Below are 922,746 nucleotides of genomic sequence, written 5' to 3'. Positions count from 1 at the left end.
GTGGTCGTCGGTCAGAATCACCTCCGCCGGACCTTCCGGAACCAGTTGGCCGGGCGTCAGTTTGTAGCGATACACGATCAGTTCGGAACTGAAATACAGGTAGCCGTTGTGAATCCGCATCGCCGTTCCGTACGCCCGCTCGCGCGATAGACCGCCAAACCGTTTGATGATGTCGGCCCGACCGTCGCCATTGGTATCGCGCAAGGCGATTACCGACTCGTCCTTATCGCGCACAAACCGCGCTTTGACGTAAATATCGCCGTTGTCGTTGACGGCCAGGTGCCGCGCCCGACCCGCCAGACTGTCGACCACGACAGTCGCTTCAAAGCCTTCGGGCAGAAACAGTCCGCCATTTTCCGCCGTCCGGGCCGGCAGGTTGTTTTGGGAATCCCGCTGCGTAAATCCAACAGCAGCCAGCAGAATTAGCAGACAGCTTTTCGTGTAGAATTTCGACATTTAAAACGTTCGAGTTAGGTTTTAATAGACAAGAGAAATAAGACAAGAGAAATAAGACAAGAGACGTGAGACAAATTCCAATGACTTCGATTGTTTATTATCTCACCTCTTTTGTCTCGATTCTTTACTCTTTACCGCACGACCAGCGGATTGGCAATGCCGTTGAGATCGTACACAATCCGACCGCCTTTGATGGTCATTTCGCATTCAAATTTTTTCTTGCCTTCCACCCGGTATCCGGTTTTGTCGTAGAAGCCAAAATTACCCTCCCGCATCGTTAGAATGGCCACATCGGCGATGGCTCCAACCGAGATATGCCCCAGCATTTCGCGCTTGATCACCTGCGCGGGCGTCCAGGTACTGGCTTTGATCACATCCGGCACCGACTCGCCCATCCCGACGAATTTGGACATGATGCTCAGGAGGTCTTTCATCGAACCGTTCATGCTGCCGGTGTGCAAATCGGTGCTGATCGTAGTCGGCAAAAAACCGGCTTTGACGGCGGGAATGGCCTGCGAATAATTGAAGCTGGCGCCCCCGTAGCCCACGTCGAAAACAATGCCCCGTTTGCGGGCTTCCCAGACAAACGGTTTTACTTTCCCGGTGGCTTCGTCCACAATCGTTTCGCGAACATTGTCGTCCAGCAAGGTATAGGTGTGGGTGAAAATGTCGCCGGGGCGGAGGTGTTTCAGGAACAGTTGCTCGAGCGACAACGGCGGATTGTGCATCCCGAAGTCGACCATTACCGGCATATTCGCCAGTTTCCCGGCTTCCACGGCCCGGTCGACGGGCGTCCAGGTGCCACCCATGTAGTGTGCAACTTTGAAACCGACCACATCGTTCGCATTTCCGAGTGCCATGGCAGCCGCCATTTTCGGGTCCATGTCGGTCGTGTCCTGTTCCCAGTTGCCGCCCCGCATGCCTTCGCCAACAATGTTGAGCAGCGAAAGAACCCGCGTTTTTGACGAGAAAATGATATTTTTCTTGAAAGCCGGAAACGACTGCCAACCTGCTCCACCCGCATCAACGATGGTGGTAACGCCCACGCGGAACGTAAAACCGTCGGGCGAAACCGCCGTCAGGCCGTTACTCAGGTAGTGATTCGGTTCGGTGCCGTAAAAAACGTGGCCGTGGATGTCGATCAGGCCGGGTGTCACCAGCATGCCTTTGGCATTGACCACCTGCTTGGCCTTACTGGCGTCGATGTTTTTGGCGACCTGCACGATTTTACCGTCGGTAATGGCCACATCCAGCACTTCGTTGAGGTTGTTTTTCGGGTCGATCACCTGCCCGCCCTTGATGACGATGCTATAGGTCTGGGCACGAAGCGTCCCCCCGATACAACCGATCAGCAAGACTAAAAAATACAGTTTTCGCATGGGTTTAGGAGTAATAAGCAACTAAAATCAGACCGACGCTTTCGTGAGTTCTTCCTTTAATCGGGTTGCGACAATCTTCTCCTGACCCGGCTTCAACATCCAGGTGGTCAGGCTGATACCGCCCTGTTCACCCACAACTTCAATCGACGGATCGCCGTTGCGCAGGTTTTCCTGCAGGGCTTTCGTCGTCAGATTGATTTTGGCGGGTTCCCACTTGATTCGCAGGGTCGGCGTGTGATTGCCCAGTTCGGGCCGGAAGGTTTCCACCGAAACGCCATTGACTTTTTTAACGGTATCGGAAATATGCGCCACGCGGTCTTCCCACATTTTCCATTCCTTCTGCTGATCCTGACCGACGAATTTTTCGAGCGCGACGTACATGCCCAGAATTTCTTCCTTATTTACTTTCATCCCGCGACCGATCGTTGAACCACGGGGCGGCATGCTCAGCCGGGCAGCGGCAATCAGGTGTTTTTTGCCCATCAGAATCCCGGCGCTTTGCGGCCCGCGCATGGCTTTTCCGCCCGAAACGCACACCAGATCAAAGCCCATTTCGTGGAATTTCCAGAGGTTTTCGACCGGCGGCACATCGGCGGCAATGTCGATCATGGTCGGGATGTTGTGTTTCTTCGCCAGATTCACCCACTCCTGGTGCATGATTTTGCCCTGATCCGACTGGATGTTCAGAAACCACATCAGAGCGGTTTTTTCGTTGATGGCTTTTTCGACTTCCTCGACGGTTTCGACAAAAACCATCTTGCAGCCCGTATTGGTCAGGGCGTGCGAATACCCGACGTTGTGGCCTTTCTGAACGATCACTTCGGATTTCATGCCGGTGCCTTCCAGTTGCGGCAGCGCTTCCACTTTCTTCTGATCCATGCCGGTCAGCACACCCGCCAGACCGAGTGTCATGGCCGAGAAACAGCCCGCCGTTACCACCGCCGATTCGGCGTGAACCAACGCGGCAATTTTCTCCCCGACTTTAGTCTGCACATCGTCGAGCATCATGAATTCTTTGGAAGCCGCCTGAATGGTTTCCATCACCTCGTCCTGCATCAGCGAACCCGTCATGGCGGTGTAGGTTCCGGCGGCATTGATGAACGTTCTGATTCCCAGCTCTTTCACCAGGTTTCGGGGAGCCAGCGAGGTGGTTGCGGCCAGGGCTGATTGCAACGGCGCTGTACTGCCTACCAATCCGCCCAGCAGCGGCATGGTCGATAACCGTTTGAGGATTTTTCTTCTACTGATCATGTCGATGGGTTAACTAAGACGTACAAAAAAACCGCCCTCCCGAAGCGAAAGAGCGGCCTGAAATTCAATTAAATGTAAGCGATACAGTCCATTTCAACGAGCGAATCGCCGGGAACACCGCCGTAAACCGCTACCGTTGTGCGCACCGGCGGCTTGCTGCCAAACCGGCCTTTGTACACTTCGTTCATGGCTTTGTAATCGTTCAGATCGTGCAGGAAAACCGTCACTTTCAACACTTTTTCCATCGACGAACCGGCTTTAATCAGCTCTTTTTCCAATTCTTTCAACACCTCATCCGTATGCACTTTGATATCACCTTCTTTGTGGTAGCCTTTTCCGGCCACAAAAACCAGATTTCCCATTTTGGTCGAACCGGAAAACAGCGGTACATCCTGTTCCGTAACCACATTGAAGACTTCTTTCTGCGGAGCAGCAGCGGCTTCCGCTTTCGAGGTGGCGACACCCAGACCGGTAATTCCGGCGACTGAGGCAAAAAGGCGTTTGAGGAGGGATCGGCGTTGTGATTTCATTAGAAAATTGAAGAATGGATAAATGAATACTAAAATTTTTAAGTAAATAAGCGTTTTTTTACATCTATTGCCAGATTTCTGGTCAAAAAAGAAACCGGTTTTTTAAAGCTGACAGCCTTTGCTGGTAATGATGATGTGTGCGTCCATTTGTTCGTAATGCGCACTGATGGTGTTACAGATCAAATCCAGCTTCTCAAATAGCGGTTCGTCGTCCAGCGAAGCCGTCAGGTAACAGTCTTTCATGACCTCTTCATCGTAGACAATTTTAATTCCGTACGATTTTTCAAGGGTGGCGAAAACCTCGGCAATCGGCGTTCGTTTGAAGCTAAACAGCTGATACTTAGCGGGCCCTTCCAGCATGGCCGGTTTCGGCACCACACTCTTGATGATGCGCGTGTCGGTCGGCGAAAAGACGATCTGCTGATTGGGTGTCAACACGATTCCGCCCAGTTTGTAATCTTCTTTCTGCTGTGAAACCGTCGCCTGCGTGCCCGCAAAAACCGATACCTTACCGGTTTTCACCAATACCTTTACCTGACTCGCATCTTCCGGGGCCTGTACCGTAAAACTGGTCCCTAACACCTTCGTTACCAATCCGTTGGCGTACACGTAAAAAGGACGGCTCGGGTCTTTATGGACTTCAAAAAACGCTTCACCCACCAGATAGACTTCCCGAATCTCACCCCCGAAATCGTTCGCGTAACTCACCCGGCCCTGCGGTTTCAACACGATGGTGCTGCCGTCCGGCAAATTGATCGTTTTTGGTCCGTTGTTGGCGTTGGCAACTTCCAGGAGCGGTTTTGAAACCTGCGTGATCAATTCCCGATACGTCGTTCCTGTTTTCGGAGCGGGTTGCTGAACCATATACCGCAGGAAAAAGCCCAGTACCAACACGATTCCGGCCGCAATCCCGTACTGCCAGGGCGTAAACCGGTACCATTTTACGGCTGGTTTTTCGATTTCATCGATCGAGAGTTGCAGCCGTTGAATTTCGTTTTTCACTTCCCGATCCGAAACAGGAGCCTGATCGGTCGGAAACCGCGCATACACCTCCGTCAGCGTACTCAGCAAATGGTAAGCCTTATCGATCAGTTCTTCCTTATCCGGATTTTGAGCCAGCCAATTCTTCCAAAAATCACTCTCGATAGGGTCATTTATTAATTTCCAACGCTGAAAAGACGGATCAATCGCTAATTCCTCCGGCTCAATATTCCGATAATCTTGCATACCAAACAGTAATACTTTGCTGATTACGGGTAAAGATGCAAGTGTGTACGGTCAATACTCCTTTTTTCGGAATAATATTTCGAGTTGATTTGTATCCCATTCCAGTATTTACCCAATTTTGGCAACCGTTCCCCCAAACTCCGTTTCAGGTACGGTTTTCCACCCGAATAGGACTAGTCAAACCGATCTCTTATTACGAATGAAAAAGGCTTCATTTTGCATTTTCTGCCTGGTTTTAGTATTCATGTTGTTCCACCCGGTTTTGGGCCAGCCGAAAAAACCGGCTTTTCGGGTTGTGGCGATGGCCGAAAAAGGCGGAGGAGTTCACGCGCCGTTTGTGGCAGCCGCGAAAGAATGGCTTCAGCAACTGGCAACGGAGAACAATTTCACCATTGACTACATCGAAAATACGGAACCGATCAATGACAAATTCCTGGCTAAGTATCAGTTATTCATCCAGTTGAATTATCCGCCGTACAGGTGGACCGACGTGGCGAAGGCGGCTTTTATCAAGTACATCGAACAGGGAAAAGGCGGTGGCTGGATCGGTTTTCACCATGCTACCCTACTGGGCGAGTTCGACGGTTATCCGATGTGGCCGTGGTTTTCGGACTTCATGGGCGGCATCCGGTACGTCAATTACATCCCTAATTTTGCCAAAGCGACGGTTCATGTAGAAGCCCAATCCCATCCAGCAATGAAAGGATTGCCGACCACGTTCGAGGTCGAGAAAGAAGAATGGTACCGCTACAACAAGAGCCCGCGTCCGAACGTCAAAGTACTGGCAACGGTCGATGAAGCTTCGTATTCCCCCGACTCCGAGGTCAAAATGGGCGGTGATCACCCGGTGATCTGGTCGAACGAGCGGATGAAAGCGCGAAATATTTACATTTTCATGGGTCATCACCCGGATTTGTTCAAAAACGCTTCCTTCAAAACCCTCTTCCGAAACTCGATATTCTGGGCCGCAAACCACTGATTAAGCCGATTTAATTGATTTAAACTGATTTTTTATCCGTAAGAATCCGTATCATCCGTTCAATCGCTACGGCGACCCGGCCGCGTTCCTATCCAATTATCAATAACTAACCTATGAGTAAACCTGAACCCGTATTCCCCCAAACCGTCCAACCGGTGATTAGCCCGGCGCGGGTCGGAGCGATCGATATGCTGCGGGCGTTGACGATGGTGCTGATGATTTTCGTCAATGATCTCTGGTCACTAAAGGCCATTCCCGTCTGGCTTGAACACGTGCCAGCAGGAGCCGACGGCATCGGGCTGGCCGACGTTGTTTTCCCGGCTTTTCTGTTCCTTGTGGGCATGTCGCTGCCCTTCGCGATTGACAACCGCCGGAAAAAAGGCGATTCGGATTTTCAACTGGTGAGTCACGTTTTGCAGCGGTCGGTTGCGTTGCTGACGATGGGCGTTTTTCTGGTCAACGGTGAATCGATCAACGCCGAAGCGACGGGCATGCACCGGCTGCTGTGGTATGCCATTTCGTGTAGCTGCTTCATCCTGATCTGGAATGCGTACCCAAAATCGATGCCGAAAGGGTTGAGTCGGTGTCTGAAAATCATTGGTTTGCTGATCTTGTTGACACTAGCAATTCTGTATCGTGGTGGTGACAACGGCGCATTAACCCGCTTCGAGCCCCATTGGTGGGGCATTCTGGGGCTCATCGGCTGGTCGTATCTGGCGGCTGCGCTGGTCACGGTTTTTGCCCGAAACCGGCTGGCGGTTTTGATCGCGGCCTGGGGCGGTTTTGCGGTTTTAAGCCTGGTAGCCCACGCGGACCTGTTGCCCAAAGCCGTCAGTTTCATTCCCGGTGCCATTCGCAACGGAACGCTGGCGGGTCTGAGCCTGGGCGGTGTCGTGATCGCAACGCTGTTTCAGCAGTACCGAAAGAAAGCCAATAACCGACAAATGACGCTCGTTTTTCTGGCCATTTCGGTTTTACTTATCGGTCTATCGGTACTCACGCGCCCGTATTGGGGACTATCGAAACTGGACGAAACACCGGCCTGGCTGTTTCTGTGCAGCGCCTTCACGATGCTGGCATTTACGGTTATTTACTGGCTCGTCGATGTACTGGGAAAAGATCATTGGTTCCGCTTCATCAAACCCGCCGGAACCGACACGCTGCTGTGTTACCTGATTCCGTATTTTGCCTATGCCACCACGGCTTTACTCGGTATTCATCTGCCGGACTTCTTGCTGATTGGTGGAATGGGTCTGCTAAAATCCTTTCTGTTTGCGTTGCTGTGTGTCTGGATAACCGGTTTTCTGAGTAAAGCGGGCATTCGGCTGAGGTTATAAAATCACTAAAATTTCTCAAAAAAACCGTATCTTTCGTTTCCCCAATCACCTAAGCGATGTACTGAAAGATGCGAAGCCGTACCGTTCGGATGGTGTGTTGGCTGGTTTTATTCCTGCCCGGAATGGCTGTAAGTCAAAACCTCGTTCAGAATGGCGGTTTTGAAACGTACCGCTCCTGCCCGCGTCAGGATAATCTGCTCATCGAAGCAACTCCCTGGTACAATCCCAACGGCGCCACGCCCGACTTTTACCACCAATGTTTTCCGACCGTCCAGATGGAGTTGCCGCCCCATTCCGGGCAGGGCCTGGCCCGGCTGTTTCTGGATGTCAGTTGGGCCGAATACCTTGCCACTCCACTCAAAAAACCGCTGGAAGCCGGTGAGTGCTATTTTTTCGAAATGTACGTCGCCACGCCTACACCGAGCAAATACCTGAACGGAACCATCGGTGCGTATGTGTCCGAAAAAGCCCTCAATTCAACGGAAAAAGGCCTGTTCACGGCGGATGCCCAGGTGATTGACAACGTGCTGACCACCAGCATTCCGATGCTGCGTTGGGAGAAAATTTCGGGGTATGTCAAAGCCAAAGGCGGGGAGCAATACCTGACCATCGGAAGTTTCAAAAAACTGCCGGTTTTTCTGGGATATTTCTACCTCTTCGTCGACGATGTTGCGCTGTTACCAATTAAAACGGATTTAGGGAAAGACACCACGCTCTGCGGCCGGAAAAGTACCCTGCTGCTCGATGCCACCACGCCCGGTGCCACCGAATACCGCTGGCAGGACGGCAGCACCTCGCCGACGTTTTTGGTCACCAAAGCCGGTAGTTATTCGGTCACAGTTACGACGCCCTGCAAAACGCTGCGCGACACGATCAAGGTGGATTATGCCCTGGATTTTGACCTTGGCCGCGATACGACACTCTGTGACGGCCAGACCATTACGCTCAAAACACCGCCGAATGTGCCGCCGACCTTTCGCTGGCAGGACGGTTCAACCACGCTTACCTATCCGGTCGAACAGGGCGGTTTGTATAGTTTGCGGGTTCAGCAGGCCAGTTGCGTTGTTACGGATAGCATTCAAATCCGGTTTGTTCGGCCGCCCCGCCTGAATCTGGGGCTGGATCAAAATCTGTGTGGGGCCGAAGTGTACACGATCCGACCCGACTATGCCGAAGGAAAATTTGCCTGGCAGGATCAGACCGTGGAAGTGGTCCGGACGGTGGGCCAAACCGGTTTATTCCGGGCGTCGGTCAGCAATGACTGCGCCACGGTCAGTGACACCATCGGTATTTCGTACAGCGATTGCGGGTGTGTATTGTACACCCCCGATGTATTTACCCCCAATGGCGACGGGCAAAACGATGTCTTTCAGCCGTTTGGCTGCGGAGATATTACCATTAAATCCCTATCGGTTTTCAACCGCTGGGGCGAACTGATTTTCCGAACCGACGTACCGCCTTTTGAATGGAATGGAAATTACCTCGGAAAAACCGCTCCCTCCGGCGTCTATGGCTGGTTGATTCAGTATACATTGAATCAGGGAACCGGCGTGCTGGCAGAACAAAAACGGGGCGCACTCAGTCTGACCCGATAGTGCGCCCCGTCAATGTATAGTTCCAAAAACCGTTAGCCTTTCTTCTCGGCAGCAGCGGCCTCTTCGGCTTCGGCCAGTTTAACGGCTTCGTACAGATTGACAACCGCGCCGGTTTTTGACAAATCCGTGAAATTGACCAAATCGTTGGACTCCGGCCGAAGCACCTGCCGGTTTTGCACGATGGCCGATTTCTCAATGATGCGCTTCAGATCGGCGTAAGTCAGTTTCGGGAAATACGATTTCAGAACGGCCGCAATACCGGTCACGACCGGAGCGGCCATGCTTGTACCGCTCAGATTGTCGTACCCATTGCTGGGGGTTGTGGAATAAATGGCCGCGCCCGGCGCAAAGACATCGACGGTTTTCCGGCCATAATTCGAAAACGACGCCACCAGTCCTTCGTTGTTTTTGGACGTGATCGCGCCCACCGTAATCAGGTTCGGAATCGCCGATCCATCCATAAACCGGTCGGACGGAAAACTGGCCGTTGTGTCCAGCAACTTGTTGTCGTTACCAGCCGCATGAATCAGCAAGACACCTTTGGAAAGGGCGTACCGCATGGCGTCATCCACGGTTTTGCGCTGGGGCGAAACGTCTTTTCCGAAGCTCATATTGATGATCTGCGCACCGTTATTGACCGCATACCGGATCGCATTGGCCACATCCTTGTCGCGCTCATCGCCATCGGGAACCGCCCGAACGGCCATGATCCGAACCTGATCGGCCACGCCCAAAACACCAATATTATTGGTTCGGTCGGCACCGATGATTCCGGCGACGTGTGTGCCGTGCAGGGCATCGGGACCCGTAATATCGGCATTGCCGTAATTCGTTTCGCTCATGTCATCGGGTTTGTCGCCAACTATGGAGCGGCTTTCATAATCCGGATTGTAAGCGTATTCGGCCTTCGCTTTCAGGTCTTCCAGTCCGCGTTTCAATTCAGCCTGAATGTCTTCAGCCTGACCAAACCCCTGCGCGCTGGTCATTTCGTACATGGCTGCGGCTGCTTTCTTGACGAATTCAACATCGGTCGCCGGTTTTTTGAGGGTATTCGTGTCGAGTTTATCGACGCCCAATGCTTTTTTCAATCCGTCGATGATCGTCACCAGCTGGTTGCTGAAGGTGGTGTAGGATTCGTACTGCTCCTTGTATTCAGCACGTTTCTTTTCCATCTCGGTTTTGTATTTCACAAACTGATCGTATTCTTTCTGCTGCGCCGGTTTGAGCGACGACCGTTTTTTGCCTTCGTACAAAGGCCGCAGCCGGACGTATTGCCGGGTCACTTCGGCGGTTTCGTACTGGACATTGCGACCGTCTTTGCCGCCAATGAAATTCCAGCCGTGGACGTCGTCGACATAGCCATTTTTATCATCGTCGATTCCGTTTCCAGGGATTTCCTTCGGATTGGTCCAGAGAACGCGCTTTAAATCTTCGTGGGTGGAGTCGATGCCTCCGTCGATCACGGCGACAATCACGGGTGTTGGTTTGCGGTTGCTGAGTAATTCGCGGTAGGTTCGGTCGGTGCTGATTCCCCAGACGCTGTCGGCTTTCGAATCCAGGTGGAACCATTGAGAAGACTGGGCCTGGCTTTGGGCCGAACCCAGCAGGATGAATGTATAGAGACTAAGCAGTCGGAATACAATCGTTTTGAACGCCATAAAAAAGAAAAGTTATCGGTTAAGTTATTTTCGTTAACAACGGAAACGGAGACTGTGTTCGCGCTGGTCGCAGTTAGGTATAACGAATCGAAGGTGAATTACTATATATTTTACTGATTATTGGGTTCCGAACACCAAATTTCACCCAATTCAGGGGAGAACAGTGCGGTTTTTTCGAAAATTAAATGGGTTTGCTATAATCACCTGGCAGCCACCGATCGGCTAGTTAAAACCAGACTATATGGATATTTTTTAAGCGGACTTTCCAGTCGCATAGCGACTGAATGTTTGTAGTATAACCCGATTAACGAATTCTTTTTGGTCGCGTAGCGATCTAACAGGGTATTTTGTTAGGTCGCTACGCGACCGCCCGGCGGCCCGGCAAAATGAGCAAACTCGGCTGCTTTTCCTACAAACATTCGGTCGCTATGCGACCCAAAAGAAGTGTATATCCTTCAGTTATTTCAACAAACCGATGCCGGCCATCAGAAGGAAAACCAGCCCCGCGTACCAATAGTCTTTCAACTCCTTGAGCGCCCGCCAGAGGAGATTAGCAACCGCCCCGCGGCTCAGCGACATCACTTCGGCGATGGCTTCGTTGTCCAGATTTTCGTAAAACCGCAGGTAAATAATTTCCTGCTGGCGACGGGAGAGTTGCGGAATGAGTTGCTGCAGTTTTCGGACGTAATACTGACTGGTTTCGTCTTCGATGATGGCCGTTTCGATGGGCAAATCGCCAATCAATCCGGAATCAAAATCCAGTTCTTCGCTTTCTTCCAGCCATTTATCCGCGGTTTTCCGGCGGTAAATCCGTCGGCGAATCGACACCAGCAGATAGAGTTTGACGGAATCCGGCTGGCTCAGGGTCTGGCGTTTGTCCCAGATTTCCAGAAACAGATCCTGAATGCAATCCCGGATGACCTCGCGATCCCGGGAGAACTTGCTCCCGTAGTTATACAGCCGTTTGTAATACCGCTCGGCCAGTTCGCCCAACGCCAGTTCATCACCGTCCCGAAAGTGACGCCAGAGGTCGGCATCAGCAATCGCTTCAAGCGGACGGTGATTGGACGGTAAACGAAACATACAGCCTAGTGTCAAACAAATCAGCACTGATTATCAACGGGTAAACAACCATTGGTAACCTCAGGTCGGTCATCTTTCCTTCGCAAAAGCGACGGTCCGATCCTTTTTACCCTTGTTAAAAGAGGGATAGAGATCACAAAAATCAGGGCGTTCCCGGAATTTATAAAAAAATAAAATGATTTTTTTGATTATTTCCGGCAGGAAGCTGATTCTCCCTTGTTGAATAGCCTTTTTAATCTCTTCCCTGAATGGCGCATTACCAACACCTTGAAGACTTTCTGAGGGATCCTTCTTTCCAGGCCTGGATCGACGGCGACCCGGAAGCGACGGCCTTCTGGACGGCCTGGCGCCGGGAAAATCCCGAACACCAGGCGGTTTTGGATCAGGCCAAAGCGCTGATGTATACCGTTCGGCGGCAACCGGTCGATTTGTCGGACGACGAAGTGCGGCAGGAAGTCCAGCATCTGGTGACGCAGTTTCGGCAGCGAAAACAAACGGAACGCCCGGAAACGGAACCGCTGGAACCCGTCGTCTGGTGGAACCGGCGGGTCTGGTTGCGCGGAGCTGCTTCCATTCTGGTCGTTCTGGGACTGGGTTTCCTGCTCGTGCGGCAGAATTCCCGGCCGGAGCCGACGGTTTACCGCCAGCTTGTCAGCGAAGCCCCCACAGAACTTCTGGAAAAAACGAACACCAACCGCGAGCCGCTCACGCTGGTGCTGGCCGACGGATCGGCGATTACGCTGGAGCAAAACAGCCGGATCAGTTACCCAAAGCAGTTTACCGGTTCGTTTCGGGAGGTGTATTTGTCGGGCGAAGCGTTTTTTGAAGTAGCGCACAATCCCGGCAAGCCGTTTTTGGTCTACGCCAACGAAACCGTTACCAAAGTGCTGGGAACGAGTTTCCGGATTCGCGCATTCGATACGGGCCCGGAAGTGGCCGTGGCGGTTCGAACCGGGAAAGTCTCGGTTTACCCCAAAACCGCCTTCCGCAAAACCACTTCCGGAACCGTTCAGGAGCCTGCGGGCGTGTTGCTGATCCCGAATCAGGAAGTGGTTTTTAACCGAAAAACCGAACAGTTGCAAAAAGGCCGCGTCGAAAAACCGGAGCTGGTGGCCATCGCTACGCATGTTCAGGAACTGGATGTGGAAGATGTTCCGGTGACGCAGGTGCTGGAAAAACTGGAAAAAGCGTACGGAATTGAGCTGGTTTACGACAAAAACCGGCTTGAAAAATGCCCGATTACGGCTCAGTTTTCGGACGAAACCCTGGCCAACAAACTCGAATTTATCTGCCGGGCCATCGGGGCAACTTATCAGGTACAGGATGGGCGGGTGCTCATTCAAAGCCCGGGCTGCACTCCCTGAAACGAACCCGGTTTTACGTCATTTCTAACCCCTTATCTGCGTGCCTATGCCTGAATAAAAACGCTACACTCCTCTTCGCTTCCGCGAAAAACGTCCTGGGTTGGCGTGCCCGACTGCCTGAGCGGTAATGGTTCCAACAGCATCGTTCCGGCTCCCGACGCGCCACCCAGCCCGTCCTGCAAACTTCCTCATCGTTTGGCAAGACGCCCAAAAAGGCGTCGATGAGGGATTTTTTGTCCATTTCTTCCGAAACGACTCAAAAAACAACCCAATGTATGAAAAATCCAGACTGGATTTCACCCTCCTTAATCAAGCTTATGAAACTTTCCCTCCTCCAGGTGCTGCTAGCGGCCTGCGTGGTTAGCCTCTCCTTCGCCCGCGACAGCCGGGCTCAGGAAATGCTGAACAAGAAAGTGACCGTACAGGTAGTCGACCAAGACATCAAAACCACGCTGAAATTCATCAGCAAAGCGGCTCAGGTACGGTTTCTGTACAGCTCGCTGATGATTCAGGCCGACCGGAAAGTCACGTTTACGGCCGTCGATGAGCGGCTGGAAACGATCCTCGATCAATTGCTGACACCCCTGAAAATCACCTATAAAGTGGAAGGCAAACAGATTCTGCTGACCGCGGCCCCATCGGGCGCCCTCAAACCGCTACCGACTGATGGCATGGCTCAGGCCGGACTCGATCAGTCGATATCCGGCACCGTGACTGACGAAAAGGGCGAAGGGTTGCCGGGCGTCAACCTCATTCAGAAGGGCACCAGCCGGGGAACAACGACGGATAAAGACGGCCATTTTAAATTTCAAATAACCGACGGTCAGGCGGTTCTGGTGGTTAGCTCGATTGGCTATCTGACGCAGGAAGTCACGGTTACCAACCGGCAGGTACTCGCGATTCAGCTGATTACCGACACCAAGGCGCTGAACGAGGTGGTGGTGGTTGGGTACGGCACCCAGTCGAAACGAAATGTAACCGGTTCCGTGGCAAAAGTAGATATGAAAGTCACCGAAAACCTGCCCAACACCAACGTCGCCCAGGCGTTGCGCGGGCGGGTGGCCGGGGTACAGTTTATCGACAATGGACGCCCGGGCCAAAGCGGCAGCATTCTGGTCCGGGGTCGTCGGTCCATCACCGCCAGCAACGATCCGCTGATTATTCTGGACGGTATTTTCTTCAACGGGAGCTTGGCCGAAATCAATCCGAACGACATTGAATCAATGGAAATCCTGAAAGATGCCAGCGCGGCCGCCATTTACGGTTCCAAAGCGGCCAACGGCGTCATTCTGATTACGTCTAAACGCGGCAAAAGCGACAAACCGACCATTCGGGTCAACAGCTATTACGGGGTATCCAACTGGAGCAACCGCATCAAAATGCTGTCGCCCGAACGCTACCTGCAAAAAACGCTGGACTACCGGGCGCAAAGCGGGCAGGAAGCCAATCCGGCCAACATTGCCAGTTATCTCCAGAACACCGAAGCCGAGAATTACCGGAATGGAACCACGATTGACCCCTGGGATGAGGTGTCGCAAAAAGCCGGGGTGCAGTCCTACGACCTCAGTATTGCCGGTCAGTCGGGCCGCACCAATTACCTCGTATCGGGGGCTTTCGTGAACGAACAGGGCCTGATTTACAAAGACATGGCGAAACGCGTGACGCTGCGAACCAATCTGGAAACGAAGGTGGCCGACTGGCTGACAGTGGGGGTTAATGCCACCTACGCCCGGCGCGATTTGTCGGGGGTGGATGTGGCCCTCAACTGGGCCGCCCAGGTCAGCCCCTTTGCCAAAATGTATTACGACGACGCCAAAACCGATCCGGTTCACTTTCCGCAGGATGTGCAGCTCGTCCCCAACCCGCTTTTCAACTCCATCCGTCGTCAGAATGAAGAAATCTACCACAATCTGTTTTCCAATTTCTACGCAAAAATTGAGGTGCCCTTTGTAAAAGGACTCAGTTACCGGATCAATTATTCACCCAACTACCGCTGGGAACACAACTATTTGTTCGAACCGGCTTACCAGCGTTTCGGCGAGAATATTCTGGCCAATGCCAGTAAATACAACCGGGAAACGTTCGACTGGGTACTGGAAAATATCGCCACTTACAGCCGTCAGCTGGGCCGCGATCATGCGTTTGATGTAACGCTTCTGTACGGACGAAACCACCGCCAGTGGGAATCGACCACCGCTACGGCTTCCAACTTTTTCAACGGCGCCAATGGCTGGAACAACCTGGGCATTGCCCAAACCCAGCAAACGACAACGGATGCTTCCGTTCAGGAGGGTATTTCGTCGATGTTGCGACTGAACTACCATTTCAAAAACCGGTACCTGTTCACCCTGACGGCCCGGAGGGATGGCAGTTCGGTTTTTGGTGCCCAGAACAAGTATGCCACGTTTCCATCGGCCGCCGTGGCCTGGATTGTGTCCGACGAGCCTTTTTTAAAACCGCTGACGTTCATCGACCTGCTGAAACTGCGCGTCTCCTATGGTTCGGTCGGCAACCAGGCCATTTCGCCGTACCAATCCCTGAGCCGATCCGATAAAACGCAGTACGTCTTCGGCGATGGCAGCCCCACCTACAACGGTACTTACCCGTCGGGCATGGCCAATACCGATCTGAAGTGGGAAACCACCACCTCGGCCAACGTTGCGGTTGATTTCGAAATTTTGAAAGGACGCATCGGCGGAACGCTCGAATATTATAACATGGACACCAAAAACCTGCTCCTGAACCGTTCCCTGCCCTCGGCAACCGGTTTTCCGTCGGTCATTACCAACCTGGGGGCCACCAACAACCGGGGATTTGAAATGACGTTCAATACCCTGAATATGCAACGGGGTTCGTTTGAGTGGAGCAGCAATCTCGTGTTTTCGACCAACCGGAACCGCATCGTTCACATTTACAGCCGCGACCTGAACAAAGACGGCGTGGAAGACAATGACCTGGGAAATAAATGGTTTATTGGCCAGCCCGTTCAGGTGGCGTTTGATTACGTGATCGATGGCGTCTACCAGGAAGGAGAACAGTTGCCGACCGGTTACAAACCCGGTTTTTACAAACTGAAAGACCTGAATGGCGACGGCAAAATCACCACCGACGACCGCACAGTCGTGGGGCAGCTGGAACCCAAATACCGCTGGGGTTTTACCAACACCTTCCGCTACAGCAATTTTACCCTATCGGTTTTTCTCAACGCCATGCAGGGCTGGATCCGGAGCTTCAACCAGATGATTCCGAGCAATAATTTTCCGGGCAGCGCGTCGAATTTCCCGGACAACGGCTGGTGGACTTCCGAAAACAAATCGAACACGATGGCGTCGCTGGTGTATACCAATCCGTACGGCCATGGGTATTACGTAAGCCGCGATTTTGTGCGGGTGCAGGATGTCTCGCTGGCGTATGAGTTGCCGAAAACGTTGCTCAGTCGCTGGAAAGTCGGCACAGCCCGGGTGTATGTGAGTGGTAAAAACTTGCTGACGTTCACGAAATACCCTGGTTTCGACCCCGAAATTGGCTCAGAAGCCAACGGTTATCCCATGCCCCGCACGTTGACGGGCGGTATTAACCTCAGTTTTTAACCTCATGCTGAACGAATCCCAAACCATGAAATACATCCTTACGATCCTTTCAAAACGGTATCTGACCGCTCTCAGCACACTGGTGCTGGTGTTCGGGAGCAGTGCCTGTAAAGACACGGTGCTCGACGAAGTTCCCCGGGCTTTTCTGAATCCCGACGTGGTGCTGGTGGATAAAACCGGTTTTGAAACTGCCATCATCGCCATTCACGCAGCGGCCCGCGACGAACTGTTCGGCACCGATACCGAAAACCTGCACGCCATGAACATCGGTACCGACGCCTACATGCCGGGGGCGGTTTCGACGCTGCTGCGCGACTACAACGTTTCGCTCACGCCCACGCTCGCGTCCGTCGATCTCTGGTGGGAATGGGCGTACCTGAAAATGCTGTCGCGTTCCAACATCGTGCTCGACTACGCCGATAAAGCGACGGTGAAATGGGCCAGTGAAGCCGAGAAGAACGCCATTGTGGCCGAAGCCCGGTTTTTTCGGGGCTACACCTACTCGATTCTGGCCAATCTGTACGGCGGGGTGCCGCTGGTCGCGCACGTCGAAACCACGCCAAAAACCGATTATACGCGGGCGAGTCGGCAGGAAGTACTGGATTTTGCCCGGCAGGACCTCGAATTTGCTTCGCAATGGCTTCCCAAAAAACCAGCCGTGCCCGGCCGAATTGTGAAAGCAGCCGCCGACCATTTCCTGAGCGAGGTGTACCTGGCGCTGGGCAATTACGACAAAGCCATTGAAGCGGCTTCCGCCGTGATCAACGACGGTTCCTACAAGCTCATGACCCAGCGGTTTGGCAGCAAACTGGACCAGCCCGGCGACGTTTTTTCGGATCTGTTTCGCGACAAAAACCAGAATCTGGCCGCCAATACCGAAACCATCTGGGCGCTCCAGTTCGAATACCAGACGCCCGGTGGCGTCACTTATACCAATGCGACCAATGCCACGGCTTTTGGCGGCAACAGCAGCATGCGGGCCTGGGGAGCCGGTTATCACAACATCAAAGATCCGGAAGGCAAAGCGGGGATGGTGGTTTGCGATAGCCTGGGCCGCCCGGTTGGCTGGGTGATGGGAACGCCCTACGCCAGTTACGACGTCTGGAAGGAGGATTGGAACGACATGCGGAATTCGTCGTACAACATCCGCCGGACGTTCTACTACAACAACAACACCTCGCGGTTTTTCAAACAAAAAGTGGACCCCATCGCGGCAAAAATCGATACCCTTAACTCGGGCTGGTATTATCCATATACCCGCAAACTGGAGGGTGATCCGCTGGCCGGAAATACCGCCGGACGGACATTCGTTGAATTTTATAAAATCCGGCTGGCCGAAACCTATCTGCTGCGGGCCGAAGCCTACATTCGCAAAGGCGACAAACAAAAAGCGGCCGACGATCTGAACGTCCTGCGCAACCGGGCCAAGGCCAAACCGGTCACCGCCGACCGGGCCACGCTCGACTACGTGCTGGACGAACGCGTTCGGGAACTGATCATGGAAGAACCCCGCCGTCGGACGCTGATCCGCTTCGGTTTTCTGGCCAACTCGCCCGTTTTGGTCGATCGCGTGAAGAAATTCAACACCAAAACCGGCAGCAACATCGCCGAAAAACACGAATTGTTTCCCATTCCGCAGAAGTTCATCGATGCGAATCTGGATGCTAAAATTGAACAAAATCCGGGTTATTGACCGAAAACCGGGCAGTAAATACGTTGTCGGAATGCCTTACCTGGTATGACGTTCCGACAACGTCACTCAGATCTTTTTAAACCCATAACCTGAATGACCCGATTTCTTTCCCTTCTTTTCTGTCTTGTTTTGGCAGGAAAAACGCTGGCCCAAACGCCGGATTCCCTGCGCATCAGTTCACCTAACGGCCTGCTAACCTGGTCGATCCGCCTGCAGGACGAACCGCAATCGCCCCAGAGCCCGGTTTACGAAATTACGTACCGGAACAAACCGCTCATCCAACCGTCGCGGCTGGGAATGAGCAACAATGGTACCGGGTTACGCCCGCTCACCTGGGATAAAAACCTGCGGATTGTTTCGGCGACGAAACGGACGCAGCGGTCGAATTGGCAACCGGTCTGGGGCGAACGCGCCGACATTCCCGATCACTACAATGAACTGATTGTCACCTTCCGAAACGGGCCGGGAGCGGGAGGAACGATGCAGCTCATTGCCCGGGCTTACGACGAAGGCGTGGCATTCCGCTATTTTTTTCCGGAAGATCTGCGCGTGCAGGTGCTGGAGGTAGATCAGGAAACCACGTTTTTCAATCTGCCGCCAAAAACGAAAGCGCTCTATACCCATCACGCGCAGGGACGGTACGAAGAACGCGCCATTGAAAACTGGGCCAAGGCCGCCCAAATGCCGCTGACCCTCCGGCTCGACAACGGCACCTGGGCCTGCATTACGCAGGCCGAGCAAAGCAGTTATCCGCTGGTGAGGCTGAAAACCGTCGGTCCCAATCAACTGGTCAGCCAGCTCTACAGTGAAATCACCGAAGCTTCGCCGTTGGCGTCTTCGTGGCGGGTGGTGATGGCAGCCGACCGGCCCACCGACTTACTCCAAAATAACTACCTGATTCAGAGCTTGAATCCGCCGAATGAAATCAAGGACGTGAGCTGGATCAAACCGGGAAGAGTGATGCGCGACTTGACACTTTCGACCACCGGAGCCAAAGATCTGGTCGATTTTGCGGTGGAGCAAAACATCGATTACCTGCATTTCGACGCGGGCTGGTACGGCCACGAGTACGAAATTGCGTCGGATGCCACGAAGGTCAGCGTCGATCCGCGCCGGAATCCGAAAGGCGATCTGGATTTGCCCGAAGCCATCCGGTACGCGCGATCGAAGGGCAAAAAGATTATTTTGTATGTTAACCACCGGGCGCTCGAACGGCAACTGGATACGTTGTTACCGCTTTACGAAAGCTGGGGCGTTTCCGGAATTAAATTCGGTTTTGTGCACACCGGCTCGCACCACTGGACGGTCTGGCTCCACGAAGCGGTTCGCAAAGCCGCCAAACACCACCTGGTTGTGGACATTCACGACGAATACAGCCCGACGGGTTTCAACCGGACGTACCCCAATCTGTTGACGCAGGAAGGCGTGCGCGGCAACGAAGATTGGCCCGACGCGACCCACAACACGATTTTGCCGTTTACGCGGTATATTAACGGAGCCGCCGACTACACCTTCTGTTTCAACCAGCCCCGGCTGACCAACACCAAAGGACATCAGCTGGCGTTGCCGGTGATCTATTTCAGTCCGCTGCAATTTTTGTATTGGTATGGAAAACCGGCCGACTTTCCGGACCGGCAGGAAATTGAATTCTGGAAAGATTTACCCACAGTTTGGGATGATACGAAGGTATTGGCCGGAACGCCCGGTCAATTTGTCTCCATTGCCCGGCGGAAAGGAACCGACTGGTACGTCGGCACGGTCACCAATACCGAAGCCCGCAAAGTCGATTTACCGCTCACGTTTCTGGAACCGGGCAAAAGCTACTCCCTTGAACTGTATGAAGACGACGGGAGCGGCAAAGTTCGGAAGCAAACCCGCAACGTAACGTCCAAAGACCGGCTGACGGCCAACCTGTTACCTTCGGGTGGGCAGGCCGTGGTCTTGAAAAGAAAGTAACGGAATGAGCTTTCAAAATCAGAAAAGCCAGACAGGGTAGTTCTATTCAGCGTGCCGTGCCTCAAAATAAATAAAGGACATGATGCGGTTCTGATTTATTCTTGTTACCTTTGGTGAAATTTTAAAAATACAATACAATATAATGCAAACAGGAACTGTTAAATTTTTTAATGAACTCAAAGGTTTTGGGTTTATTACCCCCTCGGATTCAGACAAAGACATCTTTGTTCACGTATCAGGTTTGATCGACGAAGTTCGCGAGAACGACAAAGTTCAATTCGAAGTTGAACAAGGCAAAAAAGGTTTGAACGCCGTTAACGTAGAGGTTATTTAATCGAAAGATATAATAATTTGAAACGAATGGAGAAAACATGCTTTCGGGCATGTTTTTTTTTGCCCATACTTTTGAAAAACCGCATCTGGCGAATGCGGTTTTTTGGGTTCCTGAAGCTCGCTTTAAAGGCCACATGGACATCCGTGTATCATTATTCCGCTGGGTAACCTGATGTTATCAAATTATACCTAAAAAGACATTCAATTAACATTCATAAAATCAACCGATTACCACAACTTTATTAGAAATAATGCAACTTTGGCTTTTCATGGTATAGACCTTCTTTCTCTTCAATCATGCGACGTGTAGCGCTATCGCTAGTTATTTCACTTCTCTTCACTTCATCGCTTTTTGCCCAAAACTGGTACAAGGGCAACCTCCACACTCACTCGCTCTGGAGCGACGGCGACGATTATCCCGAAATGATCCTCGATTGGTACAAGGCCAACGGCTACCATTTCATCGGATTGTCGGACCACAATACGTTTCAGGAAGGTGAAAAATGGTATAAAGTGCCGCGCGCGCCCGAACGCCGACGCACGTTTGAGCGGTATTTACGCACCTTCGGGCCCGACTGGGTAAAATACCAAACCGGCCCGAACGACTCCCTGAAAGTACGGTTGAAAAACCTGAGCGAATACCGAACGTATTTCGAAGAACCGGAGAAGTTCCTGATTTTCAAGAGCGAAGAAGTTTCGACCGGGTACCAGGGTAAGCCGATTCACATCAACATGACAAACCTCCAGAACCTGCTGAAACCGCTGCCGGGCAACAGCGTGTCGGAAGTCATGCAGAACAACATCGACGCCGTAGTGGCGCAACGGCGGCAAACCGGGCAGCCGATGTTTCCGCACATCAACCACCCTAATTTTTACTACGCGATTACGGCCAACGACCTCATGCAACTCCGTCATGAGCGGTTTTTTGAGGTATTCAACGGTCACCCGCTCGTGCACAATAAAGGCGACAGTACCCGCGAAGGCACCGAATCGATGTGGGATAAAATTAACCTGACGTTTCTGAAACAAGGCCGCCCGCTGATGCTCGGTTTAGCCACCGACGACAGCCATAATTACACGTTTTTTGGACCAACGTACAGTAATTCGGGCCGTGGCTGGGTGATGGTCAATGCCCCGAATCTGAAACCCAATACCATTGTTGAAGCGCTGGAAGCCGGGCGGTTTTACGCAACAACGGGGGTAACGTTCGAAACCCTGACCCAAACCGCTCGACGTGTAGCATTTACGATTAAAGCCGAACCGGACATTACGTACAAGATTCAGTTTATCGGGATTCGGAAAGGGCAGGAAAAGGCGGAAATTCTCCGGGAGTTGTCCGGCACCGAAGCCAGTTATACGCTGACCGATGAGTTGCTGGTGCGGGCAAAAGTGATTTCGAGCAAACCCAAATTCAATCCGTACGAACCGGGCGATGTCGAAACCGCCTGGACACAACCGCTGGCGCCGTTGCAGGTTCCGCAGCCGCTGGCGACGGTCAAACCGCTGCCCAACGCCCACGCCCACAACGATTACGAACAATCCCGACCGCTGCTGGACGCGCTCGACAACGGTTTTACGAGTGTGGAAGCCGATGTGTATGCGCATCACGATACGCTCTACGTGTCGCACAACCAGCCCGCGTTCTGGAATCCTGATAAGTCACTCGAAAATCTGTATTTACGCCCGCTGGCCGAACGAATCAAACAGAATGGCGGGAAAGTGTACGCAAGCTATACGGACCCGGTTTACCTGATGATCGACTTCAAAACCGCTGCCGACAGCACGTACAAAGCCCTGGAAAAACAGTTGCAGAAATACCGGAATATCCTGACTTCCTGTCGCGGAAACCGCTGCCAGCCCGGTGCTGTGACGGTTTTTATTTCCGGAAACCGCCCGATCGAAACGCTGAAAAAAGCGAAGGAACGACTGGCGGGCATCGACGGACGGCCCTCCGATCTGGGCAAGGGATACCGCCGGGAGTTGATGCCGGTGGTGAGCGATTCGTACACGAACCAGTTGAGCTGGCGCGGACAGGGACCGATGCCGGACGATCAGTTTCAGAAGCTGAAACAACTCACGCAACGGGTTCATGCCGAGGGTAAAAAACTGCGGCTCTGGGCGTGTCCCGAAGACCCGGCCGTCTGGACCAAACTCCGCGAAGCCGGAGCCGATTTCCTGAGTACCGACCAACTGGAACTGGTGCGGGATTTTTTGTTGAAATAGACAAGAGAAGTGAGACAAGAGAATAAAGACAAAAAGCAATCCGGGCGCGATTCGTCTCTACTCTCTTGTCTCACTTCTCTTGTCTATTTCATTGCCCCGGCGGAATCGGCATGGGGACCGTGTTTTTGATCGGTTTCAGCGATTTCAGATACGCAAAAATGGCTTTTACGTCCTCATTCTTCACATTTGCGTACTGCGGCCAGGGCATGGGAGGCAACAGCATCCGGGTGTTGTCGAGCCCCCGGTACTTGCCTTGCTGGAAAGCCTTGGTGAATTGTTCCAGCGTCCAGTTGCCAATCCCGGTTTCGTCGGGCGTCAGGTTGGCGGCAAACGATACGCCCCAGATGCCCGCGACAGCCGTCATTTGTCCGGTAAACATCGCCCACTGACCATCTTTCACGGTATTTCGGTCGTAGGGAGGCAGCTTTTCATTCTCATTGTGGCCGGACAAAAACCGGTCCATGTCGGGCACCGGTCCCTGAGGGGTGAATTTCTTGGGCGAATGACAATCGGCGCACCCCATGATGGTCACGAGGTATTCACCTTTTTTGATCAGCGCCGGATCAGCAGTCGGTTTGGGCGCGACCAGATGGTTGCCGGTAGCGGACCCCGGTTTAGCCGGGTCGTTGTGGCTGGCGGTAAAACTCAGGGCTGAAAAGCCCGCGATGGCAATGGACAGCGAAAAAAGCCATTTTTTCATCATAGTGATCTGTTGTTAAATTGGATTGAAAAAAGCGGAAGATTCCGGCGTCAAAAGTCCGGTTTCGTACCGCCGGTTTCAAGCGATCTGTGGATGAAGGCGTAACTTTCGGGGTTGAAACGGAAACTTTTATTGATAGATCGGATAAACGCCACAAACCGTTGATTCATAAACCATTATTTGCTATGAAAACCCGTTTTTCGGCTCTTGTTTTGCTGATTTGCCTAAGTGGGCAGCTTTCGGCACAGCCTATTGCGTTACATCCGGAGAATCCGCATTATTTCAGCTACAAAGGCAAACCAACGGTTTTGATCACCTCGGGCGAGCACTACGGCGCGGTGCTGAACCTCGATTTTGATTTCATTACGTACCTCAACACGCTTCAGAAAGACGGCCTCAACCTGACCCGGACGTTTACCGGTGCCTACCGCGAAGCCCCCGGCGATTTTGGGATCGAGAACAATACGATGGCGCCCAAGTATAACAGGTATAGTTGTCCCTGGGCTAAGAGCGAACAGGATGGATATGCACTAGCCGGTAAAAAATTTGATCTTTCACGTTGGGATGATGCCTATTTCAAGCGATTAAAGGAATTTGTCGGAGCCGCAGAGCAACGCGGTATCATCGTCGAACTGGCACTTTTCTGCCCGTTTTACGAAGAAGGAATGTGGAGCATCAGCCCGATGTATTCGTTTAACAATGTAAACAAGCTTGGACACATCGGGCGCAATGACGTGTATACGCTCGATAAAAACGGTGGTTTGCTGGCGGTTCAGGAAGCGATGGTTCGGAAAATCGTGACGGAACTGAACGGTTTTGGCAATCTGCTGTTTGAAATATGCAACGAACCGTATTTCGGCGGGGTGCAACTGAACTGGCAACACCGCATCGCCGACGTGATTGTAGAAGCCGAGAAGAATCTGCCCAACAAACACCTCATCACGCAGAACATCGCCAACGGCGCGGCCCAAATTGAAAAACCGCATCCGGCGGTTTCGGTGTTCAATTTCCACTACGCTACACCGCCCAAAACCGTACCCCTGAATTATGGCCTGAACAAAGTAATTGGCGACAACGAAACCGGTTTTCGCGGCACCGCCGACTCGACCTACCGCAAGGAAGGCTGGGAGTTTCTGCTGGCCGGGGGCGGTTTATACAACAACCTCGACTATTCATTCACGTCCGTTCTGCCCGATGGTACGTACCAACCAGGACCGAAATCGCCCGGTGGCGGCAGCCCGGCCTTGCGAAAACAACTAGCTGTTTTGAAGGACTTTATGTACAGCCTGGACTTTGTTCGGATGAAACCGGATACGGTTTTACTGGCTTCTCCCCTCCCCGCGAACCTGCGGTTTCACGCCCTCGGCGAAACCGGAAAGCAATACGGCATCTACGTTTACAACCGCAACCACCCGAAACGGAACGAACCCCTGACGCTGTCGCTGAATCTGCCCGGCGGGCGCTACCGAATCACCTATGTAGAGCCGGAAACCAACCGGCCGGAAGCAGCAGAAAAAACTCCGGCATTCCGGCGGTTCGGCGATCCTGACAACCCCCGCTTTCGGAGCGGATCTGGGCGTAATTTTACGTACCCAATGACCGGCAGTCATTGGGTACGAACACGTTACTTAAACAAAGGCGCGTGGATTTCGCGCAGCGTTTCCACCGGAATCTTGATCACTTCCCGGTCGTAAGTCAGCAGGCCGTTGACTTCGCCTTCGACGTCGGTCGTCTGGGTGTATACGGCGGCCGAAACCCCGTTTTTCTGGTACATTTCCACCATCTTGCCGTACTTGGTCCGGTAGGCTTTCAAAACCGCATCCTTGTCCTGGTAGGTCTGGTAGCCCCAGTTCCGTTTGTTCGGGTCCCAGAGATGACCCGTCACCGGCCAGCCGATTCCGCCAAATTCGCCCACCACAATCACCCGATCTTTCTTGGGTGCAGGGATATTGGGGACTTCTTCGTAGGTATGAATGTCGTAGAAATCGCCCGCGCCCAGGTCCGACCAGCCACTGGCGGCATTGGTTAAGCGGCTCGGATCGAGGGCTTTCACCCAATCGGCCAGCCGCACATTATCGTATTGGCCCCAGCCTTCGTTGTGGACCACCCACGTCACGATGCTCGGATGGTTGTGCAGGCGGTTCATCATCCGGCGCAATTCCAGTTCAAACTGTTCCTTGCCTTTCGACCGGCGCAGCGGCTCGACCACTTCGCTGCGGCCCATGTCCTGCCCGCTCAAAAAACCGGACGGCATGTCCTGCCAGACCATAATGCCCAGCCGGTCGCAGTGGTAATAATACCGGGCCGGTTCCACCTTGATGTGCTTGCGGAGCATGTTAAAACCGGATTTTTTCAGGAAATCGATTTCAAACACCATCGCGTCGTCGGAAGGGGGAGTCAGCAAGCTGCCCGGCCACCAGCCCTGATCGAGCGGGCCGTTCTGGAAAAGCGGTTTGTTGTTGAGCAGCATCACGGGTTGCCCGGCAATCTTGCCCGGTCCCATCGAAATCTTCCGCATCGCAAAATAGCTCGTAACGGCATCCACCGGATTTCCGGTTACAGCGGCTTTGGCGTAGGCCGAACGCTCGGCGTCGTTGTGGCGCGGGCGGTTGCGGTTTTCCGTACCCGGAAACGGATCGGTTACCGTGACCAGTTCGGCTTTCAGGTTGTAGAGAAACGGGCTGTCGGGCGACCAGAGTTTCGGATTTTTGATCGGCACGTAGGCCACGCGACCCGAGCGAACCAAGAGCGTCGAAATGGTCTGCGTACCGTCCAGGGCCGTCAGCCGAACCGCGCTCGTCGGGTTCGTGATGGGTTTATTTAGCAATACTTCCACCCGGATTCGGCTTGAATCCAGTTCCGGCGTAATGCGCACTTCTTCGATGTAATTCGGATTCGGCACCGGTTCGAGCCAGACGGTTTGCCAGATGCCCGAAACCGGCGTATACCAGATCCCGTTCGGATTAAATACCTGCTTCCCGCGCGGTTGTTCGCCCTCGGTTGTCGGGTCGGTCACGCCCAACACCAGTTGATTCTGACCGGTTTTAAGAAAATCCGTAATATCAAAGTCGAAGGCGTCCGAACCGCCCGTGTGCGAACCCACCAAACCGCCGTTGACCCACAAATTACATTCGTAATCCACCGCGCCGAAGTGTAAAAGCACGCGCTGGCCGTTCCAGTCACTCGGGATGGTGACGTTCCGGCGGTACCACAACCGCTGATTGGCATTCAATCCTTTGGTCACTTTCGAAAGCGTCGATTCCACGGCGAAAGGCACCAGAATCTGGCCGTCGAACTGCGTGGGCTGGCCTTCGGTTTTGGGCCGGATGGCGTATTCCCACATCCCGTTCAGGTTCTGCCAGTTGGGTCGCACGAGTTGCGGTCGTGGGTATTCCCGCCAGGCATTTTCGGCAGTCACCTGCTTTTCCCAGCGACTCAGAATGGCCGCCGGGGCCGGACCCGCTGCGGTGGTTTGCGCCAGAACGGGCTGGCTAAGGAGGATTCCAAGGGATAAACTAAACAAGACACGATCGAAGGTGCGTCGAAACAGGTATTTCATGAGGTTTAGAAATAGAGTCAGTGTAATTAGGCAATCTTTTCCTGCAAAGATAGAATTCTTTCGATTGGTCGGGTGATTCCGGGTCGGTCATTGGATCGCAAACGAATACAGATCGGCATCCCGCACGACAAATTTCAGTCGCACTTTCCGGTCGCCCAATTCCTTGACGGTTTTGCCGTTTTTCCAGGTAATGGGGCCATCGATTGTATCACCGACCAGCGGTTCGGATTCTTCAAAACCGGGTACGACCTGCCCATTTTCGTCCAGAATCGCCACTTTTACATAGCCCACCGACGAGGTTGCATAGTTAGCACTCAGATTATTCCCCTGAAGAAAAACCGGTTTTGTTACGATGCTTCCTTCTTTGTAACCACCGTGCAGCGACGTAAAACCGTCGGTTCGTAACGTCATGCGTTCCAGAAAAACCGCCTTCGTTCCGTAGGCGCGGGTCACGAAAAAGGACATCTCGGCCGGGCCGGTCGCAATGACGCCCATCGCCGGAATATTACTCCGCGCTCCCCAGTTTTTTGGGTCGGAACCGGGCCGAACGAATGATTCCATGAATTTTCGGTCATACCGCGTTCCGCCCCGGGAGGTCATAAAAACCCCGTCGGCCACGCCTTTCCACTGCGTTTTGTCGGTCCCGTTTTCGATCAACTGGGCATCCGAAAGTACTTTCAGCTGGGGCGAAAACCGGAACGGCATGGAAATCAGTAGCTGGGGCGCCCGGAAATACGGATGTGTCGTGTTGGTGTATAGATGTTCGCGTTCGGTGTCGCCGAAAGTCATCAGTTCCGGTTTTGACCAGTGAATGAAGTCGCGGGACGTGGAGCGGGCGATGGACCGGATTCCGCCAGCAGGATACAACTCACCCGGTTTTCCACCCGTCCAGGCCCGGAAGTAAATGGCATAGTGTTGTTCGGAAGGCACCCAGGTCGGCACATTTTGCGAATCCAGCGCGTAATCATGAAACAAGGCCGTGGTATCTTTCGGGTAGCGTTTCCAGTGAATACCGTCGGCCGAAACATAGCGGAACAACCCACTGGACGCAACTTTCGTGAGCGATTCTCCACCCACGGCTTTGTACCGTTCCTCGGCCGGAATCCCGGGCCGATTGTCGTACAGCACCGTCAGATTGTGCGTTGTCCGCAGGCTGTTATCCCCCAGTACTACGTTATTGTCCAGCGTGCCGTTAACCTTGAAAAGCCGCAGTTTCGGTTTGGTCCAGTGAATGCCGTCCTTGCTTTCGGCGTAACACGTCACCTGCTGCTCGCCCTTTTCGTCGTGACCGGCCAGCCCCCGGTAATACATCTGAAACCGGTCACCGGCGTTCACGACCGAGACGTACGTGCAAAACCGCCCTTCCCAGGGCGCATCGAATGGCAGGGCTTTTCCGGCCGAAACCGGGGTTCCCAGCCGCCAATCCAGGTTGATGAGTGTATCGATCAGGTAATCATCGACAAAAAGCTCGCGCTGGTTTCGGAGCGTGATGGGCGGATTCTGGGCAAAACTGGCAAAGGATGCCAGAAGCGATCCGATCAAAACCAACAAACGGATTCGAAAAAAGGGCATCGGAACAGATCAGTTAAGGGTAGGGCGTCCGCAGCGTCGTATGGTTCCGGCAGAATCCATTACGCATCGACGGTCCGAAGATACCAAAAGATGAACGAGTACGTCATTGATTTTAACTAGCTAGTCGTTTATCCATCCTCTTTCTTCTTTTGTCTGCGTATATCGCTACTTTAGTGAAATAAACACTGATCTCCATTCCCATGAATCCACCGGTTGCACGTCTGTTTTTCTGTTCCCTGCTTTTTGCAGTTGGTTCGCCAGCGGTTTTTGCCCAGCCTGCGCCAGCTCAGGCGCTTTACCGACAAACGAGCGACGTGCATCACCTGCTGACGAATTACGAAGCCGATTGGGGTAGCCTGAGCCGGTTTTATACGATTGCTAATTCGCCCGAACGACGGGAGCGGTTCCGGACGTTTTTCAACGATTACCTTCGGCAGTTGCAGCAACTGGATTTTGAGAAGATGAGCACCGACAGTAGGGTGGATTACCTGTTGTTTCAGCGCAACCTCCGCAATGAATTACAGGATTTGACCCATGAAGAAAAGGAGGTGAATCAGACCAAAAGCTGGTTTCCGTTTGCCGATAAAATTTACGCGCTCGAAAAACTGCGTCGGCGCGGCACCCCGCTAGTGGCCGAGCAGGTCGCGTCGGATTTAAACGCGATCGGGAAAGAAATCGTCACCGTTCAGAAAGGGATCGAGAAAGCGGAAAAAACCGATCCCGCCGTCGCCCGACGCGCCGAAGGAACCGCCAAAGGTTTGCAGGCCGCGTTGAAAAGCGTGTTTACATTTTACAACGCCTACGACCCGCAGTTTAGCTGGTGGGTGCCCGAACCCTACCACAAAACCGATAGCTTATTGACGGTTTATACGAACCTGCTGACCAAAAAAGTCCGGGAAGCGGCCCCGACCAAAGACGACGGCAGCGGCATTGCGGGCATTGCGGTCGGGCGTGAGGAATTGCTCCGGCAGTTGCAGTACGAACTGATTCCGTATTCGCCGGAAGAGCTTGTCGATATTGCCAACCGGGAGTTTGCGTGGTGTGACCGCGAGTTGCTGAAAGCGACAAAGGAAATGGGCTTTGGCTCCGACTGGAAAGCCGCCCAGGAGAAAGTTAAAAATTCCGCTGTGCCCGCCGGTCGCCAACCCGAACTGATCTTACGGCTTTACAATGAATCGATTGCGTTCCTGAAAAAGCACGACCTGATCACGATTCCGCCGATTGCGGAGGAGACCTGGCGGATGCAGATGATGTCGCCCGCGCGGCAGAAAGTGAGTCCGTTTTTTCTGGGTGGCGAATCGATTCTGATCTCCTACCCCACCGACGCAATGGCGCACGAAGACAAGCTGATGAGCATGCGCGGCAACAATCCGCATTTTTCCCGCTCCACGGTGCACCACGAGCTGATTGCCGGACACCATTTGCAGGGTTTCATGAACAACCGCTACAAGACCTACCGGAATTTTGGCACGCCGTTCTGGACGGAAGGCTGGGCCTTGTACTGGGAAATGATTCTGTGGGATCTCGGTTTTCCGCAATCGCCGGAAGACCGCATCGGGATGTTGTTCTGGCGGATGCACCGCTGCGCCCGGATCATCTTCTCGCTGAATTACCACCTCGGCAAATGGTCACCGCAACAGTGCATCGACTTTCTGGTGGATCGCGTCGGGCACGAGCGCGCCAACGCCGAGGGCGAGGTTCGGCGGTCGTTTGTGGGCGGTTATCCCCCGCTCTACCAATTGGCGTACATGACCGGCGGTTTTCAGTTTTACGGCCTGAAAAAAGAGTTTGTGGACAGCAAAAAGATGACGTACAGGCAGTTCCACGACGCCATCCTGCAATTGAACGCGATGCCCGTTGAAATGATCCGCGCCATCCTGACCAACCAGAAACTCAGCAAGGATTTCAAAACGTCCTGGCGATTTTACGAAAAAGAGGGCAAATAGGTGGGTTTTTCAACCTAAACCGAATGCAGGTGTCCGAAAATTTGGGGCGTTTCCTGTTTCATTTTATCTTTAACCCTTCATAGCATACGCTTTTTGTACCAACGTTTCCATCAACAAATGACCAAAAGATTCTCCATACTGGTGGCGGTTTTCGCGCTGCTGTCGCTGCAAATCCGGGCACAGGCCCCTTCAACTCCTACTTACAAGGCCAACGACCGGTTTGAGCAATTAGGGCCCCAATTGCCCACTCCCACTACGTTTCGTACGGCCTCCGGTTCGCCGGGCCGGGATTTTTTCCAGAACCGGGCCGATTACGACATCAAGGTCGAACTCGACGACGCCAACCAGAAAATCATCGGTTCGGAAACCGTCACGTATTTCAATAATTCGCCCGATGCGCTGAAATACATCTGGTTACAACTCGATCAGAATATTTTCGAGAAAAATTCAACGGCGAACCTCAGCAAGCAATCGGTGGTTTCGGCCAGCGGAACCAGCCTGGTTCGCTTGCACAACCTCAACAATTCGGAACCGGGTGCCGAGATCGATCCTAAAAAAGAATATGGTCAGAAAATAACCGCTCTTCGGGATGCCACCGGAAAACCGCTGAAGTATACCATCAACGGCACCATGATGCGGGTCGAGTTGCCCGTACCCCTAAAACCGGGCCAGCATTTCGTGTTCGGCGTCGACTGGAATTACAACATTACTGCTTATTACGGCCGCAGCGGTTTTGAATATTTCCCGGCCGATGGCAACCGGAATTACTTCATTGCGCACTGGTTTCCACGGTTATGCGCCTACGACGATGTCAACGGCTGGCAAAACAAGCAATTTCTGGGACAGGGCGAATTCACGCTGATTTTTGGCAATTACAAAGTCGCCATTACGGTTCCCAACGATCACATTGTGGGTGCCACGGGCGAATGCCAGAACTACAAACAAGTGCTGACCACTGCCCAGGCACAGCGGATGCAGAAAGCGTCGATGGCCAAAACGCCGGTCAAGATCGTGACGCAGGATGAAGCCGTGGCCGCCGAAAAAGCGAAGCCGACCGGCAAGAAAACCTGGATTTACAAAGCCGATAACGTCCGTGATTTTGCCTTTGCGTCATCGCGCAAATTCATCTGGGACGCCATGCAAACTGATGTTTACGGCGATGGGCGCAAAATCTGGAGCATGTCGTTTTACTCGAAAGAAGGCAATCCGCTCTGGGAACAGTATTCAACCCGGGCCGTTGAGCACACGTTGCGGTCGTACGGAAACCGGACGTTTAAGTACCCGTACCCGGTGGCCATTTCGTGCCACGCGACCCGCTACGGCGGAATGGAATACCCGATGATCAGCTTCAACGGGGGTCGGCCCGAACCGGATGGAACTTACTCCGAAAGCAACAAAGCCGGGATGATCGGGGTGATTATCCACGAAGTCGGCCACAATTTTTTCCCAATGATTGTCAACTCCGACGAGCGCCAGTGGACCTGGATGGACGAAGGGCTCAACAGTTTTTGCCAGTATCTGGCGGAGAAAGAATGGGATTACAACTTCCCGAGCGGCTACGGCGAACCGCAGCGCATCGTTCCGTACATGAAGTCTGATCCGAGCCAGTTGACGCCCATCATGACGTCGTCGGATAACATTTTGCAATTCGGACCGAATGCGTACGATAAACCGGCTGCAGCATTGAATATTCTGCGCGAAACCGTCATGGGTCGCGAACTGTTCGACTACGCTTTCAAGGAATACGCCCGGCGGTGGGCCTTCAAAAACCCGACACCAGCGGATTTCTTCCGGACGATGGAAGACGCGTCGGGCGTCGATCTCGACTGGTTCTGGAAAGGCTGGTTCTACGGCGTCGAACCCGTCGATCAGGATCTGGTGGAGGTAGACTGGTTTACGATTAATACGCAGAACCCGGACGTGGAGAAAGCCATCGCCCGCACCGAAGCGGAGGCTAAAGCCAACACCATGAGCAAGATTCGTGATGCGGCCACCAAAAACCAAACCGTCGTTTCGCAGGATTCGACCATGAAGGATTTCTACAACCGTTACGACCCGTATGCGGTGACCGATGCCGACAAAAAGAAATATGAGGATTACCTGTCGTCGCTGACCGAAAACGAACGTAAGACGCTCAATGCGAAGAATAACTACTACACACTGACGCTGAAGAACAAAGGCGGTTTGCCCATGCCGGTGATCGTTCGGATGCAGTTTGAAGATGGCACAGATTCGGTGGCGCGTTTCCCGGCCGAAATCTGGCGGTTCAACAACGTGCAGATCAACAAGGTGATTGCCACCAGCAAGAAGGTGACGCAGTGGACGCTCGATCCATTCCAGGAAATTGCCGACATCGACACCGAAAATAATTCTTTCCCGCGTCAGGCCCAAAAACCGACCCGGTTTCAGTTGTTCAAGCAGGGCGGAGCCGCCAAGAGCCCCAACCCGATGCAACAGCAACAATCGACGCAACCACCCGCCCGGCAGGGAGGAGCGAGTAAGAATGAATAATGAACCATTAACGCTGAAACAGCCGGTTGGATATTTTCTGATCGGCTGTTTTCCGTGTTAATGGTTCATTCTTACTAATTCCTGCCGACGCTCGCCGATCTGTTGCCGCCACATCGCGTAGTACAGACCTTTCTGGTCGAGTAACTCGTCGTGGGTGCCGGTTTCGGCAATTTGGCCTTTTTCCAGCACAATGATCGTGTCGGCGTGCATGATGGTCGAAAGGCGATGGGCAATCAGAATCGTAATCTGTTCGCGTCGGGCTGAAATGCTGCGGACGGTATCGGTAATGGCTTCTTCCGTCAGCGAATCGAGCGCCGAGGTGGCTTCGTCGAAAATCAACAGGCGGGGATGGCGAATCAGGGCACGGGCAATCGAAATCCGCTGTTTTTCACCCCCGGATAGTTTCATCCCCCCCTCGCCCAACACCGTATTAATGCCCTTTTCGGAGCGCGCAATGAGCTGATCGCAGGAAGCTTTGTGGAGCGCTTCGCGGATTTCGTCGTCGGTCGCGTCGGGTTTGACAAACAGCAGATTTTCCCTGATGGTCCCGGCGAACAACTGCGTATCCTGCGTCACAAAACCGATCTGCCGACGCATGGGGTTGTACCGGATCTGACTCGCCGGAACGTCGTTGAAGTAAATCTCGCCCGAAACCGGTTTGTACAAGCCCAGCAACAGCTTCACCAGCGTCGATTTCCCCGAACCCGACGGCCCCACGAACGCGACGGTTTCGCCCATACCGACCTCAAACGAAATACCGTCCATTGCGTTCTGGCTGGCCGTCTGGTGCCGAAATACGACCTGATCAAACCGCAAATGGTGCAGCACACCGAAGTCGATGGAATCGTCGGGCCGACGCTCGATCGGTTTTTGCATCAGGTTATCGAATAGCCCCAGCGATGCCTCGGCTTCGCGGTACGCCAGAATGATGTTGCCCAGATCCTGCAAAGGCGCAAAAATGGCCGTCGAGATGAATTGCATCGAAATGAGTTCGCCGGTGGTCAGCACATTCCGAAAAATGAGCCATAACAAGGCAAACAAAATCGATTGCTTCAGCACGTTCAGGGTGGTTCCCTGCAAAAACGACAAGGTTCGAACCTGCCGCGTTTTCTCCATTTCAAGTTCATAGATTCGTTGCGTGTACTGCTTGAGTCGCCGGATTTCCGGAAACGTAAGTCCCAGACTCCGCACCAGCTCGATATTCCGGAGTGATTCGGTAATGGCCCCCGCCAGTTTCACGGTTTGCCGATTGACCGCCTTTTGAACGGTTTTAATCTGTTTACTTAACAAACCGGTCAAACCGCCCAACACAACGATCCCGATCACAAAAATGGGAATCAGTGCCCAATGCTTCGTGATGGCATACCAGATCAGAAATCCCATGCCTACAATGGACGAGAACAGGATATTGATGAACGCATTGATGAATTTCTCGGTATCGGTGCGTACTTTTTGCAGTAAGGAGACGGTTTCGCCACTCCGCTGTTCTTCAAATTCCTGAAACGACAACCGGAGCGTTTGTTTCAATCCGTCGTTAAAAACCTGCGTTCCAAACCGTTGCACCACCAGCCGCATGAAATATTCCTGAAACGATTTGGCTAAGCGCGCCAGCGTCGCGATTCCCACGGCAACCGCCAGCCAGAATAAAACTCCTTTGACCAGTTCAGATTCGGGATGGATGGCCGGTTTGGTGGCGTAGTCGTCGATAATTTTACCAAAAATCAACGGATCGATCATCATCAAAATCTGACTGACACCCGCCAGCAGCAGTGACGAAACCACCAGCCAGCGGTGCGGTTTCAGGTATGTCCACAGAATTTGCATAGTTCCGGTATACGGTTTTCAGTTTACGGTATACAGTTTTCGGTTTGCGACTTACTCTTTATGGAATCCTGGCGGAACTCCGAAAACCGAATACCGTAAACCCTCCCCTATACGACTCCAACAAACCGGTTTTGTTCCGGAAACTTTCTGTTGCGGAATAAATAGTAGATAAAAGTGGAGATATCTGATATTTTCTCAAAAGAAAACCGATTCCGTTGAAATTTTAATAAGGTTTCGGGATAATGCCCTTTCTTTGCCGAACCATTCCTTTTGTAATCCTTTATGGCAGAACGGGCTCTTTTATTAACCAACGGCTTGCTGGCAACGCCGAATGCGAAAACCGCGCATGGACTCATCCGCGACAGCGAACGCTACACCATTGCCGGTGTGATTGACCCGCCCACGGCCGGGCGCGATGCGGGTGAAGTGCTCGACGGTAAAAACCGTCAGATCCCGGTCTTTGCTTCGCTGGAAGAGGCTTTGGCACAGGTCGGGCCGGTGCAGGTTGGCATTGTGGGTGTGGCGACAACCGGCGGGATCCTGCCGCTGGAAGTGTTGTTTCTGATCGAAACCTGTCTGCAAAACGGCCTGTCAGTTGTTAACGGCCTGCACGATCTGCTGAACGACCGGCCGACGCTCGTGCAACTGGCCGCCGAGAACAACACCCAACTGATCGATATCCGGAAACCCAAACCCCGCGCCGAACTCCATTTCTGGTCGGGGGAGGTTTTTAAGATAAAAGCGCCCATTCTCGCCGTCCTCGGCATGGACTGTGCGATGGGCAAACGGACAACGACCCGGCTTTTGACCCAGGCTTGCCAGACCGCCGGACTGAACGCCCAGATGATTTATACCGGCCAAACCGGCTGGTTGCAGGGCGGCCAATACGGGTTTATTTTCGACTCGACGCTGAACGATTTTATTTCCGGTGAGATCGAACACGCGCTGGTGACGTGCTGGCAGGAAACCGCTGCCGAGGTGTTGCTGATCGAAGGCCAGTCGGCACTTCGGAATCCCAGCGGACCGTGCGGACTGGAGTTTATCGTTTCGGGAAATGCCAGACACGTCGTGTTGATGCACGCGCCCAAACGCCGGTTTTTTGATTACGAACCGCACTGGGGCGAAATTCCGCCGGTCGAATCGGAAATTGAAATCATTCAGAAATTCGGTGCGGAAGTGATTGCGCTGGCGCTTAATACCGAAGATTGCACGCCCGAAGAAGCCCGGCAATTCCAGCAGGAATACGCCGACCGGCTGGGCATTCCGGTTTTGTTACCACTGGAAGAAGGCGTCGAACCGGTGGTGCCAGTCATTCGTCAGGTCATCGAGAAAACCGTCCGTTATGCAGATTAAATCCATCCGGACGTTCCGCCGGGATTTGGCCCTGACCAAACCGTATACCATTGCGTACCAGACCATTTCGGCCGTTGAAAATATTTTTCTGGTCGTTGAACTGGCAAACGGCATCATTGGACTGGGGGCCGCCAACCCCTCACCGGAAGTCGTCGGCGAATCCCCGGATCAGGCATTCGCCAACCTGCAAAGTGACGCCTTTCAGCAATTTGTCGGTCGCGACATCCGCCATAGCTTTCAATTGATCGACGAAGCCCGACACCTTTTTCCGGACAGCCCCGGCACGCTGGCGGCTTTCGACATTGCCCTCCACGACGCCTTCGGGCAGTTTCTCGGGATTCCAGTGGTCGAATTGTACGGCCAGAAGATCAAAGCCTTGCCCACATCGGTGACAATTGGCATCATGAACATTGCCGAAACGCTGGAAGCCGCCCGCGCGTATCTTCAACAGGGTTTTCGGGTACTGAAAGTAAAAACCGGTCTAGATGTAACCGAAGACATCGGCCGCATCCGCAAACTCCGTGAACAATTTGGTCCTGACCTGATGCTGCGTGTCGATGCCAATCAGGGCTACAATGCCGATCAGTTGATCCGGTTCATCGGCCAGACCGAGGACGCTCGGGTGGAATTGATTGAACAACCGCTGCCCGTGGGTACGGAAGACGAACTTCGCATCTTGCCGCTGCGCATTCGCCAGACGCTGGCGGCCGATGAATCGTTAAAAAACGGCGAAGCGGCTCTGCAACTGGCGCAGGAGCCAAAACCATTCGGGATTTTCAACATCAAACTCATGAAATGTGGCGGCATCCGGGGTGCGTTCGACATTGCAACGGTGGCCCGGTTGAGCGGGATTGAGCTGTTCTGGGGCTGCAACGACGAGAGCATCGTCAGCATTTCGGCGGCTCTGCACGCAGCTTTTGCCTGCCCGAACACGCGCTACATCGATCTGGACGGCAGCTTCGATCTCGCCGAAGATGTGGTAAAAGGCGGTTTTATTGTCGAAGGCGGATTGATGCGTCCCACCGGTTTTCCGGGTTTGGGCTTAACGGATGTAGCGCTGTAGCCCATGAAACCAGCTCCTAAACTCGCCCGCGTTCTGAGTCTGTCTTCGGCTATTGTGCTGGTGGGCAGCGTGATGGTGGGATCGGGCGTATTCAAAAAAGTGGCGCCGATGGCCGACGCCCTGCAGTCGCCGGTCCTGATTTTGCTTTGCTGGCTGCTGGCCGGTCTGGTCAGCCTGTCCGGTGCGTTGACCAACGCTGAAATGGCCGGTATGTTTCCAAATTCGGGCGGTGAGTATGTGTATTACCAGAAAGTATACAACCGGTTTTTTGCGTTCATCTACGGCTGGAGCAATTTCACGGTCGTAAAAACGGCAGCCATTTCGGCGCTGGCGCACATTTTTGCCCAATCGCTGATCGGTTTGCTGGCGCTGGACGACGAAGCCGGTTTCTGGGCCAACGGAATCGCTTCGTTGCTGATCGTCCTGCTGAGTCTGGCCAATTACTGCGGCATCCGGTTTGCGGGCGGCATCAGTTGGGTGCTATCGTGCGTGATTTTGGTGACTATCTTGGGCTTATCCATTGCCGGTTTTCGTTCTCCGCTGGGCAGTTTTGCCAACCTGAGCCACAATAGCCCGGCCTTCGACACCGGAGCCATCGAAGGAATGGTGTTGGTCAAAGCCATGTTCATCGCTTCGCTGGGTGCTTTCTGGGGGTACGATGGCTGGAATAACATTGCGTTCGTGGGCGAGGAAATCCGGAATCCGCAACGGAATCTACCCCTGGCGCTGGGCCTTGGCACCCTGATTGTCATGGGGTTATACCTGCTGCTGAACGTTATGTATGTTTATGTGCTGCCCATAGAGGATCTGATGGCGCTGAGCAAAACGCCCGGCCGGATTGCCGCCGTTGAGGTCATCCGGCACGTCAGTGGCACCACCGGAGCCACGCTCGTCTCGGTGCTCATTTTGTGTACGACCTTCAACGCGACGAACAGTTCGATTCTGACGTCGGCCCGGATTTATTACGCAATGGCCCGCGACGGTTTATTTTTCCGCCCGGTGGCCCGGATTCACCCCCGGTTTCAGTCGCCCTCAGTATCGATTGTCTGGCAGGCGGTTTTGTCGGTCGCTCTGGTCTGGTCGGGCACGTTCGATCAGTTGACGGACATGCTGGTGTTTGCTTCGTTTATTTTTTACGGCGCAACGGCTCTGGGTGTCATGCTCTACCGGCGGTCGCACCCGGATTTGCCCCGGCCCTACCGCGTCATTGGCTACCCGGTTTTGCCCATCGTTTTCTGCCTGTTCTGCCTGACGCTGGTTGTCATTACGCTCCTCGAACAACCCCGCGAAGCCCTGATGGGATTGGGACTCATTGCCACGGGAATTCCGTTTTACTGGTTCTGGTACCGGCAAAGACCAGAGGCTCATTAGAGTAAATTCGCCAAATCATACAAAAAGGTAGGAATAAAACTAACCTTACGCCCGGATTGGTTGCGGAGAAAACCGCTGGGTAGCAATGTATGGGAAAACATCTTCTTTGTTGAGTGCCGAACCCTCCATCGGTTTTCTCTTCAACACCTGATCCGCCATAGCGGCTGCATAAGCAATGAGTGCAAAATGAGGAGTTCGGTGACTAATTTTTAACCGGTTTTGACTCACTTTTAACTTTTATTGGTTCAATATTTTATAATTAATATTCTATTAGTACCTTAACGCTACTATTTAGATACAAATGATTTGTTGAACTATTCCGGTCTGTCTATTGAAGGCATTATAATTAACCCAATTTTGGCAAAATCACGTTAAAATTTGGTTAATGCGCAGCGAATACGTTAACAACTATTTTACCTTTGCATTGTTCAATTCAGTCCAAAAACCATCTCTATTAATTATGACATACAACTACACTTTCTTTCGAATTCCCCCCTCGAGTAATTAGTCCTACGTATTTGTTGAACGCGCGATCCGGCATTTTATGCCGGAGTCTTATTGACAATAGTGTCATTGCTTGTGCTTGCCGTCCACGCCAATCTCATAAATGTGTACCTGCCAATTAAAACAGTAAAACCAATTATTACCAAACTAATCTTTAAACCATCTAGTATGTATGAAAAAGGCTACTTATCTGGTACCTCCGAAAAATAGGTACCTATTGGTACTTTATCTAATGATTGTGGCTGTCACCGGAGCATTTGCTCAGAACACCATCAAGGGGAAGGTGACCGGGGGACAGGCAGATGCATTGCCCGGTGTGAGTATCTTGGTGAAAGGTACGACACAGGGAACAACGACTGCTGCGGATGGTACTTACTCCCTCAACGTATCGAATAAAAACGCCACACTGGTATTCTCGTTTATTGGTTACGTAAGCCAGGAGGTAGCCATTGCGGGCCGTTCGGTGATCGATGTCAAATTAGCCGACGACATCAGTACGCTGAACGAAGTCGTTGTTGTGGGCTACGGTGAGCAGAAGAAAGAAACCATTACCGGTTCGGTCGCCACCGTCAAAGGGACGGATCTGGTGAAATCACCGGCCATGAACATGAGTAACTCGATTGCGGGCCGGATGCCGGGTGTCATCGCCACCAACTCCAGTGGTGAGCCGGGGTATGATGGTTCCAAAATTCGGATTCGGGGTTCCAACACGCTGGGAAACACCGACGCGCTGATCGTTGTTGACGGAGTTCCGGCCCGGGCCGGCGGGTTTGACCGGATCAACCCGGCAGATATTGAAAGTATCTCCGTTTTGAAAGATGCGGCAGCGGCAATTTATGGTTCACGGGCCGCCAACGGCGTTATTCTGGTAACAACCAAGCGCGGAAAAACCGGTAAACCGGAATTGTCATACAGCTTCAACCAGGGTTTTTCACAGCCTACTGTCATTCCTAAAATGGCAACGGCCGCCGAATACGCCCAGCTGAACAATGAGATTAACGTGTATAACCTACCGGCACAGTACTGGAAAGGTGCGTCGGACGCCTTCAAAACCACGGGTACCTTTACCCGCCCGGACAACGGCGCCATTGCCAAAGCCGCTTTTACACCCGACGACATCAAGAAGTTCAACGACGGTTCTGATCCCTGGGGACACCCGAACACTGACTGGTTTGGCGCTGCGCTGAAACAATGGTCACCGCAGGTGAAACATACCCTGCAATTGATGGGCGGTAACGAGAGCATTAAATACCTGGTTTCGGCCAACTACCAGAATCAGGATGGGTACTACAAAAACTCAGCGACCGGTTATAAGCAGTATGACTTCCGCCTGAATCTGGACGCGAAAGTCAACAAGTACATCAACACGGTTGTCGGTGTTGTTGGCCGTCAGGAAAACCGGTTCTTCCCAACGGTTGGTGCCGGTGCGATTTTCCGGATGTTGATGCGCGGTTATCCCAACAAACCGGCTTTCTGGCCCAATGGACAGCCCGCACCGGATATCGAAAACGGTCAGCAACCGGTTCTGGTGACGACCAATGCGACCGGTTATGACCGCGATACACGCTACTACGTGCAAAGCAATGCCACCGTTAATGTGACCAATCCCTGGGTTCCAGGCTTGAAGTTCAGCGGTAGTGTGGCTCTGGATAAGTACATTCAGCAAGGCAAAACCTGGCAAACGCCCTGGTATGTCTATAGCTGGGATTACACGTCGTACGATGCCAACAAACAACCCATCCTGACGCGGGTTGCGAAAGGTCCGGCTCAGGCAACCCTCAACCAGTATACGAACGACCAGTTCAACTCCCTGCTGTCGGGTATCCTGACCTACGATCACATGTTCGCAGGCAACCACGGCATTACTTTGCTGGCGGGTATCACCAAAGAAGCCTCGAACTCGAACGGTTTCTCCGGTTATCGGAAGTACTTTGCCTCAACGGCCATCGACCAGTTATTCGCCGGTGGTAGTGCGGAGAAGAACAGTAACACGACAGCCGCCTGGCAACGGGCCCGGATGAGCTACTTCGGTCGGGCCGCCTACAACTTCAAAGAAAAATACCTGGCAGAATTCCTGTGGCGGTACGATGGTTCGTACATGTTCCCGAAAGCAAGCCGGTGGGGTTTCTTCCCCGGCGTATCAGCGGGCTGGCGTATTTCGGAAGAAAACTTCTTCAAAAATGCCGTTCCGGTCATCAACTCACTTAAACTGCGGGCCTCTTACGGTCAATTGGGTAACGACCAGGTTTATTTCAACGATGTGCTGCGCGAATACGATTACCTGCCAACGTATGCCTACGGTGACGTAGTCAATGCCAACTGGGGTTATGTAACGGGCGGACAGGTCTCGCAGACGCTGTATGAAAACGGTGTACCGAACACGACGCTGACCTGGGAGGTTGCTAAAAACGCCGACATCGGTCTGGAAGGATCGGCCCTGAACGGAAAGATTTTCTTCGAATTCGACGTATTCAAAAACAATCGGTCGAACATCCTGTGGCGCAAAAGTGCTTCCATCCCGCAAACTACCGGTATGACCCTGCCCGCTACCAACATTGGTAAAGTGAGCAACAAAGGGTACGAATTCCGCGTGGGTTACAACGGGCAGGCGGGTCAGGTGAAATACAGCGTGAGTGTAAACGGAGGATATGCCAAGAACCAAATCACGTTCTGGGACGAAACTCCGGGCGCACCCGAGTGGCAGCGCTCAACCGGCAAACCCATTCCGAGCAACGTCAACGATCCGAACCAGCAGAACGGTACCCTGCTGTACCAGTATGACGGTATTTTCACGTCGCAGGCCGATATCGACAAAAACACGCTGGATTACAGTGGTGTTGGTGCGAGCTTGCTGCGCCCTGGCGACATGAAGTTGAAAGACATCAACGGTGATGGTAAAATCAACGGTGATGACCGCGTTCGGGCCGACCGCAACAACCAGCCCCGGTTCCAGGGTGGTATCAACGGTACGCTGTCGTACAAAGGCTTCGACTTCAGCATCCTGATTCAAGCATCGACGGGTGGTCAGATCTTCCTGCAAACGGAGTCGGGAACCATCGGTAACTTCCTGAAATGGAGCTACGATCACCGCTGGACGGTTGATAACCCAAGTTCTGTTGACCCACGGATCGTCGACCGCAGTAACCAGTATTTCTCAAACGGTACGAGCTACTGGCTGAAGAAAACGGATTACATCCGTCTGAAAAACGTTGAAATTGGCTATACGCTGCCGAGCTTGCTGTCGAGCAAAATTGGTCTGAACAACCTGCGGGTGTATGTAAACGGCCTCAACCTGGCCACTTACGCCCCGGCGATGAAAGGTCTGTTTGATCCGGAATCGACCAGCAGTAGCGCGCAGTACTACCCACAGGCACGGGTTATGAACGCAGGTCTATCAGTTAGTTTCTAATTTTAAAGCGTACTTCACATTATGAAATATATAGTAAAATGCCTGTCGTCTACCCTGCTATTGGGAGCGACGCTGGTAGCTTGTAATAGCGACTTTCTGGACACAAAACCGCTCGACAAGGTGTCGGGCGAAGCGGTCTGGGCGGATCAGAACCTGGCGGAGGCTTTCGTAACTGACGTCTACAATGGCCTCCGCGACGGTATTCTGGCCCAGATGAATTTCGACTGCCAGACCGACAACGCGCTCTACAGCTTCGGGAAACAGGACGTGAACGAAGCCAACGTGAGCCCGTCGAACATCGGAACGGTTCCGCCAATGACGGAGTGGGGAGCGATGTATTCCCGGATCCGGGCGGCTAACATCGCGATTGCCAATTTGGCGAAGCCTAAATTCGATAATGCCACGATTGCGGATCGTCTGAAGGGTGAAATGTACTTCATGCGGGCGTATTTTTACAATCAATTGCTGCGTTACTACGGCGGTATACCGATTATTAAATCACCGTATACACTGGACAACCCGGATTTTACCATTGCCCGCAATACCTACGAAGAGTGCGTGAATGCGATAGTAAGTGATCTGGACTCAGCCTCCATTCTGCTGAAAGGTAAAACGCTCGCCAGCGGGCGTGCCACGCAGGGTGCTGCTTTAGCCCTGAAATCCCGTGTGTTGCTGTATGCGGCCAGTGATCTGCACGACATCCCAACGGCGAAAGCCAAGTCGACGGTTATTGCTGCTGCTACCAATCCTGAGTTACTGGGTTATGTTAGTGGCGACCGGGTTGCCCGCTGGACGAAAGCGAGAGATGCCGCCAAGGCCGTCATTGATCTGAACCTCTACGGGTATAAACTGAACCTGACGGCTCCCGTTCCATTGGCAGAAGGTCAGCAGAACTACATCAACATGTATCTGTCGCGCAACGGTGGTGAAGCTGATGGTATTTTCCTGAAGTATTACATCCGTGCGTCCTTCGATGATGCCGGTTCCTGGTTCCCGCGTAACAACATGCCGAATGGCTACCACGGCTGGACCTCGAGCGAGCCTACCCAGAAATTGGTGGATAGTTACGAAATGATGGACGGAACCAAATTCGACTGGAAAAACCCTGCTCACGCGGCTGCTCCCTACGAAAACCGTGATCCGCGCTTCTATGCTTCGGTTCTCTACGACGGTGCCCAGTGGAAACCCCGGACTCCGGACGGAGCCGGTATCGACCCGGCCGGTCAGATTCAAATGGGGGAATACGAAGTAGGGAGCTCATCCGCTCCCACCAAATATTCTGGTTTGGATACCCGGAACAGTTCGATCGAAAACTGGAACGGAACCTGGACCGGTTACGGAATCCGGAAATTCATGGACCCCGATCCGACCCTGCTCGATATGAGTATCCGTCAGGAAGTTCCATCGATCCAGATCCGCTTTACGGAAGTTGTGTTCAACTACGCTGAAGCGCTGATGGCCCTGGGGCAGGATGCTGAAGCCAAAACCTGGCTGAATAAAATCCGCTACCGCGTCGGTATGCCCGCCATCACCGAAACCGGTGCTGCCCTGGTGGCCCGTTATCAGAATGAGCGGAATATCGAAATGCTGTTCGAAGAGCAACGTTTTTACGATGTCCGTCGCTGGATGATCGCTCCGGCCGAGTTTGGCAAACAAGCCCAGATTATGATCGTTTCGGGGAAACTGAAACCGGGTAAAACCGTCACGACGTATAAGTATAGCAAAGACAACTACAATTATACGTACAGTGTGCAGGATCTGGGAACGGGTAAAGAAAACCGGAAATGGGCCGACAAAGTCTACTTCCTGCCGATCAACCGGGATGAGATTAACCGGAACAAGAAGCTGATCCAGAACCCCGGTTATTAAGATTATAGCAATGATTTAAAGTACAACTGGTGCCAGTGCATTTGTGTGCGCTGGCACCAGTTTTTGTAATAATTGATTCGTCGGCCATGAAAACGATCCTGTTTACGGTTGGATTCGGATTGGTTACGCAGTTCGCCATCCTGGCTCAGTCGACCGAAGTGATTCGGGTCAAAGGCGGGGTTGGCGGAGAAAAAGCGGTTCCGTTTACCGCCCGCTACCGGTATGATCAGTTCCGTCCCGGCAAGGTCCTGTATCTGAACGGGATGTCGGTTGCGGCCCGTTTCAACTACAATATTCTGCTGGGCGAAATGCAGTTCATCGATTCGCGGGGCGATACCCTGGCGCTGGCCGACGAGCCCGTTGTCCGGCAGGTCGGTGTGGGTGACGACGTTTTTGTCTTTGATCGAAAAAAAGGCTACCTGGAAATCATCACGGATTATACCACCGTCAAACTGGTGACCCGACAGGGATTGAAAATGGCACGAAATGAGCGTACGGGTGGCTATGACCAATCGACCGGTACGGGAGCCATTACGACGTATCAGTTTTACTCATCCGGAAATATGTCGGTGAGCCGGTTGGATGGAAAAGGAGATTTGGTGCTGATAAAAGGTCGAGACTATTTCATTATTGATCGAAATAACCGTTCCTTCCCATTGAATAAATCGAGTGTTTTGAAAGTATTTGGCAAACACCGCCCTCAGGTAACTGCCTATCTGGAACGGGAATCCGTTGATTTTAAGCGGGAAAATGATATGAAAAAACTACTCCACTATTGTAGTGAATTGCAATAAATTATCTTTGAGTGCCCTTACCTATCTTTCATTTATGAAGTTCCTCTTACGTGCCGGTTGTGGTTGGTTAGTGATCGCTACGGGCTGGTTTTTAAGCAGTTGCCAGGAAAAACCGGCATCCACAACCACCGCGCAAACGGCTCCGGACAATGCACCCCCGCTTTTTACGTCACTGACACCCGAACAAACCGGGGTTACGTTTGCCAACAACCTGACCGAAGGACTGAATACCAACGTGTTGATGTATGAATACTTCTACAACGGTGGCGGGGTGGCCGTGGGCGATCTGAACAACGACGGTCTGGAAGATATTTACTTCAGCGGCAATATGGTGCCTAACCAGTTGTACCTGAACAAAGGAAATTTAAAGTTTCAGGATGTAACTGCAACGGCGGGCGTCGCCGGACGCGAAGGCCCCTGGCGAACGGGCGTCTCGATGGCCGATGTCAATGGCGACGGTCGGCTGGATCTCTTCGTTTCGTACTCCGGAAGTTTGCCGCCCCAGAAACGGATACCTCAATTATTCATCAACGACGGCCCTGATGCGCAGGGGGTGCCACATTTCTCCGAACAAACCGCCAAATGGGGACTGGATAAACCGGGTCAGACGACGCAGGGCACCTTTTTCGATTACGACCACGATGGCGATCTGGACCTGTTTCTGCTCAATCACAACCCGCAGCTCCTCCCCATTCTTGACCCGGATGCCACCGCCAATCTGATGAAACAGGATAATCCGGAAATCGGCGTTCGGTTGTTGCGGAATGTTGGAAACCGGTTTGAAGATATTACCCAAAAAGCGGGTCTAAGCAGTTCCGTATTGAGCTACGGCCTGGGTTTGGGGGTCTCTGATCTGAATGGCGATGGCTGGCCGGACTTGTACATTTCCAACGATTACAATGTTCCCGACTTTCTCTATCTGAACAACAAAAATGGCACGTTTACCGACCAGCTTCAGTCCAGTATGGGTCACGTGTCGCATTTTTCGATGGGAAATGATGTCGCCGACGTGAACAACGACTCCCGGCCCGACATCATGACGCTCGACATGTTGCCCGAAGACAACCGCCGGCAAAAACTGCTGATGTCTCCCGACAATTACGAGAAATATGACCTTTCCGTGAATTCGGGGTTTTATCACCAGCACATGCGGAATATGTTGCATATCAATGAAGGCTTTGGGGCATCCAATTCCGGCAACTCCAGGCCCGCTGCCCAACGCACCACGCCCCTTTTTTCCGAAATTGGTCAGATGGCCGGAATTTCCAATACCGACTGGAGTTGGGCCCCCCTGCTGGCGGATTTCGACAATGATGGCTGGAAAGATTTGTACGTCACGAACGGTTTTGTCCGGGATTTTACCAACCTGGATTTCATGAAGTACAAAAACGACTACCTCCAGAACAATCAGAATAACATCAAACGGCAGAACATTCTGGAACTGGTCTATAAAATACCGGCTTCCGATGTGAGCAACTACGCCTTTAAAAACAACGGCGATCTGACGTTTTCGGATGTTAGCCGCGCCTGGGGCATGAACCAGCCTTCCAACAGCAACGGGGCGGTTTATGCCGATCTGGACAACGACGGCGATCTGGATCTGGTGATCAATAACCTGAATAAACCGGCATTTATTTACCGCAATGAAGCCGATTCGCGTTTAAAAAATCACTACTTGCGGGTAAAACTACAAGGAACCGGCGCAAACGGTTTTGGACTGGGCACCAAAGTGACATTATATCAAAAAGGCAAACAACAGTTTCTGGAACAAATGCCTTCGCGGGGTTATCAGTCGAGTGTGTCGACAATCCTGCATTTTGGATTGGGTAAAGACACGGGCATCGACTCACTGCGCGTAGTTTGGCCAACGGGAAAACAGCAGATTTTGATCCATCCCAAAGCGGATCAGTTGCTGGTCGTTTCCGAAAAAAACGCCAAAACCGCCCTACGCCCTGCACCCGCGGCTTCGCCCCTCTTCACCGAAATCAAATCGCCGGTAGCTTATCAGCCGCTAAAAAACAAGTTGAATGATTTCAAACGCCAGCCGCTGCTGGTCAATCCGTTGTCGTTTGCCGGGCCTTGTCTGGTGAAAGCGGATGTGAATGGCGATGGCCGGGAAGATGTATTCGTGGGGGGCGGAAGTGGGCAGGCCGGAGCCGTGTATCTGCAACAGGCCAATGGTCAGTTTTTACCAAAAGCCCAACCGACACTCGAAGCCGATAAAGCCAGTGAAGATGCCGATGCGGTTTTCTTCGATGCCAACGGCGACGGTTCCCCGGATTTGTACGTCGTCAGCGGGGGATACGCCGATTTTCTGCCCGACGATAGTCGACTACAGGATCGGCTTTATCTGAATGATGGCAAGGGGAATTTTGCCAAAGCCGCCGGTGCTTTACCGGTGATGCACACCAGCAAAAGCTGCGTGCGGGTGGCCGATGTAAATGGCGACGGAAAACCGGACCTGTTCGTCGGTGGCCGGGTTATTCCGGGTCGCTATCCCGAAACACCGCCGAGTTTTCTGCTGATCAACGACGGAAAAGCTCACTTTACGGATCAGACGGCCAATCTGGCCCCGCAACTCCAGCGAATCGGCATGGTGACCGATGCGGCATGGACCGACCTCAACGGTGATAAAAAACCGGAGTTGGTGCTAGTCGGCGACTGGATGCCGGTCACGGTTTTCGGAAACAGCGATGGCAAATGGACCGATCAGACGAAGACCTATTTTGAAAAGGAATACCGGGGCTGGTGGAATAAAGTGCTGGTAGACGACCTGAACGGTGACGGCAAACCGGATCTGGTGATTGGCAATCAGGGCCTGAACACGCAGTGCAAGGCCAGCGACAAAGAACCCGCTGAACTGTTTTACAAGGATTTCGACGACAACGGCTCGGTCGATCCAATTATGTGTTTTTACATTCAGGGCAAGAGTTACCCGTATGTTACCCGCGACGAATTGCTGGATCAAATGAGCATCATGCGCCCGCGCTTTCCGGACTACAGCAGTTATGCCGACGCCACGATGAAGACCATTTTCTCCGAAGACGAGCTGAAAGACGTCAACCGGCTCGAAGCCAATCACCTGAGAACCACCTATTTTGAAAGTAGAACTCAAGGAAAATGGCAGGAAAAACCGCTACCCGTCGAAGTGCAGGTCTCACCGGTTTTTGCCCTGACGTCCCTTGATTATGACCACGACGGCCACAAGGATTTGCTCGTAGGCGGCAACATCGAACGGGCGCGGCTGCGGTTTGGGAAATACGATGCCAATTATGGGGTTTTGCTGAAAGGCAACGGAAAAGGCCAGTTCACGTATGTACCGCAGCCGCAGTCCGGTTTTCAGCTCAAAGGTGATGTCCGGAGTTTTTTGCCCGTCGGAAATACGGTTTTTGTCGGGATTAATCAGCAGGGAATTAAAGCTTACGTGTATAAATGAGCTTTTTCGCGGAGTTAAGCGGAGAAAAAAGGAGATACGCGAAGTAACCTCTGCTTAACTCTATTTTCTCCGCTTAACTCCGCAAAACAATCTCCTAACCTTCCATGAAAAAAATCTTCCTCTCTCTTCTATTCTTGTTCGTTATAACCAGTTGCGGGCAAGAGAAAACGCCGGAACTCAGCAATCGGGAGATCACCAAAGTCATCAGTGAAATGACCGAGGTGATGATCCACGACGTGACCAACCCGCCATTGGCCGCCCGGTTTTTCACCTATGCCTGTCTGGCCGGTTACGAGGTGGTTTCCCAGAACGATAAGTCCTGCCGGAACATGCACGGGATTCTGAACGACTACCCCCTGATCGAAAAACCCCAGGGCGCCAGCGGTTTTTCCACCCACCTTAGTGCGGTGCTGGCAATGCTGAAAACCGCCCAGAAAATGCAACCGTCGGGGAAAAGGCTGGAAAAGCTGGAAAAACAGGTTCTGGATTCCTGCCGGACAGCGGGGTTTTCCGACGACGTTATCGAACGTTCGACCCAGTATGCGCTGGAGATTTCCAAACAGATTCTGAAGTACGCCAAAGCCGATAAATACAACCGGATCAGCAATTACCCGCGTTACACACCTTCCGGAAAACCGGGGACCTGGTACCCGACTCCGCCGGGGTACTTTGCGCCGGTAGAGCCGTATTTTAAAACCGTCCGCCCGTTTACGCTCGACTCCTCATCGCAGTTTAAACCCGTTCCGCCGGTGGTTTATTCGACGGATAAAAAGTCGGCGTTCTATCAATTACTTGAACAAAATTACAAAGAAGATGGCACCAAACTGCCGGACGATCATCGCCAGATTGCGGCTTTTTGGGATTGTAACCCGTTCGCCCTTGAGAACAACGGTCACATGATGGTGGGGTTGAAAAAAATCTCTCCCGGTGCCCACTGGCTGGGCATAACGGGTATTGCGTGCGCGAAAGCCAACAAAAGTTTCGCCGAATCCCTGAAAATCTACACGGCGGTGGCCATTGGTTTGACCGACGGTTTTATCTGTTGCTGGGACGAAAAATACCGCAGCGACCGCGTCCGGCCCGAAACCGCCATCCGCAAACTCATTGACCAGTCGTGGAAACCGTTCCTGCAAACGCCCCCGTTCCCGGAGTATTTGAGCGGGCACTCCACGATTTCAGCGGTTTCGGAAGTGATTCTAACCAATTATTTCGGCAACAATTTCGCATACACCGACACGGTTGAGGAACGCTACGGGCTGAAGGCCCGCAGTTTCAGTTCCTTCCGCGAAGCCGCCATCGAAGCCGGAATTTCCCGGTTTTACGGCGGCATCCACTTCATGGACGCCATCGACAACGGCCGCGACCAGGGGCTGAAAGTGGGGAAATGGGTGGTGGAAAAAATAAACTGATGAATGCGGAATGATGCTGCGTTATAACTCTTTAGCGTTCATCAGTTTTAAGGCTGCTCCAGACAAACCCGAATTTAGGATAAATGAACCGGTTCCATTGCCCTGAATTCGGATGAAGTTTGCTCCCGGATTCAAATTTATAGGTACTATAACCACCCGCTCCACCATTAGGGAGTGTAACGGTGGCAGACCCTTCGTTTACCAACAAAACAACTGCTCATCGTAAACGGACCGGTAAAGAATTTTAATTTTTATCTGATCCATATGCCGGCGAATCGCCTGCTCTGTTTTTTTACTCTGCGATTCAATCAAGGCCACCTTCTCGCCCTGGGGAATCACCAGCCCTTTCCAGAGATCACTGACCATGCCGTGGTGTCCGTCCTATTCTCCTGCTTCAGAACGGCATTAACAAACCCGTTGAGTGAAGAGTATTTCGTACCGGCAATAATAAAACGAAGCCTCTTCAATGAATGCTGGCCCAAGGCCATTATTAGACACCACAATGGCATACCCATGACCGCCATTCTCCAATTTGGAGGTGTTATAACTGTCCAGAATGGGTCTTATTGCTGCGTCCGTTACAGATACGCCTGGTAAAATGTGATGCCGATGGCACAGAAACTGGAAACAACCGCCAGAATACTCAGGTAGGTATCCAGCGAAACGACAAGTCTACGGGAACGATTGGCCATGAATCAATCACAAATAAAAATTCACATACTTTCATTTTGATTGCCAAATTAGTTAATTCCAGCCGGACAATTCCATCGACCCAACCTTCAATCGACTTTTCAGGTATGAAATTAACCATTGGTATCGCCATTTTGCTTTTTTGGGGTAGCAGGGCATCATTTTCTCAGGAATCGAAAAAACCGGGTGTGCAATCGGACCTTTCGATTCAGCTTGATTTCGAGAGCGCGAAGGCCGTTACCAATCTACTCGCCAAATCCCGGACGACCGACGCGGAACTGGATCGGATTGCGAAACTGTATGGCAGCCAGCAGTTGATCAGAAAAGTTACCAGCTATGATAAGTCGGGAACAGAAACCGCCTTTAAACAGACCCTGCGGGAAATGGTGGAAACCGGAACAATCAAAGGCAACGACCCCTTCGACTGGAAAACCGTTAAAGCTAAACTTGGCGAAATCAAGCCATTGATTGTCCAACTGGAAACGAGAACCACGTTTATCGAGGAAGTGAAAGACCGCATCCAACCGTACTCACCCCCCAACATCAAGGCCAGGGTTCGGGCGTGTTTTCTGGTGGGTGGCGGATCGCTGGGTTTCATGTTTGGCGGTGAGGATACGTTTAATGTGGCCCTACAGAAGATAGGCGACGATTATGAAGGCTTACTCGAGCTGGTTGCCCACGAATTATACCATTCGATTCAACACGTCGGCGAGCAAACCCGGGCAAAGGAAAAAACCGCATCCGAACCGCCCAAAAACATTTTCAAAACCGCCGTTATGCTCTCCAATCTGTGGTCGGAGGGCACGGCCAATCTGGTCGGGGATTTTACGAGAATTAAAAATCCGAAGGCTTTTTCGAAATCGCAACAGGATAGCTATAATCGAAACGGCGAGCGTTCGCGGCAGAATTTTGCCTTATTCGAAAGCTTGCTTTTTTCCGCGTTTCATGATTCGACCGCCAACCTCAGCGAATTATACAACATTGCCTTTACAACGGCATACGACGAAATCGCCTACGACATGGGGTACCGAATGGCCAAAGTGATTGAAAAATACCGGGGGAAAGACGCACTGGCCAACCTGATTTACCAGGATTCCATCGAATTCTGCCAGCTCTACATCAGCATTTACCAGCAAAATCCGGACAAAAACCTGATCCGGTTTAGTGCTTCAACTGAAGCAATTTTGACGAAAATGAATGCCTGGAAAAACAAACTTTAGCCCGAAAATAACCAACGGGCGAACCGGGTGATTGTCTGATAAACCCAATTATTATTGGCTCCCGCGACTCATTACCGGACGAATTTCGGCGTATCCTCCGGCTTCAAAAATGGGGCACTCCCGAATGATGGAAGCGGCTTCTTCCAGATCAGCAGCTTTCAGGAGCAGATACCCGCCGACAATTTCAGCTCCGACCCGGTATGGACCCGGTTGAGCCGGTTCTTCGGCCTTGTGCAACACCAACCCTTCCAGCGTTAGCGCCTGTCCACCAGCCAGTTTGCCTAACTGACCGTATTTGGCAAACCAAGCCTGCCAGTGTTGCTGGTGCTGTTGAGCAAAAACCGGATCGTGCGCTTCCGCCCGGCCATCCGGCTCGCGAAAAAGCACCAGAAACTCCATTGGCATCTTACTAAAATGACTTTATTCCCCCAGATACAGGGCCGCCAGCGTTTTCAATTGATCCTGTTGAATGGATTTGGCGGGCCCTTGAGGCAGTTCCCAGCTTAACTTGATTCCGGTATGCGGTTCAATCATCCCGGCAATTCGCACCATCATCTGATCGAGTTGCTGAGGAGTCATCTTGGCTGCTTTGGCGGGGTTGGTCGTCAACTGCTCCAAAATCCCTTTTTCGGTGAATGCTGTCATACGAATGAGTGGCTTCAGTGATAATTATAGTACGTTGAGTAAATCAGGAAAATTGTGTTCAGCGGTATTTAATCTGTCTGACTATTAAAATTTGGATGCCTGATCAGACCGTTTACCATCTATTCATGTGTACCGACAAAAAAAGTGCCGCGATGGTTGTCAATAGAAACTAAAAAAATCAGTTTGAGTTTTCTGATCAGCCAAAAACCGCCTATTCCGGGTAATTTTCGGGCTAAAGCGCTGAAACCGGATATCATAAAAAGGTAGCGAATGCATTTCCGGGAAGGATACCAATCAGCGCGGACGAACTGGTACACCAGAGCGGTTTTTACCGGCGGCAGGAATCAAATCCGGCTGGTTTTACACGCCCGAAACCGTTATCTTGTGGACATGAAACCAATCTGTTTGTGGCTCTTTGCCTGTTTTTTCGTCGTCGGCCCGGCCGTTGCCCAATCGCCTTCGCCCAAACTGCCCCGCGTCGCCATCGCAGGATTGGGCATTGAATCCAGTACTTTTTCGCCGGCAGTCACGCACGAAGAAGCTTTTCACGCCCGGTATGGGCCGGAAGTGTTCAACGCTTATCCGTTTATGATGGCCATTTCGCCCTTGCGCAAACAGGCGGTGTGGCTTCCGGCTATCGTGGGCAAATCACTCCCTGGTGGGGCGGTGACACGGGAAGCCTACGAATCGCTGGTTACCAAAACGCTGGATTCACTCAAAAAATACGGCCCTTACGACGGCCTGTATCTGGATATTCACGGTGCGATGAGCGTCAAGGGTCTCGACGATCCGGAAGGCGATTTCATCACCCGAATCCGAAAAGTAATTGGCTATAAAACCCTCATTTCCACGTCGATGGATCTGCACGGCTGCGTGTCTCCGCGACTGGCCGAAAACACCGACCTGATGACCTGTTACCGGCTGGCTCCGCACGAAGATGCCATGCAAACCAAAGAACGGGCGGTCGTCAACCTGCTGGAACGAATCAAAAGCGGCAAAGGCAAACCCAAATACAAAGCCTGGATTGCCGTTCCGATTCTGCTGCCGGGCGAAAAAACCAGCACGCGCATTGAGCCCGGCAAAAGTCTTTATCAACAGGTGGCTCCCCTCGCCGACCATCAGGAAGGCATCGTCGATGCGGGCATCTGGATCAGCTATGCCTGGGCGGATGAGCCCCGCAATCACGCGGTGGTTATGGTGGTCGGCGATGACAAAGCGAAAGTGGGGCGGTCGGCCGAACAACTGGCGCAGGCTTTCTGGAACGTGCGGTCGCAGTTCGATTTTGTGGCTCCCACCGGCACACTGGACCAGTCGCTGGCGAAGGCATTGGCCAGTGCCAATCACCCTTTTTTTATCAGTGATACCGGCGATAATCCGACCGCCGGGGGCGCGGGCGATGTTACCTGGACGATCACGCAGATTCTGGCCCGACCGGAGTTTAAGCGGGCGGACGGCCCTTCGCTGATTTATGCTTCCATTCCTGATCCGGTTTTGGTGAAAAAAGCCATCGCTGCGGGTGTTGGCGGGCAGGTAGAGGGCGTAGCGGGCGCGAATGTCGACGCCCGGTTTTCTCCGCCGGTTCCGCTCAAAGGCACGGTCGAATCGATCGTATACGGCGATAAAGATGCGGAGGTCGAAGTGGTGGTGAAAGTGGGAAGCGTTCACGTAATTGTTACCCAGAAACGAAAACCGTATCACAAGGAAAACGATTTTACGCGCCTGAGCCTGAATCCCCGGAAATCGGATATTGTCGTCGTGAAAATCGGCTATCTCGAACCGGAACTCTACGCCATGCAGGTCGGCTGGATCATGGCGCTGACCCCCGGCGGAGTCGATCAGGATTTGTTTCGGTTGCCCTACAAACGGATCAAACGACCGATATTTCCGCTGGATGCCAATATGAAAACACCGGATCTGTCGGCGCAGTGGATCCCGTTATCGGGCGAATCCAGGTAATGGTTTAACCTGGCTGTGACCTGTGTCTTCACAGGTCACAGACTTGACTAATTACCTTCGAATGCGTTAACTCCGCTTCTTTTCTTTTTTGTCTGACTGGCAACAATCGCATTTCTGATTAGCCCCATTACAGGCTACCAATTCTATTGTTCATAAAACGAAGCCCCAGGAGGGTATAAAGAACGAGAGCCAACGTTTCATACCAAGCCTCCAAAGGATCGCGCCGGTAAACACCCGTTCGGTAGTCGGTCACCCAATCAATAACCGCATAGCAGTAGACTGCGAAGAAAATTAAAATTCCTGCCACTAAAAGGATGGCGAATACCTGATTTTTCATAGTGCATTACGAACCCCTGATTTTAAGCAACTTGCATTTATTTAGGTAGTTGGTAGCAGTATAAACGGCAGACAAAAGCGGAAGTTTAATTTTCAGGCCAATAACCGCCACTATTTTTAGACTCACGTTAAAAACATCCGTTGACAATGGGAATACCACCCGACCGTGGCCTGTGTCCGCACAGGCCACGGTCGGGTCAACGCAAAACATGAATAAAAAGCGTAAGTGAATGTCTCTTTACCAGCTAAATCTTTGGGGAAGAAGAAGTTCGGCAAATCCGATGCCTGTGAAGACACAGGCATCAGATTTGCCACGAAGTTACCGGTTGACACTTTTGGGAAACCGTTTTCGAACAATTTCCCAAAAGTGTCAGCGATTGACCCATTTTTGACAGCGTCTTTGGCCGATGTAGCCGACCTTTGAATCATCCAAACCGGACAATCAAACTAAACTACATAGATCATGAAAACGCTCGTAAAACCCCTCGCCGTTGCCTTTTTGCTGACCTTCGCTGGATTCGCTCCTTCTTTCGCAGCCACCCGTCCGACTCCCGTCTCCAAAGCAGCGGCTTACCAAACCAGCCTGTATACGGATGCGCAGGGCAAGCTCCGCGTTGCCGTCGATAAAGAAACCGGTGGCACTGTCGAAGTTCGGCTGGTCAACACGGCCGGAAAAGAATACTTTGTCCAGGAAATTGGCAAACGCCAAAAAGCCGCCAGATTATCATTGGATATCAGCGGATTACCCGACGGAGCATACCAGGTTGTGATCTCCAATGGCGTCGATGCGAAGGTCAATCATTTAACCCTGGCAACGCATAAACCCGAATTCACTACCCGTCTGATTGCCGTCAATTAACCGCGTACTAAGTACCCTATAGCTTTCACAGATTATGTCCACATCAGAAAACCGGTCCGCCCTGGACCGGTTTTCTGCGTTAATGAGTGAATTTCGTACCTTTAGAACTTGCAGTTGTGTTGTGAATACTCCCTACTGATTCATGAAGACAAAACTATTAGTGGTAGATGACGAAATTGAGCTGGTAAACCTCTTTCAGCAACGGTTTCACCCATCTATTCTGAAGGGTACCTACGAGTTTATTTTTGCCCCCAACAACCAGCAGGCGCTCCACATTCTCAACGAGCAATCCGATATCGACCTGCTACTGATTGGCTTACCTACGTCCGGGAAGGAAGGATTGGCCCTGCTGGATCAGCTCCCGCACATCAACCCCATCCTCCGCGCGGTGGTACTCACGGCATGGGGCGATGCGACGACTATTCGCACAGCCATGAATCGGGGAGCTCTTGATTTTATCACGAAACCCATTGATTTTCAGGACTTCGAAACCACCATCGGGAATGCTCGCCGGTCCGTTCAGCAGTTGCGCGAAGCCCGGGAACTGAAAGCCATCGATACGGTTAAAACCCGGTTTTTCAATAACATCACCCACGAACTCCGGTCGCCCCTGTCGCTCATTGTCTCCACGGTCGATAAGCTCCTGGAAACCGCTGATTTACCGGAAGCCATTCCCCAGCCGCTGACCACCGTCCGGCGCAACGCCCGGCAGTTGCTGCGGCTCATCAATCAGTTGATCGCCATCAACCAGCTCGAAACCCAATCGACGGAACTGGTTGACCAGGTGGGGGATTTACCCGGTTTTGTGGAACAACTGGTCGAACTGTTCCGCCCCTCTACCGACAGTAAAAACCTGACGCTGACGTACGAAACGGATTTGTTGCCGGGCAGCTACCGCTTCGACGCCGACAAATGGGAGATGATTCTCTCGACCCTCCTGAACAACGCCGTCCGGTTTACGCATACCGGTGGTATTACCGTTTCCCTGCATCAAACGGCTACAGGCGCCCGCCTGACTGTTCGCGATACCGGAATTGGCATTACCGCTCACAAACTTCCGCACGTATTTGACCGGTTTTATGAGGGTGATAATCAGCGCATTCGAGCCAACGACAGCACGGGAATCAGTCTGGCGCTGGTGCGCGAACTGACCTGGCGGCTCGGTGGAACGCTGGATGTTCAAAGTCAGATCGAAGGCAAAGACCGGGAGTCGGGAACGGTTTTCGTCCTTGAATTGCCTTTCCAGCGCACCACTCATCCGGATTCTGCCCCTTTGGTGGCCGGGCCATCCGTTGTGGTTGATACACCGGCCTTACTCGGAGCGGCTCCGGTTTTTTCCGACGAACACGAATCGCACCCGCTGGTGCTGGTGGTGGAAGACAACGCTGAACTGCGGGAATTTATGGTGGCCGAATTGCGTACGAATTACCGGGTACGATCGGCGGCTAACGGCCATGATGGCTGGGTGCTGGCCAAAGAAGAGCTGCCCGCCATTGTCATCACCGACCTCATGATGCCCCGGCTGAACGGGTATGGTCTGATCGAGCATTTAAAAACCGATCCGGTAACCGACCACATTGCCATCGTCCTTTTGTCGGCCAGTGGCGAAGACGCTTCCCGGTTAAAAGCCCTGTCGCTGGGCGCCGATGACTACCTGACCAAGCCGTTTCACCTCGGCGAACTCCAGTTGCGGCTACGGAATCTGCTGAATCGTCAGGAACGTCTGCGCGATCATTACCGCCAGCAACTCGCCCAGCCCGACAGCGCCCCCCCGCTACTGACGGTGGGCGATCAATTTCTGCGGAAGTTGTATACCCTCATCGAGCAGCACCTCGACGATTCGACCCTGAACGTCGAATGGTTGGCCGACGAACTCGCCATGAGCCGGAAGGCACTCTACCTGAAAGTTCACAACCTGACCCAGCTTTCGCCGGTTGAACTGATCCGGCAATACCGCCTTCGCAAAGCCATCGACCTGTTGCGCTCGGGGCATAGCGCGGCCGAAACCGCCTATCTGGTTGGTTTTGAGACGCCTTCCTATTTCACCAAAGTGTTCCGGGAGTTTTACCACCAAACCCCGACTGCCTTTGTCAAACGGTAAAAAGCTATGAAAGTCCTGATTTTTGCTCTGCTCAGCAGCCCCCTCTTTGCACAACCGAAGGTAGAAGGTTTGGGAAAATTCAGGATTGGCATTACAACGCCCGATTCAATCAGTGCTTCGAATTTCCGGGAACAGGAACCGCCCGTTGTCAAAGGAACATTAACGTTAGTCTGTGCCAACATTCGTCTCTTCAAAGCCGATGCCATTGAAATTCAGGGCGTTTTCATTCCAGATTTGTTTCTGGTATTTTACGAAAACCGCCTTTTCCGAATAACCTGTGCATACAACGATTTACTCGAGAAAGCCTTTGGCGGGCGCCACGGAAAAGGGAAAACCGGATCTGTTCAAACGTTGGTTGAGTGTGACAAGGAGAAAAACCGACGTTTGACGCTCGAGAGCGAAAGCTGGCAGGCCGACGGGATTCTGACGCTGGTGGTTCACGCCCGAGGTTATAACGTCCAGTGTCAACACCTGCAATCCTCCCGACTGACCATTGCCAGCCAATCAATTTTAGCAATCACGTCGGAATGTGATCTGGAACACCTTGATCCGTATCTTGAGAAAATCCCGCTGCCGCATTAAGTGATGCTGCGTCTTCACAGACCTATGCCGCACAGACCTCGGATAAGGGCACAAAACTCGGATTCTCTCCAGATCCTACTATCCGCGCGAAACAGAGATCCCTCTGACAACCAACTTTATTCACCAACCGGAATCTGCACCCTGACAAGCGTGCCGCCTTCCTCCCGGTTTACGATCTGACAGGAACCACCCAGCCGATCCACCCGGGATTGAATATTCTGAATCCCAATGCCATTCGATCGCGAACTTTGCCGGAATCCCTGTCCATCGTCCTGAACAACAAGTTCCAGAAAACCATTCTGCCGCAAGAGCGTAATACCGGCCTGACTCGCTTTAGCGTGTTTGAGAATGTTGTTGACCAGTTCCAGTGTAATGGCGTAGAGTTCGTAGGCGGTTTTTCCCCGTACAACCACACCCGAATTTTCCACTTCGAACAGAAACCGGGTGCGGTTTTGAACGTTCAGCGTGTCCGCCATCTTGATCAGGGCAGCCTGAAGCCCCGCTTTTTCCAGCACTTCGGGCATCAGGTTGTGCGAAATGGAGCGAATGTCGTCGTAAATCTCGCCGATGTGTTCGAGCAAACGAGCGTGTTCGGTCTGCTGATCCCGATCGAACTGTGACGTATCGAAGGCTTCGTACCGCCATTTCAGAGCCGATACGCGGGTCGCTACGTTGTCGTGCAATTCACTCGCCACCCGTTTCCGTTCCATCGTTTGACCCCGGTACAAAGCCGCTTCGATTTCGGCGTTCTTCCGGGACAATTCGTCGTTTCTGGTGCGCAGCCGCCGGTTATTCCAAAACACAAAACCCAGAATACCCGCGCCCAGCAGCAACAACGCCACGAGGAAATTGCGCGTTTGAGCCAGATTTTCGTTTTCCAGCTTCTGAATGTTCAGTTTTTGCTGCTGGTGTTGCTTTTCAAATTCGTAATTCATGGCGGAAGCCATCGCTTTTTGCAGTGCTTCTTTGTTGAGCAGCGAATCCGAGTCGGTTTTGAATTTTTTGTAATGGACAAATGCCTGCTCAATCTGACCGGTAGCTCCGTACGATTCGGCCAGCAGCCGGTGGTATTCGGCGGCTTCGGGCAGCAACGGCGGGTCCGACTCTTCGGCCCACTCCACCCCTTTGGTTGCGTAGTCGATCACCCGGCGGTATTGCTTTTTAGCGAGTGCTATTTTGGCATAATTGAGTTGAACCACGTGGTCCAGAAAATCATCGGAATCGACCACATCCTGAAACAGTTTATCGCCTAACTGAGTATATTTCAGCGCATTTTCATAGTCTTTCAACTGAAGATAAACCCTTCCCATCCGCGAATACGTTTTGGGTAGCCAGTAGGCCGCCCGGGTGGTTTTGTGGATGCTGGCAGCCTGGGTCAGCGCCTGGAGAGCGGTTTTGTATTGCCCTTCTTTTTCAAAAATATCCGCCCGCTGGTTCAGCAAAAAAGCTTCCAGGACCTTATCATTGCGTTTTTTAGCCACGGTTTCGGCCTCATCGAACGCCCGGAGTGCTTCTTTGTAAAGTCCGAGTGCCGAGTAGGCCACACCCAGATTGGGTAGCGTTGACCGCAGCGCCCGCAAATCGTTCACCTCTTCCTGAAGCTGTCGGGCTTTCAGCAGAAATTCGATGGCTTTGCCAAAATTTCCGCTTCGGATATAAAACTGCGCTTTTTCATTAAAAACCGTCCCTTGCCACGACTTGTCGTTCATATCCATAAAAATGGCGTTGGCCTGGTCATAAAGCGGCATAATTTCCCGCTGTCGCGCCATATTGGTCTCCAGTAGCTGGGCTTTCCGAATATACGCTTCCGCTTCCAGATGCCGGTCTTTCAGGGTGGCCGCAATCTGCAACACGGTGTCCACCTGAGCAAATGCACCCTTGAAGTCGACCATCCGATCGGCTTCGATACGAACAAGGTGCAGCCGGGCTTTGCCTTCGCCGTTCAAAAATCCCAGCTTTTTGGCCAGACTCACCGACTGCGCTCCATACCGGATGGCCAGCGAATCGTCCCCGCTGAGCCAATACCCATAGCTCAAATCGTTCAATAGACTCACCCGGTGCGTGTCCGGTTTGGCCATCCGCAACTGATTCTGCAGGGAATCGATTTTTTGGGCCTGAAGCGAAAGGGTTATGCCCAGAAAAACAGGGAGCAGACTTTTCTTCCCGGTGTTTTCCAACAACCCAATTAGCCAACAAGTGCAGTAAAAAACCATCGGTGAGCCAAACGAAAAAGGGTCAAACAGTGCTGACTTCAGTGAAGATCAATCCGTTGAAGCCAGGCTGAAATTTAACAGCATTTCGGAAATATACCACGAACCATTCATTTGTTTTGATCAATTCGGTAGCGGTTTTTGCGAGTTTGGCACAATCGCCTTCTTTGCAGTTGACGATTAAACAATTCAGTTACTTTTTTCCGCAATTCAGTCACCGGTTTGGCGTATTGAGTAAGGCGGTTTTTGGCCACTGCTACGCATTTATCTTGCTTTGCAAATCATAAACAACAAATAACTACTGAACAATGAAAATGCGTTTTCTGGCGCTGATGGCACTGATTGTGTTCTCGGTTGCGTGTAAAAAAGGGGGTTCCGATATTGTCAATCCTGGCGATGGGTCGTCCGGCGACGGAGCAGGTCCCAATCCCGGTAGCGGAAAAATACCGGCGGAACTCGTCGGCAAATGGTCATACGGTACGTTTTCGCCCACCACTTTCTGGGATTACAACGGCAAGTACACCGGCAATGCCTACGAGCAGGCGCTGGTCTTTGAATTCCACGCCAACGGCACCTACGAAGAATACGTGATCAATTCCACGACCAGCTACAATTGCCGGACGGAAGCCTACAGCTATTTCAAAGGGACGGTGAAAGTAAACGAAGCCAATCGCTCATTTATCATCACGCCCACCAGCGGCAATTACCGGGGCTTCTACGCCTGTGCACCCAAAAGCAACATCAACCGCGACGCCCGGAAGGACGAATTGAAGCAGGAAACAATGAATTACCAGGTCGAAACCGGAAAAACCGCCCTCAAATTGTCCGACGCCGAAAATCCGCAGGGCGTTCGGCTGAAGGCGGTTTCGTGGTAAAGTGAATTTGGGGGCGGTGAAGAAACCGCCCTTTTTTGGGTTTTTGTAAGGATTATAAATCCGATGGTGAAGACGCAGGTCACGAATCAGATCTTCCTAACGCCTTCTAAATAAATTGAAGTGGGCTTTCAAGCTGTTGATGCCGACCGTATGCCGGATTTTTCCAAGGAAATTTAGTGAGGCTTATTTCTTCTTAAATTTTCAATATCATCCAAATCCTTTTGCCTTCCCAAGGCTTGCTTGTCCTGAATTAAATCGTCAATACTGATTCAATTCCATTGCTTTCAATAACTTTTCTTCTGGCATAAGCTTTCGAGAATTTTAGTGGCGCTTTGATGATTGGCAGGAGATCAAGTGTGTAATCTTCAAATTCGTATTTGAAAACGGATCGTTTGGGATCGGGGGAGGCTTCCTCTTTAAATTTCGTTACGTCTCTACCCAATTCCTGTAAAGCATCAAGCAACCGGTAATAGTTCACATAGCTTGGATTATACCAGAAATCTAAATCTGGTTTGTCAACGATTTTTCCTTCCTGATTTATTGATTTCCTGTAATCTCCATAATACGACACTGCAAAGCCCCCGACAACCATATATTCTACCTTATTCCGCTTAAATATCTCGAATATATTGTAATCAGAATCGTCATAGGCCATATGCAGTATCCTTATTTACAGACGTTTTGTTCCGTGACGGCGACACATCCTTGACATCGCTACCTTTCAAAGAGTTAATAAAGCGTTCAAACCGATCGTGATGCTCCTCCGATTTGGCAGAAGTTAGGTCGAGAGGTTTTGTGGTGGCTTTCAACTCCTGAATGCTATCATATTTGGTTAGCTCATTCATGATTCTAATGGCTTATATTGCTATAATAACACAGGAAGATACGAAATAGGGTGCAAAAAAGCCAAAGGCTATCGACCAATGCGCTGATTTCCAAGAGTTAGACTATCTAATTACATCCGGTTTACTAGTACCCGGATGTAATTAGATTGATGAACCTCACCCCACCCACCGTCTCACCTTATGCCCCCAAAACGCATAAAACATTAAATACAAATAACACGGGAACAACACCCAATAAGCGGTTTTGACACCGTAGGCATCGGCGTAGTGCCCGTAGAAAAGCGGCAGGATGGCGTTGCCGGAAAGCCCCATGATCAGGATGGCCGCGCCAAGTTTGGTAAATCGGCCCAGACCGTCGAGCGCCAGTGGCCAGATACCGGCCCAGACCAGCGAATTCGCCAAACCCAGCAACACGACAAACCAGATCGAGCGGTCGGCGTAATGGCCAAGAACAGTAACCGGGCCGCTGGTGAAAATGATCAGCAGCGTCAGAACCGCCCCCAGAACCGTACAAAACCGGAAAGCCGTCACCTGGCTGATGGTTTTCGGGATCAGCGAAATGCCTAAAATATAACCGATAATTGTGGACGTTAACGTATAAGCCGGAAACGTCTTGGCTTCCAGCAGGCTGATTCCCATGGAGTTGGCGTATCCGATCACCGTATCGACCGCAATCACCTGGCTGCCGACGTGCAGGAAAATGGCAACCGCGCCCAGAATCAAGTGCGGGAACTGGAAAATGGTGGTTTTCCCGGAATTGGCGGCCGCGACTTCGGCGGTTTCCTGCTCGGTGTTGATTTCCGGCAAGGGCGAAAACCGCACCATCAGCCCCAGCCCGATCAGCACGAAACCCATCAGCGAATACGGCATGATCACCCGCCGAACCAGCGCATCCAGCGCGGCACTTCGCTCCACGGCGGACATCGTTGGCAGTTGGGCGAACAGGTCGGTGTCGGTCGCCCGCAGAATCACGGCAGCAAACAGAATCGGCGCCAGCACGCCCGCGCCCTTGTTGCAAATGCCCATGATGCTGATCCGCTGGGCGGCCCGCTCCTGAGGCCCCAGAATGGTGATGAACGGGTTGGCCGCCGTTTGCAAAACCGCCAGTCCGACGCCAATCATGAACAGGCCCAGCAGAAAAATTTCGTAGGTGCGGGTCAGGGCTGCGGGCACGAAAATAAACGCGCCGACCGCCATAATCCAGAAGCCGACCATCATGCCCTTCTTGAAACCGGTGCGTTTCAGCAGGTACGACGACGGCACCGACATCACGAAATACGAAATATAAAACGCAAACGTGACCAGATACGACTGAAAATTGGTGAGTTCACAGGCAATTTTGAAATACGGAATCAGAATCGCGTTGACCCAGGTAACAAAACCGAAAATAAAGAATAACAGTCCGATGATCAGGATGGAAACGAGCGTATCCCGCTTGCTTAACGCGCTGACATCGACGGCCGCCAGTGTTGCTTTCATCAAGTTCTAATGAGTGAATGTGCGAATGAGTGATTGAGCGAATACCGGCGACTAAACCGTTGGTTCCCAGCCGGATTGGTACTCCCGTTTCCAGTACTTTTTCATCACACCCTTGTTCTTGATGTGGCCGTTGCTCGGGTCGATGTTCAGGGTTTCGCCGGTTCGGAGGGCGATGTTGCCCAACTGGCACAGCAGCGTACTCTGGTGACCGCCCTTGATGTCGGCAACCAATGGCGTACCTTTGCGAATCGCGTCGAAGAAGTTTTGAATGTGAATCGCATCCAGGGCCTGCGACGGATTCATCTTGTCGCGCGGATCGACTACAAAGTCGTTTTTGGCTTCTTTCACCAGCTTGTTCTGCAAATCGTAGACCTTGTACGTATTGCCACTTTCGATGGTTACGGAACCGGTGTCGCCGTAGAAAACCACACCCACGCTGTTGTCTTCAACCGTGCGGCCGTTGCAGCTCCGCCCTTCCCAGGCAATACTGGTATTGTTATCGAATTCCAGCGTAATCACCTGGGTATCCGGCGTTTCCCAATCATCTTTGTACCGATAACGCCCCCCGGCGGATGAAACCCGCGTCGGAAATTCGACGCCCAGCCCCCAGCGCATCAGATCGACCATGTGGGTGCCGTTGTTAAGCGCTTCACCCGTTCCCCAGTGCCAGAACCAGTGCCAGTTGTAGTGCAGCAGGTTATCTTTGAAGGGTCGGCGCGGGGCGGGTCCCTGCCACAAATCGTAATTCAGCCACGACGGAACGGGGGCTTCCTTGCCAATGCCGATCGACGCACGGTTGTTGGTGTACCAGCCCTTGGCGAAATACGGCCGACCAATAATGCCGTCCTGCACTTCCTTAATGCCTTTCGCGACGTTTGGCCACGACCGGCGCTGGTTGCCCATCTGCACCACCCGTTTGTATTTTTCGGTGGCCGCCATCAGCAATTCGCCTTCGTTCGGATTGTGGCTGCACGGTTTTTCGACGTACACGTGTTTTCCGGCTTTGCAGGCCAGAATAGCCGCCGGAGCGTGCCAGTGGTCGGGCGTGGCTACTACCATGGCTTCCAGGTCTTTGTCTTCCAGCGCATTCCGGAAATCGGGCGTGGCTTTCGGACGGCTTTTCTGGAGGTCTGCCACGGTCGCAATGGCTTTGTCGGCCGCCCGCGAATCGACGTCACAGATGTGAATCACCTCGCAGTTTTTCTGAAGCGCGAAGTTGCTCGCCAGCGCAAAACCACGTGAGTTAACACCCATCACGGCTACCTTGATTCGCTCGTTGGCACCGATAATATTGGCGTAACTTTTCGGACTGAAACCGGGCAAAATACCGCCCAGCGATAGTGCCGTGGTTCCGGCGACGGTTTTTTTGATAAATTCCCGGCGGGAAGCATTCGATAATTTCATGAGTTGAAGGGTTAGTAGTCAAATAATTAAACTCCGTGCCGTTAGGCACGTAATGTGTGTAGCAAAAAGAAAAATGTCCTAATCTCCACGCGTGCCGTAGGTACGAAACGGTCTCGTACCTACGGCACGCGATTCATCGTCGATAACCTATTTCTATAAACATCTCGCCCCTACAGGGCAAAAAATCACCTAATTCAGAACGTGTAGTTACACTTTCTTCAGCACACTTTCCAGTGTTACGGTGGCTCCGCCTTTGCGTTTGCTTTCCTCGGCGGCTTCCATAAAGGCGAAAATTTCCAGTGTTTCTTCGGGACTCACCGGCGGTTTACCGGTTTTGAAGAATTCCACAATTTGCACCAGAAGCGCTTTGTAGCCTTCGTACGGGCCAATGGGCGCAATGCCTTTTTCGCCGTACGCCGTTCCGCCATAGCCGGTTTTTCCCGCCCGAATGCCGCGAAACGTGCCGACCCGATCGTCGTTCCAGATGCCCACTACCACATCCGTGTCTTTCGTGTGCGTCCGGCTGACCTGTTTGCAGCCCGGCCCCATCACCGTGAAAAGCGTCTCAACGCCGTGAATGCCGTACCAGAACAGATCGGGGTGTGTTTTCTCGATCGGCGACGGACTGAACGCATCGGCGCCCAGCACTTTTCCCACGGTTTTTCCCTGCGCAATGTCCTGCGCGCTGGTCATGTAGCGTAGCGACGAAGCCGAGAACGTCGGCACATTGGCTTTTTTGGCGGCATCAAAAATGGCTTTCACGTCGGCCAGCGAAGCCGCAATTGGTTTATCGATAAAAACCCGTTTTCCGGCTTTGAACACTTTCAGCGCCTGTTCGCGGTGCAAACGACCGTCGTTGGTTTCCAGCAACACCACATCCACTTTCGCGAGCAGATCCTCAATGGAATTGACGATTTCAACCCCCAGTTTCTTTACCTCTTCCGTATACCCCGCCACCCGGCTGGTGCTGGACTCGATGTCGTTGCTGCCTTTCGGGTAAGCCGCCACCACACGGTAACCGTCCAGTTCGGGGCCGGCCGTCGGGCTGTTCAGTTCTTTGGTGAAAGCGGTGCTGTGCGAGGTGTCCAGACCGATAATTCCAACTCGCTTTCCCTCAGCTACGAGTGCCGGATTCGGCATCGAAAACAGGGTTCGCGGCAGGGAGAGTGTAAGTCCGGTTGTGGCGGCAAGACTGAGAAATTTTCGACGGTTATGCGTTTGATCCATCCGATTAGGGTTAAAAAGGTCGTATTATTGTAAGAATCCACAAATTCGTGTTATCTGTCGCTTCTTGCAACTGCAAGTCGATAAAAAATACGATTTTTTCTATCTATGGCTCATTTACCCAACCTGATCATTGATCTGGCGATTATTTTGGGAACCGCAGCCGTCACGACGCTTCTTTTCAAATGGCTTAAACAACCCCTCGTATTGGGTTATATTCTGGCCGGAGTGCTCGTAGGGCCCAAGTTTTCGTTATTCCCCACCATTTCCGACCCGGAAACCATCCGCATCTGGGCCGACATCGGCGTCATTGTCCTGCTGTTCAGCCTCGGACTTGAATTTAACATCAAAAAACTGGTCAAAGTCGGCGGCACGGCCTCCATGACGGGCGCGTTCGAAATTTCGGCGATGATTCTTCTCGGCTACCTGACCGGCATGGCGCTGGGCTGGTCGACGATGGACAGCATTTTTCTGGGCGGTATCGTCAGCATTTCGTCCACTACCATCATCATCCGGGCGTTCGACGAGCTGGGCATCAAAACCCAGCAATTTGCCGGAATTGTATTCGGCGTATTGGTCATTGAAGACATCGCTGCGGTTTTGCTGCTCGTGCTGCTGTCGACCCTGGCCGTCAGCAACCAGTTTTTCAGCGCCGAAATGCTGGTAGCCATCATGAAACTCGGGTTCTTTCTGGTCATCTGGTTTCTGGGCGGCATTTTTCTCGTCCCTTCCCTTCTGCGCAGCGGCCGAAAATTCATCACCGACGAAACCCTGCTGATCGTTTCGCTGGCCTTGTGTCTGCTGATGGTCGTTTTCGCTACCAGCGTCGGTTTTTCTCCGGCTTTGGGCGCGTTCATCATGGGTTCTATTCTGGCCGGAACCATTTACGCCGAACGCATCGAAACCCTGCTGACGTCCATCAAAGACCTGTTCGGGGCGGTTTTTTTCGTCTCGGTCGGCATGCTGATCGACCCAGAACTGCTGGTGCAATACGCCGGACCGATTGCCCTCATCACGGTGGTCGTTATTCTGGGGAAAGCCGTCAATGTCACGCTCGGGGCGCTGATCGTGGGGCAACCGTTGAAACAGTCCATTCAAACCGGAATGAGCCTGGCGCAGATTGGGGAATTTTCATTCATCATTGCCGCTCTCGGACTCAATCTGAAAGTAACCAGCGCTTTTCTGTACCCCATCGCCGTCGGCGTTTCGGCCCTGACGGCTTTCACCACGCCCTACATGATCCGGGCTTCCGGCTCGATTTGTACGTGGGTGGAAAGCAAACTAAGCTCACGAACCCGCTTATTTCTAACCAGTTACAGCTCGGGTGCGCAAACGATCGGTAGCGTGAGCGATTGGTACCAGCTCGTGCGCGAACACCTCCAGATCATGATTGTCAACACCGCCGTCATTCTGGGTATCATTCTGATTTCGTCCAGATGGCTGCTGCCGATCATTACGGCGGAAGTGGTCGGCAAACCGTATGACGGCATTCTGGCCGGTTTTCTATCGTTTTTCCTGATGACACCATTTCTCTGGGCGCTGGTGCTGAAGCGCATCAACCGACCGGTTTATACCCGGCTCTGGACCGAACGAAAGTCGTATCGGGGGCCGCTCGTCACGCTGGCCGTCACCCGTGGCCTGCTCGGATTGGGGCTTATTCTGCTGTTTCTGCAACAGTTTTTCTCGGTCAGTCTGCTGTTGTTTGTGCTGGTGATTGCGGGCGGCATCTGGCTGGTGGTCGGCAAACGGCTGCCGTTTATTTATGACCTGATCGAAAAGCGGTTTTTGGTTAACCTAAACGCCCGCCAGATTTATCAGGAAAACCGCATGGGGCGGAATCTGCTGCCGTGGGACGCCCACCTTTCCTATTTTGAAGTCAGTGCTGAATCGCCGGGCGCTGGCTTTACGCTTTCCGAACTGGCGCTGCGCGAAAAATACGGCGTCAACGTCATTTCCATTGCACGGGGCAGCATGACGATGTTGGTGCCGGGGCGAAATGAACGCTTGTTTCCGGGCGATAAAATTGCCGTCATTGGAACTGATCAGCAACTGGAACACTTTATTAGTTTAATCGAAACCCAGACAAAAGAAAAAGCACAGTCGACCCCGACGCAGGAAATTTCGCTCCAGAAAATGGCCGTCGATGAGTCCTTTCCATTCATCGGCGAAAGCATTCGCAATTCCGGTATCCGCGAAAAAACGCAGGGGCTCATCGTTGGCATCGAACGCCAGGGGACCCGAATTTTAAATCCGGATTCAACGACTTTTTTTCTCGCCGGCGATGTTATCTGGTTAGCGGGCAACACGAAACTGATCAAAGAGTTTCAGCGCGAAAACCAGTTGCGGGCGGTTAAGTAGGTTTACGGTTTGAAAGCCAGTCGTTGGTTTCAGTATTAACTCGTTCGAGCTGAAAACCTAAACCAGCCAAAATGATGGCCTGTCAAATGCTTACAGCCCACGGTTAAAACCGTGGGAACCCACGTAAACCGGAAATTCATGGAAACCGTTTTAACGGTTTAGGATTCTCAAAACCGTTAAAACGGTTGTCAGTTCTGTGGTTTCTTTCCCAGAATCCCACGGTTAAAACCGTGGGCTGTTTTTTTTGCTAATTCTTCTAACTACGTTAAGCTAATTTTTGTACGACTACTCACAACCAGCGAAGATCCAATTATTCAAACTTATGAAATTACTGTACAGTTATTTACGCAGTTTCTGGCCCCTCCTGATTCTGGCGCTGCTGCTGGCGGCCATCAACCAGATTTTCTCGCTGCTCGATCCGTACATTTTCCGCAAAATCATCGACCAGTACGTCGTCAAACCGGGTTCGGCCATTCAGCGGCTGGATTTCGGGAGCTTCCTGAGCGACGGCGCCGGGTTGCTGATTTTACAGGCGCTGGGCGTGGCGATGGTCAGCCGCATCGCCAAAAACTTTCAGGATTATTACGTCAACGTCATCACGCAGCGGCTGGGTGCCCGGTTGTATTCCGACGGCTTGCGCCATTCGCTGGATTTGCCGTATCAGGTGTTTGAAGACCAGCGTTCGGGCGAGACGCTGGGCAAGCTTCAGAAAGTGCGGACCGACGTTGAAAAACTCATTCAATCGTTTGTCAACGTGCTGTTTACGTCCGTTGTCGGGATTGTATTCGTAATGTGGTACGCCAGCACGGTTTACTGGCCAATTGCCCCCGCCTATTTCCTGACCATTCCGCTGCTCGGTTTCGTCAGTTCGCTGCTGAGTAAAAAAATCAAAGTCGTTCAGAAAAACATTGTCGCCGAAACCACGGCGCTGGCGGGCTCCACCACCGAAAGTCTGCGGAATATCGAACTCGTCAAAAGTCTCGGACTGGCCCAGCAGGAAACCGAACGATTGAACGCAACGACCGAAAAAATCCTGCGGCTGGAACTCAAAAAGGTGCGTTACGTCCGCTCGCTGTCGTTTGTACAGGGCACATTTGTGAATCTGCTGCGAAACGCCATCATGCTGTTGATGCTGTTTCTGGTGGTTCAGGGACGCATTACGGTCGGCGAATTTTTCTCGTTGTTTATCTACTCCTTTGCCATTTTTGGCCCGTTGCAGGAGTTGGGGAACATCATCAACATTTACCGCGAAACCGAAGCGTCGCTGGCCAATTTCCAGCAGATTCTCGACACGCCCCGCGACGTAAAACCGGCGCATCCGGTTCCGGTGAAAAAGATTCAGACGCTGGCGTTCGAAGACGTTCGGTTCAAACACTTATCCGCCGACAATCCGGCGCTCGACGGGATTTCGTTCGATGTCAAACTGGGCGAAACCATTGCTTTCGTGGGGCCATCCGGTTCCGGAAAAACGACGCTCGTGAAGTTGCTGGTCGGTTTGTATCCGCCTTTAGCCGGTCAGATTCTGTACAATGATATTCCCGGTTCGGAAGTTGATCTGGACGAATTGCGCGAACAGATCGGTTTTGTGACCCAGGATACGCAGCTTTTTGCGGGTACGATTCGCGAAAACCTGCGGTTCGTGGCTCCCAATGCCACCGATGCCGAATGCCTCACCGCGCTCCACCAGGCTGCGGCCGATACGCTGCTGAGTCGCGCACCGCAGGGGCTCGATACCGTCATCGGGGAAGGCGGGGTGAAAGTTTCGGGCGGTGAAAAACAGCGGCTGAGCATCGCCCGCGCGTTGTTACGCCGTCCAACATTGCTGGTATTCGACGAAGCCACCTCCGCGCTCGATTCACTGACGGAAGAGGAAATCGGCAAAACCGTCCGCCAGCTTTCCGGTTCGCGGCAACACATTACGATTTTGATTGCGCACCGTCTGAGCACGATTCTGCACGCCGACCGGATTTTTGTGCTGGAAAAAGGGCACATCGCCGAACAGGGCCGTCATGCCGATTTACTGCTGCAAAAAGGGTTGTATTATGCGATGTGGCGTCAACAAATTGGCGAGCGGAAGGAAATGGCGACGGTTTAAGTGTCACTCCTCCTCGGCTTCAAAATCCGGTTTCCGACTGACGGTTTTCAATACCGCATAGCTGATTAGTTCGGCTAAAACCGTGGTTGACGAGTAATCTTATTTCGCCACCCGTAACGCCTGCGCATACACATCCGGTAATTCACTCTGCTCGACGGCCAGAGCCGCCCGTTCCACATCATAGGGCACCCGAACAAATTCGACGCGAATGCCATCGACAGAACCGGGCCGGACGGCTTCATCGATCGTGAGTAGAACGTACCCTGCCCGCGGGTCGCCGTCTTTGGGTTTACCGACGGAACCGATATTGATGGCGTGCCGGTAATACGGCGTTTCGCCTTCGCTCTGTGCGTTTACTACTTTATAATACGGTTTGTGCGTGTGGCCGAAACACATTATATCGGCGCTGGCACCTTCCAGAACGCGGGCGAGACTGCGATCACCCCGGTCTTCGAACAGGTATTCGTTGACCCGGCGGGGACTGCCGTGTACCAGCAACAGAGAAACCAGTGTTTGTTGTTGCCAAAGATGAGTGGGATCATTTCCCAATTCGTAGTTTACCCGAATTTGTGTCGGCAATGTCCGCAAAAAGGCCCGTTCTTCGTCGCCTACAGTCTTGTTGGTGTAGGCAATGGAAACCTTGCCGTTGGCTTTTTCGTCGTCGGTTTGGTAGGCACATCCGCAATCGTCCGATGAGCGGCCAATGCCGTAGTCATAGTTACCGGCAATCGTTGGAATATTCCGACGGCGGATTTCAGCGATCACTTCGTTAGGCCAGCTATTGTAACCCACTAAATCGCCCAGGCAATACACCGCGTCCGGTTTTTGACGGTCGATATCCGCTAAAACCGCTTCCAGGGCGGGCAAATTGGCGTGGATGTCGGAAAACAGGGCAATTTTCATACAGTTTTTGGCAATGGTTTTTGCGAGGATAATTCAAATTTCTTTTTTTTACGCGCAAAATTGACCATCAGGATCAAAACCGGCACTTCGATCAATGGCCCGATGACGGTGGCAAAGGCAGCTCCGGAGTCGATGCCGAATACAGCAATGGCCACGGCGATGCCCAACTCAAAGTTGTTGCCGGCGGCCGTGAAAGCCAGCGAAATGGATTTGGCATAATCCGCTCCGGCCCGTTTAGACAAATAGAAGGCAGAGAAAAACATGATGGCAAAATAGATCGTCAGCGGGACGGCAATCCGGAGTACGTCCAGCGGAATGGACACGATCAATTGCCCTTTCAGACTGAACATCACCAGAATCGTAAATAACAAAGCGATCAACGTAACCGGGCTGATGATCGGCAAAAACGTTTCTTCGTACCACTGTCGACTAAAAACCCGCGACAGAATCAGCCGCGACAGCAAACCGGTCAGGAACGGAATGCCCAGGTAAATGGACACACTTTGCGCTACATCGCCAATCGTGATATTGACCTCAAAGCCTTTCAGACCGAAAAGGGGAGGCAAAACGGTGATGAAAACATAAGCGTAGACCGAGTAAAACAAGACCTGAAAAATACTGTTGAAAGCCACCAGACCGGCCGCATACTGCCGGTCTCCCCCTGCCAGATCGTTCCAGACAATGACCATCGCAATACAGCGGGCAATCCCGATCAGAATCAAACCGGTCATGTATTCGGGTTTGTCGGGCAAAAAAATCACCGCCAGAATGAACATCAGCAGCGGGCCGACAATCCAATTCTGGAATAGGGACAGACCCAGAATTTTGGAGTTACTGAACACCTTTGGCAATTCTTCGTAACGCACTTTCGCCAAAGGCGGATACATCATCAGAATCAGGCCAATAGCCAGCGGTACGTTCGTCGAACCGGAATTAAAGCGATTGATGAAACCTTCCGACTGCGGAAAAAAGTAGCCGATACCCACGCCGGTGAGCATGGCCAGAAAAATCCACAACGTTAAAAACCGGTCGAGAAACGAAAGTCGGGGCGTGTTCATGCGGCATTGTCGTTTACGGTTCGCTTCATCACAATGGCTGAAGACGGACAAAGGGTATTGAACTGCTGTGTTTGCCGGATTGCATCAGGAACGCCCTGCCGATCAACTGGTTTAAAACCGTGCCGCTCAAAATAATGATCAGCCGTTGTGGTGATTAAATACAATTCGGTCAGACCGTCGGCCTTCGCGATTTCCAGCAACCGGCCAACCAGTTGTTCGGCTATCTTTTTGCCCCGATAGTGCGGGTCAACGGCCACCGAGCGAAGCAAAGCTACCGAGCCACAGCGTTCCAGACCGGCGACACCGACACAAACGTCCTTTTCTTTCGTTAGTACAAATCCGGAAAGATCGGACGGCAAATCGTCGGTCAGCAATTGCCCTTTTTGTAGCAACGTAACGACGGCTTCCTTGTCTTCGGGACGAGCAATTTCGATTCGTAAAACCATGATTTTCAGTTTTTAAAAACTAACTACAGCATTCGGGGCCGCAGCAGGAAGCGGCTTTTGTCTCTGATTGGGTTGATTTGGAAACCGGCAGATGGGCTGTAGTCGGCTTTTCGGCAAAAACGGTGACGCTGTAAATGCCCCGGGCTGGATGGCCTTTGTCCTGCTGGCGGTATTCGGCCATTTCTTCGGCTGTCAGGTAGTTTTTCAGCAACGAATCCGGCAGAACGATTTCACGTTCTTTTTGCAGAATGATGTTTGTAAATCCGGCTTCTTCCACGATCTGGAGATAAGTATCTTTCTGAATAGCCCCCGCCACACAGCCCGCGTATAGTTCAGCATCTTTCAGTACACCGGCGGGCAATTCGCCTTTCAGCACAATGTCCGAAATACTGAAATGACCGCCGGGTTTCAGGATCCGGAACGTCTCAACAACTGCTTTCTGTTTGTCCGGCACCAGATTCATCACGCAGTTACTCACCACTACATCGGCCAGATTGTCGGGCAACGGCATTTCCTCAATGTCGCCATAAACGAATTCAACATTGGTGTAACCCAGCGTTTTGGCATTCCGACGGGCGCGGTCGATCATCGCGGGCGTCATGTCCAGCCCAATCACCCGGCCTGTTTCACCGGTTTCGGCGCGGGCAACAAAGCAGTCATTTCCGGCTCCCGAACCCAGATCGACAACCACATCACCGGATTTAATCTGTGCAAATTGCGTCGGTAAACCACAACCTAATCCCAAATCCGCTTCGGCGACATAACCGTTCAGTCCGTCGTAGCCAACGGCCATATTGATCGGCACTTCGTTTGACGGACCACAGCACGACGTGGGTCCACAACCACAGCCTGCCGCATCGGACGGGCTGCTGTCCGCAATAGCGCCGTAGGTCTGGCGCACAATTTCTTTTAATTGTTCAGCATTTTCCATGATTTTCTTATTTGTTTAATGTAATATTACGATGAATAAAGGTAAAAAAAAGCCGCAGCGGTTTTAACAGCAGCTTGCGGTTACAAACGAATCCAGCAGGGTTCCAAAGGTTTGCCGGGCTTCTTCCCAAACGGTTTCGTTGATGCAGTAGCACACCCGGGGCGGATCGATCTCGCCTTTGATGATGCCAATGCGTTTCAGTTCTTTCAAATGCTGCGAAACCGTCGGTTGGGCCAACGGCAATTCGTCCACCAGATCACCACAAACGCAGGCTTTTTTTGCGATCAATACCTGCAGAATTGCGACCCGCGCGGGATGTGCGAAAGCCTTGGCCAGATCGGCCAGGCGGTTTTGCTGATCCGAAAATATTTCGGTTTTAGTAACTCCCATGCTACAAAGGTAATGGCTTTCAGATTAATCGCAATATTACGATGAATAATTTGTAAAAATTTTCCGAACTGGCCCGATCCGGTGAGCGATTAGCTTTCCTCGTCTGCAAAACCCGGTTTTCGGCTAACGGTTTTCAAAACCGCATAGCCCAGCAATCCGGCCAAAACCGAGCTGGTCAGAATGGCAAATTTTGCTTTTGAGGAGATAGCCGGTAGGTCAGGGAACGACAAAAGCGCGATGAAAATCGACATGGTGAAACCAATTCCGCCCAGAATTCCTAAACCGATCATATGGGGCCAGCGGGCGCCTTCCGGCAACACGCACCAACCGGCTTTGACCGACAACCAGGAAAAGAGCGAAATGCCGAGCGGTTTTCCGATCACCAGCCCAATCAAAATGCCTAGTCCAAGGGGAGTTGATAATCCATCAACCATACCCGATTCAAACCGAATGTTGGTGTTGGCCAGCGCAAAAACCGGCATGATGACAAAATTAACCGGCTTGATCAGCAAATGTTCCAGCTTTTCCAGCGATGACTCCGTTTCGTCGGGCGTCGTCGGAATGGTCAGGGCGGTGAGCACACCGGCGATGGTGGCATGGATGCCCGAATGGTGGATGAAATACCACATCAACAGACCCGGAATCAGGTAAACCGCCAGGTTCTTTACACCCATTCGGTTGATAATCAGGAGCCCGAGAAAGGTAACACCCGCGTAGGCCAGATAGGTAGCGTGCAGTTCGGTCGAATAAAAAACGGCGATCACCACAATAGCCGCCAGATCGTCGACAATGGCCAGGGCCGCCAGAAAAATCTTCAGCGAAGCCGGAACCCGGTTTCCGAGCAGCGTGATCACGGCGAGTGCAAAGGCAATGTCGGTCGCCATCGGAATGCCCCAGCCACCAGCGGTTTCGGTGTTTTTGTTAAACAGAAAATAAATCAGGGCCGGAGCCAGAACGCCCCCCAAAGCCGCCAGAATGGGCAAAGCGGCTTTTTTGACGGACGCCAGTTCGCCCTCGATCAGTTCCCGCTTGATTTCCAGCCCGACCAGCAGAAAGAAAACCGCCATCAGCCCGTCGTTGATCCAGATCAGAACCGGATAGTTTAAATCGATGCCCGACACGGTAAACCCGAGCGGCACAGCCAGCAGTTCTTCGAAGGCCGTCCCCTCTGACGAATTGGCGATCAGCAGCGAAAGGATGACGCACAAAAAGAGTATGATCCCGCCGACGGAGCTTGATCTGAAAAATTCCTGGAAAAGTTTGAGAAGAGTTGCTTTCACTTCGTTGCCACCTGATGAGAACGCAATAGTAAGCAGAAAGCCGCATTTTTCGGCCAGGTTCATCGGGAAATGAAAACCGGTCGTCCGAATCCACCGATTTGATTTTACCTTGCAACATTCCCCTCAGCATTTAATCCATTTTCTATTCCGCATGAAAACCGCCCTATTATTTTTCGGTCTTGCTCTGTTGATCAATCCGGTCATCGCCCAAAATTCGACGGACTATTTAAAACTGATTCCGGGTTCGGAACGGTCGGCCTTCAAACGGCTGGAGCTTTCGTCGGATGTCGATACAACCTGGAACCGCTGGAAAGAACGCGGCTATAATTTTGGATTTAACCCGCAAATCACGCCGATGTATACGACCGTCAACGGGATTTTAAGTACGCCGTTTATGATTCAGGTGCGGGGCAATGAAAACGAGCGGAACCGCAAACGCTGGGGCTACCACGTGTTTGAAGGCTACGCCAGAGACGACAAATCCCGCATCACAATGCTGGTGAATAAACACACGGAAGAGGAAAAACCGGTCGCCGAACTTTATTATTACAGCACGGTTTATACGCACGCCGAACCGGCTTATAACTGGTTCAAAATCGGCTCGGACGTACGACAACATTCTTTTTTATTCAGCCGGGATAAAGCCGTTTTTTACGGTTCGCTAAAAATGACCAATGCCCTGACGCTGGGGAATATCGGACGCGACAATATTCTGGCGGAAAAACCGGTCGCCGATGCGGAAACCAACTACGCAGAAGATGCGAAACACGTGAATTATCAGGAACTAAAAAACAGCGAAAACGGCACAATCTTTTACGACAAAGACAATAATATCGTCGTCATCAAGATCAACGGAACGTGGATGAAACTGGCGGTTGAAGCGCTGCCGAAAGGCGTGCATTATTCGTTTTGAAAGGAGAGCTTTTGAATGTAAAATGAGAAATGGAAAAGTGGCCGGATTGCCAGACACTTTTCCATTTCTCATTTTACATTTCAAAATTTAATACCCCGGATTCTGCGTCAGCTTCGGGTTCAGATCGCGTTCGCGCTGCGGAATAGGATACAGCTTGTGCGTTTCGGTGATATTGGTTTTGCCTTTTGCTTTCAGTAGCGGCACCAGCCGGTCGGTCCGCACCAGATCGAACCAGCGGTGGCCTTCAGCGTTGAACTCCCAGCGCCGTTCGTCCCAAATGGCCTGCCGGAACGCGTCCTTCGTCAAAGCCGCCGTGAAATCGGCCGATGAAGCGCCCGTTAACGGAAAGCCGAACGCCCGGCGACGAACGGGATTGATCGCATCCAGAGCCGCAGCCGTCGGGCCGCTGATTTCGTTCTCGGCTTCGGCAAACATCATCAATACATCGGCGTAGCGAATGATCGGGAAATTATTATTTGCATCGCCAAACGCCTTGGCCGCCGGATCGACGTATTTGTTGAAGTGCTGGAAGGTATTGACGGTTTTCCCGGCGCCATCGACGTACGAATTGATGAACAGTTCTTTTCGTTTGTCACCGGTTTTGAAGCTGTTGTATAAATCCATCGTCGGGATAAATGACCCAAAACCGCGGCCGGTAATCGGTGAGTTTTCGGGCGCAAAATACGTCACCATGCCGCTTCCCTGCCCGCTGCCACCGCCGACAAACTGAATCTCGAAAACCGATTCCTTGCCATTTTTATTGGAAATCGCGAACACGTCGATGTATTTGTCGAATAAACCGTACCCGTATTTCGCGGCATTATCGATCACCTCTTTGGCCTTGGTGCGGGCGTTCGGAAAATCCTTGCGGGTCAAATAAACCCGCGCCAGCATCGCTTTGGCAGCTCCGGCTGTCACGCGACCCAGATCAGCCCCGGTGAATTTGTCCGGCAAGGCAGTTTCGGCTTCGGTTAGATCTTTGATGATTTGCGTATACGTCTCATCCGCACTGGCGCGAGCTACATCTTTTCCGGCGCTCAGCGACTGGGTTTCGGTCAGCATCAGCGGCACTCCGCCGTACCAGCGCACGAGGTAGAAGTAGTAGTAGGCCCGCAGGAATTTCGCTTCGCCGATCAGCCGTTTTTTCAACGTTTCGTCCATCGAAATCCCCGGAATCCGGTCGATGGCGGTGTTGGCCCGGTTGATGCCCTGGTAAATCACCTGCCAGGTTTGCGCCACCACGCTATTCGTTGCAATGGTCTGGAAACTCCAGAGCTGCACCCGGTCGGCGTTATTCAGCAACGGGTCCATATCATCCGACGGCAGATCGCCCATGATGATGAAATTCCGGCTCTGGTCGCCCACCTGATTGGCAATGTCGTAAACCGCATTGACGGCTGCCGTGGCATCGTTCGCGTTCGTATAAAAATTGACCGGAGCCAGCGACGACGGGGGCGTTTCTTCCAGCGAACACGCTCCGAGTCCGAAAGCCAATGCGGCACTAGCAAGGATATTCTTGATTTTCATGATCTTACAAAAGGTTTAGAACCGATTAGAGTCCAATGTTCAGTCCAACCAGCATCATTTTATTGCCCGGATAACTCCCGTAGTCGCTCCCCTGGCTCAGCGTACTTTGTCCAAACCGGTTTACTTCCGGATCAAAACCGGTGTATTTCGTGAACGTAATCCAGTTCTGCGCGCTGACGTACACTTTCACGTTATACAGTTTGGCTTTACTGACCAGCGACGACGGCAGCGTGTACGACAAATTGATGTTTTTCACCCGCAGGTACGACCCGTCTTCGATCTGGCGGCTCGACAGCACGTACGCATTTCCAACGGCGTTGGCGCGCGGGATCGTGTTGCTCGGATTCGTCGGGGTCCAGCGATTCAGTGTTTCCGCCGACTGATTGCTCACGCCCGTCAGGGATTCCTGCTCAAACCGGTTGATGTTGAAAATGCTGTTGCCGGACGTTCCCTGCATGAAAATGCTCAGTTCGACGCCTTTATACGAAAACGTATTGGTCAGACCGCCGTAGAATTTCGGTTGGGCGTAGCCCAGAATTACGCGGTCGCTGGCGTTGATGGCGCCGTCGCCGTTCTGGTCCACGTAACGCCGGTCGCCCGGTTTAGCGGTTTTCTGCGCCGAGCCGTCCACTTCGGCCTGGGTTTGAAAAATACCGCTCGACTGATAGCCGTAGAACAAGCCAATCTGCTCGCCCACCCGCACCAGACCGGAATTCGGAAGTTGTAAATGGCCGCTGGCGTCGCCCGACGCAAACTCCGTCTGATCGCCCAGATTGAGCACTTTGTTGCGGTTGGCGGCAATGTTGAACGCCGTCGTCCACTTGAAAGCGCCGTTTAGGTTGGTCGAATTGATGCCCAGTTCAAACCCCTGATTCCGGATACTGCCCAGATTTTGCAGCGCCGACGCGTACCCCGAAACATACGGCAGCGGCACCGACAGCAGCAGATCGGTGGTTTTCTTGTTGTAATAATCCGCCGTCAGCGTGATCCGGTTGCTCAGCAAACCGACGTCGATCCCCACATCCGCCTGCGCCGTGGTTTCCCAGCGCAAATCGGGATTGGCCACGCGCGACGGCCCGATGCCGATCACTACGGTATTGTTGAAATTGGCATTCTGCGTGCCCAGGGTCGCCAGCGACTGATACTGCGTGATTTCCTGATTGCCGCTCAAACCGTAGCTCACCCGCAGTTTCAGGTCGTTGACGACGCGGTTTCCTTTCAGAAAATCCTCTTCCGATAACCGCCAGGCCACCGAAGCCGATGGAAAAACCGCCCACTTGTTGCTGGCGCCAAACCGCGACGAACCATCGGCCCGAACCGTCGCCGTCAGCAGGTATTTACCGGAATAATCATAATTGGCGCGACCGATGTACGAGTTGAGCTGCCAGTTGCTGGCCGAGGAAGCCGGAACCAGCGCTGTCGACGCCGAGCCCAGGTTTTCGTAGGTCAGAATATCATTGGCAAATCCCTGCGAACGGGCCTCGACGCTTTCAAACCGGTTTCCCTGCATCGTATAACCGGCCAGCAACGTCAGGTTGTGGACATTACCGAACGTCTTGTTGTAGGTCAGCGTATTCTCGTTCAGCCAGGTCGACGACTGGTTGTTGATGATCGACGCCTGGCCGCTCAATTGCGTTCCCGTTGCGGTATTCCGCGACAGATAAAGGCTGCGTTTGGAATAATTCACATCGGCACCAAAACTCGTGCGGAACGTCAAACCGGGAATGATTTTATAGTCGGCAAAGACGCTCCCAATCATCCGCGTACCAACGGTAAGGTTATACGTTCCCAGTGCCTGCGCCACCGGGCTGCCAATCTGAATGCGTCCCGGCGTGTTGAAAACCACCAACGTTCCGTCCGGATTGCGAACCGGCTGGGTGGGTGAAAAATTCAGCGCGCTGTAGACCACCGTTCCGCTCGTTCCGCCGTCCGCGTCCGTCGGAACGGCGTTGTTGCGGCTCCGGATCACGTTCAGGCTGGTTCCAATGTTGAACCGGTCGTTGATCTTGTGGTCAAAATTGAACCGAAACGACGCCCGGTCGTATTTGGAATTGATGATGACGCCCTGTTGGTTCAGGTAATTGGCCGAAACCGCATACCGCGTTTTGTCCGAACCGCCCGAGGCTGTCAACTGATAGTTCTGAATCGGCGCTTCCCGGAAAATTTCGTCCTGCCAGTTGGTTCCCGCGCCAAAACCGGCGATTTGCTCCTGCGTAAAAACCGGTGCGCGACCGACGTTTGTGTTAGCTTCGTTAACCAATGTGGCATATTCGGTCGCATTCAGCATTGGCAGTTTTTTCCGCACCTGCTGAATCCCGTAATACGTCTCAAATTCGATGCGGTTCTGGCCGGATTTGCCGCGTTTGGTCGTGATCAGTACCACGCCATTGGCACCCCGTGAGCCGTAAATGGCCGTCGCCGACGCATCTTTCAGGATTTCCATCGACTCGATGTCGTTCGGATTGAGGTTCGCTCCGCTTTCGTTGTACACCGGAAAACCGTCGATGACGTAGAGCGGCTCGTTTCCGGCATTGATGGAATTGCCGCCCCGAATCCGGATCGTTACCCCACCGCCCGGCGCGTTGGATGCCTGCGTTACCTGCACCCCGGCCGCCCGGCCCTGCAGCGCCTGACCGACGCCCGTCACCGGCACGGCCTTAATGTCTTTCGAAGTTACCGAAGACAGCGAACCGGTTACGTCACTTTTCCGCTGCGTTCCGTACCCCACCACTACCACTTCTTCCAGCGCCTTCTGATCTTCCGCCAGCGTCACCGTGAGTTGACTCCGACCGCCAATGTTCACTTCCAGGGAGGCAAATCCCAGCGACGAAATCACCAGCGTTCCGTCGGAAGGCGCGTTCAGGCTAAACCGACCCTGCGCGTCGGTGGACGTTCCGGTCGTGGTTCCTTTCACGACTACGTTTGCGCCGGGAATCGCATCGCCCCCGGTTCCGGTTACTCGTCCGGAAACCGGAGCGGTTTGCTGCGCCATCAGCAGAACTGGCAACTGAAAGCAAATCAGTAAGGCGATCCAGAACCACCGGCTGGCATAAATACCATTTTTTTTCATAGGATTTTTGACTAGTAGGATACCTGATGCCATCGACTCAAACAGGATTGTTGATTGGGTTAAAAAGCCGATTTGTCAATTTTCTAAAGCAATAATAATGGGCAGGAGCCTATAAAATGACGGAATAATCTAAATCGAACGGTTTGTCCACCTCTTTGAACGGTTTTTCACACTCCCGAACGGTTTGTCCACTTTTTTGATCAAAAAACCGCATCCGAAAAAATCAGGGTATACTTAAACTTGCACTTTCCAAAAGGAAAGAGCAATTCGTGAGAAAAAACAGATTCATCATCATCCTGGCCGAAGTCGGGTCCATTACGCTGCTCGTCTCGTTGTTGCTGTATTTGCTTTCGATATTTCTCTAATTTCGGTCGCACCACCCGGTTTTGGGGTGCCGTTACCAGTTCATGCTTCCCAACTTAGTCCAATGCAAACACGGTTTTTCCTTCTCACGGTTTTTCTGTGCCACGGTCTGGCCGGCCGAGGACAATCACCGACGCCCGGTTCACTGAAAACCGCCATTGCCGCTACACTGAAATCCCACATTCTGGCGGAAGCGCGTTGGGCGATGCAGCAGGAACCGGTCACCGTGACGGCACAGACGTCGCCCCGGAGCGCGGGCGGTCCGCACGATTTTTTCTCGGAAGGCGATTACTGGTGGCCGGATTCGACCAACCCCCAGGGGCCGTACATCCAGCGCGACGGTTTGACGAATCCCGGTAATTTTGTGGCCCACCGCCAGGCCATGATTCGGTTCAGCCGGATTGTGGGCGCACTGGCGTCAGCGTATGTGATTACGAAAGATGAACGATTCGCCCGGCAGGCTTTCCGACACCTCAACGCCTGGTTTGTCGATCCGGCCACGCGCATGAATCCGTCGTTGCTGTATACGCAGGCCATCAAAGGGCGCGCAACGGGCCGGGGCATCGGCATCATCGATACCATTCACCTGATGGAAGTGGCGCAGGGATTGCAGGTCATGGAAAAAGCCAAAAGTGCTGATCGAAAAGCGGTGGCTGCCATTCGCCAGTGGTTTGCCGATTACCTGAACTGGCTGACGACGCATCCGTACGGCAGAGATGAAATGAATGCAAAAAACAACCACGGAACCTGCTGGGTGATGCAGGTGGCGGTATTTGCCAAACTGACGAAAAACGACTCGCTGCTGGTTTTTTGCCGAAACCGCTACAAAAACGTGCTCCTCCCCGACCAGATGGCCGCCGACGGCAGCTTTCCGCTGGAATTGCGCCGGACCAAACCGTACGGGTATTCGCTCTTCAACCTCGACGCCATGACGATGATCTGTCAGATTTTATCCACCCCAACCGACAACCTCTGGACGTACCAAACCGCCGACGGGCGCGGCATCCGGCAGGGCATCACCTATTTATATCCGTTTGTTCAGGACAAGTCGCGCTGGCCGTTGAAACCAGACGTGATGTACTGGAACGACTGGCCGGTAGCGCATCCGTTTCTGGTTTTCGGCGCGGTGGCTTTCAACCAGGCAGATTGGCTGACGACCTGGAAAAAACTGGACCACGATCCGCAGGTCGAGGAAGTGTTAAGAAATCTGCCCATCCGAAATCCGGTCATCTGGCTCTAAAGGAGTTTTAGAAAGTTATGAGGTGCCAACTTACTGACCGCGTAGCGGTCGAATGTTTGTAGAATTAGGAAATATTTATAATCCGCCCGCGTGCCGTCAGGTACGCAACACCTTGCTAATTGCGTACCTGACGGCACGCGGGCGAACTAGTGAAATCTACTTTACTACAAATATTTCGCACCTATGGTGCTTAACAAACTCACTATCCACTGATAACCAAGACACCATTTACATTAATTCTTCATTTTAAATCTACACAAATTGCTCACGGACTAAACGGGGCCTCCCGCCGGTCCGTGGGTACGTTAAAAAATGAAAATCCGTAAACTAACCGCTATCGTTCTAGGACTGATTCCGGCAATCAGCTTCATACCAACCACGTCAATCAAGTCCCTGTTCACGCAGGCCGAACAGCAAACCCGGCTGATGCTGAGCGAGGTGACTGCGGCCGATAAAAAACCGGTCGGCAACAAACCGCCCGTTGTGTCGCCCCGAACGCTCGATGAATCCGGTGCCTTGCAACTGGTGCCGGCCCGCGACTGGACGAGCGGTTTTTTCCCGGGCGAGTTGTGGTACCTCTACGAATACACCGGCAAACCGGAATGGAAAAAACAGGCCCGGTTTTTCACCGCCAATCTGGAAAATGAAAAGTGGAATGCCGGTACGCACGACATGGGTTTCAAGCTGTATACGAGTTACGGCAACGGTTTTCGGTTGACCAACGATCCGGCGTACCGCGACGTCATCATTCAGGGAGCCAGAACGTTAAGCAAGCGGTTCAAGCCGACGGCGGGTATCATCCGATCGTGGGACCACCACCAGGAGGTCTGGCAATGTCCGGTGATTATCGACAACCTGATGAACCTGGAACTGCTGTTTGCGGCCACCCGACTGACCGGCGATTCGACGTTTTACAAGATTGCCGTAACACACGCCCGGACGACGATCAAAAACCATTACCGCCCCGACCACAGTTCGTACCACGTTGTCGATTATGACACGCTGACCGGAAACGTGTTGAAGAAAAACACGCACCAGGGCTTCAGCGACGAGTCGGCCTGGGCGCGGGGGCAAGCCTGGGGATTGTACGGATATACGGTTTGTTACCGCGAAACGAAAGACCCGGTGTTTCTGAAACAAGCCGGGGATATCGCCCGCTTTATGCTCAATCACCCGCGAATGCCGACCGATCTGGTGCCGTATTACGATTTCGACGCGCCAGCGATTCCGAATGAACTGCGCGACGTGTCGGCGGCAGCGGTGATGGCTTCGGCTTTGTACGAATTGAGTACATACGGTTCAGCGAATGCGAAATACCGCACAAACGCCGATCAAATCATCGCCAGTTTGTCCAAAAATTATGCGTCGCCCGTCGGGAAAAACCACGGCTTTCTACTCCTGCACAGCACCGGCGCGAAGACGTTTGAGCGCGATGTGCCGCTGATTTACGCCGATTATTATTACCTGGAAGCCTTGCTGCGGGCGAAAAAACTGAACGAGAAAAAACCGCTGTTCTGAAATAATGATTACCTGATCATGCAACGCGGAACCCGTTCACTCCCTCTTTGGCTCATATTCCTGACCCGAACATGAGCAACTCTACTACGTTTCGAACCGGATTTCAGTCGCTTGGCTGGCTCCTGCTTTTCCTTTTGTCTTTTCTCTCCGGACTTGCCCAATCGCGCAACCCCGCGGTAGACAGTATGGGAGCCAATATGGGGCGGCAAAACTGGAAAGCCGCCATCGAGTGGGCGTTGAAAGCCGGAGAAGCCAATCCCGAAGATAAATACTGGCGCTACCTGAACGCGGCCGATTTCGCCAGCCGCGACAAAAATGCCGACCTCACTTTCTACTACCTCAATCAGGTGGTTGATTCCGATATTTTTACCAAAGGGCCTTATGGTAACAAAAGTTTCGACTGGCTTCGGTCGGATCCCCGCTGGGCGGTTTTTATGGGGAAAGTAAACGAAGCGAAAGAACGGGAACGGCAGCATCGAATCAAGACCAGTTTGCCGTTTCGTCAGCTCCAGAAAGAATTGCTTGCGAAAGCCCGCGAAGAATTGACCACATTGGCTAAAATCCCGTCGGCATCGGCGCTTTATCAACAACTTCGCCAGCCCCCTTCCCCGCGTCCGAACCCACTGCCCGGTCGGTACCAACTGGACTGGCTGTCGTTTGCCGATTCCGTAGAAGTCCCGTATTTCATTCAATTACCGGCCCATTTTGACGGACAGAAAGACTATCCCATGGTCGTGGTTTTGCACGGCGCCGTGGGACAACAGCGCTCTTTCCCTGACGTCGCCGATACGACCCATACCTTTTTCGGGCAATCGTTTATGAATCAGGCCAGCGAGTCGGGATTAATTGCGGTTTTTCCGTACAGCACCCGGCGTTACAACTGGATGATGCCGGACGACGGTTTCGACATCGTGCCGGAAGTGATTCGGGAAGTCAAAAAGATGTACAACATCGACGATAGTCGCGTCTACGTAACCGGCCATTCGAACGGTGCCACCGGCGCGTTTTCGTACCTGCTGAAGCAACCCGGTTTGTTCGCCGGTTTCTCCGGAATCAACAACCGCCCGCAGGTCCGAACCGGAGGAACCTTCTTCAGGAATGCCCAAAACCGCTCTTTTTACAACGTCGCGACGGATTACGATTATTATTTCCCGTTCGAAGGGCATCGTTCGTTGGTGGATGTTGCTAAAAAATGGCAGATCAACTGGCAGAATGTCGAAGTGGAAGGCCATCGAACGCATGGTTATTTGGTCAACGCGAAAGATACCGCCACCCGTGCTATTTACCGCCAGCTTTTTGCCGACATGCTGACCAAAAAGCGCAATCCGTTTCAACACCAATTGTATTGGGAATGCGACGATCAAACGCACGGGCGCTGCGACTGGATTGAAATTACCACACTAGACACGCTGGCATCAAGGGCGGAATGGCATCAACCTGTTCATTTTCAAGTAAGTGGCTGGCGTGATGTGTATGATCCGGCCATTGTCAAAGACAGCACGTCGCAAGCCTTCGTTTTTCCCCGCAAATCGGGGGCGGTTTCGGCCACGTACAGCCAGAACCAGTTCATTATCAAGACGTCATGTGCCGGATCAGTTACGGTTTATTTGTCGCCCGAAATGGTTGACTTGAGTCGTCCCGTCAAAGTGATGGTTAACAACAAAACCGTATTTAATGCCCGCGTAAAAATGGACAAACCCTTTATGCTGAACGAATATGAGCGGGAAACGGATCATCAGGCCGTGTGGGTAAACCGCCTGACGTTCAACATTAACTAAGCAAACCCGCTACTTAATTTCGGTTTTCTTTTCGTATTCGGGAAGTCGTTTTTTGTAGTCGGCCACATCCCACTTCAGGTCCCAATATTTTACGTAATCGGCCAAGGGTGGCAAGCCGACTTCGGCCCGGCGTTTATCGACATTGTCCGGATCGTTCAACGGCAGCACATACGCTTTGCCGTCGGGGTCCTGCCCGATCTGGCTGCCGTAGGTTTGCCGTCGTCCCTCGCCCAGCGCCACCCGGTCTTCCAGCATCGCCAGCGAACTGGGTTCGGCCTTTTTGGCTTTTACGGCTTCGCGCATCAGCGGAAGGTATTTTTGCTGCGTCGCCAGATCCGCGTGCTGGATCACCAGAAACAGCGTCATGTTGGCCTGAGAACCCACTTTGTCTTCACCCAACCAGCCGTATTCATCCAGAATCGCTTTGACCTGAACCAGATTGATGCTATCCTTCTGGCCGATGGTTTTCCAGTGGCTTTTCATTTCCCTGGAATCGAAACCATATTTTTGACTCACGGAATCGATCTGTTTGCGGTATTTCTGATCATCGTCATAAATTGCTAAAAGTCTGGCTTGCAACGGCTTATCATAATTCGCTTCAATTTTATCCACTTTGGTTTGCAAGCGGGCCACCAGTTCGTTCCATTCCGTGCGTCCGTGCAGGATGTTCAGATCGGAATCCGTTTTCATATGCCGGATGTTGATGTAGCCCTTTTCAATCGCCCGGTTTAGCCAATTGAAAGCCAGTTTTGTATCTTTCATCAATGCCGCCGAGCAAGCCGCGTTGTAGAAATCGGCCCGGTTTTTCTGTTCAAGTTTGAACGCCCGCTGATACAGCTCGACCGACCTCGGATAGGCTTTTTCGTTGTACTTCTTTTCGGCTTCGCTGATGAGCGACTTGTACGTTTGCGCATACGTAAGTGACTGATAGAGAAAGGCAAGAACCAGTAGTGTAAATCGCATAACGTTTCCTTTTGGTTGCGCAATTTAACTAAGAAACTAGTTTTTCGTTACCAGAATGAGAAGCTGTTGCACCGGGAGTTGTTTTTCTTATTGAAAGGGTCCATAAAAAACCGAAACACTTTCCAAACACGTTACGAAATAACTCAATGCGGGTTTCAGTCCCGTAGGGACGAAATGTTTGTAGCAGTAAAGTCATTTTGCGCGTACAGGCGCGTGCCTTTGGGTGCGCAATTTTAGCATGAGATTGCGGCCCTAAAGGCAGGCCGGAACCGGTTGGAGATCGTTGTATTCTACAAATATTTCGTCCCTACGGGACTTAAAACCGCCTTTCCCTTATCAGTTCAGCCCATTATGTTTTCAGTGAATGACTACCCTAATTAAAACGCCAGCTCCATCTGGCGGTTTTCCAGTTTAAGCAGATACGCTTTAGCTGCCAGACCACCCGCAAAACCGGTCAATTTACCGGTCGAACCAATGACGCGGTGGCAGGGCGCAATGATCGAAATGGGATTTTTTCCATTGGCCGCGCCCACCGCCCGAACGGCTTTGATATCCCCGATTTGGCGGGCAATCTCGCCGTAGCTCCGTGTTTCGCCAAAGGGAATCGTCAACAGGGCCTGCCAGACTTTCTTCTGAAATTCGGTTCCAACAAAATCCAGCTGAAAGGAAAATGTGGTTCGTTTTCCGGCAAAATAGTCGTTCAATTGTTGTTCGGCTTCGAGTAAAACCGGATGCGTGGGATCGTCAATCGTTGCGTTGATCGGAACGCGACGCGGATCGTCATTTTCCCAGAGCACGGCGGCCAAGCCGTTGTCACTTGCTACCAGCTTCAATTCACCCACCGGCGACGCCATCGTTTTAAAATAATAGTCCATTTTGTTTACTGTCGCTTGGTAGCGTTGAAGTTAAAAACCGCTTCGGGTTGAATTCGGCTACGTCATCGGTTTTCTATGAAAAATTAGTTCAGTGCACGCCCACCTCAGCCACTTCCGCACACCGACTGGCATACTCCGTCGGAGTCACGCCAAACTGCGCGCGGAAAGCGCGGCTGAAATACCGGGGATCGCCAAATCCGACGGCAAAGGCGATTTCGGACACACTGGCTTTCTTTTGTTTCAACAGGATTTCCGCCTTTTTCAGTCGTGTCGTACGCAATAAATCAATTACCGACAAACCGGTCAGCATCTTCACTTTTCGAAACAAAACCGGTCGGCTCATGCCCATTTCACCGACCAGACTGGTTACATTAAAATCGGCGTTGCTGAGGTTGGCGTTCAGCACGGACATCAGTTGGTTCAGAAATTTATCGTCCGGGTGATCCAGTTGCTGCTCCTGGGGTTGCAGCGTAACGATCCGGTGGTATTTCGCTTTCAATTGTTCCCGGAGCAACAGCAGATTGCGAACGCGGGCCTGCAGCAAAACCGGATGAAACGGTTTGGTCACGTAGTCGTCTGCACCGGTTTGCAAGCCCGTCAACTGATCGTCCGTCGTGCCTTTTGCCGTCAGCATAATCACCGGAATGTGGCTGGTTCGCGGGTCGGACTTGATGCGGTTCGTCAGCGCAAAACCGTCCATTTTCGGCATGGCGACGTCGGTAATGATCAGATCCGGCAATAATTGCGCGGCTTTTTCCCAGGCAACGGCTCCGTCGGCGGCCTCGATCACCTGCGCGGTTTCGGCAAACAGATCCCGGATATACGCCCGAATATCGTCCTGATCTTCCACCACCAGAATGAGCGTTTTCCCGGAAACCGATCCCTCTTCTTCTTTTTCCACCCATTCGTCGGCGGGTTTAGTCAAAGCCGTTGGGTGACCTGATGGAAACTCGATTTCGGTCGACAAACCGGACGGAACCGCTTCGGAACAATCGGGCGGAAGGGCGGGCAGTGTAATGGTAAACCGTGTAAAACCAGCCATTTGCAAAACCGACTCCCGGCTTTCAACGGTGATTTGCCCCTGATGCTGTTCGACAATACTTTTACTCAGTGCCAATCCTAACCCAAAACCGGAATCGCGCTTTCTGGACGGATTGACCTGATAAAACGGGTTGAAAATCGGGTCCAGTTCGTCCGCCGGAATTCCGCTGCCCGTATCCCCGACGGTGATAACCGCCTTATTTTCAGCATCTGACTCGCCAAAATCCTGTTGGACCCGAACCGAAATCGTGCCACCCGCCGGGGTAAATTTGAACGCGTTCAGCAACAGGTTGTATACGACTTTCTCCATTTCTCCGGCGTCGATCCAGACCGGCAGTTTTGTTACTTCCGATTCAGTCAGCAACGTAACTTGCCGCGAGCGGGCGTGTTCCAGGAAGGAAGCCGTGATTTTTTCCAGAAAAGCCACCAGATCGGTTTCCCGTTTCTGCAACTGACTATGACCGGTTTCGTGTTTCCGAAAATCCAAAAGCTGGTTCAATAGCCGCAACAGCCGGTCGGTGCTGCCGCGCATGATCGCCAGTTGTTTCTGGAGAAAGGCATCATTTGGCTTGTGGGTGCTCAATACCTCAATCGGGCCCATCACCAACGTCAAGGGCGTCCGGATTTCGTGGGCAATTTCGGTAAAGAAATTCAGCTTGGTCTGGTGCAGTTCCTGCTGCCGGTTTTTCTCGTTCTGTTCGACCTCCAGCTCGTGCGCCAGGCGCAAGCGGTTCCGATTAAACCGCGACCAGAGTGCCAGTAACCCAATGAATGTCAGCGCATACAGCAAATACGCCCAGCCGGTTTTCCAGATGGGTGGCAACACGGTAATTTTCAGTTCCAGCGGTTTCGGGTTCCAGACGCCGTCGTTGTTGGCACCGTTCACCCGCAGAACATACTCGCCCGGTGCCAGATTCATGTACATCGCCCGCGGTTCGCTGACGTAATTCCAGCCATCGTCGAAACCACGTAACTGATACGCGTAGCGGTTTTTGGAGGAATTGATGTAGTTGAAAGCCGCAAAATCGAGCGAAAACACATTCTGCCGGTGCGTCAATGTCAGCCCGCGCTCGTAGTCGATGCCCTCGGAAGAAAGACCGGTAACCGGTTCGTTGAATAGCCGCAGCTGGGTAAAAGCCAGCCGGGGCGGGGTCGTATTCCGGCGAATGCTGTCCGGGTGAAATTGAACAATTCCGTTGTAGCCGCCAAAGTAAAAATAACCGCTCGCATCCTGATACGTTGAATTGGATGTAAATTCTTTGGACACCAAACCGTCGTGTTTATTGTACGAAACGATTTTCGACTGAACCGGATCGAGCTGTGCCAGGCCGTTGTCCGTGCTGATCCACAAGCGCCCCTGACGATCTTCGCGGATTCCAAAAACCGTGTTGCTGGGCAACCCCTGCGCCATTGTGTAGTGCCGAAACGAACGTTGGTCGGGCAGCAATAGATTCAATCCGCCGTCGCGCGTGCCAACCCAGAGCCGACGCTGGCGGTCTTCCAGAAAGCAGGTAACGTGGCTGTTGCTGATCGAAGCGGGGTTTTGGTCGTCATGAAAAAAGTGAACAAAACCGTCCTCATTCGGTAATTTCCGGTTTAATCCGTTCGTTGTTCCTACCCACAATTGTTGCTGGCTGTCGATAAGCAAGCTCATGGCGTTGTTGGAACTGAGCGAGTTTTTCTGTTCTGATCGATGGCCCAATTGAATAAACGACTGCGTTTTCGGCTCGAATCGGCATAAACCGCCCAGATTGGTAACTACCCACAGCGTTCCGTCCGCATCCCGTTTCAGGTCATAAATCCGATCATTCGGCAGCGAGTTCGGGTTGTTGGGTTCGTGCAAATACCGCGTAATGGTTTGGCGACGTAAGTCCAGGTAATTCAGTCCCTGAAGCGTTCCGACCCACAAACCGGTTGTTCCGTCGGCCAGCAGGCATTTTACTTTATCATTCGAAAGAGATTGGCTATTTTTTGGATTATGGACATAGTGCCGGGCAACGGTTTTATCGGCATTCAGCAAAAAAAGCCCCCGGTCTTCGGTGCCGAGCCAGCGCTGATTCGATGCGTTGGCGGGCAACATCGGTCCTGCAATCTTAAACGGCATGCCGCCTTTTTCGCCCATGGGCCGGTACGAACCAAACTGCCGGGCCAGCGGGCTGTACAGATCGACGCCCCCGTAATAGGAACCAACCCAGACCGAGCCGTCGCGGTCCCGAAAAACCGACCGAACGGAATTATCGCTCAGCGAACCGGGGTCCGTGGGCTGGTTGGTCAAGGCCCGAAACCGGCTGCCATCCTGTGCCACAATGTACAAACCGGACATGGTGCCAATCCAGAAATTGCTTTTTCCGTCGGCCTGAATCGTTCGGATGGTTTGCGTTTTGAGGTCTAAACCGGTGGCCGCCGTCCACGAGGTTACCCGGCCCAACTTACTGTCGAACAGCGCAATACCGTGCCGCTCGGTGCCGAGCCACAAGCGCCCGGCCCGGTCTTCGGCAATGGCGTTGATGCCGTTGAAGGCGTTGTGGAATTTCGAATCCGCCGGTTCCAGAAAATAAGGGGTCAGTTGAAATTTTCCCGAAGGCATTGGCCGGAGTTGCACCAATCCGCCGGTTGTGCCCACCCAGAGGTTGCGCTCGCGGTCTTCGTAGAGGGTTCGGACGTGCTGGTTTTTGAGATCCAGGCGGTTTTGGGTCAACTCGGCGAGTCGCTCAAACCAGTATGGTTTTTCAGTTCGGAGTCGGTACAAACCGTGTAAGGTGCCGACCCAGATGTGTCCGCGACTGTCTTCCGCCAGACTAATAATGGTCGAATCCTGTGAATTACCAAACGAAAACCGCTGAAAATCATCCGTTTCCGGCCGAAACAAAGCCAGTCCGCGCGTGGTACCGACCCAAAGCCGCCCCCGTTTATCCCGCAGCAAACTGTTGACGGTATTGGACGCCAGACTCTGCGGATTCCCAGTCTGATTTTTGTAAACCGCTACCCGGCGGGAATCGTAGCGGTTGAGTCCGTCGCGGGTGCCGAACCACATGAATCCGTGGTTGTCCTGCGCAATGGCATACACGCTGCTTTGCGACAAACCGTCGTCCACGCCGAGGTGACTGAAGGTTTGCCCGTCCGGCTGGCAAAATCCAGCCGGGAGCAGAAGAAAATTAGTAAGAACGCCCAGCCAAAACCGGGCTTTATAGGTGAGATAAGTCATCGTTGTCTTCATAAACCATTCCCCGACAGGATTAATTGTGTAACGGAATGTATTTATCTTATAAAGACACCGAAAACTCGTACCTACGGACTTTAGTCCGTATTTTTTAAAAACCGATTTTTACTTTCGTTGTCGCGGGCGACAACGGAGGAATCATTTGAGTCGCATAGATTACACGGACTAAAGTCCGTGGGTACGTTACCAGCGGACGGCTTGAAATTTCCAGCCGGGCTGTTTTTTCTGCATTTCGGGTTCATCGTCGCGTTTCTTTAAACCGCATTCCAGGTAATTCTGGTGCAAAGCGGCCAGGGCGTCGCGATCCAGTTCGACGCCGAGCCCGGGTTCCTGTGGCACCAGAACCGATCCTTCTTCGAACGTAAACCGCCCGCCGACAATGACCTCATCCGATTGCCACGGATAATGGGTATCCAGCGCGTACGGAACCTGCGGCAGGGCCGCGCCGAGGTGCACCATGGCCGCCAGCGAAATGCCCAAATGGCTGTTGGAGTGCATCGACAACCCGCGACCGAAGGTTTCACAAATGCCCGAAAGCGTCATCGACGACCGCAAACCGCCCCAGAAATGGTGATCGCTCAGGATAATATCTTCGGAACCAATCGCAATGCTGGTCGGAATATCTTCGAACGAGGTCGTGCACATGTTGGTCGCCAGCGGGGTTTTAATCGCCTTCCGAACTTCCGCCATGGCCGCCTGCCCGCGAACCGGATCTTCCAGGTATTCTAGAATCGGCTCCATTTCCCGGCCGTATTGAATGGCGGTTTCGACTTTCCAGAGGGCGTTCGGATCGACGCGCAGCGGCACATTCGGACCAAAGGCTTCGTAGAGGGCAAACATCGCATCGACCTCCTGCCGGGGTTCAAAAACACCGCCTTTGAGTTTGATGGACTGAAAGCCGAACTCCGCACACATGGCCTGGGCCTGCGCCACAATCTCGGCCGGATTCAGGGCGCTGGCTTGCCGGGCAGCCGCCCAACCCTGCGCATTCGGGTCGATGTCGAACGCCAGTTTTCCCCCGGCGCCTTCGTATTTATAGAACAGATAAGCCGAAAACGGCACGCGATCACGCATTTTGCCCCCCAGCAAATCGACCACCGGGCGGCCCGTCACTTTGCCGATGATATCGAGACAGGCCACTTCGATGGAACTGAAAATATGCACCATTTTCCGCTGATCCCAGGGCGCATCGCCCCGCTGGGCCGCCGTGTCTTTCCCGAAATGATCGACCAGCACCTGTCGGATTTCGCTGAGTTGAAACACATCGCGTCCGATCAGCAGCGGTTTGGAAGCCTCCAGAGCCGCATCGATGTCGCTGTTGCCCGGAATCTCGCTGATGCCCGAAATACCGTCGTCCGTCACCAGCTCCACGATCGTGCGGAGGGCGTAGGGCGCATGCAAACCGGCGGCATTCAGCAAGGGCGGATCGACCACGGCAATCGGTGTAACGGTTATTTCCTTGATTCTCGGCCCGGTCCTGAGGGAAAAACGCGGAGTCAAATTCATAGTCAAATTCAGGATTCTGTTGTCTGATTAATCAACTTTTCACTTCGTCAGAAACCGCCTGCAACAGCGCTTTGATGTAACCGTACGCAAACGAAAACGCCTGCGGTGTGCTGGCCGGATCGTGGTGGTGCGGCACGTGGTCGGGCATGACCATCCCGGAAAAACCGACATCCCGGAGGGCGCGGACAACGTGCAGGAAATTCATGTCGCCGTTGTCGGGATAGACTTCCTGAAAGTTGTTCCAGCCGCCTTTTATGTTCCGCAAATGAACGTTAAAAATCTGATTTCGCTCACCGACCCACTTAATAATCGGCATAATTTCGGTTTTCGGATCTTTCAAGCCTTCCGCAATCGAACCGATGCAAAAGTTAAAACCGTGGTATTCAGAATCATATAATTTCGCAAACCGCTGAATGCCTTTAAACACATCCGGGCTGTTCCAGCGCGTAATGCCCCGGTAGCCAACCGGCGTCGGCGGATCGGCGATGTGGTTGGCCATCTTGACTTTGTACTCTTTTGCCACCGGTAGAATCCGGTCCAGCAGGTACGTAATGCGCTCGAACATTTGCTCGATGGTAACATCCCCGGCAACGGTTTTAGGATGGTTCTGTTTCAGCGCTTCTTCATAATTCCAGACACTGTAATCGGCGTTGCCGCGTTTCGGATCAGTATACCGCCCGGTGCGCAAAACCGGCAGAATCGTTGTATTGTAATTCAGGACTTTAATACCGGTTTTTCCGGCGACCTGAATCATTTGCTGCAGAATTTCAATTTCGCGATCCCGCTCCGGGCTTTTTCCCAGCATGATGTTCGGATACTCCACCTTGTCGATTCCGGCCGAGGTCAGCGGGAAGTGGTAAGCGTCGAGGCTGATGCCGTATTTCTCGCAGGCTTCCCGCTTTTTCATCGAATCGTCGAGGTCCCAGCCTTTGCCCGGGATGGTTTTGGGCGCTCCGCCGTCGAGGTTAAAAACCCCGTGACGGGCCTTGAATTCCAGATTTTCGACGGTGGTGCCACCCGACTGACAGCCCACTTTCATCAGCACTTTTTTGGGAGCGGCTTTGATTTCCGCCCGCGCGTTTTCGGAACTAAAAGCAGCCGCACCGACGGAGCCCGTCGCGATGGCTTTGATAAAACTTTTCCGTTTCATAGTCGTAAGGATTTAGGTTTCAGGGTATGATTCCCCGGTTTTTCTTAGAAATTATTCCAATTCCTGAATGATCGCACTGTGGTCCAGTTCGCCGTTTCCGGCCGCGATGGCGGCTTTCATCTGTTCGGCAACGAGCGCCGTGGCTTTCAGCGGAACCGAAAATTCGTCACCAGATTGCAGGGCGATGCCCAGGTCTTTTTTGTGCAGTTTGATTTTGAAACCGGGCGCAAAATTTCGCTCAATCATCCGTTTGCCGTGCAAATCCAGAATACGGCTCTGGGCAAAACCGCCCAGCAACACCTCCCGCATTTTTTCCAGATCGACGCCCGCGTTTTTCGCCAGCGTAAAGGCTTCGGCCACCGCCTGAATCGTGATGCCGACAATCATCTGGTTGCAGGCTTTGGTGGTTTGTCCCGCACCCGGTTCGCCGATCCGAACGATGTTTTTCCCCATCGCCTGAAAAACCGGTAGCGCCCGTTCAAAAGCCGCTTCTCTCCCGCCCACCATGATCGACAGCGAGGCCGAAACCGCCCCCACCTGTCCGCCCGAAACCGGCGCGTCCAGCGCTTCCACGCCCTTTGCCTGCATCATCTGGTGAATGTTCCGGGCAACAGAAGGAGAGATCGTCGACATATCGATGAACAACGCCCCCGATTGAATACCCTCCAGTACGCCATCCGGACCGGAAACGACCTGTTCCACATCCGGCGAATCCGGCAACATCGTAATGACCATGTCACTGTGTTGCGCCAGGGCTTTGCCCGTCGGAAATGTGTTCGCACCCGCTTCCACCAGTTCGTCAGCCGCGCCACTTTTTCCCAAAATGGATACCGAAAAACCGGCCCTGATCAAATTTAACGCCATGGGTTTCCCCATGATCCCCAATCCAATAAATCCTATTTTTTGCATAATTTAAAGGGTTTTCGGTATACAGTTTACGGTTTTCGGTGGGCCGACGCAGACGTACCCACGGACTAAAGTCCGTGTAATCCTCAGCGTTCCCAACTTAACTCAGTGGACAGTAATTCACGGACTAAAGTCCGTGGGTACGTCTGCGTCAGAAACTATAAACTCTAAACTTTTTTAAATTAACGGAAACAACTGCGCGCCGATCATGATGATGACGAGGCCGGTCAGGCCCATGACGACGAGCAGGGGCGAAATGGTTTTGAGCGCTTCCTGCTCGGTTAAGTTGCTGAGTTTACAGATGATCCAGAAACCGGCGTCGTTCATCCACGGCACGAGTTTGGAACCGCAGCCGATGGCCAGTCCCAAATAAACCGGATGAAATTCCAGGTTCGCGTTACTCGCCATACCGGACAAAATCCCCGACGCCGTGATCAGGGCTACGGTGGCCGAACCCTGCGCGGTGCGGACGACGGCGGCAATCAGGAACGCGAGCGGAATCAGCGCCATCTGGTAATCTTTGGTCATGTCGGCAATCCGCGTGCTGATGCCGGTTTGCTGCAACATCCCGCCGAACGCGCCCCCGGCCGCCGTGATCAGGATGATGCCGCCCCCGCTCATCAATGCCGCCTGAACGAAAGGCGTCAAACCTTCCTTGCCACTTTTCTTGTGGGCGGCCAGAATCAGCAAAGCCGCAATTCCGCCGGTGACGACGGCAATGTTTTTGTCCCCAAAAAACTTCACCACCTTCAAAACCGCCGATTGGGTCAGTGGATCTCCGGGCGTGGCCATCGTACTCAGCACGGTATCGGCGCAAATAAAGACCAGCGGAATCAACAATGGCAGTAACGACACGCCCAAACCGGGCAGGTGAACGTCTTCTTTGGCCGCAATCAATTTGATGTCTTCCAGTTTGGCATCCAGCGAATCCCGCAACGGAATCGGCCACTTCCGGTTGGCCCAGAGCGCAAAGAAATACCCGGCCGTGATCGTAAAAAGCCCCACGATGGTACCGGCAATCATCATCAGTCCAATCGGAATGTGCATTTCGCCAATCAGGAACAGTGGTCCCGGCGCGGGCGGAACCAGCGAGTTCGCCATCGCGGCCCCAGCCATGATACACAAAACGAGCAACAGGTAATTTTTGCCGATCCGCAGGGTCATGGCCTTGGCGAGCGGCATCATCAGAAAAAGAACGGTGTCAAAAAAAACCGGTATCCCGATAAAAAAACTACTGACCAGGAAGGCGATGGGTGCTTTGCCGATGCCCGTCAGTTTCAACATGGAACGAATGATTCGTTCGGCGGCTCCGCTTTCCAGCATGCACTTGCCGATGATGGCGGCCATGGCAATCAGGATGCCGATTTTGCTGCAGGTGTTGCCAAACTCGGTAGCGATGCGTTCGCCGATGCCTTTTTTGGCCAGGGCCTGCGCAGCCGCCGGAGCGGTTCCCTTCGCCAGCGCAAACTGCTCGATGGCCGACGCGGGGGTCATCAGGGCAACAACGAAAGCGCCGAGCAGCAGCGCGAGGAATGGATGTAATTTTAATCCGATGATGCCACCGACAACGATACATACACCAACGGCCAGAATGAGAAGCGGATCAGACATTAAGAGTTTTCGGTTTAGGATTTAAGGGGGTTGTTTCGCGGAGTTGAGCGGAGTTTGCAGAGTTAAGCGGAGGAAAAAGAAATTTCATAAAAACTCTGCTTAACTCTTCTTTTCTCTGCTTAACTCCGCGACATAATTCATTCATTTTCGGAATGCATCCAGCTTTTTCGCCAGATTGCGGGCACCGTCGGCGACGAAGGTGGCATCGGCACCGCAGGCAATGAGCCGGATGCCGAGGTCGTGGTAGCGTTTGTAATCGTCGGGATTGAAAAAGAGAATACCGGTGGATTTTCCGGCTTTCTGGGCGGCATTGACGGTTTCCTGCAACGCTTCCTTAAACCGCGGGTGGTCGAACTGTCCGAAAATCCCGAGTTCCATCGACAGGTCGGCAGGGCCGATGAACAACACATCGACGCCATCCATGGCCGCCACTTCATCCAGGTGATCCAGCACTTCGACGGTTTCGATCTGGACCACGCCGAGAATCGTTTCCTGAGCCTCTTCGTAATACTGCTGGAAGTTCTGCGCAAAACCGGTCGCGCGCACCATCTTGGCGACTCCCCGGCCGCCGTGGGGTGGGTAATGCAACCCGTGGACCACCTTTTTTGCCTCTTCGGGATTATGAACTTTCGGACACATAATGCCTTCCGCGCCCATGTCCAGCACCCGGTGAATGCGCTGACTTTCGGAGCTTTCCACGCGGACAATCACGCCCGCAGCCGTGTTTTCCAGCGCCTGCAATTGATACAGCACGTCTTTTTCGGAACCCGCTCCGTGTTCGAGATCGATCAGCACCCAGTCGAAACCGGAGTGCCCCACAATTTCGGCCGTTAACGAGCTCCCCAGATTTAACCAACACCCATTCAGGGTCTCACCTTGTTTCAGTCTTTTTTTCAGGTTTTTCATACAATCCAGTTCAGCAATTTGCGGAGATTTCCGCCTTTCACGTTGGCCCGGTCGGCTTCGGAATAATTGGCCATGTGTTTGTCGACGATCGCGGGCGAACCACCACCCCAGACCATTCGATTGGCACCAAACTCCCTGATGATCCGGCGCGTAAACGGAATGGCACTTTCATAATACGGATTATCTTTGGCAAAATAATCAAGTCCGGAGAGTTTCATATACACATTCGGAAACCGGGCCAGTTCGAGCACGTCCGCATACTCCGCTCCGGTTCCCATCTGCGGTTCGGCCAGGTGATCGATCAGAACTTTACAACCCGGAAATGCCGCAATGGCCTGACCCGCCTGCCGGGCGTAGTTTGGCCCGATGTGCAGCTCGATCACCAGATTCAGGTCGACAGCCTGCTTCCACAACGCGCGCACCCCCGAATCGGCAAACGTGTCGAGATACGTTTCTTTTCCCCGATGCGCGTGAAACCGGGTCGACACAATGTGCGGTTCCTGCCGGACCAGCGCGGCCAGTTTTCGGGGCGCATCGGTGTCTTTCGGAAAGAATAAACTGGTACCTCTCAATCGTTTCGGTTCCCGCCGGAGACAGTCGAGCATCAGCCTGTGATCGTCGCCATACGGTTCGGGATGCACAATCACCGCCCGGTCTATTTTCTCGTCATCCAGCCGTTTCAAATAGACAGCGAGCTGATCGACAGGCTGTTTGGCAACATCCGGTTTATAGGCGGCTTGGGGATGAAACGGAAACCGCCCCACATCCGGACTAAAAATATGGGCATTCCACTCAATCGTTACCTCTGCCGGTTTTTGGGTTGACTCGCCATCGGATTGCTTTTTCGGCGTATGAAATACCCCGAAACCGACGTTGGCCATTCCAACACCTACAAACGTAGAAAGGATTTCACGCCGGGTCGGCAATCGGGAGTTTTTCATCGCAGAATCAGGGGTTGAGCGGGACGGTTTTTATTTTTTATCCCACCAGATCCGGGTATCCAGCAAGTTGGCACCCTGCCGGCTTATGGCCTGTTGCACATTGGCTTTATTGACGTTCAATTCGGCATCAGTGTACGTCAGCCGACGGATAAAATCTTCAGTTTTCAGGTCTTTACCGGGATACGGATTGGGTTTCAAAACCGGAAAACCGCTCCGCCGGAAATTGGCCCAGGCTTCGGGCCCGACCAGAAACGAGGCCACCCAATACTGCGTGTTGATCTGCTCCAGTTCTTTCCCGGCCGCCAGCGGATTGGCGTCCACATACGCCGTAATGGCGCTTTCTGCCACGGCGGTGCTGCTGCCGTAGCTGGCCAGTTGCTGCATGTGGGCTTTGATGCCGTTGGCATAAAGCGTGGCGGCATTGCCCGTCGTCCACTTCCGGAAAACCGCTTCGGCCAGCAGCAACTGGGTTTGGGCGTAGGTGACCAGAAAACTCGGGGCGGTCAGGGCAGCCATTCGGGTTTTGTCGAGCTGACTGTAATCCCACAAACTGGCTAATTTACTAGCGGTTACGGCCGCGCTGATCGTCGTATTGTCGTAGCCTTGCGGGGCACCAATCTGCACGGCAGCCGTCCGGTTAGCCCGCGATTCAACCTGCTGCGCCCCGCTGGTGGCGCCCACATACCGAACCGCAATGGACGTCAGACGCGGGTCATTATTCTTTTGCAAAAAGCTCACAAACTCTTCATCCAGGTAAAAGAATGCCGACTGTCCGCCGTTCAACTGGCTACCGACCGGGTTCGTAAAACTGGCCGTATGGCGGATAATCGCATTGTCGGCGTTGGACTGCATGACACCACCCGCTACCGCTTTCGCCACATATTCGGCGGCTTTGGTCGGGTTTACTTTGGAAAGCCGCATGGCCGCCCGCAGCAGAATCGAATACCCCAGCCGCTTCCATTTCACCACATCGCCGTCGTACAATACATCACTGGCCACTTTCGCCTTGGCCGCATCCAGTCCCGCCGAAGCGGCATCCAGTTCGGTCAGAATATCGGTATAAATCGATTCCTGCGTGTCGTAAACCGGTTTTACGATGCCTTCCAGGTAGCTCTTCCCGGCCTGCGTATAGGGCACATCGCCGTAAGAATCCGAGACAATCATGAAGGCATAAGCGCGCCAGATTCGCGTCATATTGTACAAATTAGAGCGGGCGGCATTGTCTTTCGTTTGGGCGATGACATCGGTCAATTCCCGGATGATGTTGCCGTAATAGGTCGTCCAGTTACCGTTTGAAACTGTCCGGTTGTCCTGGTTGAAGTTGGCCGCCGATCCCTGCCCGCTGAACGGCGTGATCATCTGCTTGACGATGGTGGTTTCGTAGCTCAGGTTGCCGTAGCCGGGCGCACTGGCAACGATGGCCGTATTGAGCTGAAAAGCCGGGTCCACCGACGTCAGAGCGATCGGGTTGATGTTCATCTCGTCAAATCCCTTGTCGCAGGAGGTGAAGAAAAGGGTTAGGAATAGGGCAATATGTATCTTTTTCATCTTTAGAAGAGTGTTTCGTTTCGCGGAGTTGAGCGGAGTTTAAAGAGTTAAGCGGAGTTATTTTTTCTCTGTTTAACTCTTTAAACTCCGCTTAACTCCGCGAAATAACTTTTACTAAAACTTGACATTCAGGTTAAAACCAATGCTTCGCGTGATGGGCAGACCGGTGGCTTCGAGACCGACGAGGTTATCCGACGGAAAACCGAACTGCTCGGGGTGGATATTCGGCACCCATTTCTTGATAACTGCCACGTTGTTCGCGACGGCATTCAACCGCAATCCCTTGATAAATTTGGCACCCGTCGGAATGAATTTGGTGAAGTCGTAGCCGATTGAAATCTGCCGCAACTGCCACAAACCGGCGTTGTAAACAAACTGCTCGGCAATGTTCTGCGAACGAACGGTTTCGTAAAATGCCTGCACGCCCGATTGCGTTTTGTTGACTTCGCCGTTCGGATTGACGCCGTCGCCAATGACATAGCCCTGCTCCCGGCCCACCAGCGTCTCCTTGCTCAAACCGTGCCGCCAGGCGTTGTGGTTGGTACCGGAAATCATCTTATGACCCAGTTTGAAATCGATCAGGAACGAGAGGTTGACGCCTTTGTAATTGAAGCTGTTGGTAATACCGCCCACCCATTTGGGAATCGCGCTCCCGAAACTGATTTGCGTCGCCGTGCGCAACGGCCGGCCGTTTCCGGCGTCGAACACCTGCCGACCCTGCGCATCCCGCAGGTACCCGAAACCGAACAACTGACCCATCGGCAAACCAACGACCTGACGGAGTTCGCCACTGAAATCGCCGGTTCCGACGGTGATCATGTTGTCGCTGACGCTCGAACCGAGATCCAGCACTTTCGTGACGTTGTAGGATGCGTTGAAAATGGCGTTCCAGGTAAAATTCGTCCGTTTAACCGGATTTAGCGTCACCATCATTTCCAGCCCTTTGTTACTGCTTTTTCCCACGTTGATCAACTGGGTTTGATAACCGCCCGCGTCGGACGTCTGGGCGCGCAGAATCTGATCGGACGACAGCTTGTCGTAATACGTCAAATCCAGCCCGACGTTGTTATTGAACAGTTTCAACTCCAGACCAATCTCTTTTTCGGAAACCCGCATCGGGCGCAGGTTGGCATTTGGAACCGTTGTTCCGCTGATGCTCGCCAACGGCTGGGCGGTTCCGCTGGGGCCCGGAAACTGCTGGGAATTAATGCCGTAGAACAAATTATTGGCGTAGGGCGACACATCCGTATCACTGCCCACTTCGGCGTAGGCCGCCCGGATTTTGCCGAATGTCAGCCAGGTTGGCAGCGAGTTGGCAAAGGCTTGCGAAAAGACAAAACTGGCGGTGAGCGATGGATACAGAATGCTGCGGTTGGCGGGCGACAGGGTTGAAAACCAGTCGTTTCGGGCCGTTCCGTTCAGGAATAAATAGTCTTTGAATGAAACTTCCGCCGACGCATACAGCGAATTTACCTGCCGTTCCGACAAATCATAAATGGCGTCACGCTGCCGTCCGTTGCCAATTGTATACAAGCCACGGGTGTAGAAATCCTGCACCAGCACGTTGTGACGGCTGATTTTCCGGTACATCTGGTTGCCCCCCAAATTCACATTCACGCCAAACACGCCGAAGGTTTTGTTGGCATTCAGCAGGAAATCGGCGTTCAACTCGCGAACCGTGCGGACATCCTGCACATACTGTCCGTTGACAAAACCGGCGGGGGCTGCGGGCTGGCGCTGCGTGCCGGTCGGCAGGTTGTATTCCTGTTCGCGGGCGTAGAAGTCCTGACCGATCCGGGCCTGCAAAAACAGCCAGTTCGTGAAATTGTATTTTGCCGTCAGGTTCCCGAAAACCCGGTCGGTGTTGATGTTTTCAAAGCGTTTCAGCGCAAAATACGGGTTGGTCCGGTTTGTAAACCGCGACCAGACGGTTTCGTTGCCGTTCGCATCTGTCGCGTATTTTTCCAGAATATCCAGCGGCATGGAGTTTGCCATGCTGAAAATAATTACCGGGCTGAAATCCTGCTCGGCAATGTTGGGCGGATTCTTCCGAAACTCTTTGGAATAGTTGATATTACCCGACACCGTCAGCTTTTTCGCCAGCGTCTGCGTGAAGCCCAGGTTGATGTTTTTCCGGTTGTAGCTCGAACCGGGATAAATGTTCTTGTTGTCCAGATTGGCAATGGACAGGCTAAAACCGCCATTTTCACCACCGGACGACAGCGTCAGCGTGTTGGTCCAGGTGCCGCCGGTCCGGTAGAAATCCGTGATCTGATGCCGTTGCGGTTCGTACGGAACGGTGACGTTATCAAACAAGACCTGCGTCATGCCGGGCTGGAATTTTTCGCCAAAACTCCACTGGCCGGAGGTCGGGAACGGCGTGGTAGGACGGACGCCGTTTTCTCCCTGACCGTATTCGTACTGATAATCCGTGTAATCCAATGGCGTGTCGGACGTAAAATTGGTGTTGTATTCCAGGTTGATGCCGCTGCCGGTTCCGCGGGTTTTGGTCGTGATCATGATGACGCCGTCTTTCGCCCGCGAGCCATAAAGTGCCGAGGCAGCCGCTCCTTTCAAAACCGTCATGGTTTCGATGTTATCCGGGTTGATGCTGCTTAAACCGTCCCCGCTATCGGAGGTCCGGTTGCTGCCCCGGTCCGACACGTCTCCCCGCGCGCCGTAGTTCGTGTTGTCGATCGGTACGCCGTTAACGACGATCAGCGGGGAGTTGTTGCCGCCAAACGACGACTGCCCGCGAATCCGGATTTTACTGGTTCCGGCAGGTCCCGCTCCGAGGGGAGTGATGTTAACGCCCGCCATTTTTCCCTGCAAAGCGTTCATAAAATTGGCCGTGCGGTTGATGGTCATTTCTTCCGAACCGACCGTTGCCGTCGCGTAACCCAGACTTTTAGCCTGTTTTTTAATCCCTAATGCGGTTACCACCACTTCGTTCAGGGCTTTGCTTTCCGGCGTCAGCGAGATTTGCAGATTGGTCTGATTCCCGACGGTCAATTCCTTGCTTTCGTAACCGACATAACTGAAAACCAGCACCGTCGAAGCCGCGTCCGCATCCGGCACATCCAACTGAAACGCGCCACTGGCGTTGGTCGTCGTTCCCCGCGATGAACCTTTGATGAGGATGGTAACACCCGGAAGCCCCAGATTTTTCTCGTCGGTCACTTTGCCGGACAGCATCCGTTTGGGTGCCAGCGTTGCGGCTTTTTCAATAAGATCGACAAAACCGGTCTCGTAGGCGGAGGTCGTACTGGCCGACAAAACTACCTTCCGGCCGACCAGTTCGTAGTTGACCGGCAGCGGTTTGAAGTATTTCACCAGCACCTCTTCCAGCGTCGAGTTCGTGGCCTGAATGCTCATTTTCTGCCGCTTCTCGATCACCTGCGAACTGTAGACGAACTGCACATCTGTCGCTTTTTCAATATCCGCCAATACCCTTTTTATGTCCTGGTTATCAGCATGTAACGTAAGGCGTCGGCTCAGGTATTCCTGAGCGTTACTCGGATGGGCAAACGACACGCCCACCAGCGATAACATAACCAAACTTTGTGTTAATGAAAACCGCATAAGCTTCAACCAGAGTTGTCCGGCAAGGTGTTTTTTCATAGTTTTGTTAAGGTTGACTAGTTCTGTTTTCGGAACGCTTTTCCCTGAGCGGTTACTTTGGCGAGCGACACTCAGTGAATCGACCAGTTGGCAGTGGCTTCGTCACTGCCAATTCTTTTTTAGGGTTTAGGATTTATCGGTATCCCTTTCGGCTGATGACAATTTGACCATCTGTGATTTCGTAACTCGCCGACGATGCCTTGCAGAGCAAATCCAGCTTTTCGTAGAGCGACTCGCTCGACAGAATGGCGGTGATTTTACTGGTGGCAAACGTCTGTTCGTCGAACTGGATCGGAATTCCGTAGCTCTTTTCCAGCTCCCGCAGAATCACGGGCAAGGGCACTTCATCATAGACAAAAGGAATTTCTTTGGCTCGTTTCTCAATCGGCAGCGGTTTTGCCACCAGCGTCTTGGTCAGGTTTCCGTCGCTTTTTTCAAAAATGGCGGCCTGATTAGCATTCAGAATCAGCCCATTAACTTCTTTGTTATCCGGAACCTGGGCCGGTTTTTTCTTATACACCGACACTTTGCCGGAAATGACCTGTACCGTCATTTTCTGATCGCGGTCGAAAGCTTTCACGACAAACCGGGTGCCGAGAACCTGCGTAATCATCTCGCCGGTATAGACCATAAACGGCTGGTGCTGGTGCCTCACCGAAAAGCTGCCTTCGCCCTGCAAATACACGATCCGGGCGTTTCCGGAAAACTGCGACGGATACCGCAGGCGGCTTTTGGGGCTCAGCAACACTTCCGAACTGTCGTTGAGTACTACCCGCAGTAAATGCTGGGTATCGTTGGTGGTTTCGACCAGTTGACTAACCGGATTATCGGACAGCTTAGTTGCCGTTGGTTCCAGTTTATTCGTAGTAAAATACCAGCCAAAACCCATTACAACCACGAAAACGGCGGCAACGGCCAGGACCCAACGGAAGGTATAAACAGGCGACTGTTCATCCTGAAAAACCGCTACTCCAGGCTGACGGTTTGGTATATACGCACTGGCATTTTCAATGAATACTTCCGTTTCTTTCCGGATTTCCGCTTCGCTGAGTCGTTCGGGAGCCACGTTGGCCGCCCGAATAAATTGCTCGGCCTGTTGAAAAGCCTCCCGTTTATCGGGATACTTCTGAAGAAACGATCGCCAGAACGATTCCCGATTCCCACGACCCTGCACCCAGTCCTGAAAATCCTCGTCCTGAATAAAGTCCTCCACTTTATAGGTATGGTAGTTTTTCATAGTTTTTCCGGTATTCGGTTTACGGTTTTCAGTTTACGGCGCGGTTCCCCGCGCGTGCTATTCGTGCGACAGCTAGCACACGCCAGCTACCGTAAACTGAAAACCGTAAACCGTAAACTGAATAAGAAGTGCCAGGCAGCTCACCGGCCAGTTTTTCCGCAGGCTGATCAGGGATTTCTGGAGCAGGTTGTAAACGGACTGGCGACCCAGGTGCATGACATCCGCGATTTGCTCGAAACTCAGGTTCTGGTAAAACCGCAGGTAAATCAGCTCTTTCTGACGTTCGGGTAAATGACTGATTCCGTGTTCCAGTTTGCGGATTTGGTATACTTCGTTCTCCTCCTCGATCAACTGGACATCGGCGGCAAATTCGACCGAAAAAGCATATTCTTCCGAGAGTGTCGACTGGTGGGTGGTGTGTTTTCTGGAAAGCTCGCGCAGGATACGGGATTTGAGTACGACGAGCAAATACGCCCGCACGTTTTCGACTGATCGAACGGTTTTCTGGTGTTTCCAGAGGTTTAAAAAAAGCTCCTGAATGCAGTCTTTCACAAATTCCCGGTCGGCCTGCAGGCGCATTCCCCAGTGAAAGAGATCGGCGTAATAACTCTGCATGATTTTAGCGAGGGCATACATGTCGCCCGCCCGGTATTCCTGCCACAATTGTTGTGCTTCTTCCGAAGGTAGCCGTTTACTCATAGTTACAGATGCTATAGTAACAAGAGCGGTTTTTAATCCAATCTTAACCTTCGTTTTAAGATTATTTTTTTAAAAAATGAAAAGATACTTAGGTGGGATAAAAGAAATAAGACCAGAGAATAGAGACCGGACCGACCGTATTTGTCTTTATTCTCTGGTCTTACTTCTTTACTCTCTTTCAAAACTTCACGAAACCATAACCTCAACCAGTGACCGGAATCCGGGGATTTACCGCAATTTCGCCCCGTGATAGCTGAACCGAAAAACATCTCTTAACTCCTTCATTACTATGGCTACTCCTGATTTTTCCGCCTTGCCAACCGCCGACGATCTGGTTTACCGGCTGGATGATTTTCGCACGACCATCAAGAACGCCATCGTAAAAGTGGTGACAGAATTGGGCGAGGACGCCGATGCTTCCGAATTCGACCTGCGGTTTTTGCCGCTGACGCTGAACGAATCCGATCTGGAACTTACGTCCCTGACGCTGAATGATGACGAAAGCGATCCGCTGACCATTCGTTTTGGTGATGATCTGGATGTCGAATTGGACGAACTTTCGACCGATGATCTGGTCAGCCTGTACCAGGTTGTCAGCGACGCAGCGACCGAAAACACGGGCGACGAAGACTAAAACCCGCTATTTCCTTCCTCAATACTTCATATACCAGGATAACAGGCTTACAGGCCCAGGCACCTTTGTCGGGGTTTTGTATGTCGGGTAAGCCGTTTGCTATACCGCGCCGGAGACGTAAAAATTAAGGGACTTCAGCACCAGTGTCGTTTCGCGAAATTGCTCTTCAAACAGGTCCTGAAGCTCGTGAACGTACTGAATATACCGACGGCTTTTGGTACACAGCCAGCAATTCATGCCGGCCACCAGCCGGGCATTTTCCAGACTCCAGAAGTTCGTGGATTTATCGGGTTGAAATCCGAAGGCCAGCAACCACGGTTTGGTCAGTTTGATTGGCTGGGGAATATCCGGCGATTGAAGCCCTTTCAGGAGGGCTGCCGTTAGCAAAACCGGTTCTTTCTGAACGACGTAATACCGGTTGGGTTTGGGAGTAACGCTCATTGTGCAGGTGAGTCTTGTGATTACCCCCACTACGTACCTGTTGTCCGAATATTGTTTTTGAAACCCGAATTGAGCCAGAACTCTTAGCTACCGGGAATTTTCAAGTGGTTACAATATGTGAACGTACTTCACTCCTGCGAAAATCAGAACTTCGATAAACCCCTGGCAATATGACCGGAATTCTCCGGTTCTCCGTCTGGAAAATGAAAACCAGGAGACCCACCGAGGAGTGGGTCTTTGGGTTTAACGGGCGGCTACTTCTTTTCCTTTTGGCGTGAATAAAGTCACCGTATTTTTTACAGGAGCTACGGTTTTTAAGTACGAAAAAATCGCTCCCAAATCCTGCTCACTCATGCCGGCATACATCCGCCAGGGCATGACGGTGTTAAATTCGTCGTGTTGAAGGGAAATCGGATGTTTAAAGTCATCTTTTTCGGCCGCTTTGAAACGCGCGATAAAAGCCTCCTTGGTCCATTTGCCAATCCCGGTTTCCGAATCGGGGGTCAGGTTGGCCGAGCGAACCACGCCCGGCGGCATGGCAAACGGCCGTCCACCAGCCATTGACATGCCCGGCAGGGGTTGGCCTTTGTCATCGACCGGCGTATGGCATTCTCCGCAACCGGCAAACGTCAGCACGTACTTTCCGTAAGCCACCGAATCCGCCGGTTCGGGGCGTTTGCTTCCGGCGGTTTTGGCGGGTATCGTGTTGATGATCAGATTCATCGGAAAGTCGGACTCCGAGCTTGGAATGGACGGGTTTTCGATCGGTTTCAGCGTCCGGACGTAGGCAATAACCGCTTTAATATCTTCCGGATCCACTTGTCCGTAATTCAGATACGGCATCACCGGGAACAACGCGTGGCCGTCTTTGCTCACCCCGGTTGTGACGGCGCGGTAAATTTCGCCGTCGCTCCAGTCGCTCAGGTGGGTTGGCGTCAGGTTTTTAGCGTAATAGTTTCCCGGAAAGCCGATGTCGTGGGTAAAGGGTTCGCCCCCTTTTCCTTCCGTCCCCGGCACAATTGGCCCGGCAATGCGGCTCCAATCCCGTTGCGAATGGCAGTCGATACAAACGGCAACGTGGTTGGCCAGGTATCCGCCCCGGGCAATTTGGGCGGAGTCGGCCTGCACGGTTAATTCGGGGGCCGGGCCCACCTGGGGCAGCGCGAGTTTGACGTAGCCAATGCCACCAACGACCAGCAACACAACAACTCCGAGAACGATGGCCAGGATGCGCAATACTTTTTTCATGCTAAAATTGAATAAAAGAGTAGGTAATCGTTAGGTGTACGGGCGGGTACCGGGCGGGATTGCCGGTTCGGCACAGACGCCGGGGCAATCGGAAACCGGCAGGAAAAATAACGGATCATAGAAAGGGCAGGTTTAGCGAAAACACTTGCCTGCAAACCTAGGAGAAGAAAAACCGCCCGACGATAACGCTTGTTCCAAATACGATAACATCTGTTCCAAAGGCCCCCAATAGCCCCAAAATCAGCCGGGAAATAGCATTCCAGCGGGGTTTATTTCAATTTACCGAAAAGATCGTTCAGTCCTTCACTCATGGAAGGGTGGGTGTAAATGGTATCCCGCAAAACCGTATACGCGAACCGGGCGCGCATGGCCAGCTGAACCAGATTGATCAATTCACTGGAGTTAGCACAAAAAAGGGTACACCCCAGAATTTGATTCGTATCCGCATCAACCACACATTTTAACAACCCGGCGGTTTCTTTTAAAACCTGGGCGCGCGTGATCGAAGCGGCCGGTAAGGTGGCTACTTGGGTGCGATAGCCTTTCGTCTGTGCTTCGTGTTCGCGCAGTCCGACATGGGAGAAAGGAGGGCTGATGAATAAGCTAAACGCCACCTGACCACGATCGAGCAGGGTATGCCGGTCAAGGTTGGAGAATTGACTCCGGATGATCCGAAAATCATCCAGTGAAATGTACGTAAACTGGGGGCCACCATTTACATCGCCCATCGCCCAGATGTGCGGCACATTGGTCTGAAGGAGCTCGTTGACCTTGATATAGCCCTTTGCATCCTGCTCCACGCCAGCCGCCGAAAGGTTCAATCCTTCGGTATAGGGTTGCCGACCGGTTGCTACCAGAATGGCAGAAGCCTGAATTTGCTGTTGTTCTTTTTCGGGCGTGTGATAAACAACCGTGTCCTGACCGGTGTGGCCCGGAATAATTTCGTCCACGCTTGCTCCTTGCTCAATCCGAATGCCCTGAGCCAGTAGAACGGACCGGACCGCATCAGCCATGTCCCGATCTTCATGGGGCAAAAACCGGGTGGATCGATCCAGAATGGTAACCGTGGCACCATATTGGGCGTACATTCCGGCAAATTCCAGCGCGATGTATCCTCCGCCGATAATGACCAGTTCGTTAGGAAGTTGAGTTTCCTGAATGAGGGTTGTGCTGGTAAAAACCCGTTGACTTTGCCCGATACCCGGAATCGCCGGAATAAGGGGGCTGGCACCGGTATTGATAAAAATCCGCTCAGCTTCGATCCGGATCTCTTCTGCCGTATCCGCCAGCCGAACGGAAACCTGGTGCGGAGATACGAAAGCGGCTTTCCCCGTAATAACCGTCGCGTTGGGCGACTGATCAACCAGATTAAAATTCCGTTGCCGGAGGGCCGCAATCAGTTGATCCTTTTCGCCAATCGACTCCGGATAGGGAACGCCCATTTCGGCATTATGAATCAGGAATTTGGTCGGGATGCAGGCAATGTTGATACAGGTACCTCCATACATCAGCGGAGACTGCTCCACCAAAGCAACGGTCCAGCCTTGATTGGCCAGGTAAGCCGCCAGTGTTTTGCCTCCTTTGCCGAAGCCAATGATCAGGGCATCGTACGAACTATGGATTGATTTCATCGAGTAAGAAACAGGGCTATAGCAGTCATTCGTTCTGATCGGTTTGACGCCGTATGCTTTGATCATCCGATCCATCGTCTAAAGGTAAATGTATTGAGGATACGAATCGCATAAAATCGAACTCATGGAAACCATCTTGACTGAATACAAGTCTTGCCTGTACGTATACATCGAGAAACCGGGAGAACGTCGCTACGGCTATTGCCACATGTGAAACGGAGAAAGCCCGGGGGCACAAAATCTTGGTGAATTATTGAAATTTCGTAAAAGGAGTATTGCAATTTTTCCTTTCTTTATGGATAAGAAGCTATCTATTTTGATGTCAGCAAGTTAGAACCTTATTTAAGGCAATAATGAAGGCCATTCCGATCAGACATATTACGACTTCCCATCAGCAGCAAAGCTATACGGGTCGGTTTAGCATTCGGGATATTCAATCGGTCCTTAACGGAGCGGATTTAGTACACGACCTGCACAAACACGATTTCTATTTCTTTCTGGCCTTAGAAAAAGGGCAGGGTTTCCATGAAATTGACTTTGTCCGATACGCTATTGCTCAGCATGCCCTGTTCATTCTTCGTCCCGGTCAGGTCCACCAACTTCAGCTGACCGCCGATGCTTCGGGGTATTTAGTGGAATTCGACCCGTCGTTTTATCAGCCCAAAAGCAGCTTTACCGAACAGAAGTGGAAGAAAGTCACGAACAAAAACGTTTGTGAAGTTGACGAAAACCGCTTCAAAAAACTGTTTTTCTTCCTGTCGGCTATTTTCAATGAGTTTACCGCCCAGGAAGATGGCTATATGGAAGCCATAAAAGCGACCCTCGACCTGTTTGTCATTGAGTTAGCCAGGCAAAGCCAGCATCCAGCACGAATTTCGGCCGGCGTAAACACCTACACCCAGGAACGCTACGAGGAGTTGCTCCGGCTGTTAGAAACCAACATCACCCAAATCAAGCGTGTTTCCCAGTATGCCGCGCTGCTCAACCTTTCGGTTTTCCAATTGAATGCCATCACCAGAGCAACCGTTGGCAAAACAACGGCCGACTTAATCACCGAGCAGATCACGCTGGAGGCAAAGCGGTATTTGCTGGCAACGCCCAACCAAATTAAAGACATTGCCTGGCACCTGGGCTACGAGGATCCGTCTTACTTCATCCGGTTTTTTAAGAAGCACACGGGCTATTCTCCCGACGCTTTCCGGAAGAACTTCAAAGAAGTACCATCCAACTAAAAAATCGTCCTATCTCCCCCTTTGCTTTCCGATCTACTTTTGCTGGCGATTCGATCATCGTTCCAAAAGCATAGATCATGAAAGCAAAAACAAAGTTTGTAGCCGCCCTGAAAATCTGGGTTGTCATTTACCCGTCCATCACCCTTTTCCTGTCGCTTTTTGGCGAAGGACTGTCGGAGTTGCCTCTGTATCAACGAACCTTTATTCTGACGATTACGCTCGTTCCCTGGATGCTATTTGTGGGAGTTCCCGTGGTGGAATTTCTCATTCGAAAAGTAGCTGAAAAAGGGCAGTAAGCACGGGCAATTACCCAAAAGAAAAAACCATAAGTAGTTAGTCGTTTTCAGTTTATTGTTTACAAACCACTTTATCCTGTGTTAAATCAGCATAGTGAACCGAAAGTTAAAACGTCAACTCACATTATTCGAGTATTTTAATTGAAATAAGTGCTAGTAAAGTAAAGCATTGTCCTATCAAACCGCTGTCAACAGGTACTACTTTTACGCAAGTGGTTGACAAATCTTACAACTCTTACCGAAGCATTCCCAACTCATACCATCTAAAAAAATGAAGCGAACAAAAAAACCTTCCGCTCAGGAAGTCAGGACGAGTATTACCCTTACAATCAGAAGGAAAGACAAAATTAACGTCTTTATTGTCAGAGGTTTCAGCATCCAATACACCACAAGGAGCAATTAATGCGCATTCAAATTTTCATTTAATCAACCATTCAAATAATCAATAAAACAGATAGACATGTACGCTCACATCAAATCAAGCATCTCTTTTTTAACGGCCACGGCACTGTTTATGGCCATTTCAACTGCGACCTTCGCTCAGGAAAACCGTTTTAGCATTTCATTCAATTCCCTAACCACAAACTTCAATTATGGAAGCTTAAATAAGGAATTAAAATCACACAAAAAAGACTTTAAAGGATTGCAGATCGGCGCATCCTATCAGGCCGCCATTAACCCTCATTTTTCGCTCGTACCGGAGCTTTATTTCGCCATGAAAGGGGGAATATTGAAAGAAAATAATGGGCTCACCAACAACCGGTCAACCATTCGGCTTTATTCGGTGGAGATGCCCGTCCTGGCGCGTTTACACCTCCACCGGTTTTATCTCAATGCCGGTCCCTATGCGGCTTATACGCTGGGAGGCCGCTTAAAATTGGAGGGTACTGAAGAGACGCCAGGCTCATCCACGAAGCTTTCATTTGGCACGTCTCCGGGTGAGTTTAAACGGTGGGATGCCGGTGTTCAGGCGGGTGTTGGTTACAACTTTAAAGTCAAGAGCACTCACCTTACGCTCGATGCCCGTTACGGCTATGGATTCGTTACCATTTCCAACGATGTAAAACGGTATAACCGCCTGCTCGCTATTAGCCTGGTCGTTTCAAAACGACCCCGGAATCAGACCGAAAAGAAAGGATAACGGTTTTAATTTCACTGGGAAAAATAACTACAGCTGGGAAAACCGCCCCATCAACTCGTCAAATACAACCCATTTCCTGCATTGACGATGCAGGACCGATGCATCCAAATCGGCAATCCGTCTCCTTTTAATTCAGAATACTTCATACATACAACACCATGAAAATAATTATCGTAGGAGCTTCCGGCACGATGGGAAGCTACCTCTCCAATGCCTTTGAAAAAGAGCATGAAGTCATCGGAATTGGCCGTCGCAGTGCCATTCAGGTGGATCTTACATCGCCAGCGTCCATCGAAGACATGTACCAGAAAGTCGGGGCCTTCGACGCTCTGATCTGTACGGCAGGTCCCACGTACGTTGGTCCCTGGAAAAACCTGACCGCGAAGGAATTTCGGAATGGGTTGGAAGGCAAGATGATGGGGCAAATCAATTTAGTGCTCATTGGCCAGCATTACATCAATCCCAAAGGATCGTTCACCCTCATCACGGGAGCCGTAACCCACGAACCCCAAAAGAACTTTGCCAACGCTTCGGCGGCCAATGCAGCGGTGGAAGGGTTTGTTCGGGCGGCTGCCATTGAGTTGGAAAAGGGCATTCGTATTAATGCCGTGAGTCCCACCGTGATTGAAAATTCGCCACACTATTTCCCGTTTTTCCCGGGGGAAATACCCACTACCATGAAACAACTGGAATACGGATTCCGGAAAAGTGTGTTTGGGGCTAATACCGGGCAAGTGATCCGACCTTGATGAACCATTCCCCTATTCAATCCTTCCTTTTAAGCAGAAAAGTTGTGCAACAGCCTCCCTAAGTTGTTGCACAGCCCCAATTGAGAACGAATCCGCCGGTTTAGTTCCTTAGTTCCATCCCGATAAGGAAGAAAAAGACGGTCAGGAAGACCCTGCTGCGGATCGAGGTTTTCAAATCATATCCTGTTCGCACCATCAAAGCCGGGTGAAAACGCTCGCTAAAAGTGGGAACTGCCTGCTATTTTACATCATACCGTAGGATAAAACGATTTACGAATCAATAGAATATTATTGCCCGGCATTCACCTTTACATCCCGGAACATAAACGGATTATCGCTGATTCTCAGCGTTTTTCCGCTGGCAGTCGTTACGTTCCGAAGAATGACTTCTTTGGTTTTGACATACGGGAATTTTTCCTGGTAAGAATTGTCTGTCATGTCCGGATTGAAATTGGCGAAAATAGCCGGTCCCTGGTAATTGTCCGGATGGCGGGAGTCGTCGATACGGAGATTTTCGATGGTGATTCGTTCCGGCATGTAGCAGGTGTAACCGAAATCATGCTGACCCGAATAAAAACCGCTGATCAGGGGAGCACTGACGGGTTTGCCGTCGGCCGGTACAAATTGACAGTTGCGAATCACCAACTCGCCCTGCCAGGTACTGCCGTAGTCGGAGCGCAGGTTGACGATGCTCCTGCCGCGAATGGTCGAGTTCTCCACCAGTAAGAGGCCGCTGCCAATTGCATTGATCCCCATGTGTCCGAGGGTCGAGTTGCGAATGGTGGCGTTGGCAACCCCCTGATGGGCATCAAACCGGGAAAGTGTACAATGGTCGTACAGCATGTTTTTACAGAAGTTGGAGCCCAGAATGCCCCAGTATGTATTGTCGTTGATGTCGTTGGTCTGGGTGCAATTCACGAAAGATACATTCAGGGCGCGGTTGGCCAGAAGGTCGTACGTCCCCATGGAAACCGGCTTACCGGCCGCGCCAATGGTGCTATACATCTTGTGCCCGGTCAGGACGGTATTCCTGACCGTTACGTGGGCGCAGTCCCCGATGTTGATAAAACCGCTGTAGGGCGCCCCGTGGTCTCCTTCGCCCGTGATGCGGTGTTCCAGCCCCTCAACCAGGACATTGGAGCGCCTGATCGCGATGTTCCGGTCGTAATAAGTATACTTTGATTCGGCCTTATTGGCAATGGTAGTAAAACGCCCTCCGGTAATTTTCAGCGGTTTTTCGTCGATAGGTAGTGCGGAGATTTCCGTAATCTGGTCGAAATCCCAGATGATCGGAGCGTTCTTATCGACCTTACCGGTTTTGTCGACCACAAAAATATCGGTCTGCGAAGAACCGTTATTTTGGTTGAGCCCAAACCGGATGTACTGCTTAACGTTCGCATTTGTGACCGTGATCAGACAGGGGCCGGGCAAGGACGCGTCTATTTTCTCCTGGTTCCGCTTCAGAGAGGTTATCGTTTCCAGTTTAAACGGTTTAAAGTCCGAACTAACCGTGAAGATCGAAGCATTGCGGTTTTCCACTTCCGTATCATCGATGATGAAGGCTGCCGTGCCAAAATCCGTGTCCGTCTGAATAACCGCCGGGCGCTCTTTCCCACCAATGTAATACGTCGCACCCTCGTCGGCTTTCACCGAAAGACCGTACCGATTGGCAACGGCATGGGCCGCAGCAATCACCTCACTATCATCGGTTTTGCCATTGCCCCTGGCCCCAAAGTCGCTGTACCGCACCAATCCGGCGGCTTTCAGTCTGGCCACATCCTTCGGGGATACGTTCACACGTAATTCCCCGTTTTCCGTATACACCCGGGTCTTCTCTTTTTGAGAGGTAATCACTACGTTTTCAAGCGAACCTTTGTTCTGCCCCTGTGTCATCAATGCTGTGATTGATAAGAGGAACGTCAGGAGGAGATGCTTCGTCATTCGAGTGCGCTTAATCATTATTACTTTCAGAAAAAGTCAGTGAACGTGCGCTGTACTTACCCCAATTTGATCTTTTAACTGGGATCAAACAGCTGCTTAATGTATATAGAGAGTCTGACCTGGCCTTCCCGTCATTCTTCGATCAGTATAAAGGAGACTTCTGGTAAAGGGGCTAAATGGGGGAATTTACTCAATGATGCGTGCAGCTGACTAGCAGGCGGAGTCTTTCAACACCTTGGTTTTGACGATCAGAGCCCCTTCCGAAAAGGTCAGCTACATTCCTTTTCTGCTCCGGATGACTATAGTACTCACGAACGTATTCTTAATTTTTCCAGGTGAACCGAGGGGGCCAAACACAAAAAGCCCTGATCATCAGAGCTTTTTGTTTCTTTTGTTTTCCCTTGTTAGAGAGGTTGGGTACCGGGAACGGGAATCGAACCCGTACGGACATTACTGCCCACAGGATTTTAAGTCCTGCGCGTCTACCTGTTCCGCCATCCCGGCGTGGACGTAACCACATTTTACAAAAAAAGCACCGCGGTGGGTGCTTTTGAGCGAAAGACGGGGTTCGAACCCGCGACCTCGACCTTGGCAAGGTCGCGCTCTACCAGCTGAGCTACTTTCGCATTCGCCAGAACGTTGGCGTTTTGTGGATGCAAATATAACGGGTCTGCGACGTTTGGCAAGTACTTTTTTGAAAAAAATCGATCTTATTTTCTAAATACCCATTTTCGGTTCTGATTATGAACCGGTTAAAATCAAAACAAAAACGAAGAAAAGATTGAGACCCGTGCCCGCCAGCAGCGTCATTCGCATTGCAGAGCGGAAATCAGCCGCCCGATCGTCGCGAAAGACCCGAAGCGTCCAGAACAAAAAATAAACAACACCCGGCAGAAAACAGAGCGGTAGTAACCAAAAAACCGCAGCCCCTTCAAAATACCGGTAAAAGCCGCCCAATGACAGCGTAAACCAGAAAACCGCATTCAGAAAGGTGCCGCGGACGCCCAGCAAACGGCTCATCGTCAGGTCACCGCGACGGCCGTCCTCGTCGTGCTGATACACCTGCGTAATGGGGTAAATAGCCAACAGATTCAGCGTGCAAAGCAGGGCCGCCAGCAAAGGTCGGGCGTTTAGCAATTCTTTAATCGGCAGGTTATCAACGGTCTGCAAGGTCATCAGGTACGTAAAACCGCCCTGAAATAACCCGATAACGAGCCAACTGATGATCGGGTATTTTTTCAACCGAATCGCCGGGTGACTATAGGCCTTGGAAATCAGTCCGTAGATGAGCAGGTAAACGACAAAAGGCCAGCCGATCCAGACGCCAATTACCAACGCAAGGACATCCAGCAGCCAGGCGACGTAAAACAGCTCTTTATCGACCGGTGGAGGAACCTCCAGAATCCCGATGCTGCCTTCGTCTTTGTCAAAATAACTGTTATAGGCATTGCTGGCCGGATAAAGCAGCAGGTGAATAACCGCCCAGATTACCACCACCCGCCCCCAATCCAGCGTCCCCAAACGAAGCGCAGCCGACTGACTCAGCGCAAACAGAAAGACCGGTAACAAAAAAAATGAAAACGGCACCCGCAAATGGAGCCAGACGGTGCGGACAGTCATACCGGAAAAATGGATAAGAAGGATTGGGATTTCATCATCGAAAAGTCTAACATTACTGGGAAGCAGTGGTTATAGCAAAGGATTGAGACGGATTCGGATCGCTCCGGTAACAATGAACAGGACTACATGGATAGTTACATCACCGCCATCGGTACCGCCATACCGCAGCACGGTTTCTCGCAGATGCAAATCGCTTCGTTTATGGCGGAGGCTCTCCAACTCGATGCCCCCAACCGCCGGAAACTCCAGGCCTTGTATCGCCTGACCCGAATCGACCGGCGACATTCGGTATTGCCCGATTATGGTGCATCTCCGGGTGAATATACATTTTTTCCGAATACCCCGGATCTCGAACCTTTTCCAACGGTCGGAGCGCGGATGGAACGTTATCGAAAGGATGCCCTGCCGCTGGCCGTGGCCGCCGTTCAGGATTTATACCGGACCCGCCACCCCAGCGGTTTTACCCATTTGATTACGGTCAGCTGCACCGGGATGTATGCGCCGGGTCTGGATATTGACCTGATTGAAGCCCTCCAGCTTCCGACTACCGTTCAGCGAACGGCCATCAACTTTATGGGGTGTTATGGCGCCTTCAACGCACTGAAAACCGCCGATGCGTTCGTTCGTGCCGATCCATCGGCGCGTGTCCTGATCGTTTGCCTGGAACTTTGTACGATCCATTTTCAGAAAAAACCCGATGACGACCATCTCCTTTCCAACGCCCTCTTCGCCGACGGAGCCGCGGCTGTTCTCGTCGAATCGGAGCCGCATCCGGAAAAACCGGGGCCTTCTTTCCGACTTCGGACGTTCTTTTGCGACCTGTTGCCGGAAGGAAAAAGCGACATGGGCTGGATCATCAACGACCACGGTTTTGAAATGACGCTCACCTCCGAGGTGCCGACCGTCATCCGGCAAGGCATCGGAAAAACCCTTTCCCGGTTGCTGGAGCGCAGCGGACTCGCCATCGAAGACATCACTTACTACGCCATGCACCCCGGTGGCCGCAAAATTCTGGAAGTGATTGAGCAGCAACTCGGCATCGATCCGGCCGAAAACCGCTTTGCTTACGAGGTGTTGCGGCAATACGGCAATATGTCGTCGGCAACGGTTTTGTTTGTCCTGAAAGAAATCGGAAATCACCTGTTGCGGGAACCGGGAGCGGGCCACATCCTGAGCTGTGCTTTTGGCCCCGGTCTCACGCTCGAATCGATGATTCTGGAAATTGTGCCGGCAAAACCGCCCGTAGAAAAAACCGCTATAAAGCATCTTGAACTCGGATTCCGCGGATTAAAGGATTAAGAGGATATAAAAGATTTCAGAATAAGATTGCGGCAGCTATCCCAGTTAATCCCGCTACGGCGAACCGTTTTAATCTGCGGAATCCCAGTTCAGATTATCAACCAATCAACGCTTTATTTTTCCATTAATCCGCCGAATCCCGGCGCTGAACCCTTTTTGTAAAAATAAGGAATCAACGGGCATCATCACCTGTTACTTAATAGAGCTATATTGCAATAAAATTCAGCACCGAATCGGCAACTGTTTTTACAACTTGCTGATCTACCGGCAGAATGTTTAACTCAATTCAGATTCTGAAACCCAATTGCTCATTCTATCCCAATTTTTATTGAATTAACGACTCATGAGTTACGAAACCATATTTTTTATCTGCTTCGCGCTCTTTGTTCTGTTGGTTATGGCGTTCGATTTAGGAGCGTTTACGAAGCAGAAAAGCCACGTTGTCAGTTTTAAGGAAGCCGGAACCTGGAGTGCGATCTGGGTGGCATTGTCGGTCGGTTTTTACTTTTTCATTAAAAATTACGGCTACCTCGTTCACGGCATCACCGATATGGCCCGGCTGGAAGAAATCCGGAGCCGCTACGCCGAACACCTTAAACTGGTTCCGGGCAATTTTGAGCAGAGTCTGGCAATTTTCCAGAACAACATGGCGCTCGAATACATCACCGGTTATCTGGTCGAATACTCCTTATCCGCCGATAACATCTTTGTATTCATCATGATTTTCGCGTCGTTCGGCGTACGCCAGAAGTTCTACAAAAAGATTCTGGTCTGGGGAATTCTGGGGGCCATTGTCCTGCGGTTTATCTTTATTTTCGTCGGCTCGGCCCTCCTGCAGCGGTTCGATTGGATCATCTATATTTTTGGGGCTTTTCTGGTGTATACCGGCGTAAAGCTGTTCTTCGAAAAAGACGAAGATGAACAGATGGAACCGAAAAACCACCCGGTAGTGAAACTGACGGCTAAATACATGAACGTCTACCGCCGGAACGTGATCGACCACTTTTTTGTCCGCCGGAAATCCGACCGCAAGCTGTTCGTGACGCCCCTTTTCATTGTCGTTATCGTCGTTGCATTCACCGATTTAGTCTTCGCTGTTGACTCGATTCCGGCTATTTTCTCGATCACGAAAGACCCCTATATCGTCTTTTTCTCCAACGTTTTTGCCATTATGGGGCTGCGGTCGATGTTCTTCTTCCTGTCGAGTATCATGAGTCAATTCCGATTCCTCAAAGTCGGCCTGGCGGCCCTGCTTACCTTCATCGGTTTGAAAATGATTCTGCACATCTGGCTGGAATCAATTGGTTTTGAGACGGTTTACTCATTGTATATCATTGTGGGCATTCTCGGCATCAGTATTCTGGCGTCCTGGCTGATTCCGGAAAAAGAAAAGAAACCCGAAGAAGTACAGGTTTAACAAGAGAAATTCAGCAATAAAAAAGCGGACCACGGGAGAAAATCTCCACCTGGTCCGCTTTTTCTATAGGGCAAAACCGCTTCTTTGGGCATCGAGATTACCAACAGAAAGCGATCATTAAATACGTACGACGGACGTCTTCAGTTGAATCAATGGACGCTGACCAGTTCCCTTTTTGCAGCGGTTTTCAGGTAGTTAAAAACCTGGGTACGCAGCATGATGAATAAGCGGGATTCGAAATTCGGATCGGAGATCCGGAGTCCGGATGGGGTATCGCTGAGATCGCTGAACACCGTACATACCATCTTTTGGGCCTCCTCTTTATCCTTGATCAGCGACTCGCAAAATCGAAGCGAAGCCGACCAGTAATAGCCATGAGGACCTTCACCCAGTGTTGGATTGCTCTCGATCATTTTACTAAATAGGTGTTTACCGAAAGAAGTCATGGATTAAAGAAGGATTCCCGTTAGGATAAAAGCACAGTATCTATGATAACAATTGCGACTTATATAATTATATCGCAATATTATAATAATATTTTGTTGTTTTAATATACATTTATAGCCATTCAATGTACGATTTTACCACAATCAGTTGTGCGGTAATTATTGGTTCATCAGGACGGCTTTGGAACGTATAATCCAGCCCCAAAAGCAGGCAAAAGGGCTCAATCAGCCCGATTTATGCCCGGATAGACCCTAAATAGCCGGTTTGGATACCTCCTCTGCCGGGCCGGGAAGGATTCTTTTTTTACGGCTTTTTGGGTAGTTTTGTACATAGGCCACGGGGAAGTTGTTCTTGCCATTTGCGCGATCAGGGCATTCTTTCCCGGTTTCTTTTCGTTACCAATCCGGTATCAGTTCATTTCTTCCAAACACGGACTTTAATCCGTGGGTACGTATGCAACTCCCCCAAACCGTTCTCAAAGCCTATCTGAAACGCCTGACCAACCTCAGCAGCCGCAACCGTTCGCTGCTGCTGACGAGTCTGCCCGTCGAGCAGTTTCTGGATCTGCACGAAATTGATTTTCTGAATAATAAATCATCCTTCGAACTGATCCGCCAGTTAATCGCCCGCCGAGCGGCCATTCCGCTCTGCGACGTACTCGACAGCCGGTTGGAAAAAGGCAACGAGGTCAGTAAAAAACTCCGGAAAATTGCCCGTACCGACCGGTTTATCGAAGAAGAACGCGGTTCGGAAGATTTGTACGTGGGCTATCCATTCGTGCGCGGAAAGCTGGCCGATGGTACGGTGATCCACGCGCCACTGATTTTTTTTCCGGTTCATCTTCAGCAACAGACGAACAAGTGGATGCTGGTTCGGCGGGAGGATGAATCCATCACGCTCAACCGCAGCTTTCTGATGGCCTATGCGTATTATAATCAGTATATCCTGCCCGATGCGGTGCTGGAACACACGCTGGATGAATACGATAAAGACGCTACGGTTTTTCGCACGCAACTCTACGAATGGCTGAAAACCAGCCCGTTGGAAATCAATTTCAATCAGGAACTTTTTACCGACCAGCTTCAGTGGTTCAACGCGGTCAAGAAAACCGACCTTGATAAACTGGAGCGAAACGGCGAGCTGAAACTCCAGCCCGAAGCGGTTTTGGGCATTTTTCCGCAAGCCGGTTCGTATTTAGTACCGGATTATGATGTTTTGCTGGAAGGAGAGGAAGGGAGAGGTGGAGGAGAGGAAGAAGGGAGTGAAGGGGAAGCCAATGCGACCCTATTCCCCTCCTCCCTTCCCCCCCTCCTCCCCTCCTCCCCTCTTCCCACCATCCGCGAGGAAACGCTGCACACGCCATTGGCCCTGGATGCGTCGCAGGAGGAAGCAATTCGGCGGATCAAAACCGGGGAATCGATGGTGGTGCAGGGGCCTCCGGGAACCGGCAAATCCCAGTTGATTGGGAATTTGATGGCTGATTTTGCCGCGCAGGGCAAGCGTGTTTTGCTGGTTTGCCAGAAACGGGCAGCCCTTGATGTAGTCTATGAACGACTGCGGCAGGTAGGGATGCAACCCTTTTCAGCCCTGATTCACGACTTCAAAAACGACCGCAAGGCGTTGTATGATCAACTGGCCGGCCAGATTGAGCGCGTCGAAGAATACCGCAAACAGAATTACGGCCTGGATGCCATTTTGCTGGAACGCAATTTTGATCAGGAAAGCCGCCGGATCGATCAGACGCTGGCGGAGTTGCAGACGTTCAAAGAAGCGTTGTTCGATGAAACCGAAGCCGGTGTTTCGGTCAAGCAATTGTACCTGACCAGCGATCCAGCGGCCGAAACCATCCCGATCAACGATTTATACACCCAGTTTCGGCCGAATTCCATCACCGGTTTTGTGGAGAAATTGCACGAATACGGTGCTTATCTGAACCGGCTGGGTCCCGGCCATCCGTGGGCCGACCGCGTTTCCTTCGCGACTTTTTCATTCGGCCAATTACCGACGCTCAAAAAGCTGCTGAGTGAATTACCGGTTTTTGTAAAAACCGTAACCGAACAGGCGCAGAACCTGGCCACTCGCTCGTTTTCACTGACCGACTGGCAAACCGTGCAGGAAGACGAATGGGAAACAACGGCCTTGCTGACCTTGCTGGAGGCCGACCCGTCAACGCAACGCTGGCAGTGGGTCCGGCGATTGCAACAGCAGCCCAACCATCCGCTTTTCAGCCTTGAACCGACTAATTTAGAGCACCTTGAACAGGAGTTAAACGACTGCCTGGGCGGAAAAGGTATCGAAAAAAGCCTGTCCATAACGGATTTGCCCAACACGGCGCAACGGTTGCAGGAGGCCATTGAAAGCCGTTCGTCGTTTGTCGGGCGAACGGTTTGGGGATTATTCAGTAAAGATAAAACCGGTTTGCAACAACTCGCGGCCGTCAACGGCCTGGCGCTTTCCGACGAAACACTGCCGGTTTTGCTGGAGAAAGTGCAGCGTCGCATTCGGTTTGAACTCATTCGTCAGCAGATCGGCCAGAAAATTGGCCAGGATGTAACGCCTGAGAACGCACAGCAAACCGTCCGGCTGGCCCGTCAGGCGCTCGAAGCGGTTTTGCGACTGAACGCCATTGCGTGGCTGACAAGCTTGCCCGAAGCCCGGCTGGAAACCGTCGCGATTTTTGCCAAAACCGCCCGGCAACTCCTGGAAACCGGTCGTCAGGTTGCGGCACAACTCGGTCGCTGGCGATCCTTTTTGAGCGAATCGCAAATCCAGCGGCTGTGGCAGGAACCCACCCAAACCGATGTGTTGATTCGATCGTTGGAACGTGATGTCGATTTGCTGATTGAAACCGATCGGCTGAACGAAAACTTTACGACGGCGGAACGGGAAATTGTTCAGCGGCTGGGCGAACCCTTCTCTGTGGAGCGGTTTTTGAATAGTCTGCATCTGGCCTGGATCGAACACGTGGAAATGCAGCACCCCATTTTGCGTGGCGTTTCATCGTTAAAAATCAATCAGTTAGAAAGTGTGTTACAGGAAGGTGTTCGTAAAAAACAGACCCTGAGCCGTCAGATTCTGCTGGTCAAACTCCGCGAACGAGCCTACCAGAATCTGGCTTTCAATCGCTTGAATAACCTGGTTACGTACCGGGAATTGAATCATCAGGTGACAAAAAAAAGGAATATCTGGCCGGTTCGGAAGCTGATGGAACAACATGCGGACGAGGTATTTCAGTTGGTTCCCTGCTGGATGGCGTCGCCGGAATCGGTGTCGGCCATTTTTCCGATGCAACCGGAGCTATTCGATCTGGTGATTTTTGACGAAGCCTCGCAGTGTTTTGCTGAAAATGGTATTCCGGCGATTTACCGCGCCAAACAGGTGGTAATTACCGGCGACAGCAAGCAGCTTCAGCCGAGCGATTTGTACCGTATCCGGTTTGAAACCGAGCCGAATGAAGAAATTCCGATCGAGCTGGAAGTGGAATCGCTGCTCGATCTGGCGACGCACTATTTCCCGCAAACCCAGTTGCGCGGCCATTACCGCAGCCGCTCGATTGATCTGATCGATTTCTCAAACCGGCTTTTTTACAAAAATTCGCTCCATCTGCTTCCTGATTTTCAACAGCTTAATCGCCGGGAGCCCGCGATCCGGTATTTGAACGTCAAAGGCGTATGGGAACATAATACCAACGAAACCGAAGCCCGCGCTGTGGTCGAACTGATCGATCAACTGGCCGACGAGTTGCCGGGGCGCTCGATTGGCGTGGTAACGTTCAACTTTCAGCAGCAGCAACTGATTCAGGAATTGCTGGAAGAGAACGCGCTGGCGGTTTTGGACGGGAAACCGGAAACCGGTGCGGAATCGGACCCAAAAACCGTATCCGAAACCGTAACTTCGGAAACAACTTTCGTCAAAAACATTGAAAATGTACAGGGCGACGAGCGCGATGTGATCATTTTTTCCATCGGTTACGCACCCGATCCGCGCGGGCGATTATCAGCGCAGTTCGGTAGCCTGAACGCCAAAGGAGGTGAAAACCGCCTGAATGTGGCCGTCACGCGGGCCCGCGAACGGGTCTACGTAGTCACGAGCATCTATCCGCAACAACTTTCGGTTGAAAATACGGCCAACGTCGGACCTAAAATCCTGAAGCAATACCTTGAATACGCCTTGTCGGTGGCCGATGGTGCGTATTTGCCCCAGCCCCGCCAAACCGACCGCGTTCCGGGCGCGCGCCTGTTGAAAGATGCGTTAAAAGACCCTCAGCTCGGTTTAATTGAAGAATTGCCCTTTGCAGATCTGACCCGGAAAACCGCCGAACAATACGAAGGATTGCTGCTGACCGACGATGATCTATACTACGAGAGCAGCCCGAAAGATGCCCACGCCTACACGCCGTTTGCATTGCAATTGAAAAACTGGCCGTTCCAGCGGGTCTACAGCCGCGAGTTCTGGCGGGGACGTCTGGCCGAACAGCTCACAATTTCTTCGGGTTCACCAGGGGCGTAACGGGTTGATCCGTATGTTCAAACGGCCATTGTCCCCGAATTCGGGCGGTGATGATAAAGACAATGATTCCCAGACCAATGACCGTCAGACCCGACAGCATGAACGTCCAGCCGGTCGAAATGAAGATGAACGTCCAGATGGCGATGGCCAGCAAAACCGGTAAGGGATAAAGCGGCATTTTAAACGGAAAATGAGCCGCCTGTTTGCGTCGATGCAGGAGCAGCAAGCCGATGGCTTGTCCGATAAATTGCACCACGATGCGCATCGCCAGAATCGCCGTAATGACATCTGATAAGCGAAAGAGCAAACTGAACCCGAAGCCCAACGCACCCAAAAACAAGAGCGAAACGTACGGAAACTGACGGGTTGGATGCAGTTTGGCAAAAATGCGGAAAAACTGACCATCGGCTGCGGCTGCGTACGGTACCCGCGAATAACCCAGTAAAACCGCAAATAGCGACGAAAACGCCACGATCAGCACCATAAACGTAGCGATAGTCCCCGCCCGCGAGCCATACAACCGCTCGATAACCGCACTGATAATGAACTCGCTGTGCTGCGCTTCCTGCCACGGAATCACGCTGACGACGCTCCAGTTCATCGCCAGGTACAAAGCCGCAATACCGACGACGGAAACCAGCATGCTCAACGGAATATTCCGCGACGGATTGCGGATTTCTCCACCCAGATGGCACACGTTGTAGTAGCCCAGATAGCAATAAATGGTTTTTACGGAGGCAATTCCCAGACCGGCACCGAACAGTCCGGACAGCGATTCGCCGGCGGGTAAGGCCAGCGAAACCGCCTGCGTCCCACCCGTCAGACCACCCCAGATAATCCAGCCCAGCGTAGCCAGTACGCACACCCAAAGGAGAATGCTAATTCGGCCGATGGACTCAATTTTACGGTATAATAGCAACGTAATCAGGATGACGACACCGCCGGAAACTGCCTTGCGCTCCCAGCCTTCGAGCGGAATGAGATACGACGCATACTGGGCAAAGCCGATGGCACCCGATGCCACCACCAACGGTGCCTGAATCATGGTTTGCCAGACATAGAGAAACGAAACCATCTTGCCCCAGTGTTTTTCGCCATACGCAATTTTGAGGAAATTGTAGCTCCCGCCGGCCTGCGGATAAGCCGCCCCCAACTCCGACCAGACCAGCGCGTCGATCAGCGAAATAACCGCTCCTAAAATCCAGGCCCAGAGAAAATGCGGCCCGCCAATTGTGTGAATAACCAGTGGCAGCACCACAAATGGCCCGATGCCGACCATATCGATCATATTCAGGGCCGTAGCCTGCCAGAATCCCAGTCGCCGGGGCAAGGGTGCAGAATCAGAAGAAGAAGACACAATGGGGTTGGGTTAAGACAGCAGTTGTCTGGTAAATAAATCGGATTTAGGCAAAACCGCCCGGTTTTAAGCGGAACACAGGACGGCGTATCCATCCAGTTCTTTCATATACGACGCTAGTTTTTCGATGAAAGCATCGGTGTAAGGTGCATGTTGTTTATTCTTCAGGGTAGCGGCATACCACGTCCGGAGCAGCCGTTGCCGGGTGAGCGAAACCGCAGCCAGTTCGCCGGATTTCAGGTACGGTCTGACGATCCAGTTGGGCAAAACCGCCACGCCCATGCCCGCTTTCACCATCTCCAGAATGGCTTCCGTCAGCGTCATTTTATAGAGTCGCTGCGGCCGGCTGTTTTTATAAAGCATCTTGAAATTGGAGCTTTCCTCTTCCGGAATGTTGTACATGACGTAATTCTGGTCAGCAAATTCCTCGATTTCGACCCAGTCGCGCCCCGCCCATCCGTGATCGGGAGCGACAATGGCCATAAATTCATCCTGAAAAAGCGGAGTAAAAGTCAGTTTCGGATTGGAAGAATCTTCCAGAATGGCGACGTCGATTTTGTTTTCGAGCAGGTGTTGTTCGGCAAAATGCGTGGCTTCGATGTCGATTTTCACATCGACTTTCGGATAAATATCCCGATACGCCCGCAGAAAACCGGACAGCCAGTGATACGACGTGTAGCATTCGGTACAGAGTCGAACCGCCCCGGAATCCTTGTCGGTCAGGCACTTGACTTTCGCTTTCGTTTCCGCGACTTCCTGCAATATCTTCTCGGCCGCTTCCAGCACCACGGCTCCGGCATCCGTCAGCCGCATCTGCTTTTTGTCGCGAATGAACAGCTGCGTGTTAAAAAAACCTTCAATTTCTTTCAATTGATGGCTTAAGGCCGATTGGGTCAGGTAGAGTCGGTCGGCGGCTTTGGTAAGATTCCCGCAGCAAGCGACCTCTTTGACCATCTGAAGGTGCCGGATTTCCATGATGAATAAAATTCATGATTTTGACAAAAATAATTCGTTATGCTAATATTTCAAAATGCCGCACCTTTGTCACAGACAACAACAACAGCAAATCATGAAAACGATCGCACAACAAGTACTGATGATTCTTTTTTTGGGCTTCCTGATTCCGGTATCGAACGCCCAGGTAACCGCAGCCAGTGAACCCGCATCTGACAACAATGCTTTTGAAGTAAGCATGTTTCTGGGAGCCCAGGAAAAAATCAATTTAATGCTGGCCGTCCGCCAGCCTAAGAAGGTGACCATCCGGTTGAAAGACGCCAAAAACACGGTTCTTTACCAGGAAGACCTGAGCAAAACGCCGGCCAGCCACTGGCGTAAATTCGACTTCGAAGGAATGAAAACCGGGGTGTATTATTTTGAGATCAGCGCCGGGCAGCAGGTCGTTGTCCGTCAGGTCGAGATCGGCGCGTTACCCGCCGTTCAGGCGCAACGGTTTATTACCTACGCTCCGGCGAAGTAATTTTACACCTGACCTATGTGCAACCCCGGCTTTCCTGTGCACAGGAAAGCCGGGGTTTGTTTTTCCACACCATTAGTCCAGCAACTTTCTCAACGCTTCCGGATCGGGTAACACCGCTCGCAGGTGTTCGGGAAGATCGGAGCTGAGTTGGTAGGTCGATACGCCCATTGGTGTGGTGTACCCTTGAAAAGCGTATTCAATCACTGCATTTGATTTCTCTTTACAAAGCAGGATGCCAATACTGGGATTTTCGTGTGGCAATCGAATTTGACCATTCAGGACATTGACATAAAAATTGAGCTGCCCCAAATACTCCGGTCGGAACTCGCTACGCTTCAATTCCACCGCAACCAGGCATTGCAACTGTCTGTTAAAAAATAGCAGATCCACAAAAAACTCCTTTTCATCCACCACCAACCGGTATTGATTGCCAACGAACGAAAAACCGGTGCCCATTTTCAAAATGAATTCGCGGATATTCTGTACAATGCCTTTTTCAACGACGCGCTCGTCGTCTTTTTCGACGTTGATAAAATCGAGCAAGTATTCGTCTTTGAAGGCCTGTAAGGCCGTATCACGTATAGTTTCGGTCAGCGTAGCGGCAAAATTATTGGGTAATGTCTGGTCACGCTTTTGATAGGCTTTCGATTTTATCTGCCAGTCAAGCATGTCAATGGTCCATTGGTTTACGACAACCTTCTGCATATAAAACCATCGCTCATTCCAATCATGACAGCGATTTAGTAACAGGATGTGGTGGGTAAATCCGACACTTAAGAAGATGTCAACATCGAAGTTCTCCAATTTGGCAGTCGTTAACTGCCAAATTAAATCCTCCTGATTATCAATAGTTTGACTTTTGGCCGTTAATAACTGCCCAATTAGAGCATTGTATTCATCAGCAAACTGGCGGATATTTCTCAGATTGCGGTATGAAAAGCCCCGCAGGCCCGGCAACTGCTTTTGCAAATCAGCCGACAATTTTTCTAACACACCTGCGCCCCACTTCTCGGCAGCAATCTTCTCAGACAATCGTTTTCCAACGGCGTAGTAAAGCAGCAGCAACTCACGATTGACGAGCTTGGCGGCCCGGTAACGGCTTTGTAAAATCTGGCGGCTGATGTCGCTCAGTAGGCTACTATACTGATCGGGCGTATCGGTGTTCATGGCAAGCGGATTTTGGAAGATGCGTTTCAAACGAATTCCCTAATCCTACATAGACGTAAAAAGGCTTCCCCGGTCACAGAGAAGCCTTTTATTTACGGTACCTACGGACCGCCGGGCGGCCCTGTTTAGTCCGAGTTTTACAGGAATCACGGACTAAAGTCCGTGGGCACGTCCCTACACGTCGCAAATTGCGATGCTTTCCCGCAGCGAGGTCAGCGGATCGCGTTTTGGAATAAACTCCTGCGCAACAAAGCCTTTGAAACCGGTGTCGACGATGGCCTGCATAATGGCCGGGTAATAGAGTTCCTGCGAATTATCGATCTCGTTGCGTCCCGGATTTCCGCCGGTATGGTAATGGGCAAAATACTGGTGATCTTGCTGGATCGTCCGGATGATATCACCTTCCATGATCTGCATGTGGTAAATATCGTACAGCAGCTTGAAGTTTTCGGAGCCCACGCGTTTGCACAGTTCAACGCCCCAGGCCGACTTGTCACACATGTAATCTTTGTGGTTGACCTTGCTATTGAGCAACTCCATCACCATCACCACGCCGTGTTTTTCGGCGCTGCTCATCAGTCGTTTCAGACCGATCGCGCAGTTTTCCAGCCCCTTCTGGTCGTCCATCCCGTGGCGGTTGCCCGAAAAACAGATGACGTTCTTCAAACCGGCTTCTTTCAGTTTCGGAAAAATGGCTTCGTAGCTGGCCACCAGTTCGTCGTGCAGACGCGGATCGTTAAAACCGTCGTTGATGCCTTTTCCGGCGCCCTGCGCCATGGAGCAGGTCAACCCGTATTTCTGCACAATGGGCCAGTCGGCGGGGCCGAGCAGGTCGATACCGGTCAGGCCAATTTCCTTGGCCGCTTTGGCGAAGTCTTCCAGCGGAATTTTGCCGTAGCACCATTTGCAGGCCGAGTGGTTGATCCGGCCTTTCAACGCCGGAAAGGCGGTTTTTGTAGCGTCCATTTCAGCAGCTAAAGAGTCGATCGCAGAAAAGGTCAGGGCGGTTCCGGCCAGGGTTTTGATGGCCGAACGGCGGGAAGGAGTTTTCATGAAGGTTTGATTGAGAGATTGAGTAAATGAGCGATTGAGTGAAAAAGCGTAATTTTTAATCCTTCACTCAATCGCTCATTCACTCAATCACAATTAAAGTTCTTTGATCCGGATATTCCGATACCATACTTTATCGCCGTGGTCTTGCAGCGCAATGTGGCCGGTGTTGAATTTATTGAATCCTTCCCAGCCTTTGAATTTGCTTTCACTCACCATCTTGTCCCATTCCGGGCCGCTGGTTTTGTATTCAACCACTTTCTTGCCGTTCAGGTAATGCTCCACGGTGCCGTTGTTGACCACCAGTTTCACTTTGTTCCACTCACCGGCTACTTTCTGGGCCGAGAAGTCCGATGGCGGCAGCAGGTCATAGAGTGAACCGGACGTACGGTTTCCGTTTTTACCCGCTTTGGCGTCCGGATGGCGCTCATTGTCAAGCACCTGCATTTCCGGACCGGTTTGATACGAAGCCTTGTATTTTGGATCTTCATGAACGCGGTAGATAATGCCGCTGTTGCCTTTTTCCGAAATTTTCCACTCCAGTTCCAGTTCGTAGTTCGTAAATTCCTTATCGGTTACAAGGTCGCCCCCACCCCGGCTGGCCAATGTAATCGCGCCGTCTTCCACCTTCCATTTATCGGACACCGGCTGACCCGCTTTCAGATAAGTATGCCAGCCTGTCAATGTCTTGCCATCGAAAAGTTTGACCCATTTGCCTTTTTTGGGACCAGTTGCCTGAGTTTCAGCCCGATTCGCAACGTTGATCACCAATGCCAACAAGGCCACGCGGGCCATCATGCTGAACGAAATTTTCATACTGAATGAATTTGAGTTCAATTTTTTTACTGCACGATTACAGCAGAACAATATTAGAAAACCGGGGCGGTTACGGCAACTTTTTTGGTAAAAAGCTTCCATAAAATACGTTTTTTACAAGATGATAGAATTTTACACCTGAATTCACTGGATTTCCGGGCAACTTTACGAACTATGAACACGCGAATCGAAATCAATTGCGGAAACGGTATTACGCTGGAAACGCTGAAAACCACCGATGCCGAATCCATCGCCCAACTGGCCAATAACCGGGCGCTCTGGCTCAATCTGCGCGATCGCATGCCGCATCCGTATACGCTCGCCGACGCCATCTGGTTTATCGAAACCGCCCTGAAAGGCGATTTAAGTCTGGTTTTTGGGGTTTACGAGAACGGCAACTTTGCGGGGGTGGCCGGGGTAGTGATGCAAACCGACATCCACCGGCTTTCGGGCGAAATCGGCTATTGGCTGGGCGAACCGTATTGGGGCCGGGGAATTGCCACGGCGGCCATTCGGCAGTTGATTCAGTATACCTTCGCCAATACGGACCTGATCCGGCTCTTTGCGGGCATTTTTGCGTATAACAAAGCGTCGATGCGGGTGTTGGAGAAGAACGGTTTTGTGCTGGACATCATCCAGCGGGCTGCCGTGTATAAGAACGGGAAAATCGTGGATGAATACCGGTACAGCCTGATCGACGAAGCGAAGTTAGCCAGACTGCAATCATGAGCATCGCTGAAAAGATTTTGCAACGCATCAACCGGCCCGATCTGGTCCGGATTTTGTCGGAAGAACTGACGCCTTCGGAACTCAACTCGCTGTTGCTGGAAGTTTTCGACCGGCAAACGGATCGCATTTCTCCCGCCGAATTGCTGCAGCACTACCAGAAAAACCGGTTTGTCAAACCGGCCGATCTGAACGTTACGGCTTTGCAGGAACTGGAAACCAGGCTGCTGCGGATTTTCGAAACCTTCCAGTTCCGGGCCGTCGAGTTGTCACCGGTCGCTCCGCTGGGTTCCTGTTCGGTGGTGGCAACGGCCGATCAGAAGAAAATTCTGTCGGCTTTGCGCGGTACCGAAGTGCTCGCCGACGCCACCAATGCCCTGGCTTTGCACTGCAGCGACCTGAAAAAAACCGGTCAATGGCAGCCGGTTTTGCCCACCGACCCGTTGCGATTCAGCACCATTCAGCGGCACGTTCGAACGCCGAAAGTGGCCATTCCGGGTCATACACAACATTTTAAGATTGCGGCTCTGGTATCGTCCGGACGCGACACCGGTCATTTTCAATTCGAAAAAGAAAGCCTGGCCGAACACATTGCGGTGATGACCGCCGTTTTGCGCGATACCCTGCGGGTCGATGCACTCCGGTTTAAACTCATTCAGCGGGAAGGAACGGACGGCGGGCGGTTGCCGGAAGTCGTAAAAGATCATATCTTACAACTCCGGAAAGACGTTGTGATGGAGACGGAAACGTCGCCGAGCCGCGAGAATTCGTATTATAAAGGGCTGCAATACAAGGTAATGGCCACGATTCGCGGGCAGGAATACGAAATTGGCGACGGCGGTTTTGTCGACTGGACGCAGCAATTGTTACAAAATAAAAAGGAGCGGTTTCTGATCACCGGCCTCGGGGTCGAAATGCTGTTCCGGTTGCTATCATGAACCAGGGTCGGGTAATTTACGAAGATGAAGCAGAACCGCATTTCCGGCTGGCCTATCCCAGCCCGGCACTAGCGGTTTTTGTCGAGTATTATTTTGAAGTAAACCAACCGGCTACTTTATCCAACCCACTGTATTTAAATGCCTTACCCAACCTCGCCAATCTGGTGTGCATCAGCCTGACTACGCAAAGCTGGTTAACGATTAATCAAAAAAACGGCACCGTAAAAACCATTCAGGGCTCCCGGTTTTTCGGCAATCTGACCGATTTGCACACCTCGATTTACCCCGCGGGCGTTCACGAATTCTACGTCAAATTCAAACCGGGTATGCTGGGAAAATTGCTCCGCTTTCAAAACATTGAGGTTGAAAACGCGAACACGGATTTGTCAGCCTTTATCCGATCCGATGAATGGGAAGACCGCTTGCAAACCGCTGCCTCCTTCAACGCCCGGGTCAACCTCGTGGAGATGATGTTGCTCCAGCGAACGCAGGCCGTCGAGTTGGACTACCGGTTTCAGGTCGTGCAGAGAACCTTGCATTATTTTGCAAAACAGGGCATCAATCAGCGGCTGAATCTGCCATCGATTTGCCGTGAGCTGGGCGTTTCATACCCTTCTTTACACCGCTATTTCACCGAAGCGCTGGGTTATTCACCGAAATACTGTCAGAAACTCCTGCGTTTCAAACACGCGCTTCAGCTTTACAAACGGCACGGTAGCCGGTATCCATTTGAAGACGCCGGGTATACCGACTTTTCCCATTTTCTGAAAGATACCCGCCAATTGACGCAGCGCCTTCCCTCCGACCTATAGTACTACAAAAGAAATTGATCAACGACTAATCGCCTTAAGGGTAACGAGTTAATTTCACTTCTTTTCTCTTTCGTCTGACGGTCTGTTCTATAAAAAAACCGCCCGCTAAGAACAGCGGGCGGTTTTTACAAAGATTCAACTTTACTTTACGACTTCTCTTTTTTCTCATCGTCTTCGTTGCCGTACCCCATGTGGTGCGGATCGTAGCTTTCCGACGGTTTATCGCCCTCTTCCAGATACGTAGCGCCCTGCCGGACAAATAGCGCTTCGTCCGACGGATTGTCGGGCAACCCTTCGACGCTGCTCGGCAAACCAATAGCGACGCTGTCCGGCGCATTGGCGGCATCCCGGCGGTTTTCGGCAATAACCTCGGGATTTACGTCCCATTCCTGCGTCGATCCGTGGCTATCCGGGCGAACTTCGTGTTCGAAATTACCCCGGTTTTCTTCCCGATCTGCGCTAATGTTATGGGCGAAATCGCCCCGCTCCGCCGAAGAAACCACCATTTCACCGGTGCCTACGCCTTCGCTCGGTTTTCCGTAATCCGACGTACCGTGCTGGTAGGGGTCTTTGGAGTAATATGAATCATCCCGCGCCTGCGGGTCGAATGTTTCTTTATTATCCGTAATTTCTACATCGTTTGCTTCGTTCGTATCCATGATGGTGAGGGTTGTTTCCATCATAAACTACGAAATGGTGGATATGTTTTAACCTACCGCCCCATCCAGCCGCCATCGACGGTCAGAATGGTGCCCTGCACATAGTTGGAAGCCTGTGATGCCAGGTAGACAACCGCGCCCTGCAGGTCGTCGGCTTCTCCCCAGCGTCCGGCCGGAATCCGCGCCAGAATAGCCGGATTGCGATCGGCATCGGCCCGCAAAGCCGCCGTGTTGTCGGTGGCGATGTAGCCCGGCGCAATGGCATTCACATTGATTCCTTTCGACGCCCATTCATTCGCCAGCGCCTTGGTCAATGAACCGATGGCCCCTTTGCTGGCGGCATAGCCGGGTACTGTCAAACCGCCCTGAAAGGTGAGCAGAGAGGCCGTAAAAATAATTTTTCGGTTGTAATTCACCTCCCGCGCCAGCATGTCCCGACCGATTTCCCGGCTGAGAATGAACTGGGCATTGAGGTTGATGTCGATGATTTCGTCCCAGTATTCGTCCGGATGTTCGGCGGCCGGTTTTCGGCGAATGTTACCGGCATTATTGACCAGAATATCAATGGGCGGACATTCATCGCGGAGTGTTTCCAGAAAAGTATATAAAGCGGCCCGGTCCGTAAAATCGACGGGAAACGGATAAAACTGGCGGCCCAGTGCCGTTACGGCGGTTTCAACCTCACTACCCGGTTCGAGCGTCGCCGAAACACCTACAATATCAGCACCGGCTTCGGCCAGCGCAATGGCCATTGCCTTACCAATACCGCGTTTGGCGCCGGTTACCAGCGCCGTTTTGCCCTGAAGGGAAAATAGATCGAGAATCATGGAATGAATAAATGAAGGATACCTGGCCGATAAAGCGAAAAAACCGCCTTTCTCTACTGTCAGAATCGAAAATCTTACTAATCCGTTTTGCGTAGTTTTTCGTCCGTCCGGCGTAGGCACAAACCTCCACAAGTTGCTGACATTTGCACAACGGTGACGGAAAACCGCTACCGGACACTGAACAACAACAAATACACGGGACATGCTACGCAAAATTTTGAAAGGAACCGGCATTGTGCTGGGTTCCCTGATCGCCCTGCTCCTGGCGGGTTACCTATTTATCTCCACCAACATTGGCAACCGGGTCGAAAAGCCGTACCGGTTTCCGGCTGAAAATCTGACGATTCCGACGGACAGCACCACCTTGAAACGCGGTCAGCACCTGGTGGCCATCAAAGGCTGCGCGGATTGCCACGGCGAAAATCTGGCCGGAAAAATCATGATGGAAGATGCCGCCCTGGGTCGGCTGGTGTCGGCCAACCTGACGAAAGGGAAAGGCGGTTTGCCCGCCGGTTACACGACTGCCGACTGGTTGATGGCCATGCGTCATGGGGTTGATCGGGCGGGGAAACCGCTGTTGTTCATGCCTTCGCACGAAACGACGCTGCTTTCGGAACAGGACATGGCCGCCATTATTGCGTATTGTCAGCAGGTCCCGGCGGTCGATCACGAACTGCCCGCCAGCAACCTCGGGCCGGTGGTCAAACTGATGACGTATTTTGATAAAATGCCGCTCCTGTCGGTCGAAAAAATTGACCACAACCGCCCGATGATTGCCAGAGCCGACTCGACCGAAGGCATTGCGCAGGGCCAATACCTCGCTATTTCGTGCAGCGGCTGCCACCGCCCCACCTTCAAAGGGGGTGAACCTCTCGCGCCCGGTTTGCCGCCCGTACCGGATCTGACCCGCACGGGAAATCCCGGAAAATGGACGAAAGAACAATTCATTGCCACGCTTCGCACCGGCAAACGGCCCGACGGTCGGCAGATCGACAACGAAAATATGCCCTGGAAAATGACGGCTCAGTATACCAACCAGGAACTGGCTTCGCTCTACCAATTCTTCCGGTCCATTCCTTAACCTATGCATGGACAGAAGTCCGTGAGTGCATAAATCATGAAACTGACCCATTATATCGCAACAGGCCTCGCCATGATCGGTTCGCTGATGGCCTGCGAACCCAAACCGGAGGTTACGCCCGAAAAACCGGGTTTACCGCAACAGGAAACCGGTTCGGGCACCGTGACCGAAATTGGCCAGCCACTGGGTGGTCTGGTCAGCAAAACCATCGGCCCGGAGGGCGGCACCATCGCCACCGCCGACGGAAAAGTGCAGCTCGTGCTGCCCGCCGGAGCCCTCGGCAAAGCCACGAACATCACGATTCAGCCCATTACCAATACGGCACCCAATGGCATCGGCCCCGCTTTCCGGTTTTCGCCCGACGGTTTGCAGTTCGCCAAACCGGCCACGCTGACCTTTGCCTATACCGATGAGAGGGTCACGGCGAACGATGCCGATATGCTTAAAGTAGCTTTTCAGAGCGAAAACAAAATCTGGCAAAACGTAACGGGCGTAACCGTAGATACCCAAACGAAGCGAATCAGCGCGCCAATGGCTCATTTCAGCGACTGGAGCGCCTACGAAATCGCCTACCTCGAAAGCTTCGTAGTCTATTCCGGCGGACGAACGCAGACCGAATTTGTTCAATACGGGGAAACGATCAGTCTGGGAATTTACGAAGATCTGATTATCGACGATGCCGTTCAAAAAGTGGCCGACGAAAAATTCGGCGACATCAAAGACGTCAAGTGGTCGCTGGCGGGTGCGGGGGAAATCAAAAAATCGCAGTCAGCCAAGGGCATTTTCTACGTCGCTCCCAAAACCGGTAAAGATCGCATCCGGGTGACGATCAGTGCGGAAATCACGTTCCGGAAAAGTCCGAAGAAACTTATTCTCTTTCATCCGATTTACGTCGGAAACAATTACGTGGAAGTCAACTTCGACGGCAATCCGACCCGCGTCTACACCCGGGTGGGCCTCGTTTCCTCAAGTGGGCAAGTCTGGTATATCGAAGCCGGCGATCGCGAAGACGATTACCTGAGTCTGGCGGTTTTCGGGAATACGGCCGGTAAATTTCCCTTCGGCAATGCGCTGAAAACCGAGTCGGGCATCAGCTCGGGTTATTACAACCAGGGAAACTACGCGTACCGAACCCATTTTGCCTGCGTGGCCGATATCGATCGGGGTGTTCAGATCATGGAGGGTTCGGTGGTGGTCGAAGAATACGTAAAAGGCAAAGTGGCCCGGGGGACTTTTTCCGGCACACTGATGAAAGACGATCCGGAACAGGATTGTCCCAGCCACAAGGTCCCCATCAGTGGCAAATTTTTCCTGACGCCGGAATAATGAAAAGTGGCTGCTGAAAACCGGAGTAATCAACTGAACTTGGTTTATTGTAAGTGTAGTGTTTATAGCCGAAAAAGCGCATAGCCGTTGCCGTGCGCTTTTTTTCAACTTACAACCCTCTTTTCCCATCGGCCCAGTACGGACGCGTGATGAGTTGCCGGGACGAAACGCCCTGCTCTTTCAAATACCGGCGGATTTGCTGAATGGTCTGGGCGTGACCCGACACGTAAAAAACCGACTGGCGCAGGTTATCGATCTTAATATCAAGCCATTCCAGCAGGGCTTCCCCCGGTTTTTTCGTTCGCTGGGCCGCATCCAGCCGCAAACCGGCCATGCGCGGAAGCTCCCCCAGGCAAGCATCGACCTCAATGACGCCGTTCAGTTTCTGGTGCGGGGCCAACCCGCGCTGTAATTCCAGAAACAGGCCGATGGTGGTTTCGTCGCCCAAAAATACGTAGTTCTGGTGGGAGGTATCCAGCTCGATTTTCCGGCCCGGACCGATGAGCTTCACCCGGTTTCCCGGTTGCAGGCTGTCGGCCCAATCGCTGCCGGGGCCGAGGCCGTGGAGGTAAATCAAAACCGCACAAATGCCTTCAGCGGAATCGAAAAACGACGGCGTGTAATGCCGGAAGTCGGTATCGCTGACCCGGATTTCGATCTCCCAGCCCGGCCGGTATTTCAATCCTTTCAGATTGTCACCGGCAAAAACGATTTTCTTGAATTTGGGATGGATATAGTCAACTTCCTGAACTTCAACGGAATGAATCAGGCTTTTGAAAACGGATTCCATCGCATCCGCTACCATTTTGGGAATTTTCGGCATAAAACCGGGTGATTTTACGTGGTGAAAGGACCGTCTGATTTGTCGGAAAAACCGAGTTCGTCCAGACACAGGAGCAGATCGACAACCTGGCCCGCCGTCAGGTCCGCAGCGGTGAGCTCCCAGAACGACTGACGAACGGTGTTCGTAAACGACTCCGTATGAGTTCGTTGCAGAGCGGTTTTCTCCATCGGCTGTCCGCACGCTGAGTCCACCGGTTCGGGATGCGAGATGATGATCCTTGCGTACATATTTAGAATTATTATAAATAAAGTGTACCTTCACACAAAGATCCGGTATTCCTGACGGAGGGCGTCAACGATAAGCGGAGAACAATCAACGGTAAACGGATTTTTTTATGCAGATGCGGCTGACTGATGACGACGTGCAGGAAGTGATTTACGAATTGCACTTACCCCCTGATTTTGCAAGCAAAAACGGCATTGATGAAAATTATATTCAATTGAATCACCGGATTGGTACCTTCAGCCGGAAGCAAATCTGGTTCGATGGCATTCATTTGTCGTTCGGATCGCTCCGGCTCAACCAGCCGGTTCGGATCAAAGCGGAAGTGGATACGCCGATTCTGGAAATGCATTTTAGCCTGAGCGGCCGTTCCCGATCCCAATTAAAAGGCATTTCGACGGGCAGTCATACATTCAATCATCAACAGCACAACCTGATTTACACCCCTTATTTTGAGGGCCAGTTCGAAATTGAATCTCCTGAAAACCAGCTGTTTGAAATTCATTTTTCCGAATCATACGTCGAGCGGTTTATCGCCGGCAACGAGCAACTGATGCAGGGAATAGCCCGACAGATTGCCAAACGGGAAGTGGGGTTTCTGAGCCGATATAACCGGCCTATTACGCCCGAAATGAATATGTTGATTCGGGACATCATGGATTGCCGGAAAACCGGGCTCATGAAACGGCTTTTTCTGGAAGCCAAAGTGCTGGAACTGTTCATGCTCCAGCTCGAGCAGTTCAATACTGACGTTCCCACGGAGCGCGATACCTGCCTGAAACCGGGCGATTACGAACGGCTGGAAGCCGCCAAAGCCCTGCTGGAAGGCGATTTGCAGGCCCCCGGCTCCCTCCTTTCGATTGCCCACCGGGTAGGTTTGAACGACTACAAACTGAAACGCGGTTTCAAGGAAGTGTACGGCACCACGCTGTTTGGTTACTGGCACGACCTGCGCATGACGGAAGCCAGACGGTTGCTGTGCGAGGGCAAAAAAGCCGTGGGGGAGGTCGCTGATGCCATTGGCTACCAGAATCCGCACCACTTCACGGCGGCTTTCAAGAAAAAATATGGCCTGCTGCCCAGTCAGTTGAATCGGTAGAAACCGCCTTGGGCGGAGGGCCTGGGATAATACGAAACGGTCAAAAGGCGGGAACGAACAAAACCGCATCGGCTACTACGGGCCCGTCGGTTTGCCTGACCGCAATTTCGACGGATGCGGTTTTTCCTTTGGGCAAGACGTATTCGCCCAGTGCGACCCATTCGCCCGACGTTTGACCAACAACTACAATATCAGCGGGTTTAATCGGAATTACTTTCGCTTTTTTTCCGTCCGAAACCGTGATTCCCAGTTCGGAAGTACTTTTGGCCAGGCGCGGAAAATAGGTGTAAATCCGGTATTTTCCGGCTTTGGCAATATCGGGCGTGAACCGCACCGCAGCAGCTTCTGCGCTCTGGCCTTCATTGATCAGATATGAAGGGCCATAACCGCCTTTGCTTTTGTCCTCCAGCCGCCAGGAACCGGTGGTGGTCACCCGCGTTTTGTCGTCGTTATCGACCAGAATCTCGGGGGTACTTTTGTCGGCCAGCGGATTGGTTCTCAGCTCGTTTTGCAGTTTGGCAATGTCTATTTGCTGCACACTGGTTTTCGCGTCGATTGCCATCACTGCCGCCAGGGCCGTCGATTGGCCCAACACCATAAAAACTGGTTCCATTCGGATGGAACCGTAGGCGATGTGCGAAGCCGACAGACAAACCGGCACCAGCAGGTTTCGGCATTCGGATTCTTTCGGAATCAGGGCGCGGTACGAAATCGGATACGGCCCAAAACCGCCCACTTCCACATTACCTTCGTTCTTCGCCATTTTCTTTCCATCTTTCTCGATCACAATCCGCTGAATGTTATGCGAATCCATCGTATAAGCCGCCATCCCGACGCCATCCGTCACCACTTCTTTGCCCTGACAATTGGCCTGCGTCATGACGTAGGCACCGACCATCCGACGTGCTTCCCGAACGTAGAGTTGTGGTGACCAGTTGCCGGTATCCGTGTATTCGTCTTTGGGATACCCCCATTTCAGCATTTGCTCCCGAAGTTCCTGCGGCACCCGGGCATCGTGACCAAAGAAATAGAGTAAGCCCTTGGTATACAGCTCATGATGGCGAATGAGCTGCGCCCGCTTTTCGTAGCTTCCGTCCGGATATTCGTAGTTCATGCCGATCATGTCGGTCGAAAAACCATTCCGGTTGTTGATGTCGGTTTTCTTGTTCGGCATGCCGCTCCAGATGAAATAGTCGTTGAGCGTGCGTTTCTGCGGTTGGGCATTGATCAGCCGGACGAGCAGTTCGTAATGGGTGGAATCGTAGCCCGCCGGGCGCGAAATCGGCACCTGATTGGCCGGATCGGACGACAGACAGATGCGGTAATTGTAGGCCTGTACCTTGTTGTCACCGGTTCCGTTGGGTTCCAGTTTTGCCGGACTGACACCCCAGAGCAGGCCGGATTCGGGGTTTCCGGGCGTTTTGTAAGGGTCGATGCCGTCCGGAAGCTGGTGCCCCGTCATCAGCTGAACCCCGCTAATGGTTTCGTTGTATTTCGAATTATCCTCCCGCCCAACGGTATACGAAACCCCGGCTTTCGCCATCAGATCGCCTTCGTACGAACAATCAATAAACATTTTTGCCCGAACCGTCCGTTTCGACGCCGGCTTTTCGGCATTTTCCAGCACGATTTCCTGAATGGTCCCGCCGGTTTTCTTGACGCCGGAAAGCCGGTGCGAAAACAACACATCGACCTTCCCGCGACTTACATACTCTCTGAATAAGTTTTCGGCCACGTGCGGTTCAAAAATCCACTGTTCAAACTTGCCGTAATGCTGCCCGATGCGCCGGTAGTAATCACGGGAAATACCCGAAATGGCGTATTTATTGCCAATGTCGGTCAGGCCCAGACCGCCGGAAGTCATGCCCCCCAGGTGCTTGCCGGGTTCGATCAACACGACGGTTTTGCCCAGTTTACGGGCAGTATAAGCCGCAATGACGCCCCCGGATGTGCCGCCGTAGACGCAGACATCGACCTGCTGCTGGGCAATGGCGGAAGTGAAAAAAAAGAGGATGAGTGTAAGAAGGATATAGCGCATGTTTCTGTAAATTTCTGTGTCGCAAAGTTGAGCAGAGGCACAGGAGTTAAGCAGAGAAGTACATAAGTTCAGTTTTCTCACCAACTGACGAGTGGACTTGCGAGGAAAAGTTCGTCACCGGTTCGCTAATCAAAAAATAAATACCGGTTTTTCTGAACTTAAGGATACGAAATACTAAGTTTAGGAACAAAATCCCTGATTCTATCAACTTTGCGCCGGGTAAGTTAACGGCTCCACTCTTTTTAATGCAAATGGAGAGGATGAAGTCTTGTTTGCCCAACAATCTGTTTACTGTTCAGGTACGATTTGAGCGATGGAACAATTCTTCGATTTTTTTAAACGACTGGCCGATACCAGCGACTGGCCACCCCGTTGGTATTGCGGCCAATGGACCGATTTTCACGGCTGGCTTTATATCATTTCCGACCTGACGATCTGGTTGGCTTACATGGCCATTCCCCTGATTTTGATCCGGTTTATTTTCATCAAAAAAGGCGTTCCGCTGGCGGGTGTTTTCTGGCTCTTCGGCGCTTTTATTCTGTTTTGTGGCCTGACGCACCTCATCGATGCCGCCATGTTCTGGATTCCGGCCTACCGCATCAATGCCCTGATCCGCTTCCTGACGGCGGTGGTGTCGGTGGCTACGGTGGTGGCGCTGATCCGGTATTTTAACGAAGCCGTCGGGCTGCGAACGTCGAAAGAATACGACCGGGAATTGTCTTACCGACAGTTAGCCATGCAGGAGCTGACGCGCTCGAATCAGGAGTTGCAGCAGTTTGCGTACATCGCATCGCACGATCTTCAATCGCCCCTCAAAACCATTGCCAGTTATCTCTCAATGCTCGAATCCAAACATGGCGATCAACTGGATGCCGAAGCCCGGCGACTCATCAGCGTTTCGACGGCTGCCGCTGAACGGATGCGCAATCTGATCAACGATGTACTCGATTTCTCGCGCATTGGCAGCGAAATCGCGTTTACGCAGGTCGATCTGAAGCTGTTGGTCGACGAAATTCTGGAAGAACAGCAAGCGGAGATTCTGACCAGCGGGGCCAAATTGGACATTGATCCATTGCCGATCATTACCGGACACCGAACCGACCTGAAACAACTCTTTCAGAACCTGATTTCCAACGCCCTCAAATACCGCCAGGCCAACGTACCTCCCCACATCCGGATTGAGGCCACGGAAGACCTCCATCAGTACCGATTTTCAATCAGCGACAACGGTATAGGAATCGAAAACCAGTATTTTGATCGGATTTTTCAGGTTTTCCAACGGCTTCACGGACGCAACAAATACTCCGGCAATGGCATCGGTCTGGCTACCTGCAAGAAGGTTATCGACATCTATGGGGGTCAAATCTGGCTCGAAAGCACGCTGGGAAGCGGAACGACGATTTATTTTACCATTCCCAAAGTAATCAAAACCCTACACCAATTCGCCCAAACCGATGCACTACACGCCCTCAACTGAAGCAACCACCCGCAGCCGTTTGTAATCAGCATACCAGCGGCCTTCCCGGAACAGCGTTGGTTTCAGCGCGTTTTGGGTGTCTTCCAGAATCGAGGCCTGGTCAGCCGGATCAACGCCCGGAAAGAAGTTGCCCCCAAATTGTTCGACCCAGTCGATGATACCTCTTTCCGGATCATTCAATAGCGTATCCCGGTCATAATGCTGGGCAACGTTGACCCGAAAACCGTGTTTTTCCAATGCCGATGTATAGCTGCCAACGGAAGGAAAATACCACCAGGAAACCGGTAGCGGATAACCGCGTTTCTGGAGCTGGCGAGTAACTTCATCCGTAATCTGTTTTACATTATCCTTCCCGCCAAATTCGGCCACAAACCGTCCGCCGGGCTTTAAGTGCTTCTTTATCTGCCGGATAGCGGCTTCAAAATCAGTAACCCAATGCAAAACCGCATTCGAAAAAACGGCATCGAAGCGTTCGGGCAATTCGAAATGAGTGGCATCGCCTAACCGAAAATCGAGCGCCGGAAACTGCTGACGGGCTTTGGCAATCATCGGCTCCGACGCATCCAGGCCCACAACCGCAGCGCCCCGGTCGGCAATCTGCTGCGTCAGTTCGCCGGAACCACAACCCAGATCCAGAATCGACTCGCCGGTTTTGGGAGCCAGCAAATCAATTAAGCCCGCGCCATACTGGAAGACAAAAGCGTGTTTTTCGGTGTATAAATCCGCGTTCCAATCCATTTTAATTCATTCATCTACGCTCAACAATACGGTTTTACCCGCCTTTTTCCACCAATTCCTTTAAGCCTTCGAGAATCGTATCCCACCCTTTTTCCGATCGTTCAAACCGTTCTTCGGCCCCTTCGCCCGAACCCACGTTGTCGGAAATGGACAGAAGGGTTTCACCGTTTTCGTAGCTCAGCTCGTCAGTCACGGTCGAAAAACCGGTATCCTCGTCCGAAGCGTCGCCGTTGGTCAGGGTGTATTTTAACAATTTATTGGGTTCGATCTCCAGGATCTGGCCCTTCATTTCGATCGATTTGATCAGGAAAAGTTTTCCCGTAAACGTGATTGTGCTGCCCACTTCCCAATCCGAATAAACCGCACAGTTAAAAAAGTATTTTTTGGTTTTTTCCGGATTCGTCAACGCATTCCAAACCGCTGCGGGCTCCGCCTTGATGCGGATTTGCCGCCTGACGACAAATTCTTCCATGATCGTGCTTTTTACCGCTTCCGACGCCGTTGTCTTTTGCGTAAACATATAATCGCCGGATCCTCGGATTGTTTGACGAATGTAAAACCGGTTTACAGTCAGGTCTGAATAACGCCCACATTGAACGCCTTCGTGATCGGCGCGTGGTTGGCGGCTTCGATGCCCATCGATAGCCAGGTGCGGGTTTCGAGCGGATCGATCACCGCATCGACCCAAAGTCGGGACGCGGCAAAATAGGGCGAAAGCTGTTCGTTATACTGGTTCGTAATTTTCTGGAGCAGTTCCTGTTCTTTCTCCGGCGTAATGGTTTCGCCTTTGGCTTTCAGCGACGCCACCTGAATCTGCAGCAGCGTTTTGGCTGCCGATGCCCCGCTCATCACCGCCATCTGCGCCGTGGGCCAGGCCACAATCAGCCTTGGATCGTAGGCTTTTCCGCACATGGCGTAGTTGCCCGCGCCGTAAGAATTGCCCACCACCACCGTAAATTTCGGCACCACCGAATTCGCCATGGCGTTCACCATTTTGGCACCGTCTTTGATAATGCCGCCCTGCTCCGACCGGCTCCCGACCATAAAACCGGTCACGTCCTGCAAGAACACCAGCGGTATTTTCTTCTGGTTGCAATTCATGATAAACCGCGCGGCTTTGTCGGCCGAGTCGGAATAAATCACCCCTCCCATCTGCATTTCGCCTGGCCCGGCGGCACCGCCCGCGCCCGTCCGGCCTTTGGCTTTCACGACTTTCCGCTGGTTGGCCACAATCCCGACGGCCCAGCCGTCGATGCGCGCGTAACCGCACAGGATCGTCTGGCCGTATAGTTCCTTGTATTCCTCAAATTCGGAGTTGTCCACCAACCGGGCAATGATTTCGCGCATGTCGTACGGTTTGACGCGGTCGACCGGAAGCAGGTCGTAAATTTCCTGTGGTTTTTTGGCGGGCAAAACCGGTGCGGCACTGCGGTTAAACCCGGCTTTTTCCGGTTCACCCAATTTATCAAACGTGCTGCGAATCGCATCCAGACAGCTTTTTTCGTCGGGATATTTGTTGTCGGTCACGCCCGAAATCTCGCTGTGCGTACTGGCTCCGCCGAGCGTTTCGGCATCCACATCCTCACCAATCGACGCCTTAACCAGGTACGGCCCCGCCAGAAAAATCGAGCCGGTTCCTTCCACAATCAGGGCTTCGTCCGACATGATGGGCAAGTAAGCGCCCCCGGCGACGCAGCTGCCCATAATGGCCGCAATCTGGACAATGCCCATCGCCGACATCTGGGCGTTGTTGCGAAAAATCCGCCCGAAATGCTCTTTATCGGCAAAAACTTCGTCCTGAAGCGGCAAGTACACGCCCGCGCTATCCACCAGGTAAATAATCGGCAGGCGGTTTTCCATCGCGATTTCCTGCGCGCGGAGGTTCTTTTTGGCCGTAATCGGAAACCAGGCCCCGGCTTTCACCGTCGCGTCGTTGGCCACAATCACGCATTGTCGGCCCGAAACGTAACCAATCCCGACCACGACGCCCCCCGCCGGGCAGCCACCGTGGTCGGCATACATATCTTCACCCACAAACAAGCCAATTTCGATAAAAGAAGAATCGTTATCGATCAGGTAGTCGATGCGTTCGCGCGCGGTGAGCTTGCCTTTACGGTGCTGATCTTCGATTTTCTTCGATCCACCGCCCAGTTGCGTTCGTTCCGTTTTACGGGTTAATTCGTCCAGTAGTGGGGTCATTGGTTTATTCAGTTTACGTAGGGTATTCGGTTCACGGTTTTCAGTTTACGGTGGCTGACGCATGCTTTCTGAAAGGTTGCTTTCCTGTGTTTGGGTATGCGTCAGCCACCGTAAACTGAAAACCGTGAACCGTAAATTTATTTAGCCGAATCCGAAAGGGGGACCACAATCGTCGCACTCTGTGGGGAAGTTGTTGCCGGTTTTTCTTTCTTGCCAAACAGCGAAAAATGGACGTAGCGTTTCGGGTGTTCGCGGAAATCGGTCAGCAGTCTATCCAGGCTGGCGGTGGCGTTGTTCACATTTTTGTACAGGGCTTCGTCGCCTTTCAGCTTGCCCAGCGTGCCTTTACCGCTGTTGACATCCGCCAGCATTTGTTGCAACGTACTGATGGATTTGTTGACCGTTGCCAGCGTCTGGCTTAGTTTCAGCGCATTGAGCGAATCGGCAAAGGTACCGGCTTTGGTCAGCAGCGGTTTAATTTCCTTCTCGGTTTCCGCCAGCGAGGCCGACAGATTGCCCAGGTTCGTCATCAGCCGCTTGATGCCTTCGCGGTTTTCGCCAATCGTCTGATTTAAGGCACCGGTTGTCGCCTGAGCACCTTCCAGCGTTTTGTTCAGAATCAGGCCCGTCCGGTCAAACTGTTTGACAATCCGGTTCAGGTTGATGGTCAGCGAATCCACGCTGTTCAACACCGGCAGGGCCTTGTCTTTGAGCAGGGCCGTAATACCGCCTTCTTTGCCGCTGATGAGTGTGTCGCCCACGTTGAGCAGTTTACCCGACTGATTAATTTGCAGAATAATGACTTTACCGCCCAGCACCCCCGCATCGGCGAGCATCGCTTTGGAGCCCTGCCCCACCTCGATGCGTTTGTCGATATCGAGCGTCACCAGAAGTTGATTGCCTTGTTTCTGTAAAATGTCGATCCGGTCGACCCGCCCTACGCTTAACCCGTTGAGTTGCACCGGATTCGAGGCCGTCAATCCGTCTACATTATCATAAACGACGACGTATTTGTTGGATCGGGAAAAAATATCGGAACCTTTGAGGTAATTAAATCCGAAATAAAGCATCGCCAGTGCAACCACTGCCAGAATGCCAACTTTTGCTTCTTTTGAAATTTTCATGCGGAGTGTGAATGGATGAATGGCAGTATGGTTTTTAGCCATTTATCCATTCAACAATAAAAACCGTTGCGAAGTTAGCAACAACTTACTTACTCTGATGCATCGACTTCGTCTTTATAGGCTTTAAAAGCGCGAAAAATGGCATGTGCCATTTCATCCTGCCCTTCTTCAGAAGCTAAATAACGTTCTTCGTCCGGATTGGTTATGTAACCGGTTTCAACCAGAACGCTGGGCATGGTCGTCCGCCAGAGAACAATAAAACCGGCCTGTTTAACCCCGCGACTGGGTCGCCCGGCATTTTTTTTGAAGCTCCACTCCACTTTTTGCGCAAAATCAACGCTGCTGTTCATGAACGCATGCTGGTAGTTGGCCAGCATAATGTGGGCCAGCGGAGAGTCCGGATCAAACCCCTGATACGTTTCCTTGTAATTACTTTCTTTCAAAATAACCGCATTTTCGCGTTTCGCCACGTCCAGGTTACCGTTGGTTTTGTGCAATCCCATCGTATACGTTTCCGTTCCGCTTACGCGGCTGGACGAGGGACTGGCGTTGACGTGAATCGAAATAAAGAGGTCGGCTTTGCTGCGGTTGGCGATGGCCGAACGTTCGTTGAGTTCAATAAAAACATCCGTCGAACGCGTGTAAATCACTTTTACGTCCGGCAATTCGGCTTTGATTAGCCGACCGAGTTCCAGTGCAATTTTTAATACGATCCGCGATTCCCGGTTGCGCTTGGTCATGGTACCGGGGTCTTTGCCGCCGTGGCCCGGATCGAGAACAACGGTTCGCAAACGGCCGGGTCGGACTTCCGTTTGTTGCGGCTGATCCTGTTTTGGATTATCCTGCGGTACAACCGGAGTCATTGCGGGCAACGCCAAAAGGCCGAGAACGGGAATCAGGAAAGTGACTGCATTCAACATCGTTTGGACGGGCGTTTTGGCGACCACCCTCTTTACTTTAATAATTTTTAACAGGTTTAACCGTTTCAAGGCAGTATTGGAATGAAGTTAGCGACTAACTTTGTAAACCGGAGTAAAACCGGAACCCGTCTGACCCTTTGATCTGGCGGGTTGACAGCGTAAGCCAGCGCTGTATTTCAAGCAAATATAATTTTTTTGATAAAACTGAGAAATACATACTTTATTATACGGAATCTGGTTTGTTGCCTGATCGTTGTCTTTCCGCTGCTCCTACACGCACAGCAAAACCCGGCGCGTCGTACGATTCCGGCTTTTACACCGCGCTCCGCAACGCCAACTTCCGCCACCGTTACCGGCAATTCGGTGCGGGTGGATACCACGCGCCGGGATTCGCTCAGTGTAACCCGCAAGGATTCGATCGATACCGGCAGTAATTTACAAACAACCGTCAACTATTCCGCCAAAGATTCAACGCTCTTCGATGCGACGGGCCAGATTGTTGAACTTTTCGGCGATGCCAAGGTCGACTATGGTGACATCCACTTAACGGCGGCTTACATCAAGCTCAACTGGACCACCAATGAAGTGTTCGCGCGCGGCCGCTACGATTCAACGGCCCGGAAAATGGTCGGACTACCGGTTTTTCAGGACGCCAGCGGGCGGTATGATACGCAGGAAATCCGCTTTAATTTCAAAACCAAGAAAGGGTTTATCAAAGGCGTTATTACGGCCCAGGGCGAAGGAAACGTACGCGGGAAAACCGTCAAAAAAGACGCTGAAGACAATCTGTACATCCGAAATGCCATTTACACGACCTGTAACCTGACCACTCCGCACTTCCACATCAATGCGAGCAAGATCAAGGTGGTTCATAATAAACAGCTCATTTCGGGACCTTTCAATCTGGTTATCAATGACATACCCACGCCCTTGGCGCTCCCGTTCGGGTTTTTCCCGATTCCCAAGAAAAACGAGATCGGAACGTCGGGCCTAATTTTCCCACAATACGGCGAGGAACCCAACGGACGCGGTTTTTACCTCCGCGACGGCGGTTATTATTTCGCCATCAGCCAGTACATCAGCATGAGTTTGCGCGGGCAGATTTACTCCAACGGAAGCTGGGGGCTGGGCCTGTCGTCGGAGTACCTGAAACGCTACCGGTTTGGCGGCAACTTCGCCCTGTCCTACGCCCGAAACCGGACGACTTCCCTGGTCGATACCGTCACCAAACCGCGTAACGACTTCAGCATCATCTGGTCGCACGCGCCCCGGCCGCGCGGCAATTCGCAATTTTCGGCCAACGTCAATATCAGCAGCAACAGTTATAATCAGCTCAATACCGCCCTTACCTCGAGCCGCTACGTTTCGAACGCGGCCAACTCCGGCGTCAACTACAGCCGCAAATTCGGACAATATGTTCAGAGCTCGGCCAACCTGAACGTGAGCCAGAACTTCGGGCGATTAAACCCCACCACCGGTTTGCGGGAAAGCGGCCAGACCAATATTTCGTCCGGTTTTAACTTGGGCGTGGCCCAGATTGCGCCCTTTGCGCTGAAAGGCGGCACCGGCAGGTGGTACGAAAGTTTCCGATTTGGGCTGGATTTCAACGCCCAGGCCACGCTGAACAACACTGTCAGAACGGTTGATAAGACCAATCTGGGCTTTGAGGTCGTAACAAATATTCCCATCCGGGGTGATACCGCCCAACGAATACGGGATAGTCTGGCTACAATAGGCAGGCAGGAGATTTATACCAACTCCAACCTTTTCCCGTTCACACTGGCGAACTTGTCTACCATTCTGAACAATGCCCAGATTTCCAGCCGGTATTCGCTGCCGATTTCGCTGCCCAACTTCAAACTCGCCAAATACCTCAACTTTACCCCGGGCATTTCACTGAGTGGTGATGTATATACTAAAAGTCTGACATATACCTACTTACCGGATCGGAAAGCCGTGCAGGTTGACACGAGTAACGGTATCTCGGCAACCTATTTTCTGTCTTTCAGTGCGTCGATGAACACCCGCGCTTACGGTACGTTTTTCATAAAAGCGGGGCGGCTTGAAGCCATCAGGCACACCATTGCGCCTTCTATCTCAGTAAGTTATACACCAGATTTATCAAGTACGTTTACAACTACCTTAAGCCAATACCGTGATCCGTACGACACCACGAAAGTTCTCCGGGTTTCGCGCTACCGGGGGTTAGGCGGAACCGCCGGGGCCACCAGTTTCACGGGCCGGTCGGCGTCCATCAGCTTTAGTATTGTCAACCAGATCGAAATGAAGGTTCGAGCGCGAAGCGATTCGGCCAAGAGTGAATTTGAGAAAGTGTCGTTGTTCGACAACATCAGCCTGTCAGGATCGTACAACCCGTATGCGCCCCAGTACAAATTGTCAACGTTGAATTTGAGCGCCAACACCCAGATTTTAAAGAAAGTCAGTTTTAACTTTTCGTCGACCTTCGATCCCTACGCGTATTCCAACAATGTGAAGACGCCAACCGGCGTATATTTTGTTCCGGATCAATCCGAGTTCTTCCAGCGCGGACCGTATATTAATTCCTACCATATCAACAAGGTTGATACACTGGCAATTAATCTTGGTCAGGGGTTGGCTCATTTGCAGAATATGAACTTTTACCTGAGCACCCAATTTGCTCCCAAAGACGCCAAAAAGACCAAAGTAGCACCCAAAGAAGGCACAACACCCACCGAAGCGGCCGAATTGCGGCACATCAATAAAAATCCGGAAGACTACGTCGATTTCAATATTCCCTGGAGTGTGAACGTGAGTTACACGTTTAGTTTAACGAAGCTGACCCCGGTCGAAAGTCAGATTATCCAGACCTTGCAGCTAACGGGCGATTTGAGTCTGACGCCCAAGTGGAAGGTTTCACTTCAGACCGGTTTTGACTTTACGGCCAAAGCACCTTCGCTCACCACGATTACGCTGCACCGCGATTTGCACTGCTGGGACATGAATTTCAGCTACACGCCGTTTTCCGGAAACCGCTACCGTTCCAATTTCTACTCCTTCGATCTGCGCGTGAAATCAACGATTCTGCAGGATTTGAAACTCAGCCGCCGTCGCGGAAATTCAGTGGGATACGGTGGGTATTAAGGCCAACAGAATTCCGAATAAAAAATGGCCTCCAGCGCGCTGGAGGCCATTTTTTATTCGGATTGAAGTACGTTTTGACTTCTTATTTCGTGCCTTTTTTCTTGTTCTTGTCAGCGGCTGGGGCAGCTGGCGAAGCAGCGGCTGTCGATTGGGCTTCTTTCGCAGTTACTTCACCCGTCAGAGTCAGGGGAATGGATGCGCGTTCAGCATTGCTCGTAACGGTCACATTTTTGTTGAATGAACCCATGGCAGCCGCGTTGTAAGTAGCTTTTACAAACCCTTTCTGGCCCGGCAAAACGGCACTCTTGGTCCAGTCGGGCGTAGTGCAACCGCAAGAGGGCTGAGCGTTCGAGATAACGACGGGGTCCGTACCGGTGTTCGTGAATTCAAACGTGAACGTAACCGGAGTTCCCTGCGGAACTTTGCCGAAGTCGTGCGACTCTTTGGTGAATTTAATAACGCCTTTCTGAGCGAAAGCAATGGTCGTAATTGCCAAAAAAACCACGATAAGTGAAAAAGCCTTTTTCATTTCTTTTTTAAAATTTAGTTACAATAAACAGGTAGACTACGTTACAATCCTATGTGCTACAAAAGGTTTGCCAGTTAAATATTGGCATGTGTTCGCTTAACAAAGAAAGTCAAAAAATCGTTTTTTTGAAAGCTGCCAAACTTTATATTATTTTTACTCCGATCGCCGGAGTTACTTTGTTTGTTCAATGATCGTTCCGTGCAGGTATTCGGTTGAAAACCACCGACAAATCATTGAACAGGCAATTAATCGAGCAAACAAGAACCTCTAAAACTGTGGCCGTTCTGTGATTGCAAACGAACAATTGAATACAACCGATACGCTGACGCAGGAAAAAATCCTGCAAGATTATCGACTGGCTTGTGAAAGCCGACACGCCAGCCTGCTGGGTCGGCGTGAGGTGATGGGGGGACGAGCCAAGTTCGGCATCTTCGGCGACGGCAAGGAAATTGCCCAGCTTGCAGCCGCTCATGCCTTCAAAGCCGGCGATTTCCGGTCGGGTTACTACCGCGATCAGACGTTCGTAGTGGCCCTCGGCGAACTTCGCTGGACTGAATTCTTTGCCCAGCTTTACGCCCACACCGATGTGGAAGCCGATCCCAACTCCGCGGGTCGTCAAATGAACGGTCATTATGCCACCCGCTGGCTCGACGACAACGGTCTGTGGCGCAATCAAACCGAACTGTATAACTCCGTTGGTGATATTGCCCCGACGGCAGGCCAGATTCCAAGATCAATTGGGCTGGCCTACGCATCGCGGCTGTATCGTGAGAATACCCATCTACATCTTTTGACGACGTTTTCCCGAAATGGTAACGAAATTATTTTCGGAACTATTGGCGACGCATCCACGACGCAGGGAATGTTCTTCGAAACCATGAATGCCGCCGGGGTTTTGCAGGTTCCGCTGCTGATGTCGGTCTGGGATGATGGCTACGGGATTTCGGTTCCGGTGGAATACCAGACCACCAAGGCCAGTATCTCGAAAGCCCTCGCCGGTTTTCAACGGACGGAAACCGAAAAAGGCATTGAAATTCTGACGGTGAAAGGCTGGGATTATCCGGCCCTGGTTGAAACCTACCAGAAAGCCGCCCGCATTTGCCGCGAAGAACACGTTCCGGTATTAGTTCACGTTCAGGAGGTTACGCAGCCGCAGGGGCATTCAACCTCTGGTTCGCACGAACGCTATAAAACCCCCGAACGGCTGGAATGGGAGCGTCAGTATGACTGCAACCGGCATTTCCGCCACTGGATTCTGGAGAATGGCTATGCCAGCGAAGACGAACTGGACACCATTGAGCGGGACGCTGCCCGCGTCACCAAAGCCGCCCGGCAGGAAGCCTGGAGCGCTTATTTGGCGTCGTTGAAACCGGATTTCGATGAGGCTCTGGTGCTGCTGCAACAAGCCGCAGAAACCGCCCGGGATGGAAAAGCCATTGCCACCATTCGGGAACAATTGCGGACCACGTACGTACCCATCCGACGGGATGCCGTGGCCGCCGTGAAACACGCTCTGCGGTTTTTGCGAACCGAAGAAAGTGAAGCCAAACAAGGATTGCTGACGTGGCTTAACCGGACCAATGCCGAAAACGAAGAACGGTATAGTTCTCATTTATACAGCCAATCACCGGACTCTCCATTGAAAGTGACGCCGGTTGCCGCCCGCTATTCCGACGACAGTCCGCTGATCGATGGATACCAGCTCATGCAACGGTATTTTGACAGTCTTTTTAACCGCGATCCGCGCGTGGTAGCCCTGGGCGAAGATGTCGGCCTCATTGGTGACGTAAATCAGGGGTTTGCCGGTTTGCAGGAGAAATACGGCGAACTGCGTATCACCGACACCGGTATTCGGGAAACCACCATCATTGGGCAGGGCATCGGAATGGCCATGCGCGGGCTGAAACCGATTGTTGAGATTCAGTATTTCGATTATGTTTTTTATGCGCTGGCGACGCTGACAGATGATCTGGCAACGCTGCACTACCGCACCAAAGGCGGTCAGAAAGCCCCGTTGATTATCCGGACGCGCGGCCACCGGCTGGAAGGCATCTGGCATTCGGGCTCGCCCATGAGTGCCATGGTCAACAGCCTGCGCGGCTTGCACGTTCTGGTGCCGCGTAACATGACCCAGGCCACCGGTTTTTACAATACGCTCATCAAGGGCGACGACCCCGCGCTGGTGGTCGAATGCCTGAACGGGTATCGATTGAAAGAGCGGTTACCGGAAAATCTGGACGAATTCTGCGTACCGCTGGGCGTGCCGGAACTCCTGCGCGAAGGAACCGACATCACCATCGTGACCTACGGTTCGATGTGTCGGATTGTGCTGGAAGCGGCCGAACAGCTTCGCCAGTTTGATATTCACGCGGAAGTCATTGATGTACAGACACTATTGCCGTTCGACCTTTCGCATTCCATTGTGGAATCCATCAAAAAAACCAACCGGGTTCTGTTTGCCGACGAAGATTGCCCGGGTGGCGGTTCGGCTTATATGATGCAGGAAGTGATTGAAAAACAAAACGCCTATCGGTATCTTGACTCCGCTCCGCGAACCATTTCGGCCAAGGCGCATCGTCCGGCTTACGGTTCCGACGGTGACTATTTCTCCAAACCCAGTACCGAAGACATTTTCGATACGGTTTATGAATTGATGAACGAAGCCGACCCAGCGCGTTTTCCGAAATTATATTGAGAGGAAAGAGCCGCGACAGCGGACCGTTTAGACAAGGGATGAGAGACTTTCAGCTTATCTCTTGTCTTTCTTCTAATTTCTCTAATCTACACCACCATGAGTCCGTATTTTAAAGATATACAGGAAGGCATCCAGACGACACTGACGGGTTTAAAGCTGACATTCAGGCATTTACTTGCCGCCCGCCAGAGCCGGAAACCGATCAATGTCCAGCAAACGGATTATTTCGGGCAGGATGGTGGTATCGTGACACTCCAATACCCGTTCGAGACGATTCCGGTGCCGGACAATGGACGCTACCGGCTGCACAATGAAATGGACGATTGCATCGTCTGTGATAAATGCGTGAAAGTCTGTCCGGTCGATTGCATTACCATCGATGCCATCAAAGCGACGGAAGAAGTCGGCAAGGCGTCGGATGGTTCGCCCATTCGGTTGTACGCCGGGAAGTTCGACATCGACATGGCAAAGTGCTGTTACTGTGGCCTTTGCACGACGGTTTGCCCGACGGAATGCCTGACGATGACTAAAACCTACGACTTTAGTGAGTTTGAGTTGGGCAATATGACGTATCATTACGCCAACCTGACGCCCGAACAGGCCGACGAAAAACGTAGTCTGTACGAACAATTTGTTCGGGAAAAAGAAGAGATCAAGGCTCAGCAAGCCGCAGACAAAGCCGCTACTGCCTCTCCGTCGACGCAGGAGGCCCCGAAAAAACCGGTCTTCCGACCCGGCATAAAACCGGCACCCAAACCGGCGGAATCAGAACCGGCGGCTACGCCCGTGGCACAACAACCCGCGGCCGAACCGGTTGAAACCGCCCCGGCCGCAGAAATTCCGGCACCCAAACCACGCCCGGTTTTCCGGCCAACGCTGAAAACACCGGCCAGTCAGCCGCCCAACGAAGCGCAAAAACCACTGACGGAACAGAATTCGGCAGGATCAGCGGCCGAACATCCGCTCACAGATGTGACGCCTGACGAAGCCGAACGCATTGCGATGGAAGGGCTGGAAAAACCGGCTGCTCCAACGCCCGCTCCCCGACCGGCTTTCCGCCCAACCTTAAAACCCAAACCCGCTCCGGTAACAGAAGATGCAAAACCGGGTGAAATTGCGGCTGAGAAATCGGCGGAAGAACCCAAACCCGTTGCCACTAAACCGGCTTTCCGCCCAACTTTAAAACCCAAAACCGCTCCGCCAGCCGAAGAATCGAAACCCGTTGAACCAGCGGCTTCAGGACAACCCATTGAGGAAGAGCCCAAACCTGTAGTGGCAAAACCGGTTTTCCGACCGACCTTAAAACCGAAAACCGCTCCGCCCATTGAGGACGTAAAACCGGCGGAGGCCGCGGCCGAAAAACCGGTAGAAGAAATAAAACCCGTTGTCGCTAAACCGGCTTTCCGACCGACCATGCGACCAAAAACCGTTCCCTCTCCGCCCGTTGAAGAACCCAAACCGCTGGAACCGATTGCCGAAATACCGACGATACCGGAACCAGTCGAACCACCCGTGGATGAGCAAAAACCGGGGGAACCGGCTAAACCGCGTCCGGCTTTTCGGCCCACAATGAAACCGAAGCAACCGCCCAAAGACGAATCATAATCATCAAAAAAATCAATTAAATCAGTGGTCCAGATTGTTTTCTATTTATTCATCCTGTTTACTCTCGGGTCAGCCCTGGCGGTTTTACTGACCAAAAACGTGCTTTATGCAGCTTTTTTCCTGCTGCTGACGTTGCTGGGTGTGGCGGGTTTGTTTGTGCTGGCGGGTGCTGATTTTCTGGCGGTTTCGCAGATTATGATTTACGTGGGTGGGGTGTTGGTACTGGTTATTTTCGGGGTGATGCTGACGCACAAAACCGATGCGTCCAAAACCGATTATACGCACCCCAACGTCATTCTAACCGGACACCGAAGCTGGTTGTGGGCGCTACTGATTGCGGGCGGTATTTTCAGTGTATTGTACACGGCGCTCGTGCGGGGGAATTTTGTGCTGTTGAATCAAGGCGAAAAATTCGACCGATCAACGGTTGATACGATTGGGCGGCAACTGATGACCGAGTATTTGATTCCGTTCGAAATCACCGGGGTGTTGCTGCTCGTTGCGCTGATTGGGGCCACCACAATTGCGGCTTCGTCAAGAACCAAATGAATGCTATGGAAATCAATTCCGGTCTGTTTCTGCTCGTTGGAGCCGCCTTGTTCAGCATTGGACTGGCCATCGTAATGCTGAAACGCCACGCGATCATGGTGCTGATGGGCATTGAACTGATGTTGAACGCGGTCAATCTGAACCTGATTGCTTTTGGTCAAAATGACCCGGTACGGCTACAGGGGCAATTATTCAGTTTGTTCGTTATGGTTGTTGCGGCTGCCGAAGCGGCCATTGCGCTGGCGATTATTTTGCAGGTTTACCGGCATTTCAAAACCGTTCAGCTGGATGATCTGAATGAGTTGAAGAAATAGCGACGGATGTTTTTTTGATCGTTCCCATGCCACCTTCCACATTGATCAGGTTATCAAACCCTCTGGCTTTCAGGATCGAAGCAGCCACCATCGAGCGGTAGCCCCCCGCACAATGAATAAAAACCGGGCGGTTTTTATCGATGGCCGCCATGTGATCGTTTAACGAGTCCAAAGGCACATTCTTCGCACCCTCAACGTGTTCAATGGCAAACTCGTCGGGTCGGCGCACATCCACTACCGTGCCCTGCGTGTACTGATCCGCAAAGTCTTCCGCCGAAACTGAATCAATGCGATCCACTTCCTTTCCCGCTTTCGGCCAGGCAGCAAAACCGCCTGCCAGATACCCAATGCTGTGATCATAGCCCACGCGAGCCAGTCGCAGAACGGTTTCTTCCTCCAGCCCAACGGGCGTTACCAGCGCAATGGGTTGCTTCAGATCCGGGATCAGCGCGCCAACCCAGGGTGCAAATTGTCCGTGTAAACCAATATTGATCGAATTGGGAATAAAGCTTTCTGCAAATTCCGCAGCGTCGCGGACATCCAGCACCAGCGCGCCGGTTTCGTTGACGGCATCTTCAAATTCATCCGGCGATAACGCATGGGCTCCGCGTTCCATCACGTCGTCGATGGCGTCGTACCCTTCTTTGTTCAGCCGGGCGTTTTCCGCAAAATAAGCCGGTGCTTTGGTCAATCCATCAAGAACCGCTTTGACAAAATCATCCTTCGACTGCGCCCGGAGTGCGTAATTAAACCGCTTCTGATTACCAAGCGTGTCGGTGGTTTCCTTGCTCATGTTTTTCCCACAGGCCGATCCGGCACCATGCGCCGGGTACACGATGACATTGTCTTCCAGCGGCATAATCTGGGTATGCAGGCTATCGTACAGCATTCCGGCCAGATCCTGTTCAGTCAGGTTTCCTTTGATGGCCAGATCCGGGCGGCCCACGTCGCCGATAAACAAGGTATCGCCGGTGAAAATGGCGTGATTGTTCCCGTTTTCGTCAATCAGCAAATACGTAGTCGATTCCGGTGTGTGGCCGGGCGTGTGCAGGGCTTTGATAGTTATTTTCCCCAATGCAAATAGTTCACCATTCCGGGCGTGGTGGGCTTCAAAGCTGGTTTGGGCATTCGGGCCATACACAATAACCGCACCGGTTTTTTTGGCTAGATCGATGTGCCCGGAGACGAAATCGGCGTGGAAATGGGTTTCAAAAACGTATTTGATGTGGGCTCCGTTGCGGTCGGCTTTTTTCAGGTAAGGAGCGGTTTCACGCAGGGGGTCGATCACGGCCGCTTCGCCCTCACTTTCAATGTAATACGCCCCCTGCGCCAGACATCCGGTATACAATTGTTCGATCATCATAACGTATCAATTTCTTTTACGAGAATATAAACCGCTACCGCCAGTACCAAACCGCCAAAACTCCGCTTCAGTTGCATGGGTGGGATAAAGCGGGACAGGTAAACTCCCAGGACGATTCCGCCCATTGAGAAACCCGTAAATTTGAGCAAAAGAGGCCAATCCAAGTCGCTCCGGTGTAAATCGCCCAGAAAACCGACGATCGAATTGACGGCAATAATCAATATGGACGTGGCGACAGCCCGGTGCATGGGCAAACCGGCCAGCAACACCAGCATCGGCACAATCAGAAACCCACCCCCGGCACCGATAGTTCCCGTCAGCACGCCGACGCCCAGCCCGTCCAGGGAAAGCAAAACCAGGCGCGGTGGGCCCGCATCGTTCTCCTCCCGGTTGCGTTGCCGAATCATCGCCAGCGCAGCCATAATCATGACAAAAACGAAAAAAAAGAGGATCGATTCGTTCTTGGGTAGCGAAAAGGAGTGGTATTGAAACAACGGATCAGGCATGGCCGGAACCAAAAACCGCCGGGTAATAAATACCGAGAAAAACGAAGGGATGGCAAAAGCCGCCGTTACCGTAAAATCGATCTGTTTTTTGAAAGCATACTCCACCGAGCCCACCAGTGAGGTAGCGCCGACCACAAACAACGAATAGGTGGTAGCCAGAACCGGCTGAATTTGAAAGACATAAACAAAAATAGGCACCGTCAAAATAGAACCGCCACCACCCGTCAATCCAATTACCATTCCGGCAAAAATGGCCGCTATGTATCCCGCTAATTCCGCAATGCTCATGTCCCGGTTGGGAAGTTTTCGCAAAGCTAAGCATCATAAATGAAAAACTCCTAATACTCTACCGAGTATTAGGAGTTTTTCGGATACTGTAAACTTTAACCTAAGACCGCAGCTTGCTATGGTATCGACCATAGACAAAGTAAATCAACAAGCCAATAGCCATCCAGACGATCAGACGCGTCCAGTTTTCCCAGCCCAGACTCAGGATCATGGAAAGACAAACGAGTGCGCCCAGCGGGCATACGATCATGTACAAAGGCGTTTTGAACGGACGGGGAAGATTTGGATCGGTTTTACGCAAAATCATAATTCCGATGCACACCAGCACGAACGCAAACAGGGTTCCAATACTGGTCATATCGCCCACAACGCTGTCGGGAATGAAAGCAGCAAATAGCGAAACAAACACAAAAAATACCCACTGCGAGCGGTAGGGCGTCTTGTATTTCGGATGTAGTTTGGAGAAAACCGCCGGTACCAGACCATCTTTGCTCATGGTATAGAATACACGGGTTTGGCCCAGAAGCATCACCAGAATAACGGAAGAAAAACCGGCCAGGATCGCCACCGTTACCAGTGAAGCCAGCCATTCGTGGCCCGGCATGTAATGATTGATGGCGTAAACGACGGAGGCTTCTCCACCCTGTGCAATAAAATCTTTATACGGAGCAATCCCGGTCAATACGTGCGAGAACAGGATGTACAAGGCCGTACAAATCGCGAGCGACACCAAAATACCGACAGGCATGTCTTTCTGCGGATTCTTGGCTTCCTGCGCAGCGGTCGAAACCGCATCGAAACCGATGAATGCAAAAAACACAATCCCGGCGCCCCGCAGGACGCCCAGCCAGCCGTGGTTGAGCGGATCGGCATAATCGTGAACCTGCCCGGTGCTGAGTGTTGCGGTTCCGGCATCGGCCGGAATCAGGTAGGGAACGTGGTTGGCCGGATTGATGTATTTCCAGGCCAACGCAATGATCAGTAAGACAATGCTCACTTTCACGATCACAATAATGTTATTGAAAGTCGCCGACTCCTGCGTCCCTTTGATCAATAAAAGGCTTAGCATCAGGAGAATAAAAACCGCAGGCAGGTTAATGATTCCATGTACGCCGGCTTCTCCGGCATACATTCCCAGCCCATCGCTGATCTGAAACGGCGAGTGACACCATTGATAGGGTATGTGAAACTTGAAAAAATCGTAGAAAAGCGCATTCAGGTATTGCGACCAGCCAATCGAAACCGTGGCCGCACCCAGTGCGTATTCCAGCACCAAATCCCAGCCGATAATCCAGGCAATAAACTCGCCCATGGTCGTGTAGCTGTAGGTATAGGCGCTACCGGCAATCGGGATCATCGAGGCAAATTCGGCATAACACAAACCGGCGAGGGCGCAGGCAAAGGCGGCAATGGCGAACGAGATCGTGACCCCCGGCCCGGCATGTCCACCAGCCGCGGCTGCGGTCCGGACAAATAAACCGGCTCCGATGATGGCACCGATCCCTAATGCAATCAGATTCGTTGAACTCAAGGTTCGCTTCAACGTACTCTCCTGATTACTTCCCGGCTCAGCCGAAGTCTCTGCCATGAGCTTCGAGATCGACTTCTTCGCCCAAAGCTGGCTTTTGGAATGTGCTGCTATTTTGGTAGACTCCATATATAACCGAATAAAATTTTACGGATTAAATGTTTTGCAAAATAACGCTTTTGTGGTCTTAGACAATGAAAGAAAACCGAAAATTAAAAAAGGGATAAAGACAACGCTGGTCTTTATCCCTTTTTTAGTATTGCCTCCTTACGCTTTGGAGCGAGCGGTTTTTCCGGTTGCCGGAACTTCCGGCGTGGCAGCGACCGTGTTGAGCTGGTCGCGGCTCAGGGCATCGACCACAATCGGCGTCGCCACAAACAACGACGAATACGTTCCCACGATCACCCCGATCAGCATCGCGAACGAGAAACCGCGGATGGTTTCGCCACCGAAGAAGAACAACACGATCAGCACCAGCATGGTGGAAAGACCGGTTACGGCAGTCCGGCTCAGTGTACTGTTCAATGCGTTGTTGATAATGACCGGAATACTTTCTTTCCGACCTTTCGTATCGTTCAGGTACTCGCGAACGCGGTCAAAAACAACCACGGTATCGTTCATCGAATACCCCATAATCGTCAGCAAGGCACCGATGAATGCCTGATCAATATCGAGTGAGAACGGCAGAAAACCGTTACCGATTGAGAAAATAGCCAGAATGATCAATACGTCGTGGAACAACGCGACCACCGCGCCGTAGCCGAAGGCCAGTTTCTTAAACCGGATCAGAATGTAGCAGAAGACGACGGCAACGGCCATCAGAATCGACCAGAGCGCCGAGTAAATCAGGTCATTGGCGATGGCCGGACCTACTTTTTGCGAACTTTCGATGGACCCTTTATTACCCTGAATTTTGCTTAGGCCGCCGAGCAGTTTGGCCTCGGTTTCCTTATCGGCTTCCGGGGTTGTGGCATCCGCCAGGTAGCTGGTCGTTACCCGCACCTGATTGGCACCGCCAACCCCCGTGCCACCGTACGTTTTTACTTCAAGCGAGCCGGGTAATTGGTTTTCCAGCGCATTCCGAACGTCGTCGGTGCTCACGCTTTTCTCGAAACGAACCACATACGAGCGGCCTCCTTTGAAGTCAACACCCAGACCGAAGCCTTTGAAAATGACGGAAAGGATACCCAGGGCGATAATGGTCGACGAAATGGTGTAGTACAATTTCCGGCGCGATACGAAGTCGAACGCTGAATCTTTGAACAGGTTTTTCGACCAGCTGGTACCGAAAGGCAGTGTTTTACCACCCTTCACGTACTGCTCCAGAATGATCCGGGTGATGAAAATAGCGGCAAATAACGAGGTCAAAATACCGATCACGAGCGTGGTGGCAAAGCCCAGAATCAACCCGGTTCCGAAAATAAACAGGATCACACCGGTCAGCAGCGTTGTCACGTTCGAGTCGATAATGGACGAATAGGCATTCGTAAAACCGTCGGCAATGGCCTGTTTAAACGGTTTTCCCAGCGCCATCTCTTCTTTGATCCGCTCAAAAATCAGTACGTTGGCATCGACCGCCATACCGATCGTCAATACGATACCGGCAATACCGGGCATGGTCAGAACCGCACCCAGCGAAGCCATGATCCCCAACAGGAAGAACAGGTTGACAAACAGGGCCAGGTCGGCAATGAAACCGGCGCTACCGTAGTAAGCCACTACGAAAATCAAGACAATGATCAGACCCACCACCGACGAAAGAACCCCGGCCGAAACCGCTTCTGAACCCAGCGTTGCTCCCACAACGGCTTCTTCAACAATGTTGGTTGGCGCAGGTAACTTACCGGCTTTCAGAATGTTAGCCATATCTTTGGTCTCTTCCACCGTGAAGTTACCCGAAATGCTGGAGCTCCCATTCGGAATTTCATTCTGAACGGTTGGTGCCGTATACACCAGGTTATCCAGAATGATGGCAACCGGCCGGTTGATGTTGGCCGCCGTCAGTGCACGCCATTTACGAGCTCCTTCCGCGTTCATACGCATGGTTACTTCCGGACGTCCACGGTCGTCATAGTCATTGGTCGCATCAACGATTACATCACCTTCCAGCGGTGCTTTACCCGCCGGTTTCCGGATGAAATACAACGGCAGAATTTCCTTGTTATCGTTGGTCACGATCGGTTTCCGGTCCCACAGCAAAGCGGCATCCACCGGGAACAGCGCTTTCACATTTGCCCGGCTCAGAATGTCATTGGCCCGGGCCGTATCTTTCAGGTAAACCCCCAACTGGTTTTGCGAAATAGGAACAAACAGGCTCGTCAAAGCCGCGTTCTGGGCCGCCGATGCCGATGTATCTTTCTTGGCCGTGTCGCCTTTGGCGGTTTGGTTTTTCGCAGCCAGCTGAGCGGCCAGCGAGTTGTCTTTTTTCGTCGTATCGGTTGTAGCAGCCGCCGTGGTTCCGGTGCCTTTCAGCGCAGCCTGCTTCCGTTCGGCTTCCATCTGCACGAGGTAAGCGCCCAGTTGATCCAGTCCACCGGCCACATCGTTCAGCGTATATACTTCCGAAAATTCCAGTTTAGCCGCACCCGATAACAGGCGACGTACGCGCTCCGGATTATCGACACCCGGTAATTCAATCAGAATGCGGCCCGAGCCCGGTAACCGCTGAATGTTGGGGTTGGCAACCCCAAATTTATCGACCCGCGCCTGAATGATCTGGAACGCCCGGCTGATGGAACCGTCCACTTCGTCATTGATCAGTTTCCGAACTTCGGCATCCGACGACTGGAAGTTGATTTTTCCCCGGTTGGCACTGTTGGCAAAAATCGTCGCCAGTTTCGTGTTTGGTGCTACTTCTTTGTAGGCACTAATGAAGTTATCCACAAATTTCGACTGCCCCGATTTCTGCGATTCCTGGGCTTTTTTCAGCGCCTGTTCAAATTTCGGATCGCGGGAGCCTCCGGCCAGACCACGCAGGATTTCGGAAGGAGATACTTCCAGCACAACGTGCATACCGCCCTGTAAGTCAAGACCCAAACCCAACTCGCGGGTGGTTACTTCCTCCAGTGTGTTACCCAGATAAACCGGTTCTTTCCAGAGTGAATCGATGTAGTGTTGTTTTTTGGAGAAATCGATGCCCTTGGAAGTGGTAGCGTAGTTGGTCGCGTCATTTTTAATACTGTTCGACACGAACGTAAACGACAGGTAGTAAATGCATAATAGCGCAATTACACCCGTCAGAATGAGTATTCCGACTCGGTTTTGCATTGAAAAAGTAGAATAAAGAGATGAGATATGAGAGAAATGACTAAAGAAAAACGGGAGAGTAAAAGCTGGGAGACATCGAAAAACCGCATTCTATCCGGTTATAATTCTAGTGTCTCTTGTCTATACTCTCACTTCAAACAAAAGAACATCAGGGTGCATTAATGGCAATGTGATGCCCGAAAACGAAGCGAAAAAACGAAAAATAGAAATGGGGAATTTCAAAATGCCGGGGAATTACCGTTTGTTTTAACAGAAAAAACAGAACGGTCGGAGGCAGCAAATAAACCGTTTGCGTAAACCCAAACGTTAGCGCGGGCGTCACAACGGCATCAAACGACGTGGCCTGAACAATGACCTGTTGGGCATCGCCGGTCGATTTTTCGTTTTTCGGCTTTTGAACAGTTTGCGGTACCGGAAGTTGTTCAACAGGCAGCCACGAAGGACCGCCCGATGCAACCAGTAGCAGCAACCCGGTCAGAAAGAGGCTCGTTAAACGAATAAAGTCGTTTCGCTGTTGCTTCATGAATGGTTTAGATCGGTTCGCCGAAGCGGGGAACAAATTTCGTGATAGTTCGGGAAGAAAGCAAATCGGTTTTTTTTCAGGCATTTTTTCAAGAAGTCCACTAACTTTCGCCGAAATAGGTAAACATGACCTTACACGAGTTTATTCAATTGGCGTTAGCCGAAGACGTTGGCGACGGCGACCATACCTCGCTCTCGACCATTCCGGCCGATGCGCAGAAACGCGCCCGGCTGCTGGTGAAGCAGGACGGTATTCTGGCGGGTGTGGAAGTGGCCCAGGCGGTTTTTCACGAAGTTGACCCGGATTTGCAGGTTCATGTCAACATCGAAGATGGCCAGGCCATTCATTACGGCGATATTGTGCTGACGGTCGACGGCCGGGCGCAGTCGATTCTGAAAGCCGAGCGGCTGGTGCTGAATTGCATGCAGCGCATGAGCGGTATTGCGACCCACACCCGGACGATGGTCAGTCTGCTGGAAGGCACGAAAACCAGGTTGCTGGATACACGCAAAACGACGCCGAACTTCCGGATATGCGAAAAAATGGCAGTTAAAATTGGCGGGGCCTACAACCACCGCATCGGTTTATACGACATGATTCTAATCAAAGACAACCACATCGACTACGCGGGCGGGATTACAGCCGCCGTGACCAAAGCCGTCCAGTACCTGGAAACCACCGGCCGGTCGCTGCCGATTGAGGTGGAAGTCCGGAACCGGAAGGAAGTGGAAGAAGTGCTGACCATCGGGCACGTCAACCGCATGCTGCTGGATAATTTTGAACCGGCAGAATTGAAAAAGATGGTGGAGTTGATCAATGGGCGGATCATCACGGAAGCGTCGGGTGGTATTGATGAAAAAAACCTGCGGGCCTACGCCGAAACCGGCGTCGATTACATCTCGTCCGGCGCCCTGACCCACCAGGTCCGAAGTCTCGACATGAGCTTAAAAGCATATTGACCCCTCTGATCCACTCTGATTAACCCTGTGTAATAATTGTATCTCAGAGTTAATCAGGGTTAATCAGAGAAAATCAGCGTTTGTTTTTGTTTATACACTATGGCAACGATCCCACTTACGTTAGATGAAGAAATTCGGCAGATTGGCTACATCAGCCGCTCCACGCCGAAAGATAAACAGGTTTTGATGGACGAAATCCGGCGGATGAAAAAGGAGAAAAACGCCGTGATTCTCGCTCACTATTACGTCGATGGCGACATTCAGGACCTGGCCGATTACATTGGCGACAGCCTCGGTTTGTCGCAGCAGGCAGCCGCCACCGACGCCGAGATGATTGTGTTTTGCGGGGTGCATTTCATGGGCGAAACCGCCAAGATTCTGTCGCCCGACAAGAAAGTCGTCATTCCGGACATGAACGCCGGTTGCTCGCTGGCAGATTCAGCCCCGGCGGATGAGTTTGCGGCTTTCAAGGCGAAATATCCGGATCACATCGTAATCAGTTACATCAACTGCTCGGCAGAAATCAAGGCGTTGTCCGACATCATCTGTACGTCGTCGAACGCGGTGAAAATTGTGGAAAGTCTGCCAAAAGACCAGAAGATCATCTTCGCGCCGGATGCGAATCTGGGGCGGTTTGTGGCCAAGAAAACCGGCCGGGAGCTGGTGCTGTGGGACGGCGCCTGCATCGTTCACATCGACATTTCGCAGGAAAAACTGGCGGCCCTGCGGCAGAAATACCCCGAAGCCAAATTCATCGCCCACCCCGAATGCCAGGAACACATTCTGAGCCAGGCCGACTTCGTGGGTTCGACGACGGCGCTGTTGAAATACGTGAAGGAACAGCCCGACGAGGTGTTTATTGTCGGCACCGAAGCCGGGATTCTGCACAAGATGAAGCAGTCGGTTCCGAACAAGAAAATCATTCCGGCCCCGGCCAGCGAAAACAACACCTGCGCCTGTTCGGAGTGTCCGTACATGAAAATGAACACGCTGGAAAAGCTGTACAATACGTTGTATTACGAAAAACCAGAGATTTTTGTCCCCGAAGACATTCGGGTCAAAGCCGAAGCCTCGGTGTTGCGGATGCTGGAGATGAGTAAGGGGTTGTAAAATGATCTACTAATGAAAGACTTACTGGAGAAATACACGCAGCTAAGTGATGATCATCAGAAAGAGGTGATTGATTTCATTACCTTTTTGCTGCAGAAACAGGAACGGCCTAATTCGTTTGATATGGAAGCTTATCGGCACGAAATTCAATCCGTATCAACTTGGTCGGATCATGACCTGGAAACTGCACTAATTGGTAATTGACGTGAGTAAAAAGCCAAAAAAAAGTTATGGAACTGACCGTCCAAGTTGGATTTGAGGAGTTACTTCAAGCCGTCAAGAAACTTTCTCTGGAAGAAAAACAGGCTTTACAAATTGTTTTATCTACAGAAACGGTAGCTGAACTATCTGAACCTGCCAAAGAAAGGCAATTTGGGACAATGAAAGGTCTTGTGACTTACATGGCCAACGACTTTAATTCTCATTTAGATGATTTCAAGGATTGTACGTAGGTTTATGAAGTATAGGTAAGGATGGTCTTTTCAGATATGACGAGTGAGTAAGTTAATAGACATATTTATTAAATACTCTATTAAGGATCTCAATTATTCTAAATACATATGTTAGCAACCGGTAACAAGACATCAGTCTATTTTATATCTCTTTATTTAAGAGACATAAAAGGTTTCTTGGGAAATTTTGAGATAAACTTCAAAGATAAACTTGGCAAACCTGCTCAATGGACCGTATTATTAGGAAATAATAATACAGGTAAAACAACCACTCTAAAACTATTAGGTGCCATTTCGTATTTTGAAATCTTAGCTGAATATACCAATAAGTATCGTGGAATATTAAGAAGAGCCAATAATAAAAGAAAGAAAAATGAACTATTGGAATCTCAAGACTTTTTTAGTTGGTTAATCTCCAATAAAGAACGACCAATGATAGGGCCCAATTTGTTTTTTCCATTTTTCGATTACAGTTTCCAAATAAAACGTGTAAAGATTACAGATAGAATAATTAATTTAGATGATTTAAACAAACGTGGAATTATATCTAATTCTGCATATATTTATGATGCTATTAGTGAATATCAAGAAGATTTAATTATATATGGTTATGGAATAAATAGAAAAATATCTGAGGTAAGTATACTAGAGACAAAATCACGACACCCTACTGCTAACTTATTTCGAGGAGTTGAATTATTGAACTTTGAAGAATGGTATTTGCAAACTGACTATGCAACAAGAATTGGAGTTCCATTAAATCAACAAAGAGCTGAAATACAATTAAAGAGAATTAAAACCCTGTTATTATATAGTAATATATTTCCAGATATAAAAAACATAAGGGTCAATTCTACGGAGAATCTCCAATCTTTTGTTGAAATTTATATTGGTCGAAATTGGGTTCGGTTAAAAGATATAGGATATGGTTATCAAGCTACTATTGCATGGCTATTAGATTTAGCCAAACGAATGTTCGACCGCTATCCAGATTTAGAGGATCCGCTTCACGGGCCTGCGATCGTTTTAATTGACGAGATTGATTTACACCTTCATCCCGAATGGCAGCGTAAAATCATTAAATACCTTAGTGATTTATTTCCCAATACACAATTTATCGTTACCGCTCACAGCCCGCTTATTGTCCAGTCAGCCGAGAATGTAAATCTAGTCATGTTGGAAAAAGACGAAGCGACCGGAAGTATTAACGTTCGCCAGCAATTTGGTTCATTTCAAGGCTGGACAGTGGAAGAAATTTTGCGAGAATTGATGGACTTGGGTGAAAAAACTAGGTCAGATCGTTACCTGGAATTAATGCGAGAATTTGAAGATTCGTTACTGGAAGAAAATTATGCTGGTGCTAAAACCGCTTACGAAGAACTTGATAAAATTCTTTCTCCTTCCAGTCACCAACGGAAAGTATTGCAAATTCAAATGTCGTCGCTGATTCCCGCTTAAGTATGATTCGAATAAAGCGTACTGATCCTCCTTCCGAAATGACGGAAGAATGGATTGAAAAGCAAACCGCCAAATTCATTTCAAATCAAGAACTACGAGTTTGGGATTTCTCTTTCCTGAAGAAGGCATTGCTGGAAATGTCCGCTTACAAATGTGCTTACTCGGAAATCCAGTTACAGGAAGAAGGGAAGTTAATGGAAGTAGAACATTTTTTTCCAAAATCAATCTACCCTAATCAAGTTCTGGATTGGGAGAATTTACTCCCTTCCAGCCGCCACTGCAATAACGCCAAGCGAGAAAAAGATCCCAATAGACATCCCATTGTCAACCCGGTAATTGACAATCCCAAGGAGCATTTCTATATGCTGGATTACATCTTATTTGGTCGAACACAAAAAGGGAAAAATTCTGTTATTATTCTTAAACTGAACGACGAGGAACAATTAATCAGCCCACGCCGGGAAATTGGCATTGCTGTCCGTACGGAACTGCACAAACAGTATCAGCAAGTTATCAAGCTGGCAGATGACGGTTTGACACCGGATGAAGAAATAAGAATTACCGCTTCATTAGAAAACCTAATGAATTTAGGAAAAGCTACAAAACCGTATAGTGCAACCGTTGCGACGGTTTTGCTGGATGATCCTCATTTTAAACGCATTAAAACGTTCTTTGTAGGTAATGATCTTTGGTCCGAAGAACTACAACTTTTGGAACAGGAACTCACTAACCTACGATTATACACCGCCCCTTAATTATGCCCCAACACTTCGATTTCCTCGTCATCGGCTCCGGAATTGCCGGACTGAGTTACGCCACCAAACTGGCGATTCATTTTGAAGAAACCGGCCGCCCCGTTCGCATTGCCGTGATCACGAAAGTCCGCGCCGACGAGACCAACACCAAATACGCGCAGGGTGGGATTGCCGCCGTTTGGGCCGAAGAGGATTCGTTTGAGAAACACATCGAGGATACGATGATCGCGGGTGACTTCCTGAGCAAACGCGAGGTGGTCGAAATTGTGGTGCGGGAAGCGCCCGAACGGATTCGCGAACTGATTGACTACGGCACCCGGTTTGACAAGGAAGACGACGGCGATTACGATCTGGCAAAGGAAGGCGGGCATTCCGATCACCGGATTCTGCATTTCAAAGACATTACCGGCGCCGAAATCGAACGGGCCTTGCTGGAAAAAGCGCAATCGCTGCCCGCCATCGAGATTTTTACGCATTATTACGCCGTCGATCTGATCACACGCCACCACCTCGGCGAAACCGTTCACCGCTACGACACCGACAACCGCTGTTTTGGGGCTTACGTGCTCGATACGCAAACCGGTCGGGTCGAGATGTTTCTGGCCAAAACCACCCTGCTGGCCACTGGCGGGATTGGCAACGTCTACCAAAGCACGACCAACCCGACCATTGCGACGGGCGATGGCATTGCGATGGCCTACCGCGCCAAGTCGATTTGTAAAGACATGGAATTCATCCAGTTCCACCCCACGGCTTTGTATGAACCGGGCAAAAAACCGAGCTTTTTGATTTCGGAAGCCGTACGCGGTTTTGGCGGTATTCTGAAAAACATGAAGGGCGAGACGTTTATGGAGCACTACGATTCGCGCCTGTCGCTGGCTCCGCGCGACATTGTGGCCCGCGCCATCGACTCCGAAATGAAAAAATCCGGGGATCCGCACGTTTTTCTGGACGTGACCCACTGCGATTACGACAAATTTGTCGAGCATTTCCCCAACATCACGGCCTATTGTCTTGACAATCTGGGAATTGACATCCGAAAAGATTACATCCCGGTGGTTCCGGCACAGCATTATTTGTGCGGAGGCATCAAAGTCAATGAATACGGGCAAACAAATATCAATTTCCTGTATGCCGCCGGAGAATGTTCCTGCACCGGTTTACACGGAGCCAATCGACTGGCATCCAATTCGTTACTGGAAGCGGTGGTTTTCGGCCATCGGGCGTATCTGAAAACCGTCGAACATTACGAAGAAGCGGCCATTCCCGAAAACCTGCCGGAATGGAACGATGCCGGAACGACGCACCCCGAAGAGCTCGTGCTGGTGACGGAAATGCAGCGTGAACTGGAGTCGATCATGTCGACCTACGTGGGAATTGTGCGGACCAACCGCCGGATGAAGCGGGCCGTAGACCGGCTGGAACTCATTTACCTGGAACACGAAGAACTCTACCGGCAGTCGAAAGTGTCGAGCCGGATCTGCGAGCTGCGGAACATGATCGAAGTGGCGTATCTGGTCATCAAAGCGGCCATGGCCCGGCACGATAACCGGGGATTGCATTACAACCAGGACATCGAAAAAGAAAACGGTTAGACGTCGACTTCACCGGTTTCGGGTTCGGCATTCGCCGGGTGACCGTGTAGCACTTCCAGCAGTTCCTTGATCTGATACACCGATTTGTTGTAACGATTTCCGAGCATGATAATCACGAAATCGTCTTTCGGACTGAACCAGAAAATGCTGTTGTAGCCCTTCCACCAGCCCGTGTGGTAAATGTATTCCGGCTGATTTTCGTTGTTGACGTACATCCGAAAACCGTACCCGTAATTTTTCGTGCCCTTGCGTTCGAAACTGCGGGGCAGAAAAGCCTGAGCCAGCAGCGTTTTGGGGAGCAGGCAGTCGCCGTTGAGCGCCCGGTACCACTTGAACAAATCGCCGACCGTCGAGTAGATTCCCTTGTCACCCACCACGTTATCATAGTAATCCTTCGGAATCCGGCGGTTCCACTGATAACCGGCCGTGCGGTACTGGTTGATGGAATCGTTTCGGGTGGTCGAAACCCACGTATTGCGCATGCCGAGGGGTTCAAAAATATTTTTCTTGGCAAACTGGTCGAACGACATGCCCGTGATTTTCTCGATGATGGCCGCCAGCACGCAGTAATTGGTGTTGCTGTAGCTGAACGTCCGGCCCGGAATGTTGTAGCGCTGGGGCGTCGGATGCACGTTCGCAAACCAGTGCATGATTTCGGTATTGGTCGGATACGGTTTTTCGAACTTGTAAAAATTCGTCCGCATGCTGTCTTCAAATGCGTACGCGTAGTTGGGCAAACCGCTCCGGTGCGACAGCAGGTTTTCGATCGAAATACCGTGATACGGAAAATCCGGGAAGAACTTCTGAATCGTATCGGTCAGGCTTAACTTTTTGGCATCGATCAGCTTGAGAGTAGCAACGGCGGTGAACGTCTTGGAGAGCGACGCCAGCTGAAACTTGGAATTGGTGTTGAGCGAATCGCGGGAAGAACGCTCGAAATGGGCCAGCCCGAACGAATTCTGGTAAAGGATCACGCCCTTTTGCGCGATCAGCACGTTGCCATTAAAACCGGCCCGGACTTTTCCGCGAATAATCTCTTCAATCCGCCGAATTTTCGCATCGGCACCGATTTGCTGGCGAATGGCGCGCTCCTCACTGGCACTCAAGGTCTGGTCTTCGGCGCAATTGTGCATGGCGTTCGCCGAACGCTTCAATTTTTTGTCTTCACTCGAATCGCACCCGACAATAATAAAGACGGCAATAATTCCTGCCCAAACTCCCGAAACTCTCATTCCATTACGTTGATATGCACTGACGCGCCCCTGAACTCTATTTTGCAATCGCTGCAAACAAAAATACATTTTTTACGCCGACATCGCAGGGCTTTTTTATCAAATGTGTTTGGATGGGAACACGGATTTAACGGGTGGGACAGATCAACACGGATTTTTATCCGTGAAAATCTGTTTAATCCGTTTGATCAGCGTTCCTATAAAACCGTCAGTATTTATAATCCGTCAGCTCTTCTTTTTCCAGCTTGCCAAAGGCTTTCAGCATCTTCTTCCGGTCAAATTCGTTCTCGTTGTTGGCAATGAAAATCGTGGCGACGGTATTTCCGATGATGTTCGTAATCGAGCGGGCTTCCGACATAAACCGGTCGACACCCAGCAGCAACGCCAGTCCCTCAACCGGAATCACGTGCACCGCCGTCAGCGTCGATGCCAGCACTATAAAACCGCTGCCCGTCACGCCCGCAGCCCCTTTCGACGTCAGCATCAGAATGCCGATGATGGTCAACTCCTGGCCCAGCGTCAGATCCACGCTGAAAACCTGCGCCAGAAAAATCGTCGCCATCGACAGGTAAATGGTCGTGCCGTCCAGATTAAACGAATAGCCCGCCGGAATGACCAGCCCCACCACCGAGCGCGAGCAACCCATGTTTTCGAGTTTGTCCATCACCTGCGGCAGCGCCGATTCCGACGACGACGTACCGAAAACGATCAGCAATTCTTCTTTGATGTACTTCAGAACGTTCCACAAACTGACGCGGTAATACCGTAAAATCAGGTTCAGTACCACAAAAATGAACAGGAACATCGTCATGTAAACCGTTCCCATCAACTTCGCCAGCGGCAACAGTGTTGCCAGCCCGAATTTACCGACGGTATACGCCATCCCGCCCAATGCGCCCAGCGGAGCCAGTTTCATGACCACGTTCAGGATGTTGAAAAACACCCGCGACAGTTTTTCGAACGTATGAATCAGCGAATGGCCGCGCTCGCCCATGTTGGTCAGGCCGATGCCAAACAGAACGGAAAAAACCAGCACCTGCAAAATTTCGCCCTCGGCAAAGGCTTTGATGGCGTTGTCGGGCACGACGTGCAGGAAAAACTTGACCCAATCCATGTCTTTCCCCTGAGCGGTATACGCCGAAATATCTCCGCCTTTCAGCGAAGCCGCCTGAATCCCGGCGCCCGGTTTTACCCAGTTGGCGATAATGATCCCGATTACGAGCGCGACCGTGGTTACGATTTCAAAATACAGCAACGCCTTCCCTCCTACGCGTCCTACTTTTTTCAAATCGCCCATATTACTGATTCCCAACACGATGGTCAGGAAAATAATGGGCGCAATCACCATTTTGATCAGGTTAATGAACAAATCGCCGAGGGGCTTGAGTTTGGCCGCCATTGTCGGGAAAAAGTGGCCGATCAGCACCCCGATCGTAATCGCGACCAATACACGGAACGTCAGGTTGTTTAGAAGTTTACGCATGCGAAGGGAGGAAAGGGTTTATCGTTTATAGCCACTAATTACCTGAAAGACAGAATATTTTTACTCTAACAATCAAGGTATCAGATCAACATCGAACTATCAGCCCACAGTTTTAACCGGGGGGTTGTGCGGCAAATCGGGATGAACAGAAACCGTTTCAACGGTTTGGGCTTTCAAAACCGTTGAAACGGTTCAATAGGATCGCCATTTTACACCTTGACCCACGGTTAAAACCGTAGGCTGGTAATGTTTATACCTGGTTTTTATTCAACTTTATACCCAAAAACCGCCTTACAGCTCCTGTTTCTGAAGCAGCGGTTCCAATACTTTCCAGACGTTTTCGGTCACGATTTTGTGGCCTTCTGCCGTGGGGTGAATGCCGTCGGCCTGGTTGAGTTTCGGAATACCGGCTACATCGTCGAGCAGAAACGGAATCAATGCGGCCTTGTTTTTCCGGGACAGATCGATAAAAATCCGGTAGAATTGCCCCGAATAATCGGGCCCGAGATTCGGCGGAATGTGCATACCCGCAATGACGATCTGGGCCTGCGGGCTTTTCAGCTTAACCGTATCGATGATGGCTTGCAGATTTTTCTTCGAAGCATCGAGCGGAATACCGCGCAGGCCGTCGTTGGCGCCCAGTTCGAGCACAAATACATCGACCGGTTTATTCATCACCCAGCTAATCCGGCTTTTGCCTCCGGCCGTTGTTTCTCCGCTCACGCCAGCGTTAATTACTTGATAATCAAACCCGGCAGCTTTGGCTTTTTCGCCAATCAGCGCCGGAAAAGCTTCCGCCGGGTCCAGACCATACCCCGCCGTCAGGCTATTGCCAAAGAACAGAATGGTTTTCTGGCGGTTTTCTTCGGCTGGTTTTGACGTGCTGTCGGAAACAGCCGGTTTTTCGTCCTGTGTCTGACTCGTTTCGGTTTTGGAAGTACACCCGACTACGCATAAAATCAGCAACAATCCGGCCATCCAGCCGTTGGAATTCGGCCTCATTTTCAGTAAATTCATCGATTACGCAATTTTCAGGATGAAGTTTCAGGCTAGTTCAAACAAAAATAACGGTATTTTATCCATTTAGCCCCATTTCCTGCCCTTTATCAAATATTCCGTTCGGCGGGGTGAATAAAAGGGCGATGAATTGGTTATGTAACCATTCCGTTAAGCAATCTACTTATGAGCATTCTGCGTGCCGAAAACCTGACAAAAACCTACCAGAGTGGCGGTCGAACATTAACCGTTCTGAACTCGGTCAGTTTTGAAATTCAACCCGGTGATACCTTTTCCATTGTGGGCCCATCCGGTAGCGGCAAAACCACGTTACTCGGCCTGTGTGCCGGGCTCGATCGGGCATCTTCGGGCAGTATCTACCTGAATAACATCAAATTAGACACCCTCAGCGAAGACGAACGGGCGGCTGTTCGCAATCAATACGTCGGTTTTATCTTTCAGAATTTCCAACTATTACCCACGTTAACGGCGCTGGAAAACGTGATGGTTCCACTGGAATTACGGGGTGAAAGAGGAGCTGGAAAAACCGCTAAAGAACTATTGGAACGCGTCGGTCTGGGTCAACGCGGTCACCATTACCCGACGCAGTTATCCGGCGGTGAACAGCAGCGCGTTTCACTCGCGCGGGCGTTTGCCAACCGGCCAAAAATCCTGTTCGCCGATGAACCCACGGGCAATTTGGATACCGACACCAGTTCAACCGTCGTCGATCTGATTTTCGAATTGAACCGCGAAGCCGGAACCACGCTGGTGCTGGTGACCCACGACCTTGAACTGGCCTCCCGTACGCAACGCATCATCCGCATCAAAGGCGGCAATCTGGTGTCGGATACGCTGACCGAAAACCGCATCGCAACGAACTGATGGATCGTCAACTTCCACCCAAAATAATTCCGAAAACCGCGTCGATTTTCGATCCGTGGTTGTGGAAAATGGCCTGGCGCGACAGCCGCCGGAGTCGGCAACGGCTGTTTTTGTTCATGTCGGCCATTGTGCTGGGCATTGCCGCCCTGGTGGCCATCAATTCGTTTGGTGATAATCTTTCCCGCAGTGTCGATGAGCAGGCCCGCGAGCTGATCGGTGCCGACCTGGTGCTATCGTCCGGCAAAGAAGCCACGAAACAAACCGAAGCTTTTCTGGCCAAAATCAGCCCCGAGCGCAGCCGGGAAGTAGCGTTTCCGTCGATGGTCTTTTTTCCACGTTCGCAGGGCGTTCGGCTGGCGCAGGTAAAAGCCCTTCAGGGGAAATTTCCGTATTACGGCGCGTGGGAAACCCTGCCCGCCGATGCGGTTTCGCGGTTTCGCAAGGCAAGTCAAAACCGGGAACGGATTGCGCTGGTCGACGATGCGCTGCTGATTCAGTTGAACGCTAAACCGGGTGATTCGGTGAAAGTTGGCAAACTGATGTTTTACGTAGCGGGGCGGGTGATGAAAATTCCCGGCCAGTCGGCGGTGACGACCACGGTGGCGCCCACGGTTTTTATTCCGCACGCCTTTCTGCCGGAAACCGGTCTGTTGCAGCGTGGTAGCCGGGCGACTTACCGCTCCTATTACCAGTTTGAACCCGGCACCGACGTTGATAAATACGTCAAAAGCATTTCAGACCGGCTCGATAAATTAGGCATCAATTCCGATACGGTGACGGAACGGAAGGAACAAACCGGCCGGGCTTTCGCCGACCTGACGAAGTTCCTGAATCTGGTTGCGTTTGTCGCCCTGCTGCTGGGTTGTGTGGGCGTGGCCAGCGCCGTGCATCTGTATGTCAAAGAGAAAGTTTCGTCGGTAGCGATTTTGCGTTGCCTGGGTGCAAGCGGTCGTCAGGCGTTTTTGATTTACCTCATCCAAACCTCATTGATGGGTTTTCTGGGTGCGCTCGTCGGGGCGGTTTTGGGTTCGGTGGTTCAATTGATACTTCCGGCGGTCTTCGGTAGTTTTCTGCCGGTCGAAGTCGTGACGGTGATTTCGTGGAAAGCCGTTGGGCAGGGCGTTGGCGCGGGGTTGGTCATCGCCATTTTATTCGCGCTGCTGCCGTTGCTGGTGATTCGTAAAATCGCTCCGCTGCGCACGCTCCGCAGTTCCTACGACGACGATGTGACCGGTCGCGATCCGCTCCAGTGGGCGGTTTACGGGCTGATCATTCTGTCGATCACCGGTTTTGCGTATTGGCAAATCCGCGACTGGAAAACGGCGGTCGGTTTTACGGCCGGTCTGGCGTTCGCTTTTGGCATTCTGACGGGCATTGGCCAATTGCTGATGGCTCTGGTGCGCCGGTTTTTCCCGGTTTCGTGGAGTTACATCTGGCGGCAAAGTCTGGCGAACCTGTACCGACCACACAATCAGACACTTATTCTCGTAATATCCATTGGTTTGGGCGCGTTTCTGATTGCAACTTTATACTTAACCCAAACGCTTTTACTGAGCCGGGTGCAACTTTCATCCAGCGGCAATCAGGCCAACATGGTGTTGTTCGACATTCAGAATGAGCAGAAGGCCGGGGTTCAGGAACTGGTGAAACAACACAAACTGCCGGTTTTGCAGAATGTACCGATGGTGACCATGCGGCTGACCGAAATCAACGGCCGCTCGGTGGAAGCCATTCAGAAAGATACGAGTTCCAAAATACCGGATTGGGCGCTGACCCGCGAGTACCGCGTGACCTACCGCGATTCGCTCATCAGTTCGGAAAAACTGGCTGCCGGAAAAGCGCCGTACCGAACCGGTCAAAGCATTTATATTTCACTGGAAAAACCCTACCTGGAGCGGATGAAGCTGAAGCTGGGCGACAAATTGACGTTCAACGTGCAGGGGCAGCTCATTCCAACCATCGTCGGTGGAACGCGCGAAGTGGACTGGAACCGCATTCAGACGAATTTCCTGATTGTTTTTCCCACGGGCACGCTGGAGCAGGCTCCGCAGTTTCACGTTCTGATGACGCGGGTTGACAATACCCAACAATCGGCCACGTTTCAGCGCGATCTGGTGACGAATTTCCCGAACGTGTCGGCCATCGACCTGGGGCTGATCCTGCAAACGATCGACGAGGTGTTGGAGAAAGTCTCTTTCGTGATCCGGTTTATGGCTTTATTCAGCATCATTACCGGTTTGCTGGTCTTGAGTAGTTCGGTGATTATCAGTAAATACCAGCGTATTCAGGAAAGCGTTTTGCTGCGAACGTTGGGCGCCAACCGCCGTCAGATTCTGCTCATCACCTTGATCGAATACCTGTTTCTGGGCATGCTGGCGGCTTTTTCGGGCATCGTCCTCTCACTGTTCGGAACCTGGGCGCTGGCCTATTTCGTCTTCGAAGTAGCCTTTACGCCTAATTTCGTCCCGCTGCTGGCCGTTGTCGGCATCGTCACCAGCCTGACCATCATCATTGGTCTGTTCAACAGCCGCGGAGTGCTGGTGCGCCCACCGCTGGAGGTGTTGCGGGCCGAGGGGTAAGGGCAGCGGGTTGCTTCGAAAAAATAGGCCATTAGCAACCCGCTGCCCTCCCCCACGCCCAATGCTATGTCTTGACAATCTGAACGGTTTTGACCTGCGATGCCGTACTAACGCGCAGCAACAGCAAGCCCGCCGGGTGTCCGGTTACAGGCAGCGTTTGTCGCTCTACCGGATGGGCGCGCTCGATGGATCGCTCGCTGATTGGTCGCCCATACAGATCACTCAGTTGGAGAAGTAACGTCTGCCCTTCTGCCCCTCGGATTTCAACTTCTACGGCATCGCCGGTGACCGGATTACCGCGAACCACCACTTCCAGCGAACCTTCCGCCGTCGGAGCCACTAGCCGCGCCGAGGGGGCACATCGTAACGACATGGGGGATTTGAGCGTGTACACACTATTTTTCACCTTCGCACTGATCTGGTGACTGAGGTTATCTTTGACCACTGAAGGCGTCGAAAAGATGTAGCCGTGTTCGCCGTTGCCTTTTTTGGCATCTTTCAGATCCTGCCGGAAATTTCTGGCTTCCACCGTCCCGATCGAAACGTTATCCGAAAAGAACTCAACCAGCAAGGGCGTATTGGGCTTATCCCGATCCCAGACCCAACCCCGCATTTCCTCGCAGTTGACCATCGATAAATATCCTTCGAAATTGCCCGTAACCACGACCGGTGGCGTAACCGCATCATTGATGGTTAGCAACACGGCGGTTGTAACCGGGGCACTCTTGTTGTCCGTGGCCGAATACGTTAGGTTGAACGTACCCGATGCGGTTGGCATCCCGCTAATCACCCGCGTAGCGACATCGAATGTCAAACCGTTAGGCAAACCCGTCAGCGCATAGGTTAACACATCCCCGTTGGCATCGGTAAAAACCGGCAGAGCCACCGAAGTGTAACTTTGGTTAACAGTTGCCGTTAGGAAAGAACCCGCCGGAGCTACCGGGGGCTGGTTCACCGGAGGAATGCCTGTCCCTGCACAAGTCAGCGTTTTGGGCGCCCATTTCAGAATATAGTTTGATCCCTGCACCTGGCCCCAGATGGTATGCGTCTGGTTATCTTTGAGACACTCTGGTACGACAAAACTATAGCCGTGTTCGCCATTGCCCTTTCCCGCATTCTTCAGATCCTGCCGGTAGATATTCGCCAGCGTACTGCCGATTAAAACCGCTGTCGTGCTCGTTGTTCCATCCAGAAACTCAACCATAATGGGCGTATTGGGTTTGTCGCGGTTCCAGACCCAACCCGAGATGGTGCCGCAGTTGACTTGATCCAGATAGCCTTCAAAGTTCCCGGAGACAACCACACTGCCCGGGGTCACCGTCAGCGTGATAAATCCATCGGTTTTCAAAAAACCGTCGGTCGCTGAATAAACCAGGGAAAAAGTGCCTGGCTGCGTCGGCGTTCCGCTGATCTGGCGCGAAGTGGCGTTGAAATTCAGACCCGTTGGCAAACCCGCCAGTGTGTACGTCAATGGATCCGCATCGGGGTCCGTAAAAACCGGCAAGGTGGCGGAGAATGCCTGTCCAACCGTTCCGTTCAGGGCGCTCAGTGTCGGGGCCACGGGCGGCCGATTCGTGACAACCGGAGCTTCAGTCGTTGTAATCCGGTACAAGGTTCCTTCGTTGAACGTCAGGACGTAAAGTTCGCCATTAGCATCTTCGCCAAAGCTGATTGGATTGACCAGAGTTGGGGTTTGCAGCCTATTCTGATACGTGTTATCGGCCTCCCGGCGCAGCAGCCACAGTTTGCCCTGCGCGTAATCACCGTATACATACCAACCCCGAAGCGACGGATACGTCGTGCCCCGGTAGACATATCCTCCCAAAACCGAAGCTTCTTTGTTGCCGTTGTTCGAAAAACCGGCATACTCGTGCAGGGGCATGACTAAGTTAGTGCCGGACTGGCAATCCGCCGTCGCGTATGGGTGCGCCCCTTCGTAGCACCGCCAACCGAAGTTCTGGGCGGCTGGAACGGTTTTGTTAGTAGTTGCTGCCACAAAATCAACTTCTTCGTATCCATCCTGCCCGTTGTCGCCCAGCCAGAGATCGCCGGTTTCCCGGTCGAAGCTACACCGCCAGGGGTTGCGCAAACCGCGCGCCCAGATTTCATCGGGAATGCCGTCGTTGAGCGTCAGGTAAGGGTTCGTCGGCGGAATGCTGTAGGGCGATCCGCTGTTGACATCGATGCGCAGAATTTTGCCGTACGGTTTCTGCAGATTCTGAGCGTTCCCCAGCACATCACCCGTTTGGCCACGACCCACGTTACCGTCATCACCGATAAAAATATACAGATAACCGTCCGGACCAAACAGCAGTTTGCCGCCCCGGTGGCCTTTACCCGGAAACGGAAACGTCATCAGCACCTGCTCGCTCGCCAGATCGGCCACATTCGGATTGGTCCCGTTTCGGGTAAACCGGGATAAAACGCCCTGCCCGTCTTTCTGATTGAAAAAAACGAAGCAGTAGCCGTTGTTCGTGAAATTGGGATGAAAAGCGAGGCTGTAAATCCCGTTGTATTCGACATCAGCCAGCCGGCTGACCGGAATTTGAAGGTAAGGCGTCGAAAGAACCGCGCCGGTTGACTCAACAATCTTGATTTTACCGCCCATTTCGGCGACAAACAGCCGGTTCGTTGCGGCATGAGCAATATCGACCGGTTTGGTCAGGCCAGTTACCCACGACTGTAGACTGAGCTTGGGCGTTTGCGCCCAGGCACTGATGAGACTTATTGCATACAGACAAAGACTCCAGAATACGGTAAAATAGTTTTTCATGAGCGTGGAAAATGGGTTTTACAACATTACCCAAAGTTCCGGCTCTCTTTTCAGACCAATTGTTAATCTTGTGCCAAATACTGTTAATTCTGTACCAAATTCAATTTTTTTCAGAGGGCATGGGCAGAGAGGTAAAAGCAAAGGGGTAGAATAGAGTTCCCCCGCTGCCCAACGCCATTTCACTCGCTCCGCAGCGTCTTCACCGGATTCGCCAGCGCGGCTTTGATGCTTTGGAAACTGACGGTCAACAGCGCGATGCCGACGGCCAACATCCCGGTAAGGGCAAAAATCCACCATTGAATATCCGTTCGGTACACGAAATTTTCCAACCAGCGATTCATGGCGTACCAGGCAATCGGGCTGGCAATGGCCAGGGCCATAACGACGAGTTTCAGGAAATCCCTGGAAAGCAGCGTCACGATACTGGCAACCGACGCGCCCAGCACTTTCCGAATGCCGATTTCTTTGGTCCGTTGTTCGGCGGTGAACGCGGTCAGGCCAAACAGGCCGAGGCAGGACACCAGAATCGTCAGGATGGCAAAGCAGAGAATAATCCGGCCAATGCGTTGTTCCGACTGGTACTGTGCGTCCAGATCCTGGTCCACAAAACCGTAGCTGAGTGGGTAATCGGTTTTCATTTTCTTGTACTCGTTTGCTACCCCGGCCAGCGTACGCGCCACCAAACCGGGTTTGGTTTTCACCAGCAGATTAAAATAGAATTCCTTCGGGCGAAACCGCAATATAAAAGGCTGTATGGCAACGTGTAACGGCCGGAAATGAAAGTCTTTCAGCACACCAATGATCTGGCCCTCGGTCCCCCAGAATTTCACCCGTTTTCCCAGCGCACGGGCGGGCGTCCAGCCCATCCGTTTAGCCGCTGTTTCGTTGATCATGTAGGCACCCCGTTTCGACAGCGTATCGGAAGTGATCTGAGTCGAAAAATTTCGACCGGCCGCCAGCGACATCCCGGCGGTTTTGATAAAATCGGCATCGACGTTGATTTGCGTAATTAAAAACTCATCTTTGGGTGCCTGCCCTTCCCATTCGATGAGGGTGCTGTTGTTCATGTTGACCAGATTGCTCGTGGCAACGGATGCCTGCGCGACACCCGGCAATTGTTCAACGCCGGTTTTGAACTGCTGCGCTTTGCCCCGCATGTCGCCTTTAAGTCGGACGTAGAGCAACTGGGATTGATCAAATCCCAATTTGGCCGTTTGAAGGAAAGAAAGTTGCCGGTAAATAATGACCGTACTGATTGCCAGCGTAATTGATAACACGAATTGCCCCACCACCAGCGATTGCCGAAAACCCCGTCCCGTCTGTATACTGGAAAAATGCCCCACCACTCCGGTTTTCAATACACTGATTGGCCGGAATGACGATAGAAAAAAGGCCGGATAAAGCCCTGCGAGTAAACTCACCACGGCAGTTAAACCACTGATCGTGAGCCAGAACGCCGTAAGTTGGTACGGAATATGCAGACTTTTGCCGGCCAGGTTGTTGAATAACGGAAGCAGGGCTTCAGCCAGCAGCACGGACAACAGCATGGACAGCACGGTCATTAAGGTAGCTTCGCCCAAAAACTGCGTAATCAGGCTCGTCCGTTGTGCGCCCACGCTTTTCCGAACGCCCACCTCTTTGGCCCGTTGCGACGCCCGCGCGGTGGCCAAATTGATGAAGTTGATAACCGCAATCAGCAGCACAATCAGCCCCACCGTAACGAAAATGCGAATGTAGGCAATGTCGCTGCGTCGGCCATAATCGGTTTCGAACGCAAAGTCTGAGTACAGGTAAATTTCCGACAGGGGTTGCAGCAACAGGGGCGTTTCGTTGCCCGAATCGTAGCGTTTGAGTTGACTGCGTACTTTATCCGCAAAGGCCGTCGGGTCGACGGGGGCACCTGAATCATCCGGTTTTAGCTGAACATAGGTGTGGTAGCTGTTGCTGTTCCATTTCATGCTCCATTCGTCGTAACGTTCGAGCCACTTGAAGGGCATAAGTATCTCAAATTCAATGTGCGACTGAACCGGTGGATTTTGGGCAACACCGACCAGCATGAGCGTTTGGTCGTTATTGAGTTTGAACGATTTACCCAGAATATTTTGCTGCCGCCAGTTTGCCCCAAAAAACCGCACGGCCGTGGCTTCGCTCAGAATGACCTCATCGGGCCCGCGAAAAACCGCATTGGGACTGCCCAGCAGAAGGGGATAACTGAATACCTCAAAAAAGCTGGGATCAACCACCTGCATCTGGTTCGATTCGACCGCCTGGTTTCCGTGGCTTAGCAGTCCGCTCCACCGTCCCATGCGGCATACCCGTTCCACTTCCGGAAAATCCCTGGCGATCGTACCGGCCAGCGGTCCGGGCGTCATGGCCACGTCAAAAATACCTTCCGGCTGTTTCTGCTTTTCGACCAATCGATAAATGTGGTCGTAGTTGGCGTTGAACCGGTCGTAGCTCAACTCGTCGTACACATACAGGGCAATCATCAGACAGCACGCCATTCCGAGTGCCAGGCCGCCGATGTTGATGAACGAATAGACTTTGTTCTTGACCAGGTGACGCAACGCGATTCTGAAATAATTCCGGATCATATCGGGGTGAACATTAGAACGTTGAAAATCGGAACCGGTTTGTCGGCGACGGCGCACGAACGGCGGCAACACCGACACCACACTGAGCAAATACCGCAAAACCGCCTGCGTTTTTCCGGCCCGCCGATACCAATACGCGTACAATTCCTCCAGATCACCCTCGACTTCTTCCAGCGTTTCGCTCGGATGTAGCCGGATCAGGAGCCAGCGCGCCCAGCGGGGGGCGGTCCGACGATTCGGTTTTTGAGTTTCAGTTGCCATCGGTTTTTAGTTAAGAATGAAGAGTTATGAGTGAAGAGTTGGCCGCCCGCGCGGTTGCTGACGCGTTAACTCTTCATTCTTCATTCGGAACGCAACGTTTTCACCGGATTCATCAACGCAGCTTTGATGCTCTGGAAACTGACCGTTACGAGGGCAATGCTCACCGCCAGCACCCCGGCTACGGCAAAAATCCACCAGGAAATGTCAATCTTGTAGGCAAAATCATCCAGCCACTGCGACACGGCATACCAGGCAATCGGCGAGGCAACGACAATCGCCACCAGCACGAGTTTCAGGAAGTCTTTCGACAACAGGGCGACGATGCTACCCACGGACGCCCCCAGTACTTTCCGAACGCCAATCTCTTTGGCTCGCTGCGCAATCGTGTACGACGACAGCCCGAATAACCCCAGCGACGCGATCAAAACCGCCAGAAAAGAGAAGAAGGTGGTGATTTTACCAAACACCTGATCATCACGGTATTGTTGATCAAACCGCTCATCCATAAAGAAATACGAGAAGTTGTTGCCCGGAAAAAATGCCTCGTAATCTTCCCGGATCTGATCAATCGTTTTTTCCAGATTGCTGGTCTCAATTTTGAAGGAATAAAAACCGCCATTGGTATAAAACGGCTGGAAAACAATCGGCTCAATCGGGTGCCGCAACGATTGCTGGTGGAAATCACTAACCACGCCCACGATTTCTTTTTCCTGACCAAATAAAGTGAACTTCTGACCCACCGCCGAAGTAGCTGTTGGAAAACCCAGTAACCGGACCGTCGACAGATTGACGACCGTATTCACCACCTTCCGGCCATCCGGATTGGAGTCGGTCGTGAGGAAGTTCCGGCCCGCCAGCAGCTTGATCCGGTAGGTATCAAAAAAATCCAGATCGACCGCCATCCGACTGACGGTTACCCCTTTGGCTTCGTTCGAACCCACGCGTTTCACGTTAAAGGTGCGGGGAAGGCGGTTTCCAAACAGGTTGACCGAGGCCGTTGCAGATTTGACGGCAGCCCGTTTTTTTACCTCGGCTTTGAAACTGTTGATCCGGTCGATGGCGGTCGAGTCCCAGCGGGTCAGGTCGGGGCCGGAAATGACCAGCATTTGTTCCATGTTGAAACCCAGGTTTTCTTTTCGCATGAACTCAAGCTGCCGGAAGACGATAAACGTTCCGATAATCAGGACAACGGAAGCCGTATACTGAAAAACCACCAGCGATTTGCGCACCCAAACACCCTTCGCCGACCGCTTGAAACTGCCTTTCAGCACCTGAATGGCCTGGAAAGCCGAGAGCGCAAAGGCCGGATAAAAACCGGACAGGAAAATCCCAAGCGCAAAGGTACCCACCAGCATCAACGCCATCAGGCTGCCGCCATAGCCCTGACCGGTCAATAAGGCAAGCGACAAGGGCTTATCAACGATCTGATTTAAAACAGGTTGCAGCATAACCGTTAAGAACAGGGCGAGAATCAGCGCGAACAAATTGAGCAAAACCGATTCGGATAAAAACTGCCCGATCAGTTGCCCCGAGGTAGCTCCGGCTACTTTCCGGACGCCGACTTCTTTGGCCCGTTCCATCGAGCGCGCAGTAGCCAGGTTGATGTAATTGATCCAGGCAATGAGCAGAATAAAAACCGCAATGATCAGCATCGTCCAAACCGCCTTACCGCTGTTGACCACCCCGATTTCGTACTCATAATCGGAGAAAAGATGCGCTTTCCGCAGGGGTTGCAGATAAAATTTTTCAACGCTCCCTGACACCTTATCCCCGTTAAAATACCGCTCGCTGAAGGCCGGAAACTTTTGTTCCAGCGCAACGGCATCGGCCTCCGGTTTAAGCTTTAGATAATGCCACATATCCGACCCTTCCCAGCTGTCTTTCACCCAGTTGCCCCAGGTTCTAACCAGCGTTTCGTACGAAACCAGTACCCCGAATTGCAGGTGTGAAGCCGCCGGAACGTCTTTCATAATGCCCGTAATCCGGTACGGTTCCGTGTCCAGATCGATGTACAGCGATTGTCCAAGCAGGCTGGCGTAGTCTTTCGGCTGAACACCAAAAATTCGTTGGGCATTGCTTTCCGTCAGTACCAGACTGTTCGGGGCTTTCATCGCCGTTTTCGGGTCGCCCACCACCAGCGGAAAGGTGAAAAAGCTCAGGAAATGTTCATCCACGTAAAAGCTGCTTTCTTCCGGGAAAAGCGATTTGTCCCGCCGTAGCTTCATTCGCCCCGCGCCTACAATGGTCGTGTAGCCTTCTATTTCCGGGTAATCTTTCGCCATCGTTTTGCCGATGGTCGGGTACGTAATGGTGCCGTGCTGGATGAGCTTCCCTTTCTGAAACCGATCGTTCGTTACGCGGTAAATCCGGTCGATGTCCGTTTGAAACTGGTCAAAACTCAGCTCGAAACTAACATATTGCAAAATCATCAGGCAAGCCGTAATGCCAACCACCAGCCCACTGAGATTCACCCCTGAAAAAACCTTATTTTTCCAAAGGTTGCGAAAAGCTATTTTGAGATAATTGCGGATCATAATCGGGTGCAGGGGTGATAATTGTTGGTAATATTCTTCTTCGTGGGAACGACGGCGCACGAACGGCGGCAACACCGACAGCACATTGCGGACATACTGCCAGGTCGCCGTTTTTTGCCCGGCCCGCCGATACCAGTACGCATACAATTCGTCCAGATCGCCCTCGACTTCCTCCAGCGTTTCGGCCGGGTGCAGGCGGGTCAGCAGGCGATGCGCCCAGCGGGGCGGATGAGGGTGGTTGGATGGTTTCATATTTTAAAAATGAATAATGAACAGGCGCGGCCGACGTCCACCTTTCGGAACCGCCCGCGCGGTTCATTGCTCATTCGCTTCGCAGTGACTTCACCGGATTCATTAAAGCGGCTTTGATGCTTTGATAACTAACCGTTAGCATCGCAATGCTGATGGTCAGTAAACTGGCCAACACAAACAACCACCACTGGATGTCGATCTTGTAGGCAAAACTCTGCAACCAGCGATTCATCGTATACCAGGCAATGGGGGAGGCAATGACAATCGCAATCAGCACCAATCTCAGAAAGTCTTTTGACAACAAAGCCACGACGCCGGTCACGGATGCCCCCAACACTTTCCGTACACCAATTTCCTTGGTCCGCTGTTCGGCCATAAACGCGGATAAACCATACAAACCAAGGCAGGAAATGAAGATGGCAAGTGCGGCAAACAAATTAAAAATGCGTCCCATTTGTTGTTCGCTGCGGTACAGATCGTCGAGGTTTTTATCAAAAAAATGATAGGTAAACGGGTAGGCCGGATTGAGTTCCTGATTGATTCCTTCCAATACTTTTATCGTTGCTTCCGTATTATCCGGTTGTGTCCGCACCATCACCAAACCACCCCATTTGTTCAGACGCAATACCAATGGCTCAATGACGTATTGCAGTGATTTGAAATTAAAGTCCTTTACAACGCCGATAATCGTTCCCTTTGTCCCGCCAAACGAAATGCGTTTTCCCACCGCATTACCCGCATTCATTCCCATCACCTGCATCGCTTTTTCATTGATCATGTAATTGGAACTATCGCCTTTAAATGCAGCAGAAAAGCTACGACCGGTCAGGATTTTCATTTTAAAAACATCGATAAAATTTTCATCGACGTCGATTGAGGGGATTACAACTTGCGAGTTCGGGTCCCGCCCTTCCCATTCGACATCGATTGTACCCGAAATAAGCGCGGCTGGCAATTCTGAGATAACGGAGAAATTACTGGTCAACGGATTTTGTCGTAATGCGTCTTTATATACGGCTAGCTTACTCCATAAATCACCCGTCATGGGCGTATATAAAAGATTCGACTTCTCAAAACCGAGGTTTTTATTTTTAATAAAGTTCATTTGGTTATAGACAACTGCCGTACCAATCAATAACACGATAGCTACCACAAACTGGGCAATAACCAACCCATTCCGAAATAAAAGGCTGCCGCCCGCAAACGTAAATTTCCCTTTTAATACGCTGACCGGCCTAAACCCGGAAAGAAATAAGGCCGGATAACTGCCGGAAATGATCCCCGTTATGAACGCAATACCAACCAGCTTTATCAATAAATCTCCATCCTGTAAATGAACCGCTAGTTTTTTTTCAGTTAATGTATTAAACACAGGCATAAACAGGTAGACAACTCCAACAGCGATCAATAACGAGATAAAAGAAACGATCAGTGCTTCACTCAAAAATTGTCCAACAAGTTGAAAACGGGTTGCTCCCACTACTTTTCGCATCCCAACTTCCTTTGTCCTTCGGGCCGAATGGGCCGTAGAAAGATTCATAAAGTTGATGCAACCCACCGCAATGATAAATAAGGCAACGATGAAAAAGATATTTACATATTGGATATTGCCGTGACCCGGTACATCTATTTGCAAATCGGAATGCAAATGAATGCTGGTTAACGGTTGTAATTGAAAATCAATTTTTCCATCGGAATTATGGCGCTTATAAATTTGCTGAATACGCGGAATATGATTCTGAATATCTACTGAAGAACTGTTTTTATTGAATTGCAGATACGTGTAAAAATTAAACCGATCCCAGACATTATTCCTCAGGTCATAATTGGATTTTGCGAGAGCCGCCATTGGGATAATAAAGTCAAACTGCAGATGAGAATTAGAAGGACTAGTGGCCAGAATACCGGCAACGATAAAATTCTCTTTATTATTGATACGGATGATTTTTCCTAAAGCCGGTTCTGTACCATAATATTTCTCCGCCATTTCTTCCGTTAATAATATACCACCCGGATCGCGCATAGCGGTTTTAGCATTTCCCTGTAACAAATCGAAAGAAAAGAATTGCAGGAAATTTGAGTCAGCAAAAAACACTCGCTTCTCTTCAAATTTATTTCCGCCCGCTTCAAAAAGATGTGTTGAGGATTTACTCAATCGTAGCGATGCTTCTATTTCGGGCATTTCTGCCTGCAAACCGCTGCCCATTCCTGCGGGACTGACGGCTGCTCTAAAATCACCCGCACTACAGATAAGCCGATACAGCTGCTCACTATTCCGATGGAAACGGTCATAGCTTAACTCGTTCTGCACCCACAAAAGGATGAGAATACTCGATGCCATCGCAATGGAAAGCCCGGCAATATTCAGTATGGAATACGTTTTTTGGCGGATTATATTCCGCCAGGCAACTTTGAAATAATTACGTAGCATATCCGGATGACGATTTGAGAGTGGGCTATGGTCTTTTTGGGTGTGTCTTTTTCGTACAAAAGGCGGCAAAACCGACACGACGTTCAGCAAATACCGCAACGTGGCCTGCGTTTTCCCCGCCCGCCGGTACCAATACGTATACAATTCATCCAGATCGCCCTCGACTTCTTCCAGCGTTTCGGCCGGATGCAGGCGGGTCAGGAGCCAGCGGGCCCAGCGGGGGGGCTGAACCGGTTTTTCAGGGCGGTTCTCCGGCGCGTTCATAAACCGCTTATTTTTAGCGCGTTTGGTGGCACCAATTGCCAGAGATGGCTGCGCAGTTCCTGAATGTCCTGCAACGCCCGGCTGCCCAAAGCCGTTACCTTAAACAGCCGTTTGCGCCGTCCACCCCGGTCGGCGGTGGCGCCCCCGAGTTCAGAACTGACAAAACCTTTTTCTTCCAGCCGGATCAGGGTATTGTGAACGGTGCCAAACGTAACGAGTCGGCCCGTGTGTTCTTCGAGCGCCTGACTGACCGTGACGCCGTAGGCTTCACCGTCCAGGATGGCAACCATCAGCAAAACTACCTCTTCAAATTCTCCTAAATAGGTACGACGCATGGGGTTCAGGTATTAGTCTCTATTTTATCGTACAAATCTTTTGCCAAATCCCAAGATTGCCTTTACAGACTTAAATTAAGCGGTTTCGATATTTTTCAGTGTCCACTTACGGACAAGAACCGTCCCGTAACGGACACCAACGGGCAAACGACCCCACATCCCAAAGGGAGGTTCTAAGCAGGGAGAATGGTGCTTACACCAATCACCAAATGCAGAAATTTTCTGCACAAACTGTTAGTCTCCGGTTTGTACAAAGCACAAAAAAGCCGGAAACACATCGTTCCCGGCTTTCCATTACCCACAAAACTTGACTACTTAGCGATGATTACTTTTACGGCTTTCTGTACATTTTCGCCTTTCAATGAACAGAAATACATGCCCGCAGCCACATCCTGCAGCGTTACTTTCAGATGGTATTTGCCAATGTTGTGGTGTTTGCGAGCCACTAAGGTCTGAATGATCCGCCCCTGCCCATCGACCAGATCGATCCCCGCATTTCCGGCAGTGAGCAGTTGGTAAAGTACGGTTAGTTCGACGGATGCCGGGTTTGGCGTCACGACCAGTTGTTCCGATCCCAACAGATCATCGACTCCGGCTACCCCTACCACCTGTACCCCCAAAGTGGCTTTGGTCGTTCCGGTTGCGCTGGGGTCGATCAATACCGGTTTTTTAAACTCAATCTTGCTCTGAACATCGTTCTTGCAATACCGCTCTTCGGCCCGGACGAAGGCTTTTACCGGCGACTGGATCGACATTTCATTGCTGATGTTACTGCCAAACCGGCTCAGGATGTCTTTCTGGATTTTTTCACCGGTTTCGGCAATCCGAACAACTCCCTCCTGCTCCGTTGAAGGAAAGGAAAACAACGCCACCGGTACTCCCGCCGTTACGGCACCGATTTCCACTGCTTGCGGAGCCATACCGACCTGATGTACGGCAAAGCCTTCTATCGAAGCCACGGGTGATATGGCTTTTGACATAATCAACTCATTATCAAACACAAAATCCTCCCAGGAACCGTTGATATTGGTAATTTCAAACTTCGAATCTCGACCGGAACCGGCTTCGGGTGCGGTAAATCCATTGGGAGTTATGATACTGAACTGACCCGTTATGAGCCGGTGAGTGCTCGATATGGAAGGCACGTACCAGGCCGTAATGCGTTGGTTGGCTTTATCATAGGTGAGACGAAAATCAACGGTCTGGTCCTTGCTGTTTTTTTCCGTGCATTGCGCCATCGCCCCATTTGCTCCCAGTAAACCGCAACCCAGGATTACCGTAACGCTTCGAAGTATTCCAGTCAGTCTCGTAGTCGTTTTCATAGGCTATTTTTGGTGTGCCTGATGTCATTTATTGTACAAACATACTACTTTAGAAGATTTTTGCGCCCGAAAGTCACTATTAGCGGCCGCAAAAATGATTCAAGGAAGGACTTACACTTTGGGAACCGGCCAGTTACTGCGGTAGTGTGCTTTTACCAACTCGTTGGCCTTTTCACTATTGACAATTTTATTCGCTTCAGCATCCCAGAAAAGTTTTTGGCCGGATCGGTAGGCAATGTTACCCAGATGCGCGTGCAGGGCCACATCCCGCCCGATTTCGACGGAGCAATTGGGTTTCTGCCGGTTTCGGACGCAGGTGACGAAATTGAGCGTATGGTTGTCCAGATCCTTGCCGTTGCCGAATTTGGGCGGCTGAGCCGGAACCAGGTAATTACCGGCATCTGCCTCCGGGAAAAGCTCCCATTTAGACCGGTCGATCACGACGGTTCCCAGATTACCGATAAAGGCCACGCCGTGTTCGCGGTCGAACGGGCCGCGTCCCGTACCGAGCGATTGCTCCCAGAGCAGCGTAAAATTGCCGTAGTCGTACACCACCTGCATCGTGTCGGGCGTTTCGCTGGCGTGATCGGGAAAACCGTATTTGCCGCCCAGTGCCACCACGGATTTCGGCGCACTGACATTCATTCCCGACAGCGCCATGTCGATCATGTGGGCGCCCCAGTCGGTCATCAAACCACCTGCATAATCCCAGAAATAGCGAAAACTGCCGTGAAACCGATTCGGATTGAACGGGCGTTTCGGGGCCGGGCCCAGCCACATGTCGTAATCGACACCCGCCGGAACGGGTTCGTCGGGCTTCACCGGAAACGTTTTTCCGTAGGGCATAAAAGCCCAGGTTCGTACCGAGCGAATGCGACCAATTTTACCCGAGCGCACAAAATCCAGGGCCGCATTCCAGTGCTGACCACTGCGTTGCCACTGCCCTACCTGTACAATCCGGTTGTGTTTCCGGGCGGATTCTACCATCAGGTTGCATTCCTCGATGGAATTGGCCAGCGGTTTTTCCACGTACACATCCTTCCCGGCCTGACAGGCATACACCGTCATCAGGCAGTGCCAGTGATCGGGCGTGCCGATGATCACGGCATCAATGTCCTTGTTTTCCAGCAGCTTGCGAAAATCACTGTATAAAACCGGCTTTTTACCCGACGATTTTTCCAGCTCGGCCGCGCGTTTGTTCAGCACGTTACTATCGACATCGCACAGAGCCGCACAGCGAACACCCGGATGTTTGAGCATGGAGGTCAGGTCGTGCCAGCCCATGTTGTTGCAACCGATCAGTCCCACCACCACCTCATCGTTCGGAGCGGTTTTGGACGGAGCCGTCAGCAGGTCGGCAGGAAGTGCCGTCGACAAACCAAGGCCGGTGGCGATTTGGGAAGATTGTTGCAGGAATTTACGTCGGGAAGAAGTCATCAGGAGTTAGGAATATTGAATGAGCAAATTAGCACAATCCCAACGAATCCTATGACCTTTCCGTCAGCTTTTCCGGAGCGGTTTTTCATTTTACCTGCAATTTCACCACCACCGGCAGATGATCCGACGCATATTGTTCGTCGATTACGTTGGTGGACAGCGTTTTAAAAGTTTCCCCCGGTTTGTATAGGATGAAATCAATGGCACGGTTGGGCTTTTCGACCGGAATGGTGGGCGCACACGTCTGGCAGCTTCGGACGAAATGCTGATCGAGATACTGAATCACCCGGCTGTCGGACAAGGCGTTGAAATCGCCCCCCAGAATTACCGGCAGATCCGAATTTTCAAAGTGTTTGACAATCAGCTCGGATTGCGAAACCCGGTTGGGTTCTTTCAAATCGAGGTGCGTACAGCCAAAAATAATTTTCTTCCCTTTTGAAATTTCTACCGTCACGCCCGCAAACGTGCGGGGTTCGCCCTTAATTTCCGGATCGACCGGCAGCGAAAACCGGGTTGAATCCAGAATCGGAAACCGGGACAAAACCGCCACGCCGTAATCCCCGCCCTGGTGGTCGATGGCTTTGGAGAAAAAGAAATGCATTCCGGTCAGCCGGGCCAGTTCGCGGGCCTGATTCAACCCTTTTCCCGACCGTTCCGTATTAACATCCACCTCCTGCAAAGCCACCAGGTCCGGTTTTTCTTTTCTGATCACGCGGGCGATGGCTTCCACATCGATTTTTGTTCCGGCCGACGGCGGGTTGCAGTGGTGAATGTTGTAGGTCATCACCGTCAGCGTTTTGGCCTTTTTAGTCGGGCGGTTTTCCGAAACGCCTTCACCCAGGTTCGCGAAGGAATGGACGGAAATCAAAAGAAGAAATACTGTAAACAACTGTTTCATATTACTAGAGGTGAGAGAATAGACAAGAGAATAAAGAGAACAGATGTGTGGTTAATGATTGATAATCAAAAAATTAGTCTCTTGTCTATTGTCTGATTATTGAATAGACTACGTTCGCGCTTTTTTCGGAATGGTGTATTTGCCCACGACCTCGCCATCGTCCCGGATCATTTTCAAATCCAGTGTTTTGCTGGTTGCGTGAAGTTTAATCAGGGTGCGGTTTCCTTCCAGCGGGCCACCGCCAATCACGATCGGATAATTGTGGTCGGCATTGGGGTCGTGGGTACCGTAACGATGCGTATGCCCCGAAAGTTGAAGATCAATTTTGGCTTTATTCAACAACGGCCCGAACATTTCCTGGCAATGCATCGGGCCGTGCCAGTCGCCGGAATGGTAAGGTGAAATATGAATCAGGACGATTCGGAACGGCGCTTTCTTGAATTCGGCGCTTTCGATTTCTTTCTCCAGCCACTTTTTCTGGGTTTCGCGGTAGCGGTCGAAGGCCGACAAACCGCCGTATTCCACGCTGTCGTCGGTCTTGTCTTCGCCGGAATCCAGCACCACAAACCGCACCGGCCCGCGCGTAAAGGCGTAGTAATATTTGTTGTCGGGATAGGCATAATAGGCCGGAATGTGCCGGGAAAAACTGCCCCGGCATTCGTGGTTGCCCTGCGTCAGAATGAACGGAAACTCGGTGGCAAAAATATCGACCGCCGGTTTGATCAGGTGATCGATCATCTGCTGTTCCTCCGTCACCCAGTCGAAACAGTCGCCGTTGAAAACGACAAAATCAAAATCACGCTTATTGCCTGTATAGCCGTGGCGGTAAAGCAGTTGCGGAATGATCTGCGGCCGGTCGTGGATATCGTTGAAAACCACCATTTTGAATTCTTCCTCATTCTCCGCCGGGGTTTTAAAACCGTATAGCGGACTGCTGATGGTTTCGCCAAACTCAACCTTCGAACCTTTGTAGCCCAGCACTTCGGTGGAAACGATCTTGTATTTGTGGTCGGTACCCGGTTTCAGGCCCGTCAGCGTAATTTTATTGATGCGGTTATTGGCTTCGATCAGGCCGTTGTTGTAACCGACCTCCCGTTTGCTGGTGTAGGCTCCGGCACCGTATTCGACCCAGCTAAATGAGTTCTTGTTGGTTATCCACATGATTGTTACTTCATACGTACCGATATTTTGCAGATAAGGTCCGGCAATAAAGCGGTTTTTTTCCTCGGCCTGTCCGGCGGAATTTGCCAGCGTAGTAGAAACCGGGAGCAAACTGAGCGCCCCAATCTGCGACATTTTTTCAAGAAACGAACGTCTGTCTTTGAGCATAGTTAAGGTGTTTAAGAAATGGATAGGAACACGGACCCAACAGATGAACACAGATAAAAATCCGTTCTGATCCGTTTCATCCGTTGGGTCCGTGTTCCTATCAAATTTACTCCCAGTTCGGGTTCTGCGTCAGGTTGGTATTCAGCAGCCGTTCCTGTTTCGGAATTGGGTACAGGTAATCGCGGGCTTCGTTGAATTTCTTGGTAATGTGCCCGTTGACCACAATGTTGCCGCCTTTAGCACCATTTTCCAGCAAGATTTCGCTGCCGAGCTTCAGCAATTGCGCGCCCGCGACGGTCGGTTTGGTGCCTTCGTAAATCACCAGATCGGGTTTTCCGTTTTTGTCGAGGTCATAACTGCCCGGTCCGGGGAAATACATCCCTTTAAACGTTTTGGTCAAAAGTTGGCCTTCTTTCCAGCGAATCAGATCGTCCCAGCGGAAGAAGTTTTCCATTACCAGCTCGATCCGCCGTTCGCGCCGGATTTCCAGAATCACTCCGGTATTGGTGCCTTTCAGTTGGGTGTACTGCTGCGCCTGATACGGATCGGGATTGGCGTTGGCAGCCGCCAGATTGATGTTCGGCATACCCACGCGGTCGCGGGTCAGTTTAGTCGAAATATCCAGATCGGCCTGCGTCAGCGTTCCGCGTTCGGCTTTGGCTTCGGCGTAGTTCAGCAGCACTTCGGCGTACCGGAAAACCGGCATATCCGTAATGTCCTTGCTGAACGTATCCCACTTCGGCGCCGAAACGAATTTGATCAACTGATACCCCGTCACGGTTGCGCCAAATTCCGGAACCAGCGGGGTATTTTCGCCAATCCGCGTATAGCCCGGCGTCCGAATCGTTTGCGCCAGCCTCGGGTCCCGGTTCTGGACTTCCTCCGCAAACTGCATGGTGTCGTAGCCCTTGATGTCTGTAAACCGGGTACCGTCGGCCATCAGGTAGCTGTTCACCAGCTTTTTCTCCAGACCCGGTTTTCCGTACGACGCCGTCATGGTGTAGTAATTGAGGTTATGATACACCTGCAATTCGTCGCTGAAATCGCGCGCCAGAATCACCTCGTCGGGAATGGCATTGTCCGCCGAAAACAGCTTCAGGTAAGCGGTCGTGGGCGTGGCTTTGTAGATCGAATAACCGCTGTTTTTCATCAAATCCTCCGACGCCAAAATACAGGCATCCAGAAACTTATCGGCATTGGGCAGACTGAACTCGGGATGATACTTCCGAAATGTTCCTTCGTACAAGGCCATGCGGGATTTCAGCGCGAGCGCCGTCCATTTGGTCACCGAATTGAGCTGGCGCGAATTGTCGAGGTTGGCGATGGCGTAGTCGATGTCGGCCATGACCGAATCCATCACCATCGCCCGCGAGTCGCGCGGTTTTGTCAGCAATTCCTGATCCAGCACTTCGATGGTTTTGGAATACCAGGGCACATCGCCGAACCGCTTCACCATCCCGAAGTAGAAGTAAGCGCGGAAAAACCGGGCGAGTCCGTTGTACTTGGCCACCGCTTTTTTGTCGGGGCATTTCCCCGAATTGGCCAGAAAGTAGTTGATATTCCGAAGATTGTTCCAACTCCAGCCGCCCCCGCTGGTCGGAACCACGCGCGTTCCCTGCAGCTCGTCGCGCAGGCTGTTTTTGACGACGTTATCCACGTCTTCGTTATACACATCCTCGGCCGAAGGCAGGGCATTGTAGAACGAGTTCGTATACAGCAACAGGTCGTTTTCGGTATTGAAAAAGGTTTCCGGCGAAATGGCGTCCTGCGGCACCAGGTCGAGGTCACACGAGACCAGACCGAATGTGATGGCAATAAGACTTATGATTTTTTTCATGGGAATACGAATGAGAATCGGTTTAGAACGTGACGTTTAGGCCCGCCGAAATGGTTTTGGACAGCGGATACGTGCGTCCATTGGTGGCGTCACCATCAAATTGCTCTGGATCGATGTAGTCGGACCGTAAGGGGGTGAACGTCAGGACATTTTCGCCACTGACGTAAATCCGCGCCCGCGGAATCCGAATCTTTTTGGTCAGTGTTTCCGGGAATGTGTAACCGATGACCACGTTTTTCACCCGGAAATAACCGACGTTCTGAATGTACCGATCATTGGGCGCGTTCAGGTCACCACCGCCGTTGAGGGCCGTATACCCGCGCAAAACCGGGAAGTACGCATCCGGATTTTCGGGCGTCCAGATGTCGTCGGCAAAGTTTTCGGGAATGAACGAATAATACGGACGCGAGTAAGGTCCCCAGAATTTATCGGCGTTGTTACCCGGATACCAGTTTTTCCGCATAATGCCCTGCCCCAATACCGACACGTCAAAACCGTTCCAGGAAGCACCGAGGTTGATGCCATACCGGTACCGCGCCCGGTTGTTCCCAATGATTTTCTGATCGCCGTGGTCGGCCAGAGTGTTGGCACCCTGATCGATTTTGCCGTTGCCGTCCAGGTCGATGAACTTCAGGTCACCGGCCTGCAGTTTGCTCCAGTCGCCGGGGGCGCTCAGCCGCTGTTTATTAACAATCGTCTGGTCAACTTTATACGCCTGCGCTTCTTCGTTGGTTTTAAAAACCCCCTCGATCGAATAGCCCCAGATGTCGCCGATGGTCTGGCCTTCGTAGAAACTCGTCAGAATCTTGTTCGGATTGTCGTATTTGGTAATCACCGACTTCGAGTCGGACAACACGAACGAGGCATTGTAGGCAAACGGTTTTCCAGCTACCTTAAATTGATCGCGCCAGGCCAGCGCCAGTTCAAACCCTTTGGTTTGCAGGTCCCCGGCGTTTTTGGTTGGAACCCCGGCTCCGTAAACCGCCGGCAGCACCTGACCCGGCACCAGCATGTCGGTGGTATTCCGGATGTAGGCGTCGAACGACAGATTCAGGCGGTTTTTCAGGAAATCCGCATCGATCCCGAGGTTCGAGGTCGTGGCTTTTTCCCAGGTCAAATCCGGCGAAATCGGGTTCGGGTTATTGACGTAATACAGTTTTTGCCCGTTATTAATCCAGCTCGACTGCGCCGTCGGCATGATCGAAATGTACGGATAAAAACTGGCCGAAGCGGTGTTCGACGGCAGCTGGTTGCCCAGCGTTCCGTACGACGCCCGGATTTTCAGGTTATTCACCGCATTGCGCAACGGTTCGAAGAAGGACTCTTCGCTGATCCGCCAGCCTGCCGACACAGACGGAAAAAAACCGTACCGCCGACCTTCGCCAAACCGGGAGGTGCCGTCATACCGCCCGTTGACTTCCAGCAGGTATTTGCCGACGTAATCGTAATTTACCCGAAAAAACGCCCCGAACAGCGAATACTGGTACGAATCGCCCCCCGAAAGTTGCTCACCGGTTCCAAGGTTCAGGTCGTTCAGGCTTTCCGACAGCAGGTTTTTCCGAGCTCCGAATAACCGCTGGTGCTTCTTCGATTCGTAGTTCATCCCCGCCGTGGCCGACATATAATGTTTGCCGAATGTATGATTGTAGGAAGAATACAGGTTGGTCACGTTCACCGGATCGAACCACATGGTTTTCCGCAATTGATCGACGTTGTAGTTCGGAACCGTGGTTAGAATGCCCGGCTGAATCGAATACTGCGCAACGGCTGAGCGGTACCAGTCGTCGGCGATGTAAAATGAATACGAGTGGTTAGCCACCAGATTCCAGGTTTTGGTAAAGTCGATCGTGACCGAGTTGATCGTGGTCAGTTCGTGCACGCCTTTCTTGCCGCCCGCAACGCCTTTCAGCAGGTTGGCAAACAAACCGTCGCCGATGGAGTAGTTGTTTTTCAGCGTGTTGTAGGTAGCCGTTCCGTCCGGATTGAGCGGGGCGTAAGCCGGTAACGCGTGCACCGTAATGGCGACGAAATTGGCGTTGGCTCCGCCTTCCAGACCGGGATACGTATATTTCGAATCAAAATACTGCGTGTTGTTGCTCACCTTCAGCCAGGGCGTCAATTGGGCGTTGATCTTGCTGCGGAGTGTGTACGACGTAAACTTGTCCGTGTTGAGCCGCATGATTCCGTTTTTCTCGAAAATCGAACCCGATAGGAAATAATTGACTTTATCGGTTCCGCCGGACAGGTTCAGGTTATGCTGCCGCGACGGTTCGGTCGTGTTGAACAGTGTCTTCCACCAGTCGTAGTTGCCGTAATAGTTGTAAATATCCTTGCCGTTGACGTTTTTAACGACCGTCCAGGGCCGGGCCGGATTTTCGGTTTTGTCGTAGCGACGCGCTTCCAGTTCCTTGTAATCTTCCTCCGAATACCGCGTATAACTGTTGCCGGTCGCCCGAATAAACGCTTCGTCGTTCATCTTGACGTAGTCGTAACCGTTCGTCAGGAACTTGGTGCTGACAGTTGGCGTCGACCAGCCGAAGTTGTTACTGTAGGCGATACTGGTTTTGCCATTCTTGGCGGTTTTGGTCGTTACCAGAATCACCCCGAACGCACCCCGCGCACCGTAAATGGCCGAAGCAGCCGCATCTTTCAAGACCGACACCGATTCGACGTCGGCTGGGTTGATGCGGTTGATGTCGCCCGGAATCCCGTCGATCAGCACCAGCGGACCACCGCCGTTGATCGAGGTTTCCCCGCGTACGTTCAGGTTCCCGCCCTGCCCCGGCTGGCCGGTGCTGAACGTAATGTTCAGGTTGGGAATCATGCCCTGCAAAATCTGGGTCATGTTATTGAGGGGGCGGTTTTCAAGGTCTTTGGCCTGTACCTGCGAAACCGCACCGGTCAGATTCACTTTCTTCTGCGTTCCGTAACCCACCACGACCAGTTCTTCCAGCGTTTTATTGTCCGAAACCAGCGTCACATTCACCACGGAACGATTGCCTACCGGAATTTCCTGCGGGACATACCCCACAAAACTAAAAATCAACACCGCCGACGAATTCGGGACCGAGAGTTCGTAATTCCCTTTCCCATCGGTGGTCGTTCCCTTCGTAGTCCCTTTCAGCACCACCGTTACCCCGGCGAGTGCTTCCTGCTGCCCATCGGAAGCCCGAACGGTTCCTTTGAGCCGGAGTTCCTGGCGGGCAATGTATTCCTGTACTTTCTCTTCCAGAACCGGAAGCTGCGACTCCAGTTTATTGGGTTTTTCGCGTGCCAGTACAATCTGTTCGTTGATTACCTTGTACGTAATGCCCCGGGGCATGAGCAACTGATCCAGTACGCTGGACAGTTTCTGGTGTTTTACATCAATGGAAACCGACTCCCGGAGCGAAACCCGGCTGCTGTAAACGAACTTTGTATTGGCTTTTTCCTGAATCTGGTCCAGTGCCTCCTTGAGCGTAACATTGGTGAGATGAAGCGTCATATCCTTACTCAGGATCGACTGTGCCGCAATCTCCCGACCGTAGCTGATGCCGGTCAGAAGCAAGGCAAGTATCCATTGAAGTAATCCGATACGCATGATTTTTCGCCAGTCAACCGACTGGTTTAGGATAGAATTTTGCATAATTTTGATTGTCTGATAGTTAAGCGCTGTTGGATGAATGTTCCTTTCGTTCGGTGGCACGATGCGAAGGGAGCCTTAGTTCGAACCGGGCGTGGTGGCACATGCCCGGTTTTTTGGCTTAGGGTGGAAGCGAGTAGAAATCGTTCATAGAAAAGATTTATCGTTGGAAATCATTCATTACGAGCGCGTTATTCGGGTTCACAAGGCAATCCGTTCAGCGTCATGACCTTCCCGGACAGGGTGTAGGTCGCATCCAGTGCGGTACAGAGCATTTCCATGATGAAAGGCAACGGCTGCTGTTCAAAATCCGCATTGACAAGGCAATTGGCAATGTTCGGATTCGAAAACCGGATCTGGATGTTGAACCGTTTCTCCAGTTTCTTCGCAACCTGATCGAGCGGGGCATTCTCGAACACAATCGTCACCGGCTCGTAAATCTCTTTTTTAAGCTGACTCGGAACCGCCGACGACACCAGGCGTTTGGAGTCGATTTCGAAGAAAGCCTGCTGCTGCGGTTTCAGGATCACCAGTTGTTCCTTCTGCTCCCGGTCCGGGGCGCTTACCTCCACCCGACCCGTTACGACCGAAATCTGGAATACGTTCTGCGTGGCCGGCGCTTTTACGTTGAAGCTGGTGCCCAACACTTTAATCTTCATTTCCCCGCTCTGAATCGAAAACGGCCGGGATTTATCCTTCGTAACGGTAAAAAAACCTTCCCCTGAAAAAACCACCAGCCGTTTGTCCGGATCAAATTCTTTCGGATACGAAATCGACGCTTCCGAATGCATCCAGACCGAACTGCCATCCGGCAGTTTGTGCATCACCGGACGTGCTTTGTGGTTCACAAAATGCATAATGGCGTCAGGTCCTTTTTCCTCCATCTGCGCAACAATGGAGGCTGGCTGCCGGGCGGTGTAGCGGAAGAAGCCATAGACGCCAATTACCAGCAGCAGAGAAGCCGCAGCCAGCCAGACAATCCGACCCAAGGGCAGGGCTTTCACCAGCGGTTTTTCGTCAGGATGAAGCTGGCTCCGAATTGTTTCGAACGTTTCCTGTTGCAATTGCTGCTGTTCCGATTCGGGCAACGAACCCAGAAAATCCGACTTGCCGTTCAGGGAGGCATACCAGGCTTCCACCAGTTCCTTTTCCTGATCGGTGCATTGATCCCGGAGGTATTTATCTAATAAATGCGGTGAAATGGGCGTTGGCGGCATGTTCAGGAAGGTTACAACTCCGAAGTCGCGCGCCGAAGGGGAAACCCTTAGTCGGTTTGAAAAAAAATTACCGGGATCCGCTTTTCTCCTTGTTGACCGGTTTTTTCGTCACTTATAAACTCAAAACCGCCAGTTATCGACTCCGGCCATTTCGCCACCAAGTAGCCTTTACCTTTGTCCTGCTCAATTGAAAACAACAACGAATAATGAACTCTCTGGCCAAACTAACTGCGGTAACCTTGTGTCTTCTCCCCGGACTATTTGCCTGCGAAAATCAGGAGATTACTCCGGACGCCCCGGCAACCGAGCATTCGGCACCCAATCCGGATTGGGTGCCGACCGATGCCGCTAAACCGTATTTTCTGACCAGGCTCGACGCCCAAACGCTGACGTATTACCGGGGCGGTAAACTCTGGAAACTGATCAAACCGTCGGATCAGCATTCGGAGTTCGAATACGGCCCCAACTGGGTGAGTGCTACCTTGCGCAAGGATCAGAAGCGGACGCAAAAACAGGTCTTTTTGCTGAATGACAAAGGAAATGCGGTTGAATCGTACCTGTATTCCTATGACGATCAGGGCGTTAACACGACCTTAACCGCCATCCACGCATACACGTACGATGCCACCAATAAACTGACTCGGATCAACCTGAAAAATACGCCCAATGACCGTAAACTATTCTTTTACGATACCAACGGCGACTTGATTCGGGTGGAAGTGTACAACGCCAGCAACGTCAAAACAGCCGAAAATACGTACAGCTACGAATTACCCGGTGTTGCGCGTCAGGTAGACCAGGATCCCATCCACGAATATTACGGACTGAGTACGCAGGGTAACTTACTGAACATTTTTGGAAAGATGAATAAGCACCTTTTGCGCCGGTATTCGTTTAAAAGCATGTATACGAACCAGGTTATTGATGAGAAAATCCTGCATTATACGCTCAACTCGAACGGCTATGTCGTGAATTACACGCAATTCGACGTAGAAGCCAATGTCATGCTGCCCGGCAAAGTCAGCTATGAATACGTAGTGACTCCTTAAGCACAATAGCTTCGTCGTTCAAAAGGCCCCGGTTTTCGAATCGGGGCCTTTCTGTTTAGTAAGATGCGGTTTGGGGTCAGAAAAAGGAAATCAGCAGGAAGGCGTAGGCGAAATGTTCTTTCAGGTATTCCTTCAATACCCGGAGGGCTTTGGTAATGTGCTGTTCAACGGTTTTTTCAGAAATGCCCAATTGCAGCGCAATCTCCCGGTTGGAGTGGCCTTTCCGGCTCAGCATAAATACCTCTTTGCATTTGGGGGGCAATTGAAAAAGCCCTTTTTCGTAGCGATCCTGCAGATCGGAAGTCAGGATTTGCTGATCCGTCAATTCCGTGGAATCCCCGGTTTGTACTTCCCATTGCGTGTAATGAAACCGGCGGGTATATTCTTTGCGGTAATGCGAAATGATCAGATTTTTGGTACTGGAAAACAAAAAGGAACGGCAGCAGTGCACCGCACTCCGATGGCGTTGCTGCCAGATCGTGACAAACAATTCCTGAACAATTTCCTGAGCGGCAAACCGATCATTTAACTTACTGAATGAATAGTTAAATAAAAGCCGGAAATAGCGATTATAAAGCTCCGCAAACGCCGATTCGTCGTTGTTTTCGCTGATTAACGTCAGGATGTTTTCGTCGGAATAGGTGCTGTAAGATGAGTTCATACCCTGAATTTCCTAAATCCGTTTACGTAATTTGAAATGCGCTTTACAAAATTCGGTCTATTTATTAGTTTAAACACGCTTTTAATTATTAAGGAATTGCGCACTTTTTCCCTGCATGATAACACTAATTTAACTTAAATTCCAGACGGATAACTGATTATCGCCGGAGAATAAAGTTCACCCGGTTCGTTTCAGGAATCGTTTTTTGAGCCCGAGTTCAGCGGATCAGAGGTTCCGTAAAGATAATCCTTATATTTATGAGCAGGGTGCAACTTTGCCAGCCTTTTTTACATCTTCGAAGAAAAAAACGACGATGAACCATCCTTTTTTTCGCTGCCTCGCGCTGATCGGAGGCATTTTTGCGGTGATCGCATCCGCTGATGTAATGGCTCAGTCCGGCCTGAATGGCGGCAAACCAATTATTACCTATAATACTACCGGGCCCGTTTCGATTGAAACGCAGTCGCCCCCCGCGTTTCCCGGCGGGGAGGATAAACTGGTGGATTTTATTCTGGAAAGCATCGGAGAGGCTGAAACGCCCGTTAAGCTTGGCAGAAAGACCTGGTTAACCGCCACCATCGACGGCGAAGGCAAGGTAATCAGCCTGGTTCCCGCTTCCCATAACGATCCAGCCCTGAAAAAAGAGCTGGCCCGAATTGGCGCATTGATGCCCCGCTGGACGCCCGGACAAATCAACCGGAAAGGCGTAGAAACGATTTATCAATTTCTGGTCCGGCGGTAAAAACCGTCACGAAGCAGGAACGTTCCGGTACAACCTCATTGATTCTCCCGGCTGATCCATGTCCAACTTAACGGCAACCTCCGAAGGCAGTCACCGTCTACAGTCCATCGACAGCGTGAGGGGGCTGATCATGATTATTATGGCCCTGGATCACGTTCGTGATTTTTTTAGTTACACCTCCTATCGCGCCACCGACGTCACCCAGGCGTCGGTGTTTCTGTTTTTCACGCGCTGGGTGACGCATATGTGTGCGCCAACCTTCGTTTTTCTCTCCGGAATCAGCATTTTTCTTTATTACCGAAAAATGGGCGATCTCAAAAAAACCAGTGTGTTTCTCCTGACGCGCGGGCTCTGGCTGATTGCCGTAGAAGTGTTGCTCATCAGTTTTATCCTGACGCAGGGCTACCAACTCACCCTGTTGGAAGTCATCTGGGCCATTGGCTGCTCCATGATGCTGCTCGCAGCCCTGATCTGGCTTCCCCGCGGGCTTCAACTGGCCTTTTCACTCCTCCTGATTGTCGGGCACAATGCGCTTCCGCTGGTGAAGGATACTTCGACCGATACGCTGCTGGCCCTGCTGCATCATCCACCTTTTTTCATCCGTAACCCGCCCATTCTGGTCGCCTATACGATTGTTCCCTGGGTGGGCGTCATGCTTTTGGGGTATGCGATCGGTCCCTGGTTTAGTGGTACCCCCCAAACGAGAAATCAGCTGTTGCTGAAGAGCGGTTTTTCAGCCCTGGCCCTTTTTATCGTAGTACGGTTTTTAAATTTCTACGGTGACCCGGCTCCCTGGAGCGTTCAGGAACGGGGCAGCCTCTACACGTTTCTTTCCTTTCTTAACGTCACCAAATCTCCCCCATCGCTTTTATTTCTGAGTCTCACGCTCGGTACCGCCAGCCTGTTACTGGTGTTTGTCAACAACCTGTCAGCGGGCGTTCAGCGGTTTTTCAGCACTTATGGGCGGGTTCCCTTCTTCTATTTTATCGTGCACCTGGCCGTGATCAGTCTGGCGTCCTACGTCTGGACGTACGTAGCATTCGGCAGGGGCATCAATCTTTCCTTTACGAATCCCAACGAGTGGCCCACCGACTATAACCCGAATTTAGGACGGGCGTATGGGGTCTGGCTGCTGCTCGTTGGTGTGCTTTATTTTCCCTGCCGCTGGTACGCACGCTACAAATCAACCAGCAGGGCCTGGTGGGTTTCTTATTTATAACCGGTTCCTGACTGCTGAAAAATACCCAGGTCTGCACAAGAAAAGAGCCCGGTTTTTCAAAATCGGAATAAAGGAGGGGCCCTCTCCAAAAAGCCGTCTATCTACGGATTAAGCTACTTTATACTGAAATCGGCTCGCTTTTCCAAAATCTCCGGAGCCACCGCAATGAAACTGATTCAGAAATTGTTACTATTCTATGGTGCAAACCCCTAATTTTGCAGAACTTTATTGAAACATTCGATTAAATAGACTTCCAGAATGATTAACCTCATAACCAAGAGCATTACGAAACTCTTCGGTACCAAGTCAGATCGGGACATGCGCGACCTGCTCCCGTACGTTGACAAGGTAAACGCCGAGTTTCAGAAATTACAGTCTCTATCGAACGATGAACTCCGGAATGTGACGACGCAACTGAAGCAGGTCATCGCTCAACGGTTGCAACCCATCGATACCCAACTGACGGATCTTCATCAACAGGTTACGGATCAACCCGACCTGGACGTCGATGCCAAACAGCGCATCTTCAACCAGATCGATAAACTCGAAGCCGACCGGAATAAGGAACTGGAAGTGGTTTTGCTCGATATTCTGCCCCAGGCGTTTGCCGTTGTGAAAGAAACCGCCAAGCGGTTGAAGGAAAACGAACAACTGGAAGTAACCGCCACTGACTTCGACCGGGAGTTTGCTTCCCGCAAAAAACACATTACCATCGACGGCGACAAGGCATTTTGGGCCAATAGCTGGGATGCCGCCGGAACCCAGATCAAATGGGACATGGTGCACTACGATGTGCAGATCATCGGGGGAACGGTGCTTCACCAGGGCAAGATTTCGGAAATGGCAACCGGGGAAGGAAAAACGCTGGTAGCTACGTTCCCGGCGTATCTAAACGCCCTGGCCGGACGCGGTGTCCACATCGTAACCGTCAACGATTACCTCGCTAAACGTGACTCCGAATGGATGGCGCCTTTATTCGAGTTCCACGGTCTGCGCGTCGATTGCATCGATAAGCACCAGCCCAACTCCTTCCAGCGTAAACAGGCTTATCTGGCCGATATTACGTACGGAACCAACAACGAATTTGGCTTCGATTACCTGCGCGACAACATGGCGCGGGGGATCGACGAACTGGTCCAGCGCAAACACCATTACGCAATGGTTGATGAGGTTGACTCCGTGTTGATCGACGACGCCCGGACCCCCCTGATCATTTCCGGTCCCGTGCCACGTGGTGACGAGCAGGAGTTTGCCGAACTGAAACCGCGCGTTTCGCGGGTGGCCGAAGTACAGCGCAAACTGGTGCAGGATCTTTTGAACGATGCCAAAAAGAAAATTGCCGCCGGTGACGAAAAAGAAGGCGGTTTATCGCTGTTCCGCGCCCACCGGGGTCTGCCAAAATACAAACCGCTGATCAAATACCTCAGCGAAACCGGTATTAAAGCGATCATGCAAAAAACCGAGTCGATCTACCTGGCCGAAAACCAGAAACTGATGCCCGAAGCCGACAAACCGTTGTATTTCACGATCGACGAGCGGCACAACAGCATCGACCTGACGGAAAAAGGCATCGACTACATCACCGGTTCGGGCGAAGATCCAAACTTCTTTATCCTGCCCGACTTGTCGATCGACATCAATCGGATTGAAAAAAGCACGGAACTGGACGAGAAGGAGAAGATTCTGCACAAGGAAGCCCTGATTCGGGACTATTCGGTGAAAACCCAGCGGATCAATACCGTCAACCAGTTGCTGAAAGCTTACAGTCTCTTCGAAATCAACGTCGATTACGTCATCATGGATGGCAAAATCAAGATTGTCGATGAGCAGACGGGCCGGATCATGGAAGGTCGCCGGTGGTCGGACGGTTTGCACCAGGCCGTGGAAGCCAAGGAAGGCGTGAAAGTGGAAGACGCGACGCAAACCTACGCAACGGTGACGCTGCAAAACTACTTCCGGATGTATCACAAGCTGGCCGGGATGACCGGTACGGCCGAAACCGAAGCCTCGGAATTCTGGACGATTTACAAGCTGGACGTCGTTGTTATTCCGACGAACCGCAGCATTGTCCGGAAAGATGAGGAAGATAAAGTGTACCGGTCGGTTCGGGAAAAATACAACGCCGTGGTCGACGAGATCGTCAGTCTGGTCGAGAAAGGCCGCCCGGTGCTGGTCGGTACGACCTCGGTTGAAAACTCGGAGTTATTGAGCCGGATGTTGTCGCTGCGCAAAATTGCGCACCAGGTTCTGAACGCCAAGCAGCACCAGCGCGAGGCCGAAATTGTGGCCGAAGCCGGAAAACCGGGTACGGTTACGATTGCGACGAACATGGCCGGTCGGGGAACGGACATCAAGCTGACGCCCGAGTCGAAGGCTGCGGGTGGTCTGGCCATTGTCGGCACGGAACGCCACGAATCCCGGCGCGTCGACCGCCAGTTGCGCGGTCGGTCGGGTCGGCAGGGAGATCCGGGTACGACGCAGTTTTTTGTTTCGCTGGAAGACAGCCTGATGCGGTTGTTCGGTTCCGACCGGATTGCCAAAGTGATGGACCGCATGGGTCTGGAAGAAGGCGAAGTGATTCAGCACTCGATGATTACGAAGTCGATCGAACGGGCGCAGAAGAAAGTTGAAGAGAACAACTTCGGCATTCGGAAGCGGTTGCTGGAATACGACGACGTGATGAACTACCAGCGGGAAGCCATCTACAAACGCCGTCGGAACGCGCTGTTCGGCGATCGGCTGGCGCTCGACATCGCCAACACGATGTACGACGTTTGCGAAGATCTGGTTAACAACGCCGAAGGCAATTACGACGAACTGGCGCTGCAAACGCTGACGGCACTCGGTTTTGAGATTTCGATGAGCCGCGAAGAATTCAGCCGACTGAAAGCGAAAGATCTGGCGCAGAAGTTATACGAAGAAGCCGATCGGCATTACCACGACAAGAACAACGCGATTCGTGAGAAATCAGGACCGGTTTTAAAATCCATTCTGGCCGAGCGGGGTGCAACCATTCAGGACATTGTCGTTCCGTTCTCCGACGGTCTGCGCGAACTGACGGTGGTCAACAACCTCCGCCGGACCGTCGAAACCGAAGGCCGCGAGTTGATTACGGAAATGGAAAAAGCCGTTTCCCTATCGATCATCGATCAGGAATGGAAAGAACACCTGCGCGAAATGGACGATCTGAAGCAGTCGGTACAGAATGCGGTTTTTGAACAGAAAGATCCCTTGCTGGTCTACAAATTCGAGTCGGTCGAACTGTTCAAGCGGTTTTTGAGCAAAGTCAATTTCGATACGATCAGTTTCCTGACGAAAACCGACATTCCGGGTCAGGAAGCCGAGGAGGTTCAGCAGGAAGTTCGGCAAGCACCGGCCCAGCGCCGGCCAGAACCACAACCTGAACTGCATACCAACAAAGAAGATATCGACGAGCTGGAAGCCGGTGGTCCGCAGGAATACGCCCGCCGGATGGCCAACCAGCCAGCCGTGGAAAAACAGGCTCCCGTTCGGGTGATCAAAGTGGCCAACCGCAATGAAAAAGTCAGTGTGCAGTACATGGACGGCACGATCAAGCGGGATGTCAAATACAAAGTTGTCGAAAACGACGTCCAAAGCGGCAAGGCGGTGTTGATTGATTAACAGTTTATAATTTATAGTTTAGGGTTTATAGTGGCTGACTCATTCCAAAGCCTGTGCCAACCACTATAAACCTTAAACTATAAACCAACCACCATGTCTGCTCAGCCGAAACCACACTACACACCGGAACTCTATCTGGAACTGGAACGCAAAGCGGACCACAAGAGTGAATATTTCAAAGGTGAAATATTCGCGATGGCTGGCGCATCCCGCAACCACAATCGGATTAAAGAAAATCTCTCTATTGGAATTGGTTCTTATTTAAGAGGGAAACGCTGTCAGTCCTTTTCATCCGATATGCGGCTTCACATTCCCTCAAACTCCCTGTATACATATCCCGATCTGGTCATTGTTCGTGGAGAACCGGAACTGCTTGATTCCAACTTTGATACGCTGCTGAATCCGACGGTTATTGTTGAAGTGTTGTCCGGCAGTACGAAAGACTACGATCGTGGAAGTAAGTTTATGCTATACCGCAACATTCCTACTTTTCAGGAATACATTCTAATCGACTCCGAACAGGTTCGGGCGGAGGCCTGGTTTAAACCGGACAACGGGTTCTGGACGTTACGAACGGAAACCACGCAAGCTGACGATTCCCTGACCATTCAGACGCTTGATTTTACCCTTCCGCTACGGGAAGTTTACGACCAAACCGTCGACTTGCTGAATTAAAACGAACCCCGGATATCGGATTATTCTGTTTACTAATTCGTGTATCTACAATATTGTTGCTAAATCTTTCACAAAACCAATAAAGAAAGAAAGATTTTGTAGTATTGTTCCAATTTTCAATACTACGCTTTCCCGGAAATACTTAATTTTCGGTGTGGAATCCCTAAGGCGGTTTCCTTTCTTTTATTTTGTATGATGTATATTCATGCCGTTAGTCATTACTTTCCAAGCGAAGTAGTTGGAAACGAACACTTTACTAAGCTCAACGGATTATCGAGCGATTGGATTATCGAACGTACCGGTATTCGGGAGCGTCGCAAAGCAGCTCCTGACGAAAATACGAACACCATGGCGCTGGAAGCCGTCCGGCTTCTGTTCGACCAAACGACGATTGCACCCTCTCAAATAGATCTCATTGTAGGCGCCACGTACACGCCTTACGATACCATTGTTACGCTGGCGCACGTCGTTCAGCATAATCTGGGCGTTGCGGATATCCCGGTTGTCTCGGTTTCGACGGCCTGTTCGTCGCTGATCAACGCCGTGGAAGTGGTAGAAGGCTATTTTGCGATGAACAAAGCGTCGCTGGCCGTCGTGGTGGTTTCGGAACACAACACCGCCTACAACAACGAGCTGGATACGGTTTCGGGGCATTTGTGGGGCGACGGAGCGGCTGCTATGCTCATCTCGAAAGAGCGAATCAGTGACGATGACATGACGATCCACACCATCATTACGGGCGGAGCCGCTACGAGCGGAAAAGCCACCACCGGTGTGATGCTAAAACCGCTGGAAAAAGGCGTTATTATGCCCCACGGCCGCGACGTGTTTATCAATGCCTGCCTCTACATGCCGAAGGTGAGCGTGCAGGTGTTGGAAAAGCACAACCTGACCATCGACGACGTGGATTACCTGATTCCGCACCAGGCCAATCTGCGCATCAGCCTGAACGTGATTAATACCTTGAAACTTCCCGAATCGAAATTGCTTTCGAATATTCAGAAATTGGGGAATACCGGTTGTGCGGGTTGCGCGATTGCGTTATCCGAAAACCGGGCGGTTTTCAAAAAGGGTCAGAACATCGTCCTGACGGTTTTCGGCGGAGGCTATTCGTTTGGTGCGATGCTGGTGGAAGTGTAAAGTCAGATTAGGGGTTATGAACGTTGAATTTTGGCTATTGCAGCGCATTAATTCATCGTTCATAACCCCTAATTCTTCATTCCTAATTCGCCGTTGAAGACGACGGCGCCGAACTATTTTTCCAGACGTTGTTTTTCGGATTGATGTCCGGCATCTGCTCGTCCGGATCGATGGTCACCGACCGAATGGGGGCGGTAGTCGGTTGTTTGAAACTCCAGGTGCCGCCCCGCTGCCAGATTTCGACCGGCAGATTGACCCGCGTTTTTTTGCCGCCTACTTCTTCCACTTCAATGGTGACCGGCATCGCCCATTTTTCCAGATTTTCGATGGTAATCACCGATCCTTTCTGCGGGTCCTGTTCGACATACCGCACGTCTTTCACCGACTGATCCAGTTTCCAGGTTTCGAAGAAATACCCGCGCCAGAACCAGCCTAAATCCTCTCCGGCAGCATCTTCGATGGTTCGAAAAAAGTCGTAAGGCGTCGGGTGTTTGAACGCCCAGCGATGAACGTAAGTTTTAAACGCAAAATCAAACCGCTTCGGACCGAGTACCACATCGCGCAGCAGTTTCAGGCCCATACCCGGTTTATAATACCCCATCACGCCCAGATGCAGCGGTTGCAGTACGTCAGGGATGGTCATAATAGGTTCGTCGATGTTAAATAAAGCCGGCGCCACATCGTGCATCGTTCCTTTCGGCCGGTTGTACTCGCCCTTGTTGAAATTTGCCGTCGAAAGCTGGTTGATGAACGTATTGAAGCCTTCATCCATCCAGGCATATTTCCGTTCGTTATTGCCCACAAGCATCGGAAACCAGTTGTGGCCAAATTCGTGGTCCGTAACGTTCCAAAGCGATTCTTTCCGATCGCGCCGGTCGCAGAAAACAATGCCGGGGTATTCCATTCCGCCCACAATCCCGGCCACATTGGTCGCCACCGGGTACGAGTATTCGAACAGGTAATTCGAGTAAAATTCAATACAACCTTTGACGTATTCCGTCGAGCGGTTCCAGGAATCGTCGCTGGCGCTTTCGGATGGATACGCCGACATGGCCAGCGCTTTTTTCCCGCTTGGCAAATTAATCCGGGCGGCATCCCACACAAACGCTTTGGACGTTGCCCAGGCTACATCGCGGGCGCTCTGGCAACGAAACCGCCACGTCAGGCGGCCGGTTTGCTTCGGGCGGCTTTGCGGTTCGTTTACCTCGTCCCGGGAACGGAGCAATACGGTTTTGTCGCTGTTACGGGCCTGCGCCAGCCGTTTTTGCTGTTCAGCGGTCAACACCTCCTGCGGGTTCAGCAGTTCGCCGGAACCAACCACAATGTGATTCCAGGGCACGTCGATCGCGTATTCAAAATCACCGTATTCCAGGTAAAACTCACCGGCGCCCAAATACGGCAACACGTTCCAGCCTTCAACGTCGTCGAAGACGCACATCCGCGGATACCACTGCGCCATTTCGTAAATCAGCCCGTTGCGCGATTGCGAAGTCCCCATCCGATCAGAACCATACGCCGGAATTTTAAATGTGTACTCGATTTTTAATTTTATCACATCACCACCGGGTTTGAGCGGTTCGGCCAGCCGCACCTGCATCCGCGTATCCGTAATCAGGTAATCCACAGGTTTTGATTTCCCATCGATCGTGACGGACTGAATCGCAAAACCGCCGGAAAAACCGGAGTTGCCATAGCGACCACCCCGTACCGGTGTCGTTTTCGTAGCGCGTGACGTATCGGAAAACGCATTCTGATCGAGTTGCAGCCAGACAAACGGCAGGGCTTCGGGGCTGTTGTTCTTATACGTGATTTCGACCTCGCCGGTCAATACATTTTTCTCATCGTCCAGGCGAGCGTTGATTTTGTAATCAGCCCGGTTTTGCCAGTAACGCGGACCGGGTGAGCCTCCGCCCGTGCGGTAATCGTTCCCCGGCTGCATATTGAAAAGCGGATGGAAAAGCTCGTGGGCGTCGTATTTGGAAGAAGTACCGGATTGGGCCCGGACCTCAGCCATGATACAAAGAATTCCAATTAAACAAAGCAGTTTATTCATGAAGTTGAATCTTGATACTCGCTATAAGAACGTACGAAAACCGGTATTCTACCTGTCAGCGGTTACATTTTAAACCAATCGCGAAAGCTGGCGGGGCGCTGGCCAATGCAACTGTAGGCAAAAGCCAGCATGATATTGATGATTATTCCAATGCCTCCGGTGGCAATTTTCCCCCAGAAACTTGGGGTAAAAAAAGCCAGCAATAAACCGGTGACGAGCCAGGTAACTACCATCAAAACAACGACAACGGCTTTCAGAATAGTGGTCATGCTAAGGCTTCTGTAGCCACGAAACGCTGGAATCCTTCGACAACAACTCCGGACGGATCAGCAAATAACTCCCCGGCTCGGGCGCTTTCAGTCGCCGAAAACCGCCCGCTTCCGGCCGAAATGCCGCAAAACCGCGGTCGGCGGCAAAATAACGCTGCATGTCGCGGGTCATCAGAATGAAATTGACCTTCTGATCGTTCAGAAAACGGCCAAAGTCGGTATTTTGTTGGTACGATTCAACCTGAATCCAGCGCGGTTGTTGCCCGGGGCCGTAGAGAAAAACCCGGTACCATTCCCGCTCCAGCGTCGAAACCGTCTCCTCAAGCGACAGCGAGCGAATAAACCGAATGTTGTCGGCTACGGGCGTCGGCTGAAATTCCTTCTGTTGCTGCACCGTCTGGAAAACCACCCAGATCATCATCAGACTCACCAAACCGCCCAGCAAAACCGGCGACTGCACCGCGCGCAGTTTAATGGTTCCCAACAGAAACGCCACGATCGTCACCAGTGCAACGGCGTGAAAATAAAGATAGTGTGTCCGAGGAAACACCAGCACCACCGAACCCAATGAAGGTAAAAGCAAAATCAGAAAAGCCAATTCCTTGCTGGTCAGCCGAATTCGTTTCGAACGTAACTGACGAATTGTTCCCGGAATGTCAATAAATCCGAAAACGACCACTGCGAATAAGACCGCCAGCATCCACTTCCGGTAGGGCGAGTTCAGGTTTTTCAGCGGAGTTTCGAAAAACAAACTGCCTAAAACCCGAAATTCCGCTTTTGTCGTATTAACAATATTCGTCCAGAAATGCTTGATAACCAGATCAGGATGAACCCGGGCCGCATCGCGCAACGACTTGACGTCCGGCCCGAAAACATCCTCAATCAATTGAAACTGTTCAATAATCGGAATGTCGATCGGGCGGTTATGCCAGGTGTTGTAATTGATGCTGAAGTGTTGCACAAACGCCTGAAAACTGCGGTTGCTGCCCTGCTCGTCCTGCGCCAGCGGATTGCCAAACAAAAACCGCATCAACACCACCAACACCACAACGCCCGCAAACTCCGCCAGCACCTGCGGACCTTTCCCGTTTCGACGCAATTTTGGAATCAGGAATGTACCAACGGCCAGACCAATCGCAATGAACATCGACACGTAGAATTCGGGCCGGACATACGCGCAAACCAGTGCCGTGACCGCCGTGAGCAACAGCACTGTCCGCGCCGACCAGTTTCGGGCCTGAATAACGCACAATCCTGCGAGCATCAGGCAAAGCGTAAACGCCGAAATCCGGGGATCCAGCAACACGTTCAGCGCCGAAAACTGGAAACAAAGCGCGCAAAAAAGGCTGACGGCAAAACCCAATTTTCGCAGGTAGAGGTATAAAAACAGCAAAGTGCCGGTCAGGATGATCAGCAACCGCCAGTTGAGATAAAACAAATCGAGCGTATCGGGCGCAAAAACCTGCAAAAACCGCAACCAGGCTGCATACAACGAACCCCACTGCGCCAGATACGGATCGGGCGGAAACGTATAGGTCAGGCCCGAAGCGAGGTACGTCATTTCGTCGCCGAAGGTCACATCATACCGCCACGGCAGGTTATGGGTCAGCGCCAAACCGGAACCAATCAGCAGCAAAATACCCGCCAGCGCCCAGGCCAATCGATTTTTCATGCTCAAATAGCTAAAGCTTCGTAAAGGATTTCCGCCGGATGTTTGGCCTTCCGACCGGTTCCGTCCTTGATCTGGTGGCGGCAACTGGTTCCGGCGGCTGCAATAATCACGTCCTCGGCCTGCTTGCGCACGGTCGGAAACAGCACCAGTTCGCCAATTTTCATCGAAACGTCGTAATGTTCCGCTTCGTAGCCAAACGATCCGGCCATCCCGCAGCATCCCGACGGAATCAGCTGCACTTCATAATTTTCGGGCAACGACAGCATTTTTTTCGACGGCACCAGCGACGAAACTGCTTTCTGCTGGCAGTGGCCGTGCAGTTTGATCAGCCGTTTTTCGGTCGTGAAGGCGGTTTTTGGAATGGCTCCCTTGTCGATTTCGCGGGCGATGAATTCTTCAAATGTCAGCGTGCTTTCGGAAATCCGACGGGCGTCGGCCACCAGCGACTCATCGACCAGATCCGGGTATTCATCCCGGAACGTCAGAATAGCCGACGGCTCGATGCCCACCAGGGGCGTTTCGATGGTAATCAGGTCTTTCAGCAGCCGGACGTTTTTCTCGGCCAGCTTTTTAGCCTGCCGCAATAGCCCTTTCGACAAAGCCGCCCGCCCACTCTCACCATGGTCCGGAATAATGACATCATAACCGAGCTTTTTCAACAACAAAACCGCCTTTTTGCCGACCTCTACATCGTTGTAGTTCGTAAATTCATCGCAGAAAAGGTAGACTTTTCTGGCCGAGAGCGTAGAAGTTTGTTCACCCTTCGCCCACTTCCGAAAGGTCGTCGAATGCAGCAGCGGCATGGTACGGTCGGGGTGAAAACCGATCACGCGGTTGGCAATCCGGCGGAGCGATTCGGTCCCCAAAACCGCATTGTATGCCCAGGGCACCCACGATGCCAAACCCGACAAACTCGCAAAATTGGCAATCAGCCGGCTGCGAACCGGTACGCCGTTGGCATCCTGATAATGCTGCAAAAACTCCATTTTCAACTTGGCCACATCGACGTTCGAGGGACATTCGCCTTTGCAGCCTTTGCAGGCCAGACAGAGGTCGTACACCTCCTTAATTTCCTTGTGGTCGAACCGGTTTTCCTTCGGCGACAGCGTCAGCATTTCGCGGAGGATATTGGCCCGCGCCCGCGTCGTTTCTTTTTCGTTGCGGGTCGCCATGTAGCTGGGACACATCGTACCACCCGACAACTCGGTTTTGCGGCAGTCGCCGGAGCCGTTGCACTGTTCGGCATGTTGCAACACGTTCTGGTCGTGAAACCGGAAAAACGTCTTGAACTCGGGCGTCTGCTGTCCGGCTTCATACCGCAGAAACGTGTCCATCGGCGGTGTTTCGACGATTTTGCCGGGATTGAAAATGTTGTACGGGTCCCAGGTTTGCTTGATTTCCCGCATCAATTCGTAGTTTTTCGGGCCGACCATCAGCGGAATAAACTCACCCCGCAGCCGTCCGTCACCGTGTTCGCCCGAGAGCGAACCGTCGTATTTTTTCACCAGGTGCGCAATTTCTTCGGCAATGAGCCGGTATTGCCGGTGGCCTTCCTTCGTTTTCAGATTGATGATCGGGCGCAGGTGAATTTCGCCCGAACCGGCGTGAGCGTAATGCACCGCCGACATGCTATGTTTGGTCAAAACCGCATTGAAATCCCGGATGTAATCCGGCAAATCGTGCACATCGATGGCCGTATCTTCAATAACCGCCACGGCTTTGGCGTCGCCCGGAAGGTTGGCCAGTAAGCCCAGACCGGCTTTCCGCAGCGTCCAGATTTTCTTGGTATCCTCGCCGAACAAGACCGGGAAGTGATATCCCAGACCAGCCGCGCGCATTTCGGCTTCCATTTCCGTCGCCCGTTGCCCGATTTCTTCCCGGTTATCCGCGCCGAACTCCACGACCAGAATCGCACCCGGATCACCCTGCACAAAAAAGCGGTTTTTGCGTTGTTCGATGTTGTCCTTCGTACACTCCAGAATATAATGATCGATTAACTCGACAGCGCGGGGCTGGTAGTTCAGCGCAATCAGGTTGGCCCGTAGTGACTCATCGACGTTGTTGAAATGCACACACACCAGCCCCAGTTCTTTGGGAGGCAACGGCACGACATTGAGCTTGATTTCGGTCAGAAAACAGAGCGTCCCTTCCGAACCGGCAATCAGTTTACAGAAATTAAACGAGTCAGCACCTTCCGTAAATGGCTCCGTTTCCAGCAGTTCGTCCAGCGCATAACCGGTATTCCGTCGTTCGATGCTCCGTTTGGGAAACTGCCGCCGGATCTCGGTTTGATTTTCCGGATTGGCCAGGATTTCGTTGGTTTTCAGGTAAATCTTGTCCAGCAGCGTCGCACTGCCGTTTTTCTGCATCCCATCGTTGATCAGCTGGCCAAAATCGGTGTTCGCCAAACGGCCAAATTCGGCTTCGCTACCGTCGGCCAGCAGCGCTTTCACCGACAGGGTATGCTCCCGCGTCGACCGATACACCACCGAGTTGGAGCCACAGGAGTTATTCCCAACCATCCCACCAATCATGGCCCGATTGGCCGTCGAAGTTTCCGGCCCAAAAAACAAACCGTATGGTTTCAGGAAAAGATTCAGCTCGTCGCGCACCACACCGGGCTGAACGCGCACCCAGCGTTCCTGCTCGTTCAGTTCCAGTATTTTGGTAAAATTCTTGGACACATCGACGACAATTCCATTGCCCACAACCTGCCCGGCCAGCGAGGTTCCGGCCGTCCTCGGAATGAGCGAAGTACGGTTTTCACGGGCAAAACCAATGAGTCGCTTCAGATCGTCGATCGACTTCGGAATGGCGACCGCCAGCGGCATTTCACGGTAAGCGGAAGCATCGGTGGCATAAAGTGTACGTTGGGTGAAATCGGTGTAAAGCTCACCGTCTAACTGCGTTGAAAGCTGTTGTAATTTATCCTGATTGACCATAAGAGTCTTCGTCCAAGACCGAATCAAATTGGGTTCGCAAAAATTTTAACAGTACCCGACCTTAAAGGTACACATTTTTCCAGTATCGCAGCCGAAACCGTCAAATACCAGACATCCGCCTGTGTTTAAAAAGTACAATTTTTCATTAAAAAGGATACCAGCAAAATAGGTTAATAATTAAGGCTTTAGCCTTTAAACGAGCTCCATTCCCTGACCGTTAACTTCCCTTTTTCACTCTCTTTTTTTTGGTATCCTTTCCTCTATTTAATTACAAAAATAAACACTTGAATAATTTTAGGGTTTTCATCATTGTATTATACAGTTTAATTATTGTAATTTGCTTCAGCAGATCATAATTATGTTCTATAAAATACCGGCACGATTCTATATACGTAAGTACCCAACCGTAGGAACATTCCACTAAACGAACCGCAAATTCACCGATTGGCTACCGTTTGGGGGGTTATATGTACCGTTATTTTTATTCACCTGATTACTGACTCTGCCTGCGTCTTTCATTTCACCTATTCTAACAGTTAACCTATGATGAACCGCTTTATCGGATTCAATCATGGACGTAAAGAGGTAAGTCGGTCTGTATCGCTGCGGGCAACTCAGGCCAACCGGAGCGCTTATTTTCCGGCCTTTCTGTTCTCTTTTACGTTCATTTTATGCCTGAGCTTAAGCCAGGCTTTTGCACAGGATCGGACCGTAACCGGTACCGTCACTTCATCAGAAGACAAAGCGCCGCTACCGGGGGTAACGGTCCAGTTGAAAGGAACGACCCGTGGTACCAACACCGATGCCGAGGGCAAGTATTCCCTCACCAATGTTCCCGACAACGCTACCCTGGTTTTTAGTTTCATCGGGTTGCAGAACCAGGAAATTGCCGTAGGAAACCGTTCGGTAGTCGATGCGGCTTTGACTTCCGATACCAAATCGCTGGAAGAAGTCGTTGTTGTGGGGTATGGCACGGCGAAACGCAAAGACCTGACCGGTTCGGTGCAGCAGGTTACCGCCAAGGAATTCAACCCCGGTATCGTTCCAAATCCATTGCAAGCCATTCAGGGTAAAGTAGCCGGTCTGGTCATTACGATGCCTTCGGGCGATCCGAACCAGGCGCCAACCGTGCGTTTGCGGGGTTATACGTCACTGGCGGGCGGCAGCGATCCGTTGTATGTGGTCGATGGCGTCATCGGCGTTCCGATCCAGACGGTGTCACCAACGGATATCGAATCGATGGACGTGTTGAAAGATGCGTCGGCAGCCGCCATTTATGGTTCCCGGGCTGCCAACGGGGTAATTATCGTGACCACCAAGCGTGGTAAATCGGGCAAAACCACGATTACGTTCAACAATTATGTGGGTGTTGAAACTATCTCTAAACGGCTTGATCTGCTGGATGCTCAGGGCTATCGCGATGCGGTAACCAAAATTAAGGGTGCATCTGCGGTAACCGGTGACCGAATCCGGTTTCCGGCAGGCAACTACGATACGGACTGGGTGAAAGAAATTACCCGGACCGGCGTAACAACCAACCATGATCTGGCTATTTCGGGCGGCTCTCCGGCTTTCAGTTACCGCGGATCACTGAATTACATTGGTCGTAACGGGATCATCAAAAACACGGGGTTTGACCGGGTTACGGCCCGTATCAACCTCGATCAGAAGGCATTGGATAACCGGCTGAACATCCAGTATAACCTGTCGGTGACCAACACCAACTCCAAACTGAACGACGATGGCATCATCGCCCGGGCGGTTACCTTTCTGCCGACACTACCCGTCGTCGATCCAACCGGTGCCAACAACGTGGGCGGGTATTATGAAGTGGGGGGTAGTTTTGACCTTGCCAACCCGGTTGGTATGATCAACAACCAGAAATTTGACCAGCAAAAGCGGTTACTGATCGGGGGCGTCAACCTGCGCTACGAGGTGATCGACGGACTGACATTAGGGGTTAATGGTGCTTTCCAGAACGAAAATACCGACGAGAGCCGCTCCCGCGACCGGGCGATCAAAGCTTTCCAGTCAGCAAACGGCGAATCCTACCGGAAGATGGATCAAACCAACAACAAACTGCTCGAACTGACCGCGACCTACAATAAATCGTTTGGTCAAAACAACAGCAACTTCTCAGTGCTGGGCGGTTATTCGTATCAGAACATCGTTTATGACGGTTTCCAGGCCCGGAACACCCAATTCCTGACCAGTTCACTGTCGTACAACAACCTGGGTCTGGGCGCGGGTACGCTGCTGAGTCCGGCGTCCAACTACGCGACTTCGTACCGCAACGCCACCACGCTGGCTTCGTTCTTTGGCCGGGCTACGCTGAACATGAACGACAAATATAACGTCACGGCCACTTTACGGCGCGATGGTAGTTCGAAGTTTGGGGCCAACAACAAATGGGGGCTTTTCCCATCGGTCGGTGCGGGCTGGACCCTGACGAACGAAGACTTCTTCCCGAAATCAACCACGCTGAACTACCTGAAACTGCGGGCAGGCTGGGGACAAACCGGGAACTCCGAAGGCCTGAAACCGTATCAGTCGCTCCAATTGTATGGTCAGAAAGGAACCTACTACGATGGCAGCGTGGCCGACTTCCTGCCGGGTTACGGGATTACGCAAAATGCCAATCCAAACCTGAAATGGGAAGTGTTGACCACCGCCAATCTGGGGCTGGACTTCCAGTTGCTGAACGGACGATTCTCGGGAACGCTGGAAGTCTATAACAAGACGACCAAAGACATGCTGTACCGGTATTCGGTACCGGCCGATGGGGTTAAATACTTCACGAACTTTATCTGGGCCAACGTCGGAACCATGCGAAACCGGGGAATCGAACTTTCGTTCGGGGGTGATATCATTCAGAAAGGCGACTTCAACTGGACATCCCGCATCGTTGGTGCTTATAACAAAAACACCATTGTTAACTTGAAAAGCGCTGAATTCGACTCGGGTCTGATTCGATTCAATTCCTTTGGTGGCCGTGGTTTATCGGATGTGTTTGCCTCGTATTTGTGGCCGGGTCGTCCGCTGGGTGAGTTCAACAACGTACCAACGTTTGTGAGCTACACGGCCGATGGCAAAGTGCTGCTGAAACCGGGTTCGGGCGATCAGCCAACCACCGACGTAAGCAAGGCCGATGCTGCCGCCGGAATTGCCGGTCAAAATCCGGTTTCGCAGGGCAATCCACAACCCTTCCTGACCGCGTCGTTCATCAACAACTTTTCGTACAAAGGATTTGACCTGAGTTTTCAGATCCGGGGTTCGTTCGGCAATAAAATCCTGAACAACCTGCGTTCGAACCTGATGATTCCGGGCTCTATCCTGGAAACGAACATGCTAAATGGCGTAGCGGATCTACCGAAAGATTACGGAACCAACGTGCTGTCGACGTACTGGCTGGAAAACGGCTCCTATGCCCGTCTGGACAACTGGCAAATCGGCTACAACTTCAAGACCGCCAGTAAGTACCTGCAGGCGGCCCGAATCTACATTGGTGGTAACAACCTGTTCACCATTACGAAGTACAAAGGCGTCGATCCAGAGCTTCAGGTAAAAGCGGATTTGCAAAACGAAAGTCAGGCTCCCAACAACATCGGGATGGACTTTAGCAATATTTATCCGAAGACACGGTCGTTCCAACTGGGTGTCAACCTAACGTTCTGATCGTTGTAATCAACTAACTATCAACTACAAGATGTTTAATTCAACCATACGAGTTTGGGGTGTCTGTCTGGTTCTGCTGCTGGCAGGACAAGCCTGTACGAACCTTGACGAAAAAACCTACGACGTTATTCCGACCGATCAGTTCGGAAGCACGGCGGCTCAGCAGGCGGCTTTGATCGGCCCGCTCTACAGCGGTCTGGCCGATTATTACGGCAATAGTACGAACCTAAACGCCGTGACGGACGAACAGATTGTTCCGACCCGCGGTGGTGACTGGAAGGATGGCGATAACTGGAAACGGCTTTATACGCACACCTGGGACCCAACAACCGACAATGGGCAGTTCAACGGTCCCTGGACCTGGTGTTACAACAACATCACCTCCATCAACCAGCAGTTGGGCTCCATTACCGACGAAGGGGTGAAAGCCGAGCTACGGGCCCTGCGCGCGTTCTTCCATTACAAGGCAATGGATATGTTTGGCAATGTGATCATTGCCGATCAGGTCGGTACAACGGCTCCTGCCCAAAAGAACCGCACGGAGGTCTTTACCTGGATCGAGAAAGAATTGCTGGAAGTATATCCCAAGCTGAGTTCAACCGTGGGCGGAGCTTATTATGGCCGGTTTAACCGACAGGTTGTCAACATGATTCTGGCCAAGATGTACCTGAATGCGCAGGTTTATACCGGCACGGCCCGCTGGGCAGATGCGGTTACCCGTTGCGACAGTATTATCAAGTCGGGCAAGTTTTCGCTAACGGCCGATTTGCTGGACAACTTCAAGGTGCAGAACCAGAACTCGCCTGAAATCATTCTGGCGACCCCTTTCGATAACTCGAAAAAAGGAGGATTCAATATTCAGATGGCAACTCTCCACTACAAGCACCAGTTGACCTACAACCTGCCAGCCGCACCCTGGAACGGTTTTGCCACCGTAACCGAGTTTTACAACTCGTTCACAGCGCAGGATTTGCGGAAGAAAATGTGGATTGTGGGTCAGCAATATGACGCTACGGGCAAGGCAATGGACGACGACGGTGTTCCGATGGTCATCACGCCGGAAGTTCCGGCTTTCGAAATGGCGGCCGGGCCGGCTGGCCGTTTGGCCGGAGCCCGGAGTCAGAAATACGAGATTCAGAAGAACAACACCACCAACGACCAAAGCAACGATTTCGTGGTTTACCGCCTGGGCGATGTTTACCTGATGCGCGGGGAAGCCAATTTCCGACTGGGCAAAGTGGCCGATGCGTTAGCGGATTTCAATATTATCCGGAAACGGGCGGGCGTACCGGATTACACGGCGGCTCAATTGACGCTGGACGAGATTCTGGCCGAGCGGGGCCGCGAGCTGGCGTGGGAATACCACCGCCGTCAGGATTTGATCCGATTCGGGCAGTTTACCAAAGCCTGGCGTTTCAAACCCGCTTCGGAAGCTTACCGGACGTTATTCCCGATTCCGAAAGATCAGATTTCGTTGAACCCGAACTTGAAGCAAAATCCGGGCTACAACTAATAAAAATGACTTTTCCTGAAAAAGCCCGGGTCTCCGGGCTTTTTCAGTTTTACCGGCCTCAAATCCGGCACAGAATGGTTTTTCGATGGGATAAAACCGCTACTTAAAAGCAATTTATTAAGTATCTTTAAGGCTTGATCTGACCGTAGGTTATTGTACATGCGCCATCTGGTTTTTTGTCTACTTGTTACCATTCTGATGGGTTGCCACTCTTCGAACACGCCATCGGAAGAACCGCTTTTTGAGAAATTACTCCCCGAAAATACCCACATCCAGTTTACCAATTCCGTCGTCGACGACGCCGATTTCAACATTTTTAATTACCGGAATTTCTACAACGGCGGGGGCGTTGCCATCGGTGATGTGAACAACGACGGTTTTTCAGACGTTTTCCTGATTTCCAACATGGGCGAAAACCGCCTGTATCTCAATAAAGGGAAGGCAGGCTCGGCGCTGCTGGAATTTGAAGACATCACCGCGAAAGCGGGCGTCGCCGGCAAACGGGCCTGGAGCACCGGAGCCACATTTGCCGACGTCAATGGTGACGGTTTTCTGGATTTGTACGTCTGCAACGCCGGTATACGCCCCGGCGACGACCGTGGTAATGAGCTCTTTATCAACAACGGAATTGGCAAAGATGGTACGGTGACCTTCACCGAAAAAGCCGCCGAATACGGTCTGGACGATCACGGTTATTCGACCCACGCGGCATTTTTCGACTACGACCGCGACGGCGATCTCGACATGTATCTGCTTAACAACAGCTTCATGCCCGTCGGCAAACTAGGCTACGCCAACATCCGCTCTGAACGCGATCCGCTGGGTGGTCACAAGTTGTTTCGGAATGACGGCGCCCATTTTACCGACGTCAGCGAAAAAGCCGGGATCTATGGGAGTCTGATCGGTTTTGGCCTGGGCATCACGATTGGCGATGTCAACAACGACAACTGGCTGGATATTTACATCTCCAACGACTTTTACGAACGCGATTACCTGTATCTGAACAACCACGACGGCACGTTTCGGGAGTCGGTCAAGGACGCCATGCCGCACCTCAGCCTGTCGTCGATGGGCGCCGATGTGGCCGATGTGAACAACGATGGTCGGCTGGATATTTTCGTCACCGACATGCTGCCCGGCAATGATAGGCGCCTGAAAAAAACCGGTGCGTACGAGAATTACGACCTGCAGGAAATCAAGCTGTCGCGGGATTTTCATTACCAGTACATGCAGAATATGCTGCATTTGAACCAGGGCAACGAAACCAATTCCGGCAAAACGACGATTCCGCTGTTCAGCGACGTGGCCCGGTTTTCGGGAGTTCACGCGACGGACTGGAGTTGGGGGGCGTTGATTTTCGACATGGACAACGACGGGCGGAAGGATATTTTTGTGGCCAACGGGATCGCCAAAGACGTGACAGATCAGGACTTTATCCACTTCCTGGCCGACCGCGAAAACATGGCCCAGATTGCCCGTCAGCGGGCATTTAACTTCAAGGAATTTCTGGACAAAGCCCCCTCCGAACCGATTCCGAACTACGCATTTAAAAATGAAGGCCAGTTGAAGTTCACGAATAAAGCCGCCAGCTGGGGGCTGGGCGAACCGAATTTTTCGAACGGCGCGGCTTACGGCGATCTCGACAATGACGGCGATCTGGATCTGGTGGTGAACAATGTCAATTCGCCGGTTTCGGTTTTCAAGAACACCTCGGTTGAGCGAAACAAAACGAACTATTTACGCGTCAAACTGGTCGGGGAGGCCAAAAACCGCAATGCCATCGGCGCACGGGTTTTTGTGTACCAAAAGGACAACATGCAGGTATTGCAGCAAATGCCCAATCGCGGGTTTCAATCGTCCGTCGACCTGAATCTGCTGTTTGGTTTAGGAACAGATTCCGGTATCGATTCCGTAACGGTTGTCTGGCCGAACGACCGGATGCAAACCCTGCGCCAACCCAAAGCCAACCAGTTACTGACGTTGAACCAGCAATCGGCAACCGGTTTTTGGAAATCACAAAAACCGCCTACGGCTCTTTTTCAGGATATTACAGTGTCATCCGGCCTGAATTATACGCACGAAGAAAGTCAGTTTGTCGATTACAACCGCGATCCATTACTAAAACAAATGCTCTCGACCGGCGGACCGGCAATGGCAACCGGCGATATCAACGGCGACGGGTTGGATGATGTGTTTTTTGGCAGTTCTTTCGGAAAACCGCACGGACTTTTTGTGCAACAAGCCAACGGCCACTTTGTGGATAAAACCCCGGCGGTTTTGCGGCAGGATGTGACGTACGAAGCCGTCGATGCGGTTTTCTTCGATGCCGATGGCGACAATGACCTGGATTTATACGTCGTTTCGGGAAGCAATGAATTTGAACCCGAAGCGGAAGAATTGCTCGACCGGCTATACATTAACGATGGGAAAGGCGGTTTTGTCCGCGACGAACGGTTGCCGAATCTGAAAGCCAGCGGTTCCTGCGTGGCGGCTGCCGACTTCGACCACGACGGGGATACTGATTTATTCATTGGTACCCGACTGACTCCCGGACAATATGGCTTAAATCCAGCCAGTTATTTACTGACGAACGACGGCAGCGGGAATTTCAAGAATTACACGAAACGATATATGCCCGACGTCGGGCAGTTGGGCATGGTAACCGATGCCAGTTGGGCCGATCTGAATGGCGACGGTTTTCCAGAATTGGTTGTCGTTGGCGACTGGATGCCGGTCACGGTTTTTCAGAATCAGCGCGGGCGGTTGGTGAATCCGCAAACCGTTAAGCTGCCGAACTCGACCACGCCCGCTTCCGGCTGGTGGAATTGCATCAAACCGGGCGATGTGGACGGCGACGGCGACCTTGATCTGGTCGTTGGCAATCTGGGCCTGAACTCCCGGATCAAAGCGACGGAAAAAATACCGGCGGAACTTTACACGGCGGATTTCGACCAGAACGGCAGTCTGGAGCAAATCATCAACTGCGCCGACGAAACCGGCACCTTGTATCCAATGGTTTTGAAGCAGGATTTGCAAAAAGAAATGCCAGGCATCAAGAAAAAATACATCAAGTTTACGGATTACGCGGGCAAAAAACTGAACGAAATTCTGGACGAAAAGCAGTTGCAAAGCGCCGTTGTGCAGCGGGCCTATACGGGCGAATCGGCGATGTTACTCAACAATGGCAAAGGTGAATTAACGCTTCAGCCGCTGCCAAAGGAAGCCCAGTTTTCGCCCATCTGCGGCATTGAAATCTCCGACCTCAACGGCGACCAGAAACCGGACCTGGTCCTGACCGGCAACTTTTACGATGTATTGCCCGAAATTGGCCGGTACGACGCCAGTTATGGCCTGGTTTTACTGGGAAAAGGTAAAAATGGGTGGGAACCACTCAGCCCAACCGCATCCGGTTTCATCGTCCACGGCCAGGTCCGGCACCTGGCGCGTTTGAAGCAGGGACAGTTTGTTGCTGTAAAGAACAATGATAAAGTACAGGTTCTAGAACTGGAATTAAAGGATTAACCGTCTTGAACCGGGATTACGCAGATTGAAGGATTAAGGGGATTGGCTACCGCAATCTTTTTAAATCGTTTATATCCTCTTAATCCCTGAATCCGCGTAATCCCGGTTCAGACAATTTAGGAATTGATTATAATGAAACGCATAAGTCTTTTTTCTATACCTTTCATCTTGTTTGTGTCTGGTTGCAAACAGTTGGGTTCTTCGTCCGAAAAACCGCTTTTTCAATCGCTGGATTCGGCCCGGACGGGCATCGGTTTTGTCAACCACGTGCAGAATACCGATCATTTCAACATCATCGATTACCTGTATTTCTACAATGGCGCGGGTGTGGCCGCTGGCGACATCAACAACGACGGCCTGAGTGATCTGTATTTTGTCTCGAATCAGGGCAAAAACAAGCTGTACCTCAACAAAGGCGGGATGAAATTTGAAGACATCACGCAGAAAGCCGGGGTCGAAGGGTTCTCGGATTGGCAGACAGGCGTCACGATGGCCGATGTCAACGGCGACGGCTGGCTCGACATTTACGTGTGTGCCGTGGGCAATTTCAAAGGTTTAGAAGGTTCTAATGAGCTGTATATCAACAACCAGGACGGCACTTTCTCCGAAAAAGCCGCCGACTACGGGTTGGACTTTACTGGTTTTTCGACTCAAGCCGCTTTCTTCGACTACGACCACGACGGCGACCTGGACTGCTACCTGCTCAATCACGCCGTCCACACCTCCCGCAGTTACGACCGCGTAACCGCCCGCAACCTCCGCCAGAACGAATCAGGGGATTATTTGTATCGGAATGACCTGGTGTTCGGCAAGGGGCCAGCTAACTTTACCAACGTTAGCGAACAGGCTGGGATTTTTGGGGCGGCTATGGGCTATGGACTGGGTATTTCGGTGGCGGATCTGAACAACGACGGCTGGGAGGATATTTACGTGTCCAACGATTTTCACGAGGACGATTATTACTACATCAACAACGGAAAAGGCGGTTTTACGGAACGTGTCAAAAAGGCCTTTGCGCACGTCAGCCGGTTTTCGATGGGGAACGATGTGGCCGACGTCAATAACGATGGGTATCCGGACGTAGTGACACTCGATATGTATCCGGAAGACGAAACCGTGGAAAAAATGTCGCTGGGCGAAGATCCGCTGGACATTTACCTCTATAAATTGAGTTTTGGTTACATGAACCAGTACAGCCGTAACTGCCTGCAAATCAACCAATCCGGCAAAAAATTCATGGAAGTGGGTGCCCTGGCGGGCGTGGCCGCGACGGACTGGAGCTGGGCTCCGCTGCTGGCCGATTACGACAACGACGGCATCAAGGACCTGTTCATTTCCAACGGCATTGTCCGGCGGCCCAACGATCTCGATTACGTCAAATATGCGTCCGATGATTCACTGCGGTATGCCATCGAAACGTCCAAATTGCTGGACGAAAAAGCGATTGCGACGATGCCCGAAGGCAAGGTGCATAATTATCTGTACCGAGGCTCTTCCGAACTGAAATTTGCGGACAAGTCGCTGGCCTGGGGTTTTGAAAAACCAACGTTTTCGAGCGGGGCGGTATACGCAGACCTGGACAATGACGGCGATCTGGATCTGGTCACCAACGACATCAACGATCCGGCGGGGTTGTACCAGAATCAGGCGAATGAGTTATTTCCGAACCATCACTGGCTGAAAATCAAATTGCAGGGGAATTCCGGAAATTCGTTTGGGGTCGGTGCGAAAGTGATTCTGAAAACGAAAACCGGTTTGCAGCTCCAGCAACTGATGCCCACACGCGGTTTTGAATCGTCTGTCGAGCCGGTTTTGACGTTTGGCCTGGGCGATCTCAAGGCCGTCGATTCACTGATCGTGATCTGGCCGAATCAGAAAATGGAAGTGCAAACGGCCATCAAAGCCAATCAAACGCTGACTCTGAAGCAAAATGCCGCGCAACAGGATGTTGGCTCGTTTCAGTTTACGGCCCCCGAACCGTCTCCCTTGCTGAAGGATGTAACCGGGCAGTTTCCGATTGCCTATCAGCATCAGGAAAACATCTATTTTGACTTTGTCCGCGAATCGCTGATGCCCTTCAAGGTGTCGATGGAAGGTCCGAAGTTGGCAATCGGCGACGTCAACGGCGATGGGCGGGACGATTTTTATGCGGCTGGTGCCAAATGGCAACCCGGCAGTTTACAGATTCAGCAGCCCGACGGGCGGTTTCGGGCCAGTTACCAACCGGTTTTTCAGACGGATTCGACCTATGAAGATGTTGACGCGGTTTTCTTCGATGCCGATGGTGATAAAGATTTGGACCTGTACGTGGTGTCGGGCGGTAACGAGTTTTTCGAAAAAATGCCCGAGCAGTTTGATCGACTCTATCTGAACGACGGCAAAGGCACTTTTAGTCGCTCGAACGGTTTGCCGCCGATGTACGATAACAAAAGCTGCGTTCGTCCGGTCGATTTCGACGGCGACGGCGACCTGGATTTGTTCGTGGGCGGTCGCGTGGTGGCGTTTGCGTACGGGAAAATCCCTCATTCGTATTTGTTGATCAACGACGGCAAGGGGCGGTTTACGGACAAAACCGATCAGTTGGCGCCGGAACTGCGGAAAGCCGGGATGGTAACGGACGCAATCTGGATAGATTACGATCAGGACAAAGACCTTGATCTGGTGGTGGCTGGCGACTGGATGCCGATCCGGGTGTTTGCCAAACAGAACGGCAAACTGGAAGTTGCAAAAAGCCTGACGGATGAAAATACAACTCTGAGCGGTTTCTGGCAATGTCTGACTGCGGCCGACTTCGACCGGGACGGCGATCTGGATCTGGTGGCCGGTAATCTGGGTCTGAACACCAAGTTTATCAAACAGGCGAATCCACGGTTGAAAATGTGGGTAAAGGATTTCGACAAAAACGGCAGCGTCGACCAGGTTTTGGCGTATCAGCGCAACGACAGGGATTGGTATCCGGTCAATTTCAAAGATGAGTTGGGGAAACAGATGCCGAGCATTATTAACAAACGGTTTACGGATTATCAGTCTTTTGCCGGGAAACCGATCGAAAAGTTATTTGAAGGCGATGAACTGAAGGACGCGGAAGAATACGAGGTGAACCAGTTTGCGTCGGTCTATCTGGAAAATCAGGGAAACGGGCATTTTGCCGTTCATCCGTTGCCGATGCTGGCCCAGGTTTCCAAATTGTTTGCGCTCCGGGCTGATGACATCGATAACGACGGTTTTCCGGACGTGCTGGCGGGCGGTAACTTCTACGGCGTCAGCACATACCAGGGTCGTTACGATGCCAATTACGGCCTGATTCTTAAAAACAAGGGAAAATCGGCGACGAATTCGAGCCGGTTTTCGGCTCTTTCACCGTTCAGCAGCGGTTTTCTGCTCGAAGGCGAAATCCGCGACATCAAACCCATTCGGGTCGCCAACACCCCGCTCTGGCTGGTGGCCCGCAACGACACGACGATGCAGGTTTTTAAAAGGAATGATGGATTATGAATGATGAATGATGCATTATTTCCGTTGCGTCAGCTACTTCATCGTTTATCATTCATAATCCATCACCTTTGAAGTTATCAGGTATGCTTTTTTTAAGGTAAATTTGTAGTCCTCTTGTACTATTTGACCCGGATTACTATGAAGAATCCATTCGCATGGGTGATGCTGCTGGGCGGTTTTTGGTTTTTTACCAGCTGCCAACCCAAAGCCACTCCCCAAGAATACAACGCCAAAGCCGCCGAGCCGGAGCGTTACCACCAGTGTGTCAAGCAGTTGACCGACGTTATCATCCACGACATTTTTTCCCCTCCAGTAGCCAGCCGGATTTACGGTTATGCCAATCTCGCCGGTTACGAAGCGATGCTGCCGGGTCAGCCGAGTTATGAATCGTTGGCGGGAAAACTACGGGGTTTTACGGCCCCTCCAAAACCGGAACCCGGTCAGGAATATTGTTTTCCGCTCGCCAGTACGCGGGCTTTTCTGACTGTCAGTCGCAATCTGACGTTTTCCGGCGACATGTTTGACGGTTTTGAAAAAGAGTTTTATGCCCAATACAAAACCATTGGCGTTCCCGACGATGTAATTGAGCGTTCGACGGCCTACGGTGAAGCGGTGGCCAAGCACATCATGGAGTTTGCCGGTAAAGACCATTACAAGCAAACACGCGGTTTTAAGCATACGGTTACCAACGCCGAAGGAACCTGGGTGCCCACGCCCCCGGCCTACATGGAAGCTGCCGAACCCAAATGGATGCAAATCCGGTGTTGGGTAATGGATACCTGCTCGCAGTTTATGCCCCCGAAAGCCGCTCCGTACAACATGACGAAGGGAAGTCCGTTCTACAAACTGGTCGATGAGGTCTACCAGTTGGGCATTCACCAGACGGAGGAACAACGTAAAATTGCGTTTTTCTGGGACGATAATGCCTTTGTGATGAACGTGGCCGGGCACGTTTCGTACGCATCCAAGAAAATGACCCCGGGTGGGCACTGGCTGGCCATTGCCGCGACGGTTGCCCGGTTACAAAAAGCAGATTTTGCCAAGAGTGTGCAGGCTTACACCCTGACAGCTTTTGCCTTAGCCGATGGGTTTATCAGTTGCTGGGATGAAAAATACCGCAGCAACCGCATCCGCCCCGAAACCGTCATCAACAAATTCATGGATCCGAAATGGACTCCGTATCTGCAGACACCGCCGTTCCCGGAATACACCAGCGGCCACAGCGTGATTTCGGCCGCAGCTGCGGAAGTTTTAACCTTGCTTTACGGCGATAATGTCGCTTTTACGGATTCGACCGAAAACCCGTACGGGCACGGCGTGCGCTCGTTCAAATCGTTCCGGGATGCCGCTATCGAGGCTTCTTACAGCCGGTTGTACGGTGGTATTCACTTCCGGGATGCCCTGGAAATCGGCAACGTACAGGGCCGGAAAGTAGGGGAATACGTGGTGGAAAAACTGGCGAAAAAGAAAGAAGTCGCCACCGTTTCTCACTGATGCTCAGTATCCGGAATTTTCAAAAATCGTACCACAACCGACTGGTGCTGGCGATTCCGCAGGCGGATTTTTCGCCGGGAATTCACTGGCTAAAAGGTCGCAATGGCTCGGGTAAAACGACTTTTTTTCGGTCGGTCGCCGGGTTGTTACCCTTTGAAGGGACGCTGGTGCTGGATAATAAATACGACATTCGCCAACAGCCGGTCGAATATCGGTTGCGGGTCAATTACGGCGAAGCCGAACCACTGTATCCGCAATTTCTGTCAGCCTGGGAGTTGATTCGCTGGGTGGCTGCGACCAAACAGAGCCCTAACCAGCAGGTGGATGAATTGATTGATCTGTTTGGAATCCGGGATTTTATGAAAACGCCGGTTGGCACCTATTCGAGCGGAATGCTCAAAAAAACGTCGCTGGTCCTGGCTTTTCTGGGAAAACCGCACCTCATTCTGCTCGACGAACCGCTCATTACGCTCGACCACGCGACTACCCGAGTAGTGATTGAACGCATCCGGCAACAACGCCAGCAAGGCGTAAGTTTTCTGCTATCGACGCACCAGGATGTCGATCCGACGGAACTTCCCGTCGATTCGACCTGGATCATTCAAAATCAAACCCTCGAACTTCTCCCCCAACCGGCTTGAGCATGACAGCACGATGGGCCGTTCCGGAAAAGCTGCTGGTGCGCCAGTTCTTTCTACAAAATACCGGTTTATTTCTGGTTGTTCTGATGCTGTCGTTCGGCTTTTTAAGTTCGGTCGAGCACATCGCACTGGCGACTTACGCCCTCCACGATCCGGCTTTTCTGGCTATTTACGTCTTGATTTGGGCGATTTATGCGGTTTATGCCCTTCGGTTTAGTTTACAGCTTTTCCAAACCAATGACCTGCTGCAGTTTTTCCGGCTCGTTCCGCCGATGAAACGCATTTTGATGTTATACCTGCTCCACCTGCAATTGCTAACCCCCGTCATTTTTTATGCCGGTTTTATGCTTTGGGTCGGGAGTAAACAACAGACCACGCTGGCCAACGGGCTCGTAATTCTGGTTGTTGGATTGCTTTCGCTTTTGCCCTTGCCTTTCGTCGAACGAGCGTTGCGGAACCCCAATCCGGAGCAGTTTACCGGAAATCTGGGTGCCTGGCTCCGGCAGCGGCTGAGCACCCCCTACGGTTTATTTTTCATTCGTTATCTCTTCCGCGACCAACCCGCCACCTTGTTTCTATCCAAAACCGGTTCGTGTCTGGTCATGATTGGCGTACTGGCGCTCTACCCTACCGACGACTACGACATTCGGTTGCTTTCCCTGGGAATGCTGCTATCGGCGGTTTTTCACGCCGGAATCGTTTTTGAATTCTATCAGTTTGAAGCGACTCAATTACTGCTGCTGCGGAACCTGCCCCTATCACTCACAAGGCGACTGCTGAATTATATCGGAATCGTTGCGTTGATCATCAGCCCCGAAGCGGTTTTGTTGCTTTACAATCATCCGGGCGACGTTTCCATTCCGGACGTTACAGGTGTTTGGGCATTCGGGCTCAGTTTATTACTGCTTCAATACGTTACGCTCCTCTCCCGCCATCACGACCGCGACCGGTTTATGGGTCGGTTGTTCTGGCCGATCATCGGCTACTTCCTTCTGATTATGTATCATTTACCAGCTTGGGGCCTGTCGATTGCCGGTCTTGCGGTAGCTGCCATTCTATTTTTCCGTACCTATTACCGCTCGTTCTGGGAAACGGAAAAATAACGCATGGTTTGGGCTTTTTCCAGTAACGACGTTTGCATTCATCAGACCGAGCCGGACAGTTGCAAAACCGGAAGCACCGATTTTCACACGCAGCCTGGTCAATTTATATAATCAGGTTGTATTCAATTATTTCAACGAAACTAAAAATCCGATCATCAGGTGGATTAAGTGATACCTGATGACCGGCGTAAACAGAGAAAATGGAGCAATGATCACCAATACGTAGACGGAACGCCCGTCTTATGGACTTCCAGGGATACTTCGTTTGATTGAACAGCCATGCGGTTTAATGCAGTATAAATAACCCGAACGGCTTCCTCGATCCGATGCCAGCCCGCTTCGGTTGTTAAATTGATTCCGATCATGGTCCGGTTGCTTTTCGATAGCAGGGTCAGATACGACATAGCGCCGGTCATAATGGCCGAAACCGCCTGAAAATCAGCCCCTTTAATATAAGCCAGCTGATCGACCATTCGCGTCAGTTCTTCGTCATAAGCGGCACTTGCTTCCGTGGCCATCTGGCTTTCTTCGGCCACCGTTGCTTTCAGAACCTGAAAAGCCGCCGGAAATTGCCGGAAAAACCGGTAAGTGTGAACCAGTTGTTTATACCAAAGTTTGGACAGATCATTCTCGTGAACCGGGCGAAGTTGCTCGAGAGTCGCCGGACTGAGTAGCGGAAATAACCGTCCCATTTTAATGTAATGGGTCAGCAACCCATCCAGACCACCGAAGTAGCGGTATATCAGCACTTTACTGACACCCGCTTTCTCAGAAATCCGGTTAATACCAATCCCGTCAATGCCTTTTTCTGCAATAACCTCTTCCAGTGCATTGATAATTCGCTGCGAAGTCTGTGCGCGATTACGTTTGATTTTTTCCATGGGTAAAGATTGTTAGCTTTCAGTCACTAATCAGACGCAAGTCGTTGCAAAAAGTCACATAAACGTTACAAAAATCTGCGAAAACGACTTAAAATAAGTTGATTAGCTGCTTTGTCTGCTTTTGACGAGGGCTACAATTCCTAAAATAACCAATGCACCCAGGAAGGCCGTCGTGATCCGGGCCGGTAGTTCGGGCAGCCCCAGCATAACCTGTAAGTCGTTGCCTAACAACCAGCTACCGACAAAGCTGCCGGCGATCCCCAACAGAATCTGAATCCAGATTGAAAACGAAAACCGCTTGAAAACCAGGTCGGCCAGCCACCCGGCAACGGCACCGACTAAAATTGTAACCAGAATTCCCATGACTTCAGCGAGTGTGTAATGATAAGATGAGTTGTTTTTACAGGAGGACTGTTATCCAGACGCAGGAATGGCGCTGAAGTCACATTTAATTTTATAATTTTCTTAAATCGGTAACAAAAAAAGCCCGGCCATGTGGGCCGGGCGTTCCAACGAGTAAGTTGTAGTCTACCTTATACGTTATTTGATGCCAATTTTGCACCCAGATATTCTCGGTTCAAACGGGCGATGTGATCCAGTGAAATGGATTTCGGGCATTCCACGGAACAGGCGCCCGTGAATGAACAGGCTCCGAAACCTTCGGCGTCCATTTGGGCTACCATGCGCTCGGCCCGCAACTGGTGCTCGGCATGACCTTGCGGCAAAACCGCCAGTTGAGAAACCTTGGCCGCCGTAAACAACATCGCCGATGCGTTTTTACAGGCGGCAACGCAGGCTCCACAGCCAATACACTGGGCCGCATCCATCGCTTCATCCGCAATTTCGCGCGGAATCAGGATATCGTTGGCATCCGGTGCGGAACCTGTGTTCACCGACACATATCCACCGGCCTGGATAATCCGATCGAAAGCTTCACGATCGACCACCAAATCCTTGATTACGGGAAAAGCCCGCGCCCGCCAGGGTTCCACCACGATGGTATCGCCGTCGTTGAAACTCCGCATGTGTAACTGGCAGGTGGTTGTACCGGTTTCCGGACCGTGGGGCCGTCCATTGATGTACATCGAGCACATGCCGCAGATTCCCTCGCGACAGTCGTGATCGAACGCAACCGGTTCTTCCCCTTTGTGGGATAATTCTTCGTTCAAAACGTCGAACATTTCCAGAAAAGACATATCCGGCGAAACATCCGACAGTTTGTAATCCACCATTTTGCCTGGTGTTTGGCTATTTTTTTGTCTCCAGACTTTTAAGGCAATATTCATTTCGTATGACGTCTGAGCCTAAGGTTTAAAACGTTAAACGTTGAACCTTAAACGGTTAACCCTTATTTATAACTCCGTTGTGTCAGCTTCACAGTTTCAAACTTCAGCATCTCCTTGTGTAGCTTTTCCGGTTGATTCGGGCCTTTGTATTCCCAGGCGGCTACATACGTATAATGCTCGTCGTCGCGTTTGGCTTCACCATCTTCGGTCGAGAACTCTTCCCGGAAATGGCCTCCGCAGGATTCATTCCGGTTCAGCGCATCGTCGACCATTAGTTCGCCCAGTTCGATGAAGTCGGCCACGCGGGAAGCCTGTTCCAGCGCGGGATTTAGCTCCATGTCACTGCCCGTCAACCGCAGATTAGTCCAGAACTCCTTCCGCAGTTCCTGAATGAGTTTTTTGGCTTTTGTCAACCCTTCCGCATTCCGCGCCATTCCGCAGTACTCCCACATGATGTGGCCCAGTTGCCGGTGGAATTCTTCAGCGGTTTTATCGCCTTTAATCGACAACATGCGCGAAATCGTGTCATTCACGGTTTGCTCGGCATCCTTAAAAGCGGGATGCGTCGTCGGGATTTTATCGGCCGGACCAATCGTTGCGAGGTAATCACCCAGCGTATAGGGAATAACGAAATAACCGTCGGCCAGCCCCTGCATCAGTGCCGAAGCACCCAGCCGGTTGGCTCCGTGATCGGAGAAGTTAGCCTCGCCCAGGGCATACAGGCCCGGAACGTTCGTCATCAGGTTATAATCGACCCACAAACCGCCCATCGTGTAGTGAACGGCGGGGTAAATTTTCATCGGTGTTTCGTACGGGTCTTCGTCCACGATTTTCTCGTACATCTCGAAAAGGTTGCCATACTTGGCTTCAATCACCTTTTTGCTGTCGCGTTTGATGGCATCGGCAAAGTCGAGATAAACCGCCAGACCCGAGGCCGCAACGCCCCGGCCTTCGTCGCAGACGTTTTTCGCATTCCGCGAAGCCACGTCGCGCGGCACCAGGTTTCCGAACGACGGATACCGGCGTTCCAGGAAATAATCGCGGTCTTCTTCCTTAATATCTTTCGCCTTGATTTCACCTTTGCGAACCCGCTCGGCAATTTCTTCCGTTTTCGGTACCCAAACCCGGCCATCGTTCCGCAGCGACTCCGACATCAGTGTGAGTTTCGACTGGTATTTTCCTTTGACCGGAATACAGGTGGGGTGAATCTGGGTGAAGCACGGATTGGCCATCAACGCCCCTTTTTTGTGGGCCCGCCAGGCGGCTGTCACATTAGATCCCATCGCGTTGGTCGACAGGTAAAAAACGTTGCCGTAACCGCCCGTACACAGCAAAACCGCATGTGCCGAGTGGGATTCGATTTTACCGGTAACCAGGTTGCGGGTGATGATACCACGGGCTTTACCGCCTTCGATGACGAGATCCAGCATTTCGGTGCGCGGGAAGAGTTTCACTTTCCCGTTGGCAACCTGACGACTCAGCGCACTGTAAGCCCCCAGCAGCAACTGCTGGCCGGTTTGGCCCCGCGCGTAGAACGTCCGTGATACCTGCGACCCCCCAAACGACCGGTTTGCCAATGCTCCGCCGTATTCACGGGCGAAGGGAACTCCCTGAGCGACACACTGGTCGATGATATTGACGCTTACTTCGGCCAGTCGGTGAACGTTGCTTTCGCGAGCCCGGTAGTCACCGCCTTTGATGGTGTCGTAGAACAACCGGAAAACGCTGTCGCCGTCATTCTGGTAATTTTTAGCCGCGTTAATACCGCCCTGAGCCGCAATGCTGTGCGCCCGGCGGGGGCTATCCTGAAAGCAGAACGCCTTGACGTTGTAGCCCAGTTCACCCAGGGCAGCCGCTGCCGACGCTCCGGCCAGACCGGTTCCGACAACGATAACTTCGTATTTCCGTTTATTAGCCGGGTTTACCAGCTTCAGGTTGAATTTATGTTTCGCCCACTTTTCAGCCAGGGGGCCTTCCGGAGCTTTTGAGTCCAGCTTGATTCCGGTTTCTTGCTCTTCTAGTACGTCGATCATAGACAGATACGGTTCAATTCTACTTCGATAAAACCCTGTTCTGATTAAAAAAGAATGTGGTGCACTTTCAGGTAAATGAAAACCGGCATGGCGGCAAACAAGGCCGGAATGACGACGCCAAATCCGTAGGTACCCACAAATTCGATAAGCGGGGAGTATTTTTTATGGCGCAGTCCCAACGTCTGGAAACCGCTTTGAAAACCGTGTACCAGGTGAAACGACAAAGCCACCATCGACAGAACATACAAGGCTACATACCAGAGGTACGAGAACGCAAAGGTCGTTACTGCATACAGGTTCTTGATCGGTTCACCGTCGTACGTCACTTCCGGAATCGATCCCGCCGTAATGGTTTCGCCATTCAGAACGACCGGCCCGAAGTGCATCGTATACCAGAATGTCCGCATGTGAATGATGATGAAAATAAGGATGATAGTCCCTAAAATCCCCATATTCCGCGAGGTCCAGTGGCTGTTGGCTTCCGGTTTCTCGTACGCGTATTTAATGGGACGTGAAGCCTGGTTGTGCCGCGTCAGCGCCAGCGCCATCAGGGCATGAACGATAATGGAGGAGTACAGCAGGTAGGAAATCGTTTTGATGACCGGATTGTGGGTCATAAAATAGCTGTACTCATTGAAGGACTGGCCTTCATCGCCTTTGAACAATTGCAGGTTCCCAACCAGGTGAACAATCAGGAACGAGCACAAAAACAGCCCCGTCAGCGACATGACAACTTTGCGACCGAGGGAGCTGGAAAGTGTTGTTGTTACCCAAGACATATAGCGTAATCAAAAAAAAATGTGTAGTAAACCGGCTTGAAAATTAACCAATTCGTAGAGGTCAAAACTACAGCACAAAGCAATTCGAACCAAAAAAACCCCGCTTTTTTACGCTTATTTGGAATCAATAAAAGGTTGCGGTCTTCCTCTACCTGGTAACATATCAATCGCTTATTCTGTTCTGGTAGTGACTGGAAAGAATAGGATTATTTTAAGCAATGTCCGGATGGAAATTATCGTCTTTGATGGCGTCTGTAATTTATGCAATGGAGCGGTCAATTTCATCATCGACCATGACCCGAAAAACCGCTTCCGGTTTGTGGCGCTTCAATCCGAAACCGGTCAGGAACTCCTGAACCGCTACCCGTCCGCCAACGGCCCGGTCGACAGTATTGTATTGATCCGAAACGGGCAGTCGTTTGTCAAGTCTGATGCCGCTCTGGCGATTGCCCGGTGCCTGAGCGGAGTCTGGCCGGTTTTGACCATTTTCAGAATTATCCCCCGGTTTCTGCGCGATGCGGTATACGACCTGATTGCCCGAAACCGCTACCGGTTTTTCGGTAAACAGGATGCCTGTCGCCTTCCTACTCCCGAGTTAAGAGCGCGTTTTCTGGAATAAAACCGCTGAAACTGTTAGCTTTGTCGCCCAACATTCTTAAAGATTCCTGAACTGGGATTACGCGGATTAAAGGATTAACTATGATTATCTTTTATATCCTCTTAATCCTTTAATCCGCGTAATCCCAGTTCAAGACGGTCCAAGAGACAATTACGATCATGAAAAAAGCCTATATTTTCCCCGGCCAGGGGGCGCAGTTCACCGGCATGGGGCTGGGATTGTACCAGCAATCCGAAAAAGCAAAATACCTCTTCGAGCAGGCCAATCACATCCTCGGCTTTGAGATCACAAGGGTGATGTTTGAAGGTACCGAGGACGAGTTGAAACAGACGAATGTGACGCAACCCGCCATTTTTCTACATTCCGTTATTCTGGCCCAAACCGTTGCGGACTTTGCACCGGATCGGTTCGACGTTTCGATGGTGGCCGGGCATTCGCTGGGTGAGTTTTCGGCCCTGGTCGCGGCCGGAGCGCTGTCGTTTGAAGACGGTTTGCGGCTGGTGGCGCAGCGAGCCCGTGCCATGCAGAAAGCCTGTGAGTTAAATCCCTCGACGATGGCGGCCGTTCTTGGGCTACCGGACGAAGCGATTGAGCAAATCTGTCTGGAAGTGGCGAAGGAGTCAAAATTTACGGAAGTCGTAATTCCGGCTAACTACAACTGTCCGGGTCAGGTTGTCATTTCGGGAACGCTCGAGGGGGTTCGCCAGGCGGGCGAAAAACTGAAAGCTGCCGGTGCCAAACGGGTTCTGCCGTTGCAGGTAGGTGGCGCTTTTCATTCGCCATTGATGGAACCGGCCCGCGAAGAACTGGCGCACGCCATTCAAACGACGCCGTTTAGTCAGCCGCGCTGCCCGATTTACCAGAATGTGAACGCCAAACCGGCTACGGATGTCGAAGTCATCAAAACGAATCTGATTGCCCAACTCACCGCTCCGGTTCGCTGGACACAATCCGTTGAAGCGATGGGCGCTGATGGCGCTACGGTTTTTGTGGAATGCGGACCGGGAAAAGTCCTCCAGGGGTTGGTAAAAAAAATAATTTCAACCGCTGAAACGCAGGGCGTAGCGAGTTAAGAATTGAGAGTAACGAGTTAAGAATTAATGCATTCGGCACTTCTTAACTCGTTACTCCTGATCGCATGAGCATCCCCGTCTTAACTTTTTTCTGCATCTTCTTGCTTTTTTTAGCGCGGGAACGCTATCTTTGCACTCGCAATTGCCGGGTCGTCTAAGGGTAGGACGACAGATTTTGGTTCTGTTTGTGAGGGTTCGAATCCTTCCCCGGCAACTGACAAAAACAAAAAACCGCTAATTCTTCACGAATTAGCGGTTTTTTGTTTTTATGTTTACCCGAAATCAACGGTTCTACCCGGTTCGGGTTACTCCTGAAATAGCCGCGGCAGAGAGCGCACATCTACACTCCCTGCCGACTCCCATCACCCAATGGAGAATACAACGGCCAATAGGATGCTGTCCTTCGTATCTATTTCTTAATCAGTTTCAACGTACGGGTCAGCGAGCCCGTCCGCAACTGATACAGATAGACGCCCGGCAACAGATTCGCTCCCTCGATCCGGGTCTGGTGCCGACCGGGACTCTGGTCTTCCGCATCTTCCGACTGGCGCAGCACTTTTCCTTTCACATCCATCAGTTTGTGGCTGATTCGCCCGCCCATCGGGAGAGTGTATTCGACAGTCGTCTGATCCACAAAGGGATTCGGATACGCCCGGGCCGACAAACCCGGACGATCAACTGCCAGGGCTGACGGGACGACTTCGATAGTGGCCGTGACGACGGAACCCGCCTGCGCCAGAAAACCGGGTTGAAAGGTGACGGATTTCCCCGCCGTGTAAAGGGCGGTTCCTCCCGGCTGTACGGTATGGATGGCTACAATGGACTCGGTGGCTTTTTGATCGCTGATAACACCCGACGTCACCTCGTTATGCAGGGTAAGTTGTCGGGAATAGTCCTGAGCGAGAAGCGGGCCGCTGATTAGCATCAGGAGTACTAGATATCGTTTCATGAAATGGCTCTTAATGGTTGATTTTTGCTTGTAATTCCGTCACTTGGTCCTTCATCTGTTTATTCTGCTGGCGAATTGCCTCCAGTTCTTTCCGCTGCTCGATCAGGTACAGCGTCAGTTCTTCGATTTTTTCGAGGAGTTTGGCGTCCATTTTGCCCAGATCGACGCCCTTTTCGACTACTTCAGCCGCTGAAGGCACACCCGGCAGATGACCGGTTTGGTTGATGTGCTGTTCGACTTCGCTCAAACTTCTCAGCTTATAGCCTTTCTCAAACACTTTGTCGCTCCAGTCGTCCGTAGTTTTCACGGCTACTTTTACTTTTTCGGTCAATACACCATCCGCCACGTAGAGCCGGTACCCCGCCGGAGTTTTGCTGACGCCACTGCCGATAATCACCCCGCCTTCGTTCGTATTCTGGAGATTGTTGCCACTGGTTTGCCACAAAGTCGATTCGGCACTTTCACGCGCCGAACTGCCCGGACTTCCCAATACGACATCGCCTTTTTCGTTGACGGTCAGGAATTTGGTCTGTTTCAGCAAGCTGGCAGGAGAGCTACTGGTCAGGTTGGTAAACCGCAAGCCGGATTGATTTACACCAATCTGGGTGATTTCCAGGCGGTTGCCGGGAGCCGAGTTGCCAATACCGACATTAGCGTCATTTCCCAGAATAACCGAGTTCGAGACGGTTGCCTTCGCATTGTACCCCAGCACTGTGACATTGGACAGGTTGGATTCGGAAGGTACGTTGGCATTTTGCCCCACAAACGTGTTATTGGAACCGGTCAGGCTATTGGAACCGGCCTGATAGCCCACAAACGTATTCGACGATGACTGGTTGCTGTAACCGGCCTGATACCCCACCGCCGTATTCTGCGACCCGATTTTGTTGACGAACCCGGCATAATGGCCGTTGTATACGTTATACTTACCCGAGGTGTTGCCATATCCGGCGGCCACGCCCGAAAAGACGTTGGCATCTCCTATCGTGTTGTTATACCCCGCCTGATGGCCCAGAAAGACGTTATCATTGCCAATGGTGTTGCCTTTCCCGGTTTCAAAACCGATGAAGGTGTTTTCGTACCCCGTGTTGTTGTTATACCCCGATTGATAGCCCATGAATACATTGTAGCGACCGATCGTGCTCAGATACCCCGCCATATGACCAATGTAAATATTGGCATTCCCGGTGGTGGTGCCATGCCCGGCGCCGTAACCGAAAAAGTTATTGTAAGCCCCGGAAGTGTTTGAATAGCCCGATTGGTAGCCCACAAATGTATTGACAACTCCGTTTGAGTTACTGTAACCGGCTAAAGCACCGATGAAGGTATTGGAACTCCCATTGGTGTTGTAGAGCCCTGCTTCTTTGCCGATGAAGGTATTGGCAAAACCGGTTGTGGTAAACCGCCCGGCATCGACGCCGTTGAAGGTGTTCCAGGTGCCGGAGGTCAGAACCAGACCCGCGTTGTAACCGGTGATGGTGTTTCGGTCGCCAGTGATGGGGCCTGCAGCGCCCGCGCCGGGGCCCACCAGCGTATTATAGGTACCGGGCGTGTTGGAATTGGATTTGTTCGCTACGTAATTGCCCTGAGCCAGCAGGCCGGTGGGGAGTAGCATCAGAAAGCAGAGGTGGTGTGGTTTAAGCATAAAAGTTTGATCATTAATACAGTTATTTGTTACACTGGTCAGACTGATGACGGTGCAAATATCCCGTTTCTGCCGGCCAAAGAAATCACCGAAATCCGTGATTTGCTGTCACTGAATTCCGTGATTTTTACCGTCGGAAGGGGTTTTACCTGGTTTCAAATGCGGTTTTTACAAAGGATGCAATTGTCTCCCGGATGTTATTTTTTTCGTCTGGTGCGTTGAGGCAATCGAAGAAGGAAGTTGAAACAGCCGATCAAATCCCGGCGGTTTTCCTGAAATAAAGGATGCTGCGTTTTCGGAGGCAGAAATGGGACGGGTAAACAAAAAACCGGGCGATCAGATTCAGACCTGATCACCCGGTTTAGTCCAAACGAGTGTTATTTACCCGGAAATAAATACTTCGTCACAATGACAAAAAAAGCCGTCACATTGATTGTGGTAGAACCGATCAGGGCAATCGTAACGGCCTGAGGAATATCGAGCAAATGGAGTCCTTCGAGAACAATGATGCCCAGAATCACGAACAGCCACATGACCACCATCCAGAAAATCCGCTGGGCAAATTTCTTCCGCTCCTGAATGTCCTGCGTTAGCCCCAGCAACCGGGTCCGGCGTTCTTCCTTGTCGTACTGCTCGAATTCGTTTTGGGAAAGGCCACTGTTGAGCGGATTCGTTGCCGAAGATTCGATCAGTTTGCGAAAGACATCTTTCGCCTTTTCGCTCTCTTCATTCTCCGGCATCACGTCTGATAATTTCGGTGAAATAGTCTTTGATTAGCTCATTGTCGATGGGTTCCTGGTCGATGGTGCCATCGTGATTCCGGCTGACCGACTGAAACCAGGGCGAGCCTTCGACGTGGGTCCAGTTGGATAGCTGAATGGCGTTGTAATCTTTGGCAATATCCCAGGCAAAATTGATGGAATCCTGCGCCTGCGGGTCGAGTTCATCGTCCCAGTCGCTCTGCGGAACGGGCGTCGTAATGGGGTTATTCCCAAATCGTTTGAAGCGGGTATAGACATCGGGAATTACCGGCCCGTACGACCACGCCTGTACCTTTTCGGCGATCAGCGGTTTTTCGTGACGGGCCAGATGCAACCCGTGCGCCATGTAGATGAGCTTTTGCAGCTTCATCGGCGTCAACGGTCGCCCTTCGGCGATGCCCTTGTTGATAAACTGTCTGGCAACTAGCAATGCCGGGTACATAAGTTCGTATCTATTGTTTACTTTAACCAGGTTGTTTTGCTCTTCATAACGTCAATTTCGTCTGCGAAACAATCCTCAACTGCTGAAAATCAATAAGTAAAGATACAACGAACCGATCGAATTTCCACCCTTTTTTCGGGCCGAATCAGTGCGGTTCGGTGTGTTCCAGCGTCAATTCACCGGCGTTCTTCCGACCGGTTTTCATCTGCCGGGTTAGCGTATACGCCCGCGCCAGATAAGTAACAATATCCGTACCGTCGTCACTCGGAAAATTGCCCCGCGAATGGTGCAGCGCATTGACGAATAAAACCGCTATGACCTCGTTGGGAAACCGCATCCAGACTGTTCGTACGCCCTGATATTGAGTCAGTTTTAAAAACCACCAACCGTCGTGGTACTGGATGGCACCGTCGGGAACCGTGCCCGCAAACGTACCCAGCCGGTTATTGAATAAGGTATCTTTCCAGGCCGTTGTCAACACGCGCTGGTCGGTGGTCGACAGGACCGTGGCAAATAATTTTCCGGCTTCCGAGGGTGTCAGGTGCCAGCCATACGCTCCGACTACATTGGTAAAATTACCGGGATTCCAGCCCGCGACGCCGGTATACGGATACGAATAGGAATACGTCGGATCGCCCGTCGGCTGGTTGGCAATGACGTTGTTGATACCCACTTTTTCAAAAACGTTTTTCTGGACATATTCCATAAACCGCTGCTGGGTTTGCTGATCGTCGGTGACGTCGTTGCCGGAAAATTGGTAGCCTAAAATGCCCGGAATCAACACTCTGAACAGTCCGAAATTGGCGTTCTGGTAACAGTAATTCCCCCGGTTTGCGGTTTTGACGCCCTGCTGAATCAGTTGCTTGAAACCCAGCCAGTTATTCTCGGAAAAAGCGCCATTGACGCAGTTGTTACCCAAACCGATGATGCCGCTGCGGTGAGTCATCAAATCCCGGAACGTGATCCGGCTGATGTTTTCGCCTTTTACCCAGGCGGGTGGCAAATACGGCAAAATCCGATCGGTGGTTTGAATGCCCTTCTCCGCAGCCAGATGCAGAAATGCCATCGTCGCAATGGTTTTGCTCATGCTGGCGATGTGCATTTTGGTGTCGAGTGTAAACGCTTTCTCGCCTTCGGGTTCACTGGCTCTGGACTTCAAACCGCCACTGCCCGACGATCGCACGGCACCGTTTTCCAGAATCACAAAACCGTATCCGACTTTTTTGGCTTTCAGTGAGTCGTTAAGTGCTTTCCCAAAATAATCAAACCAGGTTTGCGGTTTGGCGGGCGTAACCGCGTCGTCACTCTTCTGGCAACCGTTCACGACAAACATCAGCAAACCGATGCCCGCCAACTGATAGATTAGTTTGTTTACCTCAGCCATTGATCCTCAGAAATCAGTAGTTCAAAGGTAACAGATCTGCCGAATTAGCCAATAAAAGAAGCGTTACCGCTTTTCTCCACGAAAAGCGGGTAAAATCCGGTTGTAAAGCGATCAAAAACACAAGAAAAACGGCCGCTGTTAAAACCGTTATAGCCTTTGGGAGAAATTTGATAGCGCCTGCAGCACCTGCCGTTTTCCTTTGACTTCCCGGAAAATAAACCCTCCTGGCTCAAAACCCTGTTTCGGATGCGAATCGGTTGGTCTCAGGACCAAACTCACCCGGATTAGGCTCCATTAAAGGACACGAAAGTGACTCAAAAAGCACCGATCACACCGGTGCTTTTTGATTTAGGCTGCTGACGAAAATTTACAGTAGTTTTGAACCGTCGTTTCGTACTATCTTTGCAACTTTTACTGAACGATCATACCCCTTATGTTCCTCGCCGTCGACGCAGGCAATTCCGATACCGTTTTTGGTTTATACGATCAGCAGCAATGGCGGCACGTCTGGCGGACGCGCTCGTTGCTCGAAGAACCGATGGCTTTTCACATTACGGACCGATCGGTTGGCGATGCGGTTCCGGCCGAACAAGATCGGTACGAACGACTGCTGCGGCTGTGGTTTCTGGAAGCCGGTATTCCGATCAGTGCGATTCAGAAAATGGTGATCAGTAGCGTCGTGCCGGAACTGACACCCACGTTGCGAACGACGCTCACCCGGCTTTTTGGTCAGGAGCCGGTCGTGGTCGGCCCGGCCATTTACCATGCCTTGCCGTTGCAGATTCTGCGGCCTTATGCCATTGGTACCGATCTGGTTGCCAACGCGATGGCGGCTCATTTACGCTACAAAAAAAATTGCGTGGTGATCGATTTTGGCACGGCACTAACCTTCACAACGGTTTCTGCCAAGGGCCAGATGCTTGGCGTCGCCATCGCGCCGGGACTAAAAACCGCCGTACGTTCGTTGTTTTCCACCACCGCCCAACTGCCCGAAGTACCGCTGGTGATGCCCGAGTCGGCGTTGGGAACGAGCACCGCCCACGCCATTCAGGCGGGTGTGGTATTGGGCTACGAAGGTCTGGTCCGATCGCTCATCGACCGCATCCGGGCCGAACTGAAAGGAGACTGCATTGCCATAGCGACCGGAGGTATGGCAACGGCGATTCCGACACTGAGTGCTGATTTTGTGGAGATAATCCCCAATCTTACCCTCGACGGTATTCGGGAAATTGGCCTGCGCGTCTAACCTACGCACTATTCGCCTTTTTCCCCGGAGCCGGTTCCTTTCTTCCGCTTTTTCAACGCTTCATTGAGGATAAATTCAATCTGACCGTTCACGCTGCGAAACTCTTCCTGCGCCCAGCGTTCGAGTTCCTTCAGCGTTTCGGGGTTGATCCGTAACACAAATGCTTTTTTCTCCGCAGCCATAAGCGAAACAATGGACAATTAATAATGAACAGCATGCGTCAGCCATTCATTGTTCATTATTAATTATTCATTCTTAATTATAAAGAGTTCCCGCGTTGACGACCGGGCTGACGGATTTTTCTCCGCACAACACCACCAGTAAGTTGCTGACCATGGCGGCTTTGCGTTCTTCATCCAGCGTAACTACATCTTTTTCGGCGAGTCGGGCCAACGCCATTTCCACCATTCCGACAGCGCCTTCCACGATCAGTTTCCGGGCCGACACCACCGCGCTGGCCTGCTGACGTTGCAGCATGGCACCGGCGATTTCGGGCGCGTAGGCCAGGTGACTGATCCGGGCTTCGAGAATGTCGACACCGGCGCGTTCCAGCCGCTCGTTCAATTCCTGCTCCAGCAACACGTTGATCTTGCCGGTGCTATCGCGGAGGGTCACGGTGGCGTCTTCATCTTCCATCGTGTCGTAGGCGCAGGTGCTGGCCAAATGCCGCACGGCTGCTTCGGACTGAATCTGGACAAACAGGTGATAATCATCGACTTCAAACAGAGCTTTGGCACTATCGGCCACCTGCCAGACGACCACAGCGGCAATTTCGATCGGGTTACCGGTTTTGTCGTTCACCTTGAGGGTTTGACCGTTCAGATTGCGGGCGCGGAGACTGATCTTCTTCTTACGGTACAGCGGATTCACCCAGCGAAGTCCGGTCTGTTTCATGGTTCCCGTATAATCGCCAAAAAACGTGGTGACCACGGCTTCTTTGGGGTTGATCACGGCGAGGCCGCTCATGATGATAATAGAAGCCAGGAACGAAATGATTCCGAGCGCAATGGCATCGACGGCAATACCGTAGGCGGCAACTCCGAGGAGAATCAGGGCTATGAGCAACAGGACATAGCCGGAAAGGGAGGTAAGGTTCTTTTCAATCATGGCGATTTATGATATTATTTTGATAGCACAATAGTAGCAATTATTTCAATTTCCTGCCGCTATTTTTTTGATAAACGGTTACAAATTTTGATAGGAACGCGGATTAGACGGATTATCACGGATAAAGTAATCCGTTCGAATCGGTTCAATCCGTTAAATCCGTGTTCCGATCCACTATATTTGCAACTCTTTTTAAAATCAAGATGATACTGAGCGAACAGGAGATCAACCGGCGCAACAAGCGCGAGGAACTCATGCGGATGGGCATCGACCCGTATCCCGCCGAATTATTCGAGGTCAACGTCACCGCGGCCGACATTCATAAAAATTACGAACGGAATAAAACCGACTATAAAAGCATTTCCATCGCCGGGCGGCTGATGGGTTTTCGGATCATGGGCTCGGCTTCATTTGCGGAGTTGCAGGACGCTACGGGTCGGATTCAACTCTATTTCCGGCGCGACGACCTGTGTCCCGATGAAGACAAAACGCTCTACAACACGGTTTTCAAGAAATTGCTGGACATCGGAGATATCATCGGCGTCAAAGGATACGTCTTCACGACCCAAACCGGCGAAATCTCCATCCACGTTACCGAGTTCAAATTGCTGACCAAATCGCTGCATCCGCTGCCGGTTGTCAAGGAAGTGGTGGACGAACAGGGCAATAAGCACGTTTACGACGCCTTTTCCGATCCGGAACAACGGTATCGTCAGCGGTACGTGGACATGATTGTCAATCCGGAAGTGCGGCACACGTTTGTTCAACGGACCAAACTGGTCAATTCGATCCGGACGTTTCTGGCCAACCACGGGTATCTGGAAGTGGAAACGCCGATTCTGCAACCGATTCACGGGGGCGCGGCTGCCCGGCCATTCCGCACGCACCACAATACGCTCGACATGACGCTTTACCTGCGGATTGCCAACGAGCTGTATCTGAAGCGGTTGATCGTTGGTGGTTACGATGGCGTGTTCGAATTTGCGAAGGATTTCCGCAACGAAGGCATGAGCCGGTTTCACAATCCGGAGTTCACACAGGTCGAGTTGTACGTTGCCTACAAGGACTACAACTGGATGATGGACCTGATCGAAGAGATGGTCGAGAAAATTGCGATGGATTTGCACGGCACGACCGAACTGCCGGTGGGTGATAAAATCATCAACTTCCAGCGCCCCTGGAAACGACTGACGATGTTTGAATCCATTCAGGAATATACTGGTGTCGATGTGTCGGAAATGGGCGAAGACGAACTGCGTCAGGTGGCCGAAAACCGGGGCATCAAAACCGATAGTTCAATGGGTAAATCGAAACTCATCGACGAACTGTTTGGCGAAGCCGTCGAAGCCAATCTGATTCAGCCGACGTTCATTACGGATTATCCGGTCGAAATGTCGCCCCTGACCAAGAAACACCGGAGCAAACCGGGCTTGGTAGAGCGGTTTGAGGCCATTTGCAACGGCAAGGAAATTGCCAACGCCTATTCGGAGCTGAACGATCCGCTCGACCAACGCGCCCGGTTTGAAGAACAACTCGAACTGGCGAAACGGGGCGACGAGGAAGCGATGGCGATGGACGAAGACTTCCTGCGCGCCCTCGAATACGGCATGCCACCCACAGCGGGCGTCGGTTTGGGCATCGACCGGCTGGCGATGATCATGACCAACCAGCCATCGATTCAGGATGTGCTGTTTTTCCCGCAAATGCGGCCCGAAAAGAAACTGGAACTGTCGACCGATGCCGACTACGAACAGTTGGGCATTCCGGCGGGCTGGATTCCGGCCCTGCAGAAGATGGGTTTCCAGCACGTCAACCAATTGGCTGGGGCCAATGCCAACAAGATTTTCAACGATCTGGGCGGCATGCGGAAGAAACTGAAACTGGATGTAACGATGCCGACGCTGGATCAGGTAAAAAGCTGGACGGGACAGTGATAAAAACCCAGTTTCTATCGTCTGAAATATGGGAAGTAAAAAGAGCGAAACTGACTCAAAACCGGGTCGGTTTCGCTATTTTTACTCACTGGGCTACCGGTTTATATCTTTCAGCATGGAACATTACTACCAACGGTTTTTCAGTTATGTCGCCGAGATTTTAATTTTGCCCGAAGCCGACAAGTGGTCGATCCGGCACTTATTCAAACCGGTTTTCGTCCCCAAAGACACGATCATCGAATCGGCAGGAGAAGTGCCTAAATACCATAACTTTATCGTTTCGGGGTATATGAGGAACTTCCACCTGGATAAAGACAATAGCGAAATCACGACCGATCTCAACGATGGTTCCCGGTTTTTTACGTCGTATTTCCATTTTATGAACCGCACGGTTTCCAACGAAAACCTGCACTGCATTACGGATTGTGAACTGCTTCGGATCAGCCGGGATGACGTAGACGTTGGAGCCGGGCGCAGTAGTACGCAGAAAGATTACACGATTCAGATTCTGCAAAAACACCTCGAAGAGGACAAAAGACGCATCAACGCCCTGGCCACGCTGACGGCAGAAGATCGGTATCGCAACTTTCTTGACGAAAAACCCACCATCATCAGACATGTACCGTTGCGTTATGTGGCCTCGTATCTGGGGATTACGCAGCGGCATCTGAGCCGACTCAGGAGAGAGTTTGGCCCGTAGCGCCTACCCCGGAATAAAACCGCTCATCCGTATTGGACATTTGTCTAATCACCAAAGAAAGGTGCCGCCTTAAGTTTGAGCAAAACTTAACGTCCTTTCTGCCATGATAACAACTACCGATGAGCGCCTGCCCGACAAAGCAACTCCGCCTTATACAACCCGGCTCCTGATCCTCTCCGCCAGCGCCTGGTTCGTGGTGGCGACGATAGGTCAATGGCTCTTTGGAATCTACATTCTCCTGTTTTATGGAAAATCTACTCTTACGGGCGATTTTGAAAAGTGGAATAACGTCTTGCCGCATGGGTACGTTGAAGGCGACTGGGTAGGAAATACTGTCGTAGGGATGCACATTTTGCTGGCTGCCATCCTGGTGGTTGGCGGTCCCCTGCAACTGATCCCAGCGATGCGTCAACATTTGCCCCGTTTTCACCGCTGGCTCGGCAGAACCTACGTTACCACGGCTATCGTAGTCAGTACTGCAGGTCTGCTGATGGTCTGGACGCGCCGTGGTGAAGGCAGTAGTATCCAGCACATCAGCATCAGCATTCAGGCGATTTACATTATAGTGTTTGCCTTACTCACCATCCGATACGCAAGAGCCCGGCAATTCACCAGGCATCGGGAATGGGCATTGCGGCTGTTCCTGGTGGTCAATGGCGTCTGGTTTTTCCGGGTAGGTCTGATGGGCTGGATACTGGTCAACGGTGGCCCGGTCGGTTTTGATCCCAAAACGTTTACCGGCCCGTTTCTCACCGCCCTTTCGATCGTTACCTATGCCATTCCGGTTTCGCTGCTGGTGCTGGAGCTGTATTTTCAGGCCCGGCAAAAGCAGAATAAGGCCTTCAGTCTTTTCACATCGGCACTCATTTTTCTGTGTACCGTCATCACCGGTATCGGGATTTTTGGGGCAACGATGGGCTTATGGCTACCCAGGCTGTGAAAGAACATCAACTTTCCTGTAATTTAGGCGCGTGATACCAAACCGCCCATGATCGATTACGTCCCGATTAAGCAGACTCTTTTCGACCGATGTCAACAGTACGTTGAGCAACGCATCGAAACGGCCAAAACCGCCATGGAAGCAGCCCAGTCGGCGGCCAATGAAGAATCGAAAAGCAGTGCGGGCGATAAATACGAAACCGGTCGGGCCATGGCGCAGATCGAGCGCGACCGCCACGCCCAGCAATTGGCCGAAGCCCATAAGCTTCAGCAGGAACTGAGTCGGATCGACGTCGGGAAAACCTATTCGATCGTTCAGCCGGGAAGTCTGGTGATCACGAGTCAAGGGAATTATTTCATTGCTATCAGCGCCGGCAAACTGACGGTCGACCAAACCGACTACTTCGCGGTTTCGGCTGCGTCGCCCATTGCTGTCCGGTTGAGCCACGCCAAACCGAATGACGAAGTGGTTTTCAATGGAAAACCGATCCGGATTGTTGAGATTAGATGAAAGACGTAAGACAAGAGAGGAAAGACCAGCTGATCTGTGAGCGTTTTTTGTCTCTACTCACCTGTCTCATCTCCCACTGCTCTTAAAAACAACAAAAACCCCGGTCATGCGATCGGGGTTTTTATGTTTTTGAAGAAGTTGTTTCTCAATAGGCTCCTTCCAGTTTTTTTACCTTAACGGCATTGAGGCCTTTTTTCCCTTCGATTACTTCGAAAGAGACCCGGTCTGTTTCCCGAATAGTAGTACCATTCAGGCCAGTAATGTGCACGAAAATGTCACGGTTCGTATCATCTTCGACGATGAACCCGTAGCCTTTGCTCTCGTTGAAAAATTTGACAACACCTGTTTGCATAGAACTTAAAAAATTAAAAATAAAACATTACTGACTGGAGTATTCTTAACAAAAGTCTTCAAACAGGTCCCAGGTTAACACACGAAAATGGCGATACGGATGGAACAAACCGTCTATGCATTGACTTTGTTGAATAGCAAAAATAAATTAACTTTTACTAAGACAACAGCTTAGTAAACACAAAGTAACAAAATTTGTCACGAATATGTAAACAATTCCATTCGATTTTTATTGGCTTATTTAACGACTTAATTATACAAATTAAATTTATTGGTAAATATTAACGCAAACAAAACGTTTTAGGAATTGTTGATCAAATTCGTTCGGTGTATCTTTGGTAATCGAACAAATCCCTTGACGAGGGTTTTCCGGCATAAATCAGACGATTGACCATCCAGCACTGATTATCAGGAGCATTACGGCTATGAATAAACTCAGGTATTTCGTAGAAAGTCAAGCATTTGGCGTTTGCGCACGATTGGGCGAGAAAATGAACATTTCGGCCAGCAGCATTCGTTTGTATTTTATCTATACATCGTGTCTTACGCTGGGATCTCCTGTCGTTCTGTACCTCATAATGGCGTTCTGGATGGAAATGCGCAAACACCTCCGGCGACATCACCATCCAACCGTCTGGGAGTTATAGATTGGGGTTGTTTTCAACCTTCGGCAATTCACCGAACGTTTTTTTTCCTTTCACAAAATATTGCCAGATGATGCTGTGCGGGTAAATTTCCCGGTGGGTGATGCGGTTTTTTCGCAGGTCGGCCAGCGCGTTCCGTTGTTTGCGCAGGTAGGGCAACCAGCTGTAAAAGGTAAAATGGGCTTTTAAAATCGCCAGCGTATCCCGCCAGTGGCCCGACGCCAGAAACCGCAAACCCGATAACCCATCCAGCACCAGCCGGATCATCAGGTTGAGAAACACGTGACCTTCCGGCAGATTTTTGTAAAGCATCGCCAGACTGTTGCGGTAATTCAAAAACGTTTTGTGGGGATTGGATTTATGGAGCGTGCCACCGCCGACGTGAAAAACCACCGAATCGGGGCAATACCAAATTTGATAACCGGCGTTTTTGGCCCGCCAACACCAGTCAATCTCTTCCATGTGGGCAAAAAACCGGGGGTCGAAACCGTCTAACCGATGAAAAACATCCGACCGAACCAGCATACACGCACCCGTTGCCCAGAATATTTCCCGCGCGTCGTCATACTGATGGCGGTCGTCTTCACCGGTATCGAATAACCGCCCCCGGCAAAATGGATACCCCAGGTAATCAATGTAGCCCCCGGCGGCCCCGGCATATTCAAACAGCCGGGGATTTTTAAAATCGCGGAGTTTGGGCTGACAGGCCGCGATCCGGGAATTGGATTTCATGAGCGCCAGCAAGGGCGTCAGCCAGTTCGGGCTCACTTCAACATCCGAATTCAGCAGCAGATAAAACCGGGCTTCGATCTGTTTCAAAGCCGCATTATAACCGCCTGCATACCCCAGATTGATGGGCAAATGAATGAGTCGCACCGACGAAAACCGCTTCTGGAGGAAGGCCAGGGAATCGTCGGTGGAATTGTTATCGGCTACATAAACCGGAAAACCTTCGGCATTGGCGAGTACGGAAGGTAAAAACTGCTCCAGAAATGTTTTCCCGTTGTAATTTAAAATAACGATGGCAACGTCATCCATGCCTTACGACATCAGATTTCCCAGGTCGAAACCGGGAATGTTGGGCAACAATCCCTCGGTTGCTTTCTGAAGATGAGCTTTGATTTTCGGTTCTACGTTTTCAAGAGCTTTGTTCGTGGCGGCAACCACCAGATCCTGCAACATTTCGCGGTCTTCAGGCCGAATCAAATCCGGATCGATGGTCAGCCGAATAACCTGTTTGAGGCCGTTGACGGTTACATGAACCATTCCGGCACCCGATTCTCCCGATTCAGTTAGGGTGTTCAGGCTGGCCTGTGCTTCTTTCATGCGCGCCTGAAATTCCTTCACCTTACCGAACATATCCATCATATTGAACATAGCTTACGAAAAAAGAAGTGAGATAATAGACAAGAGAAAAATTAACAATACAATCCGATTGTTAAAGCAAAGGTAGCAAGGAATGAATAGCCTACCCGGCTTTCTGCTTTCTTTTGTCGCTTCTCTTTCCCGGAGTGTCTACCGAATCAGTAACACCTTGCCGATCTTTTCTGTTTTCGCACCGTTTGGATCGATGGCGTTAATGCGGTAGGCGTAGGTTCCGGCCGGAGCTGGTTTTCCGTCGATCTTCCCATCCCAGCCTTCCCGGCTTTCGGTATGGAACACCACTTCGCCCCAGCGGTTGTAGACCGTCATCTGAATGGATTCAAAATAGGTGCTGCCTTTTACTTCGAGCACATTATTTTCTTTGTCATCATTGGGCGTAAACGCATCCGGCATGAAAATCCGCGCAGCCTGCACGAAGGTGTAGAAATTGGAGTAACTGATGGCGCCGGACTTCGAAACCGCCTTGACCCGAAACCGGAACCGCTGCGTATCGGGCTCACTGCCCGGCACATAAGACGTTTGAGTGCCAACGGAAAGTTCGGCCCACACCACGCCACTATCATCGATTTTTTCGACGATATAATGATCGATTTCCTCGTTGGCAAACGGCGAATCGCCCGTCCAGTCGATGGTGGAAGCCGAATTGGAATTCAGGTAAATCGTGCAAACCATTCTGGAAGGTTCCGACGAAACCCCACAGGCGTTCTGGTAAACGATTTCGTAACAGTACGACTGTTTTTGGGGCTGCACACTCCCGTCCTGATGAATATTCCGGTCAATTTCTTCGGCGGTTTGGGTGAAGGTTCCCCCCGGCTGATCCCGGCGGAACACAATCATTTTATAGGTGGGACTGATGGTGGTCGGAATCGGCGGCAAACCGCGCAAATCGACCCGGTTGTCGCCGTTGACCGAAACTTGTACGGTGGAAAACGGAGGAGGTGTGGCCGACGAACGGGCCGTTACGCAGACTTTGTCCGATACAATTTCGGCCGGACCGGCCTGGGCCGTCACCTGATAGCAATACGGTTCGTTGCAGGTTATCCCTTCCGAATCGACAACGGAGTTCGTGGCGCCGTTCGTGATGGTCCGAAAAGCGCCGTCATTTTTGGTAACCGCATACTGCTTAAAACCGGTCAGGTTACTGGCGACTGTCCAGGTAACCGCATTCTGTTTTTCCTCCGCTTTTACTTCCAGCCCGATGCTGCAGACTTCATTCGATTCAAATTTTTGACCGCAGGCATCCATCGAAACCAGTTTAAAGCAGGTCGGGTGTGATGTGATAGTGGGAATCACCAGCGTGCCATTGCCAATCCGGGAGAGGGTGGTGGGAGAAAAAACACCAGATGAACTCTGCTGGTGGACCGTCACCGTCTGTTTGGCACCGGCCTGGACCTGTAGCGTAATGTTCGAGCCCGCCGTGGTCAGTTTGGTAATGACCGGTTTTACAAATTCGCTGCTCAGCATGGGCGTCACCTGCTGAAAAGAGCCCCCTCCGCAGTTTATTCCCGCATAATTTCCACTTACCTTGATCGTATAATTTGAATTGTTTTTGTATTGATGACTGATTCCGGCCAGCGCGGTTTTCGGAATGGTTTGTATCGGACTTCCGTCATTCCAGTCGACCAGAAATTCGTCGTATTGACTGGCCACCGCGTCGTTGACAATGTCCAGCACCACTTTCAGATCGGCACAACTGTAGGCCCGAAAATTCGGCGGGGTGGCATCGAGCACTTCAATTTCCTGACAGGCCACCGAACCGGTTCCCTGAATACTGCCCAATTGTAGAATGGTGTATTTGCCCGGTTTTGTGTAGGTATATGTAACAGCCGAAACGCTGGCATTCGTGGCAATCGGGTCTCCACCTTTGTAATCGTAAACGTACCGGAATAAATTATCCGGGCTCGCGGTCATATTTTTTACTGTAATGGCGAGTGGTGCACATCCTTTTACGACCGATACGTTAAAACTACCCTTGGTAGTTGATGGATCCGGAAGAGTCACACACCAATTAACAGTTGCTTGAGCAAACGTGTTTGAATTTAAACCAAAAACCGCTCCGATCAGGAAAATCCAGATCGGCTGCCAGACTATTCCCACTAAACCGGCTGAGCATTTCCTGATGACTCTCACAAAGGGTAAAGATTTTTTGTCGCTACAAGCACTCGTTAGGATAAAAACGTTCGAAACACAAATTTAGCGTATCGAACGTATCTTTGCGGAACAATGTTTCAAGAGACGTGAGAATAAAGAAGTGAGACGAGAGACCAAAACCGTTAAATGGGCTCGTACTCCTTGTCTATCATCTCTTGTCTCACCTCTTTTATCTCAAGTCATTTCACTTTATGATGAGCAATAATAGTACCAATCCCGGTAGTTTGCTGGACCGAATTGAAGACGCGGTTCAGGATATTCGCGACGGAAAAATCATTATCGTCGTTGATGACGAAGACCGGGAAAATGAGGGTGATATGATCTGCGCTGCGGAGAAAATTACGCCCGAAATGGTGAATTTTATGATTAAGGAAGGCCGGGGCCTGATGTGCGCTCCGCTCACCGAAGCGCGGTGCCACGAACTGGGTCTGGAAATGATGGTGGGCAACAATACCTCCGTCCATACCACGCCTTTTACGGTGTCGGTCGATTTGCTGGGCAACGGCTGCACCACCGGAATTTCGGCCAGCGACCGCGCCAAAACCATCCGGGCACTGGTCGATCCGGAAACCAAACCCGAAGATTTGGGCCGTCCGGGGCATATTTTCCCGCTCCGCGCCGTCGATGGCGGGGTAATTCGCCGGTCCGGCCATACGGAAGCCGCTATCGATTTTGCCAAACTCGCGGGTTTGCAACCGGCGGGCGTCCTGATCGAAGTGCTGAACGAAGACGGCACGATGGCACGCTTACCGCAACTGCGCGAAATGGCCGATAAATTCGGGATGAAACTGGTCAGTATTCAGGACCTGATCGGCTATCGGTTGCAGCAGGAAAGCCTGATCAAACGCGAAATTGGGGTGAACATGCCCACCGGCTACGGCAATTTTGAACTGATTGCCTACAAACAAATCAATACCGACGACACGCACCTGGCCCTGATCAAAGGAACCTGGGAGAAAAACGAACCGGTTCTGGTACGGGTTCACTCGTCGTGCGTAACCGGCGATATTTTTGGCTCGTGCCGCTGCGACTGCGGAGAACAGCTCCATGCGTCCATGAAAATGGTGGAAGCCGAAGGCAAAGGTGTTGTGCTCTATATGTTTCAGGAAGGCCGGGGCATTGGGCTGATGAATAAGCTGAAGGCGTATAAATTGCAGGAAATGGGCCGCGACACCGTCGAAGCCAACCTGGAACTGGGGTTGCCGATGGACGCCCGCGACTACGGCGTCGGCGCGCAGATCCTGCGGGATCTGGGAATCACCAAACTCCGGCTGATTACCAACAATCCGAAAAAACGCGCGGGTCTGATGGGTTACGGTCTGGAAATTGTCGAAACGGTTCCGATCGATATTCGCCCGAATCCGCATAACGAGGTTTATTTGCGTACCAAACGCGATAAAATGGGTCATGAACTCAGCCACGTAAGCGATCCCACGGTTTAACAATCGGCCCGTTTTCGATAGCCCGTCCTGACCGACGGGCTTTTTTTGTTACTTTTTTGCCGGACACGCAACCTTTTTTCTCCCCTTTCCGTACTGGCTCCGAATCGATTCAACAGGTACGCATTTAGTTCTAATCTTTTTATCTACTTACTTATGAAACCAAGATGGATTGCGGCCCCAATGGTCGCCCTGTTGATTATTGCCGGTTGTTTAACGTCCTGTGACAAAGATTCGGGAGATCCAGTCGTAACCCCTCCCGATCCTGCCATTAACCTGACCAGTACTTCATTGGGAAATGTATTGACGGATGAAACCGGTCGGACACTGTATTTCTTTTCCAATGATTACGACAGCACCGGCGCATCGACCTGTACCGGCGGCTGTTTGACCAACTGGCCGGTTTTTTACCGGGCCACGCCGAAACTGGCTTCGGGCCTGAATGCGGCTGATTTTGGGACAATTACCCGCGCCGACGGAGCGAAACAGACGACGTATAAAAGCTGGCCGCTGTATTATTTTAAAGATGATGCCGCATCGGGCGATGTAAAAGGCGAAAACGTAGGCGGTATCTGGTTTGTGGCTAAACCAACGTATTCCATTATGATGGCCAGCGCGCAGTTGGTGGGACATAACGGCAAGTCGTATACGTCCGATTACAAGGAAGGAACCGGAAAGACGATTTATTTTACCGACGGGATGGGCCGCACCCTGTACGGTTTTAAGAATGATAAAAACATGAAAAACAACTATACGAAAGCCGATTTCAGCAATAACGCGGTTTGGCCTTTGTACGAAGAAACGCTGAAGGAGGTACCGTCGACGATCGACAAAACGCTGTTTGGTACTATTACAGTAGCCGGACATCAACAGTTGACGTTTAAAGGCTGGCCTTTGTATTATTTTCAGCAGGACAACGGCAAGCGCGGCCTGAACAAAGGCATCAGTTTCCCGCAACCCGGTGTGTGGCCGATTGTCAACAAAGACACGCCGGTTGCCCCTGCGCCCTGACCGAGTTAATTGGCTTCAGTGAGTCAGTTCTAATACGTTTCTTTGTATCTTGTTCTGTCCTGCCAACCTATGATGCCTGAAAACAGAACGGCTCACTGAAGACAGTGAACAAACTTTTGCCCGGTTGACGCAACCCATTTGTGCCGAATGCCGTATTGACGATTGAAACCCGACGTATGACAGTGCCCTCCCCAGATATCGCCGGACTATTACAGGAATGCCAAAATGGCAATCGCAGAAGCCAGGAGCAGCTTTACCGGCAGTTCTACGGCTATGCGATGGGGATTGGTCTACGCTATTCGTACAACCGGGACGAAGCCGTGGAGATCGTGAACGATGGCTTTATGAAAGTTTTTACACGGTCGAATTTATACCGACCCGAAGTGCCTTTCAAGATGTGGTTGCGTCGCATTATGATCAATACCGCCCTTGATTATTACCGCCAGAACCTGAAGCACCGTTACCACGAGGACATTGACCAGGCCGTTCAGATACCGGACGTCGAAGCCAGTGCCCTCGACCAACTCAGCCATGAGGAATTGATGGAAGTCGTGCAATTGCTGACCCCCGCCTACCGAATGGTTTTTAATTTGTACGCAATCGATGGATACACCCACGAAGAGATCGCCAGCCAGTTGGCTATTTCGGTCGGCACTTCGAAGTCCAATCTGGCGCGTGCCCGTGAACAATTGAAACAATTATTAAAACGTAGATGCCATGGCGAGTTTGCAAGAACTTCCCGATGACGAACTGGACAAGCTCTTCCGGTCGTCAGCCGAGGAGTTTGAACCGCCTTACCATTCTGAAGACTGGAACAGCCTGCGCCAGCGTCTCGACGACGATGACCGGTCACGGTTTCTCTATCGCTTTGTCTACTGGGGCCTGCCGCTGTTGCTGCTCTTGCTAACGACGGTTTCGCTGGTGATGGAACCAGTGGCAGTGCGTTCATCGGCCACAAAACCGGCCCGGCAGCAGGAAGCCACCTCGACGGGCAAAGTCCCTAAAACCGGCGCGTCAGACACCGCCGGTCCGGGAGATAAGGTTGCAGCAGGTACGGTTTCGTCGGAATCCAGCCGCTCCGGTGCATCATCGAAAAAAACCGCTACGCCATCGGCTCCTTCGGAAGCCGGAACAACAACCAGTGACGAAAACCGGTCCGTTGAAAAACCGCTTGGCGAACGCACCGCCGTTGTTGCCAAGCCGGAAGCCGAAGCACGCTCGACCAGCAACCGATTGAAGCCAACGAGTCCAATAACGAACACCGGTTCGACAGACCATACAGTTAACCGTCGTACGAAAACCACCATACCAACGAGAATAAGTGCCCGTTCAGCAGTTAAAGGCCGGTTGGATAAACCGGTCAGTGGGGAAAATAAAGAAGCTGCCGAAACGGCATCCGAAATTCCGAAAACCGGGAAAACCGCATTCCGGTTTTCCCGAAAAGGAACCAATCAATCGGCTGAATCTGCGTCAGCCGGCACCATCGGAGATGCCAATTCGGGCAGTCTGGCGAAAAACCGTCCGGCCAATCCGGCTCCCGGTTCCGAAACGCCAGCGGTTTCCAAGGCTGTCACTGACAGACCGACAGTGGATCTAACCCGTGAAACACCGGTTTTGCCTTCGGAAACGGAGATGTTGGCCTGGCTGAGCGATCTGACTTATATCGAAGCCCGTTCGCCCAAAAAACAACCGCTGCCGAGCCTGCCGGAACTGGACCTGGAACCGATGCGGCCGCCGGTCGGGCCCAGAATCATTCCGCCAGCGATTCCCGTGATTGGGTATCCGGCGCTGTCGATTCGCTTTATCATGGCACCGGATCTGAATTTTGTGGGAGACAGCCCTAAAGCGGCCACGGATCTGGAAATTGGACTTGTCGGTGAATACCGGTTTGCCAGGCGGTTCACGATTCAAAGTGGCGTTTTGCGGTCAACAAAAAGATACAATGCGCCGGGGAAATCTTATACCAAACCGCCCCATTGGTACGGCCCGATGTACCAAAGTGTCGATGCGGTTTGTACGGTGCTGGATATTCCGGTCAATCTGCGGTTCGACGTCATGCTGAACGAACGGCGCCGGTGGTTTGTCAGTGCCGGTTTGTCATCCTACATCATGCAGAAAGAACGGTATGAATACAATTACCCACCGGGCGTATCACCCAATCCAACCATGCCACAATACTTTAGCTGGTCGGGGAAAACCGGCCTTCACAAATGGAGTCATTTGAATTTTTCGTTTGGATATGAACGCAACTTTAGTTCTGATGGCCCACTTCGCCGGTTTTCCTGGCAGGTAGAGCCCTTTCTGAAACAAGCCCAGGGAGCTACGCTGGGCTACGGTAAAATCCGGTTGACGAGCGCCGGGGTCTTTTTCTCATTACGCTATCGACTTTGATCAACACTTTTCGCGGTCCAAGAATCGTTAGTCGTAAAATAGTGTATCTACATTAATTTTCAACCTATTCATTAGCTTATGGAGACCAACCAACAAGAACCGATCAAGAGAGGTGAATTCCTGCGGAGCCTGGGATTGAGCAGCGCGGCATTGATGGCTTTTTACTGCATGGGAACGCTTACTTCCTGTTCAAAAGGTTCTGACGATCCGAACCCGGATCCGACACCGACGGGCAAAGTCGATTTCACGATTGATCTGAACGCCAGTGAATTTGCCGGCCTGAAGGATGCCACGAAGAAATATGCCTATAAAGACGATGTATTGATTGCCATGGCGAAAGATGGGTCGTATGTTGCCTTCTCGAAAATCTGTACGCACGAGGGTAACCTGGTGACGTATCGTCTGTCGACCAATAACCTCTATTGTCCCACGCACGGATCGGAATATGACCTGACGGGAAAAGTAACCGCTCCGGCCATCAATGGTCAGGCCAACCTGAAAAAATACAGTACGTCCTTATCCGGTACCAATCTTCGCGTATCTGAAGCCTAACTTATGAAGCATCTGTTGATTGTTTGCCTGTTTACCATTCTCTATTTGCCAGTTCGGGCGCAGGATTCGACCCGCGTAAAAGCCGACACAAGCATCAAAGCCTCATCCGACGCCAATGATCTGCTGGCCGAGTTGGGCGACAGTACGGCGGATGCTCAGGAGTTGTTACCGAAGAAGATGGTTTTTACGCAACGGGCATTTTGGGGGCCGAAGGGATTACTTCGGCTCACCAACATTGCTCCGCTTTCGCCCCAGGGCCGTGAAAAAGAATTGAAGATTCGCCGGACGTTTCTGGTGACGCACCAGGTGCTGGGATTTGCAACCCTGGCGGGATTTGTGGTTCAGGGGATTCTGGGCGGGAAGTTATACAACGCCAAAGGACTGGATTATGCCCGCATCAAAGAGCAGCACGAAACCTCCGCAATGATCATCAATTTCACCTACGGCACCACAGCGCTAATGTCGCTCACGGCTCCGCCCGGTTTGCCAACGGCCCGACGGAAAGGCGGTTTCAGTTCGATCAAGCTGCACCGGGCGCTGGCCATTCTCCACCTGACCGGCATGGTAACCACCAATATTCTGGCTCATCAGGTGGGTAAACACCCCGATTTGAAGCCTTACCACCGGGCAGCCGCCTACACCACATTTGGAGCGTACGCGGCCGCTATCATCGCCATAAAAATCAAGTAAGTTTTCAATCACTTCACACCCTTTTATCATGACAGCCTTTTCATATCAACGGCTGATGGCTAGCCTATTGCTCGTCAGCGCGGGACTCGTGGCCTTTCACCAACCCACTCATGCGCCCGCATTCGCCAAACGGAAGCTCATGGCCGACCGGGCCAAATCGACGATAACCTACGCCATGACGCATCCGATGCACAGTTTCGAGGGTGTCAGCCGCGATGTCGCCTGTGTGATCGTCATCGATGATGCCAACAAGATCGAAAGTGTAGCCGCAGCGACGAAAGTATCGAGTTTCGACAGCGATAATTCCAACCGCGATTCGCACGCGCTGGAAAAAATGGAAGCGTTGAAATACCCCAAAGTAACCTTTACCAGCAACGATGTTCAACAGGAAGGTACCAATCTGACGGTAAAAGGCAACCTTACATTTCACGGCGTCACCAAACCGGTTGTGATTCAGGGTACCCGGCAGGATGATAACGCGCAGGTAACGATTAAAGGGGATTTCGACATTAATTTATCGGATTACAAAGTCGAAAAACCGTCGCTGATGATGGTTCCGGTGGATGAAAAAGTAAAATTAAAGCTGGTGATGGTTTTTAAGAACACCGATTCATAAACCACGAAACCCCAAAGCGAAGCCTAGATGACTTCGCTTTGGGGGGTTACCGGGATGAAATTGCTAGTCCCAGACACCCGTAGCCGCCGTTCGGCGGATGTACTCCGAAAAATCGGTCGGTTTTCGCCCCAATGCCCGTTCGACCCCATCGGCCACGCTGGCATTTCGGCCGTCCAGCACTTCGGTAAATAAATACCGCAGCAAGCCCACAAACTCTTCGGGCACATCGTATTCCACCAGCATCGACGCATAATCCGCCATCGGAATGGATTCATAGTGAATCGGTCGGCCGGTTGCGGCAGCGATTTCGGTTACAGCTTCTTCAAAAGTGAGTAAGCGGGGACCGGTTAATTCGTACAATTGCCCGGTGTGTCCTTCTTCCGTCAAGGCAGCCACGGCCACGTCGGCAATGTCTTCCACGTCGATGAACGGTTCGCCGATTGCTCCCACCGGCAGCGCAACATAACCACTTTGGAGCGGTTCGAGCAAATAGCCTTCGTTAAAATTCTGGTTAAACCAGCTTGCCCGCAGAATTGTCCAGTCCGTTCCGGAACCCATCACGACTCGTTCGCATTCCTCCGCTTCCGGTTCGCCCCGACCCGATAACAGCACCAGTTTCCGGACACCGGTTTTTACGGCGATTTCGACAAACGAGCGGATTGTCTCAACGGCGCCGGGAACCGCCAGATCCGGCTGAAAGGCAATGTAAACCGAATCCATTCCTTCCAAAGCGGTTTTCCAGGTAGCCCGATTTTCCCAATCAAATCCGGGTTTGGCCGAGCGCGACCCGATCCGAAGCGGCCAGCCGCGCTCGGTCAGTCGTTGCACAATCCGGCTGCCGGTTTTTCCGGTTCCACCCAAAACCAATGTTTTCCCTGCGGTTTTTTCAATCATTTTGTCCATGTTCACTTCGTTTGTTTTTGGCAAAACTAGCGGAGTTAAAGCGGGCAAAATAGAACAAAACCGACAGCGGTTAACCGATTAACTGCGGAAAATTCTGGACGATTTCGACCGATCGTTTCTGGAATTGATGGGGCGAAAAACCGGCAAATTCTTTGAAGGAACGAATAAAGTGGGACTGATCGGCGTACAGATTATCAAAGGCGATATCCGACAAGCGGTCGAAATCATTCGCTCTGAACTGGGTCAGTGAAGCCTGAAACCGGCAGATTTTTGAAAATAGTTTCGGTGAAACCCCAACCCAATGATTGAACTTACGCTCGAAGCTGCGTTCGGAGAGATTAGCGGTTTTCTGAAGTTCTTTTAACGAAACAGTGCCATTTGACTGGACAATCCGGTCGACCGCATACTCAACCAGGCCATCGGGACCGGTTTCGTTTTTCCGGATTTCAGCCGCTAAATACGTGGACAAAAGCTCCATTTTACGACCGACCGACGAAGCCAGTGAAAGCTGTTCCAGCAGATAAAACCCCCGTTTTTCGGCCAGCGCATTCAAGTCGGTGCAGGTGTTGGTCAGTTCGCTGGCGTTTAGCCCGAAAATCGACTTCAAGGCATTGGGGTAGAAGCAAATACCGATTGTATCCAACCGGCCGCTCAGGCACAATTTCGCCTGGCTGGTGGTTTGTCCGTACACAAAAATACCGGGAAGTTGTTTGCTGGTCTGATCGTAAAACGTCCCCTGTTCCGGTTGTTGAACAGGAGCCCGGGGCAACCGTCGGCCAGCGGACGGAAGATTTTGGGCGAATGGTCGCGATCACTGCTCGTCAATACCCAGAAGTAACGGACATACGCTTTCAGATAAGCCGGTGGTTGCAGTTGTTCGTAGGTCATTGCGAGGTATGGGTTACGGCTATTTTTACATCCCGTGCTGAACGAGCAAAAACAAAAAAATGGACAGCCACAGCACATCCACAAAATGCCAGTATAGCGTAAATAGTTTGATTTTCAGCAGATTGGGCGGATTTACACTATAGACGAAGGCTTCGACGTACGGTATTCGGCGCATGGCCTCGGCAAATGCGATGGACAGAAAAATCAGACCGATCACAATGTGCAACAGGTGCAGGCCGGATAAAATAAATAGAAAACTGCCGGACGGATTCGTATGCAGATAAATGCCTTTCAGCATCAGTTGCCGCCAGCCCAGCATTTGCAGAACGACAAAAAGAGTTCCTAAAAAAAGGGTGGTGCCCAGATAAAGCCGGTATTGGGTAAACCGCTCGTGCCGGAAGGCGCTATTGGCAATGTGCAGGGTCAGGCTACTCGCAACAATGACGCCCGTGCTGGCCAGAAAAACCGTTGGCAGGGTCACGTTGCGCCAGTCGGAACCCACTTTCCGGACCAGGTACGTGATCAGTAGAACCGTAAAAACAAAGCTGCTGCTGGCCATGCACAACCAGAGGATGAAGCGCTTGGGCTCCCGGCGACGCGTAATAAAATTATCTTTATGACGGGTTTCCATCGGTGGTAGAACCAGCGGTTTTAGGCGTTTGCATACCGAACGCGAACCCATCGGAAATGGTTTTGCGAAATCGGCAGTTCGTAAAGTAACACAATACGAACAACATAAAATCCTTAAATCTGGATTAAAAACGCATGTTACTTTTCTATGGTTTAACCTTTCAATAAATCATGATAATAGTGTAATTTATCTTTCTAATATACCAAAAAACAGCTTTTTTCTCCCTAAAACATAACTATTACAGGGTCAATATGGATTACCGGAAACTAAGTTAAAGTTACACCAGGTTTTGCGGCTCAATTTTTGTTAGCTATCTTTCCAAAATATTAAGATTCTTCTATTTATCCGTCGTTTTGGTCGAGGTGCTTATCATTATTTTATCAAATAAACTTTCTATGCTCAATTCCTTTACTTCACGTTTGTGTGCTGCACTGGTATTGTCCGTTTTCCTATCGCTGGTAGGATATGGACAAGTGGGAATTAATATGGAAGACAAGGATTACATCAATTCTGTTACTCCAGCTCCAAATCCTGCCGTCAATTTCAAAGCTGCAACCAGCATGATGTTTGACAAAGCCGGTAACTTATACGTAGCTTGCCGGTATGGGCAGGTTTACCGAATCAAAAGAGGGGAAACCACTGCAACCCTGATCCTGAATATTGAGGAAGAGGTAGCCGGTTATGGCGATCATGGTATATTGGGACTGACGCTTGACCGCGATCATTTGTCCAATGGCCGATTTTATATCTACTACATTGTAGATATGTACTATTATGACAATTTCGGCAAACCCGGGTATGACTCGAAAAAATCGACGGATGACGTTGCCACCATCGGACGGCTTACCCGCTATACCGTCAATCCGGCCGATAATTACAAGGCCGATTTGTCCAGCCGGAAAATTCTGATCGGCGAAACCCTTGAAACGGGTATTCCGATTGTAACGCCCTCCCACGGTGGGGGTGGTCTGGCAACCGGGGTTGATGGCAGTATTCTATTGGGTACGGGGGATGCCGCCAGCTTTATCGAGCCCGACATAGGTTGTAATGGAACAATGACCTGGTTTAGACAAGCCATTGACCGGAAGATTTTAAAGTCGACGCCTTCCGATCCGTACGGGGGATGTAATGCCTACGATAAAAATAAAATCACGGAAAATATCGGAGCCTACAAAGCCCAGGTTCTCTTCTCCCACAATGGCAAAATCCTGCGGGTCAATCCGGAAAATGGAGATGGTTACCCGTCCAATCCATTCTACAATGCCAGCATGGGGATTCGCGAACCCCAAAACCGGATTTATGCGTTAGGATTCCGTCAGGCGTTCCGGCTTTCGGTTCGGAATAACACTGGTGATCCGAACCCCGCCAATGGCAATCCGGGCGTTCTGTACGTTGGTGACGTTGGTTTTTCGTATTGGGAAGAGCTTAATGTTGTAACCGCGCCGGGGCAAAACTTTGGCTGGCCTTATTACGAAGGCGTAGATAAAGGCCGGAATGAGTATTGGAAAACCGAAGTTTTCAAACCCGCCAACCCCATCAAGCCCCGGATTCAATACCGCGAAAACAGAAACACGCAGATCGTTCAGGGCGACGCCGTGGTTAGCTCCGATACCCGCCCGCTGGAAGGAAACTGTATTGTTGGCGGAGTCTGGCACGAAGGCGGTGGAAATTATCCGAAAGAGTTTCAGGATACCTATTATTTTGCGGACTACGGAACCGGCTGGATTGCTGGTGCAAAATTTGGTCATGATGAGAATCCCGAAGCAGGGAGCCTTTTCAAGATGGCGACCAAAATGACGGTTACACCCTTTTCCGACCGGATTGTGGGTATGGCTTTCAATCCGTATGACCGGAACATATACTACCTCACGCTGGGCGAAAAATCACTCGTACGTCAGTTTGCCTTCACCACCAATCAACCACCGACGGCGGTCATTACCAAGGATAAAGAGTTTGGTAACAGCCCGCTGACGGTTAATTTCTCCGCCAATAATTCGTATGACCCGGAAGGAACCGCACTCACCTACGAATGGGATTTCGGCGATGGAAGCAGTAAGAACCTGACCAAAAACCCACCCGCGAAAACCTTTACCAGTACAGGTCAACGAACGTTTACCGTCTCGTTAAAAGTGACAGACGGTCAGGGAAAAAGTAGCACCGAACAGACGGTCATCTCAGTCAACAACACGCCCCCGACCATTCAATCGACATCGGTGGATGGATACACGCAGATTTCGTTGCCGCAAACCATTAACCTGAGTGCTACGGCAACGGATGCCCAAACACAAGATGCGCAGCTGAAATACCAGTGGACGGTTTATCTCTACCACAACGACCACCGGCACGCCGTTTCCATTATCAACAGCAAAACCGGTACGGTCAATCTCTCGGAAGGGAATTGCGACGGAGAAGCCAGTTACTGGTACGGAATGGAGCTCACGGTTACCGACGCGGGCGGTTTGACGACGACCTACACCAAATACATTTACCTGAATTGTCCCGGTCAGCAACAAACCATCACGTTCGATCCGATTGCCGATAAGGCCCCCAATGCCTCCGCCTTCCGGCCACCGGTTTCGGCTTCTTCCGGATTGCCGGTCACGTTGTTCTCGGTCGATGGCCCGGCGGTTATCGAAAATGGACAAATTAAGCTGAGTGGCGGTATTGGTCTGGTAACGATTCGGGCCACACAGCACGGAAACGGTACGTATCGCTATGCGCAGCCGGTTGAAAGGTCGTTTATGGTGACGAATAGTGCCCCATCGACCCCGGATACGCAGAACCCATCAGCTCCCACCAATCTGGCAGCTTCCAACATCACGCAGACATCGTTGCAACTGAACTGGACGGCCTCTTCCGACAATGTTGGGGTAGCTGGCTACGATATCTACCGGGGTGGCTCGAAGATTAACGTCAATATCGTCAATGCAACCACGTATGCCGTTACGGGTTTGACGCCCAACACGGCTTACTCATTCGTGGTGGTGGCCCGCGATGCGGCTTTGAATACTTCCGGTAACAGCAACACCGTCAATGTTACGACCCTGGACGTAAGTTCGAATCCTCCGCCGGTTGCTCCGGCGGTTTCGCCCCTGTCGGCAACGCTCAACGCTACGTATACATCGGCTCCGCTGCCTACCTTCACCGACAGTGATCCGCTGACTTATTCGATGACCGGTTTGCCCTCGGGACTGACTTTTAACCCAACAACTCGGGTAGTTTCCGGTCTGCCCACGCAGCAGGGTACGTTCACGCTGACGTATTCGGCGGCTGATGCGCAGAGCAAAACCGATCTCTCCATTACCCTTGTGGTTGGAACCAGCGGCCCGGTGATCACCGGGAATTTCCAGGGATATCTGGATGTAGTGAACTGTAATACCATTTCGGGTTGGGTTTATAATGCCGATAGCCCCAATACCTCGTATACGGTTGAATTTCTGGCCGCAACCGGAACCAATCCGCCCATAGCCTCCGCCACTTCATTCGGTACCACTCCGGCCAACATTTTCCGGCAGGATTTGGTCAATGCGGGCAAAGGAAACGGGGTTCATGGCTACAGCTTCACGGTTCCTAACACCATCAAAACCAACCAGCAGCAAACCATCTGGGGCAAGGTGCAGGGATCGGCTTATATTCTTTTGTGGTCACCAAAAACCGTGACCTGCGAAGGAACCGGCAATGCTGCTCCGGTGGCGCCAACGGTTTCGCCTTTGTCAGCAACGATCAACGCAGCCTATACCTCGGCAGCTCTCCCGGCCTTCACCGATAGCGAACCGTTGTCGTACTCGCTGACCGGTTTACCCAGCGGCTTGACCTTTAACGCCAATACGCGGGTGATTTCGGGAACACCCACGCAACAGGGCACCTTTACGCTGACTTACTCGGCGGCCGATTCGCAGAATAAAACCAATCTATCCGTCACGCTCACGGTGGCAGCTGGCGGAGTGACCAATCCGCCCCCGGTACCTCCGGCGGTTTCGCCCCTGTCAGCAACGATCAACGTGGCCTATCAGGCTGCGGCTCTCCCGGCCTTTACCGATAGTGAACCGCTGTCGTACTCGCTGACCGGTTTGCCCAGCGGGTTGAGTTTTGATGCCAACACCCGCGTGATTTCGGGAACACCAACCCAGCAGGGCACTTTCACACTAACGTATTCGGCCGCCGATTCACAGAACAAGACCAATCTGTCGATTACGCTCGTGGTGAATGCGGGCAATACCCCGAGCAATCCGGCACCGGTAGCACCTACGGTTTCGCCCTTGTCGGCAACGGTCAATGTGGCTTATACGTCTGCCGCACTGCCGGTTTTCACCGATAGCGAACCCTTGTCATACTCGCTGACCGGTTTGCCCAGCGGGTTGAGTTTTGATGCCAACACCCGCGTGATTTCGGGAACCCCCACGCAGCAGGGCACCTTTACGCTGACCTACTCGGCAGCCGATTCGCAGAATAAAACCAATGCATCCGTCACACTCATGGTGAATGCGGGCGGAACAACCACGCCACCCGCGCCAGCCGCGAATTATGACGGTTATCTCGTTCTTAATTGTAGCACGATTTCGGGTTGGGCCTGGGAGCGCGACCGAGGCAACGCGGTCGTCAATGTCGAACTGTTTGAAGGCACTTCGATTGAAACCGCAACGCCAATCGGAACCATTCCCGCTAACGTGTTTCAGCAGCATTTGTTAACGGCTGGAAAAGGCAATGGTGTCCACTGGTTCGACTTCCCCGTTCCGGAATACCTCAAGGATGGCCAGAATCACTCCATCCTGGGTCGGGTGCAGGGATCGTTATTCATCCTGAAATTTTCAGCAGGACAGCCCACGTTTATCAACTGTCCGGGCAGCGGAACGCCCAATGCGGCTCCGGTCGCTCCGGCGGTTTCGCCCCTCTCGGCCACGGTGAGTGTAGGCTTCACGGCCAGCGCGCTGCCGGTCTTTACCGATGCGGAAAACGATGCGTTGACATATACACTGACCGGTTTACCCAATGGCCTGAATTTCGACGTCAATAGCCGGGTGATCTCCGGAACACCCACGCAGCAGGGCACGTTCACCCTGACCTATTCGGCAACGGACAACAAGCACGCGCCGGTTTCGACTTCACTCACACTGACGGTCAATGCGGGTGGAGGAACACCGGTGAACGATCCCCCGGTCGCTCCGGCGGTTTCGCCTTTGTCAGCAACGGTCAATATTGCTTATCAGTCGGCGGCCCTTCCGGTCTTCACCGATAGCGAACCGTTGTCGTACTCACTGACCGGTTTGCCCAGCGGCTTGAACTTCGACGCCAATAGCCGGGTGATCTCCGGAACACCGACGCAACAGGGCACCTTTACACTGACCTATTCGGCGGCCGATTCGCAGAACAAAACCAATACGTCCGTAACGCTTACGGTGAACGCAGGCAGCACTCCGTCCAATCCGGCTCCGGTCGCTCCGACGGTTTCACCCCTGTCGGCAACAATCAACGTAGCGTATACCTCAGCGGCTCTTCCGGTTTTCACGGATAGTGAACCGTTGTCGTACTCACTGACCGGTTTACCCAATGGCTTGAATTTCGACGCCAACAGCCGGGTGATTTCGGGAACACCCACGCAGCAGGGAACTTTCACGTTGACTTATTCGGCGGCTGATTCGCAGAATAAAACCAATGCATCCGTCACCCTTACCGTTGTATCCGGTAGTACAACCCCACGGGCTCCGGCGGCTAATTATGATGGTTACATCACCATCAACTGCGCCAGTTTCACCGGCTGGGCCTGGGAGCGCGCCAATGGAAATGCGGTGGTCAACGTCGAGTTCTTCGAGGGACCATCCATTGACGCGGGAACACTCATCGGAACCATTCCCGCTAATATTTTCCGGCAGGATTTGTTGAATGCGGGCAAAGGAAACGGGGTTCACGGCTACGAATTCCCGGTTCCGGAATACCTGAAAGATGGTCAGAGTCACACGATCTGGGGACGCGTGGTAGGATCGGAATTCGTGCTGAAATTCATCGTCGGTCAGCCTACCTCGATCAACTGTACGGGTAGCGGTACTCCGCCGACCAATGCGGCTCCGGTTGCTCCGGCGGTTTCGCCTTTGTCGGCGACCATTAATGTCGCTATCACGGCCAGTGCATTACCGGTCTTTACCGATGCGGAAAACGATGCGTTGACCTACACCTTGTCCGGTTTGCCCAACGGTGCGTCATTCAACGCTTCGAACCGGGTGATTTCTGGAACGCCAACGGTAAGCGGCACGTTTACGCTGACCTACTCGGCCACCGACAACAAGCACGCGCCGGTTTCGACCACCTTTACCTTAACCGTTAATACCAGCGGAGGCACGACCAACCCGCCAACGAGTGGTGGCAGCGGACCGGGTAATTACGAAGGCTATCTGGATGTGGTCAACTGCAGTACGATTTCCGGCTGGATCTGGGATCAGAACCGCCCCAACACAGCCATCACGATCGAGTTTGTGGAAGGGAATACGGTAATCGGTACGATAGATGCCAATATTTTCCGTCAGGATTTGAAAAACGCCAACAAGGGCAACGGGATCCACGGCTACAGTTTCCCGGTACCCACTTCGCTCAAAAACGGTCAGCCTCACTCGATCAGCGGTCGGGTACCCGGTGGAAATTATACCCTGAAATGGTCACCCAAGACGTTGAACTGTCCGGTCGGCAGCCGTCAGAGTGCGGAAGAGCAAGTCGAAATCAGCATGGAACTGAAGGTAAGCCCAAACCCCAGCCGTGGCCGGGTCGAAATCAGTTATCAGGTGGAAGCCGATCGTTGGGCCGACTTGCAGGTGGTCGATATGATGGGCCGTCCGATCTGGCAGAAACCCACCATCGGAACCGGCAAAATGGAGCACGAAACCATTGATTTAAGTTCGGGAGGCACTAACGTCTACCTGATTCAGTTGCAGACGGCCAAACAGATTGTGACCCGTCGCCTGCTGATTAACCGGTAATCAAGTGTTCTCTCAACAAAAAAACCGCCGTATTTCTACGGCGGTTTTTTTGTTGAAGTCGTGAGCCGGTATTGAGTAAGCGGTTATACCTTTTTCTGCCAGACCTGATAGGTATCAAAATGATCCGGCAACGGTACCGCTTGCTCAAAAATTCCGTAAATAGTTGAGCCCGAACCGCTCATACTGGCATACACTGCCCCCGCTTGGTATAGTTCTTGTTTTATCGTAGCCAGAACGGGATAGGTTCCGAAAAGGCTGTCTTCAAAGTCATTCTGAATCGTTTCCCGCCAGGTTTCAATGGGGGCGGTCAAGAGCGTGCGGAGCGGTTGAGGGCGTTTCCGAGGTCGAACATTGGCGTACGCTTCTGCGGTAGATATGGCCAGATTGGGGTAGACCAGTACGATGGTATATCCACCCAGTGACACATCAATTTCTTCAAACCGGTCGCCTTTTTCGATGCAATACATGGGGCGGTTCTGGATGAAGAAAGCGCAATCACTGCCCAATCGCCGTGCATATGTTTCTAATTTTTCGGTGGATAGCCCCAAACTGAACTGTTCGTTCAACAGACGCAGCGTAAAGGCGGCATCGGCTGAACCTCCGCCCAGACCGGCTCCAACCGGAATCATTTTGTGCAGATACATCTGGACGGGCGGAAGTTCGAAATCAAGTTTGAGATATTCATACGCCCGCACGCAGAGGTTGGTCGTTATGTCGCCCGGAACATGCGTTCCGCCGATCTCCAGCGAGGTTTGCGGAGCCGGAATAGTTTCCAGTAAATCGGTCAGAGGAACGGGGTAAAAACAAGATTCCAGATTATGAAAACCGTCGGGTCGTTTTTCGGTAATATATAAACCGATGTTTATTTTTGCATTCGGAAAGAGTATCATTCAGAACCAATTGAGCCCTTTAAATAATTTTTTTGCAACGTATGAAGAGAACACATGTTACCAATTTCTTTGATTCTCACACCTTTAAGTCTTCCGTTTAGTAAATTCTGACTACTAAATCATTGAAAACATTTGGATTTTTCCTATATTTCCGACAAGATTCCCCTGTATAATTCGAAATTTCAGGGATAAATATACGGTACTTCGGCTAGTAATTCCTTTTTATCGCCTGAAATAGGTTGTTCCCATCCTATCCTGTTTTGTTGCCGTGAAGTACGGTCTGCGCTGAATGACATGTTTAAGTAAAATCGATCTTATGACAAACTTTTGTACTAAAATCAAGCCCTTCCTTCTTGTAGTTACATTGATTGCCTTTTTTGTACCGAATGCCTACAGCCAATATCCCTCCAATTTTTCGGAAGAAATATATGCGAGTGAACTGGCAGGTGCGGTTGGGCTTACCTTCGACAAAAACGGAGCCATGTACGTGTACGGCATCGATGGCCGGGTCATCCGGATTGATCCCCAGACGAAGCAACGCTCCACGCTCTTAGACATTTCGGGTGAGGTCGGCCGCTATGATGACTTTGGGTTGTTAAATATGGTGCTCGACAACGACTTCCTGAACAACGGCCGGTTTTACTTATACTACGTCATTAAATATGCTCCGGACAAATGGCAGGGGACCTACGCCCGGATCACCCGCTACGAAGCGAATAAAGCGGATAATTTTCGCTCAATTGTTCCTAATAGCCGCAAAATCCTGATTGGTGCGCCCAACCCCAGCAACCCCAGCAAAGGGGTTCCCGGCGACTGTATTCCGATTACATCAAGTTCGCACGCCGGTGGTGGGATGTCGATGGGTGCCGACGGTACGCTGCTTATCCCAACCGGTGACGGAGCCGCCCCCAACGTCGATCAGGGGAGCTATTCCGAATCGTATCCCCTGCAGTCGATCAACAACGGTTTCATGACCAGCGCCGAAAACATCGGTGGTTATCGTTCGCAGGTTGACTATTCGTTATCCGGTAAGGTGCTCCGGATCAGTACGGAAACGGGAGATGGCGTACCGGGTAACCCGAATTACGATTCCGGCAACCCGCGCTCCATCAAAAGCCGGATTTATGCTTCCGGTCTCCGGCAACCGTTCCGGAGTTCCCTCCGTCCCAATACCGGAAGCACGGATGTAAATGCCGGAGACCCGGGCGCTTTATACATCGGCGATGTCGGTCTGTCGACCTGGGAAGAAATCAACGTCATCAAGAAAGGCGCTAACTACGGCTGGCCTTACTACGAAGGCATGTACCCCAATACCGCCTATACAAAACCACAATACAAACCGGATGGCGTCACCTTCACCCAGCCAGCCATTAGCTGGCGTACGGGTCCCGGACAGGTAAACCGGAACGGAACCCTTACTAACCTCAGTGACACTCCGACGGGATCTTTACCCGGTTATTGCGTCATCGGTGGTGCTTTCCACCCCGGCGGAGGAAACTACCCGGCGGAATACCAGAATGCGTACTTTTTCGCCGATTTTGCCGGTGGCTGGATTTCTAAAATGGCGTTTGACGGTGATAATCAGCCCCAGCCTTCAACGCTAACCAAGCTGCTGAATGGTGGTTCTTCCTTCCAGTACATTACCTGTATTGCTTTTAATCCGGTTGATAAAAACCTGTATTATGTGCGCTACCCGGAAGACGGAAGCGAAAAAGTCCGTCGAGTCATTTATAACAGTGGCGCGGGTGGAAGTCCGCCGGTTGCGGTTATTGTGTCGGATAAAAACAATGGGGCGAGCCCGCTGACCGTTAAATTCACCGGTAACACGTCTTACGACCCGGAAGGCAAAGCCATCACCTACGCCTGGGATTTTGGTGACAACACAACCAGCACGGCGGCTAACCCGGAACATACGTTCTCCACCAACGCCGTCTCGACGGTTTACACGGTTAAACTAACCGTAACCGATCCGGATGGCAAAACCAATTCGACCACCAAAGCCATCACGGTCAGTAGCGCCAATAACAATGCTCCGGTTATTGTCAGCACCAGTGTCGATGGGCTGACGCAAATGGACCTCAGCTCGATCCGGAATATTAACCTGTCGGCGGTTGTCAACGACGAAACGCCCTCAAATCAGTTGAGCTATAAATGGACGGTTTCGCTCTTTCACAATGACCACCAGCACGACGACCTGATTACGACCACCCAGACCGCAACGGCCTCGCTGCCGCCCATCGGCTGCGACGGAAACCTGACGTTCTGGTACGGTGTCAAACTGGAAGTAACCGATGCTGGTGGATTGAAAACCGAAACCATCCGGTATATCTACCCGAATTGCGCCGGAACGGCCCAAACCATTACACTGAATGACATTGCCGACCGCGCGCCCAATGCACCTCCGTTCACTCCGCAGGCAACGGCATCATCCGGCAAACCCGTAGTCATTTACGTGATTGCAGGTCCGGCGGTAGTGGCCGAAAATCAGGTTTTTTTAACCGGTCGGCTCGGTAGGGTAACCATTCGGGCGGCCCAACACGGCGGTGATGGTTTTATGCCCGCCCGCCCAGTCGAAAAATCGTTCAATGTCGTTTCCAATGCTTCTGACCAACAGCCTCCAACGGTTCCAACGTCGCTGGCGCTCAGCAACATCACTCAGAATTCGATGAGATTGACCTGGAATGCATCGACCGACAACGTCAGTGTATCCGGTTACGAAGTCTACCGAAACAATACAAAAATTGCGGATGTAACCTCCGGAACCACTTATACCGCAACCGGTTTGAACTCAGGTACGGAGTATTACTTTTTCGTGCGGGCGGTTGATCAAACCGGAAACGTATCGTCCAACAGTAATACCGCCACCGGAACAACTACGGGAACCAGTACGCCACCGGTCAATGTAGCACCTACGGCACCTTCCATAGCAGGTTTGACAACGACAGTCAATACCAGCTTCACGTCGAATCCTCTGGTGCCCTTTACCGATCCGGATGGCGATGCGCTGACGTATTCGCTGAGCGGTTTGCCCGCAACCCTGAGCTTCAATGCGAGCACGCGGGTGATTAGCGGAACGCCAACCCAGACCGCTACGTACACCCTAACCTATACCGCCACTGACAACCGAAATCCGGCGGTCAGTATGACCTTTACACTGACCGTTACCAGTGTTGCAGTTGTAACGGGCAATTTCGAAGGGTATCTGGATCAGGTCAATTGTAACACCATTTCGGGTTGGGTCTTCAATTACGATAAACCGAACGATCCTTACACGGTCGAGTTTCTGGCCGCAACGGGTAACAATCCGGGCATCGAGTCGGCGGTTTCGGTTGGTACGACGGTAGCCAATATTTTCCGGCAGGATCTGATGAATGCGGGCAAAGGCAACGGCGCTCACGGCTACAGCTTCACGGTTCCCAACAGCGTCAAAACCAACCAGCAACAAACCATCTGGGGCAAGGTCCAGGGATCGACTTACGTACTGATGTGGTCGCCCAAGACGCTCACCTGCGCGGGCACCGGCAACCCCGGCCCGGTCGCGCCAGCGGTTTCGCCCCTGTCGGCAACGGTCAATGTAGCGTATACGTCTGCGGCCCTCCCGGTCTTCACCGATACCGAACCGTTGTCGTACTCACTGACCGGTCTGCCCAGCGGCTTGACTTTCAACGCCAGCACGCGGGTGATTTCGGGAACACCCACGCAGCAAGGCACCTTTACGCTGACCTACTCGGCGGCTGATTCGCAGAATAAAACCAATCTGTCTGTCACCCTCACGGTAGCAGCCGGTGGCACGCCATCCAATCCGGGGCCAGTCGCGCCAACGGTTTCGCCTTTAACGGCAACGGTCAATGTAGCTTACGCTTCGGCGGCCCTTCCGGCCTTCACCGATACCGAACCGTTGTCGTACTCGCTGACCGGTTTACCCAGCGGCTTGACTTTCAACGCCAGCACGCGGGTGATTTCGGGAACACCGACCCAGCAGGGCACTTTCACACTAACGTATTCGGCCGCCGATTCACAGAAAAAAACCGACCTGTCCGTCACGCTCACCGTGGCTGCGGGCGGAACGGGACCGGTCGTAACGGGCAATTTCGAAGGGTATCTGGATCAGGTCAATTGTAACACCATTTCGGGTTGGGTCTTCAATTACGATAAACCGAACGATCCTTACACGGTCGAGTTTCTGGCCGCAACGGGTAGCAATCCGGGCATCGAGTCGGCGGTTTCGGTTGGTACGACGGTAGCCAATATTTTCCGGCAGGATCTGGTGAATGCGGGCAAAGGCAACGGCGCTCACGGCTACAGCTTCACGGTTCCCAACAGCGTCAAAACCAACCAGCAGCAAACCATCTGGGGCAAGGTCCAGGGATCGACTTACGTACTGATGTGGTCGCCCAAGACGCTCACCTGCGCGGGCACCGGCAACCCCGGCCCGGTCGCGCCAACGGTATCACCCCTGTCGGCAACGGTCAACGCGGCCTATACGTCTGCGGCCCTCCCGGCATTCACCGATACCGAACCGCTGTCGTACTCCCTGACCGGTTTGCCCAGCGGCTTGACTTTCAACGCCAGCACGCGGGTGATTTCGGGAACACCGACCCAGCAAGGCACCTTTACGCTGACCTACTCGGCGGCTGATTCGCAGAATAAAACCAATCTGTCTGTCACGCTGACCGTCGGCGCGGGTAGCAATCCACCACCGGTCCCTCCGGCGGTTTCGCCCCTGTCGGCAACGGTCAACGTAGCGTATACGTCTGCGGCCCTCCCGGTCTTCACCGATACCGAACCGTTGTCGTACTCGCTGACCGGTTTACCCAGCGGCTTGACTTTCAACGCCAGCACCCGGGTGATTTCGGGAACACCAACCCAGCAGGGCACTTTCACACTAACGTATTCGGCCGCTGATTCGCAGAACAAAACCGACCTGTCGGTTACGCTTACGGTGAATGCAGGCAGTACCCCATCCAATCCGGCGCCGGTCGCTCCCACGGTTTCGCCTTTGTCGGCAACGATTAACGTAGCGTATACATCTGCGGCCCTCCCGGCTTTCACCGATAGCGAACCGTTGTCGTACTCGCTGACCGGTTTACCCAGCGGCTTGAACTTTAACGCCAATACGCGGGTGATTTCGGGAACACCCACGCAACAGGGCACCTTTACGCTGACCTACTCAGCGGCTGATTCGCAGAATAAAACCAATCTGTCCGTTATCCTTGCGGTGGTTGCCAGCAGTACAACCCCACGGGCTCCGGCCGCTAATTATGACGGTTACATCACCCTCAGTTGCGGCAGTTTCACGGGTTGGGCCTGGGAACGCGCCAATGGAAATGCGGTCGTTAGCGTCGAGTTCTTCGATGGACCTTCCATTGATGCGGGTACGCTCATTGGTACGGTGGCGGCTAACATTTTCCGGCAGGATTTATTGAATGCGGGCAAAGGTAATGGTGTGCACGGGTATGATTTCCCGGTTCCGGAATCCATCAAGGATGGCCAGAACCACATCATCTGGGGACGCGTGGTAGGATCGGAATTCGTGCTGAAATTTATCGCCGGTCAACCTACCTTCATCAACTGCCCGGGCAGTGGGGTTCCGACCAACCCGGCGCCGGTTGCCCCAACGGTTTCACCCCTGTCGGCAACGGTCAATGCGGCTTACACCTCGGCGGCCCTCCCAGCCTTTACCGATACTGAACCACTGTCGTACTCGCTGACCGGTTTACCCAGTGGCTTGAATTTCAACGCCAATACGCGGGTGATTTCGGGAACACCCACGCAACAGGGCACCTTTACGCTGACCTACTCAGCGGCTGATTCACAGACCAAAGTCAATTCATCCATTACGCTGACGGTCAATGCGGCTCCCACACCGACGAATGCCGCACCGGTCGCTCCGGCGGTTTCGCCCCTGTCGGCAACGGTCAATGTGGCTTTCACGGCCAGTGCGTTGCCCGTCTTCACCGATGCCGACAACGATCCGTTGACGTACTCGCTCAGCGGGTTACCCAATGGGTTAACTTTCGACGTCAACTCCCGGGTGATTTCCGGCACACCGACGCAGCAAGGTCCATTTACATTAACCTATTCGGCTACCGACAACCGGAGTTCGCCGGTTTCTGTGACCCTTACATTAACGGTTACCAGTGTGGTAACACCACCCGTCGGGGCTTATGAAGGATTCCTGGATGTCATTAATTGCAAAGGTGATATTTTCGGATGGGTATGGGATGCCAATCAACCCAATACGCCCCTGAATATTGAAATTCGGGATAATGACAATCTGATTGCCACAATAACCGCTTCTCTGGCCCGCCCCGACCTGGTCAGTGCTCAGATTGGAAACGGACAACACGGTTATTCCTGGATTATTCCGGCAACGCTGAAAGACGGCCAGAATCACAGCATCGGAATGCGCATTCAGGGTACTTCGTACGAACTGATCGGTTCGCCGAAAACGCTGAACTGCCCGGGAGATGGAAGCCCGCTGCCGGTAGATCCGAGCAATCAGCCACCCACCGGTCCGGCTATTCCCATCCTGAACCGGGAGGTCAACGTTGCAACCTCCTATGTGATTCCCGAGTTTACGGATACCGAAAACGGTGACTTAACCTACGCGCTTAACGGCTCGGTGCCGGGGCTGGACTATTCGCCAACCAGCCGGACCATCAGCGGTACGCCCACCACGCTGGGAACGTATACCATGAGTCTGATCGTGACCGATCCAAAAGGAAAAACCGCTTCGGCCCTGGTGACCTTTGTTATTTCCAATACGGCACCTCCGGTTAACGATCCTCCGGTAGCGCCAACGGTTTCGCCTTTGTCGGCAACGGTCAATGTGGCTTATCAGTCAGCGGCACTTCCGGCCTTCACGGATACGGAACCGTTGTCGTACTCGCTCACCGGTTTACCCAGTGGATTGACTTTCGACGCCAACACCCGCGTCATTTCGGGAACGCCGACACAACAGGGGACCTTTACGCTGACCTACTCGGCCGCCGATTCGCAAAGCAAAGTCAACGCATCCATCACGCTCACGGTGAATGCGGGTGCAACGCCGAATCCACCCCCGGTCGCTCCGACGGTTTCGCCCTTGTCGGCAACAGTCAATGTGGCTTATCAGTCAGTGGCGCTCCCGGCCTTCACGGATACGGAACCGTTGTCGTACTCGCTGACCGGTTTGCCCAGCGGCTTGAATTTCAACGCCAGCACCCGCGTCATTTCGGGAACACCCACGCAGCAGGGTACCTTTACGCTGACTTACTCGGCGGCTGATTCGCAGACCAAAGTCAACGCATCCGTCACCCTCACGGTGGCAGCGGGCGGAACGTCTACTCCACCTGCTCCGGCGGCCAATTACGACGGTTATCTGGTCATCAATTGTAATACGCTGTCGGGTTGGGCCTGGGAACGCGACCGAGGAAATGCGGTCGTCAACGTCGAACTGTTTGAAGGACCTTCCATTGATGCAGGTACCCCATTGGGAACCATTGCTGCGAATGTCTTCAAGCAGCATTTAGTGGATGCGGGCAAAGGAAATGGTATTCACTGGTTTGACTTCCCCGTTCCGGAAAGCCTGAAAGATGGACAGAATCACACCATCTGGGGACGGGTTCAGGGATCGTTGTTCGTACTGAAGTTTTCGGCAGGTCAGCCTACGTTCATCAACTGTCCGGGTAGTGGGGTTCCATCCAATCCGGCACCGGTGGCGCCCTCGGTTTCGGCTCTGTCGGCAACGATTAATGTGGCGTATACTTCCGCAGCTCTGCCAGCGTTCACCGATACCGAACCGCTGTCGTACTCGCTGACCGGTTTGCCCAGTGGCTTGAGTTTCAACGCCAGCACCCGGGTGATTTCGGGAACGCCCACGCAGCAGGGCACCTTTACGCTGACCTACTCGGCGGCTGATTCGCAGAACAAAACCAATACGTCCGTCACGCTCACGGTAGCTGCGGGTGGAACACCGACCAACGCAGCTCCGGTTGCTCCGGCGGTTTCGCCCCTGTCGGCCACGATCAATGTAGCCTTTACGGCCAGTGCATTGCCGGTCTTCACCGACGCCGAAAACGATCCGTTGACGTATACCTTATCGGGTTTACCCAATGGCTTGAATTTCAATGCCGGCACCCGGGTGATTTCCGGAACGCCGACGGTCAGTGGTACGTTCACGCTAACCTACTCGGCTACGGACAATCAGCACTCGCCGGTTTCCATGACCTTTGCACTGACGGTTAACGCCAGCGGAGGAAGCACAGGCAACGGCCCGGGCAATTACGAAGGCTTCCTGGACGTAGTTGCCTGTAACGCGATTACCGGCTGGGTCTGGGATCAAAACCGCCCCAATACCGTCATCTCGCTTGAGCTTGTCGAAGGGACTACCGTCGTTGCAACTACGGATGCGAATATTTTCCGGCAGGATTTGAAAAATGCCGGAAAAGGCAACGGTATTCACGGCTACAGCTTTACGGTTCCTACCGCACTCAAAGATGGCAAGGCGCACAGTCTGAATGCCCGCGTACCGGGAGGCAATTATACGCTGAAATGGGGTCCCAAAACGCTGACCTGCCCCAGTGGTGGTCGCGAAGGTGTTGCCGATCCTGAACTGAGTTCGGAACTGACGGTAAGTCCAAACCCCAGCAGTGGACGGACCATTGCCAGCTTCCGGTTAGAAGCTCAGAAAACCGCGACCTTGCAGGTGGTGGATGTGCTGGGCCGGGTTACGTGGCAGCAAAACGTGGTCGGTACCGGCCAGGTGCAGCACGAAACGGTCGACCTAAGCCAGCATGCGGCCGGTCTTCATTTCGTGCAGTTGAAAACCGCCGACAAACAGTTGACTCAACGCCTGATCATCAACAAGTAACCGACCCGAACAGGCATCAAAATAAAAACCGCAGACACAACGTCTGCGGTTTTTTTGGCTCTTTTCCCTCGAAGTAGCTACCGCTTACTTGATCGACAACACTTTGAATTCCGTCCGGCGATTACGCTGGTGTTCGGCTTCGGTGCAATCCACGTCGTTGGTGCAATTATTCAGTAACAGCGATTCGCCGTAACCAGCCGCCACCATCCGTTTACGGCTAATGCCTTTGGAAGCCAGGTAACTCACCACCGAATTGGCCCGCTGCGCCGACAGGTAACGGTTATAAACCGCATCGCCCCGGCTGTCGGTATGCGACCGAAGTTCGACGGTCAGCGACGGGTATTTCTGCATGGTGGCTACCAATTTATCCAATTCACGGGACGCATCCGACCGAATTGTCCACTTATCCAGGTCGTAATAGATGTTGTCGAGTTGCACAATATCGCCAACCCGCAGCATGTTCAAATCCGCCGAAAGTACCTTTGATGTGGATTTGGTTCCGATCTTTTTAATCCGGCTCGTATTTGTACCGTAGCGTTCTTTCGAAGCGCTGAGCGTATAGTCACAGCCTTCGGTGAGTTCGAATTCATACCGACCGTCGGCCCCGGTGATGAGCTGCCGGATGGCACCATCGCAGTCGTTTTTTAAATTTATTGTTACTCCTTCGATCGGTTTTCGGTCTTTCTCACTCATGATAATTCCACGGACCCGGGCTTTCTGCGAATCCACAATATCCCAGCCATCATTGGCCAGAACGGGTATGTATTGAACCGTATCGACAATTTTAGGCGGTTTATTGAGCCCAATCTCCAGGCGCGAAGGCGAATCATCGGTCAACGCATTAGTCGAAAAACCGACCGTATTGGTTACGTAACTGTCTTTCGACGCCCGAAAAATAAAGTCGTTATTGGATTCCAGGCATAACTGCACCAAACCATCTTTCCGGGTTACAACCGTACGGTTTTTCTTCTCTTCGCCCCGGGCTTTGATGTCAATCGATACGCTATCGACCGGTTGTTTGGTCACTTCGTCGTAAAACCGCAATGTCAGATTCCGGCAGCCATACAGCGAACTTTCCCGGACAAACCGGAAAATATCGTCATTGCCTTTTTGCCGGTTCGTGCTGAAATAACCACCTTTCCGGTTTCCATCGGTAATCAACCCAAAATCATCCTGATCGGAATTGATCGGCGCATCGAGGTGTTCGACCGGTCCGGCCGACTGCCCGTTGAACAGCGGGGCGTAGTAAATATCCAGCCCGCCCAGGCCTTTCCGGCCATCCGACGCAAAATACAGATTGCCCCGCTCGTCGATATACGGAAACAAATCGTTGCCTTTCGTATTGATCTCTTTCCCCAGATTGACCGGTTTGCCCCATTTGCCATTTTCGTTCCGGGATACGTATAAATCCGTCCCGCCAACTCCGCCGGGCATGTCGGACGCAAAAAACAGCAACCTGTCGTCTTTGCTGAGCGCCGGATGACCCACCGAATAATCGTTGCTATTGAACGGCAACTCTTCAATATTGACCCAGGTACCATTTTGCTGCACGGCCTTGTAGAGTTTCAGGTTTGTAACGCCTTCCGTGCTTTGCCGGACCCGCCGACCGTCGTAATTGTTTCGGGTAAATACCACCGTGTAGCCATCGCTGAAAAATGTAACCGGTCCTTCGTGGTAGCGACTATTGAGTGCACGACTAAACGGCTGAACGCCTTTCGAAAACCGTAATCCCTCCGAAATATTGATCCCGCCATCGTAGCCACCAATGGTCCGGGAATCATTGGCCGACGCCCGACTCCGCTGCACCATAGCCGCCCGACGGTCTTTCCGACTCCGGCTCTGAACTGGTTTCGAAACCGTACCATCTGCCTTGATCAGTTGTGTGGTTTTCAGCTGTTGCCGATCCTGCACGTAGAACAGATCGAGGTAGCTGCCACCTCCTCCTTTGCCGCTGGTTTCGAGCGTTGTACTTTTCTTGCCCGACACAAAAACCAGTCCATCGCGGTAATACATCGGACTAAACTCGGCATTCGACGTATTCAGCGCAAGTACTTCCAGGCGATACCGGGTAGCGGCTTTTTTGCCGATTATGCCTGTTGCCGGGTCCGGAAACGAAGCCGATTCAGCTTCAGCGGTTTTTTCCTTCAGTTTGTTGTATTTCTCATACATCAGCTGCGATTCGCTGTATTTCCCGTTTCCAACCAGTGTTTGGGCAAAATGAAGGTAACTTTCAATGTGCGGACCAGTCAGTTCCGTGGTTGATGTCAAGTCGCGGAAAGTTTGTTCGGCCTTTTTGAGATCACCCGCCAGTTGATACGAGTGCGCCAGGTTTTCCTGTGCTGTAGTTCGCTGGTCGGGGGTCAGCTTCCCGGCCGATTCGGTCAGTAATTGGGTATAAATCTCAATGGCCCTGCCGTAGGCTTTCAGGGTATACTGGCGGTTTGCTTCCTGCAAAAGTGTATCGGATTGTGCCCAGCAGATACCTGCGACCCAAAAAACAAGTCCGCAGGTGACCAACTGTCTATGCCAACGTTTCAAAATACAAGTGCCCATAATAACATGGTGTTCGGGGTGGAGGCCCCACAAGACCGGGTTCAGTCGTTAATTCTGTGGAAATAAGTCAGGTTACCTACTGCCATTAGCTGCAGCCGGTAGTCGTTCCAATGCAATCACTCGAATCCCTCAGGTAAAATTTGCCATAAAATGCCCTATACTCCTATTCGGTGGAGTTTTGACTCATGTTATTTGCTTGCAAAAACAATTATAAATCGTGCAATTTTTCATTCTAAATACTTTTCTCCCAGATTCGGTGACAAATCTAATGGTACATAAATCATGCCAGCCAACTTAAGCAAGAATAGAGCGGGTGGACTTTCAATCGAGTCACTGAACACTTCACCCCCATTTATGCTAACTTTGTTCATCACACAACTACCGCTTTTTTATGGACAGTTTTGTCAGACGTTACGCCCTTTACCTTCTTTTTCAATTCGGTATCGTTTGGGCAAATGGCCAATCCGTGGATTCCGGTCAGAAAATGGCATCCGGCCATTTGCCGGTTGTGGTGTCCGAAACAAACGGAACACTGCACATGACTTTCGGACAGGATTCTACCCTTTATTATGCAACCTCATCCGGCAGGAAAGCCACGTTTAGTCCGCCCGTTATGGTAGCGGTTTTGCCGAATCTGGTAGCCAGTGCCAAACGGGGGCCGCAAATCGCGGTTACCGATCAGTTTGTTGTCGTCAGTGCGGTCAATAAAGCGGGAGATATTTTTGCGTATTCACTCGACCGAAAAAGTGGGCGATGGTCGTCCGGCATTCGCATCAACGACGTGCCACAAATTGCCAAAGAAGGTTTTCAAGCCGTAGCGGGCGCGTCGAAGGGCCTATTCCATGCCGCCTGGCTGGATCTTCGCGGAGATAAAAAGAATAAAATTGTTGGTGCAACCTCCCGGGATGGCGGGCGAAGCTGGTCGACCAATCAGGTAATCTACCGCTCGCCCGACGGCACAGTCTGCGAATGCTGTAAAGTTTCCATCGCTGCAACCAAAAACGATGTGTATGTCCAGTTTCGCAACTGGCTCGACGGCTCCCGAAATTTGTACCTGGCCCATTCCGCCGACGGCGGAAAGACCTACCAACCGGCCCAAAAGCTGGGAACCGGAACCTGGAAATTAAACGCCTGCCCCATGGACGGTGGAGCGGTCGTCCTCTCAAAAACCGGTCAGCCCCTCACCGCCTGGCGACGCGAAAATACGCTCTACACCTGCGTGCCGGGCGAAACGGAGCAGCCGGTTTCGACGGGCCGGAATGTGACCGCAGCCGCCAATTCGGACAAACCGCTGCTGGCCTGGGACGAAGGTGGCACGGTTTGGATTAAATCGGGGAGTCAGTCACCCGTGTCGGTCGGTAAAGGCCAGATGCCGAGCCTTGCCGTAGCCGGAAAAACCGCCTGGTGTGTTTGGGAATTGGACGGGCAGGTGATGGTGGGGCGGGTTGGGTTGTAAAAGTCAATTATATTCCGTTTGCTGCTGCCAGAAGTGATGGTATGTTTTTCCGTCTCTCAGTAATTCGAAATGCGTGCCTTCTTCAATTAATTTCCCGTTTTCCAACACCAGAATTCTATCGGCCTGACGAACGGTGCTGAGCCGGTGAGCAATGATGATAATGGTTTTTCCGGCATCACGCAGGTTGTGAATCGTTTGTTGAACGTATTGCTCCGAAACCGAATCGAGAGCCGAGGTAGCCTCATCAAAAATTAATATTTCAGGATTTCGATACAGAGCACGGGCGATGGCAATTCGTTGCTTTTGCCCCCCTGACAACATTGCTCCGTTTTCGCCTAAATACGTGTGGAAACCGTTCGGCAGTTTTTCAATGAAGTCAGAGATTCCCAATTGCTGGCAAATGCTCAAAATGTGTTGCATGTTCGGCTCCGGTTCACCTAATGCAATATTATCGATGACATTTCCGGCAAAAAGATCAATTTTCTGAGGCACGACACTGACCACCTGGCGCAAACTGGCGGTCTGGATGTGTTTTATATCGAAATTGCCAATATGAATGCTACCTTTTTGCAACGGATAAAGCCCCTGCAAAAGGGAAAGCAATGTCGACTTACCGGAACCGCTTTCGCCTACAATGGCAGTAATTTTTCCGGCCTGAATAGTTAATGTCAAATCATCAAAAACCGTCACGCGGGAACCGTAGCGAAAAGAAACATTTCGGAAAGAAACGGCACCAATCATTTCGGGCTTAAGAACAACTGTATTATCGGACGTTTCGTGTTCAAGATCCATGATTTCGAACAACCGATCGGCAGCAATCAACGCGTCCTGAACGGTGCGGTTCGCGCCCACCAAACTAGCTGCCGGACTTGTAAAATAGCCAATCAAGGCATAAAACGACAATAACTCACCGGGTGTAATTTCATTGTGCAGTACAAACCAACCGCCTACCCACAACAAAATAATGGTGAATAACCGGGAAATCAGTTCCGAAATGCTTCCAACGTAAATGGCGCTGCTGCCCGACCGGAAGATCGTTTGCAGCAATTTGACAAACCGCGTCTCCGTTTTGTAACCTGCATATTCTTCCAGGCCAAACCGTTTGATTGTCGACATGGCGTTCAGCGATTCGACCAGTTGTGATTCCAGTTCGGCAGAATCTTCCATCAGCCGACGCTGGTTTTTCCGGTTGACGCGGTTCGTAATCCAATACAGCAACGTATACATTGGAATAACCAGCAACAGGATTAACGCCAGTTTCCAATAGTAAGTAAACATCAACGCGAACGAGAAAAACATAATCAATACGTTGACAATCAGATTGAGAGCCGTATCGTTGATAAACGCCCGGATTTTAACGGCATCGTTAATGCGCGAGACAATTTCGCCAACCCGCATGCTGTCAAAAAAAGATTGTGGTAATTTGAGCAGGTGCTTATAATAGCCTAGAATCAAAGCCGCATCCATACGCTGGCCGGTTTTGAAATTGAAGAAACTCTTGACGGTGCCGATAAACAATTGCAACAGCAACAGTACAATCATCACTACACTAAGCAGATTCAGCAAGTTCTGGTTGGCTTCCGGCAACACATTGTCAACAATTTTCTGCACATAAATTGACGTAGTCAACCCCAGCAAGGTATAGATAACAGCCCCAAATAACGCCTGTGCCAAAACCGCCCGGTGCGGACGAAGCAGTTGCCCGAAACGCTGCAAAACCGAAGCTTTGGAATTACCCGTTTGGAACGTCTCATCCGGTAGCAGCAAAACCAGAACACCCGTCCACTCCTGTTTAAATTCGTCGTGCGTCTTTTTGTGAATCAACCCATCACCAGGGTCCATGATGACGAGGTGCTTTGGAGTCACGTCATAAATCACCACATAGTGCTGTAAAACACCTTTTACTACCACATGGGCAATGGCCGGTTTGGGGATTTTATAGAGACTTTCAAAGGGTCCTTTCACCCCTTTGGCCTGAAACCCCAGTTTCTGAGCCGCTTCAATCAACCCCAGAACATTGGTTCCTTTCTGATCCGTAGACGCCATCTGCCGGATGCGCGCTACAGGTAGCAACAACCGGTGGTGGGCGGCTACGGATGCCAGACATGCCGCTCCACAGTCGGTAATGTCACGCTGTTTAACTTTAACTCGGCTTTTCATGGTGTATTCTGTTGGCGGCAAGTGCCTACCGTAAGCGACTGGCGACAGGTTGGTTCACTGGATTTAGCCAGTCGTCGGCTTTATCGTAAAGTAATTCGAACAACGACCGGCGCGTAACGATAAACCGGGCCTGAACCGTCATTCCCTTTTTCAGGTATCCTCGATAGCCGTTTTTCAGGGTCAGAAAATTTCGATTAAGCCGACAGCGGACTTTAAACACCGGCTGGTTTTCGACCAGAATAAAATCATTGGCAACATCCAGTATCAGGCCTTCCAGCAAACCCCATTGATTGTAATTGAATGCCGCAATTTGAAAGTGCGCTTTTTGACCAATCTGCAGCAATCCAATGTCTTTTGGCGTGGCATAACATTCGATAATCAGGGTAGAATCAGGCGAAATCGTACCGACAATTTCTCCGGCCTGCACGAAACTGCCAACGTATCGACCGGAAAGCTGACTAATGGTGCCGCCCACGGGCGCTTTGATCGTGGAGAAAGCCTGTTCCTGTTTGAGTTGCCGTTCCTGACCCATTAAATCGGTCAATGCCAAACGATGTTCGGACAAAGCGGTTTGCCATTCACTTCGCTGGCGTTCGACCAGCGTCCGGTATTGAGCCACGACGGTTTTGTACACAAATTCTTTGTCTTCAAGCTCCAGCCGGGGAATGACTTTATCGACATAAAGTTGCCGGTTTACGTCCAGTTCGCGTTGGCGTTTCTGCTGGGTTTGCAGGTTTTCCTGCGCCAGGTAGCGAAACTGTTCGTATTGTTGGCGATAGAGGGGAGAAATTAATCCGGTAGCCGATACCAATTGGGTATCTGTCAACCGGGTTAATTGTTGCAGATCACGGATGTACATTCGCTTTTCGGCCTGTTGAGCCGTCACCAGACGGAGTTTCGTATCCAGAATTTCGGTTTGCAACCGCATCAACGGCTGACCGGCCCGTACTACCTGATTTTCGCGTATCCACAAAACCGCTACCGTCCCGCCAGTTGTCGTTTTCACTTCACTTCGCTCCGCCACCGGGCGAATCAAACCGGATGCCTGAACGGAGACATCGACGTAAATGAATGGCAGGGCGGCAATGGCTGCGGTGATTGCAAATAAAACAGCAGTGTATAGAAGTTGGCTGCGGACGGTGACGCGAGGTAAATAAACGAGCAGTTCATGGCCAATTAGTGATGTGTTAACCATGTGTAAAAAGTTTGGGCCAGGTTACCGAACCGTTGATCAAAATATGAAGTAGTACTGACCAAAAAAAACCATTTTTCAATCTTACTATACCTAGAATTAGGCCTAAAAAAAATTGAGGTAAAATATATATTAAATATATTGGAAATAGAAAAAATTGAAAATGAGAAAAATTGAAAATATGCAGCAGGGCAAATCCTATAGAAGTGAATATTAACAATAATTTATTTTGTAATCTAATCAATTTGTTGTAGATAAAATCAGAAAATTTATACAAAAAAATATATAGAAATACACATATTATAAGTCGAATAAAAGGAAAATCATTCAAATACCAAATTGGCCCTGAAATAAGAAAAAAAAATGTAACAGATGAAATTGATATGTTTTTTTTTTGTAGGATTTAAAATAAGGCGAAATGAAATTTCTTCTATTAATGGCCCAGCTATTGTTACAATAATCGCACCAACTTTTACACCATGTTCTTCTATCACACTCGAGCTTTTATGGTGATTTTCTATGATAGAATCAACATTAATTAATGGCAAAAAAGACTTATCTATAATTAAGATTAATATTATACTTATTAAAGTAAAAAAATAATGTAAAAAAAAACCAATCGTGACACTTTTAAATTTATCTACACACCTATCACCATAGTATAGAGTTGTAATATATATAATTTTTTTCATGATACATTGTGTTAACTGGTAACCATTATGTAATAGCTACCAGTTAAAATTATCAACGGCCAGTAGCTTTACTAAACAATAAACCTTCAACGAACCCTTTCAATGTTTGATTCAATATTTCTACAGCATTTGTAGCATGACCGACTAGTTCTCCACATATATACCCAAGTTCTTCAGTCCATTTACCACCATCAATTTCTGAAATTGATTTGCAATCTAATTCACTGATTCCCCACTGGGATAATTGTTGATTTTCCATTTTTTAAATAGGATTAAAATTAGTAAAAATGATTATGAATGATTGCTGTTTTACCTTCCTTGCCGTGCATTAGAATAACCATCGCTGAAACCTGAGCAGAACTCATTCCAAGCACCTGCAACCGCTACCGAAGCACTTGCAACTAATGACGAGAAAGCTGCAGATCCTTGGTTATGCCCTTCCCAATAACCATAGCCCCCATTGATTTCTCGCAGATCAACCTTTTGGATTTCTTGCAATTCAAAGCCTAATAAGTTTTCTTGAGTTGTTTTCATTATTGTTTATATTTTGAGAATTATTATAATCTAGGATACGAAGCCATTGAAGTCAATGCAGTGGCTAAAAATTCTGCAGTAGCACTCCAAAACAAACTCCCCGCAGCCGCAGAACCTTGACTGTGGCCTTCCCAATATCCATAGCCACCATTAATTTCTCGCAGGTCGTTATCTGTGATCTCCTGCATTTCAGGATTTAAGCTCAGTTCCTTTTTCATTTGTAAGAATATTTAGTTATCCCAACCTCCACGCCATCTCTTCCTCCCGGGCTGGCGAGCAGCGGTAATTGGTTGATACAAAGATGAGCAGGAATCAAATACGTCCCTATTAGTAGTACTTATAAAAGAATAAATATAACTTATCATTTTATGAGCAAATTGCTAAAAGGCACTTTTTTTGTAACTCAGGAAAAATAATCAGACAGTTATGTGTCTTTTCTTACTTAGACTCGTCAAATAACAGAAAGTAACGCTTTAGCTATCTCTATCTCTACACCATGAAAACCGATTTAACCGACAAAATGCTTCGTTTGCGTCATCTGTTTGGCTATTCACAGGACTACCTGGCCGTTCAGTTGGACATCACCCAATCGGCATATTCACAAATGGAATGCGGAAAGATTGAACTCTCACTTAAGAAGATGCAGAAGCTGGCCGATATCTATGGAATCGAAAAAGGTGACTTTCTGACAAAACAAACTGCTCAACTAACAGAACTGGCCGTTACCAGTCAGCAATTTAAAAGGAGATTTGGTGTAACATGACTATGTTGAAAACGGAATGAAGTTATTATCCAAAAATGTTCTTTGATTCGTTATATTGTTTCAAGGATTCATTAGCCAATTTATCATTTGGCTAGTGAATCCTTGTTATCTAGATAGCATAAACAAGGTTTTCAAAATTTTTATACGATAGTATTAACATTTCCCAACATATCTATCAATGTAGTAAGCTAATTCGCCCAATAACAGAATAAAAAACAGATAGCCATTACTAGTATGGCTATTTGGTTAATAGTCCAATTAATATTACTTAAATCCATCCTTATTGATTCGTATATTCTAATCATCGTCGTCATTATTTATTTTTTTGAAAGAAAACCATTGAGTCAAAACATATTCAAGCGCTCTTCAGCATAGTTAAATCCCCAGCTGAAAAGTTCAAGCAAGAATAAAAACAATAGTATCACCAACATCACCATTAAACTACCTTTTCTGTATTTATCCATAATTCGATTAATAAGTCTAGTATTAACAGTTTAATTTAACAATAAAATCACCTTGCAAAGCCTTTACCCATTTCGAAGAATAACTTCAGAATTTCCACTGAAAGCATAGTAAGCAGCACAATACAAAGGAATACATACTCTTTCATTTCTTCATCTGTGGGTTCGTTTTTCATAAAAATTGATTTAGAAGTAAAAATTAAGTCATTTATACATCCCATTAACCATTTTATTTTTTCTATTTATTCATTACCTATAAACAATTTTTTATAAATTAGATGAACAACCCTTATATCTCCGGGTAGAAAACGATAAAATAAGTACCAGGCTAAAACCGCTAAAACAAAACACAGTATCAAGGTATAAATATCGGTTTTTACTGCCAGGGCCGTCAGAATAATTAAGCAAAAAGCTGAAAGAATACTCCAGCCATTTACATTATTCTTAACCTGACCAAAGTTTAAGCTATTGTGAACGTAAAAAACTTTATGAAGTGAAAGGATTAAGCCGTTTAAAATCAGTAGAAACGTAACGATTTTAAATGCCAACCGATCACCCGTTAACTCTTCGCCGTTGAAAAAGAATTGCCCGCTATCGGGAGCAATCAGGTCGATCAGTCAATTCAGTAGCGTGGTTTTTCCCGATCCGTTTTTGCCCAGCAACCCAATCACATCCCCACCCTGAAAGGCCAGATTGATGGCATCGAGCACGGTTTTCTGGTGATACGATTTGCTGAGGTTACTAATGACCAGTTCCATCGGAGTTCGGTTTGCGGGATTTGCAACGCTGGTACTAGTTGTCAGACGTTGACTGGATCAAAAAGTCACATCAAAACTTCTATTATCAGTGGATTCCTCAGCAAAAAATAGTTAAGCAACCTAAATCAAAAAACCGGATCCCTTAAACGCCACCAAACAAAAAAACCGGTCACAATGACCGGCTTCCCGTATTCAATTATCAGAAGTTAACCTTACACCAAAACCGTATTCAGCAACTGTTCCAGAATCAGCCGACCGTCGGTGTTGCCCAACAGCGGATCGGCGGCCCGTTCGGGGTGGGGCATCAGGCCAAACACGTTTTTGCGTTCGTTCGACACGCCCGCAATGTTGTCCAGACTGCCGTTCGGGTTGGCTTCGTCGGTGATGTTACCGGCTTCGTCGCAGTACCGGAAAATGATCTGATCGTTGTCGTTCAGTTCATTCAGCGTATCGGCATCGACAAAATACCGGCCCTCGCCGTGGGCGATGGGAATTTTATAGGCTTTCTCGTCCAGCCCGGCCGTCAGCAACACGCTTTTCGACTGCGGGCGGAGGTAAATATTCTTGCAAACGTATTTCTGGTTGGTGTTCCGCAGCAGAACGCCCGGCACCAGCCGCGCTTCGGCCAGAATCTGGAAACCGTTGCAGATTCCCATCAAATAACCACCCCGCTCGGCGTGTTTGATCACCTCATTCATGATGGGAGAAAACCGGGCCACGGCACCCGTCCGCAGGTAATCGCCGTAGGAAAAACCGCCGGGCAGAATGATGAAATCGCAGCCTTGCAGGTCGTGGTCTTTGTGCCAGAGTTTAACGACATTCTGTTTCAGTTGGTCGCGCAGGGCGTCAACCGCGTCGTCGTCACAATTGGAGCCGGGAAATACTACTACACCGAATTTCATACGTTCTTGATTTGTTGCAAAGGTAATACTTGTCGGGCAAAAGTCAGTTTATCGTTTACGGTTTATCGTTCATTGGAATACCGGATTGTTGTTTTTCTAAACTATAAACCCTAAACGTTAAACTATAAACCGCCTTTACAAAACCAACGCCTGGCTCTCCAGGATCACTTTTTCATAATACGCTTCGTAACGCGGCAGAATCCGGGAAATTTCAAATTCCTTCGCCCGCTCCAGCGCGTTGTGTTTGAAGGTTGGTAAATTGGCATCATTCAGAATGTAGAGCGCATTGTGCACCATATCATCCACATCGCCCACGTTGCTCAGAAAACCGGTTACGCCGTGAACGTTCAGTTCGGGCAGACCGCCCGCATTCGACGTAATCAGCGGTACTTCACAGGCCAGGGCTTCCAGAGCGGCTAAGCCGAAACTCTCGTTTTCGGAAGGCATCAGAAATAAATCCGCCACCGACAGAACTTCTTCGACGGCATCGAGTTTCCCCAAAAACCGCACGTCCTGGTAAATGCCCATGTCGCGGCACAGCTTCTCGATCCGCGCCCGCTCCGGCCCATCGCCGGACAACAGCAACTTGCTGGGAATCTCCTGATTGATTTTATTAAAGATGTGAACGACATCGTCGATGCGTTTCACCCGCCGGAAATTCGACGTATGAACAATCAGTTTCTCGCCGTTCGGGCAGATGGCCATCTTGAAATGGTCTTTATTCTGGCGCTTGAACCGGTCGAGATCGATGAAGTTCGGGATCACTTCGATGTCCCGGCGAATCGAAAACTGGTCGAGGGTTTCCTGCCGGAGGTGTTCCGAAACCGCCGTCACCCCGTTCGACTCGTTGATGCTGAACGTTACCACCGGTTCATAGGACGCATCCTTGCCCACCAGCGTAATATCGGTTCCGTGGAGCGTGGTCACAAACGGGATATGCCGCCCCTGCGACCGCAAAATCATCTGCGCCATGTAAGCCGCCGATGCGTGCGGAATGGCGTAGTGAACGTGTAACAGATCCAGTTTTTCGTACTGCACCACGTTCACAATCGAACTGGCGAGCGCCGTCTCGTAGGGCGGAAACTGAAACAGCGGGTAGGTCGGTATATTTACTTCATGGTAAAAAACGTTCTCGTTAAAAAAATCCAACCGGGGTGGTTGCTGGTAGGTGATGAAGTGAACTTTGTGACCCGCTTTCGCCAGGGCTTTGCCTAGCTCCGTCGCAACAACACCACTTCCCCCGAAGGTCGGGTAACAGACTATGCCAATTTTCATAAATCAGATAAGTGCTTGAGAAAGTGAAGGATCGGACCAGCAAAGAGCGGTTTTAGAATTCTTTTTCTTTTCTTTCTATCCTTCAAACAATGTCCATAACATCAATTCCGGTCAATTGTGTTCACGGATTCGATCGGACGGAGAAAGATTTTAGCAAGGTCGGGGTTTCAGCCCGGAAACCGTATCTTTGATGAACTGAATCCACTTACGGCTATGACCCCAAAAGTTCGGAGCCATTCGGCCCGTGCGGGTAATCCGCCATTTTACGTCTACGTGCTGGGCTTCCTGCGGCTGATCCGGGTGCAGAACCTGCTGATCATTGTCGGAACGCAGTATTTTGCGCGCGTCACGCTCATTGGCCCGCGCGACAACTGGACCGGTTTATTGCTGGATCCTAAACTGTTTTTGCTCTCACTTTCAACGGTTTGCATTGCCGCAGCCGGTTACATCATCAACGATTATTTTGACATCAAGATCGACATCGTCAACAAACCGGAGCGGGTCATCATCGGGCGGTACCTGAAGCGGCAGATTGCGATGGGGTTGCACCAGGCCCTGAATTTTCTGGGCGTGGTAATCGGTTTTTACCTCAGCAAGTGGGTGTTTGTCGTCAACGTGCTCTCGGTCACGTTACTCTGGTTTTACTCGGCCAAATTCAAGCGGCAACCCTTCATCGGCAACTTCATCGTGGCCCTGCTGACGGCTTTATCCCTCATTGTGCTGGCGGTTTTTTACCGGCAACAAGTTGATTTACTGCTCATTTACGCCTTGTTTTCGTTCGTGATCACGCTCGTTCGCGAAATCATCAAAGACATGGAAGATGTGAAAGGCGACGCCCGCTACGGCTGCCGGACGCTGCCCATCGTCTGGGGCCTGCGCCGAACCAAACAATTGCTCTATATCATCATCACAACCTTCATTATTTCCCTGTTTTCGATTGCGCATTCGCTCCGCAACGAGCAATTATTCTGGATGTTCGTCATCCTGCTGGTGCCGATTGCCTGGCTCGTTTACCGGCTGGTCCGGGCCGACACCCGCCGGGATTTCTCCTACCTCAGCTCGCTTTGTAAACTGATCATGCTGATCGGTGTGGTGAGTATGGCCTGGGTATAACGCCCGTTTACTCAATCTTTATCGCTATCAAGACCAAAACCGCGTAGTTTTGAGGCTGTTACTAACTCCGGCAACATTCATGAAACCGCTCTTCTATCTGTTTATCTTCTGTTTCGTTACCGTAACTGCCAATGCGCAGGATTGCCTGGGTATGAAATTCAAAACCGGTGCCAGCTACGAAATGCAATCCTTCAGTGCGAAAGACAAACTCGTCGGCCGACTGGTGTATACCATCAAAAGTGTCAAAACCGAAGGCGGTTCGACGCTGATCAACGTAGCAATGCAGTCGTTTGACGACAAAGGAAAAGCCTCCCCGGAAATGGCCATCAATTATACCTGCACGGGAAACGAACTGATTGCCGACTTGTCGGGCATGGTACTGGCGACGAATGAAGCTGTGAAAGATATGGAAGTGCGTGTAAAGGCGAATAAACTGATTTATCCGAAAAGCCTGAGCGAAGGAAGCAAATTGCCTGACGGTGAGCTGGTTGCCGAGACGTACAACAAAGACACCAAAATGATGGACATGGACTTTAAAGTTGTCAACCGTCAGGTGGAAAGCAAGGAAAGTCTGACCACGCCCGCCGGTACATTCAGTGTTTTCAAGATCAGTTCCGAAATCAACCTGACCAACCGGGCGATGGGCATCCCGATTCGGGCCACGTTCCGTTCGATCAGCTACCGCGCCAGCGACGTCCTGTTCGACATCAAAACCGAAACGTATTCTAAGAACGAGAAACTGAGAGGTTATACGGTTTTGAGTAAACTGAGTGAGTAATAAATTGACCATTGACGATGGACCATTGACCATTGCCTGTCGGCGCTGGACAGTAACTCTATCTATGGTCAATGGTCCATCGTCAATGGTCAATCGTCATTCTCACTGCACCGTCAGGTCAAAGTCCACATTGACATCATCACTGCCCGGCGTGGGTGTGCCGTCTTTCGCATTCGGCTGGTGACGCAACTGCACTTTTAATTTGCCCGTTCCGGCCGCGTTTGTTTTGAGCGTGCCTTTCAACCCAATGGGCAGGTTTTTGGCATCTTTATCGCCGTAGGTATACGTTGCTAACGTGTTTGGAGTGAGCGTATAAACAAACAAATGCTCGATTCCTTTTTCCGCAACTTCTTTGGAAACGTCGTCCACCGGGGTTTTGCTTTCGTCCAGTAATTCCACGGCCAGATCGTAAGTCTTGTTGGCTTTCAGGGTAATCTTGTCAAATTTCGTCGGTGCCTGTCCCCCATCGCCGTCGGTATCGCGGTACGAAAACGTTTGTGTTGTCGTGGTTCCCGATTCCGTAAACTTCAGGTTCACCGTGGTGATCAATTCATTTTCGTCGGCCGGTTCGGGTTCATCGGCTTTGTCGTTACAACCTGCCAGGAGCGTCATCGATGCGCCCAGCGTTACCATCCACAACCAGCGACGTGTTTGTATTTGCTTCATTTCTGTTCCTGTTTTACCATTTTTGACCGATGGTTTTCATCGACCCGGTGGCAAAAGTAGAGATTCGCAACAACGTTGCAAAAATAAATGCAACATAATTGCAAATAATCTTGATCGGTACAAAATCATCCGTTTATTTTGCAGTGTTCATCGAGGCAACAAAGAAATTATGAAACTGGAAGTGTTAAACAGAAAGGCGGATTACATCGGCATCAGTGGATCGGTATTGTGCATCATTCATTGCCTGATCACGCCCGTTTTACTGGTTTCTTCGTCGTTTCTGGCTAACGATACAGTGCGGTTTGGCTACCTGAGCCTCGATTACATTTTCATTGGCGTCAACATCGTGGCGGTTTATTTTGCCACCCGGCACTTTACCACACCCGCCATCAAAGCCAGTTTGTGGTTTTTCCTGAGCGTTTTTGCCGTTGCCATTATTCTGGAAGAGGTGAGCGAAACGTTTGAATACCTCGGTTACGCAGCCTCTTTAGGACTGGTTCTGACGCACCTGACCAACATCCGGCTTCACCGGCTGCGGCACACGCATTAACAACACCCTTTCCTGATCAATCCGGCTGAAAACGGCGATCTTTCATAAAATCGCTGTCGGTCAGGGTGCGCAGGAAAGCCGCAATGTCCGCCTTTTCGTTGGTGGTAAAGGTGAACCCGGTTTTTCCGTTTTTCTTCAACAACGGATCCAGTTGGGGCGTATCCTGAACGTCATTCATGTAGTGATCCAGCACTTTTTCCAGCGTCGTGAAGCGGCCGTCGTGCATGTAGGGCGGAGTCAGTTCAACATTCCGCAGACTCGGCACCCGGAATTTGTTGTAGTCGTCCTGGTTGAGTGTAATCTGATACCGTCCCAAATCAAAGTCCTTACTGTTAGCGAGTTGCATCCGTAATCCGTTGTTCCGGTAGCTCTGGTCGGTAAACTGTTCGCCCGCGTGACAGCCCGAACAATTCTGCTTGAATAAGGTCATTCCGCGCAATTCCTGGTCGGTCAGCGTTGCCCCGGCTTCTTTCCGAACGTATTTATCGTACCGGGAGGTGGCCGAAACCATCGTCAGCATAAACTGCGACAAAGCTTTCAGAAACCGCTCGGTCGTTACTTCTTCCGTTCCGAAAGCCGCTTTGAAGAGCGCCGGATACTGCCCGCTCGCCCGCACTTTCTTCAATACATTCGCCAGGGAATCGCCCATTTCGACCGGATTCTGAATCGGCGAAATGGGCAATAAGTCCAGGTCGACAATGCCGCCATCCCAGAAAAACGCCTGTTTCCAGGCTACGTTCTCGATTCCGGGGACATTGCGGGTACCAATTTTATCGTTAATGCCGTGGCTCAGCGGATGATCAGTATGGGCAAAACCGGCAAAGGGAGAATGGCAAAAAGCACAGGTAATCTTCCCATCGCGCGACAGAATACCGTCGTAAAACAACGTTTTCCCCAGCGCAACACCTTCTACTGTCAGTGGATTTTTAGTAAAATCGTAATGCGGTTCTTCAAAATTGGTCGGTTTTGTCCACTTATAGGGCGTCGCTTTAAACTCAACCGGTTTGGGTTCCGGTTTTGGATCGCTCTTCCCGGAATCGTTCTGACAGCCGATTGCGAAGCCGTAAAAAACAATGGCCGCTACTATTCCCGCATGTTGCCAACGCGTCATATCAATCTACCTCTACTCCCAAATTTGGAACGCTAATTTACTACATTAAAACGTCCGGACGAACATTAACGTATGACGGACTTCCTGGTCATTTCCAAAAGCATGCCAATTGTTACCCGATTTGCCCAATTGGTCTCATTCTTTCAGATACGTTTGCGCGTCCGCCATGCTTTTCCGCATCCGCTGGCTCAACTTGTTCACTTTTGCCTGCTGACCTTTTAAATAGGCCACGCCATTTTTCTCATCGAGTTGCGGTAACGTATCCCCCTTGTAGTGGTGCATCCAGTCCGTCATGCGTTCGTCGGTTTCTTTCAATTGTTGAAGAATCTGCAAACCGCGTTCTTGGGTCTGTCCACCAGCTTTTTGCAGTTTTAACGAAACATCTTCCTGAAGTTGCATCATCTCGCTCATTCGGTCCATCAGACTATCGTGTATTGCCAGTACATCCTTTTCCAGCTCGGCAACCGGTCCCGGCAGCGCCGTCTGAATGGAAGAATCCGGTTGGTGGTGATGATGCGTTTCGGCTTGTTTGTTGGATTCACAAGCCCAGTTGAATAAAAACAGAAAACCGATTGCTAAAACCGTACTCTTATCATTCTTCATTGATACCCAGTGATTGATCAGAAAAACAAAAATCCCCGTGCTTTTTACCGGCAAAACCGGCGAAAAGCGTACCGCCTGACCGCATTGGCACGGTCAGTAGCCCTTCGATTGATGGTTGATTTTGTTTTACTGACAGGGCGGATGCAGGACATCGGCTAAGGGCGCCGAATAGGAAAAAAGCTGATAAATGAAGCTGGTTTTTGTGCGCAGAACCGGCGCCTTAGGCAGGAAAGTAAACCGCAAAAGCGGTTCTGTATACAGTTGAAAAACGGGCGTATTCTGCACCCGTTCGGTGGTTTGTTGATCCTGTTTTTCCTGCTGCGCTTTCAGTCGTTTGGCGAGGTAACACTGCCCGTTGCAGTGAAGCTCCGGGCGATTGCGGTTTTCGCACAAAACCCGGGCGATGTACTCCTTGTTAAGCTGGAAATACGCAATCGTTCCCCACTGACTGAACGTCGGCAGCAAAACGGCACATAACCAGCTAAATAGAAGCAATTTCCGCATAACTTACCCACGGACTTTAGTCCGTGCTTTATTCAACCTGAACCGTACCGACACTGAACATCGTCGCGTAATTATTGGCGACGTTACGAGATGAATCTGACACCATGATGTCCGGATTCTTCGCAATACTGAGCGGTTTGACGCCGTCGAACAGTTTCAACACATCCGCCTTGATCTGAATACCGGTTTTTCCGTACATCACGACCTGAGCCGGTTTGGTATTGAACGATAACTGAATGGTTCTCAGATTATTGATCGTTTTGGTTTTATACCCGCCAAATAACCCGATATGGTACATAAAGTTCCGGCTTCCGGTCGCATCCACCGGCGCTTTGGCCGACGTGCCTTCCAGTTTCAGGAAAATGTAACCGGAATTCCAGTCCCAGTACATGCCAGCAGCCGCACCACCGGGGTCCAATGCGCCGGTCCGTTTTCCGATGTCCATCGTATTCCGGAGACTGTCAACTCCCACCACAAAGTCGATTCCCGTATAGGTACCGGCGGGGACATTGTGCAACATGATCGACTGGGATGCCGCATTGTTTTCCATCACCAGAAAATAACTGCTGTCCTGCGGCACGACATACGATGAGCCATCTGCTTTTTTCAACTTGATATTACTGACAAAATAGTTCAGTTTCGAGACCGAAAAAGGCTCTCCGCTGCCGTTGGTATAGGTGGCCGAATCGAGTTTCAAATCACTGGTTCCGACTACGTTATCGAATTTCAGTTGAACCGTACCATATTCCGGCTCCAGCGGATCATTGTGACAGGCAATCAACAGCAGGACAAACAGCATAGTGCTCATAGCCGAAAGAAAATGGGAGTTTTTCATAGTCAACGTTGCTTAAAAGGAATCAATCCATCTGCTCACTATAACGCTGTTTTGCTGGTTTTTCTGCTGTTCATAGGCGACTAAAAGTCCTTTTTTGGTCGCCAGCAAAACCGGAAAAACCGCATTTACGTCCGTTGGTGTCAGATAAGTAATCGGTGAAGCCGTGCCGTTGACAATCTTTCGCATGCCGATCCGCGAAATAAACCGGCTCTCACCAGCCGCGTTTTTCAGTTCCATCGATTCGTCCCAGACCCAGACCAGTTGCCCGTTGACCGAAGCCACCTGCGGGTGTTTAGTGCGCTCGGAAATGATCCCCGAAACCAGTTGCGTCGAACCCAGCTTCGCCAGTTTGATACCGGGCGTTTTTTCGCCCCCCGAAAACCAGGTCACGAACAGATCATTGCCCACCTGCGCCACGTCGGGGCCGGTATGCGGACAGGCATTCACTTTCCACTGATCGTTAAAAACCACTTTTGGGCTGGTGAACGTCCTTCCGCCGTCGGCCGAAACCGCGTGGCTGATGTCCCGCGCACCGTCGTCCAGCAAATCGCGGTACGCAATGTGAACCTGGTTTTTCGTATCGACAAACACGTTGGTCCGGCAGCACTGGCAGGCGTTGTCGTCCACCAGCACTTCCTTGCCAAAACCGCCACCCGCCAGGGTCTGGGTAAATTTCACGGTTCGGCCTTCTTTGCTGGCGGCTTTTTCGTCCAGCCACGCAATCCCGATTTCGCCATTGGGCAGGCGGTTCAGGTTGCTGAACGAGTGGCCTTTGCCCGCCGTTACATCGCGGTGAACGGCTTTGGGTTCGGTCCAGGTTTGGCCACCGTCGGTGGAAGTAACAAACAGCAAATCTCCCGCGCGCGGGGCCTCGGCGGTTGGGCGAGACACTTCAAAAGTGGCCAGAATAGTACCGTCTTTCTTGAAAGCCACCTTCGGCATGCCTTCGGCGTGGGTCGAAAAAACTGCCGGGGAATTCACCCGGTTTTTCTCGCCAAATGTCCGACCACCATCTTCCGATACGGCAAAATAAAAATGCACCTTTTCGCCTTCTTTTTCCGTCCAGCTCAACACCGGATTGTTCCGGTGATCGGTGGTCAGGCGCGGGGTTGCCCCCACAAACTGCGGGTTCGAAAGCCGGATTTCTTTGGCGGGCCGCTCGGCAAATCCAAACAACAGAATGGCGGCAATGAGAATACTGTTTTTCATAAAAAGTAAGGTTTTCGGTATGCTGTTTACGGTTTTCGGAACCGCTATTGTTTTGAAAAATTGTACTGAATCCCGCCCACCAGCGTCCGCGGAGCCGCGGGCGTGTAGGTCGTGCGGTCGGTGGCGTTGTTGCCCCGCGTCGCCGAGGTCGCGTAGAGTTCGTTGGTGGCATTCATCAGGTTGGCAAACACCTCAAACCGCTTCAGCGCATACCCGGCCCGCAGGTTGACGACGCTGATGCCCCGCCCACCGAACGCGCCCCGGTCGTTGTACGAAACCGTATTGACCTGGTTCTGATACCACGAACTGATCCGCTGCCATTCCGCCGAAATCCGGAAGCCCTTCGCCCAGCGCGGCTTATAAGTCAGTTCGGTGTTGGCCACCCAGCGCGGAGCCTGCGGCATATCGAATCCATTTACGTTTTTCAGAGCATCCGACGCGCGGTTGCTCAACGCAAAATCGACAAACCGGTGGACGGAATTGGTACCGCCAAACCGGAAAAACCACTGGCTCGACGGACGATACGTCAAACTGTACTCAACGCCCCGGTGCAGCGTCTGGCCCGCCGACTGGTAATCGGTGCTGTTATCAGGCAGGCGAATGTTGAGCAATTCGTTGCGACCATCCATCTGGTAAAACGCCACATCGACGTACACTTTCCGGTTCAGGAACGAGGCCCAGCCGCCCACTTCGTAGTTGTTGAAATACGCTGGTTGCAGGTTGTAATAAAACAGTGGATCGCCCGGCTGAACGTTGACGCGTTTGGTAAAAACCGAGGTCAGAACCGGTGGTGAAAAACCCTGACTGTAATTCGCGTACAAGCCCCGATCGTGGCCCAGATCATACGTCAAACCGATTTTAGGCGTAAACCGGCTGTAGTCTTTTCGACCGGTACTTTTATCCAGGTAATTGTCGTAATCAAACGCCATCCGGTCGAACCGCCCGCCCAGCGAAATCCGCAGCGCAGGCAATGGATTCAAATCCAATTGCGCATAAACCGCCGAGTTGTGAACATCGGCGGAATAATCAGCTAACTGAAGATCAGGGCGTTCCTGAACCAGTTTATACTGTTCCACCGATTTTTTATCGGGCCGCAACCGGGCTTCCAGGTCGATCTGATACGCGTTGTACGTTGTCGGCGACTCGTCAACGACCAGCCCGGCCAGCAATCGGCTACTCCAGAACGGCAGCCGCTGGCTGTGCTGGGCAACCAGCCCGTAACTGGTGAAAGCATTGACGTTGATCTGACCCGTCGCTTTCGTGGCGCCACTCGTCCAGCGAATGCCGTAACTCGGATTCTGGCCAATTGAATTGTCGCGGTAGAACGCCGTAACGAAACTTTCGGAACCGTTTTTCCATTGGTGATCGAGCGTCAACCGGGAGCGGATGGCTTTCACTTTTCGGTACGTAAAATCGGAGGTCGAAGTATATTGGCGGTTGTAAAACGCAATGCTGTCGACACTGCCGCCGGTTTGCGAGTAGTAATCGTTGTACGAAAATGTGCCCGTCAGGCGCGTCCGGCCCGTAAAGGCGTACTCGGCCCGGCCGTTGAACGACACCTTGTCGTAGTCGGAGCGGGTTTGCCAGCCATTGCGTTGCCGGGCAAAAAAACCGCCCGCGTAAACGCCCAGCTTTTTGGTCAGCATACCGCCCCCACCGTATTGAATGCGGCCGTAATGCCACTGATCGCCCTGAATACCCACCCGAAATGTCGGCACCGCCGTGGGTCGCTGCGTAATGAAATTGATCGCTCCCCCGACAGCTTCCGGCCCGTAAAGCGACGAAGCCGGACCTTTCACGACCTCTACCGAACTGATGGTGAAAATGTTCATTTCGATTAGCGCGTTGTGGTTAAAAACGCCCATCGGCCGGATCGGCAGACCGTCTTCGAGGTACAGGAAGTAAGCATTGGTGCCGAACGGCTGCCGGATGCCCATGCCGTGCTGCTCGTTGTTGTAATTGAGCATCACCACCCCCGGTGTTTTATTGATCAGATCACTCAGCAACGTCGGCTTGGTTTCATCAATTAAGGTGGGCGAAAGCCGGGAAATGGCCACGGGCGCTTCGGTTCGTTTCTGCGCTTCGCGGTTGGCGGTAATGACAATCGTTTGCAGGTTTTCCACGGCGGGTTCCAGCGCGATGTGCAGCGGTTTTTCCGACGGTTCCAGTTCCTGCGACTGAAAACCGACCGCCGAAATCAGCAATTTTTCGGTGGCTGTCTGGAACGAAAACCGGCCGTTGGCATCCGTAACGGTACCGGTTTTATGATCATCCGACGAAACCGTCACCCCCGCCAGGGGCTCTTTGGTTTTGGCATCAAAAATAGTGCCTTGAATAGTCATTTGGGACAACGCCCGAAAGGGTGTCATTACCACGAAAACCGCAGCAATGAGCCGGTATAAAAAAGTCATGAGTAAGTTCAGGTTTGATCAAATTAAATGACGAACCAATGGACGACATCCAGTGGTCGAATGAATCGGGCAAGGCGACACAAACCGCACGGCGGTGTCCCCGAACCCTTAAACCTGAGGGGGCTGCAGTAAATACAAAAGTGGAGATGGGTACGTTTTCAGCAGATAATCCGGCAAATCGGCCGAGCGGTTTTGGCTAGCCGGCTGGAATGAAAACGGCACCTCAATGTGGCAATACAGCTGAAAATCCGGCGTTTTCTGAACGCGTTCGGTGGTGGCCTTGTCCTGTTGTTTCTGTTGGGCGGTCAGGCGTTTGGCCAGGTAACATTGCCCGTCGCAATGCAGCTCCGGTTTGGCGCGATTTTCGCAGAGGACACTGGCAATGTAGTCTTTGTTGACATGGTAATACGCAATCGTTCCCCACTGGCTGAAACTGGGCAGCAGGGTGGCAATCAGCAGGACGTAAGCCAGGACGGTGCGCATACCATTTTAAAAACCGCACAATAGTACAAAAAAATGTTGAGACGGAGGAGATATTACCTATTGACTCCAATCGTAATAATTTGTTAATTCGCGTAGCCGACCGTATAATATATCGTAACTGCCTTTCCTAAAATGACATTATTACGTAATGCACTAGCATTTAGTGTATTTTATTTGTTTTCTTCGGTCGGTTTTTCGCAGTTGGCCCCTGTCGAAATCACTGCCGAGGTACTTGCTCATTCGTCGTCCTCTTCCACCAATGCCGCACCGGAAACCCGGCAGCGAGTTTCGGTTGTGGTCGGTATGGAACAGCAACTTTTTCCCTCCTATTTGCTGGCTCGGGCCACGACAACTCCCAAAAAACAAACGTATAAACTGGGCGATGGCGACGGAAATGTGGCGGTTCAGGTTTATAATCCGGGCCTCAATAAACCAGTTCGGGTGGAAGTCGGCGCAACACCTTTCAGCGAGGCCACGGTTTTTGAAGGAACGATGCGGGAGGAAGGCAGAGACTACGAAATTACGCCCCGGATTCTGTGGAATTTTGAAAAGCTGCGCGGTCTGCTGCAACCGACACCGGTCAATTTTACGGTGACTACCTACATCGACAACGAAAAAGTGGGGCATCGGACGGTTGTTGCCACGATGCGTTCGGTCAACGACTGCCCCTATTACTGGGAAGACGACGAAACCGGTACCGGTGATCTGGACCTGAATTACATGTACGTGGCTTACATCAACGAAGACGATCCGGTGGTGGACGAGGTGTTGACCCAGGCGCTGCAAACCGATATTGTGGACGGTTTCGATGGGTATCAGATGGGCGATAAAAAACGCGTCGACGATCAGGTTTTTTCGATCTGGTTTGCGCTCCAGAAACGCGGCATTCGCTACAGTTCGATCTCGACCAATTCGAGCACCGGCGTATCACAGAATCTCTACAGCCAGCGGATTCGGACAATCGACCAGACCTGGAACAACCGGCAGGCCAATTGCGTAGACGGCATGGTGCTGATGGCGTCGGTGCTTCGCTCCATTCACATCGACCCGGTTCTGGTGCTGATGGCCGACCACTGCGTGCTGGGCTATTACCGTGATGCCGAACACAAGGACCTGGCCTGTCTGGAAACCTCGATGATCGGCGACCTGGATTTACGAAAAATCAGATCGTTTCGTCGTCAAAAAGCCTCGCAAAAACTATTTACGGAAGCCCGCCAACGCGCCCAGCGGCATTACCGCAACTCAAAAGATTCGTTTGACAAAGACCCCCGCTACCGGTTTATCGTCGTCGCCGACGTCCGCAAATCCGGCATCCGGCCGATTGGGCGGTAAACGGTTTTCGGTTTATGGTATACGATTTTCGGTGGGCTGTCGCTACGGCGGCTCGCATGTTGCGAGTGATAACCGGGGAAGAACTATAAGCAACCTGCTTATCTTCTTACATTTAGAATAGTGCTTATTGCTTTACCCCTATAAGTTGACTTGTCCCTCGTAATCCAAAATAAGAGCCCGATCCTAAATTTTCAGTATAGAAAATGCTATCGCCACTAAATGATCCAATGCCAGTTACTTCATAAGGCTGCTTTATAATGTCACCGTATTTTCGCTTAGTAGCGTGTAAGTTGATAACAAATTTATCCTTATTAAAAATAGCGGTACACGAATCCTGGCCGAAAAGATGGATCTCTGAAACGGTATTTGACTTACCAATGGTCAAGATAATAGTGTCCTCAACATAAAAACGATTACCTGTTGAAGGATCCATAAGTTGAGTATTCCGTCTAATCATATAGGTTCCCAAAAACCGGCTAGAAGAATCAGGCTCTCCGAATTTTGAACAGCTAAATAGGCTAATGCATATTAGTTCAATAAAGAAAATGGCAAAGGCGATTTTCATAACATTATATTTGTGTAACCTACTCAAAATCAATGAATAAATGCTTGCCCAAGTAGACTATCCAAGGGCATTTCTTGCTGAGATGGCGCGATGAGTTGCTCTAACTTCGAACGGGTAATGCCAAGCCACAGTATACCATAGCCACTGCCGAAATCTTCTTCTAATCCTAATTGTTTTTTGTCCTTAAAATACCACATCGCTTCGCGTTTGTGGTTGCTGTTTTCATGGTAGGAATATTCTATTTTATCCGCCAATGGAATGATAACCAAACTGACTGCATTGCCAAGCAACTACTACAATTAGCAGGAAAACTGCCAGGTAGCGCATAAAATCTATTGTAAAAAAATCACTAAAATATAAATTTTAAGATCTGAATAATCTTACTTTCTAATCAAATCAATCTGTGCAATCCCTCGATTTAAGCCATGCCAAATCATACTATCTTTGGCTGTCTCCAGGGAGAAGTTCTCAAGTAATAAACCAATCTGTTGCAGAAAATATTCTTCTTTTTCGGTGGAATGTGAAGTACCCACAGGAAAGTTGTACTCAAGCAGGAAATAAGCTTTAGGTCCCTTTTTACTGAAAATCCAGGGACCGGCTAATAAATCGAAACGGATCGGATACGTTTTGGGACCGTACTGAATATAACCTTGGTATCGATCTCTAGTAGCGTCGATTTGCTGAGATGCGCGTGCCAGAGTTAAGGTGGCAAAATTGGTCAAAATAGTATCTTTTCTGATCTTAAGCTCATTCTGAAACTGACTGTGTTGATACTTGATTTGAAGTTGTCTAATCGTCCATGTCCCAGTCAATTGAGGGACTAACTCCTTCATGAGCTGTATGCTAGCCTTTTCCTTATCAATTTTAGGCGCAATCACTGGTTTGTCCAGTGAACATTGAATACAGAGTAGGCTAGTTGCCAGAAGTAGCAAGAGACCGTTTTTCATATTCGTTCTGCTTTAATAAAAGAATATCTAACTGGACTCTACACGCTGTTGATTGGTTGGAAAGGCCATTAGTACTATAAACCGTTTCCTTAAAACGAATCGGTATTTTATACTAGATCAGGAAAAATAACCTCATACTAACAATATACGGTTTTCGGATACTTGACGTCTTTTTGAGCACGCCAGCCAACCGAAAACCGTATACCTTAAACCAAAAACCGCCCTTACTGCACGGCAAACTCCTTGTCATCCAGCCCCGTATTCACCACCAGCGACTGCGTTTCCATTTTCATGGTCATCGGTCCGAGGTTTTGCGTCAGCGTATTTGCGAATTTAACCCCGTTTACTTCCTTGTAATTACTCAGGCCGGTGTTGACGGCCATTTCGCCCTGCGGCCCCTGCTCGATGGCCGTATACTGTACTTTCAGACCGGTTTCAACGTCGTAAAACTCCGAAATGGTTTTCTTGCCCAGCGTCACATCAATCTTATAGGCATCTTTGCCGTTGATTTTTTCCGTTCCGGCCAATACGGTTTTAGCACCCATCGTCGCAAACAGCAGTTCCGGGAAAATCGCATTTTTCAAAATTTCCATCCGGGCTTCTTCATCCGCGACGCTTTTCGATTGACCACCGCCTTCCAGTTTCACCTTCACTCCGTCAGAAGTCACCTGCTGCACCACCTGACCCATCGCCTTCACCGATAACTTGAACTTGTTCATCCCCTTCTGCCTGCTCTCAATATCGACTTTGGTGCCCTGCACTTCCGTGGTCAGTTTCTGCGTGACATCCGTAATTTTGGCAATCGCATCTTTGCCCCCAATGGCCGTCAGGTACTTATCAAATACCTGATCGGCGGTCAATCCGGCAGGCACTGCTGACGTCGTCAGTTTACCCGGTGTCGGGGCGTCGACTTTGTTCCCGTTCAGGTCGTAATAGACAATGTCACCAAACCGCTTCAGTTTGTCGGCCACTTCCGAACCTTTTCCCACCACCACAATGTACGCGTGCTCCGGATCGATCAATTTGTTGGCCGATGCCTCCACCTGATCGACCGTAACCGCATCGACGCTTTTCAGGTAATTGGAGAAAAAGTCTTCCGGCAGGTGGTAGCGGGCGGTATTGATCGCAAAGTCAGCAATCGTTTCCGGGTCTTCCAGCGTAAAAATGAAATTTCCGGCAAACGTGTTTTTCGTGCTTTTCAGCTCATCGGCCGACGGTTTCGAATTCCGAATGTTTTTCAACTCGTTGATAAATTCACCCACTGCACTGTCGGTCACGGCATTACGTACGCTCGCATTGGCCCGGAAACGGCCCACCAGCCGGTCGCTCGTCAAAGTCGAATAAGCACCGTAGGTATACCCGTGTTTCTCGCGCAGGTTATTAAACAAACGGGCATTGCCACCGCCACCGCCCAGAATATCGTTCGTCAGGCTGGCCTGAATCGACTCGGTCGTATACGGTTTCAGCTGCACCGGATGCGTAATATACACCATCGACTGCACGGAACTGGGCCGATCCACCACCACAACGGTGGTTTTGGCGGGCGGTTTCGGCATGTCGTAGGTTGGCTTCGGCACTTCGCCCGGCTGCCATTTGCCAAAGTATTTCTCGACCATCGGCCGCGCTTCTTCCGGCGTAATATCGCCTACGACGGCCAGGTAACCGATGTTAGGGCGAAAATAGGTTTCGTAGAATTTACGGCAATCGTCCAGCGTAATCCGGTCGACGGTTTCTTCCGAATCCGGTTCGCCGTAGGGGTGATCCTTTCCATACACCAGAATACTGCTTACGCGCGTAGCAATAGCCGACGGGTTATCTTTCTGCGACGCCAGCCCCGATTTGGTCTGCTTTTTCAGCTTGTCGAGTTCCTCCTGCGTGAATTTCGGATTCAAAACCACATCCGACATCACCTCGAGCATTTTCGGCGTGTGTTTTTTCAGCGACATCGCATACACCCCGGTCGGTGAGGTGTTCAGGCTGCCGCCAATAAAGTCAACGGCCTCGTCGATCTGGTCTTTCGTCCGGGTTTTGGTACCGGTTTTGATTAACTGGCTGGCAATGCTGACGTAACCGGCCTTGTCGCCTTCACGAATGGGCAGGTAATCGAACAACAGACTGAAAGCCACGCGGGGCAGCTTGTTGTTCTGGACCACGAACACTTTCAGCCCGTTCGCGAGCGTAAAGGAAACCGGTTTACCAATTTTAATGGCCGGAGCCGGGGCATCGGCGGGCAATTTGGTTCGATCAAGCGTCTGCGCCTGCGTCGACAGACCGAGAGCCAGCAGGCCCGCAGCCAGTATATATTTTGTTTTCATCATTTTTTTGTAGAGTAAAGATGTGAGATGAGAGACATGAGACTTCCGTTCTGCGGATTAGTCTATTCTCCCTTGTCTATCCTCTTATGTCTATTTTTCACTTTCCCTTATCTTCTTTCTTCGGTTCCATCGCCTTCGGCAGGTAATACAAAACCACCCGGTTTTCTTTCGTGAGGTATTTGTTGGCCACCCGGCGCAGGTCTTCCTTCGTCACTTTGTTGTAGCGCGCCAGTTCCGTGTTGATCAGGTTGGCATCACCCAGGTACATTTTGTAATTCGCCAGACTCTCGGCAATCCCGGCGACGCCCGCGTTCTGGTTCACGAAATTGGTCTCGATCTGGTTTTTCACCTTCTGGAATTCGGCGTCGGACACCAGGTTTTTCTTCACTTTTTCGATTTCCGCGTTCATGCCCGCTTCCAGGTCTTCCGCCTTCACGCCCATGTTGGCGATACCAATCGAGATGAACAAACCGGGGTCTTCGGTCGAGAGGGGGAACACGCCGGTTTGCACGGCTTTTTGCTGTTTATCAACCAGTTCCTTGTTCATCCGGGAGCTTTCTCCCGCAGCCAGCAGGGTTTGCAACACGTCCAGTGCGTAGTAATCCGGATCGCCCTGCGCGGGCATGTGATAGGCCTGAAATACACCCGGCAGCGAAACATTGTCGTACACGATGTCGCGAACTTCGGCTTTCTGCACCGGTTCTTTCACGTTTGGCCGATACGGCGTTTTCGCTCCTTTCGGAATTTCGGCGAAATACTTGTCGATCAGCTTCTTCGTGTCTTCCGGATTGATGTCACCGGCAATCGACAGAATGGCATTTCCCGGGATATAGAATTCCTTGTAGAAATCGCGAAACTCGTCGATTTTAGCCGCATTCAGGTCTTCCATCGAGCCGATGGGCGCCCACTTATACGGGTGAACCTTGAACGCGTGGCTCAATACCTGCGGAAAAAAGCTACCGTAAGGCTGGTTTTCGTACCGCTGCCGACGCTCTTCCTTCACCACTTCGCGCTGGGTTTCAACGCCTTTCTCGTCTACCCGGGCGTGCAAAAGCCGCTCCGATTCCATGTATAAACCCAGTTCGAGTTTGTTGGAAGGCAACAGTTCGTAATAGAACGTCCGGTCGTTGGAGGTATTGGCGTTCAATTGCCCGCCCGCGCTTTTGACAATCTTCATGTACTCGCCCCGCTTGATGTTGTCGGAGCCTTCAAACATCAGGTGTTCGAAAAAGTGCGCAAATCCCGACCGGCCCGGTTGTTCGTTTTTCGAACCCACGTGGTACATCATCGTGACGGCCACCAGTGGCGTTGTATTGTCCTGATGCAGAATCACATGCAGTCCATTCGGCAGGTCGTATTCGGTGAATTTGATGCGCGCGGTCGTTTGTTCGGTTGGTGTGGTAGCAGGGGCTTTTTGAGCCGTCGAAACCGTTGCGGCCGGTTTGGGAGCGGGCCGGTTTGGCGCGGTTTTCCTGGGCGTTTGCGCCACCGCCGACCAGAGCAGGCACTGGCTTAACGCAACATAAAGCACGGTTCTTTTCATAATGAGTTTACTAAAATGTAGAATATGTTAACTCCGGTTGGCCGGTCATTTTCAAATATACAATGTTTTTTATAGCGGGAAATAGTTCCGAAATTGTTGGCTGTGAAAGTTTGTTAAAAGGCTGAAAATGAAGGGTGAGTGGTTTAGCAAGAAGGGATAGAATACTTTTACTTTATTCTGGCAAATCGCCGGTTATTATTCTGGTATCTTCGTTTTTAAAAACCGCTTATGATAGTTGTCCGGGTGCCGTTTTTGTGGGTGAGTGGTATGGCTTTATTTCCCTTTGTGCTGGTTCGGACGAAAGAGCCAGATGCGGTTTTGCTCCACCACGAACGCATTCACCTTCGGCAACAACTGGAATTGGGCATTATCCCGTTTTACGTCTGGTATCTGCTGGAATACCTCGTCCGGCGCTGGCAATTCGGTGCCCATTATGACGCCTACCGAAACATCAGTTTTGAGCGCGAAGCGTTTGAAAATGAGCACGATCTGACGTATTGGAAAACCCGGAAATGGTACGGTTTCCTGGCCTACGTACGTTAGAGCGGTTCCGTCTCTTTGTAACTGACCACACCCGCCATCATCACCAGAGCTGTCAGCAGCACAACAGCCATCAGAATACCATCGCGAAAACCGACCAGTTTGAGATTTTCCGGAATACTGAGGTACAACAAAACCGTGATCAGTCCGCGGGGGGCGATGAAAACCACCGGATTGATGCTGCCCGGCAACGATAACCGCAGAACGCCCGTCCGGACGCTGTACAAAATCAGTAGCAATAAAAAGCTGACAATCAGTGCATCCGGCTCAATGAGCGTGTACACATCCGACGCATACCCAAACAACAGAAAGAAAAACGTACGAACGATGAAGGCACCCTCGGCAGTCAGGTTTTTGAACTGATCCAGCTCTTTTTCAAACAGGTCGTTCTTAAAAATCCGGTCGAGACGGCCCCGGATGAAGAGCTCGGTGTTGTTCAGAAACAGGCCAAAAACCAGAATCAACAGCAGCGGAGAAAGCTGGTAAATCCGGCTGACGGCATAGACCAGAAACAGCACCGAAATGATTGGCAAAAACTTGATATGATGGTTGATTTTACTGATCAGATACAGCAGAAAAAAGCAGCAGATCAGGGAAATAACCACCATGATCAGGGTATCTTTGGCAAACGACAGAATCGACAGAATACCACCGGATGCGTTGTAAACCAGAAAGTTAAAAATCATTACACCCAGAATATCCGACAAGGACGATTCATAGACGACAAATTCCCGGCTGGACAGATTCAGGTTTTTCCCACCCGGAACGGCTACGGCGCTACTGATAATGGCAAAGGGCATGGCGGCCACCAGGCATTTGAAAAACGATGCTTCCATCAGCACGTAAAACAGCGCGGCCATGAGCAGCGAGGTGACCAGAATGGACGAAAGCGACGCCCAGAACGCCCGCCGAATCATCCCCAGTTTGTCGCCCGTTAGTTCGAGCTCCAAGGCGCCTTCCAGTACGATCAGAATCAGGCCCAGCGTACCGAGTGTGGGCAAAATGGTATCGACATAGGGCAGTTGAAACGCGAAATAATTGGTCACCTGGCGTAGCAACATCCCCGACGCCAGCAGCAGAATCACCGACGGCGTTTTGTAGCGACTGCTGAGCAAGTCAAAAACGTACGAAATGAGAACCGATAAACTGAAGATGATAATCAGGTACGAGGTATCCATGCCATCGGGTTTCGGTACAAAAACCGCAATATACTGTTTTCCTTCTTTCGGTCGGCAGTCGCTGAAATTGCAAAACCGTTAAATCAGGTCCGTCGCAATTTTCGCCGACAACAGACAGAGCGGAATGCCGCCCCCCGGATGAACGCTGCCACCGACAAAATACAGGTTCCGGAACTGGCGCGAGAAATTGGCGTGGCGCAGAAAAGCCGCAAACCGGTTGTTGGAACTATTGCCGTACAACGCGCCCTGCGAACTCGACGTGCGGATTTCGATCGATCGGGGATCTAAAACCGACTCGCAGACGATCAGCGATGCGACATCGACACCCAGGTTCCGGCTCAGTTTCCGAATGATATTCTCCCGCGTTTTCGCGATCAATTCATCCCAATCCTGGCCGGAATTATTCGATGCATTAATCAGAATAAACCAGTTTTCGCAATTCGGCGGTGCATCATCCGGTTTGTGTTTCGACGTAATATTCAGATAAACCGTCGGATCGTCGGAAAGTGTTTTCCGGTTAAAGATTGCGTCGAACTCAGCGCGGTAATCGGCACTGAAAAAGATGTTGTGCAGGCCCAATTCCGGAAATTCGCGCTGGATTCCCCAGTAAAAAATCAATCCTGAACTGGACTTCGGCTGGCGTAAAATCCGCTCCGGCTGTCGGGCGTTCGGCAATAACTTGTGAAACGTGCTGACAATATCCATGTTGGAAATGACGACAGAATAGGCCAAAGGACGTTGACCGTCAGCCACGACAGCCGTTACCCGGTTTCCCTCCGTTATCAGTTCCATCACCCGCGTGTTATACTGAAACCGCACACCCAGTTCTTCCGCCAGCCGCACCAGGCTGTTGGTAATCCCGATCATGCCGTCTTTCGGAAAAAAAGCGCCGATGTTGTATTCCAGGTGCGGAATGATGTTCATCGTCGCGGGCGTCTGGTAGGGATCGGAGCCGTTGTAGGTCGCGTACCGATTGAAAAGCTGAACCAGTTTCGGATTCTGAAACCGCTGCTCGTTGGCCCGGTTCATGGTTTTGAAGACCTCCAGTTTTGGCAGATTCAAATACCCGTAGAGCGCGTCACGGTTGAACCATGTCGACAGTTTATGCAGGGAACGGTGCAGAAAAAGCTTTTCGGTGATGTCGTATTTAGCCGCACTGTCGGCCAGGTGCGCCAGCAAATGATCGGCGGGTTCGCCCAACTGGTTTTCCACTTCGCGGGCAAACGCATTGCGATCGGCCCAGGCCGTCAGCTGCGTACCGTCGTCCCAGAAATACCGGCAGGTTTCCTCCAGCCGGATATAGTCGAAATAATCATTGGGATTGCGACCGGCGAGTTGAAATAATTCGTCCACCAGCTGCGGCATCGTGAACAGCGACGGCCCGGCATCGAACCGAAAACCGTTCTGCGTAAAACCGGACAATTTACCACCGGGATACGAGTTCGCTTCGAACACATCGACCCGATATCCCTTGACAGCCAGCCGGATAGCGGCCGCAATACCGGCAATACCGGCTCCAACAACGGCAGCGGTTTTAGACAAAACGAGTAGTAATTATCGTAGGAAACATGTGCTTTTGTCTCCGCTCCACTATAACCGTTTGTAGTAGTTTAAAGTTACGGAAGCCTGGTTGCCTTTTTCGGGAAGGGTGTAGTAACCATTGCTATTTTTATCGAAGCAAATCGCTTCGCTCTGCGTACCAATAGGGTCGGTTGCCAGGGTGCTGCTGCTATTTTTCTGCATCGCATCCGCCAGTGACTGGCCACTTTTCCGGCGCCAGTGATATGCCCCCAGGTACGAAATTAGCGCGATTTCTTCGCCGTCGGCCGAAACGCTCCCACCCGTAATCAGGCTCAGCGGCAATTCGCCGTAATAATCCGCCTTAATGACATCAGTTGTGCTTTGGGGATACGGCAATCGGTACACATGCACCTTTTCTTCCGCTTTACTCACAATCCAGAGATCGCGGGTTTGGGGGTCGAGCAAAACCGCTTCGGCGTCGCGCGGGCCGTCGGGATAGCGAAAACTGATCCGTTCGATGCCACTGATGGATTCGTTCGTGTTTTTCGGTTCGGGAAACCGGTAGATGTAGCTGACGTCGTTTTGCTTGAAATTATCGCCGATATCGGCCAGATACAGGTATGAAACCCCACTCTGGGGCCCCGGCCCGATCGCCAGATCTTCCCAGTCGCGGTTGGCAACGCCGGGCACCGAAAACCGCTTTTCCAGTTTACCATCCGTGGTTAACAAGCTGATTTCAGCCGGATTACCGCCGTCCTGCTCCACCCACAACCGACCGTCCATCGTGTGGCTGGCTACGATTCCCGATGCTTCATCGACCAGCCCCGCCTGAACGGGAAACTTCTCCGGACTGGTCGAAAACCGGTCGGATTTGGACGAACTGGGCGAAATGATCCCGCAGGAGCTGAGGAAAAGAAGCAGGCTGATGGCCAGATATCGATACTGCATTCGGTTTGGTGCAAGGTTGTACGCTACAAATAACGTGAAATGGCCGCACTTAGTCGTATTTGGCGATTTATTTTGAGTTATCGTGCTCACGGACCGAGCCACCCAAGCTTCAGTTAGTGGGTTCATTCAGGCGGTTTTGTAGCGGAAATTTTCGCGGTATAGTTGAATAAAACTTAGCAAGTAGACCACGATAACACACTCCAACATACCAACAACAGTAAGGTTTGTCTGAAAAAAATGAACCCTTGCAGAACTATCTCCTTGGAATGGCAAGCCAAGTAACATTTGAAAAATATTCACAATAAAAACTGCTCTCGCATTCAAATGAGCCCAGGTAATTTTACGGCTGCTACTACTTAATTCACGGCTTTTTAAGTAAGAAAACCCTAAAATGCCTAATGGAATGAGTACGACAAAATAGGTGCCGATCAAAGTAGTTCGAGCCGAAATGAAAGGAGTTACGATGTAAATTAGAACGCCAATTAAAACCGTCGTTACAATCGTCGGCCAGCGGAAATAACTCTTTAAAATTTCCAGATGTCGGGCAGAAACCTGCTTTTTAATATTCTTCTCAAAGTCCCGCTGAATGGCATTCAAACCGGGTCCCGCGCCCAGCTCTGCCCAGGCATACGAACTGGCGTGTTCAACATCATGACCTTCTGCCATTTTTTGCTCGGTCAGTGTGGCATAATGGTCCAGAAGCTCATTTTCAACTTCTTCGTACTCGATATGAGCGAGTGTACGAAGATCGTACCGGAGCCTACTGAGTTGATAGGACGTCAGCATGGGCGAAAATTAGGCGGTTTTGATCCGTTTTTTGGTGTATTTCATAAAGAGCTCCAATGTGCTCATATCGTATAAAAAGAACACCATACAAATCAGCGTCGTAAAAACCGGATGAAATCCCTGAATCAATTTTTCGGGCAAAAACAGTTGCGAATAATAGCCAATAAATAAAGCAGAATTTACGCCTTGCAATGCCATTCGACCAACACCGGATTTATGCCAGTAAGCCAATTGCCGAAATGCCAGGACGTAGGACATAAGAAGGATAACCAGAAACACTCCTCCTAGGTAGATTGATTTTAAAAAGAGCGGGTAGGTCGTATTTAAAAGATAAAAGGCAATCGCAACAAAAACCGTCAGAGAAAGTCGTGGAAATCGAAAATAACTGCCCAGAATCGATTTAAAATGCCGGAAATATCCCCGACTTTGGTTCGTGTAGTAATCTTCTTCCATCTTCAGCAGCCCCTTTCGTCCGCCGAATCCTTTGTGAATGTCGAGCAGGGCCAGATCAAATGGAATATCGTTCGCCATGCGTTCTTCGATAGCGTTCGCGTAATGATCGGCCAGTTCGGCAATCAAATCTTCGTTGAGCAGCCAGTTGTCTTTCCGCAGGTGGCGGTCGATCGCCCGGAGTTGGTCGGTGGTCAGTGTCATGTCAAATAGCCGGTTTTAGTGGGTCCAGCCCACGGTTCAACAGTCGTTGCAAATTCTCCAGCATCGCGCCCAGTTCCGAAATCCGGCTCACGGCTTCGGTATGGCCGTCTTTCGTCAGCGAGTAATATTTCCGCGCTCGCCCTTCTACCACCTGGGTTTCGGTCGTCAGCAAACCTTCCGCTTCGAGTTTGTGCAAAGCCGGGTACAACGCGCCCTCCGTGATCGACATCTCGCCCGCCGTCAGGGCTTTTACCTTCTGCGTAATCTCGTAGCCGTACATGCGCTCCTGCTCCTCCAGTAGTTTCAGGATTATGACGGACAAACTGCCTTTAAGTAACTGCTGATTGTTGCTCATATTCACAAATATAAGGAAAAGATCGTATACATAAAAATATTAGGTATACTTTTAAGCTAGGCATTGCGAAGAATAATCACTGTTATCATAGTCCATCACCGTAATCATAGTCTTCTATGTATCTTTGCACCACATGAAAACCTATTTTCGCTTACTTTCCTACGCCCGACCGCTGGGCCGCTTTCTGGCGCCGTTTCTGCTTACGTCGTTGTTAGCCAGCGTGTTCGGGGTATTGAACTTTACGCTGCTGATCCCGTTACTGGACGTTCTTTTCGATAAAATAGACCCGGTCAAGTTGCAGGCACTCCTCAACCAACCTCCCCCAAAGTTGTCGTTTGAGACGACGCCCACGGAAATCTTTCAATATTATTTCGCGCATTTTTTCCGACAATACGGCAAACTCGGCGCCCTGCAGTTCGTCTGCGTGATCGTGGTGACGACGGTTTTGCTGAACAATCTATTTAAGTATCTATCGGTCAGGCAACTGGAAGGATTCAAAGCCCGGATGGTGGCGCGGTTGCGGGAGACGGTTTTTACCAAGGCCATTCAGCTACACCTCGGTTTTTTCTCGAGCGAACGCAAAGGAAACCTCATCGCCCGCACCATCACCGATGTGCAGGAAGTCGAAAATTCGATTGCCAACAGCCTTTCGGCGGCTTCCAAAGAGCTTTTTTTGCTGGTTGCCTACGTCATTACGCTGTTTAGCATTTCGGTCAACCTGACGTTTTTTGCGTTGCTGGTCATCCCGGTTTCGGGCGGTTTTATTGCCATGCTCGTCCGGCGCATGAAACAGGATGCGCAGGCCGGGCAACAGCGGCTGAGCGGCATTCTGAGTTTGCTCGACGAAACCTTCGGCGGAATGCGCGTCGTGAAGGGCTTCAACGCCGAACCGTTCGTAACTCAAAAATTTCAGACCGAAAACGATGGGTATCGCAAAGCCGTGCGGTCGCTGGCCAACCGGCGCGAGCTGGCGTCGCCCTTTTCCGAATTCATGGGCATTTCGGTGGTCGCCATCATTTTACTTTACGGCGGTTCGCTGGTCCTGACGCACCAGTCGGATTTATCCGCGTCGGACTTCATCACGTTTCTCCTGATTTTCTCGCAGGTAACGCGCCCGGCCAAGGAAATTTCCAATGCCTTCAGCGGTTCGCAGCGCGGAATTGCGTCGGGCGAACGCGTGCTGGAACTGATCGATACCGTGCCGGTTATTCAGGACAAACCCAACGCGATTGAACTACCCGGTTTTCGACAAAACATCGAACTTCAGAACGTTTCGTTTGCATACCAGCCCGACCGACCGGTTTTGAAAAACATCGGTTTTACGCTCGAAAAAGGCAAAACCATTGCCCTCGTGGGCTCGTCGGGAGGGGGAAAATCGACCATTGCCGACCTGATCCCGCGTTTCTACGACCCCTCCGAAGGCCGGATTCTGATCGATGGCGTAGATTTACGGGATTGCACGATGCATTCGCTCCGTAATTTAATGGGCATCGTGACCCAGGAAAGCATTCTGTTCAACGATACCATTTTCAACAACATCGCGTTCGGCAGCACGGCCACGGAAAAGGAAGTAATGCGGGCAGCCGAAATTGCCAACGCCCACGAATTTATCATGGCCCAGCCGCAGGGTTACCAAACCATGATCGGTGACCGGGGAAGTCGATTATCGGGCGGGCAGCGGCAGCGCATCAGCATTGCCCGGGCGGTTTTGAAAAATCCGCCCATTCTGATTCTGGACGAAGCCACTTCGGCGCTGGATACCGAATCGGAAAAGCTGGTGCAGGAAGCATTGACCCGGCTGATGGCAAACCGGACCACGCTGGTGATTGCCCACCGACTTAGCACCATTCAGCACGCAGACGAAATTCTAGTGGTGCAAAACGGCGAAATCGTCGAGCGCGGTACGCACCAGGACTTGCTGGAACTGGAAGAAGGGTTTTACCGGCGACTGACGGTTTAGTAGCTTTTCCGGGCCTGGTAACAAATCCGGTGAATAAAGCTCAGTTTTTCCATAACACCCGGCGGAATGACAAACGGATACAGATCCGGATGCCCCATGCTGCGGTTCAGGTTGTTCATGGCAAACGACAGCGGCCCCCACAAATCCATCAGCGTCTTGAAATTTTCGGGATCGTACGGATCGATTTTTTCTTCCTGAACCCCGTTCACCGAATCGATAACCGACTGAAATTGAAGACTTAACCCGAAGGCATAAGCCGTTTCCAGCGTATCCAGAATGTGCAGGTAATGCGCCCAGGTCTCGGCCCAGTCTTCCCACGGGTGGGCGCTGGCGTAGGCGCTGATGTAGTTCAGATTCCAGCCCGCCGGTGGCCCCTGCTGGTAATGGTTTCGCAACGCATCTTTGTAACTCTGGCGCTCGTCGCCGAACAGTTCGCGGTAATTGTCGATCCGGTCGGTGTTTCGGATGAGACGATCCCAGTAATAATGCCCGATTTCGTGCCGGAAATGGCCCAGAACGGTTCGATACGGTTCGTCCATTTTCTGGCGGGTCATTTCCCGTTCGATGTCATCCGCTTCCACAATATTGATGGTAATCAGGCCCCGCATGTGGCCGGTTCGGACGCGTTTCTGAGTGCCATCGGCCAGAAAATCGAACGAAAGCCCCCGCTCCGGATCGAGCGATTTGCCGATGATCGGCAGTTTCATGCGCCGGAGCGAATAAATCAGCCGGTGTTTGGCGGTTTCGATGACTTTCCAGCGCTGCAAATAGGCTGGTTTGCTCAAATTGGGAATGGTCCGGTTCAGCTTGCAGGCTTCGCAATACCGCGAGTGACCGTCTTCCACCAACCAGTTACAAACGCCGTATTGGTGATTGGCACAATAGCGATACAAGGTCTCATCCTGACCGTAAATCTGGAATGTCTCAGCATCCTGCGCTATTAGCGGAAGCAATTCCAGCTCACGGGCCACAAAACCGAGTGGGTATTCACAGTGCGTACATCGGCTATTCTCGAAATAGTTCGGTTCTCCGCAGTGCGTACACTTAAAATGTTTCATACCTAAACAGACAGGAATTTTGTATTCCCCATCCAAACCTTTCAGCTCAGTAGTTGATCCGGTTTCAAGTTTATTAATTTACAAAGCAAACTATACCATTCATTAACAACGAGCCGATTAAGTGCCGTAGGCACGACATGGTTGTAGAAGAACAAGCCCCCGAAATTCGTTCCCGTGGCTTTAGGTACGCAATTAGCGGGAGAAGGTTGCGTATCTACAGGCACGGTGGAAAGTGAGAACGACTTATTTTCTATCGCACCGGCGACCCGGAAACATTCGTCCGCTATGCGGCCAAAAATCATGTCGCTTGTGTCATTTATAGTTTACGGTTTCGTAAATCATGCAAATAACATACTGAACGTCTGAAAACGATAAACGATTTTTAACTGTCATTGTAACATCTTCCAGTCAAAATGGTTCGCTTGTCGCTACTTTATTCTCCGTTATAATGCAAAAAACCGGCCAGACCTCAATCACATTAATTATTCATAGTCAATAAGTTACCGTAAAATACAACAAAGAAACAGTCAATACCACCGTTGAACGGCATCCGTCAGCGCATCGGGTCGGGTAGCGGTTACGTTGACCAGCCCGAAAGCGGGTTCACCCCGGAGCATTCGCCAGCGGAAATCGAACTGGCTGATGGTGCGGCAGGTGCCGTTTGTGAACCACCAGGCCGTATACAGTCGTTCGCGCCCGCGCTGAAGCGTTCCGCTGTAAACCCGATGCCCTCCGATGAGTTCCTCTTCAATCTTTCCAAATTCGTAACCACTTCCCCGCCAACACACCGCCGGGCTGTGTTCGGCACTGTAGGCCGTCCGAACCGGTTTTATGTAAACCAGCGACCCGGTTTTGCTGTATTGGCTGAAGCCGTTTTCCAATTGTTTTTTCGTATACCCCGCCGGAATCGGAAACGTGACCGACGAATTCGGCTGACTCCGCTGAACCACCCCAAACCCGGCCAGCCCCATCAAGCCATAGAGCATTGCCAGCCGCGTCCAGCCCAGACCCAAAACCGGCGGCCGCGGCTTTCCGACCCGCTCGTAAAGCCGCGGCAAGCCCCAGGTCAGCGGAATCAGCAGGTACACTACCAGACACGCAATGCCTATGGCATCGTGCAACGGATTTTCGGGTGCAATCCGGAAGATCACTAATGCCAGAATCCGCAGTAAATTGGTCAGTATCAGCAACATTCCGACCCCACCGGCAACTCCTGTCAGCCAGCCGAACGAGAGATACGTTCGCGTGCGGTTTTCCAGATGAATGATCAGAAACAAGCCCGTTAGCGCCGACAAACCGGTCATTTGCAAACCCATACAGGCCGGATCGACCGCAAAATCGACGCCATTCAGCCGGATAAGGTTGCCATTTGCAGTGGCATCGGCACCCAAAGCCTGTAAAATGGCCACAACCCACGCGCTCAGTTGCAGCCGGATCGGGAAACCAAAAACCGCCGTCACCCACCGCAAACCGGGCGATGCCAGCGCCAGGCCGCCGAGCAGGACGGTCCACCGGCGACGGGCGGGCGTCAGCAGCACATAAGCCGCCAACGCCAGTCCGAGCCCAAAGGTCAGGTCAAAGGCCCACATAACCGCCTTTTTGCCAGAGATAAAAAATCCAGATGGCCGCCAGAAAAAGCAAAGCCCATTCGTGCGGTTCCGGCACCGCACCGGTATTTTTCAGCGTCGCATTGGCCAAACCGTCTTTTGATTTCTGAATACCGAAACGCTCATAATCGGCCTGGGTTTCCAGCACAATCAGGCTCGAAACGGGCGAAACGACGTTGGCTTGCAGGGCTTCGGCCGAGAGCGAGTCTTTCATGTAATTTTTCGAAAAATAATTCCGCCCAATCTGGTTCAGCAGATGGTTGTAGGCATACAACCGAATCAAATGATCGGGCGCTTTTGCCTGAGCCGGTTTGGCAACAGTTTCGGGCGTTCGGGTAATCAGCAGACCAGCCTGTGGCAACATAACCGACTGATCGGTAGCCATTTGCTGAATAAACCGGTTTTGTTTTACCAGCGTTTGTAATTCGCTGATGGTGCCGTAATCCGTTTGCAGAACGCCTAGTTCGCTCAGTGTTTTGACCAGATCCGACGGTTTCGACAGGCAAAACGTCCGCAGCGCCGGGCGGTTTTCGGCCTGCCGATTCAATGATTCGCCGTACGGACTAAGAGCCAGATCTTCCAGTTGTGGCCCCACTTCCGAGCCTTTCGTGACCAGCAAAGCCGTTGCCGGATCAGGAATACGATAGAACGGAAATACGCTAAACCGCTGCTTCAGAAGCCGTTCGGTCAATTCGTCACGGTTGTCTTTGGTCAGTTGAACCAGTCCTTCGTCATACACCCAAACCGGACGGTTTTGGGCCAGATTCATCACTTCATCTATTTCGGCTTTGGTCCAGGCCTGATTCAGATCGAGGAAAACCGCTTGCGGCCTGAACGCTTCCAGCGTCTGCCGGGCGGGTTCGACAGCGTAGGTGTTACCGCCAAAACGGAATCCACCAGCGGACAGCTTGGGCGCATCAAACCGGATTTCCCAGGCCGATTGATAATCCGCGTTGCTGAGCAGTTGTTTTTCCAGCGGTTTGTCAAAAAAACCGGGTTCCAGAAAGTCTGGCAGATCGGTGTGCAGCGGTTTTTGCGAGAAATCCAGCTTAACGGTTTCCGTTGCTTCCTGCGTGTCAGGACCCTCGAACCAGGCATTTTCGTAGACCAGTTGCTGCGGTCCATCCAGCCGGTTTTCCAATCGGAGGGGTGAGGTGATGCCGATTTTTACCTGTCGCTCGCCATAAGGCAGGCAGGGAAAAACGCGCACCGTCACCCGGTTTCCTTCCCGCCAGTGAACCACCGACGGGTCACGCCGTTCGACGCCTACAATGGTCCGGTACGCCGTATCGGCTTTGGCTTTAGTCGTCAGCACGCCTTTCTCTTCGCGACCGTCAATCCAAAGCGAGAGTGACGTGACCACTGAACCAACCGGCAGGTGAAAGGTATACAGCGCTTCCTGCTGCGTCTGGCCACCATTCCGCACGTGCAGCGTTTTTTCGGTATACGCCAGGCGGTATTCGGGATAGATCCGGGCCTGTGTCAGTACGTTGGTCGTTCGCAGGTTCGTACCCGCCCATAGCCGTTCTTCGGTCAGGTGTCTTGAGGTATACAGCATTCCAATGAGTTTGTCAACATCCATCGTCAATTCCCGTTCGGGTTTCTGAAAAGCCGTGGCCATAAAAACCAGTGGATCATGGCGTTGCAGTTCCTGCTGCCGCCCAAAAATGGAATTCATGCGACCACCCGACTGACTGAACATCGAACCGGTTTTCAGATACCGTTCCGTTACCCAATCGGCCGGAAGTTGCTGCGCCAGCAGAACCCACGAGGGCAGTTCGTCGTCATTCCGGGCCAGAACCGCATTCGAGGTGTAGCGAATCTGGGTGCTGATTCGGGACCATTTAACGAGAAACCAGCCCGTTATCACCAATGGCACCAGCAGCCCAAACACAATCGCCGGTCGCCGGTGCTCGTGGTCGTTCCAGCTTCGAATCAGGATCCGGCCAATGGCAATGGTGATGAGTAACGGGATAAAAATATGGCTGCCAATCCCCAATATAAACAGCCCCAAAACACCGAAATGATAATAAGGACCGACGTAAATTGTCTGGTAAAAAAACAGCCACCAGACCATCGCCAGTCCGAAGATCAGCAACTGTTGCCCGCGCACCGAAAGCCCTTCCAGCCAATTCTCACCAACCATCAGGATTCCGGCCAGCACCAGCATACCCTGCAGCCACGACACCGATTGCTGAAAAACCGGCATCTCCCGGTTCAGGGCGTAGGCACTGATGAGCCACAATACCAGTGCCAGCATGCGGGCCGGACGTCCCTCTTCCGGTTGAGCCTTGAAAAACCGCAACTCCTTACTATACAACAACACAACGGTATACAGAACGGCGATCAGGTAATGGGCGATATACACGGACGAATTTCGGGGAAATCCGTTTTGGGCAACGTAGTGATCGAAGAGCGCAAATAAGAGCGTCGAAAACGTTACGCAAAGGAAGCCCCAGTAGAAACTCGGTTGCCGGAAAGCCAGCCACCACCAGGGCGCCTGGTTGACCGGGATCGAAACCACTTCGGGCTGTTCAAGCGGTTGGGGAGATGGGGTCGAGCGATCGGGCTCGGTCCGGATTGGTGTGAAAGATGTGTTCATGATTTCCGGTTTAAAAGAACTTTGTAAAACAAAGTAAAAGAAAACCGATTGTCAATCTCAGACCCTAATTTATTTTAACTCACTCTACAATTACCTGATTACAAACAAGATAGCTATTTGTTGCCGTTATTGTTTGCTGGTTACCTCTTGAAATAATACCGCACGGGTACGCTTGGCTAAATCAAGTGCAAAAAATATTTATTAGTAAATAAACGTTTACTTATTTTAAACCGTTATCTCATTACACCCCGAAAAAGCTCACCATGAGACCGAAGAATTTAGAAAAAGAGGAAGCCATCCGCACCGTTGCGCTGCACATCATTGCGGAGGAAGGGCTGGAAAATCTGAGCATGCAACGACTGGCCAAAGCCGCCAACGTCTCCCCCCGAACGATCTACATCAAGTACGAAAACAAGGAAGATTTTCTGATCAAACTCTTCATCGAAGAAGTGCTGGGGGCTTATGAACAAGCGGTTTTGGAAAATTTCAGTCCGGAACTGGGTTTTAGCGAAGGCGTGAAAAAAATCTGGCTGAACACCTTCCGGTATCTGACCCAAAACCGCCCTTCGTTTGCTTTGCTGCAATACGGCAAATCGTCCCCCTTGCTGAATCAGGCTTACCAGAAAGCCGGTATCCGGGAAGGGCAATTCTTTGCGCCGATTCACCGGTTTCTGGAATCGCACGCAACCGCCGGAATTATTCGAAATTTTCCGACGGATGTCCACCGGGCGTTGCTGTTTTCTCCCCTGCTTGATCTGGTCAATGAATATTTTGATTACCAGTCCCGTCCGACGCAACTCATCACGGAGGAACTGGTGCTGGCGTGCTGCGAGGTCGTGACGAAAGGCATGTTGAAGTAAAAAATAAAAACCATGAATGTGATTAAAAATAAGAAAATAGCGATCGTGGGCGGTGGCCCCGGCGGGTTGACTCTCGCCCGATTATTGCAGTTGCAGGGCGCCGACGTAACGGTTTATGAACGGGATGCGCACAAAGACGCCCGGCCCAAAGGCGCAACCCTGGATTTGCACGAGGAATCGGGCTTGCTGGCGTTGCAGGAAGCCGGTTTGATGGATGCGTTTCGGGCGAATTACCGGCCCGGTGCCGACCGGTTGCGGATTGTCGATAAAACCGCCACGATCGTTTTTGACGACTCCGACAATGCGGCCGACGAAGCCACCCGGCCGGAAATTGATCGGGGCCCCTTGCAGGCCATTCTGCTGGATTCGCTGCAGCCCGGCACCGTGATTTGGGACAGTCATTTCGCAGCTATGAGCCCGCAAAACGGTTCCTGGAAACTGGAATTTAAAAACCGCGCGTCGGTCGTTGCCGATCTGGTGATTGCGGCCGATGGCGCCAACTCCAAAATCCGTCCGTACATCACGCCGATTAAGCCGTTCTACTCCGGTGTTACGATCGTGGAAGGCGCGGTTAATCAATCGGAAATCGCCAGTCCTAGGGTGCATCAACTTTTGAATGGCGGAAAAATCTTTGCGATGGGTAACGAAAAAAGCCTGATTGTCAGCTCGAAAGGCGACGGTAGTCTGGTATTTTATACGGGTACGAAAACCGCTGAAAACTGGAGTCGGGAGAGCGGCATCGATTTTTCGGACAAAGCGCATGTATTGGCCTGGTTCAAAACCGAGTTTGCGGATTGGGACGAAATCTGGCAGGAATTGTTCGAAAACGCCAGTTCAGCATTTGTGCCGCGCCCGCAGTATTGCATGCCGTTCGACCAGACCTGGGACGCTTTACCGAACCTGACGATGCTGGGCGATGCCGCGCACCTGATGCCGCCGTATGCCGGAGAGGGCGTCAATATGGCCATGCTGGATGCGCTGGAATTAAGCCAGTGCCTGACCAGCGACGGTTTTTCGGACGTTCAATCGGCCATTGCCGCCTACGAAAAACGGATGCGGCTCCGGGCCAGCGAAACCGCCCGCCAGACGATGGAATCGACCGCGGCCCTGCACTCACCGGATGCGATTGCCTTTCTGCTGAATGTGCTCAGTTAAGTCTAATCGATCATTTTCGGCGCAACACTAGAGAAATGATTCCCAAACCGCTCAGCGGAATCAGCGGATCGAGCCAGGAACCACCGGAACCAAAGGCCAGATTGATCAAAGCAATCAACACGCCCCCAACGGCCCAGGCGATGCCGGTAGGGACCGACCACGCCATGATCTGGAGGTTTACTTCCACAATGCCCATCATGCGGTTGAAAATCCAGAAGAGGCTGTCATTGAAATAACTAAAAAATAGCGACCCCATGGCCGCGGCCTGAGCTGCAAACAGCATATTCATTCCCGGAATTTGCGCCAGAATCGGTGCCGTAATCGACGCTGAGGTGATCATAGCGACCGTGGCAGAGCCTTGAATCAAACGAATGACGGTGGACACCAGAAACGGAATCATGAGGGGTGAAAAAGGCAGTTTGGCAATTAGCGCGGCCAGTTGGGTACCGGTGCCTGCTTCCCGCACCACAAAGCCCAGTGCCCCGCCCGCTCCCGTCACCATCAGAATGATACCCGCCGACTGCAGCCCTTCTTCCAGCCGCGCCGAACTTTCGTGACGATCGAGGTACGGAATCAGTGTATAAACCGCCAGTAACGTACTGATGCAGAGCGCAATGATCGGTGCACCGGCAAACAGCAGCACTTCGACAGTCCAGCGCCAAACCGCCGGATCTGTCTTGGTCGGCAACGGAAACAGAGTGATGATGGCTTTGATAAAGATGAGCAGAATGGGCACCAGAATGGGTAGTAACGACAGCGTTAAAGTCGGCAACGGGCGGTTTTCTGTCTCGCTGACCGAGATCGCGGGCATCGTTGGCAGGGTTTCGCCCGCCGTTGTTTCTTCCAGAAAACCGGCATATTTTTTGCCGAGCCATTGGCCATATACAATGAACGCAATCGTGCAGGGAATTGCCAATACCATTCCCAACAGCATCATCGCCCCAATGTCAACGCCAAACAGACCCGCGACACCCAACGGGCCGGGCGTTGGCGGAACCAGGGTATGCGTCACCACCAAACCACCGGCGAGGGCAATGCCCAACGTCAGCAATGAGCGGTTTCCTTTTTGGGAAAGGGCTTTGGCGATGGGAAAGAGGATGACAAAAGCCGAGTCGGCAAAGATGGGAATGCTGGCCAGATAACCGGTCATCGCCAGCGCCCACTCTTCTTTGCGGTTTCCGAGCCATTGGATAAACGAATACGCGATCTGTTCGGCAGCCCCGGAAACCTCCAGAATTCGTCCCATCATTACGCCCAGGCCGATGACAATTCCGATGGAGCCCAGCGTCGCGCCAAAGCCTTTTGTTATGGCGTCGAGCGTCTGGTTGACCGACAAACCGCCGGTGAGCCCGGCGATACAGGCCGCCATGATCATGGCGATCAGCGGATGCACTTTGGTGCGCAACACCAGAAAAACCAGTACAAAAACCGCAACGGTCAGGCCAATCAGGGGAACGGAAAGGTGCTGCATTCGACTACGCTTTGTGCTGAGCGATATATTGCGTGATAAACTGGTCAAAATCAGTATCAACCGTAAACCCAAGCTGCAGCGCGCGGGTATTATCCTCGGCACCGGGCCAACTATTCACCAGCACACGAATGGCCGGATCGGGCCGGAATTCGACCAAATCCCGGGTTTCTTTGCCACAAATCCGCTCCAGGGCGTCGAGCATTTCCTGCACCGTAACGCAAATGCCGGGCATATTGACGGTGCGCCATTCGCCGAAAACCGACGCGTCCAGCGTTCCCCCTTTCAGGATGTTTGCGATGATCGTATCCGGGCTCGACAACAGAACGGGCAGTTCGGGCGCAACGGGACAAACCGCCTTCTCGCCGTTAACGGGCTCGCGGATAATGCTGCTGACAAACGACGAAGCCGCCAGATTGGGTCGGCCGGGCCGAACACAAATGGTGGGCAACCGCAACACCCGCCCATCGACCATGTTTTTCCGGGTATAATCGTTGACCAGCAATTCGCCGATGGCTTTCTGAACGCCGTAGGATGAGTGCGGAGTAACGGCCATTTTATCATCGACAACGGCGGGAAGCGTTCCGCCATAAACCGCGAAGGAACTGGCAAACACAAACCGAATCCCCGGTTTTTGATGCCGACAGGCTTCCAGCAAGTGCCGGGTGGTATCCAGATTCACTTTCCAGCCCAGATCAAAGTCCTTTTCGGCGTGACTGCTTACCACCGCGGCCAGATGGAAAACGATCCCGGTTTCGGGCGTGATCAGTTTTTTTGCCGCATCCGGTTCCGACAGATCCGATTGGTAACAGCTTACCCGGCTGTCACCAATCGGATTAACCGGCAGCACAATATCGACCAGCGTTAGTTCGTCGAATTCCAGTGTGCTGGTTAACAGCGCTTTTGCCAGTCGTTGACCCAGGAAACCGGCGCCCCCCGTTATAATTATCTGCATAGATTTGTGGGATAATGTAGTTTTGAACAAAAACCGCTTACTCATTCGTAAAGAGCCATTTGCCGACCGGTTTATACTCTTATCAATAGGACTGAGTTTATAAAAAAGTGTAAAATGTATGTAGATCAGAAAATGGCGCAATTGCCTCCCGACTATCCGGAGAGTCTGCTGGCGTCCATTCAAGAAGAATTTCAGCGGAGCAACAAAACCATTGTTGTGCTCGACGACGATCCGACCGGCACTCAGACCTGTTCCAATGTAACCGTGCTGACAACCTGGCGCGTGTCGCTGATGGCGGAAGAACTGACGAAAAAACCGGCCATTCTGTTTATTCTGACTAATTCGCGCAGCCTGTCTGAATCCGACGTCGTGAAGCTTACCGAGGAAATCGGCACCAACCTGAAGCGGGCCGTTCACGAAAGTGGCCGGGAAATTGTGGTGATTAGCCGGAGCGATTCGACGCTGCGCGGGCACTTTCCGGCCGAAGTCGATGCGATTGCTGAAACACTGACGATGAAAAATGCCGTTACGGTTTTAATTCCGGCGTTTGTGGAAGGCGGTCGAATTACGATTGACGACATCCATTACCTGATTGAAAATCAGGAATTAATACCGGTCTCGGAATCACCCTTTGCCAGGGATGTGGTGTTTGGGTACAAAAATGCGAACCTTAAAAAGTGGGTGGAAGAAAAAACCGGCGGTCGGATCAAAGCGTCGGAAGTAAATTCCATCTCGCTGGAAGACATTCGGATCGGCGGACCGACGGCGGTTGGGGAGAGACTGAAACGTTGTCCGGAAGGAACGGTTTGTATTGTGAATGCCGCCAGTTACCGCGATCTGGAAGTTGTGGCGATGGGATTGATCAGGGCCGAAAAATCCGGGAGAACCTATTTGTACCGCAGTTCGGCCACACTGGTGCCGATTCGGGCCGGAATGGAATCCGGGAAACCGTATACGCCCCAAAAAACGGATGCGGTTTCGGCCAACGGCGCTCTGGTGATTGTGGGCTCGCACGTTCCGAAAACGACCCAGCAACTGAACTGGCTGCTGGAAAACGGAAACTACCAAGCCATGGAGGTGAATGTTGGGGAGATTCTGACGTCTGTCGACCTGGTAGCGCAGGCCCAAACCATCAGCCGGCAAACGGACCAATGGCTGTCGGCCGGAATGAATGTGGTGATTTATACCAGTCGCCAACTGGAAGTCGGTCTGGATTCGGAAAGCAGTCTGGCAATCAACGCGGCTGTTTCCGGTTTTCTGGTCAGCGTGGTGAACGGGTTGATCGTCCGGCCGAAATTTATGGTGGCCAAAGGCGGCATAACCTCCAGTGATCTCGCTACCAAAGCGCTCTCTGCCGAAAAAGCACTGGTTTTGGGAGCGGTCATTCCCGGTGTTCCGGTCTGGCAAATGGACGCAGCAAGTAAATTTCCGGGAATTCGTTACGTGGTTTTTCCGGGCAACGTGGGCGATGAAACGTCGCTGGAAGCGGTTTGCCGGAAAATGGAGGGGTAACGTTGTCGAAAATTTGATCAGGAGCGGTTTGATTCGGCCGAAACCTTGCCCGACCTGTACTTGTGCCGACTCCGCATTTCCCGCAGTTTCGCGTATTTCACCACCGGATACATTCCCGAAAACAGCGACCAGATAAAACCGGGGTAGCCATTGAGGAAATTACGCTTGATCAGGTATTCTTTGATGAATGTAATCGGAAAACGAAAAATCATCTGGGTGATGAACCCCCGATTTCCTTTGGCCTCCAACTCGTGCGCTCCGGCGGTGGTGTAGCGGTTGAATTTTTCGAAATAGTCGTGGATGCTCCCGTAGCTGTCGTGCAGCATGTGATTCGTCAGCTTGCCGACCGTGCCGTTCAGTACCACGTCTTCGTGCACCCGGGCGGTGTTGTAGTTGCCAAACCGCTTGTCGAAAAGCCGCAGGTGGGGCATTTTATATTCACCCCCATAGCGCATCAGCCGACCCAGAAACACCAGCGAAATCGGCACCTCAAAACCCCGGAAACTGAGCTGACCGGTTTCGACTTCCATGAGCCGAAGCTGGATTTCCGCCCGGAGTTCGTCGGTCATGATTTCGTCGGCATCGACCACCAGCACCCAGTGGTTACGGGCCTGACTGACGGCAAATCCTTTCTGCGACCCGAAACCGTCGAAGTCACGGTGGAGTGTCCGACAGCCGAACTGCCGGGCAATCGACAGGGTTTCATCAGCGCTGCCCGAATCGACCACCACCACTTCATCACACCACGTTAGTGCGCTCAGCACGTCCGGCAAAATACGGGCGGAGTTGAGCGTAATCATAACCGCGCTCACCAAGGGCGGATCAGGTAAGGGCAATACAGACATAAGGGGCCAAAAAATCGAGATAACGGTACAAATGACTGTTTTTCAATGCAAAAATCAAATTTTAGCAGATTTCCAAGAAGTTATTATTCAGTTATTTCAACAACTATTTGATAGCTATGTAGTTATTCCATAAGCGATTGACGAATTACTTTCACCCTGCATTTTTTCGGTTGCATTCCTCCGTCAATCCGATAACTTTGTTAGCTCGCTTTTTAATTTTCTGCACGTTACTTATACAAATACCTCAATAAGCTCATGGCTCAACCAGCAGCAATCGAACCGATTTTACAAGATGATCCACTGCGGTTCGTTCTTTTCCCGATCCGACACCACGACATTTGGAAAATGTACAAGCAGCACGAAGCCTCGTTCTGGACGGCGGAGGAAATTGACCTCTCGCTCGACCAGCGCGACTGGGAAAACCTGAACGACGGTGAGCGGCATTTTATCTCCAACGTGCTGGCCTTCTTTGCCGCTTCCGATGGCATCGTCAACGAGAATCTGGCGGTCGGTTTTCTGTCGCAGGTGCAATACGCGGAGGCCAAATGCTTCTACGGTTTTCAGATCATGATGGAAAATATCCACTCGGAAACCTATTCGCTGCTGATCGATACGTACATCAAAAATCCGGTCGAAAAAGATAAAATGCTGCGGGCGGTCGACACCATTCCGTGCGTGAAACGGAAAGCCGACTGGGCCATGCGCTGGATCGAAAACGGCACGTTTGTTGAGCGTCTGCTGGCGTTTGCGGCCGTGGAAGGTATTTTCTTTTCCGGTTCGTTCTGCTCGATTTTCTGGTTGAAAAAACGCGGGTTGATGCCCGGTCTGTCATTCTCGAACGAGCTGATCTCGCGCGACGAAGGGCTGCACCGCGACTTTGCCTGTATGCTTTACACCGAACACATCAAGAATAAACTGCCGGAGTCGGAGGTATACGCCATGATCAAGGATGCCGTCAGCATCGAGCAGGAATTCGTCAGCGAGTCGTTGCCGGTTTCGCTCATCGGAATGAACGCCGATCTGATGAAGCAATACATCGAATTTGTGGCCGATCACCTGCTGGTGTCGCTCGGTTTGCAGAAAGTGTATAACTCGACCAATCCGTTCGATTTCATGGATATGATCTCGCTGCAGGGCAAAACCAACTTCTTTGAGAAACGCGTGGGCGAATACCAGAAAGCGGGCGTGATGTCGTCGACGAAAGAAAAAGAAGATCAAAAAATCACGTTCGACGCTGATTTTTAATTCCTTAAATAACCAATAACTAAATGAGCCTGCCGGTTTTCCGACAGGCTCATTTTTTGAAACAACAGTTGATAACTCACTTAAAAAGTGTATCTACGAGATTCAAAAAAGTATTCTTTATTCATAAATAAGCAGAAAATGCATTTACAGAATAACAATTTATAAATGATGGAATATATTATATCAGCACATGCAAAACTTCGAATGGAAGAACGAGGTATCCCTATTGATATTATAGAAAACGTATTAGCAACTCCTGATTCAATAAAGGATGATGCTGAAGATGAGGATAAAAAAGTATATCAGAAGATTGTGTATCTTAGTGAAGAAAAGCCGTACTTGGTACGTATTTATGTAAACACGGGAAGAGAACCTAATGTAGTAATCACTGGTTACATAACATCGAAAATTGAAAAATATATATGAAAGTAAGATACGATAAAGAAGTTGATGTCTTGTATATCCGCTTGAATGATATGCCAATAATGGAAAGCGACGAAGACAAACCGGGCGTTATACTAGACTACTCGGAAGACGGACTCATCGTTGGTATTGAAATATTAGATGCATCTACCCGGATTAAGCAACCTACCAGTATTGATTTAGAAGTTGCATGACAGAAACGGTTACTACCCTAAACCGCCTGGACGTTATCGAATCCCTGATGCGTCAGAAAAAGCTGAAGAATTACCTCGAAATCGGCGTGGCCAACGGCCACATTTTTTTTCGCGTCAAAAGTCCGTTCAAACTGGCCGTCGATCCGGCGTTTTCGTTCGACCGGCTCCGGCGGATTGGCAAAGCGCTCATTAACCCGGCGAACCTCGCCAACCAGTATTTCGAGAAAACAAGCGATGCGTTTTTTGCGGAAGACGCCGACCGGGTCATTGGTAAAAAACCGCTCCAACTGGCGCTCATCGACGGCATGCACGAATACCAGTTTGCGCTCCGCGACGTCGAAAACACGCTTCGTTACCTGAGCGACGACGGCGTGATCATCCTGCACGACTGCAATCCGCTTACGCCCGGCGCGGCCGTTCCGTACGACGAATGGGTGGAAGGCCAGTGGAATGGAGATGTCTGGAAAACCATCCTGCACCTGCGCAGTCAGCGTCCCGACCTGAACGTGTTTGTGCTGGATACCGATCAGGGCCTGGGCATCGTGACCCGCCGAAAACCGGAAACGGTTTTGAATTTCACGCCCGCTCAAATCGATGCCCTTTCGTACGACGATCTGGCGAAAAACCGGGCCCACTGGCTCAACCTGAAGTCACCGGAGTATTTTTACACGTATTTTGGGGTAGAAAAGTGACGATTGACCATTGACCGCCGACCATCGTCGATGGTCAATCATCAATGGTCAATCGTCGATCGTCAATGGTCATTACTCTCCCCCAACACCGCCCACACCAGCTCGCTTTCGTAGCCTTTGCTGATGGCATAGCGGACCAGTTTCTGTTTCAACACCAACGGGCTTTCGCCCTGAAGGCTGCGTTTCTTTTTGTCGAGCAGATCAACGAGCGTCTGGCGGTAATCGTCCTGCTCGATTTCTTTCATGCCCTGCTCGAGGTTGTAACCGGTGATGCCGCGCTGTTTGAGGTGCTGCCGGATTTTGTGCCGTCCCCAGTGTTTCACCCGGAACTTGCTGCCCGCAAAGGTTTTGGCAAACCGTTCTTCGTTCAGGTAGTTTTGTTCGATCAGCCAGGCAATCATTTCCTCCGCTTCGTCGCCATCCACTTCCCACTCCTTCAGCCGTTCGCGAACTTCCCGTTGTGTGCGTTCCTGATAGGCACAAAACGAAGCCGCCCGGCGCAGGATTTCTTTGGTTTGGTCGGTCATAGTTGAGAGGATAGAGGATAGACGTGAGACAAGAGACAATCATTCGAAGTTTCTCTTGTCTCTTGTCTATCCTCTCTTGTCTATTTCAATTACCAGGTTCGTTTGCTCATCACTTTGTCCAGTTCGGGACGAGTCATCGTGCCCAATTCCGGGTGTTGGCCGAGCCACTTCAGAAATTCGGTTTTGATTTCGTCAGTCCACTGGCTGTCGATCTGGCCGGTCGTGTAGCGGTTCGATTTCACCATTTCGAAGCCAAACTGATCTTTGCGGGCTACGAATTCACAAGTGGTGACCACTTGTTCGGCCATGTGCGCCGGAACAAAGAGAACCCCTTCGCGCTGCGCAATGACCAGATCGCCCGGCAACACCATCGTGCCGCCCATCCGGATCGGTGTGTTGAGTCCCATCAACACCATTTCTTCCAGAAAAGACGGGTGAAAATCGCGGACAAATGCATTGAATCCTTTGATATTCTGCAACTCCTGCAAATCGCGGGCGGCTCCGTTGAACACGACCCCATTACCGGTTTTGCTGAAAATGGCATTTCCCAGGGTCGCGCCGACAAGCGTTCCCCCGCCGATTTTCCCAAAACCGTCGGCCACGTACACATCGCCTTTGGTCAGGGTTTCAATGGGCCAGGTGTTCGTATTTCCCTTGCGGCCCTGCTTGCTGATCCCGCGCTCCTTGATGTTTTTCTCGACATCCGGCCGGCTGGGCATGAACATCGCCGTTACGGCCCGTCCAGCCACCACCACGTCGTCGTGAATGAATTTCCAGCCGCCTTCGAACTGATTGGTATAGCCTTCGTTTTTTAAAACCGTCCAGGCGTCGTCGATTCCGATTTTTTTAGCCCGTTCCACCAGCGCATCCGAAATTTTTGGACGTCCGTCCGGAAACCGCTCGCCCTTCCATTCGGAAGTTAAAAACACCAGTTCGTCTTTCGGAATGGTTTGCGCGACTGAAACCTGAACAACCGTTACGAGGAAAAATAGAGCTACTAAAAGCGAAATACCGGATTTCATGCTGAATGAATTAATGTTCTTTGGCCAGATAGGCGTCCAGATCTTTTTGAGTGATGGCTAATTTTTTGGGGTATTTGCCCACCCAGGCCCGGAATTCATCCTTGATCTTGACCGACCAGTCGCCGTGAATCTCGCCCGAGGGGTATTTTCCCTGCTGCAAAAGTACACGTTCAAACTCGTCCCGCAAGGCCGTCATTTCCGAAGCTGAAACTAATCCTTCGACGAGGTGGGCAGGGATGAAAACCACGCCGTATTCGTTCGCAAACACAACGTCGCCCGGAAAAACTGTCACCTCACCGATGCGAATCGGGGCGTTGATGGAGGTCGGGGTCATGTCTTTGATGTACGACGGATCGTGGCCTTTTACCCAGGCATTAAAGCCTTTGGTATCTTTCAGTTCCTGCATGTCGCGCACCGAACCGTAAAAAATAACGCCCTTACCGGTTTTGCCCACAATGGCATTTCCGAGACTCGAGCCAATTAAAGTTCCGTCTTTGATTTTGCCGTATCCATCGGCCACGTAAATGTCACCTTTCGTTAGAATGTCGATCGGCCAGATGTTGATCCCGCCTTTTTGCGAACGGCCTTCGGCTTTGCCCTGCTTCCTGATCAGGCTGTCGAGGTCGGGCCGGGTTGGCATAAATTGAGCCGTAACAACGCGACCGGTCATGGTTTCTCCCGGTTTGAGAATCACCCAGTTTTTTTCGACCTGGTTGCGGTAGCCTTTGTTCCCCAGATAGCCCCAAATCTGTTCCAGTGTGCAGTTTTGCAGCCGTTCCAGCACCAGATCGGGCACGTTCGGGCGACCATCGGGCAGCCGGGCACCTTTCCATTTCGAGGTTAATTCGGTCACGTATTCGACCGATGAACCAATTCGTTGCGCCTGGGTTGCGTAGCTTCCCGCCAGGGCAATGGCTACTGCCAGCAAAGTTTTCTTCATCATTACGTTAGTAAGGGTAAGGATTGACGAGTCAAAGTCAACCGAAAAAGGCAATCGAATGAGTAAAATACTGACTTCGCCTGGGTTTAGAAAAAATTTGGTTTCTACAGACGGAAAATATGGTTTTTCAGTAACTTTCTCAACAAATTGAATTATATCCAGACCGAAATTTGCTTTTCGATGTAAATACCGACTGAATGAAATAGTATTACCTAAATCCATCTATCAAATCGCATGAAAAAAGTTGACCAATTACTTGAATGGATTAAAAAACACCCCGCCCCAACGGCAAACAACCTCCAGTCGGCCGGTTCGATTTCCGGAGTCGATCGGCGCGGTTTTCTCCGGAACTCAGCCCTGGGCGGTTTGTCGCTCGGCATGATGTTCGATAAAAGACCGGAGCGCGAAATGGAGTTTATCACCCAGAAAGTCAAGCGCGAATCGAAGCCTTCGGAGCTGAAAATCACCGACATGCGGGTGGCGGTTTTGCAGGGCGTTCCGTTTTCGAGCCCCATCATCCGCATCGACACCAACCAGGGGCTCGTCGGCTGGGGCGAAGTGCGCGACGGTGCCAGCGCCAATTACGCACTCATGCTGAAAAGCCGCATTCTGGGCAAAAACCCGTGTAATGTCGAGCAGATCTTCAAGCAGATCAAGCAGTTTGGGGGCCACAGCCGGGCCGCCGGGGGCGTTTGCGGGGTTGAAATGGCACTCTGGGACCTGGCCGGAAAAGCCTATAACGTTCCTGCCTATCAACTTTTGGGAGGTAAATACCGGGATTTCATCCGGCTCTACGCGGATACGCCTGAAGGTAAAGATTACGACGAGTTTGCCAAACACATGGTTCGGCGCCGGGATCAGGGCTACACGTTCCTGAAAATGGACTTTGGTATCGGCATGATTGCCGACACGCCGGGCATGCTGGTGGGTGCTAAAAACTGGAGCGTCAAGCAACAGTGGAACGACTCACAGCCCGGCAAAATGGGCAATTACGCCATGACCAAACACCCGTTCACCCGGATTCAGGTAACGAAAAAAGGGATCGACGCGCTGGCGCTGCACGTGAGCAAGGTCCGCGATATTGTCGGGTATGAAACGCCGTTGGCCGCCGACCACTTCGGGCACTTCGACGTCAATACCGCCATTCAGATCGGGAAGGCTATGGAACCGTTCCGGCTGGCGTGGCTCGAGGATCTGGTCCCCTGGTTCTATACCGACCAGTGGAAACAGATTTCCGACGCCATCGATACGCCCACGCTGACCGGGGAAGATATTTTCGCGAAAGAAGAATTTATCAAACTCATCGACGCCAAAGCCATCGACATGATTCACCCGGATCTGGCGTCATCGGGCGGTTTACTGGAAACCAAGAAAATCGGCGATTACGCCGAAGAAGCCGGTATTCCGATGGCGATGCACTTTGCCGGATCGCCGATCTGTATGATGGCCAACATCCACTGTGCAGCCGCAACGGAAAACTTCGTGGCGCTGGAACACCACGGCGTGGATGTCGACGGCTGGGAAGACATCGTTACCGGCATGAAGCCGATCGTTGACAAAGGCTTCGTACGCGTTCCCGAAAAACCGGGTCTGGGCGTTGAACTGAACGAAGACGTCGCCAAGAAATTCCTCAAAAAAGGCGCCACCTGGTTTGCCCCTACCGATAACTGGAACACCCGCGATTCGGCCGACCGCGACTGGAGTTAGTCTTTTTAATGAACATTGAACAATGAATGGGCTGACGCATACTTTCATTGTTCAATGTTCATTTTCAATTCGCTTTCCCGTAGTTTTTCTCTCCTGCTTTCATTTCCACCGTCAAATGGTTTTCTCTGGGCGGGATCGGACACGCATAGCCGTCGCTGTAGGCGCAATACGGATTGTAGGCTTTGTTGAAATCAATCTGAACTTTTCCATCTTTTAGATCACCCAAACGCAGGTCGAGGTAGCGCCCACCGCCGTAGGTTTCGTGGCCGTTGGTGGCGTCTTTGAACGGAAGAAATAAATAATCGCGGTACTGGGGCAAACGGGCCAGTTGCAGGCTGCGATAAAGCGTCAATTGGTGCGGTTTTCCGTTTAACTGGAAGGTCAACACCGCATAACTGACGTACGTTTTTTTCTGGCCGTCGTAGGTAGGCAATTCAAAAGGTTCGGCAGCGGGTGTGCGCTGAACGGCGGCTTCCACCCGATAATTCGAATCGGGTTCGAAGAAATGCAGATTTTTTAAATCTTCTTTTTTGAGCGGACTTTTTGCCGATTTCAAAAATTCGGCTTTGTATTCTTCCCGATGGGCGGCAATTTGCCGGGAATAATTCGATTGAGAAAAGCCGGAAAGGCTCGCGAATAAAGCGAACAACATTCCGGCTATTCCAGACTTATTCTTCGGATGCATCCGATGCACCGCTGCGTGGTGTTTGCTGATCTGAAACCAGTTCAAATCCGGAAATCCCGTCGCCATAATCATACGGATTGATCGTGAATGTATATTCATGATCCTGGAAATTAAGTCCGATTTTCTGCAGTACACCTTTCAACGGAATGGAATATCCCCGGCCCGTTTTTGATAATTCAAAAGCTTCACTGTCACCAGCTTCCGTCGGAATCAAATACAATGCTTTTACCCCTTTCCGGCGATTAACCGTACCTACTTTATAGTGCGGTTTTGACGGATCGATGCTTAATCCTTCCATCAGTTTTTGCGGGAAAGCCAAGCGACCGGTTTTGGTCACAGACGTCGTGAATGAAGTCTCTTTCGGGGTTACTTTGGGTGCTTCGTCCGTATTGTCTTCCGGAGAAAAAAAGCGGATTTTATTTGGTTTGACTTTCATTGGGTGTGTAAAAAAAATGTTTGTTTGCAAATCTATTGAAATCTATTTAATATCTCTCCATTTTTATTTTATTCTTTATACACTTAACACTCAATTTTAATTCCTAATTAATGTTACCGAATAAGCAGACTAATTACTTATCAACACTTTTTTCAAATGATTGAATCGGAGTAGCTATTAGCAGAAAATACTCAAACAACAACATCTTGTAAATAACAATTCATTGAAAATAATATCCATTAAAGAGCTGTAAAAAATACGGTAATACTCCGAATTTATGAACCCATTATCATTCCAATGTACCCTCATTATTTGTAAACAATTCCGGTTATTGCCTACACTACTTTTACTTAATCTTCCTATAAATTAAAGAACAAATACAAAAACCGGTCGCAAAATGAGGTACAACGCGCAGAACCATTGACCCATTTAAATGTTCAAATCGTCCCTTTGGATAATTATGATAAACATTCCATGTGACCCGCGGTTTAAAAGCCAAGTACAATCCATATAAAACTCAACGATCATGAAAAAAGTAAGCGTATTCCTGCTGCTCGTGCTGGGCACATGGACATTCCAATCGTGTAATACAAGCAGTAACAAGGACAGTGCCGAACAGGCCGAAGATGCCAATGAGAAAAAAGAAATGCCCGAAGATGACTCTGAATTTGCGGTGAAAGCCGCCAGCGGAGGCATGATGGAAGTGGAGTTGGGTAAGTTGGCCGAACAGAAAGCGCAGAGCAAAAGTGTGAAAGATTTTGGTGCCATGATGGTAGCTGATCATTCCAAAGCCAATGAGGAATTTAAAACCATTGCAGCCTCCAAAAATATCACCCTTCCTGCGACGTTAAGCGACGAACATCAAAAGCATGTGGATGATTTAAGCAAGCTATCCGGTGCCGAATTTGATAAGGAATATGTCAAACTAATGGTTGATGACCACAAGGAAGATATCGATTTATTTAAAGATGCGTCCTTCAATGCGAAAGATCCTGATGTGAAAGCCTTTGCCGGAAAAACACTGCCGACACTTCAGAAACACTATGATGCGATCAACGCAATTCATGAAGGAATGAAATAACGGCTTACTAACCCGTCGAAAAGGGGCAAGGGATAATCCTTTGTCCCTTTTTTATTTTTTGTCGTATCTTGGGCATTGGTCGGCGCCGTTGCAGCGAAGCGGTTTTATTTGTTAAAAACCACTCTTTTCCGGCCAGTTTTACATTTTCCTAAACCAACTAAACCGGATGAAGAAAACCGCTTTACAACTGCTCCTCGTTTTTGTTTTATGCCCAGTTCTGCTGATTGCCCAAACCGGAAAAGTACTTGATAATCAGACACTAAAAAGTAAGATTTTGAAGAGTGACCGGAAATTTGCCATTTACCTGCCGCCCGATTACGAAACCTCGCAGCGGACGTATCCGGTTCTCTATCTGCTGCACGGTGCCGGAGACGATCACACGGGCTGGGTACAATTCGGTGAAGTGCTGCACATTGCCGATAAAACCATCGCTGAAGGCAAGGCAACACCGATGATTATTGTCATGCCCGACGCCAACACCGGCCGACGCGGGTATGAAAATGACATTAAAAATGAATGGCGCTACGAAGATTTTTTCTTTGAAGAACTGATGCCTTTCGTTGAAAAAAACTACCGAATTAAAGCCGAAAAGCGGTTTCGGGCGGTTTCCGGGTTGTCGATGGGCGGTGGTGGAACCTTTACCTACGCCCTGCATCATCCGGAGCTGTTTTCATCGGCCTGCCCACTCAGTGCCGCAACCGGTCCATCGTCGATCGAGGATGCCAAAACCCGACTGGCCCGGAATAACCAGACTGCTACCGATGAAGAACTACAGGCTTATTTTAACCGGCAAAGCGTACTGACGCTGATCAATAATGTGCCTGATAATCAGAAAAAAGCCGTTCGCTGGTACATCGATTGCGGGGACGATGATTTCCTGTTTGAGGGAAATTCGCTGGTGCATATTGCGATGCGTAAAAAAGAAATTCCCCACGAATTTCGGATTCGGGACGGCGGCCACACCTGGACTTATTGGCGGACTTCCCTGCCGACGGTTTTAGAGTTTGTTTCGGCCTCTTTCCATCAGTTTTAAGGTTATAAAACGGCGGTTTTCCGGTTCGAATACAGCTTCCTGAACACAGGAATCGCATGCGATACGGCTCACTTTCCCCGGGAAGAGGAAAGTGGCCGCAATCGGGTAACCGGAATGTTTGAGTCGGTTTAAAAAGCAGGGTAACAAGCTGATCTTGAAATCCCCAGATCAGCAAAACCGGTTTTTGAGCCCGCACTTGTCTCCGGCTCCGGAGTTTTTCAAACCCTTCCTGACCCTGCCATAAAGAACAGTTAAAAGTCAGCGCTCCTTTCGCTGTCGACGGGACGAAAACGGTTTTATATACGGTTGATGGATTTGCTTAGCTCGTTTTAATTTATTACCAAAAGAAACTGGTAATAAATACCTAGGCGAAAAATTTAAATATGTATCTAGAAACGAGTGCTGTAGATTATTCCATATTATACTGATTTTTTTAAACGCGGGATCGCTCCGGTTACTCCATTGCCAGGTGTTGGGTACACCTATTTTTTTGATAGTCTCTGAATGACTCATTGCGTTAGGAAATCCGATCGGGTCGCCAAAATCATGTACGACTAAGATTCTATTTTTTAACTACAGCGAATCGATGAATAATTGTACGGTATGCGCATGATTTTGAGTACAATAATCGTACGCTTCCGGTTTGTCGGATATGCCAAAACCGATGTATTCAAAAGCGATACATCGGTAACATTTTGAGATTTATTGTATGAAATTTCTAAATTCGAAAGACCGGAATAACCGTGAATAAACAGAAATGTTTCGCCAACATCTTCGTCGATATGATGGATGCGGTGCCCGTTAATCAATCGGTAGTACGCGTTAGATGAATACTCGTTCGCAGTGAGTCAGGGTGACGGAGTTGAAATTGGTGCAGGCTGCCGGATGAGGTGTCACAAACGGATTGAACCCTACAATCTGGAAAGCCGGCTAAACCAGGGTTTATCTTCATTAAATCAGTTTGCCTGAGAACACGGTTATCGGTTTAGAAACCGGTCGGAAATGGCGACCCAAAACCGGCTTCCTCCGGCGTTACGAACCAGCTGTCTATCGGTATCTTATAAAGATTCCGTTCGCATCAATTTGGCGGTTTTATGCTCGCCGGCATGTCGCTAATTCCTCGGTCTAACGATATACAACACGTTGTTTTTCAGGCAGGGCGCGCTTTTTATATCGTTTCCAAACGCCCAGAATTCGCCGAAATAAATAGCGCAGGAATTCAGAATATTACAGAAATCCGGATTCCTATACGAGGGCTTTTAGGTTAGGTGAACCCGGTAGGTGGTGCGTGGTTGTCAGCGTGATTTTCTGCCGGAATCGCCTGCGGTTCGTCTTGCAACACCTGCTTCCCGATCTGGATTCAGGTGCCCGGGTTTAATCGGGAACCCAAAGAACCGGGCTACTATTGTTCAAAAACATCGGAAAAGTCACTGATTCAGAAGTCGAACGGCCGGGTTTAATTTTGAAAAACCGCCCATTCACCCCGGTTTTCTCCTTGTATTTCCGTGAGAAAAAGTGTTATTTTGCGGGTCTATACATTTGTGTAAAACTAACAATGGCTTTAATTAACAAGATCAGGGAAAAGTCAGGCCTGGCGGTAGGTATTATTGCGGTCAGCTTGATTTTATTTATTGTAGGAGGAGATCTGCTTGGTTCGCGAAGCCTGTTCGGTGGACAGGACCAGAGCGTTGGCGAGATTGACGGACAAAAGATTTCGTACCAGGAATTTAATGCGAAAGTCGATGAAGCCCGTGCGGCTTACGAGCAACAAACCGGTCGGCCCGCTACCGAGCAGGATCAGGTTCAGCTCCGCGATCAGGCCTGGAACCAGTTCATTCTAGACATTGCGTATCAAAAAGAATACGACGCCCTCGGTCTGAAGGTAACGCCGGAAGAACTGGTCGATATGGTACAGGGGAATTTCATCAGCCCGGCCATCCGCCAGACATTCACGGACCCGAAAACCGGCGCTTTTGATAAAAATACCGTCATCAATTACCTGAAGAGCCTGAAAACATTACCGGCCGAACAACAACTGGCCTGGGCGAACTTCGAGAAAAACCTAAGCACGGACCGCACCCGGACCAAATACGAAAACCTGCTCCGGTTAACTTCGTTTGTAACGACCGCCGAAGCCCAGAAAGAATACCAGGCTCAGAACACCCGGGCCGATGCCAAATTCCTGCTGGTTCCGTATTACTCCGTTCCGGATACGACGGTGAAAGTAACCGATAGCCAATTGCAGGACTACCTGGACAAACACAAAGACGAATACAAGAGCTTCAACAGCCGCACGATTCAGTACGTAACCTTCCCGGTTGTGCCCTCGAAAGAAGACAGCACGGCGCTCTACGATCAGATCAAAACCCTGGCGCGCGGTTTGGCTACGGCCACCAACGATTCGTCGTATGCCCGGATGAATTCCGACGTTCAGGCTCCGTTGTACATGACGCTGGGTGAAATGCCCGAACAATTGAAGGCCACTGTTGGCACGTTTGCCTCCGGTGGGGTATACGGTCCTTACAAAGAGGGCAACACGTACTTCATTTATAAATACAGCGGTATTAAGAAAGACACCAATTTCACGGTCCGGGCCAGTCACATCCTGATTCGTGCCGCCGGTAGTGATTCGGCTAAAGCAGCCGCCCGCATCAAGGCCGAAGGCATTCTGAAACAGATTCAGGGAGGAGCTAATTTTGAAGCCCTTGCCGCATCCAACAGTGCCGACGGTTCGGCCCAGCAAGGTGGCGATCTGGGGTATTTCAAAAATAACAACCAAATGGTCAAACCGTTTCAGGATGCGATTTTCGGCTTCAACGGAACCGGTTTGATTCCCCGTCTGGTCGAAACCGAATACGGTTTTCACATCATCAAAGTAACCGAAGCGAAAACCAACACGCTGTACCGGATTTCGACGATCGGTAAAACCATTACGCCAAGCCAGGCGACCCGCGATGAAGTGTACCGCAAAGCGGAGCAATTCGCCACGGAAAGCCAAACAAAAGCTGCTTTTGACGAAAACACGAAGAAAGACAAATCCCTCGTGGTGGCAACGGCCGAACGGATCCCGCAGAACTCGACCAGCGTAAACGCGCTCGGGAATGCCCGTGAACTGGTTCGCTGGGCCTTCAACGATGACACTGACATCAACGATGTTTCGTCGGCCATTGAAGTGGACGATCAGTATGTCGTGGCCGTTCTGACCGGCGAAACCGAAGAAGATCAGGCAACGGTCGATAATTTCCGTCAGGAATTAACCACGAAGGTTCGGAATCAGTTGAAAGTGGATCAGATTATAGCAAAACTCGGTAATGCATCCGGCACGCTCGAGTCCATTGCGCAGAAATACGGCGCCGGTGCGCTGGTTGAAACCGTACCCGATCTGAATCTGGCGACCGGTTTTCTGAAAAGTGCCGGTGTTGACCCGGTGGCTGTAGGTAAAATATTCGGTCTGAAAGATGGCAAACGCTCGAAACCATTTGCGGGCGACGCCGGTGTGCTGATCGTGGAAACAACCAAAGTGGTACCCGCCCCAACCGTTGCCGATTATACGGTTTATAAAAACCAACTGCTGCAAAACGCCAGTGGCCGGGCCGGTTTTATGATCAACGAAGCCATCCGCGACAATGCCAAAATCAAAGATCGCCGGGCTAAATTTTATTAATTGACCGTTCGGTACACACATAAAAAAATAGCTTCCCGGTTCGGGAAGCTATTTTTTTATGCCCAATGATTACCGGTTTTTCAAAAATACCACCAGTTTTTCAAACGCTTTCCCGCGGTGGCTGATCGCGCTTTTTTGGTCCATACTCATTTCGGCAAACGTTTGATCATAACCGTCGGGTAGAAAAACAGGATCATACCCAAAACCGCCATCTCCCCGTGGTTCGGTCAGGATTTGACCTTCAGCCACGCCTTCAAAGACGGAATACTGACCATCAATCACCAGCGTGATCACGGTTCGGAAACGGGCGCTCCGGTTGGATTCGCCGGCCAGATTGGTCAATAGCAGATTTAGATTCTTCTCGTAACTGCGCGGCTGGCCACCGTAATACGCCGAATGCACACCCGGCGCACCGTTCAATGCATCAACTTCCAGTCCCGAATCGTCGGCAAAACAATTGACACGGTAATGATCCCAGACGTGTTCGGCTTTCTGGCGCGAATTACCGGGAATGGTATCCTGCGTTTCGGGAATTTCTTCGAAACAGCCAATATCCTGCAAGGTTTTTAAGGCAAACTGATCGCCGAGCATCGCCGAGATTTCGGCGAGCTTATTCGCATTATTGGTGGCAAAACAAAGCGTCATGGAAAATGAGTTAAAAAAATAGGCTGTCTCGCTAAAGACAGCCTATGAAATTGAAAAGAGAATTTATTTTGAGCTAACAATTTCCATTTCAAATGTAAGTGGAGCATAAGGAGGAATCTTAGTACTACTACCAGCCTGTCCATAGCCCAGTGAAGAAGGTAGGACAATGGTCGCTTTTTCGCCAACTCGCATTTTCACAAACGCTTCATCCCATGCAGGAATAACGGCTCCTGTGCCAACACTCCAGTCTGAACCATCAACACTTGCATCAAATTGATTGCCATTCAAAAGTCGGCCTGTGTATTTCACCTTTGCCGTCTGCCCCGTTTTTACCAGAGCCGAATCAGGATACGCCTTGGTTAGCAAAAAACGCAAACCGGAAGCGGTTTTTTCCGCAGCCGTTAGCCCTTTGGCCACCAGATAATCCTGAATTTGCTCTTCTTCCGTCCGAACGCTAAGGACTTTAATATCGTAACGAACGGGCGTATAGGCCGGGAGCAGCAAATTACCGCTCTTGTTGTCGGTCGGGTCGTAAGGAGCCAAAACGATGGCTTCTTCGCCTTCTTTCAGGAGTTGCAGGCCGGTATAGAGCCGGTTTGTAATCACGCCCGGCGTGGGTGCTCCAATGGTTACGATACCTGGTTTTTTCGCGGCTGTTTCACTACTGTCGACCACAAGCCCGTCCAACCGCTCCTGCAAAAAATAATACTGAACCTCATCACCGACTGCCGGAACCTGACCAGTCGGTACATCTTTTGTCTTTGCAATATATAGACCGGTTACATCATCCTTAACCGCATTCAGATTATTTTTAGCGATGTACGCCTTAATCTCATCCTCGTTTTCGCGTCGTTTGCGGTCGTTCAGGGCTTCGCCCGGGTCCGGCGCACAACTCAACTGCGCAATAAATAACCCAATCAGCGAAACGGCAAAGCTCCATTTCTGCCAATTTTTCGTCATTTCCATCTCAATCGTCTATCTAAATGCGTTTCTTCTTCTCACACGTCCCACCCACTGTGTAAACAACGAACCCGACACAAATCTGGTATCGGGTTCGTTGTCAGATTTAGGAAATTACCGGCCGCCCCCTTGTGGCATGGTCGGTGGCGTTGGCGCAGCACCTTTCTTGATGTCGACCAGCTCCACGTCAAACATAATCACGGAGTTAGGTGGAATTGCACCCGGAGCACCTTCAACCCCGTAAGCCAGTCCCGACGGAATAATCAACGTGCCTTTGCCCCCTTTTTTTAGTTGACGAACACCTTCGTCCCAACCCGGAATAACCGCTCCCTGACCCAGCGGAAAATCGATACCGGCCTGCGTCTGCGGATTTTTATCGGAACTGTCGAATACTTTTCCGTTCATCAGTTTACCGGTGTATTTCACTTTTACCACATCGCCGGAACCCGGATTGGGCCCCGCGCCGGGTTGCGTAATCACATAGTATAAGCCCGATGCGGTTTTTTGACCGGCCAGTTTGTTTTTAGCTGCGTAATCGGCAATGGTTTTTTCATCAGTGCCTTTCTGTTTTTCCCGAACCGCAACCTGTGCTTTCTGAAACTCTTCCATCGACTGAATATCAATCATTTTGATGGTATAGGCAATGTCGGAGCCTTTCGGAATAAAGGGCGGCAGTGGCTGCTGCGACCGGGCGGCAATCGAGTCGGCATTGACGTAAATGGTGGCGCTATCGCCTTTGCTCAACAAAGCCAGACCTTCTTCGAGGCTGCCTTTGAAAGTCGATGCCTGCAACGGTTGTTTCACGGGCGACCCGTTCAGGTAGCTGCTGCCCAGCGTCGAGTCTTTGCTGTTTTTAACCGTCAGGTTAAACGTCATGACATCGCCGACTTTCGCCTTGCGCGTATCTTCAACATCTTCGTGAAACTTGTACTTCAACCCGTTTTCGGTTACTTGCACCCGGTTGTTGTCGCAGGAAGCCAGTACCACTACCAGCAGAGAGAGTTTACTAATGGTTTTGAGATTCATGAAATTAGAGTTTGTAGTTCGTAGTTTGGTTTTAGAATTTGTGGTTAACTACACACCACAAACAGTAATTTATTTAGTTGTTAGGTATTCGGTTTACGGTTTTCAGTTTACGGTGGCGAACACTGAGCGCGTCAGCCACCGTAAACTGAAACCGTAAACTTTAAACTGTCTCCAGCAATTGCTCCTGATAGGCGGGCAATACACTCAACAGTTTTTCTTCCGTTTCTTTCAAGGTCAGCGTCGTTCGGCCACCGGCTGCGTTTTTGTGCCCACCTCCGTTAAAATGCTGGCTCGCCAGGTCACGCACTGAAAAATCACCGACCGATCGGAACGACATTTTTACCTCGTCTCCCCGATCGATCAGAATCGCGGCCATAATCACGCCTTCAACCGCCAGCGCCTGATTCACGAGCCCTTCGGTATCGCCCATTTTCGACCGAAACCGCTTCAGTTCGGCGTCGGTAATGGTAATGTAGGCAAACCGGTATTCCGGCAAAACCACCAGTTTTTCGGACAGCGCATACCCCGTAAAACGCAGTTTATCCACCGATACATTATCGTAAATCCGTCGATGAATGGGGCTCACTTCAATGCCAATGTCGATCAGTTCGGCCACCACCCGGTGTACATCGCCCGTGGTATTGGCGTGTCGGAACGAACCGGTATCGGTCATAATTCCGGCGTAGAGACACTCCGCCATCGGCACATCGACGAGATTTTTATCACCAAACCGGTCGATCAACTGAAAAATAAGCTGGGCCGTTGCCGCAGCCTTCGTGTCCCAATAGGCGTAATCGGCAAACGATTCCGGTTCCAGGTGATGATCGATCATTACCTTCTTGGCCCGCGACTGTCGCACCAGCGGTTCCAGGTCACGGATGCGGTTGATGGCCGAAAAGTCCAGGCAAAAAATGACGTCGGTCTGCTCGAACAACTGACTGATTTCGACCCGTTTCTTTTCTTCAAAAACAATCACTTCTTCGTTTCCGCCCAGCCAGTACAGGTTCTCGGGGTATTCGGTCGGCACAATCACGATCACGTGATGTCCCTTTTTTTTCAAATACCCCGCCAATCCCAGCGACGAGCCCATGGCATCGGCATCGGGGTTTAGGTGAGTGGTAATCAGCACCGTCTGGGGCTTTTCAATCAAATCATGAATGGCGTCGAAGTCTTGCATTTACAAATGAACCCGTTCGGACGGGAGGGTATCAATTCGCAAAATTACGAAGAATTGTTATCTAATCTTTATACCTTTGGAGCCAAATAATATTTTGTTTCACGACCTGATGACGACCAACCGTACATTCACAATGATTAAGCCCGACGCGGTAGCTGACGGCAATTCCGGAGCCATCATTAAAATGATCGAAGAAGCCGGTTTTCGGATTGTAGCACTGAAGAAAATCCAGCTCACCAAAGAACGCGCCGGGCAGTTCTACGCAGTACACAGCGAACGGCCGTTTTATGATGGATTGACGACATACATGTCGTCCGGGCCGATCATTCCGATGATTCTGGAAAAAGAAAATGCCGTGGCTGATTTCCGCAAGCTCATTGGCGCGACCAACCCGGCCCAGGCCGAAGACGGCACCATCCGTAAACTCTACGCCAAATCGATCGAAGCCAACGCCATCCACGGTTCGGATTCGGACGAAAACTCCAAAATCGAAGGCGATTTCTTCTTTGCGGGTATCGAGCAATACTAATTTCTGAACTGGGATTACGCGGATTAAAGGATTAACTAAGATTGACTACCGTAATCTTTTATATCCTCTTAATCCTTTAATCCGCGTAATCCCAGTTCAGAATAGTATTGACAGAAATGCGTTAGCGCACATTCCGGGCATTTGGGCGAGCGGGCAATGCAGACGTAGCGTCCGTGCAGAATCAGCCAGTGGTGTGCTTTGGGAACGTATTGGTTGGGAATGTATTTGACCAGTGCTATCTCGACCGCCAGTGGCGTAGTAGCGGTTTTGGGAACCAGTCCCAGCCGGTGCGATACCCGGAAAACGTGTGTATCGACGGCCATCGTCGGCTGATTAAAAATAAGCGAAGCAATCACGTGGGCAGTTTTCCGCCCTACGCCCGGCATCTTCTGCAGGTCGTCCACTTTCGCCGGCACTTCCGAACCAAATTCCGTCGTCAACACCTTCGCCATACCGACCAGGTGCCTGGCTTTATTGTTCGGGTACGACACACTCCGGATGTAACCAAACACCTCTTCGACCGACGCAACCGCCAGCGATTCCGGCTCGGGAAACCGCTCGAACAGCTTCGGAGTCACCTGATTGATCCGTTTATCGGTACACTGCGCAGACAATATAACCGCGACCAGCAATTCGTACGGATTGCGGTAATTCAATTCGGTTTCCGGCTCCGGAAAGTGAGTAGTGAAATAATCGAGAAACAGCCGAAAGCGTTCTTTCTTTTGCATAGAGCAAAGATAACTCTCTCTGATGAACTCTGATTTACCCTGATTAACTCTGTGTAATAATTTTTATAACTGTTACACAGGGTTAATCAGAGGAAACCAGGGTTTATCGGAGAAAACAAAACCCGTCGGCCTGAGGGTATCAGACGGACGGGCTTGCCGCGTAATTTCTCGAAAAATTCAGGATGTTTTGAACGGTACGATCCGAAGGAGTGCGTTCGATTTTGTTCATCAAACACTTGACTTCGAGCGTATCCAGATAGAAGCTCATTAACTCCGGTTCGGCCATCAAAGCGTCTTCGATCAGAAGATTTTCTTCGGTGGATGTCTCTTCGTAGACATACCGGATTACGTCATCGTTGGTAAAAATTTGTATCATAGTATGGGGAACGTTTGCTTAACTGCTTACGCAAATTAATTAAAGCATAACGCATTCTCCCCAATGCCGTATTGATACTGACTCCGGTTGCATCGGCAATTTCTTGGAAACTCATTTCCTCGTAATGCCGCATAATCAGAACCTGCCGTTGTTGCTCGGGCAACCTTTGAATCAGCTCACGCAGATGTTCATGTGTCTCCTGCCGGATTTGCACCGACTCGATCGAGTCTTCGGCAAATTCCAGCGTATTGAACACATTACTACCATCTTCAAACACTACATTGGGGTAGCGTTTTTCTTTTCTAAAAAAGTCGATAGCCAGGTTGTGAGCGATCCGAATAATCCAGGGCAAAAATTTACCCTCTTCGTTGTACTTACCGGATTTTAATGTTTCGACAGCCTTGATGAAGGTATCCTGCATTAAATCTTCGGCAACGTACTGGTCCTTTACAATCAGATAAATCGTGGTATAAACTTTCGATTTATGGCGCTGAACCAACTTCTCGAAGGCTTTTTCACTACCGCGGATGTACAGGGATATAAGCTCACTGTCGCTAACCTGCAATTTGTCCATTTTCAGTAATCAGTTAGGTAACGTAGAGCTTTGTATCGATAGTGTGTGAGCGTTGGGATTTTTAGTGAAAGATCTGATTGGTTGTCTCAAAGTAAAATATTTTCATTGTACTTTGCAATAGGCGGAAAAATTATTTTCATACTAATCAGTCAAAATACAACACTTTATTGTGTGAATTGTAAAAAAAACTTCAATTCCTGATCATTTCAACATTTCAGCCTTATTCAAGGATTCATTTGTACTTTTTTTACGAACCTATTGGATAGACCCAAAACAATGCCAAAGGGTTTAAAACCGTTCCAATCTTTCAAAAACTTTTTGGGTAGCACTCCTGAATTTTTTAACCGAACTTTGTAGACTACTAATATACGAATTTTGTTGGTTGTGCGATTGAATGAACGTATGTTTTTTTGAAGATACGTTCTAAACGACTTATGTATAAACATCTTTTTTTCGATCTCGATCACACACTCTGGGATTTTGATCGCAACTCGACGGAATCCATTTTTGATTTATACGACCGATTCCAGCTCGCCGATCGGGGCGTTGGCTCGGTCGTTGAATTTAACCGCCATTTCATCAGCATCAACAACCGGCTGTGGTCTGATTTCTACAACAACCGGCTGACGCACAGCGACATCCGCAAATACCGATTTCGAATGGTGATGGACGCTGTCGGTGTTTCAGACCACTCGGTTTGTGACGAGATGAACGAGGCTTACCTCCAACTGCTGCCCCGAAAACCGCACCTGATGGAATCGGCCGTGGAGGCCCTGGAGTATTTGAAAAACCGCTATGCGCTCCACATCATCACCAACGGGTTTGATGAAATTCAGGCGCTGAAAATGGCGAGTTCGGGCCTGACCGATTATTTCCAGCACGTCGTCACGATTCAGAAAGCCGAAGCCAAAAAACCGGAGCCCCGTATTTTCGAGTTTGCGCTGGAAGCGTCGGGGGCATCGCTGCGGGAAAGTTTAATGATTGGCGACAATTACGAAGCGGATGTCTGCGGAGCGCAGAATGCGGGCATGGATGTGGTGTATTACAATGCCGCCAGTCTGCCGCTCGAAGGCCCCGCTCCGACCTACGAAATCCACCATTTGAAAGAATTGATCGCGATTCTGTAGACTGGAATTACGAAAAACCGCTATGTAACGTTGACTGCTTTCAGGCCGACCACGCCGATCAGAATCAGGCCCATGAAGAACAGTTCCGGCCAGGTCCAGGTCGATTTTAGCCAGAATACGTCCACTCCTTTTGTAAAAATCAGGCTCAGCGCCATCCAGACGGCGAAAGCCGTCGACGTGGTGATGGAGCGCATGGCCAGCGCCAGCAAAACCGTATTGACCACACCAAAGATAAAATAAGCCAGCCATGAACTAAGAATGGGCAAACCGCCATCGAGCCGGTAAAAGGTAGCCCAGCGCAGGGTTTTCAGCTCATCGACTTGCAGAAATTTCACGGAATACGTCCAGCCCATTTCGCAAAAAGCCGCACCAACCAGACTGAGCCAAGCGGCAAGTGATTGTTTCATAGAAGATTCGTTGTATAATCCGCAGCGGGAAGAAAGTCAATCAAAAAACTGACAAACAACTCATTCGTCGGGACAAAACTGTCCATTAAAAAAGCAGCCGGGCAAAACCCGGCTCTTTCCCCTATTGGTTTACATAAAACAGAAATCGTTTATCATTTGCCAATTCCGTTCAGCATCTTGCCTCCCGGTTTTTTATCAACGGGAATTCATATCGTCTTGCAACACCATCCACTTTCCATACGGACTTTTGATGCCTTGCCGTTGCCTGAGATTGAAAAAAAATAAGCGGACAGGCAACGGCAAGGCAACGATTACTCGTAGATTACTTTAGACTAACGCTGTCCGTATTTGTGTTTTTTCGAAGAGGTAAATCGCTGACTCTGCCCGATATTCTGGAAGGTTGTCGGAATGGGAAACAATCCGCCCAAAAGCAGTTGTTTGAAGCCTATTACAGCTTCGGAGTAAATGTCTGTTTACGCTACGCATCGAGCCGGGAAGAAGCCGAAGAGATGTTCGACGACGGTTTTTTACGCGTATTGAATAAAATTAGTTACTACGATCCCGAACAGCCTTTCGATGCCTGGTTTCGGACCGTCATGGTTCGTTCGGCCATTGATCATTACCGGCAGCATCAGTCCCGAATGGTGCTGACGGATCTGGAAGACGCTTATGACGTCGGTGTTGTCGACGACCTTTTTGCACGAATCTCAGCGGAGGAAATTCTGGATCTGGTCCAAAAAATACCACCGGCTTACCGTACCGTTTTTTCGCTCCACGTCGTCGACGGCTATTCGCATCCCGAAATTGCCCAGCTACTGGGTATCAACGAAGGAACCTCCCGCTCCAACCTGGCGAAAGCCCGACTAAAATTGCAGGAACTGCTTATGAATTGGAACACTACCACTACACCATCTGTAAACCGACGAAACTATGTCTGACGAACGTTTCGACAAATTACTGAAAAAGAATCTGGAATCGGTCAGTACGGCTTACCAGCCCACGGCCTGGAACCGGTTCCGAAAACGGCTCCCGGTTGCGGGATTCTGGCCCTGGCTGCACCAGCATGGCGGCTGGGTGCTGAGCGCCCTGATGCTAACCGGCTGGATGACAACACTGTATAGCCTGCACGAAAATCAGCAGGTCATCCGGCAGTTTACCGAAAAAATGGACCTTGCCACCAGACCAGCGTCGGCGGTTTCGGCATCAGCCGTTACAAAAGCCCCCCAGCGGATGGATACCGTGTATGTTGTCAAACGGACCGTGGTGGATCACCGCCACTATTACCAAACGGAACAGGGCCAGTGGACAACCACCCCGTTCGCAAACCCAACAGAAGCTTCCCGGTTTTCGCTCAGCAACAATCTGCGTGCGCCCAGAAACCGGACAGACAACCGCGGTTGGATTGCCTCGTCGAACGTCCGAAACCGGTTGGCCCGGTCGCTGAAAAACAAACCGGGCAATCGATCGTCAGACAACCCCAATGAAACCGCTAACCGGGAAGTTGCCGCAGCAGACTCCGCAACGGTTTTTACGCCGATTCCCCTTGCCGAAAAAACCGGTTCCGTGACCGATTCAGCCGCGGCTGAATCGGTTTCGCCGGTGGTTGACGCTCCGGCTCCGCAGGCCCCGGTCACGGCCGCAGTGGCCCCCAAAATCCGCCATCCGTTCCGGCTTTCTTCGCTCCATCCGCGGGTGGGTGTCGAGAGCATGGCTACGCTGAACAGCATTGGTTTAGGCCCCGCCGTGGAGGCTTTCCCCGATGCCAATTTAGGTATATCCATCGGCCTGCAAGCCAGCCGGTCGAGTACCGAAAACCTGCAGGCACTGCGTGATTTTAACGAGGCTACGGGGCAGGAGTTTATTGAAGTGTATCGCCCATATTTACCCGCCCAGTTTAACCGCATCACCAACATTTCCATTCAGACGTCCGTCATCAGTTTGCCCGTCAGCCTGAAATATTACGTGCCGTTGCGACGCGCCCTGTCCCTGTTTATTCAGACCGGCACCAGTTTCGATCTATCTGCTTATCAACAGGTTGACTTCGACAGCTACTTATACCGACAGCCCCGTCGGCATACGTTTGAAACCGATACCGAGTCGCGGTTTTTTCATAATTTCATGTTGGGAGCCGGAATTCAATACCGCCGACCGCGCATTTCGGCCCAGTTGTCGCCGTATTATATTTACGATTTTCGCAGTACACTGAATACCGCCAAAGGCAGTAACCTGGGAGCGCGGGCGTCCGTCTGGGTCGATTTGTTCCGGTAAGCGGCCGTAAGTAGTTTCATCATGGAAATTTGATAATTTTTTTTTGAATCAGGCAACGTTTGTCTTTCAAAGGTCCGTAAGTAATTATAACTGTCCAGCTACCATCTCCTGGCGTTATCATGAATCACGAACCGTATGCATCCCGTAACGCAGTACTTTGCCCACGTGCCCGATTCACACCGGATCGGGCTGTTAATTTTTACCATTGCCCTCTTCTGGCACCTCGAAAACCGGCAGGATTGGCGACTCGATTTCCGGCGCTGGCGACACGCGTTGACCAATGCCCGTTTTACGCTGGCAGATGGGCTGGTTCAGGTCTTTCTGGGGCTGTTGTTATTAAAAGAACTCGATTGGAGCGACACCCATAACTGGGGCCTGGTGCGCCATCTTCCCTTCGCTACTAATTCGTTCGTTCATTTTATTGCCGTTTTCCTTATCCTTGATCTGCTGGAATATTTCTACCACGTCGTCATGCATCGCTATGGGTATTTATGGCGGTTCCATGCCGTTCACCACGCGGATCCGCACGTCGACGTGTCAACGGTTCTGCGGGAACATCCCGGCGAAACGTTCATCCGGCTGTCGTTTCTGCTGTTGTGGGTTTTTGTTACCGGCCCCACGTTCTGGGCGCTCATGGCCCGGCAGTTTATCCAGATCGTCGCCAACGTCGCAGCCCACGCCAACTACCGCCTACCCGAATCACTCGACCGGGTGCTGAGCTACGTGCTGGTTACCCCGAACGTCCACCACGTGCATCACCATAGGGAACAACCGTATACCGACAGCAATTACGGCGATGTGCTGAGCATCTGGGACCGGTTTTTCGGAACCTACAGCACGCTGGCGGCCGACAAAATTATTTTTGGCCTCGACACGCATCCTGAACCGACCGACGGGGCGTCTTTCAACCACCTGCTGCTGCAACCTTTCCAGCTTGGCGTTGCCGATGAAGAACTCACTTCGCCGGACGTCTGGTCAGCGGAAGTGAACCCGGTATCTGTTTCCGCCGAATCGGCCCGATGAACCGCTGGCTGCTTCTGGCCTGGATGGCCGGATGGGGAACGCTCAGTCAGGCGCAGCCCAAACTGGCACCTTCTCCGCAAATCAACGTTCGTTTGACGGACGCAGCAACCGGTGCGGACGTACCGTTTGTGAGCGGTTATCTCAAAAAGGGGAAAAACGGTTCTGCATCCGACGAACACGGGAGACTGAGTCTGACGATCCGAAACGGGTCCGATACGTTGGTCCTCTCGCAGGTCGGCTACGAAACGGTTTTTGTACCCGTCACCCAAACCCGGATCGATACCATCCGGATTAACCTGAAAGCCATTACCGGTTTATTGCAGGAAGTGACCGTCACGGGATACCACGATCCGGGGAAAGCGCTGATGCGCCAGATCATTGCCCACACACGCACCAACGATCCGCAAAACCGCAAAGCCTGGCTGCGCGAAACGTACGGACGAATGGAGGTCCTGATCGAAAACCTGTCGGCCAGTCGGGCGGGGAAATTCATGGGCAATTTGCAGCAGGTTTATCAGCACTACGAGCACGATACGGCTTCGACGAGTTCGGTGCCTATTTTTTTCCGGGAACAATACAGCCGCGAGCACCACCGGCACTCGCCCCAAAGCACGGCATCGTACGTGGTTGCCGAGCAAAACCTGGGGCTGAAAACCGATGAACTGGCCGGTAAACTCGAGCGGTTTATTATTCCGTTCAACATCTACGACGGCGTGATCCCGATTCTCAAGCAGTCGTTTGTCGGACCGGTTTCGGATCTGGGGCTGGCCTATTACGCCTTTTCTCCGCCCGACACCCTGATCGATAACGGGATGAACACGTATCGGCTGCGGTTTCATCCAAAAAGAAAGCACGAAAACACGTTCGAGGGAACGCTGCTGATCGACGCCGATAGTTACGCCATCCGGCAGGTAGACCTGGCGACCAGCCCCGGCGTGAACATGAATTTTGTCCAGCAACTGCTGATTCGGCAGACGTTTGCGCCCATGACTGGCGCCGATCGGGAAACCGTGTGGCTCATGACCGAAAACAGCCTGAATTTTGAGTTTAAAAACGGGCTGGCGCTGCTCGGAATTCCCACCCGGGAAGATTCGACGAGTCGAAAAATCCACCTGATCAACACCACTAGTTACGCGCAGTATCAGATTGACCCGCCCGGCGTTACGTCCGCCAATTTTTTCCCGACGGCCCCCGAGCAGGCGGCCCCCAAACCGTTCCGGGAAGAATACCGGCTCCGGCCCCTGACGATGCACGAACAGGCGATTTACGAGGCCGTTGATTCTCTCAAAAACACGCCCCGGTTTCGGCGAACGACCCGAATGGCCGCTTTCATCGCCAGTGGCTACTGGGAAGTCGGCAATCGCTGGCGGTTTGGGCCGCTCAGTTCCATCATGAGTTCCAGCCGCATCGAAGGCCTGCGGTTTCGGACCAGTATCTGGTCGATGGAAGGGTTCGATCCGAACTGGTGTTTCTGGGGGTATCTGGCGTACGGCACCCACGACCGGCGGTTTAAAGAAGTGTTCGGCGTCAAATACGTTCCCGACCGAAACCGCTACCGTAAGTATGAAGTGACGTTCAAGAATGATTACGATGCGCTGGTGGAATACGACGATCAGCTCGACAACGACAACCTGTTCACGCTGGCCTTACGCAAACCGATTCCGGCTTTTCAGAATTTCATGCGGCAGGTCCGGCTCAGCCACGAGCGCGATTTAAGCCCCAACTGGTCGTCGAAAATCTATTTTCATTACGGTTCGCTGTCGCCGTCGTTCCGGTTCAGTTATCTGCCATCGAGACGGGTGGAAAATCCTTCGGATACGTCCCACCGGCAATTGCACGTCCTGACGAATTCCGAAATCGGCGTCTATTTCCGTTACGCCCGCAATGAGCGAACGACCATTCTGAACTACGATAAAATCCGGTTGAACAGCCGGTATCCCGTCTGGCAGTTTCACGTCGCGGGCGGTGTACCGGTTTTCAGGAATACGTATTTCGATTACCTGAAATTCAGCGTCAGTCTGTCGCAGAACCTGCCGATGCCGTTGAAAGGAACCTTGTATTATAACCTGACCAGTGGGGCGGTTTTGGGGACGGTTCCGCTGTTGCTGCTGCACATTCCTCGGGGAAATCCGTATTTTGTTGCCGACAAATACGCCTTCAACGGCATGAGTCCGTACGAATTTGCCGCCGACCGGTACGTGAGCCTGATTACCCGGTATTCGCTGGGCGGACTGATTCTGAACAAGATTCCGCTGCTCAACCAGTTCGACCTGCGCGAACGCGTGACGGCCAATTTTTTCTGGGGAGATCTGGCCCAGACCTGCCGGAATTTCAATCAGGTCAATTCGTTCAAAACCACGGGGCGCACGCCCTACGCGGAAGTAGGCGTTGGGGTCGAAAATATTTTCAACCTGTTTTCCGTCGACTGCATCTGGCGGCTCAACCATCTGACGGCGGTCAACACCGCTCACGCGTCTCATTTTGGCATTTACACCGGAGTTCGAATTCAATTTTAAGTACGTACCTATCGCATGAAGAAGAAGCAAAAAATCCTTTGGTTTCTCTTACCGGCGCTGTTGCCCTTTCTGACGGGTATTTCAAGCTCCCTATCGGCCAACCGGATTGTGGGCATCTGGGAATCGGTCGACAAGGACCTGCGGATTGAAATGCAGGAAGAAAAAGACCATCAGTTTGTGGGAAAGGTGGTGTGGTTTTATTGCCCGCCCGGAACGCCACCGATGGAGCAATGTCTGGACTCCGAAAATCCCGATCCGGCCTTACGCAGCCGCTCCTGGCTGGGCCTGCGGGTCGTCGAAAAGCTGACGTACCAGGGAGAAAACAAATGGGGTGGCGGTAAAGTGTATGACCCGAACACCGGTCATACGTTCGATACAGAAGTGCGGCTGGTATCGTTAGACCAATTGAACGTACGCGGTTACTGGAAGTTTGTCTGGCTGGGCCGAAGCCTGCAGTTCAAGCGGGTGCAGTAGGAGTCGTTTCGGTTTCCAGAAACAGAGGTTTTCCGTTGAACGTGCCTTCGCGGCCCACCACCTGAAACCGGGCAAATAATTCTTCGGAATACCACCGCCGTTCACGCGTTCGCCGAACCACTTCTTTGTGACCGCTTTGCCGGTAAGCGAACTGTTCGATCACTTTTTCGTCTTTCCAGACGCTGATCGTGCATTGCTGCAAAACCGGTTTTTCACCCACGCCAATAGCCAGCAGCAGGTCGTCGGCGTGGGTTTTCAGCCGTTGCCGAACCTGCGGAATATGTCGCCAGAAATCGGGCAAAGCCGCCAGTCGAATGGTCGCGCGGGTCAAAACCGCCACCGGAAAACCGCCCGAACGCGGGCTGGCAGCGGTTTCAAAGGGATTTTGGCCATCCCAGGCACCGTGTGAGCGGATGGGATTCAGGTAGAGCGTACCCGTCTCGTTGGTTTCCGTACAAATGTTTTTCCAGCGATCGGATTCGAAAAAAAGCCGGGCGTTTTTTTCATCGGTCCAGACACCCAGAAAAACATAGGCCGACAAATCCGGGATCAGGCCGAAGTTCCGTCCGCAGCCCATCATCTTCTGAAACCGCAATCCCTCGGCCTGAAACGGGTTCATGACCCAGCGGCCCATGTTGGCAAAAGCCCGGTACCAGCGCCGGGGCGGATACCGTAATAACGTAAAGGTGACAACCACGGTAAAACACTTTCAATCTGTACAAACAGATACAACTAGTCAGACTGCCTGTTTGATTTATTTATCAGGAGGAAAAAAACCGGTCACCGATTAAAGAAGTAAGGTGTGCCAGCCGTCGCGCAGCTTATTCACCGCCCGGTGGAGCAAATTGGCCACGGACTGGTAATTAAGCCCCATCACTTCCGCGATTTTATCGTTGGGCAAAGCCGCAAAAAATTTCAGGTGAACGGCTTCCTGCTGGCGGTCGGTCAGGGTTTTCAGCAAGGCTTCCAGGCGAGTGCGCTGGTAGGCCGACAGTTCCGTCCGGATCAACTCCGCTTCGAAGCTTTCCTCAAAAAATGATCCTTCCGAAAAATCGTCTTCCAGCGATTCCGTAAAACCCCGCCGGATGGATTCTTTGTGGAGTTTTCGCCGTAGCGATTTAAACAGATATACCCGCACGTATTCCGTCTGGGCAATATTCCGGCGGTACGCCCAGAGTTCCACAAACAAATCCTGAATGCCGTCCTTGAGCACATCGACATCACGGGTAAACTTGGACCCGTAGTGGTATAATGGACGGTAAAAACGCCGGATGAGTTCTTCAAAGGCCCCTTCATCTCCCGCCCGCACCCGTTCCCAGAGATCCGGATCGGTCAATTTACTTTCCATAACATCGGTGGATAGGATATGAAAATAGGTTTACGCGATTGCCTTCACAAGCCATTATCCTCCCAAATTAGTGGATTATCTGTAAAAAATAGTAACAAGTCGGGAAATTTCCTGCCAACAAAAAAATCGCACAAAAGTGGGTATCAACCTGAAAAACCGTTCTATCTCCCAATATCCACAGTGCTCCGGGAGCCGTACCATCTCATTATGCAGGCGTATCAGCATTACAAAGCCGAAGATTTTCTAACCGACGATTCGTTCATCGCCTGGGTCTACAACCGGGACGCAGGGGCTGCGGCTTTCTGGTCCGACTGGATGGCGCAGGCGCTTCCGAACCGGGCGGAAGCGCTGCTTGCCAAGGATATTCTGGAAGCGTTGAACATCCCGGCTGCCGCAGTTACCGAAGCCGCGTTGGCGGACGAAACCGGTCAGATTCTACGGCGAATTCGACAACCCGTTCACCGGAAAATTCCGGTTTATCGGCGCGTTTGGTACGTGGCCGCAACCCTGGTTCTGCTGCTGGGCGCCGGTTGGCTGGTGTGGCGAACCCCGCAAAAACCGCTGTCGCTGGTGAGTCTGCTGCCGACCGCCCCATCCAGCGACGGCGTGGTGGAACAGGCAAACCGGACCAGCAAACCGGTTCGGGTGACTTTGCCGGATGGCAGTACGGTTCGGCTCCAGCCCAACAGCCGGATTCAGCACGTGGCCGGCTTTGGGCAACAGGTGCGGGCGGTGGTGCTGACGGGCGAAGCGTTTTTCGACGTGGTTCCGAACCCGAAAGTACCGTTTCTGGTATACGCCCGGGACGTGGTGACGCGCGTGGTTGGCACCAGTTTTACCATAAAAGCCTACGACGAAAACCCGCAGGTAACGGTCGCCGTTCGGACCGGGCGCGTGACGGTTTATTCCCGGAAAGAACTGGAACAACAACGGAATGCGGCCAAACCGGAAGTAACCGGCGTTGTGCTGACCCCGAATCAGCAGGTGGTTTTTAACGCCAAAGAGGAGGTTTTCCGGAAAGAACTCGTTGAAAATCCGGTTTTTATCGCCAAAAATGCGGCTTCTGTTTCCTTCGATTTCGACGATGTGCCGCTGGCCGACGTGTTCCGGCGCATCGAAGAAACGTACGAAATCGACATCGTTTACAACGAACAACTCCTGCAAAAATGCACCCTGACGGCCTCGCTGACCGGCTTGTCGCTGTATGAACAACTGCGACTGATCAGCAAATCACTCGAAGGTTCCTACGAGGTAACCGACGGCAAAGTGCTCATCCTGGCAACCGGATGTGGCGAATAAATCCAAAGTAACAATGCGACACCCCTTATTGATCAAACCATGAAAAAACGACTACTAACCCAACCATTCGTGTTTTACCTCCGCCGGATGATGTACCTGCTCGTGCTGCTGGCCGTCTCGCACACCGGTTTTTCGGTCAGCCCGGATCAGGCCACGCAGGAATTGCTCAGCCAGCGCATCAGTCTGCAACTGAAAAACAAATCGCTGAAACAGGTTTTGGCCACGATTGAAAAGCAGACGCAGGTCAAATTTATTTACGTACCGCAAAACATCCGCGTCGATCGCGATCTCTCGTTAGTCGCGACCAATGAACAACTTTCTGCGGTTCTGGAGCGGCTGTTCGCACCCCTGGCAATTACGTACGAAGTATCCGAAAACCGCATCATCCTGACCAAAGGCAAAACCAGCGAAATCCTGCCCGCGGAGCCTGCGACCACTGTTGCATCGCTGGAGCAGGCGGTTTCGGGTACGGTTTCCGACGACAAAGGCGAGAGCCTGCCGGGCGTCAGCATCACCATCAAAGGCACCACGCAGGGAACGACGACCGACGCGCAGGGGGCCTTCAAGCTCAACGTAGCCGACGGCAATGCGGTGTTGGTTTTCAGCTTTGTGGGCTACGCCAAACAGGAAATTACGGTGGGTACCCAAAGTATCCTGACGGTTCGTTTGTTGCCCGGCGATCAGACCCTGAACGAAGTGGTGGTTACCGCGCTGGGGATTAAACGGGAGAAAAAAGCACTGGCCTATTCCACCGGCGAAATCAAAGGTTCCGATCTGGCACAGGCCAACGTCACCAACCTCGGAACGGCTTTATCGGCCAAAGTGTCGGGGGTCCAGGTAACGTCTTCGGCGGGCGGGATGTCCGGTTCGTCGCGGATTGTGATTCGCGGAAACTCCTCGTTATCAGGAAATTCGCAACCTTTGTACGTCATCGACGGCGTACCGATCGACAATTCCAACCGCCGGGCGATCAGTTCGTATCAACTACAGGGCGGTCTGGACGGTGGCGACGGGATTTCCAACATCAACCCGAACGACATCGAATCCATGACCATTCTGAAAGGCCCCAACGGAACGGCTCTGTACGGCCAGCTGGGGGCCAACGGGGTGGTGATCATCACGACCAAATCGGGTCGACGCAACCGCCGTCCGTCCATTCAGTACAGCGGCAGTTATTCGGTCGGCAACGCCCTCGTGAAACCGGATTACCAGAACGAATACGGACAGGGTTACAACGGCCAGTTCACGTTTTACCGGCAGGCCAACGGCGTGGTGGTGCCGTTCAACTCGACGCTGACGGGCGGCATTCCGAAACTGAGTGCGGGCCGGAATCCGACGACGCGCGGAAGCTGGGGGCCGAAAATGCAGGGACAAAAGATCGAAGATATGTGGGGTGATACGGTGAGCTATTCGCCCGTCACTGATCCGTACAAGGCTTTTTTTCGTCCGGAAAAACAGGCGATGAATACCGTCAGTGTCGACGGTGGCGGTGAAAAAGTGAATTACTATTTTTCGCTGACGAACCTGACCAACGACGGTTTTACGCCCACCAACAAACTGAACCGGAACTCGGTGACGGTTAAACTGTCGGCGGATATTGCCAAAGGCCTGAATCTGGATACGAAAGTCAATTACGTCAACCAGTTTGTCAATAACCGCCCGTACGTCGGCGACGATGGCTTGAACCCGGTTTACCGGTTTTTGTACATTCCGCGGAGTTTGAACATGGACGGCCTGAAGCGGTACGAATACACGGCCAAAGACATTCGCTATTCGCAGGACCTGGGCGGCAATGGTTACTTTGTCGGCGGTGAGAAGATTTTCGAAAGTAACTCGGTGACTTCCAATCCGTTCTGGACCATCAACAATACGCACAACGAAGACACCCGCGACCGGATTATTGCCTACGCCAAGCTGAATTACGAGCTGGCCAAAGGCATCAATTTACAGGCTCGTTACGGAACGGATTTGTATTATGAACGGCAATTCGCCTGGAAAGCCGTCGGAACGCGCATCTCGCAAACCGGTGATGTAGCCGAGAATATGGAGTATAACAAAACGGAAAACATCGATGCATTGCTGATGATCAACCGGGAAGTCGGTGATTTTTCGATCAATGCCAACTTTGGAGCCAACCACCTGAGTAACAAATACCGTATTACGGGCAATGCCGGCAGCCAGCTCAGCATTCCGGGTCTGTACGCCATCGGTCGGACGGTGCTGAACACGCCCCGGCTGGGGGTGGCCGAATCGGTCATCAATTCCGTTTACGGCCAGGCCAGCGTTGGTTTCCGCAATTATTTGTTCCTCGACGTGTCGGCGCGGAACGACTGGTCGTCGACGCTTCCAATCACCAACAGTTCGTTTTTTTACCCATCGGTTGGGTTGAGTTGGGCCGTAACGGACGCTCTCAAACTGAATGTGCCGGCTTTGGACTATTTCAAAGTACGGGTTTCGTATGCACAGGCCGGACGGTCCGGCGATCCATACAACACCCTGGGGTATTACGGGTTGAATGCGAACACGTTCCTGAATCAGCCGCTGGCAACCTACACCAGCACTATTGTTGACCCGAACCTGAAAAACGAGTTGAAAACCTCGTACGAAGCCGGAGCCGAATTACGGTTTTTGAAAAACCGCCTGAATCTGGATTTCACGTATTACCATTCCGTGACCAGCAACCAGATTATACCGATTGTCATCTCACAATCAACCGGTTACAGCACCAAAGTAACCAATGCCGGTCGGATCGAAAACAAAGGCGTTGAGTTCCTGATTGCGGGCACGCCGGTGAAACTCACCAACGGTTTTTCCTGGGATCTGGGCTTCAACTTCTCGGCAAACCGCAACAAAGTCCTCGAATTGATCGACGGTGTAAATGAAATCGTGGTGGGTTCCGACCGCAACATCCGCGTTGTAGCCGCACCGGGCGAGCCCTACGGTCAGCTGAAAGCCGCCGATTATGCCTGGCTGAAAGACGCCAACGGCAACCGGCTGATCGACGACAAGGGCCTGCCCATCGTGCAAAGCATTAGTACCGTGGCTATTGGCAACGCAACGCCCAAATGGATTGGCGGGATTACCAACACCTTCTCGTACAAAGGCTTATCGCTGAGCGGTTTGATCGACATCCGGCAGGGCGGGCAGATTTTCTCGCAGGGACGCGTACAGGAAGCCGCTTACGGAACCTCGAAACGGACGCTCGAAGGTCGGGAAGGCGGTTTGATCGCGTCCGGTATCAAGGCACGCCGGGAAGGCAACCAGTGGATCAGCACGGGCCAGGCCAACGACATTCCGACGACGGCCCAGGCCTACTGGAACCGGGTGGCTTCGGATAAAGGCTTTGCCGTTGCGGAAGAATTTCTGTACGACGCCAGCTACGTGGCGATCCGCGAACTGCGGCTTTCCTACCAGCTTCCGGCGTCCATTCTGAAAAACAACAAAGTGGTCAGAGGAGCGTCGCTGGCGGTTTATGGCCGCAATCTGGGCTACCTCGAACGGCACACGGACGGTTTTTCTCCGGAAAACTCGTCCATCAACGTCAATTCCGGCACGATGGGCATGGAACAACACTCGCTGCCGTTGCTGCGGACCGTTGGCGTGGACTTAAACCTGAACTTCTGACCGGAACCCAAACTGCATCGAAATCATGAAACTTTTATCTAAAAAAATACTGCTTCCGGTACTGGGTCTGATCGTCAGCGCATCGGCCTGTACCAATAATTTTGAGGAACTGAACACCTCGCCGACCCAGCCCCGCAGCGTTCCGGCCGAGTATCTGTATTCGCAGGCCCAACTGAGCGGTTTTCTGGCCGATGGCACCAACTGGTGGCAGGTCGGATCGTGGGTCGAACAATGGGCCAGCGGCTCGCTGTCGGCACCTTCGCAATACCTCGAAGACCGCGACATTTACGAAACCAACAACTGGACGTCGCATTACGAACTGATCAAGAACCTTGCGCAAATTCGGTTACAGATTCTGAAAGGGCAGGAAGGAACGCCAAACGGACGCACCAAATTGGCGATTGCCAAAATTACGGAAATCTATTTCTGGCAGCGCATGACCGATTTCTGGGGTGATATTCCGTATACGCAGGCCGGTTTGCCCGACGACAACCTGATTTTGTTACCGAAATACGACAAGCAGGAAGACATCTACAAATCCCTGATCACGGACCTGGATGCAGCCATCGGGCAACTGACGGCGACGGATGTGTCATACGCCAATGCGGATTTTGTTTACAAAGGCGACGTAACCAAATGGCGCAAACTGGGCAACTCGCTGAAACTTCGGCTGGGGATGCGGCTTCGCTACGCGGATGCGGCTTTATCCCGAAAAACCGTTGAGGAAGCCCTGAAAGCGCCCCTGATCGAAAGCAATGCCGACAACGGCGCCATGCCGACCGTGACGCAGGACGGGAATCCGTTTGGCTACCACCCGATCATTGGCGGTTACAACGGAAGTAAGGAGTTGAACCAGATGGCGGCTCCGTTTATTGACATGCTGCTGGCGAAGAACGACCCGCGTCTGCCGCGCATTGCCGAGCCGACCGAGAATTCCAAAAAAGCCGGGAAACCCATTTACCGGGGATTAGGTGTTGCGCTGGGCAGCAGCGTAATCATCAACCGCGATGATTATTCATACGGCAACATTGCCATTTACAACGACCGGAAAGCGACGTTCCCGTACGTGTTTCTGGCGTATTCCGACAACCTGTTCTTCAAGGCCGAAGCGGCTTTGCTGGGTTGGGGCGGACTGACACCGGCGCAGGCCGAAGGTTTCTACCAGGCCGGCATCCGGGCCGCGATGCAGATTCAGCCGTATTCCATCGCCGAAGCCGACATTGCCGCCTACATCGCGCGGGAAGGCAAGCTGACGGGTACGCCGGAAGAACAACTGGAGCAGATCATGACTCAGAAATGGATCAGCCTGTTCATGCGGCATTACGAAGCGTTTGCCGAATGGCGTCGCACGGGGTATCCCAAACTAAAACCGGGTCCGAATCCGGGCACCACCAACGGCCAGATCCCGCGCCGGGGCGTTTATTCAAGTACCGAACGGCTGCGGAATGCGACCAACTACAACGAAGCGTCGTCTCGAATGGCGAACGGCGATACGTATTTGAGCAAGGTTTGGTGGGATAAGAAGTAGTTTTTTTGAGAGGAAAGAGAAGAGACAAGAGAATAAAGACCCATCGTCTCTATTCTCTTGTCTCTTCTCTTTCCTCTCTTGTTCACATTTCGTTACAAATCCGCGAGCAGATTCCTGTCCGCGTGTTTCCAGGCTTCGTCCAGCAGGACTTTGGTTTGGGCCGCTTTGGCTTTGTCGCCCTGACCGAGTTGGGCTTTATGCAAACCGGACAACGCCCAGCCGTTGTTTGGAAAAGTTCGTAAATCTTCCCGGAATACCTGCTCCGCCGGACTAAATTGCCGGGCTTTCAGCAAAACCGCACCGAGCGTGTGCCGCACCGAAAAAAACCAGTCCGGCGGTTCATTGTAATTCAGTTGGTCTTCAATCCTTACGGCTTCGCGCAGCAAGGCAATGCTGGCAGCCCATTTACCTTCCTGCGTGAAAATTTCAGCCTTCAGAACCCGCCGGGCGATGTCGAGAATAGCGCCCATCGAATTGATGTCCCAGATGGTCAATGCACGCACTTCCGGATCAGCCGCTAGTTTCTCCAGTTGCTGCAATTCTGTTTTGGCCTGCTGGAGTTGGTGTTTTCCGGCAAAAGCCATCCCCCGGGCGTAATGCCGGACGGCGGTCGGGTATTTAAGGGCAACCGTGTCGATTTTACTCATTTGCAGGATTTCGTCCCATCTGGCAAACTTGATGGCAATGTTATACGCAATGGTGTAGTAATGCTGAAGCGTCGTCCAGCCCGGTTCAGCCATGAGTTTCTTTTTGGTCGTTTCGGACACTTTCCGCGCCGACGCCATTGCCCATTGGCTGTTGCCTTCCAGCGTAGCTGTGGCCGCCAGAAAATGGTAATTATGCGGCAGAAGCATCAACGGATACGACCCCTGCGCATGGCAGGCCGTCAGGTAAGCACTATCGACCTCAACGGCCCGCTGGTTGGCCAGTGAACCCTTGTGGTAATGGCCCGTACGGATGTAAATATGCGACGGCATGTGCACCAGGTGTCCGGCATTCGGCGCCAGATCCGCCAGAACATCCGCACTTGCAAGTCCCCGCTCCGGCGTTTTGGAAGCTTCAACCGCGTGAATGTAAAAATGGTGGGCGCCCATGTGCCGGGGGTTTTGGTTGATCAGTTGCTCCAGAAGTGTTGTGATTTCCGGCGTCCACGGTTTGGGTTGCCCCGATTTTTCCCACAAATCCCAGGGATGTAAATCCATCAGCGATTCGGCATACAGAGCCGCAATGTCGATGTCGCCGGCAAACTGGTTATGAACCGCTTTCATGGCGTTGGCATAGGCGATGTCGTACGGTTTTCGGTCATCGACCGGCTGAGCCGGATACCGTTTCGACAGCGCATCGATCAATGCTTTTTCTTTTTCCGTACACGAACCGGATAGTCGAATGGCTTTCTGAATCGCCGTGTAGGCCCGTTCGTAGTTGTCTTTTTCCATCCCGGCGTTGTAGTTGGGGCCCAGCACGTAGGCAAACCCCCAGTGCGCCATTGCACAGGTCGAATCCAGTTTTATGGCTTCGTAAAAAGACCGGGCCGCTTCGGCGTGGTTAAAACCGTAGGACAGCATAAAGCCCTGATCGAAATAACGTTGTGTCGCTTTATTCTGCGTGGTAATCGCGAAGTGCAGATTTCCCAGATTCGTAAACAAGGGCGCTTTCAACCCGGAGCTGTACCAGTTTTTATCGGTAGGTTCCGTCCGGCAAATCAGGTGGGAAATAGAATTGGCGGCATTTCCCCCCGAATCAACAGTGGCCTGCTGCCTTGATTGGCAAGCTTCGATCAAACTGATCGATAAAGCGATAATGAATAAGAAGCATGGTTTCATTTGAAAAGAAGGAAGGTGGGAGGAAGGCGTAACGCTGTTAGAGCGTATCAAAGATAAGAGACGTGAGAATAAAGAGAAATTTTCTCTATTCTCACGTCTCTTATCTTTAAACTATCAAAAATTACGACGCTAAAGCCGCAAAATCCTCATCTGACAGCACAATCTGATCGGCGGCCAGGTTTTCTTTCAGGTGATCCAGCGAACTGGTGCCGGGAATCAGCAGGATGTTCGGTGCGCGTTTCAGTAGCCAGGCCAGCGCAATCTGGGAAGTTGTCGCGTCATGTTTCTCCGCGATTTCCCGAATCTTGCTCGCCAGTTTGTTTGGCCCCGACGCCAGCGGATACCAGGGAATAAAGGCCATACCGCGTTCAATGGTATACTCCAAAATCGGTTCCCACTTCCGGTTTCCGAGGTTGTAGAGGTTTTGCACCGACACAATCGGCACCACTTTTTCGGCCCGTTCAATGTCCTTAATGCCGACTTCCGACAACCCAACGTGCCGGATTTTTCCGGCCTGAACGGCTTCCACCACCGGTCCGAGGGTTTCCTCCAGCGGTATTTCCGGGTCGACGCGGTGGAGTTGCCAGAGGTCGATGTGGTCCAGTTTTAACCGTTGAAGACTGCCGTCGATGGCCTGCCGAATGCGTTCCGGATCGCCGTTGATGACCCACTGATTCGGGCCGGTTCGGTCAAAACCGCCTTTGGTCGCGATGATGAGCCCTTTCGGGTACGGGTGCAGAGCATCCGCAATTAATTTTTCATTGGTATCCGGGCCGTATGAATTTGCCGTATCGATAAAATTCACGCCCGACTCCACCGCCAGTTGCAGCACTTTTTTGGCCGTTTCGCGATTAGGCGCATCGCCCCAGACGCCAAAACCGGTCAACTGCATGCCACCGTATCCCAACCGATTGATTTCCAGTTCACCGCCAATTTTAAAGGTTAGCGATCCTTGTTCTGTTGTCTTGCTCATTGCGTCTTTTGTTGAATGAATCAATCACAACACAAGATCAATTGGCTTCTTGTTCCCATCCAGGGCAAAAATTAGCTTATGAACCGTTTCCGTAGAACCCCGGCACCAACGCAGGGGTGTATAGCACACGATTTGAAAGGAAAATACTTTCTAAAAAAACGCTCAATAAAAGGTTGTTGTAGGTCCGCCAGCAGTTTTTGATGCTGGCAATCGGGTACCTTCTGCCAACAATTTGTGTATATTTTTCCACAAAAAAACCGCTCCAATCGAATAGATCAGAGCGGTTTGGGATTACCTAACTGAAATAAGAAATCCGGTTATTACTTATTATCGAGTTTCTCACCGGCTTTGTCGAACGCATCGCCAATGTCTTTACCCGCTTTTTTAAAGCCTTTTTTAACATCTTTCCAGGCATCTGCGGTGGCATTCTGAGCCTTTTCCAGATCCTCGCCCAGTTCCTTGCGATCCTCTTCCAGCTTGGCCAGTTTTTCTTCCGATTTTGCTTTTGCTTTAGCACTTTCCTGCTTCATATCGGCCCGTAATTCGTCGATTCGGGCATCCAGCTTGCGTTGTTGCTCTTTTATATTAGCAACGGCTTTATCGCGTTCTTCCCGAAAATCGGCAGCCGCTTCGTCGCCTTTCGCTTCCATTTTATCACCCGCTTCCTTGGCATCGGCCTCCATAGCCTCACCGGTTTTTTCCATAGCATCTTCGGTACGGGATTCATTTTTTCCGTCATTCTGACAAGACGTGAGCGACAGTGAACCTACTACCAAAGCGGCCCCGGCCAGCATACGAACCTGTTTAAACGTCATCATCATCTTTTTCATAGCATTACTGATTGATTGGTTTGTATCAGGCCATTGACAAAAGCAATGCCAGAAAGAGAATGAATAATGAACAGGCTGACGCATACTGCAACGCATTAACCTGTTCATTATTCATTGTTCATTGTTCATTCTTTCTTTTACATGCTTTTCCACTTAATAGCGCAACCGATGGCTTTGGTGGTGGTGGTGACAACGGGTCGGCCGACCAGCAGGTTATCGACCGCTTCTTCGACAAACCGCCTTTTGACGGTCGATGCGGTTTGTGGGCTGTCGTCAATGGCCCCGGTGTATTCTATCGTGAAGCGATCGCCGGTGCGTTTCAGCACAAATACTTCAGGGGTGCGGTTTGCACCAAAGGCGTGTGCCACCGCCTGGGTTTCGTCGGACAAATACGGGAAGGAATAATTTTTCTCCTGCGCCCGCATTTTCATATTCTCGAACGAGTCTTCGGCATACGCGCTCGGGTCGTTGGGCTGAATCGCGATGAGCGGAAAACCCTGGGCCGCATATTTCCGGTCGAGCATCATCATGCGCTCTTCGTAGGCTTTTGAAAAAGGGCAATGGTTGGTCGTAAAGACCATGATGACGCCTTTTCCATTTTTATAATCGCTCAGCGAAACCATTCGCCCGTCGACGTTCTTCAGTTTAAAATCCTGCACCGCATCGCCCAGCACGTACACCTTGGTGCCATCGGAGCGGGATGTGGAATCAAATGTGGCCGCGACGGCAATCATCAATACCGCCAGCAAACCTATCCAGGCTTTCATAATCCTTTGTGTGTGTCAGTTCGGAAAAAACCGCTTCGTAGGATCTGTGCAGCCGAAACCCGTTCACTTCCTCCGGCAAGGTACCTGACGGCTTCCCATTCCTACGGGCTAAGAAACCGCTTGCCCGGAATTGGTAGCAAAATTCGTGCTAACTCCCAAATAACCAGGCTTTTTCCTGTTAAAATAACATTTCTAACGAATAGAAGGTTCTGGTTTCTTTTTAAAACAAAAACTCCTATATTTGCACCTCATTTCTGAGAAACAACATTTTCTGTATCAATCATGTATGCAATCGTAGAGATCGCAGGGCAGCAATTTAAAGTTGAAAAGGGCCGTTACGTCTATACCCACCGGTTAGAAGGCGACACGGACGCTGCACTTGTGTTCGACAAGGTCCTGCTTGTCGATAATGGCGGTTCTGTATCGGTAGGCGCCCCGACCGTCGCTGGCGCTCAGGTTTCCGGCAAAATCCTGGAACACCTGAAAGGCGAAAAAGTACTCGTCTTTAAAAAGAAACGTCGGAAAGGCTACAAGAAGAAAAACGGCCACCGTCAGTATCTGACCAAAGTATTAATCGAAGACATAACCGTATAATCGTTTACGAGTTCCGGTTTTCGGTTTCCGACGCAAGCGCGGGTCAACCAACCGTAAACCACAAATCGTAAACCGTAAACTTTCTAAAAAATGGCACACAAGAAAGGTGTAGGTAGTTCAAGGAACGGCCGCGATTCGATGAGCAAACGCCTGGGCGTGAAACTTTTCGGTGGTCAGTCAGCCATTGCCGGTAACATCATCGTTCGGCAACGCGGTACCACGCATCACCCCGACAAAAACGTCGGAATCGGCCGGGATCATACGCTGTTTGCGTTGGTCGATGGTTCCGTACATTTCCGCAAAGGCAAAGGTGGTCGTTCATTCGTGAGCATTATTGCTTCCGCCCCGGCGGTTGCAGAAGCGGCCCCGGTTGAAACCGCCCCGGCCGTTGCTGCTGAATAAGGATTTTAGGGTTGTCATTCCCGACGGCTTGGCAACTGCCCTCAAAACCTGTCTGGCTAAAACCGGACAGGTTTTTTGTTGTTGGCAAACTAATCAATCCCGACTGCTGTTTCCCCGGTAACGGTTTTTCCCTCACTGAAACGACACGAAAATGACCACTACATTATATCCTGCCATCTCGCTCTACACCGAAAGCAGCCCGAACCCCAACTCGATGAAGTTCGTGGTCAACTTTCCGCTGGTGCCGGAAGGGCTTTCGTTCGATTATGCCGATGCGTCGGAAGCGCTCATCACGGGTAAAAATTCGCCCTTGGTAGTGGCGTTGTTTGGCTTCGATTTTGTGAAACGGGTATTCATTGCCAGCAACTTCGTCACGGTTACGAAAGACGACGAAACCGAGTGGGAAGACGTGCTGATCGAGGTCAAGCAATTCATCCGGGCGTATTTTAACGACCAGAAACCGGTTTTTGCCCAGCAAACCATCGACTCCAATACCACCAAAGTGGAAGCCGATTCGCCGACTATTCAGAAAATCAAGTCGGTGCTGGATCAATACATTCGTCCGGCGGTTGAATCCGACGGGGGCGCCATCAGCTTCCATTCCTTTGACGATCAGGATGGTACGGTAAAAGTATTGTTGCAGGGTTCCTGCAGCGGTTGCCCCTCATCCACCCTGACCCTGAAAGCCGGTATCGAAAATCTCCTCACACGATTAGTACCGGAAGTAAAACAAGTCGAAGCCGAAGGCGTTTAAAGAATGATGGATGATGAACGATGAATTGAGTTGCATGCGTCAGCTCATTCATCGTTCATCATTCAAAATCTAACCTTCTTGCCTATGGGTTTGCGTCTGACGCGGTTTTTGCTGTTTGTATTCATTACCTCTCCGGTTGTTGCCCAAAATTTTCTGGGAATAGCGCCCAGTCCCTATGGCGGTACGCAGAGCCTGTATCTGAATCCGGCTTTTGCTACGGATTCGAAATACGGTTTTTACCTGAATATCGGTGCCGGTAACGCCCATCTCGACAATAATTACGTCCGCTATCAGGCCCCCTTTTCACTCACTTCACTCGTTCTGAAACGCGTTCCTGATCAATATAAATTTGCGGATGGCACGGTTTTATTCCGCCCGGATTTTCTGGGAGAAATTGCCAACGGAAAGCCCAAAAATGCGACCGCCTGGACCGACCTCCGCGGCCCTTCACTTCAGGTTCGGCTGGGCGATCAGCTCGCCATCGGCCTGACCACGCGGCTGCGGGCTGCCGCCCAGATTCGGAATGCGTCGGAATCGTTGATGTCGGTTATCCGGGCTGGTCTGGAAGATTCCCGACTCTATAACATTCCGAGTAAAGATAACCAGTTCAGTATCAACACCAATACTTACGCCGAGATCGGTCTAACCCTGGCGGCAGCCATTATTCAGGACGATTATCAGCAGCTTTCACTGGGTGTTACCGTTAAACGACTTCAGGGCATTACGGCCGGTTTTTTGACGAATAACGGCCTTTCCTACCGATTGCTGGCGGATACCGCCAAACTGAACAATTATTACATGCAGGTCGATCAGGTCAATGCGGACCTCGGCTACACGACTTACTTACAGGACAAAGGGCGTTCCGTTTCCCTGCGCCAGCTTTTCGACGGTAATAACCCCGGCCGGGGCTGGGGGGCCGACATCGGTTTTTCGTACCAGCTGAAATCTGACGATAACCCGGACGATTATGCCCTCCGGTTTGGGATTGCCGTTACGGACATCGGCGCCATCCGCTATCGCAACAGCCGGTACGTACAACGGTATTCAATCAACACCACCAACCAGCAATTCACGGCGCAGGACTTTAACAACGCCAGTGGCAGCGAAGGCATTGGCGAAGTGGTTCGGGATAAACTCAATCTGACCGAAGCCAGTAACAAAGGAGAATTTAAGTCAGGGCTACCAACGGCGCTCTCACTCAATGCCGACATAAACATTGGTAGCGGTTTTTACCTCACCGGCACGTTTTTACAGAATCTACGGGCAAAAAACGCGATTGCCGTTCAACAGCCTTCGCTGATTGCATTAACGCCCCGGCTCGAAAAATCGGCCTTCGGGGTGGCTATTCCGCTCGTTTTTCTCAATAACGCCTTTATGGCGGGTGCATCGATCCGGATCGGGCCGGTTTTTCTGGGAACCGATAACTTGTTTGGCATGATGGGGAGCAGTTCCAACAAACTACGGCCGCGCGGGGCCGATGTATATGCCGGACTGGCCGTGGCAAGCCTGCGTCGAAAACCGTAGCTACAGCGCAAGATGAAGGAGTTTAAGGCAATTCTGCTTTTCCTGGTCCTGGCGTTTCGGGCCGTGACCAGTACCGGTCAGACCAGTCCGGTTGAGGAATATACCGTTCGGATTGAAACGAAAGACCGCAACGGCCGGTTGTTACCGGCTACATTGACCATCACGAACGAAAACACCCGGAAAGTGCAACGCGGTACGCTGCAATCGGGTTCGTATACGGTGGCCCTGCCCGCCGGAAATGTCTACCGGCTCGATGCCAACTACAGCGGCTACCGACCCGCCCAGAAAACCCTCCGTCTCGACCGGGTCGCCGATCAGGGCCAGATCCAGCAAACCATCGTACTGGAAATGGAACGGGAAATCTCGACCGAATCGCCCGTTAACGTTAGTGTTACCGACTACGACACCAAACAGCTGATTCGGCAGAGATTGAACGTGCAGGTTCAGGAATTTGATGGAAAACGGGTGATCATGACCGGGCCACCGCGCGAAGGCCGGTTTACGTTTCTGGCCTCCTTCGGGCAGCGAATCCGGTTTACCGTGGAAGTGGATGGTTATCTACCGTATGAATATACGATTGATGTGAAAGATCAGCACGACATTACAATTCGCCTGCAACGAGCTAAAAATCCGGTGGTGACCGAAGCTCCGCCAGTTGCAGAACCTGCTGCTCCGCCCGCGAATACCCTGTTGCCGGCAACGACTACTGCTCCGACGAATGCCCCTCCGGTCGGCCAGGAAACCAAACCGGCGACACCCACAATCGCTCCGAAAACAGCGAGTGAACCGGTGTCTAAAACGGACCCGAATACCATGGCGGAAGTCAAAGTGGCTGCCCCGGTTTCACCACCGGTCAATACGGATTTATCGACCTTGACGACGGGAAAAACAGTGACGCTTAACAATGTTTATTTCGACCAGAGCAGTTATCTGCTGCGTCCCGAGTCGTACACCCAATTGAATCAGCTGGTTGCTTTGCTGAAAAGCCGCCCGGGTCTGAGGATCGAGATTTCGGGCCACACGGACAATGTGGGTGATCCGAGGCTGAACCTGGCCCTGTCCGAAAACCGCGCCCGCGTGATTACTTCTTACCTGATTACCAACGGTATTTCCGAAAACCGCCTTCGATTTAAAGGATACGGCCAGACCCAGCCGATTACGGCCAACGATACCGAAGAAAATAAACGAAAAAACCGGCGGGTCGAAGTGAAATTACTGGATGGATAAATTGCCCGCCGAGGAAGCCGAATCGAGCCAGTGCTGATAAACCTGCCGCATCAGTTCTTTAATCTCCTCAAAATAAAGGGGTTTACTGATGCAAACAGTCGCACCCAGGTCGATGCACAATTCCATTTCGCCCTCATTCTGGGTATTGACAAACAAGACCACGGGAATGCGCTGCCAATCCGGATTTTCCTTGATTTCCCGCAGCGTATCGAACCCGCTCATTCCCGGCATGTATTTATCCAGAATAACGATCCAGGAATTCACCGCGCTATTTGAGTGCCCGGTCGTTTCCTGTTGCAGAAAACGCAGTAATTTTTCGCCACTGTCAAACTCCCGGACGGGCGCGGCCATTTCCATGGAATTCAGCGCCATTCGCATCAACATTCGATCTTCTTCGTCATCATCGACCAACAACACAATTGGCTTATTTTCAGAATTAGTAGACTGTGCTTCCATGCGATACGGTTTTGTTCACAAGAAGCCTCAAAAGTCGCTATTGGGAAGCAATGCACCAGCCCATTCAATCAAATTTTAAATTTGTTTAAGAAAAAGTAAACAAAATTTTTTAACTAGGAGTTGAAAGAGCCCCGAAACCTGCTGGCTTTGGTTCGGTCAAATGGAGCAAAATCAGGGTGATTTGGCTAAAGAAAGGCTTTTTTACCGGGTGAGCAGCAAAGTGCCGCGCCGATGGGGTTGCGAGCCGCCGGGTTTAATCACGTACTGATAAATGGCCGGCGGCAGGTCCTGGCCTTCACTTCGCCCATCCCAGGGCTGCTGGTAGCCCTGCGAAACAAACACCGGATTTCCCCAGCGATTATACACCTCGACCCGGCAATTCGGAAAATCGGCAATACCCCGGATTTCCCAACTATCGTTCACGCCGTCGTTATTGGGGGTAAAAGCATCCGGAACAAACAGGACTGTGATCACCGACACCGTCAGTTTAGTAGTGAATTGACAGCCCTGGGGTGAAGTCGCCCGCACCTGGTAGGTTGTGGTGGTATCGACGCTGGCAAACGGTTGCGCGATCACCGGACTGCTCAACCCAACGGATGGTGTCCAGTAATAACTGAGTGAATCGACACTATTTTTATTCAGCTGCACCTCGCTGCCCCGCCGGACCGTTACATCCGAAACCGTAATGGACGGAGCGGGTAAAACGACAACCGTCTGGCGCGCCCGGCCCGGACACGTATTTCCGACCTGATTCAGCGTGTACGTAATCTCATAGACCCCGGGACCGGTTTTGGTTGGATCGAATTCCGAACCTGTCACCGCGCCGGCGGCCCGGCCTACCCCGGTAAAGGTTCCTCCACCGGGTTCGGCAGTTAGCACCAATGGCACCGTGGCATTTTCGCAAACCGCCGGGAAAGGCATTATCGCAGCGGGCGGTGCCGCATTGAACTGAAGCAAAACCTCGTCCGAAGAGGATTGACACTGATTGGTATCCGTAACCGTCACCACAAAATGACCGGTTTGGGTCACCGCCAGCGTTGATTTCACTTCCTGATTGAGCACCGTTCCCGTATTCAGCCATTGGTACGTATACAAGGGGTTAGCCACGGCAACTAGTCGAATCGTATCGCCCGCACAGGCCACTTTAGTCGAAGGCGGCAGAATCGAGGCCAGCGGTTTGGGATTTACCCGAACCAGGATGCTATCGGTTACGGTGCAGCCGGTCGCAGTACTGCCAATCTGTACTTTGTATTCACCGGTTTCGTGTGGCTGAAAAGCGGCATCTTTCGAGCCGGTCAGCAACCGGCCGTCTTTCAACCAGGCATACGTATAATTGCCCTCAGGTGCTTTGAGAATAACGGATTTCCCGTCGCAGAACGTGGTGGGACCGTTGGCCGTCAGCTTCAGTTTTTCGGCCTCCATTACATCGACCTTGATGCTGGTTTGCGCCGGGCTGGGTTTCCCGCAGGTGTTCCTGAATTTTTTAACGACGGTATAATTTCCGGATTCTTTAGTGATCAGAATCGCGGTGGTATCCCCTTCGAGATTCTGCCCATCGCGCTGCCACTGAAACGACCACTGATCGGACGCATCGGTTCTGAGGGTCACATCCTGTCCCTGACAAATGGAAACGCTGGTAATGATGCCAGTGGCGGTTTTAGTGATTCGGGCGCTTTCGGGCGCTTTCGCCAGCGTAATCACCGGCGGAGGGGGCGTATTGGTTGGGCAATCGACAACGGCCAGCTGAAAATCGCGACGGACGGAACCAATCCATTTGCCGTTCCGAAACTCTTCGCAAATAACCGCAAAAGCAAACAAGCCCACCTGGCTGGCCGTGACGGTCAATTGTCCGGTTTCGCCATCCACTTTCAGAGCGGGAGCGCCCGGAACCGAATTGGTTGCGCTGAAACCCGGCTTCCAGGTTATCATCGGATAAGCGGAACTGGGCTGGTTATCAAAGGCAATGCCCTGATTGGTAAATCCTTTAAACGGCGTCACAATGGCATAGGTTAGCTGATCGCCGTCGGCGTCCGTGGCCTTGAAACTGAACGTAAAAGGTTGCCCTTTGCAGGCGTATTCGCCCGTCGGAACCGAAAAAGCCGGTGACGAGTTGAGCATCGTTTTGGGCGACGGAAACTCCAGGTGAAAAACCATGCCCGACTCGTCGGCCTGGCTGATATTGTCGATAGACCCACTGCGGCAACACACGCCGTGGACGACGTAATAGCCACCCGGATCGTCGAAACGCGCCGGATCCAGTTCAATTTCCTTGCTGTATGTAACCTCACGAAGTTTCAGCGGCCGGAGTTGCGCACAGGCCTGATTGGAAACCGCTAACGCCTTCTGCTCGAGCAAGGGCAATTCAAACTCGCCCATTTTCAGATTGTCTTTCCGGCGATAAACCGCTAGTTTGACGGTCGGTTTGATGTCGCCCGCGCTGCTGTTTTGTTCATCAATGAACAAATCCAGTGACAACACGTATTGATTGGATGTCGCTTTTGCAGTAAGTCGAATATTCCCACCGACAATGTGAGAAGCTGATACCCAACAACTTGTGCCGAGGAACAGGAGTAATAAAAGAAAGGTATTCCGTTGAGCCATAACCACATGCTATCCCGGTATATTCTCACAAAAAGCAAGCCATTAAGGGGCAAATTACAAGAATAGTTCAACATTTTTTTGTTTTTGGGTCATATCGTCCGGATTTCAAACCTCCCGCAGTAACAACTACACCGAAAAACAGTATCTTTTACGAAAATTTGTAGCTTTGATTAACCATGAGGGCCGGGCATCCGAACCCAATCCGCCCTTGCGGGGTTGTTCCACAAACGGAGGGTATGACTGAGCGCGTAACGTTTTTCGATACAAAAATTGAATATTTGAAGGGGGTGGGGCCCCAGCGGGCGTCGATCCTGAACACGGAGCTCAACATTTTCACGTACCGGGATCTGATTCAGTATTACCCATTCCGGCACGAAGACCGCACCCGGTTTTACACCATTGCCGAGTTGTCGGAAGCCCTCCCGGCGGCTCAGATTATTGGCCGCGTCCGCGATTGGGCAGTAGTGGGCGAAGGCCCGAAAAAACGCCTGATTGCGGTTTTTACGGATCATACCGGCTCGATGGATCTGGTTTTCTTTCAGGGCATCACGCATTTCGAAAAGTTCCTGCGCCCCGGTGCCGAATACATCGCTTACGGCAAACCCGTCGCGTTTGGCAACAACTTCAGCATTACACACCCGGAACTGGACCCGTTAACCGCCGAAAACGAACACGGGAATACGTTTCAGCCCATCTATAACCTGACCGAAAAGCTGCGCCGGATGCGGATCGACAGCAAACTGATTGCACGCATGATGCAGCAGTTGCTCGAAATGGCTTATCCGCATATTCACGAAACGCTGCCAAATTCGCTGCTGGAACAATACCGGCTGATCTCGAAAGCCGACGCGATTGAGAATATCCATTTGCCCAAAAGCCAGGCGTGGTTAAAACAGGCCGAACGACGACTGAAATTTGAAGAGCTGTTTTACAACCAGTTACGACTGATCAAGAACAAGCTCATTCACAAAACGGAATACCCCGGGCAGGTGTTCCGCAGCATGAGCCTGCTAACCCGGTTTTACAAGGAGTTCATGCCCTTTGACCTAACGGGCGCCCAGAAACGGGTGCTGCGCGAAATTCACGGCGATCTGACCAGCGGCAAGCAGATGAACCGGCTCTTGCAGGGCGACGTCGGCAGCGGCAAAACCATTGTGGCTTTCATCGCGATGCTGATGGCGATCGACAACGGTGCGCAGGCCTGCATCATGGCACCGACCGAAATTCTGGCCGACCAGCATTATTACGGTCTCAAAGTTTTTGCCGACCAACTGGGCCTGACCATCGGTCGGCTGACGGGCTCGACCCGCACCAAAGGCCGCCGGATTATCCACGACCAACTGCAGACGGGTTTGATGCACATCATCGTCGGAACCCACGCGCTGCTGGAAGATTCGGTCCAGTTCAAGAACCTGGGGTTGTGCATTATCGACGAGCAGCACCGGTTCGGGGTGGCGCAGCGTGCGCGGCTCTGGAACAAAAATCAAGACATTTACCCGCACATGATGGTGATGACGGCCACGCCCATTCCGCGGACGCTGGCCATGACGCTTTACGGCAACCTCGATTTGTCGGTCATCGACGAACTTCCGGCCGGGCGAAAACCGATCAAAACCGTTCACCGCTACGATACCCACCGGCTGGAGGTGTTTGGGTTTATGCGGCAGCAGATCGAGCAGGGGCGGCAGGTTTACGTCGTGTATCCGTTGATCGAAGAGTCGGAAAAGCTGGATTTCAAGGACTTGATGGACGGTCACGAAAGCATTACGCGCGCGTTCCCGAACCACCCCATCGGCGTTCTGCACGGACGCATGACCGGCTACGACAAGGATTTTGAGATGGAGCGGTTTGTGAAGGGCGAAACCAAAATCATGGTGGCCACAACGGTCATCGAAGTGGGTGTCAACGTGCCCAATGCCAGCGTGATGGTGGTCGAAAGCGCCGAGCGGTTTGGGCTGGCGCAGCTGCATCAGTTGCGGGGACGCGTTGGGCGGGGTGCCGAGCAATCGTACTGCATTCTGATGACGGATTACAAGCTCTCCAAAGAAACCCGCACCCGCATCGAAACGCTGGTCAAAACCAACAACGGTTTTGAAATTGCCGACGTCGATCTGCAACTCCGCGGCCCCGGCGACCTCTCCGGCACGCAGCAGAGCGGTATTGCCGACCTCATTCTGGCCGATCTCGCCAAAGACGGTGCCATTCTGGTGGCCGCCCGGGAATCGGCGCAGCGAATTCTGGAAGAAGATCCGGGACTGGTCTTACCCCAACATGCGCCGGTTCGGAACCAGGTGGAAATGCAGCGCGAAGGCGAAACGAACTGGAGCCGAATTAGTTAGTATCCCGTTTTTCTCAGAATTTCAATTTGATTTCCTGCGCCATTTCGGTAACGACCTGCGGGTTTTGCCGGTTTTTGGTTTGCCGTTTTACCTCAATCTGCGTGCGCAGCAAAACATCATCGAGGACTTCGCCCGACCGCAGGTGATTCAGCAACGACCGCGTATAGACGCCGTTCCGCCCGGAACCATTTTCGGCAACATTGCCCCAGCCGGTTGCCAGCGCCAGGTACATATTGCCTTCGCCGGAGAGATCGCCAACGGGTTTAAATCCCCTTGAACCGCCCCGATTAAAGGTTTTGAATGGGTTATCGCGGCAGGCATCCATGATAATCACGTTAAAGGCCGCCCGCGTATTCCGGCGCATCCGGTCGATGAGCTTCTGCACATCCACGCCCTGAAGATCCACATCTTCCGGATCGGTCAACTTGGCGTCCACCGGAATCAGGTAGTTATGATTATCAAATTCGATGCCGTGTCCGGCGTAGAAAAACAGCGCGACATCCGCGTTTTTAAGCTGCTGATTAAAATCACCAATGCTCGTTTCGAGCACAGACTTGGACGAATTCGTCACCAGCGTCACCAGGAAACCCAGGGCCCGTAGCCGGTCGGCCATATCGGTGGCATCGTTGACGGGCATTCCTTCCAGCGACGACCCATTCTGGTAAGCAGAATTGCCAACCACCAGTGCGAAGCGTCGGGGAAAAGCCATCACCACGGGCGGACTGACCGGCGGCTCCGCTGGCACCGTCGGTTTTGATTCGGCCGGTCGCGAAACCGCAGCGGTGGCTGTTTGGTTAGTCTGAACCGGTTTTGTGCCCACCGTACTCGTTGGTTTCGATTCAGCCGGTCGCTGCACAACCGGATTGGCGGCTGGCATTGACGACGGTTCATCGTCGGCGGGAACGACGCAGACCACGTTTTTTTCCTGAAACTGCTTCAGAACGTTAGTTAGATTGGCTAAATTATCAATCACGTCCGCTTCGGTGCTTTTGATCTGTTTGGCTCGTTCAAAATATGGCAACGCCTTTCTGAAGATCCCACATACCTGTCCTTCCACCCTCTTGCCCTCCTTGGCATATTCCGTCATATTCATGCCGTCGACTACCTTTTTAAGCTTAACGGCCCGATTAAAATACAGCACGCCCATGTTGTAGTTGGCATCGTAGCTAGTGGGATCGAGCGCGAGCGAGCGGTCCAGGTAATACTTTTCCCATTTTTTTTCGATGGCATATTTCTGCCGGACCTCCGCCAGCCGTTGGCCATATTCCCGCGCGGCTGACGCATGCAGGGCCGACTGATCATTCGCTTCCAGTTGGGCAATGGCGGTTTTCTGATCGGCAATACGTTGCATGACGGAAGTTAGCTGTTGTTTGACCTCCCCATTTTTAGGCTCTTTTTTAAGACGCGCCGTTAACCGCATCTGCTCGGTCAGGTATACGTCCAGCGTTTTTTTGGTATCCGCCAGTTGTTTTCCCAGATCGCTTTCTTTTTTGGTTTCAATCTCCAGTCTACTGACTTCTTCGTCCGTTTTAGCGGAAATGTTCGTGTAGATGATGGAAAGGTTAAGGAGGCTTCGGGCATCGTTCGGATTTCGCTCAACCGCGCGCTTTAAACCGCTAATGGCTTCGTCCATCCGATCCGCAGCTAACAGAATATTAATGCGTTCATTGGCGAGATCAATACTAGTCGGGTGAATGGCAATTGCTCGATCAAGAACCGAGAGCGCCTGCTCAAACTCCTTGTTTCCCCTATAATAAGCAGACACGCTGTAGTAAACCGCAGCGTCCCGTCCTCCGCGCGCCATGTATTTTTCAAATTGTTCTATTGCACCGGCCTGATCATTGATCTGCTGAGCCGCAATTCCGGTATAAAGCGGGGCAATGGTGTCGGTCGGGATGATTTCACCCGCTTCCGTCATTAACCGGATGGCACTCGGATAGTCTTTCTTCTGAAAAGCCGCCACGCCCCGATCCATCAAATCCTTATACTTCTTGGGATCATTTTTCTGTGCTTTCGCAGACACGATGCATCCCAACCAACCGATGAAAAGCAATACCAGAATCGCACCTATTTTCTCATTCATTTTCGACATAAATTCCATTCGCTTCAAATTCGTGACGAAAGTCGGCCGTCTCTCTGCCGAACGGTTTACATTTTTGCGCTTGAAGAAAAGAAACCGATCAAGGCGGTAACCTACCACAAACCTTCCAGTAAGGATGTCCGAATCGGGCAATAAGTTATCACTCAAACTGAATAAAATGGTAAAAATGGTTACAAAATCACATTTATTGCATTCGTACTATCTTTACCCCAAAAACCGCATGAAGCCCTTTTCCCGTCGCACCTTTCTGCAATCCGCTACCCTGCTGGCGGGTAGTCTGACCATCAACCCGGTTCCGGTTTTAAAAACCGCTCCAAAACCGCTGCGGCTGGGCGGTCCGATCTTTCTGAAAAGCGACGATCCCGAAGAACTGGCCCGCGAACACCGGCGGTTGAACTACAGCTCGGCCTACGTTCCGGCGGTTAAAAACTCGGAAACGGATAAAATCAGGGCCATCCGAGACGCATTTTCGAAGCAGAATGTGCTGATTGCCGAGGTCGGCGCCTGGGTAAACATGCTGGATCAGGATGCCGAAAAACGGCAGAAAAACCGGACCTACGTCACCGAACGGCTGGCGTTGGCGGACGAAATCGGGGCGCTGACCTGCGTCAATATTGCCGGTTCCTACAATCCCAACCAGTGGGACGGCCCGGATGCCCGTAATTTTTCGAAGGAATATTTCGACGCAACGGTGGAAAACTGCCGGAAGGTGATCGATGCCGTAAAACCGAAAAAAGCCAAATTTGCGCTGGAAATGATGGGCTGGAGTTTGCCCGACGGCCCGGATTCGTACCTGAAATTCATCAAGGCCATCGACCGCCCGGCGTTTGGGGCGCACATCGACATGGCCAACATCATCAATACGCCCGAGCGGTTTTACAAAAATACGGAACTCATCAACGAGACGTTCCGCAAACTCGGTCGCTGGATTGTGGCGGTTCACGCCAAAGATGTCCACGGCAAAGACGTTCATTTTGCCGAAACCATGCCCGGTCGCGGGAACCTCGACTACCTGGCTTACCTCCGGAACGTCACGGCTTTACCGCAGGAAACGCCTTTCCTGCTCGAACACCTGCGCACAGCCGAAGAATACGATGAAGCCCGGCAATTTGTGATCAAAAAAGCCGCCGAAGCCGGAATTCCGCTGGCGTAAGAAACGGGGTAAAGGCGGCATTATTTACCGGGCCTCATGCGAATATATTGCTTTACTGATTGATCGTTCAGGTTTTTGTACGTAGCCGGTTTTGTGTTGTATTCGTTGAGAATAACATCAATAAACTGAGTTACGATGGTGTAAATGAGTTCTTCGTCGAGCAAACCCGGCTCCAGATTGTATAAGTTACTGAAAAGCTGCGTTTTGGTTTCCGGATGGTAGGTCCTGGAATGATAGCTTACATCGACCGACACGCGGCTGTTATGCGTTAGAATAAACGACAAAACGGCGGTTTCTTCCCCCTGTTCATCGCTGATTACAAACCGGATGGAATCATTACTCACTTCCTGATACGACCCGTTTAAACCCGTATCATTCCTGATCTGGTTCAGAGTCGTTTCCAGCAGCGGTTTAGTCTTTCTCTGCCAGTAATAGCGATTACTCTGCACTTTTTCGAAAGCTTCTCTCAGCGTTTGCGCTTTCTGCTGTAAATGCTGAATTGCTTTACTTAGTTGCTGTGCCATTGGTTAGGGAGATTACAACAAAAACCGCTCTACTTCAACTGCGCCGACAACCGCTTCGCCAGCGTGTGGGTTTTGAACGACGGACTCAGTTTGTCGTACATTGCGCGGGCTTCGGTTTTCGGGAACTGCGTCCAGTACCAGTTCAGCAGATACAAACTCAGTTGCGAGTCGGGATTGGCCTTGATCTGCTCGGCCACTTTCTGATTTTGCTCGATTTTCAGCCGTTTTTCTTCGCGGGCAACGCGGTTGGCAATGGCCGTGTCGCCGGTCGACCGCTGGCGGTCGTTGTACAGATTCATCAGCACATCGCGGTACGGAAGATCGATTTCGTTCTGAAATTTCAGCCAGCTATCGGTGAGCGGTGAACCTTTCACGGTCGACTCCCGAAACGCATCGCGGGTGCCTTCGAGCGTCAGGTCGCCATCCCAGATAAACTGCACCTGCCCCGGCAAACCGGCCGCTACCACATTGTAAAAATCGATTTCGGGAATAGTCCGGCTGAACGAAAATTTTCCATCGACCGCCCGGGTCGAATCCACAATCAGGGGTTTGCTGTTGGCATTATCGGTTTTTTTGAGATAAACCATAACCGTACCCAATCCGGCGACATTGCCCTGCAATTTGACGTTTTTCTGCGCCAGAACGGACGACATGATTCCAAAACTAAGCAGGACAAGAAGGTAAAAAAAACGGTTTTTCATAGGTTCAATGGTGAGGCCTTTTCGATTTGCCGAATAATAAAACGTTTTGATACACAGAAAGTAAGGCGGTATATTACGAGAAAATACCAACAAAAATACCTATTCTGAACGGGTTTGTTTTTCGAACCCGGTGGTAAACTTATCCTCTGGCCTTTTTAAATCAAAACAATCCGGTTTAACCTATACTATTCTGCTGCATGAACGTCTCTGTTCCTTCCACCGTCTCGATTGATTCCGGGCTGACCCGCGAGAGCGCCCCCCGGCCCGTTGCCCAGGCTGAACGCATTCAAACCATCGACATCGTCCGCGGATTTGCGCTTCTCGGCATTCTGATGATGAACATTCCGTATTTTGGATTGTCCTTTACGGCTATTCACCGGTTTTACACCGTTCCGTCCGACACGCTGGATTTTCGCACTCTGACGGTCGTTTCGGTCCTTTTTGAAGGCACCATGCGCGCCCTGTTTTCAATGCTGTTCTCGGCGGGCATGTTGCTGTTTATGGCCAAAAAAGATACGCCGGTCGACGGCTACGGGATGCCCGACTACTATTACCGCCGGCTCTTCTGGCTCATTCTGTTTGGCGTTTTCAATGCGTATATTTTGCTCTGGCCCGGTGACATTCTGTACACGTACGGCGTATGCGGTCTGTTTCTATTCCCATTCCGGAAAATCCGCCCCCAAACGTACCTGCTCATTGCGTTGTTCTGCGTAACGGTTTCGGGCGTAAAAAGCTTTTTTGGCGCGATGGAAAATAAAGAAAAGCGGGATGGCTATACCCAGGCGCTCCAACTGGAGAAACAGAAAAAACCACTGACCGACGAACAGAAAAAAGCCAAAGAAGCCTGGTTGACCTGGGAGAAGAATTTCAAATACGATAAAAAGAAGGAAGAAGAAGCCAATAAAACCATGCGGGGAAACTACCGTACCATTTTCGCCAGCTACATTCCGCTCAACACAAAGTTCGAGTCTACCCGGTTTTACCTGGACTTTGTCTGGGATGCCTGGGCACTGATGTTTCTGGGCATGGCGCTGTTCAAATGGGGCTTTTTTTCGAATCAACTGTCCACCCGGACGTATTTCCTGACGCTCCTGGCCGGTTATGGTTTTGGCCTGACCTTCGGCTGGTTCGGCTTTCAGTACCTCGTCGCCTGGTTTACCGATCCCGGCAAAGTCCTCGACGCGGATTCGTTTCCGTTTCAGCTATTTTACCACATCCGCCGGGCAGCATCCGCCATCGGTCACGCGAGTTTGCTGCTGCTGATTTATCGGTCGGGCGTGGTTAACTGGCTGATGAAAGCCCTCGCCAATGTCGGGCAGCTGGCCTTCACGAACTACCTGATGCAGAGCATTATCTGTACGCTGTTTTTCTACGGATACGGTTTGGGTTATTTCGGCAAGCTTTCGTATTACGAACTCTATTACGTTGTGGGCGCGGTCTGGTTGTTCCAACTCATTTTCTCGGCCATCTGGCTGCACTATTTCCGCTTTGGTCCCTTCGAATGGCTCTGGCGCTCCCTGACTTACTGGAAACGCCAGCCAATGCTCGTGCAGCAATAGCGAAAAATGCGTTTTGCAAAAAACCGCTCCAATCTGTATTTTACAGGATGAAAACCGCTTTCTGTGTATTCCTGACGGCTTTTTGCTTCATCGCCAGCTTTACGTTAATGGCCCAACCCTCCAAACGCCCCCGCGACTACGGCATTCGATTCGGGGTTATTCCCACCGGCGCGCGGAATGCCATCACCGATGTGCCGGGCGTGCGGGTCGGGCAGGTGACGTTGCTGGAAGGGCAGCGCGTTCGGACGGGCGTAACGGCCATTTTGCCGCACGAAGGCAATCTGTTTCAGGAGAAATGTCCGGCGGCTATTTACATCGGCAACGGTTTTGGCAAACTGGCGGGCTACACCCAGGTTGAGGAACTCGGCACGCTCGAAACGCCCATCGTGCTGACCAATACCCTGGGTGTTCCGACGGCGGCTGATGCCGTTATCGATTATACACTGGCGCAACCCGGCAACGAACAGGTCCGCTCCCTGAATCCGGTGGTGGGCGAAACCAACGACGGTGGTTTGAACGACATCCGGAGCCGCCCTGTCACGAAACAACACGTGCTGGAAGCCATCCAAAAAGCCAAAACCGGTGCGGTTGAAGAGGGCAACGTGGGTGCCGGAACCGGTACGGTTTGTTTTGGATTCAAAGGAGGCATCGGAACCGCATCCCGAAAACTCCCGGTTTCGCTCGGCGGTTACACGGTTGGCGTGCTGGTACAGACCAATTTCGGGGGTGTTTTACAAATTGCGGGCGTGCCCGTTGGCGTGGAACTGGGTAAGTTTTCGTTCAGGGAAAAACTCGACGGTTCGTGCATGATGGTGGTCCTGACCGACGCCCCGCTGGATGCCCGGAATCTGAAACGACTGGCCAAACGGGCGTTCATGGGCATGGCCCGCACGGGCGGCATTGCCTCCAACGGCAGTGGTGATTACGTCATTGCCGTCTCAACGGCCAATCGCATTCCGAATACGTCAAAAAGCAGCATTGATGAGATGAAACTGCTCCGCAACGACGATGCGTCGCCCTGCTTCATGGCCGCGATCGAAGCGACGGAGGAAGCCATCATCAACTCCCTCTTTGCCGCCCGCTCCATGACGACGAGTAACGGCTACGAGGTAACGCAACTGCCGGTCGAGCGCGTTGTCGAATTGTTGAAAAAAGCCGGTCAGTTGAAGCAATAACCACCTATGTCCTGAATAATTGCGGAATCGACTGCAACATTTCCTCCCATTCTTCCAGCGTGACCGGTTTGATCATGTACTTGCAGGCACCCCATGAATAAGACTGTTCAATGTCGTGTAAATCCGTTGAGGAACTAACCATCACAACCGGAATATGCTGATAAATCGGGTGCGCCCGAAGTTGGCGCAACAGCTTCCAGCCATCATCCCGGCGGGGTAAATATAGATCCAGTAAAATAAGTACCGGAAGCGGAAATCGCTGCGTGTGGCAATTCGTCAGACACGTAATGGCTTGCTCCACCGAAGTCGCACCAACCGGTAAAACGCCCGGAATTTGCTTTCGCAATAAATAGTGTAGTATCAATTGGTCATTGAGATTGTCTTCAACTACGAGAATACTGATCGGATCAGATTCATTCCTGGCAAACAGATGGAGGTCTGTCATCGTTTTCATACTACTTCATCATTATTTCTATACAAAATAGAATTGTTTCCAACTTTAGTTTAACTAGAATTGGGAGAAATTACTAATTATAAGACAGTTTTTTACTTAACGAAGCGACCCGCAATTCTGCTTAAGCAAAATTGCGGGTCGCTTCGCTGTTTTAACAAGTAAGTTGCAGAAGTTGCAGACTGGCTCCTTATGGTTTAATTGCCCAAATCAGCCCATAATCCATCTGCGTTGGAATGTTTTCGCTGGTCGGGTCCAGCCCGGCTTTTGCAAACCACTCGCGGTATTCCCGGCGGCTATAGCACCGGCCTTTGGTCGCCCAAAACAGTTGCGCCGAATAGTCGGTCACGGCCAGCGGCCCATCCAGCGCGTCGTTCAGAAAAGCATCATGCACCCAGAGTTCACCCCCCGGCCGGATGGCAGCCGCAAACCGGTCGGCCAGGGGTTGGCAGGTTTCGGTCGGCCAGTCGTGGAAAAGGCTGGCAGCCAGGAGCAGATCGGTTTGCGGCAGTTCGTCCGCCAGCATGTCTCCAGGTTGGAATGTTATCCGGTTTTTGACGGTTTCGGCTCCCGGACGGCCACTTTTACTAAATGCTTCGAGTAATTCGGTGGCAACCGACAAAACCGCCGGACGATCCAGAATGGTCGCCGTAGCTTGCTGATTCAGCAGCAGCCACTCAAACGTATAAAAACCGGTTCCGCCTGCAACATCGAGCAAATGTCCCTTGCTTTTCGGCAGATTGGCGGCCACAATGGGGGAGAGTTTCTGGGCCCGGCCGGCCAGCGCCAGCGTGAACATCCGCGACAATTCAGCATCGTCCATCGGCGACGGGTCATCCCCCTCTTTCACGTACGAAATACCGCCCGATGTATCCAAAGGCCCGTCGTTTTTCAACCGAACCGCCATTTCGAGCACGCCCGGATCGTTTTTTTCCAAACCAACATAACCGATCAGATTCGGCACCTGATTTTGGGTCAGGTAGCGGCCCAGCTCCGTCACCCGAAGGTTGCCGGATTCGTCGTATTCCAGCATTTCCATTGCACACAAAGCCGGGAAAAGCACGGCGGCCGGGCGTTCTTTCAACCCAATGCGGCTACGAAGGTCGGCCACCGACAGCGGGCCGTTACTCAGTTCTTCCAGAACATTCAGGTGATGAACGGCGGCAATCAACAGACGGGAGCCAAACATGGCGCGCAGGTGTCGGGTAATGGGGGCAAGATCGGATTGGGGTGTTTCCTGCATTAGTGTGTTGAAAAACGTTAACAGAATGCCAAATGTAAAATGCGAAATGCAAAAGTGCGCAAAACAGCACACTTTTGCATTTCGCATTTTACACCGCGTGGCGGCCTCATTCACCCGTTACTCCTACACCAGCATCCGTTCGTAAACCGGTATGCCAGCCACCGGATCGATCCCGAACAGTTCGACGTACTGCACTTTCGGAATCAGCCCGGAGCCGGGTTCAATCTGCACAAATACCTTTTGCAAACACGCTTTCCGGCCGTTGATGGTCGTCAGGGCCATTGGTTTTCCCTGCTGAAAATCCACCCAGATCGTGCGTTTTTTGAACGCATTCAGGTAAATTTCAAAATGGTTCTCGCTGTGGTTCACCGCCTTGTGCTTGTAACCGTACGCCATTTTCCACTGAAACAGCGACAGCGATTCGCGTTGCCCATGTTCAGCATATCGAATCCAGTAAACATTGACCGGATCGTCCGCATCGAGTTGCCGGTTGGCCGTAACATTCGCTTCGTAAATAACGGTATTGGTGTTGTTGCTCCGCTGAATGTAAAACAGCCGGTTGGGCGCCGGTGGTGGAACCGGAAATTCGCGCATTTCGGCAAAAGCCGGGATCAGTACGCTGGTCAATTCCAGCAGAAACAGCAAGAGAAATGTGTGACGGTAATTCATAACAATGTTTCAGTAGTAGTGTTGTTTACGACCCTAAGACCGTCATCCCGGCCGTTCCCCCTACGCCGGTTTCGAAAAAATTAGCAGAAAATCAATCGCGCGGGTCGTCATTTTTTCTTCTACTTTCGCACAACTTAACTGCTTTCAGCGTTTTACGCAGGTATGAAGTCATTCGTTTTTCGTTTCGGTATCGTCCTGGCCGTTCTGGTTGTCGTCAATTTACTGTCGTCTTTTCTGTTTTTTCGGGTCGATCTGACGCAGGAAGGCCGGTATACGCTGTCGGAAGCCACCGATAATCTGCTGGCGAACCTCGACGATGACATCCACGTCAACGTCTACCTGAAGGGCAATCTGCCTCCCGCTTTCAAACGCCTGGAAACCAGCATTCGGGAAACCTTGGCCGAGTTTCAGGCGCGGGCCAGCCAGGATCTGACCTACCGGTTTATCGATCCAACTGCCAATCCGGACGCTAAAAAGCGGGCGGAATTTCAGACCCAATTACTTCAGAAAGGACTCTCGCCGACCAGCCTGGTTTCTAACACCGATGGTAATCAACGAACCGAACAACTGATTTTCCCGTGGGCGGTGGTGTCTTACAAAGGCCGGGAACAACCGGTTTTATTGTTGCGGGGAAACCGCTCCAATTCAAAGGAAGAACAGCTCAATCAGTCGATTGAAAACGTGGAGTACGAGCTGGCGTCGGCCATCCGGCGGCTGACGATCAAGGAGAAAAAAGTGCTGGGTGTGGCGGTTTCCTACACGAATGTCGAACCGCTCCGGTTATCGGATCTACTGGCGACGCTCCAGGAATTTTACGACATCAAACTAATTAATTTGCAGGATTCCCGCGATTTGGTAGGGCTGGACGGTTTGATCGTTCCCAAACCCGACCGCGCGTTTTCCGAAGCCGATAAATACAAGATCGACCAGTTTGTGGTCAACGGCGGCAAGGCGCTGTTTTTTGTCGATGGCCTGAAAATCGACAGCGTCGGTCGGGAAGGGACCTACGCTCAACCGCTCGACCTGAACCTGAACGATCTGTTTTTTCGCTGGGGCGTTCGGGTCAACAACGACATTATCAAGGACTTGAGCTGCGCGTTAATTCCGCTGAACGTGGGCGATATGGGCGACAAACCGAATGTCCAGATGCTGCCCTGGCGGTTTTTCCCGTTGATCAACACCTTTGGTAAAAGCCCGATTGTGCGCAATCTCGACGCGATTTACAGCCGGTTTACCAGCACCCTCGACACCGTTCAGGCCGTGGGCATTGCCAAAACGCCTTTGCTGATGACGTCACAATACACCAAAATCCTGAAAGCGCCCGCGCTGGTGAGCTACAACGAAGCCCGTCAGCAACCCGATCCGCGCACCTACAACGACGGCGTCAAGCTCATTGCCTGCCTGCTGGAAGGGCGATTTCAGTCACTCTATACCAACCGGATTCTGCCCGGCGACCCGCGGGCTGCGGCTTTTAAAGCCCAGGGAACGGCCACTAAAATTGTGGTTTGTACCGACGGCGATCTGCTCGTCAACGATATGAATTACCGCAATAACACGCCCTACCCGCTCGGCTATGAGCGGTTTTCGAAAAACACCTTCGCCAACAAGGATTTCGTGGTCAACGCGGTCAATTACCTGATGGATGACAACGGCATCATCACTGCCCGCACGCGGCAGGTGACGCTCCGACCGTTGGATAAAATCCGGATGAAAGAAGAGCGTACCCAATGGCAACTTCTGAACCTGCTGGGGCCAGCGGCTTTGGTCGCTTTCACGGGTGTTCTGTGGCAATTCGTCCGCAGAAGAAAGTACGCGTAGCGTTTTAGAGGTTATTTCGCGGACGGGGCCGCCCGGCGGTTTAGGGGAGTAAAAAGAGCTAAGCGGAGAAAAAAATATAAACTCTGTTTAACTCTAATTTTCTCCGCTAAACTCTGCGAAATAACCTCTAAAATTTCGACTATTTTTCCTACTTTTGTTCTCATTGGACTATTGGCCCCAAACAATTTGCATATGAAATTCATCGTTTCCTCCTCCGTATTACTCAAGCAACTTTCGGCCATCAACGGTGTGGTGGCAACGAACCCGATTGTGCCGATTCTGGAAAATTTTCTGTTTAAGCTGGAAGACGACATTCTGACCGTCACGGCTTCTGACCTCCAAACGACCATGATCACGAACATCGCTGTCGAGTCGTCGGAGAAGGGAGCCATTGCTATACCGGCCAAACTGCTGCTCGACACGCTGCGCGGTTTGCCCGAACAACCCATTACGTTTAACGTCAATACCGAGACGTTCGGAACGGAAATTCTGACCGACAACGGTCGCTATAAATTGTCGGGCGAAAACCCGATTGATTTTCCCAAAATCCCAACGGTTAACCGGAGTCTTTCGGTCGAACTGTCATCGGATGCGCTGCTGAGCGCCATCAACAATACGGTTTTTGCCACCAGTACCGACGATCTGCGCCCGGCCATGACGGGGGTTTATCTGCAACTGACGGCCGAAAGTGCGACATTCGTGGCTACGGACGGTCACCGGCTGATTCGCTACCGCCGGACGGATATCAGTTCGCCCAGCGATTCGTCGATGATTATTCCGCGGAAAGCATTAACGCTTCTGAAAGCCTCGTTGCCCGAAGCTGCGCCGGTGAAAGCCGAATTCAGCCAGTCGAACGCGTCGTTTACCTTTGCCGGTTCGCCAGCGGGTTCCACGCAGATGATTTGCCGGTTGATCGACGAGCGGTTTCCGGATTTCGAGAACGCCATTCCGGTCAACAACCCGAACGTGATGACCATTGGCCGGACAGATATGCTGAATTCGCTGAAGCGGATTATGATTTACGCCAACCGGACGACGCATCAAATCCGGCTCTCGCTCAAAACCAATTCACTGGCTATTTCCGCCGAAGACCTGGACTACAGCAACGAAGCCAACGAAAAACTGCTCTGCGACTACGACGGTGATCCGCTGGAAATTGGCTTCAACGCCAAATTCCTGACCGAAATGCTCAACAACCTGAGCGCCAAAATGCTCTCGTTCGAAATGTCGGCTCCCAACCGCGCCGGTCTGATCATTCCGGCCGATAAAGAAGAAAACGAAGACATCCTGATGCTGGTCATGCCGGTGATGCTGAATACGTACGCATAATCGTCTGAACTGGGATTACGCGGATTCAAGGATTAAGAGGATTAAGAGGATATAAAAAGTAGCGTTGCGGCAGCCATCCTCTTAATCCTTGAATCTGCGTAATCCCACGGGGCCGCCCGAGCGGTTCAAGACCCATTTAATCATTTCTAGCCCGGAACCTGCGTTTCGGGCTTGTCTTTTTTGTGCCTATTCGTATATTTGAGTTTGTTGCTCATTATTGCCGGACCGCAAACCGTTCATTTTGCTTTCTTTTTGGAAGCTTATCCGTTCGGCCCGGAAACGGGGATTTTTGGAAACCTACCCGATTTTGAGACAGACAGTCAGCAACTTATACGGATCCTTAATTTACTATGAAAGTCTCCCCTGCGGAACCGTTTCAACTGGTTTATTCGCTCCTGGAACACGAGTTCCTGGGCTATCTGTTTGAAGCATTCGTTGTGCAGCTCAATGCCCGTGGGGAGCTGACGTTGCAGAACCAGACGCTGTCGGCCAAAAATGCGCAGGAGTTTGCCAGCGAGCTGGATGAGGCTGATTTTGAGCTGGTCCGCATCATCGATGAAATCCAGCAGGATGTCATTCTGAAAAAATTCAATCCGAAAAAATTACCCGCCGTCGATTTCTTTCTGAAAGTCTACGACACCCAGAAAGGGGATAAAGAACTGCGTGACCGGATTTGCGAATACCTCGAAGTACGTCGTGCGTTGATTCTGGAGCGTCTGGCCGACAAGCAGTTATATGTCATGGGAAACGACGGCAATCCGGCCTGGATGTCCGTAGAGCGCATGCCCGAGAAGGCCCGCGTCTTTTTCAATTTTGTTCGAACCGAAACCGCCACCGAATATTTTCCCATTATCAAGTACCTCGGCGAACGGGTCGAATTTCAATTCAAGGATGCCCTCCTGATCTGCGACGAACCGGCCTGGATGATGGTGGGCAAGCGGCTTTTCCATTTCGACAAAAACGTCGATGGCAAGAAACTGCGCCCGTTTCTGCAAAAAAGGAATATCGTTATTCCAAAAAATATTGAGGATCAGTACTATCACCGGTTTGTGGCCCCGCTGATTGCGTCGTATGACGTATACGCCCGGGGGTTTGAAATCCGGAGTGAAGTGTTGCCGCCTGCGCCCGTGCTGACGGTTTCTGAACATGCAACGTCGCAACGCGCTGTTCCTTCCCTGTTCGACCAGTCGGTTTCGAACGGCGATGCCTACCGGAATGGACACAACCCGGCGGAACGCATGAATACGGTGTTGACGGAAATGGCCCATGCCGCGCCCGTCGATGATTCGCAGGTGGTTTTTGACCTGCTGTTTCAATACGGACAATTTACGTTCCGTTACGACGGTTTCACGGATTCGTCCAACGTCAGCATCGAAAAGAAGGGCGACGACTACGTTTTTCACAAGATTCGCCGGGATGTCCGGAAGGAGAAATCGACGCTTTTCTGGCTCAAGGAAAACGGCCTGGAACTGAAAGACAACGGCCACTCCAAACTCGGAAAAGCGGCCGCTTTTGAGTGGCTCCAGCAAAACCACAATCGGCTGGTGGAAGCCGGTTTTCAGATTTCGCAGCACGCCAACGACGCCAAGCGGTATTTTCTGGGCTATTCATCCATTGTGGTTTCGATCAACGAAACCCGTGACTGGTTCGACATTTACGCCAAGGTACAGTTCGGGGAATTTGAAATTCCGTTCATTAAACTGCGGACGCTGATTCTGAACAAGAAACGGGAATTTGCGCTACCGAACGGCGAGATTGCGGTGATTCCCGAAACCTGGTTTACGAAGTATTCGGAGTTGTTTGCGTTTATGGAACACGAGGTCGACAGCGACCGGCTGGTGCTCCACAAACACCACATTGCGCTCGTTCAGGAACTGCAGGAGGAAAGCCTGGCGTCGGCGGTGATCAGCCGGAAACTGGAACAACTGCGGAGTTTTGAAGAGATCAATTCGCATCCGCTACCCAAAGGTTTTAAGGGGGAATTGCGCCCCTACCAGAAAGCCGGTTACGACTGGCTGCAATTCCTGAATCAATACCGGTTTGGCGGTTGTCTGGCCGACGATATGGGTCTGGGTAAAACCGTCATGACACTCACCCTGTTGCAGTCGCAGAAGGAAGCCGGATTTACAGAACCGACGCTGCTCGTCATGCCCACCTCCCTGCTGTATAACTGGGAGCTGGAAGCCAAACGGTTTACGCCCGATTTGCGCGTGATGGCATATACGGGAACGTATCGCGATAAAAATACCGCTCAATTTGATGGGTACGACGTGATTCTGACCTCCTACGGGATTGTCCGGATCGACATCGACCTGTTGAAAATGTACCGGTTTCATTACATCATTCTGGACGAATCGCAGGCCATCAAAAACCCGTCGTCGCACATCACGCGGGCGGTGATGCAGCTCAATTCGGCCCACCGCTTGATTCTGACCGGTACTCCGCTGGAAAACAGCACGATGGATTTGTGGACGCAGATGACGTTCATCAACCCCGGTTTGCTGGGCAGCCAGACGTTTTTCCGCAACGAATTTCAGATTCCGATCGAGAAAAAGAACGACGAGCAAAAAACGCAACGGCTCTACGGGATCATTAAACCGTTCATGCTCCGGCGCCATAAGTCGCAGGTGGCGCGGGACCTGCCCGAAAAAGTGGAAAGCGTTCACTACAGCGACATGTCGCCGGAACAGGAAAAACAGTACGAAGAAGCCAAATCGTATTACCGAAACCTGATTCTGGAGCGCATCGAGGAAGAAGGCGTCGCCAAATCGCAGATGGTGGTTTTACAGGGGCTGACCAAGCTCCGGCAGATTGCCAACCACCCGCGCATGATCGACGAAACGTACGAAGGCAATTCCGGGAAGCTCGACGACATGGTGATGCGGCTGGAAGGGGCCATGGCTGATAATCACAAAATACTGGTTTTCAGCCAGTTTATTAAACACCTGGATGTTGTTCAGGAGTATTTACAGGAACGCGGGATTCAGTACGCCTATCTCGACGGATCAACGCAGGACCGGCGCGGACAGGTAAATCTGTTTCAGAACAACGACTCGATCAAGCTCTTTTTGATTTCGCTGAAAGCGGGCGGTTTGGGGCACAACCTGACCGCGGCCGATTACGTGTTTATCCTCGATCCCTGGTGGAATCCGGCCATTGAAGCCCAGGCCATCGACCGGGCGCACCGGATCGGTCAGAAACGAACGGTTTTTACCTACAAATTTATTTCCCGGAATACCGTCGAGGAAAAGATTCTGGCCCTACAGCGTTCGAAGCAAAAACTAGCCAGCGATCTGATCACGACCGAAGAGAACTTCATGAAATCACTCACGAAAGAGGATATTCTGACCTTGCTGGAATAGCGAATCAATTCAGATTCAGCAACGCTTTCAGCCGTTCGTAGAAACCGGTGTTTTTGAACGTAAAGGTTTTGTGCAGAATGTAATTGGAGATAAAACTCAGGCCCATCCCAAACGTGTGCGAGACTAACTTATTCACGTTCACGGTTTTCACCGAACCCGGAAGTGTAAATGTGTAAATACCGTTCTGGCTGATGGAGAAATTGTATAAGGCCGACGCGCCGTAAACGGTAATCAGGCAGGAAATGACCGAAACCATCGCGAATTTAACCATTTCCCGCCGGGTTTTTGCCGAGTTCTTGGCGTTGAAAGCCAGCAGCTTGGTCAGAAAAAACCCGATAAAAAACGAGGTAACATACCCAATCAGCACTCCATTTTCGTACGAAACCTGAAACCACTCCTGAAGCAGCGAACTCACCACAATTTGCAGGGATGCGCCAATGGCGGCTACAATGAAATAGGCAATTAAATCCTTTTGATTAAATAACTTGTCCGACATGTTTTAAAACAGAGATGAAAGAATGTAAGACGCAAGAAACCGGACAACGGATTGTTAGTCAGCACGTTGAAGCTATCTTTCATCTCTTGTCTATTCTCTTTCATCCCATTTTGACCCTTTCTGATTCGGGTATGAACGTGCAAATTAGCAGGAAGAGTTGAGATTTCGTTTCCATAAATTCAGGAGTTAGACAGAAAACGACTAAACGGCGTGAAAAACAAGTCTATCAAAAAGTAAAATAAAGCCATAAATGGGGCTACTTTTGCGCACGGATTTTTTTAAAGTATGTCTACATTTAACCCCAACACCCGCATTGGAATCCTTGGTGGAGGTCAACTGGGTTTGATGCTTCTTCAGGCCGGGATCGACTGGAACCTGATCGTTCATATTCTCGACCCCGATGCCGATGCCCCCTGTCGTCATCTGGCAACGGCGTTTACGCAAGGCTCGCTCACCGACTACGATACGGTTTATCAGTTTGGGCAACAGGTTGATGTCCTGACGATTGAAATTGAACGGGTGAACGTCGATGCCCTCGAAGCGCTCGAACGCGAAGGAAAGCGGGTTTTTCCGCAACCGTCGGTGATCCGGATCATTCAGGACAAACGGGCGCAGAAACAATTTTACCGCGATCACGACCTGCCCACCGCCGATTTTATTCTGACCGAAAACCGCGCCGATGTGCCGCAGGTTTTGGCCAGCCAACCCGGTTTTCTGCCCGCTTTTCATAAACTGGGCCGCGACGGATACGATGGTCGCGGGGTGCAACGGATTGCCACGGCAAACGATGTCGACAAAGCCTTCGATGCGCCGGGCGTACTGGAAAAAGCCGTCGATTTTGAAAAAGAACTCGCCGTGATCGTCGCCCGCAACGAACAGGGCGAAACCGCCACTTTTCCGACGGTCGAAATGGTCTTTCATCCCGAACAAAATCTGGTCGAATACCTGTTTGCGCCCGCAGCCGTTTCCGAAACCGTCGATCGGCTGGCGCAGGAGGTGGCCCGAAAAACCGCCGAAGCCTTCGGCATTGTTGGTTTGCTGGCCGTTGAATTGTTTCTTACCAAAACCGGTGACATTCTGGTGAATGAAGTGGCGCCCCGTCCGCACAACAGCGGCCATCAAACGATCCGGGCCAACATCACCTCGCAGTTTGAACAGCATTGGCGGGCCATTCTGAACCTGCCGCTGGGCGACACCACGGCCCTATCGCCAGCCGCGATGATCAACCTGCTGGGCGAACCCGGCCACAGCGGCCCCGCCCGGTACGAAGGCCTGGAAACTCTGCTGGCCATGCCCGGCGTGTTTCCGTTTCTGTACGGTAAAAAAATCACCCGCCCGTTTCGCAAAATGGGGCATATTACCGTTATTAGTTCGGATTTAGAACAGCTTCGGCAAAAAGCCGAAACCGTGAAGGAAAGCATAAAAGTTAAGAATGAAGAGTGATGAGTGATGAGTTGGCTGGCGCAAGCTAACTAGAATGCGTCAGCCAATTCTTAACTCTTACCTCTTAACTAAAAACATGGTTGGAATTATCATGGGGAGCAGCTCGGACCTGAAGGTCATGCAGGAAGCTGCCGATATATTGGCGGAACTGGGCGTATCGTACGAAATCGATGTCGTATCGGCCCACCGGACACCGGAGAAAATGGTGGAATACGGCAAAACCGCCCGACAGCGGGGCCTGAAAGTGGTCATTGCCGGTGCGGGTGGAGCCGCCCATTTACCGGGAATGGTCGCTTCGCTGACGACGTTGCCGGTGATCGGTGTGCCGGTCAAATCCAGCAATTCAATTGACGGCTGGGATTCGGTGCTGTCGATTCTGCAAATGCCTTCGGGTGTTCCCGTTGCAACGGTGGCGCTCAACGGCGCCCGCAACGCCGGAATCCTGGCGGCCCAGATTGTTGGCACATTCGACGAAAAAGTAGCCGACCGCTTGCAGGCCTACAAGGAAGATATGAAAGTGAAAGTGGAACAAATGAGTCAGGAAGTAAGAAACAGATAATGGGTTCACAGTTTACCGTTTTCGGTTGGCTGACGCGCGTATCAAATGAATGCGTCAGCCAACCGAAAACGGTAAACCGTGAACCGAAAACCCAATTATGGAAACCGAAAATGCGAAGCGTAATCCCCGGCCGACGGAGGGTTCAAGTCTGCCAACCATTACACTGGCTGTGCTGGTGTTGACGATTCTGGCGTTGTTATACGTTGGTTATGAGTACGTTGCCGATGACGTAAAAGGGTCCTCAGAACTGACCAACGTGGCGCTGGATACAACCGTTCAAAAACCGGTTGAACTGCCGCTGGAACCGGAGCTGGCTGCGCCCATCGAAATTGACACGTCCAGCCGCAATGCGCCGGTAGATATGTCGCAAAACACGCCTGTGCCCCTCGAAGAAGGGAAAGAAGAGGAAAAAAAACCGGCACCCGCCCTTGATTCGGAAGAACGACCGGCAGTAGGAAAACCCGCTGAAAAACCGGTGGCGGAAACCCGCACCGAAAAACCGCAGGAAGAGAAACCGGTTGCGGAAAAACCGAAAGAGGAAAAGCCCAAAGAAGAGAAAAAAGAAACGCCTAAAGTCAGCGTTCCGGCGGGGGGAGTATCGCTGACGCATACGGTAAAACCGGGTGAAACGATCTACAGCGTTGCGACAAAATACAACCTGAGTATCAATACGTTGAAAGCCTTGAATCCGGATTTGAAAGATAATTCGGTGAAGGCTGACGTGACGAAATTAAAAGTGAAAGCGCGGGCGTACCACACCGTTGGGGCCGGGGATATTCTGCGGGTTGTGGCCGAGAAATACGGTGTTACGGTCGATGCGCTGATGAAAGCCAATGGAAAAACCAAGAACTACGCGGCCCGGGGAGAGAAATTGATCATTCCATACGCCGAAAAGCAGTAGGCAGTAGTTTCCGGGGCGAATTGACTTTTTCCAATCGTTCGGCCATTGCCGATTCAATCTTTAAAACCGCTTACATGAAAACCATTTTTGCCACTCTTCTCTTCATTGGTATCGCCCTGACGGGTGCTACCGCCCAAAACAAAATGACGAAATCTGATCTCACGCACGTCGTACTGTTTAAGTTCAAGCCGGAAGCAACGCCCGCGAAAGTGCAGGAAATTATTGCCGCGTTTGAAGCGCTGCCGTCAAAAATCAAGCAAATTAAAGGCTTTAAGTGGGGAACGAACAACAGCCCGGAGAAACTCAATAAAGGCCTGACGCACGCTTTTGTGCTGACGTTCGACAACGAAAAAGACCGGGACGACTACCTGCCGCATCCGGCCCACAAGGAATTCGGCAAGATCGTCGGCCCGTGGCTCGACATTGTAACCGTTGTTGACTTCACGAATCAGGCGAAGTAATAATAGAGGATAAAGGGAGGAGAGGATGAAAGGAATAACGGTTTTCCCTTTTCCTTTCATCCTCTCCTCCCTTTATCCTCTATTTCTCTACTTCACCCAAAAAACCCTTCCGCTTCAGGAGTGTATCCATGAACTTCAGTTCATTTTCGGTGGTAAAAATCGAGTACGGCAGGTACAGAAACTGGGCGTTCTTCATGCCTTTGGCCACAATTTTAGCCAGCCAGTTCACTTTCATTCCGTTCATGGCCTGATCGTTGGAAACCACCAGCACATAGGCGGTTTTGTCTTTGGTAACGCTCCGGATCTGGTCCCATTTCAAAATACCGCCTTCCCGCGCGTTCAGTTTCAGCATGATCTGACGGCTGTCGATTTCATAGACGTATTTCTGGAACAGCGATTTGGTCTGCTCCATTTGCGTAATACCCGTAAATTGCACCGCCCAGAAGAGCACGTACAGAATGGTGAGCAGCACGATGACGAGGTAAATCCACCAGTTCGGATATACGCCCGTGACGTTCAGAATGGCATTGATAAAAATAAGCCCCAGTGGAACGAAGCCCCAGTACCAATTGTGTTTTACCCAGCTACGCATCGCCAGACTGATGTATGTTTTCTGGTCGAGGGCGTATTTTTTGGTTTTAATAATCATTGAAATAGATAAACTTTTAAGACAAGAGCGGATAGACAAGAGTACAAAGAAAAGAAACCGAGCGTCTTTTATCTCTTGTCTCACATCTCTTGTCTAACGAAGTTGCAAAAGTACGAAAAGGCTTTGTTTATTTTGTGCATTCGCCCATTTCGGTTAATTTTCATTTTTAATCAGGAGTGTATGACGGCCGAGGTTACCCAGATTCTGACACGCGTGCAGGTGGAGCAAAAAATCCGCCGGATTGCGTTTGAAATATACGAGAACAACTTTGAACAATCGGAGGTGATTCTGGCCGGGGTTTCGGGCGAGGGCCACGTGCTGGCCCAGCGGCTGGCGGATGTGCTGCAGCAGATTGCCCCGCTGGCGGTCAGGGTCATGAAAATCATGCTCGATAAAACCACCCGGCAGCAACCCGCCATTCATCTGGACGCGGAGGACGCGGTTTTTACGGATCGGTCGGTCATTGTCGTCGACGACGTGCTGAACTCGGGCCGGACGCTGGCGTTTGCCCTCCAGCCCTTCCTGAACGTGCCGCTGACCAGTCTGAAAGTGGCGGTTATTGTTGACCGGGATCACAAACGTTACCCGGTTGCCGCCGATTACATTGGCTACAAATTATCCACCACCCTGACCGAACACGTGCAGGTTGTCCTCAGCGACGAAGAACGGATTGGGGTGTATATGCGGTAACATAAGGCGCAACGCTCAACGGTTTGCCTCGCTCTCATCTTCAAAAAGCCGCATCGCCATCAGGCCATTTCCAACGGCACCACCGGCCCGAAGTGCGGCCGCAATGAATACGGTTTCGGCAATTTCTTCGCGGGTGGCACCGGCCTGAACGGCATTCTTGATGTGGGATTCAATGCAATAGGAACATTGAGTTGTCAGGGCAACGGCCACCGACATCAGTTCGCGGTATTTGACGGGAATCACGCCATCCTTTCGCTCGGCAGTATACTTTAGATTTAAAAAAGCAGCAGCCTCTTTGGGAGCAGAATTAATCAGCAAGTCCGTATAGGCACGGTCTTTCGGGGTTTGGTATTCTTCGGTCATTGGGGTTTAGAAAAATGATGCACGATCCATTACCGCAACGTTTCATACGGGGTAGATGGACTGAAAGCAAGGTAAGAAAAATAGGCGGATTTTCGGGGCTTAAATTAACGTTTTGTCATTTACTATCTGCGATTCTGGCTGCAGGCAGAAGTTTTGGTAAAGATGGGGTAAGATTTGTCATTTTATTGCAAAAGAGATTCCTTTGTCAGACTCAGCCTTCCCCAATCCACAGACAATCGTATGTTCTCAAATAAAGATTACTCTAAAATGACACTTGATGAATTGGTGTCAGAAGAGAAAAAAATGAAATCACAACGAATTACAATGGCGGTGTTCATCGGTTTTTTAGTTGGCATTGCTATTTATTCGGCTACCCATCAAGGGTTTATTCTTCCTGTTATGCTGCTAATTGGTTCTTTTCTGATTGGCTCCAGGTATGCAAAAAAGCGGAAAAGCATCCAGGCAGAAATAAGCAGCAGAAATACCGTTCGTTAATTCGCTTCGTAGTGCCTGTTTCCTCGGACAGGAAGTTGGACCTCCCCTTAACACCGCGTTTCGGCTGACAGTAACGGCCAGCGTTTTCAGGTACGTTACTGCGTCTTCTCCACCACGCCCCCCTTCCGGCTGTCGACCGAAACCGTGTATTTTCCGCTCCCTTTCACAATCCAGCGAACCTGCACGTAGCCCATGCCCGGAATGTTCGGGACTTCAATCGTGGCCGGATTGTTTTTTTGCTCCCGCGTGATGTTCAGATCGGCGTTTTCCACAATCATGGCCGCCAGCGGACTGGCTCCTTTCAGCGTAATGTAATCGGGCCGTTCGATTTTGTATTTGATGTCGTGCGATGAATGCGTGGGAATCACGCGCTGGTTGATCACGATGGCCGTCACTTCGGTCAGCCCATTCCCGAGCGGTTTTGACGTAATGGATTGCACATCCAGCTTCGGTGTCTGATGGGCGTGAAAAAGCGTGAACGACATGTTGCGGTGGGCGTCTTCTTCCAGCATAAAACCGGGGTGGTTTCGGATGTAATTCTTCTTCGGACCGCCGATTTCGATGTCGCCGTACTGTGGATGTTTGAACGGTTTCCAGGTCACATAGGCATCGTCGAACAGCAAATACTTGCCAAACTGGTTAAACTCATCGTTCTGAGTTGGTTTTTGCCGGAACAGCAGATACGGCGTCATCAATTCCGTCGAGAACGTAAACACGCCCCGACCCAGCGCCAGCCAGTCGATTTCCCCACCATAAACCGTATACAAGTCTTTGTAAATCACGAAGTAATTGTAACCGGGAATGATTTTCTCACCGGTTTTCCCGATCACATCATACACCGCCACATCGCTTGGATTGTAAAATTGCTGATCCTCTTCGGCGCCCGGCCCGCGCAGAAACATACCGCCGTAATTGTGGTAACTCTGCGCTCCGGCGATGTTCGGATGGTTGATAATGAACTTCTTGATGGCCTGCGTTTCGGGCAAGGTTCCGGGGTAGAAAAGCGCGCCGTTCTGCACGTAATCGGGTTGCCAGTTCCAGGCCCAGTCGCGGTTGGGGTCGTAACGTCCGGCCAGATCTTCGTTCACCTGCCCGTCGCCGTCGTTATCGATGCCTTCGTACCCCAGAATTTCGTATTCGCCCGGTTCGTCGGCTTTGGCCGGAATCATGCGCGTCGGGTCGTTCGGGTCCTGTTTCATGCGGCCCAGTGGGGTTTTCCGGCGCATCAGCACGATGTTCCCATCGCCGTCCAGATCATCGTATTTGTCCTCGTCAATTTCACCGTCGCCGTCGTCGTCAAACGGCATCATCCCCGAGCGGGGCGAGTTGGGATTGTTCGGATTCTTGATGAAATCCTCCCGCGCGTCGAGGTTGATGCTGGGCGCAATGTAAAACACCTTGTCTTTCAGCAACTGCGTCGTAAACTCGACCGTACCAAAATTTTCGGCCAAGTACCAGGCCGTATACATCGCGATTTCCGAGCCTTGTAACTCATTCGAGTGAATGTTGCCGTCGATGTAAAAACCGGGTTTGCGCTCGACGTTCCCGGTTTTGAAATCACTGACCACCAGCACCCACAAATCGCGGCCCTGAAACGTTTTGCCCATCGACTCGATCTTGACGAGGTTGGGATGCGCTTTCGCCATATCCTGGCAAAACTTCGTAATCCCGGCGTAGTCGTTGTAATGGTTCCAGCGCATCGGCACCTTCGGATTGGCGGGCGAACCCACAGCCCGTAAACCGGTCAAATCATCGTTCTGAGCCGGTTTCTGCTGCGCGAAAGTCGTGGTCGATAAAAGTATACAGAAAAGTACAAATAGCTTTTTCATATCTTGTTTCTCTGATCACCTCTGATTTACCCTGATAAACTCTGTGTAACAATTATATCTCAGGGTTTATCAGGGTAAATCAGAGGTGATCAGGGGTTTATTTGAGGGTTATGTCGATTGATTTGGTGCCAGTCATGGCGTTACCGGCTTCGAGGTTGGCGCGTCCGGTGCCGGAGACGAGGAAGGTGACTTCCATCGACTCGCCAGCCGCCATCGGGCTCCGCAGAATCCGCTTCCGGCCCGAGACAACGGTCTGACCCGTACTGGTTTTGAGTTCGATTTTCATCTTCGGCACAAACCGCACCCGGTCGCCGATTTCCGAGCCCGTCGGCAGCAAACCCCGGTTGATCACCTGCGCCGTGACGCGCGTCAGACCACCCGACAACGCTTCCGTCCGCAGATTCACTACGTCGATCACGGGCATTTGACGGACAAACGCCGTCATGAATTTCAGGTGTTTATCGGCGATATCGTTCAGAAACGAAACCGGCGGATTCAGTCGGGCAAAGGGCGAAATACCGCCCACTTCCGCTTTATGGCCCGGGAAATCGGGGTGTTCGATGGGTTTCCAGTCGACAAAAACATCGCTGACTTTATGGACATCGGCCCATTTCAGGAATTTGACATCGTCATTATCCGACGGTTTGGGAGCGGTTTTTCCCTTCGTGGTATCCGCCGGAGCCGCAGCTTTGGGAACCCACCAGCCCGGCGTCGAAAAACTGAATCGGCCGTAATGGTAATAAGCGGTTTGGACAAAATTACCCTTGGTCGGCGGCATCGGTGGAGCATCTTTCAGCGCCGTCTGGCTGTTATAAAGTTTCGAAACCTGATCGCCGACGGTGGCGTCTTTCTCCATGACGCCGGTAATGATGCGTTTGGTGGTTTTCGTTCGATCGAATTTCGGTGCTTCCGAGAGGTTATTGTGGGGGCTGAACGTAAAAACCGCATAGACGTTCGGGGCTTTGTACAGAAAATCGAGCAGCGCCCGGTCTTCCGGTTCCGAAACCGCCATTTCGCCCGAACCCGGTACGAAAATGGGGTAATCGAACGTAAAGTTTTTGTCCAGCGCTACACCGCCCGCGCCGTCTTCGTTGAAAGCGCCATCCTTGTCGTTGTCGGTTCCTTCCGAAATCACCAGATAACGACCGGTTTCCGCTTTGGCCGGATCGGCTTTGACCAACACGCGCGGGTCTTCTTTGCTGGGAATAAAGGTGCCGGTCGGGTCTTCCACCCGGATTTGCGTGATCAGGCCGTCCTTGTTCAGGTCTTCAAACGGATCTTCGTTCAAACGGCCGTCGCGGTCGTCGTCGGTATCGGTTCCGTTACCGCTCCGTTCGTAGCGCGGTTTGGCCACAAACTGCTCCTGCGCGTCGGGATTGACGCTGGGGAAAATATAAAACGTCTTGCTGTCGAGCAACCGCGCTACGCTATCCTGATTGGAAGCTGCAAGGAGTTTTTCGGCCAGTTGAACGGCCAGTTCGGTTCCGGCCAGGTGCGTGCCGTTCAGACCGGCTACGAGGGCAATGGCTGGTTTCTGGGCAGTTTTTCCACGACCGACTGTCAACAGCCAGACGTCTTTTCCGCCGGGTGATTTCCCAATCGACTGGAGATTCGTCAGCGTACCGTAGCGACTGGTAATTGCCTTTAAGCGGGATGAAAGTTGGGCTGCCGACGGGTAGGTTCCGGCGGGTGGCGTTTGCGCAACGGCATTGAAAACAACGGCAAAGCAACTGGTCAACATCCCGGCCAGAATAACCGGAAGGAAACGGTGTTTCATGAAAAACGACTAAACAAAGTTCGAATGATGGAGCAAAGCTTTAAATTTAAATAAATTGCCGGAAATTCACCCTGTCAGTGCCGGGCCGACGTTCGATTGAAGACCCTGACAGGGTTTAATCCTAAACCCATGATCGCTGATCGCCGTACTTTCTTGCAATCGCTCGCCGGTTTGGCCGCATTGCTTCCAGTTACAAAAACCGCTCTGGCAAAAACCGGAGCCGCTGAACGCTCGCAGATTGCCTGCAACCAATACACCTGGCACACGTTTTACCAGCGGCAGGGCCGCAACTGGGCGGCTGACCTGGATGCGTCACTGGCCGATTTTGCCAAATCGGGCCTTGTGGGCTACGAACCGTCGGTGAATTCGGCGGACGAAATCCAGAAACTCGCGCCCTTGCTGAAAAAACACAAGCTGGAAATGCATTCGCTGTACGTCAACAGCACCCTGCACAAAGCCGATGAAGCCGATAAAACGCTGGCAACGGTAACGGCCATTGCCGATGCTGCCCGACCGCTCGGTTTGCGGATTGTGGTGACGAACCCCAGCCCGATCAAGTGGGGGAGCGGGGAGGACAAAACCGATGCCGATCTGGCCATTCAGGCGGCTAATCTGGATCGGCTGGGAGCCGAACTGAAGAAACGGGGCATGGTGCTCGCGTACCACACCCACGACGTTGAAATGCGCAACTCCGCCCGTGAATTTCACCACATGATGCTGGCAACCGATCCGAAGAATGTATCACTTTGTCTGGATGTTCACTGGATTTATCGGGGTTCGGGCAATTCGCAGGTGGCATTGTTCGACATTGTGAAACTCTACGGTAAACGGATCACGGAACTGCACCTCCGCCAGTCGAAAGGCGGCATCTGGAGCGAAACGTTCGGGCCGGGCGACATCGATTATCCGCGACTGGCGAAAGAGCTAAAAAGTATTGGAATCCGCCCGCATCTGGTGCTGGAGCAGTGCATCGAGAAACAATCGCCCAACACGATGGACGCCCTCACCGCCCACCGGCAGGATCTGCAGTATGTGAAGGAGGTTTTTGGAAGTTGAAAACGTACCCACGGACTTCAGTCCGTGTAATCCCGATAAATGTTAGAATCAGGAATTATAGTGATTTCACGGACTAAAGTCCGTGGGTACGTCAAAACCAATTATTCTTCTGCCAGCGTTTTGGAAATATTCATCCGGTAGACGCCCAGCGCGGGTAAGGCTGCAGCTACAATGCCGATCAAAACGGCAACGCCGAGAACGAGCCATTCTTCAGGTAAAATACTGAGGTTGTTCAGGCTGTAGTGAAAGTTACGTTCGGCCCGCATTGAAAATAATAGTAAACCGATGCGGCTCATGATCAGGCCCAATAGAAAACCGATCAGCGAAAGCGTCAGCCCTTCCAGCAGCAACATGCCAAACAACTGTGTGCGTCCGGCACCCATCGACAGCATCAGCGCCATTTCGTACTTCCGTTCTTTCAGCGAATTATAAAGCGACACAAACACGCTGATGCCCGCAATGAGCATGATGGCGACGGCCAGCCCACGCAGCGTATCGACGCCGATGCCCAGCAAATCGAACAGGCGGTTGATTTCGATGGACGGCAAAGCCGCCTGCAATTTGGAGTTGTTGTTGATGCCCCGAGCGACCATCATCCCCAACGGATTCCGGAATTTGATCAGCATGCTGGTGATTTCGCGGGGCGCTTCGGCTTCGTGATCGTGGTCTTCCTCGGCGTGTTCCTCAGGCTCCTCACCTTCGTGTTCGTGCTCTTCGTGGTGTTCATGAATCGCCCAGACACTCGATAAGGGCGTCAGAATCAGTTGGTCGATGACGCTGCTGCTTGGGTTAAAAATACCGACGACTTTGTACTTTGTAGCGCCGTGTTCTTCGCCATTGCCGTCCAAACCGTGCGAACCGGAAAAGGTATCACCAATTTTCAACCCGGTCGTTTCGGCCACGCGGGCGCCGATGGTCGCTTCCAGGTCTTTCTGAAACAGAACACCTTGTCCGACGGTCGCTTCGAAATGATCGACGTATTGTTTGTTGGTACCGACAATCCGGAAGGTTTTGTAGCTATCCCCCATCGACAGCGGAATGGCGGTTTTGATCATTGGATTGCGGGTCAGCCGCTCAGCTTCGTCCAGCGGAATGTTGCCCGTCGGCGAGTCGATCTGGTAGATACTTGACAGAATCAGTTGCAACGGGCTGCCTTTCGCGCCCAACACCATGTCGATGCCTTTGACGTTGCGGGAAAACTGCTCGTCCAGTTGCTTGTTCAACAGCAGCAGCAGCGAGATAATCGTGATGCCCAACGTCATCAATAAACCGCTGAGGAAACTGCTGAGCGGTTTATCTTTCAGATTGGCCCAGCTTATTTTAAAAAGATTCATATCCAGTTAGTCCATTCTTAGTTTAACGTTTATGGTTATGAGTAGTCAGCTGACTTTCAACTATAAACCATACACCCTAAACTATAAACTTATAAATTCACCTGATTCGAGAATTCGTCTTTCAACCGTTGGTCATGGGTTACCACAATCAAACTCGCTCCGATTTGCTCGGACTGTTCGCGCAGCAAAGCCACCACACGGGCGCAGTTGACATCGTCGAGACTGGAGGTGGGCTCGTCGGCCAGAATGACCCCCGGTTTGTTCATGACGGCCCGCGCAATGCTGACGCGCTGCTGTTCGCCCTGGCTCATTTCGTGGGTTTTCTTGTTGAGATGGTCGGCAAAACCCAGGTGGGCAGCCAGTTCGCGGGCGCGGTTTTTGTCCTGCGGATTTTTGGCTAAATAGTTTGCCAGCAGAAGGTTATCCATCACCGACAGCGCACTGACAAAATGCGGTTTCTGGTAAATAATCCCCACATGAGCCGCCCGAAAGGTGGCGGTTTTGGAAACCGGTAACTGCGTCAGATCGGTTTGGTCGATGGTGACCGAGCCTTTTTCAGGCCGAAGGAGCAACGCCAGCAAGTGGAGCAGCGTGGTTTTCCCCGTACCGGATTTCCCCAGAATCAAAACCGCTTCGCGATCGTTGCAGCGAATGTCCGGAAACGAGAAACGCTTGGTCGGTGAGTAAGCGAAGGTCAGTTGATGCGATTGAAGCATACGGCTAATATCATCAAATTTTTTCGAAAGATACGTAGGTTTGTAGCGTTATTGCGTTCCATTTTGATCATTCCATGAAGCGAATTGCCATTTTTGCCTCCGGCTCTGGCTCCAATGCGGAGAAAATTGCCGGTTATTTAACGGATCATCCCGACATTGAGGTCACGCTGATTCTTTCCAACAACCCGAAAGCCGGGATTATCGATCGTGCGCGCCGGGGTTTTGGCTCCGATCAAAAACTGCACGTGCCGGTTTTGGTGTTCGATCGAAAGACGTTTTACGAGAGTGACCGTATTGTACAACTACTTCAGAAACAGGAAATTGACCTTATTGTATTAGCCGGTTTTATGTGGCTTATACCGGAAGCTCTGGTGAAAGCGTTTCCTCAAAAGATGATCAACATTCACCCGGCCTTGCTGCCGAAATACGGCGGAAAAGGCATGTACGGTCATTTTGTGCACGAAGCCGTGGTGGAAGCCGGAGAACTGAAATCCGGGATTACCATTCATTACGTCAATGAGCAGTACGACGAAGGCAACATTCTTTTTCAGGCTTCCTGCGCACTCGAGCCGTCGGATACACCGGAAGATGTGGCCCGAAAAGTGCAGGTGTTGGAACACCGATATTACCCGGAAATTGTGGAGAAAGTGTTACTGAATCATGAAATAACGAATCATGAATAACAAATATCGAATAGCGAAGTGGGGGCAGTACGGTTTTGTGGGGTTAGTCGTCCTGATGACGAGCCTGGCGGGGTGTTTTCGGCCGGCAATTCCGATTTCAATGTCGCCCCATTATCCGGTGGATGTGTTTTACGAGAATCAGCAGCCCGACCGGCCGTTTACGGAACTGGAATGGCTGGAATACAAGGAAGAATTTCCGCTGGCCGATCAGCAACAACCGCAAAAGGGACGGATGGTCAAACGGGGAAACAACATCGAGCAAAAGGAATTACTGCTGGCCCGCTTGACGATGCAGGCTAAAAAAATAGGCGCCGATGCCCTGATTGCGGTTCGGTATCAGTATTATACGTCGGCAACCGTCAACGGATATTCGATGCGGGGCATGGCCGTCAAGTATCAGAAGGAGCGGGAAGTGGGGCAGTAAGGCTTACTTCACCTCGTCATAATCCACGTATTCCCCGCCTTTCAGCTTGGAATCGGTGGCGCCGGGAGTCGTGGTATAAACGCGGGTTTCGCCTTCGCGGCCTCCCCGATTAAAACGTTCATTGGCTTTCCGCTGCTCTTTCGCGATTTGTCGGCCGACGAGCAGCCAAAAGAAAAACCGTCGGACCGGCGGAACGAAGGCGATGAGGAGCAGCAGAACGAATAAGAATTTGAATAGCATGCGGAACGACTGGGCTGTTCGAATTATGAGATAAAGATATAACGCAAAAGGGAAACAAACAGTTGCTCTACTGTAATTATAAAAACCTTAAAATTATCGTCCCCCGAAACGTTTCGTTATCTTTACTAGCAAATCAACACACGGATCATGATTACAATGCCATCACAATGGGAAAATCAGTCCGGTCAACCATTACCAACGACATTTCAGACAGTCGAAGAATTTGAACAGTGGCAGCGCCAATCTGTTACCGAAGGCAGTTTTGAATTTGTACGAGGCCGGATTCTTCCGAAGGAATCGATGAAGCAGGATGAAATCTATATTGCCAATTTTCTACTACGAAATTTTGTACAAACAACGTATTTCCAAAAAGGTGATCTCCTGATACCAGAAACCGATTCGTATGTGGATGGATTTAGAAAGCGGATTCCGGATTTAACGTATTTTACGGCGGAACAATTACAAACCATTCGCCGGGGCGAACGGGTTAAAACCGCATTTGCCATTGAAATTCTGTCGGATTCTGAAACCTACGAAGATGTCAATGACAAGATTCAGGATTATTTCGATGGTGGCGCACAATTGGTCTGGTACATTGCACCCAAACGACAGAAGATTTACGTTTACACCTCTCCCGATGAATCCAAAGCATATAAAGGTAACGATATCATCTCAGCGGCTCCGGTAGCTCCGGACTTTCAGTTTAAGCTGGCAGATTTATTTTCCTGATTGGCTTTACAACGAGTTGGTTTGATCAGGAATCATAGTAGCTATCTACCATTCTCAAAGTCACTATGAAAAAGATACTACCGCTGCTAACATTACTGTTAATCACCTGGGGCTGTCAGCCCAACGAACCGAAACATCCCATCGTGGGCGACTGGCGCTGGGTTTCATCAACCGGCGGAATAGCGACTTTGCACCTAAAACCCAGGGACAACGATGTACGTATTTTGCGGTTTAAAGAGGATGGAATATTTGAGGTCTATAGCAATCAGGCTTTATTATATTCCGGAAACTATCAATTAATCAACGCAAAAAGTATTTACAATGCCGACAAGGAACCAGGTATTAGTGTTAGCAATTTCGTAAGTCAGAAGAAAGATACAATCAATTTTTACCCATTATACTTAATGAATGGGAATAACAGTATAATCAGAAAAGTTTCAACTAGAGAGCTGGAACTGGCGGATAATTGCGATGATTGCTTTCGACACACGTTTACAAGAGATTAAAGCCATATACCCAGAGAATCATATTCTTCCTTGTTGAATGTAGAATTATCCTGGTAAAAAATCATCGTTTTGCCAAATTTTACCCTGAATCAAGAGATTTCCTTGAATATATCCTCCTCGGATTGGAATCCAGCTTCTTCGGCAACTCCTTTCATTTCCTGACGTATCTGATTAACTTTTTCCAGGTACAAATAATCGTCAATAATCTTTTGAATCAATTTTTCTGACGATAAGTTGAGCTGCTTTGATTTCTTTTCCAAGTCATCAAACGCATTTTCTTCTATGGAAACGGTCAGAACGGTCATGATTCTGTTTTTAGTAAATATCCGATTCCTTAACATAAAAAACAAAAAAACCGTTGAGCTTCCCCCTGGTAAGTCGCTCAACGGTTTTGGATTACAGAATCGCTTCTACCGGCTCAGATACAAATTCCGCTCGGAATACACCTTCTGAAAGAATTCATCTTCCAGATCGTCGATGAAGTAAATGCCTTCACCGGTCGACTTCATTTCCGGGCCCAGTTCTTTGTTCACATTCGGGAATTTACTGAACGAGAAAACCGGTATTTTGATCGCGTACCCCTTCTTCACCGGGTTGAAATCAAAATCCTTCACTTTTTTCTCACCCAGCATCACCTTCGTGGCGTAGTTGACATACGGTTCCTGGTACGCCTTGCAAATGAACGGCACCGTCCGCGACGCCCGTGGATTGGCTTCGATGATGTACACCACCTCGTCTTTCACCGCAAACTGAATATTGATCAACCCGACGGTGTTCAAGGCCTTGGCGATGGTGCGCGTATGGGTTTCGATTTGCTGAATGACAGTGTCGCTCAGGTCGAAAGTCGGCAGCAGCGCGTAGGAATCGCCGGAGTGAATCCCGGCCGGTTCGATGTGCTCCATCACTCCGATGATGTACACGTCTTCGCCGTCACAGATGGCGTCGGCTTCGGCTTCGATGGCGTTTTCGAGGAAGTGATCGAGCAGAATATTATTGTCGGGAATGTCGTGCAGAATCTTAACGACGTGTTGTTCCAGTTCCTGTTCGTTCAACACAATTTTCATGCTCTGACCGCCCAACACGTAGCTGGGCCGCACCAGCAGCGGAAAACCAAGTTCACGCGACAATTCGACGGCTTCGTCGGAACCGCGCACCGTCCCGAATTTCGGATACGGAATGTTGTAATCGCGCAGCAGCGCCGAGAAACGACCGCGATCCTCGGCCAGATCAAGCGATTCGTAATCCGTACCGATGATTTTAATCCCGTAGCGCGTCAGTTTTTCGGCCATTTTCAGCGCCGTTTGTCCGCCCAGCTGCACGATGACACCCACCGGTTTTTCGTGCATGATGATCGCGTGAACGTGTTCCCAGAAAACCGGTTCGAAATACAATTTGTCGGCAATATCCGGATCGGTCGAGACGGTTTCGGGATTACAGTTGATCATAATCGTCTCATAACCACACTCTTTGGCCGCCAGAACGCCGTGTACGCAGGAATAATCAAATTCGATTCCCTGCCCGATGCGGTTGGGTCCCGATCCGAGAATGACGACTTTTTTGCGCTCGCTGGTGATCGACTCGTTACCGGCCAGTTCGCCAACGGGCAACGCCCCGGTTTCGGGAAATTCACCACCCGCGCTCGGCAATTGCGGACTGTTGAAGGTCGAGTAGTAGTAAGGCGTACGGGCCTCGAACTCAGCCGCGCAGGTATCGACACACTTGAACACGCGCCGAATGTTATGCTCCTGCCGGAAATTATAGATTTTGCTTTCCTTCACCCCCAGCAAGTGCGCCAACTGGCGGTCGGCATAGCCTTTCTGCTTGGCTTTCAGGATTAAAGCGGGCGAAATATCTTCCAGATCAAACTGCATGATTTCACGTTCCAGCTCCACCAGTTCTTCAATCTGGAACAAAAACCACTTATCGATTTTGGTCAGATTCTGGATGGTTTTGAACGAAATACCGGCTTTGAACGCATCGTAAATATGGAACATGCGGTTCCAGCTCGGGTGCGCCAGGCTGTATTTGATGGCTTCCTGATCGGTCAGTTCCTTGCCGTCAGCTCCCAGGCCGTTGCGCCGGATTTCGAGGGATTGGCAGGCCTTCTGCAACGCTTCCTGAAAATTGCGCCCAATGCCCATCGCTTCACCCACCGATTTCATCTGCAGGCCCAGCGTACGGTCAGATCCCGGAAATTTGTCGAAATTCCAGCGGGGCACTTTCACGATCACGTAGTCGATGGCGGGTTCGAAGAAAGCCGAGGTCGAACCGGTAATCGGATTCGTCAGTTCGTCCAGATTATAGCCGATCGCCATTTTAGCGGCAATCTTCGCAATCGGATAACCGGTCGCTTTGGAAGCCAGCGCCGACGAACGGCTTACGCGCGGGTTGATTTCGATGGCAATAATATCATCGGTTTCCGGATTGACGGAGAACTGAACATTACAGCCACCGGCAAATTTTCCGATGCCGTCCATCATTTTGATGGCCAGATCGCGCATCTGCTGATACAGCGTATCGGGCAGCGTCATGGCCGGAGCCACGGTGATGCTGTCGCCCGTATGGATGCCCATCGGGTCGAAGTTTTCGATGGAACAGATAATGATGAAGTTCCCGGCACCGTCGCGCAGCAGTTCGAGTTCATACTCTTTCCAACCCATCACGCTCTGCTCAACCAGCACTTCGTGAACCGGAGAAGCGTGCAGACCGTTGTTCAGCGCCTTGTCAAAATCTTCCGGCCGATCGACAAAACCGCCCCCGGTTCCGCCGAGGGTGAAGGATGGCCGGATGACCAGCGGAAAACCGATTTCCTGCGCAATTTCTTTTCCTTCCAGAAAGGAACGGGCCGTGCGGCCTTTGCAAACGCCGACGCCCAGCTCGAGCATTTTCAACCGGAATTTCTCGCGGTCCTCGGTGGTTTCGATGGCCTTGATGTCAACGCCGATGATGCGAACGCCGTATTTTTTCCAGACACCGGCCTTGTCGCATTCAATGGCCAGGTTCAGCGCCGTCTGACCGCCCATGGTTGGCAACACCGCATCAATGGGCCGTCCCGCTTCCTGATGCGCTTTGAGAATCTCCACGATGGATTTTTTCTCGAGCGGTTTCAGGTACACGTAATCCGCATTGATGGGATCGGTCATGATGGTGGCCGGGTTCGAGTTGATCAACGATACCTCGATGCCTTCTTCGCGCAGGGAGCGGGCTGCCTGTGAACCGGCATAGTCGAATTCACACGCCTGACCAATAACGATGGGGCCGGAGCCGATAATGAGAATCGAACGAATTGAAGAGTCTTTGGGCATTACAGTGAGACAATTGAATAATGAATCTGAACCGTCACAAGCGACGAACCGACGAACAATGTGGGACGAATTAACGGCCCACAATCACTATTCCTGACCTCCTGAAACGTATTGGCCCGAAGCGAAAACAGGTTGGCAGCGCGACCGGAACGCAGACACAGGGCGAACCGTTTGGTAGCTTCCGAAGCCAATCTGTTTTGGTATGGTCAAAAATCCCACAAAATTAGTGGATGGAGACAAATTAGGAAGAAAAACTTTTAAATGTTTTTGTCGTTGCGCCCCAAAACCGTTGCGCAACGACAAAAACGCTATTTTTTAGTAACAAAGAGCAAATCCTGGTAATCGATCGTATTCTCACGACCCGGCCAGCTGCCGAATTTGACATCCCGGATGGTCAACCCGGCTTTTTTAAACGATTCGCGGGCGTAGGTTTCGTCGAAGGCAATCATGCTTTCGGGCAAATCCTGAATGTGCACCATCGTCTTTTCCGTGAAAGGCGTCAGAACGCGGTCGTATTTGTTTTTCTTTTCGGCGTTCAACCGGCGCGATTCGTCGTTCAGCCAGAACATCGTAATATAGCCCCGGGCACCTTTTTTCAACACCCGCGAAATTTCGGCCAGATATCGCTCAAAATCCGCTTCGAGCATGTGGGTAAACACCGAATTGAGGATGACATAATCGAAGGTAGCATCCGCAAACGGAAACCGCAGTTCGTGGCCCTGCATCGTTCCCTTCGGATTATACATCTTGTTATAGACATTCAAATGGTGAAAATTGAAATTCGGGAAACGCTTATGAATTTCCTTGTTACACCAATCGACGCCTTCCTTCACAATTTCAATCCCGTCATACGCACCGGTTGTCAGGTATTTGGTGAGCGGAACCGCCAGCCGGCCAATACCGCTGCCCACGTCCAAAACGCGGTCGGTCGGTTTCAGATCGCCAATCGCCACCATGCGATCGATCCCAAGCTGCCCCACCTTTTTGAAATCACCATCTCCGATAAAAATCATCCGCGACGGAGGAGTAAGCACATCCCGTTCACCGGTAATGATTTCTAATTGATCGATTACCGACATCGGAATTACATTTTTTAACGCCGTCTTTATCGGATTGGGAATCAAGCTTTTCAGACCCATTATTGAATGACTTTTGGTTTATATAGCCAGCAAGTTAAACATTAAAGCCATTATTTTGTAAACTTATCCCCAATTTGGCGTTTTGAAGTAAACAGTTTTTTATTGACCGGAAAAACAACAAACCTCTTGATCGTATGAATAGAATGATACGTCTGCGTGTATGGATTTTGATTGGGGTAGTTGGTCTGACGTTTTCAGGCTGTTATAAATACGAGGAGCGGGTTTGGCGCACCCCTTCCAACCAACCGGGTGGTTCCACCGGTACGCCGGGCACGCCCGGAACGTCCAATCCGGGGGCAGGCGGACCCGGCACCTCGCCCATTACCGGCTTGCCCAACCCACCGGCCCGACCTTCATACATCGACAACGGCTCGATCCGGTTGAGCGTCGACCTGAACATGGGTGGGGCCATCACCTATCTGGCGGCTTCGGGCAATGGGCTAAATCTGGTCAATAACTGGGACGCGGGGCGGCAAATTCAGGCGTCTTTTTATGCGGACCCCACCCCCTTTGCGCCCAACGGAAAAGAGCCGCACCCGCAGTGGAAAGATCTGGGCTGGAATCCGGTGATGTCGGGCGATGTATTTGGAAACCGCTCCAAAATCCTCGAAAGCCGCAACGACGGTCGGGAAATTTACATCAAAACCGTGCCGATGATTTACCCCAACGACAATGTGCCCTGTGAATGTTCCATTGAAACCTGGATTACGCTCGATAAAAATACCGTCAAGGTTCGGCATAAACTCAACAACAACCGGAGCGATACCAAACAATATTCGGCCAAACCGCAGGAACTGCCCGCTATTTTTCTAAATGCGCCCTATCACAACATTGTTTCGTATACGGGTACTCGTCCGTTTACCAACGATGTACTGACTAAAACGAACAGCCAGACGGTTTTCGATATTTTTGGCGGAAAAGAGGTACTGTCGCCGGAAAACTGGCTGGCGATGGTCAACGACGCGAACTGGGGGCTGGCGGTTTACAAACCCAACCACCAGTATTTTATCGGCGGCAGTTTCGGAACAGGCATTACGGGGGGCGAATACGATTTCACGACGGCTTACATTACTCCATCGGGCTACGAAATTCTTGACCATAACATTCAGTATCAATACGATTACACGCTGATTCTGGGCTCGCTCGACGACATTCGAAAGTATGTGTATGCGCAGCCCCGGCCCAAAACCGCCCCCGAATACCGCTTTGTATCCGATCGCCAGTCGTGGTGGTATTACCTGGGAACGGACAGTGGCTGGCCCATCAAAAATGAACTGAACATTCCGCTCGACAAAGGCAGTTTTCTGCTCATCGGGCCGGGCGAATTGTGGCAGGCTGCCGACATGCCGAAGGTCTATATCCGGGCGGCTTTCAAGACCGATGCCACCCAGGCCCGTCTTCGGTGGCAGGCTCCGAACGACCCCGAATTTATTGCGGAGCGGCTCGTCGACTTTCCGATTATTGGCGATGGCGAATACCGGACCTATGAAATCGACATGACTAAAGTGCCGGCCTGGAAAGGGTCCATCATTAAACTGGGTTTGGAACCGGCGCTGGGCGAGAAAGGCGGAGCGGGCAAATTTGCCAAAATTCAATCCATTTCATCCAAACCGTAGCGTTTCATGAAACTTCTCGTTGCGCTCGCGGCTGTTTTGCTGCTGAGCTACCGCCCGGCCTCCGTGACGGAGCGACCGGATTTTGAGCGGTTTTTTACCGAAAAGAAACTCAAAGGGTCTTTCCTGCTCTACGACCCGCAGCGCGACCATTATACCGCCTACAACTTTGAACGCACCCGCCAGCGGTTTTTGCCCGCTTCCACCTACAAGATTCTGAACACGCTGATCGGGCTGGAAACCGGTATTCTGAAAGACGAAAACTCGGTCATGAAGTGGGACAGCGTCAAGCGCAGCAACGAAAACTGGAACCGCGATCATACGCTCGAAACCGCCTATAAAGTATCGTGTCTGCCGTGTTACCAGGAACTGGCGCGAAAAATCGGTCTGAAACGCATGCAGGAGTGGGTCGCCAAAACCGGGTACGGTCAGATGGATATCACCGCCGAAAATCTCGATAAATTCTGGGTGGTCGGCACGTCGACGATTTCGCAGGAGGAACAGGTCGATTTCCTGCGCCGAATCCACGACAGTAAGGTACCGTTTGCCAAAAAGAACCTGGCGATTCTGAAAAAGATCATGCTCATCGACGAAAGCCCCACTGCCAAACTTTACGGAAAAACCGGCTGGGCCGTTACTTCCAATCTCAACATTGGCTGGTTCGTCGGCTACGTCGAAAAAGGCGATAAAGTCTATTATTTTGCCACGAACGTCGAAAGCCCCGAACCGGCCCCCGATACCTTTATCCCCGCCCGCCGACAAATCACGGAAGCAATTCTGAAACAGTTAGGAATATAAGTTAAGAGTTAAGAATTAAGAGTTGTGAACGCGTCAGCCAACTCATAACTCAATCAGTATCCCACGGCTTGCCCGTCTTTCCGCATTTCCGACGCGCCGTGGTAGACTTTGTTTACCGGGTCGGATTGAATGGCCTGATAACCGCCAAAGAAATCCTTCAAAATCAGGTGGTGACCACGCCGTTCCAGTTCGTCGCGCACTTCCTTGGAAATACCGCTTTCCAGCGCCAGATGACCGCCGTCCTGCATCATTGATCCGATGGGTTCGCTGCTACCGGAATGACTCATCCGGGCGGCATCCCCGGCTTCCTGCACATTCATGCCAAAATCGATCAGATTGCACAGAATCTGGACGTGGCCCTGCGGCTGCATTGCCCCGCCCATCACGCCAAAACTCAGATACGGTTTTCCCTCTTTCAGCACAAAAGCCGGGATGATGGTGTTGAACGGGCGTTTACCCGGTTGATATTCATTGGCATGACCGCTTTGTAAACTGAAACTCGTTCCCCGGTTGTGGAAGACAAACCCCAGACCATCGGGCACCAGTCCGCTGCCAAATTCGAGCATGTTGCTTTGAATCAGGGAAACCATATTTCCTTCGTCGTCGGCCACGGTCAGGTAGGTGGTGTCGCCTTCGCGGAGCGGAGGAGCGCCCGAATCAAACCGCTTGGCCGCCTGTTTCGGATCAATCAGCTTGCGCCGTTCGGCGGCATATTCCTTCGAAAGCAGCCACTTAAGCGGGATTTTGGAAAACGCCGGGTCGGCATAAAACCGGGCGCGGTCTTCAAAGGCCAGCTTTTTAACTTCGGTCAGCAGATGCAGATACTCCGCGCTGTTGTGCCCCAACCGCTTTACATCATACGCTTCGAGCAGGTTCAGCATCTGAAGCACGGCAACACCCTGGCCGTTGGGCGGTAATTCATACACCTCGAAACCCCGGTAGGTAACCGAAACCGGCTCGACCCAGGTGCTGCGGTTTTCGGCCAGATCTTCTTTTCGCAGATACATCCCGGTTTTTCGGGCGTAACGGTCGATGGTAGCGGCAATTTCGCCTTTGTAAAACGCATCCCGACCGCCCGTTGCCAGTTTTTCGTACGTAGCGGCCAAGTCCGGATTTTTAAAGATTTGCCCCTCTTTCGGGGCCTGCTGATTGATCAGAAACGTCCGGCGAAAATTGTCAAATTCCTGCACCGTCGACCGACTCGCTTCGAGCCGCCGAACGGCTTCCTGCCAGGAATACGCGATCACCTGCGGAACCGGAGCACCCTCACGGGCGTAGCGAATGGCCGGAGCGAGCAGTTGCTTCATGGGCTGTTTCCCGAAACGCCGGTGCAATTCGAACCAACCATCTACCGCACCGGGTACCGACACCGAAAGGGGGCCGTACAGCAGAATTGGCTGGTTATCACCCAAAACCGCTTTCAATTTTTCGGACGAAAGCCCTTTCGGCGAACGACCGCTGGCGTTTAAACCGTAGAGCTTTTTGTCTTTGGCCGACCAGACAATCGCAAATAAATCCCCGCCGATGCCGCAATTATTGGGTTCCAGCACGCCCAGCGCTGCATTGGCGGCAATGGCCGCATCGACGGCGGTTCCACCTTGTTTCAGGATGTCCAGCCCGATCTGGGAAGCCAGCGGGTGCGCCGTTGCGACCATGCCGTGGCTGGCGACGACCGGGCTGCGCGTCGCAAAATTCGGCCCGTTGATGCGGTCGCCTTTCCCGATCTGGGCCCAGGCCGACAACGAACCGATTACCATAAACAGGAAAAAACCGGTCAGGAACGAAGTGGCACAACGAATGATAGGCAGTTTCATGGCAGGTTAAGAAGCTGTTTGAGTTAGCTGGTTTTTAAACGAGAAAACCGTCAATCGGGGTTATGCTGTGTGCAACAACCTTATTCCTCCGACCTGACGGCCTCTCAAGGGGGCAGCAAGGTATTGAAAAACCGATTACCGTCAATGAAAAAGCATTTGGCCCTCAAGGGATTCTTGCACCCTCTTTTTATTTGATCAAAAACGGTATTATCTGATGAGATTTGCTTGAGTGATTTCTGCCATAGCAAACCGTCGTATTTAAGGATTTAGGACATTACCATATTAAAAAGTGTCAATGAAACTTTTGTATTAATTATATAGGATACTCCACTATTGCCCAGAATATACAGAAATGGCTCCTGTTTAATTTTAATTATTGAGCTATAAGTTCAGTGAGAAGAAAAAATTAGTAGATTGGTTTTAAAATTTTAAAAACCAATCTATGCACCCTATTCTTGTTACATTAATAAAAGAATCCATTGTTTTTGCCCGTGAAGTTCTCACCCAAACGTATTTTGTAAGGGCGCCACAAGAGACTATCAGAGAGACAACAAAAACCACCTACGTCCATATTCATGAAAAAGTATTGGATGAGGAAACTCTACAGAAATTTATTAATCAAACAACAAAACACCTTAATTCTATTATTGATGCTCAAACTCAATTGCTGCTTGAAGAAGCCCGTAAACAACGAGTTAGAGAAGCTATCCAGGATGTTCAAGCCAGAGTCCGTTCTCTTAAAATGCTGACAACATCGAAAAACCTTGACCCTAATATTACTATGCAGCTTGTTATAACTGCACTTAACCCCTTGCAAGTCAGTCTTGAAATAGCAAAATTTCGTATTCAGGATTATGGAGATCAGGATATTTGGGAAGCTTGTTATATTGTTGGAACATCTGCTCTTTTAGCTGGATATGCATTCTTGGGGCAAGATGTAAGTCGCTGGCAAGAAGAACTTTTCGCATCAATGTCGGATATACAAAAGAGGATTTTAAATGATACAGCAGTAAAAATATTACGGGCAAAAAAAGAAATACCGTGGGAAAAAGTGCAAAAACTACTTTCTCCTGAAGGTGTAGAGGATTTAATAACGGTTTATGAAGAATCGTTACTGGCTTCTGTTCCAGATATCAATAATTTAGAAGGGATAGCTATTGCTCAATCTATTAAAGAAATAACCGATACAGCAAGCTTGGAGCATCTGCTCACAGTTGAAAAGCAAAATAAGAATCGAAAAACCGTTATTGATCTTTTAAATCAGCAAATACAGTTAAGGAAGAAAACTAAATAATTGGGGGGAACCGTAAAAGCGGTGCGTATCTTTCTGATTACTGGACAAAACGCCATCTGACCTTTAGACAGGCATCAAACCAAATCTTCATCTGCTTCAAAATGGTTTCAAAATCTAATACAGGCGAACTGCTCGCCTGTATTAGATTTTGAAACCATTGAGCTGGACCTGTTAGTCCAAAAACGACACTACTTAGTAAATGCCCTGAACCCTTAGAAGCTGTTTAAGTTAATGCCGAACTCATATTTGGCGAACTTTAAACAACCTTAGCTATAACTGCTTCTAAGGTTAATATTTCAGCATACAAATATACAATTTTGCTGCGGTGTCCGGAGCAAGTGTACAGGTATCGGTGTTCTTCCAGAAACCGAACGGCTGCTGGCTGGTGCGAATCTTTTTCTCCCTATATTCCGCCCGTCGACCGGTTTTTCAAACCTTCGTCCGCAAAACCGGTTGGATCAACAAAGCAAACAATCATGGCAGAAATCAAATTAGAACTCAATCAAAAAGGACACGGGGCTTTCAATCTGTTCGAGTCAGGCACTAAAATTGGCGAAATGGTGATCAGCATTTCCGGCAGCAATCTGACGGTTTATCACACGGAAGTGGACCCGGAACTCGAAGGCAAAGGCTATGCGAAACAGCTCCTCGACGCAATGGCCGCCTATGCCCGTGAACACGATCTGAAAGTAATTCCGCTCTGTCCCTACGTCAATGTCCAGTTCAAACGCCACCCGAACGACTACACGGATATCTGGAATAAGGAAGAAGTGCTATAAAAGGGAATGATAAATGTAAACCGGCGACCCGGTTTACATTTATCATTCATTTCTCCAACAGTTCTTTCGGTAACACCTGAATCGGGCGGATTTCAATATTCCGGTAAAATAACTCCGCTCCTTCCGACTGAAGTTGCAGTTTTCCTTTGGTCAGCGGAACCTCCAGGCCGTCGACAATGTGCCGGGCTCTGGTCACCACCAGATTGACTTTCCCGTTCATCACGTGCAGACAGGTGTCGCCGAGGCAGTAGAGTTCCAGCACATTCCACTCGCCGGACGGTTTTTCGTTATCCGGGCTTTTTACGCACCAGCGGCCCACCGGCGTTTTGTCTTTGAACGTCACGGGTTCGGCACCGGGCTGGTAAACGTAGCGTCCTTTTTCATCTTTTCGGGCCGAAATATCCGCCGACACATTCATCACGCCCCAGTAATCACCACAATCGCCTTCCTGAATCTGGAATTCCAGCGATTCCATCCAGAGATGCGCCGTTCCGTGGGGGCCAACGCTGTGGTACAGTAAACCGCTGTCGCGGGGCCGGTCAAGTTTGGGCGCCCACTTGAGCTGTCCCCATTTGAACTCCAGCCGCAGGTGGTAATTTTCAAATTCTGCCAGCGTATTGATGCCACCGAAGATCTCGCCCGACACCCGAATCGCCGGTTTTCCGTCGGTTTCAACCACCGAAAAAACCGCCTTTGGGTCATTGTTCAGGCCAAACGGCTCGGTTTTGGTCTGGTGTGGACGATCGAGGTACGATTCCCAGCCACTGAGATTTTTTCCGTTAAAAAGCGACGTCCAGCGATCCGGTTTCAGGGGCGATTGGGCCAGTGTGGCCGATGCGAGAATTAAAACAAAACCGGCAGAAAACAGTCCGTGTTTCATGAGAAGTTTGCCCGAAGTCAAGTGTTTCGACGGCTAATTTACCCATTTTTGGCCAAGCACAAACCGGTTTTTGCGGCAACGAGTACCCGGTTTTCCTCCTCAGTCTACCGGAACTTTCTTCTTCCGCCGGCGCAACCGCAGCATTTTATTGATGTCTTCTTCGGAGGTCTGGTCGCCGAGCAAAATGCCCCAGGGTTCCATGCCTTCGACGCGGTCGAAAATCACTTTCATGATCGCAATCGTCGGAATCGACAGAAACATCCCGGAAACGCCCGCCAGCGCCCCGCCGATCAACACGGCCACAATCGACACCAGCGCATTGATCCGCACTTTGGAACCGATGATAACCGGTACCAGAAAGTTGTTATCAATGAATTGTACCACCAGAAAAACGCCTACCACGCCGAGCAACGTTGCCGGTTCGGGATGATTTACAAACGTAACCGCCACGGCCAGGCCGGTTGCCACCAAACCACCGATGTACGGAATCAGGTTTAAAATAGCGGCAATGACGCCCATCAAAACCGCGTATTGAACGCCCAAAACCAGCAGGCCCACCGAATTGAGAACCGCCACGCAGGCCGTTTCGGTAACCAGCCCTACGACGTAACTTTGAATCACACTCCGGATTTCGCCCAACACTTCGCGCACGCGTTCGGTGTGTTCGCTGGCAAATGACCGGATGATGAACTGGATGAGCATGGACCGGTAATACAGCAGCAGAAAAACATAAATCGGAAGCAGCAACAACGTGCCGAGCGGCCCCGTGATGACCCCGAGCGTGTCGGACCCCTGCAAGGTATCCATCGTTTGTGCCTGGGCTTTTTTGAGGTACTGATCCTGCTGGCTGTAGCTCAGGTTGTATTCCTGCCGAATCCAGCGCCGGGCATCTTTGTAAAAATCGCTGAGGTTTTTCTGAAGTTTGGGCCAGTCATCGGCAAAGCGGGAAATCTGCATGGAAATGAGCATCGTCAGCCCCACCAAAACCGCTACGGCCAGAAATAGCGCCAGACTAATCGCAACGACCTTCGGAATGCCGCGCCGAATGAGCCAGGCTTCGACGGGCCGCAGTAAAACCGCCAGCAAACCCGCCATGGCGAACGGCACAATAATGTCCTGACCGAGATAAAACGCAGCCATAAGCAGGCCAATAGCCAGAAGGGAATGGGAAAGCCGGTGGTAGAACGGCGGGGGGGTAGCCGAAGGCATAGATCGTGAAGTTTACGTAAATTCTGTTTATTTCCCCGGTCACTCCACTCCACTCGTTCTGCTGCATTTCGGGACTGGTCGAACCACCTATTAACGGGATCGATCGGGAATTGTTAGGCAGAAGCCGGTCTGAATCCGGTTTTTATTCCTGTTTTTTCCTTTAACTAATAAACTCAGCGGTTTTCGTTCGCTAATTCTTTTATTTAGAAGGATTTCCAGTTGCAAAAAGAGCATTTTTCCGAAGTTCTGCAATCGCTTCGTTGCGGAGGTCTATTCACCGATTTTTTACTAACCCATACGCTATTCAAATCAAGCCACTCAGTTGCTAAAACCGCTACCGATCCTATCTATGAATCCACGCTGTTTGTATCTTCAAAAACCGGCACGGCACGGGGTATGGCTGCTGCTCCTGGTTGGGTTAATCACTCCGGTGCAGACCATTGCTCAAATAGACTTTAACCCCCCGGGAAAGGGCACTACGCACGTAAATCTGAAAATTGGCGGTTATTTCCTCATCTACGGCGGATTTGGCTTCAGCGCGGGCGTTGGTTTCTGGACTTCCTATAAACACCTGCAACCATCCTGCAATCTGTCGGTAAATGTGATTGGCAACAAAGCCAGCCTGGGCAACCGCGACCGCTACCTGACCGACTGGCAAATCAATACGGTTTTAACGCCTATGCTGACGTATGGCAGGGGGCAGGGGCTTTATCAGGAAATCAACCCGTTCTATTTTGGCACCCAGGGAACCGTCTACGCCAATTACCAGCATTCGGTTACGCTGGGCAGTAATTTTATCGTGATGCCCCGCAGCCTCGGACGAAACATTACGACCTTTCGCAACCGCACCCAGCAACTGGTTTACATCGGTTTGCGTTTCGGCGCAAAGGACTGGGATGTGAACGTCAACCTGTACGAAGATTTTTTGCCGTTTACGGATACGCCTTACGGTCAGGCACTTGCCGATAACTACGACCGGTTTTACACCGGTGGCGGCAATATTCAGTTCCGGACACGCTACCTGAAAATTAAGCAATATTCCGATGTATATACCGGTACGGCTTCCCGCGATCTGTTCGATAGCCCGGATTTGTACCATCCCTACAAAACTGATTTTTCGAAACAGCCGACCGATTCCATCGGCCGTGGCCCCCGACGTCGTCACCCGCGCTACGTGGCACTGGACCCCGGCCAGAAGTTGTTCAACAAAGGTCGTGATCTGACCGTTATTGAGCTGTCGCCCAACCTCTTCGGGTGGAACGGTCCGTTCGACAATCACCCCACGCTTCAGGTGTACGGCGGCTGGCAGGGCGGCAAAAACCAGATGTGGTCGCAGAATTTAATCCATAATGCCATCAAGATCGACAAGATCAATCCCACACACCCGGAGCCAGACCAACTCCGCCCCAGCGCCCGCAAACAGGGCCAGCAACAGGACCGGTATCACCGTTTTTTTCCGGCATATACGAAAAGTCGGTTCATCACCGGAGCGGGCCTGATTTTCAACACCATTCCACGAATTTCTACTCCCTGATCAGCCATGAATAATCGGTTACGACAAGCGCTTTTGGGGTTCATTCTCCTTAATCAGGTGGCCTGGGCGCAGACGAATCAGCAGGTGTCACTGGCCACCCTGGGCCAAATTACGCAGCAAATGCAACGTGGAATTTATGAGCGAATCATCAATCTGGGTTATTTACCGTCGCCCCCCAAATTCACGCGGGGTTTTACCCCTCAGGCGCATAATGAATTCACCTTCGTTTATTTACGGTTTTCCGATTTTGAACCCACCAGCGATCAACGGGCGTATATCGGCAAGCTATTCATGAGCGAACGGTATCTCGAAAGCCATTACAACAAGCGATACACCCATCATAAAGTCTACGAAAACGACAAGGACGGTTTTTTCATGATGTGTAAACTGTATTTCGACGAACGAACGCTCGAATACCGGCTCAATGTTTATCCGGACTACGTCCTCAATATTTGCCGGGGCGACATGCACGCCAATAAGCAGCGCTGTACGTCGACCGAGCAACACTGGAAGTCGCTGAAATACGTCGCACAATTGCCCGACCGTTATTTCGACGATTTTAGCCAGAGAGACAATACCGATTCCACCAAAGCCTTTCTGACGACAACTGATTCACAGCTTAACATTCGCCATATGGAGGTCTCCGGTGCCGCGTCAATTCACCCAGATTCCGTGCGTTATAAGCCGTCACCTACGGCCCGCAACCTGCTGCGAACCATCAATCTGAGCAAGCAGATTAAAGCATTTAAAGTCGGTTTTCTGGAGGATGAAATGACATCGATCGGCAAAACGCTGACGCTGAAATGGACGAAATATCCGCTCAGCGAAGACCTGATCGAGGGGGCCGAATACAGCTACAATTTTATTGCAACCGACAGCATGAACGACACGGAACTGGCCCAACGCGGGCAACACGGTTTTTTTGTGAGCCGCAATCCGCTCTACCGCTCCCTCATTACGTCCAATGAACCGAACGACCAGTTTGTGCATGGCATCGATCTCTCGAAAGATCTGATCCTGGCTTATCGGAAGGGCAATACGTACCAGCGCACCCAGAAACTGCTTAAGCCAACCGACCCATCGCCTAACACCATTGCCCAACAGGACAGCAACCTCAAATACGTTCAACAGAAAACCGATTCGGCCAAAGCAGCGGTTGTTCCACTGAATATTGACGACCGGATTTTGATCAGTTCCAACACCAGCCGTTCCTCGTTCTGGATTTATGGCGGGCGGGATGTGGCTACCGAACGAATCCCCGGAGAGGGCAGCAAATTGAAGTTGCAAGAACCCCAATACCTGCGAGATACGCTTCCCATTTTAGCCGATAGTATCAAACGCATCTGGCTTAAAGGAAAAATAAGCTTTCGAAAAAATGACTGCCTGATCGAACCGGGGGATGAAAAAACCGGGTGGCGCGTTGATGCAATCCATTTTGTCAAGGACCCATTCAGCACCTCCCGGTATTTGTGGATTCGGGTTTCGGCCATCGAGTCGACTATCCCAAACCGGAGAATCATGGGCATCAATCTCTCCCGAAAATTGAACGAATAAGTTAGGTTGCGCTCTGCCGATACCGAACCGGCGTCCGGCCCGTCCAGCGCTTGAACGCCCGGCTAAATGCGCTTAATTCATTGTATCCCAGAATGAACGAAATCTCTTTAACGGGGTATTTGCCGGACGACAGGTAATTCATCGCCAGCGATTTGCGAACCGAATCGGCCAGTTGCTGGTACGTCATGCCCTCGTCCTGAAGCCTGCGTTGCAGGCTGCGGGGGCTGGTGTTGAAATGGGTAGCCAGTTGCTCCAGCGACGGAATGCCGAGGTAGGCGTTGGCCAGCAAAAAATGGCGGATACGGTCGGGCAGGGCCTTGGCGTTTTCAAAATCCCGGTCCAGTGCGCCAACTTGCTTTAGCAACAGGTTCTGTAATTCGTAGTTGGCGGTCAGAATGGGTTCATGCCAGTACCGGTTTTCAAATTCCAGTGCATATTCGCCCGAATTTGCAATCGGTTTACAACGCAAAATCCGTTCGTATTCCGCCGGATCCGGCACATCGAACGGAAACCGGACGGTTTTGGGGCTGATCTTTTTCAACACCAGACCATCGGCTTCATGCAGCACAAACACGATGAACAAATCCAGCAACTGCCGCAACAACGGAGCAAATTCGGGGTCCACGGGCTCGTTCGGCACAAACCGGATCGTGAACGACTGTGCGGTATGGGTCACTTCCATCCGAAACAAATCTGTGATCAGGTGCGTAGCTGCGGCCGCCTGCGTCAGGGCCTCGCCGACCGTCGCGCAGCTCTGAACAAGCTGGCCCACAATGCCCAAAGCCGCCAGTTGCAGCGACTCGCCGAAATGCAGCCCCAGAAGCGGATCGCTGGTGAGTTGAACCGCGTTCCGCCAAAGATTGCTCAGCTGTTTTTGAGTCAGCGACTCGCCCGATTGAGTCTTAAGTTCCTGTAAGTCAATATTTGCCGATTGGCACAATCGTTCCGGAACAACGTCCTTCTGGGCGGCATAGGCCAGTAAACTGAGCGCAAAACGTTTCTGGGGATCTTCCATGCACTAAAGGTAATGGTTATCCCGAAAGCCCGAATCGATCTGTCGCCAAAGGGTAATGATTTGGCGGGTTTGGGTAAAAACCGGTATTCGGCTTCAATTTCTTACTTACCTAGATCGATTTGCCAGTAAAGGCTATTTGAATTGGGGTTTACAAAACCTGCTCTGACTGAGGAACGGGATGCGGGATAGCGAATTGAAGCCAGTGACGGAATTCCGATAAACGCGTCCGGGACAAGGAAACGGTTTGGTGCTGGAACGGCGGTTTGAGATTGACGATGTAGTTGTTGTTGCCCACGTGCACATAACCGTTGACAAAGGCCCGATTCACCAAACCGCCCCGGTTAACCCGAAAAAACAGCTCAGGATCCAGCGTAGCCTCCACTTCAGTCAGTGTTTTGTGGCATAATTTATATGTCCCCTGCGGATGGTGGACCAGGCAATTCGGGCTGTCACTGGTGATCAAAGCAACCTCCGAACAGCGTAACGCCGTTTGCCCCTGATTCGATTGCACCGTCAGACTGCTCGCATAATCAGACCCAGCTTTTAGCTGTTCCTCTCCCGTTTGAGGTTTTTTCTGCTGATCCCGCCAGACAAAAAAGTCCCGAACCAGCGAAATGGAAACCATACAGTAGCCCAGAAATGGAATCATCAGTAAATAAGTTGCTACAATCTTGGGTCGCCGATAAGGCCCGATCAAGTAAGCATTGACGTAATCATTAAAATTCAGGGCGTCAAAACCGTGCTTAATCGGGATTTCAAGAAAATAACGAACGGTTTGAGTAAAAGGGCTGATTATAAAAAACACCGCCAACAGAACGGGTAGTAAGGATAAGTAATAACGAACTACTCCAAATGGGGTCAATTGGACAGATCGAATGGGGATCAGCCGATGATAAAACAACAATAGCTTTTGTAGCCCATATAGCGTTACCAATTCTGGAACAACTCCCCCCATGATTTCCATGAAGGCCAATACATCCCAACCCCCATATCGAGTAGCCACCGCTTTTTTAAATTCAAAATTGGTAATATAGATATTGATAATGCGAAAGCCACAAACAATCCCCAGCAAAAAGGCCATCAACCAAAACCGCTGAATGGTTTTTAAGGTTAAGGGGACTTTTATAGGCTCGCTGGCGTTTTTTTGATTCAGGCTCGGCAGGAAAAATGGTTTCATTTCAGGTATGGCAGACCAATTGGAAGGTATGGATTACGATATTTTTAAAGTCATCCGAATTTTGAATTGTTTCTAAAATCTGGATGGGCTGTGGAACTGAATCTGGACAGAAACCTCAAGCCAGTGACGGAATTCCGACAAACGCGTCCGGGACAAGGAAACGGTTTGGTGCTGGAACGGCGGTTTGAGATTGACGATGTAGTTGTTGTTGCCTACGTGCACATAACCGTCGACAAAGGTCCGATTCACCAAACCGCCCCGGTTAACCCGAAAAAACAGCTCAGGATCCAGCATAGCTTCCACTTCAGTCAGTGTTTTATGACATAATTTATAAGTTCCCTGCAGATGGTGGACCAGGCAATTCGGGCTGTCGCTGGTGATCAAAGCAACCTCCGAGCAGTGTATCACGGTTTGCCCCTGATTCGATTGCACCGTCAGGCTGGTCGCATAGTTAGCCACCTTTTCTATCTGCCGTTCTTCTACCTGGGACTTTTTCTGCTGATCCCGCCAGACAAAGAAGTCACGAATTAGCGAAACGGAAATCATACAATATCCCAAAAATGGAATCACAAGTGAATAAGTTGCTACAATTACAGGTCGGACATAAGGTCCAATTAGGAAGTTGTGGAAGTAATGGGTAAACGTCAGGGCGTCAAACCCGCTCTCGATCGGGACTTCCAGAAAAAAACGAACGGTTTGGGTAAAGGGGCTAATTATAAAAAACACCGTCAGCAGAAGGGGTAAGAGTGACAAATAATAACGGCCCACCCCAAGGGCCGTCAATCGGACGGAGCGAATGGGGATTAGTCGATGATAAATCAACAATAACTTTTGTAACCCATACAAAGTGACCATTTCCGGAATAATCATGGTTACCTCCAGGCAGATCAATACATACCAGCCATTCAGTTTGGCAGCTAATTCTTTCTTAAATTCAAAATGGGTGATATAGAGGCTGATGGTAAGAAAGCTATAAATAGCCGTCAGTAGCAAGGCCATTAACCCAAACCGCTGGATGGTTTCTAAGGTTAAAGGGATTTTGATAGGCTCGCTGACGGTCTTGCGGCCCAGGTTTGGTAGGATAACGGGTTTCATTTCAGGTGTGGCGGATAAAATAAGAAAGTCTTGTAATCAATATTTGCAACAAACAGCTTCAGTATAGTAGTGCATGGGTGATTTGTCTTCCACGCCAGGCAAACGTGGCGAAGCTTCCAATGAAAGAGTGTCGCTTTTGTATCAAAAAATGATCGTTTTTGTATCAAAAATAATAAAAGATAACCGATTCAGGCAAACCGCACTTTCTTACTTTATCGTAAAACCGATCTAAAATGGTAAAAAACGGCGTTCTTACGTGCTAACCGGCATATTGACTCCCGAACAGGATGTTAAACCCGCAACGGTTTGCTCAATACATCGTCTGTGAACTATCTAGTATAGACGTTCAAACGCGCATCCTCGGGCAATAGTATCTGATTTTGCAGAAATCAGGAAAGTGGCTAAACGCACTTATTACCGGTTCAAATAGTCATTTGATTTGATGAAGCAACGCCATTAAGGCCAAAACCATCGCGGTCTGTTTCGACAATTCTGCCCTATTTTTCATCAATTCACCATATGACGGTTGGATTACTCGGATAAGTTGAATTGTTTTGATTCAGCTGATGCTTGTTAAGAGAAAGTAAATTCAATTTAGCTTTGCAGGCTATGAAATCGAATATTTAATTGCCAGACACGAGCGGATTCGGTTATTCGTCATGCGAAAATCGAATGCCAAACGTGAAGGTGGCCCGCCGTATATTTTCCGGCGATGTACTGAAGCCAACTTAGGGTACGTTAAAGCGCTCATATCCTGTTTCATTTAAAAATCGGAGGTAGTCTTCTTGATGAAGACTACCTCCGATTTTCAATTTCGCCAACGGCTGATGGCCTGGCACATTCGGATAAAAACCGGTAGCGGTTTAGTTTTGGTAAGTCGAAAATTAAGTGCCTTATTTGCCAATGGCCCGAATGCGATTTTTGGATATGAGACAACTGATCCCCGTTTGCATACTACTTTGCCTCCTGATTTCCTGTACGACCAAAAAGCAAAATGACGCAACCAAATTTGAAGAACCACCGGTTTCGGCGCTCTCCGGGAAAGAACTGGCGATGGCGCACTGCAGCCGGTGTCATGCCTACGTAAGCCCCGACTTGCTACCCAAATCCATCTGGCGGGATGTACTTCCGGCGATGGGGCATCGGTTGGGAATTTACAGCAGCGGTTTTCGCCCCGACAGTTTGTTTGACGACGGCCTGAGCGGCATCGTTGTCCGCGATGCCAATGTCTTTCCCGAAAAACCGGTTCTGGCCAAAGAAGACTGGCGCAAAATTGAGACCTATTACCTGGAGAATGCGCCAGACACCCTCCTTCCGCCCCAGCGCAAACACCCGATCCGGATGGGATTACCGCATTTCAAATACCGGGAACCCTCCTTTTCGCACCGCCCTTCCCTGACTACACTCGTCAAAATCCTGCCTGACAAACGTGGTATCGTCTTTAGTGACGGGAAAAACCGGCGCAATATTTTAACGTTTCTGACGCCTAAACTGGACGAAAATTACAGCATTCCGCTGGAATCAACGCCGATTCATTTTTACGAAAAATCCAATGAGCTATGGCTAACAACCGTTGGGAAAGGTGTTTTTCCAACGGATGCGCCCAATGGCGCTTTGCAACGATTCGTCAAAAAGGGAACCGAACCGCGTTATCAACCGGAAAATCAACTAATTCCCGATTTAAAACGACCGGTTTTTATGACCTACGGTGACTTGAACAAAGACGGTCGGGAAGATGTCGTAGCCTGTGAATTTGGCAACCAGACCGGCCAACTGACCTGGTACGAAAACAACGGCAAAGGCGGTTATGACAAACGGATCTTACGCGAGAAACCGGGTGCGATTTCGGCAATTATTAAAGATGCGAATAAAGATGGGCTGCCGGATATTTATGTGCTCATGGCGCAGGGCGACGAAGGTGTTTTCCTCTACGAAAATCAGGGAGCGGGAAAATTTCTGGAAAAACGACTGCTGACCTTCCTGCCGCTCAACGGCTCCCAGCACATTGAACTGGCCGATTTCAACAAAGACGGTTTTGATGACATCGTCTATGTCTGTGGCGACAACGCCGACAAGACGCCGATTTTAAAGCCGTATCACGGTATTTATATTTTTCTGAATGACGGAAAATCCAACTTCAGGCAATCGTATTTCTACCAACTTAATGGGGCTTACAAGGCGCTGGTTCGGGACTATGACCGGGACGGTGACCTCGATATTGCGGCCATTTCATTTTTCCCCGATTATGCCCGCTACCCGGAAGAAAGCTTTATCTACCTGCAAAACAAGGGCAATCTAACATTCAACGATTATTCTTTTCCCGAAGCTCCGAAGGGACGATGGGTGGTCATGGATGCGGGCGACATGGATGCTGATGGCGATATTGATCTGGTCCTGGGCTCGTTTGTGTACTTTATCCCCCAGGGCGATACCACCGGTTTAGGTCAACAATGGCTGAAAACCGGGCCTTCGGTTATTGTTCTGGAAAACACGATTCGGTAGACTTTAGCGAAGTATTCAAGATGAGTTTCTACCAGTAGGTACTACAACTATTTCCTGCCGAATCGGGCAAAAAACCGTGTCTAACCATAAAAAGGCTCCGCCAGTCTGACAAATAACAAAAATAATAGTAAATTTTTCCACCTACCCCCAATCGGCATCGCGTTGGGCTTCTCCGTAATAACCTGCTTATATTATACCAATAAGTGATTATTAGGTAAAAATTATTACCAAAGTACTATTAGTAATGAAAAATATACACCAACAATCAGTTGTACTTATTTGATAAATTAGTAACTTTGTAAAAGTGATTCAGGCAGTCAGTTTTTACTTCCTGCAATCGCCGTACTACCCGATTCCTTCCCGCCGTAACACTTTTTAAAGCTTCTTATTTTCCATGTTTACTCAGCGACCCTTTTAAGTTACGCGTTTATGTCTTTACCGTTGACCCAGCAACAAGCTGACTCTTCCGATTTTCTGAAAACGTTTCCCCAATTCGATTGCCTTTCCGACGCGCTTTACCGCCGGCAGTGCATCGACAAACGCACCGGTGTGCTTCACAGCGTGATTCGTTTGGAAAAAATGCGTTACTGTGTGGTGCCTCCGCAAGTGACCCGGCAAATGGAAAGCGCCGGTTACTCCATCGCGGTTCGCTAAAAACAAAACCGGATTATCCACTTTTGGTGTTGGTTAAGCGGGCAATGCACCCTACCTTGCCACCATGAAAAGACAGATCCGGGAAGTCCGGTATTTTCTATCTGGCCAGCATTTTTCGGATGGGCTGCGGATTACGCTGGCCATCCTGATTCCTTCCGTCGTTTCCTACCAGTTTGGTCATTTTGAAACGGGAATGCCCATTTCGCTGGGCGCTTTTTGGGTGAGCATTTCGGACGCGCCCGGTCCCGTTGTTCACCGCCGGAACGGCATGCTGGCGGGCAATCTAACCGTCGTGCTGGTTTCGCTCATCACCGGTTTTATCCGGATGAATGGCTGGCTGCTGGGCGTCGAAATTCTGCTGTTGAGTTTTTTCTTCTCCATGTTTGCGATCTACGGCAACCGGGCCACGTCCGTCGGAACCGCCGGTTTGCTGTCGATGATTCTGATGATGGACCGCGAACTGGACCCGGCGGAAGTCTGGCGATACGGCGGTCTGGTTTGCGCGGGCGGTTTCTGGTATACGGCCATTAGCCTGTCTTTTTCCCAACTCCGCCCCTACCGGGCCGCTCAACAGGCGCTCGGGGAATGCATTCATGAAATCGCGAAGTTCCTGACAATCAAGGCTGAATTTTACAGCATCCGAACGGATTTACAGGAAGATTACCGGAAACTGGTGGCGCAACAGGCCATTGTCAGCGAAAAACAGGATGCGGTCCGGGAAATCCTGTTCAAAACCCGGGTTATTGTCAAGGAAACGACCTGGACGGGTCGGTTGCTGGTGCTGACGTTCGGCGATGTCGTGGATCTGTACGAACAGATCATTGCGATGTATTACGACTACGCGTCGATCCGGGAACGATTTGGCGACACCGGTATTCTGGATGAAATCGCCCGGCTGATTCGCCAGCTGGCCGTCGAAATGGACTACATCGGGCTGGCCATTCAGTCGAACCGACCTTATAAAAGCCGCACGGATTTGATCCGGCACCTGGAAAGGCTGAAAAACCACATTGATGAATTGGGTAAAAACGAGAAAGAAGGCAGCAATCTGGTGCTGAAAAAAATACTGGTGACGCTTCGCAACCTGAACCAGCGGCTGAACGATATTCACACCTATTCGCCATCGGAGCTGTCCGAAAAACCGCCAAATAAGGAAGTACCCGAATACTCCCGGTTTGTGTCGCACCAGGAAATTGATCCCAAACTCATCGTCAACAGCCTTACCCTCAGTTCGTCTATTTTCCGACACTCGCTGCGGGTCACCATCGCGTGTCTGGTCGGGTTTATCGCAGCGAAACTCATTGCCTACGGACACCACGGTTATTGGATTCTGTTAACGGTTTCGGTGATTCTGAAACCGGCTTTCAGCCTGACCAAACAGCGCAACTACGAACGGATTATCGGGACGGTGGCGGGCGGTTTGATCGGCGTTGGTCTGCTGGTCGCGATTCCGAACACGACCGCGTTGTTCTGGGTGATGCTGGTACTGATGATCGGTGCCTACAGTTTTCAGCGTACCAACTACATTGTGATGGTGATCCTGATGACGCCCTATATCCTGATTCTCTTCCGGTTTCTCGGTCTGGGTGGCATCAGCGTGGCCGAAGAGCGCGTGCTTGATACGTTGATTGGCTGCGTGATTGCGTTTGCGGCCAGTTTTCTTTTTCCGCACTGGGAGTCGCAACAGCTGAAAGGACTGCTGCGCGATGTGCTGGAAGCCAACCGGACGTATTTGCGTAAACTGGTCGACAGTCTGTCGGGCAAACGACTCACGGTGATGGACTACAAACTGGCCCGCAAGGAAGTGTACGTCAGTTCGGCCAACCTCTCGGCGGCTTTTCAGCGGATGACGTCCGAACCGCAAAGTAAGCAGTGGCACAAAAACGAAATCCACGAATTTGTGGTACTGAACCACATTTTATCGTCTAACATCGCCACGATTGCCTCCGCCCGGCTGAACCTTGAACAACCGGCCAGTTGCCCGCCCGAAGTATTGCGTCCGGTGAAACGCTCGCTGACGGTTTTGAATGAAAGCCTGAAAAAATTCGACCCGATGCCCGTTAGAGCGGTTTCTGAACCGGCCGTTTTGGAAACTGCCCTCCCGGAAAAATCGGAACTCCTCGTTACCGACGACCGCACGTTGAAAGAGCAACTGGATTTCATTCAGAAAGTAAGCCACGATATCAGCAAGCTAACCGACGCCATTCTGGCCTGAGCATCCCGGTTTTTTACCCATCATACCGTCCCAAATCCGTTTATAAGAAAGTTCTTTTGCTACTTGGCATTGCATAGTACCTTTGAATCAACAATAACAACAAAGAAACGGAACAAAGTAAACAACTAAACTAATAAAACCATGACAACCAAGCAATTGCACCGCATTCCTTCCGAAGCCATGTTAGGTGGCGTGTCCGCCGGACTTGCTGATTATTTCGGAATCGATAAAGTTTTCGTACGTCTTTTCTTCGTATTGATGTTCATTGTCCCGACTCCGTTCCCGGTTTTTGTGGTCTACATCGTTCTGTGGATCATCATGCCAAAAGGCGAGCGGTATTTCGAAGCCCGCCCGGACCCACACCATCAACCCCGATAATTCGCACGCCTGATCATCCAAAAAGCGGACTTGAACGGTCCGCTTTTTGGTTTTTACGCCTATCTTTTTCAGAAGTAAATTACTCCGCGCTCAGATTCAAAATTTCATTGATCAGCCAGACGCCATTTTTGCGAATCAGCCTGAACTCATAACTTTCGAGCAGGTCAAACTCAACGCTGGCCCGGTCTTTCTGAACTTTCACGCCGGTGATTTTCAGCTTTTTCAACGATTTCAATTGCAATCCTACTTCCTGACTGAGCAGCACCAGATCATATTCAAAACCGGTCGGCGGGCCTTCTTTCTGCTGTGTTAACAGAAATCCCTGATGCCGTTCCCGGAAGTAAATGCGCCATTCGTTCAGAAAAGTATCGGTCAGCAGGTGGCTGCTGCGGAGATACCCCAGGTATTTTTCGCCGTTTTTGAAATTCACGGAATAGGTTTTTCCCGGTTTTTGATCGACCAGCACAATCCGGCTAACGGAGTCGATGTGGTTTTTATACCAGTTCAGCAAATTCACAACGGTTCGCGCTGCGGCTGCCGAATCTTTCGCAATTGCCGAAACTGCACTGGTTCGGTTCTCGGCAGATTTCCGAATGGTTTCGACCTGATAACCAGCCGCCGAAAGAGCCAGCAACGCACTTAAAATAAGCCCTTTGATCATGATTTTGGGGTGGATTTAGTGTTCAGAAATCGTTTAAAAACCGTATAAGCCTCCGGCATTTGGCCACTTTCTGCGTATTTCTTTTCATGTTTTGCCATGATGATGGCCAGATTTTCGCCCTGACTCTCGGTATTCCCGGCGTAATAGGACGTCTGTTTCATAATCCGAATCAATTCCACTTCTTCCGGCACCTGATAAGAGGGATCGGCACCGCGTTCCAGCAGCAGTTGGCAAACGTCCCACAATTCCTGATGAGCCGCAAATAGCAAAGGCGAATACAAGGCCCCGACATGATAGCCGTTACTGGCGGCCAGGGCGTTCGGGTCAGCACCGTGATCGAGTAACAACTGGACTTTTTCGCGTTGTTCATCACCGTATTTCATCACTTCGAACAGAATCGGGCTGGCATCGGCAGGTCTAACGTTGGGATCGGCGCCTTTTTGTAAAAACCACGCCAGCAAAGCCGCCGACCCGGCTGGGCACGTCATGAAATGAACCGGAGCATACGCCGAATCCGGCCCCTGAACGGTGGCACCGTGTTGCACCAGCAATTCCATACACGCCAAGATCGGCTCCGGATTGTCGTTGTCGAAGGTCCTGGTGGCTGCAAAACTGAGCAAGGTGGTGGATTGGTAGCCACTTTCGTTGAGCAGTGGTTGCGGTTTTTGCAGGAGTGCTTTCAGTTGAGCGACATCCCCGGCGGCAATGGCAGCCGCCATTCGCTGACGCTCCTTATCTTCAAAATAGAAAGAACCATTTTCGGCAGCTACGGCATCCCTTCGCTGTTTTTGTAATGCAAGGAAATGCCGGATTCCCCCGATCAGACTAATGGCAAACGGCAGCGATAAAATAACCAGCGCGGTAATCTTTGACGCTTTATACGGAATGATGTTGAGCACGATCAGGCTGGCCAACAGGAAAGCTCCCAAAACCGCAAACCCAAGTTCCATACCCCGACCGGCGGCATCGTTACCCGAACGGTTGACGGTCATCAACGTATAAATGACCAGCAGAACGTATATACTGATGAGAACCCAGTTGGATATGGTGACGGCTTTCATCAGAACTTTTTACCGGACTTAGCCTCCAGTTTCTTTTTAAAATTCAGGTAAACGACGGGCATCGTCTCCGGTCCTTCATACGGTTTTTCAAATTCGGCCAGCACTTTTTTGAGGTCGTCGCCAGCCGGTGTCCGGTAGTTCGGATCGGCACCGCGTTCCAGTAGCAGTTCGGCAATCGCCCACGACTGGCGTTGTGCGGTATACATCAAAGGGGAGGTAAACGGCCGGATCGTATATTCATGACTACCGGCGGGTGCATTCGGATTGGCACCATGATCGAGCAATACCTTTACTTTTTCCAGCCGTTCCACGTCCAGGTCCATCACCTTAAAGAGAATCGGACTCCCGTCGCGCGGTACCCAATTCGGATCGACACCTTTGTTCAGGAACCACGCCAGCAAGTCCGCCGAACCGGTTTCGCAAACCTGAAACGGGGTCGGCACATGCGCCGAATCGGCAATCTGAAAGGTCGCGCCGTGTTCCAGCAACACGTCCATGCACTGTATAATCTGTTGCGGTTTGTCGCTCCTGGTCGCTGTTTCGGCTGCAAAATCGAGCAGCGTCTTGGATTGAGAACCGGTTTCATTGAGCGACGGCAGCGGTTTTTCCAGCAGCGTTTTCAACTGAGCCACGTCACCAGCGGCAATCACAGCCGCGATTTGCTGGCGGCTGGCGTCCTGAAAATAGGCCGAACCATCTTCGCTGGCCGCTGCATTCCGGCGTTGTTTCTGCAATTCAAAATAATTCCCAATGGCGATGGACAAACCGATGATCGCGGGTAACCCCAAAATAATCAGGGCAGTTATTTTGGCTGCTTTATAGGGAATAATGTTGAGCACGATCAGGCCAGCCAGGACCAGCACCGCAAAAAACACCAGACCGGATTCCATGCCCCGTCCGGCGGCATCGTTGCCCGACCGGCCGATGCCCAGCAAGGTATAGAGGGTCAGTAGTCCGTAAATGCCAATTAAAACCCAGTTGGTGATTGAGATGATTTTCATAGCCCGAAGATGCACCCGTTGGCGCACGAAAACCACCGAGAATAAACAATAAGCCGTTCTCAGTGAATACCTAACAGACAGCGCCAACGGTTTACGCAGCTCTTTCGATTTCACTCAATAGATTTCTGGCATAAATTTTTAGTCGAATGCCGTTTTTGGCTAAACTTAAAGTAACTTAGGTAGCTGAAATACAGGGAGTTTTTTACGTTCTATTGGTTACTGTGAATAGAAGTCCGTTATGAAACGATATCTCACGCTCCTGCTGCTGATTCTGTCGATAGCCAGCCGCGCCAATTCCATCCTGATTCCGATGGACGACCGCCAGAAAAACCATCTCAAATCATACGGTATTGCCTATTTTGTCCTGAAAGCCGGGCTGGAAGTCGACTGGCTGCTCAATTACCGGGGCGGTAGTTTCATGATCAAGCACAGCCCGACCGTCGAAACCGAATGCCGGGTTCGGGGCATTTCGTTCGAGATCATTTCGGATGCCGATGCCAACACCATTCAACAGCAGATTTCGAATCCGGACCTGAACATGGCTTCAGTCAAGCTGGTGTCGGCGGCCCGCATCGTGGTGTATTCGCCGATCAAGGTCAGCCCTTCCGAATTTGAAAACACCGATGCGGTTTTGCTGGTGCTCAAATACGCCGAAATCCCGTTTGAAGTGGTTTACGACGAAGAAATCCTGCGGGGCGATCTGGCCAAATACGACTGGATTCACCTGCACCACGAAGATTTTACGGGTCAGTTTGGCCGAAATACGCGCCGGATGTCGGTTGAAGATGTGAAAGCGCAGGAAGACATTGCCCGTAAATTTAATTTCCCGAAAGTTTCGCAGATGAAGTTGGCGGTTGCCAAGAAAATCCGCGATTTCTGCGCCGGGGGCGGTTACATGTTCGCCATGTGTTCGGGCGCCGAAACCTTCGACATTGCGCTGGCGGCCGAGGGTGTCGATATTGTGAGCAGCACGTACGACGGCGACGGCGTCGATCCGAACGCCCAATCGAAGCTCGATTTCAGCAAAACCGTTGCTTTTCAGAACTTTACGCTGGAACTCGACAACGGCTATGGCGGCATGGCGTTTTCCGACATTAATAGTTCGGCGGGGCGTTTCGGGGGATGGGATCAACCTTCGGGGTATTTCAACCTGTTTAATTTTTCGGCCAAATGGGACATGATTCCCGCCATGCTGGTTCAGAACCACGAATCGAACATCAAGGAATTTCAGGGGCAGACCACGGCGTTCCGCAAAAGCACCGTCAAACCGAACGTGCTCGTGATGGGCACCAGCCCTTCGTCCGACCGGTATATTTACGGCGAAGTAGGCATCGGACAATGGACATTTTACGGCGGGCACGACCCCGAAGGAACGCGCGGTGGCGGCTGGAAAATGCCCACCGACCTGAATCTGCACCCCAATTCGCCCGGTTACCGGCTGATTCTCAATAACGTATTGTTCCCTTCGGCGAAAAAGAAAAAACGGAAGACGTAGGCTGCCCGTCAGAAACTTCCTGACCAGTCATTTGGTGAACATAGGAAGCGGGTTGAGCGGATGTCCGAAGAAGTTTTTCGTGATTTCTTTCGTCAAAAACCAATGAAATCCCCGGTTTGGCAACGCTTTCCGGTTTGCCTGCAATTGCTGTTGATCCAGCCCAAACCGCAGCACCCCCAGCGAGACGTCGATCCAGTCGGCTTTCCGAAAATTCTCGACGGTTTTTTGGTGGTTTCCCCGGTAAGGACAGATTTTATGATGCCAGTAAATCATCGCTGAAATTTCGTCGATCCAGTCCGGTTTCCCGGTTTCTGTCAGGTACATTTTTGCCTGCGCAATCGACGGATCGAGGTAATCGATGGTATGGTTTGTCCAGATGCCGATGTCATGAAACACGGCGGCCAGGGCGTATTTTGCCTCATCGTTTTGGTCATTACCCAGCAACAGGCAATTTAGAAAAACCCGGTAAACGTGGTTTCGGTAGCGTTCATAATCGACGCCGATAACCGGTTTAAATCGTTGGAATACTTCTTCAATCAGGGCGTGCGGATAGCTCATTTGCTGATCGGTTGATGGTGTGTATTTCCGGAACAGTTGAGCAACACACCTTGGATCAGAATCGTTTGCGGGTTTGGCTCACTTCCATCAGAAAATCGCCTGAATCGTTTCATCCAACTCGCTATCCTTCAAAAACGCCTATTTCTTTCGCAGCCAGATACTTCCGCCCGGATTGTTGAGAAACCGGGGCATGTGTTTGGAGAACCAGGCCGAATAATTCTGCTGCATGAACGAATTGAAAAACAGGATTTCAAAATCGTGATTATACATCAGAAAATTACGGAGCATGTAACTTTCGTTCCAGCCGAAACCTTTCCAGCCCAGCACCCATTCTTCCGGGTATTCGAACGGGTAAAAAATGTCGTGAAAGTGAATCAGAACACCGCTTTGCAATCGGGGCAGAATTTCAAAAAAGATGTAATTCACGTCGCTGCCGGTTTTCGACACGTGCGTCGAATCCACGAAGAACACATCGTTTTTTTCCAGTTTCTCGAACCCCTGCAACGGGACGGATTGCAGCCGGGACGCTAAAACCGTTGCGCTCGCCCGGTCTTCGTTCCGCAATAAACCATACAGCCGTTCGGGATTGGGATCGATAAAGGTGAATTGGAGCAAACTGTCGAAAAACCGCTCATTCGTGTCCAGCATGGCCGCCGAACTAAAACCGGAACCCACTTCAATAATGCGTTGGGGCCGAAAATGCCGGAACATGGAATGCAGCACGATGGCATCGCCGTAACTGTATAAATCGTTCTCAAAATAGTAACGGAAAGAAGCGTTTTGCCGGTCGGGAAACGGAATTGTGTCGTAATAATCGGCGAATAATTGCAGCAACCGAAACTGGAAACCTTCCCGCAAGTCAATGCCTTTCAACTGATCGGGCTTCGTTGAAAAGAGCGTCGTCCGCAGCGGTTTTAGCTCTTCAATGTTGACAATGGGACTGTAAAAATGCCCTGGCGGATACATGGTGTGGTACTGTTCCAGTTGCAGCCGCATGTTCCGGATGTACGGAATATGGTTAAGCAGAAGTTTGGCGAATGCTTTCATAAAGAGAAAATGGTGTGGATAGAGTATCAATCGATAGCCACCGCTAGCGGGCTATCTTACAGCATCTGATCGGTCTCGGTTAACCGACTTCGAATGTATATCGGCGTTGGGCTGAAAAGGTGAACGGTAGTTGCTCTATTTAAAAATTAGTCGTTGAAAACCGGTCGGCTGTTCACCTTTTGAAGACATTCCCGATTAAGTACTAATCAATAATCACCTGGTCTGTAAAATGGTAGCTTAACCGGTTTTATATTCGAGTATTATTCTGTCTTATGGCCACCCGACCACTACCTGTTTACAAAACCGAACTGGATTTTTACGAGGCACTTCGTCGACGTGAGGAACGGGCGTACCAATTTTTATATGCCCACGTTTTCCCTTCGTTCCAGCACTGGGTCCTGACCAACAACGGTTCCGAAATGGATGCTGAAGATGCTTTTCAAAAAGGCTTGCTCAACTTTCTGCTGAACATCGAAACCGGCAAGTATCAGTTTCAGCCGGAAGCCCGCATTACGACGGTGGCTTTTGAATATTGCAAACGGGTCTGGCTGACGGAGTTGAAATCTGCCCGGCTGCGACACCGTGGCACCCTGCCCGACCATCTGGAACTGATCGATACCGCCGATGTGGAAAAAGATCTGGAACGACTGGATATTGTCTCCGCCGTTCAGCAATCGCTTCACCAGATGAAAGACATTTGCCGGAAACTCCTGGACTGGTTTTACGTCGAGGAAGTGTCACTCCGGGAAATTGCCGAACGACTGAACATGAAGGAAGAGTCTGTTAAATCAAAACGATACCAATGCGCCGAAAAACTGAAGGCTTTTTACCGGCAGACAACTAACCACCAACGCTTATGAAACTCACCGAAGATCAATACGAATTAATTGAAGCGTACTTAAAAAACGAATTATCCGCACCGGATCGGGCTTCGTTCGAGACTGATATTCAGTCCGATGCTGCGCTTTTGGCCGAAGTGGGTCGTCAGCGCGATCTCCGGCTGGGGTTGCGGGCGCTGGGCATCCAGCACGTACTCGAGCAGGCAAGAACTAACTACAAAACCGCCTTGCCTGCCGCCGAACCGGCTCCGAAACGATTAGCGGTTTTTCGGACCTTTGCTGCGTGGCCGTCCTGGGTCGCAGCGGCTTCGGTGGTGGTTGTTCTGGGGGTTGGGTATTATGCCTATCAGCAAACCGCCGGTCGGCAGACCGATCTGGCGTATAATGAAGCATTTAGATCGGATTCGGATTTGATGAAAGGGTTTCCGGCCGAAACGGTTCCGGCCGAAACCCGGATCACGTTCCTGGATGCGTTCAAGAATTACAAAGCGGGTAAATACGACCGGGTGATCGAGCAGTTGAAAACCTTACCCACTGATAAACAGACGATTCATTACAAAAACTACCTGCTGGGCCTGAGCTACCTGGCCAATCACCAGCCCACCGAGTCGATTCCGCTGCTGACCAAAGCGCAGGAAACCCCATCGCCGGAACTCCACCGGAAAGCCGAGTGGTTTTTAGCCCTGGCCTACGTCAAGACTAACCAGAAAGAACAAGCCGTTCCCATTCTGAACCGAATCAGCACGAACAAAGCGAATCCATTTCAGTCGCTGGCGCAACGGGTGTTGCAGAAGATTCAGTAAAGGAAAACCGGTTTATTGATTGTATAACGCCTGCACCTCACTGGCCGACAGCGCCCGTTTATAAATCCGGATGTCATCCATCGCTCCGTAAAAATAATTGGGACTGCTTTGGGACTGCGCTCCGAATTTCAAAGCGCCACCCAGGCAATCGTCGATGGTCGTTTTTGGCAATTTTGTCGTTTCGTAGAGCATCACATTATCAAAGTACATGCGGGCGGTTTGCCCACTGTAAACCATTACCACGTGATGCCACGTATTGAGCTGAAAGCTACTGGTAAACGTAAAGGTTTGCCAGCCAACCCCGCTCTGGCAATTACTGTTCTGTTTGATATCGGTATTGACCACAATCCCCGGAGCGCCGATATTGGGACGAATCAATGAACTATACATCTCAAATGCGCCGTCGCTAAAGCGGGATTTGTTGTAAATCTGCATCCAGCGGTCGACCGTAATCGGTTTAATCCAGATACTGATGGAAAGCGAACCCGGGCGCAGTGAACCGCTCTCTTCCATGTAGAAATAGTCGTTCTGTCCATCCAGCTGAATTGCCGAGTTGGCTTTGCCCTTGCGGTCGGCCACAAACGTCGGATTATCGACCAGCGTCACGTGGTTATTACTCCCGCTACCATCCGATTTTGACCCGTCGGTAAACGAAACCGACGCTACCAGATCCTGCGTCAGCGTATCGACCTGCGTCGTGAAGGATTCCGTGGTGCTGCTGTAAATTACCTCGCCGGAAGCCAGTTTGGCGTAGGAACGATAATAATATTTCGTATTGGGCGTCAGGTCCGTTAGCGGAACGGTAGTGCTCGAACCCACGGTCGGCGTGGCGACTTTCACCGTCGGCGAATTGTTGATGTCGGGTGTAGTTGTCGTGGACGAGTAGCAAACACCGTATTCCGTGGCGGCTGGCGTGCCGGGATTGGTCACGACAAAATTGACGCCCGCCGTTCGAACACTGACGTTGACGGCCCCCGTGCTGTTGAGCGATGGTTTCGAACCCGTCCGAAAGGACTGCACCGGACTGCTGTAACCGGTTCCTTCCTGATTGGCTGCAAAACTCCGGACGTAGTAGAGTGTGTTGGGTTCCAGGTTCGTGGGCGTAAACGTAACCGGCGTATTGATGGGCAGTGATCCGGGATTGGCCAGCACAAAAACATCCGGTTTCCCGCGTTCCGGCATCTGATCCTTGCTGGAATAACAGATGCCATACGTCAGAATAGCAGCATTTCCGACCGATGTAATCGTCATCCCCAGCGTAGCGGCATTGATGGTAATCTCCGTCGCGGGTTGTAAGCTCACCGTCGGCACGGCGGCATCGTTTACCGAAACCGTCCGCAGCAGGATTGTCTCATCTTTACAGGTGTTCGACAGCGTAGCCCGGGCCGAAAATTCACCGGATGCCGGATATTCGTAACTAACCGTTAAACCGGTTGTAACGGTCGAACTGCCATTCCCGAAATCCCAGGTTACTTTGTCAATCGTGCCATTACTTCCGGAAATCGAAAAATCTACTTTTCGTTGCTGAATCTGGGCGTCGAGGTTACCCGCCGGTTTACCACAATCGCGTTGTGTTTTGCGCGAAGGCAACTCCCATTTTTCGCAGCCAGACAATAGCCCTGCCAGAAGGCAAACGAAGAAAAGGTTTCTTAAAAAAGTGGATATAGACTTCATGGTGAGTCAGAAAGATCGGCTGGTGGGATGTAAAATCAGAACGTATACCGAATGGCCAGCCCCCAGGAGTCGGCAGAAGGTTGCCAGTGGAAGGCCGTCTGACGGGGTTTGGGTTTGTGCAGGAATAAATACGCTTCGGCGAGCGTCGCCACGGCGGCTACGCCCAGACAGGCTTTGGACAAACCGCTTTTTTGCCGGGCCGCTTCGGCGGCTGTGTAGGCTTCGTCGTACTGCCGGTACATATCCCGATCGGCGATTATTCCCGTACCATCCGGGTCAGCCTGTTGGCTGATCCCATTCAGCGCCCTTACTTTTGAGTTATAATTACTGCGCAGCACCAGTCCGGCAATACCCGCCCCAACGGCCACGACACCCGTAACTGCCTTCAAACCAATCCGGTTCGGGTAGGTTGGCTGCAGCAGAACATCGATATTCCGGACCTGAATCAGGAGTGTTTCTTTTTTGTTCGCGCTGGCAAACTGGATGGCTGCGGTGTAATTCGTTCGGGCCTCGCGGTATTTTTTCTGGTTAAAAAGCTGATTGCCCTCCCGCTCGTAATGATCGGCAAACTGGCTTTTCGTCAGGACGTCGTCGGGGTTCAGGTTCAGCAACTGGTACAACAGATCGACAACCTGCTGGTTTTTCCCCTGGCTCGCAGCTTCGTCGACTTTCTGGCGAAGCTCCAGCCCGGTGGTGCTGACCTCAATCTGTTTCGTCGCGTATTCGTCGGTTTCAAAACCGGGAACTTCCAGGCAATTTTGATACTGGCGACGGGCTTCGAAGTATTTGCCTTCTTTAAAAAAGTCATCTCCTCTTTTTTTGTAGCGGTCGTATTCTTCGTCGACAACCGCCGGTAGGGTTCGGGCTATCACGCGTGCGGGCGGAACCGTAGCAAAAAACAGGAGCAGGATCAGGATCGAATGGTGTAGGACGTTACTCATGGTATTGGATTACTAATTTGCGCATAGTTTGATTTTTCGTCGCACTTCCTCCGTGTCTTTCAGCGCCTGTGCGACCAGGTACCAGCCTTTTGCCCCTTCAAATTCATCCGTCGCAAAGATTTTATTGGCTTTGCTCATGTAGGAGTTGTAGGCGGTTTCGGCTTTGGCGGTAACTAATCCATGCTCTTTGGCCAGCCCCTGTGCTTTGCTGAACGAGGCAACGGCTTTCACCTTGTTATTGCCGTTTTTAATGGCGTTTATGCCCTCCTCCACCAGCTGATCATATTGTTCCTGTTTTTCCTTCAGCAGCGTTTCTTTCGGATTAACCGCCGGTTCATCCGGTTTTGCGGTTTCGTTCGATGCCCCAAGAAGGTTTTCTTTTGTTGGTTCCGGCACAACCGCACTATCCGCAACCGGTTTTGTTTTCTGGATTTCGGCAAGAGCGGCTGTACGCAACGCTGCAACATCCCGGCGCGTGGGATCGAGCAGCAACGCACTGCTGGTCAACATGACGGCTGTCTCAAAACCTTTCTCCCGGTAGGCATTGCGGGCCTTATAGAGCGCAATGTCAATCCGTTTCGTCAGCGCATCTTTCGTTTCGCCGGGTTGCGGTTTTAGTGGTAATGCCGCCGTACCAACTTCCGGTTTCGTCAGAACCGCTGGAGAATCACCCGGATTCAGTGTTCCCTTTGGCAAATCAGCAGGATTTTTGAAATAAAAAAACAAGGCAATTCCGCCTAAACCGATTGCCACCGGAAGTGCCCTGCGCCACGGAAAAATCCATTTTTCAGACTCGACGATGGCTGGCAAAACCGCCGTTTCTGCGAATATCTGAGTTTGTAAAACCGGTTCAGGGATGGTTTGTACCGGCGTTGCTTCCACCATAGACGCCGGTTTTTTGGCTTTTTTCGGTGCAATCAGCACTGACGGAGCTTCGTAAACGTCAGTTCTTTCCTCCAGGTAAGCATCGGTTAATTCCGACTCCGCAACGACCGGTTTAGGACGAAGCTGCTCCACACACAAGGCCAGCCCCTGAATGGCCCGTTCCTGCGTTGGGTCGAGTTGCAACACCTTTTCATAGCGGTTTTTGGCCAGCCCAAACGCCAGCTGACCCAGTTGATCATCGGCTTCGGCCAGTAAGCTATGAATGTCGCGTTCCTCCAAAACCGCCCGGCACTGGGCCGCGCCCTGCTCGGCTTCGGCGTGATGCTCCCGCTTGGCAAGCACCTGTTCATAGAGCAAAACCGCCTGGCTGAACTGACGGGAATCCATCAGCTTCTGCGCTTCGTCCAGCAATTGCGGGATGCGATCCAACAAATCCAGTAATTCGTCTTCCTTGCGAACGCGCTCGTGAATATCCCGCACCAGACAGCGCCGGATCATCGTTTGATACGGTTCGTTCACCTGATTGAGTTGCGCGGGCAATTCTACCGTGACAATTTTCTTCTCGATCTCGCGCCGGGCCGATTGCTCACTCGTATTTTTCAGGTCCGCCCGAAACGGTTTTTCGCCCGTCAGCATTTCGTACAGAATAATGCCAAACGCCCACAAGTCGAGGTTAAAACTCACCTTGCTGCCTTCAATCTGTTCTGGAGCCTTGTACGACGGCGTTCCCCGGCCGTCGCTGAGGTCGAAATCCGAGCTGTCGAGTTCGTCGTCGCTGACTAATTTACTCAGGCCAAAATCGGCAATCTTCGGAATAAACCGCCCGGCATGATCGCGGGAAATGAGAATATTGGCGGGTTTGAAATCGCGGTGAACGATCCGGTGCCGGTGCAGATGCTGCAACCCGAGCAGAATGCCCCGCGTAATTTCGTAGAGTTGGCCCGGCGTTACGGTTTCGCGCTTTAACAGATCCGCCAGATTGCCATCGGGGTAATATTTCATGATGGCAAAATCGCTGATGCTCGTGTCGGTTTCCAGCCGGTAACAGGCGTCATACCGGGCAATATTGGCCTGCCGGGGTACGCGCTGCGCCAGCTCAACTTCCGCCCGCAGCGATTTGGCGTCATTCCCCTTAAACTCACTGACTTTGATGGCGACCCACTCCGTTTCGAGCTGATCCTCCACCTTAATGACACGCCCGTATGACCCACTGCCCAATTGAGCCCCCTGATCAGTGGGACGAATCGGATAGCGACGTTTAAATTCCTGAAACGAAGTAAACGTTGGGGTCATAGGGTCACACGTAAACTACTCAGTATATATTACTCAGTATTTAGCTACTTCAAAGATAAGACAAAGCCAGATTATCTGAAAAGCGACCGTAAAAAACCGGTGCCTGTTTTCCACGGGTAATCTGTCGGACCAGGGGCGACACGTACCGGTGCAATTCCCGGATCGTTACCATTTTATCGTGATTCCGATCCGCCCGGCCATTCAATCCTTTCAGCAAATAATACGTAAACGTTCCGCCCGCCAGTCGGCGCGATTCCACCGCATTTTCCGTTGACCGGCTGGCCAGTAACATCGCCACATTGCTTCCGGCGCCGGCATTCGTGGTAATGGTTTGTGCCGCCGACCGTTGTTTGGTGGGTTGCGTCATGCTGCCCGACAAACAGGCATCGGCAATGCACAATTTGGTTTGCGCCTTCGACTCATAAAACGCGGCCTTGATGGCCCGATGGGTCAACAACCGGCTGCGGTTTCCGGGAATGACATCATACGGCACAAAACTATCCGGCAGACCGTGTCCCGAAAAATACAGAATGACGCGGTCGTCGGCCCCGGCTTCCCGAAACAGCGTTAACGCCTGTTGAATGTTCGCCCAGGTAGCCTGACGATTGGTTAACAGCCGGATATGCGAAGCGCCAACCTGTCCACCCGGCTTACTTCTCAGAAACTGAACCACCTGCCGGGCGTCGCGATCCGCAAAACGCAGATCGCCGGTCGCATACGAAAGCGCCTGATAATCCGAAATACCGACGACAACGGCATAGGTTTGTCCGGTTTTACCAGCGGTTTTTTCCGCATACCATAAACACAACCCAAGCAGCCAGTAGGTTACCATCTTGTTCGGGGCTCAATGGCCGATTCAGAAACACCGACCGATTCCGTAACACTTTTAATCCCAATCAGATAGCCCGAGTAATTATCCCGGGTCTGATCCTGACACATCGCCACCAGCGACGCAACCTTGGCCCGATCGGGCATGTTGCCCGACAGGATGGTTTCCAGCACGTAGTCGTCGATGTGTTCCAGCACACCATCCGTACACATAAAGAAATAATCGCCCGCCCGAACGTCGGTCAGAAACACCACATCCGGCACCGCACGCGCGGCCTGTTCCAGATTTTCCTGCGAATTGAGAACCACGGCCCGGCTGAGCCGGTTTCGCCAGGGATGCGTCAGCGCCTGCGTCGCGGTAATAATTCCGGCTTCAACCATGTCGTTCACCTGCTTGTGGTCTTTCGTCTGAAAGATGATCTTTCCGTCCCGCAGTTGGTAAATCCGGCTGTCGCCCAGGTGTGCGACGGTTACGCCGTGCTGGTGAAATTGCAGCAGCGTCAGCGTCGAGCCCATGCGATTGACGAGCGGATACCGGCTCAAATAGTCGTGGTAAGTTTCATACACCTGTTCGAGCGCGGCCTGCAAATGCACAATGTCAAAAACCGGGTACCCCATCGATCGCGCGTAATCGGCAACGCCCTGGCACAGCAGTTGACTGGCGACTTCGCCTTTATCGGCTCCACCCATCCCATCGCAAACCATGAATAATTCGGTTTGTTCGTCGGCGGTATGTTCACCCGGATAGAGCGTATCCTGATTGATAGCCCGCTGGCCGATGTGCGAAAAAGCAAAGGGTAAATTGGACAGAATGTGCATGGACTACTCGGTGCGATCGGGGTTAAACGACAATTCAACTTTATAGGTATCGAGCATTTCCGGCGGAATGACAAAATGAGTCAACCGAAAACGATCGACTCCGCCCAGCGTGATAATACTCTCGTTATCAACATCAATCAGCTCCATTTTCTGCAACGCAATGTCGTTGAGCAGGGTGCCATTGAGGCTGTACTGCATCTTTTTCTGATCCGTATCCAGCACGCCATCCTGCAACTGGTAGCGCAGCTGGCCCCGCCATTTGTCGAACGAAACCGTCAGCGTACAGTGTCGGCGGCTGATGAAACAGCGCCCGTTGTGCACAAACCGCTCGACCTGAATCGTGCAGGCATCCGCCGTTCCGATCACGTTCCGGCCCACTTGCAGCGAGTACGTCCGTTCGGGTTTGCCAAGGTACGTCAACCGCCCAAATTCCGGCAACCCCTGCACGATGGTTTCGTTATACTGAAAAGCCGACTGCAACACATTCACCGCCCCGCACCCCACGTGCGAACAGGTAATCGATCCCCGCTCGGCATCGGCCACCCGAACCATAATGCGCCGACCACAATGGTGGCAGGTGATCAGCGTCATTTTAAACCCACTCATCCCCGTTACTCATTCATGTCGTGGACGTCGCCGTCGTTGACGTACGTATCGTCGTCCGGCAGATAGGCATCCGCCACAAAACCGGTTTCGTCGTCAGCTGCGGTGTTCTCCGATACCTCAACCGCATCCGGGGCGGTTTCCGGGGCCGAAGCGTCCGGTTCCAGAATCGAATCGACCACTTCCCGCGACATCGTGTTTTCCAGGTACTGGCCAAAATCATCGTTGGTAAGCACAACCGGTTCATCCAGCCGAACCAGGCCCGTCAGTTCTCCGTCCAACGAGTCGTACTGATAAACCGTATCCAGCCCATCGTTCCCCGTTGCATCCACCACCCGGTAGGTTTTTCCGTCGGCTCCGTCCAGCACCAGTGTATCGATAATGCCATCCTGATCGAAATCAAGACCCATCACCCGTTGCCCATTCAGGTAGCCTTCGATCACCGTTGGCTCGGTTTCGGACGTGACGAGCTGGCTGGCCGAAAGCACCGTCGACGCCGGGCGATAGGCTTTCACCGGTAGTTTTTCGCCGGTAACCATTTCGGTGTATTCCTGCCGTTGCTCCAGCGACAGACCGTCCCATTCTTCTTTTTCAAACGTATTGTACCAGCGGCCGTGCCAGCCGAACACACCGCCCAGGCCGACCTCGGCGCGGGCGGTCGTAAACGCCTGATCAAACGGCATGTCATCGGTTACTTTACCGGCAACGTCGATGTCGACCGGCAAGTCAATGGAAGGAGAAGTCGGTGTGGATGGTTCGTCGGAAGAAGCGGTTCCGCCGGTTTTCCGGTTTTCAATCTTCTGCGCGACGGCCCAGGCCGCTCCGCCCAGCAACATAGCCGCTGCGGTTATGCCCAACACTTTCTTTTGGTTGGTATCCAGGCCGCTTTTGCCGGTTTTCTTTGCTTGAGTCAGCGGAAACAGATCCGTCTGCTGGTCAGTCTGTTCGGAGAATTGTGCCATGTCGTTACGTGTGCGTCAGAATGAAAGATATCGGTATATCGGAGTTGCACGCAAAAGGTGAATGAAAAAATCGTTTTTTTAATGGACCCAAACCGCCTGGCAACGCCGACAGGTTTTCTGCTGCGCCAGCAGTTCCCATTCCCGCGTTCCGAACGAATCGCGGCAGGCCGGATTGGGGCAGCGATAGCGCTCGCGGTATTCTTTATCGATGATTTCCAGCTTTTCATCCGTCGATAAGAGCGTCGAACACAAGGTCGGTATGAGCATACTTAACCCGGCTCCCGACATAATCTGGAGAAAGGGCAAAGCGCCCCCACCCGTTGTCACCACGGCACTGATGCCCACCAGCGACGACAGGATGATGCTCCCCGTCCGGATCATTTTTTCGCGATTGCGGCAATCCTTCCGAAGTTTCGGATACTGCTCATAAACCTGCTGTAATTCGGCAAATTCCGGGGTAAAATCCAGCACCGGTTTTTCGACCGGCGACACGGTTTTTGGCGCTACGGAAAAAGACGGACTGACCTCAACCGGTTTCGCCCGCTCCGAACGGAACAGATCCAGCAATTGATCCAGCGTATATTCGATTTCGGCAAGTCGAATATTATCTTCTTTGTCAATAACCTTTCGGGTAATCCGGATCCCGTTGACGAACGTCCCGTTCTTACTGGCCAGATCTTCCAGCACAAACCGGGTGTCCGTACATTGAATCAACCGGGCGTGTTGGCTACTGATTTTTCCATTCAGTACGACGATGGCGTTATCCGTTTTCCGGCCAATCGAATAGGTCGGAAGATGGCTTAACCCGTCAATCCATTGTTCAAGTTGTTCTTCTTGGAGCGGCACTGCTACAGACTATTGGAAAATATCTACATTACTAATCGTTAGCCAAGCAATATAAACTTATTTAATATATGAATCTATTCTTATCCATGCTGTTTGTATAAACGGTTGGCGGCTGTCTATAACCGACCGTCAGACAAGAGAGAAAAGAAGCGAGATTAACTCATTCCATTAAAACCGATTCGTTGGTTATCTTTTCTCTTTCTTCTTTTGTCTCACTTCTATTTTTCTTCTTCTTTTATAACTGCTTTCAATAAGGTTACTACTTTGCCGGCGGCTTCTTCCAATGTATGATGGCCGCTGCCGGGTATCAATGTAACATAATTTTATGAATCAATTCAAAATCCTTTTTGCCGATTTCAAAAAAGCCGAAGCGGAACGGATAACCCCAGGATTTCTTGTTCGGGATAAAATCAAGTTCATCGATCAGGGGCAGAATGGATACTTCGTTGCCGGCATAAAACCGCACGTTTTGCCGAAACGGAATGAAATCGTTCGTTACGGCAAATTGATAGATGGGGTCTTCATTCACCTGCCCGATGGCCGTAAACGCCTGGCATTTTTCGTCGCGCTCCAGCACTTGTTTGGGCGAATAAAAGAGTACCCAATCCCCGGGTTTCATGCGTTTCAAAGGCGCTTCCTTTCCGTGATTGGCCTGCATAAAACCACCTTCCACGCCCCGTTTGACGTGGTCTTTCGAAGCCACCACGATCCAGTACTTTTGTGCGTTATTCATGCGTTAAAAACGGTTTTAAATCCAGAATGTTAGAGCGGTTTGGCACGGAACCGGTGACGTCCGGCTGAACTTTTTCGGGTCATTCCAAAGTTTACCCGTCAACCGCTCGATTCTGTTTTCCCAACCACTTCGGCGATGAACCTGAAACGCTACACCCCAACCGGCTGCCTGAAGCCTTTTGTGAAGGAATTCCTGATCGTTGAAAGCAGCGTCGAAACCCAAAACCGCCTGTTGCCCGACACCGCCATTGTGCTGGCATTCCGATTCAGCGGAGCGGTTTCCGACCCCACCGAAAACCGCAGCCAATTACCGGTTTCGGTCATCACGGGGCTGCGAAAATCATCGCGTCTGCTGAATTACTCAAAAAACACCGCTACACTGCTGGTGTTGTTTCGGGAAGGCGGTGCGGCCGCTTTTTTCCGGGAACCGCTGCACGAATTGTTCGGTTTCAGCCTCCCGTTTGACGATTTGATCCCGCGCCGGTCGCTGGCGGAACTCGAAGAGCGGCTGGCCGAAGCCCCAACCAACCCGCACCGAATCGCCATGATCGAACAGTTTCTGATTGCGAAGCGACTACGAACCAGCCCGGAACCGCTGATCAATCAGGCAGTAGCAAGCATCAAAACCGCTCACGGAAAAACCGGTATCAAAACGCTGGCCGAGTCGCTCTCGATCAGTCAGGATGCCTTTGAAAAACGGTTTCGACGAGCGGTCGGCACAACGCCCAAACAATTTGCCACTTTGGTGCGGTTTCGGCATTTGATTACGACCCACTCCTCCGACCAGAGTCTGACGGATCTGGCTTACGAAGCCGGTTATTTCGACCAGGCGCATTTCATCAAAGACTTCCGGACTTTTACTGACCAGACTCCGCACGACTTTTTCAAATTGCCCCGCTACTGGTAAGATCACTGATTTTTTACAATTCTCCGCCTTTCGACCGCCCTACTTTTGCGTCGTACAAAAGGAAAATTTGTAAAACCATGCAAACCAACGATCAAAAAAATAACCCGGTTTTCTCCAAATCCGTTTCTCCATTTCCCAAAAAAAGACAACAAGTATTCGGGCACGAAATGGCGTACGTCGAAACCGGCAGCGGAGACCCGATCGTTTTTCTGCACGGCAATCCAACCTCGTCCTACATCTGGCGAAACATCATTCCGCACGTTCAGCCTTTTGGACGATGCATTGCGCCGGACCTTATGGGCATGGGTGATTCGGATAAATTGCCCAACGATGGTCCGGAAACGTATGCATTTGTTGATCACCGCCGGTATCTGGACCAATTTCTGGCAGCACTGTCGATTACGGAACGGATTACGTTTGTGGTCCACGACTGGGGTGCGGCCCTGGCATTCGACTGGGCCTATCGGCATCCAACTGCCGTGAAAGGCATTGCGTACATGGAACCGGTGGTTACGCCCCGCACCTGGAGCGAATTATCGGAAGTCGCCCGGCGCATTTTTCAGGCGCTGCGATCACCCGCCGGGGAACAACTGGTGTTACAGGAAAACTCGTTTATTGAAGTCAATCTACCTGCTACCATTCTGCGCCGGTTGTCGAACGACGAATGGACGGAATACCGCCGTCCGTTTGCCGAACCGGGCGAATCCCGTCGGCCGATGCTGACCTGGGCGCGCCAGCTTCCGATTGATGGCGAACCAGCCGACGTCACCCAGATTGTAACGACGTTCGGCAACTGGATGGCCCAAAATTCGATTCCGAAGTTGTTCATTCAGGCCAATCCGGGCACCCTCTCTGCCGACACGCTGAATTTCTGCCGGAGTTGGCCGGAGCAAACCGTTGTCACCGTACCGGGGCACCATCATTTGCAGGAGGATTCACCGGACGAGATTGGAAGGGCCATTTCGGACTGGCTAAAAAAACGGGAACGCTCCTGATCGGCTGCTATTCTAAAATCGGTTCTACCTAACGAGTCCCCGTCCTTAAAAAGGCTCCTTCGCCAGCATCACTTCCAGCTTTCGAACCGGTTTTTGACGAATCTTTTCTGATGCGCTGGCCTGTGGAGACAATTAACGAAAACCGCTGATCAACACACCCTGCTCTCAGGCTGCAGGTAAAACCGTCCGCCAGGCTGTAAGCATTGACGGTATTCTTTCGGCGTAAGTCCCCGGTTTTTTTTGAACGACCGGTTGAAATAGGAAATGTTGCCGAAACCGCTTTCGTAGGCAATCTGGGTAATCGGCAAATCGGATTGCTGCAACAACTGGCAGGCAAAACCGATGCGGATTTCGTTCAGGAATTCGGAGAAGGTTCGCTGGGTCAGGGCTTTGAAAAACCGGCAAAACGAGTGCAGTTGCAAACCGGCAATGGCCGCGGTTTCTTCGAGCGTAATGGGTTGCCGGAACTGATCCTGAATAAAGCGCATCACCCGCGCCACCCGGCTTTGGGAAGCTCCGGCGTAGGACATCAGCAACGATTCGGGGTTGAGCCACCGGACTTCCGGACTTGTTTTCAGCACCTCAAGGATTTGCAAAAAAGAAGCCATCAGTGGCAAATCCGACTGGTTCGGCATCGCCGTCAGTAAGGCTACCAATTGCTCCCGCGTTGGCCCGGTCAGGCAAAGCCCCCGCTCCGATTGCCGAAAGAAATCGGCCAGTGATTGCGTATTCGTAAACGGTTTCAGATGGTGCAAGACTACTTCCGGATTGATGTATAACGCCAGCGACCGGGCCTCTAACGGGGTTTCCGGCTGGGCCGCGTGACTGTACCAGACGTGCGGAACATTCGGGCCGATAAACGTCAGGTCGCCCGCTTCAAACTGTTCGACCGAACCGCCAATGATCCGGGTTCCCGACCCCGACACGACGTAAACCAACTGGCATTCCGGGTGAAAATGAAAGTCGGTGGAGAATTGAGACCGCACAATTTCCCGAAACACGAACGGTTTTTGCGCACTGGCAAAATCAGGCAACAGGGCGTAGATCGGCTTCATAGCGGAAAATGGGACAAAGAAATGCAAATATAGTATTGAAAGTTATCAACCGATAACTGGTTTAGACCAGGCCTGATCCCTTATTTTTGTATTATTCATCTTTGATTTAAAAAGATTTGAGGAATACGCTCATTAAATCAGCATAATCGATCTGTACAATATTAGCAATTGTTTTTCTGTCCAATGCACATTCATTCCATTCAGGTTCAGGACCGCCGGTTTGACCTCGCCGAAGGGGCCGGTTCGGATGCCACCCACACGACGCCCCAATACGCCTACGCGGTTTGTATCCTGAAAACCGATACCGCCGTGGAAGGAACCGGTCTGGCGTTTACGCTGGGAGCCGGGACTGATCTGGTTTGTAAAGCCATTCAATACCTTTCGGAACCGCTTGTTGGTCAGGAGATTGAAACACTGATGGCGGATTTTGGCCGGACGTATCGCTCCATCGTCGACTCGCCTTCGTTTCGCTGGCTCGGCCCCCACAAAGGCGTCGTCCATCTGGCACTGGCCGCCATTACCAACGCCTGTTACGATCTCTGGGCCAAATCCCGGCAAAAACCGCTCTGGCAACTTTTGCTCGATCTGACGCCCGAAGAAGTCGTTAACACCCTGGATCTGAGTTACCTCGAAGAAGAACTGACCCGTCAGCAGGCCATTCAACTCCTGACCGAAGCGCAAAAAACCTGCCCGCAGCGAATCGGCATTCTCAAAACCGGTTACAAAGGCTACGATACGTCCGTCGGCTGGTTTAATTTTTCGGACGAGCGCATTGTGGCCAATACGCGCAAAGCCGTCGATGCCGGTTTTACGGCCATGAAGCTCAAGGTGGGTTCCGACGATCCCGAACGCGATCTCCGCCGGGCGACCCTGATCCGGGAAACCGCCGGGGATGCGGCCACCATCATGCTCGATGCCAACCAGCGCTGGAACGTGCCCGAGGCACTGGCTATCTGCCGGAAGCTGGGCAGTATTCGACCCTATTGGATCGAAGAACCCACGCATCCCGACGATGTGCTGGGCCACCGCGCCATTGCCGACGCCATCGCGCCGTTCAAGGTCGCGACCGGCGAACACATTCCCAATAAAGTGATTTTTAAAAATTTCCTACAGGCCGGAGCCATGGCGTTCTGCCAGGTCGATGCAGTTCGGGTGGGCGGAATTTCCGAATTCCTGACCATCAGCCTGTTATCCAAAAAATACGGTATTCCGGTGGTCCCGCACGTGGGCGATATGGGGCAAATTCACCAGCATTTGGTACTTTACAACCACATTGCAATGGGGCACGAAAACCTGTTTCTCGAACACATTCCGCATTTGCAATCGTATTTTGTCAATCCGGTTCAAATCCGGGGCGGTTTTTACCAGGTTCCGACCGAATCCGGCAGCAGCAGCGATCTGAAACCCTAAACCGATGGCTGGCATGGCATCTCTGACCGATAAAATCATTTTCCTGACGGGTGGCGCTTCCGGTATCGGCGAAGCCTGCGCCGATGCCTACGTGCGGGCCGGGGCCAACCTGTTTGTCATGGATCGCGATGAAACCGCCCTCCAAACCCTGCTCAACCGGCTCGGCACCGACCACGACGGAACCGTTGGCGACGTTCAGCGGGTCGATGATGTCAAGCGAGCTATTGAAAAAACGATAACCCGGTTTGGTCGGCTGGACGTGATTCACAACAACGCGGGCATCGCCAGCCCGTCGAAACCGCTCGATCAAACGACGGAGGAAGAGTGGGATGCGCTTTTTTCGGTGAATCTGAAAAGTGTCTACCTCACCACCCGGTTTGGTCTGGAATCGCTGAAAGCATCGCGCGGTTGCATCCTGAATACCAGCAGCATGGTGGGCGAAATCGGGCAGGAGAACCACGCGGCTTACGTTGCCACCAAAGGTGGCATGAACGCCCTGACGAAAGCGATGGCGCTGGATTACGCGCCGTTTGGGATTCGGGTCAATGCCGTTTGCCCGGCGGGGGTCTGGACGCCCATGCTGCGTGTCTGGGCAACGCAACAACCCAATCCCGCGTCTATCGAAAAATATTTGGACGAGATTCACGCGCTCGGCTACTGCCCCGAAGGCGACGTGATTGCCGATGCCGCCGTTTTTCTGGTCTCCGATGCCGCTCGCTTCATCACCGGCTGTATCCTGCCCGTCGGCGGGGGTGCCGAACTCGGCTACCGACGCTAAAAAATTCACTCAATCACTCAATAAACCGATGCGCACCTGCCTGGCCCTCGACCTGAAAGACAATCCGGAAGGCATTGCCCAGTACGAATACCTCCACCAGCCGGAACACATCTGGCCGGAAATTCCGGCGGGCATCCGGGCGGGCGGCATTACGGATATGCAAATTTACCGCATCGGCACCCGGTTATTTATGATTGTCGAAACCGCCGAAGGGGTTGACCTGAACGATGCGTTTAACGAAATCAGCAAACTTCCCCGGCAAGCCGAATGGGCGGTTTTGATGGACGGTTTTCAGCAACGGCTGGCCGACGCGCAACCGGGCGAACACTGGGCGAAAATGAAACCGATTTTTAGCTTAAACGCCTGACGGATGAAAACGCCCTCGCCGAAACACGTTGTGGTACCTTTGCTGGTAGTGATGAGCCTGATGTTCATCTGGAACCTCAGCCGCAACATCAACGATGTGCTGATTCCGCACCTGAAACGGGCCTGCCAATTGACTGATTTCCAATCATCACTAGTGCAATCCGCCTTTTTTGGCGGCTATTTTCTGCTGGCTTTACCCGTTGGGCAGTTCATCCGGCGGTTTGGCTACCGGGCGGGCATGATTACGGGTTTGCTGACGGCAGCCACTGGCGCGATGCTGTTTTTCCCGGCGGCCGAAACCCGGTTTTATCCGCTCTTTCTGACGGCCTTGTTCATCATGGCCGCCGGTTTTACGTTTCTGGAAGTTACCGCAACGCCCTATATCACCAAACTCGGCGATCCCGACGGTGCGTCGAGTCGGCTGAGTCTGGCGTCGGCGGTGGGTTCCATCGGAGCAACCCTGGGGCCATTTATCGGTGCGCAGTTTCTGCTGCATGCAACGGATGTTCCGGCATCTGTCGTCCAGCAGTTTAACCCGACGGAATTGACTAATTACCTCAATTCCGAAGCGCAACTGGTGAAAATACCGTACCTGAGTCTGGCGGTTTTATTCACGGTTTTGGGCGTGTTACTATTTTTCATTACTCTGCCGACGATCGAGGAAAAAGGTGAAAGTTCACTCCGACTCTGGTCGATTTTCGGGTTTCGGCACACGGTTTTGGGCGCGTTGGGCGTGTTTTGTTACCTTGGGGCCGAAGTCGGTATTGTTAGCTTTTTGATCCGCTACGCCAAATCGTTGCAATTGCCGGATTTGAGCGAACAGAAAGCGGCTTTGTTCATTACCTTGTATATGGCGTTGGTGCTGGCCGGGCGGTTGGCGGGCGCTTACCTGCTCCGGCGCATTCAGCCCGCCCGGGCGCTGGCAATTTGTGCCATCGGCGCTTTTCTGCTGGTGCTAACGTCGATGCTGACGACCGGTTTTGTCTCGATTTATGCGCTGTCAGTGGTCGGTTTGTGTACCTCCGTCATGTACCCGATTCTGTTCACACTCAGCACAAAAGACCTGGGGGCTTACACCAAAACCGGGTCGTCACTAATCATCATGAGCATCGTAGGCGGGGCCATTATTCCTCCGTTAATGGGCTGGATTTCGGATGGTTACGGAATCCGAATAGCTTTCGTCGTACCCATTATCTGTTACATTTACGTGCTGTATTACGCCCGAAAAGGATATATCATTCGTCCGAAATTGTCTTTCGCCAAAGCCTAAATTCGTATCCCATGAAAGCAAAACTGCTTCCGCTGCTTTTTTTCCTGATCACGCTCCCGGCGGTTTCTCAAAAAGCGCTGCCCCAGGCGCAGCGACTCCAATGGTGGCAACACGACCGGTTCGGGATGTTTATCCACTGGGGACCGGCGACGCTGACGGGCAAGGAAATCAGCTGGTCGCGGGTGGGGACCGGCAAAAGCCGCTACGATTCGCTGTATCGGCGTTTCAATCCGGTAAAATTCAACCCGAAAGAATGGGTTCGGCTGGCCAAAGCGGGCGGGTTGAAATACGTCGTGCTGACGGCCAAACACCACGACGGTTTTTGTTTGTGGAATACGCAAACGACGGATTACAACATTATGTCGTCGCCGTTTGGGCGGGACGTTTGCAAGGAACTGGCCGATGCCGTTCACGAAGCCGGGCTTCAGTTGGGCTGGTATTTTTCGCCGGGCGACTGGAAAGACCCCGACTGCCGCAATCCGGAAGCGGAAAAGAACAAGGCGTTTGAAAACCGGATGCAGCAACAACTCAGAGAATTGCTTTCCAACTACGGGAAAATCAGTCTGTTGTGGATCGATTACGACGGCTGGCCCTGTCCCACGAATCCCAAAAACGTGTACGACATGGCGCATCGGCTGCAACCCGGTATTATTCTCAATAACCGGCTCGAAGCGTTTAATCCGGACGAGTCGCACAGCCAGCCGGGCCGCTACGGCGATTATGTTACTCCCGAAGGTTTTGTGGCCGGTTACGGCAGCGTTCCCTGGGAAACCTGCACGAACATGGGCCACCAGTGGGCGTGGCGGTTTGAAGACAAACCCCGCTCGGCGAAGGAGGTTGTGCATACGTTGCTGCGGTGCGTGGGTGGTAACGGCAATTTGCTGCTCAACGTAGGCCCGGATAGTCTGGGCCAGATTCCGCCCCTGTTTGCCAGCCGGTTAGAGGAAGTAGGCGACTGGATCAAACCGCGGGCGGAGGCTATTTACGGAACGAAAGGTGGACCGTATACACCCGCTCAGGAGTACGTCTGCACCCAAAAAGGAAACCGGATTTTTCTGCATTTGCTGGCAGGAACCGAAAACGAAGTAATGTTACCGGCTCTTCCGGCAACGATCAAAAAGGCGACGCTTCTCAACGGTAAAACCGTTCAGTTTTCGCAAACCAAAGGACAACTCCGGCTGGTCGTGCCGACGCGGGATTCCATTGCGACACTCATTGAACTGACCCTCGACCGCCCGGCTTCCCAACTGGCCCCCATTCTGCCGTTCTCGAAAACCGGGTCGCTGGCGTATGCTCAAAAATCGACGGCTTCCAGTGTCGTCGGTGAATTTCTGCATGGTGCCGGTTCGACGGTGGATGATAACAAAGCCACTTACTGGAAACTGGGCCGTCGGAGTGACGTGAACTTTGAGGCCAATTATGGAAAACCGCTCTATTACCGGACGAAGGAAGCCAAGGCGATGTTCGATCAAACCGGCTGGCTGGAGGTCGATCTGGGAAAACCGCAGTCGGTCGGGCAACTTGTGATCAATGAATTTCAGCGGAAAAACAACCCTGAATTGTACTCCCAAATCAACCGGTTTTCCGTCCAGTACCAGAAAGGCAACGACTGGGTGACCATTGCAACCGGTCAGCAGATTGGCGACGAATGGCGGCAGGCGATTCAGCCCGTCCGGGCGCAGCGGTTTCGGTTGGTTATTCAGGAGTCGGAAGGGAGCATTGGCGTCAGCGAATTTCAGCTATTTCCACCCAACAATCAGACAGGTCGCTAAAAAACACCGGGCAAGCCATTACCAGACGTATGGATACGTATATTCCATAGCGTTAAAAAATCTGCTTGCTGGCGACAAAAATGATGTTCATTTTTTTGCATACTAAGCAAATAGATTAAGTATGTTTATATATTTGCGTACTTAATTCATCCGCCCGAATAGTACAGATGCCCTTTTTAGTAGTAAGCCTAACTAGTGACGTCGGGGGCGGGTCAGGTTCAACGGTTTCGTGAGTAGTTTTTATAAATAAAACCCAAGTAATTATCCTATTTATTACAATTCTTTTTAAATTGACAGTGTACCCATTACGTATCTGTTCAATCCCGGAATAATGCAGCCTGTTATGGAGCTAAAAGTAAATAGAACGCAGCAGGAAGCAGCTCCATTTAAAGACCTGCCTGAGTATGAGATATGGGCTCAATTTCGAGGTGGCAATCCAAAAGCGTTTGGGTTTATTTATACGACCTATTTCCCGATTCTGTACAATTACGGACGACAGTTTACCAGCGATACCGATCTGGTAAAAGACACCATCCAGGATCTGTTTATTTATCTCCAGGAAAAAAAAGCGGGTTTGGGCGAGGTCTCGTCCATCAAATTTTACCTCTATAAAGCCTATAAAAACCGCATCATCCGGCATTTGACCAAAAACCGTTTTGCACCGGAACAACTGGATTATGACGACGACCGCGGATTTGAAATTGCGTTCACCGAAGAATCCAGTGGCATCAGTGAATTGCTGGATGATGAATTGCGGCAAAAAATGGAAACCGCCTTTTCACAGCTGACCAAACGGCAGAAAGAAATCATCATTTATTATTTCTACGAAGGATTTTCGTACACCGAAATAACCGCATTGATGGGTTTTGCTAAAATCGAATACGCCCGTATTCTAATGAGCCGAACCATTCTGAAACTTCGAAAAGAATTAGGTGAATCCCGGTTTATTCTTAACATGCTGGTAGTGACTTTTCTGGTCAACAAATAAAAACGCTTCTATTCCACCGGTTTACTCACCTTCTCCGGTGTTATTTCCCAGCTTTCGGTCAATCTCCAGCCGCCCGAAAAAATAATTGAAAAATAATTTCGTCGACTGTATATGTCTGCCACCATTCAGTCTCTTATGAGTTGAAAGCCCATTTCTATCCGGCAACTAACGGGATGAAAGGGCGCAAAATCAACTACAACGAGCAGGCATGAAGTACCAAAACTATCAACTGGAAGACTTCCTGAAAGATGATGATTTCATTCGGTGGGTAAAAAATCCTACTGTGAAACAAAATCACTTTTGGGAAAGCTGGTTGATGGAACATCCTGACAAAGCTCAAACCGTTGCGCTGGCCAGACAACTGATCCTTTCAGTTCGTTACAAGCATTCGTATCAGCCTTCAGAAGAAGACCTGACGACCGTTTGGGAGCGTATTCAGGCCGGAGAGCCCAGCACGCAATCGGCGCGAATTGTCCGGTTCCCGGTTCCAGCTCCCACCCTGCTCCGTTTTGCCGCCATTTTTCTGATAACCGTTGCCGCAGCCGTGACGGTTTGGAGATATACCCTTCCGGACAAATCAACAAAGAACGTTACCAGTCAGGCAATTACCAGATTAATTCAAACCCGCACCATCCGGGGGCAGCGGGAACTGATTCAGTTGCCGGATGGGAGTTCGGTTAAGTTAAATGCCGAAAGCGTCCTGTCTTATTCGTCCGATTTTGGCAAAACCGGGCGCGCCCTTACGCTGGAAGGCGAGGCATTCTTTGAAGTCGCGCATGATGCTTCCAAACCGTTTATCATTCAGACCGGAAAGCTCAGGACAACCGTCGTCGGAACGTCCTTTAACATCAATGCCTATCCCGAAAACCCGGATATAACGGTAGCGGTTTTAACGGGAAAAGTAAAAGTAGGTGCGGCTTCAAAAGCGCCTATCAATACGCCGGATTTCTTAGTACCGTCCGACCTGTATTCCTACCAAAAATCCAGCGAAAAAGGCCGGAAGGAGCAGGTTAATCTGGATGAATTACTGGCCTGGAAAGACGATGTTATCATCCTGAAAAATGCCGATTTCCAGGAAATAAAAAAGAAACTGGAACGCTGGTACGCCGTCAATTTTGTCGTCCAGAAGGGTTTAAAAGTAAAAGAAGATTTCAGTGCCCGATTTAATAATACCTCTTTAAAAAGCATCCTTGACGCGTTGAATTACACCTCTAATTTTCAGTATGAATTAGTTAATAATACCGTTTTTGTAACCCAAAAAAAGTAAACCCAGGCAGATAAAAAAGTGGCCAGGTGGCTTTAACACCTGGCCCTTTTCCCTGAATCCTATTCTTTTGGCGAAGCGATCGATCAGGGAATCTGTTCATTAAACCACTGTTCAATAAACCTTTAATACTATGAAAAGAACCGTACTTAACCAAATCCGGCAACTGGTGAGGATGAGCGCTTTCGGGATTTTGGTCCTGCTGCTCCCCGGCAATCGGGTCATGGCGGCAACCAGTCCGTACCAGAGTAAAAGCCTGGAAGAAATTTACCTGAATCTTTCGCTGAAAAACGTGCGGCTGGAAGATGCCCTGAATCTGATCGGGGAACGCACCCAGTTTTCGTTTGCGTACAACGGCGAGACGCTGGACAAAAATCAACTTGTCAATATTCCCGACAAGAATTTATCCCTGGCGTCGCTGCTACGGATTCTGTCGAAAGATGCCAACCTGCAGTTTTTGCGGGTCAATTCCCAGATTTATGTGCGGAAAAAGAAACTATTCGAAGCCCCGATTATCGAGAGGTCGCTTTCCGACGGCCCCGTCACAATCCAGGGGACGGTCAAAGACCAGGCCGGGGCGGTTTTGCCCGGTGCCAATATTCTGATCAAAGGGAAAACGCAGGGCACAGTCACGGACGGCGACGGCAAGTTTCAGCTCCAGCTGGAAGGCGGCAAGGGCACGCTGGTGGTCAGTTCCATCGGGTATGTCTCGGAGGAAGTGGTGGTGAGCGGCAACCGAACCGTCCTGGCGATCGTGCTAAATACCGACATCAAATCGCTCGAAGAAATTGTGGTCGTGGGGTACGGCGAACAGAAAAAGGTCAACCTGACCGGCTCGGTCGCTACGGTAGCCGCCGATGAACTGGTGAAACGGTCAACGGCGAACGTCGAGAACCTGTTGCAGGGAAAAGTAACTGGTTTACAGGTTGTTCAAAACTCCGGCCAACCCGGCGACGACGGCGCGGTCATGACGATCCGGGGCCTGGGAACGTTCAGCGACGCCGGAGCGGCTCCGCTGGTGCTGGTCGATGGCGTGGTGGGTAACCTGACGAACCTCAATTCCGACAACATTGAGTCGATTTCGGTTTTGAAAGATGCGGCCTCGGCGTCCATTTACGGGGCGCGGGGTGCCAACGGCGTGATTCTGGTGACTACCAAAAAAGGGAAAGCCGGTTCGTTCAACGTCGATTACCGGGCTGATTTTCAGTTGCATCAGCCGACGCGGATGCCCAAGCTGGTGACCAATTCGGCAGATTTCATGACCTATTTCAATGCCGCCCGCGCCCGTTCAGGTCAGGCGCCTTTGTATACGCAGGCTGAAATCGACACCTACCGCAACGCCACGGACCGCACCAAATACCCGAACTTCGACTGGATTGATTTCATTGTCGGAAACGCTTCCGCGCAGCAACACTATCTGTCGGTGAATGGCGGTTCCGAGAAAACCACCTACAACTTTTCGACCGGCTACCTGGATCAGAACGGGATTGCCGGTGGACACAGCTACAAACGGTACAACTTCAATTTGAATGTCGATACGAAAGTAAACCGGATTCTGCGGGTGGGAGCTAACATTGGTCTGGTGAAAAAGGACATTGTCGAGCCGCCTTACACGGATTCGGATTACATGCTGCTGGTGTACTCGATGAACCCGACCAACGGGCCGTATGTACCGGATGGTTCCGGGCATTATTCCGGCGCGTATCGGCAGGGCGTTCCGTCCAACCGGAATCCGCTGGCGGTGATCAACAGCGGCTCGGTTCGCTACCAAAAATACAATTTGACGGCGCAGTCGTATGTCGATGTCAACATCACGCCGGATCTGACCTGGGGCGTAAAAGGCGCGATCAATTACAGCGACGATTTTACGAAAGTCCACGAACATCCGGTCGATGCTTATTATTTCTCCGACGGAACGTACCAGAACAACGGAAATCCGACGCGCCTGGGCATCACCGACCGGTTTGATCAATCGATTCTGACCACCTTGTATTCCACGTTTAATTACAAAAAAACGTTTGGCAAAGATCATTTTGTAACCGGTTTGTTGGGCTATAACCAGGAATCGTTCAAAAACCGCTATTTGCAGGGTTCTCGCCAGAAGTTTCCAACGGACGACCTGATGGAGTTGAACGCGGCTTCGACCGATAATCAATCGACAACCGGAACGTCGTACGAATGGGCCATCCAGTCGCTCTTCGGTCGGTTTACGTACGACTACAAAGAACGGTATCTGCTCGAAACCAACTTCCGCTACGACGGTACGTCGCGCATCCAGCAAGACAACCGCTGGGGCTTTTTTCCTTCGTTATCGGCGGGATGGCGGATTTCGAACGAGGAGTTCCTGAAGTCGCAGAGTTGGGTCGATAACCTGAAGCTACGGGCGTCGTGGGGCCAGCTGGGGAACCAGAACATCGGGAATTACCCGTACCAGGACATTCTTTCCGTTACGACCTATCCGTTCGATGTCCTGCAACAGGGCGTCGTGCAAACGCGGCTCACCGACAAAAACCTGCGCTGGGAAACCACCACGATTACGGACATCGGCCTTGATTTCAGCTTCAAAAAACGCATTTTTTCGGGTTCGATCGATTGGTACAACAAGATCACGGACGGGATTATTTACGCGATCGAAGTCCCCGGCAGCGTCGGTCTGACCGGCCCGACCGTGAACTACGCCAAAATGCAGAACAAAGGGATTGAGCTGAACCTCAGCCATTCCAATAAGATTGGCGAGCTGCGGTACGATGTGAATGTCAATTTTTCCAAAAACGCCAATAAAGTCCTGAAAGTCAAGGCGCCGTTTTACGACAACAACAACACGATTCAGGAGGGTTTGCCCTGGATGTCGAATTACCTGATCGAATGGGCGGGGATTTTCCAGTCGCAGGAAGAAATCGACAAAGGCCCGGCCCATCCGTTCAATCCCAAACCGGGTGATTTGAAATTTAAGGACCAGAATGGGGATAATAAGATCGACGGCAACGACCGGGTGGTGGTGCCCGGCGCGTATCCCAAGTTCTATTACGGCGGGGGTGTCAACGCGTTCTGGAAAAATTTCGATTTCGCGATCTTCCTCCAGGGGGTTTACGGTAACAACACGTACGTCGACCGTTGGGGCATCGATCCGTTTACGCAGGGCAGTGCGCCGACCCTCGAATTTGCGCAAAACGCCTGGACGCCGGAGAATAAATCGACCACGCACCCGGCCATGTACCTCAACGGCTACGGCCCCGATAACGGGTTGCGCACGACCTATTTTCTGATGGACGCGTCGTACCTGCGCATCAAAAACCTGGTGCTCGGCTACTCGTTCCCGAAAACGATCACCAGCAAAATCCGGATGAAAGACCTGCGGATTTACCTGTCGTCGGATAACCTGGCGACGTTCACCAAGTATCCGGGTGCCGATCCCGAGCGCACCGGAACGGGTCGGCAGCGGTTTGCCACCTATCCGCAGGTACGCATGTTTACGGCGGGTCTCAAGGTCAAATTTTAAGTCTAAAAAGAACTTCCCATGAAAAAGTTTTTAATCATAAGCCTGGTGAGTACCGCGAGTTTTTTGCTCACCGCCTGCCAGGATTTTCTGGATAAAAATCCGCTCGACCAGCTTTCCAACCAGACGTTCTGGACCACCGAAAAGGATGCTGACATGGCCATTGCGGGGGTTTACAGCCAGTTATTGGGCCTGACCTACGACCACCACCGGATGGATTGGGATGCCCTGACGGACGATTTCTTCCTGTTCGGGACCTACCAGCGCGTCGACAACATCGCCAAAGGCATTATTGAACCGACCACGGGCGGTTTGGTCAGCACCGCGTACCTGGAGTCGTACAAAGGCGTGACGGCCTGTAACATCTTCCTGGCGAACATCGACCGGGTGACGATGGACGAGGCCAAGAAAAACCGGTATAAAGGGGAAGTATTGTACCTGCGGGCTCTGTTTTACTTCACACTGACCGAGTTTTACGGGGGTGTTCCGCTGTATACGAAGCCCATCACCCTGGCCGAAGCCGCCGTCAAGCAGAGTCCGAAAGCGACGGTGATCGAGCAGGTTCTCAAGGACTTAGATGAAGCGATTGCCCTGCTCCCGGCGACGCTGTACACCAGCCATGCCGTGAAAGGTTCGGCGCAGGCCCTGAAAGCGAAAGTGCTGCTGCACAACGGCAAGTGGCAGGAAGCCGCCGATGCCGCCAATCTGGTGATTCAGTCGAAGGTGTTTAAGCTGGCGACCGATTACCAGACCATGTTTTTGACCAAAGGCCAGACCAATAACCCCGAAATACTCTTCTCGGCGCGGTATTTAAACCCCGACCGGTATTCGCTCGAAAGTCCGGATATGAAATACGGCAACGCGGCAGCCATCAATGGCAGCCAGAATTTTGTGGACGAATTCGAATGCACGGACGGTTTGCCCATTAGTCAGTCGCCCCTGTACGACAAAACCGCCTACAAAAAGAACCGCGATCCCCGGCTGGATTACACCATCCGGGATATTAAGGAACAACTGGTTAGCTCGACCGGCGTCAAATTCACCAATGCGGCCGCGGGGATTTACACGAGTTATCTGGTTCGGAAGTATGTCGATCCCGAGAACCTCCCGTTTTCGTACTCAACCCGCAGCGATCAGGATTATATTTTGACGCGCTACGCGGAGGTGCTGCTGATTTATGCCGAAGCCAAAAACGAAGCCACTGGTCCCGATCAGTCCGTGTACGATGCGGTCAATGCGGTTCGGGCGCGGGTCAAAATGCCAGCCCTGCCGACCGGTTTGACCCAGGCAACTATGCGGGACAGAATCCGGCACGAACGGCGCGTCGAACTGGGTGCCGAAGGCTACCGGTACCTGGACATCAAGCGGTGGAAAATTGCGGAAAAAGTGATTCCCGGCATCGTCGATCCGGGGGGCGTTTTGCGCAAGTTCGACCCGGCGAAACACTACCTGTTTCCGTTCCCGCAGAGCGAAATCGACATCAATAAAAACCTGACGCAGAACCCCGGTTATTAATCGTATTTCCTAAACCCGTTCCTTTTTTACCACCGCATGAAACGGATCATCCCCCTGGTTCTTCTGTTGATTTTCCTGAAACCGGACGACATTCGGGCCCAAAAACCGTCGAAGGTTCGGCCCAATGTCATTCTGGTGATGGCCGACGATCTGGGCTGGGGGGATGTCGGTTTCAACGGAAATCCGCAAATCAAAACGCCGGAGCTGGACAAGATGGCCGCGAACAGCCTGCAATTCACCCGGTTTTATGCGGGGGCGCCGGTTTGCTCGCCCACGCGGGGCAGTTGCCTGACCGGCCGGAATCCGGAGCGGTACGGTATTTTCTTTGCCAACGTCGGCCACATCAAACCGCAGGAAACCACGCTGGCGGAAGTGTTGAAAGCCAACGGCTACGCCACCGGTCACTTCGGAAAATGGCACCTCGGTACCCTGAGCAAAACCGTCCGCGACGGGCACCGGGGCGGCAAAGCCAACGATGAATTTTCGCCCCCCTGGGAGAACGGTTTTGAAACCTGCTTCTCGACCGAGCAGGCCGTTCCGACCTGGGACCCGATGAAAGATCAGATGGTGAAAACCCACTACTGGACGGGCCCCGACCGGTTTGCGGAAGACAATCTGGAAGGCGATGATTCGCGGATTATCATGGATCGCGCGCTTCCGTTTATCGGACAATCCGTTCAGAAAAAGAAGCCGTTTCTGGCCGTCATCTGGTTTCACACGCCCCATTCGCCGGTGGTGGCCGGTCCGAACTACCGGGCGATGTACCCCGGTCTGGACGACAATCACCAGCATTATTACGGCTGCATTACGGCGATGGACGAGCAGATTGGTCGCTTACGCCGGGAACTCCGCAAACTGGGCGTGGCCAATAACACCCTGATTCTCTTCGCATCCGACAACGGCCCGGCCGGTGAAGGGGGCGGCATCGACCAACATCCCGGCAAACGGCAGCAGGGAACGGCCGGCATTTTTCGCGGGCGAAAAGGCAGTCTGTACGAAGGCGGCATTCGGGTTCCGGCGCTGCTGGAATGGCCCGGGCGGATCAAAACTCACCGCAAAGTCAGCGTGCCGGTCACTACCAGCGATTATTTTCCGACAATTCTTTCGCTACTCGACTATTCGGTTCCGGGCAATCCGCGGCCGATGGATGGCATCAATGTGCTTCCGCTGCTTTTTACCGACACCGCCCAACGGCCTAAACCGATTGGTTTTAAGTCCTATAAGCAACGGGCGTATACCGACAACCAGTTCAAGATTTACTCAGCCGACGACGGCATCCATTACGAGCTCTACGATCTGCTGAACGATCCGTCCGAATTGCAGGACATTTCGGAAGCGCATCCAATGGTGCTTGCATCGATGAAAACCGCTTTGGACGACTGGCTTTCGTCGTGTCAGAAGAGCGAAAAAGGCGAAGATTACTGACATGATTCTTGAAAATTTACCAGACCCTTACCTGAAATTAATGAAAGCTTTCCTACGAACTTGTGCGGTTTTACTGCTGGCATTGACGGTTTTTGAAGCCTGGGCCGAGGTCCGTTTGCCCCAGATTTTCGGTTCCCATATGGTGCTGCAACGCCGGAAACCTATTCCGGTCTGGGGCTGGGCGGCTGCCGGTGAAAAGGTGACGGTGCAGTTCATCGGGGCCGGACCGCAGCGGCAGACCAAAACCGCCAAAGCCGACAAGGACGGCAAATGGCTGATCCGACTTGACCCGACCGAAGCCGGGGGCCCTTATCAACTGGTGGTTGCTGGCAAAAAAAACACCCTGACGCTGGACGACGTGCTGGTGGGCGAGGTCTGGATTTGCTCGGGACAATCGAACATGGAAATGCTGGTCAACCGGTCGGCCAAAGCGGAGGAAGAGAAAAAAGCCGCCAATTTTCCGCAAATCCGCCATTTTAAGGTTCCGCACGACAAAAGCCTGACGCCCAAAGACGATGTGACCGGCGGGGAATGGCAGGCGACAACGCCTGAAACCGTGGGCAATTTTTCGGCAGTCGCCTATTTCTTCGCCCGCGAAATCTACAACCGTATGCAGGTGCCGATTGGTCTCCTGAACACGTCCTGGGGTGGCACGCAGGTCGAATCCTGGATCAGCCGGGAGGCCATGAACAGCTTCGATGAATTTAAGGAACCGCTCGCCAGCATGCCGGTTTCGCTCGAAGAACTGAGCAAATCGCGGAAGAAAAAACTGGACGAAGTAATTATTCAGCAACAGGGCGGTTTTCCCGACGCCGAAACCGTTCAAAGCTGGTCGGGCGCTTCGCTCGACGATTCGAACTGGCAGACGATGGCCGTACCAGGCTATTTTGACCTCAAAATCCTTTCGGGTCTGGACGGTGTCGTGTGGGTCCGGAAAGAATTTACACTTCCCGCCGAATGGGCCGGTCAAAGCATGGTGCTGAATCTGTGTAGCATCGACGACTTCGACCGGACCTACGTCAACGGCGTCAAAGTGGGCGAATCGACCAAAAAAGTGCCGGAAGGCCGCACGTACATCATTCCGCCGAATGTCCTGAAAGCCGGTAAAAATGTCATTGCGGTCCGTATCGAAGACCTCGGCAGCATTGGCGGTTTTAGCGGAAAAGCCGAGCAATTGAAAATAACCCGGGATTCGTACGAACAACCGCTGGCCGGTGACTGGAAATACCGCGTGGAGACGTCCGTGGACAACAACCAGTTTACGGGTGCCAACGTCGCCGGAACCATTCTGTACAATGCAATGGTGGCTCCGCTGATTCCCTTCGCCATGCAGGGCGTCATCTGGTACCAGGGCGAATCCAACGCCGGGCGGGCGTACCAGTACCGGAAGTCCTTTCCGCTCCTAATCAACGACTGGCGGAAACGCTGGGGTGAAGACTTCCCGTTTCTGTTCGTCCAATTGGCGAGTTATGGTGCCAATGGCGGCACCAGCGAAAAAGGCAGCACCTGGGCCGAGTTGCGGGAAGCGCAGGCGATGACGCTGACGACCGTACCAAACACCGGCATGGCGGTTACGTCCGACATCGGCGAAACGAACGATATTCACCCCAAAAACAAGCAGGATGTTGGCAAACGACTGGCATACAGCGCCTTGAAAACCGTCTACCAGCAATCGGTTTTACCCGGCGGTCCGGTTTATCAATCGCAGCAGATCAGCGGAAACAAGGTAACACTGACGTTTGGGCAAACCGGCAGCGGCCTGACCGCTTCGGACAAATACGCCTACCTCAAAGGCTTCGAAGTGGCCGGTTCTGATCAGAAATTCCACTGGGCAAAGGCGGAGATTCAGGGCGATAAAGTGGTGGTCTGGTGCGATCAGGTGAGCCAACCGGTAGCCGTGCGCTATGGCTGGTCCGACGACAACATCGAAGCGAATCTGTACAACAAAGAAGGTTTTCCGGCGGCTCCGTTCCGCACGGATACCTGGAAAGGCATCACGGCCGAAACACGATTCAAGTAGCTGACTGACAATAGGATGAGAATTTTATTTTTAATGATTGGGTTGCTGATGGGCGGTTTTTCCGAGGGCTATTCGCAGGAAAAGGTGAAGAGTTTGCCCTTAACGCCCCTGCCGCTCACCGACCTTTCGGCCTTCCGACCGACAACCGCCAACTGGAAGATCGTCGGCAATGCGTTTGCCGATCGGCAGGTCGAGCAGGCGCTGGAGGGTTTTCCCGGAACGGGCATTCTGGCCAACCTCTCGGACCCGCAAAACCGGGGGCATCTGTTTACCCGGTTCGAACACGGCGATATCGAGCTGGAAGCCGACATTATGATGGCCAAAAACTCCAACTCCGGGATCTATTTCCAGGGACGCTACGAATTGCAATTGCAGGATAGCTGGGGGAAACGCGACAAACCGAAATACGGCGATCTGGGTGGCATTTATCAACGCACCGATACCGTGACCAATCTGGGTTACGAAGGGTCGGCACCCCGGATCAACGCCAGCAAAGCCCCCGGTTTGTGGCAGCACATTCGGGTCTGGTTCAAAGCGCCAAAATTCGATTCTCAGGGCCGGAAGATCGCCAACGCCCGGTTTGTCGAGGTGTACGTCAACGGCGTGCTGGTTCAAAAGGATTTTGAGGTGAGCGGTCCCACGCGGTCGGGCGCGTTCAAGGACGAAAAACCGCTCGGCCCGCTGATGATTCAGGGCAATCACGGGCGCGTAGCCCTGAAAGCGATTGCTTACAAACTCGACGAGGGAAAACCGCTGGCCGTGTCGAATCTGGTTGTTAAAGAATACAAATCGCCCGGCGAAGTCTTTCGGAATCAGTCGCTTGTGGCGGTGGGCGAACGGAAAATCGATTCAATTTCCTACCATTCCGCCAGCCAGAAAGACATCTTTTTGCTGGCGTATCAGGGCCAGTTCACTTTCCCAAAAACCGGTACCTATTTGTTCAAACTGCAAACCGGCGGAGGGGGGTTGTTGATCATCGACAAGGATACGGTGATTCTCCACGACGGCGTGCACGGTTTTGAGCAGGAAGCCATCCAGACATACGCGGCCAAAGCCGGGTCGGTTCCTTTCACGCTCGTTTACAACAAATTCATCGGCTGGCGGCAGGGACTGGCGCTGTACGTCGAAGGGCCGGGCATGACGATTCAGCCGTTGCACGCAACTGGTTCGGTTTTTCACGAACCACCCGTCGAACCCATTCTGATCGACACCGATCCAAAGCAGGCGATTCTTCAGCGGACGTTTATGGATGATGGCGAAACCAAACGCACCCACTGTCTGTCAATTGGCACGCCCGAAGGCATTCATTTCACAGTCGATTTGCAGGAAGGACGCCTGTTTCAGGTCTGGAGTGGCGGTTTTCTCGACGCGACGCCGATGTGGAATCGGCGGGGAAATCAGCAGGTCGGCATTCCGCTGGGAATGGTTCAGAAATTTGCATCCGGCCCGGATCTGCGGAGCGTTGGCGGTAAAGCGGTTGTCCCGGACTGGGACCAAAAGAACGCCTTCCGGTTTTCTGAATATATGCTGGACAAAAGCGGTTTGCCCACATTTCAGTATACCTGCCTTGGCGTAACCATTTCAGACAAACTAAGTCCTTCAGCGAAAGAGCGAAGTCTGAATCGAAAAGTAATCTTAACCAGCAAAAATGGCTTTGATTATCGGCTCGCTTCCGGAAAATCCATCGAATTGCTACCCGACGGTTCTTACGCCATCGACGATAAAGCTTATTACCTGGTATTGAACTCGGCGAACCTGAAACCGACCATCCACAAAACCGGTAACACGCAGGAGTTGCTGTTCTCGGCCCCCAAACCGGGTCAATATGCAATCGATTATACGCTGATCTGGTAAAAAAGACTTAAAGCCAATGATAGTCAACCCATTAAACTATTTCGGTTCCCGCTGGCTGTTTGGCCTACTGCTTGGTTTGGTAATCCAACCAGGCCGGGCTGAGCGGTTTTTTCTACCCGACACCACCGAAGAATCCCGGTATTACCAGATTGAAACGATTCCGATTCCGCCCGGCATTGCGCTGGAAGTGGGCGGTTTAGCCTTCAATCGGAAGAACCAGCTCGGCATCAGCACGCGCCACGGCGAAGTCTGGATTCTGGAAAATCCGTATTTGAAAAAAAACGAGAAACCTATCTTTAGGAAGTTTGCTTCCGGTCTTCACGAAGCCCTCGGACTGGCGTTTATCGGGAATCATTTTTACCTGGCGCAACGCGGGGAATTGACCCGGCTGGAAGACCGCGACAACGACGGAAAAGCCGACGCTTTCAAGGCGATTTATTCCTGGCCATTGTCCGGTAATTACCACGAATATTCGTACGGCCCGGTGGTGACAAAAGACGGACACATGCTGGTGACACTGAATCTTTCGTGGATCAGTCGGGGAGCGAGTCTGGCGAAATGGCGCGGCTGGCTCCTGAAAATCTCGCCAACCGGTGAAATGACTCCTTTGGCAACCGGGCTTCGTTCCCCGGCCGGTTTGGGCATTAATCCCGCCGGGGATGTTTTCTACACCGAAAATCAGGGCGATTGGGTCGGTTCCGGACGAATGACACACCTGAAACCGGGTGATTTTGCGGGCAATCCCGCCGGTTTAAAATGGACGAACGACCCGCGCTCTCCGCTTACGCTGAAGGTGGACGATGTGCCCAGCTCGCCCGATTTACCGATGCACGAAGTTGCGGCTACCATTCCGGCACTCAAGCTCCCGGCTATCTGGTTTCCGCACGGACTGCTGGGCGTTTCGACCTCCGACATCCTGATCGATACGACGCGGGGTGGTTTTGGCCCCTTCACCGGTCAGTATTTTATTGGCGATCAGGGGCATAGCAAGGTAAACCGGGTGTTTCTGGAAAAGGTAAACGGGGAATACCAGGGCGCTACGTTTCCGTTTCGGGAAGGTTTTTCGTCGGGCGTTTTCCGGATGAAGTGGGGAACCAACCACGCGATGTTCGTCGGGATGACCAGCCGGGGCTGGAACTCCAAAGGTCCCGAGTTGTACGGGTTGCAACGGCTCCGCTGGACCGGCAAAATGCCATTCGAAATCAAGACCATCAAGGCACAGTCCGACGGCTTTTTGCTGGAATTTACGCAACCCGTCAACCCTGCAACGGCCTCACAAACAAGCTCGTACGAGATCACCGGTTTTACGTATCACTACTGGAGCACATACGGCAGCAAAATCATCAATCAGCAGCGTTGCATGGTGCACCAGGCCGTTGTCGCCAAAGACCGGATGTCGGTCAAACTGGTGGTGCATGGTCTCAGGAAAGGCTACATCCACGAGGTGAAAGCCGCCGGTTTACAAGCGGCCGATGGCCGGGCGTTGCTGCACAATCTGGGGTATTACACCCTGAATAACATTCCGGCCGGAAAAACCGCAACCGTAATGGCGTCCGCTCAAAAAACCAGCGTGCCCTACGACATTGAAAAAGATCCGAAACGAATCACGAAACAACCCGAATCGTGGGTATATGGTCCCGAAATTTCCCTGACCGTCGGCACGAAACCGGGGCTTCAGTTCGATGTAGCGGAATTGAAAGTAAAAGCCGGAAGTAAAGTCGAATTGATGTTCAATAACAACGACGATATGCTGCATAATCTGGTCATTACCAAACCGGGAGATGCGGTTGAAAAAGTAGGGCAATTATCGTTGGCGTTGGGTTTAAAAGGTCCCGATTTTCACTATATACCGCCATCGGATCTGGTGCTTTTTCATACCGCCATTCTGCAACCCGAAAGCTCCGAAAAGATTTATTTTACCGCACCGGAAAAACCGGGTGTCTACCCTTTCGTGTGCACATTTCCGGGCCATTACAGCGTCATGCGGGGGAAATTAATCGTTCAGTAAACCGATAGAAAAGCATGAAAAATGTATCACGAAGAGCCTTCCTCAAAACGCTCGGTGCAGCGGGTGGACTGACGCTCAGCGCTACTAAATTATTGGCCGAAACCGCATCCGATTTACCGCGCGTCCTGATTCTCGGAGATTCTATATCAGTGGGTTATACGCCGGTTGTCAAACAGATGCTGGAAGGAAAGGCGGTTGTTTCCCGACCGGCCGAGAACTGTCAGGGGACCAAGCTGGGCATTCAGCGCATCGATCAATGGATCGGTACCGAGCCCTGGGCGGTTATTCATTTCAATTTTGGATTGCATGATTTAAAACACGTCGATCCGGTCACGGGGATCAACAGCAACAAACCCGACGATCCACACCAATCCGATTTAAAACAATACGAAGCCAATTTAAAAATCATCGTGGAACGCTTAAAAGCGACCGGTTCCAAACTCATTTTTGCCACTTCCACACCGTATCCGGATTTGCCCGAAGGTCCGTACCGAAAAGCCGAAGATGTGCTGAAATACAACGAGGTAGCGCGAAAAATTATGAAGAAAAATAAAATTCAGATCAACGATTTATACAGCGCGGTTTTGCCTGATTTAGCCACGCTGCAATTGCCGTCAAATGTGCATTTTAAACCCGAGGGAAGCCGGTTTTTAGCTCAAAAAGTAACGGCTGTTATCAGCGCCGTGTTGCCTTCCTGAAACCGTATTAAACCCCTTCCCTACAACCTGTTAACCCGAACCCAATGACCGATCGTCGCGATTTTATAAAGACGTTATCACTCGCCGGAACCTCCCTCCTGCTGCCTTCGCAGTTGGCAGCGGCTTCGTCACTTGCCAAAAAAACCGTTCCGACTTACCTCTCGAACTACAAGGACCTGTACGCCAAAGACCCCAAAGCCGCTTCGCTGGCCTGGTTCAACGAGGCTAAATACGGGTTGTTTATGCACTACGGTCTGTACAGCATCTGGGGACGCGGGGCTTGGGTGCAGTTGTTTGAAAAAACGCCGGTTGCGGAGTACCGCAAGCTCATGAACGAGTTCACGGCCCGGAAGTTCGACGCTGATTTTATTACCGACCTGGCCCTGGAATCCGGGATGAAATACGTGAATATCACGACCAAACACCACGACGGTTTTTGCCTGTTCAAATCGGCGCAAACGGATTACACCAGCGTCCACGCAGCAGCGAAACGCGATCTGGTGGGCGAACTGAGCGCAGCCTGTCAGAAAAAAGGCTTGGGCCTGTTTTTGTATTATTCCGTAGCTGCCGACTGGCACCACCCCTATTTTCCGGCGAAAACGGCGGGCTGGCAATACTTCCGGCCGGACTATGCCCAACCGCAACCGGAATACCGCTACAAAACGGAGAAAGACACCGAACGCTACACCGCTTACGTCAAGGCGCAGTTGCGGGAGTTGGTGACGCAGTATAATCCGGCGGGAATCTGGTTCGATCCGGTGCGCGGTTTGTACGCCCGACCCGACCTGTTTCCAATGGAAGACTTCTACCGCGAAATCCGTTCATTGAGTCCGCACGCGCTGGTTTCTTTCAAACAGGGGGCGACGGGAACGGAAGATTTCGCGGCTCCCGAACGGAAAGCCACTTCGCTGGCCGACCAGATTCAGAGCGACTTTGGTGCGGAATCAGCAGCCCTGGCGAAGCGGGTTTGGGAAGCGCACGACAAAAAGCACAACGAAACGTGCAGCACCCTGCAACGGGGGGCCTGGTCGTATGAACCGGAAGACAACGACAAACGGCGGCACCTTGGCGTACAGGAAGTTATGGAGTTGCTGGCGGATGCCAAAAGCCGGAATATGAACCTCTTGCTGAACACCGGTCCGCTGCCCGAAGGCGACATTCACAAGGGCGATGTCGAGACGCTTCGCAAGGTGGGCAAACTGATTGGGTGATCGTTCGCAACTAAAAAACAGACCGAAATGAAACGTTTTTGGTGGTTCCCTGCGGTTTTGATCGCACTGCTGGCGTCAGGCAATGGCCGCGCCCAGACAAAACCGGTTTACCCGCAGACGAAAACGGTGGATCAGACCGACAACTACCACGGCGTCACGGTGGCCGACCCGTACCGCTGGCTGGAAGACGACCGTTCGCCCGAAACCGCAGCCTGGATAAAGGCCCAGAATGAACTGACGTACCAGCAGTTGAACCAGATTCCGTTCAAAGACAAAATCTATTCGGATTTGGAAAAAGTCAACAATTATCCCCGCTATTCGGGGCCGCGCCAGAAAGGTGACTACCTGTACTTTTACAAGAACGACGGTTTGCAGAACCAGTCGGTTTTATACCGGCAGAAAGGCCAGTCCGGAAAGCTTGAGGTGGTGATTGACCCGAACACGCTTTCCGAAGATGGTACGGTGAAACTGACGGTTTTCAGTCTTTCGAAAACGGGCGCGTTTGCGGTTTTAGGCTTTTCGAAGGGCGGTTCCGACTGGCAGGAATACCGGGTGATGGACCTGAAAACGCGGCAGTTGTTGTCTGATAAAATCGAATGGGTGAAGCTGTCGAACGCGGCCTGGCAAGGTGACGGTTTTTATTACAGCCGCTATCCGCAACCACAGGGGTCGATGATGGCGGCCAAAAACGAAAACCATCAGGTGTTTTATCACAAGGTAGGAACCCCACAAGCCAGCGATCAACTGGTTTTTGAGGACCGGGCCAATCCGCAGCGGTTTCACAATGTGTTCACGACTGAGGACGAAAACTACGCCATTTTGTACATCAAGGATCGCGGCAAGGGGAAAGACGGCAACGGCTGGCGCATCCGGAAAAAAGGCGAAACGGGGTTTACGGCGGTCGGGAATGATCTTTCGGATTTCAAATACAACCTGGTGACGAACGAGAGCGACCGGTTTTTGATCGAAACCAACGAAAATGCGCCCAATGGCAAACTGGTCTGGTATGAACGGGCAACCCAACGCTGGAAACCGTTTCTGGACGAAAAACCGGAACCCTTGCAGGCCGTTGGTACCGCCGGAGGAAAGGTATTTGCCTCGTATTCAAAGGATATTGCGACGCACGTGTACGTGTACAACCTGAAGGGACAATTGGAGAACGAAGTGCAGTTACCGGTTTTGGGAACAGCCACCGGATTCAGTGGCGACAAAACCGATACCCGCGTTTTTTACACCTACACCTCGCTCAATTATCCGCCGACGTTGTTTCAGTACCAGATTTCCACGCGCAAAAGCGCGGTTTTTCGGAAACCGGAAGTGTCGTTCAATCCCGAAGATTACGTGGTGGAACAGGTGTTTTACCCCAGCCGCGACGGTACGAAAATTCCAGCGTCCATCATCTACAAAAAAGGACTGAAGCGCGATGGAACTAACCCGACGCTCATGTATGCCTACGGCGGTTTTGGCGTCAGTTGGACTCCTACGTTTAGCCCGACGCGGATTGCGTTTCTCGATCAGGGGGGCGTTTACGTGCAGCCCAATTTGCGCGGAGGGGGCGAATACGGCCAGAAGTGGCACGAACAGGGCATGAAAGGCAACAAACAGAACGTGTTCGACGATTTTATTGCCGCGGCCGAATACCTGATTGCGAAAAAATACACCTCACCGGAGCGGCTGGCCATTCAGGGCGGTTCCAACGGCGGGCTGTTGCTGGCGGCCGTCATGAATCAGCAACCGGAGCTTTTCCGGGTGGCCTTTCCGTCGATCGGTGTGCTGGACATGCTGCGGTTTCATAAATTTACGGTCGGCTGGAGTTGGATTCCGGAATTTGGTTGCAGCGATAAGGCGGAGGATTTCCGGTACCTTTACGCCTATTCGCCCCTGCACAACATCAAAACGGGGGTGGCTTATCCGGCGGTTCTGGTCACCACCGCCGACCACGACGACCGGGTGGTTCCCGCGCATTCCTTTAAATACGCGGCCACTTTACAGGCCAAAGCCGGTCCGTCGTCGCCCAGCCCGCTCCTGATTCGGGTCGATGTCAATTCGGGCCACGGCGCCAGCAGCACGAAAAAATCGCTGGAAACCTCGGCGTATTTATATGCTTTTCTTTTCCAGAATATGGGTTTGGTCTGGAAATAACACCTGAATCTGGTAACGAACGATGTTTTACAAAAACGAGTATAAAAACCGGTTTCGATCCATCAAAATCCAGCTCTGGATTGGATTGATAGCAGGCTTCGCCCTTCTGACGAGCAGCCGAATTTCAGTTGACCCTAAAAAAGCCGCCCCTCGAAAACCCAATATTCTGTTCATTTTCACGGATGATCAGCGGTACAACACGATTCGGGCGCTGGGCGATCCGGTGGTGATTACGCCCACGCTGGATTCGCTGGTTCGGGCGGGCACCACGTTTACCCACGCGTATAATATGGGCGCGTGGCACGGGGCGGTTTGCGTCGCCAGCCGCGCAATGCTGGTAACGGGCTTACCGGTTTGGAAGGCGCAGCAGGCCGAGAAAAATTTCAGTGCGCTGGTCAACGCCGACGGTTTCTGGAGCCAGCAACTGAAAAAAGCGGGTTACGAAACGTACATGACCGGCAAATGGCACGTCAACACGGATGTCAAGCGGCTTTTCGACCACGTCACGCACGAACGGCCGGGGATGCCGAACCAGAATCCGGCGGGTTACAACCGCCCTCTTTCTCGGCAGGATACGACCTGGCAACCCTGGGACGAAGAATACGGCGGTTTCTGGAAAGGCGGCAAACACTGGAGCGAGGTGCTGGCCGACGATGCGGTTGGGTATCTGAAAAAAGCCAGTCAGAAAGACGCACCCTTTTTCATGTACCTGGCGTTCAACGCCCCGCACGACCCCCGGCAATCGCCCAAAAAGTACGTCGACTTGTACCCGCTGGACAAGATCAAACTACCCGTCAGTTATCTGGATGAGTATCCGTACAAAGATGCGATGGGTTGCGGGAAAGACTTACGGGATGAGCAGTTGGCACCGTTTCCGCGAACGCCCTACGCCGTCAAAAAGAACATTCAGGAATATTACGCCAGCATTTCGCACCTGGATGCCCAGATTGGGAAAATTCTGCGGGCATTGGCCCAAACCGGCAAGCTCGACAATACCTATATTTTCTTCACGGCCGACCACGGTTTGTCCGTCGGGCATCACGGTTTGCTGGGGAAACAGAGCCAGTTTGATCACAGCGTTCGGGCACCGCTGGTGGTGGTTGGCCCGACGATTCCCAAAGGCGAGAAAAGAGAGCAACAGGTTTACTTACAGGATATTATGGCGACGACGTACGATCTGGTGAGTATTCCAAAACCGGCGCATGTCTATTTCAACAGCCTTCTTCCGTTGATCAAAAACAAAAAAGCAGCAGGCGTTTACCCGGAAATCTACGGCAGCTACATGGACCTACAACGGATGGTGCGGACGGACCGCTACAAGCTGATTGTCTACCCCAAAGCCCCGAAAATTCTGCTGTTCGACATCCGGAAAGATCCCCACGAAATGCAGGATCTGGCCAGTCAGGCGGCTTACAAAACCGTGTTGCAGGATCTGAAAAACCGCCTGATTCAGCAGCAGCGCCAACTGGGGGACACGCTCAATATTGCCCCGGTTCTGAACTCCATTTAACCCGATTTTATTTCCTAAAAATGAAAAACGTTCCGTTCCGAAAATTCCTCTTTGCACCCCTTATGTTGACCCTCCCGGTTTTTCTGGTGTTGATGGGCAGCACGAAAACCGATCATTCCGAAAACCGCTCCAACAATCAAAACAAAGGCTGGGAGGTGCTGTTCGACGGTCATGACCTGAATAAATGGCAAAACTCGACCAGTGATTCCACTCCCTACAAAGGCTGGAAAATCGAAAACGGGACGCTGGCGGTCACCAGCGGACGCATCGGTGGCGACATCATCACGCGCGAAAGTTTCCGGAATTTTGAACTGGAACTGGATTTTAAACTGACCGAATCGGCCAACAGCGGAATCAAATACCTGGTGAATCGCATCAAAAACGCCAAAACGAACACGACTTCGCTGATGGGCATTGAGTACCAGATCATCGACGATTTCAATTATCCGGAAGTAAAACCGGAGCCGAACAGCACCATTTCAACCGGCGCGGTTTACCTGCTTTATCCTCCCAAAAACAAGAAATTACTGCCGTCCGGTCAGTGGAATAAGGTTCGGATTGTGGTCAACGGAAAACACATCGAACACTGGCTGAACGGAAAACTCCTCGCCAGCTATGAGCGCATGAGTCCGGATTTTCAGGAAAAAGTGGCCCAATCGAAATTCAAAGACTACCCGGATTACGCCAAAGCCGACAGCGGCCGCATTTTACTCCAGGATCACGGCAACCACGTTTACTTCCGAAACATTCGGATCAAACGGCTGGATTGAGCGAACGCGGTTTTTTCGCATTCGATTCCGGCGAGCCGAGTGGGAGCGAATGGTTTTCCCTGTTACCTTTACCCGGTTTTTAGCCAACAAAGGCTGTTAACGGCAAGAATGGGCATTTTAAAAATTAGTAACGGTACGCTGATTACTCCCTATCGGTACATCCGGAACGGGACGATTGTCATTGAAAACGGCCGCATCCGGGGGGTGCACGAAGGCCCGGTCGAGGTTCCGGAAGCGACGGAACTGGATGCGCACGGGCAGTACGTAGCGCCCGGTTTTATCGATATTCACGTCCACGGCGGAGGAGGGTACGATTTCATGGACGGTACGGAAGAAGCGTTTCTGAAAGTCGCCGAACTGCACGCCCGCTACGGCACCACGGCGATGGTGCCCACAACGCTCACGGCGGAAAAGGAAGATCTGCTGCAAACTCTTGACAATTATGAACTGGCGCACCGGAACAACCACAACGGGGCGGTTTTTCTGGGAATTCACCTCGAAGGCCCCTATTTTGCCCTGAGCCAGCGGGGGGCGCAGGACCCGCGCTACATCCGCAATCCGGACCCGCAGGAATACGAAGAAATTCTGGCGCATTCGTCGTCCATCACCCGCTGGAGTGCCGCGCCGGAGCTGGAAGGCGCCATTCCGTTTGGTCGTCGGCTGCGCGAAAAAGGCATTCTGGCCGCTGTGGCCCACACCGATGCCCTTTACGAGCACGTGCTGGAAGCGTACGAAAACGGCTATTCACTGGCAACGCACCTCTATTCGGCCATGTCGGGTGTGACCCGCCGGAATGCATTTCGGTATGCCGGGGTGATCGAAAGCGCGTTTTTGCTGGATATGGACGTGGAAATCATCACCGACGGCGTTCACCTGCCTCCACCCCTGCTCAAACTGGTCTATAAAATCAAGGGCGCCGACCGAACCGCCCTCATCACGGATGCCATGCGGGCCGCCGGGATGCCCGAAGGCGAAAGCACGCTGGGTTCGCTGAAAAACGGTTTGAAGGTGATCGTAGAAGATGGCGTTGCCAAACTACCCGATCGGACGGCTTTTGCCGGGAGCGTGGCCACCACCAACCGCCTGGTTCGGAATATGGTCGAGTTGGCCGACGTGTCGCTGCTCGATGCCGTCCGGATGGCGAGTACAACGCCTGCCCGGATTATGGGCGTCGAAAACCGCAAGGGCGTTCTGGCTGCGGGGAAGGACGCCGATCTGGTGATTTTTGACGAGCAAATTACCATTCAGACCACGCTGATTGGCGGAAAGGTGGTTTACAATGCCCCGGCCAACTAACCCATTGAACGAGTTACAAAGCAGATGATCCAAGAATTAGAAGTCGATACGTTACAAATCCGTTTGGCCGAAAACCGGCCGCAACTGGGTGCGGATGCCGCCCGGATGGTGAGCGAAACCCTGCGAAACGGACTGGCGCAGCAGGACGAAATCAATGTCATTTTTGCGGCCGCCCCCTCCCAGAATGAGTTTCTGGCGGCTCTGATCCAGGAAACCGGTATCGACTGGTCGCGCGTGAATGCGTTTCACATGGACGAATACATCGGGCTATCGCCCGATGCGCCCCAGCGCTTTGGCAACTTTTTGAAGGAACGGATTTTTGACCGGGTTCCCTTCAAATCGGTTCATTACCTGGACGGTAACGCCCCCGACATAGCAGCCGAATGCCGTCGGTACAGCGATTTGCTCGCGCAGCATCCGGTCGATCTGGTGTGCATGGGCATCGGTGAAAACTGCCACATTGCTTTCAACGACCCACACGTCGCGGATTTCAACGATCCGGCCTGGGTAAAAGTGGTTGATCTGGACGAACCATGCCGCACGCAACAGGTCAACGACGGCTGTTTTGCGACGCTTGAAGCCGTTCCGACCCATGCCCTGACACTGACGGTTCCGGCCCTGATGCGTGGCCGCCACCTGTATTGCATGGTGCCGGGCATCAACAAGGCCCCGGCGGTTTACCACACGCTGAACGAACCCGTCAGTGAACAATATCCGTCGACGATTCTGCGGAAACAGGCCCATGCGGTTTTGTACATCGACCGCGATAGTGCCTCAAAAAGTTATTAATTACGATGGAAACCGGTAACCTGTTTTCGGCCATTCCGGCGGTCATGCCCGATGAGATCGTCGATCAATTGCTTACGGGCAACGGTTTCAATGTGGAGCGAATTGTTTCCAAAGGGCACGCTTCTCCCGACGGATTCTGGTATGACCAGGCTCAGAATGAATGGGTTTTGCTGGTCAAAGGAGCCGCCCGGCTGCGTCTGGAAGGAACCGAAGAACCGCTGGAATTGTCGGCGGGCATGTACGTCAACCTCCCCGCTCACCGGAAACACCGGGTCGAGTGGACAACTGAAGACGAGGAAACCGTCTGGCTGGCCATTTTCTATTGAGTCTGCTGGATCGAATTTCCGGGAACCAGCGGTTTTGACTTATTTCGAATCAAAACCGCTGGCGGTACGCAATCAAAAAAGAGAGGGTAGCTGGCTAAGCATTTATTTTGCCTTCGCATCGTTGTTGTACATCTCCCGAATACACAGCAATTTTCCGTCACGTTTTTCGAAAAATGCCATGTATTTGCCCGTCAGAATTGTTTTCCCGCTGGCATCCTTTCGAATCGTTTTACCGGTTTCCAGAACCTGATTTCCTTCTGAAAAAACATCCATCGTTTCAAAACTGTAGACTAGCTTGCTGGTATCACTGGCAAAATCGGCCGCCTGTTTTTTGCGAATGGCCTCTTTGCCTTTGAGCATGGCAAAATCGTTGGCATAGGACACGGCATCGTCGGCGTATAAGCTCATCAATTTATCGAGGTCTTTGCGGTTCAATGCGGTTGCCCACTCTTTTTCAATGTTTTCAACTTCCGTACGGGCCTGAGCCAGATCAGGCTTGGTAGTAGCGGTTTCGGTGGCTGCTTTTTCCTGACAGCCAACCAACGATGCCGACAGAATCAGGACGAATGCCGCCAATAACGGGAAATGAATGGTTGATTTCATGTTTCAGATTTGATTAGTGGGTAAAACGTAAACTTCCGACGGTTTTCACAACACGGAGGGGCGGTTCCTGCCAGGCCCGACATGCGTTTGCGAACGCGATCTTATTTAACCAGCGAATACGATAGATCAGGGCGGACGGTGGCCAGTTTTGTTTCCATCCGGATTGACACGCCCTTCAGTTCGGCGAGCAGTTTATTCACTTCATCGCCCATCATTTTTTTGTCGTAGGCATCCAGTGTTTTGTAGTCGTCCTCACTTTTGGCTACTTCTTCAATCAACAGAAAATTTTCGCTGTTACCAAAACCGCTTATGTACGCATTGTAGCGCAACTTGCCGCCTTTGCTGACGTTCAGATCCTTCATCTTTTTCGCGACTTCGCCCACTTTGCTCTGATTTTCGGGCTTGTAATAAATGTAATAATACTTGCGATACGGAAAATCCGACGGTTTTTCGTTCTCGCCCCCCGGCATGTACGAAAGTGAATTGGACCATCTGACGATATAGTCGCGGTGGCTGGGATAACACTGGTCAAACGCCTTGAAAATGTCTCTAAACGCATCTTTACCCATTTTTTCAACCAGCGGTGCCATCGGATCATGGTCGAGCGAAGCCATATTTTCAATGGGAACGATGGTGTAATACTTATTGTCCTGATCCTTGATGGTAATCCAGGAATCGGGAATGCTGTATTTTTTGTATTGATCGATCAGCTCTTTGGATACTTTTTCGAAGTCGCTCACCTTGGCGGCATATACCGGATCTTCGTGAATGTAAAAGAGCTTCGGTTTGGCCGGTGCCGGTGCCGTTTGGGCATAAAGTGTGTTGATGCACAGCAGAATAGCCCCGCATACGAAGTTCAATTTCTTTGACATAGTTGTGTAAGTTGATTAGCGGAAAGAGATAGCCGATTTATAATGACCTGGCGTTTGCCGCTACAATTTTCCAGGTTTTCGCCTGAAAAGACTTCGTCTATTGTGTCAAAAACTTCGCGTATTGTTGCATTACTTTGTGCATTGTTGCATGAAGCGCTTTTGGGGCCGGTTCGGCATTCGAAGGCGAATCGCCAGAGAAAATTTCGGAGGAAAGCCGGTAAATCAATCGGGTTAAAGGGCGGAAATTCTTCGCGCGATCGGTGCGGTAGCCCTCAGTCAGCCGATTCAATGTCCCGACCGGAAGAGGGCCAGAAGCGATCATCAAGTCGCCAGAAAGTCCATTCCCGTTTGGCTGACAGTCTACCCGGGAATTTCCTTCTGTTATTTCTTCAACAAGCCCTGCTGGCACAGCCAGTCGCCAAACCGCTCAATCCAGCGATCGGCCGGGATATTCTGTTTACGCATTCCAAAACCATGTCCGCCTTTGGTATACATATGGAGTTCCGCGCTTTTTCGGGCCGTCAGCCAGTCGGAATAGAGCTTTACGCTATGCGGAGCGAGATTTAGCTGATCGTCGCTGGCGGCCACCACAAACAAAGGCGGGGCGTCGGCCGGTACGGTTTTATCTGCAAAAGGCGTCATGTAAGGATATACCGGAGCCAGAAAGTCGGGGCGGTTTTCGGCCGAATACCCATAGCCCACACCCATCGTGACGGTTCCGCCCGCCGAAAAGCCCATGAATCCGATCTGGTTCGTTTTGAGACCGTATGCCTTGGCGTGCGGACGTATTCCACCGCTTTTTTGCCATCAGCAATGGCCAACGGAATCACAACGGCGTTGTCTTCGTCCATTTTTTCCAATTGCTCATGGCGACCGACAGTTCCTTTACCGGGTCGTCGGTTTCGCTTTTTACCAGCCGGTATTTCAAAACGAAACACGCGACGCCTTTGTCGGCCAGCCATTTTGCCACGTCAACGCCTTCACTGTCAATAGACAAAACCCGAAATGCCCCGCCCGGTGCGATAATCACCGCTGTGCCGGTGGCCTGGGCCGGATCGGGTAAATAAGCCGTCAGTGTGGGTTCGGCCACGTTGTAAACCACCCGCGTCTGGAAGGCATTCCGGGTGCTTTCCTTTTCGCTCCAGGTCCAGTTTTCAGAACCGGGCGCTTTGCCATCGTAGAGTCGGATGACTTTTGGGCAAAAACCGGTAGGGCAAAAAGCGCGGCAGACAGCGTCAGCAGGAATCGGATTTTCATGGCATTAACCGGGGTAAGGCACGTAATCGATTTCCAGAAACTCCGCGACCTCATTCAGCCAAAACCGCTGCACAAACTGCACATGGTCAGGATGATTGTTGTAATAAGCGTACGATTCCTGGCTGCTAAACTCCATCGACAGACCAAAATCATACGGATTTTTCGGGCTGATCTGTTTCAGGCATTCGAAGTTTTCAACTCCGGCAATCGCGGTCAGTTTGTGGGCTTCGTTCAGGAAGTTCTGCTCCTCCGCCGAACCGGCGGGGTGTTTCAGTTTGAAAACGACGGTATGACGGATCATAAACCGGTTTAGGATTGATTTTGATTCATTTCCCAATTAAGAAAGAAGCCATTTTAGCGAATTCACAGTCGCGTAGCGACCTAATGTCTGTAGTATAGCCCCATCAGCGCGGAGTCATTGGTCGCGTAGCGATCAAACCGGGTGTATTGTTCGGTCGCTATGCGACCAAAATGGGGAAAATTCGCGGTAATGGTTACAAACATTGGGTCGCTACGCGACCGAACAATCGCTGAAAAGCATACCGAATCAACCCCAACTGGCTTTCTGAATGTTGTCGATGCTGATTTTGATGCTTTCCAGCGGGGGGCGTTTGCAGACGTCCTGCTCCACAAAATAGTGCTTCATACCGGCTTCACTGGCTTTGTCGAAAATGGCGGCAAAATCAATGGAACCCGTACCCACTTCGGCAAACTCTTTTTCCGGCGTTTTGGCCATATCTTTAACGTGCCAGAGCGGGAATCGGCCCGGATATTGGGCAAAATAATCGGTCGGTTTCTGGCCGGTTTTGCTGATCCAGTACAAATCCATTTCCATTTGCACCGTCGTATTTTTCAGGATCAGTTCATACGGCATCTGCCCGTCGACGCGCTCGTTGAACTCAAAATCGTGGTTGTGGTACCCCAGCGTCATCCCGGCTTTTTTCACCGCTTCCTCCCCTTTCCCCAACAGCTCAACCAGTTGTTTGTAATCGTCCGGTTTGCGTTCGTCGGGGAACAGATACGCGATAATCACGTACTCCTGCCCGATGGCGGCCGCGTCGTCGACCACCCGCTGCCAGTTGTTGGTGAGGCCATCCATGCCCGTCACCTGCGTCGAACGCGCCGTCAGGGTGTGGCCACTGGGTGCCTTTAGTCCATTATCGTTCAGCATCTTCAGGTATTCTGCCGGTGTTTTTCCGAAGAATTTCCCCGCATTGTAGCCGAAATTTTCCACTTCTTTATACCCCAGTTTAGCGACCTCGGCCAGGATGGTTTCGATGCCCTGTTTCTGAATTTCCTCCCGAAGCGTATACAATTGCAGACCAACGGCTTTGGTTTTCGCACAGGCGTGTAAGCCAAGCATCGAGAGCGCGCCAATTCCCAATGAGGTTCCAAGAAAGTTTCTGCGATTCATGTTTATCTGGTTTGTTGTAATGGATTGTCGAATAAATGGGTTTACTTTCCTGAAAACGCAACAGCGGTTGTACCAACTGCTGACGGATGGCACATGGGTTAATTCGCAGCCAGAATTACTTTTTCAGGTATTAATGCGTATTTTTAACACAATGATACGGCGTTTTTTTGTTGTCCCGGTCTTACACCCTACAAATAATGTAATTTTTTCGGTATGGAATCCAGAAAAGAAGTCGATTCTCTGACTAAATGGGACGGCAGCGCCTATGTTCCGCATGTTTCGATAGACCTCGTCATTTTCGGTTTCCACGACGGACAGTTGAAAGTGCTGCTCCTGCACTGGCGGACGGGAACGGACTGGCTCCTGCCGAGCGGTTTTATTCACCACGACGAAGACGTGGTCGATGCCGCCCACCGGAGTCTGCGGGAACGAACCGGTTTGCAGGCGGTTTTTCTGCAACAGTTCCACACCTTCGGCGAAGCCGTTCGTTTCAAGCACTTTACGAAACAGGAAACCATGATCCGGCTCGGTTTTCCGGGCGACACCGACGAGCCGCTGTTCCGGCGACACGTGTCGATTGGGTATTACGCGCTGGTCGAATTTTCGGAGGTGGTGCCCACGCCCGATCAGTTTACGGACGAGTGCCGCTGGTGGGACGTAGACGCCGTGCCCCCCCTGCTGTTCGACCACAACGACATGATCAAACTGGCGCTGAAAACGCTGCGCCGACAGCTTAGTTACCAGCCCATCGGCTATAATCTGTTGCCCGAAAAATTCACGATGCCCGAGTTGCAGCGGTTATACGAAACCATTCTGGGCCAGCCCCTCGACCGCCGGAATTTTCAGAAACGGATGTTAAGTTACGATATTCTGGAGCGACTGGAGGAACGAAAAACCGGTGGTGCGCACAAGGCTCCGTATCTGTACCGGTTTGATAAAGCGAAGTATGATAACGTTCTGGAAGAAGGAATGAGCTTTGTGGGGTAAGGCAACGGTTGCAAATTTTAGGTGCGCACCGCCACCCAAATACGGATTGGCACCATTTCCTCTCATGCAACCATTGCCCTACAACTCGCATCCTGACGCCAAGCGGCAACGATACACACCTCCGATATCCGGAACTTCTGGAACGCTTTTGATCGTGTGAAGGCTGAAAAGAACGCTGCCTATAATCCGTAACCGCTCCTCATTAAAGCAATCTGTTTTCACAACTTTGTCCAGCCGTTCAGGAGCTAACGAGCATTCGGGCGCGGAACCAGGGCAACCGCTCTTAAAACATCCGTGGAATACCAACCGATAACCGGCTAATGGGGCGGAAATCCGTAAATTCGATACCGGGGGCAATATAATCCGGTTTGATCGGTATTTCCCGAACCAGGTCAGTGCTCAGGTATTTTTTATTGCTATCGCACAGCACCGTCACAATCCGGGCTTCGGGTCCCATTTCCCGGTGCATTTTGATGGCACCGATTAGATTAGCACCCGACGATATTCCTTCCGCTACGCCCAGTTGCAGGGCCAGTTTCTGGGCCAGTACTAAAGCGTCGCCATCGCTGGCCTGCACAACATGATCTAATTCGTCCAGCCGCAGAATTTCGGGGATGAACTCATCGAAATAGCCCTGAATCCGGTGCGTTCCCGTTTTATACCCAACTGATAAGGTTGGTGATTCGGCAGCTTCGATCGGATGAATGCGGATATCCGGTTTGCGGCATTTGAGATACCGTCCGACGCCCATCACTGTACCACCCGTACCGACTCCGGCCACAAAAGCATCCGGTGTAATATCTTCCCCCTGAAGCTGCAGCCAGATTTCTTTGCCCGTGGTCAGGCGATGCGCTTCGGCGTTGTGTTTATTGGCGAACTGGCGGGGTAAAAAAACGCGCGGATCACAGGCAGCCATCTCCTCCGTGCGTTGAATTGCGCCCATAAAACCGCCTTCTTCTTTCGAAAGCAGCATAACGTCGCCCCCCATACTCCGAATGATCGCGATCCGTTCCTGACTAACACAATCGGGCATAAGAATCGTAACGGGATGCCCCAGCGCCCGCCCAATGGCCGAAAAGGCGATGCCCGAACAACCACTGGTGGCTTCCACAATGCGGTCGCCCGGCTGGATCGTTCCTTCCCGATAGGCCTGATGCAGTATCTGAAGTGCCATCCGGTCTTTCATGCTACCGGTCAGGTTGTAGTGCTCGCATTTGGCATAGAGCGATCGGGGCTGTCCATGATCCGAATAGAATAATTCCAGCATGGGCGTGTTGCCAATCAGATTCCAGAGCTTTTCAAACTTTTCCTGAACAAGGGGTGGCAGGGTCGTTTCTAGTGATAGCATCATTGCGGTTGAGAGTTAGTAAGGACGGAATGAAGTAAAATCGGATTGGTCAACGGGAACACGCGGATTAGCTGAAATCCCAGGAAAAAATAACGGACAGGTATTCAGAATGTAGAATAAACCGGTGGTTACAAACCTACAGGAAGAATGACAGACGGTCGATAACGCCTGTTCCAAATACCATAACGCACGTTCCAAATGCGCTGCGAAAGCGACAAAAACCGCCTAAAAAAATCTGCGGGCGGTAACTTACAGTGAAACGTAAACGGATGAAAAAGACTGCGCGGTTTGCAGTTCCGGCAAAACTTACTTCAGGAGCCTTCCAACCAAAAATCAAATCCGGGAGTCCATGTCAGTAGTACGTTAAACTTCGCTTACCGCATGAAAAAAATCCTGTCCGGAACCTTGTTCTTTTTAACGCTCATGTCGGGTTGTCAGATGAACCCTTCAATTGCGCCTGATCCAGTCACGGTTTGCCCACCACCGGCCGTCGTCCTTAGCCGTGATAGCATCGCGACCGGGAGTTACCTTGGCCTGACAATCAATGAGGAGGCTGAAAACGTGTATGCCGGACTTCAAGCCCTCCGGCAAACGAAAGGTGTTACCTTTTTAAACGTTGTCAGCAATGTTACATCCGACCTGACGCAGTTGCGCGAACGTCTTCCCCTGTACCAGTACATTCTGCTGGATCAGAACCAGGGAACCGATTCCGGGGTTCAGATTACCCTCGAATTCGATCAGGTTAAAAGTATTTACCTGAACAGCGGCAAGCAACTTTCGCAGTGGCCCACGAACTTAAAAGCCGAGTCGTCCATCCGCCTTGGCGACGCTGCTGGCTCGCTGTATGCGAAGTTTGTCAACATCAGAGCGGTGGGTGCCTATGCCAATAAATTTGAGCGCATCTTCCTGATGACCAAAAATCTCGCTGCGGCCTATGATCCGGCCATGCGCCAATCGCCACAATGGTATTTTACATACACACCCAATTCGGGCCTGATGGACGAAGTTCAGGTGCATTTCCAGGACGGCAAGGTCCGCTATATTTCCGTTATCCATTACAAAATGGATTGACAGGCGGTTTTGGAGCAAAAGGTTGCCTTCTTACCGGACAAATTTCAGCACCTCGGACACAAACCGGTCGGTTTCCGTCATAAACGGTTCGTGGTAGGACTGCTCGAACGTAACAAAAGACGGGGCGGTTTTCGTCAGCAAATCGCGGGTTTCCTGACCGATTTCGATGGGAACCACCCCGTCTTTTTTACCCCAGAATAAGGCTACCGGAATCTGGATGTTCTTCAGGAACGCGCTCCGGTCGTAGCCCCGGATGGTGGTTTCACCGTATTCCGTATACGCTTTTGGGTGCGAAAACTGCGCCAGGGCGGTATTCGGGGACGCGAACAAATAGTTGAGGACGAACTTCTTATCGTCGTAAATCGAAACCGGGTTGCCATTCAGATCGAGCATTCGTTTGTACAGTTCGGGCCATTCGTAGGTGCCCAGATTTTCGGCGGTGATCGGATGGGCTTCGACGTATTTCTCGATCTCCGTATTTTTCTGCTGACGCGCTTCCCGCAACACCCACTCCCGCATCTGAACCAGCCAGCGATAGGTCGAAAACGTGCCGTTGACCGCAATTAACCCGCTGACGAGCTTCTGGTTGTCGTTCGTCGTCAGGAATTGCCAGGCCAGTTCCACGCCAAAACTATGCGCTACGAGGTAAATCCGGGTGTTCGGATATTGCTCTTTCAGCAACTTGACGACGTAATACGCATCCTCGCCAAATTGCTCGTAGGTCAGCGTTTTCACATCCACTTTCCCGGACGACGAACCGGCAATCCGCTGGTCCCAATACGCGACCGCAATGTCGTTTTCCAGTCCTTTCAGGTAATGCCGGTAACACATCGCGCAGTCGCCGGGGCCGCCGTGCAGAAACAGAACCAGCTTGTTCGCCGTCCGATTGCCGCGCACCCAGATGGGCATATCCGCGCCTTTGTGACGCAGGTAAAGCGTTCGGTCGGTGGTGGTCGCGTCGTCTTTTTCGCAGGAAAAAAGCGAAACCGCAACTAAAAATAACAGGTAAGGGTAAAGCGTTTTCATTTGTTTTTCAAAGGTTTACGAATACCGCATTCGATTCCGAAGCGCATCAGGGTCGAGGCATTGTAAGGCCGCTGCTGCATGAGGTTCAGCCGGGCGTACCAGGCGAGTGAGCGGTTTTTCCGGATGGATAAATCCTGCCCAAAACCGACCGAAACCGTTGGCAGATATGCCCCGCGTCCGGCCATTCTGACGCGTCGAAAGCCGCCCGTTTCGTCGACTTCGAACGTTTGTCCCGCCAGAAAATACCGGAAATACGAATTGGAAAGACTGACTTCAAATACGCCACCCCGTCGACCGCTGCGCTGGTAGGCCAGTTCGGGCGAAACGATGACACCGACGTGGTTGTCGGGATGGTTGTAAACCGCCAGTCCGGGCGTAAACAGGAATTCTTTCCGGGCCGAATTGCGGGTTATCGTGCGGGAAATCAGCGGGTGTTCGTAGGCGACTTTCAGGCCATAATGCGTGACGGTTTCGCCGAAATAAGCCACCCGCAACTGCTGGGCAGTGGCTTCCGGCGCAGGCAGAATGAGCAAAACCGCCAGCGCCAGTAATCCGGAGATGACATAAAAGCTACGTTTCATGGTATGGAGTTGGTTATCAGACCATAAAGGTCGTTGAAACCGCATCCACCAAAGATGTCCGAAGGTGCGAGAAAAGGGGCAGAAGGCGACAGGAATAGAAATAAATAAAAATCCTATTTGTTAATTAATCAAGTAAATTTTAAGTTTGACTATAAATTTACTTGATTAATGTTCACCCGGGAGCTTTCTTCGACCATTCGATCGTGCCTTTCTATCTTTCCTGCCGTCGCGGTTTTAGGCCCCCGACAGGTTGGCAAAACAACGCTGGTCAAAACCCTGTTGAGCAATTATTCAAAAGAAGTGCTTTATCTGGATCTGGAATACTTTGCCGATCAACGTCGTTTGCAACAACCCGACCTGTTTTTTCAGGCGAATCAGGATAAACTGGTGGTATTGGATGAGATTCAGCGAATGCCCGAATTATTCCCTTTGTTGCGCTCCATGATTGATCAACACCGAATACCGGGGCGGTTTATCCTGTTGGGTTCTGCATCGCCGGATTTGCTGAAAAATTCGTCAGAGACATTGGCCGGGCGCGTCATTTACCTGGAACTTTCACCCCTTACTTTAGGAGAAGTCAGTCCGCAGTATACCTACCGGGAACACTGGCTCAAAGGCGGATTTCCGGATGCCTTGCAAGCGCCCGACCCAACGGCATGGCGTTTTTGGATGGAGAGTTTTATTCAGACCTATGTCCAGCGCGATTTGCCCCAATTAGGATTATCCGCGCAACCTGCGGTGATCCGTCAACTACTGACGATGCTGGTCAGTATACACAGTGGGCAACTGAATTACAGCGATCTGTCCCGCTCGCTGGATTTAACGGTAACTACCATTCAACAGTACATCGGTTTTCTGGAAAACGCCTATCTGATTCGACGTCTGGCACCTTATTTTGTCAATATTGGAAAAAGATTGGTGAAAGCTCCCAAAATCTTTATTCGGGACAGCGGTTTGGTGCACGCGTTAGCCGACATTAGTGATTATAATTCGTTAACAGGTAGCATTCTTTTAGGTGCTTCGTGGGAGGGTTATGTGATTCAGCAGATTATATCGAGGCTACCGATGAACGTAACACCGTATTATTACCGGACTCAAAACGGTGCGGAACTGGATTTGGTTTTGGTGAAAGCGGGTAAACCGATGGTGTCGGTTGAAATCCGGTATTCCAACGATCCATCCCTGAAACGGGGCAATACGGAAGCTATTTCCGATTTGCAAACTCCGTTCAATCTAGTGGTTACGCCTGAAGCCGAGGGTTATTGGTTGCGAAAAGATGTAAAAGTCTGTAGTATTCAATCCGTGTGGGTCGAATTAGCCAATGCGGGTGTATTGGAGTAAAAAACAAATTTTAAAAAACGAAACCGGTCATGCACCTGACAAAAGAAGACATTGAAAATACCGAACGAATCAGACGTCTGAACATCATTAATTCCGTTACCGGCATCAAACCGGCGAATCTGATTGGGTCCATTTCGGAGGATGGCGAATCGAATCTGGCTATATTCAGTTCGGTGATTCATCTGGGAAGTAATCCAGCTTTGCTCGGGCTGATCGTGCGACCCGACCGGGAAGCGGGCCAGCATACGTACGACAATATCCTCAAAACCGGTTTTTATACCATCAATCACGTTCAGGAATCGTTCATCGAACCGGCGCATTATACATCCGCAAAATTCAAAAGAGACGAGTCGGAGTTTGACAAATGCCACTTTACCGAAGAATACCTTCCGGACTTTATGGCACCTTTTGTCAAAGAAAGTACGCTGAAACTGGGGATGAAATTCCGGCAGATTATTCCGATTGAACTGAACAAGACGGTATTGGTCATCGGCGAAATTGAGCAATTGATCGTACCGGACGAAGCCGTTGACAACGAAGGCCACATCGACCTAAGCCGGGTGAAGGACGTCGGCATTTCGGGCTTGAACAGTTATTATAAACTGGAAAAAATAGCTCAATTTCCGTATGCGCGCCCGCAATCGCTGCCTGATTTTGGCGGAAAAACGGTTTAGTTGTCTGAAAAAACGGGCGTTGGCTTCCTCTTCGCGATCCACCACTCCACAAAAAGTAAATTCGGAACCCAGCAGAGCCACGCAACAATCGGGTACGCCATCGCAAACGGCAGTTGAAAAACCGCCAGTTCGAGCGGGAGAATAAGGCGGAGCGTGACGGCCGCCAGCGTCGTTGCGTAACTCCGGAACATCCACTGCTGATGACTGCGAGTTTGCCCCCGCCGAATGGCGCGATAGGCCCGGAACGTCGTGTAAAACCACGTAACGGCCAGACAACCAAAACCCAGAGCCGCGACCCAGCCCGTGCTGGCAAACCAGGCCGAGCCGAAAGCCCCCACGCTTCCGACCAGAATGCTGAATACGTAAATCTTGCCTAAAAACCGGTGCAACTTAACCCGGCGCCGGCGGAGTTTCGTGGAAAACTGAAACGGTCCGAGACTCAGGGCAATGGCGCCCAACCCAACGTGCGTGAAGAAAACCGCCCGCCAGAAAACGTTGTCGACTGGTTTGGACGAAAGAAAACCGGACGGAATACCCGGCAGAAAATACGTCAGGGCGTAGAGCGATACGCCGAAAATGAGGAAATACCCAAAACCGGTGCCGATTTTGCGGAGAAATAGGTTCATGGGCATCGTCTTTTCACTTTGTAAACGAGCGGTCACCAAGTAACTCAACCGCCCATGTACGAGTCGTTGTTGATGTACTCGAACTTGTTGTTCCAGACGAGGGCAATCTGCGTCGCCCGCTGGCGAACCTGCTCGGCGTTGGTTCCCTCGAAATGCTCCGTGAGCGTTTCCGAAAACAGCTTCAGCCACCGCTCAAAATGGTCGATGGTCAGCGTATGCTTCTGGTTGACAAGCAAGTGCGGCTGGAACGGATGCCCGCGATACGCGTTGTTGCCCAGAATAATGTTCTCCCAAAACGCGTACATCTTGGGCAAATGCTTCGCCCAGTCAACCTGGGCGACATCGGTAAAAATCGGTCCGATGAAGTCATCGACCTGTACTTTTTCGTAAAAGGAATCCACCAAAAACCGAATGGCTTCCGGCGAATCCAGCGTTCGTTTGCTCATACCAGCTTGCAGCTCCATGGTCTTTCAACGGGAGAACACATTTTCGTAGGCTTCCGGTTTAAAACCGAGCGCAATAATCCGGTTTCCGGCTTCGATCAGCGGGCGACGAATCACCGACGGTTTGGCGATCATCAACGCAATGGCGGTTTCGGCCTGGGTCGGTTTTTCGGCTTCGGGCAATTGCCGCCAGGTGGTTCCGGCGCGGTTCACCAGCTCTTCCCACGGTTTTTGGGTCAGCCAGTTTTCAATCGTTTTCCGGTCGATTCCCTGTTTTTTGTAATCGTGAAACTGGTAGTCGACGCCGTGTTCGGCCAGCCAGACGCGGGCTTTTTTCACGGTATCGCAATTCGGAATGGCGTAAAGGGTATACATCAAGTAACGTTTACTGAGATGCGAAAGTAGCGAATTTGAATGGAAACGGCGATATATGGTTCTTCCGGCGTTTCCAGCGGATTAGTCGGTTCTTTTGCAGTAGTTTTATCAATTGGCATCCCTTTCAGAACAAGCCCGCTGACTTATCCTTACAGACTTTTTACGGGAAAAAACCGCTCGTTACATCATGAAATTTGTTCAACCCACAACCCCTTATTTAATCGTCATTACGCTTTTTGTTACCTTCTTTTATCACCCGTCATTGGCGGTTACAGCCGATTTAAAACCCGTCAACCTGCGGACGGAATACAAACCCAATCCGGTGGTGGATGCGGCCAAACCCCGCTTAAGCTGGGAATTGACGTCGGCGGTTCGGGGACAACTGCAAACCGCCTACCAGATCCGGGTGGCGTCGTCGCCGGAGTTGTTGGCTGCCGACAAAGCCGATCTCTGGAATTCGGCCAAAACCAGTGGCAGCGTTACGAACCAGATCGAATACGCCGGTAAACCGATGACTTCCCGAACCGTATGCTTCTGGCAGGTTCGCAGTTGGGATAAAACCGGTCAGCCCGGGCCGTGGAGTTCGACCGCAACGTGGGAAATGGGTTTGCTGAACAAAGCCGACTGGAAAGCGGACTGGATCGGCAATGACCTCACGGCTTTGGGAAAAGGAAACGTGTATCATTTGCCGCCAGCGCCTTTCTTTCGGAAAGAAACACAGTTGAAAACCGCCATTAAACGAGCTCGCCTGTACGTCACCTCACTGGGTTTGTACGAATTTCAAATCAACGGAAAACGCGTTGGCAAGGATCATTTTACACCCGGCTGGACGGATTACAACAAGCGGGTTTATTACCAGACCTACGACGTTACCGCCGATGTAAAAACCGGTAAAAATGCGTTGGGCGCCATCGTTTCGGAAGGCTGGTATGCCGGTTATCTGGGTTATGCCTTGCTGATTGGCAATCCCGTGGTGAAGAATTTTTACGGCGATGTTCCGCTGCTGAAAGCCCAGCTCGAAATCGACTATGTAAACGGCGAAAAAGAAACGATTGCGACAGATCAGAGCTGGAAAACCAGCCACGGACCGGTTCTGGAAGCGGATATTTTAAATGGCGAAACCTATAACGCCAATCTGGAATTTGGAGACTGGAGTAAACCCGGTTTTGCCGATGTTAACTGGAAAAACAGCACCGTTTATCCCGATAAAGCGGAACGGAAAATCGAGGTGTATCCGGGCAATCAGATTCAGGTTTTTCAGGAATTAAAAGCAAAAACCGTCACACCCAAAGCGGATGGTAAATACCTGTTTGATCTGGGACAAAACTTCGCGGGTGTTGTTCGGCTGCACGTTAAAGGCAATAAAGGCGACACAATTCGGTTACGGTTTGGCGAAATGTTATTCCCGAATGGAGCTATTATGACCGAAAATTTACGGAAAGCACGGGCCATTGATACCTATATTCTGAAAGGGAATAAAGAAGGAGAAACGTGGACACCTAAATTCACGTACCACGGTTTTCAATACGTCGAAGCCAGCGGTTTTAAAACCGCACCGGGGCCGGATGCGATCACTGGAATTGTGCTGACGTCAGCCACACCCCAGGCCGGTTCGCTGGAAACTGATAACCCGATGATCAACAAGTTATACCAGAATATTGTCTGGACACAACGGTCGAATTATTTCGATATTCCGACGGATTGTCCGCAACGCGATGAGCGACTGGCGTGGACGGGTGACGCGCAGGCCTATATCAAATCAGCTACATTTAACAACGATATTGCGCCGTTTTTCACCAAATGGCTGGTGGATTTAAACGACGCGCAACGGGCTAATCATGCGTATCCCTTGTACGCGCCCGCGCCCAATGTCCGGAAAACCGATACCTATTCGCCGGGCTGGTCGGAATCGGGCATTGTCTGTCCGTATACGATTTACAAAACCTACGGCGACACGCGGGTAATTCGGCAATTCTGGCCGAATATGGTGGCATATTTGAAATTTATGGAGGATAAAAGCAAAGGCGAGTACGTGTATAAAGAGCGCAGTTTCGAAGATATTTCGCCCAAAGGCGGCTACGGCGACTGGCTTTCAGTGGGCAAAAAAACACCGCCAGACCTGCTCGCTACGCTGTATTATGGCTACTGCGCTTCGTTGATGTCCGAAATGGCCAAAGCGATTGGTAAATCCGAAGAATCGGTTTATTACGAAGCTATTTTTAACAAAATCAAACAGGCTTTTTTGAATCATTACACGGATAAAACCGGCCAGTTTAAAACCGATAATGCCGCCTATGGAGATGGCGAAGGGTATGTCATCGAAGGGAAGTCGGGGTTTGATGGCCACACGCAAACCGCTTATGCCAACGCCATTTACATGCATATGCTGACGCCGGAACACCGTCAGAAAGCCGGAAACTGGCTGGTCGATTTGATCAGAGAAAATGATAATAAACTCGCCACCGGTTTTTTAGGACTCAAGGCTTTATTGCCCGCCCTTTCAGCAACCGGTCATGCAAAAGAAGCCTACCGGTTGCTGCTAAGCACGGAATATCCGTCCTGGGGATTTGAAGTTATCAACGGCGCGAATACGATCTGGGAACGCTGGAACAGTTACATTAAAGGCAAAGGATTCGAAAATAATTCGGGTATGAATTCCTTTAACCACTACGCCTTTGGCTCAGTAAACGAATGGTTATTTGGTAATGCAGCCGGTTTAAGAGTGGGTGAAGCAGGGTATAAAACGTTTACAATCCGGCCCGAAATTGCCACTGAAGGAATTGGTTCCGTGAAAGCGACGTACCATTCGATCAACGGGCTGATTGAAACCGCCTGGAAAAAAGAAGGTGCAACGATTTCGTTAAAAACCACTATCCCGGTCAATACCACCGCAACGGTCTTTATTCCGACAACGAATCCGGCGACGGTTTTGGAATCGGCAAAAGCATTAAAAACGAATCCGGCCATTCGTGTCAAGGAATACAAAGACGGTTATTTACACGTCGAAATGGGTTCCGGAATTTATCAATTCACTTCCCAAAACTAAGCGCTTCCAATGGCCCACAACCGAGTCGCAAACCAAGTTCAGCTCTTGAAAAACCGCCTGCTCATTCTGCTGATGGGCGTCTCCGTACTGGCCCAGGCCCAGACCAGTTCCGACGCTTTTCTGCCCGGCGATCTCCTGCCTGATGCGCCTGAACTGGCGCCCCGGGGTTCATTTGGTGTTGGCGTCCGGACCCTGAAACTGATCCACAAAGCGCAGCTCGATGTGCTGCATACGAAGGATGGGACAAGCCCGACCTACGACCGGCCACTGACGGTAGAAGTCTGGTATCCCGCAAAGATTCCCGCCGGGAAAGCCCAACTCGTTACGTATGAGGAAGTTCTGGGTCGCGCCAACGATCCCAAACGGCCGCTGGTTCCGTACACCTTTGGCGGCCGGGCGTTGCGCGACGCCGAACCGGACCCCGCTGGAGGCACGTTTCCGCTGGTGATCGTGTCGCACGGTTATCCCGGCTCGCGGCTTCTGCTCACGTATCTGACTGAAAATCTGGCTTCCAAAGGCTACGTCGTCGCTGCCATCGACCACACCGAATCCACCTACCGCGATCTGAGCGGTTTTCCAAGTACACTGCTCAACCGCTCGCTCGACGATCTGTTTGTGCTCAATGAAATGGCCCGGCTGAGTGCCAAAAATGCGAACCATTTTCTGGCCGGTCTGGTCAATACCGACAACACCGCGCTCATCGGCTATTCGATGGGCGGTTACGGCGCGCTCAACGTCATGGGGGCGGGTTACAGCCCTCAGGCGGTGAAGTTTTTTGGGCAACTGGCGAACGGCAGTATGGCGCTGCAAACCCGGACCTTAAGCGATCCCGGTTTTAAGGCGTCGCTCGATCCGCGCATCAAAGTGATGGTGGCGTTTGCGCCCTGGGGCATGGAGCGGGGCGTTTGGGACGCCGACGGGCTGGCGGGCCTAACCCGACCGAGCCTGTTTATTGCGGGCAGCAAAGACGATGTGTCGGGCTACGAAAAAGGCATCAAAGCCATTTATGACGGAGCCGTCAACGCCGACCGGTATTTGCTGACCTACGTCAACGCCCGGCACAACGTGGCGCCCAATCCGCCCCCGGCAGCCACGCTGAAACCCGGCCAGCCGCTCGACGATTACCAGCATTTTTCGGAACCGGCCTGGAACGAGCGCCGGATCAACAACATCAACCAGCATTTTGTAACGGCTTTTCTGGGCATCCATCTCAAAGGGCTCGACTACGCGAAATACCTGATGGTGCCCGAAAATTCCAACGACACCCCCTGGGCCGGTTTCAAACCCCGGACGTCGGTGGGGCTGGAAATGCGGCATGCGAAACCGTGAAAGTGTTAAAGTGTTAAAAGCATTAAGCATAAAAACTGTAAGCTCTTTGGCTAAATCACCAACTGTTTCCCACAATTCCGACAATTGGATTATCTTTATTGAAAAAACACAATCATGTTAATAGAGCGAACGGCCAACGAAGTCATTATTCGACTGCCTGCCTCGGTGGATGTCACCGGTTTGCAACGGGTTGTGGACTACTTGACGTATAAAGAAGCAACCGCCGATTCAAAAGCGACTCAGGAACAGGTAGATGAACTGGCTAAAGAAATAAAAAAAGGGTGGTGGAAGCAAAACCGTAACCGTCTGCTGAAATGAGGAAAATAATTGTTGACACCAACATTATTTTCTCATGCCTTTTGAATACACAAGGCACTATTGGCGACCTGATTTTTAATTCCCATGACCTCTTTGAGTTTTACAGCAGTGACTATATGCGATTTGAAATACGTAAGCATTGGACAAAAATCAAAAAGATTTCTAAGCTTACAGACCTTCAACTCGATACTTCTTACGACAAGCTTCTGGCTAAATTAACTTTCATAAATGAAGAACTGATTCCCAAAGACATTTGGAAAAATGCCGAGAATTTAGTGGCTGACATTGACGAAGATGATATCGATTTTGTAGCCTTGACGAAATACTTGAAAGGTAGTTTGTGGACAGGAGATAAAATTCTTTATTCAGGGTTGAAGGCAAAGCGTTTTCGCACGGTTTACGATACGACGGAACTGGTTAAACTCAGAAATAAGCTTGCTGAAAAATAACTATATCAGCGAAAAGTCGGCAAAAGATGAAACCGGTCACCTCATCGCTCCTTTTGCGAAATTTGTTCTTCACGCTGCTCCAACCCGGCATCGTAACCGGTTTAATTCCTTATCTTCTTGTCCGAAATAAGGTAAAGATTCTATTCTCCAATCCATTTGAATTTCAACAGTATCTCGGAGTGCTGATCTGGTTGCTGGGAATCATCATTCTGTTTCATTGCATCATCCGATTTGCTACGGAAGGTCAGGGAACGATATCGCCCGCCGACCCGACCAAACGGCTGGTCATCAAGGGATTGTACCGGTTTTCCCGAAACCCGATGTACGTGGGCGTGATGCTCATTCTGATTGGCGAAGCGGTTTTCTGCCCATCCGTTGCTTTGTGGCTGTACACCATTTCCGTGTTTATTGCCGTCAGTCTGTTTGTCATTACCCACGAAGAACCGCGTCTGCGAAACGATTTTGGGGAAGATTATGAAGCGTACTGCCGACGGGTTAGGCGATGGATCTGAGAAATTTCCGGCATCTGAATTTGATTTAAAAAACCGCTATGCATCCGCGCATTGAACAAGTACCGGAAAAGAAACTGGTGGGGAAACGACTGAAAATGTCGCTGACCAACGACAAAACCGGTGAGTTGTGGCGCAGTTTTATGCCCCGACGGAAAGAGATCAGCAATGCCGTAACGACCGACCTATTCTGTTTACAGGTTTACGAAAAACCGCTGGATTATTCGACCTTCAATCCGGTTACTGAATTTGAGAAATGGGCGGCTGTTGAAGTAGCTGATTTTGAAACCATTCCCGCCGAAATGGAAGCATTTACGCTACCCGGCGGACTTTATGCGGTTTTCCGCTATCAGGGTGCCTCCAGTGAATTTGCCGATACGTTTCATTTCATTTTTGGCGATTGGCTGCCGAATTCCGAATATGTGGTTGATAACCGGCCGCATTTCGAAATAATGGGCTACAACTATAAAAATAACGACCCGGCTTCGGAAGAGGAGATTTGGGTGCCGATAAAACCCAAAGAGGAACACCAGTTCCCTGTTCCGCTGATTGATGTTACACCGGCGTCCAGAGCAGGACGGTCATTTTAAGCCGATCCTCCAAGGCGCCATCTTCGCTGTAAACCGTTTTGAAAAGTCGGGGCTGTGACCCGATCTGATCGGTCAGCCCTTTCACCAGCGTATATTGTTCCCGCATACGTACCGGGTTCGCAGGACTCCCGCTTAGGTGCAACAGAATCCGATCAACACTTCGTAGCGCAAACGGAAAGGCTGCCAACTGGTTGATAATTCCGGCTAAAACCGCTTCACTTCTTTGCTCGCCATCCGCTTCCTGTTCCACGACGGCCATCCGGCCCGTGCCGCGCATGACATAGGCTACATCCGAAAAATCCACGGTGTCCCAACTGGCCCGGCACATGGCAACTAATCCACGAATGGCCGAGGTCATCGCATGAACAGACGTATCTGGTTCAGCGCCTGTGGAACGCACGGCCATCAGGCCATCGCATAAGCTGCTCAGTACCTGAAAAGTAGCCTCATCCGGAACAGCCAGCGGAAATGCCGGATTGGCAGCGGCTGCCACAATAGCCACACACCGCCGATTCATAGCCCGAATCTGTTGGGCCACCAGGGTGGCCGTACGGCTTATGCCAGCATCGTTCAACTCAGCAACGATAAAGACCAGTTCGGTTGATTCAATCGTTCGACTGATTTCCTCCGTTAGTCGTTGTTCAGCCTGGCCAACCTCTGCTTCGTTCCCGGCCAGACGTATTTTGGCAGGAATGTAGGATGCGTTCAGGGCAGTTACATCCTCCAGGCAAACCACAAATCGGCAATTTCGCATTCCTGATTGATATACTTTCTCCAGAACCGCTCCGCCGGTCGCACCAATGCCAATGATTGCAAAATAGTCTTCGTCTTCCATTGACTTTAGATCGAAATGAAACAGGTAGTTATCCACTAAATCCATTTGAAAGTACCCTGCAGATACTTCCGTCTTTCCTTTCCCTCCTGCAACACAAATAACTGCAAAAACCGCCTTTTTCCTTCCATATTGTCCCTGGACCCGCTAATCGCCATACCAATACAATAACGTATAGGAATGCACATTTTTATCGACTTCGATGGATTTAAACCGTTCCCCGTATTTCAGCGGCAGAAGCTTTTCAAACTCCCGGAAGCGATACCGGTTTCCGTAATGCGAACGCTCCCGCCAGATTGGCTCACCGCTCTTGAGCCGAATCACAATCCAGATGGGTTCGAGTCGCCCTTCCTCGGGAATGTTGACGCATTCCCACACAAATTCAAGCGCCGTTTCTCCGGCCAGATCGGGCAGCTGATCAATTGATTTTAGCTGAGATTGGCTAATTTGATCCTGGTAACTGATCGCGTTTTGCAGCCAGACATTTCCGGCATCGGCCTGTTGCTGAGCCTCTTCCGCCGTCAGGTAGGTCCGAACCGTACGAAGAACGGTGCTGCATTTGGGGCAGGTTTGATCGGAATATTCGCCCAACAGGGAATAATCCATGTCCAAATCCGCTTCACGACCACTCCAATGACAGGTCGGGCAAACAATCATCGGATCACTCGCTTCCATTTCGTGCATCCACTTTAAAAGTTACTTCAAAACAAATAACTGCAAAAACCGCCCCTTTTCTGTCGTAACGTACCGGTTGTAGCCAATCATATTGCCTTTATTCGACCATACGATCCCGTTCCGGGGCTTCGCATCGTCCGACGAGCGGGGTGTCAGGCGTTTGAATTCACCGGTTGCGACCTCCGTCACAAACACGCTGTTGTCGGCGGCATACGCCACCCAGCGACCATCGGGGCTGAAATTGAACGTCGTCTGAATCGAGAACGGCTGTTGGGTCAGTTGCCGGATGGCTCCGCCGTTGGGCGACACGCCGAATAGTTGAATCGTTCCGGCGGCATCTTTCGCCAGAAAACCGATCACCGAACCGTCGGGGGGCGTCCGGAGCCAGTGGCGGGGACCTTCCGCGCCGTGTTCCGTAAACGTAATCCGGCGCTGCGTCACGCCCTTCGGCGGATTCGGCCGGGTGGCTTCGGTACCTTCCAGCGGCTGATTGTCAGCGGCTTGCGTGAGGTCATCGGGCAGATCGGCCACGAAAATTTCCGTTACGGTTTTTCCTGCTTTATTCCGTACGTTTCCCTGAAAAGCGATGGCGCGTTTCTGCCGCGTTCCGTCCGGTTTCACGTACCCATCGCTGCCAATCCAGCCTTCATCGAACGCTTTGTCGATTTCGTCACTGCCCGGTTTCGGGTTTTCCGTCGCCTTCGTTACCACAACTGAAAACAGCTCCCCCGAATTGTTTTCCAGCGAACCGTCGTCGGCCACGTTCACCTTGCCGAGTGGGGCCATAACGCCCACCACGCGCAGGTCCTTCACCGCCGGATTGGTTTTACTCAGTTGATTGATGGGGTAATCGTTGTAGGTAAAGCTGATCCACTGCCCGTCGGCACTCCAGTAGTGTGCGTGCGTACCACCCCGTAAAGCCCCCGGCGTAAAAGGCGGAGTAACATCGCGGGCGTCCAGGAAAATCGCTTTGCCGGGCTGATCGGTGTCGATGGCTACGCCCGTCCGGCGGTCGAAATCATACGGTTTTTGCTGATTGGCGTTGCGAATGCCATGAATAAACAACACCCGGTTTTTGACGGGCGAAAACGTGGCCGCGCCCACACCGGGGCCAAATTCGGTCTGGTGTTCGGTTTTGTACAGCGACCGGATTTCGCCGGTTTGCAGGCTCACCATTTCAATGGCTTCCGTGCTGCCAATACCACCGTCCTGATTCCGGGTGTCGTAAACGAGCCACTCGTCGGAGGGTGAAAATGCCTGATTGTTGTGAATGGTGTGTCCTTTGGTGTCGAATGTCAGTTGGTGTTCAGTAAAATTCATTTTCAAATGCGGTTTAGGAGCGCAGGCCTGAATGCCCACTCCACAGAGGAGCCAGCCGATCCGGAAGTTCATACGATTAAAGGTTTTCTGTTTACGGTTTTCAGTACACGGTTTACGGTGCGTTCCCCGCCGGGAACCGCACCGTAAACCGTGTACTGAAAACCGTAAATTATATACCGTAAACCCTAAACAATGTACCACTCATTGCAGGTAATTTCGCTTGTATTCGAGGGGAGTAATGCCTTTGACACGCTTGAAATGCCGGTAAAAGTTGGACAGGTTGTTAAAACCGCTCTCAAAGCAGATGGCTTCGGCGCTGAGTTTGTTCTCGACCAGCGCCCGACAGGCGTGGCTCACCCGGATTTCGGTCAGAAACTCGTGGTACGTTTTGTGCGTCATCAGTTTAAAATACCGGCAAAACGAAGTCACGCTGAGGTTGGCCACGGACGCAATTTCGTCGAGGGTAATTTCCCGGGCGTAATTCGCCAGCGTATGGCTATACACTTTGTTCAGTCGCACGGTTTCCAGCTCATTCGACTGGTAGAAAACCCGTTCCGACGTAATCGTCTCTAGTTCGTCGGATTGCGCCAGCACTTCCAGAATCGACAACAGGACGATCAGCCGGTGCAGCGGTTTGGCTTCCACCGCCTTATGCAGCAAGTCGGCCACTTTTTCGCAGGTTTCGCCCTTGATCAGCAAGCCCCGCAACGCCTTTTCGTAGAGCCGCCGAATGGGTTGGGTTTCAACCAGGTTCAGAAAGTCTCGGCCCAGGCAATCGGGCCGGAACTGCATCACAATCGCTTCGACTGGCATGTCGGGGTCTTCCCGAAAATAGGCTTCGTTACACCGCCAGGTGTGCGGCAGGTTTTCGCCCACCAGGAGCATCTCCCCCGCCGAAAAATTGCTGACATCGTCGCCGATAAACCGAACACCCTCACCCCGAATGACATAATGCAACTCCAGTTCCGGGTGATAATGCCAGATGTTACCAAAATTGGATTTAACGTCGTGCCGGATGCTGAACGAGTCCTGGGCATTGACGGGTACTTTGTAAAAATGCGCCTTCATTCTTCAATTACTCGAACATGATAAATTCGTACATTAATTAGCAAAAACCCCACATCCTACTTGCCACTTTATGTCGTACTTTTGCTAGTAAAATGAAATAAAATACCAGTGCAGTCATAAAAGTGCGTTCGCAAGCTAAGAAAGATGCACTTATTTTTGTTGACGAACAAAAAATAATTCTTATAATTTATCGTAATCGGATTCGCCTGAAAACCGGTAGCTGAATCGAAATGAATGAAAACACTTCCCGTTGTTGATTTGCTGGTTATTGTTGCCTATCTGGTCGGGATGGTTGCTGTCGGGGTTTATTTTTCCCGCAACAACAAGAGCGCCGATCAGTTCACCAAAGCATCGGGCAAGATTCCGGGCTGGGCCATCGGGATGTCGATTTACGCGACTTTTCTGAGCAGCAATACCTTTCTGGGCGTTCCGGGCAAAGCCTTCGGCAGCAACTGGAATTCGTTCGTTTTCAGTCTCGCCATGCCGCTTTCGGCCTGGGTAGCCGCCCGGTTTTTCGTTCCGTTTTACCGCCATACCGGCGAAGTTTCGGCCTACACGCACCTCGAACACCGCTTCGGTGCCTGGGCCCGCACCTACGCCGTCGCTTGCTTTCTGCTAACCCAACTGGCCCGCATGGGCTCCATTTTCTTCGGCATCGCCCTCAGTCTGCAGGCCCTGACCGGTTATCCGATGGCGACCATTATGGTTGTCGTCGGCATTTGCATCATTCTTTACACGGTGATGGGTGGCATGGAAGCCGTCATCTGGACGGAGGTTGTGCAGGGTGTTATTAAAACCGCCGGAGCGTTGATCATCCTCTGGCTCGTGATCGACGGCATGCCGGGCGGAGTCGACAAAATCATTGAAATTGGCAAAGCCGACGACAAATTCAGTCTGGGTAGTTTTTCGCCCAACTTCTCACAGGCCACGTTTTGGGTCGTATTCCTGTACGGTTTTTTCATGAACCTGAACAACTTCGGGATGGATCAGAACTACGTGCAACGGTATCATACCACCACATCCATCAAGGAAGCGACCCGGTCGATCTGGTTGTGCGTCTACCTGTACGTACCGGTTTCGCTGATGTTTTTTGTGCTCGGTTCGTGCCTGTATGCTTATTACCTGAACAATCCCGAACTGCTCGACGCCATCCGGATGCAGGTTGCGGGCGAACGCTTGCCCAACGGCAGTCCCGAAGCCATCCGCCAACTGGCGGCCACGCTGAGCCCAGCCGAGTTCGGTGATAAAGTGATGCCCCATTTCATGGTCAACAAGGTTCCGGCTGGTCTGGTCGGCCTGATCGTCGCGGCCATTCTGTCGGCGGCCATGAGCACCATCAGCTCCAGCATGAACGCATCGGCCACGGTTTTTTCGGTCGATATTTACCAGCGGTATCTGAATCCGAAGCTGACGGACGGTCAATCGCTGCGGTTATTATACATCGCTACCACGGTTTTCGGTGTACTGGGGATGATCACCGGCATTGCGATGATTGGCGTCAAAAGCGTGCTCGATATCTGGTGGATGCTGTCCGGTATTTTCGCGGGTGGTATGCTGGGGCTGTTTTTGCTGGGCATGATTTCCCGGCAAACCCGGAATACGGAAGCGCTGACGGCTACAGTCATCGGTCTACTCGTCATCGTCTGGATGACCTTCTCGCCCCAGATTCCCGACGAATACGCCTTCATTCGCAGCACGTTTCACCCGAATATGATTATGGTGGTCGGTACGCTGACGATTTTTCTGGTTGGTCTTATTTTGACCCGGCTTCGTGGCCAAAAAGGAGAACCGATTTCTGAAATCAACCCAAAAAATACGGTCGTTAAACTATAGATTATTCCTGATACCCGTTTTTATCTATTCCTAAACCGCTTAACTAACCCAATTTAAAAGTTCTGTTTCTAAACCCTAACTCCATTGCCCAGCCCGTCCCCACCGCCCTTCCAGAAGGGCGGTGGACAGGGTGAAGTTATTTTTTATTCTCTTTCACTATGTCTTCCTCTACACCTTCTGCCGGATCGTTACCACGCGGTTTCATCCCCGTCATGCTCACTCCTTTTCAGGAAACCGGTGCCGTCGATAGCGCGACGCTCGCCCAATTGACCGAATTCTACATCGAAGCCGGGGCTGCGGGGCTATTTGCCAACTGCCTGTCCAGCGAAATGTACGAACTGACGGAAGATGAACGACTGGCGGTGACCAAACTCGTTGTCGATCAGACGGCGGGGCGCGTGCCGGTGGTTGCCACCGGAACCTTCGGCGGTCCGATTGCCCAACAGGCTGACTTCATCAAGCGCATTTATGAGACGGGTGTCCAGGCGGTTATCGTAATTACCAGCCTGATTGCCGATGCCGACGAATCCGATGCGGTTTTTCTGGAACGGATGCACGAGCTGATCGCCTTAACCGACACCATTCCGCTCGGTTTCTACGAATGCCCGGTCCCATATAAGCGCCTGATCAACAGCGACATTCTGAAAGAACTACTCCCCACCGGACGACTCATTTACCACAAAGACACCTGCCTGGACGAAGCCGAAGTGGCCCGCCGGATTGCCGTTGGTTCGGGTTACAAGTTTGGATTATACGATGCGTACATGGTCAACGCGGTGTCGTCGCTGCGGGCCGGAGCCGCCGGTTTGTCGTGTATCCAGGGCAACGAATTCCCGGAACTGATCGTTTGGCTGGCCGCTAACTACGACAATGCCGACCGGCAGGATGACGTCAATCGGGTGCAGCAATTCTTTGTCGATTGCATGGATCTGGTGCATACCGCCTACCCGACCATTGCAAAATACACCCTGCAAAAACGCGGACTGCCGATTTCGCTCTACACCCGCCGGGACGTCGGCCTGCTGACGACGGAATTACAGAACGACATGGACGCGCTGGTCGAAACCGCCAATCAGCTTCAACTGGAAGTGGGCATTGAGTCGGTTTTTGTGGGAAAACTGATCGAATAAATAAAACCGGATAGGAACACGGCCGGGTCGCCGTTGCGATTTAGCGGATGGAACGGATTCGCGCGGATTAAAATCTGTGTAAATCCGTTCCATCCGCTAAATCGCAACGGCGACCCGGCCGTGTTCCTATTCTTCTTATCAATCCATTCTATGAAATATTCTTTTCTGCTGGTTTTATCCGTTCTAGGGTCCGTAACCGCCCACGCGCAGGAAACCAATTCCGTGGGCATGAAGCTGGTGACGATTCCGGCCGGGCGATACTACATGGGTTCGGAAGGCGAAGGCGAAAATGCCGACGAAGCGCCCGTTCACCGCGTTTCCATTAGTAAACCGTTCCGCATGGCCGCGACCGAAGTGACGAATGCGCAATACGAAGCCTTTGACCCGGAGCACAAAAAACTCCGTGGAAAGGCCGGTTTTTCGAAAGACGACGATGAAGCGGTTATTTTCGTGAATTACTCCGAAGCGGTAGCGTTTTGCGAATGGCTCAGTAAAAAAGAAGGAAAACCGTATCGACTGCCGACCGAAGCCGAGTGGGAATACGCCTGCCACGCCGGAACCGTCACCGACTTTTCAACCGGGCGGTTTTTGCCCGCAAGTTACCAGAAGAGCCAGAAAACCGACCGCACGCCCGTCGTTGTTTCGTTAAAAGTGGGCCAGAATCCGGCGAATCAGTTTGGTTTGCAGGATATGCACGGCAACGTCGAAGAATGGTGTTCGGATTGGTACGGCCCCTACGAAGCCGCCGAGCAACGCGATCCGGTGGGCCGGGCTTCCGGTTTGTATCGGGTGACGCGCGGAGGCAGCCACGGCACCCCGATGAACTATTTGCGGGCGACCAACCGGCTGGGCATGATTCCCGAAGACAAACACTGGCTGGTGGGTTTCCGGGTGGTTCAGGCCGAAAAACCGGTCAGCCAGCCGCTTCCGGCCATTCCCCCGAAAGCCAACGCGCAGAATGTTTCACAAAAACCGTTCGCCTGGAAAACCGTTTCAGCCACGCAACCGGTTTTTCTGGAACCGATTCGGTACGTCAACAAACCAGCCTGCGACGCGGGCGTTCCGTATTATTCGCACAACCACCAACCGGCCATTACCTGGGCGCCGAACGGTGATTTGCTGGCGATCTGGTTCTCGACCGAAAAGGAATCCGGGCGCGAAATGACTGTGGTAGCCAGCCGCTTACGGGCCGGACAGCAAAAGTGGGATGCGCCGTCCGAGTTTTTTAAGGTGCCGGATCGCAACATGACGGGCAGTTCGCTTTTCCACGATGGGAAAGGAACACTCTACCACCTGAACGGCGTCGAAGCCAGCGGAGACTGGCAGAATCTGGCGATGGCGCTGCGCACCAGTCGCGACAACGGTGCGACCTGGTCGGCCCCGAAACTGGTGGCGCCGGAACACGAAAAGCGGCATCAGGTCATTGCCGGTTTATTCCAGACGCAGGAAGGCTGGCTCGTTCAGGCGTGTGATGCCGACGCGGGACCCACGGGCGGAACGGCGGTTCACGTCAGCAAAGACGGTGGCAAAACCTGGGTAGCTCCGTATACCGATCCGCAAAAACCGGACTATAAAACGGGGGCATCCGGCGGTTTGATTGCCGGAATTCACGCGGGTGTTACGCAGTTGAAAGACGGGCGTCTGATGGCGCTGGGGCGTAACGACAATGTTTCCGGTGCGGATGGAATCGCAAAAATGCCGATGAGTATTTCCAGAGATATGGGCAAAACCTGGACGTATTCGCCTTCGGAATTTCCGCCGATTGCGGGCGGGCAACGATTAATTCTCCGTCGATTGAACGAAGGCCCGCTAATGCTGATCGCGTTCACCCACCATCCCGAAGAGCCCGACGAAAGCAAAAAAGGCATGCTTTTCACCGAAGCCAGCGGAAAATCGGTCAAAGGCTACGGCATGTACGCGGCTTTGTCGTTTGATGAAGGCAAAACCTGGCCGGTCAAGAAGCTCCTGACCGACGGGAAATATCGCTACCTCAACGGAGGTGCCTGGACGGGGGCTTTTGAAATGAATGCCACCAACGCCGAACCGCGCGGGTACCTGGCCCTCACGCAAACCCCGGACAATGTGATTCACCTGATCAGCAGCAGCATTCATTACCGGTTTAATCTGGCGTGGCTGCAGCAAAAGATGCTGGCCGAAGCCGCCAAACAATAATCGCTCCTAATTATCAGCCCACGGTTTAAACCGTGGGTTCACAAAAACAAAATGGGATGGCGAAAACCGTTTTAACGGTTTCAGGATCTCAAAACCGTTAAAACGGTTCCAAACACAGATAACCATCCGCTCCGCACCCACGGTTCAAACCGTGGGCTAATAAAAAACACTTTATCCTTTTCCCGGAATCGGCCAACTGTCATTTTCTGGTGGTAGAAATAGGATTCTATCTTACTTTTGCACGATGAAACCGCTTCGCATTGCCACCGCCCAGTTTGAACACCACAACGGGGATAAAGCCTACAACCGTTCGATCATTCGCCAACTGGCCGCGCAGGCCGCCCAACAGGGTGCCGATGTCATCGCTTTTCACGAGTGCTCGATCACGGGCTACACCCACGCCCGGCATCTGTCGCGCGAGCAAATGCTGGACATTGCCGAGTTCGTGCCGGGTGGAGAAAGCATTCAGGCCCTGACCGCCATCGCCCGCGAACACCAGATTGTCATTCTGTCGGGTTTGTTCGAAAAAGACGATCAGGATCGCCTGTACAAACCGTACGTCTGCGTCGACGAAAACGGGCTGGTTGCCAAATACCGCAAACTGCACCCGTTCATCAATCCGCACCTGCTGCCGGGCGATCAATACGTCGTTTTTGAGATCAAAGGCTGGAAATGCGGTATGCTGATCTGCTACGACAACAACATCATCGAGAACGTCCGGGCCACTACGCTGCTCGGTGCCGACATCATTTTCATGCCGCACGTGACGATGTGTACGCCCTCGACGCGCCCCGGCGCCGGTTTTGTCGATCCGGCGCTCTGGAAAAACCGGGAGAACGATCCTACCTCGCTGCGACTGGAATTCGACGGCATGAAAGGCCGTTCGTGGCTGATGAAATGGCTGCCCGCGCGGGCCTACGACAACGGCATTTACGTGGTTTTCTCCAACCCGATCGGCATGGACGACGACCAGCTCAAAAACGGTTGTTCCATGATCATTGATCCGTTCGGCGACGTTCTGGCCGAATGCCGCAAGCTTGACAACGATTTTGTGATTGCCACCTGCACACCGGAAAAGCTGACCATGGCGGGCGGTTTTCGCTACAAACAGGCCCGCCGGCCCGAGCTTTACCGCGACATTATCGGACAGCCGCACCAATCCGAACAAAAAGTAGTCTGGCTCCAACCCGATCCCTCATCCTGATTTCTATTTTTCCTAAACCCAACTGTTCATGAAAGTTGTCTGCACCTTCCTCTTTTTCATTTTAACGACATTTAGCCTTCAGGCCAAAGATTACCCGGTTTCACTGTTTGGTATTTATTCAGATGGCGCTACGCTCAACACGCGTTCGATCCAGTACGCCATCGACCACATTCACCAGAATGGCGGGGGTCGGCTGGTGTTCAATGTCGGGCGGTTTCTGACCGGTTCGATTCACCTGAAATCCAATGTGACGCTGCACCTGGAAGAAGGAGCGGTTTTACTCGGATCGCTGAATCCGTTCGATTACGACCGGCATGTCTGGACGGCCCTTGTATTCGCGGAAAATCAGCAGAATATCGCTATCACCGGCAAAGGCATCATCGACGGGCAGGGGCGGTATCTGGCCCGCAACGTCATCACCATGATCCAGAAAGGACTCATCAAGGATCAGTTTCGCTTCGACCGGCCCGAAGCCGAAGCCCGGGCGGTTTTGATCTATTTCCGGGGCAACCAACGCGTTAAAGTGCAGGGTGTTACGCTCAAAAATTCGGCCAGTTGGGTGCAGATTTACGACCAGTGTAAAAACGTGCAGCTCGACGGCATTTCGGTCGACAGCAAAGCCTACTGGAACAACGACGGCATCGATCTGGTGGATTGCGACAGCGTCAGCGTAACCAATTCGTACATTGATTCGGACGACGACGGGATTTGCCTGAAATCGCACGACGCGACGAAGGTTTGTGAGAACATTTACGTCCGCAACTGCACGATCCGGTCCAGCGCCAACGCCATCAAATTTGGCACGGCCAGCTACGGTGGTTTTCGGAATATCAACATGCGCCGGATCAAGGTCTACGACACCTACCGCTCGGCTATCGCGCTCGAAGCCGTCGATGGCGGTTTTATCGAAAACGTGGAAATCGACAGCCTGGAAGCCATCAACACGGGAAATGCGATTTTTCTGCGCATCGGCGAACGCGTGAAAGGCAAGAAAGGGCGGCTGGAAAACGTCCGGCTGACCAACATCCGCGTCGAAGTGCCCGCAACGAAGGCCGATGCCGGTTACGAATACGAAGGGCCGATTGAAGACATGCCCCGCAACGTTTCCCCTTCCTCAATCGTCGGGATGCCCGATGCGCTGGTAAACAATGTGACGCTAAAAAACGTCGAAATCATTCAGCCCGGTGGCGGTTCGGCCTCGTTCGCCAACGTGCCGCTCACGGCCCTCGACAAAGTACCCGAAAAACCGACAGCTTACCCGGATTTCTCGATGTTTGGCGAATTACCTGCCTGGGGTTTTTACCTGCGGCACGCCCAAAACATCAAGTTTGAAAACGTCCGGCTGATCTGCCAGAAAAAGGATTACCGCCCCGCCGTGGTCCTCGACGACGTGAAACAGGCCAGTTTAACGCCCATGACGATCAGCGATCCTGACCGAAAAAAAGCCCCGGTTTTTGTCAACCAGTCCAGCGGGATTACACTGCCGGGAAAGTAGCACATTACCCCTAAATCCCCGAATTGATTTAAACAAAATAACCGCCGAACTGAATGTTTATCAGCCCACTGCTTTAGCTGTGGGTAAAACGAAAAATCCCCCTGCTAGCAGAACCGTTTTAACGGTTTTATTGGCCAGAAACCGTTAAAACGGTTCTGCTATGATTCGGTTGCGTTTCAATTTCCCACAGCTAAAGCAGTGGGCTGATAAATCAAAATATGAATCCGGCGGTTATTTTGCTTAAATCAATCAGGCACGCAACAGATGCAGGAGATTGCGTGCCTAAAGGCACGCGGAAGGAATCGGGCTGTCTTTAGGCTACAAATATCAGTCCGCTACGCGGCCAACAATTCCATAGTTCGCGTTGATACTCACTCAATCAGCCAGTTGTACGAAAAGTGGGTGTAGACAATCTTACTATACCTGTCTTTTTCGTACACAATTCCGATGGTACCGTCTTTCTGAATCACCAGATCGGAATAGGCCGACGAACCGCTGTAAATTTCCTTGCCGCCCGACCAGGTTTTGCCATCGTCGGTACTGACCCGAACCGTCATGTTCGTCCGGGTTTTCGGACTGTTGGGATTCGAAAACAGCAGCACGGTTTTCCGGCGGCTGGGTTGGTAATCGATCATGCTTCCTTCGCAAACCGGGTCGGGCAAGTCGGTCGCGATCCGCACCGGTTCCCAGCTTTCTCCGGCGGTTTTTGAAAACGACAGCAGGCGGTTTTTCGCGTCACCCGACTGGTTCCGGCTGTTGATCAGCAAACCGCCGTCCGAGGTTTCGGCGGCTGTGCTTTCGTTGCTGCCCGGATACGCGACATCCGGGGTCAGCTTCCAGCTTTTCCCGTGATCGTCGGAGTAGAAACCGTGCGCCCGGCAATCGCGAAACTGGGGCTGCTCCGCACCGGCGGTGTGGTTGGCCGCAACAAAAATCCGGCCTTTGTAGCGGCCTTTTTTCATCTGCAACGCGTGGCCGGGCGTATTGGCGTACCACCGCCAGTCTTCGGAAAACGCATACGCCGGGTTCACATCGGGCTGGTGGGGCTTGGAAACCTGCGTCGTAATATTCACGGCATCCGCCCAGGTTTGCCCGCCGTCGGTGCTGGTTTTATACCAGATTTCCCGAATGCCTCCGCCCTTCCGCAATTCACTTTCCGACATGACGCCGGTATTATAAACCAGAAACAGGCGTCCCTGCGGGAAATTTTTGTCGGTCAGATCGAAAACAGGAGCCGGATTTCCGGCCTGCAAACTCCCGTTGTCGGCGGCAATTTGCAGCGGTCCCCAGGTCTGGCCGTTGTCCGGGCTGATCCGCATGACGATGTCGATATCACCGAAGTCATCGCAATCTTTCCGGCGACCTTCCGCAAACGCCAGCAGGTTTCCGTTCGGCGCTTTCACAATGGCCGGAATCCGGAAGCATTTATACCCATCTTCCCCGCTCTGGAAAATGGTGGTTTCAGCGACAGGCGGTTTTTGGTCGGGTAAAACCGTTGGGTTGAGCCATAAACTGATGGCGAGAAGAAACGAGTGGAGCATGGTGGTTCAGGAGGGTCGAATTACCGAAGATAGGTTGTCCGGCTTTAGAATCCAAGACTGGTTTTGGCGTTAAACGAGACAAATTTGCCTTCATTTCCGGGAAAAGTGTTTCCTTTGAAGCATGAGCAACTGGTATCTCATCGACCTCATCGGCACGAGCATCTTTGCCATCTCCGGGGCACTTTCCGCCTTGAGCAAAAAGGTGTACCACGATCTGTTTGGAATCTCTTTTATCGGATTTCTAACGGCGGTCGGCGGAGGAACGACCCGTGATATCATCATGGGTGCTTACCCCATTTTCTGGATTCGTGACCCCAACTACATCATCGTCATCATGATGGGAGTGGGTATTGCCATCGTCGGCCGACGCTGGTGGTTTGGTCAGCTTCGGCGCCCGTTGCTTTTTTTTGATACCCTTGGCATCGGCATTTATACCATCCTCGGCTTACAGAAAGCGTTGAGTCTGAACGTCAATAACTGGGCGGCCGTCTTATTGGGGGTGATGTCGGCCCTGTTTGGCGGTGTTCTGCGCGACACCCTGGTGAATGACATTCCTTTGATCTTTGAAAAACACGTGTATGCCACGGCTTGCCTGATGGGTGCGCTGCTTTACGTGCTGGGGAGAGAGCTGGCGATTGATCCCACTATTAATTTCCTGATTTCAGCCGCCAGCATTACCATCATCCGTCTGTTGGCCATCCGTAACAACTGGACGCTCCCCCGCATTGGCAATCAGTGAATCGGATAACCCAGATCGTGCTTGATTTCTTTCAGAACAAAGGTGCTATTGAGCGTACCAATATTCTCAATTTCAGATAGTTTATATTTCACAAAATTGTGATACCGTTCCAGACTGCTCACGTGAATTTTGAGCAGAAAATCGACCTGCCCCGCCATGTGGTAGCATTCCTGCACCTCCTCCAGCTTCTTGATTTCTTCCTCAAACTTGTCGATAAACGCCTTGTCGTGGTAGCGCATCGACACCTGGCAAAACGTCGTGATCGGCTGGCCAAGCAGATTTTTATCCAGAACCGCTACGTATTGTTTGATAAAACCCAGGTTCTCCAGCCGCTTGATTCGCTCGTAAACCGGTGATAAGGTCAGGCTCAATTGAGCCGCTAATTCCTTGGTGGTCAGCTTCGCATCTTCCTGCAAAAGCCGCAACAGTTTCTTGTCGATTTCGTCCAGCTGTTCCATGCCGAAAATTTTTCTAAAACCGGTTATTTCTGTCTAACAAAAACCGTAATAATATCTCCAATATTATATAATAACCACAATATTATCTGATTTATTGAACGAATATCCAAAAATAATCGGTATACTTATATTTGTACCATAAATAAAAACCGGAACGATTTATACACGACCGGTTTTGGCGTTGTTACGTTTACACTTCGAACCAACTGAAACATGAAGCGTGAAACCATCTTAGTTATCGGGGCAAACGGCCAGATCGGAACGGCACTGCTGCCCCGTCTGCAAGCTATTTACGGGACTCGCTCAGTCATTGCCGCCGACCTGCGACGGCCCGATCACGAGCAGGGAATTTTTGAACGGATGGATGCCACTAAAGCGGACGAGTTGGCCGACATCGTTCGCCGTTACCGGGTTACCCAGATTTATCACCTCGCGGCCATTCTGTCGGCCAAAGGCGAAAGCGACCCGATCTGGGCCTGGAACCTGAACATGGCGACGCTGCTCAACGTGCTGGAAGTAGCCCGCGTCCACCGGATTCGGAAGGTTTTTGTGCCGAGTTCGATTGCGGCTTTTGGCGATGATGCGCCCAAATACGAAACGCCCCAGACGGCCGTACTCGACCCGGCTACGGTTTACGGGATCAGTAAAGTAGCTGCCGAGAACTGGTCGCTTTATTACCACAAACGCTATGGTTTGGATGTTCGCTCGCTGCGGTATCCGGGCCTGATCAGCTACCAGTCGATGCCGGGGGGTGGCACCACCGATTACGCCGTGGCGATTTTTCACGCGGCTGTGCAGGGAAAACCGTACGACTGTTTTCTGTCCGAAAATACCATGTTGCCGATGATGTACATGGACGACGCGCTCCGGGCAACGCTCGAACTGATGGAAGCCCCCGAAAACCGGATCAAGGTGCGAACGTCTTATAATCTGGCCGGGATGAGTTTTACGCCCGCCGAACTAACGGCCTCGATTCAGACCTATTTTCCGGCTTTCAACGTCCGGTATAAACCGGATTTCCGACAGGCCATTGCCGATTCGTGGCCCAAGACCATCGACGATACGGTGGCCCGGCGCGACTGGGGCTGGAAACCGGAATTCGACCTGCCGCACATGACGCAGGAAATGATCACGCAGCTTTCGACTATCTATCACACCCTTGTTCCAACGCATTAACCGTATGTATTCCATTAAAGAAAATCTCCAGCAGGAACTCGACGCGATCCGGGAAGCCGGTTTGTATAAATCCGAACGGATCATTATTTCGCCCCAGTCGTCGGTGATTGCCATTCACGGTGGACGCGAGGTGTTAAACTTCTGCGCCAACAATTACCTGGGGCTGTCGTCGCATCCCGACGTGATCAAAGCGGCCCACGAAACGCTGGATACCCACGGCTTTGGTATGTCGTCGGTGCGGTTTATTTGCGGCACGCAGGACATTCACAAGGAGTTGGAACGGAAAACCGCCGAGTTTGTCGGCGCCGAAGACTGCATTCTGTACGCGGCCGCGTTCGACGCCAATGGTGGGGTATTTGAACCGCTTCTGAGCGAAACAGACGCTATCATTTCCGACGAACTGAACCACGCGTCGATCATCGACGGCATCCGGCTGTGCAAAGCCCAGCGGTTCCGCTACAAACACAACGACATGGCCGATCTGGAAACGCAGTTGAGAGCCGCTTCGGGCAGCCGACGGAAACTGATCGTGACGGATGGCGCGTTCTCGATGGATGGCACGATTGCTCAGCTCGATAAAATCTGTGATCTGGCGGATCAATATGGTGCGATGGTGATGGTAGACGAATGCCACGCCAGCGGTTTTCTGGGCAAAACCGGTCGCGGAACGCCCGAATACCGGAATGTTTTCGGTCGGATCGACATCATCACCGGCACCTATGGCAAAGCCCTCGGTGGCGCGTCGGGCGGTTTTACGGCGGCCCGGAAAGAGATCGTCGATTTGCTGCGGCAACGCTCACGTCCCTACCTGTTCTCAAACACACTGGCTCCGGCCATTGTGGGTGCGTCGCTGAAAGTGCTGGATATTTTACGATCGTCGACGGCCCTGCGCGACAAGCTGGAGTCCAACACCCGGTTTTTCCGCGAAGCCATGACAGCCGCCGGTTTCGATATTCTGCCGGGTGAACACCCGATTGTCCCGATCATGCTGTACGACGCACCACTGGCGCAGGAATTTGCGGCCCGGTTGCTGGACGAAGGGATTTACGTCATCGGTTTCTTCTACCCGGTAGTACCGAAAGGCAAAGCCCGAATTCGGGTACAGATTTCGGCGGGTCATGAACCGGAACACCTGGAGAAAGCCGTGACTGCCTTTACGAAAATCGGGCGGGAACTGGGCGTGATTCCGGCGGAACAACCGATTGGTGCTTAACTTTTGATAGGAACACGGCCGGGTCGCCGTGTTCCTATCAACATTCTCAGTGTTTACCAAGCCACTCCAAGATATAATCGGCATCTTCTTTCCAGGTCGGCTGGCCCAGTACGAAGTGGTTACGTCCCGGAAATTCCTTGTAATCCGTCACCGAACCGTTGGACTTATACGCATTGAAGTTCCGACGATTTAGGTGGGCGGGGATTATTGTATCCTTATCACCGGCAGTAATCAGCAGTGGAGCGTGCGGTTTGGCAAAATCGACGTAAGCCGCGCTGGTCAGTCCACCCCGGGCGACGGTTTTCGATTCCGGGATCGTGTTTTCTTCATAGGCCTTTTTCTGATCTTCCAGCGACATGCCGTTTACGAACGCATATTGCCAGTCTTTGAACGACATCAGGTAGGTTTTTTTCAGCGAGGTAAACAAGCCCAGCACTTTCCAACCGGCTTTCAGGAACGAGAATTCGTACGGAATAATCCCCTGCGGAGCCACCGGGTGAATGGCCACCCCGGCCACGCCCAGCCCCCGATTGATCAGAATATGGGTAATCAGACCGCCCAGCGAGTGGCCGATAATAATCGGTTTTTCGGGTAATTTTTTGGCAAAATCGGCGTAATAATCAACGAGTTCCGTTAAGGTCAGGGCGGCTAAATCGGTGTCGTTTGGCTGGCGGTTACGGAGTTCGGCAGCGGTTCCGTTTTTGTACGGCCAGGCGGGGGCATACGTTTTGTAGCCTTTGCTTTCAAAATAGGCTTGCCATTCTTTCCAACTGGTGTTAACTACGAAGGCTCCGGTGACGAAGAGGACGGTTTTGGTGGTACTGGCTTTCATGATCGTATTGTTTAAGAGTTGTGTTTTTTGGCTGTCGTTCAGCGATTTGAACAGGACAAAGGTCCGCACCATCCGGCTCAATAATTTTAACCTGGGTTAAAATGCAAAACCGTATCAAAAATTTTTAAAAGTATTTCCAACCCAAGCTGTGACTTAGCGACGCTTCGTGCGTCCAATAGTTGCCTGTACATAAAAATAAATACCTTTCTGAACCTTCGACTGTAGTAACCTCGTACGGGCACCCAAAACCATGAGAAAACCAACGATTGTTCTGGCCGTCCTGGCTTTCCTGACCGTCCTGCTAGTTATTGCGACCAGCGGCATGCTGAGTATTCTTAGCGGTTTGGCAACAGTAGGATTTGGTATTTGCGCCGTATGTGTTCAATTCGCCGGTCTGGTCGACGAAAACTACCACTGGATTCCGGACTACGATGCGGAAATGGAACGGGCGATGAGGGCTTCCCAACACCGGTCCGAAACTTCGTTTAACGATTACCGCTACCGGTCTTCCTCAACGCCCCACCATCCGTTTTCGAATCCGGCTTAACGACGGCCCCTGAATGCCGAGGTACGACGAAATGTGGTAGAGCGGAATCGTGTTGTACAGATCGGGATGTTGTTCAACCAGTTCCAGATACCGTTGTTCAGGTGTTTTAAACAGAAAATCCTCGGCCCGGTCCATGGCAATGTTGAAAGCCCGCTCGGCTACCAGACGACCAAAATGTTCCCACTGCTTCGATTCCTGGTAAAGCTGGTTAATGTGGTTGATGTGAATGTACAGAATCGTCGAATCAACCATCGACTCCGTGTAATAATTGCAGGGCGACTGATTCACAAAACTCTTGTAGGAAACGACAATCTGGTTCTGTGAAAAAAAGAAAACGTTCTTCTCTTCGGCGGTTTCTTCGTGTACATAATACGTCCGGAAAACACCGTCCAGAATGAACCCGAGGTGTTTGCAAACGTTCTTGTACTCGTTGTAAAATTCGCCTTTTCGGTAGTTTTTCTTTTGCCAGTACGGAATGGACAAGGCAAAAGCTTCCTCATCCATTCCGGCAAACTGTTTCAGCGCATGCCCCAGTAAGTCGATTTCCGTCATTTCCCTTTCGGTTCTTTGTCTTTTGCCAACTCCGCTTTCTGGTCGTCGCGCAGGGTTGGGTATTTGATGCCCAATTGCTCCAGATAGGTTTTGTATTTCGTCGGATCGTAGTAGTATTTCTTCAATTCCGGCTTGAATTTAGCCATAATCTCCTTGTTCAGGTAAACCGCCGGGTATTCCTTGGGTGAAATCAGGGGCGTATATTTGATCTCTTTCGTCTGCTCTTTGGTATAATAATCCCACGCATTTTTGATGATTTCGGGCTTCATCAGCATATCCAGCAAGGTCATGGCTTCGGCTTTGGCACCAGCCACCACGCCCTTGTGGGCAATCGGCGTCGCCATCGAAATGGCGTTGGCCCAATGGTGACCCGGCAGTCCCGGAATGTTGGACGGATACCGCAACACCACCGTCGGCAGTGACCACGAAATATCAGCAATGTCGTCGGAACCGGCTCCACCCGTCGAAATCATTCCCCCGCCCATCATCGCCGTGGGTGCAGCCGCCGGAATGCCCAGCGTATCCAGCTTCATCGCCAGCCCTTCCACTTTGGGGGCCTGCAATTCTTTTTGCGAGGCTTTCGCCAGCATCTGATCTTCTTCCGACCAGGTTGGCAAACCGACTTTTTTCATGTTCTGGTACATGGCTTCGGCAATCGGTTTGTTGAAGTGCCCCGGCCAGGCCGACCCCAGAATTTCGTAGGTGAACTTCGTATCGGTCATCATCGCGGCTCCCTCGGCCATTTTAACGCCCGTATCGAATAACTTCTTGATTTTCGGGTACGACCGTTCGCGGAAATAATACCAGACGGCGGCTTTCGACGGCACCACGTTCGGCTGATCTCCCCCATCGGAAATAACGTAATGCGAGCGTTGCGTCAGTTCGAGGTGTTCGCGCCGGAAATTCCAGCCAATGTTCATCAACTCCACCGCATCCAGCGCACTTTTGCCGCGCCAGGGCGCTCCGGCTGCGTGGGCAGCCTGTCCTTCAAACGAAAACTTGACCGACACCAGACCGGTGTTGCCCGCATCGCCGTGTGATACGCCAAGGTTGTTGCCGACGTGCGTAAAAATACAGGCATCCACATCCTTGAAATAACCGTCGCGGACGTAAAATGCTTTCGCCCCCACCAGCTCTTCGGCGACTCCCGGCCAGAGCATCAACGTGCCGGATAATTTCTCGCGTTCCATGATCTGCTTGACCGTCAGGGCAGCAACGATGTTCAGGGCCTGACCGGAATTGTGGCCCTCGCCGTGTCCCGGCGCTCCTTCGACCAGCGGATCGTGGTAGGCGACTCCCGGTTTTTGGTTCGCTTTCGGGATGCAGTCCACATCGGAGCCAATCGCAATAACCGGTTTTCCGCTGCCCCAGGTCGCGATCCAGGCCGTGGGCATGTTGGCAATTCCTTTCTGGATTTTAAACCCTTCTTTTTCCAGCAAAGTTGTCAGGTACCTGAACGTTTCTTCTTCCTGAAAACCGAGTTCGGAAAAGCTGAAAAGCATGTCGTTGATCTGCTGCGCCTGGTCTTTCCGTTTGTCGATTTCGGCGACGGCTTCCTGTTTCAACCGCTCCAGTTTATCAGGCGTTTTGGTTTTTTTCGATTGAGCCAAAAGTAAAGACGGCATTACTAAAAGCGCAAAAATGATTTTTGTAAAGTATTTCATAGAATCAGCCAAATTTTATTTGATCATCAGTTGATAAAGCGGTTAAATATACGGCATTATCATTTATATGCCATTCTTTTTTCGAACTTCGACTATCGTAAAATCCCAACTTTCAGCGTTCGCCCTCCGGTCAAATTCCAGCATTTGCGGTTACCGCTACCAAAACCGCACTCCGTTCGGGAATGTCCGCTTTCAACCACATACCTGTTTTCAAGGAATCTACCAAAAACCGCTTAATTTTGCGGTTTCTCACTCATTCCGTTGCGATCTTGAAACTCTGGCAAAAAAGTAATACCAATAGTGAATCCACATCGGCCGAATCATTGGCAGCCGCTAAAATTGAGCGGTTTACCGTTGGGCACGACCGCGAAATGGATTTGTACCTCGCTCCTTTCGACGTGCTGGGTAACCTCGCCCACGCCACCATGCTCGAAACCATTGGCCTCCTTTCGAATGCTGAATTAGGATTGCTGAGTGATGAATTAAAGAACATTTACCGGCAAATCGAAGCGGGGGATTTTGTGATTGAAGAAGGCGTGGAAGACGTTCACTCGCAGGTCGAGCTGATGCTCACCCGGAAGCTGGGCGATGTTGGGAAGAAGATTCACAGCGGACGGTCGCGAAACGATCAGGTGCTGGTCGATCTGAAACTGTTTACCCGCGATCGGCTCTGGCAAGTAACCGAAGCCGTTCGGCAGGTATTCGACCGGCTGATTGCCCGTTCGGAGCAGCACAAAGCCGATTTATTGCCGGGTTATACGCACCTGCAAATTGCCATGCCATCGTCGTTCGGACTGTGGTTTGGCGCGTATGCCGAAGCATTGGCCGATGATATGCTGCTGCTGCAAACCGCCTACCGGTTTGCCAACCGCAATCCGCTTGGTTCGGGGGCGGGGTATGGCTCGTCGTTTCCGCTCAACCGGACGCTGACCACCGAATTGCTGGGTTTCGAAGGCATGCACGTCAATGTGGTGTATGCGCAGATGAGTCGCGGAAAAACCGAACAAACCGCCCTAACCGCATTGGCGGCTGTAGCCGCCACGCTCGCGCGGATGGCCATGGACATCTGCCTGTACAACAGCCAGAATTTCGGTTTTCTGACGTTGCCTGACGCGCTGACGACCGGTTCGAGTATCATGCCGCACAAGAAAAACCCCGATGTAGCCGAACTGCTTCGTGCCAAAACCAACCGCCTGAAAGCCCTGCCGATGGAGGTCACGCTGGTGATGAGCAACCTGCCTTCGGGCTACCACCGCGACATGCAGATTCTGAAAGAAATCCTGATGCCCGCTTTTGAAGAGATTCTGGACTGCCTGGAAATCACGGATTTTATGCTGGAAAACATTCAGGTAAAATCCAATCTGATGGACGATCCAAAGTACGATCTGATGTTCAGCGTCGAGCGGGTCAACGAACTGGTGTTGCAGGGCATTCCGTTCCGGGAAGCGTATCTGGTCGTCAAAACCGAAGTAGAAACGGGAACCTACCAGGCATCGCGCGAATTGCATCACACGCACGAAGGCAGCATCGGCAATCCAGGTAACGATCAGATTGTGAAGTACATGGAAAAGAACATGCAGGGATTTGGTGCGGAAACCGTAGGGATTGCCATTCAGCAACTCTTGTCAGCAAAGCATTAATTTCTTTGAAAAAATGCTTACATTGTTTATCAATTCTGCTTAACGATTATGGTAGTTACTGAAGAAACCGTACAACCAAAACCGGAAACCCCACAGGTGCCTTCGTATTTGATTTACGAAGTCCTCAATGGTCAACCGGTTTATTATCGGGGCTACCGCGATGTACTTGCGGGCATACTTGATCGCAATGCTATTATGGGAAGCAGTTCACTTCAATCGTTTCTGGTATCGTTCATTTACGGGTATATCCTGACTAATCGGGACAAAAACCGCTATATTCCTTTCACAAATGAAGCGGGACTTCACATTGGAAATAATGATAATCTGGCAGCCGACATTGCCATTTACGAGAAAGGAACGTTTCAACTAACGACCCAATACTTCAACACGCCCCCCAAAATAGTCATCGAAGTTGACATCAAAGCCGATGTCAGCGAACGACCGGGGGCCGAAATGGAATACATTGCCGAGAAAACGCAGCGGTTATTTGATTTTGGCGTTGAAAAAGTGTTTTGGGTGTTGAGCAAACCGCGCCGGGTATTTATCGCCGTACCCAATCAGGACTGGATTTTTACTGACTGGAGCAACGATGTTCCCGTTATGGAAGGCTGCGTGTTGAATGTAAAAAAATTACTGGAAGAAGAAGGAATATCTTATTGATACATGGTGGCAGGTTCGAACCTGCCACCCATAGTAACGACTTACTGTCTACTACTCAACCCGATACGCTACCAGCTTATTCTTTAAAAACGTCGGAACGACCAGCAGCTTTTTACCGGGGACATACGCCAGATCGGCCGCATTGACTTTTTCTTTCCGGGTGTCGAGTAGTAACTGTTGCTGCCCATCGGCGGTGATGTAAAAAAGGCGGCCATTCCAGTCGGAGACGATAAAATCCTTTTTGACCGCCACAATCCCGTCGGTGTTGGCCATGCCGTCGGCCAGTTTCGTCAGGGCTTTGGTTTCGACATTCATGGCCTGCAACGCGCCGATTTTAGTGCTGCCCACCATCAGTGTTTTTGTTCCGACGGCCAGCAAACCGTTCGGATTGTTGATTTCCCCGCCATCGACCCAGACTTCCCATTTGCTGTCTTTCAGGCGGTGAATCTTGTTGTTGCGATTGTCCGACACATAAACCGTTCCGTCTTTGTCGATCGTTACATCGTTCAAAAAGGCTTTTTTGTCGGGGGAATCCCAGGTCTGCTCGGCCTGTCCGTTGCTCAGATTAATGGCGACCAGCCGGTAAACATCCGTCACATACAGGCGGTTTTTGTGAATTCCCATGCCTTTGGGCGCATTCAGACCGGTTGTCCACTTGATATTTTCAATTTTGCCGTCGAGCGATACTTTCGAGATAAAACCGTCACCATCGAGCGAATCGGATTTGCCGGAAATATTGGCGACGTACAAAACATCCCCTTTCGGATCGTAAAGCACCGATTCGGGTGTACGTAAGGTGGAATCGGTTTCCCAGACTTTGACTAATTTCTTTTCTTTTTGGGGCGATTCAAACGCCGACAAGGTGATGACCAGCAGCAAACTGCCGCCTAGAAGCAGGTTTAGTAGACGCATGATTCGATAGCAGATGGATTTTTAAGCAGTAAATAACGACACCGCCGCCGTTATTCCAACGGCTAAACCGGTTTGGCACGGAATAGGTTTTAACTTAAACGAACTGCGAACAATTCCTTGGAATTATAATACACATACGCCACCACAATCAGCGTCACCACTCCGCCAAGCGCGACCGACGGCACCACGCCCAGCAGCCGCGCGGCCACGCCGGATTCAAACGCCCCAATCTCGTTCGATGAACTGACAAAAATACCGTTGACCGACGCCACGCGTCCCCGCATGTGGTCGGGCGGAAAAATCTGTAAAACCGTGTTCCGAATCACCACGCTGACGCTGTCGAAGGCACCCGTTACGAACAAGGCAAAAACCGAGAGCAGAAAGTGGGTCGAAAAGGCAAAAACCAGCGTGAAAATTCCGAAGCCCAACACCGCAATGAGCATGTTTCGCCAGGCGTTGTGGGTGGGAGGAAACCGGGTCAGGAGCAGCATGGTTCCGATGGCACCGATGGCCGGAGCTGCCCGCAAAACGCCCAGGCCCTGCGCGCCGACTTTCAGAATGTCCTCGGCAAAAATGGGCAACATCGCCACGACGCCCCCGAATAAAACCGAAAACAAATCCAGCGAAATCGAATAGAGGATGATCTTGGTTTTGAACACAAACCGGATACCTTCGCGCAGGCTATTCCACAAACTGTCCTGCGGGCCTTCCATAATCGGAACCGGTTTTTTCCTGATGAATGAAAGCAGAACGAGGCAAACCAGTTGCAAGGCAATCACCACCAGCAGCGAATTGTCCAGCCCCAGCCAGACGTACAGAAAACCGGCAATGCCCGGTCCGGCAATGGCCCCGGCCTGCCAGAATGAACCGCTCCAGGTCGAGGAGTTGGCGTAGAGTTCGCGCGGCACCAGAAACGGTTTCAGCGACGAACTGGTGGGCGAATAAAATCCTTTGGCCGTTCCGATCAGCACGAAAACGCTGTAAATCACGACTAACTGGGTGGTTTTCGACAAATGTCCGACCACCGACGGCTGAAAGACAAGGTACAGAATGATGGAACCGACGATAATGACCGATAAACTGATTTGCAGAATCGACCGTTTTTCGCGCCGGTCGGCCACGTGACCACCAAAAAGCGACAGGGCAATAAACGGCAACGCTTCGGCCAGCCCGACCAGCCCCAGCGCCAGCGGATCGTGGGTCATTTTGTATAATTCGTACCCCAGAATCACTTCCTGAATCAGAAGTGTGGCTGTAATCAGAAAACTATTGGCGGCAAAAAAGCGAAATTCGGGGTAACGAAGGGCAGCATACGGATCATTCGTTGTATTCATACCGCAAAAATAACTGTTGAACGGTGACTCCACTGAATAGTAAGGCAAACTATAAATTCTTTGTTCATTATTTTGCGATTATTATCGTTCAATCCGGAAAATACCTTTGATATGCACGTTAAAATCTGCTGCATTAGCAGCGTGGAAGAAGCCCGAATGGCGGTGGGAGCCGGTGCGTCGGCGGTGGGTTTGGTGGGAAAAATGCCCAGCGGACCGGGCATCATCGGCGACGAACTCATCCGAACGATTGCCGAAACCGTTCCGCCCCCGATCGCCACGTTTCTGCTGACGAGCGAGCCAACCGCTGAAGCCGTGATCGAACACCATCGCCGGGTGTTTACCAACACCATTCAACTCGTCGATGCCCTGCCAGCGGGCAGTTACCGGATTCTGCGGGCGGCTTTACCCGGCATCAAACTGGTGCAGGTGATTCACGTGCTCGACGAACTCAGTATCGACGAAGCACTGGCGTCGGCCGAGGAAGTGGATGCGTTGCTGCTGGATTCGGGCAATCCGAAGCTGGCGGTGAAAGAACTTGGCGGCACGGGTCGGCGGCACGACTGGACGCTGAGCCGCCGGATTGTGGAACAAAGCCGGGTGCCGGTTTTTCTGGCGGGCGGACTCAATCCGGAGAATGTCCGGCAAGCGATCGACACCGTACGTCCGTTCGGACTGGACATTTGCAGCGGGGTTCGAACGAACGGAAAACTGGACTCTGAGAAACTGGAGCGGTTTTTCGCCCGTACCCACGGACTTTAGTCCGTGAAATCTGGGCATTTCTAATCCTAACCCCTACTCCAGGATCTCACGGACTAAAGTCCGTGGGTACGAAAACAAAAACCCCGACCAGATTGATCGGGGTTTCTTTCTATGCGTCTACTCAACTTACGCGATTGCAATTTGTTTGGGTTCGATCACCGGTTTTTCAACTTTCGGCAAATTAATTTTCAAGATACCATCCGTGTAAGCGGCCTGGATTTGTTCGTTGTTTACGTTTTTCGGTAACCGGAAACTCCGTTCGAACGAATTAAAACTGAACTCTTTGCGAGTGTAGTTTTCGGTTTTTTCTTCTTCCGACGTTTCCACCTTGGCCGAAATGGTCAACTGGTTGTTGGTCAGGTTGATCGCAAAATCTTCTTTCTTCAAACCGGGAGCGGCCAATTCAATGTGGTAGGCGGTTTCATCTTCTTTCACATTGACGGCAGGAACGGCCGAATGAGCGGTTTTGTCGCCTGAAGCATTGAAATGACGGTTGAATTCACTGGTTACCAGATTGTTAAAAAACGAAGGAAGTTGGTTATAATGAACTAAAGTTCTCATGGCTTTTATGTTGGTTATGTTTTAATTTCCTGACTACATCTCCTCTTATTCAACTTGCATACCAATTGAAAAAAGCATTCATTTTCAGCCATTTTGTCATAAAAAATTCAATTATTCGAAATTATTATGACATTTTGGCATTATTTTTGGTATTTATGGCAGCATAAGTTTGTCATATTTGCCACCCACCGACGTAGGCGGTTCGTGGGTATGTATAACAATTCAGCTACGCATACAATCTAATTGAATTCCCAAATCCGTTAACCTTTCTCATGTATGAATCAATTTTCTATTTTTAAAGTCATTGTTATTGTTCTGGCGGTCTCCATCGGTTCGTGTTCCAAAAACGAAGATGTCGTAACGCCCGAAGTGATCCACTGGAATTATGAACATCCCGAATGGCAAACACAGGGATTTTCGGAATGTGCCGGCACGATTCAATCACCGGTAGACATTCAAACCACTAACACCATCAAAGTCGATCTGCCCAACCTGGTTTTTAACTACAGTGCTTTTCCAATCAAGATAATCGATAACGGACACACCCTTCAGGTCAATAACAACGGCACCAACAGTGTTACCTACAATGGCAAAACCTATGCTTTCAAGCAGTTTCATTTTCATTACCACAGCGAACACCTGCTTGATGGCGTAGCGAGTGACATGGAATTGCACCTGGTCCACCAGGACCCCGCTTCGGGGGCATTACTGGTGGTGGGGTATTTTCTCAAGAAAGGAGCCGCGAATCCGGTATTCGAATCCGTATTTAGTAACTGGCCAAAGCAAAAAGAAACGGAGGTAACCACCACAACATCCATCAATTTAACGACCCTATTGCCGGTTGATAAACGCTATTATACGTATATAGGGTCATTGACCACACCGCCCTGTTCGCAGGGAGTAACGTTCTTTATTATGAAAACGCCACTGGAGGTCTCAGGTGCTCAGATCGATCAGTTTAAAGCCCATTATGATCACAATGCCCGGCCTGTTCAATCCCTGAATTCAAGATTGATGTACGAAGATATTTTGTAAAAAAGGCCAACTCTTCTCCGTAGCATTCCGATTTGGAAAAAGAATGTGGTTCAGGAAACCTTGATTTGAGTAACCTTTATTCACTTTAGAATCCGATCATTCCAAAATACAGCTGGTCACTTAACGGTAAGATTTAGTTCCGCAGATTAGTAAGGGGAAAATTTAATGCAACTGTTTGTTGATGTATCGACAATCAAGTCTTATTTTTAGGACTCTGATCTGTCCTTCAACCGTAATTTTACTTATGTTCAAGTTTTACCTTCCTCTTTCCTTCCTTTTTTGCGTCTTGTTGAGTACCAATACCTTACAGGCGCAGCAGAACGCAGCTACCTTCTTTGAAGCTGGTATTTCGAAAAGTAAATCGGGTGATTTCATGGGCGCCCTCCAGGCATTTAGTATGGCCATCGGGGCAAATCCAGAAAATGCGCCTAGTTATTACAACCGCGGACTGGCCAAAGCCAACCTGAAAGACCACCGTGGTGCCATTCTGGATTACGACCGGGCGATTGAACTGAACGGGAAGGATCCACTGGCCTACCTCAGCCGGGGCGTCAGCAAAAGCAAGCAGGACGACCACCGCGCGGCTTTGATGGATTTCAGCCGGGCCATCGAGCTGGCTCCCGAAGATCCGCAATCGTATTACAACCGGGGGGTCAGCCGCAGCCGACTGGAACAATACCGGGGCGCTTTGCAGGATTTTTCCAAGACGATCGAATTAGATCCCAACAACGTACCGACACTGTATGCCCGCGGTATTACCAAACAGAAACTGGAAGACTACGCGGGCAGTCTGGCCGACTTCTCGAAGGTGATCGACCTGAACCCCAAACGGGCGCAGGCGTATGCGGGTCGGGGTGCGTCACTGTTGCAGTTGGGTCAATACCAGAAAGCCATCGACGATCTCAATAAAGCCATTGAACTAGCGGCCGAAGACGGCGAATCGTTCTACAACCGCGGTTTTGCCAAAAGCAAGCTGGAAGATTACAAGGGTGCCATGAGCGATTACGACCGCGCCATCGCCATTGAGGCAACCAACTACCGCGCCTTTTACGGCCGGGGTTTTTGCCGGGGCAAACTAGGCGATCAGCGCGGAGCCATTCAGGATTTTAATACCGCCATTGAAACCAACAACGCCAATGTCGGCGAAACGAAAGTAGTTTATAACGGCAAAATTTCACGGCCCGTCCTCGACGGTTTACGGAACGCTGTACAGCAAAAAAGTGTCATCGATGCCTTGTCGGCCGACCGTTCCGAAGCTTATTTCAACCGGGCTGTCAGCCGGGGCAAAACGAGTGATATCAGAGGAGCCACGCTGGATTTGAACAAAGCCATTGAATTAAACCCAACGTATTCGGAAGCCTACTTCACCCGCGGACTCCTCCGCTCGCAGCAGGGCGATCAGAAAGGCGCTATTCTGGACTGCAACAGTGCGCTCCAGCTCAATCCAAAGTATTCCGAAGTTTACTACGTTCGCGGCATCATTCGCCACAGTCTGGGCGACGAAAACGGCGGCTGCCTTGACCTCAGCAAATCCGGCGAGCTGGGCTACACGCCTTCGTATAAGGCGATTAGTGATTATTGTAATTAATAGAAAGAACAATTAATAATGAACGATGAAAACGTGCGTCAGCCTGTTCATTGTTCATTATTAATTGTTCATCATTCAAACCGCAGGTGTTTGACGGACTCGCCGGAGGTGGCGAGTTCGCGGAGGGAATCGATACCAATCTGGAGGTGCATTTCGACGAACGTACCGGTGACGCGTTTGTCGCTTTCTTCCGTTTTGACGCCTTCCGGAACCATCGGATTATCGGACACCAGCAGCAGCGCGCCGTGCGGAATGGCGTTCGCAAAACCGACAATGAAAATCGTGGCGGTTTCCATGTCGATGGCCATTGCCCGGATTTCGCGCAGGTATTCCTTGAACGTTTCGTCGTGTTCCCAGATGCGCCGGTTGGTCGTATAAACCGTACCGGTCCAGTAATCCAGTTCGTGTTTCTTGATCATGGACGAAACCGCCCGCTGCAACCGGAACGACGGCAGCGCTGGAATTTCGGGCTGCATGTAATCATTGCTGGTTCCGTCGCCCCGAATGGCCGCAATGGGTAAAACCAGATCACCGACCAGCGTCTTTTTCAGCCCTCCGCATTTCCCCAGAAACAAAACTGCTTTCGGGCTCACGGCGGTCAGCAAATCCATGACGGTGGCCGCCATCGCACTGCCCATTCCGAAGTTAATGATGGTGATGTTATCCGCCGTTGCGGTTTGCATGGCCCGGCCCATCCCGTAGATTTCCGTCCCGTATTTTTGGGCGAATAACTCGACGTAATTGATAAAATTCGTCAGCAAAATGTACTCGCCAAATACTTCGATGGGCGTTCCGGTATAGCGGGGCAGCCAGTTCTGAACAATTTCCTGTTTCGTTTTCATGAGTAAATAAAGGAGAAAGGGAAAAAGGGAGAAAGGGATTATGGGCGGATGTGATTACTAGTTTTTTCTCTAATCCTTTCCTCCTTTTTTCCTTTCCTCCTCTAATCCTTATTTTTGGAGAATGGAGTCGCTAAACCTACCGGTTTTTGATTACAATACGAAGCAGATCGAAGGGAAACCGTATATTTTCGATGTGCTGCGCAAGAAGTATGTGCTGATCACGCCGGAAGAATGGGTTCGGCAACACGTCGTCCATCTGCTGCTGAATCAGTACGGGTATCCGAAATCATTGATTCGAAGCGAAGGTGGTTTGAAATTGAATCAGCTTCGGAAACGGACCGACATTCTGGTGTTCGACCGCCTGGGAAAACCGTTCCTGCTGGTCGAATGCAAAGCGCCCCAGGTGACTGTTAACCAGCAGGTATTCGATCAGATCGCCCGCTACAACCACGTTCATCAGGCACCTTACCTTGTGGTGACCAACGGCCTGACGCACTTCTGCTGCTGCGTCGATTACCAACTCCAAACCGTTGATTTTCTGGACGATCTCCCCCGGTTTGACTGAAAACAAAAAACCGCACGCTGCTGTCAGCGGTGCGGTTTTGATCCATAGAAGACTAAGAACTTATTTAGTCTTGACGGCTGATGAAGTGTTGTCGGCGGTGGCAACAATATTCAGATCAACGGTGAAGTCATCGTAGATCACTTTGTCGCCGAGGTTATCGAAGAATGACTTTGAACCGTAGCGGATATCGAATTTTGCGCGGTTGATCGTTGCTTTACCGGTGGCATTCAGCGTATTGCCGGAAACGGCTACCGTTACCGGGAAGGTTACCGGATTCGTAATTCCCTTGATGGTCAGGTCACCGGTTACATCCGAAACACTTCCATTCAGCGGTTTCACTTTGGTGATTTTAAACGTAGCAACCGGGTGTTTTTCCACCGAAAAGAAATCGTCTGACTTCAGGTGATTGATCAGTTTGTCGTGGTATTCCTTGTTGTCTTTCAGGTCGGTGCTGGTGATGGTCCGCAGATCGATCGACACGACACCACCTTTCAACTGATTGCCGCTCAGGGTTAAATAGCCCTTTTCGGCTTTAACGGGGCCGGTATGCTCACCCGTTACTTTTTTACCATTCCAGGTCAATACACTTTTGTCGGTATCGATGTTATAGGTCGTCGTTTTGGCGACACTCTTTTTGGCCGTTTTGTCATTGCCACGATCGGATGTTCCGGCTACTGCGACGGAAGTGCTCAATGCCACGGCTGTGGCCACGAATCCTACTAAAATTTGCTTGTACATGAGATTAAACTTAGGGAAGTTGGTTGGTTGTAAATTGATTGATTTATGAACTAAAAAATTGGGAACTCTATTCGGTTGATCCGCGGAGTTTGTCCAGCAACCGGTTCAGCTCATTGGCTTCAGCTTCGGTAATGTTATGAAACCGCGTTTCCCACTGATTCTGGTGCTGATCCATCATTTTCAACAGATCCAGTCCCTTTTCCGTAATCACCACATCAACCGCCCGGCGATCGTTGGGGCATTCGGTACGTTGGGCTAACTCTTTGGCCAGCAATTTATCGACCAACCGGGATGCATTCGACATTTTGTCCAGCATTCGCTCGGTAATGTCCGCCACTTTAACCGGGTTGGGATACTGCCCGCGCAAAATCCGTAGCACGTTATATTGCTGAATGGTTAACCCATACGGCTTTAAGAGATACATCTGCTCGTCGCATACCCAGCCGTTGGTATACATCAGGTTTACCGTCATCCGGTGATACGGTGACCTGAACGAGGTGGTTTGCTTTATGTCATGTTCGATTGGCATTGTCATTAGGGCTAAAAGGGAACGGCGTTATCGGTTCAGATGCAAAATAACTATTTAACCAATAATTACCATTTCCATTTAACGTTACAAATATACTGTCTATACATTTAATGTAACAACACTAATATTAAAAAAAGTTTCAGCGGTATGGAATAATTTCCGGAGCGGAGGTGTCAAAGTCGCGGAAACGGGCCGTGGGAACACCTTCAAAGGCGGGTCGGAAGGGGGCGGCATTGCCCGGAATATTCGGATACCAGGCAATCCGTATCTGAAAACTGTTGAACGTCAGGTTTTCGTTCCGCAGCCGGAAAGCCACGCCATACCCCTGATACAAAGGCCCCTGAAATAATTTTCGGGTCTGGTAACTCACCAGACCCAGGTTGGCGAAGGTGACAATAGCCACCCGAAAACCGACAATATTCAGCCGTGAAAAAAGCAGGTTTTCGATGTTGGTGAGCAACAACCGGGTACCACGCAAATTGTCGTTGTTGATGCCAAGCCGGTCGCGGCCACTAAGCGTAATGTACTCATTCGTAAACCGCTCAGCGCCCATCGTATACCGGAAGTTGATGAAATGCCGCCAGTTACCCCAGTTCGTCGTTCGAAGGGGCGTAAAATAACTCGATTCCAGCGTCAGAACGCCCTGCTCAACCTGGGTCTTGCTGCGCAGGTAACTCCCGATACTCAACGCACCGTACAAATAGCCAAACGACTCCAGGTAATGGGCTTTCGAATATTTGAATCCCAGGTACTTACGTTGGCCCAGTTCGGCGTTGTCGTAGCCTGCCACAATCGACGCCAGGCTCCCGTACGGAACGTCCTCTGTTCGTCCAAAACCGTAGATCAACACGTCGCGGACGTAGCGACGGCGCGACAAACCGATGCTGAAGAGGGTCGCATTGGTATTCTGGAACAATTGATTGGTATCGGCCCGCACCTCCGGTCGGCTGGTAAAGGCCAGTCGTGTAAACCGGGCCGCGACGACCAGCCGCGTCCGGTCGTCGCCTTCACCCAGAAAACTGAAAAAGGGTTTGAAGGCATAACCCGCCCAGATGTCGTTGTAATAGTAGCCCAGTCGGGTGAGCCGCGCCGTATCTTCCGAAAAAACCACGTAGCGGGGAAAGCGGTTGTAGCTCAGTTCGGCCGAACCGGCCCATTTCGTATCCGGTGTCAGAAACGGGCGATAAAACCGGAGGGAATATTGTTTCAGATCCCGGGTCTGCACCAGATCGGCCTGGCCCGTGAAAAAGGTTTTACCGATGTATGGAATGATATACCGCCCCCGGTATTCGAGTTTCTGAAAAGGATCCGTGCCGTTATAGGACACCTGATTACTAAACGTATGCGCAAGGCCCCGAAAGTTTCGCTGCTCAAGCCGCAGGTCAAACCGGTTTAAAGCGCCCACGCTTCCCGACGGCAGCAGCGACCAGACGTCCTGCGTAATGACGTAGACATCGACAAAACCGTGGCTATTGCCGTGCGGCACCACAATGATCCGGGCATCGTGAAACACATTGGAGCTCCGCAGCAACCGTTCGTTGTCGCGTAACGTATCCGGGCTGACGCGGTCGCCCTCTTCGAACAGCAGAAACGACCGCCGGATGACGCCCTCGCGCGTATCCGCGTGAAGCTGGTTAGCGGTCCGTTCCAGCCAGCTTCGTGGTCGGCGCAGCGTATCGTATACACTCGGCCCAAAAACGCCCAGCCGCCGGACGTAAATTTTGTTGATAACCCGACCCTGGTACTGTATAAACGGATTGACTTCAATTTCGTTAACATCCCCGGTTTTGATCCGGCTGTTGTAATTATCGTGAAACAGCAACTTGTGCAGTTCCCGCGTCACCCGGTGTTTAAACATCCGGTTTTTTAGTTTGGTATAAAACAAACTGTCTCGGGCAATCTGTTTGCTGTCCCGAATGCCTTTTGAAATCGAATCCGTCAGGGTGAGCGAGTCGCTGCGGGTGTCGGGAACGGGGATTTTAATTTTCTGCGCTACCGAAACCGAAACTGTCAGCAGAAGCCATAATCCGGCCAGCCAGCTCATCCGAACGAATGGCGTGTTACCGAAATGGCTCTGACGACGTAGCAATTGTTTCACGCAACTAAACTTCTTTTTTCATCCAGTAATCCCGCTGCCGCTCGTCGCCAAACTGGAAATAATGCCAGCCACACCGCTGAAAACCGGTTTTTTCATAAAAGGCAATGGCCCGTTTGTTTCGTTCCCACACGCCCAGCCAGACGGTTTGATACCCTTCCTGCCGGGCCAGATTCAGACAACTTTCCATCAAGTTTCGCCCCAATCCTTTCCCAATTTGCCGATCCGATACATATAAACGCTGAATTTCGATCGCATGTTGGCCTTTTAGCTGCCGGGGAGGGCGGTTTCGACGCAGTTTGGCGTATCCAGCCACCTCCTGACCCGGACCAATCGACAGTAAAAAGGTTGCTCTCGCATCCAGTAACTCCTGCCTGATCTGGTCCACCGAAAAGGTTTCTTCAATATACGCTTCCACCAGCTCCGCCGGATTGTGGGGCGGCCCAAAAGCTTCCCGCATGGTCCGAATCGACAGTTCGGTCAGCGCAGCGGCATCGTCCGGGGTAGCGGTTCGAATCTGAAAGTCTGTTTTCAAGACGGTTTAGTTGTTATGTTTGCGGTAAAAAGATGCTTCTTTCCAGTTAAGCGTTTAAAGTATACGAAAAATTTTCCACAAATCCATGCAATTGACCCGACCACTGGTGCTGGCATCCAATTCGCCCCGACGCCAGCAGCTCATGCGTGAAATGGGCTGTACGTTCCGCGTCGATGTTCGACCAACCGACGAAGCCTTCCCGGCGGATATGCCCGTTGCCGACGTCCCTTCGTTTCTGGCCCGTCAGAAAGCCGACCAATTTCGGGCCGATCTGGGCGACCAACTGGTTCTGTGTGCCGATACGATTGTGGTGGTTGATACCGATATTCTGAATAAACCGGCCGACTCCGACGAGGCCGTGGCCATGCTCCGGCGGCTTTCGGGCCGGGCGCACCAGGTCATGACCGGCGTTTGCCTGCTCTCGGCGGAAGAAATCATTTCGTTCACCGATGTTGCGACGGTTTTTTTCAATCCGCTGGACGATTACGAAATCAAATCCTACGTCGAGCAATACCGCCCGTTCGACAAAGCCGGTGCCTACGGCGTGCAGGAACCCATCGGCATGATCGGCATCCAGCGCATCGAAGGTTCGTTCTATACGGTTATGGGGCTGCCCGTCCACCGCGTCTACCAGGCCCTTCGGAATTACGAATCAAGAGTGATGAGTTAAGACGGGGCCGCCCGGCGGTTGGCCCCGTCTTAACTCATCACTCATAACTTTTAACTCATTATGTTTTCCCACTTAGATTCAAAAGACAATCCGTCAATGGTTGACGTTGGCGACAAGGCCGTCACCCGGCGGGTGGCCCGGGCCCGGAGTATTGTCGTGCTGAACGACGAGATCATGCGGCAGTTACAGGGGCAGGATATTCAGACGAAGAAAGGACCGGTTTTTCAGACCGCCATTATCGCCGGAACCATGGCCGCCAAACGTACCTCCGACCTGATTCCGCTCTGCCATCCGCTCGGTCTGGACAGTTGCAAGTTTACGATTGTGGCCGAAGGAAATGAAGTCATTATCGAATGCACCACCGCACTTGAAGCCAAAACCGGCGTGGAAATGGAAGCTTTGGTGGGTGCGTCGGTGGCCGCTTTGACGGTTTACGACATGTGCAAGGCGTTTTCGCACGATATTGTGATCAAGGAAACCCGGTTGTTAGACAAAACCGGTGGCAAGTATGATTTCCATAAAACCGCCTGAGCCGACTCCTCCCCTGCGGGGTCTGGTACTGGCCGGTGGGCGCAGCACACGCATGGGCGTGGACAAAAGCACCATCGACTACCACGGAAAACCGCAGTTTGAATACCTGCATGATTTACTGATTCCGTATTGCGACGCCGTTTTTGTGTCAGTCAACGCGGAACAGGCAAACCAATTGGCCGGAAGCCGGTTTAATCTGATTGAAGACCAGGCGTTGGTAGCCGGTCCATTGATTGGTATTTTAACGGCGTTCGAGCAACAATCCGCCCATCATGCCTGGCTGGCGGTGGTCTGTGATTTGCCGCTGTTGTCCGAACAATCGATCCGGAAACTGGTCGAAAACCGCAAACCGGATAAAATGGCGACGGTTATCTGGGACAGCGATTTCCGTTTTCCCGACCCTTCCCTTTGTATCTGGGAACCGGCAGTCTATCCGGCGATTTTGCGGGCGATCGAAGCCGGAACGCCGTATCCCCGAACCATTTTAATGACGAATGATATTGAATTGGTGGAAATCGACAACATTCAGGAATTAACCAACGCCAATACACCCGGCGATATGGCCCTAATCCGCCAAATTTTACAAACCGGAAAGCAGCCCTTCTAACCCACAATCATTACGAATCAAATTATCCGCCCATTCATCGTCCATTACTCATCATTCTTAACTCATAACTCCCCCATGTCTTCCCACCACATCGTTCGCGATAAACAGGAACCGGCGTTGCTGATTGCCAACGGCGAAAGTTGCGACCCGGACCTGCTGGGGCAATTGCTCGAGTGGAATCCGTTCGTGGTGGTGCTGGACAATGCGATCTGGCGCGTGCTGGATCTGGAAATTAAGGTGGATGCGCTACTGGGAGATTTCGATTACCAGCCTGATTTTGAACTGATTCGCGAACGACAATACCCGATTGAAATCATTCATACGCCCGACCAGAACAAAACCGATCTGGATAAAGGTATTGAGTTTCTGATCGAACGCGGTTTTCCGGCGGTCAACATCGTTTGGGCCACGGGCCGACGCGCCGACCATACGATGACCAATGTGACGAATATCATTCGGTATAAAAACCGCATCAAGATTGTCATGGTCGACGACCATTCGAAAATTACGCCCCTGGCCGGGTCGTTCGAAAAATGGTACGCGAAAGGAACGCCGATTTCCCTCATCCCGGTCGGCACGGTCGACGGCATTATCACCGAAGGACTCAAGTACAATTTAAACGACGAAAGCCTGACTTTAGGTTACCGCACCGGCAGCAGCAACGAAGCCGCCGAAGATGGTTTTGTCAAAATTCAATACCGAACCGGCGATTTGCTGCTGATGGAGTGCTGGGATTAATCAGCGATTCAAAACGACCTTCCCGGTTTTCCGGCGACCGTCTTCCAACACCAACTGGAACAGATACAGACCGTTGGGCAGTTGCCCCCCGCCCTGATCGGTGCCATCCCATAGAAACAGATTTTCGCCAATCCGCACGGGTTGCCGAATCGTGCGAACGAGTTGACCGCTCAGGTTCCGAATCAGAATCTGACCGTCGCCCGGCGGCTCTTTGCCGGAAACCGTAAACCAAAAGCGCGTGAAGGTCAAAACCGGATTGGGGGTTGCCCGAACGACCGACAAACTGTCGTCGGTTTTTACCCGAAACTCAATCTCGTACGGTTCCGGCCCGGCCCGGTTGCCACTGACATCGGTGGCGTAAACCTGCAAAACGTAGGCACCGTCGGCCAGGTTTTTCGGCTGATAATCCAGCACAAAGCGGTTATCCGGCCCGGCCGGTTTCCAACTCACGTCCGGACTGTTCAACCTGATGCGTTCCAGATCGCAGGTAGCACACGGTTTTTTCAGGAACACATCAATCCCGATGGTGTCCCGGCGAATCCGGTACGGGTCTTCATCCTGCAAAACCACCTGAATCAACGGATTCGCCGAAACCAGCGCGCCATTTTTCAGCAGCACGCCATCAAAGGTCACGTCGAGCAATGGATTGAATCGATCGGGTGGGAAACGCTGGCCCGAATCCGGCAACAAAACCGAATAGCCATCCATTCCCGTTTTGAGCTCGAAAACCAGTACGTTGTTAGTTTCGTCGGATTCGTCGATTTGCTGGCCGGGATCAACGACAATTTCAAACCGGTCGGGCGTTTCGATCTGCGCAGCATCTGGTTTGAATGCGTAATAAAGAGTATCACGGTACGCAATGGCGTTGTGCAGTTTCGTGCCGTAAAACCGCATTTGCCCGTCGGCCAGCCGCTGCCGAACGGCCAGACCAACCCGCTGCCGGTCATCGAAAAGCCCGGCATTGGTCACCACAACGCCCAGCCGCACGGAATCTTTTTGCGAACCAGGCTGAAAAACACCCGATGAACCCAGGATGAAATCCGGTTTTTGAACTGGAAACAACCGCAAAACCGGGTCACCCTGCAACACCATCTGGTGGGCGTTGGAGATGTCGTAAGCACCATTGTAGCGTTCCAGTACGCGTCGGGTGGTTTCCTGCTGAATCAATCCAATGGGTTTGTTCAGGAACACGCTGTCGGCAAACAGAATCTGGTACAACTGCCGCGTATAGGTTTCCAGCGGCCCCGAATACCCCGAGCCGCTGTGCGCCAGAATCGCAATCGCTCCCTTGTCGGGCGTCAGCAGCCAATCGGTAGACAAGTTACCGGCAGATCCAAAAAAGATATTCCCGATCCCGCAACCGTTGAAAAACATCAGCGGATACCGCCCTTTGTTGGAATAGCCATAGGCTGGTTTTGACGCATAACCAAAGTCCAGATCGGTGACGATGGGCGACGAATGCCCGAAAAACGTCATCATCGAAACGCCCGAATTGACAATTCCGCTGATGTCGACGCGCTCCACCGGCTCGTCGGTTTGTTTCGCTTTAAGGATCATATTTGCGCCGATATAGTGCCGCCGGGCGGTTTCACCCGCCTGATCCAGAATGCGCCGGAAGGTTGCCATTTCGAAGGAAGAATGCCCTCCGCTGAGGTGCAGCACGTCTTTCCGCCAGGGCTCGTTGGCGGGAGTCCGTTCAAATTCCTTCACTTTTTCGAGGTAACTCAAAATCTCCTGCGGATTGAGGGTGTTGATCCGCCCGGTCGGGATGGCCGGTACATTTTCGGGATAACCCGCCAGCCCGGCCGTCAGCAACAGGTCCGAACCGGGCACATTGCCAATTGTCAGCACCAGATCGCGGTAATACTGATCGGGACTCGTGCGATTGGGATAATAGGCGTTGGCGCGCCCGATCAGGAGCAGGTAGTTGGTCGTGTCGGCGGATGCGGTTTTTCCGCCCAACATATACTCCGCAAACCGGCGAATGGCCAGCGGTGTCCGTTCGCCGTAGCTGAATTGATTCATTAACTGCTTCATCGTCACCACCAGCGTATCGTGACGTCCACCCGCTTCCGACGCCCGGTAAGCTGCGTATTCGATTACAGGATTGGCTATTTTTCCAACCGGTTTCATCAAGGATTCATGACTGATGATCAGGTAATTGTGTTTGGCCGGATCGATTTTTCGAAAAACCGTACGTTCCAGTCGCGACGGTGTCAGGATTTCGGGACTAACCAGCAACCAGCGGGGAATTTCCGTGTCTGGCACAATCAGCTTCAGCACAGAGCCTGACTGAACCGCGGTCAACCGGCGCGGATGATTCGGATCGGTCAGATCGTAAATCAGTGTGTTGGTGGCAGCGTCTGAGAATTCTATATAAGATTTCCCCTGCGGATTGGGCAATAAATTGAAAGTCTGCGGGGTGCGGTTTTTTAAACTGAACGACTGCGGATACCGAAGGCGATAATAACTGACGGAATACCGATCGGTTTCAAACGGGCCGCGCGACCGCGTCGAAAGAATTAGTTCATTGGTCGAAGAAATGTCGGTCGGAGAAATTTCAAACGACTGTCTGGCGTTGTCGAACCATTCGAAACGCAGGGTTCCCTGAGCGGTTTTTCCGGTAAAAACATCGACAAAATGCGAGGTATTGTCGCGGCCGTTCAGCAACAGTTCCATTTCCGGTTTTTGGGCGGCCGTTCGTACCCAGCCGTCCAGCACAAACGTTCGGCTCACGGTGCTGTCTTTTTTCAACATCGGCCCCGTGTAGCCTTCGCCCGGTTCAAAAAACAGTTCGTTGGCCGACGGAAAGGGCGACGGCCCGCCGTTGGCCTGGTTGCTGGAAATTTCAGTAGTCAAAACCGTAAGCTGTTCGGCGATGTGGTACGGCTCCGGCGCCAGCCCTTTTGGATCGGTTTCGGTCAAAACCGCCATCCGTTTCCCCGGTTTTCCATCCAGCCGCCAGGTCAGAAAATAGGCCGCCGTGTCGGAATACATGCTGTAGTAGGGATGCGGCTGGGCGCTCATCGGGCGATACAGCAGCGAATCCTGCCGCCCGTCGTTTCGCTCTCCAAAAAACTCAAGGTAATCGCCGGTATCCAGTCTGTTGTCGGACTCACCGCTCAGGTAAATGGCTTGCTCGACACCCCGCCGGAAAAGCTGTAAGGTCGCGGGATTGATCGAGTTGGTTGCCAAACCGGCTTTCTGTAAGTCGCTCGTTGTCAACCGATACATACCGGTCCGGGTGATCGGAATTCGGTAGTAGGTCTGACCATAGTCAATCCATTCATTGCCAAATTTATTTGCTTGAGCAATCAATTTAATAACCGACAGGTAGAGCAGAAAAGTGACAGCGGTAGTTCGCATAGCCTGGAAAATAAAACGTACGGTTGGATAAACATACAAATTAATCTGAACTTCCTCCAAATCAGCCATTCATCTCGGTATTTCTTCCGCTTATCATTTCGGCTCAGACAATTTTATAAAGTACCTTGCATTGCATAGTACCTTTGTGTACCTTTGAACTATCAAAACTGGAAAGGTCAGGAGCTGATTGGACCGCTTATACAAAGTAAACAACAACTGATGAACAACAACATGAACCTAATGAACAACCCGATCAGCTCCCACCACCGTCAACTAGTTAAACGTCATGCAATGATATGAATATTGAAAATGCTCAAGTGCAAATGCGGAAGGGAATTCTGGAATTCTGCATCCTGCACATCATCTCGCGGGGCGAAGTTTATGCTTCCGACATGCTGGAGGAACTCACTTCCGCCCGCATCATGGTTGTAGAAGGTACGCTCTACCCCCTGCTCACCCGGCTCAAGAATGCCGGGTTGCTCGATTATAAATGGGTGGAATCAACCTCCGGACCACCGCGCAAATATTACCTGCTGACCGAAACCGGCCAGGCGTCTCTGAAAGGAATGAACGATACATGGCAGGAATTATCCGATTCGGTGAACTCGATTGTCAGTAAAACCGACAAACACAAGGCCGCAATCAACGGATTGACTACGGTAGAATCGCCCGCGCCAGCCGCTGAGACCAGCCCCGATACACCTTCTGGGGAAAACTGACCTAAACACATCACGACTCTTTCACACGCTTTGTTGCCATGAAAAAGACCATAAGTATAAATATAAGCGGAGTGATCTTCCACATCGAGGAGGATGGCTACGATAAATTAAAGGGCTATCTCACGTCGATTCAACACTACTTTTCGACCTACGAAGACAGCCAGGAAATCATTACCGACATTGAAAACCGGATTGCCGAAAAACTCCTCAACAAACTCAAAGCCGCCGAAAAGCAGGCCAGTCCACGCCAGGTGGTTACGCTGGAGGATGTCAACGAGTTGATTCAGTCGATGGGAACCGTCGCCGATTTCGAAGCGATTGAGGAAGAAGACAGCATCGGTGTCGGCAGTTCAGGCTCCAGCCGTCCGCAACCGACGTTTGAATCGGCCAGACCCGCAGGAGAAAGCCGCGACCCGAAAACCGGGAGTGCGACCGGAACCGGCCCCGTGCCTCCGCGTCCTGCCAATGTGCCGCCCCGCAAACTGTACCGCGACTTACGCCGGAAAATTGCCGGTGGGGTGGCTTCCGGGATTGCCAATTATTTCAACATCGACCCGGTTTGGGTACGGCTGGTTTTCGTAACCCTCATTCTGGCCCTGCCGCCGTTCAGTGGTATAATGGGTGGAGGTGGTGAGTTTTTTGGTGGCCTTTCCGGCTTTACCGTTGTTCTGTACATCGCCATGTGGGTGGCCTTCCCCGGCTCCACGACGCTGGAAGATGACAAAAGTGTCAAGAAATTTTACCGGAACCCGGACGACAAAGTGCTGGGGGGAGTCGCTTCGGGTATTGCCGCTTATTTTGGCACCGATGCCGGGGTGGTTCGGCTGTTGTTTGTGCTGACCATTTTTCTGTTCGGTACCGGTTTTCTGGCGTACCTCGTTCTCTGGATCATCTCTCCAACGGCCAACACCTTAACCGAAAAGATGGAAATGCAGGGGGAGCCCATTACGCTCTCGAACATCGAGAGCAATATCAAGCGCAGTCTTGATATCAACGAAACCGCCGAAGAAAGTACAGCGGCAAAAATCTTACTGTTTCCCTTTCGAATCATTGCCATGATTTTCAATGGGCTAGCCAGCTTATTGGGGCCACTGGCCCGGGGTACGGTTTCGATTGTTCGGGTGCTGGCCGGGGTATTTCTGGTGGTGGTCGGTTTTGCGATCATGATGGCCGCGCTTGGTGTGCTGGGGACGGTTTTCGGGCTGCGCGGCATACACTTTGGCGGCAGTGAAATTCCGTACATGCTCCAGCGTGAAATCTCCCCCCCGATGATCCTGTCGGCTTTCGTAGCGGTTTTTCTGCCGGGTCTGGGATTAGCGATTCTGGGGATCATGATTATCTCGCAACGCGCTCTGGTCACTACGGGCATTTCCCTGACGCTATTGTGCATCTGGTTTCTGGGACTGGTCGGTCTGGCCGCAACGATTCCGCAGATAGTCAACGAGTTTAGCCGAACCGGTGTGGTGGAAGAGACGGAAGTCATTCAACTTCCCGCCCCCATTCCGACGCTCGATATCAACGATGTGGACGATAACAACGGTAATTTCCATACGGCGATTGAACTGGAAGGCATCGATGGCGCATCCTGGAAACTCCTGAAACGGTATGAAGCGCAGGGCCCAACCCGCCAGGAAGCCCAGCGGAATGCGAAGACCGTGATTTATAACTGGGCCGTGAAAGATTCGCTGGTGCGGTTTGACGATAGCTACGAAATCAAATCGGGTGCCCGTTTTCGGGATCAGGACATCGACCTCATCGTTTATGTTCCGTACGAACGCCCGTTCCGCATGACCGAGGCCTTTGCCCGACACATCCGCAACGAATTCGGGAACGAAGAAATTGAACGCATGAAATCCAGCATCTGGAAATTCACGAAGGCCGACGGACTGGTTTCGCTCAATGGCCCGCGCCAACTGAACGAAGATCATTACGAACGGGATTTCGATACCAACGACGCCATCGACGAAGTACTGCGCAACGAACTGGGTGACGATTTCAACCACAAAGGCGAATATACCCGCCAGTTTGAAGCGGCCAATTTCTCGAAAATCGACATGGGCGGTGCTTTTGCCGTGCGGATCAAACACGATTCCACGTTCCGGGTGGTGGCCGACGGCCGCGAAGAAGACATCGATGACCTGCGCGTTCGGGTCGAAAATGGCGAACTCCACGTCGATTTCCGCGACACCGGAATCCTGAAATGGAAAAACCGCAAGCGCATCGGTATCACCGTCTCGATGCCGAACGTCAACTCGATCCATTTCTCGGGTGCCACCCAGTCGATCGTGAGCGGTTTTGACAACATCGACAACCTGGATGTGGATTTGACCGGTGCCTGCAAAACGCTGCTGGATGTAAAAACCAACAAGATTGATCTGGATCTGACCGGTGCGTCGAAAGCCACGCTGCGGGGACGTACCAACAGCCTGAATGCGCAGTTGTCCGGTGCCTGTAAACTCGATGCCACGGCCATGAATGTGGGCCGGGCGGATGTGAGTGCCGCAGGTGCGAGCAATGCCGAGTTTGGTACGGTAACCGACCTGAACTCCAAAACCAGCGGAGCCAGCAGCGTCAACGGTCCCCACAATCAGGAATAACGCACTGTGTACCCATGGACTTTAGTCCGCGTAAGCGGTTCATTCGAAGCGCATGGAGGTACTAGGTAGTCAATACAGTAAGAAATCACGGACTAAAGTTCGTGGGTACGCGGTGGGTGCAACGTTTTGGAGATTCGTTGCATCTTTACCGCAGATCCTTCAAAAAACATCTGCTATGAAAAGGCCATTTGCCCTTACCTTATTAACGCCATTTTTGCTATCCGTAGCGGTTTTATCGGTAGCCGCCATCAGTCCTTCGGGAAGTCAGTTGGTGGAAATTATGAGTAACCTGAGCGTACAGGATGAAAACCGTACCTTCAACGTCAGCAACTTCGACCGGCTCGACCTCGGCAGCGCCTTCATCATTCATGTGTCGCGCGGCAGCGGGTACAAGGTTACGGCTTCGGGACGGAGCAGCGATCTGGACGATCTGGAAGCCAAAGTGATCAGCAATAAATTACAGGTTCGGTATAAAGACAAAAATGGCTGGAACCGCAACCGCCAACGGGTGACGATCAATGTGACCATGCCGGACCTGAGAAGTGTCTCGTTTTCGGGTGCTTCCCGCTCCGATGTAACCGGTTTCCGCAACCTCAAAGAACTGGGCATCGATATCTCGGGCGCATCGACTTCGACCATTGAAGTCGACGCCGAACGGGTAATGGTCGATCTTTCGGGTGCTTCGAATGTAACCCTGACCGGCCAGGCCAAACGGCTCGAAGGAGAAGTTTCGGGGGCAACGACCCTGAAAGCCTATGATCTGAAGGTTGCAAATGCCACCGTCGACCTGTCAGGAGCGAGTAGCGCCCGAATGAACGTCACCGACCGGCTCGATGCCGAAGCCAGCGGAGCCAGCAGCCTGACCTACCGCGGTTCGGCTTCCATCCGTTCCAATACGTCCGGAGCCAGTTCGATCAAGAGCGTTGATTAACGAACTTCATGAAGTTATAATAGAGATTGGTAGATTTGAAAAATGCCCGCCGGATTGGCGGGCATTTTTTTATAAAACCGGACGCAAATGCGCGGAAGAATCAGTTGACATTCTCTCCGCGTTTGAATGAATTTTCGTAGGACGTCAATTTCGGATCGGCAAATACGTCGGCGCCATTCATGTTGTGACGGACGGGTTCATTGACGAGATCATGGCGGTGGCGAAAATAACCGAGCGCCGATGAGTAGTGGCAGACGTAGGATTTACGGGTCAGGTTATCGTCCAGAATGGGTTCGCCACCGTGGGCGAGAGCCGCATGCCAGATCAGGACATCTCCTTTCTTTAGCAAGAGCGTCTTTTTCTCCAGACCCAGACGTTCGCATTCCGCACTCAGGTACTTCCCGAAATCGGTGGGGTTCTTGGTGGATTCTCCGTTGAAAAAAATACCGTTACCCCAGTTAAATTTCGGGATTTTATGCGAGCCAACGTAGTAATGTAATTCGCCGGAACCGGGTTTAACATCTTCCAGCGCGATCCAGGAAGCGGCCAAATGGCTGGGAACCTGCGGAACGACGTAGGGAAAATCCTGGTGCGTTTCCTGCTGTGAGCCATACAGGAACGTCAGGCTCTGCATGGCCACCACTTTCTCATTAAAGATGGCTTCCAGAAACGAAACGATGGCTTTGTGCAGCATCAATTTCTTGCCCGCGACCGACGCATTGTGGAAGTCCATCACCTTAATGTACTGACCTTCAATGATTTCGCGAGGCACATCCCGGACTTTCATGACCGGATGCTTGTTATACTCAGGCCGGTCGATCCGGATGGTGATATCGTATTCCTTGTGTTTCTCAATCAACTCCTCTACATCAGCCAGGTAGGCATCGATCAAATCCTCCGAAATGACGTTTTCAAGAATGACGTAACCGTTTTCCTTCCAAAAGTGAAGTTTCTCAGTCAGATCGTAGGGCAAATGAAGGGCTTTGGGAAACCGCTTTACAAATCCTTCAATATCCGGATTTTTCTGGTCAATCCACGGCAGATTCTCGTTGGGAAAATCTTTTAGGACAGGGGCAGGAAACAATTTATTGTAAGCCTGCCTAGCTTTGTTTACGATGGACATAGTTTCAGGTGACGAAATAACACAAAAAAAATGTACACAAAGTTAACCTTATCTGTGTATATTTCTATTAGAGCAAACTTTGAACCAAAGTAAAACGATTCAGCGAAGAAGCTATCTTCACTGATAATCAGGCAATCCCGTTAAATCAAGTTTACGATTTAATTATAGTCAATCTAAAATACTGAGCCAAATTCCAGAATCCGCCAGTTTCCAGACCGGATAAGACGGTTTCTGTTTACCGAATGTCGCGCAATTGAACAAAATCCATATCCGTAAAGCTATAGTTTTCCCCCGCCATCGCCCAGATGAACGAATAGCTGGTCGTTCCGGCCCCCGAATGAATCGACCAGGGCGGAGACAGAATGGCCTGATCGCTGGCAACCAGCAGGTGGCGTGTTTCCTGCGGGTGACCCATAAAGTGAAAAACGCGCTGATTTTCAGGAATATCGAAATAAATGTAGGCTTCCATCCGGCGGTCGTGGACGTGGGGTGGCATGGTATTCCAGATACTGCCGGGTTTGAGCGTCGTTAGGCCCATCACCAGCTGACTGCTCTGCAAACCGTCGGCATGGATGTACTTATAAATCGTTCGCTGGTTAGCGGTTTCCTGCGCGCCCAAATCGACGGGCGAAGCTTCGGCTGAGGTTAGTTTGGCGGTTGGACACGACCGGTGAGCGGGCGTCGAAATCAGGGCAAATTTGGCGGGCTGATCGGGCTGGTTGCTGGCAAAAACCACTTCTTTGCTACCCAGTCCAACGTACAAACAATCCTTCTTTGTCAACTCAAACACCTGTCCATCAACGGTTACGGAGCCGTCACCCGCGACGTTGATAATGCCCAGTTCGCGCCGTTGCAGAAAGAAATCGGCTTTCAGTTCATCGTACGTTGGCAAGCTTTGTGGCCCCTGAACCGGCATCACTCCACCCACGATCATCCGGTCGTAATGCGAATAAACGAACTCAAATGAATCGGGTTGAAACAAACTTTCGATCAGAAAATCCTGACGGATTCGGTCGGTATCGTAGTGTTTAAAATCGGTGGGATTGGTCGTATACCGGGTCTGCATTGCCATAAGATTTTGTTTCGTGTTAGAGCGTTGAAGGGGCGGTTTCTACTGATAACTGTCAGGATATTGCTTTCCGAATGCGCACCAGTTTTGTTAACAGTTCTTCCAACTGGCTCAACGGCAACATATTAGCGCCATCCGATTTGGCCTCTGCCGGATTGGGATGCGTTTCGATAAACAAACCGTCGGCACCTACGGCAATGGCGGCTTTGGCAATCGTGGCAATCAGGGCCGGTTTTCCGCCCGTCACGCCCGACGACTGGTTGGGCTGCTGTAGTGAGTGGGTGCAATCCATCACGACCGGCACGCCGTGGGCCTGCATCACCGGCAGGTTGCGGTAATCGACAATCAGATCGCCATAGCCGAACGAATTGCCCCGATCGGTCAGAAAAACCGCTGCGTTGGGATTCACCGATTTCACTTTTTCGACCGCAAACGCCATCGAATCGCCGGACATAAATTGCCCTTTTTTGATGTTGACGACCTTTCCAGTTTCGGCGGCTGCGGTGAGCATATCGGTCTGGCGGCACAAAAAAGCCGGAATTTGCAACACATCCACGTAGTGCGCGGCCATTGCGGCTTCGTCTGATTCGTGAAAATCCGTAACCGTCGGAACGTCGAACGTCTCGCCCACTTCCTTCAGAATTTCCAGCGCAGCTCTATCACCAATACCGGTAAATGAATTCAGTTTGGTGCGGTTTGCCTTGCGATAAGATCCTTTAAACAGAAACGGAATTTCCAGACGATTCGTGATATCGACCAGTTTTGCGGCAATCTCCAGCGCCATCGCGCGGCTTTCAATAGCACACGGTCCGGCAATCAGAAAGAAATTGCCGGAATCTTTATGTTTCAATTTGGGAATGTTCACAGTCGGTTGTAAAATTTTCGCACAAAACTACATAATTGGCTCATCTTGAGTATGCCAAATCTGGAAAAACGGGGCTTCAAAATAACTTTTAGGGTTTTTAGAAGGTTAATCCGTCGTTCCCGTTAGTGGATGATAAAATTAAGCCGTTTATTGTCAGTCAGCCATCTGGGGGCAGCATTCGGATAAATAAGTGGGGCTTTATTTGGCTGCTTATCGAATGAACCGCTGCGGATAAGGCGGATGAGTTGGTAAATAGATTTTTATTTTGTAATAAGCTGTTAATCTGTCTTTTTACAAAAAAAACCAAGCCCTTTTAAACGATTTTCGATAGAAAAAATTATTTGACAATACTGTTTTTAATCTCTTTCTTTGCACAGTTTTTAGAACCCCAAACGCATACCGAAATGTCAGAAATTGCAGACAAAGTAAAAGCAATCATTGTTGAAAAACTGGGTGTTGAGGAATCGGAGGTAACGCCGGAAGCCAGCTTCACCAACGATCTGGGCGCTGATTCGCTCGACACAGTTGAACTGATTATGGAATTTGAAAAAGAGTTTAACATCTCGATTCCGGACGATCAGGCGGAAAACATCGGTACGGTTGGGCAAGCCATCACGTATCTGGAAGAGAATGTGAAATAAGCTTTTCATTTGTAGTTCATTCTATGCCTTTTAAACGAGTAGTAATCACCGGCCTGGGCGCTCTTACGCCGATTGGTAACACAGTACAAGAGTTCTGGAGCGGCTTATCTGCCGGTGTAAGTGGCGCCGGTCCGATTACTAAATTTAATGCCGAAAAATTTCGGACAAAATTCGCCTGCGAAGTTAAGAATTTGGATATCAACCAGTTCATTCCTCGTCAGGACGCTCGTAAAATGGATCCTTTCGCCCAGTACGCGCTCATTGTAGCCGACGAAGCCGTAAAGGATGCCGGGCTCGACCTTACGCAGCTCGATTTAAATAAAGCCGGTGTCATCTGGGGTTCCGGAATCGGAGGTCTGAAAACCTTTGAAGACGAAGTCAAAAATTACGCCACCGGCGATGGCTCTCCCCGCTACAATCCGTTCTTCATTCCGAAAATGATTGCCGACAGTGCATCGGGCATGCTCTCGATTCGGTACGGTTTTCATGGTGTCAATTACGTGACGGTTTCGGCCTGCGCGTCGGCTACCAACGCCATGATCGACGCCTTCAACTTCATCCGGCTGGGTCGCCTGAACATCGCCATTTCCGGCGGTTCCGAAGCGGCTGTAACCGAAGCGGGTGTGGGCGGTTTCAATGCCCTGCGCGCGCTTTCGGAGCGGAATGATTCCCCGGAAACCGCTTCGCGGCCGTTCGACAAGGATCGCGACGGTTTTGTGTTGGGCGAAGGTGCCGGTGCGCTCATTCTGGAAGAATACGAACACGCCAAAGCGCGGGGTGCCAAAATTTACGCCGAACTGATCGGGGGCGGCATGTCGTCCGATGCCTACCACATTACGGCTCCCCACCCCGAAGGACTGGGCGCGATCAATGTCATGAAGGACGCGCTCGACGATGCGCAGATCGGGCCGGAAGACATCGATTATATCAATGTGCATGGAACCTCAACCCCCCTCGGCGACGTTAGCGAAGCAGTAGCCATCGAGAAGGTTTTTGGCGATCATGCCTACAAGGTGAACATCAGTTCGACCAAGTCGATGACGGGCCACCTGCTGGGCGCTGCGGGAGCCATCGAAGCGATCGCCTGCCTGATGGCGATGAAGTACGGTATTGTTCCACCCACCATCAATCACTTTACCGACGACGAACAATTTAACCCGGAACTGAATTTCACGTTCAACGAAGCTCAGAAACGCACGATCAATGTTGCCCTGAGTAATACATTCGGTTTTGGCGGTCATAATTTTTCTGTTATATTTCGTAAACTTGAGTCATAAAACAGCCGCGTGCAAGCCGCTTTAACCGATACCTTCTTCGAGCCAATTCGCAGTTTTTTCCGGTTTGGAAACAGCGAACGCAAAAAATTTAAGCGCTCCGTTGAACACATCATTGGCGAAGCGCCGAATAACGTTGGTTTATACCAACTTGCGTTCCGGCATACGTCGGCATCGAAAGAAACCGCCATTAAAGGATTTAAAGAATCCAACGAACGGCTGGAATACCTGGGCGATGCGGTTTTGGGCATGGTGATTGCCGAATTTCTCTTCAAAAAATTCCCCTACAAAGACGAAGGTTTCCTGACCGAAATCCGCTCCCGGATCGTCAATCGCGAAACGCTGAACGGCATTGCCCGCAAAATCGGCCTGGAAAACCTGATCGAGTACGACGGCAGCCGTAACCGGGGAATCGTTCCTTCCCGCACCTCGATGTACGGCGACGCCCTCGAAGCGCTAGTCGGGGCCATTTACCTCGATAAAGGCTTTCGGTTTACCCGCCGGTTTATTCTCAAAGAATTGCTCGGGCATTACGACCTCGAAGCGCTGATCAGCAACAACGCCAACTACAAAAGCCGCCTGATCGAGTGGGCGCAGCGCGAAGGCAAAAAAGTCGAGTTTATCATCATTTCCGAGCGCGGGAACAACCACTTCCGCGAGTTCATTTCGCAGGTGACGGTCAACGACGAACCGTTTGCGCAGGGCAGCGGCTACAGCAAGAAAAAAGCCGAACAATCGGCCGCTGAAAAAGCCTGTGAGCAACTGCAAATGAAACCGGTTTCCAACTAACGACCGGTTTTCCATTCCTTCCTTTATTTCCTTTCAGGCTGTCCATTTGTGTACATTGGCTGTCCGTTTCTGGACAGGATCAGTTAATAAACATAAGCTGATTCCGTTTAAAGGCGTTTTTTTCAAGTTGGCAAGCCATTTGTTATACATTTACAGGACTAATGTCTTGATGCCTGAAAATGAACGGGATGAATGACCGAAACCGGATGATTAAGCCCAACGGGCAGCAACCGCCCCGGTGGGCCAAACGCCTGTTGTATGGTTTCTGCTCGCCCGAACTGGTCGAAGAACTGGAAGGCGATCTGGAGGAACTGTTTTACGAACGTGTTCCATTGATTGGTGTGCGAAAAGCCCGATTGCGCTACGTTCGGGACGTATTCAGTCTGATGAAGCCTTTTGCTATTAAACGGAAACCGAGTCGATACCCCACTCCTGCCACGACTGACATGCTACGAAATTATCTAAAAATCGCCTTCCGGAATCTGGCCAAAAACAAGGTCTATTCGTTCATCAATATCGCCGGTCTGGCAACGGGCATGGTGGTCGCCATGCTGATCGGTTTGTGGATTTATGATGAGTTGTCGCACGACAAATACCACCAGAATTACGACCGGATTGCCCAGGTTATGCAGCACCAGACCTATAACGGCGACATCGGGACGCAGGTTTCGGTTCCGTTTCCGATGGGGGCCGAACTGAAAAAAAGCTACGGGAGCGACTTCAAATATGTCATGATGGCCTCCTGGACGAGCCGCCATATTTTAACCGTTGGGGAGAAGACATTTTCGAAAACAGGTCTGTTCATCGAACCCCAGGCGCCCGATATGCTGACGCTGAAAATGCTCAGGGGAAACCGGGCGGGGCTGAACGATCCGGCGTCTATTTTGCTGTCTGAATCGGTCGCCAGGGCATTCTTTGGAGAAACCGATCCGATGGGTCAGGTCATGAAACTTGACAACGATCAGGCGGTCAAAGTGACGGGCGTCTACGAAGACCTGCCCGCCAATTCAAGTTTCAACGAAATGACCTTTGTAGCTCCGTGGGAATTGCATCTGATCAAGGAACCCTGGATCAAGCAAATGGATAATCCGTGGCGTTGTAACTGTTTCCAGACGTTTGTCCAACTGGCTGATCACGTGGACATTGACAAGGTTTCGGCCAAAATAAAGAACATCAAAGTCGACAATATCCGGAAAGACGAGCTACGGTATAAACCGGCGGTTTTTCTGAATCCAATGAGTCAGTGGCACTTGTACTCGGAATTTAAGAATGGAATTCGTACCGGAGGGCGCATCGAATTTGTCTGGCTTTTCGGCTTGATTGGCAGTTTTGTCCTGTTGCTGGCCTGCATCAATTTCATGAACCTCTCGACGGCCCGTTCCGAAAAACGCGCCAAAGAAGTGGGCATCCGCAAAGCCGTCGGCTCGGTGCGCGCGCAATTGATCGGTCAGTTTTTCAGCGAGTCGCTGCTGGTGGTGGCCTTCGGTTTTCTGTTAGCACTGGCGCTGGTCCATCTTGTCCTGCCCCTCTTCAATGAGGTGGCCGCCAAGCAAATTTCCATGCCCTGGGATCAGCCCCTATTCTGGCTTTTGGGATTGGGGTTCAGCCTGTTCACCGGCCTGATTGCCGGAAGTTATCCGGCGCTTTATCTGTCGTCTTTCCAGCCGGTCAAGGTGTTGAAAGGCACGTTTCGGGTCGGGCGGTTCGCGACCATTCCGCGCAAAGTGCTGGTTGTGGTGCAGTTTACGGTTTCCATTACGTTGATTATCGGCACCATTATCGTTTTTCGCCAGATTCAGTTCGCCAAAAACCGCCCCATTGGCTACACCCGCAACGGGTTGGTGACGGTCGAAATGCTTTCACCCGGTTTTCATAAACAGTTTAACGTTGTCCGCGACGAGTTGAAGAAGTCCGGAACCGTCGTCGAAATGGCCAAATCGGGAAGCCCAACCACCGAAATCTGGTCGACCAACGGCGGCTTTGAATGGAAAGGCAAAGACCCGAATCTGTCCGTTGATTTTCCGAATGTGGAAGTATCGCACGACTACGGAAAAACCATCGGCTGGCAATTTGTGGCCGGACGGGATTTCTCACCCGCATTTTCTACGGATTCATCGGCTTTTATCATCAACCAAACCGCAGCCAAATACATCGGTTTTAAGAACCCGATCGGCGAAATCATCCGGTGGGATGGCAGGCCCTACAAAATCATTGGCGTCATTAAAGACATGGTTGTTCAGTCGCCTTACGCCCCCATTAGCCCATCGATTTTTCATTTATACAAAGATCAAAGCGGTTTGGTGACGCTGAAAATAAATCCGGTGATGAGCGCAAGCCAGGCATTGACTAAAATTGAAGCGGTTTTCAAAAAATACAATCCCGGCGTTCCGTTCGAGTATAAGTTTGTCGATCAGGAATATGCCGCCAAGTTTGCGGCTGAAGAACGCATCGGTACACTGGCGGGGATTTTCGCCGGTTTAGCCATTCTGATTAGCTGTCTGGGTCTTTTTGGGCTCGCTTCGTTCATGGCCGAACAGCGCGTCAAAGAGATCGGCGTACGCAAAGTGCTGGGTGCCTCGGTCTTTAATTTGTGGGGATTGCTATCCCAGAATTTCGTTATTCTGGTCGCGATTTCCTTTGCCATTGCCACACCAACGGCTTATTACCTCCTGAACAACTGGCTCGAAAATTACCAATACCGCACCGATATTTCGTGGTGGGTGTTTGCGGTGGCCGGTTTAAGTGCGTTGCTCATTACCCTGCTGACGGTGAGTTACCAGGCCATCAAAGCCGCCATGCTGGACCCGGTCAAGTCGCTACGGACGGAATAAACCGCACCCGGTCTTCGTTTATTTTTTGTCAGTTTGACCATTGGCACCCGGAACTTTTAAAAACCGGGTGCCAATCTGACTCTATTTATTCCAATAGGAATAAACATTCCCGCCATAATGACATAAATTTGTGTAAACAGTGGGGCTGGTATGGATGTTGTCACTACGTCGGCATACCGCTGATGACGGATCAAAAACCGGGTAGTTGAAAATCGCTTTTTCGCACGGCATCTGCCAGTCGGAGCGCGTTTACCGAGCCAGCCAACATTCGCCTGTTAAAATTTGTTAATTGCGTTAAAAAAGCGAATTTTTGGAAAAGCAGATTTCGTTATCATGGGGAACTGGTACCAACAATAGTACAGTAAACGACCCATTTTAGAATCAAGTCATGAAAAGCAACTGGAAAACTTTAGCGATTATTGCTCTGCTGTCGAGCTTCGTCACCCTGGCCGCTTATAATTTCTTAGGATTGAATAAGCAGGATGTTATATTCAATGAATCGTCTCCAACGCCCGCTCCCACGGGTCGGTTGGCTGCACTGACCGGGCCCCAGGGCGCTCCGGGCGACTTTACGTATGCTGCCGAAGCGACCACGCCGGCGGTTGTTCACATCAAAACGACCATTACCCGCACTGTCCGCCAGCAACAGATCCCGGATATTTTCCGCGACTTTTTCGGCGATGAATTTGGCCGGGGTGGTAACGGTGGTGCTCCGCAACGCCAACGCGGTCAGGCATCCGGTTCGGGTGTGATCATCAGCCAGGACGGCTACATCGTCACCAACAACCACGTGGTGCAGGGTGCCGACGAAGTGGAGGTTATTCTGACCGATAAGCGGAGCTTTAAAGCAAAAGTAATCGGTACGGACCCGTTGACGGATTTGGCGGTTATTCAGGTGAATGCCAAAAACCTGCCCTCCATCACCCTCGGTGATTCCGATGCGCTGAAACTCGGTGAATGGGTGCTGGCAGTTGGCTATCCGCTGGATCTGGAATCGACGGTTACCGCCGGGATTGTGAGTGCCAAAGGTCGCCGGATTGGTATTCTGGATCAGAACGTCAACCGGAATGAAGAAAAACCGGAAGCCCCCGTTGAAGCCTTTATCCAGACCGATGCCGCCATCAACCCCGGTAATTCGGGTGGTGCGCTGGTGAACCTGCGTGGTGAACTGGTCGGTATCAACTCGGCCATCGCTTCCGCAACGGGTTATTACAGCGGTTACGGTTTTGCAGTACCGGTTTCGCTGGTGAAAAAAGTTTCGGCTGATTTAGTGAAATACGGCAACGTACAACGTGGTTACCTGGGCATTATCCCGGTTGAACTGAACAGCCTGAAAGCACAGGAACTAGGTTCGAAAGTGGGCCGTGGTATCTACATCAACGAAGTCGTGGACGGCGGAGCTTCGGCAACAGCCGGTTTGAAGAAAGGCGACGTCATCGTGAAAATGGAAGGTCAGGAGGTTGATTCTGACGCTCAGATGCGCGAAATCATCGGACGTCGTCGCCCGGGTGATGTGATTGCGATGACCGTTAACCGGAATGGTGACCTGCGCGACTTCCGCGTCGAACTGCGCAACCGCAACGGTGGACGCGACATCATCAAGAAATCCGATAACATTTCGGCCTCGAATTCTTCTTCCAGCCTGGGTTCGCTGGGTGCCGATTTCGAAGAACTGACCACGACGGATGCCAAACGACTGGGCGTTGATGGAGGTGTTCGGGTGAAAAAAATTCGCGAAGGCAAAATGTCAGAAACGGACATCGAAGAAGGTTTCATCATCGTGAAAGCCAACGGCAAGCTGGTTCGCTCGGTGAAAGATCTGCAAACCGCTCTGACTACGACCAAAGAAGGCGAAGGTCTATTGCTGATCGGGATGTATCCGAACAGCTCACGGATGTACTACTACGCCGTACCGGTTTAACAACTTGTGTGTTGTTGTTCATAAAAAAACCGCCCGTTCTGTGGAACGGGCGGTTTTTTTATGAACAACAGAGGTTAGACAAAAGAATAATGACTACCGGGTTGGGTTACTCGAAGTAATTCATCACGCGGTGACCGCTTTTCTCCAGCAACTGATCGCGCTGGAATAACTCGATATCGGCGGCAACCATTTCTTTCACCAGTGCCGCCAGATCGTATTTGGGTTTCCAGCCCAGTTTGGTCATGGCCTTGGTTGGATCGCCGAGCAGCAGATCCACTTCGGTCGGGCGGAAATACCGCTCGTCGATGCAAACCACCTCAGTTCCCACGGCCAGTTGATAGTCCGGATGAGTCGATTTCGCTACCACACCAGTCTCATTGACGCCTTCGCCCCTGAACTCCAGTTCAACGCCGATTTCGGCAAAGGCCATCCGGATGAAATCGCGGATGTGGGTGGTTTTACCGGTCGCAATGACGAAATCTTCCGGCGTGTCCTGCTGCAGCATCAGCCACATGGCTTCTACGTAATCCTTGGCGTGCCCCCAGTCGCGTTGGGCATCCAGATTTCCCATAAACACTTTATCCTGCAAGCCGAGCGCAATCCGGGCCACGGCACGCGTGATTTTCCGGGTTACAAATGTCTCCCCGCGCAGGGGGGATTCGTGGTTGAACAGAATTCCGTTGCAGGCATACATGCCGTACGCTTCCCGGTAATTGACCGTGATCCAATAGCCGTATAATTTAGCGACGGCGTACGGGGAGCGGGGGTAAAAAGGCGTGGTTTCCGACTGCGCGTGGCCTTGCACCCCGCCGTAGAGCTCCGACGTAGAAGCCTGATAGATGCGGGTTTTATCCTGCAAGCCGAGTAACCGAACCGCTTCCAGAATTCGTAATGTACCAATTCCGTCGACATGCGCCGTGTATTCGGGTTCTTCAAAACTCACCCGCACGTGCGACATCGCGCCCAGATTATAGATCTCATCCGGCTGTACTTCCTGAATAATCCGGATGATGTTCGTCGAGTCGGACAAATCACCGTAGTGTAACCGAAACCGGACGTGCTTTTCGTGCGGATCTTCGTAAATATGGTCGATCCGCTGGGTATTGAAGAGAGAACTCCGGCGTTTGATGCCGTGAACTTCATATCCCTTCGATAAGAGCAGTTCGGCCAGATAAGCGCCGTCCTGGCCGGTAATTCCGGTAATAAGTGCTTTTTTCATAATTCTCGACAAATGCAACAATCTAACTGGTTGTATGTAAATCACTTAACCGACAAACTCCGCCGAATTTCGATCCGGTCGGGCAAAAGAGTTGCCGATGAAAACTGCTGACGCAGCTGGGCCAAATACCGCTCCGCGTCGAGTCGACGCATGAAATCCCCTACTTTTAAACGGTACGTTGGCTGACGAAACGTTGAATAGGGATTTAATTCCGGAAAATTCTGGTAGGTAAACCGCTTGACCCGATCCATTTCACCCCGTTCTTCGCCGACGTAAACCTGAATCCGGTATCCCTGAGCATAGCGAATCGACCGGTTTTTAACTGAAATAGTATCTAAAATGGCATCGAGCTTTTTATTGATGTGCAAGGGTTCGGCCAGCGGCATCGGACGGCGGTTTTCCGGAGCCGGGCGCGTCGGCGGGGCCGTTGTTGCCGGTCTGGTCGGGGCCGGTGCCGACGGGCTGTAGGTCGGACGGGTGGCCGCCAGATCGTAATTGTACGTGTTATAGTCCGCCGATGACGAGCGAGAACTTGTCTTTTTCGATGACGCACACGAACTTAACCAGCCCGACAGACCGACCATAACTACCAGGATAACTGCGCTATCCAGTCGAATTTTATAAATGTGTGCTTCCATTCCTTACCCGCAAATTTAGCAACAATCTGGTTATACAACAATCTGCCCGTTAGCTTGTTGAGCAATACCAACGTTTTCCCTTCTTTTTACTTACTTTGAGCCACCTTATGACGCATAATCAATGCTAGATATTCAGAGTCACGTATCGCTCAAATCCTATAACACGTTTGGCATCGACGCGAAAGCCCGCTATTGGGTCGAAATCGATACCGACGAACAGTTGAGAACGCTTTTTCAATTAACCGAGTTTCTGATGGCTCCCAAGCTGATTCTGGGCGGAGGGAGTAACCTGCTGTTTACGCGCGATTTTGAGGGTCTGGTCATCAAAATGTCCATCCAGGGAATTCGGATTGTTCGGGAAGATGCCTCGCATGTTTTCATAAAAGCCGGTGCAGGCGTCAACTGGCATCAGTTGGTGCTGTTTTGCGTTCAAAATGGCTATGCCGGTATTGAAAACCTGTCGCTGATTCCGGGCACCGTGGGCGCGGCTCCCATGCAGAACATCGGCGCTTACGGCGTGGAGATCGAGCAGGTTTTCGATCATTTGGAAGCCGTTGACATCCGAACGGGCGAAACCCGGATTTTTAACCACGCCGAATGCCGGTTTGGCTACCGCGAAAGCGTTTTCAAGCACGAAGCCAAAGGCCAGTACATCATCAGCAACGTTACCTTTCGGCTGAATAAAAACCCGGTTTTTCACATTGACTACGGTGCCATCCGCGAGACGCTAGCGACGATGGGCATTACGGAAGAGAAGCTGAGCATCAAGGCGATCAGTGACGCCGTTATCCGCATCCGGCGGAGCAAACTGCCCAATCCGGCCGAAATTGGGAATGCCGGGAGTTTTTTCAAAAATCCGGAAATCTCGAAAGATCAGTTCGAAACGCTAAAAACCGCTTATCCAGCCCTGCCCGGTTTTCCGACCGGCGACCTGACGATGAAAGTTCCGGCGGGCTGGCTCATCGAGCAATGCGGCTGGAAAGGCAAGCACATCGGCAACGCGGGTGTTCACGCCAAACAGGCGCTGGTGCTGGTCAACCACGGCGGAGCCACCGGTTCTGAAATCCTCAACATCGCTTACAAAGTCCAGCAATCTGTCGAAGACAAGTTCGGCATCCGCCTGAATCCGGAAGTGAATATCATTTAAAAATGGCGGGATGGATTGAAGGGTTAAATGGCTAAAAATGATTAAATGGTTAAAAACGGCTTCTGGCTCACTGTCCATCCAACCCTTTTTAACCATTCAACCATTAATAATCATCTATTTTTATTCAAAACACAGCGAAGCCGCACCGAGCAAGCCCGCATCGTTTCCGAGCGTCGCGCGTTTGAGCGACAGGCCGTTTTGGTAATAAGGCGTTAACCAGAAGTCGAGTTGCTTTTGAACGGCGGGCAGAATGTAGTCGTACGAAGCCGACAAACCGCCACCGATCAGGATTTGTTTGATGTCCAGCACCCGGATGAGCGACACCAGGCCGTCGCCGAGCATTTCGCCCACTTCCGTCCAGATTTGCAGTGCCAGTTCGTCGCCAATGGCAGCTGCAGCCACCAGACTGGTTGTCGAAATACTTCCATCAGCCGCCAGTTGAGTTTCGCCCTTGAATTCCTGGCGCATGTCGTTGGCTAAATCCAGCAATTCTTTTTTACCGATATTCCGTTCGAGTACGCGGTTGTTGCGCGAGGGCAAATGACCGGGTTCCATGGCGTTGCCGTCGCCCCCGAGGAATACTTTTTTATTGATAATGGCCGCCCCACCGACACCCGTTCCCAGGGTGATGAAAATGTAATTTTCGTTGATCGTTTCGTCGGCAAAATAAAATTCGCCGAGTGCTGCCGCATTGGCGTCGTTTTCCAGAAAAAACTGGACGTCAGGAAACCGTTTATTGAGCGATTCAACCAGCGGAACGCCGTTCAGTTCGGGAATGGCGGTTATTTCGAGGGGAACGGTCCGTTCCCGGTTGATCATACCCGGCAATCCAATTCCTACTTTCTTAATCTCCTTATGTTCATACAGTTGGAGCGCGATGGCATCGGCGAATTGTTCGACAAAATGCCCCGATTCGCGCCAACTGGCCGTATCGTGGCTATAGAAATTGGTAATATTGCCGCTCTGTGCGTCAACTACCCCCATTTTGACATTCGTACCGCCGACGTCGATACCCAAATATTGAACTGATTCCATTACTGGAGATTTATGTTTTAAATGTACTTTTCTATCTCATTTTTATCGATGAGGGCGCAAGATACAAAGGAAGAATGTAATGAATAGCGAATATTGAATAACGAATGTTGAATAGCGAAGTAGGCACTTCTGATTTCGTTATTCGACATTCGTTATTCAATATTTAGTTTTCCTTCATTTAATATCTCCCAATTGCGGTCTGAGCAAAATCTCTTCGACAACGGCCCCCGCCGATAAATGATAGGCCGACCAGATCACTTCGGCAACGTCGGCGGCCTGCATAAACCGGGCTTCGGGCAAACCGGAAGCGGCCCAACTATCCGTATACGTTGCTCCGGGCAGCAGCGTCGTCACTTTCACACCGTATGGTTTCATCTCTTCCCGCAGTTCTTTGGCCATGCCCAGCAACGCAAACTTGGAAATGCAATACGAGCCGCCGTTCGGATAAGCCGTGACGCTGGCCGTCGATCCCATCATGAAAATATGGCCGCTCCGCTGTCTGATCATATCGCCAATCAGCCCGCGGGTCAGGTGATAAATGCTGGCCACGTTCAGATTCATCGTGGTTTCGAACGTTCCTTCCGGTTCGTTGTGGATTTGCCCCGGCAGAAAAATGCCCACATTGTTGACCAGCGCACTAACCGGGCGTGCCAGTGAACGGATGAACTCAATCAGGCGATTGACGTCGGCGCGTTGGGCCAGATCGGCCGCAAACGGGAAAATGGTTGGAATAACCGCTTCGTCGAATCCTTCCAGGACCTCCGCTACCGATTCCTCAATTTCGTGCTTTAATTTTCTTAAATCATCTTCGCTGCGAGCGCTGACCACGACATCAAAACCGCCTTCCGCAAAACGCTCAACAACGGCCCGACCGATGCCTTTTGTGCCTCCAGTGACTACCAATAATGGATTCATAGAATCAATTCATCGCCATTAGCCCCGCCCAATCGAATAGAATACGCCCGATTGTTCATTAATGACTATCGACTCTTTCATGTTTTTGGCAAGATACGCACAAAACCGTTCTATCTTTACGGTAGTTTTGTTGTTATTTGTGCTCATGCATCATCTCGGTCGTTATTTTATCTTCTTAGGCTCGTTATTCCGGAACCGCGAAAAACTGGGGGTTTATTCGAAGCTGGTTTTGGAAGAATGTGTCCAAATCGGCATCAATTCCGTCTTTATCGTCTCCATCGTCTCGACGTTCATCGGGGCGGTAACCTGCGTACAGACGGCCTACAACCTGGTCAGTCCATTGGTGCCACTTTCCATCATTGCCGTGATTGTCCGCGACAGCACCATTCTCGAACTGGCACCCACCATCACCTGCGTCGTTTTGTCGGGAAAAGTCGGTTCCAACATCGCGGGCGGGTTGGGAACGATGCGAATTACCGAACAGATCGATGCCCTGGAAGTGATGGGCATCAACTCCAGTTCGTATCTGGTGCTACCCAAAGTACTGGCGTCGATGATCATGTTTCCGATGCTGGTCATTCTGGCGGGATTTCTGTCCATCTACGGTGGTTACATCGCCGGAACAGCCGCCGACATCATCACACCCGAAGACTATGTGAGCGGTTTGCGCTCCGACTTCAAACCGTTCAGCATCACCTTTGCCCTGATTAAATCGGTGGTCTTTGCGTTCCTGATTTCAACCATTTCGTCGTTCAAAGGCTATTATACATCCGGGGGGGCGCTGGAAGTGGGGCAGGCATCGACAGCCGCCGTGACCAACAGTTGCATCGCCGTCCTGGCCGCCGACTTCCTGTTAGCGCAGTTATTGTTATGAGAAAATCAATCGTTTCGCGGAGTTGAGCAGAGAAGAGCGGAGTTAAGCGGAGAACTATTTTTCAATAAGCCTCTGCTTAACTTCGCTCTTCTCCGCTCAACTTCGCGAAATAACTCAACTCATGATTGAAATAAAAAACATACAAAAAACGTTCGGTGAACGCACCATATTGTCGGGTATTTCGGGGAAGTTTCTGCCCGGCGACACGAGTTTGATCATCGGCGGCAGCGGAACCGGAAAAAGTGTGTTGCTGAAGTGCATGATCGGCCTCGTCAAACCCGAAGAAGGCCAGGTGTTGTATAATGGCCGCGATTTTCTGACCGGTGACGAAGATACGCAGAAGGCCATCCGGCGCGAAATGGGCGTTCTGTTTCAGGGAGGTGCGTTGTTTGACTCCAAAACCGTACTGGAAAATGTCGGTTTTCCGCTCGACATGCTGACCGACATGGGAACCGCCGAGAAAATCGACCGGGCCAAATTCTGCTTGCAGCGCGTAGGACTCGAAGCCGCTGCGGATCGCATGCCGTCGGAAATCAGTGGGGGGATGAAAAAGCGCGTCGGCATTGCCCGGGCCATCGTGATGAATCCCAAATACCTGTTTTGCGACGAACCCAACTCCGGTCTCGACCCGCTGACGTCGATCAAAATTGATGAGCTGATTCGGGAAATAACCGATGAGTTCAAAATCACAACCGTGGTCATTACCCATGACATGAACTCGATGATGGAAATCGGCGAAAAGATCTTGTTTCTCTACCAGGGCAAAAAACTGTGGGAAGGTACCAGTTCAACCATCACGAAATCGAGCGTGGCCGAACTGAACGAGTTTATTTACGCGAATAAACTGCTGCGGGATACAAAAGCATGAAACGAATGAATAATGAACAAGTAACCACCCGGCGGCCTGAAATGAATAATGAATTAAAGCCAAATGCACGGTTTTTATTGGTCATTATTCATTGTTCATTATTCCTTGTTCTGGCATTCAGCGGTTTTGCGCAGCAAGCGTGGCCACCGGTTTTTGAAATCAAGACGGATACCGGTTTTGTACAAATCGATACCGCTCATTTTCAGATTTTGGAAGACCGAACGGGCGATTTGACGTTTGAGCAGGTGCAACAAAATTCCGGCTTTCATTTCGACGCGTTTAATAATCCAAATCGGAAGTCGCACGTCTGCTGGATGCGTATGCGGCTCAGGAATGCGTTAAACCACGATCTAAAGCTATTTCTGGGTGAATTTAATGCCAGTTATTTTGATCTATACACTCAAACGACCAACGGGCGTTGGCAGCATCAGCGAACGGGTGAGCTCATCCCCAGAAGCCAGCTTCCGGTTCATAATAGCGATATTGATCGATACCGGTTATTCTTTCAGTTACAGCCCGGCGAGCAGCTTACGCTTTATCAACGCTCCGAAAATCCCCTTTGGCGAGCACCATTGACTTATCTTTCTCCCAGGCTGCAAACCGAAGAAAACCGTATTCATGCCATTTACAAAGCATTTCGGGTCGACCGCGAATGGGAAAACTATTTTTTTGAGGGCATTATGATCGGCATCCTCGTTCTGGCAGTCGGCTATAATCTCTACATCTTTTTCTCAATCAAAGACAAAGTCTACCTCTATTTTGCCATTTGCCTGTTTTTCTTTACCCTTGACCGAAACGGCTTCAGCCTGCAACTGACGATTTTTCCAGAGCAGCCCTACCTGTTTAAGTTGTTAAACAACTTTTTCTTCATCATTTTCTTCTTCTTTTTCATCCAGTCGATTCGGAAATTTATTCAAGCCGTTCCGGCTTTGGCCCGATTAAACCAGGCCATTACCTTTTTCCTGTTGATGACAGCATTGGCGAACGTGATTCTTTTTTCCATGTTCCGCTTCCCGATTCTATCCAGCTCGACAGTTGCGTTTGCTGTCGAAGTGCTGATTCGAATCACGTATCTGTTGCTGATCACTAGCATTCTAAAAATGATCCGACGTGGTTCGCTTGACGCCCGCTATGCGCTGATCGCAACAATTCCCTTGTTTCTGTTTTGGTTTTACACGCTGATAAATGACCTGTTCGGACGTTTTTTTGATGCTTATCTATACAAGGGGCAATGGAATTATCTTGAGTACATTGAAAGAGCCTGCTTTGCCTGGCTCATTATTTTCTTTTCCGGGGCGCTGCTCAACCGGTATAATATGGCCCGCAAGCGGGTAACTCAACAGGCTATTGAAAAAGAGCAACTCGAAAAAGAGCGCGAAATTGAACGAAACCGCATCATTGCCAGCCAGAACGAACGACTGGAACAGCAGGTGGAAGAGCGAACCGCCCAACTCAAAACCTCACTCGAAGAACTGAAAACCACCCAAAATCAGCTAATTCACAAGGAAAAACTGGCGTCGCTGGGCGAATTGACCGCCGGAATTGCGCACGAGATTCAGAACCCGTTGAACTTCGTCAATAACTTTTCGGAAGTCAGTGTCGAGCTGGTGACCGAGCTTGAAGACGAACAACAAAAACCGGATCGCGACGCGGAACTGGAAAAAGAGCTTTTGGGTGATTTGAAGCAGAATCTTCAGAAAATTGCCCAGCACGGTGGCCGGGCCAGCCAGATCGTTAAAAATATGCTGGCGCATTCCCGCAGCAGTTCGGGCGAACGGCAGGCTACGAACCTCAACGCGCTGTGTGATGAATACCTGCGACTGGCTTACCACGGGTTGCGGGCGAAAGACAATTCGTTCAACTGTGCGTTAGGGACCGATTTTGACCCCACGATTGGGCAGGTGGAAATGATGCCGCAGGAAATCGGGCGCGTTTTATTGAATCTTTTCAACAACGCTTTTTACGCCGTTCAGGCCAAACAGAAAACCGCATCGGAGCCGTTTCAGCCGGAGGTGAAGGTCCGGACAAAAACCGCTGGTCGTCAGGTCGAAATCCGGGTGATCGACAACGGTTTGGGAATGAGCGAAGCGGTGAAAGAAAAACTGTTCCAGCCGTTTTTCACGACGAAACCCACCGGCGAAGGCACCGGTTTGGGACTTTCGATGAGTTACGACATCATCACCAAAGGCCACAACGGAACGTTAACGGTTGAAAGTCAGCCCGGTAAAGGCTCGGAGTTCATCATCGTTTTGCCGGTTGGTTGATGGCTCTTTCACCACTCGGTAGCGTTTATCGCTTCTAAGAATGAAAGAACATTGAAAAGTCACTTTGGAAGGTGTCGAGTGGCATATTCCGAAGGCGTCATTTCATAAAGCTGCCGGAAACTCCGACTGAAATGAGCCGGACTCTCAAAGCCCACCGCGTAGGCTGTCTGACTAACCGGTTGCCCCTGCGCCAGCAACTGAGTTGCCCGTTTGAGTCGGTAGGTACGAATGAAATCGGAGATCGATAAACCCGTCAACGTCTTGAGTTTACGATGCAGATGCTGGCGGCTCAGGTGCATCTGGGTCGCGAGTTCATCGACCCCAAATTCCGAATTGTCCAGGTATGTATCCAGCAGTTTATAAAGCTGTTCCAGAAAGGGATTGGGCGCAGGGGTATTCGGCGGGTTATTGGGTGAGTCTGGTTGAATTAGCGCTTTCCGCACTTGTTCCCGCAGCCGATGCTGACGTTCCAGCAGGTTAGCGACCCGCAACCGAAGCTCCTCCAGGTGAAACGGTTTGGTCAGGTAATCGTCGGCTCCCTGGGCCAGCCCCTCCAGCCGACTTTCCAGAGCCGACCGGGCCGTCAGCAAAATGACGGGAATGTGGCTGGTGCGCGGATCTTCCTTTATCAGGCGACAAAGCGTAAAACCGTCCATCCCGGGCATCATGACGTCGCTGATGATCAAATCGGGTATCTGCCTGAACGCTTGCTCCAGGCCCAGCTGCCCGTTAGTGGCCGGGTAAATGTGGTAATGGGTTGGTAGACTGCTTCGTATAAATTCCAGTAATTCCTGATTGTCTTCCACCAGCAGCAACGTTGGGGTTTCGTTGGTTTCATTCCTGGTCGCCGATTCCGGTTGTGCTTCATGAGGGTCTTCGTTGGCTTCCAGAAAAACCGGCTTCGGTGAATCAGGCACAACATCGTCGGGGGAAACGCGACGGAAAGGCAACCGGACGGTAAACGTAGTCCCAGCGCCAATGTGGCTTTCGACCTGAACCGATCCTCCCTGCAAATCGACCAGCTCTTTAACCAGTGCCAGGCCAATGCCCGTACCTTCGGACTGGAACGACGCAGCAGCGGATTCGGCAGAGGGATCTACCTGATAAAACCGGTCGAAAATGTGAGCCAGCTGGTCGGAAGGAATCCCAACCCCTGTATCTGAAACGACTATGTAAACCTGCGGGGTTAGTGTAACGGTAACGGTTCCATCCGCCGGCGTGAATTTGATCGCATTGGCGATCAGGTTATACACAATCCGCTCTACTTTACCCGCATCAAACCAGTAGTCGCCTTCAGCTTCCTGGTGATAAATCAGGTGTATGCCCCGGTTTTCAGCTGCGGTTCCAAAGGCCTGAACGCGTTCGCCGATAAATTCGCCCAGCGTTCCCCGGCTTTCGATAACGGTTAAATGGCCCGATTCCAGCCGGGACAAATCCAGTAACTGATTGATCAAAGCCAGCAACTGATGCGCATTCTGATCAATAACATTCAGCCGTCGGTAATCGGTCTGCGGACGGTTTTCCTGCATCATTTGTTCAACGGGCGTCAGAATCAGGGTCAGCGGGGTGCGAAATTCGTGGGTGATATTGGTGAAAAACCGCGTTTTCATCGCGTCAACTTCGCGTAAATGAATGGCTTCTTTCTGCTTAAAGGCCATAGACTGGTTCAGATACACCCGGTTTCGGTACTGCCGGGCCAATCCATACCCAATTCCCAGCAGCAGCAGCCCATAAAGACCGTAGGCCCAGCCCGTTGCCCACCAGGGCGATTGAATCACCAAGTCAAGCGTTCGGACGTGACGACTCCAGTGCCCCGAGGTATTGGAGGCATTCAGATGAAGTCGATAACTTCCCGGTCTGAGCCCCGTATACTCGGCCACCGGGCGATCTGAATACACCCAATCCGGATTTAACTCCTCCAGCCGGTAGCGGTAACGGATTTTAGTCTGGCGATTGTACTGCATGGCGGCAAAACCGACCGTTACAAAGTTCTGATCATGCGGCAAAGTCAGTTTCTGCGTTGCGTGCACGGGTAAGGAGTCCCGGACCGGTTGGAGCGATTGGTTATTGACCTGAATCGAGACCAGTTGAATCGCGGGCTGAAAGGTATCTTCCCGAATTTGCCCCGGATCGAAAGCAGTGATCCCATCGACCCCACCTAAAATAATTTGATCGCTGGTGGTCCCGTCATTCCCGAACTCCGGACTACGACGCACCGTTCCGGGCAGATAAAACGTATGAAACCGGTTAAATTCATCCGCCTGCAAGCCGTCTTCCTGGGTATAGGTACGGGTGCGAAAGGTATGCCGGTCCACCCGGCACAATCCCTGATTGGTACCGACCCAGATGGCACCCAGCTGATCAGGAATGGCCGAATAAACCACGTTATTGGGGAGTCCTTCCTGCGTCGTCAACCGGCGACATTGTCCGGTGCGTTTGTTGAACCGGCAGAGCCCGCTGCCAAACGTGCCAATCCAGAGTAAATTATCGTCCAGCGGGTCCGCAAACATACTGATCAACTCGTTGCTGCTCAACGAGTTTTTGTTGCCCGGCCGGGGTGCATACTGCCGAATTTGACCACTGGAGCGATCGACCCGGTAAAGTCCGTTCGAAACGGTCGCCAGCCACAACGCCTGCCGGTCGACGACCAGTTGCACGCTGGGTAAACCGACCTTTCCCCGGATGCCAAACGGAAACCGTTTCCACTGACCATCCTGGTAATAAACCACCAGCGAATCATAAATGGCCCACACCCGCCCCTCCGGATCGGTTGCCAGCGAAGCCGACTGGTTTAATTGATCCCTGATAATTCGCACCGGAAACGGAACGGGCGTTAGTTGTTTCGTTGCAAGATTCAGGCGGTAAAAGGGGGCGCTTCCGGCATTGAACCAAAGATGCCCCTGCTGATCGAACGTATGCCGAAAGTTATACGGAGAAGATAGCGCCGAAAAACGGAAGCGACTGGTATCGATCCCGAGGTAGTTCCGGAATAAATCGGAAAGAAAATCAAGCTGATAAGGTCGGGCGTCGAATGCCGCAGCCCGCAGATTGTATTTGCGAACGCCCTGACCATCAGTACCCATCCACAGTACATCGGACCGGTCGATGAACAAACTCCGGCAATAGCGGGAACCGGGCAACTGATCGAGCACCTGCAGACCGTGTTGCGGATGAAACCGGACGAGCGAGGTACCCAGATTAAAAAACGTATTCCCCCGGCTGTCAGTCGCAAAATGGTATTTCCACTGATTCGAATAAGCTGGTAAGTGAAAATGACCCATTATGCCCTTTTGCGGATGCAACAGCGTTAGATAGCGGTCCGATAGCGATAGCAACAACCCGTCGGGCCGAGCGTAGATATCCTTGATACTGGTGTCCGGAAGGGCATAAGCTGGTTGGGCCGATGGGCGCCAACGGATAAACCGTCCCGTTTGCTTTTCTTGCCGACAAATAGCGGTTCGGGTAGCCAGCCAGGTGTCTCCCTGTCGATCCTGTCGAATGGCCCGGTTCGGTTCTCTGTGAGGAAATCGCCGAATTTGGTGGGTAGCCAGATCGATATAAACCAGCCGCTTTCCCCGGTTCAAAATTAACCACAGGCGATTTTGCCCGTCCGGGAAGAAACTCTCCAACGGTTCCTGACCAAACGCCCGCTGGTAGAACGGCTGTTGGGAAAAGTTAATGAAGGTTTCCCGAACCGGATCAAAAAGATCCAGATTACCCTGTTCGCTCAGCGTCCAAAGCCGCCCGTCAGAATCGAGTTGAATATCCGCCATGGCTGAAGAGGTCAGGGACGTTCGTTCCGGCGTCGGCTGAAATACTTTGAAATTCCGGCCATCGTACCGGCATAGTCCATCCCGGGTTGCCATCCAGATAAAACCCTGCCGATCCTGAACGATGGCCGGAACAAAAGCCTGGGGCAGTCCCTGCCGGGCGGTGATCAACTCAGGCCGGGGTAAACCAACCGATTGCGTCCTCCCATTGGAAATAACCCCGAAGGCAATGAGAAGCGTCCACCCCAGCCGGTATAGCGTATACGTTATCGGATCGTTGCTCAACGATTGATTGGATCAAATGTCAATTAGATCATTTCACTCGAATATATACGAAAAAAAAGCTGAAAAGAGTTGACCGTATACTCCTTTTTATCCTTTGAATCCTGCCTATTACTAGTAAGTGGTACTTACTTTTTTGTGTGAATGGAGCGGTTTTTCATGGAAGGTTACCACAGGTCAAGTCAATGTTACGTAGGTGCAAGTCTCTCCCGAAACCGCTCTCTACTTTTGAACAGTGGGTTCACTTCCGGTAGCCCATCTCACCTTATTCTCTTCCTGATCGTTATGAAACACGTTTTCCTTTTCGGGTGGCTTTGCGCCACCGGCCTGTTTTTTTCCTCCGTCTTAAAGGCACAAACCATCACCACCATCGCGGGCAGCGGCAGTGCTACGTACGGGGGAGACAACGGACCGGCCACCAGCGCCAAGCTGAACTTTCCGTACGCTGTGGCACTGGATGCCCAGGGTAACCTTTACATTGTCGACTGTAGTAATCACCGCGTTCGGAAAGTGTCCACCAGTGGCACAATTACGACCATAGCCGGTAGGGGTACGCTGGGCTATGGCGGAGATGGCGGTCAGGCCACCAATGCCTACTTATTCTATCCCACGGGAGTAGCGCTAGATGCCGCTGGAAATGTATATATCGCAGATCAGCGCAATAACCGCATCCGAAAAGTAGCCCTGAATGGAATCATAACGACGGTAGCGGGTAAGGGCGATAATACGTATAGCGGGGATGGCGGACAGGCCACACAAGCCAATATATCCCGCCCCAGTAATCTGATCGTAGATGCCGAAGGGAGTCTCATTATCGCCGATCAGTATACCCAGCGAATCCGTAAAGTGACAACGGATGGGATCATCAACACCATTGCCGGTAGTACCGTAACGCCGGGCTTTGGGGGAGATAATGGATCGGCTACCAGTGCCAAATTGAATTTTCCCGCCGGTGTGGCCCAGGATGCCAGCGGTAATCTTTACATCGCGGATCAGCAAAACCACCGGATTCGCAAGGTGTCCGCCGACGGGGTCATCACCACCGTTGCCGGCAATGGCACAGGAGGTTACGGTGGTGATGGGGGCCCCGCCACCAGTGCCAAATTATGGCTTCCCAATGATGTAACCGTCGATGCGCAGGGAAACCTGTATATTGCGGATTACGACAATAACCGGATTCGGAAAGTATCGCCGGATGGGATCATCACCACCGTCGCCGGTAACGGTGAGGCTGCATTTGGGGGAGATGGCGGGCCAGCCACCAGTGCCAGCCTGCATCGACCCAATGGCGTATGTGTGGATGCCGCGGGGAACCTCTACATTGCCGATGCCGGCAATAACCGTATCCGCAAGGTTACTCCGGCCATTGTCCCAACCAACACGGCTCCAACGCTGGCGAATGTCATTCCACCCCAGCGTGCCACAGTGGGAGAGCCATTTACGTATACCATCCCGGCCAACACCTTCACAGATGACGAAACACCCACCAGTTTGACCTTGTCAGCCAGTGGCGTACCCAACTCCTTAACATTCAGTAATGGCACATTCAACGGTTCGTTCTCAACCACTATTGGTTCTCCCTTTTCGGTAACTGTAACCGCCATTGATCCGGGCGGTTTATCAGCCAGCGGAACCTTTACCCTTTCGGTGCAGAATGCCTTGCCCACCATCAGCGGTTTTGAAGCCAGCCCCAACCCGGTTTGTGTTGGCAGTTCGGTACTCTTTACCGCCACGATTGGCAATGTTAGTGAGAGTTACGCCTATACACTCACTAACGGAACAGGTAATGCCCGCTCAGGTACGTCGGGTGGCCATGATTTCAGCCAGGCGCTCACGGTCGGCGAATCCGGCTCACAAAGCTTTACGCTGACGGTGGAGCAGGGAGATCAGATGGCATCCGCCAGTACAAGTATCCTGGTAAATTCCTTGCCGGAAGCCCGCATAACAGCCAGTAACGCTGGTATCTTAACGTGTGCCAGTCCGGTTATCAGTCTGACGGCAAGTGGCGGCAGCACCTACCGCTGGGAGGATAATTCGGTTGACCCGGTTCGTTCGGTGGGCTCAACGGGGACGTATTCGGTCACTGTCACTTCGGGTAATGGTTGTACCGCTTCAACGAACGTGGTCATTGATGGCGATTTAACACCCCCGCCCCCCCCGAATCTGACCAGTACCACCGTCACGCAGGGTTCTCCTTCCGTAATCCTAACGGCGGATAACTGCCCAGGAACGCTCTCCTGGACGGGGCCGGGTAACACCTCTGGCACAGGTCCCATTACCGTTTCGACGGATTCACGTGGCACTTTCCGTTTTCAGGCGACCTGCGCCGTCGATGCCTGCGTCAGTTCCCCTGGTGAGGGATCGGTTGTGGTAGCGGCTATACCCGTAGCGGGTTCGTTCGACGGATTTATTTACGGTGCCGACTGCGCTACCTTTCGGGGTTGGGTCTGGGATCGTAACAAACCCAATGCGGTTATTACCATCGACATTCTGGATGGAACGGAGTTGGTTGCCACGATTCCTGCGGGCGAATTTCGTCAGGATCTGCTCGATCAGAAAAAGGGCAATGGACGGCACGCCTTTTTCTGGCCCATTCCCGAAAACCTCAAAGATGGTTTACCCCACCGACTGTCGGCGCAGGTGACAGGCAACGACTTCGTCCTGAAAGACTCGCCCAAAGTGCTGATCTGTCAGGTTAATACCATGCCAGATGGCAACAAGCCTCCCACTCCCCCCGTACCCACAGTATTGATTGCTCCGCTGGCAGCCCAGGTTGGTGTACCGTTCTCGGGCACGTTGGTACCGTTCACCGATCCGGAAGCACAACCGTTGGCTTACAAGCTCACCGGTTTGCCACAGGGCTTAACCATCAACGAAATCAGTCGGGTCATTTCGGGAACACCCCTTGAAGCGGGCACATTTGTGCTGACGTACCAAGCCACCGAAACTACCGGCAGCAACCCGCTGACCAACTCGGTGAGCTTCCCATTAACGGTGAGTCCAGCCTCGACGACGGCGGTGACGGGAGATTTTGAAGGGTATCTCGACAAGCTGGATTGCGGGGGCATTCGGGGTTGGGTCTGGGACCGCAAGAAACCGAATGCCCCGCTGACGGTTGAATTTTACCTGGATGGTTCGGCAATGGTTTTGGGTAGCACTGTGGCCAACATCTACCGGGTGGATCTGAAAGATGCCGGAAAAGGCAACGGCACACACGCTTATAATTTTACTCCTCCGGGCAGCATTACCAACGGAACTCTCGTGCTGGCGCGGGTGCTGGGATCGAATTTTGTACTGAAAGGTTCGCCGAAAGCTTACCAGTGTGCCCCAGCGCGGTTGCTGGCGGAAACCGATGCGGAATTGACCGTAACCATTTTAGGAAATCCGGTCGACGGCGAAACTGTGGAAGTGGAAATTCGGGGCGCCGTCAGCAATCAACGATTGTCGCTGGAATTGACCAATCTGCGGGGCTGGGTGGTCGATCACCAGTTGGTGGACAATGCGGCACCCGTCGAACGGCACCGGTTTTTGGTTAAGGATCAACCACCGGGTTTGTTGATGTTGCGGGTCAGTACGCCCACACAGACAAAAACCGTAAAAATTCTCAAAACGCATTAATCCGCTAGTCGGAGAAGCCGCATAATGGTGGTTTCTCCGACTGGTTAATACTGCTAAGTACGCCTATCTAACACCCTCTTATCAGTTATTAAAGTTAATCCCTATGAAAAATCGAATCTGCATTCTACTGGCCAAACTACTTTTCAACCACCAAAACTTTGACTTTCTGGAGTACGCCGGACTGGATGATGATGAAGAACCAAAGCATGGTGGCGATTACAACGTAAGCGGTCTGGAAAATCAGGTCGGCCACCAGCCATTGGTGAAGCTGGACGATCGAATGGCTATCAACCCGGGTGTTCGTCCTTAATGTTCATTATTAATCACGCTCTTCTTCCCCCGACTCCGCACTTTCACCAACAACGGGGCAAACGTTTTTCGCTCGATCACCATCATCGCTCCAATGTACAGAACAAATAATGCCAGATGATACGGTACCGAAATCCAGAGGTTGGAAATCTGAATCTGCAAAGCCAGATAAATCAATAAACCGCCACTGAGCAGGTAAATCAGCGCAGACGGTACGTCGTACGGAACCGGGTAATGTTTCTCACCAAGCACATAGCAGGTAACACACATGACGACGCTCGACGCCAGATAGGCCACCGCGCAGCCCATGTAGCCCATTATTGGAATCAATAGCAAGTTCAACAAAACCGTAACCCCCGCTCCGATGGCGGTGATCAGCGTGCCGTAGGCGGTTTTGTCGCTCAGTTTGAACCAGAAGGCAATGTTGTAATAAACGCCCAATACCAGATTGGCCAGCAGCAAAATCGGCACGACGCCCAGCCCCTGCCGGTAGGTTTTTCCGATAAACAGACCAATCCAGTCCAGATTGAGACTAATACCAACCCAGATCAGCACGCAGACGATAATGAACCATTTATTGACGTCGGCCAGCAAACCGGGCGCGTTTTTGTCTTCGGCGCGGGAGAAAAAGAACGGATCGGCCGCAAACTTGAACGATTGAATCGCCAGCGCCATAAAAACCGAGAGCTTGTAGCAGTTCCCGTAAATCCCGAGCGCATCTTCCGATGTCAGACCCGGATAAAAACCGTCCGGCAATAGCGGGCGCAGGAACCAGCGGTCAGTCAGCATATTGATGTTTCCGGCCAGCGTCGTCAGCATCAGCGGAAAGGAATACGCCAGCAAAAGCCGCACCTGTTGTTTGTCGAGTTGAAACCGGAATCCGGCAAACGTTTTCAGCAGCAGCGGAAAATACACCAGATTAGCGAGCAGATTCGCCAGAAAAATGTAACCGGGACCGGTGGTCGGATCGTAGAACAAATCCACGACGGGCTGGAGAAACAGCAGGTATTCGCCGTTGTAAATCTGCGGGCAGATGACCAGGAAAAAGACGTTTAAAAGCACATTGACGGCAATATTGATCAGCTTGGCTTTCACAAACTGCCGGGCTTTGTTCTCGATCCGTAGCCGCGCAAACGGAATCGACACGATGGCATCCGTCGCCACAATCAGCGCGACCCAGGTGATGAACTTCTGCTGACCGGGATAATCCAGCCAGACGGCAATCTGGGGCGACAAAACTGCAATCAAAGCCGTCACCAGAATACTGGTTGTGAGAACAATGCTCAGGGTTTCATTAAAGACCTTCTGCCGGTCCTCTTTTTGCCGGGCCGCGTATCGAAAAAAAGCCGTCTCCAGACTGAAGGTATACACCAACAGCAAAACCGGTACGTACGAAAACAACTCTACATTCGAAGACAGTTCGCCGGGGCGCGGAAAAACCCGGGTGTGCAGCGGTACCATCAACCAATACAACATCCGCCCCAGAATGGTACTGACCCCGTACAGCGCGGTATCGCTCGCCAATTTTTTAAATGCACTCATACGATTTCGTTCCCGCAAAGATAGCCTTTCCAACAATACACTTTTGTGTTTTTGTGGTGGCCGTCGGTTCGGGCCAAAACCGGAATTTTCACCTGAAAACCGGCATTTTTCCGATTGTTCCTGGTAAAAAATTAAAGTAGCGATTATTTTGAAAAATAGTACCGTAATTTTTCATAGCGTAAACTTTTTGACGGGCCGGGGCGTTTACTATTCAATTGCGTCTTTCAACAAAATCCTGCCGACCACCGGCGGGATTTTTTCGTTTCTGCCCAACCGGTTTTCCGTCCCAATTTCCCGCCAATAAAATCAACTTCTCTTCGTTAAAATACATAGCCAAGCGATAAATCGTTAACTTGGCAGCAAACACAGCATATTGTTACAGTAAGTATATGAAAATCAGTACCTCCTATTCCCTGTTGGTGGCGCTGGGGTTAGCCATCGGGCTGGCTGGATGCAACTCTGCCATGCAGGTGTATAAAAAAGGCGTTCGCCAGTTCGAACAAGGGGAATACAACCTGGCCATCGAGAATTTACAGAAAGCCGCCAATGGCAAAGGTGTCACCGATGTCGCCCGCCTGAACTATTTGCTGGCCGAGTCGTATCGCCTGTCGAACCGCTTTCCGCAGGCGGCACCGTTTTACCAGAAAGCCATCGAAGCCGGTATTCCGGAGGTGAATGCCAAAATGTATTATGCCTACGCGCTGAAAGCCCAGGGCAAGTACCCCGAAGCGCTGGCGCAGCTGGATCAGTACGTGGCCACCAAACCGTCCAGCAAAGTCAATCTGGAAAAAGCCCGTCGCGAAGCCGAAACCTTGCGGGCTATCGATGTGATCAGTCAGAAAAAAATTGCGTTTCAGCCCAAAAACATCGGTGCGCTCAATTCGCCGGGTTCGGAATACGCGCCGGTGGTTCGCGGGGACGAACTGATTTTTACTTCGTCGCGCAAAGAGAAAGTATACAAGAACAACGGTCAGTCGATGACCGGTATTTATAAGATCAAACTGGCGCAGAAACCGGACGAAACCGGGAATAATCCGCAGAAATTCAGCGCGAATATCTTTAAGGAAGACGCCAACGAAGGAACGCCCGCGTTTTCGAAAGACGGTAAAATCATGATTTTTGCGCGCGGTAACAACGGCAAACGCAAAGGCGGTCTGGATGTCGATCTGTACATCAGCCGGTTGACCGACAATTCCTGGAGCGATCCGCTGCGACTGCCCATCAGCGATTCCACGGCCTGGGATGGTAGCCCGGCTTTTTCGGCCGACGGCAAAACGCTTTATTTTGCCTCCAATCGGGCCGGTTCGGTGGGCGGTATTGACCTGTACCGCACCAACATGGACGCGTCGGGGCGGTTCAGCCGCCCGGTCAACATGGGCCGCGACATCAATACGCCGGGCGACGAAATGTTCCCGTACGTGGCCGAAGATGGCAAATTGTATTTCGCATCCGACGGACATCCGGGTTTGGGCAAGCTCGATATTTTCGTGGCCACCCGCTCGCAGGGCATTATTTCCGTCGAAAATCTGGGCGTTCCGATCAATTCCCCGGCGGATGATTTCGGGCTGGTATTGATCGACAATGAGAAAGGCTACTTTGCCTCCAACCGCGAAGGCGGCAAGGGCGACGACGATATTTACTTTTTCGACGATTCCGAATCGAACCCCAACAAACCGCCACTGGCCTCGACGCCCCCAGCCGAAGCGCCCAAACGCGTGCGGTATTTCATAGCGGGTACGGTTTCGGAAAACGCATCACCGCAAGCGCCGTTGGACTCGGCGAAAGTGCGGATTATCGAAGACGGCGTTGAAGTTCCGATTGCGGAAGCCCTGACGGGAAAACCGGGTACGTTTGGAAAATACCCACTGAAGGAAGGCAAAGATTATACGGTTCTGGTGGAACGTCCCGGTTATCTCACCAAGCGCGAACAGTTCACGATGCAGGGCCGGAGCATTCCTCCGATTTTCCTGAAAAAAGCCGAAACGGATACCACGTTCGACGTACCGGTTTTGCTCGATAAAGTATCGCTGGGCAAAACGTTTGTGCTCGAAAACATTTATTACGATCTGGATAAATACGCCATCCGACCCGACGCTGCGGAGGAACTGGATAAGCTTGTGACGATTCTGAAAGACAATCCGACCTTGAAAATCGAGTTGAGTTCGCACACCGACGTCCGGGCTGCCGATGCGTATAACATTCGTCTGTCGCAAAACCGGGCCAAAGCCGCCGTCGATTACATCGTTTCGAAAGGCATCGACGCCGAACGGATGATTGCCAAAGGCTACGGCGAAACGCAGCTCATCGTCAAAAACGCCAAAACCGAAGACGAACACCAGCGCAACCGCCGAACGGAGTTCAAGATTCTGAGTTTCTAGAACCGGGCTTTGAAACAACAGGTTAAAAATTAAGTTTACGGTTTACGGTTTTCAGTATACGGTAGCTGACGCATTCGTTTTTTGCTTGTGCCAGCCATCGTAAACCCAAAACCGTAAACCGTAAACTTTTTTAGTATGAAAAGCGATAAACTCCGGCAATTTCTCGTCGTTTTTGTCATCATTTCGACGATTGTGATGAACTACCTGTCGAACGCCCTGCCGTTTGGTGGACAGACCAACGCGCAGGTGTCGGACAAGCATTTTACCGATTTCACCCCGGCCGGTTTTGCCTTTTCGATCTGGGGCGTTATTTACCTGGGCTTACTCGGTTTTGCGGTGTATCAGGCGCTGCCGTCGCAACGAACCAATCCGCGGTTTCGGGCAGTCGGCCCGCTGGTAATGCTGAATGGGTTGTTCAATAGTTTGTGGTTACCCATTTTCCAGAATGAGTGGCTTTTTGTTTCCGTTCTGTTCATTTCCGGTATTTTATACACCTTATACGGGATCAATCTCGGCCTTCGGCTCAATACGTCCGAAGTGCCTGCCGCTGAAAAATGGCTGGCCCGGATTCCGTTCGGTTTGTATTTCGGCTGGGTAACCGTGGCGACGATTGCCAACGTTTGCGTCTGGCTGGAATCCACTGGCTGGAATGGCTGGGGCATCAGCGGGCCGGTCTGGGCGCAAATCCTGATTGCCGTTGGGCTGGTCATCGGTTTATTTGTCTTCAACCGGATGCGGATTTTTTCGTACTTACTGGTATTTGTCTGGGCCTATTCGGCCATTGCCGTTGGGCAAGAGGGCAACGGTTCAGTATCACTCGTAGCAACAATTGGAGCGATCATTGCCGCCATCGTCTGGATTGTCAGTTTTTTTCAGCGACCTAAATCACCCCCGCATCCGGCTCCGTCCTTTCAGTAAGTCCTTCGGCCTTTACCGTTAATTACCTTATAATCAAATTATTACCCTTTTAGAATACAGATTGGGGTGACTCACTTTGGGACTTGGCCAAAACCGGGTTTCATCGGAAGGGCGCTTCGAAGTTTCTCCGGCAGTGTATTCAACTGCACCGTTTTTTTTCAAATATACCACTAACAAGTTTCTGGAAGAGTGTCCAAACAACACCTCCAATATAACGGAAGCACTCCGTTATATTGGAGGCAGACCGGGACATGAAACATCACATCTAACTCGAACCCCTGTTCATTCAATAATTGGAAACCAGTCAATGGACGTTTCCTGTTCAAACGCATGATTTTTATCAGTTGATCGTCGTTCGTGGAGAGACCGGTTTTCATACGATAAACGGCAACCGGTTTCCGTACATGCCGGGAGATGTTTTCCTGCTGGGGATACCACCCAGCGATGAAAACGTATCAGCACGTAAACAGACAAAAAGTGACGAATCTTCGTTGGATAAAACGGAAAAAACCGGTTATTTAAGCGGAATCCTGAATCAAAAACAAGCCGTTTTTATTCTCCAGAAGAATCTCTTTTAAAACCGGAAAGCGGTATCGGGAAACCCCGGTACCGCTTTCCAAAACCCGAATTACGTCATCCACGTATGGATTTAAAATCCGGAATAATTCTTATTTATTTAGCACATCCGTATTCATAATAACTAGTGCCATCATTCACTTTTACACTAGTGGCCGTACTTTCAACCACCAGGTTTCCGCCATAGAAACATTCTCCTCCCAATGATTCAAGATCAGCGACAACAAAGGAAACTTTGGTGGTCGGAACGGTACGAACATTGGTCTTTTGGTTCACAATGGCCAGTAATTCATACCCATTTTTACAAGTTGTCACGGCTTCCCGTATTCCGGAACATGATTCTGCAGCTAAGCGCTCGTGATCAGGCATGCTACAACGTCCAAATAAACCAGTCAGAAATACGAAACACAACCCAACACGGGCTACCTGTGTAAATTTTGTCATCATTGGAGTAAGGGTAGAGTTTTATTATAAAAAAACAGGAAGATACAAACATACTTCTTTTTAGTTCTACTTCCGGTTTCAATCGTTAAAAAATTATTCCCGATAAAGCAAAGCAAACAGCAGAGACCCACGCGATTGATTTATTCATTTTCAGACAGCTTAATCGAAAAAACCGCATCCGTTAGGTACCGGGAATAAGGCGGTTTTGTCGCAGTATAAAACCGCCAGCGGCCAGGCGCTCCGGAGTTCCAAAATTGGGGATGACTCCGGAATGCCTGGCCGTTGGCGGTTTCAATCAATCCTTAAAAACTATACCGCGCACCAATCTGGAGCTGGTACGGATCGCCCGATGGCGACACGATGCCGGCGGTATTAACGCGATACACAAACCGCTGGTTGGTCTTGTCGAATCCTGCAACGGCGGGTGTGGTGCCCGATGCGGGAATGCCCAACGCATACAACGCCTGGCTACCCAGCGATTTGTTGGCACCCCAGGTTTTCTTCAGCAGGTTAGCCAGGTTGAACACATCGACCGATACTTCCAGGCTGTGATTTTTGTAGAACCGGAACCGTTTGCTCGCCCGAACGTCGAAAACGCCGTAAAAACCGTTGATCCCGCCATTCCGTTCGGCCATTTTGCCCGAATACTTCGTGATGTAATCCTTGATGCTCTGGCTGGCGTTCGCATTGTCCAGAATGGCCTGCAAACCCGTCCGCACATTGGCCGGAACGCTCTCGCTGTTTCGGTCGAAAATGAAGGCGAGGTCGTTCGTTCCCGACACGAAGTCGGCGTTGCTGTTGGCACCCGACAGTAATGAATACCGCGTACCGCCAATTCCCGAATACCGAACGCCCACCGTGATACCCAGGAAGCTGGGCAGCGTGCCGTAAAAGACGACTTTACGGCGGAAATGGTTGTCGGAATACGACATTTTGCTCAAATTACGCGGATCATCTTTCACCGGTAACGACAGCGTTGCCGTGTTGGCCACGTTTCCGTTGTAGGACGTATTGTCTTTGGTATCGTTCCAGGTGTAGCTGGCCGAAATTTCACCGTCCCGGAAATACTGATAGGTTGCATCCAAAACCACCGCAAACTGGTTCACCTTGCCCTGGCTGTTCAATTCCAGCACACGGCCTAGCTTCTGGCTGATCCGGCCCTGCAACCAGTCGCCCGCGCCGTTGGCCGGCATCGAACTGAGCGGCACGTAAACGCCCCGGTTGTCCTCATTGGCTAAGCGGAAAAACGGATCGACAGCCATATTCCGGTCGACGTACATGTAGTTATGGCGGCCCAGACTGGCGTAACCGGCAATACCGACTTTCAGTTTATCCGTCAGGTAGCGGTTATACGACAGGTTGGCTTTGTACAAAACCGGAACCCGCGCGTCGGCGCCCGTCATGTTGATTGTTGGCAATTGGAAAGCCGCCAGCGACGGAATGCTCGCGTAATTGCTGCGGTAGGCGGCAAAATCCGGGGTCGGAATGTTCGGAGCCCGCACATCGACGGTCGCCAGATGCTTGCCATCAAACGTCATATTGTTGATAATCATGTAATTGTTGATATCAGACGCAAAAACACCCGCGCCAAACCGGATGTAATCCGTGTGCTTTTCATTGACATCCCAGGTAAACTGCAAGCGCGGCTGAACCACAAACGATTTCAGTTTATTGTCCGTCCGCAATTTCAACTCGTCAAAAACAACCTGATTCAGCGGAGAAGTTGGGTAGTGGGCGTAATCGAGCCGCAAACCGGCGGTCATTTCCAGGCCCTGCGCCAGTTTGGTGCTGAGTTGTCCGTAAATACCGGCATTCAACGTTTTACCGACCACACTCGGATCGGCCATCAGCGGCACTTCGCGGTAATACCGATAGGGTTGCAGCGCGGCAAACTTGTCCAGCGCCGTCATACCAGCCGCAGCGTCGACGGTGTAATGAAACCGGCCATTGACTTCACTGCCGTAGAGCGAATGCGCCCGCGTATACATCAAATCCAGGCCGAAGGTATATTGAACCTTATCGGTATTATAATACAGGTTATCAACCAGTTGAATGACGTTGTTATCGAATCCTTCCTGCGCAAACCGGTGACCGCCCATCTGAATGTTGGTCGATTTGGTGGCGCCATCGACGGTTGAGACGACACCTTCCACAATGGCACGCGGAATGTTGGCCGACGGCAGCTGATCGCCGGGGCTGCTTTTCTGGTACGTATACAAATGTTGCAGCTTCAATTCGTTCGTAATCCGGGGATTGATCGCCGTTCGCAAACTCGCCAGAAAGCTGTTGTCCCAGTTGTAGTCATTCCCGTACGATTCGTAAATATTGATGGCGGTATTATCGGCCAGACCCAGCTTGTTCCGGTCGTTGGTGTAGTTGTTCCGGATGGTCAGCAGGTTTTTGGGATCAATTTGCCAGTCGATCCGCGCAAAAGCCGCATCCGATCCCCGGCCTTTGTCGAAGGTTCCGTACTGGGGCGTATTAGCGACGCCGTACTGGCTGCGGGCGATCGACACAAACCGGTCGAGTGTGGTTCTCGTAATATTAAACCGGTTTTCGTCGGCAGGCGACTGCACGTCGGCGATGATCAGCGGGCGCGAATCCTGCTGGTGATCCCAGGCCACAAAGAAGTGCAGTTTGTCTTTGATGATCGGACCACCCAGCGAAAAACCGAACTGGTTCGTCGAGAATTTATTGTTCCGTTTATTGCCCCGAATGTCGTACGGGCTTGATAACCAGTTGGCACGGCTGTAGTTAAACGCGCTTCCGCTCAATTTGTTGGTTCCCGATTTGGTCACCGCGCTGACGGTTCCGCCCCCGCTGCGTCCGTAGGTCACATCGTACTGGTTCGTAACAACTTTGAACTCCCGAACGGCTTCGATGGAAATGGAATACGGCGCTCCGCTTCGGCTGGTGGTCGAACCCGCCGAGGTCGGATTTTTGGCGTTCATCCCGTCGATCGTGTAGTTGGTCGACGAGCCCAGTTGGCCCGAAATATTCCCGCCCCGGCTCAGGGGCGAAAGGTCCATCAGTGACGTAAAATTCCGGCCATTGACCGGCAGAGCCGCAATCGATTTGGCCGAAACCGCCGTGGCCGCGCCCAGGTTGTCGATCTTGTTTTTCATTCCGGAAGCCACCACCTGCACCACTTCGAGCGTCTGGCTGTCTTCCTGCATGTTCAGATTGACCCGGATGGCGTCGCCCTGATTGAGCATGTAGCCCGTCCGTTTCTGTTCGCCGAAGCCGACAAACGAAACAAGGATGGTGTACGGCCCGCCCAGTGGCAACTCTTTAAATGAATACTCGCCCTTGGCGTTGGTGACGGTTCCCGTTGTAAAACCGGTCGAACCGTTCCGAACCTGAACCGTGGCGCCGGGAAGTCCGGATTTCTGATTCTCTGAAATGACCCCCGAAATGGAAGCCTGCGTGGTTTGCGCAAATGTGTTGTCGATGAAGCAGCAAACAAAAAGCAGTACGAAAAATGTAGAAAGTAGATGGTTTTTCATGCAATTGGATAGACGATTTTTCCAGCTGCAAAGAGAGCGCATCTACTCGAAACCGGTGTTATCAGTTTATTACCAATTTGTAACCATTGTACCACTTTTGGTACACATAAAATAACGGGATAATAAACAAAACAGGTTGTGGTTTCCATCACAACCTGCTCGAAGTCAATTAAATAATGATAAAACTCAAGACGGTATACAAAAAGCAAAAAAGTGTATGGATCGCTGCTAATAAACTGCAACGACCTTACCGCAAAGGCGTCGGCAAGGTCACGAAGTAAATCCGGTTTTTATCGACAGTGCTCGTCGCGGGCAGAATCTTGGCCATAAAGCCATTGGCTCCGTTATCGACTACGCCGAAATCATCGTCGTTGGAAATCGCCAGGATGTTGTTCCCGATCAGCGCAATACCTTCGGCTTTGTCGTGCGGATAAACCGGTGAAATGCCCGTTAGTAAATCAAAAACCAGCGTTTTGGTTACCGGAACAATGCCCGCGCTCTGCAAACCGGCTTTATCCTTCAATTCTTCGACGGTTTTGGAATTGTAAAGCATACCACCCGCCCCATTCGCCGGATCGGAAATATCCGTTGCACCAGCCAGATCAAATTTGAAGACCTTTTTAAACGTTGCCGGATTGACTGAATTACCTCCGTAATTACCATCGCGCTCCAACGCCAGAAACGTCGTGTTGGTAATGGCCGCGATTTCGCTGCAACCCGTCAGGCTCGCGTTTTCCATCAAATAGACGTATTGTTTGGTCGCGCCCGTTACTATATCGAAAGTCAGAACCCGCAAAACCAGTGAGCCCGAAACCGCCCCCGACGACGGATTATAGAGCGGGGATTGCATCAGACCCACCAGCGTTTTTCCGTCGGGCGTAATCGTCAACCCTTCCATTCCCCGGTTGGCTCGACGACGAGCCAACACCAGCGGCAACTTCCGGCCACCGGTTCCGGTTCCGAACGGATTGATGCGCTCGATGGTTTTGCCAGTCGCATCAAAATGCACAATGTGCGGACCGTATTCGTCGCTCACCCAAAACGTACCGTCCGAATCCCGCACCAGCCCTTCCGAATCCAGACCGTCGGCGCTGGTTCCCAATGACTGACCCAGCAGGTCATAGGCGGTTTCGCCGGTACTGCCCTCGCCACTCGGATTAGGTAAACCGGTCAACACCTGACCGGCCGCGTTTTTAAGCAGAATCGTTTCTTCCAGCGTCAGCTTGCCGCCGTCGACGCGGAATTTTCCGATCTGGGGCGTAAAATCAGCTTTCCCGAAAATGATGGAACCGGAGGCTGATCCGGCGGCATTCGGGCCGCGGTCGGTCAGGAGGTAAAAAACGTTGGGATCGTTCGGGTCGGCGGCAATGGCCGATCCAAAACCGCCGTTGTAAATAACCGTCTGGTTTGGCGAAACGGCTAATGTTTTGGGATCGGAAGCTTCAGAAAAGGCCGGATAAGAAACGGACGGCAGCAGGTGATCGTAGCAGGAAGTGACGAGCAAACCACTCGCACAAATCCCCAGCATGGCCATGGATGAGGCTATAGAAATTCGGTTCATAGATCAGAAACAGGGTTTTAAAACACAAAACTAAATCACCCCGTATTACCCGAATGTAACCGATCAAGCCGTTTTATTACCTGAACATTAATTCTTCAACGTGCAGATTATCAGATTTTTAAATAATTATTAAGCTTCAGCACGGCGCCATTTCAAGTCCGGCAGACGGTTACTTTTGCGCTTTCATCCTCTCCCAACACTAGCATGATTCGAATCAAATGGCCAATCGCATTGGCCCTGGTAGCCTTATTGGCAAACGCCTGTATCAACGACCACGAACGTCCCGGTTTGTCACAGGAAAACCCCGCCACCTTCCGGGAAATTGCCTCAATGGATTTGGGTGGGGAAGCCTCCGCAGAGATTGCCGCTTATGACCCCATCAGCAAACGCCTGTTTGTGGTCAACAACGAAGCGACGCCCAAAGTCGACATTCTGGATTTGACGGCGTATCCGACGGTGACCAAATTAACTCCCATCGACCTCTCCTCGATGGGCGGGGTTGCCAACAGCGTAGCGGTTTTCGGCGGCAAACTGGCCATTGCGCTGGAAGCCACTAACAAGCAGGCCAACGGCAGTATCATTGTGGTCGACGCCAGCACGTTGGCACTAATTAAACAGGTTACGGTGGGTGCTTTGCCCGACATGATTACGTTCAGCCCCGATGGCAAGTACATCGTGACGGCCAATGAAGGCGAACCCAATCCTGCTTATACCAGCGACCCGGTGGGTTCTATTTCGATCATCAACGTGGCTGACAATTACAGTGTGAAAACGCTCACGTTCGATGCGTTTGCCGGTTCTCTGTCGACCCTGGCGGCTGGCGGTTTTCGGGTCTACGGTCCGGGCGCCAGCTTTGCGCAGGACATCGAGCCGGAATACGTCGCCATTTCGTCCAATTCAAAAAAGGCGTGGGTAACGCTTCAGGAAAACAACGGTATTGCCGAGGTTAATCTGGAGGCCGGAACCATTCTGGGAATCAACCCCTTGGGAACCAAAGATATCAGCCTGGCGAACAATGCGATGGACCCCAGCGATCAGGACAGTAAAATCAGTCTGGCGACCTGGCCCGTCAAATCTTTTTTCCTGCCCGACGCCATCTCGTATTTTTCAGCCGGGGGCAACGGCTATCTGATTACGGCCAACGAAGGAGATGCCCGCGAATACACGGCTTTCGACGAGCAGGTGCGGGTCGGAAGTCTGACATTGGATGGTACGGTTTTTCCAACCGCAGCGGACTTGAAATTACCCGCTAATCTGGGCCGTTTGCGGATCACCAAAACCGCCGGAAACAGCGGGGGCGTTTACAATACGCTGTACGGTTTTGGCGGTCGGGGTTTCAGCATCTACAATGCCGCCACCGGTGCGCGGGTCTATGATTCCGGCAAAAGTCTGGAAGAGCAGGTCATTGCCTCCGGCCTGAATCTGTACGACGATTCGCGTTCGGACGACAAAGGCGTTGAACCGGAAGGCGTTACAGTCGGCACAATTAACGGGAAACCCATCGGGTTTGTCGGGATGGAACGGGCGGATGCCATTGCCATCTACGATCTCAGCAATCCGACGGCTCCGCAATTCCTGCAACTTTTCAAAACCGGTGATGCGCCGGAAGGGGTTCTGTTTGTATCACCAGAAAACAGCCCCAACGGACGGAGCATGCTGGTGGTCAGCAGCGAAGGCGACGGAACCGTCAAGATTTACCAGCCGGATAAATGGTAGGCGGTTTTCGGTTTACCGTTTTCGGTTCAACCCGGAGTCTGTTACCGACTTCGTAAATCTGAAAACCGCTAAGCTGAAAGGAAAATAAACGGGCCACAAGGCAGCACAAAGGCGTGCAGAACGAGTCGCCTTTGTGCTGCCTTGTGGCCTTAACCCACTCATTAACAATTTCTTAAAATACAATTTATCCGTTCCTGCGTACCTTGCCAGTTAATTGTAACGCCGGTCATTTTGTGCTTCATCTCAACGTTCCAGCTGATCTGAAAAACCGCCTTTTATTCAGCCTGTTCGTCGTGCTGACGAATGCGGTTTTTGCGCAATTCCCGACGGCCTCTGAACACTTGTGATGACGTCTTAAATTTCGCTTATCAGACGCTCTTATTCAGCAAGTTTTAAAAAGTGTTGGCGAATAACTTCCAGCGAACCCTTAGTAAGCCGTCGAAATTTCAATGTTAATCTGTGTATGTAGTTTAGGTAATACGCAGATCAACGCGAATAGGAATTGGGACACAGCCATTACAAATTTTCCTCAATCAGTTTCGCCAAGTTTCCCCGCCTGAATTCACCAGAATAAAGCACTTTCCCGGTTTTATCGAGCAATACGACGACGGGAAAAACACCAATACCGTAGCGTTTTGCGACGTTCCGGGCATCATACAACAATGGATAATTTGGTTGTATTTTCTGTTTAAAAACCGCAATAACTTCCTTTGAATCGTGTGGATTAAGGCCAAGCAATTCAAAGTTTTTGTTTTTATATTGTGTATAAAGCGCGTTCAGTTCTGGCACTGACGCTACGCAAAAACCGCAATTCCGTATCCAGAAATCAAGCAAGACCACCTTTCCCCTACATTGATTTAAAGTAGCCGTTTCGGTGGCGTCAAAAACCGGCAAGGTCCAGTCCGGCGCGATTTGGCCGTACGAAATCAGTTGACTTTTTTCAGCTTCCGGTTTTGCTATTGTATATTCGTTCAGGTAGCTTGAATAATACCAGGAAGAGTCGGCGGGCGAATCTTTCGCGTCGAGATACTGAAAACTGACTTTCGTGAAATCCTGATTGCTACTATTGGATTCAATCACTTCAACGGGCAGATCCGTCGCTTTATTGATCAGCAGGCGATACCGGATCGTCCGCTCCTGCGTAATCGGCCTGTAAGTTCCCAAATAACCCATCACTTTCTGTTTCAGGGCGAAGACTACTGCGTAAAATGGCGTCGTACCGACCAGGGTATCCGCCACGGCTTTGGGAACCGACGCATCCGAAAGAATCAGTGGTAACGCGGTTCGGAACGTAACCGGTGAGTTGTAGAAGAAGGAAAGCGATTCAAAATCCGGGCGGTTTGGTTTAACGTTTAGTTGCATCATCCGACTTTTGCGGTTGCATTGAAACTGCTCCGTGCCATTGAAGATAGCAAACAGATCCGGATTGCTGAACTGGTATAGAACGCCTAAAACCGGGTCTGATGAGCTAAAATCCAGGTAGCAATTTCCGCTCATCTCGTGGTGGATTCCCTCCGAAAAGTAATTAAGCTCTCGGCGGTACCGGTACCGGAGCGTTTTCTGGCTGCTCAGTTTTTGCGACGTTTTGCGGAGGACATCCTCCGCCGAAACGGTTCCTGACTGGGCAAAACCGGGCGTTTTCGTGTATAATACCAGAAAAAAGGACATGGCAAGAGTCATAGAAATCAATGATTTCATCGGCGTCAGTTGTAAGAGTGGAAAAAAATGGGGAAGTGATGGAAACGCTTATTTCAAACTAGTCAGCGTTTTTTGGAGGAGTTTGCGGAAAAATGGGGAGAAGCCAGTGCCAGAATTTTGATCTGTTCAATCTGACCGTCCTTTAGTTTCACGTATACATCCATGCCTCGGCCTTCGCTGTTTTTCGAAAAGAGAATCAGTTCGGTCGGCGGTTCGGTCCCGGCTTTTCGGCTTTTAAGTTGGATTTTTCTAATCAGATTCTGTGTCCCGTTGGGCGTATCGATCACCGCGAACGCGTTCGTGGTATGGATTGAAAAGTTTCCGGCAAGCGTTGTCATTTTTCTCGGCGGATTCACCGATGCGTCCGGTATTTTTGGAAGCATCAGCATGATCAGGATTACCAGCAGAAGACCGTAGCTCCCTATAAACCGGCGCGAAGACGGTTTTCGGTTCATCATTTCAATCCGTTTTTTGATGATCAGTTCGGTGAAATTAGTTGATAAAGTCACTCGCAAACCGCTGATACGCACCAGCATATATTGATAGTTTTTAGAGTCGAATCCACGCCGTAGTATCTGCTGATCGACCCTGAATTCCAGATTTTCTTTGATGGCCTGTTTCAAAAACCAGCTCACCGGATTAAACCAGAAAAAAACCGTACATACTTCCACCAGCAATACGTCTAGTGTATGCCATTCTGTAACGTGGATTTGCTCATGTTGCAGAATCGAACCACGTTCTTCCTCCGAATGCTTTGCCGGGTTTAAATAAATGGCTTGCCAGAACGAAAACGGGTTCAAATCGTCGCTAACCGCCCGGAAACGAAACCCATTGTACGTCACCCGTTGCGTACTCATGTGGATGCGATAGAGCGACAGTAACTGCACCACCAGCCGCAACGTCATCACGGCAACGCCGAACCAGAACAGGATCAACAGCCCGTCCCAGCCATTCCAGGAAGCGGCCTGCTGCAATACAGGTGTCGTCATTTTCCAGTCAATCGGTACTTGAATCGGGCGGATCAGGCTCTCATTTTCACTGACAAACGGGGCCAGATCGACCAGCGGATAAAGTAGCGAGGAAATAAGTCCCAAAACCAGAAAAAGGCGGTTTAGGGTAAAAAACGTCAGTCGCGCCAGAACCACCCGGTACACCAAAAAGAAGAGCAATAGGGCCATACTGGCCTGAAGTAGGTATACAAAAACGGCAGGCATATTAGCTGGGTTTTCGTTTTTCAATCAGATCGATAATCTCTTTCAATTCATCGGCGCTAATCTTTTTGTCTTCGGCAAAAAATGCCACCAGTTCTTTAAAGGAGTTCCTGAAATAATCGCTCACAAAACCGCTCATGAACCCTTTCTTATACTCTTCTTCGCTAATCAGCGGCTCATAACGATATGTATTTCCCAACTTTTCGCTTTTAAGGTATCCTTTGCGCTCCAGATTGCGAATGGTGGATGCCAATGTCGTATACGGCGGGCGCGGTTCGGGCAGTTGATCCAGAAAATCTTTGACGAAACTGCCTTTATTTTTCCAGATGACCAGCATCGCTTCTTCTTCCTGCGTGGTTAGCTTATTCACGATCTACGATTTTTTCGTAAATCTACGAATATTTCGTAGACATTTATAAATCAAGTGATAAATAAAAAAAGCAGACGTCGGAGAAGAAAACCGCCTAATTTCGCTCCACTGTCACCCGGGCACTGCCCATCGGTATCCCGACCCCACAGGAGCTTTTTAAGGACGTAATCGTGTATTCCGCCGAACTGGTGGGGGCCACCGTCAGTATGTACGGATTGAGAAACGTTCCGTTCACCTGTGTACCGTCGGACAAAACAAACGACCAGGGCGGCAGCCCGTTTTTGAACGCCACCCGCACTTTGGAGGTCTGGCCGGGCCGGATAGTGCCCTCCCCTGCCACAATGGCCTGGCTGACGTTGGGAGCCAGAATTTTAATCGTCGTTTCGGAACCAGCCACTGCCGGGCTGGTCGAAGCTACGCGCAGCCGGACGGTATTGAGGGTGTCTTTCAGGTAAGCCGGTGTGATGGTGGCTTTCAGAACGCCATCCTTGTACGTCGTTGCCAGATTGACAAACCGCCCGCTGGTGTCGGCCACCTGCACAACGTACTTGTTGTTGGCGTAAAACCGCCCGGCGGTCGTAAACGGAACGGTAATTTCGGCACCGTGGCAAATCGTTCGGGCCGACAGATTGCCGGTGGTGATGGTCGATGGCGGAATGTTCACTTTCACAAAGGCCCGCCCGCTGTACTCCCCGACCCCGCAGGCACCACCCGCCGACGTGATGGCGTACCCCGTCGGATTGTTCGGCGTTACACGAATTGTATGCGGGCTTCTGGTGATGTTATTTTCGTAGGTTCCGTCGGTCAGCAACACGAACCACGGTCCGCCCCCGCCGAAGTCGATGTTCAGTTCGGCGGTTTTCCCTTCCTCAATTTTGATGGTATCGTTCCGCAAAACCGCTACGGCCTGAGCCGCCACGGCCAGATTTTCGCTGTTGCTGCTGATGGCCGGGAGTGTCGCCACCACCCGAATTTTATAAGCCCCTTTGGGGGAAATCCCGTAAGGCAGCCGCGCCGTCAGTGGGCTGGCGGTGCCGGAGCCGGAAATGGTTGTCCAATTCTCCGTTGAATCGGCGAGCTGGGCCACAAACCCGTTCCCAGCCTGGTATCTTCCGGTTGCCGTAAAAGCCACCTGAAAGGGCGTTCCGGTACAAATCCGATAGCCGCCGTTCGGTGCTTTCAGCGTGATTTCCGGGTTTGGATTTTCGTTAACATTGACAATGATTTCACCCGAAACCGCTCCGCTTCCGCAGGGGCCGCTGACGTTCACGACTTTGTAAATCGTTGGTTTCTCCGGTGTTACGGTTATTTCATACGGCGTCGTCATGGTATTCTGCACTTTCGTTCCATCCGACAACACAAAGGACCACGGCCCGTGACCGCTCAGCGCCACGCGAAACGTAGCGGGTTGACCGGGCAAAACCGTCACCGCGTTACTGCCGTCGGGCAGTTCGATTCGCGCACCCGGAACGGGCAAAACCCGGAGCGATTGCGCCGTGCCGTTCACCACCGGATTGGTGGACGCAACCCGCAAACTATAGCGGCTGCCAGCCGCCGTCGTCACAGGAATAACACCCGCCAGCGTCCCGTTGCCGAAAGGTCCCGCTTTAGTGGGTTCGCTCAGGTTCGTCACTTTTCCGCTGGCATCGACCAGTTGCAGCACAAATTTATTATCGGGTGAAAACCGCCCTCCCGACGAAGTGTAGGGCACCGAAACCGGCGATCCGGCGCAAACTGCCAGGCCGTTCAATTCTCCGGTCAGTACTTCGGGCAGGGCCACTTTGTGGCTATCCGCTTGCGCCCGCAGGGCCGCCGTGTCGATCCGCATGGTGGTATCACGCTGAAACATAGCCTTATAAGCGCTATCTTTCAGGAATTTTTCATAGAGCGAATCTTTCCGGATTATAATCAGGGTATCAGCCAAAGCGGTTTGCCGACCGGCTTTCCGCCCCCCTCCCGACGCTCCGATGGTGATGATGCCAACGATCCCCACAACGATACTCAACAACGTAAATTTATTCATGCAACTGCGGTTCAGCTTCAAAATCGGATGTTCTTTCCGTTAAGTTAACGAACTTTGCGTTAATGGTTTTTGAAATGCAAAGTTCGTTAACTATAACGGAAAGTTTGCAGACAGTAGTACAAAGTTAATCAGCCCGCATGAACGAGGAATTGATCCAGCTTCAGGTATCCGAAATAATTCGGGAAACGCACGACACCAAGACGCTTCTTTTGCAGCCCACTGACGGGCAATCGATTCCGTACCAGGCCGGGCAATTTCTGACACTTTTGTTTCATCACCTGGGCCACGAAGTCCGCCGGTCGTATTCGCTGAGTTCAACACCGGGCGACGCTTCGCCGGGCAACGATTCGCCCGAAAAACCGGCTGAACCCTTGAGTCTGACCATCAAACGGGTTGAGAACGGCGAAATTTCCCGTCATTTACTCGATCATCTGCACATTGGCGATATCCTCACCAGCTTACCGCCGGCCGGCCGGTTTACGCTGGAAACCGCTCCCGACCAGCAACGGGATATTGTGCTGATCGGTGCCGGAAGCGGTATTTCGCCCCTGTTCGGTATTCTGAAACAGGTTTTGCGCGATGAGCCGAAAAGCCACGTTACGCTGCTGGATTGCAATACCAGTGAACGAACTATTATTTTTCATACCCAACTCGAAGCGTTGCAACAACAGCATCCCGACCGGTTTCAATTGATCCATTTGCTCAGTCAGCCGTCGGACAACTGGCGGAAAGCGGGCAATATTCGTCGGGGACGACTGAACAATTGGCTGCTGGAAAACATGCTGCCGGAATTGACCCGATTTGAGCGGGATGCCGCGCGCTGGTACATTTGCGGGCCGTTTGCGTTTATGCGGATGGTACAGATTACCCTGATTTACGCCGGTATCCGGCTGGATGCGATCAAAAAAGAAAATTTTGTCATCGAACCCGTCACGCGAACCCCACCGCCGGAACTGGCCAAAGATCACCGGATTCTGCTGCGGTTTCGGGGAACCGAATACGACATCGACGTTCCGGCTTACAAATCCATTCTGCAAGCGGCTCTGGATCACGGCGTTCACTTGCCGTATAGCTGCAAAGGCGGACGGTGTTCGAGCTGCGCGGTTCGGCTGAAAGCGGGCGAAGTTCACATGACGATCAACGATGTACTGACCGAACGCGACCTCAACAACGGCTGGGTGCTGACCTGTACCGGTTACCCGGCATCGGAAGGCTTAATCCTGGAAGCCTAACCCTGTCAGTGGTCGAAGACCCTGTCAACGGCAAATCGCAGGCAAAACCGGTTTGTACAAACCCGCTTATTTTACTTTAACCTCTCCGAAACTTCACGCCCCAATTTTCTGTTAGATTTAAGAATAAGGCTATCACAACGTGACCGAAAACAACACCCCCGCCCGCGCTGCCGGGCTTACTGACATTGACCTGACGGGCTACGAACAGATTGAGGTATTAGGCGCCCGCGAACACAACCTGAAAAATATTGATGTTACCATTCCCCGCAACAAACTGGTGGTGGTGACGGGAATTAGCGGCAGCGGCAAATCGTCGCTGGCGTTCGATACCATTTATGCCGAAGGACAACGCCGGTACATGGAGAGCTTTTCGGCCTACGCCCGCTCGTTTATCGGTAATATGGAACGACCCGACGTCGATAAAATCAACGGATTGAGCCCGGTTATTTCCATCGAGCAAAAAACCACCTCCAAAAATCCGCGTTCGACGGTTGGAACCACCACCGAAATTTACGACTTTCTACGTCTGCTCTACGCCCGCGCCGGAGAAGCGTTTTCGTACGTGACGGGCCGGAAAATGGAGCGCCAGTCGCAGGATCAGATCATTGACACCATTCTGACGCACTATTCCGGCAAAAAACTGACCTTGCTGGCGCCCATCGTGCGGGGTCGGAAAGGACATTACCGCGAACTCTTCGTTCAGATTGCCAAGCTAGGCTACGCCAAAGTACGCGTCGACGGCGAAGTGGTGGACATTGTGCCAAAAATGCAGCTCGACCGGTATAAAGTCCACGATGTGGAGATTGTAATCGACCGGATTGTGCCCAAACCGGAAGACCGGTATCGCCTGAGCCAGTCGGTGCAGACGGCATTGAAACAGGGAAAAGGCGCCATGCAGATTCTGGATGAGAAAAAACAGTTGACGTATTTCTCCCAGAATCTGATGGACCCCGAATCGGGCATCAGCTACGATGAGCCGTCACCCAACACGTTTTCGTTCAATTCGCCCTACGGAGCCTGCCCGGTTTGCAACGGTTTGGGGCTTATCGAAGAAATCACGGAAGAATCGGTTATTCCAGACAAGTCACTCAGTATCAGCCGGGGAGCGATTGCTCCACTGGGCGAATACCGCGAACTCTGGTTTTTCCGGGAAATCGAAGTCATTCTAAAAAAATACAAACTCAGCCTGACTACCCCGGTTGAAAAATACCCGGCCGATCTGCTGCACGCACTGCTGTATGGCACCGAAGACGAAGCGACGATGCCGTCGAAGAAATTTCCGGGGCAGGATTATTACAATTTCAAGTTCGAAGGCGTCATCACCTTTCTGAAACGCCAGCAGGAAAGCGCCGATTCGGCCGGTCGCTCCGACAAAATTCAGGAGTGGCTGAAGGATTTTACGGTCATCAAAACCTGCCCGGAATGTGAAGGGGCACGCTTGAAAAAGGAATCGCTGTGGTTTCGGATGGATGGCAAAAACATTTCCGAGCTGGCGCGAATGGATATTTCGGAACTGGCAGACTGGATGATGGGTCTGGAGAATCGCCTGTCGAACCGGCAGAACGTGATTGCCAAGGAGATTCTGAAAGAAATCCGGAAGCGGATCGGTTTTTTGCTGGACATCGGGCTGGATTATTTGATGCTCGACCGGCCTTTGCGAACGCTCTCCGGCGGAGAAGCCCAACGCATCCGGCTGGCTACACAGATCGGCACGCAACTTGTTGGTGTTCTGTATATTATGGACGAACCCAGCATCGGTTTGCACCAGCGTGACAACGTCAAACTGATCGATTCGCTCAAAAATCTGCGCGATTTGGGCAATACGGTTTTGGTCGTTGAACACGATAAAGACATGATGCTCGAATCCGACTTCATTCTGGACATCGGGCCCGGGGCCGGGCGGCACGGTGGTCAGGTGGTGGGCTCCGGAACACCCGAACAATTTCTGAAAAACGGCAGCACCACGGCGGCTTATCTGAGCGGTCGCCGGGCGATTGAAGTGCCGAAAGAACGGCGGAAAGGCAACGGGAATCAACTGATTATCAAAGGAGCAACGGGCCATAATCTAAAGAACGTGACCATGAAGTTGCCGCTGGGTCAGATGGTTTGCATTACGGGTGTGTCGGGCAGCGGCAAATCGTCGCTGATTCACGAAACGCTGTTTCCGGTTTTGAACAAGCATTTTTATAAGTCGAAACGCGAGGCTCTGCCGTTCAAATCGGTCGAGGGACTGGAGCACCTGGACAAGGTGATCGAGGTGGATCAGTCACCCATCGGCCGGACACCCCGTTCCAATCCGGCGACGTATACCGGCATGTTTTCCGACATCCGTACGCTGTTTGCCGAACTGCCCGAAGCCAAGATTCGGGGCTACAAACCGGGGCGGTTTTCATTCAATGTCAAGGGTGGCCGCTGCGAAGAGTGCGAAGGTGCGGGGATGAAGAAAATCGAAATGGAGTTTTTGCCGGACGTTCACGTCATGTGCGAAACCTGCAAGGGCAAACGCTTCAACCGCGAAACGCTGGAAGTGCGTTTCAAAGGGAAATCCATTGCCGACGTGCTGGACATGACCGTCGAACAGTCACTGGAGTTTTTTGCGAGTCAGCCGAAAATTTTGCGCAAAGTGCAGACGCTGAACGACGTTGGGTTAGGGTATATCACGCTCGGCCAACACGCCACGACGCTATCCGGCGGGGAAGCGCAACGGGTGAAACTGGCGGAGGAACTGTCGAAGAAGGATACGGGAAAAACCATGTACATCCTCGATGAACCCACCACCGGCCTTCATTTTCAGGACATTGCGCATTTGCTGGATGTGCTGAACAAGCTGGCGGATAAAGGCAATACGGTTTTGATCATCGAACACAACCTGGATGTCATCAAGGTTTCCGACCACCTCATCGATATGGGTCCGGAAGGTGGCAACAAAGGCGGTACTATCGTCGCGGAAGGCCCGCCGGAGAAAGTCGCGAAGGTGAAAGGCAGCTATACCGGGAAGTTTCTGGCCGCGGAGCTAGCGGCTGGTGGAAAACGGTGAAACGATTTTTGGTTCAGGAAGATAACCGGATAAGCTCACGAGTTAAACCGTAGCTCATCCGGTTATTTGCATTTAACAACCTGTCTTTCAGTTATGCGGTTTCAATGCTGATGGCCTTTCGTATTGAGTTAATGATTGGGCTTGCATGAAAACCAGTGTCTTGACGGGAGAATTTTGGCACCCAACCGGTTATTTTACTGAAGTAACCGTCACATCGTACGCCAGGGGTGAGTATGGGGTGACCGTGTAGGTTGTCTTGTCGACAATCCCTTGTGTTCCATAGCCAAGCGAGGACGCAAAAACCAGTAAAGCCTTGTCACCGACATTGAGTTGGGACAGCCCGTTCAGTAAACCGGCAACTACCGTAGCCTGCCTCACTCCCACACTGATTTCCCTGGCGGTTTGCGTTTCAAAGGGAGTTTTTCCGCGCAAGGTTTGCGCAGAGTAGGCAACGGTGACAGTTTTGCCTGATGTGACTTTGGGTCCGGTACCCTGGGTTAACCTGTAGACCCAGACACTATCTTTAGAGCCTTCGACGAATGCTTTAAGCGTAGGACGTCCGAGCTTTTTAATGGCAGCATAGTCCATAATTTGCTCGGTTTCCGTCCGGGAGTGGTGTAGCTTGACATTAAAGACTACGGGAACATATTCTGGAATTTTGGAACTGCCCTGCCCAAATGCCAGGTTAGAAGGCATAAAAAACAGGGCCCGCTGACCTTCTTTCATCAACAAAAGTCCTTCTTCAAGCCCAAGGACAACGACACCTCTAACAAAAGGCGAATAAACCGATTTGGTTTGATTAGCGCTGTCCACCAAAATTGTTTTATTGCCATCGATGTACGACAAAGTGAAATTGAATTCAATTTCTTCGTTCAGCTGCGCTCTTTTATTTCGTGTAGAGGTGGTATCCGAAAATGCATAATACAAACCGGTAGACGTAGGCGTCACTTTGTTTAGCAGCTGATTGGCACTGAGGTAATCTTTAATTTGTTGGTCGTTTTTTTCGGCCGCTCCAGCGCTCGGATCATTGAAATTATTCTTACAGGCACTGACGGCCAGATACAGGAAAATGTAAAGATAGAATGGGTGGAATTTCATCTTGCTGGTAATTAAAGGTTATCAATACCCAACGATCCCACTGATTGGCAAACCGTTGTAACCGCCGGGAAATAGGCTGGCTATAGTTGACAAAGTAGACCTAGGTTAAGTTCATCTACCCCATTCCGATCCGGCATCGACGCTGAGCGCCCATGCGGGTTACCGAAAGAACAGCCGCTTTACAGGCAAAGGCCACCGCCAGAGCGCCATTGAAACAATTCAATTGCCCGCAGCGGTGGAATCTACCGCCGTGACGGCTGGGGCCGGAATCAGGCGGGCCACGGTATTCGTGTGCAGATAGGCACCGAGCGTAATCACGACATTCGGAACACCGGCTTCGTGGAACTGCCAAGCGGCATTTTCGGCCGTCGCTATACCGGTCACCCGAATACCGGTCAGCAACTCCGCTTCGGTTTCGTTGGGTGTGAGCAGGTAGAGATATTGAAAAAGAGTGGGAGAAAGCGGTTGGGCAGGTGCCGGGTTCAGAATGACCCGCAGTCCTTTTCGTAACGCTGCCGGCTGGCGCGTTCGACGGTGGGCAGCGGAATTTCCAGGTGAATCAGCACAAGAGACGAATCCGTCAGGGCATCGATGGCCTGTTCCACTTCATCGGTTCTCAGATTTCCGTTGGAGCCGGGTGCTACTGCAATGCAGTTTTCGCCCGCAGCATCGACGTTGATGAGCGCCACCCCGGACGGATTTTTCGGATCGGTAAAGACAAAGGAGGTATTGATGCCTTCGCGCTGAAACTGCGACAGAGCCTGCTGGCCGAAAATGTCGTTGCCAACTTTCCCCACAAAAACCACGGAAGCGCCCAGACGGGCGGCTGCAACGGCCTGATGAGCGACCGGGATCCATCAGGAATGTGCTGCCAATCACCGTTTCGCCGGGTACCGGTAGTCGATCGGTTTTCAGCACCATACCGGTATTTGAACTGCCGACGACGCAGATTGTTGCAGTCATCGGAGTTTAGGAATCGCCTGAAGCCCAAATATACCTTGAATTGATGCAAATCTACAGGCTGAACGAACGGGAAAATTTGAACGGTTTTAAACGGAACGACGATCCGGATGAGAAACCGGTGATTCGGCAGAAGTCGATTGGAGCTTGCCAACACCGCTCAGATCCTGAATGGGTTGTAATTCGCCAATGACCTGAAGGTCAGCGTCAGAGGCATCCGTTTCAATTCCAATCCCCAGTTGCTGGCGCATTTCGTCGGCGGTCAGGCTGTGGCCATCGTGACTCCAGCCGGGCGGGGCCAGCAGGTATTTTATCTTCTGGCCGAACGGCCCCGGTATACGAAGGTCGTCCACCAGTTTTTTCCATTCGTGAAAAACCAGATTAGCGGGCGAGTGATCGGTAATGTTGGTGGTCAATCCGTAGCGGACGGGGTCGGTCGGTTCTTCCTCGGCAAACGTGCCAAACAGACGATCCCAGATGATGAGCATCATGCCCATATTCCGGTCGAGGTAACGGACGTTCGAAGCGTGGTGAACCCGGTGGTGCGAGGGCGTTACCAGAAACCATTCCAGAAAACCGAGTCGTTTAACGTATTGGGTATGAACGATGATACCGTAAATCTGGGTCGCCGAATACATAAACACGATGTCTTCGGCCCGGAAACCCAACAACGCGATGGGAATAAAATAGATAAACCGGTAAACCGGTTGAAGCACCGAAGAGCGGAAGCCGACCGTCAGATTAAATTCTTCCGAAGAGTGGTGCGTGACGTGCACCGCCCAGAACAGTCGGCAGAAATGATCGACCCGGTGCAGCCAGTAAAAGGCAAAATCTTCCAGAATCAGGAGCGTCAGCCAGTACAGCCAGGGCATCGTGATTTCTGTCAGGCGGTATTGATAAACCCACACCAGAACGCCCACATAAAACCCCCGAACCAGTAAATCGACGCTCATATTGAGCACAGTCAGGTAACAATTCTGGAGGATTCCTTTAACCGAGTAGTATGAGCGATGCTGGTAATAGCTCAACAACATCTCTGCGCCGATAATGAGCACGTACAGAGGTGTGGAGAGCATCAACAGCAAAGACTCCCTAAATCCGATCATTTTTCTGTGTTACGGTAAATACATTACAAATTACTGCATTGGTGGACAGTTTTTAATGAACTTCTGATTAGAAATTCATTAAAAATCAGCTCAATTGTTGAAAACTACAAAACCATTTCCTTTTTACCAACGCACCTGCCCATCCCCCACAACAACCCATTTCTCGGTGACTAGTTTTTCGAGTGCGAATGGCCCCCGGGCATGCAGTTTCTGCGTCGAAATACCAATTTCGGCACCCAGTCCAAAAACGCCCCCATCGGTGAAGCGGGTCGACGCATTGGCGTAAACGGCAGCCGCATCTACTTCATTCAAAAACCGGTCGATGGCCGCCGGGTCGCGGGAAATAATCGCTTCGGAATGGCGCGACGAATACGCCTGAATGTGCGACAAGGCATCTTCCAAACCGCCGACCACTTTGATGGCACATTTATAGTCGAGAAACTCCCGGCCAAAATCACTCAATTGAGCGGGTTGAAGCATTGGATAATTCGCTGACGCTAAGATAGGGTACGCATCTTCATCCGCAAAAACCTCGACATTCCATTTTGTAAAATCGTCCACCAGCATCGGCAAAAAAGCTTCCGCAACCGCCTGATCGACCAACACGCAATCCAGCGAGTTACAAACCGACGGGCGCGACACGCGGGCGTTGATGACAATATCCCGGGCTTTTTCCAAATCGGCCGTCCGTTCAACGTAGGCATGACAAACACCCGCGCCGGTTTCGATGGTCGGCACCAGCGAATTTTTCCGGACATACTGAATCAGCGAATCCGAACCGCGCGGAATAATGATATCGATATACCGCGTGGCCGTCAGCAATTCGTTGACCACCGACCGATCCGGTGGCATCAGCGCAACGGCGGCTTCAGGGATGTCAAACTCCGCCAGCACCTGGTGAATCAACCCGACAATTGCCAGATTGGAATGATGCGCTTCTTTCCCGCCTTTCAGCACACAAGCGTTTCCCGACCGCAGACAGAGCGAAGCCACGTCCAGCGTCACGTTGGGCCGCGACTCGTAAATAACACCCACCACGCCCAGCGGAACCGCCAGTTTACGCAATTGCAGCCCCTGTTCAATGGTTGTTTCCAGTAAAACGTTGCCACTTGGATCGGGCAAAACCGCTACCGTCCGCAGGCTATCTGCCAGATCACAAATCCGCTTTTCATTCAGCAACAACCGGTCTTTTTTCGGATCGGTATCCGGCATGGCATCCAGATCTTTCTGATTTTCAGCCAGGATTGCTTCCCGGTTTTCCAAAACCACGTCCGCCAGCCGATTGAGCAGCGCGGTTTTCTGTTCGGCAGACAGGCGCCGGACGAAGGCCGAAGCAAACTTCGTTTCCTGAAGAAGAGGAGTTACTGCATTCATACAATCCACTGTTTTTACAAAAGTACAATATCGTTGGCATTTGCCACTTCCACATTTTGCTGGTTCAACTGCGGCAGTAAATCCGACGACGACAGCCGGGCGCGCGCTACGGCCACTGTCGAGCCGTTTTCGTCACAAATCTCGACCACTTCGCCAGCCGCAAATTCGCCTTCTACTGCCCGAACACCAACCGCCAGCAAACTGTTCCGCCGGCCCAGAGCCGCTACCGCCCCGGCGTCGATGAGCAGCGTTCCGGCGGTGAGGCTGCCGCTCCCCAGCCAGCGTTGCCGCGACGAGGGCGTGCTAACCTGTGGGGTAAACGCCGTCCCGGTTTCGCCCCGCAACGCCCGCAAAATGCCATCGGGCTGTTTCAGACCAAAAATCGCCACCCGAATGCCCATGCGCGTCGCCAGTTTGGCAAATGTCAGTTTGGAAGCCATGCCGCCCAGCCCCAGCGCCGATTTTTCGTCCCGAACAATCCCGAAAACGGATTCATCCACCTGGTTGACCGTTGGGATAATATGCCCGTCCTGATCCAGCAAACCGCCCACCGAGGTGCAAAGCATCAGGGTTGACGCGCCGAAACCGACCGCCATGAGCGTAGCCAGTTCGTCGTTATCCGAGAATTTCAATTCGCGGTCGCTGACCACGTCGTTTTCGTTGGCGATGGGAATAATGCCATTTTTCCACAATTCCTGCACGGTTTCTTTCAGTTGCAGAAACTGCTGCCGGTCGGCGAAGTGATGGCGTTCGCAGAGCGTTTGCGCAATTGGAATGTTATATTCGGAGAAAAACCGGTTATAGACATTCAATAACAGCAGATTACCGACGGCGGCTGCCGCTTTCCGTTGTGCGATTTCGCCCCGGTAGCCGTCGATCAGCCCTTTTCCGGCCCCCACCGCGCCCGACGACACCAACACAATGTGGTACGATTGACGCAACTCGGCCACTTGCCGGGCAATGTCGGCAATCACGGCTTCATTCAGCGAACCGTCCGGCTGCGTAATCGAGGCCGTACCAAATTTAATAACTAAAACTGACACGCTTGAACTGAGATTAAAGAAAGAAACTGAAAGATGTTGTTCGCGACGAAGTGAATGAGGGCGCAAAATTACGAAACCATCGGAGTAATCCGGGATTTAATCCGGTTGATTCTTGAAAAGAGGTGCCAAGACTGGTTCGGTGAAGGTGGCTTTTTTTTGCAGCGTTTGCTTCAACAGCTTCATGTATTCCGGTCGGGGGATTTCAATGGCGCCAAACCGACGGACATTGTCATTGATAAACTGCGTATCCAGCAGCTCAAATTGTTGTTTTCGCAGGATTTCGATCAAGAAATGGAAGGCCACTTTGGAGGCATTCGGAACGGTATAGAACATCGATTCGCCGAAGAAAACCGCCCCCAGGGCCACGCCGTATAAACCGCCCACCAACTGATTATCGATGTACGTTTCAACGCTGTGGGCCATTCCCATCCGGTGCAAATCCACGTAGGCTTCCACGATTTCTTCCGAAATCCAGGTACCGTCGTTCTCGGATCGGGGCAGGGCACACTTACGCATAACCTGCTCAAAATCAGTATTAATGCGTATTTCGAACAGTTTTTTATTCAGAACCGGCCGCAGGGATTTGGCAGGTTGGTAGGTGTCGAGCGGAATGATGGCGCGGGGATCGGGCGAGTACCAATAGAGCGTATTGTCCGTATCGGCCATCGGAAAGATACCATTGATGTAGCCATAAATCAGATCATCAGAGGACAGACGATACATGAAAATTCGCTAAAGTTGTCACAACAAATATATAAAAAAACTCATTGGTAAAAAATCCGGGGCTGGCTGAACCATTCTGCTTTTTTTTCGTTATTCTATTGCACAATCGGAACAATTCCTTTATCATTGTCCCGCTTTTTGGCAATCACATTAATGGCAACACGCGTCTATATACCGACTTTCTACCATACAACGCCATTTCGGTTCAGGTCCGAAAGGACCCGACCTTGTTGCTTGCCTATGCGGTGAGCATCCGCTCCTGCGGCTCGTCCCTTTCTTATTTTTAATAATCAACAAACTTTTTTGATCACAGCCAACCGGTTTTGTCGCCGGGCAAAGGTGTATTCATTCGATCAAACGACAATGATTTCAGAAGTAAACAACGATACTTATGTAGTGCAGGTGGCTGACGAAAACCACCTTCAACTGGCCGAAGCGATCTGCAAAGAAATGGAGGAAAGCGCCAAGGCACGCGGTACGGGTATTGCTAAACGCTCGCCTTTGTACCTGATGGAAAAAATGCTGGAAGGCAAGGCGATCATAGCCACCACAAAGTACGGTGAATGGGTCGGTTTCTGTTACATTGAAACCTGGCAACACGGTAAATTTGTGGCTAATTCGGGTTTGATCGTGCATTCTGCCCACCGCAAGAGCGGCATTGCAACCCGCATCAAAAACGCAGCCTTCAAGCTCTCCCGTACGAAATACCCCGACGCCAAGATCATCGGATTAACGACGAGCCTGGCGGTCATGAAAATAAATTCCGACTTAGGTTACGAACCTGTGACGTTCAGCGAATTACCGGCTGATGATGCGTTCTGGAAAGGCTGTTCGAGCTGCGTCAATTACGATATTCTGACCCGGACCAACCGGAAACACTGTCTGTGCACGGGCATGCTGTATGACCCTGAGCAACACAAAAAACCGGAAGAAAAAACCCAATGGAATTTCCTGAAAGAATCGAAGCTGTATGAACGCTGGATGCGAATCAAACAACGTATTCTGATGCGTTTTCAGGAACGTCCCCGTGTCAGGAAACCCGAACGTGAACTGGAAACCGTCGGGTAAGGAAGTCATTGTAAAGGTTATTCAAGTGATTTTAAGTCCCTTTCGGCGGTTGGCTGGAAGGGATTTTTTAGTTTTGTGCTGAATTAAGTATTAGATCGCTAAAGATTAAAGATTTCCATACGTTCCATAGTCCACTGTGATGTCTCAACAGAAAAAAGTAGTACTTGCCTTTAGTGGAGGTCTCGATACCTCGTTTTGCGTTAAATATTTATCCGAAGATCTGGGGTATGAAATCCATTCCGTGCTGGTCGATACGGGCGGTTTTTCGGAGGCCGACCTGAAAGCCATCGAAGAGCGGGCATATTCTCTGGGCGTGAAGCACCACACCGCCATCGCCAAAACCGACGATTATTACCAGCAGTGTCTGAAGTATCTGGTTTTTGGTAACATTCTGAAAAACAACACGTATCCGCTGAGTGTGAGTGCCGAACGGATTTTTCAGGCCATTGCGGTAGCCGAATACGCCCGAGAAATCGGTGCCAACGCCATCGCCCACGGCAGCACCGGCGCGGGGAACGACCAGGTTCGGTTTGACATGGCCTTCCGGATCATTGCACCCGATGCGGAAATCATTACGCCGATCCGCGATCTGCGGCTTTCGCGCGAAGCCGAAATCGAGTATCTGAAATCGAAAGGAGTGGAGCAGGAATGGCACAAAGCCGCTTATTCCATCAATAAAGGGCTGTGGGGCACCTCGGTCGGTGGCCGCGAAACGCTGACTTCCAGCGGTTTTCTGCCTGAATCAGCCTGGCCAACGCAGGTGACGAAAACCGAACCGGAGCAAATTACACTGCATTTCAAAGCCGGTGAATTACAGGGCATCGGCGCCGAACCCATCGGCGATCCAGTTCAGGCCATTCAACAACTGGCGGAACTGGCCGGACCTTTCGGCATCGGGCGGGATATTCATGTGGGCGATACCATCATCGGCATCAAGGGCCGCGTCGGTTTTGAAGCGCCCGCTCCGCTCGTTATCCTGAAAGCGCACCACGCCATCGAAAAACACGTGCTGACCAAATGGCAGCAATACTGGAAAGACCAACTGGCGAACTGGTATGGCACAATGCTCCACGAAGGCCAGTTTCTGGACCCGGTGATGCGCAACATCGAAACGTTCCTGACGGATACGCAGAGCCACGTGACGGGCAAAGTCCACGTGCTGCTGGCGCCGTACCGCTTCCAGGTGCTCGGCATCGAATCGCCGTTCGACCTGATGTCGTCCACTTTCGGCAGCTACGGCGAGATGAACAACGCCTGGACCGGCGACGATGTCCGCGGCTTCTCGAAAGTGATGTCGAATCAGTTGATGATTTATGGAAAAGTGAAAGAGGCTAACAATGGATAATGAACAATGAACAATGAATAATGAAGATCATACACACTTTCATTATTCATTGTTCATTGTTCATTATTCAATATTCACAGGATATTGAATGTAATCATCGACGCCAGCCTTCCGGGCATTGGCTTTTACCATCGTCAGGCTAAAACCGGCGTGAGTCGGGTTGCCGAGCAATTGGTAAAGGGACTCCTTGAATCGAAAGACGTTCAGCTTTCGCTGGCGGCTCCGACACACCAGGCCGAAACGCTGCGGTATGCGCGGGAAACCTTCGGCATACAGGCTCCTGCCCTGGTCAATCGACCATCGGAACTGGGTTGGGCAAAGCTGGAGAATGCGTTGCTCGGTCCGTTTGCGCCCCAGAGCCTGCCCTCGAAGGTGATTCGTCAGGTATTTTACCGTACCCGAAAAGCGCTGAACAGCGAACAGGCCCGGTTTTCGGCGAAGTTTTTACCAGCCAATGCGATTTATCACTCGCCGTTTTTTGCCATTCCGACTGACATTGGACGGATGCCAAATCTTCGGAAGGTGCTGACGGTGCACGACCTGATTCCGATTCACCACCCCGAATGGTTCCCGGCGGGCGAACGCGCCGTTAAAGATGCCCTTACGAACCTGCCAGCGGATGCGCAGGTTGTCACGGTTTCGGAAGCGACAAAAGCGGATTTTTGCCAGTATACCGGTTTTGATCCAGCCCGCGTCACGCCCATTCACCTGGCCGCTTCGCCGAATTTGTTCTTTCCGGTAACGGATACGCAACGAATCAAGGCAACGCAAAACCGCTTTGGGTTGGGCGACGAGTCGTACCTGCTCAGTCTGGCGACGCTGGAACCACGCAAAAACCTCGATCACCTGATTCGCTGCTTCGTCGCGCTGGCCGAAAGTGGTGAATTACCGACCGAAATAAAGCTGGTTCTGGTCGGGACGAAAGGCTGGAAAATGGACCAGATTCTGGATGAAATCGCCAAGAAGGAAAGCATCCGGAAGCGGCTGGTTTTTACCGGTTTTGTACCCGACGAAGATCTGGCCGCCATTTATTCCGGGGCGCTGGCGTTTGTGTATCCATCGCTGTTCGAAGGGTTCGGGTTGCCGCCCCTGGAAGCGATGCAGTGTGGTTTGCCGGTAATCACGTCAAATGTGTCGTCGCTGCCCGAAGTCGTTGGCGACGCGGCCCTTCAGGTTTCACCCACCGACGCCGACGCGCTGGCACAGGCCATTCTGACGTTGGTTCGGTCGGCCGATTTACGCAGCGAATTAACAACCAAAGCCCTTCGGCGGGCACAATTGTTCTCCTGGGAACGTTTCACCAATGAGCACATCAGGCTCTATCAAAGATTATGAATACGATTAACATTGGAATTATTGGCGGAGCGGGTTACACCGGTGGCGAATTGCTGCGGATTCTCCTCAACCATCCCAACGCGGACATTGCTTTTGTTCACAGTAAAAGTCAGGCGGGAAAACCGGTTTACAATACCCACACCGATTTACTGGGCGATACGGACTTGACGTTTTCGGGCGAAGATACCCGCGAACTGGTCAATCAGGCCGGGCTTTCGGTGATTTTTCTCTGTTCCGGCCACGGCGAATCGGCGAAGTTTTTAGCCGAAAATCCCATTCCCGACACCCTGAAAGTGATCGACCTCAGCACCGATTTTCGCGACGAGTCGAACGGTTTTGTATACGGTTTGCCCGAACTTCAGCGCGACCGGATTCGCCCGGCCACCAAAATTGCGAATCCTGGCTGTTTTGCCACCAGCATTCAACTCGCACTTTTGCCGCTGGCGCAGGCCGGATTGCTCACCGATGCCGTTCAGGTCAGCGCCATTACCGGCTCGACCGGCGCGGGGCAGTCGCTCAGTTCGACGACGCATTTCACCTGGCGAAACAACAACGTTTCGATTTACAAGGCATTTACGCACCAGCATTTGAAAGAGATTCGCCAGAGTCTGAACGCCCTGCAACCCGGTTTTGACCAGGCTATCCATTTTGTGCCGTACCGGGGCGATTTCACCCGGGGTATTATGGCAAACGTCTACACGCCTTACGCCGGAAGTCTGGAAGAAGCACGGCAGCTTTTCAAGAATTATTACGCGGGTCATCCCTTCACGCACGTCAGCGACACGCCCGTGGACGTGAAACAGGTGGTTAATACCAACAAATGCCTGATTCATCTGGAGTTGCACGACGGCCAGTTGCTGATTAGCAGCATCATCGACAACCTGACCAAAGGCGCATCGGGTCATGCCGTTCAAAACATGAATCTCCTGTTTGGTTTGCCGGAAGATACCGGTTTGCGACTGAAAGCGGTGGCGTTCTAACAGCCCCCACGGACCGGGGCGCGTAGCCTTCAGTCCGTGGCCATCACGATCCTGCCATTCCCCTTTTTTCGTTAGTTATTTCCCACAGTCGGCCAGTTATCGACTCCGACTAGCCGACCTTCTTCACGGACGCTATCTTTGGAATGCTAAAATGAAAGTAGCATTCCAAAGAGCGATGATTTTCCTGTCCAATTCAATGCTTCACTTTCAGAGCTAAAAAAGTGCGATAGATTCGTCTGATAGAATGTTGATCATACAAATTTATCGTACTTTACGGAGCCTATTTCACGTTAATTAAGCACGGCCTAAAGTCCGCGCGTACGTAGGCGATTTCGAGTTTTGTCTTATTTTTACAAAAAATATTCTAAACCCAATGGAAAATACGTCAACGGCAAAACCGTACCCCTGGCTAAAACAGTATCCGCAAGGCATGCCTGCCGAAATAAATCCCGACGCGTATCCATCGCTGGTCGAATTGATTGATGAAGGCTGTCAGCGGTTTGCGGATAAAGGGGCTTATGCCAACATGGACAAGGTGTTGACTTTCGGGGAAATAGATACGCTTTCCGGCCATTTTGCTTCGTACCTGCAAAACGTTCTGAAACTGCAAAAAGGAGATCGCGTGGCGATTCAAATGCCGAATCTGTTGCAATATCCGGTCGCTATTTTCGGCATTTTGCGGGCCGGGCTGGTGGTGGTCAATACCAATCCGCTGTATACGCCCCGGGAAATGCAGCATCAATTCAAGGACTCGGGTGCCAAAGCGATTGTCATTCTCGCGAATTTTGCCAGCAATCTGGAGAAAATCATCGACCAGACCGATATCAAACACGTCATCCTTACCAACGTTGGCGACCTGCTGGGATTCCCGAAAAAGCTGATTGTCAATGCAGTAGTCAAATATGTCAAAAAACTAATCCCGGCTTATCACCTGCCGCAAGCCGTGTCGCTGAGTGACGCGCTGAGCAAAGGAAGCCGACAGCCTCTGCAAAAAGTTCAGGTTGCCGGTTCCGACATGGCGTTTGTGCAATACACCGGCGGAACAACCGGTGTTTCGAAAGGGGCCGTATTGACCCACCGGAATATTGTTGCCAACACCGAAGCGGGCAGTAAATGGATGCAGATCGACCTCATGGGCGTTGAGCAGTGTGTCATCATCGCCCCGCTGCCTTTATACCACATTTATGCCCTGACCGTCAACGCGATGCTGGCCCTCAAAAGTGGCTGTCTGAATGTACTCATTACCAATCCGCGCGATATGAACGCGTTTGTTGACGAACTGAAGAAATACAAGTTCAACATGTTTGTCAGTTTGAATACGCTGTATAATGGTCTGGTGAATAATTCCCGCATTACGGAAGTCGATTTCACCAACCTCAAAATTGCTTCTGCCGGTGGCATGGCGTTGCAATCGTCGGTGGCCGAACGCTGGAAAAAACTAACCGGAATCACCATTTCCGAAGGATACGGTCTCTCCGAAACCTCACCCATTCTGACCTCGAACCCCTGCGACGGAACGGCCCGACTCGGAACGATTGGGCTCCCGCTGCCGAGTACGGAGCTGAAAATCATGCAGGAAGACGGTACCGAAGCACCGATGGGGATGCCCGGCGAAATCTGGGCCAAAGGACCGCAGGTTTTCCCCGGCTATTACAACCGCCCCGACGAAACCGCGAAGGTAATGGAAGGCGAGTACTTCAAAACGGGCGATATTGGCGTGATGGACGAAGACGGTTTTTTCCGGATCGTCGACCGGAAGAAAGATATGATTCTGGTATCCGGCTTCAATGTCTATCCCAATGAAATTGAAGATGTTATCGCTCGCTGCCCGGGCGTTCTGGAAGTAGCCTGCATTGGCGTTCCCGATGATAAATCGTCGGAAGCCGTCAAAATTTTTGTGGTCAAAAAAGATCCCAACCTGACGGCGGATGATATTCTCAACTACAGCAAAGAGCAGTTGACCAATTACAAACGACCGCGTCACATTGAGTTCCGGACGGAATTGCCGAAGAGTAATGTGGGCAAAATCCTGCGACGCCCCCTGCGCGACGAAGAACTCGCGAAATTAAATAAGAAGTAAGACGACAGGCGGTTTTTCAACCGCCTTTATTTTTGGATTAAGCCATGGCATATGGCATCGTCAACGGAAGGAATTCCTGCTGAAAAGCGACCACTAATTTCATGAATTGTGTCGTTTTTCGGCGGGAAACCTCAATTTCATTTCCATTTGCCAGACAGATACTCACACTTTTTCCCGTCCGGATTTCCTGGAGATAGAGCAGATTGATGATGCTTTTCTTATGCGGTCTCACAAAGATTTCCGACGGAAGACGGCCCTCCAGTTTCTTCAAGGTTAGCGATACGATCATCTCGGAACCGTCGCTGAAATGAACCACCGTATAGTTGCCTTTTCCTTCCAGCCAGGTAATGCGGTAGGCCGGAATTTTCCGGCGTTGCCCCCAAAACGGCAAGACGATATCCGGCAGGTTCAGGTGACGGGCGACCGACTGTAGCTGGAATTCTGAGTAACTATTTCTGGTGCCGGGATGGATTGCTACTTTCATATACGGAGCCGTTTGTATACAGAACTTTTACAAAAATGGTTTTTATTTTGATATAAAAGCAAGCCTTTTTTAACTATTTGCATCAAAACCGCAAAAATATTTTTCACTTTTTTGTTTTTTATCCCCTAGCTCGTCTTTAATAACGATTTTGGTAACATTCAGCCCATTTGCAACTTTGAAAAGCGGCTTCGTGTTTGTTTCAAAACTTACTTCATTCCCAGTAACTATTCATGGCGACCTTGTTAGACTTTGTTGGAAACACTCCACTCGTTGAATTAAAGCACATTAATCCAAATCCAGGCGTCAGCTTGTACGGCAAAATGGAGGGACACAACCCGGGCGGAAGCGTCAAGGATCGCCCGGCCTACAGCATGATCAAAGGCGCCATTGAACGGGGTGATTTAAAACCGGGTGTCAAACTGATCGAAGCCACCAGTGGCAATACCGGCATCGCGCTTGCCATGATTGCCCGCCTGTATAACGTTGACATTGAACTGGTTTTGCCCCAGAACTCGACCCGCGAACGCATCCTGACCATGCAGGCGTTTGGCGCGAAGGTAACATTGATGGAAACGATGGAGAATGCCCGCGATTATGCGGAAGAACAGGCCGCCACAGGCGCTTATTTTTTACTCAATCAATTTGCCAACCCCGACAACTATCTGGCGCATTATCGCACGACTGGGCCGGAAATCTGGGAAAATACTCAAGGTAAAATTACTCATTTTGTTTCAGCAATGGGGACCACCGGCACCATCATGGGCAACTCCCGGTTTCTGAAAGAGCAGAACCCCGCCATTCAGGTGATCGGCTGCCAGCCTTCGGAGGGTTCGCAGATACCGGGCATCCGGAAATGGCCCCAGGAATACCTGCCCAAAATCTTTGATCCCAGCCGCGTCGACCGCGTGATTGAAATGTCGCAGGACGACGCCACACAAATGACCCGTCGACTGGCCCGCGAAGAAGGAATTTTCGCCGGAATGAGCAGTGGAGGAGCGGTTTTTGCCGCCCTCAAACTCATCGAAGAGCTGGAAGAGGGTGTGGTCGTTTGCATCATCTGCGACCGGGGCGACCGCTATTTGTCGTCCGATTTGTTTGGCAATTAACGGAATCGGATAATTGACGAACCGGTTTTGCGCAATGTTTCAGAAATAAAAAACCGGTTCGTCAATTATCCGTTCGACGGCTTGCACGGCATCCGCGGAGTTCTGTACATTTGTGTTATGTACAAGCGCGTCGTCCTGCCTCTCCTTTTTCGTTTTGATGCTGAACAAATTCACCATTTTGTTACTTCCTTCCTGAAAATTTCACTGGCTATTCCCGGTTTTCGCTGGCTGTCCCGGCAATTGTTCACCATCGACGATCCGCGGCTGAAACGGACCTTGTTTGGCATTGAATTCAAAAATCCGGTTGGTTTGGCCGCCGGTTTTGACAAAAACGCCGAATGGGTCGATGAACTGGCGTGTCTGGGTTTCGGATTTATTGAAATCGGAACCGTCACTCCCCGTCCCCAATCCGGCAACGACCGGCCCCGGCTTTTTCGGTTGAAAGCCGACAAAGGGCTCATCAACCGCATGGGTTTTAACAACGAAGGGGCCAAAGCGGCCGCCAACCGACTTCGCAAACGCAACTCGGGCCAGCAACTGATCATCGGTGGGAACATTGGCAAGAACAAACTGACGCCGAACGAAAACGCGCTGGACGATTACCTGATCTGTTTCCACGACTTATTCGATACCGTCGATTATTTTGTCGTGAATGTCAGTTCGCCGAATACGCCGGGGCTTCGGGCGTTGCAGGAAAAAGAACCGCTGATGGCGCTGTTGCAGCGTTTACAGGACGAAAACCGGCAAAAACCGGTTGCAAAACCGATTCTTCTTAAAATTGCTCCCGATCTGACCGACAGCCAGTTAGATGACATTATCGAAATTGTGACGACGACCCGCATTGCGGGAATTATTGCCACCAACACCACCATTAGCCGCGACGGTTTACAGACCGATTCCCAAACCGTTGAAAAAATCGGTATGGGCGGTGTCAGTGGAGCGCCATTACGACAACGTTCGACGGAAGTGATTCGTTACCTTTGTCAACAGTCGAATCATGCCTTCCCGGTGATCGGGGTGGGTGGTATTGCAACGGCGGAAGATGCGCTTGAGAAATTGCGGGCCGGGGCCAGTTTGGTGCAGGTCTACACGGGGTTTATTTACGAAGGCCCTGCGTTAGCTAAAAGGATTTGCAAAGTATTGGCAGAAGAGGTAGTTTAAGGCAGCTAAAAAAAAATGACTCAACCCATCAACCGACAAAACACCGTTCGGAACGAGCGGCCGAAAGCGCCGAAGCCGACGGTTTCGATGAAATGGCCTACCTGGCAAGCCGACCGCAAGTCGCAGCTTGCCTTCGGAGGGTTGCTGATCCTGCTGGCCATCGGTCTGACCGTGGCTTTTTGCTCCTACCTGATCACCGGCGAAGCCGACCAGAGTGTCCTGAGTAAAATGACTATTGCAAGCGTGCGGGAATCGGGAATCGAAATGCGTAACTACCTGGGAATTCTGGGAGCCGTCATCGCCCATATATTTATTTTCCGGTGGTTTGGAATTGCCGCACTGGGCATTCCCGTCATTTTGTTTTTGTCGGGGCTGAAACTCGTGTTCAATTTCGAACTGTTGCCGCTCGGTCGTACCACCAAAGCGGTTTTGTTTTACATGACCTGGCTCAGTGCGCTGGCCGGTTACATTGTTTTAGCTACAGATTCCATCGGACAAGGCAGTGTCTGGTGTGGCGGTATTGGATACGAAGTGAATGTCTGGCTCTTCAGCCTCATCGGCTGGGGTGGAATCGCCATTATCGGTTTCGCCCTGTTTGTATTCCTCATTTTTTTCTACGGAATTACGAAATTACCTTCCATTACGTTGCCGCAACGACCGGTTTCGGCACCCCGCCAATCGAATGAACGGGAGGAGGAAGAAGAACCGGAAGAGGACGATGAAGACGATGTGGCCGATTTCATCGACGTCAAACCAAAGAATAACGGTTTTTCAAAACCGGTGCCGCCCCCCGTTTCGGAAACCAGTGAACCTGATCCCGAGCCCGAGGTAAAACCGGAAACGAAACCCGCAGACAGAACGCCTGTTGCTGCCACCTCGGGCAAAAAACCGCTGACGTTTACCATTGCCGATACAACGCCGATTGAACCTTCGTCCGAACCTTCCCAGCCCGTTGCGGACGTGTATGCCGGACCAACGGATGAGGTGGACGAAGATGCGCTGAAACTTCACGGCCTCTACGACCCAACGCTCGATCTGCCCCGGTATCAGTTTCCGACGATCGAACTGCTGACGGAATATCCGGAGAATAAAAAAGCGCAGGTTTCGGCGGAAGAACTGGAAGCCAACAAGGATCGAATTGTTGAAACGCTCCAGAATTACGGAATCACCATTGATAGCATTAAGGCGACGATCGGACCAACGGTTACGCTGTATGAAATTATTCCGGCGGCCGGGGTCCGGATTTCCAAAATCAAGAGCCTGGAAGACGACATCGCCCTGAGTTTGGCCGCGCTTGGTATTCGGATTATTGCGCCAATGCCGGGTCAGGGGACGATCGGGATCGAGGTGCCGAATAAAAACCGGGAGATGGTGGCAATGCGGTCGGTGATGACCACCGAGAAATTCACCAAAAGCACGTTCGAGTTACCGGTGGTGATGGGCAAAACCATTTCCAACGAGATTTACGTGGCCGATCTCGCCAAAATGCCGCACCTGCTCATGGCCGGAGCCACGGGACAAGGGAAGTCGGTCGGGTTAAATGTGCTGCTGACTTCGCTGATTTATAAAAAACACCCGTCGCAGCTTAAGCTCATTCTGGTTGATCCGAAAAAGGTGGAACTGACGCTGTTCAACAAGCTCGAGCGGCATTTTCTGGCCCAGCTGCCCGACAGCGACGAGCCAATTATTACCGATACGAAAAAGGTCGTCAATACACTCAATTCGCTTTGTATCGAGATGGACAACCGGTACAATCTGCTGAAAGACGCGCAGTGCCGGAACCTGAAAGAATACAACGCCAAGTTTATCCAGCGTCGGTTAAACCCGGAAAAAGGGCACAAATTTTTGCCGTACATCGTACTGGTAATCGACGAGCTGGCCGACCTCATGATGACGGCGGGCAAAGAAGTCGAACAGCCGATTGCGCGGCTGGCGCAGTTGGCGCGGGCGATCGGTATTCACCTCGTGGTGGCCACGCAGCGGCCTTCCGTAAACGTCATTACCGGTTTGATCAAAGCCAACTTCCCGGCCCGGTTGTCGTTCAAGGTAACGTCTAAAATCGACTCGCGGACGATTCTGGATACGGGCGGGGCCGAGCAATTGGTCGGGATGGGCGATATGTTGTTCTCGTCGAACTCCGACATCGTACGGCTGCAGTGTCCGTTTGTCGATACGAACGAGATTGAAGACATCTGCGAATTTGTGGGCAGCCAGCGCGGGTACGATTCCTCGTATAACCTGCCGGAATTTGCCGGTGACGAATCGGGAAGCAGCGAAGAAAAAGAAATTGATCTCGAAAACCGGGATCCGATGTTCGACGAAGCCGCCCGACTGGTGGTCAATCATCAGCAGGGAAGTACATCGCTCATTCAGCGTCGGTTAAAATTGGGCTATAACCGCGCCGGTCGGCTCATCGACCAGTTGGAAGCCGCCGGTATTGTCGGTGCCTTCGAAGGCAGTAAAGCACGTGAGGTGCTTATCCAGGACATCAATACACTGGAAGAATTATTGAAAAGTTTGAATTGATCGAAAAAGGCAGAGGGAGGAGAGGATTAAAGAAGGAGGGATATCCGGGGCCCTCTTCCCTTAATCCTCTCCTCCCTTTCATTCTTTTATTAAACTTTTTGAATTAAATCTTGTCTACCTACGAAACGGTCGGCAACTTTGCAGGCGGTTTTAAAAACGAATTCAGGATTACATAACAGGAAATAAACATGAAAAAATTAGCCTTGCTATGGGCGTTGGTTGTGGGGTTGTCGCTGCCGTCTTTGGCACAGAAAGAAAAGAAAGCGCTGGATGTTCTGGACGCGATGAGTGCCAACTATAAAGCTTTGAACTCCTATAAAGCATCCTTCACCTATACGGGCGACGGCAGTAATTACAAAGGCGATTTAACCGTAAAAAAAGTGGCATTTCGCCTGAAACTGGCCGGTCAGGAGGTTTTTACGGATGGCAAAACAATGTCGACGTATATCAAGGAAACCAATGAGGTAAATGTGCAGGATTATGACGCCGGAGCCGCCGGTGATTTCAATCCAACGAAGATTTATTCCATCTACAAACAGGGCTACAATTACAAATACGTTGGTGAGCAGAAACAGGGCGGCCAGGCAGTCGATGTGGTGGAACTGACCCCGGAAAAGAAAGGCACCCAGATTGTTAAAGTGCAAATCTCGGTCAATAAAACCAACAAACAGGTTAAAGGCTGGAAGCTGACCGATAAAACCGGTAAGGTAACCAGCTATACCATCGACAAATTCACGCCGAACGTTGCCGTCGCCGATAGTTATTTCGTTTTCGACAAAACGAAATACCCCGGCGTTGAAGTGGTTGATCTCCGATAATCACACCTTTTCAGGCCTGTACACCGGAAACGGCCGTTTCCGAATCCGGTTGTACAATCCGGAAAGGCTGTCGTTTCCAGTACGTCAGCGAGCGCCAGGCCCATTCCAGCGGTCCAAAATAGAAAAACCGTAACCACAATGGGCTGCCGATCAGCTGAAAAATCCAAATTCCGGCGACGACATAATAGAGTTCGTAATACGTCAGCTTGCCAAAATTTCCCAAACCGTATCCGAAGAAAATAAAGGTGCAGATGAGCGTCTGCATCACGTAATTGCTAAACGCCATTTGCCCAACGGCGGATAATGCCCCCGTTAGCCAGCGCAGCCAGCCCGATTGGTAGACGATCATAATGAGACCGACATGACCCAGCGCCATCGTCACCCGACGAATGTCGTAGGTGGTGCGGTTCGGAGCCCAAAAGTGGCTATCCAGGTAACGTCCAAAATCGGCATGCGATGCTGCGGTTTCCTGATGCACCCACCAGCCGAGCGGGAGGCCAATACCGTAACCGATCAGCAGCAGAGCAAGGTAGCCGCGCCGTCGGAGCCGGCCGGTGAATACCCCCAGCCTGTAAAGCGCCATTCCCAGGAACATCATTTCGATGGCGTCCCAGAAATAAAAATTATACATGACCTCCGACTGGATTTCGGAATTGATGGGCAAATAAAAAGCCCAAACCGTCGGATAGCCGGAACGCACTTTTTTGATTTCTTCGTCGATTTTTTTCTGATCCGGTTTGCCATTTTTCACCACAGTTTCCCAGGCTTTTTTATCCTCTTTCTGTGCATCCGTCAGTTTCTTTTTCTGTTTTTCGAGGGCAACGACTTTCAGATACGCTTCCCGTTTTCCCTTTGAGTCATAAAACCGCAGATTGCCTTTAACAATGAGCACCGTAAAACATACCAGACTGGCCAGCATCAGGTAACGCGGAGCCAGTTTACGAAATGGAAAGAGAAATAAACCGCAAAGGCCGTAGGCATACAGGATGTCGCCCGCCCAGAGCAGAACGTACGCATCGATGACGCCGAACAACACCATCCAGAGAATCCGGCGGTAATAAATATCAGCAACCGACAACCCGGCCGAATGCTCCTTTCGCGTGGTCAGCAGGATGACGCCCGCACCAAAAAGCATGGAAAACAACGCCCGCATTTTGCCGGAAAACAGGATTTCGATGACCTGATGCGTCAGGTAGTTGGCGTCGCCGGGATGATCGAATTTCAAGGACCCCAGTATGCCTTCCGGCAGACCAAAATACGGAATGTTCATCATCAGAATACCCAGCAAAGCCACCCCGCGAATCACGTCGATGGAGCGAATGCGGTCAGCACGGTCTACGGGGCGCAGGGTTTCAGCCGTTGCGGTACTAGCGGAAGTTTCCATTGACGATAGGGATTGGCGGTAAGCAACGTTTCTGTAATTAGCTATGAATTTGACACATATCCAATCCCCGACCGGGTGATTTCAGAAATCAGTAAGCTGGCATCAGTCGGGAGAAAACCGCTACGTTTTCGTCATCAGGCCCAAAATCAGCTTAATTTCTGAATGAATACCGTCCAGTAATTCGTTCACATTTTGATCATCAAAGCGTTCCATGTATTCCAACGTTCGGGCCATATTAGCCAGATTGGCCATTCCGGCGCTGGCTGCGGTTCCGTAGAGTTTATGCCCGCTGGCCTTCAGCCCCGCCAGATCGACTTTTTCGGCCTGAAGCGCAAGGGCAGACATCGCTTTTTTTAGCTCATTACCGGCGGCTTCGACCAGCTCTTCGACGAACTCGGTATCATAATCCGCCATTTTCCGGATCGTTTCCAGATTAAAATGCGCCCGCTGCTCTTCGGAATCCTCCGGTTGCTCCGCCCGGTCCGGGCCGGAAAACAGCCAGCGATCAAACAACTCACGAATTGATTTTTCAACAATGGGCTTGGTCAGAAAATCATTCATGCCGACCTCCAGGCATTTTTCCCGCTCTCCTTTTACCGTTCCGGCCGTCAGTGCGATGATCGGAACGCGGGCATCCGGCTCAATTTCCCGAATTCGCTGCGTGGCTTCGTAGCCATTCATCAACGGCATCTGAATATCCATCAGAATCAGATCCGGTTTTTCCCGAATGAAATTCTGAACGGCTTCCAGTCCGTTAACCGCTTCAACGACCTGGGCATTCGGCGTAATCCGACCCACAATCACCTTGGCCAGCAACTGATTGATCTTATTATCTTCCACAATCAGTATTTTCACCGAATCTCCCTCCACCCGGTTTGGCTGAGCTGACGTTCCCGGCAACGGACTCTCTTTGGGCTTCACCAACCGCTGCAGCGATTCATACAACTCATGCATTTTAATGGGTTTCACCAACCGCTGGTTCACCTCCAGGGTCTCGCACGTCCGAATAATTTTTTCGTCATCCGCCGAACTGTGCAGAAGAATAATGGGTTGCTCGTTCGCCGACGGATAAAAATCGGCCCGTATTTTCCGAATGGTTTCCAACCCGTCCATAAACGGCATGTGGTAATCCATCAGAATGACATCGTATTTTTTCGGTCGGGCCAGCAGTTGCAGCGCTTCAAAACCGTTGCTCGCTTCGTCGACCGCAATCTGTTTAAGCAAAAACTGTTGCCGCAAAATCAGCCGGTTGTGCTCGTTGTCGTCCACAATCAGAACGTTCCGGATCGAGTCGATATCCTGCCAGACCGGTGCGTCGCCGGGTTCAGATTTGAAGCGGATTTCGAAGAAAAAACAACTGCCTTCGCCGGGTGTACTGGTCAGTTGAAGCTGGCTTCCCATCAAGCCCAGCAATTTGTTGGAAATGGTCAGACCCAGTCCGGTTCCGCCGTATTTTTTCGTCGTAGACGGATCGGCCTGCGAAAAGGCATCAAATATTTTCTCCTGCATTTCCGGTTTTATGCCAATACCGGTATCCCTTACCTCGAATCGGAACGTAACATATTCGTCATTCGGATTGCTCAGAGCCGCAATTTTCAGTTCGATTTCGCCCTTTTCGGTAAATTTCACCGCATTCCCTAACATATTAAGCAGCACCTGCTTCAGACGCACCGAATCGACAAAAATAAACCGGGGCAAATCTACCGACAGGTTCAGCAGTACTTCAAGCCCTTTGTTTTGGGTCTGGTAAGTGATAATATCCGCAACCTGGCTGCTCAGTTCGTAGAGATCGGCTTTCTCAATAGCCAGTTCCAGCTTTCCGGCTTCAATTTTAGAAAAATCCAGAATGTCGTTGATAATGCCCAGCAAGGCGTTGGCCGACTGGTTGACAATGGAGAGATACTGTTGCTGCGTCGTATTGAGGGAAGTTTTCAGGACCAGATCCGTAAAACCGATCACGCCGTTCAAGGGTGTCCGGATTTCATGGCTCATATTGGCCAGAAATTCCGACTTGGCAATGCTGGCCTGCTCGGCCAGAAGTTTGGCTTTTTGTAGTTCGTCCCGTTGCAAACAGATTTCGGTAATGTCCTGCGTAAACATCATGATGCCGCCAATCGACCCATCGAACTGATACCACGGCCGGACTTCCCAGCGCAGAAACTGATCATGATCCCAGCCATCGGGACGCCAGATGTCTTCGTTGTTTTTTTCCACGGCTCCTTCAACGCAGCGCGCATGGATGGCTTTCCACTCGTCCGATATACTCGGAAACACGTCATAATGGGAGACACCAATGACGCTCCCCGATAAATGGTATTCTTCCATCCAGCGGTGGCTGACGGCGATGTATTTAATGTCCCGGTCGAACATGGCCACGGCCGCCGGAGCGTGTTCAACAAAAGCCGCCAGTCGTAACTTTTCGTTGACCAGAGCCTGCTCGGCCTGTTTTTTTTCATCGATATCCTGAATCGTACCATACAACCGCTTGTACTTCCCATCCGAGAATTCCGGTGTTCCCAATACCCGAACCCAAACGGTTCGGCCGGTTGCTGTAACAATCTGCAGTTCCAGATCATACGGCACACTTTCCTGCCGGGAACGGGAAACCGCATTCAGAATCTGTTCGCGATTCTTTTCGTTAAAAAAGGACATCGCCGACTCGAAATCGGGCTTAAAGTCGGCCGGCACTTCATGAATCGCCTTTGTAACCGCCGACCAATGAACGGTTTTCTCCGTCATATTCACCTCCCAGGTACCAATTCGGGCAGCCTCATTGGTCTGCTCCAGCATTTCATTCGTCCGGTTCAGGTCGGTTTCCAGTTGGTGCCTTCGCGTAATGTCGATGGCATTTCCGATTACGTAAGTATGGCCATTTAGTTCTTTTTCCAGAATATTATTGAACAGCCAGATCAATTGCGAACCATCTTTGTGCAGCGTACACATCAGCCCACTGGCTTTGCCGTTTTTAGCGATGGTTTTCAAGTAGCGCGTCAACCCCTCCTGTTGCTCTTCCGGAGCAATATCGAACAGGCTGAGCCCCGCCAGTTCTTCCGGTTCATAGCCCAGCGCATGCGATCCCGCACTATTGACGGTCAGCAATTTTCCGTCAAGATCGTGAATGCACATCAACCCCTGAGAGTTTTCAAAAAACGAGCGAAACTTGCTTTCCGACTGATGCAGCAAAGCGTCCCGCTGAACAATTTCGGTGATATCCCGGGCGATGGCAAACAAATAACCCGTATCCGGTTCCGGTGTGGCAACCCACTGAATGTGGCAGTACGTCCCGTTTTGGCAGCGAAACCGATGCGCAAAATTGATGGTTTTCTGGCCCGACGCCAATTTGGCAATTTCCTGTTGGGTAGCCAGCAGATCGTCCGGATGAACCAGATCAAAAAACGATGTTCGCAGCAGAAAGGATTCGCTCCAGCCCAAAACGTGCTGAAAAGCCGGATTTAGTTTTTTAAAATACCCGTCGGTACCCGCCACACAGATCAGGTCATTCGAAAGCGTAAACAGGTCACCCAGGTACTTCAACTCCTGCTTCTGCCGGTGCTCCACAATCATCTCGATGGCTACTTCGCCCAATAACCGCAACGATTTGAGTTGACTTTCCGTGAGTCTTCGGGGAATATGGTCCATCACGCAGAGCGTACCCAGCACGTAGCCATCGGGATCGGTCAATGGATAACCCGCGTAAAACCGGATGTGAGGATTGGTCGTCACCAGCGGATTTTCCTTAAAGCGATGATCGAGTGTGGCGTCTTCTACCTCCATAATCGCCTGATTCATAATCGTGTACCGGCAAAAAGCGATATCCCGGCTCGTTTCCGAATCAGCAAGTCCAACCCGGGATTTAAACCATTGCCGCTTTTCGTCGAGCAACGAAATCAACGAAATCGGCACCTCACAGATCAGGGATGCCAGTTCGGTCAGCCGGTCAAACTCCTTGCCGGGTTGCGTATCCAGAATCTGATAGCGGTGTAAGGCGATTAATCGCTCTGTCTCATTTGCGGGAATTGGCATGATCCTTTAAGCATAAAAAAGCTATTACAATTTGCCGCACTTTTTAGGCCAAGTTACTAATATCCGCATTTTAATTACATAATTTAATTTAGGATTAAAAAATAACTTTTTCAATCCTCCCCGCCCACCGTGCCAAAGTTGAATAAAAGAGATAAAAATCTGATTTTTAACAATTTGATTAGCTATTATTCACATTTCCCAGATTTCGCCCAATGAATTAAACCATTAATTACCGGACATTTGGATGAGTAGAATTACCGGTTACGGATTGGCGGTATTGAAGTAGTTCATTAACGGTTTTAAACGCATAGTTTCGTTGTTTTAAACCAGCAACAATTTCGGTAATTGCTTTGATGGATTCTTCTCCGTCGTCGTACATAACGTGCAGAAGGATGATCGAACCCGGTTTGGTATTCGCCAAAACGTGTTTGGTTATTTTTTCCGAATTGCCCGCTATTTCCGCGTAGGATTCCGGTTCCACATCCCACATGATGGTTTTTCGGTTGGTTTGGTTCAGGTAGTAAGGCAGCAGGATTAATTTCTTACCATTCGGTGGGCGGAAAAGGATTTCTTCCCGAAAACCGGTCCGGCGAATCAACGAATCTGTTTTTTCAACTTCGCTTTTCACAAATGCAAAAGACTTGAAAACCATACGATTATGCATATACGTGTGATTTCCCAGTTGGTGCCCTTCCAACACAATTTGCTTCCCTTCAGCTTCATTTTCAGCAAGTGATTGACCAGTTACAAAGAACGTTGCCTTGATATTCAGCCGGTGAAGAATGGCTAAAATCCGGGCGGTTTTTCGGGTTGGCCCGTCATCGAAGGTCAGTGCAACTACTTTTTGTCCGGTTTCGATTCGTGGATAAATCTCACCGAAAAACTGGAACGTCCGGGATCTTGAAATCTTCCAGAGAACGAATAAAAAGACCGGAATCAAAGCCAGAATGAATACATACTTCTTTTTCATATCAACCGGTTTTTCAGCTCATGCGACCACAAAAAGTCGAGTTGGCTGCAAAAATAGCGGTTTTAATTCGCTTGGTTTTTCTTCAAATAGCTCAAAATCAACTGCGGAATCGCCCCCGCAACTTGTCGCTTTTACCCCTCACCTTTTCCTTAAAAACCCGCCATCTTTGTTGACATACCATACCTATCAACATCATGGAAAAGCTGGAATATCGAATGACAATGGATGCACCACGGGAAAAAGTGTGGAACATTCTCTGGGGCGATGCGACCTACCCGGTCTGGACAGGCGTTTTCAGCGAAAACTCGCGGGTAGAAACCGACTGGCAGGAGGGCAGTAAAGTCCTGTTTCTGGGCGGAGGAAGTGAAGGGCTGGTTTCCAGCATTGCGGCCAACGTACCCCATGAATTTATGTCGTTCAAACACCTGGGCACCATCAAAGACGGCGTGGAGGATTACGACAGTGAACAAACCAAACAATGGGCGGGTTCGCACGAAAACTATACCCTCAAAACCGTAGATGGAAAAACCGAACTGGTGGTGGATCTGGACGTTACGGAACAGGACAAAGATTACTTCGGGAAGGCCTGGCCCAAGGCGATGGAAAAGCTGAAACAACTGGCCGAACAAGGCTAGATGCTTCCGTCCGGTTTTCGGAAATGCGACGGTTCGGATTTCCGAAAACCGGTTCTTTCAGGCCCCCGTTGCCAGCGCCATCACGTTTTCTTCCGTGGCCATACTTCGATTCAACTCGCCAGCCAACCGACCCTGCCGGATCACCAGAATCCGGTCGGACAACGCCAGCAATTCGGGTAGTTCGCTGGAAATGAGCAGGATTCCTTTTCCGGAAGCCGCCAGTTTACGCAATACCGTGTAAATTTCGGCTTTGGCCCCAACGTCGATGCCGTGGGTGGGTTCGTCGATGATCAGCATCTGCGGATCGGACAGCAGCCACTTGGCCAGCACTACTTTTTGCTGATTCCCACCACTGAGCGTCCTCACAATCTGCTTCGGGGAGTAGGACGCAATTCGCAATTGCCGGGTGAACGTTGCTGCGTGCGTTTCGGCCTGCTCCGCGTTGTACCACCGGCCCCGTCGGGCGGCTGTCAGCTTCACAGAAACCACGTTTTCGTCAATAGAACGATCGGAAAACAAGCCTTCCGACTTACGTTCTTCGGGAATATAGCCGATGCCAAAACGCATCGCATCAGCCGGGTGCGTAATCGTTATCGGCTTATCGTTCAGAAGAATACGACCGGTTTTGACCGGTTTTGCGCCGAACAGGGCCCTTGCAATTTCGGTGCGCCCCGCACCAACCAGGCCCGCCAGGCCCAGCATTTCGCCTTTGTGCAACCGAAAGCTGATCTCCTCAAAACCGCTTCCGGAAATGGACTGCACCTCCAGCAAAACCTCCGGCGTAGCCGTCGATTGAACCGATTCCGAACGCAATTCCCGCCCAACCATCTTTTTGACGAGCAAATCGGTGGTCACTTCTGCAATGGGAAACGTGCCCTGATCGATGCCGTCCTTTAAAACCGATACGCGGTCGGCAATCGAGAAAATCTCCGACAACCGGTGCGAAATGTAAATGACGGACCTTCCCTGGCTTTTCAACTGCCGAATGAGCCGGAACAACGTTTGCGTTTCCTGCTCGGTGATGGAAGCCGTCGGCTCGTCCAGAATCAGTAAATCCGGGTTTTGCGACAGCGCTTTGGCAATCTCAACCATCTGTTTCTGCCCCGGCGACAACTCACTCACCCGCGTCTTCGCCCGCAGCGAAGTCAGATTGAGTGCTTCGAGTAAATGATTGGTTTTCTGGTAAAGTGCCGAATAATCAATCAGGCCCAAAAACGTACGGGGTGGGCGGTTGGCAAAAATATTCTCGGCAACGGAAAGGCTATCGACCAGACTCAGTTGCTGATAAACGATGGCAATACCCAGTTGGGTAGCGTGAGCGGGGCCACGAATGACAACGGTTTCGCCTTTCCAGATCAACTCGCCCTCATCCGCCTGTAAATTGCCCGTCAGAACACCCATCAGCGTGCTTTTTCCCGCGCCATTTTCCCCGCAAAGCGCATGAACTTCTCCCGCCTGAATAGCCAGTGAAACGTTCTCCAGCGCCCTGACGCCGGGAAAATATTTGCTGATGCCGAGGAGTTGTAAGAGCATGCGGTTTTAGAAATTACAGATACACCACTTCATTCCGGGCCGCCGATTCGTAGGCGGCATACACTAAACGAATGGTTTCAAAGTTGTCTTCGGCGGTGGTTTCGGCCCGGCCCGTGCCCCGCAAACCCGCCAGCAGGTTGCGGTTACAATCCACAATGGACGAATGAACGACCGCGTAGGCCGGATCGAGCCAGCTATAAAGAGTCGGGTTTCCTTCCGCCAAAACCGTTCCCTGTCGGGTCGAAATCCGGAGTTGAAAATCGTGCGTCAACACCACCGAACCGGTTTCACCTTCCACCACCGCCAGCGTTTGCGGAAACGCTTCTTTTTCCAGGATCGATGCGTACGACATTTCGGCGTAACAACTCAGACCACTTCGCATCTGCATCAGCACATTGGCCACGTCTTCACCCTTGATTCGGGGATTTACCCGCCGGGTCTGGCAGTAGAGCGACGCGACTTCACCAAACAAAAACCGGCAGACATCCAGCAGATGCGAGCCGATATCGGTCAGAATAAACTGCTCCAGATCAGCCAGAAAAGGCTGATTAGCAAATACCGGAAACCCCGAACAGAACGATAGACGCGCTTTGAAAGGCTTGCCAATTGCGCCCGAATTAATGATTTCCTGCAGTTTACGGATGGGGGCCTGCCAGCGAAAATTTTCGTGAATCAATAACCGCACATTCGCCCGACGGCTGTCTTCCAGCATGTTCCGGGCTGCTTCCAAACCGGTCGACATCGGTTTCTGACAGATCACGTCCAGCCCGTACGAAGCCGCCAGGGCTGTGAGTGGCGCGTGGGTATCGACATCCGTGATAATGTCCACAAAATCCAGTTCGGGCGAATGACGATCGAGTAAATCCTCCACCCGATCGTAAACGTAAGGTACCTTAAATTGCTGAGCGAGTACGTCGGCTTTCGATCGGGTTCGGTTATAGAGGGCAAGTAGTTCAACCCCGCCTACTTCAAACCAGGCCGGAATCTGGTAATTGGCCCAAAAACCGGTTCCGATCACGGCAAATTTTAAATTTTTCATGCTTTCCTCCTAGCATCTCAAAAAAACCGTTACTTTTGCAACAGTACTCTACTCTACTGTACTTGAAATTCGATCACAGCAAAAGTAAATACATTTGTTTTATTTACAAGAATTCCCGAAAAAGTTATAGAACAAATACACAACCGGTTGACGAAACAGCTTACTTACATACGGATCATCGATCGGAGTGCGAAAAAAGGCCGACAGTGTGGATTCATAAGTGATAACCAATTATAAATCATGCAACTCGGCATCAGTACATACACCTACGGCTGGGCTGTCGGCATTCCCGGCGATTTTTCGTACCAACGGCTCAACGAGCAGGGATTACTGGATAAAGCCGAACAACTCGGGGTGCGACTGGTCCAGTTTGGTGATAATCTGCCGCTGCACACGCTGTCGGTCGACCGGCTGACGGCTCTTGGTCATCGGGCGAGAAAACAGAAAACCGGGTTGGAGATCGGGGCGCGGGGCTTAACGGACGACAGGACCGAACAGTATCTGGGTCTTTGCAAAAAACTGAGAGTCAAACTTTTGCGATTCGTGATCGACACGGACACCTATGAACCACCGGTCGCTACCGTTATTGCTATTTTGAAAAATGCACTGCCCGCGCTGGTAAAAACCGGTGTGACGCTGGGTATCGAAAATCACGACCGATTGCTGGCGCGTGAGTTTGCCCACATTATTGAACAGGTGGGCAGTAATCAGGTGGGTATTTGTCTGGATTCGGTGAATTCAATGGGGGCGGGCGAGGGGTTACACGAAGTCGTCCGAACGCTGGCACCCTATACGGTCAATTTGCATCTGAAAGATTTCGGTATCAAGCGGTTACCGCACCTGATGGGTTTCCAGATCGACGGCCGACCCGCCGGACAGGGCATGCTCAACATCCCGTGGCTCGTCGAAGAAGTCAGCCGTTATGGCCGCTGCCAAACAGCGGTTCTGGAACAGTGGGTCGTGCCAGACGAAAACCGGGAAGCGACGATTGCGAAAGAAAACGAGTGGGCGATTGAAAGTATAAAATATTTAACCGGTTTACGGTTTTCCGTTTAGGAGTTATGGAGGATTGGTACCTTCCTTTTCATCTGTCAGCCTACCGTAAACCCTGAACGAAAAACCGTAAACTGCAAACCTCAAGCCGAAAGAGAATGACCAAAATTGCGTTAGTGGGAGCGGGTGGCAAAATGGGCTGCCGCCTGACGGATAATTTCCTGAAATGCCCGGAATACGAAGTTTCTTACCTGGAAGTCAGTCCGCAAGGCATTGAAAACCTACGGGTTCGAAACGTTTCAGTCAGCCAGGCCGAAGCGGTTATTTCGAGCGCCGAGGTCGTTATTCTGGCGGTGCCGGATGTGGCCATTGGCGGGATTTCGGCGACCATCATCCCGGAAATGAAAACCGGTGCGCTCGTTCTGACGCTCGATCCGGCGGCCCCGCTCGATGGCGTCATTGCCCACCGCGACGACCTCGGTTACGTGATTGCGCACCCGTGTCACCCGTCGGTTTTCAATTGGGAGCCGACGGAAAAGGCGTTTCGGGATTTTTACGGCGGTATTTCGGCCAAACAATCCATCGTGGTTGCGCTGATGGCGGGAACCGAAGCGCATTATGAATTGGGCGAAAAAGTCTCGCAGGCTATGTACCAGCCCATCGACAAAACCCACCGGATTACGCTCGAACAAATGGCGATTCTGGAACCGGCGATGGTGGAAACACTGGCGCAGACGTGCATGGAAGTGGTCAAAGAAGGTTTCGATCGAATCGTTGAACTGGGCGTTCCGGAAGCGGCCGCCCGGGATTTTGTGCTGGGTCACCTCCGCATTCAGATGGCGGTTTTGTTCCAGGAAGTAAACGGTACGTTTTCCGATGCCGCCTATAAAATCTCCAAACGGGCCAAGCCGATTCTGTTCCGGGACAACTGGAAGTCTATTTTCGAAATGGACGACATTCGCGAACAGGTGAAAGACATTACCCGACGCTAAACCGTACCTCCTATCCCTTCTATGAAACGCTGGCTCATCCTCTCCGCTTTTCTCCTGATTCACAGCCGAATACTGGCACAAACGCCTTTTTCGCACGGTCGTTTGCGGGTTTCCGACAATCAACGTTTTTTGGTTCATCAGGATGGCACCCCATTTTTCTGGCTGGGCGACACGGCCTGGGAGCTCTTTCACCGGCTGAACCGGGAAGAAGCCGAGCAGTATTTTAAACGCCGGGCCGCACAGGGGTTTACGGTTGTTCAGGCGGTGGCGCTGGCCGAAATTGACGGACTGAACACCCCTAACGCACTGGGTGACAAACCGTTGCTCAACAACGACCCCACTCAACCAAACGAAGCTTATTTCAAACACGTCGATTACCTCATTGAACGGGCGGCTGCCAATGGGCTGGTCATTGCCTTACTCCCAACCTGGGGTGATAAACTCTTCAAATCGACCTGGGGCGCCGGACCCGAAATTTTTACCGTAGAAAACGCCCGTCAATACGGCCGCTGGCTCGGGAACCGCTACAAAAACCGGGAAAACATCGTCTGGATCATGGGGGGTGATCGCGTGCCGCGCGAAGGTTCGCAGGATGTCGCGGTCTGGCAGTCGATGGCCGCCGGTGTGCAGGACGGAGTTGGTGGTCCCGATAAAGCGCTGATGAGTTTTCATCCGCAGCCCAATTCACTCGAAATGGGCGGTTCGTCGCACTGGTTTCACAACGACAAATGGCTGGATTTCAACATGCTGCAAAACGGCCACTGCCGTGATACACCGACCTACGACAAGATTGCGTTTGTGTATAACCGCACGCCCACCAAACCCGTCATCGATGCCGAACCGATTTACGAAGACCACCCGGTTTGCTTCAACCCCACCGATCTGGGGCTTTCCAACGCCTACGATGTGCGAAAATATGCTTACCTCGATCTGTTTGCCGGAGCGCACGGCCATACGTATGGCTGCCACGACATCTGGCAAATGTACGCCCCCGGCCGCCAGCCGGTGAATGGCGCGCACATCGCCTGGTCCAACGCCATGAATCTACCCGCAGCCAACCAGATGCGGTATGTCCGGCGATTGATGGAAGCCCGCCCGTTGCTCGATCGCGTTCCCGACCAGTCGCTGGTGATCGAAGCCAGCAATGCCGCAGCGGAACGGATTCAGGCCACGCGGGGGAACGATTACGCGTATGTGTATACCGCAGCCGGAAAACCGTTTTCGGTCCAGATGGGAAAAATCAGCGGCAACGAAGCAACAGCCTACTGGTTCGACCCCCGCAAAGGCGAGGTAAAGCCGATTGGCACGTTTGCCAACCGGGGCCAGCAGAAATTTACGCCCCCGACTTCGGGTTACGGCCACGACTGGATCCTGATTCTGGACGATGCCGCCAAGAAATATGCGTCGCCGGTGGCTTCCAACTAAAAACCGCCCCATGCAAAAAATCCTTCAGGACCGCGTTTCTACCCTAGCCCTGACGATTCTGGTGGTTGGTCTGGTGGCAGCGCTGGTCTTTCCGGAAACCTTCCCGACCTTCGGGAATTTCAGCCAGGTGCTGCTCAATTTATCGATCGATACGGTTGTTGCGGTGGGCATGATGGTGCTCCTGGTTGCCGGGGTGTTCGATTTGTCGGTCGGTTCGGTGGTGGCTTTTTCGGGCGGTCTGGTGGCTTATCTGCTCTATTTCCACCAGCTACCGGTGCCGCTGGCCTTGCTGGCGGGTATGGCCGGAGCGGTTTTGATTGGCGCGATCAACGGGTATTTAATTGCTTATCAGGATATTAATCCGATGATTCAGACCCTGGCGATGATGGGCATCGTGCGCGGAGGAGCGTTGATGGTCAGCGGGGCCGGTATTCAGAATTTGCCGTACTGGTTCAACGCCATCAGTCAGTCGAAACTGCTGGGCATTCAGATGCCGGTTTGGTACATGCTCCTGACGGTCGCCGTGTTTTCGTTTCTGATGCAGAAAACCGTCTTTTTTCGTCGGTATTACTACATCGGAAGTAACGAAAAAGCCGCCACCCTATCCGGTATTCGGGTACAACGGATGAAGATGATTGCCTTTATCCTGTCGGCTACGCTGGCCGGAATGGCCGGTATTTTACTCGCGTCACGACTGGGCGCGGCTCTGGCCACTTCGGGCCGGGGCCTGGAACTCCGCGTAATTACGGCGGTTATTCTGGGCGGGGCCAGCCTCTCGGGCGGACACGGTAAAATTCCGGGGGCGTTATTGGGAGCGGTTTTTATGGGCATTGTCAGCAACATCATGATCATTGCCCGTGTTTCGGGCTACTGGCAGGAAATCATTCTGGGCCTGATTCTGATTTCCGTCGTTTGGGTGGATAAGGCGCTCCAGAAACGAACATGGTAACTTCATGAAAAAATCACTTTTCCTGCTGCTGGTGGTTTTCGGCTGTGAATTACCACCCCGACAAAACACGGCAACAACGGCAGCCACCGCCGTCAACCAGACAAAAACGGATCCCGGCGAAGAAGAGTATGTGCTGGTTACTACCGCCGTGACGATGCCGATGTACGTTAACCACGATCAGGCCGCTTTCAAACGCTGGGGCGAAAAAATGGGCGTTCATGTATCGATTCTCGGCCCGGCGGAGTGGGACATTCCGGCCCAGATCAACACGATTGAAGAGGTTCTGGGAACCCGGCCAACCGGTTTACTCATCAACGGCACGAATCCGGCCATTGCCAGCGTCATCGACAAAGCCGTGAATGCCGGTATTCCGACCGTTGTTTACGATTCCGACATTCCCCAGTCCAAACGCCATGCTTTTCTGGGAACGGACTGGTACCAGATTGGCCAGATGCAGGGCGAAGAAATGGTGCGGTTGACGGGCGGCAAAGGCAAAATTGCTTACATGGGCATTCTGGGACTGACCAACATGGAAGCCGGTTTTCAGGGCTTGCTCGATGTTCTGAAAAAGCATCCCGGTATTGAAGTCGTCGGGAAATACGACGACAAGGCCAATGTGGAAGAAGCGGCTCGCATCACCTCCGATCTGCTGGCGGCCCATCCTGATCTGGCCGGTCTCTGCGGTTTCGATTCCAACTCCGGACCGGGTATGGCGTTGGCTGTAAAGGAAGCCGGTAAAGCGGGCAAGGTAAAAATCACCACCGTAGACTGGGAACCCGAACACCTGCAACTGGTCCGCGACGGGGTCATTCACATGCTGGCTGGCCAGAAACGGGAGCTTTTTACGTGGTATGGTGCCCAAATGCTCTACGACATGGTGCACCAGACCAACCGGCTTTCAGCGAACGATGCCCGGGCCCACATCACCAATATTCCAACCACCGTCAACACCGGCCTTCTCCGGATCACGAAACAAAATGTTGACCAATTTATCCACTCTACCCCTTCGCCCTGAAAGGGCCTCATCAATGGCACGGGGCAACGCCCTGTGAATGTGTTATGTATCCGTATGGTATTAATCCCACACATAGCGTTCGTCATACGCCGTGCCGTATTTTTTGTAAATCCCCCGACATTCATCCTGAAACGTCGTTTCCTGGTGATGCTGGTATTGGTTGCTAATGTACCGAATGACGGCATCAACCTGCGACGGATTCACGGAAAAAGCGCCATAACCGTCTTGCCAATAAAAATCTTGATATGCATCGCCCCGGGTCTTCATCCATTTGGATGAGCTTTTTTTGACCTCCTCCAGTAATTTCATCAACGCGATCTTCTTCGACAGGATGCACAAAATATGTACATGATCGTAATAGCCACCTACCTTGACCGGATTACACTCCAATTGTTTGCATATGCCACCGAGATAGGCATATAATTCGTCTTTGACCTCATCGCCAATGATCGGTTGGCGGTATTTGGTACTGAACACCAGGTGCACGTAGACATGGGTTAGGGATTGTGGCATGGTGGACGCGGACTATTATTGCTTGTGCAATATAATAATACCACAAAAACCATCAAAAATACTATGACTCATACCACGACCCAAAAACCCAGGGCGATGCCCCGGTCTATTGATCGTGCCCTTTCAGGGCGCCCCACCCATCTCGCCCCAAAGGGACATTATCAGTAAGATAGGGCATCGCCCTGTTGATAACACGCTATGGGTGTGGGGCAGTTATGAGGATACAACGCCCCGTATGGTTCTATGAATGCGCCCTAAACCGCTTTCTTCACATCACGGGCCGTGAGGCCTTTCGGAGTCATTTCGACTTCAAAAGTGACTTTGTCGCCATCTTTTACGGAATCTACTAAACCGCTAATGTGTACAAAAACGCTGTCCTGAGATTGCTGATCCTTGATAAAACCGTACCCTTTCGACTCATTAAAAAACGTTACCGTTCCTTTTCTGACGACTTCCTCGGGCGCACCGGCTTCCTGTCGGGAAACCCCAATCTGAATATCTTCCAGATTGATCGTTTTCTTTTTATGCAGATCGGGGGGCGTTGACGAAATGTTGCCATTTTCATCGACGTACGCGATCATATCGTCCAAACCCTTTCCTTTGTCCGAATTGGCTTTACGTTCCTCTTTCCTTTCCGCCTTTTCCTTGTTCTTTTTCTGACGGTTTTTCTCTTTTTCTTTTTTGTTAAATGTTTCCTGATTTCTACCCATACTGTTTTTTAAGTTTTGTGATAAAATCTGTCGACACGAAATTACGTGCATTTCCCTTAATCCGGAAGCTTTTAGATTGGTGAAGATCTGACCAGGAAGCGGAGTTCTGACAAGAGGGGGTACATTAATTGAATCAGCTTACCGGCAAATAAGTTCATTTTCAACCCGATTGCCATTAAAAGATAAGCGTCCCTGACAATGATTGGCATCAAACCGCCCAAATCGGAATTCGGGCGCAGGTCGAAGCCGTCCGGGTTAGGGCGAACCACCGCAATAAAGGCATTGGCAAAGCGGTTTTTGAGTATGCAATGGAACGCGCCCGTTCGAAAGAGGGTCATATCCTGCAACGGATCACCAATCAATAGTGGCCCGGGGCCATGCGGTTTTACGAATCGCCGGGTTTTGTGGCTTCCCACGAAGGCGTGAAGCTGCCTTTCAAGTAAAAAACCGCCGTGCCCGACCAATGCCGGGCACGGCGGTTTTTTTATTCAGTATCAACCAGCCCGTTAAATGGGTGGCTCCCAGCCTTTTTCGTATTCCCGGCTCCAGAGTTTCATGGCTTCTTTGTCACGAATGTGGCCGTTTTTCGAATCGATGTCCAGCGGTTTATTGGTGCGGTACGAAATGTTCGCCAAATGGCAAAGCAGCGTACTTCTGGCACCTTCGTCGATGGTCGAATTCTGCTTTTCCTTGCCCCGTATGGCGTTGAAAAAGTTGACGACGTGGCGCGTCGTCATGTCGCCACCACCGCCCAGGGCGGTTCCGGCTTCCGAGCCTTTCGACTTGCTATCCTTCACCATCTTTCCCTCGCGATTGAAAAGCTGGTAACCATCGCGGTCGACGTAGACACTGCCGGTGCTGCCGTAAATAATGGTGCCCCGGTCGCTGCCGTAGGTTTTATGGCCGCTCCGGCTTTTGCCGTCCCACTTGATGATTTTGTTACCCGGAAACCGGAAAGTCGCATCCATCGTGTCGTACATGGTCCAGCCGTCGTTCAGGAAATGCCGCTTGGCCGCTTCGACCGTCACATATTCCGGAAACTCGACCTGCAGAGCCCAGCGGGCAACGTCCAGCTCGTGGGTGGCATTGTTACCAGCTTCGGCGGTTCCGAAGTTCCAGCCGTACCAGTGCCAGTTGTAATCCCAGGTGTCGTGCATGTACGGCATCCGCGGAGCCGGTCCCTGAAACAGTTCCCAATCCAGCCCGTCGGGAACGGGTGCTTTCTTGGCAACCGGCACTTCACCCCGGGCCGCCGTATAAAAAGCAACGGCTTTATACGGAGTTCCGATGGCGCCGTTATGAATCTGGCTGATCACGTCGATCGACTCCGGTGCCGACCGCTGCTGATTCCCCATCTGAATGATTTTGCCGTATTTTTTCTGAATTTCGACCAGGATTTCACCTTCCCGGGGATTCTGGCTGCACGGTTTTTCGACGTAAACGTGTTTCCCGGCCAGAACCGCCAGCCAGGTTCCCGGCGCATGCCAGTGATCCGGAGTTGCATTGATCAACACATCGACATTCTTGTCGGCAATGACCTTGCGGATATCATTTTCCAGTTTCGGTTTGTAATCGATAAACTTCGAAAATTTCTGCAGGCCGTCTTCCCGCTGTTTCTTCATCACATCGCACAAATACACGAGTTCGACGTTGCTATCTTTCCGCGAAATCGGGTCATAATACGCTCCCAACCGTCGGCCCAGACCGGCAATGGCAATATTCAACCGCTCGTTGGCACCGATTACTTTGGCGTAGCTCTTGGCCGACAGGCCCGTAGCCAGCCCGCCAAACGTAAGTCCGGCCGTGCTCAGGGCGGCTTTTTTAATAAAATCTCGACGCGAATTTTCCATTGAAAACGGGGTATTGAAAGGTTTGCTCTGTTTGTAGTTCCGGATAAAAAACAGTATACAGGGCGGTTTTTATATCGACCCGGTTTTTACTACCGAATCAAAACCGCCCGCATAAGGTGATAAGCCATTAGGCAACCATTTTTACCCAATGCAACGGAATCTATTCAGCCCGATACGTTGCCGATCAACGCTGAACATCCAGCTACAAGGTCATTACAATACATTAACCGGACAGTATTTTATATCCCCCAATAAAATAATGATGCCCGTTCCAAAGCCGCTCTCTCCTTACAACCCCGTCGATTTCTCCATCTGTTCCGTATAGCGATTCCCCACTACCTCAATTTGAGCGGAAGCCTCTTCAATCTTCCGAAGTTCGTCCGCCGTGAGCTGAATCGCAGCGGCTCCGTTGTTTTCCGTCAGACGGTGTAGTTTGGTGGTTCCCGGAATGGGTACGATCCACGGTTTTTGCGCCAGCACCCAGGCAATGGCAATTTGCGCGGTCGTCGCCTTTCTTTCGTCAGCAAACTGCTGCAATAAATCCAGCAGGGCTTTATTGGCCGAGCGCGCTTCTTCAGTGTATCGCGGCAAAATATTCCGGATATCGCCTTCGGCAAACTGGGTCGTCTCATCAATTTTACCGGCCAGAAAACCCTTCCCCAATGGACTGAAAGCCACGAAACCGATGCCCAATTCTTCGATGGTCGGAATAATTTCGACTTCGTGCTGGCGGGTCCAGAGCGAGTATTCGCTTTGCAGCGCGGTAACCGGCTGAATGGCATGCGCCCGGCGGATGGTTTGCGCCCCCGCTTCCGACAACCCGAAGTGCTTCACTTTTCCCTCCTGAATCAGCTCTTTCACGGTTCCCGCCACATCCTCGATCGGTACATTCGGATCGACGCGGTGCTGGTAGAACAAGTCGATGACGTCGATCCGCAACCGTTTCAGCGAAGCTTCGGCGACCCGACGGATATTCTCCGGCCGACTATTGACCCCGTTCATTTTACCATCCTGAATATGGAAGCCGAATTTAGTCGCAATCACCACGTCGCCTTTGAACGGTTCAAGAGCTTCGCCGACCAGTTCTTCATTGATAAAAGGGCCGTAGACTTCCGCCGTATCGAAAAAGGTCACGCCCTGCTCGACGGCAGCACGAATCAGCGTAATCATCTCCGGATTGTCTTTCGGCGGACCGTAGCCAAAACTCATGCCCATGCAGCCAAGACCTATCGCGGATACTTCCAGACCGCCATTTCCCAATTTGCGTTTTTGCATTGTCGTACTCATCAGATTGTTCATTACAGTGCAAAACTAAAATGACAGCAAATCGTTTACCAGCGAAATCCAAACGGGAACTGACGAAAATCAAACCGTTCTAAATTCAAATGCGTCCAAGACCGGTTTTGTTACTAGCCGTAGGAATAGCGGTTTTTCAGTTGAACGACTGCCGGAATTCCAGCGGAGAAAGACTGGTTTTGGTCTTGAATAACTTGCTGAACGACTGCGGATGTTCAAAGCCCAGGGCGTAGGCGATCTCGCTGACCGACAAATCGGTGACGGATAATTTCTCTTTCGCCTTCTCAATCAGTTTGTCGTGGATGTGCTGCTGGGTGGTTTGTCCGGTTAATGCCTTGAGCAACGCGCTTAAATACGTGGGCGATATATTCAGCGTGTCGGCAATGGACTGAACGGTTGGCAGCCCTTTTTGCACCAGATCATCGCCGTTGAAATAATCCGAAAGGGTGGTCTCCAGCCGATTCAGGATTTTATGATTGGTAATTTTCCGCGTGATGAATTGGCGCTGATAAAACCGCTCGGCATATTTGAGCAGTAATTCGAGTTGGGCAATGATGATGTCCTGACTGAACTTGTCAATGTTGGTATGGTATTCCTGCTCAATGCTTTGCATCATGCCGGTCACGATTGTTTCTTCTTTTTCCGAAAGAAACAGGGCTTCATGCACGGAATAATCGAAAAACTCGTACCCTTTTATCACTTTTGCCAGGGAGGTATTCCAGAGGAAATCGGGATGGATGAGCAGGATCCATCCCGAATGCCTGGCCTGCGCCACCCGTTCTACCTCAACTCGGAAAACCTGGCCCGGCGAAATAAAAAACATGACGCCTTCGTCAAAATCATATTCCTGCTGGCCGTATTTCAATTTAGCCCCCAAATCCCGTTTCAGGGAGATCGAATAAAAATCAAAGACCCAGCTGATGGGATTATTGTCCGTCGAATGAGCGATCAATCCGTAATCGATCACGCTGATCAGCGGATGCCCCGGTTTGGGTAAACCCCTCAACCGATGGTATTCGCTGATCGTTTTAATCCGGTGAAGTTGCGTACCTGCCATGTTTCAATGTACCTATTTCTGGTTAAACGCGACCGCAAATTCCCGGGCAAAATCTTCGATTTTTACATTTCCCATCGTTGTGGGCCGATGCCGGTCGTAATCGTCGTGCAAGATACCGCTGTGACAGGCTCCAAACATTTCGACCAATTGACCCGCCACGAGGGCCGGTACGCCATTTGCTTCCATGCCGCTTTGCATTTGTTCGTCGGTGATGGTGACCCATTTTAAATCCGGTTTGCCAATTGCCCGGCCTAAAATCTGAGCGATCTCCCGACAGGTCCGTTCGTCACTGGCCACGTATTTGACGATTTTACCAGGCTTTTGGTTCTCGATTTCGTCCGCTGCGGCTGCCGCAATGTCCTGCGGAGACACCAGAACGACCCGATCATCATCCCCGTAATTGGCCCGAATAAAACCGGTCGTTTTGATCATAGTCAGGTAAGCATACAGATTGTAATAAATGTACGTGGCGCGTAAATGCGTAAGGGCTTCCAGGTTGGGCAACGCATTCAACGCATTTTCGGTGTGGTGGTGCCCCACAATCAAACCGGTGCCTTTCTCCAATTGGGCCCCGTAACTGCTGACGTAAACCGCCCGCTTTACGTCCGACTGCCCAATGGCCCGCGCCAGGCAATCGCCTAACATCCTGTTTCGCGCCATCGGGTTCGGCACGGCATTGTTGGGCGGAATCATGGCATGTACGACGTCGGCACCGGCAAAGGTAGACGCCAGAAAGTCAACGTCTTCCAGCGATCCAATGGCGGCTGTCGCGCCCAATGCTTCAATGTCTTTTTGCTTGTCCGGAGTACGGCTGACCACCGTAACTGCATGCCCTCTTTGTACTAATAGTTGGGTCAACGGCTGGCCGATATGCCCCAATGAACCGGTTACTACGACTTTCATTTTGCTGTTTTTTTGTTTCTGCAAAATTCAGCAGACCAAAAAATAGCGACGTAGTCAAATCTGTGGTTGTTGTAGTCAAAACAGGGGGTGGGTTGGTGCGCACCACACCGTATCCGGGATTTTCAATTCACTAAATGCCCCACCGGGGCATCGGCGCAGTTTGTCGGGAAAAAAGGTCGTTGGTCGAAATTTTCCCTTGTTGAATCAGGAAGCTGAAGTCATGGGTCAAATTAAGCGTTTCTTCACGTCGAATAAGACGTACCTTTGCCCTGTCATTGCGTTTAGACGATAGCCGTATTTCGGACAGCAGGAAGTGCTTCGGCGGGATTAAACCCGGTTTTAGATTACGAAACCTATTTTAGTTAATTTCGAACCCTCTTCAATAAACAATTTAACTGAGAAAAAATGAGCAACAGAATTATCATGATCTTAGCGGGCGCTTCCCTGGCGTTTACCGCCTGTGGTCAAAGTGCTTCTACCTCTGCCGGTGCACCGGTAGAAACCAAAGACCCCAATTCTGCCTATAAATCGGCTTTTGTTGGCCAAACCCGGATTGGCAGTGTCAAATCGGCGACCAACTACGAAGGCAAGGTTGTGCTGGAAGGCCTGAAAAATCCGTGGGGAATTACGAGCCTTCCCGACGGTCGGCTGCTCATTACGGAGAAAGCCGGAACGATGCGCATCGCCACGGCGGACGGCAAGTTAAGCGACGCCATTACGGGGATTCCCAAAGTCAATCCGGCGGGGCAGGGTGGTCTGCTCGGCGTTCGGGTCGACCCCGCTTTTGCAACCAACCGAATGGTTTACTGGGTATTTGCGGACCCGACAGCCGATGGCAATCTGACGGCCGTAGCGAAAGGCAAATTAGCCGCCGATGAAAAAACGATTGAAGGCGCTACGGTTATTTACCAGGCGACACCCGCTTACAAAGGAACGCTGCATTACGGCGGACGGATTTTAATTGACAAAACCGGTAATCTGGTGATCAGCACCGGCGAGCGTTCGGATCTGGAAACCCGGCCCCAGGCGCAATCGATCAATTCCGGACTGGGCAAAGTCATTCGAATTACGAAAGACGGAAAACCGGCTGCGGGCAATCCGTTTGCCGGGCAGGCCGGTGCGCGGCCCGAACTGTATTCCTACGGCCACCGCAACGTGCAGGGCCTGGCTTTTCACCCGGTGACCGGCGATATCTGGGAGGCTGAATTTGGACCCCGGGGTGGCGATGAAGTAAACCGCATTGAGCCCGGAAAAAATTACGGCTGGCCGACCATTACCTACGGCATTGAGTACAGTGGCAAACCCGTCGGCGATGCCATCCAGCAAAAAGAAGGGCTTCAGCAACCGGTTTATTACTGGGATCCGTCCGTATCCCCGAGCGGGATGACGTTCTACAGCAGCAACCGCATTCCGGAGTGGAAAAACAACCTCTTCATTGGCGCGTTGAGCGGCATGCACATTGTACGGCTGGTGATCGAAAAAAATAAGGTTGTGGGCGAAGAGCGGCTGCTCTCCGGTGAATCCCAGCGGTTCCGCGATATTACGCAGGGCAACGATGGCGCCCTGTACGCGATTACGGACCAGGGAAGGCTGTACCGCATCGATAAAAAATAGCCGTTTCTGAGTCGGTTTCCGATCAACATTCCCCGCGAAACCAGAGCCTTTCCCCAAAACCGCCCGTGGCATCGTCCATGGGCGGTTTTTTAATGGAGCAACTGCTAACGTTCCCGAAATCCGTGCGACTCCACTTTTTCGTTTAACCGGAGATTCTGATTACTTTGTGACCGTCCGGCATTAGTCCAGATGAACCTAAACATCAACCCCATGTGGAAATCGATCGGTCATGTGCTTGTGGCAGGTATGGCTTTGCTGGCCTGTCAGACGTCTTCCAAAAAAGAAGAAGCGACAACAACGGCGCGGGCAGAACACCGCCCCCGGTATCATTTTTCGCCCAAAGCCCACTGGATGAACGACCCGAACGGGATGGTGTATTACAAGGGAACGTATCACCTTTTTTACCAGTATTACCCCGACGGCTCGACCTGGGGCCCCATGCACTGGGGACATGCCACCAGCAAGGACATGGTCCGCTGGGAAGAACAACCGATTGCCCTGTATCCGGATCGTTTAGGGTATATTTTTTCGGGAAGTGCGGTGGTGGACGTCAACAACACGAGCGGTTTTGGGAAAGCGGGGCAACCGCCGTTGGTGGCCATATTCACGCACCACGATCCGGTTTTGGAAAAGCAGAAAACCGGTAAACACGAAACCCAGAGCCTGGCCTACAGCCTCGACGAAGGAAAAACCTGGACCAAATACGCCGGAAATCCGGTATTACCCAATCCCGGCATCAGCGATTTCCGCGATCCGAAGGTGCGCTGGTTCGAGCCGCAGAAAAAATGGATCATGACGCTCGCGACCAAAGACCGGATTACGTTCTATTCGTCACCGAACCTGAAAACGTGGTCACGGGAGAGCGATTTCGGCCGTGATCGGGGAGCGCACGGTGGCGTTTGGGAATGCCCGGATTTACTCCCCCTGACCCACAACGGTAAACCGGTTTGGGTGTTGATCGTAAACATCAATCCCGGCGCGCCCAACGGCGGCTCCGGCACCCAGTATTTCGTGGGCGATTTCGACGGGAAGACCTTCAAACCGTATACGGACAAGACCAAATGGATGGATTACGGAACGGATAATTACGCCGGTGTAACGTTTGCCAACACCGGCGATCGAACGATTCTGATGGGCTGGATGAGCAACTGGCAATACGCCGGTGTGGTGCCGACCGCACCCTGGCGCAGCGCCACAACCGTACCGCGGACGCTGGGTTTGCGGGAAGTAAACAAGGAACTGTTCCTGACTTCCGAACCCGTCGAAGAGCTGGACGTGCTGAACGGCGAACCCATTTCGATGAAAAACCGGAAGGTCGAAAACCGGTATGAGTTGACCACCCAAAACGAAACGGGTTTGTTCAGACTGGACCTCAAGGCGCCCAACCCGACGGACTTTGCGATTGTGCTGGCCAACGACAGGGGGAATGAAGTGGAAATCGGGTACGAGAAAACCGCTAACGCGTATTACATCGACCGCACGCAGTCGGGCAAAACCGGTTTTGAGAAAGGCTTTGGCAAGCGGCACATCGCTCCGCGGTTATCGACCGATTCAACGCTATCGCTGACGTTGCTGGTGGATGTGGCGTCGGTGGAATTGTTCGCCGATGGGGGCCTGACGGTGATGACGGACATCTTTTTTCCCGACAAAGACCTCACCAGGCTGTTTATCAAATCGGCGCGGGGCATAACGTTTACGGATTTGACCTACACCCCGTTGAAGCCCGCCGATGAGGCCGGTGGGCAGTAGCGGTTCTGCTCAGGCCAATTGCTGGCGAATGGTCGGCAAATGAATCGTGGCCGGATCGACCCGCAAATACAGTTCGGTGTATTCGTACTCGTCTTCAAACAGGTCCTGAAGCTCGTGTACATACTGGAGATACCGGCGGGTTTGCACGCAGAGCCAGCAATTCATGCCCGGAATTAAGCGGGAATCTTCAAATGTCCAGGAATTAGCCGAAGGATCGGGCCAGAAACCGAAAGCCGTCAGCCACGGTTTGGTCAGTTTGATCGGCTGGGGGCGGTTCGGTGGTTGAAGTGCTTTCAGAAGCGCTTCGGTTAGCAGAACGGGTTCGTTATGAATCAGGTAATAGCGATTCGGTTTAGGGTGCAGAATCATTGTACAGGCAACGATGAGTTTTACTAAAATACGATAGAAAATTAAAATACAAGTTATTTGTATTAATAAATCGTTACATAAGTTTAGCTACCGGTCCAAATCCGATTTATTTTGGTCATTCAGCGGCCCAAAACATGCCTGATTTCTGCTCCCGCTTTAACGCAGCAAGTAAGCAGTTTTTCACAACTACATAAGTATTTTTACCCGGTCCGGTTTATAAGCACTCCTGCATAACCGCCTTCAATTACCAGACAATTTTCAATTGAAAATCAAGCAAAAAATTCGTATTTCAACGCCATCTCCTCCCGAAGATGGGGAACAGATTAGCCCGGTTTTTGTTTCAGTGCCCGTTTAATTTTAGTCAGGAACCGCTGTGTTCTTCTTATTTTTCAGCCTTCAAATTCCGGTTTTGAAACCGGTTTCAACCTTGCCGAAAACTACCTTCTTCGACTATTTAATTTCGAAAACAGCGCGCTTTTGGGGGATAAAAATACGACTTAATACGCTCCGTTTCCGGATTAAAGGTTTGGTTGAATGGCCAATCGTATAAACCGAAAAAGCAATACGATAAATCGAATTAAAGCAACAACGAATCGACCCGGTGGGCGTGGACCATCTGATCCGTTACCGACCACGTAAAGATGGTGAACCGGCCATCCTGCGAAGCCACCAGCGCCACCGCATCGCGTTGATCGAAGACAAACTGAGCCGCCGACAAATGCCGGGTGCCGCCGGTCTGGGCCGGATGGACCACGACGGCCTGGTTGCCCACAATGGGTTCGGTAACGATGATCTGCTCGACCCGATCGCTCGTTTCCGACCGACCGATTTTGGCCCCGAATCCCAGCACTTCGTACTGATCATTGATGATGGTGGCGCCGTCGACCGACGTCAAACCGCCAATGGCTTCTACGGCCAGATTAACCGCTCCGCGCCACGTAGTCTGGCTCGACTCGTCCGACTCCTGCCGCAGCAAATCCGCCAGCCGACTGAAAACCGGTACAATCGGATACGTCATGGGCTGAATGATCGAATCGCGCCAGGCATCGCTACCCGACGGCACCACCAGCAGCGAACCGCCCCGACCGTGCGCCCGCATGGAAACGGCCAGCTGAACCAGAATATTCATCGAGTCGTTCCAGAACGAGGGCAGCGTAAACCCCAGCATGGAGGAGAGCACAAACGGGCAATCGGGCGTTTTGGCGGTTCCTTCGTCCACGATTTTGATCTGATCGCCCTTGAGAATGGCGACGTTGACAAACTTGCCAAAACCGTCGAGCCGGCGGTGTTTGATGACCAGCAACCCGGGTTCGATCACCTCCAGCACCAGGCAGTTACCCGGAATTTCGCGGGTGGTTCCCCAGATGTACAATTCATCCTGGTCGTGCCACACCCCGAGGTGAATACCGGGTCGTTCGACGGCCGGTGCCAGCTTGGTCAGTACGTCGGGCGTAAACCGCAGCCGTTTGCCAAACAAAAGCGGTTGTCCGGCTTTATCAGGGGGTAAAAACGCCAGCGTCACTTTGGGTGAAACGCCTTCTTCGTGCCGGAGACTGGCCCAGAAGGCCGTATCGACCATGGATTCAATTTCCGGCGCATGGGGTTTGTGTGCCGTTTCCTGCCCGCCATTTAGAGTGGCCGTTGCAAAATGGTGAGCGAAATAGGTTTCCACGGTTCCAGCCACCAACCGGGCGGCCTGATAAGTTGATACAGAGTGCATGTTCTAATGTAAGCTTGTAGTGTAAAGGCGAGTCTGCCGGTTTTAAGTTCCCATTCAAAAACCGGCCGGGCAGGAATAGCGTATGTGATCAGCCCAAACCAGCTCTGGATTTGTTACCATTAAGACCCGATTTTAGGGAATGGTTTACGGAAGCGAATTTCTAAAAAACCGGCATATGGCAAATAATAAAAAGTCATTTAGCTATTTTTAAGGTTACGTTACAAAGCGAAGGAAAGAGATCCCGTGAATACTGATTCAGGAACGGCCAACGAATTATTTGAACTATTAACCAAAGCAACCCGGGACGCGGTTTGGAACTGGAACCTGGAAGCCGACACCGTCTGGTGGAGCGAAGGTTATCTGACTTTATTCGGCCACGAAATCCCCCCGGCAGAAACCGGGCCGGAGTCGTGGTACGATTACGTACACCCCGACGACAAAGATCGGATCCTGAACGGTGTTCACCACGTTATCGCCAACGGCGGCACCAACTGGTCGGACGAATACCGCTTTCGCCGGACCGACGGTTCGTACGCCCACATTTTCGACCGGGGCTACATCATTCACCGCAATGGAAAAGCGATTCGGATGGTGGGTTCCATGCAGGATATTACGGAGCGGGTGGCGTTGCAGAAAGCGCGTGACGAAAGTCAGGAACGCTTGCGCATGGCCCTCGATTCGGCCCAGTTGGGTACCTGGGATTTTGACCCCGTCCAAAACCTGATTACGTGGGACGACCGCTGCCGAACGCTTTTTGGCCTCGCCCAAACCAACTCGCTTACCTACGAGCAAGCCATCAGTTACATTCACCCGAACGATAAAGTTCGGGTGATGGAAACCGTTAAGCAGGCGTTGAATCCGGCGTTGGGCGGGCGATATGACACCAGTTTCCGGACAATTGGCGCCGACGATGGCAAGCTGCGCTGGGTGCGATTTATCGGGCAGGCTTACTTTACCGAAACCGGGAAAGCTTACCGGTTTTCCGGTATTGCCCACGATAGCACCACCGAAATTGTGGAGCGTGAAAAAACCGTTCTCTTCGAGCAACAGGCCCGGCTGGCCCTGGAAGGCTCGGGATCGGGCTCATTTTCGATCAATCTGGAAACCGATGAGATTGTTTATTCACCGTCACTTGCCCGCATCCTTACCGGCCAGGAGAAGATTGGCATCACGCGGGACGTTTTTATCAACCACCTCCATCCGCAGGATCGCCCCATCCGTGACCACGCCTACCGGGTGGCCCTCCGGACCGGAAACCTGAGCTACGAAGCGCGCTTCGTCTGGGTGAACCAGGAGGTGCATTGGGTCAAAGTGCTGGGTCAGTATCTCTACAATGCCGCCGGAAAACCCGTTACGTTTTCCGGAATTATCATCGATATTACCCAGCAAAAAGAGAAAGATCATTCCCTGGTCATAGCCGAAGAACGTTTTCGGAACATGATCGCCCAGGCTCCGGTGGCCATCGGTATTTTGAGCGGTGAAAATCTGGTGGTCGAAACCGCCAACCAATCCATCCTCGATTTGTGGGGAAAAGAAGCGGATATCATCGGTCTGCCGCTCGTCGAAGCCCTGCCCGAAATTAAGGGTCAGGGATTTATCGAATTGCTGCAAAACGTGTATAAAACCGGCATTTCCTATTATGGATTCGAAACCCTTGCCCGGCTACACCGCAACGGAAAGCTGGAAGATGCGTATTTCAACTACGTATATGCTCCGGTTCGGGAAGGCGAACGTACCACCGATCTAATGGTGCTGGCCACGGAAGTAACAACGCAGGTAAAGGCCAAACTGGCTCTGGCGGATAGCGAACAGCGGTTTCGTAACCTGATCGAGGAAGCACCGGCGGCCATGAGCCTGTTTATCGGCCCCGACATGGTGATCGAACTCCCCAACGAAGCCATGATCCGGTTCTGGGGAAAGGGCGACACGGTGATTGGAAAACCGCTCCGCCTGGCCCTCCCGGAACTGGAAGGACAACCGTTCCTGAACATTCTGGACGAAGTTTACAAAACCGGGATCGAATACACCTCGCAGGAAGCAAAGGCCGATCTGGTGGTGGATGGCGAGCTCCGCACCTTTTACTTCAATTTTACCTATAAACCACTGCACAATGCCGCTGGCGACGTGTATGCCATTCTCGACGTGGCCATCGACGTCACGGAGCAGGTGCTGGCCCGCCGGAAAGTGGAAGCGAGTGAACTGCGTTTCCGCACACTCCTGGAGACCATTCCACACATGACCTGGACGAATACCCCCGTAGGCGAAGTTACGTTTTACAACCAGCAGTGGTATACCTACACCGGCCTCGATTTTCAGCAAACCAAAGACTGGGGCTGGCAGGCCATGGTGCACCCTGACGACCTGCCGTTTACGTTGGAAACCTACCTGAAAGCCCTGGAAACCGGTACTATTTTTGTGGTCGAAAACCGCTACCGACGGGCTTCGGACGGCATGTATCGCTGGCATTTGAACCGGGCCCTGCCCATTCGTGACGAAACCGGTACCATCACACTCTGGGTCGGAACAGCCACCGATATTCACGAACAGAAAGGAATTGAAGCCGCACTCGAAAGTCAGGTGCTGACGCGTACGCAGGAATTGAAAAATACGAATCAGGATTTGCTCCGCTCGAACGAAAACCTGATGCGGTTTGCTTACGTAGCTTCCCACGATCTGCAGGAACCGCTCCGCAAGATTCAGTCGTTCGGCAGCCTTTTGCAAAGCCAGTATGCCGAAGGACTGGGCGACAACGGTGTGGACCTGATCAACCGCATGCAGTCGTCGGCCGGTCGCATGTCGGAACTGATTAAAGATTTGCTGGCTTATTCACGCATTTCGACCCGGCAACAGGCTTTTAATCCGGTTTCATTAACCGAGATTGTAACCAAGGTTCTGGAGACGCTGGAATTGCAGATTTACCAGTCCCACGCCAGGATCGAAGTCGACGATTTGCCCACAATCAACGGAGATGGTTCGCAACTGGGCCAGCTTTTCCAGAATCTGTTATCGAACGCCATCAAGTTCAACCAGGCCGATTCGATCCCGCACATCCGGATTAACTACGACAGACTATCGGCGTCGGAGCTTCCCCAACACCTGCGGATAGCCCGTCCGTCCGCCCATTACTACCTGATTCGGGTCATCGATAACGGAATCGGTTTTGACGAGAAATACGCGGACCGGATTTTTGAAGTTTTTCAGCGGTTACACGGAAAATCGGCCTACAGCGGTACGGGTGTTGGATTAGCTATCTGCCAGAAAGTGGTGGAAAATCACGGCGGAGCCATTACCGCCCACAGTCAACCGGGTCAGGGCAGCACATTCAAGGTATATCTGCCCGCATAATGAGCGGCAAACCATACACCTTATTCCAGGCGGGAAATCATCAGGGTTTTACAGAGCTGGCTCATAAAAGCCTGCCAGGCGGTGTAGCTATTCGGTTTGATCCAGCACCAGGACACATTCAGTTCGCGGCAGCGGACTTCCCAGATTGGGTCGATTTCGGAACTCATCCAGGCAAGCGGAACGGTTTGCAGCGCGGGTCTGGATCGGAGGTATTCCGTTAACTCCAGCCCATCCATCCGGGGCAGGTGGTAGTCGATTAAAATCAGATCGGGGACAGCGGTCGCCTTTTCCAGGTAGGTCAATAAACCGGCAGCATCGCTGAATGGATTCAGATGACACATGCCGCCGATTTCAAGCATGGCTTTTTGCATCAGCCATAAATCATCCTCGTCGTCGTCTACTATCAATATAAGTGGCTTCATAAAAATCTGTCAACGGGCAGTCGCCTGTAAAACAGGGGCGATGTCGCACTTTTTTTGAGGGATCAGAAAAGCTTTCCCTTTTAAACCGGTATGCGACCCGTTTGTTTGGTTATTTATGAAGAAACCTTCGTTTTACTTTCGCCCGTAGTAGCTTTCCCAGAAAGTCAGCTTGTCTTTGTTTGGTAATGAGCGGTTTTCAATCGTTTTGTCAATGAGCTGAACGTTCTCCGACTGGCGGGTATAAGCCGGCCAAACCGGTAAATTCGGACCGTTCGGATTGCCGGTTCTGGCAAAATTGACCCAGTAGGACGACATTACATCCGCAATTTGATGATCGACAGCCTCCCACGGACGATCCACGGTATGAAGGTTGTTGTACGCATACGGCACCTCGCCGGTGTGAAACGCGCCAAACTGCGTCTGGGGATTATGGGCGGGCACTTTTCGGTTAAAATTGTACAGAAAAACCGGCGATTTTCCGGTCTGGCTCTGCCTTTTGGCCCACGTATAATCCTGAATACCAAAGCTCTCATCCCGATTGCTGTTCCCCTGTGACTGGGCGCTTTCTTCTTCGGTCCGGGCCGGGTAAACCCGAAAATACGCATCGGCCAACGCACCAAAACGCTTTTTGATCTGCTCCCGAAACACCTCCGCTTTGGCCGGTGCACCCATCACTTTATCGTCGCCGTTCCAGCCCAGCAGCAGCGGAACATCATTCTGGCGCGATTGGGTGTAGATTTCATCAATTCCTTCGGGCAACAAATAACCGTCGACGACGGGGCCATTTAAACCGCCGGAAGCCTTCAGAATTTCTTCTGCCGAACGCGCGCGTAAATCGCTCAGGGAAGCGGCATTGAGTTTTCCGGCAAAATCAACGCCAAGTTGTTCGGCAGCTTGCAGCGTCAGTCTGGGCCGCGCCGGATTCGACAGAAAGCTCCCGCCACTCTCGGCAATGGCCCGGTGAAAAAGGCCTTTAGCCAGGGGAGAAGCCGTCAGAAAATTAACCGCAAATGCCCCCGCCGACTGTCCGGCAATGGTGACGTTTTTCGGATCTCCCCCGAAGGCGGCCGCGTTTTTCTGAACCCATTTCAGGGCCGCGATCATGTCCAGCAGCGCATAATTCCCGGAAGCTTTGTAACCTGATTCCTGCGAAAGTTCGGGATGAGCCAGAAAACCGAAGACGCCGACGCGGTAATTGATCGTCACAAAAACCACGCCTTTTTTCGCCATCGCTTCGCCGTCGTAAATCGCGCAGCCGGCACCCCCACTCCGAAAACCGCCCCCGTAAATGTAGACGAAAACCGGTCGTTTCTCAGCCGCCGAACGGGCGCCCGTCCACACATTGAGGTAGAGGCAATCCTCACTGATGGGTTGTTCCGGAATCAGAAACTCCGACGACCAGTACATAAAAGGAGCCGGTTTGGCCTGCATCGGGCTGGGTCCAAACGCCACACATTTTTTAACACCCGGCCAGGCTGCCACCGGCTGCGGGGCCTTCCAGCGCAGCTTTCCCACCGGCGGAGCGGCAAACGGAATACCTTTGAAAATCCGGATGGCGCCAGATTTATTAGCCATGCCTTCGACCCGGCCGCTCTCGGTTTTGACGATCAGCGACTGCCCGATGGCAGCGAACGAAACGGTTAGGATCAGGAAAAAAGCAACGATTCGTTTCACTGCAAAATACGGTTTTCAAAAATGAACTCAGGACATCAGAACGCACGCGTCTTTAGGTATAGCAGCTAGTTAGGCAAGAGAGAAAAAAGCATATGCCATTGATTTTCAACCAGTTAACCGTTCTCCTATGCCCGTTCTTCGTTTGTCTGCGTATAAAAACCGCTACCGAAAAAGCAGCGGTACATATTCGTTGAGGTATTGCCGCCAGTTGATCCAGGTATGGCCGCCCGTCGTTTCTTTGTACTGGTATTTGATCTGGTGTTTGTCGAGCAGGGCCATCGTTTTTTTGTTGGCATCCATCACAAAGTCGTCCTTGCCAATTTCAATCCAGAACAGTTTTTTGTTTTTGTTAAAACCGGGGTCATTCAAGACGCTGGCGTATTTGGTCTCGGCTTCGTCGATGGTCGCTCCGAAAAAACCGGAGCTGAACACGCCCACATAATTGAACAGATCCGGCCGGGTCAGCGCCAGGTCGAGCGTTTGAAAACCGCCCATCGACAATCCGGCAATGGCCCGGTTTTCGCGGTTGGCCTGCGTCCGGTAATTTTTCTCGATATAGGGCATCACCTCCTTCAGCAATTCATTGGCAAACATCGTCCGCAGCTGCGTCATCGCTGCCGGATTGGGCATTCCGGATGAGGGCGGAAGCGGCATGCTGCCGTTGGGCATCACGACAATCATCGGTTTGGCCTGTCCGGCGGCCAGCAGATTATCGAGAATAAAACCGGCACGACCCACGGTAGGCCAGCCCGAATCGTCATCGCCCCCGCCGTGCAGCAGGTAAAAAACCGGGTATTTGGTGTTGCCTTTTTCGTAGCCGGGGGGCGTATAAACATGCATCCTCCGCGCCATGCCCAGCGTATTGGACTGGTACCAAACCTGCCGCAGCTCACCATGCGGAACCGCGCGGTTGTCTTCAAAAGCCGTCTCGGAACCCGGCAGGACCATTACATTTTCCAGACTGCTGATGCCTTGTTTGATCACCGGATTTTTCGGATCGATGGTGCGAACACCGTCCACCAGCAAGGTATACGTGTAATAATCGGGTTTAAGCGGACCGACCGTCACCGACCAGACCCCGTTGGGGTCTTTGGTCAGATTGAGCGGTTTTCCACCTCCCAAAAAGTCGCCCGAAACGATTACTTCACTGGCTTTGGGCGCGTAAATCTGCAGAGCGACCCGGTTGTCGACCAGCACTTTGGGCGATTTCAGCGTGTCGTTGGGTGTCGGTTGCCGCTGGGGCGTCTGGGCAACGGCCTGAAAACCCAGCAACAAGGCCGCCATCAGCAGCCAGTGTGAAGGAGCAAAACGATTCATGGACATGTTGGTTAAGGTTGGCGCGACTCTCAATCAAAAATAGGGAAAGGTTTCTCATTGTACTACAAGCCCGGGTTGTTTTTTGAAATATCCCGGGAGAAAGTAGAAAGATTTACCGGTCAAGCGCCCGGTCGAACGACCTTTCCATCCCGTCAATTATCCGGATTTCACCCCTGCTTATTCACCCAAATCCGCCTGCTGTGACTTCCGGCTGGACGATGGCCCGTTCCGGCGCTACTTTTACTAAAAATAACAAATACACTACTCATGAAACTTGCCTTCCTTACTCTCCTGCTTGTCGGTATGATCAACGCCGAAAACGCCCGGGCCGATTGTCCGCCGGTGGTGGTCGACGGAAAACTTCACGGAATCCTGCCCGTCATCAATCAGAAAGTTGCTTACGCTGAAGTCGTCGACTGCGGCAGTGTGTCGCAGGTCGAACTATTCCGGCGCGCCCGCTTGTGGGCAGCCCAGTCGGTACGGGCGATGGGCGAAACGTTCACGGTCAGCGATAAAGAAACCGGTGATCTGGTCGGAAAAACCGTACAGGTCGTGACATTGCCCCGCACCGAAACCTCGGCTGGTGGCGTTTATTCGTTTCGATATACCTTTGTCATTGAGTGCGCCAACCGCAAATACCGGGCGATGATCACCCGCGTTGAAGTAGACAATGGTGATGCAAAACCGGTTCCGGTGGAAATTTACTGCCAGAAAAATGACAAAGATCTGCGGGTTATTTATGCGGAACTGGACAAGCAATTGAAGGCGGTTTTAGCGTCTCTTCAGGAAGACGTGAAAAATTATAAAGCGTTTTAAGGCATGAACCGCACGGTTTCCTACCTGCTGGGCCCCGAACTGGCCTGGGTGCTGATGCTCGTCATCACCGGTTTTCTGGTATCCCGCAGCGAACCCATCAGCGACGCCGAAAAGGAGCAGATTCTCACTCTCGGCTGGTTTTTACCCATCATCGCCGTCCTGCTTTCGTTCGTGCCGCTGTTCTGGTCGCCGGGCAGCCAATGGTGGTGGCTGCTCCGGATCGGTTTCGTTGGCATCGCCGGTGTGTTTTACATGTCCGGTCAGATTTGCGGAGCCGTCGATTTTCACGACAGCCGGAACTCCGGGGTCGGCTCGGCCTACATGCTGTTCATTATGCTCGGTTTTCTGTTTCTGTTTGGCGGGGCCTTTATAGCGGCTTTTTTCTTCCTCACAAAGTGGAATTTTATACCGGTTTTAAAATGGGGCCTGATCATTATCGGCGGTTTTTCCGCTTTTATGGGGCTGGTTTTCTGGATTGCTTCCTTTGGTAAAAATGCGGCATCCTGACCATTAAACTCCGGATTTTCTGCTTTTAAACCATAAAAAACGCCCGATAAAGCTGATTTATCGGGCGTTGTCATTTTCTCGTCCATCGGTTTTAAAAACCGTACTGCATCGTTTTAAAAGGCTTTGGTCATCTCGCCTAATTTGCAGAGTGATCCCAATGTCTGGGCCAGGCTGTACTTCGCAATGGCTGCCATGGTTCCTCTCCTTTTGGCATAATCGTACATATCCTGCTTCCAGGCTTTAAAATTATAACCATTCAACTGATCAAAAATCAGGGAGATGTTGTGGCTGGCAGCCACCGTCGTATGCCAGATGCCGTTCGGAATAAAAATGGTTTCGCCCGGTTTCAACACAATGCTCAACGGCGTTGCTTCTCTGTACCGGGGGTATTTTTCGTAATCCGGTTTCGTAATATTGATCGGCGAAATAAACCCGGCGTTACTCGGATAAAGCAATTCTTCCTGATCGCGCGGAAAGACGACAAACTTCTTTTCGCCGTATAACTGCGTCACCCAGGCGTTTGTATGATACATGTCTTTGTGCAGCGAATACTGGTTGCCGGGGCCGCCGATAAACAGGTGAATGCTGTTTCCGTATTTCCCGTACGGCATCACTTTATTCCGAAACCAGTTCGGAAATGCGTAGTTCATATGGAGCGGATCGATCATCGGAAGCAGCTCCGGCAATTGCAGCGGAATTTCGAATAAAATCGGATACGGAGCCGGCTTGTCGACCGTACTTTTTTCCGTGATATCCAGAATTTCGTTCATCGAGTATTCCTTGCCTTTATACGTCGTTTTATGATTACCGAAATTCGCCCGAAAAAAATCCGGGTTAAACTGCTGATTGGATTTCCACGCAGCCGAAGCATTTTTAAAAACGACCGGAATACCGGGTTTCAGGTAATTTTCTATAAACTGATCATAGCTGATCGAATCTAATTTTTCAACGTGTTGCATGATCGGACAGTTTTATATTTTCGAATAACTAGGGGTTCTGGTAAAATAAAGCGGTTTTAGGCCTGACTCAATCAAATTGATGCCCCGCCATTTCTCGTGCTTTAAAAAGCAAGCCAATCAGCGTGGCGTATCCATATTGTAAAATAGCTTTCAACCGTCCGCGCTTGACGCCGTAATCGTAAATATCCTGTTTCCAGGCGTTGAAATTATTCCGGCTCAATTGCTCCACCACGATGGAAATATTATGACCGGGTGCTACGGTCGTATGCCAGATTCCGTTCGGGATATAAATGGTTTCGCCGGCTGTTAATGTCACGGTCAATGGCGTTGCGTCCCGGTATTTCGGATACTTTTCATAATCCGGTTTCAGGTAATTGATCGGCGAGCGGGTGCCCTTGTTTTCCGGGTAAAGCATCTCTTCCTGATCGCGCGGATAAGCAATGAACTTCTTCTCCCCGTAGAGCTGCGTCACCCAGGCATCGGTATGAAATAAGTCCTTGTGTAATACGTATTGATTGCCAACTCCGCCGATGTACATCTGCATGTCGTTCCCAAACCGGCTTTTGGGTATCAGCCTGCTTTTGAACCAGTTCGGAAACGCATAGTTCATGTGAATCGGGTTCAGCATCGCCATAAACTCCGGCAGTTGCGACCGCAACTCAAAGCCCATCGGATACGGTGCCGGGTTTTCGGGCGTGCTTTTCTCGGTGATGTCCAGGACCTCACTCATCGTATAGGTTTTATCCTTATGCGTCGTCGTATAATTCCCGAAATGCTTTTTAAAAAAAGCCGGATCGAACGGTTGTTTGACGTTCCAGCTTGTAAATGCCTTTTTAAAAACCACCGGTTTTCCGGGTTTTACGTAATTTTCTACAAATTCTTCGTAGCTGATCGAATCGATTCTTTCTATCTCTAATTCTTCTTTTTCTATCGGTTGCATGATTGAAAAGAGTTAGGGTTAACTACTATAATTTTGGTATGGAGAGCGCAGGAAGGTGAGTTTTAACGACGTATCTCAACGAAATACGCCGTTAAAACCTAGTAAACGACAAGCAGGAGAATAGCAGGTTTATGCGCAGTTATCTAGCGCTTTTTGCAAAATACGGGCAAACTCCTTGTCGTTGGGTGGTGTGAATAAATTGACGTGATCGCCCGGAACTTCGTGGATCGTTACGCCTTTTAACGCGAATGGTTTCCAGCCTAAAAATTCAAAATCCCGTTTATAAGCCAACTGTTTTTTCGCCCGGAATAGGGTTATCTTGATTTCCTGCGGGACGAGCCGGTATTTACGGGCTGCGATAATGTTCGTTTCATTGACCTTGTAGTAGTTGCCATGAAACACCTTCAGGTAATCTTCATTGTATCGGATCCGGCGGTATAACTGATTCGTTTTGCGTTTGAGCGATTCAATTTTCGTACTAACCGTTTCGCCGGGGTATTTTTTGAGCAGCGTAAAGATGTACAGCCGCTCTTTCAACAACGTGGTCGAATCGTTCCACAACCGGCTTAGCCAGGGATCGTAAAAATTAGACTGATCGGCGTATGAATCGAACATCGCCAGCATTTTTACTTCCTTCCCGCGTTCCCGCAATTGTTTACTCATTTCGTAGGCAATAATCCCCCCGAACGAATAACCGGCCAGGGCATACGGCCCATCCGGATTTTTGGCCATGATCGCATCGATATAATAGGCCGCAATGGCTTCGATGCTGTCCAGCGGCTCATCGTCGCTGTTGATTCCCTTCGCCTGAAGGCCATAAACCGGCTGGTTGGCGTCCATATTGATGGCCAGCGTGTTGAACAACAAGACGTGCAAACCCGCACCGTGGACGATATACAGCGGAATTTTAGTTCCCTGCGGTTTGATCGGAACCAGCGAATCCCAGGTCACCGACCGGCCGTTCATGTGCAGCGTCGACGCCAGTTTTTCGATGGTCGGGTATTCGAACAACATCGAAAGCGGCAGCCGTTTACCGGTTTTTTTCTCCAGCCGGGTCATTACCTGCACCGCAATCAGGGAGTGCCCGCCCAGTTCGAAGAAATTATCGAGCACGCTGATTTTTTCGAGCCGCAAACATTCCATCCAGATATCGGCCACCAGCTTTTCAACGTCCGTGCGCGGAGCCATAAAACCGGTGCGGTTTTCGTTGGCTTCCAGCATCGGATCGGGCAGCGCCTTCTTGTCGATTTTCCCGTTAGGCGTCAGCGGCAGTTTGGCCAGCACCACAAAGTTGTTGGGAACCATGTAGTCCGGCAACTGCTTCCGCATCGTCTGCTTCCATTCATTGACCTGATCCTGAGGTACAATCAGGTTGTGTTTGAAAGGATTACGGGCAAAATCGTTGAGCGAAGCGTGTTCGGCAGCAATGCCTACAGGCCGACCTGGAATCCGTTTTCCGAGTTCCGACGGAATGAAAACCACGTCCAGCAAGTTGTCGGAACCGTCGCCCGACCAGCGTACGTGCGTCGTAAACCGGTGTTTTTTACCGGCCGCCCACAAAAGTGCCGGATTGATTCCGGCCGGGAAAGAGGCCATTTTTTGTCTGGCATCCACCAGCAACGCATCGTCGTTCAGGTGATCGATCACCTGAAGCAGGCTGTAATCCTCGGCAGTGCGGCTGTTGAAAACATTCCGCAGTTGCAAAACCGCGCGTGGATTCGTCGACAGACGCTCTTCCAGCCTGTCAGCGGTATAATCCGCGGTCCAATCGACAACGGCATCGGCGGTGGCTACCTCGGGCGGATTGCCGACGTAGAGCCAGATATCGTAGTGGTGTTTGGTCGTTTCATTCAGGAATTTCCCTTCGCGCAGCTGCACATCGACCGCCGAAATGGCCGGAATGAGTTGCGGCAACAGGTAAAAATAAGCCGGATCGGCCATGAATTCATCCTCGATGAACATCCGCCGGTCGACAATCTTTTTGAAATCGGCAATGGTGTTTTCCGCCGACGAACGCGGAAACTGATCGAAGGTGTGGTGCATCCGCAGGGTTCCTTTGCCCTGCATATCACCGATAAAAATACAGCCGCCCTGCGCCACGGCTTTCACCGCCAGCTCGATCACGCGCAGCAGGTAGGCCGCATCGGGAAAATACTGGGCCACACTGTGAATCAGTACCATATCCAGCGAAGCGGGCGCCACCGTACTGAAATCATCGGCGGGAGCCACCGCGGTTTTGACGTTCTTCCACTTGGCGGTGTTCAACGCCAGTTTTTCCCGCAGGTTGTCGATAGCTGTTGCGGAATAATCCGTCCCGATGTACAGCGAGGTGTCGGGTGCCAGTTCAAAAAGCAACTGTCCGGCCCCGCAACCCACTTCCATAATCCGTTTCGGGGCCAAGGCCCGGATCCGGTTGATCGACTGATGCACCCAGTCGTCGATCTCTTCCTTCACATCTTTTTTCCCGCTCAACTGCTCCGCAATGGCGAGTTCAACCACCTGCTCCGACGATTTCTGGCCGTTGTCGTGATTGACCCCCATGTTGTAAATCAGGTCCCAGCGTTCCTGCCAGCTCGGGGCTTTATCGTTCGTAGCCATCGACTCCGGCACGACGTAGGCCACCAGCACCTGATCGCCCGAGCGAACAGGGTGCGCAATAACGGCGGTTTCTTTCACCTCCGGAATGGCGGTGATGACGTTTTCGATTTCGCCCAGTTCGATGCGGTGTCCGCGAATCTTTACCTGCTGGTCGATGCGGCCCAGGCACTGGATTTCGCCGGTTTTAAGGAATTTACCCAGGTCGCCGGTGCGATACATGACCCCTTCCGACTCCGCGAACGTGTTTTCCAAAAACCGCTCACCCGTCAATTCCGGCCGATTCAGATATCCCCGGGCCACGCCGTCGCCCGCGATGTAAATTTCACCCACCGTTCCCTCCGGCACGGGTTTCAGGAATTCGTCCAGAATATAGACCTGTGTATTGTTGATGGGTCGGCCAATGGTAATCATTTCGGCCTTGCGAAGCTTTTTGACGGTCGACCAGACGGTGGTTTCCGTAGGGCCGTACATATTCCACAATTCCGCGCACTTAGTAAGCAGTTTGTCAGCCAGATCGTTCGAAATCGCTTCTCCTCCACAAAGGGCCTTCAGCGGCAATGGTTTTTCCCATCCGGCATCGAGCAACATGCGCCAGGTCGAGGGCGTTGCCTGCAGGATGCTTACTTTTTCGGTTTTAATCAGATCGAGCAACGAACGTCCGTCGCGCGTAACGGCAGGATCGGCCAGCAAAACCGTCGCACCGCTGATCAGCGGCAGATACAATTCCAGACCCGCGATGTCGAACGAGATCGTCGTCACCGCCAGCAATACATCCGTTGATTTAATCCCCGGTTCCTGCTGCATGCTGTGCAGAAAGTTGACCAGGTTGTGGTGTTCGATCAGAACGCCTTTCGGCTTGCCCGTCGAGCCCGAAGTGTAAAGCACATACGCCAGGTTATCGCCCGAAACCATCGTATCGGGATCTTCTTTTCCGTTCACTTTCGACTCCGCCAGCGCATCCTCAACCAGCAGTTCCGTCGCCTGACTTTTCAGCCGGCCCGCGTATTTCCGGGAGGTAATGAGCATCCGGGCCGAAGAATCCGCCAGCATAAACGTCACGCGTTCCTGCGGATACGCCGGATCAAGCGGCAAATAAGCCGCCCCGGCCTTCAACACCGCCAGCAACGTGATCAACATGTCCGGCGAACGATCCAGCGCAATACCGACAATGTCACCCTCCGAAATTCCTTTCCCGATCAGATAATGAGCCAGTTGATTAGCGGTTTCGTTGAGGGTTCGGTAGCTGATCTCCTCCCCATTAAATCGTAAAGCGGTTTTGGTGGGATGTTGAGTGGCTGTTTGGGCAATCAGTTTATGTAAGGGCGTGTGATACGGGTAGTCGACTTGGGTGTCATTCCATTGGGTTAGTTTTTCATATAGACTTGTTTCCGACATAAATTTGATCTCGCTAATAACGATGGATGGATAGGCTACAACGGTTTTCAGGAGATTGGTAAACTCGGTCATCATCCGATCAATTGTTTCAGCTTTAAACAATTGCGTATTATATGACCATTCAATGGTTAACGTTTTTTCGGAGCCGGTGGCGTTGAAAAACAATTCAAAATTTTCGTATTCTTTCGGATGGCTGATCAGTTGGTGGGTCAATCCGGCAAAATGAACGCCATCGTTCATGCCCATATCAATATTAAAAACCACCGGAACCAGCGGCACCCGCGACGGATCCCGCGGAATGTTCAGTTTCCGAACCAGGTTGCTGAACGTCAGCCGCTGGTGATCGTAGGCGTCAAAAACCGCTTGCCGACATACCTTCAAAAACTCGGTAAACGTCAGCTTCGTATCGAGATGGCTTCGCAATGGCAACAGGTTCACACAATGCCCGACCAGCCGGTTGTTTCCCGTGACGGACTGTCCGGCCGTGGGCAGGCCCACCGTGATATCTTCGTGCCCCGTAACGCGGTGCAGCAGTACTTCAAACGCGGCCAGGAGCGTGGTTACAAAACTGCAACCGGCCTTCAAACCCATTTTTTTAACTGCCAGCACAAATTCACTGTCCAGCGGATAATCGAGCCGTTTGCTGGCGAACGTGCGCAGGGCCGGGCGCGGAAAATCCGTCGGCAGGTCAAAAACCGGTACGTTATTTTTGTACTGGTTCACCCAGAATGCCTCGGTTTGCCGGTATTCGTCACTGTTCGAAAACCGGAGTTGCTCCTCCGCGTACTGGCTATACGATAGCGCAGCTGGTAAATTAGCCGCAACACCCTGTACCTGAGCCGTATAAATCGCACTCAAATCGAGCAGCATCGCGCCCATCGACCAGCCGTCGCGCGTACTATGGTGGGTCGTTAAAATCAGGCGGTGTTCCTGATCGGCTAATTTAAATAAAGCCGCCCGAAATAAAGGCCCGTTCAATAAGTCAAAAACATGCCGCGTTTCCTGGTTCAGGTAACTGTCGATGAGCTCCGCTTTCTGTTCAGCGGTTTTCTCCGAAATGTCCTGATAGGCAACCGCAATGGGCAATTCCCTGAAAATGCAGAGGTGCTCGCCATTGGCGCTGAACACCAGCCGCAAGGCTTCGTGCCGGCAAACCAGCGTCTGGATAGCCTGCTCCATACCCTCCCGATCGAAAGGTCCCTGAAACAGCAACGAGTTCAATAGGTTATACGAGCGGGTGGCGTTGTCGCCCCCCAATAAACACGCTGTCCAGATTTCCTTTTGCGGCTCGGTTGCGGGGGCTACGCGCACGATTTCCGGACCGGCAAAAGGATCAAAGCTCACAGCCATCACGTTGGGTGTAGGTATAGTTACAGACATAAAGGTAACTAAGATTAATTATATTTTAATCAAATTTTAATCTGCAAATAATGCCCCGGCTGATCCGGGTCGGCGATGAACCAGGCCGGATTGCCGTCCTGATCGCGACCCAGCCGGGCGCCGGGCGTTGGCGGCTGATTGAACGCGTAAGGGCGTTCGGTTTTTTCTTTTGGCAAAACCGCTCTCGGATTCGATTTAAAAATATCGGCCTCGATCAGTTCCTGAATGGATTCGAAAAACCGCTTGAGCACCAGATCGATTTCGGCGTCGGTATGGGCTTCGGTAATGAAACACGGAAAACCGTCCCAGATGTGAATGCCTTTTTCGCGCATCAACACAAAAAGGAGTTCGCCGTACGGGATTTCTTCTTTCGGCTTGATTTTCCAGAGCGAGCCAAACTGGGCCACGTAGAGCGGAATCTGATGGCGGTCGAATTCGGCGTTCAGTTCCCGGGCAATGCGTTCAGCCTTGCTGGTGAGTCCTTTCTGCAAACCGGGGCCGACTTCTTTCAGGTGGAGCAGCGACGCTTTGGCCGTGGCCAGTGCCAGCGGGTGCCGGACAAATGTACCGGCAAAATACGTCACTCCTTTTTCGGGGAACGACGCATCGCCGTATTGCCAGAAACCGCCGTCGAGCACGTCCATGTAGTCTTTATCGCCCGCAATAATCCCGATGGGAATACCCCCGCCCACCACTTTCCCGTAGGACGCCAGATCGGCTTTGATTCCGAACATCGCCTGTGTTCCGCCGGGGTGCATCCGAAAACCGGTAATCACTTCATCAAAAATCAGGGCCGTTCCCGCAGCTGCCGTGATTTTGCGCACTTCTTTCAGAAACTCGATCGGGACAAACTCCGGGCGTCGGCTTTGTACCGGTTCGACCAAAACAGCCGCCAATTCGTGCGCCCGTTCCTTGATGATTTTCAGACTTTCGTCCGTACCGTAATCCAGAATCAGCATGTTCTGGACGGATTCCGGCATGATACCCGGCGCAGCCGGATACGACTTCAGTTTTTTGCTGCCCCGCACAATCACTTCATCCACAATGCCGTGGTATGAACCGGTGAACGCCACAATCAGCGAACGGCCCGTAACGGTGCGGGCAATCCGCATGGCGCCCAGCACGGCTTCGGAACCGGTGCTGCACAAAGCCGCCCGGTCGAACTTGGTAAACTCACAGATCAGGCGGCTGACCTCGCCCGCGAGGGCGTGCTGCGGCCCGATTTCAAATCCGTTTTCGATCTGACTATAGAGCGCTTTTTTGACAAATTCCGGCTGATACCCGAACATGTTCGAGCCAAAACCGTTCAGCATGTCGATGTATTCGTTGCCATCGACATCCCACAACCGGCTTCCTTTCGATTTATTGATGACGATTGAGTAAACCAGTTCTTTGGTCAGCGGTTTAAAGCCCGAAACCACCCGCGGATCGGCCATGTAGGACCGGTGTTCCTGCGTATAATTCTTACTCCCGACGGTTTTCTGGTTATACCGGCTGGTGAGTTGTTGCAAAAACGTCTTTTGTTTGGGGCTTAATTCCGTAATCTGCCGTTCGATGCGGGCGCTGGCGCCAAACGGTTTTTTAATTTCAATTTCTTCTTCGGGTGTCAGATCCGGGGTTTTGGCAACGACCGGTTTTCCATTGACCGGTTTTTCGTTCTGACTGGCCGGAGGGGCCGCTGAAGGAATGGGAGGCAACGAAGGTTGCTGTAGCTGTGCGCCCTGCATCACCGCAATCTGCTGTGCCATGATCTGCAGTTGCCGGGCCATCAGGTCCAGAACGGAATCGCTGTGCGCTTGTACGCTTATCGGATTCGGGAAGACCGGAGCCGAAACCGGGGCTGCCGTGGGTAGGGGTGCTGGCGCTGGTTGTGGGTAGACAGGTTGCGAAACCGGTTGGGGTTTATAGGCTTCAGCGGGTAAGTGACGATCGAGGTAGTCGACGAGGGCGTCGATCGTCGCGTATTCTTCGTTCAACTGCCGGAAGGTAATCGGCAAACCGAACTCTTTCTTTAACGTTAACGATACCTGCGTCAGGAGTAGCGAATCGAGTCCCATTTCCAGAAAACTCATATCCGCAGTCACGTCTTCCATCTCCACGCCGGAGGCATTCTCCAGCATTTCTTTCACTTTGTTGATTAATACTTCTTTTCTCATGGGAACAATAGATAGAGAGGTGTCAGCAAAATTGTCAACTTGTAGCTGAGACGCTACCGGAATCGTTGATGGATAGGAAGTTTGCGCGGATAGCGCGGGAATAACCGGATCGACCCAATAGCGTTTCCGGTCAAAAGCATAGGTTGGTAAAGTCAGTTTAACCTGGTTTTGGTGGGCATGAAACGCCTGCCAGTCGGGTTCCAGACCATTGATCCAAAGTTGCCCCAGGCCTTTCAGCAGGGAGGTGTATTCGGTCTGCGCCCCTTTTTTGTCCAGACTCGTCACCACGTTCACCGGCCGGGCACCCGCCTGTTGACGCGCGAACGTCGTGGTGGCATTGCCGGGGCCCACTTCGATTAACAGCGGCTGATTTAGATTAAGTATAGATTCCAGAGCCGCCGAAAACCGGACCGTTAGCCGCAGGTGTTTCGCCCAGTAGTCCGAATCCGTCGCCTGAGCGTCCGTCAGCCAGGTTCCGGTAACGGTCGAAAGGATGCGTTTCCGGGGCCGGTTCAGCACCACTTCGTCAACCACTTTTTTGAAGTCTGCCACTACCGGTTCCATCATGACCGAGTGAAACGCGTGGCTCGTTTCCAGCACCCGGTTCGGGATTCCCTGACTATCCAGCACGCTGGCAAAAGCCGCAATGTCTTCGTCGTGACCTGCTACCACGCACAATTTATGGCTGTTAATGGCGGCAATCGACAAGGGTTCAGGCATGAGTGCGCCGATTTTTTCGGCTTCCATCCGCACCGAAAGCATGCTTCCGCGCGGCATTTCGCTCACCAGCCGTCCGCGGATGGTAATTAGTTTCAAGGCATCGGCCAGGCTGAAAACGCCCGCCAGATGCGCGCCCACAAATTCGCCGATGCTGTGGCCGCAAAACAGGGAGGGCTCAATGCCCCAGCTCATCCAGAGTTTGGCCAGCGCGTATTCGGTAACAAAAAGAGCGGGCTGGGTAAACCGCGTATTTTTCAGGTTTTCTTCGGCTTTCCGGTTTGCCTCGTCCGGATAAATGATCCGGCGAATATCGGTTTCCAGGTAGGCATTCAACAGCTCGGCACATTCATCGATAGCCTGCTGGTAAACGGGCTCGGATTCGTACAGCTCGCGGCCCATGTTGAGGTATTGGGCGCCCTGTCCCGGAAACATAAAAGCCACTTCGCCCGGACGCGCACTGATCGATTTTGTTTCGCCTGCTGCTGTAGCCCGGAGTTTTTCCGTCAGCTCCTCGCCGGCGTCGGCCACCAAAAACCGCCGGTGAGCAAAAGCCGCCCGGGTCGTGTGCAGCGTAAAAGCAACATCCGCCAGATCCAGATGATGGTTTTGGCGCAGGTGATCGGCCAGCAAAGCGCCATACTGCTCACGGCTGGTGGTGGATTTGGCCGACCACGTCAGTAACTGTGCGGTTCGGGCAGCCACCGGTTTTTCCAGCTTTTCGACCGGTATTTCTTCCGCATATTCTTCCAGCACAACGTGGACGTTCGTGCCGCCAACGCCGAAAGAACTGACGCCCGCCCGGCGCGGACCCAGCACCGACGACCAGTCCCGAAACTCGGTATTCACAAAGAAAGGACTATTGCTGAAATCAATGGCCGGGTTGGGGGCCGTAAAATGGATGGATGACGGCAGTTGTTTGTGGTGCAGCGACAACACGGTTTTGATGAATCCGGCCACGCCGGCCGCCGTTGTCAGGTGCCCCATGTTGCTTTTGATGGAACCAATGGCGCAGAATTGGGTAAATGGCAGCTCACCGAACGCCATTTTCAATCCTTCAATTTCGATCGGATCGCCGATGGGCGTGGCGGTTCCGTGGGCTTCGATGTAACTCAGGGTCGCGGGATCAACCTGGGCATCCTGCAACGCCATCGCAATAGCGCCCGCCTGTCCCTCGGCGTTCGGGGCCGTGAAACTGCCTTTTCCGCCCCCGTCGTTGTTGACGCCAACGCCTTTGATCACCGCAAAAACCGTATCGCCATCCCGCCGGGCTGCTTCCAGACCTTTCAGCAGAACGATGCCCGCGCCATCGCTGAAAACCGTTCCCTGTGCATCGGCGCTAAACGGGCGGCAATGGCCGTCGTTGCTCAACATGGCCCCTTCCTGATACAGATACCCGCTGTTGATCGGCTGGGCAATGGCGGCACCACCCGCCAGCGCCATCTCACACTGCCCATTCCGGATGCTGTCGACGGCCTGGGCAATGGCCAGCAGGGACGTGGAACAGGCCGATTGCACCGTCACGGCCGGGCCTTTCAGATTCAGGGCGTAAGCCGTCCGGGTTGCAATGTAATCCTTGTCATTGGCCGTCATTACCTGAAAGCTGCCGACCCGTTCGACCAGCTCGGCATTCGGCAGGACGTTGGTATAGTAGTACGTATTGTTCCGGCAACCGCCAAAAACACCAATTGGTCCGTCGTATTTCTGAGGATCATACCCGGCACTCTCGAGGGCTTCCCAGGCTATCTCCAGAAAGATACGGTGCTGCGGGTCCATCAACTCCGCCAGACGCGGGTTAATTCCAAAAAACAGGGGATCAAATTCGTCGGCTTTCTGAATAACTCCCCGCGCTTTTACATAGTCGGCATCATTCCGCAGACCCGTTGGGATGGATTTATCCAGCTCTTCTTCGGTGAAAAAATGGGTGGTTTCCTGACCGGTTTTTAAAATAGTCCAAAGTGCGTCAATGGAGTCGGCACCGGGGAATCGACCCGCCATACCAATTACTGCAATATCCTGGGTATCGGTTGCCTCTTTGATTTTTACCTGTTTTGCCTTACGGTTCTTTTCTGCTGCTAAAAATACCGCCAGTGCTTTAATGGTTGGCTGTTGATACAATTTTGTAATCGGCAGCGTATAACCAAACCGTTTTTTCAACAGCGTTACTGCCGAAATAGCCAGTAACGAATTACCGCCCAGTTCAAAAAAATTATCTTCAACTCCAACTTTATCTACCTGTAATATTTCGGCCCAAATGGTTTCAATGGTTTGCTCGATTGGCGAAACCGGAGCGATGTATAAACTGGACAGAACCGGACGTACTCCTTCCGGTTTTGGCAGTGCTTTTTTATCGATTTTTCCGTTAAAAGTCAACGGAAATGCGGCTATCTGGACAACCAACGACGGCAACATATATTCGGGTAATTTACCCGCTAAATACGCTTTGATAACTGCGTTATCGATTGCCCGGTTGACAACCACATACGCAACCAGTCGCTGGCCGGTGTTACGATCCGGCTGGGAAATGACAACGCATTGATCAATAGCTTCGTGGCCACCCAATACGGTTTCTATCTCGCTCAACTCAATGCGATGGCCTCGGATTTTCACCTGATCGTCGATTCGGCCAATGTATTCAATGGTGCCATCCGCCAACCACTTTGCCGTATCACCGGTTTTGTAAAGCCGGTCGCCGGGTGTATTACCAAACGGATTAGCAATGAATTTTTCGGCCGTAAGCTGCGGATTATTGAGGTAACCGCGTGCCACACCCGCCCCTCCAATGTAGATTTCGCCAGCCGTTTCGGCAGCAACTTTATTCCCGGTTTCGTCTAAAATATAAATCTCCGTATTGGCAATTGGCGTCCCAATCGGTACGGCACGTTCCGGATGACCGACCGACGAATACCGGTATTGAATTGAACTTATTGTGGCTTCGGTGGGGCCGTATTTGTTATAAAATTGTACCTTCGTACCCCAGGCCGATGCGAGATCGGGCGGGCAGATTTCACCCGCCGAAACCACTCTTTTTAAATTACTGTATTTGTCAGCGGGTATATACCGCAATAAGCTCGGTGTTGCGTGAAGGTGCGTAATATTTTGCTCCGTAATCAGTCGGGTTATTTCATCCGGATTAAAAAGAGATTCTTTCCGAATTAATACCAATTTGGCACCGTTACATAACGCCAGAAAAATCTGTTCAGTAGCCGGATCAAACGCATAATTACTGGTTTGAAGAATTATTTCTTCTTCATTTATTGCGAATTCAATGGATTGATTTTGTATGAAATTGAACAAACTACGGTGTTCAATTAAAACGCCTTTTGGTCGCCCGGTTGATCCGGATGTATAAATGACATACGCCAGATTATCGGATGTTATAACGCGCTGCACGCTTTCTTTTGATTCGAGTGCTATCGTTTCCCAATCCGTATTTAAATCAATAACTACCGCGTTTTTATTGCCTTCTTTCAGCACCTGAACCGAATGATTATCGGCCAGAATCACTTCCGCAGCCACATCCGCCAAACTGTAATTGATTCGGTCAATCGGATATTCCGGGTCAAGCGGAACGTAGGCCCCACCCGCTTTCAGAATGCCCAAAAGGCCAATGATCATCTCCAGCGAGCGATTGACACAAATGGGGACAAGCGTTTCGGCTCTGACTCCTTTTTTGATTAGAAAACGAGCCAACTGGTTTGATTTCTCATCCAGTTCCTGGTAGGTAATACCCTGCTTATCAAAAAAAACCGCAATACGATCCGGTGCCTTGCTAACTTGCTCAGCAAACAAATCGATTACGGTCTTCTGGATTGCACCCAAAAGCATGTTTGGTTCATTCAGGGTTTCCATTCTAAATCAATTCCTTGGTATTAAAAAATAAATCTATTCAAGTATTTATATAATTATATTAATATTTTAAATGAAATGTATTTATGTTTTTGTTTGTTTTTTTACGTAAAAACCGCTGCAGTCCGGCGTGTTCAATAAAAATATTTTCTCATTTTTTTTGCTTTGCAAACCGCTTGTTGCGCGCTTCACTAATTGTACTATTTTAATGGGAAATAATCCAATTAACGAGCAGTTTTAAGACTTAAAGATACTTTATAATCCAACAAATGAGAATCCATTGCACTATTTCCAGTCGCTTAATTTAGTATATGGCGTAATTTTATAAATAAGTAATTATACTCTGTGCATTACGTGGCCAAATGAGCTGTAAGTATCTGCCCAGACCCGGCTTATCCGGACTATCATTAAAACACGATCAGCCTTGTCAAAACCGGTATTGATTATAAATCGACCAGTAGTGGCAGAGGACGGGGTTCACCGGTGATTTTTCGCAACTCGCCAATGAACTTGTTGAGTGTCGTTTCTTTGTTTAAATACGTTTCCGCGTACCATCTGGCATTGGTATGGTAGGGACTTAAATCCATAGAAAGTGCTTGTTCAATGGCTACTTCCAATGCCTGAGCTGATTCCGGCTCAATCAGAATTCCCATTTCATGCCGGTGTACAACGTCATACAGGGTGGTGCCGGGAACAGCCGAAACCAGCGCACAACCGCCAGCAGCCAGAATTCCGGTTAGTTTTGAAGGAAGAACCAGATCGGAAGCCGATTTTTTCTGTAAGACCAGGTGGATATCGGCCGTTCCCAAAAGAGCCGACAATTTTTCATACGGCTGTAACGGGTGAAACACGACATTCGTTAATCCGTATTCCCGAACGGTTGCTTCCAGCTTCGTTTTTCCTCCGCCCGATCCAACAATCAGAAACTTGATATCCGGCTGTTGCGCGAATGACTGGGCGGCTGCGATAATGATTTCCAGCCCTTGTTTTTCGCCCAGACTTCCGGAATAGAGGATGACCCGATCCGAATCCAGCAAGCCCAGTTCGGCGCGCATCGAATGGGGTTTCGGCACCGGTTTTATGTGGGTGCTATCGACCCAGTTCGGAAACAGAACGCACTTGGAACCAGCCCCGTTTTTCAGTTTTACCTTCTGAAGCATTCCTTCGCTGATGGTCGAAATCGCACTGCACCGCTTCAGAATATACGATTCGACTTTAAACATGGTATTCAGAAACGTACGGTTCGTGATCATGCCCAAATCCTTGGCCATGTCAATCTGTAAATCCTGAATATGGCACCAGAATGGCACCTTGCGCAGCCGGGAGTAAATGGCGGGAATCAACCCCAGGTGAAAGGGCGGGGATATGCAGATAACGACATCGTACCGTTTTCCAAAAAAGACCCGCAGCCAGTACCACAAACTGCTGACCACGAAGGAAAATTCGTGCAGAATGCGTTTCAGCGAGGTTACCCGGGTGGGTACATAAAGCGGGCAGCGATGCACCCGCACCCCGTCGATGTATTCGGTATGCCACCCTTTCCGTTTGTGGGAAGCGTGCACGGCCCATTCCGGGTAATACGGCATGGCGGTAATGACATCCACTTCCTGCTTATTTCCGGCCAGCCACTCCCCCATTTCGCCCGTATATTTACCAATACCGGTGAGCTCGGGTGAATAATTAATGCCGTAAATCAGAATTCTCATTTCGTAATTGCGTTTGCGATACCACACGAGCCCCTGCTAAACTGAAATCAACCGGTTTTTTACACGGGTTACTCCTGCGTTATTTCAATCCAAAACCTGATTGAGTACCGGTTTTAGATGCCGGTATAGGGTTACGCCCGATACGAGGACGCAGCTTGTAATTCTTTGGTTTTCAGAACAATGAAGTACTCATAAACGGCCTGCAGCACGGCATAGGTCACTCCGGCCCGCCCATCCAGAAACCCGCGTCGCCAGATGGCCAGGTAAAACCATTTGATGAACGGACGACCGGGCATTTTGTAAAAGATGCCCTTCTGATGATACCGGCGTTCGCTAAAATCGGTGCTAAAAACCGCTTTCTGAAACGAAAACGAGGTACCGGCATCCATGTCCATCATCCGCATGGCGGCTTCCATATCCGCATAGCTAAGGTGCCGCTGCCACCAGAACCGAAAGCCTTTACTGAAGGGGTAATGATCCAGGAAACCGTCGATCCGGGCCACTTTTCCATCCGGAATGGAAACCGGGTTGACCAGCCGTTTGTACTGCATTTTATCGGGCCGAAAAAGACGCAGGTAAAAAGGCGACATCTGGGCGTGTTTCAGCCACCGGCCATTCCAGGCAAAATCGCGCCGTTGAATTTCGTAGGCAACCACCTCTGCGTCGACTGAAGAAAAGCGTAACAGCGTCTCTTTCAGTTTTTCGGAAACCCGCTCATCCGCGTCGATGTAGAGCACCCAGTTGTGTTTGAACGGAATATTGGCCAGGCCCCAGTTCTGATGGGCAGCCCAGTTGTCAAATTTACGCTGCGTGATGGTGGCACCGGCCGCCCGGGCAATATCCACCGTTTTGTCGTCACTGAAGGAATCAAAAACGTGGATGTCGTTACACCAGGCAACGGATTGTAAACAACCCGGCAAATCCTGTTCTTCGTTCTTGGTGAGTATAAGTACTGAAATCATTTTGTAAGAATATCAACTTACGGCCGTACGAACGGCCGTCAACTCTCTTTTCCGAATGATCCGGGCGGGATTTCCGGCCACTACTTCGAACGGGCGCACGTCTTTGGTCACCACACTACACGCCCCCACAATGGCCTCGGCACCCACCGTAATGCCCGGCATGATGAACGATCTGGCACCGACAAAAGCGTGGGCACCGATGACAATGGGTGCCGTGACCAGGTTCCGGGCGGGTTGATCGAATGCGTGCGTTCCGGTGCAGAGATACGCTTCCTGAGCCACGGTGGCATGTTCGTGAATTTCAATCCGGTCCAGCGAATAGGCGTTGGCACCGTCGCCCAGACAGGCGCGGTCGTGAAGTACCAGGTTCCAGGGAATCTGAATCCGGGCGTTTTGGTGCACAAACGGTTTTCCGCTCAGTTGCGCCCCAAAAGCCCTCAACCAGAACAGACGCCAGGGATTGGCCGGTTTAGGCGTCCACGAACAGAAAATCGCCCAGACAAATTGCCAGCTGATCATTTTGATCCGCTGCGCTACCGTCCAAGGGCTGTCATATGCTGACGCTTGCTGATGGGTTTTTATCATTTTTTCTGGCGGGATAAATCTTCCTGAAATCATCCATAAATCGTTGGGCAATCACGGGAATGGCATACTCGGTATTCACCCGGACGGCCTGTTTCGAAAGCCGCTTCAAGCGGTTTTCGTCATTCATGAGTGCGGAAAGTACCTGAGCCAGCTGCCCGACCTGATCCGGCGAAGTATGGTCATAATAGAGTCCGTTCTCGTCGTCCTGAATGAAATCCTGAAAACACCCCAGACCCGACACCACCGGCACGGCCCCGTAGGCCATTGCCTCCCGCGGAGCCACCGGAGCCGCGTCGCCACTGCCTTCCTGGGCGGGATAACAGAAAATACCGGCTTCCGCGTAGTACGTAATCAGGGTGTCATCCGAAAAAACCGGTCCGATCCATTCCACGTTCATTCCGGCCGAAAGCTGCTGTAATTCCTGGTAATAGGCATCGCCCCCGCCCCCGTCTTCAAAAGCAGAAGGACCAACAATTTTCAGCTTCCAGCCCGAAAACTGCTCTTTTTCGAGCAACCGAAAGGCTTTCAATAAGACATGAACGCCTTTTTCGGGATGCAGCCGCCCAACAAACAGCAGCGTTTTTTCCCGGTTTATGGAAAGATTTTTAATGTCAAACGGAACCGGATTGGGAACGTAAGAGACCAGGTGGTGGAATTCAGGGGCCAGTTCTTGCCGGATGCCTTCGCTGATTGCCGGTGAACAACCTCTCAGGACGCCCACGTGGCGGTAAAATTTCATCTGACCTTTGGGCACCCGCTGCACGTCTACATAGACTTTTTTCCCGCGTTTCCCCCGCAGTAAGAAGGGCGCCCAGAACGTGTTGGTCACAATGACATCGACTTCATCCGGCAACGTTTTAACCGCCCGAATCGAGTACAATAAATCCAGAAACTTAAGTTTCAGGAGCGACGAAGGCGTTTCGTAACCCGGAATCCGTACGTAGGTTACCCCATTGACGACTTCCTGTTCGGGCAAACCGGGATGGGACCGACCAATGTGAACGACATCGTGCCCCATGACGGCAAATTCCTGTCCCATTCGGTACCAGATCTTTTCGACCGCTCCGCCCCGGACGGGTGGTACCGGCAAAAAGGCTCCCTGTATAATGGCAATACGCATACGATTTAATTACGATTCAGAGCGTGCAGCATCCGTTCAGAAGCCTGCGCCACGGTGAAATGAGTTTCAAAAGCGATCTTTGCCCGGCGTGCCATCTCTTGTTGCTGGTCGCTCGTCAGGGTTGTCCAGCGCCGGAGCAGGGCATACGTGCCGTTTTCAGTATCCTGCTCGATGATTCCGGCCTGTTCGAGGGCGATTTCTTTCCAGATATTAACCTGATTCGAAATCAGAACCGGTTTGGAACAGGCCAGCGCTTCGACAACCGCAACCCCGAAATTTTCCTGATGACTGGGCAGGACAAACGCTTCACAACTGTAAAAACCGCCCCATTTGGCGTTACCTTCGAGCATTCCCGGAAACAGAATGTCTGGATCTCCGTCCGCCAGTTGTTGCATTTCCTGCCCGTAAGCGGTTTCCAGACCCGGCCCGGCAATCACCAGCTGGGGTAGTTCAATCCCTTCCGCCTTCAATCTCAAGTACGCATTGATTAATAAATCAACGCCTTTTTTAACGTTAATCCGGCTGATAAACAGCATAAAAGGCCGGTTCAGTCCCCTGCATTTTTCGATAAACGCTTTTTTCATCGCCAGTGTAAAAACCGGGGGCGATTCGACGCCGAGACTTACTACTTTTTTCGATTTTGGCAGGTAAGGCCGGAAAGTTATTTCCGCCAGTTCCTTTTCCATTTCGCAGGTAAACAGCAAACCGTCGGCTTTATTGATCAGGATATTTTCGATTAAACGCCAGAAAAGCCAGTTCCGAAGGGCCTTTAGTTTCCGCCCCGCTGCCCGCTGAAACCAGGGGTCCAGCATCCCGTGGGGCATGACATACAGCCGGGGCTTTTTTGATTTTAACTGCGCCCAGGCCTGGTAGGTCCCGTAGGTATGGTAGTGCCAGAGACCGTGAACAAGAACCAGATCGTACTTCGCTACGTGGTCGTCCATCCAGGATCGGAAATTCGGACTGTACTGCCAGGAGCTTTTCGTGGGGCCTGTCGCATACACCGGGAACGCCATCTGCTGTAAATAAACCGCCTGCGGATCATCCAGCGTGACCACTTCACTGCGCACCGAAAGTGCCGACAAACCCTTGATCATCGTCTGCAGTGCCTGACTGACCCCACCCGATTTTGGATCTAACCCAGAGACGACGTGAAGAATTTGCATGAATTAGATCGTGGCGGTCTGGGTGGTAAAACGATACGTGTCCAGAATGTTCTGGTAGGTGTCCGCAACGGAATCGAGCGCTTTGTCGCTGTTAAATCGTTGACTGTTTTTAAACCCTTCCCGGATCAGTTCGGCGCGTTTTTCCGGCGTTTCATTCAGGATGCGTTCCAGGCAAATAGCCCCTTCGCCCGCCCAGATCAGCCGATCGCGGTCGTCGAGCGGTTTTCGGCGGAGCAGCACGGCCGCGCTACCGGCCACTTCGGTCATGGGAGCCGCGTCGGTGGTGACCACCCGACACCCGCAGGCCATTGCTTCCACGATGGGCCAGCCAAATCCTTCGGCCAGCGACGGAAAAAGGAACACCTGAGCACCCCGGTAGGCATGTACCACGTGCTGATCGTCTACGTCCGTCAAAAAATGAATGTCGTTCTGAAAACCGGACGCCTGGGCCAGCTCCATTAGTTCGGCCGAAGGTTTTTCACCGATCAGCAACAGCGGCAAGCTTCGTTCATACGCTTTTCGCCAGACCGCATAAATTTCCAGCACGCCTTTGCGGTTTTTATACCACTGATTGCCGCCCACATGGACGATGTAACCCGCCGATAAATCGATCCCAAACCGCTGGCTTAAAACCGAACGCGATTCGGCAGCCAGCCCCGGCGTGTAAACGGGATTGACACCATTGTAGACAACCGCCGAAACCGGTGGCTGAGTCCGTAAAAACTGGTGCAGATCCGCCCGGGTTTTGTTGGAAATGGAGATGAAATGTTTCCCTGTTCGGTACCCTCGGCGGATGTAGGCCTGGTAGGATTTTCCCGTCCAGCCCGTTCGATTCTCCGGAATTTCGCCCAGCGCCGATCGTTGCGCCAGAAAATCGTGGCAATGAATGACGTGCGGTCGGTTTGCCACCAGTGGCACCCAGGGACCCAGCGCCTGATCGGCAAAGACAAATAACGTTTGCCGGGACAACGCCTTGATCCGTTTCCGAACCTGAATCGGGAATAGAATATATTGATCGATGTAACCCAGCCATTTCCTGAAAAAACCGGGTACGGAAAGCGTGTAAAAAACCGGTTTGGGTTGCCACGACTCCACTTCGTGGCCCCGTTCCTGCATGCCGCCGGCGAGCCAGTGGGCATAGCGGGGCATGCTCTGCGAACCGAGAAAAGAAGGGTGACAAAAAATAACGATCCGCATGCCTAGATCAACTGATGGATTTCTAATTCGGCCAGAATCTGCGTGCAGATATCTTCGTTTCCTACCTTATTTTCCCGGACTCTGCGCATTCCGGCCAGCCGGATCGATTCCCTTTTTTGTTCATCGGCCAGCATTTCCCGGCATTTGACGATGCACTCGTCCACGTCTTTCCAGAAAACCGCTTCCACATCTTCCCGGTACATGGCCGTGTGTTCGGCGGTGCGTTCGGCACAAAACAATCCGCCGATGAACGGGATTTCCAGCGACCGCTGCGTGTGTAAATCCCGATTCCCCTTGGAAAGCATGCCGATGCAAAGTTTGGCTCCCTGAATGGCTCCCACATAACCTCTACCGCCCAATGCGCCCCCCCGGTAGTGATCCTTCAAGGCATTCCAATGCGGTGATTTCTGCCAGCGGTCGCCCCAAATGGCAACCGGCAAACCGTTTTGGATCAGTTTCAACAAAAATTCATCGCGCTTTTCGTACCGCATCCAGGTGCCGATAAACGCGATTTCCGACCGAAATTGCGCCGGAATTTCGTCGATCGTATCATATGGTTTGTGCGCTACTTCGTCGTAACTTCGGCAAACCCGCAACACCTTCGACGCGCCAAGCTGACGGCATTCCCGCTCGGTTTCGGGCCGCACCACCACCACCAGGTCATAAAAAGGAAGCGCTTTCAGCAGGGATTTAAACCGGCCGCCGTCTCTTGGGCCAGTCGGATCATCGACGTTGTACAGAATAACCGGCACGCCCGTGGCTTTTACTTTTTTCAGCACGGATGGGCCGATTAGCTCGCCACTGTCCACCCAAACCAGATCGGCGGTTTTGTCGATGACGCCAGTCAGCCATTTCCCGATCCGGTTTTGCAGCAATTGATACCCCGTCCGAAAGTGAATTTTAGCGGACAAAAACCCCTGTAAATCGCCTTGGCAAGCCTCCTGCGGATTATAAATCGTTACCCGATGCCCCAGTCGTTTCAGCGCCAGAAACCGGTGAAAGGCGGTCGAAGACGGGTTGGTATCCCCAATGTACACAATTGTCATACTAACCTATTCGGAGTTTACGAAGTACAAACAGGATAAACCAATACAGAAGGGCATCCTGAATCCAACCCCGCATCAAAAAAGCGTAAATATTAACCGCGCTTTCCGAAAAATTGGAAACGGAAAATAAGGTAAAGAAGAAGTTCATTTGAATGAGACCAGCCAGGCTCAAACAGGTGTTCATGGTGGTACCCTGCTGGTAATACAAGACGAATCCATCAACCAGCAGGAACAACGGAATAACGCCAACGCCCAGCAGCAATAAATACCACCACCCGAATGTCGCCAGACCGGTTCCGGCAAAATGCCCGGTCCGAAAACCGCCCAATCCGCCTTTCCCGCCCGCCCGGTAGTACAGGTAATCGCCGTAGGAGGAGGCATTGACCGTGAGCTTGTCCACCTTGATGTGCAAAAAGTTCAAAACCGGTAAGGGCAGAATGGCCCAGAACTTATCGATGGAGTAGTCCAGCATGTCGGCATTGGGTTTGCCCAGCTTATAGGCCAGCTCCAGACTCGCATCGTTGTACTTCAGATTACAAAACCGGGACAGGAATATGTTGTCAAAATAGGTTTCGTCCCAATCCCGAACTTCAATAACCGTGTTCATTGCCCGAAACTGCTTGATGGCTTTTTTATTCTGAAAAACTTCCAGTGTTTTCAGAACCAGTTCCGTACTGTTCAGGTGACTTCGCTGTCCTCTGACAATCACCATCGATGTTCCTAAATCCGCAAGCGGACCGGTGATGATCCACAGGCCAAGACCAGCCAGCAACACCGTTTTAATGTTGAAGATATCGTGGTTGAATTTTCCTAAAAGCAGCCCGATCAGGTATGAAATGCCCACGGCACTGATACCGGTCATAAAAAGGCCCCGGCTGTTGCCGCCCATCCCGACAAACAACAACATGGCCGCAAAAACCAGGACTTTCAAAACCGGTCGTTTGTACGGCCCGCTTCGCCGGGAAAACAAGGGTTTTAATAACAGAAACAAGGGCGTATACGCATACGGCACCAGCCCCTGAAAAAATTTTGCCACCGTACCGCGTTCCTCGGCCGTTCCATCGAAATGGTTTCCGGTCAGGTAGGTAACTGCCATACCGGCCAATCCAACAAACCCAATAATCCAGATTTGCAGGTCGGGAGGTGTCGTAAAAAAATAATTCCTGTTTAAAAACCCGCTTAATTTATAATACAATTTACCGGCAAATCCTTCCCGCCATTCCTTGTAGAAATAATGGGCCGTTATAAAAACCAGTAAAGCCAGTAAGGAATGAATAAATACGCTATACGGAAACTTTAAATTATACGTGATCGGCTTTCCTTCGAGCAACGTAAAAATCAGCGGTAAAACGTATTGGGTCAGTGAAAACCCCAATAAAATGACCGTTGAAAAGGTGTATTTGGCTAAGTTAAAAGCCGTGAGAACAAACTTATCGGCTAATCGCCACGCGAACAGGACGCACGCAATGGCAAATACATTTTCGAATGTAAAGAAGAAAAGGCCCTGCAGAAGTGCCGCGACAAGCACTCCTCCCCATATCCACTTTTTAAACAGCCCTAAAAAAATAAAGCGCTGCTGAACCGGCGGAAGTTGCGTTGCGGGTGTATTTCCAAACTGTATGGGCTGGCTGGTTACCATTCTTAATATCCCTGAATCAACGATAGAAGTGTTTCCTGAAACCCGTTTCCATAACTATCCCAGCCACCGATGCTTTTGACGCGCTCAATGGCCGCTACTGACATTTTTTGCCGTAATTCGGGATCATCCGCAAACTGTTCCAGCCGGTTCGTGATCATCGCCGGATTCCGGATGGGCAGGATAAAACCTTCTTTTCCGTCTTCAAATAAATCTTCCGCGCCCGAGTTCACACTGGCAATAACCGGACACCCGCAGGCCAGGGCTTCTCCCTGCACCATGGCCAGCCCTTCTTCCAGACTCGGGATGACAAATACGTGGGCCGTACTGTAGATGCGGGGAAGCTGGGCATTCGGGACGAGCCCCAAAAAAGAGACCTTGTCTAAGTTCTGGCCGGCTAATAGCTGCCGCATTTCCGGCTCCACCGTCCCGATGACAACGAATTCTTTATTCGGGTGTTTGAGGTTTTGGAACGCTTGCAGGGCATACATGAACCCTTTGCGGATGCCCACACTGCCGACCCAGAGTACCTTAAATTTTTTAGTACTGGGCTCCGCTACTTTATAAAACCGCTCCAGCCGGGCACCATACGGTATTTTAGCCAATTTCTCTTCGGGAATCCCCTGATCGAGAAAGGTTTTTTTGACGAATTGGGAAGGAACCGTAATCAGATCCGATTGTTCATATTCGATTTCTTCCTTTTCAATGACCCGCGAATCGATTCCCCGAAAGGTATGGCCCCATCGGGAAAATTCTTCGCGCAGGATTTGATCCTGAAACCGGATATGCGACGATCCTCGATCGCAAATGAAATATCCGTTGTGATCTTTTGCTTTTTTACCAGCATGCAGGCCATTGCCCGATAACGCAATTAAAATAGTGGGATGATTTATTTTACCGGCGACATATTTGTCAATCACCTGCATATCCAGCCATTCCCATTCTTCGGATAACCATTTCCAGTAATCAATCCCGATCAGCCCTCTTTTCATGTAGGGCGTATGAATCCAGGGAAACGTTTTTACTTTATCTTTCGGAATACCTTGTTCATCGCGCAATTTAAATTTAGGAAAACCGGTATATATTTTTTCCAGTAATCCCAAGCGTTCTAACTGTCTGGCGAGGTGGAAGTGATGAAACCTTCCGATCGCTAACTGCGTAACCTTCATGTTCATTCAGGCTGTTTTACCGTACCAGTATTTACCAATCACGGGCAAACGGCTTAATAATAAGAATGTTTTTTCAACACCGATTCTGGAAAACAGCTCCCAATATTTCTTTATATTCCAGCATAAAGCAATCATTGACACGGCCAGATACAGCAAGTAATAGTGGGGGAATACACTCATCATAATCATCCCAAAAGCCGCAATCAGTACGGAACGTATCGCGATCAGGTACGACTTAGTCGGCCAACGCATCTGATGCAAACCGAGCCATTTTTGGGCGTAAAAATGAAACCCGAAAGCGGCTGCCACCTCTGCGGTTAAAAGCGCGATTCCGGCTCCAATGATGCTGATCTGCGGAACCAGGAAAAAGATACCTCCAATCACGATCAGTGAAGAGATTAGCGATATCCCCATCTGTAAACGGAGCAGGTTATTGCCGGTTACAATGGCCGTCGCTGGCTGAGCGATTCCATACACCAGCACGCTTAACGAAAGCGTTGCGAACAGAAAGGGGTCATACGCAATTTGCCCCTTTGTCCAAAGCGTGAACAGGAAGGGGGCGATGGCATGAATAACCAGCACCGCAGGAGCCAGAATGGCCACTACCACCAGCCAGACGCTATCGAAAGCAACCTGCATTCGTTCCTGATCCCGGTTGTGCAGAAACCGCATTAACTCGGGCATCAGGGGGTTTGTAATGGTCGACAGCCCCTGTAAAGCCACATTGGCACCGGTCCGCATCGTGACAAAAGCCGCCAGACTGGCTGCCCCCACCACCGGCGACAACAACAGGCGAACCCCTTGCTGTTTAAAGTTTTCCAGAAAATACCGCCCCGACAACGCTAATGAGACAACGTATTTTTGGAAGCCAAGCCGAAGCGAAGCGGTTTTGAACTGAAGGCCTTCCTTTTTCAACCGATTGTTCGTATCCAGAAACTGGACAACCATGAGTAAGATCGATCCAATCGACGATGCGCCGGTAACGCCCAGTAAGTCGTAGCCGCTTATGATAAAAATAACCGTAATGAGCGACGTAAAAATGGAGGACCCAACGTTCCACCATTCCATTCTGGGATAATAGCCGAATGGATGTAAGGCCCGGAAAAATAAACCAATCACATTGCAGAATATCCACGAGAGCCATTGTATCAGTAACGACCACCCAATGTCATTCCGAAATTGCAGGTTGCTGATGCTTTTTTCATTGAATAAAAACCCGATATTACCGTAAAAACCGATGTAATATAGCGTTGCTAATTCGATCACGCTGAGGACCAGAATAACGCTGATTCCCGACCAGAGTAATCTGGCAATTTCAGTCCGGTTGGTATTTCCTAACTTCAAAAATTCGAACTGTAAAAAATCGCTGTACCCTCTCCCCGGCGTATTTAAAACATTGACCAGCGCCTGGATTGCGATGTAAACACCATAGGTCTGGATACTCCAGTAGCTCAGAAAAATAGGAACCAGCGCGACCTGAGTAAGCATGGTTATGCCAATTCTGGCCCAGGAAGCCGCCGTGCCCGAAATTAATCTTTTAGTGGTGGACATAAATCTGGTTTCTCATGGTGAAATCAACCCAAAACCGTGCAGTAATTCCAAATAGCATTCCGCATTCCCCTTCGGTTTATAACTTCAAACCCCGCTCAATAATTGGTAATAAATCCGCAGCTAATGCTTTTTGACCTTTGCTGTTTAAATGAATATCATCATTGAACATATCGAGCCCCATGTGATCAACCTGTAGGGGAATCTGGTTTTTCCGACAGAACTCTTCAATCACCAGGCCTCCGGGGTCCACCGTATTGTTGGTCAGCTCGGGCTGGGAAAGGTGTAAATAAACCGAGAACGGGATCTGTAACTTTTTGGACAGGCTGTCTAAGTCCGAAAATCCTTTGACGAGATTTTGCGGCTCTTCCGGGGCTTTTACCCTTTTTTTTTCGGTTTCCGGCTTCCTGAAATACCGGTCTTCCAGGGTATCCCACGCTTTTACGACCAGTTTGGGCCAAGCCAGCCAATCATTTTCAGCCGGGTGAGACGATGCGACGCCAACAATAGGCTGGAAGGTCATCGGGTCAAAAGCATCCCCGCTATTGGCAACCAGCAGCAACATATCGGCCTGAAACGTGCCATACTTTTTTAAGTAAGCCACCACGTTATCGGGCGACCAGGTTTTATCGCTGATATTTAATACCCGGATGGTTTTTCCGTATTTACGGAGTAATTCTTTTTCTACTAACGTGGATGCCAAACTATCCTGATCAATTGAATTACCGCCGTTAATAATGGAATCTCCCACTAACAAGACGATGATGGAATCCTGCGCCAGAACGGGGTTACTGCGCATGGAAAACTCATTGGTTACAAAGCGGTTTCGGTAGATGGTCGTGTTTTGATTGGGTTTTAATAAATACTCGAATTCAGTACTGGCGTCATAAAGGGGATAGCTCGTTAACCCGTAAAACCGCCCGGCAACTTCTACTAAAACAACAAAACCCAGAACTAAAAATAAACCAATTTTAACCTTCCGCATAACGATCTTTATCCCCTTTCATTTATGGCATTACTATTGATAGAATTTCCATAAAAAGGCTTCGTTTTTAGATGTAAACTGCCCGATCGATACGGCTTCGCCCTTTCAGTCCCACGCAGAACCTAATCACTCGTACTTTTTAACCCGATGAGCTGCTTCTAAAGCGAATTACTCAGGCCGAAACCAGCGTTTTCGATAAATCCACTTTCATCACCATTTGCAGGGAGTCAATAAAAACAGTTAATGTTTTTCCCTGCTGACTCACTACGTCTCCTTCGGTGTTGGTAAAACAACCGGATTTGATTTTTATCCGATCGGCTGACGAATAGGATTCGACCCGGATTTGCGTCGGATCGATTTCGTTCAGCATGCGTTTAATCGTGGTGATTTCCGAGTCGCGGACCACGGCGGGTTTGTTCATCCAGAACAGGTACCGAACAATGCCGGGAATACCAAATACCTGAGACCGCTGCTGGTCTTCGAGATTTACGAAGCAATAGGAGCGGAAAAGCGGTTCTTCAATTGTTTTGACCCGATCCGACCATTGCCGCCTGGTTTTGACCAGGGGGCAATACACTTCGATCCCGCGTTCCCGCAACTTGTCCGCTACGACCTTTTCGGTTCGGGATTTTGTATACAATACGTACCAGGACATGAATCTGCAATTAGTTATTCCTTAAAATCACCATGCATTTTCGTTTTCACCCACCATCGATTTGATCGTCAACCAGCAAATCCAGAGATCAAACAGGATGGATTTCTTCTTGTTGTAAAACCGGTCGTATTTGACCCGGTGGCGCATTTTCATGAGGTGATCGATTTCGCCCCGGTAGCCATTGATCTGGGCCAGCCCCGTTATACCCGGTTTTACCCGGTAGCGTTTCCGGTATTCGGGCATCGTATTCCAGAACTGGGCACTGTGCTGAACCGCGTGGGGCCGGGGGCCAACAACGCTCATATCACCGATGAGGACATTCAAAAACTGGGGCATCTCATCCAGGTTGGTTTTCCGCAGAAACCGGCCGATCGCCGTTACCCGCTCATCGTTCTTTTTCGCCTGTTTGAAAGAAGCATTCGGGTTGTGCGTCATGGTGCGGAATTTCAGACAGTTGAACGAACTGCCCCGATAACCGGTCCGCTTTTGAATGAATAAAACCGGTCCTTTTGAGCCAAGCTTGATCAGCAGGCCGATCAACGGAATCAGCCAGATTAAAATACAAACGACGACCAAAAAGCTAATACAGATATCAAATGCACGTTTGCCAAAATACTTATACGTGAAATCGCTCCGTCGATTGCGATCCTCCGTATACACGTAAAGAGTTTGGTACTGTGAGTTAAGGCTTAGCATAAACTTTTAATACTGAGTCGAATGGGTAAACAGGACAGAGAATGTGAGATGATAAAGTGTACTTCTTTGGTGCTGTCAGCAATCGGTTCCATCAACCGCGCACGTTTCAGCGCTAACTTCTTTTTCCTTTATTTATAGGGTGGCTGGTGTCGGAGCCGCCGTAATATTCACCGTAACTGTAATTGTAATAATGCGATTCACCTTCACCGATGGCATTCAGAACAATGCTCAAATTTTGAAACCGCTGCTCCCGGAACAGCGCATCCACCATTTTAAGCTGGTTTTTCGGCGTATGGTCATGCCGAACCATAAACAGCGTTACATCGGCAAAAGGAGCAATCAGTTGGGAGTCGGTGACCAGCCCAATAGGCGGTGAATCAACCAGAATGTAATCAAAACGCTCCCGCAATTCCTGAAAAAGCTGATTTAAGCGGGGAGTGCTCAGCAATTCGGCCGGATTGGGCAACAGCGGTCCCGCCGTAATGATGAAATAATTGGTATAGCCCAGAATGGGTTGCAGCAGGTCGTCAATGGTGGCTTCGCCGAGCAGGTAGTCGCTGATTCCGGCCTGGTTTTCCATGTGCAGATTCTTGTGCAACTGGGGTTTGCGCAGGTCCATTTCCAGAATCACGGTGGTGCGATCCACCATCGCCAGACTGGCCCCCAGATTAAGCGAGATGAACGACTTGCCTTCTCCGCTGATGCAGGACGTAAATAGCAATACCTGGCTCTGCTGATGCTCGGCCTTCAGAAAATGCAGATTTGTACGCAGGGCGCGGATTTGTTCTCCAATGACGGAACGCAGCCGCGGTTTGAACACCAGGTTGTCGGTCGATACCCGGCTTCCCTTGACAATTTCGCCCAGAATGGGTACCTGGGTGATTTCCTCCACATCCGAACGTCGCATCACCCGGTTGTTGAAGGCATCTTTTATTTCGATAAACCCGATCGGCAAAAACAGGCCAATGCAGCCGAAAATCAAAAAGATGGTACTGCGAACCGGAGCAACCGGTCCTTCGTCGGTACGGGCAACGTCCACGATGCGGCTGTCCGTAACGGTTGAAGCCGCCGACAGAGCGGTTTCTTCACGCTTCTGAAGCAGGTAGGTATACAGACCATTCTTGATCACCTGCTGCCGGGTAATATTCAACAGCGTTCGTTCCTTGCCGGGAACCGTTCGGATCATTTCTTCCAACCGGCGGTTATTATCCTGCAAATGATTCCGGCTGCTGGTCAACTGCTGGCGCATCGTCTGAACGTTTTCGTTGATGCTTCCTTTGATTGTTTTAATCTGGCTGTCGATCGACAACAACATCGGACTGTTGCTCGCCATCATGCGCGACATTTCGTCCCGCTTTAGTTCGAGTTCCGATATTTTACCCAATAAACTGGTCAGCGTCGGGTCGTTCAGACCAATGGTGGCGGGGGCCACGCTTTTGTCGCCGGGTTGTTTTGCCAGGTACCGTTCAATATCGGCCAGACCGCTCAGGCGCATATTGACTTCGTTCAACTGCGCGTCATTTTCCTTGACAGTCACCAGAAAGGTCTGGGCCTGAACGCTCAGATCCGTAATGCCCTGGGTCGATTTATACGATTCTACTTCCTGTTCAACCTGCGACAGTTCACCGGCAATCAGGCTCAGCCGTTCTTCGATGAACTTGAGCATGTTATGCGCATCCTTATTCCGGTCGAAGACGGCTTCTTTGCTGTAGGCATTGACCAGTTGGTTCAGGATGGCTTCCGCTTTGTCCGGAACGGTTTCTTCCATGCTCAATTCCAGTACGTTCGACTCCTTGGCCGCCGGTTCCACACTCAGTTTATCCAGATAGCTGTTAACCGCTCTTGAATGGGTTAATACCGATACCGTGACGGGTTCGGTGCTGGCGTTGATAGACCGGAGCGGGAAAATCCGGAGCTGACCGTATGGCGTTTTGATGTTCTGGTTAAACGGATAGGAATATCCGTTCAACAGAAACGTTTTGTTATCGACGAATGTAAATTCAAGGGGTGTATTAACGAGTTGCGGATTTGCTTTTTCAACAATCAACCGGATGGGCGATTCCGCGTAAATCTCCTTTTTATAGGTCGTTGAAGGATGAAAATACTGAACATCGAGCCCCAGACTGGTTACCACGCGGTCCATGAGGGTATACGACTTGAGGATTTCGATCTGGTCGTCGATGCTGACGTTTTTGTTGAACAGGTAGAGTTCCTTCATGAGGTTCTCCGCCGATAAACCGCCTTTCTTTTCGTCCTTGATCAACAGGCTGGCATGAATCCGGTAAACCGGGGCCTGATAGAGCAGATAGGTATAAGCGGCACCAAGCAACAGAACCAGCGAAAGGAGAAACCAGGGCCAGAACCGCAGATAACGCATCAACGTAGCCCGTAGATTTGGCTGTGGTGATACTTCATAGGCCTGATAAGGCGTGTATGAGTTATTTACCATAGTATTAACGAGTTACAACAATGGCAATAATTGAAAGTGCACTCAGAATGATCGGTACCAGCTGGTACGTCCGATCCGCATTGGCGATACGCGCCTTACCGGGTTCGACATACACGATATCATTGGGATGCAAATGATAGAAAGGGGAGCGAAACAAATCCCGCTTCGTTAAATCGACGTGATTGAACGTCTGCTTTCCATTCACTTCCCGAATGATCAGAACATTGGTACGCTTACCGAAAATCGTAATATCTCCCGCCAGCCCCAGGGCTTCGGGTAACGTAATGTGCTCGCTCGGAATGGAGAAGAGCGACGGCCGGGCTACCTCACCCGTTACGGAAATTTGAAAATTGAGATTTCTGACATTTACCGTTGGTTCTTTCAGGTAATTCAGCAGTTTTTGCCGGATCTCTTTAGATGCCTGGGAGTTGGTCAGGCCTTGTACGGTTATTTTGCCAATGAGCGGCAACTCGATCTGACCTTCTTCACTCACCAGATAGCCAGCCATATAAGGCATGGGCGTGGTGGGCGTGCTTTGCATGGTACTCGTGCCAGACAAGGCCGTAATGGCCGTATAGGGATTAAAAAGCGCCGTTGCTTCCGGACTAAAACTGCTCACCTGAACGGATAATACATCGCCAACTTTAATTACCGGTATGTAGCGCGCAGCAACTGAAACCGTATCGTTTCCCGGCCCGGTTTTCTGGTACAGCACTAGCTTTTTACTTGAAATGCAACTCGCAAGGCAAGCACATAAACCAATAAGCCAAAACCCGCCCCGGACATACAGTTCACTTAGATTCATACAGTCACTCAATAAATTAATGATACTGACTCGCGTAACGATCTGAGCACTACTGCCAGACGACTCATCCAGCTCCATGCTACTTATCAAGACTTGTAAAAATTTTCTGCAAGATAAGTAAAATTACTCAACTCAAAAATTGAAAAAAATTTACTCATCTTCATCTGCTAAATAGGCCAAATGTGTTAAGTTGCCCATCAGTTAAACTCTTCAGCCGATAAAATTGGCCTAAACGGGTGCAAATGCATTACAAAAATAATACTTATGAACTGAATAAAAATAGAATTTAATTTTGCAAAACCTCTAAGTAGTTGTTTTAACTGGTTTATCAGACACTTAGTTTAAAAATAAGATAATCCATTTCTGATTTAATGGTCCAGAGGTAAGTAACTGAAAAAAAAACCTGTACTACTTAAGTTTTTACCAGATTATAATTTCTACAAAATGTGCTAACTCTTGATGTATTTGTAGTATTTATAACCAGTATATTTTGTTGTACAACAATTAACTAACTCATTTTCAGTATCTTTCCGGGATGGGCATTTAACAGACAAAAAAAATGGAGTTATTTTATTCACCCATTCTGGCTTAGTTTATTATATGGCACCTAATTCTTTGTTCGATAATTAAGATCGGTTCCATCCTGCGGACGAATTGCAAATATTGTCTTGCTGTTGCCGGGGGAGAAAACCGCCAGCGATGGGTAGTTAGGCCGAATGCGGGAAGAACGACGCCGAAGCCGTTGCCCTGGTAGCAGAAATGGAGGGTAACGAAGTTACTGAGAATGCAATTCCGTCAGACACCGAAATGCCTGAATCTGAAACCAGTGACTAAGATCGCGGGAATGCGGCAGGAGGAATTAATCCGTTTTTAATACTTTCAGGGCTTTGTATTGCGTGGGCGTGCTGACCCGGAGCCATAACAATCCGGTTACCTGGTTACTGACCGAAAACCGCTGCCGATCAACGACCCCGGCCCGCTCGAGTTGATGCTCCGAAATCATCCGGCCCTGGCCGTCCGACAACTGCAATTGCAACGGCTGACCTTCTACCCCCGATACTTCAATTTCTACCAAATTGTTGGTAACCGGATTGCCCAGCAACCGAACAATAAGTTCGGCCTCTTCTTCAGCCGATTCACGGGCTTTTCGGGCCGTAGCGCACACATAGGCTTTCGGCGAGCCTTTCAATAGATAGGTACTACCCAATATCCTTGCCTGCACCATCGCACCGTTTGGTAGCGTGGAAGGAGGGGCAAAATTGTAGGCATGGACCCCGTTGCCCTTGCCCGCATCTTTCAAATCCGTCCGGTAAATGTTTGCTTCCGCCCGACCAATAACCGTCGTGATCGTCGGAGTACCGGTTTCCAGATAGAATTCGACCGTAAACGATGCATTGGGTTTGTTGCGATCCCAGACCCACCCCCGAATGCTTCCACATTCCAGTTTATCCAGAAACCCTTCAAAATTACCGGTAACGGCTGGCGCGGGTGCCGGACTGATCGTCAATGTGAGGCTCACACTACCCGTAGCGCCCTGATCATCAGTGGCCGAATAGGTCAAAATAAACGTACCGGCGCCGGTGGGCGTGCCCGTAATCACCCGGCTGGAAGGAGCAAAGTTCAGCCCTACGGGCAATGCACTCAATCCGTACGTCAATGTACCACCGTCGGGGTCCGTGAAAACCGCCAGCGTGGCCGAAAAAGGAACTCCTACCTGTCCCGTCATTCCGGTGGAAGCAGGTGGTTGCGGAGGTTTATTTACGGGTGGCGTCGAGGTAACTTTGGCACAGGAAGTCGTCCCGACAGACGCGTGAGTGACCCGTTCCAGCACATCGTCCTTCATTAATTTCAATGAGTTCTCCAGCGTCAGATTACACACCAGGGTGTTGTACGAACCACTGTTGAGATAAATGCCGTTTGCACAATTGACGGCCCGGTTGTTCTCGAAAATGCTTCCCAAAATGGCCGGAATCTGTTCATCTTCGAAAAAGGCAAGCTGGTGGTACTCCAGATAGTTCAGGAACCCCTCCGGAAACTCCGCATCGACTACCGCCGGCGTATTGGGCGTCAACGCCCGAACCGTGTTGCCACGTACTTCCAGTCCAATGACCGATGTCCCGAACGTCCTGGTTTGAGCGTGCTGGACCGAATGAACGCCGATGAACACGCCGTTGCTTCCATTCGTGTTTGAGACCGAATTACCAATTATCTGATTGTTATAGATCGGGTTAAATTGCTGACGGCCATTCGACTCCTGCTGAATGGGCGTTAAATCGATCGAGCCGCTGTTGAGCAAGGTGTTGTTGACAATGGCCATCTGGCTCGTCGATGCATGATAGATCGTAATGCCCCTGTGATTGCCTTCCATGCGATTATTCTGAATCAGCCAGTTCTGAGCGCTCCAGTTGAAAACCGCATAGTTGCTTCCCGATCCCGGAATGACATCCCACGCCCGATCCAGTTGCAAGGTTGACCCGCTCCGACTGGTGATTCTTCGCCATTGCCCCATGCCTTTTCCGCTCACAATGGCCACCACGGGCTGGCGACGGAATGCGCCCCAATTCTTGCTCTGGTCCTGCAGTGTTGTCGCGGTTGCTCCACTCACGGTTCCCGTCTCTTCGTCGACCCGGTCTCCTCCTCCTCCTTCGCTGATGATGGTTTCGCCGTCGTTGCTGTTCTGCGCGGGGCCGTTAAGTACCCTGAATTCGTTATTGACAACCGCCAGATTCCGGGCAAAATTGACGATCAATACGTGGTTAACCACCGTACTTGGGTAGCGAGCCGAACCATCGCGATACACCCGGTTATTTTCAAATATGCCTTCGTGCGTATCATTCAGGTTCAATCCATCGACCGCATAGTTGAAGGTATTGTCGCGTATGACAAAGTTGCTGCATTCATTGAGTTGCAAGGGGCCGAGGTACCTGAACTTGCTATCGACGCCCTGACTAAGGTCCGTATTGGCAATGACCAGTTTATCACTGCCCGCCAGCCAGAGCCAATCGCTCTTTTTGAGGTCGAGCCGAACCCGCTGCAGAAAAATCTCGGTGCCTTTCCCCCGGCTGCTGCTGAGCATTTCGCTGCCGGTTTCATCCACATTCAGAAACGACAGATCGGCCAGACCGGCCTGCCGAACCACCTCCGGCCAATAAATGCCCAGGTGCGAAACTTGCGTTTCATACCCGTATTTGATGATAGTCTGGTCTTTTCCCGCTCCCTGAATCACCACCCGGTTCCGCATCCGGAGGTATTCGAAATAGGTATACAACAATTTATAGGTTCCTGCGGGCAGATAAACAACGCCCCCACCATCGGCGGCAGCCCGGTCGATCGCCTGTTGTATAGCGGCCTGATCGTTGGCCTGCCCATTGCCCACAGCCTTCACACTCAGGCGCGGATCGGTTTTGACATTGTAGACGTTGCGGTAAAAATCCAGTTTAGCGGCCCAGCCCACCCCTAGCTGGAAATAATCGTCTCCGGACGAAATGGCCGTTAAGGGCAGCTCTACCTGTTTTTCACCTAAACCGCCACCCAACCCATTGGTAACCAAAACATTGTAAACCGTTCCGGCCTTTAGCGTGGTGGGCAGTTTCAGGCTTAATTTATATGCATCACTCCGGCTTGGATCGATCGTCGCTTCGTACGCGGTGGTCGTCCCCTGCGCAATCAACCGAACCCGGGCCGTGGCGCCGGGCAATTGGAGGTTTCGTCCAAAAATGCGAAGGGTCCCCCCCGGACTCCCTTCCGGCGAATCGAAATGCATCCCCAACGCCTGGTTGACAAAAACCGCCGGACTTTTCTGCCCCTGATCTTCCACCCAGATCTGGTAAAGATCCAAACCGGTTTGGGCCGGAATCTGAACCGTGGCGTGGTTGGCGCCCTGAACCAGAATTGGTAAAGCGGTTTGATTCGTTGCGGTTCCTTTCAGAAAAAAGACCCTGGCGGTTGCGCTAAAATTTCCCTGAAGACTGACGGCTTCGCCCGGTTGAGCCGAGAGACTGGCATTGAAAATTCGGGGTTGGGCAATAACAATTTGTGAACTACAAATGCTGATAAACAGGATAAATGAAAGTAAACGGTGGGTCATAAATATCAGTTTTATACAGATCACTTCCCTTTCCTCCCTTCCTGTTCTATCCCGCAAAAGTGAACTTATTCGTAATTACACAGTCTGTTAACAACCTATATTCTTCTGCTAAATCTGTGCCAATCCAACCCTGAAGCCATTTAGTTAAAGAAAAAGGTATGTAAAAACCTGCTTTTACGGTATTAAGAATGAAAAGTAACGCCACCAAAGGAGATTGGCAGGAAATGAGATAAGCGGCCTGGAAAACTGACCGCCAGGAAGCAAACGCAATCTTTTGTCCGATAAATCCGCTCAGAATTTGATAAAACACTGGCTGACCAGGTCGCCCTGATCCGGTTGAACTTGCAGAAGATATACGCCAATGGGCAATTGCTGTACATCCAGCAGGGCTTCCGTGGAGGTCGTGCGCGTATCCATCAGCAGGGCGCCCGTCAGGGAATAGATTTTGAAGCGTGCGCCGGCCGATGACAATTGGACATGAAGCTCGGTCATGACCGGGTTAGGGTATATTTTTATGGTTAAAGGCGGATCTTCGGGGGAGTTGGTCAGGCAGGAGGAGGTTCCCACGGAAGCGTGAGTGATTTGCTCCAGCCGCTCGTCTTTCAGCAAATTCGGGGAGTTTTCCAGCGTCAGGTTACACACAACGGTATTGTAAGAACCGCTGTTCAGATAAAGTGCGTTTGCACAGTTGTTGGCTTTATTATTCTCAAAAATACTCCCCAGAATGGCTGGAACCTGTTCGTCTTCGTAAACCGACGCGGGGTGGTATTCCAGGTAATTCAGATACCCCTCCGGGAAGTTGGCATCCACCACCGCCGGAATGTTCGGAATCCCGGCCCGAACCGTGTTGCCCCGAACCTCCAGACCAATCACCGATGTGCCGAACGTTTTGGCCTGCCGGTGCTGCACCGGATGAGCCCCAATAAAAACGCCGTTGCTGCCATTCGTGTTCCCGACCAAATTGCCAATGACCTGCGTATTATACATCGGAACAAATTGCTGACGACCATTTAATTGCTGCTGAATGGGCGTCAGATCGATGGAACCGCTGTTGTGCAAGTTGTTGCTGACCAGCGCGACCTGGTTCGTTGCACCGTGGTACATGGTAATTCCCCGGCGGTTTCCTTCCATGCGGTTTCCCTGCACCAGCCAGTTTTCGGCGCTCCAGTTGAAGATGGCATAGTGACTTCCCGCTCCCGGAATGACATCCCACGCCCGATCGAGTTGCAGCGTCGAACCGCTCCGGCTCGTAATCCGGCGCCATTGTCCCATGCCCTTCCCACTCACAATAGCCACCACCGGCTGGCGTCGAAATGCGCCCCAATTCTTGCTCTGGTCCTGAAGCGTTGTTGCGGTTGCACTACTCACCGTTCCGGCTTCTTCGTCGATCCGGTCGGCTCCACCTCCTTCGCTGATGATCGCTTCTCCATCATTGCCATTCTGGGCCGGGCCGTTGATCACGTTGAGTTCGTTGTTGAGAATCACCAGATTCTTCGCAAAATTGGCGATCAGAACGTGGTGAATCGTTGTCGTCGGATACCGGGCCGAACCGTCGCGGTATACCTGATTATTTTCAAAAATCCCTTCGTGGACGTCATTCATATTCAATCCATCGACGGCATAATTGAACGTATTATACCGCACCAGAAAGTTGCTGCAACCGTTCAGCAGCAGAGGGCCGTGGTAACTAAAATTTTGATCAATGCCCTGACTAAAGTCGGAGTTGGCAATGACCAGTTTATCGCTGTTTGCCAACCACAACCAGTCGCTTTTCTTGAGATCGAACCGAACCCGCTGCAGGAAAATCTCGGTGCCCTGCCCCCGGCTGCTGTTGAGCAGGGCGCTGCCGGTTTCATCCACATTCATAAATGTCAGATCGGCCAGACCAGCCTGGCGGGTCACTTCCGGCCAGTACAGCCCCAGGTGTGAAACTTGCGGCTCATACCCAAACTTGATGATGGTCTGGTCTTTTCCCGCCCCCTGAATCACCACCCGGTTCCGCATCCGGAGGTATTCGAAGTTAGGATACAGCAATTTATAGGTTCCTGCGGGCAGGTAAACAATGCCTCCGCCATCGGCGGCAGCCCGGTCAATGGCCCGTTGCAACGCGGGCTGGTCGTTGGCGTTTCCGTCGCCCACGGCTTTTACACTTAGCCGGGAGTCGGTTTTGACATTGTAGATGTTGCGGGTAAAATCGAGTTTGGCGGCCCAGCCCACTTCCAGTTGAAAGTAATCCGTTCCGGTAATGGTGGCCGTCAGTGGAAGTTCCATCGTCGTCTCCCCGGCATTTCCACCCAATCCATTCGTAACCAGAACCTTATAAACAACTCCGGGTTGTATCGTGCTGGGCAGTCTCAACCGAAGCTGGTAGGCGTCACTGTTAGTGACGTCAATTGATCCTTCCTGCGAGGTAGATGAATTGGGGGCTATCAGCCGCACCCGGGCTGTGCTTCCGGGCAGTTGCAGATTCCGGCCAAAGATTCGCATCGAGCCGCCGGGGCTCCCTTCCGGGGAGTCAAACTGCAAGCCAACGGCCTGATTGACAAAAACCGGTGGGCTTTTCTGCCCCTGGTCTTCCACCCAGATCTGGTAAAGATCCAGACCGGTTTGAGCCGGAATCTGAACGGTGGCATGATTGGCCCGCTGAACGAGCACGGGCAAAGCCGCTGGTGTGGTGGTGGTTCCTTTCAGAAAAAAAACTTTGGCCGAGGCTCCAAAGTCACCTTGCAGGTTGACGGCTTCACCCGGTTTTACCGACGGGCTGGCGTTGAAGATACGGGGCTGAGCCAAAAGGAGTTGAGAACGACCAACCCATCCAAGCAATATAGAAAGCAAAAAAAGTAAACGGTGGATCATCGGGTAAAATTTTATGCCAGCCGTGGACGTGGGTAAGTCCGCTTGCCCGTCTTCCTCACTAACCCATCAGCTTATAAAAGTAATTCCTAATTCAATAGGATGCTATCTGAAAACGCTGAACAAAACCTTCTCAGTATTGCCGAAAAGCCTGATTAACTAAATAAGCATTTCCGGGTTCCGTCCGGCAATATTTTTCAGAATTTGGATCAGTGGAAACGTATGCCCATTCAATTTATCAGACAAGAAAATTTGCGCTTGATTTTTAATCGTTTACATAGCTGGGAATGCAATAAAAAGAGTACATTCGGTTACATTAACTACTCAAGTTTCTCAAAAAAAATACTCTGCTTTTTTCATCCGCTCTACCTTATTGAAAATTCTAATTCTACCGATCTTCAGCCAATACTATTTGGAAATAGTGACAACATCATCCACTCATCCAACCACCACCTTGCAAAGCCGCTCGGACGTCCAAATTCATTGTTGCTTAGCCAAATAAACGTATTTTATGAGATTCGGGAATGCTAATCCGGTCTCTCAACTGCTCCCGTCAATCGGTCTATTGACAATACGAAATGAGGTCAACTATAGCCGCACTGGCCATCTACAGGAAGGCGGTTTTTACGATCCGAAATCGAACGGTTTAAAATTCACGCCAACGCCTTTACGCAAAACGTAAATTCGTCCGGTTTTACACCCCTTCGATGGCTGTCAATCAACGCATCTAAAAACGAAAAAAGACGCTCGCAACATCCGCAAACGTCTCTACTTTAATGCTTTTCTGAGCCTGACAATTACTGTGCCAAATACACTTACCCCCCGTCAAAAGTGATTGTTTGATTCTGGAGTATTCGATTCAGCTAAGAGTGGTACAAATAATTTACCTTTTCAACAAAAATTTATGAATAGAACTATAAACCATACAAAATGGCATTGAAATTGGTCGAATATCGATGAACATATACTCTCACGCGTTTTTATTCATCTGGATGATCCCCCGGGATCAATTAGCTTGGTCTTACAAGTGAGCTATCAACTGCTTGAAAATGTCTTTCTGGTTTACTCAACGCCACCGTTTGCATACTGAAATTGCAGAATCTTCTTACTGGGTTGTTCCACCTCCTGAACCATCAGTTACTGATGTCCCGGTTGAAGGGTTATTAAATCGTTTTCAGGTATGGGAACAACAACGGCTCTCCTTATCCCAAATTATGGCGAAAGCCCGTTGGTTTATTTTGTGGCACCAACCATCCGGAGAATCAACACCTTATGGATTTGCAGTTTTAGAAGAATGTCCCAATGCTGTGTATGGCTATAGCCTATGGGCGCGTCAAAGTGGTCGGATCCAACGGGTCGCTACCGCCACTGACAAGACCATGTTGGATAATTTCTTACAACTGGAAAGGTGCGAACTGACCACTGAAGCGGGTCGTGTTCGCTCATTTCTGCAAAACGTCACACAACAGTTGACGACTTCTTCATGATACAGCAACAAGCCGGCTCTCTGCAAATGAGAGGATACAAAGTACCTTTATCACTCTCCGAGCTTATCTGGTTAGAGGGAAATAGCAATTACAGTCTACTGCACCGAAGCAATGCACCGAACCTGATGACCGCCCGAACCCTGGTGCGGTGGCAAAAAATGCTACCCGAATTTATCCGCATCAGCCGGGGCGCCCTCGTCAATCCAAATCACATTTCAAGGCTTCACCGGATTTCAACCTATCAGGTCGAAATTACGCTGACCAATGGAACGGTTTTACTGGTTGCCCGCCGGCGGATTGCTGAAGTGTTCAAAGCAGTCAAATCGGTCAACAATTAGAGGATAAAATGCGGTTTTTCGGCTGGCGGTCGGTTCCACTTCAGGATCGGCCCTGATTTGTTAGTGCCCAATGGGATCATTTTTTGGAAAAACCGTAGTCTGCCTTTCACCTTTCTAACTGGCGTATTTCAAATACAGAATGTGGGGCAGAAGCCGCAGTTTGCAGGCCACCCAAATGGGCAGCCGAAGCAACCGGATCAGGGGCAAATAGGTTTTAAAGTCCTTGTGGGAACGGGGCTCACGGAAATAAACCGCTTCCCATTCTTCCAGTGTCCAGCCTAATTTCGCGACGGCGTAAATCACCACCGAACGGTCGTATTTGTACGAACTTGCTTCCAGTTCGGCAATGGCCTCCCTTCGCGTTACCTGTCCTGAACGAACCAGCGCCGACAATTCCGTTTTCCGCTTATCGATATTGAATTTATTCGGCAGCAAAAAAGACTGGAAAAACTTGGTATAGAGGTTCTTATGGTGATAACCGCCGTAATAGACCCAGCCCAGATCGTGGGCCAGCGTTTCATCGGCTTTTTTCTTATTGTAATCGATGTATTCCAGCAAACGAACTTCCCGAATCCGCTTCACGAGGCTGTAGTAGAGCAGATACGGTAACGTCATGATTTTAAAACTCCGGACGTGGCCACTCCCGAACCGGCGGTGAACATCCTTGATGTAACGGCCATCCATGTAAGTCCAGCTAATTGGCGAGGTGCCTTCCGTCCGGAACGAATGTCCGTGCAGAATATACCCGATTCCCTGTTTGGCGGCCGTTTCATACAACACGGAATGGATGGCGTAGACGGTCGGGATGTCGGCATCGGGCACCGACGCTTTTAGAAAGGCCCGTTGCAAATCTTTGAATTCGTCCAGATCGGCCATGACCGTGTGCAGGTCGACCCGCAGTAAATCGGTGGCTTTCCGGATGTTCGAAACCGCAATTTCGGTGTTCCAGCCATTGTCGAAATAAACCGCCAGGGGCCGCAATCCCATTTTTCGCGCCAGAAAAAGGGTATAAATGCTATCACGACCGCCACTAACGCCCACAATGCAGTCGTAGGTTTTGTTCCGACCGGCTTTTTTAATCCGCCTGATAATCCGCTCCAAATCTTCCTCCATGTTGGCCAGCGGATGAAGGCGTTCCATCTCGTCGTGAATCTGGCAATATTTGCACGTGCCTGCCTCATCGAACCAGATATCGGAAACCGTTGTATCCAGGACGCACCGGCTACAACGCCGGTAGGCGGTTTTTGTCGCCACTTCCGGCGTGCCGACGATGGCTTCCATGAAGCTCCTGACCTTTTGCCGGGGAAGCGCAAACGGCCACCGTTTTTCGCGCTCCTTCTTTTTCCATTTGGTAAAAAACTCTTTCGGTACGCTGATCATGCTTCGCTGGGGGTTAAGTGAGCACGTTGACGCGCAACGGGTTTCGTCTGAATTTGCCGCAGTCTTTCGGCCAAAAATAGAAAAGCCAACAGAACAGGGCTATCGAAAATAATCTGCGAAAAACCGGAAATCAAAACCGACAGAAAAGCAAAACCGGCGAAGGAAACCGGAAAACCGTAATACCGGCAAAGACGCCGAAAAAACAGAAACAACATACTGAAATACAACAACGTAGCCGGTATTCCATACGTAATCAGAAGAGCCATCAGGCCATTATCCCGGTGAATGGATCGGTCACGGCTCTGGGCCGCATCACCCAGACCGACGAAAGGACTCTTCGTCAGATCTACCCAATCCCGGTAAGAATTGTCCAGACTGGATTTGCCTTCCTGCTGCGTACGGTTCATATTTTGCTGCATACTGTCGCCCATGAATGCTTTCTGGGCATAAATCAAAAAACCGGCCGAGGGAATAATGAGCAAAATAGCCATTAATTTCAAGGGTTTGCCAAGGGTCTGTTTCGTAAACAGATACCCGACCGCGATACAGATCAACGTCCCAAAACCGGTCATTGATCCTGTCGTGAGCAGTCCAACCGCCAACCAGCCGTTTCGCTGATTGATCAGACTCTTTTTCCGAATGGTGTTCAGCACCAGCGCCAGATTGATCATGACCGCAAAGAGGCCCGGGTTACGAAAAGGGCCGGAATTGCACTTGATTAACCAGGAACCGATCTGATCAACGGCGAACGGATTGAACGTGTAAACCAGCATTGTCGGACTAGTCAGGCCGTTCTCCGCCGAAAAAACCGGGTTAAAAAACACCCGGGCTACATTCTGAATCAGGAATTGCTCAACCGCAGGAACAAATGTCAAAAAATAAATGGGTAAACTAATGAGTGTCGAAACATAAATAATTTTGACGTATCGCTTGATCGTTTTTAAACCGCAAATGTGAATAATCAAATACCCAACGAATAGCTTTAGCAGAATCGGGAGCCAGGAAAGCGGGGCAAACTGATTGAGGTAAACCGCCTGAAACAGCTCCAGCAAAAAAGCCAGCAGAAGAATGAGCAAAGGCCGGACGGTAAAAAGCGTTTTCCGGCCGATTGCCGCCAGACAGGCAACTGCCAGCAACCCGATGGTGAACTCCGGATACGGGCCACTATATTCAATCCCCGAAACGGCGATCAAACCATACACAAGGACATATTCAGGCCAGGCTGTTTTTTGAGAAACCTTTTCCATCTCTGCTTTTACCCCTTTTTCCCTGGCGCTATCCAACCGAGTCTATGGGCTTCTTTTTCCGGTATCGATCCGGAGAAATTGTTGTTTTTCGGATAAACCGGGTAAGGATCCGTTGCAATCAGGCGTATTTTTTCGTCGTCATAAAATCGGCGATCACCGATACAATTGTTTCCTGCTGCTGCGAAACCAGTTCGGTATGAATGGGCAGCGAAAGTACCTGCTGACACAGTCGTTCGGTGACGGGAAGAGTGCCGGCGGGGAAATGCTCGTTGTAATAAGCTGGCTGGAGATGCATGGGAACCGGGTAATAGACGCGCGACGGAATACCGTGCTGGTGGAGGTGAACCCGAAGAGCGTCGCGCATACCGGGCTGCACGGTCAGCGTATACTGGTGATAAACGTGCGATGCGGCATCCAACGTAACCGGCGTCTTAACTCCGGGAACATCTTTCAGCAGGTAATCGTAGCGGGCCGCAGCGATCTGCCGTTGCCGGTTAAATTCGGTCAGGTGTTTCAGTTTGACGGTCAGAATACTGGCCTGCAACGCATCGAGCCGCGAATCGACGCCGACCACTTCGTGAATGTATTTTTTCCGCTGGCCGTTGTTGGCAATCATCTGCAACCGGTCGGCCAGTTCAGGATCATTGGTGATCAGCGCCCCGCCGTCGCCGTAACAACCCAGGTTCCCCAACGGAAAAAACGACGTACAGCCAACGTGCCCCAGCGTCCCGGCCGATTCCACCGAGCCGTCGCTGAATTCATATTCGCTGCCCAGCGCCTGAGCTGCATCTTCAATGACGTATAACTGGTTCGCTGAAGCCAGACTGAGCAAGGGTTCCATGTCGGCACATTGGCCGAAAAGATGCACCGGCACAATCGCTTTCGTACGGGAGGTAAGCACGTTTTCGACGGTTTCCGGCGTCAGCGTAAAGGTTTCCGGATCAATATCCGCCCAAACCGGTTTCAGTCCTAAAACCGTTACCACCTCGGCAACCGCAACGGGAGCAAACGAGGGGAGAATGATTTCGTCGCCCGGTTTCAGTTCCAGCCCCATCATGGCAATCTGCAGGGCGTCGGTTCCGCTGGCGCAGGTAATCACGTGGTTGGCCCATAAAAAAGCGGCCAAATCCCGCTGGAACTCGTGGACCGGATGCCTGTTGATGAAATCCGTCGTTTCCAGATAATGCCGGATGGCTTCATCAATATCGGTTTTCAAACGCAGATACTGGCTTTTCAGATCGACCATCTGAATAGGATGCGCAGTTGTCATTTTGGGTAAAATCTACAATCGGGCACCTGCCGGGGCTCCGTCTAAAAATACGTCACTGTTGAAGAAAACTTTTTCAGGTTTGATGTCCCGCTACGTTGATACTGGCCTGGCTTAATGGAGCAGGTATTTCCGCAATAGATTGGGCTTGTCGTTGCTCGATTTCCGATAATAGTAATACCGGTAATCGTACGAATATTTATTTTTGACCGAGTTTAATACAATATTCAATTTGGGAAACCGCTTCTCTTCATACAGCAGGTCCACCAGTTTAAGGTAAGCGCGGTTGGTAACATTGTGCCGCACGGCATAGAGCGTTGCATCGGCAAACGGACCAATCAACTGGGCGTCGGTGACCAGCCCGATCGGCGGTGAATCGATCACGATATTGTCAAACCGCATCCGAACTTCTTCGATCAGTTTCTGCAAACGTGGCCCGCTGAGCAGTTCTGACGGATTGAGCGGAATGGGTCCGCACGAAATGATAAACAGATTTTCGAAACCGGGTACCTGCTGCAACACCTCATCCAGGGTAGCTTCGCCCGTCAGGTAACTGCTGCTGCCCCGAAAATTAAGCATATTCAACGCCTTGTGCAATTTTGGACGGCGCAAATCCATATCCATAATCAGCGTCGGACGACCGACCAGCGCCAGACTCACGGCTACGTTGAGCGACAGAAAGGATTTGCCTTCGCCACTGATGCTGGATGTAAAGAGCAACACCTGACTGTCGTTGGGAGTCTCCCGCAGAAATTGCAGGTTCGTCCGCAACGCCCGGATTTGTTCGGCGGCCACCGAGCGTTTTCGCCCGTTGACAATCACCGGAAATTCGTGCCGCACATAGGCGATTTCACCAATCACGGGCGCATCGGTGGCCTGATTGATTTCGGCCCGCCCCGAAACCCGTTCGTTAAAGAATTTTTTAACCCGAATGATGGCAATCGGAATGATCAGGCCGACAGTGCCGAACAAAAACAGAATCAGGAATTTGATCGGTTTGACCGGTTCCGGACTGCTGCTGGCGGCATCGATCACCTGGCTGTTGGACGCAATGGAAGCATACGACAAAGCGGTTTCTTCCTGTTTCTGCAACAGATAATTGTACAGGTTATTTTTAATGGCCTGCTGACGGGTGATGTTCATCAACATCCGTTCTTTTCCCGGAATAACGCGAATCCGGGCTTCATACCGCTTGTTGGTGGCCAGCAACTGGCTGCGCGTGTTGGTCAGAATGCTGCGCAGGGTGGCAATGGTTTCATTGATGCTGGTTTTGGTGGCGCTGATCTGATCGTCGAGCGAACGCAAAACCGGGTTGGAGTCCGACGAATTCCGAACCAGCAAACTACGTTGCTGTTCAAGATCATTCAGTTTGCTGATGAGCGATGTCAGGGCGGGATCGTTGAATTTCAGGGTTGCCGGTAACATGCCCCGGTTTTCGCCTTTGGCGCGAATGTATTTTTCCACATCCCCCAGCGTACTGAGCTGAATGGCGACCTGATTGAGCTGCGCGTCGTTGTTCTGCAACGTGCTCAGGAGCGCCTGCGCATCGGAGCCAATGCCCGAAATCCGATTCGCGGATTTGTAGGTTTCAATGGATTTTTCCAGACCGGCCAGCTCGCCGGAAACCAGCTTGAGCCGCGTCTGAATGAAACTCAGCGTGCTGGCAACCACCCGGTTTTTGTCGTCGGTGGCGGCCGAGCTGTAATTCGCAATCATCTGATTAAGAATGGCTTCACCCTTGGCCGGAACGGCGTCCTCGATGGTCAGAACCAAAACCGTAGACGTTTTGCTGCTGGGTTCGACGTTGAGTTTGCTCAGGTAATACCGAATCGCCTGCGGATGCTCCATCACCTGCACAATCAGCGGCTCGTTGGAATACACCACCGGTTGCTTGATAAAAATCTGCATCCGTCCGAAAGGCGTGTTGATAATCTGGTTGGCCGGATAAACCCAATCGTTCAGCCGGATGGTGGTGGGGCTGATGATGCCAATTTCGAGATCCGCGCGGTAGAGATTGGCGGTTGGTTCTTTCAGGATAATGCGAAGGGGGGCATCATCGTAAATTTCCCGTTTTCCAAAGGGTGTGCTGCGAAAATAGCGAATGTTCAAACCAAGTGAATCGACTACTTTCTTCATCAACGAATTCGATTTCAGAATTTCGATTTCGTTTTCAACCACTTTGCTGGGGCTGTAGATATTTAATTCTTTCAGAACTCCATTGTCCGACGGGCTTTTCTGATCGTCTTTGACCAGCAAACTCGCCTGAATCCGATAAATCGGTTCCGTAAACCAGATGTATACAAAACCGGCCACGATCATCGTGATCAGCGATATCAAAAACCACTTCCAGTGTTTCAGGTAGTCCTTCAAAGTTCCCGGCACATCCGACGAGGTGATTTCACCCTGCGGATACATAGGATAACCATACATATTCGATGACTTCATGAGCACATAGCTTAGGCAAACTGAATTAAAACCGCTAAAACCGGTATCGGCGGCAGTTTATAATGTATTCGCTAGTAGTTCCTATCGAAGTAATTTGACTCATTCCGGGGACTGTTTACGACCAATAAGTTCAGCCTTTTCCAACTACCCAATCACCAGAATAACCGCTTACCTCTCTTTTTTACAATTTTAGATCAAAAAAAGTTTTCCGTCTGCTACTATTTTACTTAAGTAATTACCCTTAACCGATCAATGACTTCAAAAGCGATCTTTTGCCTGCAATAGTACCGGGTTTATTTTCTGGAAAAGGCAATTAGATAGGCGAAATAAAGCGTTTTAAACGTGATATTACTTAAATAACCATTCTGTTAACAACAAATCTACACTAATCAAACTCTATCAAACAAATCACAAAGTCGAAATTTATTATATGGTGGCAGAAATAATTTACCAATTTGTTTTGTATGTATATACACATCAAAAATAGGTGTCTTGTAACCCGGCATCGCTTTCTTTTATCATATTTATAAAAAAGAAGATACTTTTTGACGGCTTAAACATCAGACAAACAATCGATTAATACAATATCAAACCGAAAATTAGGGCTTTTTTATCACCTGACAAGCCCTAATAGGAGGGCATAATTTCAGATTGGCCGGTCTGATAATTACCCGGTCTAAAACCCGGGTTTCGAGCATTTCTCTCCGGTTGAGCCATGAGCATTATCACGCAGTGCAGGTATCCGGTTCCTTTCCCCCCAATTGCTCCGTTTGATTCGGTGCGTCGGGCCTGGGCTTTTTGCGTTGATTTTGTTCTACTTGTTGCCGAACTGGCATAAAGCGGGTAATTTAGGCCCGATTCACAACGACCTACATACATTCGAATGGACCAATTGTTCTCCGCTGAAAACATCGTTAGTTTATTGACACTGACTTTTCTGGAAATTGTTCTGGGTATCGATAACATCATTTTTATCTCCATTGCCGCCAACAAACTCCCGGTGGCCGACCAACCCAAAGCCCGTAATCTGGGTTTGCTACTGGCCATGATTTTCCGGGTGATTCTGTTGTTCGGTATTTCGATCCTGATTTCGCTTAGCAAACCATTCATGCACTACGAAAGCAGCTGGTTAAAAGTCGCTTTCACCGGTCAGAGCCTGATTCTGTTTGTAGGTGGGCTGTTTTTGCTCTATAAAGCGACATCGGAGATTCACCACAAACTGGAGGGCAGCGCACCCGAAGCAGATATCCCGTCCAAGGGAAAAGCCAGCATTTCCGGCGTCGTTGCCCAGATTGCCGTCATCAACATCGTTTTCTCGATCGATTCCATCCTGACCGCCGTTGGCTTAACCCAGAATGTAACCGTCATGATCATCGCCGTTGTGCTGTCTGTCCTGATTATGATGTTTTTTGCCGGGCCCGTCGGCAAATTCGTCAACGATCACCCTAGCATTCAAATGCTGGGACTAGCCTTCCTGATCATGATCGGTTTTATGCTGATTGCCGAAGGAGCGCATTTGGCCGAGGTGGTTTTCTTCGATAATGCGATCGGTGCCGTACCCAAAGGGTATCTCTATTTTGCCATTGCGTTCTCGTTGCTGGTCGAAGTTCTCAATATCAAGATGCGCAAAAAGCAACAGCCCGTCCAACTCCACGGCTACGAAGAACAGGCTAAACGGGACGGAGTGATTTGATAGTTGACGATGGACCATCGACCATTGACGATAGACCATTGTCTTTTGACGAGTGACAGCCAACTATGGGCTACCGGCAATGGTCAATGGTCCATCGTCAATGGTCTATAGTCAACAGACAATCGTCCCTCCCTATTTCGCATTAAAACTCTCCAGCAATGCGATCAGGTTTGTTTCGTCGTTCAGGTTCAGGTCCTGTTCTTTGATCAGTTTTTCAACGCGATCTTTCTGTTCCGGTAAAGCTGCCAGCACCGATTTTTTATTCTTCTGAATCTTCTGAAGCGTGCCATCCGGTTTGGCGATGAAATAAATTTCCTGCTTCTGAAATTCCCTGGTGGTGGTGGCCGAATTGAACGGCTTATTCTCGTTGATGTTTACTTTCAGCTGCTTCAGCAGTTTCGTGGGACCATCGACCAGCACCTGATAAAAAGTTGTGGGTGTATTGGTATTCACTGCGGCAAAACCGTTCCGGAACACCAGCTCATTGTCACCGGTAATCCTGAATTCTTTGATGGCTGCCGGACTTAAGCGATAGGGCTGATTATTCTGCATATACTCCAGTTCGCCCGCGTACACGTCATACCGCACTTTCAGGTTCGGATACGACTTGTTGTTGGCGGCCGTCACCGCTCCCACTTTCCAGGCTTCATCCAGATATGGCGAACCCTGCACGTCCACGTATTTATTGGCCCGCAGCACCTGCCCGTTGACGTCGGTCAGAAAAACGCCCTGGGCGCGGGATACGGCCGTCAATCCGAAGACCAACAGGCCCAAAATCAGCATTGCTCTCATTGGAATGGATACATTTGGAAAAGTGATCGAAATCCGGACTGGTCATCCTTACCACAAGATAACGAACCAACGCCAAAACCAGTACGCTTTTTTTGTACCTTTACCGCCATCAATTTCTGCCTATTTATCCGCGCTTTGCAACTCATTGATCAACTGAATGATAGTATACGGAGCTTGTCCGGTTTCTGGCCGGAGCTTGCGCTGGTTTTTGCCATTGTGCTTGTCGTCATTGCCGATCTGGTTTTCACGCCCCGCTCTCCGATTCAACTGGCCGGTTTTGCCACGACACCAGACGCGACACTATCCGCATCTAAAAACCGCTCGATTCTGTACGCCCTTTCGCTGACAGCGGTGGTCGTTGCGGGCGCATTGACGTTCGGGCAGGTGGGCCGCGAAAAAGGCTTCCTTTTCAGTTCGGTATTGCTGCTCGATAACCAGGCGGTTTTTTATAAACTCATCGTTACGCTGGCCGCTTTTTTTGCGATTCTGCACGGCTGGGCGGTTGCCCGGCCCCGAAACGAACTGCCCCTCGACTGGCTTCCCATTTTACTCGGAATGCTCCTCGGTCTGTATCTGATGACGATGTCGGTCAATCTGCTGACGATCTACCTGAGTATCGAGCTCGTTTCCATTAGTTCCTACCTGTTGACGGCGCTCTCAACCGACCGCAAGGCATCCGAAGGCGGGTTGAAATACCTGCTTTTCGGTGCCATCAGTTCGGCCATCATGCTGTACGGCATGTCGTTGCTCTACGGACTGACCGGAACACTCGCACTCTCGGAATCGGGGAACCAATTGGCCCAAAATGACGCGTTTGTGGTGTATGTAGCCGGTTTTCTGACATTGTCCGGTCTTTTCTTCAAACTGTCGCTGGTTCCGTTCCACGTCTGGACTCCGGATGCTTACGAAGCCGCGCCAACGCCCGTTGTGGCCTTTTTTTCCGTTGCTCCGAAAGCCGCAGCCCTGCTGGTATTGATGCGTATCCTGACCGCTTTTCCGGCCAGTTTTCAGACACCAGTGGCGGTTATTGCGCTGGCGAGCATTACGCTGGGCAATTTCTCGGCGCTCTGGCAAACCGATGCCAAACGGCTGTTGGCCTATTCGTCCATCGCGCATGCCGGTTTTCTACTGGTGGGGGTCGTGGCATTCAGCGAAACCGGTTTTGAAGCGGCTACGTTTTACATCGCAACCTATGTGTTCATCAACATGGCGGCTTTCCTGCTCGTTGACCTGCTGGCGAAACCACAAAATGGCAACTTAACCATTCAGAATTTCAGCGGATTAGGCTCCAGTCAGCCCCTACTCAGTGCGGCACTGACGGTGGTAATGATTGCCCTGACCGGTTTGCCGCCAACGGTGGGTTTCACGGCCAAACTGCTGGCTTTTTCGGCCCTGCTGGAAGCCTATCAAACCGATACTAACCCGTGGTTGCTCGCACTCTTTGTCGTCGGTTTGCTCAACGCCATTGTCTCACTTTTTTATTACCTCCGAATCCCGTTTTTACTCTATTTCCGACCGGTTTCGAATACTTATTTATCAGACACAAAACTCAATCTCCCGCAGCTTTTTTTAGCCGCGGTGGTGACGGCACCGGTTCTGATTCTGTTTTTCAAACCGGACTGGATTCTGCGCTGGATTGGAAGTCTGTAATTGAAAGTTAACGGAATCATTCCTGAAAAAACCGGTCTGTTCATTACTGATAGACCGGTTTTTGTATTTTTGATTGAATTGCCAATTCATTCTTCCTTTCCTGCTTATACCTCTCTCCATTCATGAAAACTCAAATCGCAAAACTTTACCTACTGGTCGGTTTTCTCTTCCTGTATACTGGATCGATTGCCCAACTACCGGCCGATAGTTTACTGCCCGTTCGCGGTTTTTGCATTGGCGCTCCCCAAACCGATCGCGTGGACGAGTTCGTGACTTTTATCGAGAAAGAACTGGCTCCCCGGCAAGTAAACACGCTGATTCTCCGCGTTGATTTTAATTACGCATTCAAAAGCCATCCCGAATTGCGCGACAGCGTTTCTCTTTCGAAACGGGATGTCCGGAAACTGGTGAAGGTCTGCCAGAAAAACAACATCCGGCTGATTCCGCAAATCAATCTGCTCGGTCACCAGTCCTGGGCGCGCAGAACGCACAATCTGCTGCGGGTTTATCCCCAGTTTGACGAAACTCCGCACGTTCAAATGCCGGTCAGCTACAAGTGGCCCAACGCCGACGGTTTGTATTGCAAAAGCTACTGTCCGCTGCATCCGGAGGTTCACAAGGTAGTGTTTGACCTGGTCGATGAGATTTGTGAGGTCTTTGAAACCGATGCTTTTCACGCCGGAATGGATGAGGTTTTTTACATCGGCGACGACAAATGCCCGCGCTGTTCGGGGCGCGATAAAGCCGAGTTATTTGCCGGTGAAGTGAAAACGATCCGCGATCATCTGGCACAGAACGGCCGGACCTTGTGGATCTGGGGCGACCGGCTGCTGGACGGAAAAACCACCGGTTTGGGCATGTGGGAAGCCAGCATGAACAACACACACCGCGCCGTGGATCTGATTCCGAAAGATGTGATGATCTGCGACTGGCATTACGAACGGCCCGATCAGACACCGGTTTATTTTGCGATGAAAGGATTGAAAGTGATGACCTGTCCGTGGCGAATGCCCAAAAATGCGGTGCTTCAATTGCAGGATATGATCAAGTTTCGGGCAACGGCGACCAAAGCAATGAAAGACCGGTTTCACGGCATGATTCAAACGGTCTGGTCAGATGCCGGTTCGTTTCTGGATGAATATTACGGTCGGAAAAAGGCGGACGAATCCGGAAATACGGCATCGAACTGTTTCAGGGCTTTGTATGACGAAATCGGCAAAACCGCTTCCCGTTAACCTGATCCTAAAAAGCCCGCTCTGATGACTCAGAGCGGGCTTTTTTAGTTAGTCACTGTTGTTGAATAGAATGCTTACGGCTTCAGCAGTTTGAGCGTCTGGATCTGACCCGGAACACTGACGCGCAGGAATAACAAACCGGCGGGCTGGTTACCAACCCGGAGCGTCTGCCGCTCGATGGCCCCGGCTTTCTGCACAATGTGTTCAGCTACGATCCGGCCCTGGGCGTCATTGATCTGCAAACGCAGCGTCTGCTCTTCCGCGCCCTGAACCTCTACCTGAACCTGATCCGCAATCGGGTTACCCAATACACTAACTTTCAGGCTGTTGCCTTCAGCTGAAGGCGCCGAAACCCGGGCCGGGGCCGGTGACGGACAATTCAGCGTTTTGGGGGAGTCTTTTAACTGGTACGTCGAGTTCAAAACCCGTGCGCCAATGACCCGGGTCGTACCGGTTTTCACACCCGCCGGAGTGGGGACGCTAAAAGCATGGAAACCATTTCCTTTCCCGGCGGTTTTCAAATCCTGACGGAAATTGCTGGCTTCAACAACGCCGATGCTGTTCCCTCCTTCAAAGAATTCAACGGTTATTGGCGCATTCGGCTGGTTTTTATCGTAAACCCAACCCGTAAAGACGCCACAGTTAACGGTTTGCAGGAAGCCTTCGAAATTACCCGATACCGTGCCGGAATTGGTTCCGGTTACGGTCAGCGTGACACTGGCGGAGCTGGTGGTCGTTCCATCGCTGGCGGTGTAGTTCAGGAGGAACGTTCCGGCAACGACCGGCGTACCGCTGATGACGCGGGTAGTCCCATCGAAAGTCAGATTATTGGGTAAACCCGTCAGGCCGTACGTCAACGGATCAGCATCTGTAAAGGCGGGCAACTGGCTCGACGTGTAAGCCACGTTAACGGTGGCCGACAGTGGAGAAACCGCCGGGGCAACAGGAGCCGGGTTAGGTACTCCGCAATTCAGTACTTTTGGCGAATCTTTCAATTGGTAAGCACTGTTCAGCACCCGCGCAGTAAGCACATGGGCTGATCCATTTTTCAATTCTTCCGGCGTCGGAATATTGTACGCATGAACCCCGTTGCCTTTATTGGCCGTCAGCAAATCCTGCCGGAATTTATCGGCATTAATGATGGTAATCAGGTTATTCCCTTCATACAAGCCAACCTGCAAGGGCACATTCGGTTTGCCTTTGTCCCAAACCCAACCCGTCAGACTGCTGCAATTGACGGTTTGCATAAACCCTTCGAAGTTCCCCGTTACCGTTGGCACCACAATGGTTGCTGTGGCCGTGAAGCTGCAACCTCCGCCCGCGGGCGTACAGGTAGCCGTGTAGGTTGTCGTAGCCGTGATGGCCGGAGTCGTGAATGATGCGCCGGATGCGCCACCCGGACTCCAGGAAACCATACCGCCATCGCAACCCACAGCGGTCAGCGACGTGGTTGTTCCGGCGTCCACCGTCTGGCTGGCGGGCGTTGCGGTGAAATGTGCTTCTGCTACGGTCTGTCCACCGGTAACAACGGCCTGTGCCTGCGCACTGGTAGGATAAATAGCGGTAAACGAGGTCGATGGACTTACATAATACCCCCCGTCCGGGAATGTGTTTTGTGAAGCTAAACCCACTACGGAAGAAGGAGTGGCCCCCGATAAGGGGTCTTCATTAAACTTATCCCGCTCAATATGCAAGCAGTTGGAACAGGAAGACAGAAATGTGTTACAGGTAACACTATGTCCCGTTCCCCGTAGTCGCAAAGCAGCTCTTGGGATCGCCCCCCCGGTGGAACCGGAAAATGTATTGCCTTTAATGGTTGCATTCTCCGCTTCTATGTTGACGAGCAGGTTGCCGCCTGCGGATGTACCCGCAATAGCGGTTATCTGATTATCCGTAAATGTCAGATTGGAAACCCGGCTTCCAGAGCCTCCCCCATTGAAAAAAACCGGGGCTCTGGCCACGTTATTTATTACAAATTGATCTCCGGTATTGGGGTTGTCGCCTGTAAAGGTTTTTCCTGAGAAAATATTTCCACTGACCGTAATCGCATTGATCGCGCTCCCGTAAATGGTAGCAAAACCCAGATCTCCGTTTGCAATGATTTCGTTGTCGGCAATGGTCACCGAACTTAATGTCCCCCGTAGAAAAAGGGCGCCATTTTCAATACCCGGATTTCCATTGTCAAGACCTAAAATCGTAAATCCGGTTAAAGAAAACCCGGTCAGGGGGCCATTGACACCAACCGTAGCTTCCCCCCCGGATTGCCCGACGATGGTGGTGCTGGTCCGGCCTGCGCCCGTAATGGTTAGCGACTTGGCAATCGTTATATTTTCATTGTATACACCAGCCGGTACGGCAATGGTTGCGCCCGCCGACGCGTTGTTGACAGCTTCCTGGATGGTTGAATAATTACCGGAGCCGTTGACGGTGATTTGGGCATAGAGTCCGGGGGTTAGCCCTAAAAAGAAAACCGTCAAAACCGAAAGAAATTTCAGTGTGGCAGAGATGTAGGGTTGATATACAAAAATGTAATCAGAAGTAAATTTTTTCATGGATAGTGCCAAAATGTTGATTGGAAACGACAAAAAGGGGAAATCAAAAATCATGTTCGGCACACCCAAGACAAGGGTTTTGTCAAACCGAATCGCAGATTCAAACCGTATGGAATCCAATGATCAAATCCATTGGCAGATCAAGAAGAGCAAACCTTAAAAATTCGAATGCTGGCAGCATGACCGACGACCTTACACCAGTCGGCTATCTACAGTTGGGATGGGAATTGTAAGAGAAGTACATTTTTATCATAGTGGACAGAGTTAAAATTATACTATAAATGAATAACAATAAGTAACCATTTGAAATCAATATTACACTAACAGATTGTACTATGCAAATAAAATCTTGCTGATAATCAATAGCTTACAACAATATATTTCTGACAATTCATATATAAACTCTTGATTATGAGTACATGAAACTTCTTTTCTAAAAACCGTAACCGAATGTATTTCGTAGTAAAATTTTTGAACTGCCTATTTTTTACCAACGACTCCCATTTGCCATCCTTTTAATCATAATTAGAAAAAAGTATCGTTACTCGTAGATAATAGACTTTGCCCTTTTCGTAACTTTGCCTTAACTTCAACTGAACGAAAATTCACCTTCGGAGGTTAACTTCATATCAACTAAAAAACCAGGCATGAGCGACGCCATAAAGCACGAGTGTGGAATTGCCCTGATAAGGCTCCGCAAGCCGTACCAGTATTACATCGATAAGTACGGCACTCATTTATACGGCATCAACAAGTTGTACCTGCTGATGGAGAAACAGGTAAACCGGGGTCAGGATGGCGCCGGAGTTGCCAACATCAAAATTGACGTGCCCCCGGGCCACCGCTACATCAGCCGCTACCGCTCGGTAGCCAGCCAGCCGGTCGCCGACATCTTCCAGAAAATCAATAAGAAATTCCGTAAAGCGCTGAAGAACAACAAGGAAAAAGCCCGCGATGCCCGCTGGCTTCAGGAAAACCTTGCGTTTACGGGAGAAGTCTGGATGGGTCACCTGCGCTACGGGACGCACGGAGCGAATGAAATTGAAAATTGCCACCCGATGCTTCGTCAGAACAACTGGCGCAGCCGTAACCTCGTCATGGCCGGAAACTTCAACATGACCAATGTTGAAGAGCTCTTTGATAAACTGGTTTCATTGGGGCAACATCCGAAGGACGAAGTAGATACGGTAACGGTTATGGAAAAAATCGGGCACTTTCTGGATGAAGAAAACCAGCGGGTGTTCGACCGTTTCAAGGGTATTTACGAAAATCCCGACCTATCGGACATCATCGAAGACAACATGGACCTGCAACGGGTGTTGCACCGTTCCTGCCGCGACTTTGACGGAGGCTATTCGATGGTCGGTATGACCGGTTTTGGGGCTGCCTTTGTTGCCCGCGATCCGGCGGGTATTCGCCCGGCCTATTATTATGCCGATGACGAAGTGGTGGTCGTTGCCTCCGAAAAACCGGCGATCAAAACCGCATTCAACGTTGAATACAACCAGATTCACGAAGTAAAACCCGGTCACGCGCTGATCATTGACAAATACGGCGAATACGACGAATACGAATTCATCAAGCCGATTGAAAAACGTTCGTGCAGTTTCGAGCGGATTTATTTCTCCCGTGCCTCCGATCCCGACATTTATAACGAGCGCAAAACGCTCGGTAAACTGCTGATTCCGCAGATTTTGCAGGAAATCGATTACGATCTGGAGAATACGGTTTTCTCGTACATCCCGAATACCGCCGAAACGTCCTTCTTCGGTCTGGTGGAAGGCATTGAGGAATACCTGGCCAAGCAGCGCAAGAAAGCCATCATGGACGGTATTCTGTTTGAACAGGATCTCGACCGGCTGTTGTCGTTCCGCCCCCGGATTGAGAAACTCGTTTCGAAAGATGTGAAACTCCGGACGTTCATTACCGACGATTCGCAACGGGATGAGATGGTTTCGCACGTGTACGACACGACCTTTGAAGTCATTCGGAAAGGGGTTGACAACGTAGTGGTTATTGATGATTCCATCGTTCGGGGTACCACCCTCGAAAAGAGCATTCTGAAGATGCTCGACCGGTTGGGGCCCAAGAAAATTATTATTGTTTCGTCGGCACCCCAGATTCGCTTCCCCGACTGCTACGGCATCGACATGTCGAAAATGAAGGAATTTGTAGCTTTCCGGGCAACCTTACAACTACTGAAAGAAAGCGGTTTGGAAAACCGGGTGGATGAAGTGTATGCGCAATGCGTTGCGGCCATCGAATCGGGCAATGCCGCATCGATCAATTACGTCAAGGCGTTGTACGATCCGTTCACGCACGAGCAAATTTCGGATAAAGTAGGGGAAATTGTAAAACCCAAAGACTTGAAAGCTGAAGTTGCGGTTATTTTCCAGACCGTTGAAAATCTGCACAAAGCCTGCGCCAACCATTCCGGCGACTGGTATTTTACAGGTAACTACCCAACGCCTGGCGGTAACAAAGTTGTCAATAAAGCCTTCGTCAACTTCGTGGAAGGAAAAGGCGTTCGGGCCTATTAAGAAACAACGGAATCATAAAAGGCAAACGCCAACCGTAAAAGGGACTTCGGTTCATACTTTTATAGTTGGCGTTTGCTTTTTTACCAGTATCATTTCTTCCAGTTCAGATTATTGATATTTCTTCCAATTTCCTTTCCGACACTCAAACCGGTTTCGTTGTCCTGACGGGTGTGAATACCGCCCAGGTAACGCGAATAAGCCGACTCTTCGGCCGCAGCCCAGAACGTAGTAAAACTCCGGGCTTTAAAATCCGTATTTCGTTTCAGATCCCGAACCCGATTGACGTGCGAATCATCGGTGAATGAAAATAGCTCGCCGTATAGCCCACTCAAAACCGTAGCTGCTGCCGCCGACTGCGTGGCGTGCCCGGACGAATACCCCGGGAAAGGGGGCGCAGGCCAGAACGGAATCCAGGCCGGATCAATGGTCCGGCGCACGAATGTGTAAGGCCGTTCATTGTTGTGGATGTACTTTAATTTCCAGCAAATCGTGAAGGCATCGGCTACGGCAAGACCGGTTCGGGCGAGGGTTTCAGCGGCTTTTCCGAGATCCGCTTTCGCCGTTTGAATCGTGATCCGGGCCAGGTTATACGAATGACCGGGGGGTGTAAACGTTTCGCTCGGATCGTCGGCCCACCAGATTGAAATCTCCTTTTCCGTTTGTGTCAGGGATTTGTTTTTGGTATAGACTTCGAGGTATTGGGCGAAATACTGTGATTTCACATCCGCCGAAACGGCCAGCGGTTTGGGCAGCGGCAGGGTCGAATTTCCGGCCACAAACAGGCGGTTTTTTCCCCAATATGGCTGCATCGGAATTTTCCGGCCGTTCTCCGTCACCTGCCAGGAGCCGTTGAAAAGCGGCACTTTGAAATCGACTGGGTAGTTCCGATTATAGCCTTCATGCCCGCCATCGGTTTTCGACCATTCAAAAATGGCGTCAGCCAGCTGCTTCCCAAAAACCGCCGACCGATCCAGCACTTCCGCCGAAACCGTTTCTTTTTTAAATTCCGCCAACGTTAGATTTTCCAGGGAGTCAATTTTTGCTTTGTTCGCATCGCTGGTATTCGCGTAGAGTTGCCGCAGGATTTGTGCCTCGGCTGCGTTCGCCGACGCTGGCCAGTAGTATTCGGCCTGGGCATCTATTTTTGGCAGTTCCGCTAGCCCGGCCAGTTGCCCGGCTAATGATTGATTGGTGGGCAAACCCGGCACAATCGACTCATAAAGTGCTAACCCGGCGTATCCCAACGCCCGCGACGCTACGGGTGGTGAAAAACCAGTCGTATTTCGTAGCAGGTACAACTGCATTCCTGACCACCGGAGTGCAACATCGGCACTGTATTGATCAGCGGTTTTTGACTGCGGAGTAACGGCATCGCCATCCGTATTTTTGTGGCAGCTATTTAAACTGATCAGTAGAAAAATACTGGCCGACAAAACAATTGCTTGTCGAATCAAATTTAACGATATCATTTTCTTTAATTCTATAGGTAGTGCAGTTGTCATAGGATGAGGGAAAAAGAGAGACTAAGAGGTTGCCTGTCGATAACTCATTTAGCAAAAATGTTGCCAAAACCGGGTGGAGTTATGTACCTTTGATACATGCGCATTCCGGAGGAAACCATCGACCGCATCCGCCAGTCGGCGGATATTATCGACGTTGTCAGTGACTATGTCTCGCTCAAAAAACGGGGCCAGAACTGGATTGCCTGCTGCCCATTTCACAACGAAAAGTCGCCCTCGTTCAACGTTTCGCCCGCTCGTCAAATCTACAAGTGTTTTGGTTGCGGCAAAGCCGGAGATCCCGTACGGTTTGTGATGGACATCGAAAACATCGGTTATCCGGAAGCCTTGCGTCATCTGGCCAAGAAATACGGAATTGAAGTGGCCGAAGAGCAGCTGACGCCCGATGAACTGATCAAACAAAATGAACGGGAAAGTCTGTTCATCGTGCTGAATTTTGCCAAAGATTTTTACCATTCTCATTTGCTGACTTCCGACGAAGGCCAGAGTATCGGCCTGAGTTATTTCCGCGAACGCGGTTTTCTGGACAACACCGTTCAGTCGTTCGAACTGGGGTATAGCTCCGATCAGTGGGACGCCTTGTTGCAGGAAGCCACCCGCCGGGGCTATCGACCGGAATTACTCGAAAAAGCCGGTTTGATTTTGTCGAAAGAAGGCGGCAAGACCTACGACCGATTTCGGGGCCGGGTGATTTTTCCGATCCATAACGTCTCCGGCCGGGTGATTGCCTTCGGAGCGCGGATTCTGAAAACGGATAAGAATCAACCGAAGTATATTAACTCACCGGAGACGGAGGTTTACCACAAAAGCCAGGTTTTATACGGTATCTTTCAAGCCAAGAATGCCATCCGTCAAGACGACATTTGTTACCTAACGGAGGGATATACGGACGTGCTGTCTTTGCACCAGGCCGGGATCAAAAACGTGGTAGCGTCGTCGGGTACTTCATTGACGATCGAGCAAATTCGGTTGATCAGCCGGTTTACCCAGAACGTCACCATTCTGTACGACGGCGATGCCGCCGGTATCAAAGCCGCTTTGCGTGGGTTGGACATGGTGCTGGAAGAGGGCCTGAACGTCAGTGTGGCAACGTTCCCCGACGGCGACGATCCCGACAGCTACGTCCGGAAGGTGGGCGCCGACGCTTTTAAAAAATACCTGAGCCAGCATTCCAACGATTTTATTACGTTTAAAACCGATATCCTGCTGAAAGATGCGGGCGACAATCCGTTCAAGCGGGCCGAAATCATATCGGAAATTATTCAAAGCATCTCCAAGATACCTGATCCGATCAAACGGCAGGTCTTCTTTCAGAAAACCGCCCGCCAACTCCAGGTCGATGAGCAAACATTGATCTCGGAAAGTAACCGGATGGTTCTCAGTCAGCAAAAACAGCAGCTTAAGCAGCAACAGGATAGGGCTTCGGCTTCAAATCGGACGGCCAGTCAGAGCCCGGCTTCGTTCCCGGAAGAGCTAACGGAAATTCTAAATGATTTTTCAGTAGAGGAATCGCCCGTCAATCGCCGGGCTACGGACCCGGTCAAGCAGCAGCAAAACCGCTCTCAGCTTTCTTATCAGGAAGAGGAATGTGTGAGGCTATTGGTTAATTATGGTGCGCACGAACTGGAACCGGATATTTCGGTCTGCCATTACATGCTGAGCGAATTGGGTTCCATGGAATTTGTAACCCCGGTTTTTAACGAAATGCTGCGGGAAATCCGGGAGGGGTTTCTGGCCAGTGAAATACGGACGGCGGATTATTTTTTACAGCACCGGAATTCGGAATACCAACAACAAACGATTGGCCTGGTTACGGTTCGCCATCAGTTGAGTGAAAACTGGCAGAAACACGAAATTTACGTACCAACGGAAATTGATAAACTAGCCGATGCGGCTTTTGGCAATATTCTGCGATTGAAAAAACTGGTTGCGGAGCAACAAATGCGGGACCTAAAACAATTGATCAGTCAGGCGACTGATCCGGCAGAAAGCGACCGACTGATGGTAGAATATATGCACTACAAAAAAGTAGACATTGAGATCGGTCGGCTATTGGGCACCGTTGTATCGTAATATAAAAGCGAATAGTCAGTACTAAACGCCCAAACCGGGGTTCCTACTGACTATTCGATCTATCTATTGATAATCAGGCAGCCATGCTGTCTATTCTCGATATTTTCTTTACAAAGCGACGCAGAGTGTCCTGACTAACAGGCTTCGGCAGTTGGTGATTGATTTGCTGCAACACCTGACGCGGTTCTTTCGGGAACGTCATCATCGCCTGAATTACTTTTTCAACGTGCTGCTGATCTTCCGGATTCAGTTTCGGTTTCAAACCACGACCGGGTTTGTCCTGCAGTCCCTGAACACCGTCTTCCTGCCAGCGATTCATCCAGTTGTAGATGCTGCGACGATCTACAGCAAACATTTCCATCAATTCGCTAACGGTCAGACCGTAGTAGCTGTAGAGCACGCACTGGCAACGCTTTTTCAAAACGTTGTTTTGGCTCTCACGAATCGTCTGACGGAGTTGCTCCACTTCTTGTCCAGATAAATTCTTAACGTTCCGCATTGTTATTAATTTAGTAGTTCAGTTCCTTGTTTCTTGTTTTCTTGCTCGAATTACAAGTGAAAACTACGCCCTCATTTCCTACTAAAAAAGTCATTTCGTACGGAATAACTACTTTTTCGTGTGAAATAACCAAATTTGCAGTATATAGCATTCGATTCTCTCTGTCGATTCCCGCATAATTTTTGATTACATCAACAACGATCTGAAAGTGAAACGGCCCAATTTCCATTTTGGTCATTTCACGCAAAAAAGTATTGATTTCAATTACCACCGCGAACCAATTAGGATGATTAAATTGTAGCTTCAAAACGCAGAGCTACTATCGCTTACCATGAACAGCACAAATTCAAAACCGGAATCGTCTTCTTCTTCGTTTTCTCTCCGGCGAAAAGACTTTTCCATTTTAGTAGCTCAGGCTGAATTATTTAACTGCGAAGTACTTTGTCAACTCCTGAAAGCCCAGGGATACAATGTGGTTGGAAAAGCGATTGAAATGGAGGACACGCTTCAGCAGATACGCGTGAAACAGCCGCAGTGTGTTATTCTGGAATCCGAAATTTCCGGTCGACGTAGTGTGGATATCGTTCAACAGGCTCGTACAGATAATCAGCGAACGAAGTTTATTCTGTATACAAGTAAACCGGATATCAAGTTAGTGGCAAATGCCATGCAGCAGGGTTTCTACGGTTTTTTGTATGCCAACGACGGGCTCGACGAATTATACAAGTGCTTTCAGACCATCAACACGGGTGGATTTTATTACAGCCCCGGTTTTTTGCTTTTGCTGAAAAATTACGGGATGAACGTAATGACTGATGAGACGAAACAGCAATTGGGTCGTTTGACGGTACGGGAAATTGAAATACTGCGGTTGATCGCGCAAGGGGCAACGGGGTATGAAATTGCCGAACAATTACACATCAGTTACCGAACACTCGCGAATCATAAAACGAATATTGCGCAGAAGCTGGGTTTGGGAAGTTGCCGGAACCTGGCCCGCTACGGAATTTCGGTGAAGGATTATCTTTAATAATTTTTTGAGTAGTTCGAAATCTAAATTTGCTTCTGGTTCGTAAGCATGAACTAGATGATTTCGCTTTTAGGCGGGAGGTATTCAACTTCTTGAGCAGAGAAGCGGACAAGCCGGTTTTTGAACTCCTGAAGGCGAGCCCGCGGCATGTCGGTTTCGTCGTTATTAGGGGTTTGCATGCGTATGCTATACTTGCCGTTTTCCCAGTAAGCGTAACTCGCAACAAAACTGAGGTTGATGATACAGTTGCGTTTGGTTCGGAAAAACAGTTCCGGATTCAATTCCTGCTCCAGTTCGTTCATCGTTTTGGTAATCGAGAACCGGCCGGTTGGGTGAATGGCGTAATAATACCGGTCTTCGGTTTCAAACCAGAAGCAATCCTGAACCGCAATGATGGTTTCTCCAAAACTATTTTTGCCTTTCAAGTGCGTAAGGAAGGCACCGGGTTGGGGAGTTAAAGACTGGAATGGGTCGGGGGTTTCGTTGGTCCGTTTCCGTTGTCGGCGTTGTTCCAGAATATCGATTAACAGTGAGCCGTTGACAGACCCATAGCCGATGATCATCACCGGGATCAGGTAAATGAAATACAATCTAACGCTATAGGTACCCTGAATGTATTTGTCAAGGTAGAACTCCAGATCATAATTCGGAAATTCAACCAGCAAATAACGAACGGTTTGTGTTAAGGGGTTAAAGAGGAAGAAAGCAACCAGCATTACGGGTAAAATCTTTATCTCGTAGCGTAATATGTTTCTAGGGGTAAGTTCCAATCGTTTGATGCGGCAGGCTTCGTGGTAAATATTGAGCATCATTAGCACAATAACGAGGGTAGAAATCTCGGGTAGGATACCTCCCCGAAACAGGATCCATATATAACCTAATACCCCGCCGTAATTGGCAACTTTACTTAGTTTCTGTTCAAAGGCAAAAAGCCAATTAAACGACTCAAACGTGAGGAATGCCAACAACAGAATACTGAGACTCTTGAAGGGTCTTCTGATATACTTCAGATTTAGCAGTACTTCGGTCATTGCTACTCCAATCTTTATCCTACTTCTTGGACTGTGCTAAATTACTAATTAAAAATAGTAATTAGTTACTAAAGCTGCATAATATTTTAGACAAAATACTCCATTCTTTTCCCTGCTCTCACCCGGTAATTTTGTCACAGTCAATCGGCAGAATAATCCCGGGCAAAATGATCGATTGATGACTGAACAATTAATCAACTCTAACAGCATCTATCGCCATGAAAAAGTCTTTTGTTATCAACTCTGCAAAACAACTGTTGAACTCAGCTACTATCAACTTGAATGTAATAGCCAAAAATGAAACCAGTGACAACTCTATTGTGTCGATAAAAGCAGCCAAAGATGGCCAAGGCTGCTGCGAATGGGTGGTTACCTTCCACGGTTTGCAATCAAACGCACTGGATCAACTGGCACTTTCTTAATTCCTATTTTTATGAGCAACTTCGTGCATCAATATCAGAGAGAACTCGATCGTTGTCGTCAACAATTCGAGTCTCTGGATCTTCGGAAAGAAAAAGGGTACCTCTTCAAATTTACGACGTTCTCGGCCAGTGTCCAGAACATTCTGCCTGAGATTCCGATAGAGAAGCACGAGGACCTTTTCCAGAAATTGCTACTTCAACAGGTTTATACCACCTTCGATCAGCAATTTCTGACCGCTAACGACCTGATACAAACGAAAGGACCTATTCGGAAGCTGATTAACAGCCAGCAACCTAATATTTATTGCACTTTTCATTTGGGCTCCTACCGCCTGCTGACCAGTTATCTTTATCGCAACGGCATTGACCTTGCTTTGCTGGTCAGCAGGGGTACCTATCAGGAACAGGGAAAAGACATCTGGTCCACGATCCGAGGTCTTCAGAAAAAGCATAATCTAACCAATTCCTTCCAGATTCTGGATGCTGAACAGACCTCATCGACTCTTCAGATCATCCGTGAATTGCGGGCCGGAACCTCCCTGGTTATCTTTATCGACGGTGTGACCAGTACAACCGGTCTGAACCGTCAGGAAGATAAAGAAGTCCAGGTACGCTTTGGAGCCAAAAATTTATGGGCTCGCAAAGGGGTCGGTTTCTTATCGTATATTACCAAAACACCCATTATTCCGGTCATCAGTTATCGGGAAAGAAATCTCAACAATGTGTTGTCTTTTCTCGATCCCATTGTTCCGGAAGCCAATTGTGACCGTGACACGTACTGTCAGTTAAGCCTTCAACACCTTTACGATTCATTCTGGCAGTATTTGACCAGATACCCGGAACAGTGGGAAGGTTGGAATTACATTCACAAATTTCTCGATCAGCACGAATTGGAACAACAAGCTGATTCGTTTTTAAAACCTCAGCGGCAACGACCTAAAAAAAGGGTCGTGTTCAATCAGGAGCGGTATTCGATCTGTGATCTGGAAGACTCCCCCATCCTATTTGACCGCCGACTGTATGTCACCTACGAAATTTCAACTGACTTGCGCGACTTTCTGCTTCAGGTAGGGACCATCGAAGCGCCCGAGGAAGTGTTAGGCACCGAGATGTATCTCGATTTACTATCCAAGCAGATTATAGCGTAAGTACAGTACGCCAATAGTTTAGTATTTCTTGTTTTCAACCTTAAAAGTCGGATCCTGGAACATCTGTTCAGATCCGACTTTTTTATTATACTATTCTAACAGACTACTAGATTAAAATGATACTGGCACAAATTTTGCAACCTCACCATTACCAACTCGTGTGTCTGTTAATTGTTAGAGTTCCTAAAGGCTAATTCTTTAATTAAACAGTGGTTAAATAATAAAAATCCTATTTAACATTTATTTTACGTGTCAAACTCTTGCTTTATAACAATTTTCAGTATATTTGAATAAATGTTCGCAAGAGAGCACCAACGAGAAGCATCAGATCTCACGACTGACAATTCTCTTTTACTCACTGTATAAGTACCGAATTTCCAATAAAGAGGGCCTAATACTTACCTCACGAGTACTAGTAAAAAGTTACTAGCTTCATTCGCTGAAGCTTCTACAATCTCTGTCACCATACCTCATTTCAACAACTGTTGAAATAATCAAAAAATCACTTTTTGTTTCCGTTCTGGGAAAGCACGGTAGCGATTTTGATGCTGGTCAGAAAATGCATGTATCTCTGACTAGCTGACAGTCGAAAGGTCCTGTTCCGACGTAATCGGCGTGTAGCTTTCAGCGGTAAGAGCTGCTGGAAAATTCAACTGCAGAAGCGTCAGGATTTTGGCCAGCGTACCATCGCGTTGCCAGCGACGAAAGCGATCATAAATGGTTTTCCAGGAGCCGTAACGCTCGGGCAGGTCACGCCAGGGCGCACCGGAATTTAAAATCCAGAGAATTCCATTAATGGATTGGCGATGGGACCGCCACGGACGACCGGGACGATTGTTAGAGGGCATCATATCCTTTAATTTCTCCCACTGTGAGTCGGTCAATTCATACTTACGCATGGCAAAAAGGAACAAGCGATAAAGATTAGAACAGGTTGATTTAACTAAGTAATTGCAAAAAAAAATTCATATTTCGAATGATACCCCGGGGTAAGTAACCAATTTATGAACGAACGGGAAACCATTAAAAAGTCTGATAACTAATTTGATGTCGAAAAATGAGAAAATATTTTTGCATTTCCTAAATTCCAAGGGCATTAATTTAGGATACGGTAGGTATTTCCTAGTTTTCGGAGCAAAAAATATGAGAAAATATTTCTGCCGTTCTCAACTGAAACCGGCCCAGAATGGATTGTGAGAGCCTTTTTAACGGCAAATAAGGTTTAAATGAGCTCTGTTTGGAGTAGATTCTGTCGGACAAATAGATAAATACAGTAAGTACTTAATTTTTTGATCGAAAATCTCAACGTATGAAGAATTGGAATTGGCTCGCGTTTGGCCTACTGGTAATTGGTTTTTCGTCTTGCATCTCACAGAAGCAAATCACTTATTTTCAAAGTCCGGCAACTGACAGTACGGGGATAATAGAACAAATCACCAACCGGTACATCCCGACTATCCAACCTAACGATTTATTAAGCATCAATGTTAACAGCCTGAATCCGGAAGCAAGCAGTTTTTTTAACCCTTACGCTGCGGCCGAGCGGATGCCTTCTTTTCAGACGGTCAACGGGCAGGTTCCGGTAACGGCGGTGGTGGGTTATCTGGTCGATACGCAGGGTAATGTTCAACTGCCGCTGGCGGGAAAAATAAAAGTGCTTGGCCTAACGTCGGCCGGCGCTCAGGAACTGATTCAGGAAAAACTGAAGAATTTTCTAAAAGAACCAACGGTGGCCGTACGGTTTCTGAATTTCAAGGTATCGGTTTTGGGGGAAGTCACCCGGCCCTCGATGTTCAGCGTTCCGAACGAGCAGATGACGCTGACAGAAGCCTTGAGCTTAGCAGGAGATATTACGATTTATGGTCGCCGGGATAACGTCATGGTGATTCGGGAAACCAACGGGAAACGGGAATTTGGCCGCATCAACATGAATCAGCGCGACCTGTTCAAGTCACCCTATTATTATTTACATCCAAACGATGTCATTTATGTAGAACCGGGTAAAGCCCGTTTGGCCTATGCCGATCGCTTTTACACCATTCTGCCATCCATCATCGGCGCGCTGTCTCTGATAGCGGTTATTATTCGCCGGTAAGCAAGCATTACCAATGGCTGTCCGTCTGGTATTCCGGACAAACAGCCGAACGATAGTACCTAATTACTCAACAACGTTATGATCACAACACCGTATGTCTACCATCAGCAGGAGGAAAAAGAACCTGACCTCCGGCTGGTACTCTTCCGGTATTTAAAAAACTGGAAATGGTTTCTGCTGTCGCTTGTCGTTGCTTTAGCCGCCGGTTACGCGTACCTCCAATACCAGGTACCGATCTACAAAGTCCAGAGCAGCATTTTGATCAAGGACGAGAAGAAAGGAATTTCGGCCGACAACATCATGAAAGAGATGGATCTCTTCACGGATTCGAAGGTAGTCGAAAACGAAATTGAAATTCTGAAATCGTACACGATCATGGAGAAGGTAAACGATGTGCTCGCATTGGACATTACCTATTTCCACGACACCCCCGTCGGGAAGCGCGAGATTTACAAATCCTCTCCGTTCCGTCTCCTCATCGAACATCCGAAACCGCTGTTATACGAAGAAGACCTCACCGTCGAATTTGTAGATCCGCAAACCGTTAAAATCGGTGACAAGAAATACCCGGTTAACCAGAGCCTGAATACGGCGTATGGCCGGCTGCGGATTTTCACGAACAAAAACACCAAGCTCGACAAAGAACCGGTTATCGTTCACGTAGCTCCCAAACAGGAGGTGATTCAAAACTACGTGGAAGACCTGAAAGTGGAAGCGACCAGCAAACAATCAACGGTATTGGTACTTAGCCTGGAAACCGCTGTTCCGGAAAAAGGACGGAATATTCTCGACAAGATTGTGGAAGAGTATAATGATGCGGCTCTGAAAGACAAGAACCTGGTTGCGTCTAACACCCTGGACTTCATCGAAGAACGGTTAAAACTTATTTCCGGTGAACTGGCTACCGTTGAGCGGGATGTCGAGAGCTTCAAATCAGCGGAAGGCATTACAGATATCAGCACCGAATCCCAGATTTTTCTGCAAAATGTTCAGCAGAACGACGCTCAGCTGAGCCAGGTCAATATTCAGATAGGGGCGCTGGAAGATGTGGAACGTTATATCCGGACTAAATCAGACGAATCGGGCGCTGCTCCTTCAACACTGGGGCTGACTGATCCTACCCTGCTTGGACTCATTGCCAATTTATCGGAACTACAACTGAAACGCGAGAATCTGGCGAAAACCACTTCGGAAAACAACCCGATCCTGCGGTCGGTGGACGAACAGATCAAAGCGACCAAAGCGAACATCAGCGATAATATTCAGACGATGAAAACCATCATGACGGGCACCCGTCAGAAGTTGATGGCGCACAACCGCAAGTTCGAATCGATGATCCGGTCGGTTCCCCGCAAGGAACGGGCGTTGCTGGACATTACGCGCCAGCAGGCCATTAAAAACAATCTGTATACGTACCTGCTGGCCAAACGCGAAGAAACCGCCCTGTCGTATGCTTCGGCCATTGCGGATAGCCGGACCATCGACATTGCGCGCAGCGGCAGCAAACCGATCAAGCCCAAAAAGAGTCTGGTCTTTATGCTATTCGGAGCCATTGGTCTGCTGATTCCGGTTGGTGCTTTTGCGACCCGCGATATGCTGAATAACCGAATTGGCAAACGCACGGACATCGAAGAGCTGACCAGTACGCCCATTGTTGGGGAGATTTCGTATGCCAAGCATAAGTTCCCGCTGGTCGTAACGTCCAACAGCCGGTCGATTGTGGCCGAGCAAGTCCGGGCACTGCGAACCAATCTGCAATTCCTGCGGTCAAACAACGAGAGTCTGGCCATTCTGTTTACGTCCAGTATCAGTGGGGAAGGTAAATCGTTCATTTCCCTGAACCTCGGTGCCAGTCTCGCGCTCATCGATCGCCCTACGGTCATTCTGGAAATGGACTTGCGTCGTCCGAAGCTGCACTCAATGCTGGCCATGCCGAATACCGTCGGGATCAGTAACTTTCTGGTTGGCCAGGTTACGCTGGATGATATTCTACAACCCGTACCGGGAATGGATAATTATTACATCCTGACCAGTGGCCCGATTCCCCCCAACCCGGCGGAACTTCTGGTGAGCGACAAAGTGGATGAACTGTTTCATCAGCTCCGGGAGCGGTTCCAATACATCATCGTGGATTCACCACCCGTTGGCCTGGTTACTGACGCCCAGATTCTGGCCGACAAAACGGATGCCACCATGTATGTTGTGCGCCACGACGTAACGCCAAAACAACACATGAAGATGGTGGATGTCATGTACAAAGAACAGCGTTTCCGGAAACTGAGCCTGATTCTGAACTCCATCAACGAAGGAAATGGCTACGGGTATGGCTACGGCTATGGCTATGGGTATGGCTACGGCTATGGATCTGGTGGTTACTACGAACAAGATTCTCCTGCCAAAAAATCCTTTCTGAAACGTTTGTTACCGGGTAGCTAAGCGGTTTCGCATTCTCCAGACAATCACTTTTTGACAGCTTACCGACCGGGGTTTTTATCCCGGTTGGTAAGAACATTGCCCAATCTGTATTTACTCAACTGGAAACGTTATGATTGACTTGTTACAACCCGACTCCTCGTACTACGTCGTCAGTGAGACGGCTGCGGGGAAGCAGAAGCCGGTAGCAAAGCGGGTCTTCGATATTGCGGTATCGCTTTTGGTTAGCGTATTCATTCTGTCCTGGTTTATTCCGTTGATTGGATTGCTGATCCGGCTGGAATCACGGGGACCAATCCTGTTCGTCCAGTTGCGATCGGGGCGGAATGGTCGGCCGTTTCCCTGCCTGAAGTTCCGGACCATGAAATACCAGAAAAACGCTTCTTTCAAACAGGCTACCCACAATGACATCCGGGTAACCCGCGTGGGCCGCATCCTCCGGAAAACCAACCTCGATGAGTTGCCCCAGGTGCTGAATGTCATCGCCGGTCACATGAGTATAGTCGGTCCCAGGCCCCACCCTATTCCGCTGGATGTTCAGTACATGCCGCTGATACCGGAATACAAAAACCGGTTTAAAACCAAACCCGGAATAACCGGTCTGGCTCAGGCCAAGGGATTGCGGGGTGAAACGTCGGAGCTGAATCAGATGCGCCACCGGGTTCGCTACGATATCTGGTATACCAAATACGCGTCAATCCCGCTGGATGTCAAGATTTGCTGGTGGACGGTGGAGCGCATGGTGAAAGGAGATAAAAACGCCTGGTGAAATAGGGTTAAAAATCTGAAAGCAATCGAATCCTATGACTTGCAGCCTAATTATACGAGCCTTCAACGAAGAGGCCCATATTGGTAAATTACTGAACGGAATCCAGCAGCAGGAAATCGGCATTGACCTGGAAGTTATTCTGGTCGACTCCGGCTCCAAAGATAATACAGTTCGCATCGCCGAAAGCTACGGAGCCAAAATCGTCCGGATTCGTCCCGAGGAGTTTTCGTTCGGACGGGCCCTCAACATTGGCTGTCAGCACGCAACCGGCGATATTCTCCTGTTTGCCAGCGCGCACGTTTACCCGGTTTATACGAACTGGATTGATCAAATGGTCAAGCCGTTCGAAGATCCGAAAGTGGCCCTCACGTACGGACGGCAGATCGGAAACAGCCAAAGCAAGTATTCGGAGCAACAACTCTTCGCCAAATGGTTTCCGGCGGTTTCCAACTACAACCAGCAGATCCCGTTTTGCAATAATGCCAACACGGCCATTCGGCGTTCGTTGTGGCAGGAATTACCGTACGACGAATCACTGACGGGCCTGGAAGACCTGCATTGGGCCAGTGAAATCCTGCAACGGAGCTACCGGATTGCCTACAACGCCGATGCGACGATTGTGCACGTCCACGAAGAAACGCCCCGGAAGATATTCAATCGGTATTACCGGGAAGCGATTGCCTTCAAGCGGCTGAAGCCGATGGCGCAGTTTGGCCTCTGGGATTTTGCGTATTTATCCGTATCGAATTTGATCAGCGATTACGTGACGGCCATCCAGGAACGGGTCTTCTGGCAGCATGTCACCGAAATCCCGGTTTTTCGGATTCTGCAATTCTGGGGTACGTATCAGGGGTACCGGTTTATCGGTACACTCGATCGCACGCTTCGGGAACGGTTTTACTACCCGAACGAAGTATTCCGGCGGGAAAAATCGGGCAATCAGGAACCGGTCATCAGGAAACAAATCGCTTATGAATAATCGGTAAACAGCCGATTTACCTACCCGGAAAGGCAAGGGTTTGAAAGAAATTACCCGCCGGGCTGTCTTGCAAAAAACTCAACGTTAATCTATATGAATCATTCCGTAGCAGCCATCATTCCAATGCGCCATTCCAGTGAGCGCGTTCCCGGCAAAAACTACCGCGATTTTGCTGGCAAACCTCTGTTCCACCGGATCGTAGACACCCTGCTGGAGTGTCCGTCCATCACCCAGGTTGTCATCGATACCGACAGTCCGACGATTATCGAACAGGTTCAGGAATTGTATCCGACCGTAACGGTTCTGGAACGGCCCAAGCACCTGCGTGATGGCGCCATTCCGATGAATAACGTGTTGCTGAACACCTGTGACCAGATTCCCGCCGACTTTTATTTGCAGACCCACAGCACTAATCCGCTGTTGTCGCCCGAAACCGTTGAGAAAGGCATTCAGCAGTTTTTGAAAAACTACCCGATCTACGACACCTTGTTTGGCGTGACCCGGTTGCAGACCCGGTTGTGGGATCCGTTGGCCCGGGCCGTCAATCACAATCCGGCTATTCTGCTCCGGACGCAGGATTTGCCGCCCATTTACATGGAAAATTCCTGCATGTATCTCTTTAAAAAAGAAACATTGCTTCAGAAACATAACCGCATCGGCGACCGTCCCTTCCTGTACGAGATTCCGGACATCGAAGCCCAGGACATCGATGTCGAACTGAACTTTAAAGTAGCTGAATTCCTCTTTACTGAACTTTATCCTGAACTGGCCCTATGAAAGTGTTGATTACCTGCCCACCGATGCTGGGGCAATTAGCGGAGTTTTTACCCCTTTTTGAAGAAGTCGGCATTGAAGTCGTGGCGCCGAAAGTCGTTCAGATTCTTTCCGAAGAAGAACTGCTCGAACTCGTCCCGACCGTCGACGGCTGGATCATCGGTGACGATCAGGCCACGGAGCGCATCTTCCGCGCCGGGAAAGCCGGCAAGCTGAAAGCCGCCGTTAAATGGGGAATTGGCGTCGATAACGTCGATTTCAAAGCCTGCAAAGAATTAGGAATTCCGATCATCAACACGCCCATGATGTTTGGCTCGGAAGTAGCCACCATCGCCGTATCCTATGTGTTGGGGCTGGCCCGGCAAACGTATTACATCGACCGCGAAGTGCGGGCCGGTAACTGGGTAAAACCGGCGGGAATGTCGCTGGCAGGCCATACCGTTGCCCTGGTTGGTTTTGGCGATATTGGCAAAGCGACCGCCCGTTTTCTGAAAGCGTTCGACATGCACATCAACGTGTATGACCCCTTTGCGAAACGGACCGAAGCAGACGAGGAAGCGTACCGGTTTTTGAGTTTCCCTGAAGAACTGGCAACGGCGGATTTTGTGGTAACGACCTGCGCACTGACGCCTTCGACCAAACACCTGATCAACACCGAAACGATTCAATTGATGAAAGACGGCGTCCGGATTGTGAATGTGTCCAGAGGGCCCATTATCGACGAGGCCGCTTTGATCGAAGGTCTCAAAAGCGGTAAAGTTCATTCGGCTGGTCTGGATGTTTTCGAAACCGAACCACTGCCAATGGACTCGGAACTGCGGAATTTTGATCGGTGCATTTTCGGCACCCACAACGGCTCCAATACCATTCAGGGCGTTCGACGCGCCAGCCATCAGGCCATCCGTTCAATGTTTGAGTTTCTGGAAATTGGTGTAACTGCATAACCCATGAAAAAGGTACTGATTACAGGTGTTTTAGGCGGTATTGGCAGTGCGCTTGCACTCGCCTTTCGCGAAGCCGGCTATTATGTGTATGGGCTGGACATTCAGGAGTCGGATCATCATCAGGCTGATCAATTGATTCAGTTCGATCTGCATGAGTTCAGTACCAATAACGAATACCGGAATGAGTGGAAACACACATTCAATGTATTGATCCCGGAGTTGCATGTGCTGATCAACAATGCCGCCGTTCAGATGCTCGGGAGTCTGGACGAGTTGAAACTGGACGACTGGAATCACACCATGAGCGTCAACCTGACGGGGCCGTTGCTGCTCAGTCAGCATTTTCTGGAGACACTGGAAGACGTCAATGGAAGTATCGTCAACATTGGCAGTATTCACCAGCAATTGACCAAACGCCGGTTTATCAGTTACGCGACCTCAAAAAGCGCGTTGATTGGCCTGACCAAAGCCCTGGCTGTCGATCTGGAAGGCCGCGTGCGGGTGAATGCCATCAGCCCGGCCGCCATTGAAACCGACATGTTACTGGCCGGTTTCGATGGTAACCAGGGCGCTCTGGATGAACTCCGAAGGATTCACCCCGTGCAACGAATTGGATACCCGAATGATGTGGCCAAACTCGCCTTGTTTTTAGCTTCTGAAAGCAGCGGTTTTATCCACGGCGCCAATCTGTCCCTGGATGGGGGAATCAGTTCGGTTTTGAAGGATTTGTAATAAAAGAGAAAAAGATGAATCTGATCTTCCCAGTCCTTATTTTGATATTTAGTTTGCTACAGAATAGTAATTCTGTAGCAAAATCTATCATTACTTTTATTTATATAATTGCAATAGTATGGTACCTGATAGTTGATAATAAAATAACGGTTGGGTCAGTAACTAAAATAATCAAAGTCAATAAAGCCTTCCTGTTTTTATTGGTACTAGCCTGCATTTCCGTCATACGAACAAATAATGATAGTTATGCGATATTACCAAAACTATTAAACTACATTATTTTATTGACTTTGCTATTATTAATGACTTATTCGATAACAAATACAAAGCAGTATAATTCAACTAAGTACGTAATAAACTTCATCATAGTACCATTCGGCGTATTATGTTTAATTAATTTTACCCTGTGGGTATTAGGTGTAAGTTTACAGGAAGACGTACTGGAAGGCGATTTTTCACAGTCAGCCATGCTTCTGTCTAGACTGGGAATCGAAATGGATCGGATACAATTTCCATTAACCGGCGGATTCAATAGTTATGGAAGTTCGATTGGGGGAATATTTACCATCACATTAATAACATTTTTCGTAGTAAAAAAGAAAACACTGTTTTTGGGAATGATGATTGCGTCTTTCTTCTTGACGCTGTTGTTAATAGACACACGATCCGCTTTATTTTATCCAATTGTAATTTTAGGCTTAATATTATTTTTAAAATCCCAAAACAAATATATCCCCTCATTCAAGTACCTTATATTGCTGCTATTATTTGGCCCGGTTATTTTCAGTACCGTTACATTCGCCATGTCGAATCTCGACATTTTCCAAACAATCGCCCGCTCGCAGGATGACCTTCACTCGGGCAACGCGCGAACCATTATTTGGGGGATGTCAACCAATGAATTTTTAAACTTCAGGCCAATCCATTTAATTGGTTTTGGAGAATATGGTCAAAAAGGTTCCGGTGTCTCATCGAATTGGTCTTACATATTTGAAGGATGGAAAAATAGTGAATTAACCTCTCCACACAATACCTCTTTTTCCATCCTGTTCGACTGTGGGTACATTGGACTCATAACGTATATAATCCTACACATCCAATTGATCTCCAGACTAAAATACATTTATAACCACGATCGTCCTATTGCGTATATATATGGCGGTTTTGTGTTATACAATTTATTAACCGGAATTACCGAGACACTAAATGGATTTTATTTCTTTCACTATTTTGTATTATTCTGTCTGGTAACAGTAAGTATAAACTCCGTCTACTACAGAATATACAATGACATTGAAAGAAAAAATAGCCAGATCAGAAGGCCGGAATTTAGTTTATCAGGAGAAGAAGTTAAAGTTTAGGAAATATAGCAATCAATAATTAAACAATTTTATGACAGGTGTTATAAAAAAATACATTGTCGATTCATTTGTCAATTTTCAGGACTTCTATTACAGAGTAAAAAACAGTAATCGTCCTAAACTACTCATATATACGGATTCCAGAGGGTTCAATGTAGGTAAAAAACTAGGAAAGATTCCACATAATACGTATGTATCGATGTTAAGAAAACGATATCATATTCATTATGCTATCTGCCCTGAAAAATATACAACAATTGTAGATTTTTTGAATTTTGTACAGAAACACAACAGTAAAGAATACGATGCTGTCATTTTCCACTGCGGTGTAGTAGATTTTTCTCCGCGCCCGCTCAGTAACCTGGAAAATTTTAAAGACAGCAAAAAAACTACAATCCGGTTTACGCAAATATTTAAAGAAAACCAGACTTATTACGCTGTTCCATTTAATTGCCTATACAAGGAAGAAAAAACCATCAACATCTACTCCATAAATTATATGGTAGAAAAGCTGATACCCGATTTGCAGAAAATTCCGAATCTGATTTGGATAAATTCAAATCGGTTTGTCAAAGGGTGGGAAGGAAATTATCAGAAAGGCCGGCCAAAAAACATCGATGAAGTTGTCAATCAATTTGATTCAGAAATGTCAAAATACTTATCGAACATTATTGATCTCAAACGATGGAGTCCGGAAGAAGTAATGAAATACACAATCGATAATATACATTTTAATAAAACAGGCTTTAAAGTGGTCTATTCTTTGCTTGAAAATAAAATACAGGAGGTTATTGGAAAGAGAAGTAAACAAATGTCAGTATGATTAAAAAGGCAACAAATTACCTATGGAATTCTCCTACAGCGATGACCTGGGGGAGTATGCTAAGTAATAGTATTAAACTATTAGTATTAACGCCTTTAATACTAATTAAGTACAATGTAGACGAAATTGCATTTTGGTATTTATTATTAACAATTAATTCCTTTACAGTTGTTGTAGATTTCGGATTTTATCCAACGTTTTCAAGAATTATATCTTACGCATTTAGCGGCCTCAGGTCTATCGAAGATTTTGGGAAACCGGAAATTCAAAGCGATGGAAAACCAAATTGGGATTTAATGAACAGAATCTATGGAACAATCAATGTGACCTATATCGCACTTGGATTTTTAGTACTTTTTATAGTATTCATTTTTTCTTATTTTTCAATCGAGAATATCATTCTTAAAAGCAATACAAATACCGGAACATTATGGTCGGCCTATTATCTCTTTATTGTTAGTATTTTCTTTCAATTTATATCAAAAAAATTCGACGCAGTTATTATTGGCACCAATCATGTCGCACTGATTAACCGTTGGAATATCATTATTAATTTACTTAGTGCCCTGGCTTCCATTCTGGTAGTCTATATCGGAGCAAATCTGGCATGGTTATCTTTTATTCAGTTACTATTTTCTATCATTCTGGTGCTTCGAAGTGCCTTGCTGGAATACCAGATTTGCGACGGGATGTTTCGGAAGCTTAATGCCTTTATTTTCGATAGGGAGATCTTCAAATGGTGTTGGGGGCCAACCTGGAAGTCCGGTGTGCTGATTTTATGCTCAACCGGAGTAAGCCAGGCAACAGGATTAATCTATTCGTATGTAGCAAACCCGGTGAGTCTGGCATCTTATTTACTTTCATTAAAATTAGTAACAACAGTAGCTCAATTTTCGCAGGCACCATTTTACTCAAAGCTGCCATTATTCTCAACTTTGCGGGTTAAAAATAACATTGAGCAATTATCGACGATCAGTGCGCAATCCATCAAAAAATCATTGTTAGTGTTTGTCTTAGGTATGCTCGTTTTGATTTTCTTCGGCGATTGGATACTCACTCTAGTAAAAGCAAACACAACGTTAATTGACTCAAAAATATTGATTTTTATGGCTTTTGTATGGTTTCTGGAACGAAACCACGCAATGCATGCGCAAATCTATGTAACCACGAACCGAGTTCCTTTTTATAAAAGTGCTGTAATAACCGGTATTGCAAATTTAGGAATTGTCTGGCTGATGCTACCTTCTTACGGTATATTGGCCTTTCCAGTCGCTCACGGTTTATCAAATCTTTTAATAAACAACTGGTGGAACGTAGACTTATCCATTAGTTCATTACAGGAAGATCTTTGGCGATTTATCCGCCGGAGTATGGCGATCCCCTTATTGACACTAATTATATTATCCAGTTTTAAAATTTTAACTCTATTCAACGTATGAGACACAATCCGATTTTCAAAAAAATAGTTGCGCCCTTCTATTATCTTTTAGTAGATCGTAATTCCTTTGACAGAAACACTCCCATTCTAACTCAGCTTGCTTACAGCATGCGTTTTAGGTTAGCCGGGGCCGGAATATTTTTAAATGAAAATGAGCGCAAGCTTGCTTCCTTTAAGGATATTCATAAAGGTAAACGTTGTTTTATTATTGGCAACGGCCCATCGCTCAACAAGCTGGATTTAAAGAAGCTTAAAAATGAATATACGTTCGGTGTCAATGCAATTTATCTGAATTATGAAAAAATGCAATTTCATCCAACGTATTATGTACTTGAAGACAATTTAGTAGCGGAAGACCGGGGGGCAGAAATTAAAAAATATACTGGACCCCAGTACAAGTTTTTTGGTGCGAATTTAAATTATGCCGTTGCACCAGATCATAAGACTATCAATATGAATGTCATCAGAACTTATTCAGATGTCGATAGTTTTGATCCGCAATTTTCAGAAAAAATAGTGCGTTTCCTCGGTGTTGGTGGTAGTGTAACCTATTTATGCTTACAACTTGCTTATTACATGGGATTTGAGAAAGTATACATGATCGGTTTTGATCATTCATACAAAATTCCGGAAGAAGCAATTATCTCTAATAAGCATGAAGCTGGTTTTGATATTCTTTCAACTACGGCTGATCCAAACCACTTTTCACCAGATTACTTTGGGAAAGGATACCGCTGGCACGATCCTAATGTTGAGCGGATGGAAATGGGTTTTCGTAAAGCCAATGAAGTATTTGAGAGAAACGGCAGAAAAGTATACAATGCAACAGCTGGTGGAAACCTAAACGCATTCGATCGTATCAATTACGATGATTTATTTTGAAAGTTATCGTAGTTGATGTCCAATTTAAATACTTTCTGAATTTTCTCAAACTCACTCATTAGGATAATGGCCAGAATTAGTGTTATTCTTCCGGTTTTTAACGGAGATAAGTACATAAAAGAAGCCGTTACAAGTATCTTAAATCAATCATATAAAGATTTTGATTTATATGTCATTGATGACGGATCGACGGATCAAACAGTAGAAGTATTGCAAGAATTTAATGACTGTAAACTTAAAATAATTTCTAATGACAGGAACAGGGGCCTTATTTATACACTAAATAAAGGGATAGACCTAGGCTCTGATAGTGAATTCATTGCTAGAATGGATGCCGATGATATATCTCTTAAAAACCGTTTCGCCGAGCAAATCGACTATTTAGATGCCAATAAGAAGGTCGGGCTTTTGGGATCAGCAATGAAGTATTTCTCCGAAGACGGTTCAAATACTAAAACTAAATACCGGCCCGGTAATCACTCCAAAATCCTTTCTACTTTTTTATTCTACAACCCTCTTTTTCATCCAACTGTGATGATCAGGAATAGTGTTTTGGGCACGACAGATCGGTATCCGCTTCAATTTCCCAAAAACGAAGATCATGCTTTCTGGGTTGATCTCTCTGTCAAAACGAATTTTGCGAATTTGAATCAGGTTTTACTAAAGTATAGACGCCATAATTCAAACATCACGAATACCTACGTCAATGATATAAACAATGATTTTCTTGTAAACAAAAAGCTTCTGCTTCGTTTTTGCAACAAATGGAATATTGCGCTATCAGAAAGTGAGATGAACGTTCTGAGTACCATTTCAATCAAGGATCGGCAAATTCTGAATCCCGATTATTCCCCAATGGAGCTTATTGATACGTTAAATTCCATTATGTCAAAATTGCCGTCAGCGTTTGATCTTACTTATTTTCGAAATGTTTTTTTTGACAGATGCCTGCAATATTTAATTACCGGTAATAACCTGAAGAAAACGTTTAGCCTATTCTCGAAATACAAGTACGATAAATCATTTTTGTTGCGATATGCTGTCTTAGGCAAGCATTAATTTGCTTTTTGGACCATTTATCTATTCCATACAATGAGTTTAAATCTGTTTCAGGACTGGCAAAGAAATCAGGGCAATATCAAAGGCCGACTTGTTTGTATTGCTTTTAGGCTTGCGACAACAGCCACTGCCAATAAATTACTTTTTATTATACTTATTCCTTACCTTATTTTATATAGAATATTTGTTGAATGGTTTTTGGGTATTGAAATACCTTACAAAACGAAAACAGGTAAAGGCCTGATCATTTATCACGGACAAGCTCTGGTTGTTAATGACGGATCGGTAATTGGCGAAAACTGCACGTTGCGCCATTCGACAACAATTGGAAACAAGCAGTTATCAGATAATACATTTTCAAAATGTCCGGTTATTGGAAACAATGTTGACATTGGTTCTAATGTCTGTATCATTGGACCCATTCGGATTGGAAATTCTGTTACGATTGGAGCAGGTTCTGTTATTGTTAAAGATATTCCTGACTATGCAGTAGTTGTCGGTAACCCGGCAAGAATTATTAAATTTCAGGGTGAGCTGGTTTATTAAATCTTGATGATAAAGTATAAACTAAGGATTCGTATTGACATTAAGATTCGTATTTTTTGTATTTAGTGTGTATCATTTTAATCACGACGTTACTTGAAAATCTTACTTATCCATACCTATTACCAGCTTCGCGGTGGAGAAGACGTTATTTTTGAACAAGAGTGTGAATTGTTAAAACAGAATAACGAGGTAGAGGTAGTCGCATTTTATAACAAAAATGGCTGGCGGGGTGCCTTGCAGTTTTTTGTATCAATCTGGAATATATCTGCCGCAGCCCGGGTTAGAAATGCCATCAAACAATTTCGGCCAGACGTAGTTCAGGTCCAGAATTCTCATTTTGCGTGCGGCCCCATTGTTATCCACACAGTAAAAAAAATGGGAATCCCAATTATTCTTACTCTTCATAATTATCGCTTACTGTGCCCTTCTGTTACGCTTCTTTACAACGGCGAATTGTTTACCGATAGTCTTAAATCGGCATTTCCCTGGCAGGCTGTCAAAAACAAGGTATACCGTGACTCTGCCATTTTAACTTTTTGGCTGGCTTTTATCGTGTGGTTTCACAAAAAAATTGGAACCTGGTATATGGTTGACCGTTACATTGCAGCATTGACTGATTTTTCCAAGCCTCTCTTTACCGAATCTTCCTTAAAATTACCCGTTGAAAAAATTATCATGAAGCCTAATTTTGTGGTAAAACCGCAAACGATCGATACAGAACGGGGAGATAGTTTTTTGTTTATCGGGCGATTAATGAAAGAAAAAGGAATTACTTTTTTATTGGAAACATTTAAACAAACGTCCTATAAGCTCGTCATTGCGGGGGATGGCCCACTAAAGAATGAAGTTCTTCAGGCTGCTGACACAAATCCAAATATTTTCTATATTGGAAATCTTAAAAAAGAGGAAGTAATTGAAGAGATGAAAAAGTGTTCGGCACTTATTTTTCCGTCGATTTGGTTTGAAGGAATGCCAATGACCATTGTGGAAGCTTTTTCGCTTGAGACACCAGTTATCGCCAGTAATCTTGGTGCCATGTCGTCCATGATTCAACATGGGTTTAATGGCTTACATTTTGAACCGGGAAGTTCAACTGCTTTATTGTCACAGCTCAACTATTGGTCTTCTTTGTCGGAAAGCAAACAGGAAACGTTCCGAAAAAATGCATTGAAAACCTACAAAAAAGATCATACTCCGCAGCATAACCTGAAACAATTACTGACAATCTATCAATCGCTTATTGAGCAAAAACCAGCTCTTATCGAACAGGATTAATTAGAATCCTTAAAATTTTGATTTTATCTGTTGATAAATCCGGATAGTGATAACTTAAAAAACCGCATTTCTGCGGTCAGGATTTTATCAGCGATTGTTTCTATCAAAACCTCCCTCTTTTTAGTATACTAATCATACCTCCCAGCGAGGGTGTCAGCCAATCTCCGGCGTCCAAGGCAACGCTGGCTTTCCACTCCATCCCTCCCAGCCAGCCGGTCGGTAGAATAACCGTGGCAAGACCCGAAAATTGATGAATGGCGGCTTTCGGTTGAACACTATCCGGCCGTCCCCAATTCCAGCTTTGTGATAACAATGCGCTTACCTGAACGCCCGACGAAAAAATACCGGCGGCCCCGATGTGCAGCAGTTGCAATCGATTGTTACTGATCATCGAAATGCTGTTGAATGGCCCTCGTAGCCCATACCACTTCGGATCGGCATCCATTCGACGGGTAATAAATGGCGTTCCAATGATTCGTCTCTGATGCGTCCAGCCGTCGATGTATTGAAAATTATGAAAATAATCATCGTTTCCCCTGGGATAGTCCGGGCCGCTCTGATTCATTGTTGTCATAAACTCCGCCGTCAGCTGCACCATCCGAAATCCATTGTTGAGATCTGTAGAGCGATTTTGCCACCGCGCTCCGTAAATTCCATCCGGAAAGTTTCCGCCATCAAGACCCGACTGATCTTCCCAGGGATGCTGAATATAAAAAAGCAGATTAGCTTTTTTTAGACTGATTTCCATAGCCGCGTCGACAGAGCCCAGGTGGTTTCCGTAGCGGTTGATGGTATCAAACGTGGCAAACTGGCCGTTGTTTCCGGTTACACTCCCCGGAAAAACCACTTTTTTATAAGCCGACCAGGAAACCGGAATCTGCCCGTTAAAAGTAAAGTCTTTCGATAGGTAATCTGAATAACCGCCCCATTGCACATAGTGGGCAACTCCTCCGTAAAACCGCACTTTCCAGGCAGGCTTTCCGATCCGGATGTAAAGTGCTTTGGCGTGCAGGTACGAATGTTGCATCGAATCCGTTTTTGCAAACCAGCCGTGGCTGTAAAATGCACTGACGGCCAGGAGTCCTTTTGTAAACTTGACAGGGGCAAACCCTTTGGTTCCCAGGCGAATCTGCGTAATTGGTGCTGCATTTCCCGACCAGGCATAAGACCCGGATGTCAGCAGCGTATCCGTAATGCCGTTGACCTCCCGACGACGACCTACATAAAGTTCGCCGTAGCCCAGCCGCACGGCAGCATAAGCTTCCGGCAAAACAAACCGTGAAGCCCGGTTTACATTCCCTACCAATTGTACACCCGCTCGAATGTAGGGACGTTTCGTCTGGTTTGCATCGCCCCAGAGACCCGAAGCGCCCACACTGACAATCCCCGCCGGTGCTCCTAATGGAATCGCTCCGAACTGATTCGACCGGAACCAAAAGGGCGTACGGCTGCTGCTGGAAACCAGACCTCCGGCCAAAGCCTGGTAAAAAACTCCCTGTGTTTTCAAAGTATCCGTCGTTGGGCGTTCAAATTGCGCCCATGCTGAATGATTCAAAACCGCAACCAGCAGAAACAAGGCAATTTTTGTCCGACCTGGACGTGCCTTTCCAAAACTAAAATACCGAGTCATCGTAGTGTGGACGCGTTGGTTAGAAACTATTCTCATCACCATAACACAAGCCGATTACGGTTTAAAAAAAGTTGCTTTGCCCCAGTTTTTCACAAACTCAGGACAAAGCAATTTCGATTCGTTTATGTACCATTTTCGGTGATAGCCTACGGTTATATCCGTAATTCGATCTGTATCGCGGGTTCTTATACCGTTGCCACTAACCGGGCCGTCATACTGTCGTGAATTTGGCCCAGCGTCGTTTTAAGATCGTAGCTATAGTTCCAGTCCGGGTAATGATTTTTGAACTTGGAAACATCACTTACATACCAGATATGATCGCCAATCCGGTTGGTATCCGAATAGCTGAAGTTCATTTTCTTGTCTGTAATTTCTTCACAGATCTGGATCGCTTCCAGCATCGAGCAATTGGCATATCGACCTCCACCAGCGTTATAAACTTCGCCGGAGCGCGGGTTTTGATAATAATGCCAGAACATATTCACCAAATCATAACTGTGAATATTATCGCGAACCTGTTTGCCTTTATAGCCAAAAATGGTGTAGTGGTTTCCAGTGATCGCGCATTTCATTAAATACGATAAAAAACCGTGCAACTGCGCTCCCGAATGATTCGGCCCGGTCAAACAACCTCCCCGGAAAACACCGGTTTTCATACCGAAATACCGGCCATATTCCTGCACCAATACATCGGCCGCAACTTTTGACGCGCCAAATAACGAATGTTTGGTATGATCGATGCTCAGATTTTCGTCAATGCCGTTTTTAAAATAGGCATGGTCTTCCGAAATCTCCCAACGTAATTCCTTTTCTACCAATGGCAAATAGTTCGGATTATCTCCGTACACTTTATTCGTAGATGTAAATATAAAAACTGCCTTTTCACAGTATAACCGATTCATTTCTAAGAGATTCAGCGTACCGGTTGCATTGACCGAAAAATCGGTAAACGGCTCACGGGCGGCCCAGTCATGGCTGGGTTGAGCCGCTGCATGCACGATTAGCTTGATATCATTGCCGTATTTCTGAAAAATAGGCGTTAATTCATCGGTTTTACGAATGTCAGCAACGTAATGCTTATAGTTTGGGTAGACATCGATCAGGCGGTCTCTATTCCACTCCGTATTTCCGTCTGCTCCAAAGAAATATTGACGAAGATTATTATCGATTCCAATGACAAGATCAAATTTGTCGGCAAAGAAATTAACGGATTCGCTCCCAATAAGCCCGGCAGAACCAGTGATCAGTACGATATTCATATGAAATGTGATTTTAGACTATTTAATGATTTAATTAAGTCCAACTTTACGTTTAATAAAAAGCATAATGAAGGTACTATTCGTAAATAAATAGCGTTTCCAGAGCCGGTTTGGCTCCTGAATTAATCTGAAAAGCCACTCTAACCCATTTTTTTGAAGCCAGACCGGTGCCTGTGGAAGCGTACCGGCGTGAAAATCAAAAGCCGCACCCACGGCCATCATGGCGGCATTTACTTTTCCTAAATGATTGGAAACCCAGACTTCCTGGCGCGGGCAACCCCGGCCAACGAGGACGATGTGTGCGCCGGATGCGTTAATTTTAGCGATGTCGGCTTCGTCTTCTTCCGGCGTAGCATCCCGGAATCGATCGGCATGCTGGCCCGCAATTTTGATGTTCGGAAACCAGTCATTGATGTTTTTTATAAACAACCGCAACGTGTTTTCCTTGCTGCCGTATAAAAAAACCGACAGGCCATTCTCATTGGCTTTTTTTAACACTTCCAGTGTTAACGTGGGACCGTATACCCGATCTTTCAGACCGGTTTTATAAAAGCTATTCATTGCCCAGCGCACTGGTTGTCCGTCCGGTACGATCAGGTCAATTTTATTTACTTTTTCCTTAAGATCCCGGTTTTTATAACATTCGATTAAACCGTGAACCGCTAAAGCAGTGACGCCGAAAGAAGTCTTTGATTTGGCTTTCTTTATAATTACCGTTGATGCCTCATCATAATTCGTTACATCATAATGAACACCAAAAATGTCTGTCTTCATTTTTCAAGATCGTTAGTAAGGCGATACCTATGTTGTGCTAAACTCCCGGTGATAAGCCGCTTTGTAAAGTTCTTCTTCCGGCAAACTTTTGAAGTAATCATACGTAATTCGCAATCCTTCGGCCCGCGACACTTGAGGCTCCCAGTCTAAAATCACTTTTGCTTTCGTGATATTCGGCTGGCGTTGTTTCGGATCGTCGGTTGGCAACGGTTTATACACCACCTTCTGGCTGGTTCCGGTCAGTTTGATGATCTCTTCGGCAAATTCCTTAATCGTGATTTCGACCGGGTTTCCGATATTGACCGGATGAGGATAATCGCTCAACAGCAGCCGATAAATGCCCTCCACCAGGTCGTCGACGTAACAAAAGGAGCGGGTCTGGCTGCCATCACCGAAAATGGTCAGGTCTTCACCCCGCAGCGCCTGGCCAATAAAAGCCGGTAACACCCGTCCATCGTTCAGGCGCATGCGCGGACCGTACGTATTGAAAATGCGGACAATGCGGGTTTCCAGACCGTGGTAGGTGTGATACGCCATCGTGATTGCTTCCTGAAACCGCTTGGCTTCGTCGTAAACGCCACGCGGACCCACCGGATTGACATTTCCCCAGTATTCTTCGGGCTGCGGATGCACCGTCGGGTCGCCGTATACTTCTGACGTTGAAGCAATTAAAACCCGGGCATTTTTGACGCGGGCTAAACCCAGGCAATTATGAATGCCTAACGAACCCACTTTCAGCGTCTGGATCGGAATCTTCAGGTAATCGATCGGGCTGGCGGGCGACGCGAAATGCAGAATGTAATCAAGATCACCCGCAACGTGAATAAACTGCGATACATCGTGGTGATGAAATTCGAAGTTGGGGTTCGGAAACAGGTGCTCGATATTACGGATATCCCCGGTAATGAGATTATCCATGGCAATAACGTGGTAGCCTTCCCTGATAAATCGGTCACAAAGGTGCGAGCCCAGAAATCCAGCTCCACCCGTAATTAAAATGCGCTTCATACAAGCTGCTTAAAAAGGTTCATAACGTTGAGTAAAGCTCCCCGGCGGTCGTTGATTCCGACGGAAAGTGCTAAATTTTGTCAGGCAGGTTGTTCAATTGCCTCCGGCAGTTTCTCTCGTCCCACCTGCTTTCCTGCATACTGGAAATCAGCACGTTGCGACTCGACAGGTGACTCCAGCTTCGCTTTGTAAGCACGAATGACCCAGTCAACCTGCTCGTCGATGGTAAAGAATGAAGTGTCAAGCAATTGCGCATCGTCGGCCCGACGCAGTGGACTTTCGGTGCGGGTTGTATCCAGATGATCACGTTTTTTGATGTTTTCCGCGATTTCATGCAGTTCAACGGCTTCGCCTTTAGCCCACAGTTCAATCTGACGGCGTTCGGCCCGAATAATAGGGTCGGCTGTCATGAATACTTTCAGCTCGGCTTCCGGAAATACGTGGGTTCCGATATCGCGGCCATCCATAACAATTCCGCCTTTCCGGCCCATTGCCTGCTGCTGCGTAACCATCGCACGGCGTACCTCCCGAATGGCGCTCACTTCAGGAACCAGATTGGCGACGTAGAGCTTCCGGATTTCGTTTTCGACGTTCACGCCGTTCAGATACGTTTCATTGCAAGCGGTCTCCGGATTGAAACTGAAAGCAATGTGCAGGCTATCGAGCGCACTGGTAACCGCTTCCGGATTGGTCAGTTCGACCCGGCGCTGAAGAAAATGCAGCGTAACCGCCCGGTACATGGCTCCGGTGTCGATGTACGTATAGCCCAACCGTGCCGCAACCTGCTTCGCCGTTGTGCTTTTTCCGCAACTCGAGTATCCGTCAATGGCAATGATAATTTTCGTGCTGTACGTAATCGGGACCCGTTTCATGCAGACAACTTAAAAGTTCATAACGTTGAGTAAAGCTACCTGCCTGGAATACCGGCAGGTAGGAGTTGGATGGCATCAAGCCGGTTGTTCAACCTCTTGAGAAACGGTTTCCCGACCAACGCTGTAATATGTGTAGCCCATTTCTTTCATTTGCTCCAGTTCGTAGAGGTTCCGACCGTCGAAAATGACTTTATTTTTCAGCAGCAGATTCATTTTGGTGAATTCCGGCGTCCGGAACATCGGCCACTCGGTCATGATCACCAGCGCATCGGCGTCATCAAGTGCAGCATACGAGGTGTGGGCGTACGTGATTTTGCTACCCAGCACGTTTTTCACATTGTCCATCGCTTCCGGATCGTAAGCCGTCACTTTCGCGCCTGCTTCCAGCAATGCCTGAATGTTTTCCAGCGCCGGAGCTTCCCGGATGTCGTCGGTATACGGTTTGAAGGCCAGCCCCCAGATGGCGATGGTTTTACCTTTCAGATCCCCGTTAAAGTGCTGATTGATAACCGGAAGCAGTTTCGTTTTCTGCTTCGCATTCACGTCCATCACCGACTTCAGAATCTTGAAATCATACGCATATTCCTGAGCGGTTTTGGCCAGCGCCTGTACGTCTTTCGGGAAGCAGCTCCCGCCGTAGCCAATTCCGGCGAATAAAAACCGCTTGCCAATCCGGCTGTCGGTTCCGATGCCCCGGCGAATGTCGTCGACGTTGGCTCCGGCTTTTTCGCAGAGGTTGGCAATTTCGTTCATGAAGGAAATCTTGACGGCCAGGAACGCGTTGGCGGCATATTTGGTCATTTCAGCGGAACGTTCGTCCATGAAAATCACCGGGTTACCCTGCCGCACCAGGGGAGCATACAGCTTGTTCATTACGGCTTTGGCCCGTTCGGACTTGGTCCCGATCACGACGCGGTCGGGTTTCATGAAGTCTTCGATGGCAACCCCTTCGCGGAGGAATTCGGGGTTCGATACCACGTCGAAATCGACCTGAGCGCCCAGCGAGATATAATCCCGTACTTTTTCGGCCGTTCCGACCGGCACGGTGCTTTTGTCGACGATAACCGCATAATCCTTGAGTAGTTGCCCCAGATCACCGGCGACTTTGAGGATGTATTTCAGGTCGGCAGAACCGTCTTCGCCCGGTGGAGTTGGCAGGGCCAGAAAGATCACTTCCGCACCTTCAATGCCTTCGGCCAGACTGGTGGTGAATTTCAGACGACCTTCGGCCGTATTGCGATTAAACAACACATCCAGACCGGGTTCGTAGATGGGGATGATACCGTTGATGAGCTTTTGAACTTTCCGCTCATCAATGTCGACACAAGTTACCTGGTTGCCGGTCTCGGCAAAGCAGGTTCCGGTTACGAGTCCAACGTAACCGGTTCCAACAACTGCAATTTTCATAACGTTGAGTAAATAAAATAATAAGTAAAAAAAGTGGGTTTCCGACAGAAAAAGGGAAGGAGTCAGGCCGTAAAGTCCAACTGTTCAGAACCGCATTTCTGCTTAATTCTGAAAGCAGTTTATCTTTAAAATCAGACAAACTCTTTCTAGCTTCTTTTAAGTATTACATTCTAAATATAGAAAGCAGAAATGATACTAACTACACAATATTCTATAAAAAAGGCAGAGAAGGAGGAATATTCTTTAAATAATTCAATAAATAGTTTTTTACGGAATACTATATTGGCTTATCTGAAAATATTCCGCAAAGTTTTTTTCCTATTTATCAGACAATAAACAAAAACTGTGCCGTAGTAGCGGTTTATGTCAGACAAAACGATGCAGCGGCCAAAAGAGTCGTATGGCCGAAACCGGCGGTTGGCCGCTATACGGTTTTTAAAGCAGGGAAGAATTCAGAATTGTGTTGGCCCCCAGCAACGCCAGTTCTTTCGATTGCAGCAATTGGGTTAATTTTTCCGCATCCCGGGGGCGATGCAGATCGGAGCCTACAAAGTCGACCATCGAATCTTCGAGCAACTGTTTCGCCTGCTGCTGCACCCGCCCGCCATACTGCCCGATTAACGAAAGCAGATTCAACTGAAACAGACAACCCTGCACCCGCATTTTATGAAACCGCTCTGCCTGATCTTTGAAGTAGGAATACCGTTCGGGATGAGCCAGAATAGGCTGATACCCTTTGGTTTGAATCTGAAAAAGGATTTCGTCCAGATTCAGGGGCGGGTTGGCAAACGACAATTCCACCAGTAAATAATTCGGGCCGAACGTCAGCAGGTCTTTGGCCTGGAGTAAAGTCACAAAATGGTCGTCGATGAGGTATTCGGCAGCCGCTTCGACCTCTATTTTCAGATCGGTTCCGGCCATGGCTTCGCGAAGGTCGTCGAGCCCGCGCCGGATGGTATCGCTGCTGTTGGGGTAATAATCGCGCAGGACGTGGGGCGTTGTGATCACCTTTTTATACCCCATCTCTTCAAACGCCCGCAGACACGTCAGGGCTGTTTCCAGATCGGGTACACCATCGTCGATCCCCGGAATCAGGTGCGAATGAATATCTACACCCAGAAATCCGAAATCCGAAAAAGAAGCTTGTTCCTGGCGTCGCTTAAAAAATGAGAACATAGATAAAAGGAAAGTCGTGGGTCCTGCACTGATCTGCTTCCGTGGATATATCGGACTGGCAGCTCAGGTAGAAAGACTGATGACTTTTTTTGGCCCAACGACTTCTTCCAGTTCCTGCCGAAGCAAGTCGTTGGTTTGTTGTAACAAAGCTACACGTTCGTTTAACTGAAACAAAAGAAACTCCATATTTCGCAGCCGGTCGTCTAACGTGATGGCTGCCAGTGGGGTTTGTGGTAACGTCCGAAACATCAGCCCCTCCCCCCGCAGCAGCCAGTCGGCGTTGACGGTGGGATAAGCCGATAAAATTTTTTCTAAAGTTTCATACCGGGGCTTCAACCGACCGTGTAAAATGTGGTATACTTTCTCCCCCCGTTTCTCCCCCAATTGTCGGGCAAACTCGAGAACACTAATGTCTAATGCATCGATCAGTTGCTGCAAACGGGCTCCAATGGGCATAAGAAAACAAATAATTTACACAGAACTATGTATTTTTTCGTACACCGGTTTTTCCTTCCAATCTAACTGAATTTCTGATTTCTTAAAAGTGGAAGGTTGGGTAAAGGTCAAAAAAGGGGGTCAAAAAGCCTTTCTTTCAGCGATTTTGCGACTAAAATAATTTTTCCAGAATCTTTCTATGTATCATTTTGTATTATACATAATAGTGTGTATATTTAAACTCAAATACAAACCCCCTGAAAAGGCAAAAGGGATCGCATAGCGGTCCCCCTGTCCGAACAGTAAACAACAAATACTAATGAACACACAAAAAAACAACACCGGCGCAACAAATCAAAATGGTTTGGAAGTGAAACTTTATCAGAAGGTTAACGAAACGACGGGCGAAGTCGTTAATAACCCCACAGCCGGTCGCTACAAATATCTGGAAGGACACCCCCGCCAATACCGTTTCGACGCCAAAGAAGGCATCTTTAACATCAACGGCACCGAAAAACTGGGTGGTCCAACGAACGGTCGTACGCTCACATTCCAGCCGATTGCCTGGCGCATCTTTACCGATAATATTTTGAACATGGGCACCAAAAACTGGGCCGAGATCTTTTTTATCGATGAAAAAAACTGTGTGTCGGCGGTTTTGTTCCACGGTTATTCGGTCGATAACATCTTCCGGCTGATCGAACCGCTGTTCTACGACGACCTGACGCTGGCCGATGTGGTGATTACTGCCGTGGCCGAGAAGAAGGAAAACACCAAGATTCAGCCGAAGGGTGTTTACTACATTGCCACGTTCAGCTACAAACTGGCCGATCCGGAAGAAACCGCTGCCCTGAAAGCATTTGGTCAGGAAAACCGGATTTTCCGCCAGGAAACGCTGACGGACATCGCCAACATCAAAACCGCCTACAATTACTACAATCCGTTTCTCAACCCGACCGAAGAGTTGTTAACCGAGAACGGCATTCATCTCCTCAATTAGTTGTTGAAGAACCGGTTTTTAGCCGTGAAGATCAGGATTGCCTGATCTTCACGGTTCGACAGTGCCGAATTGTTTTTATACTTCATCAAAATCCAATCCGTATGATTACCGAATTGATCGACTATCGTTCCATTCCGCGGGTTTCCAATTCCGATCTGACCCGCTTGAAGGAAGAGAGTTTAGGCTATACGTCGAACCGGTTTGTGCCGCAGCGGGCGATGCAGTTCGGGCGAGCCTTTCATTCGCACCTGCTGGAACCGGAAAGCGTCGGCGGAATTATCGAGCAGTTGCTGCCTGATATGAAACCGGTCGAGTCGGGCCGGCTAGAACACCTCACCGAGCAGGTTCGTCGCGATTCGTTCTGTGGCCGGTACCTGCGGAAATCGGAGCGCGAACGCGTGGTGCTTTTTACCGATCCGGCAACCGAACTGGCCTGCAAAGCCCGGCTGGATATGGTGTATACCAGCCCAAAAAACCGGAGCGTGCTGATTCTGGATTTCAAAACCACTTCGGCCCGCACCCAGAGCCAGTTTCTGCAGAGCTGCTACGACTACGATTACGACCGGCAGGTGGCTTTTTACCTCGACAGCCTCCGCCATTCCGACAACCAGGAGTGGGTGCAAACCCGTCAGTTCCGGTTTGTACTGATTGGTGTTCAGAAACAGAAACCGCACCGGCTTTTTGCCGTCGATGCCACTTCGATTCCGGATTTTGTGGACTACGGACGAAAAAAATACCGCTTCTGGCTCCGCAAATGGAAAGAGCAACAACCGGAAGAAACCGGTTTCTGGCTCCGGCAGGCATCGTAAAAACGCAACCCGTCGAATCAATACACTGATATTCAACATGTAGCGTTTTTTATTTTTCATTTTCCAGTTTTTATCACAATGACCGCAAACGAAATTGTTATCACCGAACCATCCGATCGGGTTTCTGCTGCTCCTTTATTCGATTGGGGAATCGATGGGCTGGTGATCTGGATGGAAGAATTGGACGGTTTTGGCAGCCTGATGGCCTACATCAATGAAGCGCTGGCGCAGATTGCCTTTGCCATCGAATTACAAACCGGTTGGGATCACCGCACCGACAGCGACACCTATCATCCGCTCTACGGCTACCGGATTTTGCTTCGCGATGCCACCGGTTTGTGGTACGCGATCCGAATGGACGAAGCCGGGAAATTTGCGGACTTCGTCCCCCTCGAAGAATTCGATTACGAGACCGCGTATGACAAAGCGCTCTGGCTGCCATAATGTACCCACGGACTTTAGTCCGTGCCATTTTGACAAATCGGACGTTAGTTCTCATGTTGAGGATTTCACGGACTAAAGTCCGTGGGTACGTGCAACCTTGGCCGGTTATTTTTCATCCTTAGGGAAAATCAGATCTTCCCTTATGAAAAATGTACTAACTACGCTTCTCTTTGCTCTCATCACTCTGCCAGCTGCCTGGGCGCAACGCACGGTCAATGCCAGCGAAATAATTGCTAAAATCAACCGGAAAGAGGTTATTTCCTACGAAAATGTCACCATCACCGGCACCCTCGACCTGACAGAACTGGCCAATAAAAAACGCGTTACCGAAGGCTCCTGGGGCGACAACGATGCCTACGAAAGTACCGTTGAAACACCGGTCACGTTCCGGAACTGTACATTCAAAGGCGATTTTCTGGCCTATAAACACATCGATCAGGAAGGCCGCCGGTGGAGCGGAAACGGGGTTACCTATGCCGCCCATTTCACGGAGGCCGTAACCTTCGAAAACTGCACGTTCGAAAAAGGGTCTGAATTCAAATATTCGGATTTTAAACAACGGGCCCTGTTTACCGGCAGTACGTTTCGGGAAGAAGCCAACTTTAAATACGCCAAATTCCGGGCTGCGGCCGATTTCGGCGACGCCCGGTTTAGTACGCTGGGTAATTTTAAATACACCGGTTTTAGAGAAGCAATCGGATTTAGTAAAGCCCGATTCAGCCAGTATGCCGATTTCAAATACACGAAGTTCGACGAGGGTGCCAATTTCAACAGCACGCGCTTCGACGGCATGGCGGATTTTAAATACACCCATTTGCCCCGTAATTCCAGCTTCGAAAATACGGTTTTTGACGGCCCCGCCGATTTTAAATACGCCACGCTCGACGGCCGGAAGTTCTCACCAGGCCGCCGGTAAAACCGCCCCCACGGACTAAAGTCCGTGGATACGTAACCATTCCGCTGGTTTCCAGTTTTATAAGCAACATCAACCCAAGTTGCTTTGAAACGCTCCACCAAAATTATTCTGGCGATTGTCATTTTATTGATAATCGCCAGATTGTTGCTCCCCTACTTCGTTCTGCGGTACCTCAATAAACTGATGGCCGACATGGGCTCCTATACGGGCCATGTCGAAGACGTCGATATTGCCCTCATCACGGGTTCTTACCAGATCAAAGACCTGCGCATTCGGAAAATCAACGGTAAAATCAAAGAACCGTTCCTGTATGCTCCCAAAATCGACCTGTCGGTCGAATGGAAATCGCTGTTTAAGGGTGCTTTGGTGGGCGAAGTCGAATGTTATCGCCCCGAACTGAACTTTGCCTTTAGCAATAATGAACAGGCCAGCCAAACCGGTAAAGAACTCGACTGGACCAAACTGGTGAAAGATTTATTACCCATCAAAATCAACCGGTTTGCGGCTTACGACGGGAAAGTGGAGCTGGTCAACCTGTTTGAAGCCACCAAAACGAATCTTTCTCTTCAGAAATTCGCCCTCGAAATCCGCAATATCCGCAACGTTGAGGAAAAGCAAGGCCGGTTGCCATCGCCAGTTACCGCTACGGGCGACGTGCCGGGCTGGGGCGGCACCATGAAGTTTGCGGCTGGCATGTACCTGCTCAAACCGCTGCCGGATTTCAATTACAACCTCAGCTTCGACAATCTTCAACTGGTTAAACTCAACGACCTGGCGCGGAAGTATGGCAATGTGGATTTCGAACGCGGCACGGTGAGTGTGTACAGCGAAATGGCCATGTACGACGGTCGGTTGGTGGGGTATTTCAAACCGCTGACCAAAGACATGAAGATTTTCAAGCTGAAAGAACCAGGTGAAAACCGGACGGTCAGCCGGTTTTTTACTGAATTGCTGGCGCAGGGCGGTACAGAAATTCTCAAGAACCAGAAAAAAGATCAGGTCGCTACCCGGATTCCGTTAAAAGGAACCGTCAAGGATACGAAAACCGAAGTCTGGCCGATCATCATCGGTGTGCTACGGAATGCCTACGTCGAAGCCTTTTCAAAGGAATTTGACAATACTGTGACCTTCAAAGATGCCGTCCAGAACCTGAAAGAGGACTACAAGGAAAAACGCGAGGAAAATAAAGCCAGCCGGAAGGAACGGCGTGAAGAGCGAAAGGAAGAACGGAAACAGAAGCGCGAAAAGCGCAAGGAAGCCCGGAAAAAGGAGAAAGATTCGTGAGAACCTCAACAAAATCAGTAGATTAGCAAACGTATGAAAAAACGTTACGGTTTCCTGCTACTGATCTTATCTCACCAGATCAATGCCCAAAATCGAATTAATCCTTATATGGAAGCCGGTGGTCTGGCGTCATCCGCGACAAACACACCCTTCTGGCTGCGAAGCAATCAATTTGGCATAGTACCGTCTCAAAATCCCATCGTCACCGTACGTGCGGGTGTTTTTGGAGCGGTTTCGCTGGTGGATACCAGTCAAAACCGACGCGCGTGGACATTGGATTACCGGGCTGAAGTCGTGGGAAATACCGGTAAAGTAACCCAGCTGCTGCTTCCGGAAGCTTATATTCGGGTAACGCACCGGGCGCTCGAGCTGGTGGCGGGTCGGCGCCGGGAGGTGATCGGTTTGGTCGATACGACCCTATCCACAGGCAGTTGGTCGTGGTCGGGCAACGCGCTTCCCATGACCAAAATCCGGTTTGGCACCAACGGTTTTACGCCACTCTGGCGCAACGGCTGGCTCGGCGTCAACGCCTTTATCGCCCACGGCTGGTTTGCCAATACCGATTACATGCAACACTCTTTTCTGCACCAGAAATCGACCATCTGGCGACTCGGAAAACCGTCGTGGGGTTTTCGGCTTTATGCCGGGATCAATCACAATGCGCAGTGGGGCGGAAAATCGGCCTACCTCGATCCAAACCTGGCCGTGAACGGGCAACTACCCGGTCGACTGAGCGATTTTGGGATGGTTTTCCTCACCATTCAGCACCGCAACAAACAGGGCGGGGCCAATTATACGAACTTCGACGGGTATAATCGGGTTGGTAATCACCTCGGCAGCTACGATTTTGGGCTGGAAATCCCCGGGAAAACCCACAGCCTGTTTCTGTATCACCAGCATCCGTTTGAAGACTCATCCGGGATGATTTTTGCCAACCTGCCCGACGGCTTAACCGGTATTAAGCTCCACCGGGCGGTTTCGTCGGATGCGGTTTTTCAGGTGAAAGATTTGCTACTGGAGATGCTGCTGACCAAAAGCCAGAGCGGTTCTTTTCTGGATTTATACGGACTCAGTACCCTGCGCCGGGGCGAGGGGCGCGATAATTACTTCAATAATTCGCAATACCGCGAAGGTTGGGCGTATCAGAATCGCATTTTGGGCTCCCCATTCATCACGCGGTATCCCGACATAACGAAGAAATACCAGGACAACTCCACCTGGATCGTTACTAATAACCGCATTCAGGTTTTTCACGCCGGACTCCGCGCGCGGGTGGCGGGGCGAGTGGATTTGCTGGCGAAATTATCCTACAGCATCAATTACGGAACGTACGATGTGCCCTATTCCGAAAAACCCCGTCAGTTGTCATCGCTGATGCAGTTGGGAATTCCGGTCAACTGGCTGGGCGGTTCTGTCGTCACGGCGGCTGTATCCGCCGATGCCGGTCAGTTGTACGATAATTCGGTGGGCGGTTTTCTGAGTATTCGCAAAACGTGGACTGCCCAAAACCGCTAAAACCGTCAATCGAATCGAATATTTTGTAAATTTCGGCATGCCACAACCCAAATTTGCCCACGAGTCGCTCGTTACCATGACCGAAATGGTATTGCCCAACGATACCAACACGCTGAACAACCTGATGGGCGGACGCTTGCTGCACTGGATGGACATTTGTGCCGCCATTTCGGCCCAGAAACATTCCAACCGCGTGGTTGTCACCGCATCGGTCGATAATGTTTCGTTTTCGGAACCGATCAAGTTGGGAAATATCGTGATGATGCAGGCGAAGGTCACGCGGGCCTTTAATTCGTCGATGGAGGTCAATATCGAAGTCTGGGCGGAAGATATACCGGCGGGCACGCGCGTGAGCACCAACCGGGCGTTTTATACCTTCGTTGCCGTCGATCAAAACGGACGACCCATCGAAGTGCCGCCGGTTACGCCCGAAACCGAAACCGAAAAAGAGCTATTTGCCAGCGCACTCCGCCGTCGCCAACTCCGGCTGGTATTGGCCGGACGCATGAAACCGCACGACGCGAAGGAGTTAAAGGCACTTTTCGGCGAGATGTAAATCGTACCCACGGACTTTAGTCCGTGTTTCCCTGTCCTCAATCTATCTAAAAAAACACGGACTAAAGTCCGTGGGTACGTTACTGCACCCTCACTTTCGTGATTCCCACTACCGGCCGACCGTCGGTTGTGCTCCCCTGAACAACCACCCGGATGGTTCGAACGACATCCGATAACGGGAAAGCAATGTTGGAATTTCCTTTGGCATCGGTCTGCACCAGCGGTTTCCAGTACAGCACATCCCGGCGGTCGATGGGCGCATTCTGGTCGGCTAAAACCGCCGGAGTGGTTTCTTCGTAGCGCGGCACGTAAAATTCCCGCTGGGCCGGAAAACCGAGAAACGGCATCTGATTCAGTCCGGGGCTGGGTTCGGGCGCTTTGTTTTTCTTGGGCAACCCCCGTTTGGTGTAGAACGCAATGACGCCGTTGCCGCCCCGCGCCCCGTAAATCGCCGATGTAGTCGCATTTTTCAATACCTCAATCCGCTCAATATCATTGGGATTCAGGCTCAGCAGGGCATTTCCATCCGGCGTTTCGGTTAAATACGATCCGTCTAGCAGGTACAAAGGCGACTGCAGTTGCATGGAATTACCGGTGCCGAATGAAATAGCATTCCGGATATTGACGGTATACCCACCCATCGTCTGCTTCACCTCAACACCTGCCACTTTTCCCCGCAGCATTTCATAAACATTGGCATACACGGGAGACCTTGCATCGAAAACAAGTGTTGCATCCGCGGACCCGTGCAGGCTTCTGGGCCCCATGTCTTCCTCCCGGTCTTTTGGTCGATACCCTTTGATCGTTACTTCTTTCAGCACTTTTACCTGTTTGTCACGATACAATCCCGGATCCGCTTCCTGACGCAAGCGGGCCAGATCGAGCTGATGCTGAAACTGCCGCCAGTCGGGCGCGGGTTCGGCTGCCTTTAACGATGGCTTCCAGACGATCCCGGCCGTATCGAGTTCAACCGTTGCCTTGATGGATTTAAACTGGGTATTCATCACCTGAACAAGCAGCTGCAGGGTGTCCGTTACGCCCAGGCCCGCCATCCGAAACCGCCCATAGCGGTTGGTACCAATCGAATGCGGAATGTTTTGGGTCGAAGCAGGCGCGGCAACCAGCAGTTCGGCAAACGGGAGCGGGTTACGCTTTTCGTCCAAAACCCGCCCACTGAATACAATGCCGCCCAGCGTATCCCCCGGCGATTCCGGTTTTCGCAGCCCAATCCGACGCCAGCCCTGCGTCAGCAACAGATCATCCAGCGCCCGGCGCGACGCGGCCGTGGTGTCTTTGAAGAAAAAACCGGGTTGTTCGACGCGGCCGCGCAAATCGCCGGTCAGCAACAGATGCGTTCGAATATCGGCCCCGGCGGAGTCCTCCGGAATCTGATCGGCATCGGTGACGGACGCCGACAGCGTTGCAACCGACGGCGCATCGGGCCGGTCGGTTACTTTCAGGTTGAGAACGACCCGTTCCCGCGGGGTATATTTCGCTTTTTCGGCCATCACGCTGATCCGGGCTGACGGAATCGACTCCGGCACGTACATGATCCGCTCCGCGCGGGGCTGTCCGTTGGCGTCATACAGGGTAATCTGGCAGAGCCCGGGCGGCAAAACGGCCATCGGCAGGCTCAAACGGGCTTTTCCGCCCTGCAGCTTCATTTTGGCCCGCTGAATCAACTGCCCGTAACTTTGAAAAGTCAGGTAGATAACCGGATCGGGTTGGGACCCGTTGGCCAGAATCCGCACAACCAGTTCGGTCGTATCGCTCACCGCATCGACATTCAGCGCCAGTCCTTGTGGCTCAACGGCCGGTAAAGCCACCCGTTGAACCCGTCCTTCGTGCTGAACTTCGGCCTGATACGACTGACCGATTTTAGGACTCAGCACCACGCTGCCCATTCCCAACCGGTTGCTCGTAAAACGAGTTACCTCCTGTCCCTGCCCATCCACAATCCGCCCCGACACGGTTTTTCCGCGCCCATCCGGCCCCACCGCTTTGAAAGCCATTCGCGTCGGTAAACCGGCTACCCAACGCCCTCCCTCCGGCAGAAACTGAACATCCGGTTCGGTCGGTCCGTTGACAACGCCGTTTGCGGTTCCCCGCAATAGATTATAAACCGGAATCGTCCGTTCAAACGCTGGTCGGGTCGATGCGTAGTCTTCGTCGGTGTAGGCCCGAAGCCGATAAATACCGGTCGCCAGCGAATCCGAAAGCCGAAAATCGCCCATCGAACGTCCTTCGCTGATGCGCAGCCACTGGTGTTGCACCAGCTTGCCTTCTGGCGTCAGCAGATCAACGTGCAAAGCGCCATCGCCAAACAGCACCTGTCCGGTGGAGGGTTCGAGTACGTAAGCACTGAGCCAGAGCCGGTCACCGGTGACGTAAAACGGTTTATCGATGTGGGCAAATACCGAGGGTGCCTGATACGGATGCGCCAGTTTCCAGTGCCGAACCAGCGAATCCAGCCGGTAGTCGGACGCCAGGACCTGCCCTTCAATCGGGGCGGTGAGCGCGGAATCCGGTTTATTGTCTGTGGCAACCGGCTGCCAGTCGGCGGGCAAAAGCGACGAAAACCGGTCGTTGCCCAGCGAGCCCATCGCCAGCATCCCCAGTGGCAGCGTTACCCGCCCGTCGGTCGTTATCTCGCTCATTCCCTGCGGAAACCGGAATTCGGTGTATGCATACGGCGCATCCCGATAGGGCGAATAGTTTGAAATGGTTTTGGTATAGAAAACCTTCAGGGGCGTCGGGCTAATCAGTCGGCGTTCAAACAGTAGCCGTCCCGGTTTAATCAGCGAATCAGTATTGACGGGCAGCAAATGGCGGTTAATATCCCAGAATAAATTGGTGCTGTTCGTCCGTTCCGGACTTTTTGGGTTCACCCGATACACCAAAAAACCTTCTTTTTCGTAATTTCCCGCCACCAGACTGGCCATTAAATGGCGCGTTGAGCCCAGATAAGCCCGTTGCCGGTTGTGCCGCCAGCGTTCGGCCTGCCGGTTATCGGTCGGTTTCAGTTCTTCGAACCGGGTGGCCCCGGCAAAATACATGGGGCCGTTGGTTTCCACCTCAAAATACTGCATGTCGTACTGCATCCGGTAGCCAAACGCCCGGTTTTCGATCACCAGCGGTTCGGTAGCGGTTGCTTTCAGGACATTTTTCTCGTACGTAAACCGCAGCACATTCGGGTTCATGATTTCGCACTGGTTCCGAAAGGGCGTTCTGCCGAGCAGTTCCCGCTCAAATTCCCGGTAATGCCGTTCCCAGGTTTTGTCGCGCTTCGCTTTCACCGTCACATCCGCGAGCGTCAGTCCCGTGCTTTTCAGTTCCAGATTGATCGTGCGAGGCTGGGGGTTTTCCAGGCGAACCGACAGGCGGGTGGGCTGGTAGCCCACAAAGGAAGCCACCAGTTCGATGGTACCGAGCGGCACATTGGTGAGCCGGTAGTGCCCCTTGTCGTCGGTCGTTGTGCCGTGGGTGGTGTTGTTCAGGTAAACGTTGGCAAAAGGCATCGGCTGCCCCGTTTGTTTTTCGGTCACCCGGCCGGTTATGGTGGTCGTTTCCTGCGCAAATGCGTGGGTATATACCATGAATACCCAGAGCCAACCGGCGAGCAGTTTAGATAGACGATTGGCGGAAAAGGGGTTCATAGGTTCCGAAAAAAATACACCTTAAAAATAATTATTTCTTAGCAGAATACCACGCAGGATTTGAAAAGATGCATTCACAAGCGGTTTTATTTCAGGTCGTTACGGTTTCCAGTTTTTCGACCGAATAAGCCGATGCGCGTTCGGCAAACAGAACTTTGGTAGCGGCCCAGGTGGTTTTAAACAACTCCGACCGGCGGTAATTCTCCAACGCTTCGGGCGACTCCCAATGGCTGTAGGTTACAAAAACCGCTGGCTTATCGAGATCACGGAGCAGTTCAAGGTGAAGACAGCCGGGAAACGTACGGATTTTTTGTTTGGATGCTTCAAAAATAGCCAGGAAATCAGCGGTTCTCCGCTCCTGAAAACTCATTCGAACGATACGAATCAACATTATTTAGTGAAGAGTTAGGAGTTAAGAGTTAAGAGTTAAAACTTGCGCTGCAAATTAGCAGCTTCTATGAGTTGCGCTCCCATTGCAATATAACTCATAACTCATAACTCTTAATTCTTAACTAAAAATGCAGTACCGTACGTTTGGCCGGACTGGCTGGCAAGTGAGTGAAATAGGCTATGGCATGTGGGGCCTGGCCGGTTGGACTGGGTCTGAACGCGAGGAGGTCGATCAGGCACTCGACCGTTCGGTTGAACTGGGTTGTAATTTCTTCGATACCGCCTGGGGCTACGGCGAGGGACTGAGCGAGCGGATTCTGGGTGATTTACTCCAACGCTACAGCGATAAACGGCTGTATGTAGCCACCAAGATTCCGCCCAAAAACCGCAAGTGGCCATCGAAACCGGAGTTTGCTCTGAAAGATGTTTTTCCAGCCGATTACATTGTTGAATACACCGAAAAAAGTTTGAAAAATCTGGGTGTCGAAACGATTGACCTGCAGCAGTTCCACGTCTGGGAAGATGGCTGGGCCGACAACGATGAGTGGAAAGAAGCCATTACGAAGTTGACCAGAGAAGGGAAAGTGCAAGCGTGGGGCATTTCCGTAAACCGCTGGGAACCCGACAACTGCCTGAATACCCTGCGTACCAATCTGATCGATGCCGTGCAGGTGATTTACAATATTTTCGATCAGGCACCGGAAGACAATCTGTTCCCGCTTTGCCGTGAGCTAAACATTGGCGTCATTGCCCGCGTTCCGTTCGATGAGGGAACACTGACCGGAACGCTGACGAAAGAATCGACCTTCCCGGCGGATGACTGGCGTTCGACGTATTTCGTACCGGAAAACCTGAACTCCAGCATCGACCATGCCGACGCGCTAAAACCGCTGATCCCGGCCGGAATGACGCTACCCGAAATGGCACTGCGGTTTATTCTGGAAAATCCGGACGTAGCCACGACCATCCCCGGCATGCGCAAACTCCGCAACGTGGAAGCCAACATGGCCGCCAGCGACGGCAACGGTTTATCCACCGAATTAGTCAGCGAGCTAAAAGGCCACCGTTGGGATCGTACGCCGACGGAGTGGAGTCAGTAGAACGTTTTGAGGAACGAAGTAAGCGTTCGCAAATTCCACTTTGCCGCTTGCTTCGTTCCGAAGTAAAAACCGCTTTATTGTGGCAGGTACACGAAAAAAGTAGCTCCCTTTCCCAGCTCGCTGGTGGCGGTGATGGCTCCTCCGTGATTTCCGACCACCCGCTGACAGATCGCCAGCCCCACACCCGTTCCGGGGTACTCGCTTTTGCCGTGCAGCCGTTGAAATACCTGAAAAATCCGGTCCAGGTACTTGATGTTAAAACCGATTCCCTGATCACTGACGCTGATTTCAAAAAACCGCGTTGCAGTGCTGGTCGGGCGAATTCCCGGCGGCAGATCAGCAGCGTTACGCTCGGTGGATTGGATGGAAATCCGGGGCGTCTGGTTTTCCGGCGTAAACTTCAGGGCGTTGGAAAGCAGGTTCTGAACCAATTGCCCCAGCTGCGTTTCATCGCCTTTCACAACAGGCAAATGACCAACTTCAATCTGGGCATTTCGTTGGCTAATGGTCCAATCCAGCGTGCTGAGCACTTTGCTGACAATGCTTTCTAAAGAAACCGGGCCAAATACTTGCTGGCGGGTCGAAATGCGGGAATACGTAAGCAAATCGCGAATGAGCGTCGACATTCGTTCACCAGCAGAGGCCATCCGAAGCAGCATATCCTGACCGGTTTCGCCCAGTTCGGGCCCAAACTGTTGCTGTAAAATACCGCTAAACGACTGAATTTTACGGAGCGGTTCCTGCAAATCGTGGGACGCAATGTAAGCGAACTGCTGGAGGTTGTCGTTGGAGCGTTGCAGATCGATGACCAGCGCCTGCAACTCGGCGGTTCGTTGCTGAACCTGCTCGTCGAGTTCCTTCGACAACTGGCGGTAGCGCGCTTCACTGTCGGCCAGGGCTTGGGTTGCCTGACGACGGGAGGCTTCCAGACTGATTTGCGTCCGCACTTTGGTCAGCAGTTCCAGCGCCGAAAAAGGCTTCACCAGGTAATCGTCCGCGCCCGCTTCCAGCCCATCGATCCGGGCTTCCTGCCCGGCCCGGGCCGACAGAAAAATGAGGGGAATCGACGCCGTGGTAACGTCCTGGCGAAGTTGCCGCAGCAGTTGCTTGCCATCCATGACGGGCATCATGACATCGCTCAGAATCAGCTGGGGCGTCAGCGCACGCAGTTGATCGAGGGCATCTAGGCCGTGGATTGCCGTCTGTACGTCAAAATAGGGGGATAATATACGGGTCAGGTAAGCCCGCATGTCGGCGTTGTCGTCAACCACCAGAATCGAACCTTCGGAACCGGAAACAACCTGTTTATCCGTACTTTCCAGCAAAGAGACCGGTTTTGTTTCGGCCAAAAGGCTGTTGGCTTCCTCAAGAAAGGAGTCGGCCAGATGGCTTCGCTGATTCGTTCCTTCCTCGTCGCTTACCTGTGAAGCCGGTAAATGTTTTTTTCCGAGCGGAATGGTTACAGTAAACACACTGCCTTTCCCTTCTTCACTGCTGACGGCGATGGTCCCACTGTGCAATTGTACCAATTCCTGCACCAGCGAAAGCCCGATTCCGCTGCCTTCGAACGTCCGCCCACCCGCATTTTCGACGCGGTGAAACCGCTCGAACATCCGGGGGAGTTCCCGGGCCGGAATGCCTATTCCCGTATCCGAAACCCGCAGAACGACCTCTTCTCCCTCCACGCTCAGCTCAATGCGGATACGGCCCTGTAAGGTAAATTTAAAGGCGTTTGACAGGAGGTTAAGGACAATTTTTTCCCACTTATCCGCGTCGACGTAGACGGCAGTCTGCACGTTGTCGCACTCAACCACCAGTTCCAGTCCAGCCCGTTCGACAAGGGACCGAAAGCTGCTGGCCAGATCGGTTGTTAAGGCACCTAAATCAACCGGTCGAAAGTAGGCATTGATACGTCCGGCTTCGATTCTGCTGAAATCCAGCAGGTTATTAACCAATTTAAGTAACCGCTGTGCATTTCGGTAGGCCGCTCCCACCGATGACTGATACGGTGACGTCTGAAATTCCGTCGATTGCAGGAGTTCCTCCAGTGGGCCTAACATCAGCGTCAGGGGCGTTCGGAATTCGTGGCTGACATTGCTGAAAAAGGCCGTTTTGGTCCGGTCGATGGCCGCCAGCGCTTCGGCCCGCTGCTGCTCCTGTTGATAGGCGTACACGTTTGAAAACGCGGTACTGATGGTATTTGCCATCAGATCATAGAAGGTCCGGTACTCGGCATCCAGAGCCCGCCGGGAACTGACGCCCGCCAGCAGAAAACCCGCTGGCTGCGACTGAGCCGGTATGACAATCGGCAACAGCAACGCGGTATGGGGAAGCTCGGGATACGGCCCACTCGGCAATGGCCCAATCTGCCCGGTCAGGTTTTCAACAACGCGGGGCTGGGTGATATCCGATAGCCAATCGGTCGAATCAATCCGGAGTTCCAGAAGGTTGGCCGGTAAAGTACGGTCGGCCCACAAACCGCTGCTGCTGACTAATTTTGCCTGTTGACCATCGGGAGAAATTTCATAAAAGAGCAAAAACGGCAGATCGAGGGCAATTCCCGGCTGAATGGCCTGCAACCGATCATAAATGTCCTGATTGGTTTTTGCCTGAGCGGTTTGGGCCGCCACATCCCGCAACACCTGGGTTCGCCGGGCGCTGAGCATCTTATCCGTCGTTTCGGTAATGGGGTGAAAAATGCCACCCACCTCGCCGGTTTCATCGCGGATCGGCGCGAATGAAAACGTCATGAAGGCTTCTTCCAGATAGCCATACCGATCCAGAAACATCCGCTGGTCTTGGATGTAGGTTCCTTCGCCCTGTTGCCCCCGGGTGAACGCGTCGCCAACAACCGGTAGAGCGGTTTCCCAGCAGATTCGGAAATTCTGACCCATCGATTCGGGGTGCTTGGCCCCGCAAATGGGTCGATAGCTGTCGTTGTAAATTTGAATGGTTTCCGGTCCCCAGGCAATCAGAATCGGAAAGGTTGAAGAAAGGCACAAACCCACCGAAGTACGTAGACTCTGGGGCCAGGTATGAACGGGGCCCAGGGGGGTTTGGGCCCAATCCATGGTGCGGATCAGTTGTCCCATTTCGCCCCCTCCGGCCAAAAATAACTCTGTTGATTCAGCTTGATTCATCGCCGATTTGGTTGCCTTTTAACCCTGATACTAACGTCTTTTTACGCATCAGCCTAGGCCAATGCAAAAATAGCTATTTAGTTGGAAGGCTACGAGAAACCGTAAAATCCAGCAGGCTGGTCGTTCGACGAAAACGGTTCGCCAAACCGGGGCAGTCGTCCGGACAGGTCGAGTCGTTTCTGGAAAACCGTACGATTTTCGGGTATTGGGGTATTTTTAAACCGAAAAGCTGGCCTAAAACCGTTCGTTTCAAGCCAGCCTCTCTGCTGTTGCACTGTACCGCTATTAGTATGAGTACCGCAGCGTTATACCGTAGGTGCGTTGATCGCCCACGATCCCGGCATATTGTCCGTAGCTGCCGGGAGCCGCCAGCAGTTGCTCGTAATAGTTTTTATTGAAGAGGTTTCTTGACCATACGAAGAACGTCAGCCCGTTGGAAGCTCTGAAACCCAGCCGTGCGTTGGTCAATCCGTAGCCATCAATATTCAGGTATTTTGAAGGTGATGGACTGGAAGAGAACTCCGACCGGAAAAATTCATCGATGCCCAGAAAATAATTCCCTTTGAGACTAACCAGTGTCCCCTTAGCGGTCACTTCACCCCCCACCGAGCCCGACCATTTAGAAATGCCCGGTAGTCTTCCGCCCGAAACGTCCTTGAAAGCCTGCGCACCACCGACTTCTTCCAGAGGCACCGGCGCATTGACAAAACTCACGTATTTACCATCCGTATAGGCCACGGCGGCATTCAGGACCAGGTTGGTAAAGCGGATGTTCCCGTCAATTTCGGCGCCCTGTACCCTTACTTTTTCGGCATTGGCCAAATACCCCCGGTTTACACCCGGTTCCGGCGTTTGTACCTGCGTTTGATAATCTTTGATGTCCGAACGATAGAACGTCAGGTTCAACACCGAATTGCCCGACGGTTTGGTTTTGATACCGAACTCTTTGTGATCCACATATTCGGGTTTCACATTGGCCAGATCAAGCAGAATTTGTCCATTCGCGGTTGGCAAACCGCCCACGTTTACACCGATTGGCTTATAACCCACGGAATACGTTGCGTACGCATTAAAGTTAGCAGTGGCTTTGTATTGCAATGACAATTGGCCGGAGAAATTTCCTTTCGCATAATTCGTGTTAAACGCCTGATTGGTATACACCCCGTTTTTGAGGGCGATCAGGGCCGCATCCGTGGTTTGCAAACCGCCATAGGTCACCCGGCTGTAATCAACCACCTTTTTGTCGTAATTGTAGCGCACACCGGGTAAAAGATGCAGTTTGTCGGTGATGGTCCAGTCTGCCTGTGCAAAAATGGCCAAACTGGTGCTTTTTATTTCGTTGGTGGTCCGGATACCGAAGTTATCGAATAAACCGGGCGTTTTCCACAAAGCACTGGTGGAGCTTTGGGCAAACCGCCATTGGGCAGAACCGGCCTCTTCCGTCTGCACCGGGTCTGAGGTCAGGTCCTGCCAGAGTCCAAATAAGCCAACTACCCCGCTCAGCTTGGAAGAAACTTTACCGGAATACCGAATTTCCTGCGAATACTGGTTATGCTTGGAGTTTCCGGAAGAGATCGTAAAGACGGGCAAACCGATGTAATCGCGGTCATTCAAGGGTGTCCACACCCAGTAACGCCAGGCAGATGTGCTCGTCAGCGTTCCGTTGCCGATTTTAATATCGGCATTGACCGAAACACCGCCCAACTGGTTATCGGCTTTGGAAGGCGTGTCCAGATCCAATTTACGTTCAAAGGCGCTCTGGTAGGGAAGTTTATAGCCTAAGTCCGCGATGATGGCATTGAACTGGCGGTAGGCCGCCCGCTGGGTCGTGACCACGCCCGCCACCGGCCAGCCGTAGCCCGTCGGTTTTTGATCCGAAATATCCCCGATCACGGTGATGTTTACATTTTCGCTCGGCGTATATAAAATCTGACCTCTTACGCCAATGTTGTTGATATTGTTGATCGGTAATTGCGTATGAACATTAAAAAAAGTACCGTTCCGTTGGGTTCCGGTAAACGAAAGCCGGGCAGCTAGTTTTTTGCTCAGCCCGCCGGTGAGCGACGCCTTCGCCTGCACATAACCCAGGTTTCCATAGCTCACTTCAAAGTTGGCACCGGGCGTAAAACTAGCCGCCCGCGTTGTGATGTTGAACGCCCCCGCCGTGGTGTTTTTGCCGAAAAGTGTTCCCTGTGGCCCGCGTAAAACCTCCACGCGCTCGATGTCGATAAAATCGAGGGCCGTAGCCGCCGGACGTGCGTAGTAAACGCCGTCTACGTAGAAACCTACACCCGGGTCAACACCGTCGTTGGTTAATCCGAACGTTGACCCCAGTCCGCGAATGTTCAGTGTTGTATTCCGGGCATTGGAAGCATATAACTGGACCGAAGGCACCAGTTCCTTGAGACGGTTTACGGTAAATGCACCGGCGTCTTCGGCCCGCTGCCCGCCAATTACCGAAATAGGAATGGGTACTTCCTGAGCAGATTCCTGACGACGACGCGAGGAAATCACGACGTCTTCCAACTGGGTTGTATTCACATCCAGCTTAATCTCCACTTTGCTTTCGTTGATCACCACTTCTTTTTTGACGTAGCCGACGAAGGATACCACCAGAGTAAAAGGTAATTTCTGGCCGGTAACCAGATTAAAATCCCCGTTTGCGTCGGTCGCAGCGCCATTGGTTGTTCCTTTGATCGAAACCGTTGCACCGATCAGGGGTTCATTGTTGCGGGCATCGAGCACTTTCCCGGAAATCGTTGCATTGACAATGGGGGCATTTTGGGCGGATAGAAATAAGGGAGTCAACAGGACTCCAATGAGCAAAGTGAGCTTTAAAATTCGTTGCATTGCGGATGACTGGTTGTGTTAATTTATTATTCCTATAGATTTAATAGGATTTTTTTCAATTTTTTGGTTTCAATCAGAAGAGAATGAAGAAGACAACGATGGATTAGAAACCTAAGTAAGCTGCATCAGCAACATCGCAGCCAAACAGGAGAAGAAGGTACCGGTTTTTTCATGAGTTCTGATTAATTGACAGATACTAACTACCTTTTTAGATAGACTATACGGAGTATTATTACTCATAATCTATTGACTTAGTAGTTTTTTGTGCAAAAAAAGAGTGCCACGTCGCGATTTGCAACTAATGGCACTGAAAGTTTTGGCAAAAACCGTATATTCTTTAAATAATTATACTATTCTGGGACTCCGGTCAAAATCAGGCAACTTTTTTTACCTGGGTCCGACGCGCGGGGCGCAAAGAGTCATTCTTGGCTCCTTCCAATACCGTATCGGAAATAATTTCCAGTTGATGCGCCCGTTTCAGAACGTATTCGAACGGCAGGTTGAAATAATTGGAAACATCCGTGCGGAAACTATCTGGGAAACGGGAAAGCCGCACGCCGAAGAAACTCCGGATTTCGGTTTCGGGCAACAAAGCCGCCAGTGCCACGCGCTCAGCTTCGGCCAACAACTCGTTGCGGTTGGTGAATAAATGCTCCAGACCAACCGTCGCCGTCAGTATATGCAGATACAATTGCTTATAGGCACCGGTCAGCTCATTGGGCAGAATGACCCAGCCCTGCTCACGGAATTTAGCCGCAAAACCGGTCAAACCCGGAACACCGCGCAAATCACCCGCAATGAGTTCTTCGGGAAACTGCAAGCGATCGTCGGACTTCGACAACCGGTATACGACGGCTTCAACCGGGCTTTTGTGGAACAGCAGGTCGGCCGGAAGCTGGCGGTTATTTTCCCACTGGTCGCTCAACTTGACAAAAATCGTCTCATTGACGGGGGAATTCTGTGAATCCCCCAAGCTAACGAGCATACGCCGAAACGCAGCCAGAAAGTCGATCTGAAATTGATTCGGATTAAATTTTGTGCGTCTCATCGTATTTTCTTCTGGCGTTTGCGTCGCCGGGATTCGTGAATGTCAGGGAGTTAATTCCCGAAAAGGGTTATAAAGATACGAAATACATGAAAATTTTGCAATAATTCTCTTTACCGGGATAGCGGTTTTTCCGTCATCAGCTCCCCTGTTTCCAGCGCAGTGTTTTGAGCAAATGCAGGACGTCTTTGCGCAGGTAGTCAATGACGGGAGCCAGTGAATCGTTGCGGGTGGCGACGTTAAAATAAACCGCTCCGCGCAGAAAATGGGTCGTGGTGTCGGTCGTAAAAAACTGCAACTGGCTCGGTACTTCGCCCGTGATCGAGAGCATATCAGCCTTCAAACCGCTCGGAAGCTGAACGACTTCTTCCTTAAACGCATACGCCTTTTCGTTGTGCATGGCTGCGAGCTTGTAGGAGTCGGCAATCATCCCGGCCAGCCGTTTCTCGTTGTGCTGAACGGGGTGATACGTCAACTGTACGCTGGCGCTGAAAGCCGGGTAATTGATAAAAATCCAGTGCGGTTGCGCCCCGCGAAACGTATCGGGCAGAATGCGGGCCTGTCGGGAATACTCGAAGGTGTACGGGTGTGCTTCTTTCAAGGCCTGATACTGGTGTGCCGGGAGGTCGATGCGGTTGTAGCCTTTGGGTTTCGGAACATAGTTGTCAGCATCGCGGCTACCGCAAGCGGCCAGCAAAACCGCTGACAAGACGAAAAGGAATTTTGTCACAGATGGATGAGAAGTTACCTGAAAAAGTAAACGAAAAAGCCCGGCGGTTTCGTGCCGGGCCATTCAATTTCCGCCGGTTTTTGAAAACCGGTCAACTGCGTAAATCCTTATGAGTTAATCATTTCCAGTTCTTCCTGCCGAACGGGTAGCCCCAGCAAGGTTCGAAACCGGTTGATGTTAAAGGTTGGCTCAAACCAGACCTCGCCCAAAACCGGGTGACGCACCGGCACGTCCGGGTTTTGAATTTCACTCAGCAGTACGCCGGTTTCGCCGTTGGTATGCCGCTTCACCATCCGAACCGTGTACATTTGATCCGCTTTAGGAATCTGAACCCCAAATTCAGCATAAAACGCCAAAACCGGCGCCGGAAAGCTGTCGTTTACACAAATGATTTCCATAAAACTATTATCTGAACTATGATTACGGTGATTGAAATGATGTGATTTTCTTGTCTAAATCAATGACATCATTTCAATCACCGTAATCATAGTCAACCGATTAATCCTCAAATAAATTCCCTAAACCACCCAGCACGGAGCCGCCTTCCTTGCGGGCCTGTCCTCCGCCCGGCGACAGCCGATCGACCAGTTTAGAGATCGGCATCGACTGAATCCAGACTTTTCCGGTTCCGCGCAACGTTGCCAGAAACAGGCCTTCTCCACCAAAAATCATGGATTTCAAACCGCCTGAACGCTGAATATCGAAGCCGATCGAGGGCTCAAATCCAACGACGCAACCCGTATCGACCCGCAGTGTTTCATTATTGAGTTGCCGCTCGATCACCACGCCCCCGGCGTGAATAAACGCCAGACCGTCGCCCTGGAGTTTCTGGAGAATAAAGCCTTCACCGCCAAAAAAACCGCTGCCAATCCGCTGGTTGAAGTGAATGTTGATCTGGGTTCCCAATGCGGCACACAGGAAGGCATCTTTCTGCACAATCAGCTGATTTCCATAAATTTTGGCCAGATCGATCGGCATAACGGTGCCAGGATACGGGGCGGCAAACGCCACTTTCCGTTTGCCGTAGCCGCGGTTGGTAAAGTGCGTCATGAACAGCGACTCACCCGTCAGCAGACGGGATCCGGCCTGAAACAGCTTGCCCATAATGCTCTGGGTAGCCTGCGAACCATCGCCCATTTTGGTTTCAAACTGAATACCATCTTCCATGAACAGCATGGCTCCGGCTTCGGCGATGACGGTTTCGTTCGGGTCCAGTTCGATTTCGACGACCTGAATGTCTTCACCGATGATCTTGTAATCAATTTCGTGAGAACGCATGAAAAGTATGAATTACAGATTAATAGTACCGATTAACTCTGGGGAAATTAAACTACTCCTCTTCGCCATCTTCGTATTCGCCTTCCTCACCTTTCTCACCATCTTTCAGATCCTTGCGGTTCCGGAGCTTTTTGTCGTCAACGGTTTTGTTCAGGAACGCATTGATTTTATCAATATCGTAGCTGTTCGTAATCTCGCCGAACGTGTTGATTTTGATGTCGAAACCTTCCAGTTCTTTGTGAACCCGCGGTTTCTCGTTCGGTTGGTCTTCGGGTTTAGTGACTTTCTTTGCCATCCCATTTTTAGTTAAGAGTTAAGAATTAAGAGTTAAAACGGGGCCGCCCGGCGGTAGGCTGAAGCAGGCTATTTTACTTCATAATTCTTAACTCATAATTCTTAACTCATAACTCTGTTGTCGCTTTCTGCAACCGGTCAATGGTTTCCTGTTTGCCGATGATTTCCAGCGTGATCATCAGATCCGGCCCGGCGCCGACGCCGGTGATTGCCAGCCGCAGTGCCTGCATGATTTTGCCCTGTTTCACACCGATGGCCGTCATCGTTTCCGCCAGCGTAACCTTCGCCAGCTCAGCCGTCAGCGGTTCGGCTACCGAAGTTAATGCATCTTTAAATGCGGTCAAAGCCCGAACAGCTTCCTCGTTCCATTTGCCCGACACAATCGCCGGATCGTAGCTCTGCGGTGCCCGGAAAAAAACCGCGGACTCGGTGTAAATCTCATTGGCAAAGTTGACCCGTTCTTTCAGCAATCCGGCAATTTTGGCTGCTTTTTCCGGCGAACAATCAATACCGTCGGCGGCCGCCTGCTGCACAATCGCTTCGGCGAGTTGCTCGTTCGGCTGCTGCCGCAAATATTCGTGGTTGAACCACTTCGCTTTCTGAATATCGAACCGCGCCCCGGCTTTGTTGATCTGCTCCAGACTAAACGCCTGAATCAGTTCATCCATCGTGAACATCTCCTGCTCCGTGCCGGGATTCCAGCCCAGAAAGGCCAGAAAATTAACTAATGCGTCTGGCAAATAACCGTCTTCGCGAAAACCGCGCGCCACCGTATCGGAAAACGGATCTTTCCATTGGAGCGGAAAAACCGGAAAACCGCCCAGATCGGCGTCGCGCTTGCTGAGCTTTCCGTTGCCATCCGGTTTTAGCAACAGCGGCAAATGCGCAAATTGTGGCATGGTGCTTTCCCAACCCAAAAACCGGTACAGCAACACGTGCAGCGGAGCCGACGGCAACCATTCTTCTCCGCGAATAACGTGCGTAATGCCCATCAAATGGTCATCAACAATGTTGGCCAGGTGATACGTCGGCATACCGTCCGATTTCAGCAGCACTTTATCGTCGATCTGCGACGAATGCACCACCACCCAGCCACGAATCAGGTCGTTCAGCCGGACATCTTCTTTTTTAGGCACTTTCAGCCGAATCACGTACGGACTGCCCGACTCGATCAGCGTTTTCACTTCGTCCGGTTTCAGCGTCAGCGAGTTTTTCATCTGCAGCCGCGTGATGGAATTGTACTGGGCCGCCGGAGCGTTTGCTTCTTCCATGCGTTTCCGCATCGCTTCCAGTTCTTCCGCCGTATCGAACGCATAGTAGGCTTTTCCTTCCGAAACCAGCCGTTCGGCGTATTCGCGGTAAATCGCCTTGCGCTCCGATTGCCGATAGGGTGCATCCGGACCACCTTTCGTCAGACCTTCATCAATTTCGATGCCGACCCACTTCAGGGATTCGACAATGTACTCTTCGGCACCGGGCACGAAGCGGTTTTGGTCCGTATCTTCGATCCGGAGCAGCATTTTCCCGCCGTGTTTTCGGGCAAACAGGTAATTATAAAGAGCCGTCCGCACTCCGCCGATGTGAAGCGGGCCGGTGGGGCTGGGTGCAAAACGAACGCGTATTTCAGACATAATAAAAGGAGAAAAGGAGGAAGGGAGGAAAGGGAAAGTACGGTAACATCCGTTCCTCCTTTCCTCCTTCTTCCTTATTGAACTGCAATAACGGAGATTTCCACATTGACATCTTTCGGCAAACGCGCCACTTCCACGGTTTCGCGGGCGGGCGGATCGGCGGTAAAAAAGCTGCCGTAGACCTCGTTGATTGCGCCGAAATTAGTGAGATCTTTCACAAAAATGGAAGCTTTTACCACGTTTTCGAAGGTGAGACCGGCCACTTTCAAAATAGCGCCGATGTTTTCCATCACTTTACGGGTTTCGGCCTGAATATCGCCGGACGACGCCACGTCGAGCGCAATCTGACCGGATACATACAACGTCTCGTTCACCATAACGGCCTGGTTGTAAGGGCCAATGGGCGCCGGAGCGTCGGGGGAAAATATGATTTTTTTCGTTGCCATACGTGGAAATGGTTTTTAGGGAAACCGGGCTGCAAGTTAGCAATCAAATGCATCGGATGTAAATAAAAATAGACCCGTACCGTTTTAAAAACCGTATGGGTCTATCCCTAAAAAACCGTATTTCGCTACTCCACCGTCACCGACTTCGCCAGATTTCGCGGCTGATCGACGTTGCGGCCCCGCATCACGGCGATGTAATACGACAGCAGTTGCAGCGGAATGACCGAGACCAGCGGCATCAGCACGTCATGCACCTTCGGAATTTCGATCACAAAATCGACCATTTCCCGAATCTGGGTATCACCTTCGGTCACTACGGCAATCACGCGGCCTTTGCGGGCTTTCACTTCCTGAATGTTCGAAACCACTTTTTCGTACGAGCTGTCTTTGGTCGCAATCACCACCACCGGCATGTCTTCGTCGATGAGCGCGATCGGGCCGTGTTTCATCTCGGCGGCCGGGTAGCCTTCGGCGTGGATGTACGAAATTTCCTTCAGCTTCAGGGCACCTTCCAGTGCCACCGGGAAGTTCAATCCCCGGCCCAGGTAGATAAAATTCCGGGCGTAGGTGAAAATGTAAGCGATTTCCTTCACCTTTTCGGCGTTTTGCAGCACCTTGTCGACCAGCGTTGGAATCCGTTCCATTTCGGCGAGCAGCTGCCGAAAAACCGTATCGGAAATCGTGCCTTTTTTGTGGGCGGCCGCGAGCGCCATGAGCGTTAAAACCGTCACCTGCGCCGTGAAGGCTTTCGTGCTGGCCACCCCTATTTCCGGCCCCGCGTGGGTATAAGCCCCGGCATGCGTCGCGCGCGCAATGGACGAACCCACCACGTTGCAAACCCCGAAAATCGTGGCTCCTTTCGATTTTGCCAGCTCGATGGCCGCCAGCGTATCCGCCGTCTCGCCCGACTGCGAAATGGCAATCACGATATCGCGTTCGGCAATAATCGGATTGCGATAGCGAAATTCCGACGCGTATTCCACCTCGACCGGAATGCGGGCCAGTTCTTCAAAAATGTATTCGGCCACCAGACCGGCATGCCAGGACGTTCCGCAGCCCACAATGATAATCCGTTTCGAAGCCGCCAGTTGATCGAGGTAATCGCGCAATCCGCCGAGTTGCAGGTGTCCGTCGTCGGCCCGGACGCGGCCGCGCATACTGTCGGCAATGGAGCGGGGTTGCTCGAAAATTTCTTTCAGCATGAAATGCTCAAAACCGCCTTTTTCAATGGCTTCAAGCTCTAATTCCACTTTCTGAATGTAGGGCGTGGTCTGTGTATTGTCGAGGTTGATCACCTTCAGCTCGCCGGCGCGAACGACGGCAATTTCGAGGTCGTTCAGGTAAATCACATCTTTGGTGTATTCGATGATCGGCGTGGCATCCGACGCGAAAAAGTACTCGTTCTCTCCCACCCCAATCACCAGCGGACTCCCTTTCCGGGCGGCAATGAGTTGCGTCGGATCTTCTTCCGAAATAACCACAATGGCGTAGGCGCCCACCACTTCCTGCAAAGCCAGCCGGACAGCTTCTTCGAGCGACGAACCGGTTTCTTTCCGGATATCTTCAATGAACTGAATCAGGACTTCCGAGTCGGTTTCGGAGCGGAAAACATGGCCTTTCCGAATCAGATTCTGCTTGATCGCAGCGTAATTTTCAATAATTCCGTTGTGAATGATCGCCAATTTCCGGTCGTGCGACTCATGAGGATGCGCATTCACGTCGTTTGGAGCGCCGTGGGTGGCCCAGCGGGTGTGGCCAATGCCCACTTTCGCGTGTAACGCCTTCCCGGTCAGTTCATTTTCCAGGTCGGCAACTTTGCCTTTTTTCTTGTATACGTTCAATCCGGACGGGTCGGCCTTTTCGGCGTCGAGCAGGGCGATTCCCGCGCTATCGTAGCCCCGGTATTCCAGCCGTTTCAACCCTTTCAGAATCAGCGGAGCGGCCTCACGGTATCCAACATAAGCGACAATTCCACACATAGGCTTTTGAAATTAAAATGGTGTTGTGTCAATCAGTTTTTAAAATAGTTTAGAAAGTGCTCTTTTATTCCTAAAATATTAACAGGAAACCACTTTCTTTCTGGGAAAGATACCAACAAAACCGCTCATTGACACGCTTTTTAACCGAAAAGTACAGAAACAAAAAAGCCAGCCTATTGTGGGCTGGCTCTTCAATGAAGGGTAAAACCTTAGGGCGTATACGTATAAAATACCACCAGTTTGGCATTCATCGGTCCATTCAAAATGGCCCCGTTTAGCTGATTATTAATGTACGGTTGCGCCAGAAAGTTCGTCGCACCCGTTGTCTGGCTCGTTGTGGTCAACGAAGTGTTGGTGGTTGGTAACAACACCAGGCTGTTATTCGCCTGAACACCAATCAGAATCGACTGCAAGTACGTCGTTACGTCGAACGTATAGGTTTTGGGGCGGCTGCTGTAGGCGACCACCTGGGGATAATACCACTTATTGGTGGTTTGAAACGTTCCTCCCTGAACCTGCACCAGATGCAGCAGCCGGGTTGCGGTGCCGGTTTCGGGCGAGTATAAAATCCGGTTGTTGTCGTCCGTCTGGGCCAGCGTCATCAGGGGCGGAATAGGCCCACCGGGGCTGCTTCCTTTCACAAAAAGGTTCAGCTCAGCCCGGTTGATGGCAATCCGGCCGCTTTCTTTTTTCAGATTCAGCAGGGTCGGAAAGTTCAGTCTCGTCGTCACACCCGTCGCACTCTGCACAAACACCTCTCCGCCCGTAGCCGAAGCGGGTAACGAATTCGTCAGGCTCAGAGCCGCCAGTTTCGTGGCCGACCGGTCAATCTTGATCTGGCTGAATGACGGTTTACCGGCGGTCGTAAAGAAATCAATTCCCAACGCCGTCGAGTCTGTTGCCTTGTGGTAATACAATTCCACAAACATGTTGTTGGAGAACCCAAAAACCGTCGTATTGGCCGCATCCGGAACCACGGCAATGCCTTTGAATACCTTCTGAAAATCGGCCTGAACAACGCCGGAGCCTTTCGAAAGTTCCAGTAGTTCACGCCCCAGTGCATCCGGCAAACGACCGTATCCGGCACCACCGGCCGCCGTTGGCTTTAGCGTAATTTTGGTCAGCGGAGTTGCGGCATAAGCCACTGACGAAGTGTTCGTGTACCGTTTGGTGGAGTCCATGTCTTCCGTCAGCCGGTGAACGTAAATATCCTGCGTTTTCGACGTATCGCCGTAAACGTACGAATAGCCCACCAGCACCCGAACGGAATCGTAAACGATTTCGCCTTCGGTTTTAAAACTACCGCCGGAAACGTACAACTGCCCGAACGTTTTGGCCGACACTTTTCCAAAAACCGGGTCGTTATACTGCCCCACAAACAAGCGACTGTTGCGGTCAGTCACCACCGAGTCGAGCAACACCGTAGACGTTTTGACAGACAGCGTATCGGTATACAGAACACCGATGGCCGTAGTCGGTGGCAAACCGATGTCTTTCGGCTCTTCGCAGGCCACCAATACCGACACCAGCGCAACCATTCCGGCCAGCAGACTGAGCCGAACGGCGTTCACCGACCGATTAGCCCGCCAGCTCCGTATAGAGATTGTAGTATTGATCAGCAACTTCCTGGCCTTCTTCGGTAAGTTCAACTTTCTTGTCGGACAAATCATTCAAAATGGTATTTAAACTCTCGCTATAATCTTCATCGGCTTTCACCACCATGTCGGCATAGGTACAGCCCATCCGGATAAATCCGTCGAAATCAGCCGATTTCAGGTATTTCAACATGTCTTCGTCCACATCCATTGCTTTGGCTTTTTCAACCAGGCCGTCGTCGAAACGGTAGGAAAATGAACTGTTGTAAACCGAGAATACCGATTTGGTATCCTTGAACATGGGGTCGTTTTTGTACGTGGTTTTCAGATACAGCGGAATCAGGGCCGTCATCCAGTCATTGCAATGGACGATATCGGGTGACCAGCCTAATTTTTTCACGGTTTCCAGCACGCCTTTGCAGAAGAAAATCGTCCGCTCGTCGTTGTCTTCGTAAAATCGGTCGTCCTTGTCAAGAAAAACGTGTTTACGCTGGAAATAGTCTTCATTGTCAATAAAATACACCTGAAGTTTGGCATTGGGAATGGAAGCCACCTTGATGATCAGCGGTTTTTCTTCGTCGCCCACCGTAATATTGATCCCCGATAAACGGACCACCTCGTGTAACCGGTTCTTTCGCTCGTTGATCAGCCCGAAACGTGGCACCAGGATGCGAATTTCCATACCGCGTTCCTGCATCGCCTGAGGCAGTTTCCGAACAAAATCGGCAACGGCTGAGGTCTGCAGAAATGGGTTGATTTCACTGGCAACGTAGAGAATCCGAAGTTTGCTCATAACACGATTGGGGGGCTTTAGTGAAATACACCGCCGTAGCGGACTAAATTAAAAATCTGCAAAATTATACAATTTTTTCTGGTATTTCAATAGAATTTCGCCAGAAAAACTCCTGTTTTGTCAATAATAACCACCGGATGCCGAACTTGCGCTTCGGGCCAATCCACCAAACGGACGATAAAAATCACTCACATTCGGATATGCAACTCTACGAAACCATAGCAGGTATACGACAAGCACTTGATAGTCAACGCCGGACCGGGCAATCGATCGGACTGGTTCCCACGATGGGGGCTTTGCACGCGGGCCACCTGGCGCTGGTCGACGCCAGTAAAACCGCTAACGACCTCACGGTTTGCAGCATTTTTGTCAATCCGACCCAATTCAACAACCCCGACGACCTCGCCCGGTACCCGAAAACCCTGGAAGCCGATTGCAAATTGCTCGAAGAAGCCGGTTGCGATCTGGTTTTTGCGCCTTCCGTAGCCGAAATGTACCCGAGCCTGCCGGTTCTGAAACTGAATTTTGGCGAACTGGAAACCGTGCTGGAAGGGGCTTTCCGGCCGGGCCATTTCAACGGCGTCGGCATTGTGGTTTCCAAGTTATTCAACATCGTCCAGCCCGACCGGGCGTATTTCGGTCAGAAAGACCTGCAACAGGTGGCCGTCGTCAAACGGCTGATCCGCGATCTGGGCTTTCAGCTGGAACTGGTTCGCCAGCCCATTGTCCGGGAAGACGACGGTTTGGCCATGTCGTCGCGCAACCGCAACCTGTCGACCGACGAACGGCAGGAAGCCCCCGCGCTGTACCGGGCGCTGGTCAAGGCGCAGGAAATTTTGCGGCACGAAGGCTCAATCGAAACCGCTAAAGCCGCCGTAGTCAGTTACTTAGAGAATCATCCGGCCTTCCGGTTGGAATATTTTGAAATCGCCAACGCCGACACGCTTCAGGCCGTTGAACAACTCCAGGCACCGGGCGCAACGGCCCTGTGCATTGCCGCTCATCTGGGCAAAACGCGGCTGATCGACAACCTCGTTTTATGACAAAAATGGACTGAACTAACTCCGTTCACGGGCTGTTTTTGCGGTGACTGCTACGGATGGGCGGTTTTTCACTATTTTTGATCGCCCATTTGAACCGGGCAGTCCCTACAACTATGTTTATTACCGTAATGAAATCCAAAATTCACCGGGTCCGGGTGACGCAGGCTGAACTGAATTACGTCGGCAGCATCACCATCGACGAAGACCTGATGGATGCCGCCGGATTGCTTGAAAATGAGCAGGTTCATATTGTCAACAATAACAACGGCGAACGCCTGATTACCTATGTAATCAAGGGTGAACGGGGTTCTGGTATCATCTGCCTCAACGGCGCAGCCGCCCGTCGGGCGCAGGTCGGCGACATCATCATCATCATTTCCTACGGCATGATGACCACTGATGAAGCCAGAACCTACAAACCGCTGGTGGTTTTTCCCGACACCAATAATCATTTGGTTTAATAATTTGAATGGTTTTGAATGGTTGACTGGCTTCCTGTAATTTTAATCATCATTCAACCCTTCAAAACCATTTAACCATCCAGGTATTTTAAATCATCCTTCAGCCATCCAACCATCTCCATACGCTTGAAAAATATTCTGAAATACGGTATTTCGCTCAGCATTGCTGCGGGCTTGCTCTGGTATGTGTTTAAAGACATTGATCGGGCCGCCATGTTCGATGCGTTCAGTAAAGCGAATTACAGCTGGATTGCGGTTTCGGGTCTGCTGACCGTGGTCGCGCACTGGAGCCGCGCCTATCGCTGGAGTTTGCTGCTGGAACCGGTGGTGGGCTATCGACCGGCGCAGTTCAACACCACGGTATCGGTTCTGACCGGTTATTTTGCCAATCTGGTGGTGCCGCGCATGGGCGAAGTCACCCGCTGCGGAACCCTGAACCGGCTGGAAGGCGTTCCGGTCAATGTCAGTTTTGGAACCGTCGTTGCCGAACGGATTTTCGACGTCATTATGCTGTTTCTGCTCATCGGGGCGACTTTCCTGATCGAGTTCAACCGGCTGAGTACGTTCCTGATGGATTTCTTTGCCTCGAAATTCAACGTAAGCGGTTTACAGAACAACACCTGGCTGCTCGTGATTGCCGGTGGCTGTCTGCTCGGATTTGCCGTAATGATCTGGTTTTTCTATAATCGGTATAAAGAAATTCTCCGCCAGAAACCGTTCTACCAACGCGTTGAAAAGTTCGTCGTCGGATTGCTCGAAGGTTTAGTCAGTGTTCGTAAACTGAAAAGTCCCGGCGCGTTTGTATTGCACACGGTTTTGATCTGGACGATGTATTATTTCATGTCGTTCGTTCTGTTTTTCGCCATGCCCCAAACCGCCGATCTGGGCTGGCGCGCCGGTCTGACGATTCTGATCATGGGCGCCCTGGGCATGGCAGCACCCGTTCAGGGCGGTGCCGGAACCTTTAACATTCTGGTCGGCGCAGCACTGGCGCTTTACGGAATCAGTAATCAGGATGGTGCGACAATGGCGACACTCATGCTGTTTACGCAGTGGTTCTACGTCGTCGTGCTGGGTGCCCTCAGCTTCCTGATCGTGATGCTGAAAGGCCGCAGTCCACAAGCCGAAGCTAAACCGGATGCGCAGAATGTGATTAATGTGAAATAGATGGATTAAATGGCGGGATAGCTTGCTTATTCTACTTTTAACCATCCAACCGTTTTTAACCATTCAAGCCATCCAGCCATTTAACAAAGATGACCGAATCCAAAATTCTAACGCGTAAGCAGGCGGTTTTGCGGGCCGAGCAATGGCATTCGGAAGGCAAACAAATTGTCTTTACCAACGGCTGTTTCGATATTCTGCATCTGGGGCATATCGACTACCTGGAAAAAGCCCGCCGGTTTGGCGATAAACTGATCCTGGGTTTAAATACCGATGCTTCCGTGAGTTGCATCAAAGGTCCGCTCCGGCCGGTTGTCAACGAATACGCCCGCGCCCGGCTGATGGCGGCACTCGCGTTCGTCGATGCTGTCACGCTTTTTGATGAAGAAACGCCCCTTGAACTGATTCAAGCCCTGAAACCGGATATTCTGGTGAAAGGTGATGACTACGCGATCGCCAATATCGTCGGAGCTGACTTTGTGATTCAGAACGGCGGCTGGGTTCAAACCATTCCGCTTGTGGCGGGTTATTCCACCACGGCACTCATCAAAAAAATTCAGGAAGCCTACCACTGACAGGATGGATTTCGCCAAAATCGGGATCAGCGGTTGTCTGTAAGGATGAACATTGAACTGTTTTTTTCGCAATTTTTGTTTAACTAGTACGGTGATCCACACGACCGTTTAACCATATAACCTTAATCGTACCGGCGACCCCGGTTTCATTGAATTATGCCTGGAATCTGGATTATTTTCATCATTTTCGCTCTGCTCAGTGCCGGTATCAGCTGGCGGCTGCGGAGCAAGTTTAACGAGTATTCGCAAATCGGACTGAGTAACGGCCTGAGTGGCCAGGAGATTGCCGAGCTAATGCTCCGTGAAAACAATATTTACGACGTACGCGTCCTGTCGGTGGAAGGAATGCTGACTGACCACTATAACCCGCAGGACAAAACCGTTAACCTGAGCGCCGACGTCTTTTATGGTCGAAGCGTGGCTTCGGCGGCCGTCGCGGCCCACGAATGTGGTCATGCCGTGCAACACGCCACGGCTTATGGCCCGCTTAAATTCCGTTCGGCGATGGTGCCGTTCCTGACGGTTTCGTCGAGCTACCTGCAATGGATCATTCTGATAGGTATTTTGCTGATCAATACGACCATCATTCCGCTGGCTGTGGGTGTGGCCCTGTTTGCCGTAACCACGCTGTTTAGTTTCGTAACGCTGCCCGTCGAATTCGACGCCAGCCGCCGGGCGCTGGCCTGGGTACAAAACCGCAACATTGTTAATCAGCGGGAATACGGTTACGCCAAAGATGCGCTCTGGTGGGCGGCCATGACGTACGTAGTAGCCGCACTGGGTTCACTGGCCACGCTGTTGTACTACGCCAGTCTGCTCATGGGTGGTCGCAGAAGCGACTAATTTTCCGTTCTGATTCTCTTTTGAAGCAGTGCCACGAATATGGCACTGCTTTTTTTTGAAATAAAAAAGCCCAAAGGGAATCCCTGTAGGCTTTCCGGATTATTGCGAGATGTAAAGATTAATTCCTGATTCGAAATGGTAAAACCGTTGAATCACAACCGATGCTCCTCTCACGCTAATTCATCCGCCTTCAACAGGTTGAACCAATTCGTGGCCCAATATAATAGAAGTATTTTTGAATGTACAATCAATTTAAAAGATATTGTATTATTTTCTTTTTTAATACCATGAAATCGCCCTTTTTCCAATTGAATCAACACCGTAACCCCAAAGCAAAAGTCGTTTGCCTATCGTTTTACAGCTAAATTTTAAGGCTATTGAACTGCCTCAGCCGCCAGTTTGCTTTTCCGGTAGCCGTATGAAAAATAGATAACCAGGCCGATGACCAGCCAGACGACGAAAATCGCCCAGTTGCTGATTCCCAGTTCAGTCATTAAATAGAGATTGGTCAGAATGCCTAAAACCGGCAGAAGTGAGAAATTATATTGGAAGGCCAACACCGAAAAAACCGCCCAGGTCAGCCAAAAAACCGCCAGCAGCGGTTTTTCTTCGATACCACTTACAAAACCGCCCGACCGAACGACCAGAACCAGTGCCAGAATCAACGCCACGCCAATGATGTATTTTCCATTGACGTAAGGCACTTTAAACTTGGAATGCCTGGAAAGTCCTTTGGCATCCAGAAACAGAATACCGCCACAAACCAGAATAAAGGCGAAGAACGTGCCGACGCTGGTGAGGTCGATAAAAAACTGCATGTCCAGAAAAAGTGACGGAATGGCCACCAGAAAACCGGTCACAATGGTTGCGAAAGACGGCGTCCGGTATTTCGGATGGATTTTCGAAAACCGGGGCCACAGCAATCCGTCGCGGCTCATGGTCATCCAGATGCGCGGCTGGCCGAGTTGATACACCAGCAACGCACTCGTAATGGCAACGACTGCACTGACCGAAATGATCCCGGCAATGAAATTCAGATCGACTTTCTGGAACACATACGCCAGCGGATCATCGACGCCCAACTCCTTGTAATTCACCATCCCGGTCAATACGAGCGTGATCAGGACGTACAAAACCGTACAGATAATCAGGCAGTAAATCATCGCCCGCGGCAAGTCGCGCTGCGGATTCTTACATTCTTCCGCCGTGGTCGAAATGGAATCGAAACCGATGAAGGCAAAGAACACCGACGCGACCCCGCTCAACACCCCGCCAACGCCATTGGGCGCAAAGGGCGACCAGTTTTCCGGTTTTACATAAAAAGCGCCGGCCACAATCACCAGTCCGATGACGGCCAGTTTCAACACTACCAACAGGTTACTGGCCGAGCGGGATTCTTTAATACCCACATAAACCAGGGCCGTAATCAAAACCGTGACAAAACCGGCGGGAAGATCGGCAATGAATTTCAAACTGCCGAGGGCCGGTGCGTCCTGAAAAGCCTGAGCGAGTTCGCGCGTATGGGGCGTTAAACTGGCAGGCGAGGCACTGGCCTGTACCTCCGCATACGCCCGGGCGGCCGATCCGTAGTCGGTGGCCCAATACGACGGAAAATGAATGCCGAAGCCTTCGAGCATCGACGTAAAATATTCGGACCACGAAATGGCCACCACCATGTTGCTGACAGCGTATTCCAGAATGAGCGCCCAGCCGATGATCCAGGCAAAAATTTCCCCGAACGACACGTACGCGTAGGTGTAGGCACTGCCGCTGACCGGCACCGTAGAGGCAAACTGGGCATAGCTGAGGGCCGTAAACACGCAGGCAATGGCCGTAAAAACAAACAGCAGCGACACCGCCGGACCGCCGTTGACGCTGGCCCGCCCGATGGTACTGAAAATTCCGGCTCCGATGATGGCCGCTATTCCGAACGAAGTCAGGTCGCGAACGCCCAGAATCTTGTTCATGTGTGACGAAGCTCCTTCGTCGACGTCGGCTACGGCTTTAACCACAGATTTTTTCCGGAATACAGAATCACTCATACGGATGGGCTTATTGTCTAAGTTTGCGTTCGGCGATTAGCTCTTTCAATTCGTTAATGCGGCTCAGCGTGGTGGTTTCCTTGCAGTTGGCAATCACCATACTCAGCATGGAACCGCCCTGATACATTTTTTCGTAAACCTTGCAGTGCGCGTCGCGGTAAGCGATCCACTGCCGCTGGGCCTCGATCACCAGCATTTTGTCGTCTTTGGATACGAGTTCGATCAATTGTTTGTAAACCGCATTGAGTTCCTGATCGGCTTTCTGAAAACGCAGTTGCGCACACATATTCATCTCGGTCTGCGTCTGGGCATTATCACAATTGGTGAAAACTTCCGGCGGATGTCCAAGAATTTCAATGTATTCCAGGGGTGGACTTTGCGTACCCGATTGCTGCGCCCAGGTACTGATTGCCATCAGGCAACCCACTACCATACCGATGTACGTCGTTCTCATTGCAGTTGTTTCAGCCCGTTTAGGGATGAACGGAAGGCTAAAAATAAAAATTGTTTTTGGTTTTAAAAGCGGTTTTCGAAAAACGTCGTTAATAGGATGACTCTGAAGACCGTGACGAAACTTGTCTCATTCCGTTGTCTAACCAGAAAATATGCTTTTGCTTTTTTACATTGCAAACCGTCTCTTTGTAGTTTCGAACTGATCGATGTCCATTCTGGTAAAAAACCTGACCAAGTTATACGCCCAAAACGGCAAAACCGCTCAGAAGGCGGTCGATACCATTTCCTTCGCGATTCAGCCGGGCGAAATCGTGGGATTTCTGGGACCCAACGGCGCCGGGAAGTCCACTACCATGAAAATTGCGACGGCTTATTTGCCGCCTACCGCAGGCACGGTGGAAGTGAATGGTTTTGACGTTCAGACGGATTCGATCGCTGTACGGCGCAGTTTGGGCTATCTGCCGGAACATAATCCGCTGTACCTCGACATGTACGTGAAGGAATTTCTGCAATTCGCGGGTTCGCTGCACGGGTTGCGGGGTTCAACCCTGAATCGACGCACTTCCGAGATGATCGAACTGGTGGGGCTGCCACTGGAACAGCGCAAAAAGATCGGGCAGCTATCGAAAGGCTACCGGCAGCGCGTCGGGCTGGCGCAAGCACTGATTCACAACCCGCCGGTTTTGATTCTGGACGAACCCACCACGGGTTTAGACCCCAACCAGCTCACGGAAATCCGCCAGGTGATCCGCACCATTGGCCGCGAAAAAACCGTCTTGTTCTCTACCCACATCATGCAGGAGGTCGAAGCGCTCTGCGACCGGGTGATTATCATCAACCGGGGCCGCATTGTGGCCGACGGGCTGTTGAATCAATTGCGGGAAACCTCCGACGGATCGGTCGTGGTTGTGGCCGAATTTGAGCAGGATTTAGGCGACGAAACCGTCCTGCTGAACGGAATTCCGGGCGTTCGGCACGTAGAAGTACTGGACGAAAACCGCTACCGGCTGACGGCCGACAAAGGCACCGATCTGCGCGCGGCAGTATTCCGGCTGGCCGCCGACAAAAACCTCACACTCGTTGGATTAAAGCAGCAGGAAAGCAGTCTGGAGGGGATTTTTAAAGAATTAACAATGAACAATGAACAATGAAGGCAAAACCAGTCATTGTTCATTGTTCATCATTCATTATTCATTTACTTTCGGGCCGACGCCAGTAGCGGATACTGGTCAAAGATGGATCGGACGATTCCCTTGAAGTAATTGTTCTTGAAATTCGGATTTCGGGTTACCCTCGACGCGTAGCCTTTCCAGATAACCTGGTAGGTCTCGGCATCGATGAGTGAAATCATCAGCGTTCCTTCGTCGAGGTTGTAGTCAATGCGCTTGTAGGTCGCGTCGCCATCTTCACTCACCACCCAGTCTTTGATAACCGGCTGTTGGTAGCCCCGGAAACGCAGGTCATTGCGGAAAATATTGTAGGAAATCAACAGATTGGGGCCGCGGTTGGCCACTTTATAGCCACGGGCTTCCATTTGGTGACGAATGGCTTCCTGAATATCTGAGCAGAGGAGCGTTGAGTCGATGTATTCGCATTCCAGAAAATTGAATGACTCGTAATTTTTAAAATGCCCTTCGTAGCTGTAATCGTGCTCAACGAATAATTTTCCAGGCATGCAGCCGGCCAGCGAAACCACAGCCAGTAACACAAGAACGCCGATAAAATGTTTCATAAACGGACTGTTTAACAGGGTTGTAAAATTGAAGCTTATAGACAAACTGGTTAGAAAATGAATTGTATTATTTTAGATAACTTTTCTGTCTGCAAGGTTCAAAAAACCGCGTGAACGGCCCGATTCTGCTTCCAGTTTAGGTTCGATAATAATCCAATGCCCGGCTCATTTCCGCTTTGGTTACCGGCACATCGAAAGCGCAACTTCCCGGTCCGTCCAGCAGTGCCATCCGCACCTGTCCATTCCGGTTTTTTTTGTCCTGCAACGTCAACTTCAAAACCGGTTCCAGGTCCGATTCTACAAGTGTGACGCGTCCATAAATTGAAAAAAGGTACTCTTCAATCTGTTCCAGCAAACCGGTTTCGATCATGCCTTTCCGGTTTGCAATAAACGCTTCGGCAATCATGCCGGCGGCAATGGCTTCCCCGTGCATCAACCGGCGTTTGGGATCGGCCAGAAAATGCGTTTCGAGCGCATGTCCCAGCGTGTGACCGAAGTTTAATATCTTACGTATTCCCCGCTCGTTTGGATCTTGCGTAACGATATTTTTTTTTATTTCGACCGAATGCGCCACCAGATCATCCCAGTTCTGCTGGTCCAAATCCCGGCGACGGATGACATTCCATTTGGCCGCATCGGCAATCAGGCAATGCTTGATGATTTCGGCAAATCCCGACCGCAATTCCAGCTCCGGTAATGTTTGAAAGAAAACCGTGTCGATCAGAACCGCTTCCGGTAATTTAAAGACCCCAATATGGTTCTTAAATCCGTGAAAGTCAATACCTAGCTTTCCACCCACACTCGCGTCGACCTGCGCCAATAAGGTGGTGGGAATCTGAATAAAATCGATGCCGCGTTTGTACGTTGCCGCACAAAAACCGCCTAAATCGCCAATTACGCCCCCTCCGAGGTCGATTAACAATGCATGACGGTCAAATTCGGCGTCGGTCAATGTCTGCCAAACCGCTTCGCAGGTCGCCAAATTCTTGAATTGTTCGCCCGCCCGAATGGTAATAATTTTATGTTTCGGTAAACTATTTTTTATTGCCGGATAGCAAAAACGCTTGGTATTTGCATCGACCAGAACCGCAATGGCCGAATAATTGCGCTGTTTTAAGAAAGCCGGCAGACTTTCGGCAAGGGGAGAAATTTGAACAGACATAGGGATTTATATAGAAATCGCTTCCAAAGGTAAGTCTTCGGAAGCGATTTCAATCACGTACCCACGGACTTTAGTCCGTGATTACAGCTTACTTTTCTGTTGCCAGGAAAACGCTCACGGACTAAAGTCCGTGGATACGTCAGGAAATAACTTTCAGCGCGTCGGCGAAGTATTTCATCTGCTCCATCGTTCCGAGACTCACGCGGCACCAGAACTGCCCATCGAATTTCCACTGACGAACGCTCACGCCGTTTTCCATCATTTTCTTGGTGAAGTCGTCACCCTTCATCCGGATCGGGAACAGCACGAAGTTGGTTCCCGACGGCAGATAGGTATAACCGTTTTGCTTCAGCGTCGCATACAGAAACTCGCGGGCTTCCAGTCCTTTTCCCAGCGAATATTTGATAAACTCCTCGTCTTTGTAACACGCCAGAGCCGCGCGCAACGTCGTCATTGTCAGGTTACCGGCTCCTCCCCCCCATTTCGAGATGGCTTTGAGCGTATCCGGCTGACCCACCATATAACCCATCCGCAAACCCGCCATCCCGTAAATTTTCGAGAACGTTTTGGCGACCATCACATTCTGGCCTTTTTTGATGTTTTCAATCACCGTGTACTTCTTCGGATCGCCCGTATAGTGAATGTAGGCTTCGTCGACAAACACCGGTTTTTTGGCCGAAACGCGATCGACAAACGCCCGCAGGCTCTCCGGGTTGATCGTGACGCCCGTCGGGTTGTTGGGATTACAGATATAAACCAGACCGGTTTTATCGTTCACCTTCTTTTCCATCTCTTCCAGATTGTGGTCGTACGATCCGGTCGTCAGGGGTACTTTATCCCACGTCATGCCGTGCATCACAGCCGCCCGAACGAGTTGTTCGTAAGTGGGGTCGGCCGACAGCACGCTGCTGCCCGGATTGGTGTACGCATACTGCAAAGCCGTCGCGTGCAGCAAAGCGCCCGAACCCGCCGAAAGCAGGATTTGTTCCGGTGCTACGCCTTCTTCTTCCGCAATCATTTTCTGCAACTGCATGCCATACTGGAACGGATACAGAAAGCCTTCCGAAGCTGCTTCATTGATCGCTTTGATCGCTTTTGGCGACGGACCGTGCGGATTTTCGTTGGCCGACAGACGGGCCTTCAGCGCGGCTTTCGGGGCGGTTGACGGTTGAACACCGGCCAGTTCAGCTTTGTCCAGCCAGGGTTCACAATAAGCCGCTGGAGCAGCTGCTAAACCTACACCGGCCAGCAAACCGGACCGGAGCCATTCACGACGATTAAGAGACATAGTACAAATTGTTAGATGAATTGTTTTCGTTTTTAATTAACACCCTGAACGCGCGACAGCCGGGCAAACGCCTGCCCTTTGTATTCACCCGTCCAGGTCAGCGATACACTGCTTCCGACAGCCGGTGCGGTAATGCCCAGTTCAGCCCAGGTTTTGGTCAACGTGGCTTTACCGGTATTGTCAGTTTTTAAGTCGGCAATGGCCGTTCCGTCGCGCCTGGTCAGCTTGAGTGCCAGCGAAGCCACCGGAATCGAGTCGATGCCGACCTTGTTGTTCAGGATTCCGCTCTTGTCGAGTTCCAGAATTTTGACGGTCATGATGACCGGTGCCGTGATTTTGGAAGTCACGACCGGTTCGGCGGTTTGCCCCCCTCCATCAGACGCTCCGTCGACCAATACCAAAACCGGTGCAACGACGCGATCGACAAACGGATCTTCCTTCTTTTCGCATCCGGCAAGCAAGCCACCCAGTGCAAGTAACCCACTCAAAATAAACAATTTATAGCTCTTCATAAAGATCTTCATGGTTAATTACAATTACTTCTCCACCCACCACAATTTGGATTTCATATCGTCGGCTCCGCCGAGCAGCGAGATGCCTTTATCCAGACTCACCTTGTTCAGGGAGTACTCCGAAGTCGGGTATTTCAGGCGGGTCGGCAACACGCCGTCGTTGGAAAAAACCGCGCGCGAATCTTTCGCGGGCAACACCGGCAGGCCCGTCCGGCGGTATTCCGTCCAGGCTTCGATGGCTTGCCCGAACAGCGAAATCCACTTTTGCTCCATAATCGTCGCTTTGGTGGCCGGGCCCACTTTGGCCAGATAACCGGCCGGAACCGTCAACCCGTATTGATCGAACGATGCGGCAATTCCTTTTTCCAGGTAGGTCTGCGCGCTGCCCGTGATGTCGCCATCGGCAGCGGCTTCGGCCAGAATCAGGTTCAACTCCGAGAAAGTCATGATCACGGCGGGTGCCGTCGGGGCGGTGAAGTAGGTTCCCAAAACCGAGCTGGTTCCGAGGTAAGCCGTCGCCACCGCATCGGGCAACCCGTTGGCGTGGCCTTCGTATTTACCGGCTTTGTTCGGCACGGCATACACCGTAATCCGGCTGTCGCCCAGTTCGTTCAGCCGATCGGCGATGGTTTTGCTGATGTTCCAGTCGGTCCGGCCATCCTGAATCATCACCTGATGCCATTCGTTATTACTCGGCAAAACGGCGGAGTTGGTCAGCTTGGCGTTGTCGGCATTACTCGTGAAAACCGGATAGGTCGTGGCATTGCCCAGAATCTCGGCCATAATTGCTTTCGACTCAGCCGGTTTTTTCACCGCCTGCCGGTTGGCTAATTTCAACCGCAGGGAGTTGGCAAATTTTTTCCATTTCAGGATGTCACCACCGTACAGGATATCACCGGCAATGGAAGGCCCCGTCACGCTCAGTTTTTCGTTGGCGGTTTTCAGGTCTTTCAATAAACCGGCATAAACCGTTTCGACGGGATCATACGTCGGCGAGTAATTGGGGGTTTCAGCGGTTCCTTTCAGGGCATCGGTATACGGAATCGGTCCATACACATCCGTCAGCAGGGAGAATACCCACGAACGCATCACCAGCGCCACGCCTTCGTAATTGGCGTTTTCGAATTTGCCACCCGGTCCGGCCAGCGCAATAATCCGTTGGTAATTGACCTGACCGTCGTTGAAAAACCCTTTCCAGTTGTTGGTGTAAAATCCCACCGAAACTTCGTAGTTATCGCCTTCGTTCGAGTAAATGTTGCGGGTCAGGTATTGCATCCAGCACATCGCGCCATCCAGATTCAGGCGCTCAAAACGCGTCCGAACACCCCAATACCGGTCGATTGACGCTTCGAGGGCATACGGCAGCAGATACTGTGGGCTGATGGAAGTCGGGTCGTTCGGGCTGACGTTCATTTTGTCAAACTCCGAGGTGCAGGAACCCGCCAGCGTGATCAGGCCAAGGCTGAGAAAAAGTGCTTTTATGATCTTCATCGTGAAATCGTTTTTCCGGAATTAAAAGGATAGACTCAGGTTAGCACCAATGCTGCGCGAACTGGGCAATTCGCCGTACGCAAATCCTTGCTGATTGGCTCCAAACCGGTCCACTTCAGGATCGACGTGGGTCGTGTTCTTGAACAGCATCAGCAGGTTCCGGCCCACCAGCGAAACCTTGGCCGAGCGAATTTTCATCCGGTTCAGGAAAGCCGCTGGCAGTTGGTAGCCAATCGTCGCTTCGCGGAGTTTTACGTAGCTGCCGTCGTAGATCGACGCTTCGTGGTAGCTGCGCGGGTTGTTATAAGCAATGAGCGTTTTCGCCGGTACGATCACCGTGTTCGGTACGTAGTTCGGCGCTTCTTTCGTCCCGGCGTTGTACACGCCTTTTCCGATCACACCTTCTTCCCGACCGATGGCGGTTTCTTCGTACTGACCCGTCCAGCGGGCGGTGCCGGTTCCTTCGTCGAAGAAGTCACCACCCCATTTCACGTCGACCAGCGCCGAAATCGAGAAACCTTTGAATGTCAGGCTGTTCAACCAGCCACCCGTCCATTTCGGCTGCACGTTGCCCAGCGTACGGGGCGTGGTCGAAACCACCGGCAACCCGTTGGCACCGTAAATCGTTTGTCCATCGGGCGCGTGGTCGAAACCGGTTCCGAAGAAACTGCCGTAAGGCTGTCCAACGCGCGCTTCGGTGATCAATCCCTGCCGGGTAGCCAGCGTATACGTCGTCAGGCCTTCGGCCAGTTCCAGCACTTTGTTGCGGTTGCGGGAGAAGTTCAGCGTGGTTTCCCAGCTAAAACCGGTAGCGGTTTTGACGGGCGTTCCGGTCAAAACCATTTCCAGTCCTTTGTTGGAGATTTTCCCGGCGTTTAGGATTCGGGAGTTATAACCGCTCGCTTTTGAGATTTCAACGGCCAGAATCTGATCGCGGGAAACCTGATTATAGTAGGTCAGGTCCAACCCGATTCGTCCTTTCAAAAACCGGGCGTCCAGCCCCAGCTCGGTTCCGGTCGTGATCTCCGGACGGAGTGTTGAGTTGGCAATCTGGGTGTTTTCGTAGAATTCCGGCGTCGAACCCGCCCAGGATGTTCCGGCGCGGAACGTTTGCAGCAATTGATACGGCAGCGCATCGTTCCCCACCTGCGCCCAGCTCGCCCGGATTTTCCCGAACGACAGAATGCTGCTCTGCAAATTGATCAGGTCGGTGAGGACTGCGCTCCCCGAAATCGACGGATAGAAGTACGAACGGTTGTCGGACGGCAGCGTGCTCGACCAGTCGTTGCGGGCCGTGGCGTTCAGGAAGAGGGCGTTTTTGTAGCTCACTTCCAACGCGCCGAAGACGCTGTTCACCTGCGATTTTTCAATCGCGCTCAGGGCCGTATTCCGGCTGGGGTTGGCGTTGGAGACGTTGTACAGGCCATCCACAACCAGTTCACCCACAGCGGTAGAATTACGCTTGTAGTAGTTAGTCCGTGAAATGGCACCCACCTGGATGTTCGTCGCAAAATCCGAACTAATGGCTTTGTTGAACGTCAGGATGGCATCGTGGTTGGTTTCCTGGCGACGCAATATTTCTTCCGTAAACGCGCCGGGCGTGCGGTTTCCGTTCCGAACCCGCTCGAAGTTGTTGATACTGATCCGGGTGTCGGTCCAGACGTCGGTTCCGCTCCGGGCCATCAACGTCAGGAAAGGAAGAATTTTGTAGTTCAGGGCAATGTTGCCCACCAGCCGGTCTTTTTCGTTATTGGAAGGTAACATCTCCGACGAGAAGAACGGGTTGGTAAAGAAGGTATGCTGCCAGTTTGGCGGATCGCTGTCGGCCGGTTTTCCGGGAAGCGCGCGCTGGATATGAACGCTCGTGTAGTCGCGCCAGTTGCGGAGTTTGGCCCAGTCCGTTTGCCGGTGTGACCAGATAAACTCCTGACCGCTGCTATAACTGCGGTTACCACCGGTTTTGATGTATTCGGCCGAAACCGTGGCGCTGAATTTCGACGTGAAGTTATAAGCCGAGTTAAACTTGAAGTTGTTCCGGAAAAAGTCGTTGAAATACACCAGGCCTTTCTGATCCATCCGGCCAACGGATAGCCGGAAACTTCCTTTGTCATTTCCACCCGAAACCGCCACGCTGTTGGTGATGGTTTGACCGGTTTGCCAGAAATCGTCCCAGCCGTTCGGATTGGGCGTCAATGGTGCCACATCCTTGCCCGACCACCAGTGCCGGACCAGTCGCCCGTCCATGGGTCCGCCCCAGCTTTCATCGGTTCCTTCCGTACCCGTCAGCGGTGCACTTTTCCCGTAAGCGGCCTGGTATTGCTGTACTTCGAGCGGATCGGTGATGGCACCCGACCAGCCGTCGTTATACCACGTCCGGTAGCCGTTTCCGCCCCCGTAGGTATTCTGGAATTTGGGTTTGATCCACGGGCGTTCGAAGGTGACGTTGGAGTTGATTTCCACGCCAATGCCTTTGGTCCCGGCGCCGTTTTTGGTCGTAATCAGAATCACCCCGTTGGCCGCCCGTGAACCATAAAGGGCAGCCGCATTGGGGCCTTTCAGGATGCTCATTTCCTTGATGTTATCCGGATTGACTTCCGAAATACCGGAACCGTACGTCTTGTCGAACGATTGCTGAATCGGTACGCCGTCGACAACGATCAGCGGTTGGTTGTTACCCGAAACCGATGAGGCACCCCGGATTTGGATCGTGGAGCCGCTACCCGGTCCGCCGTTGGAACTGACGCGCAAACCGGCTACTTTACCGGATAAAGCGTTGACCACGTTCGACGAACGGGCTTCGGTCAATGCCGTGCCTTTGATTTCCTGCACACCGTAGCCGAGAGATTTCACTTCCTTTTCAACCCCAAAAGCCGTTACCACGACTTCGGCCAGCGATTTTACGTCGGTTTTGAGCGTAAGGTCAATGACCGAGCGGTTGCCCACGGCGATCTCTTCGGTGAGAAACCCGATGGAGCTGATCGTAATGATTGCATTTTCGGTGGGTATTTTCAGGGTAAATTTACCCTGATTGTCGGTCGTCGTTCCGGTTGTGCTGCCTTTAATCACGACGTTGGCCCCGGGGAGAGGTCCTTCTTCGGCCGCCAGAATGGTCCCGGTGACCGTGCGCGTCTGCGCCGTGGCAACTGCCAGCGACAACCAGAGCATACCTACTAGTAGAAGTAGTGTTCTCCTCATGAATCAGCTTAGGTTAATAAAGTGAATAAAGATGGATAGTTGGACACTCCGTTGTCATGCAAACCCGGTGCGTCGGACGGCCGGACACTGGCCGCTTCGCCGAACCGCCCTTCGCAACCGGGCGCATGGCAATGGCTGATAATCGGATTGCTCCGGATCAGTGCTTTGTCCGACATTTCTGCTGCAGCTTTGAAACAAATGGAACAAAGTGCGGCCAGACCGGCCGGATAGTCGGTAAATCGATTGATTAAGGCTTAACGGAATGATCGAACTGCACTGAATTTCTCAGGCAGCTACTCCGAACCGGGTTTGCTCCATGCAAAAACCGTATGATTCGGTATGGGGCAATCCGGTAGTGCGGCCAGCGGATGGTCCCAGCAGAAAGAAGAAGTCACTGTGGTTTGTTGATAAACCAAAAGTAATCAAAACAATATATTTGCCAAATTTAATTGTTATTTTTTTAAGGAAATAGGAACAAAATTTTTGATATTTTATAATTTACCAAATGTAACCATTAGTTACACAAAACAATTTCTGTGCAAAATCCAACTTTGCAAACCGGTTGAACAATCTATTGCGGTAGATTTTATGGGACTAATTGATCGGAACACGGATTTGACGGATGTAACGGATTTTCACGGATAAAATCTGTTCTAATCCGTTTAATCCGTCAAATCCCCGTTCCTATCTCATTGCCGACTGTTTTTCTCTCCGATATAGCGCTCGAAAAACTCGTAAATCCGCAGCATCCGGTCGATCCGCTGCCGAACGTTCCCCGAACGACTCATCTCGTGCGTCCCACCGGGCATCCGCACGTATTCGACCGGGCGGCCCAGAATTTTCAGACTTTTATACATCATTTCGCTCTGGATCACGCCCGTGCGTAAATCGTTTTCGCCGTGTTTGATCAACAGCGGTGTTTTGATGTTTTCGACAAACGTATACGGCGAGTTGGCTTCCAGGACTTCCGCTGCCTGTTTTTGCCACGGATAACCACCGAAGTAGTTGGGAACCAGCCGCCAGGCATTTCCCTCACCCATGAACGTCGTCAGGTCGTAGACGCCCCGCTGCGAGAAAGCTGCCTTGAACCGATTGTCGTGGGCAACAATCCAGGCCGTCAGGTAACCTGCGTACGAACCGCCCGTAATCACCTGCCGACTCGTATCGACCCATGCTTCTTTGGCCGCATCAGTCGCGGCTGCCAGCACGTCTTCCGTCGGTCCGGTTCCCCAATCCTTTACGTTGGCGCGCTGAAAATCAATCCCGTAGCCGCCCGATCCGCGCGGGTTCGCATACACAATGCCGTAGCCCTGCGCGCAGAAATATTGAAATTCATGCCACATCGACGGTTCGCCCGGCCCCCACATCGCCGTGGGGCCGCCGTGCATATTGAGCAGTAACGGGTGTTTTTTGCCCGCTGCCACCGCCGTTGGTTTCATGATCCAGTACTCGATGGTTTGGCCTTTCGTGTTTTTATAGGTCCGTTTTTCCGGAAAACTCAGTGTTTTGCCAGACACCCAGTCGTTATGATTACTTAACTTGACAGCGTTGCCCGTAACCGGCTGTTGGACGTTCGCATTGCTCAACTCGCCCACGTACAGTTCCGATGGATTGGCCACCTCTGTTTTGGCAAAAACCGCCTGATTGCCCGCCAGATCAAAGGAGCTGATGCCACTGTTAAAATCCGACAATTGCGTTACCGATTTCGTGGCCGGATCGAGCCGGTAAAGCGGAAAACCGCCGTTCGAGGGAGCAGTGAAGAAAACCGCATACGCCGTCGTTGCCGGAGATTTCTTCTTTTTCGAACCGGCCACCGACACCGCCCCCCATTTCAAATTCCCCGCCGAACGATCGAAGGAAACCGGTTGTAAATCCGAAACCGTCGTTCCGTTTAGTGTAGCCAGAGCGATTTGCCCCACGTTGACGCCCTGCGCCGAACTGGTCAGCAACGCCAGCTGATGCCCATCGGGTGAGATGGCCGGTGCGGAATAGGTTTTACCGGATTCAGCCAGGAGATTGATTCGTTTGCCGGACCCATCGGCCGCCAGCCAGACGATGGCGGCATCCTGTTCGCGGTCGGGATGGCGGAGCGTGTCGCGATCGGTGACGGCCAGAATGCCCTGCCCATCCGGCATCCAGACCGGGGCCTGAAACGAATAAAAACCGCGCGTCAGCGGTTTCGGCGTAGCCTTTTCGTTGACGTCAATACTATACAGATGCGTAAAATTCAATTCCGGTTCGGTCGTTGATTCGCCCTGAAAATTCAGCCGGTTGATCACTTTGGCTTTTTTATCCTCAACATCCTTGTTCAGGTACGCCCGGATTTCGGCCAGCGAACCGTCGGGATTGGCCTTCACAGTTTTGTCCGGTTTGATAAAATCGTTCGTCGCGAAGCCCGGTTTTTCCAGCGACCAGGTCGGAACCGCTTTACCGGGATTCAGGAGCGAATCTTTCAGGATTTCCGACAGCGACGCACTCACCGTAAACAGAATCCGTTTGCCATCCGGCGACCATTGCGGACTGGAAGCGCCGTAGCTCAGTTTGGTCAACTGCCAGGCTTCGCCCCCATCCAATGGCATGACAAAAATCTGCGATTTCCCTTTGACGGTTCGGGCAAACGCAATCGACTTTCCATCGGGCGACCAGTCTGGCTGGCGGGCGCTTTCGCTGCCATTCGTCAATGCTTTGGCATCACCGGTTTTGAGTCCCGACAAATAAATGTGCGTCTTGTATTCGTATTCCTCTTTTTTGTCCGCATCCGGTTCAATCGTCGTCAGCGTATAAATTGCCTGTTTCCCATCAGGTGAGGTTTTGATCCCGCCCACCTGTTTGATTCGCGTCAGGTCGGTGACTACGATCTTTGATTTAGTGGTTTGGGCCTGGGCAAATGGAAACAGCAGCCCGAGAGTGGCCGCGAGCAGGAGAAATTTTTTCATGGGAAGGTTGTTGCTGAATGAATTCCGAAGATAACAAAAACCGGGTTCTTTCAACACAAAAGCCTGAAAGGCTTCCATCATTAGCCCCGGACAAAATCCGGGGTCACGTTATCCCAATCCAGAATGGTTACAAACCAACATGATAATCATACCCACGTTCCGCCCAGAAGTCGCGGGGGCGCTCGTCGCTGAACCAGATGCTGCCGATCCGTTTGAGGTTTTTAACGCCGTATTTGACCGGGATAATCAACCGGAGCGGGGCGCCGTGCAAGTCCTGCAATGGCTCATTATTCATTTCATAAGCCAGAATCGTCTGCGGATGCAGAACGCTCGGCGTATCGATGCCCACGTAATAACCACCATCCGGCGTTTTCAGGCCAACGTAGGGGTACCAGTCATCGGAGCCGGTTTTCTTCCCAAGCTGGTATTTAGTAACAAATTCGGCGAAGTTCACCCCCGCCCAGTGCTGAATCTGGCTCCAGCCTTCAATGCACTTGAACTGGTAAATAATCTCCTGTTTTGGCATCGCTTTCAGCTCATCGAGCGAAACCAGCAGCGGTTTCTGCCCGGGCCGCTCAACAGTTAATCGCCAGGCTTCTTTGTCGATCGGGCTCCGCAAACCGTCTTTGCCGTTGACCCGAACATTTTTAGCGGCCTGTTCTTTCGGAAAAGTCGGCGCCAGGTTGACGTTGCTGAAATAGCTATTGGCTACTTTTTCATTCGCAGTCAAAACCTCCCGAAATACCTTCGGCAGCCGGGCTTCTTTGGGCTGGATCATGATCCATTTCCAGACGCTGTACGGGACAATCCCCGCCAGTCCGAACCACGCAAACGCTTTCAGCGTCCGCCGACGAATCTGCTGCTCGGAGGTTAGTTCTTCCCGATGCGGTTTTTTCGCAGGAAGGTTTTCGTTCGGAATTGCCTCTCCGTGAAGTTCATTTTCGGGACGTTTTTCGTCATTCTCATCGACAGTCGCCATAGGTCAGAGGTCAGTTTAGGAATTAACCGGAGCGGATGGCGTGGGTGGTGAGGATTCGGGCCGTTCTTTTTCAACCTCAAAACCGGTCACCATCGCCTGAAAATTGTTCCAGCCCGTTCGGACCACCTGCGCGATGTGGATCACGAAAAACAGGACGTAGCCGATCGTCAGCGCAAAATGCAGCAGTCGGGCGGTTTCGTAGCCTCCCGTCAGCGTGGTCAGCCACGAAAACTGGGTCGGTTTATAAATCGCCAGACCGGTCAGCAGTGATCCAAAGCCCATCACCAGAATGGCCGTATAGGCAATCCGCTGTGCTCCATTGTATTTCACCTGCGGAGGAGCGGTTTTTCGCAACCCCAGATCGTGCAACGTCACCAGCCAGGCTTCCCTGAACGAGTGTTTGTTGGGCAGTAAAAACCGCCACTCGCCCGAAAGAAACGTGTATAGAAAATAGAGAATTCCGTTGATCGTAAACAGCCACATGAACACAAAATGCCACGACATGCCTTCTGCCAACCTTCTACGCAGGTTCAGCGCCTGAATAAACCAGTTCGGAAAGAATTTGAACAGCACCACATCGCCGATCTGGATTTTGTAGGGTTGATAGGCCCAGTAAATGAGCAAACCGCTCCAGATCATGATGACCAGAATCGGGAAATTGATCCAGTGAAACCAGCGGATGGCGAGCGGATGTTTGTGGACGATGCGTTTCATTTGCCAACCAGTTCTTTAACCAGGCGTTCTGCTTTATAAATATACCGCATCGATGCCACAATTGCTCCGGTATTGACCGAAACCGTGCGGTTTTTATCGGGAACGAAAATGAAGCTCCCCGGCAAACTTTCCATATTGCCGTCAAAAGCCAGCCCAACGGCTTCGCGGTTTTTGTTGATCAGCGGACTGCCCGAATTCCCGCCAATGATGTCGTTCGTGGATACAAAACACATCGGCTGGCGCAGCAATTCGGCGGGCGGATTCAGCCAGCGTTTGGGCAAGGACCACGGAAACTTGCCGTTGAATGAATAATACCGGTCGTATAAACCCGCGAAGGTAGTCTGGTACGGCGCCATCGTTCCGTTGTACGGAAAACCCTTCACAATACCGTCGTTGATCCGCAGCGAAAACGTCGCATCCGGCGGAATGCCGGTTCCGTACACTTCATACAATAACCGCCCCAGGTTAGACCGCAAAACCGTCTGCCGACCGGTGATGGCTTTCGTCGCGGCAGATGCTTCCTGGTAACGCGGCACCGAAATCCGGGCGAGGGCCAGCAGCGGGTCATTATCGCCACTGATGGCGGCCGGGCCTTTGGTCACCAGATCGTTGATGTATCCCTGATCGTTCATTTTCGTATTATTCATCAGATACGCAGCCGCTTCCCTGGGCGATTTGCCGTTCAAAGCCGCCTTGACGTACGGATCGTCGTTGCCCAAAGCCGCCTGCGCTTCGCTCAGGTGAGCCGCCAGATAGGCTTCTTCCAGCGCCCGATCGGTCAGTTTGGGCGTTTCGAGCAATTCCTTGATTTGATCCGCCCGACCAGGATTTTGACGAGCGACTTCGGCATAAGTCACCAGCAAATGCGCAAATACCAGCAAATCGCCCCGCGCCAGTTCGCTCGGCGACAAATACGTGTTGTCTTTGTAATACTTTCGCAGATCACCGACGTTGGTCGCAATGTTATCCCACAATTTCAGATTGACGTCAAACCGCGAACCGGTCGTTCCGGGCGATGATCCGTTGGCGGCTTCGCTCTTTTTCCCGGAACCGGTGCTCAATTTGGCCTGTCCACGCCCGCCTTCCAGTCGCTGGGCATCGGCTTTGAATTGCTGTTCAAAAGCGCCTTTCCGGGCAATCAGATACGGGTCGCGCAATCCTTCCAACTGGCCGCCGTAGGCTTTCAGGCTGTTTTCAAAACTGAATATTTCGTTCTGGATGCTATCGTTTTTGGCTTTTGCGTTATAAACCTGCAAGGCATCGGCGCGGTTGCGGAGCAATTGCAGGATGTACGGTATTTTCAGATCGCGGTCGAATTCCAGTTCGGCTACGGTTTTCAGCCGCTCGGTGCTCCCCGGATTCCCGGTTACAAAAACCGGTTCGCCTTCCCTGATTCCGTTGGGATTGAATTTGAAGAAGTGGGTGGTTTTCAGCGGTTTTCCGTTGTCATATACCCGAAAAAAAGAAAAATCGAGCGCGTAGCGCGGATACGTAAAGTTGTCGGGATCACCGCCGAAAAAGCCCAGATCGAGCTCCGGCATCAACACCAGCCGAACATCGTTGTAGCGTTTAAAACCGTAGAGGGCGTAACGACCGCCATTGTAAAATGTGATCGTCTGCAATTCCAGCCCTTTCCATTCCGGCTGACTCCCAAATTCCTGCTTGATGGCCGCAAACTCCCGCTCGCGCAATTGCAGTTGTTCAGTTTCGGTTTTTCCATTGCCCATCGTGGCCTGCACACGGGTCGTAATGTCCTCAATTTTCAGCAACTGATCGACGTACAGGTTCTCTACCTTGCGCTCTTCGGCAAAGGTTTTGGCAAAAAAACCGGTCGCATTCAGGTTTTCGCCCTTCCGCTGCACGCCCGTCCCTGATTCCCGCGCGCAGTGGTGATTGGTCATCACCAGCCCGCTGGCCGACACAAATGATGCGGAACAATAATCGGCAAACCGCAGCGACGACAACCGCACCTCATCGAACCATTTCTGGTCGGGCGTAAAACCGTATGTTTTCTGGAAATATTCCTGGGGTGGCGTGTCGAACGTCCACATCTTGCCCATGTCGAATTGACCGGCCTTGACCGTGTCCGGATTCAGGGTCGTTTGGGCCGAAACAAAAACCGTCTTGACCAGAAATAGGGCTACGAATAATAACCTCATAGACTATGATTACAGTGATAATTAACTCTGATTTCAGCGATTACTGACTCTGATTACGGTGATTGTTGACTATGATTTCGGTGATTTTAATGATCAATTATGATTACAACGCAGATTAAAACAATGATAATCTACGATACGATGACGGGTTTGGATTGAAACCGCAATGGATCATTAAGTCACCCTAATTACAACAATAATCATGAATTATCATCGCAGCATCATAGTCATCATCAACATCACCGTAATCATAGTCCGTTTTTCACCACAAACTCCTCGGCCTCTTTCTCATCTTTCCGCACGAAAGGCCTGATGATGAGCCGGGTGCCGCGCTCGTAGGTAAACAGCCGGTAAATCCAGTTGCTCAACACGACCAGTTTGCTCCGGAAACCGATCAGGTAATAAATATGGACGAACAGCCATGCGACCCAGGCAATAAAACCGCCCAGGTGCAGATTTCCCGGCAAATCGGCGACGGCGCGGACACGGCCAATGATCGCCAGTGAGCCTTTGTCGAAATAATCGAATTTGGTCATCGGCTCGTTTCGAATCAGTTTGCGGAGATTTTTCGCCAGATGCTGCCCCTGCTGAATCGCCGGTTGGGCGACGCCGGGATGACCATTCGGCCATTTTTCGGTTTTCATCATCGCAATGTCGCCAATCGCAAAAATGTCGCTGAAACCATCAACCTGATTGAATTCGTTGACCGTCAAACGCCCCCCGCGCGCAATGATTTCTTTCTGAAAACCGTCGATGAGCGCACCCGTCACCCCGGCCGCCCAGACGACGGTCTGCGACCGGATTTGCTCCCCGGTTTTCAGCGTTACCACCTCGCCGTCGTAGGTATCGACCAGCGTTTTCAGTTTGATGATGACACCCAGTTCTTCCAGGTATTTCTGGGTTTTCGCGCTGGCTTCGGGTGACATCGGCGGCAAAACCCGGTCCAGCCCTTCCACGAGGTAAATTTTCATTCTACTGAAATCCAGACCCGGATAATCGCCCGGCAGGACGTGTTTTCGCATTTCGGCCAGCGAACCCGCCATCTCGACGCCCGTTGGTCCGGCCCCGACAATCACGAAATTCAGCAAACTCTCCCGGTTTTCGGGGTCCGTGGTAATGCTGGCCTGCTCGAACGATTGCAGCAACTGGCTGCGGAGGTTCAGCGCTTCGGGAATGGTTTTGAGCGAAAACGAATATTTCTGTACCTGCTCATTGCCGAAAAAGTTGGCTTTCGTGCCGGTTGCGATGACCAGGTAATCGTAATGCAGATCGCCGATCATCGTCTTGACGGTTTTCGCCACCGGATCGACGCCGAGGACACGAACCAGCCGGAAGTGAAAATCCTCGTATTCTTCGTCGAACATCTTGCGGAGCGGCTCCGCAATGGCGTCCGGTTCCAGCCCGGCGGTGGCAACCTGATAGAGCAGCGGCCAGAATCCGTGGTAATTCTGTTTATCAAACATCACAATCTGGAAGTCCTTGCCATTCAGCTTCTTTACCAGATTAAGTCCGCCAAAACCGCCACCGATGACGACCACCCGCGGCTTGGTAGTGGCGGGAATATTGAGCGAAAGTTTATCAAATTTTAACATGGCTGTCGTGTGTTTATCAGGTTGTTACCAAGGTAACCCGGCATTCGCAAAACTGTTAACTTCAGTTAGTGTATACTTTTTAAATGCCTTCTATCGTACTAACAAAGTATAGCAGCTACTAATGCCTGAATGAAGTATTTCTTCCCGTTTTATTTTTTGTTTTTGATGAGTGCGGTCAGTACCTCCGCCCAGTCTCTTTCTGCCCGATCCGTGACCACGGTGAGCGGATATGTTCGGGAGAAAGGGAGCCAGGAAGCGCTCATTGGCGTGAATGTGTACCTGCCCGGCACCTCGACCGGAACCGTCACCAACACCTACGGTTTTTATTCCCTCACGCTTCCGGCACAAGACAGCGTAACGATTGCCTTTTCCTTTGTTGGGTACGAAACCGTCCAGCAATCCATCCCATTTCGCACGAATGCGGAAGTCAATATTGTGCTGACACCCGGCCAGTTGCTGACCGAAGTGGTGGTAACCGGAAACCGCACCGACGAAAAAGTGAGCGAAAGTCCACAGATGAGTAAAATCGACGTCCCCGTTGCGCAGATCAAGAAAATACCGGCTTTTCTGGGCGAAAAAGATGTCCTGAAAGTCTTACAACTCATGCCGGGTGTACAGAAAGGCTCCGAAGGCAGCACCGGCATTTACGTCCGTGGGGGCGGCCCCGACCAGAATCTGATCATTGTCGACGATGCAATCGTTTACAACGCCAATCACCTGTTCGGTTTTTTCTCGGTGTTCAACGGCGATGCGCTCAAAAGCGTGGAGCTGATCAAAGGCGGTTTTCCGGCACGCTACGGCGGGCGGCTGTCGTCGGTGATTGAGATGAACATGAAAGAAGGCAACAAGGAAAAGCTCCATGGCGAGGGCGGTATTGGCCTGATTGCCTCCCGGCTGACGCTCGAAGGACCGTTGACCAAAAAGAAATCGGGGGCTGGTTCGTCGTCGTTTCTGATTTCGGCCCGGCGGACGTACCTCGACGTGGTGGCCCGGCCCATCATCAAGCAGCAAACCGACGGGCAAACCGTGGCCGGTTATTATTTTTACGACCTGAACGCCAAAGCCAATTACGATTTTGGCCCTAAAAACAAGCTGTACCTGAGCGGTTATTTCGGGCAGGACCGGTTTTACGCCGATGACAAAGAAAGCGGCACCAAAATCAACCTTGACTGGGGCAACACCACGGCGACGCTGCGCTGGAATCACCTGTTTTCGCAACGGCTTTTTTCCAATCTTTCGCTGATTTTCAGCAATTATAAATTCCAGATTTCGTCGGACGAAACGGATGCGGTTTCCTCCGATTTTTTCTCGCTGCGTTACAGCTCCGGCATCCGGGATTTTTCGCTGAAGTACGACGTCGATTTTTATCCGTCTCCGCAGCATTCCCTGCGGTTTGGCGTTCAGAGCATTGCGCACCGGTTTACGCCCAGCGCGGTAGTTTTACAGAATACGCTGATCAATCAATACACCACCAAAATCGACGCCATCGACGTGATGGAATCCGGTTTATACGCCGAAGACAACTGGCGGCCCAACGCGCGCTGGCGGATCAATGCCGGGCTTCGACTGAGTCATTTTATTCAGAAACAGGTCAATTATTTCCGGCCGGAACCACGCGTTTCGGCGGCTTACGTTCTGAAACCGTCGCTGTCCGTCAAGGCGTCGTATGCGCTGATGAACCAGTACGTGCATTTGCTTTCCAACACCGGCATCGGTTTGCCGACCGATCTCTGGGTGCCGACGACCGATCAGGTAAAACCGCAGCAATCGCAGCAGATTGCCGTCGGCATCGCGAAGGATTTTGCCGACAAAGGCGCGACGCGGGGTCTCACGCTGACCGTCGAAGGCTATTACAAAACCATGAATAACATCATCAATTACCGCGAGGGCGCCAGTTTTTTGCTCATCAACAGCCCTGAATCGGCCAATCAGGTGCGGTGGGAGGATAACGTGACGGCGGGCAAAGGCTGGTCGTATGGCGCGGAAGTCTTGCTACAGAAAAAACTGGGGCGGTTTACGGGCTGGACCGGTTACACCCTTTCCTGGACGCAGTGGCAGTTTGCGGAACTGAATTTTGGCAGGAAATTTTACCCCCGCTACGACCGGCGGCACGATATTTCGGTAGTCGGGATTTACGAACTCAGCCCGCGCATTACGCTATCGGGAACCTGGGTCTACGGAACCGGAAACGCGCTGACGGTTCCGCTGGCGAAATACCAGGCCACCACGCACCAGGCCAACCCGATTGTCAACAACGACAACTCGTTTATCAATCAATTTTTTGGTTACGGGCGGGCGGTGAACGACTACAGCGAAAAGAACAGTTTCCGCGCCGAAGCGTACCACCGCATGGACATCGGCATTCAGTTTCACAAGAAAAAACGGCACCACGAGCGCACCTGGGAGGTCAGCGTTTACAACCTCTACAACCGCCGGAATCCGTTTTTTTACCAATTAACGACCTTGACGAACGAACAAACCAAGCAGCCGACGAAGACGGTTTTCCAGCGGTATTCGGTTTTTCCCATTGTTCCATCGGTCACGTACGGTTTTAAATTTTAACGGTATGCGATTTTGTTTTTCATCACTGTTGGCGCTGGTGCTACTGGTCATGATGGCCTGTCAGAATCTGGTGACGGAAATTGACCCGTCCAACCTGCCGCAAATTCAGAGCAAACTGGTAGTTAACGGTTATTTATCCCCCCAGGATACGGTTTTGGCTGTTTCGGTTTCGAGTTCGCAAACGGTTTTGGGTGATGTTGCGACGGATTCGGTCAATACGGTTCGGGGTGCGACGGTTACGCTGGCGAGCGAAGGAAAAACCGTTACGCTGGCCTACCATTCCGACCAGCGGGTGTATACCGCCGACGCCCGCCAGTTCCCGATTCAGGCCGGGAAAACCTACACGATTCAGGTCAGTGTGGCGGGTTACGAAACCGTGAGCAGTTCCTGTACGATTCCCCAATCTGTCCCGGTTGCGGAGATCAAACTGGATTCCAACCGGCTCTTTTCCGGTCCCTACATCGACTCCGGCTGGGCGTATACGGTTCGGGCAGTGTGGCAGGACCCGGCGGGTGTGACCAATTATTACCGGATTGCGGGGTACGCCGAGTGCATCAACCGGATTCCGCGCACGCCCACTGCGCACATCGATTCCACGACGCCAAAGGTATTGCTGCGGGGCATCATCGGTTTTGGGCGGCAGGATCAGTTTATCTCCGATCAGAATCAGGACGGGCAGTTGCTGCTTTCGGCGCGTGGCGAGGTGCCGTCTTTTTTCAATTATTCCTTTTACGATGCGCAAACCCAGATGACGTATTCCGGCGATTATCCCTATGCCAAGCCGCTGACGATCCGGGTTTCCGTTCTGCAGACCGACGAAAATTATTTCAACTACCACCGGGCCCGCCAGCAGCAACGGCAGTCGGCAAACAATCCGTTTGCCGAACCGGTCTTGATGCCGACGAATATTTCGGGCGGTTTGGGCTGTTTTGCGGGCTATAACCGTTCGACAAGGGTAGTGCTTGTGAGGTAGATAGGAACGCGGATGTGAAGGATTGAACGGATTTTCACGGATAAAATCTGTTTTGATCCGTTGTATCCGTCGCATCCGCGTTCCTATCAACTATTTCCGGGTTTGCAACTGCCGCAGAACCGTCTGCAACCGCTTCGGGTCATTCAGATAAGGCGACAGATCGAACAGCTCCACTTTGCGGAACTCGACCGGATGGCTTTCGCTTTGCAGCGCGATAAACCCCTGGCGGAGCAATTGCCCGTTTTTTTTCACGGCCGCGTCGTAATGAATGACGTTGCCGCCCCCGATCTGCGGTTTTTCGTAGGTCAGAACCGTGTCGCCTTCCACAATGTGTTTCACCAGCGAGTCGCCCAACACCAGAAATTCGGCGCGAACCCACCGGTCGCCGTGGTAGGTTTTGGATTTAGAGTCGATGCAGTGGGGCGTGAACAGCTTCCCATCCATCACCACATTCGTGCCGGGCGTGCAAAGGTTGGCCGTGTGCCGTTCGTGCTCCCCATCGCCCCCCAGCAATTGCGCTTCGATGGAAATCGGAAAGTCCTGCTCAACACCCATCGTTTTCGGGTCCTGGCAATGCAGCATCGCTCCGCTGTTGCGGATGGCCCAGCCCGGCCCACCCGCTACCTGGTCGCCCACAAACCGGTATTCGACCGCCAGCAGATACGACGAAAACGGTTTTTTGTAGAAAATGTGGCCGAACTGTTCGTCAAAGTTCTTATACTGGTCGTAGCGGACGACCATCTTCCCGTCTTCCACCCGGAACGTATTGCCGAAATTATCGTCGAGCGGGTGTTTCGAAATCTTGACCGACCAGTCTTTCAGGTCTTTGCCATTGAACAGCTGAATCCATTCCTCCGCCTTGGGCTGAGAACAGCCCGGGCGTAAACCGGTAAACAGTAACAAACTGATGAAATAGGATACTAGGCGCATAGTCGTAAAAGGGTCATTTCAGGTATACTCACTGCCCGAAAAAGGCGAAACCAGCGGCACTTTACTGTTTACAGTTTTTTGGAGTCAGTAACGCAGTACTCGTACTGCAACCCGTTGATGAGGCAGTTGTTCCCACAATAGGCTTTTGGGAGATAAACTAGTCCGTGGTTGCAAAAAAACGCATCTTTGGCGTATGAAACTATTGCTGGTAGAAGATGAGGTCAGTGTCGCTTCGTTCATTCGCAAGGGCGTGGAGAGTGAAGGCTATGAAATCGACGTGGCCTACGACGGCCAGATTGGTCAGCGACTGGCCGATCAGAACCTGTATGATGTCATTGTTCTGGACGTCAATCTACCCAAAATCAACGGTTTCGATCTGTGCGCCCACATCAAACAGCAATCGCCCCGGCAAGCGGTTTTGATGCTGACGGCGCTCGACAGTTTGCCCGACAAGGAAAGCGGTTTTGGGGCTGGTGCGGATGATTACCTCGTTAAACCGTTTGAATTCCGCGAACTGATTCTGCGGGTAAAGGCGCTGGGCCGACGAAACAGTGCCTTTTCCGGGCAGAAAACCGTTCTCCGGCTGGCCAATCTGGAGCTGGACACCGAAGCCCGTCGGGTCACCCGCGCCGGACAACCCATTGAATTAACCGCCCGGGAATATGCCCTGCTGGAATACCTGCTGGTCAATCAGGGACGGATTGTCAGCCGGGTAGACATCGCCGAACGGGTTTGGGACCTGCATTTTGACACCAACACCAACGTCATCGACGTTTACATCAATTACCTGCGCAAGAAAATTGACAGGAATTTCGAACCCAAACTGCTGCATACCGTGGTGGGAATGGGCTACGTTTTACGGACGTAATCATGCAGATCAAGCACAAAATCATTCTCTGGTTTGCGTCGCTGGTCGCGTTTATCCTGTTGCTGTTTTCGGTGTATGTCTACAGCACCTACACCGGTTTTCGCCAGCGGGCCATCGAAGACCGGCTTGAGCGCAAGGCCCGGGTGACCGAACAGCTCCTGACGTTGCAGGGAACCGTGGCCGGGAATGTGATTACGTCCATGCCCGAACAGGTCGAATGGGTGTATTCGCCGGCCGACAGCCTGATTTACGCCAGCCAGCGCACCAATGATTTTCGGCCCGACCGGGCTTTTCGGGAGCGGGTTCGACGCCAGCGGCTGGTCCGGTTTAGTTACGAAAGTCCCGGCCACCTGCATCCCAAAGACGGCGTCGCCCTCACCTATCCGGGCCAGGCACCTTCCCCCGACGGGCGTGAGTTTGTGGCCATCGTAACGGCGTACGATCAGGATGGGTACCAGCGGCAGCAAGAACTGCGGGATTTGTTCATTCTCGGCAATGCAGCTGCCATCGTCCTGGTTTTGCTGGCCGGATACGTGTTTTCCCGGCAGGCGCTCAAACCGCTGGTTCACCTCATCAACCAGATCAATGCTCCGGAAGCCGGACGGCCGAATTTTCGCTTACGGCCCGACAATCCGAAGGACGAAGTCGGCGTGATGGCGCAGGCTTTCAACGACTTACTCACACGGCAGGAACGGCTGGTCGAAAATCAGCGGTCGTTCATTGCGCAGGCATCGCACGAGCTGCGAACGCCACTGACAACCATTAAAGGCTGGCTGGAAACCTCCCTGACCTACGATTCGGATACCGACAGCCTGAAGCGCGGGATGGTGCAGGCCGTCAGTGAACTCGACAAACTCACCGCCCTGTCGAACGGTTTGCTCCAGCTGGCCCGGATCGACGACGTGGATGCCCGGATCGACCGTCAACCGCTCGAACTGCTGGAAATCGTGCTCGATGCCGCCGATACGCTCGGTCAGCAACGGGCGGGGCAAACCCTGCTGGTTCAGGTCAGCGACGGTATTCTGCAACAACCCAACCCCATTACCCTGAGCGGAAATGCCTACCTGCTCCATACCGCGCTGTTGAACCTGCTGGACAATGCCGTCAAGTATTCGGCCGGAAAACCGGTTTCGCTCTCGGTCGATATGGACACCGAAGAACGGGTTCGCATCCGAATTGAGGATCAGGGCATTGGACTTAAATCGGGCGAGGAAGATCAGATTTTTCTGCCGCTGGTTCGGGGGACAAACGTGGCTTCCATCGAAGGGTTTGGCATCGGACTGACGCTGGCCCAGCGCATCATTGTGCTCCATCACGGTACGTTGCGGTTGCTCGACCGCCCCGGCGGTGGCACCATTGCCGAGATCATTCTGCCGCTGCCAATCGGTCCGGGTTCTAATGTCATCTAATTTGGCTCTAATTTCGTTCTAATCTCGATCAGGTAGGTTTGTCAATATCCCTAATCCGGAATGGCATGCTTACCAAGATAAAAAAATACCGCTGGCTTTTACCAGTCTGGATCAGTTGCTGGGCGAGCCTGGGCTGGGCGCAGCCGCCAACGCCCGACCGACTTACCTTAATCCAGGCACTGGAACTAGCGCGGACCAATTATCCGAGTCTGCGCAGCAAACTGGCGACCATCCGGGCCGCCGAAGCCGATCAACAGGGTTTGCTGCAATCGTTTCTGCCACAGGCCGGGGTGCAGGCTCAGTTGCTCAATGCCACTTCAAATCAGGTGCGGGGGGCTTACATTTCCAACGGTGGGTTACTCCTGCCCATTTCCGGCGTCCGAACGGATGATTTCAATGGCAAAGCCGCCTGGAGCAGCGGCACGTCGATGGTCGTTGACTGGGAAGCCGTTACGTTTGGACGTCGACAGGCCCGGCGGCAGCAGGCCCAACTAACCATCGAACAGGCGCAGGCCGATTACGAAGGCGAATTATTTACGCATCAGGTGCGGGTTTGCGATGCTTACCTGCTGGCGCTGAATGCCCGGAAAGCCGTGGCGCTGCAAACCGTCAATCTGGAGCGGGCGCAGGCGCTGCAAACGATCATTCGGGCCAGCACCGAAGGCGGTTTACGACCCGGGATCGACAGCGCCGTGTCCAATACGGAAGTCGCCCGCGCCCGCTTGCAGGTACTGGAAAGTCAGCAGATTGCCCAGCAACAGGTGCTGCGGTTAACCGAACTGGTGGGGCAGCCCAACCCGGCCGTCGAGCTGGATTCCGTGGTTTTCTACGACCGATTGCCGCTGCTGTCGGCCCCGGCCGCTTCCAGCAGCCTTCACCCCCAGCTCCGGGTTTTCCAGAAAGGACTGGAACTCAGTCAGGCCAACGTCAACTGGCTGAAAACCACTGCCTTACCGTCGGTTTCGCTCCTTGGTTCGTTGCAGGGCCGGGGATCGGGCATCGGCAAGAGTCCCGAAGCCGACGGAACGTTCCGGATTGATCCTTCGCTGGGCGCCGGTTTGCCATTGCGGTCTTTTAATTACATCGTGGGCGTCACGGCCATCTGGCGACCCACCGATTTGTTCCGCACCAGATACGCCCTGAACGCGCAACGCGAACGGATTAACGCCTTCCAGCAGAATTACAACCAGCAAGCGCTGGCGCTCAAAACCGCCGATCAGAATGCAAGACTGCAACTGGAACTGGCCGGGCTCCGCGCCCAGCAGGCTCCCCTGCAACTGGATGCCGCCCGGCAGGCTTACGGACAGGCGCAGGCTCGCTACGAATCCGGTCTGGACAACATTCTGACGCTGACCCAGGCCACCGCACTGCTCAACCGCGCCGAAGTGGATCAGGCCCTGACCACCAACAGCGTCTGGCGGGCGCTGCTGCTGCGGGCGGCCACCGCCGGTGATCTGGATTCTTTTTTACAACAACTGCCCCGCTAACCTCATCGCTATGCTGAAAACTGCCTTAGCCAAACCCATTACAGTCATCGTCGCGATCGTGGGCGTCGTGGTCTTTGCGATCCTGGCTTTACTGAAAATACCGGTCGATATTTTTCCCGCCCTGAATCTGCCGACCATTTACATTGCCCAGCCTTACGGCGGGATGACACCCGCCCAAATGGAAGGATTTATTGCTACCCGCTACCAGAACCAGTTACTCTATGTTTCGGGGATCAAGGCCGTGGAGGTCAAGAATATTCAGGGGCTTTGTCTGGTCAAGTGCACGTTTTACGAAGACGTGAACATGGCGCAGGTTTCCGGTGAGGTGGCCAATCAGGTCAGTCGGGTCATGAATTACCTGCCGCCGGGCACCGTGCCGCCGACGGTGGTACGCTTCGATGCGTCGAGTTTGCCGGTCGGACAGTTGGTGTTCAGCAGCCGCCGGGCGTCGCTGGGCGAAATGCAGGACCTGGCTTCGACCCGCATCCGTCCCTTATTCTCCCAGATTCCGGGCGCGTCGGCTCCCCCGCCCTTCGGCGGAAACGAACGAACCGTGGTGGTGCGCGTATCCCCCGAACGCATGCGGAGTTACGAACTGACACCCGACGAAATCGTTCAGGCAGTGGTGAAAAACAACCAGATTTCGCCCGCCGGAAGTGTCCGGATTGGCGATTACACGGTGATGACTCCCAGCAATACCGTCCTCGACAAAGTCGATGAGTTCATGAACGTGCCGCTCCGCAAGGGCGTCGGCCCGACGGTTTTTCTGCGCGATGTGGCCACGGTGGAAGATGCCACCGACGTGCCGGTGGGGTACGCGCTGGTCAACGGCAAGCGGTCGGTGTATATTCCGGTGACCAAAACCGCCGACGCGTCGACGATGAGCGTCGTGAACGCCCTAAAGGCCCGACTCTCCGAAATGAAAGCGCTGCTACCGGACGATGTGCAGCTTACGTACGAGTTTGACCAGTCCAGGTACGTGACGCAGGCCGTGCACAGCCTGGCCGTTGAGGGCGGTTTAGGGGCGGTTTTGACCGGTTTGATGGTGCTATTGTTTCTGGGCGACTGGCGGAGTTCGCTGATCGTGATTCTCACCATCCCGGTTTCCATCCTGGCGGCCATTCTGCTGCTGAATCTCACCGGCCAGACGATCAACATCATGACGCTGTCGGGGCTGGCGCTGGCCATCGGGATTCTGGTCGATCAGGCCACCGTCGTGATCGAAAACATTCACCAGCACCTGGAAATGGGCAAACCCAAAGCCCGGGCCATTCTGGATGCCTGCCAGGAAGTGGCGTTTCCGCTGCTCCTGATCACCTTGTGTATTCTGGCGGTTTTTGCGCCTGCATTCCTGATGAATGGCGTGCCCCGGGGCATGTTTCTGCCCCTGTCGCTGTCGGTCGGTTTTACCATCATCGTGTCGTACATCCTGTCGCAAACCTTCGTGCCGGTTGTCTCGAACTGGTGGCTGAAAAACCACGTCCATGCCGCCCCGCACGACCTGAGCATTTTACCCGATTTAACAAACGGGCAGGAAACGCAGCAGGAACGGTACGAAAACCGCCATCCCACCAAAGTAAGCGGTTTTGAGCGATTCAAGCTCGGCTACCTCCGGTTGCTGGACGGCCTGATGGGTCGGCGGGTGCTGGTGATAACGGTATACGGCCTGCTGTGTGCGGTTTTGATTGGTGTCGGTTTTACGCAGATCGGGCAGGATATGATGCCCCGGCAGAACCACGCCCGCCAGTTTCAGGTCCGGATTGTGGGGCCACAGGGGTTGCGCATCGAACGAACGGAAGAGCTGACCAAACAGGTGATTCAACAAATTGGCGACATTGTCGGCAACAAGAATATCGCCATTTCGTCGGCCTTTGTGGGCATGACGCCCTCCAGCTACGGAACCAGCGCCCTGTACGTATTCAATTCGGGACCGCACGAAGCGGTTTTGCAGGTGAACCTTTCCGACGCATACGAGGTTCGGTCGCTCGACGCCCTGAAGGAGCAAATCCGTCGGCGCGTCCGGCAGAAGCTACCCAACGTCCGGCTTTCGTTCGAACCCATCGACCTGACCGACAAGATCATGAGCCAGGGTGCGCAGACGCCGATCGAAATTCTGGTGGGCGGTAAAGACCTGAAGGAAGGGCAACACTACGCCAACCGGCTGCTGGCGCGGCTGCGGGAAATACCGTACCTGCGGGATCGGCGCATCAACCAGCCCCTGAGTTACCCGACGGTTCAGATTCAGGTGGATCGGGAGCGGGCCGCACAACTGGGCCTGAGTACCGACGAAATTGCGAAATCGCTGGTGGCCGCCACTTCGTCGAGCCGGTTTACGGCCAAAAACCTCTGGCTCGATCAGTCAAAAGGGTTTGCCTACCAGGTTCAGATTGAGCTGGAACAGGAACATATGAAGTCGGTGGCGGATATTCAGAGCATTCCGCTCGTGAAAGGCCAGCTCCGCCCCACGCTGGGCGACGTTGCCACCATCCGGCCCACCAACGTGCCGGGGCAATACGACCGGATTGGTCCCCGGCGCATCATTACCGTTTCGGCCAATGTCAACAACACGGATTTGGGCACGGCCACGCGGGATGTGCAGGCGGCAATCAAGGCGGCTGGCGAACCGCCGAAGGGTTCGGTGGTCGAACTGCGCGGACTGGCCCAACTGCTTCAGGAAACGCTAAGTAGCCTGCAATTCGGTTTGGGACTGGCCATCGTCGTAATCTTTCTGCTGCTGGCGGCTAATTACCAGTCGTTTAAAGTCGCGGCCGTTGTGTTGGTAAGCGTACCCGCGGTGCTGGCGGGTTCCCTGACGCTTTTGCTGACAACCGGACAGACGTTGAATCTGCAATCGTACATGGGAATCATTATGTCGGTCGGGGTTTCGGTGGCCAACGCCCTGCTGCTGGTGACCAACGCCGAATCGCTGCGAATCCGGTACCGCGACGCCAAAGCAGCAGCGCGGGTGGCCGGGGCGGCCCGCTTACGGCCCATTCTGATGACGGCGCTTGCCATGATTGCCGGGATGATTCCGATGGCCAGCGGCCTCGGCGAATCCGGGGAGCAAACCGCCCCGCTGGGCCGGGCCGTCATCGGCGGTCTGCTGTTTTCCACGATTGCCGCCCTGCTGATTCTGCCGGTGGTTTTTGCGAGTGTGCAGCGTCGCACCCACTTCGATTCGCCCTCGCTCGATCCCGACGATCCGGACAGCACGGTTTTCGATGGAAACCGCTCCGAAACTGCCGTTCTTGAAACTGTTTAACGCCTTGAAACGATCAAAACCATGTTATTTCCTGCGCATATCCGACCTTATGTAAGCCTGCTGCTGTTAGCGGGCTCCGGTTTATTTTTGAACAGTTGTGGCGATTCATCGGCGGAAAACAACCGAATGGCGGAGGTTCCGCTCGATGAAGAAATTCGCTACGAAGCCGTCCGACTCACGGCGTCCCAACCCACGCGGGAGCTCAACCTGCCGGGCGAACTGGAAAGTTATTACGAAACCGACCTCTATCCGCGCGTCAGCAGTTACGTCAAAGCGCTCCACGCCGACATTGGCGATCGGGTCAGTCAGGGACAGGTGCTGGCCGAACTGGAAGCGCCGGAACTGACGGCCAACCTCACCGAAGCGTATTCGAAAGTCAAAGCCGCCGAAGCCGTTTACGGCGCCAGCAAAGGCACCTACCAGCGGGTGTTGCGGACGAGCAAAACCCTCGGCGCCATTTCGCCGGTGGATCTGGATGCCGCCCGGACCAAAGCGGTTTCGGACAGTCTGGCGGTGGTTGCGGCCAACGCTCACTACAGCTCGGTGCAGCAACTGGTGAGCTACCTGAAAATAACCGCTCCGTTTTCGGGCGTTATTACCGACCGGCGGCTGTCACCCGGCGCGTTTGTGGGGCCGGGCGGACAAAACGGCGTTCCCATCCTGAAAATCAAGCAACTCGACCGGCTGCGGCTCCGCATTGCGGTTCCGGAAGCGTACCTGGGCGATATCCGGCGCGGAAATCCGGTGCAATTCGCCGTGCGGAGTTTTCCCAATCAAACCTTTACCGGGCGCATCAGCCGCGTTGCCAACAGCGTACGGCCCGAAACCCGTTCCGAGTTGGTGGAAATTGATTTCCAGAACAAGGGCGGCAAGCTCAAACCGGGGATGTTTGCCTCGGCCCGGCTGCCGGTCAGTTCTTCGGGCGAAGGGAGCATGTACGTGCCCAAGTCGGCCGTGATCAGCACAATGGATCGCACATTTGTCATAAAAGTGGTCAACGGAAAAGCCGTGCGAACCACCGTTCAGAAGGGCGACGATGCCGCCGGGCAGACGCAGGTGTTTGGCGACCTGAAACCGGGGGAAGTGATTTTGAAAACCGCCAGCGAGGAAATGGCCGACGGGGCCTCTGTTCACATACAGGAGGTGAAAGGGTAATAATGCACGGCACGTCGGCGAATGAACAGACGTAAGTTCGATGGCGATCTGTTTTCTGTTCGGCGGCTTTGCGGTAAAATCCGTTATAAAGTACGAATTCAACGCGAACCTGTGCCGGGCTCAGAAGCAGACTCGTCTGCTTATCTGTACAAGGTAGAAAAACCATGGCGACCAAACCGGACCTCCGCTCCTGAAAACCGCCCGGACATCAACGGCTTATTTCGCAAACGGAACTGGCAGAACGAGTGAATAAATGCTGATTAATCGTATCTTGGGTAACTCATTTACCATCTCTCTTTTAGCGAATGAAACGGCTGTTTGCGGTGCTGTGCCTTCTGTTTTGCGGCTTCAGCAGTCCGGGGCAGATCCGCCATACCGTCAGCGGTTTCGTTTATGAAGAAGGCCCCGGCAAAGCCCTCGGTGGCGTGAACGTCTATACGCCCGATCGAAGCTACGGAACCGTCACCGACCCGAGCGGTTTTTTCACGTTAACCCTGCCCGCTCAGGACAGTCTGACGCTGGTTTTTTCGTTCGTAGGCTACCAGCCGTTCCGGCAAACCGTTTCTTTCCGCACCCCGCAGCACCTCCGGGTCTTTTTATCCGTTGGTCAACTCCTGCGCGAATTAACCGTCCGTTCCGCTTCGGCCGATCGATCGGTCAGTGAGGTTCCGCAGATGAGTCAGCATCAGATTTCGGCCAGTCAACTTGAAAAAATACCGGCTTTATTGGGCGAAAAAGACGTTTTGCGGGTTTTGCAACTGTTGCCGGGTGTTCAGAAAGGTTCGGAGGGAAACACCGGCATTTACGTGCGCGGGGGTGGCCCCGATCAGAATCTGATTTTGCTCGATGAAGCCGTTATCTACAATTCCGGGCATTTGCTGGGCTTTTTTTCGGCCTTCAATGGCGGTGTCGTCCGGAATGTCGAATTGACCAAGGGCGGTTTTCCGGCGCGGTTTGGCGGACGGCTTTCGTCGGTGATCGAGGTCAATACGAAAGAAGGAAATTCGGAAAAACGGACCGGAGAAGCCAGTCTCGGACTGGTTTCGTCGCGACTGATGCTGGAAGGGCCGCTCGGTAAAAAACGCACTTCGAACCATCCGGCCTCTTTTCTGATTGCGGGACGCCGAACGTATATCGATCTCGTCACCCGCCCGTTTGCCGCTTCAACGCCGGAATCCACCCAGAGCAACACCTATTTTTACGATCTGAATGCCCGGCTGGCTATTCCGCTGGGCCGAAAAGACCGGTTTTTCCTGAGCGGTTTTGCGAGTCGGGATGCGTTTGTCAATCGCCAGAAGTCGGGGAGCAGCCCATTGCAGGGCAATTTGAATTGGCGCAACGCAACCGCTACCTTTCGCTGGAACCACCTGATTACCGAACGGGCGTTTACCAATCTATCGTTCATTTACAACCAGTACCACCTGAATGTCGCCAACGAAGGCGTCGGCCTCCGCGACACAAGCAGCCTGCGGTATGCGTTGCGCTACCGGTCCGGCATTCGGGATCTTTCGCTGAAATACGCGGTCGATTATTTCCCGGCCCATCACCAATTCCGCTTCGGCTTTCAGGCAACGCAACACCGGTTTACACCCGGTGCCGTTGTGACCACGGGCGATGTCGATCCCACGGCCCCCCGCCTGTTCATCGACGCCCTGGAATCCGGTTTATACGCCGAAGATACCTGGCGACCAGCCGCCCGCTGGAACGTAAACGCCGGTTTTCGGCTCAGCCATTTTCTACTGATTCAAACCGGTTTGTTACCCCAAACCGGAAAACCGATCGGCCAGCCGGAAGGCACATCGTCCCGCGCCGGGCGACCCATTCAGTATCTGCGCCCCGAGCCCCGGCTATCGGTGGCCTACCAGGTAAAACCGTCTTTTTCGGTCAAGGCGTCGTATGCGCTGATGAATCAGTTTACACATCTGCTGTCGAACAACGGCACCGGTTTGCCCGCCGACCTCTGGATTCCGACCACCAACCGGCTTCGCCCGCAGCAGGCCCGGCAGGTTGCCGTTGGGCTGGCCAAAGACTTTATTCAGGCCGATCGCCCCGGCCGAAATCTGGCCGTTACGCTGGAAGGGTACTATAAAATCCTTAGTAACAGCCTCAGTTACGTCGAAGGCGCCAGTTTTTTGCAGGAAGCATCCGTGCAACCGGCCGACGACAAACCCTGGGAAAACAACATTACGTCCGGGCGCGGCTGGTCGTACGGCGGAGAATTTCTGATCCAGAAAAAAACCGGTCGGCTTTCGGGCTGGCTGGGCTACACCCTTTCCTGGGCCTGGTCGCAGTTTCCGGGCCTGAACGGTGGATTGAAATTCCACCCGCGCTACGACCGGCGGCACGACGCGTCGATTGTTGGAATGTACGAGCTAAAACCGGGCGTTACGTTTTCCTGGACCTGGGTGTATGGCACCGGGCAGGCCCTCACGCTGCCGATCTCCCGGTTTTCCGGTTACGAAAACCGCCCGACTTCCGCCGTAAATTCCGGCAATGCCGCGCAACAACTGTTTGGTACCGCGCCCAATGTCAAAGAATACGGTGGGCGGAATAGTTTCCGGACCGAAGCCTATCACCGGCTGGATGTCGGCTTTCGGTTTCAAAAGCAGCGAAAGCGGTTTGCGCGGACCTGGGAAGTTGGCGTTTACAACGTTTACAACCGCCGAAATCTCTTTTATTATTCGCTGGAAGGGAAAGATCAGGGCGTTGGCAAACACTCCAAAAGTGTCCTATACAAATATTCGCTGTTTCCGGTGGTTCCTTCGTTCAGCTATACGATTTCGTTCTAAGGAGATGAAAAGATTGGGATGGTTTTTATGGACGGTTTTTCTGATTTCCTGCCAGAATCTGCGTCAGGAAGTCGAACCACAGCAGCTGGCGGATCAACCGGTCAAGCTGATTGTCGCCTGTTTTATTTCGCCACAGGATACGGTTTTGGCCGCTAAAGTGGCCCGTTCGCGCCCCATTCTCGATAACGAAACCGTCACCAATCTGGAGATTTCCACCGCCACGGTCACCCTGCAAACCGGTTCGCGCAGCGTGGTTCTCGCGTATCATTCCAAACTCCGCTACTACCGGGCCGATCCGAACCAGTTTCCCATTCGGGCCGGAGAGACGTATCAACTAACCGTGCAAACGCCGGATGGGCAGCGCGTGGAAGCCACGACAACCGTCCCGGTTTCGGTTCAGTTGCAGCAGATTCGGCTCGACTCGGAAGTGGTTCTGGAAAATGAAGTGCAGCGAAAACGTCTGTTTGCGCGGTTTTTCTGGTCCGATGCCGCCCATCAAACCGATTATTACGCTGCGGAAGGGATCTTCACGTACCGCTGCCCTGGCTGCACTCCGCCAAAGACAGTCCGCCAGGCCGTTCAGTTTGTCACCAACCGGTTTTACACCGATCCGGAAAGTAGCGCCCAACCGATGGTTTCCGAAAAAGGATACCTGGGTGTTTCCATTCCGATCAATCAGCGGTTTTTCCCCGGCGTTTTTAGCAAACCGTTCATTCTGACGGCGGATTTGCTGCACCTGAGTCCGGACTATTACCGCTACCACGAAGCGCTGGAACGACAGCAGCAAACCAGCACCAATCCGTTTGCCGAACCGGTCCCGATTCCGACCAACATTGCGGGCGGTTTAGGTTGTTTCGGGGCGTACAACCGCTCCACCATGACGTTGACGCTGAAATAAGTTACGCACATCCTAGCCTTTATTCCATTTCATAAAATCTGTTAACTTCCAACCTTTCCATACTTTTCCGTCTCCTTCATCGTATAACAAGCGAAATCCATCCACTCGCCTTATTCATGAAGCATCCGTTACTGTCTCTGTTTTTTCTGGTATGGTATGGCCTTTCGGCAAGCGCGCAAAGCCCGGCAAACCGGTCTACCGTTAGCGGTTATGTTCGTGAAAAAGGCAGCCAGGAAGCCCTGATTGGCGTCAATGTGTACCTGCCCGGTACCTCAACCGGCACCACCACCAACACCTACGGTTTTTATTCCCTGACGCTCCCGGCGCAAGACAGCGTTGTGCTGGCGTTTTCGTTCGTAGGTTACGAATCCGTGCAGCAAACCGTCTTTTTCCAACGAAATACCGAACTGAACATCCAGCTCATGCCCGGTCGGATGCTGTCGGAAGTGACCGTAACCGGCAATCGTTCCGGCGAAGAGAAAGTCAGTGAAAGCGCGCGCATGAGTACCATCGACGTGCCGATCGACCAGATCAAGAAAATACCGGCATTTCTGGGGGAAAAGGATGTTTTGAAGGTCCTGCAACTGATGCCGGGCGTGCAGAAAGGCTCCGAGGGCAGCACCGGCATTTACGTGCGCGGGGGCGGCCCCGACCAGAATCTGGTCGTTATGGACGATGCCGTGGTCTACAACGCCAATCACCTCTTCGGTTTTTTCTCGGTGTTCAACGGCGATGCGCTCAAAAGCGTGGAGCTGATCAAAGGCGGTTTTCCGGCACGCTACGGCGGGCGGCTGTCGTCGGTGATTGAGATGAACATGAAAGAAGGCAACAAGGAAAAGCTCCATGGCGAGGGCGGTATTGGCCTGATTGCCTCCCGGCTGACGCTCGAAGGACCCATTCAGAAAGGCAAGTCGTCGTTTCTGGTGTCGGCCCGCCGGACGTACCTCGACGTGCTGGCGCGGCCGTTGATCCGGGCCGAAAGCAAGGGCGAAGCGATGGCCGGTTATTATTTCTACGACCTGAACGCCAAAGTCAACTATGATTTTGGCCGGAAAGACAAGGTTTACCTGAGCGGTTATTTTGGCCGCGACCGGTTTTTCGCCCGCGAAACGCCGAAGAAAGAAGTGTCTGACAAAACCAGCGCCGGGTTGTTCTGGGGCAACGGCACGGGAACGCTGCGCTGGAATCACCTTTTCTCCGAAAAACTGTTCTCCAATGCGTCGCTGATTTTCAGCAATTATACCTTTCAGATTTTTTCGGATCAGGAATCAACCCGGCGCAACGGCAATGCGCTCGAAACCGAGACCTACCAACTTCGTTACAATTCCGGCATTCGGGACGTGGCGTTTAAATACGACCTCGATTTTTACCCCAATCCCCGGCATTCGGTCCGGTTTGGTTTGCAGACCACGAACCACAAATTTACGCCCAGCGCCATTGTTCTGAAAGACACGGAGGCCGAGCAATTCCGCACCGAAGTGGATGCGATCCGGGTGCAGGAATCGGGCGTTTATGCCGAAGACACCTGGAAACCCAACGAACGCTGGCGGGTGAATGGCGGTTTTCGGCTGAGTCTTTTCCAGCACAAAGCCGTGAATTACCTCCGGCCCGAACCGCGCCTTTCGGCGGCTTTTGTGCTGAAACCGGATTTCTCGTTCAAGGCGTCGTATGCGCTGATGAATCAGTACGTTCACCTGCTGTCGAACACCGGCATTGGCCTGCCGACGGATTTGTGGGTGCCCACCACCGACCGCATCAAACCGCAACAGTCGGAGCAGATTGCGGCCGGTTTTGCCAAAGATTTTACGAAAGCGGGCAGTTTGTTTCGGGGCATGACGCTGACCGTGGAAGGCTATTACAAGACGATGAAAAACATCATCAACTACCGCGAAGGCGCCAGTTTTTTACTCATCGGCAACCCGGAATCGGCCAATGAAGTGCGGTGGGAAGACAACGTGACGGCGGGCAAGGGCTGGTCGTACGGCGCAGAAGTGTTACTGCAAAAGAAAGTCGGGCGGTTTTCGGGCTGGCTGGGTTACACGCTGTCGTGGACGCAGTGGCAGTTTCCGGAGCTGAATTTCGGGAAGAAGTTTTTCCCGCGTTACGACCGGCGGCACGACATTTCGGTGGTCGGTATTTATGAACTCAGCCCGCGCATTACGTTGTCGGGCACCTGGGTTTACGGCACCGGCAATGCCCTGACGGTTCCGCTGGCCGAATATTCGCCCCGCCCTCACCAGCCGGTCAATAACCCCTCGAATGGGTATTATCCAGGCGGTTTTATTCCCTTTTTCGGTCAGACGGCCAACGATTACGGACCCAAAAACAGTTTCCGGGCGGAACCGTATCACCGCATGGATTTTGGCATTCAGTTTCACAAAAAGAAACGCCACCACGAGCGCACCTGGGAGTTCAGCGTTTACAACCTGTATAACCGCCGGAATCCGTTCTTTTATGCCCTGCAAACGAAAGCGGGGGAAACGCCGACCGCACCGTCGACGACGGTTTTGAAGCGGTATTCTGTTTTTCCGGTAGTTCCGTCCTTTAGTTATAATTTCAAGTTCTAGATCGATATGCGGTTTTTACTCTTTCTCCTCCTCGCCGGTTTACTGGTTTCGCTGACGGCCTGCGAAAGCCTCATCAATGAGGTCGATCCGGATCGTTTGCCAACGGTTGAACGGAAGCTGGCCGTTCAGTGCTACATTTCTCCGCAGGATTCGCTCCTGATGGCCACCGTCACGCTATCGCAGCCGGTTTTGGAACCAAGAAATTCAGCGATTTCGAGTGAAATAAAAGTCGTTTTAACGGAAGGGAACCGGTCCATCGAACTGAAATACGATCCGAAGCAGTACGCCCACGTTGCTGATTCCCGGCTGTTCCCGATCGTAGCCGGAAAAACGTACCGGTTAGCCGTGCAATGGCGCGAGCTGTCGGCTTCGGCCTCCTGTACGGTGCCGGAAGCGGTTCCGATTACGTCGGCCCGGCTGGATTCAACGCGGGAGTCGAACAACTGGGGTGGTGGTTCATCCCGCTGGATTTACGACGCCCGGCTGACCTGGAAGGATCCGGTGGGCCAGGCCGATTATTACCGGGTTGCGGGTGAACTCCGGGCCAATCAGTGGGTGACGCTGAGCCGGTACGTAGCGGGGCAAAGTCGGCCCGATACCTTTCAACGGCGGCTTTTCATGCAATCCCCGCTTTTTTTTGACGCGACCAGCCAGCATATTTCCGATCTGAGTCAGGACGGCCAGTCCATTACTTCACCGAAAGGGAATCTGCCGAACTACCTCAGTTATACCTATTTCGATAGCCTGAGCAATGGGTCCTATAACGGTTATATCCCGCTCACCCAACGCCCGGTTTCGGTCAGTGTCATGCTGCTGCACGTGGATAAAAATTATTACGATTATCACCGAACCCTTCAGCAACAGGGCGATATCGAAGGCAATCCGTTTGCGGAACCGGTTTTAATTCCCACGAACATCACGGGCGGCCTGGGCTGCTTTGCCGCGTATAACCGCACGACGATGACAATTAGTCTGAACTAAGAAAGGCCTGCCCCGCACGGTATATGTTGGCTATTTTCAGAGATATGATCCTACATTTGTCAGGGATGACAACTCTCTTTCAGCATTGCGATGTTCAGGCTTATTTACACCGTTTTCTTTATCGGAGTAACTCTGGTAGGTTTGTTTCTAACGGATTATTTATACAGAAAACTAGGCTTACTGGTTATCCTGACACCCGGTCCGTTTCTAATTGGTTATGGATTAATGAAAGTTGCCCGGTATAAGCAATAGTAAGGAGTGTTTTCCAACAGATTGGCGAGCGTTTATCAAGACGCGCCCGGCTTTCAACCGTAAGCATTCCGCCGTGGCCTTTGCTGATGATGTCATAACTCAGGGAGAGGCCAGGTCTGGATCCTTGCCGGTGGGTTTGGTGGTAAAAAAAGCTGAAAAATCGTGACTTCCACGGTTTCGGGGCTGTCGGTACCCTTATCCCGCACCCGAATCTCTACATCACCCCGGCCTCTTCCTTCCGGAATATCAAAACAAAAAATCCCGCAATCGGTAGATTACGGGATTTTTGCTGTGCCGAAGGCGAGACTCGAACTCGCATGAACTCACGTTCACACGCCCCTGAAACGTGCGTGTCTACCAGTTTCACCACTTCGGCATCGGGGTTCCCATGACGGGACTGCAAAGATGCAGGGTTTTGATTTTTTATGCAAGCCGCTTTACAAGAAAATTTACGGTTTCCGCGTTTTTTTACGATTTAGCCGGTTTTTCCCGTCAAATTATAAAAACCGCTTATAATTCGACCGACTCGTACAACGACGGAATGTAGACATTCTGAAACCCGGCGCTCTGGAGTTTCTGCCGGAAAACCACCTGCCGGTCGTATTCGCCGTGGACCAGAAACACCTGTTTCACCTGCGCCGGATTCTGGCAGGACAGAAACTCGAGCATTTCGCGGTAGTCGCCGTGGGCGCTGAACGAGTCCATCACTTCCACATCGGCCTTCACCTGATAGGTTTCGCCGAAGATCTTCACTTGCGAATCGCCCCGCTTCAAGGCTCCGCCCAGGGTTTCCGGACCGCAATACCCCACAATCAGAATCGTGCAGCGCGAATCCTCGACGTTGTTTTTGATGTGGTGTTTGATGCGCCCGGCCTCGGCCATGCCCGACGACGAAATGATGATACAAGGCTCGTCGCGGGTATTAATGGCTTTCGATTCTTCCACGTCCGACACGTAATGCAGGTTCGGGAACGCAAACGCGTCGCCGTCTTTTTCGATGTAATCCAGAATTTCCGGGTTAAAACATTCGTCGTGTTCCTTCATCAACTGCGTCGCTTTCACGGCCATCGGACTGTCGATGTAAACCGGCAGACGCGGCAATTCTCCGTTGCTTTCGAGCTGATCGAGCGCATACACCAGCTCCTGCGTCCGGTCGACGGCAAAAGCCGGGATGATCAGTTTCCCCCGGCGCACCACGCAGGTTTCGTGGACAATCCGCAGCAAATGCGCCCGCATGTCCGGTTCCGGCTCGTGAAGTTTGTCGCCGTACGTCGATTCGCAAAGAATGTAATCGGCCTGTGGAAACGGCTCCGGCATTTTGAGTATCTTGTCGTGCGGTCGGCCAATGTCGCCACTAAAAAACACGCGCTTCTCCACCGGTTCGCCGGTTGGACCGGTTTCGTGGACAGTCAGGCTGATGGCGGCACTGCCGAGCAAATGGGCGGTATCGGTAAACAAAACATTGACTTCATCGCGGTTGATCCAGAATGTTTCGTCGTAATTGACCGGTTTTAGCAGCGCAAGGGCGCGTTCCACGTCATCGGTTTCGTACAGAATATCGAGCAATGCCCGGCCCTGGCGCTCCCGGCGCTTGTTCACCCGTTCGAGGTCTTTTTCCTGAATGTGGGCACTGTCCAGCAGCATCAGGTGGCAGAGATCGGCGGTGGCGGGGGTACAGTAAATCGGCCCGGTAAAGCCCTGACGAACCAGGCGCGGAATCAATCCGCAGTGATCGATGTGGGCGTGCGACAGGATTAGATAATCGACTTCGGCGGCTTTAAACCGAAAATCCTGGTTCAGGTCGTCGGTATTGATGCCCTGAAACAAGCCGCAATCGAGCAGGATTTTCGTTCCGCGTTGGGTGGTAATCAGGTGCTTACTGCCCGTTACGGTGCGGGCTGCCCCAAAAAATTGAAGTTTCATCAGAAAAATGGGTGAAAAAGTGAAAGAACGAAAGCGCGAAACCAAACCGCCGGAGCGATCAGCGCTTTTCATTGCCTGCAAGAGACGCTAAACGATAGCTGTTTCATAAACTGATTTTTACGGCAACCGGTTAAAGGATTGCATATTGGAAAAATTACGTTACATCACCAAAAAAGTCTGGCAACGGCGCTGGGTAAAAGCCTTGGTCGCGATGCTGATGCTGTTTTTGGGTCTGAATCTGGTTTTTCCGCTGAAAGTCCGCCCGCGCTATTCGACCATCATCACGGCGGCCGACGGAACCATTCTCCATGCCTTCCTTAGTGACGACGACAAATGGCGGCTGGTCACGGAACTGGACGAAATAACGCCGGTTTTGCGAAAAACCATTTTACACAAGGAAGACAATTATTTCTATTACCACCCCGGTTTTAACCCGGTTTCGATGGCGCGGGCGGTTTTTCGTAACCTGACCACCGGCCGCCGAACCTCGGGTGCTTCCACGATTACGATGCAGGTGGTCCGGCTGCTGGAACCCCGGAAACGCACGTACGGCAGTAAAATCATCGAGCTTTTTCGGGCGGTTCAACTGGAACTGTTTTATTCCAAAGACGAAATTCTGCAACTGTACCTAAACCTGATTCCGTACGGCGGCAACGTGGAAGGCATCAAATCGGCGTCGATGCTGTATTTCGGAAAACCGCCCCAGTTGCTGAGTCTGGCTGAAATCACGACGCTGACGATCATTCCCAACCGCCCGTCGAGCCTGCGACTCGGTTTGAGCAACAAGCTCATTGTTCAGGAACGAAACCGCTGGCTGAATCGCTTCCGAAAAACCGATCTGTTTACTGCCGAAGCGATTAACGACGCGCTGAACGAACCGCTCGACGCCCACCGGCGGGCCCTGCCCAAACTCGCTCCTCACCTGTCGCTGCGCTTGAAGAAAAGCAATCCCGACCAGCCGATTATTCATACGTTAATAAAGCCCAACCGGCAGGCGCAGGCCGAACAACTGGTGGCCAATTACGTCGGGCGGGTGCGGGCGATGAACATTCACAACGCGGCTGTTCTGGTGATCAATAACCAGACGATGGCGGTGGAAGCGTACGTCGGCTCGGCGGATTTTGCGAACGGTTACGACGGCGGGCAGGTCGATGGCGTCCGGGCGGTGCGGTCGCCGGGCAGTACGCTAAAACCGCTGCTCTACGCGCTGGCGTTCGACAAGGGGCTGATGACGCCCAAAACCGTGCTGAATGATGTACCAACGAGCTTTTCGGGCTACGAACCCGAGAATTACGACCGGCAATTTTACGGTCCCATCACCGTTGAATCGGCGCTGGCGAACTCGCTGAATGTTCCGGCGGTGAAAACCCTACAGCAGATCAGCACACCAACGTTTGTCGAGTCCCTGAAAAAAGCCGGCTTTGAAACCATCAAAAAGCAGTCGACAGGGCTGGGTTTGTCGATCATTCTCGGCGGTTGTGGCGTCACACTGGAAGAACTCATGCGCCTGTTTGCGGCATTCGCCAACGGAGGTCAAATGAGCAACCTCAACTTTGTTGCGCCAAATCAATCGGATGCTCCCGCGAAAAAAAGCCGCCTGATTTCGGAGGATGCGGCATTTTTGATTACGAACACGCTCACGCAGATCACCCGCCCGGATTTGCCCAACAACTTCGATAACAGCTACCACTTGCCGCGCATCGCCTGGAAAACCGGTACATCCTACGGGCGTCGGGATGCGTGGAGCATCGGCTACAACAAACGGTATACGGTGGGCGTCTGGGTCGGTAATTTTTCGGGCGAGGGGGTGCCGGAACTGAGCGGAGCCAACATTGCTACTCCGCTGTTATTCAGCCTATTTAATACGATTGATTACAACTCATCGAGCGGCTGGTTTCGGATGCCAGAAAGTTTGTCGATGCGCCAGGTGTGCGCGGAAACCGGTGACGTGCCGGGTGAAGCCTGCGAACACAAAATTGTCGATTACGCCATTATGGGCGTTTCGCCGTATCACCGCTGTCAGCACCAGAAAGCCGTCTGGACCAACGCAGTCGGCACGGTTTCGTACTGCGCTCATTGTTTACCCGACCAAAACGGCTCCGATGCGGATGGCGCGGTTCGCCGGTTTTATCCCAATCTGGCACCGGAACTGATTGCGTTTTACGAGAGCCGCCGGATTCCGTACTCGAAAATACCGCCCCACAACCCGGCCTGTACGCGGGTCTTTGCCCAGCAGGGGCCGCAGATTGTCAGTCTGAACAACGGCAGCGAGTATTTCATCAATCCGCATCAGCCCCAGCAGTTGCAGCTCAGTTGCCAGGCCGACAACGAGGTGAAAGTGGTGTACTGGTACCTGAACGACAAACTGTACCGAAAAGCCGCTCCCACGGAAGGCGTTTTCTTCAGTCCGCAACCCGGCTCGTTGAAAATTTCCTGCGCCGACGACAAAGGCCGCAATACCGACATCCGGATTTTAGTCAAAGCCGAGTAAATATTCAGACAAGAGATAATAGACAAGAGAAGTGAGACAAGAGAGTAGAGACCTGCATCTTGTGACTTTTTTAGTCTCTACTCTCTTGTCTAATCTCTCTTGTCTCATTTCTATCTTCTCTATGATGAACTCCAACCGACGTGATTTTCTACAAAAACTTTCAAAGGGCATTGGCGCATCGGCGCTTTCGCTGCCATTAGCGGGTTATGCCGCCACGCTGAACCAGCAGGATCAGTTTGCCCGAATCAACACGCTGGTTTCGCATCTGGGCGAACCGCTACAACCCGGCCGAAAACTAGGCATGGCGCTGGTTGGCCTGGGCTATTACAGCAAAAACCTGCTGGCTCCGGCGCTCCAGCAAACGCAGCATGTCCGGCTGGCCGGCATCGTGACCGGAACGCCGACCAAAGCCGAGGAATGGATGACCAAATACAACATTCCGAAAGCGAACGTTTACGACTACAAGAATTTTGATAAAATCATCGACAACAAAGACATCGATATTGTTTACGTCGTTCTGCCAAATTCGATGCACGCCGAGTACGTGATCCGGGCGGCCAAAGCAGGAAAGCACGTGATCTGCGAAAAACCGATGGCGGTTTCGGTGAAAGAATGCCAGGACATGATCGATGCGTGCAAGAAAGCAAACCGTCAGCTAGCGATCGGCTACCGGCTTCACTACGAACCCTTTACGCAGGAAATGATGCGACTGGGTCGTGAAAAAGTATTTGGCAATCTGAAGTTTCTGGAAGCCAGCGATGGTTTCAAAGCCGGTGATCCGAATCAGTGGCGACTGAAAAAAGCGCTGGCGGGTGGTGGCCCAATGATGGATGTGGGCATCTACGCCATTCAGGGTGTGCGGCTGGTGACGGGCCTGGAACCGCTTTCGGTAACGGCTCAGTTTGCGCCCAAAACCAATCCGGAGAAATTCAAGGACGTGGAAGAAGGCATGTACTGGCAATTCGAATTTCCAAACGGGATCACGTCGACGTCAACGACGAGCTACGCTGCGGGCGTGGAGCGGTTGTATGCATCGGCGGAAAACGGCTGGTTTGAGTTGCGCCCGGCGTTTGGCTACGGCCCGCTGAAAGGCATGACGAGCAAAGGCCCGATCGAAAAACCGGTGGTCAATCACCAGGCGATGCACATGGACGGTATTTGCAAGGATTTGATTGACGGGAAAGAACTGCCAAAGCACGTCACGGGTGAAGAAGGCATTCAGGACATGAAAATCATCACCGCGACGTATCAGGCTGCCGAAACCGGCAGGAAGATTAAAATTTAAAACCGTTTCGCGGAGTTGAGCGGAGAAAAAAAGAGTTAAGCAGAGAAAAATAATAATCCCTCCGCTTAACTCTTTTTGCTCTGCTCAACTCCGCGAAACAACTCTTTTCAACCTCTTATTTCTTCCGACCCATTGCGTACTTAATCCCGCCCAGGATGTGTTGCAGGAATTGCGGGTCGCTGTAGGATTCGTCGGTGTGGCCTGCGCCGGTGTAGAACGACCGGCCACCGTCGAAGGAGCGATACCAGATAAACGGGTGATTATCACCGTTTTTGCCACCTTCGTACGTTTTCTCATCCAGTTTTCCCAACACCTTCACTTCCGGCACGATGCTTTTGTAGTTGTACCACTCGTCGTAGCGCTTCCAGCGGTCGGGGAGATCTTTGGTCGCGAGGTGTTTTTTGTCCACGATCTCGATTTCGGCATTCTGCTGTTTCGGGTGGCTCAGAAAGTACGCGCCAACCAGCTGGTTATACCACGGCCATTCGTATTCCGTATCGGCTGCTGCGTGAATCCCGACAAAACCGCCCCCTTTTTTGATATACTGCTCGAAAGCCGCCTGTTGCTCGGCATTCAGGATGTCGCCAGTGGTGCTCAGAAACACCACGGCTTTGTATTTTTTCAGGTTATCGGTCGTAAAAACGGCCGCATTTTCGGTCGTATCGACACTGAAATTATTTTCTTCGCCCAGTTTCGCGATGGCGGCTTTGCCCACTTCGATGGACTTATGCCGGAATCCGGCGGTTTTTGAAAAAACCAGAATAGCGTCTTTAGCTTTTCCTTCACTGGTGCTGATGCCAGCCACGAAGCAGAGGACACCCAGGAACAACAAAATAGTTTTCATACACAGGTTTAGAAGTACAGCATCAAAAGTAGCGGTATTGTTGTACTTTACTGTATATTCCGGCAATTTCTTCGTCTGTTATGAAAGTACGACCTGCGGTGCTCCTGATCGAAAATAATCATTTGTTGCTGATGCAATACCGGTATGGTGAAACCGACGTCTACGGCCTGCCCGGCGGCAATCCCGACAAAGGCGAAACGCTGGATCAGACGGTGATGCGCGAATTGCGGGAAGAATTGGGCGTTGATGTCGAAGTCGGACCGATTGCGTTTGTCGGCGAAGTGATTTTCCCCGAAATCAAAGGCGTCGAACCGAAAGAGGACGTGCTGCACGTGGTTTTTTCGGGCGAGCTGATTGGCGGCATTCCCCAACTTAATCCGGAAGAAACCACGGCTTTGGCGGTTGTATGGAAACCGGTCCGCGAACTGGATTCACTGAACCTGTACCCGAATCTCGGTCAGCAAATTCAGCGGTGGCTCGGTTCGCAGGCGAATCTGGAATACATTGGCAAGATCAATCAGACGTTTTTCTGAGATTGGGATTTAGGCGCAATCAACACCCCAATAATCATCCCCGCTGTACTCGCCAGCAAACCGTAAACCAGCGCCGGGTAGTCGGTTTCAATGGCGAGACACACCAGCCAAACCGTAATTCCGATCAGCATCGACAGGATGCAGCCCAGCATGTTCGCCGGTTTCCAGTACAAACCGGCCGTCAGCGGCACAAACAGGGAAACCAGACTGAACGCCGATGACTCGCCGACCAACTCGAAGATGTTGACGTCGCGGGTGGCGGTCATCCAGACGCAGATGAGCGTGATGGCGGCCACGGCAAGCCGGATAATCAGGAGCAGTTTTTTATCGCTGCTGTCGGGCCGGAAAAACCGGTAGATGTTCTCGCCAAAAACCGTTGCCGGTGCCAGAATCGCCCCGCTCGACACACTCAGAATGGCCGACAGCAATGCGCCAAAAAACAGAATTTGTAACGGCAAACTCCCCTGCCGCAGCACCATATTCGGAATCAGCATCTGGTTGTCCTGATTCAAATCCGGCTGTAATTGTTTGCCCACCAGGCCGATGAACAGCGGCAACATGGCAATGGTGATATACAGGAATGACGCCAGATACGACGCCCGAACGGTCGTCTGCTCGTTTTTGGCCGACATCACGCGCTGAAAAACGTCCTGCTGCGGAATGGAACCCAAGCCAATGGTAATCCAGGCGGCAACCCAGCTTACGGTATCTTTCAGCGTGAGAGCGGGCAGGGGATTAAAGAAACCCGGTTTTGTTTTCTGAACAATACTTTCGAATCCGTCGGTCTGGTTGTAGAGAATCACCGCAATGATAACCAGGGCAATAACAATGATGATGTTGTGGAGAAAATCCGTGATCGACAGCGACCACATGCCGCCCATCATCGTGTAAATCATTACAATGGTGGCGCTGGACGCGATGCACCAGAAAATGGGTAAACCGGTTACGAGATTGAGCACAATGCCGATGGCGATGAACTGGGCCGAAATCCAGCTAAAATAAGAAGGAATAACCAGAATGGCCGAAATGAATTCCGCCGACCGGCCAAACCGGATTCTGAAATAATCGGAGAAGGTCGTGATTCCCAGGCGGTACAGCGGCCGGGCGTAAAAAGCACCGACCAGAAACAGACACAAGGCCGACCCGAACGGTTCTTCGATAATCGCCAGCAAACCGCCGTCGACAAAGGTGGCCGGAGCGCCCATGATCGTTTCGGAACCAAACCAGGTGGCAAACGTGGCCGAAGCCGCCAGCGCCAGCGGCAACCGCCGACCGGCCAGCACAAAATCCTGACTACTGGTTACTTTTCGGGCCGCCCAGGCACCAATGGCGAGGTTGGAAAGGAGGTAAAGAGCAATAAATGTGAGGAGCATTCGGTGAATAGGCTTTATTCACCAATAATAAACAAAAAACCGATGTGAGGCACACCGGTTTTTCTATCGTTTAAAACCACCCAAGCGGTTTTTATAATTTAATCGTCGAAGGCAAATACTTGGCGATCAGGTCTTCGTAATACGGTTTCAGTTCCGAAGCCACCGGCACCACCGGGCTTTTCGAGTATAGATCGTACGGGTTGAATTTGTCGACCCATTTGAACATGGCGTGATCGTGCTCGTCCATCAGGTGATTGTACGCTTTTTCGCGGTGTTGCGCGTAGAACGAGTGGTACCGGATCATGTACAGCGCCGGTTCGGGCAGGTGATCCTTCGTGATGTGGTACAGATACTCGTCGTGGCCCCACGACATCGTGACGTTTTTCAAGCCGCAGTTGGGCTCGTAAACGCCGTATTTGGTATTGTATTTTTCGTTGTAACTGTCCGGATTGGCGGCAAAATATTCGGGATAAACGATTTTATCGGAATGCGCACAGCCGACCGGGAAGGTATCGCCAACGACGGCCCATTGCGGTTCGCCGAATAGACACAGGACTTTGCCCATGTCGTGCAGAAAGCCGGTCAGCACAAACCAGTCGGGGTGGCCGTCGGCGCGGATGGCTTCGGCGGTTTGCAGCAGGTGTTGCAACTGGTCGAGCTCAATATCCGGATCGGAATCATCGACGAGGGTATTCAGGAACTCCATCGCACCCCAAACCGGGATTTCTTTTTTATCGAATTTCAGGAATTCCGCCCGTTTTTCCTGCACAAAATCGTACGTCTGGTACGTGTGATTCAACCGGTAAAATTCCCGAACCGTGTCGCGGGCGGGATCGTCGTAATTGCGGTATTCTTCCTTCGCTTTATGCTCTGGCTCGGGGTAACGGATCAGCAGATCATCTTCCCACTGTTCAAGGCTGGCGAGTGGATTGCGCTCGGTGTCGGTAAATGCCATAGTAAGGTAGCTGTTAGTAAGCCAATTAAAGGGTGTAAAGATAAGCATTCCCTGCACTATTTCAAGATGGATCGTATCCGAAATAGTCACTCAATTCGTCAGATTGTGCAACGCCCAGGCATCGGCGGATAGTTCCGTGCTTGGAATCACTTTTTGATTTTTGATGGGAACGCGGATGGGACGGATGAAACGGATTTTCACGGATAAAATCAGTTTTAATCCGTTACATCCGTCCCATCCGCGTTCCCATCAAAACACCAGACTTTTTCAGGGGTTACGCAGAAATTGAGTCGGATATCATCTTCATAAACATCCTCAATCACATCAACCGGATCGAACAGCGACAAGCCGATTTTCAGACAATCCGGGCGGCATTTCACCAAAAACCGGTCGTAAAAACCGCCCCCGTAACCCACGCGGTTGCCGGTTTTATCGAAAGCTAATAAGGGAATGAGGATACTATCAAATGATGAATGATGGATGATGGATGATGAATTTGGGGAAGGCTCAGGAATCCCGTAGCGGTTTTTGGAAAACACGGTTTCTGGCCTGATTTCGTAGTTTTCCATCGTTCCGGCAACCAGATTGGTAACGGGTGCGGCCACGCGAACGAGGGGAAAATCCTGCCAGAGCCGCTGGATGATGAGCCAGGTATCGACCTCCTTCTGGCTTTCGATGGGCAGAAAAGTACCAATTACAGCATCCGGTTTGAATGGAAAAGACGCGAAAAACCGCTCAGAAATACCTGCACAGCGGTTTTGCCAGTCGGCTTCCGGCAGCACCTGGCGTTTCTGGCGAAAAGCGGAACGCAGTTCAGCTTTGGTCATCGCTCAGTCTTTCAGAATCTGCATCTGGTATTCCAGCGGGTCGAAAACCGACAGCAATTTATTCAGAAACTGCGGGTCGTTGAGCTGGAAATTGAGGTAGTTTTCGGTGCGCTCCTGAATGCCGCCGTTCGGAAACAGCTTGGCTTTCAGCGTCATCAATTGATTCAAAACCGTCTCGTAATTCTTTTCTTCGGTTTTCTTCAGGCGTTTTTCGAGATGATCGATCGTGTGCATCAACCGGGTTTTTTCGGCCAGCACCGCGCCTTCCAGCGACTTGTCAACCTTCACGGATTTGTTCAGAATTTCGGCGAAGCATTGCTCCAGACACGCTTTCTCGTCCGACAGATCGAGGGAGTTTTCGCTGATTCGCTGCGTATAGGCCCGGCGCAGTTTGACTTCATCCCAAAATAATTCTTCGGGCATCACGCTCAGCTTTTCCATCTTTTTGGCACTAGCCGGATTGACGTACAACGCAAAATTCCGGGGCATCAGCAGCGGGAATGGAATCCCAAAATGATCGAAAACGCCTTTCAGTTGCAACCAGTAAGGCACTTCCGAAGGGCCGCCGATGTACGCCAGATTCGGCAAAATAACCTCCTGATACACCGGGCGCAGCACCACATTCGGACTAAACCGCTCCGGGTGTTCATCGGCCAGCGCCAGGAGTTCTTCCGGCGAAAACCGCAGTTCCGTATTCAGAACCTCGTATTTTGGGGTGCCATCGGCCCCGGTTTTTGCGACAATTCGCTCCCGCAGCTGATCTTCCAGGTAAAAAAGATTGATTTCCCGGGGCGTTATCTGGGTTTTGTAACCGAGCGTTTCGAGTTGCTGACTGGTTTGGGTGACAATTTCTCCGGTCGCCTGATTCAGCAGTTCATCTTTGATTATCGGTGCAAAAATCCGCTTCAAATCCGCATCATCCGCATCCAGACAAATCAGGCCCTCTTTGCCCAGCAATTCGTTGGTATACCAGCGAACGGCGTCGGCCAGTGTATCGTGTTTCAGATAAGCCTCTTCGAACAGAAACAGCTTCTCCGGAATTTCGTCGAACAGGGTTTTCAGTTCCTGCGGGTTCATTCGCCCAACGGCCCCGCGCTGTTCCGTTTCCCAGGTATAATTCTTACCAAACAGCGTAAAATGATTGATTTCGGCAAAATCGTGGTCTTCACTGGCCATCCAGTAAATCGGCACAAAGCGGTATTCGGGATACGTCTCGGTCAGTTTCCTGGCCAGATTGATCGTCGTAATCCACTTATAGAGCACATACAGCGGGCCGGTAAAAATATTGAGCTGGTGACCCGTCGTGACGGTAAAGGTGTTGGGCTGGGCGAGTACTGAAAAATCGGGTTTGTTGGGAATATGCCGGTATTGCCGTTCTAAAACGTCCACCAGCGTCCGGCGTTTACTGTCATCAAAAGTCCGGTTTTTGATTTGTTCTTCGAACGCTTCCAGGGTCGGAAAGCGGTCATAATACGGTTGGAGGACTTCTTTTTGAGAAATGTAATCGAGGAACAGATTCGAAAACTGGCCGGTGGTGGTTAGTGGCAGGTACTGACAGTCCATGAAAACGGGATTTTTGTCAGTCAACACAGAATTAGGGATCAAGGTTCGGACGAGCTAAGATGAATACACGAATGGCAAATCTGGAGTCCCCATCGATCAGACCACGCCGGTTTTCTGAATCTGGTTCCAGAGGTGATTACGGGTGGTATGAATTTCCTGCAAGGCCCGGCTTCCGCCCACGGTAACGCTAAAAAACCGCTTCCGACGCCCTCCGCGTTCGGCGGTTGCTCCCCCCATCTGCGACTTCAGATAACCTTTCTCCTCAAGTCGTTGCAACGTGGCGTGAATGGCGCTCAGGCTGACCGTCCGGCCGGTTTGCGTCTCGATTCCCTCCAGAATGGTTACCCCGTAGGCTTGCCCGTTGAGCATCGCAACCGTCAGGAGAACCAGTTCTTCAAATTCGCCTAAATACGGACGATTCATATTTGTTTAGGTTTTGTAAAACAAATATAACGAAGAAAGAGAAAAGAAGTGAGAAAAGAGAGTGGTTGGTGAAATCGGCAACTGTTTTATAACGGCCGGATTTTGATATTACGGAACCAGACCGAACTCCCCCAGTCCTGCAGACCAATGCGGCCCTCTAATTTACCTTTGCTGATAGGAGCGGTTTTCAGGTTGCTTTCGGCGATGCGCTTTTTCCAGTCGTCACTGTCGACGTTGTGTTCCTGAATGAGGTAGCCGTTCATGTAAACCGACAGCACTTTGTTTTTCAGTTTGAAATGAATCTGGTTCCACTCGCCCACCGCCTTCGGCTCGCGGATGCGGGCATTGGCGACGCTGAAGAAATCACCGACGCGGTGTTTGTTTTCCGGCGCTCCTTCGTAGATGGCGTTGTCGAGCACCTGAAGCTCCAGACCGGTATGGTAAATCTGCTGGTATTCCGGCGCTTCGGTGACGAAAAAGAAAATGCCGCTGTTTGTAAACCGCTCGACTTTAAAATCCGCCTTGAATTCAAAATCGCCCTTGAAGACTTGATCGGTGGCCAGATCGCCCCCGTTTTTGGCTTTGTTCCCGGCGCGTTCCGGTACGTTCAGTTTCAGCGCCCCGTTGTCGATGATCCAGGCCGAGCCAACACCGGTTTTGCCGTACGTATGCCAGCCACTGACGTCTTTTCCGTTGAAAAGCAGTTTCCAGCCTTCTTTCTTTTCCTGCGCCGAAAGTGTGTTGGGAGCCTGCGCAAAGAGTTGGGTAAAGGATACAACAAGTAGTAAAAGGAGTAAGAATTGTCTCATCGGTTTTTGGAAGGGAAGAAAGCGCAAAGACAAGAGAATAAAGACATGTTTTTTTAAGTCTCTACTCTCCTGTCTCTCTTCTTTATTCTAATAAAAAATTACATCGCCCAGCCCTGGCGGTATTCGCGTTTCAGGTACTGGCTCAGTTCGGGGGCGTTGGTGAAGGCCATCGTGTTGGTGTCCCAGTTCAGTTTCGTGCCTTGTTTGTAAAGTGCGACGATGCCCAGCAGCATGGTTTCGCACAACGGTCCGGCGTATTCAAACGGCGAAACCGCCTTGCCGTTGCCTTTGCAGGCTTCGGCCCAGTTCCGTTCGTGACTCATGCCCACGCGCGGTATGGTTTGCGCCGGTTTTTTGTACGAATCCATCCGTTCCTGCGGCAACAGACGCGGTTTGGAACCGTAGGTTTCGTGGAACAATTTTCCTTTTGTACCGATGTATAAAACACCACCACCTTTGGGAACCGGGCCATCGCCGAATTCGAGCGGTTTTGGCGGCAGAATCCCACCGTCGTACCACGTCATGACGAGCGGATTCTTTTTGTCTTTCGTGGCAAACTCGAAGGTCACCAGCGACGAAACCGGGTAACTCTGTTTGTTGAACTGCGTCGAAGAGGCTTCGATACTGATCGGCGGATTCAGCCCCAGCGCCCAGAACGGGTGATCGACCAGGTGAGCACCCATGTCGCCGAGTGCGCCCGCGCCGTAATCAACCCAGCCGCGCCATTTGAAGGGCGTGTAAGCGGGATTATACGCCCGATGCGGAGCGGGCCCTAAAAATAATTCCCAGTCCAGCGTCGAGGGCACATCCACGACTTCTTTCGGTACATCAATGCCCTGCGGCCAGATGGGGCGGTTGGTCCAGACGTGCACTTCCTGCACTTTGCCAATGGCGCCGTCGGCAATCCATTCGTTGATCAGCCGGGCGTCGTCGTTGGAGTGGCCCTGGTTGCCCATTTGGGTAACAATCTTCGGATTTTCTTTCGCCATCCGCGCCAGTTCGCGCGATTCCCACACCGTTACCGTCAGTGGTTTCTGAACGTAGACGTGTTTACCCATTTTCATGGCTGCCGACGCGATAATTCCATGCAGGTGATCGGGCGTGGCTACCACAATACCGTCGATGTCTTTCTGGGCTTCCAGCATTTTGCGGTAATCCTTGTACCGCTTGGCGTTCGGGTATTTTTCAAAAACCGGGGCTGCGTATTTTTCATCGACATCGCAGAGCGCCACGATGTTTTCGGTGGGTGCCAGGGCGTTGAGATTGCTTTTGCCCATGCCGCCAATTCCGACACCGGCGACGTTCAGTTTATCAGACGGCGCGATAAACCCTTTTCCGCCCAACACGTGCCGGGGCAGAATGGTGACACCGGCCAGTGCCAGCGACGAGGCTTTGACAAAACCGCGACGGCTAACGGACTGATCTGCTTTGTTTTTCAGATTGCTCATGCGTGAAAGGTTGCGTTTAACAAGGGAAGGAATTTAACTCGTTCAAAAGTACAAAATCGCCGTCTATATTTCTATTAAATCGCACTTTCATCCCATTTATGGGTTGGCTTCATCGCCCGGCCGTATAAGGACGGACGCCGAAGCAGCCAAACAAAGGGTCCTGATAATTCAGCCCTAAACCGACCAACCGTTCGGCAATTCGTAATCCCTGATTAGCCACATTGACAAAATAAATCAGGGCGTTTTTTTGATCGGCGGAACCAATGACGTAACCGCTGGCCGTCGGACTTTTCGCCCATTGACAGAAGAAATCGCCCGCTGGCGCGTGCTGAACGGCAAAACCCAAACCCCAGGATACCCGGCCCGGCTGACAAATATCGGTTGGGATTTGTGAACTCAGCATGACTTTCGAAATCGGGCTCTGTTTCATCATTGCCGCTGCCACAAACCGGGCGTAATCCTCTGCAGTGGTTCGCAACGTATGCGCGACATTGGCCGACTCCGGCTCATCCGTTACCGATTTTCCCGTTCCATCGTAAGACCGGGTGTAGTGACCGGAATCGGCAGGGTAGTAAACATAACTCGTATGACTCATTCCAAACGGCTGAAAGACAGTCCGTTGCATAAAGGCTTCGATGGAAGATTTAACCAGGTATTCGACGACCCGCTGCAACAAATAATACCCTTCGCCCGAATAGCTGTAGCGGCTTCCGGGCACGAACAGCGTCGTGAGCGGTTTTCCTTCCGAACGCCAGTTGGGTAAACCACTCGTGTGATTCAGGACCATCCGGGCCGTAATCAGTCGAATCTGATCGTCGAGCACCGGACTTTTTAAAAACGTCTCTTCCAAATAGGCTGGGGGAACATAGCTGACCAATGGCGTGTCGAGCGCAATCGTTCCTTCAGCGCTTAGCTGGAGAACCGCATACGCAAAGAGCGGTTTTCCCAGCGATGCGCCCCGAAAAACCGTTGTTTTCGAAACCGGTTCTTCCGTGGTTTTGTTCTTGACGCCCATTCCCGCGCTCCAGCTTAGTTGACCGTTTTCGATCAAGGCAATCGAAATCCCCGGAATCTGGGCGCTATCCAGTAGGGCGGGGAGCATTTCCTGCAGCGATTGCCGATGTGATTGGGCCTGTATGGGTAGCCAGAATCGGGAGACTGCGATGAAAAACAGCAGCCTCAACGGAAGATGAGAAGTTTGACAAAGGAACATGGCAGGAGCTTTAGTACTGTTTTATTACCTGAATTACGATGAATGATAAGCCTCAATCTCCGCCGAAGCGGCATCGGTTTCAGGTTCGTAATCGAGAATGTCGCCCGGTTTGCACTGAAGCGCCTGACAAAGCGCATCCAGCGTACTGAAACGGATGGCTTTGGCTTTACCGGTTTTCAGAATGGAGAGGTTAGCCAGCGTTAGATCCACTTTCTCGGCCAGTTCCGTCAATGATATTTTCCGTTTAGCCATCATGACGTCAAGATTTACAATAATTGCCATGCGGTTAAACAGTTAGTTCGTTTTCAACTTGCAGCTCGATGCCCCGGCGGTAGACCTGCGCCAACGCCAGTAAAATCAGGCCCAGTAACCAGGGACCATCCAGGGTAATGTCCACACTCAGATAGTCTTTGTAATCCAAACGGATTTGCTGAAAATACGGCCTTGTTGCGCTCCAAAGTACGGTTTTAAGCAAAAGCTCGATCAAGGTCTGACCCAGAAAGAGCAAGCCCATCGTAGTGATTCGCCGGGCATTGTCGGGGTGAAAAGGGGAGTGAATCTGGACGGTACGGAAGATTTTCCGGAGCAGTGAAAACGTCCAGACGGCGGTTACCAGACCAACTGTTCCCAGAAGTACCATCAAAATTCCCGGCGTTGACCGGATGGGTACCTGCAATTGACCCGTTTGCTTTTCGGGCTTCAGGAAAATGCGCGGTTCGCCCGAAGAAGGCAGCATTTTTGCATTGGCAGGTCCCCAGGCTACCGGAACCGAGACATAAGCGGGCGGTTCTTCGCCCATGGAAAGATTGCGGTTTTTAATAGAAAAATTCCCGGTTGATGCATCAAGCAGCTTTAAGGTAGCCATCAACGTAAACACCACCAAAACGACGACGATGAAATAATAAAAGACGGTAACCAACCATTTCACAGTTGGGAATACCCAGACAGGCGATTGCTTTTCCATGTGGATCAAGTAAAAGTTGATGACACAAAGAAACTGATATTTATTGATAAACAATAAATAAAATCTGTAATTCAATAAATATTTATTAAATTACTAGAGCTATCAGATTTTACTCCCACTTGTAGCTAATGAAAACGACTTAGTGCAGTTTCTTCGGATCAATCCGCCGGATCACTTCCCGCTTGCTGAAAACGATTCGCCAGACCACAAACGGCAGAGCCGCGTTGTCGGCGCAGGTTTTGCAGATCAGATCGCCGGTCGGAACGGGTGAATTGTAGACCAGCAGCGTATCGTTCAGTTTCTGGATGTTATCCGTCTGCTCGAGTTTATTCTCGGCGTTGTAGACATAGGCTCCCAGCAATTCCCGCTCTTTGGTGTTCAAAACCGGGTTGGCCGTATCCTTCGCACTCAGGAGATCGATCGTGACCGCGTATTTTGCCTCCGCTTTCTGAATGGCGGGCAGGGCTTTCAGCGTACAAAGCGCCGGATCGCCAGCGGTTTTGTTCAATTGGCTGGTCAATGTTTTCCGGGCGATCAGCACAAGCGATTTTCCCCACTCATCAACGGTGGTAGTCAGTTGCGCATCCGTCACCCGTTTAATTTTATGATCGTTCATTTCCTGCGCCAGCGCTTTGGTATTCTGGGTTCGTTCAGGATTGCAGGACGATGCGAAAAAGAGCAGAAGAAACGAAAAAGGGAGGAAGGACAAAAGGGAAAAGGTGCGGTTCATCGTCAGGAACTTAGTGAGGTGAATTCTTGTCATCTATCTGGATAACAATGGGAATAACGGTTTCGTTGACAAATGTACGATCGAAGTGTTGACTGACCGAATTTTCGTAGATTTGTACCAAAATAAGCCAGACCGAATCGTTTGATCCGTTCTGAATACTATTTCTGACCAATGATTGATCAATTAGAATCCATAAAAGAGCGGTTTGAGGAGGTTTCTCAGCAAATTATGATGCCGGAAATTGTTTCGGATCAGAAGAAATACACGAAGCTGAGCAAAGAATACAAAGACCTCGACAAGATCGTCAAGCAATACCTCGCGTATAAAAAGCTGGTGAACGATATCGACGGCGCGAAGGAACTGCTGGCCACCGAACGCGACGACGATTTGCGCGAAATGGCCAAAGCCGAACTCGACGAACTGGTGCCGCAACGCGAGTCGATGGAAGAGGTGTTGAAAGAAATGCTGATTCCGAAAGATCCGAACGACAGCAAAAATATTATTCTGGAAATTCGGGCCGGAACCGGGGGCGACGAAGCCTCGATTTTTGCCGGGGACCTCTTCCGCATGTACCAGCGCCTGTGCGACCGCATGGGCTGGCGGATGTCACTGATGGATTTTACGGAAGGAACGTCGGGCGGTTACAAAGAAATTATTTGCCAGATCGAAGGCGAAGATGTGTACGGCAAACTGAAATTTGAATCCGGCGTGCACCGCGTTCAGCGCGTTCCAGCCACCGAATCGCAGGGACGGATTCACACCTCCGCATCCAGCGTAGCGGTTTTACCCGAAGCCGAAGAAGTTGATGTTCAGATCAATATGAACGACATTCGGAAAGATACATTCTGTTCGTCGGGCGCGGGTGGTCAGTCGGTCAACACCACGTATTCAGCGGTTCGGCTGACGCACATTCCGTCGGGCCTGGTCGTGCAGTGTCAGGATGAACGCTCGCAGATCAAAAATACCGAAAAAGCCCTGACGGTTTTGCGTTCGCGTCTGTACGAAATTGAGTTGCAAAAACACAACGACGAAATCAGCTCGCAGCGCAAGTCGATGGTGGGCAGTGGCGACCGTTCCGACAAAATCCGGACGTATAATTATCCCCAAAGCCGGGTCACCGACCACCGCATTGGTCTGACGGTGTATAACCTGCCGACGGTCATGGACGGCGATATCCACAATTTTATTGATCAACTCCGGATGGCCGAAAACGCCGAACGGATGAAAGAAGCCGCAATGGCCTAAGTACCACGGACCGGTGGTCCGTGTGATCTTCCTTTTTGAAGATAGCTTGAATTTTCAGGATCACACGGACCACCGGTCCGTGGTACTAAACGGCTGCGGTTTTTAGGCGATCGCGGAGCTGGAATAATTCATCGCGCAAGCGGGCCGCTTCCATGAAATCAAGCTCTTTGGCGGCTTTTTCCATTTTTTGCTGCGTTTCTTTGATGACCTGTTCCAGGTCATTTTTACCCATGTATTGCACCACGGGATCGGCCGCAATCCGGAGTTCGTCGGGTTCCACGTAGTATTGCTTGGCCGCCGGACGCGAATCGGCAATGCTGGTTTGCCCCATAATGGCGTCGTGGGATTTCAAAACCGTCATTGGCGTAATACCGTGTTCCAGGTTGTACGCCATCTGGATTTCGCGCCGTCGGTTGGTTTCGCTGATCGCTTTTTCCATCGATCCGGTAATGCGGTCGGCATACATCAACACCTTTCCATTGGAGTTCCGGGCCGCCCGGCCAATCGTTTGAATCAGCGATCGAATGTCGCGCAGGAAGCCTTCCTTATCGGCGTCCATAATGGCCACCAGCGATACTTCCGGCAAATCAAGCCCTTCGCGCAACAGGTTGACGCCCACCAGCACATCGAAAACCCCCAGCCGCAATTCCCGCAGAATTTCGACGCGATCCAGCGTTTTTACTTCCGAGTGAATGTAGCGGCCTTTCACGCCCACCCGTTCCAGGTATTTGCTTAATTCTTCGGCCATGCGCTTGGTCAGCGTCGTCACCAGCACCCGTTCCTTACGTTTGACGCGGCTATCAATTTCTTCCAGCAAATCATCGATCTGGTTCAAACTGGGCCGTACCTGAATTTCGGGATCGAGCAAACCGGTCGGGCGAATCAACTGCTCGACCACCACGCCTTCACTCCGGCGCAACTCGTAATCGGAAGGCGTCGCGCTTACAAAAACCATTTGTCCGGCCATTTGCTCAAACTCCTGAAACGTCAGCGGGCGGTTATCCAGCGCCGATGGCAACCGAAAACCGTAATCCACCAGCGCTTCTTTGCGGGAACGGTCACCGCCCCACATCGCCCGGATTTGCGGCATCGTCACGTGGCTTTCGTCGATGATCGTCAGGAAGTCATCCGGGAAATAGTCGAGCAAACAGAACGGCCGCTGGCCGGGTTGTCGGCGGTCGAAGTAGCGTGAGTAGTTTTCAATACCGGAACAATAGCCCAGTTCGCGCATCATTTCGATGTCGAATTCGGTCCGTTCTTTAATTCGTTCGGCTTCCAGATTCCGGTATTCGGATTGAAAATAGCGGATCTGCGCGACCAGATCATTCTGAATTTCCCCAATCGCCATATTCAGCGTATCGCGGCCCGTTACGAAGAGATTGGCCGGGAAAATGGCAATCATCCGATCATCGGCAATCTTTTTGCCCGAAGCCGGGTCGATGCGCTGAATGGCCTCAATTTCGTCGCCGAAAAAGATAACCCGATACGCGAAATCGGCATAACCGGGGAAAATATCGACCGTATCGCCTTTGACGCGGAAGGAGCCGCGCGTAAATTCCACTTCGGTGCGGCTATACAGAATCTCGACCAGCTTGAAGAGAAACTGGTTGCGGCTGATGATTTCGCCCACGCCCAGCCGCACGATGCTTTTCTGGTATTCGGTGGGGTTACCAGCACCGTAAATGCAGGAGACCGAGGCAATCACGACAATATCCCGCCGACCACTCATCAACGCCGAAACCGTTGCCAGCCGAAGTTTATCGATCTCCTCGTTGATGGCCAGGTCTTTTTCGATGTACGTGTTGGTCGTCGCGATGAACGCTTCGGGCTGGTAGTAATCGTAATACGAAATGAAATATTGAACCGCATTTTCGGGAAAGAACTGCTTGAACTCGCCGTAGAGCTGGGCCGCCAGCGTTTTGTTGTGGCTCAAAACAAGCGTCGGGCGGTCGAGTTGAGCGATAACGTTGGCTACGGTAAACGTTTTTCCAGATCCGGTAACACCAAGCAGAACCTGCGATGGTTCGCCTTCCCTGATCCCTTTTACCAGCTTTTCAATGGCCTGTGGCTGGTCGCCGGTCGGTTTAAATTCTGAAGTCAGCTTGAAATTCATAACAAGCTAAGATACGGAAAAAACCGCACGGAAACAAGGGCGGTTTTAAAGATTCCGAGTCTTTGGAACGATTAGTTAGCGTAGAAATCAGGATCATTGATACGTTCCCACCAGCGTCACAACCGATTGGGGTTCCAGCCGAATCTGGTCGGCCCGCACAGTGGCTTTCGTCAGTGTTCGGGATTCAGAAGTGGTGTAACTCGCAAATCGTCCATTCCGGATTTTTACGCCCTTTAGTGGTACAGGCAGGACATCCGACGTCATATTGATGCAAACCAGCACGAGCTGTTTACGAGTGGGATCTTTGTAGGCCGACACCATCCATTGACCCGCTTCGGCCACCGGATTCGCCACCTCGCCGATGCGAACCGCCACCCGTTTCATGCCGGGGCGGATAAAGCGGGCATAATTGCCGAACGCCCAGAGCTGTTTGGAGTCGATCACCTGCCCGTCCAGCCGGGCGTTGTTGTGGTTTTTATAGTGGCCATCGGGGCCGTTGATATACACCAGCCCGTCGCTGTAGTTATACGGATTGATCGCCAGCCACCATTGCCACGACGTTACGTTGGCAATCGTCAGGTCGTTGTGAATCACTTTGGCCACATACAAACCGTAGTCGATGCCGGTATGGCGCGGACTGCCGTTGTAGTGTCCGCAGATGTCGCCCAGAACGCCAAACTCGCTTTGCCAGAGTTGCGGATTGCCCACGGCTTTAACGCGTTGAGCGGTTTTTTGGCGCATGGCCACCAGCGTGGAATCCCGGCAGGTCGAAAAGTAGCTGTGATACGCCCAGATCGGCTCCACATTGGGAAGTTTAGCAAGAGCGGTTTTCGCTGAACCAAAAAAATAATCGAGCTGATCTCCCCGCCCGCTTTCTGCTTTTCCGTAGAGGTAATCAAGCTGCCCCGCTTCACCCGTGACAATCGTTGTTTTGGCTTTGCGTGATGCCAGTTTGGTCGATAAGGCTTTGGTGACAGCCAGAATATCGGCGTTTTCGGCCGGAGAGCCTTCCTGATTGGCTTTGCCGTTTTTACCGGCAGTCCAGTCCCACTGCGGTTCGTTGATGGGGCTCAGGTAATCGAATTTAAAATGGTCGGCCACGGTGACCAGAAAATCGGCAAAAGGCTCCACGGCGTCCGGTTTCAGGTTAAACGCTTTGCCGCCCGGCGAAAACGCTTTGCCGTTGCGGGTCATTTGCACGGGCGGAGAATTCGTAAACCCCAGCGTATAGCGAACACCCCGTTGACGGGCCGCCTGCAAAAACCACTGATTTCCGGCCTGTTTGCTCCAGTTGTATGTTCCGTCTGACGCCAGAAAACACGCTTCCCGGCGCCATTCGTCCCGGATCGCGCTGCTGTCTTTCTGTTCAAGGCTCCCCGCTCCAATGTTCATCCGCCACAACGACAATCCAATGCCTTTCGGCTGGCCGTTTGGCAACGTATCCTGACTAAAGAGCAGATCGGCGATCTGATTTTTTTTAGCCTCATCGCTCCATTGCCCAATAAACTTGGCCGACCAGCAATCGGACGCGCCGAAGCTGTGGATGGTTTGAAATTCCTCCTTCAGGTTAATCGTTACTGCTGCAACAAGCGGTTTTTCCAAACCCGTAAAATTGGGGCGGTGGCTGGTGCCGGTCAACACGATCAGGAGAAGCAGGGCGGTTTTGGCAAGGAGTTTCATGGGGAAAACGATAAAAATAACAAACGCCCTTTCGTTTGAATTTTACTGTTCCAGAGGATTGTGTCAGGCCGAAAGTTACCTCAATTGCATGCGTCCTCAACTCCGTTTGTATATATAGAGATACGACAAATAAAACATAATTCGTCTCAGAGAAGGAGGGTTCTACGAGACACACCTATCTACTTTGCTTTTTGGTAGGAGCAAAAAAGGAACGGCTATAATTAGCCATTCCCACTTATCCTGTAATTTTCAATGACTGTATCAATTCATCGGCTATTTCTAAATGATAATTCAGTACGATCGGACTTCCGGGAAATTTTCCAGAGGTTTCTGCTTTCAAAATGCTTTCCGTTTCTTTTTCTTCAAAGCTGACGGCCTTCATTGTGGCTTCGTATCGCTCGTTGGCATCCGCAATCCAATGTTCTATTTCTTTTCTTCCATTGTGCGTTTTGCCCTCGTCAAAAACAACGGCCGTTTCGGAAAAACAAGTTGCATAAGCAACGCTATCAAAGTTGTTTTGCGCGATTACTAAATCGGCTACTACTTTAGGTAAATTCATTTTTTTTAATTTTAAATATCATTAAATTGTTGGAACCGTACCGCCATCGATTACAAATTCAGTTCCTGTTAAATAATTAGCCCTTGGTGAAACAAGAAAACCAACTAATTCAGCTACCTCTTCCGGTTTAGCGGGCCTGCCATAAGGTATTCCACCTAAGGCGTCCATGACACTTTGCTGAGCTTCTTCTACCGTACTATTAGCGTTTCTTGCGAGCTCGCCCAACCAGGCTATCGATGCGGTTGTATTTATCCATCCAGGCGAAACCGTCAGCACACGAACACCTTTTGGCGTAACTTCATTTGATAAGCTTTTACTATAATTAATCAACCCGGCTTTGGCAGCTGCATAAGGCAATGTAGATTCAAATAGCGGCAGTTTACCTTGAATCGAAGCGATGTGAATAATAACGCCACTTTTTTGATCAATCATTTTTGGTAAAAACCCTCTGTCTAGTCGAACAGGAGCCAGCAAATTAGCTTGTAGGGTTGATTCCCAATCTTCATCAGATAACACGGTAAAACCACCAGCGGGTGTTACTGAAGAACCAAGGTTGTTCACGAGAATATCCAGCCTCCCATGGGTTGATAACACCTCGCTGATTACTTTTTGTGATCCTTCTGCCTTACTTAAATCGGAGGGAATGAAATGCAACTTGCTGTTTTCCTTTTCGGGTGCGTTTCTTGCGGTAATAATAACCGTTGCACCGGCTTGTAAAAGCCTTTCTGCAATGGCTCTTCCGGCTCCTTTTGTACCTCCTGTTACCAGGGCAATCTTGCCTGATAATTCATTGTTAAAATTAAACTGTTCCATTTTATTGCCTCACTTTTAAGAATTAACTATAGGGCAAAATTGGAGTATAAAAGAAGTTAAGACAAGTATGGCATTACGATTCATATAGGGATAAGTTTTTCCCCTATTGCACAAACTGGTACATACATTTAAGTTTGCAACATGTATGAGAGAAAAACTATACCGAACTTGAATTGTGGACTTGACCTGATCGGTGAAGTGCTTTACGGCAAATGGAAGATCCGGTTGCTTTGGTTTATTAATGAGGGATATAAAAGACCCAGTGAGTTGCAGCGTAAAATACCGGATGCTTCCCGCAGGGTTTTGAATATTCAGTTGAAAGAATTGGAAGAACACGAACTGGTTACGAGAAAAATTTATCCCGTTGTACCGCCAAAAGTAGAATACAGCCTTACCGAATTTGGTAAGACGTTAATCCCCGTGATTGCCGCATTAGGGCAATGGAGCGATGAACACGAAACCCGTTTGCGGGATGTGATTTTGAAACAAACTGTAAGTTCTGATTCGGACAATACCTAATCAATTAATCTGTTTATCAACGGTAGTCCATTGTCAGTAGGGAGAAGGTATAAACTTTGTCTGACAGAACGCCCGTTTTAGCAGGTGCAGGCTAACAGCCCAAAAGCTAGACTAAACCTTAAAGAAGCGATCTCAAATCGCCGTCCGCCGGGCGGCCCCGTCATAAATCAATGTCTCATTGTCAAGAAATTGCCTGAGATAATAAGACAAATTCACTCACCACTACAGAAAGTTTAGCCTAAAAGCCGATTCGATTGGCGCTAGGTGTATTTTGACGAAATTAGTTCATCAAAGTTAATTAATAATATACTGTATATCAGGAGTTTATAAACCTATATTTTGACATTTAAACCTCCCTCAGGATGAACGCCCAACCAGCGATAGCGGTTTTCTAAACCGGTTTCGTCGTCGAGCGGAACGAGGAAAACCGCCGGTGTGGTGGTCAGGTCGGTGGCGTCATTTTCCAGTTGCAGCGCTACAAACGCCAGGTATTCGTTCAGCAGCGGTTCCAGCGGTTCGTTCCCGAAAATGCAGCGTTCGTAATACCAGTCGAGCGGTTCGCCGGCCACTTCCTCCGTAACGGCACGGTAATCGTCGAGCGTGTAGCCGATGAATGGTTTTCCAAACCGCTCCCACATCAGCCGCATCACATCGTCGAGGGAGCGGGCGTGGTTCCACTTCCGGCGGATATGCAGATCCAGAATCAGCGCGGCAATGGCCCCTTTGTAATACACCGACACTTTGCGGTTTGGAACGCCTTTGTCGTAGCCGTCGAGCCACAAATCCCAGGATGACTCGATCAGCGACTGAAACGAGCGACCGCTGGGCTCGAAATGCCGTTTCAGCAACACCTGAAACTCTTTAAAATAGGCCGTATCATCGAAAACATTCGCCCGCCGGAGGATCAGATCGCCGTAATAGGTCGTTACGCCCTCGGCCACAAAACAGGTTGTAAAGTAGTTTTCCCGGGTAAAATCATACGGCAGAAGCTCGGTCGGACGAATGCGAATGACGTTCCAGGCATGAAAAAGTTCGTGCGACGAAACGCCCAGCAAATCCGTATACAGGCCTTCGCCTTCATCGTTCGGCCCCAGCACCAGCATCGTCGAATTGCGGTGTTCGACGCCGTGGTAATAAGCCGTCGGCAGAATCAGCGTCAGAAAATGGTAGTCTTTTTCCGGGAATTCGCCGAAAAGCCGGATTTGCGTTTCCGAAAACCGGCTGAAATCGCGTTGAATGCGTTCCCAGTCCGGTTTGATGTTGCCATTGATCCAGACGTGAAAAACCGTATCATCCACCTCGTAATGAAGGTGTTGCAAATCGGGCGACGCAATGATTGGACAGTCTACCAGTTCGTAAAAATCGGACGCCAGCAAGGTTTTGGGAGCGATTTGATGCAGCCCACCGGCAATCTGCCAGTTATCCGGAATGTCGAGTTCAAGGGTACAGGTTTCCCGCAAACGGTCGTCGGTAAACAAGCAAAAATTGACCGGATTGAGGTACAGAAGCCGGTCGTCGGCGTAGCTGCTACCCGCATTGATGACGTTGCTGTAATACGTATAGCGGGCAACCAGTTCCGAAACGCCAGCGGTTTGCACCCGCCAGCGGTCTTTGGTGAGTTTCTGAAAAGCGAGCGGTTTTCCGGTTTTGTCAAAAATTTCAAACCGCTGAATATTTTTGGCAAAATTCTGGAGTTCATAACGACCCGGACGCCAGGCCGGAAGTTGCAACTCAACGGTTGGAGCCGAAAGATTCGAAAGGGAAAAATCAACCTCAATGAGTCGGGATGCCGGATTGCCGGAAGAAATTCGGTAGTGCATATCGGCGAAGATAACCCGTTGTTGACGAAAACGCTAAATGTGAGAGTCAAACTTGTTTCGTTTCGTAAGATTCTCTACCTTTGCAGACTCATTTGAAAAACAGGCATATCAAGATATAATTAAGTCATGAAAAGAACGTTTCAACCTTCGAACCGTAAGCGCCGGAACAAGCACGGCTTCCGTGAGCGCATGGCATCAGCCAATGGCCGCCGGGTTCTGGCCGCCCGTCGCGCAAAAGGACGTCATAAACTGACGGTTTCGGACGAGAAAAAAGGCGACCGGTTTAAGATCTAAATCGTTTAAAGTTTATGGTTTAAGGTTTAACGTTCAGGTCGCTGAATTAAACCTTAAACTTTAAACCATAAACCTTAAACGGATTATGAAGCAAACGTTCACGAAATCCGAACGGCTTTGCAGTAAAAAAACCATCGGACAGTTATTTCAAAAAGGTAGTGCGACCACGCGGACGTTCTACCTTTTTCCGTTTCGGCTCCTGTACAGAACGGACGCTGACCGCACTGATCCGCTGCCTGCCATCCTGATTACCGTCTCCAGCCGGAACTTCAAAAAAGCCGTCGACCGCAACCTCATCCGCCGTCGCGTTCGGGAAGCGTATCGACTAAACAAGTCGCTTCTGTTCGGAACACCCGAAAAACCGAAGCAACCGCCGTCCTATATTGTCTTTTTATATACCGCCCGCGAGAAAATTTCGTTTGAAGAGATAGAAAAAAGTATGAAATTAGCTTTGGGTCGAGTATAAGTGAATACTATTTCGCGAAGTTGAGCGGAGTAAAATAGAGTTAAGCAGAGTTTTTTTATAATTCCTCCGCTTACCTCCCCTTTTTCTCCGCTCAACTCCGCGAAACAACTCATTAAAGATATGCGCAAACGTCTGACTGTCGCCCTGGGTGCGACCCTTCTGGCAGGAAGCCTGGGTCTTTATTCGTTCCGCAACGACGACCGGTTTTTTGAAATCGCCCGCAACCTGGACATTTACGCGACACTGTTCAAGGAATTGAATCTGTATTACGTCGACGAACTGAACCCAAACCGGATGGTGAAAAACAGCATCGACGCCATGCTGAAATCACTCGATCCGTATACCAACTTTTTCGCGGAAGACGAAATTGAGGATTACATGACGATGACCACCGGGCGCTACAACGGCATCGGGGCGCTCATCGGCTCGCGGCAGGGGCGCAGCATTGTCATGATGATTTACGAAGGCACGCCCGCCGAAAAATCCGGTTTGCAGATTGGCGACGAAATCATCAAGGTCGACGGCGTGGACATCAAAACCCGGCGCGACCTGGATTCGGATAAACTGCTCCGTGGCCAAACCAATACGGCGGTGAAGCTGACGGTGAAGCGCTTTGGTGCCAAAGATCCGATCGATCTGAGCGTGACGCGCGACGTGGTGAAAATGACCAATGTGCCGTATTACGGCATGATTACACCCGAAGTCGGCTACATCGACCTGAAGGATTTTACGGGAACGGCCTCGCGCGAGGTGCGGAATGCGTTCGTCGAACTGAAAGGCAAAGGCATGAAAAAGCTGGTGCTGGACGTTCGCGAAAACCCGGGCGGTTTGCTGAACATGGCCATCGACATTGCCAACATCTGGTTGCCGCGCGAGTCGGAAATCGTGACGACGAAAGGTAAAGTAACCGAATGGAATAAAACATACACCGCGCTGAACCCACCGCTGGATCTGGAAATTCCGATCATCGTGCTGACCAACAGTCGGAGTGCATCGGCGGCCGAGATTGTTTCGGGCGTTATTCAGGACTACGACCGGGGCGTGCTGGTCGGGCAGTTGACCTACGGAAAAGGGCTGGTGCAAACCACCCGCGAACTGTCGTACAATACCAAGCTGAAAATCACGACGGCCAAATATTACATCCCAAGCGGACGTTGCATTCAGGCCATCGACTACAGCCACCGCAACCCGGACGGAAGCGTGGGTAAAATTCCGGATTCGCTGAAAACCGCTTTCAAAACCAAAGCCGGTCGCCCGGTTTTCGACGGTGGTGGGGTCACGCCCGATGTTCCGGTGGAACCGACAACACCCGCGCCGATAGCGATTAGCCTGACGAACAAGGGGTTAATTTTTGACTACGCGATCAAATACCGGCACGATCACCCGACGATCAAGCCCGCCCGCGAGTTTAGCCTGACGGACGCCGAATTTCAGGATTTTGTTTCGTGGCTGAAAGACAAGGAATACGATTATACCACGCAGGTCGAGAAAGAACTGGGTACGCTGGAGGCATCGGCCAAGAAAGAAAAATCGTTCGACCAGATTCAGGATCAGTTGAAAGCGTTGCGCACGAAACTGTCGCACAGCAAAGACGTCGATCTGGTGACGTTCAAAAGCGAACTGAAAACGTTGCTCGAGCAGGAAATTGTGGGCCATTATTACCTGCAAAAAGGCATGAAAGAAGTGTCTTTTGCCACTGACCCCGAAGTCAAAGCCGCCCTCGACCTGTTCAAAGACATGAACCGGTACCAGTCCATTTTGAAAGGAAAAAATTAAGGAAGGAGGAGGGGAGAAAAGGAAGAGAGGAGTAATGCCTTTCTTCCTTTTCTCCCCTCCTCCATTTCTCCTTTTTATGTCTCTCATTCTCTCCCTCGACACTTCCACAACCGTTTGTTCAGTAGCGCTTCACCGCGATGGAGCGGTGGTGGCCTGTTACGAATTATTCACCGACAAGTCGTCGTCGGGGATGCTGACGACCCTGATTCAGAATGCGGTTCAGCAGAGCGGTTATCAGCTTTCGGAGCTGGACGCGATTGCCGTTGCCAAAGGCCCTGGTTCGTATACGGGTTTGCGGATTGGCGTTTCGACAGCGAAAGGGTTGTGTTTTGCGCTCGATAAACCATTGCTGGCGATCAACACGCTCGAAGCGATGGCGCACCAACTGAGCGGTTTTTACCCCATCTCCCACGCCCTCTGCCCCCTGCTCGACGCCCGGCGGATGGAAGTCTACGGTGCGGTGTATGATTTCGAAGGCCGTGAAATTCAGCCAACATCCGCGCAAATTATTGACGAACAGTCGTTTGCGGATTTGTTGACGGAACGACCTGTGGTATTTTTCGGAAACGGGGCGGCCAAATGCCGGGCGGTTTTAGGTCATCAAGCGAATGCGGTTTTTCCGGAATCGGTCGTTCATCCTTCGGCCAAAACTGTGGGCAAACTGGCGGCCATTGCTTATGTGGAAAACCGCTTCGAAAACGTCGCCGATTTTGAACCATACTATCTAAAGGATTTTGTGGGAACCAAGCCGAAGAAATTGGTTGTTTAGCGGGTATGGAAACGGAACTGATTGTCAATCGTGTCGCCAAAAGTGGCCTGGTATCGCTGGATTTGGAAGATTATTACCACCCCGGCGAGCGGGTTGTCTATGATTTGAAAGACAATCTGTTTATGGGCCTGATCCTGAAGGAAAAAGATTTCCGGGAGTTTCTGAAAACCCACGACTGGAGTCAGTATGAAGGCAAAAACGTGGCCGTCACCTGCACCGAAGACGCCATCGTACCGACCTGGGCATTTATGTTATTGACCATTCATCTGGAGCCTCACGCCCACACGGTGGTGTTTGGCACGCTTCAGGATCTGGAGGAAAAACTCTACTTCGACGCCATCGCCCGCATCAACATCGACGACTACCGTGACGCCCGCGTGGTTGTGAAAGGATGCAGCAAAGTGCCGGTTCCGACGGCTGCTTACGTTGAAATCACCCGCCGACTGCGCCCCGTCGCCCAAAGCATCATGTTTGGTGAACCCTGTAGCACCGTACCGTTGTACAAACGTCCGAAACAAGGGTAACGGTTTACGGTTTTCCGTATTCGGTGGCTGACGCGTTCATGGAGTAGCAGGCGTCAGCCACCGAATACGGAAAACCGTAAACCTATTTGTTATAAACAAACTCCTCCTTCCGCCCATCGGGGTAGATCATCCGAACCGGATAACCGTCGGAACGGTATTCGTAACGATAACGCGCTACTTCCTCAATACCCGTAGTTGGGTTAATCGACCGGATTCCAACAATGTTATTAGCACTCATGAACCAGCTAATTTCCGCATCGATCCGGACCGGTTTATACGGATTTGGAGCCGTATCATACTCATAAACACCCTCTCCCGAACCCTGAATCACATTTCCCCGGCTGTCGTACGCAAAGGTAGCAGAAGACGCCAGACGGTTCGTAGGATCGTAAATATCTCTTCGGATGATCCGTTTTTGAGCGTCGTAGGTAAACCGGCTGGACGACCGGTAATCAAATTTTTTGTCGATGAGGGTGTACGCCTTTCGTTCGCTGATGGTCGTATCGGCATTGTAAACCGTTTCGGTGTAGGAATACAGTGTTAGCGGCAGATTGGAAACACGGGTCGACGACCAGGGCGGATTCGTATAATATTGCTCGATCCGCAGGGTTGTCGAGTTAAGCCAACGAAAAGCCAGCTTACTATCCGGGTTGCCATCGGGCCGATTGGTGGTGATTTCCTGAATGCGTTTATTGGCGTCATACAGGTAATGAGTGGATTCAACAGTCGCAGGCCGGGCCGGGTCCGCAAAATAATCGTGGCGAATCAGGCGAATGTCTTGTCCGCGGGCCAGAATAGCGTCTTCGTTTTTGCGGTTGCAGGCCAGCACGACCAGCAGTAGCAACAAAACCGGAATTGTTTTCATTAGGGTTTAGGTCAAAGCGGATACGGACAGGACTCCGCTGAAGGACAAAACGTTGGAAGCTGTTTTGATAAATTCTACACCAGCCGAAAACTCATCCGGTGCCAGCGGCAGGGGCCGTGTTCCTGAATCGCACGACGGTGGAAGGGCGTTGGATAGCCGACGTTTCGTTCCCAGCCGTAATGCGGAAATTCGAGGGATAGTTTTTCCATCAATTCATCGCGGTAGGTCTTCGCCAAAACCGATGCGGCCGCAATCGACAGAAATTTCGTGTCGCCCTTCACGATGCAGGTGTGCGGAATCATCGGGTAATTAACAAACCGGTTTCCGTCGATCAGCAAATGATCCGGTTTTACGCCATCCACCTGACTCATCACCTCATCCAGCGCCTGGTGCATCGCCAGAAAGCTGGCTTTCAGGATGTTGATGCGGTCGATTTCTTCGTTCGAAACTTCGGATACCGCCCAGGCCAGGGCGTCGCGCTGCAACTCCTCCCGCAGTTTCTCGCGTTGGTCGCGGCTCAGCTGTTTGGAATCGGTCAGGATCGGATGGGTGTAATCCTTCGGTAAAATTACCGCAGCCGCCACCACCGGCCCGGCCAGACAACCGCGCCCCACCTCATCCAGCCCCGCTTCAATGTAGTTTTCGTTGTAATAGGATAGTAGCATGATAGAGGTGAGAGGATAGACAAGAGAGGTGAGACAGGAGAAATGAGATAAACGTCTTCACTCCCTTGTCTCACATCTCTTGTCTATCCTCTTTAATCTTCTAATATATTTCCAAAAATGGTGTTTTTCAGGAACAGGGTCAGCAGCAGAAAAACCAGGGCCCAGTAGAGATACATCCGGTAAAAATCTTTTACATCCTTGTAAATCACGGTTTTGACGGGGGCTTTCTCCAGCCGGTCGATTTCGTTGAAAACCGCCTGAAGCCGGGTCGCGTCGCCTGCCCGGAAAAAACTCCCGCTGCCGATGTTGGCGATCGTCGTCAAAATGCCTTCATCCATCGTCACCGTCGCCAGATTGCTGGACACGCTCGGCAGCGGAGGTCGGCCGATGGCAACGGTATAAATTCGAATGTTGAACGCCTTGGCCAGCCGCGCCACCGTCACCGGGTCGAGGTTTCCGGCGGTATTGTCGCCGTCGCTGAGCAGAATGGTCACCTTGCTTTTCACTTTCGATTCGCGCATCCGGTTGATGCAAACCGCCAGGGCGCTGCCAATGGCCGTGCCGGACGTTTTGATCATGCTGTCGTCGAGCTCGTTCAGGTAACCGTTCAGCAAATCGTGGTCGGTGGTGAGCGGGCAAAGTGAATAGGCTTCACCCGCAAAAATCACGAGGCCAATCCGGTCGTTTCGGCGGCTTTTAACAAAACTGCGGGCGACGCGTTTGGCTGCTTCCAGTCGATTGGGTTTGAGATCGGTTTCGGCCATCGACGATGAAATGTCAATGGCCAGCATTAAATCGATGCCTTCGGCCACCCGTTCGGTTTCTTCGCGGACGAGCTGGGGCCGGGCCAGGGCCATCAGAATGAGCGTGGTGGCGATAAAGAAACTGAGTGGCAGTAAATACCGCAAGCTCCCCACCAGCGACGGCTGAAGTTCGGTCTGGTTCAACGCCACATTCAGCCGCTGCCGGGCCTGGCTGGACAACAACGTCCGCAAACCGAACAACACCAGAATGGCGGGAATGGCGTACAAATAGATCGGTTGCGCCCAGGTAAACTGGCGCAGCTGCGAAATTGTAAACCATTGATACGAAAACCACTCCATGCTTACCTGTTCAAAGACGTTCTTCCTGATTCACTTCCTCTTCCTGCAACTGGACACTGCTCCGGCGGTAGGCGTCGTCGGCTACCTCGTTCAGAATCCGGAGCGATTGCTGCGTCTGGTCGGAATAAACACTGCCGTAAATAACGCCGTCAATCTCTTTTAAGGCGTCGGCCAGCCGAATATCCTGCACAGATTCAACAATTTCGCGGGTCGTCAGCGACGTAAACGGTTTTCGTTCGAGCCTCTCCATGTACTTTTTCCAGATCACGACCGCCCGTCCGGCGTCTTCGTGGGCGGTTTCGGGACCAATGCCGCGCGTCAGTCGCGCAAAAGACCGCTGAAAATCCTGGTATTGCCGGTATAACTGATACCGCCGGATGCGCGTTCGGATGTTTCGCCCAAAAAACAACAACAGAACGCCCGCCAGCAGGCAAATTCCCGCCAGAATCGTCATTAGTAACGGATAATTCATTTGTTGCCGGAGCGAAACCACGGCGGTATTGGTCGACAGCCGCAGCGTGTCGGGGCGCATGGTCTGAATCCGTTCGCGCAGTCGGATCGTGTCGGAATTGGAAAAAACGACGGTGCAGTCGGTGGGTGTCCGGAGCAACAAAACCGGTACGCGCAGCGTTTGCATAGGCCCGGTTTCGAACGAAACCAGGGTATACACCGAGCTGTCGAGACTGCCCCTGGCGTCGGTTCTGGTGGAAAAAAACGAAACATCCCGCACCAGAAACGGTGGAAAATGCCGGGCCGTATCCGGGAAAAGAATATCGATACCGGGCCGGTGGCGAATGCTCAGCGAATACTGAAACGGTTTGCCAATTTCAATCGTGTCGGTCAGGAAAACGCCTTTGGGGACTTGCGCATGTAGAGAAATGAACAATGAATAATGAATAATGAATAATGAACACCGAATAGCGAGCCGTCGGACAATTCCGTTTAACGGCAAGATTCGGGCAAACGATTCGTACTTTTTATTCATTGTTAATTATTCATTGGTCATTGTGAACACGTTCGTGTCACCGGGTTTTGCGGACGCGGAACAGCTCGATCAGTTGCGGAACGTAATCCGCCTGCGAATCGAGGGCGACGTAATTGGCGTTATACTGTTTGCAAAACCGCTCCAGTTGCTGCTGGCTTTGCCGAAATGTCTGCTTGATGCTGTCGCGGAAGCTTGCGGAGGAGGTGTTGACCCAAACCGTTCGGCGGCTTTCCGTGTCATAAACCGGGATAATGCCCAACCGAGGCAGGTTGGTTTCCCGCTGGTCGTACATGTGAATCACCACCAGATCGTGTTTTCGGGCGAGGGCTTTCAGGTTGTGTTCATAACCCGAATCGATAAAGTCCGAAACCAGAAAAACCACGCTCCGGCGTTTCAGCACATTGAGCGTAAACAGCAGCGCATCGGCCAGATTGGTCCGAACCGACTCCGGTTTCAGTTTGAACAAATTGACAATCAACTGATAACCGTGTTTCATGCTGTTCGACGGTTTCAGGTATTTCTCTTTCTGATCCGAAAAACAGTACATTCCCACGTGGCTGGCTTCCTTGATGGCCGACAACGCCAGTACCCCGCAGACTTCGCGGGTGGTGTCGAGTTTTGAGTGGGTCGAGGTTCCGATTTCCTGCGACGCACTGACGTCGATCACGAAAAAAACCGTCTGGTCTTTTTCTTCCCGAAAAATCTTAACGAAGGTTCCGTGGCCTTTCGACGAGACGTTCCAGTCGATGGCCCGCACGTCGTCGCCGTATTGGTAGGTCCGCAAGTCGCTGAACTCCAAACCGGAACCCTTAAAGATCGACCGGAAATTACCGCGCATCTGCGAGTTAACGGCTTTTCGGATCCGGATTTCAAACTGATAGAGTCGTGCCAAAAAATCGTGCATCGTATTTTTCAGTCAAACAGCACTGAAAATTTGTTAAAATTTGTTCAGTGGAGACGAGCAGCGTGTTAGTAAGAACAGGATTCCCGACATTTGTATCCAAGTACCCGTTTTGACAAAAATAACGAAATTGAACGCGCAACTGTACAGCCATTTTCGACAATGGACGCTGTTTATCTTAATTAGCCTGACGCTGGCTTGCCAGAACTCATCGACGGAAGCGCCCGATAACCTGATTCCGGAAAAGCAAATGGCGCAGATTCTGAGCGAAATCCACCTGGCCGAAGCACGCGTTACGAAGCTAAACCGGGTTTCGCAGGATAGTAATACCTTGATTTACAAACACCTGGAAAAACAGGTTTTTCGAAAATACAAAGTAGACACGGCGGCTTATTCCAAAAGTTACACCTATTACTCGTCAAACCCCGAGCTGTTGGCGGATATCTACAAACAGGTAACCGAAGAACTGGAACGGCGCAAAAAAAAGGTGGATACCATCAGCGTGGCCAAAGCGACACCGATCGTCCAGCCCCAAAAACCGGTCGATAGCAGCAAGACCGGCAAAAAAAAGTTGACGGCCCGAATCAAAACCGTGGTGGATAGCAGCAATGCCAACAAGAATAAACTACCCGCCCGACTCAAAAACCTGAAGAAATGATTGCCATTATTGGAGCGGGAATCTCGGGCCTGACGCTGGCCCATGAACTCCAGCAACGCCAGCAACCCTATCACTTATTCGACCGCAATAGCGAAGCGGGTGGCGTAATGCTTTCCCGGCGCGAAGGAGATTACCTGATCGAACGCGGCCCTAATTCGCTGCTGGGCGATGCAGAAATGCTGAACTGGCTCGATCAATTGGGTTTGACGCCGGAAATTAGTTTTGCGGGGGCCGTCAGCAAAGCCCGCTATATGTATCGGAACGGCGCCTACCGCAAACTGCCGTCGGGCCCGTTATCGCTGCTTTTTTCGTCTTATTTTAGCTGGGAAACCAAAAAAGCGTTTTGGCGGGAACGTTCCAACCGCACGGTTTCACCCCCCGGCGAAACGCTGAGCGCCTTTTTTCGTCGGCGGTTTTCGCAGGAAGTGGTCGAGTACGCACTGGCGCCGTTTGTGGCGGGTACGTACGGCGGTGATCCCGACCGGCTGCTGGTGTCGGAAACGTTTCCAATGCTGCTGGATTACGAAAAAACGTATGGTTCGGTGCTGACCGGTTTTATGAAAAATGCGGGCTCGACCGGTCGACGGCAGTCGTTCAGTTTCCGTAACGGATTACAGACATTGCCCCTAAAGCTCGCCAGTCAATTGAAAACCGCTCATTTCAACGATTCAGTCAACCGACTCAGCAAAACCGCAACCGGCTGGCGGCTGGAAACCGCGAGCGGTACGTATACCGCCGACGCCGTGGTGCTGGCCTGCGATTCGGGCACTTCTGCGGGGCTACTCGAACCCGTCTGGCCGGAGGTGGCCGCGCTGTTGCAACAAATTGATTATCCGCCCATGACCGAAGTGCACACGGTTTATAAACGGGCCGACGTGGCGCACCCGCTCAACGGATTCGGCGGGCTGAATCCCCGCATTGAAAACCGGTTTGTGGCCGGACACATCTGGAGCAGTTCGGTTTTCGAAGGCCGTTGCCCGGCCGATGAAGTGCTGTTTACGAGTCTGGTGGGTGGTCGGCAAAGCGCCGGGAATGCACTACAGCCAGACGAAACCATTCGGGATCGCGTACATCAGGAGTTGGTTCAGGCATTCGGGGTTCGGGCCCAAACACCCGTTCGGCAGTGGCTTCAGCGCTGGGAACGCGCCATTCCACAATACGACGCCCGGATGGTGCCAGTTCGGGAAAAAATGCCGACGCTGGAGCCGGACGGCCTGTTTGTGTGTGCCAACTGGTATCAGGGCGTTAGCCTGTCGGACTGCATCCGGAAAGCCAAAGCACTTGCCGTACGACTCACGGAACTGAAAATCACTGAATCCTAGGCAGTTTTAACAAATTTTAAGGCCGGGATTACATAAAATCGGCTTTTTTTGTGTTATTGAGAAAAGGCGTACACTAACCCAAATCAAACCTTGAAAGAATGTTTGGTGGTCATTCCGACCTACAACGAAATCGAAAACATTGAGGTCATCATTCGAAAAGTGTTGAGTTTACGGACTCCTTTTGATGTGCTGATTGTCGATGACGGCTCACCGGATGGCACAGCCCGACGAGTGAAAGAATTACAGCAGGAATACGGGGCTGATGGATTGCCGTGGCGGCTTCACCTCATGGAACGCAAGGGCAAACTGGGGCTCGGCACAGCTTACATCGCCGGTTTTCAGTGGGCTCTGGGTCAGGGTTACCAGTATATCTGCGAAATGGACGCCGATTTTTCCCACAATCCCGACGATCTGGTGCGGCTTTACGAAGCCTGTGTCAATACCGGCAACGAGGTCGCCATCGGCTCCCGGTATATTACCGGTGTGAACGTGGTGAACTGGCCGATGGGCCGGGTGCTGATGTCGTATTTTGCCGGGATTTACGTACGGTTTATTACCGGCATGTCGGTGATGGACCCGACGGCGGGCTTTATCTGCTACAGCCAACACGTACTCAGGACCATACTCCAGAATAATATTCGGTTTGTTGGCTACGCGTTCCAGATAGAAATGAAGTTTTTGACCTGGAAATACGGGTATCGCATGACGGAAGTACCAATTATTTTTACAGATCGCACCAAGGGCGTATCCAAAATGTCGACCGGGATTTTTAAAGAAGCTGTTTTTGGCGTGTTACAGATGAAAATTGCCAGCTTTTTCCGGCAATACATACCCCCACAGAAACAATCGGAACCGGTTTCGCTAAAACCGGAAACGTCTGAAGCGGTGTAGGAAAAACCTACACCGCTTTTTTTTCATCCTGACCGGAAATCGGGCTCGAAGTCTGGTACGAGTACTCATTGTATTATTCAGAGATACGATAGTCTGATCCTTCGGGCTTGAGAGCGGTTGATTTTTCCAAAAAAGACACCTGATTGTTCAGATCATTGATTTTTGAGTAATCAAATGGCGTGAAAAAGTCCTGTCAGGATCGGAAAATAAAAAATATAATTGTATTATATAAAGAACTTTTGAATTTTTCGAATATTTCTCATTCTTGACGAAACGGCAAGGCTGAAAATTTAATGTAAGTTATTAAAAAATAAACCAAATAATATTTGGTACGGATAAGTACAATTGCAATTACCTATAGAAATAAAAATTGCACTGAAAATCAGCGTCTTAAATGGGCAGAACTTTATACCATCTTTTTATAGTTACTTTGTTGAACAATAACAAAAAAGGTTTTTCACCGTAAACAAATAAAAAGATGAACACCACACTCAAAGCTTCGTTAATTGCCTTAGGAATGGCAATCGTTATGATTTTCGTTGTCGACGCAGTTACACCTAAATCCCTGTTAAATTCTTTAGTGAATCATTCAGGACCACAGGCGAACGTAACGGTCGTTGTAAATAGAGTTGACGATCAACCGATTACGGTTAAATTATCAAAATTGAACGGCGAAGTAATTGCCAGCGAACAATTGGGAGAAGGTAATACGATTCATTTCGGTTTGAAAGATGCCGAAAATGGAACCTACCGGGTTGAAGTTTCCAACGCAACTACGAAAAAGGTAAAAGAGGTCGTTCTTTCAGCTCAGAAGGCGGTTTAATACGAAACGGATTAAAAATCCGTTCTGATTACATGCTAAGCCCAACAGTTTTAAATAACTTGTTGGGCTTAGCTTTTTTTTATGTCTTTACTTTTCCGATACCTGTGCATTGGCCTGTTGGTGGGCGTGGCATTGGGAGCCAATGCGCAAAAACCGCTGTATACTCTGCAGCAGCGAACGACGCTTAACCGCCTTAGCCAGAGTTTGCAGCAAAACCGCCAGCCGTCGTATCTGCGGGCCGTTGAAATCGCCCGAAACCGCCGGATTCCCCTGCGTCAGGAACGCTCCGACGGAACCGTTCTGATGCTGAGCGATATCGACGAACGGGGAAATCTGCTCTTTAACGCCACCACCAGTACGACCCGCGCCGGAAATACGACCCGGACATCGGCACTCTATTCGGGCGGGTCACTCGGTTTGTCGTTATCGGGAAACAGCGCGACCGTGCGCGACAAACTGGGTATCTGGGATGGCGGCAAAGTTCGTCCGACCCACGTGGAACTGGCCGGGCGGGTGACCCAACGCGATAGCAACAAAACCATCTCCAATCACCCCACCCACGTGGCCGGAATTATGATTGGGCAAGGAGTGAATGAGCGGACGCGGGGCATGGCGTTCGGGGCCAATCTGAAAGCGTATGATTTTGATAATGACGACGCCGAAATTGCGGCTGCGGCACCGGATCTGTTGCTCTCCAACCATTCGTATAACATTGTGGCGGGCTGGCTTTTCAACGCCGACCGGGCGGGTGACCTCAAATGGGAGTGGTGGGGAGACTCAACCGTCAGTGCGTCCGACGATTACAAATTTGGGATTTATAACAATGGAGCGCGTAGTCTGGATCGCATTGCCGTGGCGGCACCCTATTACCTGCTGGTGAAATCCGCCGGAAACACCCACGGCCAGAACGGGCCGGGCGCGGGGATTTCCTACTGGATCGGGAACAGCAACACCATGAGCAAAACCGCCCGCAACAACCAGAACGGGTACGATCAGATTTCGACGGATTGCAACGCCAAAAACATTCTGTCGGTGGGTGCCGTCAGCAGTATTCCGACCGACTATGCCCAGCCTTCGGATGTTCGGCTGGCCAGTTTCAGTTCGTGGGGGCCGACCGACGACGGGCGCATCAAACCGGATCTGGTGGGTGTGGGCGTCAGCGTCTTGTCGGCCGGATCGGCCAGCGACAACGCCTACACCACCCTTTCCGGCACGTCAATGGCGGCTCCGAACGTGTCGGGTTCGCTGCTGCTGTTGCAGGAATATTACGCCCAGTTGCACAATGGTCAGTTCATGCGGTCGTCGACCTTGAAAGGGCTGGCGCTGCACACCACCAACGAAGCCGGTGACGCCCCCGGACCTGATTACCGGTTTGGTTGGGGACTGCTCAATGCAGAAAAAGCCGCCCGGGTGATCGGGAATGTCGACAAAAGCCACCTTCTGGAAGAGCGGACGTTGAATCAGGGCGACAAGCAAACCGTGCAACTGGTGGCATCGGGGCGCGGGCCGCTGGTTGTAACCATTTGCTGGACCGACCCGGAAGCGGCAGCGTTGACGGCAACGGCCGCGAATTTTAATAACCGGACTCCCCGGCTGGTCAACGATCTGGACATTCGGGTGGCCGACGGTTCGCAAACCCGCCAGCCCTGGGTGCTCGATCCCGCCAATCCCGCCAATCCGGCCACACGGGGCGATAACGTTCGGGACAATGTGGAGCAAATTCTGATTGCAGATGCCATTCCCGGAAAAACCTACACCTTGACCATTTCGCACAAAAATACCCTGCTGAACGGCAAACAGGATTTTGCCTTGATCGTCAGCGGAACCGGCGGGAAGGAATATTGTGCGTCGGCGGCTACATCGACGGGTTCGGCCAACATCGACCGTGTGCGGTTTGGCACGATCGATCAGGCCGGCAGCGCCGGTTGTCAGACGTATTCCGATTTTACGAATGCAACGGCTTCCGTGTCGATTGGGCAGAAACTGCCGCTGGATATAACCATTGGTTCCTGCGGAGAAAACCGCCCAACCATCACCAAAGCATTCATAGACTGGAACATAGATGGTGATTTTGACGATGCTGATGAACTGGTGGCCACTTCTTCCGCTTTGACTACCTCGGCGGTTTTTTCGGGTACCGTGACCACACCGAGCGGTTTAATAGACGGACAATCTACCCGCATGCGGATCGTGACGGTGGCCACGGCGGACGCCAACGCGGTGCAGGCGTGTGGCAACTACGCGAATGGCGAAACGCAGGATTATCAGGTGCGGTTTGTTCGGCCGCAAAATGATGTCGGAATCAGTGCGGTGCTGTCGCCCCAGAACGGTTTTTGCAACCAGACCGACTTTCAGGTGGTGGTAACCATTCGTAATTATGGCTCAACGGAACAGCGCAACATTCCGGTTTCCGTCCAGATTCTGGCGCCCTTTGGAACCGCTGTTGCCAATCTGCGCGACACCCTGAAAGTAGCGTTGGGGCCATCGCAGGAAACGCAGTTGCTTCTGCGTGGTCAGGGCGAATTCCGAGCCGCCACCGCCTATCGCTTCATCATTCAGTCGCGTTTGGCAACCGACCAGAATATGGCCAATGATGAACTGGTGAGCATTTTGACCACTTCGGCGACCACGACCGAGCAGGGTAGTTTCTCCGTTTCCGCCTGTGACAATAGTGCCGTATCCCTGCGCAATACCGGCAGCGGCACGGCTTTCTGGTACGACGCCCCGACGGGCGGGAATCTGATTGGCGCCGGAAACCAGGCAACAGCCCTCAGCCGACCGGCCAGCGGAATTTATTACGCAGCCTTAAACCAATTTACCGGCGTTGTCGGTCCACCAACGAAGCAGACCTTCGGGGGGGGGACCTATTCGGGCAATTTTGGCCCGCAGCCCGTCTTTTCAACGCAGGTTCCGATTGTGCTGGAAAGTGCGCGGTTATACATTGGCAGCGCGGGCCGGATTACGTTTACGGTTCAAAAACCGGGCGGTGCAGCCGTTTCCAGCGTCACGCTCGACGTAACCCCAACCCGCAGTGCCAATACGCCCGTCGGAACACCACCAGCGGGGCAGCTATCGGACGATCCAACCGATCCGGGCGCTGAATACCTGCTGAATTTGTCGATTCCCGAAGCAGGAACCTACTCCATTGCCATTGCGTACGAAGACGGCGCGTCGATTTTTCGGAGTAATCTGGGTGTCACCGGTTTCCCGTTTCAGATTCCCGGCGTGATGAGTTTGAAAGGTTCGTTATTTAATAGTGCGGACACGCTAACGACGGCCTATTATTATCTGTACAATCTGCGGGTCAAAGCCGCCGGTTGCCCGGCGTCGGAGCGGGTGGCCGTAACGCCAAAACCGGGGGCTGCTGTGGTGGCCGTGGTAACGCCCGACGGATCGCCGGATATTTGCCGGGGCACGTCAGTTGTATTGCGGGCGAAAGACGTAGTTGGTTATTCGTACCAATGGTTTTTGAACGGGCAGGCCGTTTCGGGAGCAATGTCGTCGACCTTGTCAGTGGCCGCAGCCGGTTCCTACAGTGTCCGGGCTTCGGGCGAGTGTCCACCGGCGACCTCAGCAGCAGTAGTGGTGACCGTCAAAGATCCGCAGGCTCCGACGATTACCCGCGACGGGTATAAGCTGACGTCCAATGCAGCCACCGGCAACCAGTGGTTTCTGAACGGTGTCCCGATTCCGGGCGCGAACCAGCAGTCGTATACCGCCCAGCAGTCCGGCAAGTATTCCGTACGGGCCAACGCCAATGGCTGCGCCGAACTGCTTTCGCAGGAAATTACGCTGGACGTGATTACGGCGGTCAATCCACCCGCTCTTGCCGAAACCGGTCTGCGGATTTTCCCGAATCCGGTGGCGAAACAGGTGACGATTGCGTTTGTACCCGAATCCGTCAAAAGCCGGACGTACCGGTTTACGCTGGTGGATGTGCGCGGTGTTGCGTTGCGCTCGGGGGTTTTGGGTCGGACAGCCACCAATTACTCCGGCATCATCGACGTAGCGACTTTGCCCGCTGGCTTGTTTTTTGTGTTGATTCAGGACGAAGAAGGCCGGACGGTGCAACGGAGTAAAGTTATTAAGCAGTAAATTCCATGAAAACCCGGACTATATTCCGTCTGCTGGTTTGCATCGGCCAGCTCGTTGTTGTGGGGCTGAATCACAGCTGGGGGCAGCTTCCTTCGCATCAGGGGTCGGGGCGGTTTTCACATCTGTCAGCTGAACACGGGCTTTCCCAGAATTCTGTGCTGTGCATCTGGCAGGACCGGGATGGTTTTCTCTGGCTGGGTACGCGCGACGGCCTGAACAAGTACGACGGGTATTCCTTTACGGTTTATAAACCCGATCCGGCTGACCCGGCACATACGTTTGGGCACAATGTCATTACGTCCATTTGCGAAGACCGCGCGGGCCGGATGTGGGTAACGACGCTGGGCGGAGGGCTTCACCGGTTCGACCGGCGGAGCGGAAAAGCCCAGGCTTTCCGGATCGATCCCGCCCGGATTTCGCTGCGCAATGTGATGTATTCGGTCATCGAAGACCACGAAGGTTTGCTTTGGATCGCTTCGCGGGAAGGGCTCAACCGGTTTGACCCGAAAACCAACACCTTTCAGACATTCAATCCGCCCAGCCCGGCCGGGTCCGACATCTATGCGGTTCAGGAAGATCGTGGGGGAAAGCTCTGGGTCGGAACGCGGGAAGGCTTGTTCCGGTTTGACCGCCGGACAACCGCCTACACCCGGATTGAATTACCGCTCGAAGCCGCGGACACGACGACTTCCATTTCAACCCTGGTTGCAGACCCGGCCGGAACACTCTGGATTCAGTCCGAAAGCGGAAAGCTGTACCAGATGAAACCGGGCAATGCGCCCGTCAGTTACAACACCTTCAAAACCGTTCGGCACGATAACCGGTCGCTGTCGCTGAGCGGTGCCTTATTCACCGATCGGTCCGGAAATGTCTGGATTGCTCCGCCCGGTCAGGGAGGCTTGTTCCGGCTGGAACTGGCAACCGGTCAATGGGTTCGTTTTCACGCCAATCAACTGCAATCGGGGAGCCTGAGCAGCAACATGATTTATTCGATTTTTCAGGATCGGGAAGGGAGCATCTGGGTCGGAACGGACAACGGGCTGGATAAACTGAGCCCGGTGCCGGAGAAGTTTCAAACGTTTCAGGTCGTTTTGAACAACGGCGCGACGCGTTTACCGGAAAACAGCATTCGGGCGTTGTGCCAGGATCACACGGGAACCATTTGGCTATCCAATGAGTCGGACGGCCTTTATTCGTACGAGCTTCGGACGGGCGTTTACCGGTATTTTCCGGCCGATGCGGCTCAACCCGGCCAACTTGCCAGTAAAGATGTCAATGCGATCTGGGAGGATCACACCGGTCAGTTGTGGATCGGTGCCGGAAGCTACCTGCACCGTTACGATCGAAAAACCGGTCGGTTTACCCGGTTTTTCAGCGAAGTGGGCGTACGGAGCATTCGGGAAGGATCGGACGGAACGTTGTGGATTGGCGGCCGGGGAATGGCCCGTTTTGATCCGCGAACCCAGCAGTTCGTCTACTACCGGCATGATCCGAAAAATCCGGCCAGCCTGAGCGATGAAGGTCTGATTGTGGCCCTGCCCACCCGCGACGGAACGGTCTGGGCGGCTTCGAGTCGCAAAGGACTTAGCCGACTTACGGTCGCAACGGGGCGTTTTCGGCACTACCAGCCCGATTTTCAATACTCACAGGGCCACGTGAACGACAAAGACATCCGGTGTCTGTACGAAGATAGCCGGGGCCGGTTATGGATCGGAACCAATCAGGGCGGTTTAAACCGCTACGATTCGAAAACCGACTCCTTTACGGCTTTCACCACGCACAACGGCCTGCCGAGCAATCACATTGTCGGTATTCTGGAAGACAATGAAGGCAATTTGTGGCTGGCCACCAATCACGGTGTCTGCCGGTTCAATCCCAACTCGTATGTGTGCCGGAATTATGACAAAAGCGACGGACTGCAAGCCAACGAATTCTTTGAAGCCTACGCCCGTGGCCCGGAAGGCGACCTGTTATTCGGCGGAGCCAACGGCTTTAGCCTGTTTTCGCCCCACACCATCCGCACCAATTCCCGGATTCCGCCCGTGCACATTACCAGCGTGCAGATCGGAAAGAAAAACACCGCGCTGCCCGAAAAACCGCTGACCTTATTGTACAAAGACAATGACCTCTCGTTCGATTTTGTTGCCCTGAATTTCATCCAGTCCGAAAAAAACCAGTATGCTTACCAGTTAGTCGGCGTCGATAAGGACTGGGTTTACTGCGGCACCCGGCGGTTTGTGAGCTATCCCAATCTGCCACCGGGCGACTACCAGTTCCGCGTCAAAGCCGCCAACAACGACGGGGTCTGGAACGAGAAGGGAGCGTTGCTGAACATCACGATTCAACCGCCTTTCTGGCGAACGGGCTGGTTTATCATCCTGAACGCAATTGCCCTGCTGGGGCTGATTTACGGGGGATTCCGGTTCCGAATCCGGCAGATTGAACGGAAGGAACGGCAAAAAACCGCCATCAATAAAAAGCTGGCTGAAATGGAAATGCAGGCGCTGCGGGCGCAAATGAACCCGCATTTTATTTTCAACAGCCTGAACTCGATCAACCGGTTTATCATGAAAAACGAATCGGAAGCCGCTTCGGATTATTTGTCGAAATTCTCGAAATTAATCCGGCTGATTCTGCAACACGCCACGGCCCCAACGGTTAGTTTAGAAAGCGAACTGGAAGCGCTTTCGTTGTACGTAAAGCTGGAATCGGTGCGGTTCGACGGGCAGTTTACGTTTGCCATTCAGGTGGATGAGCAGATCGAACCGGCGTATACCATTATCCCGCCGATGATCATCCAGCCGTACGTGGAGAACGCAATCTGGCACGGTTTGATGCAGAAAGAACTGGGCGGGCACCTGACGATCGACGTTCGGAAGCAGAATGAACTGTTAATTTGCACGATTGAAGACAATGGTGTGGGCCGCCAGAAAGCCGCCGAGCTAAGAAGCAAATCGGCGACCCACGCTAAATCGATGGGCATGCAGATTACCGCCGACCGTCTGAAGTTGAGCCAGACACTGTACGGTCAGCAACCGACGGTGGTGATTCACGATCTGGTGGATGCGCTGGGCGAACCGGCGGGAACGCGCGTGGTGTTAAAGATTCCGCTGGCGCAGTCCAGTTAATGAATTGAATTCCTATGATTAAAGCCGTCATCATCGACGATGAAGCCCACTGCCGGGAAACACTTTCCATGCAGCTTGCAAAATATTGCCCTGAAATTCAGGTGGTTGCGCAGTTTCGATCCGCTACGGAAGGATTGCGGTTTTTGGTGGAACAAGCCCCGGATGTGTTGTTTCTGGATGTTGAGATGCCGGTGATGAACGGTTTTGAATTGCTGGAACAATTGACGGCCATTCCGTTCGATGTCATTTTCACGACGGGCTACGATTCGTACGCCATCAAAGCCATTCGGTTTAGCGCGCTGGATTATTTGCTCAAACCGATCGATAAAGATGATCTGCGGAAAGCCGTCGCCAAAATTAAACGACCGTCGGAACAGCAGATGGCCCAGCAGATCGAACTGCTGTTACAGAAACTGGATACAAAAAAAGTCCTGCAAAAAATTGCGCTGCCCACCAACCAGGGTTTCGAAATGGTGCCGATCGAAGCAATTATCCGCTGCGAAGCCGACAACAACTACACGCACGTGCTGCTGAAAGCCGGCAAGCCGTTGCTGGTGTCGCGCACGCTGAAAGAAATTGAAGAACTGCTCGATGGCAGCTCGTTTCTGCGGGTGCACCAGTCCCACCTGATCAATCTGAATGAAATTCTGCGCTACATCCGGGGCGAGGGCGGCTACGTGGTGATGAGCGATAATTCGTCGGTGCCCGTCTCGCGCAGCCGCAAGGAAGTTCTGTTGAACGTCTTTAACTAGCGTTTTATTCCACCCACCCTATTCCGCCGGTTACTCACCGAAAACCGCCGAATACTCGGTGGCAGTAGGAGTGTGTGCGGGGTTCCCGTATTTTATTGCCCGCGGATACAAATCCGTTCATTGACTCACCTAATTCCGGCATTTTTGCGGCCATCCTAATGACTGAACGACAAAATATAAAAGCATTTTTTTCGGACGATACTCGGAAGCTCGTTCGGGTACAAATCGTTGAAAAAATGGCCGGTATTCCGGTCAAAACACTGGTCCACTTCCTGAAATCCCGGAGAGGGTTAAAGGATGATCATTTAGTGAAAATTGTTCCGGTTTTGGAAAAAGTTGGTTATCAATCGGTTCATAGCATCAGCTAGTGTTCCAGGCGGTTTTTTGATGAATTTTCCGAAACCGTTCAACCGGTTCGGCCAGGTAGGCGACCGAACCGGTTGAGCGGGAAGTTTGCCCACCAATTCTCCGGCATACGTCCCAACGCTCGCATCTTTAATCATTCTTTCATCTCCCCGTTGCAACGCTAAATCGGCGGATTGCGTAAGGTTCAGAAAAGAGATACAACCTGACTACGGTATTGAACGATGCGAATGCTGGTAATCGGCGGCTGCCATACTTATGGCTATGGGTTACGCCCCGGAAAAAGTTTTGTGGAGCAATTTGGCCGACGGCTGCAACAAGTCGGCGAGCAGGTCAACATTGATTATTTCACGCCCTTCGACCTGCCCCTGGCCGGTTCGCTGGTGCGCCAGCTGGACTTGGATTCGTACGAGCTGATTGTGTTGCAACTGGGCAATTATCGTCTTCAGCACCCGTCGGCGTTTACGAACCTGCTCAAAAAACACCAGCACACTATCCTACAACCGCGTGCGGGCCAGCCGCCCAAACCGGCCAGTCTGGAAGCGCTGCGGAGCCATTCGCACGTTCCTTTTCCCGACCGGCCTTCGATGCTGAAACAGATCAAAAGCGTGGTTAAATTACTGACCTTGAAGGTGATGGCGCAGGTTGGGCAGGTCGGCCGGTTAACCGAAATGCAGCAGCAACTGGCTGATTTACTGCACTACCTGCAACCCCACCGTCGGAAAGTCGTTCTGTTAACGCCCTTTCCGCACCTCGATATGGTGAGCCGGTGGCTGCGGGAGCAGGGTCGTGCCTTGTTCCGGCAAATCGGCCAGCAGAAAGGCGTTCATGTGCTGGACACGCACCTTTACATCTGTCCGCAGAAACAGTATTTCATGACCGACGATTCCGGCCACCTGAACGCGATCGGTCACGAGTTAATTGGCCTGTATCTGTTTGATTTCTACCAGAATGAGCTGCGGGAGCGGCTGGCGGAAGCGGTTTTATAGCCCCGTAAAACCCGCTTAAACTTTTCCTTCCTGAAATAGTTGGATCGCTTTCACAATGCGCCCTTGCCGGGTCTCCTCGGTTTTGGCGTCTTCGATGCTCAGGATATGGCGTCGTTTGTTGCTGTACGACAGGCCCTCAAAAAACCGCTTCGCGTCGGCGTTTTCTTCCAAAGCACTTACAAAATCGGCCGGGAGTGCCACTTCGCGGGGTTCGGTATCGAGTTCCAGCTCCACTTCGATGACATCCCCGGCGGCTACGCCCGCGCCCGCCCGGTTTTCGGCACTGACGCCCAGCAAAAATTTGCCGCCCATGACGGCCACGCTACTCCGGTAGGTAAACCCGTTGATCGTCACCCGAACCGCGGGCTTCTTACTCGTTCCCAGACTGGCCACCACCTCCGGCGGCACCTCCACGCCCGTAGCGGTTTTTCCGTGGCTGAGCAGGGTTGTTTGGAATTTCATGGGAGTTGGGGTTGGTTACCGTGTGTTAAAGTTTACATAACAAAAGTAGTGGGGAAGGGTGAAATGGGACGGGTGTAAATGCGTCAAATTGAGGGGTGATTGCCGGCAAAAAATTATACTAATGAAATTTGGTTTTATTTGGAGAAGACTATAATTTGAAGAAATTATATTAGTTTGTGTAATCCTTCTCTGCATCAACTTACTTTTCCTAAGATAGAGTAAATGACAAAACCGATAGAAGATTTATTACCATTACCAATTGATCCCAAAGCGGATTCAATAATGAATTTATATTATAATGCACTCCATGAACTGGTCTGTTTTGGAACACACATTCTGGCGTGGCACCTTGAGGAAGGTAAAGGAAGACTAGAAGAACGAAACGAAATAGACTTAGCAGAAGCACTATTATTTAGATACATATTGGAGCTTATTGATGCAATATCTGTGCAAATAAAAATGGGATTATTGTTCCTTGTAAAGTACAGTTACGTGCCCTTTTAGAGACTTATTTTAGCTTAGAATATTTACTTGAAAAAGACAGAAAACGCCGTGCTGCATGCTTTTTGCTCGTTGATTATTACCGAAAACTAAATTATTACAAGCAACTAATTCCGAATACTATTGAAAATAAAAATTTACTAGAAGGTTTAAAAAAACATGGTTTTATAATATCCAACTTATCTCCTATTAAAGACATAATTCGTGCTTATAAAAATCAGGAATCACTTATTAATATGCCTCAATATAAAGAAGCTCGTATTGAGTACTTAAAACTAACCGGCAATAACACTAAAAACGCAGATATCAAGTGGTATTCGCTATTTGAGGGGCCAAAATCAGTAAAATGGCTGGCCATGAGAATAAACCGGTTTGATCTACATGAGTTTTATTACAAGATTTGGTCTAATCAGACACATGGTACCGATCTTTCAACCAAAGTTCTAATAAGTGGTGATGATGGTAATGGAGCAGTCGTGCAATTAAGAAATATGGAAGAAGCTCAATCGATCGCCGAATTAACTATTATGTTCAGTCTCGTAATTTTCAATTTAATGATGAGTAAAACCATATCTATGCACAAAAAAGAGTATGCAGAATGGTTTTTATGGTATCGAGATAAGCACAGAAACCCTATAGCCCAACCAATTAAATAGAAATATTTCTATTTAATTTAAATCATAAAAATTTGCTTTTATTGGATATTTAACCGGGGTATAAATTTAAAAATTTACTATCAAAACGAAATCCCCTCTTCCCGTAACAACTCCGCCAGATTCAGCGTGCAATCTTCCAAAACCGTCACATTATCGGCCCAGGTTTGCGTAATCCAGGGTTCGTTACGTCCGGCTACGAATACTTTCCGGGCTGCGGAGGTGATCCAGATCACTCGTTCGACGCCGAAGGCCAGCAGTTTATCGGTTTTGTCCCAGATGTAATCCTGGTCACCGGCGGCATACTCTTCTACGTCCACTTTGATGTCAAATTCAATCACCACTTTGGGCGGTATTTTGAAATACTTTCCGTGCAATTCTGTAATTGTACTGCGGTCGAAAATCGCAATATCGTTAGCGGTTCGGCCTAGGTTCGGCATAAGTAACCCCACTTCGTTGGTGGTCAGTAAATAAGCTTTCCGGTTGATGTGGGTATATAAATGGCCCAACAGAGCCGCCACGACCGCTCCCTGAATATCGCTGCAACCCATAATTTCTTCCGGTGTTTTGCGTCCCGCCAGCACCTCTTTGTATCCTTTGTAATACAAGGTGCGTCGGCCCAATTTCTCATAAACCAGGTAATCGGGCACTTTCGGATTTCGGCGTTTGATCTGCTCTTTAATGACAATCGTTCCCATTGTTGAGTCTGCGTTAACAAAGCCAAGATACGAAATCCTGGTCAGGTAGTCATTACTCCAGCGCAATCTTCGCCTGAATCACCGGGTGTTCGCCCAGGCCGACGCGCGAAAGGGGCGCGTTGCGTCGCCAGGTTCCGCCGTTGATGCGCTCCCAGTAGGTCGCCGTGCGGAGTTCGCGGTTGAACGCCAGGTATTGCCCGAAACACTCCCGCGCATTTTTCTGACCGTCCGGCATTTTAAACGAGGTCGCAAATTTGTACCGGGCTTCGTCGGTCGGAAGCCATTCCATGGCAATGAATAAGCCTTCTTTCGGAAACGCAATCTGGTAGCGCGACAGATCGACTTCGCACCAGGTATTGCCCCGGCGGGCGGACGTTACCACGCTCTGCGGCAGCAGATCCGCGCCTGGCTCACCGTCCGTGATGGCATATACGCGCACCCGAAATGGCGCCGTCGGCATGCCCCCGCGCGCAATCAGGTACGAAACCCGGTGCAAATACCCCTGAATCCCGTTGGTGTTGCGGACGTGCAGCGCAAACTCAATGTTCCGACCCGAGCAATTTCCCCAGACAATCGGCGCCCGCTTCCGCGTGGCCCCCACCGTCGCAAGGCGCGGTTTTCGGCCCCGAACCACAATTTCGGTCAGGACATTGGGCTTCGCACGCAGTCGGTACGCCGTGGATTCAGACAATCCGGCCAGCGGCAACAGCAGAGTCTCAAAGCCGACGCAGCTAATCAGCAGCGTATCGATGCCCGCCGGAATCGTGGCGGTAAACCGGCCCTGCGCATCGGCGTAGGTCCCAAACCGGTGTTGCGGTTCGGTGATGAGCGCGTAGGCAACCGGCTGCCCATCGGTTTCGATCAGCACCTGGCCTTTCAGAGTCGTTTGAGCAAACACATAAAAAGAAGTAAATAAAAAGACAATCAGAAACAGAAACCGGCAGCGGGCGTTTGTATACATGGAAAACCGTCAACAATTCGGTAGTTTTGTGATTCGGGTTCAAAGATAAGGCGCGCGATCGATGCGTGGAACCGGAATCCGACTGCATTTTCACTTCTTCCGTTTTATGGAATTAAAGCACGTACCGCTCGAACGCCTTCACGAACAACTCGGGGCAAAAATGGTGCCGTTTGCTGGTTTTCTGATGCCAGTGCGGTATTCGTCCGACATTGAAGAACACCAGACCGTCCGCAACGGCGTCGGCGTTTTCGATGTATCGCACATGGGCGAGTTCATTCTGAAAGGCGAAAAAGCCCTGGATCTGATTCAGAAAGTGTCGGCCAACGATGCCTCGCTGCTCTACGACGGCAAGGTGCAATACAGCTACCTGCCGAACGATCAGGGTGGCGTCGTCGACGATCTGCTTGTTTATCAGATCAGCCCCATCGAATACTTGCTGGTGGTCAACGCGTCGAACATCGAAAAAGACTGGAACTGGATTCAGAGTCAGAACGATTTCGGCGACGGGCTGGAGATGGTCAATATATCGGACGGCACCTGTCTATTTGCGGTTCAGGGCCCGCTGGCGGCTCAGGCGCTGCAACCGCTGACAAATGTTCTGCTGGATTCCATGTCGTATTATACGTTCGAAAAAGCGGATTTTGCCGGTTTTCCGAATGTCATTATTTCGGCAACGGGCTACACCGGTGCGGGCGGTTTTGAAATTTACGTCGCCAACGAACAGGCCGAATCCGTCTGGAAAGCGATTTTCGAAGCCGGTGCGCCATACGGCATCAAACCCATCGGTCTGGGTGCGCGCGATACGCTGCGGCTCGAGATGGGGTACTGTCTCTACGGCAACGACGTGGACGATACGGTTTCGCCCCTGGAAGCCGGGTTAGGCTGGGTAACGAAGTTCACCAAACCGTTTGTCAATTCCGACAACCTGCAACACCAGAAAAAAGAAGGGCTGAAACGTAAACTCGTCGGGTTTGAGCTCATCGACCGGGGCATTCCGCGTAGTCATTACGAACTCTGCGACGCCGACGGCAACCGGATCGGCGAAGTTACCTCCGGCACGCAATCGCCCACGCTCGGCAAAGGCATCGGCATGGGCTATGTGCCGACCGAATACAGCAAACCGGGTTCCGAACTATTCGTCAAAGTCCGCGACCGGCTGCTGAAGGCGCAGGTTGTGAAATTACCTTTTGTGAAGAATTAAAGGCCGTTTACAGTAGTCGGTTTACGGTGGCTAACGCGTTCTTTTTAGCTTGCGTCAGCTCCCGTAAACCGAATACCGTAAACATTAAAAATCGTTCCCTTGAAAACCATCGACGTCTGCCTGACTCCTGATTTACTCCACCTTCATACCGATTCCCTCGAAAATTCCATTGTGGTCGTTGCCGACGTCTTCCGGGCCACCTCGTGCATGGTGACGGCTTTCGCCCACGGCGTCAACAGCATCACGCCCGTCGCGACGATCGAGGAATGCAGCCAGCTGCAGAGCCGGGGTTATCTGGCGGCCGCCGAACGCAACGCCCAAAAAGTAGAAGGGTTTGATCTGGACAACTCGCCGTTCAGCTACATGGACGAGCGGCTCATTGGTGCCAACATTGCCATGACCACCACCAACGGAACCTACGCCATCACCCGCTCGCGGAACGCTGTGAAAGTGCTGGTCGGGTCGTTTCTGAATCTGGAAGCGGTGGTACGGTTTTTACAGGGGGAGCGCTACGATGTGTTGATTTTGTGCGCGGGCTGGAAAGGGCGCGTCAACCTGGAGGATACCCTGTTTGCCGGTGCACTGATCGAGCGGCTCAAAGACGAATACATGATTCCGGAAGACAGTGGTTTGATGGCGTGGCGGCTCTATGCCCAGGCCAAAAACGATCTGCCCGCTTACCTGGCTCCTTCCTCCCACGTCCGGCGGCTTCACCGGCTGAGCATTCACAAAGACATTATTTACTGTTTGCAGCACGACCTATACGACGTCATTCCGGTTTTACGCGGGAGTGCACTGGTGAGTATGGAGGTGTAGAAAGAAGGGCAGTAAATGGAATCGGCGCTCTGTTATCAACAGACGTAAAAAGAAAAACCGGAATGCTGGCCTGTTGAGGTTGCATTCCGGTTTTTATAAAACCGTATTTCCGGAATTGGATCAGTCCTGCAGGGCGACGTGTTGTTCGGTCTGCAAATAATCGACAACGCCCTGAAAAGTAGTTAATTTCGAGTAATCTTCGTCGGGAATCCGAACGCCGAATTCCTGCTCCAGCTGCATAATTAAATCAACCGTATCCAGGCTATCAAGACCCAGGTCGCGCGTAAAGTGAACGGTAGGGTGAATGGCCGATTCCTTAATGCCGAAATTCTTGAGGATGTTAGTGACGCGATCTTTCATAGTGGTATACTGTTTTCAGGTTGTCTAGTTGTGCAGACGAGCATCTGCCGGTGTGTGAGAGCGGTTATCCGTGACGGAACCACGTTCAAAGAACCGTCGGTTTTCTTTTTTAGTTTACCAGACAATGAACTTTTCGTTCCGTTCATCACAAATTTTCGCCCAACAGGCGCTTGTACTCTAACTGATTGAGTAAAAGCTGGTATTGATAATTCAATCGGGCCAATTCCGCTTCTTCAATACCGGTTTCGGCACTCTGCAATTCAACCGGTGTAATCACGCCGGACCGCAACCGGATCTGGGCAATTTCCAGGGCTTTGCGGGCCTGTAACACCTGCGTTTCCAGGTTCTGCAACCGCTGCTGATTACTCCGGATATCGGCGTTCAGCTGTTCCAGATTCTGCCGCAGCTGCGCATTGGCATTTTCCACCGCGTACCGACTCGCATCCAGGTTCAGACGGGCCGCCTGGTTTTGCAGGCTGTACCGCTTTCCCGAATAAATCGGCACGCTCAGGCTCACCCCGGCGGCTACGTTAAACCGCATCGCGGCAATATCCGGCAAGTATCCGTTTTTGAAACCTGCCGAACCGTTAAAACTCAGGTTGGGTCGTCCGCTGCGTTCATTGGCCAACACATCGGTTTGGGCCACCCGAACCCGGTCTTGCGCTAGTTGTACTTCTTTGTTATTGGTTTGAGCCGTTTGCAGGCTTCCTTCCAGTGTGAATGGCTGAACCTGTGCCTCAAACTGGGCGGCAGCAGGACTGATGGCCGGATTTGGATCGCCGGTCAGATACGTCAATAACGCCCGTTGCCGCTCCAGATTGTTCTGCAAATCAATTTTTCGATTCTGGGCGGTTTTCAACCGAACCTGCTGGGTCAGCAGATCGTATTGCAGAGCCTCGCCGTTCTGTAACCGATTGGCAAATATCTGAATGTTGCCCTGCGCCACTTTGATCACCGAATCCTGCACGACAATGCTTTTTTGCAGGAAACCGATGCCGTAATAGGCTGCCGCCACCTGATAACCCAGGGTTTGCCGCGTCAATTCAATATTCCGGCTCAACAACTGAACCTGATCAGCCGCCTGCCGGATGCTGGCGTCCGTCCGTCCAAAATCATAAATCGTTTGCCCCACGCCAATGTTGGCGTTCATGTTGTGATTCGGCTGAAACTGAATGGTTTGGTCGTTCCCGTTGACCGGCAAGGTGGCTTTGGCAACGGGCGTGACGTATTGATACGTTCCATTGCCGGTAATGTTCGGCTGGTAAGCTGCGCGGGCAATATCGACCCGTACCTCACCCGCCCGGAGGAGCTGTTGCTGTTCTTTCAGGCGCGGATAGTTGGTATTGGCCTGATTGATCAACCCGCGCAGGTCGTCCGGAATCGACTGGGCCTGCGCGGTTGTGGTAATCAGCAGCGTGATAAAAAAGAGATTGAATGGTTTCATTTTCGTTCAGTAAGAGGTTGTGGATAAGCCACATCCCTGATTTTTATTTTTGATTAATGGGCCGCATCAGCGGCTGCTTTGGCGGCTGCCGGGTCCATTTTCTTGTTTTGCATTAAGAACAGCAGCGGCAAGGTCACCACGAAAAAGAGACCAGCGAGTCGGAAGGTATCGAGGTACGAAATCATCAGCGCCTGTTTGGAAATAATGGCATCGAGGTTCCGGTAAGCCCCCGTGACCGAATCGAGCGCGTTGACGCCCCGAGCCGCCAGACTTTGCGCCATCGCATTCAGTCGGTCGGTGGTCAGCGCGTCGCCGGGTTGCAAATTCGAAACCAGATCGCTGCGGTGAACGGCGCTACGTTGGGCAATGTACGTATTCGTAATCGCCACGCCGAAAGCCCCGCCCAACTGCCTGACCATATTGGTGAACGCAATACCGGTCGGCAGTTCCTGCGGTTTCAGCGTTGAAATCGACTGATTGATCAGGGGCGCATTGATCATCGCCAGACCCATCCCGCGCACCAGCAGCGCCCACGTAAAATCGCGTTCGCCAGCGTCGGCGTTGAGGTTCGACATCATGAAACAGAACAGAATGAACGCCAGGTAGCCGAGAACCGCGAAAATCCGGGGAGAAACACCGCTCGCCATCGATCGCCCGACCACCGGAAACATGATCAGCGCAACCGCCCCGCCCGGAATCAAGATGTTACCGGTTTTGGTTGCCGTGTAGCCGACAATGCGCTGGGCAAAGAGCGGAAACAGCAGAATGGAAGTGAATAAACCGTAACCGATAATAAACACCAGAATGGAACCAATGGCCAGGTTGCGGTTTCGCCCGACGACCCGCAGATCCATCACCGGACTCTTCGTTTTCAACTCCCACCAGAGAAACAGCGGAATGGCAATGGCTGCCACAATGGTCAGGTACAGAATCGTATGATCGTCGAACCAGTCGTCGGCTTCACCGCGTTCCAGTACGTACTGCAAACTGCCCACGCCCACGGCCAGCAGCAGAATGCCGATCTGGTCGATGTGAATCTTGCTGCGGTCGATATTGAACTCGTAGGGTTGTTTCTCGACAAACGTCGTACAGAGAAAAACCGCCAGAATCCCGATCGGAACGTTGATGAAAAACATCCAGCTCCAGTGGTAATTGTCGATGATGTACCCTCCCAATGTCGGTCCGAGCGTCGGGCCCATCACAATGCCCATCCCGAACAGCGCGGAAGCAATGGCGCGCTGACTTGGCGGAAACGCATCGTACATGATACCCTGCGAAGTCGACAGCAAAGCGCCCCCGCCAATGCCCTGCAAAAACCGGAAAGCCACCAGCATCCACAGATTATCGGCAATCCCGCATAAATAGGAGGCTACCGTGAAAAGAATAATGGAACCGATGTAATACGTCTTCCGGCCAAAGTAGTTCTGCAAAAAACCGGTCATCGGAATGATGATCACGTTGGCGATGGCGTAGGACGTTACGACCCACGAAATGTCTTCGATCGTTACCCCGAGATTCCCAGCCATCTGGGTCAAACCGACGTTCACAATGGACGTGTCGATCAGTTCCAGAATAGCTGCCGAAACGGTGGTAATGACGACAATCCATCGTTTAAATCCTGATGCTGCCATACTTACTGAACTTTTACGGCGATGTCCGTGCTCAAACCGGCACGCAGCAGGCCTTTGTATTTCTCCGGATTCTCAATCTCAATTTTTACCGGAACCCGTTGGGTTACTTTCACGAAGTTGCCGGAAGCGTTGTCGGCGGGCAGCAGGGCAAACTTGGCCCCCGTGGCTTCCGAGAGCGACACCACCTTGCCTTTCACCTCCAGATCCGGGTAGGCATCGACCTTCACGTCCACCGGTTGGCCAACGCGCATGTGCTCCAGCTGGGTTTCCTTGAAGTTGGCCACGACCCAGAACGTTGAGTCGTTGACAATCGTGAACAGGTTCTGGCCGGGTTGTACGTATTGCCCCACGACGATGCCCCTTTTGCCAATTTTACCGGTAATCGGCGCCGTAATTTTGGCGTATCCCAACCGGAGTTTGGCGTTGTCGATGGCGGCCTGTTTCACTTTCAGGAGCGCCTGCGCTTTCAGGATATTGGCCTGGGCTTTCGCGATGGCGGCCTGAGCCACGGCTTCCGAGGTTTTGGCCAGACCGATCTGCTGCACATTCGCTTCGTATTGCCGGTTTTGAACTTCGGCGTTATTGCGCGAATCCTCGAGTTGTTTTTGCGTTAATGACTGGCCTTTGTAAAGATTTTCGTCGCGCTTGAGGTCGTTGGCAGCTTTCGTGACGCGCGATTGCTGAACGTCGGCGTTCGACTGGGTCACTTTCAGATTCTGTTGCACATTGCGGTAGCTGGCCTGCGCATTTTGCAAATCCGCCCGGGCGGTCTGGATGTCGGCCAGTGTTTGCTGGTAATCGGCTTCGGCCTGTTGCAAAGCCACTTCGTATTCCTGCGGATCAACGGTGATCAGTTCCTGGCCCCGTTTCACGGTGGCGTAATCTTCGACGGAAACCTGCTGCACGTAACCGGCTACGCGCGCCAGAACCGGAGCCGTGCTCCCTTCAATTTGTGCGTTATCGGTGGTTTCGTAGTGTTGATTATAGCGGTATGATTGAAATCCGTAAAATGCAGCCGCCACCACAACGACCAGCACGATCAGACGCGGAAGGTACTTTTTGACGGGTGTGGGTTTTTCTGTTGCCATTGTTGTAAAAAGTTTAATAGACTTGTTTTAGTAAACCTGGTTGACTATTTTTGTGCAAAAGTAGGCCGAGGCAGTTTGATAGTCAACTTAATTGACTATTATTTTTAGTACTTTAACGTGATTTTAATGTTGGCCCGGGCAGTCTGGTTTAAATCCCAAATTGTCATCGCATTGTGAAAATTTTGTAACTTGCCGGACCAGTAACGACTACATACCAGGATGGAAACCGAGGTGTTAACGGCCGAAAAGCCGTTTGATTTTCAGTTTTTTTACAGAATACGTGAGCGGACTCTGGGCCGTGTCATGTCGAAAATGAAGCGTTTTTTGGGCCGTTACATCGAACAGCGGCTTATTGAGTTAGGCTTTACGGATTTCAAAGCGAGTTACATTGCTTTTCTGGGAAATCTGGAAGAACACGGCATTACGAACAATGAATTGGCGAAACGGGCGGGCGTTACCAAGCAGGCGATGAGTAAAATCGTGAAGCTGCTGGAAGACGACGGTTACATTTATACCGTAAAAAGTGAGCGGGATTCCCGGTCGAGCCAGATTTTTATCAATGAACGGGGAAAACAGCTCATGGTAGCGGTTTATAATTGCACGGAAGAAATTCGGGATAAATTTCACCGCATTGCCGGTTACGAACAGGTTGAGCAAATGATCGATACGATGGTATTGCTGGTGCGGGAAATCGAAAAAGACACCGGCCCGCTGACGGGTATTCACTGCTCATCCTAGCCTTTTGGATAACACTATTTACCCCAATTGATCAATCGGTTGGGGTATTTTTTTGTTTAGGAATAAAACCGCAACCCGATGAACTTTACATCCGTTAATCCCTATACCCAGCAGAAAATTAATTCGTACCCGGCCCTGGGTGCGCAGGCTCTTGATCGGAAAATCCGACAGGCCGATCGCGCTTTTGCCGACTGGTCGGCCCTGTCGCTGGAAAACCGCAGCGGTTTTTTTCGGAAAGTGGCCGCTTACCTGCGCAGCGAAAAACAACGTTACGGTGAACTGATGACCGCCGAAATGGGCAAAACGCTCAAAGAGTCCATCGCCGAAGTGGAGAAGTGCGCCGTGGGCGTCGATTATTACATCGAACACGCCCCAACATTTCTGGCCGATCTGATGATTCCGACGGAAGCCAAAACGAGTTTTGTGGCCTACCAGCCGCTGGGTGCCGTGCTGGCGATCATGCCCTGGAATTTTCCGTTCTGGCAGGTGTTCCGATTTGCCGTTCCGTCGTTGCTGGCCGGAAATGTCGGTTTGCTGAAACATGCCGCCAACGTCAGCGGTTGTTCGCTGGCCATCGAGGAGATTTTCCGGGCCTGCGATTTTCCGACCGGCGTTTTCCAATCGCTGCTCATTGAATCGAAAACCGTGGAAACCGTTCTGAAAGATGCGCGCGTCAAAGCCGTGACGTTGACCGGGAGCGAAAAAGCCGGGGCCTCGGTGGCGTCGATTGCCGGAAGTCAGATCAAGAAATCGGTGCTGGAACTGGGCGGCAGCGATGCCCTGATTGTTCTGGCCGATGCTGATCTGGAAAAAGCCGCTAAAGTGGCCGTACAGTCGCGGATGCAGAACGCCGGGCAAAGCTGCATTGCCGCCAAGCGGTTTATCGTCGAAAAAGCGGTCAAAACAGAGTTTACGGATCGCGTTCTTCAGCACATTCAGGCCATCAAACAGGGAAACCCGATGGACGATACCACCACAATGGGGCCGGTGGCACGGATGGACCTGGCCGAAGCGATTGAACGCCAATGTGCCGAAACCGTTCGGCAGGGCGCGCGGGTTCTGCACAGTGGAAACCGGGATGGTTGTAATATTCAACCAATTTTACTGGATAAAGTAAAACCGGGGATGAGCGGTTTTGACGAGGAAACCTTTGGACCACTGGCGGTTATCGTCGAAGCGAAAGACGAACAGGACGCGGTGAAGCTCGCCAATCAATCCAACTACGGTTTGGGATCAGCCCTCTGGACGAAGGATCTGGACCGGGCCGAGCGACTGGCGCGGCAGATTCAGGCCGGTTCGGTGTTCGTCAATTCGCTGATGCGCTCCGATCCGCGTGTGCCGTTCGGGGGAGTAAAACTGTCGGGTTTCGGCCGGGAATTGGCAGAAGTGGGAATGAAAGAATTTTTGAATATCAAAACCGTCTGGATGGAGTGAGTGGATGATCGGCTTTTTCGAAGATTATGGCAATTCCACCACTATTCTTTTTGTAATTCCCTGTAGATTAATACTTTAAATCATGAAGAAGATTCTATTTCCCAATCCGCCCGCCTATGCCCGAATAGCAATCGCCAGTTGCGCATCAATAGCCTTACTAATTTTAGCTTTAAACGTTGCAGTCATTTTAGGTGGAGCGGTGATTCATGGGTTTGGTTTTCTTTCCAGGTATTTAGACCCCCAATCACAACTGTCACTTTTAGGCGGTATCGTTAGCCTACAGAATTTTAAAGCCGCTTTTCTGTACGTAGTTGTTCTTATAATTGCCCTTGGTTTAATGGGTTATGACATCAAAAATATAAACCGAGTGTGGCGTGTTAGGTAATAGGTCTGTGAGATACAGACCATGGATTAGAAACCTTGGCCCCGTTGGAATTACTGACCATCGATTACAACTACCGGCAAGGGAACAATTTGAAGGCTTATGCATGGAAACTAGTGAAAAGCGACCGGTTACATGTGCTATTACGGGTCTGGCAGGTTAATGCCAATTGATTGACCAGCATCATCATTCCTCCTCAAGCATGTCACTGATAATGAGCCGGGCCAGCAAATAGCCGGAGATAAAGCCAAAGAGGGTGAAGAAAATAATGATGGCTGCGGAAATCGTGGTCGCTGATTCCGGGTTCGTATTTCTTTCAACTATCATTCCCTGACCCATCCGCCAGGCAACCCGGAGGGTAAAACCGGGAATTTCCTTAAGTTGAACCAATCCCGCACCCACAATGATTTTGGTTAACCAATCCGAAATTTGAAACAGGTTTGCGTTTTCTTTTAAGATTTTCTTTCGAACCGCTTTAACCGCGGATGCTTCATCTTTCGGCAAGGTTTCATCGGGGGCAGAAACACTCTGGGGCATTCCAAAAATCAGCCCGCCAAGCCCTCCTAAAGCGAAATAAGCAATAGCCCAAAGCAGCGCCAGCCCACGATGCACCACACCCTGACCAAAGACGAGGATAGAACAACTGAATCCGAGTCCGGCTAAAATCCAAAAAGAGATCCAGAAGTACTTTCGATTGACAATTTTTCCAATATCTGTTTTCTGCTCACCATTTGCCATGCTACTACTATACTGTTTTGAAATTCAGCACGAAGAAGCGAAAATTTGAAACCGGAGAATAGGGGATTTTTCCCCTATTTTTTGAATATATTCGGGCAGAATAGTATCCTCAGGCCAGGAATCTGCGTTCCTTAAGCCAGTTGAGTGACGCTGTATCAGAGCATTCGGAAAGGTAAAATACCAGTCTTTGAACGTATCAAATCCATATGGAAACCGAACTTATTTTTACCCAGTTTCAATCGCTTTATAGCGAAAAAGGATTGCCTGATTTGGGCAATCAGTTTGTCAAAGATGGTATTATAGACCCGGTTTTGTACTGCCAGCAATCCAAACGGATCCTGTTTATCGCCAAAGAACATAATTACCGCGAGCAGCACGATTACGTGAACAATCACGCCGATTACCGGGAATGGATCAAATCGGTAATGTACTTGGGTTTTGCCAACCGTTTGGGTGAATGGGCATACGGAATTCTGAACGATTTTCCGGAGGACATTGATCAGGTAAGCCACGATGACAAGCATACTGCCCTGAAGTCCGTTGCTTTCATCAATGTCAAGAAAGCCAGCGGAACGGCAACCGCCAATCCGCATCTGATTGGGAAGTACATTCTCGAAAGCCGTGATCTGCTGCGCCAACAAATCGAAGCAATTGCGCCGACAGTCATTGTCTGCTGTTTCCGGTATGATGATTACATCAATCACTTATTTGACCATAACCTGGTAAGAGCAGAATCCAATGCATACAGTGTGGGGAAATGGAACGGCATCGACATAATCAACTTCTGGCATCCCTCTTCCCGGAAGAGTAAACAATTTCTGTATGATCAGTTAAGGTTGGCCGTCAAAGCGACAAGAAAACCACTTCCGGTAAAATAATAGAACACTTTCAAAAACCGCATTAAAGGTGTTGAAATTAATTTTCGACATTAGTCCAAGGTCTGTGTCGGCACAGCCCTTTTTTCACCTATTCAAAACCGCTCCTGACATACAGCTGTCAGTGATCGCAGGTTACTTTGTATGATTCAACACAAACGTACATAGGTCATGAATTTTGTCTCCGTTCGCATTATTACCGCCGACATCAAGCCCCTGGTTCGCTTCTACGAGCAGGTCATTGGTAAGCCAATGACTCAGTATACCGACGATTTCGCCGAATTACATACCCCTTCGGCCACGTTAGCCATTGGGAGCACACGTACTTTGCAACTATTTGGAGGAGATGATGTAGCTAAAGCGGCCAGTAATCAATCCGCCATTATCGAATTCCGGGTAGATGATGTTGATAGTGCGTACCAACGATTAGCGGACTTTCTTGGGGAGATGATCGTTCAGCAGCCGACTACCATGCCTTGGGGAAACCGATCACTGCTGTTCCGAGATCCGGATGGTAATCTGGTAAACTTCTTTACGCCGGTGACCCCAGAAGCACTTAAAAAGTTTGATGAATAAGGTTCCTGATTTATCTGTTTGCGAAGTACCTTTAAACAGATACTAATACGAACACGCTTCCTTCCTCAGTGGGGAGGGAAGCGTGTTCGTATATGAAGAGTTTGTCAAGTAGGAGCCTCTTTCTATGGTTACACTGGCCTAGCATCATAAATAGAGGATTAAGTGAGTTTAAACTACTGCGTGCTGTCCGAAGAGATACACCTTTTGTCCATTATTGGACATCACTACACGATACCATTAAAGCACAAATAACTGATAATCAAACAGATAATAATAAATATTATTTATTGGCCTGACATTTGTTCTACAAAAGTTAAAGTATTCCTAACCCTCCACCATTTATGATCTAAAAAAGCATCAAGCTGTAAACATGCAGACCAGTATTGAACAGCAAAACCAAGTCAGCATTCCGCTTTCAGTAGTAATCACTTAGATTTTTAGTTTGTGAAAACCATTTATTCTCTTCTACTCATCGTAGCCTTTTTAGTGCAACCTGTTCTGTCAAACGCCCAGGACAGCAGAGCCCTTGACAGTTTGTTCCAGGTTTTGGATACAGCCCATGTTTTTAACGGGAATGTTCTCATGCGGGAAAAGGGGCAGACCACTTACCAATACTCCGCTGGCCTGGCCGATTTAAAGACGGGTAAAAGGCATTCGTTGCACTCCACTTTCCAGATTGGCTCCATCTCCAAGACGTTTACGGCCGTAGCGGTCATGCAGCTGATCCAGCAGCACAAACTGACCCTTCACGATCGTTACCAAACCTATTTCCCGGATTTTCCTTATCCCGAAATCCGGATTGACCACTTACTTTCGCATACCTCAGGTCTACCCGACAAGGAGGAATTATTTTTTCCACTGATTGATGAGGATTCAACCCGACAAATCAATAACCAGGATATTATCCCGACTTTAAAGCAATCTAAAAAAGCCCTGGCTTTCTTACCCGGCAGTCAATGGCGGTATTGCAATATCGGCTATGCTTTGCTGGCTACATTGGTCGAAAAAATAAGCGGTGAACGTTTTGGTGATTACCTGGCTCACCATATCTTCCGACCGGCGGGTATGCAACATAGCTATTTGCTGGGGAATAAGGCGGAAGATCCCAACTATACGACGGGTTACCTGGTTCGCCACCATTACCTGAACGATATGGAACCGATCAGCACCAGCCGGAAGGTCAGGCGCTGGACGTATAATCTGCGGGGACTTTATGGCCCCACCAATATTGTTAGCACAACCGGCGATTTAGCTAACTATGCGGTTGCTTTAGATCAGCACAAGTTACTCAGTAAGGGCATGCAGGATCTGGCTTTTACTCCTTATCAACTTACGGATGGTACGTTAGCCGCCCCGGGTGGTGAGTTTGGTGCGGCCAACTATGGGCTAGGTTGGTTTTTGCCGACTGCCACTCAATTGGGGCGAATCGTGATGCACACCGGCCGCGAACCGGGTTTCTTCACCTTCTTCTGGCATGATCAAACCCACCACCGGACCATCATCTTACTGGATAATGCGGAGAGCCCCGGTTTTGGTACAGCTTGTAAGCAAACGGTTAATCTGGCCTACCAAACGCCCTTTTTTCCGGCGGACGAACCCGGCAAGCGGTCGCTCTTCCTGCCTTTTGTGAGAACCCTGCTAAAAGATGGCCCCGATGCTGCTGCGACCTTGTTTAACCAACTTAAAGCCGACACCGCTCATTATTTTACCGAGGAGCGTGAATTGAACGAATTGGGCTTAGAACTGTTGACGGACCATCATGACTCGGCTGCGCTGGAGGTGCTCAAGCTAGCGACCTTGCTGTATCCACAGAGTTGGAATACCTATGATAGCTACGGAAAAGCCCTCCTGCAAAGTGGTCGGCGAAAAGATGCGATAACCATGTATCGTCAATCCGTTCAGATGTTCCCAGGTAATGTGCCGGGCCGGAAAATTTTGCAAGCATTGACAAACGATAAATGAAGACCGTTCTGGTTTTGTTGCCGCATGTCCAATCGGCTTATAACCCTAATCCGAGGTCTATGCATATTCTACAAGTAAGAGCAAGAAAAAAGGTCTGTGTCTAACAGACCTTGGAATTTGAGATAAAACCGGTTTTCACGCCAGAATCCCTTTCACCAGCTTCCCTTCCACGTCCGTCAGCCGGAACCGGCGGCCCTGAAATTCGTAGGTCAGTTTTTCGTGATCGACGCCCAGCAAGTGCAGCAGCGTGGCTTGAAAATCGTGGACGTGGACCGGATTTTTGGCGATGTTATACCCAAATTCATCCGTTTCGCCGTAGGTAATCCCGCGTTTAACCCCGCCACCGGCCATCCACATCGTGAAGCAGCGCGGGTGATGATCGCGGCCGTAATTGTCGGCGGTCAGTTTGCCCTGTGAATAGTTCGTCCGACCAAATTCACCGCCCCAGACCACGAGCGTATCGTCGAGCAAACCGCGTTGCTTGAGGTCCTGCACCAGAGCCGCCGACGCCTGATCGGTCGCTTTGCACTGCCTGGTGATGCCTTTGGGCAAGTTGCCGTGCAGGTCCCAGCCCTGATGATACAATTGAACAAATTTCACATCGCGCTCCAGTAAACGCCTGGCCATCAGGCAGTTGGCGGCATAAGTTCCCGGATTGCGGGCTTCTTCGCCGTAGAGATCGAACACCCAGTCCGGTTCGTCCGACAGATCGTTGACTTCCGGCACGGAGGTCTGCATCCGGAACGCCATTTCATACTGCGCAATGTGGTTCGACACTTCCGGGTCGCCGTAGATTTCTTCCTGCACCTGATTCAGATCCTTCAGCGCATCGAGCATCGACCGCCGATCCGCCGAACTATAGCCGTTGGGGTTATTCAGATACAAAACCGGGTCGCTGCCCGAGCGAAACTGGACGCCCTGGTGTTTGGAAGGCAAAAAACCGTTGCCCCACAAGCGGGCATACAGCGGCTGGTCGCGCGGGGCATCTTTCGACACCATGACAATGAAGGCGGGCAGATTTTCGTTGGCCGATCCCAGACCGTAACTTACCCAGGCCCCGATGCTCGGCCGACCCGCCAACTGATTGCCGGTCTGGAAAAACGTCAGCGCCGGGTCGTGGTTGATCTGCTCGGTATACATCGATTTGATAAAGCACAGATCGTCGGCTACTTTGCCGGTATACGGCATCAACTCGCTCGCCCACGCCCCACTTTTGCCGTGCTGCGTAAATTTATACGGTGATTTCACCAGCGGCAACGCCGACTGCTGGGCGCTCATGCTCGTCAGCCGCTGGCCTTTCCGTACGGATTCGGGCAGGTCTTTGCCGTGCATTTTTTCCAGATACGGTTTGTAATCGAACATTTCCAGCTGCGATGGCCCCCCGCTCTGGAACAGATACACGACCCGCTTGGCTTTCGGCGCGCGGTTCGGCACGGTTACGATCTTCTCGTTCGGATTAGAGAAAAGCTGCGAAGGCAACAACGATCCCAACGCCAGCGTCCCCAGCCCCCACGAAGCTTTATTCAAAAAAGACCGCCGGTTGAAGGTATCGGCCAGACTTTGCGCCAGTTTGTCTTTCATAAGTTTACCGGTTTCACGTACCCACGGCCCGCCGGGCGGCCCCGTTTAGTCCGTGAGATGTAATAATTCCAGATTCTAACTAGTATTCAAGGTCTCACGGACTTTAGTCCGTGGGTACGTTCTAATGCTTTGTAATAAACGCTTCCGAATTCATCACCGTACTGGCAACGACCGCACCGGCCGCTAGGGCGGGCATCTCGGCACTTGCTTGCGTCAATTTGTATTCACCGGCCTGAATCCAGCCCTCCATTTTGGCGGGAGTTTTCCGGAATTTCTGGTATTCCTGCTGGTACAATTTCGTCAAAATAGCCAGCTCCTTGTTCGTCGGTTTGCGACTCGTCAATAACCGGAATACCTGCGTCAGTTGTTCTGGTAACGGTTTATTTCCGGTAAACGAGCGGGCAGCCACTACCTTGGCGGCTTCGACAAACTGCGGATCATTGAGCAAAATCAGCGCTTGCAAAGGCGTGCTGGTTTTCTGTCGCTGCACCACGCAATAACTCCGCGACGGCGCATCGAAGGTGTTCATCGATGGGGGTGGATTGGTCCGGCGCCAGAATGTGTACAAACTCCGGCGGTATAAACCCTCACCGGTTGCCTGGTCATACGTCGCGCTGTTGACGGTCCACAATCCTTCCGGCTGGTACGGTTTTACACTTTCACCACCCAAACGCGTCGACAACAAGCCGCTCGACGCCAGCGCATTATCCCGAATCATTTCCGCCGTCAGCCGGAACATCGGGCCACGGGCCAGCCACGTATTTTCCGGGTCCTTTTGCAGCAATTCCGGGGTTCCGCGCGACGATTGCCGGTACGTCGCCGACATCACCAGCAGCTTCTGCATGGCTTTTACATTCCAGGGTGACGCCCCTCCGGCCCCCTCCCGAAACTGAACGGCCAGCCAGTCGAGCAGTTCGGGGTGCGTCGGCAAATTGCCCTGATTGCCGAAATTATTGGCGGATTTTACCAGCCCGGTTCCGAAATAGGTTTGCCAGTAGCGGTTTACGGTCACCCGCGCCGTCAGCGGATTATCGGGGTGCAGCAGCCATTGCGCCAGACCCAGGCGGTTTCTGGGGTATTCCTTTGGAAATGGCAACACACTCGCCGGCACATCGGGGCGAACGGGATCGCCGGGCGCGTCGTAACCCCCCCGCTTCAGAATAAAAGTCGGCCGGGGCTTCTTCATGTCTTCCATCACCATGATTTCCGGAATTTCCTCGGCCACCCGGTTTCGTTCCGCCCGGAGTTTCTGCAACGTATCCCGCCGTTGCTGATACGCCGTTGAAACCGCATGGAGGTAATAATTCTTCAGCGCATCGCCGTTGGCAGCGTTCAATTGCTGCCCGGATTGCGCCAGCGCGAATACTTCCGGCGCAGTCAACGCCCGGTTGTAAACCACCAGATCGTCTACCGATCCTTTTTTAAAACCCGGTCCGCGCATATCGGCGCCGACCATCAAACCGGTTTGTTTCCCCCGGAACAGAATGTCTTTGTACAAATTATCCTTTTCGGTCGTCATCGCGGCTTCCCGCCCATCGACGAATAACCGCAGGCCGTTGGCTTTGCTCGAACCGTCGTAGGTCATCGTCAGCTGAATCCATTTTTCTTTCGGCAATACCTGATTGCTGAGCCGGATAATGGCGTTGTACGGCCAGGTGTGCGCCATCAGCAATTCCGCTTTGCCGTCGCGCAGGTTCAGGAAATAGCCCCGGAAATTGTACAGAATGTCACCATTGCCCTTGTGGACAAGCGCGGCTTTGGAAACGTCTTTGGGAATATTGACCCACACGCCCACCGTAAACGGCTGCGAGCGATTGAAAATACCAACCTGACCCAGCGTCAGAATATCGTCGCCATTGGACTGGAACGCATTTCCGCGTTTGCCCGGCACCAAAACCGGGTCGAGTACTTTGCCAGTATCTTTTTTACTGACTTCGTTCAGGAACTTGCCGTTTACCAGTTTATCGAACGTAAAATGGGCCTGCAATCCTTTCCGGTAATCGAACGGAATGGCGGTGGCGGTTTTTTGCCAGTTGACAAAAGCCGGTTGTTCCGCCTGAACGGTTTGATTGATCGCGCTTTCAGCCGCCTTTATTTTCGTATCCAGAAACGTCAGCAGGCTGTCGTGTTTCGGCTGAGTCAGCAACATCGTTGGCACCGGCATCGCATCGTCCCAGGAAATTTGACCGGCTTCGTCGACGTTATTGAAAAACGCGAACAAACTGTAGTAATCTTTCTGCGAAATCGGGTCGAACTTGTGGTCGTGGCACCGCGCACACTCCATCGTCAGGCCCATCAACGCCGTACCGACGGTATTGGCGCGGTCGGCGACGTATTCCACCCGAAACTCTTCGTTGATAATACCGCCTTCCATGTTCTGGGAATGGTTGCGGTTAAAGGCCGTCGCCAGCCGTTGCTCGCGATTGGCTTTGGGCAACAGATCGCCCGCCAATTGCCAGGTAATGAACTGATTAAAGGGCTGATTTTTATTGAACGACTGAATGACCCAGTCGCGCCAGGGCCACATCGGGCGGTAGCGGTCGACGGTGTAGCCATGCGTGTCGGCATACCGCGACACATCCAGCCAGTCGATTGCCATTTTCTCGCCATAATGGGGCGATTTCAACAGGCGGTCTACTACTTTTTCGTACGCATTTGGCGAATGGTCGGCCAGGAAAGCGTCTTCTTCGGCCACCGTCGGTGGTAAACCGGTCAGATCCAGCGTTACCCGGCGCAACAGGTTTTCTTTATCGGCTTCGGGGGCGGGTTTCAGCCCTTTTTCCTCCATTTTAGCCAATACAAAATAGTCGATCGGATTTTTGGGCCAGCGTGTGTCTTTCACCTTCGGCAGCTCCGGTTTTTCCGGTTTGATCAGCGCCCAGTGCGGTTTGTATTCCGCTCCCTGTTCAATCCATTTCAGCAGGACGGCTTTTTCGTAATTTGTCAGCACCCGGTTCGACGATTTGGGCGGCATCATCTCGTCCTCGTCCTTCGTCACCAGCCGGTAATAGACCTCACTTTCGGCCAGATCGCCGGGAACGATGGCGTGTTTTTTGTTTTTCGCTTTTTTCAAAGCCGCCATCGCGCCTTCGCGGGTCGCCAGTTCCAAACCGCCTTTCTGACTGGCCTTGTCGGGACCGTGACAGAAAAAGCATTTGTCCGACAGAATCGGCTTCACGTGCAGGTTGTAATCCACCTCATCCGGAAGCTGGTCCGCCAGCTGCTCAATTTCGGCCGGTTTGTCCACCCCACAACTCTGAATCAGCAGACTTGCCAACCCAATCATCAACACCCCCATTCGGCTCGTCATTCTATGCTTTATGCTTACCATCGACGCTGTACGAAACAAACTTTTCACTCCACTTATAATACTGACTTTCCCCTAAATTTAGCAACTTTCCAGCAAACCCTCGCTTTACTTTAAACGATTGCAAACACTTTCCTATTTTACTGTTTCTACGTAAAGCGAAGGCTTACCAGTTTGTACTATTTCATTACAATACAAGAATTTACCCCCTTTTAGTTCGGATAACCCGGATTCTGCGGTTTCAGGTTCGGATTATTCAGCATTTCCTGCTTGCCCAACGGCAGCAGCAAATGTTTTTCCTGCAACGGCTGGTTCGAACTCAGGTTGACGTGACCCACAAAGTTGTCGAACCCGTTCGTCTTCTCGTTGTACACTTTCCGCAGCCGCACCATGTCGAACCAGGTGATCTGCTCGTAGCACAGTTCGTGCCACCGCTCCCGCCAGACAGCTTCGCGGAATGTTGCCTGCGTATAAGTTCCCAGAGCCGGCGTCGTCAGACCCGCCCGATCCCGAACTTTTTTCAGCGCATCGTAAGCCGCCTGCGTCGGTGCCCCCACTTCGTTCTGCGCTTCGGCATAGATCAGCAGCGTTTCGGCATACCGGATTTGCGGTACGTTCAGGTTGTTCTGACGCGTTCCGGCTACCCCCGAGGTTCCGTTGGCCGTCCGGTTGAAATGCTTGAAGATGTAGTTCGCTCCCAACGCGAACGGTGCGCCGTTTCCGTTGGTGAAGTAGGTCGAGTAGAAATAGCCCTGATCTTTCGCCCGCAAGTCACCGGTTTCGTAGGAAGCGTAGAATGAGGGTGTTGGCACCGTACTACCCGTTCCGGATGGACCGTTATACGTTACCGGTTTGAAGTTGGGATACATGTTGTCCATCGGATTTCCGGCCACCAGCGTGTTGTATTGCAGCATGAATAAATGCTCCAGGCGGTTTTCCGTACTCTCTTTGTGCACGTCTTCGTAACTTGTGAACAGGCCAATCGCGGTGGGATTCGCATTGGCGTAGGTGATGACTTCCAACGCTTTGTCAGCCGCCAGTTTGTAGTGCGTGGCCCCTTTGCTCAGCGGAAAACCGGCCATCGTCAGGTACACTTTCGACAGCAGCGTTTTCACTGCCGCCAGATTCACGCGGCCCGACACATCCGTCCAGGCCAAACCGGCCGCTTCAGCCGCCACCAGATCATCCACGATTTGCTTGTAAATCGCATCCTGCGGAGTGCGCGAAGGTTGGAAGTCTTCCGAAGAAGCGGTTTGCGGTTTGAGAATGAGCGGAATATCGCCCCAAAGCCGAACCGCCATAAAGTAGGCATTGGCTCGCAAAAACCGGGCTTCCCCCAGGATTTTGGTTTTTTGAGCCGCATCCATCGGCGTGATGCCTGGCACGCGGTCGAGCACCTGGTTGGCCTGCGCAATCACTTTGTAAAGTCCGTTCCAGTAGTTGACCACGTGAATCGTGTTTCCGTCGTGCACCAACCCGTACAGGTTGTTCAAATCGGAGTTCTGGGCAGTTTCCGTCGTGGACGTTCCGGTCAGAGCTTCCAGCAATTGCCAGTTCGACGAGAAAATCCCGGCCCCATCGCCCATAAACCGCATGTCGGCATAGACCGAAGCCAGGGCGGCTTCGGCGTGGTCGGGGATGGTATAAAAATTGTCAGGCGTCAAATTGGACGGTGCCTGCTCATCGAGAAAATCCTTGCAACCAACCGGACCCAGCAGAACCGCTCCCAGCAAAACCGCTTTACTTACTTTGCTAACTATGTATTTCATTCCTGTGAAATCGTTTTTTGAATACTTGAAAGCTGGGTTTACGATTTTCCGTATACGGTTTATGGTAGGCTGACGCATTCATTAGTACACGCCTGTATCCGAAAACCGTATACGAAAAACCATACACCGAATACCTATAAACCAATTTGCAAACCGAACATGAACGTGGTCGGTTTGGGGTAGTTGTGCCAGATCATCCCTTGTGAGAACGCGCTATTGCTATCGCCCTGATTGGTTGGCGTTACTTCGGGATCACCGATGATCTTGTCTTTCACCAACAGGAAGAAATTCTGCACGGTAGCGTAGGCCCGCAACCGGTTTAGTTTCAGTTTATTGGTCAGGTTAGCCGGGAACGTATACCCCAACAGCAGGTTTCTGCCACGTAAAAACGAACCGTCTTTGATCCAGTAACTGTCCACGTTCAGGACGTAGCCGGCCCGCGTGTCGCGAATCTCGGCGATCATACTGTTCTGGTTGGTCGGCGTCCAGGCATTCAACACCGAGGTGTAGCTGTTGGCCAAAGCCTGACGGTCTTCACTGGTCGAAATATTCAGGTCCATGACGTCATTGCCGTAGGAATATTGTAATTCCAGCGTCAAGTCGAAGTTTTTATACCGGAACGTGTTGGAAAAAGCGCCCCAGGCTTTCGGGCTACCGTTGCCGATGATGCTCCGGTCGGCATCCGTGATGGCTTTGTCCCCATTGACATCCAGGTACTTGATGTCACCTGGCAGAATCGTCAACCCGTTCCGGTAACTGACAAATTTGGCGGCTTCTTCGCGCTCGGCTTCGCTCCAGACACCCACGCGGGTCAGACCCCAGAACGAACCGACCGGCTGGCCAACGCTGATGACGTTGGTCGGGTTGGTAAAGTTCGGTCCACCGACGTTGAAAATATCCGAAGGCGTTGCCAGCGACAACACTTTGTTGCGGTTGAATGAAATGTTGAAGGTCGTGTTCCACTGAAAACCGCCCGCGTCGATGTTCACCGTATTGATGCCCAGTTCAACCCCCTTGTTCTGCATCGAACCCACGTTCCGGCGGATGGTGGCGTAACCGCTCGTACGCGGCACCGGCGCATCCAGCAGCATGTCCGTCGTCTTGCGGTAATAATAGTCCGCTTCGATGTTGATGCGACCTTTCAACAGGCCCAGTTCAACGCCCACGTCGGTCTGAGCGGTTTTTTCCCAGCGCAAATCCGGGTTGGCCAACCGGCTGATCCCCGTTCCTGATACACGAGCATCACCATAAATAGTGGCGTAGTTCGAACTCAGTAGCGACAGGGACGAATAGGGTGGAATTTCAGAGTTACCCGTCAGACCAAAGCTGGTCCGCACCTTCAGGTTGGAAATCAAAGAGTTGCCCTTCAAAAACTGTTCTTCCGATGCCCGCCAGGCCAGAGCCGCCGAGGGGAAGAAAGCAAACTTGTGGTTTTCCCCGAATTTTGAGGAGCCATCCGCCCGGCCCGTCACCGTCAACAGGTATTTCTCCATCAGGTTGTAGTTGATCCGGCCGAAGTACGAGTTAAACGCAAACCGCGATGCGCCCGAGGTAACGCTTGGGTTGGTGGCACCCGCACCCAGGTTGTTGAACCCGAAGTAGTCCGTCGCAAAACCGCTTACTGCCGCACTCATGGCAAAGCTGTTGGTCTCCTGCCAGGAAATCCCCAACAGGGCATTGATGGCGTGTTTTTCGTTGATCTGCTTGTTGTAGGTCAAATAGTTTTCCAGCGACCAGAACGAATCTTTGCGGTTTGAAGTCGATGCGTTACCGTTCCCGCCGATGTTCAGCGTCCGGGTCACCGAAATGTTATTTTCCTGGGTTTGAATGTTGGCTCCCAGAATGGTGCGCATTTCCAGCCCTTTGGCGAAGGTGATGTTCGAATACAGACTTCCGATGGTCGTTTGGGTATTCAGGATGTATCGGGTGTCCATCAATCGATGGTAAGAACTCATGGTCCCCTCAGCAAACGGAAAATCCCGGTTGTTGGCAAACGTTCCGTCATCGTATTTTGTCGGCAAAAACGGGAAGTCTTCCACAATCTGACGAGCCACCGCATCACCCTGATCCACAATGTTTTCCGACTGGTTGTTGTAGCTCAGCGTACCCCCGATTTTCAACCACGGTTTTACCTGATCGTCGATCGTAAAGCGGCCCGAATACCGTTTCATGTACGAGGTTTTTAGCAAACCTTCGTCGTCGCGGTAACCCAATGAGATCGAGTATTGGGTGCGGTCGTTACCACCGCTGAAGCCCAACTGGTGGTTTTGTGACAATTTGTTCTGGGTCGTTTCCTTGAACCAGTCGGTGTCGTATTTCGGGCTGCCGTCGGAGTTCCACACCCGGGGGTCGATCCGGCGGAGTTTCGGGTTCAGGTACGCCCATTTGCCAGCCGCCCAACCCGCCGGATCGTATTTGGCCATGTTCGCCCACGCCAGATCCTCCGTTGCAACGTATTGTGCGGAATTCAATACACGCGGGCGGTTGGGTCCGATCGTGTTCACGCTGAAATCAACGTTGTAGGTCACCTGGCCCTGACCGGATTTGCCTTTTTTGGTCGTCACCAGCACCACGCCGTTGGCACCCCGCGCCCCGTAAATGGCCGTCGAAGAGGCATCTTTCAGCACTTCAACTGAAACGATGTCGTTGGGATTGATGTAGTCGATGGCCGAGCTAAACTGGTTTTGCGTTCCCTGCGGCAACATCACCCCATCGACCACATAGAGCGGGTTGTTCGAGGAGTTGATCGAGCTGAAACCGCGTACGCGGATGGTGGTCCGGCCACCGGGGCGACCCGAGTTGGTGTTGACCTGCACACCCGGCATCCGACCCGACAGCGCCTGTTGCAGCGACGCCGTCGGCCGTTCTTTCAGTTCGGCTTCTTTGACCGTTCCGACCGCACCTGTCAAGTCACTTTTCTTGGCTGTACCGTAACCAATAACGACGATTTCTTCCAACACTTTATCGTCCGGTTTCAGCGACACATTGATGGTGGTCGCCGAACGTACGTTCATCTCCTGCGATAGATAACCCACAAAACTAAAAACCAGCGTCGCTCCGTTGTTGGCTTCCGGAACCGAAAGGGTATAACTGCCTTCGTTGTTGGTCACGGTTCCCCGCGTCGTTCCCTTAATGACCACACTGACACCGGGTAGCCCTTCGCCATTTTCACTGGTTACTTTTCCACTCACCGTGAAATCAGCCACCGCCACTACCGGCGACGTTGCCGGAAACGCCGTGCCAGTCGAGCCCATCAAAGGTCTTTGCGAAATCGGTGTATTGACCGATTCCGGTACCGAAATGCTCTCACTAGTCGTTTTCACCGGATTTTTGATGATATAATACGCCTGATTGCCGACTTTTTTAAACACCAGGTCGTACGGTTTCAGCAACGTTTCCAGTTGTTTTTCCAGTTTACCCGAACGCAGTCGCACGGTGGCCGGAACCACAATTCCGTTGACGGTCGTTTCTTCAAACAGAATGCTCACCTGATGCTGACGGCTCAATTCCGTCAGTACTTCCTTCATTTTCTGGCCCGCCGACGGAGCGGTTTGGACCTGAACCGGCGCGTAGGTTTGCTGCCTGGCCAGCACAACCGATTGAGCCTGCGTCAGTTGATGACTCAGCACAACCAGCGAAACCAGTGCGGTTTTTTGTAAACATGGGATTAACATATTTGGTAGGTTTGTTAAGGGTTAGGATTGTTTAGGAATACGCAATTCGATATGGTGGTCTTTTTTTACGACGCTGATGTTGAGCAATTCGGCTAGAATCTGGAACAGATCGTCGGCCTGTTCGGCCCTGAAATTCCCGGCAATCCGCCGTTGGGCCAGTTTCGGATCGGGAACCACCACCCTGATTCCAAACTGTTCCTGAATCTGAGTGGCAATTTCAGTCAGGGAGGTATTATCGAAATAAAACCAGTGGTCTTTCCAGGCCACATACCGCCGGGCGGTTTTGGTCTGAGTGAGTCGGTATTGCCCGGAGTTGGCAACCGTTACTACATTACCCGGCCGCATGTAAAGCTGCTGGCCCTGCGGCAAATCCAGCTTCACTTTCCCTTTGCTGAGAAACACCCGTTTGCCCCGTTTCCGGGAATAAACCACAAATTCGGTTCCCAGCACTTCAACCTGAAAACGATCCGCTGTCCGGACGATGAATCGCTGATTTGAAGGCGTATGTGTCACTTTAAATTCGCCTTCGCCTTCCAGAAACACTTCGCGGGTATCGGAACCAAAGCCAAAGCGGGGAACGCGCAGAACCGAATTGGCGTTCAGCGTAACTTCCGTTCCGTCAGCCAGTTGACATACACTGGTTTGACCAAAAGTCGTCCGATGGGTTTCATACAGTAACTCCGATCGAAACCGGTAAGTACCCAGCAAGGCCACCAGCGCCACCGAAGCTGCGATGCCCCAGTTCAGTCCTTTTCTGAACACATTGGATGGCGAAACCGGCAGCGGTTTTGTGAACGCAATGGATTGATTTTCGTCGTCTAAAATCAGTTGGTAAGCCGCCAGCGCTTTGTCGGCATCCACCGCAAACTGGGGGCGCTGGCTCTCCCATTCGTCCAGGTATTGATAATAAGCCTCCTGGTTGGCGTCGTCAGTCAGCCATTCTTCGAGGTATTTTCGCTGGATTGCCGTCGCTTTTCCATCAAAAAAGTCGAATACAATCCGTTTTATGAGTAGTGATTCCATAGCCTATTCGGTTTTTGCCAGTTAGTCAAGCGAAGCAAAGGCTTCAAAGTGAATAGGTTGCCAGCCCCAGTAACAAGCTGATAAACCATTCTCCTTTCAATTCCTGGCGCAACTGGCTGAGCGCCCTGATCATCAGTTTTTCGACCGCACTGTTGCTGATCTGCATTTCCTTCGCAATTTCCAGGTACTTCTTTCCCTCGATCCGGCTCAGCAGGAAGGCCCGCTTGCACTGCGGAGAAAGCCCCTGAATGGCGTCTTCGATTTTCTGGTGTAACTCGCTGTAATGCAGTACTTCGTCGGGCTGGAGTGCGGGCGATATCCCCTGCGCATTTAGTGAATCCAGCGGATCGGCGGGGTGTAGTTCCCATTTCAGGTAATTGTAGGCCCGGTGCCGAACGGTTTGGTAGAGGTAAGCCCGATACGAAGTCGTAATCCGCTCAAAAATCCGGTCCTGCCAGAAAGCCGTGTACACCTCAGCCACCAGATCTTCGGCCACTTCTTTGGAATAAACAAACCGGACGGCGTGATTAACCAGATTGGTATAATACCGCCGGAACAGCAGTTCACAACCTCGCTTGGGGTCCTGGGCAAAGAGTTGCCGGAAAATCAGTTCGTCGTCCGTCACTTTTCCGGGTGGAATCGGCGGGCGGTTGATCGAAAGACCGTGCGAGTGGTCTTCCGAATTTTCAGGATCATTTAGCGAAAACTGCTGCATGCCAACGTGCGCTTATTCTGGTGGTATTTAACATAGACAAGTTTGTATTTTATTACCTCACATGGGATGAAAAAAATATTTTTTTGTCGGATTTTTCACTTCGATGAACCATTTTCCGCCAATAAAAGAGATACCTTTACACGTACAGAAGCGGTTTTAGCCGTACTGATACTGTCGTTACACTAGCCTGATGTTGGAAAGTTATCGTATGTAAATGGAGGAAAATTGGCAGCAAAAAACCCTGGAAGAGCTGGAAAACAACCGCTGGGCAGAACCGGATTTTGGGGATGACCGGAGCCAGAAAATTCAGGCACTCCGCCAAACGCCCCTGAACCAGTTCCGGACGGAAGACATTCGGTGGCTGGTTGGACAAGGTATTTCGCTGGCGTATCTGATTCCGCTGGCGGTGGAGAAGCTCAATAAAAACCCGTTTGCCGAAGGAGATTTCTACCCCGGCGACCTTTTACAGAGTGTTCTGAACGTAGATGTGAATTTTTGGTTGACAAATCGCCCGTTTTGGCAGTATATTCACCAACTTATTATAAACAATTCGTTTGAACTGGAAGACCGGGGCATCGATCCGGAACGGTTTCTCGAATTGTCGTAATGCTATCATCTAATTCCCTTAAACCTTTTGTAATTAATCGTATGGCTTCTCAATCAGTAAACCGACGCACATTTCTTACCCAGGCTACAGCCGCAACCGCTGTCGGATTAACAATTCCCAATATTAATTTCGGTGCCCAACCCAAAGCCGCTGATCAGGTGATTGGCCACGGTTCGCACCGCTACAAAGTTGTACCGAACTGGGGCGTGCTGGATGCGGGCAAAAATCCGGTCAACGATTGCCACGAAATGGTGGAAGATGCCAAAGGCCGGTTGATTCTGCTGACCAACGAAACCAAAAACAACGTCATCATCTACGATAAATCGGGCAAACTGCTCGAAACCTGGGGCACCACCTACCCCGGCGCCCACGGCCTGACACTGTCGAACGAAGGGGGAGAGCAATTTCTGTTTATCTGCGACAATAACCGTCATCAGGTCATCAAAACCGATTTGAAAGGCAAAGAACTGCTGAAAATCGATTATCCGAAAGAAACCGGCAAATACGATTACCCGACGCAGTTTACACCCACCGAAACCACCATCAACCCCGTCAACGGCGATATTTACGTGGCCGACGGCTATGGGCTGAACTACATCACGCAGTACGACGCCAAAGGCAAATACATCCGGCACTGGGGCGGAAAAGGTCAGGAAAATGGCCAGTTCGATTGCTGCCACGGCATTCTGGTCGACACCCGGAACAAAGCAAATCCAACCTTGCTGATTACCGACCGGCGGCATAATTGCCTGAAACGGTTTACGTTAGACGGCAAATACCTTTCGACCATTGCGTTGCCCGGTTCCTACATCTGCCGCCCGGTTTTGCACGGCGACATGATTTACGGGGCGGTTTTCCGCAGCACGTCCGACGCCTACCCCAACTCGGGTTACATTCAGATTCTGGACAAAAACGATAAAGTGGTTTCGACGCCGGGCGGTTCGGCACCGGTTTACAAAGACGGCAAACTCGAAGAACAGCGCAAGGACATGACCGCGAATACCTTCATGCATCCGCACGATGTACTGGTCGACAGCGACGAGAACGTTTATGTACCGCAGTGGGCTTCCCAAAAAACCTATCCGGTTAAGCTTCAACGCGTTAGTTAATGAAGCAACGTTGGTTATTTACGGCCCTGGTGCTGATAAATAGCGTCGCGATTGCCCAGCCTCCCCAAAAACCGTTGCGTCGGGCCGATCGATTTTTCGGCCTGCACTTCGATTTTCACGCCACCCGGAGCGATTTGACCATTGGTCAGACGTTGACAGAAGGCATGATCGACACCTTGCTGAACCGCGTCAAACCGGATTTCATTCAGGTCGACACCAAGGGGCACGTGGGCGTGACGAGTTATCCGACCAAAGTGGGTTATGCGTTCAGTCAGTTCACCTTTGATCCGCTGAAGCGGTTTCGCGACGTAACCAACCGGCACGGCGTGGCGCTGTATGTGCATCATTCGGGAGTTTGGGACAACGAAGCCGTTTTGCATCATCCCGGCTGGGCCAGGCACCGGCCGGATGGCAAACTGGATACCGAGAAAACGTCGGTTTTTGGGGCCTATGCCGATAGCCTGCTGATTCCGCAATTGAAAGAAATTGCCGATTACGGCGTCGATGGTGTCTGGACCGATGGCGAATGCTGGGGTACCGAACTGGACTATGGCCCAACGGCACTGGCCGCTTTCCGGCAGGCAACCGGGATTCAGGACGTGCCGAAAAAGAAAGGAGAGCCGCATTTCGATGATTTTGTGGAGTTTAACCGGAAGGCCTTTCTGAAGTACGTCGGGCATTATGTCGATGAGGTTCACAAGTATAAACCGTCGTTTCAGATTGCCAGCAACTGGGCCTATTCGTCGTTCATGCCCGAGCCGGTTAACACCAACGTCGATTTTATTTCGGGCGACCTGAGTTCAACGAATGCCGCCAACAGTGCAGCATTTGAAGCCCGTTGCATCGCGCCACAGGGAAAACCCTGGGATTTGATGGCCTGGAGTTTTGCGTCGAATTACGATGGCATTCATGCGCCCAAACCGGCCCGGCAACTGTGTCAGGAAGCCGCGCAGGTGTTGGCCATGGGGGGCGGTTTTCAGGCGTATTTTACGCAGAACCGCGACGCCAGTATCAAACTCTGGGAAATGCCGGTGATGGAAGAATTGGCCCGGTTTTGCCGCGAACGACAGGCTTATTGTTATAAAACCGAAGCCGTTCCGCAGGTGGCTTTGCTGTATTCCACGACTGGCTACAAACACATTTCGTCCAACATTTACCGACCCTGGAACGGCGAACACAACGCCATGCGTGGTATACTGGACCTGTTGTTATACAATCAGTTACCGACCGAAATCCTGATGGAGCACCACCTGCGCGGGAAGATGCAGCAATACCCGCTCATCGTCATTCCGGAATGGTCGGCGCTGGACCCGGTTTTTCGGGACGAATTAATCCAGTATGCCCGCAACGGCGGGAACCTGCTGGTGATTGGCAGCGATGCGGTTTTGAATTTTCGGGAGGTTTTGGGCGTAACGCTGGCGGATACCATCAAAAATGCGTTTTTCGGTTTACCCAATCACATTACCGGAACTGCGGCATTGAATCGGATTTTTACGCCTTTGGCCGGTACGAAAACCGTTGGCGGAATGTACAAAAGCAGTGATATGCGGGATTATTTTGGTCCGGCGGCTTCGGTGTCGGCTCTGGGAAAAGGTAAAATTGCCGCCATTTACTTAAACATTGGTTCACAGAATCAACAGCGTCAAACCGTTCAATGCCGGGATTTTCTGGCTGCCGTGGTGCAAGAGGTTTTACCAAAACCGGCGGTCCAAGTGCATGGATCTAAAAAAGTCCAACTGGCCGTCAATCAAAAAGATAAAAAGCTGCTGGTTAATGTCATCAATATGACGGGTTCACACGCCAATAAAGCGGTTCATACCTCCGACGATATTGTGCCGATAGGGCCGCTGACGGTAAGCGTTCGGCGGTTGCAAAAACCGAAGCAAGTGACGTTACAGCCCGGCAATCAGCCAGTTTCGTTTCATTATAAAAATGACGAAGTTTCATTTATTATCCCGAAATTAGATATCCACTTAGTTGCGGTAATCGAATGATAGCTTTAGACATTGAACCGATTTTGCACGAATTAAAGACAGAACTCAGGAATTTGTACGGTGACCGGCTGGCTCAAATGATTTTGTTCGGTTCGCACGCACGGGGAGATTCTCACGACGATTCGGATATCGACCTTTTAATATTGTTAAAGGACGAAACGATCTCTTTCTATCAGGAAATGAGACGGATGTCATCCCTTATTACTGACATCAATCTCACCTATAATATTTTGCTTTCTGTCTTACCAGACACGGAAATAAGGTATCAGAAATCCCAAATACCTATTTTTCAGGAAATAAAACGAGACGGAATTCTTGTATGAAGAAGGCATCATCCATTGCATTGAAAGCATTTGAACGAGCTAAAGCGACTATGGATGATACTGAAGCCATTTTAGCTGAAGAGCACACGCTGGCAGCAGTGAATCGAGCCTAGTATACGGTTTATTATGCCATGACTGCGCTTTTACTATCGGAGAATGAATATGCAAAAACCCATAAAGGGACGATTACTAAATTCAACGAATTGTTCGTCAAAAGCGGATTATTTAATAAAGAAGCGGCCCAATTAGTATCCAATGCCTACATCCTCCGTCAAAAAGCAGATTATGATTTAGAGGTTGAAATTTCCGAAGACGATGCCCGCGATTTAGTGAAGCGCGCAAGAGTATTCCTGACAGAAGTGACCCTCTACTTTGAACAAAATTTACCTGAACCCAATTGATTCAATGAATAGTTTCATTCTCCTACAAGCTACCTCTCCGCAACCTTCCGAATGGGCGATGTTTTTCGGTCGCTTTCACCCCTTGATTGTCCACTTGCCGATCGGTTTTCTGCTGATTGCCGGGTTGCTGGAACTCGACCGGGTCACGCGCCGGCAAACCGTCAGTTCGCATACCATTACCCTGATTCTGTTCTGGTCGGCCGTGAGCGCCACGATGGCCTGTATTTTCGGGTATTTGCTCTCGCTCGGCGGGGGGTACGACGAAGAAACCCTGAGCGACCACATGTGGGAAGGCATCGGCGTAGCGGTTTTTGCCTGGATCGCCTGGGCCATCAAACACGAGCGGATTGGCCCCCGGATTCGGTTCGGCCCGCTGCTCTACTTCCCGGCGCTGGGGATCGGCGTGTTACTGTTGCTGGCGGCTGGTCACAAAGGTGGCTCGCTCACGCACGGTTCCGATTTTCTAACTCAGTATACGCCGGAGCCACTGCGGTCGATGGCGGGCATTCCGCCCCGCGAGGACAAGGAAGAAGCCATGAAACCGATCGAGGACGTCAATCAGGCGATGGTGTATCAACAAATCGTGCATCCGATTCTGAAAAGTCGCTGTATTCAGTGCCACAATCCGGAAAAATCGAAAGCCGATTTGCGGCTTGATTCGCCCGAAATGATCAAAAAAGGCAGCGAAGACGGCCCGATCCTCGTGGCCGGAAAAGGTGCTGAGAGCAAAATGATCAAGGTCTGTTTGCTGCCTGAAGAAGATGATCACCACATGCCGCCCAAAGGCAAAACACAACTAACTGAAAATCAGGTTGCGTTACTAACCTGGTGGATCAATCAGGGTGCGCCGTTCGACAAAAAAGTGGCCGAACTGAAAGTACCGGAAGACGTCAAACCGGCATTGGCTTCGCTCGGAACGGGTGCTGCCGTTGGCGGTGGGCAGGTGGCAACCGGTCCCGCACCGGAATCACCGGTTTTGACCATGAAACTTCCGGCGGCCGATCCAAAAGCCATCGATGAACTGAAAAAAGCCGGTTTGCTGGTGTTGCCGTTATCGAAAGAGCAGAATCAACTGGAAGTCAGTGCAGTCAATGCGCGGGCTTTCAACGACGGCCAGGCGGTTTCGCTGCCCAAATTAAGTCAGCAGATTGTTTGGTTAAAACTCGGCGATACGGAAGTTTCCGACGCGACGCTGGCGCAGGTAGCCCAGTTGAAGAACCTGCAAAAACTGCATCTGGAACAAACCAAAGTGACGGACGCCGGGCTGAAAAATCTGAAAAATCTGCCGTATCTTGAGTACCTGAACCTCTACGGCACGGAAGTCACCGACGCCGGATTGAAGGAACTGGCGGGGATCAAAAACCTGAAAACCGTCTACCTCTGGCAAACGAAAGTGACCGAAGCGGGCGTTGCCGAGTTGAAAAAAGCCTTACCGAATCTGGAAATTAATATGGGATTAGGCGAAAGTTCGATTGCTGCCTTTACCAAGGCGGATTCGGCAGCCACGGAAAAACCGAAAGCGAAGTAATCCGTGAAGATGTCAAAATAGTATACTTTTTGGCATCCAAATTGATTTATTTCTCAAATATTTACTATAATTTTGTAGATTCGTTGTACTTTTTTCTTAAACATTCCCATTCGTATGTGTCATTTATCCGACATACGATTCCAATCGCTGCTTTTCAGCTCGGCCATCGCCCTGTTTTCGGTGACCGTCTGGAGTTCCTGTGGCAATAGCGTTGAAAAACCGGCAGAATTGGTCGCTTTAGAAAGCAAATTACCCGAAAAAGTCGATTACAACCTGCATATCAAACCGATCTTGTCGGATCGCTGTTTTGCCTGCCACGGCCCGGATAAAGCCAAGCAAAAAGCCGGTTTACGGCTCGATATTGCCGAAAGTGCCTACGAAGCCTTATCGAAAAGTGGGAAAACCGCTATCGTCCCCGGCAATCTGGCGAAAAGTGAAGCCTATCACCGCATCATTTCCGACGATCCGGAATACCGGATGCCCACGCCGGAATCCAATCTGATTCTGACGACGGAAGAAAAAGCACTGCTGGTTCGCTGGATTGAGCAGGGCGCTGAATACAAACCGCACTGGTCGCTGATTACACCCCAGTTGGCAGACGTTCCGAAGGTTAAGAACGAGAAGTGGGTCAAAAACGAGATCGACAATTTTGTTCTCAAAAAACTTGAAGACAAAGGTCTGACACCTAATCCGGAAGCCGATAAAGCTACTTTGTTGCGTCGGGTTACGCTGGACTTGACTGGTTTGCCGCCGACAGTGGCTGAAGTGGATGCTTTTCTGGCCGACACCAGTCCGAATGCGTACGAGAAAGTAGTCAACCGGTTATTCAGCAGTCCGCATTATGGCGAGCGGCAAGCCGTCGAGTGGCTCGATGCGGCCCGGTATGCCGATACGCACGGGTATCAGGACGACGGTTTGCGCACGATGTGGCCGTACCGCAATTGGGTCATCACGGCGTTTAACAAAAACCTGCGGTTCGATAAGTTCATTAGCTGGCAACTGGCGGGCGATATGCTTCCTAATCCGACCCAAAACATGCTGCTGGCGACGGCATTCAACCGAAATCACCAGCAGAGTCAGGAAGGCGGGATTGTCGATGAAGAATACCGGGTCGAATACGTTGCCGACCGCGTCAATACGTTTGGGAAAGCAATGCTGGGCCTGACCGTGGAGTGCGCCCGCTGCCACGACCACAAATACGACCCGATCAGCCAGAAAGATTACTATTCGCTGTTTGCGTTTTTCAACAACAACAACGAGCGTGGTCAAATCCCGTACAACGGCGAACCCGCCCCGACAATTACGCTCACGTCGTTAGATGTAGCGGCCAAACTGAAATTTATTCATCAGAAAATCAAACCGGTACAGCAACGCTTAAACCCGAACCGCCCGGAATATCAACGAGCATTCGGGCCGTGGCTGAGTCAGGCCGAACGAAATCCGGCGTCTTCGATCAATGTGGGTCTGGTAGCGCATTACACCTTCGATGAAGCCGATCGGCGGGATTTTAAAGCCTACGAAAATTCGGAGGAAAAGAAATTGAAAGATGCCGAACGGAAAAAAGAAGACGAACTCAAGAAGAAAGAGGAAGAACGACGGAAGAAGCTGGGCTTGCCCGAAGTGAAAAAACCGGCGGTTCCGAAAACCCGCGAAGAACTCGAAAAGGACCCCCGCAATGCCTTCTGGAATCAGGTGAACGACACGCTGCCCGCGCGTCTGGCCGGAGATCCTGAAAGTTTCCCGTACCAGATCAAGGGCAAAGTCGGCATGGCACGGTACCTGAAAGGCGACAGCAACATCGAACTGCCCCGGAAAGTCGGTTTTTATGAACAGAACCAGCCGTTTACGGTCAGTGCGTGGTTCAATGTGGCCAAACCGGGTCTGGAAGGCATGCTGATGGGCAAATCGAACGGACCTTTTGACGGAAACCGGGGGTATGAGATTGGTTTGCTGGAAGACGGTCGTTTTAAAATCACGATGAATCACGTCTGGCCAGACAATAGCCTCGACGTGGAAACCGTCGCCAAAATCCGCTATAAACAATGGTTTCATCTGACGATGACCTACGACGGATCGGGTCGGGCGGCTGGTATCAAGCTGTATTTAAATGGCCAACCGACTAAGCTTGAAATTGTTACCGACCACCTCGTTCACAGCATCGATCGGGGTAAAAATGGCAAGAACTGGTCTGGTTCGCCGTTCCTGATTGGCCGGATACACGATCACTACATCAAGGATTACGCGATTGACGAACTGCGGATTTATAACCGCAGCCTGACTCCGCTCGAAATTCCCGTTCTGGCGGGCCAAGCGGATGCGTTGACGGCGGCCCTGTCTACGCCTTCGGCCAAACGGACGGCAGCGCAACGGGCCGGTTTGTACTCGTATTACGTTATCGCTCAGGATTCGACGTATCGGAAAGCCTTTGAAGAATTTCAGGCCGACCGGGCGGAGGAATTGATGCTCTACAACAATTCCGATCAGGTGATGGTGATGAAAGAGCGAAAATATCCCCGGAAAACATACCTGCTGAAACGGGGCGCTTACGATGCACACGGCGAGGAAGTGACGCCCGCAACGCCCGGCCAGTTGATGCCATTCCCGGAAGAATACCCGAAAAACCGCCTGGGACTGGCGATGTGGCTGCTCAATCCTGACAATTCGCTGTTCAGCCGGGTGATGGTCAACCGGTTTTGGCAGCAGTATTTCGGTCAGGGATTGGTGAAAACCAGCGACGATTTCGGGAATCAGGGGAATCTTCCTTCCCATCCGGAACTGCTGGATTATCTTGCCGTTCGTTTCCGGGATGGCACCGAACGATCCGGAATCTGGAATGCCAAAGCCTTGCAAAAAATGATTGTGATGTCGGCAACCTATCGTCAGTCTTCCGTAGCCGATGCTAAAAAACTGGAAGCCGATCTGGATAACTCTCTGCTTTCGCGCGGGCCCAGCTACCGGATGTCGGCCGAGCAGGTTCGCGACAATGTTCTGGCAGCCAGCGGTTTACTGTCGCAGAAAATTGGCGGTTCGAGTGTGCTGCCTTACCAGCCATCCGGTATTTGGGAAGCGTTGGCCACCCGGAATGCCATCAATTACGAACAAAGCCACGGTGATAGTCTGTACCGCCGGAGTTTGTATACGATCTGGAAACGGTCGTCGCCCCCGCCGATGATGCTCAATTTCGATGCATCCGAACGGCACACCTGCATCGTCAAACGACAGAAAACATCGACACCCTTGCAGGCTTTGGTGACGCTGAACGATCCGCAGTTTGTGGAAGCCGCCCGGGTGTTGGGGCAGCGGGCTTTGGGCATGGGGCTCAAGGATGACGCCCTGATCGGTTACGTCTTTAAATCCGTCACCAGTCGCCCGGTTCGTCCGGCGGAGGTGACGTTGATGAAGCAACTGTATGCGGAGGAACTGGCGGATTTCAAAAACAATCCCAAGCGGGCTACTGAACTGCTGAGTGTGGGTGAATTTCCGGTTGATAAAGCCATTCCAGCCTCCGAACTAGCGGCCTGGACGGTGGTTACCAGCACGATTATGAACGTTGACGAAGCGATTATCAAACGATAAAACTCCGATAACTTCTGATGTTCCCTGATAACCTCTGATTTGTAGTTATTACACAGGGTTAATCAGAGAACATCAGAGGTTATCAGGGAAAATGAGAAGGCTATGAACCATCTGGAAGACGAATTACACGATCAGTTGAGCCGCCGGACCTTTCTGGGCAAAACCAGTGCTGGTTTGGGTGCCATTGCCCTCGCGTCGTTGCTCAATCCAACAAAATTGGTAGCGGGTAGCGAAGAAAACCGCCCGCCGGGAAAACCGCACTTCTCGCCCAAAGTGAAGCGGGTCATCTACCTGTTCCAGAGCGGTGCGCCCTCGCAGTTGGATTTGTTCGATTACAAACCAAAACTGGAAACGATGTGGGGGCAGGAGTTGCCCGAGTCAGTTCGGAAAGGCCAGCGCCTGACGGGCATGACCGCCGGACAAAGCAAATTTCCGCTGGCGGCTTCCAAATTCAAGTTCGCTAAGCACGGCAATAGCCAGATGTGGGTCAGCGAGTTGCTGCCCTATACCTCGCGGATTACGGATGATTTATGTTTCATCCGGTCAATGAATACCGAAGCCATTAACCATGACCCAGCGGTGACGTTCTTCCAGACCGGTTCGCAGCAGGCCGGACGTCCTTCGTTTGGCTCCTGGGCAAGCTACGGCTTAGGTTCTGATAATCAGAATTTACCGGCTTTTGTCGTCCTGCTTTCGAAAGGCCGCAATGGCGATCAGCCGTTGTATGCCAAATTGTGGAGCAACGGTTTTCTGCCGTCGGTTCATCAGGGTGTGGTTTTTCGGTCCGGCCCCGACCCGGTTTATTACCTGAACAACCCGCCGGGCATCGACAAGCCCAGCCGTCGGCGGATGCTCGATTACCTCGGCAAACTGCATCAGGAGCAATTTAAACAAGTGCTGGACCCGGAAATCAATAACCGGATGGCGCAGTATGAGATGGCGTACCGGATGCAGGCGTCGGTGCCCGAAACGCTCGATATTTCGAAAGAACCGGATTATATTTTTGATATGTACGGCCCCGACTCCCGTCAGCCGGGGACATTTGCCGCCAATTGTCTGCTGGCTCGAAAACTGATCGAGAAAGATGTCAAGTTTGTGCAGTTATACCACCAGGGCTGGGATCAGCACGGCAATTTACCCAACGACATCAAGATTCAAACGAAGAGCGTCGATCAACCTTCGGCCGCTTTGATCATGGATTTGAAACAACGCGGTTTGCTCGACGATACGCTGGTAATCTGGGGTGGCGAGTTTGGTCGGACCAATTATTCGCAGGGAAAACTGTCGAAAGAAAACTACGGTCGCGATCACCATCCCCGTTGCTTTACGGTCTGGATGGCGGGTGCGGGCGTCAAAAAAGCGATGGTGTACGGCGAAACCGACGAGTTTGGGTACAACGTCCTGAAAGATCCCGTTCATGTTCACGACTTTCAGGCCACGATTCTGCACCTGATGGGCGTCGATCACGAAAAACTGGTATTCAAACACCAGGGTCGGCGATATCGCCTGACGGACGTGCACGGAAAAGTGGTAAAACCGGTTTTGGCGTAAAACCATGAAGAAGTCGCTCACTTTACTTCAAAGTTTTGAACTAGGTCAACTGCAATACCGAGATGGCCGATCTTTAACACATAAAGAAGTCGAAAAGCGACTAAAAAAATGGCTGAAGAAACCTGAGCCGAAACCTCCTTATTAATAGCCCACGGTTTGAACCGTGGGAATACGAAAACGAGCGAGTATATTCCAACCGTTTTAACGGTTTTTAATCCCCTATTTTACTCCCAAGCCCACGATTAAAACCGTGGGCTATTATTTTGAACCTGGCGTCACCTGTGATATAGGAACAACCCTATCTTTGCAAAAATTGTTAGTTATCCCTACATCAAACCGCTTCGTTTAATGACTGCCCTCGACGTTGTAAAAAATTATTACGAGTCCTTCAACCAAAAAGACTGGAATGGCATGCTGGCGTTGGTAAGCCCCGACATCCGGCACGAACCCAACCAGGGTGATGCCCGGATCGGCCTTGAGAAGTTTACGGATTTTGTTCACCACATGGACGAATCGTACGACGAAACACTGACGGATATGGTGTTTTTGACGGAGCCATCGGACCAGCGTGTCGCCGTGGAATTTGTTGTCAATGGTATTTATAAAAAGGCGGAAGACGGTTTGCCTGCGGCCAATAACCAGACGTATGTCGTACCCGCTGCGGCCTTTCTGGAAGTTTCCGGCGAAAAAATCACCCGTGTAACGACCTATTACAACCTGCCACGCTGGATCAAAGCGGTTTCGGAATAAAACCGGTATCCATGGCTTCACTGCATTTCCAAACGCAAAGAGGATCTGAAATCGAAGCAGTTTTCGACGATCTGGCGGCTTTGCGGATTGCGGTTTTTCGCGATTATCCGTATCTCTACGAAGGCACAATCAACTACGAGAAAGAGTATTTAAAGACCTACGCGCAGTCGGAACGCTCCTTTCTGTTTGCGGTTTATCACGAACAAACGATGGTTGGCGCGACGACCTGCATTCCGCTTCGTGACGAAACTGCCGACATTCGCCAACCTTTCGAAGGCTCTGATTTTGAGATCGATACCATTTTCTATTTGGGCGAAAGCATCCTGCTTCCGGCATTTCGCGGGCTGGGTTTAGGCCACCGGTTTTTCGATGAACGGGAAGCCCACGCCCGCAGATTTGGCACCTACAAAACGACTTGTTTCTGCGCCGTCGAACGCCCGGAAAACCATCCGGCTAAACCGGTCGATTACCGGCCGAACGACGTTTTCTGGATCAAAAGAGGCTATAAAAAAGAACCGGCGCTGCGCAGTACGCTGGAATGGCCGGATTTGGGCGAAGTTGTTTCCACACCGAAACCAATGGTCTACTGGATGCGGGCGTTGCAACCCTAAGCGGATGGCGCCGTCTGGAAAAAACTTTCCGGCTTCGGGAGAACAATTTCGATCGTCTGCGTTTTTATAGGGAACTCCTCTCTATAAAACCATGAACTGGACGGACTTTTGGGACAATTTCAGCCAGATTGGCACCGAAATTGACCGCTGGCTGCGACACAATCGAAAAATTTCCGGCTGGTTGCTGTTGGCCGTGGCCGTGGCCGCTGGGCTGTTGGTCAACATGATCGTGGCACAAATCGTCCGCATGGTTCTCCGCCGACGGCACGTTCAGGTGCTCGAATTGTTGCGCCATTACGTCCGAACGGCGTTTTATTTCTTCGTTCCTTCGCTGTTTTTTCTGATCATCACCAACATTCAGGAGCGCTCGTTTCAGCGGTTTCCGTACGCGTCGAAAGCCGCCGAGGTAGCTTTTACCATTGCTACGACCTGGCTGGTGGTGCAGGCACTGAAAGTCCTGGAACGGCTCATTATTCGGCGGTATGACACGACCAACGATGTCAATCTGCACCTGCGAAAGTTCGTTACCCAGATTGTCTTTGTCCGGCAACTCGTTTCGATTATGGTCATCGTTGTGGGCTTTTCGGTTTTATTGCTGTCGTTTAACGGCGGGCGTAAAATCGGTTTGAGCTTTCTGACCTCGGCCGGGATCGCATCGGTGGTCATCGGTTTTGCAGCTCAGCGTACGATTGCCAACCTGCTGGCGGGGATTCAGATTGCGTTTACGCAGCAAATCCGCGTCGATGATGCCGTGGTGGTGGAAAGCGAGTGGGGCCGGATTGAGGAAATTAACCTGACCAATGTGGTGGTGCGGGTGTGGGATCGACGCCGACTGATTCTGCCTATCACGTATTTCATCGAAAAACCGTTCCAGAACTGGACCCGGTCGAATGCCTCGGTGTTGGGCACGGTGATGCTGTATCTGGATTACAACGTGCCGGTTGACCGGATTCGGGAGAAATCGAAAGAACTGGTGGAAAATAATCCGCTTTGGGATAAAGAAGTCTGCGTGGTCCAGGTGACGGATACGCAGCCGAATTGCGTGGTCATTCGCATTTTAACTTCCTCGCGCAACGCCCCGGAAAGCTTCGATCTGCGGTGTTTTATTCGGGAAAATATTATTGCCTTTCTGCGGGATGAGTATCCCGAAAGTCTACCTAAAACCCGGTTAAGCGTCTTGAACCCGGATTACGCAGATTCAAAGATTAACGAGGAGGTCTGAACCGGGATTACGCAGATTTAAGGATTAACAGGATATAAAAGATTGCGGTAGCAAATCCTGTTAATCCTTAAATCTGCGTAATCCAAGTTCAAGACACTAATTAAACCGCCACTGTTTTACCCGGCACGGCCACTGGATAAAATCCATCCGAGTTCGGCACCAGTTTGGGCGTTGCATCCCAGGCCAGCTTATCGGGGAACAGGTTGATGTTCGAGTTCAGTGCCTCATCCCATTTCACCACTTTGCCCGAATAGGTCGCCATCCGGCCCATAAGAGCCGTCATAGTGCTTTTCGCGCCGTTTTCCGCGTCCCAGAATTTGTATTCATGTTTGGCAATTGCCGCAAATAATTCGTCGTGTTCGATCTGGTACGGATCGCCGTCGCCTTTACCGTTGTGGGTATAAATCGCACCGCCTTTGTGGTCTTTGAGGATGCTTTGTCGCCCGAAGGAATCAACCCGGCCTTTCGTGCCGAGGAACTGCTCGTCCACTTTGCTGTAGGTTCCTTCATAGTGACGGCACTGGCTGTTGATCAGTGTTCCGTCTTCGTAAACGTAATCGACAATGTGGTGATCGAAGATTTCGCCGTATTCCTTGCCGGTGCGCACCTGACGACCACCCGTTCCCTGCGCTGAAACCGGATAACCGCGCTTCACCCAGTTGGCGACGTCGATGTTGTGAATATGCTGCTCGTTGATGTGATCCCCGCAGAGCCAGTTGAAATAATACCAGTTCCGCATCTGGTGCTCCATTTCGGTCTGGTTCGGCTGACGCGGTTTCACCCAAACGCCACCGCTGACCCAATAGACAGAGCCCCCGATGATGTCGCCCAGCGCACCGTCGTGGATGCGTTTGATCATCTCGCGGTAGTTGGGCTGGTAATGGCGTTGCAAACCAACGACCACGTTCAGTTTTTTCTTCTTGGCTTCTTCCGCAGCCGCCAGCACCCGCCGAACACCCGGCGCGTCGGTGGCTACCGGTTTTTCCATGAAGATGTGTTTGCCCTGTTTCACGGCTTCTTCAAACATCATCGGCCGGAAACCCGGCGGAGTTGCCAGAATCACGACATCCGCCAGTGGAATGGCTTTCTGATAAGCGTCGAACCCGACAAACTTGCGTTCTTCCGGAACATCGACCCGCTTGGCCAACTCTGGATTTTGATTCAAAATTTTATACGCGTCGTCCAACTGATCGCGGAACGCATCGGCAATTGCCACAATCTTCACATTCTGCTTGGTCTTCAGGGCCTGCAGCGCGGCCCCTCTTCCCCGGCCACCGCAGCCAATGAGGGCAATTTTAATCGTATCATCCGCCGAACTGTTAAAACCGTAGGAGGAAGCAAATGAAGGCAGGGTTGTCAACAGGGCACCGCCCGTGAGCAAGCCGGATTGTTTCAGAAACTCCCGGCGGTTGGATTCGTTTGACATAAGGAAAAGGGGTTAAAAACTTGGGATTTAGCGATTATCTTAAAAATTAGGACAGCAGGATTTCAGCGGGAATGCCCAATTGTTTATGAAGCGTTCGCAAGATTTCCGCTGTTAACGGTTTTTTTCGATTCAATAATTGAGAAATATAGCCTTTTGAGCCAATCATAGATACAAGGTCTTTAGCCTGCAAACCCTGTTCCGCCATTGTCAACTTAATTGCTTCGACCGGATCAGGCGGTAAAACCGGGTGAATACGGTTTTCGTATTCTTTAATCAGCATCACCAGCAGTTCCAGCTCGTCGCCCTCGGCGGTTTCCGACTTTGCATCGAAAATTTCATCGGCTCGCTGCAAAGCTTCTTCGTACTGCTCTTCGTTCTTTATTATCTTCCAGTTCATGGCTGTACAGTCGTCACATCGATGCGGTCATACTCGGCATGGCTGCCAAACCACTTGAGCTGGATCGCTTTGTATTGATAATTAATCCGTACTACCAAGCGATAATGATTTCCACCAATGTTAAAAACGACTCGGTTATCGGTAACAATACTGGCATTGCCGTAAACTGCCTTCAATTCATTGGCATTGGCAAAAGAGGTCCTTTTCAGATCAAAATACCACTTCCGTAAGGCTCCTGCTGCTTCTGGATACTGCTCACACCAAGAATTTAACGTTCTTGTGTTGATGATATTGAACATCGCAAAGTTTACTATTAGTAAACAAAGCTAACATAAATATCGTTTCAACTCAATTGTCCTCAATATTCCTCAATCAAAGGCGGGTTATAATACGCCTTGATTTCTTCTTCCGACGGTTTTTTGGCTGGCCGAACGACCCGAAAACCAACAAACGATGCACTCGTCAGCCACCACTCGCTTTTGGGAGCCTGAGGATCGAGCATTTTCCAGGCCGGAGCCGACGGCGTGCGGGCTGCCGAGCGCAACACCGCCGGGTCGTCATCCCAGGAACCGCCCCGCACCGAATTCGGGTACAACTGCGTCACCTTGGCAAACGGTTCTTTTACTTCGCCTTTCGCCTTTTTGGCATAATAATCCGGATAATACTGATCCAGGGTCCATTCCATCACGTTGCCGTGCATGTCGTGCAGCCCCCACGGATTCGGTTTCTTTTTACCAACCTGTTTGTACGAACCGTCGCTGTTGCCGCTAAACCAGGCAAATTCACCCAGTTGTTTGGCATCAGCTCCGAACGAATACGGCGTTGTTGTACCGGCGCGGCAGGCGTATTCCCATTCGGCTTCGGTCGGTAACCGGTAGAAAATACCGGTTTTGGCGTACAGCCACGCACAGAAATGAATGGCCGAATATTGCGTCATGTTGATGGCGGGATAACCGGCCCGACCCATGCCAAACGACATATCCACGTACGGCGGACTGGGGCGCGTGGCGGCATCGGTCTTGGTCAGATCAAAACCGGGCGTCCGGTTGGCCATTTCCTTTTCCATGTTCTTGAACGCAAACAGATCGAACAGATCCCAGGTTACTTCCAGTTTCCCCATCCAGAACGGCTCAATGGTTACTTTATGCTGTGGTCCTTCGTCGGGTTTGCGGCCTTTTTCGTTGGCCGGACTGCCCATCGTGAATGTTCCGCCCGGAATGGCCACCATGTCATACGTCATGGTGCTGCCGGGAATGGGTTGTGTATACGACTTTTTTACATCGTCGGACACCTGCGCCCGACCACTCGTTGCAAGGAAACACGCTACGCCAACCAAAGCAATAATTTTTCGCATGAATGGGGTTAATGGATTAAGCTCTAAATAAGTTAAAGGAAATTCGACCGGAAAGTTACCATATTTCGTCCGAAAATTCTACCACCTTTGGTACGGTAGCAGTCTTCCCGATGATGTTTTCGTTGCGAACCGGGTCCGGGGCCTTCGGCGATCCGGTTCTGTCTGTGTATCTTTGCCGTACAATGAATTATTTATCCGCAGAAAATCTCTCCAAATCCTTCGGCGACAAGTGGTTGTTTCGGAACGTGACGTTCGGAATGAGCCGGGGTGATAAAGTTGCCATCGTCGGTGCCAATGGTACGGGCAAGTCCACTCTATTATCGATTCTGGCCAGCGGAATGCCCCCCGACGACGGCCTGGTCAGCATCCGGAAAGACATTACCGTCGGATTTCTGGAACAGCAACCCCAGTTGGACGACAACCTGACCGTCATTGAAGTGGTTCTGACCGGCGACAATCCGGCTCTGACCGCCATTCGCCAGTACGAAAAAGCGCTGCTTTCCGACAATCATGACGTGCTCGACCGCGCCATGCAGCAAATGGATACGCTGCAAGCCTGGGATTACGAAACGCAAATGAAGCAGATTCTGGGGCAGTTGGGCATTCACGATGTAACGCAGAAAGTGGCAACGCTGTCGGGCGGGCAACGCAAACGGGTGGCGATGGCGCAGGTCCTGATCGAAAATCCGGATTTGCTGATCATGGATGAACCGACCAACCACCTCGATCTGGAAACCATCGAATGGCTCGAAAATTTCCTGTCGACCAACAACTCGACCTTGCTGCTGGTGTCGCACGACCGGTATTTTCTGGACCGGGTTTGTAACCAGATTGTCGAACTCGACCAGCAGACCCTGTTTAGTTACAAAGGCAATTACGCCTATTTTCTGGAAAAGAAAGCCGAGCGGCAGGCGATTCTGGCCGCCGAGGTCGATAAGGCGAAAAACCTGTTCCGGCGCGAACTCGACTGGATGCGCCGACAACCCAAGGCCCGCGGCACCAAAGCCCAATACCGGGTCGACGCGTTCGACGACGTGAAAGATAAGGCCCACACCAAACTGGGCAACGACCAACTGGAACTCAACATCCGCACGGCGCGGCTGGGCAGCAAAATCATCGAACTCGAAAACGTCAGCAAGCGGTTTGGTGAAAACGTGTTGCTCGATCATTTCACGTATACGTTCCGGCGCAACGACCGCATCGGGATCATCGGCAAAAACGGGATGGGCAAAACCACCCTGCTGAACATGATTACCGGTGAATTGCGCCCCGACTCGGGGATTATCAGTACCGGCGGAACAGTCAAAATCGGGTACTACACGCAGTCGGATTTGGTGATTCCGGACAATCAGCGGGTGATCGACGTGGTACAGGAGGTGGCCGAAGTCATTAAACTCGGAACGGGCGAAACCGTCACGATTTCGCAATTTCTGCAGCATTTTCTGTTCGACCGCAACAAGCAGTACGATTACGTCCACAAGCTGTCGGGCGGGGAAAAACGACGGCTGCAATTGCTGCTGGTGCTGGTGCAAAATCCTAATTTTCTGATTCTTGACGAACCCACGAACGACCTGGACATCACGACGCTCAATGTGCTGGAAGAATTTTTGCTGAATTTTCCGGGCTGCATACTGCTCGTCTCCCACGACCGTTATTTCATGGATCGCTTAGTCGAACATGCCTTCATATTTGAAGGCGGTGGCAAGATCAGCGATTTTCCGGGTAACTACACCGATTACCGCGAACGGAAAGCCAGCCAGGCCGCCGAACGGAAACCGGCCGAAAAAACCAAAACCGCTCCAACGGTCTCTGTTCCAGAACCGAAGCCGGTTTCGTCAACCTCCGAAAGCAAGCGAAAACTGTCGTTCAAGGAGCAACGGGAATATGAAACGCTGGAAAAAGAAATTGAGGAACTCGAACAACGAAAAAGCGGTTTATTGGGTCAGTTGAATGCCGGTTCCGCAAACCACGAAGAATTAACCTCGTGGGCCCGGCAAATCGAACAAATTGACCAGCAAATTTCCGAAAAATCCGACCGCTGGCTGGAACTGGCGGAATACATTTAATTAGAGGGTGGCGGGATGGATTGATGGTTAAAACAACCACTCAGCCATTGAACCATCCAACCATCTTTACTAATGAACACTATTTCCGAATTTTTCCAATACTTACTCAATTCCGAGGAAATCATTCGGACGGGCGGGCTGGTATTGATCACGCTGATTATTTTTATCGAAAACGGCTTGTTCTTCGGCTTTTTTCTGCCGGGTGATTACCTGCTGTTTCTGTCGGGCGTTTTTGCCGGAACCAAAATTCTGGCGGTTCCCCTGTGGTTGTTGCTCGTCTGCATTTTCGGAGCCGCCGTACTGGGTTCGTTGACGGGCTACCTGACGGGGCTGTATTTCGGGGATCGGCTACAAAACCGCCCGGATTCGCTGTTTTTCAAGAAAAAATACATTGAAACGACCCGCGAATACTTTCTGAAATACGGTAGCCGGACGCTGATCGTGGCCCGGTTTCTACCGGTTGTGCGCACCTTCGCTCCCATCCTGTCCGGGTTGATTCGGATGGATATGCGGTATTTTATGCTCTATAATGTAATTGGCGGAGCGGTTTGGGTGTTGTCGCTGGTTGGGGGCGGATACTATTTTGGAGAAAAATTCCCCGGTATTGTCGATTACGTGCAATACATCATCATCTTCTTCCTGGGCATCACGACGTTCACGGTCATCCGGGGGTATATCAACGCCCGGAAAGACATGAAAAAGGAGAAAGAGCCGGTTAGCGAATAACCGGTTTTGTTACTGCATTGCTGCATTTTCCGCAGCGGCTTTGGTGCGGGCCACGCACGCTTCGTCGCTGCATTCGCCGTAGAAAACCAGTGAATGCGATTCAACGTGGAATTGTAGCGTATTTCCTACGGTGGTTTTGATCAGCTGCAAACGGGGATCGCAAAATTCCATGACCCGGTGACAATTGACACAAATCAGGTGGGCGTGCTGCTGCCGTCCGAGCGATTTTTCAAACCGGCTTTTCGTATTGTCCTCATCCCCAAACTGGTTTTTTCGAACCAGGTGGCAATCGACCAGGACTTCAAGCGTATTGTAAACCGTGGCCCGGCTAACGGCAAACGACCGCTGATGCATGGCCTGATACAGCTCCTCCGCGTCGAAATGATCATCGCGGGAATAGACTTCTTCCAGAATGGCAAACCGCTCCGACGACCGGCGCAGTCCTTTCTTTAGTAAATATCCTTCGAGTTTTGTTCGGGCTTCCGCGATTAATGACGTTGAATTCAGCATAAGCATAGTGGCGTGACTGCTTTTGAAATCACAGAGCAGACACTGGGGAAACGACTGCTGACTAAGTACATGAAACGAATCTTAAGTATTTAATTTAGACTAATTTCAAACAAATATACTCAGTCTGTTCATTCGATGCAAAAATTTGGGCATGACTTTTAGCAATCACTGATACCAGCCCGCGTACATCACATAGTTGTTCGCCGTTCGCATAAAAACTTCGCCTAATTCGGGGGTAACGGCTTTCAAAAACCGGGCGGGATTTCCGGCGTAAATCGAGCCCGGTGGCACCACGGTATTTTGCGTCACGATGGCTCCGGCAGCAATGATCGAACCGGTTCCGATGACGGCGCCGTCCATCACAATCGCGCCCATTCCAATCAGTACTTTATCTTCAATCGTACAGCCGTGGACAATCGCATTGTGGGCAATCGACACATAATTGCCGATGGTGGTTTTGAATTTCTGATACGTACAATGAATTACAGCGCCATCCTGAACGTTGCAATAATCGCCCATTGTGATCGAATTGACATCCCCCCGCACCACGGCGTTGAACCAGACCGTGCAATTTCGGCCCATGACCACTTCCCCTACGATCGTCGCATTATCGGCAAACCAGCACTCGTCGCCAGTTTGAGGATGGATGCCGTGAACCGGTTTTATCAATGCCATCTTGGTTAAGTTCTATTTTTAAAATTAAATCCTGAAAACAATCCGGCTAAATAGCGGTATTTTCAAATAAAAAGCCACTTTTGGACCATTGACTATAAAAAGCGGCAGAAAATCAATCAATTCGTAACTTTGTGGGTCAGCTTATTTTCACGGCATGAACCGTAGCAGCATACAATCTCATTTGTCCTCCTATCGCAACTCTTCGTTTTTGCTGTTCCGGCAGCGGTTTGCGCTGTCTTTTTTGTTGGTAGCAATCGCCATAACGACCGGTTTTTGCCAGCAACCTTCGCGGGCCGATCAGTTGAACGATGAGCAGATCATTGAATTTTACCAACGTGCGCAGGGAAGCGGCTTGACCGAAATGCAGATTGAACAAGCTGCCATGTCGCAGGGCTATACGCTGACCGACATTGCCAAAATGCGGCAGCGCATGGCAAAAATCAAGCAGCAATCGAACCGCACCGGGCAGCTTTCGACCGATACGCTCAGCAGTCGCTCCCAACAGGGAACTCTTTCCCAACGGCCTCTTTCGTCCTACGACAGCCTGAACCTGCTGCGACGCGATACCGTCCGGCGGCCCAATATCTTTGGTGCTTCGTTGTTTAAAGGCACCTCACTGACGTTCGAACCCAACCTCCGGATTGCCACACCCCGCAACTACGTCGTCGGGCCGGACGACGAACTGATGGTGGAAATCTACGGCAATTCGACCGAGAGTTTCCGGTTGCGGGTCAGTCCCGAAGGCTCGGTTCGGATGCTGAACCTGGCTCCTATTTTCGTCAGCGGAATCACCATCGAGCAGGCCGAACAACGGATCGTCGGGCGGTTGCGGCAGGCGTATCAGGGACTAAACCGCCCCAACAGCGGCACCTACGCGTCGGTAACGCTGGGCAATATTCGCAGCATTCGCGTCACGATGGTGGGCGAAGTGGTCATGCCCGGAACCTATACACTTTCCTCCTTATCAACGGCTTTTAACGCGTTGTATCTGGCGGGTGGTCCCAATCCCGAAACCGGTTCGTTCCGTGATATTCAGGTAATTCGTAATAACCGCATCATCCGAACCATTGATTTATACGATTATTTGTTGCGGGCGGATAAGAAAGACGACATCCGGCTGCTGGACCAGGACGTGATTCGGGTCAACGATTACGGCGTTCGCGTCGAAATCGTTGGGCAGGTCAAACGCCCGGCGATCTACGAAGTCAAAACCGGTGAAACCCTCAAAAATGTCCTGAGTTTTGCGGGTGGTTTTACCGACCGGGCTTATACATTTTCGCTCACATTGCGCCGGAATACGCCCCGCGAATTACGGATTTCGACCATCGCCCAGGAGCAGCTGGCGACTTTTGTTCCGCAGTCCGGCGATAAATACACGATTGGCGAAATCCTAAACCGCTACGAAAACCGGGTGCAGGTGACGGGTGCCGTGATGCGCCCCGGCGACTACGCACTGGGCGATGAAATTACCTCCGTTCGCTCGCTCATCAACCGGGCCGAAGGGCTCCGGAAAGATGCCTTTCTGAACCGGGCAACGCTCTACCGGGAGCGCGACAACACGGATCTGGAAGCAATTCCGTTCGATGTCGGTCGGCTGATGCGGAACGAAACGGAAGACATTCCGCTGCTTCGGCAGGACAGTGTGCATATTTATTCCGTCCGCGATCTGCGCGAACCGTATTACGTTAGCATCGAAGGCGCGGTGAACCGGCCCGACACCATCCCGTACGTCACCAACCTGACTGTCACCGACTTGATTGCATTGTCGGGCGGCTTTCAGGAAGGAGCTACGCCGACGCGCATCGAAGTGGCCCGGCGGATTCGGGAAGATACCACCAAAATGACCGGCAGCGAAACCGTACAGATTTTTCAGTTTTCGATCGATCGCGAATTGCATTTGCTGCCAGCCGACGCCCGGTTTTTGCTAAAGCCGTTCGATGTGGTTTACGTCCGAACGTCGCCCCGGTACGAGCTTCAGCAGAATGTGTCGGTTTATGGCGAAGTGCAGCACCCCGGCAATTACGCCATTGAGTCGCGGGGCGAACGCATTTCGGACATACTCAAACGGGTAGGCGGTTTAAAAACCGGTGCTTTTCTGCCGGGTGCCCGGTTTTCCCGGCGCGGAACCGTGATTGCCACCGACCTGGGCGCCATCCTGGACAATCCGAGGATGTCGGGCAATTTGCTGCTCGAAGTCGGTGATTCTCTTTACATTCCGAAATTACCCGAAACCGTTAGCATTCAGGGCGCGGTCCTGAATCCGTCCACCGTCAGTTTCACCTCCGGGTTCCATTTCAGAGATTACGTGACGCAGGCCGGTGGATATACCGACAATGCCCGGCAAAAACGGTCGTACGTGGTATATGCCAACGGATTAAAAGACCGAACGAAGCGGTTTTTGTTTTTCAGACATTATCCAAAAATCGAACCCGGCTCAAAAGTGATCGTACCATTTGGTCCGTTGACCGACGACCGACGACTCAGCCCGGGCGAACGAATTGGCCTTATTTCGGTCATTGGCACAATGACCGTGACCCTAACGACCGTTATTATCAATCTGGTTCGGTTATTTTAAACCATCAGCGCAACGTTTAGTACGTCGCTTCATGTCACTACCAACGAAAAATCCCTCAATCGGTTCCGAAATGGACGACGATGATCTGATCCAGATCCGACCGGGCGACATCCTGAAATTTATCCAGCGCAGCCTGCGGGCCGTGCTGGTTTTTGCCGTACTGGGCACCCTGATTGGTGTTTACTACGCCTTTTCGAAACCGGACGACTACAAGGCGGAAGTGACCGTCATGCCGGAAGCCTCGGCGGGCAGTGCTCCCGGCATGGGCAATCTGGGATCGCTGGCGGGTCTGGCGGGCCTCAGCATCGACAACGCGGCCAGTGACGTCATTCGGCCCGATTTATACCCCGATGTGTTGCAGAGTATTCCGTTTGCCTTACATATGCTGAAGCAGCCGGTTTATTCCAAAAACTATAAAACCGTACTCCCGCTGCAGGCGTATCTGCAACGACAGAGGCAGGAAACGGCTTTTCAACGACTGACTGGCAATACCGACAACGCGCCCGTTAACCCCCAACCCGCGCCCGACAACCTCTCGGATCCCAAAAATTACAGCAAAGCCTTACAGATTTCGCCCGAACAGGAAGGGCTGGCGGCTACTTTAACGAACCGGATTACAACCACCTACGAACGGCGAACTGGTATTGTAACCATCGAAGCCCGCATGCCCGATCCCGTCGTGGCCGCTACGGTCGCCCGCTTGTCGCTCGAATACCTGACAAATTACATCACCAGCTACCGGACGCAGAAAGTCCGGAATCAGGAGCGGTTTTTGATTCAGCAGGTCGAACAATCCCGGCGTCGGTATCAGGCGGCTGAGCTGGAACTGGAAAGTTACCGCGACCGCAACCGGAGTTTATACAGCGGCCTGGCCCGCATCAGCGAACAGCGGCTTCAGGCCGAATTTCTGTTGGCCCAAAACGTTTACAATGACTTATCCCGGCAACTGGAGCAGGCCAAAATCCGGGTCCAGGAGGAAACACCGGTTTTTAAGATGCTGGAACCGCCGAGAATACCACTCCGGCCGAACGGCCCCCGGCGTACCCTGTTTATTTTTGCTGCCCTGGCGGCTGGCGTGGTGGCTGGTTTGGGCTGGACGCTACTAACAACGGTCTGGAGCAGATTCCGGCGTCAGGCGTAAAAGCGGTTTACGGTTTACGGTATTCGGTTTACGGTATTCGGTATTTAGTTGCCAGCGCGTTCATGAATGCGTCAGCGACCGTAAACCGTAAACCGAATACCGTAAACCGAATACCGTAAACCATAAACCGATGAACTTGTATGAAGAAAGCATTGATTTGTGGTGTTTCGGGACAAGATGGGGCCTATCTGGCGCACTTGCTGCTTACCAAAGGATATGAAGTTTACGGCGGTTCGCGCGATGCGCAGATGTCGTCGTTCCAGAATCTGACCCGGCTGGATATCCGGTCGCAGGTATCGGTGGTTTCGGTGAATATCAACGACTTCCGTAGTGTTTTACAGACCTTATTGAAAATTCGGCCCGACGAGGTTTATAACCTGGCCGGGCAGAGTTCGGTGGGTTTGTCGTTCGAACAACCCGTCGAAACGCTGGAAAGCATCAGTGTCGGAACCCTGAACCTGCTGGAAGCCATCCGGTTTAGCGAATTGCCGATCAAGTTATACAACGCCGGTTCGAGCGAGTCGTTTGGCGATACCGGGCAACTGGCTGCCGACGAATCCACCCCATTCCGGCCGCGCAGCCCGTACGGCGTCGCCAAGGCCGCGGCTTTCTGGCAGGTGGCCAATTACCGCGAAGCCTACCAGCTTTTTGCCAGCACCGGTATTTTGTTCAACCACGAATCACCCCTGCGGCCCGAGCGGTTTGTTACCCGGAAAATCGTGGCAGCCGCCTGCCGCATTGCGCAGGGCAGTACCGAAAAACTAACGCTCGGCAATATCGACATCGCCCGCGACTGGGGCTGGGCGCCCGACTACGTGGAGGCCATGTGGCTCATGCTCCAGCAACCGCAGCCCGACGATTACGTGATTGCAACGGGACATACCCGCAAACTGAAAGATTTCATCCGGATCGTATTCGAACGGGTCAATCTCAACTGGGAGGACCACGTTCAGATCGACGCTTCTTTTTTCAGACCGACTGATCTGGCCGAAGGGAACGCCAACCCGGCCAAGGCCTTCTGGCAATTTGGCTGGAAGGCTAAACACAAAATGGAGGACGTAGCCCGGCTAATGGTCGACGCCCAGCTCAACGGCAACTTTCATCCGAAAGTCGCCTGATCAATAACTTCCCATGATTGGACTAAGTCCCCAAAATCTGAGTACAACCGCCCGAAAAGCGTTTGCCAATGCCGGATGGGTTTTCTTCGACCGCATCTTCCGCATGGCCACGGCTTTGCTGGTCGGCGTTTGGTCGGCGCGGTATCTGGGGCCCGCCCAGTTCGGTTTGCTCAACTTTGCGAATGTGTTTCCAACCGTTCTGACGTCCCTGGCGGGGCTGGGTCTGGCAAATATTCTGATTACGGAAATCGTTCGAAAAGACACCTTTTCCGAAGAGCAACTACTCGGGACGGGTTTTATTCTCCGGCTCGTCGCCGGTGTCGTTTCGCTCTTGATCATTACGGTTTCGGTTCGGATTCTCTACTCCGATCAGCCGGTTTTGCAGGCCATGATTCTGTTTACCAGTTCGGTGCTGGTGTGCCAGAGCGTAGACGTCATCGACCTCCATTTTCAGTCACGCGTTAAATCCCGGCTGTCAGTCATTGCCAAATCCATTGCGTTTGTTTTGTCGACAGGGCTGCGGGTTTATTTCCTGGCCAATCAGTTCAGTTTGCTGGCTTTTTCGTCGATTGTTTTCGTCGAAGCCACGCTCTCGGCGTTGATTCTGATCGTGATTTACAACCGGGAAGACGGGCAGCACATTCGGCAATGGCGATTTAGCAAACCGCTCGCCATCCGGCTGCTGCAGATGGCCTGGCCGATTATGATCTCCGATTTTTTTATTTTTCTCTACATGCGCTCCGACCAGTTCCTGCTGAAAGAACTGGCCAGCGACCTGGAGTTAGGAAAATACACGGCCGCCCTGCGGTTGTCGGAAGTCTGGTATTTTATTGCCACGGCCATCACCTCGTCTTTCTATCCGTCGATTGTCAAGTTAAAAAACCAGGACGAAGCGGCTTTTCAGCGGGCTTTCCGCAAACTGCTGGCATTGCTGAGTTTCATCAGCATTCTGATTGCGGTTTTCATTTCTTTTACGGCTCCATTCCTGACACAACTCCTCTACGGACAACAATACAGCGGGGCCGATCGCATCCTGATCATTCACATCTGGTCGGCGGTTTTTGTGTTTACGGGCGTCGGCAGCAGTTACTGGTTCATTCTTCACAACAAGCAACGCATTCTCCTGCTCAAAACGGTGGCCGGAGCGGTTTTAAATATTGTTCTGAATCTGGTGCTGGTTCCTGATTATGGAGCCGTTGGAGCCTCCATAGCCACGTTGCTGGCCTACATGATGTCCTCTTACCTGATGAATTATTTTGTAAAAGAAGCCCGACCCGTCTTCTTCGCTCAGTCGGTCGCGTTCGTCGATGCGTTCAAAATAAATTTCATCCGCAGTCTGCTGAAACGCGACGAATGAACGGATTCTGCCGCACCAACTGCAACGAAAAGAACCCGCGAGCCGTACCGTTTACTGACAACCTTTTTCCCGTAAAATCTGTCTCATATCGATAACACCTGATGGTATCTTCATCGATGGACCCACCGGATTCAGGGGGTCCCATTCGATCATCTTCTGGACGAATTATGATTGAAACGGATGTTTTTCAGATAAAATCGTATAGCAGTAACGTTATATACCCGTAACAGACCGACAAAGGCTACGTTTTTATCGGCCAGGTCGTTTGGAACGGCTATTTCGAATAGCAATCCGGGTTCCAAATCTCACAAACTCAATAAATTGATGTGCTGATGCAGTTTGATGTTCCCATCCTCTTTATCTTATTTAATCGCCCCGACCACGCCCGCGAAGTACTTGACCGCATTCGCCAGGTTCAACCCCGGGAGCTTTTTGTCTCCATCGACGGCCCCCGCCCCGACCACCCGACCGATCGGGCTCAGGTAGCGGAATGCCTGGCGTTGCTGGACGAAATTGACTGGCCCTGTTCGGTTCACCGGCTGATTCAGGAGCAAAATCTGGGGTGTAGAAAGGCCGTCAGTACGGCCATCAGCTGGTTTTTTCAGCAGGTCGAGATGGGAATTATTCTGGAAGACGACTGCCTCCCCGACCTCAGTTTCTTTTCTTTCTGCCGGGAAAATCTCCGACACCACCGCGACAACGCCACGATCATGCACGTTGCCGGCGTCAATTTTCAGCACGGTCAGTGGCACGGCGAAGGCTCGTATTTTTACAGTAAAATCTGTCACGTCTGGGGCTGGGCCAGCTGGCGACGGGCCTGGGAGAAATACGACGTTTCGATGGCGTCGTACCCGATCTTCCGCGAGCAAAACCGGATTGCGGATCTTTTCGCCGACCCCCAGGTGCAGCAATACTGGATTGATGCCTTCGACAGCGTCGCCAGCGGCCAGGTCAACAGCTGGGCCTATCCGTGGGTTTATACGATCTGGATCAACAACGGCCTGTGCATTTGCCCCAACCAGAACCTGATTTCCAACATCGGTTTTGGCGGTGACGCCACGCACACCCGGGAAGACAGTGAATCGCTGGCCAATTTACCCCTGGAACCCCTGCTCGAAATCAAACATCCGACGTTCATCATCGAAAACATTCTGGCCACCGAATACTCGGCCAACCACTATTTCAAAAAACCGGGTTGGGTGACCATCAAAGCGGAAAGCCTGAAAAGACGGCTTGGTCTGAAGAATTTACTCTATTTTTGAGTTTATTGTTTAACGTCTCTGGTTGATAAGTAGCCCGAACAGCCGTTGTAGCCGAAACCAGAAACGATAAATGTTAAACCAAAAAACCGTTTTATGACCTGTCGTATTTGCAATACTCCTTCGAACGAGTCTTTCCAGGTGAAAGTATTGTTCAAATATGATGTTACCTATTACCGGTGTCACGAATGCGGTTTTATCCAGACCGAACCGCCTTACTGGCTTTCGGAAGCATATGAATCGGCGATTACTTCGCTGGACATTGGGCTGGTTTCCCGGAACCTGCATTGGGCGCCCACCGTCGAAGCCATCATCCGGAAGTGGTTCCGGCCCCAGGGGCCTTTTCTGGATTATGGCGGAGGGTACGGTTTGTTTGTCCGGATGATGCGCGATCGGGGTTTTCCATTCATCCGCCTGGATCAGTACTGTGAGAATCTGTTTGCCAAACACTTCGACGCCACGGATCAACCTGCCGACACCACCTACGAATTAGTCACCGCGTTTGAAGTGTTTGAACACCTCCCCGATCCGGTTGCCGCCGTTGAACAGATGCTAAAAGCTGGCAAAAGTATTTTGTTTACGACCAAGATTCTCCCCAATCCGAACGTAACCCCGGAAACCTGGTGGTATTTCATTCCCGAAACCGGCCAGCACGTTGCCCTCTACAGCCTGGAATCATTACACCGGCTCGCCCGGCAGTTTGGTTTGCAACTGCATAGTGATGGGCAGGATTTGCACCTGATGACGACCCACACCGTCAACCCGACCTGGTTCCGCTGGTTTACGGATTCCCGCAAAGCCAGTCTCTACAACTATTTCCACCGCTATCCGACCCGTTCCCTGTTGGATGATGACTTTCAAAAAGTATACGATTCCGTGAGAAAACAGCCGCTTAAAGACCTTATTTGATCCCACCGTCTTTATTCCGTAACTTCATTGCGAAATTAGCAGTTAAGCATTACATATCAGGCCATCTCTGTTCCAGTGTCTATACCATTAGATATTCCGGTTCTGTTTATTCTGTTCAACCGGCCCCGTCATGCCCGTAAAGTTCTTGACCAGATTCGTTTGGCGCAGCCGAAACAACTTTACGTAGCCATTGACGGCCCCCGGCCCGACCGACCGACCGATTCGGAGGCAATCGCCCAGTGTATCGCCCTTCTCGACGAAGTAGACTGGCCGTGCGAAGTCCATCAGTTGGTACAAACTCAGAATCTGGGTTGCAAACGGGCCGTTAGCACAGCCATCGACTGGTTTTTTGGGCAGGTCGAAATGGGTATTATTCTTGAGGATGATTGCCTTCCCGACCTGACTTTCTTTACGTTCTGCCGCGAAAACCTCCTGCGCCACGCCCACGATACGAGCGTGATGCACATTACCGGCGTCAATTTTCAGCACGGTCAGTGGCACGGCGACGGCTCGTATTTTTACTCCAAAATCTGCCACGTCTGGGGTTGGGCCAGCTGGAGTCGGGCCTGGCAGAAATACGACGTCAACATGACGACGTATCCGGAATTTCGGGAATTGAACCTGGTCAGATCGTTATTTACGGACCCCAAAGTACAACAATATTGGACGGAAGCGTTCGATGGCGTTTTTTCCGGCCAGATCGACACCTGGGATTACCAATGGTGTTACGCCATCTGGATTAATTACGGCCTGTGCATCTGCCCCAACCAGAACCTGATTTCCAACATCGGTTTTGATCAGGATGCCACGCACACTAAAAAAGACACGGAGCTAACGGCCAACCGTCCGCTGCAACCGCTGACCGAAATCGTTCATCCCCGGTTTTTGATCGAAAACCGGCAGGCGACGGAATATTCACTGAATAAGTTTTTTCGAAAAGTAACCGGAATGAAGGAGCGAATGGAGAATATTACCAACAAAACCGGGTTAAAAACCATGAAATCAACCTTCAAAAAGCATTTGCTGCCCTGAAGGAAAACCGCTCTGCATGAAGATTTTTTTTGATCATCAAACCTTCTCCCAACAAAACTACGGCGGCATTTCCCGATACTTCTGCGAGTTGATTGCCGGTATCAACCAGCCCTCCAGCGAACACCAGGCGCATCTGTCACTGCTGTTTTCTAATAATGCCTATTTAAAAGAAAAATCCCTGCGGGCGTGGCCTTTCTTCCCCGGCCAGCCTTTTTCCAGAACACAGCCTTACCTCTACCGACTCAACAAAGCGTTCAACCTGCTGGAAATGCAAACCCGGTCGTACGATGTCTTTCATGCCACGTATTACGAACCGTATTTTCTCGACCGCATCGGGAAACACCCCGTGGTGGTGACGTTTCTGGACATGATTCACGAAAAATACCATCCGGTTTTTCCCGAACTGGCGGCCGATCACCTCGTCATGAGGTGGAAGAAACAGATCATCGAACGGGCAACGGCGGTTATCGCCATTTCGGAAAATACCAAACGGGATTTAGTCGACTATTACAATATTCCGCCGGAGCGGGTTCGGGTCATTTACCTCGGCTCGTCGGTCGCCGTTGACGATAAGGCGATGGAACCGTCTGCCACGGCGCCGTATCTGCTGTTTGTGGGCAATCGCGGGATGTATAAACATTTCCGGCCTTTCATTCAGGCGATTGCGCCCTTGCTGCGTAGCCACCAAATCCGGGTGATTTGTGCGGGCGGTGGCGGTTTTTCATCTGACGAAACTACCCTTCTCCGGCAACTTCAACTCACGAACCTCATTGAGCAACAACCCATTAACGACGATTCGCTCCGCGAGCTCTATCGCCGGGCGCTGGCTTTTGTGTTCCCGTCGCTGTACGAAGGGTTCGGGATTCCGGTTCTGGAAGCTTTTGCCTGCCATTGTCCGTGTGTGCTCAGCGACCGCAGTTCGTTGCCCGAAGTAGCGGGCTCGGCGGCTTTGTATTTCGATCCGGAAAATCCGGATTCGATCCGCGAAGCGGTCGGCCGGATTTTGGACAGCCCTGATCTGCGGCAGGATCTCATTCGGCGAGGGCGGGAACGTCTTCAGCAGTTTTCCTGGGAAAAAACCGTTCGGGAAACGCTGGCGCTTTACCGGGACCTACAGTAAGTTTTTTGCCCGACCGGTTGGCCAATTCCTAAACGGCCGATTCCGACACCCGTCAATTGCTTATCTTTGCGGGTTGTCTTTTGTTCACGTTGTTACTCGCCGGACTTGTTTATGTCGCCACTGGTTTCCATTATAACCGTCTGTTTTAATAGCCAGAAACACATTGAACAAACCATTCAATCGGTTGTCAATCAAACCTATGCGTCCATCGAATACATTCTGGTCGATGGTAAATCAACCGACCAGACCGTAACGATCATCGAGCGGTATGCCCAACGGTTTCCGGATAAAATCCGGTTTATCTCCGAATCCGATACCGGTATTTACAATGCCATGAACAAGGGCGTCCGGCTGGCCACCGGCGAACTGATCGGCATCATCAACAGCGATGACTGGTACGAAACCGATGCCGTCGAACGGGTTGTGCAGGCTTATCAGCAGGCAGGACCGGCGGTTTTTCACGGCATTCAACGGACATTTCTCGACGAACAGGAAGCCTTCCTGATTCAGACGCACGCCAGCCAGCTTCCCAAAGGAAATATCGAACACCCAACCTGCTTCGTTCCGGCGTCGTTTTACCAGACCTACGGTTTGTTCAGCGAGCAATACCGCTACGTGAGTGATTATGAACTGATGCTGCGTTTTGCCAGGAATCAGGTGCCGTTTATTCCTTTAAACGCCATTCTGAGTAATTTCCGGCAGGGTGGTGCCTCACACCGGCCCGAAGCCGTCTGGGAAAACCTGCACCTCTGGCACGAAAAAGGCATTTTAACCCACCAGCAGTACCTGACCTGGCTTTATAAAGACAAACTGAAAGTATACACCAAACGGCTCACGGGCCGCAACCGATGAAGCTAAAAACGCTGTTCTATATCGCGTTACTGATCGGTTTGTTCGGAACCGTCACCAACCTGATCTTCATCAGTCCGTTGCCGTCGATTCTGGCGCTGGCGGTTTTGCCGTATCTGTTCTTCCGCCATTCCGTTATCGTTCTTCCGCGATTTATTTACTACCTCTACCTTTATTTTCTCTATTCGCTGGCGGGAATTCTGATTTATTATCCGCAGTCGCTGCTCCGTTTTGGCTTTTACCGCTACGACGGCAACTTCATCATTTCGTACCTGCCG

The 922,746-nt window shown here is 51.4% G+C and carries 735 protein-coding genes, 4 tRNA genes and 2 pseudogenes (2 of these 741 only partly in view); 352 read left to right on the top strand and 389 right to left on the bottom strand.

Going from position 1 to position 922,746, the window contains the following annotated elements; genetic code table 11:
- The 5 genes from EHT25_RS14835 to EHT25_RS14815 all read right to left on the bottom strand — a co-directional run.
- On the bottom strand, positions 1 to 456 hold the beginning of the coding sequence (locus EHT25_RS14835; RefSeq protein ID WP_124875758.1) for a PQQ-dependent sugar dehydrogenase. Its footprint begins 1,302 nt before the window's first position; the window shows 456 of its 1,758 coding nt (coding positions 1–456); the start codon lies at positions 454 to 456; its stop codon lies beyond the left edge, outside the window.
- Between the two features lie 131 nt (positions 457 to 587).
- On the bottom strand, positions 588 to 1,835 hold the full coding sequence (locus EHT25_RS14830; protein ID WP_124875756.1) for an amidohydrolase/deacetylase family metallohydrolase: 1,248 nt from the start codon (positions 1,833 to 1,835) through the stop codon (positions 588 to 590).
- Positions 1,836 to 1,862: 27 nt separating this feature from the next.
- Entirely contained in the window at positions 1,863 to 3,086 is a 1,224-nt protein-coding gene (locus tag EHT25_RS14825; RefSeq protein WP_124875754.1) for an aminotransferase class V-fold PLP-dependent enzyme, read from the bottom strand.
- 68 nt (positions 3,087 to 3,154) lie between these two features.
- The gene (locus EHT25_RS14820) at positions 3,155 to 3,616 is read right to left on the bottom strand and encodes a RidA family protein (protein WP_124875752.1); all 462 of its coding nucleotides are present in this window, start codon (positions 3,614 to 3,616) and stop codon (positions 3,155 to 3,157) included.
- A 102-nt stretch (positions 3,617 to 3,718) separates the two neighbouring features.
- The gene (locus tag EHT25_RS14815; RefSeq protein WP_124875750.1) at positions 3,719 to 4,843 is read right to left on the bottom strand and encodes a FecR family protein; all 1,125 of its coding nucleotides are present in this window, start codon (positions 4,841 to 4,843) and stop codon (positions 3,719 to 3,721) included.
- Between the two features lie 199 nt (positions 4,844 to 5,042).
- On the opposite strand from EHT25_RS14815, the gene EHT25_RS14810 reads away from it, so the two are divergent.
- From EHT25_RS14810 to EHT25_RS14800, 3 genes are all read left to right on the top strand, one after another.
- Positions 5,043 to 5,822: a ThuA domain-containing protein gene (locus EHT25_RS14810; protein ID WP_124875748.1), complete on the top strand. Its 780-nt coding sequence runs from the start codon at positions 5,043 to 5,045 to the stop codon at positions 5,820 to 5,822.
- A gap of 113 nt (positions 5,823 to 5,935) precedes the next feature.
- Positions 5,936 to 7,159, top strand: coding sequence for a DUF5009 domain-containing protein (locus tag EHT25_RS14805; protein WP_124875746.1), 1,224 nt, complete (start codon positions 5,936 to 5,938; stop codon positions 7,157 to 7,159).
- A 68-nt stretch (positions 7,160 to 7,227) separates the two neighbouring features.
- Positions 7,228 to 8,754, top strand: coding sequence for a T9SS type B sorting domain-containing protein (locus EHT25_RS14800; protein ID WP_124875744.1), 1,527 nt, complete (start codon positions 7,228 to 7,230; stop codon positions 8,752 to 8,754).
- Between the two features lie 32 nt (positions 8,755 to 8,786).
- On the opposite strand, the gene EHT25_RS14795 is transcribed toward EHT25_RS14800, so the two are convergent.
- The gene (locus EHT25_RS14795; RefSeq protein ID WP_124875742.1) at positions 8,787 to 10,412 is read right to left on the bottom strand and encodes a S8 family peptidase; all 1,626 of its coding nucleotides are present in this window, start codon (positions 10,410 to 10,412) and stop codon (positions 8,787 to 8,789) included.
- A 459-nt stretch (positions 10,413 to 10,871) separates the two neighbouring features.
- Positions 10,872 to 11,495 (bottom strand): RNA polymerase sigma factor, encoded by a 624-nt coding sequence (locus EHT25_RS14790; RefSeq protein WP_124875740.1) that lies wholly within the window; start codon positions 11,493 to 11,495, stop codon positions 10,872 to 10,874.
- Between the two features lie 248 nt (positions 11,496 to 11,743).
- Between EHT25_RS14790 and EHT25_RS14785 the strand changes: the two genes are divergently transcribed.
- From EHT25_RS14785 to EHT25_RS14760, 6 genes are all read left to right on the top strand, one after another.
- The gene (locus EHT25_RS14785) at positions 11,744 to 12,859 is read left to right on the top strand and encodes a FecR family protein (protein WP_124875738.1); all 1,116 of its coding nucleotides are present in this window, start codon (positions 11,744 to 11,746) and stop codon (positions 12,857 to 12,859) included.
- 317 nt (positions 12,860 to 13,176) lie between these two features.
- Positions 13,177 to 16,449 (top strand): TonB-dependent receptor, encoded by a 3,273-nt coding sequence (locus EHT25_RS14780; RefSeq protein ID WP_124875736.1) that lies wholly within the window; start codon positions 13,177 to 13,179, stop codon positions 16,447 to 16,449.
- 25 nt (positions 16,450 to 16,474) lie between these two features.
- Positions 16,475 to 18,142, top strand: a complete 1,668-nt coding sequence (locus EHT25_RS14775; RefSeq protein WP_124875734.1) for a RagB/SusD family nutrient uptake outer membrane protein — start codon at positions 16,475 to 16,477, stop codon at positions 18,140 to 18,142.
- Positions 18,143 to 18,235: 93 nt separating this feature from the next.
- Positions 18,236 to 20,098, top strand: coding sequence for a glycoside hydrolase family 97 protein (locus EHT25_RS14770; RefSeq protein WP_124875732.1), 1,863 nt, complete (start codon positions 18,236 to 18,238; stop codon positions 20,096 to 20,098).
- A gap of 142 nt (positions 20,099 to 20,240) precedes the next feature.
- Positions 20,241 to 20,432 carry a cold-shock protein gene (locus EHT25_RS14765; RefSeq protein WP_114409215.1) on the top strand — a complete coding sequence of 64 codons (192 nt, stop codon included), beginning with the start codon at positions 20,241 to 20,243 and terminating at the stop codon, positions 20,430 to 20,432.
- A 296-nt stretch (positions 20,433 to 20,728) separates the two neighbouring features.
- Entirely contained in the window at positions 20,729 to 22,654 is a 1,926-nt protein-coding gene (locus tag EHT25_RS14760; protein WP_124875730.1) for a histidinol-phosphatase, read from the top strand.
- An 88-nt stretch (positions 22,655 to 22,742) separates the two neighbouring features.
- Here EHT25_RS14760 and EHT25_RS14755 read toward each other — a convergent pair whose 3' ends face one another.
- Entirely contained in the window at positions 22,743 to 23,357 is a 615-nt protein-coding gene (locus tag EHT25_RS14755) for a c-type cytochrome (RefSeq protein WP_229311544.1), read from the bottom strand.
- 182 nt (positions 23,358 to 23,539) lie between these two features.
- Between EHT25_RS14755 and EHT25_RS14750 the strand changes: the two genes are divergently transcribed.
- Entirely contained in the window at positions 23,540 to 25,048 is a 1,509-nt protein-coding gene (locus EHT25_RS14750) for a hypothetical protein (protein ID WP_124875728.1), read from the top strand.
- Here the strand turns inward: EHT25_RS14750 and EHT25_RS14745 are convergent.
- A complete protein-coding gene (locus EHT25_RS14745; RefSeq protein WP_229311543.1) occupies positions 24,979 to 26,913 on the bottom strand; it encodes a glycoside hydrolase family 2 protein in 1,935 nt (644 codons plus the stop codon). The two genes, EHT25_RS14750 and EHT25_RS14745, sit on opposite strands and share 70 nt — an antisense overlap.
- An 87-nt stretch (positions 26,914 to 27,000) precedes the next feature.
- On the bottom strand, positions 27,001 to 28,485 hold the full coding sequence (locus EHT25_RS14740; protein ID WP_124875726.1) for a glycoside hydrolase family protein: 1,485 nt from the start codon (positions 28,483 to 28,485) through the stop codon (positions 27,001 to 27,003).
- Positions 28,486 to 28,685: 200 nt separating this feature from the next.
- Here EHT25_RS14740 and EHT25_RS14735 point away from each other — a divergent pair, with 200 nt between their 5' ends.
- Together EHT25_RS14735 and EHT25_RS14730 are read left to right on the top strand one after the other, a co-directional pair.
- A complete protein-coding gene (locus tag EHT25_RS14735; RefSeq protein WP_124875724.1) occupies positions 28,686 to 30,431 on the top strand; it encodes a DUF885 family protein in 1,746 nt (581 codons plus the stop codon).
- 117 nt (positions 30,432 to 30,548) lie between these two features.
- Entirely contained in the window at positions 30,549 to 32,942 is a 2,394-nt protein-coding gene (locus EHT25_RS14730; RefSeq protein WP_124875722.1) for a M1 family metallopeptidase, read from the top strand.
- Between the two features lie 57 nt (positions 32,943 to 32,999).
- Here the strand turns inward: EHT25_RS14730 and EHT25_RS14725 are convergent, their stop codons facing one another.
- Complete coding sequence (locus tag EHT25_RS14725; protein WP_124875720.1) at positions 33,000 to 34,766, bottom strand: ABC transporter ATP-binding protein; 1,767 nt, start codon at positions 34,764 to 34,766, stop codon at positions 33,000 to 33,002.
- A 282-nt stretch (positions 34,767 to 35,048) separates the two neighbouring features.
- Here EHT25_RS14725 and EHT25_RS14720 point away from each other — a divergent pair, with 282 nt between their 5' ends.
- From EHT25_RS14720 to EHT25_RS14680, 9 genes are all read left to right on the top strand, one after another.
- The gene (locus EHT25_RS14720; protein WP_124875718.1) at positions 35,049 to 36,119 is read left to right on the top strand and encodes an N-acetyltransferase DgcN family protein; all 1,071 of its coding nucleotides are present in this window, start codon (positions 35,049 to 35,051) and stop codon (positions 36,117 to 36,119) included.
- Entirely contained in the window at positions 36,109 to 37,182 is a 1,074-nt protein-coding gene (locus EHT25_RS14715; RefSeq protein WP_124875716.1) for a mandelate racemase/muconate lactonizing enzyme family protein, read from the top strand. The genes EHT25_RS14720 and EHT25_RS14715 overlap by 11 nt, the downstream gene beginning before the upstream one ends.
- Positions 37,183 to 37,185: 3 nt before the next feature.
- Positions 37,186 to 38,553: an APC family permease gene (locus EHT25_RS14710; RefSeq protein ID WP_124875715.1), complete on the top strand. Its 1,368-nt coding sequence runs from the start codon at positions 37,186 to 37,188 to the stop codon at positions 38,551 to 38,553.
- A gap of 736 nt (positions 38,554 to 39,289) precedes the next feature.
- Positions 39,290 to 42,466 (top strand): SusC/RagA family TonB-linked outer membrane protein, encoded by a 3,177-nt coding sequence (locus EHT25_RS14705; RefSeq protein ID WP_229311542.1) that lies wholly within the window; start codon positions 39,290 to 39,292, stop codon positions 42,464 to 42,466.
- A gap of 21 nt (positions 42,467 to 42,487) precedes the next feature.
- Positions 42,488 to 44,335, top strand: coding sequence for a RagB/SusD family nutrient uptake outer membrane protein (locus EHT25_RS14700; protein WP_124875711.1), 1,848 nt, complete (start codon positions 42,488 to 42,490; stop codon positions 44,333 to 44,335).
- Positions 44,336 to 44,421: 86 nt separating this feature from the next.
- Positions 44,422 to 45,129 (top strand): hypothetical protein, encoded by a 708-nt coding sequence (locus EHT25_RS14695; RefSeq protein ID WP_124875709.1) that lies wholly within the window; start codon positions 44,422 to 44,424, stop codon positions 45,127 to 45,129.
- 34 nt (positions 45,130 to 45,163) lie between these two features.
- Positions 45,164 to 48,565, top strand: coding sequence for a VCBS repeat-containing protein (locus EHT25_RS14690; protein WP_124875707.1), 3,402 nt, complete (start codon positions 45,164 to 45,166; stop codon positions 48,563 to 48,565).
- Between the two features lie 104 nt (positions 48,566 to 48,669).
- Positions 48,670 to 49,974, top strand: a complete 1,305-nt coding sequence (locus EHT25_RS14685) for a vanadium-dependent haloperoxidase (protein ID WP_124875705.1) — start codon at positions 48,670 to 48,672, stop codon at positions 49,972 to 49,974.
- A 797-nt stretch (positions 49,975 to 50,771) separates the two neighbouring features.
- On the top strand, positions 50,772 to 51,884 hold the full coding sequence (locus EHT25_RS14680; RefSeq protein WP_185731365.1) for a DUF5700 domain-containing putative Zn-dependent protease: 1,113 nt from the start codon (positions 50,772 to 50,774) through the stop codon (positions 51,882 to 51,884).
- Between the two features lie 51 nt (positions 51,885 to 51,935).
- Here EHT25_RS14680 and EHT25_RS14675 read toward each other — a convergent pair whose 3' ends face one another.
- Both EHT25_RS14675 and EHT25_RS14670 read right to left on the bottom strand, forming a co-directional pair.
- Positions 51,936 to 52,283, bottom strand: a complete 348-nt coding sequence (locus tag EHT25_RS14675) for a YciI family protein (RefSeq protein WP_124875703.1) — start codon at positions 52,281 to 52,283, stop codon at positions 51,936 to 51,938.
- Between the two features lie 21 nt (positions 52,284 to 52,304).
- Complete coding sequence (locus tag EHT25_RS14670) at positions 52,305 to 52,529, bottom strand: hypothetical protein (protein WP_124875701.1); 225 nt, start codon at positions 52,527 to 52,529, stop codon at positions 52,305 to 52,307.
- Positions 52,530 to 52,919: 390 nt separating this feature from the next.
- On the opposite strand from EHT25_RS14670, the gene EHT25_RS14665 reads away from it, so the two are divergent.
- Positions 52,920 to 54,485, top strand: coding sequence for a M81 family metallopeptidase (locus tag EHT25_RS14665; RefSeq protein WP_124875699.1), 1,566 nt, complete (start codon positions 52,920 to 52,922; stop codon positions 54,483 to 54,485).
- A 127-nt stretch (positions 54,486 to 54,612) separates the two neighbouring features.
- Here the strand turns inward: EHT25_RS14665 and EHT25_RS14660 are convergent, their stop codons facing one another.
- On the bottom strand, positions 54,613 to 54,822 hold the full coding sequence (locus EHT25_RS14660; protein WP_124875697.1) for a hypothetical protein: 210 nt from the start codon (positions 54,820 to 54,822) through the stop codon (positions 54,613 to 54,615).
- Positions 54,823 to 55,284: 462 nt separating this feature from the next.
- Here EHT25_RS14660 and EHT25_RS14655 point away from each other — a divergent pair, with 462 nt between their 5' ends.
- From EHT25_RS14655 to EHT25_RS14645, 3 genes are all read left to right on the top strand, one after another.
- Positions 55,285 to 55,680, top strand: a complete 396-nt coding sequence (locus tag EHT25_RS14655) for a T9SS type A sorting domain-containing protein (protein WP_124875695.1) — start codon at positions 55,285 to 55,287, stop codon at positions 55,678 to 55,680.
- 142 nt (positions 55,681 to 55,822) lie between these two features.
- On the top strand, positions 55,823 to 57,781 hold the full coding sequence (locus EHT25_RS14650; protein ID WP_124875693.1) for a response regulator: 1,959 nt from the start codon (positions 55,823 to 55,825) through the stop codon (positions 57,779 to 57,781).
- Between the two features lie 6 nt (positions 57,782 to 57,787).
- On the top strand, positions 57,788 to 58,363 hold the full coding sequence (locus EHT25_RS14645; protein ID WP_124875691.1) for a hypothetical protein: 576 nt from the start codon (positions 57,788 to 57,790) through the stop codon (positions 58,361 to 58,363).
- 116 nt (positions 58,364 to 58,479) lie between these two features.
- On the opposite strand, the gene EHT25_RS14640 is transcribed toward EHT25_RS14645, so the two are convergent.
- Positions 58,480 to 60,543 (bottom strand): ATP-binding protein, encoded by a 2,064-nt coding sequence (locus EHT25_RS14640; protein WP_185731364.1) that lies wholly within the window; start codon positions 60,541 to 60,543, stop codon positions 58,480 to 58,482.
- Between the two features lie 338 nt (positions 60,544 to 60,881).
- Here EHT25_RS14640 and EHT25_RS14635 point away from each other — a divergent pair, with 338 nt between their 5' ends.
- Entirely contained in the window at positions 60,882 to 61,448 is a 567-nt protein-coding gene (locus tag EHT25_RS14635; protein ID WP_124875687.1) for a hypothetical protein, read from the top strand.
- Between the two features lie 250 nt (positions 61,449 to 61,698).
- On the opposite strand, the gene EHT25_RS14630 is transcribed toward EHT25_RS14635, so the two are convergent.
- From EHT25_RS14630 to EHT25_RS14615, 4 genes are all read right to left on the bottom strand, one after another.
- Positions 61,699 to 62,103 carry a hypothetical protein gene (locus EHT25_RS14630; RefSeq protein WP_124875685.1) on the bottom strand — a complete coding sequence of 135 codons (405 nt, stop codon included), beginning with the start codon at positions 62,101 to 62,103 and terminating at the stop codon, positions 61,699 to 61,701.
- A 346-nt stretch (positions 62,104 to 62,449) separates the two neighbouring features.
- Complete coding sequence (locus EHT25_RS14625) at positions 62,450 to 63,772, bottom strand: sugar MFS transporter (RefSeq protein ID WP_124875683.1); 1,323 nt, start codon at positions 63,770 to 63,772, stop codon at positions 62,450 to 62,452.
- Positions 63,773 to 63,823: 51 nt separating this feature from the next.
- A complete protein-coding gene (locus EHT25_RS14620; protein ID WP_124875681.1) occupies positions 63,824 to 65,176 on the bottom strand; it encodes a Gfo/Idh/MocA family protein in 1,353 nt (450 codons plus the stop codon).
- 207 nt (positions 65,177 to 65,383) lie between these two features.
- Positions 65,384 to 66,403: a Gfo/Idh/MocA family protein gene (locus tag EHT25_RS14615; RefSeq protein WP_124875679.1), complete on the bottom strand. Its 1,020-nt coding sequence runs from the start codon at positions 66,401 to 66,403 to the stop codon at positions 65,384 to 65,386.
- Between the two features lie 105 nt (positions 66,404 to 66,508).
- Between EHT25_RS14615 and EHT25_RS14610 the strand changes: the two genes are divergently transcribed.
- Together EHT25_RS14610 and EHT25_RS14605 are read left to right on the top strand one after the other, a co-directional pair.
- Positions 66,509 to 68,758: a monovalent cation:proton antiporter family protein gene (locus tag EHT25_RS14610; RefSeq protein WP_124875677.1), complete on the top strand. Its 2,250-nt coding sequence runs from the start codon at positions 66,509 to 66,511 to the stop codon at positions 68,756 to 68,758.
- A 322-nt stretch (positions 68,759 to 69,080) separates the two neighbouring features.
- Positions 69,081 to 70,853 carry an ABC transporter ATP-binding protein gene (locus EHT25_RS14605; RefSeq protein WP_124875675.1) on the top strand — a complete coding sequence of 591 codons (1,773 nt, stop codon included), beginning with the start codon at positions 69,081 to 69,083 and terminating at the stop codon, positions 70,851 to 70,853.
- 99 nt (positions 70,854 to 70,952) lie between these two features.
- Here the strand turns inward: EHT25_RS14605 and EHT25_RS14600 are convergent, their stop codons facing one another.
- From EHT25_RS14600 to nhaA, 6 genes are all read right to left on the bottom strand, one after another.
- Entirely contained in the window at positions 70,953 to 71,756 is an 804-nt protein-coding gene (locus tag EHT25_RS14600) for a metallophosphoesterase family protein (RefSeq protein ID WP_124875673.1), read from the bottom strand.
- Positions 71,753 to 72,814 carry an ACR3 family arsenite efflux transporter gene (arsB, locus tag EHT25_RS14595; RefSeq protein WP_124875671.1) on the bottom strand — a complete coding sequence of 354 codons (1,062 nt, stop codon included), beginning with the start codon at positions 72,812 to 72,814 and terminating at the stop codon, positions 71,753 to 71,755. Before arsB ends, EHT25_RS14600 begins: the two co-directional genes overlap by 4 nt.
- Positions 72,811 to 73,260, bottom strand: a complete 450-nt coding sequence (gene arsN2 / locus EHT25_RS14590; RefSeq protein ID WP_124875669.1) for an arsenic resistance N-acetyltransferase ArsN2 — start codon at positions 73,258 to 73,260, stop codon at positions 72,811 to 72,813. Before arsN2 ends, arsB begins: the two co-directional genes overlap by 4 nt.
- A 19-nt stretch (positions 73,261 to 73,279) precedes the next feature.
- Positions 73,280 to 74,191, bottom strand: coding sequence for an arsenite methyltransferase (locus tag EHT25_RS14585; RefSeq protein ID WP_124875667.1), 912 nt, complete (start codon positions 74,189 to 74,191; stop codon positions 73,280 to 73,282).
- Positions 74,192 to 74,254: 63 nt separating this feature from the next.
- Positions 74,255 to 74,581 carry an ArsR/SmtB family transcription factor gene (locus EHT25_RS14580; protein WP_124875665.1) on the bottom strand — a complete coding sequence of 109 codons (327 nt, stop codon included), beginning with the start codon at positions 74,579 to 74,581 and terminating at the stop codon, positions 74,255 to 74,257.
- Between the two features lie 89 nt (positions 74,582 to 74,670).
- The gene (nhaA, locus tag EHT25_RS14575; protein ID WP_124875663.1) at positions 74,671 to 75,924 is read right to left on the bottom strand and encodes a Na+/H+ antiporter NhaA; all 1,254 of its coding nucleotides are present in this window, start codon (positions 75,922 to 75,924) and stop codon (positions 74,671 to 74,673) included.
- Positions 75,925 to 76,012: 88 nt separating this feature from the next.
- Between nhaA and EHT25_RS14570 the strand changes: the two genes are divergently transcribed.
- On the top strand, positions 76,013 to 76,774 hold the full coding sequence (locus EHT25_RS14570) for a hypothetical protein (protein ID WP_124875661.1): 762 nt from the start codon (positions 76,013 to 76,015) through the stop codon (positions 76,772 to 76,774).
- An 87-nt stretch (positions 76,775 to 76,861) separates the two neighbouring features.
- On the opposite strand, the gene EHT25_RS14565 is transcribed toward EHT25_RS14570, so the two are convergent.
- Both EHT25_RS14565 and EHT25_RS14560 read right to left on the bottom strand, forming a co-directional pair.
- Positions 76,862 to 78,301 (bottom strand): RagB/SusD family nutrient uptake outer membrane protein, encoded by a 1,440-nt coding sequence (locus EHT25_RS14565; protein WP_124875659.1) that lies wholly within the window; start codon positions 78,299 to 78,301, stop codon positions 76,862 to 76,864.
- 25 nt (positions 78,302 to 78,326) lie between these two features.
- Complete coding sequence (locus tag EHT25_RS14560) at positions 78,327 to 81,371, bottom strand: SusC/RagA family TonB-linked outer membrane protein (protein ID WP_229311541.1); 3,045 nt, start codon at positions 81,369 to 81,371, stop codon at positions 78,327 to 78,329.
- A gap of 427 nt (positions 81,372 to 81,798) precedes the next feature.
- Here EHT25_RS14560 and EHT25_RS14555 point away from each other — a divergent pair, with 427 nt between their 5' ends.
- The 3 genes from EHT25_RS14555 to EHT25_RS14545 all read left to right on the top strand — a co-directional run bounded on the left by EHT25_RS14555 (position 81,799) and on the right by EHT25_RS14545 (position 86,270).
- Positions 81,799 to 82,974: an alginate lyase family protein gene (locus EHT25_RS14555; RefSeq protein WP_124875655.1), complete on the top strand. Its 1,176-nt coding sequence runs from the start codon at positions 81,799 to 81,801 to the stop codon at positions 82,972 to 82,974.
- A 312-nt stretch (positions 82,975 to 83,286) separates the two neighbouring features.
- On the top strand, positions 83,287 to 84,492 hold the full coding sequence (locus tag EHT25_RS14550; protein ID WP_124875653.1) for a glycoside hydrolase family 88 protein: 1,206 nt from the start codon (positions 83,287 to 83,289) through the stop codon (positions 84,490 to 84,492).
- Positions 84,493 to 84,563: 71 nt separating this feature from the next.
- Positions 84,564 to 86,270, top strand: a complete 1,707-nt coding sequence (locus EHT25_RS14545; RefSeq protein ID WP_124875651.1) for an alpha/beta hydrolase family protein — start codon at positions 84,564 to 84,566, stop codon at positions 86,268 to 86,270.
- 9 nt (positions 86,271 to 86,279) lie between these two features.
- Here EHT25_RS14545 and EHT25_RS14540 read toward each other — a convergent pair whose 3' ends face one another.
- The 13 genes from EHT25_RS14540 to EHT25_RS14480 form a co-directional block, all read right to left on the bottom strand.
- Entirely contained in the window at positions 86,280 to 87,233 is a 954-nt protein-coding gene (locus EHT25_RS14540; RefSeq protein ID WP_124875649.1) for a DUF6624 domain-containing protein, read from the bottom strand.
- A gap of 377 nt (positions 87,234 to 87,610) precedes the next feature.
- Complete coding sequence (locus tag EHT25_RS14535) at positions 87,611 to 88,108, bottom strand: methylated-DNA--[protein]-cysteine S-methyltransferase (RefSeq protein WP_124875647.1); 498 nt, start codon at positions 88,106 to 88,108, stop codon at positions 87,611 to 87,613.
- Between the two features lie 88 nt (positions 88,109 to 88,196).
- Entirely contained in the window at positions 88,197 to 92,354 is a 4,158-nt protein-coding gene (locus EHT25_RS14530; RefSeq protein WP_124875645.1) for a hybrid sensor histidine kinase/response regulator transcription factor, read from the bottom strand.
- Positions 92,355 to 92,552: 198 nt separating this feature from the next.
- Entirely contained in the window at positions 92,553 to 93,875 is a 1,323-nt protein-coding gene (locus tag EHT25_RS14525; RefSeq protein WP_124875643.1) for an enolase C-terminal domain-like protein, read from the bottom strand.
- A gap of 31 nt (positions 93,876 to 93,906) precedes the next feature.
- Positions 93,907 to 95,025, bottom strand: coding sequence for a mannonate dehydratase (locus tag EHT25_RS14520; protein WP_124875641.1), 1,119 nt, complete (start codon positions 95,023 to 95,025; stop codon positions 93,907 to 93,909).
- A gap of 51 nt (positions 95,026 to 95,076) precedes the next feature.
- Positions 95,077 to 95,934, bottom strand: a complete 858-nt coding sequence (locus tag EHT25_RS14515) for a 2-hydroxy-3-oxopropionate reductase (RefSeq protein WP_124875639.1) — start codon at positions 95,932 to 95,934, stop codon at positions 95,077 to 95,079.
- A 174-nt stretch (positions 95,935 to 96,108) separates the two neighbouring features.
- Complete coding sequence (locus EHT25_RS14510; protein ID WP_124875637.1) at positions 96,109 to 97,542, bottom strand: GntP family permease; 1,434 nt, start codon at positions 97,540 to 97,542, stop codon at positions 96,109 to 96,111.
- A gap of 141 nt (positions 97,543 to 97,683) precedes the next feature.
- Positions 97,684 to 98,448 carry an HpcH/HpaI aldolase family protein gene (locus tag EHT25_RS14505; RefSeq protein ID WP_124875635.1) on the bottom strand — a complete coding sequence of 255 codons (765 nt, stop codon included), beginning with the start codon at positions 98,446 to 98,448 and terminating at the stop codon, positions 97,684 to 97,686.
- Positions 98,445 to 99,389 (bottom strand): amidohydrolase family protein, encoded by a 945-nt coding sequence (locus EHT25_RS14500; protein ID WP_124875633.1) that lies wholly within the window; start codon positions 99,387 to 99,389, stop codon positions 98,445 to 98,447. The genes EHT25_RS14505 and EHT25_RS14500 overlap by 4 nt, the downstream gene beginning before the upstream one ends.
- 30 nt (positions 99,390 to 99,419) lie before the next feature.
- A complete protein-coding gene (locus tag EHT25_RS14495; protein WP_124875631.1) occupies positions 99,420 to 100,937 on the bottom strand; it encodes a SusD/RagB family nutrient-binding outer membrane lipoprotein in 1,518 nt (505 codons plus the stop codon).
- A 114-nt stretch (positions 100,938 to 101,051) separates the two neighbouring features.
- Entirely contained in the window at positions 101,052 to 104,558 is a 3,507-nt protein-coding gene (locus tag EHT25_RS14490; protein WP_124875629.1) for a SusC/RagA family TonB-linked outer membrane protein, read from the bottom strand.
- Positions 104,559 to 104,691: 133 nt separating this feature from the next.
- Positions 104,692 to 105,795, bottom strand: a complete 1,104-nt coding sequence (locus EHT25_RS14485; protein ID WP_124875627.1) for a FecR family protein — start codon at positions 105,793 to 105,795, stop codon at positions 104,692 to 104,694.
- A 72-nt stretch (positions 105,796 to 105,867) separates the two neighbouring features.
- On the bottom strand, positions 105,868 to 106,494 hold the full coding sequence (locus EHT25_RS14480; RefSeq protein ID WP_124875625.1) for an RNA polymerase sigma factor: 627 nt from the start codon (positions 106,492 to 106,494) through the stop codon (positions 105,868 to 105,870).
- A 289-nt stretch (positions 106,495 to 106,783) separates the two neighbouring features.
- Between EHT25_RS14480 and EHT25_RS14475 the strand changes: the two genes are divergently transcribed.
- Positions 106,784 to 107,128 (top strand): hypothetical protein, encoded by a 345-nt coding sequence (locus tag EHT25_RS14475; protein ID WP_124875623.1) that lies wholly within the window; start codon positions 106,784 to 106,786, stop codon positions 107,126 to 107,128.
- A 99-nt stretch (positions 107,129 to 107,227) separates the two neighbouring features.
- Here EHT25_RS14475 and EHT25_RS14470 read toward each other — a convergent pair whose 3' ends face one another.
- From EHT25_RS14470 to EHT25_RS14460, 3 genes are all read right to left on the bottom strand, one after another.
- The gene (locus tag EHT25_RS14470) at positions 107,228 to 107,569 is read right to left on the bottom strand and encodes a hypothetical protein (RefSeq protein ID WP_124875621.1); all 342 of its coding nucleotides are present in this window, start codon (positions 107,567 to 107,569) and stop codon (positions 107,228 to 107,230) included.
- 243 nt (positions 107,570 to 107,812) lie between these two features.
- Positions 107,813 to 108,817, bottom strand: coding sequence for a c-type cytochrome (locus EHT25_RS14465; protein WP_124875619.1), 1,005 nt, complete (start codon positions 108,815 to 108,817; stop codon positions 107,813 to 107,815).
- Between the two features lie 269 nt (positions 108,818 to 109,086).
- Complete coding sequence (locus EHT25_RS14460; RefSeq protein WP_124875617.1) at positions 109,087 to 110,448, bottom strand: FAD-dependent oxidoreductase; 1,362 nt, start codon at positions 110,446 to 110,448, stop codon at positions 109,087 to 109,089.
- 353 nt (positions 110,449 to 110,801) lie between these two features.
- Between EHT25_RS14460 and EHT25_RS14455 the strand changes: the two genes are divergently transcribed.
- The 4 genes from EHT25_RS14455 (at position 110,802) to EHT25_RS14440 (ending at position 113,866) form a co-directional block, all read left to right on the top strand.
- Entirely contained in the window at positions 110,802 to 111,680 is an 879-nt protein-coding gene (locus tag EHT25_RS14455; RefSeq protein ID WP_124875615.1) for an AraC family transcriptional regulator, read from the top strand.
- A 77-nt stretch (positions 111,681 to 111,757) separates the two neighbouring features.
- Entirely contained in the window at positions 111,758 to 111,976 is a 219-nt protein-coding gene (locus tag EHT25_RS14450; RefSeq protein ID WP_124875613.1) for a putative antibiotic biosynthesis monooxygenase, read from the top strand.
- Positions 111,977 to 112,436: 460 nt separating this feature from the next.
- On the top strand, positions 112,437 to 113,117 hold the full coding sequence (locus tag EHT25_RS14445) for a porin family protein (protein WP_262707829.1): 681 nt from the start codon (positions 112,437 to 112,439) through the stop codon (positions 113,115 to 113,117).
- 158 nt (positions 113,118 to 113,275) lie between these two features.
- Positions 113,276 to 113,866, top strand: a complete 591-nt coding sequence (locus EHT25_RS14440) for a short chain dehydrogenase (RefSeq protein ID WP_124875609.1) — start codon at positions 113,276 to 113,278, stop codon at positions 113,864 to 113,866.
- 288 nt (positions 113,867 to 114,154) lie between these two features.
- On the opposite strand, the gene EHT25_RS14435 is transcribed toward EHT25_RS14440, so the two are convergent.
- From EHT25_RS14435 to EHT25_RS14420, 4 genes are all read right to left on the bottom strand, one after another.
- Positions 114,155 to 115,807 (bottom strand): hypothetical protein, encoded by a 1,653-nt coding sequence (locus tag EHT25_RS14435; RefSeq protein WP_124875607.1) that lies wholly within the window; start codon positions 115,805 to 115,807, stop codon positions 114,155 to 114,157.
- Positions 115,808 to 116,225: 418 nt separating this feature from the next.
- Positions 116,226 to 116,311, bottom strand: a tRNA-Leu gene (locus tag EHT25_RS14430).
- 49 nt (positions 116,312 to 116,360) lie between these two features.
- A tRNA-Gly gene (locus EHT25_RS14425) sits at positions 116,361 to 116,433 on the bottom strand.
- 115 nt (positions 116,434 to 116,548) lie between these two features.
- Positions 116,549 to 117,427 carry a UbiA family prenyltransferase gene (locus EHT25_RS14420; protein ID WP_124875605.1) on the bottom strand — a complete coding sequence of 293 codons (879 nt, stop codon included), beginning with the start codon at positions 117,425 to 117,427 and terminating at the stop codon, positions 116,549 to 116,551.
- Between the two features lie 126 nt (positions 117,428 to 117,553).
- On the opposite strand from EHT25_RS14420, the gene EHT25_RS14415 reads away from it, so the two are divergent.
- Both EHT25_RS14415 and EHT25_RS14410 read left to right on the top strand, forming a co-directional pair.
- A complete protein-coding gene (locus EHT25_RS14415; protein ID WP_124875603.1) occupies positions 117,554 to 118,726 on the top strand; it encodes a type III polyketide synthase in 1,173 nt (390 codons plus the stop codon).
- Between the two features lie 343 nt (positions 118,727 to 119,069).
- Positions 119,070 to 120,143, top strand: coding sequence for a TerC/Alx family metal homeostasis membrane protein (locus tag EHT25_RS14410; protein ID WP_124875601.1), 1,074 nt, complete (start codon positions 119,070 to 119,072; stop codon positions 120,141 to 120,143).
- 149 nt (positions 120,144 to 120,292) lie between these two features.
- Here EHT25_RS14410 and EHT25_RS14405 read toward each other — a convergent pair whose 3' ends face one another.
- Positions 120,293 to 120,589, bottom strand: a complete 297-nt coding sequence (locus EHT25_RS14405; RefSeq protein ID WP_124875599.1) for a hypothetical protein — start codon at positions 120,587 to 120,589, stop codon at positions 120,293 to 120,295.
- Positions 120,590 to 121,043: 454 nt separating this feature from the next.
- Here EHT25_RS14405 and EHT25_RS14400 point away from each other — a divergent pair, with 454 nt between their 5' ends.
- Positions 121,044 to 125,099, top strand: a complete 4,056-nt coding sequence (locus EHT25_RS14400; protein ID WP_124875597.1) for an AAA domain-containing protein — start codon at positions 121,044 to 121,046, stop codon at positions 125,097 to 125,099.
- Here the strand turns inward: EHT25_RS14400 and EHT25_RS14395 are convergent.
- Positions 125,068 to 126,456 carry an APC family permease gene (locus tag EHT25_RS14395; protein WP_229311540.1) on the bottom strand — a complete coding sequence of 463 codons (1,389 nt, stop codon included), beginning with the start codon at positions 126,454 to 126,456 and terminating at the stop codon, positions 125,068 to 125,070. The two genes, EHT25_RS14400 and EHT25_RS14395, sit on opposite strands and share 32 nt — an antisense overlap.
- A gap of 66 nt (positions 126,457 to 126,522) precedes the next feature.
- Positions 126,523 to 127,431 (bottom strand): LysR family transcriptional regulator, encoded by a 909-nt coding sequence (locus EHT25_RS14390; protein WP_124875595.1) that lies wholly within the window; start codon positions 127,429 to 127,431, stop codon positions 126,523 to 126,525.
- A 94-nt stretch (positions 127,432 to 127,525) separates the two neighbouring features.
- On the opposite strand from EHT25_RS14390, the gene EHT25_RS14385 reads away from it, so the two are divergent.
- Complete coding sequence (locus EHT25_RS14385; RefSeq protein WP_124875593.1) at positions 127,526 to 127,933, top strand: T9SS type A sorting domain-containing protein; 408 nt, start codon at positions 127,526 to 127,528, stop codon at positions 127,931 to 127,933.
- A 72-nt stretch (positions 127,934 to 128,005) separates the two neighbouring features.
- Here EHT25_RS14385 and EHT25_RS14380 read toward each other — a convergent pair whose 3' ends face one another.
- The 3 genes from EHT25_RS14380 to EHT25_RS14370 form a co-directional block, all read right to left on the bottom strand.
- Positions 128,006 to 129,100, bottom strand: a complete 1,095-nt coding sequence (locus tag EHT25_RS14380; RefSeq protein WP_124875591.1) for a PDDEXK nuclease domain-containing protein — start codon at positions 129,098 to 129,100, stop codon at positions 128,006 to 128,008.
- Positions 129,101 to 129,274: 174 nt separating this feature from the next.
- Positions 129,275 to 130,153 carry a hydroxypyruvate isomerase family protein gene (locus EHT25_RS14375; protein WP_124875589.1) on the bottom strand — a complete coding sequence of 293 codons (879 nt, stop codon included), beginning with the start codon at positions 130,151 to 130,153 and terminating at the stop codon, positions 129,275 to 129,277.
- Positions 130,154 to 130,246: 93 nt separating this feature from the next.
- Entirely contained in the window at positions 130,247 to 130,966 is a 720-nt protein-coding gene (locus tag EHT25_RS14370; RefSeq protein ID WP_229311539.1) for a 3-keto-disaccharide hydrolase, read from the bottom strand.
- Between the two features lie 174 nt (positions 130,967 to 131,140).
- On the opposite strand from EHT25_RS14370, the gene EHT25_RS14365 reads away from it, so the two are divergent.
- From EHT25_RS14365 to EHT25_RS14355, 3 genes are read left to right on the top strand one after another with little or no spacing between them, the layout of a single operon-like run.
- Positions 131,141 to 131,695 (top strand): GNAT family N-acetyltransferase, encoded by a 555-nt coding sequence (locus tag EHT25_RS14365; RefSeq protein ID WP_124875587.1) that lies wholly within the window; start codon positions 131,141 to 131,143, stop codon positions 131,693 to 131,695.
- Positions 131,692 to 132,630: a hypothetical protein gene (locus EHT25_RS14360; RefSeq protein ID WP_124875585.1), complete on the top strand. Its 939-nt coding sequence runs from the start codon at positions 131,692 to 131,694 to the stop codon at positions 132,628 to 132,630. Before EHT25_RS14365 ends, EHT25_RS14360 begins: the two co-directional genes overlap by 4 nt.
- Positions 132,627 to 133,442: a helix-turn-helix domain-containing protein gene (locus tag EHT25_RS14355; protein WP_124875583.1), complete on the top strand. Its 816-nt coding sequence runs from the start codon at positions 132,627 to 132,629 to the stop codon at positions 133,440 to 133,442. The genes EHT25_RS14360 and EHT25_RS14355 overlap by 4 nt, the downstream gene beginning before the upstream one ends.
- A 146-nt stretch (positions 133,443 to 133,588) precedes the next feature.
- Here the strand turns inward: EHT25_RS14355 and EHT25_RS14350 are convergent, their stop codons facing one another.
- Both EHT25_RS14350 and EHT25_RS14345 read right to left on the bottom strand, forming a co-directional pair.
- Positions 133,589 to 134,125 carry a hypothetical protein gene (locus EHT25_RS14350; RefSeq protein WP_124875581.1) on the bottom strand — a complete coding sequence of 179 codons (537 nt, stop codon included), beginning with the start codon at positions 134,123 to 134,125 and terminating at the stop codon, positions 133,589 to 133,591.
- Positions 134,126 to 134,154: 29 nt separating this feature from the next.
- Positions 134,155 to 134,928: an SDR family oxidoreductase gene (locus tag EHT25_RS14345; RefSeq protein WP_124875579.1), complete on the bottom strand. Its 774-nt coding sequence runs from the start codon at positions 134,926 to 134,928 to the stop codon at positions 134,155 to 134,157.
- 202 nt (positions 134,929 to 135,130) lie between these two features.
- Here EHT25_RS14345 and EHT25_RS14340 point away from each other — a divergent pair, with 202 nt between their 5' ends.
- Both EHT25_RS14340 and EHT25_RS14335 read left to right on the top strand, forming a co-directional pair.
- Positions 135,131 to 136,009, top strand: a complete 879-nt coding sequence (locus tag EHT25_RS14340) for a cytochrome c (RefSeq protein ID WP_124875577.1) — start codon at positions 135,131 to 135,133, stop codon at positions 136,007 to 136,009.
- A gap of 36 nt (positions 136,010 to 136,045) precedes the next feature.
- Positions 136,046 to 137,335, top strand: a complete 1,290-nt coding sequence (locus EHT25_RS14335; protein WP_124875575.1) for a hypothetical protein — start codon at positions 136,046 to 136,048, stop codon at positions 137,333 to 137,335.
- A 109-nt stretch (positions 137,336 to 137,444) separates the two neighbouring features.
- Here the strand turns inward: EHT25_RS14335 and EHT25_RS14330 are convergent, their stop codons facing one another.
- Together EHT25_RS14330 and EHT25_RS14325 are read right to left on the bottom strand one after the other, a co-directional pair.
- Complete coding sequence (locus EHT25_RS14330; protein WP_124875573.1) at positions 137,445 to 138,158, bottom strand: siderophore-interacting protein; 714 nt, start codon at positions 138,156 to 138,158, stop codon at positions 137,445 to 137,447.
- Between the two features lie 14 nt (positions 138,159 to 138,172).
- Positions 138,173 to 138,406: a hypothetical protein gene (locus EHT25_RS14325; protein WP_124875571.1), complete on the bottom strand. Its 234-nt coding sequence runs from the start codon at positions 138,404 to 138,406 to the stop codon at positions 138,173 to 138,175.
- A 107-nt stretch (positions 138,407 to 138,513) separates the two neighbouring features.
- On the opposite strand from EHT25_RS14325, the gene EHT25_RS14320 reads away from it, so the two are divergent.
- Positions 138,514 to 139,500, top strand: coding sequence for a helix-turn-helix domain-containing protein (locus EHT25_RS14320; RefSeq protein ID WP_124875569.1), 987 nt, complete (start codon positions 138,514 to 138,516; stop codon positions 139,498 to 139,500).
- 40 nt (positions 139,501 to 139,540) lie between these two features.
- Here the strand turns inward: EHT25_RS14320 and EHT25_RS14315 are convergent, their stop codons facing one another.
- Positions 139,541 to 141,538 (bottom strand): FAD-dependent oxidoreductase, encoded by a 1,998-nt coding sequence (locus EHT25_RS14315; RefSeq protein ID WP_124875567.1) that lies wholly within the window; start codon positions 141,536 to 141,538, stop codon positions 139,541 to 139,543.
- Positions 141,539 to 141,851: 313 nt separating this feature from the next.
- On the opposite strand from EHT25_RS14315, the gene EHT25_RS14310 reads away from it, so the two are divergent.
- On the top strand, positions 141,852 to 143,015 hold the full coding sequence (locus EHT25_RS14310; RefSeq protein WP_124875565.1) for a sensor histidine kinase: 1,164 nt from the start codon (positions 141,852 to 141,854) through the stop codon (positions 143,013 to 143,015).
- Here the strand turns inward: EHT25_RS14310 and EHT25_RS14305 are convergent.
- From EHT25_RS14305 to EHT25_RS14285, 5 genes are all read right to left on the bottom strand, one after another.
- Positions 142,998 to 143,753: a class I SAM-dependent methyltransferase gene (locus EHT25_RS14305; protein ID WP_124875563.1), complete on the bottom strand. Its 756-nt coding sequence runs from the start codon at positions 143,751 to 143,753 to the stop codon at positions 142,998 to 143,000. The two genes, EHT25_RS14310 and EHT25_RS14305, sit on opposite strands and share 18 nt — an antisense overlap.
- Before the next feature lie 34 nt (positions 143,754 to 143,787).
- On the bottom strand, positions 143,788 to 144,273 hold the full coding sequence (locus EHT25_RS14300) for an SRPBCC domain-containing protein (protein ID WP_124875561.1): 486 nt from the start codon (positions 144,271 to 144,273) through the stop codon (positions 143,788 to 143,790).
- Positions 144,274 to 144,323: 50 nt separating this feature from the next.
- Entirely contained in the window at positions 144,324 to 145,952 is a 1,629-nt protein-coding gene (locus EHT25_RS14295; RefSeq protein ID WP_124875559.1) for an acyl-CoA carboxylase subunit beta, read from the bottom strand.
- Between the two features lie 137 nt (positions 145,953 to 146,089).
- Positions 146,090 to 147,076 carry an MlaD family protein gene (locus EHT25_RS14290; RefSeq protein ID WP_124875557.1) on the bottom strand — a complete coding sequence of 329 codons (987 nt, stop codon included), beginning with the start codon at positions 147,074 to 147,076 and terminating at the stop codon, positions 146,090 to 146,092.
- Between the two features lie 89 nt (positions 147,077 to 147,165).
- Positions 147,166 to 147,996 carry an N-acetylmuramoyl-L-alanine amidase family protein gene (locus tag EHT25_RS14285; RefSeq protein WP_124876136.1) on the bottom strand — a complete coding sequence of 277 codons (831 nt, stop codon included), beginning with the start codon at positions 147,994 to 147,996 and terminating at the stop codon, positions 147,166 to 147,168.
- A 195-nt stretch (positions 147,997 to 148,191) separates the two neighbouring features.
- Here EHT25_RS14285 and EHT25_RS14280 point away from each other — a divergent pair, with 195 nt between their 5' ends.
- Positions 148,192 to 151,119 (top strand): putative LPS assembly protein LptD, encoded by a 2,928-nt coding sequence (locus EHT25_RS14280; protein ID WP_229311537.1) that lies wholly within the window; start codon positions 148,192 to 148,194, stop codon positions 151,117 to 151,119.
- A gap of 82 nt (positions 151,120 to 151,201) precedes the next feature.
- On the opposite strand, the gene EHT25_RS14275 is transcribed toward EHT25_RS14280, so the two are convergent.
- Complete coding sequence (locus EHT25_RS14275) at positions 151,202 to 151,648, bottom strand: DUF1573 domain-containing protein (protein WP_124875555.1); 447 nt, start codon at positions 151,646 to 151,648, stop codon at positions 151,202 to 151,204.
- 286 nt (positions 151,649 to 151,934) lie between these two features.
- On the opposite strand from EHT25_RS14275, the gene EHT25_RS14270 reads away from it, so the two are divergent.
- The 4 genes from EHT25_RS14270 to nuoK all read left to right on the top strand — a co-directional run bounded on the left by EHT25_RS14270 (position 151,935) and on the right by nuoK (position 156,811).
- Positions 151,935 to 154,343, top strand: coding sequence for an alpha-ketoacid dehydrogenase subunit alpha/beta (locus EHT25_RS14270; protein WP_185731363.1), 2,409 nt, complete (start codon positions 151,935 to 151,937; stop codon positions 154,341 to 154,343).
- 96 nt (positions 154,344 to 154,439) lie between these two features.
- Positions 154,440 to 155,948, top strand: a complete 1,509-nt coding sequence (locus EHT25_RS14265; RefSeq protein ID WP_124875553.1) for a 4Fe-4S binding protein — start codon at positions 154,440 to 154,442, stop codon at positions 155,946 to 155,948.
- Positions 155,949 to 155,972: 24 nt separating this feature from the next.
- Entirely contained in the window at positions 155,973 to 156,497 is a 525-nt protein-coding gene (locus tag EHT25_RS14260; RefSeq protein ID WP_124875551.1) for an NADH-quinone oxidoreductase subunit J family protein, read from the top strand.
- Between the two features lie 5 nt (positions 156,498 to 156,502).
- A complete protein-coding gene (gene nuoK / locus EHT25_RS14255) occupies positions 156,503 to 156,811 on the top strand; it encodes an NADH-quinone oxidoreductase subunit NuoK (protein WP_124875549.1) in 309 nt (102 codons plus the stop codon).
- Here the strand turns inward: nuoK and EHT25_RS14250 are convergent.
- The 5 genes from EHT25_RS14250 to EHT25_RS14230 all read right to left on the bottom strand — a co-directional run bounded on the left by EHT25_RS14250 (position 156,768) and on the right by EHT25_RS14230 (position 164,286).
- On the bottom strand, positions 156,768 to 158,174 hold the full coding sequence (locus tag EHT25_RS14250) for an MBL fold metallo-hydrolase (RefSeq protein ID WP_124875547.1): 1,407 nt from the start codon (positions 158,172 to 158,174) through the stop codon (positions 156,768 to 156,770). The genes nuoK and EHT25_RS14250 overlap by 44 nt on opposite strands.
- The gene (locus EHT25_RS14245; RefSeq protein WP_124875545.1) at positions 158,171 to 158,968 is read right to left on the bottom strand and encodes a sulfite exporter TauE/SafE family protein; all 798 of its coding nucleotides are present in this window, start codon (positions 158,966 to 158,968) and stop codon (positions 158,171 to 158,173) included. Before EHT25_RS14245 ends, EHT25_RS14250 begins: the two co-directional genes overlap by 4 nt.
- Before the next feature lie 100 nt (positions 158,969 to 159,068).
- A complete protein-coding gene (locus EHT25_RS14240; RefSeq protein ID WP_310588750.1) occupies positions 159,069 to 160,556 on the bottom strand; it encodes an amino acid permease in 1,488 nt (495 codons plus the stop codon).
- Between the two features lie 207 nt (positions 160,557 to 160,763).
- On the bottom strand, positions 160,764 to 163,763 hold the full coding sequence (gene secDF / locus EHT25_RS14235) for a protein translocase subunit SecDF (RefSeq protein ID WP_124875541.1): 3,000 nt from the start codon (positions 163,761 to 163,763) through the stop codon (positions 160,764 to 160,766).
- Positions 163,764 to 163,911: 148 nt separating this feature from the next.
- Positions 163,912 to 164,286 carry a hypothetical protein gene (locus tag EHT25_RS14230; protein ID WP_124875539.1) on the bottom strand — a complete coding sequence of 125 codons (375 nt, stop codon included), beginning with the start codon at positions 164,284 to 164,286 and terminating at the stop codon, positions 163,912 to 163,914.
- 125 nt (positions 164,287 to 164,411) lie between these two features.
- Here EHT25_RS14230 and nadC point away from each other — a divergent pair, with 125 nt between their 5' ends.
- The 7 genes from nadC (at position 164,412) to nadB (ending at position 170,615) form a co-directional block, all read left to right on the top strand.
- Positions 164,412 to 165,245: a carboxylating nicotinate-nucleotide diphosphorylase gene (gene nadC, locus EHT25_RS14225; RefSeq protein ID WP_124875537.1), complete on the top strand. Its 834-nt coding sequence runs from the start codon at positions 164,412 to 164,414 to the stop codon at positions 165,243 to 165,245.
- Between the two features lie 186 nt (positions 165,246 to 165,431).
- Positions 165,432 to 166,355 carry a quinolinate synthase NadA gene (gene nadA, locus EHT25_RS14220; RefSeq protein WP_498071983.1) on the top strand — a complete coding sequence of 308 codons (924 nt, stop codon included), beginning with the start codon at positions 165,432 to 165,434 and terminating at the stop codon, positions 166,353 to 166,355.
- A gap of 12 nt (positions 166,356 to 166,367) precedes the next feature.
- On the top strand, positions 166,368 to 166,559 hold the full coding sequence (locus EHT25_RS14215) for a DUF2281 domain-containing protein (RefSeq protein WP_124875533.1): 192 nt from the start codon (positions 166,368 to 166,370) through the stop codon (positions 166,557 to 166,559).
- Positions 166,560 to 166,585: 26 nt separating this feature from the next.
- The gene (locus tag EHT25_RS14210) at positions 166,586 to 166,807 is read left to right on the top strand and encodes a DUF2281 domain-containing protein (protein ID WP_124875531.1); all 222 of its coding nucleotides are present in this window, start codon (positions 166,586 to 166,588) and stop codon (positions 166,805 to 166,807) included.
- A gap of 108 nt (positions 166,808 to 166,915) precedes the next feature.
- Positions 166,916 to 168,265, top strand: coding sequence for an AAA family ATPase (locus tag EHT25_RS14205; RefSeq protein ID WP_124875529.1), 1,350 nt, complete (start codon positions 166,916 to 166,918; stop codon positions 168,263 to 168,265).
- A gap of 38 nt (positions 168,266 to 168,303) precedes the next feature.
- Positions 168,304 to 169,020, top strand: coding sequence for an HNH endonuclease family protein (locus EHT25_RS14200; protein ID WP_124875527.1), 717 nt, complete (start codon positions 168,304 to 168,306; stop codon positions 169,018 to 169,020).
- Between the two features lie 2 nt (positions 169,021 to 169,022).
- Positions 169,023 to 170,615 (top strand): L-aspartate oxidase, encoded by a 1,593-nt coding sequence (gene nadB / locus EHT25_RS14195; RefSeq protein ID WP_124875525.1) that lies wholly within the window; start codon positions 169,023 to 169,025, stop codon positions 170,613 to 170,615.
- Here nadB and EHT25_RS14190 read toward each other — a convergent pair.
- The 3 genes from EHT25_RS14190 to EHT25_RS14180 form a co-directional block, all read right to left on the bottom strand.
- A complete protein-coding gene (locus EHT25_RS14190) occupies positions 170,612 to 171,847 on the bottom strand; it encodes a serine hydrolase domain-containing protein (protein ID WP_229311536.1) in 1,236 nt (411 codons plus the stop codon). The genes nadB and EHT25_RS14190 overlap by 4 nt on opposite strands.
- Before the next feature lie 208 nt (positions 171,848 to 172,055).
- Positions 172,056 to 173,330, bottom strand: a complete 1,275-nt coding sequence (locus EHT25_RS14185; RefSeq protein ID WP_124875523.1) for a dicarboxylate/amino acid:cation symporter — start codon at positions 173,328 to 173,330, stop codon at positions 172,056 to 172,058.
- Positions 173,331 to 173,621: 291 nt separating this feature from the next.
- Positions 173,622 to 174,347, bottom strand: a complete 726-nt coding sequence (locus tag EHT25_RS14180) for an arylesterase (protein ID WP_229311535.1) — start codon at positions 174,345 to 174,347, stop codon at positions 173,622 to 173,624.
- A gap of 165 nt (positions 174,348 to 174,512) precedes the next feature.
- On the opposite strand from EHT25_RS14180, the gene EHT25_RS14175 reads away from it, so the two are divergent.
- A complete protein-coding gene (locus EHT25_RS14175) occupies positions 174,513 to 175,211 on the top strand; it encodes an ABC transporter ATP-binding protein (RefSeq protein ID WP_124875521.1) in 699 nt (232 codons plus the stop codon).
- A 68-nt stretch (positions 175,212 to 175,279) separates the two neighbouring features.
- Positions 175,280 to 177,790 (top strand): ABC transporter permease, encoded by a 2,511-nt coding sequence (locus EHT25_RS14170; RefSeq protein ID WP_124876131.1) that lies wholly within the window; start codon positions 175,280 to 175,282, stop codon positions 177,788 to 177,790.
- A 64-nt stretch (positions 177,791 to 177,854) separates the two neighbouring features.
- Here EHT25_RS14170 and EHT25_RS14165 read toward each other — a convergent pair whose 3' ends face one another.
- From EHT25_RS14165 to EHT25_RS14110, 12 genes are all read right to left on the bottom strand, one after another.
- Entirely contained in the window at positions 177,855 to 180,563 is a 2,709-nt protein-coding gene (locus EHT25_RS14165; protein ID WP_124875519.1) for a PQQ-dependent sugar dehydrogenase, read from the bottom strand.
- 179 nt (positions 180,564 to 180,742) lie between these two features.
- The gene (locus tag EHT25_RS14160; protein WP_221622277.1) at positions 180,743 to 183,418 is read right to left on the bottom strand and encodes an ABC transporter permease; all 2,676 of its coding nucleotides are present in this window, start codon (positions 183,416 to 183,418) and stop codon (positions 180,743 to 180,745) included.
- Between the two features lie 80 nt (positions 183,419 to 183,498).
- Positions 183,499 to 186,204 (bottom strand): ABC transporter permease, encoded by a 2,706-nt coding sequence (locus EHT25_RS14155; RefSeq protein ID WP_221622276.1) that lies wholly within the window; start codon positions 186,202 to 186,204, stop codon positions 183,499 to 183,501.
- A gap of 70 nt (positions 186,205 to 186,274) precedes the next feature.
- Positions 186,275 to 188,899: an ABC transporter permease gene (locus tag EHT25_RS14150; protein ID WP_221622275.1), complete on the bottom strand. Its 2,625-nt coding sequence runs from the start codon at positions 188,897 to 188,899 to the stop codon at positions 186,275 to 186,277.
- Positions 188,896 to 189,234 (bottom strand): PadR family transcriptional regulator, encoded by a 339-nt coding sequence (locus EHT25_RS14145; protein ID WP_124875515.1) that lies wholly within the window; start codon positions 189,232 to 189,234, stop codon positions 188,896 to 188,898. Before EHT25_RS14145 ends, EHT25_RS14150 begins: the two co-directional genes overlap by 4 nt.
- Positions 189,235 to 189,545: 311 nt before the next feature.
- Positions 189,546 to 190,556 (bottom strand): T9SS type A sorting domain-containing protein, encoded by a 1,011-nt coding sequence (locus EHT25_RS14140; RefSeq protein ID WP_124875513.1) that lies wholly within the window; start codon positions 190,554 to 190,556, stop codon positions 189,546 to 189,548.
- Between the two features lie 111 nt (positions 190,557 to 190,667).
- On the bottom strand, positions 190,668 to 191,993 hold the full coding sequence (locus tag EHT25_RS14135; RefSeq protein WP_124875511.1) for a Gfo/Idh/MocA family protein: 1,326 nt from the start codon (positions 191,991 to 191,993) through the stop codon (positions 190,668 to 190,670).
- Positions 191,994 to 192,078: 85 nt separating this feature from the next.
- On the bottom strand, positions 192,079 to 192,891 hold the full coding sequence (locus tag EHT25_RS14130) for an endonuclease/exonuclease/phosphatase family protein (RefSeq protein ID WP_124875509.1): 813 nt from the start codon (positions 192,889 to 192,891) through the stop codon (positions 192,079 to 192,081).
- A 108-nt stretch (positions 192,892 to 192,999) separates the two neighbouring features.
- Positions 193,000 to 194,220 carry a purple acid phosphatase family protein gene (locus EHT25_RS14125; protein ID WP_124875507.1) on the bottom strand — a complete coding sequence of 407 codons (1,221 nt, stop codon included), beginning with the start codon at positions 194,218 to 194,220 and terminating at the stop codon, positions 193,000 to 193,002.
- 106 nt (positions 194,221 to 194,326) lie between these two features.
- Positions 194,327 to 196,057: a RagB/SusD family nutrient uptake outer membrane protein gene (locus EHT25_RS14120; RefSeq protein ID WP_124875505.1), complete on the bottom strand. Its 1,731-nt coding sequence runs from the start codon at positions 196,055 to 196,057 to the stop codon at positions 194,327 to 194,329.
- A gap of 22 nt (positions 196,058 to 196,079) precedes the next feature.
- Positions 196,080 to 199,682 carry a TonB-dependent receptor gene (locus EHT25_RS14115; RefSeq protein WP_124875503.1) on the bottom strand — a complete coding sequence of 1,201 codons (3,603 nt, stop codon included), beginning with the start codon at positions 199,680 to 199,682 and terminating at the stop codon, positions 196,080 to 196,082.
- 188 nt (positions 199,683 to 199,870) lie between these two features.
- On the bottom strand, positions 199,871 to 200,896 hold the full coding sequence (locus EHT25_RS14110; protein ID WP_124875501.1) for a FecR family protein: 1,026 nt from the start codon (positions 200,894 to 200,896) through the stop codon (positions 199,871 to 199,873).
- Between the two features lie 206 nt (positions 200,897 to 201,102).
- Between EHT25_RS14110 and EHT25_RS14105 the strand changes: the two genes are divergently transcribed.
- The gene (locus tag EHT25_RS14105) at positions 201,103 to 201,945 is read left to right on the top strand and encodes a hypothetical protein (RefSeq protein WP_124875499.1); all 843 of its coding nucleotides are present in this window, start codon (positions 201,103 to 201,105) and stop codon (positions 201,943 to 201,945) included.
- Positions 201,946 to 202,021: 76 nt separating this feature from the next.
- Here EHT25_RS14105 and EHT25_RS14100 read toward each other — a convergent pair whose 3' ends face one another.
- Positions 202,022 to 202,606, bottom strand: a complete 585-nt coding sequence (locus EHT25_RS14100) for an RNA polymerase sigma factor (protein WP_124875497.1) — start codon at positions 202,604 to 202,606, stop codon at positions 202,022 to 202,024.
- A gap of 313 nt (positions 202,607 to 202,919) precedes the next feature.
- Here EHT25_RS14100 and EHT25_RS14095 point away from each other — a divergent pair, with 313 nt between their 5' ends.
- From EHT25_RS14095 to EHT25_RS14075, 5 genes are all read left to right on the top strand, one after another.
- A complete protein-coding gene (locus EHT25_RS14095; protein ID WP_124875495.1) occupies positions 202,920 to 203,348 on the top strand; it encodes a hypothetical protein in 429 nt (142 codons plus the stop codon).
- Between the two features lie 58 nt (positions 203,349 to 203,406).
- Positions 203,407 to 204,567, top strand: coding sequence for an acetyltransferase domain-containing protein (locus EHT25_RS14090; RefSeq protein WP_124875493.1), 1,161 nt, complete (start codon positions 203,407 to 203,409; stop codon positions 204,565 to 204,567).
- 258 nt (positions 204,568 to 204,825) lie between these two features.
- The gene (gene secA, locus EHT25_RS14085) at positions 204,826 to 208,209 is read left to right on the top strand and encodes a preprotein translocase subunit SecA (RefSeq protein WP_124875492.1); all 3,384 of its coding nucleotides are present in this window, start codon (positions 204,826 to 204,828) and stop codon (positions 208,207 to 208,209) included.
- Between the two features lie 93 nt (positions 208,210 to 208,302).
- Positions 208,303 to 208,884, top strand: a complete 582-nt coding sequence (locus tag EHT25_RS14080; protein ID WP_124875491.1) for a Uma2 family endonuclease — start codon at positions 208,303 to 208,305, stop codon at positions 208,882 to 208,884.
- 195 nt (positions 208,885 to 209,079) lie between these two features.
- Positions 209,080 to 210,024: a 3-oxoacyl-ACP synthase III family protein gene (locus tag EHT25_RS14075; protein ID WP_124876128.1), complete on the top strand. Its 945-nt coding sequence runs from the start codon at positions 209,080 to 209,082 to the stop codon at positions 210,022 to 210,024.
- Between the two features lie 82 nt (positions 210,025 to 210,106).
- Here the strand turns inward: EHT25_RS14075 and EHT25_RS14070 are convergent, their stop codons facing one another.
- From EHT25_RS14070 to EHT25_RS14055, 4 genes are all read right to left on the bottom strand, one after another.
- Positions 210,107 to 212,038 (bottom strand): M1 family metallopeptidase, encoded by a 1,932-nt coding sequence (locus tag EHT25_RS14070; RefSeq protein WP_229311534.1) that lies wholly within the window; start codon positions 212,036 to 212,038, stop codon positions 210,107 to 210,109.
- A 101-nt stretch (positions 212,039 to 212,139) separates the two neighbouring features.
- On the bottom strand, positions 212,140 to 212,346 hold the full coding sequence (locus EHT25_RS14065) for a hypothetical protein (protein ID WP_124875490.1): 207 nt from the start codon (positions 212,344 to 212,346) through the stop codon (positions 212,140 to 212,142).
- A gap of 1 nt (position 212,347) precedes the next feature.
- A complete protein-coding gene (locus EHT25_RS14060) occupies positions 212,348 to 214,018 on the bottom strand; it encodes a hypothetical protein (protein ID WP_124875489.1) in 1,671 nt (556 codons plus the stop codon).
- A gap of 2 nt (positions 214,019 to 214,020) precedes the next feature.
- On the bottom strand, positions 214,021 to 216,960 hold the full coding sequence (locus EHT25_RS14055; RefSeq protein WP_124875487.1) for an FAD-binding and (Fe-S)-binding domain-containing protein: 2,940 nt from the start codon (positions 216,958 to 216,960) through the stop codon (positions 214,021 to 214,023).
- Positions 216,961 to 217,503: 543 nt separating this feature from the next.
- Between EHT25_RS14055 and EHT25_RS14050 the strand changes: the two genes are divergently transcribed.
- The 7 genes from EHT25_RS14050 (at position 217,504) to EHT25_RS14020 (ending at position 232,403) form a co-directional block, all read left to right on the top strand.
- The gene (locus EHT25_RS14050; protein ID WP_229311533.1) at positions 217,504 to 220,635 is read left to right on the top strand and encodes a SusC/RagA family TonB-linked outer membrane protein; all 3,132 of its coding nucleotides are present in this window, start codon (positions 217,504 to 217,506) and stop codon (positions 220,633 to 220,635) included.
- 31 nt (positions 220,636 to 220,666) lie between these two features.
- Positions 220,667 to 222,148, top strand: coding sequence for a RagB/SusD family nutrient uptake outer membrane protein (locus EHT25_RS14045; protein WP_124875485.1), 1,482 nt, complete (start codon positions 220,667 to 220,669; stop codon positions 222,146 to 222,148).
- Between the two features lie 159 nt (positions 222,149 to 222,307).
- Entirely contained in the window at positions 222,308 to 225,670 is a 3,363-nt protein-coding gene (locus EHT25_RS14040; RefSeq protein ID WP_124875483.1) for a VCBS repeat-containing protein, read from the top strand.
- A gap of 132 nt (positions 225,671 to 225,802) precedes the next feature.
- Positions 225,803 to 229,165 (top strand): VCBS repeat-containing protein, encoded by a 3,363-nt coding sequence (locus EHT25_RS14035; RefSeq protein WP_124875481.1) that lies wholly within the window; start codon positions 225,803 to 225,805, stop codon positions 229,163 to 229,165.
- A 138-nt stretch (positions 229,166 to 229,303) separates the two neighbouring features.
- Positions 229,304 to 230,659 carry a vanadium-dependent haloperoxidase gene (locus EHT25_RS14030; RefSeq protein ID WP_185731361.1) on the top strand — a complete coding sequence of 452 codons (1,356 nt, stop codon included), beginning with the start codon at positions 229,304 to 229,306 and terminating at the stop codon, positions 230,657 to 230,659.
- Positions 230,659 to 231,300, top strand: coding sequence for an ABC transporter ATP-binding protein (locus tag EHT25_RS14025; RefSeq protein ID WP_124875479.1), 642 nt, complete (start codon positions 230,659 to 230,661; stop codon positions 231,298 to 231,300). The genes EHT25_RS14030 and EHT25_RS14025 overlap by 1 nt, the downstream gene beginning before the upstream one ends.
- A 2-nt stretch (positions 231,301 to 231,302) precedes the next feature.
- Entirely contained in the window at positions 231,303 to 232,403 is a 1,101-nt protein-coding gene (locus EHT25_RS14020; RefSeq protein WP_124875477.1) for a hypothetical protein, read from the top strand.
- Positions 232,404 to 232,615: 212 nt separating this feature from the next.
- On the opposite strand, the gene EHT25_RS14015 is transcribed toward EHT25_RS14020, so the two are convergent.
- The 5 genes from EHT25_RS14015 to EHT25_RS13995 form a co-directional block, all read right to left on the bottom strand.
- Positions 232,616 to 233,284 carry a TetR/AcrR family transcriptional regulator gene (locus tag EHT25_RS14015; RefSeq protein ID WP_124875475.1) on the bottom strand — a complete coding sequence of 223 codons (669 nt, stop codon included), beginning with the start codon at positions 233,282 to 233,284 and terminating at the stop codon, positions 232,616 to 232,618.
- Between the two features lie 102 nt (positions 233,285 to 233,386).
- A complete protein-coding gene (locus EHT25_RS14010; protein WP_124875473.1) occupies positions 233,387 to 233,647 on the bottom strand; it encodes a GlsB/YeaQ/YmgE family stress response membrane protein in 261 nt (86 codons plus the stop codon).
- Positions 233,648 to 233,817: 170 nt separating this feature from the next.
- On the bottom strand, positions 233,818 to 234,570 hold the full coding sequence (locus tag EHT25_RS14005; RefSeq protein ID WP_124875471.1) for a succinate dehydrogenase/fumarate reductase iron-sulfur subunit: 753 nt from the start codon (positions 234,568 to 234,570) through the stop codon (positions 233,818 to 233,820).
- Between the two features lie 62 nt (positions 234,571 to 234,632).
- Positions 234,633 to 236,570, bottom strand: coding sequence for a fumarate reductase/succinate dehydrogenase flavoprotein subunit (locus EHT25_RS14000; protein WP_124876124.1), 1,938 nt, complete (start codon positions 236,568 to 236,570; stop codon positions 234,633 to 234,635).
- Between the two features lie 77 nt (positions 236,571 to 236,647).
- Positions 236,648 to 237,382: a succinate dehydrogenase cytochrome b subunit gene (locus EHT25_RS13995; RefSeq protein WP_124875469.1), complete on the bottom strand. Its 735-nt coding sequence runs from the start codon at positions 237,380 to 237,382 to the stop codon at positions 236,648 to 236,650.
- Between the two features lie 226 nt (positions 237,383 to 237,608).
- On the opposite strand from EHT25_RS13995, the gene EHT25_RS13990 reads away from it, so the two are divergent.
- The 3 genes from EHT25_RS13990 (at position 237,609) to EHT25_RS13980 (ending at position 239,288) form a co-directional block, all read left to right on the top strand.
- The gene (locus EHT25_RS13990; RefSeq protein ID WP_124875467.1) at positions 237,609 to 238,001 is read left to right on the top strand and encodes a thiol-disulfide oxidoreductase DCC family protein; all 393 of its coding nucleotides are present in this window, start codon (positions 237,609 to 237,611) and stop codon (positions 237,999 to 238,001) included.
- 158 nt (positions 238,002 to 238,159) lie between these two features.
- Positions 238,160 to 239,074: an ACP S-malonyltransferase gene (fabD, locus tag EHT25_RS13985; protein WP_124875465.1), complete on the top strand. Its 915-nt coding sequence runs from the start codon at positions 238,160 to 238,162 to the stop codon at positions 239,072 to 239,074.
- A gap of 143 nt (positions 239,075 to 239,217) precedes the next feature.
- Positions 239,218 to 239,288: transfer RNA gene (locus EHT25_RS13980), tRNA-Gln, on the top strand.
- 195 nt (positions 239,289 to 239,483) lie between these two features.
- On the opposite strand, the gene EHT25_RS13975 is transcribed toward EHT25_RS13980, so the two are convergent.
- The 5 genes from EHT25_RS13975 to EHT25_RS13955 all read right to left on the bottom strand — a co-directional run bounded on the left by EHT25_RS13975 (position 239,484) and on the right by EHT25_RS13955 (position 244,255).
- Positions 239,484 to 240,023, bottom strand: coding sequence for a T9SS type A sorting domain-containing protein (locus tag EHT25_RS13975; protein ID WP_124875463.1), 540 nt, complete (start codon positions 240,021 to 240,023; stop codon positions 239,484 to 239,486).
- A 10-nt stretch (positions 240,024 to 240,033) separates the two neighbouring features.
- A complete protein-coding gene (locus tag EHT25_RS13970) occupies positions 240,034 to 241,668 on the bottom strand; it encodes a TMF family protein (RefSeq protein ID WP_229311532.1) in 1,635 nt (544 codons plus the stop codon).
- A gap of 377 nt (positions 241,669 to 242,045) precedes the next feature.
- On the bottom strand, positions 242,046 to 242,408 hold the full coding sequence (locus EHT25_RS13965; RefSeq protein ID WP_124875461.1) for a hypothetical protein: 363 nt from the start codon (positions 242,406 to 242,408) through the stop codon (positions 242,046 to 242,048).
- The gene (locus EHT25_RS13960) at positions 242,395 to 242,871 is read right to left on the bottom strand and encodes a Panacea domain-containing protein (protein WP_124875459.1); all 477 of its coding nucleotides are present in this window, start codon (positions 242,869 to 242,871) and stop codon (positions 242,395 to 242,397) included. The genes EHT25_RS13965 and EHT25_RS13960 overlap by 14 nt, the downstream gene beginning before the upstream one ends.
- A gap of 145 nt (positions 242,872 to 243,016) precedes the next feature.
- Positions 243,017 to 244,255, bottom strand: coding sequence for a serine hydrolase domain-containing protein (locus EHT25_RS13955; protein ID WP_124875457.1), 1,239 nt, complete (start codon positions 244,253 to 244,255; stop codon positions 243,017 to 243,019).
- A gap of 433 nt (positions 244,256 to 244,688) precedes the next feature.
- Here EHT25_RS13955 and EHT25_RS13950 point away from each other — a divergent pair, with 433 nt between their 5' ends.
- Complete coding sequence (locus tag EHT25_RS13950) at positions 244,689 to 245,501, top strand: type III pantothenate kinase (RefSeq protein ID WP_124875455.1); 813 nt, start codon at positions 244,689 to 244,691, stop codon at positions 245,499 to 245,501.
- Positions 245,502 to 245,509: 8 nt separating this feature from the next.
- Here the strand turns inward: EHT25_RS13950 and EHT25_RS13945 are convergent, their stop codons facing one another.
- Together EHT25_RS13945 and EHT25_RS13940 are read right to left on the bottom strand one after the other, a co-directional pair.
- On the bottom strand, positions 245,510 to 245,683 hold the full coding sequence (locus EHT25_RS13945; protein WP_124875453.1) for a type II toxin-antitoxin system antitoxin: 174 nt from the start codon (positions 245,681 to 245,683) through the stop codon (positions 245,510 to 245,512).
- Positions 245,684 to 245,756: 73 nt separating this feature from the next.
- On the bottom strand, positions 245,757 to 246,608 hold the full coding sequence (locus tag EHT25_RS13940) for an SPFH domain-containing protein (RefSeq protein WP_124875451.1): 852 nt from the start codon (positions 246,606 to 246,608) through the stop codon (positions 245,757 to 245,759).
- Positions 246,609 to 246,811: 203 nt separating this feature from the next.
- On the opposite strand from EHT25_RS13940, the gene lysS reads away from it, so the two are divergent.
- The 4 genes from lysS to EHT25_RS13920 all read left to right on the top strand — a co-directional run bounded on the left by lysS (position 246,812) and on the right by EHT25_RS13920 (position 250,692).
- A complete protein-coding gene (lysS, locus tag EHT25_RS13935) occupies positions 246,812 to 248,542 on the top strand; it encodes a lysine--tRNA ligase (RefSeq protein WP_124875449.1) in 1,731 nt (576 codons plus the stop codon).
- A gap of 115 nt (positions 248,543 to 248,657) precedes the next feature.
- A complete protein-coding gene (locus EHT25_RS13930) occupies positions 248,658 to 249,242 on the top strand; it encodes a Crp/Fnr family transcriptional regulator (RefSeq protein ID WP_124875447.1) in 585 nt (194 codons plus the stop codon).
- Positions 249,243 to 249,345: 103 nt separating this feature from the next.
- Positions 249,346 to 250,182 (top strand): DUF2306 domain-containing protein, encoded by an 837-nt coding sequence (locus tag EHT25_RS13925; RefSeq protein WP_124875445.1) that lies wholly within the window; start codon positions 249,346 to 249,348, stop codon positions 250,180 to 250,182.
- A gap of 48 nt (positions 250,183 to 250,230) precedes the next feature.
- Positions 250,231 to 250,692: a 3-oxoacyl-ACP synthase gene (locus EHT25_RS13920; protein WP_124875443.1), complete on the top strand. Its 462-nt coding sequence runs from the start codon at positions 250,231 to 250,233 to the stop codon at positions 250,690 to 250,692.
- Positions 250,693 to 250,837: 145 nt separating this feature from the next.
- Here the strand turns inward: EHT25_RS13920 and EHT25_RS13915 are convergent, their stop codons facing one another.
- Positions 250,838 to 251,044, bottom strand: a complete 207-nt coding sequence (locus EHT25_RS13915; RefSeq protein ID WP_124875441.1) for a cold-shock protein — start codon at positions 251,042 to 251,044, stop codon at positions 250,838 to 250,840.
- A 424-nt stretch (positions 251,045 to 251,468) separates the two neighbouring features.
- Between EHT25_RS13915 and EHT25_RS33175 the strand changes: the two genes are divergently transcribed.
- The gene (locus tag EHT25_RS33175; RefSeq protein ID WP_124875439.1) at positions 251,469 to 251,690 is read left to right on the top strand and encodes a PspC domain-containing protein; all 222 of its coding nucleotides are present in this window, start codon (positions 251,469 to 251,471) and stop codon (positions 251,688 to 251,690) included.
- Here the strand turns inward: EHT25_RS33175 and EHT25_RS13905 are convergent.
- The 3 genes from EHT25_RS13905 to EHT25_RS13895 form a co-directional block, all read right to left on the bottom strand.
- Positions 251,685 to 252,725, bottom strand: coding sequence for a glycosyltransferase family 2 protein (locus EHT25_RS13905; RefSeq protein WP_124875437.1), 1,041 nt, complete (start codon positions 252,723 to 252,725; stop codon positions 251,685 to 251,687). The two genes, EHT25_RS33175 and EHT25_RS13905, sit on opposite strands and share 6 nt — an antisense overlap.
- A gap of 3 nt (positions 252,726 to 252,728) precedes the next feature.
- Positions 252,729 to 253,064: a YbaB/EbfC family nucleoid-associated protein gene (locus EHT25_RS13900; protein WP_124875435.1), complete on the bottom strand. Its 336-nt coding sequence runs from the start codon at positions 253,062 to 253,064 to the stop codon at positions 252,729 to 252,731.
- A 138-nt stretch (positions 253,065 to 253,202) separates the two neighbouring features.
- Positions 253,203 to 254,981 (bottom strand): T9SS type B sorting domain-containing protein, encoded by a 1,779-nt coding sequence (locus EHT25_RS13895; RefSeq protein ID WP_124875433.1) that lies wholly within the window; start codon positions 254,979 to 254,981, stop codon positions 253,203 to 253,205.
- Between the two features lie 434 nt (positions 254,982 to 255,415).
- On the opposite strand from EHT25_RS13895, the gene EHT25_RS13890 reads away from it, so the two are divergent.
- From EHT25_RS13890 to EHT25_RS13860, 7 genes are all read left to right on the top strand, one after another.
- Complete coding sequence (locus EHT25_RS13890) at positions 255,416 to 256,663, top strand: bifunctional 3,4-dihydroxy-2-butanone-4-phosphate synthase/GTP cyclohydrolase II (protein ID WP_124876122.1); 1,248 nt, start codon at positions 255,416 to 255,418, stop codon at positions 256,661 to 256,663.
- A gap of 153 nt (positions 256,664 to 256,816) precedes the next feature.
- Positions 256,817 to 257,671 carry a hypothetical protein gene (locus tag EHT25_RS13885; RefSeq protein ID WP_229311531.1) on the top strand — a complete coding sequence of 285 codons (855 nt, stop codon included), beginning with the start codon at positions 256,817 to 256,819 and terminating at the stop codon, positions 257,669 to 257,671.
- 176 nt (positions 257,672 to 257,847) lie between these two features.
- Positions 257,848 to 258,417, top strand: coding sequence for an RNA polymerase sigma factor (locus EHT25_RS13880; protein WP_124875431.1), 570 nt, complete (start codon positions 257,848 to 257,850; stop codon positions 258,415 to 258,417).
- The gene (locus EHT25_RS13875) at positions 258,389 to 260,062 is read left to right on the top strand and encodes a hypothetical protein (RefSeq protein WP_124875429.1); all 1,674 of its coding nucleotides are present in this window, start codon (positions 258,389 to 258,391) and stop codon (positions 260,060 to 260,062) included. Before EHT25_RS13880 ends, EHT25_RS13875 begins: the two co-directional genes overlap by 29 nt.
- Positions 260,063 to 260,140: 78 nt before the next feature.
- On the top strand, positions 260,141 to 260,614 hold the full coding sequence (locus EHT25_RS13870; RefSeq protein ID WP_124875427.1) for a QcrA and Rieske domain-containing protein: 474 nt from the start codon (positions 260,141 to 260,143) through the stop codon (positions 260,612 to 260,614).
- Between the two features lie 3 nt (positions 260,615 to 260,617).
- Positions 260,618 to 261,304, top strand: a complete 687-nt coding sequence (locus tag EHT25_RS13865) for a hypothetical protein (protein WP_124875425.1) — start codon at positions 260,618 to 260,620, stop codon at positions 261,302 to 261,304.
- A 28-nt stretch (positions 261,305 to 261,332) separates the two neighbouring features.
- Positions 261,333 to 261,920: a YceI family protein gene (locus tag EHT25_RS13860; RefSeq protein ID WP_229311530.1), complete on the top strand. Its 588-nt coding sequence runs from the start codon at positions 261,333 to 261,335 to the stop codon at positions 261,918 to 261,920.
- A 63-nt stretch (positions 261,921 to 261,983) separates the two neighbouring features.
- Here the strand turns inward: EHT25_RS13860 and EHT25_RS13855 are convergent, their stop codons facing one another.
- The 4 genes from EHT25_RS13855 to EHT25_RS13845 all read right to left on the bottom strand — a co-directional run bounded on the left by EHT25_RS13855 (position 261,984) and on the right by EHT25_RS13845 (position 264,342).
- Positions 261,984 to 262,823 (bottom strand): NAD(P)H-binding protein, encoded by an 840-nt coding sequence (locus EHT25_RS13855; RefSeq protein ID WP_229311529.1) that lies wholly within the window; start codon positions 262,821 to 262,823, stop codon positions 261,984 to 261,986.
- Between the two features lie 70 nt (positions 262,824 to 262,893).
- The gene (locus EHT25_RS13850) at positions 262,894 to 263,592 is read right to left on the bottom strand and encodes a helix-turn-helix domain-containing protein (protein WP_124875422.1); all 699 of its coding nucleotides are present in this window, start codon (positions 263,590 to 263,592) and stop codon (positions 262,894 to 262,896) included.
- Positions 263,475 to 263,789, bottom strand: coding sequence for a DUF6597 domain-containing transcriptional factor (locus EHT25_RS33470; RefSeq protein ID WP_374756161.1), 315 nt, complete (start codon positions 263,787 to 263,789; stop codon positions 263,475 to 263,477). The genes EHT25_RS13850 and EHT25_RS33470 overlap by 118 nt, the downstream gene beginning before the upstream one ends.
- A complete protein-coding gene (locus EHT25_RS13845; RefSeq protein WP_124875420.1) occupies positions 263,737 to 264,342 on the bottom strand; it encodes a cytochrome c oxidase subunit 3 in 606 nt (201 codons plus the stop codon). The genes EHT25_RS33470 and EHT25_RS13845 overlap by 53 nt, the downstream gene beginning before the upstream one ends.
- 395 nt (positions 264,343 to 264,737) lie before the next feature.
- Here EHT25_RS13845 and EHT25_RS13840 point away from each other — a divergent pair, with 395 nt between their 5' ends.
- The gene (locus EHT25_RS13840) at positions 264,738 to 271,307 is read left to right on the top strand and encodes a putative Ig domain-containing protein (protein WP_124875418.1); all 6,570 of its coding nucleotides are present in this window, start codon (positions 264,738 to 264,740) and stop codon (positions 271,305 to 271,307) included.
- Positions 271,308 to 271,390: 83 nt separating this feature from the next.
- Here the strand turns inward: EHT25_RS13840 and ispE are convergent, their stop codons facing one another.
- Complete coding sequence (gene ispE / locus EHT25_RS13835) at positions 271,391 to 272,197, bottom strand: 4-(cytidine 5'-diphospho)-2-C-methyl-D-erythritol kinase (RefSeq protein WP_124875416.1); 807 nt, start codon at positions 272,195 to 272,197, stop codon at positions 271,391 to 271,393.
- Between the two features lie 316 nt (positions 272,198 to 272,513).
- On the opposite strand from ispE, the gene EHT25_RS13830 reads away from it, so the two are divergent.
- A complete protein-coding gene (locus tag EHT25_RS13830) occupies positions 272,514 to 281,051 on the top strand; it encodes a putative Ig domain-containing protein (protein ID WP_185731360.1) in 8,538 nt (2,845 codons plus the stop codon).
- An 84-nt stretch (positions 281,052 to 281,135) separates the two neighbouring features.
- On the opposite strand, the gene EHT25_RS13825 is transcribed toward EHT25_RS13830, so the two are convergent.
- Positions 281,136 to 283,505 carry an OmpA family protein gene (locus tag EHT25_RS13825; RefSeq protein WP_229311528.1) on the bottom strand — a complete coding sequence of 790 codons (2,370 nt, stop codon included), beginning with the start codon at positions 283,503 to 283,505 and terminating at the stop codon, positions 281,136 to 281,138.
- A 490-nt stretch (positions 283,506 to 283,995) separates the two neighbouring features.
- Here EHT25_RS13825 and EHT25_RS13820 point away from each other — a divergent pair, with 490 nt between their 5' ends.
- Positions 283,996 to 285,060 carry a sialidase family protein gene (locus EHT25_RS13820; RefSeq protein WP_229311527.1) on the top strand — a complete coding sequence of 355 codons (1,065 nt, stop codon included), beginning with the start codon at positions 283,996 to 283,998 and terminating at the stop codon, positions 285,058 to 285,060.
- 3 nt (positions 285,061 to 285,063) lie between these two features.
- Here the strand turns inward: EHT25_RS13820 and EHT25_RS13815 are convergent, their stop codons facing one another.
- Genes EHT25_RS13815 through EHT25_RS13785 form a run of 7 tightly spaced genes read right to left on the bottom strand, consistent with a single transcriptional unit; the run spans position 285,064 to position 289,856 of the window.
- Positions 285,064 to 287,220, bottom strand: a complete 2,157-nt coding sequence (locus tag EHT25_RS13815) for a peptidase domain-containing ABC transporter (protein ID WP_124875410.1) — start codon at positions 287,218 to 287,220, stop codon at positions 285,064 to 285,066.
- A 25-nt stretch (positions 287,221 to 287,245) separates the two neighbouring features.
- Positions 287,246 to 288,415 carry a beta-barrel domain-containing protein gene (locus EHT25_RS13810; RefSeq protein WP_124875408.1) on the bottom strand — a complete coding sequence of 390 codons (1,170 nt, stop codon included), beginning with the start codon at positions 288,413 to 288,415 and terminating at the stop codon, positions 287,246 to 287,248.
- Positions 288,408 to 288,689, bottom strand: a complete 282-nt coding sequence (locus EHT25_RS33465) for a CPBP family glutamic-type intramembrane protease (protein ID WP_374756160.1) — start codon at positions 288,687 to 288,689, stop codon at positions 288,408 to 288,410. The genes EHT25_RS13810 and EHT25_RS33465 overlap by 8 nt, the downstream gene beginning before the upstream one ends.
- A 46-nt stretch (positions 288,690 to 288,735) precedes the next feature.
- Positions 288,736 to 289,104 carry a hypothetical protein gene (locus tag EHT25_RS13800; protein ID WP_124875406.1) on the bottom strand — a complete coding sequence of 123 codons (369 nt, stop codon included), beginning with the start codon at positions 289,102 to 289,104 and terminating at the stop codon, positions 288,736 to 288,738.
- 52 nt (positions 289,105 to 289,156) lie between these two features.
- Positions 289,157 to 289,363, bottom strand: a complete 207-nt coding sequence (locus EHT25_RS13795; protein WP_124875404.1) for a hypothetical protein — start codon at positions 289,361 to 289,363, stop codon at positions 289,157 to 289,159.
- A 50-nt stretch (positions 289,364 to 289,413) separates the two neighbouring features.
- Positions 289,414 to 289,638: a hypothetical protein gene (locus EHT25_RS13790; protein ID WP_124875402.1), complete on the bottom strand. Its 225-nt coding sequence runs from the start codon at positions 289,636 to 289,638 to the stop codon at positions 289,414 to 289,416.
- 23 nt (positions 289,639 to 289,661) lie between these two features.
- Complete coding sequence (locus EHT25_RS13785; protein ID WP_124875400.1) at positions 289,662 to 289,856, bottom strand: hypothetical protein; 195 nt, start codon at positions 289,854 to 289,856, stop codon at positions 289,662 to 289,664.
- A 278-nt stretch (positions 289,857 to 290,134) separates the two neighbouring features.
- Between EHT25_RS13785 and EHT25_RS13780 the strand changes: the two genes are divergently transcribed.
- The gene (locus tag EHT25_RS13780) at positions 290,135 to 290,401 is read left to right on the top strand and encodes a helix-turn-helix domain-containing protein (RefSeq protein WP_124875398.1); all 267 of its coding nucleotides are present in this window, start codon (positions 290,135 to 290,137) and stop codon (positions 290,399 to 290,401) included.
- A 1,078-nt stretch (positions 290,402 to 291,479) separates the two neighbouring features.
- Here the strand turns inward: EHT25_RS13780 and EHT25_RS13775 are convergent.
- The 3 genes from EHT25_RS13775 to bshA form a co-directional block, all read right to left on the bottom strand.
- Positions 291,480 to 291,620 carry an ATP-binding cassette domain-containing protein gene (locus tag EHT25_RS13775; protein ID WP_124875395.1) on the bottom strand — a complete coding sequence of 47 codons (141 nt, stop codon included), beginning with the start codon at positions 291,618 to 291,620 and terminating at the stop codon, positions 291,480 to 291,482.
- Positions 291,621 to 291,832: 212 nt separating this feature from the next.
- On the bottom strand, positions 291,833 to 292,522 hold the full coding sequence (gene purQ, locus EHT25_RS13770; protein WP_124875393.1) for a phosphoribosylformylglycinamidine synthase subunit PurQ: 690 nt from the start codon (positions 292,520 to 292,522) through the stop codon (positions 291,833 to 291,835).
- 135 nt (positions 292,523 to 292,657) lie between these two features.
- Positions 292,658 to 293,797, bottom strand: a complete 1,140-nt coding sequence (bshA, locus tag EHT25_RS13765; protein ID WP_124875391.1) for an N-acetyl-alpha-D-glucosaminyl L-malate synthase BshA — start codon at positions 293,795 to 293,797, stop codon at positions 292,658 to 292,660.
- Positions 293,798 to 294,010: 213 nt separating this feature from the next.
- On the opposite strand from bshA, the gene EHT25_RS13760 reads away from it, so the two are divergent.
- Together EHT25_RS13760 and EHT25_RS13755 are read left to right on the top strand one after the other, a co-directional pair.
- Positions 294,011 to 294,910, top strand: coding sequence for a geranylgeranylglycerol-phosphate geranylgeranyltransferase (locus EHT25_RS13760; RefSeq protein ID WP_124875389.1), 900 nt, complete (start codon positions 294,011 to 294,013; stop codon positions 294,908 to 294,910).
- A 79-nt stretch (positions 294,911 to 294,989) separates the two neighbouring features.
- Complete coding sequence (locus EHT25_RS13755; protein WP_124875387.1) at positions 294,990 to 295,688, top strand: TapB family protein; 699 nt, start codon at positions 294,990 to 294,992, stop codon at positions 295,686 to 295,688.
- 102 nt (positions 295,689 to 295,790) lie between these two features.
- On the opposite strand, the gene EHT25_RS13750 is transcribed toward EHT25_RS13755, so the two are convergent.
- On the bottom strand, positions 295,791 to 296,354 hold the full coding sequence (locus EHT25_RS13750; RefSeq protein ID WP_124875385.1) for a hypothetical protein: 564 nt from the start codon (positions 296,352 to 296,354) through the stop codon (positions 295,791 to 295,793).
- Between the two features lie 169 nt (positions 296,355 to 296,523).
- On the opposite strand from EHT25_RS13750, the gene EHT25_RS13745 reads away from it, so the two are divergent.
- Positions 296,524 to 296,904 (top strand): MerC domain-containing protein, encoded by a 381-nt coding sequence (locus EHT25_RS13745; protein WP_124875383.1) that lies wholly within the window; start codon positions 296,524 to 296,526, stop codon positions 296,902 to 296,904.
- A gap of 16 nt (positions 296,905 to 296,920) precedes the next feature.
- On the opposite strand, the gene EHT25_RS13740 is transcribed toward EHT25_RS13745, so the two are convergent.
- The 7 genes from EHT25_RS13740 to EHT25_RS13710 all read right to left on the bottom strand — a co-directional run bounded on the left by EHT25_RS13740 (position 296,921) and on the right by EHT25_RS13710 (position 304,060).
- Positions 296,921 to 298,015, bottom strand: coding sequence for a cytochrome-c peroxidase (locus tag EHT25_RS13740; RefSeq protein WP_124875381.1), 1,095 nt, complete (start codon positions 298,013 to 298,015; stop codon positions 296,921 to 296,923).
- A 135-nt stretch (positions 298,016 to 298,150) separates the two neighbouring features.
- The gene (locus EHT25_RS13735; protein WP_124875379.1) at positions 298,151 to 298,618 is read right to left on the bottom strand and encodes a hypothetical protein; all 468 of its coding nucleotides are present in this window, start codon (positions 298,616 to 298,618) and stop codon (positions 298,151 to 298,153) included.
- A 126-nt stretch (positions 298,619 to 298,744) separates the two neighbouring features.
- Positions 298,745 to 299,122: a hypothetical protein gene (locus EHT25_RS13730; protein WP_124875377.1), complete on the bottom strand. Its 378-nt coding sequence runs from the start codon at positions 299,120 to 299,122 to the stop codon at positions 298,745 to 298,747.
- Between the two features lie 28 nt (positions 299,123 to 299,150).
- Positions 299,151 to 299,957 (bottom strand): MbnP family protein, encoded by an 807-nt coding sequence (locus tag EHT25_RS13725; RefSeq protein WP_124875375.1) that lies wholly within the window; start codon positions 299,955 to 299,957, stop codon positions 299,151 to 299,153.
- 12 nt (positions 299,958 to 299,969) lie between these two features.
- A complete protein-coding gene (locus tag EHT25_RS13720) occupies positions 299,970 to 301,166 on the bottom strand; it encodes a sialidase family protein (protein WP_124875373.1) in 1,197 nt (398 codons plus the stop codon).
- Positions 301,167 to 301,210: 44 nt separating this feature from the next.
- A complete protein-coding gene (locus EHT25_RS13715) occupies positions 301,211 to 303,577 on the bottom strand; it encodes a TonB-dependent receptor (RefSeq protein ID WP_124875371.1) in 2,367 nt (788 codons plus the stop codon).
- A gap of 108 nt (positions 303,578 to 303,685) precedes the next feature.
- Positions 303,686 to 304,060 (bottom strand): hypothetical protein, encoded by a 375-nt coding sequence (locus EHT25_RS13710; protein WP_124875369.1) that lies wholly within the window; start codon positions 304,058 to 304,060, stop codon positions 303,686 to 303,688.
- A 132-nt stretch (positions 304,061 to 304,192) separates the two neighbouring features.
- Between EHT25_RS13710 and EHT25_RS13705 the strand changes: the two genes are divergently transcribed.
- Positions 304,193 to 305,392: a hypothetical protein gene (locus EHT25_RS13705; RefSeq protein ID WP_124875367.1), complete on the top strand. Its 1,200-nt coding sequence runs from the start codon at positions 304,193 to 304,195 to the stop codon at positions 305,390 to 305,392.
- A gap of 124 nt (positions 305,393 to 305,516) precedes the next feature.
- Here the strand turns inward: EHT25_RS13705 and EHT25_RS13700 are convergent, their stop codons facing one another.
- From EHT25_RS13700 to EHT25_RS13680, 5 genes are all read right to left on the bottom strand, one after another.
- Complete coding sequence (locus tag EHT25_RS13700; RefSeq protein WP_124875365.1) at positions 305,517 to 305,957, bottom strand: hypothetical protein; 441 nt, start codon at positions 305,955 to 305,957, stop codon at positions 305,517 to 305,519.
- A gap of 29 nt (positions 305,958 to 305,986) precedes the next feature.
- Positions 305,987 to 306,226 carry a hypothetical protein gene (locus EHT25_RS13695; protein WP_148095887.1) on the bottom strand — a complete coding sequence of 80 codons (240 nt, stop codon included), beginning with the start codon at positions 306,224 to 306,226 and terminating at the stop codon, positions 305,987 to 305,989.
- Between the two features lie 111 nt (positions 306,227 to 306,337).
- Positions 306,338 to 306,904, bottom strand: a complete 567-nt coding sequence (locus tag EHT25_RS13690) for a hypothetical protein (protein ID WP_124875361.1) — start codon at positions 306,902 to 306,904, stop codon at positions 306,338 to 306,340.
- 224 nt (positions 306,905 to 307,128) lie between these two features.
- Positions 307,129 to 309,222, bottom strand: a complete 2,094-nt coding sequence (locus EHT25_RS13685) for a M16 family metallopeptidase (protein WP_124875359.1) — start codon at positions 309,220 to 309,222, stop codon at positions 307,129 to 307,131.
- A gap of 94 nt (positions 309,223 to 309,316) precedes the next feature.
- Entirely contained in the window at positions 309,317 to 310,762 is a 1,446-nt protein-coding gene (locus EHT25_RS13680; RefSeq protein ID WP_124875357.1) for a M16 family metallopeptidase, read from the bottom strand.
- 228 nt (positions 310,763 to 310,990) lie between these two features.
- On the opposite strand from EHT25_RS13680, the gene EHT25_RS13675 reads away from it, so the two are divergent.
- Complete coding sequence (locus EHT25_RS13675; protein ID WP_124875355.1) at positions 310,991 to 311,305, top strand: hypothetical protein; 315 nt, start codon at positions 310,991 to 310,993, stop codon at positions 311,303 to 311,305.
- Here EHT25_RS13675 and EHT25_RS13670 read toward each other — a convergent pair.
- The 6 genes from EHT25_RS13670 to EHT25_RS13645 all read right to left on the bottom strand — a co-directional run bounded on the left by EHT25_RS13670 (position 311,302) and on the right by EHT25_RS13645 (position 316,744).
- The gene (locus EHT25_RS13670) at positions 311,302 to 312,480 is read right to left on the bottom strand and encodes a cation:proton antiporter (protein ID WP_124875353.1); all 1,179 of its coding nucleotides are present in this window, start codon (positions 312,478 to 312,480) and stop codon (positions 311,302 to 311,304) included. The two genes, EHT25_RS13675 and EHT25_RS13670, sit on opposite strands and share 4 nt — an antisense overlap.
- A gap of 78 nt (positions 312,481 to 312,558) precedes the next feature.
- Positions 312,559 to 314,022, bottom strand: coding sequence for a 1-hydroxycarotenoid 3,4-desaturase CrtD (crtD, locus tag EHT25_RS13665; protein WP_124875351.1), 1,464 nt, complete (start codon positions 314,020 to 314,022; stop codon positions 312,559 to 312,561).
- A 48-nt stretch (positions 314,023 to 314,070) separates the two neighbouring features.
- Positions 314,071 to 314,949, bottom strand: a complete 879-nt coding sequence (locus EHT25_RS13660; protein WP_124875349.1) for a PE-PGRS family protein — start codon at positions 314,947 to 314,949, stop codon at positions 314,071 to 314,073.
- 126 nt (positions 314,950 to 315,075) lie between these two features.
- A complete protein-coding gene (locus EHT25_RS13655) occupies positions 315,076 to 315,735 on the bottom strand; it encodes a hypothetical protein (protein ID WP_124875347.1) in 660 nt (219 codons plus the stop codon).
- Positions 315,736 to 315,744: 9 nt separating this feature from the next.
- A complete protein-coding gene (locus EHT25_RS13650) occupies positions 315,745 to 316,389 on the bottom strand; it encodes a hypothetical protein (RefSeq protein WP_124875345.1) in 645 nt (214 codons plus the stop codon).
- A 1-nt stretch (position 316,390) separates the two neighbouring features.
- Positions 316,391 to 316,744 carry a PadR family transcriptional regulator gene (locus EHT25_RS13645; protein WP_124875343.1) on the bottom strand — a complete coding sequence of 118 codons (354 nt, stop codon included), beginning with the start codon at positions 316,742 to 316,744 and terminating at the stop codon, positions 316,391 to 316,393.
- 133 nt (positions 316,745 to 316,877) lie between these two features.
- On the opposite strand from EHT25_RS13645, the gene EHT25_RS13640 reads away from it, so the two are divergent.
- Complete coding sequence (locus EHT25_RS13640; protein WP_124875341.1) at positions 316,878 to 318,704, top strand: ABC transporter ATP-binding protein; 1,827 nt, start codon at positions 316,878 to 316,880, stop codon at positions 318,702 to 318,704.
- Here the strand turns inward: EHT25_RS13640 and EHT25_RS13635 are convergent.
- The 3 genes from EHT25_RS13635 to EHT25_RS13625 all read right to left on the bottom strand — a co-directional run bounded on the left by EHT25_RS13635 (position 318,701) and on the right by EHT25_RS13625 (position 323,971).
- Complete coding sequence (locus EHT25_RS13635; protein WP_124875339.1) at positions 318,701 to 319,762, bottom strand: zinc-binding metallopeptidase family protein; 1,062 nt, start codon at positions 319,760 to 319,762, stop codon at positions 318,701 to 318,703. The two genes, EHT25_RS13640 and EHT25_RS13635, sit on opposite strands and share 4 nt — an antisense overlap.
- A gap of 527 nt (positions 319,763 to 320,289) precedes the next feature.
- Complete coding sequence (gene xrtN / locus EHT25_RS13630) at positions 320,290 to 321,351, bottom strand: exosortase N (protein ID WP_124875337.1); 1,062 nt, start codon at positions 321,349 to 321,351, stop codon at positions 320,290 to 320,292.
- Entirely contained in the window at positions 321,338 to 323,971 is a 2,634-nt protein-coding gene (locus EHT25_RS13625) for an XrtN-dependent VIT domain-containing protein (RefSeq protein WP_124875335.1), read from the bottom strand. Before EHT25_RS13625 ends, xrtN begins: the two co-directional genes overlap by 14 nt.
- Before the next feature lie 263 nt (positions 323,972 to 324,234).
- On the opposite strand from EHT25_RS13625, the gene EHT25_RS13620 reads away from it, so the two are divergent.
- Together EHT25_RS13620 and EHT25_RS13615 are read left to right on the top strand one after the other, a co-directional pair.
- Positions 324,235 to 324,831 carry a TetR/AcrR family transcriptional regulator gene (locus EHT25_RS13620; RefSeq protein ID WP_124875333.1) on the top strand — a complete coding sequence of 199 codons (597 nt, stop codon included), beginning with the start codon at positions 324,235 to 324,237 and terminating at the stop codon, positions 324,829 to 324,831.
- Positions 324,832 to 324,843: 12 nt separating this feature from the next.
- Entirely contained in the window at positions 324,844 to 325,986 is a 1,143-nt protein-coding gene (locus EHT25_RS13615; RefSeq protein ID WP_124875331.1) for an FAD-dependent oxidoreductase, read from the top strand.
- Positions 325,987 to 325,996: 10 nt separating this feature from the next.
- On the opposite strand, the gene EHT25_RS13610 is transcribed toward EHT25_RS13615, so the two are convergent.
- Positions 325,997 to 327,457 (bottom strand): GntP family permease, encoded by a 1,461-nt coding sequence (locus EHT25_RS13610; protein ID WP_124875329.1) that lies wholly within the window; start codon positions 327,455 to 327,457, stop codon positions 325,997 to 325,999.
- A 4-nt stretch (positions 327,458 to 327,461) separates the two neighbouring features.
- On the bottom strand, positions 327,462 to 328,409 hold the full coding sequence (gene denD / locus EHT25_RS13605) for a D-erythronate dehydrogenase (protein WP_124875327.1): 948 nt from the start codon (positions 328,407 to 328,409) through the stop codon (positions 327,462 to 327,464).
- 114 nt (positions 328,410 to 328,523) lie between these two features.
- On the opposite strand from denD, the gene EHT25_RS13600 reads away from it, so the two are divergent.
- Positions 328,524 to 329,921 carry a four-carbon acid sugar kinase family protein gene (locus EHT25_RS13600; RefSeq protein WP_124875325.1) on the top strand — a complete coding sequence of 466 codons (1,398 nt, stop codon included), beginning with the start codon at positions 328,524 to 328,526 and terminating at the stop codon, positions 329,919 to 329,921.
- Between the two features lie 17 nt (positions 329,922 to 329,938).
- On the opposite strand, the gene EHT25_RS13595 is transcribed toward EHT25_RS13600, so the two are convergent.
- Positions 329,939 to 330,766 carry a glycosyltransferase family 2 protein gene (locus EHT25_RS13595; protein ID WP_124875323.1) on the bottom strand — a complete coding sequence of 276 codons (828 nt, stop codon included), beginning with the start codon at positions 330,764 to 330,766 and terminating at the stop codon, positions 329,939 to 329,941.
- Between the two features lie 255 nt (positions 330,767 to 331,021).
- Between EHT25_RS13595 and EHT25_RS13590 the strand changes: the two genes are divergently transcribed.
- The 4 genes from EHT25_RS13590 to EHT25_RS13575 all read left to right on the top strand — a co-directional run bounded on the left by EHT25_RS13590 (position 331,022) and on the right by EHT25_RS13575 (position 333,320).
- Positions 331,022 to 332,011, top strand: a complete 990-nt coding sequence (locus tag EHT25_RS13590) for a ribonucleotide-diphosphate reductase subunit beta (RefSeq protein ID WP_124875321.1) — start codon at positions 331,022 to 331,024, stop codon at positions 332,009 to 332,011.
- 165 nt (positions 332,012 to 332,176) lie between these two features.
- Entirely contained in the window at positions 332,177 to 332,437 is a 261-nt protein-coding gene (locus EHT25_RS13585; RefSeq protein WP_124875319.1) for a DUF4258 domain-containing protein, read from the top strand.
- Complete coding sequence (locus tag EHT25_RS13580; RefSeq protein ID WP_124875317.1) at positions 332,434 to 332,628, top strand: DUF2283 domain-containing protein; 195 nt, start codon at positions 332,434 to 332,436, stop codon at positions 332,626 to 332,628. Before EHT25_RS13585 ends, EHT25_RS13580 begins: the two co-directional genes overlap by 4 nt.
- Positions 332,625 to 333,320: a class I SAM-dependent methyltransferase gene (locus EHT25_RS13575; protein WP_124875315.1), complete on the top strand. Its 696-nt coding sequence runs from the start codon at positions 332,625 to 332,627 to the stop codon at positions 333,318 to 333,320. Before EHT25_RS13580 ends, EHT25_RS13575 begins: the two co-directional genes overlap by 4 nt.
- A gap of 62 nt (positions 333,321 to 333,382) precedes the next feature.
- On the opposite strand, the gene EHT25_RS13570 is transcribed toward EHT25_RS13575, so the two are convergent.
- From EHT25_RS13570 to EHT25_RS13560, 3 genes are all read right to left on the bottom strand, one after another.
- Positions 333,383 to 333,847, bottom strand: a complete 465-nt coding sequence (locus EHT25_RS13570; protein WP_124875313.1) for a regulatory protein RecX — start codon at positions 333,845 to 333,847, stop codon at positions 333,383 to 333,385.
- A gap of 89 nt (positions 333,848 to 333,936) precedes the next feature.
- On the bottom strand, positions 333,937 to 334,869 hold the full coding sequence (locus EHT25_RS13565; protein WP_124875311.1) for an RraA family protein: 933 nt from the start codon (positions 334,867 to 334,869) through the stop codon (positions 333,937 to 333,939).
- Positions 334,870 to 334,879: 10 nt separating this feature from the next.
- Positions 334,880 to 335,812, bottom strand: a complete 933-nt coding sequence (locus EHT25_RS13560; RefSeq protein WP_124875309.1) for an RraA family protein — start codon at positions 335,810 to 335,812, stop codon at positions 334,880 to 334,882.
- 231 nt (positions 335,813 to 336,043) lie between these two features.
- Here EHT25_RS13560 and EHT25_RS13555 point away from each other — a divergent pair, with 231 nt between their 5' ends.
- Positions 336,044 to 337,516: a mandelate racemase/muconate lactonizing enzyme family protein gene (locus tag EHT25_RS13555; protein WP_124875307.1), complete on the top strand. Its 1,473-nt coding sequence runs from the start codon at positions 336,044 to 336,046 to the stop codon at positions 337,514 to 337,516.
- 64 nt (positions 337,517 to 337,580) lie between these two features.
- Here EHT25_RS13555 and EHT25_RS13550 read toward each other — a convergent pair whose 3' ends face one another.
- Together EHT25_RS13550 and EHT25_RS13545 are read right to left on the bottom strand one after the other, a co-directional pair.
- Positions 337,581 to 338,267: a DUF1684 domain-containing protein gene (locus tag EHT25_RS13550; protein WP_310588749.1), complete on the bottom strand. Its 687-nt coding sequence runs from the start codon at positions 338,265 to 338,267 to the stop codon at positions 337,581 to 337,583.
- On the bottom strand, positions 338,185 to 338,637 hold the full coding sequence (locus EHT25_RS13545; protein ID WP_124875305.1) for a hypothetical protein: 453 nt from the start codon (positions 338,635 to 338,637) through the stop codon (positions 338,185 to 338,187). Before EHT25_RS13545 ends, EHT25_RS13550 begins: the two co-directional genes overlap by 83 nt.
- A gap of 526 nt (positions 338,638 to 339,163) precedes the next feature.
- Between EHT25_RS13545 and EHT25_RS13540 the strand changes: the two genes are divergently transcribed.
- The 3 genes from EHT25_RS13540 to EHT25_RS13530 all read left to right on the top strand — a co-directional run bounded on the left by EHT25_RS13540 (position 339,164) and on the right by EHT25_RS13530 (position 344,415).
- On the top strand, positions 339,164 to 339,718 hold the full coding sequence (locus EHT25_RS13540) for a DUF4142 domain-containing protein (protein ID WP_124875303.1): 555 nt from the start codon (positions 339,164 to 339,166) through the stop codon (positions 339,716 to 339,718).
- Positions 339,719 to 339,884: 166 nt separating this feature from the next.
- Complete coding sequence (locus tag EHT25_RS13535) at positions 339,885 to 340,751, top strand: alpha/beta hydrolase (protein ID WP_124875301.1); 867 nt, start codon at positions 339,885 to 339,887, stop codon at positions 340,749 to 340,751.
- Positions 340,752 to 342,306: 1,555 nt separating this feature from the next.
- Positions 342,307 to 344,415 (top strand): peptidylprolyl isomerase, encoded by a 2,109-nt coding sequence (locus EHT25_RS13530; protein ID WP_124875299.1) that lies wholly within the window; start codon positions 342,307 to 342,309, stop codon positions 344,413 to 344,415.
- A gap of 69 nt (positions 344,416 to 344,484) precedes the next feature.
- Here the strand turns inward: EHT25_RS13530 and rdgB are convergent, their stop codons facing one another.
- From rdgB to EHT25_RS13510, 4 genes are all read right to left on the bottom strand, one after another.
- A complete protein-coding gene (gene rdgB / locus EHT25_RS13525) occupies positions 344,485 to 345,060 on the bottom strand; it encodes an RdgB/HAM1 family non-canonical purine NTP pyrophosphatase (protein ID WP_124875297.1) in 576 nt (191 codons plus the stop codon).
- A 63-nt stretch (positions 345,061 to 345,123) separates the two neighbouring features.
- Complete coding sequence (locus tag EHT25_RS13520; protein ID WP_185731358.1) at positions 345,124 to 346,020, bottom strand: FKBP-type peptidyl-prolyl cis-trans isomerase; 897 nt, start codon at positions 346,018 to 346,020, stop codon at positions 345,124 to 345,126.
- Between the two features lie 114 nt (positions 346,021 to 346,134).
- The gene (locus EHT25_RS13515) at positions 346,135 to 347,046 is read right to left on the bottom strand and encodes an FKBP-type peptidyl-prolyl cis-trans isomerase (protein WP_124875293.1); all 912 of its coding nucleotides are present in this window, start codon (positions 347,044 to 347,046) and stop codon (positions 346,135 to 346,137) included.
- Between the two features lie 160 nt (positions 347,047 to 347,206).
- Positions 347,207 to 348,223 (bottom strand): DHH family phosphoesterase, encoded by a 1,017-nt coding sequence (locus EHT25_RS13510; RefSeq protein WP_124875291.1) that lies wholly within the window; start codon positions 348,221 to 348,223, stop codon positions 347,207 to 347,209.
- A 109-nt stretch (positions 348,224 to 348,332) separates the two neighbouring features.
- Here EHT25_RS13510 and EHT25_RS13505 point away from each other — a divergent pair, with 109 nt between their 5' ends.
- Positions 348,333 to 348,752 carry a nucleoside-diphosphate kinase gene (locus tag EHT25_RS13505; RefSeq protein WP_124875289.1) on the top strand — a complete coding sequence of 140 codons (420 nt, stop codon included), beginning with the start codon at positions 348,333 to 348,335 and terminating at the stop codon, positions 348,750 to 348,752.
- A gap of 68 nt (positions 348,753 to 348,820) precedes the next feature.
- Here the strand turns inward: EHT25_RS13505 and nth are convergent, their stop codons facing one another.
- The 3 genes from nth to EHT25_RS13490 form a co-directional block, all read right to left on the bottom strand.
- Positions 348,821 to 349,480 (bottom strand): endonuclease III, encoded by a 660-nt coding sequence (gene nth, locus EHT25_RS13500; RefSeq protein WP_124875287.1) that lies wholly within the window; start codon positions 349,478 to 349,480, stop codon positions 348,821 to 348,823.
- Between the two features lie 139 nt (positions 349,481 to 349,619).
- Positions 349,620 to 349,856 (bottom strand): hypothetical protein, encoded by a 237-nt coding sequence (locus tag EHT25_RS13495; protein WP_124875285.1) that lies wholly within the window; start codon positions 349,854 to 349,856, stop codon positions 349,620 to 349,622.
- The gene (locus tag EHT25_RS13490; protein ID WP_114405445.1) at positions 349,831 to 350,430 is read right to left on the bottom strand and encodes an RNA polymerase sigma factor; all 600 of its coding nucleotides are present in this window, start codon (positions 350,428 to 350,430) and stop codon (positions 349,831 to 349,833) included. Before EHT25_RS13490 ends, EHT25_RS13495 begins: the two co-directional genes overlap by 26 nt.
- 434 nt (positions 350,431 to 350,864) lie before the next feature.
- On the opposite strand from EHT25_RS13490, the gene EHT25_RS13485 reads away from it, so the two are divergent.
- Positions 350,865 to 351,557 carry a YjjG family noncanonical pyrimidine nucleotidase gene (locus tag EHT25_RS13485; protein WP_124875283.1) on the top strand — a complete coding sequence of 231 codons (693 nt, stop codon included), beginning with the start codon at positions 350,865 to 350,867 and terminating at the stop codon, positions 351,555 to 351,557.
- Positions 351,558 to 351,577: 20 nt separating this feature from the next.
- Here the strand turns inward: EHT25_RS13485 and EHT25_RS13480 are convergent, their stop codons facing one another.
- Positions 351,578 to 351,964, bottom strand: a complete 387-nt coding sequence (locus EHT25_RS13480; protein WP_124875281.1) for a DMT family transporter — start codon at positions 351,962 to 351,964, stop codon at positions 351,578 to 351,580.
- Between the two features lie 350 nt (positions 351,965 to 352,314).
- Between EHT25_RS13480 and EHT25_RS13475 the strand changes: the two genes are divergently transcribed.
- The 5 genes from EHT25_RS13475 to EHT25_RS13455 all read left to right on the top strand — a co-directional run bounded on the left by EHT25_RS13475 (position 352,315) and on the right by EHT25_RS13455 (position 358,245).
- The gene (locus EHT25_RS13475) at positions 352,315 to 352,902 is read left to right on the top strand and encodes an RNA polymerase sigma factor (protein ID WP_229311526.1); all 588 of its coding nucleotides are present in this window, start codon (positions 352,315 to 352,317) and stop codon (positions 352,900 to 352,902) included.
- The gene (locus EHT25_RS13470; RefSeq protein ID WP_124875277.1) at positions 352,895 to 354,232 is read left to right on the top strand and encodes a hypothetical protein; all 1,338 of its coding nucleotides are present in this window, start codon (positions 352,895 to 352,897) and stop codon (positions 354,230 to 354,232) included. The genes EHT25_RS13475 and EHT25_RS13470 overlap by 8 nt, the downstream gene beginning before the upstream one ends.
- Before the next feature lie 135 nt (positions 354,233 to 354,367).
- Complete coding sequence (locus EHT25_RS13465; protein WP_124875275.1) at positions 354,368 to 355,255, top strand: sterol desaturase family protein; 888 nt, start codon at positions 354,368 to 354,370, stop codon at positions 355,253 to 355,255.
- On the top strand, positions 355,252 to 357,771 hold the full coding sequence (locus tag EHT25_RS13460; RefSeq protein ID WP_124875273.1) for a DUF5686 family protein: 2,520 nt from the start codon (positions 355,252 to 355,254) through the stop codon (positions 357,769 to 357,771). The genes EHT25_RS13465 and EHT25_RS13460 overlap by 4 nt, the downstream gene beginning before the upstream one ends.
- 15 nt (positions 357,772 to 357,786) lie before the next feature.
- Entirely contained in the window at positions 357,787 to 358,245 is a 459-nt protein-coding gene (locus EHT25_RS13455; protein ID WP_124875271.1) for a DUF2147 domain-containing protein, read from the top strand.
- On the opposite strand, the gene EHT25_RS13450 is transcribed toward EHT25_RS13455, so the two are convergent.
- Complete coding sequence (locus EHT25_RS13450; protein WP_124875269.1) at positions 358,229 to 358,942, bottom strand: DUF3291 domain-containing protein; 714 nt, start codon at positions 358,940 to 358,942, stop codon at positions 358,229 to 358,231. The genes EHT25_RS13455 and EHT25_RS13450 overlap by 17 nt on opposite strands.
- A gap of 90 nt (positions 358,943 to 359,032) precedes the next feature.
- Complete coding sequence (locus EHT25_RS13445; protein WP_124875267.1) at positions 359,033 to 359,593, bottom strand: RNA polymerase sigma factor; 561 nt, start codon at positions 359,591 to 359,593, stop codon at positions 359,033 to 359,035.
- A 207-nt stretch (positions 359,594 to 359,800) separates the two neighbouring features.
- Between EHT25_RS13445 and EHT25_RS13440 the strand changes: the two genes are divergently transcribed.
- From EHT25_RS13440 to EHT25_RS13430, 3 genes are read left to right on the top strand one after another with little or no spacing between them, the layout of a single operon-like run.
- Entirely contained in the window at positions 359,801 to 360,892 is a 1,092-nt protein-coding gene (locus tag EHT25_RS13440) for a FecR family protein (RefSeq protein ID WP_185731357.1), read from the top strand.
- A 39-nt stretch (positions 360,893 to 360,931) separates the two neighbouring features.
- Entirely contained in the window at positions 360,932 to 364,516 is a 3,585-nt protein-coding gene (locus EHT25_RS13435) for a SusC/RagA family TonB-linked outer membrane protein (protein WP_124875263.1), read from the top strand.
- 25 nt (positions 364,517 to 364,541) lie between these two features.
- On the top strand, positions 364,542 to 366,044 hold the full coding sequence (locus tag EHT25_RS13430) for a SusD/RagB family nutrient-binding outer membrane lipoprotein (RefSeq protein ID WP_124875261.1): 1,503 nt from the start codon (positions 364,542 to 364,544) through the stop codon (positions 366,042 to 366,044).
- A 92-nt stretch (positions 366,045 to 366,136) separates the two neighbouring features.
- Here EHT25_RS13430 and EHT25_RS13425 read toward each other — a convergent pair whose 3' ends face one another.
- The 4 genes from EHT25_RS13425 to EHT25_RS13410 form a co-directional block, all read right to left on the bottom strand.
- Positions 366,137 to 367,867: a tetratricopeptide repeat protein gene (locus tag EHT25_RS13425; RefSeq protein ID WP_185731356.1), complete on the bottom strand. Its 1,731-nt coding sequence runs from the start codon at positions 367,865 to 367,867 to the stop codon at positions 366,137 to 366,139.
- Between the two features lie 121 nt (positions 367,868 to 367,988).
- Entirely contained in the window at positions 367,989 to 368,840 is an 852-nt protein-coding gene (locus EHT25_RS13420) for an aldo/keto reductase (RefSeq protein WP_124875259.1), read from the bottom strand.
- Positions 368,841 to 369,160: 320 nt separating this feature from the next.
- The gene (locus tag EHT25_RS13415; protein ID WP_124875257.1) at positions 369,161 to 369,670 is read right to left on the bottom strand and encodes a sll1863 family stress response protein; all 510 of its coding nucleotides are present in this window, start codon (positions 369,668 to 369,670) and stop codon (positions 369,161 to 369,163) included.
- 137 nt (positions 369,671 to 369,807) lie between these two features.
- Positions 369,808 to 370,437, bottom strand: a complete 630-nt coding sequence (locus tag EHT25_RS13410; RefSeq protein ID WP_124875255.1) for a thioredoxin family protein — start codon at positions 370,435 to 370,437, stop codon at positions 369,808 to 369,810.
- A gap of 282 nt (positions 370,438 to 370,719) precedes the next feature.
- Between EHT25_RS13410 and rplU the strand changes: the two genes are divergently transcribed.
- The 5 genes from rplU (at position 370,720) to EHT25_RS33170 (ending at position 374,938) form a co-directional block, all read left to right on the top strand.
- Complete coding sequence (rplU, locus tag EHT25_RS13405; RefSeq protein ID WP_124875253.1) at positions 370,720 to 371,031, top strand: 50S ribosomal protein L21; 312 nt, start codon at positions 370,720 to 370,722, stop codon at positions 371,029 to 371,031.
- Between the two features lie 90 nt (positions 371,032 to 371,121).
- On the top strand, positions 371,122 to 371,433 hold the full coding sequence (gene rpmA / locus EHT25_RS13400) for a 50S ribosomal protein L27 (RefSeq protein WP_124875251.1): 312 nt from the start codon (positions 371,122 to 371,124) through the stop codon (positions 371,431 to 371,433).
- 151 nt (positions 371,434 to 371,584) lie between these two features.
- Positions 371,585 to 372,187, top strand: coding sequence for a NifU family protein (locus tag EHT25_RS13395; protein WP_124875249.1), 603 nt, complete (start codon positions 371,585 to 371,587; stop codon positions 372,185 to 372,187).
- A gap of 84 nt (positions 372,188 to 372,271) precedes the next feature.
- Complete coding sequence (locus tag EHT25_RS13390; protein WP_124875247.1) at positions 372,272 to 373,711, top strand: DUF5723 family protein; 1,440 nt, start codon at positions 372,272 to 372,274, stop codon at positions 373,709 to 373,711.
- Positions 373,712 to 373,723: 12 nt separating this feature from the next.
- Positions 373,724 to 374,938, top strand: a complete 1,215-nt coding sequence (locus tag EHT25_RS33170; RefSeq protein WP_229311525.1) for an OmpA family protein — start codon at positions 373,724 to 373,726, stop codon at positions 374,936 to 374,938.
- Here the strand turns inward: EHT25_RS33170 and EHT25_RS13380 are convergent.
- Together EHT25_RS13380 and EHT25_RS13375 are read right to left on the bottom strand one after the other, a co-directional pair.
- Positions 374,924 to 375,394 carry a response regulator gene (locus EHT25_RS13380; RefSeq protein WP_124875245.1) on the bottom strand — a complete coding sequence of 157 codons (471 nt, stop codon included), beginning with the start codon at positions 375,392 to 375,394 and terminating at the stop codon, positions 374,924 to 374,926. The two genes, EHT25_RS33170 and EHT25_RS13380, sit on opposite strands and share 15 nt — an antisense overlap.
- A gap of 201 nt (positions 375,395 to 375,595) precedes the next feature.
- On the bottom strand, positions 375,596 to 377,872 hold the full coding sequence (locus EHT25_RS13375) for a T9SS type B sorting domain-containing protein (RefSeq protein WP_185731355.1): 2,277 nt from the start codon (positions 377,870 to 377,872) through the stop codon (positions 375,596 to 375,598).
- 359 nt (positions 377,873 to 378,231) lie between these two features.
- Here EHT25_RS13375 and recG point away from each other — a divergent pair, with 359 nt between their 5' ends.
- The gene (recG, locus tag EHT25_RS13370; RefSeq protein WP_124875241.1) at positions 378,232 to 380,334 is read left to right on the top strand and encodes an ATP-dependent DNA helicase RecG; all 2,103 of its coding nucleotides are present in this window, start codon (positions 378,232 to 378,234) and stop codon (positions 380,332 to 380,334) included.
- A gap of 13 nt (positions 380,335 to 380,347) precedes the next feature.
- Here recG and EHT25_RS13365 read toward each other — a convergent pair whose 3' ends face one another.
- Positions 380,348 to 382,417, bottom strand: a complete 2,070-nt coding sequence (locus tag EHT25_RS13365) for a caspase family protein (RefSeq protein ID WP_185731354.1) — start codon at positions 382,415 to 382,417, stop codon at positions 380,348 to 380,350.
- A gap of 238 nt (positions 382,418 to 382,655) precedes the next feature.
- Here EHT25_RS13365 and EHT25_RS13360 point away from each other — a divergent pair, with 238 nt between their 5' ends.
- Positions 382,656 to 383,588 carry a sugar phosphate isomerase/epimerase family protein gene (locus tag EHT25_RS13360; RefSeq protein ID WP_124875237.1) on the top strand — a complete coding sequence of 311 codons (933 nt, stop codon included), beginning with the start codon at positions 382,656 to 382,658 and terminating at the stop codon, positions 383,586 to 383,588.
- 20 nt (positions 383,589 to 383,608) lie between these two features.
- Here the strand turns inward: EHT25_RS13360 and EHT25_RS13355 are convergent, their stop codons facing one another.
- Positions 383,609 to 384,112 carry a hypothetical protein gene (locus EHT25_RS13355; RefSeq protein ID WP_124875235.1) on the bottom strand — a complete coding sequence of 168 codons (504 nt, stop codon included), beginning with the start codon at positions 384,110 to 384,112 and terminating at the stop codon, positions 383,609 to 383,611.
- A 29-nt stretch (positions 384,113 to 384,141) separates the two neighbouring features.
- Positions 384,142 to 384,813 (bottom strand): DUF4369 domain-containing protein, encoded by a 672-nt coding sequence (locus EHT25_RS13350; protein ID WP_124875233.1) that lies wholly within the window; start codon positions 384,811 to 384,813, stop codon positions 384,142 to 384,144.
- A gap of 197 nt (positions 384,814 to 385,010) precedes the next feature.
- On the opposite strand from EHT25_RS13350, the gene EHT25_RS13345 reads away from it, so the two are divergent.
- Together EHT25_RS13345 and EHT25_RS13340 are read left to right on the top strand one after the other, a co-directional pair.
- Positions 385,011 to 386,372, top strand: a complete 1,362-nt coding sequence (locus EHT25_RS13345; protein WP_124875231.1) for a DUF418 domain-containing protein — start codon at positions 385,011 to 385,013, stop codon at positions 386,370 to 386,372.
- Between the two features lie 47 nt (positions 386,373 to 386,419).
- Positions 386,420 to 387,547 (top strand): DmpA family aminopeptidase, encoded by a 1,128-nt coding sequence (locus tag EHT25_RS13340; RefSeq protein ID WP_124875229.1) that lies wholly within the window; start codon positions 386,420 to 386,422, stop codon positions 387,545 to 387,547.
- A gap of 4 nt (positions 387,548 to 387,551) precedes the next feature.
- Here the strand turns inward: EHT25_RS13340 and EHT25_RS13335 are convergent, their stop codons facing one another.
- The 3 genes from EHT25_RS13335 to EHT25_RS13325 all read right to left on the bottom strand — a co-directional run bounded on the left by EHT25_RS13335 (position 387,552) and on the right by EHT25_RS13325 (position 389,910).
- Complete coding sequence (locus EHT25_RS13335) at positions 387,552 to 388,001, bottom strand: response regulator (protein WP_124875227.1); 450 nt, start codon at positions 387,999 to 388,001, stop codon at positions 387,552 to 387,554.
- A 187-nt stretch (positions 388,002 to 388,188) separates the two neighbouring features.
- Positions 388,189 to 389,241, bottom strand: a complete 1,053-nt coding sequence (locus EHT25_RS13330) for a methyltransferase (protein WP_124875225.1) — start codon at positions 389,239 to 389,241, stop codon at positions 388,189 to 388,191.
- A gap of 123 nt (positions 389,242 to 389,364) precedes the next feature.
- On the bottom strand, positions 389,365 to 389,910 hold the full coding sequence (locus EHT25_RS13325) for a DUF4833 domain-containing protein (protein ID WP_124875223.1): 546 nt from the start codon (positions 389,908 to 389,910) through the stop codon (positions 389,365 to 389,367).
- Positions 389,911 to 390,072: 162 nt separating this feature from the next.
- Here EHT25_RS13325 and gldG point away from each other — a divergent pair, with 162 nt between their 5' ends.
- From gldG to EHT25_RS13310, 3 genes are all read left to right on the top strand, one after another.
- Positions 390,073 to 391,728 carry a gliding motility-associated ABC transporter substrate-binding protein GldG gene (gldG, locus tag EHT25_RS13320; RefSeq protein WP_124875221.1) on the top strand — a complete coding sequence of 552 codons (1,656 nt, stop codon included), beginning with the start codon at positions 390,073 to 390,075 and terminating at the stop codon, positions 391,726 to 391,728.
- Positions 391,729 to 391,920: 192 nt separating this feature from the next.
- Complete coding sequence (dnaN, locus tag EHT25_RS13315; RefSeq protein WP_124875219.1) at positions 391,921 to 393,057, top strand: DNA polymerase III subunit beta; 1,137 nt, start codon at positions 391,921 to 391,923, stop codon at positions 393,055 to 393,057.
- A gap of 350 nt (positions 393,058 to 393,407) precedes the next feature.
- Complete coding sequence (locus tag EHT25_RS13310) at positions 393,408 to 396,419, top strand: DEAD/DEAH box helicase (RefSeq protein ID WP_124875217.1); 3,012 nt, start codon at positions 393,408 to 393,410, stop codon at positions 396,417 to 396,419.
- Positions 396,420 to 396,423: 4 nt separating this feature from the next.
- Here EHT25_RS13310 and EHT25_RS13305 read toward each other — a convergent pair whose 3' ends face one another.
- Entirely contained in the window at positions 396,424 to 396,915 is a 492-nt protein-coding gene (locus EHT25_RS13305) for a GtrA family protein (RefSeq protein WP_124875215.1), read from the bottom strand.
- 285 nt (positions 396,916 to 397,200) lie between these two features.
- On the opposite strand from EHT25_RS13305, the gene EHT25_RS13300 reads away from it, so the two are divergent.
- The 4 genes from EHT25_RS13300 (at position 397,201) to EHT25_RS13285 (ending at position 400,279) form a co-directional block, all read left to right on the top strand.
- Positions 397,201 to 398,358, top strand: a complete 1,158-nt coding sequence (locus EHT25_RS13300; RefSeq protein ID WP_124875213.1) for a 5-(carboxyamino)imidazole ribonucleotide synthase — start codon at positions 397,201 to 397,203, stop codon at positions 398,356 to 398,358.
- 76 nt (positions 398,359 to 398,434) lie between these two features.
- Complete coding sequence (purE, locus tag EHT25_RS13295; protein WP_124875211.1) at positions 398,435 to 398,917, top strand: 5-(carboxyamino)imidazole ribonucleotide mutase; 483 nt, start codon at positions 398,435 to 398,437, stop codon at positions 398,915 to 398,917.
- 97 nt (positions 398,918 to 399,014) lie between these two features.
- Positions 399,015 to 399,818 carry a LysM peptidoglycan-binding domain-containing protein gene (locus EHT25_RS13290; protein ID WP_124875209.1) on the top strand — a complete coding sequence of 268 codons (804 nt, stop codon included), beginning with the start codon at positions 399,015 to 399,017 and terminating at the stop codon, positions 399,816 to 399,818.
- A gap of 143 nt (positions 399,819 to 399,961) precedes the next feature.
- Positions 399,962 to 400,279 (top strand): Dabb family protein, encoded by a 318-nt coding sequence (locus EHT25_RS13285; protein WP_229311560.1) that lies wholly within the window; start codon positions 399,962 to 399,964, stop codon positions 400,277 to 400,279.
- Between the two features lie 79 nt (positions 400,280 to 400,358).
- Here EHT25_RS13285 and EHT25_RS13280 read toward each other — a convergent pair whose 3' ends face one another.
- On the bottom strand, positions 400,359 to 400,928 hold the full coding sequence (locus tag EHT25_RS13280; RefSeq protein WP_124875205.1) for a YcxB family protein: 570 nt from the start codon (positions 400,926 to 400,928) through the stop codon (positions 400,359 to 400,361).
- A gap of 180 nt (positions 400,929 to 401,108) precedes the next feature.
- On the opposite strand from EHT25_RS13280, the gene EHT25_RS13275 reads away from it, so the two are divergent.
- Positions 401,109 to 401,618 (top strand): phosphoribosyltransferase family protein, encoded by a 510-nt coding sequence (locus EHT25_RS13275; RefSeq protein WP_124875203.1) that lies wholly within the window; start codon positions 401,109 to 401,111, stop codon positions 401,616 to 401,618.
- A 15-nt stretch (positions 401,619 to 401,633) separates the two neighbouring features.
- On the opposite strand, the gene EHT25_RS13270 is transcribed toward EHT25_RS13275, so the two are convergent.
- Positions 401,634 to 401,981 (bottom strand): carboxymuconolactone decarboxylase family protein, encoded by a 348-nt coding sequence (locus EHT25_RS13270; RefSeq protein ID WP_124875201.1) that lies wholly within the window; start codon positions 401,979 to 401,981, stop codon positions 401,634 to 401,636.
- A gap of 240 nt (positions 401,982 to 402,221) precedes the next feature.
- On the opposite strand from EHT25_RS13270, the gene EHT25_RS13265 reads away from it, so the two are divergent.
- Entirely contained in the window at positions 402,222 to 402,476 is a 255-nt protein-coding gene (locus EHT25_RS13265; protein ID WP_124875199.1) for a hypothetical protein, read from the top strand.
- A gap of 95 nt (positions 402,477 to 402,571) precedes the next feature.
- Here EHT25_RS13265 and EHT25_RS13260 read toward each other — a convergent pair whose 3' ends face one another.
- Positions 402,572 to 404,305 (bottom strand): M14 family metallopeptidase, encoded by a 1,734-nt coding sequence (locus EHT25_RS13260; protein WP_124875197.1) that lies wholly within the window; start codon positions 404,303 to 404,305, stop codon positions 402,572 to 402,574.
- Between the two features lie 97 nt (positions 404,306 to 404,402).
- A complete protein-coding gene (locus EHT25_RS13255) occupies positions 404,403 to 406,082 on the bottom strand; it encodes a M14 family metallopeptidase (protein ID WP_229311524.1) in 1,680 nt (559 codons plus the stop codon).
- A gap of 129 nt (positions 406,083 to 406,211) precedes the next feature.
- On the opposite strand from EHT25_RS13255, the gene EHT25_RS13250 reads away from it, so the two are divergent.
- Positions 406,212 to 407,138, top strand: a complete 927-nt coding sequence (locus tag EHT25_RS13250) for a sugar phosphate isomerase/epimerase family protein (protein WP_124875195.1) — start codon at positions 406,212 to 406,214, stop codon at positions 407,136 to 407,138.
- A gap of 101 nt (positions 407,139 to 407,239) precedes the next feature.
- Here the strand turns inward: EHT25_RS13250 and EHT25_RS13245 are convergent, their stop codons facing one another.
- Both EHT25_RS13245 and EHT25_RS13240 read right to left on the bottom strand, forming a co-directional pair.
- Entirely contained in the window at positions 407,240 to 408,472 is a 1,233-nt protein-coding gene (locus EHT25_RS13245) for an ABC transporter permease (RefSeq protein WP_124875193.1), read from the bottom strand.
- Between the two features lie 89 nt (positions 408,473 to 408,561).
- Positions 408,562 to 409,188, bottom strand: coding sequence for an ABC transporter ATP-binding protein (locus tag EHT25_RS13240; protein ID WP_124875191.1), 627 nt, complete (start codon positions 409,186 to 409,188; stop codon positions 408,562 to 408,564).
- Positions 409,189 to 409,262: 74 nt separating this feature from the next.
- Between EHT25_RS13240 and purN the strand changes: the two genes are divergently transcribed.
- A complete protein-coding gene (gene purN / locus EHT25_RS13235; protein ID WP_124875189.1) occupies positions 409,263 to 409,871 on the top strand; it encodes a phosphoribosylglycinamide formyltransferase in 609 nt (202 codons plus the stop codon).
- Positions 409,864 to 410,295 carry a YbjQ family protein gene (locus EHT25_RS13230; protein ID WP_124875187.1) on the top strand — a complete coding sequence of 144 codons (432 nt, stop codon included), beginning with the start codon at positions 409,864 to 409,866 and terminating at the stop codon, positions 410,293 to 410,295. The genes purN and EHT25_RS13230 overlap by 8 nt, the downstream gene beginning before the upstream one ends.
- 3 nt (positions 410,296 to 410,298) lie before the next feature.
- Here EHT25_RS13230 and EHT25_RS13225 read toward each other — a convergent pair whose 3' ends face one another.
- Positions 410,299 to 410,535 (bottom strand): DUF4834 domain-containing protein, encoded by a 237-nt coding sequence (locus EHT25_RS13225; RefSeq protein ID WP_124875185.1) that lies wholly within the window; start codon positions 410,533 to 410,535, stop codon positions 410,299 to 410,301.
- Between the two features lie 147 nt (positions 410,536 to 410,682).
- Between EHT25_RS13225 and EHT25_RS13220 the strand changes: the two genes are divergently transcribed.
- Both EHT25_RS13220 and EHT25_RS13215 read left to right on the top strand, forming a co-directional pair.
- Positions 410,683 to 411,264 (top strand): Uma2 family endonuclease, encoded by a 582-nt coding sequence (locus EHT25_RS13220; RefSeq protein ID WP_124875183.1) that lies wholly within the window; start codon positions 410,683 to 410,685, stop codon positions 411,262 to 411,264.
- A gap of 65 nt (positions 411,265 to 411,329) precedes the next feature.
- Entirely contained in the window at positions 411,330 to 411,770 is a 441-nt protein-coding gene (locus EHT25_RS13215) for a hypothetical protein (RefSeq protein WP_124875181.1), read from the top strand.
- A gap of 89 nt (positions 411,771 to 411,859) precedes the next feature.
- On the opposite strand, the gene EHT25_RS13210 is transcribed toward EHT25_RS13215, so the two are convergent.
- The 3 genes from EHT25_RS13210 to EHT25_RS13200 all read right to left on the bottom strand — a co-directional run bounded on the left by EHT25_RS13210 (position 411,860) and on the right by EHT25_RS13200 (position 416,154).
- On the bottom strand, positions 411,860 to 412,075 hold the full coding sequence (locus EHT25_RS13210; protein ID WP_124875179.1) for an antitoxin: 216 nt from the start codon (positions 412,073 to 412,075) through the stop codon (positions 411,860 to 411,862).
- A gap of 105 nt (positions 412,076 to 412,180) precedes the next feature.
- Positions 412,181 to 415,075 (bottom strand): carbamoyl-phosphate synthase large subunit, encoded by a 2,895-nt coding sequence (carB, locus tag EHT25_RS13205; protein WP_124875177.1) that lies wholly within the window; start codon positions 415,073 to 415,075, stop codon positions 412,181 to 412,183.
- A gap of 308 nt (positions 415,076 to 415,383) precedes the next feature.
- Positions 415,384 to 416,154, bottom strand: a complete 771-nt coding sequence (locus EHT25_RS13200) for a class I SAM-dependent methyltransferase (protein WP_185731353.1) — start codon at positions 416,152 to 416,154, stop codon at positions 415,384 to 415,386.
- 194 nt (positions 416,155 to 416,348) lie between these two features.
- On the opposite strand from EHT25_RS13200, the gene EHT25_RS13195 reads away from it, so the two are divergent.
- Positions 416,349 to 417,830: a hypothetical protein gene (locus EHT25_RS13195; protein ID WP_124875173.1), complete on the top strand. Its 1,482-nt coding sequence runs from the start codon at positions 416,349 to 416,351 to the stop codon at positions 417,828 to 417,830.
- Positions 417,831 to 417,836: 6 nt separating this feature from the next.
- A complete protein-coding gene (blaOXA, locus tag EHT25_RS13190; RefSeq protein ID WP_124875171.1) occupies positions 417,837 to 418,625 on the top strand; it encodes a class D beta-lactamase in 789 nt (262 codons plus the stop codon).
- Positions 418,626 to 418,678: 53 nt separating this feature from the next.
- On the opposite strand, the gene ggt is transcribed toward blaOXA, so the two are convergent.
- Positions 418,679 to 420,382 carry a gamma-glutamyltransferase gene (gene ggt, locus EHT25_RS13185; protein ID WP_124876112.1) on the bottom strand — a complete coding sequence of 568 codons (1,704 nt, stop codon included), beginning with the start codon at positions 420,380 to 420,382 and terminating at the stop codon, positions 418,679 to 418,681.
- Between the two features lie 499 nt (positions 420,383 to 420,881).
- Between ggt and EHT25_RS13180 the strand changes: the two genes are divergently transcribed.
- Both EHT25_RS13180 and EHT25_RS13175 read left to right on the top strand, forming a co-directional pair.
- Positions 420,882 to 421,733 (top strand): hypothetical protein, encoded by an 852-nt coding sequence (locus tag EHT25_RS13180; RefSeq protein ID WP_124875169.1) that lies wholly within the window; start codon positions 420,882 to 420,884, stop codon positions 421,731 to 421,733.
- Positions 421,734 to 422,209: 476 nt separating this feature from the next.
- The gene (locus EHT25_RS13175; RefSeq protein ID WP_229311523.1) at positions 422,210 to 422,512 is read left to right on the top strand and encodes a GNAT family N-acetyltransferase; all 303 of its coding nucleotides are present in this window, start codon (positions 422,210 to 422,212) and stop codon (positions 422,510 to 422,512) included.
- Between the two features lie 46 nt (positions 422,513 to 422,558).
- Here EHT25_RS13175 and EHT25_RS13170 read toward each other — a convergent pair whose 3' ends face one another.
- Positions 422,559 to 423,392, bottom strand: a complete 834-nt coding sequence (locus EHT25_RS13170; RefSeq protein ID WP_124875167.1) for a 3-keto-disaccharide hydrolase — start codon at positions 423,390 to 423,392, stop codon at positions 422,559 to 422,561.
- A 99-nt stretch (positions 423,393 to 423,491) separates the two neighbouring features.
- Positions 423,492 to 424,601, bottom strand: a complete 1,110-nt coding sequence (locus tag EHT25_RS13165) for an AI-2E family transporter (protein WP_124875165.1) — start codon at positions 424,599 to 424,601, stop codon at positions 423,492 to 423,494.
- A 349-nt stretch (positions 424,602 to 424,950) separates the two neighbouring features.
- Here EHT25_RS13165 and EHT25_RS13160 point away from each other — a divergent pair, with 349 nt between their 5' ends.
- Positions 424,951 to 426,135, top strand: a complete 1,185-nt coding sequence (locus tag EHT25_RS13160; RefSeq protein ID WP_124875163.1) for a polymorphic toxin type 23 domain-containing protein — start codon at positions 424,951 to 424,953, stop codon at positions 426,133 to 426,135.
- 6 nt (positions 426,136 to 426,141) lie between these two features.
- The gene (locus EHT25_RS13155; RefSeq protein ID WP_124875161.1) at positions 426,142 to 427,689 is read left to right on the top strand and encodes a hypothetical protein; all 1,548 of its coding nucleotides are present in this window, start codon (positions 426,142 to 426,144) and stop codon (positions 427,687 to 427,689) included.
- A 1-nt stretch (position 427,690) separates the two neighbouring features.
- On the opposite strand, the gene EHT25_RS13150 is transcribed toward EHT25_RS13155, so the two are convergent.
- The 3 genes from EHT25_RS13150 to EHT25_RS13140 form a co-directional block, all read right to left on the bottom strand.
- On the bottom strand, positions 427,691 to 428,704 hold the full coding sequence (locus tag EHT25_RS13150; RefSeq protein WP_124875159.1) for an AraC family transcriptional regulator: 1,014 nt from the start codon (positions 428,702 to 428,704) through the stop codon (positions 427,691 to 427,693).
- A gap of 148 nt (positions 428,705 to 428,852) precedes the next feature.
- Positions 428,853 to 429,353: a LytR/AlgR family response regulator transcription factor gene (locus EHT25_RS32670; protein ID WP_185731352.1), complete on the bottom strand. Its 501-nt coding sequence runs from the start codon at positions 429,351 to 429,353 to the stop codon at positions 428,853 to 428,855.
- Positions 429,354 to 429,953: 600 nt separating this feature from the next.
- Positions 429,954 to 430,976 carry a LytR/AlgR family response regulator transcription factor gene (locus EHT25_RS13140; RefSeq protein ID WP_124875155.1) on the bottom strand — a complete coding sequence of 341 codons (1,023 nt, stop codon included), beginning with the start codon at positions 430,974 to 430,976 and terminating at the stop codon, positions 429,954 to 429,956.
- A gap of 927 nt (positions 430,977 to 431,903) precedes the next feature.
- On the opposite strand from EHT25_RS13140, the gene EHT25_RS13135 reads away from it, so the two are divergent.
- The 4 genes from EHT25_RS13135 (at position 431,904) to EHT25_RS13120 (ending at position 436,725) form a co-directional block, all read left to right on the top strand.
- The gene (locus tag EHT25_RS13135; protein ID WP_124875153.1) at positions 431,904 to 433,478 is read left to right on the top strand and encodes an FG-GAP repeat domain-containing protein; all 1,575 of its coding nucleotides are present in this window, start codon (positions 431,904 to 431,906) and stop codon (positions 433,476 to 433,478) included.
- Between the two features lie 429 nt (positions 433,479 to 433,907).
- Positions 433,908 to 434,132, top strand: coding sequence for a hypothetical protein (locus tag EHT25_RS13130; protein WP_124875151.1), 225 nt, complete (start codon positions 433,908 to 433,910; stop codon positions 434,130 to 434,132).
- A 64-nt stretch (positions 434,133 to 434,196) separates the two neighbouring features.
- Positions 434,197 to 436,347 (top strand): FUSC family protein, encoded by a 2,151-nt coding sequence (locus EHT25_RS13125; RefSeq protein ID WP_124875149.1) that lies wholly within the window; start codon positions 434,197 to 434,199, stop codon positions 436,345 to 436,347.
- 141 nt (positions 436,348 to 436,488) lie between these two features.
- Positions 436,489 to 436,725, top strand: coding sequence for a PspC domain-containing protein (locus EHT25_RS13120; RefSeq protein WP_124875147.1), 237 nt, complete (start codon positions 436,489 to 436,491; stop codon positions 436,723 to 436,725).
- A 79-nt stretch (positions 436,726 to 436,804) separates the two neighbouring features.
- Here EHT25_RS13120 and EHT25_RS13115 read toward each other — a convergent pair whose 3' ends face one another.
- From EHT25_RS13115 to EHT25_RS13105, 3 genes are read right to left on the bottom strand one after another with little or no spacing between them, the layout of a single operon-like run.
- Positions 436,805 to 437,386 carry a hypothetical protein gene (locus EHT25_RS13115; protein WP_229311522.1) on the bottom strand — a complete coding sequence of 194 codons (582 nt, stop codon included), beginning with the start codon at positions 437,384 to 437,386 and terminating at the stop codon, positions 436,805 to 436,807.
- Positions 437,383 to 438,447, bottom strand: a complete 1,065-nt coding sequence (locus EHT25_RS13110) for an ankyrin repeat domain-containing protein (protein WP_124875145.1) — start codon at positions 438,445 to 438,447, stop codon at positions 437,383 to 437,385. Before EHT25_RS13110 ends, EHT25_RS13115 begins: the two co-directional genes overlap by 4 nt.
- Positions 438,447 to 439,448 (bottom strand): ankyrin repeat domain-containing protein, encoded by a 1,002-nt coding sequence (locus EHT25_RS13105; RefSeq protein WP_124875143.1) that lies wholly within the window; start codon positions 439,446 to 439,448, stop codon positions 438,447 to 438,449. The genes EHT25_RS13110 and EHT25_RS13105 overlap by 1 nt, the downstream gene beginning before the upstream one ends.
- Positions 439,449 to 439,686: 238 nt before the next feature.
- Here EHT25_RS13105 and EHT25_RS13100 point away from each other — a divergent pair, with 238 nt between their 5' ends.
- Complete coding sequence (locus tag EHT25_RS13100) at positions 439,687 to 440,943, top strand: asparagine synthetase B (protein ID WP_124875141.1); 1,257 nt, start codon at positions 439,687 to 439,689, stop codon at positions 440,941 to 440,943.
- A gap of 27 nt (positions 440,944 to 440,970) precedes the next feature.
- On the opposite strand, the gene EHT25_RS13095 is transcribed toward EHT25_RS13100, so the two are convergent.
- Positions 440,971 to 441,501, bottom strand: coding sequence for an HD domain-containing protein (locus tag EHT25_RS13095; protein ID WP_124875139.1), 531 nt, complete (start codon positions 441,499 to 441,501; stop codon positions 440,971 to 440,973).
- A gap of 138 nt (positions 441,502 to 441,639) precedes the next feature.
- Positions 441,640 to 442,548, bottom strand: a complete 909-nt coding sequence (locus EHT25_RS13090) for a class I SAM-dependent methyltransferase (RefSeq protein ID WP_229311521.1) — start codon at positions 442,546 to 442,548, stop codon at positions 441,640 to 441,642.
- Between the two features lie 272 nt (positions 442,549 to 442,820).
- Between EHT25_RS13090 and EHT25_RS13085 the strand changes: the two genes are divergently transcribed.
- Both EHT25_RS13085 and EHT25_RS13080 read left to right on the top strand, forming a co-directional pair.
- Positions 442,821 to 443,408, top strand: a complete 588-nt coding sequence (locus EHT25_RS13085; RefSeq protein ID WP_124875137.1) for an RNA polymerase sigma factor — start codon at positions 442,821 to 442,823, stop codon at positions 443,406 to 443,408.
- Positions 443,405 to 444,190: a hypothetical protein gene (locus tag EHT25_RS13080; protein WP_124875135.1), complete on the top strand. Its 786-nt coding sequence runs from the start codon at positions 443,405 to 443,407 to the stop codon at positions 444,188 to 444,190. The genes EHT25_RS13085 and EHT25_RS13080 overlap by 4 nt, the downstream gene beginning before the upstream one ends.
- 12 nt (positions 444,191 to 444,202) lie before the next feature.
- Here the strand turns inward: EHT25_RS13080 and EHT25_RS13075 are convergent, their stop codons facing one another.
- From EHT25_RS13075 to EHT25_RS13035, 9 genes are all read right to left on the bottom strand, one after another.
- Entirely contained in the window at positions 444,203 to 445,804 is a 1,602-nt protein-coding gene (locus tag EHT25_RS13075; RefSeq protein ID WP_229311520.1) for a LamG-like jellyroll fold domain-containing protein, read from the bottom strand.
- A gap of 95 nt (positions 445,805 to 445,899) precedes the next feature.
- Positions 445,900 to 446,805, bottom strand: coding sequence for a hypothetical protein (locus tag EHT25_RS13070; RefSeq protein WP_124875131.1), 906 nt, complete (start codon positions 446,803 to 446,805; stop codon positions 445,900 to 445,902).
- A gap of 12 nt (positions 446,806 to 446,817) precedes the next feature.
- The gene (locus EHT25_RS13065; protein ID WP_124875129.1) at positions 446,818 to 448,983 is read right to left on the bottom strand and encodes a serine/threonine-protein kinase; all 2,166 of its coding nucleotides are present in this window, start codon (positions 448,981 to 448,983) and stop codon (positions 446,818 to 446,820) included.
- 49 nt (positions 448,984 to 449,032) lie between these two features.
- The gene (locus EHT25_RS13060) at positions 449,033 to 449,815 is read right to left on the bottom strand and encodes a caspase family protein (protein WP_124875127.1); all 783 of its coding nucleotides are present in this window, start codon (positions 449,813 to 449,815) and stop codon (positions 449,033 to 449,035) included.
- Positions 449,809 to 450,630, bottom strand: coding sequence for a PP2C family protein-serine/threonine phosphatase (locus EHT25_RS13055; protein WP_124875125.1), 822 nt, complete (start codon positions 450,628 to 450,630; stop codon positions 449,809 to 449,811). Before EHT25_RS13055 ends, EHT25_RS13060 begins: the two co-directional genes overlap by 7 nt.
- 3 nt (positions 450,631 to 450,633) lie before the next feature.
- The gene (locus tag EHT25_RS13050) at positions 450,634 to 451,236 is read right to left on the bottom strand and encodes an FHA domain-containing protein (protein ID WP_124875123.1); all 603 of its coding nucleotides are present in this window, start codon (positions 451,234 to 451,236) and stop codon (positions 450,634 to 450,636) included.
- Between the two features lie 5 nt (positions 451,237 to 451,241).
- Complete coding sequence (locus tag EHT25_RS13045; RefSeq protein ID WP_124875121.1) at positions 451,242 to 452,195, bottom strand: hypothetical protein; 954 nt, start codon at positions 452,193 to 452,195, stop codon at positions 451,242 to 451,244.
- Between the two features lie 78 nt (positions 452,196 to 452,273).
- Entirely contained in the window at positions 452,274 to 453,041 is a 768-nt protein-coding gene (locus tag EHT25_RS13040; protein ID WP_124875119.1) for an FHA domain-containing protein, read from the bottom strand.
- A 307-nt stretch (positions 453,042 to 453,348) separates the two neighbouring features.
- The gene (locus EHT25_RS13035; RefSeq protein WP_124875117.1) at positions 453,349 to 453,774 is read right to left on the bottom strand and encodes an EVE domain-containing protein; all 426 of its coding nucleotides are present in this window, start codon (positions 453,772 to 453,774) and stop codon (positions 453,349 to 453,351) included.
- A 135-nt stretch (positions 453,775 to 453,909) separates the two neighbouring features.
- Here EHT25_RS13035 and EHT25_RS13030 point away from each other — a divergent pair, with 135 nt between their 5' ends.
- Together EHT25_RS13030 and EHT25_RS13025 are read left to right on the top strand one after the other, a co-directional pair.
- Positions 453,910 to 454,680: a helix-turn-helix domain-containing protein gene (locus EHT25_RS13030; RefSeq protein WP_124875115.1), complete on the top strand. Its 771-nt coding sequence runs from the start codon at positions 453,910 to 453,912 to the stop codon at positions 454,678 to 454,680.
- 77 nt (positions 454,681 to 454,757) lie between these two features.
- Complete coding sequence (locus tag EHT25_RS13025; protein ID WP_124875113.1) at positions 454,758 to 455,675, top strand: haloalkane dehalogenase; 918 nt, start codon at positions 454,758 to 454,760, stop codon at positions 455,673 to 455,675.
- A gap of 149 nt (positions 455,676 to 455,824) precedes the next feature.
- Here EHT25_RS13025 and EHT25_RS13020 read toward each other — a convergent pair whose 3' ends face one another.
- Positions 455,825 to 456,730: a helix-turn-helix domain-containing protein gene (locus EHT25_RS13020; protein WP_124875111.1), complete on the bottom strand. Its 906-nt coding sequence runs from the start codon at positions 456,728 to 456,730 to the stop codon at positions 455,825 to 455,827.
- A 183-nt stretch (positions 456,731 to 456,913) separates the two neighbouring features.
- On the opposite strand from EHT25_RS13020, the gene EHT25_RS13015 reads away from it, so the two are divergent.
- From EHT25_RS13015 to EHT25_RS12915, 21 genes are all read left to right on the top strand, one after another.
- A complete protein-coding gene (locus tag EHT25_RS13015; protein ID WP_124875109.1) occupies positions 456,914 to 458,140 on the top strand; it encodes an enolase C-terminal domain-like protein in 1,227 nt (408 codons plus the stop codon).
- Between the two features lie 13 nt (positions 458,141 to 458,153).
- The gene (locus EHT25_RS13010) at positions 458,154 to 458,918 is read left to right on the top strand and encodes an SDR family NAD(P)-dependent oxidoreductase (protein WP_124875107.1); all 765 of its coding nucleotides are present in this window, start codon (positions 458,154 to 458,156) and stop codon (positions 458,916 to 458,918) included.
- A 28-nt stretch (positions 458,919 to 458,946) separates the two neighbouring features.
- Entirely contained in the window at positions 458,947 to 459,285 is a 339-nt protein-coding gene (locus EHT25_RS13005; protein WP_124875105.1) for an L-rhamnose mutarotase, read from the top strand.
- A 3-nt stretch (positions 459,286 to 459,288) separates the two neighbouring features.
- Positions 459,289 to 460,554 carry an L-fucose:H+ symporter permease gene (gene fucP / locus EHT25_RS13000; protein ID WP_124875103.1) on the top strand — a complete coding sequence of 422 codons (1,266 nt, stop codon included), beginning with the start codon at positions 459,289 to 459,291 and terminating at the stop codon, positions 460,552 to 460,554.
- 11 nt (positions 460,555 to 460,565) lie between these two features.
- Positions 460,566 to 462,326, top strand: coding sequence for an alpha-L-fucosidase (locus tag EHT25_RS12995; protein WP_124875101.1), 1,761 nt, complete (start codon positions 460,566 to 460,568; stop codon positions 462,324 to 462,326).
- A 343-nt stretch (positions 462,327 to 462,669) separates the two neighbouring features.
- Positions 462,670 to 463,314: an RNA polymerase sigma factor gene (locus EHT25_RS12990; RefSeq protein WP_221622273.1), complete on the top strand. Its 645-nt coding sequence runs from the start codon at positions 462,670 to 462,672 to the stop codon at positions 463,312 to 463,314.
- A gap of 208 nt (positions 463,315 to 463,522) precedes the next feature.
- A complete protein-coding gene (locus EHT25_RS12985) occupies positions 463,523 to 464,581 on the top strand; it encodes a FecR family protein (protein WP_124875097.1) in 1,059 nt (352 codons plus the stop codon).
- Positions 464,582 to 464,711: 130 nt separating this feature from the next.
- On the top strand, positions 464,712 to 468,077 hold the full coding sequence (locus tag EHT25_RS12980) for a TonB-dependent receptor (RefSeq protein ID WP_124875095.1): 3,366 nt from the start codon (positions 464,712 to 464,714) through the stop codon (positions 468,075 to 468,077).
- Between the two features lie 18 nt (positions 468,078 to 468,095).
- Positions 468,096 to 469,589: a RagB/SusD family nutrient uptake outer membrane protein gene (locus EHT25_RS12975; RefSeq protein WP_124875093.1), complete on the top strand. Its 1,494-nt coding sequence runs from the start codon at positions 468,096 to 468,098 to the stop codon at positions 469,587 to 469,589.
- Positions 469,590 to 469,625: 36 nt separating this feature from the next.
- Positions 469,626 to 471,014, top strand: coding sequence for a sulfatase family protein (locus tag EHT25_RS12970; RefSeq protein ID WP_124875091.1), 1,389 nt, complete (start codon positions 469,626 to 469,628; stop codon positions 471,012 to 471,014).
- Positions 471,015 to 471,054: 40 nt separating this feature from the next.
- The gene (locus tag EHT25_RS12965; RefSeq protein ID WP_124875089.1) at positions 471,055 to 473,034 is read left to right on the top strand and encodes a sialate O-acetylesterase; all 1,980 of its coding nucleotides are present in this window, start codon (positions 471,055 to 471,057) and stop codon (positions 473,032 to 473,034) included.
- A 15-nt stretch (positions 473,035 to 473,049) separates the two neighbouring features.
- Entirely contained in the window at positions 473,050 to 474,888 is a 1,839-nt protein-coding gene (locus EHT25_RS12960) for a 3-keto-alpha-glucoside-1,2-lyase-like domain-containing protein (RefSeq protein ID WP_124875087.1), read from the top strand.
- A gap of 16 nt (positions 474,889 to 474,904) precedes the next feature.
- Positions 474,905 to 476,896 (top strand): plastocyanin/azurin family copper-binding protein, encoded by a 1,992-nt coding sequence (locus EHT25_RS12955; RefSeq protein ID WP_124875085.1) that lies wholly within the window; start codon positions 474,905 to 474,907, stop codon positions 476,894 to 476,896.
- A 14-nt stretch (positions 476,897 to 476,910) separates the two neighbouring features.
- Positions 476,911 to 477,594, top strand: coding sequence for an SGNH/GDSL hydrolase family protein (locus EHT25_RS12950; protein WP_124875083.1), 684 nt, complete (start codon positions 476,911 to 476,913; stop codon positions 477,592 to 477,594).
- Between the two features lie 44 nt (positions 477,595 to 477,638).
- Positions 477,639 to 478,805, top strand: a complete 1,167-nt coding sequence (locus EHT25_RS12945; RefSeq protein ID WP_124875081.1) for an alpha-L-fucosidase — start codon at positions 477,639 to 477,641, stop codon at positions 478,803 to 478,805.
- A 27-nt stretch (positions 478,806 to 478,832) separates the two neighbouring features.
- On the top strand, positions 478,833 to 480,947 hold the full coding sequence (locus EHT25_RS12940) for a prolyl oligopeptidase family serine peptidase (RefSeq protein ID WP_124875079.1): 2,115 nt from the start codon (positions 478,833 to 478,835) through the stop codon (positions 480,945 to 480,947).
- A gap of 22 nt (positions 480,948 to 480,969) precedes the next feature.
- Positions 480,970 to 482,457 (top strand): sulfatase family protein, encoded by a 1,488-nt coding sequence (locus EHT25_RS12935; RefSeq protein WP_221622272.1) that lies wholly within the window; start codon positions 480,970 to 480,972, stop codon positions 482,455 to 482,457.
- Between the two features lie 20 nt (positions 482,458 to 482,477).
- Positions 482,478 to 483,227, top strand: coding sequence for a 3-keto-disaccharide hydrolase (locus tag EHT25_RS12930; protein ID WP_229311519.1), 750 nt, complete (start codon positions 482,478 to 482,480; stop codon positions 483,225 to 483,227).
- Positions 483,228 to 483,335: 108 nt separating this feature from the next.
- Positions 483,336 to 484,523: an N-acetylglucosamine-6-phosphate deacetylase gene (nagA, locus tag EHT25_RS12925; RefSeq protein WP_124875075.1), complete on the top strand. Its 1,188-nt coding sequence runs from the start codon at positions 483,336 to 483,338 to the stop codon at positions 484,521 to 484,523.
- Positions 484,524 to 484,547: 24 nt separating this feature from the next.
- Entirely contained in the window at positions 484,548 to 485,312 is a 765-nt protein-coding gene (locus EHT25_RS12920) for a glucosamine-6-phosphate deaminase (protein WP_124875073.1), read from the top strand.
- Positions 485,313 to 485,317: 5 nt separating this feature from the next.
- Positions 485,318 to 485,638: a cupin domain-containing protein gene (locus EHT25_RS12915; protein ID WP_124875071.1), complete on the top strand. Its 321-nt coding sequence runs from the start codon at positions 485,318 to 485,320 to the stop codon at positions 485,636 to 485,638.
- A 102-nt stretch (positions 485,639 to 485,740) separates the two neighbouring features.
- Here EHT25_RS12915 and EHT25_RS12910 read toward each other — a convergent pair whose 3' ends face one another.
- From EHT25_RS12910 to EHT25_RS12890, 6 genes are all read right to left on the bottom strand, one after another.
- A complete protein-coding gene (locus tag EHT25_RS12910) occupies positions 485,741 to 486,241 on the bottom strand; it encodes a YybH family protein (protein ID WP_124875069.1) in 501 nt (166 codons plus the stop codon).
- 101 nt (positions 486,242 to 486,342) lie between these two features.
- Complete coding sequence (locus EHT25_RS12905) at positions 486,343 to 487,113, bottom strand: hypothetical protein (RefSeq protein ID WP_124875067.1); 771 nt, start codon at positions 487,111 to 487,113, stop codon at positions 486,343 to 486,345.
- A gap of 381 nt (positions 487,114 to 487,494) precedes the next feature.
- Positions 487,495 to 487,851, bottom strand: coding sequence for an alpha/beta hydrolase (locus tag EHT25_RS33165; protein WP_229311518.1), 357 nt, complete (start codon positions 487,849 to 487,851; stop codon positions 487,495 to 487,497).
- Between the two features lie 88 nt (positions 487,852 to 487,939).
- On the bottom strand, positions 487,940 to 488,215 hold the full coding sequence (locus tag EHT25_RS33160; protein WP_229311517.1) for an alpha/beta hydrolase: 276 nt from the start codon (positions 488,213 to 488,215) through the stop codon (positions 487,940 to 487,942).
- A gap of 159 nt (positions 488,216 to 488,374) precedes the next feature.
- The gene (locus EHT25_RS12895; protein ID WP_124875065.1) at positions 488,375 to 488,671 is read right to left on the bottom strand and encodes a Dabb family protein; all 297 of its coding nucleotides are present in this window, start codon (positions 488,669 to 488,671) and stop codon (positions 488,375 to 488,377) included.
- 246 nt (positions 488,672 to 488,917) lie between these two features.
- A complete protein-coding gene (locus EHT25_RS12890) occupies positions 488,918 to 489,784 on the bottom strand; it encodes a sugar phosphate isomerase/epimerase family protein (RefSeq protein WP_124875063.1) in 867 nt (288 codons plus the stop codon).
- A gap of 213 nt (positions 489,785 to 489,997) precedes the next feature.
- Between EHT25_RS12890 and EHT25_RS12885 the strand changes: the two genes are divergently transcribed.
- Positions 489,998 to 490,771: an NUDIX hydrolase gene (locus tag EHT25_RS12885; protein ID WP_124875061.1), complete on the top strand. Its 774-nt coding sequence runs from the start codon at positions 489,998 to 490,000 to the stop codon at positions 490,769 to 490,771.
- Positions 490,772 to 491,054: 283 nt separating this feature from the next.
- Here the strand turns inward: EHT25_RS12885 and EHT25_RS12880 are convergent, their stop codons facing one another.
- Positions 491,055 to 492,122 carry a PLP-dependent cysteine synthase family protein gene (locus EHT25_RS12880; protein WP_124875059.1) on the bottom strand — a complete coding sequence of 356 codons (1,068 nt, stop codon included), beginning with the start codon at positions 492,120 to 492,122 and terminating at the stop codon, positions 491,055 to 491,057.
- Positions 492,123 to 492,500: 378 nt separating this feature from the next.
- Here EHT25_RS12880 and EHT25_RS12875 point away from each other — a divergent pair, with 378 nt between their 5' ends.
- Positions 492,501 to 493,190 carry a hypothetical protein gene (locus EHT25_RS12875; protein WP_124875057.1) on the top strand — a complete coding sequence of 230 codons (690 nt, stop codon included), beginning with the start codon at positions 492,501 to 492,503 and terminating at the stop codon, positions 493,188 to 493,190.
- A gap of 30 nt (positions 493,191 to 493,220) precedes the next feature.
- Here the strand turns inward: EHT25_RS12875 and EHT25_RS12870 are convergent, their stop codons facing one another.
- Both EHT25_RS12870 and EHT25_RS12865 read right to left on the bottom strand, forming a co-directional pair.
- Positions 493,221 to 494,216, bottom strand: a complete 996-nt coding sequence (locus EHT25_RS12870) for an alpha/beta fold hydrolase (protein WP_124875055.1) — start codon at positions 494,214 to 494,216, stop codon at positions 493,221 to 493,223.
- A complete protein-coding gene (locus tag EHT25_RS12865; protein WP_229311516.1) occupies positions 494,213 to 494,797 on the bottom strand; it encodes a hypothetical protein in 585 nt (194 codons plus the stop codon). The genes EHT25_RS12870 and EHT25_RS12865 overlap by 4 nt, the downstream gene beginning before the upstream one ends.
- Before the next feature lie 168 nt (positions 494,798 to 494,965).
- Here EHT25_RS12865 and EHT25_RS12860 point away from each other — a divergent pair, with 168 nt between their 5' ends.
- Together EHT25_RS12860 and EHT25_RS12855 are read left to right on the top strand one after the other, a co-directional pair.
- Positions 494,966 to 496,138 carry an ATP-binding protein gene (locus tag EHT25_RS12860; protein WP_124875053.1) on the top strand — a complete coding sequence of 391 codons (1,173 nt, stop codon included), beginning with the start codon at positions 494,966 to 494,968 and terminating at the stop codon, positions 496,136 to 496,138.
- A 29-nt stretch (positions 496,139 to 496,167) separates the two neighbouring features.
- Positions 496,168 to 496,812: a flavin reductase family protein gene (locus tag EHT25_RS12855; RefSeq protein ID WP_124875051.1), complete on the top strand. Its 645-nt coding sequence runs from the start codon at positions 496,168 to 496,170 to the stop codon at positions 496,810 to 496,812.
- Here the strand turns inward: EHT25_RS12855 and EHT25_RS12850 are convergent.
- Genes EHT25_RS12850 through EHT25_RS12840 form a run of 3 tightly spaced genes read right to left on the bottom strand, consistent with a single transcriptional unit; the run spans position 496,809 to position 498,256 of the window.
- A complete protein-coding gene (locus EHT25_RS12850) occupies positions 496,809 to 497,438 on the bottom strand; it encodes a DUF2306 domain-containing protein (RefSeq protein ID WP_185731351.1) in 630 nt (209 codons plus the stop codon). The two genes, EHT25_RS12855 and EHT25_RS12850, sit on opposite strands and share 4 nt — an antisense overlap.
- Before the next feature lie 44 nt (positions 497,439 to 497,482).
- Entirely contained in the window at positions 497,483 to 497,902 is a 420-nt protein-coding gene (locus EHT25_RS12845; protein ID WP_229311515.1) for a group III truncated hemoglobin, read from the bottom strand.
- 6 nt (positions 497,903 to 497,908) lie between these two features.
- A complete protein-coding gene (locus EHT25_RS12840) occupies positions 497,909 to 498,256 on the bottom strand; it encodes an ArsC family reductase (RefSeq protein ID WP_124875047.1) in 348 nt (115 codons plus the stop codon).
- 187 nt (positions 498,257 to 498,443) lie between these two features.
- Here EHT25_RS12840 and EHT25_RS12835 point away from each other — a divergent pair, with 187 nt between their 5' ends.
- The 6 genes from EHT25_RS12835 (at position 498,444) to EHT25_RS12810 (ending at position 504,497) form a co-directional block, all read left to right on the top strand.
- The gene (locus EHT25_RS12835) at positions 498,444 to 501,302 is read left to right on the top strand and encodes a family 78 glycoside hydrolase catalytic domain (protein WP_124875045.1); all 2,859 of its coding nucleotides are present in this window, start codon (positions 498,444 to 498,446) and stop codon (positions 501,300 to 501,302) included.
- Positions 501,303 to 501,374: 72 nt separating this feature from the next.
- Positions 501,375 to 502,631 (top strand): alpha/beta hydrolase family protein, encoded by a 1,257-nt coding sequence (locus EHT25_RS12830; RefSeq protein ID WP_229311559.1) that lies wholly within the window; start codon positions 501,375 to 501,377, stop codon positions 502,629 to 502,631.
- A gap of 114 nt (positions 502,632 to 502,745) precedes the next feature.
- On the top strand, positions 502,746 to 502,949 hold the full coding sequence (locus EHT25_RS12825; RefSeq protein ID WP_124875041.1) for a hypothetical protein: 204 nt from the start codon (positions 502,746 to 502,748) through the stop codon (positions 502,947 to 502,949).
- Positions 502,946 to 503,398 carry a PIN domain-containing protein gene (locus EHT25_RS12820; RefSeq protein ID WP_124875039.1) on the top strand — a complete coding sequence of 151 codons (453 nt, stop codon included), beginning with the start codon at positions 502,946 to 502,948 and terminating at the stop codon, positions 503,396 to 503,398. Before EHT25_RS12825 ends, EHT25_RS12820 begins: the two co-directional genes overlap by 4 nt.
- Positions 503,399 to 503,424: 26 nt before the next feature.
- Positions 503,425 to 503,910: a methyltransferase family protein gene (locus tag EHT25_RS12815; RefSeq protein ID WP_124875037.1), complete on the top strand. Its 486-nt coding sequence runs from the start codon at positions 503,425 to 503,427 to the stop codon at positions 503,908 to 503,910.
- A 38-nt stretch (positions 503,911 to 503,948) separates the two neighbouring features.
- Positions 503,949 to 504,497, top strand: a complete 549-nt coding sequence (locus EHT25_RS12810; protein ID WP_124875035.1) for a GyrI-like domain-containing protein — start codon at positions 503,949 to 503,951, stop codon at positions 504,495 to 504,497.
- Here EHT25_RS12810 and EHT25_RS12805 read toward each other — a convergent pair.
- The 4 genes from EHT25_RS12805 to EHT25_RS12790 form a co-directional block, all read right to left on the bottom strand.
- Positions 504,463 to 505,332 carry an FtsZ/tubulin family protein gene (locus EHT25_RS12805; protein ID WP_124875033.1) on the bottom strand — a complete coding sequence of 290 codons (870 nt, stop codon included), beginning with the start codon at positions 505,330 to 505,332 and terminating at the stop codon, positions 504,463 to 504,465. The genes EHT25_RS12810 and EHT25_RS12805 overlap by 35 nt on opposite strands.
- A 144-nt stretch (positions 505,333 to 505,476) precedes the next feature.
- A complete protein-coding gene (locus tag EHT25_RS12800; RefSeq protein ID WP_124875031.1) occupies positions 505,477 to 506,013 on the bottom strand; it encodes a hypothetical protein in 537 nt (178 codons plus the stop codon).
- A gap of 12 nt (positions 506,014 to 506,025) precedes the next feature.
- Complete coding sequence (locus EHT25_RS12795) at positions 506,026 to 507,396, bottom strand: DUF3748 domain-containing protein (RefSeq protein WP_221622271.1); 1,371 nt, start codon at positions 507,394 to 507,396, stop codon at positions 506,026 to 506,028.
- A 129-nt stretch (positions 507,397 to 507,525) separates the two neighbouring features.
- On the bottom strand, positions 507,526 to 508,392 hold the full coding sequence (locus tag EHT25_RS12790) for an AraC family transcriptional regulator (protein WP_124875029.1): 867 nt from the start codon (positions 508,390 to 508,392) through the stop codon (positions 507,526 to 507,528).
- A 234-nt stretch (positions 508,393 to 508,626) separates the two neighbouring features.
- On the opposite strand from EHT25_RS12790, the gene EHT25_RS12785 reads away from it, so the two are divergent.
- The 5 genes from EHT25_RS12785 to EHT25_RS12765 all read left to right on the top strand — a co-directional run bounded on the left by EHT25_RS12785 (position 508,627) and on the right by EHT25_RS12765 (position 516,226).
- A complete protein-coding gene (locus EHT25_RS12785) occupies positions 508,627 to 510,225 on the top strand; it encodes a sodium:solute symporter family protein (RefSeq protein ID WP_124875027.1) in 1,599 nt (532 codons plus the stop codon).
- Between the two features lie 158 nt (positions 510,226 to 510,383).
- Positions 510,384 to 511,355, top strand: coding sequence for a dihydrodipicolinate synthase family protein (locus tag EHT25_RS12780; RefSeq protein WP_124875025.1), 972 nt, complete (start codon positions 510,384 to 510,386; stop codon positions 511,353 to 511,355).
- A 150-nt stretch (positions 511,356 to 511,505) separates the two neighbouring features.
- Entirely contained in the window at positions 511,506 to 513,527 is a 2,022-nt protein-coding gene (locus EHT25_RS12775) for an SUMF1/EgtB/PvdO family nonheme iron enzyme (RefSeq protein WP_124875023.1), read from the top strand.
- 244 nt (positions 513,528 to 513,771) lie between these two features.
- Entirely contained in the window at positions 513,772 to 514,731 is a 960-nt protein-coding gene (locus tag EHT25_RS12770) for a nitrilase family protein (RefSeq protein WP_124875021.1), read from the top strand.
- A 28-nt stretch (positions 514,732 to 514,759) separates the two neighbouring features.
- Complete coding sequence (locus tag EHT25_RS12765; RefSeq protein ID WP_124875019.1) at positions 514,760 to 516,226, top strand: glycoside hydrolase family 28 protein; 1,467 nt, start codon at positions 514,760 to 514,762, stop codon at positions 516,224 to 516,226.
- 371 nt (positions 516,227 to 516,597) lie between these two features.
- Here the strand turns inward: EHT25_RS12765 and EHT25_RS12760 are convergent, their stop codons facing one another.
- A complete protein-coding gene (locus EHT25_RS12760; protein WP_124875017.1) occupies positions 516,598 to 517,767 on the bottom strand; it encodes a sialidase family protein in 1,170 nt (389 codons plus the stop codon).
- A 121-nt stretch (positions 517,768 to 517,888) separates the two neighbouring features.
- On the opposite strand from EHT25_RS12760, the gene EHT25_RS12755 reads away from it, so the two are divergent.
- The gene (locus EHT25_RS12755; RefSeq protein ID WP_124875015.1) at positions 517,889 to 518,506 is read left to right on the top strand and encodes a trimeric intracellular cation channel family protein; all 618 of its coding nucleotides are present in this window, start codon (positions 517,889 to 517,891) and stop codon (positions 518,504 to 518,506) included.
- On the opposite strand, the gene EHT25_RS12750 is transcribed toward EHT25_RS12755, so the two are convergent.
- Positions 518,500 to 518,964, bottom strand: coding sequence for an Lrp/AsnC family transcriptional regulator (locus EHT25_RS12750; RefSeq protein WP_124875013.1), 465 nt, complete (start codon positions 518,962 to 518,964; stop codon positions 518,500 to 518,502). The two genes, EHT25_RS12755 and EHT25_RS12750, sit on opposite strands and share 7 nt — an antisense overlap.
- A 213-nt stretch (positions 518,965 to 519,177) precedes the next feature.
- On the opposite strand from EHT25_RS12750, the gene EHT25_RS12745 reads away from it, so the two are divergent.
- Together EHT25_RS12745 and kbl are read left to right on the top strand one after the other, a co-directional pair.
- Entirely contained in the window at positions 519,178 to 520,140 is a 963-nt protein-coding gene (locus EHT25_RS12745; protein WP_124875011.1) for an NAD-dependent epimerase/dehydratase family protein, read from the top strand.
- Between the two features lie 4 nt (positions 520,141 to 520,144).
- On the top strand, positions 520,145 to 521,353 hold the full coding sequence (gene kbl, locus EHT25_RS12740) for a glycine C-acetyltransferase (RefSeq protein ID WP_124875009.1): 1,209 nt from the start codon (positions 520,145 to 520,147) through the stop codon (positions 521,351 to 521,353).
- Positions 521,354 to 521,399: 46 nt separating this feature from the next.
- Here kbl and EHT25_RS12735 read toward each other — a convergent pair whose 3' ends face one another.
- On the bottom strand, positions 521,400 to 522,185 hold the full coding sequence (locus EHT25_RS12735) for an alpha/beta hydrolase (RefSeq protein ID WP_124875007.1): 786 nt from the start codon (positions 522,183 to 522,185) through the stop codon (positions 521,400 to 521,402).
- 250 nt (positions 522,186 to 522,435) lie between these two features.
- Between EHT25_RS12735 and EHT25_RS12730 the strand changes: the two genes are divergently transcribed.
- On the top strand, positions 522,436 to 522,732 hold the full coding sequence (locus tag EHT25_RS12730) for a hypothetical protein (RefSeq protein WP_124875005.1): 297 nt from the start codon (positions 522,436 to 522,438) through the stop codon (positions 522,730 to 522,732).
- Here EHT25_RS12730 and EHT25_RS12725 read toward each other — a convergent pair.
- Both EHT25_RS12725 and EHT25_RS12720 read right to left on the bottom strand, forming a co-directional pair.
- Positions 522,697 to 523,284: a Crp/Fnr family transcriptional regulator gene (locus EHT25_RS12725; RefSeq protein ID WP_124875003.1), complete on the bottom strand. Its 588-nt coding sequence runs from the start codon at positions 523,282 to 523,284 to the stop codon at positions 522,697 to 522,699. The two genes, EHT25_RS12730 and EHT25_RS12725, sit on opposite strands and share 36 nt — an antisense overlap.
- A complete protein-coding gene (locus EHT25_RS12720) occupies positions 523,281 to 524,948 on the bottom strand; it encodes an amidohydrolase (RefSeq protein WP_124875001.1) in 1,668 nt (555 codons plus the stop codon). Before EHT25_RS12720 ends, EHT25_RS12725 begins: the two co-directional genes overlap by 4 nt.
- Positions 524,949 to 525,217: 269 nt before the next feature.
- On the opposite strand from EHT25_RS12720, the gene argH reads away from it, so the two are divergent.
- Positions 525,218 to 526,588 carry an argininosuccinate lyase gene (argH, locus tag EHT25_RS12715; protein WP_229311514.1) on the top strand — a complete coding sequence of 457 codons (1,371 nt, stop codon included), beginning with the start codon at positions 525,218 to 525,220 and terminating at the stop codon, positions 526,586 to 526,588.
- Between the two features lie 48 nt (positions 526,589 to 526,636).
- Positions 526,637 to 527,248 carry a Uma2 family endonuclease gene (locus EHT25_RS12710; RefSeq protein WP_124874997.1) on the top strand — a complete coding sequence of 204 codons (612 nt, stop codon included), beginning with the start codon at positions 526,637 to 526,639 and terminating at the stop codon, positions 527,246 to 527,248.
- 51 nt (positions 527,249 to 527,299) lie between these two features.
- Here EHT25_RS12710 and EHT25_RS12705 read toward each other — a convergent pair whose 3' ends face one another.
- Together EHT25_RS12705 and EHT25_RS12700 are read right to left on the bottom strand one after the other, a co-directional pair.
- On the bottom strand, positions 527,300 to 528,160 hold the full coding sequence (locus EHT25_RS12705; RefSeq protein ID WP_124874995.1) for an SMP-30/gluconolactonase/LRE family protein: 861 nt from the start codon (positions 528,158 to 528,160) through the stop codon (positions 527,300 to 527,302).
- A gap of 89 nt (positions 528,161 to 528,249) precedes the next feature.
- Complete coding sequence (locus EHT25_RS12700; RefSeq protein WP_124874993.1) at positions 528,250 to 529,494, bottom strand: MFS transporter; 1,245 nt, start codon at positions 529,492 to 529,494, stop codon at positions 528,250 to 528,252.
- Positions 529,495 to 529,605: 111 nt separating this feature from the next.
- Between EHT25_RS12700 and EHT25_RS12695 the strand changes: the two genes are divergently transcribed.
- Positions 529,606 to 530,253 (top strand): phosphoribosylanthranilate isomerase, encoded by a 648-nt coding sequence (locus EHT25_RS12695; RefSeq protein WP_124874991.1) that lies wholly within the window; start codon positions 529,606 to 529,608, stop codon positions 530,251 to 530,253.
- 126 nt (positions 530,254 to 530,379) lie between these two features.
- Here the strand turns inward: EHT25_RS12695 and EHT25_RS12690 are convergent, their stop codons facing one another.
- A complete protein-coding gene (locus tag EHT25_RS12690; protein WP_124874989.1) occupies positions 530,380 to 530,814 on the bottom strand; it encodes an Hsp20/alpha crystallin family protein in 435 nt (144 codons plus the stop codon).
- A 276-nt stretch (positions 530,815 to 531,090) separates the two neighbouring features.
- On the opposite strand from EHT25_RS12690, the gene EHT25_RS12685 reads away from it, so the two are divergent.
- Both EHT25_RS12685 and EHT25_RS12680 read left to right on the top strand, forming a co-directional pair.
- On the top strand, positions 531,091 to 531,849 hold the full coding sequence (locus EHT25_RS12685; protein ID WP_124874987.1) for a carbonic anhydrase: 759 nt from the start codon (positions 531,091 to 531,093) through the stop codon (positions 531,847 to 531,849).
- Positions 531,850 to 532,093: 244 nt separating this feature from the next.
- Entirely contained in the window at positions 532,094 to 533,437 is a 1,344-nt protein-coding gene (locus tag EHT25_RS12680) for a tetratricopeptide repeat protein (RefSeq protein WP_124874985.1), read from the top strand.
- A 71-nt stretch (positions 533,438 to 533,508) separates the two neighbouring features.
- On the opposite strand, the gene EHT25_RS12675 is transcribed toward EHT25_RS12680, so the two are convergent.
- Positions 533,509 to 534,279 carry an AMP nucleosidase gene (locus EHT25_RS12675; protein ID WP_124874983.1) on the bottom strand — a complete coding sequence of 257 codons (771 nt, stop codon included), beginning with the start codon at positions 534,277 to 534,279 and terminating at the stop codon, positions 533,509 to 533,511.
- A gap of 121 nt (positions 534,280 to 534,400) precedes the next feature.
- Here EHT25_RS12675 and EHT25_RS12670 point away from each other — a divergent pair, with 121 nt between their 5' ends.
- Positions 534,401 to 534,844: a type I restriction enzyme HsdR N-terminal domain-containing protein gene (locus EHT25_RS12670; protein WP_124874981.1), complete on the top strand. Its 444-nt coding sequence runs from the start codon at positions 534,401 to 534,403 to the stop codon at positions 534,842 to 534,844.
- 60 nt (positions 534,845 to 534,904) lie between these two features.
- On the opposite strand, the gene EHT25_RS12665 is transcribed toward EHT25_RS12670, so the two are convergent.
- The 4 genes from EHT25_RS12665 to EHT25_RS12650 all read right to left on the bottom strand — a co-directional run bounded on the left by EHT25_RS12665 (position 534,905) and on the right by EHT25_RS12650 (position 538,741).
- On the bottom strand, positions 534,905 to 535,582 hold the full coding sequence (locus EHT25_RS12665; RefSeq protein WP_124874979.1) for a YceI family protein: 678 nt from the start codon (positions 535,580 to 535,582) through the stop codon (positions 534,905 to 534,907).
- 67 nt (positions 535,583 to 535,649) lie between these two features.
- Entirely contained in the window at positions 535,650 to 536,111 is a 462-nt protein-coding gene (locus EHT25_RS12660) for a MarR family winged helix-turn-helix transcriptional regulator (protein WP_124874977.1), read from the bottom strand.
- A gap of 139 nt (positions 536,112 to 536,250) precedes the next feature.
- On the bottom strand, positions 536,251 to 538,209 hold the full coding sequence (locus EHT25_RS12655) for a BamA/TamA family outer membrane protein (protein ID WP_229311513.1): 1,959 nt from the start codon (positions 538,207 to 538,209) through the stop codon (positions 536,251 to 536,253).
- A 4-nt stretch (positions 538,210 to 538,213) separates the two neighbouring features.
- Positions 538,214 to 538,741 (bottom strand): GNAT family N-acetyltransferase, encoded by a 528-nt coding sequence (locus tag EHT25_RS12650; protein ID WP_229311512.1) that lies wholly within the window; start codon positions 538,739 to 538,741, stop codon positions 538,214 to 538,216.
- 85 nt (positions 538,742 to 538,826) lie between these two features.
- Here EHT25_RS12650 and EHT25_RS12645 point away from each other — a divergent pair, with 85 nt between their 5' ends.
- The 4 genes from EHT25_RS12645 to EHT25_RS12630 all read left to right on the top strand — a co-directional run bounded on the left by EHT25_RS12645 (position 538,827) and on the right by EHT25_RS12630 (position 541,287).
- On the top strand, positions 538,827 to 539,411 hold the full coding sequence (locus EHT25_RS12645) for a Maf family nucleotide pyrophosphatase (RefSeq protein ID WP_124874975.1): 585 nt from the start codon (positions 538,827 to 538,829) through the stop codon (positions 539,409 to 539,411).
- Between the two features lie 60 nt (positions 539,412 to 539,471).
- Positions 539,472 to 539,942 carry a cyclic pyranopterin monophosphate synthase MoaC gene (gene moaC / locus EHT25_RS12640; RefSeq protein WP_124874973.1) on the top strand — a complete coding sequence of 157 codons (471 nt, stop codon included), beginning with the start codon at positions 539,472 to 539,474 and terminating at the stop codon, positions 539,940 to 539,942.
- Entirely contained in the window at positions 539,920 to 540,549 is a 630-nt protein-coding gene (locus tag EHT25_RS12635; RefSeq protein WP_124874971.1) for an NTP transferase domain-containing protein, read from the top strand. The genes moaC and EHT25_RS12635 overlap by 23 nt, the downstream gene beginning before the upstream one ends.
- A gap of 75 nt (positions 540,550 to 540,624) precedes the next feature.
- On the top strand, positions 540,625 to 541,287 hold the full coding sequence (locus EHT25_RS12630) for a thiamine diphosphokinase (RefSeq protein WP_124874969.1): 663 nt from the start codon (positions 540,625 to 540,627) through the stop codon (positions 541,285 to 541,287).
- On the opposite strand, the gene porU2 is transcribed toward EHT25_RS12630, so the two are convergent.
- The gene (gene porU2, locus EHT25_RS12625; protein ID WP_185731350.1) at positions 541,288 to 544,653 is read right to left on the bottom strand and encodes a putative type IX secretion system sortase PorU2; all 3,366 of its coding nucleotides are present in this window, start codon (positions 544,651 to 544,653) and stop codon (positions 541,288 to 541,290) included.
- Between the two features lie 296 nt (positions 544,654 to 544,949).
- Here porU2 and EHT25_RS12620 point away from each other — a divergent pair, with 296 nt between their 5' ends.
- The 3 genes from EHT25_RS12620 to EHT25_RS12610 all read left to right on the top strand — a co-directional run bounded on the left by EHT25_RS12620 (position 544,950) and on the right by EHT25_RS12610 (position 548,900).
- A complete protein-coding gene (locus EHT25_RS12620; RefSeq protein WP_124874965.1) occupies positions 544,950 to 545,372 on the top strand; it encodes a PadR family transcriptional regulator in 423 nt (140 codons plus the stop codon).
- A gap of 38 nt (positions 545,373 to 545,410) precedes the next feature.
- Positions 545,411 to 547,969: a PspC domain-containing protein gene (locus tag EHT25_RS12615; protein WP_124874963.1), complete on the top strand. Its 2,559-nt coding sequence runs from the start codon at positions 545,411 to 545,413 to the stop codon at positions 547,967 to 547,969.
- Between the two features lie 175 nt (positions 547,970 to 548,144).
- Positions 548,145 to 548,900, top strand: coding sequence for a head GIN domain-containing protein (locus EHT25_RS12610; RefSeq protein WP_124874961.1), 756 nt, complete (start codon positions 548,145 to 548,147; stop codon positions 548,898 to 548,900).
- Between the two features lie 100 nt (positions 548,901 to 549,000).
- On the opposite strand, the gene EHT25_RS12605 is transcribed toward EHT25_RS12610, so the two are convergent.
- The 3 genes from EHT25_RS12605 to kdsA form a co-directional block, all read right to left on the bottom strand.
- Positions 549,001 to 550,023 (bottom strand): phytanoyl-CoA dioxygenase family protein, encoded by a 1,023-nt coding sequence (locus EHT25_RS12605; RefSeq protein ID WP_124874959.1) that lies wholly within the window; start codon positions 550,021 to 550,023, stop codon positions 549,001 to 549,003.
- Between the two features lie 235 nt (positions 550,024 to 550,258).
- Entirely contained in the window at positions 550,259 to 551,095 is an 837-nt protein-coding gene (gene kduI / locus EHT25_RS12600) for a 5-dehydro-4-deoxy-D-glucuronate isomerase (RefSeq protein ID WP_374756159.1), read from the bottom strand.
- Positions 551,096 to 551,147: 52 nt separating this feature from the next.
- Positions 551,148 to 551,957, bottom strand: a complete 810-nt coding sequence (gene kdsA, locus EHT25_RS12595) for a 3-deoxy-8-phosphooctulonate synthase (RefSeq protein WP_124874957.1) — start codon at positions 551,955 to 551,957, stop codon at positions 551,148 to 551,150.
- Between the two features lie 404 nt (positions 551,958 to 552,361).
- Between kdsA and EHT25_RS12590 the strand changes: the two genes are divergently transcribed.
- The 5 genes from EHT25_RS12590 to EHT25_RS12570 all read left to right on the top strand — a co-directional run bounded on the left by EHT25_RS12590 (position 552,362) and on the right by EHT25_RS12570 (position 559,413).
- Entirely contained in the window at positions 552,362 to 552,598 is a 237-nt protein-coding gene (locus tag EHT25_RS12590; protein ID WP_038121612.1) for an acyl carrier protein, read from the top strand.
- Positions 552,599 to 552,621: 23 nt separating this feature from the next.
- Positions 552,622 to 553,875, top strand: coding sequence for a beta-ketoacyl-ACP synthase II (gene fabF, locus EHT25_RS12585; RefSeq protein ID WP_124874955.1), 1,254 nt, complete (start codon positions 552,622 to 552,624; stop codon positions 553,873 to 553,875).
- Between the two features lie 9 nt (positions 553,876 to 553,884).
- Positions 553,885 to 554,661, top strand: coding sequence for a ribonuclease III (gene rnc, locus EHT25_RS12580; RefSeq protein WP_124874953.1), 777 nt, complete (start codon positions 553,885 to 553,887; stop codon positions 554,659 to 554,661).
- Positions 554,662 to 554,849: 188 nt separating this feature from the next.
- On the top strand, positions 554,850 to 557,492 hold the full coding sequence (locus EHT25_RS12575) for an ABC transporter permease (RefSeq protein WP_229311511.1): 2,643 nt from the start codon (positions 554,850 to 554,852) through the stop codon (positions 557,490 to 557,492).
- Between the two features lie 388 nt (positions 557,493 to 557,880).
- Positions 557,881 to 559,413, top strand: a complete 1,533-nt coding sequence (locus tag EHT25_RS12570) for a Do family serine endopeptidase (RefSeq protein ID WP_124874951.1) — start codon at positions 557,881 to 557,883, stop codon at positions 559,411 to 559,413.
- Positions 559,414 to 559,519: 106 nt separating this feature from the next.
- On the opposite strand, the gene gmd is transcribed toward EHT25_RS12570, so the two are convergent.
- A complete protein-coding gene (gene gmd, locus EHT25_RS12565; RefSeq protein ID WP_124874949.1) occupies positions 559,520 to 560,632 on the bottom strand; it encodes a GDP-mannose 4,6-dehydratase in 1,113 nt (370 codons plus the stop codon).
- A 41-nt stretch (positions 560,633 to 560,673) separates the two neighbouring features.
- The gene (locus tag EHT25_RS12560) at positions 560,674 to 561,270 is read right to left on the bottom strand and encodes an SPOR domain-containing protein (RefSeq protein ID WP_229311510.1); all 597 of its coding nucleotides are present in this window, start codon (positions 561,268 to 561,270) and stop codon (positions 560,674 to 560,676) included.
- A gap of 121 nt (positions 561,271 to 561,391) precedes the next feature.
- Between EHT25_RS12560 and murB the strand changes: the two genes are divergently transcribed.
- Positions 561,392 to 562,417, top strand: a complete 1,026-nt coding sequence (gene murB, locus EHT25_RS12555) for a UDP-N-acetylmuramate dehydrogenase (RefSeq protein ID WP_124874947.1) — start codon at positions 561,392 to 561,394, stop codon at positions 562,415 to 562,417.
- Between the two features lie 120 nt (positions 562,418 to 562,537).
- On the opposite strand, the gene EHT25_RS12550 is transcribed toward murB, so the two are convergent.
- Together EHT25_RS12550 and EHT25_RS12545 are read right to left on the bottom strand one after the other, a co-directional pair.
- Positions 562,538 to 563,452 carry an ROK family protein gene (locus EHT25_RS12550; RefSeq protein WP_124874945.1) on the bottom strand — a complete coding sequence of 305 codons (915 nt, stop codon included), beginning with the start codon at positions 563,450 to 563,452 and terminating at the stop codon, positions 562,538 to 562,540.
- 174 nt (positions 563,453 to 563,626) lie between these two features.
- Complete coding sequence (locus EHT25_RS12545) at positions 563,627 to 564,367, bottom strand: SDR family oxidoreductase (RefSeq protein WP_124874943.1); 741 nt, start codon at positions 564,365 to 564,367, stop codon at positions 563,627 to 563,629.
- Between the two features lie 145 nt (positions 564,368 to 564,512).
- On the opposite strand from EHT25_RS12545, the gene EHT25_RS12540 reads away from it, so the two are divergent.
- From EHT25_RS12540 to EHT25_RS12530, 3 genes are all read left to right on the top strand, one after another.
- On the top strand, positions 564,513 to 565,241 hold the full coding sequence (locus tag EHT25_RS12540; RefSeq protein ID WP_124874941.1) for an MlaE family ABC transporter permease: 729 nt from the start codon (positions 564,513 to 564,515) through the stop codon (positions 565,239 to 565,241).
- Positions 565,242 to 565,362: 121 nt separating this feature from the next.
- Entirely contained in the window at positions 565,363 to 566,109 is a 747-nt protein-coding gene (locus tag EHT25_RS12535; protein ID WP_124874939.1) for an ABC transporter ATP-binding protein, read from the top strand.
- Positions 566,110 to 566,150: 41 nt separating this feature from the next.
- Positions 566,151 to 568,373 carry a sensor histidine kinase gene (locus tag EHT25_RS12530; RefSeq protein WP_124876099.1) on the top strand — a complete coding sequence of 741 codons (2,223 nt, stop codon included), beginning with the start codon at positions 566,151 to 566,153 and terminating at the stop codon, positions 568,371 to 568,373.
- A gap of 59 nt (positions 568,374 to 568,432) precedes the next feature.
- Here the strand turns inward: EHT25_RS12530 and EHT25_RS12525 are convergent, their stop codons facing one another.
- A complete protein-coding gene (locus tag EHT25_RS12525) occupies positions 568,433 to 572,428 on the bottom strand; it encodes a hybrid sensor histidine kinase/response regulator transcription factor (RefSeq protein WP_124874937.1) in 3,996 nt (1,331 codons plus the stop codon).
- A 282-nt stretch (positions 572,429 to 572,710) separates the two neighbouring features.
- On the opposite strand from EHT25_RS12525, the gene EHT25_RS12520 reads away from it, so the two are divergent.
- Both EHT25_RS12520 and EHT25_RS12515 read left to right on the top strand, forming a co-directional pair.
- Positions 572,711 to 576,043 carry an NHL domain-containing protein gene (locus EHT25_RS12520; RefSeq protein WP_185731349.1) on the top strand — a complete coding sequence of 1,111 codons (3,333 nt, stop codon included), beginning with the start codon at positions 572,711 to 572,713 and terminating at the stop codon, positions 576,041 to 576,043.
- A gap of 103 nt (positions 576,044 to 576,146) precedes the next feature.
- Positions 576,147 to 576,353, top strand: coding sequence for a hypothetical protein (locus EHT25_RS12515; RefSeq protein ID WP_124874933.1), 207 nt, complete (start codon positions 576,147 to 576,149; stop codon positions 576,351 to 576,353).
- Here the strand turns inward: EHT25_RS12515 and EHT25_RS12510 are convergent.
- Positions 576,350 to 577,894 carry an oligosaccharide flippase family protein gene (locus EHT25_RS12510; protein WP_124874931.1) on the bottom strand — a complete coding sequence of 515 codons (1,545 nt, stop codon included), beginning with the start codon at positions 577,892 to 577,894 and terminating at the stop codon, positions 576,350 to 576,352. The two genes, EHT25_RS12515 and EHT25_RS12510, sit on opposite strands and share 4 nt — an antisense overlap.
- A 389-nt stretch (positions 577,895 to 578,283) precedes the next feature.
- Between EHT25_RS12510 and EHT25_RS12505 the strand changes: the two genes are divergently transcribed.
- The 3 genes from EHT25_RS12505 to EHT25_RS33460 all read left to right on the top strand — a co-directional run bounded on the left by EHT25_RS12505 (position 578,284) and on the right by EHT25_RS33460 (position 581,768).
- Positions 578,284 to 580,272, top strand: a complete 1,989-nt coding sequence (locus tag EHT25_RS12505) for a CHU_0125 family OmpA-like outer membrane integrity protein (RefSeq protein WP_185731348.1) — start codon at positions 578,284 to 578,286, stop codon at positions 580,270 to 580,272.
- A 135-nt stretch (positions 580,273 to 580,407) separates the two neighbouring features.
- A complete protein-coding gene (locus EHT25_RS12500; RefSeq protein ID WP_124874929.1) occupies positions 580,408 to 581,190 on the top strand; it encodes a TspO-related membrane protein in 783 nt (260 codons plus the stop codon).
- Between the two features lie 293 nt (positions 581,191 to 581,483).
- Complete coding sequence (locus EHT25_RS33460) at positions 581,484 to 581,768, top strand: AraC family ligand binding domain-containing protein (RefSeq protein WP_124874927.1); 285 nt, start codon at positions 581,484 to 581,486, stop codon at positions 581,766 to 581,768.
- Positions 581,769 to 581,862: 94 nt separating this feature from the next.
- On the opposite strand, the gene EHT25_RS12490 is transcribed toward EHT25_RS33460, so the two are convergent.
- The 3 genes from EHT25_RS12490 to EHT25_RS12480 form a co-directional block, all read right to left on the bottom strand.
- Positions 581,863 to 582,213, bottom strand: coding sequence for a hypothetical protein (locus EHT25_RS12490; RefSeq protein WP_124874925.1), 351 nt, complete (start codon positions 582,211 to 582,213; stop codon positions 581,863 to 581,865).
- A 299-nt stretch (positions 582,214 to 582,512) separates the two neighbouring features.
- Positions 582,513 to 585,716 (bottom strand): TonB-dependent receptor, encoded by a 3,204-nt coding sequence (locus EHT25_RS12485; protein WP_124874923.1) that lies wholly within the window; start codon positions 585,714 to 585,716, stop codon positions 582,513 to 582,515.
- 247 nt (positions 585,717 to 585,963) lie between these two features.
- Positions 585,964 to 587,277: an esterase-like activity of phytase family protein gene (locus EHT25_RS12480; protein ID WP_124874921.1), complete on the bottom strand. Its 1,314-nt coding sequence runs from the start codon at positions 587,275 to 587,277 to the stop codon at positions 585,964 to 585,966.
- Between the two features lie 204 nt (positions 587,278 to 587,481).
- Here EHT25_RS12480 and EHT25_RS12475 point away from each other — a divergent pair, with 204 nt between their 5' ends.
- Positions 587,482 to 588,993, top strand: a complete 1,512-nt coding sequence (locus tag EHT25_RS12475; RefSeq protein WP_185731347.1) for a choice-of-anchor I family protein — start codon at positions 587,482 to 587,484, stop codon at positions 588,991 to 588,993.
- Positions 588,994 to 589,509: 516 nt separating this feature from the next.
- Here EHT25_RS12475 and EHT25_RS12470 read toward each other — a convergent pair.
- The 4 genes from EHT25_RS12470 to EHT25_RS12455 form a co-directional block, all read right to left on the bottom strand.
- Positions 589,510 to 590,661: a peroxiredoxin family protein gene (locus EHT25_RS12470; protein WP_221622270.1), complete on the bottom strand. Its 1,152-nt coding sequence runs from the start codon at positions 590,659 to 590,661 to the stop codon at positions 589,510 to 589,512.
- Between the two features lie 92 nt (positions 590,662 to 590,753).
- On the bottom strand, positions 590,754 to 591,905 hold the full coding sequence (locus tag EHT25_RS12465) for a M56 family metallopeptidase (RefSeq protein WP_124874917.1): 1,152 nt from the start codon (positions 591,903 to 591,905) through the stop codon (positions 590,754 to 590,756).
- A 1-nt stretch (position 591,906) separates the two neighbouring features.
- Positions 591,907 to 592,272, bottom strand: coding sequence for a BlaI/MecI/CopY family transcriptional regulator (locus tag EHT25_RS12460; protein WP_124874915.1), 366 nt, complete (start codon positions 592,270 to 592,272; stop codon positions 591,907 to 591,909).
- Between the two features lie 94 nt (positions 592,273 to 592,366).
- The gene (locus EHT25_RS12455) at positions 592,367 to 594,295 is read right to left on the bottom strand and encodes a hypothetical protein (protein WP_124874913.1); all 1,929 of its coding nucleotides are present in this window, start codon (positions 594,293 to 594,295) and stop codon (positions 592,367 to 592,369) included.
- A gap of 137 nt (positions 594,296 to 594,432) precedes the next feature.
- Here EHT25_RS12455 and EHT25_RS12450 point away from each other — a divergent pair, with 137 nt between their 5' ends.
- Together EHT25_RS12450 and uvrA are read left to right on the top strand one after the other, a co-directional pair.
- Entirely contained in the window at positions 594,433 to 595,527 is a 1,095-nt protein-coding gene (locus EHT25_RS12450; protein ID WP_124874911.1) for a ferredoxin--NADP reductase, read from the top strand.
- A gap of 139 nt (positions 595,528 to 595,666) precedes the next feature.
- Positions 595,667 to 598,564, top strand: a complete 2,898-nt coding sequence (uvrA, locus tag EHT25_RS12445) for an excinuclease ABC subunit UvrA (RefSeq protein ID WP_124874909.1) — start codon at positions 595,667 to 595,669, stop codon at positions 598,562 to 598,564.
- A gap of 189 nt (positions 598,565 to 598,753) precedes the next feature.
- On the opposite strand, the gene EHT25_RS12440 is transcribed toward uvrA, so the two are convergent.
- The 7 genes from EHT25_RS12440 to aat form a co-directional block, all read right to left on the bottom strand.
- A complete protein-coding gene (locus EHT25_RS12440) occupies positions 598,754 to 599,662 on the bottom strand; it encodes an FKBP-type peptidyl-prolyl cis-trans isomerase (RefSeq protein WP_124874907.1) in 909 nt (302 codons plus the stop codon).
- A 219-nt stretch (positions 599,663 to 599,881) separates the two neighbouring features.
- Positions 599,882 to 600,148 (bottom strand): PfkB family carbohydrate kinase, encoded by a 267-nt coding sequence (locus EHT25_RS33355; RefSeq protein WP_310588753.1) that lies wholly within the window; start codon positions 600,146 to 600,148, stop codon positions 599,882 to 599,884.
- Complete coding sequence (locus EHT25_RS33350) at positions 600,145 to 600,459, bottom strand: PfkB family carbohydrate kinase (RefSeq protein ID WP_310588748.1); 315 nt, start codon at positions 600,457 to 600,459, stop codon at positions 600,145 to 600,147. Before EHT25_RS33350 ends, EHT25_RS33355 begins: the two co-directional genes overlap by 4 nt.
- Positions 600,460 to 600,711: 252 nt before the next feature.
- Positions 600,712 to 601,728: a sterol desaturase family protein gene (locus EHT25_RS12430; protein ID WP_124874905.1), complete on the bottom strand. Its 1,017-nt coding sequence runs from the start codon at positions 601,726 to 601,728 to the stop codon at positions 600,712 to 600,714.
- Positions 601,729 to 601,851: 123 nt separating this feature from the next.
- Entirely contained in the window at positions 601,852 to 603,102 is a 1,251-nt protein-coding gene (locus EHT25_RS12425; RefSeq protein WP_124874903.1) for a glutamate-5-semialdehyde dehydrogenase, read from the bottom strand.
- A 14-nt stretch (positions 603,103 to 603,116) separates the two neighbouring features.
- A complete protein-coding gene (gene proB, locus EHT25_RS12420; RefSeq protein ID WP_124874901.1) occupies positions 603,117 to 604,145 on the bottom strand; it encodes a glutamate 5-kinase in 1,029 nt (342 codons plus the stop codon).
- 96 nt (positions 604,146 to 604,241) lie between these two features.
- Positions 604,242 to 604,868 carry a leucyl/phenylalanyl-tRNA--protein transferase gene (gene aat / locus EHT25_RS12415; protein WP_124874899.1) on the bottom strand — a complete coding sequence of 209 codons (627 nt, stop codon included), beginning with the start codon at positions 604,866 to 604,868 and terminating at the stop codon, positions 604,242 to 604,244.
- Between the two features lie 363 nt (positions 604,869 to 605,231).
- Here aat and EHT25_RS12410 point away from each other — a divergent pair, with 363 nt between their 5' ends.
- The 5 genes from EHT25_RS12410 (at position 605,232) to EHT25_RS12390 (ending at position 611,676) form a co-directional block, all read left to right on the top strand.
- On the top strand, positions 605,232 to 605,936 hold the full coding sequence (locus EHT25_RS12410) for a GNAT family N-acetyltransferase (RefSeq protein ID WP_124874897.1): 705 nt from the start codon (positions 605,232 to 605,234) through the stop codon (positions 605,934 to 605,936).
- 139 nt (positions 605,937 to 606,075) lie between these two features.
- Positions 606,076 to 607,281: an argininosuccinate synthase gene (locus tag EHT25_RS12405; protein WP_124874895.1), complete on the top strand. Its 1,206-nt coding sequence runs from the start codon at positions 606,076 to 606,078 to the stop codon at positions 607,279 to 607,281.
- Positions 607,282 to 607,365: 84 nt separating this feature from the next.
- The gene (locus EHT25_RS12400; protein ID WP_229311509.1) at positions 607,366 to 608,616 is read left to right on the top strand and encodes a glycosyltransferase family 4 protein; all 1,251 of its coding nucleotides are present in this window, start codon (positions 607,366 to 607,368) and stop codon (positions 608,614 to 608,616) included.
- Complete coding sequence (argC, locus tag EHT25_RS12395) at positions 608,613 to 609,596, top strand: N-acetyl-gamma-glutamyl-phosphate reductase (RefSeq protein WP_124874891.1); 984 nt, start codon at positions 608,613 to 608,615, stop codon at positions 609,594 to 609,596. Before EHT25_RS12400 ends, argC begins: the two co-directional genes overlap by 4 nt.
- Before the next feature lie 373 nt (positions 609,597 to 609,969).
- Positions 609,970 to 611,676 carry an AMP-binding protein gene (locus EHT25_RS12390; protein WP_124874889.1) on the top strand — a complete coding sequence of 569 codons (1,707 nt, stop codon included), beginning with the start codon at positions 609,970 to 609,972 and terminating at the stop codon, positions 611,674 to 611,676.
- A gap of 37 nt (positions 611,677 to 611,713) precedes the next feature.
- Here the strand turns inward: EHT25_RS12390 and EHT25_RS12385 are convergent, their stop codons facing one another.
- Positions 611,714 to 612,160 carry a LytR/AlgR family response regulator transcription factor gene (locus tag EHT25_RS12385; RefSeq protein WP_229311508.1) on the bottom strand — a complete coding sequence of 149 codons (447 nt, stop codon included), beginning with the start codon at positions 612,158 to 612,160 and terminating at the stop codon, positions 611,714 to 611,716.
- Positions 612,161 to 612,390: 230 nt separating this feature from the next.
- Here EHT25_RS12385 and cysM point away from each other — a divergent pair, with 230 nt between their 5' ends.
- The 4 genes from cysM to lolA1 all read left to right on the top strand — a co-directional run bounded on the left by cysM (position 612,391) and on the right by lolA1 (position 617,771).
- Entirely contained in the window at positions 612,391 to 613,266 is an 876-nt protein-coding gene (cysM, locus tag EHT25_RS12380; RefSeq protein WP_124874887.1) for a cysteine synthase CysM, read from the top strand.
- Between the two features lie 117 nt (positions 613,267 to 613,383).
- A complete protein-coding gene (locus EHT25_RS12375) occupies positions 613,384 to 614,427 on the top strand; it encodes a quinone-dependent dihydroorotate dehydrogenase (RefSeq protein ID WP_124876095.1) in 1,044 nt (347 codons plus the stop codon).
- Between the two features lie 15 nt (positions 614,428 to 614,442).
- Positions 614,443 to 616,953, top strand: coding sequence for a DNA translocase FtsK (locus EHT25_RS12370; protein WP_124874885.1), 2,511 nt, complete (start codon positions 614,443 to 614,445; stop codon positions 616,951 to 616,953).
- A 188-nt stretch (positions 616,954 to 617,141) separates the two neighbouring features.
- Positions 617,142 to 617,771 (top strand): outer membrane lipoprotein periplasmic chaperone LolA1, encoded by a 630-nt coding sequence (gene lolA1 / locus EHT25_RS12365; RefSeq protein ID WP_124874883.1) that lies wholly within the window; start codon positions 617,142 to 617,144, stop codon positions 617,769 to 617,771.
- A 10-nt stretch (positions 617,772 to 617,781) separates the two neighbouring features.
- Here lolA1 and EHT25_RS12360 read toward each other — a convergent pair whose 3' ends face one another.
- The 3 genes from EHT25_RS12360 to EHT25_RS12350 form a co-directional block, all read right to left on the bottom strand.
- Positions 617,782 to 619,155: a DUF418 domain-containing protein gene (locus tag EHT25_RS12360; protein WP_124874881.1), complete on the bottom strand. Its 1,374-nt coding sequence runs from the start codon at positions 619,153 to 619,155 to the stop codon at positions 617,782 to 617,784.
- A 120-nt stretch (positions 619,156 to 619,275) separates the two neighbouring features.
- On the bottom strand, positions 619,276 to 623,178 hold the full coding sequence (locus tag EHT25_RS12355; RefSeq protein ID WP_124874879.1) for a PAS domain S-box protein: 3,903 nt from the start codon (positions 623,176 to 623,178) through the stop codon (positions 619,276 to 619,278).
- Positions 623,179 to 623,407: 229 nt separating this feature from the next.
- Positions 623,408 to 624,148 carry a polysaccharide deacetylase family protein gene (locus EHT25_RS12350; RefSeq protein ID WP_124874877.1) on the bottom strand — a complete coding sequence of 247 codons (741 nt, stop codon included), beginning with the start codon at positions 624,146 to 624,148 and terminating at the stop codon, positions 623,408 to 623,410.
- Positions 624,149 to 624,342: 194 nt separating this feature from the next.
- Here EHT25_RS12350 and EHT25_RS12345 point away from each other — a divergent pair, with 194 nt between their 5' ends.
- Positions 624,343 to 624,783 (top strand): SRPBCC domain-containing protein, encoded by a 441-nt coding sequence (locus EHT25_RS12345; RefSeq protein WP_124874875.1) that lies wholly within the window; start codon positions 624,343 to 624,345, stop codon positions 624,781 to 624,783.
- A 57-nt stretch (positions 624,784 to 624,840) separates the two neighbouring features.
- Here EHT25_RS12345 and EHT25_RS12340 read toward each other — a convergent pair whose 3' ends face one another.
- Together EHT25_RS12340 and EHT25_RS12335 are read right to left on the bottom strand one after the other, a co-directional pair.
- Complete coding sequence (locus EHT25_RS12340) at positions 624,841 to 626,316, bottom strand: sugar ABC transporter ATP-binding protein (RefSeq protein ID WP_124874873.1); 1,476 nt, start codon at positions 626,314 to 626,316, stop codon at positions 624,841 to 624,843.
- Positions 626,317 to 626,329: 13 nt separating this feature from the next.
- Entirely contained in the window at positions 626,330 to 627,355 is a 1,026-nt protein-coding gene (locus tag EHT25_RS12335) for a Gfo/Idh/MocA family protein (RefSeq protein ID WP_124874871.1), read from the bottom strand.
- Positions 627,356 to 627,595: 240 nt separating this feature from the next.
- Between EHT25_RS12335 and EHT25_RS12330 the strand changes: the two genes are divergently transcribed.
- From EHT25_RS12330 to EHT25_RS12310, 5 genes are all read left to right on the top strand, one after another.
- On the top strand, positions 627,596 to 628,411 hold the full coding sequence (locus tag EHT25_RS12330) for a sugar phosphate isomerase/epimerase family protein (RefSeq protein ID WP_124874869.1): 816 nt from the start codon (positions 627,596 to 627,598) through the stop codon (positions 628,409 to 628,411).
- A 95-nt stretch (positions 628,412 to 628,506) separates the two neighbouring features.
- Entirely contained in the window at positions 628,507 to 629,340 is an 834-nt protein-coding gene (locus EHT25_RS12325; RefSeq protein WP_124874867.1) for a phosphogluconate dehydrogenase C-terminal domain-containing protein, read from the top strand.
- Positions 629,341 to 629,361: 21 nt separating this feature from the next.
- Entirely contained in the window at positions 629,362 to 630,765 is a 1,404-nt protein-coding gene (locus EHT25_RS12320; protein ID WP_124874865.1) for a glycoside hydrolase family 140 protein, read from the top strand.
- Positions 630,766 to 630,775: 10 nt separating this feature from the next.
- Positions 630,776 to 631,714: an ABC transporter permease gene (locus EHT25_RS12315; RefSeq protein ID WP_124874863.1), complete on the top strand. Its 939-nt coding sequence runs from the start codon at positions 630,776 to 630,778 to the stop codon at positions 631,712 to 631,714.
- 4 nt (positions 631,715 to 631,718) lie between these two features.
- Positions 631,719 to 632,729, top strand: coding sequence for a substrate-binding domain-containing protein (locus EHT25_RS12310; RefSeq protein WP_124874861.1), 1,011 nt, complete (start codon positions 631,719 to 631,721; stop codon positions 632,727 to 632,729).
- A 60-nt stretch (positions 632,730 to 632,789) separates the two neighbouring features.
- On the opposite strand, the gene tnpA is transcribed toward EHT25_RS12310, so the two are convergent.
- Together tnpA and EHT25_RS12300 are read right to left on the bottom strand one after the other, a co-directional pair.
- A complete protein-coding gene (tnpA, locus tag EHT25_RS12305; RefSeq protein WP_124874859.1) occupies positions 632,790 to 633,242 on the bottom strand; it encodes an IS200/IS605 family transposase in 453 nt (150 codons plus the stop codon).
- Between the two features lie 254 nt (positions 633,243 to 633,496).
- Positions 633,497 to 633,952: a cold-shock protein gene (locus EHT25_RS12300; RefSeq protein WP_124874857.1), complete on the bottom strand. Its 456-nt coding sequence runs from the start codon at positions 633,950 to 633,952 to the stop codon at positions 633,497 to 633,499.
- Between the two features lie 182 nt (positions 633,953 to 634,134).
- Here EHT25_RS12300 and EHT25_RS33455 point away from each other — a divergent pair, with 182 nt between their 5' ends.
- Positions 634,135 to 634,317 (top strand): GNAT family N-acetyltransferase, encoded by a 183-nt coding sequence (locus tag EHT25_RS33455; protein ID WP_124876094.1) that lies wholly within the window; start codon positions 634,135 to 634,137, stop codon positions 634,315 to 634,317.
- Between the two features lie 141 nt (positions 634,318 to 634,458).
- On the opposite strand, the gene EHT25_RS12290 is transcribed toward EHT25_RS33455, so the two are convergent.
- From EHT25_RS12290 to EHT25_RS12275, 4 genes are all read right to left on the bottom strand, one after another.
- Entirely contained in the window at positions 634,459 to 635,802 is a 1,344-nt protein-coding gene (locus EHT25_RS12290; protein WP_124874855.1) for a Gfo/Idh/MocA family oxidoreductase, read from the bottom strand.
- Positions 635,803 to 636,090: 288 nt separating this feature from the next.
- Positions 636,091 to 637,077: an aldo/keto reductase gene (locus EHT25_RS12285; protein WP_124874853.1), complete on the bottom strand. Its 987-nt coding sequence runs from the start codon at positions 637,075 to 637,077 to the stop codon at positions 636,091 to 636,093.
- 157 nt (positions 637,078 to 637,234) lie between these two features.
- Entirely contained in the window at positions 637,235 to 638,155 is a 921-nt protein-coding gene (locus EHT25_RS12280) for a helix-turn-helix domain-containing protein (protein WP_124874851.1), read from the bottom strand.
- 12 nt (positions 638,156 to 638,167) lie between these two features.
- Complete coding sequence (locus tag EHT25_RS12275) at positions 638,168 to 639,058, bottom strand: NAD(P)H-binding protein (protein ID WP_124874849.1); 891 nt, start codon at positions 639,056 to 639,058, stop codon at positions 638,168 to 638,170.
- Positions 639,059 to 639,463: 405 nt separating this feature from the next.
- Between EHT25_RS12275 and EHT25_RS12270 the strand changes: the two genes are divergently transcribed.
- Together EHT25_RS12270 and EHT25_RS12265 are read left to right on the top strand one after the other, a co-directional pair.
- A complete protein-coding gene (locus tag EHT25_RS12270) occupies positions 639,464 to 640,672 on the top strand; it encodes a PQQ-dependent sugar dehydrogenase (RefSeq protein ID WP_124874847.1) in 1,209 nt (402 codons plus the stop codon).
- Between the two features lie 210 nt (positions 640,673 to 640,882).
- On the top strand, positions 640,883 to 642,421 hold the full coding sequence (locus EHT25_RS12265) for a glycoside hydrolase family 32 protein (RefSeq protein WP_229311506.1): 1,539 nt from the start codon (positions 640,883 to 640,885) through the stop codon (positions 642,419 to 642,421).
- Positions 642,422 to 642,430: 9 nt separating this feature from the next.
- Here EHT25_RS12265 and EHT25_RS12260 read toward each other — a convergent pair whose 3' ends face one another.
- Together EHT25_RS12260 and EHT25_RS12255 are read right to left on the bottom strand one after the other, a co-directional pair.
- Complete coding sequence (locus tag EHT25_RS12260; RefSeq protein WP_124874845.1) at positions 642,431 to 642,790, bottom strand: hypothetical protein; 360 nt, start codon at positions 642,788 to 642,790, stop codon at positions 642,431 to 642,433.
- Between the two features lie 577 nt (positions 642,791 to 643,367).
- A complete protein-coding gene (locus EHT25_RS12255) occupies positions 643,368 to 644,510 on the bottom strand; it encodes a putative sensor domain DACNV-containing protein (protein WP_124874843.1) in 1,143 nt (380 codons plus the stop codon).
- A gap of 243 nt (positions 644,511 to 644,753) precedes the next feature.
- Here EHT25_RS12255 and EHT25_RS12250 point away from each other — a divergent pair, with 243 nt between their 5' ends.
- Positions 644,754 to 647,855, top strand: a complete 3,102-nt coding sequence (locus tag EHT25_RS12250; RefSeq protein WP_124874841.1) for a PAS domain-containing sensor histidine kinase — start codon at positions 644,754 to 644,756, stop codon at positions 647,853 to 647,855.
- A 20-nt stretch (positions 647,856 to 647,875) separates the two neighbouring features.
- On the opposite strand, the gene EHT25_RS12245 is transcribed toward EHT25_RS12250, so the two are convergent.
- The 3 genes from EHT25_RS12245 to EHT25_RS12235 form a co-directional block, all read right to left on the bottom strand.
- Complete coding sequence (locus EHT25_RS12245) at positions 647,876 to 648,277, bottom strand: response regulator (protein WP_124874839.1); 402 nt, start codon at positions 648,275 to 648,277, stop codon at positions 647,876 to 647,878.
- A 132-nt stretch (positions 648,278 to 648,409) separates the two neighbouring features.
- Positions 648,410 to 649,951, bottom strand: coding sequence for a carboxylesterase/lipase family protein (locus EHT25_RS12240; RefSeq protein ID WP_229311505.1), 1,542 nt, complete (start codon positions 649,949 to 649,951; stop codon positions 648,410 to 648,412).
- Between the two features lie 162 nt (positions 649,952 to 650,113).
- Positions 650,114 to 651,268 (bottom strand): esterase, encoded by a 1,155-nt coding sequence (locus EHT25_RS12235; protein ID WP_124874837.1) that lies wholly within the window; start codon positions 651,266 to 651,268, stop codon positions 650,114 to 650,116.
- 267 nt (positions 651,269 to 651,535) lie between these two features.
- On the opposite strand from EHT25_RS12235, the gene EHT25_RS12230 reads away from it, so the two are divergent.
- Positions 651,536 to 652,084 carry a DUF4468 domain-containing protein gene (locus tag EHT25_RS12230; protein WP_124874835.1) on the top strand — a complete coding sequence of 183 codons (549 nt, stop codon included), beginning with the start codon at positions 651,536 to 651,538 and terminating at the stop codon, positions 652,082 to 652,084.
- A 3-nt stretch (positions 652,085 to 652,087) separates the two neighbouring features.
- Entirely contained in the window at positions 652,088 to 652,591 is a 504-nt protein-coding gene (locus EHT25_RS12225; RefSeq protein WP_124874833.1) for a hypothetical protein, read from the top strand.
- A 113-nt stretch (positions 652,592 to 652,704) separates the two neighbouring features.
- Here the strand turns inward: EHT25_RS12225 and EHT25_RS12220 are convergent, their stop codons facing one another.
- From EHT25_RS12220 to EHT25_RS12120, 21 genes are all read right to left on the bottom strand, one after another.
- Positions 652,705 to 653,550 (bottom strand): cupin-like domain-containing protein, encoded by an 846-nt coding sequence (locus tag EHT25_RS12220; RefSeq protein WP_124874831.1) that lies wholly within the window; start codon positions 653,548 to 653,550, stop codon positions 652,705 to 652,707.
- Positions 653,551 to 653,617: 67 nt separating this feature from the next.
- Positions 653,618 to 654,490: a cupin-like domain-containing protein gene (locus tag EHT25_RS12215; RefSeq protein ID WP_124874829.1), complete on the bottom strand. Its 873-nt coding sequence runs from the start codon at positions 654,488 to 654,490 to the stop codon at positions 653,618 to 653,620.
- A gap of 129 nt (positions 654,491 to 654,619) precedes the next feature.
- Positions 654,620 to 659,863 (bottom strand): non-ribosomal peptide synthetase, encoded by a 5,244-nt coding sequence (locus tag EHT25_RS12210; protein WP_124874827.1) that lies wholly within the window; start codon positions 659,861 to 659,863, stop codon positions 654,620 to 654,622.
- 29 nt (positions 659,864 to 659,892) lie between these two features.
- The gene (locus EHT25_RS12205) at positions 659,893 to 666,588 is read right to left on the bottom strand and encodes a polyketide synthase (RefSeq protein WP_229311504.1); all 6,696 of its coding nucleotides are present in this window, start codon (positions 666,586 to 666,588) and stop codon (positions 659,893 to 659,895) included.
- Positions 666,589 to 667,028: 440 nt separating this feature from the next.
- Positions 667,029 to 668,291: a WcaI family glycosyltransferase gene (locus EHT25_RS12200; protein ID WP_124874825.1), complete on the bottom strand. Its 1,263-nt coding sequence runs from the start codon at positions 668,289 to 668,291 to the stop codon at positions 667,029 to 667,031.
- Between the two features lie 131 nt (positions 668,292 to 668,422).
- Positions 668,423 to 669,253: a glycosyltransferase family 2 protein gene (locus EHT25_RS12195; RefSeq protein WP_124874823.1), complete on the bottom strand. Its 831-nt coding sequence runs from the start codon at positions 669,251 to 669,253 to the stop codon at positions 668,423 to 668,425.
- Between the two features lie 12 nt (positions 669,254 to 669,265).
- A complete protein-coding gene (locus EHT25_RS12190; protein ID WP_124874821.1) occupies positions 669,266 to 669,838 on the bottom strand; it encodes a DapH/DapD/GlmU-related protein in 573 nt (190 codons plus the stop codon).
- Positions 669,804 to 670,958, bottom strand: coding sequence for a glycosyltransferase family 4 protein (locus EHT25_RS12185; protein WP_124874819.1), 1,155 nt, complete (start codon positions 670,956 to 670,958; stop codon positions 669,804 to 669,806). Before EHT25_RS12185 ends, EHT25_RS12190 begins: the two co-directional genes overlap by 35 nt.
- A gap of 5 nt (positions 670,959 to 670,963) precedes the next feature.
- Entirely contained in the window at positions 670,964 to 672,124 is a 1,161-nt protein-coding gene (locus EHT25_RS12180; protein WP_124874817.1) for a glycosyltransferase, read from the bottom strand.
- A 3-nt stretch (positions 672,125 to 672,127) separates the two neighbouring features.
- Positions 672,128 to 673,321 (bottom strand): glycosyltransferase family 4 protein, encoded by a 1,194-nt coding sequence (locus EHT25_RS12175; RefSeq protein WP_124874815.1) that lies wholly within the window; start codon positions 673,319 to 673,321, stop codon positions 672,128 to 672,130.
- 2 nt (positions 673,322 to 673,323) lie between these two features.
- Complete coding sequence (locus tag EHT25_RS12170; RefSeq protein ID WP_124874813.1) at positions 673,324 to 674,367, bottom strand: CgeB family protein; 1,044 nt, start codon at positions 674,365 to 674,367, stop codon at positions 673,324 to 673,326.
- Position 674,368: 1 nt separating this feature from the next.
- The gene (locus EHT25_RS12165) at positions 674,369 to 676,006 is read right to left on the bottom strand and encodes a hypothetical protein (protein ID WP_124874811.1); all 1,638 of its coding nucleotides are present in this window, start codon (positions 676,004 to 676,006) and stop codon (positions 674,369 to 674,371) included.
- Between the two features lie 2 nt (positions 676,007 to 676,008).
- Entirely contained in the window at positions 676,009 to 677,178 is a 1,170-nt protein-coding gene (locus EHT25_RS12160; RefSeq protein WP_124874810.1) for a glycosyltransferase family 4 protein, read from the bottom strand.
- Positions 677,179 to 678,723, bottom strand: coding sequence for a lipopolysaccharide biosynthesis protein (locus EHT25_RS12155; RefSeq protein ID WP_124874809.1), 1,545 nt, complete (start codon positions 678,721 to 678,723; stop codon positions 677,179 to 677,181).
- A 76-nt stretch (positions 678,724 to 678,799) separates the two neighbouring features.
- On the bottom strand, positions 678,800 to 679,705 hold the full coding sequence (locus EHT25_RS12150; RefSeq protein WP_124874807.1) for a hypothetical protein: 906 nt from the start codon (positions 679,703 to 679,705) through the stop codon (positions 678,800 to 678,802).
- 172 nt (positions 679,706 to 679,877) lie between these two features.
- Positions 679,878 to 680,360, bottom strand: coding sequence for a UpxY family transcription antiterminator (locus EHT25_RS12145; protein WP_124874805.1), 483 nt, complete (start codon positions 680,358 to 680,360; stop codon positions 679,878 to 679,880).
- A 27-nt stretch (positions 680,361 to 680,387) separates the two neighbouring features.
- On the bottom strand, positions 680,388 to 681,056 hold the full coding sequence (locus tag EHT25_RS12140; protein ID WP_124874803.1) for a sugar transferase: 669 nt from the start codon (positions 681,054 to 681,056) through the stop codon (positions 680,388 to 680,390).
- A 112-nt stretch (positions 681,057 to 681,168) separates the two neighbouring features.
- Positions 681,169 to 683,505 (bottom strand): GumC family protein, encoded by a 2,337-nt coding sequence (locus EHT25_RS12135; protein ID WP_124874801.1) that lies wholly within the window; start codon positions 683,503 to 683,505, stop codon positions 681,169 to 681,171.
- Positions 683,506 to 683,509: 4 nt separating this feature from the next.
- Positions 683,510 to 684,220 (bottom strand): polysaccharide biosynthesis/export family protein, encoded by a 711-nt coding sequence (locus EHT25_RS12130; protein ID WP_229311503.1) that lies wholly within the window; start codon positions 684,218 to 684,220, stop codon positions 683,510 to 683,512.
- Positions 684,221 to 685,169: 949 nt separating this feature from the next.
- Complete coding sequence (locus tag EHT25_RS12125) at positions 685,170 to 688,397, bottom strand: putative Ig domain-containing protein (RefSeq protein ID WP_221622269.1); 3,228 nt, start codon at positions 688,395 to 688,397, stop codon at positions 685,170 to 685,172.
- A gap of 291 nt (positions 688,398 to 688,688) precedes the next feature.
- The gene (locus EHT25_RS12120; RefSeq protein WP_185731345.1) at positions 688,689 to 691,187 is read right to left on the bottom strand and encodes a T9SS type A sorting domain-containing protein; all 2,499 of its coding nucleotides are present in this window, start codon (positions 691,185 to 691,187) and stop codon (positions 688,689 to 688,691) included.
- 1,112 nt (positions 691,188 to 692,299) lie between these two features.
- On the opposite strand from EHT25_RS12120, the gene EHT25_RS12115 reads away from it, so the two are divergent.
- Both EHT25_RS12115 and EHT25_RS12110 read left to right on the top strand, forming a co-directional pair.
- Complete coding sequence (locus EHT25_RS12115; protein WP_124874795.1) at positions 692,300 to 692,737, top strand: hypothetical protein; 438 nt, start codon at positions 692,300 to 692,302, stop codon at positions 692,735 to 692,737.
- Positions 692,734 to 693,075 (top strand): LytTR family DNA-binding domain-containing protein, encoded by a 342-nt coding sequence (locus tag EHT25_RS12110; RefSeq protein ID WP_124874793.1) that lies wholly within the window; start codon positions 692,734 to 692,736, stop codon positions 693,073 to 693,075. Before EHT25_RS12115 ends, EHT25_RS12110 begins: the two co-directional genes overlap by 4 nt.
- 114 nt (positions 693,076 to 693,189) lie before the next feature.
- Here EHT25_RS12110 and EHT25_RS12105 read toward each other — a convergent pair whose 3' ends face one another.
- The 4 genes from EHT25_RS12105 to EHT25_RS12090 form a co-directional block, all read right to left on the bottom strand.
- Positions 693,190 to 694,455: an N-acetyl sugar amidotransferase gene (locus EHT25_RS12105; RefSeq protein WP_221622268.1), complete on the bottom strand. Its 1,266-nt coding sequence runs from the start codon at positions 694,453 to 694,455 to the stop codon at positions 693,190 to 693,192.
- Complete coding sequence (locus EHT25_RS12100) at positions 694,452 to 695,702, bottom strand: hypothetical protein (RefSeq protein ID WP_124874791.1); 1,251 nt, start codon at positions 695,700 to 695,702, stop codon at positions 694,452 to 694,454. Before EHT25_RS12100 ends, EHT25_RS12105 begins: the two co-directional genes overlap by 4 nt.
- A 118-nt stretch (positions 695,703 to 695,820) precedes the next feature.
- A complete protein-coding gene (locus tag EHT25_RS12095) occupies positions 695,821 to 696,972 on the bottom strand; it encodes a DegT/DnrJ/EryC1/StrS family aminotransferase (RefSeq protein WP_229311502.1) in 1,152 nt (383 codons plus the stop codon).
- Positions 696,973 to 697,083: 111 nt separating this feature from the next.
- Positions 697,084 to 699,414, bottom strand: coding sequence for a GumC family protein (locus tag EHT25_RS12090; protein ID WP_124874789.1), 2,331 nt, complete (start codon positions 699,412 to 699,414; stop codon positions 697,084 to 697,086).
- Between the two features lie 883 nt (positions 699,415 to 700,297).
- On the opposite strand from EHT25_RS12090, the gene EHT25_RS12085 reads away from it, so the two are divergent.
- Entirely contained in the window at positions 700,298 to 701,107 is an 810-nt protein-coding gene (locus tag EHT25_RS12085) for a TerC family protein (protein WP_124874787.1), read from the top strand.
- 132 nt (positions 701,108 to 701,239) lie between these two features.
- On the opposite strand, the gene EHT25_RS12080 is transcribed toward EHT25_RS12085, so the two are convergent.
- The gene (locus EHT25_RS12080; protein ID WP_124874785.1) at positions 701,240 to 701,899 is read right to left on the bottom strand and encodes a hypothetical protein; all 660 of its coding nucleotides are present in this window, start codon (positions 701,897 to 701,899) and stop codon (positions 701,240 to 701,242) included.
- A gap of 135 nt (positions 701,900 to 702,034) precedes the next feature.
- Between EHT25_RS12080 and EHT25_RS12075 the strand changes: the two genes are divergently transcribed.
- Positions 702,035 to 703,549 (top strand): NADH-quinone oxidoreductase subunit N, encoded by a 1,515-nt coding sequence (locus EHT25_RS12075; protein WP_124874783.1) that lies wholly within the window; start codon positions 702,035 to 702,037, stop codon positions 703,547 to 703,549.
- 122 nt (positions 703,550 to 703,671) lie between these two features.
- Positions 703,672 to 704,784: a family 20 glycosylhydrolase gene (locus EHT25_RS12070; RefSeq protein ID WP_124874781.1), complete on the top strand. Its 1,113-nt coding sequence runs from the start codon at positions 703,672 to 703,674 to the stop codon at positions 704,782 to 704,784.
- A gap of 74 nt (positions 704,785 to 704,858) precedes the next feature.
- Here EHT25_RS12070 and EHT25_RS12065 read toward each other — a convergent pair whose 3' ends face one another.
- Positions 704,859 to 707,336 (bottom strand): putative Ig domain-containing protein, encoded by a 2,478-nt coding sequence (locus EHT25_RS12065; protein ID WP_185731343.1) that lies wholly within the window; start codon positions 707,334 to 707,336, stop codon positions 704,859 to 704,861.
- 647 nt (positions 707,337 to 707,983) lie between these two features.
- Here EHT25_RS12065 and EHT25_RS12060 point away from each other — a divergent pair.
- On the top strand, positions 707,984 to 709,876 hold the full coding sequence (locus EHT25_RS12060) for an amidophosphoribosyltransferase (protein WP_124874777.1): 1,893 nt from the start codon (positions 707,984 to 707,986) through the stop codon (positions 709,874 to 709,876).
- A gap of 89 nt (positions 709,877 to 709,965) precedes the next feature.
- On the opposite strand, the gene EHT25_RS12055 is transcribed toward EHT25_RS12060, so the two are convergent.
- Positions 709,966 to 711,345: a vanadium-dependent haloperoxidase gene (locus tag EHT25_RS12055; protein WP_124874775.1), complete on the bottom strand. Its 1,380-nt coding sequence runs from the start codon at positions 711,343 to 711,345 to the stop codon at positions 709,966 to 709,968.
- A gap of 129 nt (positions 711,346 to 711,474) precedes the next feature.
- Between EHT25_RS12055 and dnaG the strand changes: the two genes are divergently transcribed.
- Entirely contained in the window at positions 711,475 to 713,469 is a 1,995-nt protein-coding gene (dnaG, locus tag EHT25_RS12050) for a DNA primase (protein WP_124874773.1), read from the top strand.
- A 73-nt stretch (positions 713,470 to 713,542) separates the two neighbouring features.
- On the opposite strand, the gene EHT25_RS12045 is transcribed toward dnaG, so the two are convergent.
- On the bottom strand, positions 713,543 to 713,968 hold the full coding sequence (locus EHT25_RS12045) for a helix-turn-helix domain-containing protein (RefSeq protein WP_124874771.1): 426 nt from the start codon (positions 713,966 to 713,968) through the stop codon (positions 713,543 to 713,545).
- A 331-nt stretch (positions 713,969 to 714,299) separates the two neighbouring features.
- Here EHT25_RS12045 and EHT25_RS12040 point away from each other — a divergent pair, with 331 nt between their 5' ends.
- Entirely contained in the window at positions 714,300 to 714,998 is a 699-nt protein-coding gene (locus EHT25_RS12040) for a response regulator transcription factor (protein WP_124874769.1), read from the top strand.
- A 53-nt stretch (positions 714,999 to 715,051) separates the two neighbouring features.
- On the opposite strand, the gene EHT25_RS12035 is transcribed toward EHT25_RS12040, so the two are convergent.
- The gene (locus EHT25_RS12035; RefSeq protein ID WP_221622267.1) at positions 715,052 to 715,810 is read right to left on the bottom strand and encodes a LytTR family DNA-binding domain-containing protein; all 759 of its coding nucleotides are present in this window, start codon (positions 715,808 to 715,810) and stop codon (positions 715,052 to 715,054) included.
- Positions 715,811 to 716,247: 437 nt separating this feature from the next.
- On the opposite strand from EHT25_RS12035, the gene EHT25_RS12030 reads away from it, so the two are divergent.
- Positions 716,248 to 716,451 (top strand): hypothetical protein, encoded by a 204-nt coding sequence (locus EHT25_RS12030; protein WP_124874765.1) that lies wholly within the window; start codon positions 716,248 to 716,250, stop codon positions 716,449 to 716,451.
- An 11-nt stretch (positions 716,452 to 716,462) separates the two neighbouring features.
- Positions 716,463 to 717,599 carry a lysophospholipid acyltransferase family protein gene (locus EHT25_RS12025; protein WP_124874763.1) on the top strand — a complete coding sequence of 379 codons (1,137 nt, stop codon included), beginning with the start codon at positions 716,463 to 716,465 and terminating at the stop codon, positions 717,597 to 717,599.
- A gap of 575 nt (positions 717,600 to 718,174) precedes the next feature.
- Here EHT25_RS12025 and EHT25_RS12020 read toward each other — a convergent pair.
- Positions 718,175 to 718,498, bottom strand: coding sequence for a transposase (locus tag EHT25_RS12020; protein ID WP_124874761.1), 324 nt, complete (start codon positions 718,496 to 718,498; stop codon positions 718,175 to 718,177).
- A gap of 410 nt (positions 718,499 to 718,908) precedes the next feature.
- Between EHT25_RS12020 and EHT25_RS12015 the strand changes: the two genes are divergently transcribed.
- The 14 genes from EHT25_RS12015 (at position 718,909) to EHT25_RS11950 (ending at position 733,709) form a co-directional block, all read left to right on the top strand.
- Positions 718,909 to 719,694: a polysaccharide biosynthesis/export family protein gene (locus EHT25_RS12015; protein ID WP_124874759.1), complete on the top strand. Its 786-nt coding sequence runs from the start codon at positions 718,909 to 718,911 to the stop codon at positions 719,692 to 719,694.
- Positions 719,695 to 719,772: 78 nt separating this feature from the next.
- Positions 719,773 to 722,130, top strand: a complete 2,358-nt coding sequence (locus EHT25_RS12010) for a GumC family protein (RefSeq protein ID WP_124874757.1) — start codon at positions 719,773 to 719,775, stop codon at positions 722,128 to 722,130.
- Between the two features lie 109 nt (positions 722,131 to 722,239).
- A complete protein-coding gene (locus EHT25_RS12005) occupies positions 722,240 to 722,896 on the top strand; it encodes a sugar transferase (RefSeq protein ID WP_124874755.1) in 657 nt (218 codons plus the stop codon).
- A gap of 34 nt (positions 722,897 to 722,930) precedes the next feature.
- Positions 722,931 to 723,875, top strand: a complete 945-nt coding sequence (locus EHT25_RS12000; protein ID WP_124874753.1) for a glycosyltransferase family 2 protein — start codon at positions 722,931 to 722,933, stop codon at positions 723,873 to 723,875.
- A 93-nt stretch (positions 723,876 to 723,968) separates the two neighbouring features.
- Positions 723,969 to 724,652: an acylneuraminate cytidylyltransferase family protein gene (locus tag EHT25_RS11995; protein WP_124874751.1), complete on the top strand. Its 684-nt coding sequence runs from the start codon at positions 723,969 to 723,971 to the stop codon at positions 724,650 to 724,652.
- The gene (locus EHT25_RS11990) at positions 724,649 to 725,593 is read left to right on the top strand and encodes a phosphoglycerate dehydrogenase (RefSeq protein WP_124874749.1); all 945 of its coding nucleotides are present in this window, start codon (positions 724,649 to 724,651) and stop codon (positions 725,591 to 725,593) included. The genes EHT25_RS11995 and EHT25_RS11990 overlap by 4 nt, the downstream gene beginning before the upstream one ends.
- A 3-nt stretch (positions 725,594 to 725,596) precedes the next feature.
- Positions 725,597 to 726,325: an SDR family NAD(P)-dependent oxidoreductase gene (locus EHT25_RS11985; protein ID WP_124874747.1), complete on the top strand. Its 729-nt coding sequence runs from the start codon at positions 725,597 to 725,599 to the stop codon at positions 726,323 to 726,325.
- A gap of 14 nt (positions 726,326 to 726,339) precedes the next feature.
- Positions 726,340 to 727,686, top strand: a complete 1,347-nt coding sequence (locus EHT25_RS33450) for an O-antigen ligase family protein (RefSeq protein WP_124874745.1) — start codon at positions 726,340 to 726,342, stop codon at positions 727,684 to 727,686.
- A 31-nt stretch (positions 727,687 to 727,717) separates the two neighbouring features.
- Positions 727,718 to 728,509, top strand: a complete 792-nt coding sequence (locus EHT25_RS11975; protein ID WP_124874743.1) for a hypothetical protein — start codon at positions 727,718 to 727,720, stop codon at positions 728,507 to 728,509.
- Entirely contained in the window at positions 728,506 to 729,948 is a 1,443-nt protein-coding gene (locus EHT25_RS11970; protein ID WP_124874741.1) for an MATE family efflux transporter, read from the top strand. The genes EHT25_RS11975 and EHT25_RS11970 overlap by 4 nt, the downstream gene beginning before the upstream one ends.
- Complete coding sequence (locus tag EHT25_RS11965; RefSeq protein WP_124874739.1) at positions 729,945 to 730,829, top strand: 6-hydroxymethylpterin diphosphokinase MptE-like protein; 885 nt, start codon at positions 729,945 to 729,947, stop codon at positions 730,827 to 730,829. The genes EHT25_RS11970 and EHT25_RS11965 overlap by 4 nt, the downstream gene beginning before the upstream one ends.
- 66 nt (positions 730,830 to 730,895) lie before the next feature.
- On the top strand, positions 730,896 to 731,888 hold the full coding sequence (locus tag EHT25_RS11960) for a glycosyltransferase (RefSeq protein ID WP_124874737.1): 993 nt from the start codon (positions 730,896 to 730,898) through the stop codon (positions 731,886 to 731,888).
- Between the two features lie 33 nt (positions 731,889 to 731,921).
- A complete protein-coding gene (locus EHT25_RS11955; protein WP_124874735.1) occupies positions 731,922 to 732,434 on the top strand; it encodes a serine O-acetyltransferase in 513 nt (170 codons plus the stop codon).
- 93 nt (positions 732,435 to 732,527) lie between these two features.
- Entirely contained in the window at positions 732,528 to 733,709 is a 1,182-nt protein-coding gene (locus tag EHT25_RS11950; protein ID WP_124874733.1) for a glycosyltransferase, read from the top strand.
- A gap of 103 nt (positions 733,710 to 733,812) precedes the next feature.
- Here EHT25_RS11950 and EHT25_RS11945 read toward each other — a convergent pair whose 3' ends face one another.
- From EHT25_RS11945 to EHT25_RS11910, 8 genes are all read right to left on the bottom strand, one after another.
- Positions 733,813 to 735,216, bottom strand: a complete 1,404-nt coding sequence (locus EHT25_RS11945) for a capsule assembly Wzi family protein (protein ID WP_185731340.1) — start codon at positions 735,214 to 735,216, stop codon at positions 733,813 to 733,815.
- A 308-nt stretch (positions 735,217 to 735,524) separates the two neighbouring features.
- Positions 735,525 to 736,598 carry an NAD-dependent epimerase/dehydratase family protein gene (locus EHT25_RS11940; RefSeq protein WP_124874729.1) on the bottom strand — a complete coding sequence of 358 codons (1,074 nt, stop codon included), beginning with the start codon at positions 736,596 to 736,598 and terminating at the stop codon, positions 735,525 to 735,527.
- A gap of 30 nt (positions 736,599 to 736,628) precedes the next feature.
- Entirely contained in the window at positions 736,629 to 737,372 is a 744-nt protein-coding gene (locus EHT25_RS11935; protein ID WP_124874727.1) for a WecB/TagA/CpsF family glycosyltransferase, read from the bottom strand.
- A gap of 27 nt (positions 737,373 to 737,399) precedes the next feature.
- Positions 737,400 to 738,380: a UDP-glucuronic acid decarboxylase family protein gene (locus tag EHT25_RS11930; RefSeq protein ID WP_124874725.1), complete on the bottom strand. Its 981-nt coding sequence runs from the start codon at positions 738,378 to 738,380 to the stop codon at positions 737,400 to 737,402.
- Between the two features lie 80 nt (positions 738,381 to 738,460).
- Positions 738,461 to 739,252, bottom strand: coding sequence for a (d)CMP kinase (gene cmk / locus EHT25_RS11925; RefSeq protein ID WP_124874723.1), 792 nt, complete (start codon positions 739,250 to 739,252; stop codon positions 738,461 to 738,463).
- 75 nt (positions 739,253 to 739,327) lie between these two features.
- A complete protein-coding gene (locus EHT25_RS11920; protein ID WP_124874721.1) occupies positions 739,328 to 740,659 on the bottom strand; it encodes a UDP-glucose dehydrogenase family protein in 1,332 nt (443 codons plus the stop codon).
- A 435-nt stretch (positions 740,660 to 741,094) separates the two neighbouring features.
- Positions 741,095 to 741,835 (bottom strand): tyrosine-protein phosphatase, encoded by a 741-nt coding sequence (locus EHT25_RS11915; protein ID WP_221622266.1) that lies wholly within the window; start codon positions 741,833 to 741,835, stop codon positions 741,095 to 741,097.
- A 63-nt stretch (positions 741,836 to 741,898) separates the two neighbouring features.
- A complete protein-coding gene (locus tag EHT25_RS11910) occupies positions 741,899 to 742,291 on the bottom strand; it encodes a helix-turn-helix transcriptional regulator (RefSeq protein ID WP_124874719.1) in 393 nt (130 codons plus the stop codon).
- Positions 742,292 to 742,589: 298 nt separating this feature from the next.
- On the opposite strand from EHT25_RS11910, the gene EHT25_RS11905 reads away from it, so the two are divergent.
- The 7 genes from EHT25_RS11905 (at position 742,590) to EHT25_RS11875 (ending at position 748,794) form a co-directional block, all read left to right on the top strand.
- Complete coding sequence (locus tag EHT25_RS11905) at positions 742,590 to 743,270, top strand: hypothetical protein (protein ID WP_124874717.1); 681 nt, start codon at positions 742,590 to 742,592, stop codon at positions 743,268 to 743,270.
- A 101-nt stretch (positions 743,271 to 743,371) separates the two neighbouring features.
- On the top strand, positions 743,372 to 744,079 hold the full coding sequence (locus EHT25_RS11900; protein ID WP_124874715.1) for a PD-(D/E)XK nuclease-like domain-containing protein: 708 nt from the start codon (positions 743,372 to 743,374) through the stop codon (positions 744,077 to 744,079).
- 78 nt (positions 744,080 to 744,157) lie between these two features.
- Positions 744,158 to 744,523, top strand: coding sequence for a hypothetical protein (locus EHT25_RS11895; RefSeq protein WP_124874713.1), 366 nt, complete (start codon positions 744,158 to 744,160; stop codon positions 744,521 to 744,523).
- A 142-nt stretch (positions 744,524 to 744,665) separates the two neighbouring features.
- Positions 744,666 to 745,439 carry a pentapeptide repeat-containing protein gene (locus EHT25_RS11890; RefSeq protein ID WP_124874711.1) on the top strand — a complete coding sequence of 258 codons (774 nt, stop codon included), beginning with the start codon at positions 744,666 to 744,668 and terminating at the stop codon, positions 745,437 to 745,439.
- A gap of 84 nt (positions 745,440 to 745,523) precedes the next feature.
- On the top strand, positions 745,524 to 746,723 hold the full coding sequence (locus tag EHT25_RS11885) for a DUF748 domain-containing protein (protein WP_124874709.1): 1,200 nt from the start codon (positions 745,524 to 745,526) through the stop codon (positions 746,721 to 746,723).
- A gap of 33 nt (positions 746,724 to 746,756) precedes the next feature.
- Positions 746,757 to 748,238, top strand: coding sequence for a capsule assembly Wzi family protein (locus tag EHT25_RS11880; protein WP_124874707.1), 1,482 nt, complete (start codon positions 746,757 to 746,759; stop codon positions 748,236 to 748,238).
- Between the two features lie 37 nt (positions 748,239 to 748,275).
- Positions 748,276 to 748,794 (top strand): acyl-CoA thioesterase, encoded by a 519-nt coding sequence (locus EHT25_RS11875; RefSeq protein WP_124874705.1) that lies wholly within the window; start codon positions 748,276 to 748,278, stop codon positions 748,792 to 748,794.
- 79 nt (positions 748,795 to 748,873) lie between these two features.
- Here the strand turns inward: EHT25_RS11875 and EHT25_RS11870 are convergent, their stop codons facing one another.
- Both EHT25_RS11870 and EHT25_RS11865 read right to left on the bottom strand, forming a co-directional pair.
- Entirely contained in the window at positions 748,874 to 752,449 is a 3,576-nt protein-coding gene (locus EHT25_RS11870) for a carboxypeptidase-like regulatory domain-containing protein (protein WP_124874703.1), read from the bottom strand.
- A 91-nt stretch (positions 752,450 to 752,540) separates the two neighbouring features.
- Positions 752,541 to 752,840 carry a putative quinol monooxygenase gene (locus tag EHT25_RS11865; protein WP_124874701.1) on the bottom strand — a complete coding sequence of 100 codons (300 nt, stop codon included), beginning with the start codon at positions 752,838 to 752,840 and terminating at the stop codon, positions 752,541 to 752,543.
- Positions 752,841 to 752,967: 127 nt separating this feature from the next.
- On the opposite strand from EHT25_RS11865, the gene EHT25_RS11860 reads away from it, so the two are divergent.
- Positions 752,968 to 753,939 (top strand): aldo/keto reductase, encoded by a 972-nt coding sequence (locus EHT25_RS11860; RefSeq protein WP_124874699.1) that lies wholly within the window; start codon positions 752,968 to 752,970, stop codon positions 753,937 to 753,939.
- A 74-nt stretch (positions 753,940 to 754,013) separates the two neighbouring features.
- On the opposite strand, the gene EHT25_RS11855 is transcribed toward EHT25_RS11860, so the two are convergent.
- The 13 genes from EHT25_RS11855 to EHT25_RS11795 all read right to left on the bottom strand — a co-directional run bounded on the left by EHT25_RS11855 (position 754,014) and on the right by EHT25_RS11795 (position 769,720).
- Positions 754,014 to 757,079: an ATP-binding response regulator gene (locus EHT25_RS11855; RefSeq protein ID WP_124874697.1), complete on the bottom strand. Its 3,066-nt coding sequence runs from the start codon at positions 757,077 to 757,079 to the stop codon at positions 754,014 to 754,016.
- Between the two features lie 89 nt (positions 757,080 to 757,168).
- On the bottom strand, positions 757,169 to 757,354 hold the full coding sequence (locus tag EHT25_RS32980; protein ID WP_124874695.1) for a hypothetical protein: 186 nt from the start codon (positions 757,352 to 757,354) through the stop codon (positions 757,169 to 757,171).
- 10 nt (positions 757,355 to 757,364) lie between these two features.
- Positions 757,365 to 759,929 (bottom strand): TonB-dependent receptor, encoded by a 2,565-nt coding sequence (locus tag EHT25_RS11845; RefSeq protein WP_124874693.1) that lies wholly within the window; start codon positions 759,927 to 759,929, stop codon positions 757,365 to 757,367.
- Between the two features lie 373 nt (positions 759,930 to 760,302).
- Positions 760,303 to 760,977, bottom strand: coding sequence for a hypothetical protein (locus EHT25_RS11840; protein WP_124874691.1), 675 nt, complete (start codon positions 760,975 to 760,977; stop codon positions 760,303 to 760,305).
- A gap of 136 nt (positions 760,978 to 761,113) precedes the next feature.
- The gene (gldD, locus tag EHT25_RS11835) at positions 761,114 to 761,704 is read right to left on the bottom strand and encodes a gliding motility lipoprotein GldD (protein ID WP_229311501.1); all 591 of its coding nucleotides are present in this window, start codon (positions 761,702 to 761,704) and stop codon (positions 761,114 to 761,116) included.
- A 107-nt stretch (positions 761,705 to 761,811) separates the two neighbouring features.
- Positions 761,812 to 762,102 (bottom strand): hypothetical protein, encoded by a 291-nt coding sequence (locus tag EHT25_RS11830; RefSeq protein ID WP_124874687.1) that lies wholly within the window; start codon positions 762,100 to 762,102, stop codon positions 761,812 to 761,814.
- Between the two features lie 100 nt (positions 762,103 to 762,202).
- Positions 762,203 to 762,982: a TIGR00266 family protein gene (locus EHT25_RS11825; RefSeq protein ID WP_124874685.1), complete on the bottom strand. Its 780-nt coding sequence runs from the start codon at positions 762,980 to 762,982 to the stop codon at positions 762,203 to 762,205.
- Positions 762,983 to 763,034: 52 nt separating this feature from the next.
- Entirely contained in the window at positions 763,035 to 763,277 is a 243-nt protein-coding gene (locus tag EHT25_RS11820) for a hypothetical protein (RefSeq protein WP_124874683.1), read from the bottom strand.
- Positions 763,278 to 763,383: 106 nt separating this feature from the next.
- On the bottom strand, positions 763,384 to 764,907 hold the full coding sequence (gene gltX / locus EHT25_RS11815) for a glutamate--tRNA ligase (RefSeq protein ID WP_124874681.1): 1,524 nt from the start codon (positions 764,905 to 764,907) through the stop codon (positions 763,384 to 763,386).
- 74 nt (positions 764,908 to 764,981) lie between these two features.
- Complete coding sequence (locus EHT25_RS11810; RefSeq protein WP_124874679.1) at positions 764,982 to 765,353, bottom strand: Rid family detoxifying hydrolase; 372 nt, start codon at positions 765,351 to 765,353, stop codon at positions 764,982 to 764,984.
- 125 nt (positions 765,354 to 765,478) lie between these two features.
- Positions 765,479 to 767,332, bottom strand: coding sequence for a glutamine--fructose-6-phosphate transaminase (isomerizing) (glmS, locus tag EHT25_RS11805; protein WP_124874677.1), 1,854 nt, complete (start codon positions 767,330 to 767,332; stop codon positions 765,479 to 765,481).
- A 209-nt stretch (positions 767,333 to 767,541) separates the two neighbouring features.
- A complete protein-coding gene (locus EHT25_RS11800) occupies positions 767,542 to 768,903 on the bottom strand; it encodes a DUF4270 family protein (protein ID WP_185731339.1) in 1,362 nt (453 codons plus the stop codon).
- Between the two features lie 7 nt (positions 768,904 to 768,910).
- Positions 768,911 to 769,720: a glycogen/starch synthase gene (locus tag EHT25_RS11795; protein WP_124874673.1), complete on the bottom strand. Its 810-nt coding sequence runs from the start codon at positions 769,718 to 769,720 to the stop codon at positions 768,911 to 768,913.
- Positions 769,721 to 769,920: 200 nt separating this feature from the next.
- On the opposite strand from EHT25_RS11795, the gene panC reads away from it, so the two are divergent.
- The 5 genes from panC to EHT25_RS11770 all read left to right on the top strand — a co-directional run bounded on the left by panC (position 769,921) and on the right by EHT25_RS11770 (position 773,806).
- Positions 769,921 to 770,763, top strand: a complete 843-nt coding sequence (gene panC / locus EHT25_RS11790) for a pantoate--beta-alanine ligase (protein ID WP_124874671.1) — start codon at positions 769,921 to 769,923, stop codon at positions 770,761 to 770,763.
- Between the two features lie 113 nt (positions 770,764 to 770,876).
- A complete protein-coding gene (gene panD, locus EHT25_RS11785) occupies positions 770,877 to 771,224 on the top strand; it encodes an aspartate 1-decarboxylase (RefSeq protein WP_124874669.1) in 348 nt (115 codons plus the stop codon).
- A gap of 126 nt (positions 771,225 to 771,350) precedes the next feature.
- Positions 771,351 to 772,391, top strand: coding sequence for a lysylphosphatidylglycerol synthase transmembrane domain-containing protein (locus EHT25_RS11780; RefSeq protein WP_124874667.1), 1,041 nt, complete (start codon positions 771,351 to 771,353; stop codon positions 772,389 to 772,391).
- A gap of 89 nt (positions 772,392 to 772,480) precedes the next feature.
- Positions 772,481 to 772,963: a D-glycero-beta-D-manno-heptose 1-phosphate adenylyltransferase gene (gene rfaE2 / locus EHT25_RS11775; RefSeq protein ID WP_124874665.1), complete on the top strand. Its 483-nt coding sequence runs from the start codon at positions 772,481 to 772,483 to the stop codon at positions 772,961 to 772,963.
- Between the two features lie 156 nt (positions 772,964 to 773,119).
- Entirely contained in the window at positions 773,120 to 773,806 is a 687-nt protein-coding gene (locus tag EHT25_RS11770) for a zinc metallopeptidase (RefSeq protein WP_154174136.1), read from the top strand.
- 374 nt (positions 773,807 to 774,180) lie between these two features.
- Here the strand turns inward: EHT25_RS11770 and EHT25_RS11765 are convergent, their stop codons facing one another.
- The gene (locus EHT25_RS11765; protein ID WP_124874663.1) at positions 774,181 to 775,848 is read right to left on the bottom strand and encodes an amino acid permease; all 1,668 of its coding nucleotides are present in this window, start codon (positions 775,846 to 775,848) and stop codon (positions 774,181 to 774,183) included.
- Between the two features lie 10 nt (positions 775,849 to 775,858).
- Positions 775,859 to 776,302: a lysozyme inhibitor LprI family protein gene (locus EHT25_RS11760; RefSeq protein WP_124874661.1), complete on the bottom strand. Its 444-nt coding sequence runs from the start codon at positions 776,300 to 776,302 to the stop codon at positions 775,859 to 775,861.
- Positions 776,303 to 776,507: 205 nt separating this feature from the next.
- On the opposite strand from EHT25_RS11760, the gene gldA reads away from it, so the two are divergent.
- Positions 776,508 to 777,452, top strand: coding sequence for a gliding motility-associated ABC transporter ATP-binding subunit GldA (gene gldA, locus EHT25_RS11755; RefSeq protein ID WP_124874659.1), 945 nt, complete (start codon positions 776,508 to 776,510; stop codon positions 777,450 to 777,452).
- Positions 777,453 to 777,496: 44 nt separating this feature from the next.
- Here the strand turns inward: gldA and EHT25_RS11750 are convergent, their stop codons facing one another.
- The 12 genes from EHT25_RS11750 to EHT25_RS11700 form a co-directional block, all read right to left on the bottom strand.
- The gene (locus tag EHT25_RS11750; RefSeq protein WP_124874657.1) at positions 777,497 to 778,033 is read right to left on the bottom strand and encodes a DUF4136 domain-containing protein; all 537 of its coding nucleotides are present in this window, start codon (positions 778,031 to 778,033) and stop codon (positions 777,497 to 777,499) included.
- Between the two features lie 136 nt (positions 778,034 to 778,169).
- On the bottom strand, positions 778,170 to 779,195 hold the full coding sequence (aroB, locus tag EHT25_RS11745; protein WP_124874655.1) for a 3-dehydroquinate synthase: 1,026 nt from the start codon (positions 779,193 to 779,195) through the stop codon (positions 778,170 to 778,172).
- Between the two features lie 139 nt (positions 779,196 to 779,334).
- A complete protein-coding gene (locus tag EHT25_RS11740; RefSeq protein WP_124874653.1) occupies positions 779,335 to 780,483 on the bottom strand; it encodes a pyridoxal phosphate-dependent aminotransferase in 1,149 nt (382 codons plus the stop codon).
- A gap of 32 nt (positions 780,484 to 780,515) precedes the next feature.
- Complete coding sequence (locus EHT25_RS11735) at positions 780,516 to 780,995, bottom strand: hypothetical protein (RefSeq protein WP_124874651.1); 480 nt, start codon at positions 780,993 to 780,995, stop codon at positions 780,516 to 780,518.
- A 24-nt stretch (positions 780,996 to 781,019) separates the two neighbouring features.
- Positions 781,020 to 782,486 (bottom strand): SusD/RagB family nutrient-binding outer membrane lipoprotein, encoded by a 1,467-nt coding sequence (locus EHT25_RS11730; RefSeq protein WP_124874649.1) that lies wholly within the window; start codon positions 782,484 to 782,486, stop codon positions 781,020 to 781,022.
- Positions 782,487 to 782,507: 21 nt separating this feature from the next.
- Entirely contained in the window at positions 782,508 to 785,681 is a 3,174-nt protein-coding gene (locus EHT25_RS11725) for a SusC/RagA family TonB-linked outer membrane protein (protein WP_185731338.1), read from the bottom strand.
- A gap of 8 nt (positions 785,682 to 785,689) precedes the next feature.
- Positions 785,690 to 785,857, bottom strand: a complete 168-nt coding sequence (locus tag EHT25_RS32665; protein WP_185731337.1) for a hypothetical protein — start codon at positions 785,855 to 785,857, stop codon at positions 785,690 to 785,692.
- A gap of 513 nt (positions 785,858 to 786,370) precedes the next feature.
- Positions 786,371 to 788,617: a S9 family peptidase gene (locus EHT25_RS11720; protein WP_124874647.1), complete on the bottom strand. Its 2,247-nt coding sequence runs from the start codon at positions 788,615 to 788,617 to the stop codon at positions 786,371 to 786,373.
- Between the two features lie 127 nt (positions 788,618 to 788,744).
- Positions 788,745 to 789,596, bottom strand: a complete 852-nt coding sequence (locus tag EHT25_RS11715; protein WP_124874645.1) for a molybdopterin-dependent oxidoreductase — start codon at positions 789,594 to 789,596, stop codon at positions 788,745 to 788,747.
- Positions 789,597 to 789,611: 15 nt separating this feature from the next.
- Positions 789,612 to 790,310 carry a cytochrome b/b6 domain-containing protein gene (locus tag EHT25_RS11710; RefSeq protein WP_124874643.1) on the bottom strand — a complete coding sequence of 233 codons (699 nt, stop codon included), beginning with the start codon at positions 790,308 to 790,310 and terminating at the stop codon, positions 789,612 to 789,614.
- Positions 790,307 to 792,469 (bottom strand): S46 family peptidase, encoded by a 2,163-nt coding sequence (locus EHT25_RS11705; protein WP_124874641.1) that lies wholly within the window; start codon positions 792,467 to 792,469, stop codon positions 790,307 to 790,309. The genes EHT25_RS11710 and EHT25_RS11705 overlap by 4 nt, the downstream gene beginning before the upstream one ends.
- A gap of 248 nt (positions 792,470 to 792,717) precedes the next feature.
- Positions 792,718 to 794,061 carry an NAD(P)/FAD-dependent oxidoreductase gene (locus tag EHT25_RS11700; RefSeq protein WP_124874639.1) on the bottom strand — a complete coding sequence of 448 codons (1,344 nt, stop codon included), beginning with the start codon at positions 794,059 to 794,061 and terminating at the stop codon, positions 792,718 to 792,720.
- Between the two features lie 165 nt (positions 794,062 to 794,226).
- Here EHT25_RS11700 and EHT25_RS11695 point away from each other — a divergent pair, with 165 nt between their 5' ends.
- Both EHT25_RS11695 and EHT25_RS11690 read left to right on the top strand, forming a co-directional pair.
- Positions 794,227 to 796,623, top strand: coding sequence for a TonB-dependent receptor (locus EHT25_RS11695; protein ID WP_229311558.1), 2,397 nt, complete (start codon positions 794,227 to 794,229; stop codon positions 796,621 to 796,623).
- A 4-nt stretch (positions 796,624 to 796,627) separates the two neighbouring features.
- A complete protein-coding gene (locus tag EHT25_RS11690) occupies positions 796,628 to 797,596 on the top strand; it encodes a DUF4249 domain-containing protein (RefSeq protein ID WP_124874635.1) in 969 nt (322 codons plus the stop codon).
- A gap of 90 nt (positions 797,597 to 797,686) precedes the next feature.
- Here the strand turns inward: EHT25_RS11690 and EHT25_RS11685 are convergent, their stop codons facing one another.
- Positions 797,687 to 798,526 (bottom strand): 3-keto-disaccharide hydrolase, encoded by an 840-nt coding sequence (locus tag EHT25_RS11685; RefSeq protein WP_124874633.1) that lies wholly within the window; start codon positions 798,524 to 798,526, stop codon positions 797,687 to 797,689.
- Positions 798,527 to 798,719: 193 nt separating this feature from the next.
- On the opposite strand from EHT25_RS11685, the gene EHT25_RS11680 reads away from it, so the two are divergent.
- The 10 genes from EHT25_RS11680 to EHT25_RS11635 all read left to right on the top strand — a co-directional run bounded on the left by EHT25_RS11680 (position 798,720) and on the right by EHT25_RS11635 (position 813,942).
- Complete coding sequence (locus EHT25_RS11680) at positions 798,720 to 799,394, top strand: response regulator transcription factor (protein ID WP_124874631.1); 675 nt, start codon at positions 798,720 to 798,722, stop codon at positions 799,392 to 799,394.
- Between the two features lie 2 nt (positions 799,395 to 799,396).
- Complete coding sequence (locus EHT25_RS11675; protein WP_124874629.1) at positions 799,397 to 800,803, top strand: sensor histidine kinase; 1,407 nt, start codon at positions 799,397 to 799,399, stop codon at positions 800,801 to 800,803.
- A 65-nt stretch (positions 800,804 to 800,868) separates the two neighbouring features.
- On the top strand, positions 800,869 to 802,290 hold the full coding sequence (locus EHT25_RS11670; RefSeq protein WP_124874627.1) for a TolC family protein: 1,422 nt from the start codon (positions 800,869 to 800,871) through the stop codon (positions 802,288 to 802,290).
- 10 nt (positions 802,291 to 802,300) lie between these two features.
- A complete protein-coding gene (locus tag EHT25_RS11665; protein WP_124874625.1) occupies positions 802,301 to 805,552 on the top strand; it encodes an efflux RND transporter permease subunit in 3,252 nt (1,083 codons plus the stop codon).
- 21 nt (positions 805,553 to 805,573) lie between these two features.
- Positions 805,574 to 806,707: an efflux RND transporter periplasmic adaptor subunit gene (locus EHT25_RS11660; protein ID WP_124874623.1), complete on the top strand. Its 1,134-nt coding sequence runs from the start codon at positions 805,574 to 805,576 to the stop codon at positions 806,705 to 806,707.
- Positions 806,708 to 806,728: 21 nt separating this feature from the next.
- Positions 806,729 to 806,956, top strand: a complete 228-nt coding sequence (locus tag EHT25_RS32975; RefSeq protein ID WP_124874621.1) for a hypothetical protein — start codon at positions 806,729 to 806,731, stop codon at positions 806,954 to 806,956.
- 56 nt (positions 806,957 to 807,012) lie between these two features.
- Complete coding sequence (locus tag EHT25_RS11650) at positions 807,013 to 809,496, top strand: TonB-dependent receptor (protein WP_124874619.1); 2,484 nt, start codon at positions 807,013 to 807,015, stop codon at positions 809,494 to 809,496.
- Positions 809,497 to 809,500: 4 nt separating this feature from the next.
- Positions 809,501 to 810,394, top strand: coding sequence for a DUF4249 domain-containing protein (locus tag EHT25_RS11645; RefSeq protein ID WP_124874617.1), 894 nt, complete (start codon positions 809,501 to 809,503; stop codon positions 810,392 to 810,394).
- Positions 810,395 to 810,510: 116 nt separating this feature from the next.
- Positions 810,511 to 812,961, top strand: coding sequence for a TonB-dependent receptor (locus EHT25_RS11640; RefSeq protein ID WP_124874615.1), 2,451 nt, complete (start codon positions 810,511 to 810,513; stop codon positions 812,959 to 812,961).
- Between the two features lie 6 nt (positions 812,962 to 812,967).
- Positions 812,968 to 813,942 carry a DUF4249 domain-containing protein gene (locus tag EHT25_RS11635; protein ID WP_124874613.1) on the top strand — a complete coding sequence of 325 codons (975 nt, stop codon included), beginning with the start codon at positions 812,968 to 812,970 and terminating at the stop codon, positions 813,940 to 813,942.
- Between the two features lie 298 nt (positions 813,943 to 814,240).
- On the opposite strand, the pseudogene EHT25_RS33150 reads toward EHT25_RS11635, so the two are convergent.
- The 3 genes and pseudogenes from EHT25_RS33150 to EHT25_RS11625 all read right to left on the bottom strand — a co-directional run.
- Positions 814,241 to 814,412 (bottom strand): annotated as a pseudogene (locus EHT25_RS33150) (ATP-binding protein); the annotation flags it as partial.
- A gap of 74 nt (positions 814,413 to 814,486) precedes the next feature.
- A tRNA-OTHER gene (locus EHT25_RS11630) sits at positions 814,487 to 814,570 on the bottom strand.
- A gap of 134 nt (positions 814,571 to 814,704) precedes the next feature.
- Complete coding sequence (locus EHT25_RS11625) at positions 814,705 to 816,117, bottom strand: MBL fold metallo-hydrolase RNA specificity domain-containing protein (RefSeq protein ID WP_124874611.1); 1,413 nt, start codon at positions 816,115 to 816,117, stop codon at positions 814,705 to 814,707.
- A 211-nt stretch (positions 816,118 to 816,328) separates the two neighbouring features.
- On the opposite strand from EHT25_RS11625, the gene pbpC reads away from it, so the two are divergent.
- Positions 816,329 to 818,608, top strand: a complete 2,280-nt coding sequence (pbpC, locus tag EHT25_RS11620; RefSeq protein WP_124876084.1) for a penicillin-binding protein 1C — start codon at positions 816,329 to 816,331, stop codon at positions 818,606 to 818,608.
- 121 nt (positions 818,609 to 818,729) lie between these two features.
- On the top strand, positions 818,730 to 819,893 hold the full coding sequence (locus tag EHT25_RS11615; protein ID WP_124874609.1) for a Gfo/Idh/MocA family protein: 1,164 nt from the start codon (positions 818,730 to 818,732) through the stop codon (positions 819,891 to 819,893).
- A gap of 115 nt (positions 819,894 to 820,008) precedes the next feature.
- Here EHT25_RS11615 and EHT25_RS11610 read toward each other — a convergent pair whose 3' ends face one another.
- Complete coding sequence (locus EHT25_RS11610) at positions 820,009 to 820,737, bottom strand: ThuA domain-containing protein (RefSeq protein ID WP_124874607.1); 729 nt, start codon at positions 820,735 to 820,737, stop codon at positions 820,009 to 820,011.
- Between the two features lie 80 nt (positions 820,738 to 820,817).
- Here EHT25_RS11610 and EHT25_RS11605 point away from each other — a divergent pair, with 80 nt between their 5' ends.
- Positions 820,818 to 821,270 (top strand): NUDIX domain-containing protein, encoded by a 453-nt coding sequence (locus EHT25_RS11605; RefSeq protein WP_124874605.1) that lies wholly within the window; start codon positions 820,818 to 820,820, stop codon positions 821,268 to 821,270.
- Here the strand turns inward: EHT25_RS11605 and EHT25_RS11600 are convergent.
- The 11 genes from EHT25_RS11600 to EHT25_RS11550 form a co-directional block, all read right to left on the bottom strand.
- On the bottom strand, positions 821,255 to 822,643 hold the full coding sequence (locus tag EHT25_RS11600; RefSeq protein ID WP_124874603.1) for a high affinity choline transporter 1: 1,389 nt from the start codon (positions 822,641 to 822,643) through the stop codon (positions 821,255 to 821,257). The two genes, EHT25_RS11605 and EHT25_RS11600, sit on opposite strands and share 16 nt — an antisense overlap.
- Before the next feature lie 91 nt (positions 822,644 to 822,734).
- Complete coding sequence (locus EHT25_RS11595; RefSeq protein WP_124874601.1) at positions 822,735 to 823,598, bottom strand: inositol oxygenase family protein; 864 nt, start codon at positions 823,596 to 823,598, stop codon at positions 822,735 to 822,737.
- Positions 823,599 to 823,813: 215 nt separating this feature from the next.
- A complete protein-coding gene (locus EHT25_RS11590) occupies positions 823,814 to 824,425 on the bottom strand; it encodes a 5-formyltetrahydrofolate cyclo-ligase (RefSeq protein WP_124874599.1) in 612 nt (203 codons plus the stop codon).
- Positions 824,426 to 824,428: 3 nt separating this feature from the next.
- Positions 824,429 to 825,988, bottom strand: a complete 1,560-nt coding sequence (bshC, locus tag EHT25_RS11585) for a bacillithiol biosynthesis cysteine-adding enzyme BshC (protein ID WP_124874597.1) — start codon at positions 825,986 to 825,988, stop codon at positions 824,429 to 824,431.
- A gap of 96 nt (positions 825,989 to 826,084) precedes the next feature.
- Entirely contained in the window at positions 826,085 to 826,411 is a 327-nt protein-coding gene (locus EHT25_RS11580; RefSeq protein ID WP_124874595.1) for a PadR family transcriptional regulator, read from the bottom strand.
- An 86-nt stretch (positions 826,412 to 826,497) separates the two neighbouring features.
- Positions 826,498 to 827,220, bottom strand: a complete 723-nt coding sequence (locus EHT25_RS11575; RefSeq protein ID WP_124874593.1) for a 3-keto-disaccharide hydrolase — start codon at positions 827,218 to 827,220, stop codon at positions 826,498 to 826,500.
- A 98-nt stretch (positions 827,221 to 827,318) separates the two neighbouring features.
- The gene (locus EHT25_RS11570; protein WP_124874591.1) at positions 827,319 to 828,668 is read right to left on the bottom strand and encodes a Gfo/Idh/MocA family protein; all 1,350 of its coding nucleotides are present in this window, start codon (positions 828,666 to 828,668) and stop codon (positions 827,319 to 827,321) included.
- Positions 828,669 to 828,777: 109 nt separating this feature from the next.
- A complete protein-coding gene (locus tag EHT25_RS11565) occupies positions 828,778 to 829,770 on the bottom strand; it encodes a serine hydrolase domain-containing protein (RefSeq protein ID WP_185731336.1) in 993 nt (330 codons plus the stop codon).
- 144 nt (positions 829,771 to 829,914) lie between these two features.
- Positions 829,915 to 830,163, bottom strand: a complete 249-nt coding sequence (locus tag EHT25_RS11560; protein ID WP_124874587.1) for a helix-turn-helix domain-containing protein — start codon at positions 830,161 to 830,163, stop codon at positions 829,915 to 829,917.
- 4 nt (positions 830,164 to 830,167) lie between these two features.
- Complete coding sequence (locus EHT25_RS11555) at positions 830,168 to 830,845, bottom strand: DUF2975 domain-containing protein (RefSeq protein ID WP_124874585.1); 678 nt, start codon at positions 830,843 to 830,845, stop codon at positions 830,168 to 830,170.
- 139 nt (positions 830,846 to 830,984) lie between these two features.
- Entirely contained in the window at positions 830,985 to 831,575 is a 591-nt protein-coding gene (locus EHT25_RS11550) for a hypothetical protein (RefSeq protein WP_124874583.1), read from the bottom strand.
- A gap of 171 nt (positions 831,576 to 831,746) precedes the next feature.
- Here EHT25_RS11550 and prfA point away from each other — a divergent pair, with 171 nt between their 5' ends.
- Complete coding sequence (prfA, locus tag EHT25_RS11545) at positions 831,747 to 832,820, top strand: peptide chain release factor 1 (protein ID WP_124874581.1); 1,074 nt, start codon at positions 831,747 to 831,749, stop codon at positions 832,818 to 832,820.
- A gap of 85 nt (positions 832,821 to 832,905) precedes the next feature.
- Here prfA and uvrB read toward each other — a convergent pair whose 3' ends face one another.
- The 4 genes from uvrB to EHT25_RS11525 form a co-directional block, all read right to left on the bottom strand.
- Entirely contained in the window at positions 832,906 to 834,933 is a 2,028-nt protein-coding gene (uvrB, locus tag EHT25_RS11540) for an excinuclease ABC subunit UvrB (protein ID WP_124874579.1), read from the bottom strand.
- Positions 834,934 to 835,026: 93 nt separating this feature from the next.
- The gene (locus EHT25_RS11535) at positions 835,027 to 836,613 is read right to left on the bottom strand and encodes a glycoside hydrolase (protein ID WP_124874577.1); all 1,587 of its coding nucleotides are present in this window, start codon (positions 836,611 to 836,613) and stop codon (positions 835,027 to 835,029) included.
- Between the two features lie 235 nt (positions 836,614 to 836,848).
- On the bottom strand, positions 836,849 to 837,172 hold the full coding sequence (locus tag EHT25_RS11530) for a nuclear transport factor 2 family protein (RefSeq protein WP_124874575.1): 324 nt from the start codon (positions 837,170 to 837,172) through the stop codon (positions 836,849 to 836,851).
- A gap of 21 nt (positions 837,173 to 837,193) precedes the next feature.
- A complete protein-coding gene (locus EHT25_RS11525; RefSeq protein ID WP_124874573.1) occupies positions 837,194 to 837,985 on the bottom strand; it encodes an SDR family oxidoreductase in 792 nt (263 codons plus the stop codon).
- A gap of 141 nt (positions 837,986 to 838,126) precedes the next feature.
- On the opposite strand from EHT25_RS11525, the gene EHT25_RS11520 reads away from it, so the two are divergent.
- A complete protein-coding gene (locus EHT25_RS11520) occupies positions 838,127 to 838,504 on the top strand; it encodes a winged helix-turn-helix transcriptional regulator (RefSeq protein ID WP_124874571.1) in 378 nt (125 codons plus the stop codon).
- 332 nt (positions 838,505 to 838,836) lie between these two features.
- On the opposite strand, the gene EHT25_RS11515 is transcribed toward EHT25_RS11520, so the two are convergent.
- Complete coding sequence (locus EHT25_RS11515) at positions 838,837 to 840,324, bottom strand: M61 family metallopeptidase (protein WP_124874569.1); 1,488 nt, start codon at positions 840,322 to 840,324, stop codon at positions 838,837 to 838,839.
- Positions 840,325 to 840,450: 126 nt separating this feature from the next.
- On the opposite strand from EHT25_RS11515, the gene rpmH reads away from it, so the two are divergent.
- The 5 genes from rpmH (at position 840,451) to EHT25_RS11490 (ending at position 844,153) form a co-directional block, all read left to right on the top strand.
- The gene (gene rpmH, locus EHT25_RS11510; RefSeq protein ID WP_111628991.1) at positions 840,451 to 840,618 is read left to right on the top strand and encodes a 50S ribosomal protein L34; all 168 of its coding nucleotides are present in this window, start codon (positions 840,451 to 840,453) and stop codon (positions 840,616 to 840,618) included.
- An 85-nt stretch (positions 840,619 to 840,703) separates the two neighbouring features.
- Complete coding sequence (rnpA, locus tag EHT25_RS11505) at positions 840,704 to 841,084, top strand: ribonuclease P protein component (RefSeq protein ID WP_124874567.1); 381 nt, start codon at positions 840,704 to 840,706, stop codon at positions 841,082 to 841,084.
- 120 nt (positions 841,085 to 841,204) lie between these two features.
- Entirely contained in the window at positions 841,205 to 842,860 is a 1,656-nt protein-coding gene (locus EHT25_RS11500; RefSeq protein WP_124874565.1) for a S41 family peptidase, read from the top strand.
- Positions 842,861 to 842,936: 76 nt separating this feature from the next.
- On the top strand, positions 842,937 to 843,629 hold the full coding sequence (tsaB, locus tag EHT25_RS11495; RefSeq protein ID WP_124874563.1) for a tRNA (adenosine(37)-N6)-threonylcarbamoyltransferase complex dimerization subunit type 1 TsaB: 693 nt from the start codon (positions 842,937 to 842,939) through the stop codon (positions 843,627 to 843,629).
- 5 nt (positions 843,630 to 843,634) lie between these two features.
- Positions 843,635 to 844,153, top strand: a complete 519-nt coding sequence (locus EHT25_RS11490) for a DUF2480 family protein (RefSeq protein ID WP_124874561.1) — start codon at positions 843,635 to 843,637, stop codon at positions 844,151 to 844,153.
- Positions 844,154 to 844,235: 82 nt separating this feature from the next.
- Here the strand turns inward: EHT25_RS11490 and EHT25_RS11485 are convergent, their stop codons facing one another.
- The 5 genes from EHT25_RS11485 to EHT25_RS11465 form a co-directional block, all read right to left on the bottom strand.
- Positions 844,236 to 845,018 carry a hypothetical protein gene (locus EHT25_RS11485; protein WP_124874559.1) on the bottom strand — a complete coding sequence of 261 codons (783 nt, stop codon included), beginning with the start codon at positions 845,016 to 845,018 and terminating at the stop codon, positions 844,236 to 844,238.
- A gap of 74 nt (positions 845,019 to 845,092) precedes the next feature.
- Positions 845,093 to 845,683, bottom strand: coding sequence for a ribonuclease HII (gene rnhB / locus EHT25_RS11480; RefSeq protein WP_124874557.1), 591 nt, complete (start codon positions 845,681 to 845,683; stop codon positions 845,093 to 845,095).
- Between the two features lie 92 nt (positions 845,684 to 845,775).
- Complete coding sequence (locus EHT25_RS11475; protein WP_124874555.1) at positions 845,776 to 846,786, bottom strand: VWA domain-containing protein; 1,011 nt, start codon at positions 846,784 to 846,786, stop codon at positions 845,776 to 845,778.
- A 10-nt stretch (positions 846,787 to 846,796) separates the two neighbouring features.
- On the bottom strand, positions 846,797 to 847,672 hold the full coding sequence (locus EHT25_RS11470) for a hypothetical protein (protein ID WP_124874553.1): 876 nt from the start codon (positions 847,670 to 847,672) through the stop codon (positions 846,797 to 846,799).
- Positions 847,673 to 847,808: 136 nt separating this feature from the next.
- Positions 847,809 to 848,675, bottom strand: coding sequence for a DUF58 domain-containing protein (locus tag EHT25_RS11465; protein WP_124874551.1), 867 nt, complete (start codon positions 848,673 to 848,675; stop codon positions 847,809 to 847,811).
- A gap of 109 nt (positions 848,676 to 848,784) precedes the next feature.
- On the opposite strand from EHT25_RS11465, the gene EHT25_RS11460 reads away from it, so the two are divergent.
- The 8 genes from EHT25_RS11460 (at position 848,785) to EHT25_RS11425 (ending at position 861,693) form a co-directional block, all read left to right on the top strand.
- Positions 848,785 to 849,330: a DUF4296 domain-containing protein gene (locus EHT25_RS11460; protein WP_229311500.1), complete on the top strand. Its 546-nt coding sequence runs from the start codon at positions 848,785 to 848,787 to the stop codon at positions 849,328 to 849,330.
- Positions 849,327 to 850,652 (top strand): protoporphyrinogen oxidase, encoded by a 1,326-nt coding sequence (gene hemG, locus EHT25_RS11455; RefSeq protein ID WP_124874549.1) that lies wholly within the window; start codon positions 849,327 to 849,329, stop codon positions 850,650 to 850,652. Before EHT25_RS11460 ends, hemG begins: the two co-directional genes overlap by 4 nt.
- Before the next feature lie 90 nt (positions 850,653 to 850,742).
- Positions 850,743 to 851,543 carry a polyprenol monophosphomannose synthase gene (locus EHT25_RS11450; RefSeq protein ID WP_124874547.1) on the top strand — a complete coding sequence of 267 codons (801 nt, stop codon included), beginning with the start codon at positions 850,743 to 850,745 and terminating at the stop codon, positions 851,541 to 851,543.
- A 478-nt stretch (positions 851,544 to 852,021) separates the two neighbouring features.
- A complete protein-coding gene (locus tag EHT25_RS11445) occupies positions 852,022 to 852,366 on the top strand; it encodes a T9SS type A sorting domain-containing protein (RefSeq protein WP_124874545.1) in 345 nt (114 codons plus the stop codon).
- Between the two features lie 81 nt (positions 852,367 to 852,447).
- Positions 852,448 to 856,461 carry a S8 family serine peptidase gene (locus EHT25_RS11440; RefSeq protein ID WP_124874543.1) on the top strand — a complete coding sequence of 1,338 codons (4,014 nt, stop codon included), beginning with the start codon at positions 852,448 to 852,450 and terminating at the stop codon, positions 856,459 to 856,461.
- A 5-nt stretch (positions 856,462 to 856,466) separates the two neighbouring features.
- Positions 856,467 to 859,589, top strand: a complete 3,123-nt coding sequence (locus tag EHT25_RS11435) for a ligand-binding sensor domain-containing protein (protein ID WP_124874541.1) — start codon at positions 856,467 to 856,469, stop codon at positions 859,587 to 859,589.
- A gap of 14 nt (positions 859,590 to 859,603) precedes the next feature.
- On the top strand, positions 859,604 to 860,341 hold the full coding sequence (locus tag EHT25_RS11430) for a LytR/AlgR family response regulator transcription factor (RefSeq protein ID WP_124874539.1): 738 nt from the start codon (positions 859,604 to 859,606) through the stop codon (positions 860,339 to 860,341).
- A gap of 587 nt (positions 860,342 to 860,928) precedes the next feature.
- Positions 860,929 to 861,693, top strand: coding sequence for an SGNH/GDSL hydrolase family protein (locus EHT25_RS11425; RefSeq protein ID WP_124874537.1), 765 nt, complete (start codon positions 860,929 to 860,931; stop codon positions 861,691 to 861,693).
- A gap of 15 nt (positions 861,694 to 861,708) precedes the next feature.
- Here EHT25_RS11425 and EHT25_RS11420 read toward each other — a convergent pair whose 3' ends face one another.
- Positions 861,709 to 862,155: a YdeI/OmpD-associated family protein gene (locus EHT25_RS11420; protein ID WP_124874535.1), complete on the bottom strand. Its 447-nt coding sequence runs from the start codon at positions 862,153 to 862,155 to the stop codon at positions 861,709 to 861,711.
- A 222-nt stretch (positions 862,156 to 862,377) separates the two neighbouring features.
- On the opposite strand from EHT25_RS11420, the gene EHT25_RS32970 reads away from it, so the two are divergent.
- Together EHT25_RS32970 and EHT25_RS11410 are read left to right on the top strand one after the other, a co-directional pair.
- Positions 862,378 to 862,659: a hypothetical protein gene (locus EHT25_RS32970; RefSeq protein WP_124874533.1), complete on the top strand. Its 282-nt coding sequence runs from the start codon at positions 862,378 to 862,380 to the stop codon at positions 862,657 to 862,659.
- Positions 862,599 to 863,312 (top strand): DUF5677 domain-containing protein, encoded by a 714-nt coding sequence (locus EHT25_RS11410; RefSeq protein ID WP_221622283.1) that lies wholly within the window; start codon positions 862,599 to 862,601, stop codon positions 863,310 to 863,312. The genes EHT25_RS32970 and EHT25_RS11410 overlap by 61 nt, the downstream gene beginning before the upstream one ends.
- Before the next feature lie 80 nt (positions 863,313 to 863,392).
- Here the strand turns inward: EHT25_RS11410 and EHT25_RS11405 are convergent, their stop codons facing one another.
- Positions 863,393 to 864,007, bottom strand: coding sequence for a Uma2 family endonuclease (locus tag EHT25_RS11405; RefSeq protein WP_124874529.1), 615 nt, complete (start codon positions 864,005 to 864,007; stop codon positions 863,393 to 863,395).
- Between the two features lie 52 nt (positions 864,008 to 864,059).
- Positions 864,060 to 864,968, bottom strand: a complete 909-nt coding sequence (locus tag EHT25_RS11400; protein ID WP_124874527.1) for a carboxypeptidase-like regulatory domain-containing protein — start codon at positions 864,966 to 864,968, stop codon at positions 864,060 to 864,062.
- A 106-nt stretch (positions 864,969 to 865,074) separates the two neighbouring features.
- Between EHT25_RS11400 and gcvT the strand changes: the two genes are divergently transcribed.
- Together gcvT and EHT25_RS11390 are read left to right on the top strand one after the other, a co-directional pair.
- Positions 865,075 to 866,169, top strand: coding sequence for a glycine cleavage system aminomethyltransferase GcvT (gcvT, locus tag EHT25_RS11395; RefSeq protein WP_124874525.1), 1,095 nt, complete (start codon positions 865,075 to 865,077; stop codon positions 866,167 to 866,169).
- Positions 866,170 to 866,268: 99 nt separating this feature from the next.
- Positions 866,269 to 866,985 carry a 2-phosphosulfolactate phosphatase gene (locus EHT25_RS11390; protein WP_124874523.1) on the top strand — a complete coding sequence of 239 codons (717 nt, stop codon included), beginning with the start codon at positions 866,269 to 866,271 and terminating at the stop codon, positions 866,983 to 866,985.
- A 120-nt stretch (positions 866,986 to 867,105) separates the two neighbouring features.
- Here EHT25_RS11390 and acpP read toward each other — a convergent pair whose 3' ends face one another.
- The 4 genes from acpP to EHT25_RS11370 all read right to left on the bottom strand — a co-directional run bounded on the left by acpP (position 867,106) and on the right by EHT25_RS11370 (position 871,508).
- Entirely contained in the window at positions 867,106 to 867,345 is a 240-nt protein-coding gene (gene acpP, locus EHT25_RS11385) for an acyl carrier protein (RefSeq protein WP_124874521.1), read from the bottom strand.
- Positions 867,346 to 867,490: 145 nt separating this feature from the next.
- Complete coding sequence (locus tag EHT25_RS11380; protein ID WP_124874519.1) at positions 867,491 to 868,789, bottom strand: TolC family protein; 1,299 nt, start codon at positions 868,787 to 868,789, stop codon at positions 867,491 to 867,493.
- Positions 868,790 to 868,842: 53 nt separating this feature from the next.
- Entirely contained in the window at positions 868,843 to 870,420 is a 1,578-nt protein-coding gene (locus tag EHT25_RS11375) for a DHA2 family efflux MFS transporter permease subunit (RefSeq protein ID WP_124874517.1), read from the bottom strand.
- Positions 870,421 to 870,422: 2 nt separating this feature from the next.
- The gene (locus EHT25_RS11370) at positions 870,423 to 871,508 is read right to left on the bottom strand and encodes an HlyD family secretion protein (RefSeq protein ID WP_124874515.1); all 1,086 of its coding nucleotides are present in this window, start codon (positions 871,506 to 871,508) and stop codon (positions 870,423 to 870,425) included.
- 312 nt (positions 871,509 to 871,820) lie between these two features.
- Between EHT25_RS11370 and EHT25_RS11365 the strand changes: the two genes are divergently transcribed.
- The 3 genes from EHT25_RS11365 (at position 871,821) to EHT25_RS11355 (ending at position 874,065) form a co-directional block, all read left to right on the top strand.
- On the top strand, positions 871,821 to 872,246 hold the full coding sequence (locus EHT25_RS11365) for a MarR family winged helix-turn-helix transcriptional regulator (protein WP_229311499.1): 426 nt from the start codon (positions 871,821 to 871,823) through the stop codon (positions 872,244 to 872,246).
- Between the two features lie 78 nt (positions 872,247 to 872,324).
- Positions 872,325 to 873,680 (top strand): NAD-dependent succinate-semialdehyde dehydrogenase, encoded by a 1,356-nt coding sequence (locus EHT25_RS11360; protein WP_124874511.1) that lies wholly within the window; start codon positions 872,325 to 872,327, stop codon positions 873,678 to 873,680.
- A gap of 82 nt (positions 873,681 to 873,762) precedes the next feature.
- Positions 873,763 to 874,065 (top strand): hypothetical protein, encoded by a 303-nt coding sequence (locus EHT25_RS11355; protein ID WP_124874509.1) that lies wholly within the window; start codon positions 873,763 to 873,765, stop codon positions 874,063 to 874,065.
- Positions 874,066 to 874,248: 183 nt separating this feature from the next.
- Here EHT25_RS11355 and EHT25_RS11350 read toward each other — a convergent pair whose 3' ends face one another.
- Complete coding sequence (locus tag EHT25_RS11350) at positions 874,249 to 874,800, bottom strand: hypothetical protein (protein WP_124874507.1); 552 nt, start codon at positions 874,798 to 874,800, stop codon at positions 874,249 to 874,251.
- Positions 874,801 to 875,006: 206 nt separating this feature from the next.
- On the opposite strand from EHT25_RS11350, the gene EHT25_RS11345 reads away from it, so the two are divergent.
- The 3 genes from EHT25_RS11345 (at position 875,007) to EHT25_RS11335 (ending at position 878,213) form a co-directional block, all read left to right on the top strand.
- The gene (locus EHT25_RS11345) at positions 875,007 to 875,678 is read left to right on the top strand and encodes a hypothetical protein (protein WP_124874505.1); all 672 of its coding nucleotides are present in this window, start codon (positions 875,007 to 875,009) and stop codon (positions 875,676 to 875,678) included.
- Between the two features lie 168 nt (positions 875,679 to 875,846).
- Entirely contained in the window at positions 875,847 to 876,251 is a 405-nt protein-coding gene (locus tag EHT25_RS11340) for a VOC family protein (RefSeq protein WP_124874503.1), read from the top strand.
- Positions 876,252 to 876,695: 444 nt separating this feature from the next.
- Entirely contained in the window at positions 876,696 to 878,213 is a 1,518-nt protein-coding gene (locus EHT25_RS11335; protein ID WP_310588747.1) for a serine hydrolase, read from the top strand.
- Between the two features lie 135 nt (positions 878,214 to 878,348).
- Here EHT25_RS11335 and EHT25_RS11330 read toward each other — a convergent pair whose 3' ends face one another.
- From EHT25_RS11330 to EHT25_RS11305, 6 genes are all read right to left on the bottom strand, one after another.
- Positions 878,349 to 879,794: a DUF1501 domain-containing protein gene (locus EHT25_RS11330; protein WP_124874499.1), complete on the bottom strand. Its 1,446-nt coding sequence runs from the start codon at positions 879,792 to 879,794 to the stop codon at positions 878,349 to 878,351.
- 121 nt (positions 879,795 to 879,915) lie between these two features.
- Entirely contained in the window at positions 879,916 to 883,104 is a 3,189-nt protein-coding gene (locus EHT25_RS11325) for a DUF1553 domain-containing protein (RefSeq protein WP_229311498.1), read from the bottom strand.
- 209 nt (positions 883,105 to 883,313) lie between these two features.
- A complete protein-coding gene (locus EHT25_RS11320; protein WP_124874495.1) occupies positions 883,314 to 884,870 on the bottom strand; it encodes a RagB/SusD family nutrient uptake outer membrane protein in 1,557 nt (518 codons plus the stop codon).
- Positions 884,871 to 885,004: 134 nt separating this feature from the next.
- Positions 885,005 to 888,124 carry a SusC/RagA family TonB-linked outer membrane protein gene (locus EHT25_RS11315; protein ID WP_124876082.1) on the bottom strand — a complete coding sequence of 1,040 codons (3,120 nt, stop codon included), beginning with the start codon at positions 888,122 to 888,124 and terminating at the stop codon, positions 885,005 to 885,007.
- 441 nt (positions 888,125 to 888,565) lie between these two features.
- Positions 888,566 to 889,567, bottom strand: a complete 1,002-nt coding sequence (locus tag EHT25_RS11310) for a FecR family protein (RefSeq protein WP_124874493.1) — start codon at positions 889,565 to 889,567, stop codon at positions 888,566 to 888,568.
- Between the two features lie 43 nt (positions 889,568 to 889,610).
- A complete protein-coding gene (locus tag EHT25_RS11305) occupies positions 889,611 to 890,282 on the bottom strand; it encodes a sigma-70 family RNA polymerase sigma factor (RefSeq protein ID WP_124874491.1) in 672 nt (223 codons plus the stop codon).
- Between the two features lie 214 nt (positions 890,283 to 890,496).
- On the opposite strand from EHT25_RS11305, the gene EHT25_RS11300 reads away from it, so the two are divergent.
- The 11 genes and pseudogenes from EHT25_RS11300 to EHT25_RS11250 all read left to right on the top strand — a co-directional run bounded on the left by EHT25_RS11300 (position 890,497) and on the right by EHT25_RS11250 (position 903,954).
- Positions 890,497 to 890,889 carry a contact-dependent growth inhibition system immunity protein gene (locus EHT25_RS11300; protein WP_124874489.1) on the top strand — a complete coding sequence of 131 codons (393 nt, stop codon included), beginning with the start codon at positions 890,497 to 890,499 and terminating at the stop codon, positions 890,887 to 890,889.
- 41 nt (positions 890,890 to 890,930) lie between these two features.
- Complete coding sequence (locus EHT25_RS11295) at positions 890,931 to 891,998, top strand: 6-bladed beta-propeller (RefSeq protein WP_124874487.1); 1,068 nt, start codon at positions 890,931 to 890,933, stop codon at positions 891,996 to 891,998.
- A complete protein-coding gene (locus EHT25_RS11290) occupies positions 891,998 to 893,992 on the top strand; it encodes an alpha-amylase family protein (RefSeq protein ID WP_229311497.1) in 1,995 nt (664 codons plus the stop codon). Before EHT25_RS11295 ends, EHT25_RS11290 begins: the two co-directional genes overlap by 1 nt.
- Entirely contained in the window at positions 893,989 to 894,315 is a 327-nt protein-coding gene (locus EHT25_RS33445) for a nucleotidyltransferase domain-containing protein (protein ID WP_124874485.1), read from the top strand. Before EHT25_RS11290 ends, EHT25_RS33445 begins: the two co-directional genes overlap by 4 nt.
- Positions 894,316 to 894,443: 128 nt before the next feature.
- Positions 894,444 to 894,716 (top strand): annotated as a pseudogene (locus tag EHT25_RS11280) (HEPN domain-containing protein); the annotation flags it as partial.
- A 4-nt stretch (positions 894,717 to 894,720) separates the two neighbouring features.
- Positions 894,721 to 896,244, top strand: coding sequence for a c-type cytochrome domain-containing protein (locus EHT25_RS11275; protein WP_124874481.1), 1,524 nt, complete (start codon positions 894,721 to 894,723; stop codon positions 896,242 to 896,244).
- 114 nt (positions 896,245 to 896,358) lie between these two features.
- Positions 896,359 to 899,820, top strand: coding sequence for a DUF1553 domain-containing protein (locus tag EHT25_RS11270; protein WP_124874479.1), 3,462 nt, complete (start codon positions 896,359 to 896,361; stop codon positions 899,818 to 899,820).
- Positions 899,821 to 899,922: 102 nt separating this feature from the next.
- Positions 899,923 to 901,371: a DUF1501 domain-containing protein gene (locus EHT25_RS11265; RefSeq protein WP_124874477.1), complete on the top strand. Its 1,449-nt coding sequence runs from the start codon at positions 899,923 to 899,925 to the stop codon at positions 901,369 to 901,371.
- A 348-nt stretch (positions 901,372 to 901,719) separates the two neighbouring features.
- A complete protein-coding gene (locus tag EHT25_RS11260; protein ID WP_124874475.1) occupies positions 901,720 to 902,121 on the top strand; it encodes a nuclear transport factor 2 family protein in 402 nt (133 codons plus the stop codon).
- An 11-nt stretch (positions 902,122 to 902,132) separates the two neighbouring features.
- The gene (locus EHT25_RS11255; RefSeq protein WP_124874473.1) at positions 902,133 to 902,732 is read left to right on the top strand and encodes a GNAT family N-acetyltransferase; all 600 of its coding nucleotides are present in this window, start codon (positions 902,133 to 902,135) and stop codon (positions 902,730 to 902,732) included.
- A 91-nt stretch (positions 902,733 to 902,823) separates the two neighbouring features.
- Positions 902,824 to 903,954 (top strand): mechanosensitive ion channel family protein, encoded by a 1,131-nt coding sequence (locus EHT25_RS11250; protein WP_124874471.1) that lies wholly within the window; start codon positions 902,824 to 902,826, stop codon positions 903,952 to 903,954.
- A gap of 100 nt (positions 903,955 to 904,054) precedes the next feature.
- Here the strand turns inward: EHT25_RS11250 and EHT25_RS11245 are convergent, their stop codons facing one another.
- Genes EHT25_RS11245 through EHT25_RS11230 form a run of 4 tightly spaced genes read right to left on the bottom strand, consistent with a single transcriptional unit; the run spans position 904,055 to position 907,131 of the window.
- Positions 904,055 to 905,380, bottom strand: a complete 1,326-nt coding sequence (locus tag EHT25_RS11245) for a Gfo/Idh/MocA family oxidoreductase (protein WP_124874469.1) — start codon at positions 905,378 to 905,380, stop codon at positions 904,055 to 904,057.
- 46 nt (positions 905,381 to 905,426) lie between these two features.
- The gene (locus EHT25_RS11240; protein WP_124874467.1) at positions 905,427 to 905,777 is read right to left on the bottom strand and encodes a helix-turn-helix domain-containing protein; all 351 of its coding nucleotides are present in this window, start codon (positions 905,775 to 905,777) and stop codon (positions 905,427 to 905,429) included.
- Positions 905,774 to 906,076, bottom strand: a complete 303-nt coding sequence (locus EHT25_RS11235) for a type II toxin-antitoxin system HigB family toxin (RefSeq protein WP_124874465.1) — start codon at positions 906,074 to 906,076, stop codon at positions 905,774 to 905,776. The genes EHT25_RS11240 and EHT25_RS11235 overlap by 4 nt, the downstream gene beginning before the upstream one ends.
- Before the next feature lie 59 nt (positions 906,077 to 906,135).
- Positions 906,136 to 907,131, bottom strand: coding sequence for a formylglycine-generating enzyme family protein (locus EHT25_RS11230; RefSeq protein ID WP_124874463.1), 996 nt, complete (start codon positions 907,129 to 907,131; stop codon positions 906,136 to 906,138).
- 182 nt (positions 907,132 to 907,313) lie between these two features.
- On the opposite strand from EHT25_RS11230, the gene EHT25_RS11225 reads away from it, so the two are divergent.
- Entirely contained in the window at positions 907,314 to 909,197 is a 1,884-nt protein-coding gene (locus tag EHT25_RS11225) for an ABC-F family ATP-binding cassette domain-containing protein (RefSeq protein ID WP_124874461.1), read from the top strand.
- 72 nt (positions 909,198 to 909,269) lie between these two features.
- Positions 909,270 to 909,923 carry a DedA family protein gene (locus tag EHT25_RS11220; protein ID WP_124874459.1) on the top strand — a complete coding sequence of 218 codons (654 nt, stop codon included), beginning with the start codon at positions 909,270 to 909,272 and terminating at the stop codon, positions 909,921 to 909,923.
- 9 nt (positions 909,924 to 909,932) lie between these two features.
- Here the strand turns inward: EHT25_RS11220 and EHT25_RS11215 are convergent, their stop codons facing one another.
- On the bottom strand, positions 909,933 to 910,433 hold the full coding sequence (locus tag EHT25_RS11215) for a Fur family transcriptional regulator (protein WP_124874457.1): 501 nt from the start codon (positions 910,431 to 910,433) through the stop codon (positions 909,933 to 909,935).
- Between the two features lie 165 nt (positions 910,434 to 910,598).
- Complete coding sequence (locus EHT25_RS11210) at positions 910,599 to 911,108, bottom strand: gamma carbonic anhydrase family protein (protein ID WP_124874455.1); 510 nt, start codon at positions 911,106 to 911,108, stop codon at positions 910,599 to 910,601.
- A gap of 154 nt (positions 911,109 to 911,262) precedes the next feature.
- Here EHT25_RS11210 and EHT25_RS11205 point away from each other — a divergent pair, with 154 nt between their 5' ends.
- The 10 genes from EHT25_RS11205 to EHT25_RS11160 all read left to right on the top strand — a co-directional run.
- Complete coding sequence (locus EHT25_RS11205; RefSeq protein WP_124874453.1) at positions 911,263 to 913,683, top strand: SLBB domain-containing protein; 2,421 nt, start codon at positions 911,263 to 911,265, stop codon at positions 913,681 to 913,683.
- Positions 913,684 to 913,714: 31 nt separating this feature from the next.
- The gene (locus EHT25_RS11200; protein WP_124874451.1) at positions 913,715 to 914,824 is read left to right on the top strand and encodes a Wzz/FepE/Etk N-terminal domain-containing protein; all 1,110 of its coding nucleotides are present in this window, start codon (positions 913,715 to 913,717) and stop codon (positions 914,822 to 914,824) included.
- Between the two features lie 140 nt (positions 914,825 to 914,964).
- On the top strand, positions 914,965 to 915,942 hold the full coding sequence (locus EHT25_RS11195; protein WP_124874449.1) for a GDP-mannose 4,6-dehydratase: 978 nt from the start codon (positions 914,965 to 914,967) through the stop codon (positions 915,940 to 915,942).
- 13 nt (positions 915,943 to 915,955) lie between these two features.
- On the top strand, positions 915,956 to 917,299 hold the full coding sequence (locus EHT25_RS11190) for a flippase (protein ID WP_124874447.1): 1,344 nt from the start codon (positions 915,956 to 915,958) through the stop codon (positions 917,297 to 917,299).
- Between the two features lie 332 nt (positions 917,300 to 917,631).
- Positions 917,632 to 918,561: a hypothetical protein gene (locus EHT25_RS11185; protein WP_124874445.1), complete on the top strand. Its 930-nt coding sequence runs from the start codon at positions 917,632 to 917,634 to the stop codon at positions 918,559 to 918,561.
- A gap of 93 nt (positions 918,562 to 918,654) precedes the next feature.
- The gene (locus EHT25_RS11180; protein WP_124874443.1) at positions 918,655 to 919,467 is read left to right on the top strand and encodes a class I SAM-dependent methyltransferase; all 813 of its coding nucleotides are present in this window, start codon (positions 918,655 to 918,657) and stop codon (positions 919,465 to 919,467) included.
- A 75-nt stretch (positions 919,468 to 919,542) separates the two neighbouring features.
- Positions 919,543 to 920,499, top strand: coding sequence for a hypothetical protein (locus tag EHT25_RS11175; protein ID WP_124874441.1), 957 nt, complete (start codon positions 919,543 to 919,545; stop codon positions 920,497 to 920,499).
- Between the two features lie 16 nt (positions 920,500 to 920,515).
- Positions 920,516 to 921,619 carry a glycosyltransferase family 4 protein gene (locus EHT25_RS11170; protein WP_124874439.1) on the top strand — a complete coding sequence of 368 codons (1,104 nt, stop codon included), beginning with the start codon at positions 920,516 to 920,518 and terminating at the stop codon, positions 921,617 to 921,619.
- A gap of 66 nt (positions 921,620 to 921,685) precedes the next feature.
- Complete coding sequence (locus tag EHT25_RS11165; protein ID WP_510186266.1) at positions 921,686 to 922,471, top strand: glycosyltransferase family 2 protein; 786 nt, start codon at positions 921,686 to 921,688, stop codon at positions 922,469 to 922,471.
- A protein-coding gene (locus tag EHT25_RS11160; RefSeq protein WP_124874435.1) for an O-antigen ligase family protein crosses the window boundary here: on the top strand, positions 922,468 to 922,746 show its 5' portion. It continues 1,017 nt past the right edge of the window; 279 of the gene's 1,296 nt are visible here — the first part of the coding sequence; it begins with the start codon at positions 922,468 to 922,470; its stop codon lies off the right edge, out of view. Before EHT25_RS11165 ends, EHT25_RS11160 begins: the two co-directional genes overlap by 4 nt.

It is taken from the genome of Larkinella rosea (assembly GCF_003858635.1).
GTDB classification, from domain to species: domain Bacteria; phylum Bacteroidota; class Bacteroidia; order Cytophagales; family Spirosomataceae; genus Larkinella; species Larkinella rosea.
This window is presented reverse-complemented; position numbering and strand designations above follow the sequence as displayed.

Excerpts from the sequence above, each read along its gene's own strand:
- EHT25_RS14830 (WP_124875756.1), bottom strand. The coding sequence starts at position 1,835 with ATGCGAAAACTGTATTTTTTAGTCTTGCTGATCGGTTGTATCGGGGGG.
- EHT25_RS14825 (WP_124875754.1), bottom strand. The coding sequence starts at position 3,086 with ATGATCAGTAGAAGAAAAATCCTCAAACGGTTATCGACCATGCCGCTG.
- EHT25_RS14820 (WP_124875752.1), bottom strand. The coding sequence starts at position 3,616 with ATGAAATCACAACGCCGATCCCTCCTCAAACGCCTTTTTGCCTCAGTC.
- EHT25_RS14815 (WP_124875750.1), bottom strand. The coding sequence starts at position 4,843 with ATGCAAGATTATCGGAATATTGAGCCGGAGGAATTAGCGATTGATCCG.
- EHT25_RS14810 (WP_124875748.1), top strand. The coding sequence starts at position 5,043 with ATGAAAAAGGCTTCATTTTGCATTTTCTGCCTGGTTTTAGTATTCATG.
- EHT25_RS14805 (WP_124875746.1), top strand. The coding sequence starts at position 5,936 with ATGAGTAAACCTGAACCCGTATTCCCCCAAACCGTCCAACCGGTGATT.
- EHT25_RS14800 (WP_124875744.1), top strand. The coding sequence starts at position 7,228 with ATGCGAAGCCGTACCGTTCGGATGGTGTGTTGGCTGGTTTTATTCCTG.
- EHT25_RS14795 (WP_124875742.1), bottom strand. The coding sequence starts at position 10,412 with ATGGCGTTCAAAACGATTGTATTCCGACTGCTTAGTCTCTATACATTC.
- EHT25_RS14790 (WP_124875740.1), bottom strand. The coding sequence starts at position 11,495 with ATGTTTCGTTTACCGTCCAATCACCGTCCGCTTGAAGCGATTGCTGAT.
- EHT25_RS14785 (WP_124875738.1), top strand. The coding sequence starts at position 11,744 with ATGGCGCATTACCAACACCTTGAAGACTTTCTGAGGGATCCTTCTTTC.
- EHT25_RS14780 (WP_124875736.1), top strand. The coding sequence starts at position 13,177 with ATGAAACTTTCCCTCCTCCAGGTGCTGCTAGCGGCCTGCGTGGTTAGC.
- EHT25_RS14775 (WP_124875734.1), top strand. The coding sequence starts at position 16,475 with ATGAAATACATCCTTACGATCCTTTCAAAACGGTATCTGACCGCTCTC.
- EHT25_RS14770 (WP_124875732.1), top strand. The coding sequence starts at position 18,236 with ATGACCCGATTTCTTTCCCTTCTTTTCTGTCTTGTTTTGGCAGGAAAA.
- EHT25_RS14765 (WP_114409215.1), top strand. The coding sequence starts at position 20,241 with ATGCAAACAGGAACTGTTAAATTTTTTAATGAACTCAAAGGTTTTGGG.
- EHT25_RS14760 (WP_124875730.1), top strand. The coding sequence starts at position 20,729 with ATGCGACGTGTAGCGCTATCGCTAGTTATTTCACTTCTCTTCACTTCA.
- EHT25_RS14755 (WP_229311544.1), bottom strand. The coding sequence starts at position 23,357 with ATGATGAAAAAATGGCTTTTTTCGCTGTCCATTGCCATCGCGGGCTTT.
- EHT25_RS14750 (WP_124875728.1), top strand. The coding sequence starts at position 23,540 with ATGAAAACCCGTTTTTCGGCTCTTGTTTTGCTGATTTGCCTAAGTGGG.
- EHT25_RS14745 (WP_229311543.1), bottom strand. The coding sequence starts at position 26,913 with ATGAAATACCTGTTTCGACGCACCTTCGATCGTGTCTTGTTTAGTTTA.
- EHT25_RS14740 (WP_124875726.1), bottom strand. The coding sequence starts at position 28,485 with ATGCCCTTTTTTCGAATCCGTTTGTTGGTTTTGATCGGATCGCTTCTG.
- EHT25_RS14735 (WP_124875724.1), top strand. The coding sequence starts at position 28,686 with ATGAATCCACCGGTTGCACGTCTGTTTTTCTGTTCCCTGCTTTTTGCA.
- EHT25_RS14730 (WP_124875722.1), top strand. The coding sequence starts at position 30,549 with ATGACCAAAAGATTCTCCATACTGGTGGCGGTTTTCGCGCTGCTGTCG.
- EHT25_RS14725 (WP_124875720.1), bottom strand. The coding sequence starts at position 34,766 with ATGCAAATTCTGTGGACATACCTGAAACCGCACCGCTGGCTGGTGGTT.
- EHT25_RS14720 (WP_124875718.1), top strand. The coding sequence starts at position 35,049 with ATGGCAGAACGGGCTCTTTTATTAACCAACGGCTTGCTGGCAACGCCG.
- EHT25_RS14715 (WP_124875716.1), top strand. The coding sequence starts at position 36,109 with ATGCAGATTAAATCCATCCGGACGTTCCGCCGGGATTTGGCCCTGACC.
- EHT25_RS14710 (WP_124875715.1), top strand. The coding sequence starts at position 37,186 with ATGAAACCAGCTCCTAAACTCGCCCGCGTTCTGAGTCTGTCTTCGGCT.
- EHT25_RS14705 (WP_229311542.1), top strand. The coding sequence starts at position 39,290 with ATGATTGTGGCTGTCACCGGAGCATTTGCTCAGAACACCATCAAGGGG.
- EHT25_RS14700 (WP_124875711.1), top strand. The coding sequence starts at position 42,488 with ATGAAATATATAGTAAAATGCCTGTCGTCTACCCTGCTATTGGGAGCG.
- EHT25_RS14695 (WP_124875709.1), top strand. The coding sequence starts at position 44,422 with ATGAAAACGATCCTGTTTACGGTTGGATTCGGATTGGTTACGCAGTTC.
- EHT25_RS14690 (WP_124875707.1), top strand. The coding sequence starts at position 45,164 with ATGAAGTTCCTCTTACGTGCCGGTTGTGGTTGGTTAGTGATCGCTACG.
- EHT25_RS14685 (WP_124875705.1), top strand. The coding sequence starts at position 48,670 with ATGAAAAAAATCTTCCTCTCTCTTCTATTCTTGTTCGTTATAACCAGT.
- EHT25_RS14680 (WP_185731365.1), top strand. The coding sequence starts at position 50,772 with ATGAAATTAACCATTGGTATCGCCATTTTGCTTTTTTGGGGTAGCAGG.
- EHT25_RS14675 (WP_124875703.1), bottom strand. The coding sequence starts at position 52,283 with ATGGAGTTTCTGGTGCTTTTTCGCGAGCCGGATGGCCGGGCGGAAGCG.
- EHT25_RS14670 (WP_124875701.1), bottom strand. The coding sequence starts at position 52,529 with ATGACAGCATTCACCGAAAAAGGGATTTTGGAGCAGTTGACGACCAAC.
- EHT25_RS14665 (WP_124875699.1), top strand. The coding sequence starts at position 52,920 with ATGAAACCAATCTGTTTGTGGCTCTTTGCCTGTTTTTTCGTCGTCGGC.
- EHT25_RS14660 (WP_124875697.1), bottom strand. The coding sequence starts at position 54,822 with ATGAAAAATCAGGTATTCGCCATCCTTTTAGTGGCAGGAATTTTAATT.
- EHT25_RS14655 (WP_124875695.1), top strand. The coding sequence starts at position 55,285 with ATGAAAACGCTCGTAAAACCCCTCGCCGTTGCCTTTTTGCTGACCTTC.
- EHT25_RS14650 (WP_124875693.1), top strand. The coding sequence starts at position 55,823 with ATGAAGACAAAACTATTAGTGGTAGATGACGAAATTGAGCTGGTAAAC.
- EHT25_RS14645 (WP_124875691.1), top strand. The coding sequence starts at position 57,788 with ATGAAAGTCCTGATTTTTGCTCTGCTCAGCAGCCCCCTCTTTGCACAA.
- EHT25_RS14635 (WP_124875687.1), top strand. The coding sequence starts at position 60,882 with ATGAAAATGCGTTTTCTGGCGCTGATGGCACTGATTGTGTTCTCGGTT.
- EHT25_RS14630 (WP_124875685.1), bottom strand. The coding sequence starts at position 62,103 with ATGGCCTATGACGATTCTGATTACAATATATTCGAGATATTTAAGCGG.
- EHT25_RS14625 (WP_124875683.1), bottom strand. The coding sequence starts at position 63,772 with ATGAAAGCAACACTGGCGGCCGTCGATGTCAGCGCGTTAAGCAAGCGG.
- EHT25_RS14620 (WP_124875681.1), bottom strand. The coding sequence starts at position 65,176 with ATGAAATTATCGAATGCTTCCCGCCGGGAATTTATCAAAAAAACCGTC.
- EHT25_RS14615 (WP_124875679.1), bottom strand. The coding sequence starts at position 66,403 with ATGGATCAAACGCATAACCGTCGAAAATTTCTCAGTCTTGCCGCCACA.
- EHT25_RS14610 (WP_124875677.1), top strand. The coding sequence starts at position 66,509 with ATGGCTCATTTACCCAACCTGATCATTGATCTGGCGATTATTTTGGGA.
- EHT25_RS14605 (WP_124875675.1), top strand. The coding sequence starts at position 69,081 with ATGAAATTACTGTACAGTTATTTACGCAGTTTCTGGCCCCTCCTGATT.
- EHT25_RS14600 (WP_124875673.1), bottom strand. The coding sequence starts at position 71,756 with ATGAAAATTGCCCTGTTTTCCGACATCCACGCCAATTTGCCCGCCCTG.
- arsB (WP_124875671.1), bottom strand. The coding sequence starts at position 72,814 with ATGAACACGCCCCGACTTTCGTTTCTCGACCGGTTTTTAACGTTGTGG.
- arsN2 (WP_124875669.1), bottom strand. The coding sequence starts at position 73,260 with ATGGTTTTACGAATCGAAATTGCTCGTCCCGAAGACAAGGAAGCCGTC.
- EHT25_RS14585 (WP_124875667.1), bottom strand. The coding sequence starts at position 74,191 with ATGGAAAATGCTGAACAATTAAAAGAAATTGTGCGCCAGACCTACGGC.
- EHT25_RS14580 (WP_124875665.1), bottom strand. The coding sequence starts at position 74,581 with ATGGGAGTTACTAAAACCGAAATATTTTCGGATCAGCAAAACCGCCTG.
- nhaA (WP_124875663.1), bottom strand. The coding sequence starts at position 75,924 with ATGAACCTGGCCGAAAAATGCGGCTTTCTGCTTACTATTGCGTTCTCA.
- EHT25_RS14570 (WP_124875661.1), top strand. The coding sequence starts at position 76,013 with ATGAAAACCGCCCTATTATTTTTCGGTCTTGCTCTGTTGATCAATCCG.
- EHT25_RS14565 (WP_124875659.1), bottom strand. The coding sequence starts at position 78,301 with ATGAAAATCAAGAATATCCTTGCTAGTGCCGCATTGGCTTTCGGACTC.
- EHT25_RS14560 (WP_229311541.1), bottom strand. The coding sequence starts at position 81,371 with ATGAAAAAAAATGGTATTTATGCCAGCCGGTGGTTCTGGATCGCCTTA.
- EHT25_RS14555 (WP_124875655.1), top strand. The coding sequence starts at position 81,799 with ATGCAAACACGGTTTTTCCTTCTCACGGTTTTTCTGTGCCACGGTCTG.
- EHT25_RS14550 (WP_124875653.1), top strand. The coding sequence starts at position 83,287 with ATGAAAATCCGTAAACTAACCGCTATCGTTCTAGGACTGATTCCGGCA.
- EHT25_RS14545 (WP_124875651.1), top strand. The coding sequence starts at position 84,564 with ATGAGCAACTCTACTACGTTTCGAACCGGATTTCAGTCGCTTGGCTGG.
- EHT25_RS14540 (WP_124875649.1), bottom strand. The coding sequence starts at position 87,233 with ATGCGATTTACACTACTGGTTCTTGCCTTTCTCTATCAGTCACTTACG.
- EHT25_RS14535 (WP_124875647.1), bottom strand. The coding sequence starts at position 88,108 with ATGGACTATTATTTTAAAACGATGGCGTCGCCGGTGGGTGAATTGAAG.
- EHT25_RS14530 (WP_124875645.1), bottom strand. The coding sequence starts at position 92,354 with ATGACTTATCTCACCTATAAAGCCCGGTTTTGGCTGGGCGTTCTTACT.
- EHT25_RS14525 (WP_124875643.1), bottom strand. The coding sequence starts at position 93,875 with ATGAATTTGACTCCGCGTTTTTCCCTCAGGACCGGGCCGAGAATCAAG.
- EHT25_RS14520 (WP_124875641.1), bottom strand. The coding sequence starts at position 95,025 with ATGAAACGGAAAAGTTTTATCAAAGCCATCGCGACGGGCTCCGTCGGT.
- EHT25_RS14515 (WP_124875639.1), bottom strand. The coding sequence starts at position 95,934 with ATGCAAAAAATAGGATTTATTGGATTGGGGATCATGGGGAAACCCATG.
- EHT25_RS14510 (WP_124875637.1), bottom strand. The coding sequence starts at position 97,542 with ATGTCTGATCCGCTTCTCATTCTGGCCGTTGGTGTATGTATCGTTGTC.
- EHT25_RS14505 (WP_124875635.1), bottom strand. The coding sequence starts at position 98,448 with ATGAAAAACCTGAAAAAAAGACTGAAACAAGGTGAGACCCTGAATGGG.
- EHT25_RS14500 (WP_124875633.1), bottom strand. The coding sequence starts at position 99,389 with ATGAAAAACTCCCGATTGCCGACCCGGCGTGAAATCCTTTCTACGTTT.
- EHT25_RS14495 (WP_124875631.1), bottom strand. The coding sequence starts at position 100,937 with ATGAAAAAGATACATATTGCCCTATTCCTAACCCTTTTCTTCACCTCC.
- EHT25_RS14490 (WP_124875629.1), bottom strand. The coding sequence starts at position 104,558 with ATGAAAAAACACCTTGCCGGACAACTCTGGTTGAAGCTTATGCGGTTT.
- EHT25_RS14485 (WP_124875627.1), bottom strand. The coding sequence starts at position 105,795 with ATGAAAAACTACCATACCTATAAAGTGGAGGACTTTATTCAGGACGAG.
- EHT25_RS14480 (WP_124875625.1), bottom strand. The coding sequence starts at position 106,494 with ATGAGTAAACGGCTACCTTCGGAAGAAGCACAACAATTGTGGCAGGAA.
- EHT25_RS14475 (WP_124875623.1), top strand. The coding sequence starts at position 106,784 with ATGGCTACTCCTGATTTTTCCGCCTTGCCAACCGCCGACGATCTGGTT.
- EHT25_RS14470 (WP_124875621.1), bottom strand. The coding sequence starts at position 107,569 with ATGAGCGTTACTCCCAAACCCAACCGGTATTACGTCGTTCAGAAAGAA.
- EHT25_RS14465 (WP_124875619.1), bottom strand. The coding sequence starts at position 108,817 with ATGAAAAAAGTATTGCGCATCCTGGCCATCGTTCTCGGAGTTGTTGTG.
- EHT25_RS14460 (WP_124875617.1), bottom strand. The coding sequence starts at position 110,448 with ATGAAATCAATCCATAGTTCGTACGATGCCCTGATCATTGGCTTCGGC.
- EHT25_RS14455 (WP_124875615.1), top strand. The coding sequence starts at position 110,802 with ATGAAGGCCATTCCGATCAGACATATTACGACTTCCCATCAGCAGCAA.
- EHT25_RS14450 (WP_124875613.1), top strand. The coding sequence starts at position 111,758 with ATGAAAGCAAAAACAAAGTTTGTAGCCGCCCTGAAAATCTGGGTTGTC.
- EHT25_RS14445 (WP_262707829.1), top strand. The coding sequence starts at position 112,437 with ATGTACGCTCACATCAAATCAAGCATCTCTTTTTTAACGGCCACGGCA.
- EHT25_RS14440 (WP_124875609.1), top strand. The coding sequence starts at position 113,276 with ATGAAAATAATTATCGTAGGAGCTTCCGGCACGATGGGAAGCTACCTC.
- EHT25_RS14435 (WP_124875607.1), bottom strand. The coding sequence starts at position 115,807 with ATGACGAAGCATCTCCTCCTGACGTTCCTCTTATCAATCACAGCATTG.
- EHT25_RS14420 (WP_124875605.1), bottom strand. The coding sequence starts at position 117,427 with ATGACTGTCCGCACCGTCTGGCTCCATTTGCGGGTGCCGTTTTCATTT.
- EHT25_RS14415 (WP_124875603.1), top strand. The coding sequence starts at position 117,554 with ATGGATAGTTACATCACCGCCATCGGTACCGCCATACCGCAGCACGGT.
- EHT25_RS14410 (WP_124875601.1), top strand. The coding sequence starts at position 119,070 with ATGAGTTACGAAACCATATTTTTTATCTGCTTCGCGCTCTTTGTTCTG.
- EHT25_RS14405 (WP_124875599.1), bottom strand. The coding sequence starts at position 120,589 with ATGACTTCTTTCGGTAAACACCTATTTAGTAAAATGATCGAGAGCAAT.
- EHT25_RS14400 (WP_124875597.1), top strand. The coding sequence starts at position 121,044 with ATGCAACTCCCCCAAACCGTTCTCAAAGCCTATCTGAAACGCCTGACC.
- EHT25_RS14390 (WP_124875595.1), bottom strand. The coding sequence starts at position 127,431 with ATGGAAATCCGGCACCTTCAGATGGTCAAAGAGGTCGCTTGCTGCGGG.
- EHT25_RS14385 (WP_124875593.1), top strand. The coding sequence starts at position 127,526 with ATGAAAACGATCGCACAACAAGTACTGATGATTCTTTTTTTGGGCTTC.
- EHT25_RS14380 (WP_124875591.1), bottom strand. The coding sequence starts at position 129,100 with ATGAACACCGATACGCCCGATCAGTATAGTAGCCTACTGAGCGACATC.
- EHT25_RS14375 (WP_124875589.1), bottom strand. The coding sequence starts at position 130,153 with ATGAAAACTCCTTCCCGCCGTTCGGCCATCAAAACCCTGGCCGGAACC.
- EHT25_RS14370 (WP_229311539.1), bottom strand. The coding sequence starts at position 130,966 with ATGAAAATTTCGTTCAGCATGATGGCCCGCGTGGCCTTGTTGGCATTG.
- EHT25_RS14365 (WP_124875587.1), top strand. The coding sequence starts at position 131,141 with ATGAACACGCGAATCGAAATCAATTGCGGAAACGGTATTACGCTGGAA.
- EHT25_RS14360 (WP_124875585.1), top strand. The coding sequence starts at position 131,692 with ATGAGCATCGCTGAAAAGATTTTGCAACGCATCAACCGGCCCGATCTG.
- EHT25_RS14355 (WP_124875583.1), top strand. The coding sequence starts at position 132,627 with ATGAACCAGGGTCGGGTAATTTACGAAGATGAAGCAGAACCGCATTTC.
- EHT25_RS14350 (WP_124875581.1), bottom strand. The coding sequence starts at position 134,125 with ATGATGGAAACAACCCTCACCATCATGGATACGAACGAAGCAAACGAT.
- EHT25_RS14345 (WP_124875579.1), bottom strand. The coding sequence starts at position 134,928 with ATGATTCTCGATCTATTTTCCCTTCAGGGCAAAACGGCGCTGGTAACC.
- EHT25_RS14340 (WP_124875577.1), top strand. The coding sequence starts at position 135,131 with ATGCTACGCAAAATTTTGAAAGGAACCGGCATTGTGCTGGGTTCCCTG.
- EHT25_RS14335 (WP_124875575.1), top strand. The coding sequence starts at position 136,046 with ATGAAACTGACCCATTATATCGCAACAGGCCTCGCCATGATCGGTTCG.
- EHT25_RS14330 (WP_124875573.1), bottom strand. The coding sequence starts at position 138,158 with ATGCCGAAAATTCCCAAAATGGTAGCGGATGCGATGGAATCCGTTTTC.
- EHT25_RS14325 (WP_124875571.1), bottom strand. The coding sequence starts at position 138,406 with ATGTACGCAAGGATCATCATCTCGCATCCCGAACCGGTGGACTCAGCG.
- EHT25_RS14320 (WP_124875569.1), top strand. The coding sequence starts at position 138,514 with ATGCAGATGCGGCTGACTGATGACGACGTGCAGGAAGTGATTTACGAA.
- EHT25_RS14315 (WP_124875567.1), bottom strand. The coding sequence starts at position 141,538 with ATGCGCTATATCCTTCTTACACTCATCCTCTTTTTTTTCACTTCCGCC.
- EHT25_RS14310 (WP_124875565.1), top strand. The coding sequence starts at position 141,852 with ATGGAACAATTCTTCGATTTTTTTAAACGACTGGCCGATACCAGCGAC.
- EHT25_RS14305 (WP_124875563.1), bottom strand. The coding sequence starts at position 143,753 with ATGGATTGGAACGCGGATTTATACACCGAAAAACACGCTTTTGTCTTC.
- EHT25_RS14300 (WP_124875561.1), bottom strand. The coding sequence starts at position 144,273 with ATGTTTACGCAAAAGACAACGGCGTCGGAAGCGGTAAAAAGCACGATC.
- EHT25_RS14295 (WP_124875559.1), bottom strand. The coding sequence starts at position 145,952 with ATGACCCCACTACTGGACGAATTAACCCGTAAAACGGAACGAACGCAA.
- EHT25_RS14290 (WP_124875557.1), bottom strand. The coding sequence starts at position 147,076 with ATGAAAATTTCAAAAGAAGCAAAAGTTGGCATTCTGGCAGTGGTTGCA.
- EHT25_RS14285 (WP_124876136.1), bottom strand. The coding sequence starts at position 147,996 with ATGTTGAATGCAGTCACTTTCCTGATTCCCGTTCTCGGCCTTTTGGCG.
- EHT25_RS14275 (WP_124875555.1), bottom strand. The coding sequence starts at position 151,648 with ATGAAAAAGGCTTTTTCACTTATCGTGGTTTTTTTGGCAATTACGACC.
- EHT25_RS14265 (WP_124875553.1), top strand. The coding sequence starts at position 154,440 with ATGAGTCCGTATTTTAAAGATATACAGGAAGGCATCCAGACGACACTG.
- nuoK (WP_124875549.1), top strand. The coding sequence starts at position 156,503 with ATGGAAATCAATTCCGGTCTGTTTCTGCTCGTTGGAGCCGCCTTGTTC.
- EHT25_RS14250 (WP_124875547.1), bottom strand. The coding sequence starts at position 158,174 with ATGATGATCGAACAATTGTATACCGGATGTCTGGCGCAGGGGGCGTAT.
- EHT25_RS14245 (WP_124875545.1), bottom strand. The coding sequence starts at position 158,968 with ATGAGCATTGCGGAATTAGCGGGATACATAGCGGCCATTTTTGCCGGA.
- EHT25_RS14240 (WP_310588750.1), bottom strand. The coding sequence starts at position 160,556 with ATGGCAGAGACTTCGGCTGAGCCGGGAAGTAATCAGGAGAGTACGTTG.
- secDF (WP_124875541.1), bottom strand. The coding sequence starts at position 163,763 with ATGCAAAACCGAGTCGGAATACTCATTCTGACGGGTGTAATTGCGCTA.
- EHT25_RS14230 (WP_124875539.1), bottom strand. The coding sequence starts at position 164,286 with ATGAAGCAACAGCGAAACGACTTTATTCGTTTAACGAGCCTCTTTCTG.
- nadC (WP_124875537.1), top strand. The coding sequence starts at position 164,412 with ATGACCTTACACGAGTTTATTCAATTGGCGTTAGCCGAAGACGTTGGC.
- nadA (WP_498071983.1), top strand. The coding sequence starts at position 165,432 with ATGGACGAAATCCGGCGGATGAAAAAGGAGAAAAACGCCGTGATTCTC.
- EHT25_RS14215 (WP_124875533.1), top strand. The coding sequence starts at position 166,368 with ATGAAAGACTTACTGGAGAAATACACGCAGCTAAGTGATGATCATCAG.
- EHT25_RS14210 (WP_124875531.1), top strand. The coding sequence starts at position 166,586 with ATGGAACTGACCGTCCAAGTTGGATTTGAGGAGTTACTTCAAGCCGTC.
- EHT25_RS14205 (WP_124875529.1), top strand. The coding sequence starts at position 166,916 with ATGTTAGCAACCGGTAACAAGACATCAGTCTATTTTATATCTCTTTAT.
- EHT25_RS14200 (WP_124875527.1), top strand. The coding sequence starts at position 168,304 with ATGACGGAAGAATGGATTGAAAAGCAAACCGCCAAATTCATTTCAAAT.
- nadB (WP_124875525.1), top strand. The coding sequence starts at position 169,023 with ATGCCCCAACACTTCGATTTCCTCGTCATCGGCTCCGGAATTGCCGGA.
- EHT25_RS14190 (WP_229311536.1), bottom strand. The coding sequence starts at position 171,847 with ATGAGAGTTTCGGGAGTTTGGGCAGGAATTATTGCCGTCTTTATTATT.
- EHT25_RS14185 (WP_124875523.1), bottom strand. The coding sequence starts at position 173,330 with ATGCGTAAACTTCTAAACAACCTGACGTTCCGTGTATTGGTCGCGATT.
- EHT25_RS14180 (WP_229311535.1), bottom strand. The coding sequence starts at position 174,347 with ATGAATTTACTGAAAATGAGGCCGAATTCCAACGGCTGGATGGCCGGA.
- EHT25_RS14175 (WP_124875521.1), top strand. The coding sequence starts at position 174,513 with ATGAGCATTCTGCGTGCCGAAAACCTGACAAAAACCTACCAGAGTGGC.
- EHT25_RS14170 (WP_124876131.1), top strand. The coding sequence starts at position 175,280 with ATGGCCTGGCGCGACAGCCGCCGGAGTCGGCAACGGCTGTTTTTGTTC.
- EHT25_RS14165 (WP_124875519.1), bottom strand. The coding sequence starts at position 180,563 with ATGAAAAACTATTTTACCGTATTCTGGAGTCTTTGTCTGTATGCAATA.
- EHT25_RS14160 (WP_221622277.1), bottom strand. The coding sequence starts at position 183,418 with ATGGCAACTGAAACTCAAAAACCGAATCGTCGGACCGCCCCCCGCTGG.
- EHT25_RS14155 (WP_221622276.1), bottom strand. The coding sequence starts at position 186,204 with ATGAAACCATCCAACCACCCTCATCCGCCCCGCTGGGCGCATCGCCTG.
- EHT25_RS14150 (WP_221622275.1), bottom strand. The coding sequence starts at position 188,899 with ATGAACGCGCCGGAGAACCGCCCTGAAAAACCGGTTCAGCCCCCCCGC.
- EHT25_RS14145 (WP_124875515.1), bottom strand. The coding sequence starts at position 189,234 with ATGCGTCGTACCTATTTAGGAGAATTTGAAGAGGTAGTTTTGCTGATG.
- EHT25_RS14140 (WP_124875513.1), bottom strand. The coding sequence starts at position 190,556 with ATGAAAACGACTACGAGACTGACTGGAATACTTCGAAGCGTTACGGTA.
- EHT25_RS14135 (WP_124875511.1), bottom strand. The coding sequence starts at position 191,993 with ATGACTTCTTCCCGACGTAAATTCCTGCAACAATCTTCCCAAATCGCC.
- EHT25_RS14130 (WP_124875509.1), bottom strand. The coding sequence starts at position 192,891 with ATGAAACAGTTGTTTACAGTATTTCTTCTTTTGATTTCCGTCCATTCC.
- EHT25_RS14125 (WP_124875507.1), bottom strand. The coding sequence starts at position 194,220 with ATGCTCAAAGACAGACGTTCGTTTCTTGAAAAAATGTCGCAGATTGGG.
- EHT25_RS14120 (WP_124875505.1), bottom strand. The coding sequence starts at position 196,057 with ATGAAAAAAATCATAAGTCTTATTGCCATCACATTCGGTCTGGTCTCG.
- EHT25_RS14115 (WP_124875503.1), bottom strand. The coding sequence starts at position 199,682 with ATGCAAAATTCTATCCTAAACCAGTCGGTTGACTGGCGAAAAATCATG.
- EHT25_RS14110 (WP_124875501.1), bottom strand. The coding sequence starts at position 200,896 with ATGCCGCCAACGCCCATTTCACCGCATTTATTAGATAAATACCTCCGG.
- EHT25_RS14105 (WP_124875499.1), top strand. The coding sequence starts at position 201,103 with ATGAACTCTCTGGCCAAACTAACTGCGGTAACCTTGTGTCTTCTCCCC.
- EHT25_RS14100 (WP_124875497.1), bottom strand. The coding sequence starts at position 202,606 with ATGAACTCATCTTACAGCACCTATTCCGACGAAAACATCCTGACGTTA.
- EHT25_RS14095 (WP_124875495.1), top strand. The coding sequence starts at position 202,920 with ATGAACCATCCTTTTTTTCGCTGCCTCGCGCTGATCGGAGGCATTTTT.
- EHT25_RS14090 (WP_124875493.1), top strand. The coding sequence starts at position 203,407 with ATGTCCAACTTAACGGCAACCTCCGAAGGCAGTCACCGTCTACAGTCC.
- secA (WP_124875492.1), top strand. The coding sequence starts at position 204,826 with ATGATTAACCTCATAACCAAGAGCATTACGAAACTCTTCGGTACCAAG.
- EHT25_RS14080 (WP_124875491.1), top strand. The coding sequence starts at position 208,303 with ATGTCTGCTCAGCCGAAACCACACTACACACCGGAACTCTATCTGGAA.
- EHT25_RS14075 (WP_124876128.1), top strand. The coding sequence starts at position 209,080 with ATGTATATTCATGCCGTTAGTCATTACTTTCCAAGCGAAGTAGTTGGA.
- EHT25_RS14070 (WP_229311534.1), bottom strand. The coding sequence starts at position 212,038 with ATGGCTGAGGTCCGGGCCCAATCCGGTACTTCTTCCAAATACGACGCC.
- EHT25_RS14065 (WP_124875490.1), bottom strand. The coding sequence starts at position 212,346 with ATGACCACTATTCTGAAAGCCGTTGTCGTTGTTTTGATGGTAGTTACC.
- EHT25_RS14060 (WP_124875489.1), bottom strand. The coding sequence starts at position 214,018 with ATGAAAAATCGATTGGCCTGGGCGCTGGCGGGTATTTTGCTGCTGATT.
- EHT25_RS14055 (WP_124875487.1), bottom strand. The coding sequence starts at position 216,960 with ATGGTCAATCAGGATAAATTACAACAGCTTTCAACGCAGTTAGACGGT.
- EHT25_RS14050 (WP_229311533.1), top strand. The coding sequence starts at position 217,504 with ATGATGAACCGCTTTATCGGATTCAATCATGGACGTAAAGAGGTAAGT.
- EHT25_RS14045 (WP_124875485.1), top strand. The coding sequence starts at position 220,667 with ATGTTTAATTCAACCATACGAGTTTGGGGTGTCTGTCTGGTTCTGCTG.
- EHT25_RS14040 (WP_124875483.1), top strand. The coding sequence starts at position 222,308 with ATGCGCCATCTGGTTTTTTGTCTACTTGTTACCATTCTGATGGGTTGC.
- EHT25_RS14035 (WP_124875481.1), top strand. The coding sequence starts at position 225,803 with ATGAAACGCATAAGTCTTTTTTCTATACCTTTCATCTTGTTTGTGTCT.
- EHT25_RS14030 (WP_185731361.1), top strand. The coding sequence starts at position 229,304 with ATGAAGAATCCATTCGCATGGGTGATGCTGCTGGGCGGTTTTTGGTTT.
- EHT25_RS14025 (WP_124875479.1), top strand. The coding sequence starts at position 230,659 with ATGCTCAGTATCCGGAATTTTCAAAAATCGTACCACAACCGACTGGTG.
- EHT25_RS14020 (WP_124875477.1), top strand. The coding sequence starts at position 231,303 with ATGACAGCACGATGGGCCGTTCCGGAAAAGCTGCTGGTGCGCCAGTTC.
- EHT25_RS14015 (WP_124875475.1), bottom strand. The coding sequence starts at position 233,284 with ATGGAAAAAATCAAACGTAATCGCGCACAGACTTCGCAGCGAATTATC.
- EHT25_RS14010 (WP_124875473.1), bottom strand. The coding sequence starts at position 233,647 with ATGGGAATTCTGGTTACAATTTTAGTCGGTGCCGTTGCCGGGTGGCTG.
- EHT25_RS14005 (WP_124875471.1), bottom strand. The coding sequence starts at position 234,570 with ATGAATATTGCCTTAAAAGTCTGGAGACAAAAAAATAGCCAAACACCA.
- EHT25_RS13995 (WP_124875469.1), bottom strand. The coding sequence starts at position 237,382 with ATGTCTTGGGTAACAACAACACTTTCCAGCTCCCTCGGTCGCAAAGTT.
- EHT25_RS13990 (WP_124875467.1), top strand. The coding sequence starts at position 237,609 with ATGGAAATTATCGTCTTTGATGGCGTCTGTAATTTATGCAATGGAGCG.
- fabD (WP_124875465.1), top strand. The coding sequence starts at position 238,160 with ATGAAAAAAGCCTATATTTTCCCCGGCCAGGGGGCGCAGTTCACCGGC.
- EHT25_RS13975 (WP_124875463.1), bottom strand. The coding sequence starts at position 240,023 with ATGAAACGATATCTAGTACTCCTGATGCTAATCAGCGGCCCGCTTCTC.
- EHT25_RS13970 (WP_229311532.1), bottom strand. The coding sequence starts at position 241,668 with ATGCTTAAACCACACCACCTCTGCTTTCTGATGCTACTCCCCACCGGC.
- EHT25_RS13965 (WP_124875461.1), bottom strand. The coding sequence starts at position 242,408 with ATGCCGGAGAATGAAGAGAGCGAAAAGGCGAAAGATGTCTTTCGCAAA.
- EHT25_RS13960 (WP_124875459.1), bottom strand. The coding sequence starts at position 242,871 with ATGTACCCGGCATTGCTAGTTGCCAGACAGTTTATCAACAAGGGCATC.
- EHT25_RS13955 (WP_124875457.1), bottom strand. The coding sequence starts at position 244,255 with ATGGCTGAGGTAAACAAACTAATCTATCAGTTGGCGGGCATCGGTTTG.
- EHT25_RS13950 (WP_124875455.1), top strand. The coding sequence starts at position 244,689 with ATGTTCCTCGCCGTCGACGCAGGCAATTCCGATACCGTTTTTGGTTTA.
- EHT25_RS13945 (WP_124875453.1), bottom strand. The coding sequence starts at position 245,683 with ATGGCTGCGGAGAAAAAAGCATTTGTGTTACGGATCAACCCCGAAACG.
- EHT25_RS13940 (WP_124875451.1), bottom strand. The coding sequence starts at position 246,608 with ATGATTGAAAAGAACCTTACCTCCCTTTCCGGCTATGTCCTGTTGCTC.
- lysS (WP_124875449.1), top strand. The coding sequence starts at position 246,812 with ATGATACTGAGCGAACAGGAGATCAACCGGCGCAACAAGCGCGAGGAA.
- EHT25_RS13930 (WP_124875447.1), top strand. The coding sequence starts at position 248,658 with ATGGAACATTACTACCAACGGTTTTTCAGTTATGTCGCCGAGATTTTA.
- EHT25_RS13925 (WP_124875445.1), top strand. The coding sequence starts at position 249,346 with ATGATAACAACTACCGATGAGCGCCTGCCCGACAAAGCAACTCCGCCT.
- EHT25_RS13920 (WP_124875443.1), top strand. The coding sequence starts at position 250,231 with ATGATCGATTACGTCCCGATTAAGCAGACTCTTTTCGACCGATGTCAA.
- EHT25_RS13915 (WP_124875441.1), bottom strand. The coding sequence starts at position 251,044 with ATGCAAACAGGTGTTGTCAAATTTTTCAACGAGAGCAAAGGCTACGGG.
- EHT25_RS33175 (WP_124875439.1), top strand. The coding sequence starts at position 251,469 with ATGAATAAACTCAGGTATTTCGTAGAAAGTCAAGCATTTGGCGTTTGC.
- EHT25_RS13905 (WP_124875437.1), bottom strand. The coding sequence starts at position 252,725 with ATGGATGACGTTGCCATCGTTATTTTAAATTACAACGGGAAAACATTT.
- EHT25_RS13900 (WP_124875435.1), bottom strand. The coding sequence starts at position 253,064 with ATGTTCAATATGATGGATATGTTCGGTAAGGTGAAGGAATTTCAGGCG.
- EHT25_RS13895 (WP_124875433.1), bottom strand. The coding sequence starts at position 254,981 with ATGACCGCGAGCCCGGATAATTTATTCCGGTACGTTTACGATTACAAA.
- EHT25_RS13890 (WP_124876122.1), top strand. The coding sequence starts at position 255,416 with ATGAGCAATAATAGTACCAATCCCGGTAGTTTGCTGGACCGAATTGAA.
- EHT25_RS13885 (WP_229311531.1), top strand. The coding sequence starts at position 256,817 with ATGAAACCAAGATGGATTGCGGCCCCAATGGTCGCCCTGTTGATTATT.
- EHT25_RS13880 (WP_124875431.1), top strand. The coding sequence starts at position 257,848 with ATGACAGTGCCCTCCCCAGATATCGCCGGACTATTACAGGAATGCCAA.
- EHT25_RS13875 (WP_124875429.1), top strand. The coding sequence starts at position 258,389 with ATGGCGAGTTTGCAAGAACTTCCCGATGACGAACTGGACAAGCTCTTC.
- EHT25_RS13870 (WP_124875427.1), top strand. The coding sequence starts at position 260,141 with ATGGAGACCAACCAACAAGAACCGATCAAGAGAGGTGAATTCCTGCGG.
- EHT25_RS13865 (WP_124875425.1), top strand. The coding sequence starts at position 260,618 with ATGAAGCATCTGTTGATTGTTTGCCTGTTTACCATTCTCTATTTGCCA.
- EHT25_RS13860 (WP_229311530.1), top strand. The coding sequence starts at position 261,333 with ATGACAGCCTTTTCATATCAACGGCTGATGGCTAGCCTATTGCTCGTC.
- EHT25_RS13855 (WP_229311529.1), bottom strand. The coding sequence starts at position 262,823 with ATGGACAAAATGATTGAAAAAACCGCAGGGAAAACATTGGTTTTGGGT.
- EHT25_RS33470 (WP_374756161.1), bottom strand. The coding sequence starts at position 263,789 with ATGTGCTGTGGCTGTCCATTTTTTTGTTTTTGCTCGTTCAGCACGGGA.
- EHT25_RS13845 (WP_124875420.1), bottom strand. The coding sequence starts at position 264,342 with ATGGAAACCCGTCATAAAGATAATTTTATTACGCGTCGCCGGGAGCCC.
- EHT25_RS13840 (WP_124875418.1), top strand. The coding sequence starts at position 264,738 with ATGCTCAATTCCTTTACTTCACGTTTGTGTGCTGCACTGGTATTGTCC.
- ispE (WP_124875416.1), bottom strand. The coding sequence starts at position 272,197 with ATGATACTCTTTCCGAATGCAAAAATAAACATCGGTTTATATATTACC.
- EHT25_RS13830 (WP_185731360.1), top strand. The coding sequence starts at position 272,514 with ATGACAAACTTTTGTACTAAAATCAAGCCCTTCCTTCTTGTAGTTACA.
- EHT25_RS13820 (WP_229311527.1), top strand. The coding sequence starts at position 283,996 with ATGGACAGTTTTGTCAGACGTTACGCCCTTTACCTTCTTTTTCAATTC.
- EHT25_RS13815 (WP_124875410.1), bottom strand. The coding sequence starts at position 287,220 with ATGAAAAGCCGAGTTAAAGTTAAACAGCGTGACATTACCGACTGTGGA.
- EHT25_RS13810 (WP_124875408.1), bottom strand. The coding sequence starts at position 288,415 with ATGGTTAACACATCACTAATTGGCCATGAACTGCTCGTTTATTTACCT.
- EHT25_RS13800 (WP_124875406.1), bottom strand. The coding sequence starts at position 289,104 with ATGAAAAAAATTATATATATTACAACTCTATACTATGGTGATAGGTGT.
- EHT25_RS13795 (WP_124875404.1), bottom strand. The coding sequence starts at position 289,363 with ATGGAAAATCAACAATTATCCCAGTGGGGAATCAGTGAATTAGATTGC.
- EHT25_RS13790 (WP_124875402.1), bottom strand. The coding sequence starts at position 289,638 with ATGAAAACAACTCAAGAAAACTTATTAGGCTTTGAATTGCAAGAAATC.
- EHT25_RS13785 (WP_124875400.1), bottom strand. The coding sequence starts at position 289,856 with ATGAAAAAGGAACTGAGCTTAAATCCTGAAATGCAGGAGATCACAGAT.
- EHT25_RS13780 (WP_124875398.1), top strand. The coding sequence starts at position 290,135 with ATGAAAACCGATTTAACCGACAAAATGCTTCGTTTGCGTCATCTGTTT.
- EHT25_RS13775 (WP_124875395.1), bottom strand. The coding sequence starts at position 291,620 with ATGGAACTGGTCATTAGTAACCTCAGCAAATCGTATCACCAGAAAACC.
- purQ (WP_124875393.1), bottom strand. The coding sequence starts at position 292,522 with ATGAAATTCGGTGTAGTAGTATTTCCCGGCTCCAATTGTGACGACGAC.
- bshA (WP_124875391.1), bottom strand. The coding sequence starts at position 293,797 with ATGAAAATTGGCATAGTCTGTTACCCGACCTTCGGGGGAAGTGGTGTT.
- EHT25_RS13760 (WP_124875389.1), top strand. The coding sequence starts at position 294,011 with ATGACCCCAAAAGTTCGGAGCCATTCGGCCCGTGCGGGTAATCCGCCA.
- EHT25_RS13755 (WP_124875387.1), top strand. The coding sequence starts at position 294,990 with ATGAAACCGCTCTTCTATCTGTTTATCTTCTGTTTCGTTACCGTAACT.
- EHT25_RS13750 (WP_124875385.1), bottom strand. The coding sequence starts at position 296,354 with ATGAAGCAAATACAAACACGTCGCTGGTTGTGGATGGTAACGCTGGGC.
- EHT25_RS13745 (WP_124875383.1), top strand. The coding sequence starts at position 296,524 with ATGAAACTGGAAGTGTTAAACAGAAAGGCGGATTACATCGGCATCAGT.
- EHT25_RS13740 (WP_124875381.1), bottom strand. The coding sequence starts at position 298,015 with ATGACGCGTTGGCAACATGCGGGAATAGTAGCGGCCATTGTTTTTTAC.
- EHT25_RS13735 (WP_124875379.1), bottom strand. The coding sequence starts at position 298,618 with ATGAAGAATGATAAGAGTACGGTTTTAGCAATCGGTTTTCTGTTTTTA.
- EHT25_RS13730 (WP_124875377.1), bottom strand. The coding sequence starts at position 299,122 with ATGCGGAAATTGCTTCTATTTAGCTGGTTATGTGCCGTTTTGCTGCCG.
- EHT25_RS13725 (WP_124875375.1), bottom strand. The coding sequence starts at position 299,957 with ATGAAAAACTCCCATTTTCTTTCGGCTATGAGCACTATGCTGTTTGTC.
- EHT25_RS13720 (WP_124875373.1), bottom strand. The coding sequence starts at position 301,166 with ATGAAAAACAGTATTCTCATTGCCGCCATTCTGTTGTTTGGATTTGCC.
- EHT25_RS13715 (WP_124875371.1), bottom strand. The coding sequence starts at position 303,577 with ATGACTTTTTTATACCGGCTCATTGCTGCGGTTTTCGTGGTAATGACA.
- EHT25_RS13710 (WP_124875369.1), bottom strand. The coding sequence starts at position 304,060 with ATGCGCACCGTCCTGGCTTACGTCCTGCTGATTGCCACCCTGCTGCCC.
- EHT25_RS13705 (WP_124875367.1), top strand. The coding sequence starts at position 304,193 with ATGACATTATTACGTAATGCACTAGCATTTAGTGTATTTTATTTGTTT.
- EHT25_RS13700 (WP_124875365.1), bottom strand. The coding sequence starts at position 305,957 with ATGAAAATCGCCTTTGCCATTTTCTTTATTGAACTAATATGCATTAGC.
- EHT25_RS13690 (WP_124875361.1), bottom strand. The coding sequence starts at position 306,904 with ATGAAAAACGGTCTCTTGCTACTTCTGGCAACTAGCCTACTCTGTATT.
- EHT25_RS13685 (WP_124875359.1), bottom strand. The coding sequence starts at position 309,222 with ATGATGAAAACAAAATATATACTGGCTGCGGGCCTGCTGGCTCTCGGT.
- EHT25_RS13680 (WP_124875357.1), bottom strand. The coding sequence starts at position 310,762 with ATGAAAAGAACCGTGCTTTATGTTGCGTTAAGCCAGTGCCTGCTCTGG.
- EHT25_RS13675 (WP_124875355.1), top strand. The coding sequence starts at position 310,991 with ATGATAGTTGTCCGGGTGCCGTTTTTGTGGGTGAGTGGTATGGCTTTA.
- EHT25_RS13670 (WP_124875353.1), bottom strand. The coding sequence starts at position 312,480 with ATGGATACCTCGTACCTGATTATCATCTTCAGTTTATCGGTTCTCATT.
- EHT25_RS13660 (WP_124875349.1), bottom strand. The coding sequence starts at position 314,949 with ATGCAGTATCGATATCTGGCCATCAGCCTGCTTCTTTTCCTCAGCTCC.
- EHT25_RS13655 (WP_124875347.1), bottom strand. The coding sequence starts at position 315,735 with ATGCTGACGTCCTATCAACTCAGTAGGCTCCGGTACGATCTTCGTACA.
- EHT25_RS13650 (WP_124875345.1), bottom strand. The coding sequence starts at position 316,389 with ATGACACTGACCACCGACCAACTCCGGGCGATCGACCGCCACCTGCGG.
- EHT25_RS13645 (WP_124875343.1), bottom strand. The coding sequence starts at position 316,744 with ATGAGCAACAATCAGCAGTTACTTAAAGGCAGTTTGTCCGTCATAATC.
- EHT25_RS13640 (WP_124875341.1), top strand. The coding sequence starts at position 316,878 with ATGAAAACCTATTTTCGCTTACTTTCCTACGCCCGACCGCTGGGCCGC.
- EHT25_RS13635 (WP_124875339.1), bottom strand. The coding sequence starts at position 319,762 with ATGAAACATTTTAAGTGTACGCACTGCGGAGAACCGAACTATTTCGAG.
- xrtN (WP_124875337.1), bottom strand. The coding sequence starts at position 321,351 with ATGTGGGCCTTTGACCTGACCTTTGGGCTCGGACTGGCGTTGGCGGCT.
- EHT25_RS13625 (WP_124875335.1), bottom strand. The coding sequence starts at position 323,971 with ATGAACACATCTTTCACACCAATCCGGACCGAGCCCGATCGCTCGACC.
- EHT25_RS13620 (WP_124875333.1), top strand. The coding sequence starts at position 324,235 with ATGAGACCGAAGAATTTAGAAAAAGAGGAAGCCATCCGCACCGTTGCG.
- EHT25_RS13615 (WP_124875331.1), top strand. The coding sequence starts at position 324,844 with ATGAATGTGATTAAAAATAAGAAAATAGCGATCGTGGGCGGTGGCCCC.
- EHT25_RS13610 (WP_124875329.1), bottom strand. The coding sequence starts at position 327,457 with ATGCAGCACCTTTCCGTTCCCCTGATTGGCCTGACCGTTGCGGTTTTT.
- denD (WP_124875327.1), bottom strand. The coding sequence starts at position 328,409 with ATGCAGATAATTATAACGGGGGGCGCCGGTTTCCTGGGTCAACGACTG.
- EHT25_RS13600 (WP_124875325.1), top strand. The coding sequence starts at position 328,524 with ATGTATGTAGATCAGAAAATGGCGCAATTGCCTCCCGACTATCCGGAG.
- EHT25_RS13595 (WP_124875323.1), bottom strand. The coding sequence starts at position 330,766 with ATGTCTGTATTGCCCTTACCTGATCCGCCCTTGGTGAGCGCGGTTATG.
- EHT25_RS13590 (WP_124875321.1), top strand. The coding sequence starts at position 331,022 with ATGGCTCAACCAGCAGCAATCGAACCGATTTTACAAGATGATCCACTG.
- EHT25_RS13585 (WP_124875319.1), top strand. The coding sequence starts at position 332,177 with ATGATGGAATATATTATATCAGCACATGCAAAACTTCGAATGGAAGAA.
- EHT25_RS13580 (WP_124875317.1), top strand. The coding sequence starts at position 332,434 with ATGAAAGTAAGATACGATAAAGAAGTTGATGTCTTGTATATCCGCTTG.
- EHT25_RS13575 (WP_124875315.1), top strand. The coding sequence starts at position 332,625 with ATGACAGAAACGGTTACTACCCTAAACCGCCTGGACGTTATCGAATCC.
- EHT25_RS13570 (WP_124875313.1), bottom strand. The coding sequence starts at position 333,847 with ATGACCGACCAAACCAAAGAAATCCTGCGCCGGGCGGCTTCGTTTTGT.
- EHT25_RS13565 (WP_124875311.1), bottom strand. The coding sequence starts at position 334,869 with ATGAAATCCGGTATTTCGCTTTTAGTAGCTCTATTTTTCCTCGTAACG.
- EHT25_RS13560 (WP_124875309.1), bottom strand. The coding sequence starts at position 335,812 with ATGATGAAGAAAACTTTGCTGGCAGTAGCCATTGCCCTGGCGGGAAGC.
- EHT25_RS13555 (WP_124875307.1), top strand. The coding sequence starts at position 336,044 with ATGAAAAAAGTTGACCAATTACTTGAATGGATTAAAAAACACCCCGCC.
- EHT25_RS13550 (WP_310588749.1), bottom strand. The coding sequence starts at position 338,267 with ATGGCGACGGGATTTCCGGATTTGAACTGGTTTCAGATCAGCAAACAC.
- EHT25_RS13545 (WP_124875305.1), bottom strand. The coding sequence starts at position 338,637 with ATGAAAGTCAAACCAAATAAAATCCGCTTTTTTTCTCCGGAAGACAAT.
- EHT25_RS13540 (WP_124875303.1), top strand. The coding sequence starts at position 339,164 with ATGAAAAAAGTAAGCGTATTCCTGCTGCTCGTGCTGGGCACATGGACA.
- EHT25_RS13535 (WP_124875301.1), top strand. The coding sequence starts at position 339,885 with ATGAAGAAAACCGCTTTACAACTGCTCCTCGTTTTTGTTTTATGCCCA.
- EHT25_RS13530 (WP_124875299.1), top strand. The coding sequence starts at position 342,307 with ATGGCTTTAATTAACAAGATCAGGGAAAAGTCAGGCCTGGCGGTAGGT.
- rdgB (WP_124875297.1), bottom strand. The coding sequence starts at position 345,060 with ATGACGCTTTGTTTTGCCACCAATAATGCGAATAAGCTCGCCGAAATC.
- EHT25_RS13520 (WP_185731358.1), bottom strand. The coding sequence starts at position 346,020 with ATGACGAAAAATTGGCAGAAATGGAGCTTTGCCGTTTCGCTGATTGGG.
- EHT25_RS13515 (WP_124875293.1), bottom strand. The coding sequence starts at position 347,046 with ATGAATCTCAAAACCATTAGTAAACTCTCTCTGCTGGTAGTGGTACTG.
- EHT25_RS13510 (WP_124875291.1), bottom strand. The coding sequence starts at position 348,223 with ATGCAAGACTTCGACGCCATTCATGATTTGATTGAAAAGCCCCAGACG.
- EHT25_RS13505 (WP_124875289.1), top strand. The coding sequence starts at position 348,333 with ATGACGACCAACCGTACATTCACAATGATTAAGCCCGACGCGGTAGCT.
- nth (WP_124875287.1), bottom strand. The coding sequence starts at position 349,480 with ATGCAAAAGAAAGAACGCTTTCGGCTGTTTCTCGATTATTTCACTACT.
- EHT25_RS13495 (WP_124875285.1), bottom strand. The coding sequence starts at position 349,856 with ATGATACAAATTTTTACCAACGATGACGTAATCCGGTATGTCTACGAA.
- EHT25_RS13490 (WP_114405445.1), bottom strand. The coding sequence starts at position 350,430 with ATGGACAAATTGCAGGTTAGCGACAGTGAGCTTATATCCCTGTACATC.
- EHT25_RS13485 (WP_124875283.1), top strand. The coding sequence starts at position 350,865 with ATGTATAAACATCTTTTTTTCGATCTCGATCACACACTCTGGGATTTT.
- EHT25_RS13480 (WP_124875281.1), bottom strand. The coding sequence starts at position 351,964 with ATGAAACAATCACTTGCCGCTTGGCTCAGTCTGGTTGGTGCGGCTTTT.
- EHT25_RS13470 (WP_124875277.1), top strand. The coding sequence starts at position 352,895 with ATGTCTGACGAACGTTTCGACAAATTACTGAAAAAGAATCTGGAATCG.
- EHT25_RS13465 (WP_124875275.1), top strand. The coding sequence starts at position 354,368 with ATGCATCCCGTAACGCAGTACTTTGCCCACGTGCCCGATTCACACCGG.
- EHT25_RS13460 (WP_124875273.1), top strand. The coding sequence starts at position 355,252 with ATGAACCGCTGGCTGCTTCTGGCCTGGATGGCCGGATGGGGAACGCTC.
- EHT25_RS13455 (WP_124875271.1), top strand. The coding sequence starts at position 357,787 with ATGAAGAAGAAGCAAAAAATCCTTTGGTTTCTCTTACCGGCGCTGTTG.
- EHT25_RS13445 (WP_124875267.1), bottom strand. The coding sequence starts at position 359,593 with ATGGAAAGTAAATTGACCGATCCGGATCTCTGGGAACGGGTGCGGGCG.
- EHT25_RS13440 (WP_185731357.1), top strand. The coding sequence starts at position 359,801 with ATGCAGGCGTATCAGCATTACAAAGCCGAAGATTTTCTAACCGACGAT.
- EHT25_RS13435 (WP_124875263.1), top strand. The coding sequence starts at position 360,932 with ATGAAAAAACGACTACTAACCCAACCATTCGTGTTTTACCTCCGCCGG.
- EHT25_RS13430 (WP_124875261.1), top strand. The coding sequence starts at position 364,542 with ATGAAACTTTTATCTAAAAAAATACTGCTTCCGGTACTGGGTCTGATC.
- EHT25_RS13425 (WP_185731356.1), bottom strand. The coding sequence starts at position 367,867 with ATGAAACCATGCTTCTTATTCATTATCGCTTTATCGATCAGTTTGATC.
- EHT25_RS13420 (WP_124875259.1), bottom strand. The coding sequence starts at position 368,840 with ATGAGCAAGACAACAGAACAAGGATCGCTAACCTTTAAAATTGGCGGT.
- EHT25_RS13415 (WP_124875257.1), bottom strand. The coding sequence starts at position 369,670 with ATGAAAAAGATGATGATGACGTTTAAACAGGTTCGTATGCTGGCCGGG.
- EHT25_RS13410 (WP_124875255.1), bottom strand. The coding sequence starts at position 370,437 with ATGAAAGCCTGGATAGGTTTGCTGGCGGTATTGATGATTGCCGTCGCG.
- rplU (WP_124875253.1), top strand. The coding sequence starts at position 370,720 with ATGTATGCAATCGTAGAGATCGCAGGGCAGCAATTTAAAGTTGAAAAG.
- rpmA (WP_124875251.1), top strand. The coding sequence starts at position 371,122 with ATGGCACACAAGAAAGGTGTAGGTAGTTCAAGGAACGGCCGCGATTCG.
- EHT25_RS13395 (WP_124875249.1), top strand. The coding sequence starts at position 371,585 with ATGACCACTACATTATATCCTGCCATCTCGCTCTACACCGAAAGCAGC.
- EHT25_RS13390 (WP_124875247.1), top strand. The coding sequence starts at position 372,272 with ATGGGTTTGCGTCTGACGCGGTTTTTGCTGTTTGTATTCATTACCTCT.
- EHT25_RS33170 (WP_229311525.1), top strand. The coding sequence starts at position 373,724 with ATGAAGGAGTTTAAGGCAATTCTGCTTTTCCTGGTCCTGGCGTTTCGG.
- EHT25_RS13380 (WP_124875245.1), bottom strand. The coding sequence starts at position 375,394 with ATGGAAGCACAGTCTACTAATTCTGAAAATAAGCCAATTGTGTTGTTG.
- recG (WP_124875241.1), top strand. The coding sequence starts at position 378,232 with ATGACTGAGCGCGTAACGTTTTTCGATACAAAAATTGAATATTTGAAG.
- EHT25_RS13365 (WP_185731354.1), bottom strand. The coding sequence starts at position 382,417 with ATGAATGAGAAAATAGGTGCGATTCTGGTATTGCTTTTCATCGGTTGG.
- EHT25_RS13360 (WP_124875237.1), top strand. The coding sequence starts at position 382,656 with ATGAAGCCCTTTTCCCGTCGCACCTTTCTGCAATCCGCTACCCTGCTG.
- EHT25_RS13355 (WP_124875235.1), bottom strand. The coding sequence starts at position 384,112 with ATGGCACAGCAACTAAGTAAAGCAATTCAGCATTTACAGCAGAAAGCG.
- EHT25_RS13350 (WP_124875233.1), bottom strand. The coding sequence starts at position 384,813 with ATGAAAAACCGTTTTTTTTACCTTCTTGTCCTGCTTAGTTTTGGAATC.
- EHT25_RS13345 (WP_124875231.1), top strand. The coding sequence starts at position 385,011 with ATGAACGTCTCTGTTCCTTCCACCGTCTCGATTGATTCCGGGCTGACC.
- EHT25_RS13340 (WP_124875229.1), top strand. The coding sequence starts at position 386,420 with ATGAAAACCGCTTTCTGTGTATTCCTGACGGCTTTTTGCTTCATCGCC.
- EHT25_RS13335 (WP_124875227.1), bottom strand. The coding sequence starts at position 388,001 with ATGAAAACGATGACAGACCTCCATCTGTTTGCCAGGAATGAATCTGAT.
- EHT25_RS13330 (WP_124875225.1), bottom strand. The coding sequence starts at position 389,241 with ATGCAGGAAACACCCCAATCCGATCTTGCCCCCATTACCCGACACCTG.
- EHT25_RS13325 (WP_124875223.1), bottom strand. The coding sequence starts at position 389,910 with ATGAATTACCGTCACACATTTCTCTTGCTGTTTCTGCTGGAATTGACC.
- gldG (WP_124875221.1), top strand. The coding sequence starts at position 390,073 with ATGAAGTCATTCGTTTTTCGTTTCGGTATCGTCCTGGCCGTTCTGGTT.
- dnaN (WP_124875219.1), top strand. The coding sequence starts at position 391,921 with ATGAAATTCATCGTTTCCTCCTCCGTATTACTCAAGCAACTTTCGGCC.
- EHT25_RS13310 (WP_124875217.1), top strand. The coding sequence starts at position 393,408 with ATGAAAGTCTCCCCTGCGGAACCGTTTCAACTGGTTTATTCGCTCCTG.
- EHT25_RS13305 (WP_124875215.1), bottom strand. The coding sequence starts at position 396,915 with ATGTCGGACAAGTTATTTAATCAAAAGGATTTAATTGCCTATTTCATT.
- EHT25_RS13300 (WP_124875213.1), top strand. The coding sequence starts at position 397,201 with ATGTCTACATTTAACCCCAACACCCGCATTGGAATCCTTGGTGGAGGT.
- purE (WP_124875211.1), top strand. The coding sequence starts at position 398,435 with ATGGTTGGAATTATCATGGGGAGCAGCTCGGACCTGAAGGTCATGCAG.
- EHT25_RS13290 (WP_124875209.1), top strand. The coding sequence starts at position 399,015 with ATGGAAACCGAAAATGCGAAGCGTAATCCCCGGCCGACGGAGGGTTCA.
- EHT25_RS13285 (WP_229311560.1), top strand. The coding sequence starts at position 399,962 with ATGACGAAATCTGATCTCACGCACGTCGTACTGTTTAAGTTCAAGCCG.
- EHT25_RS13280 (WP_124875205.1), bottom strand. The coding sequence starts at position 400,928 with ATGATTATTAAAACCAAAAAATACGCCCTCGACCAGAAAACATACATC.
- EHT25_RS13275 (WP_124875203.1), top strand. The coding sequence starts at position 401,109 with ATGACGGCCGAGGTTACCCAGATTCTGACACGCGTGCAGGTGGAGCAA.
- EHT25_RS13270 (WP_124875201.1), bottom strand. The coding sequence starts at position 401,981 with ATGACCGAAGAATACCAAACCCCGAAAGACCGTGCCTATACGGACTTG.
- EHT25_RS13265 (WP_124875199.1), top strand. The coding sequence starts at position 402,222 with ATGTTCTCAAATAAAGATTACTCTAAAATGACACTTGATGAATTGGTG.
- EHT25_RS13260 (WP_124875197.1), bottom strand. The coding sequence starts at position 404,305 with ATGAAAAAGCTATTTGTACTTTTCTGTATACTTTTATCGACCACGACT.
- EHT25_RS13255 (WP_229311524.1), bottom strand. The coding sequence starts at position 406,082 with ATGAAACACCGTTTCCTTCCGGTTATTCTGGCCGGGATGTTGACCAGT.
- EHT25_RS13250 (WP_124875195.1), top strand. The coding sequence starts at position 406,212 with ATGATCGCTGATCGCCGTACTTTCTTGCAATCGCTCGCCGGTTTGGCC.
- EHT25_RS13245 (WP_124875193.1), bottom strand. The coding sequence starts at position 408,472 with ATGAATCTTTTTAAAATAAGCTGGGCCAATCTGAAAGATAAACCGCTC.
- EHT25_RS13240 (WP_124875191.1), bottom strand. The coding sequence starts at position 409,188 with ATGCTTCAATCGCATCAACTGACCTTCGCTTACTCACCGACCAAGCGT.
- purN (WP_124875189.1), top strand. The coding sequence starts at position 409,263 with ATGAAGCGAATTGCCATTTTTGCCTCCGGCTCTGGCTCCAATGCGGAG.
- EHT25_RS13230 (WP_124875187.1), top strand. The coding sequence starts at position 409,864 with ATGAATAACAAATATCGAATAGCGAAGTGGGGGCAGTACGGTTTTGTG.
- EHT25_RS13225 (WP_124875185.1), bottom strand. The coding sequence starts at position 410,535 with ATGCTATTCAAATTCTTATTCGTTCTGCTGCTCCTCATCGCCTTCGTT.
- EHT25_RS13220 (WP_124875183.1), top strand. The coding sequence starts at position 410,683 with ATGATTACAATGCCATCACAATGGGAAAATCAGTCCGGTCAACCATTA.
- EHT25_RS13215 (WP_124875181.1), top strand. The coding sequence starts at position 411,330 with ATGAAAAAGATACTACCGCTGCTAACATTACTGTTAATCACCTGGGGC.
- EHT25_RS13210 (WP_124875179.1), bottom strand. The coding sequence starts at position 412,075 with ATGACCGTTCTGACCGTTTCCATAGAAGAAAATGCGTTTGATGACTTG.
- carB (WP_124875177.1), bottom strand. The coding sequence starts at position 415,075 with ATGCCCAAAGACTCTTCAATTCGTTCGATTCTCATTATCGGCTCCGGC.
- EHT25_RS13200 (WP_185731353.1), bottom strand. The coding sequence starts at position 416,154 with ATGTCGGTAATCGATCAATTAGAAATCATTACCGGTGAACGGGATGTG.
- EHT25_RS13195 (WP_124875173.1), top strand. The coding sequence starts at position 416,349 with ATGAATAGAATGATACGTCTGCGTGTATGGATTTTGATTGGGGTAGTT.
- blaOXA (WP_124875171.1), top strand. The coding sequence starts at position 417,837 with ATGAAACTTCTCGTTGCGCTCGCGGCTGTTTTGCTGCTGAGCTACCGC.
- ggt (WP_124876112.1), bottom strand. The coding sequence starts at position 420,382 with ATGGTAATCGGTTCGTTGTCGGCCTGGGCCCAGATCGGGAAAGGCGAC.
- EHT25_RS13180 (WP_124875169.1), top strand. The coding sequence starts at position 420,882 with ATGCACCCTATTCTTGTTACATTAATAAAAGAATCCATTGTTTTTGCC.
- EHT25_RS13175 (WP_229311523.1), top strand. The coding sequence starts at position 422,210 with ATGGCAGAAATCAAATTAGAACTCAATCAAAAAGGACACGGGGCTTTC.
- EHT25_RS13170 (WP_124875167.1), bottom strand. The coding sequence starts at position 423,392 with ATGAAACACGGACTGTTTTCTGCCGGTTTTGTTTTAATTCTCGCATCG.
- EHT25_RS13165 (WP_124875165.1), bottom strand. The coding sequence starts at position 424,601 with ATGCCTTCGGCTACCCCCCCGCCGTTCTACCACCGGCTTTCCCATTCC.
- EHT25_RS13160 (WP_124875163.1), top strand. The coding sequence starts at position 424,951 with ATGAATCCACGCTGTTTGTATCTTCAAAAACCGGCACGGCACGGGGTA.
- EHT25_RS13155 (WP_124875161.1), top strand. The coding sequence starts at position 426,142 with ATGAATAATCGGTTACGACAAGCGCTTTTGGGGTTCATTCTCCTTAAT.
- EHT25_RS13150 (WP_124875159.1), bottom strand. The coding sequence starts at position 428,704 with ATGGAAGATCCCCAGAAACGTTTTGCGCTCAGTTTACTGGCCTATGCC.
- EHT25_RS32670 (WP_185731352.1), bottom strand. The coding sequence starts at position 429,353 with ATGATTCCATTTCTGGGCTACTGTATGGTTTCCATTTCGCTGGTTCGG.
- EHT25_RS13140 (WP_124875155.1), bottom strand. The coding sequence starts at position 430,976 with ATGAAACCCGTTATCCTACCAAACCTGGGCCGCAAGACCGTCAGCGAG.
- EHT25_RS13135 (WP_124875153.1), top strand. The coding sequence starts at position 431,904 with ATGAGACAACTGATCCCCGTTTGCATACTACTTTGCCTCCTGATTTCC.
- EHT25_RS13130 (WP_124875151.1), top strand. The coding sequence starts at position 433,908 with ATGTCTTTACCGTTGACCCAGCAACAAGCTGACTCTTCCGATTTTCTG.
- EHT25_RS13125 (WP_124875149.1), top strand. The coding sequence starts at position 434,197 with ATGAAAAGACAGATCCGGGAAGTCCGGTATTTTCTATCTGGCCAGCAT.
- EHT25_RS13120 (WP_124875147.1), top strand. The coding sequence starts at position 436,489 with ATGACAACCAAGCAATTGCACCGCATTCCTTCCGAAGCCATGTTAGGT.
- EHT25_RS13115 (WP_229311522.1), bottom strand. The coding sequence starts at position 437,386 with ATGATCAAAGGGCTTATTTTAAGTGCGTTGCTGGCTCTTTCGGCGGCT.
- EHT25_RS13110 (WP_124875145.1), bottom strand. The coding sequence starts at position 438,447 with ATGAAAGCCGTCACCATATCCAACTGGGTTCTCATCAGTATATACGTT.
- EHT25_RS13105 (WP_124875143.1), bottom strand. The coding sequence starts at position 439,448 with ATGAAAATCATCTCAATCACCAACTGGGTTTTAATTGGCATTTACGGA.
- EHT25_RS13100 (WP_124875141.1), top strand. The coding sequence starts at position 439,687 with ATGAAACGATATCTCACGCTCCTGCTGCTGATTCTGTCGATAGCCAGC.
- EHT25_RS13095 (WP_124875139.1), bottom strand. The coding sequence starts at position 441,501 with ATGAGCTATCCGCACGCCCTGATTGAAGAAGTATTCCAACGATTTAAA.
- EHT25_RS13090 (WP_229311521.1), bottom strand. The coding sequence starts at position 442,548 with ATGAAAGCATTCGCCAAACTTCTGCTTAACCATATTCCGTACATCCGG.
- EHT25_RS13085 (WP_124875137.1), top strand. The coding sequence starts at position 442,821 with ATGGCCACCCGACCACTACCTGTTTACAAAACCGAACTGGATTTTTAC.
- EHT25_RS13080 (WP_124875135.1), top strand. The coding sequence starts at position 443,405 with ATGAAACTCACCGAAGATCAATACGAATTAATTGAAGCGTACTTAAAA.
- EHT25_RS13070 (WP_124875131.1), bottom strand. The coding sequence starts at position 446,805 with ATGAGTAACGTCCTACACCATTCGATCCTGATCCTGCTCCTGTTTTTT.
- EHT25_RS13065 (WP_124875129.1), bottom strand. The coding sequence starts at position 448,983 with ATGACCCCAACGTTTACTTCGTTTCAGGAATTTAAACGTCGCTATCCG.
- EHT25_RS13060 (WP_124875127.1), bottom strand. The coding sequence starts at position 449,815 with ATGGTAACCTACTGGCTGCTTGGGTTGTGTTTATGGTATGCGGAAAAA.
- EHT25_RS13055 (WP_124875125.1), bottom strand. The coding sequence starts at position 450,630 with ATGCACATTCTGTCCAATTTACCCTTTGCTTTTTCGCACATCGGCCAG.
- EHT25_RS13050 (WP_124875123.1), bottom strand. The coding sequence starts at position 451,236 with ATGAGTGGGTTTAAAATGACGCTGATCACCTGCCACCATTGTGGTCGG.
- EHT25_RS13045 (WP_124875121.1), bottom strand. The coding sequence starts at position 452,195 with ATGGCACAATTCTCCGAACAGACTGACCAGCAGACGGATCTGTTTCCG.
- EHT25_RS13035 (WP_124875117.1), bottom strand. The coding sequence starts at position 453,774 with ATGAATAACGCACAAAAGTACTGGATCGTGGTGGCTTCGAAAGACCAC.
- EHT25_RS13030 (WP_124875115.1), top strand. The coding sequence starts at position 453,910 with ATGAACCTGAAACGCTACACCCCAACCGGCTGCCTGAAGCCTTTTGTG.
- EHT25_RS13025 (WP_124875113.1), top strand. The coding sequence starts at position 454,758 with ATGCAAACCAACGATCAAAAAAATAACCCGGTTTTCTCCAAATCCGTT.
- EHT25_RS13020 (WP_124875111.1), bottom strand. The coding sequence starts at position 456,730 with ATGAAGCCGATCTACGCCCTGTTGCCTGATTTTGCCAGTGCGCAAAAA.
- EHT25_RS13015 (WP_124875109.1), top strand. The coding sequence starts at position 456,914 with ATGCACATTCATTCCATTCAGGTTCAGGACCGCCGGTTTGACCTCGCC.
- EHT25_RS13010 (WP_124875107.1), top strand. The coding sequence starts at position 458,154 with ATGGCATCTCTGACCGATAAAATCATTTTCCTGACGGGTGGCGCTTCC.
- EHT25_RS13005 (WP_124875105.1), top strand. The coding sequence starts at position 458,947 with ATGCGCACCTGCCTGGCCCTCGACCTGAAAGACAATCCGGAAGGCATT.
- fucP (WP_124875103.1), top strand. The coding sequence starts at position 459,289 with ATGAAAACGCCCTCGCCGAAACACGTTGTGGTACCTTTGCTGGTAGTG.
- EHT25_RS12995 (WP_124875101.1), top strand. The coding sequence starts at position 460,566 with ATGAAAGCAAAACTGCTTCCGCTGCTTTTTTTCCTGATCACGCTCCCG.
- EHT25_RS12990 (WP_221622273.1), top strand. The coding sequence starts at position 462,670 with ATGGAGCTAAAAGTAAATAGAACGCAGCAGGAAGCAGCTCCATTTAAA.
- EHT25_RS12985 (WP_124875097.1), top strand. The coding sequence starts at position 463,523 with ATGAAGTACCAAAACTATCAACTGGAAGACTTCCTGAAAGATGATGAT.
- EHT25_RS12980 (WP_124875095.1), top strand. The coding sequence starts at position 464,712 with ATGAAAAGAACCGTACTTAACCAAATCCGGCAACTGGTGAGGATGAGC.
- EHT25_RS12975 (WP_124875093.1), top strand. The coding sequence starts at position 468,096 with ATGAAAAAGTTTTTAATCATAAGCCTGGTGAGTACCGCGAGTTTTTTG.
- EHT25_RS12970 (WP_124875091.1), top strand. The coding sequence starts at position 469,626 with ATGAAACGGATCATCCCCCTGGTTCTTCTGTTGATTTTCCTGAAACCG.
- EHT25_RS12965 (WP_124875089.1), top strand. The coding sequence starts at position 471,055 with ATGAAAGCTTTCCTACGAACTTGTGCGGTTTTACTGCTGGCATTGACG.
- EHT25_RS12960 (WP_124875087.1), top strand. The coding sequence starts at position 473,050 with ATGAGAATTTTATTTTTAATGATTGGGTTGCTGATGGGCGGTTTTTCC.
- EHT25_RS12955 (WP_124875085.1), top strand. The coding sequence starts at position 474,905 with ATGATAGTCAACCCATTAAACTATTTCGGTTCCCGCTGGCTGTTTGGC.
- EHT25_RS12950 (WP_124875083.1), top strand. The coding sequence starts at position 476,911 with ATGAAAAATGTATCACGAAGAGCCTTCCTCAAAACGCTCGGTGCAGCG.
- EHT25_RS12945 (WP_124875081.1), top strand. The coding sequence starts at position 477,639 with ATGACCGATCGTCGCGATTTTATAAAGACGTTATCACTCGCCGGAACC.
- EHT25_RS12940 (WP_124875079.1), top strand. The coding sequence starts at position 478,833 with ATGAAACGTTTTTGGTGGTTCCCTGCGGTTTTGATCGCACTGCTGGCG.
- EHT25_RS12935 (WP_221622272.1), top strand. The coding sequence starts at position 480,970 with ATGTTTTACAAAAACGAGTATAAAAACCGGTTTCGATCCATCAAAATC.
- EHT25_RS12930 (WP_229311519.1), top strand. The coding sequence starts at position 482,478 with ATGAAAAACGTTCCGTTCCGAAAATTCCTCTTTGCACCCCTTATGTTG.
- nagA (WP_124875075.1), top strand. The coding sequence starts at position 483,336 with ATGGGCATTTTAAAAATTAGTAACGGTACGCTGATTACTCCCTATCGG.
- EHT25_RS12920 (WP_124875073.1), top strand. The coding sequence starts at position 484,548 with ATGATCCAAGAATTAGAAGTCGATACGTTACAAATCCGTTTGGCCGAA.
- EHT25_RS12915 (WP_124875071.1), top strand. The coding sequence starts at position 485,318 with ATGGAAACCGGTAACCTGTTTTCGGCCATTCCGGCGGTCATGCCCGAT.
- EHT25_RS12910 (WP_124875069.1), bottom strand. The coding sequence starts at position 486,241 with ATGAAATCAACCATTCATTTCCCGTTATTGGCGGCATTCGTCCTGATT.
- EHT25_RS12905 (WP_124875067.1), bottom strand. The coding sequence starts at position 487,113 with ATGTCAAAGAAATTGAACTTCGTATGCGGGGCTATTCTGCTGTGCATC.
- EHT25_RS33165 (WP_229311518.1), bottom strand. The coding sequence starts at position 487,851 with ATGGGCTTTTCGGCGGGCGGAACCGTCACGATGGGTGTGGGCTATGGG.
- EHT25_RS12895 (WP_124875065.1), bottom strand. The coding sequence starts at position 488,671 with ATGATCCGTCATACCGTCGTTTTCAAACTGAAACACCCCGCCGGTTCG.
- EHT25_RS12890 (WP_124875063.1), bottom strand. The coding sequence starts at position 489,784 with ATGAATCGCAGAAACTTTCTTGGAACCTCATTGGGAATTGGCGCGCTC.
- EHT25_RS12885 (WP_124875061.1), top strand. The coding sequence starts at position 489,998 with ATGGAATCCAGAAAAGAAGTCGATTCTCTGACTAAATGGGACGGCAGC.
- EHT25_RS12880 (WP_124875059.1), bottom strand. The coding sequence starts at position 492,122 with ATGATGCTATCACTAGAAACGACCCTGCCACCCCTTGTTCAGGAAAAG.
- EHT25_RS12875 (WP_124875057.1), top strand. The coding sequence starts at position 492,501 with ATGAAAAAAATCCTGTCCGGAACCTTGTTCTTTTTAACGCTCATGTCG.
- EHT25_RS12870 (WP_124875055.1), bottom strand. The coding sequence starts at position 494,216 with ATGAAAACGCTTTACCCTTACCTGTTATTTTTAGTTGCGGTTTCGCTT.
- EHT25_RS12865 (WP_229311516.1), bottom strand. The coding sequence starts at position 494,797 with ATGAAACGTAGCTTTTATGTCATCTCCGGATTACTGGCGCTGGCGGTT.
- EHT25_RS12860 (WP_124875053.1), top strand. The coding sequence starts at position 494,966 with ATGTTCACCCGGGAGCTTTCTTCGACCATTCGATCGTGCCTTTCTATC.
- EHT25_RS12855 (WP_124875051.1), top strand. The coding sequence starts at position 496,168 with ATGCACCTGACAAAAGAAGACATTGAAAATACCGAACGAATCAGACGT.
- EHT25_RS12850 (WP_185731351.1), bottom strand. The coding sequence starts at position 497,438 with ATGAACCTATTTCTCCGCAAAATCGGCACCGGTTTTGGGTATTTCCTC.
- EHT25_RS12845 (WP_229311515.1), bottom strand. The coding sequence starts at position 497,902 with ATGGAGCTGCAAGCTGGTATGAGCAAACGAACGCTGGATTCGCCGGAA.
- EHT25_RS12840 (WP_124875047.1), bottom strand. The coding sequence starts at position 498,256 with ATGTATACCCTTTACGCCATTCCGAATTGCGATACCGTGAAAAAAGCC.
- EHT25_RS12835 (WP_124875045.1), top strand. The coding sequence starts at position 498,444 with ATGAAATTTGTTCAACCCACAACCCCTTATTTAATCGTCATTACGCTT.
- EHT25_RS12830 (WP_229311559.1), top strand. The coding sequence starts at position 501,375 with ATGGGCGTCTCCGTACTGGCCCAGGCCCAGACCAGTTCCGACGCTTTT.
- EHT25_RS12825 (WP_124875041.1), top strand. The coding sequence starts at position 502,746 with ATGTTAATAGAGCGAACGGCCAACGAAGTCATTATTCGACTGCCTGCC.
- EHT25_RS12820 (WP_124875039.1), top strand. The coding sequence starts at position 502,946 with ATGAGGAAAATAATTGTTGACACCAACATTATTTTCTCATGCCTTTTG.
- EHT25_RS12815 (WP_124875037.1), top strand. The coding sequence starts at position 503,425 with ATGAAACCGGTCACCTCATCGCTCCTTTTGCGAAATTTGTTCTTCACG.
- EHT25_RS12810 (WP_124875035.1), top strand. The coding sequence starts at position 503,949 with ATGCATCCGCGCATTGAACAAGTACCGGAAAAGAAACTGGTGGGGAAA.
- EHT25_RS12805 (WP_124875033.1), bottom strand. The coding sequence starts at position 505,332 with ATGGAAGACGAAGACTATTTTGCAATCATTGGCATTGGTGCGACCGGC.
- EHT25_RS12800 (WP_124875031.1), bottom strand. The coding sequence starts at position 506,013 with ATGCACGAAATGGAAGCGAGTGATCCGATGATTGTTTGCCCGACCTGT.
- EHT25_RS12795 (WP_221622271.1), bottom strand. The coding sequence starts at position 507,396 with ATGAACTTCCGGATCGGCTGGCTCCTCTGTGGAGTGGGCATTCAGGCC.
- EHT25_RS12790 (WP_124875029.1), bottom strand. The coding sequence starts at position 508,392 with ATGAAGGCGCATTTTTACAAAGTACCCGTCAATGCCCAGGACTCGTTC.
- EHT25_RS12785 (WP_124875027.1), top strand. The coding sequence starts at position 508,627 with ATGAAAACACTTCCCGTTGTTGATTTGCTGGTTATTGTTGCCTATCTG.
- EHT25_RS12780 (WP_124875025.1), top strand. The coding sequence starts at position 510,384 with ATGTCTTCCTCTACACCTTCTGCCGGATCGTTACCACGCGGTTTCATC.
- EHT25_RS12775 (WP_124875023.1), top strand. The coding sequence starts at position 511,506 with ATGAAATATTCTTTTCTGCTGGTTTTATCCGTTCTAGGGTCCGTAACC.
- EHT25_RS12770 (WP_124875021.1), top strand. The coding sequence starts at position 513,772 with ATGAAACCGCTTCGCATTGCCACCGCCCAGTTTGAACACCACAACGGG.
- EHT25_RS12765 (WP_124875019.1), top strand. The coding sequence starts at position 514,760 with ATGAAAGTTGTCTGCACCTTCCTCTTTTTCATTTTAACGACATTTAGC.
- EHT25_RS12760 (WP_124875017.1), bottom strand. The coding sequence starts at position 517,767 with ATGCTCCACTCGTTTCTTCTCGCCATCAGTTTATGGCTCAACCCAACG.
- EHT25_RS12755 (WP_124875015.1), top strand. The coding sequence starts at position 517,889 with ATGAGCAACTGGTATCTCATCGACCTCATCGGCACGAGCATCTTTGCC.
- EHT25_RS12750 (WP_124875013.1), bottom strand. The coding sequence starts at position 518,964 with ATGGAACAGCTGGACGAAATCGACAAGAAACTGTTGCGGCTTTTGCAG.
- EHT25_RS12745 (WP_124875011.1), top strand. The coding sequence starts at position 519,178 with ATGAAGCGTGAAACCATCTTAGTTATCGGGGCAAACGGCCAGATCGGA.
- kbl (WP_124875009.1), top strand. The coding sequence starts at position 520,145 with ATGTATTCCATTAAAGAAAATCTCCAGCAGGAACTCGACGCGATCCGG.
- EHT25_RS12735 (WP_124875007.1), bottom strand. The coding sequence starts at position 522,185 with ATGAAAGCCAGTACCACCAAAACCGTCCTCTTCGTCACCGGAGCCTTC.
- EHT25_RS12730 (WP_124875005.1), top strand. The coding sequence starts at position 522,436 with ATGAGAAAACCAACGATTGTTCTGGCCGTCCTGGCTTTCCTGACCGTC.
- EHT25_RS12725 (WP_124875003.1), bottom strand. The coding sequence starts at position 523,284 with ATGACGGAAATCGACTTACTGGGGCATGCGCTGAAACAGTTTGCCGGA.
- EHT25_RS12720 (WP_124875001.1), bottom strand. The coding sequence starts at position 524,948 with ATGAAATACTTTACAAAAATCATTTTTGCGCTTTTAGTAATGCCGTCT.
- EHT25_RS12710 (WP_124874997.1), top strand. The coding sequence starts at position 526,637 with ATGGTAGTTACTGAAGAAACCGTACAACCAAAACCGGAAACCCCACAG.
- EHT25_RS12705 (WP_124874995.1), bottom strand. The coding sequence starts at position 528,160 with ATGCGTCTACTAAACCTGCTTCTAGGCGGCAGTTTGCTGCTGGTCATC.
- EHT25_RS12700 (WP_124874993.1), bottom strand. The coding sequence starts at position 529,494 with ATGAATACAACGAATGATCCGTATGCTGCCCTTCGTTACCCCGAATTT.
- EHT25_RS12695 (WP_124874991.1), top strand. The coding sequence starts at position 529,606 with ATGCACGTTAAAATCTGCTGCATTAGCAGCGTGGAAGAAGCCCGAATG.
- EHT25_RS12690 (WP_124874989.1), bottom strand. The coding sequence starts at position 530,814 with ATGAGAACTTTAGTTCATTATAACCAACTTCCTTCGTTTTTTAACAAT.
- EHT25_RS12685 (WP_124874987.1), top strand. The coding sequence starts at position 531,091 with ATGAATCAATTTTCTATTTTTAAAGTCATTGTTATTGTTCTGGCGGTC.
- EHT25_RS12680 (WP_124874985.1), top strand. The coding sequence starts at position 532,094 with ATGTTCAAGTTTTACCTTCCTCTTTCCTTCCTTTTTTGCGTCTTGTTG.
- EHT25_RS12675 (WP_124874983.1), bottom strand. The coding sequence starts at position 534,279 with ATGAAAACGAAACAGGAAATTGTTCAGAACTGGCTGCCCCGCTATACC.
- EHT25_RS12670 (WP_124874981.1), top strand. The coding sequence starts at position 534,401 with ATGGAGTCGCTAAACCTACCGGTTTTTGATTACAATACGAAGCAGATC.
- EHT25_RS12665 (WP_124874979.1), bottom strand. The coding sequence starts at position 535,582 with ATGTACAAGCAAATTTTAGTAGGATTCGTGGCCACAGCCGTGGCATTG.
- EHT25_RS12660 (WP_124874977.1), bottom strand. The coding sequence starts at position 536,111 with ATGCCAATCGAACATGACATAAAGCAAACCACCTCGTTCAGGTCACCG.
- EHT25_RS12645 (WP_124874975.1), top strand. The coding sequence starts at position 538,827 with ATGCAATTGACCCGACCACTGGTGCTGGCATCCAATTCGCCCCGACGC.
- moaC (WP_124874973.1), top strand. The coding sequence starts at position 539,472 with ATGTTTTCCCACTTAGATTCAAAAGACAATCCGTCAATGGTTGACGTT.
- EHT25_RS12635 (WP_124874971.1), top strand. The coding sequence starts at position 539,920 with ATGATTTCCATAAAACCGCCTGAGCCGACTCCTCCCCTGCGGGGTCTG.
- EHT25_RS12630 (WP_124874969.1), top strand. The coding sequence starts at position 540,625 with ATGTCTTCCCACCACATCGTTCGCGATAAACAGGAACCGGCGTTGCTG.
- porU2 (WP_185731350.1), bottom strand. The coding sequence starts at position 544,653 with ATGCGAACTACCGCTGTCACTTTTCTGCTCTACCTGTCGGTTATTAAA.
- EHT25_RS12620 (WP_124874965.1), top strand. The coding sequence starts at position 544,950 with ATGAATATTGAAAATGCTCAAGTGCAAATGCGGAAGGGAATTCTGGAA.
- EHT25_RS12615 (WP_124874963.1), top strand. The coding sequence starts at position 545,411 with ATGAAAAAGACCATAAGTATAAATATAAGCGGAGTGATCTTCCACATC.
- EHT25_RS12610 (WP_124874961.1), top strand. The coding sequence starts at position 548,145 with ATGAAAAGGCCATTTGCCCTTACCTTATTAACGCCATTTTTGCTATCC.
- EHT25_RS12605 (WP_124874959.1), bottom strand. The coding sequence starts at position 550,023 with ATGTCCATCGTAAACAAAGCTAGGCAGGCTTACAATAAATTGTTTCCT.
- kduI (WP_374756159.1), bottom strand. The coding sequence starts at position 551,095 with ATGGCAATGCAGACCCGGTATACGACCAATCCCACCGATTTTAAACAC.
- EHT25_RS12590 (WP_038121612.1), top strand. The coding sequence starts at position 552,362 with ATGTCAGAAATTGCAGACAAAGTAAAAGCAATCATTGTTGAAAAACTG.
- fabF (WP_124874955.1), top strand. The coding sequence starts at position 552,622 with ATGCCTTTTAAACGAGTAGTAATCACCGGCCTGGGCGCTCTTACGCCG.
- EHT25_RS12575 (WP_229311511.1), top strand. The coding sequence starts at position 554,850 with ATGAATGACCGAAACCGGATGATTAAGCCCAACGGGCAGCAACCGCCC.
- EHT25_RS12570 (WP_124874951.1), top strand. The coding sequence starts at position 557,881 with ATGAAAAGCAACTGGAAAACTTTAGCGATTATTGCTCTGCTGTCGAGC.
- gmd (WP_124874949.1), bottom strand. The coding sequence starts at position 560,632 with ATGAAAAAAGCACTTATTACCGGAATTACCGGCCAGGACGGCGCTTAT.
- EHT25_RS12560 (WP_229311510.1), bottom strand. The coding sequence starts at position 561,270 with ATGGAAGCACACATTTATAAAATTCGACTGGATAGCGCAGTTATCCTG.
- murB (WP_124874947.1), top strand. The coding sequence starts at position 561,392 with ATGCTAGATATTCAGAGTCACGTATCGCTCAAATCCTATAACACGTTT.
- EHT25_RS12550 (WP_124874945.1), bottom strand. The coding sequence starts at position 563,452 with ATGGAATCAGTTCAATATTTGGGTATCGACGTCGGCGGTACGAATGTC.
- EHT25_RS12545 (WP_124874943.1), bottom strand. The coding sequence starts at position 564,367 with ATGAATCCATTATTGGTAGTCACTGGAGGCACAAAAGGCATCGGTCGG.
- EHT25_RS12540 (WP_124874941.1), top strand. The coding sequence starts at position 564,513 with ATGCATCATCTCGGTCGTTATTTTATCTTCTTAGGCTCGTTATTCCGG.
- EHT25_RS12535 (WP_124874939.1), top strand. The coding sequence starts at position 565,363 with ATGATTGAAATAAAAAACATACAAAAAACGTTCGGTGAACGCACCATA.
- EHT25_RS12530 (WP_124876099.1), top strand. The coding sequence starts at position 566,151 with ATGAATAATGAATTAAAGCCAAATGCACGGTTTTTATTGGTCATTATT.
- EHT25_RS12520 (WP_185731349.1), top strand. The coding sequence starts at position 572,711 with ATGAAACACGTTTTCCTTTTCGGGTGGCTTTGCGCCACCGGCCTGTTT.
- EHT25_RS12515 (WP_124874933.1), top strand. The coding sequence starts at position 576,147 with ATGAAAAATCGAATCTGCATTCTACTGGCCAAACTACTTTTCAACCAC.
- EHT25_RS12510 (WP_124874931.1), bottom strand. The coding sequence starts at position 577,894 with ATGAGTGCATTTAAAAAATTGGCGAGCGATACCGCGCTGTACGGGGTC.
- EHT25_RS12505 (WP_185731348.1), top strand. The coding sequence starts at position 578,284 with ATGAAAATCAGTACCTCCTATTCCCTGTTGGTGGCGCTGGGGTTAGCC.
- EHT25_RS12500 (WP_124874929.1), top strand. The coding sequence starts at position 580,408 with ATGAAAAGCGATAAACTCCGGCAATTTCTCGTCGTTTTTGTCATCATT.
- EHT25_RS12490 (WP_124874925.1), bottom strand. The coding sequence starts at position 582,213 with ATGATGACAAAATTTACACAGGTAGCCCGTGTTGGGTTGTGTTTCGTA.
- EHT25_RS12485 (WP_124874923.1), bottom strand. The coding sequence starts at position 585,716 with ATGAAAAACCATCTACTTTCTACATTTTTCGTACTGCTTTTTGTTTGC.
- EHT25_RS12480 (WP_124874921.1), bottom strand. The coding sequence starts at position 587,277 with ATGAACCGAATTTCTATAGCCTCATCCATGGCCATGCTGGGGATTTGT.
- EHT25_RS12475 (WP_185731347.1), top strand. The coding sequence starts at position 587,482 with ATGATTCGAATCAAATGGCCAATCGCATTGGCCCTGGTAGCCTTATTG.
- EHT25_RS12470 (WP_221622270.1), bottom strand. The coding sequence starts at position 590,661 with ATGTCCTTTTTTCTGGTATTATACACGAAAACGCCCGGTTTTGCCCAG.
- EHT25_RS12465 (WP_124874917.1), bottom strand. The coding sequence starts at position 591,905 with ATGCCTGCCGTTTTTGTATACCTACTTCAGGCCAGTATGGCCCTATTG.
- EHT25_RS12455 (WP_124874913.1), bottom strand. The coding sequence starts at position 594,295 with ATGAATAAATTTACGTTGTTGAGTATCGTTGTGGGGATCGTTGGCATC.
- EHT25_RS12450 (WP_124874911.1), top strand. The coding sequence starts at position 594,433 with ATGAACGAGGAATTGATCCAGCTTCAGGTATCCGAAATAATTCGGGAA.
- EHT25_RS12440 (WP_124874907.1), bottom strand. The coding sequence starts at position 599,662 with ATGAAATTCCACCCATTCTATCTTTACATTTTCCTGTATCTGGCCGTC.
- EHT25_RS12430 (WP_124874905.1), bottom strand. The coding sequence starts at position 601,728 with ATGATCGGATTTAGGGAGTCTTTGCTGTTGATGCTCTCCACACCTCTG.
- EHT25_RS12425 (WP_124874903.1), bottom strand. The coding sequence starts at position 603,102 with ATGAATGCAGTAACTCCTCTTCTTCAGGAAACGAAGTTTGCTTCGGCC.
- aat (WP_124874899.1), bottom strand. The coding sequence starts at position 604,868 with ATGTATCGTCTGTCCTCTGATGATCTGATTTATGGCTACATCAATGGT.
- EHT25_RS12410 (WP_124874897.1), top strand. The coding sequence starts at position 605,232 with ATGATTTCAGAAGTAAACAACGATACTTATGTAGTGCAGGTGGCTGAC.
- EHT25_RS12405 (WP_124874895.1), top strand. The coding sequence starts at position 606,076 with ATGTCTCAACAGAAAAAAGTAGTACTTGCCTTTAGTGGAGGTCTCGAT.
- argC (WP_124874891.1), top strand. The coding sequence starts at position 608,613 with ATGAATACGATTAACATTGGAATTATTGGCGGAGCGGGTTACACCGGT.
- EHT25_RS12390 (WP_124874889.1), top strand. The coding sequence starts at position 609,970 with ATGGAAAATACGTCAACGGCAAAACCGTACCCCTGGCTAAAACAGTAT.
- EHT25_RS12385 (WP_229311508.1), bottom strand. The coding sequence starts at position 612,160 with ATGAAAGTAGCAATCCATCCCGGCACCAGAAATAGTTACTCAGAATTC.
- cysM (WP_124874887.1), top strand. The coding sequence starts at position 612,391 with ATGGCGACCTTGTTAGACTTTGTTGGAAACACTCCACTCGTTGAATTA.
- EHT25_RS12375 (WP_124876095.1), top strand. The coding sequence starts at position 613,384 with ATGTACAAGCGCGTCGTCCTGCCTCTCCTTTTTCGTTTTGATGCTGAA.
- EHT25_RS12370 (WP_124874885.1), top strand. The coding sequence starts at position 614,443 with ATGACTCAACCCATCAACCGACAAAACACCGTTCGGAACGAGCGGCCG.
- lolA1 (WP_124874883.1), top strand. The coding sequence starts at position 617,142 with ATGAAAAAATTAGCCTTGCTATGGGCGTTGGTTGTGGGGTTGTCGCTG.
- EHT25_RS12360 (WP_124874881.1), bottom strand. The coding sequence starts at position 619,155 with ATGGAAACTTCCGCTAGTACCGCAACGGCTGAAACCCTGCGCCCCGTA.
- EHT25_RS12355 (WP_124874879.1), bottom strand. The coding sequence starts at position 623,178 with ATGCCAATTCCCGCAAATGAGACAGAGCGATTAATCGCCTTACACCGC.
- EHT25_RS12350 (WP_124874877.1), bottom strand. The coding sequence starts at position 624,148 with ATGAAAAAGAAGTATGTATTCATTCTGGCTTTGATTCCGGTCTTTTTA.
- EHT25_RS12345 (WP_124874875.1), top strand. The coding sequence starts at position 624,343 with ATGGAAAAGCTGGAATATCGAATGACAATGGATGCACCACGGGAAAAA.
- EHT25_RS12340 (WP_124874873.1), bottom strand. The coding sequence starts at position 626,316 with ATGCTCTTACAACTCCTCGGCATCAGCAAATATTTTCCCGGCGTCAGG.
- EHT25_RS12335 (WP_124874871.1), bottom strand. The coding sequence starts at position 627,355 with ATGAAAAATTTAAAATTTGCCGTGATCGGAACCGGTTTTTGGGCCAAT.
- EHT25_RS12330 (WP_124874869.1), top strand. The coding sequence starts at position 627,596 with ATGCAACTCGGCATCAGTACATACACCTACGGCTGGGCTGTCGGCATT.
- EHT25_RS12325 (WP_124874867.1), top strand. The coding sequence starts at position 628,507 with ATGACCAAAATTGCGTTAGTGGGAGCGGGTGGCAAAATGGGCTGCCGC.
- EHT25_RS12320 (WP_124874865.1), top strand. The coding sequence starts at position 629,362 with ATGAAACGCTGGCTCATCCTCTCCGCTTTTCTCCTGATTCACAGCCGA.
- EHT25_RS12315 (WP_124874863.1), top strand. The coding sequence starts at position 630,776 with ATGCAAAAAATCCTTCAGGACCGCGTTTCTACCCTAGCCCTGACGATT.
- EHT25_RS12310 (WP_124874861.1), top strand. The coding sequence starts at position 631,719 with ATGAAAAAATCACTTTTCCTGCTGCTGGTGGTTTTCGGCTGTGAATTA.
- tnpA (WP_124874859.1), bottom strand. The coding sequence starts at position 633,242 with ATGCCACAATCCCTAACCCATGTCTACGTGCACCTGGTGTTCAGTACC.
- EHT25_RS12300 (WP_124874857.1), bottom strand. The coding sequence starts at position 633,952 with ATGGGTAGAAATCAGGAAACATTTAACAAAAAAGAAAAAGAGAAAAAC.
- EHT25_RS12290 (WP_124874855.1), bottom strand. The coding sequence starts at position 635,802 with ATGGAAAATTCGCGTCGAGATTTTATTAAAAAAGCCGCCCTGAGCACG.
- EHT25_RS12285 (WP_124874853.1), bottom strand. The coding sequence starts at position 637,077 with ATGCAAAAACGCAAATTGGGAAATGGCGGTCTGGAAGTATCCGCGATA.
- EHT25_RS12280 (WP_124874851.1), bottom strand. The coding sequence starts at position 638,155 with ATGGCAGGTACGCAACTTCACCGGATTAAAACGATCAGCGAATACCAT.
- EHT25_RS12275 (WP_124874849.1), bottom strand. The coding sequence starts at position 639,058 with ATGAAAGTCGTAGTAACCGGTTCATTGGGGCATATCGGCCAGCCGTTG.
- EHT25_RS12270 (WP_124874847.1), top strand. The coding sequence starts at position 639,464 with ATGAGCAACAGAATTATCATGATCTTAGCGGGCGCTTCCCTGGCGTTT.
- EHT25_RS12265 (WP_229311506.1), top strand. The coding sequence starts at position 640,883 with ATGTGGAAATCGATCGGTCATGTGCTTGTGGCAGGTATGGCTTTGCTG.
- EHT25_RS12260 (WP_124874845.1), bottom strand. The coding sequence starts at position 642,790 with ATGATTCTGCACCCTAAACCGAATCGCTATTACCTGATTCATAACGAA.
- EHT25_RS12255 (WP_124874843.1), bottom strand. The coding sequence starts at position 644,510 with ATGCACTCTGTATCAACTTATCAGGCCGCCCGGTTGGTGGCTGGAACC.
- EHT25_RS12245 (WP_124874839.1), bottom strand. The coding sequence starts at position 648,277 with ATGAAGCCACTTATATTGATAGTAGACGACGACGAGGATGATTTATGG.
- EHT25_RS12235 (WP_124874837.1), bottom strand. The coding sequence starts at position 651,268 with ATGAATCGTTTTGCTCCTTCACACTGGCTGCTGATGGCGGCCTTGTTG.
- EHT25_RS12230 (WP_124874835.1), top strand. The coding sequence starts at position 651,536 with ATGAAACTTGCCTTCCTTACTCTCCTGCTTGTCGGTATGATCAACGCC.
- EHT25_RS12225 (WP_124874833.1), top strand. The coding sequence starts at position 652,088 with ATGAACCGCACGGTTTCCTACCTGCTGGGCCCCGAACTGGCCTGGGTG.
- EHT25_RS12220 (WP_124874831.1), bottom strand. The coding sequence starts at position 653,550 with ATGCAACACGTTGAAAAATTAGATTCGATCAGCTATGATCAGTTTATA.
- EHT25_RS12215 (WP_124874829.1), bottom strand. The coding sequence starts at position 654,490 with ATGCAACCGATAGAAAAAGAAGAATTAGAGATAGAAAGAATCGATTCG.
- EHT25_RS12210 (WP_124874827.1), bottom strand. The coding sequence starts at position 659,863 with ATGTCTGTAACTATACCTACACCCAACGTGATGGCTGTGAGCTTTGAT.
- EHT25_RS12205 (WP_229311504.1), bottom strand. The coding sequence starts at position 666,588 with ATGGAAACCCTGAATGAACCAAACATGCTTTTGGGTGCAATCCAGAAG.
- EHT25_RS12200 (WP_124874825.1), bottom strand. The coding sequence starts at position 668,291 with ATGAGAATTCTGATTTACGGCATTAATTATTCACCCGAGCTCACCGGT.
- EHT25_RS12195 (WP_124874823.1), bottom strand. The coding sequence starts at position 669,253 with ATGATTTCAGTACTTATACTCACCAAGAACGAAGAACAGGATTTGCCG.
- EHT25_RS12190 (WP_124874821.1), bottom strand. The coding sequence starts at position 669,838 with ATGATAAAAACCCATCAGCAAGCGTCAGCATATGACAGCCCTTGGACG.
- EHT25_RS12185 (WP_124874819.1), bottom strand. The coding sequence starts at position 670,958 with ATGCGTATTGCCATTATACAGGGAGCCTTTTTGCCGGTACCACCCGTC.
- EHT25_RS12180 (WP_124874817.1), bottom strand. The coding sequence starts at position 672,124 with ATGCAAATTCTTCACGTCGTCTCTGGGTTAGATCCAAAATCGGGTGGG.
- EHT25_RS12175 (WP_124874815.1), bottom strand. The coding sequence starts at position 673,321 with ATGCGGATCGTTATTTTTTGTCACCCTTCTTTTCTCGGTTCGCAGAGC.
- EHT25_RS12170 (WP_124874813.1), bottom strand. The coding sequence starts at position 674,367 with ATGACAATTGTGTACATTGGGGATACCAACCCGTCTTCGACCGCCTTT.
- EHT25_RS12165 (WP_124874811.1), bottom strand. The coding sequence starts at position 676,006 with ATGGTAACCAGCCAGCCCATACAGTTTGGAAATACACCCGCAACGCAA.
- EHT25_RS12160 (WP_124874810.1), bottom strand. The coding sequence starts at position 677,178 with ATGAACATGAAGGTTACGCAGTTAGCGATCGGAAGGTTTCATCACTTC.
- EHT25_RS12155 (WP_124874809.1), bottom strand. The coding sequence starts at position 678,723 with ATGTCCACCACTAAAAGATTAATTTCGGGCACGGCGGCTTCCTGGGCC.
- EHT25_RS12150 (WP_124874807.1), bottom strand. The coding sequence starts at position 679,705 with ATGCGGAAGGTTAAAATTGGTTTATTTTTAGTTCTGGGTTTTGTTGTT.
- EHT25_RS12145 (WP_124874805.1), bottom strand. The coding sequence starts at position 680,360 with ATGTCCTGGTACGTATTGTATACAAAATCCCGAACCGAAAAGGTCGTA.
- EHT25_RS12140 (WP_124874803.1), bottom strand. The coding sequence starts at position 681,056 with ATGCTAAGCCTTAACTCACAGTACCAAACTCTTTACGTGTATACGGAG.
- EHT25_RS12135 (WP_124874801.1), bottom strand. The coding sequence starts at position 683,505 with ATGGTAAATAACTCATACACGCCTTATCAGGCCTATGAAGTATCACCA.
- EHT25_RS12125 (WP_221622269.1), bottom strand. The coding sequence starts at position 688,397 with ATGACCCACCGTTTACTTTCATTTATCCTGTTTATCAGCATTTGTAGT.
- EHT25_RS12115 (WP_124874795.1), top strand. The coding sequence starts at position 692,300 with ATGTCTTTCTGGTTTACTCAACGCCACCGTTTGCATACTGAAATTGCA.
- EHT25_RS12110 (WP_124874793.1), top strand. The coding sequence starts at position 692,734 with ATGATACAGCAACAAGCCGGCTCTCTGCAAATGAGAGGATACAAAGTA.
- EHT25_RS12105 (WP_221622268.1), bottom strand. The coding sequence starts at position 694,455 with ATGATCAGCGTACCGAAAGAGTTTTTTACCAAATGGAAAAAGAAGGAG.
- EHT25_RS12100 (WP_124874791.1), bottom strand. The coding sequence starts at position 695,702 with ATGGAAAAGGTTTCTCAAAAAACAGCCTGGCCTGAATATGTCCTTGTG.
- EHT25_RS12095 (WP_229311502.1), bottom strand. The coding sequence starts at position 696,972 with ATGACAACTGCGCATCCTATTCAGATGGTCGATCTGAAAAGCCAGTAT.
- EHT25_RS12090 (WP_124874789.1), bottom strand. The coding sequence starts at position 699,414 with ATGAAGTCATCGAATATGTATGGTTATCCTATGTATCCGCAGGGTGAA.
- EHT25_RS12085 (WP_124874787.1), top strand. The coding sequence starts at position 700,298 with ATGGACCAATTGTTCTCCGCTGAAAACATCGTTAGTTTATTGACACTG.
- EHT25_RS12080 (WP_124874785.1), bottom strand. The coding sequence starts at position 701,899 with ATGAGAGCAATGCTGATTTTGGGCCTGTTGGTCTTCGGATTGACGGCC.
- EHT25_RS12070 (WP_124874781.1), top strand. The coding sequence starts at position 703,672 with ATGAAAACTCAAATCGCAAAACTTTACCTACTGGTCGGTTTTCTCTTC.
- EHT25_RS12065 (WP_185731343.1), bottom strand. The coding sequence starts at position 707,336 with ATGAAAAAATTTACTTCTGATTACATTTTTGTATATCAACCCTACATC.
- EHT25_RS12060 (WP_124874777.1), top strand. The coding sequence starts at position 707,984 with ATGAGCGACGCCATAAAGCACGAGTGTGGAATTGCCCTGATAAGGCTC.
- EHT25_RS12055 (WP_124874775.1), bottom strand. The coding sequence starts at position 711,345 with ATGATATCGTTAAATTTGATTCGACAAGCAATTGTTTTGTCGGCCAGT.
- dnaG (WP_124874773.1), top strand. The coding sequence starts at position 711,475 with ATGCGCATTCCGGAGGAAACCATCGACCGCATCCGCCAGTCGGCGGAT.
- EHT25_RS12045 (WP_124874771.1), bottom strand. The coding sequence starts at position 713,968 with ATGCGGAACGTTAAGAATTTATCTGGACAAGAAGTGGAGCAACTCCGT.
- EHT25_RS12040 (WP_124874769.1), top strand. The coding sequence starts at position 714,300 with ATGAACAGCACAAATTCAAAACCGGAATCGTCTTCTTCTTCGTTTTCT.
- EHT25_RS12035 (WP_221622267.1), bottom strand. The coding sequence starts at position 715,810 with ATGATGCTCAATATTTACCACGAAGCCTGCCGCATCAAACGATTGGAA.
- EHT25_RS12030 (WP_124874765.1), top strand. The coding sequence starts at position 716,248 with ATGAAAAAGTCTTTTGTTATCAACTCTGCAAAACAACTGTTGAACTCA.
- EHT25_RS12025 (WP_124874763.1), top strand. The coding sequence starts at position 716,463 with ATGAGCAACTTCGTGCATCAATATCAGAGAGAACTCGATCGTTGTCGT.
- EHT25_RS12020 (WP_124874761.1), bottom strand. The coding sequence starts at position 718,498 with ATGCGTAAGTATGAATTGACCGACTCACAGTGGGAGAAATTAAAGGAT.
- EHT25_RS12015 (WP_124874759.1), top strand. The coding sequence starts at position 718,909 with ATGAAGAATTGGAATTGGCTCGCGTTTGGCCTACTGGTAATTGGTTTT.
- EHT25_RS12010 (WP_124874757.1), top strand. The coding sequence starts at position 719,773 with ATGATCACAACACCGTATGTCTACCATCAGCAGGAGGAAAAAGAACCT.
- EHT25_RS12005 (WP_124874755.1), top strand. The coding sequence starts at position 722,240 with ATGATTGACTTGTTACAACCCGACTCCTCGTACTACGTCGTCAGTGAG.
- EHT25_RS12000 (WP_124874753.1), top strand. The coding sequence starts at position 722,931 with ATGACTTGCAGCCTAATTATACGAGCCTTCAACGAAGAGGCCCATATT.
- EHT25_RS11995 (WP_124874751.1), top strand. The coding sequence starts at position 723,969 with ATGAATCATTCCGTAGCAGCCATCATTCCAATGCGCCATTCCAGTGAG.
- EHT25_RS11990 (WP_124874749.1), top strand. The coding sequence starts at position 724,649 with ATGAAAGTGTTGATTACCTGCCCACCGATGCTGGGGCAATTAGCGGAG.
- EHT25_RS11985 (WP_124874747.1), top strand. The coding sequence starts at position 725,597 with ATGAAAAAGGTACTGATTACAGGTGTTTTAGGCGGTATTGGCAGTGCG.
- EHT25_RS33450 (WP_124874745.1), top strand. The coding sequence starts at position 726,340 with ATGAATCTGATCTTCCCAGTCCTTATTTTGATATTTAGTTTGCTACAG.
- EHT25_RS11975 (WP_124874743.1), top strand. The coding sequence starts at position 727,718 with ATGACAGGTGTTATAAAAAAATACATTGTCGATTCATTTGTCAATTTT.
- EHT25_RS11970 (WP_124874741.1), top strand. The coding sequence starts at position 728,506 with ATGATTAAAAAGGCAACAAATTACCTATGGAATTCTCCTACAGCGATG.
- EHT25_RS11965 (WP_124874739.1), top strand. The coding sequence starts at position 729,945 with ATGAGACACAATCCGATTTTCAAAAAAATAGTTGCGCCCTTCTATTAT.
- EHT25_RS11960 (WP_124874737.1), top strand. The coding sequence starts at position 730,896 with ATGGCCAGAATTAGTGTTATTCTTCCGGTTTTTAACGGAGATAAGTAC.
- EHT25_RS11955 (WP_124874735.1), top strand. The coding sequence starts at position 731,922 with ATGAGTTTAAATCTGTTTCAGGACTGGCAAAGAAATCAGGGCAATATC.
- EHT25_RS11940 (WP_124874729.1), bottom strand. The coding sequence starts at position 736,598 with ATGAATATCGTACTGATCACTGGTTCTGCCGGGCTTATTGGGAGCGAA.
- EHT25_RS11935 (WP_124874727.1), bottom strand. The coding sequence starts at position 737,372 with ATGAAGACAGACATTTTTGGTGTTCATTATGATGTAACGAATTATGAT.
- EHT25_RS11930 (WP_124874725.1), bottom strand. The coding sequence starts at position 738,380 with ATGAAGCGCATTTTAATTACGGGTGGAGCTGGATTTCTGGGCTCGCAC.
- cmk (WP_124874723.1), bottom strand. The coding sequence starts at position 739,252 with ATGAAACGGGTCCCGATTACGTACAGCACGAAAATTATCATTGCCATT.
- EHT25_RS11920 (WP_124874721.1), bottom strand. The coding sequence starts at position 740,659 with ATGAAAATTGCAGTTGTTGGAACCGGTTACGTTGGACTCGTAACCGGA.
- EHT25_RS11915 (WP_221622266.1), bottom strand. The coding sequence starts at position 741,835 with ATGTTCTCATTTTTTAAGCGACGCCAGGAACAAGCTTCTTTTTCGGAT.
- EHT25_RS11910 (WP_124874719.1), bottom strand. The coding sequence starts at position 742,291 with ATGCCCATTGGAGCCCGTTTGCAGCAACTGATCGATGCATTAGACATT.
- EHT25_RS11905 (WP_124874717.1), top strand. The coding sequence starts at position 742,590 with ATGAACACACAAAAAAACAACACCGGCGCAACAAATCAAAATGGTTTG.
- EHT25_RS11900 (WP_124874715.1), top strand. The coding sequence starts at position 743,372 with ATGATTACCGAATTGATCGACTATCGTTCCATTCCGCGGGTTTCCAAT.
- EHT25_RS11895 (WP_124874713.1), top strand. The coding sequence starts at position 744,158 with ATGACCGCAAACGAAATTGTTATCACCGAACCATCCGATCGGGTTTCT.
- EHT25_RS11890 (WP_124874711.1), top strand. The coding sequence starts at position 744,666 with ATGAAAAATGTACTAACTACGCTTCTCTTTGCTCTCATCACTCTGCCA.
- EHT25_RS11880 (WP_124874707.1), top strand. The coding sequence starts at position 746,757 with ATGAAAAAACGTTACGGTTTCCTGCTACTGATCTTATCTCACCAGATC.
- EHT25_RS11875 (WP_124874705.1), top strand. The coding sequence starts at position 748,276 with ATGCCACAACCCAAATTTGCCCACGAGTCGCTCGTTACCATGACCGAA.
- EHT25_RS11870 (WP_124874703.1), bottom strand. The coding sequence starts at position 752,449 with ATGAACCCCTTTTCCGCCAATCGTCTATCTAAACTGCTCGCCGGTTGG.
- EHT25_RS11865 (WP_124874701.1), bottom strand. The coding sequence starts at position 752,840 with ATGTTGATTCGTATCGTTCGAATGAGTTTTCAGGAGCGGAGAACCGCT.
- EHT25_RS11860 (WP_124874699.1), top strand. The coding sequence starts at position 752,968 with ATGCAGTACCGTACGTTTGGCCGGACTGGCTGGCAAGTGAGTGAAATA.
- EHT25_RS11855 (WP_124874697.1), bottom strand. The coding sequence starts at position 757,079 with ATGAATCAAGCTGAATCAACAGAGTTATTTTTGGCCGGAGGGGGCGAA.
- EHT25_RS11845 (WP_124874693.1), bottom strand. The coding sequence starts at position 759,929 with ATGCAACGAATTTTAAAGCTCACTTTGCTCATTGGAGTCCTGTTGACT.
- EHT25_RS11840 (WP_124874691.1), bottom strand. The coding sequence starts at position 760,977 with ATGAGACGCACAAAATTTAATCCGAATCAATTTCAGATCGACTTTCTG.
- EHT25_RS11830 (WP_124874687.1), bottom strand. The coding sequence starts at position 762,102 with ATGGAAATCATTTGTGTAAACGACAGCTTTCCGGCGCCGGTTTTGGCG.
- EHT25_RS11825 (WP_124874685.1), bottom strand. The coding sequence starts at position 762,982 with ATGCGTTCTCACGAAATTGATTACAAGATCATCGGTGAAGACATTCAG.
- EHT25_RS11820 (WP_124874683.1), bottom strand. The coding sequence starts at position 763,277 with ATGGCAAAGAAAGTCACTAAACCCGAAGACCAACCGAACGAGAAACCG.
- gltX (WP_124874681.1), bottom strand. The coding sequence starts at position 764,907 with ATGTCTGAAATACGCGTTCGTTTTGCACCCAGCCCCACCGGCCCGCTT.
- EHT25_RS11810 (WP_124874679.1), bottom strand. The coding sequence starts at position 765,353 with ATGGCAACGAAAAAAATCATATTTTCCCCCGACGCTCCGGCGCCCATT.
- glmS (WP_124874677.1), bottom strand. The coding sequence starts at position 767,332 with ATGTGTGGAATTGTCGCTTATGTTGGATACCGTGAGGCCGCTCCGCTG.
- EHT25_RS11795 (WP_124874673.1), bottom strand. The coding sequence starts at position 769,720 with ATGAGCAAACTTCGGATTCTCTACGTTGCCAGTGAAATCAACCCATTT.
- panC (WP_124874671.1), top strand. The coding sequence starts at position 769,921 with ATGCAACTCTACGAAACCATAGCAGGTATACGACAAGCACTTGATAGT.
- panD (WP_124874669.1), top strand. The coding sequence starts at position 770,877 with ATGTTTATTACCGTAATGAAATCCAAAATTCACCGGGTCCGGGTGACG.
- rfaE2 (WP_124874665.1), top strand. The coding sequence starts at position 772,481 with ATGACCGAATCCAAAATTCTAACGCGTAAGCAGGCGGTTTTGCGGGCC.
- EHT25_RS11770 (WP_154174136.1), top strand. The coding sequence starts at position 773,120 with ATGCCTGGAATCTGGATTATTTTCATCATTTTCGCTCTGCTCAGTGCC.
- EHT25_RS11765 (WP_124874663.1), bottom strand. The coding sequence starts at position 775,848 with ATGAGTGATTCTGTATTCCGGAAAAAATCTGTGGTTAAAGCCGTAGCC.
- EHT25_RS11760 (WP_124874661.1), bottom strand. The coding sequence starts at position 776,302 with ATGAGAACGACGTACATCGGTATGGTAGTGGGTTGCCTGATGGCAATC.
- gldA (WP_124874659.1), top strand. The coding sequence starts at position 776,508 with ATGTCCATTCTGGTAAAAAACCTGACCAAGTTATACGCCCAAAACGGC.
- EHT25_RS11750 (WP_124874657.1), bottom strand. The coding sequence starts at position 778,033 with ATGAAACATTTTATCGGCGTTCTTGTGTTACTGGCTGTGGTTTCGCTG.
- aroB (WP_124874655.1), bottom strand. The coding sequence starts at position 779,195 with ATGTCTGTTCAAATTTCTCCCCTTGCCGAAAGTCTGCCGGCTTTCTTA.
- EHT25_RS11740 (WP_124874653.1), bottom strand. The coding sequence starts at position 780,483 with ATGTCTCTTAATCGTCGTGAATGGCTCCGGTCCGGTTTGCTGGCCGGT.
- EHT25_RS11735 (WP_124874651.1), bottom strand. The coding sequence starts at position 780,995 with ATGAAGAGCTATAAATTGTTTATTTTGAGTGGGTTACTTGCACTGGGT.
- EHT25_RS11730 (WP_124874649.1), bottom strand. The coding sequence starts at position 782,486 with ATGAAGATCATAAAAGCACTTTTTCTCAGCCTTGGCCTGATCACGCTG.
- EHT25_RS11725 (WP_185731338.1), bottom strand. The coding sequence starts at position 785,681 with ATGAGGAGAACACTACTTCTACTAGTAGGTATGCTCTGGTTGTCGCTG.
- EHT25_RS32665 (WP_185731337.1), bottom strand. The coding sequence starts at position 785,857 with ATGTCGGACAAAGCACTGATCCGGAGCAATCCGATTATCAGCCATTGC.
- EHT25_RS11720 (WP_124874647.1), bottom strand. The coding sequence starts at position 788,617 with ATGAAAAAATTTCTCCTGCTCGCGGCCACTCTCGGGCTGCTGTTTCCA.
- EHT25_RS11715 (WP_124874645.1), bottom strand. The coding sequence starts at position 789,596 with ATGGCGACTGTCGATGAGAATGACGAAAAACGTCCCGAAAATGAACTT.
- EHT25_RS11710 (WP_124874643.1), bottom strand. The coding sequence starts at position 790,310 with ATGAAACGCATCGTCCACAAACATCCGCTCGCCATCCGCTGGTTTCAC.
- EHT25_RS11705 (WP_124874641.1), bottom strand. The coding sequence starts at position 792,469 with ATGAGGTTATTATTCGTAGCCCTATTTCTGGTCAAGACGGTTTTTGTT.
- EHT25_RS11700 (WP_124874639.1), bottom strand. The coding sequence starts at position 794,061 with ATGTTAAAATTTGATAAACTTTCGCTCAATATTCCCGCCACTACCAAG.
- EHT25_RS11695 (WP_229311558.1), top strand. The coding sequence starts at position 794,227 with ATGAGTGCGGTCAGTACCTCCGCCCAGTCTCTTTCTGCCCGATCCGTG.
- EHT25_RS11690 (WP_124874635.1), top strand. The coding sequence starts at position 796,628 with ATGCGATTTTGTTTTTCATCACTGTTGGCGCTGGTGCTACTGGTCATG.
- EHT25_RS11685 (WP_124874633.1), bottom strand. The coding sequence starts at position 798,526 with ATGCGCCTAGTATCCTATTTCATCAGTTTGTTACTGTTTACCGGTTTA.
- EHT25_RS11680 (WP_124874631.1), top strand. The coding sequence starts at position 798,720 with ATGAAACTATTGCTGGTAGAAGATGAGGTCAGTGTCGCTTCGTTCATT.
- EHT25_RS11675 (WP_124874629.1), top strand. The coding sequence starts at position 799,397 with ATGCAGATCAAGCACAAAATCATTCTCTGGTTTGCGTCGCTGGTCGCG.
- EHT25_RS11670 (WP_124874627.1), top strand. The coding sequence starts at position 800,869 with ATGCTTACCAAGATAAAAAAATACCGCTGGCTTTTACCAGTCTGGATC.
- EHT25_RS11665 (WP_124874625.1), top strand. The coding sequence starts at position 802,301 with ATGCTGAAAACTGCCTTAGCCAAACCCATTACAGTCATCGTCGCGATC.
- EHT25_RS11660 (WP_124874623.1), top strand. The coding sequence starts at position 805,574 with ATGTTATTTCCTGCGCATATCCGACCTTATGTAAGCCTGCTGCTGTTA.
- EHT25_RS32975 (WP_124874621.1), top strand. The coding sequence starts at position 806,729 with ATGAACAGACGTAAGTTCGATGGCGATCTGTTTTCTGTTCGGCGGCTT.
- EHT25_RS11650 (WP_124874619.1), top strand. The coding sequence starts at position 807,013 with ATGAAACGGCTGTTTGCGGTGCTGTGCCTTCTGTTTTGCGGCTTCAGC.
- EHT25_RS11645 (WP_124874617.1), top strand. The coding sequence starts at position 809,501 with ATGAAAAGATTGGGATGGTTTTTATGGACGGTTTTTCTGATTTCCTGC.
- EHT25_RS11640 (WP_124874615.1), top strand. The coding sequence starts at position 810,511 with ATGAAGCATCCGTTACTGTCTCTGTTTTTTCTGGTATGGTATGGCCTT.
- EHT25_RS11635 (WP_124874613.1), top strand. The coding sequence starts at position 812,968 with ATGCGGTTTTTACTCTTTCTCCTCCTCGCCGGTTTACTGGTTTCGCTG.
- EHT25_RS11625 (WP_124874611.1), bottom strand. The coding sequence starts at position 816,117 with ATGAAACTTCAATTTTTTGGGGCAGCCCGCACCGTAACGGGCAGTAAG.
- pbpC (WP_124876084.1), top strand. The coding sequence starts at position 816,329 with ATGCTGATGCTGTTTTTGGGTCTGAATCTGGTTTTTCCGCTGAAAGTC.
- EHT25_RS11615 (WP_124874609.1), top strand. The coding sequence starts at position 818,730 with ATGATGAACTCCAACCGACGTGATTTTCTACAAAAACTTTCAAAGGGC.
- EHT25_RS11610 (WP_124874607.1), bottom strand. The coding sequence starts at position 820,737 with ATGAAAACTATTTTGTTGTTCCTGGGTGTCCTCTGCTTCGTGGCTGGC.
- EHT25_RS11605 (WP_124874605.1), top strand. The coding sequence starts at position 820,818 with ATGAAAGTACGACCTGCGGTGCTCCTGATCGAAAATAATCATTTGTTG.
- EHT25_RS11600 (WP_124874603.1), bottom strand. The coding sequence starts at position 822,643 with ATGCTCCTCACATTTATTGCTCTTTACCTCCTTTCCAACCTCGCCATT.
- EHT25_RS11595 (WP_124874601.1), bottom strand. The coding sequence starts at position 823,598 with ATGGCATTTACCGACACCGAGCGCAATCCACTCGCCAGCCTTGAACAG.
- EHT25_RS11590 (WP_124874599.1), bottom strand. The coding sequence starts at position 824,425 with ATGACCAAAGCTGAACTGCGTTCCGCTTTTCGCCAGAAACGCCAGGTG.
- bshC (WP_124874597.1), bottom strand. The coding sequence starts at position 825,988 with ATGGACTGTCAGTACCTGCCACTAACCACCACCGGCCAGTTTTCGAAT.
- EHT25_RS11580 (WP_124874595.1), bottom strand. The coding sequence starts at position 826,411 with ATGAATCGTCCGTATTTAGGCGAATTTGAAGAACTGGTTCTCCTGACG.
- EHT25_RS11575 (WP_124874593.1), bottom strand. The coding sequence starts at position 827,220 with ATGAGACAATTCTTACTCCTTTTACTACTTGTTGTATCCTTTACCCAA.
- EHT25_RS11570 (WP_124874591.1), bottom strand. The coding sequence starts at position 828,668 with ATGAGCAATCTGAAAAACAAAGCAGATCAGTCCGTTAGCCGTCGCGGT.
- EHT25_RS11565 (WP_185731336.1), bottom strand. The coding sequence starts at position 829,770 with ATGCTCCCCGCCCTACTGGATAGCGCCCAGATTCCGGGGATTTCGATT.
- EHT25_RS11560 (WP_124874587.1), bottom strand. The coding sequence starts at position 830,163 with ATGGCAATTATTGTAAATCTTGACGTCATGATGGCTAAACGGAAAATA.
- EHT25_RS11555 (WP_124874585.1), bottom strand. The coding sequence starts at position 830,845 with ATGGAAAAGCAATCGCCTGTCTGGGTATTCCCAACTGTGAAATGGTTG.
- EHT25_RS11550 (WP_124874583.1), bottom strand. The coding sequence starts at position 831,575 with ATGAACCGCACCTTTTCCCTTTTGTCCTTCCTCCCTTTTTCGTTTCTT.
- prfA (WP_124874581.1), top strand. The coding sequence starts at position 831,747 with ATGATTGATCAATTAGAATCCATAAAAGAGCGGTTTGAGGAGGTTTCT.
- uvrB (WP_124874579.1), bottom strand. The coding sequence starts at position 834,933 with ATGAATTTCAAGCTGACTTCAGAATTTAAACCGACCGGCGACCAGCCA.
- EHT25_RS11535 (WP_124874577.1), bottom strand. The coding sequence starts at position 836,613 with ATGAAACTCCTTGCCAAAACCGCCCTGCTTCTCCTGATCGTGTTGACC.
- EHT25_RS11530 (WP_124874575.1), bottom strand. The coding sequence starts at position 837,172 with ATGAATTTACCTAAAGTAGTAGCCGATTTAGTAATCGCGCAAAACAAC.
- EHT25_RS11525 (WP_124874573.1), bottom strand. The coding sequence starts at position 837,985 with ATGGAACAGTTTAATTTTAACAATGAATTATCAGGCAAGATTGCCCTG.
- EHT25_RS11520 (WP_124874571.1), top strand. The coding sequence starts at position 838,127 with ATGTATGAGAGAAAAACTATACCGAACTTGAATTGTGGACTTGACCTG.
- EHT25_RS11515 (WP_124874569.1), bottom strand. The coding sequence starts at position 840,324 with ATGCACTACCGAATTTCTTCCGGCAATCCGGCATCCCGACTCATTGAG.
- rpmH (WP_111628991.1), top strand. The coding sequence starts at position 840,451 with ATGAAAAGAACGTTTCAACCTTCGAACCGTAAGCGCCGGAACAAGCAC.
- rnpA (WP_124874567.1), top strand. The coding sequence starts at position 840,704 with ATGAAGCAAACGTTCACGAAATCCGAACGGCTTTGCAGTAAAAAAACC.
- EHT25_RS11500 (WP_124874565.1), top strand. The coding sequence starts at position 841,205 with ATGCGCAAACGTCTGACTGTCGCCCTGGGTGCGACCCTTCTGGCAGGA.
- tsaB (WP_124874563.1), top strand. The coding sequence starts at position 842,937 with ATGTCTCTCATTCTCTCCCTCGACACTTCCACAACCGTTTGTTCAGTA.
- EHT25_RS11490 (WP_124874561.1), top strand. The coding sequence starts at position 843,635 with ATGGAAACGGAACTGATTGTCAATCGTGTCGCCAAAAGTGGCCTGGTA.
- EHT25_RS11485 (WP_124874559.1), bottom strand. The coding sequence starts at position 845,018 with ATGAAAACAATTCCGGTTTTGTTGCTACTGCTGGTCGTGCTGGCCTGC.
- rnhB (WP_124874557.1), bottom strand. The coding sequence starts at position 845,683 with ATGCTACTATCCTATTACAACGAAAACTACATTGAAGCGGGGCTGGAT.
- EHT25_RS11475 (WP_124874555.1), bottom strand. The coding sequence starts at position 846,786 with ATGGAGTGGTTTTCGTATCAATGGTTTACAATTTCGCAGCTGCGCCAG.
- EHT25_RS11465 (WP_124874551.1), bottom strand. The coding sequence starts at position 848,675 with ATGCACGATTTTTTGGCACGACTCTATCAGTTTGAAATCCGGATCCGA.
- hemG (WP_124874549.1), top strand. The coding sequence starts at position 849,327 with ATGATTGCCATTATTGGAGCGGGAATCTCGGGCCTGACGCTGGCCCAT.
- EHT25_RS11445 (WP_124874545.1), top strand. The coding sequence starts at position 852,022 with ATGAACACCACACTCAAAGCTTCGTTAATTGCCTTAGGAATGGCAATC.
- EHT25_RS11440 (WP_124874543.1), top strand. The coding sequence starts at position 852,448 with ATGTCTTTACTTTTCCGATACCTGTGCATTGGCCTGTTGGTGGGCGTG.
- EHT25_RS11435 (WP_124874541.1), top strand. The coding sequence starts at position 856,467 with ATGAAAACCCGGACTATATTCCGTCTGCTGGTTTGCATCGGCCAGCTC.
- EHT25_RS11430 (WP_124874539.1), top strand. The coding sequence starts at position 859,604 with ATGATTAAAGCCGTCATCATCGACGATGAAGCCCACTGCCGGGAAACA.
- EHT25_RS11425 (WP_124874537.1), top strand. The coding sequence starts at position 860,929 with ATGCGAATGCTGGTAATCGGCGGCTGCCATACTTATGGCTATGGGTTA.
- EHT25_RS11420 (WP_124874535.1), bottom strand. The coding sequence starts at position 862,155 with ATGAAATTCCAAACAACCCTGCTCAGCCACGGAAAAACCGCTACGGGC.
- EHT25_RS32970 (WP_124874533.1), top strand. The coding sequence starts at position 862,378 with ATGACAAAACCGATAGAAGATTTATTACCATTACCAATTGATCCCAAA.
- EHT25_RS11405 (WP_124874529.1), bottom strand. The coding sequence starts at position 864,007 with ATGGGAACGATTGTCATTAAAGAGCAGATCAAACGCCGAAATCCGAAA.
- EHT25_RS11400 (WP_124874527.1), bottom strand. The coding sequence starts at position 864,968 with ATGTATACAAACGCCCGCTGCCGGTTTCTGTTTCTGATTGTCTTTTTA.
- gcvT (WP_124874525.1), top strand. The coding sequence starts at position 865,075 with ATGGAATTAAAGCACGTACCGCTCGAACGCCTTCACGAACAACTCGGG.
- acpP (WP_124874521.1), bottom strand. The coding sequence starts at position 867,345 with ATGAAAGATCGCGTCACTAACATCCTCAAGAATTTCGGCATTAAGGAA.
- EHT25_RS11380 (WP_124874519.1), bottom strand. The coding sequence starts at position 868,789 with ATGAAACCATTCAATCTCTTTTTTATCACGCTGCTGATTACCACAACC.
- EHT25_RS11375 (WP_124874517.1), bottom strand. The coding sequence starts at position 870,420 with ATGGCAGCATCAGGATTTAAACGATGGATTGTCGTCATTACCACCGTT.
- EHT25_RS11370 (WP_124874515.1), bottom strand. The coding sequence starts at position 871,508 with ATGGCAACAGAAAAACCCACACCCGTCAAAAAGTACCTTCCGCGTCTG.
- EHT25_RS11365 (WP_229311499.1), top strand. The coding sequence starts at position 871,821 with ATGAAGCGTTTTTTGGGCCGTTACATCGAACAGCGGCTTATTGAGTTA.
- EHT25_RS11360 (WP_124874511.1), top strand. The coding sequence starts at position 872,325 with ATGAACTTTACATCCGTTAATCCCTATACCCAGCAGAAAATTAATTCG.
- EHT25_RS11355 (WP_124874509.1), top strand. The coding sequence starts at position 873,763 with ATGAAGAAGATTCTATTTCCCAATCCGCCCGCCTATGCCCGAATAGCA.
- EHT25_RS11350 (WP_124874507.1), bottom strand. The coding sequence starts at position 874,800 with ATGGCAAATGGTGAGCAGAAAACAGATATTGGAAAAATTGTCAATCGA.
- EHT25_RS11345 (WP_124874505.1), top strand. The coding sequence starts at position 875,007 with ATGGAAACCGAACTTATTTTTACCCAGTTTCAATCGCTTTATAGCGAA.
- EHT25_RS11340 (WP_124874503.1), top strand. The coding sequence starts at position 875,847 with ATGAATTTTGTCTCCGTTCGCATTATTACCGCCGACATCAAGCCCCTG.
- EHT25_RS11330 (WP_124874499.1), bottom strand. The coding sequence starts at position 879,794 with ATGAAAGACAAACTGGCGCAAAGTCTGGCCGATACCTTCAACCGGCGG.
- EHT25_RS11325 (WP_229311498.1), bottom strand. The coding sequence starts at position 883,104 with ATGACGAGCCGAATGGGGGTGTTGATGATTGGGTTGGCAAGTCTGCTG.
- EHT25_RS11320 (WP_124874495.1), bottom strand. The coding sequence starts at position 884,870 with ATGAAATACATAGTTAGCAAAGTAAGTAAAGCGGTTTTGCTGGGAGCG.
- EHT25_RS11315 (WP_124876082.1), bottom strand. The coding sequence starts at position 888,124 with ATGGGCTCGACTGGCACGGCGTTTCCGGCAACGTCGCCGGTAGTGGCG.
- EHT25_RS11310 (WP_124874493.1), bottom strand. The coding sequence starts at position 889,567 with ATGGAATCACTACTCATAAAACGGATTGTATTCGACTTTTTTGATGGA.
- EHT25_RS11305 (WP_124874491.1), bottom strand. The coding sequence starts at position 890,282 with ATGCAGCAGTTTTCGCTAAATGATCCTGAAAATTCGGAAGACCACTCG.
- EHT25_RS11300 (WP_124874489.1), top strand. The coding sequence starts at position 890,497 with ATGGAGGAAAATTGGCAGCAAAAAACCCTGGAAGAGCTGGAAAACAAC.
- EHT25_RS11295 (WP_124874487.1), top strand. The coding sequence starts at position 890,931 with ATGGCTTCTCAATCAGTAAACCGACGCACATTTCTTACCCAGGCTACA.
- EHT25_RS11290 (WP_229311497.1), top strand. The coding sequence starts at position 891,998 with ATGAAGCAACGTTGGTTATTTACGGCCCTGGTGCTGATAAATAGCGTC.
- EHT25_RS33445 (WP_124874485.1), top strand. The coding sequence starts at position 893,989 with ATGATAGCTTTAGACATTGAACCGATTTTGCACGAATTAAAGACAGAA.
- EHT25_RS11275 (WP_124874481.1), top strand. The coding sequence starts at position 894,721 with ATGAATAGTTTCATTCTCCTACAAGCTACCTCTCCGCAACCTTCCGAA.
- EHT25_RS11270 (WP_124874479.1), top strand. The coding sequence starts at position 896,359 with ATGTGTCATTTATCCGACATACGATTCCAATCGCTGCTTTTCAGCTCG.
- EHT25_RS11265 (WP_124874477.1), top strand. The coding sequence starts at position 899,923 with ATGAACCATCTGGAAGACGAATTACACGATCAGTTGAGCCGCCGGACC.
- EHT25_RS11260 (WP_124874475.1), top strand. The coding sequence starts at position 901,720 with ATGACTGCCCTCGACGTTGTAAAAAATTATTACGAGTCCTTCAACCAA.
- EHT25_RS11255 (WP_124874473.1), top strand. The coding sequence starts at position 902,133 with ATGGCTTCACTGCATTTCCAAACGCAAAGAGGATCTGAAATCGAAGCA.
- EHT25_RS11250 (WP_124874471.1), top strand. The coding sequence starts at position 902,824 with ATGAACTGGACGGACTTTTGGGACAATTTCAGCCAGATTGGCACCGAA.
- EHT25_RS11245 (WP_124874469.1), bottom strand. The coding sequence starts at position 905,380 with ATGTCAAACGAATCCAACCGCCGGGAGTTTCTGAAACAATCCGGCTTG.
- EHT25_RS11240 (WP_124874467.1), bottom strand. The coding sequence starts at position 905,777 with ATGAACTGGAAGATAATAAAGAACGAAGAGCAGTACGAAGAAGCTTTG.
- EHT25_RS11235 (WP_124874465.1), bottom strand. The coding sequence starts at position 906,076 with ATGTTCAATATCATCAACACAAGAACGTTAAATTCTTGGTGTGAGCAG.
- EHT25_RS11230 (WP_124874463.1), bottom strand. The coding sequence starts at position 907,131 with ATGCGAAAAATTATTGCTTTGGTTGGCGTAGCGTGTTTCCTTGCAACG.
- EHT25_RS11225 (WP_124874461.1), top strand. The coding sequence starts at position 907,314 with ATGAATTATTTATCCGCAGAAAATCTCTCCAAATCCTTCGGCGACAAG.
- EHT25_RS11220 (WP_124874459.1), top strand. The coding sequence starts at position 909,270 with ATGAACACTATTTCCGAATTTTTCCAATACTTACTCAATTCCGAGGAA.
- EHT25_RS11215 (WP_124874457.1), bottom strand. The coding sequence starts at position 910,433 with ATGCTGAATTCAACGTCATTAATCGCGGAAGCCCGAACAAAACTCGAA.
- EHT25_RS11210 (WP_124874455.1), bottom strand. The coding sequence starts at position 911,108 with ATGGCATTGATAAAACCGGTTCACGGCATCCATCCTCAAACTGGCGAC.
- EHT25_RS11205 (WP_124874453.1), top strand. The coding sequence starts at position 911,263 with ATGAACCGTAGCAGCATACAATCTCATTTGTCCTCCTATCGCAACTCT.
- EHT25_RS11200 (WP_124874451.1), top strand. The coding sequence starts at position 913,715 with ATGTCACTACCAACGAAAAATCCCTCAATCGGTTCCGAAATGGACGAC.
- EHT25_RS11195 (WP_124874449.1), top strand. The coding sequence starts at position 914,965 with ATGAAGAAAGCATTGATTTGTGGTGTTTCGGGACAAGATGGGGCCTAT.
- EHT25_RS11190 (WP_124874447.1), top strand. The coding sequence starts at position 915,956 with ATGATTGGACTAAGTCCCCAAAATCTGAGTACAACCGCCCGAAAAGCG.
- EHT25_RS11185 (WP_124874445.1), top strand. The coding sequence starts at position 917,632 with ATGCAGTTTGATGTTCCCATCCTCTTTATCTTATTTAATCGCCCCGAC.
- EHT25_RS11180 (WP_124874443.1), top strand. The coding sequence starts at position 918,655 with ATGACCTGTCGTATTTGCAATACTCCTTCGAACGAGTCTTTCCAGGTG.
- EHT25_RS11170 (WP_124874439.1), top strand. The coding sequence starts at position 920,516 with ATGAAGATTTTTTTTGATCATCAAACCTTCTCCCAACAAAACTACGGC.